Source organism: Streptomyces sp. AM 4-1-1 (genome assembly GCF_029167625.1).
In the GTDB taxonomy this organism is placed as follows: domain Bacteria; phylum Actinomycetota; class Actinomycetes; order Streptomycetales; family Streptomycetaceae; genus Streptomyces.
This window is the reverse complement of the sequence record NZ_CP119145.1, coordinates 2,814,366-3,737,111: the sequence shown is the minus strand read 5'-3', so window position 1 is coordinate 3,737,111 and position 922,746 is coordinate 2,814,366. Positions and strand designations below refer to the sequence as shown.

At 69.9% G+C, this 922,746-nt stretch carries 779 protein-coding genes, 18 tRNA genes, 6 rRNA genes, 1 other RNA gene, 27 pseudogenes and 2 riboswitches (1 of these 833 cut by a window edge); of the genes and pseudogenes, 428 read left to right on the top strand and 403 right to left on the bottom strand.

Going from position 1 to position 922,746, the window contains the following annotated elements; all coding sequences use genetic code 11:
- Nucleotides 1–386: 386 nt before the first annotated feature.
- Both PZB75_RS16040 and PZB75_RS16035 read right to left on the bottom strand, forming a co-directional pair.
- Nucleotides 387–590 (bottom strand): cold-shock protein, encoded by a 204-nt coding sequence (locus tag PZB75_RS16040; RefSeq protein ID WP_006604711.1) that lies wholly within the window; start codon nt 588–590, stop codon nt 387–389.
- A 299-nt stretch (nt 591–889) separates the two neighbouring features.
- The gene (locus tag PZB75_RS16035) at nt 890–1,267 is read right to left on the bottom strand and encodes a MerR family transcriptional regulator (RefSeq protein WP_275535981.1); all 378 of its coding nucleotides are present in this window, start codon (nt 1,265–1,267) and stop codon (nt 890–892) included.
- Nucleotides 1,268–2,014: 747 nt separating this feature from the next.
- Between PZB75_RS16035 and PZB75_RS16030 the strand changes: the two genes are divergently transcribed.
- From PZB75_RS16030 to PZB75_RS16005, 6 genes are all read left to right on the top strand, one after another.
- Nucleotides 2,015–2,488: a hypothetical protein gene (locus tag PZB75_RS16030; RefSeq protein WP_275538730.1), complete on the top strand. Its 474-nt coding sequence runs from the start codon at nt 2,015–2,017 to the stop codon at nt 2,486–2,488.
- Nucleotides 2,489–2,574: 86 nt separating this feature from the next.
- Nucleotides 2,575–3,273: a toxin gene (locus tag PZB75_RS16025; RefSeq protein ID WP_275535980.1), complete on the top strand. Its 699-nt coding sequence runs from the start codon at nt 2,575–2,577 to the stop codon at nt 3,271–3,273.
- A 28-nt stretch (nt 3,274–3,301) separates the two neighbouring features.
- Nucleotides 3,302–4,558 (top strand): MAB_1171c family putative transporter, encoded by a 1,257-nt coding sequence (locus tag PZB75_RS16020; protein WP_275535979.1) that lies wholly within the window; start codon nt 3,302–3,304, stop codon nt 4,556–4,558.
- Nucleotides 4,555–5,256: a hypothetical protein gene (locus PZB75_RS16015; protein WP_275535978.1), complete on the top strand. Its 702-nt coding sequence runs from the start codon at nt 4,555–4,557 to the stop codon at nt 5,254–5,256. Before PZB75_RS16020 ends, PZB75_RS16015 begins: the two co-directional genes overlap by 4 nt.
- A gap of 345 nt (nt 5,257–5,601) precedes the next feature.
- Nucleotides 5,602–7,815, top strand: coding sequence for a TerD family protein (locus tag PZB75_RS16010; protein WP_275535977.1), 2,214 nt, complete (start codon nt 5,602–5,604; stop codon nt 7,813–7,815).
- A gap of 178 nt (nt 7,816–7,993) precedes the next feature.
- On the top strand, nt 7,994–8,845 hold the full coding sequence (locus PZB75_RS16005; protein ID WP_275535976.1) for a GNAT family N-acetyltransferase: 852 nt from the start codon (nt 7,994–7,996) through the stop codon (nt 8,843–8,845).
- 369 nt (nt 8,846–9,214) lie between these two features.
- Here the strand turns inward: PZB75_RS16005 and PZB75_RS16000 are convergent, their stop codons facing one another.
- Nucleotides 9,215–10,924, bottom strand: a complete 1,710-nt coding sequence (locus tag PZB75_RS16000) for a SpoIIE family protein phosphatase (protein ID WP_275538729.1) — start codon at nt 10,922–10,924, stop codon at nt 9,215–9,217.
- A 300-nt stretch (nt 10,925–11,224) separates the two neighbouring features.
- Between PZB75_RS16000 and PZB75_RS15995 the strand changes: the two genes are divergently transcribed.
- Both PZB75_RS15995 and PZB75_RS15990 read left to right on the top strand, forming a co-directional pair.
- Nucleotides 11,225–11,734, top strand: a complete 510-nt coding sequence (locus PZB75_RS15995; protein ID WP_275535975.1) for a hypothetical protein — start codon at nt 11,225–11,227, stop codon at nt 11,732–11,734.
- 136 nt (nt 11,735–11,870) lie between these two features.
- Nucleotides 11,871–13,319, top strand: a complete 1,449-nt coding sequence (locus PZB75_RS15990) for a flotillin family protein (RefSeq protein WP_275535974.1) — start codon at nt 11,871–11,873, stop codon at nt 13,317–13,319.
- A 209-nt stretch (nt 13,320–13,528) separates the two neighbouring features.
- Here the strand turns inward: PZB75_RS15990 and PZB75_RS15985 are convergent, their stop codons facing one another.
- The 9 genes from PZB75_RS15985 to PZB75_RS15945 all read right to left on the bottom strand — a co-directional run bounded on the left by PZB75_RS15985 (nt 13,529) and on the right by PZB75_RS15945 (nt 23,396).
- A complete protein-coding gene (locus PZB75_RS15985; RefSeq protein ID WP_275535973.1) occupies nt 13,529–14,263 on the bottom strand; it encodes a maleylpyruvate isomerase family mycothiol-dependent enzyme in 735 nt (244 codons plus the stop codon).
- A 222-nt stretch (nt 14,264–14,485) separates the two neighbouring features.
- Complete coding sequence (locus PZB75_RS15980; RefSeq protein ID WP_275535972.1) at nt 14,486–15,748, bottom strand: MFS transporter; 1,263 nt, start codon at nt 15,746–15,748, stop codon at nt 14,486–14,488.
- A 73-nt stretch (nt 15,749–15,821) separates the two neighbouring features.
- A complete protein-coding gene (locus PZB75_RS15975) occupies nt 15,822–16,724 on the bottom strand; it encodes a methyltransferase domain-containing protein (protein ID WP_275535971.1) in 903 nt (300 codons plus the stop codon).
- Entirely contained in the window at nt 16,721–18,103 is a 1,383-nt protein-coding gene (locus PZB75_RS15970) for an aminotransferase class III-fold pyridoxal phosphate-dependent enzyme (protein WP_275535970.1), read from the bottom strand. Before PZB75_RS15970 ends, PZB75_RS15975 begins: the two co-directional genes overlap by 4 nt.
- Nucleotides 18,093–19,271 carry a hypothetical protein gene (locus PZB75_RS15965; protein WP_275535969.1) on the bottom strand — a complete coding sequence of 393 codons (1,179 nt, stop codon included), beginning with the start codon at nt 19,269–19,271 and terminating at the stop codon, nt 18,093–18,095. Before PZB75_RS15965 ends, PZB75_RS15970 begins: the two co-directional genes overlap by 11 nt.
- Nucleotides 19,272–19,386: 115 nt before the next feature.
- Nucleotides 19,387–20,664, bottom strand: coding sequence for a GNAT family N-acetyltransferase (locus PZB75_RS15960; protein ID WP_275535968.1), 1,278 nt, complete (start codon nt 20,662–20,664; stop codon nt 19,387–19,389).
- Between the two features lie 50 nt (nt 20,665–20,714).
- Nucleotides 20,715–22,091, bottom strand: coding sequence for a DUF6002 family protein (locus PZB75_RS15955; protein ID WP_275535967.1), 1,377 nt, complete (start codon nt 22,089–22,091; stop codon nt 20,715–20,717).
- Nucleotides 22,088–22,522, bottom strand: a complete 435-nt coding sequence (panD, locus tag PZB75_RS15950; RefSeq protein ID WP_275535966.1) for an aspartate 1-decarboxylase — start codon at nt 22,520–22,522, stop codon at nt 22,088–22,090. The genes PZB75_RS15955 and panD overlap by 4 nt, the downstream gene beginning before the upstream one ends.
- A 25-nt stretch (nt 22,523–22,547) precedes the next feature.
- Nucleotides 22,548–23,396, bottom strand: a complete 849-nt coding sequence (locus PZB75_RS15945; RefSeq protein ID WP_275535965.1) for a TauD/TfdA family dioxygenase — start codon at nt 23,394–23,396, stop codon at nt 22,548–22,550.
- A gap of 763 nt (nt 23,397–24,159) precedes the next feature.
- On the opposite strand from PZB75_RS15945, the gene PZB75_RS15940 reads away from it, so the two are divergent.
- Both PZB75_RS15940 and PZB75_RS15935 read left to right on the top strand, forming a co-directional pair.
- Nucleotides 24,160–25,314, top strand: coding sequence for a methyltransferase domain-containing protein (locus PZB75_RS15940; protein WP_275535964.1), 1,155 nt, complete (start codon nt 24,160–24,162; stop codon nt 25,312–25,314).
- 145 nt (nt 25,315–25,459) lie between these two features.
- Nucleotides 25,460–25,906, top strand: a complete 447-nt coding sequence (locus PZB75_RS15935) for a hypothetical protein (protein ID WP_275535963.1) — start codon at nt 25,460–25,462, stop codon at nt 25,904–25,906.
- Between the two features lie 410 nt (nt 25,907–26,316).
- On the opposite strand, the gene PZB75_RS15930 is transcribed toward PZB75_RS15935, so the two are convergent.
- Together PZB75_RS15930 and PZB75_RS15925 are read right to left on the bottom strand one after the other, a co-directional pair.
- The gene (locus tag PZB75_RS15930; RefSeq protein WP_275535962.1) at nt 26,317–26,898 is read right to left on the bottom strand and encodes an ATP-binding protein; all 582 of its coding nucleotides are present in this window, start codon (nt 26,896–26,898) and stop codon (nt 26,317–26,319) included.
- A 2-nt stretch (nt 26,899–26,900) separates the two neighbouring features.
- Complete coding sequence (locus PZB75_RS15925; protein ID WP_275535961.1) at nt 26,901–27,215, bottom strand: recombinase family protein; 315 nt, start codon at nt 27,213–27,215, stop codon at nt 26,901–26,903.
- Nucleotides 27,216–27,430: 215 nt separating this feature from the next.
- Here PZB75_RS15925 and PZB75_RS15920 point away from each other — a divergent pair, with 215 nt between their 5' ends.
- A complete protein-coding gene (locus PZB75_RS15920; RefSeq protein WP_275535960.1) occupies nt 27,431–28,315 on the top strand; it encodes a helix-turn-helix transcriptional regulator in 885 nt (294 codons plus the stop codon).
- On the top strand, nt 28,312–28,521 hold the full coding sequence (locus PZB75_RS15915) for a DUF397 domain-containing protein (RefSeq protein WP_275535959.1): 210 nt from the start codon (nt 28,312–28,314) through the stop codon (nt 28,519–28,521). Before PZB75_RS15920 ends, PZB75_RS15915 begins: the two co-directional genes overlap by 4 nt.
- 159 nt (nt 28,522–28,680) lie before the next feature.
- On the opposite strand, the gene tgmC is transcribed toward PZB75_RS15915, so the two are convergent.
- Complete coding sequence (gene tgmC / locus PZB75_RS15910; RefSeq protein ID WP_275535958.1) at nt 28,681–29,817, bottom strand: ATP-grasp peptide maturase system methyltransferase; 1,137 nt, start codon at nt 29,815–29,817, stop codon at nt 28,681–28,683.
- The gene (locus PZB75_RS15905; RefSeq protein WP_275535957.1) at nt 29,807–30,013 is read right to left on the bottom strand and encodes a hypothetical protein; all 207 of its coding nucleotides are present in this window, start codon (nt 30,011–30,013) and stop codon (nt 29,807–29,809) included. Before PZB75_RS15905 ends, tgmC begins: the two co-directional genes overlap by 11 nt.
- A gap of 208 nt (nt 30,014–30,221) precedes the next feature.
- On the opposite strand from PZB75_RS15905, the gene PZB75_RS15895 reads away from it, so the two are divergent.
- Complete coding sequence (locus tag PZB75_RS15895; RefSeq protein WP_275535956.1) at nt 30,222–30,431, top strand: DUF397 domain-containing protein; 210 nt, start codon at nt 30,222–30,224, stop codon at nt 30,429–30,431.
- Nucleotides 30,432–30,522: 91 nt separating this feature from the next.
- Here the strand turns inward: PZB75_RS15895 and PZB75_RS15890 are convergent, their stop codons facing one another.
- Nucleotides 30,523–30,822 (bottom strand): hypothetical protein, encoded by a 300-nt coding sequence (locus PZB75_RS15890; protein WP_275535955.1) that lies wholly within the window; start codon nt 30,820–30,822, stop codon nt 30,523–30,525.
- Nucleotides 30,823–31,012: 190 nt separating this feature from the next.
- On the opposite strand from PZB75_RS15890, the gene PZB75_RS15885 reads away from it, so the two are divergent.
- Both PZB75_RS15885 and PZB75_RS15880 read left to right on the top strand, forming a co-directional pair.
- Nucleotides 31,013–31,483, top strand: coding sequence for a TrkA C-terminal domain-containing protein (locus tag PZB75_RS15885; RefSeq protein WP_275535954.1), 471 nt, complete (start codon nt 31,013–31,015; stop codon nt 31,481–31,483).
- 2 nt (nt 31,484–31,485) lie between these two features.
- Nucleotides 31,486–32,745, top strand: a complete 1,260-nt coding sequence (locus PZB75_RS15880) for a cation:proton antiporter (RefSeq protein WP_275535953.1) — start codon at nt 31,486–31,488, stop codon at nt 32,743–32,745.
- 96 nt (nt 32,746–32,841) lie between these two features.
- Here the strand turns inward: PZB75_RS15880 and PZB75_RS15875 are convergent, their stop codons facing one another.
- The 3 genes from PZB75_RS15875 to PZB75_RS15865 all read right to left on the bottom strand — a co-directional run bounded on the left by PZB75_RS15875 (nt 32,842) and on the right by PZB75_RS15865 (nt 34,926).
- A complete protein-coding gene (locus tag PZB75_RS15875; RefSeq protein ID WP_275535952.1) occupies nt 32,842–33,420 on the bottom strand; it encodes a MarR family winged helix-turn-helix transcriptional regulator in 579 nt (192 codons plus the stop codon).
- Nucleotides 33,421–33,542: 122 nt separating this feature from the next.
- Nucleotides 33,543–34,544, bottom strand: coding sequence for a M56 family metallopeptidase (locus PZB75_RS15870; RefSeq protein WP_275535951.1), 1,002 nt, complete (start codon nt 34,542–34,544; stop codon nt 33,543–33,545).
- 10 nt (nt 34,545–34,554) lie between these two features.
- Nucleotides 34,555–34,926 carry a BlaI/MecI/CopY family transcriptional regulator gene (locus PZB75_RS15865; protein ID WP_275538728.1) on the bottom strand — a complete coding sequence of 124 codons (372 nt, stop codon included), beginning with the start codon at nt 34,924–34,926 and terminating at the stop codon, nt 34,555–34,557.
- 559 nt (nt 34,927–35,485) lie between these two features.
- Between PZB75_RS15865 and PZB75_RS15860 the strand changes: the two genes are divergently transcribed.
- On the top strand, nt 35,486–35,941 hold the full coding sequence (locus PZB75_RS15860) for a TerB family tellurite resistance protein (RefSeq protein WP_275535950.1): 456 nt from the start codon (nt 35,486–35,488) through the stop codon (nt 35,939–35,941).
- A 380-nt stretch (nt 35,942–36,321) separates the two neighbouring features.
- On the opposite strand, the gene PZB75_RS15855 is transcribed toward PZB75_RS15860, so the two are convergent.
- Nucleotides 36,322–37,890: an MFS transporter gene (locus tag PZB75_RS15855; protein ID WP_275535949.1), complete on the bottom strand. Its 1,569-nt coding sequence runs from the start codon at nt 37,888–37,890 to the stop codon at nt 36,322–36,324.
- A 320-nt stretch (nt 37,891–38,210) separates the two neighbouring features.
- Nucleotides 38,211–39,281, bottom strand: coding sequence for a helix-turn-helix domain-containing protein (locus tag PZB75_RS15850; protein ID WP_275535948.1), 1,071 nt, complete (start codon nt 39,279–39,281; stop codon nt 38,211–38,213).
- A 344-nt stretch (nt 39,282–39,625) separates the two neighbouring features.
- On the opposite strand from PZB75_RS15850, the gene PZB75_RS15845 reads away from it, so the two are divergent.
- From PZB75_RS15845 to PZB75_RS15830, 4 genes are all read left to right on the top strand, one after another.
- Nucleotides 39,626–40,462, top strand: coding sequence for a hypothetical protein (locus PZB75_RS15845; RefSeq protein ID WP_275535947.1), 837 nt, complete (start codon nt 39,626–39,628; stop codon nt 40,460–40,462).
- A gap of 139 nt (nt 40,463–40,601) precedes the next feature.
- Nucleotides 40,602–42,740 carry a flotillin family protein gene (locus PZB75_RS15840; RefSeq protein WP_275535946.1) on the top strand — a complete coding sequence of 713 codons (2,139 nt, stop codon included), beginning with the start codon at nt 40,602–40,604 and terminating at the stop codon, nt 42,738–42,740.
- Between the two features lie 532 nt (nt 42,741–43,272).
- Entirely contained in the window at nt 43,273–48,747 is a 5,475-nt protein-coding gene (locus PZB75_RS15835; protein WP_275535945.1) for a DNA repair ATPase, read from the top strand.
- A 30-nt stretch (nt 48,748–48,777) separates the two neighbouring features.
- Nucleotides 48,778–50,808, top strand: coding sequence for an NAD(P)-binding protein (locus PZB75_RS15830; RefSeq protein WP_275535944.1), 2,031 nt, complete (start codon nt 48,778–48,780; stop codon nt 50,806–50,808).
- A gap of 337 nt (nt 50,809–51,145) precedes the next feature.
- Here PZB75_RS15830 and PZB75_RS15825 read toward each other — a convergent pair whose 3' ends face one another.
- The 3 genes from PZB75_RS15825 to PZB75_RS15815 form a co-directional block, all read right to left on the bottom strand.
- Nucleotides 51,146–51,532 carry a GntR family transcriptional regulator gene (locus PZB75_RS15825; protein WP_275535943.1) on the bottom strand — a complete coding sequence of 129 codons (387 nt, stop codon included), beginning with the start codon at nt 51,530–51,532 and terminating at the stop codon, nt 51,146–51,148.
- 169 nt (nt 51,533–51,701) lie between these two features.
- Complete coding sequence (locus PZB75_RS15820) at nt 51,702–52,688, bottom strand: ABC transporter permease (protein ID WP_275535942.1); 987 nt, start codon at nt 52,686–52,688, stop codon at nt 51,702–51,704.
- Nucleotides 52,685–53,626: an ABC transporter ATP-binding protein gene (locus tag PZB75_RS15815; protein ID WP_275535941.1), complete on the bottom strand. Its 942-nt coding sequence runs from the start codon at nt 53,624–53,626 to the stop codon at nt 52,685–52,687. Before PZB75_RS15815 ends, PZB75_RS15820 begins: the two co-directional genes overlap by 4 nt.
- Nucleotides 53,627–54,142: 516 nt before the next feature.
- On the opposite strand from PZB75_RS15815, the gene PZB75_RS15810 reads away from it, so the two are divergent.
- The 6 genes from PZB75_RS15810 to PZB75_RS15785 all read left to right on the top strand — a co-directional run bounded on the left by PZB75_RS15810 (nt 54,143) and on the right by PZB75_RS15785 (nt 58,799).
- Nucleotides 54,143–54,949 (top strand): PRC and DUF2382 domain-containing protein, encoded by an 807-nt coding sequence (locus PZB75_RS15810; RefSeq protein ID WP_275535940.1) that lies wholly within the window; start codon nt 54,143–54,145, stop codon nt 54,947–54,949.
- Nucleotides 54,950–54,970: 21 nt separating this feature from the next.
- Nucleotides 54,971–55,357 carry a hypothetical protein gene (locus PZB75_RS15805; protein ID WP_275535939.1) on the top strand — a complete coding sequence of 129 codons (387 nt, stop codon included), beginning with the start codon at nt 54,971–54,973 and terminating at the stop codon, nt 55,355–55,357.
- A gap of 269 nt (nt 55,358–55,626) precedes the next feature.
- Complete coding sequence (locus PZB75_RS15800; RefSeq protein WP_275538932.1) at nt 55,627–55,980, top strand: hypothetical protein; 354 nt, start codon at nt 55,627–55,629, stop codon at nt 55,978–55,980.
- A gap of 344 nt (nt 55,981–56,324) precedes the next feature.
- Nucleotides 56,325–57,410 (top strand): LLM class flavin-dependent oxidoreductase, encoded by a 1,086-nt coding sequence (locus PZB75_RS15795; protein ID WP_275535938.1) that lies wholly within the window; start codon nt 56,325–56,327, stop codon nt 57,408–57,410.
- Nucleotides 57,411–57,415: 5 nt separating this feature from the next.
- Nucleotides 57,416–58,195 (top strand): FMN reductase, encoded by a 780-nt coding sequence (locus tag PZB75_RS15790; RefSeq protein ID WP_275535937.1) that lies wholly within the window; start codon nt 57,416–57,418, stop codon nt 58,193–58,195.
- Nucleotides 58,196–58,376: 181 nt separating this feature from the next.
- Nucleotides 58,377–58,799: a universal stress protein gene (locus PZB75_RS15785; RefSeq protein WP_275535936.1), complete on the top strand. Its 423-nt coding sequence runs from the start codon at nt 58,377–58,379 to the stop codon at nt 58,797–58,799.
- A gap of 224 nt (nt 58,800–59,023) precedes the next feature.
- On the opposite strand, the gene PZB75_RS15780 is transcribed toward PZB75_RS15785, so the two are convergent.
- Complete coding sequence (locus PZB75_RS15780) at nt 59,024–59,482, bottom strand: hypothetical protein (RefSeq protein WP_275535935.1); 459 nt, start codon at nt 59,480–59,482, stop codon at nt 59,024–59,026.
- Between the two features lie 202 nt (nt 59,483–59,684).
- Here PZB75_RS15780 and PZB75_RS15775 point away from each other — a divergent pair, with 202 nt between their 5' ends.
- The 8 genes from PZB75_RS15775 to PZB75_RS15740 all read left to right on the top strand — a co-directional run bounded on the left by PZB75_RS15775 (nt 59,685) and on the right by PZB75_RS15740 (nt 71,105).
- Entirely contained in the window at nt 59,685–60,545 is an 861-nt protein-coding gene (locus PZB75_RS15775; protein WP_275535934.1) for a hypothetical protein, read from the top strand.
- Between the two features lie 123 nt (nt 60,546–60,668).
- A complete protein-coding gene (locus PZB75_RS15770) occupies nt 60,669–61,649 on the top strand; it encodes an endonuclease/exonuclease/phosphatase family protein (protein ID WP_275535933.1) in 981 nt (326 codons plus the stop codon).
- A gap of 232 nt (nt 61,650–61,881) precedes the next feature.
- Nucleotides 61,882–62,826 (top strand): NADP-dependent oxidoreductase, encoded by a 945-nt coding sequence (locus PZB75_RS15765; protein WP_275535932.1) that lies wholly within the window; start codon nt 61,882–61,884, stop codon nt 62,824–62,826.
- Between the two features lie 462 nt (nt 62,827–63,288).
- Nucleotides 63,289–65,277 (top strand): FUSC family protein, encoded by a 1,989-nt coding sequence (locus tag PZB75_RS15760; RefSeq protein ID WP_275538727.1) that lies wholly within the window; start codon nt 63,289–63,291, stop codon nt 65,275–65,277.
- Between the two features lie 196 nt (nt 65,278–65,473).
- Nucleotides 65,474–67,135, top strand: coding sequence for a VWA domain-containing protein (locus PZB75_RS15755; protein ID WP_275535931.1), 1,662 nt, complete (start codon nt 65,474–65,476; stop codon nt 67,133–67,135).
- A 347-nt stretch (nt 67,136–67,482) separates the two neighbouring features.
- Nucleotides 67,483–68,082, top strand: coding sequence for a phosphoribosylanthranilate isomerase (locus tag PZB75_RS15750; protein ID WP_275535930.1), 600 nt, complete (start codon nt 67,483–67,485; stop codon nt 68,080–68,082).
- 188 nt (nt 68,083–68,270) lie between these two features.
- Nucleotides 68,271–69,875 (top strand): methionine--tRNA ligase, encoded by a 1,605-nt coding sequence (gene metG, locus PZB75_RS15745; protein ID WP_275535929.1) that lies wholly within the window; start codon nt 68,271–68,273, stop codon nt 69,873–69,875.
- Between the two features lie 246 nt (nt 69,876–70,121).
- Nucleotides 70,122–71,105: an amidohydrolase family protein gene (locus PZB75_RS15740; RefSeq protein ID WP_275535928.1), complete on the top strand. Its 984-nt coding sequence runs from the start codon at nt 70,122–70,124 to the stop codon at nt 71,103–71,105.
- An 18-nt stretch (nt 71,106–71,123) separates the two neighbouring features.
- On the opposite strand, the pseudogene PZB75_RS15735 reads toward PZB75_RS15740, so the two are convergent.
- Nucleotides 71,124–71,605, bottom strand: a pseudogene (locus PZB75_RS15735) (Scr1 family TA system antitoxin-like transcriptional regulator); the annotation flags it as partial.
- Between the two features lie 352 nt (nt 71,606–71,957).
- Between PZB75_RS15735 and PZB75_RS15730 the strand changes: the two are divergent.
- From PZB75_RS15730 to PZB75_RS15710, 5 genes are all read left to right on the top strand, one after another.
- A complete protein-coding gene (locus PZB75_RS15730) occupies nt 71,958–72,185 on the top strand; it encodes a hypothetical protein (protein ID WP_275535927.1) in 228 nt (75 codons plus the stop codon).
- Entirely contained in the window at nt 72,163–72,675 is a 513-nt protein-coding gene (locus tag PZB75_RS15725; RefSeq protein ID WP_275535926.1) for a DUF6879 family protein, read from the top strand. Before PZB75_RS15730 ends, PZB75_RS15725 begins: the two co-directional genes overlap by 23 nt.
- Nucleotides 72,676–72,698: 23 nt before the next feature.
- Nucleotides 72,699–73,550 (top strand): helix-turn-helix transcriptional regulator, encoded by an 852-nt coding sequence (locus PZB75_RS15720; protein WP_275535925.1) that lies wholly within the window; start codon nt 72,699–72,701, stop codon nt 73,548–73,550.
- Nucleotides 73,551–73,922: 372 nt separating this feature from the next.
- Nucleotides 73,923–74,156: a DUF397 domain-containing protein gene (locus PZB75_RS15715; protein WP_275535924.1), complete on the top strand. Its 234-nt coding sequence runs from the start codon at nt 73,923–73,925 to the stop codon at nt 74,154–74,156.
- Between the two features lie 104 nt (nt 74,157–74,260).
- On the top strand, nt 74,261–74,767 hold the full coding sequence (locus PZB75_RS15710) for a hypothetical protein (protein ID WP_275535923.1): 507 nt from the start codon (nt 74,261–74,263) through the stop codon (nt 74,765–74,767).
- A gap of 97 nt (nt 74,768–74,864) precedes the next feature.
- Here PZB75_RS15710 and PZB75_RS15705 read toward each other — a convergent pair whose 3' ends face one another.
- Nucleotides 74,865–75,344, bottom strand: coding sequence for a DUF6194 family protein (locus PZB75_RS15705; protein WP_275538726.1), 480 nt, complete (start codon nt 75,342–75,344; stop codon nt 74,865–74,867).
- Between the two features lie 46 nt (nt 75,345–75,390).
- Between PZB75_RS15705 and PZB75_RS15700 the strand changes: the two genes are divergently transcribed.
- Nucleotides 75,391–76,191 (top strand): MerR family transcriptional regulator, encoded by an 801-nt coding sequence (locus PZB75_RS15700; RefSeq protein WP_275535922.1) that lies wholly within the window; start codon nt 75,391–75,393, stop codon nt 76,189–76,191.
- A 60-nt stretch (nt 76,192–76,251) separates the two neighbouring features.
- On the opposite strand, the gene aspS is transcribed toward PZB75_RS15700, so the two are convergent.
- Nucleotides 76,252–78,060: an aspartate--tRNA ligase gene (gene aspS, locus PZB75_RS15695; protein ID WP_275535921.1), complete on the bottom strand. Its 1,809-nt coding sequence runs from the start codon at nt 78,058–78,060 to the stop codon at nt 76,252–76,254.
- 174 nt (nt 78,061–78,234) lie between these two features.
- Between aspS and PZB75_RS15690 the strand changes: the two genes are divergently transcribed.
- Nucleotides 78,235–80,631 carry a SpoIIE family protein phosphatase gene (locus PZB75_RS15690; RefSeq protein WP_275535920.1) on the top strand — a complete coding sequence of 799 codons (2,397 nt, stop codon included), beginning with the start codon at nt 78,235–78,237 and terminating at the stop codon, nt 80,629–80,631.
- Here the strand turns inward: PZB75_RS15690 and PZB75_RS15685 are convergent.
- From PZB75_RS15685 to PZB75_RS15675, 3 genes are all read right to left on the bottom strand, one after another.
- Nucleotides 80,553–81,677 carry an AI-2E family transporter gene (locus PZB75_RS15685; RefSeq protein ID WP_275535919.1) on the bottom strand — a complete coding sequence of 375 codons (1,125 nt, stop codon included), beginning with the start codon at nt 81,675–81,677 and terminating at the stop codon, nt 80,553–80,555. The genes PZB75_RS15690 and PZB75_RS15685 overlap by 79 nt on opposite strands.
- Nucleotides 81,678–81,964: 287 nt before the next feature.
- Complete coding sequence (locus PZB75_RS15680) at nt 81,965–82,921, bottom strand: pirin family protein (protein WP_275535918.1); 957 nt, start codon at nt 82,919–82,921, stop codon at nt 81,965–81,967.
- 285 nt (nt 82,922–83,206) lie between these two features.
- On the bottom strand, nt 83,207–83,647 hold the full coding sequence (locus tag PZB75_RS15675; RefSeq protein WP_275535917.1) for an SseB family protein: 441 nt from the start codon (nt 83,645–83,647) through the stop codon (nt 83,207–83,209).
- A gap of 242 nt (nt 83,648–83,889) precedes the next feature.
- On the opposite strand from PZB75_RS15675, the gene PZB75_RS15670 reads away from it, so the two are divergent.
- The 3 genes from PZB75_RS15670 to PZB75_RS15660 all read left to right on the top strand — a co-directional run bounded on the left by PZB75_RS15670 (nt 83,890) and on the right by PZB75_RS15660 (nt 87,657).
- The gene (locus tag PZB75_RS15670; RefSeq protein ID WP_275535916.1) at nt 83,890–85,716 is read left to right on the top strand and encodes an acyl-CoA dehydrogenase; all 1,827 of its coding nucleotides are present in this window, start codon (nt 83,890–83,892) and stop codon (nt 85,714–85,716) included.
- 214 nt (nt 85,717–85,930) lie between these two features.
- Entirely contained in the window at nt 85,931–87,229 is a 1,299-nt protein-coding gene (locus PZB75_RS15665; protein WP_275535915.1) for a M18 family aminopeptidase, read from the top strand.
- Nucleotides 87,230–87,423: 194 nt separating this feature from the next.
- Entirely contained in the window at nt 87,424–87,657 is a 234-nt protein-coding gene (locus tag PZB75_RS15660) for a DUF6458 family protein (RefSeq protein ID WP_275535914.1), read from the top strand.
- A 34-nt stretch (nt 87,658–87,691) separates the two neighbouring features.
- Here PZB75_RS15660 and PZB75_RS15655 read toward each other — a convergent pair whose 3' ends face one another.
- Entirely contained in the window at nt 87,692–89,497 is a 1,806-nt protein-coding gene (locus PZB75_RS15655; RefSeq protein WP_275535913.1) for a thioredoxin-like domain-containing protein, read from the bottom strand.
- A gap of 65 nt (nt 89,498–89,562) precedes the next feature.
- On the opposite strand from PZB75_RS15655, the gene PZB75_RS15650 reads away from it, so the two are divergent.
- Nucleotides 89,563–90,054, top strand: a complete 492-nt coding sequence (locus PZB75_RS15650; protein WP_275535912.1) for an LURP-one-related family protein — start codon at nt 89,563–89,565, stop codon at nt 90,052–90,054.
- A 153-nt stretch (nt 90,055–90,207) separates the two neighbouring features.
- Here PZB75_RS15650 and PZB75_RS15645 read toward each other — a convergent pair whose 3' ends face one another.
- Nucleotides 90,208–91,011 carry a carbon-nitrogen family hydrolase gene (locus tag PZB75_RS15645; RefSeq protein WP_275535911.1) on the bottom strand — a complete coding sequence of 268 codons (804 nt, stop codon included), beginning with the start codon at nt 91,009–91,011 and terminating at the stop codon, nt 90,208–90,210.
- 194 nt (nt 91,012–91,205) lie between these two features.
- On the opposite strand from PZB75_RS15645, the gene PZB75_RS15640 reads away from it, so the two are divergent.
- Nucleotides 91,206–92,030, top strand: coding sequence for a maleylpyruvate isomerase family mycothiol-dependent enzyme (locus PZB75_RS15640; RefSeq protein WP_275535910.1), 825 nt, complete (start codon nt 91,206–91,208; stop codon nt 92,028–92,030).
- A gap of 120 nt (nt 92,031–92,150) precedes the next feature.
- On the opposite strand, the gene PZB75_RS15635 is transcribed toward PZB75_RS15640, so the two are convergent.
- Both PZB75_RS15635 and PZB75_RS15630 read right to left on the bottom strand, forming a co-directional pair.
- Nucleotides 92,151–93,458, bottom strand: coding sequence for an MFS transporter (locus tag PZB75_RS15635; RefSeq protein ID WP_275535909.1), 1,308 nt, complete (start codon nt 93,456–93,458; stop codon nt 92,151–92,153).
- Entirely contained in the window at nt 93,455–94,156 is a 702-nt protein-coding gene (locus tag PZB75_RS15630) for a GntR family transcriptional regulator (protein ID WP_275535908.1), read from the bottom strand. Before PZB75_RS15630 ends, PZB75_RS15635 begins: the two co-directional genes overlap by 4 nt.
- A gap of 233 nt (nt 94,157–94,389) precedes the next feature.
- Between PZB75_RS15630 and PZB75_RS15625 the strand changes: the two genes are divergently transcribed.
- Nucleotides 94,390–95,322 (top strand): class I SAM-dependent methyltransferase, encoded by a 933-nt coding sequence (locus tag PZB75_RS15625; protein ID WP_275535907.1) that lies wholly within the window; start codon nt 94,390–94,392, stop codon nt 95,320–95,322.
- Nucleotides 95,323–95,523: 201 nt separating this feature from the next.
- Nucleotides 95,524–96,426, top strand: coding sequence for a serine hydrolase (locus PZB75_RS15620; RefSeq protein WP_275535906.1), 903 nt, complete (start codon nt 95,524–95,526; stop codon nt 96,424–96,426).
- Between the two features lie 309 nt (nt 96,427–96,735).
- Here the strand turns inward: PZB75_RS15620 and PZB75_RS15615 are convergent, their stop codons facing one another.
- Both PZB75_RS15615 and hemC (PZB75_RS15610) read right to left on the bottom strand, forming a co-directional pair.
- A complete protein-coding gene (locus tag PZB75_RS15615; protein WP_275535905.1) occupies nt 96,736–97,191 on the bottom strand; it encodes a VOC family protein in 456 nt (151 codons plus the stop codon).
- A gap of 278 nt (nt 97,192–97,469) precedes the next feature.
- Nucleotides 97,470–98,438 (bottom strand): hydroxymethylbilane synthase, encoded by a 969-nt coding sequence (gene hemC / locus PZB75_RS15610; RefSeq protein ID WP_275535904.1) that lies wholly within the window; start codon nt 98,436–98,438, stop codon nt 97,470–97,472.
- Nucleotides 98,439–98,862: 424 nt separating this feature from the next.
- Here hemC (PZB75_RS15610) and PZB75_RS15605 point away from each other — a divergent pair, with 424 nt between their 5' ends.
- On the top strand, nt 98,863–99,165 hold the full coding sequence (locus tag PZB75_RS15605) for a hypothetical protein (RefSeq protein WP_275535903.1): 303 nt from the start codon (nt 98,863–98,865) through the stop codon (nt 99,163–99,165).
- Between the two features lie 86 nt (nt 99,166–99,251).
- On the opposite strand, the gene PZB75_RS15600 is transcribed toward PZB75_RS15605, so the two are convergent.
- Genes PZB75_RS15600 through PZB75_RS15590 form a run of 3 tightly spaced genes read right to left on the bottom strand, consistent with a single transcriptional unit; the run spans nt 99,252 to nt 100,521 of the window.
- Nucleotides 99,252–99,434, bottom strand: a complete 183-nt coding sequence (locus PZB75_RS15600; RefSeq protein WP_275535902.1) for a DUF397 domain-containing protein — start codon at nt 99,432–99,434, stop codon at nt 99,252–99,254.
- Nucleotides 99,435–99,457: 23 nt separating this feature from the next.
- Nucleotides 99,458–99,640 carry a DUF397 domain-containing protein gene (locus PZB75_RS15595; protein WP_275535901.1) on the bottom strand — a complete coding sequence of 61 codons (183 nt, stop codon included), beginning with the start codon at nt 99,638–99,640 and terminating at the stop codon, nt 99,458–99,460.
- 2 nt (nt 99,641–99,642) lie between these two features.
- Nucleotides 99,643–100,521 carry a helix-turn-helix transcriptional regulator gene (locus PZB75_RS15590; protein WP_275535900.1) on the bottom strand — a complete coding sequence of 293 codons (879 nt, stop codon included), beginning with the start codon at nt 100,519–100,521 and terminating at the stop codon, nt 99,643–99,645.
- A 234-nt stretch (nt 100,522–100,755) separates the two neighbouring features.
- On the opposite strand from PZB75_RS15590, the gene PZB75_RS15585 reads away from it, so the two are divergent.
- Entirely contained in the window at nt 100,756–101,178 is a 423-nt protein-coding gene (locus PZB75_RS15585) for an ATP-binding protein (protein ID WP_275535899.1), read from the top strand.
- A 487-nt stretch (nt 101,179–101,665) separates the two neighbouring features.
- Here PZB75_RS15585 and PZB75_RS15580 read toward each other — a convergent pair whose 3' ends face one another.
- From PZB75_RS15580 to pdhA (PZB75_RS15565), 4 genes are all read right to left on the bottom strand, one after another.
- On the bottom strand, nt 101,666–101,887 hold the full coding sequence (locus tag PZB75_RS15580) for a hypothetical protein (RefSeq protein ID WP_275535898.1): 222 nt from the start codon (nt 101,885–101,887) through the stop codon (nt 101,666–101,668).
- 433 nt (nt 101,888–102,320) lie between these two features.
- The gene (locus PZB75_RS15575; RefSeq protein WP_275535897.1) at nt 102,321–103,742 is read right to left on the bottom strand and encodes a dihydrolipoamide acetyltransferase family protein; all 1,422 of its coding nucleotides are present in this window, start codon (nt 103,740–103,742) and stop codon (nt 102,321–102,323) included.
- A 13-nt stretch (nt 103,743–103,755) separates the two neighbouring features.
- The gene (locus PZB75_RS15570; protein ID WP_275535896.1) at nt 103,756–104,736 is read right to left on the bottom strand and encodes an alpha-ketoacid dehydrogenase subunit beta; all 981 of its coding nucleotides are present in this window, start codon (nt 104,734–104,736) and stop codon (nt 103,756–103,758) included.
- Nucleotides 104,737–104,738: 2 nt separating this feature from the next.
- Nucleotides 104,739–105,887 (bottom strand): pyruvate dehydrogenase (acetyl-transferring) E1 component subunit alpha, encoded by a 1,149-nt coding sequence (pdhA, locus tag PZB75_RS15565; RefSeq protein WP_275535895.1) that lies wholly within the window; start codon nt 105,885–105,887, stop codon nt 104,739–104,741.
- 335 nt (nt 105,888–106,222) lie between these two features.
- On the opposite strand from pdhA (PZB75_RS15565), the gene PZB75_RS15560 reads away from it, so the two are divergent.
- From PZB75_RS15560 to PZB75_RS15550, 3 genes are all read left to right on the top strand, one after another.
- On the top strand, nt 106,223–106,882 hold the full coding sequence (locus PZB75_RS15560; protein ID WP_275535894.1) for a response regulator transcription factor: 660 nt from the start codon (nt 106,223–106,225) through the stop codon (nt 106,880–106,882).
- 105 nt (nt 106,883–106,987) lie between these two features.
- Nucleotides 106,988–107,416 (top strand): pyridoxamine 5'-phosphate oxidase family protein, encoded by a 429-nt coding sequence (locus PZB75_RS15555; RefSeq protein ID WP_275535893.1) that lies wholly within the window; start codon nt 106,988–106,990, stop codon nt 107,414–107,416.
- A gap of 6 nt (nt 107,417–107,422) precedes the next feature.
- Complete coding sequence (locus PZB75_RS15550) at nt 107,423–108,484, top strand: phosphotransferase (protein ID WP_275538725.1); 1,062 nt, start codon at nt 107,423–107,425, stop codon at nt 108,482–108,484.
- A 236-nt stretch (nt 108,485–108,720) separates the two neighbouring features.
- On the opposite strand, the gene PZB75_RS15545 is transcribed toward PZB75_RS15550, so the two are convergent.
- A complete protein-coding gene (locus PZB75_RS15545) occupies nt 108,721–110,370 on the bottom strand; it encodes a protein kinase (protein ID WP_275535892.1) in 1,650 nt (549 codons plus the stop codon).
- A gap of 295 nt (nt 110,371–110,665) precedes the next feature.
- On the opposite strand from PZB75_RS15545, the gene PZB75_RS15540 reads away from it, so the two are divergent.
- The 3 genes from PZB75_RS15540 to PZB75_RS15530 all read left to right on the top strand — a co-directional run bounded on the left by PZB75_RS15540 (nt 110,666) and on the right by PZB75_RS15530 (nt 114,172).
- The gene (locus PZB75_RS15540; protein WP_275535891.1) at nt 110,666–112,450 is read left to right on the top strand and encodes a Stk1 family PASTA domain-containing Ser/Thr kinase; all 1,785 of its coding nucleotides are present in this window, start codon (nt 110,666–110,668) and stop codon (nt 112,448–112,450) included.
- Between the two features lie 329 nt (nt 112,451–112,779).
- Nucleotides 112,780–113,514 carry a hypothetical protein gene (locus PZB75_RS15535; protein WP_275535890.1) on the top strand — a complete coding sequence of 245 codons (735 nt, stop codon included), beginning with the start codon at nt 112,780–112,782 and terminating at the stop codon, nt 113,512–113,514.
- A 103-nt stretch (nt 113,515–113,617) separates the two neighbouring features.
- Entirely contained in the window at nt 113,618–114,172 is a 555-nt protein-coding gene (locus tag PZB75_RS15530; protein WP_275535889.1) for a bacterial proteasome activator family protein, read from the top strand.
- A 373-nt stretch (nt 114,173–114,545) separates the two neighbouring features.
- Here PZB75_RS15530 and PZB75_RS15525 read toward each other — a convergent pair whose 3' ends face one another.
- The 7 genes from PZB75_RS15525 to pdhA (PZB75_RS15495) form a co-directional block, all read right to left on the bottom strand.
- Nucleotides 114,546–115,532, bottom strand: coding sequence for an NAD(P)H-quinone oxidoreductase (locus PZB75_RS15525; protein WP_275535888.1), 987 nt, complete (start codon nt 115,530–115,532; stop codon nt 114,546–114,548).
- Between the two features lie 177 nt (nt 115,533–115,709).
- Complete coding sequence (locus PZB75_RS15520) at nt 115,710–116,843, bottom strand: potassium channel family protein (protein ID WP_275535887.1); 1,134 nt, start codon at nt 116,841–116,843, stop codon at nt 115,710–115,712.
- On the bottom strand, nt 116,801–118,714 hold the full coding sequence (locus PZB75_RS15515) for a molybdopterin-binding protein (protein WP_275538724.1): 1,914 nt from the start codon (nt 118,712–118,714) through the stop codon (nt 116,801–116,803). The genes PZB75_RS15520 and PZB75_RS15515 overlap by 43 nt, the downstream gene beginning before the upstream one ends.
- A 194-nt stretch (nt 118,715–118,908) precedes the next feature.
- Nucleotides 118,909–119,766, bottom strand: a complete 858-nt coding sequence (locus PZB75_RS15510) for an NTP transferase domain-containing protein (RefSeq protein ID WP_275535886.1) — start codon at nt 119,764–119,766, stop codon at nt 118,909–118,911.
- A 290-nt stretch (nt 119,767–120,056) separates the two neighbouring features.
- Nucleotides 120,057–121,649: a dihydrolipoamide acetyltransferase family protein gene (locus PZB75_RS15505; protein ID WP_275535885.1), complete on the bottom strand. Its 1,593-nt coding sequence runs from the start codon at nt 121,647–121,649 to the stop codon at nt 120,057–120,059.
- On the bottom strand, nt 121,649–122,680 hold the full coding sequence (locus tag PZB75_RS15500; protein WP_275535884.1) for an alpha-ketoacid dehydrogenase subunit beta: 1,032 nt from the start codon (nt 122,678–122,680) through the stop codon (nt 121,649–121,651). The genes PZB75_RS15505 and PZB75_RS15500 overlap by 1 nt, the downstream gene beginning before the upstream one ends.
- Nucleotides 122,677–123,825, bottom strand: coding sequence for a pyruvate dehydrogenase (acetyl-transferring) E1 component subunit alpha (gene pdhA, locus PZB75_RS15495; protein ID WP_275535883.1), 1,149 nt, complete (start codon nt 123,823–123,825; stop codon nt 122,677–122,679). Before pdhA (PZB75_RS15495) ends, PZB75_RS15500 begins: the two co-directional genes overlap by 4 nt.
- 262 nt (nt 123,826–124,087) lie before the next feature.
- On the opposite strand from pdhA (PZB75_RS15495), the gene PZB75_RS15490 reads away from it, so the two are divergent.
- Entirely contained in the window at nt 124,088–124,609 is a 522-nt protein-coding gene (locus PZB75_RS15490; RefSeq protein ID WP_275535882.1) for an Lrp/AsnC family transcriptional regulator, read from the top strand.
- Between the two features lie 4 nt (nt 124,610–124,613).
- Here the strand turns inward: PZB75_RS15490 and PZB75_RS15485 are convergent, their stop codons facing one another.
- Nucleotides 124,614–125,207, bottom strand: coding sequence for a TetR/AcrR family transcriptional regulator (locus PZB75_RS15485; RefSeq protein ID WP_275535881.1), 594 nt, complete (start codon nt 125,205–125,207; stop codon nt 124,614–124,616).
- Nucleotides 125,208–125,330: 123 nt separating this feature from the next.
- On the opposite strand from PZB75_RS15485, the gene paaN reads away from it, so the two are divergent.
- A complete protein-coding gene (gene paaN / locus PZB75_RS15480) occupies nt 125,331–127,031 on the top strand; it encodes a phenylacetic acid degradation protein PaaN (protein WP_275535880.1) in 1,701 nt (566 codons plus the stop codon).
- A 190-nt stretch (nt 127,032–127,221) separates the two neighbouring features.
- Here the strand turns inward: paaN and PZB75_RS15475 are convergent, their stop codons facing one another.
- The 3 genes from PZB75_RS15475 to PZB75_RS15465 are packed head-to-tail and all read right to left on the bottom strand — an operon-like array spanning nt 127,222 to nt 129,910.
- Entirely contained in the window at nt 127,222–127,935 is a 714-nt protein-coding gene (locus tag PZB75_RS15475; protein WP_275535879.1) for a TrmH family RNA methyltransferase, read from the bottom strand.
- Complete coding sequence (locus PZB75_RS15470) at nt 127,932–129,233, bottom strand: HTTM domain-containing protein (protein ID WP_275535878.1); 1,302 nt, start codon at nt 129,231–129,233, stop codon at nt 127,932–127,934. The genes PZB75_RS15475 and PZB75_RS15470 overlap by 4 nt, the downstream gene beginning before the upstream one ends.
- Complete coding sequence (locus tag PZB75_RS15465) at nt 129,230–129,910, bottom strand: DUF5819 family protein (protein ID WP_275535877.1); 681 nt, start codon at nt 129,908–129,910, stop codon at nt 129,230–129,232. The genes PZB75_RS15470 and PZB75_RS15465 overlap by 4 nt, the downstream gene beginning before the upstream one ends.
- 114 nt (nt 129,911–130,024) lie before the next feature.
- Between PZB75_RS15465 and paaA the strand changes: the two genes are divergently transcribed.
- Genes paaA through PZB75_RS15440 form a run of 5 tightly spaced genes read left to right on the top strand, consistent with a single transcriptional unit; the run spans nt 130,025 to nt 133,702 of the window.
- A complete protein-coding gene (gene paaA / locus PZB75_RS15460; RefSeq protein ID WP_275535876.1) occupies nt 130,025–131,122 on the top strand; it encodes a 1,2-phenylacetyl-CoA epoxidase subunit PaaA in 1,098 nt (365 codons plus the stop codon).
- Nucleotides 131,119–131,409 carry a 1,2-phenylacetyl-CoA epoxidase subunit PaaB gene (gene paaB, locus PZB75_RS15455; protein ID WP_275535875.1) on the top strand — a complete coding sequence of 97 codons (291 nt, stop codon included), beginning with the start codon at nt 131,119–131,121 and terminating at the stop codon, nt 131,407–131,409. The genes paaA and paaB overlap by 4 nt, the downstream gene beginning before the upstream one ends.
- A complete protein-coding gene (paaC, locus tag PZB75_RS15450; protein WP_275535874.1) occupies nt 131,406–132,107 on the top strand; it encodes a 1,2-phenylacetyl-CoA epoxidase subunit PaaC in 702 nt (233 codons plus the stop codon). The genes paaB and paaC overlap by 4 nt, the downstream gene beginning before the upstream one ends.
- Nucleotides 132,101–132,643: a 1,2-phenylacetyl-CoA epoxidase subunit PaaD gene (gene paaD, locus PZB75_RS15445; protein WP_275535873.1), complete on the top strand. Its 543-nt coding sequence runs from the start codon at nt 132,101–132,103 to the stop codon at nt 132,641–132,643. Before paaC ends, paaD begins: the two co-directional genes overlap by 7 nt.
- A complete protein-coding gene (locus PZB75_RS15440; protein WP_275535872.1) occupies nt 132,644–133,702 on the top strand; it encodes a 2Fe-2S iron-sulfur cluster-binding protein in 1,059 nt (352 codons plus the stop codon).
- A 323-nt stretch (nt 133,703–134,025) separates the two neighbouring features.
- Here the strand turns inward: PZB75_RS15440 and PZB75_RS15435 are convergent, their stop codons facing one another.
- The 3 genes from PZB75_RS15435 to PZB75_RS15425 form a co-directional block, all read right to left on the bottom strand.
- Nucleotides 134,026–134,370, bottom strand: a complete 345-nt coding sequence (locus tag PZB75_RS15435; protein ID WP_275535871.1) for a rhodanese-like domain-containing protein — start codon at nt 134,368–134,370, stop codon at nt 134,026–134,028.
- Between the two features lie 47 nt (nt 134,371–134,417).
- Nucleotides 134,418–135,287, bottom strand: coding sequence for a hypothetical protein (locus PZB75_RS15430; RefSeq protein ID WP_275535870.1), 870 nt, complete (start codon nt 135,285–135,287; stop codon nt 134,418–134,420).
- A 267-nt stretch (nt 135,288–135,554) separates the two neighbouring features.
- Nucleotides 135,555–137,060: a DUF2252 domain-containing protein gene (locus tag PZB75_RS15425; protein WP_275535869.1), complete on the bottom strand. Its 1,506-nt coding sequence runs from the start codon at nt 137,058–137,060 to the stop codon at nt 135,555–135,557.
- Nucleotides 137,061–137,370: 310 nt separating this feature from the next.
- Between PZB75_RS15425 and PZB75_RS15420 the strand changes: the two genes are divergently transcribed.
- Entirely contained in the window at nt 137,371–137,817 is a 447-nt protein-coding gene (locus tag PZB75_RS15420) for a MarR family winged helix-turn-helix transcriptional regulator (RefSeq protein WP_275535868.1), read from the top strand.
- A 113-nt stretch (nt 137,818–137,930) separates the two neighbouring features.
- On the opposite strand, the gene PZB75_RS15415 is transcribed toward PZB75_RS15420, so the two are convergent.
- The gene (locus PZB75_RS15415; protein WP_275535867.1) at nt 137,931–138,275 is read right to left on the bottom strand and encodes a helix-turn-helix domain-containing protein; all 345 of its coding nucleotides are present in this window, start codon (nt 138,273–138,275) and stop codon (nt 137,931–137,933) included.
- Between the two features lie 152 nt (nt 138,276–138,427).
- On the opposite strand from PZB75_RS15415, the gene PZB75_RS15410 reads away from it, so the two are divergent.
- A complete protein-coding gene (locus PZB75_RS15410) occupies nt 138,428–139,039 on the top strand; it encodes an NAD(P)H-dependent oxidoreductase (protein WP_275535866.1) in 612 nt (203 codons plus the stop codon).
- Nucleotides 139,040–139,434: 395 nt separating this feature from the next.
- On the opposite strand, the gene PZB75_RS15405 is transcribed toward PZB75_RS15410, so the two are convergent.
- Nucleotides 139,435–139,517: transfer RNA gene (locus PZB75_RS15405), tRNA-Leu, on the bottom strand.
- Between the two features lie 318 nt (nt 139,518–139,835).
- Between PZB75_RS15405 and PZB75_RS15400 the strand changes: the two genes are divergently transcribed.
- From PZB75_RS15400 to pknB, 6 genes are all read left to right on the top strand, one after another.
- Nucleotides 139,836–140,702: a DUF3662 and FHA domain-containing protein gene (locus tag PZB75_RS15400; RefSeq protein ID WP_275535865.1), complete on the top strand. Its 867-nt coding sequence runs from the start codon at nt 139,836–139,838 to the stop codon at nt 140,700–140,702.
- A 10-nt stretch (nt 140,703–140,712) separates the two neighbouring features.
- A complete protein-coding gene (locus PZB75_RS15395) occupies nt 140,713–141,231 on the top strand; it encodes an FHA domain-containing protein (RefSeq protein WP_275535864.1) in 519 nt (172 codons plus the stop codon).
- A gap of 129 nt (nt 141,232–141,360) precedes the next feature.
- Nucleotides 141,361–142,899, top strand: a complete 1,539-nt coding sequence (locus PZB75_RS15390) for a PP2C family serine/threonine-protein phosphatase (protein ID WP_275535863.1) — start codon at nt 141,361–141,363, stop codon at nt 142,897–142,899.
- Between the two features lie 23 nt (nt 142,900–142,922).
- Nucleotides 142,923–144,332 carry an FtsW/RodA/SpoVE family cell cycle protein gene (locus tag PZB75_RS15385; RefSeq protein ID WP_275535862.1) on the top strand — a complete coding sequence of 470 codons (1,410 nt, stop codon included), beginning with the start codon at nt 142,923–142,925 and terminating at the stop codon, nt 144,330–144,332.
- On the top strand, nt 144,329–145,786 hold the full coding sequence (locus PZB75_RS15380; protein WP_275535861.1) for a penicillin-binding transpeptidase domain-containing protein: 1,458 nt from the start codon (nt 144,329–144,331) through the stop codon (nt 145,784–145,786). The genes PZB75_RS15385 and PZB75_RS15380 overlap by 4 nt, the downstream gene beginning before the upstream one ends.
- Before the next feature lie 167 nt (nt 145,787–145,953).
- Complete coding sequence (gene pknB / locus PZB75_RS15375; RefSeq protein WP_275535860.1) at nt 145,954–147,918, top strand: Stk1 family PASTA domain-containing Ser/Thr kinase; 1,965 nt, start codon at nt 145,954–145,956, stop codon at nt 147,916–147,918.
- A gap of 153 nt (nt 147,919–148,071) precedes the next feature.
- Here the strand turns inward: pknB and PZB75_RS15370 are convergent, their stop codons facing one another.
- The 5 genes from PZB75_RS15370 to PZB75_RS15350 form a co-directional block, all read right to left on the bottom strand.
- Complete coding sequence (locus PZB75_RS15370) at nt 148,072–148,800, bottom strand: class E sortase (RefSeq protein ID WP_275535859.1); 729 nt, start codon at nt 148,798–148,800, stop codon at nt 148,072–148,074.
- Nucleotides 148,801–148,825: 25 nt separating this feature from the next.
- Nucleotides 148,826–150,364, bottom strand: a complete 1,539-nt coding sequence (locus tag PZB75_RS15365; RefSeq protein WP_275535858.1) for a class E sortase — start codon at nt 150,362–150,364, stop codon at nt 148,826–148,828.
- On the bottom strand, nt 150,361–150,999 hold the full coding sequence (locus tag PZB75_RS15360; RefSeq protein ID WP_275535857.1) for an aminodeoxychorismate/anthranilate synthase component II: 639 nt from the start codon (nt 150,997–150,999) through the stop codon (nt 150,361–150,363). The genes PZB75_RS15365 and PZB75_RS15360 overlap by 4 nt, the downstream gene beginning before the upstream one ends.
- The gene (locus PZB75_RS15355; protein WP_275535856.1) at nt 150,996–151,178 is read right to left on the bottom strand and encodes a hypothetical protein; all 183 of its coding nucleotides are present in this window, start codon (nt 151,176–151,178) and stop codon (nt 150,996–150,998) included. Before PZB75_RS15355 ends, PZB75_RS15360 begins: the two co-directional genes overlap by 4 nt.
- A 202-nt stretch (nt 151,179–151,380) precedes the next feature.
- Nucleotides 151,381–152,145 carry a DUF881 domain-containing protein gene (locus PZB75_RS15350; RefSeq protein WP_275535855.1) on the bottom strand — a complete coding sequence of 255 codons (765 nt, stop codon included), beginning with the start codon at nt 152,143–152,145 and terminating at the stop codon, nt 151,381–151,383.
- Between the two features lie 140 nt (nt 152,146–152,285).
- Between PZB75_RS15350 and crgA the strand changes: the two genes are divergently transcribed.
- A complete protein-coding gene (gene crgA / locus PZB75_RS15345) occupies nt 152,286–152,540 on the top strand; it encodes a cell division protein CrgA (RefSeq protein WP_275535854.1) in 255 nt (84 codons plus the stop codon).
- A gap of 225 nt (nt 152,541–152,765) precedes the next feature.
- On the opposite strand, the gene PZB75_RS15340 is transcribed toward crgA, so the two are convergent.
- Nucleotides 152,766–153,662 carry a rhomboid family intramembrane serine protease gene (locus PZB75_RS15340; RefSeq protein ID WP_275535853.1) on the bottom strand — a complete coding sequence of 299 codons (897 nt, stop codon included), beginning with the start codon at nt 153,660–153,662 and terminating at the stop codon, nt 152,766–152,768.
- Between the two features lie 279 nt (nt 153,663–153,941).
- A complete protein-coding gene (locus tag PZB75_RS15335; protein ID WP_275535852.1) occupies nt 153,942–154,469 on the bottom strand; it encodes a peptidylprolyl isomerase in 528 nt (175 codons plus the stop codon).
- 433 nt (nt 154,470–154,902) lie between these two features.
- Here PZB75_RS15335 and PZB75_RS15330 point away from each other — a divergent pair, with 433 nt between their 5' ends.
- Entirely contained in the window at nt 154,903–155,637 is a 735-nt protein-coding gene (locus PZB75_RS15330) for a DUF5324 family protein (protein ID WP_275535851.1), read from the top strand.
- 383 nt (nt 155,638–156,020) lie between these two features.
- Here PZB75_RS15330 and PZB75_RS15325 read toward each other — a convergent pair whose 3' ends face one another.
- The 8 genes from PZB75_RS15325 to PZB75_RS15290 all read right to left on the bottom strand — a co-directional run bounded on the left by PZB75_RS15325 (nt 156,021) and on the right by PZB75_RS15290 (nt 164,129).
- Nucleotides 156,021–157,055 (bottom strand): transaldolase family protein, encoded by a 1,035-nt coding sequence (locus tag PZB75_RS15325; RefSeq protein ID WP_275535850.1) that lies wholly within the window; start codon nt 157,053–157,055, stop codon nt 156,021–156,023.
- A 49-nt stretch (nt 157,056–157,104) separates the two neighbouring features.
- Nucleotides 157,105–158,115, bottom strand: a complete 1,011-nt coding sequence (locus PZB75_RS15320) for a ketoacyl-ACP synthase III family protein (RefSeq protein WP_275535849.1) — start codon at nt 158,113–158,115, stop codon at nt 157,105–157,107.
- Between the two features lie 84 nt (nt 158,116–158,199).
- Complete coding sequence (locus PZB75_RS15315; protein ID WP_275535848.1) at nt 158,200–159,315, bottom strand: VOC family protein; 1,116 nt, start codon at nt 159,313–159,315, stop codon at nt 158,200–158,202.
- A 64-nt stretch (nt 159,316–159,379) separates the two neighbouring features.
- Nucleotides 159,380–160,165, bottom strand: a complete 786-nt coding sequence (locus PZB75_RS15310; RefSeq protein ID WP_275535847.1) for an SDR family oxidoreductase — start codon at nt 160,163–160,165, stop codon at nt 159,380–159,382.
- Between the two features lie 263 nt (nt 160,166–160,428).
- Complete coding sequence (locus PZB75_RS15305; RefSeq protein ID WP_275535846.1) at nt 160,429–161,526, bottom strand: alcohol dehydrogenase catalytic domain-containing protein; 1,098 nt, start codon at nt 161,524–161,526, stop codon at nt 160,429–160,431.
- 17 nt (nt 161,527–161,543) lie between these two features.
- The gene (locus tag PZB75_RS15300; RefSeq protein ID WP_275535845.1) at nt 161,544–161,969 is read right to left on the bottom strand and encodes a hypothetical protein; all 426 of its coding nucleotides are present in this window, start codon (nt 161,967–161,969) and stop codon (nt 161,544–161,546) included.
- A complete protein-coding gene (locus tag PZB75_RS15295; RefSeq protein ID WP_275535844.1) occupies nt 161,966–162,841 on the bottom strand; it encodes a cupin domain-containing protein in 876 nt (291 codons plus the stop codon). Before PZB75_RS15295 ends, PZB75_RS15300 begins: the two co-directional genes overlap by 4 nt.
- Nucleotides 162,834–164,129, bottom strand: coding sequence for a sedoheptulose 7-phosphate cyclase (locus PZB75_RS15290; RefSeq protein WP_275535843.1), 1,296 nt, complete (start codon nt 164,127–164,129; stop codon nt 162,834–162,836). Before PZB75_RS15290 ends, PZB75_RS15295 begins: the two co-directional genes overlap by 8 nt.
- Nucleotides 164,130–164,377: 248 nt before the next feature.
- Here PZB75_RS15290 and PZB75_RS15285 point away from each other — a divergent pair, with 248 nt between their 5' ends.
- The 4 genes from PZB75_RS15285 to PZB75_RS15270 all read left to right on the top strand — a co-directional run bounded on the left by PZB75_RS15285 (nt 164,378) and on the right by PZB75_RS15270 (nt 170,046).
- Nucleotides 164,378–165,295, top strand: a complete 918-nt coding sequence (locus PZB75_RS15285; RefSeq protein ID WP_275535842.1) for an NADP-dependent oxidoreductase — start codon at nt 164,378–164,380, stop codon at nt 165,293–165,295.
- 813 nt (nt 165,296–166,108) lie between these two features.
- A complete protein-coding gene (locus PZB75_RS15280; protein WP_275535841.1) occupies nt 166,109–167,425 on the top strand; it encodes an MFS transporter in 1,317 nt (438 codons plus the stop codon).
- Nucleotides 167,422–169,158 (top strand): FAD-binding protein, encoded by a 1,737-nt coding sequence (locus PZB75_RS15275; protein WP_275535840.1) that lies wholly within the window; start codon nt 167,422–167,424, stop codon nt 169,156–169,158. The genes PZB75_RS15280 and PZB75_RS15275 overlap by 4 nt, the downstream gene beginning before the upstream one ends.
- A gap of 102 nt (nt 169,159–169,260) precedes the next feature.
- Nucleotides 169,261–170,046, top strand: a complete 786-nt coding sequence (locus PZB75_RS15270) for an alpha/beta hydrolase (protein WP_275535839.1) — start codon at nt 169,261–169,263, stop codon at nt 170,044–170,046.
- A 280-nt stretch (nt 170,047–170,326) separates the two neighbouring features.
- On the opposite strand, the gene PZB75_RS15265 is transcribed toward PZB75_RS15270, so the two are convergent.
- The 4 genes from PZB75_RS15265 to PZB75_RS15250 form a co-directional block, all read right to left on the bottom strand.
- The gene (locus PZB75_RS15265; protein ID WP_275535838.1) at nt 170,327–170,779 is read right to left on the bottom strand and encodes a MarR family transcriptional regulator; all 453 of its coding nucleotides are present in this window, start codon (nt 170,777–170,779) and stop codon (nt 170,327–170,329) included.
- 180 nt (nt 170,780–170,959) lie between these two features.
- Entirely contained in the window at nt 170,960–172,258 is a 1,299-nt protein-coding gene (locus PZB75_RS15260) for an acyltransferase (RefSeq protein ID WP_275535837.1), read from the bottom strand.
- A 284-nt stretch (nt 172,259–172,542) separates the two neighbouring features.
- Complete coding sequence (locus PZB75_RS15255) at nt 172,543–173,937, bottom strand: MFS transporter (RefSeq protein WP_275535836.1); 1,395 nt, start codon at nt 173,935–173,937, stop codon at nt 172,543–172,545.
- 338 nt (nt 173,938–174,275) lie between these two features.
- A complete protein-coding gene (locus PZB75_RS15250) occupies nt 174,276–174,905 on the bottom strand; it encodes an acyl-CoA dehydrogenase family protein (RefSeq protein ID WP_275535835.1) in 630 nt (209 codons plus the stop codon).
- Between the two features lie 866 nt (nt 174,906–175,771).
- Here PZB75_RS15250 and PZB75_RS15245 point away from each other — a divergent pair.
- The gene (locus PZB75_RS15245; RefSeq protein ID WP_275535834.1) at nt 175,772–176,356 is read left to right on the top strand and encodes a TetR family transcriptional regulator; all 585 of its coding nucleotides are present in this window, start codon (nt 175,772–175,774) and stop codon (nt 176,354–176,356) included.
- Nucleotides 176,357–176,788: 432 nt separating this feature from the next.
- On the opposite strand, the gene PZB75_RS15240 is transcribed toward PZB75_RS15245, so the two are convergent.
- The 3 genes from PZB75_RS15240 to PZB75_RS15230 form a co-directional block, all read right to left on the bottom strand.
- Nucleotides 176,789–177,478, bottom strand: coding sequence for an HAD family hydrolase (locus tag PZB75_RS15240; protein WP_275535833.1), 690 nt, complete (start codon nt 177,476–177,478; stop codon nt 176,789–176,791).
- A gap of 36 nt (nt 177,479–177,514) precedes the next feature.
- Nucleotides 177,515–178,075 carry a LysR family transcriptional regulator gene (locus PZB75_RS15235; RefSeq protein WP_275535832.1) on the bottom strand — a complete coding sequence of 187 codons (561 nt, stop codon included), beginning with the start codon at nt 178,073–178,075 and terminating at the stop codon, nt 177,515–177,517.
- A gap of 219 nt (nt 178,076–178,294) precedes the next feature.
- Nucleotides 178,295–179,404, bottom strand: coding sequence for a ScbA/BarX family gamma-butyrolactone biosynthesis protein (locus PZB75_RS15230; RefSeq protein WP_275535831.1), 1,110 nt, complete (start codon nt 179,402–179,404; stop codon nt 178,295–178,297).
- Between the two features lie 145 nt (nt 179,405–179,549).
- Between PZB75_RS15230 and PZB75_RS15225 the strand changes: the two genes are divergently transcribed.
- Nucleotides 179,550–180,356 (top strand): ScbR family autoregulator-binding transcription factor, encoded by an 807-nt coding sequence (locus tag PZB75_RS15225; RefSeq protein ID WP_275535830.1) that lies wholly within the window; start codon nt 179,550–179,552, stop codon nt 180,354–180,356.
- Between the two features lie 183 nt (nt 180,357–180,539).
- On the opposite strand, the gene PZB75_RS15220 is transcribed toward PZB75_RS15225, so the two are convergent.
- Nucleotides 180,540–181,802 (bottom strand): transcriptional regulator, encoded by a 1,263-nt coding sequence (locus tag PZB75_RS15220; protein ID WP_275535829.1) that lies wholly within the window; start codon nt 181,800–181,802, stop codon nt 180,540–180,542.
- 258 nt (nt 181,803–182,060) lie between these two features.
- The gene (locus PZB75_RS15215; RefSeq protein ID WP_275535828.1) at nt 182,061–183,224 is read right to left on the bottom strand and encodes a sulfotransferase; all 1,164 of its coding nucleotides are present in this window, start codon (nt 183,222–183,224) and stop codon (nt 182,061–182,063) included.
- A 588-nt stretch (nt 183,225–183,812) separates the two neighbouring features.
- Between PZB75_RS15215 and PZB75_RS15210 the strand changes: the two genes are divergently transcribed.
- Entirely contained in the window at nt 183,813–184,664 is an 852-nt protein-coding gene (locus PZB75_RS15210; RefSeq protein ID WP_275535827.1) for an SDR family oxidoreductase, read from the top strand.
- A 79-nt stretch (nt 184,665–184,743) separates the two neighbouring features.
- Nucleotides 184,744–185,142 (top strand): hypothetical protein, encoded by a 399-nt coding sequence (locus PZB75_RS15205; protein WP_275535826.1) that lies wholly within the window; start codon nt 184,744–184,746, stop codon nt 185,140–185,142.
- Between the two features lie 468 nt (nt 185,143–185,610).
- Here PZB75_RS15205 and PZB75_RS15200 read toward each other — a convergent pair whose 3' ends face one another.
- Together PZB75_RS15200 and PZB75_RS15195 are read right to left on the bottom strand one after the other, a co-directional pair.
- The gene (locus PZB75_RS15200) at nt 185,611–186,198 is read right to left on the bottom strand and encodes a TetR family transcriptional regulator (protein WP_275535825.1); all 588 of its coding nucleotides are present in this window, start codon (nt 186,196–186,198) and stop codon (nt 185,611–185,613) included.
- Nucleotides 186,199–186,255: 57 nt separating this feature from the next.
- The gene (locus PZB75_RS15195) at nt 186,256–186,567 is read right to left on the bottom strand and encodes a hypothetical protein (protein ID WP_275535824.1); all 312 of its coding nucleotides are present in this window, start codon (nt 186,565–186,567) and stop codon (nt 186,256–186,258) included.
- Between the two features lie 78 nt (nt 186,568–186,645).
- Here PZB75_RS15195 and PZB75_RS15190 point away from each other — a divergent pair, with 78 nt between their 5' ends.
- Together PZB75_RS15190 and PZB75_RS15185 are read left to right on the top strand one after the other, a co-directional pair.
- The gene (locus PZB75_RS15190; RefSeq protein ID WP_275535823.1) at nt 186,646–187,899 is read left to right on the top strand and encodes an MFS transporter; all 1,254 of its coding nucleotides are present in this window, start codon (nt 186,646–186,648) and stop codon (nt 187,897–187,899) included.
- Between the two features lie 63 nt (nt 187,900–187,962).
- Entirely contained in the window at nt 187,963–188,349 is a 387-nt protein-coding gene (locus PZB75_RS15185; RefSeq protein ID WP_275535822.1) for a nuclear transport factor 2 family protein, read from the top strand.
- Between the two features lie 302 nt (nt 188,350–188,651).
- Here the strand turns inward: PZB75_RS15185 and PZB75_RS15180 are convergent.
- A tRNA-Ala gene (locus tag PZB75_RS15180) sits at nt 188,652–188,724 on the bottom strand.
- Nucleotides 188,725–188,893: 169 nt separating this feature from the next.
- Here PZB75_RS15180 and PZB75_RS15175 point away from each other — a divergent pair.
- Together PZB75_RS15175 and PZB75_RS15170 are read left to right on the top strand one after the other, a co-directional pair.
- A complete protein-coding gene (locus tag PZB75_RS15175) occupies nt 188,894–189,442 on the top strand; it encodes a DNA-binding protein (RefSeq protein WP_275535821.1) in 549 nt (182 codons plus the stop codon).
- Nucleotides 189,443–189,606: 164 nt separating this feature from the next.
- The gene (locus PZB75_RS15170) at nt 189,607–190,914 is read left to right on the top strand and encodes a serine/threonine-protein kinase (RefSeq protein ID WP_275535820.1); all 1,308 of its coding nucleotides are present in this window, start codon (nt 189,607–189,609) and stop codon (nt 190,912–190,914) included.
- A 39-nt stretch (nt 190,915–190,953) separates the two neighbouring features.
- On the opposite strand, the gene PZB75_RS15165 is transcribed toward PZB75_RS15170, so the two are convergent.
- Together PZB75_RS15165 and PZB75_RS15160 are read right to left on the bottom strand one after the other, a co-directional pair.
- Complete coding sequence (locus tag PZB75_RS15165) at nt 190,954–192,480, bottom strand: hypothetical protein (RefSeq protein ID WP_275535819.1); 1,527 nt, start codon at nt 192,478–192,480, stop codon at nt 190,954–190,956.
- 453 nt (nt 192,481–192,933) lie between these two features.
- Nucleotides 192,934–193,068 (bottom strand): DLW-39 family protein, encoded by a 135-nt coding sequence (locus PZB75_RS15160; protein WP_003958712.1) that lies wholly within the window; start codon nt 193,066–193,068, stop codon nt 192,934–192,936.
- Between the two features lie 313 nt (nt 193,069–193,381).
- On the opposite strand from PZB75_RS15160, the gene PZB75_RS15155 reads away from it, so the two are divergent.
- On the top strand, nt 193,382–193,729 hold the full coding sequence (locus tag PZB75_RS15155) for a DUF6344 domain-containing protein (protein ID WP_275535818.1): 348 nt from the start codon (nt 193,382–193,384) through the stop codon (nt 193,727–193,729).
- Nucleotides 193,730–193,814: 85 nt separating this feature from the next.
- Here the strand turns inward: PZB75_RS15155 and PZB75_RS15150 are convergent, their stop codons facing one another.
- The 11 genes from PZB75_RS15150 to dnaA form a co-directional block, all read right to left on the bottom strand.
- Complete coding sequence (locus tag PZB75_RS15150) at nt 193,815–194,486, bottom strand: DUF2335 domain-containing protein (RefSeq protein WP_275535817.1); 672 nt, start codon at nt 194,484–194,486, stop codon at nt 193,815–193,817.
- A gap of 62 nt (nt 194,487–194,548) precedes the next feature.
- The gene (locus PZB75_RS15145) at nt 194,549–194,755 is read right to left on the bottom strand and encodes a hypothetical protein (protein WP_275535816.1); all 207 of its coding nucleotides are present in this window, start codon (nt 194,753–194,755) and stop codon (nt 194,549–194,551) included.
- Nucleotides 194,756–194,973: 218 nt separating this feature from the next.
- Nucleotides 194,974–195,047, bottom strand: a tRNA-Ile gene (locus tag PZB75_RS15140).
- A 71-nt stretch (nt 195,048–195,118) separates the two neighbouring features.
- A complete protein-coding gene (locus tag PZB75_RS15135) occupies nt 195,119–195,703 on the bottom strand; it encodes a DUF3566 domain-containing protein (protein WP_275535815.1) in 585 nt (194 codons plus the stop codon).
- Between the two features lie 93 nt (nt 195,704–195,796).
- A complete protein-coding gene (gyrA, locus tag PZB75_RS15130) occupies nt 195,797–198,445 on the bottom strand; it encodes a DNA gyrase subunit A (protein WP_275535814.1) in 2,649 nt (882 codons plus the stop codon).
- Between the two features lie 42 nt (nt 198,446–198,487).
- Nucleotides 198,488–200,557, bottom strand: coding sequence for a DNA topoisomerase (ATP-hydrolyzing) subunit B (gyrB, locus tag PZB75_RS15125; RefSeq protein WP_275535813.1), 2,070 nt, complete (start codon nt 200,555–200,557; stop codon nt 198,488–198,490).
- A 526-nt stretch (nt 200,558–201,083) separates the two neighbouring features.
- Nucleotides 201,084–201,686: a DciA family protein gene (locus PZB75_RS15120; RefSeq protein WP_275538723.1), complete on the bottom strand. Its 603-nt coding sequence runs from the start codon at nt 201,684–201,686 to the stop codon at nt 201,084–201,086.
- A 74-nt stretch (nt 201,687–201,760) separates the two neighbouring features.
- Nucleotides 201,761–202,891: a DNA replication/repair protein RecF gene (recF, locus tag PZB75_RS15115; RefSeq protein ID WP_275535812.1), complete on the bottom strand. Its 1,131-nt coding sequence runs from the start codon at nt 202,889–202,891 to the stop codon at nt 201,761–201,763.
- 136 nt (nt 202,892–203,027) lie between these two features.
- Nucleotides 203,028–203,906, bottom strand: a complete 879-nt coding sequence (gene gnd / locus PZB75_RS15110) for a phosphogluconate dehydrogenase (NAD(+)-dependent, decarboxylating) (RefSeq protein ID WP_275535811.1) — start codon at nt 203,904–203,906, stop codon at nt 203,028–203,030.
- Nucleotides 203,907–204,039: 133 nt separating this feature from the next.
- The gene (gene dnaN / locus PZB75_RS15105) at nt 204,040–205,170 is read right to left on the bottom strand and encodes a DNA polymerase III subunit beta (protein WP_275538722.1); all 1,131 of its coding nucleotides are present in this window, start codon (nt 205,168–205,170) and stop codon (nt 204,040–204,042) included.
- Between the two features lie 1,276 nt (nt 205,171–206,446).
- Nucleotides 206,447–208,234, bottom strand: a complete 1,788-nt coding sequence (dnaA, locus tag PZB75_RS15100) for a chromosomal replication initiator protein DnaA (protein ID WP_275535810.1) — start codon at nt 208,232–208,234, stop codon at nt 206,447–206,449.
- A 381-nt stretch (nt 208,235–208,615) separates the two neighbouring features.
- Between dnaA and rpmH the strand changes: the two genes are divergently transcribed.
- The 9 genes from rpmH to PZB75_RS15055 all read left to right on the top strand — a co-directional run bounded on the left by rpmH (nt 208,616) and on the right by PZB75_RS15055 (nt 215,506).
- Complete coding sequence (gene rpmH, locus PZB75_RS15095; protein ID WP_030930485.1) at nt 208,616–208,753, top strand: 50S ribosomal protein L34; 138 nt, start codon at nt 208,616–208,618, stop codon at nt 208,751–208,753.
- Nucleotides 208,754–208,771: 18 nt separating this feature from the next.
- A complete protein-coding gene (rnpA, locus tag PZB75_RS15090) occupies nt 208,772–209,143 on the top strand; it encodes a ribonuclease P protein component (RefSeq protein ID WP_275535809.1) in 372 nt (123 codons plus the stop codon).
- The gene (gene yidD, locus PZB75_RS15085; RefSeq protein WP_275535808.1) at nt 209,140–209,499 is read left to right on the top strand and encodes a membrane protein insertion efficiency factor YidD; all 360 of its coding nucleotides are present in this window, start codon (nt 209,140–209,142) and stop codon (nt 209,497–209,499) included. The genes rnpA and yidD overlap by 4 nt, the downstream gene beginning before the upstream one ends.
- Nucleotides 209,500–209,502: 3 nt before the next feature.
- Nucleotides 209,503–210,762 carry a membrane protein insertase YidC gene (gene yidC / locus PZB75_RS15080; RefSeq protein WP_275535807.1) on the top strand — a complete coding sequence of 420 codons (1,260 nt, stop codon included), beginning with the start codon at nt 209,503–209,505 and terminating at the stop codon, nt 210,760–210,762.
- Between the two features lie 14 nt (nt 210,763–210,776).
- A complete protein-coding gene (locus tag PZB75_RS15075) occupies nt 210,777–211,289 on the top strand; it encodes a R3H domain-containing nucleic acid-binding protein (RefSeq protein WP_275535806.1) in 513 nt (170 codons plus the stop codon).
- A gap of 106 nt (nt 211,290–211,395) precedes the next feature.
- Nucleotides 211,396–212,112, top strand: coding sequence for a 16S rRNA (guanine(527)-N(7))-methyltransferase RsmG (gene rsmG / locus PZB75_RS15070; RefSeq protein WP_275535805.1), 717 nt, complete (start codon nt 211,396–211,398; stop codon nt 212,110–212,112).
- Nucleotides 212,113–212,404: 292 nt separating this feature from the next.
- Nucleotides 212,405–213,487 (top strand): ParA family protein, encoded by a 1,083-nt coding sequence (locus PZB75_RS15065; protein ID WP_275538721.1) that lies wholly within the window; start codon nt 212,405–212,407, stop codon nt 213,485–213,487.
- Complete coding sequence (locus PZB75_RS15060; protein WP_275535804.1) at nt 213,484–214,584, top strand: ParB/RepB/Spo0J family partition protein; 1,101 nt, start codon at nt 213,484–213,486, stop codon at nt 214,582–214,584. The genes PZB75_RS15065 and PZB75_RS15060 overlap by 4 nt, the downstream gene beginning before the upstream one ends.
- A 304-nt stretch (nt 214,585–214,888) precedes the next feature.
- Nucleotides 214,889–215,506, top strand: coding sequence for a GNAT family N-acetyltransferase (locus PZB75_RS15055; RefSeq protein WP_275535803.1), 618 nt, complete (start codon nt 214,889–214,891; stop codon nt 215,504–215,506).
- A 100-nt stretch (nt 215,507–215,606) separates the two neighbouring features.
- Here PZB75_RS15055 and trxA read toward each other — a convergent pair whose 3' ends face one another.
- The 6 genes from trxA to PZB75_RS15020 form a co-directional block, all read right to left on the bottom strand.
- Complete coding sequence (gene trxA / locus PZB75_RS15050) at nt 215,607–215,939, bottom strand: thioredoxin (protein ID WP_275535802.1); 333 nt, start codon at nt 215,937–215,939, stop codon at nt 215,607–215,609.
- A gap of 42 nt (nt 215,940–215,981) precedes the next feature.
- Entirely contained in the window at nt 215,982–216,953 is a 972-nt protein-coding gene (trxB, locus tag PZB75_RS15045; RefSeq protein WP_275535801.1) for a thioredoxin-disulfide reductase, read from the bottom strand.
- 1,097 nt (nt 216,954–218,050) lie between these two features.
- Entirely contained in the window at nt 218,051–218,755 is a 705-nt protein-coding gene (gene sigM, locus PZB75_RS15035; protein WP_275535799.1) for an RNA polymerase sigma factor SigM, read from the bottom strand.
- Nucleotides 218,756–218,781: 26 nt separating this feature from the next.
- Entirely contained in the window at nt 218,782–220,482 is a 1,701-nt protein-coding gene (locus PZB75_RS15030; RefSeq protein ID WP_275535798.1) for a serine/threonine protein kinase, read from the bottom strand.
- A 129-nt stretch (nt 220,483–220,611) separates the two neighbouring features.
- The gene (gene murJ, locus PZB75_RS15025; protein ID WP_275535797.1) at nt 220,612–222,771 is read right to left on the bottom strand and encodes a murein biosynthesis integral membrane protein MurJ; all 2,160 of its coding nucleotides are present in this window, start codon (nt 222,769–222,771) and stop codon (nt 220,612–220,614) included.
- A gap of 49 nt (nt 222,772–222,820) precedes the next feature.
- Nucleotides 222,821–225,142, bottom strand: a complete 2,322-nt coding sequence (locus PZB75_RS15020; protein ID WP_275535796.1) for a DUF6049 family protein — start codon at nt 225,140–225,142, stop codon at nt 222,821–222,823.
- 168 nt (nt 225,143–225,310) lie between these two features.
- Between PZB75_RS15020 and PZB75_RS15015 the strand changes: the two genes are divergently transcribed.
- Nucleotides 225,311–226,753: a CCA tRNA nucleotidyltransferase gene (locus tag PZB75_RS15015; RefSeq protein ID WP_275535795.1), complete on the top strand. Its 1,443-nt coding sequence runs from the start codon at nt 225,311–225,313 to the stop codon at nt 226,751–226,753.
- A gap of 144 nt (nt 226,754–226,897) precedes the next feature.
- On the opposite strand, the gene PZB75_RS15010 is transcribed toward PZB75_RS15015, so the two are convergent.
- From PZB75_RS15010 to PZB75_RS15000, 3 genes are all read right to left on the bottom strand, one after another.
- Complete coding sequence (locus PZB75_RS15010) at nt 226,898–228,181, bottom strand: MFS transporter (RefSeq protein WP_275535794.1); 1,284 nt, start codon at nt 228,179–228,181, stop codon at nt 226,898–226,900.
- A gap of 193 nt (nt 228,182–228,374) precedes the next feature.
- A complete protein-coding gene (locus PZB75_RS15005; RefSeq protein WP_275535793.1) occupies nt 228,375–229,457 on the bottom strand; it encodes an inositol-3-phosphate synthase in 1,083 nt (360 codons plus the stop codon).
- A gap of 60 nt (nt 229,458–229,517) precedes the next feature.
- The gene (locus tag PZB75_RS15000; protein WP_275535792.1) at nt 229,518–230,225 is read right to left on the bottom strand and encodes a PadR family transcriptional regulator; all 708 of its coding nucleotides are present in this window, start codon (nt 230,223–230,225) and stop codon (nt 229,518–229,520) included.
- Nucleotides 230,226–230,626: 401 nt separating this feature from the next.
- Here PZB75_RS15000 and PZB75_RS14995 point away from each other — a divergent pair, with 401 nt between their 5' ends.
- Nucleotides 230,627–233,365, top strand: coding sequence for a transglycosylase domain-containing protein (locus PZB75_RS14995; RefSeq protein ID WP_275535791.1), 2,739 nt, complete (start codon nt 230,627–230,629; stop codon nt 233,363–233,365).
- A gap of 218 nt (nt 233,366–233,583) precedes the next feature.
- Entirely contained in the window at nt 233,584–235,080 is a 1,497-nt protein-coding gene (locus PZB75_RS14990; protein ID WP_275535790.1) for a glycosyltransferase 87 family protein, read from the top strand.
- Nucleotides 235,081–235,249: 169 nt separating this feature from the next.
- Here the strand turns inward: PZB75_RS14990 and PZB75_RS14985 are convergent, their stop codons facing one another.
- From PZB75_RS14985 to PZB75_RS14975, 3 genes are all read right to left on the bottom strand, one after another.
- The gene (locus PZB75_RS14985) at nt 235,250–236,281 is read right to left on the bottom strand and encodes an alanine racemase (protein WP_275535789.1); all 1,032 of its coding nucleotides are present in this window, start codon (nt 236,279–236,281) and stop codon (nt 235,250–235,252) included.
- Nucleotides 236,282–236,441: 160 nt separating this feature from the next.
- The gene (locus tag PZB75_RS14980; RefSeq protein ID WP_275535788.1) at nt 236,442–237,560 is read right to left on the bottom strand and encodes a peptidoglycan bridge formation glycyltransferase FemA/FemB family protein; all 1,119 of its coding nucleotides are present in this window, start codon (nt 237,558–237,560) and stop codon (nt 236,442–236,444) included.
- 273 nt (nt 237,561–237,833) lie between these two features.
- Nucleotides 237,834–238,148 (bottom strand): hypothetical protein, encoded by a 315-nt coding sequence (locus tag PZB75_RS14975; protein WP_275535787.1) that lies wholly within the window; start codon nt 238,146–238,148, stop codon nt 237,834–237,836.
- A gap of 276 nt (nt 238,149–238,424) precedes the next feature.
- Here PZB75_RS14975 and rpsF point away from each other — a divergent pair, with 276 nt between their 5' ends.
- The 4 genes from rpsF to rplI all read left to right on the top strand — a co-directional run bounded on the left by rpsF (nt 238,425) and on the right by rplI (nt 240,145).
- Nucleotides 238,425–238,715 carry a 30S ribosomal protein S6 gene (gene rpsF, locus PZB75_RS14970; protein WP_275535786.1) on the top strand — a complete coding sequence of 97 codons (291 nt, stop codon included), beginning with the start codon at nt 238,425–238,427 and terminating at the stop codon, nt 238,713–238,715.
- A 74-nt stretch (nt 238,716–238,789) separates the two neighbouring features.
- Nucleotides 238,790–239,401, top strand: a complete 612-nt coding sequence (locus PZB75_RS14965; RefSeq protein ID WP_275535785.1) for a single-stranded DNA-binding protein — start codon at nt 238,790–238,792, stop codon at nt 239,399–239,401.
- Between the two features lie 42 nt (nt 239,402–239,443).
- Nucleotides 239,444–239,680 (top strand): 30S ribosomal protein S18, encoded by a 237-nt coding sequence (rpsR, locus tag PZB75_RS14960; protein WP_003967857.1) that lies wholly within the window; start codon nt 239,444–239,446, stop codon nt 239,678–239,680.
- Between the two features lie 18 nt (nt 239,681–239,698).
- A complete protein-coding gene (rplI, locus tag PZB75_RS14955; RefSeq protein WP_275535784.1) occupies nt 239,699–240,145 on the top strand; it encodes a 50S ribosomal protein L9 in 447 nt (148 codons plus the stop codon).
- Between the two features lie 230 nt (nt 240,146–240,375).
- On the opposite strand, the gene PZB75_RS14950 is transcribed toward rplI, so the two are convergent.
- A complete protein-coding gene (locus PZB75_RS14950; RefSeq protein WP_275535783.1) occupies nt 240,376–241,713 on the bottom strand; it encodes an MATE family efflux transporter in 1,338 nt (445 codons plus the stop codon).
- Between the two features lie 478 nt (nt 241,714–242,191).
- On the opposite strand from PZB75_RS14950, the gene dnaB reads away from it, so the two are divergent.
- The 3 genes and pseudogenes from dnaB to PZB75_RS14935 all read left to right on the top strand — a co-directional run bounded on the left by dnaB (nt 242,192) and on the right by PZB75_RS14935 (nt 245,034).
- Nucleotides 242,192–243,652, top strand: a complete 1,461-nt coding sequence (gene dnaB, locus PZB75_RS14945; RefSeq protein ID WP_275538720.1) for a replicative DNA helicase — start codon at nt 242,192–242,194, stop codon at nt 243,650–243,652.
- 163 nt (nt 243,653–243,815) lie between these two features.
- Nucleotides 243,816–244,019: pseudogene (locus PZB75_RS14940) on the top strand (transposase); the annotation flags it as partial.
- A gap of 388 nt (nt 244,020–244,407) precedes the next feature.
- Nucleotides 244,408–245,034 (top strand): IS3 family transposase, encoded by a 627-nt coding sequence (locus tag PZB75_RS14935; protein ID WP_275538719.1) that lies wholly within the window; start codon nt 244,408–244,410, stop codon nt 245,032–245,034.
- 331 nt (nt 245,035–245,365) lie between these two features.
- Here the strand turns inward: PZB75_RS14935 and PZB75_RS14930 are convergent, their stop codons facing one another.
- On the bottom strand, nt 245,366–246,613 hold the full coding sequence (locus PZB75_RS14930) for a hypothetical protein (RefSeq protein WP_275535782.1): 1,248 nt from the start codon (nt 246,611–246,613) through the stop codon (nt 245,366–245,368).
- 284 nt (nt 246,614–246,897) lie between these two features.
- On the opposite strand from PZB75_RS14930, the gene PZB75_RS14925 reads away from it, so the two are divergent.
- Together PZB75_RS14925 and PZB75_RS14920 are read left to right on the top strand one after the other, a co-directional pair.
- Complete coding sequence (locus PZB75_RS14925) at nt 246,898–247,494, top strand: hypothetical protein (RefSeq protein WP_275535781.1); 597 nt, start codon at nt 246,898–246,900, stop codon at nt 247,492–247,494.
- 925 nt (nt 247,495–248,419) lie between these two features.
- Nucleotides 248,420–249,805, top strand: a complete 1,386-nt coding sequence (locus PZB75_RS14920; RefSeq protein ID WP_275535780.1) for a serine hydrolase domain-containing protein — start codon at nt 248,420–248,422, stop codon at nt 249,803–249,805.
- A 236-nt stretch (nt 249,806–250,041) separates the two neighbouring features.
- Here the strand turns inward: PZB75_RS14920 and PZB75_RS14915 are convergent, their stop codons facing one another.
- The 5 genes from PZB75_RS14915 to PZB75_RS14895 form a co-directional block, all read right to left on the bottom strand.
- The gene (locus tag PZB75_RS14915) at nt 250,042–250,494 is read right to left on the bottom strand and encodes a GNAT family N-acetyltransferase (protein ID WP_275535779.1); all 453 of its coding nucleotides are present in this window, start codon (nt 250,492–250,494) and stop codon (nt 250,042–250,044) included.
- Between the two features lie 85 nt (nt 250,495–250,579).
- Nucleotides 250,580–251,449 carry a GNAT family N-acetyltransferase gene (locus PZB75_RS14910; RefSeq protein WP_275535778.1) on the bottom strand — a complete coding sequence of 290 codons (870 nt, stop codon included), beginning with the start codon at nt 251,447–251,449 and terminating at the stop codon, nt 250,580–250,582.
- 234 nt (nt 251,450–251,683) lie between these two features.
- Nucleotides 251,684–252,163, bottom strand: a complete 480-nt coding sequence (locus tag PZB75_RS14905) for an NUDIX hydrolase (RefSeq protein WP_275535777.1) — start codon at nt 252,161–252,163, stop codon at nt 251,684–251,686.
- 102 nt (nt 252,164–252,265) lie between these two features.
- Nucleotides 252,266–253,399, bottom strand: a complete 1,134-nt coding sequence (locus PZB75_RS14900) for a cystathionine gamma-lyase (protein WP_275535776.1) — start codon at nt 253,397–253,399, stop codon at nt 252,266–252,268.
- Nucleotides 253,400–253,530: 131 nt separating this feature from the next.
- Nucleotides 253,531–253,908, bottom strand: coding sequence for a phage holin family protein (locus PZB75_RS14895; RefSeq protein WP_275535775.1), 378 nt, complete (start codon nt 253,906–253,908; stop codon nt 253,531–253,533).
- Nucleotides 253,909–253,976: 68 nt separating this feature from the next.
- Here PZB75_RS14895 and PZB75_RS14890 point away from each other — a divergent pair, with 68 nt between their 5' ends.
- The 4 genes from PZB75_RS14890 (at nt 253,977) to PZB75_RS14875 (ending at nt 256,331) form a co-directional block, all read left to right on the top strand.
- Nucleotides 253,977–254,294 (top strand): cupin domain-containing protein, encoded by a 318-nt coding sequence (locus tag PZB75_RS14890; RefSeq protein WP_275535774.1) that lies wholly within the window; start codon nt 253,977–253,979, stop codon nt 254,292–254,294.
- A 127-nt stretch (nt 254,295–254,421) separates the two neighbouring features.
- Nucleotides 254,422–254,628, top strand: coding sequence for a DUF5326 family protein (locus tag PZB75_RS14885; RefSeq protein ID WP_275538718.1), 207 nt, complete (start codon nt 254,422–254,424; stop codon nt 254,626–254,628).
- A gap of 393 nt (nt 254,629–255,021) precedes the next feature.
- On the top strand, nt 255,022–255,792 hold the full coding sequence (locus PZB75_RS14880; protein ID WP_343286239.1) for a helix-turn-helix domain-containing protein: 771 nt from the start codon (nt 255,022–255,024) through the stop codon (nt 255,790–255,792).
- Between the two features lie 101 nt (nt 255,793–255,893).
- Nucleotides 255,894–256,331 carry an SsgA family sporulation/cell division regulator gene (locus PZB75_RS14875; RefSeq protein ID WP_275535772.1) on the top strand — a complete coding sequence of 146 codons (438 nt, stop codon included), beginning with the start codon at nt 255,894–255,896 and terminating at the stop codon, nt 256,329–256,331.
- 187 nt (nt 256,332–256,518) lie between these two features.
- Here PZB75_RS14875 and PZB75_RS14870 read toward each other — a convergent pair whose 3' ends face one another.
- Nucleotides 256,519–257,973, bottom strand: coding sequence for a YibE/F family protein (locus PZB75_RS14870; protein ID WP_275535771.1), 1,455 nt, complete (start codon nt 257,971–257,973; stop codon nt 256,519–256,521).
- Nucleotides 257,974–258,044: 71 nt separating this feature from the next.
- A riboswitch (TPP riboswitch) is annotated at nt 258,045–258,178 on the top strand.
- On the opposite strand from PZB75_RS14870, the gene thiC reads away from it, so the two are divergent.
- Complete coding sequence (thiC, locus tag PZB75_RS14865; RefSeq protein ID WP_275535770.1) at nt 258,171–259,964, top strand: phosphomethylpyrimidine synthase ThiC; 1,794 nt, start codon at nt 258,171–258,173, stop codon at nt 259,962–259,964. It overlaps the preceding riboswitch by 8 nt.
- A 352-nt stretch (nt 259,965–260,316) precedes the next feature.
- Here thiC and PZB75_RS14860 read toward each other — a convergent pair whose 3' ends face one another.
- From PZB75_RS14860 to PZB75_RS14850, 3 genes are all read right to left on the bottom strand, one after another.
- Complete coding sequence (locus PZB75_RS14860; protein WP_275535769.1) at nt 260,317–261,165, bottom strand: hypothetical protein; 849 nt, start codon at nt 261,163–261,165, stop codon at nt 260,317–260,319.
- Nucleotides 261,166–261,348: 183 nt separating this feature from the next.
- Nucleotides 261,349–262,581 (bottom strand): metallophosphoesterase, encoded by a 1,233-nt coding sequence (locus PZB75_RS14855; RefSeq protein WP_275535768.1) that lies wholly within the window; start codon nt 262,579–262,581, stop codon nt 261,349–261,351.
- A 205-nt stretch (nt 262,582–262,786) separates the two neighbouring features.
- Nucleotides 262,787–263,908, bottom strand: a complete 1,122-nt coding sequence (locus PZB75_RS14850) for a LacI family DNA-binding transcriptional regulator (protein ID WP_275535767.1) — start codon at nt 263,906–263,908, stop codon at nt 262,787–262,789.
- Nucleotides 263,909–264,345: 437 nt separating this feature from the next.
- Between PZB75_RS14850 and hisC the strand changes: the two genes are divergently transcribed.
- The 5 genes from hisC to PZB75_RS14825 all read left to right on the top strand — a co-directional run bounded on the left by hisC (nt 264,346) and on the right by PZB75_RS14825 (nt 274,216).
- Nucleotides 264,346–265,425, top strand: a complete 1,080-nt coding sequence (gene hisC, locus PZB75_RS14845) for a histidinol-phosphate transaminase (RefSeq protein ID WP_275535766.1) — start codon at nt 264,346–264,348, stop codon at nt 265,423–265,425.
- A gap of 504 nt (nt 265,426–265,929) precedes the next feature.
- The gene (locus PZB75_RS14840) at nt 265,930–267,441 is read left to right on the top strand and encodes a cytochrome ubiquinol oxidase subunit I (protein ID WP_275535765.1); all 1,512 of its coding nucleotides are present in this window, start codon (nt 265,930–265,932) and stop codon (nt 267,439–267,441) included.
- An 18-nt stretch (nt 267,442–267,459) separates the two neighbouring features.
- Nucleotides 267,460–268,461, top strand: coding sequence for a cytochrome d ubiquinol oxidase subunit II (gene cydB, locus PZB75_RS14835; protein WP_275535764.1), 1,002 nt, complete (start codon nt 267,460–267,462; stop codon nt 268,459–268,461).
- Nucleotides 268,462–268,699: 238 nt separating this feature from the next.
- On the top strand, nt 268,700–272,365 hold the full coding sequence (cydD, locus tag PZB75_RS14830) for a thiol reductant ABC exporter subunit CydD (protein WP_275535763.1): 3,666 nt from the start codon (nt 268,700–268,702) through the stop codon (nt 272,363–272,365).
- Between the two features lie 144 nt (nt 272,366–272,509).
- Complete coding sequence (locus tag PZB75_RS14825) at nt 272,510–274,216, top strand: GAF domain-containing protein (protein ID WP_275535762.1); 1,707 nt, start codon at nt 272,510–272,512, stop codon at nt 274,214–274,216.
- A gap of 178 nt (nt 274,217–274,394) precedes the next feature.
- On the opposite strand, the gene PZB75_RS14820 is transcribed toward PZB75_RS14825, so the two are convergent.
- A complete protein-coding gene (locus PZB75_RS14820; RefSeq protein WP_275535761.1) occupies nt 274,395–275,267 on the bottom strand; it encodes a Cof-type HAD-IIB family hydrolase in 873 nt (290 codons plus the stop codon).
- A gap of 368 nt (nt 275,268–275,635) precedes the next feature.
- Here PZB75_RS14820 and PZB75_RS14815 point away from each other — a divergent pair, with 368 nt between their 5' ends.
- Nucleotides 275,636–276,544: an LLM class flavin-dependent oxidoreductase gene (locus PZB75_RS14815; protein ID WP_275535760.1), complete on the top strand. Its 909-nt coding sequence runs from the start codon at nt 275,636–275,638 to the stop codon at nt 276,542–276,544.
- A gap of 195 nt (nt 276,545–276,739) precedes the next feature.
- Here PZB75_RS14815 and PZB75_RS14810 read toward each other — a convergent pair whose 3' ends face one another.
- The gene (locus PZB75_RS14810) at nt 276,740–277,771 is read right to left on the bottom strand and encodes a MerR family transcriptional regulator (protein WP_275535759.1); all 1,032 of its coding nucleotides are present in this window, start codon (nt 277,769–277,771) and stop codon (nt 276,740–276,742) included.
- The gene (locus PZB75_RS14805) at nt 277,768–279,636 is read right to left on the bottom strand and encodes an SDR family oxidoreductase (protein ID WP_275538717.1); all 1,869 of its coding nucleotides are present in this window, start codon (nt 279,634–279,636) and stop codon (nt 277,768–277,770) included. Before PZB75_RS14805 ends, PZB75_RS14810 begins: the two co-directional genes overlap by 4 nt.
- A gap of 376 nt (nt 279,637–280,012) precedes the next feature.
- Here PZB75_RS14805 and PZB75_RS14800 point away from each other — a divergent pair, with 376 nt between their 5' ends.
- The 5 genes from PZB75_RS14800 (at nt 280,013) to PZB75_RS14780 (ending at nt 284,654) form a co-directional block, all read left to right on the top strand.
- A complete protein-coding gene (locus PZB75_RS14800; RefSeq protein ID WP_275538716.1) occupies nt 280,013–281,059 on the top strand; it encodes an ABC transporter ATP-binding protein in 1,047 nt (348 codons plus the stop codon).
- A complete protein-coding gene (locus PZB75_RS14795) occupies nt 281,049–281,963 on the top strand; it encodes an ABC transporter permease (RefSeq protein ID WP_275535758.1) in 915 nt (304 codons plus the stop codon). Before PZB75_RS14800 ends, PZB75_RS14795 begins: the two co-directional genes overlap by 11 nt.
- On the top strand, nt 281,960–282,871 hold the full coding sequence (locus PZB75_RS14790; protein WP_275535757.1) for an ABC transporter ATP-binding protein: 912 nt from the start codon (nt 281,960–281,962) through the stop codon (nt 282,869–282,871). Before PZB75_RS14795 ends, PZB75_RS14790 begins: the two co-directional genes overlap by 4 nt.
- 30 nt (nt 282,872–282,901) lie before the next feature.
- A complete protein-coding gene (locus PZB75_RS14785) occupies nt 282,902–283,621 on the top strand; it encodes an ABC transporter permease (protein WP_275535756.1) in 720 nt (239 codons plus the stop codon).
- 337 nt (nt 283,622–283,958) lie between these two features.
- A complete protein-coding gene (locus PZB75_RS14780) occupies nt 283,959–284,654 on the top strand; it encodes a hypothetical protein (protein ID WP_275535755.1) in 696 nt (231 codons plus the stop codon).
- A gap of 158 nt (nt 284,655–284,812) precedes the next feature.
- On the opposite strand, the gene PZB75_RS14775 is transcribed toward PZB75_RS14780, so the two are convergent.
- The 9 genes from PZB75_RS14775 to PZB75_RS14735 form a co-directional block, all read right to left on the bottom strand.
- Nucleotides 284,813–285,610 carry an HAD family hydrolase gene (locus PZB75_RS14775; RefSeq protein ID WP_275535754.1) on the bottom strand — a complete coding sequence of 266 codons (798 nt, stop codon included), beginning with the start codon at nt 285,608–285,610 and terminating at the stop codon, nt 284,813–284,815.
- Nucleotides 285,607–286,884, bottom strand: coding sequence for a serine--tRNA ligase (gene serS, locus PZB75_RS14770; RefSeq protein ID WP_275535753.1), 1,278 nt, complete (start codon nt 286,882–286,884; stop codon nt 285,607–285,609). Before serS ends, PZB75_RS14775 begins: the two co-directional genes overlap by 4 nt.
- Nucleotides 286,885–287,632: 748 nt before the next feature.
- The gene (pheA, locus tag PZB75_RS14765; RefSeq protein WP_275535752.1) at nt 287,633–288,571 is read right to left on the bottom strand and encodes a prephenate dehydratase; all 939 of its coding nucleotides are present in this window, start codon (nt 288,569–288,571) and stop codon (nt 287,633–287,635) included.
- 111 nt (nt 288,572–288,682) lie between these two features.
- On the bottom strand, nt 288,683–290,152 hold the full coding sequence (gene efeB, locus PZB75_RS14760; protein ID WP_275535751.1) for an iron uptake transporter deferrochelatase/peroxidase subunit: 1,470 nt from the start codon (nt 290,150–290,152) through the stop codon (nt 288,683–288,685).
- Nucleotides 290,153–290,166: 14 nt separating this feature from the next.
- Complete coding sequence (locus tag PZB75_RS14755; RefSeq protein ID WP_275535750.1) at nt 290,167–292,269, bottom strand: copper resistance protein CopC; 2,103 nt, start codon at nt 292,267–292,269, stop codon at nt 290,167–290,169.
- 13 nt (nt 292,270–292,282) lie between these two features.
- The gene (locus tag PZB75_RS14750; RefSeq protein WP_275538715.1) at nt 292,283–292,702 is read right to left on the bottom strand and encodes a copper chaperone PCu(A)C; all 420 of its coding nucleotides are present in this window, start codon (nt 292,700–292,702) and stop codon (nt 292,283–292,285) included.
- 29 nt (nt 292,703–292,731) lie between these two features.
- Entirely contained in the window at nt 292,732–293,397 is a 666-nt protein-coding gene (locus PZB75_RS14745; protein WP_275535749.1) for an SCO family protein, read from the bottom strand.
- A gap of 48 nt (nt 293,398–293,445) precedes the next feature.
- The gene (locus tag PZB75_RS14740) at nt 293,446–294,189 is read right to left on the bottom strand and encodes a YcnI family protein (protein WP_275535748.1); all 744 of its coding nucleotides are present in this window, start codon (nt 294,187–294,189) and stop codon (nt 293,446–293,448) included.
- Between the two features lie 167 nt (nt 294,190–294,356).
- Entirely contained in the window at nt 294,357–295,193 is an 837-nt protein-coding gene (locus tag PZB75_RS14735) for a hypothetical protein (RefSeq protein WP_275535747.1), read from the bottom strand.
- A gap of 362 nt (nt 295,194–295,555) precedes the next feature.
- On the opposite strand from PZB75_RS14735, the gene PZB75_RS14730 reads away from it, so the two are divergent.
- Entirely contained in the window at nt 295,556–296,071 is a 516-nt protein-coding gene (locus tag PZB75_RS14730) for an ATP-binding protein (RefSeq protein WP_275535746.1), read from the top strand.
- Nucleotides 296,072–296,099: 28 nt separating this feature from the next.
- On the opposite strand, the gene PZB75_RS14725 is transcribed toward PZB75_RS14730, so the two are convergent.
- Nucleotides 296,100–297,581, bottom strand: coding sequence for an aminopeptidase P family protein (locus PZB75_RS14725; RefSeq protein WP_275535745.1), 1,482 nt, complete (start codon nt 297,579–297,581; stop codon nt 296,100–296,102).
- 251 nt (nt 297,582–297,832) lie between these two features.
- Nucleotides 297,833–299,320 carry a PP2C family protein-serine/threonine phosphatase gene (locus PZB75_RS14720; protein WP_275535744.1) on the bottom strand — a complete coding sequence of 496 codons (1,488 nt, stop codon included), beginning with the start codon at nt 299,318–299,320 and terminating at the stop codon, nt 297,833–297,835.
- 471 nt (nt 299,321–299,791) lie between these two features.
- On the opposite strand from PZB75_RS14720, the gene PZB75_RS14715 reads away from it, so the two are divergent.
- Nucleotides 299,792–300,469: a bifunctional DNA primase/polymerase gene (locus PZB75_RS14715; RefSeq protein WP_275535743.1), complete on the top strand. Its 678-nt coding sequence runs from the start codon at nt 299,792–299,794 to the stop codon at nt 300,467–300,469.
- 1,009 nt (nt 300,470–301,478) lie between these two features.
- Here PZB75_RS14715 and PZB75_RS14710 read toward each other — a convergent pair.
- The 3 genes from PZB75_RS14710 to PZB75_RS14700 all read right to left on the bottom strand — a co-directional run bounded on the left by PZB75_RS14710 (nt 301,479) and on the right by PZB75_RS14700 (nt 304,317).
- A complete protein-coding gene (locus tag PZB75_RS14710) occupies nt 301,479–302,444 on the bottom strand; it encodes a DUF5926 family protein (protein ID WP_275535742.1) in 966 nt (321 codons plus the stop codon).
- Nucleotides 302,445–302,703: 259 nt separating this feature from the next.
- Nucleotides 302,704–303,258: an ATP-binding protein gene (locus tag PZB75_RS14705; protein WP_275535741.1), complete on the bottom strand. Its 555-nt coding sequence runs from the start codon at nt 303,256–303,258 to the stop codon at nt 302,704–302,706.
- A 231-nt stretch (nt 303,259–303,489) separates the two neighbouring features.
- Nucleotides 303,490–304,317, bottom strand: coding sequence for a glycerophosphodiester phosphodiesterase (locus PZB75_RS14700; RefSeq protein ID WP_275535740.1), 828 nt, complete (start codon nt 304,315–304,317; stop codon nt 303,490–303,492).
- A 328-nt stretch (nt 304,318–304,645) separates the two neighbouring features.
- On the opposite strand from PZB75_RS14700, the gene PZB75_RS14695 reads away from it, so the two are divergent.
- Nucleotides 304,646–306,154: a trypsin-like peptidase domain-containing protein gene (locus PZB75_RS14695; protein ID WP_275535739.1), complete on the top strand. Its 1,509-nt coding sequence runs from the start codon at nt 304,646–304,648 to the stop codon at nt 306,152–306,154.
- Nucleotides 306,155–306,217: 63 nt separating this feature from the next.
- Nucleotides 306,218–306,302: transfer RNA gene (locus PZB75_RS14690), tRNA-Ser, on the top strand.
- Between the two features lie 148 nt (nt 306,303–306,450).
- On the opposite strand, the gene PZB75_RS14685 is transcribed toward PZB75_RS14690, so the two are convergent.
- From PZB75_RS14685 to PZB75_RS14590, 20 genes and pseudogenes are all read right to left on the bottom strand, one after another.
- Nucleotides 306,451–307,848, bottom strand: coding sequence for a tyrosine-type recombinase/integrase (locus tag PZB75_RS14685; RefSeq protein WP_275535738.1), 1,398 nt, complete (start codon nt 307,846–307,848; stop codon nt 306,451–306,453).
- A gap of 71 nt (nt 307,849–307,919) precedes the next feature.
- Nucleotides 307,920–308,108, bottom strand: a complete 189-nt coding sequence (locus PZB75_RS14680) for a helix-turn-helix domain-containing protein (protein WP_275535737.1) — start codon at nt 308,106–308,108, stop codon at nt 307,920–307,922.
- Nucleotides 308,109–308,320: 212 nt separating this feature from the next.
- On the bottom strand, nt 308,321–309,484 hold the full coding sequence (locus PZB75_RS14675) for a DUF3631 domain-containing protein (RefSeq protein ID WP_275535736.1): 1,164 nt from the start codon (nt 309,482–309,484) through the stop codon (nt 308,321–308,323).
- Entirely contained in the window at nt 309,481–309,831 is a 351-nt protein-coding gene (locus tag PZB75_RS14670; RefSeq protein WP_275535735.1) for a hypothetical protein, read from the bottom strand. Before PZB75_RS14670 ends, PZB75_RS14675 begins: the two co-directional genes overlap by 4 nt.
- Nucleotides 309,828–310,736 carry a bifunctional DNA primase/polymerase gene (locus tag PZB75_RS14665; protein ID WP_275535734.1) on the bottom strand — a complete coding sequence of 303 codons (909 nt, stop codon included), beginning with the start codon at nt 310,734–310,736 and terminating at the stop codon, nt 309,828–309,830. The genes PZB75_RS14670 and PZB75_RS14665 overlap by 4 nt, the downstream gene beginning before the upstream one ends.
- Before the next feature lie 83 nt (nt 310,737–310,819).
- A complete protein-coding gene (locus tag PZB75_RS14660) occupies nt 310,820–311,521 on the bottom strand; it encodes a SpoIIE family protein phosphatase (protein WP_275535733.1) in 702 nt (233 codons plus the stop codon).
- Between the two features lie 13 nt (nt 311,522–311,534).
- Nucleotides 311,535–311,786, bottom strand: a complete 252-nt coding sequence (locus tag PZB75_RS14655; protein ID WP_275535732.1) for a hypothetical protein — start codon at nt 311,784–311,786, stop codon at nt 311,535–311,537.
- 9 nt (nt 311,787–311,795) lie between these two features.
- Nucleotides 311,796–312,197: a hypothetical protein gene (locus tag PZB75_RS14650; RefSeq protein ID WP_275538714.1), complete on the bottom strand. Its 402-nt coding sequence runs from the start codon at nt 312,195–312,197 to the stop codon at nt 311,796–311,798.
- Nucleotides 312,198–312,301: 104 nt separating this feature from the next.
- Entirely contained in the window at nt 312,302–312,496 is a 195-nt protein-coding gene (locus tag PZB75_RS14645; protein WP_275535731.1) for a hypothetical protein, read from the bottom strand.
- A 253-nt stretch (nt 312,497–312,749) separates the two neighbouring features.
- A complete protein-coding gene (locus PZB75_RS14640; RefSeq protein WP_275535730.1) occupies nt 312,750–314,921 on the bottom strand; it encodes a hypothetical protein in 2,172 nt (723 codons plus the stop codon).
- 109 nt (nt 314,922–315,030) lie between these two features.
- Nucleotides 315,031–317,073 (bottom strand): hypothetical protein, encoded by a 2,043-nt coding sequence (locus tag PZB75_RS14635; RefSeq protein WP_275535729.1) that lies wholly within the window; start codon nt 317,071–317,073, stop codon nt 315,031–315,033.
- Nucleotides 317,074–317,160: 87 nt separating this feature from the next.
- Complete coding sequence (locus PZB75_RS14630; protein ID WP_275535728.1) at nt 317,161–317,412, bottom strand: hypothetical protein; 252 nt, start codon at nt 317,410–317,412, stop codon at nt 317,161–317,163.
- Nucleotides 317,413–317,447: 35 nt separating this feature from the next.
- Complete coding sequence (locus PZB75_RS14625; protein WP_275538713.1) at nt 317,448–317,786, bottom strand: RRQRL motif-containing zinc-binding protein; 339 nt, start codon at nt 317,784–317,786, stop codon at nt 317,448–317,450.
- A 182-nt stretch (nt 317,787–317,968) separates the two neighbouring features.
- Nucleotides 317,969–318,484: a hypothetical protein gene (locus tag PZB75_RS14620; protein ID WP_275538931.1), complete on the bottom strand. Its 516-nt coding sequence runs from the start codon at nt 318,482–318,484 to the stop codon at nt 317,969–317,971.
- Nucleotides 318,459–318,980, bottom strand: a pseudogene (locus PZB75_RS14615) (DNA cytosine methyltransferase); the annotation flags it as partial. The gene PZB75_RS14620 and the pseudogene PZB75_RS14615, both read right to left, overlap by 26 nt.
- Nucleotides 318,884–319,396 (bottom strand): hypothetical protein, encoded by a 513-nt coding sequence (locus tag PZB75_RS14610; RefSeq protein WP_275535727.1) that lies wholly within the window; start codon nt 319,394–319,396, stop codon nt 318,884–318,886. The pseudogene PZB75_RS14615 and the gene PZB75_RS14610, both read right to left, overlap by 97 nt.
- On the bottom strand, nt 319,393–320,406 hold the full coding sequence (locus tag PZB75_RS14605) for a DUF2637 domain-containing protein (RefSeq protein ID WP_275535726.1): 1,014 nt from the start codon (nt 320,404–320,406) through the stop codon (nt 319,393–319,395). The genes PZB75_RS14610 and PZB75_RS14605 overlap by 4 nt, the downstream gene beginning before the upstream one ends.
- On the bottom strand, nt 320,403–320,687 hold the full coding sequence (locus PZB75_RS14600) for a DUF6303 family protein (RefSeq protein ID WP_275535725.1): 285 nt from the start codon (nt 320,685–320,687) through the stop codon (nt 320,403–320,405). The genes PZB75_RS14605 and PZB75_RS14600 overlap by 4 nt, the downstream gene beginning before the upstream one ends.
- Nucleotides 320,684–320,983, bottom strand: coding sequence for a hypothetical protein (locus tag PZB75_RS14595; protein WP_275535724.1), 300 nt, complete (start codon nt 320,981–320,983; stop codon nt 320,684–320,686). Before PZB75_RS14595 ends, PZB75_RS14600 begins: the two co-directional genes overlap by 4 nt.
- 422 nt (nt 320,984–321,405) lie before the next feature.
- Entirely contained in the window at nt 321,406–321,858 is a 453-nt protein-coding gene (locus PZB75_RS14590) for a protein kilB (protein ID WP_275535723.1), read from the bottom strand.
- 658 nt (nt 321,859–322,516) lie between these two features.
- Here PZB75_RS14590 and PZB75_RS14585 point away from each other — a divergent pair.
- Together PZB75_RS14585 and PZB75_RS14580 are read left to right on the top strand one after the other, a co-directional pair.
- A complete protein-coding gene (locus PZB75_RS14585; protein ID WP_275535722.1) occupies nt 322,517–323,275 on the top strand; it encodes an XRE family transcriptional regulator in 759 nt (252 codons plus the stop codon).
- Between the two features lie 2 nt (nt 323,276–323,277).
- The gene (locus tag PZB75_RS14580) at nt 323,278–323,751 is read left to right on the top strand and encodes an NUDIX domain-containing protein (RefSeq protein WP_275535721.1); all 474 of its coding nucleotides are present in this window, start codon (nt 323,278–323,280) and stop codon (nt 323,749–323,751) included.
- Here PZB75_RS14580 and PZB75_RS14575 read toward each other — a convergent pair.
- Both PZB75_RS14575 and PZB75_RS14570 read right to left on the bottom strand, forming a co-directional pair.
- The gene (locus PZB75_RS14575) at nt 323,739–324,311 is read right to left on the bottom strand and encodes an HD domain-containing protein (protein WP_275535720.1); all 573 of its coding nucleotides are present in this window, start codon (nt 324,309–324,311) and stop codon (nt 323,739–323,741) included. The genes PZB75_RS14580 and PZB75_RS14575 overlap by 13 nt on opposite strands.
- Nucleotides 324,308–324,775 carry a GntR family transcriptional regulator gene (locus tag PZB75_RS14570; RefSeq protein ID WP_275535719.1) on the bottom strand — a complete coding sequence of 156 codons (468 nt, stop codon included), beginning with the start codon at nt 324,773–324,775 and terminating at the stop codon, nt 324,308–324,310. The genes PZB75_RS14575 and PZB75_RS14570 overlap by 4 nt, the downstream gene beginning before the upstream one ends.
- A gap of 861 nt (nt 324,776–325,636) precedes the next feature.
- Between PZB75_RS14570 and PZB75_RS14565 the strand changes: the two genes are divergently transcribed.
- The 3 genes from PZB75_RS14565 to PZB75_RS14555 all read left to right on the top strand — a co-directional run bounded on the left by PZB75_RS14565 (nt 325,637) and on the right by PZB75_RS14555 (nt 328,862).
- Entirely contained in the window at nt 325,637–325,948 is a 312-nt protein-coding gene (locus PZB75_RS14565) for a hypothetical protein (protein WP_275535718.1), read from the top strand.
- A 276-nt stretch (nt 325,949–326,224) separates the two neighbouring features.
- Complete coding sequence (locus PZB75_RS14560) at nt 326,225–326,785, top strand: SigE family RNA polymerase sigma factor (protein ID WP_275535717.1); 561 nt, start codon at nt 326,225–326,227, stop codon at nt 326,783–326,785.
- Nucleotides 326,786–327,215: 430 nt separating this feature from the next.
- Nucleotides 327,216–328,862, top strand: a complete 1,647-nt coding sequence (locus PZB75_RS14555) for a long-chain fatty acid--CoA ligase (RefSeq protein WP_275535716.1) — start codon at nt 327,216–327,218, stop codon at nt 328,860–328,862.
- 201 nt (nt 328,863–329,063) lie between these two features.
- Here PZB75_RS14555 and PZB75_RS14550 read toward each other — a convergent pair whose 3' ends face one another.
- Together PZB75_RS14550 and PZB75_RS14545 are read right to left on the bottom strand one after the other, a co-directional pair.
- Complete coding sequence (locus PZB75_RS14550) at nt 329,064–333,617, bottom strand: PAS domain-containing protein (protein ID WP_275535715.1); 4,554 nt, start codon at nt 333,615–333,617, stop codon at nt 329,064–329,066.
- A gap of 182 nt (nt 333,618–333,799) precedes the next feature.
- The gene (locus PZB75_RS14545) at nt 333,800–334,429 is read right to left on the bottom strand and encodes an SSI family serine proteinase inhibitor (RefSeq protein ID WP_275535714.1); all 630 of its coding nucleotides are present in this window, start codon (nt 334,427–334,429) and stop codon (nt 333,800–333,802) included.
- Between the two features lie 247 nt (nt 334,430–334,676).
- Between PZB75_RS14545 and PZB75_RS14540 the strand changes: the two genes are divergently transcribed.
- The 6 genes and pseudogenes from PZB75_RS14540 (at nt 334,677) to PZB75_RS14515 (ending at nt 338,534) form a co-directional block, all read left to right on the top strand.
- Nucleotides 334,677–334,767, top strand: a tRNA-Ser gene (locus tag PZB75_RS14540).
- 252 nt (nt 334,768–335,019) lie between these two features.
- Nucleotides 335,020–335,092, top strand: a tRNA-Arg gene (locus PZB75_RS14535).
- A gap of 395 nt (nt 335,093–335,487) precedes the next feature.
- Nucleotides 335,488–335,589, top strand: a pseudogene (locus tag PZB75_RS14530) (NUDIX hydrolase); the annotation flags it as partial.
- A gap of 171 nt (nt 335,590–335,760) precedes the next feature.
- Nucleotides 335,761–336,585 (top strand): chitinase, encoded by an 825-nt coding sequence (locus PZB75_RS14525; protein WP_343286238.1) that lies wholly within the window; start codon nt 335,761–335,763, stop codon nt 336,583–336,585.
- 173 nt (nt 336,586–336,758) lie between these two features.
- Entirely contained in the window at nt 336,759–337,673 is a 915-nt protein-coding gene (locus tag PZB75_RS14520) for a DUF2797 domain-containing protein (protein ID WP_275535713.1), read from the top strand.
- Nucleotides 337,674–337,793: 120 nt separating this feature from the next.
- Nucleotides 337,794–338,534, top strand: coding sequence for a response regulator transcription factor (locus PZB75_RS14515; protein WP_275535712.1), 741 nt, complete (start codon nt 337,794–337,796; stop codon nt 338,532–338,534).
- A 110-nt stretch (nt 338,535–338,644) separates the two neighbouring features.
- Here PZB75_RS14515 and PZB75_RS14510 read toward each other — a convergent pair whose 3' ends face one another.
- Nucleotides 338,645–339,556 carry an endonuclease/exonuclease/phosphatase family protein gene (locus PZB75_RS14510; protein WP_275535711.1) on the bottom strand — a complete coding sequence of 304 codons (912 nt, stop codon included), beginning with the start codon at nt 339,554–339,556 and terminating at the stop codon, nt 338,645–338,647.
- 380 nt (nt 339,557–339,936) lie between these two features.
- Here PZB75_RS14510 and PZB75_RS14505 point away from each other — a divergent pair, with 380 nt between their 5' ends.
- Together PZB75_RS14505 and PZB75_RS14500 are read left to right on the top strand one after the other, a co-directional pair.
- Nucleotides 339,937–341,589 carry an MFS transporter gene (locus PZB75_RS14505; RefSeq protein ID WP_275535710.1) on the top strand — a complete coding sequence of 551 codons (1,653 nt, stop codon included), beginning with the start codon at nt 339,937–339,939 and terminating at the stop codon, nt 341,587–341,589.
- A 451-nt stretch (nt 341,590–342,040) separates the two neighbouring features.
- On the top strand, nt 342,041–342,904 hold the full coding sequence (locus tag PZB75_RS14500) for a TetR/AcrR family transcriptional regulator (RefSeq protein WP_275535709.1): 864 nt from the start codon (nt 342,041–342,043) through the stop codon (nt 342,902–342,904).
- Nucleotides 342,905–342,994: 90 nt separating this feature from the next.
- Here the strand turns inward: PZB75_RS14500 and PZB75_RS14495 are convergent, their stop codons facing one another.
- From PZB75_RS14495 to PZB75_RS14480, 4 genes and pseudogenes are all read right to left on the bottom strand, one after another.
- Complete coding sequence (locus PZB75_RS14495) at nt 342,995–343,465, bottom strand: PPOX class F420-dependent oxidoreductase (protein WP_275535708.1); 471 nt, start codon at nt 343,463–343,465, stop codon at nt 342,995–342,997.
- A 144-nt stretch (nt 343,466–343,609) separates the two neighbouring features.
- Nucleotides 343,610–344,425, bottom strand: coding sequence for a YceI family protein (locus PZB75_RS14490; protein WP_275535707.1), 816 nt, complete (start codon nt 344,423–344,425; stop codon nt 343,610–343,612).
- Between the two features lie 436 nt (nt 344,426–344,861).
- Entirely contained in the window at nt 344,862–347,435 is a 2,574-nt protein-coding gene (locus tag PZB75_RS14485) for an MFS transporter (RefSeq protein ID WP_275535706.1), read from the bottom strand.
- A 188-nt stretch (nt 347,436–347,623) separates the two neighbouring features.
- Nucleotides 347,624–348,079 (bottom strand): annotated as a pseudogene (locus PZB75_RS14480) (MarR family transcriptional regulator); the annotation flags it as partial.
- A gap of 387 nt (nt 348,080–348,466) precedes the next feature.
- Between PZB75_RS14480 and PZB75_RS14475 the strand changes: the two are divergent.
- Nucleotides 348,467–348,676: a hypothetical protein gene (locus PZB75_RS14475; RefSeq protein WP_275535705.1), complete on the top strand. Its 210-nt coding sequence runs from the start codon at nt 348,467–348,469 to the stop codon at nt 348,674–348,676.
- A gap of 570 nt (nt 348,677–349,246) precedes the next feature.
- On the opposite strand, the gene PZB75_RS14470 is transcribed toward PZB75_RS14475, so the two are convergent.
- The 8 genes from PZB75_RS14470 to PZB75_RS14435 all read right to left on the bottom strand — a co-directional run bounded on the left by PZB75_RS14470 (nt 349,247) and on the right by PZB75_RS14435 (nt 354,615).
- Complete coding sequence (locus PZB75_RS14470) at nt 349,247–350,101, bottom strand: RNA polymerase sigma factor SigF (RefSeq protein ID WP_275535704.1); 855 nt, start codon at nt 350,099–350,101, stop codon at nt 349,247–349,249.
- A gap of 234 nt (nt 350,102–350,335) precedes the next feature.
- Complete coding sequence (locus PZB75_RS14465) at nt 350,336–351,439, bottom strand: RNA polymerase sigma factor SigF (protein ID WP_275535703.1); 1,104 nt, start codon at nt 351,437–351,439, stop codon at nt 350,336–350,338.
- A 266-nt stretch (nt 351,440–351,705) separates the two neighbouring features.
- Nucleotides 351,706–351,999 carry a Dabb family protein gene (locus PZB75_RS14460; RefSeq protein ID WP_275535702.1) on the bottom strand — a complete coding sequence of 98 codons (294 nt, stop codon included), beginning with the start codon at nt 351,997–351,999 and terminating at the stop codon, nt 351,706–351,708.
- An 11-nt stretch (nt 352,000–352,010) separates the two neighbouring features.
- Complete coding sequence (locus PZB75_RS14455; RefSeq protein WP_275535701.1) at nt 352,011–352,175, bottom strand: hypothetical protein; 165 nt, start codon at nt 352,173–352,175, stop codon at nt 352,011–352,013.
- A gap of 587 nt (nt 352,176–352,762) precedes the next feature.
- Nucleotides 352,763–352,847, bottom strand: a tRNA-Ser gene (locus PZB75_RS14450).
- A gap of 119 nt (nt 352,848–352,966) precedes the next feature.
- Nucleotides 352,967–353,395 carry a tRNA adenosine(34) deaminase TadA gene (gene tadA / locus PZB75_RS14445; RefSeq protein ID WP_275535700.1) on the bottom strand — a complete coding sequence of 143 codons (429 nt, stop codon included), beginning with the start codon at nt 353,393–353,395 and terminating at the stop codon, nt 352,967–352,969.
- A 150-nt stretch (nt 353,396–353,545) separates the two neighbouring features.
- Nucleotides 353,546–354,124 (bottom strand): hypothetical protein, encoded by a 579-nt coding sequence (locus PZB75_RS14440; protein ID WP_275538711.1) that lies wholly within the window; start codon nt 354,122–354,124, stop codon nt 353,546–353,548.
- Between the two features lie 188 nt (nt 354,125–354,312).
- Nucleotides 354,313–354,615, bottom strand: coding sequence for a hypothetical protein (locus tag PZB75_RS14435; protein ID WP_275538710.1), 303 nt, complete (start codon nt 354,613–354,615; stop codon nt 354,313–354,315).
- A 184-nt stretch (nt 354,616–354,799) separates the two neighbouring features.
- Here PZB75_RS14435 and upp point away from each other — a divergent pair, with 184 nt between their 5' ends.
- Nucleotides 354,800–355,435, top strand: coding sequence for a uracil phosphoribosyltransferase (gene upp, locus PZB75_RS14430; protein ID WP_275535699.1), 636 nt, complete (start codon nt 354,800–354,802; stop codon nt 355,433–355,435).
- Nucleotides 355,436–355,571: 136 nt separating this feature from the next.
- Here the strand turns inward: upp and PZB75_RS14425 are convergent, their stop codons facing one another.
- The 4 genes from PZB75_RS14425 to PZB75_RS14410 all read right to left on the bottom strand — a co-directional run bounded on the left by PZB75_RS14425 (nt 355,572) and on the right by PZB75_RS14410 (nt 359,054).
- A complete protein-coding gene (locus tag PZB75_RS14425) occupies nt 355,572–356,165 on the bottom strand; it encodes a LytR C-terminal domain-containing protein (protein WP_275538709.1) in 594 nt (197 codons plus the stop codon).
- Between the two features lie 173 nt (nt 356,166–356,338).
- Nucleotides 356,339–356,635: a type II toxin-antitoxin system VapB family antitoxin gene (locus PZB75_RS14420; protein WP_275535698.1), complete on the bottom strand. Its 297-nt coding sequence runs from the start codon at nt 356,633–356,635 to the stop codon at nt 356,339–356,341.
- Between the two features lie 149 nt (nt 356,636–356,784).
- Nucleotides 356,785–358,383 (bottom strand): M28 family peptidase, encoded by a 1,599-nt coding sequence (locus PZB75_RS14415; protein WP_275535697.1) that lies wholly within the window; start codon nt 358,381–358,383, stop codon nt 356,785–356,787.
- Complete coding sequence (locus PZB75_RS14410) at nt 358,380–359,054, bottom strand: HhH-GPD-type base excision DNA repair protein (protein ID WP_275535696.1); 675 nt, start codon at nt 359,052–359,054, stop codon at nt 358,380–358,382. The genes PZB75_RS14415 and PZB75_RS14410 overlap by 4 nt, the downstream gene beginning before the upstream one ends.
- Before the next feature lie 639 nt (nt 359,055–359,693).
- Between PZB75_RS14410 and PZB75_RS14405 the strand changes: the two genes are divergently transcribed.
- Complete coding sequence (locus tag PZB75_RS14405; RefSeq protein WP_343286237.1) at nt 359,694–360,884, top strand: LPXTG cell wall anchor domain-containing protein; 1,191 nt, start codon at nt 359,694–359,696, stop codon at nt 360,882–360,884.
- A 243-nt stretch (nt 360,885–361,127) separates the two neighbouring features.
- On the opposite strand, the gene PZB75_RS14400 is transcribed toward PZB75_RS14405, so the two are convergent.
- The 4 genes from PZB75_RS14400 to PZB75_RS14380 all read right to left on the bottom strand — a co-directional run bounded on the left by PZB75_RS14400 (nt 361,128) and on the right by PZB75_RS14380 (nt 364,670).
- Nucleotides 361,128–362,072 (bottom strand): DUF72 domain-containing protein, encoded by a 945-nt coding sequence (locus PZB75_RS14400; RefSeq protein ID WP_275535694.1) that lies wholly within the window; start codon nt 362,070–362,072, stop codon nt 361,128–361,130.
- Between the two features lie 104 nt (nt 362,073–362,176).
- A complete protein-coding gene (locus PZB75_RS14395; protein WP_275535693.1) occupies nt 362,177–362,806 on the bottom strand; it encodes an NAD(P)H-dependent oxidoreductase in 630 nt (209 codons plus the stop codon).
- Between the two features lie 85 nt (nt 362,807–362,891).
- The gene (locus tag PZB75_RS14390) at nt 362,892–363,680 is read right to left on the bottom strand and encodes a uracil-DNA glycosylase (RefSeq protein ID WP_275535692.1); all 789 of its coding nucleotides are present in this window, start codon (nt 363,678–363,680) and stop codon (nt 362,892–362,894) included.
- Nucleotides 363,681–364,055: 375 nt separating this feature from the next.
- Nucleotides 364,056–364,670, bottom strand: a complete 615-nt coding sequence (locus PZB75_RS14380) for a flavodoxin family protein (protein WP_275535691.1) — start codon at nt 364,668–364,670, stop codon at nt 364,056–364,058.
- A 337-nt stretch (nt 364,671–365,007) separates the two neighbouring features.
- Here PZB75_RS14380 and PZB75_RS14375 point away from each other — a divergent pair, with 337 nt between their 5' ends.
- From PZB75_RS14375 to PZB75_RS14360, 4 genes are all read left to right on the top strand, one after another.
- Nucleotides 365,008–366,111, top strand: a complete 1,104-nt coding sequence (locus PZB75_RS14375) for an acyl-CoA dehydrogenase (RefSeq protein ID WP_275535690.1) — start codon at nt 365,008–365,010, stop codon at nt 366,109–366,111.
- Between the two features lie 208 nt (nt 366,112–366,319).
- Nucleotides 366,320–367,090 carry a PIG-L family deacetylase gene (locus PZB75_RS14370; RefSeq protein ID WP_275535689.1) on the top strand — a complete coding sequence of 257 codons (771 nt, stop codon included), beginning with the start codon at nt 366,320–366,322 and terminating at the stop codon, nt 367,088–367,090.
- Nucleotides 367,091–367,389: 299 nt separating this feature from the next.
- Nucleotides 367,390–367,977 carry an SAM-dependent methyltransferase gene (locus PZB75_RS14365; RefSeq protein WP_275535688.1) on the top strand — a complete coding sequence of 196 codons (588 nt, stop codon included), beginning with the start codon at nt 367,390–367,392 and terminating at the stop codon, nt 367,975–367,977.
- Nucleotides 367,974–368,696 carry a glycosyltransferase gene (locus PZB75_RS14360; protein WP_275535687.1) on the top strand — a complete coding sequence of 241 codons (723 nt, stop codon included), beginning with the start codon at nt 367,974–367,976 and terminating at the stop codon, nt 368,694–368,696. Before PZB75_RS14365 ends, PZB75_RS14360 begins: the two co-directional genes overlap by 4 nt.
- A 195-nt stretch (nt 368,697–368,891) precedes the next feature.
- On the opposite strand, the gene PZB75_RS14355 is transcribed toward PZB75_RS14360, so the two are convergent.
- Nucleotides 368,892–369,770 (bottom strand): alpha/beta hydrolase, encoded by an 879-nt coding sequence (locus tag PZB75_RS14355; protein ID WP_275535686.1) that lies wholly within the window; start codon nt 369,768–369,770, stop codon nt 368,892–368,894.
- Between the two features lie 334 nt (nt 369,771–370,104).
- Between PZB75_RS14355 and PZB75_RS14350 the strand changes: the two genes are divergently transcribed.
- On the top strand, nt 370,105–372,456 hold the full coding sequence (locus tag PZB75_RS14350) for a BTAD domain-containing putative transcriptional regulator (RefSeq protein ID WP_275538708.1): 2,352 nt from the start codon (nt 370,105–370,107) through the stop codon (nt 372,454–372,456).
- A gap of 540 nt (nt 372,457–372,996) precedes the next feature.
- Here PZB75_RS14350 and PZB75_RS14345 read toward each other — a convergent pair.
- The gene (locus PZB75_RS14345; protein ID WP_275535685.1) at nt 372,997–373,302 is read right to left on the bottom strand and encodes a helix-turn-helix transcriptional regulator; all 306 of its coding nucleotides are present in this window, start codon (nt 373,300–373,302) and stop codon (nt 372,997–372,999) included.
- 165 nt (nt 373,303–373,467) lie between these two features.
- Here PZB75_RS14345 and PZB75_RS14340 point away from each other — a divergent pair, with 165 nt between their 5' ends.
- Nucleotides 373,468–374,043 carry a helix-turn-helix transcriptional regulator gene (locus tag PZB75_RS14340; protein WP_275535684.1) on the top strand — a complete coding sequence of 192 codons (576 nt, stop codon included), beginning with the start codon at nt 373,468–373,470 and terminating at the stop codon, nt 374,041–374,043.
- A gap of 190 nt (nt 374,044–374,233) precedes the next feature.
- Here the strand turns inward: PZB75_RS14340 and PZB75_RS14335 are convergent, their stop codons facing one another.
- On the bottom strand, nt 374,234–375,208 hold the full coding sequence (locus PZB75_RS14335; protein WP_275535683.1) for a phosphorothioated DNA-binding restriction endonuclease: 975 nt from the start codon (nt 375,206–375,208) through the stop codon (nt 374,234–374,236).
- Between the two features lie 374 nt (nt 375,209–375,582).
- Here PZB75_RS14335 and PZB75_RS14330 point away from each other — a divergent pair, with 374 nt between their 5' ends.
- Both PZB75_RS14330 and PZB75_RS14325 read left to right on the top strand, forming a co-directional pair.
- Nucleotides 375,583–376,386 (top strand): methyltransferase domain-containing protein, encoded by an 804-nt coding sequence (locus PZB75_RS14330; RefSeq protein ID WP_275535682.1) that lies wholly within the window; start codon nt 375,583–375,585, stop codon nt 376,384–376,386.
- Nucleotides 376,387–376,551: 165 nt separating this feature from the next.
- On the top strand, nt 376,552–377,835 hold the full coding sequence (locus tag PZB75_RS14325) for a serine hydrolase domain-containing protein (RefSeq protein ID WP_275535681.1): 1,284 nt from the start codon (nt 376,552–376,554) through the stop codon (nt 377,833–377,835).
- Between the two features lie 199 nt (nt 377,836–378,034).
- Here PZB75_RS14325 and PZB75_RS14320 read toward each other — a convergent pair whose 3' ends face one another.
- The 6 genes from PZB75_RS14320 to ngcE all read right to left on the bottom strand — a co-directional run bounded on the left by PZB75_RS14320 (nt 378,035) and on the right by ngcE (nt 385,487).
- Nucleotides 378,035–378,559 (bottom strand): Pycsar system effector family protein, encoded by a 525-nt coding sequence (locus PZB75_RS14320; protein ID WP_275535680.1) that lies wholly within the window; start codon nt 378,557–378,559, stop codon nt 378,035–378,037.
- A complete protein-coding gene (locus tag PZB75_RS14315; RefSeq protein WP_275535679.1) occupies nt 378,556–379,464 on the bottom strand; it encodes a hypothetical protein in 909 nt (302 codons plus the stop codon). Before PZB75_RS14315 ends, PZB75_RS14320 begins: the two co-directional genes overlap by 4 nt.
- Complete coding sequence (locus PZB75_RS14310; protein WP_275535678.1) at nt 379,461–381,572, bottom strand: hypothetical protein; 2,112 nt, start codon at nt 381,570–381,572, stop codon at nt 379,461–379,463. Before PZB75_RS14310 ends, PZB75_RS14315 begins: the two co-directional genes overlap by 4 nt.
- Nucleotides 381,569–382,474 carry a hypothetical protein gene (locus tag PZB75_RS14305; protein WP_275538707.1) on the bottom strand — a complete coding sequence of 302 codons (906 nt, stop codon included), beginning with the start codon at nt 382,472–382,474 and terminating at the stop codon, nt 381,569–381,571. Before PZB75_RS14305 ends, PZB75_RS14310 begins: the two co-directional genes overlap by 4 nt.
- 176 nt (nt 382,475–382,650) lie before the next feature.
- The gene (locus PZB75_RS14300; protein ID WP_275535677.1) at nt 382,651–383,337 is read right to left on the bottom strand and encodes a Crp/Fnr family transcriptional regulator; all 687 of its coding nucleotides are present in this window, start codon (nt 383,335–383,337) and stop codon (nt 382,651–382,653) included.
- A 722-nt stretch (nt 383,338–384,059) separates the two neighbouring features.
- Nucleotides 384,060–385,487, bottom strand: coding sequence for an N-acetylglucosamine/diacetylchitobiose ABC transporter substrate-binding protein (ngcE, locus tag PZB75_RS14295; protein WP_275535676.1), 1,428 nt, complete (start codon nt 385,485–385,487; stop codon nt 384,060–384,062).
- Nucleotides 385,488–385,862: 375 nt separating this feature from the next.
- Between ngcE and PZB75_RS14290 the strand changes: the two genes are divergently transcribed.
- Nucleotides 385,863–386,528 (top strand): PHB depolymerase family esterase, encoded by a 666-nt coding sequence (locus PZB75_RS14290; protein WP_275535675.1) that lies wholly within the window; start codon nt 385,863–385,865, stop codon nt 386,526–386,528.
- 73 nt (nt 386,529–386,601) lie between these two features.
- Here PZB75_RS14290 and PZB75_RS14285 read toward each other — a convergent pair whose 3' ends face one another.
- From PZB75_RS14285 to PZB75_RS14260, 6 genes are all read right to left on the bottom strand, one after another.
- Complete coding sequence (locus PZB75_RS14285) at nt 386,602–387,273, bottom strand: pyridoxamine 5'-phosphate oxidase family protein (protein ID WP_275535674.1); 672 nt, start codon at nt 387,271–387,273, stop codon at nt 386,602–386,604.
- Nucleotides 387,270–388,361: a LuxR C-terminal-related transcriptional regulator gene (locus PZB75_RS14280; RefSeq protein ID WP_275535673.1), complete on the bottom strand. Its 1,092-nt coding sequence runs from the start codon at nt 388,359–388,361 to the stop codon at nt 387,270–387,272. The genes PZB75_RS14285 and PZB75_RS14280 overlap by 4 nt, the downstream gene beginning before the upstream one ends.
- Nucleotides 388,362–388,363: 2 nt before the next feature.
- On the bottom strand, nt 388,364–389,695 hold the full coding sequence (locus tag PZB75_RS14275; RefSeq protein WP_275535672.1) for an MFS transporter: 1,332 nt from the start codon (nt 389,693–389,695) through the stop codon (nt 388,364–388,366).
- Nucleotides 389,692–391,449 carry a condensation domain-containing protein gene (locus PZB75_RS14270; protein ID WP_275535671.1) on the bottom strand — a complete coding sequence of 586 codons (1,758 nt, stop codon included), beginning with the start codon at nt 391,447–391,449 and terminating at the stop codon, nt 389,692–389,694. The genes PZB75_RS14275 and PZB75_RS14270 overlap by 4 nt, the downstream gene beginning before the upstream one ends.
- Nucleotides 391,450–391,504: 55 nt before the next feature.
- Entirely contained in the window at nt 391,505–392,131 is a 627-nt protein-coding gene (locus tag PZB75_RS14265; RefSeq protein ID WP_275535670.1) for a hypothetical protein, read from the bottom strand.
- Between the two features lie 467 nt (nt 392,132–392,598).
- The gene (locus PZB75_RS14260; protein WP_275535669.1) at nt 392,599–396,123 is read right to left on the bottom strand and encodes a BTAD domain-containing putative transcriptional regulator; all 3,525 of its coding nucleotides are present in this window, start codon (nt 396,121–396,123) and stop codon (nt 392,599–392,601) included.
- Nucleotides 396,124–396,480: 357 nt separating this feature from the next.
- Between PZB75_RS14260 and PZB75_RS14255 the strand changes: the two genes are divergently transcribed.
- The 9 genes from PZB75_RS14255 (at nt 396,481) to PZB75_RS14215 (ending at nt 406,587) form a co-directional block, all read left to right on the top strand.
- Nucleotides 396,481–397,356, top strand: coding sequence for a diiron oxygenase (locus tag PZB75_RS14255; RefSeq protein ID WP_275535668.1), 876 nt, complete (start codon nt 396,481–396,483; stop codon nt 397,354–397,356).
- Nucleotides 397,353–398,192: a hypothetical protein gene (locus PZB75_RS14250; RefSeq protein ID WP_275535667.1), complete on the top strand. Its 840-nt coding sequence runs from the start codon at nt 397,353–397,355 to the stop codon at nt 398,190–398,192. The genes PZB75_RS14255 and PZB75_RS14250 overlap by 4 nt, the downstream gene beginning before the upstream one ends.
- Nucleotides 398,182–398,898: a 4'-phosphopantetheinyl transferase superfamily protein gene (locus PZB75_RS14245; RefSeq protein ID WP_275535666.1), complete on the top strand. Its 717-nt coding sequence runs from the start codon at nt 398,182–398,184 to the stop codon at nt 398,896–398,898. Before PZB75_RS14250 ends, PZB75_RS14245 begins: the two co-directional genes overlap by 11 nt.
- Nucleotides 398,899–399,238: 340 nt before the next feature.
- Entirely contained in the window at nt 399,239–400,063 is an 825-nt protein-coding gene (locus tag PZB75_RS14240) for an SAM-dependent methyltransferase (protein ID WP_275535665.1), read from the top strand.
- Nucleotides 400,063–401,028: a 3-oxoacyl-[acyl-carrier-protein] synthase III C-terminal domain-containing protein gene (locus PZB75_RS14235; protein WP_275535664.1), complete on the top strand. Its 966-nt coding sequence runs from the start codon at nt 400,063–400,065 to the stop codon at nt 401,026–401,028. Before PZB75_RS14240 ends, PZB75_RS14235 begins: the two co-directional genes overlap by 1 nt.
- Complete coding sequence (locus PZB75_RS14230) at nt 401,025–401,306, top strand: phosphopantetheine-binding protein (RefSeq protein ID WP_275535663.1); 282 nt, start codon at nt 401,025–401,027, stop codon at nt 401,304–401,306. The genes PZB75_RS14235 and PZB75_RS14230 overlap by 4 nt, the downstream gene beginning before the upstream one ends.
- Entirely contained in the window at nt 401,303–402,118 is an 816-nt protein-coding gene (locus tag PZB75_RS14225) for a hypothetical protein (protein WP_275535662.1), read from the top strand. The genes PZB75_RS14230 and PZB75_RS14225 overlap by 4 nt, the downstream gene beginning before the upstream one ends.
- Nucleotides 402,118–402,582 carry a holo-ACP synthase gene (locus PZB75_RS14220; protein WP_275535661.1) on the top strand — a complete coding sequence of 155 codons (465 nt, stop codon included), beginning with the start codon at nt 402,118–402,120 and terminating at the stop codon, nt 402,580–402,582. Before PZB75_RS14225 ends, PZB75_RS14220 begins: the two co-directional genes overlap by 1 nt.
- 840 nt (nt 402,583–403,422) lie before the next feature.
- On the top strand, nt 403,423–406,587 hold the full coding sequence (locus PZB75_RS14215) for a type ISP restriction/modification enzyme (protein WP_275535660.1): 3,165 nt from the start codon (nt 403,423–403,425) through the stop codon (nt 406,585–406,587).
- Between the two features lie 95 nt (nt 406,588–406,682).
- Here PZB75_RS14215 and PZB75_RS14210 read toward each other — a convergent pair whose 3' ends face one another.
- A complete protein-coding gene (locus tag PZB75_RS14210) occupies nt 406,683–411,566 on the bottom strand; it encodes a DEAD/DEAH box helicase (protein WP_275535659.1) in 4,884 nt (1,627 codons plus the stop codon).
- Between the two features lie 170 nt (nt 411,567–411,736).
- Between PZB75_RS14210 and PZB75_RS14205 the strand changes: the two genes are divergently transcribed.
- Nucleotides 411,737–412,300: an HD domain-containing protein gene (locus PZB75_RS14205; protein ID WP_275535658.1), complete on the top strand. Its 564-nt coding sequence runs from the start codon at nt 411,737–411,739 to the stop codon at nt 412,298–412,300.
- Here PZB75_RS14205 and PZB75_RS14200 read toward each other — a convergent pair.
- Together PZB75_RS14200 and PZB75_RS14195 are read right to left on the bottom strand one after the other, a co-directional pair.
- On the bottom strand, nt 412,288–412,755 hold the full coding sequence (locus tag PZB75_RS14200; RefSeq protein ID WP_275535657.1) for an NUDIX domain-containing protein: 468 nt from the start codon (nt 412,753–412,755) through the stop codon (nt 412,288–412,290). The two genes, PZB75_RS14205 and PZB75_RS14200, sit on opposite strands and share 13 nt — an antisense overlap.
- Nucleotides 412,742–413,515, bottom strand: coding sequence for an XRE family transcriptional regulator (locus tag PZB75_RS14195; protein ID WP_275535656.1), 774 nt, complete (start codon nt 413,513–413,515; stop codon nt 412,742–412,744). The genes PZB75_RS14200 and PZB75_RS14195 overlap by 14 nt, the downstream gene beginning before the upstream one ends.
- 98 nt (nt 413,516–413,613) lie before the next feature.
- Between PZB75_RS14195 and PZB75_RS14190 the strand changes: the two genes are divergently transcribed.
- The 5 genes from PZB75_RS14190 (at nt 413,614) to PZB75_RS14170 (ending at nt 417,130) form a co-directional block, all read left to right on the top strand.
- Nucleotides 413,614–414,306 (top strand): haloacid dehalogenase-like hydrolase, encoded by a 693-nt coding sequence (locus PZB75_RS14190; protein WP_275535655.1) that lies wholly within the window; start codon nt 413,614–413,616, stop codon nt 414,304–414,306.
- A 108-nt stretch (nt 414,307–414,414) separates the two neighbouring features.
- Nucleotides 414,415–415,317 (top strand): radical SAM protein, encoded by a 903-nt coding sequence (locus PZB75_RS14185; RefSeq protein ID WP_275535654.1) that lies wholly within the window; start codon nt 414,415–414,417, stop codon nt 415,315–415,317.
- The gene (locus PZB75_RS14180) at nt 415,310–415,951 is read left to right on the top strand and encodes a hypothetical protein (protein ID WP_275535653.1); all 642 of its coding nucleotides are present in this window, start codon (nt 415,310–415,312) and stop codon (nt 415,949–415,951) included. The genes PZB75_RS14185 and PZB75_RS14180 overlap by 8 nt, the downstream gene beginning before the upstream one ends.
- Entirely contained in the window at nt 415,869–416,522 is a 654-nt protein-coding gene (locus PZB75_RS14175) for an SAM-dependent methyltransferase (RefSeq protein WP_275535652.1), read from the top strand. The genes PZB75_RS14180 and PZB75_RS14175 overlap by 83 nt, the downstream gene beginning before the upstream one ends.
- A 20-nt stretch (nt 416,523–416,542) precedes the next feature.
- Entirely contained in the window at nt 416,543–417,130 is a 588-nt protein-coding gene (locus tag PZB75_RS14170) for a class IV adenylate cyclase (protein WP_275535651.1), read from the top strand.
- Between the two features lie 572 nt (nt 417,131–417,702).
- Here PZB75_RS14170 and PZB75_RS14165 read toward each other — a convergent pair.
- The 4 genes from PZB75_RS14165 to PZB75_RS14150 all read right to left on the bottom strand — a co-directional run bounded on the left by PZB75_RS14165 (nt 417,703) and on the right by PZB75_RS14150 (nt 422,934).
- Entirely contained in the window at nt 417,703–419,427 is a 1,725-nt protein-coding gene (locus PZB75_RS14165; RefSeq protein ID WP_275535650.1) for a mobilization protein, read from the bottom strand.
- A gap of 4 nt (nt 419,428–419,431) precedes the next feature.
- On the bottom strand, nt 419,432–419,983 hold the full coding sequence (locus tag PZB75_RS14160) for a MobC family plasmid mobilization relaxosome protein (RefSeq protein WP_275535649.1): 552 nt from the start codon (nt 419,981–419,983) through the stop codon (nt 419,432–419,434).
- A gap of 322 nt (nt 419,984–420,305) precedes the next feature.
- Entirely contained in the window at nt 420,306–421,100 is a 795-nt protein-coding gene (locus PZB75_RS14155) for a DUF2637 domain-containing protein (RefSeq protein WP_275538706.1), read from the bottom strand.
- 295 nt (nt 421,101–421,395) lie between these two features.
- Nucleotides 421,396–422,934 carry a DnaB-like helicase N-terminal domain-containing protein gene (locus PZB75_RS14150; RefSeq protein ID WP_275535648.1) on the bottom strand — a complete coding sequence of 513 codons (1,539 nt, stop codon included), beginning with the start codon at nt 422,932–422,934 and terminating at the stop codon, nt 421,396–421,398.
- A 266-nt stretch (nt 422,935–423,200) separates the two neighbouring features.
- On the opposite strand from PZB75_RS14150, the gene PZB75_RS14145 reads away from it, so the two are divergent.
- The 3 genes from PZB75_RS14145 (at nt 423,201) to PZB75_RS14135 (ending at nt 425,434) form a co-directional block, all read left to right on the top strand.
- Nucleotides 423,201–423,746, top strand: coding sequence for a helix-turn-helix transcriptional regulator (locus PZB75_RS14145; RefSeq protein ID WP_275535647.1), 546 nt, complete (start codon nt 423,201–423,203; stop codon nt 423,744–423,746).
- Nucleotides 423,747–423,887: 141 nt separating this feature from the next.
- The gene (locus PZB75_RS14140; protein ID WP_275535646.1) at nt 423,888–424,187 is read left to right on the top strand and encodes a helix-turn-helix domain-containing protein; all 300 of its coding nucleotides are present in this window, start codon (nt 423,888–423,890) and stop codon (nt 424,185–424,187) included.
- The gene (locus tag PZB75_RS14135; RefSeq protein ID WP_275535645.1) at nt 424,184–425,434 is read left to right on the top strand and encodes a tyrosine-type recombinase/integrase; all 1,251 of its coding nucleotides are present in this window, start codon (nt 424,184–424,186) and stop codon (nt 425,432–425,434) included. The genes PZB75_RS14140 and PZB75_RS14135 overlap by 4 nt, the downstream gene beginning before the upstream one ends.
- Nucleotides 425,435–425,549: 115 nt before the next feature.
- On the opposite strand, the gene PZB75_RS14130 is transcribed toward PZB75_RS14135, so the two are convergent.
- From PZB75_RS14130 to PZB75_RS14110, 5 genes are all read right to left on the bottom strand, one after another.
- On the bottom strand, nt 425,550–427,034 hold the full coding sequence (locus PZB75_RS14130; protein ID WP_275535644.1) for an SAVED domain-containing protein: 1,485 nt from the start codon (nt 427,032–427,034) through the stop codon (nt 425,550–425,552).
- Nucleotides 427,034–427,954: an AAA family ATPase gene (locus PZB75_RS14125; protein ID WP_275535643.1), complete on the bottom strand. Its 921-nt coding sequence runs from the start codon at nt 427,952–427,954 to the stop codon at nt 427,034–427,036. The genes PZB75_RS14130 and PZB75_RS14125 overlap by 1 nt, the downstream gene beginning before the upstream one ends.
- A 31-nt stretch (nt 427,955–427,985) precedes the next feature.
- Nucleotides 427,986–428,501, bottom strand: a complete 516-nt coding sequence (locus tag PZB75_RS14120; RefSeq protein WP_275535642.1) for a hypothetical protein — start codon at nt 428,499–428,501, stop codon at nt 427,986–427,988.
- Nucleotides 428,502–428,503: 2 nt separating this feature from the next.
- Nucleotides 428,504–429,502, bottom strand: a complete 999-nt coding sequence (locus tag PZB75_RS14115; RefSeq protein WP_275535641.1) for a CBASS oligonucleotide cyclase — start codon at nt 429,500–429,502, stop codon at nt 428,504–428,506.
- Nucleotides 429,503–429,731: 229 nt separating this feature from the next.
- Nucleotides 429,732–429,819: transfer RNA gene (locus PZB75_RS14110), tRNA-Ser, on the bottom strand.
- 130 nt (nt 429,820–429,949) lie between these two features.
- Here PZB75_RS14110 and ffs point away from each other — a divergent pair.
- The 5 genes from ffs (at nt 429,950) to PZB75_RS14085 (ending at nt 438,844) form a co-directional block, all read left to right on the top strand.
- Nucleotides 429,950–430,046: signal recognition particle sRNA small type (ffs, locus tag PZB75_RS14105), an RNA gene on the top strand.
- Nucleotides 430,047–430,133: 87 nt separating this feature from the next.
- A complete protein-coding gene (locus tag PZB75_RS14100) occupies nt 430,134–432,404 on the top strand; it encodes a DNA polymerase III subunit gamma and tau (protein WP_275535640.1) in 2,271 nt (756 codons plus the stop codon).
- 628 nt (nt 432,405–433,032) lie between these two features.
- The gene (gene purD, locus PZB75_RS14095; RefSeq protein WP_275535639.1) at nt 433,033–434,289 is read left to right on the top strand and encodes a phosphoribosylamine--glycine ligase; all 1,257 of its coding nucleotides are present in this window, start codon (nt 433,033–433,035) and stop codon (nt 434,287–434,289) included.
- Nucleotides 434,290–434,788: 499 nt separating this feature from the next.
- The gene (locus tag PZB75_RS14090; protein WP_275538705.1) at nt 434,789–436,912 is read left to right on the top strand and encodes a hypothetical protein; all 2,124 of its coding nucleotides are present in this window, start codon (nt 434,789–434,791) and stop codon (nt 436,910–436,912) included.
- A gap of 468 nt (nt 436,913–437,380) precedes the next feature.
- On the top strand, nt 437,381–438,844 hold the full coding sequence (locus PZB75_RS14085) for a N,N-dimethylformamidase beta subunit family domain-containing protein (RefSeq protein ID WP_275535638.1): 1,464 nt from the start codon (nt 437,381–437,383) through the stop codon (nt 438,842–438,844).
- A 46-nt stretch (nt 438,845–438,890) separates the two neighbouring features.
- Here the strand turns inward: PZB75_RS14085 and PZB75_RS14080 are convergent, their stop codons facing one another.
- On the bottom strand, nt 438,891–439,103 hold the full coding sequence (locus tag PZB75_RS14080; RefSeq protein ID WP_275535637.1) for a hypothetical protein: 213 nt from the start codon (nt 439,101–439,103) through the stop codon (nt 438,891–438,893).
- A gap of 37 nt (nt 439,104–439,140) precedes the next feature.
- Here PZB75_RS14080 and PZB75_RS14075 point away from each other — a divergent pair, with 37 nt between their 5' ends.
- On the top strand, nt 439,141–440,046 hold the full coding sequence (locus PZB75_RS14075) for a phosphoribosylaminoimidazolesuccinocarboxamide synthase (protein WP_275535636.1): 906 nt from the start codon (nt 439,141–439,143) through the stop codon (nt 440,044–440,046).
- Between the two features lie 233 nt (nt 440,047–440,279).
- Here the strand turns inward: PZB75_RS14075 and PZB75_RS14070 are convergent.
- The 8 genes from PZB75_RS14070 to PZB75_RS14035 form a co-directional block, all read right to left on the bottom strand.
- A tRNA-Gly gene (locus PZB75_RS14070) sits at nt 440,280–440,355 on the bottom strand.
- 22 nt (nt 440,356–440,377) lie between these two features.
- Nucleotides 440,378–440,998 carry a response regulator transcription factor gene (locus PZB75_RS14065; RefSeq protein ID WP_275538704.1) on the bottom strand — a complete coding sequence of 207 codons (621 nt, stop codon included), beginning with the start codon at nt 440,996–440,998 and terminating at the stop codon, nt 440,378–440,380.
- A gap of 77 nt (nt 440,999–441,075) precedes the next feature.
- On the bottom strand, nt 441,076–442,566 hold the full coding sequence (locus tag PZB75_RS14060; RefSeq protein ID WP_275535635.1) for a histidine kinase: 1,491 nt from the start codon (nt 442,564–442,566) through the stop codon (nt 441,076–441,078).
- 29 nt (nt 442,567–442,595) lie between these two features.
- Nucleotides 442,596–443,423, bottom strand: coding sequence for an ABC transporter permease (locus tag PZB75_RS14055; protein WP_275538703.1), 828 nt, complete (start codon nt 443,421–443,423; stop codon nt 442,596–442,598).
- A gap of 74 nt (nt 443,424–443,497) precedes the next feature.
- Entirely contained in the window at nt 443,498–444,529 is a 1,032-nt protein-coding gene (locus tag PZB75_RS14050; protein ID WP_275535634.1) for an ABC transporter ATP-binding protein, read from the bottom strand.
- 220 nt (nt 444,530–444,749) lie between these two features.
- A tRNA-Gly gene (locus PZB75_RS14045) sits at nt 444,750–444,822 on the bottom strand.
- An 82-nt stretch (nt 444,823–444,904) separates the two neighbouring features.
- Nucleotides 444,905–444,976, bottom strand: a tRNA-Gly gene (locus tag PZB75_RS14040).
- 562 nt (nt 444,977–445,538) lie between these two features.
- Entirely contained in the window at nt 445,539–445,874 is a 336-nt protein-coding gene (locus PZB75_RS14035) for an Lsr2 family protein (protein WP_275535633.1), read from the bottom strand.
- A 370-nt stretch (nt 445,875–446,244) separates the two neighbouring features.
- Between PZB75_RS14035 and purS the strand changes: the two genes are divergently transcribed.
- The 4 genes from purS to PZB75_RS14015 all read left to right on the top strand — a co-directional run bounded on the left by purS (nt 446,245) and on the right by PZB75_RS14015 (nt 450,671).
- Entirely contained in the window at nt 446,245–446,496 is a 252-nt protein-coding gene (gene purS, locus PZB75_RS14030) for a phosphoribosylformylglycinamidine synthase subunit PurS (protein ID WP_275535632.1), read from the top strand.
- Nucleotides 446,493–447,173 carry a phosphoribosylformylglycinamidine synthase subunit PurQ gene (gene purQ / locus PZB75_RS14025; protein WP_275535631.1) on the top strand — a complete coding sequence of 227 codons (681 nt, stop codon included), beginning with the start codon at nt 446,493–446,495 and terminating at the stop codon, nt 447,171–447,173. The genes purS and purQ overlap by 4 nt, the downstream gene beginning before the upstream one ends.
- Complete coding sequence (purL, locus tag PZB75_RS14020; RefSeq protein ID WP_275535630.1) at nt 447,170–449,419, top strand: phosphoribosylformylglycinamidine synthase subunit PurL; 2,250 nt, start codon at nt 447,170–447,172, stop codon at nt 449,417–449,419. The genes purQ and purL overlap by 4 nt, the downstream gene beginning before the upstream one ends.
- Before the next feature lie 442 nt (nt 449,420–449,861).
- Nucleotides 449,862–450,671, top strand: a complete 810-nt coding sequence (locus tag PZB75_RS14015) for a maleylpyruvate isomerase family mycothiol-dependent enzyme (RefSeq protein ID WP_275535629.1) — start codon at nt 449,862–449,864, stop codon at nt 450,669–450,671.
- A gap of 132 nt (nt 450,672–450,803) precedes the next feature.
- Here the strand turns inward: PZB75_RS14015 and PZB75_RS14010 are convergent, their stop codons facing one another.
- Nucleotides 450,804–452,285 carry a sulfatase-like hydrolase/transferase gene (locus tag PZB75_RS14010; RefSeq protein WP_275535628.1) on the bottom strand — a complete coding sequence of 494 codons (1,482 nt, stop codon included), beginning with the start codon at nt 452,283–452,285 and terminating at the stop codon, nt 450,804–450,806.
- A 1,190-nt stretch (nt 452,286–453,475) separates the two neighbouring features.
- Here PZB75_RS14010 and purF point away from each other — a divergent pair.
- The gene (gene purF, locus PZB75_RS14005; protein ID WP_275535627.1) at nt 453,476–455,002 is read left to right on the top strand and encodes an amidophosphoribosyltransferase; all 1,527 of its coding nucleotides are present in this window, start codon (nt 453,476–453,478) and stop codon (nt 455,000–455,002) included.
- Nucleotides 455,003–455,061: 59 nt separating this feature from the next.
- Nucleotides 455,062–456,129, top strand: coding sequence for a phosphoribosylformylglycinamidine cyclo-ligase (gene purM / locus PZB75_RS14000; RefSeq protein ID WP_275535626.1), 1,068 nt, complete (start codon nt 455,062–455,064; stop codon nt 456,127–456,129).
- Between the two features lie 323 nt (nt 456,130–456,452).
- Here purM and PZB75_RS13995 read toward each other — a convergent pair whose 3' ends face one another.
- Both PZB75_RS13995 and PZB75_RS13990 read right to left on the bottom strand, forming a co-directional pair.
- Complete coding sequence (locus PZB75_RS13995; protein ID WP_275535625.1) at nt 456,453–456,710, bottom strand: DUF3073 domain-containing protein; 258 nt, start codon at nt 456,708–456,710, stop codon at nt 456,453–456,455.
- Nucleotides 456,711–457,004: 294 nt separating this feature from the next.
- Entirely contained in the window at nt 457,005–458,087 is a 1,083-nt protein-coding gene (locus tag PZB75_RS13990; protein ID WP_275535624.1) for a Glu/Leu/Phe/Val dehydrogenase dimerization domain-containing protein, read from the bottom strand.
- A 175-nt stretch (nt 458,088–458,262) separates the two neighbouring features.
- Here PZB75_RS13990 and PZB75_RS13985 point away from each other — a divergent pair, with 175 nt between their 5' ends.
- Nucleotides 458,263–459,108 (top strand): hypothetical protein, encoded by an 846-nt coding sequence (locus PZB75_RS13985; protein WP_275535623.1) that lies wholly within the window; start codon nt 458,263–458,265, stop codon nt 459,106–459,108.
- A gap of 759 nt (nt 459,109–459,867) precedes the next feature.
- On the top strand, nt 459,868–460,074 hold the full coding sequence (gene bldC / locus PZB75_RS13980; RefSeq protein ID WP_003949541.1) for a developmental transcriptional regulator BldC: 207 nt from the start codon (nt 459,868–459,870) through the stop codon (nt 460,072–460,074).
- Nucleotides 460,075–460,552: 478 nt separating this feature from the next.
- Here bldC and PZB75_RS13975 read toward each other — a convergent pair whose 3' ends face one another.
- The 3 genes from PZB75_RS13975 to hrpA all read right to left on the bottom strand — a co-directional run bounded on the left by PZB75_RS13975 (nt 460,553) and on the right by hrpA (nt 465,311).
- Nucleotides 460,553–460,945 carry a DUF6274 family protein gene (locus PZB75_RS13975; RefSeq protein WP_275535620.1) on the bottom strand — a complete coding sequence of 131 codons (393 nt, stop codon included), beginning with the start codon at nt 460,943–460,945 and terminating at the stop codon, nt 460,553–460,555.
- A 264-nt stretch (nt 460,946–461,209) separates the two neighbouring features.
- Nucleotides 461,210–461,284, bottom strand: a tRNA-Asp gene (locus PZB75_RS13970).
- Nucleotides 461,285–461,390: 106 nt separating this feature from the next.
- Nucleotides 461,391–465,311, bottom strand: a complete 3,921-nt coding sequence (hrpA, locus tag PZB75_RS13965) for an ATP-dependent RNA helicase HrpA (RefSeq protein WP_275535619.1) — start codon at nt 465,309–465,311, stop codon at nt 461,391–461,393.
- A gap of 449 nt (nt 465,312–465,760) precedes the next feature.
- On the opposite strand from hrpA, the gene PZB75_RS13960 reads away from it, so the two are divergent.
- The 3 genes from PZB75_RS13960 (at nt 465,761) to PZB75_RS13950 (ending at nt 468,093) form a co-directional block, all read left to right on the top strand.
- Nucleotides 465,761–466,156, top strand: coding sequence for a hypothetical protein (locus PZB75_RS13960; RefSeq protein WP_275535618.1), 396 nt, complete (start codon nt 465,761–465,763; stop codon nt 466,154–466,156).
- A 135-nt stretch (nt 466,157–466,291) separates the two neighbouring features.
- Complete coding sequence (locus tag PZB75_RS13955) at nt 466,292–467,170, top strand: thioredoxin domain-containing protein (protein WP_275535617.1); 879 nt, start codon at nt 466,292–466,294, stop codon at nt 467,168–467,170.
- Nucleotides 467,167–468,093 carry a cytochrome c biogenesis CcdA family protein gene (locus PZB75_RS13950; protein ID WP_275535616.1) on the top strand — a complete coding sequence of 309 codons (927 nt, stop codon included), beginning with the start codon at nt 467,167–467,169 and terminating at the stop codon, nt 468,091–468,093. Before PZB75_RS13955 ends, PZB75_RS13950 begins: the two co-directional genes overlap by 4 nt.
- A 120-nt stretch (nt 468,094–468,213) precedes the next feature.
- Here the strand turns inward: PZB75_RS13950 and PZB75_RS13945 are convergent.
- The 4 genes from PZB75_RS13945 to PZB75_RS13930 form a co-directional block, all read right to left on the bottom strand.
- Nucleotides 468,214–468,290 (bottom strand) — tRNA-Phe (locus tag PZB75_RS13945).
- A 27-nt stretch (nt 468,291–468,317) separates the two neighbouring features.
- Nucleotides 468,318–468,392, bottom strand: a tRNA-Asp gene (locus tag PZB75_RS13940).
- A 38-nt stretch (nt 468,393–468,430) separates the two neighbouring features.
- Nucleotides 468,431–468,503: transfer RNA gene (locus tag PZB75_RS13935), tRNA-Glu, on the bottom strand.
- An 80-nt stretch (nt 468,504–468,583) separates the two neighbouring features.
- Nucleotides 468,584–470,272: a metallophosphoesterase gene (locus PZB75_RS13930; RefSeq protein WP_275535615.1), complete on the bottom strand. Its 1,689-nt coding sequence runs from the start codon at nt 470,270–470,272 to the stop codon at nt 468,584–468,586.
- A 101-nt stretch (nt 470,273–470,373) separates the two neighbouring features.
- Between PZB75_RS13930 and PZB75_RS13925 the strand changes: the two genes are divergently transcribed.
- From PZB75_RS13925 to PZB75_RS13910, 4 genes are all read left to right on the top strand, one after another.
- Nucleotides 470,374–470,724 carry a metallopeptidase family protein gene (locus PZB75_RS13925; protein ID WP_275535614.1) on the top strand — a complete coding sequence of 117 codons (351 nt, stop codon included), beginning with the start codon at nt 470,374–470,376 and terminating at the stop codon, nt 470,722–470,724.
- Between the two features lie 443 nt (nt 470,725–471,167).
- Nucleotides 471,168–471,761, top strand: a complete 594-nt coding sequence (locus tag PZB75_RS13920; protein WP_275535613.1) for a hypothetical protein — start codon at nt 471,168–471,170, stop codon at nt 471,759–471,761.
- A 207-nt stretch (nt 471,762–471,968) separates the two neighbouring features.
- Nucleotides 471,969–474,491 carry a DEAD/DEAH box helicase gene (locus tag PZB75_RS13915; protein ID WP_275535612.1) on the top strand — a complete coding sequence of 841 codons (2,523 nt, stop codon included), beginning with the start codon at nt 471,969–471,971 and terminating at the stop codon, nt 474,489–474,491.
- A 357-nt stretch (nt 474,492–474,848) separates the two neighbouring features.
- A tRNA-Lys gene (locus PZB75_RS13910) sits at nt 474,849–474,922 on the top strand.
- A 33-nt stretch (nt 474,923–474,955) separates the two neighbouring features.
- Here the strand turns inward: PZB75_RS13910 and PZB75_RS13905 are convergent.
- Together PZB75_RS13905 and PZB75_RS13900 are read right to left on the bottom strand one after the other, a co-directional pair.
- Nucleotides 474,956–476,569: a site-specific integrase gene (locus tag PZB75_RS13905; protein ID WP_275535611.1), complete on the bottom strand. Its 1,614-nt coding sequence runs from the start codon at nt 476,567–476,569 to the stop codon at nt 474,956–474,958.
- Nucleotides 476,566–477,246, bottom strand: coding sequence for a helix-turn-helix transcriptional regulator (locus PZB75_RS13900; protein ID WP_275535610.1), 681 nt, complete (start codon nt 477,244–477,246; stop codon nt 476,566–476,568). Before PZB75_RS13900 ends, PZB75_RS13905 begins: the two co-directional genes overlap by 4 nt.
- A 94-nt stretch (nt 477,247–477,340) precedes the next feature.
- On the opposite strand from PZB75_RS13900, the gene PZB75_RS13895 reads away from it, so the two are divergent.
- The 3 genes from PZB75_RS13895 (at nt 477,341) to PZB75_RS13885 (ending at nt 480,409) form a co-directional block, all read left to right on the top strand.
- Nucleotides 477,341–477,571: a hypothetical protein gene (locus PZB75_RS13895; protein ID WP_147958455.1), complete on the top strand. Its 231-nt coding sequence runs from the start codon at nt 477,341–477,343 to the stop codon at nt 477,569–477,571.
- Nucleotides 477,572–477,804: 233 nt separating this feature from the next.
- Nucleotides 477,805–479,118 carry a DUF3631 domain-containing protein gene (locus PZB75_RS13890; RefSeq protein WP_275535609.1) on the top strand — a complete coding sequence of 438 codons (1,314 nt, stop codon included), beginning with the start codon at nt 477,805–477,807 and terminating at the stop codon, nt 479,116–479,118.
- Nucleotides 479,119–479,536: 418 nt separating this feature from the next.
- On the top strand, nt 479,537–480,409 hold the full coding sequence (locus PZB75_RS13885; protein ID WP_275535608.1) for a DUF2637 domain-containing protein: 873 nt from the start codon (nt 479,537–479,539) through the stop codon (nt 480,407–480,409).
- A 220-nt stretch (nt 480,410–480,629) separates the two neighbouring features.
- Here PZB75_RS13885 and PZB75_RS13880 read toward each other — a convergent pair whose 3' ends face one another.
- From PZB75_RS13880 to PZB75_RS13870, 3 genes are read right to left on the bottom strand one after another with little or no spacing between them, the layout of a single operon-like run.
- A complete protein-coding gene (locus PZB75_RS13880; protein ID WP_275533212.1) occupies nt 480,630–481,637 on the bottom strand; it encodes an IS3 family transposase in 1,008 nt (335 codons plus the stop codon).
- A 20-nt stretch (nt 481,638–481,657) separates the two neighbouring features.
- Nucleotides 481,658–482,041, bottom strand: a complete 384-nt coding sequence (locus tag PZB75_RS13875) for a hypothetical protein (RefSeq protein WP_275533213.1) — start codon at nt 482,039–482,041, stop codon at nt 481,658–481,660.
- Nucleotides 482,042–482,096: 55 nt separating this feature from the next.
- Nucleotides 482,097–482,576 (bottom strand): helix-turn-helix domain-containing protein, encoded by a 480-nt coding sequence (locus PZB75_RS13870; RefSeq protein ID WP_275535607.1) that lies wholly within the window; start codon nt 482,574–482,576, stop codon nt 482,097–482,099.
- 574 nt (nt 482,577–483,150) lie between these two features.
- On the opposite strand from PZB75_RS13870, the gene PZB75_RS13865 reads away from it, so the two are divergent.
- Both PZB75_RS13865 and PZB75_RS13860 read left to right on the top strand, forming a co-directional pair.
- A complete protein-coding gene (locus PZB75_RS13865) occupies nt 483,151–483,636 on the top strand; it encodes a hypothetical protein (RefSeq protein WP_275535606.1) in 486 nt (161 codons plus the stop codon).
- Between the two features lie 65 nt (nt 483,637–483,701).
- Entirely contained in the window at nt 483,702–484,364 is a 663-nt protein-coding gene (locus PZB75_RS13860) for a class I SAM-dependent methyltransferase (protein ID WP_275535605.1), read from the top strand.
- Between the two features lie 131 nt (nt 484,365–484,495).
- Here the strand turns inward: PZB75_RS13860 and PZB75_RS13855 are convergent, their stop codons facing one another.
- The 9 genes from PZB75_RS13855 to PZB75_RS13815 form a co-directional block, all read right to left on the bottom strand.
- Nucleotides 484,496–484,927 carry an ankyrin repeat domain-containing protein gene (locus PZB75_RS13855; RefSeq protein ID WP_275535604.1) on the bottom strand — a complete coding sequence of 144 codons (432 nt, stop codon included), beginning with the start codon at nt 484,925–484,927 and terminating at the stop codon, nt 484,496–484,498.
- 73 nt (nt 484,928–485,000) lie between these two features.
- Nucleotides 485,001–486,089 carry an IS630 family transposase gene (locus PZB75_RS13850; protein WP_275535603.1) on the bottom strand — a complete coding sequence of 363 codons (1,089 nt, stop codon included), beginning with the start codon at nt 486,087–486,089 and terminating at the stop codon, nt 485,001–485,003.
- Nucleotides 486,090–486,271: 182 nt separating this feature from the next.
- Nucleotides 486,272–487,735: a hypothetical protein gene (locus PZB75_RS13845; RefSeq protein ID WP_275535602.1), complete on the bottom strand. Its 1,464-nt coding sequence runs from the start codon at nt 487,733–487,735 to the stop codon at nt 486,272–486,274.
- 183 nt (nt 487,736–487,918) lie between these two features.
- Entirely contained in the window at nt 487,919–488,569 is a 651-nt protein-coding gene (locus PZB75_RS13840; RefSeq protein WP_275535601.1) for an ATP-binding cassette domain-containing protein, read from the bottom strand.
- Between the two features lie 43 nt (nt 488,570–488,612).
- Complete coding sequence (locus PZB75_RS13835; protein ID WP_275535600.1) at nt 488,613–490,694, bottom strand: hypothetical protein; 2,082 nt, start codon at nt 490,692–490,694, stop codon at nt 488,613–488,615.
- 168 nt (nt 490,695–490,862) lie between these two features.
- A complete protein-coding gene (locus tag PZB75_RS13830; RefSeq protein ID WP_275535599.1) occupies nt 490,863–491,150 on the bottom strand; it encodes a lactococcin 972 family bacteriocin in 288 nt (95 codons plus the stop codon).
- Nucleotides 491,151–491,834: 684 nt separating this feature from the next.
- Nucleotides 491,835–492,119, bottom strand: coding sequence for a hypothetical protein (locus PZB75_RS13825; protein WP_275535598.1), 285 nt, complete (start codon nt 492,117–492,119; stop codon nt 491,835–491,837).
- Nucleotides 492,120–492,792: 673 nt separating this feature from the next.
- Nucleotides 492,793–494,529, bottom strand: a complete 1,737-nt coding sequence (locus tag PZB75_RS13820) for a mobilization protein (RefSeq protein WP_275535597.1) — start codon at nt 494,527–494,529, stop codon at nt 492,793–492,795.
- Nucleotides 494,526–495,086, bottom strand: coding sequence for a MobC family plasmid mobilization relaxosome protein (locus tag PZB75_RS13815; protein ID WP_275535596.1), 561 nt, complete (start codon nt 495,084–495,086; stop codon nt 494,526–494,528). Before PZB75_RS13815 ends, PZB75_RS13820 begins: the two co-directional genes overlap by 4 nt.
- 229 nt (nt 495,087–495,315) lie before the next feature.
- Here PZB75_RS13815 and PZB75_RS13810 point away from each other — a divergent pair, with 229 nt between their 5' ends.
- The 4 genes from PZB75_RS13810 to PZB75_RS13795 all read left to right on the top strand — a co-directional run bounded on the left by PZB75_RS13810 (nt 495,316) and on the right by PZB75_RS13795 (nt 497,929).
- Nucleotides 495,316–495,699, top strand: coding sequence for a hypothetical protein (locus PZB75_RS13810; RefSeq protein ID WP_275533213.1), 384 nt, complete (start codon nt 495,316–495,318; stop codon nt 495,697–495,699).
- A 20-nt stretch (nt 495,700–495,719) separates the two neighbouring features.
- Nucleotides 495,720–496,727, top strand: coding sequence for an IS3 family transposase (locus tag PZB75_RS13805; protein ID WP_275533212.1), 1,008 nt, complete (start codon nt 495,720–495,722; stop codon nt 496,725–496,727).
- A gap of 87 nt (nt 496,728–496,814) precedes the next feature.
- Nucleotides 496,815–497,429 carry a hypothetical protein gene (locus PZB75_RS13800; protein ID WP_343286236.1) on the top strand — a complete coding sequence of 205 codons (615 nt, stop codon included), beginning with the start codon at nt 496,815–496,817 and terminating at the stop codon, nt 497,427–497,429.
- Between the two features lie 11 nt (nt 497,430–497,440).
- Nucleotides 497,441–497,929 carry a hypothetical protein gene (locus PZB75_RS13795; protein WP_275535595.1) on the top strand — a complete coding sequence of 163 codons (489 nt, stop codon included), beginning with the start codon at nt 497,441–497,443 and terminating at the stop codon, nt 497,927–497,929.
- An 861-nt stretch (nt 497,930–498,790) separates the two neighbouring features.
- Here PZB75_RS13795 and PZB75_RS13790 read toward each other — a convergent pair.
- Nucleotides 498,791–499,798 (bottom strand): IS3 family transposase, encoded by a 1,008-nt coding sequence (locus tag PZB75_RS13790; RefSeq protein WP_275533212.1) that lies wholly within the window; start codon nt 499,796–499,798, stop codon nt 498,791–498,793.
- A gap of 20 nt (nt 499,799–499,818) precedes the next feature.
- Nucleotides 499,819–500,202, bottom strand: a complete 384-nt coding sequence (locus tag PZB75_RS13785; RefSeq protein WP_275533213.1) for a hypothetical protein — start codon at nt 500,200–500,202, stop codon at nt 499,819–499,821.
- 822 nt (nt 500,203–501,024) lie between these two features.
- Between PZB75_RS13785 and PZB75_RS13780 the strand changes: the two genes are divergently transcribed.
- Complete coding sequence (locus PZB75_RS13780) at nt 501,025–501,432, top strand: hypothetical protein (protein WP_275535594.1); 408 nt, start codon at nt 501,025–501,027, stop codon at nt 501,430–501,432.
- A gap of 118 nt (nt 501,433–501,550) precedes the next feature.
- On the opposite strand, the gene PZB75_RS13775 is transcribed toward PZB75_RS13780, so the two are convergent.
- The gene (locus tag PZB75_RS13775; protein WP_275535593.1) at nt 501,551–501,865 is read right to left on the bottom strand and encodes a 4a-hydroxytetrahydrobiopterin dehydratase; all 315 of its coding nucleotides are present in this window, start codon (nt 501,863–501,865) and stop codon (nt 501,551–501,553) included.
- A 613-nt stretch (nt 501,866–502,478) separates the two neighbouring features.
- Between PZB75_RS13775 and PZB75_RS13770 the strand changes: the two genes are divergently transcribed.
- Nucleotides 502,479–502,775, top strand: coding sequence for a hypothetical protein (locus PZB75_RS13770; protein WP_275535592.1), 297 nt, complete (start codon nt 502,479–502,481; stop codon nt 502,773–502,775).
- A 400-nt stretch (nt 502,776–503,175) separates the two neighbouring features.
- Here the strand turns inward: PZB75_RS13770 and PZB75_RS13765 are convergent, their stop codons facing one another.
- Complete coding sequence (locus tag PZB75_RS13765; protein ID WP_275535591.1) at nt 503,176–503,418, bottom strand: hypothetical protein; 243 nt, start codon at nt 503,416–503,418, stop codon at nt 503,176–503,178.
- A 109-nt stretch (nt 503,419–503,527) separates the two neighbouring features.
- Here PZB75_RS13765 and PZB75_RS13760 point away from each other — a divergent pair, with 109 nt between their 5' ends.
- Both PZB75_RS13760 and PZB75_RS13755 read left to right on the top strand, forming a co-directional pair.
- Nucleotides 503,528–504,292, top strand: a complete 765-nt coding sequence (locus PZB75_RS13760; RefSeq protein ID WP_275535590.1) for a GntR family transcriptional regulator — start codon at nt 503,528–503,530, stop codon at nt 504,290–504,292.
- Between the two features lie 230 nt (nt 504,293–504,522).
- Nucleotides 504,523–504,951 carry a protein-tyrosine phosphatase family protein gene (locus PZB75_RS13755; RefSeq protein ID WP_275535589.1) on the top strand — a complete coding sequence of 143 codons (429 nt, stop codon included), beginning with the start codon at nt 504,523–504,525 and terminating at the stop codon, nt 504,949–504,951.
- Between the two features lie 60 nt (nt 504,952–505,011).
- Here the strand turns inward: PZB75_RS13755 and PZB75_RS13750 are convergent, their stop codons facing one another.
- The gene (locus tag PZB75_RS13750; RefSeq protein WP_275535588.1) at nt 505,012–505,365 is read right to left on the bottom strand and encodes a hypothetical protein; all 354 of its coding nucleotides are present in this window, start codon (nt 505,363–505,365) and stop codon (nt 505,012–505,014) included.
- A gap of 351 nt (nt 505,366–505,716) precedes the next feature.
- Here PZB75_RS13750 and PZB75_RS13745 point away from each other — a divergent pair.
- From PZB75_RS13745 to PZB75_RS13730, 4 genes are all read left to right on the top strand, one after another.
- A tRNA-Met gene (locus PZB75_RS13745) sits at nt 505,717–505,790 on the top strand.
- Nucleotides 505,791–505,965: 175 nt separating this feature from the next.
- Nucleotides 505,966–507,135: a PP2C family protein-serine/threonine phosphatase gene (locus PZB75_RS13740; protein WP_275535587.1), complete on the top strand. Its 1,170-nt coding sequence runs from the start codon at nt 505,966–505,968 to the stop codon at nt 507,133–507,135.
- A 402-nt stretch (nt 507,136–507,537) separates the two neighbouring features.
- Nucleotides 507,538–507,689: riboswitch (cyclic di-AMP (ydaO/yuaA leader) on the top strand.
- 11 nt (nt 507,690–507,700) lie between these two features.
- Nucleotides 507,701–508,723 carry a M23 family metallopeptidase gene (locus PZB75_RS13735; RefSeq protein ID WP_275535586.1) on the top strand — a complete coding sequence of 341 codons (1,023 nt, stop codon included), beginning with the start codon at nt 507,701–507,703 and terminating at the stop codon, nt 508,721–508,723.
- 423 nt (nt 508,724–509,146) lie between these two features.
- Nucleotides 509,147–510,091 (top strand): aldo/keto reductase, encoded by a 945-nt coding sequence (locus tag PZB75_RS13730; RefSeq protein ID WP_275535585.1) that lies wholly within the window; start codon nt 509,147–509,149, stop codon nt 510,089–510,091.
- Between the two features lie 32 nt (nt 510,092–510,123).
- Here PZB75_RS13730 and PZB75_RS13725 read toward each other — a convergent pair whose 3' ends face one another.
- The 4 genes from PZB75_RS13725 to PZB75_RS13710 form a co-directional block, all read right to left on the bottom strand.
- Complete coding sequence (locus PZB75_RS13725) at nt 510,124–511,794, bottom strand: PrsW family intramembrane metalloprotease (protein ID WP_275535584.1); 1,671 nt, start codon at nt 511,792–511,794, stop codon at nt 510,124–510,126.
- A gap of 95 nt (nt 511,795–511,889) precedes the next feature.
- Entirely contained in the window at nt 511,890–512,894 is a 1,005-nt protein-coding gene (gene trmB / locus PZB75_RS13720) for a tRNA (guanosine(46)-N7)-methyltransferase TrmB (protein ID WP_275535583.1), read from the bottom strand.
- On the bottom strand, nt 512,887–514,143 hold the full coding sequence (gene lhgO / locus PZB75_RS13715; protein WP_275538702.1) for an L-2-hydroxyglutarate oxidase: 1,257 nt from the start codon (nt 514,141–514,143) through the stop codon (nt 512,887–512,889). Before lhgO ends, trmB begins: the two co-directional genes overlap by 8 nt.
- Before the next feature lie 314 nt (nt 514,144–514,457).
- The gene (locus PZB75_RS13710; RefSeq protein WP_275535582.1) at nt 514,458–516,002 is read right to left on the bottom strand and encodes a sporulation protein; all 1,545 of its coding nucleotides are present in this window, start codon (nt 516,000–516,002) and stop codon (nt 514,458–514,460) included.
- 1,037 nt (nt 516,003–517,039) lie between these two features.
- Here PZB75_RS13710 and PZB75_RS13705 point away from each other — a divergent pair.
- Entirely contained in the window at nt 517,040–517,342 is a 303-nt protein-coding gene (locus PZB75_RS13705; RefSeq protein WP_275535581.1) for a hypothetical protein, read from the top strand.
- Between the two features lie 368 nt (nt 517,343–517,710).
- Nucleotides 517,711–519,888, top strand: a complete 2,178-nt coding sequence (locus tag PZB75_RS13700; RefSeq protein WP_275535580.1) for an asparagine synthase-related protein — start codon at nt 517,711–517,713, stop codon at nt 519,886–519,888.
- 238 nt (nt 519,889–520,126) lie between these two features.
- On the opposite strand, the gene PZB75_RS13695 is transcribed toward PZB75_RS13700, so the two are convergent.
- Entirely contained in the window at nt 520,127–521,965 is a 1,839-nt protein-coding gene (locus tag PZB75_RS13695) for a sigma-70 family RNA polymerase sigma factor (protein ID WP_275535579.1), read from the bottom strand.
- A gap of 1,222 nt (nt 521,966–523,187) precedes the next feature.
- Nucleotides 523,188–524,249, bottom strand: coding sequence for a helix-turn-helix domain-containing protein (locus PZB75_RS13690; protein WP_275535578.1), 1,062 nt, complete (start codon nt 524,247–524,249; stop codon nt 523,188–523,190).
- Between the two features lie 335 nt (nt 524,250–524,584).
- Between PZB75_RS13690 and PZB75_RS13685 the strand changes: the two genes are divergently transcribed.
- Together PZB75_RS13685 and PZB75_RS13680 are read left to right on the top strand one after the other, a co-directional pair.
- Nucleotides 524,585–526,381 carry an NAD(P)/FAD-dependent oxidoreductase gene (locus tag PZB75_RS13685; protein ID WP_343286235.1) on the top strand — a complete coding sequence of 599 codons (1,797 nt, stop codon included), beginning with the start codon at nt 524,585–524,587 and terminating at the stop codon, nt 526,379–526,381.
- A 246-nt stretch (nt 526,382–526,627) separates the two neighbouring features.
- Nucleotides 526,628–528,337 (top strand): ATP-binding SpoIIE family protein phosphatase, encoded by a 1,710-nt coding sequence (locus PZB75_RS13680; protein WP_275535576.1) that lies wholly within the window; start codon nt 526,628–526,630, stop codon nt 528,335–528,337.
- Nucleotides 528,338–528,503: 166 nt separating this feature from the next.
- On the opposite strand, the gene PZB75_RS13675 is transcribed toward PZB75_RS13680, so the two are convergent.
- Complete coding sequence (locus tag PZB75_RS13675; protein WP_275538701.1) at nt 528,504–529,805, bottom strand: MFS transporter; 1,302 nt, start codon at nt 529,803–529,805, stop codon at nt 528,504–528,506.
- 133 nt (nt 529,806–529,938) lie between these two features.
- Here PZB75_RS13675 and PZB75_RS13670 point away from each other — a divergent pair, with 133 nt between their 5' ends.
- From PZB75_RS13670 to rrf (PZB75_RS13655), 4 genes are all read left to right on the top strand, one after another.
- Nucleotides 529,939–530,496: a MarR family transcriptional regulator gene (locus PZB75_RS13670; RefSeq protein WP_275535575.1), complete on the top strand. Its 558-nt coding sequence runs from the start codon at nt 529,939–529,941 to the stop codon at nt 530,494–530,496.
- Nucleotides 530,497–531,232: 736 nt separating this feature from the next.
- Nucleotides 531,233–532,760: ribosomal RNA gene (locus PZB75_RS13665) — 16S ribosomal RNA — on the top strand.
- 305 nt (nt 532,761–533,065) lie between these two features.
- Nucleotides 533,066–536,191, top strand: a 23S ribosomal RNA gene (locus PZB75_RS13660).
- 80 nt (nt 536,192–536,271) lie between these two features.
- Nucleotides 536,272–536,388, top strand: a 5S ribosomal RNA gene (gene rrf, locus PZB75_RS13655).
- The 16S, 23S and 5S rRNA genes sit together here, the layout of an rRNA operon.
- 324 nt (nt 536,389–536,712) lie before the next feature.
- Here the strand turns inward: rrf (PZB75_RS13655) and PZB75_RS13650 are convergent.
- The 7 genes from PZB75_RS13650 to PZB75_RS13620 all read right to left on the bottom strand — a co-directional run bounded on the left by PZB75_RS13650 (nt 536,713) and on the right by PZB75_RS13620 (nt 544,977).
- Nucleotides 536,713–538,308, bottom strand: coding sequence for a type VI secretion protein (locus tag PZB75_RS13650; protein ID WP_275535574.1), 1,596 nt, complete (start codon nt 538,306–538,308; stop codon nt 536,713–536,715).
- A gap of 1 nt (nt 538,309) precedes the next feature.
- The gene (locus tag PZB75_RS13645; RefSeq protein WP_275535573.1) at nt 538,310–539,731 is read right to left on the bottom strand and encodes an ATP-binding protein; all 1,422 of its coding nucleotides are present in this window, start codon (nt 539,729–539,731) and stop codon (nt 538,310–538,312) included.
- Between the two features lie 19 nt (nt 539,732–539,750).
- Nucleotides 539,751–541,301 carry an SCO6880 family protein gene (locus tag PZB75_RS13640; RefSeq protein WP_275535572.1) on the bottom strand — a complete coding sequence of 517 codons (1,551 nt, stop codon included), beginning with the start codon at nt 541,299–541,301 and terminating at the stop codon, nt 539,751–539,753.
- Nucleotides 541,298–542,674 carry a hypothetical protein gene (locus PZB75_RS13635; protein WP_275538700.1) on the bottom strand — a complete coding sequence of 459 codons (1,377 nt, stop codon included), beginning with the start codon at nt 542,672–542,674 and terminating at the stop codon, nt 541,298–541,300. Before PZB75_RS13635 ends, PZB75_RS13640 begins: the two co-directional genes overlap by 4 nt.
- Nucleotides 542,675–542,879: 205 nt before the next feature.
- Nucleotides 542,880–543,743, bottom strand: a complete 864-nt coding sequence (locus tag PZB75_RS13630; RefSeq protein ID WP_275535571.1) for a hypothetical protein — start codon at nt 543,741–543,743, stop codon at nt 542,880–542,882.
- Between the two features lie 201 nt (nt 543,744–543,944).
- On the bottom strand, nt 543,945–544,253 hold the full coding sequence (locus PZB75_RS13625; protein WP_275538699.1) for a hypothetical protein: 309 nt from the start codon (nt 544,251–544,253) through the stop codon (nt 543,945–543,947).
- Between the two features lie 463 nt (nt 544,254–544,716).
- Nucleotides 544,717–544,977: a DUF397 domain-containing protein gene (locus PZB75_RS13620; RefSeq protein ID WP_275535570.1), complete on the bottom strand. Its 261-nt coding sequence runs from the start codon at nt 544,975–544,977 to the stop codon at nt 544,717–544,719.
- Nucleotides 544,978–545,398: 421 nt separating this feature from the next.
- On the opposite strand from PZB75_RS13620, the gene PZB75_RS13615 reads away from it, so the two are divergent.
- The 5 genes from PZB75_RS13615 (at nt 545,399) to PZB75_RS13595 (ending at nt 550,373) form a co-directional block, all read left to right on the top strand.
- The gene (locus tag PZB75_RS13615) at nt 545,399–545,839 is read left to right on the top strand and encodes a hypothetical protein (RefSeq protein ID WP_275535569.1); all 441 of its coding nucleotides are present in this window, start codon (nt 545,399–545,401) and stop codon (nt 545,837–545,839) included.
- The gene (locus tag PZB75_RS13610) at nt 545,836–547,656 is read left to right on the top strand and encodes an alpha/beta hydrolase (protein ID WP_275535568.1); all 1,821 of its coding nucleotides are present in this window, start codon (nt 545,836–545,838) and stop codon (nt 547,654–547,656) included. The genes PZB75_RS13615 and PZB75_RS13610 overlap by 4 nt, the downstream gene beginning before the upstream one ends.
- 101 nt (nt 547,657–547,757) lie before the next feature.
- Nucleotides 547,758–548,210: a hypothetical protein gene (locus PZB75_RS13605; protein WP_343286279.1), complete on the top strand. Its 453-nt coding sequence runs from the start codon at nt 547,758–547,760 to the stop codon at nt 548,208–548,210.
- Between the two features lie 99 nt (nt 548,211–548,309).
- Nucleotides 548,310–549,317 (top strand): bifunctional lytic transglycosylase/C40 family peptidase, encoded by a 1,008-nt coding sequence (locus PZB75_RS13600; RefSeq protein ID WP_275535566.1) that lies wholly within the window; start codon nt 548,310–548,312, stop codon nt 549,315–549,317.
- A gap of 285 nt (nt 549,318–549,602) precedes the next feature.
- The gene (locus tag PZB75_RS13595; RefSeq protein WP_275535565.1) at nt 549,603–550,373 is read left to right on the top strand and encodes a phosphatase PAP2 family protein; all 771 of its coding nucleotides are present in this window, start codon (nt 549,603–549,605) and stop codon (nt 550,371–550,373) included.
- A gap of 36 nt (nt 550,374–550,409) precedes the next feature.
- Here PZB75_RS13595 and PZB75_RS13590 read toward each other — a convergent pair whose 3' ends face one another.
- Complete coding sequence (locus PZB75_RS13590; protein ID WP_275535564.1) at nt 550,410–552,005, bottom strand: FAD-binding oxidoreductase; 1,596 nt, start codon at nt 552,003–552,005, stop codon at nt 550,410–550,412.
- 456 nt (nt 552,006–552,461) lie between these two features.
- Here PZB75_RS13590 and PZB75_RS13585 point away from each other — a divergent pair, with 456 nt between their 5' ends.
- Both PZB75_RS13585 and PZB75_RS13580 read left to right on the top strand, forming a co-directional pair.
- Nucleotides 552,462–553,370 carry a hypothetical protein gene (locus PZB75_RS13585; RefSeq protein WP_275535563.1) on the top strand — a complete coding sequence of 303 codons (909 nt, stop codon included), beginning with the start codon at nt 552,462–552,464 and terminating at the stop codon, nt 553,368–553,370.
- Nucleotides 553,371–553,498: 128 nt separating this feature from the next.
- Complete coding sequence (locus tag PZB75_RS13580) at nt 553,499–553,870, top strand: hypothetical protein (RefSeq protein ID WP_275538930.1); 372 nt, start codon at nt 553,499–553,501, stop codon at nt 553,868–553,870.
- 147 nt (nt 553,871–554,017) lie between these two features.
- Here the strand turns inward: PZB75_RS13580 and PZB75_RS13575 are convergent, their stop codons facing one another.
- Nucleotides 554,018–554,365 carry a metal-sensitive transcriptional regulator gene (locus PZB75_RS13575; RefSeq protein ID WP_275535562.1) on the bottom strand — a complete coding sequence of 116 codons (348 nt, stop codon included), beginning with the start codon at nt 554,363–554,365 and terminating at the stop codon, nt 554,018–554,020.
- Between the two features lie 238 nt (nt 554,366–554,603).
- Between PZB75_RS13575 and PZB75_RS13570 the strand changes: the two genes are divergently transcribed.
- Together PZB75_RS13570 and PZB75_RS13565 are read left to right on the top strand one after the other, a co-directional pair.
- Nucleotides 554,604–555,224 carry a DUF47 family protein gene (locus PZB75_RS13570; protein WP_275535561.1) on the top strand — a complete coding sequence of 207 codons (621 nt, stop codon included), beginning with the start codon at nt 554,604–554,606 and terminating at the stop codon, nt 555,222–555,224.
- Nucleotides 555,225–555,229: 5 nt separating this feature from the next.
- Nucleotides 555,230–556,228 (top strand): inorganic phosphate transporter, encoded by a 999-nt coding sequence (locus PZB75_RS13565; RefSeq protein ID WP_275535560.1) that lies wholly within the window; start codon nt 555,230–555,232, stop codon nt 556,226–556,228.
- A gap of 248 nt (nt 556,229–556,476) precedes the next feature.
- Here PZB75_RS13565 and pstB read toward each other — a convergent pair whose 3' ends face one another.
- The 8 genes and pseudogenes from pstB to mshD form a co-directional block, all read right to left on the bottom strand.
- A complete protein-coding gene (gene pstB / locus PZB75_RS13560) occupies nt 556,477–557,253 on the bottom strand; it encodes a phosphate ABC transporter ATP-binding protein PstB (protein ID WP_275535559.1) in 777 nt (258 codons plus the stop codon).
- Between the two features lie 33 nt (nt 557,254–557,286).
- Nucleotides 557,287–558,366 carry a phosphate ABC transporter permease PstA gene (pstA, locus tag PZB75_RS13555; protein WP_275535558.1) on the bottom strand — a complete coding sequence of 360 codons (1,080 nt, stop codon included), beginning with the start codon at nt 558,364–558,366 and terminating at the stop codon, nt 557,287–557,289.
- On the bottom strand, nt 558,363–559,367 hold the full coding sequence (pstC, locus tag PZB75_RS13550) for a phosphate ABC transporter permease subunit PstC (RefSeq protein WP_275535557.1): 1,005 nt from the start codon (nt 559,365–559,367) through the stop codon (nt 558,363–558,365). Before pstC ends, pstA begins: the two co-directional genes overlap by 4 nt.
- A gap of 123 nt (nt 559,368–559,490) precedes the next feature.
- Nucleotides 559,491–560,633 carry a phosphate ABC transporter substrate-binding protein PstS gene (gene pstS, locus PZB75_RS13545; protein WP_275535556.1) on the bottom strand — a complete coding sequence of 381 codons (1,143 nt, stop codon included), beginning with the start codon at nt 560,631–560,633 and terminating at the stop codon, nt 559,491–559,493.
- A 583-nt stretch (nt 560,634–561,216) separates the two neighbouring features.
- A pseudogene (locus PZB75_RS13540) lies at nt 561,217–561,603 on the bottom strand (NUDIX hydrolase); the annotation flags it as partial.
- A complete protein-coding gene (locus tag PZB75_RS13535; RefSeq protein WP_275535555.1) occupies nt 561,579–562,487 on the bottom strand; it encodes a CHAD domain-containing protein in 909 nt (302 codons plus the stop codon). The gene PZB75_RS13535 and the pseudogene PZB75_RS13540, both read right to left, overlap by 25 nt.
- On the bottom strand, nt 562,474–564,714 hold the full coding sequence (locus PZB75_RS13530; protein WP_275535554.1) for an RNA degradosome polyphosphate kinase: 2,241 nt from the start codon (nt 564,712–564,714) through the stop codon (nt 562,474–562,476). The genes PZB75_RS13535 and PZB75_RS13530 overlap by 14 nt, the downstream gene beginning before the upstream one ends.
- Before the next feature lie 238 nt (nt 564,715–564,952).
- The gene (gene mshD / locus PZB75_RS13525) at nt 564,953–565,876 is read right to left on the bottom strand and encodes a mycothiol synthase (RefSeq protein WP_275535553.1); all 924 of its coding nucleotides are present in this window, start codon (nt 565,874–565,876) and stop codon (nt 564,953–564,955) included.
- A 209-nt stretch (nt 565,877–566,085) separates the two neighbouring features.
- On the opposite strand from mshD, the gene PZB75_RS13520 reads away from it, so the two are divergent.
- The 5 genes from PZB75_RS13520 to PZB75_RS13500 all read left to right on the top strand — a co-directional run bounded on the left by PZB75_RS13520 (nt 566,086) and on the right by PZB75_RS13500 (nt 570,139).
- Complete coding sequence (locus PZB75_RS13520) at nt 566,086–567,939, top strand: 5'-nucleotidase C-terminal domain-containing protein (RefSeq protein ID WP_275535552.1); 1,854 nt, start codon at nt 566,086–566,088, stop codon at nt 567,937–567,939.
- Nucleotides 567,940–568,083: 144 nt separating this feature from the next.
- Complete coding sequence (locus PZB75_RS13515) at nt 568,084–568,575, top strand: peptidylprolyl isomerase (RefSeq protein ID WP_275535551.1); 492 nt, start codon at nt 568,084–568,086, stop codon at nt 568,573–568,575.
- 334 nt (nt 568,576–568,909) lie between these two features.
- Nucleotides 568,910–569,104, top strand: coding sequence for a DUF397 domain-containing protein (locus tag PZB75_RS13510; RefSeq protein ID WP_275535550.1), 195 nt, complete (start codon nt 568,910–568,912; stop codon nt 569,102–569,104).
- A 156-nt stretch (nt 569,105–569,260) separates the two neighbouring features.
- Entirely contained in the window at nt 569,261–569,734 is a 474-nt protein-coding gene (aac(6'), locus tag PZB75_RS13505) for an aminoglycoside 6'-N-acetyltransferase (protein WP_275535549.1), read from the top strand.
- A 210-nt stretch (nt 569,735–569,944) separates the two neighbouring features.
- Nucleotides 569,945–570,139, top strand: a complete 195-nt coding sequence (locus PZB75_RS13500) for a DUF397 domain-containing protein (RefSeq protein ID WP_275538698.1) — start codon at nt 569,945–569,947, stop codon at nt 570,137–570,139.
- 243 nt (nt 570,140–570,382) lie between these two features.
- On the opposite strand, the pseudogene PZB75_RS13495 reads toward PZB75_RS13500, so the two are convergent.
- The 7 genes and pseudogenes from PZB75_RS13495 to PZB75_RS13465 all read right to left on the bottom strand — a co-directional run.
- Nucleotides 570,383–570,559: pseudogene (locus PZB75_RS13495) on the bottom strand (PRC-barrel domain containing protein); the annotation flags it as partial.
- Between the two features lie 144 nt (nt 570,560–570,703).
- A complete protein-coding gene (locus PZB75_RS13490) occupies nt 570,704–571,384 on the bottom strand; it encodes a peptidase inhibitor family I36 protein (RefSeq protein ID WP_275535548.1) in 681 nt (226 codons plus the stop codon).
- Entirely contained in the window at nt 571,381–571,791 is a 411-nt protein-coding gene (locus PZB75_RS13485; protein WP_275535547.1) for a hypothetical protein, read from the bottom strand. The genes PZB75_RS13490 and PZB75_RS13485 overlap by 4 nt, the downstream gene beginning before the upstream one ends.
- A gap of 180 nt (nt 571,792–571,971) precedes the next feature.
- Entirely contained in the window at nt 571,972–572,688 is a 717-nt protein-coding gene (locus PZB75_RS13480) for a hypothetical protein (RefSeq protein ID WP_275535546.1), read from the bottom strand.
- A gap of 20 nt (nt 572,689–572,708) precedes the next feature.
- Nucleotides 572,709–573,056 carry a hypothetical protein gene (locus PZB75_RS13475; RefSeq protein WP_275535545.1) on the bottom strand — a complete coding sequence of 116 codons (348 nt, stop codon included), beginning with the start codon at nt 573,054–573,056 and terminating at the stop codon, nt 572,709–572,711.
- On the bottom strand, nt 573,056–575,311 hold the full coding sequence (locus PZB75_RS13470; RefSeq protein WP_275535544.1) for a glycoside hydrolase domain-containing protein: 2,256 nt from the start codon (nt 575,309–575,311) through the stop codon (nt 573,056–573,058). Before PZB75_RS13470 ends, PZB75_RS13475 begins: the two co-directional genes overlap by 1 nt.
- A gap of 878 nt (nt 575,312–576,189) precedes the next feature.
- Complete coding sequence (locus PZB75_RS13465) at nt 576,190–576,546, bottom strand: PRC-barrel domain containing protein (RefSeq protein ID WP_275535543.1); 357 nt, start codon at nt 576,544–576,546, stop codon at nt 576,190–576,192.
- 323 nt (nt 576,547–576,869) lie between these two features.
- Here PZB75_RS13465 and PZB75_RS13460 point away from each other — a divergent pair, with 323 nt between their 5' ends.
- Genes PZB75_RS13460 through PZB75_RS13430 form a run of 7 tightly spaced genes read left to right on the top strand, consistent with a single transcriptional unit; the run spans nt 576,870 to nt 584,384 of the window.
- Complete coding sequence (locus PZB75_RS13460) at nt 576,870–579,245, top strand: PEP-utilizing enzyme (protein ID WP_275535542.1); 2,376 nt, start codon at nt 576,870–576,872, stop codon at nt 579,243–579,245.
- 18 nt (nt 579,246–579,263) lie between these two features.
- The gene (locus PZB75_RS13455) at nt 579,264–579,806 is read left to right on the top strand and encodes an adenylyl-sulfate kinase (protein ID WP_275535541.1); all 543 of its coding nucleotides are present in this window, start codon (nt 579,264–579,266) and stop codon (nt 579,804–579,806) included.
- A complete protein-coding gene (locus PZB75_RS13450; protein WP_275535540.1) occupies nt 579,803–580,555 on the top strand; it encodes a class I SAM-dependent methyltransferase in 753 nt (250 codons plus the stop codon). The genes PZB75_RS13455 and PZB75_RS13450 overlap by 4 nt, the downstream gene beginning before the upstream one ends.
- Nucleotides 580,556–580,557: 2 nt before the next feature.
- Nucleotides 580,558–581,193 carry a gamma-glutamyl-gamma-aminobutyrate hydrolase family protein gene (locus PZB75_RS13445; RefSeq protein WP_275535539.1) on the top strand — a complete coding sequence of 212 codons (636 nt, stop codon included), beginning with the start codon at nt 580,558–580,560 and terminating at the stop codon, nt 581,191–581,193.
- Nucleotides 581,190–582,017 (top strand): phosphocholine cytidylyltransferase family protein, encoded by an 828-nt coding sequence (locus tag PZB75_RS13440; RefSeq protein ID WP_343286233.1) that lies wholly within the window; start codon nt 581,190–581,192, stop codon nt 582,015–582,017. Before PZB75_RS13445 ends, PZB75_RS13440 begins: the two co-directional genes overlap by 4 nt.
- Nucleotides 582,018–582,067: 50 nt before the next feature.
- The gene (locus PZB75_RS13435; RefSeq protein WP_275535537.1) at nt 582,068–583,507 is read left to right on the top strand and encodes an MFS transporter; all 1,440 of its coding nucleotides are present in this window, start codon (nt 582,068–582,070) and stop codon (nt 583,505–583,507) included.
- Nucleotides 583,508–583,511: 4 nt separating this feature from the next.
- Nucleotides 583,512–584,384 (top strand): sulfotransferase domain-containing protein, encoded by an 873-nt coding sequence (locus tag PZB75_RS13430; RefSeq protein ID WP_275535536.1) that lies wholly within the window; start codon nt 583,512–583,514, stop codon nt 584,382–584,384.
- 229 nt (nt 584,385–584,613) lie between these two features.
- On the opposite strand, the gene PZB75_RS13425 is transcribed toward PZB75_RS13430, so the two are convergent.
- The 5 genes from PZB75_RS13425 to PZB75_RS13405 all read right to left on the bottom strand — a co-directional run bounded on the left by PZB75_RS13425 (nt 584,614) and on the right by PZB75_RS13405 (nt 590,513).
- A complete protein-coding gene (locus PZB75_RS13425; RefSeq protein WP_275535535.1) occupies nt 584,614–586,035 on the bottom strand; it encodes a HAMP domain-containing sensor histidine kinase in 1,422 nt (473 codons plus the stop codon).
- Nucleotide 586,036: 1 nt separating this feature from the next.
- The gene (locus PZB75_RS13420) at nt 586,037–586,771 is read right to left on the bottom strand and encodes a response regulator transcription factor (protein WP_275535534.1); all 735 of its coding nucleotides are present in this window, start codon (nt 586,769–586,771) and stop codon (nt 586,037–586,039) included.
- A gap of 204 nt (nt 586,772–586,975) precedes the next feature.
- Nucleotides 586,976–588,199 carry a trypsin-like peptidase domain-containing protein gene (locus PZB75_RS13415; protein WP_275535533.1) on the bottom strand — a complete coding sequence of 408 codons (1,224 nt, stop codon included), beginning with the start codon at nt 588,197–588,199 and terminating at the stop codon, nt 586,976–586,978.
- Between the two features lie 334 nt (nt 588,200–588,533).
- Complete coding sequence (locus PZB75_RS13410; protein ID WP_275535532.1) at nt 588,534–589,586, bottom strand: LacI family DNA-binding transcriptional regulator; 1,053 nt, start codon at nt 589,584–589,586, stop codon at nt 588,534–588,536.
- Nucleotides 589,587–589,724: 138 nt separating this feature from the next.
- On the bottom strand, nt 589,725–590,513 hold the full coding sequence (locus PZB75_RS13405; RefSeq protein ID WP_275535531.1) for a response regulator transcription factor: 789 nt from the start codon (nt 590,511–590,513) through the stop codon (nt 589,725–589,727).
- A 251-nt stretch (nt 590,514–590,764) separates the two neighbouring features.
- Here PZB75_RS13405 and PZB75_RS13400 point away from each other — a divergent pair, with 251 nt between their 5' ends.
- The 10 genes from PZB75_RS13400 to PZB75_RS13355 all read left to right on the top strand — a co-directional run bounded on the left by PZB75_RS13400 (nt 590,765) and on the right by PZB75_RS13355 (nt 599,412).
- Nucleotides 590,765–591,964, top strand: coding sequence for an alpha/beta fold hydrolase (locus tag PZB75_RS13400; RefSeq protein ID WP_275538697.1), 1,200 nt, complete (start codon nt 590,765–590,767; stop codon nt 591,962–591,964).
- A gap of 64 nt (nt 591,965–592,028) precedes the next feature.
- Nucleotides 592,029–592,283: a MoaD/ThiS family protein gene (locus PZB75_RS13395; RefSeq protein ID WP_275535530.1), complete on the top strand. Its 255-nt coding sequence runs from the start codon at nt 592,029–592,031 to the stop codon at nt 592,281–592,283.
- A gap of 10 nt (nt 592,284–592,293) precedes the next feature.
- Entirely contained in the window at nt 592,294–593,856 is a 1,563-nt protein-coding gene (locus tag PZB75_RS13390) for a hypothetical protein (protein WP_275535529.1), read from the top strand.
- 219 nt (nt 593,857–594,075) lie between these two features.
- Nucleotides 594,076–594,765 carry a DUF2993 domain-containing protein gene (locus tag PZB75_RS13385; RefSeq protein ID WP_275535528.1) on the top strand — a complete coding sequence of 230 codons (690 nt, stop codon included), beginning with the start codon at nt 594,076–594,078 and terminating at the stop codon, nt 594,763–594,765.
- Between the two features lie 464 nt (nt 594,766–595,229).
- The gene (locus PZB75_RS13380; protein WP_275535527.1) at nt 595,230–596,069 is read left to right on the top strand and encodes a sulfurtransferase; all 840 of its coding nucleotides are present in this window, start codon (nt 595,230–595,232) and stop codon (nt 596,067–596,069) included.
- 40 nt (nt 596,070–596,109) lie between these two features.
- Nucleotides 596,110–596,397, top strand: a complete 288-nt coding sequence (locus PZB75_RS13375) for a DUF1416 domain-containing protein (protein ID WP_018490348.1) — start codon at nt 596,110–596,112, stop codon at nt 596,395–596,397.
- Between the two features lie 164 nt (nt 596,398–596,561).
- Nucleotides 596,562–596,849, top strand: a complete 288-nt coding sequence (locus PZB75_RS13370; RefSeq protein WP_275535526.1) for a DUF3099 domain-containing protein — start codon at nt 596,562–596,564, stop codon at nt 596,847–596,849.
- A 470-nt stretch (nt 596,850–597,319) separates the two neighbouring features.
- Nucleotides 597,320–597,892, top strand: a complete 573-nt coding sequence (locus PZB75_RS13365; RefSeq protein WP_275535525.1) for an FABP family protein — start codon at nt 597,320–597,322, stop codon at nt 597,890–597,892.
- A gap of 43 nt (nt 597,893–597,935) precedes the next feature.
- Nucleotides 597,936–598,415, top strand: a complete 480-nt coding sequence (locus PZB75_RS13360; RefSeq protein WP_275535524.1) for a Fur family transcriptional regulator — start codon at nt 597,936–597,938, stop codon at nt 598,413–598,415.
- Between the two features lie 31 nt (nt 598,416–598,446).
- Nucleotides 598,447–599,412, top strand: coding sequence for a folate-binding protein (locus PZB75_RS13355; RefSeq protein WP_275535523.1), 966 nt, complete (start codon nt 598,447–598,449; stop codon nt 599,410–599,412).
- A 176-nt stretch (nt 599,413–599,588) separates the two neighbouring features.
- Here PZB75_RS13355 and dtd read toward each other — a convergent pair whose 3' ends face one another.
- A complete protein-coding gene (dtd, locus tag PZB75_RS13350) occupies nt 599,589–600,038 on the bottom strand; it encodes a D-aminoacyl-tRNA deacylase (RefSeq protein WP_275535522.1) in 450 nt (149 codons plus the stop codon).
- Between the two features lie 117 nt (nt 600,039–600,155).
- Between dtd and PZB75_RS13345 the strand changes: the two genes are divergently transcribed.
- The 7 genes and pseudogenes from PZB75_RS13345 to PZB75_RS13315 all read left to right on the top strand — a co-directional run.
- The gene (locus PZB75_RS13345; protein ID WP_275535521.1) at nt 600,156–600,812 is read left to right on the top strand and encodes an ABC transporter substrate-binding protein; all 657 of its coding nucleotides are present in this window, start codon (nt 600,156–600,158) and stop codon (nt 600,810–600,812) included.
- Nucleotides 600,813–600,858: 46 nt separating this feature from the next.
- Nucleotides 600,859–601,845, top strand: coding sequence for an asparaginase (locus PZB75_RS13340; RefSeq protein WP_275535520.1), 987 nt, complete (start codon nt 600,859–600,861; stop codon nt 601,843–601,845).
- A 243-nt stretch (nt 601,846–602,088) separates the two neighbouring features.
- Nucleotides 602,089–603,339, top strand: a complete 1,251-nt coding sequence (locus PZB75_RS13335; protein WP_275535519.1) for a GNAT family N-acetyltransferase — start codon at nt 602,089–602,091, stop codon at nt 603,337–603,339.
- A 626-nt stretch (nt 603,340–603,965) separates the two neighbouring features.
- Nucleotides 603,966–604,754, top strand: coding sequence for a TetR/AcrR family transcriptional regulator C-terminal domain-containing protein (locus PZB75_RS13330; RefSeq protein ID WP_275538696.1), 789 nt, complete (start codon nt 603,966–603,968; stop codon nt 604,752–604,754).
- Between the two features lie 117 nt (nt 604,755–604,871).
- Nucleotides 604,872–605,537, top strand: a complete 666-nt coding sequence (locus PZB75_RS13325) for a TetR family transcriptional regulator (protein ID WP_275535518.1) — start codon at nt 604,872–604,874, stop codon at nt 605,535–605,537.
- Between the two features lie 41 nt (nt 605,538–605,578).
- Nucleotides 605,579–606,073 carry an FBP domain-containing protein gene (locus PZB75_RS13320; protein WP_275535517.1) on the top strand — a complete coding sequence of 165 codons (495 nt, stop codon included), beginning with the start codon at nt 605,579–605,581 and terminating at the stop codon, nt 606,071–606,073.
- An 84-nt stretch (nt 606,074–606,157) separates the two neighbouring features.
- Nucleotides 606,158–606,343, top strand: a pseudogene (locus PZB75_RS13315) (GNAT family N-acetyltransferase); the annotation flags it as partial.
- 160 nt (nt 606,344–606,503) lie between these two features.
- On the opposite strand, the gene PZB75_RS13310 reads toward PZB75_RS13315, so the two are convergent.
- From PZB75_RS13310 to PZB75_RS13300, 3 genes are all read right to left on the bottom strand, one after another.
- Entirely contained in the window at nt 606,504–608,894 is a 2,391-nt protein-coding gene (locus tag PZB75_RS13310) for an excinuclease ABC subunit UvrA (protein ID WP_275535516.1), read from the bottom strand.
- 270 nt (nt 608,895–609,164) lie between these two features.
- On the bottom strand, nt 609,165–609,581 hold the full coding sequence (locus PZB75_RS13305; protein WP_275535515.1) for a VOC family protein: 417 nt from the start codon (nt 609,579–609,581) through the stop codon (nt 609,165–609,167).
- A gap of 10 nt (nt 609,582–609,591) precedes the next feature.
- The gene (locus tag PZB75_RS13300; RefSeq protein WP_275535514.1) at nt 609,592–610,029 is read right to left on the bottom strand and encodes a helix-turn-helix transcriptional regulator; all 438 of its coding nucleotides are present in this window, start codon (nt 610,027–610,029) and stop codon (nt 609,592–609,594) included.
- A 232-nt stretch (nt 610,030–610,261) separates the two neighbouring features.
- Between PZB75_RS13300 and PZB75_RS13295 the strand changes: the two genes are divergently transcribed.
- From PZB75_RS13295 to PZB75_RS13285, 3 genes and pseudogenes are all read left to right on the top strand, one after another.
- Complete coding sequence (locus PZB75_RS13295; protein WP_275535513.1) at nt 610,262–610,801, top strand: helix-turn-helix transcriptional regulator; 540 nt, start codon at nt 610,262–610,264, stop codon at nt 610,799–610,801.
- A gap of 29 nt (nt 610,802–610,830) precedes the next feature.
- A pseudogene (locus PZB75_RS13290) lies at nt 610,831–611,280 on the top strand (hypothetical protein); the annotation flags it as partial.
- 534 nt (nt 611,281–611,814) lie between these two features.
- Nucleotides 611,815–612,147 carry a DUF2516 family protein gene (locus PZB75_RS13285; RefSeq protein ID WP_343286232.1) on the top strand — a complete coding sequence of 111 codons (333 nt, stop codon included), beginning with the start codon at nt 611,815–611,817 and terminating at the stop codon, nt 612,145–612,147.
- On the opposite strand, the gene PZB75_RS13280 is transcribed toward PZB75_RS13285, so the two are convergent.
- The 3 genes from PZB75_RS13280 to PZB75_RS13270 form a co-directional block, all read right to left on the bottom strand.
- Complete coding sequence (locus tag PZB75_RS13280) at nt 612,129–613,460, bottom strand: response regulator (RefSeq protein ID WP_275538695.1); 1,332 nt, start codon at nt 613,458–613,460, stop codon at nt 612,129–612,131. The two genes, PZB75_RS13285 and PZB75_RS13280, sit on opposite strands and share 19 nt — an antisense overlap.
- A gap of 435 nt (nt 613,461–613,895) precedes the next feature.
- Nucleotides 613,896–615,050, bottom strand: coding sequence for a C40 family peptidase (locus tag PZB75_RS13275; RefSeq protein WP_275538694.1), 1,155 nt, complete (start codon nt 615,048–615,050; stop codon nt 613,896–613,898).
- 572 nt (nt 615,051–615,622) lie between these two features.
- Nucleotides 615,623–616,645, bottom strand: a complete 1,023-nt coding sequence (locus PZB75_RS13270; protein WP_275535511.1) for a class I SAM-dependent methyltransferase — start codon at nt 616,643–616,645, stop codon at nt 615,623–615,625.
- 382 nt (nt 616,646–617,027) lie between these two features.
- Here PZB75_RS13270 and mshA point away from each other — a divergent pair, with 382 nt between their 5' ends.
- Together mshA and PZB75_RS13260 are read left to right on the top strand one after the other, a co-directional pair.
- Nucleotides 617,028–618,368 (top strand): D-inositol-3-phosphate glycosyltransferase, encoded by a 1,341-nt coding sequence (gene mshA, locus PZB75_RS13265; RefSeq protein ID WP_275535510.1) that lies wholly within the window; start codon nt 617,028–617,030, stop codon nt 618,366–618,368.
- Nucleotides 618,369–618,517: 149 nt separating this feature from the next.
- Nucleotides 618,518–619,030, top strand: a complete 513-nt coding sequence (locus PZB75_RS13260; RefSeq protein ID WP_275535509.1) for a YbjN domain-containing protein — start codon at nt 618,518–618,520, stop codon at nt 619,028–619,030.
- Between the two features lie 73 nt (nt 619,031–619,103).
- Here PZB75_RS13260 and PZB75_RS13255 read toward each other — a convergent pair whose 3' ends face one another.
- The 3 genes from PZB75_RS13255 to PZB75_RS13245 all read right to left on the bottom strand — a co-directional run bounded on the left by PZB75_RS13255 (nt 619,104) and on the right by PZB75_RS13245 (nt 621,134).
- Entirely contained in the window at nt 619,104–619,346 is a 243-nt protein-coding gene (locus PZB75_RS13255) for a hypothetical protein (protein ID WP_275535508.1), read from the bottom strand.
- Entirely contained in the window at nt 619,343–619,591 is a 249-nt protein-coding gene (locus PZB75_RS13250; RefSeq protein ID WP_275535507.1) for a hypothetical protein, read from the bottom strand. The genes PZB75_RS13255 and PZB75_RS13250 overlap by 4 nt, the downstream gene beginning before the upstream one ends.
- Nucleotides 619,592–620,024: 433 nt before the next feature.
- Nucleotides 620,025–621,134, bottom strand: a complete 1,110-nt coding sequence (locus tag PZB75_RS13245; protein ID WP_275535506.1) for a hypothetical protein — start codon at nt 621,132–621,134, stop codon at nt 620,025–620,027.
- A gap of 644 nt (nt 621,135–621,778) precedes the next feature.
- On the opposite strand from PZB75_RS13245, the pseudogene PZB75_RS13240 reads away from it, so the two are divergent.
- Nucleotides 621,779–622,104: pseudogene (locus PZB75_RS13240) on the top strand (VOC family protein); the annotation flags it as partial.
- Between the two features lie 764 nt (nt 622,105–622,868).
- On the opposite strand, the gene PZB75_RS13235 reads toward PZB75_RS13240, so the two are convergent.
- The gene (locus PZB75_RS13235) at nt 622,869–623,618 is read right to left on the bottom strand and encodes a nucleotidyltransferase family protein (RefSeq protein ID WP_275535505.1); all 750 of its coding nucleotides are present in this window, start codon (nt 623,616–623,618) and stop codon (nt 622,869–622,871) included.
- An 826-nt stretch (nt 623,619–624,444) separates the two neighbouring features.
- On the opposite strand from PZB75_RS13235, the gene PZB75_RS13230 reads away from it, so the two are divergent.
- Both PZB75_RS13230 and PZB75_RS13225 read left to right on the top strand, forming a co-directional pair.
- Nucleotides 624,445–624,804 carry a hypothetical protein gene (locus PZB75_RS13230; protein ID WP_275535504.1) on the top strand — a complete coding sequence of 120 codons (360 nt, stop codon included), beginning with the start codon at nt 624,445–624,447 and terminating at the stop codon, nt 624,802–624,804.
- A gap of 72 nt (nt 624,805–624,876) precedes the next feature.
- On the top strand, nt 624,877–626,211 hold the full coding sequence (locus PZB75_RS13225) for a VanZ family protein (protein ID WP_275535503.1): 1,335 nt from the start codon (nt 624,877–624,879) through the stop codon (nt 626,209–626,211).
- Nucleotides 626,212–626,524: 313 nt separating this feature from the next.
- Here the strand turns inward: PZB75_RS13225 and PZB75_RS13220 are convergent, their stop codons facing one another.
- The 4 genes from PZB75_RS13220 to PZB75_RS13205 form a co-directional block, all read right to left on the bottom strand.
- The gene (locus PZB75_RS13220; protein WP_275535502.1) at nt 626,525–627,286 is read right to left on the bottom strand and encodes a phosphoglyceromutase; all 762 of its coding nucleotides are present in this window, start codon (nt 627,284–627,286) and stop codon (nt 626,525–626,527) included.
- A gap of 281 nt (nt 627,287–627,567) precedes the next feature.
- The gene (locus PZB75_RS13215) at nt 627,568–628,035 is read right to left on the bottom strand and encodes a hypothetical protein (protein ID WP_275535501.1); all 468 of its coding nucleotides are present in this window, start codon (nt 628,033–628,035) and stop codon (nt 627,568–627,570) included.
- 315 nt (nt 628,036–628,350) lie between these two features.
- Nucleotides 628,351–628,545, bottom strand: a complete 195-nt coding sequence (locus PZB75_RS13210) for a DUF397 domain-containing protein (RefSeq protein WP_275535500.1) — start codon at nt 628,543–628,545, stop codon at nt 628,351–628,353.
- 14 nt (nt 628,546–628,559) lie between these two features.
- Nucleotides 628,560–629,411, bottom strand: a complete 852-nt coding sequence (locus tag PZB75_RS13205; RefSeq protein WP_275535499.1) for a helix-turn-helix transcriptional regulator — start codon at nt 629,409–629,411, stop codon at nt 628,560–628,562.
- 235 nt (nt 629,412–629,646) lie between these two features.
- On the opposite strand from PZB75_RS13205, the gene PZB75_RS13200 reads away from it, so the two are divergent.
- Together PZB75_RS13200 and PZB75_RS13195 are read left to right on the top strand one after the other, a co-directional pair.
- Entirely contained in the window at nt 629,647–630,198 is a 552-nt protein-coding gene (locus tag PZB75_RS13200) for an ATP-binding protein (protein ID WP_275535498.1), read from the top strand.
- Between the two features lie 221 nt (nt 630,199–630,419).
- Nucleotides 630,420–631,796: an MFS transporter gene (locus PZB75_RS13195; protein WP_275535497.1), complete on the top strand. Its 1,377-nt coding sequence runs from the start codon at nt 630,420–630,422 to the stop codon at nt 631,794–631,796.
- Between the two features lie 154 nt (nt 631,797–631,950).
- On the opposite strand, the gene PZB75_RS13190 is transcribed toward PZB75_RS13195, so the two are convergent.
- Complete coding sequence (locus tag PZB75_RS13190) at nt 631,951–632,100, bottom strand: hypothetical protein (protein ID WP_275535496.1); 150 nt, start codon at nt 632,098–632,100, stop codon at nt 631,951–631,953.
- Between the two features lie 465 nt (nt 632,101–632,565).
- Nucleotides 632,566–633,243 carry a phosphate signaling complex protein PhoU gene (gene phoU, locus PZB75_RS13185; protein ID WP_275535495.1) on the bottom strand — a complete coding sequence of 226 codons (678 nt, stop codon included), beginning with the start codon at nt 633,241–633,243 and terminating at the stop codon, nt 632,566–632,568.
- A 206-nt stretch (nt 633,244–633,449) separates the two neighbouring features.
- Between phoU and PZB75_RS13180 the strand changes: the two genes are divergently transcribed.
- Nucleotides 633,450–634,778 carry an ATP-binding protein gene (locus PZB75_RS13180; protein WP_275535494.1) on the top strand — a complete coding sequence of 443 codons (1,329 nt, stop codon included), beginning with the start codon at nt 633,450–633,452 and terminating at the stop codon, nt 634,776–634,778.
- Entirely contained in the window at nt 634,775–635,455 is a 681-nt protein-coding gene (locus tag PZB75_RS13175) for a response regulator transcription factor (RefSeq protein WP_275535493.1), read from the top strand. The genes PZB75_RS13180 and PZB75_RS13175 overlap by 4 nt, the downstream gene beginning before the upstream one ends.
- A gap of 233 nt (nt 635,456–635,688) precedes the next feature.
- On the opposite strand, the gene PZB75_RS13170 is transcribed toward PZB75_RS13175, so the two are convergent.
- Nucleotides 635,689–636,333, bottom strand: a complete 645-nt coding sequence (locus PZB75_RS13170; RefSeq protein WP_275535492.1) for a DUF461 domain-containing protein — start codon at nt 636,331–636,333, stop codon at nt 635,689–635,691.
- A gap of 831 nt (nt 636,334–637,164) precedes the next feature.
- Here PZB75_RS13170 and PZB75_RS13165 point away from each other — a divergent pair.
- The 11 genes from PZB75_RS13165 to PZB75_RS13115 all read left to right on the top strand — a co-directional run bounded on the left by PZB75_RS13165 (nt 637,165) and on the right by PZB75_RS13115 (nt 650,488).
- Nucleotides 637,165–637,647, top strand: coding sequence for a CarD family transcriptional regulator (locus tag PZB75_RS13165; protein WP_006380568.1), 483 nt, complete (start codon nt 637,165–637,167; stop codon nt 637,645–637,647).
- Nucleotides 637,648–638,243: 596 nt separating this feature from the next.
- Nucleotides 638,244–639,026, top strand: a complete 783-nt coding sequence (gene ispD, locus PZB75_RS13160) for a 2-C-methyl-D-erythritol 4-phosphate cytidylyltransferase (RefSeq protein WP_275535491.1) — start codon at nt 638,244–638,246, stop codon at nt 639,024–639,026.
- 115 nt (nt 639,027–639,141) lie between these two features.
- Nucleotides 639,142–639,615 (top strand): 2-C-methyl-D-erythritol 2,4-cyclodiphosphate synthase, encoded by a 474-nt coding sequence (gene ispF, locus PZB75_RS13155; RefSeq protein ID WP_275538693.1) that lies wholly within the window; start codon nt 639,142–639,144, stop codon nt 639,613–639,615.
- A 133-nt stretch (nt 639,616–639,748) separates the two neighbouring features.
- The gene (locus PZB75_RS13150; protein WP_275535490.1) at nt 639,749–640,369 is read left to right on the top strand and encodes a GNAT family N-acetyltransferase; all 621 of its coding nucleotides are present in this window, start codon (nt 639,749–639,751) and stop codon (nt 640,367–640,369) included.
- Between the two features lie 31 nt (nt 640,370–640,400).
- Nucleotides 640,401–641,927: an ABC transporter substrate-binding protein gene (locus tag PZB75_RS13145; protein WP_275535489.1), complete on the top strand. Its 1,527-nt coding sequence runs from the start codon at nt 640,401–640,403 to the stop codon at nt 641,925–641,927.
- Nucleotides 641,928–641,939: 12 nt separating this feature from the next.
- A complete protein-coding gene (locus PZB75_RS13140) occupies nt 641,940–643,655 on the top strand; it encodes an ABC transporter permease subunit (RefSeq protein ID WP_275535488.1) in 1,716 nt (571 codons plus the stop codon).
- A 681-nt stretch (nt 643,656–644,336) separates the two neighbouring features.
- Entirely contained in the window at nt 644,337–645,587 is a 1,251-nt protein-coding gene (locus PZB75_RS13135) for an MFS transporter (RefSeq protein ID WP_275535487.1), read from the top strand.
- Entirely contained in the window at nt 645,584–645,988 is a 405-nt protein-coding gene (locus PZB75_RS13130) for a PPOX class F420-dependent oxidoreductase (RefSeq protein WP_275535486.1), read from the top strand. The genes PZB75_RS13135 and PZB75_RS13130 overlap by 4 nt, the downstream gene beginning before the upstream one ends.
- A 206-nt stretch (nt 645,989–646,194) precedes the next feature.
- Entirely contained in the window at nt 646,195–647,595 is a 1,401-nt protein-coding gene (cysS, locus tag PZB75_RS13125; protein ID WP_275535485.1) for a cysteine--tRNA ligase, read from the top strand.
- 83 nt (nt 647,596–647,678) lie between these two features.
- Nucleotides 647,679–648,635 carry a 23S rRNA (guanosine(2251)-2'-O)-methyltransferase RlmB gene (gene rlmB, locus PZB75_RS13120; RefSeq protein ID WP_275535484.1) on the top strand — a complete coding sequence of 319 codons (957 nt, stop codon included), beginning with the start codon at nt 647,679–647,681 and terminating at the stop codon, nt 648,633–648,635.
- A gap of 227 nt (nt 648,636–648,862) precedes the next feature.
- Entirely contained in the window at nt 648,863–650,488 is a 1,626-nt protein-coding gene (locus PZB75_RS13115) for a DoxX family membrane protein (protein WP_275535483.1), read from the top strand.
- Between the two features lie 71 nt (nt 650,489–650,559).
- On the opposite strand, the gene PZB75_RS13110 is transcribed toward PZB75_RS13115, so the two are convergent.
- The 3 genes from PZB75_RS13110 to ugpC form a co-directional block, all read right to left on the bottom strand.
- Nucleotides 650,560–651,276 carry a nucleotidyltransferase family protein gene (locus PZB75_RS13110; protein ID WP_275535482.1) on the bottom strand — a complete coding sequence of 239 codons (717 nt, stop codon included), beginning with the start codon at nt 651,274–651,276 and terminating at the stop codon, nt 650,560–650,562.
- 43 nt (nt 651,277–651,319) lie between these two features.
- The gene (locus tag PZB75_RS13105) at nt 651,320–651,742 is read right to left on the bottom strand and encodes a hypothetical protein (protein ID WP_275535481.1); all 423 of its coding nucleotides are present in this window, start codon (nt 651,740–651,742) and stop codon (nt 651,320–651,322) included.
- Between the two features lie 378 nt (nt 651,743–652,120).
- Nucleotides 652,121–653,257, bottom strand: a complete 1,137-nt coding sequence (gene ugpC, locus PZB75_RS13100) for a sn-glycerol-3-phosphate ABC transporter ATP-binding protein UgpC (protein ID WP_275535480.1) — start codon at nt 653,255–653,257, stop codon at nt 652,121–652,123.
- A 179-nt stretch (nt 653,258–653,436) separates the two neighbouring features.
- On the opposite strand from ugpC, the gene PZB75_RS13095 reads away from it, so the two are divergent.
- Nucleotides 653,437–653,510, top strand: a tRNA-Thr gene (locus PZB75_RS13095).
- A 426-nt stretch (nt 653,511–653,936) separates the two neighbouring features.
- Here the strand turns inward: PZB75_RS13095 and PZB75_RS13090 are convergent.
- The 6 genes from PZB75_RS13090 to PZB75_RS13065 all read right to left on the bottom strand — a co-directional run bounded on the left by PZB75_RS13090 (nt 653,937) and on the right by PZB75_RS13065 (nt 660,841).
- Nucleotides 653,937–654,665, bottom strand: coding sequence for an SDR family oxidoreductase (locus tag PZB75_RS13090; RefSeq protein WP_275535479.1), 729 nt, complete (start codon nt 654,663–654,665; stop codon nt 653,937–653,939).
- The gene (locus tag PZB75_RS13085) at nt 654,662–657,151 is read right to left on the bottom strand and encodes a site-specific integrase (protein ID WP_275535478.1); all 2,490 of its coding nucleotides are present in this window, start codon (nt 657,149–657,151) and stop codon (nt 654,662–654,664) included. The genes PZB75_RS13090 and PZB75_RS13085 overlap by 4 nt, the downstream gene beginning before the upstream one ends.
- A complete protein-coding gene (locus PZB75_RS13080) occupies nt 657,102–657,443 on the bottom strand; it encodes a helix-turn-helix transcriptional regulator (protein WP_275535477.1) in 342 nt (113 codons plus the stop codon). Before PZB75_RS13080 ends, PZB75_RS13085 begins: the two co-directional genes overlap by 50 nt.
- Nucleotides 657,443–658,564: a tyrosine-type recombinase/integrase gene (locus tag PZB75_RS13075; protein ID WP_275535476.1), complete on the bottom strand. Its 1,122-nt coding sequence runs from the start codon at nt 658,562–658,564 to the stop codon at nt 657,443–657,445. Before PZB75_RS13075 ends, PZB75_RS13080 begins: the two co-directional genes overlap by 1 nt.
- A 64-nt stretch (nt 658,565–658,628) precedes the next feature.
- The gene (locus PZB75_RS13070; protein WP_275535475.1) at nt 658,629–660,155 is read right to left on the bottom strand and encodes a site-specific integrase; all 1,527 of its coding nucleotides are present in this window, start codon (nt 660,153–660,155) and stop codon (nt 658,629–658,631) included.
- On the bottom strand, nt 660,152–660,841 hold the full coding sequence (locus PZB75_RS13065; RefSeq protein WP_275535474.1) for a helix-turn-helix transcriptional regulator: 690 nt from the start codon (nt 660,839–660,841) through the stop codon (nt 660,152–660,154). The genes PZB75_RS13070 and PZB75_RS13065 overlap by 4 nt, the downstream gene beginning before the upstream one ends.
- Nucleotides 660,842–660,934: 93 nt before the next feature.
- Between PZB75_RS13065 and PZB75_RS13060 the strand changes: the two genes are divergently transcribed.
- The 14 genes from PZB75_RS13060 (at nt 660,935) to PZB75_RS12990 (ending at nt 673,087) form a co-directional block, all read left to right on the top strand.
- Complete coding sequence (locus tag PZB75_RS13060; protein WP_275535473.1) at nt 660,935–661,165, top strand: hypothetical protein; 231 nt, start codon at nt 660,935–660,937, stop codon at nt 661,163–661,165.
- Between the two features lie 236 nt (nt 661,166–661,401).
- Nucleotides 661,402–662,661, top strand: a complete 1,260-nt coding sequence (locus tag PZB75_RS13055) for a DUF3631 domain-containing protein (protein WP_275535472.1) — start codon at nt 661,402–661,404, stop codon at nt 662,659–662,661.
- 454 nt (nt 662,662–663,115) lie between these two features.
- On the top strand, nt 663,116–663,925 hold the full coding sequence (locus PZB75_RS13050) for a DUF2637 domain-containing protein (RefSeq protein ID WP_275535471.1): 810 nt from the start codon (nt 663,116–663,118) through the stop codon (nt 663,923–663,925).
- 343 nt (nt 663,926–664,268) lie between these two features.
- Nucleotides 664,269–664,820: a MobC family plasmid mobilization relaxosome protein gene (locus PZB75_RS13045; protein WP_275535470.1), complete on the top strand. Its 552-nt coding sequence runs from the start codon at nt 664,269–664,271 to the stop codon at nt 664,818–664,820.
- A 4-nt stretch (nt 664,821–664,824) separates the two neighbouring features.
- On the top strand, nt 664,825–666,543 hold the full coding sequence (locus PZB75_RS13040; protein ID WP_275535469.1) for a mobilization protein: 1,719 nt from the start codon (nt 664,825–664,827) through the stop codon (nt 666,541–666,543).
- Between the two features lie 43 nt (nt 666,544–666,586).
- Complete coding sequence (locus PZB75_RS13035) at nt 666,587–667,069, top strand: DUF4265 domain-containing protein (RefSeq protein WP_275535468.1); 483 nt, start codon at nt 666,587–666,589, stop codon at nt 667,067–667,069.
- Between the two features lie 188 nt (nt 667,070–667,257).
- The gene (locus tag PZB75_RS13030; protein ID WP_275535467.1) at nt 667,258–667,926 is read left to right on the top strand and encodes an HAD-IA family hydrolase; all 669 of its coding nucleotides are present in this window, start codon (nt 667,258–667,260) and stop codon (nt 667,924–667,926) included.
- A 103-nt stretch (nt 667,927–668,029) separates the two neighbouring features.
- Nucleotides 668,030–669,232, top strand: a complete 1,203-nt coding sequence (locus PZB75_RS13025; protein WP_275535466.1) for a helix-turn-helix transcriptional regulator — start codon at nt 668,030–668,032, stop codon at nt 669,230–669,232.
- Between the two features lie 181 nt (nt 669,233–669,413).
- Nucleotides 669,414–669,854, top strand: a complete 441-nt coding sequence (locus tag PZB75_RS13020; protein ID WP_275535465.1) for a hypothetical protein — start codon at nt 669,414–669,416, stop codon at nt 669,852–669,854.
- Complete coding sequence (locus PZB75_RS13015; protein WP_275535464.1) at nt 669,854–670,063, top strand: hypothetical protein; 210 nt, start codon at nt 669,854–669,856, stop codon at nt 670,061–670,063. The genes PZB75_RS13020 and PZB75_RS13015 overlap by 1 nt, the downstream gene beginning before the upstream one ends.
- Before the next feature lie 72 nt (nt 670,064–670,135).
- Nucleotides 670,136–670,351, top strand: coding sequence for a hypothetical protein (locus tag PZB75_RS13010; RefSeq protein WP_275535463.1), 216 nt, complete (start codon nt 670,136–670,138; stop codon nt 670,349–670,351).
- Between the two features lie 455 nt (nt 670,352–670,806).
- Complete coding sequence (locus tag PZB75_RS13000; protein ID WP_275535461.1) at nt 670,807–671,967, top strand: radical SAM protein; 1,161 nt, start codon at nt 670,807–670,809, stop codon at nt 671,965–671,967.
- The gene (locus PZB75_RS12995) at nt 671,964–672,176 is read left to right on the top strand and encodes a hypothetical protein (protein ID WP_275535460.1); all 213 of its coding nucleotides are present in this window, start codon (nt 671,964–671,966) and stop codon (nt 672,174–672,176) included. Before PZB75_RS13000 ends, PZB75_RS12995 begins: the two co-directional genes overlap by 4 nt.
- Before the next feature lie 116 nt (nt 672,177–672,292).
- Nucleotides 672,293–673,087: an aminoglycoside phosphotransferase gene (locus PZB75_RS12990; RefSeq protein ID WP_275538692.1), complete on the top strand. Its 795-nt coding sequence runs from the start codon at nt 672,293–672,295 to the stop codon at nt 673,085–673,087.
- Nucleotides 673,088–674,487: 1,400 nt separating this feature from the next.
- Here the strand turns inward: PZB75_RS12990 and PZB75_RS12985 are convergent.
- Together PZB75_RS12985 and PZB75_RS12980 are read right to left on the bottom strand one after the other, a co-directional pair.
- Complete coding sequence (locus tag PZB75_RS12985; protein ID WP_275535459.1) at nt 674,488–675,858, bottom strand: hypothetical protein; 1,371 nt, start codon at nt 675,856–675,858, stop codon at nt 674,488–674,490.
- A 42-nt stretch (nt 675,859–675,900) separates the two neighbouring features.
- Nucleotides 675,901–677,904 (bottom strand): DUF87 domain-containing protein, encoded by a 2,004-nt coding sequence (locus PZB75_RS12980; protein WP_275535458.1) that lies wholly within the window; start codon nt 677,902–677,904, stop codon nt 675,901–675,903.
- A gap of 1,367 nt (nt 677,905–679,271) precedes the next feature.
- Between PZB75_RS12980 and PZB75_RS12975 the strand changes: the two are divergent.
- Together PZB75_RS12975 and PZB75_RS12970 are read left to right on the top strand one after the other, a co-directional pair.
- A pseudogene (locus tag PZB75_RS12975) lies at nt 679,272–679,799 on the top strand (carbohydrate binding domain-containing protein); the annotation flags it as partial.
- Between the two features lie 210 nt (nt 679,800–680,009).
- Nucleotides 680,010–680,930: a chitinase gene (locus tag PZB75_RS12970; RefSeq protein ID WP_275538691.1), complete on the top strand. Its 921-nt coding sequence runs from the start codon at nt 680,010–680,012 to the stop codon at nt 680,928–680,930.
- A gap of 108 nt (nt 680,931–681,038) precedes the next feature.
- Here the strand turns inward: PZB75_RS12970 and PZB75_RS12965 are convergent, their stop codons facing one another.
- Nucleotides 681,039–682,589 (bottom strand): MFS transporter, encoded by a 1,551-nt coding sequence (locus PZB75_RS12965; RefSeq protein WP_275538690.1) that lies wholly within the window; start codon nt 682,587–682,589, stop codon nt 681,039–681,041.
- 622 nt (nt 682,590–683,211) lie between these two features.
- Between PZB75_RS12965 and PZB75_RS12960 the strand changes: the two genes are divergently transcribed.
- From PZB75_RS12960 to PZB75_RS12940, 5 genes are all read left to right on the top strand, one after another.
- Nucleotides 683,212–684,219, top strand: a complete 1,008-nt coding sequence (locus PZB75_RS12960; protein WP_275535457.1) for an AsnC family transcriptional regulator — start codon at nt 683,212–683,214, stop codon at nt 684,217–684,219.
- A 402-nt stretch (nt 684,220–684,621) separates the two neighbouring features.
- The gene (locus PZB75_RS12955) at nt 684,622–685,560 is read left to right on the top strand and encodes a Rieske 2Fe-2S domain-containing protein (RefSeq protein WP_275535456.1); all 939 of its coding nucleotides are present in this window, start codon (nt 684,622–684,624) and stop codon (nt 685,558–685,560) included.
- Between the two features lie 449 nt (nt 685,561–686,009).
- Nucleotides 686,010–688,289 carry a catalase gene (locus tag PZB75_RS12950; protein WP_275535455.1) on the top strand — a complete coding sequence of 760 codons (2,280 nt, stop codon included), beginning with the start codon at nt 686,010–686,012 and terminating at the stop codon, nt 688,287–688,289.
- A 264-nt stretch (nt 688,290–688,553) separates the two neighbouring features.
- Complete coding sequence (locus tag PZB75_RS12945) at nt 688,554–689,549, top strand: serine protease (RefSeq protein ID WP_275535454.1); 996 nt, start codon at nt 688,554–688,556, stop codon at nt 689,547–689,549.
- Entirely contained in the window at nt 689,539–694,608 is a 5,070-nt protein-coding gene (locus tag PZB75_RS12940; RefSeq protein WP_275535453.1) for a trypsin-like peptidase domain-containing protein, read from the top strand. The genes PZB75_RS12945 and PZB75_RS12940 overlap by 11 nt, the downstream gene beginning before the upstream one ends.
- 64 nt (nt 694,609–694,672) lie before the next feature.
- Here PZB75_RS12940 and PZB75_RS12935 read toward each other — a convergent pair whose 3' ends face one another.
- The 3 genes and pseudogenes from PZB75_RS12935 to PZB75_RS12930 all read right to left on the bottom strand — a co-directional run bounded on the left by PZB75_RS12935 (nt 694,673) and on the right by PZB75_RS12930 (nt 696,043).
- Nucleotides 694,673–695,092: a PIN domain nuclease gene (locus PZB75_RS12935; protein ID WP_275535452.1), complete on the bottom strand. Its 420-nt coding sequence runs from the start codon at nt 695,090–695,092 to the stop codon at nt 694,673–694,675.
- A pseudogene (locus tag PZB75_RS32035) lies at nt 695,092–695,223 on the bottom strand (type II toxin-antitoxin system VapB family antitoxin); the annotation flags it as partial. The pseudogene PZB75_RS32035 and the gene PZB75_RS12935, both read right to left, overlap by 1 nt.
- A gap of 67 nt (nt 695,224–695,290) precedes the next feature.
- Nucleotides 695,291–696,043, bottom strand: coding sequence for a MerR family transcriptional regulator (locus PZB75_RS12930; RefSeq protein WP_275535451.1), 753 nt, complete (start codon nt 696,041–696,043; stop codon nt 695,291–695,293).
- A gap of 84 nt (nt 696,044–696,127) precedes the next feature.
- On the opposite strand from PZB75_RS12930, the gene PZB75_RS12925 reads away from it, so the two are divergent.
- Together PZB75_RS12925 and PZB75_RS12920 are read left to right on the top strand one after the other, a co-directional pair.
- Complete coding sequence (locus PZB75_RS12925; protein WP_275535450.1) at nt 696,128–696,535, top strand: DUF3291 domain-containing protein; 408 nt, start codon at nt 696,128–696,130, stop codon at nt 696,533–696,535.
- Nucleotides 696,532–698,136, top strand: a complete 1,605-nt coding sequence (locus PZB75_RS12920) for an MFS transporter (RefSeq protein ID WP_275535449.1) — start codon at nt 696,532–696,534, stop codon at nt 698,134–698,136. The genes PZB75_RS12925 and PZB75_RS12920 overlap by 4 nt, the downstream gene beginning before the upstream one ends.
- A 104-nt stretch (nt 698,137–698,240) precedes the next feature.
- On the opposite strand, the gene PZB75_RS12915 is transcribed toward PZB75_RS12920, so the two are convergent.
- Nucleotides 698,241–698,951 carry a phosphotransferase gene (locus PZB75_RS12915; protein WP_275535448.1) on the bottom strand — a complete coding sequence of 237 codons (711 nt, stop codon included), beginning with the start codon at nt 698,949–698,951 and terminating at the stop codon, nt 698,241–698,243.
- Nucleotides 698,952–699,168: 217 nt separating this feature from the next.
- Between PZB75_RS12915 and PZB75_RS12910 the strand changes: the two genes are divergently transcribed.
- The 3 genes from PZB75_RS12910 (at nt 699,169) to PZB75_RS12900 (ending at nt 702,243) form a co-directional block, all read left to right on the top strand.
- Complete coding sequence (locus tag PZB75_RS12910) at nt 699,169–700,536, top strand: alpha-lytic protease prodomain-containing protein (RefSeq protein WP_275538689.1); 1,368 nt, start codon at nt 699,169–699,171, stop codon at nt 700,534–700,536.
- Nucleotides 700,537–700,733: 197 nt separating this feature from the next.
- A complete protein-coding gene (locus PZB75_RS12905) occupies nt 700,734–701,582 on the top strand; it encodes a carbohydrate-binding protein (protein ID WP_275535447.1) in 849 nt (282 codons plus the stop codon).
- Nucleotides 701,583–702,036: 454 nt separating this feature from the next.
- Nucleotides 702,037–702,243 carry a hypothetical protein gene (locus tag PZB75_RS12900; protein ID WP_275535446.1) on the top strand — a complete coding sequence of 69 codons (207 nt, stop codon included), beginning with the start codon at nt 702,037–702,039 and terminating at the stop codon, nt 702,241–702,243.
- Between the two features lie 117 nt (nt 702,244–702,360).
- On the opposite strand, the gene PZB75_RS12895 is transcribed toward PZB75_RS12900, so the two are convergent.
- Together PZB75_RS12895 and PZB75_RS12890 are read right to left on the bottom strand one after the other, a co-directional pair.
- Nucleotides 702,361–704,106 (bottom strand): bifunctional 3'-5' exonuclease/DNA polymerase, encoded by a 1,746-nt coding sequence (locus PZB75_RS12895; RefSeq protein WP_275535445.1) that lies wholly within the window; start codon nt 704,104–704,106, stop codon nt 702,361–702,363.
- Nucleotides 704,107–704,192: 86 nt separating this feature from the next.
- A complete protein-coding gene (locus PZB75_RS12890; protein ID WP_275535444.1) occupies nt 704,193–704,384 on the bottom strand; it encodes a hypothetical protein in 192 nt (63 codons plus the stop codon).
- 19 nt (nt 704,385–704,403) lie between these two features.
- On the opposite strand from PZB75_RS12890, the gene PZB75_RS12885 reads away from it, so the two are divergent.
- The 3 genes from PZB75_RS12885 to PZB75_RS12875 all read left to right on the top strand — a co-directional run bounded on the left by PZB75_RS12885 (nt 704,404) and on the right by PZB75_RS12875 (nt 708,173).
- Nucleotides 704,404–704,574 (top strand): hypothetical protein, encoded by a 171-nt coding sequence (locus tag PZB75_RS12885; protein ID WP_275535443.1) that lies wholly within the window; start codon nt 704,404–704,406, stop codon nt 704,572–704,574.
- Between the two features lie 101 nt (nt 704,575–704,675).
- Entirely contained in the window at nt 704,676–705,860 is a 1,185-nt protein-coding gene (locus tag PZB75_RS12880; RefSeq protein WP_275535442.1) for a DUF2786 domain-containing protein, read from the top strand.
- 210 nt (nt 705,861–706,070) lie between these two features.
- Nucleotides 706,071–708,173: an FUSC family protein gene (locus PZB75_RS12875; protein WP_275535441.1), complete on the top strand. Its 2,103-nt coding sequence runs from the start codon at nt 706,071–706,073 to the stop codon at nt 708,171–708,173.
- Nucleotides 708,174–708,359: 186 nt separating this feature from the next.
- On the opposite strand, the gene PZB75_RS12870 is transcribed toward PZB75_RS12875, so the two are convergent.
- Nucleotides 708,360–708,887 (bottom strand): hypothetical protein, encoded by a 528-nt coding sequence (locus tag PZB75_RS12870; RefSeq protein ID WP_275535440.1) that lies wholly within the window; start codon nt 708,885–708,887, stop codon nt 708,360–708,362.
- A gap of 271 nt (nt 708,888–709,158) precedes the next feature.
- Between PZB75_RS12870 and PZB75_RS12865 the strand changes: the two genes are divergently transcribed.
- Entirely contained in the window at nt 709,159–709,401 is a 243-nt protein-coding gene (locus PZB75_RS12865; protein ID WP_275535439.1) for a DUF397 domain-containing protein, read from the top strand.
- A 13-nt stretch (nt 709,402–709,414) separates the two neighbouring features.
- Here PZB75_RS12865 and PZB75_RS12860 read toward each other — a convergent pair whose 3' ends face one another.
- Nucleotides 709,415–709,969 carry an ATP-binding protein gene (locus PZB75_RS12860; protein WP_275535438.1) on the bottom strand — a complete coding sequence of 185 codons (555 nt, stop codon included), beginning with the start codon at nt 709,967–709,969 and terminating at the stop codon, nt 709,415–709,417.
- Between the two features lie 348 nt (nt 709,970–710,317).
- On the opposite strand from PZB75_RS12860, the gene PZB75_RS12855 reads away from it, so the two are divergent.
- The 6 genes from PZB75_RS12855 (at nt 710,318) to PZB75_RS12830 (ending at nt 715,883) form a co-directional block, all read left to right on the top strand.
- The gene (locus tag PZB75_RS12855; RefSeq protein ID WP_275535437.1) at nt 710,318–711,181 is read left to right on the top strand and encodes a helix-turn-helix transcriptional regulator; all 864 of its coding nucleotides are present in this window, start codon (nt 710,318–710,320) and stop codon (nt 711,179–711,181) included.
- 53 nt (nt 711,182–711,234) lie between these two features.
- Nucleotides 711,235–712,692, top strand: coding sequence for an aldehyde dehydrogenase family protein (locus PZB75_RS12850; RefSeq protein WP_275535436.1), 1,458 nt, complete (start codon nt 711,235–711,237; stop codon nt 712,690–712,692).
- Nucleotides 712,693–712,850: 158 nt separating this feature from the next.
- Entirely contained in the window at nt 712,851–713,411 is a 561-nt protein-coding gene (locus PZB75_RS12845; RefSeq protein WP_275535435.1) for a DinB family protein, read from the top strand.
- A 17-nt stretch (nt 713,412–713,428) separates the two neighbouring features.
- The gene (locus PZB75_RS12840) at nt 713,429–714,070 is read left to right on the top strand and encodes a PadR family transcriptional regulator (protein WP_275535434.1); all 642 of its coding nucleotides are present in this window, start codon (nt 713,429–713,431) and stop codon (nt 714,068–714,070) included.
- 80 nt (nt 714,071–714,150) lie between these two features.
- Entirely contained in the window at nt 714,151–715,101 is a 951-nt protein-coding gene (locus tag PZB75_RS12835) for an ATP-binding cassette domain-containing protein (protein WP_275538688.1), read from the top strand.
- Complete coding sequence (locus PZB75_RS12830) at nt 715,098–715,883, top strand: ABC transporter permease (protein WP_275535433.1); 786 nt, start codon at nt 715,098–715,100, stop codon at nt 715,881–715,883. The genes PZB75_RS12835 and PZB75_RS12830 overlap by 4 nt, the downstream gene beginning before the upstream one ends.
- 269 nt (nt 715,884–716,152) lie before the next feature.
- On the opposite strand, the gene PZB75_RS12825 is transcribed toward PZB75_RS12830, so the two are convergent.
- Nucleotides 716,153–716,800: a TetR/AcrR family transcriptional regulator gene (locus PZB75_RS12825; protein WP_275538687.1), complete on the bottom strand. Its 648-nt coding sequence runs from the start codon at nt 716,798–716,800 to the stop codon at nt 716,153–716,155.
- Between the two features lie 214 nt (nt 716,801–717,014).
- Nucleotides 717,015–718,445, bottom strand: coding sequence for a glutamate decarboxylase (locus PZB75_RS12820; RefSeq protein WP_275535432.1), 1,431 nt, complete (start codon nt 718,443–718,445; stop codon nt 717,015–717,017).
- A gap of 546 nt (nt 718,446–718,991) precedes the next feature.
- On the opposite strand from PZB75_RS12820, the pseudogene PZB75_RS12815 reads away from it, so the two are divergent.
- Nucleotides 718,992–719,675 (top strand): annotated as a pseudogene (locus PZB75_RS12815) (VTT domain-containing protein); the annotation flags it as partial.
- Between the two features lie 1,323 nt (nt 719,676–720,998).
- Here PZB75_RS12815 and PZB75_RS12810 read toward each other — a convergent pair.
- Together PZB75_RS12810 and PZB75_RS12805 are read right to left on the bottom strand one after the other, a co-directional pair.
- Entirely contained in the window at nt 720,999–722,720 is a 1,722-nt protein-coding gene (locus PZB75_RS12810; RefSeq protein ID WP_275535431.1) for a threonine/serine exporter family protein, read from the bottom strand.
- A 188-nt stretch (nt 722,721–722,908) separates the two neighbouring features.
- Nucleotides 722,909–723,403 carry an inorganic diphosphatase gene (locus PZB75_RS12805; protein WP_275535430.1) on the bottom strand — a complete coding sequence of 165 codons (495 nt, stop codon included), beginning with the start codon at nt 723,401–723,403 and terminating at the stop codon, nt 722,909–722,911.
- A 156-nt stretch (nt 723,404–723,559) separates the two neighbouring features.
- On the opposite strand from PZB75_RS12805, the gene dacB reads away from it, so the two are divergent.
- The 6 genes from dacB to folE all read left to right on the top strand — a co-directional run bounded on the left by dacB (nt 723,560) and on the right by folE (nt 731,147).
- Nucleotides 723,560–724,993, top strand: coding sequence for a D-alanyl-D-alanine carboxypeptidase/D-alanyl-D-alanine-endopeptidase (dacB, locus tag PZB75_RS12800; protein WP_275538686.1), 1,434 nt, complete (start codon nt 723,560–723,562; stop codon nt 724,991–724,993).
- Between the two features lie 49 nt (nt 724,994–725,042).
- The gene (locus PZB75_RS12795; protein WP_275535429.1) at nt 725,043–726,176 is read left to right on the top strand and encodes a zinc-dependent metalloprotease; all 1,134 of its coding nucleotides are present in this window, start codon (nt 725,043–725,045) and stop codon (nt 726,174–726,176) included.
- 189 nt (nt 726,177–726,365) lie between these two features.
- Nucleotides 726,366–727,469, top strand: coding sequence for a tRNA lysidine(34) synthetase TilS (gene tilS, locus PZB75_RS12790; RefSeq protein WP_275535428.1), 1,104 nt, complete (start codon nt 726,366–726,368; stop codon nt 727,467–727,469).
- A 100-nt stretch (nt 727,470–727,569) separates the two neighbouring features.
- A complete protein-coding gene (gene hpt, locus PZB75_RS12785; protein ID WP_275538685.1) occupies nt 727,570–728,109 on the top strand; it encodes a hypoxanthine phosphoribosyltransferase in 540 nt (179 codons plus the stop codon).
- Nucleotides 728,110–728,349: 240 nt separating this feature from the next.
- Complete coding sequence (gene ftsH / locus PZB75_RS12780) at nt 728,350–730,380, top strand: ATP-dependent zinc metalloprotease FtsH (RefSeq protein ID WP_275535427.1); 2,031 nt, start codon at nt 728,350–728,352, stop codon at nt 730,378–730,380.
- A 161-nt stretch (nt 730,381–730,541) separates the two neighbouring features.
- Nucleotides 730,542–731,147 carry a GTP cyclohydrolase I FolE gene (folE, locus tag PZB75_RS12775; RefSeq protein ID WP_275535426.1) on the top strand — a complete coding sequence of 202 codons (606 nt, stop codon included), beginning with the start codon at nt 730,542–730,544 and terminating at the stop codon, nt 731,145–731,147.
- Between the two features lie 172 nt (nt 731,148–731,319).
- Here the strand turns inward: folE and PZB75_RS12770 are convergent, their stop codons facing one another.
- The 6 genes from PZB75_RS12770 to PZB75_RS12745 form a co-directional block, all read right to left on the bottom strand.
- Nucleotides 731,320–731,808 (bottom strand): DUF3180 domain-containing protein, encoded by a 489-nt coding sequence (locus PZB75_RS12770; RefSeq protein ID WP_275535425.1) that lies wholly within the window; start codon nt 731,806–731,808, stop codon nt 731,320–731,322.
- A 221-nt stretch (nt 731,809–732,029) separates the two neighbouring features.
- On the bottom strand, nt 732,030–732,641 hold the full coding sequence (gene folK, locus PZB75_RS12765; RefSeq protein WP_275535424.1) for a 2-amino-4-hydroxy-6-hydroxymethyldihydropteridine diphosphokinase: 612 nt from the start codon (nt 732,639–732,641) through the stop codon (nt 732,030–732,032).
- A complete protein-coding gene (folB, locus tag PZB75_RS12760) occupies nt 732,638–732,997 on the bottom strand; it encodes a dihydroneopterin aldolase (RefSeq protein ID WP_275535423.1) in 360 nt (119 codons plus the stop codon). The genes folK and folB overlap by 4 nt, the downstream gene beginning before the upstream one ends.
- Before the next feature lie 192 nt (nt 732,998–733,189).
- On the bottom strand, nt 733,190–733,663 hold the full coding sequence (locus PZB75_RS12755; RefSeq protein WP_275535422.1) for a nuclear transport factor 2 family protein: 474 nt from the start codon (nt 733,661–733,663) through the stop codon (nt 733,190–733,192).
- Entirely contained in the window at nt 733,660–734,520 is an 861-nt protein-coding gene (folP, locus tag PZB75_RS12750) for a dihydropteroate synthase (protein WP_275535421.1), read from the bottom strand. Before folP ends, PZB75_RS12755 begins: the two co-directional genes overlap by 4 nt.
- 215 nt (nt 734,521–734,735) lie before the next feature.
- Nucleotides 734,736–736,586, bottom strand: a complete 1,851-nt coding sequence (locus PZB75_RS12745; RefSeq protein WP_275535420.1) for a phosphatidylglycerol lysyltransferase domain-containing protein — start codon at nt 736,584–736,586, stop codon at nt 734,736–734,738.
- Between the two features lie 141 nt (nt 736,587–736,727).
- Between PZB75_RS12745 and PZB75_RS12740 the strand changes: the two genes are divergently transcribed.
- On the top strand, nt 736,728–737,849 hold the full coding sequence (locus tag PZB75_RS12740) for an alpha/beta hydrolase-fold protein (RefSeq protein ID WP_275535419.1): 1,122 nt from the start codon (nt 736,728–736,730) through the stop codon (nt 737,847–737,849).
- Nucleotides 737,850–738,133: 284 nt separating this feature from the next.
- Here PZB75_RS12740 and PZB75_RS12735 read toward each other — a convergent pair whose 3' ends face one another.
- Nucleotides 738,134–739,474 (bottom strand): betaine/proline/choline family ABC transporter ATP-binding protein, encoded by a 1,341-nt coding sequence (locus PZB75_RS12735; RefSeq protein ID WP_275535418.1) that lies wholly within the window; start codon nt 739,472–739,474, stop codon nt 738,134–738,136.
- Between the two features lie 130 nt (nt 739,475–739,604).
- Between PZB75_RS12735 and PZB75_RS12730 the strand changes: the two genes are divergently transcribed.
- The 4 genes from PZB75_RS12730 (at nt 739,605) to PZB75_RS12715 (ending at nt 743,946) form a co-directional block, all read left to right on the top strand.
- The gene (locus PZB75_RS12730; protein ID WP_275535417.1) at nt 739,605–740,330 is read left to right on the top strand and encodes an ABC transporter permease; all 726 of its coding nucleotides are present in this window, start codon (nt 739,605–739,607) and stop codon (nt 740,328–740,330) included.
- 3 nt (nt 740,331–740,333) lie between these two features.
- A complete protein-coding gene (locus PZB75_RS12725) occupies nt 740,334–741,029 on the top strand; it encodes an ABC transporter permease (RefSeq protein ID WP_275535416.1) in 696 nt (231 codons plus the stop codon).
- A 227-nt stretch (nt 741,030–741,256) separates the two neighbouring features.
- On the top strand, nt 741,257–742,237 hold the full coding sequence (locus PZB75_RS12720) for an ABC transporter substrate-binding protein (RefSeq protein WP_275535415.1): 981 nt from the start codon (nt 741,257–741,259) through the stop codon (nt 742,235–742,237).
- Nucleotides 742,238–742,707: 470 nt separating this feature from the next.
- A complete protein-coding gene (locus PZB75_RS12715) occupies nt 742,708–743,946 on the top strand; it encodes a hypothetical protein (RefSeq protein ID WP_275535414.1) in 1,239 nt (412 codons plus the stop codon).
- Between the two features lie 223 nt (nt 743,947–744,169).
- Here PZB75_RS12715 and PZB75_RS12710 read toward each other — a convergent pair whose 3' ends face one another.
- Nucleotides 744,170–745,171: a YafY family protein gene (locus PZB75_RS12710; RefSeq protein WP_275535413.1), complete on the bottom strand. Its 1,002-nt coding sequence runs from the start codon at nt 745,169–745,171 to the stop codon at nt 744,170–744,172.
- A 94-nt stretch (nt 745,172–745,265) separates the two neighbouring features.
- Between PZB75_RS12710 and PZB75_RS12705 the strand changes: the two genes are divergently transcribed.
- Nucleotides 745,266–745,664, top strand: coding sequence for a VOC family protein (locus PZB75_RS12705; RefSeq protein WP_275535412.1), 399 nt, complete (start codon nt 745,266–745,268; stop codon nt 745,662–745,664).
- An 82-nt stretch (nt 745,665–745,746) separates the two neighbouring features.
- Here PZB75_RS12705 and PZB75_RS12700 read toward each other — a convergent pair whose 3' ends face one another.
- Nucleotides 745,747–746,889: an NADH-quinone oxidoreductase subunit D gene (locus PZB75_RS12700; RefSeq protein WP_275535411.1), complete on the bottom strand. Its 1,143-nt coding sequence runs from the start codon at nt 746,887–746,889 to the stop codon at nt 745,747–745,749.
- Nucleotides 746,886–748,133: an SAM-dependent methyltransferase gene (locus PZB75_RS12695; RefSeq protein WP_275535410.1), complete on the bottom strand. Its 1,248-nt coding sequence runs from the start codon at nt 748,131–748,133 to the stop codon at nt 746,886–746,888. Before PZB75_RS12695 ends, PZB75_RS12700 begins: the two co-directional genes overlap by 4 nt.
- A 96-nt stretch (nt 748,134–748,229) precedes the next feature.
- Here PZB75_RS12695 and PZB75_RS12690 point away from each other — a divergent pair, with 96 nt between their 5' ends.
- The 3 genes from PZB75_RS12690 (at nt 748,230) to PZB75_RS12680 (ending at nt 751,002) form a co-directional block, all read left to right on the top strand.
- Nucleotides 748,230–749,432 (top strand): sensor histidine kinase, encoded by a 1,203-nt coding sequence (locus tag PZB75_RS12690; RefSeq protein ID WP_275535409.1) that lies wholly within the window; start codon nt 748,230–748,232, stop codon nt 749,430–749,432.
- A 234-nt stretch (nt 749,433–749,666) separates the two neighbouring features.
- Nucleotides 749,667–750,338, top strand: a complete 672-nt coding sequence (locus tag PZB75_RS12685; protein WP_275535408.1) for a response regulator transcription factor — start codon at nt 749,667–749,669, stop codon at nt 750,336–750,338.
- 55 nt (nt 750,339–750,393) lie between these two features.
- A complete protein-coding gene (locus tag PZB75_RS12680) occupies nt 750,394–751,002 on the top strand; it encodes an AAA family ATPase (protein ID WP_275535407.1) in 609 nt (202 codons plus the stop codon).
- A gap of 77 nt (nt 751,003–751,079) precedes the next feature.
- Here PZB75_RS12680 and PZB75_RS12675 read toward each other — a convergent pair whose 3' ends face one another.
- Entirely contained in the window at nt 751,080–752,192 is a 1,113-nt protein-coding gene (locus tag PZB75_RS12675) for a DUF5937 family protein (RefSeq protein ID WP_275538684.1), read from the bottom strand.
- Nucleotides 752,193–752,295: 103 nt separating this feature from the next.
- Between PZB75_RS12675 and PZB75_RS12670 the strand changes: the two genes are divergently transcribed.
- Entirely contained in the window at nt 752,296–752,508 is a 213-nt protein-coding gene (locus PZB75_RS12670; protein WP_275535406.1) for a hypothetical protein, read from the top strand.
- 193 nt (nt 752,509–752,701) lie between these two features.
- On the opposite strand, the gene PZB75_RS12665 is transcribed toward PZB75_RS12670, so the two are convergent.
- A complete protein-coding gene (locus PZB75_RS12665) occupies nt 752,702–753,976 on the bottom strand; it encodes a beta-eliminating lyase-related protein (RefSeq protein WP_275535405.1) in 1,275 nt (424 codons plus the stop codon).
- Between the two features lie 197 nt (nt 753,977–754,173).
- On the opposite strand from PZB75_RS12665, the gene PZB75_RS12660 reads away from it, so the two are divergent.
- The 10 genes from PZB75_RS12660 (at nt 754,174) to PZB75_RS12615 (ending at nt 762,970) form a co-directional block, all read left to right on the top strand.
- The gene (locus tag PZB75_RS12660; protein ID WP_275535404.1) at nt 754,174–755,382 is read left to right on the top strand and encodes a DUF2520 domain-containing protein; all 1,209 of its coding nucleotides are present in this window, start codon (nt 754,174–754,176) and stop codon (nt 755,380–755,382) included.
- Nucleotides 755,379–756,329 carry a pantoate--beta-alanine ligase gene (gene panC, locus PZB75_RS12655; RefSeq protein WP_275535403.1) on the top strand — a complete coding sequence of 317 codons (951 nt, stop codon included), beginning with the start codon at nt 755,379–755,381 and terminating at the stop codon, nt 756,327–756,329. The genes PZB75_RS12660 and panC overlap by 4 nt, the downstream gene beginning before the upstream one ends.
- On the top strand, nt 756,326–758,026 hold the full coding sequence (locus tag PZB75_RS12650) for an L-aspartate oxidase (RefSeq protein ID WP_275535402.1): 1,701 nt from the start codon (nt 756,326–756,328) through the stop codon (nt 758,024–758,026). Before panC ends, PZB75_RS12650 begins: the two co-directional genes overlap by 4 nt.
- 259 nt (nt 758,027–758,285) lie before the next feature.
- A complete protein-coding gene (gene nadC, locus PZB75_RS12645) occupies nt 758,286–759,383 on the top strand; it encodes a carboxylating nicotinate-nucleotide diphosphorylase (protein ID WP_275535401.1) in 1,098 nt (365 codons plus the stop codon).
- Complete coding sequence (locus tag PZB75_RS12640) at nt 759,383–760,180, top strand: type III pantothenate kinase (protein WP_275535400.1); 798 nt, start codon at nt 759,383–759,385, stop codon at nt 760,178–760,180. The genes nadC and PZB75_RS12640 overlap by 1 nt, the downstream gene beginning before the upstream one ends.
- A gap of 160 nt (nt 760,181–760,340) precedes the next feature.
- Nucleotides 760,341–760,931, top strand: coding sequence for a hypothetical protein (locus tag PZB75_RS12635; protein ID WP_275538683.1), 591 nt, complete (start codon nt 760,341–760,343; stop codon nt 760,929–760,931).
- A gap of 176 nt (nt 760,932–761,107) precedes the next feature.
- Nucleotides 761,108–761,287 (top strand): hypothetical protein, encoded by a 180-nt coding sequence (locus tag PZB75_RS12630; RefSeq protein ID WP_275535399.1) that lies wholly within the window; start codon nt 761,108–761,110, stop codon nt 761,285–761,287.
- A gap of 124 nt (nt 761,288–761,411) precedes the next feature.
- Entirely contained in the window at nt 761,412–761,930 is a 519-nt protein-coding gene (locus PZB75_RS12625) for a BlaI/MecI/CopY family transcriptional regulator (RefSeq protein WP_275535398.1), read from the top strand.
- Nucleotides 761,931–761,939: 9 nt separating this feature from the next.
- Complete coding sequence (locus PZB75_RS12620; protein ID WP_275535397.1) at nt 761,940–762,497, top strand: amino-acid N-acetyltransferase; 558 nt, start codon at nt 761,940–761,942, stop codon at nt 762,495–762,497.
- A 137-nt stretch (nt 762,498–762,634) separates the two neighbouring features.
- The gene (locus tag PZB75_RS12615; RefSeq protein WP_275535396.1) at nt 762,635–762,970 is read left to right on the top strand and encodes an Lsr2 family protein; all 336 of its coding nucleotides are present in this window, start codon (nt 762,635–762,637) and stop codon (nt 762,968–762,970) included.
- Here the strand turns inward: PZB75_RS12615 and PZB75_RS12610 are convergent.
- Nucleotides 762,949–763,689, bottom strand: coding sequence for an SCO3374 family protein (locus PZB75_RS12610; protein WP_275535395.1), 741 nt, complete (start codon nt 763,687–763,689; stop codon nt 762,949–762,951). The two genes, PZB75_RS12615 and PZB75_RS12610, sit on opposite strands and share 22 nt — an antisense overlap.
- A gap of 444 nt (nt 763,690–764,133) precedes the next feature.
- Here PZB75_RS12610 and PZB75_RS12605 point away from each other — a divergent pair, with 444 nt between their 5' ends.
- Nucleotides 764,134–766,662, top strand: coding sequence for an ATP-dependent Clp protease ATP-binding subunit (locus PZB75_RS12605; protein WP_275535394.1), 2,529 nt, complete (start codon nt 764,134–764,136; stop codon nt 766,660–766,662).
- An 87-nt stretch (nt 766,663–766,749) separates the two neighbouring features.
- On the opposite strand, the gene PZB75_RS12600 is transcribed toward PZB75_RS12605, so the two are convergent.
- Both PZB75_RS12600 and PZB75_RS12595 read right to left on the bottom strand, forming a co-directional pair.
- Nucleotides 766,750–770,367: an NACHT domain-containing protein gene (locus tag PZB75_RS12600; protein ID WP_275535393.1), complete on the bottom strand. Its 3,618-nt coding sequence runs from the start codon at nt 770,365–770,367 to the stop codon at nt 766,750–766,752.
- A complete protein-coding gene (locus tag PZB75_RS12595; protein WP_275535392.1) occupies nt 770,364–770,726 on the bottom strand; it encodes a trypco2 family protein in 363 nt (120 codons plus the stop codon). Before PZB75_RS12595 ends, PZB75_RS12600 begins: the two co-directional genes overlap by 4 nt.
- A gap of 618 nt (nt 770,727–771,344) precedes the next feature.
- Between PZB75_RS12595 and PZB75_RS12590 the strand changes: the two genes are divergently transcribed.
- The gene (locus tag PZB75_RS12590; RefSeq protein WP_275535391.1) at nt 771,345–772,031 is read left to right on the top strand and encodes a M23 family metallopeptidase; all 687 of its coding nucleotides are present in this window, start codon (nt 771,345–771,347) and stop codon (nt 772,029–772,031) included.
- On the opposite strand, the gene PZB75_RS12585 is transcribed toward PZB75_RS12590, so the two are convergent.
- On the bottom strand, nt 772,016–772,591 hold the full coding sequence (locus tag PZB75_RS12585) for a TetR/AcrR family transcriptional regulator (protein ID WP_275535390.1): 576 nt from the start codon (nt 772,589–772,591) through the stop codon (nt 772,016–772,018). The two genes, PZB75_RS12590 and PZB75_RS12585, sit on opposite strands and share 16 nt — an antisense overlap.
- Nucleotides 772,592–772,723: 132 nt before the next feature.
- On the opposite strand from PZB75_RS12585, the gene PZB75_RS12580 reads away from it, so the two are divergent.
- A complete protein-coding gene (locus PZB75_RS12580) occupies nt 772,724–774,319 on the top strand; it encodes an MDR family MFS transporter (RefSeq protein WP_275535389.1) in 1,596 nt (531 codons plus the stop codon).
- A 751-nt stretch (nt 774,320–775,070) separates the two neighbouring features.
- On the opposite strand, the pseudogene cseC reads toward PZB75_RS12580, so the two are convergent.
- The 6 genes and pseudogenes from cseC to PZB75_RS12550 form a co-directional block, all read right to left on the bottom strand.
- Nucleotides 775,071–776,387 (bottom strand): annotated as a pseudogene (cseC, locus tag PZB75_RS12575) (two-component system sensor histidine kinase CseC); the annotation flags it as partial.
- Complete coding sequence (gene cseB / locus PZB75_RS12570; protein ID WP_275535388.1) at nt 776,384–777,088, bottom strand: two-component system response regulator CseB; 705 nt, start codon at nt 777,086–777,088, stop codon at nt 776,384–776,386. The gene cseB and the pseudogene cseC, both read right to left, overlap by 4 nt.
- A 192-nt stretch (nt 777,089–777,280) precedes the next feature.
- Nucleotides 777,281–778,042 carry a hypothetical protein gene (locus tag PZB75_RS12565; protein ID WP_275535387.1) on the bottom strand — a complete coding sequence of 254 codons (762 nt, stop codon included), beginning with the start codon at nt 778,040–778,042 and terminating at the stop codon, nt 777,281–777,283.
- A gap of 584 nt (nt 778,043–778,626) precedes the next feature.
- A pseudogene (locus PZB75_RS12560) lies at nt 778,627–779,133 on the bottom strand (SigE family RNA polymerase sigma factor); the annotation flags it as partial.
- Nucleotides 779,134–779,633: 500 nt separating this feature from the next.
- On the bottom strand, nt 779,634–780,536 hold the full coding sequence (locus tag PZB75_RS12555) for an A/G-specific adenine glycosylase (RefSeq protein WP_275535386.1): 903 nt from the start codon (nt 780,534–780,536) through the stop codon (nt 779,634–779,636).
- A gap of 203 nt (nt 780,537–780,739) precedes the next feature.
- Nucleotides 780,740–781,375 carry a phosphatase PAP2 family protein gene (locus tag PZB75_RS12550; RefSeq protein WP_275535385.1) on the bottom strand — a complete coding sequence of 212 codons (636 nt, stop codon included), beginning with the start codon at nt 781,373–781,375 and terminating at the stop codon, nt 780,740–780,742.
- Nucleotides 781,376–781,618: 243 nt separating this feature from the next.
- Here PZB75_RS12550 and PZB75_RS12545 point away from each other — a divergent pair, with 243 nt between their 5' ends.
- Nucleotides 781,619–782,431, top strand: a complete 813-nt coding sequence (locus PZB75_RS12545; protein ID WP_275535384.1) for a hypothetical protein — start codon at nt 781,619–781,621, stop codon at nt 782,429–782,431.
- A gap of 119 nt (nt 782,432–782,550) precedes the next feature.
- Here PZB75_RS12545 and disA read toward each other — a convergent pair whose 3' ends face one another.
- On the bottom strand, nt 782,551–783,675 hold the full coding sequence (disA, locus tag PZB75_RS12540) for a DNA integrity scanning diadenylate cyclase DisA (protein WP_275535383.1): 1,125 nt from the start codon (nt 783,673–783,675) through the stop codon (nt 782,551–782,553).
- Between the two features lie 80 nt (nt 783,676–783,755).
- A complete protein-coding gene (radA, locus tag PZB75_RS12535) occupies nt 783,756–785,168 on the bottom strand; it encodes a DNA repair protein RadA (RefSeq protein WP_275535382.1) in 1,413 nt (470 codons plus the stop codon).
- A 317-nt stretch (nt 785,169–785,485) separates the two neighbouring features.
- On the opposite strand from radA, the gene PZB75_RS12530 reads away from it, so the two are divergent.
- Entirely contained in the window at nt 785,486–787,372 is a 1,887-nt protein-coding gene (locus PZB75_RS12530) for a hypothetical protein (protein WP_343286229.1), read from the top strand.
- A 499-nt stretch (nt 787,373–787,871) separates the two neighbouring features.
- Here PZB75_RS12530 and PZB75_RS12525 read toward each other — a convergent pair whose 3' ends face one another.
- On the bottom strand, nt 787,872–788,822 hold the full coding sequence (locus tag PZB75_RS12525; RefSeq protein WP_275535380.1) for a hypothetical protein: 951 nt from the start codon (nt 788,820–788,822) through the stop codon (nt 787,872–787,874).
- Nucleotides 788,823–788,861: 39 nt separating this feature from the next.
- Between PZB75_RS12525 and PZB75_RS12520 the strand changes: the two genes are divergently transcribed.
- From PZB75_RS12520 to proC, 6 genes and pseudogenes are all read left to right on the top strand, one after another.
- Nucleotides 788,862–789,866: a Ppx/GppA phosphatase family protein gene (locus tag PZB75_RS12520; protein ID WP_275535379.1), complete on the top strand. Its 1,005-nt coding sequence runs from the start codon at nt 788,862–788,864 to the stop codon at nt 789,864–789,866.
- A gap of 327 nt (nt 789,867–790,193) precedes the next feature.
- On the top strand, nt 790,194–791,018 hold the full coding sequence (locus PZB75_RS12515; protein WP_275535378.1) for a sugar phosphate isomerase/epimerase: 825 nt from the start codon (nt 790,194–790,196) through the stop codon (nt 791,016–791,018).
- Nucleotides 791,019–791,229: 211 nt separating this feature from the next.
- Nucleotides 791,230–793,080 (top strand): dihydroxy-acid dehydratase, encoded by a 1,851-nt coding sequence (ilvD, locus tag PZB75_RS12510; protein WP_275535377.1) that lies wholly within the window; start codon nt 791,230–791,232, stop codon nt 793,078–793,080.
- Nucleotides 793,081–793,231: 151 nt separating this feature from the next.
- The gene (locus PZB75_RS12505) at nt 793,232–793,786 is read left to right on the top strand and encodes a hypothetical protein (protein ID WP_275535376.1); all 555 of its coding nucleotides are present in this window, start codon (nt 793,232–793,234) and stop codon (nt 793,784–793,786) included.
- A 112-nt stretch (nt 793,787–793,898) separates the two neighbouring features.
- Nucleotides 793,899–794,420 (top strand): hypothetical protein, encoded by a 522-nt coding sequence (locus PZB75_RS12500; protein WP_275535375.1) that lies wholly within the window; start codon nt 793,899–793,901, stop codon nt 794,418–794,420.
- A 159-nt stretch (nt 794,421–794,579) separates the two neighbouring features.
- Nucleotides 794,580–795,416, top strand: a pseudogene (proC, locus tag PZB75_RS12495) (pyrroline-5-carboxylate reductase); the annotation flags it as partial.
- Nucleotides 795,417–795,432: 16 nt separating this feature from the next.
- Here the strand turns inward: proC and PZB75_RS12490 are convergent.
- Nucleotides 795,433–795,769 (bottom strand): annotated as a pseudogene (locus PZB75_RS12490) (cysteine hydrolase); the annotation flags it as partial.
- Between PZB75_RS12490 and PZB75_RS12485 the strand changes: the two are divergent.
- From PZB75_RS12485 to PZB75_RS12430, 12 genes and pseudogenes are all read left to right on the top strand, one after another.
- A pseudogene (locus PZB75_RS12485) lies at nt 795,766–796,048 on the top strand (AraC family transcriptional regulator); the annotation flags it as partial. The pseudogenes PZB75_RS12490 and PZB75_RS12485 sit on opposite strands and share 4 nt — an antisense overlap.
- Before the next feature lie 693 nt (nt 796,049–796,741).
- Nucleotides 796,742–798,269: ribosomal RNA gene (locus PZB75_RS12480) — 16S ribosomal RNA — on the top strand.
- Nucleotides 798,270–798,565: 296 nt separating this feature from the next.
- Nucleotides 798,566–801,692: ribosomal RNA gene (locus tag PZB75_RS12475) — 23S ribosomal RNA — on the top strand.
- A gap of 80 nt (nt 801,693–801,772) precedes the next feature.
- Nucleotides 801,773–801,889: ribosomal RNA gene (gene rrf / locus PZB75_RS12470) — 5S ribosomal RNA — on the top strand.
- A gap of 73 nt (nt 801,890–801,962) precedes the next feature.
- Complete coding sequence (locus tag PZB75_RS12465) at nt 801,963–802,607, top strand: HAD family hydrolase (RefSeq protein WP_275535374.1); 645 nt, start codon at nt 801,963–801,965, stop codon at nt 802,605–802,607.
- A 43-nt stretch (nt 802,608–802,650) separates the two neighbouring features.
- On the top strand, nt 802,651–803,856 hold the full coding sequence (locus PZB75_RS12460; RefSeq protein ID WP_275535373.1) for an MFS transporter: 1,206 nt from the start codon (nt 802,651–802,653) through the stop codon (nt 803,854–803,856).
- On the top strand, nt 803,825–804,997 hold the full coding sequence (locus tag PZB75_RS12455; RefSeq protein ID WP_275535372.1) for an acetoin utilization protein AcuC: 1,173 nt from the start codon (nt 803,825–803,827) through the stop codon (nt 804,995–804,997). The genes PZB75_RS12460 and PZB75_RS12455 overlap by 32 nt, the downstream gene beginning before the upstream one ends.
- Before the next feature lie 105 nt (nt 804,998–805,102).
- Nucleotides 805,103–805,918 (top strand): phosphatase, encoded by an 816-nt coding sequence (locus tag PZB75_RS12450; protein ID WP_275535371.1) that lies wholly within the window; start codon nt 805,103–805,105, stop codon nt 805,916–805,918.
- Between the two features lie 129 nt (nt 805,919–806,047).
- Complete coding sequence (locus PZB75_RS12445) at nt 806,048–806,260, top strand: helix-turn-helix domain-containing protein (RefSeq protein ID WP_014046653.1); 213 nt, start codon at nt 806,048–806,050, stop codon at nt 806,258–806,260.
- Nucleotides 806,261–806,371: 111 nt separating this feature from the next.
- Complete coding sequence (locus PZB75_RS12440) at nt 806,372–806,470, top strand: AURKAIP1/COX24 domain-containing protein (protein WP_182446382.1); 99 nt, start codon at nt 806,372–806,374, stop codon at nt 806,468–806,470.
- Nucleotides 806,471–806,713: 243 nt separating this feature from the next.
- Nucleotides 806,714–807,823 carry an NAD-dependent epimerase/dehydratase family protein gene (locus tag PZB75_RS12435; RefSeq protein ID WP_275535370.1) on the top strand — a complete coding sequence of 370 codons (1,110 nt, stop codon included), beginning with the start codon at nt 806,714–806,716 and terminating at the stop codon, nt 807,821–807,823.
- Nucleotides 807,820–808,857: a lysophospholipid acyltransferase family protein gene (locus PZB75_RS12430; RefSeq protein WP_275535369.1), complete on the top strand. Its 1,038-nt coding sequence runs from the start codon at nt 807,820–807,822 to the stop codon at nt 808,855–808,857. Before PZB75_RS12435 ends, PZB75_RS12430 begins: the two co-directional genes overlap by 4 nt.
- A gap of 148 nt (nt 808,858–809,005) precedes the next feature.
- Here PZB75_RS12430 and PZB75_RS12425 read toward each other — a convergent pair whose 3' ends face one another.
- From PZB75_RS12425 to PZB75_RS12415, 3 genes are all read right to left on the bottom strand, one after another.
- The gene (locus tag PZB75_RS12425) at nt 809,006–810,208 is read right to left on the bottom strand and encodes a DUF5667 domain-containing protein (RefSeq protein ID WP_275535368.1); all 1,203 of its coding nucleotides are present in this window, start codon (nt 810,206–810,208) and stop codon (nt 809,006–809,008) included.
- Between the two features lie 195 nt (nt 810,209–810,403).
- On the bottom strand, nt 810,404–811,213 hold the full coding sequence (locus PZB75_RS12420) for an ECF subfamily RNA polymerase sigma factor, BldN family (protein WP_275535367.1): 810 nt from the start codon (nt 811,211–811,213) through the stop codon (nt 810,404–810,406).
- A 463-nt stretch (nt 811,214–811,676) separates the two neighbouring features.
- Complete coding sequence (locus PZB75_RS12415) at nt 811,677–812,654, bottom strand: HAD-IB family hydrolase (RefSeq protein ID WP_275535366.1); 978 nt, start codon at nt 812,652–812,654, stop codon at nt 811,677–811,679.
- 135 nt (nt 812,655–812,789) lie between these two features.
- On the opposite strand from PZB75_RS12415, the gene PZB75_RS12410 reads away from it, so the two are divergent.
- From PZB75_RS12410 to PZB75_RS12375, 8 genes are all read left to right on the top strand, one after another.
- On the top strand, nt 812,790–813,065 hold the full coding sequence (locus tag PZB75_RS12410) for a glutaredoxin family protein (RefSeq protein WP_275535365.1): 276 nt from the start codon (nt 812,790–812,792) through the stop codon (nt 813,063–813,065).
- Nucleotides 813,066–813,337: 272 nt separating this feature from the next.
- Nucleotides 813,338–814,111, top strand: a complete 774-nt coding sequence (locus tag PZB75_RS12405; RefSeq protein WP_275535364.1) for a redox-sensing transcriptional repressor Rex — start codon at nt 813,338–813,340, stop codon at nt 814,109–814,111.
- Nucleotides 814,108–815,598 carry a glutamyl-tRNA reductase gene (locus tag PZB75_RS12400; protein ID WP_275535363.1) on the top strand — a complete coding sequence of 497 codons (1,491 nt, stop codon included), beginning with the start codon at nt 814,108–814,110 and terminating at the stop codon, nt 815,596–815,598. Before PZB75_RS12405 ends, PZB75_RS12400 begins: the two co-directional genes overlap by 4 nt.
- Nucleotides 815,595–816,596 carry a hydroxymethylbilane synthase gene (gene hemC, locus PZB75_RS12395; protein WP_275535362.1) on the top strand — a complete coding sequence of 334 codons (1,002 nt, stop codon included), beginning with the start codon at nt 815,595–815,597 and terminating at the stop codon, nt 816,594–816,596. The genes PZB75_RS12400 and hemC (PZB75_RS12395) overlap by 4 nt, the downstream gene beginning before the upstream one ends.
- Nucleotides 816,593–818,263 (top strand): bifunctional uroporphyrinogen-III C-methyltransferase/uroporphyrinogen-III synthase, encoded by a 1,671-nt coding sequence (locus PZB75_RS12390; RefSeq protein WP_275535361.1) that lies wholly within the window; start codon nt 816,593–816,595, stop codon nt 818,261–818,263. Before hemC (PZB75_RS12395) ends, PZB75_RS12390 begins: the two co-directional genes overlap by 4 nt.
- A 275-nt stretch (nt 818,264–818,538) precedes the next feature.
- Nucleotides 818,539–819,534, top strand: coding sequence for a porphobilinogen synthase (gene hemB / locus PZB75_RS12385; protein ID WP_275535360.1), 996 nt, complete (start codon nt 818,539–818,541; stop codon nt 819,532–819,534).
- 208 nt (nt 819,535–819,742) lie between these two features.
- Complete coding sequence (locus tag PZB75_RS12380) at nt 819,743–820,534, top strand: maleylpyruvate isomerase family mycothiol-dependent enzyme (protein WP_275535359.1); 792 nt, start codon at nt 819,743–819,745, stop codon at nt 820,532–820,534.
- A 220-nt stretch (nt 820,535–820,754) separates the two neighbouring features.
- Nucleotides 820,755–820,922, top strand: a complete 168-nt coding sequence (locus PZB75_RS12375) for a hypothetical protein (protein WP_275535358.1) — start codon at nt 820,755–820,757, stop codon at nt 820,920–820,922.
- A 272-nt stretch (nt 820,923–821,194) separates the two neighbouring features.
- Here the strand turns inward: PZB75_RS12375 and PZB75_RS12370 are convergent, their stop codons facing one another.
- The gene (locus PZB75_RS12370) at nt 821,195–821,740 is read right to left on the bottom strand and encodes a hypothetical protein (RefSeq protein WP_275535357.1); all 546 of its coding nucleotides are present in this window, start codon (nt 821,738–821,740) and stop codon (nt 821,195–821,197) included.
- Nucleotides 821,741–822,271: 531 nt separating this feature from the next.
- Here PZB75_RS12370 and PZB75_RS12365 point away from each other — a divergent pair.
- Nucleotides 822,272–822,652, top strand: coding sequence for a VOC family protein (locus tag PZB75_RS12365; protein ID WP_275535356.1), 381 nt, complete (start codon nt 822,272–822,274; stop codon nt 822,650–822,652).
- Between the two features lie 13 nt (nt 822,653–822,665).
- Here PZB75_RS12365 and PZB75_RS12360 read toward each other — a convergent pair whose 3' ends face one another.
- Nucleotides 822,666–823,520 carry a helix-turn-helix transcriptional regulator gene (locus tag PZB75_RS12360; protein WP_275535355.1) on the bottom strand — a complete coding sequence of 285 codons (855 nt, stop codon included), beginning with the start codon at nt 823,518–823,520 and terminating at the stop codon, nt 822,666–822,668.
- Nucleotides 823,521–823,735: 215 nt separating this feature from the next.
- Between PZB75_RS12360 and PZB75_RS12355 the strand changes: the two genes are divergently transcribed.
- Nucleotides 823,736–824,923 carry an MFS transporter gene (locus tag PZB75_RS12355; RefSeq protein WP_275535354.1) on the top strand — a complete coding sequence of 396 codons (1,188 nt, stop codon included), beginning with the start codon at nt 823,736–823,738 and terminating at the stop codon, nt 824,921–824,923.
- A gap of 222 nt (nt 824,924–825,145) precedes the next feature.
- Here PZB75_RS12355 and PZB75_RS12350 read toward each other — a convergent pair.
- A pseudogene (locus tag PZB75_RS12350) lies at nt 825,146–825,366 on the bottom strand (DUF397 domain-containing protein); the annotation flags it as partial.
- On the opposite strand from PZB75_RS12350, the gene PZB75_RS12345 reads away from it, so the two are divergent.
- Entirely contained in the window at nt 825,366–825,620 is a 255-nt protein-coding gene (locus PZB75_RS12345; RefSeq protein WP_343286289.1) for a hypothetical protein, read from the top strand. The pseudogene PZB75_RS12350 and the gene PZB75_RS12345 sit on opposite strands and share 1 nt — an antisense overlap.
- Nucleotides 825,621–826,454: 834 nt before the next feature.
- Nucleotides 826,455–827,261 carry a hypothetical protein gene (locus PZB75_RS12340; RefSeq protein ID WP_275535353.1) on the top strand — a complete coding sequence of 269 codons (807 nt, stop codon included), beginning with the start codon at nt 826,455–826,457 and terminating at the stop codon, nt 827,259–827,261.
- A gap of 296 nt (nt 827,262–827,557) precedes the next feature.
- On the opposite strand, the gene PZB75_RS12335 is transcribed toward PZB75_RS12340, so the two are convergent.
- The 4 genes and pseudogenes from PZB75_RS12335 to PZB75_RS12320 form a co-directional block, all read right to left on the bottom strand.
- Nucleotides 827,558–828,757 (bottom strand): hypothetical protein, encoded by a 1,200-nt coding sequence (locus PZB75_RS12335; protein ID WP_275535352.1) that lies wholly within the window; start codon nt 828,755–828,757, stop codon nt 827,558–827,560.
- 53 nt (nt 828,758–828,810) lie between these two features.
- Nucleotides 828,811–829,560 carry an ATP-binding cassette domain-containing protein gene (locus PZB75_RS12330; RefSeq protein ID WP_275535351.1) on the bottom strand — a complete coding sequence of 250 codons (750 nt, stop codon included), beginning with the start codon at nt 829,558–829,560 and terminating at the stop codon, nt 828,811–828,813.
- Between the two features lie 85 nt (nt 829,561–829,645).
- The gene (locus PZB75_RS12325; RefSeq protein ID WP_275535350.1) at nt 829,646–830,086 is read right to left on the bottom strand and encodes a hypothetical protein; all 441 of its coding nucleotides are present in this window, start codon (nt 830,084–830,086) and stop codon (nt 829,646–829,648) included.
- A gap of 654 nt (nt 830,087–830,740) precedes the next feature.
- A pseudogene (locus tag PZB75_RS12320) lies at nt 830,741–830,824 on the bottom strand (DUF397 domain-containing protein); the annotation flags it as partial.
- Between PZB75_RS12320 and PZB75_RS12315 the strand changes: the two are divergent.
- A pseudogene (locus PZB75_RS12315) lies at nt 830,818–830,931 on the top strand (alpha/beta hydrolase); the annotation flags it as partial. The pseudogenes PZB75_RS12320 and PZB75_RS12315 sit on opposite strands and share 7 nt — an antisense overlap.
- Nucleotides 830,932–831,076: 145 nt before the next feature.
- Here PZB75_RS12315 and PZB75_RS12310 read toward each other — a convergent pair.
- A complete protein-coding gene (locus tag PZB75_RS12310) occupies nt 831,077–831,826 on the bottom strand; it encodes a DUF4232 domain-containing protein (RefSeq protein ID WP_275535349.1) in 750 nt (249 codons plus the stop codon).
- Between the two features lie 400 nt (nt 831,827–832,226).
- Here PZB75_RS12310 and PZB75_RS12305 point away from each other — a divergent pair.
- Nucleotides 832,227–832,376: pseudogene (locus tag PZB75_RS12305) on the top strand (helix-turn-helix transcriptional regulator); the annotation flags it as partial.
- Here the strand turns inward: PZB75_RS12305 and PZB75_RS12300 are convergent.
- The gene (locus tag PZB75_RS12300; protein WP_275538929.1) at nt 832,373–833,215 is read right to left on the bottom strand and encodes a hypothetical protein; all 843 of its coding nucleotides are present in this window, start codon (nt 833,213–833,215) and stop codon (nt 832,373–832,375) included. The pseudogene PZB75_RS12305 and the gene PZB75_RS12300 overlap by 4 nt on opposite strands.
- 55 nt (nt 833,216–833,270) lie before the next feature.
- Here PZB75_RS12300 and PZB75_RS12295 point away from each other — a divergent pair, with 55 nt between their 5' ends.
- Both PZB75_RS12295 and PZB75_RS12290 read left to right on the top strand, forming a co-directional pair.
- Nucleotides 833,271–833,879, top strand: a complete 609-nt coding sequence (locus PZB75_RS12295; protein ID WP_275538928.1) for a hypothetical protein — start codon at nt 833,271–833,273, stop codon at nt 833,877–833,879.
- 199 nt (nt 833,880–834,078) lie between these two features.
- Nucleotides 834,079–834,516 (top strand): hypothetical protein, encoded by a 438-nt coding sequence (locus PZB75_RS12290; RefSeq protein WP_275535348.1) that lies wholly within the window; start codon nt 834,079–834,081, stop codon nt 834,514–834,516.
- A gap of 80 nt (nt 834,517–834,596) precedes the next feature.
- On the opposite strand, the gene argS is transcribed toward PZB75_RS12290, so the two are convergent.
- Nucleotides 834,597–836,378, bottom strand: a complete 1,782-nt coding sequence (gene argS / locus PZB75_RS12285; RefSeq protein WP_275535347.1) for an arginine--tRNA ligase — start codon at nt 836,376–836,378, stop codon at nt 834,597–834,599.
- A 413-nt stretch (nt 836,379–836,791) separates the two neighbouring features.
- Here argS and lysS point away from each other — a divergent pair, with 413 nt between their 5' ends.
- From lysS to PZB75_RS12270, 3 genes are all read left to right on the top strand, one after another.
- Nucleotides 836,792–838,585, top strand: coding sequence for a lysine--tRNA ligase (gene lysS, locus PZB75_RS12280; RefSeq protein ID WP_275535346.1), 1,794 nt, complete (start codon nt 836,792–836,794; stop codon nt 838,583–838,585).
- Between the two features lie 329 nt (nt 838,586–838,914).
- Complete coding sequence (locus PZB75_RS12275; protein ID WP_275535345.1) at nt 838,915–839,691, top strand: LPXTG cell wall anchor domain-containing protein; 777 nt, start codon at nt 838,915–838,917, stop codon at nt 839,689–839,691.
- 145 nt (nt 839,692–839,836) lie between these two features.
- The gene (locus PZB75_RS12270; RefSeq protein WP_275535344.1) at nt 839,837–840,667 is read left to right on the top strand and encodes a sortase; all 831 of its coding nucleotides are present in this window, start codon (nt 839,837–839,839) and stop codon (nt 840,665–840,667) included.
- On the opposite strand, the gene PZB75_RS12265 is transcribed toward PZB75_RS12270, so the two are convergent.
- The 3 genes from PZB75_RS12265 to PZB75_RS12255 all read right to left on the bottom strand — a co-directional run bounded on the left by PZB75_RS12265 (nt 840,585) and on the right by PZB75_RS12255 (nt 844,197).
- Nucleotides 840,585–842,183 (bottom strand): DUF2637 domain-containing protein, encoded by a 1,599-nt coding sequence (locus PZB75_RS12265; RefSeq protein WP_275535343.1) that lies wholly within the window; start codon nt 842,181–842,183, stop codon nt 840,585–840,587. The genes PZB75_RS12270 and PZB75_RS12265 overlap by 83 nt on opposite strands.
- A gap of 215 nt (nt 842,184–842,398) precedes the next feature.
- A complete protein-coding gene (locus PZB75_RS12260) occupies nt 842,399–843,265 on the bottom strand; it encodes a DUF3558 family protein (protein WP_275535342.1) in 867 nt (288 codons plus the stop codon).
- A gap of 158 nt (nt 843,266–843,423) precedes the next feature.
- A complete protein-coding gene (locus tag PZB75_RS12255; RefSeq protein WP_275535341.1) occupies nt 843,424–844,197 on the bottom strand; it encodes a DUF3558 domain-containing protein in 774 nt (257 codons plus the stop codon).
- Between the two features lie 228 nt (nt 844,198–844,425).
- On the opposite strand from PZB75_RS12255, the gene PZB75_RS12250 reads away from it, so the two are divergent.
- Entirely contained in the window at nt 844,426–845,619 is a 1,194-nt protein-coding gene (locus tag PZB75_RS12250; RefSeq protein ID WP_275535340.1) for an RtcB family protein, read from the top strand.
- 119 nt (nt 845,620–845,738) lie between these two features.
- Here the strand turns inward: PZB75_RS12250 and PZB75_RS12245 are convergent, their stop codons facing one another.
- The 7 genes from PZB75_RS12245 to PZB75_RS12215 all read right to left on the bottom strand — a co-directional run bounded on the left by PZB75_RS12245 (nt 845,739) and on the right by PZB75_RS12215 (nt 851,690).
- Nucleotides 845,739–846,497: an SDR family NAD(P)-dependent oxidoreductase gene (locus tag PZB75_RS12245; protein WP_275535339.1), complete on the bottom strand. Its 759-nt coding sequence runs from the start codon at nt 846,495–846,497 to the stop codon at nt 845,739–845,741.
- A gap of 209 nt (nt 846,498–846,706) precedes the next feature.
- The gene (locus tag PZB75_RS12240) at nt 846,707–847,441 is read right to left on the bottom strand and encodes a Mut7-C RNAse domain-containing protein (protein WP_275535338.1); all 735 of its coding nucleotides are present in this window, start codon (nt 847,439–847,441) and stop codon (nt 846,707–846,709) included.
- A 38-nt stretch (nt 847,442–847,479) separates the two neighbouring features.
- The gene (locus tag PZB75_RS12235) at nt 847,480–848,034 is read right to left on the bottom strand and encodes a GNAT family N-acetyltransferase (RefSeq protein WP_275535337.1); all 555 of its coding nucleotides are present in this window, start codon (nt 848,032–848,034) and stop codon (nt 847,480–847,482) included.
- A 73-nt stretch (nt 848,035–848,107) separates the two neighbouring features.
- Entirely contained in the window at nt 848,108–848,926 is an 819-nt protein-coding gene (locus PZB75_RS12230) for a helix-turn-helix domain-containing protein (RefSeq protein ID WP_275535336.1), read from the bottom strand.
- 70 nt (nt 848,927–848,996) lie between these two features.
- Complete coding sequence (locus tag PZB75_RS12225; protein WP_275535335.1) at nt 848,997–849,371, bottom strand: hypothetical protein; 375 nt, start codon at nt 849,369–849,371, stop codon at nt 848,997–848,999.
- A 376-nt stretch (nt 849,372–849,747) separates the two neighbouring features.
- Nucleotides 849,748–851,037: an amidohydrolase family protein gene (locus PZB75_RS12220; protein WP_275535334.1), complete on the bottom strand. Its 1,290-nt coding sequence runs from the start codon at nt 851,035–851,037 to the stop codon at nt 849,748–849,750.
- Between the two features lie 155 nt (nt 851,038–851,192).
- A complete protein-coding gene (locus tag PZB75_RS12215) occupies nt 851,193–851,690 on the bottom strand; it encodes a MarR family transcriptional regulator (RefSeq protein ID WP_275535333.1) in 498 nt (165 codons plus the stop codon).
- A gap of 96 nt (nt 851,691–851,786) precedes the next feature.
- Between PZB75_RS12215 and PZB75_RS12210 the strand changes: the two genes are divergently transcribed.
- The 4 genes from PZB75_RS12210 (at nt 851,787) to PZB75_RS12195 (ending at nt 856,767) form a co-directional block, all read left to right on the top strand.
- On the top strand, nt 851,787–852,998 hold the full coding sequence (locus tag PZB75_RS12210; RefSeq protein ID WP_275535332.1) for a PP2C family protein-serine/threonine phosphatase: 1,212 nt from the start codon (nt 851,787–851,789) through the stop codon (nt 852,996–852,998).
- 528 nt (nt 852,999–853,526) lie between these two features.
- Entirely contained in the window at nt 853,527–855,302 is a 1,776-nt protein-coding gene (locus PZB75_RS12205; protein WP_275535331.1) for a SpoIIE family protein phosphatase, read from the top strand.
- Entirely contained in the window at nt 855,299–856,393 is a 1,095-nt protein-coding gene (locus PZB75_RS12200; RefSeq protein ID WP_275535330.1) for a B12-binding domain-containing protein, read from the top strand. Before PZB75_RS12205 ends, PZB75_RS12200 begins: the two co-directional genes overlap by 4 nt.
- Entirely contained in the window at nt 856,390–856,767 is a 378-nt protein-coding gene (locus PZB75_RS12195) for an STAS domain-containing protein (protein WP_275535329.1), read from the top strand. The genes PZB75_RS12200 and PZB75_RS12195 overlap by 4 nt, the downstream gene beginning before the upstream one ends.
- Before the next feature lie 240 nt (nt 856,768–857,007).
- Here the strand turns inward: PZB75_RS12195 and PZB75_RS12190 are convergent, their stop codons facing one another.
- The 10 genes and pseudogenes from PZB75_RS12190 to PZB75_RS12145 all read right to left on the bottom strand — a co-directional run bounded on the left by PZB75_RS12190 (nt 857,008) and on the right by PZB75_RS12145 (nt 865,957).
- The gene (locus PZB75_RS12190) at nt 857,008–857,628 is read right to left on the bottom strand and encodes a hypothetical protein (protein ID WP_275535328.1); all 621 of its coding nucleotides are present in this window, start codon (nt 857,626–857,628) and stop codon (nt 857,008–857,010) included.
- 238 nt (nt 857,629–857,866) lie between these two features.
- Nucleotides 857,867–858,704, bottom strand: a pseudogene (locus PZB75_RS12185) (IS982 family transposase).
- Between the two features lie 90 nt (nt 858,705–858,794).
- Nucleotides 858,795–859,391, bottom strand: a complete 597-nt coding sequence (locus PZB75_RS12180) for a histidine phosphatase family protein (RefSeq protein ID WP_275535327.1) — start codon at nt 859,389–859,391, stop codon at nt 858,795–858,797.
- Complete coding sequence (locus tag PZB75_RS12175; RefSeq protein ID WP_275535326.1) at nt 859,384–860,145, bottom strand: SDR family oxidoreductase; 762 nt, start codon at nt 860,143–860,145, stop codon at nt 859,384–859,386. The genes PZB75_RS12180 and PZB75_RS12175 overlap by 8 nt, the downstream gene beginning before the upstream one ends.
- Nucleotides 860,130–861,266, bottom strand: coding sequence for a hypothetical protein (locus PZB75_RS12170; protein ID WP_275535325.1), 1,137 nt, complete (start codon nt 861,264–861,266; stop codon nt 860,130–860,132). The genes PZB75_RS12175 and PZB75_RS12170 overlap by 16 nt, the downstream gene beginning before the upstream one ends.
- Nucleotides 861,263–862,423 carry a glycosyltransferase family 9 protein gene (locus PZB75_RS12165; RefSeq protein ID WP_275535324.1) on the bottom strand — a complete coding sequence of 387 codons (1,161 nt, stop codon included), beginning with the start codon at nt 862,421–862,423 and terminating at the stop codon, nt 861,263–861,265. The genes PZB75_RS12170 and PZB75_RS12165 overlap by 4 nt, the downstream gene beginning before the upstream one ends.
- Nucleotides 862,420–862,995 carry a phosphoribosyltransferase family protein gene (locus PZB75_RS12160; RefSeq protein WP_275535323.1) on the bottom strand — a complete coding sequence of 192 codons (576 nt, stop codon included), beginning with the start codon at nt 862,993–862,995 and terminating at the stop codon, nt 862,420–862,422. The genes PZB75_RS12165 and PZB75_RS12160 overlap by 4 nt, the downstream gene beginning before the upstream one ends.
- Nucleotides 862,996–863,042: 47 nt before the next feature.
- A complete protein-coding gene (locus tag PZB75_RS12155) occupies nt 863,043–864,842 on the bottom strand; it encodes a DUF4254 domain-containing protein (RefSeq protein WP_343286228.1) in 1,800 nt (599 codons plus the stop codon).
- Nucleotides 864,839–865,486 (bottom strand): hypothetical protein, encoded by a 648-nt coding sequence (locus PZB75_RS12150; RefSeq protein ID WP_275535321.1) that lies wholly within the window; start codon nt 865,484–865,486, stop codon nt 864,839–864,841. Before PZB75_RS12150 ends, PZB75_RS12155 begins: the two co-directional genes overlap by 4 nt.
- 3 nt (nt 865,487–865,489) lie before the next feature.
- Nucleotides 865,490–865,957 carry an NUDIX domain-containing protein gene (locus PZB75_RS12145; RefSeq protein WP_275535320.1) on the bottom strand — a complete coding sequence of 156 codons (468 nt, stop codon included), beginning with the start codon at nt 865,955–865,957 and terminating at the stop codon, nt 865,490–865,492.
- 219 nt (nt 865,958–866,176) lie between these two features.
- On the opposite strand from PZB75_RS12145, the gene PZB75_RS12140 reads away from it, so the two are divergent.
- The 5 genes and pseudogenes from PZB75_RS12140 to PZB75_RS12120 all read left to right on the top strand — a co-directional run.
- A complete protein-coding gene (locus tag PZB75_RS12140) occupies nt 866,177–867,301 on the top strand; it encodes a helix-turn-helix domain-containing protein (protein WP_275535319.1) in 1,125 nt (374 codons plus the stop codon).
- A 22-nt stretch (nt 867,302–867,323) separates the two neighbouring features.
- Nucleotides 867,324–867,893 carry an isochorismatase family cysteine hydrolase gene (locus PZB75_RS12135; protein WP_275535318.1) on the top strand — a complete coding sequence of 190 codons (570 nt, stop codon included), beginning with the start codon at nt 867,324–867,326 and terminating at the stop codon, nt 867,891–867,893.
- Nucleotides 867,894–867,897: 4 nt separating this feature from the next.
- Entirely contained in the window at nt 867,898–868,812 is a 915-nt protein-coding gene (locus PZB75_RS12130) for an FAD-dependent oxidoreductase (RefSeq protein WP_275535317.1), read from the top strand.
- A gap of 51 nt (nt 868,813–868,863) precedes the next feature.
- On the top strand, nt 868,864–869,268 hold the full coding sequence (locus PZB75_RS12125; RefSeq protein ID WP_275535316.1) for an NUDIX hydrolase: 405 nt from the start codon (nt 868,864–868,866) through the stop codon (nt 869,266–869,268).
- A gap of 305 nt (nt 869,269–869,573) precedes the next feature.
- Nucleotides 869,574–869,819, top strand: a pseudogene (locus PZB75_RS12120) (site-specific integrase); the annotation flags it as partial.
- 67 nt (nt 869,820–869,886) lie between these two features.
- On the opposite strand, the gene PZB75_RS12115 reads toward PZB75_RS12120, so the two are convergent.
- Entirely contained in the window at nt 869,887–870,468 is a 582-nt protein-coding gene (locus PZB75_RS12115; protein WP_275535315.1) for a hypothetical protein, read from the bottom strand.
- A 129-nt stretch (nt 870,469–870,597) separates the two neighbouring features.
- Between PZB75_RS12115 and hemL the strand changes: the two genes are divergently transcribed.
- The 8 genes from hemL to PZB75_RS12075 all read left to right on the top strand — a co-directional run bounded on the left by hemL (nt 870,598) and on the right by PZB75_RS12075 (nt 879,538).
- Nucleotides 870,598–871,914 (top strand): glutamate-1-semialdehyde 2,1-aminomutase, encoded by a 1,317-nt coding sequence (gene hemL / locus PZB75_RS12110; protein WP_275535314.1) that lies wholly within the window; start codon nt 870,598–870,600, stop codon nt 871,912–871,914.
- A 128-nt stretch (nt 871,915–872,042) separates the two neighbouring features.
- Entirely contained in the window at nt 872,043–872,690 is a 648-nt protein-coding gene (locus PZB75_RS12105) for a histidine phosphatase family protein (RefSeq protein WP_275538682.1), read from the top strand.
- 363 nt (nt 872,691–873,053) lie between these two features.
- Nucleotides 873,054–874,304 carry a hypothetical protein gene (locus PZB75_RS12100; protein ID WP_275535313.1) on the top strand — a complete coding sequence of 417 codons (1,251 nt, stop codon included), beginning with the start codon at nt 873,054–873,056 and terminating at the stop codon, nt 874,302–874,304.
- A gap of 122 nt (nt 874,305–874,426) precedes the next feature.
- A complete protein-coding gene (locus PZB75_RS12095; RefSeq protein WP_275535312.1) occupies nt 874,427–875,032 on the top strand; it encodes a TlpA disulfide reductase family protein in 606 nt (201 codons plus the stop codon).
- A gap of 31 nt (nt 875,033–875,063) precedes the next feature.
- Nucleotides 875,064–875,801, top strand: coding sequence for a cytochrome c biogenesis protein CcdA (locus PZB75_RS12090; protein ID WP_275535311.1), 738 nt, complete (start codon nt 875,064–875,066; stop codon nt 875,799–875,801).
- A gap of 4 nt (nt 875,802–875,805) precedes the next feature.
- Nucleotides 875,806–877,818, top strand: coding sequence for a cytochrome c biogenesis protein ResB (locus PZB75_RS12085; RefSeq protein ID WP_275535310.1), 2,013 nt, complete (start codon nt 875,806–875,808; stop codon nt 877,816–877,818).
- Nucleotides 877,815–878,897, top strand: a complete 1,083-nt coding sequence (ccsB, locus tag PZB75_RS12080; protein ID WP_275535309.1) for a c-type cytochrome biogenesis protein CcsB — start codon at nt 877,815–877,817, stop codon at nt 878,895–878,897. Before PZB75_RS12085 ends, ccsB begins: the two co-directional genes overlap by 4 nt.
- A gap of 86 nt (nt 878,898–878,983) precedes the next feature.
- Nucleotides 878,984–879,538, top strand: a complete 555-nt coding sequence (locus PZB75_RS12075) for an SRPBCC domain-containing protein (protein WP_275535308.1) — start codon at nt 878,984–878,986, stop codon at nt 879,536–879,538.
- 118 nt (nt 879,539–879,656) lie between these two features.
- Here the strand turns inward: PZB75_RS12075 and PZB75_RS12070 are convergent, their stop codons facing one another.
- From PZB75_RS12070 to PZB75_RS12060, 3 genes are all read right to left on the bottom strand, one after another.
- On the bottom strand, nt 879,657–881,222 hold the full coding sequence (locus tag PZB75_RS12070; RefSeq protein WP_275535307.1) for a hypothetical protein: 1,566 nt from the start codon (nt 881,220–881,222) through the stop codon (nt 879,657–879,659).
- A complete protein-coding gene (locus PZB75_RS12065; RefSeq protein ID WP_275535306.1) occupies nt 881,215–883,377 on the bottom strand; it encodes a hypothetical protein in 2,163 nt (720 codons plus the stop codon). The genes PZB75_RS12070 and PZB75_RS12065 overlap by 8 nt, the downstream gene beginning before the upstream one ends.
- Before the next feature lie 393 nt (nt 883,378–883,770).
- Nucleotides 883,771–884,211, bottom strand: coding sequence for a PLD nuclease N-terminal domain-containing protein (locus PZB75_RS12060; protein WP_275535305.1), 441 nt, complete (start codon nt 884,209–884,211; stop codon nt 883,771–883,773).
- Nucleotides 884,212–884,388: 177 nt separating this feature from the next.
- On the opposite strand from PZB75_RS12060, the gene PZB75_RS12055 reads away from it, so the two are divergent.
- The 3 genes from PZB75_RS12055 to PZB75_RS12045 all read left to right on the top strand — a co-directional run bounded on the left by PZB75_RS12055 (nt 884,389) and on the right by PZB75_RS12045 (nt 887,719).
- Nucleotides 884,389–885,846: a menaquinone biosynthesis decarboxylase gene (locus tag PZB75_RS12055; protein WP_275535304.1), complete on the top strand. Its 1,458-nt coding sequence runs from the start codon at nt 884,389–884,391 to the stop codon at nt 885,844–885,846.
- Nucleotides 885,843–886,760, top strand: a complete 918-nt coding sequence (gene mqnP / locus PZB75_RS12050; protein ID WP_275535303.1) for a menaquinone biosynthesis prenyltransferase MqnP — start codon at nt 885,843–885,845, stop codon at nt 886,758–886,760. Before PZB75_RS12055 ends, mqnP begins: the two co-directional genes overlap by 4 nt.
- Before the next feature lie 275 nt (nt 886,761–887,035).
- Complete coding sequence (locus PZB75_RS12045) at nt 887,036–887,719, top strand: UbiX family flavin prenyltransferase (RefSeq protein WP_275538681.1); 684 nt, start codon at nt 887,036–887,038, stop codon at nt 887,717–887,719.
- Between the two features lie 38 nt (nt 887,720–887,757).
- Here the strand turns inward: PZB75_RS12045 and PZB75_RS12040 are convergent, their stop codons facing one another.
- On the bottom strand, nt 887,758–887,892 hold the full coding sequence (locus PZB75_RS12040; RefSeq protein ID WP_275535302.1) for a hypothetical protein: 135 nt from the start codon (nt 887,890–887,892) through the stop codon (nt 887,758–887,760).
- Nucleotides 887,893–888,034: 142 nt separating this feature from the next.
- On the opposite strand from PZB75_RS12040, the gene PZB75_RS12035 reads away from it, so the two are divergent.
- Both PZB75_RS12035 and PZB75_RS12030 read left to right on the top strand, forming a co-directional pair.
- On the top strand, nt 888,035–888,490 hold the full coding sequence (locus PZB75_RS12035; protein ID WP_275538680.1) for an Lrp/AsnC family transcriptional regulator: 456 nt from the start codon (nt 888,035–888,037) through the stop codon (nt 888,488–888,490).
- An 80-nt stretch (nt 888,491–888,570) separates the two neighbouring features.
- Nucleotides 888,571–888,774, top strand: a pseudogene (locus tag PZB75_RS12030) (aldehyde dehydrogenase family protein); the annotation flags it as partial.
- An 84-nt stretch (nt 888,775–888,858) separates the two neighbouring features.
- Here the strand turns inward: PZB75_RS12030 and PZB75_RS12025 are convergent.
- The 3 genes and pseudogenes from PZB75_RS12025 to PZB75_RS12015 all read right to left on the bottom strand — a co-directional run bounded on the left by PZB75_RS12025 (nt 888,859) and on the right by PZB75_RS12015 (nt 891,135).
- On the bottom strand, nt 888,859–890,082 hold the full coding sequence (locus PZB75_RS12025) for a methyltransferase type 11 (protein WP_275535301.1): 1,224 nt from the start codon (nt 890,080–890,082) through the stop codon (nt 888,859–888,861).
- A 158-nt stretch (nt 890,083–890,240) separates the two neighbouring features.
- A pseudogene (locus PZB75_RS12020) lies at nt 890,241–890,609 on the bottom strand (hypothetical protein); the annotation flags it as partial.
- 325 nt (nt 890,610–890,934) lie between these two features.
- Nucleotides 890,935–891,135, bottom strand: a complete 201-nt coding sequence (locus tag PZB75_RS12015) for a hypothetical protein (protein WP_275535300.1) — start codon at nt 891,133–891,135, stop codon at nt 890,935–890,937.
- Between the two features lie 112 nt (nt 891,136–891,247).
- On the opposite strand from PZB75_RS12015, the gene PZB75_RS12010 reads away from it, so the two are divergent.
- From PZB75_RS12010 to tmk, 11 genes and pseudogenes are all read left to right on the top strand, one after another.
- Complete coding sequence (locus PZB75_RS12010; protein WP_275535299.1) at nt 891,248–892,078, top strand: helix-turn-helix transcriptional regulator; 831 nt, start codon at nt 891,248–891,250, stop codon at nt 892,076–892,078.
- Nucleotides 892,075–892,284 carry a DUF397 domain-containing protein gene (locus PZB75_RS12005; protein WP_275535298.1) on the top strand — a complete coding sequence of 70 codons (210 nt, stop codon included), beginning with the start codon at nt 892,075–892,077 and terminating at the stop codon, nt 892,282–892,284. The genes PZB75_RS12010 and PZB75_RS12005 overlap by 4 nt, the downstream gene beginning before the upstream one ends.
- A 191-nt stretch (nt 892,285–892,475) precedes the next feature.
- On the top strand, nt 892,476–892,682 hold the full coding sequence (locus PZB75_RS12000) for a DUF397 domain-containing protein (protein WP_275535297.1): 207 nt from the start codon (nt 892,476–892,478) through the stop codon (nt 892,680–892,682).
- A gap of 332 nt (nt 892,683–893,014) precedes the next feature.
- Nucleotides 893,015–893,422, top strand: a pseudogene (locus tag PZB75_RS11995) (winged helix-turn-helix domain-containing protein); the annotation flags it as partial.
- Between the two features lie 232 nt (nt 893,423–893,654).
- Nucleotides 893,655–893,891 (top strand): hypothetical protein, encoded by a 237-nt coding sequence (locus PZB75_RS11990; protein ID WP_275535296.1) that lies wholly within the window; start codon nt 893,655–893,657, stop codon nt 893,889–893,891.
- Nucleotides 893,888–894,442 (top strand): DUF6879 family protein, encoded by a 555-nt coding sequence (locus PZB75_RS11985; RefSeq protein WP_343286278.1) that lies wholly within the window; start codon nt 893,888–893,890, stop codon nt 894,440–894,442. The genes PZB75_RS11990 and PZB75_RS11985 overlap by 4 nt, the downstream gene beginning before the upstream one ends.
- Entirely contained in the window at nt 894,357–895,274 is a 918-nt protein-coding gene (locus tag PZB75_RS11980) for a helix-turn-helix transcriptional regulator (protein ID WP_275535294.1), read from the top strand. The genes PZB75_RS11985 and PZB75_RS11980 overlap by 86 nt, the downstream gene beginning before the upstream one ends.
- Nucleotides 895,275–895,408: 134 nt before the next feature.
- On the top strand, nt 895,409–896,569 hold the full coding sequence (locus PZB75_RS11975) for a radical SAM protein (protein WP_275535293.1): 1,161 nt from the start codon (nt 895,409–895,411) through the stop codon (nt 896,567–896,569).
- A complete protein-coding gene (locus tag PZB75_RS11970) occupies nt 896,562–897,137 on the top strand; it encodes a 3'-5' exonuclease (protein ID WP_275535292.1) in 576 nt (191 codons plus the stop codon). Before PZB75_RS11975 ends, PZB75_RS11970 begins: the two co-directional genes overlap by 8 nt.
- A complete protein-coding gene (locus PZB75_RS11965) occupies nt 897,124–897,990 on the top strand; it encodes an aldo/keto reductase (protein WP_275535291.1) in 867 nt (288 codons plus the stop codon). Before PZB75_RS11970 ends, PZB75_RS11965 begins: the two co-directional genes overlap by 14 nt.
- Nucleotides 897,968–898,609 (top strand): dTMP kinase, encoded by a 642-nt coding sequence (tmk, locus tag PZB75_RS11960; RefSeq protein ID WP_275535290.1) that lies wholly within the window; start codon nt 897,968–897,970, stop codon nt 898,607–898,609. Before PZB75_RS11965 ends, tmk begins: the two co-directional genes overlap by 23 nt.
- A 930-nt stretch (nt 898,610–899,539) precedes the next feature.
- Here tmk and PZB75_RS11955 read toward each other — a convergent pair.
- Nucleotides 899,540–900,745 (bottom strand): alpha/beta fold hydrolase, encoded by a 1,206-nt coding sequence (locus PZB75_RS11955; protein WP_275535289.1) that lies wholly within the window; start codon nt 900,743–900,745, stop codon nt 899,540–899,542.
- A gap of 114 nt (nt 900,746–900,859) precedes the next feature.
- Between PZB75_RS11955 and PZB75_RS11950 the strand changes: the two genes are divergently transcribed.
- From PZB75_RS11950 to PZB75_RS11930, 5 genes are all read left to right on the top strand, one after another.
- Nucleotides 900,860–901,456, top strand: a complete 597-nt coding sequence (locus PZB75_RS11950) for a TetR/AcrR family transcriptional regulator (protein WP_275535288.1) — start codon at nt 900,860–900,862, stop codon at nt 901,454–901,456.
- Nucleotides 901,457–901,644: 188 nt separating this feature from the next.
- Nucleotides 901,645–903,792: an MMPL family transporter gene (locus PZB75_RS11945; protein ID WP_275535287.1), complete on the top strand. Its 2,148-nt coding sequence runs from the start codon at nt 901,645–901,647 to the stop codon at nt 903,790–903,792.
- A 324-nt stretch (nt 903,793–904,116) separates the two neighbouring features.
- Entirely contained in the window at nt 904,117–905,280 is a 1,164-nt protein-coding gene (gene mqnE, locus PZB75_RS11940) for an aminofutalosine synthase MqnE (protein WP_275538679.1), read from the top strand.
- 721 nt (nt 905,281–906,001) lie between these two features.
- Nucleotides 906,002–906,355: a beta/gamma crystallin domain-containing protein gene (locus tag PZB75_RS11935; RefSeq protein WP_275535286.1), complete on the top strand. Its 354-nt coding sequence runs from the start codon at nt 906,002–906,004 to the stop codon at nt 906,353–906,355.
- A 154-nt stretch (nt 906,356–906,509) separates the two neighbouring features.
- On the top strand, nt 906,510–907,034 hold the full coding sequence (locus tag PZB75_RS11930; RefSeq protein WP_275535285.1) for a GNAT family N-acetyltransferase: 525 nt from the start codon (nt 906,510–906,512) through the stop codon (nt 907,032–907,034).
- On the opposite strand, the gene PZB75_RS11925 is transcribed toward PZB75_RS11930, so the two are convergent.
- The 4 genes from PZB75_RS11925 to PZB75_RS11910 form a co-directional block, all read right to left on the bottom strand.
- The gene (locus PZB75_RS11925) at nt 907,012–908,112 is read right to left on the bottom strand and encodes a helix-turn-helix domain-containing protein (protein WP_275535284.1); all 1,101 of its coding nucleotides are present in this window, start codon (nt 908,110–908,112) and stop codon (nt 907,012–907,014) included. The genes PZB75_RS11930 and PZB75_RS11925 overlap by 23 nt on opposite strands.
- A gap of 366 nt (nt 908,113–908,478) precedes the next feature.
- Complete coding sequence (locus tag PZB75_RS11920; protein WP_275535283.1) at nt 908,479–909,099, bottom strand: dihydrofolate reductase family protein; 621 nt, start codon at nt 909,097–909,099, stop codon at nt 908,479–908,481.
- The gene (locus tag PZB75_RS11915; RefSeq protein WP_275535282.1) at nt 909,099–909,605 is read right to left on the bottom strand and encodes an SRPBCC family protein; all 507 of its coding nucleotides are present in this window, start codon (nt 909,603–909,605) and stop codon (nt 909,099–909,101) included. The genes PZB75_RS11920 and PZB75_RS11915 overlap by 1 nt, the downstream gene beginning before the upstream one ends.
- Before the next feature lie 3 nt (nt 909,606–909,608).
- The gene (locus PZB75_RS11910; protein ID WP_275535281.1) at nt 909,609–909,950 is read right to left on the bottom strand and encodes a metalloregulator ArsR/SmtB family transcription factor; all 342 of its coding nucleotides are present in this window, start codon (nt 909,948–909,950) and stop codon (nt 909,609–909,611) included.
- Between the two features lie 363 nt (nt 909,951–910,313).
- On the opposite strand from PZB75_RS11910, the gene PZB75_RS11905 reads away from it, so the two are divergent.
- Complete coding sequence (locus tag PZB75_RS11905; protein WP_275535280.1) at nt 910,314–910,697, top strand: MarR family transcriptional regulator; 384 nt, start codon at nt 910,314–910,316, stop codon at nt 910,695–910,697.
- A gap of 91 nt (nt 910,698–910,788) precedes the next feature.
- On the opposite strand, the gene PZB75_RS11900 is transcribed toward PZB75_RS11905, so the two are convergent.
- Nucleotides 910,789–912,816 (bottom strand): ATP-binding protein, encoded by a 2,028-nt coding sequence (locus PZB75_RS11900; protein WP_275535279.1) that lies wholly within the window; start codon nt 912,814–912,816, stop codon nt 910,789–910,791.
- A 362-nt stretch (nt 912,817–913,178) separates the two neighbouring features.
- On the opposite strand from PZB75_RS11900, the gene PZB75_RS11895 reads away from it, so the two are divergent.
- The 5 genes from PZB75_RS11895 to PZB75_RS11875 all read left to right on the top strand — a co-directional run.
- Entirely contained in the window at nt 913,179–913,478 is a 300-nt protein-coding gene (locus PZB75_RS11895; protein WP_275535278.1) for a DUF4229 domain-containing protein, read from the top strand.
- A gap of 120 nt (nt 913,479–913,598) precedes the next feature.
- A complete protein-coding gene (locus tag PZB75_RS11890) occupies nt 913,599–914,195 on the top strand; it encodes a hypothetical protein (RefSeq protein WP_275535277.1) in 597 nt (198 codons plus the stop codon).
- A 655-nt stretch (nt 914,196–914,850) separates the two neighbouring features.
- The gene (locus tag PZB75_RS11885; protein ID WP_275538678.1) at nt 914,851–916,146 is read left to right on the top strand and encodes a dicarboxylate/amino acid:cation symporter; all 1,296 of its coding nucleotides are present in this window, start codon (nt 914,851–914,853) and stop codon (nt 916,144–916,146) included.
- Between the two features lie 526 nt (nt 916,147–916,672).
- Nucleotides 916,673–920,137, top strand: a complete 3,465-nt coding sequence (locus PZB75_RS11880; RefSeq protein WP_275535276.1) for an amino acid adenylation domain-containing protein — start codon at nt 916,673–916,675, stop codon at nt 920,135–920,137.
- Nucleotides 920,134–922,746 carry the beginning of a non-ribosomal peptide synthetase/MFS transporter gene (locus tag PZB75_RS11875; protein ID WP_275535275.1) on the top strand. 3,612 nt of this gene lie beyond the right edge of the window, so 2,613 of the gene's 6,225 nt are visible here — the first part of the coding sequence; it begins with the start codon at nt 920,134–920,136; its stop codon lies off the right edge, out of view. The genes PZB75_RS11880 and PZB75_RS11875 overlap by 4 nt, the downstream gene beginning before the upstream one ends.

Below are 922,746 nucleotides of genomic sequence, written 5' to 3'. Positions count from 1 at the left end.
AACCTTCCTCGATGTGGCACGTATCGAGGAATTCCCGCAGCATTGAGCGGCGCCAAGAATCGCAAGAACGAGCCGTTGTATAACGAAGCGCGGTCGCCGTCTGTGAGCTGTGTCCGGGAGCTTCGTGGTGACTGACATTCACTCGGCGCGAAGGCCGGGGTGTCGAAATCAGGGGTGCGGCGGAAGTGTTTCCGGCCGCGGTGCCCGCCGTGCGGCGGGTGTGTGCTGCGTCAGCCGTGCGACAGATCCGGACGCCGTCGGTGCGACGGGGCCGGACGGCCGTCGTGCGACGGGGTCCGTGGGACCGGTCCTGGCGGACGCGGAAAAAAGCAACGAGCTGGGGCCCGCACCCAAGGTGCGGGCCCCAGCTGCTGTACGCCTCAGCGTCAGGCGGGAACGATGTTCTCGGCCTGCGGGCCCTTCTGGCCCTGCGTGACGTCGAAGTTCACCTTCTGGCCTTCCTGGAGCTCGCGGAAGCCCTGGGCGGCGATGTTGGAGTAGTGGGCGAAGACGTCAGCGCCGCCACCCTCCTGCTCGATGAATCCGAAACCCTTTTCCGCGTTGAACCACTTAACGGTGCCAGTAGCCATGTTCATATCTCCTTCGGGGCAATGCCCGGAGGCCCACACTGTGCGGACCCCACGTCGCCGCGATGATTACCCCGCCCGGAAGAGAATCCGGGAAATACAGAAGTGCGCTCACCGTAGGAATCGGCGAGAACACTTGAAGTTTTTTGGGAACCACAACTGCAACTGAGATCAACCGTAGCACGATGCAAGCGGACAGGCGCGGCACGTAATATCGCTCCGTTCCGTGGCCCATAAACTCTCATCGCACACGGCACAAAATTCTGTGCCTGCCGACGGAGATATTCTCGCCCGGTGATCGGTCAGGAGGCGTTGTTCCGGCCCGGTGCTTGGCCGGCGCCCGGCCCGGAGGCCGAGTCGGCGGTGGGCCGGCGCAGCTCGGCGTTGAGGCGCAGCGCCTCTTCGAGCTGGTCCTCCAGGATCACGATGCGGCAGGCGGCGTCGATCGGGGTACCGCCGTCGACGAGTTCGCGGGCGCGGGCCGCGATGCGCAGTTGGTAGCGGGAGTAGCGGCGGTGGCCGCCCTCGGACCGCAGGGGCGTGATCAGGCGCGCGTCACCGATGGCCCGGAGGAAACCGGGCGTCGCACCGATCATCTCCGCGGCGCGCCCCATGGTGTAGGCGGGGTAGTCGTCGTCGTCGAGCCGGTCCGTGGCCTGCGGCGGGGTTTCTGGGGGCATGTACACCTCTTCTGTGACGCGGCGAGGAGCCCGGAGCGAAATTCCGGGGCCGCCCTGCCCGGGCACCTCATGTCTATCGTAGCCACGGCAGATTTTCCTGGGCGGACGGGAGAAGTTGTCTGCGCGCCCCGCATGTGTCCGAGGGGTGCCCCGTCCGTGTCCGACGGATGCCCCGGCGTGTACGACGGGTGCCCCGCATCCGTCCCGTGAATGCGCGGGACGGCGCACGGGTCGTGGGGGCGCACCACGGAGGGCGGAGATGGAGGCGGCGGGGGCGCACGGGCGTGGGGGCGCACCACGGAGGGCGGGGGCGCACGGGCGCGGCATCCCCGGGAGACGGTGGGCGGGGCGCACGGGCGCGGGGCCCCGGGAGACGGTGGGCGCGCGTGTCGCCGCGCCCATCGGGCGGGGCTCCTGTCCCCCGTCCCTGGCCAGGGGACATAATGCTGGTGTAGCCCTTCACGCATCCCCCGTCGTGAAGGGCTACACCCCTGTTCACGCGGGCGAGGCGCGGGCAGGGGACTCCCCTCGTGGCCCCCCGCCCGCGCCCGCGTTTTTTCGAGTTAACAGTGACGTAAAGTGTTTGCGCAAGCCCGTTCCTGTTCACGGAGCCGGGATGTTCCCATTCGTCGCTTGCGCCGGGGAGACCGTGTCGCGGTCCGTTACAGTACGAGCCCGTTGACCGAATCGAACACCGCGCAGCGTCGGAAGAGCGCACGAGCGGCGGACGTGAACGTGGGGGCCCGGATGGACAACGGCGAAGAGCAGACGCCCGACCTGAAGACCTTGCAGCAGAAGGTCGAGTACATGGTGGAGAAGACCTTCCCGGGCCAGAAGGTGTCGGGCCGGGTCTTCGCGGACCTCGTCAAGGAGCGGGGCGGCTCCCTCTCTCACAGCTACTTCTCCAACATCCTCGCCGGGAAGGTCACCCAGCCCTCGGAGGACATCCTCAAGGCACTCGGCCTCGGCTTCGGGGTGGACTGGCGGTTCTTCAAGGAGGAGTCCGAGGTCGTCGACGACGTCGTCGCCGGTCTCCAGTTCCTGGCGAAACGCCGCACGGGTGAGCTGAGCGGCCTCGCGGGCCGGGGCCTGGACGACGACGGGCTCCCGCCGGAACTGCTGAGGTTCGCGCTCTCCCTCCTGGAAGAACCCCAGTCGTCACAAGGGAACGCACCAGGGGACCCGCAGGCGGACGCCGCCCGCGGAGACCGGGAAGAGTAGCGAGGGGCGTGCGCCCGTCGGGGGGTGCCGGCCGGCACCACCGCCACGGGGCACACGCACCGCGCGACGACGATCAAGAGGTATCGATGTCCATGCGCGAGCTGCGGAAAGAGTGCGAGGCCGGACTGGCCGACCTGCCCATCCCCGCCCCGTTCAGCATCGAGGGACTGGTGGCGAACATGGCCGCCGCCCGGGGCCGGACGATCGTGCTGCACGCACTCCCCGAACGACTGGCGGGCGCCAACACCGCCTGCGGGCTGCGCCTCAAGTCCGGCGGCACCAGCTTCGTGCTGTACCGCCGCCGCCCGACCGCGTACCAGACCCAGCACGTCATCCTGCACGAGCTGTGCCACGAGTGGTTCGACCACGGCACCACCCTCGACGACGAGCAACTGCGGCGGCTGCTGCCGGTCTTCGACACCTCGCTGATCAACCGGGTGCTCAGCACGGACCCGCCCGAAGCCCCCGTATCGCCCGGCTCCCCCGTACCGTCCGTCCCCTCTGACCCTGCTGCCCCGCCCGGTTCGGCCGGCCCGACGGCCGGCGAGGACCCCATGGACGGTCTGCCGCCCGCCGTCGCCGACGCGGTCAGGTCCGGGGCGACGATCCAGGCGCGCGCGCAGTACGACACCCACGACGAACGGGTGGCCGAATTCGGTGCCTCGCTGATCCCGCGTTTGGCGAGAGACGTCACGAGCGATGACATGGTGGGGCGCCTGGCCAACTCGCTGTCCCGGCCCGTCGCCAACCGGCGGCGCGGCCCGTTCCGCCGCCCCCAGCCGTGAGGACGGCCCTTCCCCGAGGACTCCGCCCGTGACCGCCCTCGATCTCGCCGGCTATCTGATAGCCGTACTGATGACCGCTGTCGCCCTCTGGCGCATGCCCGCCGCGCTCTGGGGCGGCGAGGACGACAAGCGGCGCCGCGCCCTCTGGGGTTGTTACGCCGGATTCGCCGCCGCCCTGTGGACGAAGACCCGGATCGTCCGCATCGGGCTCAACGACAGCCCGGTCACCGACCTCTCCGTACTGATCAAGCACTACACGTCGACCGTCGCGATCCTGGCCATTCTCAGCTACATCGTCGCCATCTACGGGCAGTACCCGGACGGCGGCGCCGTCCCGCGCCATGTGCGGTTCGCGCGGGCCGTGCAGCAGGTCGCGGCCAAGGCGTCCGTCGCCACGCTGGTCCTGCTGACCGTGCTGTTCTTCACGGTGGTCGACCGCTCGACCCCGTCGGACCGGTTCGTCTCCGACCACGCGGGACAGTGGGGCGCGACGCTCTACATGAGCGTGTTCTACCTCTACCTCGGCGCCGCGTCCGCCGTCTGCGCGTACCAGTGGGCCCTCGCCACCATGGGCGTCCGGCTGCGTCATCTGCGGATCGGTCTCGGCATGATGACCTTCGCGATGTTCATCGGGGTCGGCTACACCGTCAGCCGCACCCTGTTCCTCTGGGTGAGTGTCGCCGACCGCCCCAGCGAGGCGTTCGCGCTGGACTTCGACGAGATCACGGAGGCCGCGCAGGTCGTCCTCTTCGCCTTCTTCGCGCTGGGCGCCTCGGTGCCCGCCTTCAGCAAGGGCTGGCGGCGCGCGAAGCTGTGGCGGGCGCAGACACGGCTGCACCCGCTCTGGTACGAGCTGATGACCGCGTTCCCCGACCAGCCCTTCGAGCCCCCGGCCCCGCTCCTGCGCGAGCTGACCCGCTTCGACACCCCCGCCGACCTGCGGATCGACCGATGGGCCGCCGACATCGCGGACGCGGCCGAGAAGCTGCGGCACTACGTACCGGACGCGCTGCTGCCCGCGGCGTCGGCCGCCGCCGCCGCGGACACCACCGATCCGCGCAAGGCGGGCCCGCTCGCCGAGGCCCACTGGATCAGGGCCGCCCTCGCGGTCAAGGCCGAGGGCGGGCAGCCCGGCCGGGCCGCGACGATCGACGCGAAGCACGCCGCCGACCAGGACGGCGAGGTCGCCCGCCTGGTGCGGGTCGCCGCCGCGTACCGAACGATCACCAACGACCGGACCCGGCAGGTGCTGGGCTCCCTGAAGTCAGTGGAGAAGACAGCGTGACCCCCACATCCCCCACGCCCCCCGCCTCCTCGGCGTCCACCGCCTCCTCCACGCCCTCGGCGGCCTCGGTTTCCTCCCCGGCGTCCGCGGCCGCTCCCGGGGCCGCCCCTTCCGCCCCGCCCGCCACGCGGGTCACCGCCGCGGCCCGTACGGTCACGGACGTCCTCCAGCCCCGCAACGTCCTGCTCGTCGGGATGCTCGCCATCGGGCTGGCCTCGGCGGGTGACTGGACCGGCCTCCTCTGGGGCTTCCTCGGCGCGCTGTGCGCGGGGCTGATCCCCGCCGGATACATCGAATGGGAACGCGGCAGGGGCACATGGGGCGACCGGCACGTGGTCGACCGCACCAAGCGGGCCCCGATCTTCTTCGTCATCCTCGGCTCGATCGGCGCGGGCTCGGTCGTGATGGTCCTCGGCCACGCCCCGACCGGCATCCTCGCCGCGATGCTCGCGCTCTGGGCGATGACCGTCGTCCTGCTGGCCGTCAACACGGTGTGGAAGATCTCGGTGGACTCGGCGGTCGCGTCGGCCGTCGTGGCACTGCTCGCCATGGCGCACTCGCCGTGGTGGCTGTTCGCGTACGCCATGACGGTCGCCGTGTGCTGGTCACGCGTCCGACTGACCTACCACACCGTCGCGCAGACGGTCGCGGGAGCGGCGCTGGGTGCGACGACGGCGGTGGCGTTCCTCTTCGTCTGAGCCGAGTCCGGGGCCGGGCCGAGGCCGAGACAAGTCCGAGGCCAAGCCTGAGCCCGTGGCCGAGGTCGAGACCAGACCCGAGCCCGAGGCCAAGTCCGAGCCCGCGCCCAGACCCGAGCCCAAGTCCGGTGGTTCCCCCGCGTTCCGCACCGCACCCGGCCGTTTCCCCAAGGGGCGGCAAACTTTCACACCATCTCCTCACCCGGGACCTGCGGAGGATACGGTTCACTGCGTGTGTACGCGCTTCGTACGTGTCGCATCACGGAACGACACATACGCGGCTGCCCGGCGTCCTTCCGCTGCCTCTGGAGCAGCCGCACGTCCGGGGGGACGAACATGCAGGAAATGCCCAAGGGTGCCAACGTCGGCCTGGCGACGCTCAGCGAGGAGGCCGACGCGGTCATCGTCAGCCTGAGCTGGAGCAGCGCGTCCGGTGACGGTGACGCGGATGTGTCGGTGCTCCTGCTGGACGAGAACGGCAAGGTGCGCGGCGAGTCGGACTTCTACTTCTACAACCATCCGGCCGCCGCCGACGGCAGTGTGAACCTGCTGGGCAAGACCCCCACCGACAACGGCGACGAGGACCGCATCAGCCTCGATCTGACGGCGGTCGCCCCGGACGTGGCACGGATCGTCGTGGCGGCGAGCCGGTACGGCGAGGCCCGTTTCGGTGATCTCGACGATCTGCGGCTGACGCTCGCCGACCGCTCGGGCGAGACCCTGCTCGGCTTCTCGATCGACGACGCGAGCGTGGAGACGGCGTTCATCTTCGGCGAGCTGTACCGGCGCGGCGAGGAGTGGAAGTTCCGGGCCGTCGGGCAGGGGTACGAGACCGGACTCGCGGGCCTCGCCACGGACTTCGGCATCGACATCGCCGACGACGAGGAGAGCGAGGCCGAGGCCGAGACCGCTGTGGGGGCCGAGGCTGGGGCCGGGGCGGGGAACACGTGCCCGGACGCGGGCTCGGGCGCGGATACCGGCGCGGGCGGTCCCGGAACGGCCGACGGCACGGCGGCCGTCGCGGCGCCCGCCGCTGCCGTCGTCCCCGTACTCGTACCCGCTCCCCGGTCCGAGTCCGCGCCCCCCGCGGCCGTTCCCGTTCCCGCCCCTGGGCCCGTCCCCGAGAGCGCCCCCGCCGCTCCGCCCGCGCGCAAGCGCGGCCCCCGTACGGTGAAGAAGAAGGTCACCCTCCCCGCCGTCGCCCGGAAGTCGCTCGCCGACAACGACACCTGGCGGCCCGCTCTCCTCTTCCCCGTGCCGACCCTGAAGAGCGACAAGGAGCGTGAGGTACGGGCGACGTCCGTGCTGCTCTCGGTGATGGCCCAGGTACCGGAGTTCGGGCGTCGGCTGACCGCCGCGTTCGGCGCTCCGGCGGGCCGCATGGAGACGTACACCGAGGTGACCCTGCCGCACGGCGACACCCCCAAGCGCCCGGACGGCGTGATCCGGGTCGAGCGCGCGGGCAAACTGTGGACCGCGCTGGTCGAGACGAAGACCAACGGCAACCAGCTCAAGGCCGACCAGGTCCAGAGCTACATGGACATCGCCGCCCGCCGTGGTTACGAGGCGGTCGTCACGCTCTCCAACGACGTAGCTTTGGAAGGCAGTCCGCTCGTCGACGTCAAGATCGACGGACGGCGCAAGCACAAGGTCGCGCTGCGGCACCTCTCCTGGGCCGAGGTCGCCCAGCAGGCCCAGATGCTGATCCGCCACGAGGGTGTCGGCAACGCCGCACACGCCTGGCTCCTCCAGGAGTTGCTGCACTACCTCCAGCACGAGAACTCCGGCTGTCACGGCTTCCAGAACATGGGCCCCGCCTGGGTGCCCGTGCGCAACGGCATCGACACGGAGACCCTCTGCCAGGGCGATCCGCGCGCGGTCGAGGTCGTGGAGAGCTGGGAACGGCTCATCCGGCAGGTCTGCCTCAGGCTCGGCGGTGAACTGGGTCAGAAGGCGCTGCCCGTTCAGCGCGCCAGACGCGGCACCGATCCGGCGTCACGGCGTGCGGACCTCGCCGACCTGCTGTGCGAGGAGGGCCGCCTCTCCGCCGAGCTGCGCATCGACGGGACGCCCGGCATCCTCGCGATCACCGCGGATCTGCGAACGGCCAAGCTGCGTACGTCGGTCGAGATCCCGGCGCCCGAGGCCGGATATCCGCTCGCCGTCGCCAAGCGATTGATCCGGACGCTGGCCGACGCCCCGGCCGACCTCCATGTGGAGACGCTGCTGGACGGCCGCAGCGGTCCGCGCGGCACGCTGGAGCGGCTGCGGCCCGAACCGGGCGACCTGCTCCCGAAGGACGGCGCGCAGATCACCGGGTTCCGGCTCTCCCTGTTCAAGGGCATGGGCAACAGCCGTGGCAACGCGGAGTCGGGCTTCATCCGGAGCGTGGACACCGCCGTGGACCGGTTCTACGCCAACGTGGTCACGCACCTGCTCCAGTTGGACCGGCCGCGCCGTGCCCGTACCACCGCCACGGACGCCGGCGCCGCCACCGACCCGGAAGCGGGTGCGGACGCGGGTGCCACGGATGCCGGCACCGCTTCACCGGCCGCCTGACACCTCCCGGGCGCACGGTCCGTACGGGTGGTGTCGGGCGAACGGGCGTTGCGCGCCCGTCCGTTGGGGTAGACCCGTTGGGGCCGGTCTGTGGTCCGGGTGTCCGACCCGGGCGGCCCGGCCGGCCCAGGTGATCCGGGTGACCCGAGCGACCCGGACGAAGCGAACGGAGTGGTACGTGACACCGGTTGACATCAGCGTGGCGAGCGCCGACGACATGCGGCTGCTGTCGGACTGGGCGCACGAGGAGGGCTGGAACCCGGGCCACGCCGACGGCCCGGCCTTCCACGCCACCGACCCCGGCGGGTTCCTGATCGGCCGGATCGACGGCGAGCCCGTCTCGTGCGTCTCCGTGGTGCGGTACGGGGCCGCTTTCGGCTTCCTGGGCTTCTACCTCACCCGCCCGCACCTGCGCGGCCGGGGATACGGGACGCAGCTCTGGCGGGCCGGGATGGAACGGCTCGCGGGGCGCAACGTCGGACTCGACGGCGTCGTCGCCCAGCAGGCCAACTACCGTAAGTCCGGCTTCCGTTCGGCCTGGACCACGATGCGGTACGAGGGGGTCGTGCCCACCGGGGCCGAGCTCCCGGACGGCGTCGAGCTGATCGACGCGCGCACCCTGCCGTTCGGCCGGCTCACCGATTACGACCGGCGGTTCTTCCCGGAGGCCCGGGACAGTTTCCTGGCCCACTGGATCGCGAGCCCGGGTCATTCCGCGCTCGCGGCGGTCGGTGACGGAGAGGTGCGCGGCTTCGCCGTGCTACGGGCCTGCCGGGGCACCGCCTCGCGGATCGGTCCGCTCTACGCGTCGTCGCCCGAGGTGGCCACCGCGCTGCTGGCCACCCTGGCGGACACCGCGCCGGGCGAGCCGGTGGCGATCGACGTACCGGACGTCAACCCGGCCGCCGTCCGGCTCGCGGAGGGGCTGGGGCTGACCCCGTCCTTCGAGACCGCGCGGATGTACACGGGCCAGGTCCCGGGCGCGGACCACTCCGGCCTGTACGGGATCACCAGCCTCGAACTGGGCTGAACGGGCGAGGTGGCGGGACGCGGGCCGGGGGCGCGGGGCCGGTGGGACGGGGCCGGGCGGAGGGCGCCGGGCCCGTGGGCGGGACCGGGCCGGGGAACGCGGGGCCCGTAGGGCGGAGCGGGGCGTAGGACGCGGAGCCGGTGGGGCGGGACCGGGCGGAGAGCGCGGGACCCGTGAGGTGGGTCCGGGACGGGGTCGTCGGGCCCGGTGAGCGGGACCGGACGGAGGGCCCGGGGCCCGTGGGGCCGGTGGGGCGGGATCAGGCCAGGAGCGCGGGACCGCCGGGAACGCCGGGCCCGTGGACGGGACCGGGCCCGGGGCGCCGGGACGGTCCTGGCCGGGAACGCGGAGCCGGTCAGGGTCACCCCCTCAGGCGTCCTCGTCCGGGTCCCGGATTCTCGACGCGAGCAGAGCGATGTCGTCCTCGGTGTTCCGGCCGAACCGCTCAAGGGCCTCGTCCAGCAGCTCGTCAAGGCTGCCGCTCAGCGGTATCCGCAGGCTCAGCAGACGGTTCACCGAATCGTCGATGCTCTCGTCGCGCCGCTCGACCAGCCCGTCGGTGTACATGAACAGCACGGTCCCGGGGCCGCACGGCGCGACCGTGGTGCGGTACCCGCCGAGCCCCGTGCCGAGCGGCGGCCCCGTCGCCACCTCACCGAACCGTGCGCCGCCCGGCGCCGGATCGATGAACAACGGTGGCAGGTGCCCGGCGCTGGCCACCTGGCACACCCCGCGGAACCGGTCGACGATCGCCAGCAGACAGGTCGCCGCCCGGTCCAGGCCCGACTTCTCCACCATGGTGTCGAGTTGTTCGAGAATCCGGTGCGGCGGCAGCTCCTCTTCGGCGAGCAGCCGCAGCAGCGAGCGGTAGTGACTCATCTCGACCGCCGCCTCAACCCCGTGACCCATCACATCGCCCATCGCCTTCAGATGCCGCCCTTCGGTGAGCGGGACGACGTCGAACCAGTCACCGCCCACCAGCACGCCCTGCTCCCCGGGGAGGTAACGGGTGGCGACCTCGACGTGGGCGTGCGGCGCGCGCGGCTCGGACAGCAGCGAGCGCTGCAACTCCATGGCCACAGCGCGCTCGTGCGCGTAGCGACGGGCGTGGTCCAGATCGAGGGCGGTCCGGTCGGCCAGTTCCCTGGCGACGATGAGGTCGTCCCCCTCGGTGAAGTCGGGTGAGTCGCCGGCACGGGCGAGGCTCAGCACCCCCAGCGACCGCCCCCGGACCCTGAGCGGCACCGCGACCACCGAGTGCAGGCCGACGGACCGGTAGCCGGCGGCCCGTTCGGGCGAGGGACCCACGCTGCTCAGCCGTGCCTCCTCGGTGAAGACCTCGACCACCGGTTCGTTCGTCGCCAGGCAGCGGACCACCGCCGAGTCGGCCTGGTAGTCGATGACGTCCCCCGGCATCTCGTAGTCCTTCGCGGCTTCCCGGAGGTCGGGAGTGGCGGCCAGCGCCGCCCGGCGCAGCCGCACCACGCCGGGCGGCGCAGGCCGCACGGAGTGGCCGATGTCCGGCGGGAAGACCTCGACGGTGGCGGCGTCGGCGAGCGTGGGCACCACGAAGTCCACGAGTTCCTGGCAGGTGGTGTCCATGTCGAGGGTGGTGCCGATGCTGACGGACGCGGTGTCCAGCAGCGAGAGGTAGCTCCGCGCCAGCTCCAGCTCGCGCAGCCTGCTCCGGGACGCGGTGGCCTCCAGCACGATCCCGGCCACGCCCGCGATCCGGCCCTCCCGCTCCAGCCGGTGGTACACCCCGTGCCAGTACCGCCGCTCCCGGCCGGACGACGCCCGGGTGTGACCGCTGCTCGTGATCTCCCGGGGTTCGCCGTCGGCCAGTACCGCGCGCAGCAGGTGCTCGCGGGCGTCGAGGTCCGGCAGCACCTCCCCGATGGTCCGGCCGAGGTGTTCGGCGGCCGGGACGCCGTTGAGCCGTGCGAGGGCGGGGTTGACGTAGACGTACCGCAGGTCGGTGTCCAGCATCACGATCCCCGCGGGGGTGCCGTCGAGGATCGCCGTCCCGGGCGGGGCGGGCGGGGCCGCGCCGGTTCCGTCGTGCGGTGCGTCGTCGATTCCGTCGTGGGGCGCGTCGGCAGGCAAGGGGGACCTCCTGAATCCATCCTTACACCGGCATGAACGACATGTCGCCTTGTCCTCGCCCCTGTCCCGACCCGCGGGCCGCCGCCCGTGCCGGGTGGTTCCCGGGCGCGGGAGAAACAAATGGCGACGATTCCGTTACCGCAGAAGGCGGCACCAAAGGCAGGTAAAAGATTGCCGGGTTCCGGCAGTGCTTTCCATGGCCGACGTATGGGACCATCTGGTCAGATCAACGGTAGTTTTTCGGGGGATTTCAAGGATCGGGAGGGTGATCACGTGACCTTGTTCCTCGGTCTCGGTATCGCGGGGGTCGCACTGCTCGCGCTCTCACTGATCTTCGACGGGGTGCTGGAAGGACTGTTCGGCGGAGTGCTGGACGGTATTTTCGACGGCCTTCTCTCGCTCCCCGTCATCGCCGGTTTCGTGGCGATGCTCGGCTTCGGCGGCGCGATCGTGCTCGGCACCACGGGTGCGGGTACGGTGGCCGCGACCGTCGCCGGAATCCTGGCGGGGCTGGTCGCGGCCTGGCTGACCTGGAAGTTCAGTCAGGCCCTGATGCGGGACCAGACCACCGCGGCACCACGCGGTTCGGACCTCGTCGGCACGGCCGGCTCCGTGATCACGGCCATTCCGGCCGAGGGCTACGGAGAGGTCATGCTCAGGCTCGCGGGCCAGCCGGTGAAGTTCTCGGCGAAGAGCCCGGTGCCGATGCCACGCGGCACGGAGATCTGGGTCGAGGCCGCGCTGTCGAACACCTCGGTGTCGGTACGCCCCGTCGAGCGCTGAAACCCCGTCGCGGACCGGCACATGAGCCCGGACGCCATTTCCCAGCCGTAAGAACCACATCACCACCACCAAGATCCAAAGCACCACAGCCTGAATCGATCTGCCGTCCCCCGTCGGGAGGCAGGGGGGACACTCCATGAGCCCAGTCGTCATCGCAGTAATCGGAATAGTCGTACTCGTCGTTCTCCTCGCGCTTGTAGTGATCACCCGCTACAAGGTCGCCGGGCCCAGCGAGGCGTTCATCATCACGGGCCGCCGGGGCAAGAAGTCCACCGACCCCGAGACCGGCCGGATCAGCGTCGACAACAGCGGCCAGAAGGTCGTGGTCGGCGGCGGCGTCTTCGTCGTGCCGTTCGTCCAGCAGAAGTTCACCCTGGACCTGTCCAGCCGCCACATCCCGATCGCCGTGCGCGGCGCCGTCACCCTGCGCGGTGTGAAGGCGAACCTCGAAGGCGTCGCGATCGTCAAGGTCGGCGGCAACGAGGACGCGATCCGGGCCGCCGCCCAGCGATTCCTCCAGCAGCAGGACGGCATCGTCGGCTTCACGCAGGAAGTGCTGTCCGGTGCGCTGCGCGCCATCGTCGGCCGGATGGCCGTCGAGGACATCATCCGCGACCGTGCCGCGTTCGCCGGCCAGGTCGCCGAGGAGGCCGAGACCAGCCTCTCCGGCCAGGGCCTGATCCTGGACGCCTTCCAGATCCAGGACATCACCACCGAGGGCTCCTACCTCGAAGACCTCGGCCGCCCCGAGGCCGCCCGCGCCAAGCAGGAGGCGGACATCGCGGAGGCGATCGCCAAGCGCGCCTCCGAGCAGGCCCGGCTGAAGGCGGCGGAAGAGATCGCCATAGCCGAGCGGACGTACTACCTCAAGCAGGCCGAGATCAAGGCCGAGACCGAAGCGGCGGCGGCGAAGGCCAACGCGGCGGGTCCGCTCGCCGAGGCGGCCCGCAACCAGGAAGTCCTCCAGGAGCAGGAGAAGGTCGCCGAGCGCCAGGCCGCGCTGACCGACCGCGAGCTGGACACCAAGGTGCGCAAGCCCGCCGACGCGGCCCGTTACCAGGCCGAGCAGGAGGCCGAGGCCCGCCGTATCGCGCAGGTCAAGGAGGCCGAGGCCGAGGCGGAGCGCGCCAGGCTCACCGGTCAGGGTGAGAAGCTGCACCGCTCGGCGCTCGCCGACGCCGTGCGCATCGAGGGTGAGGCCGAGGCCGCCGCCATCGCCGCGAGGGGTTCGGCCGAGGCCGAGGCCATGCAGAAGAAGGCGGACGCGTTCGCGCAGTACGGCGACGCGGCCGTGCTCCAGATGCTGGTCGAGGTGCTGCCGCAGGTCGTCGCGAAGGCGGCCGAGCCGCTCAGCGCCATCGACAAGCTGACCGTGATCTCCACGGACGGCGCCAGTCAGCTGTCCCGTACGGTCGCGGACAACGTCGCCCAGGGCATCGAACTCCTCAACTCCACCACGGGAGTCGACCTCGCCGCCCTGCTCCAGAACCTCAAGGGCCGGGGCACCGCGCCCGCCGAGGGCGCGGCGCCGGCGACCGTACCGGCGACCACCACGCCCAACGGCAAGATCGAGGTGACGGACTGACCAGGGGCTGAGCACCGGCTCCGGGGCCCACGGGTCCCACCCCTGACGTGCAGGTGTGCCCGGCGGTGAGCACTTCACCGCCGGGCACACGCATGCCCGCCCGTCCCGGCGTCGCCGCCGCCTGCCCTCCCGTCCCCCGCGTCCCGTCCTTCCCGTTCTCCGTACCCTCCGTCACCCTCCGCGCCCGGCGGGCGCGCTCTCGCGATCCGTCACTGTTTCCAGGCCGGAACCGTCGGAAGCGGGCCCGGCGGCTCGACAGTGAGCCCGCTCCCGTCCGAACGGCCCGTCAGCCAGGCCAGCAGAGCGGCTGCCGGGCCGGTCACCAGCGGCCCCGTCCGCTCGCCGAGGGAGTGGACCACACGGTCCTCGTCCGCACGCAGTCGCATGTTCGGCACGTCCCGTTCCTCCCGCAGGAGTTCGACGACACCGCGCGTCTCCACGGCCACGAAACGATCCGGCCAGTCCTCCGGGGTGTGGCCGAGCGCCAGGTCGACATGGTGCATCTCCAACTCCCGCAGCAGGGTCCCGGGGACATCGCGGACCGGGCCCGGTCCGGAGTCCAGCCACCGCACGGGGACGTCCCAGGCGTCCCGGGGGTGGTGGGCGATGGCGTCCAGCACACGCCGCAGCGAGTCCTCCAGGTCGGCGCGGACGGCGTCGGCTCCGCGCCACGCCCCCTCCTCGATCTCCCGCTCACGGGTCTCCCCGTCGGGGTACTGCGGCAGGTCGGCGCCCGTGCGGGCAGCGGTCAGCAGGCGTACCCGGGAGTCCGCGCTCCGGGCCAGATGGGTGAGGACATGGGCACGGGACCAGCCGGGCAGCGACGAGGGGGCGCGTAGCTCGGTCTCGGTCAGGGGGCCCGCGGTGTCCAGCACCGCCCCGGCCGACGTCCGCAGAAGGGGGAGCAGGGCGGCGGGGTGTTCGTCACAGTCGTTCTCCGTCATGACAGATCCCTTTCCCGCCTTCCCCGGGACAAAGCGGTGTGTCGCCCGTCGGGCGGGGCATCGGCGGGGACCGGCCGGACGCCGTGCCCGACGGGGGAACGGGGGACGGGTGATGGGTGACGGGTGATGGGTGATGCGGGACGGGTACGGCCGGTGGCCGGTGGCGGTCGGCCGTACCCGTAGCCGTTACCCGTGGCCGCGTACCCGTACCCGTACCCGTACCTACGGAGTCGCGGGCCCGGCGGGCACCTCCGCGGGTCCCACGTCCCGCGGTTCCTCCGGTTCCTGGTGTCCGACCCGGAAGCCGTCCCGCGCGGCGCGGCGGCCGAGTGCGCCCACCGGTACCGCGGAGAGCAGGAAGAGCGCCGCCAGGATCACCCAGCCGACCTCGCTCAGGCCGACGACCAGGGAGGTGACCAGCGCGGGCCCCATCGCGACGGCGGCGGCCTCGGTGCCCGCCGTGACGCCCTGGTACTGCCCCTCGGCGTTCTTGGCCATGAGTCCGAGGGACAGTCCCCAGCGCGAGGAGACGTAGTACAGCTCTCCCACGATGTGCGCGCCCATGCCCAGGATGATCACCGTCGTCGCGATCACGGGGGACCGGGTCCACGCGGCGGCGGCGAAGACGACACAGCACACGGCGAGGGCCGTGGCCGAGATCCGGCTGGACCGTACCGCTCCCGCGATCCTCACCGACCGCCGGCTGATCCTGACCTGGAAGACCGCGATGGCCGCGGAACTGACCACCACCGCCAGCCCGGCCGTCCACAGCGGTGCGCGGGTGTCCTCGGCGATCCACAGCGGAAGGCCGCTGGACAGCAGCGCCCAGCACAGGGACAGCAGTGCCGTGCTGCCCATGATCGCCACATAGGGCAGATCGCGCAGTGCCCGCGTACCGGAGTGCTGTCGGTCGTGTGGCACAGGGGGTACGGAGGGAACGAGCATCGTCAGTGCCCCGGTCAGCAGGAGCGCGAGCGCGTCGACCAGTACGGCGGCCACGAAGACCGTCTGCCGGTCACTGGCCAGCACCAGGATGGCGATGCCCGCGCCCGCCGCGTAGGTGATGTGCTGGACGACCCGCCCCTGGGCCAGTACCCGTAGCCGGCTGTCGGGCTCCATCAGCCCGTACACCAGGGTGACGCGCACGCCGACGGCCGAGCTCTGCACGGCGGAGAAGAACGAGGTCACGAGGAGCAGCGACCAGAATCCCCCGACGAAGACGTAGGCGATCATGATGAGTCCGCGCAGGACGATGACGGTTCCCAGCACTTCGCGGGGGCCTCGGCGTTCGGCCATCACTCCGATCGGGACGGCGGCGAGCAGTCCGATCACTCCGCCGATCCCCATGGCCAGCCCCATGTTCGCGGCCGGGATGTCCCTGATCCGGGTGAGGTAGATCGCCCAGATGCTGAACCACAGCCCGTCGCCGAATCCGTTCACGCCCTGCGCGGTCAGTAATCGCCGTACTACGCGTCGCTTGTCCACGCTGTTTCCCTCGGTACGAAGTCGGTGCGGTGCCCAACGGCTTTCCCGGACCGCGCCGTGGCGACGGGACGGGTCACGCTCCCTCGGTCACGTCGGACGGGTCGGCCGCGTCAGGCAGGTCGGACACCCCGGATACGTCGGATACCCCGGTCACCTCGTTCACCTCGGGCACCCGGCCCCATGCCTGGAAGAGCGTCGGGTGCACGACGATCGTCCCCGGGTCCGCGAGGTGGGCGCGCAGTTCCCCGATCGTCCCGTCCAGTTCGTCGTGGCCGATCAGTCCGCGCTCCACCAGTGCGTCACGGCACAGTTCGGCCCGGTCGACGAGCAGCGTCTGGTAGGGGTGGTCGTGCTGGAAGACGCGGATTCCGGCATCGACGCCGATGTCGGTGAGTCCGGCCTCCCGCAGCAGCCGGGGGAGGCGCCGGCCGAGAAGTACGTCCATGCCGTTCAGCCGCCAGAGTTCGGTGATGGCGTCGACCAGCCGGTTCCACGCCGGATGGGGCGGGTCGCACACGCGCGAGATCCAGTCCACGTCCTGCACGGCCACGGTGCCACCGGGGCGGGCCAGGGCCACCATCGCGGCGAGCACGGCGGCGGAGTGCGGCACGTTCATGAGGACCAGCCGGGTGTGGACGAAGTCGAAACCGCCCGGCGCCTCTCCGCTCTCGGCGGCGTCTCCCTCGACCAGACGCACATTGGTCAGACCGCGTTCGGCCACCAGCCGACGGGCCAGATCGAGCATGCCGGGCTGTACGTCGATCCCGACGACCTCGCCGCCGGGGCCCACGTGTTCGGACAGCAGATCCATGATTCCCAGTGGGCCACAGCCGACGTCGATCGCACGGGTGTCAGGGCCCGGACCGCATCGACGGAGCAGCCGTTCGGCCTCCGGCCTGAACATCCGGCCCTGGAACAGCATGCGGTCCAGCTCGTCGGAGCCGGCTCCCATCAGGTACTGCTCCGCCACGGTCATACGGAACTCCTCGACTGTCCACGGGATGCGGTGCGGAAGGGGTGACCGGCCGGCCGGGTGGCGGCCGCGGCCTGCTCCAGGACGGCGCGGGCGGTGCGGGCCTCGTCCTCGGTGACGGTCAACGGCGGAGCGATGCGCAGGCAGTTGCCCTCCGGGCCGCCCATACCGATGAGCAGGCCCGCTTCACGGCACGCGGCCACGAACGCCCGCGCGGCCTCCGGATCGGGAGCGCCGGTGCCCGGCTCGACCAGGTCGACGGCGAGCATCAGGCCGTGGCCGCGCGCGGCGGCCAGATGCGGCTCGCTCCGCTGGAGGTCGCGCAGTCCCTCCAGCAGGTACGCGCCCACCACGTCCGCGTTGCGCATGAGGTCGCGGTCCCGGATGACGTCCAGGGTGACGAGGGCGGCGGTGCACGACAGGGGGTTTCCCCCGAAGGTGGAGATCGACTTGCCGGGCAGGCTGTCCACGACGGCCCGCCGGGCGACGAGACCGCCCAGCGGCAGTCCGTTGCCCAGGCCCTTGGCGAAGGTGAGGACGTCGGGGCGCAGTCCGTGCAGTTGGTGGCCCCACCAGTGCTTTCCGGTACGGCCCCACGCGGTCTGGACCTCGTCGCTGATGAGGACGCCGCCGCGGTCCCGGACGAGTTCGTCGTAACGGCGCAGGAGGGACGAGGGCGGGGTGTGGAACCCTCCGAGCCCCTGCACGGGTTCGATGATCAGCGCCGCGGTGTCCCCCTCCCGCTCCAGGGCGGCCGCCAGGTCCTGGACGGCCCGCTCCTCGTCGGCGCCGGTCCACGGCCCGTCGGTGCGGGCGGCGCCGTTGTCCGCCTGTGTCACCCGGAGCGGGGAGTAGGGGCTCGGCCGCCATCCGGGCAGGCCGGAGACCGCGGTGGTGGTCAGTGAGCGGCCGTGGTAGCCGTCGCGCAGGGCGACGACGTGGTTGGTCCCGGTGTGGCAGACGGCCGCCAGCAGAGCGGCGTCATTGGCCTCGGTTCCGGAGCTGACCAGGAAGACGACGGGATCGGGAATGCCGGACAGTTCCGCCAGCCGCTCGGCGAGGCGGATCTGGGCGTCGATGAGGTACAGCGTGGAGGTGTGGGTCAGACCGGAGGCCAGTTGCCGCTGGACGGCCTCGCGGAACTCGGGGAGGTCGTAGCCGAGGGAGTTGGTGAGGATACCGGCGAAGAAGTCGAGGTAGGTGCGGCCCTCGGTGTCGGTGACGTGGCGGCCGTCGCCCCGGTCGAGGGCGATGGGCCGGTCGTAGTAGGGGGTCAGCCAGCCGGGCATGACGCGCCGGTGCCGCGCGAGCAGGCTGTCGGCGGAACGTTCCGACGACGGCTGGGGGGAGGAGAGGTCGCTGGTCGGCCTGTCAGTGATCATGTCGGTCGGCACTTTCTGACGGCGGGAGGGCGGGCAGGAGTCGCAACCGCGCGCGCAGTCGCGTCATCCGGTCGCGTACGTGGGGGAGTTCGTCGGGCGGGTAGCGGGCGGGTGCGCCGGGCCAGTGGTCGCGCAGAGCTGTCAGGGCCGTCGGCGTGAGGTGCGTGACGCCGTCGGGTCCGACGACCGTGCCGTCCAGTTCGGCGCGGCGCAGGTTCCAGGCGACCGCCTCCTCCTGGGTGAAGCCGGGGGGCAGCCGCAGTCGTACGTCGTGGTGGTGGACGGTCACCGGGTATCCGCCGGGCAGGCCGTTCGGTCCGGGGAGATGACCGATGTACGCGGGTCCGCCACCGGCCAGGGCCATGACGGCGGCGGCGCCGGCCACGGCGCCGATCTCGTTGAGGTGGCCGCGCGGTCTGGCCCGGACGGCGGCCAGCGCGGAGCGCGGGTCGGTCAGTGGCGCCCCGTCGAGCCAGCCGAGGACGTCATGGTCCTCGTCGGCGGGGGCGTGCAGGTGGGCGTGGTGTGCCAGGAGCCGCAGTCGCCGCTGGTCGGACAGGCCGAGACGGACCGACAGCGCCGTGCCCAGCGTGGCGACGTTGCCCAGTCCGCAGGCCACGGGGCTGCCCGTGGCGGACAGCAGGGGGTTGACCGCGTCGGGGAAGCACGCGTTGACGAGGACGGTGTCGGGGGCGGCGTCCGCGCGGGCATCGGCGAACGCCATGGCCGCGGCGGCCTGGAACGGGAGCGTGAGGCCGAAGCCCGCCCGGCGGAGCAGATCGGTCCAGGCCGACGGTGCGGTGCGGGCCTCGGCCGGTGACTGCTCGGAGGTGGCGACGACCAGGATGTCGGGGCGCAGGGCTGCCAGCAGGCGGCGCGGCTGTTCCGGATCGTCGGGATCGATGTGGTGGGGGGTGCAGGTGGTGCGGGCACCGGTCAGGAAGGCGTGGTCCGCGGCGAGTTCGGCCAGGTGCGCGGCCCGCTCGGCGCTCGCGCTCAGCACGTGCGTCCGCACCGGTCGGGGGTACCGGGCGAGGGCGCGTACGAGCGCGGCGGCGAACGCCCCGGTCCCGGCGACGGCGATGCTGGGGCCGGTTTCGGTTCCGGGCCCTGATCCCGCTCCGGGCCCGGTTCCGGCTCCGGTTCCGGTGGCGCTCGGGCCGGTCACGGCCGTACCCCGTGAGTGGTCATGGTTGTACTCCGTGAGTGCTCATGGTCGTACTCCCTGGGCGGTCATGGTGTGCTCCCGCGGCGGTCACGGCCGTGGCGTACTCCCTCGGCGGTCACGGCCGCACTCCCCCGGCGCCCGCCGCCCGGCCGGTGAGGAAGTCGTCGAGGTCGACGACGCGCGGTTCGGGCAGCCCCGGGCAGCGGGCACTGATGTCCAGCCGCGGTGGGCGCGTGGAGTCGGTGAAGTACGTGGGGACCAGGACCGGGCCCGTCGTACCGCTGTCCAGACCGAGCAGCGGGTTGGCGACGAGGAAGTCACGGGTCTCCGGTGTGTCGCGCCGGACGTAGAGGCGGATGCGTTTGTCCGCGAAGTGGTTGGGGGGCAGGACGACGCGGGGGGCGAATTTGCGCTTCCACTGGAAGATGCCCTTGCCGAGGAACGCCTCCGTACCGAAGAAGTCCACGTGGGCCACGCGTCGCTCACAGGCCCAGCGCAGCAGGAGGTGGTAGACGGCCTTGAACGCGCCGTCGTCGTACAGCCGTTCCTCGGCGTCCAGCACGCCGAGCAGCCGGGTCGTGAGGGCCTTCCGGTCGGCGGACCAGTGGCACAGCACCCCGGCGACGCGCGTCCCCGCCTCGGTGACGAACATCAGGGTGCCGTGTCCGAGGATGGCGTGGCGCGCGACGGACGGGCTCTCGGTGCGGCTGCGGTCGCCGTGCCGGCGGCGCATGGTCGGCAGGTGCATCCGCCGGTAGAAGAAGTCGAACGCCTCGGGCGAGGAGTCCTCCTCCAGCGTCCACCGGTGCTCGCGTTGGTTGCGGCGGAACTCCCACCGTTCGCGCCGGGAGATCTGCTGTTCGAGGCGTTCGACGGTGTCGGGCACGTCCACCACCAGGTGGACGCGGAAGGGGGCGGTGATGGAGCCGGCCGTGGGCAACCGTTCCAGTTGGCGGGCCTGTGCGCCGACCACCACCAGGTCCGCGTCCGGCCAGCGTCCGGCCGCCAGGTCCTTCAGGGAGGTACGGCCCCGCTCCCGCCGCTCGGGCCCGGCGCCCGCGCGGGACCGCTGGAATTCGAGGAGTTGCAGGATGTTGGCCTCGCCCTGACGCAGGCCCAGATAGGCGATGTCGGGCTGGTCCGTCCGCACCCGGGACACCGTCACGGGCACCCGGCGGGGGCCGCTGTCGTACAGGCGTCTCGCGGTGCGCCAGGCCGGTCGTGGGCTGTTGTTCCAGGCGTAGGCCAGGCGGGCACGGGCGGCACGGGCGGCACCGGCGGCGGGCCCGGAGGTCCGGCCGGTGCCCGTGCCGGGTCCGGTGGTTGGGGGCGGGGTGGCAGGGGGCGGGGTGGTGGGGCCGTGCGGGTCGGGCGGTGCGGGTGCGGCGGACAAGAGGACTCCCGGTCGGGTGGTGGCGGATGCCGGTGTCGCGACGCGGGAACTCAGGCCGCTGCCGTACGGACCACCTGGCGCAGGTCCTCCAGGGACCCGACGCGCCGCAGGTGCCGTGGGTCGGCGGTACGGAAATCGTCGACGCCGTACGAGCCGGAACCGTGGACGAGCACCTCACGGGTGCCGACCAGTCCCCGGTCGATCCCGCACAGCACCCCGGTGAGGGCCATCACCAGCGACCACTCGCGCAGGTCCCGGGGATCGGCGGGCAGTTGGACGCCGTGGGGTGCGAGCATGTGCCGGATGCGCGGGTAGCGGTCCAGGCACTCCATGAGCGAGACCACCACACCGCTGCCTCCCTGCCGACGGATGATCTCGTTCATCCGCGGCGAGGTGGCGGGCGTGTGCGTGTAGAAGGTCGCGTCGAGCTGTTCGTCGGGGGCGTGGGCGCGCTGCGGGAAGTGCGGGTCCTCGCTCTGGTGGACCGCGCCGTCGCGGAAGGTCCAGGTCGGGCGGTGGTCGAAGCGGCCGTGACAGAGACTGGCCACCATGTCGGGGGTGCCCAGGTGCTGGACCAGGAAGTACTGCCCGCCGACGGCGGGCCATTCCCGTCCGGTGTGCCACTGCTGGCCGTGGAAGTGCCCCAGGAGGCCGAAGGCGCTGGACACCGAGTGCGCGTGGGTGCGTTCCCCGGCCGGCAGCCAGTCGCGTTCGAACAGGGCCCGTACGGCGTCCGCCACCATGTAGTTGCGCAGGTCCAGCGAGTGCCACAGTCGAATTCCCGTCCGGGCGTGGAGCGTCCGGGCCTCCTCGTCGACCACCGCGCGGGCGAGTTGCTTCACCTCGCCCGGCTCGTCGGTGCGCAGCACGGCGATCGGGTTGGCCGCGCGGGAGCCTTCGTCGGCGGCCAGGTCCGAGTGCCACAGCTTGGCCGTGGAGGTGTCCGGGACGACGCAGACGATGCGCAGTTCGGCGGGGGTGGCCAGCCCCGACTCATGGGCGCGCAGCACCGCGTCCCGGAGCGCGGTGGCCTTGTTCGCGCTCGACGGGGTGAGGATCATGACGGGCTCGCCGGTACGCCGGATGTGCGCCACGGCGCGGGCGACGATCACCAGGGACGCGAAGGTCTTCGTCGTGCGGGTGCGGGGGTTGTGCATCAGGTTCAGCAGACCGATCCGCCAGTCCACGGTCTCCTCCAGGACGTGGGCGCTGATGCCGGAAGGAGCGAGGAACCGGTTCAGCGCGGGTCCCGGGTCGGGCAGTTCCCAGCCGGGCGCGAACGCGCCGGTGTCGGTGCCGGCGAGGGCGGGGGCGTCGGCCGCCGAGGCGAGGATCGCGCGTAACTCGGTGTCGTAGTGGGTCAGCGCCGACGGGCTGTGCGGGCCGGACGCCTCGGTGGGCGGTGACGCGGGGTGGGTGGTGGTCATCGTGCGGCTCCTTCGGTCACGTCGCCGCGGATCAACCGCGCCGCCTCCGTGAAATCGGGTACTTCGGCGGGGTCGGCCCCGACCGAGAGCGGACGGTTGCCTTCGTCGACGAACACCACGTGCGGACGCGCCGTCCGGGCCGCCCGGTCGTCCAGGACCTGGTATCCGATGATGATGACCAGGTCGCCGGGGGAGATCAGCCGCGCGGCCGCCCCGTTGATGCCGATGGTGCCGCTGTCGCGCTCGCCTTCGATGACGTAGGTGGTGAGCCGGTTGCCGTTGTCGATGTCGACGATGTCGACCTGTTCGCCGGGCAGGAGGTCGGCGGCGTCCATCAGCGTGCGGTCGATCGTCACCGAACCGACGTAGTGCAGGTCCGCCTGCGTGACCGTGGCCCTGTGGATCTTGCTGTGCAGCATGGTGCGGTGCATGGGGGGTCTCCTCGCTGGGGCCGGGTCAGCCGGCTATCTGAATGCGGCGCAGATGCCGACTGCGGTCGCTGAAAGCGTTACGCGCGTGCAGCAGACGCCAGTTGTCCCAGATCAGCATGTCCCGCTCGTGGTACTCGACGGCGATGTGTTCGCGGTCGAAAGCGACGTGCCACCGGTCCTGGAGTTCCGCGGCGAAGTCGTCGTCGTCACGGATCAGGTTGTTGCAACTGAACCGGACGATGTCCCGCGCGCCTCCCGAAACTCCCGAACCTGCCGCGCCTCCCACGCCTTCCGAAACTCCCCCGCCTCCCGCGCCTTCCGAATCTCCCGGACCTCCCGGACCCCTCGGACCTCCCGGCGGATTCTCTTCGAGAATCGGGTGGCGGGTCTTCAGGTCGAGGCCCATTCGCTGGACCCCCTCCGTGGTCTTCCACTCGTAGTCCGTCTCCAGCAGCTGCTTGCGCTCGACCTCGGACAGGGCGGCCACCAGGGGGCGGGTGTCCATGAGGGTCGTCTCGCCGCCGGGCCCGGAGGCCGGGGTGATGCACCAGAGGGCGATGTACCGGGGCGGGGCGAAGGCGAAGTCGTAGCCCTCGGAGTGCGGGGTCAGGGGGCGGGTGTTGCCGGCGTGGTAGACGTCGTCCATACCCGGTTCCGGCCGGACGTCACCCACCACCGCGCCCGTGTAGTTCGGCACGAAGCTTCCCAGTACCCGGCAGAACCGGACCGGGTCGAATTCCTCTGTCACGTTGCACATGAGCACATAGCCATGCTCATCCATGAGTTGGTGGAATGTTCTCGACAGCAGTTCATCGGTCAGCGCCTGACCGTTGAAGTCGATCTGGGACAGAATACTGACAGGCGAGTGGGACACACTTCCTCCACGAATGGTGACCATGCCCGGACAATGGAACAGCCGGGCATACGGATGTGAATTGAACAGCACCGTTCCTTGGCTCTACTCACCGGATTGCACGTGAACGAGACCCACCTTAAATGGCCTGAGCGCGCACATGTCAAGAGAACACTGATGACTACTCTGTGCACCTGATACCAAAAACGATCAACGAATATGGGCGCTTTCCAGTCACACGAGCAACGTTTCACGCCGAAACACGAATGAGCGACTACGCAGAGTGTCGTTTTGTTTGGCTCAAAAGATGGCGGGCATTCGAAAAGATTCGATTTCCCTCGCACCGTCGATCTTCTGCACAAAAACTTCCACATCACAATGATCATTCTCCGCAATGGCGCGTCCGGACGTTGAATCTTGAACGGGCCGGGCAGGGGGATTGGACGAGACCGAGGAACGCCGGGAAACGTTGTAGGGCGCGATACATCGAATGCCCTCCCTCACGAAGAAGGCGGGGGAAGGTGGTTCTCCGGGATCGACGGGACTGATGCACACTGTGCGAGTCGAGTGGACGAGTCGGCCCGATCGATCGCGGGGGCAGGCGCGGGGACGCACCCCAGGAACGGGCCGCGGAGACGGGCATCGGAGAGGGAGAAAGGCAGTCATGGGACCGCACAGTTCGCCCATCGGGGACGACGGCTCGCAGCCCGGTAGGCCGATTCCGCCGCCGACCCCTCCCGCCCCGGAACCGAAGTAGCCGGCCGTGCCACCACACACACCCGATGTGAGTCCCCGCGCCCGTGCGGCGGGGATCGCGCGGCTCCTGGACGAGGTCTCGAAGGCTCGAACGCGACCGGTTCCGGAGAGTTGGCGGGACGCCTTTCACTCCGCGCCCCGGGACGCCTTCCTGCCACGGCGTCTGTGGTGGCGAGACGAAGACGGTGAATACCGGCTGTGCGACCGGGACCGCAGCCCGGACGACTGGCTGGTCGCGGCCTACTCCGACGTACCGTTGATCACGCGGTTCGTCACGGAGTCGGACGGCACACGCTCACCGGCGTCCTCCGCGTCGATGCCGAGCACCGTCCTGCGCCTGCTGGAGGGCGCCCGACTGACCGACGGCATGCGCGTGTTGGAAATCGGTACGGGAACCGGGTACAACACCGCACTGCTCAGCGCGCGACTCGGCGCGGACGCGGTGACCTCCGTGGAGATCGACGCCGCCCTCGCCGCCCGCGCCCGGACCAACCTCGCCCAACTCTCGTTCACCCCGACGCTGTTGTGCGGGGACGGCGCCGAGGGGCATGCGTCCGACGCCCCGTACGACCGCGTCCTGGCCACCTGCTCGGTGCGGTCGGTTCCGGTGGCGTGGCTGGACCAGACACGGACGGGCGGCGGCATCGTCACCCCGTGGGACAGCTCGTGGTGCTGCTACGGCACGCTCCACCTGGTCAAACGGGAGGACGGTGGCGCGGTCGGCCGGTTCGCGGCGTACGGCTCGTACATGCTCATCAGCGGTCAGCGCACGGACGTCGAACTGCACCGGGACGTACTGCGCGACGGACAGCGCCCCGAAAAGGGCACCACCGGCCTTTCCCCGTGGGCCGTCGCGGGGACCGATCTCGACGCGCAGTTCCACCTCGGCCTGACGGTGCCCGGCGCCTGGTACTCCTGGGACACCGGGACCGAGGAGGCACACACCAGGCTGTGGCTGGCGGACGACTCGGCCGGCAGTTGGGCGAGCGTCGACTACGACGGCGAGCAGACCGCCACGTTCCGCACGGCGCAGCATGGACCGCGCCGCCTGTGGGACGAGGTCGTGACGGCCCACCGGCAGTGGGTCCTGGCCGGGCGGCCGACGGTCGACCGGTACGGGATGACGGTCACGGCGGATACGCACAGGGCGTGGCTCGACGATCCGGGGCACCCCCTCGGCTGATCCCGGGCGTCAGTCGGCCAGGCAGGTCCGCACCACCGCGATCGGACGGTCCGCACATGCGTGGACGGTTCTGCCGCTGTCCCCCACGGCCCTGGCACCGGCACCATGATGCGCCTGTGTCAGTGCCGGGTGCGAGGATCACCGCATGGTGATGTGCGACTACTTCTCGGCCCCCGACGACGACGCCGCTGTGCGCGTGCTCGACGAGCCCGGCGGTCCGGATTCCGCCGGATTCGATGTGGTGCCACTCAAGGGCATCGATCCGGTCGTCGTGATGGCCCGGCTCGAAGCGATTCTGACCGGCTGCACCTATGACGAGGCGTCCGGGCGTCCCCGTTCCGGCCAGTTGCTCTCCTCGCCCGACGCCGAGAGCGCCTTCGTCGTCAGTGTGTCCGACACTCTTCAGGAGGCGCTGGCCTCGGCGACGCATGCTTCCCTGGCCGAGGCCGCCGGGCCGTGGGCCGGGACCGATGAGCTGCGGCAGCCCTGGTTCACCGTCGACGCCGCGACCGAGGTGCTGGACCTGCTCTCCGGACTGGCCCGGCGCGCACATGCGGAGAGACGCCGCCTGTACTGCTGGTGGGCCCTCTGACCTGGGGGCGGTGGGGCCTGGGGTGGCGGTGGGGCCTGGGGCTTTTCGTTTGGGTCGGGCCGGATCAGGGAGCGGGCTCCGCTGCCGTGCGTCGCGAGGCGGAAGAGGGAGTCGTGGCGGAGCCGTGCCGACCGACGACACCGCCGCGAGGTGCGGTGCCGAAGCCCGCGAGCCCGGCCTGACCCGAACGAACGGCCCTGAGCGTGGTGGGGGTGCGGAGGCGTCCCTCGGTACGGGGACCAGGACCGATCAGAGGCGGCCACGGCGCATGACCGAGCAGCACGGGCTCAGCCGGGGAGTTCGCCCCGGCCACCGGTCGATCCGGTCCGGTCCGGTCGATCCGATCCGGTCCGGTCGATTTGATCCCGTCCGGCCGGTCTGGCCGGCCCGCGCGTGGTGGCCGTAGCCGACTACCAAGGTTCCGCGTCCGGCCCCACGTCCGACCCCGCGTCCGGCTCTGCCGCCCCACCACCGCCCGGAGGCAGCCCACCGGGCCGACCCACCGGACACGGCGAGGGAACCGTCGCGCGTACCGGCAGTTCCGCCCACGTCACCTTGCCGCCCGCACTGCGACAGCTCCCCCAACTCGTCGCCAGCCGCTGGACGATGAAGAGGCCACGCCCGTTCTCCGACTCGTCGTCGGCAGCCCTGAGCACGGGAAGTTCGTCGGACTCGTCCCACACCTCGATGACCACCCGGCCCCGCAGCCCGACCAGGCGCACGGTGACGAGGTCGCCGCCCTCACGCCCGTCCCGGGTCGGCCGTCCGGCCGGCGTGCCGGTCACGGTGACGGCGTTGGCCGCGGTGACGGCGTTGGTCACCAACTCGGACGCGATCAGGAGCACATCGTCCTCGACAGGAGCCGTCCGCCACTTTGACAGGGCGAACCGGAGGAAGTGACGCGACGCCGACACCGCGGTGTGTGCGGCGGGCAGCGACAGCTGATCGAGGAAGCACACGCTCCGCGGCCCGTACGGAGGTTCGTCAGCCATGGTCAGCACTCGTCCAGGCTGATGATGTCGGCGTCGGCGGCGCAGGACAGATGGAGCGTCATGGCGTCCTGGAGGGACCGGTTGAGGGCCAACTCCCGGTAGGAGGTCACGATCACATGCCGCGCCCGCGCCTGTCTGACGACATCGACCATCTCCGTGAACACCGTCTGCGCACCTGAGACGTACTCGTGGAACACCACCGCCAGCTGAAACCCGTTGGCCTCCGCGTAGGCGCTCATGGCGTCCTGCTTCCGCGCCGCCTCCTCATCACTCATGTCGTCGTTGACACGCATGTATCCGAAGATCAGTGGAGTCATCAGCCGCCCTCGCTCACCGTGGCGCGATCACGTTGTGTGTCCGCCAGGACCCTCTGAGTCAGCGAGTGAAGCACCATAAGAGCTGCAAATGCAAGACTACATTTACAATTCTTCGACGCGTAGTTGTCGAATTTTTGTACGGCATTGCGAGCCGTAAGTTATGGCGCTTACATTTCGGATATGAGTCGTATCCGCATTGCAGGAGGGTCAGGCACATGACTGAGACGACAACCGGTTCGACCGTCCCCCGCAGACAACTCGGCCGTCATCTGCGCGATCTGCGTAATCAGGCTCGAATCACCGTCCGGGCGGCAGCGAAACACCTGGAATGGTCGGAGCCCAAGATCTGGCGCATCGAGACGGGCCAGACGTCCCTCCGCAGCCTCGACGTCGAGGCCATGTGCAGGGTGTACGGAGCGCCCGGCGAGCTGACTCAGGCGCTGATGGGCCTCGCGAAGGAGACGAAGGGCCGGGGCTGGTGGCACTCGTACGGTGATGTGATTCCGGAGGGCTTCGACCTGTACATCGGGCTGGAAGAGGCCGCGCAGCAGTTGTCCTGGTACGAGAGTGAGCTTGTGCCCGGTCTGCTTCAAACCGCTGACTACGCGCGTACGTTGATCCAGGCGGACAACCCGGGCGTCGACGACGAAGAGATCCAGCGCCGCGTACATGTCCGCATCCAACGACAGACGTTGCTGACGCGCGCCACAGCCGCGCCCAAGGTCGACGTGGCACTGAACGAGGCAGTGCTACGCCGGCCCGTGGGCGGTGACAAAGTCATGGTGAACCAGCTCGAACGGCTGGTTCACTTGAACAACCTGGACAACGTATCCATCCGCGTCGTGCCGTTCTCCGCCGGTCTGCACGCCGGAATCATGTCCGGGCCGTTCGTCACCATGCGCTTCCCGAGCACCGGTGACGGACGGAACACCGAACCGCCCACTGTCTATGTGGAGGGCTTCACCGGAGCGCTCTACCTCGACAAACCCAACGAGATCGAACGCTACGACGTAGCGTTCACATCCATCCGGGGCTCTGCGCTTGACGAAGCGGGCAGCACGAGCCTCCTCAAGCAAGCAGCGAGGGAGCTGAGCAAGTGAACAGTGCCGACCTGACACACGCGGCCTGGCGCAAGAGCAGCCGCAGCAACGGACAGGCGAACTGCGTCGAAACCGCTGCCCTGCCCGACGGCGATCACGCGGTCCGCGACAGCAAGAGGAAGAGCGGACCTGTACTGCGCTTCCCGGCGTCGGGGTGGGAGGCGTTCATCGACGGAACGAAGAACGGCTCGTTCGACACGCTGTAGAACTGCGGGCCGCACGCCCGTCCACGACAGATACGCCCGCCCAGGACGGCTGCTGGTCGGGCGTGTCTGCCCGTGAGGCCGAGCTGTATCGCGCCGCGCGTCCGGGAGCCCCGCCCCGGTCGGTCCCGTCCACAGCTCCACCGACGGCGTATGCGGCTGTCAGACGGGGAGCTGCCAGTTCGGGCCCTCCGGTGAGCCGATCCACACCGTCTGCTCGAAGGGCGTGGCGGTCATGCCGAACTGTGTCAGATCCGGCGCTCCCGCGTCCTGCCAGAGAAGAAGGGCCCCTTCCACCTGGTCCCAGAGGTGCAGTGGTCCATGCTGGTGCACGGACCATCCCCCGTCGTCAGGTTCGGTCCACGCCTGTGAGCCGGTCGCGACGTCGCGGAGGATGATGCCGGAGCCGGTGGTCATCAGCTCGGCGGAGGGCGCCGCGAGCTGGGCGACGAAGCGCCCCGCCCACTCCTCCAGCAGCCCAGGGTCCAGACGCGCGCGACGGGTGTCGCCGTCCTGCCGGAAGAAGACCGGGCGCGGCGGGCGTTCGTGCGGACGGGCCAGCATGTACGTGATGGTGTCGTCGGTGAACCGGCCGTGGGCGGTGCCCTCGTCGTCGAGGGCGAGTCGAATCAACCCTGCGGCCAGCATCCATCCGCAGATGGTGGTGGTGATCGATCCACCGTCGTTGAGTTGCCAGAACCAAGAGTGCGGGATGTACCGCACCGAGCAGGTGGCGATGATCGCGTCGTAGTCGGCGTGCTCCCTGCACCCCAGGAGGCCGTCTCCGACGGCGAGCGTCGGTGTGTACCCGGCATTGCCCAGGTGAGCGGCGGCGCTCGCCGCGAGGTCGGCGTCGTACTCGATGCTGACGATGTTCTCGGACCCGAGCCGATGGCACAGGACCGCGGTGGAGTACCCGGTGCCGGTGCCCACTTCGAGGATTCTCCGGCCTGGCCGCAGCTCTGCCACCTGGGCGGTGCGCACCACCAGAGAGGGCAGGGTGGCCGACGAAGTGGGGCTTCCGGAGACCGGACCCGTAGAATTGGCGGCGTCCTTCTCCTCGACCTGGGTGACCCACGTCCGGTCGGAGTGAACCATCCGCAGCCACTCCTCCTCCCCGACCTCCGCCCGGTGGACGGGCTCCCACCCCGCTCCGGCGGGGCGGAAGGCGGCGGAGCCGAGGAACAGCTCCCTGGGAACAGCCGCGACGGCGTCGCGCCATCCGGGATCGAGCGTGGGAGTGGCGGCGTCGACCTCCTGGGCCAGGGCGAGGCGCAGCGCGGCGGGGTCAGCGGGCACGGTGCTCTCCTCCGTGGTGGAGCTGGTCGGCGACGGCGGAGACGATCCTGCCCGTGATCGGTTCGGGAAACCAGGCGAACTGCCCGTTCGGGTTGCACTCGTACAGCCAGATCCGGCCGTCTCGGTCGATGCCGAAATCGAAGGCTCCGAAGACGAGGCCGAAGGCGTTCAGGTACTGCCGCACGCTCTTGACCACGTGTGCCGGGGTGTCGATGAGCGAGTACGACAGGTCGTCGTAGTGCCGTCAAGTGCCAGGATCATGAGGGCTTCACCGGAGCGCTCTACCTCGACAAACCCAACGAGATCGAACGCTACGACGTAGCGTTCACATCCATCCGGGGCTCTGCGCTTGACGAAGCGGGCAGCACGAGCCTCCTCAAGCAAGCAGCGAGGGAGCTGAGCAAGTGAACAGTGCCGACCTGACACACGCGGCCTGGCGCAAGAGCAGCCGCAGCAACGGTGACGCCAACTGCGTCGAAACCGCTGCCCTGCCCGACGGCGATCACGCGGTCCGCGACAGCAAGAGGAAGAGCGGACCCGTACTGCGCTTCCCGGCGTCGGGGTGGGAGGCGTTCATCGACGGAACGAAGAACGGCTCGTTCGACACGCTGTAGAACTGCGGGCCCGGAACGACTATGTGGGTCCCGCAAGTCCTTGAGCGGGACTGAGCGGGGCCCACATCGCAGTCATCGTTCCTTCCTGCACTCACTCGTCCTCCGCTTGGGGCATGAGCACGCTTCCGTGGCCCGGAGCCGTCTCGACGAACTCCGGCAGGAACTCCTGCACGCCCTTCTGGGGGAGGAAGCGCACCCAGGGGAATGCCTCAGGGAAGGCACGGGTCAGTGGTTCTACCGCTGCCGGGCTCTCCTGGAGGAGAGCGACGAACATTCTGGTGGTCGAGTCGACGACCTGGACGGCCTGGTCGACTCGGGCCGCGGTGGTCAGATACAGGTCCTCCTCGCCGCGCCTGTGCAGCAGGATGCCGCGGCGGGCGTTGTCCTGCATGCGCGCGACGGTCTGCCCACGTCCAGACCAGGAGGGCTTCCGGGGCCGCCCCCGGCAGCCGGGTCCCCCGCCCTCGTCCACCTCTGGTGTCCTGGCCCCCGCAAGCCCCGATTCACCCCGTTAAGGTAATGACGGTCTAAAGAGATCACCAAGAACGTCGTCGCGTCGTCGCGCCTCTCGGGAGGAAGCCATGGGAACCCGTCACACATCGCTGCCAGGAGTCGGTGCGCAGTACGACTTCACCACCGAGTCCGGGCAGCACATCTCCGTGGTCGTCCATCACGACGGGCGGCGCTTCATCGGGTTCTACGACCAGGACGACCCAGATTCGTGCCGGTTGTCGGTGGAACTGACGACCGGGGAAGCCACCGCACTCTCGCATCTCATCGATGCCGCGCCCATCGACGCCGTACGGACCGAGGGCATCGACCTCGTCACCGAACACCTCCCCGTCGGGACGCGCTCGCCGTACGGCGGGCGGCTGCTCGGGGACACGAAGGCGCGTACCCGGACCGGGGCCTCGATCGTGGCCGTGCTGCGCACCCACAGCGCGCATCCGTCGCCCGGACCGGACTTCCGGCTGGCCATCGGGGACACGCTCGTCGTCGTCGGTACTCGCGAGGGCGTTGATGCGCTCTCAGACATCATCGCGGAGGGCTGACCGTGCACGACACGACAGCATTGCTGGTGGAGCTGGGCTCCGTCATCCTGGGGCTCGGCATCATCGGACGGTTCGCCGGGCGGGTGGGGCTCTCGCCGATCCCGCTCTATCTGCTGGCCGGTCTGGCCTTCGGCCAGGGCGGGCTGCTGCCGCTCGGGGCGAGTGAGGAGTTCACCGCCGTCGGCGCCGAGATCGGCGTCATCCTGCTGCTGCTCCTGCTCGGGCTGGAGTACAGCGCCTCCGAGCTGGTCACCAGTCTCAAGACGCAGTACCCGTCCGGCGCCGTCGACTTCGTGCTCAACGCCACTCCCGGCGCGGTCGCCGCGCTGCTCCTCGGCTGGGGGCCCGTCGGAGCCGTCGCGCTCGCCGGGGTCACCTGGATCTCGTCGTCCGGTGTGATCGCCAAGGTCCTCGCCGACCTCGGACGCCTCGGCAACCGCGAGACGCCCGTCATCCTCGGTGTCCTCGTCATCGAGGACCTGTCGATGGCCGTCTATCTGCCCCTGCTCACCGCGATGCTCGCCGGCGTCGGCCTCGCGGGTGGCAGCATCGCGCTCCTCGTCGCGCTCGGGACCGTCGGATTCGTCCTCTACCTGGCGCTGCGCCACGGGCGGCTCATCAGCCGCGCCGTCTCCTCCGACAACCCCGAGATGCTGCTCCTCGTCGTCCTCGGACTGACCGTCCTGGTCGCCGGGGTGGCGCAGGAGTTGCAGGTCTCCGCGGCCGTCGGGGCGTTCCTCGTCGGCATAGCGCTCTCCGGGGAGGTCGCCGAGGGCGCGCGCAAGCTGCTGACGCCGTTGCGCGACCTGTTCGCGGCCGTGTTCTTCGTCTTCTTCGGGCTCTCGACCAATCCGGCCGAGATCCCGCCCGTACTCCTGCCGGCCCTGCTGCTGGCCGCCGTGACCGTCCTCACCAAGATCGCCACCGGGTGGTACGCCGCCCGGCGCGCCGGAATCGGTGCGCGCGGGCGTTGGCGGGCGGGCGGAACGCTCGTCGCCCGTGGTGAGTTCTCGATCGTCATCGCCGGTCTCGCCGTGGCCACCGAGCCGCGTATCGGGCCCATCGCCACCGCGTACGTGCTCATCCTCGTCATCGTCGGCCCGCTCACCGCGCGCTGGACCCAGCCCGTCGTCGCCAAGATCCTGGCCCTGCGCGGCAAGGAGATCGAGAGCGTGCCGGTGAGCGCGGTGTCCCTGCCCGGGGCCCGTAAGCCGTCCGAGCACGAGGACATGACACCCGAACGCGCGGGGCCCGCCGACTGAGACGGCGGGCGGCGGGGCGGCGGCGGGGCGGTCGGTCGCCGGATCAGGCCGGGGCGGGGGCCGGACGGGCGGTCGCCGGCCGGAGTGGCGGGGGCTTCAGTCGCCCCGGCGGGCGGGTGGGTCGGACGTCCAGCCCAGGGGGTACGCCTCCGGGCCCTCCCCCGGTACGGATGTCCCCGTGCCCACAGCCGAGCCCGCCGCCGTGAACGCCGTCAACGCCTCGACCAAGGCGGTCCGTCGGTCCGGAGCGAGCCGTTCGACGATCGCGGCGATCTCCCGACGGCGGGCCGCCGTCACGTCGTCGACGAGCGTGGACCCCTCCGGGGTCACCCTGAGCACCGTCTCCCGGCGGTTGCCCGGGTTGGTCCGTCGCTCGGCGAGGCCCGCCGCGATCAGCCGGTCCAGCATCCGCATCGCCGTCGACGGGTTCACCCCCAGCCGTTCGGCGAGCACCACCAGCTTGGCGTCCCCGTGCGAGGCGAGCACCACCAGCAGCCGGAACTGGGGCAACGTCACCCGGTCCTCCACCGCCGTCAGCGAGCGGGCGGAGATCGCGACGAGCAGCCTCGACGCGGTCAGTACGGCATGCGTCACGGCGTCCACGTCGTCCCGGGGGGCGTCCGCCCCCGGTCCGGGTGGCTCGTCCGCCGGGACTGCCTGCTCCTGCTCGGCCATGCCTCTTTGTACCGCTCCCGTGGGTGGGTATCGAATCGGGGCCGGAGGGGAGAGGGCGGGGAGCGGGGGAAAGAAGGGGGAAGAGGGGAAGAGGGGAAGAGGGGAAGAGGGGGAAGCGGCGGTCAGAGCCGGGTGACCCCGTGCAGAATCCGTACCAGCGCCACCATCGCGTTCAGCGACGACAGCGCCGAGGCCGTCGCCCCCACCGTCGCCGTCAACGCGGCGAGGCCCACCTGCGCCGTGGACGGTGGCCAGAGCCTGAGCGGTGGGGCCGGGTCCAGCAGGGCCGCGACCCGGCGCGGGATCGGGCCGACCGACGCGAACGCGCCGTACGCCCCGGACGGCGTCGGTACGGGCGCCGGGTGGTGCGCCCGGTGCGCGGAAAGCGCCCCCTTGCCGACCGCCCGCGCCACCACCCGCCGGTCACCGACCGCGCGCGCCGCCTCCTCGTCCGCCCATCGCTCCGTGCTGAACGCCACCGCCGTGCGCAGCGGCAGCAGCAGCGGATGCGCGCGCGCCGCGAGCTGCGCCGCCAGCAGATAGCGATGGTGACGGCCCGTCAGATGGGCGCGTTCATGGGCGAGGAGCGCCGCGCGTTCGCGGGCGTCCAGGCACTCCAGCATCGCGGTCGAGACCACCACCCGGCCGCCGTGCGCGGCTCCTCGCCATCCGGGCCGCCCCCGCCGTCCTCGCCGCCCCGGCAGCGCGTACGCGTACGGCTCCGGCGACGGCACCACCGCCGTCCCGTCCCCCTCGCCGCTCTCGCCTACCAGCGCGTTCGTCAACCGTGCGCGGGTGCGCGCGTGCCGCCAGAGCGCGCCCGCGCACGCCGTGACCACCGCCGCCAGCACCCCGATCGCCACGATCCCCGCCTTCTCCTCGTACGGCACCGCCGCCAGCACCTCGGGGTCCGCCCAGCCGTCCGGCAGCGGGTTCCCGGGCAACTGGGCCGTGCCCACCACCATCAGCAGGGCCAGGCACAGGGTGCTGCACAGTGCGAGCGTGGCGCCGACGAAGACCAGCAGACGGGTCGCGCCGCGCGGGTGCAGACGCTGTTCGGCGAGCCGGGCGATCGGCAGGGCGGTGAGCGGCAGCACGAGCGGCAGGTAGACGAAGACGCCCATCGGTCAGTTCTCAGCCTTCCGCGGTACGGGGGTCGTGGCCGGGATCGTCGGGTGCGGCGGCCTGGGCGAGCAGCGCGCGCAGCCGTTCCTCGTCACCGGGGGAGAGCGCCGAGACGAACCGTGCGAGGACCGCGTCCCGGTCGCGTTCGCCGTCGAGGACCCGGCGCATCCGGAGCGCGGCGAGACCGGCCTCGTCGGACGCGGAGGTCCAGGCGTAGGAGCGGCCCTGCCGGGTGCGGGTCACGGCCTTCTTCGCGTGGAGGCGGGAGAGGATCGTGATCACGGTGGTGTAGGCGAGGCCGCCGTCGAGGTGCTTCTGCACCCAACCGGCCGTCGCGGGACCCTCGGCGGACCTGAGCACCCCGAGGACCTGCGCCTCCAACTGACCGTGCCCGCGCCGTTCCCCGGGCCCCGAGCGCTCGGCGGAGCCGGGCCGCTCGCCGGGCCCCGAGTGCTCGCCGGGCCCCGAGTGCCCGCCGGGCCCGGAGCGCGCATCGGGCCCGGAGCGCTCACCGTGACCGATCCCCTCACGGCGACCGGCTTCCTCACCGTGACCGGCCCCCTCACCGTTCCCACAGCGCTCGCCGTGACCGGACGCGGGAAGTGGCGAGTCCCGGTCGGTGAGCGCGGGAGGTGGAAGTGGCGAGTCCCGGTCGGGCGGCGCGGGCGGTCCGTCGGCGGCGGCGGCCACGCGCGGGGGCACTTTGCCGGGGGCCCGAGCGTTGTCCCGGTTGTGGCTGTAACCGGCCATGTCCATCGTGGTGCCTGCCCTTCCGCGGTACCGCGGCCGCGGCGTGGCGGCGCCCCGGCACTGCCCTCGCCGCATCCTACTGAGCCTCGGGTTTCCGGGCGCGGTGGGCGACCGGCCTGTTAGCTTCTACACGACTGTAGAGTTTGAACCCGTTCCGGCAACTCCCGGCAACGCAACATATGGAGACGTCATGGCCCTGTGGGATCGGATCAAGGAATCCGCGTCGTCGATGCAGTCCCAGCTGGAGGCGAAGAAGAACGACCTCAAGAGCGGGGCGTTCCGTGACGCGAGCATGGCCATGTGTGCCCTGGTCGCCGCCGCCGACGGTTCCGTCGACCCGTCGGAGCGGCAGCGCGTCGCCTCCCTGATCGCCTCCAACGAGGTGCTGAAGAACTTCCCCGCCGACGACCTGCAGCGTCGTTTCAACGACTACGTGAACAAGCTCACCGCCGACTTCGCGTTCGGCAAGGTCAGCGTGCTCCAGGAGATCGGCAAGGCGAAGAAGAAGCCGGCCGAGGCGCGTGCCGTCATCCAGATCGGCATCGTCATCGGTGGCGCCGACGGTCACTTCGACAAGGACGAGCAGGGCGTCGTACGGGAGGCGTGCTACGCGCTCGACCTCCCGCCGCACGAGTTCGACCTGTAGCGGAACCGGACGCCTCCCGGAGGGAAACCGGCCGACCGGAGACGGACCGGCCCGCCCCGCCGGAGGACCGGGCGCCCTGCGCAAGGGCCCCATGACCGCCGGGTGACCGCGGTCCGATCGACCACCGGACCGCGCCCGGCGCGGCCGGGGGTGCGTCACCCCCCCTCGCACCCCCGGCCACCCCATCCGTCGACCCGCCCGCTCACGCATACGGACGGGCTCAGAAATCGCGCGTATGCGCGTATGCACCTATGCACGGGGCACGTCTCACGCGTACGGACGGACCCGCGTCTCACGCGTACCTACGGGCGCAGGGCTCGCGCCCCGTGGACACATACGGGCCCGAGGCGCTCACGCGCGTACCGGTTACGGGGCGGCCCTCAGGCCCGTACCGGTTCCGGCTCCTCCGGCACGTGCGTCCGGGGCCTGCCCGCGCGGAACAGCGCCCCCGTGACCAGCATCCCCAGCGCGAAGAACGCCGCCGACCACCAGTACGCCGTCGAGTAGCTCTCCAACTGGGACTGGGCCACCGCGGCCCGGGTCGGTCTGCGGCCCGTCAGATAGTTCGCCGCCGCCGTCGTCGCGAGCGTGTTGAGCAGCGCCGTACCGATCGACCCGCCCACCTGCTGCATGGTGTTGACCGTCGCGGAGGCCACACCCGCGTCGTGCGTCGCGACCCCGGCGGTCGCCGTGTTGATCGCCGGAGCGAAGACCAGACCGAGCCCGAAGCCGAGGACGAGCAGCGGCGGCAGCACATGGCCGGGGTAGGTGCTGTTCAGGTCCAGACGTGTCATCCACGCCATGCCGAGTCCGGCGATGCCCATGCCGACCGGCACGATCGGTTTCGGACCGAGCCGGGGCAGCATGAAGTTCGTCGTCGTCACCGACATCGTCACCATCACGGCGACCATCGGCAGGAACGCGAGACCGGTGCGGATCGGCGAGTACAGCAGGCTCTGCTGGAGGTAGTACGTCAGGAACAGGAACACCCCGAACATGCCCGCGCCGGAGATGAACATCGCGATGAACGACGCGCCCCTGTCCCGGTCCAGCGGCACCCTCGGCGGCAGCAGGGGGTGCGCGGCCCGGGTCTGCCACCAGCCGAACGCCGCGACCAGCACCGCCCCCGCGATCAGGAAGATCCAGGTGTCGGGCGAGCTCCAGGAGTGCTGCTCGGCGTTGGAGAACCCGTACACGACGCAGAACAGTCCCACGGAGACCAGCACCGCGCCGGGGACGTCGAGCTTCGGCCGGTCGACGGGGCGTCCCGACCGCAGCAGCCGGACCCCGCCGACGAAGGCGAGGACGGCGAACAGCAGGTTGACGTACAGGCACCAGCGCCAGTCCAGGTACTCGGTGAGCAGACCGCCGAGCAGCAGCCCCACCGCGCCGCCCGTGCCCGCGATCGCGCCGTAGATGCCGAACGCCTTCCCGCGTTCCCTGGGCACGGTGAACGTCGTGGTCAGGACCGAGAGCGCGGCCGGTGCGAGCAGCGCGGCGAACATCCCCTGAAGGGCGCGGGCGGCCACCAGGACCTCGAAGCTCGGGGCGCCACCGCCGACCGCCGAGGCCAACGCGAAGCCGACGAGCCCGGTCAGGAAGACCACCTTGCGGCCCACCAGGTCGGCGATCCGGCCGCCGAACAGCAGCAGCGAACCGAAGGCGAGGGCGTACGCCGTCACGATCCACTGACGGTTCCCGTCGTTGAAACCGAGATCCTTCTGGGCGGACGGCAGGGCGATATTCACGATGGTCGCGTCCAGCACAACCATCAGCTGGGCGAGCCCGACCACGCCCAGCACCAGCCAGCGGTGCGGGGACGGCGGCTCGGGGGCGGCCGTGGACGACACCGCGTCGGGGGCGGCCGGGGGCGGCGCGGCGTCGGCGCCCCCACCCGCCGAGGCCCCATCTCGCGCGTCACGACGCGCAGGACGTGAGTGACGGGCCATGGTCCGGGTCTCCCTCATCCTCGATTGGACACCCGATACGTCCGGATGCGTCCAGGACGTTCTGAACGTCCAGGGACTTCGACATGTACCGAAGCATCCGGAACGAGCATCCGGGACGTCCTCGGCTTCCCTTGGCTCCTCAGTCACGCTAAACGGGAGGCGGTCACGGCGCACGCGGGGAGACGCAGGGGGAAGGCCGGAGAGCCGGGGCGGGTGCTTGCCGGGTTCCGGCAGCGAGACTTCCGGTACGGACCGTACGGCGGCCCCCGCCGTCCGGTACGGACCGTGCGGCGGCCCCGCTCCTCCCCGGCCCCCCGCCCTCAGATCTCCTGGGCCGGCCAGTCCAGCAGCCGCGCGCCGATCACCGCCGTCTGGAGGGCGTACCGGTGCATCGGATCGGACGGATCGGAACCCGTCAACTGGTGGATGCGCTCCAGCCGGTACGTCAACGCGCGCACGCTCAGCGCCAGCCGCCGCGCGGTCTCCGCCGCCACACAGCCCGCGTCGAAGTAGACGGAGAGGGTCTTCAGGAGCGGTTCGGCGCCGCCCCTGGCCTCCTGGAGCGGGCCCAGTTCGCTCCGCACCAGATCGGCCATCGCCTGCCGGTCCCGGGTCAGCACCGGATACACCAGCAGGTCCGCGGCGAACAGCACCGGATCGTCGAGGTCCATCCGGTCCGCCAGATCGAGCGCTTCGAGCGCTTCGCCGTACGAGTGGACGACCCCGCCGGGGCCGCGGTGCGGGCGGCCGATCGCCACCTTGCCGCCGTCCGTCGCCGCGTGCGACTGCTTGGCGAAGTACCGCAGCACGTCCGGCTGGCTGCCCGGGGCGATGCAGACCAGCCGCCCGTCCTTCGTCGTGATCAGGATCTTCCGGCCGCTGAACCGGGTGAGCAGTGCCGCCTCCACGGTCCTGGGCACCTGATCGGACTCGGTGTACGCCTCCGGGCCCGTCGCCACCGCGACCGCGTGGGCGCGCGACAGCCGCAGCCCGAAGCGGGTCGCCCGTTCCGCGAGCCGGCCCAGATCGCTGCGCCCGTACAGCAGGTCGTCGATGAACTCCCGGCGGGCCGCCTCCTCCCGGCGCACGGTCAGGCGCTGCGCGCGCTCGAACCCCTCCGCGAACGCGTCGACGGACTGCTCCACGGCCGCCAGCACCGCGTCGACCGTGGCGGCGGTGGACGAGGGCGTGCACGGCCAGTCGGCCCGGGTGGCCGCCAGGTGCAGGCCGACCAGGGCCCGCAGCTGGAGACCGGCCTCCGCCGCCTCCCTGCCGAGGGCCCGGCGGGCATCCAGCTCCTCACGGGTGAGGCGGCGCCCGGTGGAGCAGACCTCACCCAGGATTCGCACATGGTCCGTCGCGTACTCCTCGGGAATCTCCGGCTCCGGCACGCGCACTCCTCCAGTCTCGACGGCGCGTCGTCGCACCACTCATGGATGTACAACGCGTCGGGGCGGATGCCGGTGCCCGGCATCAAATACGCATAAAGATTGCCGGAACCCGGCAATGCGTCCTACGGGCCCCGGATGACACGATCTCGTCAGCACCAACCGGGGGAACACGGGGGAAGCACGGGGGATCACGGGGGAACGGGGACGGGGGAAGACCCGGCCGCCACGGCGCTTCCGGCGTCGTGGCGCCGGGGCCCCCACCGCGTACCGAACCGTCGGACCGGTCCCGCCGGAAACCGTGAGCCTCCCGGCGACGACGCAGGAAGCACGCAGGGGGCGGGCCGATGCATGAGTTTCTGAACGCAGCCTTCACTTTTCCGGCCGTTCTGTTCGGTGCGGCGCTCGTCGTCGTCATCGCGTTCTGGCTGCTCGTACTGCTCGGCGCCGCCGAGCACGACGCCTTCGACACGGATCTCGACGCCGACGCGGTCGGGGTCGGCGGGGTGCCGGTCACGGTCTCGATGTCGCTGATGGTCCTCATCGCCTGGTTCACCAGCCTCACCGGTTCGATCCTGCTGCACCGCGCCGGGGCGACCGGCGGGACCCGGGCCGCGCTCGCCACCCTCGTACTCGGCGCCGCGCTGCTGATCGCCTGGGGCGTCGTACGGTCGCTCGTCCACCACTTCCGCCGCCGCTTCCCGGCCGAAGTGCCGCCGTCCCGGCAGGACTTCATCGGACAGGTGTGCGTGATCCGTACCGGCTCGGTCAGCTCCGACTTCGGACAGGCCGAGGTCACCTCGGCCGACGGATCGACCGCCATCGTCCAGGTCCGCCGGCTCGATCCGCACGGGACGCCCGGGGGGCTGAGTGCTTCCGACGGCCTGGGCGTGCCCGACGCTCGGGGGTCCAGGGCCGAGAAGACGTTACTGAGCGGCCGGAACACCGCCGAGGCCCCGCTCGGCGCGGGGAGTACGGGGCTGCTCTACGCGTACGACGACGAGGGCGAGTTCTTCTGGGTCGCGCCGTACGACGCGGCGCTCGACCCCGGCCCGTCCGTCCCGCCGTCCGCCTCACCGACCATGTCGCCGTCCGCGTCGCCGTCCGCCGGGGCGAGACCGCTCTCCCGGGCCGCCTCCCGCCGGAGTCCCCGCAGACCACCGACCCGGCGCTCCGCCTCATAACGCGGGCCGCCCGTACCCGTATCTGCCCGTGGGCCCGCACACCCGTGCTCCCGGCGCACTTCCGGGCCTCGCACCAGGCTCCGGCCTGGCACCACACGACTTGCTCAGCTCACTTCCTCACCAGCCGTCAAGGACTGTCATGGATGCCATCTCCTTGGGCATCGGCGTGCTCGTCGCCGTTGTCCTGCTCATCGTGATCACCCTGTTCCTCGTCGTCAGCCGACTGTTCCGAAAGGTCGAGCAGGGCAAGGCCCTGATCATCTCCAAGACCAAGAAGGTCGATGTCACCTTCACGGGCGCGGTCGTGCTGCCGGTGCTCCACAAGGCCGAGTCCATGGACATCTCGGTGAAGACCATCGAGATCCGCCGCACCGGACGCGAGGGGCTGATCTGCCAGGACAACATCCGTGCGGACATCCACATCACCTTCTTCGTGCGCGTCAACAAGACCGTCGAGGACGTCATCAAGGTCGCCCAGTCGATCGGTACGGAACGCGCGAGCGACAAGGTCGCGATCCAGGAGTTCTTCGCGGCGAAGTTCTCCGAGGCGCTGAAGACGGTCGGCAAGCAGCTCGACTTCGTCGACCTCTACACCAAGCGCGAGGAGTTCCGGGACCGCATCATCCGGGTCATCGGGACCGATCTGAACGGCTACCACCTCGACGACGCCGCGATCGACTTCCTTGAGCAGACCCCGATGTCCCAGCTCGACGGCGCCAACATCCTCGACGCGCAGGGCATCCGCAAGATCACCGAGCTGACGGCGATCGAGCACGTGCGGACCAACGAGTTCCAGCGCACCGAGCAGAAGGAGATCACCCGGCAGGACGTCGACGCCCGCGAGACCATCCTGGAGCTGGAGCGCCGGCAGGCCGAGGCCGAGATCAAGCAGCGCCGCGAGGTGGAGACACTGCGGGCCCGCGAGGAGTCCGCGACCGCCCGGGTGCAGGAGGAGGAACGGCTCGGCGCGCAGGCCGCGTTCATCCGTACCGAGGAGCAGCTGGGCATCCAGCGCGAGAACCAGGCCCGCGAGGTCGCCGTCGCCCAGAAGAACCGCGAGCGGGTCATCGCCGTGGAGAACGAGCGCATCGAGAAGGACCGGATGCTGGAGGTCATCGGGCGCGAGCGGGAGACCGAGCTGAACCGGATCGCGGCGACGAAGGAGGTCGAGGCGGAGCGCCGGGACGTCGCCGATGTGATCCGGGAGCGGATCGCGGTGGACCGCACGGTCGCCGAGCAGGAGGAGTCGATCAAGAAGCTGCGGGCGGTCGAGGAGGCCGAGCGGACCCGCCAGACTGTGATCATCTCCGCCGAGGCGGAGGCCCAGGAGAAGCTGGTCAAGGACATCAAGGCGGCCGAGGCCGCCGAGGCCGCGGCCACGCACCGGGCCGCCGAACAGCTGACGCTCGCCGAGGCCCGGCTGAAGACGGCGGAGCTGGACGCGCAGGCCAAGCTGAAGCTGGCGGCGGGCGTCCAGGCGGAGGCGGCGGCCGAGGGCCTGGCGGCGGTCCAGGTACGGGACGCGGAGGCGGACGTCATCGAGAAGGCCGGTCTCGCGGAGGCCGAGGCGACGGGCGCCCGGCTCAAGGCGGAGGCCGAGGGGGCCCGGCTCAAGGCGCTGGCCACCGCCGAGGGCACCCAGGCGCAGGCCACCGCGGACGCGGCGGTCATCGGCGAGAAGCTGAAGGCCGAGGCGGCGGGGCTCACCGACAAGGCCGCGGCGATGGCGGCGCTGGACGACGCGTCGCGCGGACACGAGGAGTACCGGCTGCGGCTCACCGCCGAGAAGGAGATCCGGCTGGCCGGGTTCGACGTGCAGCGGCAGGTCGCGGAGGCGCAGGCGACCATCCTGGCGACCGGTCTGGAGAACGCCGATATCGACATCGTCGGCGGGGACTCGGTCTTCTTCGACCGTCTCGTGTCGTCGATCTCGCTGGGCAAGGGCATCGACGGGTTCATGGAGAACTCCGACACCGCGCAGGCGCTCGCGGGGCCGTGGCTGAACGGCACCTCGTCGTTCACGGACGACCTGACGCGGATTCTGGGATCGGTCTCCTCGGGTGACGTACAGAATCTGACGGTGTCGGCGCTGCTGATGCGGATGATGCGGTCGTCGTCGGGGGCGGCGACCGGGCAGGTGCGTCAACTGCTGGACGCGGCGACGAAGTTGGGCCTCGCCGACACCCCGGTCTCGGGGCTGCTGGGAGGCGGCGCGGGCGCCGGGCAGCAGCCGGACCAGGTCCTGTCGCCGTCATCCAACGGCCACCCCGTGGCCTGACCGGGGCATCGGTGCGGGGGCGGCGGTGCGAGGGCATTGGTGCCGGGGATCGGTGCTGGGGATCGGGGCGGAGGCGGCGGTGCCGGGGATCGGTGCGGAGGCGGTCGGTGCCGGGGATCGGTGCCGGGGCGGCGGTCGATCGGCAAACCCGATGTGACCGGCGCCCTGCCCCGACGCCGGAGCCCCGACGCGACCGGGGCCCGACGCGACCGGGGTCCTGAACGATCTGCGCCGGCACGCCGACGCCAGTCGCGCGAAGGCGGATCGTACCGAGGCGGGTCACGCCGAGGCGGGTCGCGCCGACGCCGGTCGCGCGGAGGCGGATCGTACCGAGGCGGGTCGTACCCCGGCGAGTCGCGCGGAGGCGGCTCGCGCCGACGCCGGTCGCGCCGCCCGCCCTCGTACCGCAGCTCAACCCGAAGTTCGTACCGCAGCTCAACCCGAAGTTCGTAGCGCAACTCGACCCGAAGCCTCGCACCGAAGCCTTTCCCACCGCCCACACACCCCTCGCACCTCGTAGGGAGCCGTACGCATGGACACCGACACCACCCCCGCCACCCCGCCGCCGCACAGCGGTGGCGGCGATCAGGGCGGCGACGTGGATGCCGGCACCTACGAGGTGCTGCGGCGCCGACTCGGGGCCCAGGCCGCCGAGCTGGCCCGCCGGGCCGAGGCCGTCGACGCCCGCCGCACGGAGGAGTTCGGCTCGACGGCACTGCGGCTGCTGGGCACCGGGCGCGTCCATACGGAACACGCCTCCGTGGCCCGCGACCTGGTGGCGGTGGGCGGGCGGCTGCTGTTCGGCTTCGAGCGGGGGCCGGGGGCGCGCGGTGACGCGACGGTCGGGGACGTACTGGCGCTGTACCGGCCGGATCTGGCGGCGGTCGACGCACCGGAGCCGACCGGAGCGGAACACGGACCGGACCGGACCGGCGTGGAACACGGGGCCGGCCCCGCCACCGACCCCACCGCCACTCTCCTCGACGATCCCGCGTTCGTACGCGAGTTCGCCGGACTGCACCGTTACTACCGTGACGCCCGGCTGCTCCGGCTGCGCCGCGTCGACGGCAAGCTCCTCGCCGTGTTCCGTACGGGCGAGACCGCCGACGACATCCGGGTGCTGCGCTGGGCGCTCGCCCCGGACGGCTCGCCCGGCGCGTTCCTCGACGCCCGCGGCGACCGCGACCACGTCTTCCCGCCGTCCCACGACTTCACCTGGACGCCGACGGGCCGCGACGCGCACATCATGGGCCGTCATCCCCACATCGCCGTCGGGGAGCGCGGCGGGCTGTACGTCGACACGCTCGGCGGCACCCTCACCGTCAAGACGGAGAACGACACCGAGACCCCCGACGGCATCCACTCCGAGCCGGTCACCGAACCCCTCCAGTCCCTCGCGGACGCCGATGTCGAGTACGCCGAGGTGGGGCCGCTGACCCTGCTGCGGGTGCGCCCGTACAAGGAGGACACCTGGCGGCACCTGGTCTTCAACTCCCTGCTCGGCACGGTGCTGCGGCTCGACGGCATCGGGCCCGCCTGCCACCGGCTCCCCGAGGACCAGGGGATCATCTTCCCCGGCGGCTACTACCTCACCACCGGCACCGCCAAGACCTTCGACCTCGCCGAAGGGGCGCTGTCGGACCCGGTGTTCGAGGGCGCGATCCGCTCGCCGGGCGGCGAGGACGTCCTGTACGTCTTCCGCTCGCAGGACGCGGGCCGCACCCTGCTGCTGCCGTACCACCTGATCCGCCAGGAGGTCGCGACCCCGCTGCTCTGCCGGGGCCACGCCCTCCTCGACGACGGCGTCCTCGTCCTCCTGCGGGACGCGGCGGACGGCTCCGGCGAACCCGCCCGGGTCCATCCGGTGCAGCGCTGGCAGACCCCGTACGTCTCCGACACGTACGCCGCCGCGCGCCCCGCCGACACGGGTCCGCTCGCCCGGGTCGGCAACGCCGATCTGGTGCGCGGCATCTCCGACTGCCTGGCCCTCGCGCACGGGGTACGGGACATGACACCGACCACCGCCGTGTACGCCCGGCTGGTCGCCGACTGCACCCGCGCCGCCGACCGCTACCACTGGCTCACCGACCCCGGACTCGGCTCGCTCGCCGACCCGTTGGCCGAGCTGCGGATCACCGCCCAACAGGTGCTGACGGAGTTCGAGACGGTACGGGAGCTGACCCGGCGGGCCGCCGACGCGCTCACCGAGTCCACCGCCCACCTCACCGCACTCGTGCGCCGCGTCCGTGGCGAGGCGCCGCGCACCGCCACCGCATGGGTCGATCAGCTCACCGAACTGCGGCGCGCCCACGGCCACTTGGCGACGCTCGCGGAGATGCGGTACGCGGACACCGAGCGGATCGCCGAGCTGACCACCCGTACCGAGGACGACATCGCGTCGGCCGCGCAACGGGCCGTCGCGTTCCTCGCCCGCGACGACGCGTTCGCCGACCACCACGCGGACGTCGAACGGCTCACCGCCGAGGCGGGCGCGCTCACCACGGTGGCCGACGCGGCGGCCCTGGGCGACCGGCTGACCGCGATGACGGACGGCCTGGGGACCGTCACGGAGGTCGTCACCGGGCTCGACATCGGCGACGCCACCGCCCGTACGTCCGTCCTGGAGCGCATCGCCGACGTCCTGGGCGCCGTCAACCGGGCCCGCGCCACCCTCGAAGCCCGCCGCAGGGAACTCCTCGACCAGGAGGGGCGCGCGGAGTTCGCCGCGGAGTTCGCCCTGCTCGGCCAGGCCGTCACCGGCGCGCTGGCCGCCGCCTCTTCCCCCGACGCCTGCGACGAACAACTGTCGCGGCTGCTGCTCCAGTTGGAGAACCTGGAATCGCGGTTCGCGGAGTTCGACGACTTCCTCGCCGAGCTGGCCGAGCGGCGTGACGAGGTGTACGAGGCGTTCTCGGCCCGCAAGCAGACCTTGCAGGACGCCCGCGCCCGGCGGGCCGAACGGCTGGCTGACTCGGCTGCGCGGGTCCTGGAGACCGTCTCGCGCCGGATCTCCTCACTCGCCGATCCGGACGCCGTCCACACCTACTTCGCCTCCGACCCGATGGTCGCCAAGATCCGCCGCACCGCCGACGAGCTGCGGGAACTGGGCGATCCGGTGCGTGCGGAGGAGCTGGAGGGACGGCTCAAGGCGGCCCGCCAGGAGGCCGGACGCGCCCTGCGCGACCGCGGCGAGCTGTACGCGGACGGCGGCGCGACGATCCGGCTGGGACGCCACCGGTTCGCCGTGAACACGCAGCCGTTCGACCTGACGCTGGTGCCGCACGAGGGCCGGCTCGCGTTCGCCCTCACCGGGACGGACTACCGGGCCCCGGTCACCGACCCGGCGTTCGAGGAGACCCGCCCGTACTGGGACCAGTCGCTGCCCTCGGAGTCCGCGGACGTCTACCGCGCCGAACACCTGGCCGCGAAGCTCCTGGACGAGCGGGGCGCGGACACCCTGACCGACCTGTCGGCCGACGAACTCGCCGCATTGGTAAGGGAGTCGGCGGCGGACGCGTACGACGAGGGTTACCAGCGCGGGGTCCACGACGAGGACGCCACCGCGATCCTGACCACGCTGCTCCGACTGCGCGCCGGGGCCGGACTACTGAGCCACCCACCGGCCGCGCGGGCGGCGGCCCAGCTGTTCTGGACGTACGCGGCGGACGACGGCCTGCGCACCTCCTGGGCCCGCCGCGCGCTCTCGCTCGCCCGCGCCCGGGACACGTTCGGACTGAGTCCGGCCATCGCGACGCTCCAGGCGGAGTGGGCGGCGCGGATCGCCGAGGCGGGGCGGGAGACCGGCGGAGCGGGAATCGGCGGGGCGACGGGCGGCCGGGCGGGTACCGGGACCGCCGGAGCGGGTGCCCGGACCGTCGGGACAGGCGCAGGGGTTCCCGGGACGGATGCCGGGGCCCCCGGGACCGGTACCGCTGCCGCCTGGGACGGTAGCGCTGCCGTCGCCCCCAAGGCCGCTGCCACCGGGCCCGGGACCGCACCCGTCCCCGCCTCCGCCTCCGCGCCCGCCTCCGCGCCCGCCTCCGCCGTCGCCGCGTACCTCTTCGACGAGCTGACGACCACCACGACCGGCGACGGCGCCACGCCACTCCCCGGCCCGCGGTTCGTCACCAGCGCCACCATCCGCACCCTCCTCGACAAGTTCCGCCGGGCAACCGGCACTTCGGCGTACGACGACGACCTGGCCGCCCTCCGGGACGACCTCCCGGCCCGGCGCCAGCTCGTCGAGGCGTGGCTCTCCTCGTACGCCGCCGCGAGCGGATCGGACCTCGGCGCGGACGACCTCGCGGAGGCGGTCGCCGTGGAGCTCTGCCCCGAGCTGGAGCGGTACGAGTGCGACGCGCCGCTCACCGCGACCGTGGAGGGACTGCTCGGCACCCACCCCCGGATCGAGCACCGACGGCTCACCGTCCGGCTGGACGAACTCCTGGCCCGTACCGCCCGGTTCCGCGCCTCCACCGTGCCCGGCTTCCGCGCCTACCAGCGCCGGCGCACCGAACTCGTCGCGACCGAGCGTGCCCGGCTGCGGCTGGAGGACCACCGCCCGAAGGTGATGTCGGCGTTCGTCCGCAACCGGCTGCTGGACGAGGTGTACCTCCCGCTGATCGGGGACAGCCTCGCCAAACAGCTCGGCACGGCCGACGCGGACCGTAGGACCGACTCCCAGGGCCTGCTGCTGCTCGTCTCCCCGCCCGGCTACGGCAAGACGACCCTCATGGAGTACGTCGCCGACCGGCTCGGCATGGTCCTGGTCAAGATCAGCGGACCCTCGCTCGGGCACGACGTGACGTCCCTCGACCCGGCGCAGGCCCGCAGCGCGACCGCCCGCCGGGAGGTCGAGAAGATCAACTTCGCACTGGAGGCGGGGAACAACACCCTGCTGTACCTGGACGACATCCAGCACACCTCGCCGGAACTCCTCCAGAAGTTCATCCCGCTCTGCGACGCCACCCGCAGGATCGAGGGCGTGAAGGACGGCGAGCCGCGCAGCCACGACCTGCGCGGTAAGCGGTTCGCGGTGTGCATGGCGGGCAACCCGTACACCGAGTCCGGGGAACAGTTCCGTATCCCGGACATGCTCGCGAACCGGGCGGACGTGTGGAACCTCGGCGAGGTGCTGAGCGGTCGCGAGGACGTCTTCGCGCTGAGCTTCGTGGAGAACGCGCTGACCGCCAACCCGGCTCTCGCCCCACTCGCCGGGCGCTCCCGGGCCGATCTGGAGCTGCTGGTCCGGCTGGCCTCGGGAACGGACCCCTCGGCGCGCCCGGACCGTCTGGAACACCCGTACACGGCTGCGGAGTTGGACCGCGTCCTGGCAGTGCTGCGGCACCTCCTCACGGCCCGGGAGACCGTCCTGGCGGTGAACGCCGCGTACATCGCGTCCGCCGCGCAGACCGATGCGACGCGCACCGAACCGCCGTTCCGCCTCCAGGGCTCGTACCGCGACATGAACAAGATCGCCGAGCGGATCGTGCCCGTGATGAACGACGCCGAGCTGGCCGCACTCGTCGACGACCACTACGCGGGCGAGGCGCAGACCCTCACCACGGGCGCCGAGGCGAACCTCCTGAAGCTCGCCGCCCTGCGCGGCACGCTCACACCGGAACAAGCGGACCGCTGGTCGGCGATCACCGCCTCGTACGTCCGCACCCAGGCACTCGGCGGCCCGGACGGCGATCCGATGACCCGGGCGGTCGCGGCGCTCGGCCTCCTCGCGGACCGGATCTCGGCCGTCGAGACGGCGATCACCCGGGCGACGGACCCACGCCACCTGCTCGCCAACCCGGCGGCCCGCCACGCGGCACCGCACGGCTCGACACCGCAGGACCCCTCACGGCACAGCTCGGCACCGCAGGACCCCTCACCGCACGGCTCGACACCGCAGGACCCCTCACGGCACAGCTCGGCGCCGCACGGCTCGACACCGCACGACTCCTCACCGCACCACTCCTCACCGCACGACTCCCCACGTTCACGGGAAGATCTCTGACCACTCTCGAACACGAGGCGGGAGCAAGGCATGCTGGGACTCGTGCCCCCACTACCCCCACAGCCCCAACGCGCCCCGTCCGACGGCGGCCACATGATCGTCTGTGGCGACGACGCGCTCGCCCAACGACTGGCCGTGGAGCTGAGGTACGTCTACGGGGAGCGGGTCACCCTCGTGGTCCCGCCGGGGCGCGACGCCCGCAGACCCGACCAGCCGCTGACCCAACGCGGCCGGGCGGCGGCCCTGTTCGGACGGATGTCGGCGGCGATGAACCGTACGGGCGCCACCGTCCCCGCGCCCTCACCCACCACGGGGGCCGGGTCCAACCCCGGCCCTGTTCCCTCCCCCGGGACCGGGGACAACGACACCAACGCCGGGGTCCGGGCCGTCCACATCATGGAGGCGCCGGAACCCACCGACGAGGCCCTGGAGGAGGCGGGCGTCGACCGGGCCGCGGCACTGGCCCTGGTGTACGACGACGACGAGACGAACATCCGGGCGGCGCTGGTCGCCCGCCGTCTCAACCCACGACTGCGTCTGGTCATCCGGCTCTACAACCGCAAGCTGGGCCAGTACCTGGAGACCCTGCTCGACCAGGCCGCGGCCCTCACCATGCCCGAGCTCGACCGGACCGCGCTGGACGCGTCGACCACCGTCCTCTCCGACGCGGACACCGCGGCTCCGGCGCTCGCCGCGACCGCGCTCACCGGTTCCAGCAAGGTCATCCGGGCGGAGGGCCTGCTGCTGCGGGCCGTCGAACGCACCCCGCCCCGACAGGGCGAGGTCGCCGATCCCGGGCTCTGCACGCTCGCCCTGCTCTCCTCCACCACCCATGACCCGGCGGGCGCCGAGGGCTCCGACAGCAGCGGCGACGAGGGCCCCCAACTCCTCCCGGACCAGGAGTCGGTGACGCGGGCGACCGGGCGCGGCACGGTCGTCCTGGAGGCGGTCAGCCACGCGGGACCGGACACCCCGGCACCCCGGATGAGCGGCCGGAGCGCCCCGCTGAGCCAGATCTTCTCGCGGCGGCTGCGCTGGTCGGCGCTGGGTGTCGCGGCGGCCGTGGTGGCGCTCGCCATCGCGTCGAGCCTCACCACGGGCGACCACCCGGCGCACGCCGCGTATCTGACGCTGCTCGACCTGTTCGCCATGGGCGACCCGGCGATCGGCGACCCGACCCCCCGCCAGCTGATCCAACTCCTTTCCGGGGTGGCCGGGTTACTGCTTCTTCCGCTGCTGGTGGCGGGCGTTCTGGAGGCGTTCGGTTCGCTCCGCACGGCGTCGTCGCTGCGCCGCCCGCCGCGTGGCATATCCGGTCATGTGGTGCTGCTGGGGCTGGGCAAGATCGGTACGCGGGTGCTCGTACAGCTGCGGCAGTTGAACATCCCGGTGGTCTGCGTGGAGGAGGACCCGGAGGCACGCGGCATCCCACTGGCGCGGCAGCTGCACGTGCCGGTGGTGCTGGGGGACGTCACCCAGGAGGGTGTGCTGGAGGCGGCGAAGATCGGTCGCTCCCGCGCTCTGCTCGCCCTGACCAGCATCGACACGACGAACCTGGAGGCGGCGCTGTACGCGCGTTCGCTGAAGCCGGATCTCCGGGTGGCGCTGCGGCTGTTCGACGACGAGTTCGCGACGGCCGTCTACCGCACCCTGCGCACGGCCCATCCGCAGGCCCTGACCCGCTCCCGGTCGGTCTCCCACCTGGCCGCCCCGTCGTTCGCGGTGGCGATGATGGGCCGTCAGATCCTCGGCGCCGTACCGGTGGAGCGCAAGGTGATGCTGTTCGCCGCGATCGAGGTGGCCGGGCACCCGCAACTGGAGGGCATGACGGTCGCCCAGGCGTTCCGGGCGGGCGCCTGGCGCGTACTGGCCCTGGACACGACCCCGCCCGACGACCGCCATCCGGATCTCACCGTGCCGCACGCGGAGCGGGAATCGGGTCTGATCTGGGATCTGCATCCGGGCCATGTGCTGCGGGCCGAGGACCGCGTGGTGATCGCGGCGACCCGCCGGGGCCTGGCGGACCTGCTCCGTGGACGCCGGAGCCGGACGCGCCACTGAGGGCGGCCGAGCACCGCCGAGGACCCCGGCGGGGCGGGCACCGCCGAGGACCCCGGCGTGGTCGGCACCGCTGAGGACCGGGGTGGTCGCCGGCGCCGGACACGTGGGCCGTGCCGGGCATCGCCGGGCACAGAGGCGGGCCCCGGTACGGCTGGGCACGGAGGCGGGCCTCGGTACAACCGGACATGGAGGCGCGCCCCGACACGACCGAACGCGGAGGCGCGCCCCGGAACGACCGGGCACGGAGGCGGGCCCCGGTACGGCTGGGCATCCGGGCACCTCCGGGGCACCCCCGTGCGGACGCGGGGGTGCCCGGCACAGTCGCGCGCGCCCCCGCTCAGACGCGAGGGAAGACCTCCTGGAACACGGCGGTGAACAGCGTGGCGACGTCCTCACCGCTCATGCCGTCGGCCTGCGCCCGGCGCATCCACTCGGCGAGGTCGGTGCGCAACGGGGAGTCGGGGCTGCTCCGGGGCTGGGCCATGGAGCGGGTGATGAAGGTGCCCGCGCCCTGGCGGACCTCCACCAGACCGGACCGTTCCAGCTCCCGGTACGCCTTGAGCGTGGTGTTCGGGTTGACCTTGGTGGTGGCGGCGACCTGGGCGGCGGTGGGCAACCGGTCCCCCACGGTCAACACCCCCATGCGCAGGGCCTGTTCGACCTGCTGCACTATCTGGAGGTACGTGGGGAGTCCACTGCGCCGGTCGATGCGGAAGGCGATCACGGTCTCTCCCCCTGTCTCCCGGTACCGCCCTCGGTCGATCGCCCGGCCGGGCCCTCGGCGCCGCCGTGTGAGCGGCCACCCGGAAGCCTACGACGCCCGCCGTCGATGACGGCGCCCGAACCAGGGGCCCCGGGAGACATGACGTCCGGAGCGCGGTACGCGGTCGCCGTCACAGCGGGCGTCGACTCGCCCGGTACGCGATGAAGCCGATGCCGACCACGGTCAGGCCGAACAGGATGCCCGCGCCGGTCCACTGCATCCCCTGCATCTGGTCGAAGCCGATGTACTCGACGGTGTTGTTGACGATCCCCTTTCCGGCGAGGCACGCGTCGTGCGCGTCCTCCGCCGCGTCGCTGCACGTGCCCCAGCCGAAGAGCTTGCCGTCGGCGGTGCTGACCCAGTTGTCCAGTTGCACCGAGTCCCTGAGCACGGCGGGTCCGTCGGCGTCGAGCGGATAGCTGACCAGGTGGGAGGTGCCGAGCCTCTGCCGGATCAGCGTCCAGCCGACCTGGGTGCCGATGGCGAAACCGAAGGTGACGACCATGGAGACCAGCACCCGACGGGAGAGGACTCCGACGGCGATGGCCGCGACGGTGGTGAAGACGGTCAGGGCGGGCAGCACGGGACCGGTGTTGTCGAACACCTCGCCGGACAGCCAGTCGTTGTAGATGACGGCCCTGGCATCGTTCCACCACCAGGTGAACAGCGCGCCGAGGATGATGGTGGGCACCAGGGACAGGACCAGGGCGAGCCCCAGCTTGTGGAGCAGCCACCGCATCCGGGGCACGGACTGGGTCGTGACGAGCTGGGCGGTGCCCTGCTCCTGATCCGCCGCGATGAGCGGAGCGCCGATGAACACGGCGAGGACGATGGGCAGCACGCTGAGGATCGTGGCGGTCCGGGAGACGCGCCTCTGGGCGCTGTTCACGAGGTCGGGGTCGCTCTCGGCGATGTCCTTGCCCGGCCATCCGGCGCTGTGGAACGCGTCCATCATGGCGCCGCGCTCGTGGATGATCCAGGCGGCGGTCAGTACGGTGAGGGCCGTCACCGTGAGGATGGTGGCGCGGTGCTGGCGCGTCACCAGCCAGACGACCCCGCGCAGCGGTCCCCGCTTCGTGGTGGCGGTTCCGCCGGGTGCGTAGGAGACGGCACTCACGCCGCACGCCCCTCTCGTGTGTCGACCTGGGCGATGGGAGTGATCAAGGGGGGCGCGGCCGGCGACCGGAGGTAGGCGAGCAGGATCTCCTCCAGGCTGGGTTCGACCAGCTGCCAGTCGCCTCGGACGGGAGCGCCCTCGGTACGTATCAACGAGGTGAACTGGCGGCCCGAGGTACGGCTCTCGACCACGGTGTGCGCGGCCAGCCCGGTCGGCAGCCCACCGGCCTCCGGGGTGACACCGGTCACCAGCTTGTGCACGGCGAGCAGTTCATCGGTCTCCCCGGCCATCCGGACCCGGCCCTCGGCGATGACCAGCAGGTAGTCGCACATGTCCTCCAGCTCGGTGAGCATGTGGGAGGACATCAGGACCGTGGTGCCGTTCTCGGCCACCTCGGCCATCAGCAGAGAGCTCATCTCGTCCCGGGCCAACGGGTCCAGGTCGGCCATCGGCTCGTCGAGGAGCAGCAGATCGGGCCGCTTCCCGAAGGCCAGCGCGAACGCCACCCGGGTCCGCTGCCCACCGGAGAGGGTGCCGACCCGGGCGTTCATGGGCACATCGCCGGCGCGCACGATCCGCTCGGCCGCCGCCTGGTCCCACCCGGGATTGAGTTCCCGCCCCATCCGCAGCGTCTCGGCGACGGTGAACCGCTTGTACAGGGCCTTGTCCTGCCCGAGGAACGCGTAACGCGGCATGACCGCGGGCGAGGCGACGTCCACCCCGAACATCCGCAGCTCCCCACTGGTGGCCTGCACCAGCCGGGTCGCCAGACCGAGCAGGGTGCTCTTCCCGGCCCCGTTGGGCCCCACGAGCCCGCAGATCCGCCCGGCGGGCAACCGGAACGAACACTCCTGAAGCGCCCACCCCCGGCGGTACTTCTTCCCGAGCCCACGCGCCTCAAGAGCCCAGGGGCTCCCGGCGTTGTCCGGCGTCGTCATGTCGAGGTACGCCCTCTCTCACTGTCGAAGCAGCCACTGTCGAACCGCTGCCGAATCGCTGTGGAACCGCCGTGAACGGCTGTCGAATCGCTGTCGAACCACTGCGGAACCGCTGCCGAAAGCGCTGTCGATCCATCCGGATTCCACTAGTCAGCTAGTGGAATAATGGAGTCATCCCTCAGGGAGTGTCAAACGACGGGGGACGGGGCGGGGCGGGACGGGAGAAGGGCGTCGGGGAGCGGCGAGGAGGAAGCACGCGGGGAACGGGGAGGCGGGCCGAGGCCGAGGGAGACCCGGACACCGCCGACTCCGCTGGGGTGTCACCCATTCGGCGGTGTCGTCGGGACGGTGCGAGAGCGGGGCGAGGCGCGCCGGTCACCGGGTGAGAGCGGGCCGGGCGCGGGGTGTGCGGTTGCCGGAGACGGATGGGCGAGGGGAGATGGAGTGGTATGCGCCCGGCCCGGCGAGATCGCGGGTGTCAGGCGCCCGTCCCGTACAACCGAGGAGTGATGGCTGATGACATCCGGTGACGGATTCGCGCACGGTGACGGACTTTCCGGTCTTCCCGCGTACGACGCGGAGGGCGAAAAGGTCGGCACGGTCGGACAGGTCTACCTCGACGACTCCACGAACAGGCCGGAGTGGGTGACCGTCAAGACCGGACTGTTCGGCATGAAGGAGAGCTTCGTGCCGCTCTCCGGTGCCCGTCGGTCGACCAACGGCGATCTGCACTTCCGCTACGACAAGGACCAGATCAAGGAGGCGCCGCGCCTCGAAGCCGAGGAACACCTCGACGCCGACGAGGAGCGACGCCTCTACGACCACTACGGCATCGTCGGCACCGCCGCGACGGGCGATCCCGGGCGCCGGAGCGAGAACGGCCGCGACGAGAGGGCCGGAGCCGGTGGTCCGGGACGGGCCGACGAGGTGGTGCGCTCCGAGGAGCGGCTGCGCGTCGGTACGGAGGAACACGAGGCCGGACGCGCGCGTCTGCGCAAGCACGTCGAGACGGAGGAGGCCACCCGGACCGTACCCGTCAGCCACGACGAGGCGCGGGTGGTGCGTGAGCCCATCCGGGACGGTGAGCGCGGCGGGGAGCGTGCCCGTATCGGGGACGCCGAGGCCGAGGTGACGCTCCGCGCCGAAGAGCCGGTCGTCCGCAAGGAGGCCGTACCGGTCGAGCGCGTCCGTCTGGAGACGGACAAGGTCACCGAACAGCGTGAGGTCTCCGACCAGGTCCGCAAGGAACGCGTCGACTACGACGCCGACACCGAGCAGCAGCGAGCGCAGGGCCGCGGCGGCAAGCCCGGTCCGCGCCACTGACGAGGAAAGGAAACAGACACCATGCGACACACCATTGCCACACTCGGCCTCACCTCCGCGCTCCTCCTCGCCCCCGCCGCACCGGCACTCGCCGACGCGGGCCCCGCGCCCGCGCGGGTGGCCACGGTCAGCACCGCTGTCGCGGTGCACGAGCGGACGAGCACGGTCGACACCGCCGTGGCGGCTCCCACACCCAGTCCGAACATGGACACCGACAACAAAAAGGTCGAGAAGAGCAGCGGCGGGTGGGGTCTCTGGGGTCTGGTCGGGCTCCTGGGTCTGGCGGGGCTGATCCCCCGTAAGGGAAAGAGCAAGACGAACACCCGTGAGGTCCGTCGGCCGACCGACGGCACAGGAGGTGTCGGTGGTACGGGCGCCGGCTCCCACCCCACCGACCCGCGCGTCTGACACGACCCCGGTGGTGCCGGCCCGGCAGCGGACCGGCACCACTTCGGGCACGCCCGCGAACAGCACGAGGGACGGGCGGACTCGACGCCCCCGCCCCGCACCCTCCGGCCCCCGGGCACCGAAGGCGCGGAGAAGCCGCGGAGAGCGTGCGACGGCCCGGGAAGGACGTACGGGGGCTTGGGGAGAACGTACGGAGAAGATGCGAAGCGTGAGCGGCACGGCGGTGGCGAGCCGGGGAGGGATGTCCTGCCCGGCGGTACCGTACGCGTATGAGCAGCCCGCGACGGGTCGCACCGCGTCCCACGACCCAGCAGCCGACGCCCCGCGCGGACCGGCCGGACAGTCCCGACAGCACCAGCCGTGCGGACCGTACGGACAGTCCCGAGGGCACCGGCCACGCGGCCCGTTCGGAAGCGGTGGATGCCGTCGATGCCGTCGATGCGGTCGATCCGATGGCGCCGCCGGAGATGACGTACACGCAGTGCCGACAGTGCGGGACCGAGATCGCCGGGCTCGACGGGCGATACGCCTGCCCCGGCTGCGGATGGGTCAACGACCACTCGGAGGGGCACCGGCCGCTGCCGCTCGCCGAGGACGACCCCGACTTCCCCAGGATCGGCTGAGGGGCGGAAGGCTCCGCCCGCCCGGACCGGCGCCCACCCGGACCGGCGAGCGCCCGTATGAGGCCGCCGGGCGCTCCCGCATCCGTCCCGTTCCGCTGTTCGCGCTCCTCCCCCTCCTCCGGGTTTCCGCTTCGCCCGCGCCCTCTTCCACTGCTCCGCGCCCTCTCGCCTCCCCCTCGCGGACCTGCCCTCCGTCGTCGTCGCGCCCGGGTGCGGTGCGATCCGGCATGACCCGATCCGGGAACCCGTACGGATCAGGCGGCGCGCCCACACGAGGAATAGGTGGTGCGGGTGGCCCGTTGTAGGGTGTAGTTCAACATTCAACAAACTTGGAGGCGGGCGCCATGCAGTTCGGGATCTTCACCGTCGGGGACGTCACCACCGACCCGACGACCGGTACGACACCGAGCGAGCACGAGCGGATCAAGAGCACGGTCGCCATCGCGCGCAAGGCCGAGGAGGTCGGGCTCGATGTCTTCGCGACGGGTGAGCACCACAACCCGCCCTTCGTACCGTCCTCGCCGACGACGACGCTCGGCTACATCGCCGCCCGCACCGAGAACATCATCCTGTCCACCTCCACCACACTGATCACCACCAACGACCCGGTGAAGATCGCCGAGGACTACGCGACCCTCCAGCACCTCGCGGACGGCCGGGTCGATCTGATGATGGGGCGCGGCAACACCGGACCGGTCTACCCCTGGTTCGGCAAGGACATCCGGCAGGGCATCCCGCTCGCCATCGAGAACTACGCCCTGCTGCACAAGCTGTGGCGGGACGACGTCGTCGACTGGGAGGGCACGTTCCGTACGCCGCTCCAGTCGTTCACCGCGACCCCGCGTCCACTGGACGGCATACCGCCGTTCGTCTGGCACGGCTCCATCCGCTCGCCGGAGATCGCCGAGCAGGCCGCGTACTACGGCGACGGCTTCTTCCACAACAACATCTTCTGGCCGATGGAGCACACCAAGAAGATGGTCAACCTCTACCGGCAGCGGTACGCGCACTACGGTCACGGCACCCCCGAGCAGGCCATCGTCGGCCTCGGCGGGCAGGTGTTCATGCGGAAGAACTCCCAGGACGCGGTACGGGAGTTCCGCCCGTACTTCGACAACGCGCCGGTCTACGGGCACGGGCCCTCGCTGGAGGACTTCACCCAGCAGACACCGCTGACCGTCGGCTCCCCGCAGGAGGTCATCGAGCGGACCCTGTCGTTCCGGGAGGACGTCGGCGACTACCAGCGCCAGCTCTTCCTGATGGACCACGCGGGACTGCCGCTCAAGACCGTGCTGGAACAGCTCGACCTGCTCGGCGAGGAGGTCGTACCCGTACTGCGCAAGGAGTTCGCCGCCCTGCGCCCCGCCGGAGTGCCGGACGCCCCCGTCCACCCGGCGGTCGCCGCCCGCAACGCCGCGAAGGAGATCTGAACCCCATGCGCACCGAACCCCTGAGGATCGTCGCCGTCGCGGCCGGGCTCAGTCAGCCGTCGTCGACCCGGCTGCTGGCCGACCGGCTCGCCGAGGCCACCCGCGAGCGGCTGACGTCCGAGCAGGACAGGACCGTCGAAGTGCGGGTCGTCGAGCTGCGCGACCTGGCGGTCGACATCGCGAACCACCTGGTGACGGGCTTCCCGTCGCCCGCACTCGGCAAGGCGATCGAGGCCGTCACGCGGGCGGAGGGGCTGATCGCGGTGACGCCCGTCTTCACCGGCTCGTACAGCGGGCTGTTCAAGTCGTTCTTCGACCTGGTCGACAACACGGCGCTCACCGGCAAGCCCGTTCTGATCGCGGCGACCGGCGGCACAGCCCGCCACTCGCTCGTCCTGGAACACGCGATGCGCCCGCTCTTCGCCTATCTGCGGGCCGCCGTCGTACCGACATCGGTGTACGCCGCGTCCGAGGACTGGGGCGCGGCCGGCGACGAGTACACCGAGGGACTGCCGTCGCGCATCCGGCGCGCGGGCGGCGAGCTGGCCGGGATGGTCGCGGGAGGCCGGACGGCTCCGAGGGCGCCCCGGGCCGACGTCCAGGACGGTGGCTCCACGCCGACTGCGCCGGACGCACCGGACGCGCCGGGCGCACCGGGCGCTCCGGGCGCACCGGATGAGGACAGCGGAACCGGCTCGTACGGCACGAAGGGCGCTGACGACGCGTTCGACGCGGACAACGTCGTCCCGTTCGAGCAGCAGCTCGCCGAGCTGCGGGTGCGCTGACCCACAGCTGAGCTGAACAGCGGGTGCGCTGAGCAGCGTTCTCCGGACCTCCGTTCCGTGCTCAAAACATCCACTGTGATCAAAACGCCAGGTCACTGTCCGTTTTGATTAGAGTTTTACGGAAAGACGCACCACGAGGCACACCCCCGCAGAGGTGGGCCGAACCGAGGTGGAGGCAGAGATGGGCAGGATCGTAGTGGGCGTGGACGGCTCCGAGCCGTCGCTCAAGGCGCTTCGCTGGGCCGTACGCCAGGCCGAGCTGACCGGGGACTCCGTGGAGGCCCTCAACAGCTGGGAGTACCCGGCGACCAGCTGGGCGTCCATGATGCCGGGCATGCCGGAGGACTTCGACCCGCAGGCCCTGGCCACCGTCTCCCTGACCGAGGCGCTGCAAGCAGCCCTCGGAGCCGAGGGGGCCGCCCGGATCAGCAAGGTCGTCGTGATCGGGAATCCGGCACAGGCGCTGCTCGACCGGGCCGAGGGCGCGAACCTGCTGGTCGTCGGGGCACGCGGCTACACCGGCTTCAAGGCGACGCTGCTCGGCTCGGTCAGCCTGCATGTCACCCAGCACGCGTCGTGCCCTGTGACGGTCGTACACGGATGAGCGTCGTACACGGATGAGCGTGACGCCCACGCCGAGCTGACCGCGCTGTAGAGACGCGGTAGGAAACGGCGGTGGCGGCGGGTGCGCGACAGTGCGGCGGCGGGTGCGCGTCAGCGGGCGGCTCCGGGCAGAACTCGTCGAGTTCGCCCGGAGCCGCCCGCTGACGGTGGCACCTCGTCCATGGTGCCTCGTCCGGGATACCTCAGAGGCCCCGCACGGACGGCTTATGCCGGCCTGCCGCCGGGCCTGCCACCGTGCCGCTCACGTGCCCGGTCCTGCCGGGTGTAGAGCATGTAGAACGACGCGATGAGCATCCCTGCTCCGATCCCGAACCCGATGCCCGAGGACCGCAGCACGCTCTCGCCGGTCAGGCTGTACAGAAACCCGAAGGCGCCACCGGTCACCGCGCCGTACGCCGCGGCACTCAGCTCGGGCGGCAGTACGTGCTGGAGACGGCCCACCGTGAAGGAGAGCAGGAAGACGGCGGCGCCCGAGATCAGCCCCATCGCGAGCTGACCGAAGTTCGCCGGTCCTCCGTGCCGTTCCATGAAGGCCGTGTAGAAGCCGTAGCCCACACCCAGGATGAGTGGCAGAACCCAACTGTGCGTCGTGTGGTGCCGGGCCGGTGTTTCACGTGAAACACGCCGCGCGCGGCGGGCCGGCACCGCTGCATGAGCTGCCATGGCAGAGAGTTCCTTCCCTTGCCCCCTAGCCCCCTCGATCCCCCGTACCTCTTCCAGACCACACCCGGTCGTCCGGTCCAGCAACTCGAATGGCTCATGGCAGGAGCAGATGGCGTACGAACCCAGGGCGCGACTCCGTCGACCGGGCTTCTCTGGAGGGGTGCGGACCCAGCGGAGCTACCTCGCAGCGAGCCTGTCGGCAGTGTCACTCGTCCTGCTCGCCGTCCTCGTCCCGCTGAGCGCGCTCTGCGCGTGGGTGGATCTGGAGATCGACGACACGGACCGGTATGTGGCCGCGGTGGCGCCGCTCGCCTCCGATCCCGGGGTACGGGACACCGTGTCCGACCTGATCACCGATGCGGCGCTGAAGCAGATCGATACCGGGCCGCTCCAGGGAACCATCGAGGACTTCCTGCATGACGCCGTGAGGTCCTTTACCGGCACCGACACCTTCCGTGCGGCCTGGACCGCGGCCAACAGCACCGCCCACCAGGCCGTCACCGCGTCCCTCGACGGCGACCGCGGGGAGGCCGTGACGATCGATCTGGCCCCGGTGACGGAGAAGGTCAAACAGAACCTGGTGCGGAGCGGGGTCCCGTTCGCCGATCAGATCCCGGTCCAGCACATCGAGATCACCCTGATCCCCAAGGGCCGCGCCGATCAGCTGCGCGACACCTTCCGCTGGATGAGGGACGCCAGTGTCTGGCCCGGGGTCGGCACGGCGGCGCTCGCCGTGGTCGCGGTGGTGGCGGCCGGTGTTCGCCGTGGGTGGCGCGGTGCTCTCAACGCCATGGTCGTGGCCGGTTTCGGCTTCGCGATCGGGGCGGTCGTGCTCCGCGTCCTACTGGCGGTCGCTCGCGGCAAGGTCCTCTCGGGCGTTCCGGACAGTGATCATGACGGAGCCGCGGCGGTGTACGACGCGCTGACGGACTCGCTCCTCACGACGGTGTGGATCGTGCTCGGCACGGGGCTGGCGGTCGCGCTCTGCGCACTGGTGCTCCGGTACTGGCCGGCCCGCTCCCGCCGGACACGGCAACCGGAGCGTGCCGCGTCCCGTCCTTGAGCGGGCGGAGGCTCAGGTGCTTTCCGGGGAAGGACTGACCTGGGTGCACAGCCCCGAGAGCGATACGAAGTGGCCGAGGGGGAGGCCGAAGAGGGAGAACGGGGAGAAGGAGGCGAAGGGGAAGTGACGGAGCCGGGGCGGGGACGCGGTCCGAGGTGTCGGCGGGCCGCCTTCTGGTCCTCCGCCCTGCTGCTGCTCGGTGTCACCGTCGTCATCGCCTTCCGGGCATGCGACGCGGACGGCATCACACCCGTTCCGCAGGCCCTCGCCTTCCTGCCCTGGCTGCTCGTCCCGGCCGGGCTGGCCTTCGGACTCGCGGTACCGGCCCGTTGGCGTACCGGCATGGTGTGGGCGGTCGTCCTCCTCTGCGCCACCGGCTGGTACGCGCGCCCGTACGGTCCCGGCACCACCGGCGCCCGGGGGCCGGTGGTCGCCGAGCTGCGCGTGCTCACCGCCAACGTGGAGTTCGGCGGCGCGACGGACGCCCTGATCGGCACACTCGGCCGGGACCGCCCCGACGTGGTCTTCGTCGAGGAATGCGACTTCGACTGCGCGGACGCCCTCGCCGCCCGCGTCCCGCACACCACGTACCCGTACCGCGAGGTGGTCCGGCTCGACGGTTCGCTCGGCTCGGCGATCCTCAGCCGGTTTCCGCTCCGCCCGGCGGACCGGATCGACGGGCGGATGGCGATGCCGGGTGCCGTCGCCACCGTCGCGGGCCGGGACGTCCGGCTCCAGCTCGCACATCCGCTGCCGCCCGTCCCCGGCGGAGTGGACGACTGGAGCGAGGAGCTGGGCCGGGTACGCGACTTCGCCGCCGGGACCAGGGGCGAACGCACCGTCCTCGCGGGAGACTTCAACGCCTCCCAGGACCACGCCGCGTTCCGTGCCGTCCTCGACGCGGGCGGACTGCACGACAGCGCCCGGATCGCGGGCGCGTACCGCGCGTACTCCTGGCCCGCCGACCGCACCACACCCCTGCGCACCCAGATCGACCATGTGCTGGTCAGCGACCACTTCTCCGTACGCTCCGCGCGCTTCCGCCATCTCGCGGGCACCGATCACCGCGCGCTGCTCGTCGAACTGTCCCTGCACACCGGCTGACGGACCGCGCCCCACCGATCGCACTCGCCGGTCACGCCCTCGCCGCTCACACCCACGGATCGCACTCACCGGAACGCACGCACGCCGATCACACCCAGATCGCACTCAACGGATCGCACCTGACGGGCCGTGCGGTACGGGTGAGTCCGACGTGCGGCGGCGGGCGCTCCGGGCGAGAGTGGAATCCGTGACTGTCGGGCCGACAGGTCGGGGCGAGTGAGAGGTCTTCCGTATGCGAGCGATCGCCGTCGACGCGTTCCGGGCCGAGCCCGTGCTGACCGAGGTCCCGAAGCCGGACCCCGCGGCGGGCGAGGTCCGGGTGAAGATCGAGTACACGGCACTCAACCCGCTCGACTGGCAGTGCGCGGACGGCTCCCTGGAGAGCACCGCACCCCATGTGTTCCCCCTGGTCATGGGTGTCGACTTCGCGGGCCGGGTCGACATGGTCGGCCATGGCAGGAGCCGCTTCCGGGTGGGCGACCCGGTGTTCGGCCGGGTGTCGCGCCCGCCCGTCGGCGCCGGAACGTACTGCGAGTACGTCTGCGTACCGCAGGACTCGGTGATCACCCTCGTCCCGGACGGTCTGCCGCTCCCCGTCGCGGCGGCGCTGCCGTCCGCCGGTATGACGGCCGCCCAGATCCTGGACTCCGTGTCCGTCGCCTGCGGGGAGTCACTGCTGGTCATCGGGGCGGCGGGCGGTGTCGGCAGTTGTCTGACCCAGCTCGCGTCCGCCCACGGCATCCGCGTCCTGGCGGCGGTACGCGGGGACGAGCGGCACCGGATGACCGCCCTGGGCGCGGCCGTCACCATCGACACCACATCCGTCCCGCTCGAAGAGGGGGTGCGGAACGCCTTCCCGGACGGTGTCGAAGCGCTGGTCGACCTGGTCACCACGGACGCGGAGGCGTTCGCCGCCCACGCCGGCCTGGTCCACGACGGGGGCGTCGCCGTCTCCACCCGCGGTGCCGCCGAGCGGGCGGAGACCTCCCCCTGCGTGGCGGCCGTCGACTTCGTCCTCGATCCCGCGCCCGATCTGCTCGACGTGCTCGCCGCCGGGGCCGCCGAGGGAGCGCTGACCGTGCCCATCGAAACCGAACTCCCGCTGGAGAAGGCCCCACAGGCCCTGGACCGCAACCGCGCCGGCGGCGCTCGCGGCAAGACCGTGTTCATGCTCTGAGGAGGGCGGACGGGCCGGACGGGGCGAACACAGGGCAATCCCCCATAAGCTGCTGCGACAGCGACGGTCGAGGGTCACCGGAGCTGACGGGACCGGAAGCCGAGGGAGCGCGCGTTGGCCGAGGACGGCACCGACCGGAGGAGCCGGAAGGACCACAACGACGAGGAGGACGACCCGGAAGCCCCTGACAGCACTGACCGTCCGAGCGGTCCGAGCGGCCCAGACGGTGCGAGCGGCCCGAGCGGCCCAGACGGTGCGAGCGGTCCGAGCGGCCCGGACGACCCGGGCGGTCAGGGCGGCCCGGACGACCCGGGCGGTCAGGGCGGCCCGGACGGTCCGAGCGCCAGAGCCCACCACCTGCCCGGCGAAGCTCACCCGGCCCGCGAAGTCCGCCCGGCCCGCAAGGCCCGGCCGCCACGCGGAGCCCGCCCACCTCACCGGACCGGATCGACCCGCCACGTCCTGAAGCGTGCGACACCACCCCCCTGGCTGCTCAGCGGGCTCCGTCCGAAGAACGCCCCCATCCCCTGGGCCGCCGTCGCCCGCGCCGCCGTCGCACTGTCCGCCCCCCTCGCCGTCGGCTTCGCCACCGACCGCCCGGCGTACGGCGCACTCGTCTCCATGGGCGCGCTCTCCGGAGTCATCGGTGACACCGCCGACGCGTACCGGATGCGCGTGCTCAACATCGCCGTACCGCAACTGTTCGGCGCCCTCGGCATCATGCTCGGCACGCTGGTGTACGGAGCGGGCTGGACGGCCGTCGTCGCACTGACGGTCATCGGCCTCATCTCCGGAATGATGTCGACGATCGGCGCCGTCGCCTCCGTGTCCGGACTGCTGCTCCTCCTCAACTCCGTCGTCGGTGCCGGTCTCCCGATGCCGGACCCCTGGTGGAAGGCCCCGCTGCTGCTGACGGCCGGCGGCCTGGTGGTCCTGGCGCTGACACTGCTGGCCTGGCCGCTGCGCGGCAAGCTGCCCGAACGGGTCGCCGTCGCGAACACCTACCGCGCGGTCGCCGACATGCTCGCGACCGCGGGCACCGACGCGTACGAGGCGCGGCGTCAGGACGTCACCCAGTCGCTCAACACCTCGTACGACCTGATCCTCGCCCGCCGCGCCCGCTACCACGGCCGCAGCGCCCCCATGGTGCGGCTGCTCTCCCAGCTCAACGTCGTCATCCCGCTCGTCGAGGCGGCACCCGCCGTGCATCTGCGACGACGCCCGCTGCCGCCCGGGGTCCCGGACGCCGTGCGGGCCCTCGCCGACGCGGTCGAGGAGAACCGCACCGGGCACACCGAATCCGGGCTGCCCGCCCCCGACTCCGCGGCCACCCGCGCCGTGGACAGCGCGCTGCGCCATGCGACGGCCGTGGTGCACGGAGCCGAACCCGACCCGCACAACGTCGACGACCGCCTCGGCCGGCCCGCCGCGCTCGGCGTACGCGTCCGGCGCATCACCCGCGATGTGCTGCTCTCCCGGCCGTCCTGGCGGTACGGGCTACGGCTCGCGGTCTGCATCGGGCTGGCACAGGCCCTGGTGTCGCTGGTGGACGTGCCCCGCTCCTACTGGGTGGCGCTGACCGTCACCTTCGTCCTCAAGCCCGACTTCGGTTCGGTGTTCTCCCGGGCCGTACTCCGCGCGGTGGGCACGGCGGCCGGTCTGGTGATCGCGGCCCCGGTGCTGGCCGAAGTGCCGATCGGATGGTGGGACGTCCCGGTGATGGTGGTGCTCGCCGCGCTGATCCCGGCGTTCACCGCGAAGGGGTACGCGTTCCAGACGGCGGCCATCACCCCGGTCATCCTGCTCCTGTCCGACCTGCTGAACCGGCAGGGCGTCGGCCTGGTCCAGCCACGTTTCCTGGACAGCCTGATCGGTTGCGGGATCGTCCTGGTGGCGGGCTATCTGCTGTGGCCGGAGAGCTGGCACAGCAGGGTCGGTCACCGGCTCGCGGACGCGGTCACGGACATCGCGGACTACGTCGGGTACGCCTTCGACCCGAGCGGTGAGCGGGTCGGCCGGATCGACCAGGGTGAACGGGTGCGCGCCCGACGGCGCATCTACCGCGATCTGTCGGTCGTACGGTCCGAGTTCCAGCGCGCGCTGACCGAGCCGCCGCCGGTGGGCACCCGGGCCGCCGCCTGGTGGCCACTGGTCGTCGCCGTCGAACGGATCGTCGACGCGACCACGGCGGCCCGCGTCCGGGTCAACCACGGAGCGCCCGAACCACCCCCGTCGGAAGTGGCCGCGATCCAGCGCGAGCTGCGCGGGCTCGCCGCGGGCATACGCGCGAGCGAGGTGCTGGTGGAGGTGCGGACCCCGTCGCGCGGAGCCGGAAAGGGCGGCGGAGACGGCGGTACGGGCGGCAGTGGGGACGAGGGCGCGGACGGGGTGCTGGAACCACTGCACCAGGAGGTCGCGGCGGCCAGGGCCATCGCGTCACCTCGGCCGTGACGGCGTGACCGGGCGCGACATCGTCGGCCGCCAGGAGCGGAGGACGGCACACCGCCGTCACTGACAGTGCGTCAGGGTCGGGCCACGCCGTGGCAGTGCCCCGTTCGGCCGCTAACCTTACGTATCCGCCCTGGCCAGGGATCAATTCCCGCAGACGGACATGTATCGCACCCAACTCATGCGAAAGGCCTCGCCCATGGGCATTCGGAGCTTGCTGCGCAAGGTGTTTGGACGCGACCGTACGGAGCAGGACGACGCGGCAACGGCCACCGTCCCGCCCCAGACCGAACGCACGCAGCCCACGGAGGCGAAGCAGGAACCGGCGTCCGCGCCGGAAGCGGAATCACTGTCCGGGTCCGGCACGAAGCCGGAATCGGAACGGGTGCCGGAGCCCGCGTCGGCCTCCGCCACGGCGTCGGAGGGCTCGACCCGCACCCGTCCGTCGAACAGCGTCGGCGGCGGCTCGGACAGCACCAGGAGCACCGGGGACGCGGACGACACCGACGGAACCCACGGCACCCACGGCCTGGCGGCCGACCTGGTCGCTGCGGCCTTCGACAAGGCGGCCACGTCCGCACGCACCCCCACGGTCCCTGAACAGTCGTCGGCCCCCGAACCGACGAAGTCCGCAGAGTCGGCGGAACGAACGGAAGCGACGGAACCGACAGGGCTGACGGGACCGGCGGAACCGGCGGAACCGGTCGGCGAGCCGGTGGCCGCCCCGGAGCCGATCACCATCGCGCTGGACCCGGAGCCGGTCACGGCGGACGTACCGGAACCCGCGTCGAGCCCGGCCCCCGGCCCCGTACCGGAACAGACTGCCCAGGCCGACCAGGAACCCGAGACCGAACCCGCGCCCCTCAAGGCCGACGGAACCCCCGAAGAGACCGGCGGCGCCCCCGAACCCGAGCGGACGCCCGAGCCGACCGCGGAGTCCACCCCCGCGCCGACCACGGGGGGCGTCCCCGAGACCGCCCCCGAAACCATCCCCGGTTCCGAGCCGACCGCCGCGGTCACCGTCGGTCCCGAACCGACCGCCGCGGTCACCGTCGGTTCGGAGCCCACTCCCGCCCCCGAGCCCGCACTCCCGGTCACCACCACCCCGGCGACCACCCCCGCCGCGGCCCCCGGTCCCAGTCCCCGGCCCGCCCTCTCCCTGGCCCGGGTCAAGTCCCGCGCCCCCGGTCTCGTCGACCCGTACAAGGCGGCCCAGGCCGGACTCAGGGCACACGGGCTCACCGGCCTCCGCGCCACCGTGTACCTGGTGCTCGACCGGTCCGGCTCCATGCGCCCGTTCTACAGGGACGGCAGCGCCCAGCACCTGGGCGACCGCGCGCTCGCCCTCGCCGCGCACCTGGACGAGACCGCCACCGTGCCCGTCGTCTTCTTCTCCACCGACATCGACGGCACCGGCACGATCGACCTCACCGACCACGAGGGCAGGGTCGACGAACTCCACGCGGGCCTGGGCCGTCTCGGCCGTACCCACTACCACCGTGCCGTCGAGGAGATCGTCGCCCACTACGAGAAGTCGCAGGCCACCGGTCCGGCCCTGGTGATCTTCCAGACGGACGGCCCTCCGGACGCCCGGCAGGCCGCCAAGCAGGCACTGGCCGACGCGGCGCGCGTGCCGCTGTTCTTCCAGTTCGTCGCGTTCGGTGAGCACGAGTCGAAGGGCTTCGACTTCCTGCGGAAGCTGGGAGCCGACAACGTCGGGTTCTTCCACGCGGGCCCGGCCCCGCGCGCCATCGCGGACAAGGCGTTCTACCGGGAGATCCTGGCCGCGCTCCCCGCCTGGCTGGCCACCACCCGCCCGGCCGAGGCGCCGGAGGCGCCCGAGGCCACCGACAACACCTGACACCCGATGTCCGACGCGTGACGCCTGACGCCACGCCCCCACGCGATCGGCGCCGCGTGCCGTCGGACAGGTGGCCAGGTGACCAGGTGGCCGGCAGCAAGAGGGCCCACTCCCGCTCACACCCCGGGAGGGGCCCTCCGCACGTTTCCGCCCCCGTTCCCTTCCCTCACCCCTCATCCCCATCCCATCCCCATCCCGGTCCTCGTCCCCATCCCCGTCCCCATCCCCATCCGGGACGATGTGATCAATCGTCCCGAGGTGATTGGGTGGGTGCGCCGGGCCCTTGCCGTCGCCTTCGTCGGCACCGGTGTGCAACTCGCCCTCGCGAACAGCTGACAGGGAGCAGGATGTTCATCAAGGTGTGCGGTCTCCGCACCGAACAGGACGTCGACACCGCGGTCGAGGCGGAGGTCGACGCGATCGGGTTCGTGTTCGCCGAGAGCCCCCGTCGCATCGACGCGAGCACGGCGGCCCGGCTGATCCGCCGTGTGCCCGAGGGCGTGCTGACCGTCGGGGTCTTCCGCGACCAGCCGTCGGATGACGTCCGCGCCCTGGTGGACGCCACGGGTGTCCGAGCCGTCCAGTTGCACGGCTCGGAGGACCGTTCCTTCTACGAGCGGCTCGCGGACACCGGATGCACCCTGATCCGGGGCGCCGCGTACCGCGAACCGCTGCCGCGCCACGGCGAGCGGGGCGAGGACATCCTGCTGCTCGACGCACCGGTCCCGGGGGCGGGGCTGCCCTGGGACTGGAGCCGTCGCCCGTCGCCCGCCGCTGCCGAGAAGTGGCTCCTCGCGGGCGGTCTCACCCCGGACAACGTCGGCGACGCGATCCGTGCCACCCGCCCCTGGGGGGTCGACGTGTCGAGCGGGATCGAGGTCAGCCGCGGTGTGAAGGCCCCCGCGCTGATCACGGCCTTCACCGAAGCCGTCCGGGCCGCCGCGTGACGGACGACTGTCGGACAGCCGCGTGACGGACGACCGGTCGCGCCGCCGCGCGGCGGGAAAGGACCGGCCGACCGCCACGGAACAGGGTGACCGGCCCGCCCGTCGCGTACCGGGTGATCGGCCGGGTCCGTTCCGGTGCCGCCCCGGCGAGGTGAGTGGGCGTTCCACGGACCGTTAGGATTTCGACCATGGCGGCCACTGGAACCGAGAAGCAGGGAGCGACGGCGTTCTACGTCTCGACCCCCATTTACTACGTCAACGACGCTCCTCACCTGGGCCACGCCTACACGACCGTCGCAGGCGACGTGCTCACCCGCTGGCACCGCCAGCGCGGCGAGAAGGTGTGGTACCTCACCGGCACGGACGAGCACGGTCAGAAGATCATGCGCACGGCCGAGGCGAACGACGTCACGCCCCAGGCATGGTGCGACAAGCTCGTCGAGGAGGCATGGAAGCCCCTCTGGGAGCACCTGAACATCGCGAACGACGACTTCATCCGTACGACGGAGAAGCGGCACACGGACCGTGTGCAGGAGTTCGTGCAGGACCTGTACGACAAGAACGAGATCTACAAGGGCGGCTACGAGGGCCCGTACTGCGTGGGCTGCGAGGAGTACAAGCTCCCCGGCGACCTGATCGAGGCGGAGGACGGCACCAAGCTCTGCCCGATCCACAAGAAGCCGGTGGAGATCCTCAAGGAGGAGAACTACTTCTTCAAGCTGAGTGAGTACGGGCCGAAGCTGCTGGAGTTCTACGAGGCCAACCCGGGCTTCATCCAGCCCGAGTCCGCCCGCAACGAGGTCGTGAACTTCGTCAGGCAGGGCCTCCAGGACCTCTCCATCTCGCGCTCCACGTTCGACTGGGGCGTCCCGGTGCCGTGGGACGAGAAGCACGTCATCTACGTCTGGGTGGACGCGCTCCTCAACTACGCGACGGCCGTCGGGTACGGGGCCAACCAGGAGAAGTTCGACGAGACGTTCCCGGCGGACGTGCACCTGGTCGGCAAGGACATCCTCCGGTTCCACGCGGTCATCTGGCCGGCCATGCTGATGGCGCAGGGCCTGCCGCTGCCGGGCCGGATCGCGGCCAACGGATGGCTGATGGTCGGCGGCGAGAAGATGTCGAAGTCGAACCTCACGGGCATCAAGCCGCAGGACCTGACCTCGCACTTCGGCGTGGACGCGTACCGCTGGTACTTCCTGCGGGCCATCGCGTTCGGCAGCGACGGCTCGTTCTCGTGGGAGGACTTCTCGGCCCGCTACACGTCGGAGCTGGCCAACGACTACGGCAACCTCGCGTCGCGCGTCGCGGCCATGGTCGGCAAGTACTTCGACGGTGCGCTCCCGGCCGCCACGGCGCCGGGCGACGCGGAGCGGGCGGTCCAGGAGGGACTGGCCGGGGCGGTCGCGGCGGCCGATCTGAAGATCGGTGAGGAGCTGGACTTCCAGGCGGGCATCCTGGCCATCTTCGACTTCGTGAAGCAGGTCAACGGCTACATCACGGAGCAGGAGCCCTGGAAGGTCGCCAAGGACGAGTCCCCGGAGGGCCAGGCGCGCCTCGCGACGATCCTGTACACGGCCGCGGAGTCGCTGCGCGGGGTCGCGGTCCTGCTGAACTCCGTGATGCCGGAGACCTCGCAGAAGCTCTGGGAGTCGCTGGGCGCGGAGGCGTCGCTGGGCGCCCTGGCCGACCAGCGGGTCCAGGACGCGGGCACCTGGGGGCTGCTGCCCGAGGGGTCAACGGTGACGAAGGGCGCGGTGCTGTTCCCGCGCCTGGAGGAGAAGCCCGCGTAGAGGGGTCCGTACGACTCCCCGGGACGTAGGCACAGGACGTACCCGCAGACCGCCGAGGGGGCGGGGCCACCGGCCCCGCCCCTCTCCCGTACCCCGCACCGAAGTCCGTCCTCTCCCTATCCCCTCTCTGCTCCCTCCCCTCCCCTCCCCTCCCCTTCTCCGCGCTCGCGGCCCCGGTACCGAGGCGGAACAATCGACCTGAGGCGGCGCACACCCGCGCGAAGGTGCCCAGCCAGGAGGAACACCGTGGCAACGACACCGCTCCAGGTCATCGACACGCACGCTCACGTCTATCCCGCCGACCATCTCGACCGTCTTGAGGCGATCGGGGTCGACCCGTCGAGCACGAAGGTCGCCCGCGACATCCGCGCCGGGGACGACGACACGGACATGAGCGCGCGCCTGCGCATGATGGACGCGGCCGGCGTGCGCGTCCAGGTCCTCTCCGTGGTCCCGCAACTGCCGATGGTCGACGACCCGGCGGCGGCGCGGGACACGGCCCGGACGGTCAACGACTCCTATGCCGCGGTCGTCGAGCGGCACCCCGACCGGTTCCTCGCGTACGGCGCGCTCGCGCTGCCCCATGTCGACGCGTCCCTGGAGCAGATCCGCCACTGCCTCGACGACCTCGGTTTCGTGGGCGTCGCGATCACCTCGCTGGTCCAGGGAACGATCTCCCTGGCCGACCCCCGGTTCGACCCCGTCTTCGCCGAACTCGACCGGCGCGGCGCCATCGTCCACGTACACGCGACGGGCAACGGCGCGAACTGTCCGATGATCAACGACAAGCGACTCGAATGGGTCACCGGGGCGCCCATGGAGGACGCCCTCGCCGTGCTGCACCTGCTGAAGGCCGACATCCCCCGACGCTTCCCCCGCATCCGCTTCCACATCGCGCATCTGGGCGGTGATCTGCCGTTCCTCGCGAGGCGGATCGAGGACAACTTCGAGGACTGGGACGCGTTCCCCTCGTCACCGCTGGAGTCGATGCGGCGCATGTGGTTCGACGCGGCCAACTTCCACGGCCCGTCGCTGCGGCTGACCCTGGACACGTTCGACCCCACGCGCGTCATGTGCGGATCGGACTACCCGTACTTCCAGGACGAGAAGTACACGCGAGCGGTCGAGTACATCCGCGATGCCGGTCTCGACGACGGAACCGTGCACGACGTGCTCTCGGGCAACGCCCGGCGCCTCTACGGTGACGCGCTGCCGCCGGAGATCCGCTGAGGGGGAAGACCCGCCCCCGTCGGCTTCCGACAGATCCAGTACGTGATCGAGCCGGCGTCGGGCGGTGCTGCGGTCGGCGACCCTGATGCGAAGCGCGGCTTCATGGAGTACCACCTCGTACGGCGTGCGCTCATCGCCTTCGAGGATCGATCGACGCCTCGTCCGGTGTGCCACACGGGCTTCCGGATCAGCTACTGAAAGCTCAGGCAGCGTGTACGAGAAAACGGCCGGGCGTAGTCCTCGGTCTGGAGCAAGCCGGGTACGTGAATGATCTCCACGTCTCCCCTGAACGATGCATGATGCTCCAGCTCCGACAAAACGAGGAACACAGGTGGGAGCAGGACTCGATACTCTTCCCACCAGCCGCGGATACGGTCTGTCGCCATCGCCGCGAGTGCGTCGATCAACTCCACGTCGTCGCAGGCGCAGTGAGCCACCAGCCTGCGCAGTCGCGCTTCGCTGACGCCGGCGTCGCCCGCCTCCACCTGACTCATCCGGGCCGGGAAGGGACCGGCTGCCCTCCGTCTGCGCTGGGCGGAACGCGCACTTGGCATCGGCGTCCGGGACACGGACCCCACCACATCCCCGATCGCCCCGCATTCCTCCCTCCCCGGGACACGGACGCCGAGGGCGGCCGAGGACCCGCCCTCATCCGCGCTTGCTCCGACGACCTGGGCTGGTACCCGCTCACCCAGGCGGGCGACTGCGACAAGTACGTCTGGTGCGAACTGACCGCTGTCGCGTGAACGCCGCCCCGAGCGGGGCAAGTTCCGGCAAGTCACTCGCTCTGATGCGTTCGGCACGGCAGTCTCTGACGAGCAAGGTGATCCCGCCCACAGGAAGAGGACCGACATGACCTTACGCAAGCTCGGCAAGGACCCGGAAAGTCCCAGCGGTGGGTCTCCCACGGTGTACTTGGACGAGGAGACCGATCACTACCTGGTTCAAGGCTGGAAGGTACTGGACCAGGCACGTCTCACTGAGCTGGACATCCCCGACCATGAAACCGTGGTGGAGATTCCCCGGCGCATGGTGCAGTTCTTCCTGGAGGTGAAGGATGCCGCAACTCCCGACGTTTGAGGAGCTGTTCCGGGACTGTCGCCGGTCAGCGGTCCACTTGGAGATGCGGGACGGCTACATGAAGTCGGACCCCGCGTTCGTCGACTGGAGCGCGGGCCGTCCCATTGATCCCGCCGAGCGGTGGGGAGACTGGCTGCGGCTCGTTTCCGAAGCGACTGCCCGAGGCGTTGAGGTACGGCGGGCCCGCATCATGTCCGAGCCGGTCAGCGACTACATCCATTTCGAGTACGACGTCACCGACGGTCTCAACATCGCGGCCGGCGAACAGGTGCGGTGGCTCCCCCGGCGCAGGGCTACGAGTATCGCCCTTCCAGGAAACGACTTCTGGGTATTCGATACCAGCCTCGTCCTCCTGAATCACTTCGACGGAAACGGCGATTCCCTCGAACACGAAGTCACCACGGACCCCGATATCACGGAACTCTGCACATCCGCTTTCGAGGCCGTGTGGGATCGCGCAATACCCCATACGGAATACCGGCCGACCTGACAAGCGCAACACCGGACCGCAGAGTGCCCTCACAGACACCATCAAGTATTCAGCAGGCCAAGAGCGATTTCGGTCGGCATTTGCGGGAGATACGGCTCGACGCCGGGCTCAGCGCACGAACGTTGGCAGCCATGGCAGGCTGGCATGAGTCGAAGTGTTCTCGTTTCGAGAACGGTGTCCGCACCCCCACGGAGCAGGACCTCCGCGACTGGGCCCTGCACTGCCGTGTACCGCACTTGATGGAAGAACTCATCGCAACAGCCCGCGGCATCGACGGCATGTATGTCGAGTGGCGTCGTATGGAACGGTCCGGTCTCAAGCAGGCCCAGGAGTCTGTGCTCCCTCTGTGGGAACGCACTCAGCGGTTTCGCATCTACTCTCCGTGGCTGGTCCCAGGGCCCGTGCAAACCGGCCCGTACATCAAGGCACTGTTGACCTCGATCCGCGACCGTCGGCAACTGGTGGACGACGTGGAAGCCGCCGTCCGTGTACGTGTGCAGAAGCAGAACATTGTGCACAGGGGTAACCATCGATTCGCGATTGTCTTGGAGGAGGGAGTGCTGCGCTGTCGGATCGGAGGTCCGGAGGTGATGGCAGGCCAGTTGGAGCACCTTCTGGCCTCTGCCTCCCTTGCCTCGATCAGTCTCGGAATCGTGCCTTTTGGCGCCGACAGATCAGGTTTATGGCCGGTGGAGGGCTTCTTCCTCTTCGATGACATTCAAGCAAACGTCGAGCTGGTGTCTGCCCATCTCACTGTGACGCAGCCCCACGAACTCGCCCTGTACGCCGATACGTTCTCCGCCTTGTCCGGTCTCGCTGTGTACGGAAGTTCAGCACAGACATTGATCAAGGCAGCGATCAATTCTCTCAAGTGAAACCTCGGCAAGTTTCGGCATATTCGGTGGATCACATGGATTCCCGTTTCTGACACCGCCTCTCCAGGGCTGGGCCTTGTCGACCTGGGCCGGGCACGCCCCGATGTGGCGCTGGTGCTCGCCGAGGTCGTCCGGCGGGGCGCCGCGTAACCGATCCGCGGCCCCCGGGGCCTCGTAACGCCTCTCCCTCCGTGCGCGCAGACCCGCCCGGCCGGGTCCAGGTCGGCAACTCGCGCGGCAGAGAGAACCGTTTCGGCGCGGCCTTGGCATGCGATCGCACTCGGCCGCGCCGCCCCATGACGTCCGCCCAGGAGGGCGGAGGGCGACGGCTGCATCTCCGTGGCCGTCGGATGATCAGGAAGGCAGCACACCATGCAGAACGGAAGCAATTTGTACGCGCTCGACATCAGTGGGGCCCTGTTCGCCAAAGCGTGCGGAGGCAACACCCACCCGGACGGCGAATCCTGCGTGACCCTCGCCCGGATCGGCGACGACGCGTGGGCCCTGGGCGACAGCAAGCGGCCGGACGGGGAGCCGCTGCGGTTCACGTCGGCGGAGTTGGGAGCCGCCGGTATCGAACCGGAGCGGTTCGGCCTCTCGGCCTGACGGCAACCACCGGCCCCGCCCGCTTCCACCGGTCCCGCCGGTCCCGGCCTTTCCTGAGGCCGGGACCGGTCGGTCCATTCCCGTAACTTCCCTCGGCAGGAACCGTGTCGCACCACCATGGCTATCTGTGGAACGGACCGAAGGCTCACTTCGACCAGGAGGGTTTGCGCCGACCCCCGCACCCCGACCCCCCTCCGGCCGGCAGCAGACCCGAGCTGGTCCTGCGGTACCGCGAGGTCGTCGCGGAGTTCCCGGCCTCCGGTCTGCCACCACTCGAAACGGCCCACTGGCTCCTGAAGCCCCAGTCCCTGATCCGGGGAACGTGGCCGGACCCGAGGGAGGCGGCGACCTGGCTCGGAGAGCGGTTGGCCGAGTACGCGCCCCGCTTCGACTCCGCCGCCTACCGGGACACCACCTACCTGGCCCTGCTCATCAGCTCCGCGGCCGATCGGCTCGGACGGGGCGATGATGTGTCCCTGGGCTTCTACCTCGAACGGCCGGTCTTTCTCTCGCTGGCGCTGGTGGCCTGCTCCACAGACCCGACGAACACTGGGCCGGCCGGGACGCCGAGCGGTAGGCGTTGCCCGTCGGCGTTTGGAGCTCCTGGATGAAGCGCACATCGGCCAGCGGAATCACTGCGTGGTCGTCGCTCAGCCGGGAGCGCGTGAGAGTCGCACAGGACGCGGGACCGCTTGATCCGGGTCCCTGTCAGCCGTTCCCCGGCGCCCTTCCCTCCTCGTATCGCCGCGCGAACCTGGTGCGGGCCGCCTCGTGGGCTCCGCGCAGGAGCTGCTCGACCGTGTCCGTCGTCCTCTCGTCGGGGTTGACGACGGAGATCCAGCCCAGTGCCCCGTAGACCGGGTGCGGCATCACGGTGTCGACGGCCGCGTAGTCGCGGGGCCGGGTGAGGCTGCGCGGCTCCTCGCCCGTCAGCTCCCGGAACGTCGCGCGGTCCACCTGGACGTTCACCCGTCGGCGGCCCGGAGTGTCGAGGTCGGAGGCGTCGTCGGCGGGATGGTTCTTGGTGACGATCGTTCCGTAGGGCTGGACGTTCCGAGGCATCCGGCCGTCGGGGGCGTAGCAGAAGAACGAATCGCCCCACGCGGGTTCAGGGAAGTCGTCGCCCGGCTCCGGGGTGACCACGAGTGCGCCGGGCAGGCTCCGCACGGTCGCGATGATCTGTTCGATACTCATGGTTCAAGCATCACCTTCAAGTGCTGATGGGGGGTTGGGGATGAGTGAGCCGGCGAGCGGTTCGCCACGGGTTCCGCTCCGGACCGTCGACGTCGCCAGGCAGTCGGGGTACTCGGTGCAACAGGTTCGCGACCTGGAGCGGCTGGGGGTCATTCCTCCAGCCGCGCGATCGGGCAACGGCTACCGGTCCTACGCACCGGTTCACGTGCACGCTCTTCGCGCGTATCGAGGGCTCGCGGATGCCGGTGGACCCGTAGCGGCCCGGCAGCTGCTCGCGGGACTGCGGACGGGAACGATCCCCGAGGCGGCCTCGGCGATCAACGCGGTCCACGTTCGGCTGGAGCGGGAACGAGAGGAGGCTCTGCGCGCGCAACAGGCGTTGCGTGCGATCCGGGCCGAAGCGAACACACCCGGGTTCGAGCGGGAGAGCGATGCGATGACGATCACGGCGCTCGCGGAAGCGCTCGGTGTACGTCCCTCGACCCTGCGGTTCTGGGAGCAGGAAGGGCTGGTCACCCCTGAGCGGGTGACCTCACTGCGAGCACGTCGTTACGGCCTTCCAGCCATCAGAGCGGCCCGGATCGTCGCGGCCCTCCGCAGCGCCGGATACGGCATTCCCGCGACGCGCGAGATCGTGGGCTCCCTGGACCGGTTCGACAGTCAGGGAGAGGCGCAGCGCGTCCTGCGGCAGCGCCTCGACCAGATCGCCGCACGGACCGTGGCGCTGCTCCGGGCAGGCGCGGACCTGGCAGTCGTCGTCACGTCCGCCGATGAGTCGGCAGCCGCCCAAGCGCTGCCCCGCGGCACGTACGACCAACGCGAACAGCCCCCGATCGGCTGATCGGGGGCTGTTTCACGTGAAACGGACCGGGCGCCCACACCAAAGGCGGAGGCGGGGTGCCTACTTCTTCGGCTCGTTCGCCGGCTTCGCGGACGGAACCGCCTTCACCGTGCCGACCGGCTTCCGGAGCTGGATGTTCAGCTCGCGCAGGCGGGTCTCGTCCAGTTCGGAGGGGGCGCCCATCATCAGGTCCTGGGCGTTGCCGTTGAGGGGGAACGCGATCGTCTCGCGGATGTTCGGCTCGTCGGCCAGCAGCATCACGATGCGGTCGACGCCCGGGGCGATGCCGCCGTGCGGCGGGGCGCCGAGGCGGAAGGCACGGAGCATGCCCGCGAACTCCCGCTCCACCGTCTCCGCCTTGTAGCCCGCGATCTCGAACGCCTTGATCATCACCTCGGGCTCGTGGTTGCGGATGGCGCCCGAGGACAGCTCGATGCCGTTGCAGACGATGTCGTACTGCCAGGCCAGGATGTCCAGCGGGTCCTTCTCCTCCAGGTCGGCCATGCCGCCCTGGGGCATCGAGAAGGGGTTGTGCGAGAAGTCGATCCTGCCGGTCTCCTCGTCCTTCTCGTACATCGGGAAGTCGACGATCCAGCAGAACCGGAAGACGTTCTCCTCGAAGTGGCCCGCGCGCTTCGCGGCCTCGACGCGGACGGCGGACATGATCTTCGAGACCTCGTCGAACTCGCCCGCGCCGAAGAAGATGGCGTGGCCGGGGGCGAGGGAAAGGCGCTCGCTGAGCGTGCCGATGTCGGCGTCGGTGAGGAACTTCGCGATCGGGCCCGTCAGCGAGCCGTCCTCGCCGACCCGCACCCAGGCAAGGCCCTTGGCGCCCTGCTCGACCGCGTACGCGCCCAGCCCGTCGAAGAACTTCCGCGACTGGGCCGCGGTGTCCGGCACCGGAAGGGCACGGACGTGCTTCCCGGCGAACGCCTTGAACTCCGAGTCCGCGAAGACGTCGGAGATGTCGACGAGCTCCAGCTTGGCCCGCAGGTCCGGCTTGTCGTTGCCGTACTTCAGCATCGACTCACGGAACGGGATGCGCGGGAACGGGGACGTGACCTCACGGCCGTTGCCGAACTCCGTGAACAGCTCGGTCATCAGCTTCTCGATCGGCTGGAAGACGTCCTCCTGCTCGACGAAGGACATCTCGACATCGAGCTGGTAGAACTCGCCGGGTGAACGGTCGGCGCGGGCGTCCTCGTCACGGAAGCACGGCGCGATCTGGAAGTAGCGGTCGAAGCCGGAGATCATCAGCAGCTGCTTGAACTGCTGCGGGGCCTGCGGCAGCGCGTAGAACTTGCCCGGGTTCAGCCGGGACGGGACCACGAAGTCACGGGCGCCCTCCGGAGAGGTCGCGGCCAGGATCGGCGTCGCCATCTCGTTGAAGCCGAGGGCGGTCATCTTGTGCCGGATGGCCGAGATGACGGCCGTGCGCAGCATGATGTTGCGGTGCATCCGCTCGCGGCGCAGGTCGAGGAAGCGGTACTCCAGCCGCCGCTCCTCGTTCACCCCGTCCTCGGCGTTGATCGTGAAGGGCAGCGGGGCGGCCTCGCCCAGCACCTCGACCTCGCTGACCTCGATCTCGATCTCGCCGGTCGGCAGCTCCGGGTTGACGTTGTCGGCGCCGCGCGCGGAGACCTTGCCGTCGATCCGTACGACGGTCTCCTTGGTCAGCTTCGACAGCGCCTCGTTGCCGGGCGTACCCGGACGGGCGACGAGCTGGACCAGGCCGTAGTGGTCGCGCAGATCGATGAAGAGGATGCCGCCCAGGTCTCGGCGATTGTGCAGCCAGCCACTCAGCCGGACGTCGGTGCCGACGTCAGAGGCGCGGAGCTCGCCGCAGGTGTGGGACCTGTACCGATGCATCGTCGTTCATCCAGTCTTCGCGGTTCGGGGTGGAGTGTCACCCCAGGCTACCGCCCGCGTCCCCGCCGGAAGGTGGCCACGGACCACATCAAGATCCCCCTTAAGGCCGATGAACGGCGCCGGACCGCGTCTCCTCGGTGGCGGAGAGCGAACAAACCTTCCTAGAGTGGGGCAATGCGCACCGATGAGCTGCTGGCCGCGATCGCGACCGGTCTGTGGCGGTGGGACAACGCCGCGGGATCGGTCACGCTGGACGCGGAGGCTGCCCGGCTGGTCGGTCTGCCCGCGAAGGCGGGCGTCTTCAGCGCGACCGAGGTGCGCTCCCGGTTCCATCCGGTCGACTGGAACGAGATCAACGCGGTCGTGAACCTGGCGGTCGCCGAGGGCACCCTCGCCGAGGCACGACTGCGGATCATGGACGAGCACGGCAGGGTGCTCCGTACCGTACGCAGCCGGTCCAAACCGCTGCTCCCGCACCCCGACGACGGCTCCGATCAGTACGTCCTGATCGGCACCCTCCAGGAGGTGGCCGAACCGCAGCCCGGCACCACCGGACAGCACACCCGTATCACCGGTGACTGGCGCCGCTCCCGCGAGGCGTTCCTGCTGAACGCGGGGCGTGCGCTGGCCGAGGCGCGGTCCACCGAGGAGGTGCTGCGGGTCGCCGCCTCCCTCTCCATGCCGGGTTTCTCACCGGAGGGGCTGGCGGTCTTCGGGATCGCGGGCGGACGGCTGACGGTCATCGGCCACCACGGGCACCCGCCCGAGGACGAGGAACCGTTCGCCGGTCTGCCGATGGACACCGACTACCCGGCCTGCGAGGTCGTACGGACCGGGCAGGCCATCTATCTCCCGTCACCCGAGGAGTACGAGAACCGCTACCCGGACACCTGGCCGCTGGCCCGCCCCTTCGGCCGCCGCTCCTGGGCGTTCCTGCCGCTGATCGAGTCGGGGCACACCATGGGCGCCTGGATGGCGGGGTTCCGCAATCCGGTGGCTTTCTCGCCGGACGAGCGGGCGGTGCTGACGACGGTCGCCCAGATGCTCGCCCAGGCACTGTCCCGGGCCGGGACCGCCGAGACCGAGCGCGCCCTGTCACTGGGGCTGCAACGCTCGATGATGCCGTCGCTCGGCCCGGACATCCCCGGCATGAGCATCGCCGCACGGTACGTACCGACCGGTGGCGGGCTCCAGGTCGGCGGAGACTGGTACGACATGATCGCGCTGCCCAACGGCAGATTCGCCGTGGTCATCGGCGACGTCCAGGGCCATGACGTGCGCGCGGCCGGACTGATGGGCCAGTTGCGGATCGCCCTGCGCGCGTACGCCTCCGAGGGCCACAGCCCCGACGTGGTGCTGTCCCGTGCCTCGCGCTTCCTGGCCGGGCTCACGGACACGTACGGGGACGACGCCGAGGCCGACGGCCCACGCTTCGCGACCTGCCTGTACGCGGAGACCGACCCGGACACCGGCGTCCTCGACATCGCGCGGGCCGGCCACCCGGACCCGGTCGTGATGAACGCCGACGGCTCGGCGGTGATCCGGCAGACGGCGGGCGGGCTGCCCCTCGGCATCGACATGGACGAGGACTACCCGACGACCAGGGTGGTCCTGGAACCGGGCGCCACGATCATGCTCTGCACGGACGGGCTGCTGGAGACCGGCGGGCACGACATGACCACCAGCTGGGACCGGCTCCGTCCGATCCTCCAGCGGTACCCCGACGACATGGAGAAGCTGGCCGACGCGCTGATGCAAGCGGTGCTGGGACCCAGCTCGCACTACACGACCGGTCCGCTGCCAGAACGCCGCGAGGACGACATCGCGGTGGTACTGCTGCGCCGCGACAGCCACCCCGACGACGAGGAGGCACCCCGCCGCGCCGCGCTGACCATCGCCCAGGCCGAGCCCGAGCGGATCGCCGCGGCCCGGCAGCAACTGCGCGAGCTGCTGCACGACTGGGCCGACCCGGAGCAGGTCGACGCGGCGGTGCTGATGATCTCCGAGATGGCCACCAATGTGCTCGTCCACACGGACGGCGACGCCCGGATGGTCGCGGAGGCGGGCGGCGACCCGGGAGAGCGGCTGCTGCGCGTCGAGGTCGCGGACGCCAGTGACGAGCTTCCGCACAAGAGGCGGCCCGGCGAGATGGCTTCCAGCGGGCGGGGCCTCCTGCTGATGGAGATGCTGGCCGACGCGTGGGGGGTGGACCCACGCGGTGAGGGCAAGTCGATCTGGTTCGAGCTCTACGAGTCCGAGGGCGAGGACGAGGGCGGGTCCGAGGGTGAGGACGAGGGCCGAGGCGAAGGCGGGTCCGAGGAGGGCGAGGGCGGTCCCGGCGGTGAGTCCCCGGAGGCGCCGGAGACGCGGGAGATGCCCGGGGCGGCGGAGATGCCAGGGACGCCAGGGAACATCGGGGGTACGGACGGCACGGAGGGCAGGGAAGGCACGGAGTCCCAGGAACACACGGAGTCCCAGGAACAGGCGGCGCCTCAGGAACCCACGGAGTCCCCGGCGCCCGAGTCCCCGTCCCCGTCCCCGGGGCCACCGTCCCCCGGCCCGGCGGACTGAGGCACGCGCCCTTCCCCGTTCCGCAGCACACCGATGATCCCGAACGCCGCCGCGCACGCCGGGACCGCGAGCAGCATTCCCAGCAGTCCCGCCACACCCGCCCCCGCCGTCAGCGCGACCATGATCGTGGCGGGGTGCATCTGGACCGTACGGCTCTGGATCACCGGTTGCAGGATGTGTCCCTCCAGCACCTGTACGGCGAGCACCACCCCCAGCGCCCAGAGCGCGATCACGAAGCCACGGTCGGCGAGCGCGACCAGCACGGCGACCGTGCCGGAGACGAAGGCGCCGAGATACGGGATGTAGGCGCCGACGAAGACCAGTGCCCCCAGTCCCACCGCGCCCGGCACCCGCAGGATCAGCAGACCCGCCGTGATGCAGACCGCGTCGATCAGCGCGATCAGGGTCGTGCCGCGCATGAAGCCCTGGACGGCCACGAAGGCCCTGCGCCCCATCGCCTCGACCAGGTCCCCGGTGCCGCGCGGCGCGACGGCGTGGGCCAGCCGCGCGGCCCGGTCGGAGTCCCGCAGGAAGAAGAAGGTCAGCAACAGGGCGAGCACGCCGGTCGCGACGAAGGTCCCGGCCACGCTGATGCCGGTGAGCAGCCCGCCGGCGGCGCTCGCGCCGAACTTGCCGAGGTAGTGCTTGGCGTTGTCGGCGAGGTCGTCGACGCTCGTGCCGTTGTCGATGTCGAAGCGGTCGATGACCCACTGAGCGCCCTGCTTCAGCGCGGCGACGATCTGTCCGCCGCTGTCGATGAGGGCTTCGGCGACGATGTAGCCGACGCCGCCGACCACCGCGACGAGCGCGGCGCAGGTGAGGCCCGCCGCCAGCGAACGGTTGATCCCGCGCGCGGTGAGCCAGTGGTGCACGGGCCCGAGCAGACCCGTGCCCAGCAGGGCGAGCAGGACGGGTGTGACGGCCGTCTTGAGGACGACGCACAGCCAGATGGCGACCGCGCCGACACCCGCGACGAGAAGCAGGACGCCGCACCAGGCCGCCGTTCGACGCGCGCCTTCGGGCAGGAGGGGCTTCTGGGTGTGCACCCTTCCCACCCGATCACGGCCACGCCGGGCTGTCCCGCGTTCGAGGGCGTACGGGTGAGGGCCCGTCACCCAGCACGGACGGCGGGCCCCCGCCCAGCACGGGTGGCTCCCCACCCAGGACGGGCGACGGGCCCTCGCCGAAGATGGGTGACGACCCCTCACCCAGGACGGATGACGACTCCTCGCCCAGCACGGACGGCGGACCCCCGCCCAGCACGGGCGGCTCCTCACCCGGCACAGGCGGCTCCTGGCCCAAGGCGGATGACAGCCCGTCACCCGCACCCCCGTCACATCCCGTGGACCACCGGGATCGTGCCGAGGCGGCCGGCCTGGAAGTCGTCGAACGCCTGCCGCAGCTCGGCCTGGCTGTTCATCACGAACGGCCCGTAGTGCGCCATCGGCTCCCGGATCGGGCGCCCGCCGAGCAGCACGACCTCCAGATCCGGTGTGTTGCCGTCCTGTCGCTCGTCCGCGCGGACGGTCAGCGAGGAACCGGCGCCGAACACCGCCGTCTGTCCCAGGTGCACCGGGCGGCGCTCCGTACCGGCCGAGCCGCGCCCGGCCAGGACGTACGCCAGTCCGTTGAAGTCCTCGCGCCACGGCAGGGTCACCTCGGCGCCCGGCCGGACCGTGGCGTGGATCATCGTGATCGGGGTGTGCGTGATGCCGGGGCCCTCGTGACCGCCCAGCTCACCGGCGATGACCCGGAGCAGCGCGCCGCCGTCCTTCGAGGTCAGCAGCTGCACCTGGCCGCCGCGGATGTCCTGGTAGCGGGGGGCCATCATCTTGTCGGCCTTGGGGAGGTTCACCCAGAGCTGGAGGCCGTGGAAGAGGCCGCCGGACATGACCAGCGACTCCGGCGGGGCCTCTATGTGGAGCAGACCGGCTCCGGCCGTCATCCACTGCGTATCGCCGTTCCGGATGGTGCCGCCGCCACCGTTGCTGTCCTGGTGGATGAACGTGCCGTCGATGAGGTACGTGACCGTCTCGAAGCCCCGGTGCGGGTGCCAGGGCGTTCCCTTCGGCTCACCCGCCGCATAGTCCACCTCACCCATCTGGTCCATCATGATGAACGGGTCGAGGTGCTTGTAGTCGATGCCCGCGAACGCGCGGCGCACCGGGAACCCCTCACCCTCGAACCCGCTCGGCGCGGTGGTGACGGCCAGCACGGGACGGGCCGTGGCGTCGTCGGGTGCGGCGACCCTGGGCAGGGTCAGCGGGTTGTCGACGGTCACTGCGGGCATGGGAGCCACCTCCGGTAGTTCAGCCTTCAACTTAGTTGAACGATGAACATTCCGCAACGACCACTCCATTCCCCGGTCCGCGCCGGAGCCGCCCCGGATGCACCCGGAGTGACCCCCGAATGCCCCGGATGCACCCGGAGTGACCCCGAACGCCTCCGAACACCCGGGACGCTTCCCCGGAACTCCCGGCGGACAGCGAAGGGGCCCGCGCCACCACCGGCACGGACCCCTGCCCCATCCGCGAAACGCGCGTCCCGCGCCGCGATGTCAGCCGTACACGCGATGTCAGCCGTACATACGACGCATCGCGTAGTCGACCATCTGCTCCACCGCCTTGGCGTCGAACACCATCCGGTGGTCGCCCTCCATGTCCAGGACGAAGCCGTAGCCCGTCGGCAGCAGGTCGATCACCTCGGCGCCCGTGATGACGAAGTACTTGGACTCCTTGCCCGCGTACCTCCGCAGCTCCTTGAGCGTGGTGAACATCGGGATCACCGGCTGCTGGGTGTTGTGCAGCGCGAGAAATCCGGGGTTGTCACCGCGCGGACAGTAGACCTTCGACGTCGCGAAGATCTGCTGAAAGTCCTCGGCGGACAACGAGCCCGTCGTGAAGGCCCGTACCGCATCGGCCAGGGAGGGCGGCGAGGGCTCGGGATACAGCGGCTGCTCGCCGTAGCCGCCACCCATCTGCTGCTGTGCACCCGGGTTCTGGTCGTAGCCGTACATGCGCCAAAGAGTAATCGGACACATCCACCCCTTGAGGGGTTGCGTCTTATTACTGACGGGTAGCATCATCGTAGACGTCTGCTGATACTTCCGGAGCGGACCGCCGACTGTTCCGGACCCGTCAGCCGTCGCAGATCGTCCAGCGTTCCGGATCGTCCGGATCGATCCGCCGGTACACCGTCCGATCCTCTCCACCGGGCGCCGCGCGCCACTGCTAGCTACGGATTACGGAGCCTTTCGCCATGGGGCACTACAAGTCGAATCTCCGCGACATCGAGTTCAACCTCTTCGAGGTCCTCGGACGCGACAAGCTGTACGGCACCGGACCCTTCGCGGAGATGGACGTCGACACGGCCAGGAGCATCCTCGACGAGGTCGCCCGCCTCGCGGAGAACGAACTCGCCGAGTCGTACGCCGACGCCGACCGCAACCCGCCGGTCTTCGACCCGGAGACCAACACCGCACCGGTCCCCGACAGCTTCAAGAAGTCGTACCAGGCGTTCATGGACTCCGAGTACTGGCGCCTGGGCCTGCCCGAGGAGATCGGCGGCACCACCTCGCCGCGCTCCCTGATCTGGGGCTACGCGGAGCTGCTGCTCGGCTCGAACCCGGCGATCTGGATGTACTCCTCCGGCCCGCCGTTCGCCGGCATCCTCTTCGACGAGGGCACCGACGCGCAGAAGAAGATCGCGGAGATCGCCGTCGAGAAGCAGTGGGGCTCGACGATGGTCCTGACCGAGCCGGACGCCGGCTCGGACGTCGGCGCCGGCCGGACGAAGGCCGTGCGGCAGGAGGACGGCTCCTGGCACATCGAGGGCGTCAAGCGCTTCATCACCTCGGGCGAGCACGACATGTCCGAGAACATCATCCACTACGTGCTGGCCCGCCCCGAGGGCGCGGGACCCGGCACCAAGGGCCTCTCGCTCTTCATGGTCCCGAAGTTCGACTTCGACTGGACCACCGGCGAGCTGGGCGAGCGCAACGGCGTGTACGCCACGAACGTCGAGCACAAGATGGGCCTCAAGGCGTCCAACACGTGCGAGATGACCTTCGGCGACCGGCACCCCGCCAAGGGCTGGCTGATCGGCGACAAGCACGACGGCATCCGCCAGATGTTCCGCATCATCGAGTTCGCCCGGATGATGGTCGGCACGAAGGCCATCGCCGCCCTGTCGACGGGCTACCTCAACGCGCTGGAGTACGCCAAGGAGCGCGTCCAGGGCCCCGACCTGGCGAACTTCACGGACAAGACCGCCCCCAAGGTCACCATCACGCACCACCCCGACGTCCGCCGCTCGCTCATGACGCAGAAGGCGTACGCGGAGGGCATGCGCTCCCTCGTCCTGTACACCGCCTCCGTGCAGGACGCCATCCAGGAGAAGGAGACCGCGGGCGAGGACGCCAAGGCGCTGCACGGCCTCAACGACCTGCTGCTGCCCATCGTGAAGGGCTACGGCTCCGAGAAGTCGTACGAGCAGCTGGCCCAGTCCCTCCAGACCCTCGGCGGCTCCGGATACCTCCAGGAGTACCCGATCGAGCAGTACATCCGCGACGCCAAGATCGACACCCTGTACGAGGGCACCACCGCGATCCAGGGCCAGGACTTCTTCTTCCGGAAGATCGTCCGCGACCAGGGCGCCTCGCTGAACACGCTGTCCGAGGAGATCAAGAAGTTCCTCGCCTCGGCGCAGGGCATCGAGGGGCTGAACGGCGCTCTCGACCGGCTCGCCAAGGCCGCGACGGACCTGGAGGCGATCGTCGGCACGATGATCACCGACCTCACCGCGACCGGCGAGGACGTCAAGAACGTCTACAAGGTCGGCCTCAACACCACCCGCCTGCTGCTCGCCTCCGGCGATGTCGTCGTCGGCTACCTGCTGCTGAAGGGCGCGGCCGTGGCCGCCGAGAAGCTGCCGAACGCCGCCGCGAAGGACGTCGCGTTCTACCAGGGCAAGATCGCAGCCGCGAGGTTCTTCGCCGAGAACATCCTGCCCGGCGTCTCGACCGAGCGCGCCATCGCCGAATCCGTCGACAACTCCCTGATGGAGCTGGACGAGGCCGCGTTCTAGGCGTCCCCCGCGCCCCCGTCCCCGCACTCCCGTCCCCACCACCCGCCGCGGCCCGTACCCACCGGGCCGCGGCGGTGCCGCTGCCCGGTTCCCCGGGCGGCGGCGCCGTCGTTCCCGCCCGGCACCGACCGGCTTCCGGCCCGTTCCCGCCGGTCAGGAGGCGTCGGGCGACGTGCCCGATTCGTCCCGACCAATCGTCGTTACAGTGAGGAACATGAGTTCTTCCCCCCGCTTCGACCGCGCCCACACCGACGACCTGATGGCCTTCCTCATGGCCGGCCCGTCCCCGTACCACGCCGTGGCGGAGGCCGCCGGGCGGCTGGAGAAGGCCGGTTTCCGGCAGGTCGACGAGACCGCGGCCTGGGACGCCACCAGCGGGGGGAAGTACGTGCTGCGCGGCGGTGCGATCGTCGCCTGGTACGTCCCGGAGGGCGCCGAGGCGCACACCCCGTTCCGGATCGTCGGCGCGCACACCGACTCGCCCAACCTGCGGGTGAAGCCGCGCCCCGACACCGGTTCGTACGGCTGGCGGCAGGTCGCCGTCGAGATCTACGGCGGCACGCTCCTCAACACCTGGCTCGACCGCGACCTCGGGCTGGCCGGCCGGATCTCACTGCGGGACGGCACCCACCGGCTCGTCGACATCGACCGCCCGCTGCTGCGCGTACCGCAGCTCGCCGTGCACCTCGACCGCTCGGCGAACACCGAGGGCCTCAAGCTCGACCGGCAGAAGCACATGCAGCCGATCTGGGGCCTCGGCCGGGTCGAGGAGGGCGACCTCATCCGGTTCGTCGCCGACGAGGCGGGCGTCGACGCCGAGGACGTGACCGGCTGGGACCTGATGCCGCACCCCGTGGAACCGCCGTCCTACCTGGGCCGTGACCGCGAGCTGCTGGCCGGGCCCCGGATGGACAACCTGCTGTCCGTGCACGCGGCGACGGCCGCGCTCGCCGCCGTGTCGGCGCTCCCGGACGCCGAGCTGCCGTACATCCCGGTGCTCGCCGCGTTCGACCACGAGGAGAACGGCTCGCAGTCCGACACCGGCGCCGACGGACCGCTGCTCGGCACGGTGCTGGAGCGCTCGGTGTTCGCACGCGGCGGCGCGTACGAGGACCGGGCGAGGGCCTTCGCCGGGACCGTCTGCCTCTCCTCCGACACCGGTCACGCCGTCCACCCCAACTACGGCGAGCGGCACGACCCGACGCACCACCCGGTCGCCAACGGCGGACCGATCCTCAAGGTCAACGTCAACATGCGGTACGCCACCGACGGCAGCGGCCGGTCCCTGTTCGCGGCGGCCTGCGAGAAGGCGGACGTGCCGTGGCAGACGTTCGTCTCCAACAACTCGGTGGCGTGCGGCACGACGATCGGCCCGATCACCGCCGCCCGGCACGGCATCCGGACCGTCGACGTCGGCGTGGCGATCCTGTCGATGCACAGCGCCCGTGAGCTGTGCGGGGCCGACGACCCGTACCTCCTGGCGAACGCGCTCTCGGCGTTCCTGGCGGGCTGACCCGACCGGGCGATCCGACCGGTCCGGACCGGGGCGCGCCCTCCGGTCCGAACCGGCCGAACCCGAACGAAAAGCCCTAACTCCCCCTCGCCCAAGGGCTCCTGTCCGCCACCTCACGCATGGTCGGGTACGGGCCGGGTACCCGCTGCCTACAACCGGCCCGGACTCTCCGGGCCGTCGAGGAGGCGGAACTGATGGGACTCGGAGGATGCATCATCCTCATCGGGGCAGGGGCGGTACTCGCCTTCGCCACCGACTGGGAGATGGACACCGTCAATGTCGATCTGGTCGGCTGGATCATGATGATCGTGGGGATCATCGGCGTCGTGGTCTACCGCAGCATCGCCCGCCGCCGGCGCATGGTCGTACCGCCCACCACCGTCGTGGACGACCGTGCCTTCCCGGACGACGAGCGCCGCTACCTGTGAACACGCCCGCTGTGAGCGTGCCCCCGACGGCCCGTCAGCCGTCCATCCCCGCGAGCACCAGCGGCAGCCGGGCCGTGCCCTGAGGGCCGACGCGGACGGGGACCCCCCAGTCCTGCTGGTGGACGTGGCAGGCGGGGTACTCGTTGGCCGGGTCGTCGTCGCAGGACGCCGCCATGGCCGACACATGCAGCACTCCCTCGGTGACACCGTCCGCCAGGACCAGGTCCCGGCCCAGATCGGTGCCCGGACCCGCGCCCTCGGCCAGCAGCTCGGGCGGGGTCGCGGAGACCAGCAACCTGGTCGAGGGACCGTAACGGGTGTCCAGCTTCTGTCCCGCGGGCGCCTGGAAGACCACATCGAGCCTGAGCGTCCCCGGGGCGATCTCGGTGGCCGCGCGCCGGGTGCGGTGGGCGCGGTCCTCGACCCGTACCGCCTCCTCCGGCAGCCGCAGCCGGGTCAGCCGGTGCCCGGCCGACTCCACGACGACGAGGTCGCCGTCGACCAGCACCGCGTCGCTCGGCTCCCGCAGCTCGGTGGCGAGCGTGGTCACCTCACCGCTCGCCGGGTCGTACCGCCGCAGCGCGTGGTTGTACGTGTCCGACACGGCGACCGACCCGTCCGGCAGCGCGGTCACCCCCAGCGGATGCTGGAACAGCGCCTGACCGGCGGCCCCGTCGCGGTGCCCGAAGTCGAAGAGTCCGGTCCCCACCGCCGTGCGGACGACGCCCTCACGGTCCACGTACCGCAGCGCCGACGTCTCCGAGTCCGCGACCCACAGCCGGTCCTCGGTCGCGGCGAGCCCGGACGGCTGCGCGAACCACGCCTCGGCGGCCGGTCCGTCGACCAGCCCCTCGTTCGTGGTGCCCGCGGCGGCCGTGACCGTCCCGGTCGCGGGATCGTACGTCCACAGCTGGTGCACGCCCGCCATCGCGATCCACAGCCGGTCCGCGAACCACGCCACGTCCCACGGCGACGACAGCTCCACCTCGCGCGCCGGACCGGCGGTCGGTGACCCCTGCCACCACTGGCGCCCGGTGCCGGCCAGGGTCGTCGTCACGCCCGTCGCCGGGTCGAGCGCGCGCAGCGCGTGGTTGACGGTGTCGGCGACGGCGATCCGCCCGTCCGGCAGCACGGCCAGCCCCTGCGGCTCGCTGAACCGGACCTCCTCCGGCCCTCCGTCGGTGAGACCGCGCCCGCCACCGCCGAAGACCCTGCGGACGCTCTCGCCGTCCGCGTCCAGCTCGACCAGCCGGTGCCGGGTGGTGTCGGAGACCAGGAAACCGCCGTCCGGCAGGGCCAGCGCCTTCCCTGGGAACCGCAGATGCGTGGCGACCGGCTCGGGCGCGACGTACGGCCCGTCACCGCGCCGCAGGGTGCCCCGCGCCCCGTGCTCGGCCTCCAGCTCCTCCACCAGCTTCTCGATGGCGTGGGCATGCCCCTCACCGGCGTGCTGGGCGACGACGTAGCCCTCCGGGTCGATGACGACGAGCGTCGGCCATGCCCGTACGGCGTACTGCTTCCAGGTGGCCAGCTCGGGATCGTCGAGGACCGGGTGATGCACCTCGTACCGCTCGACGGCGTCCACGACGGCCTGGTGCTCGGCCTCGTGGACGAACTTCGGCGAGTGCACCCCGATGATCACCACGGTGTCGCGGTGCTTCTCCTCCAGCTCGCGCAGCTCGTCCAGGACGTGCAGACAGTTCACACAGCAGAAGGTCCAGAAATCCAGGATCACGATGCGTCCTCGCAGCTCGGCGAGGGTGTACCGCTTGCCACCTGTGTTCAGCCAGCCACCCTCGCCGATCAGCTCGGGGGCCCTGACGCGCGCACGTGTTGCCATACCGACAGTCAACATCACCGCGGGCCGCGCACATTCCTCCGGCCCCGTGAGGGAATGTGAACAGCATGAGACTTCTCGTACGTGAGCGGCTGTTCGGCGTGGGCGACGACTACTGGATCGAGGACGCCGACGGGCGCAAGGTCTTCCTCGTCGACGGCAAGGCGATGCGGCTGCGCGACACCTTCGAGCTGAAGGACACCGACGGGCGGGTACTGGTCGAGATCCGGCAGAAGCTGATCAGTCTGCGCGACACGATGCTCATCGAACGCGGTGGCCAGGAGCTGGCCAAGGTCAAGCGCAAACGTCTGTCGCTGCTGCGCAACCACTACCGGGTGACGCTGGCCGAGGGCACCGAGCTGGACGTCAGCGGCAAGATCCTGGACCGTGAGTTCGCCGTCGACCACGACGGCGAACTCCTCGCCCAGATCTCCCGTCGGTGGCTCACCATCCGCGACACGTACGGCATCGACATCGTGCGCGACGACGCGGACACGGCCCTGCTGGTGGCCGTCGCGGTGTGCGTGATCGTCCTCGCGGACAAGGAACGCGAGCACTGACACAGGAGGACTGACACGGGAGGACGGGAGGACCGTCGGGTACACGGTCCGATGCGTGCCGGTGCGTACCGATACGTACGGAGCCATACAAATCGATACGCACGGTTCGATACGCATGGGCCGATACGCGCCGACTCGTACGGGCGGCAGGTGCTACGGCATGGCGCGGGGCGGCCGGGTCAGGCCCAGGCGCCGGTCCTTCAGCGCCGGGAAGTCCTCCCGGACCGTGTCCACCTTCGCCGGGTCCAGCTCCACCGTCAGCACCTCCTCGTCCGCGCCCGCCTCGGCGACGACCTCGCCCCAGGGGTCGACGGCCAGGCTGTGACCGGCCTGCTGGATTCCACCGTGGGTGCCCGAGGTGCCCACGGCCAGGACGTACGCCTGGTTCTCCACCGCCCGCGCGCGGGCCAGCAGGGTCCAGTGCGCGCGGCGGCGCTCCGGCCAGCCCGCAGCGACGACGAGGGTGCGGGCGCCCGCGTCGACGAGCCCCCGGAACAGCTCGGGGAAGCGCAGGTCGTAGCAGGTGGCGAGACCGAGCGTGGTCTCCGGCAGGGCGACCGTCACCAGTTCCTCGCCCGCGCCCATCATCACCGCCTCGCCCTTGTCGAAGCCGAAGCGGTGGATCTTGCGGTACGCGGCGGCCCGCTCGCCGTCCGGTGTGAAGACCAGCGAGGTGTTGTAGAGGGTGCCGTCGTCGGCCCGCTCGACGAAGGAGCCGGCGTGCAGCCAGACGCCCGCCTCCGCCGCGGCCTTCGCCATCACGTCATGGGTCGGTCCGCGCAGCGGTTCCGCCTCGTCGGCGAACTCGGTGTACGCGAACGCGCCGACCGGCCAGAGTTCCGGCAGAACCACCAGGTCGGAGCCGCGTTGGGCCACGATCAGCGAAGCCGCGCGTTCCCTACGGGAATTGACGGATTCGTCCGAATCCACCGCGATCTGAATCAGAGAGGCGCGCACACTACCACCGTCCTGGCATTCGGCCCGTCAGTACGGGCCTACGATCGTCACACGAAAGCACTGCCGGGGTGCCTGCTCGCAGCGTAACTTAGCCAACAAACCTCACACGCGGCTCGCGGCCGACAGCCCGGCCCGCCGCCGTCGCCCGTGACAGCAGTCAAGCCCATGCAACGCAGAACCGCACGAGGGGTCCCGTGACCGTCCATCCCAGCCTCCAGAACTACGCCGACGCCTGGACACATTCCATCGAGTCGATAGTCGAGCTGGTCACACCACTCGTCGAGGGGGAGTGGAACCGCCGTACGCCCTGCCCGGGTTGGTCGGTGCGGGACATCGTCTCGCACATCATCGGCATGGAGTGCGAACAGCTCGGCGACCCGCGTCCGATCCACAGCCTGCCGCGTGACCTCTTCCACGTACAGAACGACTTCACCCGCTACATGGAGATGCAGGTCGACGTCCGGCGCCACCACACCGCGCCGGAGATGACCTCCGAGCTCGACTACACGCTGATCCGCCGCGCCCGTCAGCTGCGGAACGAGACGCGGCCCCCGGAGACCATGGTCCGGGCACCGCTCGGTGCCGAGCAGACCCTGGAACTGGCGCTGCGGATGCGGGCCTTCGACGTCTGGGTGCACGAGCAGGATCTGCGGACGACGTTCGGTCTGCCCGGCAACCTCGACTCCCCCGGCGCCCTCGTCGTCCGGGACGTGCTGCTCGAAGCGCTGCCGAAGGTGGTCGCCCGGGACGCGGGCGCGCCCGCCGGTTCGGCGATCGTGATCGATGTGCACGGACCGCTGGAGTTCCTGCGCACGGTCCGGGTGGACGCCGAGGGACGCGGATCGGTGGACGGTTCGCCGTCGTTGGGCCCGGCCGTCACGCTGGCGACGGACTGGGAGACGTACTACCGGCTGGCCTGCGGGCGGGTACGGGCGACTGCGGTCGCCGACCGGGTCAAGATCGAGGGCGACGAGGAGCTGGCGGCGGCGATCCTGCGCCACTTCGCGGTGACGCCGTGAGTCGTACGGGTCGGCCGATGCCCTCGTAACGCCGTGCGTGTTCGGCGGCGCCCGTCCGTACGGGACGGGCGCGCCGCTGAACCCCACCTGATCACAACACCGCCACGCCACCGCCCGCCGTCAGACCGGTACGTGCACGGCCTCCACCCGGCTGATCACATGGTGATCCCGCTCCCGGTGCCTCGCCCGGGAATGCAGCCGCAGGATCTGTACGACCCCCAGCGCCTCCAGGACGAACACCGAGGCGAACGCGATGCTGTAGTTGTCACCGGTCGCGTCGAGCAGAATCCCCACCGCGAGCAGCGTGGTCATGGACGCGACGAAGCCGCCCATGTTGACGATCCCCGAAGCCGTGCCCTGCCGTTCGGGCGGGTTGGCGGGACGCGCGAAGTCGAAGCCGATCATCGAGGCCGGGCCGCAGGCGCCGAGCACCGCGCACAACGTGATCAGCAGCCACATCGGTGCCCGGTCACCCGGATAGAGGATCGTCGAGGCCCACAGCGTGGCCGTCATCGCGACCGTCCCCAGCGCCAGCGGTGCGCGCGCCGTGTGACGCCGGGCGATGAGCTGCCCGTACACGAGCCCCACCACCATGTTGGAGAGCACCACGAGGGTGAGGAGTTCACCCGCGGTGCCCCGGCTCAGTCCCTGCGACTCCACCAGGAACGGCATCCCCCACAGCAGCAGGAACACCATGGCGGGGAACTGCGTGGTGAAGTGCACCCACATGCCGAGCCGGGTGCCCGGTTCACGCCAGGACTCGGCGATCTGCCTGCGGACGTACGCGGACCCGGTGTGCGCGGCGGGCGGTGGTTCATGGCCGGCGGGGTGGTCCTTCAGGAAGAGCAGGACCAGGGCCAGCACGACGACTCCGGCCAGCGAGCTGCCCGCGAAGGTGGCGGTCCAGCCGATCCCGTGCAGCGCCCGCGCGATGAACAGCGTGGAGACGAGGTTGCCCGCCATCCCGAAGAGGGCGGCGACCTGGCCGATCATGGGTCCGCGCCGGGCCGGGAACCAGCGCGAGCCCAGCCGCAGCACGCTGATGAACGTCATGGCGTCGCCGCAGCCGAGCAGCGCCCGGGACGCGAGCGCCATGCCGTACGACGGGGAGAGCGCGAAGCCGAGCTGTCCGAGGGTGAAGAGCACGGCTCCCAGGACGAGGACCTTCTTGGTGCCGAGCCGGTCGACCATCAGGCCGACGGGTATCTGCATGCCCGCGTAGACGAGCAGTTGGAGGATGGAGAACGTCGAGAGCGCGGAGGCGTTGACGTCGAACCGTTCGGCGGCGTCTAGGCCGGCGACCCCGAGGCTGGTACGGAAGATGATCGCGACGAAGTAGACGGCGACGCCGACGCCCCAGACCGCGGCGGCGCGGCGGCCGCCGGGCGGGTCACCGGGCAGGGGCAGGGTGGGGGCGGCGGAACTCACCGGTCCTCACCCCGCACCAGGACCTTGACCCGGGTGACATGGCGGCGGACGACCCGGGCGGCGCCGTCCGCGTCCCCCGCTCTGATCGCCTCCAGGAGTTCACCGTGTTCGCTGATGTTGGCGGCGATCCTGTCGGGGTGCGCCTCCATCACGGCGACGCCCATCCGAAGCTGCCGGTCGCGCAACTGGTCGTAGAGGCGGGACAGGATCTCGTTGCCCGCGTTGCGCACGATCTCGGCGTGGAAGCAGCGGTCCTTCACGGACACCTCGGCCAGGTCACCGACCGCCGCCAGCTCCCGCTGCTCGTCCAGCAGCTCCTCCAGCCGGGCGATCAGCCGCGGCGAGGCGGGGACGGCCTTGCGGGCGGCGAACTCCTCGACGAGCAGCCGGGTCTCGACGACGTCCGCGATCTCCTGCGCGGAGACGGCGAGGACCAGGGCGCCCTTCTTCGGGTACAGCTTGATCAGCCCTTCGACCTCCAGCCGCAGCAGCGCCTCGCGTACGGGGGTACGGGAGACGCCGACGGCCTCCGCGAGATCACCCTCGGTGAGGAGCGTGCCGCCCTCGTAGTGGCGGTCGAGCACCCCGCGCTTGACGTGGGTGTAGACGCGCTCGGCGGCGGGGGGTCGCTTGATGGAGGCCGCCGAGGAGGGGGCGGAGGCGGCGGAGAGAGACGAGGGGGATGAAACGGGAGGCATGCACACAGCATAGATACAACATGCGTCCATGGCGGCCGGGCCCCGGGACAGCGCCATGAACCGGCCGGGACCATGAACCGGTCGGGATCGTGAGCCGGTCGGGATCGTGAGCCGGGCCCTGCCGGGGCGCACCCCGAGCCGGTCGGTCCCCGGCCTTCGCACTCGTCGGTGACGCGCGTCCTGGCGACCGTGACACCGGCCGGTCCGGGACACGCCGACGTTATGGTCGGAGGATGGACACCACCGGCCCCAACACCCCCCACTCGCGTCAGAACCACGCCGGGACGCACGCCGGGGCCCCGGCCGAAAGCCATGCGGACGCTCAGGCGGCTCACGCGCACGCTCATACGGGGGCCCATGCGGGGGCCGACGCCGGCACGGTCGCGATGGTCGAGATGCTGGAGCTGGACGCCGAGGTCCTGGGGACCCATCTGTCGGAGCTGACCGCCTGGCTGAGCGAACTGACCGACCGGGAGCCCGGCCACATCGTCGACCTGGGCAGCGGGCCGGGCACCGGCTCCATCGCCCTGGCGCGGCGTTTCCCGCGGGCCGACGTGACAGCCATGGACCTCTCCCCGCACATGCTCCACCGGCTGTCGGAGAGGGCATCCGCGCTGGGGCTCGCCGATCGGGTCCGGGCCGTCCGGGCGGATCTGACCGAGGACTGGCCGCAGCTCGGCACCGTCGACCTGGTCTGGGCCGCCTCCTCCCTGCACGACATGGCCGACCCCGACCGGGTGCTGGCCTCGACGTTCGACGCCCTGCGGCCGGGCGGCCTCCTGGCCGTCACCGAGATGGACTTCTTCCCCCGCTTCCTGCCCGACGACACGGGCGTGGGCCGCCCCGGCCTGGAAGCCCGCGTCCACGCCGCCCTGAACAAGGGCCCGGCCCTCGACTGGACCGAGCACCTGGCCCGCGCCGGCTTCGCACTGGAAGCGGAGCGCCCCTTCACCATCGACCTGCCCGCCCCGCTGCCACCGGCCACCGCCCACTACGCCCGGACGTGCCTGCGGAGGCTCCGCTCCCACCTCGGCGACGGACTGCCCGCCGACGACCTGACCGCGCTCGACACGATCGTCGACGACGAAGGCCCTCACAACGTCCTGCGGCGTACGGACCTCACCGTGCGGACCACCAGGACCACATGGGTGGCCCGTCGCCCCTGATCACCGGCCACCCTGCCGACCCGCCCCGGCGGGCACGCCGCTCCTGGCGGGCGCGGGGAGCGCGAACGAGCGCGAGGAGCCCGGCCGAGCGCGGGCGAATTCACCCCCGCGGCCGTACATCCATCGTTCCGTCCCAGGAGTCTCAGCCACCGAGCGGCACCCTCATGTGGCCGCATTCCAGGGGCATTTGGAGCGTTCAACTTGAAAACCGGCATTAAGGTAATAACGCGCGTATCGGTCTCGGCCACCATCGCGCTCACCGCAGGTGCCCTCATCGCGGGCAGCGCGTTCGCCTCTCAGGCGCAGGCCGCCACCGCACCGGCCGTGCCGAAGATCGTCGCTCCGGGCGGCTTCGTCATGAACAACGCCACGGGCAAGGCCCTCTACACCAAGGCCGCCGACACCCGCCGCCCCACCGGCTCCACCACCAAGATAATGACCGCCCAGGTGGTGCTGTCGGACAAGAAGCTCGACCTGAACGCCAAGGTCACGATCGACAAGGCGTACAGCGACTACATCGTCAAGAACACGGCGTCCTCGGCGCGTCTGATCGTCGGTGACAAGGTCACCGTCCGTCAGCTGCTGTACGGCCTGATGCTTCCGTCGGGCTGCGACGCCGCGTACGCCCTCGCCGACAAGTTCGGCGTCGGCTCCACACGCGCGGCCCGGGTGAACTCGTTCATCGGCAAGATGAACGCCTCCGCCAAGTCGCTGGGGCTGACGAACACCCACTTCGACTCGTTCGACGGCATCGGCGGGAAGAACAACTACTCGACGCCGCGCGACCTGACGAAGCTCGCCAGCAAGGCGATGAAGGACCCGACGTTCCGCACGGTGGTGAAGACCACGTCCACGAAGCAGCGGGTCGTCACGAAGAACGGCGGCTACCGCGACATGTCGTGGTCCAACACCAACAAGCTGCTCAGCGGCTACAGCGGTGACATCGGCGTGAAGACCGGCTCCGGTCCCACCGCCAAGTACTGCCTGGTGTTCGCCGCGAGCCGCAACGGCAAGACCGTCATCGGCACGGTCCTCGCCTCCACCTCGGAGGCGACCCGTACCACGGACGCGAAGAAGCTCATGGACTACGGATTCAAGAAGTAGTCCGGCCCTGCGACGGTACGGAGGAGGGCTCGCGCACACCGCGCGGGCCCTCCTCGCACGTCGGGCCGGTCGACCCCGTCACGCGTTGGGCGAGGACGAGAACTATTCGAGGCAACCCGAACAGCCCCGCCTCAACCGGCCCGGACGAGGCCGGGACGGGGCAACTGGACTCCTGTGACTGACCATGAGAACGGTGTCAGGTCGCGCATGAATGGTGGTTCGACAGCACGTGGTCCCTTAGGGCTGTCCCGCAATCCCTGATCACAGCTGGACAGCGCGGAGACTCGCCGCAGATCATCGCAACGGGCCTCAGACGACGTCGAATTCGTTGCGCTCGGGGTCCTGCAGGGCGGCGGCGTAGAGCCCCGTGTCCGGCTCTTCCTTGATCCGCAGAACAGTGGCGCCAGCTTTGACCAGCCGTTCCACCGTAGCCTTGACCCGCTGTGTGCGGACCTCCAGTGGGACGTCACGGCCCCCACCGACCTTCAGGTCGAAGTGCCACCGGTTCTTGGCGACCTTTGGCTCCGGAACCTGCTGGAACCACACCCTCGGTCCCCGTCCGGCGGGATCGATGATCGACTCCGGAATATCCCCGGCACCAGCCGGCAGCTCTGCCTCGGGCACCCCCACCGCCGCCCAATAGGCACGCCACGTGGCGTGCCCGCCCGGCGGAGGCTCAGGCACGTAGCCAAGGGCTTCGGCCCAGAAGGTCACCATCCGCTGCGGATCGGAGCAGTCGATCGTCAGCTGCACTGTCATCTCCATGTTCCGAGCATCCCAGGCGGGTCTGACAGACGATCCACTTTCGCATCAAGCCCTGGATCGAGCGCGTCCAGTGAAATTCCGGGGCCGCCTGCCAGGGCCATGAGCGCCGTAAACGTGTCCAGCTCGGGTACGTCGGTGAGGGCGGTGGTGCATTGCGACACTTCCGCTGCTCTCCGTGATGTGTCGGAACAGCACGGAGCCCCGTCCGATCAGCGATCGGCACATCGGACGGGGCGTCGTGCAGGGGCGTTACGGGCGCGAGGCCCGGACAGCTTGGATCAGTGCGGAATCCCCGTGATGATGTCGCGGGCACCCTGCCGCAGCAGTTCGGCGCAGACGCGTGAACCCAGCACGGCCGGGTCGTTCCGGCTCTCGCCCCAGATGTGGGCGTGAACGAACTTGCTGCCGTCTCGGGAGAACACCATGCCGCGAAGACTTAGTTGCCCGTCCGGCTCGGTGATGCAGTAGCCGGCAATCGGGCTGTTGCAGTGCCCGCGGAGACCGTGCAGCATCACGCGTTCTGCGGTGACTTCCCGCATGGTCTCTTCATCGTTCAGACGCCCGACCAGTGCCGCCACTTCGTGATCATCACGGCGGCACTGGAGTCCCAGCACACCGGCCCCCACGGCGGGCAGCATTTCAGCGGTGGTGAACCTTTGGCGTGCCCGGTGACTCAGCCCGATACGCGCGAGCCCGGATGATGCCAGGATCATGGCGTCCAGTCCGGTATCGATCGGCTTCTTACCGTCGAGCTTGTCCACACGTGTTCCGACCATGCCGCGAACGCGTACAACGTTCAGGTCGGGCCGCACCCGCAGGATCTGTGCCTTTCGACGGACTGCCGACGTAGCCACGGATGCCCCGGCGGGCAAGTCGTCGAGTGTCGTCCGTGAGTCGCCCTCGGGGAAAAGGAGCACGTCTTGTACGTCGTCGCGCGACAGGTAGGCGGCGAAGATCAGTCCCTCAGGCAGGGGCACGTCCCCGGGCACGTCCTTGACGCAGTGCACGGCCATGTCGACATCGCCGCGCTGCAACATGATGTCGATCTGCTTCGTGAACAGTCCCTTACCGCCGAGGGCCGCCAGGTCGCCCTGCCACGTGTCTGCCTCGGTCGTGACGGGCACGACCTCCACTCTCAGATCGGGCTCGTGCTTTCGCAGCAGTTCGGCAACCGTGTCCGTCTGCGCGCGTGCCATCGGTGAACTACGGGTGCCGACGCGCATCACGCGCTCGGGAAAGCTGCTCATAGGGGCGTCCTTTCAATTCGTCGTTCCTGGTAGGTAGCCCCACCAGGAAGCTGTAACGGGTTCACGATCCGGCGGGCTACGGCGGGACGAAGCAACGCGGCGGTCTCCTCGCGACGTGTCCAGCGCCAGGCGCTCAACTCGGCACGCTGTAACGCGATCTGTGCCGAGTCGTCAGCGGTGAGTACCGGTCCTGCGAACAGGAAGGCAAGGCGGGCAGGCGCCTCCCGTGGCCGGCGCGCCTGAATCCACTCCACCGGAAGAAGGTCGGCTTCGCGTATGCCGACGGCCAAGGCCAGTTCTTCGCGTATTTCTCTGCGTGCGGCTTCCAGCGGTGGTTCATCCCACCAGCCGCGATGCCGTGGGCACGGGGTGCACGGATACGCCATACCGCTCGGTGATCCCAGCTCGGCGGAGGACGCGCGCCATGCGGAAGGCAAGCCCGTACGCGTCGCTCTGCCTTGACGCGGAGTCCACGATGGTCCAGGCTTCGCTGGCGCTCATGCGAACAGGTCCAGCCGGCGAGAGTACGCAGGACAGTCTGCGCCGAGGCTTCACACCGTACGACCACACGGTGTCCATCACGGCGCAGTTGGAGCGTCTCGTCATCGCACTCGAAGAGCTGCCGAACGAGGAGAAGGCCCCTGTGGTGTCGCGCGTCATGCGCGTCATCGAGGTGGCCCACGAGGCAATGCACCGCTCGGGCCACCTGCACTTCAACGGAGACTGAGCGGGCCGGGAAATCAGGAGGGCCCCGGCTCGCGCGTCGCGCGAACCGGGGCCCTCCGTCGCTCCTGGCCGGTGCCGGCGTCGCTGCTACGACTGCCGGCGCAGGCCCACCTGGAAGGCTGCCCATGCGGCGGGCGCGAGGAGGAGTACGGGGCCGGTGGTGTTCTTGGAATCACGGACGGCGACGGTACGGGGCACGTTACGGGCCACCTCGACACAATCACTGGCCCTCGCGCTGTAGCTGGACTTGATGAACTCGAAGGGCCGCATGACAACCACTCCTTGAGACAGTGCTACGAGTGCTGGCGAAGACTCGCCCGGAAGGCTTCCCATGCGGGGGCCGGGAGAATCAAGACAGGCCCCACAGTGTCCTTGGAATCACGGACAGCGACGGTACGAGGCACGTTACGCGCCACCTCGACGCACTCACCGCCTCCGCTGCTGTAGCTGGACTTGACGAACTCAAAGTGTGGCACGGCTACAACTCCTTGCGAATACGCTCGATCAGAGCGATGGAATCGCGGGGAGCGAGTCCGTTTCTGGCGATCTGGTTGAATGTGACGTTATGGCGGGCAGCGTCCGCCTCGCTCTCCAGCCACAGCGTAGATGACGTGGTGTCCATGTAAACCACGTCCATCGCACCGGGTTCAGCGAACGAGACAACACTGAAAGCGCTGGTCATACCCGGGTGCGAGCCAGCCAGGAAGGGGACAACTTGCACCGTGACATTCGGCTTGACAGCGACCTCCGCAAGTTGCTCCAACTGTCGACGCATGACATCTCGTCCGCCGACGAGCTGGCGTAGCGCGCCCTCGCCGACAATCGCCCACAACACGAGCGGCGTGCTGTCGACCAGTCGACCCTGCCGAGCGATCTTTGCCTCGACGAAGCGCTCGATCTCGTCAGGGTCATCCCAGTCGGCGTTGCCGACTGCGAGTGCCCTGGCGTAGTCGGGCGACTGGAGCAGCCCAGGCACGAAGGCGCCTTGCCAGGTCCTGACACCGGTCGCGATGTCTTCGAGGGCAACATACTCGACCAGCGAACGCAGTTCCGGGTACTGATTCCACCAGCCCTTGGCCTTCCGCCTTTCCCGGTCCAGCCGCGCTACTTCCAGCAGGCGATCGACAGCGCCGTGATCCTCAAGCCCGTAGAACTCGCAGAGTGTGCGGATGTCCGGATCTCGCATGGGGACCCAGCCCCGTTCCATCTTCACGATCTTCGAGTTGGTCGCGCTGATGACCTCGGCCGCCTGCTGCTGCGTCTTGCCCGAGGTGTCCCGCAGACGCAGCAGCTCGCTACCGAGCCTCCGTCCCAGGACAGTTGAGGTCCGGTTCCCTTGTTGAGTTGCTTGATTCACGGCACCAGTGTCGCCCTCTGCCGCCCTGTCGGTCGAACCGCGTTCCCTCGTTGGAGACAATTGTCTCCGTTTCACTTGCACCCAGCTACTAGCTTCACTACTTTCGGTTGCACGCCACTCACATACCGCATCGGTGGGCGGAAGCGCACCGCCCTGCCCCGCGCCGGAAGCAGCCCAGAACCGGCGCCCCGCAGACGCGGCACTGCCACCGCCCGATCCAGGAGGCACGCACCCATGACCGCAGCTCAGGAGACGCCCACCCCCGAACCCGTCCTCCGCGAGGACCGGCTCGACTGCACCCCTACGGCCCGCAGCGTTTCCCTGTGCCGCCGTCGCACCGCCCGGCTCGTCACGCAGTGGGGTCAGCCGAAGCTGGCCAACGACGCGACCTTGCTCGTCAGCGAGTTGGCGACCAATGCCCTGCTGCACGGCTCCATGCGCGGGCGTCTCTTCCGCGTACGGCTCACCCTCACGGCGACCGCTCTCCGCATCGAGGTCAGTGACCCGCGCGGCGAGCGGCTGCCTGGCGTGCGCGAGGCCGAAACCGACGATTGCTACGGACGCGGCCTCCTGATCGTCGCGTCGCTCGCCGACCGCTGGGGCGTCGAGCCGCGCACCGTCGGCAAGACGGTGTTCGCCGAACTCGCCGTACGCTGAACCATCCGGCCCGGACGCACCGATGGGCCCGAGCGACTGCCGCGCGGGCCCACCGCACCTGCGTACCGTCGGGCAGCCCGTTCCGAAGAGGGCCGATACCGGCCTCGCCACAGGCACACCCATCTCATGGCCCAGGAAGCGCCGGCGCTTTGGACCAAGGGGAACGCCCGGTCAGTCGCCCGAACGCATCACCAGGTCGCTGTACGGGAGCACGAATGTCGGATGTCCGGAGATCCCCAACGCCTTTTCGGCCTCCTCCATCTGTTCGGCAGCGCCATCCGCCGTGTCCCGCAGCACTTCCGTTCGGGCGGCGGGAAAGGCGCCCGCGGCAGAGGTCAGATGTGGTTGACCGGATACATCAGGGGCGTTCGACGGCCCCCTCCGGGCGGCTCACGGCGAGCGGAGGGAAAGGGCCGTCGGCCCGGAAGCCGGATGGCCGCCGGGCCGGATCAGCGCCGAGCGTGTCGGCGCCCGGTGGTGAGGCCGGTCAGACCCAGATGGACAGGCGGGCGGTGGTGGGGGTGGCGTCACAGAAGTAGTTGACCGCCTGCCCCCGGGCCACGTAGTCCTTGCCGGCGGCGTCGCAGGCGGCGGCGCTCGGGTACATGCCGACGTAGGTGTATCCGGCGGCCTGGGCGGAGGGGGCGAGCAGCAGGGCGCCTGCGGCCAGCAGTCCGGTCAAGCTCAGGGTCGAAAGCACTTTGCGCATGGGTGTGTTGCTGCCTTCCTGTTCCGGCGGCGAGCGCTCCGGTCGTGATGATCCGGTGCTCGGTGAGCAGCTTCCTTCACAGCCGGACCGGAGAGCAATGGTCGAGACCAAACCAATTCGGCCGGAAGCCGTCGGAGCGGCCCTGGCCGGGCGGGTGACCTGCGGTCCGGCGGCCGGGCGGTGACCGCCCGGCGGGGGAACTTCGTGCCGCAGGTCTTGGCGAACGCCTCGATCGGCTGCTCGACGTGGCGGCTCCTCGTCGAGACCGTTCCGGTGGCGATCGGTCGGCCGAGGGCGAGGCGGGGGGCGAGATACCGGTCGCGGTCGCCCGGCGGGACGTGGGCGTCGTACGGCGAACCACCCACCCCCGACACGCCGGTGGGCCCGCGCAACCGTCGCGCGGGCCCACCTCGGACACGTACCACCCCGGCCCTCACGCCCAGGTGATCAGCCTCTTCGGCTGTTCCAGGATCGCGGCGACGTCCGCCAGGACCTTGGAGCCCAGCTCGCCGTCGACCAGACGGTGGTCGAACGACAGGGCCAGCGTGGTGACCTGACGGGGCTTCACCTTGCCCTTGTGCACCCACGGCTGGAGCTTGATCGCGCCGACCGCGAGGATCGCGGACTCGCCCGGGTTGAGGATCGGGGTGCCGGTGTCGACGCCGAAGACGCCGACGTTGGTGATGGTCACCGTGCCGCCCGCCATCGCCGCCGGGGACGTCCTGCCCTCGCGAGCCGTGGAAACCAACTCGCCCAGTGCCTCGGCGAGTTGCGGCAGGGTCTTGTCGTGCGCGTCCTTGATGTTCGGCACGATCAGACCGCGCGGGGTGGCCGCGGCGATGCCCAGGTTGACGTAGTGCTTGCGCACGATCTCCTGGTTGGCCTCGTCCCAGGCGGAGTTGACGTCCGGGTTTCGCTTGATGGCGACCAGCAGGGCCTTGGCGATGAGCAGGAGCGGGTTGACCCGCACCCCCGCCATGTCCTTGTCCTCCTTCAGCTCCGCGACCAGCTTCATCGTGCGCGTCACGTCCACGGTGACGAACTCGGTGACGTGCGGCGCGGTGAAGGCGCTGCCGACCATCGCCTGGGCGATGGCCTTCCGTACTCCCTTGACGGGGATACGGGTCTCCCGGGCGCCCGGTGCGACGGGCGGCGCCTCGTCGGACGTGGGCGCGGACTCCCGTACGGGCTGCGGTGCCGCTTCGGGAGCCGGCGTCGCGGCCGGTGCGGGGGTCGCCGCCGCGTGGACGTCCTCGCGGGTGATGACGCCGTCGGGGCCGGTCGGGGTGACCGTCGTCAGGTCGATGCCCAGGTCCTTGGCCAGCTTGCGGACCGGCGGCTTGGCCAGCGGGCGGCTCGCCGGGACCTCGCCACTGCCGTGGCCGTTCAGCTCGCCCTGCACGGCGGCGGTCGCCGCCGCTGCCGGGGCCTCGGCGCCCTTGCGGGCCCGGCGCTTGGTGGAGGACTCGGCGACGCCGTAGCCGACGAGCACCGGGGTGCGGCCCTTGGGCGCCTCCGGTTCGGCCTCGGCGACCGGCTCCTGGACCGGGTCGGCCGCGGCGGGCTCCGGCTCCGCGGGGCCGCTGCCCGGCGCCACGTCCACCACGATGATCACCTGGCCGACGTCCACCGTCGTGCCCTCGGGGAAGCGCAGTTCGTGCACCGCCCCGTCGAACGGGATCGGCAGCTCCACCGCCGCCTTGGCCGTCTCGACCTCGCAGACGACCTGGCCGTCGGTGACGGTGTCGCCCGGCTGTACGTACCACTTGAGGATCTCGGCCTCGGTCAGGCCCTCGCCCACGTCGGGCATCTTGAACTCACGGAAGCGAGCAGACGTCTCGGTCATCGTTGTCACGTCCCCTCTCCTCTCAGTACGCCAGCGAGCGGTCGACGGCGTCGAGCACCCGGTCGAGGCCCGGCAGGTACTCGTCCTCCAGGCGGGCCGGCGGATACGGCACGTGGTAGCCGCCGACCCTGAGCACGGGTGCTTCCAGGTGGTAGAAGCAGCGCTCGGTGATGCGGGCGGCGATCTCGGCGCCGGAGCCGTAGAACACCGGAGCCTCGTGGACCACGACCAGCCGGCCGGTCCGCTCGACCGACGCCTGGACGGTGTCGAAGTCGATCGGGGACATCGACCGCAGGTCCACGACCTCGATCGACTTGCCCTCCTCCTGAGCGGCGGCGGCCGCCTCCAGGCAGACCTTCACCATCGGGCCGTACGCCGCGAGCGTGAGGTCGGAGCCGTCCCGCACGGTCACCGCCGCGTGCAGCGGTCCGGGCACGGCCTCGGTGTCGAGCTCGCCCTTGTCCCAGTAACGCCGCTTCGGCTCGAAGAAAATGACCGGGTCGTCACAGAGGATCGCCTGCTGAAGCATCCAGTAGGCGTCGCTCGCGTTGGACGGTGAGACCACCTTCAGACCCGCGACGTGCGCGAACAGCGCCTCGGGGGACTCGCTGTGGTGCTCGACCGCGCCGATGCCGCCGCCGTACGGAATCCGTACGACGACCGGCAGCTTGACCTTGCCGAGCGCGCGGGCGTGCATCTTCGCGAGCTGGGTGACGATCTGGTCGTACGCCGGGAAGACGAACCCGTCGAACTGGATCTCCACGACCGGACGGTAGCCGCGCAGGGCCAGTCCGATCGCGGTGCCGACGATGCCGGACTCGGCGAGCGGGGTGTCGATGATCCGCTCTTCGCCGAAGTCCTTCTGGAGTCCGTCGGTGATGCGGAAGACTCCGCCCAGCTTGCCGACGTCCTCGCCCATGACGAGCACCTTGGGGTCGGTGTCGAGGGCCTTGCGCAGCGACTCGTTGAGCGCCTTCGCGATCGACATCTTCTCGGTGGCCATGGTCAGTTGCCCTCCTCGGCGAACGACGCCTGGTAGGCGGCGAACTGTGCGCGCTCCTCGTCGACCAGCGAACTGCCGTCCGCGTAGGCGTGGTCGAAGAGTGCCATCCGGTCCGGGTCGGGCATGGCCCGTACCGCCTCGCGGACCCGCTTGCCCAGGGTCTCGCTCTCCTCGTCCAGTGCCGTGAAGAAGGCGGCGTCGGCGATCTCCCGCTTCTCCAGGTGGGTACGCAGCCGCTGGATGGGGTCCTTCGCCTCCCAGGCCGCCCGCTCCGCGTCCTCGCGGTACTTCGTCGGGTCGTCGGAGGTGGTGTGCGCGCCCATCCGGTAGGTGAACGCTTCGACGAGCGTGGGCCCTTCGCCCCGGCGGGCCCGCTCCAGCGCCCATCTGGTGACGGCCAGACAGGCGAGTACGTCGTTGCCGTCGACCCGGACGCCCGGGAAGCCGTAACCCTGCGCGCGCTGGTAGAGCGGGACGCGGGTCTGGCGCTCGGTGGGCTCGGAGATGGCCCACTGGTTGTTCTGGCAGAAGAACACCACGGGCGCGTTGTACACCGCCGAGAAGGTGAACGCCTCCGCGACATCGCCCTGGCTGGAGGCACCGTCCCCGAAGTACGCGATCACGGCCGAGTCCGCGCCGTCCTTGGCGACACCCATGGCGTAACCGGTGGCGTGCAGGGTCTGCGAACCGATGACGATCGTGTACAGGTGGAAGTTGTTGGTGCTCGGGTCCCAGCCGCCGTGGTTCACCCCGCGGAACATTCCGAGCAGATTGGTCGGGTCGACCCCCCGGCACCAGGCGACACCGTGCTCGCGGTAGGTCGGGAAGACGTAGTCGTCGTCGCGCAGCGCCCGGCCGGAGCCGATCTGCGCGGCCTCCTGGCCGAGCAGCGAGGCCCACAGGCCCAGCTCGCCCTGGCGCTGGAGTGCGGTGGCCTCGGCGTCGAAGCGGCGGGTCAGGACCATGTCCCGGTACAGACCGCGCAGCTCGTCGGCGGTCAGGTCGATCGTGTAGTCCGGGTGTTCCACGCGCTCGCCCTCGGGCGTCAGCAACTGGACGAGCTGGGGCTCGGCACTCGCTGGCGCCTTGGCGGCGCTTGTGCGCTTGCTGCCGCGTCGCGGCTTACGCGCGGCAGTGCTCTCCACGGTCACGTGCGTGCTCCTCCGTCGGTCCGGCCCCCGGGGTCTGCCGGGAGACCAGTGCGGCTCGCCTGTGTCCGTACCCGTGCACGGGGTGGGTGCCGCTGGCCGGGAACAGGCGTGACAGGTGCCCCGGCGAGCGCCCCGCAAAGCACGTTACCCAGTACTCCGCATAACTGCGAAACCCTGCCTGACCTGCGATTTTGCTTGGATTTCCAAGTAAATCGAAAAAGTCGCGAACTCTCGCTGGTCACAGCACTGGAAACAGCCTGGCAGGCCGCCGGAACAACGGCACGTTATCCCGGACATCAGCGGCAGGGAAGGGGGGAGTGTGTGAGACTGCATTTGTGCGTGAAGAAGGAAAAATCACCGTTTTCCTGCTCGACGACCACGAAGTCGTTCGGCGCGGAGTCCATGAGCTGCTGTCCGGCGAGGCGGACATCGAGGTCGTGGGCGAGGCCGGGACGGCGGCCGACGCGCTGATCAGGATTCCCGCGACCCGCCCCGATGTGGCGGTGCTCGACGTGCGGCTTCCGGACGGCAGCGGGGTGGAGGTGTGCCGCGAGATCCGGTCCCGGGACGAGAACGTCAAGTGCCTGATGCTGACGTCGTACGCCGACGACGAGGCACTTTTCGACGCGATCATGGCGGGCGCCTCCGGATACGTGCTGAAGGCGATCCGCGGCAACGAACTCCTGAACGCGGTACGGGACGTGGCGGCCGGAAAGTCCCTCCTGGACCCCTCCGCGACCGCCCGGGTGCTGGAGCGGTTGCGCGACGGGAAGAACGGCCGCGGCGACGACAAGCTGGCCAACCTCACCGAGCAGGAACGCAAGATCCTCGACCTGATCGGCGAGGGACTCACCAATCGGGTGATCGGTGAACGGCTGCACCTCGCCGAGAAGACCATCAAGAACTACGTCTCCAGCCTGCTGTCGAAGCTGGGCATGGAGCGGCGCTCGCAGGCCGCCGCGTACGTGGCCCGGCTCCAGGCGGAGAGGCGCTGACGGGAGCGGTACCGGCCGGCGGTGGGGGCTGGAGGGACTTTGGTCCCGTGGTTCCCGGGGCGGCGGCCTCTTCTCGGGCCGATCGCGGTGGCCGAGAGTGGACGCATGTCCTCCGAGGAAACGCGCGCGATCGAACTGCTGGGCCGGGTCGAGTACGGACGGCTGGCCACCAGCATCAGGGCGCTGCCGTTCCTCGCGTTGGCCCGCCACATCGTGCTCGACGGCCGGGTGGTGCTGCGGATGCACCGGGGGCTCGGGCATCACGAGGCGTGCGACGGAACCGTCGTCGCGTACGGCGCCGACAACTGCGGCGCGGTACCCCCGGGGGACGGCCGCGACCTCTGGTCGGTGCAGTTCACCGGCCCCGCCGAGATCGCCCACCCCACCCCTGACCAGCGGAAACTCTTCGGAACCGCCCCCGTCGAACTGAACGGCGAACCCTTCGTCCCGGCGTACCTCAGGCTCGACCCGCACTTCGTCACGGTGCACACTTTGAGCTTCGGCGCAAGTCCGCCGAACCGCCACTCAGAGTGATCTAACATCTGGCGAGTGCTGCGCTCATCTGTAACCCTCGCACCTGTTCCTCCGGTCGGCGAGGTCCTGCGCCGCTACCCGAACGCGGGTGAACCACTCGCCTGTGAGCCGCTGACCAAAGGGCTGCTCAACCATGGCTACCGCGTCTCGACGTCCAGCGGCTCGTACTTCCTCAAACACCACCTCGACGACTCCACGGGCGACCGGGCGACCATCGTCCGCCAGCACCGCGCGACGCGGCGGCTCCAGTCGATCGGGGTGCCCGTCGCCCCGCCCCTGGCGGACGCGGACGGCGACACCGTCACGGTGATCGACGGCCGCTGCTACGCCCTGCACCCCTGGGTCGACGGGCGGCACCGGGTGGGTGCCCAGTTGACCACCGACCAGTCGCGGAGGCTGGGTGCGCTGCTCGGGACCGTGCACACGGGGCTCGAACAGGTCATGGCGGACGGCCTGGACGTCGGATCGGGCCCGCCGGGGCCCGGACCCGGATACGGCAGCCCGGACGCGGACGACACCTTCGCACTGATCGGCCAACTGCTGACGGCGGCGCGCGGCCGGCACCGCCGGGACTCCTTCGACGAACTGGCCGAACACCGGCTCGTGGAGCGGCGCCGACTGCTGGAACAGCACGCCCACCGCCGCCCGCCCACCCCGGAGGACCCGGCGACCGGCTGGGTGCACGGCGACTTCCACCCGCTGAACCTGCTCTACCGGGGGGCCGACCCGGTCGCCATCGTCGACTGGGACCGGCTGGGCGTGCAGCCGCGCGCGGAGGAGGCGGTACGGGCCGCCGCGATCTTCTTCGTACGCCCGGCCGGGCACCTGGAGCTGGAGAAGGTACGCGCGTACGCGCGGGCGTACCGGCGGGCGGCGGGTGCGGGGGCGGCCGAACTGGCCGCGGCGGTGCACCGGGTGTGGTGGGAACGGCTCAACGACTTCTGGATACTGCGGTGGCGTTACAGCCTGCACGACCGGAGGGCCGACCCGCAGTTCCCCGCGGTGTCGGCCCTGGCGGTCTGGTGGACGCGGGAGTACGACGCGGTGTGCGAGGCGTTCACCGGGTGAGGTGACGTGGGTGGGGGTGGGGTGCGGGCGGCCGGTGCGGGCGAGGGGCGGCCGGTGACGGTGCGAGCGCGGTGGCCCGTGGGTGCGAACGCGGCGGCCGGTGGGTGGGTGCGCGGCGGCCGGGGGGGTGCGAACGCGGCGGCCGGTGGGTGCGAGCACGGTGGCTGGGGGTGCGAACGCGGCGGCCGGTGGCGGTGGTTGTGGGCCACCGCCACGCCTACGCCCCCTCGTGGCGGCTACTGCGGCTTGGTGCCGCCGGCACCGCCGGCACCCGCCCCGGCGTCGCCCGTGTCACCCGTACCGTTGCCGCCCGTCTCCCCGCTGCCGCCGTTCGCGTTGCCGTTCCCGTTGGCGTTGCCGTTGGCGTTGCCATTTCCGTTCTCGCCCGACCCGTTGGGGTTGGTGCCGCTCGCCGACTCCTCCGGCGGCGGGGAATCGCCACCGTTCCCACCGTTGTTCGCGCCGCCCTCGGAGCCGCCATCGCCCGGCGACGACTCGGAGTCGGTCGGGGGCTTGGACTTCTTGGTCCACTCGGGGGACGGGGAGTAGGGCGGCCGACGGCTGTTCTGCCATTCGCCGCCCGTGGAGTCGTCTGTTTCCGGCGACGCGTCGGTCTCGTTATCGCTCGGCGTCGGCGAAGTCTGCGACTGCGAGGGAGTGGGGGAGGTGGTGGGGGTGTGCTTGGTCCCGCCACCACCCTTCTGCGAGGCGTTGACCGCGATGGCCACCCCGGCTCCGATCGCGATCAGCGCGAGGACGACGAACAGCCACAGCTTGCCGCGTCCGCCGCCACCACCGCCGTGACCGACGTCGTACGCCCCGTCGTCCGGATTCATCGGCGGCAGGATCGGCCCCTGCGAGGTGTCCCCGTGGAGCGGGTTCCCCATCGCCATCGTGCCCGCCGCGACCCCCATGACCGGGGCCGCGCCGCCCTCGTGCATGGCGACCGGGCCGGTGTTCCACGTACCGGTGTGACCGCCCTGCTGCTGGAGCATCTGAAGGCTGTACTGGACCAGACCGCGCATCTCCTCGGCGCTCTGGAACCGGTCGTCCGCGTCCTTCGCGAGCGAGCGCATGACGAGACCGTCCAGCTCCGGCGGCACCGCGTCGGAGACCTGGGACGGCGGCACCGGGATGTCCTGGACGTGCTGGTACACGACGGACAGCGGCGTCTCACCCGTGAACGGCGGACGCAGTGCGAGGAGTTCGTACAGCAGACAGCCGGTCGCGTAGAGGTCGGAACGGTGGTCGACGGCCTTGCCCAGTGCCTGCTCCGGCGAGAGGTACTGCGGCGTGCCCATGACCATGCCGGTCTGCGTCATCGTCGACTGCGCGCCGTGCAACGCGCGGGCGATGCCGAAGTCCATCACCTTCACCGCGCCGGAGTTGGTGATGATGACGTTGGCGGGCTTGATGTCACGGTGCACGATGCCGTGCTGGTGCGAGTACGCGAGGGCTTCCAGCACCCCCGACACGATGATCAGCGCCTGCTCGGTCGGCGGGGCCTCGGCTTCGAGCAGCAGGTCACGAATGGTGTGACCCTCGACCAGCTCCATCACGATGTACGGGACGGTCTGGCCGCCCACGGTGTCCTCGCCGGAGTCGTACACGGCGACGACCGCATGGTGGTTGAGGCCCGCGACCGACTGTGCCTCGCGGGTGAAACGGGCCTTGGAGACGGGGTCCTCGGCGAGGTCGGAGCGGAGCAACTTCACCGCGACCGTACGTCCAAGACGGACGTCCTCGGCCGCGAAGACCTCGGCCATGCCGCCGCGGCCGAGCCGGTGCGTCAGACGGTAACGCCCGTCGCCGACAACGCCGCCGATGCCCCAGGCGTCGGCCCCGTCCGAAACTCCGCCGCCGTTTGCTTCGGGTTCGGGTGCCATCAGTCCTCGCCGTCGTATCTGTCCGCGCGTCCGCGGGTTCTCACGGTGCTTTGCTGCATTGCCACGTCACGCTACAGCCTCAGTGGGACACCCTGATTCGAGAGGGACGCGCCATCAAACCGGCTGCGCCACCGCACACGCAAATTCCGTACGTTTCCTGTAACGCTTCCGGGACGCTTCCTGCGCGTACGGTCACGGAACGGGCGCCCGGCTTGACGTGTCGTACCCCTGGGGCAGACTTGGCCCGTCAAACGGGAGCACCGCGTCAGTCGCGCGCCGAGGGGGAAGACACGTCATGAGCCAGGACGGCGCACACGGCGCTCAGGGCCGCTACGCGGGCGGCTCGGTCGCGGGCGGCCGGTACCAGCTTCGCGATCTGCTCGGCGAGGGCGGCATGGCGTCCGTGTACCTGGCATACGACTCGGCGCTCGACCGACAGGTCGCGATCAAGACCCTGCACACGGAGTTGGGGCGTGAGCAGTCCTTCCGCGAGCGCTTCCGCCGCGAGGCCCAGGCCGTCGCGAAGCTCCAGCACACCAACATCGTCTCCGTCTTCGACACCGGCGAGGACGAACTCGGCGGCGCGCTGATGCCGTACATCGTCATGGAGTACGTGGAGGGGCAGCCGCTCGGCTCGGTCCTCCAGGCGGACATCCAGCGGTACGGGGCGATGCCGGCCGAGAAGGCGCTGAAGGTGACGGCCGATGTGCTGGCCGCGCTGGAGACCAGCCACGAAATGGGCCTGGTCCACCGGGACATCAAGCCGGGCAACGTGATGATGACCAAGCGCGGCATCGTGAAGGTCATGGACTTCGGGATCGCCCGCGCCATGCAGTCGGGCGTCACCTCGATGACCCAGACGGGCATGGTCGTCGGCACCCCGCAGTACCTCTCCCCCGAGCAGGCGCTGGGGCGCGGGGTCGACGCGCGGTCCGACCTGTATTCGGTCGGCATCATGCTGTTCCAGCTGCTCACCGGGCGGCTCCCGTTCGACGCGGACTCGCCGCTCGCCATCGCGTACGCGCACGTCCAGGAGGCGCCGGTGGCGCCGTCGAGCGTCAACCGGTCGATCACCCCGGCCATGGACGCCCTGGTGGCGCGCGCCCTGAAGAAGAATCCGAACGAGCGGTTCCCGAGCGCCGCCACCATGCAGGACGAGATCGTCCGCGTGCTGAGCGCTTCGGGCGGTACGGGTGCCCCGGCGATCATCGACGGCAGTGCTCCGGTGAACAGCGGTTCCGGGGTCGGCTCGGCCGTCTTCCCACCGGTCGACCAGTCGTCCGCGGCGCAGCAGCAGAGTATGCGGACGCCGTACCAGCCGCCGTACCAGATGTCCCAGGCATCGTCACAGGCACCACAGGTGCCCCAGGCGCCCCAGGCGCCCCAGGCGCCCCATCAGCCGGGCCTCCACCAGCCGGGCCCTTACGGGCAGCCCGGCCCGGTCCAGTCGGGCCCGCCGCAGGGATACGGCTACCCGCAGACGGCGTACCAGGCGGCGCCCGGCCCGATGGCCCCGTCGCAGCACCAGACCCCGCCGCCGTACACCATGTCCCCGCAGACGGTGAACTCGATGAACGGGACGGGCTCCGGCGGTGTCGGCGGTCATGGCGTCGGCGGTGGCGACAACGGCGGCGGCGGCGGTCGGCGGAGCATGCCGCTGATCATCGGCGCGGCCGTGGTCGCGCTGCTGGCGATCGGTGGACTGGTCATGGCGCTGACGAACAAGGACGAGCCGGATCACGGCAAGGGCGGTGACCCCACCAGCAGTGGGTCGGCGACGGTGGCCGGCGAGCACAAGGGCCCCGAGCGCAACCGGACGATCGACGCGGAGAAGTGCTCGGACGCCAGCGAGGACACGGACGACCCCCAGAAGGTCGAGGCTCCGAACTTCCTCTACAAGGACATCCTCTCGGTCAAGGAGTGCATCCAGGCGGCCGGCTGGACGGTCAAGGAGTTCGACGAACCGGGCAACACGTTCCCCGAGGGCCAGGTCGTCAACCAGTTCCCCTCCCCGGGCACGGCCGTCTCCGAGAAGAACGCCAACTTCGAGCTGCGGGTGTCGACGGGCGACCCGTCCTGATCCTGGGTGATGTCGCCCGGATTTGAGCGACGGGGCTGGGGGCGGGGCATGAGGGCCGGGGGGTCGGGCTGGGGCCGGTCAACGGGCCTGGACTTGAGCAGCGCGGCCTGGCCTTTGGTCAATGGTCCTGGAATTGAGCAGCGGGGGCCCGGCAACGGTCCTGGACTTGAGCCACAGGGCCGGGCCTGGACTTGGGCCAGAGGGCTGGAGCTGGTCAACGGGCCGGGGCCTGGGTCGGGGCTGGTTCGATTACGGGGCCTACGCCGAATGGGGGCGGCGCGTCCGGCATTCGAGATGCCGGACCTGATGGTGCGTGTGACGCTGACCCCATGGCTTCCGGACTCCTCCCCTCATGGACCCCACAGCCGACCCGTTGCGTGGTCTGTCTGGTGATGGCGGCCGGGGCCGCGCTGGGGCCGATGGGTGTGGCGCAGTCCGCCGGGCGGGCGCCCTGCCAGGCACTGACCCCTCCCCTCCCCGCCGCCGCTCCCGCCCCATCGGCCGCTTCGGATTCGGCTTCTGATCTCTCCCTGGATGACTCCTCACCCCCCGCACCCTCCTCGGCCGGCTCGCTCGGCGGCCTCGCGTCGCGGACAGCCTCCGGCACGGGCGGCACGGACGGCCCGTCAGGCGTGGACGGTACGGCCGCTGTGTCCGCCGGGCCCGAGGTGCGGCCGAGCCTCGCCGGGCGACAGGCCGGGGAGGGGCGCGCGCGGCCGGGGCGGTCACTCACCCCCGGGGAGACCACCCGTCCGAACGACGAGCAGGACAACGGCCAGGACAACGCGGCGGCCATCACGACCGAGGAACATGACGAACCCGAGGAACCGGAGGAACACGAGGAACCCGAGGACGACACCACGCACTCCTCGTCCTCGTCGTCATCTCCACGCCCGTCCCGATCGCCGTCACCGTCCTCGTCCGCCCGCCCCGGGCAGTCTTCCGGACGGGCATTCGACGGCGCGACGCTGGAACAAGTGCAGCAGGGGCTGTGGGGGACGGGGATCGCGCTGGTCGGCCTGGGCCTGATCTTCCTGGCGCTGCGGATGCGCCGGTCGGACTGATCTTTCCGCGGTACCGGCCGGCCTTGGTGCCTTCGGGTGCGGTGGATCAAGCGATTCCGGGGGCACCACTCTGTCGTACGGCATGTGCGAGACAATGGGTCTCATGGAAATGCCGAGGAATGAACGGTCGCAGGAGCATCCCCAAGTCCTCGTAGTGGGGCAGGACGGAATGGCTATCGGCGGCGGTGGCAGTGACGACGAGTCGCGTGAGGTCCCGGTGACAGAGATGGTGGAACAGCCCGCCAAGGTCATGCGCATCGGCAGCATGATCAAGCAGCTTCTGGAGGAGGTCAGGGCGGCTCCTCTCGACGAGGCGAGCCGCGTCCGGCTCAAGGAGATCCACGCCAGTTCGGTGAAGGAGCTGGAGGACGGTCTCGCACCGGAGCTGGTCGAGGAGCTGGAACGGCTCTCCCTGCCGTTCACCGAGGAATCGGTGCCCTCCGAGGCCGAACTGAGGATCGCGCAGGCCCAGCTGGTGGGTTGGTTGGAAGGTCTTTTCCACGGTATCCAGACGGCGCTGTTCGCTCAGCAGATGGCGGCGCGCGCCCAACTGGAGCAGATGCGCCGCGCGCTGCCTCCGGGTTCCGTCCACGAGGACGAGGGCGGCGCGGCGGGTGCCGACCCGCACGGGACACTCGGTTCCGGCCCGTACTTGTAGGCCACCCGACGGGGTGTCACGCCGTGCTGCCGAAAGCCCGCACCGCCGCCCGCACCACCACCCATGGCACTGCTGCTGACCACATGGACGCTCGCGTCTCTTGAGCCTGTGGACGCTTCTACCAGTACGGCTCTGAGCCCGCGGACCCAACGAGCCTGAACGCGGCGCCGGGGCCCGGCACACACACCCTGTTCGGGCAGTGCGTGCCGGGCTCCGGCGCGTTCGGGTGGTGCAGGCGTGCGGCGGACGTTCCTCCGCTCGCCGCAGGCTCACGTACCGCGTACCGCGTGACACGCACCGAGTACCGCGTGACGTGCGCTGCGTGACGTGCGCCGCGCGGCGGACACGGCCTGGCGGACACGGCGTCCGCCCGTCAGCCCGCTCGCGTCTCCAGCACGATCTTGCCGATGTGTGTGCTGGACTCCAGCACCCGGTGGGCCTCCGCGGCATCCGCCATCGGGATTACCCGGTCCACGATCGGCCGGACCACGCCGTCGGCGATCAGCGGCCAGACGTGCTCCCGTACCGCCGCGATGATCGCCGCCTTCTCCGCCAGCGGGCGTCCGCGCAGGGAGGTCGCGGTGATGGCGGCCCGCTTGCTCAGCAGCGCGCCAAGGTTCAGCTCGCCCTTGGCACCGCCCTGGAGGCCGATGATCGCGAGTCGGCCGTTCACAGCGAGAGCCTGTACGTTCCGGTCCAGATACTTCGCGCCCATGAGGTCGAGGATGACGTCCGCACCCGCGCCCGCCGTTGCCTGGCGGATCTCCTCGACGAAGTCCTGTTCGCGGTAATTGATCAAGATGTCGGCGCCCAGTTCCTCACAGCGCGCCAGCTTCTCGGGCCCTCCCGCCGTCACCGCGACCCGCGCTCCCACGGCCTTCGCGAGCTGGATGGCCATCGTGCCGATGCCACTGGACCCGCCGTGCACCAGCAGCGTCTCGGCGGACCGCAGATGGGCCACCATGAACACGTTCGACCACACCGTCGACGTCACCTCGGGCAACGCCGCGGCCGACCTGATGTCGAGGCCCTTCGGTACGGGTAGCAGCTGACCGGCCGGTACCGCGACCTTCTCCGCGTACCCGCCGCCCGAGAGCAGCGCGCACACCTCGTCGCCGACCGACCAGCCGGTGACGCCGTGCCCGAGCGCCACGATGCGGCCGGCACACTCCAGGCCGGGATACGGCGACGCACCGGTCGGCGGGTCGTAGAAACCCTGTCGCTGGAGTACGTCGGCACGGTTGACCGCACTGGACACCACCTCGACGAGGACTTCGCCGTCGCCGGGTACGGGGTCGGGCACCTCGGCCCATACGAGCGCTTCGGGGCCACCGGATTCAGGGATCGTGATCGCATGCATGGCCGCGAGGCTACTCCGTACCGCACCGCCAACGGCCCCATACGCATACGCGGGCACGCCGCCCATCCCATCTGCGCCACGCGCCGCCCCCACGCAGCGGCCCGGCTGCTCGCCCGGCCCGCCCCTCATCCGCTCACCGCCCTTCCGGCGACCGGCCAAGAGGTGCGTGAGGCGTGATCAGCGCTGGACGGTGTGCGGCGGTGGCATGGTCGGCGGCTCGTTGGAGGCGCGCACGATACTGATCACCCGGTCCGTCAGCTGCAACGGGCTGGCCGCCGGATCGTCGTATCCGAGCAGCCGGTGGCCGCGCAGCACGCTGACCACCAGATCGTCCGTCTCCCGGACGTTCTTGCCGACCTCGGCCTTTATCACCGGTCGTTCGACCAGGTCGAGACCGCTCCCTTGCTGGATCAGATCCTCCATCACCGTGCCCGCGTTGGGGCTGAGCACGGACAGACCGAGCAACCGGCCGGCCGCGCTGGCGCTGGTGATCACCGCATCGGCGCCGGACTGCCGCAGCAGCGGCGCGTTCTCCTCCTCACGCACCGCCGCGACGATCTTCGCGCCCCGGTTGAGCTGGCGCGCGGTCAGTGCCACCAGTACGGCCGTGTCGTCGCGCTGGGTGGCGATGACGATCTGACGCGCTTTCTGAATCTCGGCCCGCAGCAGCACATCGCTGCGGGTGGCGTCGCCGACGACACCGACGAACCCCTCGGCGTTGGCGATCTCGATCACCTTGTTCGCCGGGTCGACAACCACGATCTGCTCTTTTCGCAGACCGGTCGCGCAGAGCGTCTGAATCGCCGAGCGGCCCTTCGTGCCGAATCCGACGACAACTGTGTGGTCACGCAAGTGGGTTCTCCAACGATTCAGCCGGAAGTCCTCGCGGGTCCGCTCCGTGAGGACTTCGAGGGTGGTGCCGACCAGGATGATGAGGAAGAGCACGCGCAACGGCGTCACGAGCAGCACATTGCTGAGCCGGGCGGCGTCCGAGTACGGCACGATGTCGCCGTAACCCGTGGTGGAGAGGGTGACCGTCGCGTAGTAGGCGGCGTCGAGGAGGTCGACCTTGCCGTCGGCGTTGTCGTGGTAGCCACCCCGGTCGACCCAGACGATCAGAACCGTGGCGGCGAGGACCATCAGCGCCATCAACAGCCGCTTGGCCACCTGACGCAGTGGTCTGTCGACGATGCGGCGAGGAAGCGACACCCGGGTGGGTACGACGTATTCGTCGGCCCGCCTCGCCATCGCATCATGGCCGGGAAGTTTCACGTGAAACACCCTTCCGTCCACGGCGTCGCCGAGGCCCACGGTAGATCGAGGATCTCCACCTCGGTGCCGGACCGTACCCCGCCCGGCGGTACCACTGCCAGCCCGTCCGCCGCAGCGATCCCGCGCAGCATGGCCGGACCGCTGTAGCGCAGCGAAACGACGTGTTCGGCGCCGTCACCACCACCCTCGCCCGTACCCGGATCGGCACGGTGAACGACAGGGACCAGCCGGGTGTCATACGGGTGTCCGTGCACGTCGTCGTGCATGACCACCTCGTACGGGCCCTGGCGACACCGGCCCGAGAGAGCCCGCAGCAGGGGTTCGGCGAGTGTGAGCAGCCCGGAGATCGCGGCGAGCGGGTTCCCCGGCAGACCGACCAGATACGGACCGTCGGATGCCAGTCGGGCGAGGAGCATCGGGTGGCCCGGCCGGACCGCCACGCCGTCCACGAGGAGTTCCGCGCCCACCTGGTCGAGAACCGGGTGGACATGATCGACCGGCCCGGCCGCCGTACCTCCGGTCGTGATGATCAGATCGGCCGTGCTGGTGGAAAAGGCGTGCCGCAACGCCTCAGCGTCATCGCCCAGGCGGCGGGTGGCGGACACCTCGGCCCCCAGCGCCCGCAGCCAGGGCCCGATCATGGGACCCAGCGCGTCCCTGATGAGTCCTTCGTGCGGGAGTCCGGCGGTCAGTAGCTCGTCACCGAGGACGAGGACGTCGACGCGTGGGCGGGGGACGGCGACGAGTGCGTCGTACCCGGCCGCGGCCGCGAGGCCGAGAACGACGGGGGTCACCACCGTGCCGGCGGGGAGGAGCAGATCACCGGACCGGCACTCCTGGGCGCGTAGCCGGATGTCCTGTCCGGGGACCACTTCACGCTGCGCGTGCAGCAGGCCCCTGGAGTCGTCGGTACGCGCGTGTTCACTACGGATGACAGCGGTCGCGTCCACCGGGACACGGGCACCCGTGGCGATGCGCACCGCGTCACCGTCGGCGAGAGGCGCGGGAGCACTGTGCCCGGCCAGGATTCCGTCGTCCCGCCCCTCCTCCTCGCTTCTCTGTGCCTGTGCCTGCGTCTGTGTCTGTGTCTGTGCCTGCGTCTGTGTCTGTGTCTGTGCCTGCGTCTGTGCCTGTGTCTGCTTCTGTGTCCGGATGCGCCATGGGCCGGGGCCCGCGACGGCCCAGCCGTCCATGGCAGAGGTGTCGAAGGACGGCAGATCGGTGAGCGCGGCCAGCGGCTCGGCCAGTACCAGGCCGAGCGCCAGGTCAAGAGGGAGCCGCACGGGCCGGGCGGGAGCACCGCGACCGGCGACACGGGCGGCGAGGCCACGGGCCTCCACCCATGTCATCCCGTGCCGGTGCTGCGCGTGGGAGTCGCGGGACGCGTCGGAGCTGCCCCTGGAAGGGATCGACGAGGCGGGGGCAGGCGTGGTGGGCGCGGGCGTGGTGGGCGCGGGCGTGGTGGTGTCGGTGGGGGCATCGGCCCGGCGGTGCTCCTGGCCGGGCCCGGCAGTGTCTTCGGACGCCGGCTGATGCGTCTCCTGGGCGACGGCGTGGGGCCCGGGAACGGATCGGTCAAGGCTCTGCCGAACGGGGTCCACCGAAGCGGAGAACGTCGCGCCCGGGTCCTGCCGGCCGGAGAACCGCGAGCCGGACGGCCACGGGTCGGAAGGCTGCGAGCCGGAAGGGTGCGAGCCGGAAGGGTGCGAGCCGGGGGGCTGCGAACTGAGAGGCGACGGGTCGGAAGGCTGCGAGCCGGAAGGCCAAGGATTGGCGGACCAAGAGTCGGCGGACCAAGAGTCGGCGTCCCGGTGGGGGGTCGGCCGGGCAGGCCGTCGAACCAGGGCCAGCGCCTGCTCGACGGCGATCTCCACCTCGGCGGCTCTCGCCTCCTCGGCCAGCCTGGCCACCTCCGCGAGACGGGCCCTCTCCTTCTCCGCAGTTCCGGCCCCCATCGAGACCCCGGCCTGCGCCGCTGTTCTGGCTTTCGCCGTCGCAGCGGCCCCCGTCGAACCGCCTGGCTCCGGTTCATCCGGCGGCGGCATCGATGTGGATGGGGCCGTGTCGTCGCCTCGGGTGCTGTCGGCCCCTCGGCCCTGGCCGGTCACTGCGACTCGGCCTCGTCCGACCAACGCATGGCGAGGGCCACCGCCTTGCGGGCGGCCTCCGCCACCGCCTCGGCCGATGCCTCGGGACCGTCACCACTGCTCGCCTTCGCCGCCGCGTATCCGACCAGGAAGGTCGTGAGAGGCGCGGCGGGCCGGGCGACACCGTGGGCGGCGTCACGGGCCAGATCGAGCAGGACGCCGGTGTCGACGTCGAGCTCGATACCCAGTTCGTTCTTGACTGCGGTGATCCATTCGTCCAGCACGGTCCCATGCTCCCTGATACGTGCCCGAGCCGAGGCGATGTCCTCCCAGGTGTCGCAGTCGAAGGAGGCGAGGGGACCGGCCTCCACCCGGGTCAGGTCGAGTTCTTCGGTCAGCAACCGCAGGGGCAGACCGGCGAGGCCGCCGTGCTCGGTGGCGAGGAGGGCGAGTTCACGGCGCAGGGGTTCGGCGCGGTAGACGGCGACCAGCGGCTGGTCCCGGCCGTCCGGGTCGACGCACAGCGCGCCTTCCCCACCCTGACGCCCGGCAGCGGCCCGCAGCTCGCTCACCGTGTCCCCACTCAGGAACGGCAGATCGGCGGAGAGCACGAGGACGCTGTCCGCCCCGATGTGCCGCATCCCCGCACCGAGCGCGGCCAACGGCCCGCCACCCGGCGGCGCTTCGCGCGCCCAGGTGACCGGGCGCACGGTGGGCCGACGATCGCCCACCACCACAGTGGTCGCCGCCCCGGCACACGCCGTGAGCACTCGGTCGAGCAGCGCCCGGCCACCGACCCGGAGTCCCGGCTTGTCCGCACCCCCGAGCCTCTTGGCGGCGCCTCCGGCGAGAACGATGGCGTCATACGCGGTCATGCACCGAGTATGCGCGGCCCCGTCCACGGGCGTGCCCCGGGTGCGGATGTCGTGCAACCCCACGGTGCGCGAACGGTCCACTCCCCATCCGCGAACCACACGTCACGAACAACCTCACGAACACGTCCCGCATCTACGGCCCGGACCACGTGTACGGCACGAACCACACGTACGGCATGGACGACACATACGCCCCGAACAGCCCGAACAGCCCGAACAGCCCGGACAACGCGGACAACGCGGGCAGCCCAGACAGCCCGGACGACACGTACGGCCCGGACGACCCGACGTCACAGCGTGCGCAGCAGCACCGCCGGGCGTTCGACGCAGTCGGCCACGTACCGCAGGAAGCCACCCGCCGCACCGCCGTCACAGACCCGGTGGTCGAAGGTCAGCGACAACTGCACCACCTGGCGCACCGCCAGCTCACCTTCGAAGACCCACGGCTTGGGCACGATCCGGCCGACCCCCAGCATGGCCGCTTCCGGGTGGTTGAGGATCGGTGTCGAACCGTCGACCCCGAACACGCCGTAGTTGTTCAGCGTGAACGTCCCGCCGGTCAGCGATGCCGGGGTGAGCTTTCCCGCCCGGGCCGCCTCGGTCAGCCGGGCCATCTCGGCACTGATCGACTCGACGTTCCGGTCCTGCGCGTCCCGGACGACGGGGACAACGAGTCCGCGCTCGGTCTGGGCGGCGAATCCGAGGTGGACCTCGGCCAGCCGCACGATCTCCCGAGCGTCCACGTCCACCGTGGAGTTCAGCTCGGGGAACCGCGCCAGCGCCGCCGTGCAGATCCGGGCCAGCAGGGCGAGCACCGAAACCTTTGCGCCCCCTGCGGCGTTCATCGCCGCCCTGGTGGCCATCAGCTCGGTCGCGTCGGCATCGACCCAGCAGGTGGCGTCCGGTATCTCCCGCCGACTACGGGTCAGCTTGTCCGCGACCGCTCCCCGCACGCCGCGCAACGGAATCCGCTCACCGGCCACGTCCGCCGCCCACCCCGCCGCCACGGAGTCGTCCCGGACCCTAGCCGCGGAACCGTTGTCGATCCCGACTCCGGCACCCGCATCGCCCCCGGCACCGGCACCGGCACCGGTCACCTTCCTGATCGCCGACTCGACGTCGGCGCGCAGGATCAGCCCATCCGGTCCCGATCCCGCCAACCGCCTCAGATCGAGATCGTGCTGGCGGGCCAGCTTCCGTACCAGTGGAGAGACAACCGCGACCGGCCCCGCCACCGCATCCTCCGTCAAGCCCGCCGAACCCGTCGCCGAACCCGTCGAGCCCATCGCCGAACCCACTGTGGAGCCTGTCGGACCCACCGTGGAACCCGTCGAACCCACCGCGGAATTCCGGTCACCCTGCCGTGCTCCCGCCGGAGTGGTGGGCTCGTACCGGACCCGCCGGCGACGGGCGGCCGGCGCCCCGGTCCCGTACCCGACGAGCACATTGCCCGACGCTTCCACCTCCGACGAGCGCGACGAGCCGTCCGCCGAGGCATCCACGGCACTGCCCGCAGCCGCGGCGGACGGACCCGCCCCGGTCCCCGACGCGTCCCCCGGAGAGCCGCCGCCCCGCGCGCCCCCGGAAGCGGTCGTCCCCGCAGGGCCACGCGTCTCCGCCGACCCGGCCTCTTCCGCAGCGCCCACCGCCACCGTCAGCAGCGGCGCCCCCACCGGAAGCTCCGCACCCTCCTCGCCGAACCGCGCGGTCACCACACCCCCGTACGGGCATGGCACCTCCACCATCGCCTTGGCCGTCTCGACCTCGACGACCGGCTGGTCGATGGCCACCACATCGCCGACCTCCACCAGCCAGCGAACGATCTCCGCCTCGGTCAGCCCCTCACCGAGGTCCGGCAGCTTGAACTCCATCACCTGGGCCATCAGCTCCCCGCCTCCCACTGCAACCGGGCGACCGCGTCGAGCACCCGGTCCACGCCCGGCAGATGGTGCCGCTCCAGCATCGGCGGCGGATACGGGATGTCGAACCCCGCGACCCGCAGCACCGGCGCCTCCAGATGGTGGAAGCAGCGCTCGGTGATCCGGGCCGCTATCTCCCCGCCCGGACCGCCGAAACCGGAGGACTCATGGACGACGACCGCCCGCCCGGTCCGCCGCACGGACGCGGCGACGGTCTCGTCGTCGAACGGCGTCAGCGAACGCAGATCGACCACCTCCAGGTCCCAGCCCTCGGCGCCGGCCGCCTCCGCCGCCTCCATGCAGACCGGCAGCGAAGGGCCGTACGTGATCAGCGTGGCGCTCCGGCCGGAACGGCGCACGACGGCCCGTCCGATCGGCTCGACCACCGAGGGGCTGTCCGGCGACCACGCCGCCTTCGACCAGTAGAGCCGCTTCGGCTCCAGGAAGACCACCGGATCGTCGGAGGCGATCGAGGCCCGCAGCAGCCCGTACGCGTCGTCGACCGTGGCGGGCGTGACGACGTGCAGTCCGGGCGTCGCCATGTAGTACGCCTCCGACGAGTCGCTGTGGTGCTCGACCCCGCCGATCCCGCCGCCGTACGGCACCCGCACCGTGATCGGCAACGGCATGGCGCCCCGGGTGCGGTTCCGCATCTTGGCGACATGACTGACCAACTGCTCGAACGCCGGATAGGCGAACGCGTCGAACTGCATCTCCACCACGGGCCGCAACCCGTACATCGCCATACCGACGGCCGCGCCGAGGATTCCCGCCTCGGCGAGCGGCGTGTCCGTACAGCGGTCCTCCCCGAACTCCTTCGCCAGGCCGTCCGTGATCCTGAACACCCCGCCGAGCGTCCCGACATCCTCACCGAGAACATGCACCGCCGGGTCCTCGGCCATCGAGTCCCGCAGCGCCCGGCCGAGCGCCTGCGCCATCGTGGCCGGCTTCGTCCTCCCCGGCCGCCCGGCTTCGACCACCGTCGCGCTGCTCATCGTCCGTTCTCCTGTTCCGGCCGTTCGGCGTCCAGTTCGGCACGCAACTGAGCCGCCTGCTCCCGCAGCTGTGTGGTCTGCTCCGCGTAGACATGGGCGAACAGGTCCATCGGGTCGAGCACCGGATCGGTGTTCATCCGCTCGCGCAGCCCCGCCGCCATCCGGTCGGCCGCCTCGCGGACCTCCTCGATGCCGTCGTCGCCGAGCAGCCCCCGCCCGGTCAGTTCGCCTTCCAGGAGCCGTATCGGATCGTGCGCACGCCATGCCTCCACCTCCTCGGCGACCCGGTAACGGGTCGCGTCATCGGCGTTCGTATGCGCGTCCATCCGGTACGTCACGGCCTCGACGAGCGTCGGCCCGCCGCCGGACCTCGCCCGCGCCACCGCCTCGCCCAGCACCTGGTGCATGGCGACCGCGTCATTGCCGTCGACGAGCCGCCCCGGCATCCCGTACCCGACGGCCTTGTGGGCCAGGGACGGCGCCGCGGTCTGCTTCGCGAGCGGAACGGAGATGGCGAAGCCGTTGTTCTGCACCAGGAAGACCACCGGGGCCTGCCAGACGGCCGCGAAGTTCAGCGCCTCGTGGAAGTCGCCCTCGCTGGTGCCACCGTCACCCACCATGGCGAGCGCCACCACGTCGTCGCCCTTGAGCCGCGCCGCGTGCGCCAGCCCCACGGCATGCGGGAGCTGATTGGCGAGCGGGGTGCACAGGGGCGCGACGCGGTGCTCGCGCGGGTCGTAACCGGTGTGCCGGTCCCCTCGCAGCAGGGACAACGCCTCGACCGGGTCGAGACCGCGCGCCACGGCCGCGAGCGTGTCGCGGTAGCTGGGAAAGAGCCAGTCCCGGTCCTCCAGGACGAGGGCCGCGGCGATCTCGCACGCCTCCTGACCCGTGCTCGACGGATACACGGCGAGTCGGCCCTGTTTGGTCAGGGCCGTGGCCTGCGCGTTGTACCGCCGCCCGCGCACCAGCTCGGTGTAGAGCCGCAGCAGCAGCGCGGGATCGGCGTCGGCCGCGGCGTCCGTGCCGAGAACCCGGTACGGCTCGGGGTCCGGGAGCAGCGGCGCGGGGTCGGTGAGCGGCTTCCAGGCCGGGGGCGGCGTGGGCCGGTAGGCAGCCGCACCGGGCAGCTCTTGGACCGTCATGACGAGCACCTCCTGGCGTTAGGGGGATCGGCCTGGCATCAGTGGGGAAAGCGGCGGCATCGGGGACGCGGAAGGGACGAAGAAGTACGGCGGAATGTCGTGAAACTCATGGAAGCGGCAGCCGCACCGATGTGGCGCGTCTCACCTACCGATTGTTCGGTCGTGAGCGCATTTTGGCTACAGGCGCCGTCAGCCTGTGGACAAACGGTTTTCCACAGCCTGGGATAGAGGCAGGTCGTCCACAACAGGGAGGCGCGGGGACATGACAGCTGAACAAATGGTCGAAGGTGCCGGAGACCTCGGCCGGACCCCGCCCGCGCGCCCGCTGGACAGCATCGATCGCGACATCCTCGGCATCCTGCAGACGGACGGACGCGCGTCGATCCGCGCCCTGGCCGAACGGGTGCACGTCTCGCGCGCCAACGCGTACGCGCGGATCAACCGCCTCATCGACGACGGCGTGATCCGCGGTTTCAGCGCGCGGGTCGACCATGAGCGGGCGGGCCAGGGCGCGTCCGCGTACATCACGCTCAAGATCGTGCAGAACTCATGGCGCACCGTGCGCGAGCAGCTTCAGTGCCTGCCGGGGGCCACCCACATCGCCCTGGTCAGCGGGGATTTCGATGTGCTGCTGCTGGTGCACACCCCGGACAACCGCGCGCTGCGCGAGCTGGTGCTGACGAAGATCCAGTCCATACCGGAGGTGCTGTCCACCCGGACCCTGCTGGTGTTCGAGGAGACGGACCTCGCTCCCGGCCCGAACCGCCCCACGGAACTGGCCTGAGGCGTCAGCGGCTGGCGCGCATGCCCTCGAAGGCCAGCCGGACCACCGTGTCCGCCAGCCGGTCCCCCTCCGCGCTTCCGCCCGCCTGCGGGCGGTACCACTCGACCAGCGAGTTGACCATGCCGAAGAGCAGCCGGGTGGCCAGCCGTATGTCCACGTCGGACCGGAGATCCCCGTCCGCGACAGCCGCCATCAGCAGTTCCGCGACCCTCTGGTCGAACTCGCGCCTACGCTCCAGCGCCCACCGCTCGGTCGTCGTGTTGCCCCGTACGCGCAGCAGCAGAGTGACGTACGGCAGCTGGTCCATCAGCACTTCGACCGTGCGCCGCGTGACGTACTCGACCCGCTCGACCGATCGCCCGCGTGTCGCTCCAGGCTCGTCGAGAATCCCGAAGAGGCCGTCGATCGCCCGGCTCACCGCCCGCCGCAACAGTTCCTCCTTGCCCGCGACGTGGTGGTAGATGGACGACTTCGAGATGCCCGCCGCCTTGGAAAGGTGCTCCATGGACGTGCCGTCGTAGCCGCGCTCGTTGAACACCTGGACGGCGACCGTGAGAAGCGTTTCCGGCGTGTACGTGTCCCGCTTGGCCGTGGTCATGCCCGCGATCCTCCCTCATGACTTGTCCACAGGTTTCCCAGGCCCCCTTGTACCGACCGATCGTTCGGTTAATCTAAGTCTGTCCGCCCGTCCCTGCCCAGCTCGACGAGGAGTTGGTCGTTCATGGCCGCCGAGCTCTCCCCCCAGCAGCTCTCCGACAAGCACCGCGCCACGCTCGACAAGGCGATCGAAGCGATCCGTACGCGGGCCTACTGGTCGCCGCATCCCGAGCACCCGAAGGCGTACGGGGAGGGTGGCGCCCCGGGCAGCCTCAGCGCGGCCGAGGGCAAGACCGCGTTCGACGCCGTGCTGCACACCCGGCTCGATCTCGGCCAGCCGGGCACGGACGCCTGGACGGGCGGCGAGGTCTCGCCGTACGGGCCGGAGCTGGGCGTGGAATACCCGCACGCCGACCCGGACGTGCTGCTTCCGGCGATGCGGGCGGGGACGGTCGCCTGGCGCGAGGCCGGGCCCGAGACCAGGGCACTGGTCTGTCTGGAGATCCTGGCCAGGATCGGCGCCCGGACCCATGAGTTCGCCCACGCCGTGATGCACACCAGCGGTCAGGCCTTCATGATGGCGTTCCAGGCGGGCGGCCCGCACGCCCAGGACCGGGGCCTGGAGGCGGTGACGTACGCGTACGAGGAGCAGACCCGCACCCCGAGTACCGCGGACTGGTCCAAGCCGCAGGGCAAGCGCGACCCGCTGGAGCTGCGCAAGTCGTTCACCCCGGCCGGCCGGGGCGTCTCGCTGCTGATCGGCTGCAACACGTTCCCCACCTGGAACGGCTATCCGGGCCTGTTCGCCTCCCTCGCCACCGGCAACCCGGTCCTGGTCAAGCCCCACCCGCGTGCCGTCCTGCCCCTGGCTCTCACCGTCAAGGTGGCGCGCGAGGTGCTGAGTGATACGGGCTTCGACCCGAATCTCGTCTGCCTGGCCGTCGAACGACCGGGCGAGGGAATCGCCAGGAGCCTCGCGGTCCGTCCCGAGATCCGGATCATCGACTACACGGGTTCCACCGCCTTCGGCGACTGGCTGGAGGCCAACGCCCACCAGGCACAGGTCTACACGGAGAAGGCCGGGGTCAACACGATCGTCGTCGACTCCACCGACGACTACCGCGGCATGCTGAGCAATCTGGCCTTCTCGCTCTCCCTCTACAGCGGCCAGATGTGCACGACCCCGCAGAATCTGCTGATTCCCCGGGACGGCATCGCGACGGACGCCGGCGACAAGACGTACGACGACGTGGTCAGCGATCTCGCCGCCGCGGTGACCGGGCTCCTGGGCGACGACAGCCGGGCGAACGCCCTGTTGGGCGCCCTGGTCAACCCGGAGGTGAAGGGCAGGCTGGAGGCCGCCGCTGGGCTGGGGGAGGTCGCCCTGCCGTCGCGCGAGGTCACCAACCCGGAGTTCCCGGACGCCGTGGTGCGTACTCCGGTCGTCGTCAAGCTCGACGGGGCAAAGCCGGAGGCCGAGGCGGTCTTCCTGACGGAGTGCTTCGGCCCGGTGTCGTTCGCCGTCGCGGTCGACTCCACCGAACACGCCCTGGAGCTGCTGCGACGCACGATTCGCGACAAGGGCGCGATGACGGTCGGCGCGTACACCACATCACCCGACGTGGAGCGCGCGATCGAGGACGTCTGCCTCGACGAGTCGGCGCAGCTCTCGCTGAATCTCACGAGCGGGGTGTACGTCAACCAGACCGCGGCGTTCTCCGACTTCCACGGTTCAGGCGGCAACCCGGCGGCCAACGCGGCTCTGTGCGACGGAGCGTTCGTGTCGAACCGCTTCCGGGTGGTGGAGGTCCGCCGCCAGGCCTGACGGGTTCGGGCCAGGGAGATCTCCCTGACTCAGAAGGCTGCCGGGCGCAGGGGGACGTTCCCACGCGCAGGAGGTGCCAGGCCCTGGGGGACGTTCCCACGCGCAGGAGGTGCCAGGCCCTGGGGGACGTTCCCACGCGCAGGCGGTGCCAGGCCCTGGGGGACGTTCCCACGCGCAGGCGGTGCCAGGCTCAGGGCCTCTCGGGAGACCCCTCCACCGCGGGGATGTCCGCGTACCGCTGGACCCATGCGTGCATGGCGATGGCCGCCGCGGCTCCCGCGTTGATCGACCGCGTCGAGCCGAACTGCGCGATCGAGCACACCATCGAGGCGTGGGCGCGCGCCTCTTCCGTGAGGCCCGGCCCTTCCTGTCCGAAGAGCAGCACACACCGGCGCGGCAGCTCGGTCCGCTCCAGTGGCACGGCCCCGGGGAGGTTGTCGATCCCGATGATCGGCAGCCCCTCGGCCGCCGCCCAGGCGGTCAGCCCGGCGGTGTCGGGATGGTGGCGCACATGTTGGTAGCGATCGGTGACCATCGCGCCACGCCGGTTCCAGCGCCGCCGCCCGACGATGTGGATCTCCTTCGCGAGAAAGGCGTTCGCGGTGCGCACCACCGACCCGATGTTGAAGTCGTGGCCCCAGTTCTCCACGGCCACATGGAAGTCGTGCCGCCGAAGATCCAGGTCGGCGACGATGGCCTCGCGGGTCCAGTAGCGGTACTCGTCGCCGACATTGCGCCGGTCGCCGTGGGCGAGCAGTTCGGGGTCGTACCGCTCCTCGTCCTCGGGCCAGGGCAAGGGGTGCGGTCCCACGCCGATCTCCGTGCCGTAACCGTCGTCGTACTGAATCGGCTCCGCGGATTCTTCGGCGGGGGTATCACCGGTCCGGCCGGTCTCGCTGTTCACCCGACGAGGGTATGGCCGCCGTCGCCGCCGGGCCGCACCGCCTCCTGGCCCGAACCGGCCAAACCGCCCGAACCGCCCGGGGCACCGGTCCCGTCCGAGTCACCCGCTTGCGGCGGGGCGGCCCCGTGGCCCTTGCGCGCGAACAGGCGTCGCCGACCGAGCGCGACCCGGCCGCCCAGCCACACCAGGAACGCGGTCGGCAGGAAGACGGCGTCGGCGGCGATCATCGCCATCGAGAAGAAAGGCAGCCCGAGCAGTACGGCGATGCCCATGTGCTCGCCGATCATGGCGACGAGCAGGACGTTCTTGACGCGCCGGTTGAAGAGGGTGAAGGGGAAGGCGACCTGGACGACGACCGTCAGGTACGACACCAGCATCACCACCACGCCGCTGGAGGCCACGATGTCCGACAGAGCGGGCCAGGGCGTGAAGGAGTCGAGCTTGAGCGGATAGTAGATGGCGGTGCCGTCCTGCCACCGGGAGCCCTGGATCTTGTACCAGCCGGCGGTCGCGTAGATCAGACAGACCTCGGCCATGATCACGAGAAGGGCGGCGTTGTGGAGGAGATTGGCCAGGACGTCGAGGAGGACGCGCGGTTCGCCATGGGGCGTGTACCGGTTCACCACCCACCACACGGCCTGCCCGAGCCACACGGACCACAGCAGAGCGGGCAGCCACCAGGTGCCGCCGAGGCCGTCCGTCAGCGTGCCCGTCGCGAGAACCACGCCGAGCACCGTCCACAGGGCCGGTCCGATCACGTCCCGCGGACCAGGGGCTTCCGGCGGCGCGGAACCCGATCGCGCGTGCCCGGCGGTCGCTCGCGCCGCACGCCAGGCGTCCAGCGACCAGACCTGGGCACAGCGCGTCAGCACCAGGTAGATCGCCATCAGGTGGATGACGTTGTCGCCGCCGTCACCGATGAAGATGCTGCGGTTCTGCACCGAGAGCACCCCGACCATGAACAGCACGGACATGGTGCGGGTGCGCCAGCCGACCATCAGCAGCGCGGCGGAGACGATGGTGACGGCGTACACCGTCTCGAACCAGACCGTGCCGTCCGACCACATGAGCACCGAGAAGGCGTCGTTGGTCGCCATGAGCTGCCGCGCCATGTCCCAGCCCCACGGGGAGTCCGGACCGTACATCTCGTGGCGGTGCGGATATTCGCGCAGCAGGAAGAAGAGATAGGTCGCCGAGAAGCCGATGCGGACGACGGCGCTCTGATACCGGCCCAGAGAGGCACCCGAGACACGCTGGATGCCCAGGGCGAGCTTCCGGTCGAAGGAGATCGCGCTCACCTGCCGGCCTCCGTGGCGCCTTCGGGGAGGTCGGCGGAGGTGACGGACCACCACGGGAGCACCCGGTAGCTGGTCCGGTCACTGATCTTCTCGTCGCTCCACGGCGGCGCCGGGACGGAGCGCACCGCCGACCGGATCTGGACCCGCTCGACGGTGCCGCCCACATCACGCTCACCGAGGCGCAGCAGGGCCAGGCGACGCACGTAACGTTCGGAGAGATCGCCGCGTAGCCCGTTCGGGCGGTTGTCGTCGTCGTGGTACTTCGTGTAGAAGTCCCAGGCCCTGCGGAGTTCGTTCTGGTGAACGTGGCTGGGGAAGAGGCTGCCTCGGATCGCTTGGCCGTCCTCGGCGGACAGATTGATCCAGCCGGTGGTACGGAGGCCGTCGGCACCGGCCACCTCGGCCCGTACGTGCACCGAGACGTTCTGCTGGAGCGGGTTGGGAGCGAACAGCTTCCAGTTCTGTTCGAACTCGGGATAGATCCAGTCGCCGATCGTCTCGTCCTGTTGCCTGGAGAGCGTGTTGGCGGGGGCCACGTGCAGGAAGACCATGCCCAGATGTCCGCAGGCGACCAGGCCGATGACGGACAGCGCGAGAGCGGCCACGATCCGGTACGGAAGCGATAGACCGGCTATGCCCGGACCGCCACGACCTCCCTTGTCGTCGTACGAATCCATCCCGCCCCGATCCCCGTCGACCCCGGTCAGTTATCCACAGGGTTGACACCCTACGGGCCCTCGACTCACCATTGAAGACATCGAACCGAACGATCGGTCGGTAGGGAGCCCGGGATGACGGCAGTGACTGCGGACCAGACAACAGGCGGCAAGGACACCGGTACGACCGGCACGGCGAACGCCGTCAGCGCGGGGGAGGCGGCCCTGGAAGCGGCCTTCGACGCCGCGCTGGCGGATGATGAGCGGATCGAACCGCGCGATTGGATGCCGGACGCCTACCGCGCCTCACTGGTCCGACAGATGGCCCAGCACGCCCACTCCGAGATCATCGGTATGCAGCCGGAGGCGAACTGGATCTCACGCGCCCCGTCGCTCCGCCGAAAGGCGATCCTGATGGCCAAGGTCCAGGACGAGGCGGGTCACGGACTGTATCTGTACAGCGCGGCGGAGACGCTCGGCACAGGCCGCGAGGAGCTGCTCGACAAACTCCACGCGGGCCGCCAGCGATATTCCTCGATCTTCAACTACCCGACGCTCACCTGGGCGGACGTCGGCGCGATCGGCTGGCTGGTGGACGGTGCGGCGATCACCAACCAGGTCCCGCTCTGCCGCTGCTCCTACGGGCCGTACGCGCGCGCCATGGTCCGGATCTGCAAGGAGGAGTCCTTCCACCAGCGTCAGGGGTACGAGGCACTGCTCGCCCTCAGCCGGGGCACCCCGGCACAGCACGCGATGGCCCAGGACGCGGTGGACCGCTGGTGGTGGCCGTCCCTGATGATGTTCGGCCCGCCGGACGACGCCTCGTCCCACTCCACGCAGTCGATGACCTGGAAGATCAAGCGCCACTCCAACGACGAGCTGCGCCAGCGATTCGTGGACATCTGCGTCCCCCAGGCCGAAGCGCTCGGGCTCACGCTCCCGGACCCGGAGCTGCGGTGGAACGAGGAGCGCGGGCAGCACGACTTCGGGGCGATCGACTGGACCGAGTTCCAGGAGGTCCTGAAGGGCAACGGCCCCTGCAACGAACAGCGACTCGCGCAACGGCGCACCGCACACGAGAACGGTGCCTGGGTGCGGGACGCCGCCGCCGCCTACGCCGGCAAGCACGCCACCGGACGGGCCGCGGACACCACCCAGGGCCCGGCCACGGCGAAGACCGAAGAAGCCGCGGGCCACCACGGCACCGCACAGCCTGGGGAGGCGACGGCATGAGCAGCTCCACCGACTGGCCGCTGTGGGAGGTGTTCGTGCGCTCCCGGCGCGGGCTGTCCCACACCCACGCGGGCAGCCTGCACGCCCCGGACGCCGAGATGGCCCTGCGCAACGCCCGCGATCTGTACACCCGCCGCTCCGAGGGCGTCTCCCTCTGGGTGGTGCCGTCGACACAGATCACGGCCTCGTCACCGGACGAGAAGGACTCCTTCTTCGAGCCCGCCGGTGACAAGCCCTACCGGCATCCGACGTTCTACGAGATCCCGGAAGGGGTGAAGCACCTGTGACCGCGGCTCTCGCCCTGGGCGACGACGCGCTGGTGCTGTCGCACCGGCTGGGACAGTGGGCCGGCCACGCCCCCGTCCTGGAGGAGGAGCTGGCGCTCGCCAACATCGCCCTGGACCTCCTGGGACAGGCCAGGGTGCTGCTGTCACTCGTCGGCGACGAGGACGAGCTGGCGTATCTGCGCGAGGAGCGGGCCTTCCGCAACCTTCAGCTGGTGGAGCAGCCGAACGGCGATTTCGCCCACACCATCGCCCGTCAGCTGTACTTCTCCGTCTACCAGCGGCTGCTGTACGAGGAGTTGGCCGCGGGCGGCGGCACGTTCGCGGGCCTCGCCGCCAAGGCGGTCAAGGAGGTCACGTACCACCAGGACCACGCGGAGCACTGGACGCTGCGGCTCGGCGACGGCACGGCCGAGAGCCATGAGCGGATGCGGCGGGGACTCGACGCGCTGTGGCGGTACACCGGCGAGATGTTCCTGCCGGTCGAGGGCGTGGACATCGACTGGCCTTCTCTGGAAGCGCGCTGGACGGTCACCGTCACCGAAGTGCTGGAGCGGGCCACGCTGACGCCGCCGACCGGGCCGCGCGCCGGGGCCTGGGCGGCGGGCGCCGGCCGCCAGGGCCTGCACACCGAACCGTTCGGGCGGATGCTCGCCGAGATGCAGCATCTGCACCGCAGCCACCCGGGAGCGTCATGGTGACCGAAACCGTGCTCGAAGCGGAACTGCGCGAACTGGCCGGCTCCGTCCCCGATCCGGAACTGCCCGTGGTGACCCTCGAAGAGCTGGGGGTCCTCCGCGAGGTGCGAGTGGAAGGGCCCGGCCGTGTGACGGTACGGCTCACCCCGACCTACACCGGCTGCCCGGCGATCGAGGCCATGTCGGCCGACATCGAGCGAGTGCTGCACGACCACGGCATTCCCGAGGTCACGGTGGTCACCGTTCTCGCTCCGGCCTGGTCGACGGACGACATCAGCGCCGAGGGACGGCGCAAGCTCGCCGACTTCGGCATCGCACCGCCGCGCCCGCACGGCATACCGGGGGAGGCCGGCGGTTCAGGAGGGCAGGGCGGCCCCCCGGGCCCGGGGGGCCCGGTGCCGCTCGCGCTCTCCGTTCACTGCCCGCACTGCGGCTCGACGGACACAGAACTGCTGAGCCGGTTCTCCTCCACCGCCTGCAAGGCGTTGCGACGTTGTGTGTCATGTCGTGAACCGTTCGACCACTTCAAGGAGTTGTAGATGTTCCATCCACTCCGGGTCGGCGCGATCGAACGGCTCACGGACGATTCGGTGGCCGTCACCCTCACCGTGCCGGCCGAACTGCGCGAGCTGTTCCGGCACACGCCCGGCCAACACCTCACCGTGCGCCACAGCCTCGACGGCGAGGAGATCCGGCGTACGTACTCGATCTGCGCCCCGGCCGCCGAGGAGCCCACCGAGCCGATGCTGCGGGTCGGTATCCGGCTGGTCGACGGCGGCGCGTTCTCCACCTACGCCCTCAAGGAACTCGCGGTGGGTGACCGGGTGGAGGCGGCGCCCCCGATAGGACGGTTCGTGCTCGCTCCGCGCACGGGCCGGTTCGTGGCCGTCGTCGGCGGCAGCGGGATCACTCCGGTCCTGTCGATGGCGGCGACTCTGCTGGCTCGGGAACCCGATGCCCGGTTCTGTCTGATCCGGAGCGACCGGACGGCCGGCTCCACGATGTTCCTTGAGGAGGTGGCGGACCTCAAGGACCGCTACCCGGGCCGATTCCAACTGGTGACGGCGCTGTCCAGGGAGGAGCAACAGGCCGGTCTGCCCTCGGGTCGGCTGGACCGGACCCGGCTCGCCACGCTGCTGCCCGCGTTGGTGCGGGTCCCGGAGATCGACGGCTGGTTCCTGTGCGGACCGTTCGGCCTGGTCCAGGAAGCCGAATCGGCGCTGCGCACACTCGGCGTCGACCGGGCACGCGTCCATCAGGAGATCTTCCACGTCGAGAGCGAAGCGACGGCCGCCGTCCGGCCACGCACCGAGATACCTGCGGAGAGCGTCCTCACCGCGACCCTTGACGGCCGTTCCGGCAACTGGCCGGTGCGGGAAGGCGAGTCACTGCTGGAAACCCTGCTGAGGAGCAGGTCGGACGCGCCGTACGCCTGCAAGGGCGGTGTGTGCGGGACCTGCCGGGCCTTCCTGGTGTCCGGCGAGGTCCGAATGGACCGCAACTTCGCACTCGAACCGGAGGAGACGGACGCGGGCTACGTCCTGGCCTGCCAGTCGCACCCGGTCACCTCCCAGGTGGAACTGGACTTCGACCACTGATCCCCAGCGCCGAGCCGATCCGGCGCGAGCCGATTCGGACCGCGAGCCGGTCCAGGTGTGATCCGACCCGAGCGGCGAAGCCGAGAAGCCGGTCGAGAGTCACGGACGACGACGGACCGAGGGTTGCGCGCCCGGCTGCCGGCGGCCACCCTCCTGGGCGGTTGCCGGCAGCCGGTGGCCACTGACGGGAAGGACGGGCACGGTGACGGCGGGCCGGTAGTTGCGTGGCCGTGGCGCGGACGGACGATGCCCCGAATGATGACCCGACCGACCGGACAGGTCACTCGGTCAGCGGGGCCCCGGGCGGGTAAGGGGTGGGTGGGTCAGAGGACGAATGCCGGGCTGTCGGTGTCCGTCACCAGCGGACGTCCGGCACCGTCCCAGGCCAGCATTCCGCCATCGACGTTCACCGCGTCGACGCCCTGCTGCACCAGATACTGCGTCACCTGGGCGGAGCGTCCGCCGACCCGGCACATCACATGGACGCGACGCCCGTCCTCGGCCGCCTCGGTCAGCTCGCCGAAGCGGCCGACGAAGTCACTCATCGGGATGTGCAGAGCACCCTCGACATGACCGGCCGCCCACTCGTCGTCCTCCCGGACGTCCAGCACAAAGCCGTCGGACGGCACCGCCGCGACATCCACCGAGGGGAGCGGGGCGAAGTTCATGAGGGTTGCCTTCTTTCGTACATACGGCGCAAGCGTCACCGGAAACGCTACTGCACCAGTTCGGACAACCGCGCCTCACGCTGCGCGACCTCGCCCAGCAACTGTTCGGCGATCTCCTCCAGCAGGCGATCCGGGTCGTCCGGGGCCATCCGCAGCATGGAACCGATCGCGCTGTCCTCCAGCTCATGGGCGAGCAGGGTCAGCAGTTCCTTGCGCTGGGTCAGCCAGTCGAGCCGCGCGTACAGCTCCTCGCTCTCGCTGAGCCGTGCCTCCGGAAGCGCGGGGCCCGCTGCCCACTCCTCGACCAGTTCCCGGAGCTGCGCTTCGTCGCCGCGCCCATAGGCGGCGTTGACACGGGCGATGAACTCGTCCCTGCGTGCCCGTTCCGTCTCGTCCTGGGCCAGGTCCGGATGGGCCTTGCGCGCCAGTTCGCGGTAGAGCTTGCGCGCCTCGTCGGTGGGCCGGACCCGCTTGGGCGGCCGGACCGGCTGTTCGGTCAGCATGGCCGCGGCCTCCGGCGACAGCCCGTCGGAGTCCATCCAGTCGTGGAACAGCTCCTCGACGGCGGGCATCGGCATGACCACCGACCGCGCCTCCTGGGCGTTGCGCAGGTCCTCCGGGTCCCCCGTCATGGCAGCCCTGGCCTCGGCGATCTGCGCGTCCAGTTCGTCGAGGCGGGCGTACATCGGGCCCAGCCTCTGATGGTGCAACCGAGAGAAGTTCTCGACCTCCACCCGGAACGTCTCCACCGCGATCTCGAACTCGATGAGCGCCTGCTCGGCCACCCGCACCGCGTGCGCCAGCCGGGCCTCGGGGCGTGCCGCGTCCTCAGCGGGCTGCCCGCCCTCGCCCTGCTGCTCGTCCTGCCGGTCATCGTCGTTCCGGGTGGTCGGCCCCCCGGCGGCTTCGTGGGTCACCCGCCCAGCGTATGGCCACAGCCCACACCCCGACGACCCACGGCCAGCGGAGCCCCGTCTCACGGACCCGCCTCACACGGCCGTCTCAGTCACCCACCTCGCACCGCAACCTCATGCCTCCTCTCACACACTCACCTCGCACGGCACTTCTCACCTGCCACTCTTCACACGCCCATCTCGCGCTCCGGCCCCACAACCCCGGCCTCACGCCCCGCACCCCCTTGCCCACACACCCCCGCCGCACGCCCGGCCGCACAACGCGCGGCCTCACACGCCCGGCTCGGCGGCTATCCGGCCCGAGGAAACGGCCCGTACCAACTCCGCGTGGTCCGCCTCCGTGCGGTCCGCGTACGCGACGGCGAACGCCGCCACCGCCTCGTCCAGTTCCTCGTTCTTCCCGCAGTACCCGGTGATGAGCCGGGGGTCGGCGCTGTGCGCGTGAGCCCGTGCCAGGAGCGCACCGGTCATCCGCCCGTAGTCGTCGACCTGGTCGGCCGCCAGTGCCACCGGGTCCACGCTGCCCTTGCGGTTCCTGAACTGCCGCACCTGATACGGCCTGCCCTCGACCGTGGTCCAGCCCAGCAGAGTGTCGCTCACCACCTGCATCCGTTTCTGCCCCAGCACCACCCGGCGCCCCTCGTGCGCCACCTCGGCGGGGCAGAACCCGACCGCGGGCAGATAAGGCGCCAGCGCGGACGGCCGCGCCTCCTTCACCTGGAGCACCAGCGGCTCACCACGGTGGTCGAGCAGCAGCACCACGTACGAGCGGGTACCAACACTTCCCGTGCCGACCACCCGGAACGCCACATCGTGAATCGCGTACCGGGCCAGCAGCGGCAACCGGTCCTCGGAGACCGTGTCCAGATACCCGGCGAGCCCCGCCGCCACCGCCGCCGCCTCCGCGTCCGGCACCCGGCGCAGCACGGGTGACGCGTCGACGAACCGGCGCCCGCCGTCGCCCGAGTCCTCCGTCGACCTGGCCGCGAAGCGCGCACTCGTGTTGTTGCGGGCCTTCGCCGAGACCCGCTCCAGCGTGCCGAGCAGGTCCCGCGCGTCGGCGTGCGACACCAGTTCCTCGTCGGCGATGGCGTTCCATGCCTCCAGGGCCGGCAGTTTGGCCAGCAGCCGGACCGTCCGCCGGTACGCTCCCACCGTGTCGTACGCGGCCCGCCGACAGGTCTCCTCGTCCGCGCCCGCCTCCCGCCCCGCGAGGACCAGCGAAGTGGCGAGCCGCTTGAGATCCCACTCCCAAGGACCGAACACGGTCTCGTCGAAGTCGTTCAGGTCGATGATCAGGCTGCCGCGCGCGTCGCCGTACAGCCCGAAATTGGCCGCGTGAGCGTCGCCGCAGAGCTGGGTGCCGATCCCGGTGACGGGGGTGCCCACCAGGTCGTGGGCCATCAGCCCGGCCGAGCCGCGCAGAAAGGCGAACGGTGTGGCCGCCATCCGCCCCACCCGTATCGGGGCGAGAGCGGGCACCCGGCCCCGCCCGGAGTCCTCGACCGCCCGCACCGCGTCGGGGCGGTCCGGGGAAAGCGCCAGCGTGTCGTGCGAGGACCGGGCGACCCGCTCCCGCAGCGACTTGCCCACCGCTCTCGGCGACCGGGTCACCGACGAAGCCCGTCCGGCCACGCGCGTTCCCGTCGCGTCCCGCACCCCCATGGCGTCCGCCCCGCCCGGCGTCGCGCGCCGGGCGAACCCGGGCACCACGGGGATGCGTTGCCCCGCAGCCCCGGCCACCCGCCCCGGCACAGCCACATCGACTTCGCTCATGGAGCGCCGCCTCCCCCGTGTCCGAACATCAACTCGGGACGAAAGTACCGCCACCCCGCGAAATCCGTTCGGCCCTGTGGAAAACCTCCGGCGAAGGCCGTCGGGGCCCCGCCAGACCCGAGCCCCGAGCTCACCCACATCAGCTCGGGACGACCAGGCGGGTCAGCACATGGCGCAACGCCCCGGCGGTGGAGCCAGGTGCGGTACTCGGTCCTGTCGGCACATCGTGATCAGGCCCCCCTCGTTAGTTGGCTTTCGCAACTCATAATTCGTTGTATTATGCAACTCCCATCGCGAGGAAGGTGAACCCGTGCCAGGCACCCCCCGGGAACGAGAAGAGTCGCTGGACGTCATCCAGCGGGAGCTGACGGCGTTCGCCCGTCGCGCACGCGCCGCGGCGGCGAAGCTCCATCCGGAGCTGCCCCTCGTCTCGTACACACTGCTGGCACACATCGACGACCAGCACGGATGCCGCGCAACGGACCTGGCAGCCCACTACATGCTCGACAAGTCGACGGTCAGCAGGCAGATCGGGGCACTGGAAAGGATGGGCCTGGTCGAGCGCCATCCGGACCCGACCGACCACCGCATCCAGGTGCTGCATCCCACGGAGGCGGGCACACAGGCCCTCGCCTCGTCCCAGGCCAGCCGTCGCATGGCCTACCGGAAGCGGCTCGCCGCCTGGAGCGAGGAAGACCTCGCCCTGTTCGCGGACCACCTACTGCGCTACAACTCGTCCGGCGAGACAGTCACCTGAGACCGGCCGATCCCCCTGAACCATCATCGGGCGGCAGCCACCCGAGACCACCGAGTCCTCGGACCGGGCACCAACACCCCGTCTCACAGACGGGGCACACCCGCCCGCCACGTTCAGCAGCCGCCGGTGTCGCCCAGATGAATCTCGGCCCACCGCCCCAGCTCCTTGAGTGCGGGTCCCATCGCCGCGCCCGCCTCCGTCAGCCGGTAGGCGACCCGTAGTGGTGGCCCTTCGTCGACCTCTCGAATGACCAGCCCCGCGGCCCCCAGCTCGGCCAGCCGGTCCGAGAGCAGCCGCTCACTGATGCCGGGAATCGCCCGGCGCAGATCCGCGAAGTGCACCGGATGCTGAAGCAGTACGGAGACGATCGGCCCCGTCCAGCGCTTACCGAACAGCTCGAAGACACGCGTGATCCCCGCGTCCACCCGCTGACAGTGATGCTCGCCGTGATCCGCCATGCCCCCAGCGTACTGCGTCGAGGTGAGGTGCTTACGAAAAGTAAGTAGCTGTGTTATTACTAGCTACGAACGAAATAACAATGCGTTCGCCATATCGCACCGTCCCGGTCCCGCCGCCTCGGTGCCCGTGCGCTCACCAGTGGAGAACCCCCATGGCAACCCTTCTGCACATCGACTCCGCCCTGTTCCCCGAAGGCTCTGCTTCCCGCGAGATAACGGCGGCCTTTGTACGCGTCTGGCGTGAGCAGCACCCCGATGGCCAGATCATCCACCGCGACCTCGCCGCCGCCCCGCTGCCCCACCTGGATGCCACCGCCGCCATCGAAGGCGCCGGCAACGCCCTGCGCGCCGAGCTGGCCGCCGAACTCGCCGCAGCGGACGCCGTTCTGATCGGTGCGCCGATGTACAACTTCACGATCGCGTCCACCCTGAAGGCGTGGCTGGACCAGGTGATCATCGTGGGTCACAACACGGGCCCGGACAGCCCCCTCACAGGCGCCCCGATCACCGTCGTCGCCAGCCGTGGAGGCTCCTACGCACCCGGCACGCCGCGCGCCGAAGCGGAGTTCGTCCTGAACTACCTGAAGACACTGCTGACGACCATGTTCGGCGCCGAGGTCGACTTCATCGTCCCGGAGCTCACCTTGGCCCACTCCAAGGCCGAGATGGCCGAACTCATCCCGCTCGCCGACGCCTCCCGCACCCGGGCGTTCGCCGAGGCCGAGGAGAAGGCCAAGGCCCTCGCGGCCCGCCTCGCCGTCTGACCACGCCGACCCCTTCCGTGACTCGACACGAACTCGACGCGGCCCGCACCCGGCTCCCCCGCCCGCCTCCACAGACGCACCCACGGCCCGCAGGACCAACCGTTCTGCGGCGCAAGCGGGTTGACGCGGGGTCAGTTGACGCGATCGTTACCTGAGCAGTCCGACCGGACCGAGCCGGGTGTTTCACGTGAAACACTCGGTCCGCCGCGAAGCCCCGGCCAGGCCCCACGCCCGCCCCGCAGCGCCGCCACACCCCACCTCGGACAGCAAGGACATCCGAGCAGCAGGAGACATCCGGGCAGCAAGAGCCCCGAGACACAGCAAAACGGTCGTCATCGTGATTACGATGACGACCGTTTCGTCGTTGCTCAGAAGCATCTTGCGATACTTCCTTGTGCGCGAGGGGGGATTTGAACCCCCACGTCCCTAAGGACACTGGCACCTGAAGCCAGCGCGTCTGCCGTTCCGCCACTCGCGCATGAGTGGTGTTTTCAGACTCACTCACCGTGTCCGGTGTGTTCGCCTGGCGACATCAGGAAGATTAGCACGGTGGACAGGGCGGATTCACATCCGTTGTTTCGTCGGGCTCACGAGGGGAAGCGGGAACGCGGAGACCTCTCCCCCCACTCCTCCTGAGTGCGCCCCATGTGCGGGACACTGTAAGGAAGCCGCCTCTACGATCCGTGTGAGAGGTGACACTCATCCACTGGGCAGACAAGGGGAACCAGCCGATTTCCCGACGCGTGGATACGATCAGTAAGCAGTATTGGGACGACATCACCGGAGGAGGTGCCCCATGGGAGTCATGAAGCGTTTCGAGCAGCGTCTCGAAGGTCTGGTCAATGGCACCTTCGCCAAGGTCTTCAAGTCCGAGGTCCAGCCGGTGGAGATCGCGGGTGCCCTCCAGCGGGAGTGCGACAACAACGCGACGATCTGGAACCGCGAGCGGACCGTCGTGCCCAACGACTTCATCGTCGAGCTCAGCACCCCCGACTACGAGCGCCTCAGCCCGTACTCGGGCCAGCTGGGCGACGAGCTGTCCGGCCTCGTGCGGGACTACGCGAAGCAGCAGCGCTACACCTTCATGGGGCCCATCAAGGTGCACCTGGAGAAGGCCGACGATCTCGACACCGGTCTCTACCGTGTCCGCAGCCGCACGCTCGCATCGAGTTCGTCACAGCAGCAGGCGACCGACCAGCACGGCGTACCGCCGCACCCGGGTGCCGCGCAGCCCGGTCGTCCCGGCCCCGGGCGGCCCGCCGCCCCGCAGGCCAACGGCGGCTACGGCTACCCGCCCGCCGCCGCTCCTCCGATGCCCGCGATCCCGCCGCCCGGCTCGGACCGGCGCCCGCCCGCCGTGCCCGGCGCCGCGTCGAGCGCGCAGGTCCGGCGCTGGATCGAGATCAACGGCACCCGCCATCAGATTTCCCGCCCGACGCTGGTGCTGGGACGCAGCACCGACGCCGACGTGCGGATCGACGACCCCGGCGTGTCCCGCCGGCACTGTGAGATCCGGACCGGAACGCCCTCGACGATCCAGGATCTCGGGTCTACCAACGGCATCGTGGTAGACGGGCAGCACACCACCCGCGCTACGCTCCGCGACGGCTCGCGGATCGTCGTGGGCAACACCACCATCGTTTACCGGCAAGCCGAAGGGTGAAGCGGGGGCAATGTCAGAGCTGACCCTTACGGTCATGCGGCTAGGTTTTCTGGCCGTTCTGTGGCTTTTCGTGATCGTGGCCGTCCAGGTCATCCGCAGCGACCTGTTCGGAACGCGCGTCACGCAGCGCGGCTCACGCCGCAACGCCCCGGACGCGCGTCCGCAGCAGGCCCGCCAACCAACAGCGGCGCCCCCGCAACAGCGCCAGCAGCCGGCCGGCCGCCAGCGTCGCGGGGCGCCCACCAAGCTGGTCGTCTCGGAAGGCACCCTCACCGGCACCACCGTGGCGCTCCAGGGCCAGACCATCACCCTGGGCCGGGCCCACGACTCAACGATCGTGCTGGACGACGACTACGCGTCCAGCAGGCATGCCAGGATCTACCCGGACCGTGACGGTCAGTGGATCGTCGAGGATCTCGGGTCCACCAACGGCACGTATCTCGACCGGACCCGACTCACCACCCCGACACCGATTCCGCTGGGCTCGCCGATCCGCATCGGCAAGACCGTCATCGAGCTGCGGAAGTAGTACGACAATGAGCGAGCGGAGCGAGCGAGCCGCCACGGTCCCGTCAACGGACCCGGCCCGGCTCCCGACCGGAGGGTGGGCAGTGTGGCTCGAGACCGGCTGTACCCCGAGCCGACGGGCGAGGTGCGCATGAGTCTGTCCCTGCGCTTCGCCGCCGGATCGCACAAGGGCATGATCAGGGAGGGCAACGAGGACTCCGGCTACGCCGGTCCGCGCCTTCTCGCCATCGCCGACGGCATGGGGGGGCAGGCGGCCGGCGAGGTCGCCAGCTCCGAGGTGATCTCCGCCCTCGTCCAGCTCGACGACGACGTACCGGGCTCCGACATCCTCACCGCCCTCGGTACGGCGGTCCAGCGGGCCAACGACCAACTGCGTGTGATGGTCGAGGAGGACCCCCAGCTGGAGGGCATGGGCACCACGCTCACCGCCCTGCTCTGGACCGGTCAGCGCCTCGGTCTCGTCCACGTCGGCGACTCGCGCGCCTATCTGCTGCGCGACGGCCTGCTGACCCAGATCACCCAGGACCACACCTGGGTGCAGCGGCTGGTCGACGAGGGCCGGATCACCGAGGAAGAGGCCACCACCCACCCGCAGCGCTCCCTGCTGATGCGCGCCCTGGGCAGCGGCGACCATGTCGAGCCCGATCTCTCCGTACGGGAAGTACGCGCCGGGGACCGGTACCTGATCTGCTCCGACGGGCTCTCCGGCGTCGTCTCGCACCAGACGATGGAAGAGACCCTGGCCAGCTACCAGGGCCCCCAGGAGACCATTCAGGACCTCATCCAGCTCGCCCTGCGCGGCGGTGGCCCGGACAACATCACCTGCATCGTCGCGGACGTGTTCGACGTCGACGGCACCGACACCCTGGCCCGGCAGCTCAACGACACGCCGGTCGTCGTCGGCGCGGTCGCCGAGAACCAGGCCGCCCAGCTCGGCGACGGCGGAGCCATGCAGACGCCGGCCGGCCGCGCGGCCGGCCTCGGCCGGTCCGTCCCGCCACCGGCGGGCCGCTTCGGCCCGCCCGGCAGCGGCGACGACGCGGGGTACGGCGGAATGCCGGACGACGGGTTCGGCGGGTACACCGACGAGGACTTCACGAAGTCCGGTGGCCGCAGGTGGCTGAAGCGTTCGCTGTACATCGTGCTCGCGCTGGCCGTCGTCGGTGGTGGTCTGTACGGCGGTTACCGCTGGACGCAGACCCAGTTCTACGTCGGCGCCAAGGACGAACACGTCGCCCTGTTCCGCGGGGTCAGCCAGGACCTCGCCTGGGTCTCGCTCTCGAAGGTCGAGAAGGATCACCCCGAGATCGAACTCAAGTACCTCCCGCCCTACCAGCGCAAGCAGGTCGAGGGCACCATCACCGAGGGCAGCCTCGCCGACGCGCGCGAGAAGATCGCCGAACTCTCCACCCAGGCCTCCGCCTGCAAGAAGGAGTCGGAGCGCCGGTCCATCGAGCGCGAGAACAACGCCGCGACCGGCGAGGGCGAGGCGGGCGGCGCCACCGGAGCGTCCGCCACCAAGACGTCCGCCAGGACATCCGGCACGGCCTCCGCCTCATCCGCGGTGGACGCCGGCACCAAGACCACACCGACAGCAGCGACTCCCACTCCCGGCCCCAGCCTCTCGGAGGAAGAGAAGAAGCTGGTCCCGCAGTGCGGTAAGCAGTAAAGCCGTAGGGGGCCTTCAGCACCATGAGCGTTGTCACCAACACGACCACCATCGGCGCGATCGACGCGCCGAGCCGACGCAACACCGAGCTGGGTCTGATGGTTTTCGCCATCCTCATCTCGGTGTTCGCGTACGCCAACGTGGGCCTCGCCATCAACGGCGAACTGCCCTCCGGGATGCTCGGCTACGGACTCGGGATCACCCTGCTCGGCGGCGTGGCCCACCTCGTGGTGCGCAAGTTCGCGCCCTACGCGGACCCGTTGCTGCTGCCGCTGGCGACCCTCCTCAACGGCCTCGGTCTGGTGCTGATCTGGCGCCTCGACCAGTCGCCCCGGCTGATCCAACGGGCCGAGACGCTGTGGGGGCAGTTCAGCCCGGACGCCCCCAAGCAGCTGATGTACTCGGCGATCGGCATCGCCCTGTTCGTCGCCGTGCTGGTCGCGCTCAAGGACCACCGCATCCTTCAGCGGTACACGTACATCTCGATGGCCGTGGCGCTGGTCCTGCTGATCCTGCCGATCTTCTTCCCCGCGGTGAACGGCGCCAAGATCTGGGTTTCCCTCGGCCCCTTCCACATCCAGCCCGGCGAGTTCGCGAAGATCATCATCGCGATCTTCTTCTCCGGCTACCTCATGGTGAAACGCGACGCGCTCGCCCTGGCCAGCCGCCGTTTCATGGGCCTGTACCTGCCGCGCGGCCGTGACCTTGGACCGATCCTGGTCATCTGGGGCATGTCGATCCTGATCCTGGTCTTCGAGACCGACCTCGGTACCTCGCTGCTGTTCTTCGGCCTGTTCGTGATCATGCTGTACGTCGCGACGGAACGGACCAGCTGGATCGTCTTCGGTCTGCTGATGTCCGCGGTCGGCGCGGTCGGCGTCGCCACCTTCGAACCGCACGTCCAGCAGCGCGTGGACGCCTGGCTCGACCCGTTCTCCGAGAAGACGATGGCGCACAGCGACCAGATCGCCCAGGCCCTCATGTCCTTCGGCTCCGGCGGCACCCTCGGGACCGGCTGGGGCCAGGGCCACTCCGACCTGATCGGCTTCGCCGCCAACGCCGACTTCATCCTCTCCACCGTCGGCGAGGAGCTGGGGCTGGCCGGGATGATGGCCGTCCTGCTGATCTACGGTCTGATCGTCGAGCGCGGGGTGCGTACGGCGCTGGCCGCCCGTGACCCGTTCGGCAAGCTCCTCGCGATCGGCCTCTCCGGCGCCTTCGCCATCCAGGTCTTCGTCGTCGCGGGCGGTGTCATGGGCCTCATCCCGCTGACCGGTATGACCATGCCGTTCCTCGCGGCCGGTGGCTCCTCCGTGATCGCCAACTGGGCACTGATCGGCATCCTGATCCGGATCAGCGACACCGCCCGCCGCCCCGCGCCGGCCCCCGCGCCCTCCCCCGACGCCGAGATGACCCAGGTGGTCCGCCCGTGAACAAGCCCCTGCGCCGGATCGCGATCTTCTGCGGTCTGCTCATCTTCGCGCTGCTGGCCCGTGACAACTGGCTCCAGTACGTCCGGGCCGACGAGCTGAACACCCGCGACGAGAACCGCCGCGTCCGCATCGAGCGGTACGCGCACGAGCGCGGCAACATCATCGTCGACGGCGACCCGATCACCGGTTCCGTCGAGACCAAGGGCAGCGACTTCAAGTACAAACGGATCTGGAAGGACGGCCCCATGTGGGCGCCCGTCACCGGCTACTCCTCGCAGGCGTTCGACGCGAGCCAGATCGAGAAGATCGAGGACGGCATCCTCACCGGCAACGACGACCAGCTCTTCTTCGACCGCACCATGTCGATGTTCACCGGTGAGAAGAAGCAGGGCGGCAACGTCGTCACCACCCTGAACGGCGCCGCGCAGCGCGCCGCCTTCAGGGGGCTCGGCAAGAAGAAGGGCGCCGTCGTCGCGCTCGACCCGCAGACCGGCGCGATCCTGGCCCTGGCCAGCACCCCCTCGTACGATCCCTCGGTCTTCGCGGGGAACCTGAACTCCGACACCGCGGCCCGGCAGAAGCTCCTTGACGACAAGGACAAGCCGATGCTCAACCGGGCGTTGCGCGAGACCTACCCGCCCGGCTCGACGTTCAAGGTCGTCACCGCGGCCGCCGCTCTGGAGAACAAGCTCTACACAGGGATCGACGACAAGACCAACTCGCCGCTGCCGTGGAGGCTCCCGCTGTCGACGAAGAACCTGGACAACGAGGGCACCATCCCGTGTGAGAACGCCACACTCCGGGAAGCGCTTCGCTGGTCCTGCAACAGCGTCTTCGGCAAGATCAGCGACGATCTCGGCAACGACAAGATGATCGAGGAAGCCAACAAGTTCGGCTTCAACAAGGAGATCTTCACACCGGTCCGTGCCGACGCGAGCGTCTACCCGAAGGACAACAGGCCGCAGAACGCCATGGCGGGCATCGGGCAGGCGTCCAACCGCACCACCCCGCTCCAGATGGCGATGGTCGCGGCCGCCGTGGCCAACGACGGCAAGCTGATGCAGCCGTACATGGTCGCCCAGCGCACCGCGCCCAACCTGGACGTCATCTACACCCACGAGAAGGAACAGCTGAGCCAGCCGCTCTCGGGGGAGAACGCGCAGAAGCTCCAGCAGATGATGGAGACGGTCGTCAAGTCCGGTACGGGAACCAATGCCCTCATCGACGGCGTCACCGTCGGTGGAAAGACCGGTACCGCCCAGCACGGCCTCAACAACAGTGAGAAGCCGTACGCGTGGTTCATCTCGTACGCCAAGACCGACAACGGTTCGCCGGTCGCGGTGGCCGTGGTGGTCGAGGACGGCAACGCGAACCGGGACGACATCTCCGGTGGCGGGCTCGCCGCTCCGATCGCCCGGAACGTCATGAAGGCGGTCATCGACAGCAAGAAGTGACAGCCGTCACAACGGCTTCCGTTCTCGCACGTGGGGATACCGGTCGGATATCAGGTGACGGGTGTGGGCCGATCAAGGTCGGCGTGCCCGGTAGCGTATGCGCGAGCAGCGCACCGCCGGACCACACACGGGTGCGGTCGGGACTGACGGAGAGGGCTGGATCAGTTATGGAAGAGCCGCGTCGCCTCGGCGGCCGGTACGAGCTGGGCTCGGTGCTCGGCCGTGGTGGCATGGCCGAGGTCTACCTCGCCCACGACACCCGGCTCGGCCGCACCGTCGCCGTGAAGACGCTGCGGGCCGATCTCGCCCGCGATCCGTCCTTCCAGGCCCGGTTCCGCCGTGAGGCCCAGTCGGCCGCCTCGCTCAACCACCCGGCGATCGTCGCTGTCTACGACACCGGTGAGGACTACGTCGACGGGGTCTCCATCCCGTACATCGTGATGGAGTACGTCGACGGGTCGACCCTGCGCGAGCTGCTGCACTCCGGCCGCAAACTGCTGCCGGAGCGCACCCTCGAAATGACGGTCGGCATCCTCCAGGCCCTGGAGTACTCGCACCGCGCCCAGATCGTGCACCGTGACATCAAACCGGCGAACGTCATGCTGACGCGCACCGGCCAGGTCAAGGTCATGGACTTCGGCATCGCCCGCGCGATGGGCGACTCCGGTATGACGATGACCCAGACCGCGGCGGTCATCGGCACCGCCCAGTACCTCTCCCCCGAGCAGGCCAAGGGGGAGCAGGTCGACGCGCGCTCCGACCTCTACTCCACCGGTTGCCTCCTCTACGAGCTGCTGACGGTGCGTCCGCCGTTCATCGGGGACTCCCCCGTGGCGGTCGCGTACCAGCACGTACGGGAGGAGCCGCAGCCGCCGAGCACCTTCGACCCCGAGATCACGCCCGAGATGGACGCGATCGTACTGAAGGCCCTCACCAAGGACCCCGACTACCGCTACCAGTCCGCCGACGAGATGCGCGCCGACATCGAGGCGTGCCTCGACGGCCAGCCGGTCGCCGCCACGGCGGCCATGGGCATGGCGGGTTACGGCGCCGACCAGCCGACCACCGCCCTGCGCCAGGCGGACCAGAACGGCGCGCCGACGTCGATGCTGCCGCCCGTCAACCCGGACGACGGCGGTTACGCCGGCTACGACGACCGCCCGGACCGGCGCCGCCAGAAGAAGAGCAACACCTCGACGATCCTGCTGATCGTCGGCTGTGTGCTGCTGCTGATCGGGGCGATCGTGATCGGCAAGCTGCTCTTCCCGGGCGGCGGCGGCAAGAGCGACGAGGTCCCCGTTCCGATGATGGTCGGATCGACGTACGAACAGGCGGAGACGCTCGCGCTCCGCTCGGACGTCAAGGTCGCCATCGGCTCGAAGGAGCCGTGCGAGGCCCAGCCCGCGGGCAAGATCTGCAGCCAGACGCCCGAGGACGGCAAGATGCCGAAGGGCGACACCGTCACGGTCGTCGTCTCCACCGGGGCGCCGAAGGTGGAGGTCCCGGACGTCACGGAGAAGTCCGAGCAGAACGCCCGCAAGTTCCTGGAGGACAAGGGTTTCTCGGTGGTGGTCAACGCCGTCGAGTCCGAACAGGAACCGGGCAAGGTCCTCAAGCAGGACCCGGCGGGCGGCAGCCAGGCCGAGAAGGAGTCACAGGTCACCCTCACGGTCTCCAAGCAGGCCACGGCGAGTGTGCCCGATGTGCACGGCGCGCAGTACGACGCGGCGGTGGCCCAGTTCAAGGGCGTCGGCTTCAACAACGTGTCGCGGACGGACGTGGACTCGGAGGAGCCGGAGGGCACGGTCATCGACCAGAACCCGGCCGCCTACAGCAAGAAGCCCAAGAACACCCAGATCGTCCTGAAGGTCTCCAAGGGACCGGCGGAACCGGAGAAGGTGACGATCCCCGGTGACCTCTCGGGCAAGCGGTACGAGGACGTGAAGGGGCAGCTGGAGGGCATGGGCCTGAAGGTCACGCTCACACCCGGCTCGTCCGACGACCCGAACGCCAAGGTCGTGGGCAGCAACCCGGCGGGGAACGCCGAGGTGGACAAGGACAGCACCGTGACCCTGATGACGATCCCCGAGGGGGGCAATGTGTTCGGCGGGCCGTCCGGCTCGCGGCACTGACCGCCCGGGGACCCGCGAGGGAACGGGATCGAGAGACGGAATCGGGGAGGGGCCCCGGTCAACGCGAAGTTGACCGGGGCCCCTCTTCCGCCCACTGCGGCGCGACGCGGACGAAGGGCCTGACGGCCGGTGCGGCCGGTGCGGCCGGCGGGATCAGCGCAGCTCCGCCGGCTTCGTACGGTCCTTGTCGACCTTGTCCGTACGGACCAGCTCACCCCACACGATGTAGCGGTACTTCGACGTGTAGACGGGGGTACAGGTCGTCAGCGTGATGTAGCGGCCGGGCTTCTTCACACCCGACTCCTCCGGCACCTGGTCGATCACGTCGACGTTGTACTTCGAGGTCTCGGTGAGCTTCTTGTACACCCGGTAGACGTACCAGCTGTCCCTCGTCTCGAAGACGATCGGATCGCCGTTCTTGAGCTTGTCGATGTTGTGGAACTTCGCGCCGTGTCCGTCCCGGTGCGCGGCCAGTGTGAAGTTGCCCTGCTTGTCCGAGGGCAGCGCCGACTTCACCGGGTCCGTGTAGTACCCGGCGACGCCGTCGTTCAGGGTCTCCGTGTCGGTGCCCTTCTTGACCAGCACCTCGCCGTTCTTCATCGCGGGTACGTGCAGGAAGCCGATGCCGTCCTTGGTGTCCAGCGCGCCAGGGCCCTGCGCCCAGTTGTCGCGGACGGTGTGGCCCTGTTTCTGGGCCTCCCGGTCCGCGAGCACGTTCGTCCACCAGAGGGAGTAGACGACGAAGAGCCCGAGGACCAGACCCGCGGTGATCATCAGCTCGCCGAAGACGCTGACAGCCGTCGCGAAGGGATGCCGGGTCCTGCGCTTGACCGGGGTCACGGTCCGGCCGGTCTGCGATTCGTCCTCGGTCCTCGTTGCCACCGCACCGTCCCTGTCGTGATGATGTTCAGCCGACGAGCGCGTCGGGCTTTCCCTTGGCGCGTGGCCGTTCGTCGACCATCTTGCCCCAGACGATCAAACGGTATGTACTCGTGAATTCGGGCGTACACGTGGTCAACGTGATGTAACGCCCCGCCTTCGTGAAACCGGACCCCGGGGGCACCGGTCCGATCACCTCCACGTTGGAGGGCGATGTCTGCGGCAGGACGCTCGTCATCTCGTACGTGTAGTACACGTCCTGCGTCTCGACCACGATCAGGTCACCGGGGCTCAGCCGGTTGATGTAGCGGAACGGCTCACCGTGGGTGTTGCGGTGGGCGGCGAGCGCGAAGTTCCCCTGCGCGGCGGACGGCATCGCGGTCCGGAGCGTGCCCTCGCTGTAATGGCCGACCATCCCCCGGTCGAGGACCTTCTCCTTGCTGATGCCCTCCGCGATGGGGGCCACCACGTCCAGCTTCGGGATGTGGATGATCGCGAAGCCCTGCCCCGGCTCGAACACCCCGGGCGCGCGGTCGCCCTTCGCCCAGTTGTCCTGGATGCGGTGGGTCTCCTTGCCCGCCATCTGATCGGCGCGCACATTCGTCCACCACAGCTGGTAGGTGACGAACAGCAGCATCAGCACGCCGAGCGAGATGAACAACTCGCCGACGACCCTGCTCACCACGATGGCCGGGCTGTCCTTCGCCGCGCGGGCCGCCCGCCGGGCCTCGACCCGTGTCAGCGGCCGACCTGCCGTGGCCGTCGCGGGGGCCGCGTCCGGGGACGGCGGGAGGCCGGTGTCCGATCGTGGCTCCGGGCGGTCCGAACGGTTCAGGCGGTCCGGGCGTCGTCGGCCGCGGCCCTTGGCGGCCCGGCGCCGTTCGGCTCGGCCGCCGGTCGGCGGTGGGGGCCCGGGGGCCGGGACGGGAACGGGGTCGGGTACGGGTACGGGCGAGGGTGCTGGAGCGGGAGCAGGTGCGGGAGCAGGTGCGGGTGCGGGATCGGGGGCACGTACCGGTGCCATGAGTTCGGTCTTCGCTTCGGCCTCGGCGGGCAGCGGTACGCGCAACGACCGTGGCTGAGGCTGCGGCTGGGGGTGGGGCTGCTGAAGCGGCCGAGACAGCGGCTGCTGCTGCGGCAGTGGCAGTGGTTGAGGCTGTGCGGGCGCCGGGGTGGGCCGGGAGGCCGCTCGGGCGGCCGGCGAGCGCAGCCCGATCGTCTCGTCGGGCCTTGCGCCGTGCGCGGCCTCGGGGGCGGCCGGCGTGGCAGGGGCCGTCCGGGGCCCCTGGGGGCCGTACCAGCCGCGTTCGGACCCCCCGGGGTCGTGCCACTCCGGCTGCGAGGGACGCGGCCTCTGACGGGCCTCAGGCCGTTCCCGTTCCGGCCACTGCTCGGCGGGCGAGTGGTCCGCGCGGAACCACGGCGACGCGTGCCGCCCCGGCAGCGGGTCGGTCAGCGGGTCCGCGAGTCCCTCGACCGCCGCCTCGAACGTGCCGGTGGTCTCGCGGGTCCCCTGCTCGTACGGACCCTCCTGACCGGCGTCACGCCCGGGGCGGCGTGCGGTCACGCGACGGCCTTGCCCACCACCGGCGCCAGCCCCGCCGACCTCCCGACGGCTCCCGTATCACCGCACTGCTCCAGCCAGTTGGCCAGCATCAGATGGCCGTGTTCGGTCAGGACCGACTCCGGATGGAACTGCACCCCCTCCACCGCGAACTCACGGTGGCGCAGCCCCATGATGATCCCGTCATCCGTGCGGGCCGTCACCTCCAGCTCGTCCGGGACCGTGTCCGGCTCCGCGGCCAGCGAGTGGTACCGCGTCGCGGTGAACGGCGACGGCAGACCCGCGAACACACCCCGGCCCCCGTGCGTCACCGGGGACGTCTTGCCGTGCAGCAGCTCGGGTGCGCGGCCCACCACACCGCCGTACGCCACGGCCAGCGACTGCATGCCGAGGCAGACCCCGAAGACCGGGACGCCGGTCGCCGCGCAGTGCCGCACCATGTCGACGCAGATCCCTGCCTGTTCCGGGGTGCCGGGGCCCGGTGAGAGGAGGACTCCGTCGAATCCGTCCTGTGCGTGGGCCGTCGTCACCTCGTCGTTGCGCAGCACCTCGCACTCGGCACCGAGCTGGTAGAGGTACTGCACGAGGTTGAAGACGAAGCTGTCGTAGTTGTCGACGACCAGGATGCGCGCGCTCATCGGCCCGCCCCCGTCGCGCCCGCTCCGTCGACCGTCACATCGCCGAACGGAAGCAGTGGCTCCGCCCACGGGAAGGCGTACTGGAAAAGCGCGTAGACGATCGCGAGGGCCAGTACGAGCGAGATGGCCGCCCGCACCCACGCGTTGCCCGGCAGATGCCGCCAGAACCAGCCGTACATGCTGTCCCCTCCAATCGGTACGGCACCAGACTAGAGGGCCGGGGCGGGCACGTGGGTCGGCTGTGGAAAGCTCGCGGTCCACCACCGCGCACCGACTGTTCCGGTCACGGATCGTTCCGGGACGGACCGTTTGCGACCGGAAGTGTTCCGGTCGTGACCACGCGGCGTCCGGCCGCGACCTGGGCCGGGAAAGTGGTGACCGCTACTTCACGGGCGTCGCGTAGTGGAGGTCCACCGTGCCGGAGTAGCCGGGAAGGGCCACCGATCTGTCCTCCTCGACCTTCCAGCCGAGCCCGTACGCCTTCACGTAGAGCTTGTAGTTCTGGATGGCCTTGGAGTCGTCGAGGGCCTTCTTCAGCTTTCCGGGGTCGCCGACCGCCGTCACCTTGTACGGCGGGGAGTAGACCCGGCCCTGGAGGATCAGGGTGTTGCCCACGCAGCGCACAGCGCTGGTGGAGATCAGCCGCTGGTCCATGACCTGGATGCCCCGGGCGCCGCCCTGCCAGAGGGCGTTGACCACGGCCTGGAGGTCCTGCTGGTGGATCACCAGGTCGTTGGGCTGCGGATCGGGATAGCCGGGGTTCGCGGTGGCGTTCGGCGGGGCGTCGTCGAGCGTGACGCCGACCGCCTTGCCGGAGACTTTCGTGGTGCCGGCGGACCGCTCCAGTCCCCTCAGCTCGGCGCTCTCCGCCTCGCTGTGGCCGCTGTCGCGTTGCGCCAGGGCGTCGATGTCCTGCCGGACGGAGGCGTTCGCACCGTCGAGTCCGGCGTTCTTCTGGCTGCGCTGCTGGATGAGATCCGAGAGCTTCAGCAGTGAGGAGTCGGTACGGAGATTGGTGCCCTTGGCCGCGTTGGCGCTGGTCACGAAGATCAGACCGGCGAGGGCGAAGACCGCAGCGGTGAGCACACGGGCCGGTCGGAGCGTGCGCCGGACCGGCCCTTCGGGGGAGTCGGCAGAATTGCTCAACGTACCCTTATCTCCTTCGGAGCCACGGAAGCACTACGCTAACGGACGCCCGGGGGAGGCAGCATTCCCCCTCGCGCCCAGCCCGGCGCCAGCCATAGTTCCCTGCGCGGTAACGCAGCGCATCGACAGGAGAGTTCCTCGTGCCGAAGTCACGTATCCGCAAGAAGGCCGACTTCACGCCCCCTGCGGCGAAGCAGGCGACCAACATAAAGCTGACCAATCGCAGTTGGGTGGCGCCGGTGATGCTGGCGTTCTTCCTGATCGGTCTGGCCTGGATCGTCCTGTTCTACGTGACCGACGGCAGTCTGCCGATCAAGGGCCTGAAGAACTGGAACATCGTCGTCGGCTTCGGTTTCATCGCCGGCGGCTTCGGCGTCTCCACCCAGTGGAAGTAGCTCCGCGAGCCCGGGTCCGAGTTACCCACAGAGTTATCCACAGGTGGGGGAAAAGGTCAGACGATCTGTGGATAACCCGTGTGATGTTGACGCCGGTGTGACTGCGCCATCCGCCGTTCGGCGGCGCTACGCCCCTTGTCCTGCCTGGGAAGCACCCGGTTCAGCGACAAGGGGCACACACGTTCCCCACACTATGCACAAGGTCGGCCACGCGCTGTGGACAACTCAGGTCAGCGCGGCCGTTCTGGCGGCCACGACGACGACCACCGCCACCAGCACCAGCGCGCAGGTGCCGAACTGCACCAGGTTCCGCCGCTCGCGCGGGGCGTGCACCATGGCGATCGCCATCACGGTGCCCGCGACCAGGCCGCCGACGTGGGCCTGCCAGGCGATCGAGGGCATGGTGAAGGTGAAGACCAGGTTGATCGCGAGAATCGCGAGCATCGGCCGCATGTCGTAGTTCATCCGGCGCATCAGCACCGCGGTCGCGCCGAACAGACCGAAGATCGCGCCCGAGGCACCGAGCGATCCGTCGTGAGGTGCGAAGAACAAGTACGTGAGGGCGCTGCCCGCCAGTCCGGACAGCAGATACAGCGCGAGGTAACGGACCCGGCCGAGCGCCGCCTCCAGCGGGCCGCCGAGCCACCAGAGGCCCAGCATGTTGAAGGCGATGTGCCACACCTCCTTGTGCAGGAACATCGACGTCAGCAGCCGGTACCACTGCCCCGCCGCGACCCCCTCCGTCGGCTGGCCGTAGTAGGCGTTGCTGCCGTACAGCAGCAGCTCTCCGAGCAGACGATCGCTCTGGGTCGCCACGACGAACAGGGCGATGTTGATCCCGAGCAGGATCTTGGTGACCAGCCGGGGATCGGCCGCGATGCTTCCGCCCGCCAGGGTGCGCGGTCGGGAAGCGGCCGGATGGTGGCCGGTACCCGAACCCTGGCGGACGCAGTCCGGGCACTGGAAGCCGACCGAGGCGCTGATCATGCACTCGGGGCAGATCGGACGCTCGCAGCGGGTGCAGCGGATCGCGGTCTCACGGTCCGGGTGGCGGTAGCAGACGGTCGGGCCGCCGTCCGTGACGGCGGAGCGGTCCTCGCCCGCCGGCGGCTGCTGATCCATCGGTCCTCTGTCCCCTGTCCCCTCGGTCCGTCTCGGTGTCCGTCGTTCTGTGACCGTCGTCGTGTCGCCGTGGTCACGCGGCCGTGCTCACGCGGCCGTCGGGTCCGGTGCGTGGCGGAGCCGCCCTGCCCCGACCGCCCCGTAAGCACTACGGACGGGGCGGGCGGTTGGTTCCCCGGGACGCCGGCAGCCCCGGGGCCCTGGCGCCTGCCCGAAGTTTCCGGACTCACGGAGGTCCTCAGGCCGACGGGACGACCGGCGCGTCACACGGTTCGGCGTTCAGCGGGTCTCGACGACGACCGACTCGATCACCACGTCCTGCACCGGGCGGTCGGTACGGGGGTTGGTCTGCGTGCCGGCGATGGTGTCGACGACCTTCTTGCTCCTGTCGCCCACGACCTCGCCGAAGATGGTGTGCTTGCGGGTCAGCCAGGCGGTGGGTGACACGGTGATGAAGAACTGCGAGCCGTTGGTGCCCGGACCGGCGTTGGCCATGGCCAGCAGATAGGGCTGGTCGAAGCCGAGATCGGGGTGGAACTCGTCGGCGAACTCGTAGCCGGGGCCGCCCGTGCCGTTGCCGAGCGGATCGCCGCCCTGGATCATGAAACCGCTGATGACCCGGTGGAAGACCGTGCCGTCGTACAGCCTGGCCTTGGACTTCTCGCCGGTCTTCGGGTTCGTCCACTCGCGCTCGCCCTGGGCCAGTTCGACGAAGTTCTTGACCGTCTTGGGCGCGTGGTTCGGCAGGAGCCGGATCTCGATGTCGCCTTGGTTGGTCCTCAAGGTGGCGTAAAGCTGCTCGGCCACGATCTGCCTTCCGTAAGTCTGCGCTGACGCCACCTGGACGTCACTGACGTCCACCGATCCTCGCACGGACCGCCCGGCCGCCGCCCCGGCCCGCTTCTGGCCTCCCGATGCCCTCCCGGATTCCCTTCCGATCCTTCCGACCCCTTCCGGGGCAGGAATCCGGCAGCGTCTCCCGGTGGAAATCCGACGGCATCCCGCGACGGCATCCCTCGGGGGAATCCCGGAGGAAAAACAGCCAACCGCCCGTGGAAGCGCCACGCCCGCGCTCGAACCGTGGCATTGTCGTCCGCACGCTCGCCTTGCACCGCATTGCCCGAAGACGTCTCGCATGACCCGGATGCCCGCCCCACATGCCGCGGGTGCCCCCGGCAGGCATGATTTCGGCATGGGTGGATAGGCGGAGCACTTACCCGCCACCAAGGAGGAGGATCTCGTGACCCGCATCGACAGCGTGCGCGCCGCAACCGACTCGGCGAAGGACAGCGTGCAGCACGCCGCGGAAGTGGTGGCACCCTACGCCGACACGGCCAAGGACCAGGCCGCCCACTACGCGCACGAGGCCCGCACGCGGCTCGCGCCAAAGGTGTCGAAGGCCGCGCAACAGGCCCGCGTTCAGTACGACGCGCATCTCGCACCCCGGATCGAACTGGCCCGTACCCACGTCCCCCCGAAGGTGGACAAGGCCGCGCAACGCGCCGCGGTGCGCACCCGACGGGCCGCCCGGAGCGCGGCGGACTACACCGTCCCGCGCGTCGAGCACGCGATGGCCGTGGCACAGCCCATGGCCGAGGAGGCCACCGCTCGCAGCGCCGCCGCACTCGCGGCACTGCGCGGACAGGTGACGGCGAAGGAGATCCAGAAGCTGGTCAGGAAGCACGAACGGCGGGCCAGGACCGGACGAGTGGTCAAGGGATTCGCCGTGGTGGGCCTCCTGGCCGGTGGCGCTTACGCCGCCTGGAAGTGGTGGGACAAGCAGGCCAACCCCGACTGGCTGGTCGAACCCCCCGCGCCGACGGAGGTCGACGACCGCTCTCCGCTGTCGTCGGTCGACGGCAGTGACGAAACGTCGCTCGACCCCGAGGTCCGCGCCAAGCAGGACGAGGTGGAAGCGGACGGAACCACCGGAGCGGGCGGGGTGGACGGCACCGGCCCGGACGACCGCCGCTGAACCGGCCGCGGGTCGGCAGGCTTCCGAACCCCGGCCCCCGGCGCGGACAGCGGTGCGAACGGTCGCACCGGCGGTGTCGTGGACAGTCGGCACTGACGGCGCGGACCGTACGGGCGAAACGGGCCGTACGGACGGCCGTACCGACGGTTGGCTTGAACACGAGGTGGCCGGGAAGGACCTGAGGGTCGTTCCCGGCCACCTCTTCGGTGCGTCCGGGGCACGGCTCGGTACGGTTCGGCGCCCCGTGGTCCCGTCGGCCCGGCCGGGACCGGCGCTGTTCGTCGGGGGTCGGGCAGGGGTGTCCGGAGGAGACGGTCCCCGTACGGCTGCCCTCGCGGTCTTGGCCGCCCCATGGGGCGGCGCCGCGGCGGACTCCGTACGGTTCAGGTGTGCTTCCGGGCGCTCGGGGCGTTGTCCCGGTCACCCAGTTCGGCGACCGCGCGGTCCACCTGGGAGGCGACCAGGGCGTTCAGCCCGGCCTCCTCCAGGCGTCCGGCCACCTCCGTGGAGGAGACGCCGAACCAGCCGAGGTAGTCCAGGGTCCGGGCGGCGTCCGCGTAGTGGCGCAGCACCCGGTCCCCGGCGACCACTCCCCGCTCCGCCACCGCTCGCAGGGTGACCTCGGTCAGCGCGGTGGCCGTGCCCCGCGTGACCAGTTCCTCGACCCGGCGGACCGGGTCCCCGGTGGCCACGACCGGCCCACCGGGCAGCCACAGCAATCGCTGGGTGGACGCGCCGGCCGCGGCGAGGCGGCCCCAGCGGGCCGAGCTGAACAACTCCTCGTGCGCCTGGTGGACCAGCCGGGCGGTGGCGACCGCGGCCCGCCCGCGCAACGCCTTGGACTCGTCGGTGCCCGCCTTCTCCAGCCACGCGTCGACCTCCGCGTCCAGGGGCACGAGCGGGAACGACGCCGTGGAGGCGAGGACGCCCAGGTCGTGCCCCGCCCCGGCGGCCCGTTCGAGACCCCTCATGAACGCCTCCACCACCTGCCCGTACCGCTGCGTCGAGAAGATCAGCGTCGCGTCCACACCGATGCCCTCGGCCAGACAGTCGGTGAGCACGGGCAGCGCCTCGGTGGTCGCGGGGATCTGGACCAGCAGGTTCGGACGCCGTACCTCGTGCCGCAGGGCCCGCGCCTGCGTCAGCAACTGCCGTGCGTCACCGGCCGGCCAGGGTCCCAGCGGGACCGAGACCAGACCGTCGCGGCGGGCGGTGCGCAGATGGGCGGGGCGCAGCGCGTCGCAGGCGTCCTGGAGGTCGTACGGGTCCCAGACCGCCGCCGGATCGAAGCGGGCGCCGGTCACTCCGTGGTCGGCGATCAGCCGCTGGAGCCCGGAGCCGGCCGGCCGTCCCCGGCCGATCCCGTCGAGCCAGACCGCGACGCCCTCGTTGATCAGGCGTTTCACCGTGCCGCGCATGTGTCTCTCTCCTCGGATCGTGGGAAACGGGGGGTGCGCCGATGCCCGTTCACTGTTTTTCGAGTACCGCGCAGGTCCAGCTGAATCCGGCGCCGACGCCGACGAGCAGCACCCGGTCCCCGGGCACGAGCCGGTCCTCCTCGATCAGCCGGGCCAGCCCGGCCGGCTGATCACCCGCGCCGAGGTGACCGATGGTCAGTCCCCAGTCCTGAAGGGTCGTTCCGGGAGTGATGCCGAGCGGGTCCAGACACTGGAGAGCGGAGAGCCGGGCGCCGAAGAACGGCACGACGACGACGGCCATGTCCGCCATCTTGGCGTCCGCCTGGCCGAGGCAGTCCTCGACCGCGGTGAGCATCCCGGCCTCGTTCCGCGCGGTGACCTCCTCGGACGGATGACGGCGCAGAAAGCCCTTCTTGCGGCCGACGAGGTCGAGCGGGCCCGCCTGGGCGCCGCTGAGGAGGAAGGGCTCGTCGCCCCGGTGCAGCCCCTCCAGCCAGGGTTCGGACCAGGCCGCGGTGGCCAGCAGCCGGAACGCCCCGCCGCGCCGGGACACCACCATGGCCGTACCGGCGTCACCGAAGACCAGTCCCCGGTCGGCGGTCCAGCGGGGAAAGCCCGGTTCGGCGAACCGGTCGGCGGTGGTGACCAGCGCGACCTCGGTGGCGGGTACCGCCGCGAGCCGACCGGCCGCGATGTCCAGGGCGCTCATCCCGCCGTTGGACATCTGCCGCAACTCGAAGGCGATGGCGTCACCGTGTCCGAGCACCTGGTTCTGGATGTGCGCGGCGGTGTTCCAGAAGTCGAGCCCCTGGTACCAGCAGTTCGCGTGGATCAGCAGCCGCATGTCGGCGGCCCGGTGCCCACTGCGTGCCAGGGCGGCACGGCCCGCGGCCACCGCCAGCTCGGGTGCGCTGCGGTCGCGGCTGACCGCCACGGACCGCTGGCGCGTCCGCGCGGCCTCCTCGGCGTCGTAGCGTCCGGCCGCTATGGCTTCCGCGACGGTCTCCCGCTCTCCGGGCACCACCGCGGCCGTCTCGACGTAGATCCCGTCCCAGCGCATGACCTGCCCCCTCCGTTCCGTCCGTGTCGTCCGTGTCGTCCGTGTCGCCCCTCGGTCCTGTGCCGATGGGGCGTGGGGGCCGGATCAGCGGTTGGTCCAGCGCGGGGCGGGACCGTAGCGCCGGGCCGTGGTGGCGCGCTCGTACGGCATGCCGACGGGCATGTTCAGCACCTCCAGCTGGAAGCCGCCGACGCCGCGGAAGTAGACCCAGCGGTCGCCGTGGATCGGTCCGCCGTCCTCGATGAGCTGCGGTTCGCCCAGCACCTCGGCGCCGGGAACGCCGCGCAGCCAGGCCGCGGCGCCTGCCACGTCCTCGACGTGGAACGCGAGGTGGTGACCGCCGACATCGCTGTTGCGGGGGCGCTCGGTGCGCTGGTCGGCGACGGTGCAGTGGGTCAGTTCCAGATTGGTGACGGGGCCGAGGCGGATGACCGCGGTCTCCACTTCGACGGGCTGCTCGACGTCGAGCTGCCGGGCGGCGAACCCAGCGTCCGCCGAGACGGCCGAGCGGTGGACCAGCTCGCCGCCCATCGGGCCGGTGAAGAAGGCGACCGCCTCGTCCAGGTCGGCCACGGTGTAGCCGACGTGGTCGACTCCGAGCGCGGTGGGGATGCCCGGTCCTTCCCAGGTGGGATCGGGGCGGTACACACGGGCGTCGGTCAGCACCTCGTACGGAAGCCTGGCCGCGACCTGCCGGAGTTCGAGCTGCATGCCCCAGGGGGTCAGGACACGTATCCAGCGGTTGCCCGCGGTCGGGCCGTCGGCCACCACCTGCGGTTCGCCGAGAATCCGTACTCCGGGCCGCTTCGCGAGGTGGGCGACGGCCCGGTCCAGATCACCGACGGCGATGCCCAGCCAGTGACCGCCGACGTCGACGACGCGGGGGAGCGTGGTGCGCTGCTCGGGGGCGGTGTACTGGAACAGTTCGAGGTTGCTGACCGGCCCGAACCGCAACAGCGCGATCTGTGCGCCGGCCCGGGGATGCACATCGAGCTGGCGGGCCATCCAGTCGCTGTCCGGCTCCTCCACCGGGCCCAGGCGGTAGAGGAGTTCGGCCCCCAGGGTGTCGACGAAGAACTCCACGGCCTGGTCGAGGTCGGGGACGGTGTAGGCGAAGTGGTCGACGTTGCGGGCCGTCGGAATGCTCGTCGGAACGGTTGTGGTGGAGGTGCCTTCGGTGGCTGTGGCCGGGACCGGCATGGGGGTCTCTCCTGGGAGGCTCAGGGATACGGAACGGGGCGGGCGGCGGGCAGGTGTACGTACGTCAGAGTCGCCCTGCCGCTTCGGCGTTGGCGACGGCCGCGGTGAGCGTGAGGCCGCCGTCGACGACGATCGAGGTGCCGGTGGTGTACGCGGCGCCCGGTGACACCAGATGGGCGACGAGCGCGGCGACCTCCTGCGGACGGCCGGGGCGGCCGGCCGGAATCGCCGGGCGGGCGATCTCGGCGGCGTCCATGCCCACCGGCACCTTGTTCATCGGGGTCGCGGTCTCGCCGGGGGCCACGGCGTTGACGGTGATGCCGTACGGGGCCAGTTCGAGCGCCATCACCTTGGTGAGCGCGCCGAGCCCGGCCTTGGCCGCGCAGTAGGTGCCGCCGCCGACGATCGGCACATGCTCGTGGACGCTGGTGAGGTTGATGATCCGGCCGCCTCTGCCCTGTTCGATCATGCGGTTGGCGGCGACCTGGGCCAGCTGGAACGGGCTGGTGAGATTGACGGCGAAGAGGTGGTCCCAGTCCTTGAGGTTCTCGTCGGTGGTCAGTGCGCGACGGTTGAGACCGGCGTTGTTGACGAGTACGTCGATGCCGCCCATGGAGTCGATCACCCGGCCGAGGGTCTGGCCCGCGTCCGTGGGGTCGGCGAGATCGAGGGCGAGGGTTTTCGCTCGGACACCGTGTTCCGCGGTGATCCGCGCGGCGAGGCGTTCGGCTGCGTTGGCCTGGCGGCCGTAACCGACCACGAGGTCGTGGCCGGACGCGGCGAGGGCCAGCGCCACCTCGGCCCCGATCCCGGAACTGGCACCTGTGACAACGGCGATCGGACGGGACATGGTGTGCCTTCCTTGGAGATCGGTCGGGCCTTGATGAGCGGGTCGGATGGGGGCGAGGACGAAAGGGAACGAGGTCTCACGGGCGGGGTCCGTTTCACGTGAAACAGACCCCGCCCGGTCTGTTTCACGTGAAACGTCGGCGGGTGGAGTGGGGCGGGGGCGGGGGCAAGAAAACAGCGGCAGAGCGGCGCTGAGGCGCGTCACGGGAGCCGGGCGGGGGAGGTGACCCGGCTCCCGCCCGCTGTCGGGGGCAGAGCGGCGCTTCAGGGGCGGGGCGTCAGCGCCAGTGCGACCTTGGGCGCGGCCCGCCGACCGTGCTCCAGCAGTTCGAACGCCTCGTCCGCACGGTCCAGTTCGAAGGTGTCCGCGATCATGCCCTTGGCGGTGAGCACCCCGTCGGCGAACAGCCGAAGGGTCCGCTCGTAGTAGTCGAGACCGTGTCTGACGCCGATCATCGTGACGCCGCGCAACACCATCTCGGCCGCGTCCACCGAGGGCAGGGACTCGTTCGGCACGCCGATGGCGGCGATCCGTCCGCCGATGTCGACCACCCGGAGCGCTTCCAGCAGTGCGGTGGTGGACCCGGACGCCTCGATGACGACGTCGTACCCACCGTCCCTGGCCTGGCCCGGAGTGAAGGCGTGTTCCGCGCCCATCCGCAGCGCGGTCCCGATGCCCGCGTCATCCACCCCGACCACGTCGACCGTGCCCGCGACCCGGCGGACCATCTGGACGGCGAGCAGCCCGATGGTGCCGGTGCCCATGACCAGGACGCGTTCGCCGGGGAAGACCCCGACCTTGTCCAGGCCGGCGAGCACCGTCACCGCGGGTTCGACCAGCGCGGCGGCGAGGTCGTCCACGCCCGGGGGGACCACGGTCAGTGTCTGCGCGGGCAGCCGGATGTACTCCGCCGCCGCGCCCTGCTGCCCGTAGAGGCCGGTCTCCTTGAGCTGCGAGCACTCGTTGCGGCGACCGCGCTGGCACGCGCGGCAGCCGCCGCAGGAGATCATGGTCTGCCCGACCACCCGGTCACCGATGTTCAGCTGCTGGGAGTACTGGCAGTTCCCCGCGATGGCGACGACCCGGCCGGTCCATTCGTGGCCGTACACATGGGGCATGACGGCGCGTCCGTCGCGTACATAGCTCGCCGTGCCGTGCAGCAGTTCGAGATCCGTGCCGCAGATGCCGACGGTGGTCGGGGCGATGAGTACGTGCCCCAGCTCCGGGCCGGGGATCTCCATCTCGGTGGAGCCCACCTTGCCCACGTCCAGGATGGCGGACGCCCGCATGGTGCCGATGGGCCAGCGCCCGCACAGCAGGGTGTCGACGGGCGGCAATACGTGCTCGTGGTGATCAGTCACCGCAGCCTCCTCCGGGGTCAGTGCTCCGCGGACGCGGAGCGGAAAACTGGGGTCTGCTCGGCTGCCGGGAGCTCCGGCACCCGGGCGGGCAGCCGCGTGATGACCTCGGCCGGCAGGGAGCGCAGGACGATCAGGTCCAGGCCCTCGTCGCGGGCGCGGACGCGCAGCGCGGCACGGGCCGGGGCGAGCAGGACGGTCCCGGCGCCGAGCGGCCGGGTCCCGGCCTCGTCGATCAGCTCGCCGGACCCCGCGGCCACATAGACCACGGACTCCATGCCGTTGCGCGGGTCGTGCGCCAGCTCGGCGTCCTGGACCAGCCTGACCTGCTCGAACGATTCGCATTCGCTGTGCAACATGCCGCGGCGGGCCAGACACCGCCAGGTGGCCTCCGGTCCGCCGACGCGCATCCGACGGGCGGGCAGGTCCTGGTGGGCGACGATCATCGGGGGTCCGCCGGGGGCGCGACGGCCAGCTCCGCGTGGAAGTACTCCAGCGTCCCCGACCTGCCCGCGCCGAACCGGGCCACCGTGCCGAGGGGCAGGGTCACGGCGGTGCCCGGGGACAGCTCGACCGTCCCCGATCCGCTGTCGGCCCAGCCGGTGCCGGACAGCACGAACACCGTGTGCTCGCTGTCCTGGGCACGCAGTTCGGTGGTGGCGCCCGGGTCGAGCGTTTCCATGGAGACGCGGCGCAGAGGGCCGGTGAAGACCCCGCTCGGGTCGACCGAGCGTTCGGCCCGCAGATCGTGCAGTCGTGCGTGCACCTCGGTTCCCTTCGGCTGAGGACGGGGCGGGGAGTGGCGGTGTTCGCCCGCTCGGGCGGGCGGGTCGGCGGGGGCGCCGAGCGCGGCCGCGAACTCGGGGGAACGCATCTCGACGACCAGCCAGTCCAGGTCGGTGTCCCCGGTGTTGCGCAGCCCGTGGACCGTGCCGAGGCCGGTCAGGACGAGGGAGCCGGGGCGGATGGCGTGAGCCGTTCCGTCGAGGACGATCTCCCCCGTGCCGCGCAGCACGAAGTAGATCTCCTCGGTACGGGTGTGCCGGTGCTCACCGCTCACACCACCCGGCGGCACGCTCGCCCACTCGATCGCCTCCCAGGTGCCGTACAGGTCCGTGCCGGTCGCCAGGCACTTCCACCGGGTGAGACCCGTGGTGCCGTGGACCCCGTGGATGTCGGCGGGGCCGCTGACGTCCGCGACGAGGACCGCGTCACGCGGCGGCAGAAAACCGTGCGGTGACGACGTGGCGGCGTGCCGACGCGATACGGCTACGGGTGCGGGTATGGGTACGGCGTCTGTCAGCGCACCCTCAGACATCCCGGCCGCCGCGGGTGCTGCCCAGGGAGCGCAGGTCGTCGACGGCGCTCAGCAGCTCGGCCTCGGTCAGGTCGTTGACGAACACCGCGCCGCCGATGCCGTCCGGCAGCGGCAGCCGCTGCTGGCCGTTGCGGTGCCGGACGGTGTCCCGCAGCGCCTCCGTCAGCAGCTCCGGCTGGTCCAGCAGCGGGTCCCAGCTGGGGAGTTCGAGCCCGCGCATGACGGCCAGCACGCGGTCCCGCTGTTCGGTGGTGACCAGGTCGCGACGCCAGCCCAGGACGGTGGTCAGCGCCATGTCGACGCAGACCGCCTCGCCGTGCAGCAGTGACGGCAGTGCCCGCATCTCGACGGTCGGGCTGAAGGTGTGGCCGTAGTCGACGGTCCGCTCCAGCTTGGCCTCCCACAGGTTGGGCTGGAGCTCTTCGAGCATGCCGTGGATGGCCCGGCGCAGCACGTCACGGGCGACCGCGTCGCCCAGTTCGGTGACGCCCTGGAACTTCTCGTCCAGCAGGAGCGGGCCGTGCTCCTCCAGCAGGCCGAACAGCCGGGCGTCCTTGATGAGGGCGATCTTCAGGATCTCGGCCAGGCCGTTGCCGATGTGGCGGCGTGCGATGGTGGAGAGGAAGGAGCGGTCGAGGAGGGTGAGATCGGCCGGGAAGTACGTCCCGAGACGGTTCTTGTGGCCGTTGAAGTTGACGCCGGTCTTGGCGCCGACGCCCGCGTCCACCAGGCCGATCAGCGTGGTGGGCACCCGGATGAACGGGGTGCCGCGACGGTAGAGGCTGCCGACCAGTCCGACGATGTCCATGAGGACACCGCCGCCGATGACGAGGATCGGCTCGCGTCGGCGGTCGACCCCGAAGGCGTCGATCTCACGGACGATCCGCGCGGCGGTCTCGAAGTCCTTGACCGTCTCGTCGGCCGGCACCACGCACAGGTGGTAGTCCACGTCGTGGTGGTCGAGGTAGGCGCGGACGCGGTCGCCGTGCAGCAGATCGACATCGGCGTCCATGACGATGAACCGCCGCACCCGCTCGCCGAGGGCGACGGACGGTTCCAGGAGGTCGGTGCGGGACAGGTCGAAGAGACCGTCCGTCACCCGGATCTCGTAACTGACCGGCTTCGCGGCACGCACCACCCACGAGTCGATCTGCTCGCTGAAGGCGTAGAGGCCGGACAGGAGCTGCGCGTTCGATGCGACGGTGCCCGAGCGCGGCGTTCCCACCTCGACCGTGGTGCGGCCGGGTGCGACGAGCCGGCTGAAGGACTCCGAGCTTGAGACGGACATGGATCACCTCTCGATGGGACGAGCTGAGCAGCGACAGACCGATGGTGCCTCTTATTTATATGCTTCGTCAAGCATCTCATTTCCCCGGCCACCGCACCGATGGCCCTTTCAGCGGCGAGAAATACGGCCTCTTCGGCAAGTTCACGCAAGGCCGAGACAGCGGGAACCATCCCGTGTTAATTTCATGCGCAAGCATTGAACGCCAGAGTCGCAGCTACTGCGCTCGCCGAATCCCGCGGAGAGGTCCTATGCGCGCCACCGTCCTGCCGAAGTACGGCGATCCCGAACTGCTCACCGTCGCCGAGCTGGCCATGCCCTCACCCGGACCCGGCCAGATCCTGGTCCGTACCGCCGCGTCCGCGGTCAACCCGGTCGACATCGAGGTCAGGTCCGGCCGCGCCGCGGCGAACGTGAACCAGCCGTTCCCCCTCGTCCTCGGCTGGGACCTGGCGGGCACCGTCGTCGACCTGGGCGAGGGCACCGACCGGTTCGCGGTCGGCGACCGGGTCGTCGCCATGTCCGCCCAGATGGCCACCGGGGTCGGTACGCACGCCGAGTACGTCGCCCTGGACTCGGCACTCGCCGCGCCCGCGCCCGACGGTGTCGAGCTGACGCACGCCGCCGCGCTGCCGCTGGCGGGTCTCACCGCCGACCAGGCGCTCGAACTGCTCGCGCCGGAGCCCGGCAGCACCCTGCTGATCACCGGCGCGGTCGGCGCGGTCGGCGGGTTCGCCGTCCAGCTCGCCGTGGCCCGGGGCGTCACCGTGCTCGCCCTGGTCCGGCCGTCCGACACGGTCGCGGTACGTGCGTTGGGCGCCCACACCGTCCTCACCGACGACGAGCCGCTGCCCGCCGGGATCGCGGACGCGCTGCTGGACACGGCCGGACTGCCCGGCGCGATCGCCGCGGTCAAGGACGGGGGCCAGGCGGTGTCCATCGTGCCCACCGCCGCTCCCGGGCCCGAACGCGGCATCACCGTACGGATGTCGTTCGTCGAGCAGGACGGTGAGCGGCTGGACCGGCTCGGCCGGCTCGTCGAGAAGGGCGTGCTCACCCTGCGGATCGCCGACTCGGTGGGGCTGTCGGGCGTGGGCGCGACCCACCGGCGACTCGCGGCGGGCGGTACGCGCGGCAAGCTCCTGGTCGTCCCGGCGCTCGACGACTGACGTCTGGAGGAGTGTCCCGACCGGGCGCGTTCTGACCGGGCGTGTTTTGACCGGGCGTGTCCTGACCGGGCGCATCCCGGCCGGGTGGAGCCTCCGGCGTACGCGGGCGTACGGGTGCTAGTGCCGTGACCGGCAAAGTTTGCCCGTCAAGGAGCGTCGTCCGGTGCGTGTGATCGCAAGGCGGCCGGAAGTCCTGGAGGGGGTCCCCCCTGGTCCTCAAGACCTTGGGGGAGGAGCTACCAGGGCTTTCGGCCAACGCGGCGAGCGTGCGTGCTGGGCGGCGCGACAGGGCAAAGCTTGCCGGTCACGGCACTAGTTCCGGTGGTGGAGGCGCGGGACGGGCGCGGGTACGACGGTGCGCCGAGCGCCGCACGGCGGACATCGTGCACATCTGATGCGCCCGCGTGCCGTGCAACGCGACCCGTAGGCCCGTTGCGCGTCCGGCGCCCCTTGCACACCCGGGGCACGCACGGCGCACCTCGTACGCCTGGTGCACTCCGTACGCCCGGCGCCCATTGCGCGCCCAGGGCGCTACGGGGCGCCTCGTGAGCCTGGCACGTCCCATACGCCCGGCGTCCGTTGACCGCCCAGGGCGTCACGGGGCACTTCGTACACCTGGCACACCCCGCAGTACGCCCGGCGCCCGTAGTACGCCCGGCGTCGTACGGGGCGCGTTGTCGCCCGCGCCCGAGCCTCGTACTCCCGCGCGCCGCCCCGCACCTCGTACGACCGGGCACCACCTCGTACACCCGCGCGCCCCACCCCGTACGTCGTACGCCCGCCCCTCCCCCACCCACTCGGAAGGCAAGGCCCATGCCGCTTCCCCTGTTCTCCTTGATGCTCTGTGTGTTCAGCGTCGGCAGCGCGGAGCTGGTCATCGCCGGAATCCTGCCCGCCATCGCCCAGGACCTGTCCGTCTCGCTGCCGAGCGCGGGACTGCTCGTCACCGCGTACGCGCTCGGTGTGGTCATCGCCGGCCCGCTCGTCACGCTCACCACCAGCCGCGTTCCCCGCAAGCCCCTGCTGCTCGGCCTGATGGCGCTCTTCGTCCTGAGCAACGTCCTGGCCGCCACCGCCGTCGGCTACCCGGTCCTGATGGTCGCCCGCGTCCTGTCCGCCATCACCCACTGCACCCTCTTCGCGGTGTGCATCGTGGTCGCCGGAAGTCTCGCCCCCGTGGGCAAGGAAGCCTCCGCGGTCTCCAAGGTCGCCGTCGGCCTCAACCTCGCCACCGTCCTCGGTGTGCCCCTCGGGGTGCTGGCCGAGCAGCACTTCGGCTGGCGCTCCACCTTCTGGTGCGTCGCCGTGATCAGCCTGCTGGCAACCCTGCTCGTCGGCCTCTTCCTGCCCGCCGAGGCCGTACCGGTCAAGGGGGGCGCCGCCGACGAACTGCGGGTCCTCGGCAACCGTCGCGTCCAGCTCGCCGTCGTCATCACCACCCTGGCGATGGCCGGGGTGTTCACCGCGTACACCTTCGTCACCCCGATCCTCACCGACCTCGGCGGTTTCGCCCCCTCGACGGTGACCTGGCTGCTGCTGTTGTTCGGCGGCGGTTCGCTGCTGGGCAATCTGATCGGCGGGCGACTGGCCGACCGGGCCCTGATGCCCGCACTCGTCGGTCTCCTCGCGGTGCTCGGCGCCACCCTCGCGGCCATCGCGCTGGGGGCGCGGCTGCCCTGGCTGCTGGTGGTGCTGCTGTTCGCCTTCGGCATGGCGTACTTCGCCGTCATGCCCGGCCTCCAGGCCCGCATCCTCACCACGGCCGGGGACGGTGCGCCGACCCTGGCCGTGTCCGTCAACATCGGCGCCTTCAACGTCGGTATCGCCTTCGGCGCGTGGTTCGGCGGCCAGTTGCTCGGTCTCGACCTGGGGCTGCGCGTCGTACTGACCGCCGCGTCCCTGCTGTCCTGGGCCGCGATGCTCGTGGCCGTCGGCGAACTCACCCGCGACCGCCGCGCCGCCGCTGCCCTGCCCTCTTCCCCTGCCCCCTCTACCCCCGAGCCTTCTTCGCCCTTGCCCTCCTCCCCCGCGCCCTCTTCCTCCGCGGTCTCTTCCGCCACCCCCTCCGTATCCCCGGCAGGGCCCCGCACCGGGGACCCGGCCCCTCTCACGATGGAGCAGAGCCGATGACCGAGCTGACCCGACGCCGTGTGCTGCAACAGTCCGCCGTGGTCGGCGGGGCGACCGTGGCCCTTGCCGCGGGGCGAAGCACCACCGCGTCCGCCCGCCCCGCCCCACCCGCCCCACCGGGCACGCCGACCGCCTTCGACACCGTGACCGTACGGCCCGGTGACCCGCGCTACGCCGAGCTGGCACGCGGTACCAACCAGCGCTGGGTAGGCCGCCCGGACTCCATACGCGTCGTGGACTCCGCCGACCAGGTCGTCGCGGTGGTACGGGAAGCGGTCGCGGCCCGCAAGCGGATCGCCGTGCGCAGCGGAGGCCACTGCTACGAGGACTTCACCACCGATCCCGAGGTCAAGGTCGTCATCGACCTCTCCGAGCTGAACGACGTGACCTACGACGCCGGTCACCGGGCGTTCGCCGTCGGCCCCGGCGCCTGGCTGTCGGACGTCTACTCCACCCTCTTCAAGGTCTGGGGCGTCACCATCCCCGGCGGCTCCTGCCCCTCGGTCGGCGCGGGCGGTCACATCGTCGGCGGTGGATACGGGGCGCTGTCCCGGCAGTTCGGCCTGACCGTCGACCACCTGTACGGCGTGGAGGTGGTCGTCGTCGACGAGCAGCGCACCGTACGCAAGGTTCTCGCCACCCGCGACTCCACCGATCCGCGACTGCGGGACCTGTGGTGGGCACACACCGGCGGCGGCGGCGGCAACTTCGGCATCATCACCAAGTACCTGCTGCGTTCCCCCGGCGCCACCGGCACCGACCCCGGCCGGCTGCTGCCCCGCCCGCCCGCCGAACTGCTGACGAGCACGGTGACCTGGCCCTGGGAGGGTCTGACCAAGCGGGGCTTCAAGCGGCTGGTGAAGAACTACGGCGACTGGTTCGTCCGCAACAGCGCCCCCGACTCCCCCCACCTCGACCTCTTCAGCCAGCTCAAGCCCGCGCACCGGTCGGGCGGGGTGATCACGATGGTCACCCAGATCGACGCGACCCGCCCGAACGCCCGCCGCGACCTGGACGCCTTCATCGCGGAGGTCGGCCGGGGCGTCGGGGTCCGTCCGACCTCGGCCACCCAGAAGCTGCCCTTCCTGCACGCGACGAAGTGGCCCGGCTTCGCGGGCGGCGATCCGACCCTGCGGTTCGAGGACAAGTCCGCGTACGTCCGTGCCTCCTTCCCCGACGACCAGTTGGAGGCGATCCACCGTCACCTGACCCGCGACGACTACGCGAATCCGGCCGCCCTGCTGCTGATCGCCGGATACGGGGGCCGGATCAACTCCGTCGCCCCCGACGCCACGGCCGTGGCGCAGCGGGACTCGGTGATGAAGCTCCAGTACCTGGCGTTCTGGCAGGACGAGGCCGAGGACGCCCGGCATCTGCGGTGGGTGAGGGAGTTCTACCGTGACGTGTACGCGCGTACGGGCGGGGTGCCCGTACCCGGCCGGGTCACCGACGGTTGCTTCGTCAACTACGCCGATGTCGACCTGAGCGATCCGGAGTGGAACACCTCCGGCGTCCCCTGGCACACCCTCTACTACAAGGCCAACTACCCGCGTCTCCAGCGGATCAAGGCCGCCTGGGACCCGCACGGCGTCCTGCGGCACGCCCAGTCCGTCGTGCCGGCCGCAGCCGCGCCATCCGCCGCGGCCACAGCGGGAGCAGGGGCACCAGAGGCAGCAGGGGCACCTGGGGCAGCAGGGGTGGCACCGGGTGGCACCCGCCATGGACGTGGCTGAAAAAGGCCGATCAGCGACCTCATTAAATGCTTGCGCATGTAATCCATACGCATATAAATTACTGCGTGAGCCCCCCGTTACGATTCTTTGAGGGAGACCCCCATGCCCACCGTCTCGACTTCCGACTCCCTGGTGGAGTACTTCGTTTCCGGCGAAGGTCCCGGCCTCGCGCTGCTCCACGGAACCGGCGGCGCAGCGGAAGGCTTCGCCCATCTGCTGGACAGCTTCAACGACCGCCGTACGGTCGTCACCCCGAACTACTCGGGCAGTGGCCAGACCAAGGACTCGGGCGACCCGCTCACCGTCGAACTCCTCGTGGGCCAGGTCACCGCGGCCATTCGCGACGGTGTCGACGGCCCGGTCGACCTGGTCGGCTGGTCGCTCGGCGCGGTGACCGCCGCCGCCGTCGCGGCCGAGCACCCGGAGCTGGTCCGGCGACTCGTCCTGCTCACCGGCTGGGCCTCGCTCGACGCCCGCCAGAAGATCTTCTTCGATCTGTGGCAGCGCCTCGACGCCCTCGACCACGACGCGTTCGGCCGCTTCCTCCAGCTGCACGGCTGGACCGACGGCCAGCTGAACAACTTCGGCGTCGACGGTGTCGAGGGCATGCTGGCGGGCGGTGTGCCGGAGGGCATCGGCCGTCAGATCGCCCTCAACATGGAGGCCGACATCACCGACCTGCTGCCGAAGATCACCGTCCCCACGCTGGTGATCGGCGCCACGCACGACCGGATGGTCCCGGTCGAGCACTCCCGCCGGCTCCACCAGGCCATCCCGGGCAGCCGCTACGCCGAGCTGGACGCGGGCCACTTCGCCCTCTTCGAGAAGGCCGACGAGCTGACCGCGCTGCTCAAGGAGTTCCTGTACGAGGAGAAGCAGGGCGCCTGACACCTCGGCCCGCGGCCCGGAGGGGCCGTACGGACACCGTTCCCGGACAACGCTCGACGTTCCTGGACGACGTTCCGTACGGCCCCTCCGGGCTTTTCCACGTCCTCGGCGCGTGACGGACGGGCGTGGGCTCACCGGTCGTGCGCCCGCCCGCTGCGCCGCCGGCCGGGGCCCGTAACGCCGACGCGTACCGAACCGCGAGCAGGGCCATCAGTACGCACGAAACCGCGGAGGAGCGGAGCCCCGGCACGTACCGGATCGTCGGTACGTGCCGAATCGATCAGACGGACGGGTCGTGCCGCAAGCGGGCGACGAGTGACGCGGTCGAACTGTCGAACGCGGCCATGTCCAGCGCCACCCCCAGTTCCTTGCCGAAGGTGCCGTCGGCCTCCGCCACCAGTTCCTTGCCCTGCTCGGTGATCCGGGCGTACATCGCACGGCGGTCCTGGTCGCTGATCGTGCGGGTGGCGAGCCCTCCGCTCTCCAGCCGGCCGACCAGGCGGCTCATCGTGGACTGGCTCATGCCGACGGCGTCCGCCAGCTCCTGCATCCGCATCCCGCCGCCCTTCTCGACATCGGCCAGCGTGGACAGGACGGTGAACTCCGAGACGCTCACACCGTGCTGACGCTGCAACTTCTTGTCGAGGGTGCCGCCCACCCGGTTGACGAGCAGGAGCAGCTGTCGCCACAGCTCGTGTTCGCTGTTCCTGCGCCCTCGCGCGGCAGCCACCATTTCCGCTCTCCACGACTCGTCGTCCTGCGTCCCGCTCCGGGAACAGCCTTCACGCACAGCTTTCACATACCACTTCAATACTAATGCTTACGCAAGCACTGGCCACAGCAAGAGACCGGCCGATGTCCGACCGGGTGGGTCGGACATCGGCCGGCGGAGGCAGTGGCCGTACGGATCAGGTCAGGCGCCGGACGCACCGCTTCCCGCGGTGGCCTTCTCCTCCGTCCGCGCCACGGCCCGCGCGGAGGCGTCGTCCCGCATGCCGTCGATCGGCGCCTCCGTGATCCGCAGGTCGGTGCTCCGAGCGGTGGCGCTCTGCGGAGTACGGCGGCGCGGCCTGCTGAAGCGCCGCATCATCGGGGTCTCGACGACCGTGTGCAGCAGCCAGGCGACCGCGAGGCTGAGGCCCATGTAGAGCGCGATGACACCGATGCCCACGGGCGTGCTGTACAGCTCGGTGTAGCCCAGCAGCGAACGGAAGTAGATCATCACGACGCCGTGCACCATGTAGAAGGCGAAGGACACCTCGCCCAGCCACAGCATCACCCGGCCGCGGAACGGCGACCTGCGTCCGCTGAGGTCGGTGGTCGCGGCGGCGGGGATGAGCAGGGCCAGCGGGATGAGGGCGGCGGCGTTGAGGCTGAAGAGCCACGGCACGACGTTCGCCACCGCGTAGCCGACGACCAGCAGGGCGGCGGCGGGCAGCAGCCGGAGATTGATCCAGCGACCGCTCAGCACGATGCGGGCCATGAGGATGCCGAGCACGAACTCCAGGGTGCGGACCGGCGGCAGCATGTAGACGACCCAGTACTGCCAGTCGGAGACGGGGAAGCCGTTGGACATCGTGCCGTCCGGGAGCGCGACGTACGCGACGGCCGGGATCAGGGTCACGACGGCGACCACTCCGGCGGCCCAGGCCCACAGCCGCGCCGGGTCGATCTTCTTGATCCAGCGGTGCAGCAGCGGGAACGACAGGTAGAAGATCACTTCGCAGGAGAGCGACCAGCTCGGCGGGTTGATGCTCAGGAAGGTGTCGTACCGGGGAATCCAGGTCTGCACCAGCAGCAGGTTGGGCAGCCACTGCCGCCACGTCGCCGTGGCACCTGCGAAGAGCACCATCGCCAGGGCCCAGGAGACCACGTGGTTGGGGTAGAGCTTGACCAGTCGGCGCCGCATGAAGCGGCGGGGGGTGTCGTCCGCCTTCGCCGAGTAGGTGAGCACGAATCCGCTGAGTATGAAGAAGAACGAGACGCCTATCCATCCGGTCTTGGTGAAGACGGAGTGGTAGATGTCGGACGCCGTGCCGGAGAACGGGTTCAGCGGCGGCTCCGTCGTCAGCGACGAGTGGAAGAAGAAGACCATCACGGCGGCGACGAACCGCATGCCCGTGAGCGAGGGCAGTCTGGACAGCAGGGTCGACCGGCTCGGCGGGCTGGATGGAGCGGGGGCGGCTTGTCGTGGTGACGACTGGCTCGGCATGAGCTTTCCCTTCAGGAAGATCTGGCGGCTCTGGACGTGGGGGAGTGTTGAGAGTGGGAGTTCTGAAAGTGGGGGGTGGGGGATGGGGGGGTTCCACGTGGGGGAGGCCGGTTCGGCGAACGGCCGGCGGGGGGAGGCCGGTTCGGCGGACGGCCGGTGAGGGGCAGCCGGTTCGGCGAACGGCCGGTGAGGGGAAACCGGTTCGGCGAACGGCCGGTGGGGGAGCGGCAGCCGAAAGGAAGCGTGGGTGGAGAACAGGTGGGGGGAGGGAGACCCTGTGTCGGTCAGCGGCCACCACCCCCCACGGCGAGTTCTTCGGAAACCGGTCCGGACTCGCCCGAAGCCACCGCGCCGCCCGAAGCCACCGCGCCGCCCGAAGCCACCGCGCCGCCCGAAGCCACCGCGCTGACCGAAGCCACCGCGCTGACCGAAGCCACCGCGCTGACCGGAGTTGACGCTCCGGCAGGCGGTCGGTCCGCGCCCGGTGAGGTACGCGGCGCACGGCGGCTCGTCAGGTACAGGGCCAGTGCGACAAGCCCGGCCGCGCCGGTGAGGACCGCCGATGCCACGGCGACGCCGCCCACGCCGAAGGACGAGTCGATGACCGTCCCCCCGTACCAGGAGCCGATCGCCGCCCCGAGGCCGAAGGCCGACATGTTGACGGTGACCGAGAGGGCCGGGGCGTCCGCGGCCTGGTGGAGGGTGTAGGTCTGGAGGACGGGTACGACCACGAAGGTGGCGAGCGCGAAGACCAGCACCATCACGACGGCGAGCGGCCGGACCGGTCCGAGCAGACCGAACAGCAGGCAGGCGGCGGTGAGCGCGCCGAGCGACGCCACGAGCGAGGGCAGCAACGACCGGTCGGCGAGCCTGCCTCCGATCATGTTCCCGGCCAGCGACCCGAGGCCGTAGACCACGAGCAGGACGGGAACGGCCGTGCTGGACACCCCGCTCACATCGGTGAGGACCGGCACCATGTACGTGATCAGCGTGAACATTCCGCCGGTCGCGAGCACGGTGACGACGATGGAGAGAAGCACGCCCCGGGACGCGAAGACCCGGATCTCCCTGCGGACCGATGCCGTCGGGTCGGCGGCGCCTGCGGGCAGCAGCCAGGCGAGTAGCGCCACCCCGGCCACGGAGAGCACGGCGATGGCCCCGAAGGTCGTACGCCATCCGAAGTGCTGCCCGACCAGCGTGCCGACCGGCACACCGAGCACGGTCGCCAGGTTGTAGCCGAGCACGGTCGTGGAGACGGCGGTACCCGCCTTCTCGGGGGCCACCATCCCGGCCGCGACCACGATGCTGACGGCGACGAAGGTGCCCTGGGTCAGGGCGCAGACGACGCGGGCCACCACGAGGACCTCGTACGAGGGAGCCAGCGCCGCCAGCGTGCTGCCGGCCAGGAACGTCACCATCAGAGCGATGAGCAGACGTCTGCGCGGCAGTCGCATGGTCAGCCCGGTGACCAGCGGCCCGCCGACGACCATCGCCACGGCGTAGAAGGTGACGAGCAGTCCCGCCGACGAGATCGACACGTCCAGGTCGTCGGCCAGTTGGGGGAGGACTCCGCCGGGGAGCAGTTCGGCCGTCCCGATACAGAAGATGGAGACCATCAGGGCCAGCAGACGCAGGGGCACGGCCCGGCCCCCTCGGCCCTCGGTGTCAGTCGGTCGCACGGACTCTCCTCTCGTCATCGCCTTGGATCGCGAGAGGAGCTTGCCACATCAATGCATGCTGAAGCATCTATTATCGCGAACGCCGATCGGTGAGGCGACGGGTGGGACGGAGCGGGACGGGGAACGGGCACTGCGGGATGCGCGCGGGGCGACAGGTGGGGCGTGGCCTATGAGGCGGGGGCGAATTTCGGTGACCTGGGTGACCTGGGGCGCGTCCCGCGACACAGAACGCGCCCCACACGACTCTCACGACCTTCCCCGCGAGGGACGCGTCTCGTTCACGACCGTGACCGCGAGAAACGCATCCCGCACGATCGTCACCACACGCCCCGCACGCCCTACCCGAGTGCCACCCGCGCGTACGCCGCCGAGGCCGCCGGCAGGCCGAGCGTGGCATGGCTCGCCACCACCTGGATGTCCCGCCAGAACCGCTGGACGTCACTGCTCTCGTCGTGCGCCGACGTACCGGACTGCCGCACGATCCGTTCGACGGCCCCGAGCAGCAGCTCCACGGAGACGGCGCAGTCGCGGACGTTGCGCGCGATGAGCGCCGGGTCGATCTCCGCCTCGTCCACCTCGTCCGCCTCATTGGCCACCCGTTCCAGGGCGAGCCGGGCGAGATCGATCTCGGCGGACGAACGGGCCAGCACCCGCTGGACATCCACGTCCTCCCGGGCGAACCGGCCGTCGCGCAGTCGCCGCCCCGCCGTCACCGACTGCCAGGAACGCAACGCCCCCCGTGCCGCACCGAGCGCGGGAGCGCAGAAGAACAGCGAGGCCACCAGGTCGTACGGCACCCGGTGGCAGCGAGCCGGCTCGGTCCAGGCGCTCCCGTACGCCAGTGACTCGCGGAGGAAGGAGCGGTGCGCGGGCACGAAAACCCCGTCCACGCTGACGTTGTGACTGCCGGTTGCGCGCAGGCCGACACTGCGCCAGGTGTCGTGGACCCGTACGTCGGAGCGCGGCACGGCGAGCACCCGACAACGGGCGGCGCCGACTCCCGTACCGGCTCCGCTCCCGTCAACGGCCTTCCCTGGAACAGCACTTAGTCCAATACCTGCACCTGCACCTGGGGCATCGACACTCTCCATGGTGGACAGCAACACCCAGTCCGCGTGTTCCACGCCACTCGCGTAACCCCATCTCCCGGATATTTTCCAGCCACCTGTCACCGGCACGAGTTCCCCGGCAGGCGGTACGACCGCCGCCGCGACGGAAACGTCGGGAGACGCACCCCACAGGTCTCGCTGTCCGGATTCGGGCAGCGCGGCTGCGAGCCTGCCATGCGCGGCTCGGAGCGCGGCGCACCAGGCCGTGGACGGGCACGCCTCCCCCAGGGTGACGACGGCGTCGAGCAGTTCGCGGAAGGTCCCCGCGGCACCGCCCCACCTCTCCGGTACGAAGTGCCGGGCGAACCCCGATCCCCCCAGAGCGGTCACCACTTCGGGCGTGAGTGAACGAGACCGTTCGGCTGCGGCGGCGTCGCCCGACGCGACCGCGGCGACTTCGGCCAACCCGGTCCCGAGGGCCGGAAACCCCTCGCGCGTACGGCTTCGTGCGTATGTGGCAGACATCAGTGGTGACTCCTGTCATCGAATGACCGGCGAGAGATCCGCCGATGAGTGGCGCATGGCCGGGCCATGGCTGAGACGTGGTCGGACGGGGTAACCGGCCGGGGTGAACCCTCGGCCAGGGATGGCCGTTCGGCCCGTTCGGCGAGCGGCCGGTTTCGGTTCGCCTGACTTGCCCGAACAGACGACCGTGGAAAAAGATTCAGTTATGAAGGTATTTATTGAGCGGACCCGCAGGTCGGCCAAGGGACACGGAGCATGTGATGGCTAAGCAGGGCAGGGCCCAGCGCACCCGGGAGCTGGTACTGGACTCGGCCGCCATCGAGTTCGCCGCCCATGGTTTCGCCGGTACCAACCTGCAGTACGTGGCCGAGCGCACCGGACTGACCAAGGGCGCCCTCTACGGCCACTTCGCCTCGAAGGCACTGCTGGCGGCCGAGCTGACCGACCAGTTCCAACAGTCCTGGAAGGACATCCTCGGCCCCGCCCACACGCACACCGGCTCCCCCATGAGCGCGCTGCGCCGCCTCGCCCTCACCCTGACGGAACGTCATGACATCGACATGCGTTTCCAGGCCGGACTTCGCCTGGCGACGGAGGACGCGCGCAACAGCGGCGGCCGTTCCGCCCAGCTCGATGACCTGCACGAGCTGATACTGAGCCTGATGAAGGACGCCCAGCGGCTGGGCGAGGTCCCCCCGCGGCACAGTCCCGAGACGCTCAGCTGCATCGCCCTCGCCATGCTCTTCGGAATCCAGCAACTCACGGCCCTGGTGAAGACCGACGACCTCCTGGAGCGGATACGCACCATGTGCGAGGTCCTGATCCCGACGGGCAAGGACATCTGACACCCGTGGTCACGCCGTAACGCCGTCCGGTCCGGAGGATGTCACCAGCGCGGACGAGCCAGGTGAGACGAGTGGTACGGGCGGGACGGATGACCGAGTTGGGGCCAGTTGAGGCGGGTGAAGCAGATGAGGCAGATGCCGCAGGGACGACGTGCGCGAAGGGACCCGACGGGACCGACAGGACCGACAGGACCGACAGGACCGATGGGCATGTCGGAACCGATGGGCATGTCGGAACCGATCGGACCGACCCGACCATCAGGCACGTCGGAACCGATCGGACCGACCCGACCATCAGGCACGTCGGAACCGATCGGACCGACCCGACCATCAGGCACGTCGGGATCGACCGGATCGGCCGGCGTTTCGGTCTGCGGCGCGGGGCGTGCGGGTCCCGCACCGCGTCGCGCACCGCGTCCGGCACCACGCCGGTCACACTCCGGCGGGGACACCCTCCGTCACGCCCGGCAGTCGTCGCAGACCCCGGTCGTCCGCGTACCGCATGAGGACGGGATCACTTCCGACGACCACCGGAGTGCCGACCGTTTCCAGCAGCGGCAGATCGCTCTCGTGGTCCCCGTACGCGAAGCAGTCCCGTGGATCGATGCCCAGCGCGTCCATGAGGCCGCGGGCCCGCACCGCCTTCTCCGGACCGATCACCGGAGCGCCGACTTCTCCTGTGAGCCGCCCTTCGGCGACCAGCGGGACGGTTCCGATGGCCAGATCGGCACCGATGTGCGCCGCGATCGGTTCCAGGCACACGCCGAACGAACCCGAGACCAGCACGGTCAGATGTCCGGCATCGGCATGTGCGCGCAACGCCGACAGAGCCGGTTCGTGGAACAGGCCGGGGCCCAGCTCGGATGCGAACCAGTTCCGCCCGGTGCGGGCCAGGGACTCGGGATCGCAGCCACGGAAGTGGCGGTAGTAGAAGCGGTTGAGCTCCTGGCGCGGCTCCCCGGTGGCGCGGCGCCGGCGCAGCTCGGCTCTGAACTCCTCGTAACGGTCCGGAGGATGACCCCCGACCGCCCAGTGGTACGCGAGGAAGCGGGTCATGCTGGTGATGGTGACGAGTGTTTCGTCCACATCGAAGAACGCGGCGGTGCGAGCTTGCGAGGTCACGATGTCCCTTCGATCGCCGGACCCTGTCACGAGCCGTCATGTGCCTTGCCTATGAATGGTGTTACCGGCCCTTGCGGACTCCCGTCCGGTCATGGCCCCGACCGCGTGTCGATCGATCGCGTCTCGATCGGCCGCACGGCGAGTGGCCGCGTCTCGATCGATCGCGTGTCGATCGGCCGCACGGGCGAGTGGCCGCGCGGCCGGGCCGCCTACGGCTGCGGACCGTCCGGCATCCGGGGCTCCTGGGGCACCCGGCGGGGCACCCGGGGCTCCCACGGCCGAGGACCTTCCGATGCCCGGACCGTCCACGGCCGCGAGACGCCTCGTGGGCGGGCGCGACACCGCGGCCACCTCGCACCGGGCGAGCGGCAGCAGCCGAAGGATCTCCTCGGCTCGCGGAAGCAACACCCGTCCGGCATCGGTGAGTTCGAGCGGAAGGCGCCCTCGGCGACGGAACAGTTCGGCGCCGAGGGACGCCTCCAGCAGCTTGATGTGCCCGGTGAGGGTGGACTGTGCGCAGTACAGATTCCTGGCGGCCTGGGTGAAGCTCAGTTCACGTGCCACCTCACGGAAACCGCGCAGGTGTTGGAGTTCCATGTGGGCCCCCTCGTCCGGTCGGCGTCACGCCGACCCCCACTGATGGCCCGCCCCGTGAGCGCCGTCGGCGCCATCGCCGTCGCCGTCGGCCTCACCGTTCCCGCCGTCGGCGCCATGGCCATCGGCGCCTACCCCACCGATCACGCCGTCGACGGTGTACGCGAGGCCAACAAGGTCCCCGTCGGGCGTACGGAACCGGGCCGGTACGTCCAGCGAGCGTCAGACGCCCGGACGGAGCCGGTAGACCATCTCGGCCTGCGCCAGCGTGTTCCCGCCCTGGAGCGCGGCGACGAGAACGGTGCGTACCGGGGCGCCGGGCCGCGCGGAACCGCCCTCGCGCGCGGTGATGGTGACGTGCTCGTGCAGTTCGCCGAACCTGCCGAACGACACCCGCGAGGCGACCGGCACATGGCGCGCTCCGACGCCGGACCCGAAGTCGTGGCCGGGCGCCCCCTGGCCGATGAGCAGATGCCCGGCCTGTCGGAACGCCTCGACGAGCACCATGCCCGGTACGTGGTCCGAAGGGTGCTCGAAGTAGCCCGGGTGCCTGGTGTCCAGCCGCAGCCGCCAGCTTCCGGCCTCACCAGCCTTACGTGTCACGCCTGTCCCGACCGTCCCGACTGTCCCGTTGGCCTCACCGACCTCACCGACCTCACCGACCTCACCGACCTCATCAACGGGAGCAGGAGAGAGCAGTACGTTCTCCGCGCGCCTCAGCCCGGCATCGGCCGCCAGGCACGGCGCACCCGACATGGGGGGCGGCTGGACGGGCAGCGGCGCGGGGGCCGCGCGGCGGTAGCGCAGCCGCCGGTACTGCGCGGAGCCCACCACCAGGAAACGCACCGCGGCGCGGGCACAGACCACCCCGCCGACCTCGACCGAGGTCTCGACCCGCGCACCGAACCGACCGTCCGGTTTCTCCGGATCACATGTGAAGGAGCTGTCGAGCACGACCTGGAGCGGTACGCCGCCCTTCGCTCGGAACGGGGCGGGGTTCTCTATCCGGAAGTCCAGATCGCAGAAGATGAAGTGCCGCGTCAGGGGCACATCGTAGAAGCGGTGCACCAGAAAGATCGCGGCCTGCCGAACCGTCTCCGCGAGGAGCATCGGATCGCTGTAACCGGCGGCGTCGAGCTGGTACAGAGCGTGATTGCGCGGCCACTGCGCCGCGACGAGGAATCGGTCGCGGTCGAGCCGGCAACTGTCGGTGAGGAAGACCTCGGCCACCGAGGCGCGATGGACCAGCGCACGCGGAACCGTGCGGTCGAACCTCAGTTTTTCGCGAACCTCCGGAGCCGTCGGCTCACCTCGGAAGGATTCGGATCTCATCGGCAACGTGCTGGGCAACATCAATACCCCCCAGTATCTGTCCGCGCAGCGGAAGTTGGCAGCCACTCGCTGGAGTGAAAATATACCTTCCGGAATGTATATTACAAGCGCCCCAGGGCGGCGCAGCACGAGAAAGAGGAGTCACATGGCCCCCACGGACCACTCGCACACGGCCGTAGCAGCCGCCTCGGGCGGCTCTCTCCACAGCCCCGAACCCCCTGTCGACCCATCCGCCCCTTCCCGCCCGTCCACTCCCACCAGTCCCGCCACCCCCACCGGACCGTCGGACGCCGACGCGGGCGCGAGTACGGGCACTGGCGCGAGTACGGGCACCGGGGCGAGCGCGACCACGGGCCGGTCCTCCAAGGAACCGAAACAGGAGCGCTCGCGCCGCACGAGGACGCAGATCCTCCACACAGCGGCGGAGATCTTCGCCGAGCGCGGCTACCCCAAGGTGACGCTCCAGGACGTCGCCGAACGCGCCTCGATGACCAAGGGCGCCGTCTACTTCCACTACGACAACAAGGAAACGCTGGCCTGCGCCGTCGTACAGGAGCACTACTCGCGCTGGGCCGAGCTCATCCAAGGGGTGTACGAACGCAAACTCTCACCACTGGACACGCTGTACGAGGTACTGGAGGGCGCGGCGTACGCCTTCCGCGACGACATCGTCATCCAGGCGGGTTCCCGGCTACAGATCGAGCGCTCGCTGATCGCCACCACGCTCCCCAAGCCGTACGAGGGCTGGCTCACCACCATGAGCCGACTGACCAGCGAGGCCAAAGCGGCCGGGCAGTTGCGCCCCGAGGTCGACACGGAGGCACTGGCCCGGGTCATGGTGGCCTCGTTCTTCGGCGTACAGCATGTGTCGGACGTGCTCCATGGGCACAGCGATCTGCTGGAGCGGTATCACGAACTACGCGACATCGTGTTCGCAGGTGTGACCACGTAGGAACGGTGTGATCGCACCATGCCATTAGTACGAACAGTGCGAGCTGCACGAAACCGTCCCGCCCAACTGAGCGGGGATGCCCGGGGAGGTCGGGGCCTCCCCGCTCTTTCGCGTATCGAGGACAGCCGCCCCTCCTGACCGCTCATCCTCACTCCTCACCCCTCGCCACTCACCCCCCGCCGCTCACCCCTCGCCCCGCTGCCCGTCCACCCCCGCCGGTACATCCACACGCGTCCCCCCGTCAACACACCCGAATGCGTCCGCACCCGCGTCTGCCGGGGCGTCAGCGCATCCCGCGCGCCGGCTCGCGCTCCGGGCGAACCGCTCCCAGACCAGCGCGTAGTCATGCGCCAGATCGGCCACCGCCCCCGCAGCGTGCGCGGGTACCGCGTCCAGCAGCGATTCCGCCGTCACGGGGTCGACGGCCCGGGCGGCCAGCCAGCGCAACAGGGCTCGGCCGGACTCCGTCAGCTTCAGGGAGGGGTCTCTGAGCAGGGACCGCAGGATCGTCGCCTGGTCCCGAGCACCACTACCGTCGTCCCGGCCGCCGCCGCCGCAGTCGCGCCCCGGTGGCATCACAGGACCGGGCCGGGCAGCGGACCGGCGCCGCCGAGGACTCACCGGGTCCTCACCCCTGCGCATGCGCTGCCGCACGTCGTGCGCGGTGCTCAACGAGATGCCCGCCGCCGCGGCGACCTCACGGAGGGTGGCCTGTGGCCGACGGGTGATCACGTCACGGGCCGCCTCACGCCCCCGCGCCGCGCCGACCGGCCGAGTCCGCCCGTCCTGCCCGATCCGCCTTTCCTGCCCGATCCGCCTTTCCTGTCCGGTCCGCCCGTCCTGCCCCGTCCAGGTGTCCTGCCGGACGCGTCCGACCTCGTCCTGCCCGGTACCCTCCCGACCCTCCCGCGCTTTGTTCGACCGAGGAAAATCCTCGGTCGAACATCGGCGGACCACGGCGACCGTCTTGGGGGACAGCCCCGTCGTGCGGGCGACGGCCCGGTCCGAGCGGTCCGGGTGGTGCGCCAGTATCCGCGCGGCGGCGGCCCTGCGGTCGGCGTGCGAGAGCGGCAGCCCGTGGGCGGTGTTCGCCTCCACCGCCCGCAGCCAGATCCCGTCCTCGGGGCCGTCCCAGAACGTGACCGCGATGTCCCGCTCGCCCCGGAGCCGGGCAGCCCGCAGCCGGTGCCGACCGTCCACCACCCGCATGGTGGCCCGGTGAACCAGGAGGGGCGGCGGGTCCGTGTCCAAGGCGGCCAGCAGACCGACGTACCGCAGGTCCTCACCGTCGAGCCGGGGTGATTCGGAGGGCACCAGCGCGTCGAGCGGCACCCGGGTCCCCCCGGACACCGCCGGCCGACCGGCCGTCGCGACGCCCCGCACGGGCGGGACGGCGGACAGTCTCACCGGCTCGCCGGACAACGGCACATACGCGGGAGTCGCCATGATTCACCTTCCAAGGACCGCGAACACACGGACTACGGACACACGGACTACGGGGACACGAACTACGGGCACACGAAATGCGGGACACGAACTACGGCACACAAACTGCGGAATCAACGAACGAACAGTCACCACGAACCATCACCAGCACCACCCACCAGCAGCACCGCCTACCACTCACCACCCACCACCAGCACCGCCCACCACCCCCAACGACCTCCCCGCACCAAGGCCCGCACCAACACCCACACCCGCACCTCACACCCCGTACATAGCCCGATACACCGCGAACCGCGCGTCCAACTGCCGCCGCGAAAGCCCGAATTCGCCCGGCTGGAAAGGCCGCGCCCGCCGCAACCCGTTCCCGACCCGGCCGGCCAGTTCCGCGACATGGCGGTCGACCGAGGCGATCGGCGTCACCCCGGCGAACCGGAGCACCCGCCGCACCACCCGTACCGGTTCCGCCACCAGCTCTTCGAACCGGACGTCGAGCACCCGCTCACCGGGCACCGCCGCCCGCGCCGCCTCCGACGCCGCGAAGTGCCGCTCGACCCGGGACACCCACTCCCGCCCGACCTCCACCGGATTCACCGCCGCCGACACCTGAGCCCGCCGCGCCGCGCTGATCCCCGCGCTCGCCGACACCACGTCCGCCGGCCCGCGGTGCAGCCGCACGACCCGCGCGTCCGGATAACTCCGCACGAGCGCGTGCAGATGGCGTGAGTGGAAGGGATCACGCAGTACGAGGGTCGAGCCCGGAATCCGCCAGGTGACCGCGCGCAGCTGCTCCCGGTGGAAGTCGTACGCGTCCATCAGATCCCGTGTTTCCAGCCAGGCCGCGTAACCGGGCACCCGCCACGGCACCGACAGCATCGGGCTCTGGAAGGCGTTCTCCAGCAGTCGGTGGCAGCCGCCGGGCCGGGTGGCCCCGGTCAACTGCCCCACCCCGCGCCCCGCCACCGGCCGCCGCGCGTCCTCCGCCCGCAGCCGGGTCCGGTCGATGAACGACCGCCGACGACCGGGATGCGACAGTTGCGCCGCCGGGCTGCTCAGCTCCCAGAGCGCCGGGCCGTCCAGCCCGGGGTGTTCGACCAGCAGGTTCTGCAACAACGCGGCCCCACTGCCGGGCAGCCCGGTGACGAAGACCGGGGCCACGACGTCCATCCCCCGGATCTCCGGATGCCGGCGCCCCAGCCGCCCGATCAACTCCTGCTGCTCCAGCGCCGCCAGCAGCCTGCGCCGCGCTGCCGCGACACCGTGCTCGCTCAGCCCGGCCTCGGAGTTCAGCGACTCCACCAGCCGCTCGAACGCGGGCCGGAACCGCGTCCGCGCGACAGCGCCGACAGCGGCTCCCGCATCGGCCAGCAGCTCGTCCGGATCGAGGGCCCCGCCACCGGCACGACTCCGCCGCCGCACGGCCACCGCGCCGGTCCGTTCCCCACTCCGCTCCCCGTCCGACTCACCGCACGGGACCCGACGACGGGACCCCCACAGCGCTGACACCGTGCCAGGCGGGAAACCCGACCCCGCCAGGTCCGGGACGAACACACCCTCCGAGGACCACATCGCCACTCCCCCCGTCGCCGGTTGTCGCCCCGCCGGGTGCGCGGGCAACGAGACCACTCGCCTCATAGTTCGACCGGAGACCAATAAATCAAACCTTTGCGAAGGTTTCAAATGTCTTCACAGAAATCGATACGGCTCCGATGACGACTCGCGTACTCCCCCACGCGGGACCCCCACGCGGGCCAGGGCCCCAGAGGGCCGCCTGACCTGCGAACCGCAGATCGGGCAGCGGGAGGCGGGGTGGCACCCCCAACCGGAGTTCCCCAAGGCGCGTGCCACCGCCGCGCCACCGCCGCGTCACCCCCGGCCGAACAGCGCTGCCCCGCGCGCGGAATCACCCACCCCCACTAAAATTCACGTGAAGCCCCCAAACGGAAACAACTCACATATTCAAGAAAAGCCCACACGCACCCACCAAAAACGGCGCGGAAAGGCGGAACCGGCATGACGGGAACAGGAACGATTCTGATCACCGGAGCGGGCACCGGATTCGGCAAGGAGGTCGCGCTGCGGCTGGCCTCGGCCGGTCACGACGTGATCGCGGGCGTGGAGATCATCGCCCAGGTCTCGGAGATACGGGCGGCGGCCCAGCAGCGGGGCGCGGAGCTCCGGGTCGAGAAACTGGACGTCACCGACCCCGACGACCGGGAGAACGCCTGGACGTGGGACGTCGAAGTGCTGCTCAACAACGCGGGCATCTCCGAGGGCGGCTCGACGGTGGACATCCCCGCCGACCGTCTGCGCCGTCAGTTCGAGGTCAACGTCTTCGGACCGATCCTGCTCACGCAGGGTTTCGCCAGGCGGATGGCCGCGCGCCGGAGCGGCAGGATCGTCTTCATGTCGTCGGTCGCCGGACTGACCGTGGACCCCTTCACGGGCGCCTACGCCGGTTCGAAACACGCGGTGGAGGCGTTCGCGGACGCCCTCGACCAGGAGCTCGCCGAGTTCGGGATCACGGTGGCCACGATCAATCCCGGGCCCTTCCTCACCGGCTTCAACGACACCATGTTCGAGACCTGGAAGACCTGGCGCGACGACCCCGGACAACGCCTGTTCGACTACTCCCGGCTGGCCTTCCCGCACGAGCAGTACGACCCCGAGCCCGTCTACGACACCACCGTCAAGGTCCTGCTCGGCGAGGACACCCGCTACCGCCACCTGCTGCCCACCGAGCTGGAACCCGGGACCCGCGAACAACTGGACGCCCAGTGGGAACGCCGGCTCAACGACGGCACCCGCCCAGCCCCGGTCCACACGGCGTACGACATGACCCCGGGCACGCCGGTGACCGGCTGACACGCCCGGCGATCAGACGCGCACACCGGTCCGCCCATGACCCGGCATGATTTCGAGGAGCATTCGCCGACAGGTCCCCATGTTCCTGCTCCCGCCGTGGATCGTGGAACACACCGCCGCTCCCCGGTGGACGACCTCCGCGATGCTCGTCCCGAACACGATCCTGGTGGTCGTCCTCCAGGTCCGCTTCAGCCGGAGCGTCGGCGACGTGCCGTCCGCGGGACGGGCGATGCGGTGGGCGGGCGTGGCCATCTCGGCGGGCCTGGTCCTGATGGCGCCGGCCGAGAAGCCCCCGAGCCCACTGGCCGTCCTCCTCCTGGCGGCGGGGACGGCCGCGTACACCCTCGGCGAGATCTGGCACTCCGCGGCCTCGGCCGAGTACTCCTTCGGCCTCGCCCCGGCCGGCGCGCAGGGCCAGTACGCCGGGGTCTTCGGCTGGGCCACGGCCTGGCCGAGGGGGCGTCACCGGCGATCATGAGCGCGCTCCCGCCGGCCCTGGGCCTCCCCGGCTGGCTGCGCCTCGCCCCCCTTCTCCTGGCCACGGGCCTGGCCTGCTCTCCCTTCATGGCGCACCTCTCCCGCCCAGTGCCGGGCTCCGAGGCCCCGGACGTACCCACCGATGGGCACGAAGACCATCGAACTCGTGAAGGAGATCCCGAACCTCCACCTGGACCTCGGCTCGTCATTCGTGTCACCGGCGCCGCGCCTGACAGCCGCGGAGGTGCCCGAGCACTGCCTGTTCGGCTCCGACGCCCCTTCCGCAGACGTGCACAGCAACCGAATCCTGATCGAGCGGACAGTGCGGGATCATCCCGCGGCTCGTGACCGGATCATGGGTGAGAATCTCGCCGAAACCGTTCGGACTGGCCACCGGCTGACCCGGGACCGGACCACGCAAGGGCGTCCGGATCGGTTCCGGCCGCCCTTGCGCGCGTCCGCCGGGGGCTCAGGCTTGGCCGGCGATCGCCTGAGCGGCGGCGACAGCGGCCTGCTTGACCCGGTCGAGGGCTTCCGGATCGTCGCCCATGATCATGCGGGTGACCTGCGGAACGGCCAGCGGCCAGCCGACCAGGCCCGTGAAGAGCAGCAGCGCGGCCCGGGAGTCCAGGCCCTTTCCGCCCGGGCCCGCGAACGCCCCCATGTCGCCGACCGATCTCGCCTTCTCCTGGTAGTGGGCCGTACGGGATACCTCGTCGGGCACGGGCACCTTGGGGTACTCCAGCGCCTCCCACAGCAGCAGCCGCAGGATCGACGGATGCTCCTGGTGGTAGGTGAAGAGCCGGTCGATGTAGTCGGCGACCTCACCGGCCCCGGACGAGGGCGGCACGGCCTCGGCCAGCTCGTCGAGGGCGCGGCCCAGGACGGTGGAGAAGAGCGTGTCCTTGTCCCCGTAATAGAGGTAGATGGCCTGTTTGTTGGCCTGGGCCGCCTGCGCGATGCGGTCGACGCGCGCTCCCGCGACGCCGACACGGGCGAACTCCTCCAGCGCGGCCTCGTAGATGCGGTTTCTCGTCTGCTCCGAGCGTGAGCTCACTCGTCGGTTCCTCCTTGAACGGCTGACGTCACATAGTGCCCGCCCCCAGCGAGCCGTTCAGGCATGGCACAGATCTACGAACAGGCCCTGACCAAACCGTCCGGTTGATTTAAACCAACCGGTTGGTTTAAATGGCACCCATGAGCTTCCCCGAATCTCCGGGAACGGAGACGCCAGCCATGAACCGGCGCCGTCCAGGAGCGCGAGCGAGGCCGGACCGGGCTGATCGGGGCCACCTTCTGGCGCGACGGCGCCTTCGGCGGCGGCACCATCACCGATCTGGAGGCGGCCATGCGCTCGGGAATCGTCGACGTCATCCAGATCCCGCTGAACCGCCCCGCCGATGTCCAACGAGGAGAGATCCGCCATCGCCGCCTTCCACGACTGACAAGCAGGGCCGGCACCGGCGCTTCCACCCCCACCCGATCTCGACACCTAGGGAATCCCATGTCCGAATCGGACACCGCCCCCGCGCCGGCCGCCCCGGGACCGGCCCGCCTCACCAAGGACCCGTCGGGCCCCGCCGTCCACCCCGCCCTGTTCCTGATGATGGCGGTCTGCAGCGGCGCCACCGTCGCCAACGTCTACCTGGCGCAGCCCCTCCTCGACCTGTTCGCCCGGAACCTGGGCATCTCGGACTCAGCAGCCGGGATCGTGGTCACCTGCGCGCAGTTCGGGTACGCCGCGGGCATCCTCTTCCTGGTCCCGCTCGGCGACGTGCGCCGCCGGCGTCCGCTGCTGACGGCCATGCTCGCGGCCACCGTCCTCATGCTGCTGATCGCCGCCGCCGCACCCGGCCTGTCGGTGCTCGCCGCGGCGGCCGCGCTGATCGGTTGCGCCACCGTCGTGCCCCAGGTCCTGGTGCCTCTGGCCTCCGAGCTCGCACCGCCCGAGAAACGGGCCTCGATCGTCGCCAACGTGCAGATCGGCCTGATGAGCGGCATCATCGGCTCCCGCGTCATCGGTGGCCTCGTGGGCGAGGCGTTCGGCTGGCGCGCGGTCTACATCCTCGCCGCCGTCCTGACCGCCCTCACCGGCCTGATCACCCTGCTGCTGCTGCCCCGCGAGTCGGCCCGGCCCGCCATGCCCTACCGAGATCTGCTGATCTCGCTGCCCCGACTGCTGCGCCAGGAGCCCGCGCTGCGGCACGCCTGCCTGCTGCACGGCGCGCTCTTCGGCGCGTACACCGCCACGTGGGCCACGCTCGTCCTGGTCCTCACCGGCGAGCCGTACGGATACAGCAGCGCGACGGCCGGCCTCTTCGGACTGCTCGGCCTCGCGGGAGCCTTCGCCGCTCCCTGGGCAGGCCGGTTCGTCGATCGCCGGGGAGCGAGCCCGATCATCGCCGCCTCGCTCGTACTCGCCCTCGTCTCAAGCGGGGCCTACGCGCTGGGGGGCAGCACCCCGGCCTTCATGATCATGGCGATCGTGCTGGTGAACGTCGCCGTGCAGTGGAGCCAGATCGCCAACCAGGCCAGGATCTTCTCCTACCTCCCCGAGGCCCGCAGCCGCGCCAACACCGTCTACATGGTCGCGGTGTTCCTCAGTGGGGCTGTCTCCGCGGCTCTCGCCAGCGCCTGCTACGGCGCCTACGGCTGGAGCGGCGTCTGCACCGTGCAGGGCGTGCTGGCCCTGGCCGGACTCGCCGTACTGCCCGCCGCTCGCCGCTACGACCACCACACCGAGAGTGCCGTCGGCTGACCCGCAGGGGCCCGACACACTCCTCGCATCCGCCGGACGCCCCATCAAGAGAGAAAGAGACCCATGACATTCCCCGCCATGCCCAAGTCCGTCCTGCAGTTCTTCACCGCATCCCAGAAGGGGGACGCGGATGCCTGGGCCGACGCGTTCGAGGAGCACGCGACGTTCCACGACCCGGTCGGCGCGGACCCGATCGAGGGCCGCGAGGCCATCCGGGCTTTCGTCAAGTCGGTGATCCCCAGCTTCGATCCCTTCCTGGGCCTGACCCCCACCGAGGCCCACATCGTCGGTAACTCCGTGGCCGTCTCCTGGCGCGGGGCCGCCGTCTCGCTCGACGGCAAGTCGGTCAACTGGGCCGGCATCAATGTCTACGAGATCGGTGAAACGGGGCTGATTCGCGAGGCGAAGGCATACTTCAACCGGTCGGTCTTCGAGGCTCAGCTCCAGTAGCACAAGAGAGACCGCACCCGCCGGCTCATGCGGACAACGCCAGGCCCCGGCGACACGGAGGCTGACCCGGTTTCTCCCCCGTAGCCGGGTTCACCGGGGCCCCCGCGCTGGTTCAGATCGGGGAGGGCGGCATCGACAGCGCCGACGGCACCGTGAAAGGCGACCGGTCCATGGTGCGTGACCACGGCCCCGGACAACCGCGCTCCGCCCAGGGCGTCCTGGGCCGCGCGGGCCGACCATCGCCAGGCATGGAGAAAGCCCTCCTGACCAGCGTTTCCGCAAGTCGAGAGGGCTTTCAGACGTGGAGCCTAGGGGAGTCGAACCCCTGACATCTGCCATGCAAAGACAGCGCTCTACCAACTGAGCTAAGGCCCCGAGGAAGGACAGCACCCGACGCCCCAGCGCCTCGGCAACCGTCGCGGACCAGACTACCGGGTCGATGCCGGAATCCCACACCAGGCCGAGGGCTCCCCGTGGGCGACCACTCTCCGTAAGATGCTCGTCGAGGTTCGCAGCAGCGAAGCCGCAGCGAAGGGGAGACGCCATGGACGCAGCGCAACAAGAGGCAACGGCAAGAGCCCGGGAGCTCCAGCGCAGTTGGTACGGAGAGCCGCTGGGGGCGCTGTTTCGTCGGTTGATCGACGACCTCGGCCTGAACCAGGCCCGGCTCGCCGCCGTCCTCGGACTGTCCGCGCCCATGCTGTCCCAGCTGATGAGCGGTCAGCGTGCCAAGATCGGCAACCCCGCCGTCGTACAGCGTGTCCAGGCCCTTCAGGAGCTGGCGAGCCAGGTCGCCGACGGCAGCGTCAGCGCGGGAGAGGCCACCGACCGGATGACGGAGATCAAGAAGTCCCAGGGCGGCTCCGTGCTCACCAACTCCGGCCAGACCTCGGCCACCGGCGGAGCGCCCACCGTCCGCCGGGTGGTCCGGGAGATCCAGTCGCTCCTGCGGTCCGTCGCGGCGGCCGGTGACATCATCGACGCCGCCGACGCCCTCGCCCCGACCCATCCCGAGCTGGCAGAGTTCCTGAAGGTGTACGGCGCCGGCCGCACCGCCGACGCGGTCGCGCACTACGAGGGACACCAGAACTGAAGCCGGTACGGACCGGCAGGACGGCCGAACGGCGAGAAAGTGGAACACCGGTGCGATACGGAGGGGAGCACCGGTACCGGTGAGCGGAATCAGATCGCGGTCACCGGCCGTGCCCGGAAGGCTCCGGGCACGGCCGACAGAGGACGGGGAGCGGGCGCAGCGCAATGGGTGAGGTCTTCGCCGGTCGGTACGAGCTGATCGATCCGATCGGGCGCGGTGGGGTCGGTGCCGTCTGGCGGGCCTGGGACCACCGCCGTCGCCGCTACGTGGCGGCCAAGGTCCTTCAGCAGAGCGATGCGCACACGCTGCTGCGCTTCGTCCGCGAACAGGCTCTCCGGATCGAGCATCCGCACGTCCTCGCGCCCGCGAGCTGGGCCGCCGACGACGACAAGGTCCTGTTCACCATGGACCTGGTGAGTGGCGGCTCGCTCGCCCATGTCATCGGCGACTACGGCCCGTTGCCTCCCCGCTTCGTCTGCACCCTGCTCGACCAGCTGCTGTCCGGACTGTCGACCGTGCACGCGGAGGGTGTCGTGCACCGTGACATCAAGCCCGCCAACATCCTCATGGAGGCGACGGGTCCGGGACGGCCGCATCTGCGCCTCTCCGACTTCGGTATATCGATGCGCAAGGGTGAGCCCCGGCTCACCGAGACCAACTACGTGGTGGGCACGCCCGGTTACTTCGCGCCCGAGCAGATGATGGGGGCGGAGCCCGACTTCCCCGCGGACCTCTTCGCCGTCGGTCTCGTGGCTCTCTACCTCCTCCAGGGCCGCAAACCCGACTCCCGGGCGCTCATCGAGCACTTCGCCTCGCACGGCACTCCCAGCGCTCCGGAGGGCATTTCCGAGCCGCTGTGGCAGGTCATCGCCGGGCTGCTGCAACCGGACCCGCAGGCCCGGTTCCGGACTGCCACGGGCGCGCGCAAGGCGCTGACCGCGGCGGTCGACATGCTGCCCGAGCCGGGCCCGGACGAGGAGACCGTGGAGGTCTTCGACCAGATCGGCCCCCTGCCCGCCGGCTTCGGCCCCGACGGCCCGCTCGCACCTCACCCGGCCCCCGCGCACCAACAGACCCCGTACCGGCCCGCTTCGATGTCCGAGACCGGCAGTTTCCACCTCGCCCCGCCGCCTCGACAGTCGCCCACTCCGCAGTCCTCAACTCCGCAGCCGTCCCCTCCGCGGTCGCCCGTCCCGGCACCCCCGGTACCCCTGCCGACGCAGCCGACCCACCCGATGTCCTCCACCCCCCAGACGGCCACCCCCTTCGCCACCCCCGTCACCTCACCCATGGCTCCTGCGGCTCCGCCACCGTACGAACCGGCCCCCGCCATCGGACCGCACCCCGCGCCCGGGTCCGCTGTCCGGCCCTCGCGGACGCGGCCGGGACCGCCCCCGAAGGTGGCGGTCCCGGTTCTGCTGGTGGCGCTGATCTGTTTCGCGGTCGGCATCTGGGCCCTGACCCGGATCTGAGCCGAGGGCAGCGGCGACCGGCCCGGCCCGGCCTACCGCCTACCGCCCCGGAGGCGGCTGGCCGCCGACCCCTGACGTCCCACCAACCCCTGACGTCCCACCGACCCCCGGCATCCCACCAGCCCCGGGCACCCCTCCGACCCCAGGCCCTGGCGTCCCACCGACCCCGGACCCCCCGCCCGGTCCCGGTCCCGCACCCATCCCACCCGCCACGCCACCGACCATGTGGCCCGCCGCCTCCTGGCCCGCCCCCTCCGAACCCGCCGCGCGCCGGCGCGCGAGCAGCGTCCACACGCCGAGCCCGAGCACCAGCACGGCGCCCGTACCGATCCCGCCCGCCGCCACCATCCGCATCGTGCCGCTCTCCGCCGCCGGCGAGCCGCCGCTCCGGCCGGTCCTCGCCATGTCCCGGTCGCCCTGCGAGACACCGAAGATCCCGGCCGCCCCCTGGTACGGCGTCGGCTTCGCCTTGCCCTCGACGCTCACCCTGAGGACGAGCGGAAGCGCCTTGCCCCCGTACGACTGCCCGACCTGTGGGCTCAGCGTCACCGACAGGTAGTACCAGCCCGCGAAGCGCATCGCGCTGACGCCGTTGCCGGCGTCGAAGCGGTTCTCGTACGCCACCGGCGGCACCGGGTCCAGCGCCGCAGAGGTGGGCTCGCCCGAGTACGACAGCGTCGTGCCGTCCACGTGCCCGTGCGCCGGGTTGTCCAGGGCCACCGCGAGCGCGTTACCGATGTACTTGGTCGAGACCGTGCTGCTGCCCAGGTCGGCCGTGACGAAGAGCTGCTGTCCCCAGTCCACCGGCACCCGGTAGAAGAGCGTCCGCCCCGGCTCGATGTCGTCGCGCCACTCGCCGGTCTCCAGACTCGTCGCGTCGTGGTAGCCCGTACCCCCGGCGCGCCTCTGCTGGCCCCCGGTCGGCGGCGGGGGCGAGGCGGACGGCCAGTTCTCCGGTGCCTGGGTGGGCACCGACCCCGCGGACTTCAGGCCCGGCTCGGTCTCGTACCGCAGCTCCAGGTCCCATTCCTCGTTCGAGGACGTCGGCTTGGTCTCACGCTCGATCAGGACGTTGTACGTCCCGGCCTGTTGGCAGCTGCTGCCGTCCTTCTCGATGAGCCGTGCGGCGTACGCGGCGATCGGCCGCGGGAACTCCGCAGACCCGAACCTCGCGTCCTGCGAGTCGCACCGCAGCCCCTTGCCGTCCTTGACGCTGACCGTGATGCCGTCCCCGTAGGCGACCTTGCCGCCGCCGCCCTTCGGCACCGCGACCGCCGAGACGTACGCGTCGGTCGCGTCGTCGAGGTCGAGCCGGTAGTAGAGCTTGCCGCCCGGCCCGATCGAACTCCGGTACACCGCCCCGGACTTCATCGACGCGGCATCGCTGTTGATCTCCGTGCCCTTGATCGGCTCGGCCGCCGGATCGAAGGTGTACGAACCGGGCCCGTCCGCCGCGTACGCGTGGCCCGGCAGCGCCGTCACCACGCACGTCGCCGCCACTGTCCCCGCGATCGCCGCCGCGATGACGGTCAGGACGGCCCGGCCTCCGTTGCGCTGCCTCTTCACTCGCTTCCCCCGTTGTCCGTGCGGTCGCCCGATGATCGTGTACGGGCACGAGCCCCGCGACCAACGCCGTCACCGCGCCTCAGCACCGCCGTCGACGCTCCGGCCACCCAGGCAGCGGCCGCACTGCCGTTCCATCCTGCCCCGCCCGCCCCAGGGCTGTCTCCGGTCGGCACCGTCTTGACCGCTTCGCACGGATTGCCCGGCTCCGCAACCGACGCGTGCCGGATCGCCCCGCCACAGCCGGCACCCGGCGCCCCGCACCCGGCAGCTCACCCGGCACTTTGCTCACGCAAGCAAACGGTTCGCTCAGGCGAACCCGTCCCCACTGCCCACCGGCTCCGTGACGGCCCGCCGACTCCGCCCACCACCTCGCCCCTCGGGAGCCCGGAAGCCCCCGGACCAGCACGAAGCCCCGGCCGCTGAGCGACCGGGGCTTCGACAGGCTGTTTCGTCTCACACACCCGAACCTGCGGGCACGGAGTCGGTCGCCTCCGTCCACAGATCCTGCTCGGCGCGATCCGCCTGGATCTGGCGGTACACGAGGAGCCCGCCGATGGCGGCCAGTGCGACCAGGAGAAGCTTCTTCACCGCGCGACCTCGTCTTTCCTTGACGTGAGGGACTTCTGCGGCCCGACTATACACACCGGTCGATACCGATCGGTGACCTCCCCGGGCCCCGGACACCGCCTGCTCCGCTCCCGTTCCCCGCACTCTTCGCACTCCGTCCCTCACCGCTCCACAACCAACCCATGTCTGGATTGATCCGATAGAGGCTGATTGCACCATCAGAGTGGTGTTCATCCGAAGATCGGCGCATGGAGGGCGTCAATCACCGAAATCGACCACGCGATCCACATCATCAGGGAGGTAAGCAAATCCCGCCACCCGAAAGTGAGGGGCCATGAGCACCTTCAGGGCCAAGAGCGTCTGGACCGCCTTCATCACCGCCTTCTTCGCACTTCTCGCGTCGATCGGCCTCGTCACAGCCTCCGCGTCGGCCACGCAGCCGACGGCCATGAACCAGGAGCACACGGGTGCGACAGCGGCAACCGCGACCGTCCCGTCGGCCCGATGGGCCCTTCCGCGTGACAGGGCGCTGCCACCCACGATGAAGCAGCGCATCCGGGCCGAGGCCCACGGCTCCTCCCCGGCCACCCGCCACCTGCCCGCCGAGGCCGCGGAGACCATGAACGCCCTCCGCGCCGGCCAGCTGGACCCGGCGGTCGCCGCCGCGCTGCTGCCACCGTGACCTCGTACCACCTGATCCTCAGAGCCCCCGGCCCGGTTCACACCGGCGGGGGCTTCTTCGTACGCTCACACCACCGGGGGCCGCTTCACGCGCCGCCACCCCCTTCGCTCCCCTCACCGCCGCTGTCCGGCTCCCCCGACGGAAGCGCGGCGCGCTCGGGCGCCGCGCCACCGACGGGTGGTGACTCCTCGGCGCCGAGGCGCTGCCCCGTGATGAAGACACCGACCACCGCGGCCACGTCCACGCCACCGACGACCGCCGCCCAGACGGGCTCACCGAGAATCGCCAGGGTGATGGCGAGCGACGCCATGATCGCCAGAGCGGTGAGCGCGAAGAACTGACCACGGGTGGCCAGCTTGTAGGCATGAGTGGCGTCCTGGCGGTCCATGTCGTGCCGGTGCGCCTGTTCACGCTCGGCCATCGCCATGATCCGCTCGGCGAACCCGCTCTGCACGCCCTCGTAGCCGTGCAGCGTGGCCGGATCGGGGATCGGGCCCCGGTGCCTGATCTCGGAGCGCACCACGCGCCTGATCTGGCTCACCGAGGCGGGCTCGACGAGCGGAATCGCCTCGGCGAACCCTGTCTCGTGCCGGACAAGCCCTCCGCCGGGACGAGGGATGCGCTCCGAACGGGCTGGTTCCCCCGGCCCGGACGGCTCCTCCGGCCCGGACGGCTCCGGCACCTCGGCCGGTCCTCCCGCCACGTCCGGCGCTTCCGCCTCGGCCGGTTCTCCCGCCTCCGCCGGCGCTTCCGCCACGGCCGGTTCTTCTGAACGCGGATTCTCTTCGAGGACCGCGACGTCCTCGGGACGCGCGGTGGCTAACGAGCCGTCGCGTCCGCCGTCGTCGAGCGATACGCCTTCGCCGCTCGCCGCAGGTCCCCGCCCACCATCTGCCAATCGGTCCCCCCGTCGGACATCCTCGCCTTGCGCCTGCGCGCCACCCGATAGGTGGCCCCGCCCGCGAGATCGAGAAGAGATCCCGCACCCGCCAGAGCAGCTGCGGAGTGCTTCTTGAGCTTTGGCACAGCTTCCTCCATGTGTGGTTGTCTCTCGGCCTTCTTGAAGAGGGTACCCACGAGGAGCCGCCCCGTCACCGGACCAAGTCACCGGGCCCGGTCCGGTGGCCCCCACCCAGGACACCGCACAGCGAGCAGGGAACAAACCGCGAGCAACCACTGACAACCACTGACAACCCGGAACGACGAAGACCTCCGACCGCTATCGGTCGGAGGTCTTCGGACTGTGGGGCTAACAGGATTTGAACCTGTGGCCTCATCCTTATCAGGGATGCGCTCTAACCAACTGAGCTATAGCCCCGCCGCGCTGCGCGCTGACTTCTGAAGATTAGCGCACGTCGTGGCCAGTCCCAAAATCGATGGTCGACGGGGCTACTCGTCCTCGGCCAGCGTCAGCTCGACACCGCCGACGAAGCCCGCCGACAGGTTGTAGATGAACGCGCCCAGCGTCGCCAGCGCGGTCGCCAGCACCACATCGATCACCGCGATCACCGAGGTGAAGATGAGGACCCGCGGCAGCGACAGGAACGACTGGAGGTCGAAGCCGTTGCCCTCGTTCGAGCCGGTCGCCTCGCTGATCGTGCCGCCCACGGTGGAGAAGACGCTCATCGCGTCCATCACCATCCACAGGATCGCCGCCGCGACCACCGTGCAGATGCCCAGCGCGATGGAGAGCAGGAAGCTGACCTTCATCACCGACCACGGATCGGCCTTGGCCACCCGCAGCCGCGCCTTGCGGGTACGCGGAGTCGTCCGCGCGCCCGTCCTGGGCTTCCGCATGGCCTGGGCGTTGCCGCCCGGGGTCCCGTCGGCGGGCGTGCCGCCCGCGGGCGAGGGGTAGGCCCGCGGCGGGTGGTAGGGCCCGCTGTCCTGCTCCGAGGAGGGTTCCCGCTCACCGGGCAGCGGCCCGGTCGCGTAACCCTCGTACTGGGGCTGCGGCCCCCGGGTGTCCGTCACAGTTCCCCCCTGGGAGTCCGTGGCAGGGCCACGGGCACCGCTCGCTCCAGTCCCGGAAGCGGCCGAACCGGCGCCCGTGGCTCCACTCACGCTCTACTCCTCGTGCTCCCCGGCCGGGGGCTCAGTGCCCTCGGCAGTGACTTCAGCGGCAACCTCGGCCGTGTCGCCCTCGGCGTCCACGACCCCGTCGACCTCTTCGGTCCCGACGACCTCTTCGGCCTCGTGACCGGCCTCGGCGTTCCGGGCGATACCGACAACGGCATCACGCTTGCCCAGATTGATCAGTTGGACGCCCATGGTGTCACGGCCCGTCTCCCTGACTTCACTGACGCGCGTGCGAATCACACCACCGCCGAGGGTGATGGCAAGGATCTCATCCGTTTCCTCCACCACCAGCGCACCGACCAGCGATCCGCGGTCCTCGACGATCTTGGCGGCCTTGATGCCCAGACCGCCACGGCCCTGCACTCGGTACTCGTCGACCGGGGTCCGCTTCGCGTACCCTCCGTCGGTCGCAGTGAACACGAAAGTACCGGGCCTGACGACATTCATCGAGAGCAGTTCGTCCCCTTCGCGGAAACTCATCCCCTTGACACCCGACGTCGCACGGCCCATCGGACGCAGCGCGTCGTCCGTCGCGGTGAACCTGATCGACTGGGCCTTCCTGCTGATGAGCAGCAGGTCGTCCTCGGCCGACACCAGTTCGGCGCCGATCAGTTCGTCGGCCGTGCCGTCCGATCCGTCGCCCATCTCCCGGAGATTGATGGCGATGACCCCGCCGGAGCGCGGAGAATCGTAATCCTTCAGTGATGTCTTCTTCACCAGGCCGCCCTTGGTCGCCAGGATCAGATAGGGCGCCGCCTCGTAGTCGCGGATAGCCAGGATCTGGGCGATCCGCTCGTCCGGCTGGAACGCCAGCAGGTTGGCGACGTGCTGACCGCGGGCGTCCCGTCCGGCGTCCGGCAGCTCGTACGCCTTCGCCCGGTAGACCCGCCCCTTGTTCGTGAAGAACAGCAGCCAGTGGTGGGTCGTCGACACGAAGAAGTGGTCGACGATGTCGTCTTCCTTGAGCTTCGTGCCCCGCACGCCCTTGCCGCCGCGCTTCTGCGAGCGGTAGTCGTCCGTCTTCGTACGCTTCACGTAGCCGCCACGCGAGATGGTGACGACGATGTCCTCCTCGGCGATCAGGTCCTCGATGGACATGTCACCGTCGAAGGGCACCAGCTTGGACCGCCGGTCGTCGCCGAACTTCTCGACGATCGCCGCCAGCTCCTCGCTGACGATCTGCCGCTGCCGCTCCGGCGACGCCAGGATCACGTTGTACTCGTTGATCTTCGCCTGGAGTTCGTCGTGCTCGGCGGTGATCTTCTGGTGCTCCAGCGCGGCCAGCCGGCGCAGCTGCATCTCCAGGATCGCGTTCGCCTGGATCTCGTCGATCTCCAGCAGGCCCATCAGCCCGTCACGCGCCACGTCGACCGTCTGGCTGCGCCGGATCAGCGCGATGACCTCGTCGATCGCGTCGAGCGCCTTGAGCAGCCCGCGCAGGATGTGCGCCCGCTCCTCCGCCTTGCGCAGCCGGAACTTCGTACGCCGGACGATGACCTCGATCTGGTGCGTCACCCAGTGCCGGATGAACGCGTCGATCGACAGCGTGCGCGGCACGCCATCGACCAGGGCCAGCATGTTCGCGCCGAAGTTCGTCTGGAGATCGGTGTGCTTGTACAGGTTGTTCAGGACGACCTTGGCGACCGCGTCCCGCTTCAGCACGACGACCAGCCGCTGACCGGTGCGCGACGACGTCTCGTCCCGGACGTCCGCGATGCCGCCGACCTTGCCGTCCTTCACCAGGTCGGCGATCTTCTGCGCGAGGTTGTCGGGGTTGGTCTGGTACGGAAGCTCCGTGACCACCAGGCACTGGCGGTTCTGGATCTCCTCGACCGCGACGACCGCGCGCATCGTGATGGAGCCACGGCCCGTGCGGTACGCCTCCTCGATGCCCTTGCGGCCCACCACGAGCGCGCCCGTCGGGAAGTCCGGGCCCTTGATCCGCTCGATCAGGGCGTCCAGGAGCTCCTCCTGCGACGCTTCCGGGTGCTCCAGGTACCACTGCGCGCCCGACGCCACCTCGCGCAGGTTGTGCGGCGGGATGTTGGTCGCCATACCGACCGCGATCCCCGCCGAACCGTTCACCAGCAGGTTCGGGAACCGGGCCGGCAGAACCGTCGGCTCCTGGTTGCGGCCGTCGTAGTTGTCCTGGAAGTCGACGGTCTCCTCGTCGATGTCCCGGACCATCTCCATGGACAGCGGCATCATCTTGCACTCGGTGTACCGCATGGCGGCGGCCGGGTCGTTGCCCGGGGAACCGAAGTTGCCGTTGGAGTCCACCAGCGGCATCCGCATCGACCAGTGCTGCGCCAGGCGGACCAGCGCGTCGTAGATCGAGGAGTCGCCGTGCGGGTGGTACGTACCCATGACGTCACCGACGACACGGGCGCACTTGTAGAAGCCCTTCTCGGGCCGGTAGCCGCCGTCGTACATCGCGTACAGCACCCGGCGGTGGACGGGCTTCAGACCGTCCCGCACATCGGGAAGCGCACGCGACACGATGACGGACATCGCGTAGTCGAGGTAGGAGCGCTGCATCTCCGTCTCAAGCCCCACGGGCTCGACACGCATGCCCACGCCCTCGACGGGCGGGACCTCTTCGGGCGTCACGGGGACAGGGGTGTTCTCGTCGGCCATTGCTGGTCAAAGTCCTTTCGAGCTGCGGCTTGTACGGCCGACTCAGATGTCGAGGAAGCGGACGTCCTTGGCGTTGCGCTGGATGAACGAGCGCCGCGCCTCGACGTCCTCACCCATCAGCACCGAGAACAGGTCGTCGGCCTGCGCCGCGTCGTCCAGCGTGACCTGGCCGAGCACGCGGTGGTCGACATCCATGGTCGTGATGCGCAGCTCCTCGGCGTTCATCTCACCGAGACCCTTGAACCGCTGGATCGAGTCCTCGCGGATGCGCTTGCCGTTCTGCTTGCCCAGTGCCACCAGCGCGTCGCGCTCGCGGTCCGAGTACGCGTACTCGAAGTCGTCCCGGCCCCACTTGATCTTGTAGAGCGGCGGGCGCGAGAGGTAGACGTGACCCGACTCGACCAGCGGACGCATGAAGCGGAAGAGGAACGTCAGCAGCAGGGTGTTGATGTGCTGTCCGTCGACATCGGCGTCCGCCATCAGAATGATCTTGTGATAGCGGAGCTTCTCGATGTCGAAGTCCTCGTGCACACCGGTGCCGAACGCCGAGATGAGCGCCTGGACCTCGGTGTTCTGGAGGATCTTGTCGATCCGCGCCTTCTCGACGTTCAGGATCTTGCCGCGGATGGGCAGGATCGCCTGGTACATCGGGTTGCGGCCGGACTTCGCCGAACCACCGGCGGAGTCACCCTCGACGATGAAGATCTCGCACTGCGTCGGGTCGTTGGACTGGCAGTCGCTGAGCTTGCCCGGCAGCGAGGCGCTTTCCAGCAGCCCCTTGCGACGGGTCAGATCACGGGCCTTGCGGGCCGCGACCCGGGCCGTGGACGCCGCGATGCCCTTGCGGATGATGTCCGCGGCCTCGTTCGGATTGCGGTCGAACCAGTCCGTCAGGTGCTCGTGGACCACCTTCTGGACGAAGGTCTTCGCCTCCGTGTTGCCCAGCTTGGTCTTCGTCTGCCCCTCGAACTGCGGCTCGCCCAGCTTCACCGAGATGATCGCCGTCAGACCCTCGCGGACGTCCTCACCGGTGAGATTGTCGTCCTTCTCGCGCAGCAGCTTCTTCTCCCGGGCGTACCGGTTGACCAGCGAGGTCAGCGCCGCGCGGAAGCCCTCCTCGTGGGTACCGCCCTCATGCGTGTGGATCGTGTTCGCGAAGGAGTAGACCCCCTCGGTGTACTGCGTGTTCCACTGCATGGCGATCTCGGCCGAGAGCAGTCGCTCCTTGTCCTCGGCCTCGACGTCGATCACCGACTGGTGGATGACCTCGCCCTTGCGCGCGTTGAGGTACTTCACGAAGTCGACGATGCCGCCCTCGTAGTGGTACGTGACGGAGCGCGCCTGCTCCTCCTCGGTGACCTCCGCGACCTCGGCGACGTCCGCGCCCGCGGTCGCCTTCGCCGACTCACGCTCGTCCGTGAGCCTGATGGTGAGGCCCTTGTTCAGGAACGCCATCTCCTGGAAGCGGCGCGACAGGGTCTCGAACGAGTAGTCGGTGGTCTCGAAGATGTCACCGTCGGCCCAGAAGGTGACGGTCGTCCCGGTCTCGTCGGTCTCCTCGGTACGGGCCAGGGGCGCCGTCGGCACCCCGAGCTTGTAGTCCTGCGTCCAGCGGTAGCCGTCACACTTGACCTCGACCGACAGCCGGGAGGACAGGGCGTTGACGACGGAGACGCCGACACCGTGCAGACCACCGGAGACGGCGTAACCGCCGCCGCCGAACTTTCCGCCCGCGTGCAGCACGGTCAGCACGACCTCGACGGCCGGCTTGTTCTCGGACGGCACGATGCCCACGGGGATGCCGCGGCCGTTGTCGACCACGCGGACCCCGCCGTCGGCGAGGATCGTGACGTCGATCATGTCCGCGTGTCCCGCCAGGGCCTCGTCGACCGAGTTGTCGACGACCTCCTGCACGAGGTGGTGGAGACCACGTTCACCGGTCGAGCCGATGTACATGCCAGGTCGCTTACGGACCGCGTCCAGACCCTCAAGGACGGTGATCGCACTGGCGTCGTACGAGTTGGGGACCTCGCCGTACTCACCGGGGGTGGACGGGATGGTTTCGTTGGGGTTGCCGGAATCGGCCACGAAGCGCCCTTTCTGGCACAGCACAGGCCGTTCTCCGGGCAGGCGGGAGCGGCTGCGTCGTTCGGCTTGTATCGACGACTCCCGCGAGCACGCGGGATTGTCCCCCAGTCTACCGGTAGCGCCGACCCGAATGGGGGTTTGCCGGTGCCTGAGTCCGCATGTGCCGCCCTGAACCAGCGCCTGACGACTCCCCATATTGGGGAAGGGGCTTCAGGAGGCTCACACGGGCGTTGAGCGCTTCGGGCTGTCAAGCTCCGGCTACGGTGAGGGACCCCTCACCGTCCGCGCCCGGCAGCGGCCCCCGCCGACCGGCACGCCCCGACCCGCGCACGCCCCCCGCGCACCCTCCTCGCGCGGGCGCGTGCGCGAGGCGCGAGCGAGGGAAAAGGACCAGCTCACAGGCGTGCAAGGGGGCGTGAGGGGGGCGCGGAAGAGGAGTGGGAACAAGAAGAACGGATCAGCTGAACGCCCCGCCCGCCGCCCACTCACCCGCACGGCCGCGCCCTCCGCCGCCACCACTCCCCACGGCCGTACGTTTCCTCGGCACATGTCAGCCGTACGTGTCCCCCGGGCCCTTGCTCCCGGGCGCCCGCAGCGGACCGAACCGCTTCGCGGGCCCGCCCGGCCCCAACACCTTGATCAACTTCACAGTGCCGTGCCCCAGATCAGCGTTCAGCCGGGCCACCAGCTGGGGCGCCAGCAGCCGCAGCTGCGTCGCCCACGCCGTCGAATCGCACTGCACGGTCAGCACCCGCTCCGCCGGATCTTCGTCGTACTTCAGCGGCGCGCAGTGGTTCGCCAGGTCCTCGCCCACGATCTCCGGCCAGCGGCCCATCACCCCGCCCACCGCAGCCGGGGTCTCCCAGCCCCGCTCGGTGATCAGCCGGTTGATCGCCGCCCCCAGGGCCAGCGGATCACGGCCGTCCGCCCGCGCGCCGGACCTCAGCCCACCACCGCGCCGCGCCTGCTTGCGCTGCTGTGCCGCCGTGCCCCGCGCCCGCGCCTGCTCCTTCGCCGCCCGCAGCGCCACCCGGGCCAGATCGACGCCCGACGGCTCCGGCTGCCTCCCCGCCTCACCACCATCCGTCGGCCCGGCGTCCGGCCCGGGTTCCCGGGCACCGGAACGGCTCCCGCCACCGGAGGCGCCGCCCACGCCCGTACCGCCGTCGCGGCCGTGCGCCTCCTCCGAGCCGCCCGCGCTCCGGCGCCGGGAGCCGTCGGAGCCGGTCACGCGCGCGCCACCTCGCCCGCCGACACCTCGTACCGCGTACCCGCCAGAACACCCGGCACATCGTCGTCCACGGCCGCCGTCACCAGCACCTGCTCACCACCGGCGACCAGCTCCGCCAGCCGCTCCCGGCGGCGCGTGTCCAGCTCGGCGAACACGTCGTCGAGCACCAGCACCGGCTCATTGCCCTCGGTGCGCAGCAGATCGTACGAGGCCAGTCGCAGCGCCAGCGCGTACGACCAGGACTCGCCATGGCTCGCGTACCCCTTCGCGGGCATCCCCCGCAGTCCCAGCACCAGATCGTCCCGGTGCGGGCCGACCAGCGTCACCCCCCGCTCGATCTCCTGCTTGCGCACCTCCGCCAGCGCGGCGATCAGCTGCCCGTACAGCTCCTCACGGGTGCGCGCGAGCGCGTCGCCCGCGCCGACCGAGCTGCGGTACTCCAGTGCCAACGGGCCCCCGCCGGGTGCCAGCCGCGCGTACGCCTTGTCCGCCAGCGGCTCCAGGGCGGCGATCAGATCCAGCCGCTGTGCCAGCAGCTCGGCACCCACCCGCCCCAGATGCTGGTCCCACACGTCGAGCGTGGACAGGTCCATGGAACGGCCGCCGTGCCTGCGGGCCATGGCGGCGGACTTCAGCAGGGTGTTGCGCTGCTTGAGCACCCGCTCGTAGTCCGAGCGCACCCCCGCCATACGCGGCGAGCGCGCCGTGACCAGTTCGTCGAGGAATCTCCGGCGCTCGCCGGGATCGCCCTTGACCAGTGCCAGATCCTCGGGCGCGAACAGCACGGTCCGTACGATTCCCAGCACATCACGGGGTCTGACCTGCGACGATCGATTGATCCTGGCCCTGTTGGCCCGGCCCGGGTTGAGTTCGAGCTCGATCAGCTGCGACCGCTCGCCCTGGGTGACCGCGGCCCGGATGACGGCCCGCTCCGCGCCCACGCGCACCAGCGGCGCGTCGGACGCGACCCGATGGCTGCCCAGCGTGGCGAGATAGCCGACGGCCTCGACGAGATTCGTCTTGCCCTGGCCGTTGGGTCCCACGAACGCGGTGACGCCCGGATCGAGAGGAACCTCGACCCGGGCGTACGAGCGGAAATCGGCCAGCGAGAGATGCGTGACGTGCATGGTGTTCGCCGACCTTCCCGGCTTCCTGCTGGTGCTGCTGCTGTGTACCGCCGCCCGTTCGCGTCCCGGCCGCTTCCCGGGGGCCGCCGGTCCTCACCGGACCGACGGCCGCACCCGACGCGACGCGGACGCGGGGCTACTTCTTGTTCTCGACCGCGTGGCCGCCGAACTGGTTGCGCAGCGCGGCGATCATCTTCATCTGCGGCGAGTCGTCCTGCCGCGAGGCGAAACGGGCGAAGAGCGACGCGGTGATGGCGGGCAGCGGCACGGCGTTGTCGATCGCCGCCTCCACCGTCCACCGGCCCTCGCCGGAGTCGGCCGCGAAGCCCCGGAGCTTCTCCAGGTGCTCGTCGTCGTCCAGCGCGTTGACCGCCAGGTCGAGCAGCCAGGAACGGATGACCGTGCCCTCCTGCCAGGAGCGGAAGACCTCACGCACGTCGGTGACGGAGTCGACCTTCTCCAGCAGCTCCCAGCCCTCGGCGTAGGCCTGCATCATGGCGTACTCGATGCCGTTGTGGACCATCTTCGCGAAGTGGCCGGCGCCGACCTTGCCCGCGTGGACGGAGCCGAAGTCGCCGTCGGGCTTCAGGGCGTCGAAGACCGGCTGCACCTTCGCCACGTTCTCGGCCTCGCCGCCGTACATCAGCGCGTAGCCGTTCTCCAGGCCCCAGACACCGCCGGAGACACCGCAGTCGACGAACCCGATGCCCTTGATGCCCAGTTCGACCGCGTGCTTCTCGTCGTCGGTCCAGCGCGAGTTGCCGCCGTCCACGACGACGTCCCCGGGGGAGAGCAGACCGGACAGCTCGTCGATCGTGGACTGGGTGGCGGCGCCGGACGGGACCATCACCCAGACCACCCGCGGGCCCTTCAGCTTGCCCACGAGCTCTTCGAGGCTGCTCACATCGGCGACGTCCGGGTTCCGGTCGTAACCGATGACGGTGTGACCCGCGCGGCGAATGCGCTCGCGCATGTTGCCACCCATTTTGCCGAGGCCGACGAGACCGAGCTCCATCAGAGATTCCTTAAGCTTGTGCCGGATTCGTACCCGGGACCGAGCCTACGCCCGGACGGGGACAGCGACACGGGCGTGCTCAGCGCCGAGCACGCCCGTGGGACGCCGCCGTGACAAGGCCGCGCCGGCCGGATCAGCCCGACAGGCGGACCGGCATGATCAGGTACTTGTACGCGTCGTCGGCCTCGGCGTCCACGGCCGGGCGGCCGCTGAGCAGCGCGGGCTTCGTCGACGTCGTGAAGGACAGCTGAGCGACCGGGGAGTCGATGGCGCTGAGCCCGTCCAGCAGGAAGGTCGGGTTGAAGGCGATCGAGATGTCGTCGCCCTCCAGCACGGAGTCGACGCGCTCCACAGCCTGTGCGTCGTCGCTCGACCCCGCTTCGAGGATGAGCACGCCCTGCTCGAAGCTGAGCCGCACCGGGGTGTTCCGCTCGGCGACGAGGGCGACACGCTTGACGGCCTCGACGAACGGGGCGGTCTCGATCACCGCGACCGAGTTGAACTCGGTCGGGAAGAGCGTCCGGTACTTCGGCAGGTCGCCTTCGAGCAGTCGGGTGGTCGTCCGGCGGCCGGCACCCTCGAAACCGATCAGGCCCTCGCCCGCGCCGGAACCGGAGAGCGCGAGAGTGACCGTGTCACCGCTGGTCAGCGCCTTCGCGGTGTCCAGCAGGGTCTTGGCGGGCACCAGGGCGACGGCGGACGCCTCGGGGTCCTCGGGCTTCCACAGGAACTCGCGGACCGCGAAGCGGTAGCGGTCGGTGGAGGCCAGCGTGACGGTGTCCCCCTCGATCTCGATCCGCACACCCGTGAGCACGGGCAGCGTGTCGTCGCGTCCCGCGGCGATGGCGACCTGGGCGGCGGCAGAGGCGAAGACCTCACCGGGGACGGTGCCGGTCGCGGTGGGCATCTGCGGAAGGGCCGGGTACTCCTCCACAGGCAGGGTGTGGAGTGTGAATCGCGAGGAGCCGCAGGCCACGGTGGCCCGTACTCCGTCGGTGGAGATCTCCACCGGCCTGTTCGGCAGGGCGCGGCAGATGTCGGCGAGCAGCCGGCCGGAGACCAGCACCGTGCCGTCCTCCTCGATCTCCGCGTCGACGGAGACCCGGGCCGAGACCTCGTAGTCGAAGCTGGAGAAGCTGAGCGCTCCGTCCTCGGCCTTCAGCAGTAGGCCCGCGAGAACGGGCGCCGGCGGACGGGCCGGGAGGCTGCGGGCCACCCAGGCCACCGCCTCCGCGAGTACATCGCGCTCCACCCGGATCTTCACCGGAACCGCCTCCTGCTGTTGCTCGCTCGCCCTGCTGGCCTTCGTCGTCTGGATCGGGGCTCCCGGCCGAAAGCCGGATGTGCCGCCGGGGACCAGTCTGACGTACGGCACCGACACTCGGTGCTGCTCGGGGTCAAGTCGCGACAAGAGGCTCGGAGCGCTCCGGCGCCGAGTTGTGCACAGCGCCCACTTCGAAGCGGATTCCTGGCTAACTCTAGGTGGCAGTAGTAGTAGGGCCTGTGGAAACCGTGGATAACCCTCTTTGCGCTGGTCAGCCATGGTTTTTTGTCCACCGGCCCTGTGGGCGCGACCGGTGGACAACTCGGCGTTTCTGTGGACGCCGGAAAGTTCTGCACACCCCGTGCACAGGAGAGGGGCACTTCTCCCCAGGGCCGTCCCCAGTTTTACCCAGGTTCCCCACAGCCCAACCGGCCTCGTTGGTGTGACGCCTTTCACTCTGCGTGGTGAAAGCGGGTGTCGCGTTGCCGAACAGTGGACAGGGCTGTGGAGAAGCTGGGGACAACCTGGCCCGTCCTGTGGGCTGCCCGTGGACAACCCGATCGCCCTGCTGTGGACGAATATTTTGTCCACAGCCTGTGGATCATTGTTGACCACAAATCCCCAGGGGGCTGACCTGGCCTGATGGAGTATCGGGAGTCGAGCCTGTGGACGCAATCTGGACAACTTCGTGGTCCCCAGGCTGTGGAGGGGAGTTCCGGCCCGGATCTGTGGAGAACGGCTGGTCAGCGGTGGGTATTCGAACACCGGGGGACGTTTTCGGGGCCTCGGCCGGGGTAAGGCGGGGTGCTCCGGGGTGTGGAGAGGGTGGCGGGCGGGGGTCGGACGCGCCGGTACGGGGTCGGGCACGGAGCCCGGAAGAGTAGGAAGAGGCCCTGGAAGAGCCTGGACGAGAGTCTGGACGAGGCCCCGGAAGGGCTTGGGAGATCCGCGCAGGAAGCCGCCCACGATGCCGACGGACGGTGGAACGTGCCCCGGACGAGCGGGGGAAGGCGCCGCGTAATGACGACGAAGGGCGTCCCCGGGGACACCTGAGACAGGTCTCTCCAGGGACGCCCTTCAGCCGTCTTCAGCCGTACGGCAGGGGGTGACCGGTATCGGGGCGGTCGGTGGTGGATGACCAGGAGCCGGTGATCGGTGCCGGTGATCGACGGCGGACCCCTGGCCGTACGCGCCCGCGCTCGCCCCGCCTTTCGTCAGACGTGGCCCGGCCCGCGTCACGCGGCACCCACGGGTACGGCACCCGCGGGCCCGTGGCTCAGCCGTTCTTGATGCGGTTGGTCAGCTCCGTGACCTGGTTGTAGATGGAACGCCGCTCCGCCATCAGCGCGCGGATCTTCCGGTCCGCGTGCATCACGGTCGTGTGGTCACGGCCGCCGAACTGCGCGCCGATCTTCGGCAGCGACAGATCCGTCAGCTCACGGCAGAGGTACATCGCGATCTGGCGTGCCGTCACCAGCACCCGGCTGCGCGACGATCCGCACAGGTCCTCGACCGTCAGGCCGAAGTAGTCGGCGGTCGCCGCCATGATCGCCGGCGCGGTGATCTCCGGAGCCGCGTCCTCACCGCCGGGGATCAGATCCTTGAGGACGACCTCGGTGAGACCGAGGTCGACCGGCTGCCGGTTGAGGCTCGCGAACGCCGTCACCCGGATCAGCGCGCCCTCCAGCTCGCGGATGTTGCGCGAGATCCGGGACGCGATGAACTCCAGTACCTCCGGAGGGGCGTTCAGCTGCTCCTGTACCGCCTTCTTCCGGAGGATCGCGATCCGGGTCTCCAGCTCGGGCGGCTGCACATCGGTGGTCAGACCCCACTCGAACCGGTTCCGCAACCGGTCCTCCAGCGTCACCAACTGCTTCGGCGGCCGGTCCGACGAGAGCACGATCTGCTTGTTGGCGTTGTGCAGTGTGTTGAAGGTGTGGAAGAACTCCTCCTGCGTCGACTCCTTGCTCGCCAGGAACTGGATGTCGTCGACGAGCAGGATGTCCACGTCCCGGTACCGCTTGCGGAAGGTGTCGCCCTTGCCGTCGCGGATCGAGTTGATGAACTCGTTCGTGAACTCCTCGGAGCTGACGTAACGCACCCGGGTACCCGGGTAGAGGCTGCGTGCGTAGTGCCCGATGGCGTGCAGCAGATGGGTCTTGCCGAGCCCCGACTCCCCATAGATGAAAAGCGGGTTGTACGCCTTCGCCGGTGCCTCGGCGACGGCCACGGCCGCGGCGTGCGCGAACCGGTTGGACGCGCCGATGACGAAGGTGTCGAAGAGGTACTTCGGATTCAGCCGGGCGTGCGGTTCACCGGGGCCGGGCGCGGGCGACGGCTGCGTGCCCATCGGGCCGCTGGCCCCACCGCCGGGCCGGCCGGTCCCCGGTCCGCCCTGCCGGTGCTGCTGCGGGTCCTGCATGTCGTGCCGGTCCTGGCGCTGCGGCTCGTACTGGCGGCGGTCGTGCTGCTGCGGCCGGTAGTCGTGCTGAGGCTGCTGCGGCCGGACCGTCGCGTACGGATCGCGGTCCTGGAAGCCGCCGAGCCGGGGCTGCTGCCAGGACAGGTCCTCCTGGGTGCGCGGCCAGGCGCCGGGCTCGGGGCGCTGCTGCTGATAGTCGGGATACGCGGGGCGGGCGCTCGGCAGGCCGTCGTCCGGGGGCCGGTGCCCGCCGTAGCCGTCGTACGCGTCGTTGTGCGGGTGCTCGTCGTGCTGCGGCCCCGGGCCCTGGTAGCGGTGGGACTGCTGCGACTGGTGCATGGGGGGCGCGGGCGGAGCGGGCGGCTCACCGGCTGAATCGTCGACGGTGATCGCGATGCGGATCGGCCGGCCGCACTCCCGGCTCAGGGTCTCGCTGATGAGCGGTGCGAGACGGCCTTCCAGGACCCGCTTGCCCCATTCGTTGGGCACGGCGAGCAGCGCGGTGTCGGCGACCAGTGCGAGCGGCTGGCAGCGCTCGATCCACTGCTTGTCCTTCGGCTCGATGCCCTGCTGGCCCTCCCCGAGGAGTTGCTCCAGCACTCGTGGCCACACTGCGGCAAGATCGGCAGGTACATCAGCCACAAGGCACGCTCTCTCGCAGGTCCCACGAATGTGTGGTTCTCGGGACGGGATGGGTCGGTCTGGGTGGGGCCCGGCAGGCGGGAAGAAAAAGAGCCGGAGTCGAGCCACGGTAGTCAGCCCGACCCGCGTGGTTCAAGTTGTTGTCCACAGGCTGTGCACAATGGGAGCCGGTACAGTGCGGGTTTGACCGGATGGCGCGGCCGCGCGTACCGTGACCAGGTCGAGTTGTCGATGGCTGCTGCCGCCTGCCTCCGATGGGCAAAGGTCACGATCTGTGATCGTGAAGCGGTGCACTAAGGCGTTTACGCGAGCTTCTCGTGGGCGCACGGTGACAGCCAGGCGATGTCCCGCCAACACACGAATCATTTCTGGAGCCCCCGAGTGAGCAAGCGCACCTTCCAGCCGAACAACCGTCGTCGCGCGAAGACCCACGGCTTCCGGCTGCGTATGCGCACCCGTGCCGGCCGCGCGATTCTCGCGTCCCGCCGTGGCAAGGGTCGCGCCAACCTGTCCGCCTGATCGCGTACAGGTCATGACGTGCTGCCTACCGAGAATCGGCTGAGGCGGCGCGAGGACTTCGCGATCGCGGTACGCCGGGGACGTCGGGCCGGACGCCCGCTACTCGTCGTACACCTACGTAGTGGTGCTACGGACCCGCACGCGACAGGGGAGAGTGCTCCCCCGCCGCGTGCGGGTTTCGTTGTCAGCAAGGCGGTAGGTGGTGCGGTCGTACGCACAGCGGTGAAGCGCAGGCTTCGCCACCTGGTCCGAGAACGACTGTCCGTGCTGCCCCCCGGTAGCCTGGTTGTCGTACGTGCGTTGCCCGGTGCGGGTGACGCCGGCCATGAACAGCTGGCCCGAGACCTGGACGCCGCGTTGCAGCGGCTCCTGGGAGGGGGCGCGCGATGAAGTACCCGTTGCTGGCTCTCATCAAGCTGTATCAGTGGACGATCAGCCCACTACTAGGGCCTGTCTGCCGTTACTACCCGTCGTGTTCCCACTATGGATATACGGCGATCGACCGGCACGGTGCCATCAAGGGAACAGCGCTGACCGCATGGCGCATCCTGCGATGCAATCCGTGGTCACCAGGCGGCGTGGACCATGTCCCACCACGCAAGCGTCCGCGTTGGCACGAGCTGCTGCGTAACGCTCTGCGTGGCAGCAAGGGCGGGAACTCCGCCGATGCTGTGCCTCCCCAGGGGGCGGTCTCCGAACCCCCGAGCCTGGCCACAGAGACCTCGCCCAATGCTCAAGGAGCCTGATTAGTGGACACGATTGCCAGTCTGTTCAGCTTCATCACGTACCCCGTTTCCTGGGTGATCGTCCAGTTCCACAAGCTGTACGGAGCGATCTTCGGGAACGACACGGGCTGGGCCTGGGGCCTGTCCATCGTGTCCCTGGTGGTACTGATCCGTATCTGCCTCGTCCCGCTCTTCGTGAAGCAGATCAAGTCCACCCGCAATATGCAGGTGCTCCAGCCGAAGATGAAGGCGATCCAGGAGCGCTACAAGAGCGACAAGCAGCGTCAGTCCGAAGAGATGATGAAGCTGTACAAGGAGACGGGCACCAACCCGCTCTCCTCGTGCCTGCCCATCCTGGCGCAGTCCCCGTTCTTCTTCGCCCTGTACCACGTGCTCTCGGCCATCGCCTCGGGCAAGACCATCGGCGTCATCGACCAGCCCCTGCTCGACAGCGCGCGCAAGGCCCACATCTTCGGTGCCCCGCTGGCCGCGAAGTTCATGGACCACGGTGACAAGGTGGCCAGTCTGGGCGCCTCCCTGACCGATGTCCGGGTCGTCACCGCGGTCATGATCGTCATGATGTCCGCGTCGCAGTTCTTCACCCAGCGCCAGCTGATGACGAAGAACGTCGACCTGACGGTGAAGACCCCTTACATGCAGCAGCAGAAGATGCTGATGTACATCTTCCCGCTGATCTTCGCCGTCATGGGCATCAACTTCCCCGTCGGTGTCCTCGTCTACTGGCTGACCACCAACGTCTGGACCATGGGTCAGCAGATGTACGTGATCAACCAGAACCCGACGCCGGGCAGCAAGGCGCAGGACCACTACCTGGAACGTGTGCTGAAGAGCGTCACCGCTCATGGCGAGGTCCGCGGCAGGGCCAAGCGCAACGCGGTCAAGCGGATCGTCGCCAAGGGTGCCGACCGCAACGACATCGAGCGCAAGTTCATCGTGGGACTGGGCAAGCTCGGCCTGGCACCCCAGGAGGACGGCAAGGTGGTCAAGAGCGACACCGCGGCCGCCGAGGCCGAGAGCGCGGCGGCCAGGCGACAGCAGCCCAAGCGCCAGTCCAAGGCGAAGCGTCAGACCGCTGCCCAGCAGAGCGCGGACAAGAGCACTGATTCCACCGACATGGGGCCCAAGACCTCGTTGCAGAAGCAGGACGAGTCCCAGGACGCCAAGTCCAAGCCGGCGGCCAAGCCCGCGTCAGGCTCCTCACGCCAAGCCAAGTCCGGACAGCGCAAGGGCCCGCAGCGGCCCAAGCACCCGTCCAAGAAGTAAGAAGGAGTCCACCCGTGACGGAAGGCACCACTTCCACGGCCGCTGAGGGCAGCGACACCTTGACCCGTCTTGAGCAGGAGGGGGAGATCGCCGCCGACTACCTTGAGGGCCTGCTCGACATCGCCGATCTCGACGGCGACATCGACATGGACGTCGAGGCGGACCGGGCTGCGGTCTCGATCATCAGCGACGTCTCGACCCGTGATCTGCAGAAGCTCGTGGGCCGCGACGGTGAGGTGCTGGAAGCACTCCAGGAGCTGACACGCCTGGCCGTGCACCGGGAGACCGGTGACCGCAGTCGGCTGATGCTGGACATCGCGGGATTCCGGGCAAAGAAGCGTGAGGAACTGGCCGAGCTGGGCGCCAAGGCCGCGGACGAGGTCAAGAGCACCGGCGAACCGCTGAAGCTGGCCCCGATGACGCCGTTCGAGCGCAAGGTCGTGCACGACGCCGTCGCGGCGGCCGGTCTGCGCAGCGAGTCCGAGGGCGAGGAGCCGGAGCGCTTCGTCGTCGTTCTTCCGGCCTGACCGGACCCTTGTACTGTCGGCCCCGTCTGTTCGCAGGCGGGGCCGACTTTGTCAGCCTGATTCAGCCACCCACAGCGCGGTAGTGCGGTATGGAAGGACGGTCCTCGTGACGGAGGCAGCAGAACTCCCCCAGACGCCGGAAGCGGCGCAGGCGGTATTCGGTGAGTTCCTCCCGGAGGCGGTCCGGTACGGGGAACTGCTCGCGGACGCCGGAGTCAAGCGTGGACTCATCGGTCCGCGTGAGGTGCCACGGCTGTGGGAACGGCACCTGCTGAACTGCGCGGTGCTCTCCGAGGTCGTGCCCGAGGGGGTCACGGTCTGCGACGTGGGGTCCGGGGCAGGACTGCCGGGCATTCCGCTGGCGCTGGTCCGTCCCGACCTGAAGATCACCCTGCTTGAGCCTCTGCTGCGTCGCACGAACTTCCTCCAGGAGGTCGTCGAGCTCCTGGGGCTCGACCATGTCACGGTGGTCCGTGGCCGCGCCGAGGAAGTCCTGGGAACCCTGCAGCCGGTGCATGTGGTGACGGCTCGCGCCGTGGCTCCGCTCGACCGGCTGGCCGGGTGGGGTGTTCCCCTGCTGCGCCCGTACGGAGAGATGCTGGCCCTCAAGGGCGACACCGCCGAAGAGGAGATCCAGGGCGCACGCGCCGCTCTGAGCAAGCTCGGCGTGGTGGAGGCCGAGGTGCTGCGGGTCGGCGAGGGCCTGGTCGATCCCCTCTCCACCGTGGTGCGCGTGGTGGTCGGGGAGAGCCCCGGCGGTGTGAGGTTCGCCGCGAAGAGGGCAAAGGCCGCGAGGGTCAGTCGCACGCGCCGTCGGCGTTGAGGAGGAGCCTGTCCCGGCGGAAAGAGCGCCGTGTGGCGCTTGCGCCGGGCTTCTCGGTGATGCTCCATAGAAGGTGCCATGTGTTCCCGCGCGGAGTGTCGGGACTGCCCTGTGACCCCTCCCGTGCATCGTGTTTCACGTGAAACGTCGCTCTCTGCTCCAGGGAATCATCGGTCGCGGTCGTGCGGCTGCCGCGCCGCGCGGCCGCAAGCCCGCACGGGTTGCGGGGTTGTCCACAAAAGCGGGTTCATCCACAGAAGAGCGGGCCTCGCTGGTTCACGACCCCGAAAGCATGGCAGGCTCTGTTCATTGCGAGCTTGAAGTCGAGGAGAGTGAATCCTTGCGGTCCGACGCCAATATTGCGGGACCGATGGCCGATCCGGTCCCCGGTCCCCGTACCGAGTCGGTGGGGGAAGGTGTTTCACGTGAAACACCACCGCCACCGATGGACGACACCCCCATCGGCCACGCGGCCCAGCTGGCGGTCCAGGCTCTTGGGCGCGCGGGCGAGGGGCTGCCCCGCCCTGACCAGACGCGCATCATGGTGGTGGCCAACCAGAAGGGTGGGGTGGGCAAGACGACCTCGACGGTCAACCTTGCCGCTTCACTGGCCCTGCACGGCGCCCGCGTCCTGGTCGTCGACCTCGACCCGCAGGGCAATGCCTCCACGGCCCTGGGGATCGATCACCATGCTGACGTTCCCTCGATCTATGACGTCCTGGTGGACAGCCGACCGCTTTCCGAGGTGGTTCAGCCCGTCCCCGACGTCGAAGGTCTCTTCTGCGCCCCAGCGACCATCGATCTCGCCGGTGCGGAGATCGAACTGGTTTCGCTGGTGGCGCGGGAGAGTCGACTGCAGCGGGCGATCCAGGCTTACGAGCAGCCGTTGGACTACATCCTCATCGACTGCCCGCCTTCGCTCGGATTGCTGACGGTCAACGCGCTGGTCGCCGGCGCCGAAGTGCTGATTCCGATCCAGTGCGAGTACTACGCGCTGGAGGGGCTGGGGCAGCTGCTGCGTAACGTCGACCTTGTGCGGGGGCACCTCAACCCGGATCTGCATGTGTCGACGATCCTGCTCACCATGTACGACGGCAGGACCCGGCTCGCGTCCCAGGTGGCCGAGGAGGTACGCACTCACTTCGGCAAGGAAGTGCTGCGTACGAGCATTCCGCGTTCGGTGCGGATCTCGGAGGCTCCGAGCTACGGCCAGACGGTCTTGACGTACGACCCTGGGTCCAGCGGTTCGCTGTCCTACCTCGAAGCGGCCCGTGAGATCGCTCTCCGAGGCGTCGGAATGCACTACGAGGCCAAGCACGCGCACACAGGCACGCAGAACAGTCAGCAGAACATCTCGGAGGGGAAGAACCAGTGAGCGAGCGTCGTAGAGGGTTGGGACGTGGGCTCGGTGCACTGATCCCGGCCGCTCCGCAGGAGAAGCAGGTGCCGGCCGGGGTGGGTTCGTCATCGCCAGGAGCTGTTCCGGTGCTGACGGCCGAGCGGGGGATCGCAGCGGCGAAGGTGACCTCGCTGGCGTCCGCGCCTGCGGCGCAGGAGCCAGGTGTCTCCGTACCCGCACCGGCGGCGGAGCCCACCGTCGCGAGCACTGACTCCACCGGGGCGTACTTCGCCGAGATCCTTCTGGGTTCCATCACACCCAACCCCCGCCAGCCGCGCGAGGTGTTCGACGAGGACGCGCTCGCGGAGCTGGTCACCTCCATCAAGGAGGTCGGACTCCTCCAGCCCGTCATCGTGCGGAAGCTGGGACCGGAGCGCTTCGAGCTCATCATGGGCGAGCGGCGCTGGAGGGCTTGCCGCGAGGCCGGTCTGGAACGGATTCCGGCCATCGTCCGGGACACGGACGACGAGAAGCTTCTCCTGGACGCACTCCTGGAGAACCTTCACCGGGCCCAGCTCAACCCGTTGGAAGAGGCAGCCGCGTACGACCAGCTGCTCAAGGACTTCAAGTGCACGCATGATCAGCTGGCCGACCGGATCGGCAGATCACGCCCGCAGGTGTCCAACACCCTGCGTCTGCTGCGACTGTCGCCCCCTGTGCAGCGAAGGGTGGCCGCCGGGGTGCTCTCGGCGGGGCACGCGCGGGCGCTGCTGTCGGTGGACGACTCCGAGGAGCAGGACCGGCTGGCTCATCGCATCGTGGCCGAGGGGCTTTCCGTGCGAGCGGTCGAGGAAATCGTGACGCTGATGGGTTCTCGTCCGACGAGCACCGTCAAGCCGAAGGGGCCCCGGGCAGGTGGCCGGCTCTCGCCCGCTCTGAGCGACCTCGCCTCACGGCTCTCGGACCGTTTCGAGACCCGGGTGAAGGTCGACCTCGGGCAGAAGAAGGGAAAGATCGTCGTCGAGTTCGCCTCGATGGAGGATCTGGAGCGGATTCTCGGCAGTCTCGCGCCGGGCGAGGGGCGGGTGCTGGACAGCTCTTCGGGCAGGTCTGAGGGCGTCGAAGAGGGCTGACCTCTTCGTACAGCCTGTGGGGCGGGCCGCGACCCGGGAAGTACCCGATCGCGGCCCGCCCTTTGCATTTCCACGGTGTCTGCTTCGTCTCCGGGTGGATACGATGCGTTTGCCGTATGACGCATGACCTTGATCCGCCTCGGGGGGAGGGCCGGCCACGCGATCAGTCAGCCACGGCCGGGCAGAGCCACCACGGTGCTTGGTCCGGGAGCCGTCCGGGATTCGTCGGCAGCCTGCTCCATGAACGGGGAGCGCTGACCGCCGCACAGGATGCGGCGGACGAAGGAAGTGAGGAACAGCCTCCATGGGGCGTCGGCTCGCACCGCTCACACTCGACAACCTCTCGGACCTTCCCAGGCGCTGTCGCTCGTGCGTCTTCTGGGAACTCGATCCGGTCAGCGGGGAAGCGGCGGTAAGAGCGGGCAGGCCCGGGGTGGAGAAGGAGGCATGGATCTCCGCCGTCCTGCTGGAGTGGGGCTCATGCGGACGGGTCGTGTACGTGGACGACGTGCCGGTCGGCTTCGTCCTCTACGCGCCCCCGGCCTACGTCCCCCGGTCCACTGCCTTCCCTACGAGTCCGGTCTCTCCCGATGCCTTGCAGCTGATGATGGCTTGGGTCATGCCGGGCTACCAGGGGCAGGGGCTGGGCCGGGTCATGGTTCAGACGGTGGCCAAGGATCTGTTGAGGCGGGGTTTCAAGGCGGTCGAGGCATTCGGGGACGCCCGCTGGACGGAGTCTGCCTGTGTGCTCCCCGCGGACCATCTGCTGGCGGTGGGGTTCAAGACCGTACGACCCCATCCGAGGTATCCGCGGTTGAGACTGGAACTGCGCACGACTCTTTCCTGGAAGGAAGATGTCGAGCTGGCTCTGGACAGACTGCTGGGAGCGGTTCAGAAAGACCCCGTGTTGCGACCCCTCTGAACATTTCCAGGTCGTCTCGGCGGACCGAAGTCGTCCCGCATACGGAACAGGCCCACCCCGAAGGGTGGGCCTGTTCCACGTGAAACGGTGAACGGCGGCTCTACTGGCCGATGAAGGCTTCGAGATCGCGAAGAATGGCGGCCTTGGGCTTGGCGCCGACGATGGTCTTGGCGACCTCGCCACCCTGGTAGACGTTCAGGGTCGGGATGGACATCACGCCGTACTTGGCGGCGATGGCCGGGTTCTCGTCGATGTTGAGCTTGACGATCTCGATCTTGTCGCCGTGCTCAGCCGCGATGGCCTCCAGAGAAGGGGCGATCTGACGGCACGGACCGCACCAGGCAGCCCAGAAGTCGACCAGTACGGGCTTCTCGCTCTTGAGGACGTCCTCGTCGAAGGAGTCGTCAGTCACGTTCTTCAGGGCGCCGGCCACGGCGGCCTCCTTAACTTCGCGGGATGTTGGGTGGAACACGGATCAGACTGCGGGGGTCTTCTCCGGCTCGGCGGGCTCTTCGTCCGTGAGCGCAGCGAGGAAGCGCTCGGCGTCGAGCGCGGCGGAACAGCCGGTGCCCGCAGCGGTGATGGCCTGACGGTAGGTGTGGTCGACCACATCGCCCGCGGCGAAGACACCGGAAACGTTGGTGCGCGTCGAGGGGGCCTCAACCTTGAGGTAGCCCTCGTCGTCGAGGTCGAGCTGCCCCTTGAAGAGTTCGGTACGCGGGTCATGACCCACGGCGATGAACAGGCCGGTCACCGCAAGCGGGGCGGTTTCGCCGGTCTTGGTGCTGCGGAGGGTCACGCCGGAGAGCTTCTGCTCACCATGGATCTCGGCGACCTCGCTGTCCAGGGCGAACCGGATCTTCGGGTCGGCGAAGGCACGGTCCTGCATGGCCTTGGAGGCGCGCAGGGAGTCGCGGCGGTGGACGATCGTCACGGACTTGGCGAACCGGGAAAGGAAGGTCGCCTCCTCCATGGCCGTGTCGCCACCACCGACCACGGCGATGTCCTGGTCCTTGAAGAAGAAGCCGTCGCAGGTGGCGCACCAGGAGACACCGCGCCCGGAGAGGGCGTCCTCGTTCGGCAGTCCGAGCTTGCGGTGCTGGGAGCCCGTCGTGACGATGACGGTCTTCGCGCGGTGCACGGTGCCGGCCGTGTCGGTGACAGTCTTGATCTCTCCGCCGAGATCGACGGCGACCGCATCGTCCGGGATCAGCTCGGCGCCGAAGCGCTCGGCCTGGGCGCGCATGTTGTCCATGAGGTCGGGACCCATGATGCCGTCCTGGAAACCCGGGAAGTTCTCCACTTCGGTGGTGTTCATCAGCGCACCACCGGCCGTGACGGCGCCCTCGAAGACCAGCGGCTTCAGCGACGCGCGTGCGGTGTACAGGGCCGCGGTGTAACCCGCCGGCCCAGATCCGATGATGATCACATTACGGACGTCGCTCACGGGATTCTTCCTCGTCTCTGCCTGCTGCCACTGCCGGATTGGGGCCGGTTCAACGACTCTCACCCCACCCAACCGATCCTAAGGGGGATACATTCCCGCCGTGCCCGGGCACCGGCGGTCGGTTCAGGAGCGTGGATATGCGCGCGTCATCAGTAGCCGGCCCCTGGCTGCGGGTCCGTCGCCGACGCAGGACGCGTCAACCATGTAGGCCTGCACCTGAGCGATGTCGGTGGCGTGCGGGAGAACCACGAGGAAGACATCGGTGCCGTCATACATGCCCTCTTCGAAGGTGAGGGCCGGTGTGGCCCGTCCCGTTCCCTTCTGTACGCAAGGAGGGACGGAGAAGGCTTCGGCACGCATCGGAGCGTTCGGTGAAGAAGGGGGAGAGAGAGGTGAGGCAGGAGCGCTGTTCGGGAGGGACGAGCCGGTGTCCACGCTGGGGGCGCGCTTTTCGGTCGAGAGTTCTCCGGGAGGGGCGCTCCGGTGCAGTAGTGCCTGTACGTGCCTTTGCAGAGTGGACTCGGAGAAGGTCTGTCGGCCGGAGTCCGCAGAGGCGCTGATACCGCTTTCGGTGCTTCGGGCGCCGGTGGCGTCCGGTGACGGTTGGGCCGTCTGGAGCATGAAGACGCTGACGCCGACGGCAACCGCTCCGAAAGCGGTGCCGAGTATCGCTGTGCGACGGCGGCTCCGGGTCGGGCCGCGGCCGGGCCCGGTGGGCCCACGTGAGTGACCGGCCGGCCGGTCCACCAGGGCGGCATTCGTGTCCGCAGCGATAACCGGCTCTGTTTCACGTGAAACAGAGCCTGATGTTTCACGTGAAACATCAGGCCCCCGGTCGGACGCGGGAGATGTGATGAGGGTTTCGACAGCGAGTACCGCGTCGATACGCGCCGCGACATCGTCGGGCATCGGCTCCGGAGCGGGGAGCGCGCCGAGCAGTCCGCGGATTTCCTCCAGGGAGGCATGGACGTCACCGCAGAGACCGCATCCGTCCAAATGGCGTTGGACGTCGGCGGTACGCGCGGGCGAGAGGAGTCCCTCGGTCAGATCGGAGATCTCGGAGACGTCCGGATGCTGAGGCATGTCGGTCGTGGATGTCACGCGCCCCCACCTCCGCCTTTCACCGCGGCAGGATCGTCCACTCCTGCGTCCCTTGGTCCCGACGCGGGTGGGACGGATGCCCTGGCCGTGTGGTTCCTTTCCATGGTGGTGCCGTCCCCGTCCCGGTCCGTGACACGCAGATGGGAGAGCAGGGGAGCCAGCCGGGCCCGGCCGCGTGCGCAGCGGCTCTTGACGGTGCCGACGGGCACGTCGAGGATGCGGGCGGCCTCCGCCACGGGGTAGCCGTGCATGTCCACCAGCACGAGTGCGGAGCGCTGCTCCACGGGGAGGGTGGTCAGCGCGGCGAGGAGCTCTCGGTGCAGATCCCGGCGTTCGGCGGGCGCTTCGGCGGACTCGTGCGGCTCCAAGAGCTGATCCAGCCGTTCGGCGTCGTCAACGGGCGACGTCTTGCGGGAGGTGGCCTTCCGTATCCGGTCGAGGCAGGCGTTGACGGTGATGCGGTGCAGCCAGGTGGTGACCGCGGACTGACCCCGGAAGGTGTGTGCGGCGCGGAAGGCCGAGACCAGGGCGTCCTGAACCGCGTCGGCGGCCTCCTCGCGGTCGCCCAGCGTGCGCAGGGCGACGGCCCAGAGCCGGTCGCGATGGCGGCGTACCAGCTCACCGAAGGCGTCGGGTTCGCCGGCGACGTGCTGGGCGATCAGCTCACGATCGTCCGTGTCGCGGAACCTGGCGTCGTCCAACGGTGAGCCCCCTCCCTCTGCCGCCGTCAGCTGGTGATCTTGATGTCCGAGATCTTGCCTCGGAAGTACTGCCCGTCACTGTGCGGCAATTTCGTGAGCCACACGAGGACGTAGCGAGCCCGTACCGGCTGTCCGGGCTTGAGCGAGACCTTGTTTCCGGAGCCCGAGGCCACCTTGGTGAAGCCGCTGGGGCGTTGTGGGACGGACGCGTTGTCCGTGGTCCTCAGCTCGACCGAAGTGGCGCCTCCGAGGAAGGAGACGTCCACCGCGCCGACCTGCTGGACCTTGCCGAGGTCGAGAACCACTCCGACGCCGTCCTTGAGACCACCGAGCCTGGCACCGTAGTAGCCGTCGGTCTGCCAGTAGGTGCTGGGATCGCCGTCGTAGACATGGTCTATGTCCTGGGGCTTCTCGGAGCCGTCGCCGAGCGGGTCGTAGTCCCGGGCGCCGGTGATGGTGATCGGCTTGTGCACCTCGACGGCGTTGCTGTCGTCGTCCTTCTCGGTCTGCGTGGACACGGGATCCACCGAATCGCTCTCATGGTTCAGGAGCTTCTCGGCGAGCTGCCAGCTGCCCAGTCCCAGCGCCGCGATGAGCAGGGCGGACACGGCCCACTTGAGGACCTTGCCCGTACGGCTCTGGAGCGGAGGTGGCGGGGCGGTGACCACGGGCTGTGTGACGGCGGCCCCTGGGCGGACCTGCGGACGTGCGTAGCTGCCCTGCTGATAGGTCGTGCGCTGGTACTCGGGCGGAGCCGTGAAAAGGGGCTCCGGAGGCCGGATGCGGGGCATCGCCGCGACCGCTTTGGCCAGCTCGTCAGGGGTGGTGCAGGGCTGCTCCTGCCGGGAGGCGGTGGCGCCGTCGTTGGCGAGGGCACGCATGGCGAGTTCGGAGAGACCACGGTGGACGCCCGCCCTGACCTGGTCCGGCGGGATCAGCCCCACCCCCTTGGGCAAGCCGGAGAGGCCGTACGCGTCACTCTCGTACGGCCAGCGCTTCGTCAGCGCGGCGTAGAGCAGTGCGCCGATGGCCTCGGTGTCCGTGCGCTGCGGGCTTTCGGCGGTGATGCCCCGCAGGGCGGCGTTCACCGCGAGGCCCCGGATGCGGTACTGGCCGGTCGACGACCGCAGAACCGCGCCCGGGGTGAGCCTCAGATGCGCCAGGCCCTCCCGGTGCGCGGCTGCCATCGCCTGGGAGAGCTGGCTGACCAGTTGGTACGCGTCGTGCGCCTCCAGCGGTCCCAGGGCCAGCAGAGCGGTGAGCTCGGTGGCGTCGGGGAGCCATTCGTGGACGACGTAGACGAGCTTGTCCTCCTCGACCGCGTCGAGTACCTGGACGAAACGGGGGTCACCGAGCAGTGCGGAGGACCGGGCGGCGGCCAGCACCGAACGGGCGCGCGGGTGGTCGGAGGGAAGCAGATGAACGCCCACCGCACGGCGCAGCTTCTCGTCGACCGCGCGCCAGCTGCTGAATCCGTCCAGGCGGGTGACGCACTCCTCCAGCCGGTAGCGCTGGGCCAGCTTGTGACCGCTGTGCAGATCGAGGGCCGGTGCCGTCGCCTCCGAGCTCTCCGGCTCATCCTCCGCGTCCGTGCCGCTCGGGCCCGTGTCCGCTGTCTCCTGGGCTTTCGCCGTTCCGTCGGTCGTGGCTCGGTCCGCCTTGGCGGTCAACGGCTCATCGCCGCTGTTGTCGGCCACGTCGACGGCAGCCGTGCTACGTTCCGCCACCGTCGTTCCTGCCTCCCCATCCGTTGCGCGATGCCAGCCAGCTCTGCACAGTCACGCCAATTGTGCCCACACTCCGGTGCTATGCACGACACGCGGCAACGGGCGATGGTTGTGCGAACCGGTGATCAATCAGCGGCCGAGCCGACCCCGGACCATGCCGACCATGCCGTTGATCTCCTCGATCCGCATGCGCTTGGCGGCCACGACGAAGATTCCCAGCAGGACGGCACAACCGGCGACGAGTGCCACCAGCGAACCCACGGCGCCGTCGCCGAGGACCCTCATCAGGGCGAGGCCCGCACCGCCGCCGATGACGGCGGCCGGGACCGCTGCCAGACAGAGACGAGCGTACGTGCGCAGCACGTGGGTGCCGTCCAGGTCCCCGCCCAGCCGGGTGCGCAGCCGACGCCATGCGACGCCCACTCCCACCGCGTAGGCCAGCCCGTAGGAGCCCGCCATTCCCACGACGGCCCACTGGGCCGGAAGGACCAGATAGCAGACAGTGGAGGCCGCGGCGTTGACCGCCGCGACGATGACCGTGTTGTAGAAGGGGGTGCGGGTGTCCTCGTACGCGTAGAAACCGCGCAGCACCACGTACTGCACGGAGTACGGGATGAGCCCGAGACCGAACGCCATCAGGATGAAGCCCATGGAACGGGCGGCCTCGGTGCCGCTGGAGGCGTACAGCAGGGTGCACATCGGCAGACCGAGTGCGAGGAATGCGAACGCGACCGGCACGATCGCCACGGCGGAGTTGCGCAGGCCCTGGGAGATGTCGTCGCGTACCGCGCCCGGGTCGTTGTCGTGTGCGGCCCGGGAGAGGCGGGGCAGCAGCGCCGCCATGACCGAGACGGTGATGATCGCCTGCGGCATGCCCCAGATCAACTGGGCGTTGGAGTAGGCGAGGAATCCCGCGCCGTCCTTGCCGGAGGTCTTCCCCGCGGCGGTGGCGAGCCGGGTGACGACCAGGACGCCCGCCTGGTTGGCGAAGACGAACAGGACGGTCCACTTGGCGAGTTTGACCGTCTTGCCGAGCCCATGGCCGCGCCAGTCGAAGCGGGGCCGGAAGCGGAAGCCCGCCTCGCGCAGATACGGGATCATGGCGAGGGCCTGCACGATGAGACCGAGCAGTGTTCCGATACCCAGCAGACGGATGCCCTCGGGCGGGATCGTCTGGACGCCCATCCGGGATTCGGCGGACGTGCCGTAGACCCAGATGAACATGCCGAACGTGAAGATCATGACGATGTTGTTGAGGACCGGGGTCCACATCATCGCCCCGAACTTCCCACGGGCGTTCAGGATCTGGCCCATCACCACATGGACACCCATGAAGAAGATGGTCGGCAGGCAGTACCGGGCGAAGGTGACGGCCACGCTGTTGGCCGCCGCGTCGTTCGCGATGGTCGGCGACATCATCCGGATCAGCGTCGGTGCGGCGAAGACCGCGAGCGCCACGATGACACCGAGCACGACCATCACCAGGGTCAGCAGCCGGTTGGCGAAGGCCTCACCACCGTCCTCGTCGGTCTTCATGGACCGGACGAGCTGCGGCACAAAGACCGAGTTGAGGCCGCCGCCCACGGTGAGGATGTAGATCATCGTCGGCAGTGTGTACGCGATGGTGAAGCTGTCGCCGAGCAGGGCAGCACCGAGCGCGGCAGTGATCACCAGGGTGCGTACGAAGCCGGTGAGGCGGGACACCAGCGTGCCCGCCGCCATCAGAGCGCTGGATTTCAGCAGGCTGGAGGCCCGGCCGCCGGACTTCTGCTGGACGGACGCCGGGGCGGGCTCGGGCTCGGGTGCGGCGGGCACACCGCCCGAACCCTCCTGGTCGCGGAAGAGATGGGCGAACGCGTCGGGTTCGGTGTACCCCTCCGACGCCTGGGTGACCAGGTCGTCCACCCCCACGTACTGGGTGGCGGCCGCGTTGTCCCCGTACGGGAGGTGGCGGGAGGGTCCGTCGGGCTCGGGCGGCGGGGTCTGGGCCCAGATCCTCGGGTCGGGGGCGTACTGGGCGGCGGGGGGCTGCTGATAGAGGGGCTGCGGCTGCTGGTACGTGCCAGGAGGCGGCGGGGGGTGCGCGGCGCGGTCGTACAGTGCTTCGCCGACCGGGTCCTGCGCGGAGAGGTCCTGGGCCCGATAGGGGTCGTAGTCGTAGGCGTCCTGCAGGTACGGGTCGGGTACGGGGGGCGGCACCTGGCCGGAGCCGTGAGGTGGCGGTGGGCCACCCGAATATCCCGCTCCGCCCGTTCCCTGGCCGCGGTCACCGTCGTACGGCGCGTTCATCGAAACCCCACCTCATCGTCCCCGGCCGACCGGCCACGAGAGAAATCGCTCAACGGTCCACTTTCTCACCCGGGCCCGACGGGGCCCCGCTTTCCGGACCGGTGTCCGGTGTCGGGTCACTCGGCTGCTCGGGTTCACCGTTGTCGTCCTCCGCCGTTCCGGACGCGTCGGCCGCGGCCGCGCGCTTGCGCCGCGTGTACATCCTGATGCCCGCGAGCACCAGGAGCAGCAGACCGCCTGCGATCACCATGAGCACGGCCGGAGTGACCTCGGAGACCTTCACGGAGAAGGTCATCTCCTCGCCGTACGGCCTTCCGTCCGTGGTGTAGAGCTGCGCTCTGACCTGGACCTGGCCGTTGACGTTGGCCGCGGCCGCGAACTTCACGGACTGGCTGTGCCCGCCCGCCGTCCTGATGGGCTGCTCCGCCACGGCTCCGCCGTCGTTCAGCCTGAGACGCGTGGCATTGTCGGAGGTCAGTCGGAGAACCAGGTTGTCGACGCCCTGGAGCAGCTTGTTCTGCACGGTCACCGGGATCGTCGCGCTGCGGCCCGAGAGGGTGACGTCCGACTTCTCGATGAGCTGGACCTCGTTGGTCAGGCTCCGGAGGTAGGCGGACACCGAGTCGCGGTACCGCTGGGCCTCCACCGGCCGGCCCCGCCAGGACGTCGACATGGAACGGTTGATGGCGTTCCCGAAGGGGGTCACCACCCGCTCGGGCTGGGTGAGGATCATCTGGAAGCTGTTGAGCGAGTCCTGGATCTCCTTGACGTCCTCGAACGCCTGGACGGGCAGCTCCTGGGCGCGGAGTTTCCTCGGGTACCGGGAGGTCGGTGGAACCTTGGTCGTCGCACGGGCGTCGGGCTTCGTCTCGGCCGCCGCCACCAGGTCGACGGGGCGGGTCCAGCGCTGGTCGTCGAGAGCGTGCAGGGCCCGTGCCATCGACTGGGCCTGGGCGGCGGACGGAAGCCGCTGAGGAGCCACGACGACGCTGCGCGGCTCATCGGAGTCCTGCTGCCCCAGTGCCATGGTCTGCGCGAGGAACTTCTGGACGGCCAGAGTGGAATTCTCCGCCTTCGACATGTCGCCGTCGAACGCCTGCGAGAGCCGGACATCGGAAACCACGGCGGTGGTGCCACCGCCGATCGGCCTGGCCGCGCTCGGGGTGTACAGCAGACCACCGGTCTCATCGAGACTGTCGCTGCGGGCGATCACGTTGTGGGCGCCCGCAGAGGTGGCGACGTCGACGATCGACGGGTCGATCGCTCCGTCGACCGGCCAGGCGAAGTCGGTGGACGGCGTCACATGCAGCACCGTCTCCACCGTCGACCGGGCCACCTGGGTGGCCGTCTGGAGATGACTGAGGGTCCCGGAGACGTTCTTGCCCCGGTGCGCGATGGACGCCAGGTCGGGGTCGGCGAACGGCAGCGCGACCACCTTTCCACCCGCCACCGCGCTTTCCAGGGCGGTGAGCCACTTCTTCGCGACCGCTTGGTTCTGACCGGCGACGGTGGTGTCACCGGACTTGACCCGGTAGTTCTTCGTCATGGCGTCGACCCCCGCCAGAAGATCCGGGTCGACGACCCAGGTCACGGGGAGCTGGCTGCCCAGGGACACCAGCTGTTCCAGCCGGCCTCCGGGCGCGAGTTCGGCGGCCAGGTCGTCATCCGCGAAGACGGGCGTCTGCTGTTCGTCCGTACCGGTCTCCGCCGTGAGGTGCGCCGACGCGATGAGCGGCCAGAGATAGGTGAGCTGGGTCTTGTCGTCCTTGGCTCCGGGCTGCCACGGCAGGAACGTCCGCTCGATGCCGAGGACCTGTTCGTAGGGGGCGCGGGAGGTCTGCCCGGTGATCGAGACACCGAGCTGGTACACCCCGGCCTCGTCGAGACCCAGCTTGTCCACGGGAACGGACAACGTGAAGTCCTGACCGGCGCCGACGGGAAGCTTCGCGAACTTCAGCGTGTACTTCCCGCCCACCACGGTGGCATCACTGCCGGGGGTGTACCCCGTACGGTCGGCGGCCTGGTCGATCGCGGTCCGGCCGGTCAGCTTCGGCCCCACCCGCAGATCCACCTCGGCCTTGGTGACCGCTTCCTTGCCCCTGTTGGTCAGCGTGCCGGTGACCGTGACGGTGTCTCCCTTGACCGGCGCGCTGGGGGTCAGGGAGTCCAGGGAGACATCGACGGTACGGGAGCCGGTGGCGCCCTTGCCTGCCACCGCGACGGCTGTTCCGGTGGCATGCGCCGACGGCGTGCTCGGCGCGATGAGGAGGCCCGTCACCAGCGGCACCCCGAGGAGCAGAGCGGCTGTGTGCCGCAGCAGGCGGCGGGCAGGAGAGGGACGCATCCCCTGAAAGACTGCCGCCTCGGCCACGCGTCTACCCGTCCCTCGTCGTCAGCTGCTGTCGGTGGTTGTCGGTTGCTGCGACCCCGATGGTAACGATGCGCGCCGGGGCCGTGCGCCTACATGATCGGAAGAGTCTCGCAGGGCTCCGACAAACGATGACGTCGGGGCCGGTCCGGGCACGTACCCTTTTCTGTTGTGCCGAACGCCAACGAACACAACTCCAGCGCACTGAACCAGGTGCAGCTCCGCGCGGTCAGCGAACTGCTGCGGGTGTCCCCGGTCGCAGACGACCTCGCCCGCCGATTCCAGGAGGCCGGATTCAGTCTCGCCCTGGTCGGCGGCTCGGTCCGGGACGCGCTGCTCGGCAGGCTCGGGAACGACCTGGACTTCACGACCGATGCCCGCCCCGAGGATGTGCTGAAGATCGTCCGGCCCTGGGCCGACTCGGTCTGGGAGGTCGGGATCGCCTTCGGCACCGTGGGATCGCAGAAGGACGGCTACCAGATCGAAGTCACCACATATCGGTCCGAGGCGTACGACAGGACCTCCCGTAAGCCCGAAGTTTCCTACGGTGACTCCATCGAGGACGACCTGGTGCGCCGTGACTTCACGGTCAACGCGATGGCCGTCGCCCTGCCGGAGAAGGAGTTCATCGACCCGCACGGAGGACTTGGCGATCTGGCGGAGCGGGTTCTTCGCACCCCCGGCACACCGGAAGCCTCTTTCTCCGACGACCCGCTGCGGATGTTGCGCGCCGCCCGGTTCGCCGCCCAGCTGGACTTCGAGGTGGCGTCCGACGTCCTCACGGCGATGACGGACATGGCCGGACGTATCGAGATCGTCTCCGCGGAACGGGTCCGGGAAGAGTTGAACAAACTCCTTCTGTCGGCCCATCCCCGTAAGGGCCTGGCGCTCCTGGTCGACACGGGGCTGGCCGATCGAGTGCTGCCTGAGCTGCCGGCACTGCGCCTGGAAAGTGACGAGCATCACCGTCACAAGGATGTCTACGAGCACTCGCTGACCGTCCTGGAGCAGGCCATCGCGTTGGAGGAGGACGGCCCGGACCTGATTCTGCGGCTGGCCGCTCTGCTCCATGACATCGGCAAGCCGAGGACGCGGCGCTTCGAGAAGGACGGGGGGGTCTCGTTCCATCACCATGAGGTGGTGGGCGCCAAGATGGTCAAGAAGCGCATGACCGCGCTGAAGTACTCCAACGACATGGTCAAGGACGTCTCGAAACTGGTGGAGCTGCATCTGCGTTTCCACGGTTACGGCGCCGGTGAGTGGACGGATTCCGCCGTCCGCCGCTATGTGCGCGATGCCGGCCCGCTTCTGGACCAACTGCACAAGCTGACCCGCTCGGACTGCACCACGCGGAACAAGCGCAAGGCGAACGCTCTCTCGCGGGCCTATGACGGGCTCGAAGAGCGCATCGCGCAGTTGCGGGAACAGGAGGAGCTGAACGCCATCCGGCCCGATCTGGACGGCAACGAGATCATGCGGACCCTCGGGGTCGGCCCCGGTCCTGTGATCGGCAAGGCTTACGCGTTCCTGCTGGAGCAGCGGCTGGAGCACGGCCCGATGGAACACGAGGCTGCGGTGAACGCGCTCAAGGAGTGGTGGGCCGCTCAGGGCTGAGCTCATGAGGAGACGTCGGCTGAGCCGAATACGAGCAGTGCCCGAGCGGTGGCGGACATGTTTCACGTGAAACATGACCGCCACCGCTCGCGTGAGGAGCGCTGTTTCACGTGAAACAGCGTGTGTCCGGGCCGGCTGGCAGCCTCAGGTCACAGCATTCGGGGCGCGCGGGCGCATGCGGCTCCACCGGTACAGGGCCACCGCGACCAGTGCGTACAACCCGGCGGCCCCGGCCACCACGACCGTCGACCGCCCGTCGGGAGGAAGCGCCAGCGCCGAGATCGCGGCGGCTCCCACGAAGGCGACGTTGAACAGCACGTCGTAGAGCGCGAAGACCCGGCCGCGGAAGAGGTCGTCCACCTCTGTCTGCGTAACCGTGTCAGTGGCGATCTTCGTTCCCTGGGTGACGAGCCCCACGACGAAGGCCGCGATCAACGTGGGTGTGACGACGAACGACAGCCCAAGGGCAGGCACGAGCACCGCGGCAGCCACTGCGCAGAGGCTCATCCAACCGAACCGGCCGAGCAGCCTCACCGCCCACGGTGTGAGCACAGCCGCTGTGAAGAAGCCGACGGCCGAGACACCGAGCGTCAGTCCGAGCAGAGCCAGACCGTGGGCCTCGGTGTCGGACCAGGCGTATCTGCACAGCATCAGCATCATCACGGTCAGCGCCCCGTAGCAGAAGCGGATCACTGTCATCGCGGCCAATGCGCGGGCGGCTTCCCTACGCTCCCGGAGATGGCGCAACCCGTCGGCGAGCCCTCGGGTGGTGATGGCCAGGGCCTGCCTCAGTCTGGTTCCGGCCTCGTCGGCCTCGGGCCCGAGAAGGTCGCGGGCGAAGCCCAGGGACGCCAGCGCCGAAGCGAGGTAGAGCGCCGCGCCCAGCAACACCACTGCGGCATCGGAGTCCGCGATCACGATCCGTACGACGAAGGCGAGACCACCGCCCGCGGTGGCCGCCAGAGTGCCCGCGGTCGGTGACACGGAATTGGCGATCACCAGCCGGTCCTTGTCCACGAGGCGTGGAAGCGCGGCCGAGAGCCCGGCCAGCACGAAGCGGTTGACCGCGGTGACACAGAGCGCAGAGGTGTAGAAGAGCCAGTCGGGCGCCGTGGAGAGGATCAGCAGGGCCGTGCAGCAGGCGAGCCCGGCGCGGAGCAGGTTGCCGTACAGGAAGACCTGGCGCCGCGGCCACCGGTCCAGGAGTACCCCGGCGAAAGGGCCGATGAGCGAGTAGGGCAGAAGGAGTACCGCCATCGCCGACGCGATGGCACCGGCCGAAGCCTGCTTCTCGGGGGAGAAGACGACATGCGCGGCGAGCGCCACCTGGTAGACACCGTCGGCCGACTGGGAGAGAAGCCGTACGGCGAGAAGGCGACGGAAGTTCCGAAGACGCAGAAGAACGCGCAGATCACGCACGACGGACATGGGTGTAAGCGTCACACACGTTGATCACGTGCGACAGGCGGGCCGGAGGAAGCCACGCGCCTTGTCCATGGCGTGCGGTAGGCGCAGGGCGGGCGCCACACGCGTTGAGGGGCCCCGGACGTCTGTCCGGGGCCCCTCAACGCGGATAACAGGGAGGAGCGTTGACGCTCGTCGCTCCGCCTCGTCGGCGGCGTCAGCGCTCGATGTCGCCGCTGATGAACTTCTCGACGTTCTCGCGGGCCTCGTCGTCGAAGTACTGCACGGGCGGGCTCTTCATGAAGTAGCTCGACGCCGAGAGGATCGGTCCACCGATGCCGCGGTCCTTGGCGATCTTCGCGGCGCGAACGGCGTCGATGATGACACCGGCGGAGTTCGGCGAGTCCCAGACCTCAAGCTTGTACTCGAGGTTCAGCGGAACATCACCGAACGCGCGGCCCTCAAGGCGCACATAGGCCCACTTGCGGTCGTCCAGCCAGGCCACGTAGTCCGAAGGACCGATGTGGACGTTGTCCGCACCCAGCTCGCGGTCGCGGATCTGGGAGGTGACGGCCTGCGTCTTGGAGATCTTCTTGGACTCCAGGCGCTCGCGCTCGAGCATGTTCTTGAAGTCCATGTTGCCGCCGACGTTCAGCTGCATCGTGCGGTCCAGGACGACGCCCCGGTCCTCGAACAGCTTCGCCATCACACGGTGCGTGATGGTGGCGCCGACCTGCGACTTGATGTCGTCACCGACGATCGGGACACCGGCCTCGGTGAACTTGTCCGCCCACTCCTTGGTACCGGCGATGAAGACCGGGAGAGCGTTGACGAAGGCGACCTTGGCGTCGATGGCGCACTGCGCGTAGAACTTCGCGGCGACCTCGGAACCCACGGGCAGATAGCAGACGAGGACGTCGACCTGCTTGTCCTTGAGGATCTGGACGATGTCGACCGGCGTCTCCGCGGACTCCTCGATGGTCTCGCGGTAGTACTTACCGAGACCGTCGTGGGTGTGGCCGCGCTGGACGGTCACACCGGTGTTGGGGACATCCGCGATCTTGATGGTGTTGTTCTCGCTGGCGCCGATGGCGTCCGCGAGGTCGAGGCCGACCTTCTTCGCGTCGACGTCGAAGGCGGCGACGAACTCGACGTCCCGAACGTGGTACTCACCGAACTGGACGTGCATCAGACCGGGCACCTTGCCGGCCGGATCGGCGTCCTTGTAGTACTCGACGCCCTGTACCAGCGAGGCGGCGCAGTTGCCCACGCCGACGATGGCTACGCGAACCGAACCCATTCCGCTTGCTCCCTGTGTGTTTTCGATGTTCCGATGAAGCCCCGCCGAACTGCGGAGACTTCACTTGGCGGTGTCGTCGGACGGATCCGGCGGGGTCGCACCCCGGTGCCGGGGCAGGCCGCCCGTCTCTCCTGATATGTCCTGCTGAGCGGCGCCCTCGGGGGAGGACCGTCGCTGATCCCGTCCCGAGCGCTCGCTCTCGATGAGCTCGTTCAGCCAGCGCACTTCGCGCTCCACCGACTCCATGCCGTGCCGCTGCAGCTCAAGCGTGTAGTCGTCAAGGCGCTCGCGGGTACGGGCCAGAGAGGCGCTCATCTTTTCAAGACGCTCCTCCAGCCTGCTGCGACGGCCTTCGAGCACGCGCATCCGCACCTCGCGCTCCGTCTGACCGAAGAAGGCGAACCGAGCAGCGAAGTGCTCGTCCTCCCAGGCGTCAGGACCTGTGTGCGAGAGCAGCTCCTCGAAGTGCTCCTTACCTTCCGCCGTCAGCCGGTAGACGATTTTGGCGCGGCGCCCTGCGAGTGAGGAGGCAGGGGCGACCGCACGTCCGGCAGCGGGTGGAACGGCTGCCGGGACGCTGCCCGGCTCCTCGATCAACCAGCCGTTGGCGACCAGCGTCTTGAGGCAGGGATAGAGGGTGCCGTAGCTGAAGGCGCGAAAGATGCCCAACGACGTGTTGAGGCGTTTGCGCAGCTCATAGCCGTGCATCGGGGACTCGCGGAGCAGACCGAGTACGGCGAATTCGAGGATGCCGGAGCGTCTGCTCACCTTCGCCTCTCTCCTTCTCCGAGTAGGTCTCCGAGTGGATCTCCGAGTGCTTCCGCGGAGTCCCTATGCCGAGCTGATGTATCGACTCGATACATCAGGACGATAGATCGGCCGCCCCGTTGTGACAAGGGGCATGATCGTGAACGGCGTCACATCAATAAATACAGAGAAGCGACTTGTGTGGTTTGGGGTGAACTTCGGCCCTAGGAGGGTTTTGACCGTGCGTAGTCTGTCCCGCATGCAGACCGCCGGGAACCTTGTGATGCCCGCGCGCGTCAGTCATCGCGGACTACCGGAAGCGCTGCGCACGTACCTGTCGCAGGGCTGGTCCGCAATTCGGGGGGACCGGATCTCAACTACCGCTTCCAGGCGCTGTCGCCTGCCCGAGGAGTAGTCGTTCGATGAGCGAGCACCGTCGTAAACCGCCGCAACCGCAAGGTGGCGGACGTGCCGCGGCCAGACGAGCTGCCCAGCAGTCCCCAGGACGCCGCGCTCCGTCACGCGGAGTGACGAATGAATCACCTTCCGGCTCCTACGGCGAGGAAGCTCCGTCCGGTGGCCGGGCCGAGGCCCGCCGGGCGGCTCAGCGCGGCGCCGGGCGCCGTCGCGCGCCCGAGGGGAGCGGGGGCAGACGGCGGGGCGGGGACGGAGGCGCCGACCAGTACACCGGTAAGAAGCGCTTCATCGACTACCCCCGGGCGGGAAAGCTGGGTGCGCGGCGCTGGATGCCGTCGTGGAAACTGGTCTCCGGTCTGTGCATCGGTTTCCTGGGCCTTCTGATGGGGCTCGCCGGACTCGCGTACGCGATGGTCGGGATGCCTGACGTGAAGGCCATCGCCACGGCGCAGAACAACGTCTACTACTGGGCCGACGGTACTCAGATGGTCGCCGCCGGCGGTGAGGTCAACCGTCAGGAGATCGGCTACGCCCAGATCCCCAAGGCCATGCGGGACGCCGTCATCTCCGCCGAGAACAAGTCGTTCGACACGGACTGGGGCATCGACCCCATGGGCATCGCCCGTGCCGTGGTCAACATGGCCAAGGGCGGTCAGACCCAGGGTGGTTCGACGATCACCCAGCAGTACGTGAAGAACTCACGTCTCTCCCAGGAACAGACCCTGAGCCGGAAGGTCGAAGAGCTCTTCATCACGCTCAAGGTCGGTGCCAAGGAGGACAAGGAAACCATCATGTCCGGGTACCTCAACATCTCGTACTACGGGCGAGGCGCTTGGGGACTGCAGGCCGCGGCGCATACGTACTACAACAAGGACGCCACCGACCTGAACCCGAGCGAGTGCGCCTTCCTGGCCACGCTCCTCAAGGGCGCGACGTACTACGACCCGGCCGGTGCCACCGCGATCGACCCGGCCGCCACCCCCAAGGACAACAGGGAACGGGCCGTCAAGCGCTGGGGCTGGATTCTCGACGAGGAGGTGAAGGACGGCCGGCTGGAGGCGGCGGAGCGAGCCAAGTACAAGGCGTTCCCCGAGCCGAAGCCGCCGAAGAAGGCGGCCCAACTGGGCGGCCAGACCGGCTATCTGGTGGACCTCGCCAAGTCGTACTTCGTCAACAACAACGAAGCGGGCCTCAAGGAGGAGGATCTCGCGAAGGGCGGATACGAGATCCACACCACCTTCGAGAAGAAGAAGGTCGACCAGCTCGCCGCCGCGGTCAAGAAGGTCCAGTCCGCCAGGATCGACCCGGTGAAGCGTCCTGACAAGGACACCCACGTCCAGTTCGGCGGGGCCTCGGTGGACCCGAAGACCGGTGCCATCGTGGCCGTCTACGGCGGCGAGGACGCGACGAAGCACTACACGAACAACGCCGACGCGACGGGCGCTCAGGTCGGGTCCACCTTCAAGCCGTTCGTGCTGGCGGCCGCGATGGAGTACGGCAGGCGGGCCCCCGACGGGCCGGCCGAGCAGGGCGAGTCCCAGCGCACCAAGGTCTCGCCGCTGAGCATCTACAACGGCGACGATCTGCTCAAGATCAAGCAGTACAACGGTGACGTCTGGACCAACGAGGAGGGCAAGGAGTGGTTGCAGACCAACGACGGCCACCACTCCGAGGGTGACATCACACTCCGCAAGGCGATGGAGGTGTCGGCCAACTCCCCGTACGTACAACTCGGGATGGACGTCGGCACCGACAAGGTGAAGGAGGCCGCCATCGCCGCGGGGCTGCGCGACGACAAGTACATGGCGGACTCACACGTTCCGTCCTTCTCCATCGGTACGTCCTCACCGAGCGCGATCCGGATGGCGGGCGCGTACGCCACCTTCGCCACCAGCGGCCAGCAGAGCGAACCCTTCTCGGTGACCGAGGTCAAGAAGAAGGGCGTGGTCATCTACCAGCACAAGACGGTCAAGAAGCGCGCCTTCTCCAACGCGGTCGCGGACAACGTCACGGACGTGCTCAAGAACGTCGTCGAGCACGGGACCGGCACGCCGGCGAGGCTCGACGGCCGTGACGCGGCGGGCAAGACGGGTACCACGGACGGCAACAAGTCGGCCTGGTTCGTCGGCTACACCCCGCAGCTGTCGACCGCCGTGAGCATGTTCCGGATGAACGACGACGAGAACGCCAAGGACCGTGGATTCGAGGAGATGTTCGGCACGGGTGGTGAGGAGAAGATCCACGGTGCCTCGTTCCCCGCGCAGATCTGGCACGACTACATGACGGACGCGATGAAGGGGAAGCCGGTCGAGCGGTTCCCGACGCCGCAGCCGATCGGTGACAAGGTCTTCGGCGCCGGCGCGGAGAGCCCGACCCCGACGCCGAGCACGACGGCCTCCGAGTCGAAATCCGCCTCGCCCCCGGCGTCCCCGTCGATGTCGACGTCGAAGTCGCCCGATCCGACCAAGTCCTGTGTGAAGTGGGACTGGGACTGCGAGCACAACGCCGCGGGCGGCGCCAACCAAGGCGCCGACGGTGGCTGGGGTGACGACGGCTCGGCCTCCGGCAACGCGTCCGGAGGCGGCTCGCAGGATCCCCCGTCACCCGGCGGCGACTCGGGTGACGGAGGCAATGGGAACGGCAATGGGAACGGCAACGGGAACGGGAACGGCAACGGGAACGGGAACGGGAACGGCAATGGCAACGGGAACGGCAGCGGCATCCTCGGGGGGCCGTACGGGTAAGGGGCGCGTCCCGGACCGACGGACCGGGGACGCCCGGAGCGGCCCGCAGCGGCGCCGGAGGCTCCGCGAGGGCCCGCGGGAAGCCGGTCGGTTCCGGAAGACCGAACCCGGGGGAAGCCGTCGGCGGCCCTGACAAGCACGGTGACCGAGGCCGCCGCATCCCACGGGATGCGGCGGCCTTCCGCGTGCCCACAGCCCCGTACGGCAGGATGTGCGGCATGCCAAGCGCAGAGGAGACGAGCGTGCACCAGGAGCGGCCCCCTGTGCGGCCCACGCAGCAGGACGAGGTCGCGGCGGCGGGCAGTGAGCTGATCGGGGGGCCGGCGGGACGCTGGGCGCGGGTCGGTGGCGGCCCGCTGACCGCGGTCCGTGTCGTCGCGCTGGTGGCGATCGGGATGTTCGCGCTCGGCATGGCGCAGAAGGTGCCCTGCTACGAGTGGGCCTGGTTCAGGGGCTCCGGCTCGCAGTACACGCACGCCTGCTACTCGGACATTCCGCACCTCTTCGTCGGGCGCGGGTTCGCGGACGGCCTGGTGCCGTACTTCGACCGGTTCGGCGGCGACATGCAGTACCTGGAGTACCCGGTACTGACCGGGGCCTTCATGCAGGTCGCGTCCTGGCTGACGCCCTCGGGCGGCACCATGCAGCACCGTGAGCAGATGTACTGGATGGTCAACGCGGCCATGCTGATGATCTGCGCCGCGGTCATCGCGGTGTGCGCCGCCCGTACACATCGCCGACGGCCGTGGGACGCGCTGCTCATCGCCCTCGCACCCGCCTTCGCGCTCACCGCGACGATCAACTGGGACCTGCTGGCGGTCGCCCTGACGGCCGCGGCCATGCTCATGTGGTCACGGGGACGCGTGTTGGCGTTCGGCGTCCTCATCGGGCTCGCCACGGCCGCCAAGCTCTACCCCGTACTGCTGCTGGGGCCGCTGCTCCTGCTGTGCTGGCGGGCCGGCAAGTGGCGGGAGTTCGCCGTGGCGGCCTTCGGGACGGTGGCGGCCTGGCTGGTGGTGAACCTTCCGGTGATGCTGCTCGCGCCCGAGGGGTGGAAGAAGTTCTACACGTTCAGTCAGGAGCGGTCGATCGACTTCGGCTCCTTCTGGCTGATCATCACACAGCGCACCGGTGAGCCGATCGATGTCGAGACTGTCAACACGGCGTCGGTGCTGCTGATGGTCGTACTGTGCGCCGGAATCGCGGCCCTCACCCTGGCGGGCCCGCGGCGGCCGCGTTTCGCGCAGCTGGTCTTCCTGGTCGTCGCCGCGTTCATCCTCACCAACAAGGTGTACTCGCCGCAGTACGTGCTCTGGCTGATCCCGTTGGCCGCGCTGGCCAGGCCCCGGTGGCGCGACTTCCTCGTGTGGCAGGCCTGCGAGGTCATGTACTTCCTGGGGATCTGGATGTATCTCGCGTACACGACGAGCGGCGACAAGCACCAGGGCCTGCCGACGGAGGGCTACCAGCTCGCCATCGCCCTGCACCTGCTGGGCACGCTCTACCTCTGCGCCGTCGTCGTACGGGACATCCTGCTGCCGGAGCGGGACGGGGTGCGGCGCGACGGCTCGGACGATCCGTCCGGCGGTGTGCTCGACGGGGCGCGGGACGTGTTCGTACTGGGAGGCGCCACGCGACCGGAGCGAGGGACCGCGTCCGTGGCCGAGGGACAGCGGGTGGACTGGGGCGTGGCGCGTGGGACGGGTGCCGACTGAGCCACCGACCGGACCACGGACGAGCCCCGGGGCCGTACCGACACGACGTGTCGGTACGGCCCCGGGGCTCTCGGCTGTCAGTGGGCTGTCAGACCGCCGTCACGCCCTCTCAGCGGCCCGGCCGACGCGACCGGCGACCGGGGGCCGTGCCATGGCGCAGGAGCGGCTGTCAGCGGTCGACGAGACGGTCGTACTGGGTCGTCGTGTGCCGCAGATGGGCCACCAGCTCGTCGCCGACCTTCGGCTCCTGAGCGTCGGCGGGGACGAACAGGATCGACACCTGCATGTGCGGCGGCTCGGCGAACCAGCGCTGCTTCCCCGCCCAGACGAACGGCGACAGGTTGCGGTTGACGGTGGCCAGACCGGCGCGGGCGACGCCCTTGGCACGCGGCATCACGCCGTGCAGTGCCTTCGGGGCCTCCAGACCGACACCGTGGGACGTGCCGCCGGCGACGACGACCAGCCAGCCGTCGGACGCCGCCTTCTGCTGCCGGTAGCCGAAACGATCCCCCTTCACGACACGTGTGACGTCGAGGACGGAGCCCCGGTACTGCGTCGCGTCGTGATCGCCGAGCCAGAGCCGGGTCCCGATACGGGCGCGGAACCGAGTCTGCGGGAACTGCTGCTGGAGCCTGGCCAGCTCCTCGGCCCGCAGATGGCTGACGAACATGGTGTGCAGCGGCAGCCGGGCCGCGCGCAGCCGGTCCATCCAGCCGATGACCTCCTCGACCGCGTCCGAACCGTCCGTACGGTCCAGCGGCAGGTGCAGCGCGAAGCCCTCCAGGCGTACGTCCTCGATGGCGGCGTGCAGCTGTCCCAGCTCCTCCTCCCGGACGCCATGGCGCTTCATCGAGCTCATGCACTCGATGACGACCCGCGCGCCGACCAGGGCGTGCACACCGTCCACGGAGGAGACGGACCGGATGACGCGGTCCGGCAGCGGCACCGGCTCCTCGCCCCGGCGGAAGGGCGTGAGGACCAGCAGATCGCCGCTGAACCAGTCCTTGATGCGGGCCGCTTCATAGGTGGTGCCGACGGCGAGGGTGTCGGAACCGAACCGGATCGCCTCGTCGGCGAGTCGTTCGTGACCGAAGCCGTATCCGTTGCCCTTGCAGACCGGGACGATGCCGGGGAACTGGTCGAGCACGGATTGCTGGTGCGCCCGCCAGCGCGCGGTGTCGACGTAGAGGGAGAGCGCCATGGCCGGCCCGGAACCTTTCTGGTGGCTGCGGTGTGTCAGAGATGTGCGTATCGGTGTATCAGGGGTGTCGAAGGCGTACGCGCCAGGGCCACGGAATCCCGTCGCGGCGCCGCCCGCCGATCGGCGGGGGCACCGGTGGCTCACCGGTCCCGTGGTGGTCTCAGCGGCGGGACATGTAGATGTCGAGCGCCTTGTGCAGCAGCTTGTTGAGCGGGAAGTCCCACTCGCCGACGTACTCCACGGCCTCGCCACCGGTACCCACCTTGAACTGGATCAGTCCGAAGAGGTGGTCGGTCTCGTCGAGCGAGTCGCTGATGCCGCGCAGGTCGTAGACGGTCGCCCCCATCGCGTACGAGTCGCGGAGCATCCGCCACTGCATCGCGTTCGACGGCCGGACCTCGCGTCCGATGTTGTCGGACGCGCCGTACGAGTACCAGACGTGTCCGCCGACGACGAGCATGGTCGCAGCGGACAGGTTCACCCCGTTGTGCCGCGCGAAGTACAGCCGCATGCGGTTGGGGTCCTCGGAGTTGAGCACCGACCACATGCGCTGGAAGTACGACAGCGGGCGCGGTCGGAAGTGGTCGCGCACGGCCGTGATCTCGTACAGCCGCTGCCATTCGGCAAGGTCCTCGTAGCCACCCTGGACGACCTCGACACCGGCCTTCTCGGCCTTCTTGATGTTGCGGCGCCACAGCTGGTTGAAGCCCTTGAGGACGTCCTCCAGCGAGCGGTTCGCCAACGGGACCTGGAAGACGTAGCGGGGCTGCACATCACCGAAACCGGCGCCGCCGTCCTCGCCCTGCTGCCAGCCCATCTTCCGGAGCCGGTCGGACACCTCGAAGGCGCGCGGCTCGATGTGGGTGGCCTCGACATCGCGCAGACGCTTCACGTCGGGGTCCTGGATGCCGGACTTGATGGCGACCGAGTCCCAGCGGCGGATGACGACCGGCGGGCCCATCTTCACCGAGAACGCGCCCTGCTGCTTGAGGTGGGCGAGCATCGGCTGCAGCCACTCGTCCAGGTTGGGGGCGTACCAGTTGATGACCGGGCCCTCGGGGAGGTACGCGAGATACCGCTTGATCTTGGGCAGCTGCCGGTAGAGGACCAGACCGGCGCCCACGATCTCGCCGGTCTTGTCGAACCATCCCAGGCTCTCCGAGCGCCACTCCGTCTTCACGTCAGCCCACGCCGGGACCTGGCAGTGACTGGCCGAAGGCAGGCTCTGGATGTACGCCAGATGCTGCTCTCGGCTGATGGTCCTCAGGGTCAGGCTCATGCGGGGCGCTCCTCGGCAGGTGTGTCCCCATCGGTCAGGGGCTCCGGCTCTCGCGCCGAAGCCTACTGCGACCGGGGAGCGCCCCGTCTGGAAGCGTCCTGTACGGCTTCGTGCCCGTCCTGTACGGCTCCGTGCCCGCAGCGCGGTTCCGGGCCCGGCGGGGCGGGGCTGCCGGTGCCGGTCGAGGTCCGGGCGCCCGGACCGTCCGGCGGCGCCCGGATGCCTTCCACACCGCCCGCCGGGCCCGTGAGAGGCCCTGGTGCCGGGCCGGCACTAGCCCAGCACGCCACCGAACAGGCCGCCGTGGGCCATGCCCAGGAAGAAGCCGATGCCGGACGCGCCGAGGCCGAGGAACAGGGGAAACCTCTCGCGCGTCGTCTCCGAGATGTACAGCCCGTACGCCCCTACGAGAATCCCGGCGAGCCCGGCCCACGAGCTGACGAGGTGGAGGTGGTGGAACATCGCCGTGACGAAGGCGAGGACGCCGAGTACCACGGTCACCCCCACCAGCACGTCCTGGACGGGGTGGGGCCTGCCGTCGGTGGCGAAGAGGGAGACGGACGTACGCGGTCGGGATGCCTGTGCCATGGAAGTACCTCCTGGCCGAAGGCGGCGCACCGAGGCGTCGCGGAGAACCGATGTGTCCACATTGCGCCCATTCGGCACCGGATTTCAACCGGAAGCCGGTATGCGGGTACGCTGGACGGTCTGCGCCGGTGTCTGCCCGGGCCGCACATCAGCCCCTCCTCGCGGAGGGCGTTGTGAGTGGTGGCTGTTTCACTCGGAGACACTGGTGCCTACGCATCACGACCCTCCTGCCACGGAACGACCGTGGCCGCTGAGTCCAAAGGAGGTGGGTTCCACATGCGTCACTACGAAGTGATGGTCATCCTCGACCCCGATCTCGAGGAGCGAGCTGTCTCCCCGCTGATCGAGAACTTCCTCTCCGTCGTCCGCGAGGGCAACGGAAAGGTTGAGAAGGTCGACACCTGGGGCCGTCGTCGTCTCGCTTACGAGATCAAGAAGAAGCCCGAGGGCGTCTACTCGGTCATCGACCTGCAGGCCGAGCCTGCGGTCGTCAAGGAGCTCGACCGCCAGATGAACCTGAACGAGTCGGTCCTCCGGACCAAGGTCCTCCGCCCCGAGATCCACTGAGCTTCTGCTCAGCGGTCATCGGGTTCGAGTAGCAGCAAGCAGCCCAGAAGAAATCCCCGCCGAGAGGTTCACCCATGGCAGGCGAGACCGTCATCACGGTCGTCGGCAATCTCGTCGACGACCCCGAGCTGCGCTTCACCCCGTCCGGTGCGGCGGTCGCGAAGTTCCGTGTCGCGTCCACTCCCCGCATCTTCGACAAGCAGACCAATGAGTGGAAGGACGGCGAAGGCCTGTTCCTCACCTGCTCGGTCTGGCGTCAGGCGGCGGAGAACGTCGCGGAGTCGCTTACGCGAGGCATGCGCGTCGTCGTGCAGGGCCGGCTGAAGCAGCGGTCCTACGAGGACCGCGAGGGCGTCAAGCGCACGGTCTACGAGCTGGACGTCGAGGAAGTCGGCCCCAGTCTCAAGAGCGCCACGGCAAAGGTCACGAAGACCACCGGCCGTGGCGGTCAGGGTGGCTACGGCGGTGGCCAGCAGGGTGGCGGCGGCAACTGGGGCGGCGGCCCCGGTGCCGGTGGCCAGCAGGGCGGCGGCGGTGCTCCCGCCGACGACCCGTGGGCCTCCGGCGCGCCGGCAGCCGGTCAGCCGGGCGGTGGCCAGCAGGGCGGTGGAGGCGGCTGGGGCGGAAGCTCCGGTGGCTCCGGCGGTTCCTCTGGCGGCGGCTACTCGGACGAGCCGCCCTTCTAGGGCAGCTCGATCCACACTTCTTGATCACACAGGAGAAACACCATGGCGAAGCCGCCTGTGCGCAAGCCTAAGAAGAAGGTCTGCGCGTTCTGCAAGGACAAGACCCAGTACGTGGACTACAAGGACACGAACATGCTGCGGAAGTTCATTTCCGACCGCGGCAAGATCCGTGCCCGCCGCGTCACCGGCAACTGCACGCAGCACCAGCGTGACGTCGCCACGGCCGTCAAGAACAGCCGTGAGATGGCGCTGCTGCCCTACACGTCCACCGCGCGATAAGGGAAGGGTGACGCAGACATGAAGATCATCCTCACCCACGAGGTCACTGGCCTCGGTGCCGCCGGCGACGTCGTTGACGTCAAGGACGGGTACGCCCGTAACTACCTGGTTCCGCGTGGCTTCGCCATCCGCTGGACCAAGGGCGGCGAGAAGGACGTGGCGCAGATCCGCCGCGCCCGCAAGATCCACGAGATCGCGACGATCGAGCAGGCCAACGAGATCAAGGCCAAGCTCGAAGCCGTGAAGGTGCGTCTGGCTGTTCGCTCCGGCGACGCCGGCCGTCTCTTCGGCTCCGTCACCCCGGCCGACATCGCTTCGGCGATCAAGGCCGCCGGTGGTCCGGACGTCGACAAGCGTCGCGTCGAGCTCGGCTCGGCCATCAAGACGCTCGGCGGACACCAGGTGTCCGTGCGTCTGCACCCCGAGGTTGCCGCGCAGCTCGGCATCGAGGTTGTTGCCGCCTAAGGGCGCAGCTCCGCAGAGCAGATGAAGGGCCGTACCCCCTGGGGTGCGGCCCTTTGCCGTTCGGATCTGACGTACCCGGCAGATCTTCCAGATCCGGCGAGGCGCTGCGGTCCGTGTTTCACGAGGCATGTTTCACGTGGTTTCACGGTCTGTGTTTCACGTGAAACATGGACATGGTCCCGCGGTGAAACAGCGGTGTACGAGGCGGTGTCCGAGATGGCTACCGGAGTTCAGCGGGTGGCTCCCGTAACGACCCAGCGCCCGGAACGGGTCCTAAGCCAGAGAGTCACCAACCGCACCGCCATCATGAGTGACATGGCCCACCACACTGCGGTCAGTCCACCACCGGCCACGGGGACGAGCAGCGCGACCGGAGCGAAGGCGGCCAGAGTCACGAGCATGGCCCAGGCGAGATAGCGGCCGTCCCCGGCTCCCATGAGCACTCCGTCCAGGACGAAGACCACTCCGGCGATCGGCTGGGTGAGCGCCACCACCAACAGGGCGGGAAGCAAGGTCTCCTTGACCGCGTGGTCCCCGGTGAAGAGTGGAATGAACAGTGGGCGGGCCAGCACGATGAGCACGCCCAGCACCACTCCGGTGGCGATACCCCACTCCACCATCCGGCGACAGGCGTCACGGGCGCCCTTTTCGTCAGCGGCGCCGAGGTAGCGGCCGATGATGGCTTGTCCGGCGATGGCGATCGCGTCGAGCGCGAAAGCCATCAGGCTCCACAGGGAGAGAACGATCTGGTGCGCGGCGATGTCCACGTCTCCGAGGCGGGCTGCCACCGCGGTCGCGATCATCAGCACGGCGCGGAGCGAGAGGGTGCGTACGAGCAGGGGAACGCCCGCCTGGGCGCTGGCCCTGATGCCCGGCAGGTCCGGGCGGAGTGACGCGCCGTGGCGTCGCGCTCCGCGGACGACCACGAACAGATAGGCGGCGGCCATACCGACCTGCGCCATCACCGTGCCCCACGCGGAGCCGGCGATGCCCAGACCGGCGCCGTAGACGAGTACCGCGTTGAGGACACCGTTGGCGGCGAAACCGCCGACGGCGACGTAGAGAGGTGTCCTGGTGTTCTGCAGGCCGCGGAGGACACCGGTTGCTGCCATCACGACCAGCATGGCGGGGATGCCGAGGCTGGAGATGCGTAGATAGGTGGTGGCGTAGGGGGCGGCGGTGTCGGAGGCGCCGAAGAGGCTGACGAGCCACGGGGCGCTGGGGAGGGTGACGGCGATGACCGCGGCTCCGAGCAGCAGCGCGAGCCAGATGCCGTCCATGCCCTGCCGGATCGCGGCCTTCAGGTCGCCCGCGCCCACCCGGCGGGCGACAGCTGCCGTGGTCGCGTAGGCGAGGAAGACGAAGATGCTGACGGCGGTGGTGAGCAGGGCCGCGGCGATACCCAGACCGGCCAGCTGTGAGGTGCCGAGGTGGCCGATGATAGCGCTGTCGACCATCACGAAGAGCGGCTCGGCGACGAGTGCGCCGAAGGCGGGCACGGCCAGCGCGAGGATCTCGCGATCGTGCCTACGGCGGCTGCGCTGAGGTCGGGAAGGGGCCTGGGGCATGGGAGCCAATCTAATCTTCCACAGGTAATAGATACAACCCTCTTGTGTCCCTTACTTCGAGCGTGATTCGTGGTCCCGCTGTGCGCGGTTTGCCGTGATCTTGCGCCGCCTGGAAAAGTTTTTCTCTCCCACAGCCGGTGGATGGAGTAATGCCAGGTCGGAGGGGTGGGAGTGCAGAAGTTGAGAGTTTGTCCACAGCGCTGTCCCCTGTTCCGTGCACAGGTTCCCAGAGGTTCTCCACAGCATCCGGTCCTTCGTCCACATGGCCTGTGGATAACCAGATTGGCTGACGGTGCGGAGGGGCCTACCGTGGTCCGGCGCCCGCTCTCCGTTCCGGCCTTGGAATCCCGCATGACTCGACTCGCCGGAACCGGAGTCGGGCGTCTTGGTTTGTCGGTGCCGTGCCGTAAGAAAGAGTGGCACGGCGAGGTCCGCGGAGCGGACGGGAGGAGGTGGCCCGGTGAGCATTCCCGAGCCTTTGGACGACCCCTGGGCCGACACCGGTCCCAGTGACCGTCTGCCTGTTTCCCGTCAGCGCCGGGGCGAGGGCCGTGGCCGGGACGATCAGCACGACCGCAGCCGCGAGAGCGAGGGCTGGGACGGCGGCTCGGCCGGGTTCGAGCGGGTGCCCCCGCAGGACCTGGACGCGGAACAGTCGGTGCTCGGCGGCATGCTCCTGTCCAAGGACGCCATCGCCGACGTCGTGGAGATCATCAAGGGGCACGATTTCTACCGTCCCGCCCACGAGACCGTCTACACGGCGATCCTCGACCTCTACGCGAAGGGCGAGCCGGCCGACCCGATCACGGTGGCGGCCGAGCTGGTCAGACGCGGTGAGATCACCAAGGTCGGTGGACCGCCGTATCTGCACACCCTCGTCCAGTCCGTGCCGACCGCGGCCAATGCCTCGTACTACGCCGAGATCGTCCATGAGCGCGCCGTGCTCCGCCGCCTCGTGGAGGCCGGAACGAAGATCACACAGATGGGGTACGCGGCCGACGGGGACGTCGACGAGATCGTCAACTCCGCCCAGGCCGAGATCTACGCCGTCACCGAGCAGCGCACCAGTGAGGACTACCTCCCCCTCGGCGACATCATGGAAGGCGCACTCGACGAGATCGAGGCGATCGGCTCGCGCAGCGGCGAGATGACCGGTGTGCCGACGGGTTTCACCGACTTCGACGCCCTGACGAACGGACTGCACCCGGGCCAGATGATCGTCATCGCGGCCCGTCCCGCCATGGGCAAGTCGACCCTGGCCCTGGACTTCGCCCGAGCCTGCTCGATCAAGAACAACCTGCCGAGCGTGATCTTCTCCCTCGAAATGGGCCGTAACGAGATCGCGATGCGCCTGCTGTCCGCAGAGGCCCGCGTGGCGCTGCACCACATGCGCTCCGGCACGATGACCGACGAGGACTGGACCCGGCTGGCCCGCCGGATGCCGGACGTCTCGGCCGCCCCGCTCTACATCGACGACTCGCCCAACCTCTCGATGATGGAGATCCGGGCGAAGTGCCGTCGGCTCAAGCAGCGCAACAACCTGAAGCTCGTGGTCATCGACTATCTGCAGCTGATGCAGTCGGGCGGCTCGAAACGCGCGGAGAGCCGTCAGCAAGAGGTCTCGGACATGTCCCGAAACCTGAAGTTGCTGGCCAAGGAGCTGGAAGTCCCGGTCATCGCGCTCTCCCAGCTGAACCGTGGCCCCGAGCAGCGCACGGACAAGAAGCCGATGGTCTCCGACCTGCGTGAGTCGGGTTCCATCGAGCAGGACGCCGACATGGTGATCCTGCTGCACCGCGAGGACGCGTACGAGAAGGAGTCGCCCCGCGCGGGCGAGGCGGACCTGATCGTGGCCAAACACCGAAACGGCCCGACCGCGACGATCACCGTCGCCTTCCAGGGGCACTACTCGCGCTTCGTGGACATGGCGCAGGCCTGATCGCCGTTGTAGGGTCTCAGATTTCATGTCGGAATCTCATGGCTGATGTCGGGTCAGAGTCGGATGCGACACCGTCTTGAGACTCGCAGGTCATGTCGTCACTCGTTTGGATGTGAGGTTCCCCCGAGATGCGGAAGGTGGTGACAGAGGGGCAGATGGTTCTATGAGAGGAACATCGACCATGGCTGCCCCCAGGAAGTACTCGCTGGAGTTGCGTGAGCGTGCGGTGCGGATGTATCGCACCTCGGATCCGAAGCCGCAGATCAAGAAGCTGGCCGTCGACCTCGGCGTCCACCCCGAGGCCCTGCGGGGCTGGATCCGGCAGGCCGAGGCCGACGCCGGCGAGCGTGATGACCGGCTGACCACCGACGAACACGCCGAGCTGGTGGTCCTGCGGAAGGAGAACGCCGAGCTCAAGAGGGCGAACGACGTACTGCGGACGGCCTCGGCGTTTTTCGCGGCGCAACTCGACCCGGCCCAGGTGACCGCGCTCCTCGACGAGCATCCCCACCTGGGAGTCGAGTGCGTACTTCGGGAGCTTTCCATCGCCTCCTCCACCTGCTACCGCTGGCGCCGGGCCGAGAAGGAGCCCTGCGAGCGGCGGCGCCGCGACGTCGAGCTCACCGGGCAGATCAAGGAGATCCATACCGGGTCCGGTGGCATCTACGGGTCACCACGCGTGCACGCCATGCTGAAACGCGAGGGCGTCCACGTGGGCCGCAAGCGCGTCGAACGGTTGATGCGCGAGGCCGGTTCTGGCGGGTCTCAGCCCGCGCCGGAGCGGTTTCACGCGCCGGGATCCCAAGGCGACGCTCGCCCCGGACCTCGTCAACCGGGACTTCACCGCCCAGGGGCCGAACCGGCTGTGGGTCACCGACCTGACGATGATCCCGACCGCCGAGGGACCGCTGTGGCTGTCCGCGATCCGCGACGCGTTCTCCCGCCGGGCCGTGGCCCGGGAGACCTCCGCCCGCGCGGACGCCGACCTGGTCCTGTCCAGCCTGGAGTACGCGCTCGCCTCCCGCGAGGTCGAGCCCGGCAAGCTCGTCCACCACGCCGACCACGGCTGTCAATACACGTCCATCAAACTCACAACCCGCCTTTTACGGGCCGGTATTGAGGCGTCGATGGGCTCGGTCGGCGACAGTTACGACAACGCCCTCGCGGAGAATCTGTGGATGCTGACGAAGACCGAGTGCGTCCGCGGCCGTGTCTTCGCCACCAGGGCCGAGGCGAACCTCGCGCTCTTCGAGTACTTCGACGGTTTCTACAACAGCCGGCGCATCCAGAAGCGGCTCGGCTACCTCAGCCCGATCGAGTTCGAGGAAAAGCACTACGCCGAGCAGGCAACAGCCGAACGAGCGAACCTGAAACCCCGCTAACCCGCCCTGACCAGCTGATCAGCACCTCCCGAGCAACGGGGGAACCTCAAGCACGGGGGAACCTCATATCAAGAAACCGGCAGGCCGGTGAAGCTGATGACAAAGACCCGACGGACTGTGGAAGCGGACCCAGACATTCCTGTAGGGCTCACGGAGCTTGTGACCGACCGGCGGGCAGCCGGGCCAGCGTTGCTGCCACAGATCCGTCAGAAACACCCGCACATCTCCAGTCAGTGGAGCCGCGACTGGCTCCCCAAGCAGGGGAGGCCGCCGAGCAGGTGGGAGAAAGCGTGGTCAGTGGATTTGATGCTTTCTATGCTGGTGCCCACGTTCACTCGTTGGGGGACTCCGTTGCCGGTGGGATACCGCACCGGCAGCAGTCGTTCGCATGGTCGTCCTGGCAGACGTAGCCGATGGCACCATCCACGCACCATTCGGCGGCCTTCTCGGACAGCAGGTCGGGCCCGGCAAGGAGCAGCCGACGAAATTTCGTGGTGTCCGCAATGTCGGCCGGCCGGTTGGTGAACCACTCGTCGAACCAAGGCTTGTCCTGGTGTATGCGCCAGTGCGCATTCTCCCGGTCGTCGACAGCCGTAAGGAACCGATCGACGATGCGCCCCCAACTCGGTGCTCCGAACCAGCCGTTGTCGGACGCACAGAAGAATTCGATCAGGGTTCGCAGGCCGAACTCCTTCTCGCGAAGGCAGTACCTTCGCCCCCATGAGATCGCGACCTGTGCCATCTCTGCGAGTTCTTCTCGCGAATCAACCTCGTGCGCCGGGTCGTCAGGGTTGTGGCAGGCCAGCCCGAGCTCGAGTACGGACTGCCCTGTCGGCAGAACCCGGGACGGGTTGACGATCGCGAGACCGAGACCGATCCAGTCGACATGGTCGAACGACAGCATCGAGCGCACGAGTCGGGTGGTTGCCGTGTTGATCCGCATCATTGTGCCGTCGTGGAGCGGACTCTTCCCGGCATGCCAGTTCTCGACGGGTGTGTTGCGCCACACGGCGAGCGTGATGCGGGTGGCAGCGAGCCACAGCAGGGCGTCGTCGTCGAGGTGCCCGAACCGTTTGGCACACTCCTGGGCGCCGTAGGTGATCAACTCTTCCGGTTTCGGCCATCTGTGGCTGTCGGGCTCTTCAGGCCCTTCAGGCGCGTACTCGTAGTCGTCGGCGTACTCGTCGAGGATCGCGCTCAACTCGGCTGCGTTGTAAGCCTCGCTGTACTCGGAGCTGTCCGGCTCCTCGACGGTGTACATGTCGTGGTCCCAGGAGACGTACACGTCGCCCCAGAGCACGACGTCATCGCACTCGCTGGCGTTGTCCGTCACAACCGGCCTGATGGTGATCGGGGCAGTACGCCCGTCGGTTCGCTCGCCGTCCTTCTTGGCGGCCCATGCGGTGATGATCCCGAGCGGCTTCGGAAGGAGAGGGCCGACCTCGGTGATGCTGAACGGCTCGTCGTCATCGGTGTCGAACCGGCTGTTGACGAACGCGACCGCCTCGGAGGGCGTGCTGACGATGGACTGGGTACCACTCTGGTTGTCAACCACTCGCCACAACGGGCTGTTCTTCACGATGCTCTCCGATCGCGGTGAATGTACCCGGGGCGGGTGCGATGCACCGGGTCGCTCGATACTGACTCCGATTAGGTACTCAAAGGGGCCGGGCTGACAGGCTGCACTCGTGGCCCTCAACGATGCCTGGACGCTGGTTGGGCCGAAACCACCCCCGAGCAGGCCAAGGAGGCTGCCGTTTTCCGGTGCTGGCGGCCTCGGGACCGGCCCCATCTCGCCGCACTCTAAGCGCAGGGTCTGACATCCGGACCGGGCAGCAGGTTCATGCGGTCGACAATGAGCGCATGGACGTCCCTGAGTTGCTCGAAGCAGCTTTCCTGTTGGTTCCGGAAGAGACCGCCACCGAGAATGACATTACGGTGGGAGACGTCTGGGACTACCTCGTTCACGACGAGTGGGAGATCGCCCTGGGTCTGCTGGAGAAGTTTGGGGAGACTCACTCGCTCCCTTTGGCTTTCTGGGAGAAGCTCGCCGAAGCGGCTGATCAGCTCCAGCTGGAGCGGAGTGCGGCTTGGTGCCATTGGCGATGCTCCGAGCTCCGCAACGGCGTGATCAGGGCGGATTTGACGCTCCGCCCTGCCGCCGAGGCGCGACGCACGACGCCAATCTCCGGCGCGGGTGTTCTGCGGCCCATGTGGGACATCGGTCTCCTCTCACCCACCGGCGGACGTGCGGTCAGCATCGCTGGGCTCTGGGTTGAGAACATGCCCATGCTGGAGCCCGGAGGGCGAGCCACGGTTCGCCTTGTGCCCCTCACTCCCTCCCACTGGACGCACGTCCAGCCCGGCCAGCAGATCACCATGCACGAGGACCGAGCCATGGCTGGCACCGCAGTCATCCTGGAGGTTTGCCTCCCTGCCACCGTCATGCCCGCGCGATGACATGAACTGCTTGCCGGTGCACGTATCTCCGTACGTGGTGGTGCACTCAGACGGGACGCGGACAAGCGGTGCAGCCGGCTGGGCAGTCTGAGGAAATGACACCGATCTGAGACAGCCGCCTGCCGACACGTCGTGAGACTGGAGGGGAACGTCCAGGTCATAGCGTCGGCGCATGACACCGAAAGTGAGAACCTACATCTGTCGGTCGGGTGGGCGGGGCGGTGATGCGCCGCACCTACCCGACCAGCCACCCTCGCCCGGGGGCACGGCCTGCGGTGCTCCTGGAGGAGTTGAGCGATCTCGCCGGCCGTCGAGGCGCTGGTCGCCCGGCGTGGCCGGGACCTGGTCGCCGAGGGGGATGTGTGCAGCGCCTGCGGGCAAGGCGCTGAGCGTGGGCCGCTATGGGGCGTTAATCAGTTGACCGGGTGGCAACGGCTGGGCAGGCTCCGACACGACCCGCCTGCTCCTACCGGGAGTCCTACGGATGACTTCTCACCTGCACGCGCTCTGTTTCGATGCGCACGACCCGCTCCATCTCGGGCGCTTCTGGGCGGACTTTCTTTGCTGGGAGACAGCCAAGGACTCCTCCGACGGCGTCACACTGCCTCCCAGCGATGACACCGGGTATCCGGCTCCGCTTCCGCGAACGACGGAACAGGGCCGATGCCCGCTCGGACACGAGACAGCCTCTGTGTGATCGCTGATTGCTGAAGTCGGCGGTGAGTTCGGAGATTCAGCATCTTCCGGACGGTGGCGTCCAGTCAGCCTGCTACCGCACATCTCTGGGTACAGCCGGATTTCACTGGCCGGGTCGAAGTGATCCGCAGCCCGGATTCCGGGGGCGGTCGGCGGTTGTCGTGCGCAGTGCCGGGGCTCACGGCGTGAAACGCTCGCCAACCGGTCCCTTCGCGGGTACGTCTTGACCATGACTCTCTCTACCGAAGATCTGCTTCCCAGTACCCGGCGCGCACTGCTGCACCGTATGGCCGTCGGGCAGTCCGAAGGCCGGGTGCCCTCGATCGTCGGAGGTGTGCGGCGGGACGGTCGACTGGTCTGGAGCGGGGCCCGCGGCGATATCGCCGCTGATGCGCCCGAGGCTGATCACCAGTTCCGGATCGGTTCCATCACCAAGACCTTCACCGCTGTACTGGTGCTGCGTCTACGGGACGAGGGGCTGTTGGATCTCGATGATCCGCTGGAGAAGCACCTGCCGGGTACCGGGGTCGGCACGGTGACCATTCGCCAGCTTCTCGGGCACACCGCGGGACTGGCCGCGGAGACGCCTTCTCCCTGGTGGGAGCGGACGCCTGGTGCACTCCGTCCCGAGTTGGCCGATGTCCTCGGTGAACGGCCTCGGCCGCATCGCCCCGGGCACCGGCACCACTACTCCAATCCTGGGTACACCCTGCTGGGCTCGTTGATCGAGGCGGTACGCGGAGCTTCCTGGTCGGACGTGCTGCGTCGCGAGGTCCTGGAACCGCTGGGCTTGCACCGTACGAGTCCGCAGCCCCAGGCACCGCACGCCGATGGCTGGGCCGTTCATCCCTGGGCCGACGTCATCCTGCCCGAACCTGCCGAGGACCTGGGACTGATGGCGCCGGCCGGTCAGCTCTGGTCGACCGTCAGCGACCTCGGCCGCTTCGCGTCCTTCCTCGCCGAAGGGGACGACCGGGTGCTCGGGGCCGCCTCTCTGGCGGAGATGCGTCTACCGGCCGCGCCGATGGACGGGGACGAAGAGGGCACCTACGGGCTGGGGCTTCAGATCGTACGGAAGGAGGGGCGCACGCTCGTCGGGCATACGGGCTCGTTGCCCGGGTTCCTGGCGGCTCTGTGGCTGAGTGTCGAGGACGACATGGCAGCGGTCGTGCTCGCCAATGCCACCTCCGGAGTAGCCATCGGTGACCTTGCGGCCGATCTCGTTCGGATCGTGGCCGAGGCGGAGCCCCGTATCCCGCGACCGTGGCGCCCGCTGCCCGAGGCGGAGGCCGATCCGGAGCTGCTCGCGCTGACGGGCGCGTGGTACTGGGGCACCCGTTCCTACGGTCTGACATTGGTCCGGGGACGTGGGGTTGAGCTGAGGCCGCTGCACGGCAGTGGTCGTGGTGCGCGATTCGTGGCACGCCCGGACGGGACCTGGACCGGCCTGGACGGCTACTACACGGGAGAGATCCTTCGTGTGGTCCGGCGTGCCGATGGTTCGGTCAGCCACCTGGATGTGGGGTCGTTCGTCTTCACGCGAGAACCGTACGACTCTCAGGCGGGGGTTCCCGGTGGTGTGGACGCGGACGGCTGGCGAGGTATCGGCCTCTGACCGCAGGGAATTCGCGCGGTGTCTGAGAGACCGGCGGCCTGGTCCGGTCATGTTTCACGTGGAACATGACCTACTCGGTGGCCGGGCGCTCACGCTGTCACCTCCTTCACTTCCCCTTCCAATGGAGTGCGGAGACTCGCTGTTCCACCGATACGGTCGGACGGATGTTGCCCGCCCACCGGTCCACCACTTGAGGTCGGCCTCGACAGGCGTGGCGCACATGGCCAACCCTGTGCTCAGAGCGCGAGCTTGAAGCCCACGTGGCTCGCGGTGAAGCCCAGCCGTTCGTAGAAGCGGCGTGCGTCGGTGCGGGTCGCGTCCGATGTCAGCTGGACCAATTGGCAGTCCCGCCGACGGGATTCGTCCACGGCCCACTGGATCAACCGGGTACCGAGTCCGCCGCCACGTTCGCCGCTGTGGACCCGCACACCCTCGATGATCGAGCGGGTCGAGCCCCGTCGTGAGAGGCCCGGGACGATCGTGAGCTGAAGGGTGCCGACGATGTGCCCCCCGCGCACGGCGACCACCAGACGCTGGTTCGGGTCGTCGGCCAGCCGCTGGAACGCGGAGCGGTACGGTTCGAGGTCGTCCGGCGACTCACGCTGGGCGCCCAACGGGTCGTCGGCGAGCATTGCCACGATGTCCGGGATATCGCCGGGTACCGCGGCTCGGATTTCCAGATCGCTCATGATCGGCAGACTACGCGGAGACCTTCACCCGTTCGACCACCCTCACGAGGCCGATTCGGGCTTCCGTGGCTGTCTCGCCGAGCGGTCAACCCATGGCGATCGTCAGGGGTGCGAAACGGCGCGTCCAGTCCCCGGGCAGGCCGCGCGGGGACTGGTATGCCATCAGCGCTGTGCCGCTGCCCTGTGTCATGCCATGTTCCACGAGCCAGCTCGTCAGCTCCTCGTGGCGGGCGTCGATGTCGATGCGCAGAGGCCGGTTCGAGACCGCGGCCAGTGAGGTGATCAGTGCCTTGGCCGTTTTCGGATTCCCGGCGACGACCGGGCCGACCGTGTGGAACTCCGTACTCGGCCAGGCCGCCGCGTAGCCGACCAGCTCGCCACCTTTCTCGGCGATGTGCAGATGGTCCGCGAAGGCCGGCAGCCGGGCGAGGACATGCATCCGGTCGGCGCCGAAGACCTCGGCGTCCAGTCGCAGGATCGCGTGCAGGTCCTCGGCCGTGGCGGACCGGGTGGTCACGGCGAACGACTCGACCGTCGGCCGGAAGAAACCACTGAGCCGATCGCAACGGCCCAGGACGTCGAAGCCCAGCCCTTCGTAGAGCGGCTTCCCCTGAGCCGTTGCGTAGAGCGAGAGCGGCGCGCCCTCGGCCGCGTCGATCACATGGCGCATCAGACGGCGAGCGACTCCCTGACGGCCATACCTCCCGGCCACGAGCATCGTGCCGATCGCGGCGAGCCGGGGGCCGTAGGACGTCAGCACGCAGACGGCCGCCAAGCCCTTGTCCTCGGGATCATCGATGCCGTATCCCGCCCCGGCGGAGAGGAGCAGGCCCCATCTGTGCTCCTCGCGCGGCCACCCGCGGTCCTCGGCGAGATCTGCGCAGGAGACCAGGTCTCCTCGGGTGAGCCGTCGAACGGGCAGTTCGGCGAGGGGGCGAGGTGATGGGTTGAACATGAGCATCAGGCTGTCGGACGCGGTGATCTTTCGTCCAGCGCTTTGGCGGAACTTGTCCGGAGTCACGACAACCGGCCTCAGTCGGCTCGCCCCGACTCCTCCAGGGACTGTGGACCCGTGGTTCACGGTTTCCTTGATGCCGGAGCGGCCGTGTTTCACGTGAAACACGGCCGGATGGCCAACGCCGGTGTCCAGGGGCATGGCCGGTCCCGGAGAGCACTTCGAGGGTTCGGCTCAACCCAGATCGGACGCCTGCATGGCTCGTACGCCTTCGATGTTGCCGTCCAGATAGTGCCTCAGTGAGAGCGGTACGAGATGGACGGCGGCGATCCCGACCCGGCTGAACGGCACCCGCACGATCTCGTACTCCCCGCACGGCTCGTCGATCTCCGGTCCGTGCCGTCGCGCCAGGTCCATCGAGGCCAGTCGGCAGACGAAGAAGTGCTGCACCTTCACCCCCTTCACCCCGGCGCCCGCGATGTGTTCCACAGTGTCGACGAAACAAGGGACCACGTCGACGATCTTCGCACCGAGCTCTTCGTCCACCTCGCGGTGCAGGGCGTCGACCACGGTGGCGTCCTCCGGCTCGACCCCGCCGCCCGGCGTGATCCAGTACGGGTCGACGCCTGGTTTGGTGCGCTTGATGAGGACGAGGTCGTTGCCGTCGAGCAGGATGGCACGCGCGGTTCGCTTGACCACTGGGCGTTCGGTCATGGCAAGAGAGTGGCCCGCCCGACCCGTTCTGAAACTCCTTTCCGGCCCACGACCACCAGGGACCCACGGCGCGCAGCAGCCACTCGGGTTCCCACGGGTGTCTCAGCGGACGGGCCGGACGGCCTCACCAAGCGCTCGTTCGACATCGGCGATCAGGTCCTCGTGGTCCTCAGCACCCACCGAGAACCGGATGAAGCCCTCGGGCACCGCGTCCCCACCCCAACGACGGCGTCGCTCAGCGGTGGACCGTACGCCTCCGAAGCTCGTGGCATCGTCGACGAGTCGTAGTCCCGACAAGAAGCGTTCCGCGCTTTCCCGGTCGGGCAGCACGAACGACACCACGGACCCGAAGCGACGCATCTGCCGTACGGCGTTCGGATACGACGGGTCGGTGGGCAGTCCGGGATAGCGCAGTCCGGTCACCTCCGGACGTCCGGACAGCGCCTCCGCGAGTGCGAGAGCGTTCGCGCACTGCCGGTCGGTCCGCAAGTGCAGCGTCGCCAGCGAACGATGGGCCAGCCATGCCTCCATCGGCCCCGGAATCGCACCGACGACCTTGCGCCAGCGTCGTACCCCGGCCGCCAGCTGAGGATCGCGGCAGGTCACGTGGCCGAGAAGGATGTCCCCGTGACCGGTCATGCCCTTGGTGTCACTGGCCACGGAGAAGTCGGCACCCAGCTCAAGCGGGCGCTGACCGAGCGGAGTGGCCAGTGTGTTGTCGACGGCGACCAGAGCCCCCGCCGAGTGGGCCGCCTCGGCCAGTCGGCGCACATCGCACACATCGAGCCCGGGATTGGACGGTGTCTCCAGCCACAGCAGCTTGGCCCCCTCCAGGACCGCCAGCTGGGCGTCGCCGCCGGTCGGCGCGGTTCGCACCTCGACGCCGTACGCCTCCAGCTGCTCGCGCACCAGGGGCAGCGCCTGGTAGCCGTCGTCCGGCAGCACCACCGTGTCCCCCGCGCGTGCCTGGGACAACAGCACGGCCGCGACCGCAGCCATCCCCGAGGCGAAGACCGTGGTCTCCACCGCTTCCCCCGGTGCCTCCAGCTCGCCGATGGCCCGCTCCAGAAGCGTCCAGGTCGGATTGGTCTCCCGGCCGTAGGTGTACGGGCCGACCGGTTCTCCGGACAGATGGAAGTGTGCCGCGAACACCGGTCCCGGCAGGGTGGGCTCGTACTGCGCCGGCGCGGGCAGCCCCGCCCGTACCGCTCGTGTTCCGTCACCCATGCTGTTCATCCGCCTCTCACCTTCGGTGGCCCGTCCGGCCCCGGCCCGTGGCGCACGGCCGCCGGGTGCGGCCGTGGGGCACAGGTGGATCGTACGACCGAGCCGGACCGCCGCCCGGTGGCAGCGGCGGGGTCCGACGCTCAGTCCTCGTCGGGCAGGACGACGTTCAGCGCCCAGGACACGATCGAGATGATCAGGCCGCCGAGCACGGCCGTCCAGAAGCCGTCGACATGGAAGCTCAGATCGAACTGACCGGCCAGCCACGAGGTCAGCATCAGCATCAGCGCGTTGATCACCAGGGTGATGAGCCCCAGCGTGAGGATGAACAGCGGCAGTGTGAGCAACTGCACCACCGGCTTGACGATGAAGTTGACCAGCCCGAAGATCAGGGCCACCACGATCAGGGTCAGCGCCTTCCGCCCGGTGCTGCCGCCCTCCAGAGTGATGTCCTTGAGCAGCCAGATGGCCACGGCCAGCGCTCCCGCGTTGGCGATCGTCTTGACTACGAAATTCTTCATGTGTCTGATCGTGGCAGACATGATCAGTGGCGGACACCGGTGGAACAGGCTCAAGGGGCGGACACACGATGAAGGCATTCAGGCTGGACGAGCTGGAGGCGGAACGAGCCGCCAACAACGGCGCGTATCTGCAGTTCGTGCGGGAACGGAACATGTCCGTCGGCCTGTACGCCCTCGACGCCGGCGAGCTCGACCCCCAGCAGCCGCACAGTCAGGACGAGGTGTACCTGGTCGTCAGCGGCCGAGCCTCGATCACGGTCGGTACGGAGACCACGCTCGTGGGCCGGGGGAGCGTGGTGTACGTACCGGCCGGTGCCACCCACAAGTTCCACCACATCACGGAGGACCTGCGGGTGATGGTGGTCTTCTCCCCGCCGGAGGGCTGAGCCGTTCTCTCAGGGACACCTAGGGGATCGATCAGGGGAGTTCAAGGGCTCCTGTCGGCTCTTCGGCCACCTCCGCGCCTCTAGCATCGAAGCAGGCACTCATAGAGACGAGGTACGGACGATGGCGGTGCGGGAGATATTCGCGGGGATGCCCTGGTGGGTGAAGTGGGTCGCGGTGCCCGTCATCGCCATCGTCGTGTTCGGCGGGCTGATCGCCAGCATCGTCGGGTTCGTGATCGGCCTGCTCTTCAAGGCCCTGATCTTCGTGATCCTGGTCGGCGGGCTCATCTTCGTCGTCCGGAAGGTCATGTCCTCGTCGAGCCGGGACTGGTAGAGGCGGGCCTGGCCCGAGAACCAGCGAGCGAGGGCCGCCACCGCGGAGACCGGTAGTGGGCGGACCGGCGGCGCGCGGGGGCCGACAGGGCGCGGGGGCCCTGTGGCCCGGGACCCGGCAGTCGGGCACGGTGAGCGAGGGCCGTGACCAGGAGCGTGTGACCGGTACGGCAATTAGACCAGCTGAGCTAAGCAGCCAACGAAAGCACCATCCCGGCGTGGGCTCCCGATACAGTGACATATCGCTGCCGCCGCCCGGGAGAGACACCCTTCTGTCACCACCTGACCTGTGGTTTGTACGACAGTTCGGTCCGGACCCCGAGGCTTCGGCAGCCCTGTGGGGGCGGCCCCCATGGGAGGGCTGACAGCCCGTCACCATGCCTGGGGGTGACCTTTGACCACGGCATCGAGTACCACTGTCCCGACGTTGATCGGTTCGGTTCAGCGGGCACTGAGACTGCTGGAGGCTGTGGGCGCCCATCGCGACGGAGCGCCCGCGAAGCAACTGGCGAGGGAGGCGGGGCTGCCTCTGCCAACCGCCTACCACCTGTTGCGCACGCTGACCCACGAGGGATATCTCCGCAGGGAGAAGGGCGTCTTCCTGTTCGGCGCCGCGACCGAGCGACTGGGGGGCAACAGGCCCCCGCACCCTCGTCGAAGCAGAATCGTCGAGTCCCTGGAGCAGTGGCGCGACGCCATCGGGGCTCCGGTGTACTGCGCGGTCTACCGCGAGGGCGAGATCGAGCTCATCGGAGTCGCGGACACCCCGGCCTCCCCCGCGGTGGACGAATGGGCCTCGTTCCGCGAGACGGGTCACGCGCACGCAATCGGCCAATGTCTGCTCGGCCAACTCGATGAGAAGGCCCGCGAACACCATCTCGACCGTTACCCGGTGCGACCACTGACGCGTTACTCCGTACGAGACCGTCAGTCATTTCTTGAGCGTTTGAGATCGATGGAACGCATGGAACCTGTCATCGAACGACAGGAATATGCCTTAGGAACTGTCTGCGCCGCCATTCCCATCACGGCGGGCTCAACTGCCGCCGCAATGGCGGTTTCTCTCCCTCTGGAACAAGAGGAACGGTTGCTCCCCGCAGTCGAACAACTACGTGGCGAAGTGTCGAGCCTCTTGCGCTCGTTCGTGTTCTCTATCAGTATCTGAAAAATCACTCCTTGTGATCTGCTATCGCGTGCACCACGATGGCGTCAATAGGGCCATGGGGGATCATTCCTGGCCAGTTTCATCTACTGCGGGGTTGAACGATGCGCGAGTCGGTTCAAGCAGAGGTCATGATGAGCTTCCTCGTCTCCGAGGAGCTGTCATTCCGAATCCCGGTGGAGCTCCGGTACGAAGTGAGCGATCCGTACGCGATCCGGATGACCTTCCATCTCCCGGGTGACGCCCCCGTCACCTGGGCTTTCGGTCGTGAGCTGTTGCTCGACGGCCTCAACAGTCCAAGTGGTGACGGCGATGTGCACATCGGGCCCACCGAGCCGGAGGGGCTGTCGGACGTGCACATCAGGCTTCAGGTCGGTGCGGACCGTGCGCTCTTCCGGGCCGGGACCGCTCCTCTTGTGGCATTTCTCGACCGCACGGACAAGTTGGTGCCGCTCGGTCAGGAGCACACGTTGGGTGACTTCGAGGGGAGTCTGGAAGATGCACTGGGGCGCATCCTCGCCGAAGAGCAGAACGCCGGCTGAGCGCCGCCGTCCTTAGCTCGTAGTTCCGTCGGCCTGGGCCAGCTCTCCGCCGCCGTCCGCACCGCCGTCCGTAGCGTCCGCCCGCAGACCCGACCTGTGCGGCCCGCGCTGCCTTTCCGTCCGTCGTTCCGCCGTTCGTGGCATCGCGCACAACGGCCGCTGCGGCAGTCCCCGGTGGTGTACACGGTCACGGTTTGCGACGTCGGCCTCTTCCGGTCCGTGCGGGTGCCGAAGCTCCTGCTTCCGCGCCGAGCCCTGTACGGTCCGCGGAGACCACCAGCGCCGCGAGAACGGTCGTCACCGGCACCGAGGCGACCAGACCGATCGAGCCGACCAGCGTCCGTACGATCTCCTCCGCCACCAACTCGCTGTTGGCCACTGTCCCCACACCGCTCTCAGCGATCGAGAACAACAACAGCAGTGGAAGCGCGGCGCCCGCATAGGCGAGCACGAGCGTATTGACGACCGAGGCGATGTGGTCGCGGCCGATCCTGATCGCCGCCCGGTAGAGCTTCCGCGCGCCCATCGCCGGATTCGCCTGATGCAGCTCCCAGACCGCCGACGTCTGAGTGACCGTCACGTCGTCCAGCACGCCCAGCGAGCCGATGATGACCCCGGCCAGCAGCAGCCCACTCATGTCGATGCCCGGGTACAGGCCGTGGATGAGTCCGGTGTTGTCGTCGGTGTTGCCGCTCAGATGCGCCCAGCCGATGAAGAGGGAACCGAGCAGTCCGATCAACAGCAGGGAGATCAGTGTGCCGAGCACGGCGACGGATGTGCGGGCCGTCACCCCGTGGCACATGTAGAGGGCGATCAGCATGATGGCTCCGGCCCCGACGACCGCGACGACCAGGGGGTTCGACCCCTGAAGGATCGCCGGGAGAATGAACAGGGTCAGCACGGCGAACGACACCGCGAGCGCGACCAGCGCCATCACCCCGCGCAGCCTGCCCACGACGACGACGGCGAGCGCGAACACCCCGGCCAGCAGCGCCATCGGGAGCGCCCGGTCCACGTCCGTCACGGAGTACTGGAGATCGTGGGGCGCGTCGGGCGCGTACGCCACCACCACTCCCTGGCCCTGGCTCAGTTGACGCGGTGAGTCGGGCTGGACGACCTCCACGAAGGTGCGGCCCTTGTTCCTGCCGCTCGTCACCTTGACGGTGGCCTTCTTGCACAGGCCCGACGCCGCGTTGACCGCCTCGCGCCCAGAAGGTGTCGAGGTGTCACCGGTCGGAGGCACCTGGGCGGCGTTCACGTCCTCGCAGGCGACCCGTTCGACGGCCACCACCTGGGCCTGTTCGGTCTGCCGGTCGAAGCCGACCCCGGTGCGTTCGTGCGCCGGGGCGCCGCCCGGCCAGAGCGCCACCAGGCCGACCACCACGGCGGCGGCGAACGGGATCAGCACGGCCGCGATGACTCTGCGCAGATGCGTGGACACCGGAGCGGCCGGGCCATGGCTGTGCGCGTGGCTGTGTGCGTGACCGTGCGGCTCGGGTGCCGGATCGCGGCCCGGACGACGAGCGGCACCGGCACCTGAGCGCGCACCGGCATCAGAACCGGCGCCCGCCACAGAAGCGCGGCCGGCGGTGGAATCGGGAGCGGTGGGCACGGAATCGGAAGAGGTATGGGGGGACGTCACCGGCCGATCATCGCAAGTGCGGCAGGGGCCCTCTGTTCAGCACGCCAGGTAGGGCGCTAGCGTGGTGACACCTTTGCACACGCGGGAGCTCGGAGCACCGGGCTGAGAGGGCGCTGATCTCCGTACAGCCGTACGGGACATGCTGCGCCGACCGCCGAACCTGTTACCGGGTAATGCCGGCGTAGGGAGTAGGTCTCATGACCACATCGGACGCACGCACGCCTGCTTCGGAACCGAACGCGCCCAGCGCGACCGGCGACGAGGCCGGGAAGTCCATCGGCTGGCACAAGGGATACGTCCAGGGTTCGCGCCCCGACCTCCAGGTGCCGGTCCGTCAGGTGCACCTCACCAACGGCAAGGACGTGACCCTGTACGACACCTCGGGGCCGTACACCGATCCCGCCGTCGAGACCGACGTCCGCCGGGGGCTCTCGCCGCTGCGGGAGAAATGGATCATCGCCCGGGGGGACACCGAGGAGTACGCGGGCCGGCCCGCGCGGCCCGAGGACGACGGGCTGAAGCACACCGCGCCGCGAGGCGGGCTGCGCAACCTCGACGCGGTCTTCCCCGGCCGCCCCCGTCAGCCCCGGCGCAGCCGGGACGGGAAGCCGGTGACCCAGCTCGCGTACGCCCGCAGGGGCGAGATCACGCCCGAGATGGAGTACGTCGCGATCCGGGAGAACGTCGGGCCCGAGGTCGTACGCGAGGAGATCGCCGCGGGCCGGGCCGTTCTCCCGGCCAACGTCAACCACCCGGAGATCGAGCCGATGATCATCGGGAAGCGGTTCCTGGTGAAGGTCAACGCCAACATCGGCAACTCCGCGGTCACGTCCTCCATCGAGGAGGAGGTGGACAAGATGACCTGGGCCACCCGGTGGGGCGCCGACACGGTCATGGACCTTTCCACCGGGCGCAACATCCACACCACCCGTGAGTGGGTCCTCCGGAACTCCCCCGTGCCCATCGGGACCGTCCCCCTCTACCAGGCCCTCGAAAAGGTCGACGGCAGGGCGGAGGAGCTGACCTGGGAGATCTACAAGGACACGGTCATCGAGCAGGCCGAACAGGGCGTCGACTACATGACGGTGCACGCGGGGGTGCGGCTGCCGTACGTACCGCTGACCGCTCGACGCAAGACCGGCATCGTCTCCCGGGGCGGTTCGATCATGGCCGCGTGGTGCCTGGCGCATCATCAGGAGTCCTTCCTCTACGAGAATTTCGAAGAGTTGTGCGAAATCCTCGCCACGTACGACGTGACGTACTCCCTCGGCGACGGACTGCGCCCCGGCTCGATCGCGGACGCCAACGACGAGGCACAGTTCGCCGAGTTGCGCACCCTCGGTGAGCTCAACAGCGTCGCCAAACGGTTCGGTGTCCAGACGATGATCGAGGGGCCGGGGCACGTCCCGATGCACAAGATCAAGGAGAACATCGACCTCCAGCAGGAGATCTGTGAGGAGGCGCCGTTCTACACGCTCGGCCCGCTGACCACGGATGTCGCCCCGGCGTACGACCACATCACCTCGGGCATCGGCGCGGCGATGATCGCCTGGTGGGGGACGGCGATGCTCTGTTACGTCACTCCCAAGGAACACCTGGGCCTGCCCAACCGGGACGACGTGAAGACCGGCGTCATCACCTACAAGATCGCGGCACACGCGGCGGACCTGGCCAAGGGACACCCTGGCGCGCAGGACTGGGACGACGCGCTGTCGGACGCCAGGTTCGAGTTCCGCTGGGAGGACCAGTTCAATCTGGCGCTCGACCCGGACACGGCAAGGGAGTTCCACGACGAGACGCTGCCGGCCGAACCCGCCAAGACCGCGCACTTCTGCTCGATGTGCGGGCCGAAGTTCTGCTCGATGAAGATCTCCCATGACATCCGCCGGGAGCACGGCGGATCACAGGCGGAGATCGAGGAGGGCATGGCGGAGAAGTCCAGGGAGTTCGCGGCGGCCGGGAACCGGGTGTACCTGCCGATCGCCGACTGAGCCCGCCGCCCGCGCCGCCCCCGCTGTCCTCGCCGTTCGTTGAGGGGGCTGCCGGTGTGTTCGTCGGACCGGCGCGGTCAGCTGAGAGGATGTTCGGCTGCCCGCACCGGTCCCGGGATCGGGGTGCGAGGCCGCCCAGGGGTGCGATGGCGTGTCGAGATACACAGTCGCGTGGAGGCACACGGTCGTGTCGGGGCGCGCGGTCGCATCGGGGCGCGCGCCGGTCTCGTGGTACGGAGTCGCGGTCGGGGACGGGACTGTGGCTGTGGGCAGGTCAGTGGCCGTGGGGTGGTTGCGTGGCTGTGCGTAGGGTTCACGGTCGTGGGGCGGGTCCGCCGACCGGGCGCCCGTCTCACTCCGGCTGGTGGTCGGGGCCGCCGAAGTCCGGGCTCGTGAAGTCCGGACTGGTGAAGCTCGGCCGCGGTCCGGCCGCCGGGCCGCCGCCCGGACTGGAGAAGTCGGGGCCGCTGTAGCCGACCTTCGGTATGCGGTTCGGCGAACGGCGTGGGGTACGGGAGGCGAGGCCGGCTCCGGGGTCGTCCATCGCGTCCCGCAGAAAGGGCAGGATGCCCCGCTCCAGCAGCGCGTGCCGCCATGCCTCCCTGGCGCGCGCCACATCCTCCGGGAACTCCTCCTCCTCGTCCGCCGCCGGCAGCGACGTCACGCCGTTGCGGAGGGCGGTGACGAGCAGGCCGCCCGCCGCGACCAGGATGGCCGCCGCCATGACCGCCGCGAAGAACCAGCCCGCGAAGATCATCGTTCCGGCGAACGCCGGAGTCGGGCTGAGCAGCTTGAGCAGATAGCCGATGAGGAGGAAGATCGCGGCCGAGGCGCCCGCGAGCAGCGGCGTCAGCACCGTGATGACCGCGCCCACCCCGGCGCCCACCCCGGGCCCTTCTTCCGGTTCGGGCTCGGCGGCCGGATCGAGGACGGGGTCGAGGATCGAGTCGTCGGCCCTCGGTGCCACGGGAGCGCGGAGTTCGCCGCGTACCTTCACGTAGTGCTCGTACTCGGCCGCCGCGGCCGCCGTGATCGCCGCCGTGGCGTTCAGGGCCATGGTGCGCAGTTGTTCCGGGTTGAGCCGGTCGCCTATTCGGGCCAGATCTGGCCGTTCGTGAGCATGACGCACGGCGTCATCGAGGATCCGCTCGTATTCGGGGCGGTCCTCGGCCAGCAGGTGCGGAGCGCTGTTCATGTGCATCCCCCGATGCTCCGTTGGGCCTGTATGCCCGCATTGCGCCGGGCAGTTGGGCGGAAACGGAGGAGAGCCTGCTACTGATACGCCGATGGTAGAGCGCGTACGGCACGCGTTGACAGGGGGTTTCCGGAAATAGGCCCAGCGGCCTGCGCGGTCGGACGGGGAAGTCTCTTCCCCCGAACCGCCTCAGTCATGCAGGGGGAGCTGAACGACCAGCAGCTTTCCGGCCATGGTGACGCCACCGTCCATGGCGATGGCCAGTCCGTCCGCGTACACGTGCGGACCGTCCACCGTCGGACCCGCGCTGTCCTCGCCGTCCTCCGAGCCGACCTCCCCCAGCAGATACGGAATGGGGCTGTGACCGTGGACGACGCGTCGGCCGCCGTACGTCGACATCAGTTCCCTGACGGCCTGCGCGCCGCCCTCGTCCCGGAAGGCGAACCGCTTGGTGAGCTTGCGGAAGAGGTCCCAGCACTCGTCGGGGTCGTTGCGCGTGAGGATGGCGTGGACGGTGTCGTTGACGTCCTCGATGGTGGAGCCGTAGTCGAGGTACGCCGTGGTGTCGGAGTGCATCAGCAGATGCCCGTCCTCCTCGACGACCGCGTCCAGCCGGGACATCCACTGGAGGTGGACGTCCTGCAGCCGCTCCATGTCGGTCTTCTGGCCTCCGTTGAGCAGCCAGGCGGCCTGGAAGGTGGCCGTGCCCGCCCCTGAGTTGACCGGGGTGTCGCCGAAACGTTTGGCGCCGATCAGCAGCAGCTCGTGGTTGCCCATCAGGGCCTTGCAGTAGCCCCCGGCCGCGGCGGCCTCCGCGGACAGCCGCATCACCAGATCGATGACGCCGATGCCGTCCGGCCCGCGGTCGGTGAAGTCGCCGAGGAACCAGAGGCGGGTGTTTCCCGCGGTCCAGTTGCCCTCGGCGTCGACGATCCCCTGTTCGGCGAGAGCGGCGACGAGCTCGTCGAGGTACCCGTGCACGTCACCGACGACGTACAGCGGTCCGCGCCCCGTCTCGGGGCCGGACCCGGGCCGGGGGCCCGGCTCGACCCGCATCCGGACGGTGTCGCCGCGGTTGATGACCGGGAGATCGCGTTCGGTGGGGGTGTAGCCCTCCGGTGGCTCGTCGCTCGGTACGGCGTTGCCCGGGTGTGAGGTGTACGGCGGCATCGGCGGAGGCGAGATCTGTGACATCTCCGCCGGCCTCGACATCTCTGCCCCCTGCGGCATCCCTGCCAGCTGGGACATCTCTGTCACCTGCGGCAGGGGTGCCACCTGCGACAGCGGTGTGACCGCGTGCGGCGGCGGAGGCGCGGGGGCCTGCACCGCCTGTTCCACCGGGGCCTGCGCATACGGCGGAACGCGGAAATCGCGCAACGTCGCTGTCCGCACCACGGGTTCCTGACCGGCCCCCTGAGTCATCGACCCCTCCACCACCGTCGCGCCGCCGTACACCTGACGGGCCCTGCCTGGTCGGGGTGGTCCGCGGTGTCGTGCGCCCATCATAGGAATGCGGGTCGTGCTCTGTGACGCACCAGGGGCGATGAATCCGGAAGCACCCCCGTTCAGAGGTCGTTTGGTCCGGAATGGGGGGATCGGTTCTCTGTCGTTCTTCGGCCGATTCTGCTCAGTCCCCGGCAGGGGAACGCGGGGGGCTGACCGTGGTGCGGGGTGGACGGCGCTGCGAAGAGGTCCTGATGATGAGCTCGGTCGGTATCACCTGTTCCACCGGTCCGTCCTGATGGACGCCCTCGATGGCGTCGATGAGGAGCTGGACGACCGCCGTGCCGATCCGGCGTGGCTTCAGCGAGAGGGTGGTGATGGGCGGCTCCGTGCTCGCGTACACCGTGGACTCGCTGCAACAGACCAGCAGCAGGTCCTCGGGGACCCGCAGGCCGTATCGGCGGGCGGCGGCCAGCAGGTCGGTGCCGTTGGGGTCGAAGAGGCCGTACACGGCGTCCGGACGGTCCGGACGGGCGAGGAGGCGATCGGCCGCGACCGCGCCCGCACAGGGGTCGTGGGCGGGGTAGCACTCGTACACCGGGTCCTGCCCCACGCGTTCGCACCAGTGCAGATAGGCGCTGGTGGAGAGGCGGGTGTACGTGTCCGTGGTGTTGCCGGTGAGCAGGCCGATGCGGCGTGCTCCGGCGGCGGCCAGATGGTCGAGGAGTCCGAGCACGGCGGCCCGGTGGTCGTTGTCGACCCATGCGGTGACCGGGAGGCTCCCGGCCGGGCGGCCGTCCGAGACGACGGGAAGGCCCTGGCGTACGAGTTCGATGACGACCGGGTCATGGTCGGAGGGGTCGATGACGACGGTGCCGTCGAGCGCGACGTTCGACCAGACGTCGACAGTGCTGTGACGTGAGGTGGCGGGCAGGATGACGAGGGCGTACCCACGCGCGAGCGCGGCGGAGGTGGCGGCTCTTGCCATCTCCGCGAAGTACGCGAATTCGGTGAAGGTGAAAGGTTCATCCCCGTACGTCGTCACGGTCAGGCCGATCAGGCCGGACTTGCCGGTACGGAGGGTTCGGGCCGCGGCGGAAGGGCGGTAGCCCAGGCGCTCGGCGACCTCGCGGACATGTCGGCGGGTGGCGTCCGGGAGCCTGCCCTTGCCGTTGAGCGCGTCGGAGACGGTCGTGATGGAGACTCCTGCCGCGGCGGCGACATCCCGGATGCCTGCTCGCCCTGGCCGGCCATTGCGCCGGGGTGTCTCCGTCCGGCTCACCTGGTGCTTCCCTGCTGCTGTCATGGCGAGCCGATAGTAGGGCTCGCGAGGCGAGTCCGGCCGATCGCATATGCACGCGTTGACAGGTACGTTTCTGCATGGTCATCCAGGCACAAATGCCATACATACCAAGGGATTTCGGGGGTCTGAGGGGGGTATGTCAAGAGCCGATCGGGGCGGGCCAATCACATGCCCGCCGCTGCGAGGTGGCTTCAACTCACCTCTTCGGGGGACGCGCGCCACGGAGTGAGCCACCGGCGCGCGTGGGAAAGGGAAGTGCTCCCCCGGATTCGCGGTCCGCTTGAGGGGCGTCGGTCCGGCTCGCGGACGCCGATCCCACTCCCGGTTCCGGCCCGGCCGGATCGGCGTCCGAAATCCTCGGAACGCCCATTCGCAGCGGGGCGCAATCCTCTTAAGGTGAACAGTATTGATGTGTACGAACGGTCGAGGAGGAACCTGCGGTGAGCGAGACGAGCCCCAAGCTGCGTACCGAGCTGGACGGCATCCCCGCCTATGTGCCGGGGAAGCCGGCGGCTGCCGACGGCCCGGTCGCGTTCAAGATGTCCTCCAACGAGAACCCGTACCCGCCGTTGCCCGGTGTGATGGAGACGGCGCTCGCCACCGCGGCGCGGCTCAACCGCTACCCGGACATGGCGTGCACGGACCTGGCCAACGAGCTGGCCGACCGCTTCGCGGTGCCCGTCCCGCACCTGGCGTTCGGCACCGGTTCCGTGGGCGTGGCGCAGCAGCTGCTCCAGATCACTTCCGGTCCGGGTGACGAGGTCGTCTACGCCTGGCGGTCCTTCGAGGCGTACCCGATCATCACCCAGATCAGCGGCGCGCGGTCGGTGCAGGTGCCGCTCACGGACGGCCAGGTCCACGACCTCGACGCGATGGCGGACGCGATCACCGACCGGACCCGGATCGTCTTCGTCTGCAACCCGAACAACCCGACCGGCACCGCGGTACGGCGGGCCGAGCTGGAGCGCTTCCTGGACCGGGTGCCCCGCGATGTGCTGGTGGTGCTGGACGAGGCGTACAAGGAGTTCGTCCGGGACCCCGAGGTGCCGGACGGCATCGAGATCTACCGGGACCGGCCCAATGTGGCGGTGCTGCGGACGTTCTCCAAGGCGTACGGGCTGGCAGGTCTGCGGATCGGGTTCGCCGTGGCCCATGAGCCGGTGGCCGCCGCGCTGCGCAAGACCGCGGTTCCGTTCGGGGTGAGTCAGCTCGCCCAGGACGTCGCGGTCGCCTCGCTGCGGGCCGAGGACGAACTCTTCGGTCGGGTCGGCGCACTGGTCGGCGAACGCGAGCGGGTGTACAGGTCGCTGGTGGAGCAGGGGTGGGAGGTGCCGGAGACCCAGGCGAACTTCGTCTGGCTCCGGCTCGGGGACCGCACGGTCGACTTCGCGGCGGTCTGTGAGCGGGCCGGCGTGGTGGTGCGGCCGTTCGCGGGTGACGGCGTGCGCGTGACGATCGCGGAGACCGAGGCGAACGACCTGTTCCTGAAGGCCGCGGAGGCGTACCGCAAGGAGCTGTAGGCCGGGCTCGCCGCTTCGGGGTCTTGCTCCGGGCGTGTCGTCCTGAACGCTGCTTTGCTCCGGAGTGTCGTTCTGCTCGTTGCTTTTGTTCCGGACCTGTCGTCCTGATCGTTCAGTGTTCGCGGTTCGCGGTTCGCGGTCAGTGTTTCGCGTTTCCGTGTGTGCCGGTGGCCCCGGACCTCGTCGCCCCGAGGTCCGGGGCCACCGTGCTGTCGCGGCGGAGTCGCAGGCTTCGGATCGGCGACCGGCCTTGGATCGGCGACCGGGCGGGGTTCGGCTCGGCGGGAGTCGGCGGGTGGGACGGTCCGGCGGCCGCGCCGGAATGCGGCGGGATCGTGGCGTGCGTCCTGGGAGGGGACCCCCTTGAAGGACCCGAAAGTCTGTGCGCCATAATGCTTGTGAATGTGAACGCGTTCACAAGCGTGTCCCGTTTTCTCCTGTGATCAGTGGGATTGAAGGGGCGAAACGAGACCTGCGGACACGGTGACGTAAGGAGAAGACGACGTGGACCTGGCTCTGGCGCCGGAGACCCTGGCGCGATGGCAGTTCGGTATTACGACCGTCTACCACTTCCTCTTCGTCCCCCTGACGATCTCGCTCGCCGCGCTCACCGCGGGGCTGGAGACCGCGTGGGTACGGACGAACAACGAGAAGTACCTCAGGGCGACCAAGTTCTGGGGCAAGCTCTTCCTGATCAACATCGCCATGGGTGTCGTCACGGGCATCGTCCAGGAGTTCCAGTTCGGTATGAACTGGTCCGACTACTCGCGCTTCGTCGGTGACATCTTCGGCGCTCCGCTCGCCTTCGAGGCGCTGATCGCCTTCTTCTTCGAGTCGACCTTCATCGGGCTGTGGATCTTCGGCTGGGACAAGCTGCCGAAGAAGATCCACCTCGCCTGCATATGGATGGTCTCGCTGGGGACCGTGCTCTCCGCGTACTTCATCCTCGCGGCCAACTCCTGGATGCAGCACCCGGTCGGCTACCGGATCAACGAGGAACGCGGCCGGGCCGAGCTGACCGACTTCTGGCGCGTGCTCACCCAGAACACCGCGCTCGCCCAGTTCTTCCACACCATCACGGCAGCGTTCCTCGTCGGCGGCGCCTTCATGGTCGGCATCGCCGCCTTCCACCTGGCGCGCAAGAAGCACATCCCGGTGATGCGCACCTCGTTGCGGCTCGGGCTGATCACTGTCGTGATCGCCGGAATGTTCACCGCCATCAGCGGTGACCAGCTCGGCAAGGTCATGTTCAAGCAGCAGCCGATGAAGATGGCGGCGGCCGAGGCACTGTGGGAGGGCGAGCACGGGGCACCGTTCTCGATCTTCGCGTACGGGGACGTCAGCAAGGGCCACAACTCGGTGGAGATCTCCGTCCCGGGCATGCTGTCCTTCCTGGCCGACGACAACTTCCACTCGTACGTCCCCGGCATCAACGACACCAACAAGGCGGAGCAGGAGAAGTTCGGGCCCGGCGACTACCGGCCCAACATCCCGGTCGCGTTCTGGGGCTTCCGCTGGATGATCGGTTTCGGGATGGCGTCCTTCGCGATCGGTCTGCTCGGACTGTGGCTGACCCGGAAGAAGTTCCTGCTGCCCCAGCACCTGCGGACCGGTGAGGACGAGGTCCCCCGCCTGGTGCTCTTCCGGAACAAGACGCTCAGTCCGAAGTTCACCAAGCTGTACTGGATCGTCGCCCTCTGGACCCTCCTCTTCCCGCTGATCGCCAACTCCTGGGGCTGGATCTTCACGGAGATGGGCCGCCAGCCCTGGGTCGTGTACGGCGTGCTGCGCACCCGGGACGCGGTCTCCCCCGGTGTCTCGCAGGGCGAAGTGCTCACTTCGATGATCGTCTTCACCCTGCTCTACGCGGTGCTCGCCGTGATCGAGGTCAAGTTGCTCGTGAAGTACGTCAAGGCCGGACCACCGGAACTCACGGAGTCCGACCTCAACCCGCCCACCAAGATCGGCGGCGACGATCACGACGACGCCGACCGCCCGATGGCCTTCTCCTACTGAGAGCAGCGGAGCTGAGGTATGGAACTCCACGACGTCTGGTTCGTACTCATCGCCGTCCTCTGGATCGGCTACTTCTTCCTGGAGGGATTCGACTTCGGAATCGGTGTCCTCACCAAGCTGCTGGCCCGCGACCGCAAGGAACGGCGGGTCCTGATCAACACCATCGGACCCGTCTGGGACGGCAACGAGGTGTGGCTGCTCAGCGCGGGCGGCGCCACCTTCGCGGCGTTCCCCGAGTGGTACGCGACGCTGTTCTCCGGCTTCTATCTGCCGTTGCTGATCATCCTGCTCTGTCTGATCGTGCGGGGTGTCGCCTTCGAGTACCGGGCGAAGCGGCCCGAGGAGAAGTGGCAGACCAACTGGGAGCACGCGATCTTCTGGACCTCGCTGGTGCCGGCCGTGCTGTGGGGCGTGGCCTTCGGGAACATCGTGCGCGGCGTGAAGATCGACGGGAACATGGAGTACACAGGCAACTTCTGGGACCTCCTCAACCCGTACGCGATCCTCGGCGGTCTCGTCACACTGTTCCTCTTCACCTTCCACGGAGCGGTGTTCGCTGCCCTCAAGACGGCCGGTGACATCCGGGTACGAGCGCGGAAGCTGGCGCTGAGGCTCGGCCTGGTCACCGCGGTGCTCGCACTCGGGTTCCTGATCTGGACGCAGCTCGACAAGGGCGACGGCACGAGCCTGATCGCGATGGTCGTCGCCGCGCTGGCGCTGGTCGCGGCGATCGGCACCATCGCCGCCGGACGCGAGGGATGGTCGTTCGCCTTCTCGGGGGTGACCATCGCGGCGGCGGTCGCCATGCTCTTCCTGACCCTCTTCCCGAACGTCATGCCCTCCTCGCTGAACGACGCCTGGAACCTCACGGTCACCAACGCCTCGTCCAGCCCGTACACGCTGAAGATCATGACCTGGTGCGCGGGGACAGCCACGCCCCTGGTGCTGCTGTACCAGGGGTGGACGTACTGGGTGTTCCGCAAGCGGATCGGTACGCAGCACATAGCCGACGCGCACTGAGCGAGCGCGACGCACCGGACCGGCCGGTCCACCACGCTCGACGAGGGAAGCCGGCCGGCCGGTTCGCCCCGCTCGACGAAGAAACCGGACCGGCCGGCCCGTCTCGCTCGAAGAGGGACCGGCAGACCGGCCCGAGTGCGCCGCAGTCCCGCGGGGCGCGGCGACACCGGGTGCGGCGCACTCCGCGGGACCGCGGCGCACTCACCGAAAGCACCGAGTTCACTGAGGACTGTTTCACGTGAAACCGATCGATCCGCGCCTGCTCCGCTACGCCCGGGCCACCCGGTTCTTCCTCGCGGCCGTGGTGGCACTGGGGCTGGTCGGGGCGGTGCTGGTCGTCGCCCAGGCGATGCTCGTCGCCGACGTGGTGGTCGGCGGCTTCGAGGACGGGGCAAGCGTCTCCGGGCTGCGGACCCCGCTCATCCTGCTCGTGGCGGTCTCGCTCGGACGTGCGCTGATCTCCTGGCTCACCGAACTCGCCGCGTACCGGGCGAGCGCGGCGGTCAAGGCCGAACTGCGCGGACGTCTTCTGGCGCGAGCCGTCGACCTCGGGCCGGCCTGGCTCACGAGCCGGCGCACCGGCTCGCTGGTGGCACTGGCCACCCGTGGTGTGGACGCGCTCGACGACTACTTCTCGCGCTATCTGCCACAGCTCGGGCTCGCGGTGGTGGTGCCACTGGCCGTTCTCGCCAGGATCGTCACCGAGGACTGGGTCTCGGCGGCGATCATTGTGGTCACTCTGCCGCTCATCCCGCTCTTCATGATCCTGATCGGCTGGGCCACCCAGTCCCGGATGGACCGGCAGTGGCGGCTGCTCTCCCGGCTCTCCGGTCACTTTCTCGATGTGGTCGCCGGTCTGCCGACGCTGAAGGTCTTCGGGCGGGCGAAGGCGCAGGCCGAATCGATCCGCGCCATCACATCGCAGTACCGTCGCGCCACCCTGGGGACCCTGCGGATCGCCTTCCTGTCGTCCTTCGCACTGGAACTCCTGGCGACGCTGTCGGTGGCCCTGGTCGCCGTCACCATCGGCATGCGGCTCGTGCACGGCGAACTCGACCTCTACACCGGCCTGCTGGTGCTGATCCTCGCGCCCGAGGCATACCTTCCGATCCGGCAGGTCGGTGCGCAGTACCACGCCGCGGCGGAGGGGCTGTCGGCCGCCGAGGAGATCTTCTCGATCCTGGAGACGGAGCCCCCGGTGAGTGGTACGGGGGAGGTTCCCGAATCGATGAGGCTGGAACTGGACGGGGTGACCGTCCGCCACGAGGGCCGCGCGGCACCCTCACCCGCCGCGGCTTCGCTGGTGGTGGAGGAGGGGGAGACCGTCGCCCTGGTCGGCCCGAGCGGGGTCGGCAAGTCCACGCTCCTGAGTGTGGTGCTGGGGTTCACGACTCCCGACGAGGGACGGGTACGGGTCGGCGGCACCGATCTGGCGACGCTCTCCCCGAAGCGCTGGCGCGAGCGGATCGCCTGGGTACCGCAGCATCCGCACCTCTTCGCGGGCACGATCGCGGAGAACGTACGGCTGGCCAGGCCGGGCGCGGACGACGACGCCGTGACGGCCGCGCTGCGGGACGCGGGTGCGCACGACTTCGTGGCGGCGCTGCCGGACGGCACGGCGACCCTTCTCGGTGAGGACGGTGCGGGGCTGTCCGCGGGCCAACGGCAGCGGTTGGCGTTGGCCCGCGCGTTCCTCGCCGACCGGCCACTGCTGTTGCTCGACGAACCGACGGCCGGTCTCGACGGTGAGACGGAGGCGGGCATCGTCGAGGCGGTACGGAGGCTGGCGGCCGGTAGGACCGTGCTGCTGGTCGTGCACCGGCCCGCGCTGCTGGCGGTGGCGGACCGCGTGGTGAGGCTGGAACCGTCGGAGCCGGTCGCGGTCGAGGGGATCAGCGGCGTCGGTTCCGACCCTGGTGCTGGAGTCGCGGGTCCGGAGCCGACCGGTGCTCCCCGTCCGGGCGCTTCGGTGGTCCCCGGCGGGGAGGGGATTCGTGAGGGGCGCGGCGGGGGCGCCGACGTGGGGCAGACGGCGGCCGAGGAGCGCAGGGACGTCTCCGCGGGCTCCGAGGGCCCTTGGGGCTCCCAGGACTTCGGGGATTCCGGGGACCACCTGGGCTTCGGTGGCTCCGTGGGCTCCGGGCGTCCTACAGACGCCGGACGCCCCGGACGGGTGCTGGCCCGGGTCCGGGCGGCGGCGGGAGCGCAGCGCGGACAGCTGGCGCTCGCGCTGCTGCTGGGCAGTCTCGCGGTCGGTTCGGCGGTCGGGCTCATGGCCGTGTCGGGGTGGCTGATCTCCCGCGCCTCCGAACAGCCCCCGGTGCTCCATCTGATGGTGGCCGTCACAGCGACCCGTGCCTTCGGCATCGGACGCGCCGTCTTCCGCTACGCCGAGCGGCTCGTCTCGCATGACGCGGTGCTCAGGATGCTGGCCGAGCTGCGCGTCGCGGTGTACCGGGCACTGGAGCGGATCGCGCCGACGGGGCTGCGGCAGACGCGACGCGGGGATCTGCTGTCCCGGCTCGTCGCCGATGTGGACGCCTGGCAGGACTACTGGCTGAGGTGGCTGCTGCCCGCCGGAACCGCGGTCGTCGTCGGGGTCGCCGCGGCCGGGTTCACCGGCTGGCTGCTGCCCGAGGCGGGTGTCGTGCTGGCGGTCGGACTGCTGTTGGCCGGGGTGGGGGTGCCACTGGTCAGTGGGGCCTGTGCCCGGCACGCGGAGCGCCAACTGGCTCCGGCCCGTGCCGCACTGGCCACCCGGGTCACCGATCTGCTCAGCGGTACGGCCGAGCTGGCCGTCGCGGGCGCGCTGCCCGACCGGCGGACGAAGGCACGCCGGGCCGACGACGTACTGACCGGGATCGCCGCCAGGTCCGCCACCGCCACCGCGCTCGGCGCCGGGTTGTCCGCGCTGATCTGCGGCCTCACGGTGGTCGGAGCCGCGATCGTCGGTGTCCGCGCGGTGTACGAGGGACGGATCGAGGGTGTGGAGCTCGCGGTGGTGGTACTCACCCCGCTCGCCGCCTTCGAGGCCGTGACCGGTCTCCCGCTCGCCGTCCAGTACCGCCGCCGGGTCAAGCGGAGTGCGGAGCGGGTGTACGAAGTGCTGGACGCGCCGGTCCCGGTCCAGGAGCCCGCGACCCCCGCCGACGCGCCTGCCTCACCGTTCCCGTTGGAGATACGGGGTCTGTGCGCCCGCCATGCCGGAGCGGACCGGGACGCGCTCGACGGTGTCGAGCTGACGCTGGTGGCGGGCCGCAGGATCGCCGTCGTGGGCTCCTCGGGGTCAGGCAAGACGACACTCGCACAGGTCATGCTGCGCTTCCTGGACGCCCGCTCGGGGACGTACCGGATCGGCGGCGTCGACGCGTCCGCACTGGAAGGGGACACCGTCCGCCGGTTCGTCGGGCTGTGCGCCCAGGACGCGCACATCTTCGACAGCTCCATCCGGGAGAACCTGCGACTGGCCCGTACCGGAGCGACCGACGCGGAACTCCGCGCGGCTCTCCGCAGGGCCCGGTTGCTGGACTGGGCCGAGGAACAGCCCGACGGGCTCGACACCCTCGTCGGTGAGCACGGTGCCCGGCTCTCCGGAGGCCAGCGACAGCGGCTCGCGTTGGCCCGCGCGCTCCTGGCCGACTTCCCCGTACTCGTACTCGACGAACCGGCGGAACACCTCGATCTGGCCACGGCGGACGCGCTGACCGCCGACCTGCTGGCGGCCACCGTGGGACGTACGACGCTCCTGATCACGCACCGGCTGGCAGGGCTCGACGCCGTCGACGAAGTGGTGGTGCTGGACGAGGGCCGGGTGGCGCAGCGCGGCCCGTACGCGGAGCTGGCGGCGGCCGACGGCCCGCTGCGCCGGATGGTGGAGCGTGAACGGGAGGTTGTGCGGGTGTAGGGGTGGAGGGACGGAGGTGTGACGGAGGCACGGGCGGGGTGAAGACGCCGGAGCGGTGGCAGGGCTTTCACCGATCTCGGCCATCCCGCTGCGGTGCCAGTAACCCGGCTGTTCATAACAAAGCGGACTAATTAGGCTCTGGGTATGGCAGAGCCCCATCCGAAGGACTCACTCGAAGCCGCCACCCGGGCGGCCCACGGCCTCCAGGGTCTGTCCACGGAGCTGACCTCTCGCGTACCGCTGTTGCTGGAGGCCATGCGCGCCGTCGGCACCGGGCTCGAACTGCGGGCCACCCTCGACCGGATCTGTGAGACGGCGGCCGACCTCGTCCATGCCCGTTACGCGGCGATCGGTGTCGTCGACGAGGCCGGTCGGGGCCTTTCCGATTTCGTCACCTTCGGTGTCCCGCCGGAAGAGGGGCGGGAGACGGGCCGTCCGCCCGACGGCCACGCAGGGCTGCTGGAAGCGCTGAGCCACGACCCGGCCCTCGTCCTGCTGCCCGACCTGACGACCGATCCCCGGGCGGCCGGCTTTCCGCCGGGGCACCCCACGACGCGTACGTTTCTCGGTGTCCCCGTCCGGGCGCGGGGGGAGGTCTTCGGCAACCTCTATCTGGCCGAGAAGACCGATGGGGACGCCTTCAGCGACTACGACCTCCAGATGGTCCGTGTGCTCGCCGCCGAGGCCGGGATCGCCATCGGCAACGCGCGGCTGTACGAGGCGGCTCGGCAGCGGGAGCGGTGGATCGACGGTTCGGTCGCCGTGACGACCGCTCTGCTGTCGGGCGGGGACGCCGACGAAGCGCTCTCCGTCGTCGCCGAACAGGCCCGTCGGCTCGCGGTCTCCACCGCCGGGATCGTGCTCCTGCCGACCGGTGAGGGCGGTCTGGAGATCGTCGCGGTGTCGGCCGACGACCCGACCGCCCTGCTCGGGGCGGTCATTCCTCCGGAGAGCCCGGTGGTGAGGGCGCTGCTGAGCGGCGAGGCGGTGTTCGTCGACGACTCGGGCAGCGACGACCGCATGGTGACCGGGCTTGCCGGACGGTTCGGGCCCAACATGCTGCTGCCCCTGCGCAACGGCGGACAGGTGCTCGGAGCGCTCGCCACGCCACGGGCGCCGAGGGCCAGACCGTTCACCGGGGCCGAACGGACCCTCGCCGTCCAGTTCGCCTCGCAGGCCGCGCTCGCGCTGATGACCGCCGACGCGCAACGGGACCGGGAACGTCTCGCGGTGTACGAGGACCGGGACCGGATCGCCCGTGATCTGCACGATCTCGTCATCCAGCGCCTGTTCGCGACCGGGATGATGCTGGAGAGCGCGCAGCGCACCTCGGGCGTGCCGGAGGTGCGGACGGGGGTCGGACGGGCCGTCGACGAACTCGACGTGACCATCCAGGAGATCCGCACCGCGATCTTCGCGCTCCAGCAGGAGCCGGCCGAGACACTGTCCGGGCTGCGCATCCGGGTGCTGCGCGAGATCAACATGGCGTCCGTGCCGCTCGGTTTCACACCGTCACACCGATTCCTGGGCGCGGTCGACACCCTCGTCGGTGAACTCACCGGAAAGAACCTCATCGCGGCGTTGCGCGAGGCGTTGTCCAATGCCTTCCGGCACGCCGAGGCATCACGGATCGACGTGGTCGTCGACGCGACGGCCACCCTGCCCGACGGCCGGGACGCGGTACGTCTGTCGGTCGCCGACGACGGGGTGGGCATCCCGGCGGACGGTCGGCGCAGCGGCCTGCGGAACCTCGCGCGCCGGGCGGAGTCGCTGGGCGGCGCCAGTTGGTTCGGGGGTGGCATCGGGGAGGACGGGGGCGGGGCGACGGTGGTGTGGGAGGCGCCGCTGTAGGGCGGATGCGGGGACACCGGCGGCGGGAACAGTTTTCGTGCGTGGCCGGGCTTCACGCGCGTGGCCGGGCTTTGCGCGTGGAGTCGGGCGGGACCGTGCTCCTGGTGGTCGGACGATGACTGCGTGGTGCTCGGACGACGGCTGCGCGGTCGTCAAAGGAAGATGGCTGCACGGCCGTTCACGACGGCTGCGCGCCGGCCTGCGGTGACTGCTTGGCGAGGATGCGCTCGATGACGACCGCCACGCCGTCGTCATTGTTGGCGACCGTACGGCCTGAGGCCGCGGCAACAGCCGCCGGATGGGCGTTCTCCATCGCGTACGAGGTGCCCGCCCAGCTCAGCATTTCCACGTCGTTGGGCATGTCTCCGAACGCCACGACCTCCGCGGGTGTGATCCCGCGCTCGGCGCAGCAGAGCGCGAGGGTGCTGGCCTTGGAGACTCCGATACCGCTGGCCTCCAGCAGCGCGGTGGGGCTGGAGCGGGTGAAGGAGACCAGATCGCCGACCGCGGCACGGGCCACCGTGAGGAAGTCGTCCGGGGCCAGTTCGTCGTGCTGGGCGAGGATCTTCAGTACGGGAGAGCCGGAACCCGGTGTCTCCTCGTACAGCAGCTTCTCGGCGACCGCGATGTCGGCGCCCGGTTCGAACTGGAACGGGGGGTACGTCGGCTCGTAGTGGATACCGGTGGCCAGTTCCACGGCGAACGAAGTGCCCGGGGTGACCGCGCGCAGGGTACTGACCACTTCGAGGGCCACGGTCCGGTCCATGGGGCGGACCTGGATGAGCCTTCCGTCCGCGTGAAGGTCGACTACGGCGGCGCCGTTGGCGCAGATGGCCAGGCCGTGACCGTGGACGTAGTCGCTGACGACACTCATCCAGCGGGCCGGGCGCCCCGTCACGAAGAAGACCTCAATCCCGGCCTCCTCGGCGGCTGCGAGAGCAGCGACCGTACGGTCCGACAAGGTCTTGTCGTCACGCAGCAGGGTGCCGTCCAGGTCGGTGGCGATCAGCCGGGTGGTGGCAGGCGGCGGCGAGTCGGTAGCTGAGGTCACGATTTCATTCTCGCTCACCGAGGTGCACGTGCGTGCGGAGGGGCGCACATTTGAGTCGGTACGTCTCCGAGGGGCCATCGCTCGGTCATCGCTCCGGCCATCACCCAGGATTCCGCTGCCCGACTGCCCGACTGCCCGACTGCCCGCCCGCTGACCGCTTGACCGCTTGACCGCCCGCCGCTCGGGCCCGACCGTCCGCGCACCGCTCGACCTGTCGCGGCGCCGACAGATGGAGCCGACTGCCGCCCGTTCCCGTCCCCGCCTCCTTGCCTCTCCTCGTCTCTCCCCTCTCCCCTCGCCTCCCTTCTTGTCGTTTCCCCTGGTCTCCTTCGGCTGCCTCCGATTTCGGCACGTCGTAGGCTTCGAGCATGACGTCCTCACTGCGCCTGAGCACTGTGATCCTTCCCGTCCGACGCTGGCAGGAGGGAGGCCGCGACGAGTGGACGCGGGCCGAGGAACTGGGTTTCCACGCCGCCTACACCTATGACCACCTGTCGTGGCGGACCTTCCGCGACGGGCCCTGGTTCGGCGCCGTGCCCACACTGACCGCCGCCGCCACGGCCACCTCGCGGTTGCGGCTCGGGACCCTCGTCACATCCCCCAACTTCCGGCACCCCGTGACGCTCGCCAAGGAACTGATCACGCTGGACGACGTGTCCGGCGGACGGATCACTCTCGGGATCGGGGCCGGGGGCAGCGGCTTCGACGCGACCGTGCTGGGACGGGAACCGTGGACGCCGCGCGAGCGGGCCGACCGGTTCGCCGAGTTCGTACCGCTGCTCGACCGGCTGCTGACCGAGGACGCCGTGACCTACGAGGGCACCCACTACTCGGCGGTCGAGGCGCGTGACATCCCTGGCTGTGTGCAGCGGCCCCGCATCCCCTTCGCGGTCGCCGCCACTGGGCCGCGTGGGCTGAAGCTCGCCGCACGATACGGCCGGGCGTGGGTGACGACGGGTGACCCCAGCCTCTTCGAGGCGGGTACGCCCGAACAGTCACTGGACGCGATCGGCGGCCAGATCGCCAGGTTGGGCGCCGCGTGTGACGCGATCGGCCGGGATGTCGCCGAGCTGGACAAGGTACTGCTGACCGGTTTCACCCCGGAAGGGGCAGGACCGCTGGACTCCCTGGACGCCTTCGTGGACTTCGCGGGCAGGCATGCCGCGCTCGGCATCACGGAGATCGTCGTGCACGCGCCGATTCCGGACTCCGACTTCGCCGCCGACCCCAAGGTGTTCGAACAGATCGCCACCGAAGCGCTCGCTCAGCTGAACTGACCGTCAGCGGAACGGGAGTACCCGGGCAGGCGAAGCAGCGGCGGATGTCCACGCGAGCCCCTTGAGCGGCGCACTCGGACTTTGTGCACGGTTCAGCGAACCGATGGTCCCGCACAGGTTTGATCCACAGCGAACTCGGCTTATCCACAGGGAAAATGGCAACTCTGTGGACAACCGTGCGGCGAGATGGGCCCCTTATTCATCTATGGGCTTTTTGCCGTTCTTTGAGGTCAATGAGTCCAATGTTCTTTTCTGTACCTCTCTCTCGGTGGCCGCGGTGATGAACGCCGCGACTTCTCCCTCCCCACCGTCCCCGATGATTCGCTGGACGGATGTCACCGTGCGGGCGGGGATCAGCACGGGCCGTGAGCCGCTTCTCGGAGAGGGAGTCGGGTCGGCCCCGAGGTGATGCTGAAGGTGGCGGGTGGCGAACATTCGCATCGCGCGGGCAAGTTCGGCATCGACGGTCTGCTGAGCCAGTGGACGCAGGCGCCGGACCATCGAGGCCGCCTCCGCGGCGTCCGCTTCGGTGGGCGGCCGGTGACCGAGATAGCGTGCGAAGACGTGCTCCGTGGTGAACTCCAGGAAGCGTGACGCGATGTGTTCGACCTGGCCGCGCAGCTCCCGGAGGTGCCCGGAGATCGCGGAGAGCGGTACGCCCGCCCGGAACAACTCGACCGCCACCGCCAGCTCCTGAGGGCTCGGCACCAGGAACTCGTCCTCCCGGCCCGCCACACGCTCCAGCACCCCGAGCGCGACCGCTTCCTCCACCGCTTCCTGGACCGTGCCGCTGTCCGGCCCGTCGACCACCTCGCTGTCCGTATCGTCGACCGCCCGATCGCCCCGGTCGTCGTCCGGGACGCGTTCCGGTGCGCCACCGAACCGCACATGGAGCTCGGTCCGAGTGATGCGGCCTGCCTCCTCGTCCGTCCACGGTCCGTGCACCTCGGCGACCAGCCCGAGCACCCCGCCCAGCCCACGCCCCGCGTCCCAGGCGTCCAGCAGTTCCTTGATGCTGGCCAGGGTGTATCCGCGGTCCAGCAGGTCCGCGATCTGCCGCAGCCGGGTCAGATGCGCCTCTCCGTACACGTTGGCACGGCCGCGCCGCTCCGGTGTGGGGAGCAGACCACGGTCCTGGTAGGCGCGGATCGTGCGGACCGTGGCCCCGCCGGCGTGTGCCAGATCCTCGATCCGGTACTCGGCCACCGGACGACCGGCCGCGCTCACAGCGGCGGCTTCAGTCGGGCGATTCCGCGCAGCGCGCCGGGACTGATCCGCGCCAGCAGCCGGGCACCCCGGGCCTCGGGGGTCACCGGCACCACAGCCTGGTTGCGGAGGACGGCCTTGAGGATCGCGTCCGCGACCTTGTCCGGCGGGTATCCGCGCAGCCCGTACAACGTGCCGGCCCGCTTCCGCAGCCGCTGCTGCTCCGCCTCGTCGACGCCGACGAACCGCGCCGTGGCCGTGATGCCGGTGTGGACGACGCCAGGGCATATCGCGCTGACCCCGATCGACCGCTCGGCCAACTCGGCCCGCAGACACTCACTGAGCATCAGCACGGCGGCCTTGGAGGTGCTGTACGCGGGCAGTGCGCGTGACGGCTGGTACGCCGCGGCCGAGGCCGTGTTGACGATGTGGCCGCCCTGCCCGCGATCGGCCATCTGCTTCCCGAAGACACGGCAGCCGTGGATGACTCCCCACAGGTTGGCGTCGAGGACGTGCCTCCAGTCCTCGCTCGTCGTCTCCAGGAAGGAACCCGAGATCCCGATCCCGGCGTTGTTGACGAGGACGTCGACGACGCCGTGCTCCACGAGGACCTTCTCGCCCAGTTTCTCCATCGCCTGCTCGTCACCGACATCGACCACTTCGCTCCAGGCCGTCGGGGAACCGATCAGCCGGGCCAGCTCCGCCGTGCGCGCCACCCCCGCCGCATCCCGGTCCACCGCCACCACCCGTGCGCCCGCCTCGGCGAACGCCAGGGCCGTGGCCCGTCCGATTCCGCCCGCGGCACCCGTGACCAGTACCAGCCGCCCACCGAAGCGATCCGTGTACGCTCCGGGCGCCACGGTCACCGTCGTCCTGGCGGTCCTCACCGCCTTCGCCGCCCTCGCGGTGCCGGCGGTCTTCGCCGTATGCGGTCTCGCCCTCATCGCTGCCGCCGATTCCCACTGCTCGGGTGCACCGTCCGGCCCCGCCGCCTCCGTGGCCGCGGCGAACTCGTCGATCCACGACGCCAGCTGATCGGGGTGGCTGCGCTGGGCCCAGTGCCTCGCGGGCAGCGAACGCCGTACCAGCAGAGGGACCCAGGATTCGAGCCGGTCGTACAGCGTCTCCGACAGAAAGATGTCCCCGGTCGGCGTGATCAGCTGAACCGGCACATGCGCATGGGCGTCGGCGCGCGGCCTGCGCAGTCGTGAACGGACGTTGTCGCGGTAGAGCCAGGCGCCGTGCGCGGCGTCCCGGGGGAGTGACGCCGTCGGATAGCCGTCCGCGGGCGTCTTCTCCAGGCGCTGGAGGACGCTCGGCCACCGTCTGCCGAGCGGTCCCCGCCAGGCGAGCTCGGGCAGCACCGGTGTGTGCAACAGACCGACGTACCAGGACTTGGCGCCCTGCCCCAGCAGCTGACCGACCGCACGGGGAGTGGGGTGGGCGGTGCGCTGCTTGATCCAGTGCCCGAAGTGGTCCAGGGAGGGACCCGAGAGGGAGGTGAAGGAGGCGATCCGGCCCTCGGTGCGTCCGACCGTGGCGAACTCCCACGCCTGGACGGAACCCCAGTCGTGCCCGACCACATGCACCGGCCGGTCCGGACTCACCGCTTCCACGACGGCCATGAAGTCGTCGGTCAGCTTCTCCAGCGTGAATCCGCCCCGCAACGGCTTCGGCGCCGTCGATCTGCCGTGCCCCCGCACGTCGTACAGCACGACGTGCCAACGCTCGGCCAGTCGCCGAGCCACCTCCGACCAGACCTCCTTGCTGTCCGGGTAGCCGTGCACCAGCACGACCGTCGGGCGGGCCGGGTCGCCCAGCTCGGCGACACACAGCTCGATCCCACCCGTGTGCACCCAGCGCTCGCGTGCCTCACGCGGCCTCATGTCGCGGTCCTCGGTCATGCCACCGTCCGTCCCATGCCGTGTGCTCTACGTGTTCGTAACGTGACACTGATGAATGTGACAATGTCCAGCGGCTACGTCAAGGGCCGCGCAATGCCTGTGGAAAACTCACGGAATTCGCTCGCGGCCTCGCTGATCTGCCTCCCAGAACCACCACCCCGAACCGCCTCCGCCGATCTGCCTGCCCTCCTGCCGAGGCGGGGTACGGCCCGTCCTGACGCCGATCCATTACGGGGCCGTACTCCTGGAGTCGGACGCCGATCCAGCCGTCAGGGCTGACGCCTGACGTGTCCCGCGCCACTACGTTCGAAACGTGACTGTGATCGCAACCGAAAGCCTGAGCAAGCGGTTCCCCCGGGTGACCGCTCTTGACCGGCTCTCCTTGGACATCGGACCGGGTGTGACCGGCCTGGTGGGGTCCAACGGAGCCGGCAAGTCCACATTGATCAAGATCCTGCTGGGTCTGTCCCCCGCCACCGAGGGCCGGGCCGCGGTGCTCGGGCTGGACGTCGCCACCAGCGGCGCCGCCATCCGTGAGCGGGTCGGCTACATGCCCGAGCACGACTGCCTGCCGCCCGACGTGTCGGCCACGGAGTTCGTCGTCCACATGGCGCGGATGTCCGGTCTGCCGCCCACAGCGGCCCGCGAGCGCACCGCCGACACCCTGCGACACGTCGGCCTGTACGAGGAGCGGTACCGCCCCATCGGCGGCTACTCGACCGGCATGAAGCAGCGCGTGAAACTGGCCCAGGCATTGGTCCACGACCCGCAGTTGGTCCTGCTCGACGAACCGACCAACGGCCTCGACCCGGTCGGCCGTGACGAGATGCTCGGCCTGATCCGCCGGGTGCACACCGACTTCGGCATTTCCGTCCTGGTGACCTCGCACCTGCTGGGTGAACTCGAACGCACCTGTGACCATGTCGTCGTCATCGACGGCGGTTCGCTGCTGCGGTCCAGCTCCACCCGCGACTTCACACAGGTCACCACGACCCTCGCGATCGAGGTCACGGACAGCGACGCCCACCCCGACGGCACGCATGCCCTCAGGGAGGCGTTGACAGCGGCCGGGGTCACCCTGGTCGGGCGCGACGGCCTCGCGCTGGACGGACTGCCGGGCGCGGGCCACACCCTCCTCGTCGAGGCCATCGGCGAGGAGACGTACGACATCGTCCGTGACAGCGTCGCCGGGCTCGGACTCGGCCTCGTAAGGATGGAACAGCGGCGCCACCACATCGCCGAGGTCTTCCGTACCGAGGGGAACGCATCGACCGGGGCGCCGACGGAGTCCGCGACCACGACGGAGTTCACAGCCACGGCGGGAGCCACGACAACGGCGGAGTCCACGGCGACGGCCTCGGCCGACGTCGCACAGCAGAAGGGAGACGGTCGCGATGAGCACTGAGACCGGAGCCGCGGCCGGAACGGACGCGGGCGGCACCCGCATCCACAACATCGGCTACCGCTCGTACGACGGACCGCGCCTCGGCCGTGCCTACGCACGCCGTTCCCTCTTCTCGCAGTCCCTGAGAGGGTCCTTCGGGCTCGGGCGTTCCGCCAGGTCGAAGGTGCTGCCGATGCTGCTCTTCGGCGTGATGTGTCTGGTCGCCGCGATCATCGTCGCGGTCGCCGTGACCGTGCCGAACACGACGGATCTGCCGATGAAGTACACGTCGTTCGCCATCTTCCTCCAAGCTGTCATCGGCCTCTTCATCGCCGCGCAGGCACCGCAGTCGGTCTCCCGGGACCTCCGTTTCAAGAGCGTGCCGTTGTACTTCTCACGGCCCATCGAACGTGTCGACTACGTGATGGCGAAGTTCGCGGCCATGGCCTCCGCGCTCTTCGTGCTCACCGGGATGCCGCTGGTGATCCTCTACGTGGGCGCCCTGCTGGGGAAGTTCGACTTCGGCCATCAGACCAAGGGGTTCGGACAGGGGCTGGTCTCCGTGGCGCTGCTCTCCGTACTGTTCGCCGGGCTCGGCCTGGTGATGGCCGCGCTGACCCCGCGCCGCGGCTTCGGTGTCGCCGCGGTGATCGCCGTACTCACCATCTCCTACGGCGCGGTCTCCACCGTGCAGGCCATCGCATGGGAGACGGGCTCGTCGGATGCGGTGCCGTGGCTGGGGCTGTTCTCCCCGATCACGCTGATCGACGGTGTGCAGACCGCGTTCCTCGGCGCCTCCTCCGCGTTCCCCGGGGGGCAGGGCCCGGGTGCGGGAGCCGGGGTGGTCTATCTGATCGTTGTTCTCGCGCTCGTCGCCGGCTCGTACGCCGTCCTGATGCGCCGCTACCGGAGGGTCGGGCTGTGACCACCATCGAGATCGACCACGTCTCGCGCTGGTTCGGAAACGTCGTCGCCGTCAACGACGTGAGCGTGAAGGTCGGGCCGGGAGTCACCGGCCTGCTCGGTCCGAACGGCGCGGGCAAGTCCACCCTGATCAACATGATGGCCGGATTCCTCGCGCCCTCGACGGGAACCGTCACGCTCGACGGCCGGACGATCTGGCGCAACGAGGCGGTGTACCGGGAGATCGGCATCGTGCCGGAGCGAGAAGGCATGTACGACTTCCTCACCGGCCGTGAGTTCGTCATCGCCAACGCGGAATTGCAGGGGCTCGACGCCGCCGCCGCGCAGCGGGCACTGGCCACCGTCGAGATGGAGCACGCGCAGGACCGGAAGATCTCCACGTACAGCAAGGGCATGCGCCAGCGCGTGAAGATGGCGTCCGCGCTGGTCCACGAGCCGTCCGTGCTCCTGCTCGACGAGCCGTTCAACGGGATGGATCCGCGACAGCGGATGCAGCTGATGGAACTGCTGCGTCGGATGGGCACTGAGGGGCGCACGGTCCTCTTCTCCTCGCACATCCTCGAAGAGGTCGAGCAACTCGCCTCGCACATCGAGGTGATCGTGGCCGGACGCCACGCCGCGTCGGGTGACTTCCGCAAGATCCGGCGACTGATGACGGATCGTCCGCACCGCTATCTCGTCAGGTCCAGCGACGACCGTGCCCTGGCCGCCGCGCTGATCGCCGACCCGTCGACGGCCGGTATCGAGGTCGACCTCGGCGAACGGGCGCTGCGCATCCAGGCTGTCGACTTCGGCCGCTTCACGGCGTTGCTGCCGAGGGTCGCCCGCGACAACGGCATTCGGCTGCTGACCGTCTCACCGTCCGACGAGTCCCTCGAATCGGTCTTTTCCTACCTCGTAGCGGCCTGAGTAGCGGCCTGAAAGGAGCTGTGAAGCGTCATGTACGACCCCACAGTCGCTCGGCTCACCTACCGGGCCCTGCTCGGCCGGCGCCGGGCTGCCATCCTGTTCGTCCTGCCCGTGCTGCTGGTGGTTCTCGCCGTGGCGGTGCGGGCGTTCGCCGGTGTCGATGACCAGGTCGCCTCGAACGTGCTGGGTGGGTTCGCCATCGCGACGATGGTGCCGCTGATCGGTGTGATCGCCGGGACCGGGGCCATCGGCCCGGAGATCGATGACGGCTCGATCGTCTACCTGCTGGCCAAGCCGGTGAAGCGGCCGACGATCATCTTCACCAAGCTGATCGTCGCGGTCGCCGTGACCATGGTGTTCTCGGCGCTGCCGACCCTGGTGGCCGGGCTGATCCTCAACGGCAATGGTCAGCAGATCGCGGTGGCCTACACGATCGCGGCTCTGGTCGCCTCGATCGCGTACAGCGCGCTGTTCCTCTTGCTCGGCACCGTCAGCCGCCACGCCGTGGTCTTCGGCCTGGTGTACGCGCTGGTCTGGGAGGCGCTGTTCGGCAGCCTGGTACCGGGCGCCCGCACCCTCAGCGTCCAGCAGTGGTCCCTCGCGCTCGCCGAGAAGGTCGGCCAGGGCGATGTGATCACCTCAGACGTCGGGCTCCCGCTGGCGACCGTGCTGCTGGTGGCCGTCACGGTGGGTGCCACGTGGTACGCGGGCCAGAAGCTGCGTGCGTTGAAGCTCGCCGGTGAGGAGTGAGCGGCCGACGCCCCCGTTTCACGTGAAACAGCGGCATCGCGAAACGTGCATGTGAGCAACCCCTGTCCGATCAACCCCTGCCCCGACGGGCAGGGGTTGATCGGCGTAAACATATGGTTTCCGCGTAACTGTGCGGTTCTCGGTTCGTTGTTCAGGGTGCGTGGAGGCAACTGGATTCAGTGGCGTCGTAGCTTTCGTGAAATTGGGGATTGCCGATCTCGGCCAGGCAGCGCCGGCCGGTTCGGTCATTGGGTGAGTGGCAACCGTGAGCGTCCTCCGCCCCTGCAGCCCGGGGAACAGGGCCGTCCATCGTCATTTCGCGAAGGAAGGCATGCCCATGCTCACGGAAGTCGCCCTGCTCGAATCACGCGCCCTGCGTGTCGAGCAGATGGGGCGCGTCGATGCCCTCGACAAGGTCAAAGGCCTTGTCATGCTCCCGGACGGAATTCACGTCCGCACAGAGGACGTGGCACGTTACTTCGAAGTATCCACAGGGGCGGTCAAAAAGCTCGTCCAACGCCATCGAGCGGAGATGGAGGAGAACGGTCTCAAGCTGCTCCGAGGCGCTGACCTGCGGACCTTCCATGGGGACATGTTGTCCCTATGGAGCGGTGAGGAGGGGCAAAGTTATCCACAGGCAGCCACCCAGCTCACCCTCTACACCCGTAGGACGGTGCTCAACGTGGCGATGCTGCTTCGCGACAGCGACATCGCCCGTTGCGTCCGTACGTACCTTCTCGACGCGGAGAACGAACTGCGCGCCGGGTACGTCTCGCTCGACCGGCGTGTCACGCGCGTGGAGAGCTGCCTGGCCGGGGTCGGCACGGCGCTGCAGGAACTCGGTCCCGTCCTGGACCGGATGTCGTACCGGCTCGACAGCCTCGACCGGCGGCTCGACGCCACCAACCAGGTGGTCGGAGCCATCAGCGTGCGGCTCTGCGACATGGCCGACGACATCGTCCGTATCGACACGCGGATGGATGACATGGCCCAGGGGCTGAAAGATCTGCGGCGGCGACGTCACCGCTGCTGATCTCTGAGTACGCGCTCGCGGTCCGCCCCGGTCGGCCCTGAAGGCCGCCGGTCGTGGGCCGCGAGCGACCCTCCATCACGGGTGCCGCCGCGCTCACGAGAACTGCGCGGCTCGGTGATCCCCGCCCACCCGGCATCCGCCGCGCCGTTCGGCCACGGCTACAGCAGGCGTTCAAGCACCACGGCGATGCCGTCGTCCTCGTTCGACGCGGTGATCTCGTGGGCGACGACCTTCAGATCGGCGTGAGCGTTGGCCATCGCCACTCCGTGCCGCGCCCAGCCGAACATCGGGATGTCGTTCGGCATGTCACCGAAGGCGATCGTGTCCGCCGCTTTCACACCGAGCCGGCGCGCGGCCAGTGACAACCCGGTCGCCTTGCTCAACCCCAGCGGCAGGATCTCCACCACACCCGGACCGGCCATGACGATGCCCACCAGGCTGCCGACCGCCTCACGGGCGGCCCTGGCCAGGGCGTCGTCGTCGAGTTCCGGATGCTGGACGTAGATCTTGTTCAGGGGAGCGGTCCACATCTCCGCCGGGTCGTCCACGAACACGTACGGGAGCGGCCCCTCGTGCACCTGGTAACCCGGTCCGACCAGCACCTGGCCTTCGAGACCGTCCCGGCTCGCGGCCAGGGCCAGCGGGCCGACCTCGGCCTCGATCTTGGCCAGGGCGAGTCCGGCCAGCTGTCGGTCGAGCGTCAGCGAGGTCAGCAGCCGGTGTTCGCCCGCGTGGTAGACCTGCGCGCCCTGGCCGCAGACCGCGATGCCGTCGTAGCCGAGGTCGTCCAGGATGTGGCGGGTCCAGGGAACGGCCCGACCCGTGACGATGATGTGCGCGGCGCCGGCCGCCGTGACAGCGGCCAGCGCGTCGCGCGTGCGCCCGGAGACCGAGCCGTCGTCACGCAGCAGCGTGCCGTCGAGATCGGTCGCGACGAGCTTGTAGGGGAAGGTCACTTGGCGACCGGTTCCAGGACCTCGCGCCCGCCCAGGTAAGGGCGCAGCACCTCGGGCACCCGTACCGAACCGTCGGCCAGCTGGTGGTTCTCCAGGATCGCCACGATCGTGCGCGGCACGGCGCAGAGGGTGCCGTTCAGCGTGGCCAGCGGCTGCACCTTCTTGCCGTCCCGCATGCGGACGGACAGCCGGCGTGCCTGGAAACCGTCGCAGTTCGACGCCGAGGTGAGCTCGCGGTACTTCCCCTGGGTGGGAATCCAGGCCTCGCAGTCGAACTTACGGGAGGCCGAGGCGCCCAGATCACCGGTGGCCACATCGATCACCTGGAAGGGCAGTCGCAGGGCGGTCAGCCACTGCTTCTCCCAGTCCAGCAGCCTCTGGTGCTCGGCCTCGGCGTCGGCCGGATCGACGTACGAGAACATCTCGACCTTGTCGAACTGGTGGACGCGGAAGATGCCCCGGGTGTCCTTGCCGTACGTACCTGCCTCACGGCGGAAGCACGGCGAGAAACCGGCGTACCGCAGCGGCAGCTTGGCGGCGTCGATGATCTCGTCCATGTGGTACGCGGCGAGGGGGACCTCGGACGTACCGACGAGGTAGTAGTCGTCCTTCTCCAGGTGGTACACGTTCTCGGCGGCCTGGCCGAGGAAGCCCGTGCCCTCCATGGCACGCGGACGGACCAGCGCCGGGGTCAGCATCGGTACGAAACCGGCCTCGGTGGCCTGGGCGATCGCGGCGTTGACGAGGGCGAGCTCCAGCAGCGCGCCGACACCCGTCAGGTAGTAGAAGCGCGAGCCGGACACCTTGGCCCCGCGCTCCATGTCGATGGCGCCCAGCGCCTCGCCCAGCTCCAGATGGTCCTTCGGCTCGAATCCCTCGGCTCCGAAGTCGCGGATCGTGCCGTGCGTCTCCAGGACGACGAAGTCCTCCTCGCCGCCGACCGGTACGTCCGTGTGGACGACGTTGCCCAACTGGAGCAACAGGCGCTTGGCCTCCGCGTCGGCCTCGTCCTGCGCCACGTCGGCGGCCCGGACGTCGGCCTTCAGCTGCTCGGCCTTCCGCAGCAGCTCCGCGCGCTCCTCGGGGGAAGCCTTGGGGATCAGCTTGCCGAGCGACTTCTGCTCGGAACGGAGTTCGTCGAAGCGGACGCCGGACGACCTGCGCCGCTCGTCGGCGGAGAGAAGGGCGTCGACGAGCGCGACGTCCTCTCCACGGGCACGCTGGGAGGCGCGCACACGGTCGGGGTCCTCACGGAGCAGGCGAAGGTCAATCACCCCTCCAGGCTACCGGTGCGAACCCGTCGGCCTCTCCCTGCTATTGAGGTGTCGCATTTCATGCGCATTGCCGGAATTGGGAATTTCGAGGAAGATCTACGGTGCCGCACCGTGAGTGATTGTCCCCGGCGATCGTCAATGGAGGGGGATCCTCGCCCCCTGAACGGGGGTGGAGCGCCGATGGCTCTTGACGTAGGAACCCTGTGTCGAGCGGGAGTTGGGGAGCGGTGATCCGTGAGTTGTCCACAGAGAGTGCGCTGGGTTTTCAGTTATCCACAGGCTGTGAGGAAGATCTGTGGACATGAGCAACGGACGCCGAAGAGACTGTTCCGGACCCAGGTATTCCGTAAGCAAACCCGCCCTATCCACTCATTCGGGTGGGAATTACTCGCTCCAAAGAGTTGATCAATGGAATTAGGATGACGTCGCACAGCTTGGTGCTCTGTGGATTGATGCGAGTGACCCGGGCGATTTGTCGACCATGTCGCTTTGTGGTGTCGACTTGTCCCCAGGCGTCGCAGCAGGTCTGTGGATAACTTTGAGCGCTGACGACAATCGGCACGTAACACCGCCGATCGCGAGCACCGATCGTCACCATCGCCTGCCCATCGCTACCCGTCCGCCGCCACCCGTCACCAGTACCGGCCTCCGCTGCCGCTCGTCGGCACCGGTCGCCCACTCCAACCGGAGCGTCGGCTGTGAGGGCCGGCCGTGGTCCGCCCCGTACCGTGGTCGGCGGACCGCACGCTCAGAGCGCGCGCCCGTCCTGACTGCGTGCCAACCAGTCGGACGCGTCCACGAAAGCCGCGTCCGACGTGCCCGCGCGCAGCGGCGGTACGTCCTCCGGCACCACCCCGGCACGCGGATACGAGCCCAGGAAGCGGACCTTCGGGCAGATCCGCTTCAGCCCCATCAGTGCCTCACCGACCCGCCGATCAGCGATGTGCCCCTCGGCGTCCACGGAGAAGCAGTAGTTCCCGATGCCCGCGCCCGTCGGCCTGGACTGGATCAGCATCAGGTTCACTCCGCGCACCGCGAACTCCTGGAGGAGTTCGAGCAGCGCGCCCGGGTGGTCGTCCCCCATCCAGATGACCACCGACGTCTTGTCCGCACCGGTCGGCGCCGAGGGGCGCGCCGGGCGGCCCACCAGGACGAAGCGCGTCTGCGCGTTCTTCGCGTCGTGGATCTCGGTCACCAGCGGCAGCAGCCCGTACGTCGCCGCGGCGAACTCCCCCGCGAAGGCGGCGTCGTACCGCCCTTCCTGGACCAGACGCGCGCCGTCCGCGTTGGACGCGGCCGACTCCCACACGGCCTCCGGGAGATGGGCGGCCATCCAGTTGCGCACCTGCGGCTGGGCAGCGGGATGCGCGGTGACGGTCTTGATGTCGGAGAGCTCGGTCCCGGGCCGCACGAGCAGGGCGAAGGTGATGGAGAGCAGCACCTCGCGGTAGATCATCAGCGGCTCACCGCTGGTCAGCTGGTCGAGGGTCGTGGTGATCCCGCCCTCGACGGAGTTCTCGATCGGTACCAGCGCTGCCGCCGCCTCGCCGTTGCGTACGGCGTCCAGCGCGGCCGGGACGGACACCATCGGGACGAGTTCCCGGGTGGCCGCTTCCGGAAGCGTACGGAGGGCGACCTCGGTGAAGGTGCCTTCGGGGCCCAGATAGGCGTAGCGCGTGGCGGACATACGGTCACCCTAATGGCCCGGGACGGGGCACGACCGCGAAATTCACCGCCCCGGCCCGAAGGAAAAGGCACTGCGTCCACTGCTCCGAACCGTGCGGGGCCGCCGACCGGATCAGGCCTCCAGCAGCCGCTGCCCCACGTACTCACCCCGCGCGGCCCCGCCCGGCACCGCGTACAACCCACTCGCCTCGTGCCGGATGAACGGCGCGAGCGCGTCACCCCGGTCGAGTTTGCGCTGCACCGGCACGAAGCCCTTGAACGGATCGGCCTGCCAGCAGATGAACAGCAGCCCGGCGTCCGGCGTGCCGTCCGTCGTGATGCCGTCGTGGTAAGAGAAGGGGCGCCGCAGCATCGCCGCACCGCCGTTCTTCTCCGGGGAGGAGATCCGGGCGTGCGCGTTGTCCGGGATCGACAGCTTTCCGTCGGGGCCCGCCTTGTCGAGGTCCATCTCGGTGGTCTCGGTGCCTCCGCTCAACGGCGCGCCGTCCGTCTTGCGCCGGCCGATCACCCGTTCCTGCTGGGCGACCTGGAGCCGGTCCCAGTCGTCGAGCAGCATCCTGATCCGGCGTACGACGACGTAGGAACCGCCCGCCATCCACGCGGGCGCGGTACCGGAAGTGCCTCCGGTACCGGACGCCTCAGCGGGGACGAAGATCCGCCGGTCGAAATCGCTCTCGCCCGGTCGGGGATTGCCGGTGCCGTCGATCTGGCCCATCAGATTACGCGCGGTCATCGGCCTGGTGGTGGCACCGGGGGTGCGGTTGAAGCCGTTCATCTGCCAGCGCACCTTCGCGGCTCCCGCGGCCTCCTTCTGCACGGCACGCAGCGCGTGAAAGGCGACGAGGGCGTCATCGGCGCCGATCTGCACCCAGAGGTCCCCCTCGGAGCGCCGAGCGTCGAGGTGGTCGGAGGAGAACGGCGGCAACGGGTCCAGCTCTGCCGGGCGCTGGGCGGTCAGGCCCGTGCGGTCGAAGAAGGTGCGGCCGAAACCGAAGGTGACGGTGAGTGAGGAGGGCCCGGCGTCCGACGCGATCCCGGTGTCGGGCCCCGCACCGCCCTCGGACGGCTCGCCCGCCATCAGCCGACGCGTCAGATCCGACCAGCGGCGCAGCAGGGCGGCGGCTTCCTTGCGTCCCGCGCCCACCGCCAGATCGAAGGCGATCAGATGGCCGCGCGCCTGAAGCGGAGTGGTGATGCCCGGTTGATGTTTCCCGTGAAACATCACCTCCGTGGAACCGACCGAGGCGAGCGGGACCGGGGCCTCGGGCCTGGTCGCCGCATAGCCGACGCCGCCGCCCGCGGCGCCCAGCACCAGCCCGGTCGCGCCTGCCGCGCCCACACCGCCGAGCAGCCGCCGCCGGGACACGGCGCCGCTTTCCGTACGGTCCACGCCGCTGCCCCCGGCCCCCGCGCCGCCTCTCACGCCGTCCACCGGGCGGCCGTTCCTGCCGTTCGCGCCGGTGCCGTCCCCCGGGCGGCCGTGCTTCCCGTTCGCGCCTGTGCCGTCCGCAGAGCCACCGTTCCTGCCGTTCGCGGCGCGCCCGTTCTTCGCGCCGCGCTCGCCGTTCACGTTCGTCCTCATCCCGCTCATCCCGCTCAGCCGATCTTCACGTTCTTCACGAGGGTCGCCTGGTCGATGTCCGACGTACGGACGGTCACCGCGACCTTCCAGTCACCCGCCATGGGTATCCGCACATCACCGGCCGTCCAGTGGCCCTCGGTGAGCCGACGGGGAGCGACGGGAAGCGGGCCGATGTCCTTGGCCTCCAGGGTGAGGGAGACCTTCACCTCGGGGACGTCCAACGGCTTGCCGTCGGGCCCGTCGATCAGGATGTGCAGCGTGTTGGAGCCGGTGCGGCCCGGATCGATGTCCAGCTGAACCGTCCCCTTGCCGTTCTGGCCTCCGGTGTCGAACGGCAGGCTCAGGCCGACCGGCCCATCGGCCACCGCTTCGGCCACCGCGGTCTTGCCGCGTGCGGCTTCTTCCTCCGTACGTCCCGGCTCGGTCGAGGTCAGTATGGTCGTCACCGCCAGCAGTACGACGGCGACGCCGGCCTCCGCGAGCACCGAGCGCCGCAGTCCCGACCGCCGGGGATCGGCGTCGCGGACGCGCTTGGCCTCGGTCGTCCGCACCGCGGCCTGCTGGCGGGCGAGCTGGGCGGCCCGTGCGGGGTCCGCGGCGACGGCGACCGGTTCACCGACCGGCTCCGGACACGATTCACCGGCCGGCTCCACATCCGCTCCAGCGCCCGGCCCCGCCTCCGCTCCAGTGTCCGCCCCCGCCCCCGCTCCAGCGCCCGGCCCCGCTTCCGATCCGGTGCCCGGTCCCGTAACCCGTCCAGCACCGGATTCCGTGCCCCGCCCGCCGTCGGCGATCTGCCCGCTGTCGGTGACCTGCCCACCGCCCGTGCCCAGCTCGCCGTCCGTCAGCCGTGCCGTCCAGCGCCGGGAGAACCACGCGATCCCGAGGAGTACCCCGATCAGCCCCACCTTCAGCAGAAGGAGCTGCCCGTACCGGGTGCCGGTCAGCGCCGACCAGTACCCCACCTGCCGCCAGGACTGGTAGATCCCGGTCGCCGCGAGCACGAGCACGCTGCCGAACGCGATCCGCGAGTAGCGCCGCACGGCGTCCCGCCCGATGTCCGGCGTCCGGTACAGCGCGACCAGCAGCGCCGCGAGACCGCCGAGCCAGGTCGCCACGGCCAGCAGATGCAGTACGTCGACGGGCATCGCGATGCCCGTCTGGATGCCCGTCGAAGCGTGTTCGGCGAAGGACCAGGTCCCGGCGATCCCGACCGCGATGACGGTGCCCCCGAGGGCCAGGCCGAAGGTGAGGTCCCGCTTCTCCTTCTCGTCCTCGCGTTTCGTGTACGTACCGAAGAGGACGGCGATGAAGATCGCGGAGGCGCCGAGCAGGAGCAGTCGGGAGAACAGCGCGGTGCCCGGCTTGGTGTCGAGCACCGCCCGCAGTCCGTCGAGGTCGAAGGCGTCGACGAGTTTCCCCGAACCGGTGTACGGGGTCCTCAGCAGCAGCATGACCAGGGTGGCCGCGGCGAGCGTGATCCACCCGCGCACCACCAGACGCTGCAACGGGCGGGCGCCCGCTCCGCGCTGCCAGCAGGCCAGGACGAACGTGACGCCGCCCGCGAGCAGGATGAACCCGGCGTAAGCGGCGTACCGCGCGATGTCGTAGAGCGTGCCGACGAGCCCCCCGCCCGCCCGGTCGGACGGGAGGGCGACGCTGGTCTCGGACGGTGCTCCGATGGAGAACGTGAAGGCTCCGGAGACCGGGTGGCTGTCGGCGGACACGGCCTGCCAGGCCACGGTGTACGTGCCGTCGGGCAGCCCACCGCGCAACGCGACGCCGTGCCGCACGGTGGAACCGTCCTGGAGGTCGAGCGGACCACCCGTGTCGGCCCGCTCACCGGTGGGGTCGAGGACCCGGATCGAGTCGGCGCCCATGGCCACCTGCTCGGAGAAGGTGAGCGTGACCTGTTCGGGCGCGGTGGCGACCACCGCCCCGTCCTTCGGGTCGCTCCCGGTGAGGGCCGCGTGCGCGGCCGCCGGCCCCGCGCCCGCCAGCAGCAGGCCGAACAACAGGCAGGCCAGCGTGGCGAGGAGGGCGGCGGCACGGGCACGTGGCCGACGTGCCGGGGATGTCCGCGGTGACGTTCCGAAGTGCGGGGCGGTGGCTCTCATGAGTGTTGGTCCCTCACTGCTTCTTCGGGTTGTGGGTGGTCTCCTTCACGGGAAGGTCGACCGTGATCGGTTCGGCCTTCTCGAAGTGCAGCTCGACGGACACCTTCTCGCCCCGCATCGGCCGCTGCTTCAGCTTCATGAACATGATGTGGTTGCCGCCGCGTTCCAGATCCAGCTCGCCGCGTGCCGGTACGTCGAACGACGTCACCTTCCGCATCCTCTGGTCCTTCGTCTCGTGGATCGTGACGTCGTCCGAGATGGAGCTGGTCACCGAGGTGAGGCGGTCGGACGCGTCGCCACTGTTGCGTACGACGAGGAAACCGGCCGCCATGTCGTCGATGGGCTGAGGCATGAAGGCACCGGTCACCTCCAGATCGGGTGTACCGCCGTCCGACGAGGAGCAGCCCGCCAGAGCGAGCCCGGTGGTCGCCATGACGGCGACCAGGGCCGTCCGGCGTCGGCTCACGGTGTCTCCCCCTTGAGGATCTTGGGGATGTCCTTGGTGTAGTCCTCGGCCGTGGTGTCGTCGTCGTACAGCACGTAGCCCTGATCGGTCTTCGGTGAGAACGCGATGACCTGGGCGCCGTGCATGGAGACGACCGTGCCGTCCTTCTCCTTCTTGGCCGGGCTGATGCCGATGCCGATCTGCCGCGCGCCCGCCTGGATGGTCGGGAAGTCGCCGGTCAGACCGATGAAGGACGGATCTTGGGCCTTGAGCCAGCTGCCCATGGACGCGGGGGTGTCCCGCTCGGGGTCCGTGGTGACGAAGACGACCTGGAGTTTTTCCTGGTCGGCCTTGGGCAGGGCCCGCTTGGCGATGGCGAGGTTGCTCATCGTCAGCGGGCAGACGTCGGGACAGCGGGTGTAGCCGAAGTAGATGAGCGTCGGCCTGCCCTTGGTCCGTTCGCGGAAGTCGTACTTCTCGCCGTGGGTGTCGGTGAGGACGAAGTCGGGCTTGGTGAACGGCTGGTCGAGCACGGTCGCGGCCTTGGTCTTCGCCTCGGCGGACACGTCCGTCACGGGTGACTTCGCGGCGGAGTCCGAAGAGTCGTCGCTGCTGCCGCAGCCGGACAGGGTGAGCACGGCCGCGGCGAGGAACGCCGCGGCCGGCACAGTGATCTTGCGCATGGAGAGCTGTTTCCTGGTGGTGATCGATACGAGTGGTACGGCTGGTGATCAGGCGGCGCGACGGCGACCGGCGAGCACGCCGAAGGCGACGCCCGCGGCACCGATGACGATGCCGACGATCCCGAGGACCCGGGCCGTGTCGTCACTGGACGACGAGGACGACGAGGCCGCCGACGCGGTCGTCTCCTTCGCCTTGTCCGCGGATGTGTCACCGGACTTGTCGGCCCCGCCGGTGCCATGGGCGTCGGAGGCCGGGGCGGTCAGCTTGAGGACCGGGGCCGGGGTCTCGGGCTCCGCCGCGCCTTCCTTCGGCTCCTCGATCCAACGTACGACCTCCTTGTTGTCGTACGTCTGGAGGGCCTTGAACACCAGCTGGTCGGCGTCCTCGGGAAGCTGGCCGACGGAGAGCGGGAACTGCTGGAACTCGCCGACACCGATGCCGCTCTTCGCGTCCTCAGCGGTCCACGTGACCTTGGAGACGGCCTCGTTGATCTGCTTGCCGTGGACGTCCAGCGGCTTGGCGAGCTTGCTCTTGGTGACCTCGATCTTCCAGCCGGGCACCGGCTGGGGCATGACGGAGGCGAGCGGATGGTCGGTCGGGAAGGCCACTTCGAGCTTGGTCGTCGCGGCGCTGTCGCGCTCGTTGGGGACCTTGAAGTTGATGGTGGCGTAACCGCCCTTGGCGGCCGCGCCCTGTGGCTGCACGCTGACGTGCGCGGAGGCGGGACCGGCGAGGAGCAGGACGGTGGCAGCGGCGACGCCGCCCGCGACGGCGATACGTGAAACGTTCATGGCAGAGATCACTCCACGGAAACACGAAGGAAGGGTGGACCGGCGCGCAGGCGCGCGCCGACGTCACGACACCTCCGCCGCGCGTTCTCGCCCCTCGGGGACCGGGTACGGACGATGTCCGGAGTCTCCGGCCGAGGGCTTCGAACCGCGCGCGGGCGGGTGTCGCGTCAGGCTGCGAGGGCGAGAACGGAAGGCGGCCCGCGCCTGATCACCGAGTGCTTGAGGGGATCGTCGGCGCCTGCGGGCAGGGCCTCCTCGGCGGTACGCAGGGGACGTGGCCCGGTCGCCGGCGCGTCCGGCAGACCCGCGAGCAACGCCCGTACGAGGGCCAGCGCGGCCCGCAGCGCCCGCAGCCGGGCCTCGGCGGCGAACTGCTGGGCGCCCTGCGCCGACAGCCGGGCCAGCCGGAACAGCGCGACCTCCCCGCGCCGCAGCAACCAGCCGGTGGCCAGCGCCGCCAGCAGATGTCCGAGCAGCATCGGCAGACCGGGCACCAGTCCGGGTACCAGGTCGGCCGCCGGGCCCGACATGGCCGCCGCCGGCCGGCCGGCCGGGACCACCGACGCCGGGTCGAGGCCCGCGGTGGTGACGATGCGATGGGCGTCCCCCGCGTTCAACTGCGCCGGACCCGCGCCGCAGACGAGATGCGCGGCGTACTGGATCAGCGAGTCGTCCCGCGATGCCTGGGCGGCGTCGTCCGCGGAGACCGCGCTGTCCGAACCGAGACCGAAGAGGCCGTGCGTACCGGCCCCGAAGAGTGTGTGCAGCGCGAGCTGCCCGGCGGTCAGCGCGGCGGCGATCGACGGCAGGGAACGCTCACGCCCGGCGAGCGGCGCGACCGACGCGAACACCCCGGCGAAACCCACGAGCAGTGTCCACGAGGGGACCGCCGTGGAGGAGGCCAGCGCATGGCCCGACGCGGCCAGCGCGACGCAGACCGCGGCGAACACCGCGGTCCTCAGGAGCCGCAGACCGGCTCCGGCACGTGCGACAGGCGTAGACATGGCCGGGTCATCATCGCACTGCGGACCCGTGTCGCGTACGGCAGGTCCAGAAGGTCACTTCCGTCCCCGTACGGCGGGTCTCGTACGATCGCGTCCTCGTCCGAGTGGGATGGGAGGCGGCGGAAAGGTGCAGTCGGGGACATGTTCCCCGGGCATCGCACCCGTCCGGATCGGCGGCCTCGGACCAGGGCGGAGGGGCGGGCGCCCCCGGCGTCGGGCAGGGACGGATGTCAGGGGCATACACCCGTGCACGGAGATCCGGCATCCGCCGAACGAGGGCTGTCCCGTCCGGTCCGTGCTTACGAACCGCATCGCGCGGCAATACGTATCGGTATGTCGAGCCGCAGCCAGGAGGCTGGAGCATGAGCATCTGGTGGTCACTCCATTTGCGGCGCGAAGCCGCGAGCGTCCCGCTCGCCCGTCGATTTCTGCTGGGCACCATGGAAACCGCGGGGGTGGATCCGGACATCTCGTACGACCTTTCGGTCGCGCTCAGCGAAGCCTGCGCGAACGCCGTCGAGCACGGCGGGGACCGCGGGAGCGTGCGCGGCCCCGGCAGGTCCGGCGCCGCGACCGGGGGGTCCGGTTCCGATGACGAGCGGTCCGGTACGGCCTCCGGCCAGTACCGGGTCACCGCCTATCTGGACGGCGAGAAATGCCGTATCGAGGTCGCCGACTCGGGGCCCGGGTTTCCCGCCCGGCGCCCGCTTCGCACCGCCGCACAACCGTCGTTCACCGCCGAGGACGGCCGGGGGCTCTGTCTGATCGAGCAGCTCGCCGACCACGTCCACTTCGGCAACAGACCTGGCCGGGGCGCGGTGGTGAGCTTCGACAAGGTCCTCAAATGGCGGGAGGGCGCGCTGCTCATGGTGTCCTGAGCGGCGCGCCCTCCGGGCCGGGCGGGGGTCAGCCCTTGAGCCCCGCCATCCACGCCTCGACCTCGTCGGCACGGCGCGGGAGGCTGTCGGAGAGGTTCCGGTTGCCGTCCTCCGTGACGAGGATGTCGTCCTCGATGCGCACGCCGATGCCGCGGTACTCCTCGGGCACGGTCAGATCGTCGGCCTGGAAGTACAGACCCGGCTCGACGGTCAGGCACACGCCCGGCTCCAGAGTGCCGCTGACGTACGCCTCGGTGCGCGCGGCGGCGCAGTCGTGCACGTCCATGCCGAGCATGTGGCCGGTGCCGTGCAGGGTCCAGCGGCGCTGAAGCCCCAGCTCCAGGACCTTCTCCACGGACAGGTCACCCAGCAGCCCCCACTCGACGAGCTTCTCGGCGAGCACGCGCTGCGCGGCGTCGTGGAAGTCACGGAAGGCGCCGCCCGGCTTCACGGCCGCGATGCCCGCCTCCTGCGCCTCGTACACGGCGTCGTAGATCTTCCGCTGAAGCGGGGAGAACGTCCCGTTGATCGGCAGGGTCCGCGTCACGTCGGCGGTGTACAGCTGGTCGGTCTCCACCCCGGCGTCGAGCAACAGGAGCTCACCGGAGCGCACGGGGCCGTCGTTGCGTACCCAGTGGAGGGTGGTGGCGTGGGGTCCCGCGGCGCAGATCGAGCCGTAACCGATGTCGTTGCCGTCGACACGGGCACGCAGGAAGAACGTTCCTTCGATGTAGCGCTCGCTCGTGGCCTCGGCCTTGTCGAGGACCTTCACGACGTCCTCGAAGCCACGGGCCGTGGCGTCACACGCCTTCTGGAGCTCGCTGATCTCGAAGGCGTCCTTGACCAGGCGCGCCTCGGAGAGGAAGACCCGCAGCTCCTCGTCGCGCTCGGCGGTGACCTTGTCGGTCAGGGCCGCCTCGACGCCCGCGTCGTGCCCGCGGACGTTGCGCACGGGACCGGTGGCCTCGGCCAGCGCCGCCGACAGCTCGCGCACGTCCTTCGCGGGAATGCCCAGCAGCTGTTCGGCCTCGGCGAGAGAGTGCCGGCGGCCGACCCACAGCTCGCCCTGGCCGTTCAGCCAGAACTCACCGTTCTCCCGGTTGGAGCGGGGCAGCAGGTAGACCGTGGCGTCGTGCCCGTCCCCGCCCGCGGCCTTCGGCTCCAGGACCAGGACGCTGTCGTGCGTCTGGTCGCCGGTCAGGTACGCGTACTCGGTGGAGGCGCGGAACGCGTACTCGGTGTCGTTCGAACGGGTCTTCAGGTTGCCCGAGGGAATGACCAGCCGCTCGCCGGGGAAGCGGGCGGAGAGCGCGGCTCGCCGGGCGGCGGTGTGCGCGGCCTGGGCGATCGGTTCGAGACCGTGCAGCTCGGTGTCCGCCCAGCCGGACTTCATGTTCTCGGCGAGCTCGTCGGAAACGCCCGGGTACAGGCCGTTCTTCCGCTGCTTGATCGGCTGTGCTTCTTCGGACTCCGGGGTCTCCGGGTTCTCCGGGACGAGCTCCTCAGCCACGACTGTTTCTCCTTGATACGACGCTGGATCCCGTCCATCGTACGGGCGTACGGAAGGGGGCCCAGAGGCGAAGGGCCTGTTACACCGGGGCGCGCGCGAGTGCGTACCGGCAGGCCACGGGGAGAGGCTCGCACGACATAGGCGCGGGCGCACCGGGGGCGGCCGGCGCAAGCACATCCGCTCAGCTCGGCTTGGGGACGCGCGCGGCCCGGCGCTCATGGCCGAGTGGTCAGTGCGCGGGCGTACCCCGGTCAGTTGAAGTGCGCCGCCAGAATCACCACGTCCTCCGTGCTGTCGCCCGGCACGGGACCGTCCGGCAGTACGGTCCGCAGCACATGGTCGGCGACCGAACCCGGGTCGTTCCGCACCGCTCGCGGCACGGTCGCCGCGGCCGAGTGCAGCCGCGCGAACGCCCGGTCCGTCGAATCGCCCGTACGGCGCAACAGCCCATCGGTGTAGAGCAGCACCGTCTCGCCCGGCGCCGGGGTGAACTCCACACTGGGCGCCTCCCAGCAGGCGAGCATGCCCAGCGGAGCGGAGAGCGTGGTCTCGATGAACTCGGTGCGCCGGTCCCCGATCACCAGCGGCGGGGTGTGACCGGCGCCCGCGAGCACGACCTTCCGGCGGGCGGGCTCGCAGTAGGCGAACAGCGCGGTCGCGGAGCGGGAGGGTTCGGTGAGGCGCAGCAGCAGCTCCAGATCGGAGAGTACGGCGACCGGGTCCTCGCCCTCCATCACGGCGTATGCCCGCAGTCCCGCGCGCAGCCGCCCCATCGCGGCCAACGCGCTCGGGCCCGATCCGGTCACCGAGCCGACGGCGAGGCCGAGCGCGCCGTCGGGCAGTGCCAGCGCGTCGTACCAGTCGCCGCCACCGTTCGGCGCGGCGCGATGACGGGTGGCCAGCCGCACTCCGGAGACCTGGGGCAGCCGGCTGGGCAGCAGTTCCTCGGTGATGGTGGCGATCTCCGTCCTGGCCCGTTCCAGTTCGAGCAGCCGGGCCAGATGCTCGGCGGCGTACCGGGCGTAGAGGCCGACCAGATGGCGCCGGCGCTCCAGCGGTTCGGCGGGTTCGTCGTACAGCCAGACGGCGGCGCCGAGTCGGCCGGGCGCCTCGGCGGCCAGCGGCAGCGCGTAACTGGCGGCGTAGCCGAGCCGGTCGGCCACCTCACGGTGGCGCGGGTCGAGCCCTTCGTCACCGAGCAGATCACCGTCGGCGACCGGCCCCTCGGCCCCCGGCACTCCGTCCAGAATCCTGCCGTACGAGGTCACGCGGCGCGGCAGCGTCTCGATGTGCCCCAGGTCCGCGTGGGCGAGGCCGAGGCCGACGGTCGTGGTACGGGAGTGGCGGCCCGGCGGTTCGAGCACCACCAGTCCACGGCGGGCACCGACGAGGGCGGCTCCGGCGCGCAACAACTCGTGCAGCGCGCTGTCGAGCGTGCTCGTCCCGGCCAGCCGCTCGGTGAGCTCGTGGAGCGTGGTGAGATCGGACACCCAGCCGGCCAGACGGTCCTGGATGAACGCTCCTGGCGCGGCCGGAACACCGGTCAGAGGACCGGCAGTGTGGGCTGAAACAGGAATCACGGGATCGATTCCGGCCACTTTCGGCATGTGTGGGGCGCTCATGAAAGCCAGCTTTCCGACCGGTGTGTTTCGTCGAATAGCATCGCAAACCCCCATGTCATTCTGCGCCGCTATCAATGCATCCACATGTACACGCACAAGTAAGGCGATGTCCAGCATTGTCCCCTTGGGATTCCTGGTGTCCGAGTGACAGCGAACATGGCCAAAAAACGCACCCTCCGACAGGCATTTGCGGTCGACTGGGGGAGTTCGACGGGGGACGCCCCCGGGGCGACGTCTCCGAAGGGAGCGTCACTCCGGACATGCTGGGTACGTAGTCCTTGATGACCAGGGGCAGTTGTGATCACCCTGGAACCCGGCAGCGGCTCCGGGCGTCCTCACCCACGACGGCCGTCCCCACCCCCCAAGTGGCGGGGTTCCGCACCTGGAACGGCAAGCTCGACGCGTGTGCCGCCCCGCCACGACGTGGCTGGGACACAGCACGGCTCGGCACGGCTCACGCTCGGTACCGACTGCTCATCCGTACCGCAGACCTGAAGAGCACGTACGCACAGAGAAGACGTCCACGCGATGTGACGCGCCCGTGGTGCGATGTGGACCTCGGCGTTCAACGGAAAGGAACGAGCGCTCATGCGCGAGATCCTCGGAAGGCGACGCAGGCTACGGCTCCGGCGCAAGGAACGGTCGGCTCGGCTCGATGGGGCTCTGACCTGCGCCACCGCATGGCAATGGCCCGTGCTGCCCGGAGTGGGGCTGACAGGAATCGACGGTGACCGCGGCCGTGCCTGTGCCTGTCCCGATCCCGAGTGCGCCGTGCCCGGCGCGCACCCCTTCGACCCCGATCTGCTCGCGGCGACCACCGACGAGCGCATGGTGCGCTGGTGGTGGACCAACCGGCCGACCGCACCGATCATCCTGGCGACCGGCGGACACGCGCCCTGCGCGGTGAGTCTGCCCGCGGTGGTGGGCGCCGGCGCGCTCTCCGCGCTCGACCGCGCGGGAATGCGGCTCGGGCCCGTGGTGGCGACGCCCACGAGGTGGTCGCTGCTGGTGGCCCCGTACACCCTCGAACGGCTCGGCGAACTGCTGCACGAGAAGGAGCGGGTGCCCAGTTCGCTGCGCTTCCACGGCGAGGGCGGCTATCTGGTCCTGCCGCCGTCCGAGGTGGGGACGGGCCAGGTGTGCTGGGAACGGCCGCCCAGCACCGAGCCGGGGGCGCCGTGGCTGCCGGATGTGGAAGCGGTCCTGGACGCGCTGGTCGAGGCGAGCAACAGCGCTCCGGACGGCGGCAGCCGACTCGCGTACTGAGCGGGTGGGCCGGGACAGGCGCGCGCCGGGGTTGTGCGCGGGCGCGTCATGGGCCGGTGAGGGCATGTGGAGCGGAGAACGAGGCGCGGGCAGCGGCTCACTCGTTACGAGTGAGAACCGGCCCGCGCTTCGTTCATGTGTGCGCTTCGTTGATGTGTGCGTCGTTCGTGCCGGGCTTCGTGCCAGGCACGAAGGGCGCGTGGTGACGGCAACCTGAGGCGACAGTGTGCGGCGGCTCCTGGTGACGGTGCGTGGTGGCGATGGGCGGAACGCGGCATGTGAATGTCTGTATTCCATCCATATTTTTGTTCCACTATGAGTAATTGCGGACCGGTCGATTTATCGGTTCACCGCGAATCCGTCGGCCATCGGATGGCCGATTCCGCGTGGGCGACCCCGTTTCCCCACGCCTACCACCACAAAACCGGATGAGGTCGGGATATGTGATACATCCACTGGAGAGCGGCTTACCGGCAGGGCTTCTCGTGTGCTCCGCGTAACCCTCTACGTGGCTACGGAAATCAGTTCTGATTCCGCATTCATGTCTGAATTTCGGCTGTCCGGCGGGTGTGCCCGGCAGGGCCGTACGGCGGAGAGGCCGGGGCCGCGTCACGGACGCGCGGTCCCGGTGGGAGGGCTGTGACGACCTGGTGCGGAGCGACGACACGCCATGAGGGGCGCCCGACAGGGGAGCCCTCACCGGTGGAGAGACCGGACAGGGCCGTCGGGGCGGCCGGTGGGGCCTGGGCGTTCGAGGTGGGGAGCCATCCGGTGGCTTCGGCATCACGTGGACGCGCCCGGGGACCGGGCCGGGAACCGGAACCGTACGACGGACCGCACCCGGAAATGAGGACGCCCGATCGCTGGCGACGGGGGATGCACCAGCGACCGGGCTTCTAGAACGGTAACAAGAGATCTGCCGTTCGCAAATTCGATCTCGCCTATTCGGACACCGACTTACCCACCCGTACGGTGAGTTGTGACCGGCGTCACCGACCGACCGGCGTGATCAGCTGAGCGTCACCTGACGGTTGGTGAGCCCGCCACGAGCGCGTCGCTCCTCGGCATCGAGCGGGGCGTCCGAGCCGAGCGCTTCGGTCAGCCGCTCCGCGAAGGCGGCCGCGGGCTTCTCGCAGTCCTCGGCCCCCATCGAACTCGGCAGGTCCCACACCGGGACCATCAGCCCGTGCGCCCGGAAGGAGCCCACCAGACGGGTTCCCTCGCCGAGCGAGGACGTACCGGCGGCGTGCAGCCGGGCGAGTGCGTCGAGAAGCCGCTCCTCGGGGTACGGCATGACCCAGCGCAGGTGGTTCTTCTCCGGGGTCTCGCACCAGTACGCGGCGTCCTGGCCGGGGAGCCGGGTGGTGGGGAGCGCGGCGGCGTTCGCGCGCTCCAGGGAGGCGGCCACCTCGGGCGTCGCGTTCTCGGCGTCCGGCACCCAGAACTCGAAGCCCGGGTGGAGGACCGGTTCGAAGGCCGCGTCCGGGGCGAGGACGTCCTGGAGCCGCGGGCCGTCGGCGGGCACCCGCCGGGCGGCGACCGGGGTGCCCGGTTCGGCGGCCAGTGCCCGCAGCAGGGTGTCCGCGAGGTCACGGCTGAGGTCGCCGGACGACGTGTCGTTCTGCAGGGCGAGCATGACGGACCCGTCCTCGCGGCGCAGCGCGGGCCAGGCCGCGGGCAGGACGGTCGCGAGTGTCACGGACGTGACTCCCTCCGGGAGTTCGTCCTTGAGTGTCAGCGGTACGGTCGCGGCGGGCACCAGCTCACGCAGGGCGACCCAGTCGCACTCGCCGGCCAGCCCCTCGAAGGGCCGCTGAACGAGCTCTGACACGGCCTGGGCGGCGGCCCGGCCGTGACACGCCTTGTAGCGGCGGCCCGAACCGCAGGGGCAGGGCTCACGAGCCCCGACCACCGGAATCTCGCCGTCCTTGAGCTGCGGTTTCCCGGCCTTGGTCTGAGGGCGCTTCTTGGCCATGGTGGGCATTCTCCCGAGTGCGACAGTGCGGTGGTCTGGCCCGCGAGCCTAGTACCTCGCCCCGGGGGCGCCGCCCCGTCACCGGCACCGGCGGATACGGGCCTTCACCCGGACGGCGCCGCCGGCCCGCCCGGTCCCGCTGCCGTACGCGGATGCCGTACCTCGATGCCCTACCCCGGTGCCCGACACCCGCCGCGCCCGTCCTCGTACCGCCGCCGTCCTCCGTACCGGCCCGGCCGCGCACGTCGGATCGGCGTCTTCATCCCGCGTCGGCGAAGTCCAGTCCGTCTATCTCGTCGATCTCGCCCATCCGGCCGATGCCGTCCATCGTGCCGATCGCACCGATCCCGTCCAGCGGATCGATCCCGTCGAGCCCGTCAATTCCGTCGATTCCGATGTCGGCGAGTGCTCCGACAGCGCCCAGGCCCTGCGCGGGCACCCGGGGCGCGAAGTCGTCGCGCCGATGCCCCTCCGAGACCAGCACCCACACGGTGACCTCACCTGCGGCGTTGTCCCTCACGCCCCACTCCTGGGAGAGCGCGCCGATGATGTTGAGTCCACGGCCGCCCCGCGCCGTCACCGACGGGGTGGCCGGAACCGGGCGGGTGGGCCCGCCGCCGTCCGTCACCTCGACGGTCAGCGCACCCGTACGGTCGACGTGCCACGCGGCGCGCACGTCCCCGTCACCGACCTCCGTGTGCCGGCCCAGCGGCCTGCCGTGCCGACAGGCGTTGCTGAGAAGCTCGGAAAGAATCAGAACGGCGTCGTCGACGACCGAGTCCGACACCCCGTTGCCCCGCAGCTGATCACGCATCCGATGCCGCGCCTGGCCCACGCCGGCAGGGCCATGCGGTACGGCCATGCTCGACGACGTGGGCACTTCTTGTGCCGCCACCAACGTCACCCCCGAGACCTCCTTACGCCCCACGCCACGGGTTGGATGCCCCACCGAGCTGTGCCGGAAACCGGCCGCTCGCACGTCAGTGAGGCACTCGCGAGGATCGGACGCGTCCTGAATGCGCCGGTGCACCACCCGTAAGCCGGGTCAGAGCCGTCCCAGTTGGGACAACACCTGTTTTGGCCGGTTCGTGATGATCGCATCGACCCCGAGGCGTGCGCAGAGGTCCACGTCCGCCGGCTCGTTCACGGTCCAGACGTGCGTCTGGTGGCCCGCCCGGCGCAGCCGTTCGACGTAACCGGGGTGGCCGCGCACGATCCGCATGCTCGGGCCCGCGATCCGGGCGCCCGCGGGCAGCCGCCCGTCGCGCAGCCGTGGCGAGATGAACTGCATCAGATAGACGGTGGGCAGGTTCGGCGCCGCGATCCGGACGCGGTGCAGCGAACGCGCCGAAAAACTCATGACCCGTACGGGCGAGGGACCGTCGGGCGGGGGATCGGCCAGATCGAAGCGCCTGAGCAGGTGCAGCAGCCGTTCCTCGACCTGGCCGGCCCACCGGGTGGGGTGTTTGGTCTCGATGGCCAGCTCCACCGGACGCCCGGCGGCCCGCGTCTCGCGGACCAGGTCCAGCAGACGCTCCAGGGTGAGTACGGAGGTGAGCTCCCCCGGCACCGGGTCCCAGTCCGGGGACTCCTCACGGTCCTTCCAGGAACCGAAGTCGAGGGTGGCGAGGTCGGCGAGCTCCAGGGCGGAGACGGCGCCGCGGCCGTTGGACGTGCGGTTCACCCGGCGGTCGTGCACGCAGACGAGCTGTCCGTCCGCGGTGAGCCGTACATCGCACTCCAGGGCGTCGGCCCCGTCCTCGATCGCCTTCCGGTAGGCGGCCAGGGTGTGCTCCGGAGCGTCGTCGGACGCCCCCCGGTGGGCTACGACCTGGGTGGGGCGTCGGGTGGTGTGCTGCCGTGCGTGGGTCACCGCGTCATGGTGCCACCAGGACGGGGCAGACGTCGGAGTACAACCTGTTCACGCCCGACCGCACGCCCCGCGCACGCCCGACCGACTTCCCGATCGCCCGACTTCCCGCCCGACCGACCTCCCACCCGACCGGCCTCCCGACGGAGCCGACGGAGCCGATGACCCCGACGGACATGCGGAAGACCGTTTTGCCTGATGTAAAGATTGGTGTGCGGATGCACAGGTCCTGCTTACAGTGGCCTGACGTGCTGTGGTAAAGGCTGTCCCCGACACACGCACACCGGTATCTCTGCCGAAGACTGATGTGGAAACCGAGGAGTAAAGAGCTGTGAGCACCGAGAACGAGGGCAACGAGGGCAACGCGGTTCCGGCCGTTCCGTCCGCACCTCCAGTGCCGGCCGCCGCTCCTGAGGGCACGCCCGCGTCCCCGCACGCCCCGGCGGACACGGTCCCGGCAGACGCGCCGGGCGCTGCTCCGGCGCACCAGGGCGCGCCGACGGCGCAGACGCCACCCGAGGTGCCCGCCGCGCACCACCAGCCGCAGGAGCAGCCGACGACGGCTTTCGCGCACCCTCCCTACCCGCCGCAGCAGACGCCGCCGACGGGCCCCGCCTGGCCGCCGGCTCCTCCCGCGATCCCCTCGTACGCGAACGGGGGTGGCGGCGGTCCCGTCTGGGGCGCTCCGGTGCACGAGCCGTCCCCGGAAGGTCCGCGGAAGCGCCGGGCGGGCGGTCTGGTCGTCGCCGTCGCGGTGGCCGCGCTCGTCGCGGGCGGCATCGGGGGCGCGCTCGGCTATGTGGCGGCCGACCGGAATGACACCGGTTCGTCGGGGTCGACCACGGTGGCGGCCGGGGACTCGCCGAGGGACTTCAAGCGCGAGCCGGGCACGGTCGCCGCGGTGGCGGCCAAGGCGCTGCCCAGTGTGGTCACGATCGAGGCACAGGGCGGCAACGGCGAGGGCGGTACGGGCACGGGCTTCGTGTACGACAAGGAGGGCCACATCCTCACCAACAACCACGTGGTGGCCTCCGCGGCGGACAGCGGTCAGCTCACGGCGACCTTCTCCGACGGCAAGAAGTACGCCGCCGAGGTGGTCGGCCGGGCCCAGGGCTACGACGTGGCGGTGCTGAAGCTGAAGCAGGCACCGTCGGGCCTGAACCCGCTCTCGGTCGGCAATTCGGACCAGGTCGCGGTCGGCGACTCGACGATCGCGATCGGCGCCCCGTTCGGTCTGTCCAACACGGTCACCACGGGCATCATCAGCGCGAAGAACCGCCCGGTGGCCTCCGGGGACGGTGCGAGCAACAAGAACTCGTACATGAGCGCCCTGCAGACGGACGCCTCGATCAACCCGGGCAACTCCGGCGGCCCGCTCCTGGACGCGCGCGGCGCGGTCATCGGCATCAACTCGGCCATCCAGTCCACCACCGGCGGCGGCCTCGGCCAGTCCCAGGCGGGATCGATCGGCCTCGGTTTCGCGATCCCGATCAACCAGGCGAAGACCGTCGCCGAACAGCTGATCAAGACGGGCCAGCCGGTCTACCCGGTGATCGGCGCCACGGTCACGATGGAGGAGAGGACCGGCGGGGCGACCATCTCGGAGCAGGGCACGGGAGGCACACCCCCGGTGACCCCGAACGGCCCGGCCGCGAAGGCGGGCCTCAAGGCGGGCGACGTCATCACGAAGTTCAACGACACGGTCATCGACAGCGGCCCCACCCTGATCGGCGAGATCTGGACCCACAAGCCGGGCGACAAGGTCACCCTGACCTACAAGCGCGGCGGCAAGCAGTCGACGGCCGAAGTAACCCTGGGCGAGCGCAAGGGCGACAGCTGACCGGCTAGGCTGTTCCCCGCGTCAACCCCGGCCCGCGGCCCAGCCGTACGACCGGGGACGCGAGGTGGGTTGCCCGAGCGGCCTAAGGGAACGGTCTTGAAAACCGTCGTGGCGCGAGTCACCGTGGGTTCAAATCCCACACCCACCGCTTGCAGATCAGAGAAGTAGCAGGTCAGAGGGCGGGTCTCCGGAATGGAGGTCCGCCCTCTGTGCTCACCCTGTCTCACCTCGTACCGCTTGTTTCCCAGTCTTGACCAGGGCGTGTGGCCAACCTGTGGCCAAGGTGGCCGGTGCCGTTAGTCGTCGCGGCGGGCTTCCAGGGCGACCTCGATCATTCGGTTCGAGGCGTCCTGATGGCCACGGAGGAGCTTCGCGTAGAACTTCCACAGGACGGCGGGACTGTGCCCGGCTCGGCGGGCGACCTCCACAGGGTCCACCCCCGCCTTGATCCAGAGCGACACACACGCGTGTCGAAGGGAGTAGGGCACATCCGCGAGCGGTGTCTCGACCTCTTCCTCGGACAGCGCCTTCATCCGGGCCGCCTGCCAGATTCCTGTGTACTCCGTGGACCGGACTCGCCCGCCCCTCACTGCTCGGAAGAGGCGTCCGTCCGGCGCCGTCCCGTGCTCCTCCAGGTGCGCGCGCAGCATCGTGACCAGTACGGGCGGGATAGGAACGGGACGGGTGGCCTTGCGGGCTCGGTGCTTCAACCCGCGCTCCTCGTACGACTTCCCGTCGTCAGTCCACCCGGAACCGACCTCCGGGCGACTCTTGGACAGCACCAACTCCCCCCAACCTTGTGCCGGCAGCTTGCAGTTACTCCGCTTCAAACCGGCGACCTCGGCAGGCCGCATGGCGGCGTAGTACATGCACCCGAAGAATGCGTGAAGGTGCCGTCCTCGGGCGCTGATGCCCTGGACGGCCGCAAGCAGTTCGCCCGCTTGCTCCGGGCCCGGGACGAACTCGAAGTCGACTTCGTCGGTGGTCTCAGGGGGTGCCCAGTCGATGCGGTCCAGCGGATTGGCGGCCAAGAGGTCTCGCTCGATCGCGTAGCGGAAGGCGTTACTGAGTACGGCCCGCTTCCGGCGGACCGTGTTGTCTGCGGCCTGCTTCCCTGCCAGCGTCTTCGACAGAGCTCGCAGGGCCGTCCGTACGGCATCCGATTCTGCTACGTCGATCACCTTCAACGAGTTGCCCGACACCCACTCCAGCGCTCGCCGGACCTCTGCGGGTGGGGCCTCCGCGTCTTTGCGGTTGACGTGTTCTCCGGTCTCCGGATTGAGCACCATACGGAATGCCCATGCCTGTAGGGCGCCGCGCAGCACGGTGCGATCCGGGGCCCCTCGTTGCGTCTTTACGAACGCTGCTGTCACGGCGGCGAGAGCTTCCGCGATGCTCGCCCGGTGCTTGGCCGCACTTGCCGGCCACTTCATGCGGGCGTACGCGCAGGCGTGCTCGTACCAGGTGGGCGAGGCCGCCTCGCGCAGCTCTGAGACGGGAAGCCCGGACGCCATGTCGAACGCCTCTCCGGCACGCTGCGCGGTGACAAGGGCTGATCGCCGCGCATCCGCCAAGGTTTTCGTGGCGAACGGCTTCTGGTGCTCTTGGCCGTTCACGGTCCATCGGACCTGGTACGGGGCCTTCTTGCTCTTGCGCTGGCGGATACTCCAAACGCGCACGTCGTAGCTCTTCACATCGTCCCTTCATGCCGAGGGGCCCCACCATGCGTGTGCGCGGTGGGGCCCCTCGGCTGTAGCTCGGCCTATCAGGCTGCGGTGGTCTCGCACTCGGTGAGCCATGCGTCCAGGTCCGTACGTCGGACACGGAGCTGACCGTTCGGGAGCTTGACCAGGCGGGGGGCCTGGCCGCGGGCGCGCATGCGGTAGAAGGCGGCGCGGCTCATCTTGATCTCGGTGAGGACTTCGGGGAGTTTGAGCATCTGGGGGCGGGCCACGGTGCGACTCCTTCGCCGTTCGGCTTACTGGGGTCGGTTACATCGGTTACATCGGTTACGTCGGTTACATCGCAGGTCAGGGGCCTGTTTTCTGTAACCGGTGGGTGGGGTGTAACCGATGGCTTGCGGTTACAGGGGGCGGTTTGGCCGAGGTGGTGTAACCGGGGTGTACCGGTTACACCCTCCGGGGTCGGTTACGGCTGCGTCGCAGGTCAGACGGGCAGGGTGAGGGGTGTAACCGATGTAACCGTGGTTTCGGGGGGCGGGGGGCAGTACCGGTTCCAGGCGTCGGTGAGGTCGTCTCGGTGGTAGCCCTTGACGACCTGGCCGCTGATGCGGAGGGGGCGGGGTGAGATGGGCTTGTTCTTCGCGGTGACGTACTCCTTGAGCATCTTGGACAGGGCTCGTGCGGTGAGCTGCTGGCCGTCGAGGTCGCCCCAGGGGGATTCCTCCATGGCGTTGAGCATGTGCAGCATCTCGACGGTGGAGACGGTGTCGGTGCCGGGGAAGACGTGGTCGCGCAGGTCCGTGAGGAGCTTCACCCCGAGCGAGGCGCGGTCGTCTTCGTTGACGGCGGTGACCAGGTCGACGCACGCCTGGCGGGCGCGCTGGGGCCAGTCGCCGCCGGCGGCGTCGGCAACGGCGAGGAGAGGTTCCCAGACGTCGGCGGGCCGGTCGGTGATGCCCTCGGGCATCTCGGGCCAGGCACCTTCGATCTGGTCGCGGACCTGGTCGGCCCAGGCGGCGAGCTGGTCGCGCAGGGCGTGGCCCTGGGGCTCGTGGATGCGGGCGCGGAAGGGTTCCACGGTCTCGGTGCGGGCCCTGCGGCGCATCCGGATGATGACCGAGCGGGCCAGGATCGTGTCCGGGAGTGACCCGAGTCCGCCCATGGCGACGGCGCAGTACGAGGGGAAGGCGACCACCGTCTGGTTGCCGCCGTCTCCGACGCACCGGTAGGAGACGCCGCTCCTGCGGTGCCCGGCGTTGAGCAGGCCGCGCAGGTCTTCGTTGTCCTTGGCTTTGGGGCCGAAGACGGTGTCGATCTCGTCGAAGAGGATGGTGGGCCGCCCGGCGGTGTCCGCGACCGCGCGGAAGAGCGCGGCGGGGGAGGCGTTGACCGCGTGCATGGGGTGGGGCACGAGGGTGCTGATCACTTCGAGTGCGCGGGTCTTGCCGCTGCCCGGTTCGGGGCTGAGGAAGGCCATGCGCGGGGTGGAGTCGAAGGCGTCGAGAAGGTGGGTGTGGGCGTCCCACAGGGCGACGGCGACGTAGGCGGCCTCGGTCGGGAAGGCGTTGAACCGGCGGTGGAACGCTTCGATCTGGTTGAGGAGCGTGGCCCCGTCGGTGGGTGTGGTGGGGGCCGGTGTCGCGGTCATGAAGCGTTCCTTTCCTCGGTGGTGAGCAGTGGGCAGTGGGTGCGGTGGGTGGTGTGGTCTTCGATCAGGGCGAGGGTTTTGCGGTGGCCTGTGGCGAAGAGGTTGCGTCCGCACTGACAGGTGCTGGTGGCGGTGGGCAGGGCGCCGCGGGGGGCGGTGATGGTGAGCCAGGCGACCGGGTACCGGCTGTCCGTCGTGTGCGGGGCGGGGCGAACAGATGAAGGGACGCCTTCGGCGACGTTCTTCGGCGCACCACTGCCGGGACCGGCCGGGGCGGGTTCCGCGGTGCTGGGGCCGGTGGAGGTGGCGGGAAGGCTTTTCAGTCGGGGGCGGGGCGGGGGGTTCATGCCGCCGTTCCCGGGCGCGGCCGGCAGGTTCGGATGGACCAGTTCAGGGCGCTGCGGATCGTGGCGCGGCACTCGGCGGCCGACAGTCCGGTCGACTCGCCCCCCGACTGAAAAGCCTCCTCGACCACGTGTCGGGGGAGGTCGCCCCACGCGACGAAGCGGCCCACGGCGCGGGCGCTGCGCAGCAGCTGCTCGTTGCGTCCGCCCTCGGTGGTGGCCCGGACGGTGGCCAGCTCGCGTTCCAGGGCGGTATCGGCGGCGCGGTTGCCATACCGGGGGACCTGGATGGGCACCGGCTGCACGGGGGTTGGGGCCGGGGCGAGCGCGTCCAGCAACCATCCGGGAAGCTCAGCGACGCGGGCGGGGTCGGTGACCTCGTATGCCTGGCCGTTGACGATGCTGCCGGGGGCGACGACGTTGCCACCCCAGGCACGGGTGTCGATCCGCCTGGCCAGCTTGCCCTTGCTGCTGGACAGGCGGACGCCGGACGGGGCAGTGAAGTACAGGTGCATTCCCCCGCTGGGAGTCCGCACCCGGTAGGTGGTGGGGACGCTCTGCCCGGCGCGCTCGCAAAGCGCCTCAAAGGAATGCACACCGCTAGGTGTGTCCGCACTGTCTTCAGGCTTGGGCATATCGAGGTCGACGACGACGAGCCCCGACGGCCCCGGTGCGATCCCGACATTGAACGCCCGCACCGCCCACGCACCACGGATACGGCCGAGGTCCAGGGTGGCGCGCTGCTCCCACTTCTGGTGGCCGTTGGTGCAGGCTCCGGTGGTGGGGCAGTCGTCCTCTCCGTGCAGGGCGGGGGCCTTGCCGCCGGGCCGCAGGGGATGGACGTACCAGCCGCGTTCAGCGGCTTGCAGAGCGGCGGTCAGCAGCGGGGTGTTGCGGTCATGCGTCATGCTGGATACCTCCACTGTTGAGTTGGGTGGATGAGGGCGGCCCCGGATCATTGGCGTGAGAGGGGGCCGCCCTCGGTTGTGGGTCAGTTCGTCGGCTGGTGCGGTACGGAGATGACGATGGCGGTGGCGTCGTCGCGGTAGCCGGTCTCGTCGTCCCTGGCTTCAGCTACGAGGGCGTCCGCGAGAGCCTGCGGGTCGGTCTCGTGTTCGCGGACCAGGCTTTCCATGGCGCGGTGCGGGATCTGGTCGTGGACACCGTCGCTGGTGAGGAGAACGAGCATGTCGGGGACGGTCACGCCGTAGACGGTGCCGACAGTGGCCTTCGACAGAGCGGTCTTGACCCAATTGTCGTGCTCACGGGCCAGACGCCATGGCGCGCCGTTGAGGCGGAGCTGAGCACCGACGGTGTGGTCGTCGGTGTAGCGGGTCAGGGTGATGCCGTCCCAGCCGTAGGCCCGGCAGTCACCCACCCACGCGATGTCGGTGTCCACCTCGTCAGGGTGGCGGACGGCGGCGACGGCGACGGCGTTGGCTTCCTCCCCGTCCACACCCGGGTCCGTGACGAGCTGACCGGCGGTGAGAAGCCCGGCAAGCGGACCCCGCTGCGCCCCGATACGCGCGGCGACTTCCGCGAGGAGCGGGGCAGTGCGGGAAGTGTAGGGGCCGTGGCCGATGCCGTCGATGACGACTGCGCCGACTGTGCCGTCCGCGAGGACGTACACCTTGGCGGCGTCGGCGTTGTCGAGGGCGGTTCCTTCGCGTGTGGCATGTCCTGTACGGATCATGTGTGTCCCTGTTCTAGAAGGGCGGTTCGTCGGAGTAGCCGCCGGGCGGGGTGCGGCGGGGCAGGGGGAACAGGACCCATCGGCGGGTCTCGTCCCAGCAGGGGCAGGGGTACCAGTCGATGCCGTCGAACTCGCCGTCCGGTGAGACCGAAGCGTGTCCCTGGCCGCCCTCTCCTCGGCAGTCGGGGCAGTGGGGGCGAGGGGTGTCGGTGAGGACGAGTGCGGGCCGGGGCCAGGTGGTGCGCTGGACGCGGAGTCGGGGCAAGGGCTCTCCTCAGCGGTGGTGGATGGTGCCGTTGGCGTTGCCGAACATTCCGGTGGCGGTGATGTTCTGGGTGATGTGGGTGGTGCCCGTGCGGGTGTTGGTGGTGGCGCGGCCGACGCGCAGAAGGGTGGGGATGCCGATGGCGGCGGCGGCGATGAGGGCGACGGCGGCCCAGAGGGCTTGGCTCATGGCGATCAGTCCCGGGGCTGCGTAGGAGATTCCGATGCCGGTCGCGGCGGCACCGCCGCCGATGGTGGGGGCGAGGAGCGCGGTGGTCTTGGCCCAGGCCGGGATCGGCTGCGCCGTCGCGACCGGTGCGGGCGGTGTGTGGTCGGGGGTGTAGGCGAGGGTGCGGATGCCTCCGGGGAGGGTGACGAGCTGGATGCCGGGCGGGATCTCGGCGGGCAGCATCACGGGCCGCTGCGCGGTCGTCAGGTGGGTGATCGGATGGGTGGGTTGGGTGGTGATCTCGTACGTGGGGTCATGCACGACGGGCTCCTTCGGACCGGACCGGGTCAAGCGGTGATGCGGGTGAGTGCGGCGGCGATGCTGGTGAGCGCTTCGGTGATGGTGGGGGCGATGCCGGTGGAGGCGAGGAAGAAGCCGAGGAGGGCGGCGGCGAGGGCGGGGCCGAAGCGGAGGTAGCCGGTGCGCAGCATGATCAGGACGATGATCAGGAAGAGGACGACGGCGGAGACGGTCAGAGCCATGGGGTGACCTCACGTGAGATATGGTTACCGGGAGTGATGTGTGGGGTGTGGGGCCACACGTGCCGCCAGGAGGGCTCGGAAGCCTCTCGGGGGAGGGGTTCCGGGGTTCTTCCGGCGGGGGTTGTGTGTGACGCACACACCCCACACGGGCAGGTCAGGGACCTAAACGCCCTTGTGTGACGCACACGGGCTGTGTGGGTCGGGGTGTGTGGGTCTGTGTGGGTCGGCTGTGTGGGTCAGGTGCCGGGGCGGGTCACTGTGTGTTGCGGTAGCACTGGATAGCTTCGGCCAGGGTTTCGGCGAGGTAGCCGCTCTTGGAGTCGTCTCCGATGCGGACCGTGCCGACTCCGGGGCGTTCGACACCGACGTCGCGCAGCAGGCGGTTCAGCTCGGTGCCGAAGGCGCGGGGGTCCAGGCCGTGGGCGGCGGCGAGGTCGCTGCTCCACATCCGTCCGCCGGCGGCGACGACGTGCTGGTGCGCCTCGGCCAGGAGCTGGGGGACGGGGTTGGGCCGGTCGTCGGGGGTTCCGGCCTGTTGGATGACGCGGCCGAAGTCGGCCTGGATGACCGTGGCGTCGTCCCCGCCACTGGTGGTAGCAGGGGCCTGGGCGGGGGTGGTGCGGGCGGCGCTGAGGATGGTCGACAGCAGATCGCTTCCGACCCTCGGTTCGGGGCGGGCCGATTCCTGCGTGGCCGCGGCAACGGTGCGGGGGGCGGGGGCGTTGTCGTCCTCGGGGTCGGTGGCGGTGGTGATGGGGATGCCGGTGAGCTGGTTGATCGGCGGGTAGAGGGTGTCGATGCTGGTGTAGGGGGCGGTGGTAGGAGCGAGTTGGGCGGGCTTGTAGAGGCGGGGCAGGATGCGGCCCCACCGGCTGGCGTAGTACTCGCCCGGCTCGGTGTCGAGGAAGACGTCTTCGAGCTTCGGCCGGCGCTCGGCGTAGGTGACGGACAAAGCCCGGATCTGCTTCGGGGTGATCCGGTACGCCTTGAACGCGGTCGGGTCGGAGACGACGTCGTCGGCGTCCGGTGAGGAGTAGAACCCGCAGCCCTTGTACGGGGCTGACTTGGGGTTGATGCGTCCGCCGCCGGTCGGGAAGAGGTGGGAGAGTTCTTCGGGGTCGGAGACGCGCATGCCGACGCGGCCACGGGACTGCTTTTTCATGGCGGCGGTGATGACGTCCTGGGTGGCGCGCAGTCCGCAGATCAGCACGCGGACGCGGACGGCGCGGCCGGTGTTGACGATGGTGTCCAGCTTGCGAAGCAGCGCCGGGCTGAGTTCCGCGATCTCGTCGACGGCGACCACGACTTCGGGCAGGTCATGGGTGACGGTGAGCTTGTCGTCCTCGGTGAGTTTGTCCTGGTGGCCGGACTTGCGGGCGCCGATTCCGGCGATGACGGTGTCGCAGAGGATGTGGGCTTCTTCGATCGTGTCGGCGGTCCAGTCGATCAGCGGCACCGCCGCGGTTCCGTCGGCGGCCCATGCGTGGAGCCAGGGCAGGCTGATACCGGCGCCGGTGACGTCGATGTGCATGACGACGGTGTTGTTGGTGCGCAGGAGTCCGGCGTTCGCTCCGTTGAGCAGGTTCGTCTTGCCGGAACCGGTCTGGCCGACGACCAGGACACAGTCGTCAACGATCGAAATCCGGGCCTCTTCGGCGTCGGGCTTGAGACCGAGGGGGACGCCGTCGTAGATGCTGGTGACGGTGGTGTCCTCGGGGCTGTCGGGCAGGTCGATCTGCTTGGCGAGGACATCGACGGCGGTGACCCGGATCAGGGTCTGCCCGTAGGTCTCGCCGTCGAGGACCTGGATGCCGCCGCCTTTGGGGAGGCGGAGGTCGACGGCGAGCTTGCGCACGGCATCGGCGGGGAGTTCGGGGGTGTCGGAAGGCATGGTGACCAGCACGGTGTAGCCGACGTCGCCTTTCCAGGGGCGGACGCCGTCGACCTGGTGGCCCTCCAGGCGGAAGAGCCGGTGAAGCCGCTCGTGCCATTCACCGGCCTGCTTGTTGGCCCACTTCTGGAGCTTCCGCTGGTGGCGTTCGGTGCGGGCGGTCTCCTCAGCGTGGACCAGGCCCCGGGCCAGGGTCATGCCCGCCACGGTTCCGGCGGCCCACCAGCCGGTCATGCCCCAGGTGAGGGGGGTGTGGTCGGCCAGGGCGGAGGCGGTCCAGCCTCCGGCGGTGAGCCAGGCCGCGCAGCGGGCGACGATGTGGCTGGCGGGCCGGTGCTGGCAGAGATCGGCCAGGCTCTGGGCGGCGGCGCCCGCCCCGGCGACCATGAGGGCGTGGGAGGGGGGAAGGCCGGTGACGGACCCGGTCGCGGCCAGCGCGTAGGCGCCTCCGGCGACCAGGGCGGCGGACGTGGCGGGGGTGTGGTTCCAGCTCCAGTCCAGGACCGGAGCGGAGGAGGCGGACTTGGCAGCCATCAAGGCTCCTTCGAACACAGATCAGAGGCAGGGGGTATGTCTGTGGGCCGTGTACCGGCTGGTGCACGGCCCACAGACGTTGAGCGGGGTGGGGTGGGTTTTCAGGTGGTCAGACGTCCCACATCGCTTCGGACTCTTCGCCGTTGCGGGGGGCTTCGTGGCGGGCGATGTCGGGGGCGTGCAGGCGGCGGAAGGACGGCATCAGCTCCTGTGCGGCGGAGGCGGCCTGCATGAGGAGCTGGTGGACGTCCGTGATCGCGTCGACGACGGCCTTGTCGACGGGGTAGCGGTCATTCGAGCGGACCTGGAGCAGGCTGATCGCGGCGGCGATGTTCTCGATTCCGGCCGGGATGCCCTCGTACTCGGCGGCGACCTGGTTCATGTGGCCGGGCTCGTAGCGGGCGTAGACGTGCGCGACATCCTGGGCGACCGCGACGAACCGGGAGGGCTGACGCTGGTCGAACCCGCCGTCCGCGCGGCGCTCCAGGATGTTCCACATGTGCTCACCCGGGCGGGGCTCCTCGAAGCGGCGCAGGTCGTTCTCGTGGACCTTCGCGAAGAGGGGTCCGACCTCGGCGGCCTTCTGGGCGGCCTGGTGGAGCAGGGCGTAGACCGCCGCGACCTGGTCGGCCATCCTCGCGTCGGCCGGGTACTTGTCGGCGGTGTTGACTGCGAGCTGCCGCACCGCCTCGGCCACCGAGGTCACGCCCTCGGGCAGGCCCCAGTACTCGGCGGCCACGGCGAGCATCATCGGCGGGTCATAGGCCGAGTACGCCTCACGCACGGCCTCGGTCTCGGTCTGGAACACGGACACGAGGTCTCCTCCGAAGTAGTCGGTGCCGAACAGGTCGGCGGTGGTGAGGGGGCGGGTGTGGCCGGGCTCGTTGAAGTCGGTCAGGACGTCCGGCCGGGTGTCGCCCTCCCACCGCTTCTTCGCCTTGGCCATCAGCCGGGTGTGGACCTTCTTGGCCAGGTGGAGGGACCAGCGGGTGAAGTAGATGCCCCACTTGGTCCCGGTGCGCGGGGCCAGCCGCAGCAGCCGCAGGAGACCACCCATCGCGGCGGCACCGGTCCGCAGCAACAGCCCCGGAATCAGGGCCAGGGCGCCGACGGCACCGGCCGCGACCTTCGCCGCCGCACTGCGCAGCACGTACCGCACCCCGGCCTTCCCCTTCTTGGCCAGGCTCCGGCGCCCGGTACGGATACGGTCCGACAGAGCCTGACCAGCGGCGGAATCACGGGCCGCACGGCCCGCACCCACGGTCTTGGCGAGGGCACGCATCCCGGACCGGGCGGCCCGCCGCGACCACGCACCGACCGTCGACCGCCCCGCACCACCACCACCACCACGGCCACCACCCGATCCCCGGTCCTTGGACAGCGACCCCGAACCGGAAGGGGAGCCGGGCCCACCGCCGTTGCGTCGGTGGGAAAGCCGCTGCAGCAGTCCGCCCCGCCCACCAGACGCCGGCCCCGTACCGGGGCCGGACGGCGAACGGCCGACGAGCCCGCCCGGCCCCGCCCCGCTACCACCCGTGCGCTTGTTCATCCTGTTCAGCACGGGGCTTGTCCTGGTGCGCGAGGAGGGAGAAGTGGAAGACGGGCGGGAGCCGCCGCGCGGGGAAGAGGCCCCGGAACTCACCGCACCGAGCCCGGAGGAACGCCCCCGGCCACCCGTACGGTGACCACGGCCGCTACCCGCTCCCAGCCCGGCGCCACCACCACGGCCACCGGAACGACCCCGGCCCGACGGGGCGCTGGGTGTCGTGCGGGGGCCGGAGGGGCGCAGTACCCGCCCACCGGGGCTCTTCGGCTTGGGGGTGCGGGAGCGGTAGGCGGCCACACCGGCAGCGATCAGACCGCCCCCGGCAGCAACCCCCGCAGCCGTCAGAACACCAGCCGTGCCCGCCGCCGCGTAGGCGGCTGATGCCCCGGTGGTGGCGGCTTCGGTGCCGAACAGGGCCACCGGCCACGCCCGCAACCGCCCGGCACCAGCCTGAGCAGGCACAGAACCCGCACCGTCGGCAGGCTGCTGGTGGAGAGTGATCTCGATCGGCACCGGCTGTCCGTCCGGCCCGTCGACCGATGCCAGCACCTCGGGCACGGGCGGGGTGTCGGGCGGCGCTTTCGTACTCGTCTCGGTGGTGGACACTGGTCACGCTCCTTCGGGAGTGAAATGAGGGGGTGCCCGGCCGGGCCCTGAGAAGCGGGCCGGGCACCCCGTCGAGGTGTGGTGGAGTCAGCGGCGGCGGCTGCGGCGGCTGGCGTTGATCGCGTCGTTTTCGTCGGCCTTGGCCTGCCACATGGGGCTGCTGTCACCGGTCTTCTTGTAGTGGCGGCGGGCGACTCCGCGGCGCTCACGGAACGCGGAGTGAATCGCCTGCTCAGCCGCCGAAGCCGGAGTGTTCTTCGGTGTCGGCTGCCCGGTGGTGCCGATCGAACCGGCGGAGCCGGAGCCGGGCGGGCCGATGAGGCGGTCGAGGAATCCCATGAGTACGGCCTTTCGGAGAATCGGGCGGAACATGCTCAGGCGGCCAGTGCCTGGCTGCCGGGGGTGTCGTGGCAGGGCACGCACATGCCGAGGGTGGGCGGGATGCAGTACCCGACGTCGCGTCGGCAGTTCGGGCAGGTGCGGCGCGCGGCCATCGCCTTGTCCAGCGCCGCCCACCGGGCCGGTGTCATCGGCCGGACGGGCTTGGCCTGGTCGATGCGGTAGAGGTACGCCACCAGCGGGCCCCGGCGGCGCCGGGGCCTCTCCAGTTGTGCGGCGACGTCCTGACCGCCCGGCCGCAGCTCCATCGCGCGGAGCTGACGGCGGGTCGCGTAGCCGTCCGGGGCGAGGCGCCACCGGTAGACGTCGGCCATCAGGCGGCGTCCGGCAGGGCGTGGGCGGTGTGCCTGCTGAGAAGCAGCCGGAGGGCGGCCGTGGCCTGTTGTGGGGACGACGCCGTTGCCGAGTGCTTTGAGCTGTGCGGTGCGGGAGAGGCCGGGCACGGTGGTGACCCACCCGGCGGGGAGTCCCATGAGCCATTCGACGAAGGGCGGGTTCAGTCGTCCCAGATCGTCAACTGGCTTGGGGGCGGGACACCCGGTGACCGCTTCCCACCGTTCGACCGCTTCGGCGTAGGGGCCCCAGTCGGGTCGGCCACCTCGGCCGCCAGGCACAACCCGTGCTTCCCCGCCTGCTGCGAGGGAGTGCGGCGGGTCTGCCGGTTCTCGTTCGCGGAAGCCCTCGGCGTGGGCAGCAGCGCCCCGCGCAGCGTCGGGTTGCCCCGACCGAACACGCTGCTCTGCCGTTCGCCGTCCGCGCGGACCGGTGTCGGGAGGAGGGAGACGACGTGGCGCAGGTTCATGCCGCCCTGTGCCGCGTGCCCCGCCCCCGTCGACTCCGAGGTCGACGGGGTGGGCAGCAGCGAGCCGATCGCGGTGGGGAACTGTCCCCGTTGCCCGCCGCCGCGCCAGTCCCTCGCTGCCGGTGTCGGCAGGCCGGGCGAGGAGGAAGAGGCGGTTGCGCTGGTGTGCGGCACCGATGTCGGACGCGCGGAGAGTGCACCATTCCGCATCGAACCCGAGGTGGGCAAGGTCGGACAGGACGGTGTCGAATCCGAGGGAAAGGTGCCCTGCGACGTTCTCAAAGACCGCGTAGCGGGGTCGTAGAACGCGAAGGGCACGGGCGATGTGGGGCCAGATGTGCCGGGCATCAGCGGTTCCCTTCCGGTGGCCGGCGGTGCTGAACGGCTGGCACGGATACCCGCCGCAGTAGACATCGACCGGCTCCACCCGGTGCCAGTCGACCGTGGTGATGTCCCCCAGGTTCGGGACGTGGGGCAGGTGGTGGGCCAGGATCTTCGAGGCTCCGGGGTCGTTGTCCGCGACCCAGGCCGTACGCCCGCCGAACACCGCCTCAACGGCCGTGTCCAGGCCCCGGTAACCGGAGCACACCGACCCGATCCGCAACCCGCTCACCGGGTACCTCCGAGCATGACGGGCTGGATGCGCCACCGGACCTCGGCGGCCGGGACGGTGGTGCCGTCGCAGCAGGTGGTGTGCGGGGTCCATCCGTCCCGTGCGGCGCCCTCGGCCTCGGCGGCGATCTCAGCGGCGGTGGCCGTGGCGTGGATGCTGTGAAGCTGCCCGAAGCGGAAGAGTACGTAGACCCGCTCGGCGCGCTGGTTCTGCTTGCGGGTGGCGCGGAGCAGGGTGCGCAGGGCTTGGCGGTCCTCGGTGTCCAGCAGCATCTGGGCCCGCAGGGCCTCCAGCTCGCCTTCGAGCCGTGCCGCATCCAGCCGGGACTGGGCCAGGTCGGCCCGAAGCCCTTCCGTCACGTCGTCGGCATGGGTCAGGTGGTCGAGCATGTCGCCGCTCTGCTCCAGGCACTTGTCCGCCTCAACGCGGGCGGCCTGGGCTTCGGTCTCGGCCCTGGTGAGGTCGGTACGCAGGGTGTTCAGGGTGCGGGTGCGGATCAGGGCGATCATGCGGTGACCTCCTCAAGGGCCAGAGCAGAAGCGTCGGTGGTGGTGTCGCGGTGTTCCTGGTAGCGGGCGGTCACCCAGCCGACCGACCAGCCGCACAGCTCGGCCGCCGTACGGATGGGCAGACCGGTCTCGAACGCGGCCCGGACCGTGGCCCGCGCCTGCTCCTCGCCCTGCTTCTCCTCGGCGGGCCCGGCGGACAGTAGAGCCTTGCGTTCATGCTCGGCCCGCTGCTGTTCACGCTCGTGTTCATGGCGTTCACGGGCCTCCCGCTCCCGGGCCTCCAGCTCGCGGCGCTGAGCCGTCTCGCGCTCGGTGCGTTCACGCTCTCGCTCACGTTGTTCACGCTCGTGTTCACGGTGTTCAGCGGCTTCACGCTCAGCCCGCTTCTTGGCCTCGGCCCGCTCGCGTTCCTCACGGCGTGCGGCCTCTTCCCGGGCGGTCTGCTCACGGGCCAACAGCGCTTCGTGTTCACGCTGTTCACGCGCCAGCACAGCGGCGTGCTCGCGCTCCTCGCGTCGACGGCGTTCAGTGGCTTCCCGGCGTTCCTCGGCGGCCCGTTCCCGCTCCGCACGCTCAGCGGTCTGCTGTGCTTCGCGGGCGGTGCGGGCGGCGGTGATGGCCCGCCGGTAGGCGAGACCGGTCTCGGCCGTGACGATCAGCAGCAAGGGTGCGACCGAGTGGACTGCCACGCCGACCAGGTCTTTCTTCAGCGCGCTGTCAGCGACGTTCAGGGCCAGGGTCATGCCGCCGGTCATCCACCGCAGCGCGACGGGCCACCGGCCCCCGTCCCCGCCCATGGCGGCCAGGACCGAGTCCAGACGGACCACGATCACCACGGCGGCGTCCACGACGAGCGGGAGGATCGGGGCCGTCCACTCCCACCCCTTCGGGCTGTGGCGCCCCATGAACGGTGTGACCGTGAGGATCGAGAACAGCATCGCCCCACCGACGATCAGCCACGTCCCCACCGACAAGGTGCGCTCCGCTGAACGGATCTGAGCACTGTTCACGACAGGCCCCCGTCCCGTGAACGCACCCGGACCGAGGTGAGCAGCCGGACCGGGGAGGTGTCGTCGTCCGGCCTCTCCGGGTACTCCGCCCACTCCCACTCGGCCCCGTCCGTGAACGCGAACCCGAGGGCGGTGAGCGCCCGTGAACGCTCTGCCGGGGTCGGTACGTCCACGGGGCCGAAGTCGTGCTCCGGCCACTGCGAGACCGGAACACCCATCAAGGCGACGTACAGAATCCACCTGCCGTCCCGGCTGGACATCTGCGCGGTGTGCTCGCTCACGCGGCCACCGCCGCACGCTCGTGCAGCGGGCACCGGACGGTGCGGCGGGCGCGCCGGCCGCTGGGGCGGGGCTGCTTGAGCGGGAGGGCCCGCATCAGGCTCTCGGCGTAGGCCGCAGTCTCCGGGTCGCTCACCCGGAGCTCCGCGAGGACCTCGCGGGCGACGTCCAAGCGGGCCGCCCGGTCCATCACGGACTCGGTGGGCGAACCGGTGAACAGCTCCAGGTCGATCCCCAGAGCCAGCTCGACGAACTCGGTCGCGGTAACGGGCTCGCGACCAGCAACGATGTTCTTCATGGGTCGTGTACTCCTTCAACGATGCGACGGCCCGAAGCGGCCCCGGTGGTAGGACACCGGGGCCGCGCCGTCTTGTGGGTGTGTTACTTGGCGGGTGCGCAGTCAAGGCAGCCGGGGCGGTCGCAGATCTCGATACGACCGAGCCCGAACGCCCCGGTGACCACGTTCGCGGCCCGGCCGCCGCGCTCCCCCGCGGCAACGCGTCCGGCGGCCTGTACCCACCGCGTGACACGTTCGGCACGACTGACGCCGGCAACGCTCTGCTGTCCGAACACTGGAACCCCCTTCGGTGGCTCCGGGACTATCCCGGCTCCCCACCCCCGCCCGTACGGCCCCGGAGAAAACGGGCCGGACGGGCGGAGGAGGCAACCGCCGCAGCGTCTGCGTGCTGCGGTACGGAAGAGCGCAGGAGAGGCGCTGAATCAGGAACAGGACAGGACGCGTGCCGCCATGGCGGTCAGGGCGTCGGCCGCGGACACGGCCTCCTCGCGGCGCGAAGCCAGGACTTCGGCGTTCATCGCACCGCGCATCTCGTACGCGGCACGAACAGCCGCGTCGATGTCGAGACGCAGCGTCGGCAGAAGCACCGTCAGAGCGACCTGCGGAGCAGTGACAGCGGATCGGGTCACGTGGCTCGCCTCACGGGCAGCAGCCACGTCGGCCGGGATCGCCCCGGCCAGGCGCAGATCCTCGCGCATCCACATCGCACGGCGGTGATCCGCAAGCGCGGTGCTCAGCTCCGACAGAGCCGTAAGAGCCCTACCACGCAGAGCCTCACGGCGCTGGGACCGAGCCGCGTAGTACTGCTGGACACCGACCACGCCGGCACCCAGCACAGTGCCGACAACCGCAACAACAGCCGCAGCGATCTCCATCGAACTCCCCCTTCCGGGGCCGGACTCTCCGGCTCCCCTCAACCCCGCCCGTACAGCCCTCACGCACTGCGCGGAGCTGGACGGGCGAAGGAGGCAACCGGCGCGGCGATAGCCGCCGCGAAGCGGTGGAAGATGACCGGCCGCCCACAGAGCCCGGAAGCTCTGACGCGCGAAAGGTGAAGCGGCGCTGCCCTACCGGTCTGTCACGGGAGCGCCCGGGTATGTAACTGCCTCACTTGATGACTCCTTCATGCCGCTGAACAGGGGATATGCACTGCAAGGGGGACCGCGTCCCCACTCTCCGGCCGTTGCTCGCGGTCGCCGGGCCACCTCGCCAGTTGGGCCGAAGCCCCTTGCGTCCTACCTGGCCTTTAGCGGGATTGCAGCGTCCCCGCCCTCTGCGCTCGTACATGTCGAAGCAGCCCAAAGAAGAGCCCCTTCTGCGCTTCCGCCTGACGGCTGATGCGATACCTGTATTACAGGTCCTGCATCGAGGTCCTGTCAAGCGAAGCGGTGGTGACTTCTTGATTCGCGCCTTGACCTCCTGGCGCACCATCAGCATCTGCCCAGGCCAGGGGCGTTGTTTACCCCATCCGTGGACAGCTGAAGTTCATCTGGCTACCTTCGAGAGGTCCCAAGACGTCCCACGGGGGTTGAGATGTCCAACGAGCGCTTACGGTCTGCCCTGCTGGCACAGGGCATGACCATCCAGGAACTTGCCGACTCGATCGAGGTCAACCCGAAGACGGTCGAACGCTGGATCACGCAGGGAAAGATCCCGTACAGGCGGCATCAGTACGCCACGGCCGCGAAGCTGAACGTCGATGCGACGACACTGTGGGACGACTCCCGCGCTGTTGCTACCTCGGCCGATCTGAGCAAGGCCGAGATCGTCACCATCTACCCGCACCGTCACATGGTGCCGAATGCCTTGTGGCGCGAGATATACGAGCGAGCCGAATCTCGGGTCGATGTCCTCGTGTACTCGGGGCTATGGCTTTCGGAAGACCCTTTGTTTCACGACCTCTTGAAGAGGAAGGCGGAGGAGGCTACGCAGGTGCGGATTCTGCTTGGTGACCCAGGCTGTGATGCGGTGCGACAGCGCGGCATAGACGAAGGTCACCGCATCATGGACGGCAAGATCCGCAACGCCCTGGTGAACTACCGTCCGCTCTTCGCCAGCCACCCGGACATCGGCTTCCGCCTGCATGACGGGACGCTCTACAACTCGCTCTTCCGATCTGATGACGAAATGTTGGTGAATACCCACGTCTACGGAATCGGGGCCTACATGGCGCCCGTCCTGCACCTGAGGCGGCTGCCCGGCGGCGGGCTCTTCGACACCTACGCGAATAGCATCGAACAGACCTGGGGCAGTGCCCGCCCGGTCGCGGACCACGACATCACGGGAGCTTGAACATGGGACGCATCGACTACCTTCACGATCCCGACGCTCCGCCGGCCAACTCGGTCGTGCCGTCTGTCGTGGCCTTTGTCCAGAACGACTCAGGCGACGTGCTGCTGATCCAACGGTCGGATAACGGCCGTTGGGCACTGCCCGGCGGCGGGCACGACGTGGGTGAGTCCATCAGCGACACCGTGGTGCGTGAGGTGTGGGAAGAGACCGGCATCAAAGCCGAAGTCGTCGACATGTCGGGGATCTATACCGACCCTGGGCACGTGATGCTGTACGACGACGGGGAGGCACGTCAGCAGTTCAGTATCTGCTTTCGCGCCCGCCCAGTGGGTGGCGCCGTCCGTGCGAGCGACGAGACGACGCAGGTCCGATGGGTCAGCCCATCGGACCTGCGAGAGTTCGACATCCACCCCACCATGCGGCTCAGGATCGAGCACGCCTTGGATCGGGAGCGGGCTGTGCCCTACGTCGGCTGACGCTTGGCGGTGGCGAGTCGCTCAAGGACGCGCACCGTGCAGCCCAGGATCTCCGGTTCGGCGCGTCGAATGAACTTCCCGATCAAGCTATCCGGTCCGTAGCGGCCAGCGATCTCATTGATTCGGTCCACCGGATTCGTCGGGGCGCCGACCGGCGTGGTGTTCATGTCGCAGAAGCAGAGAGCATCGTTCAGGTGGGGCTCCTCCCGGGGGAACTCCTCCTCCAGCTCGCCCCGGAGCCCCCGGGCTTCCGCCTCCATCCACGCGCAGGAGTGATGAGCCACGAGGCGCACCACCCTCTCGTCAGCACGAGCGACATCTCGCAGATACCGTGCGCCGTCGAGCGGGTGAAAGCCGGTCTTGGCGAGATCGGGCGCATAGCCGATGTCGTGAAGCATGGCCGCCGCTTCCAGAATATCGGCGTCCGAACCGAGGATCGGGCCAAGTACACGGGCTCTCTCCGCCACACCCTGCGAGTGCGCCCACCGACGCGGCAGAGGTTCGGAGAGCAGCGATTCGGCAAGAGGGTAGGCCCACTCGGTCAATGCCTTAGCGCTCACGGGTTGGCACTCTCCTCTCGCGTCGGCAGGGATAGTACGGTGCGAGGTTTGCCCTGCCTGCCTTCCGATAGAAGCCCCGCAGTCTCCAGCTTGTGGAGCGCCTTGGCCAGGGTGGGCCGAGAGACGCCGAACCGCGCACACAGCTTGGTCGCGCTCGGGAAGGTCGCCCCCACGGGGAGCTGGTCACTCGTGATTACGTCGGTGAGCCTTTCGGCCAGCGGGCGGCGGTCGACGGCTTCCCCGCGTCGCACCACTCGCAAGCGACTACCAGCAACGCGTTCTGCGACGCCCTGCTCCTGGAGAACGTCGAAGACTCGGAGAGCTACGCCTCGGGAGACGCCGAACTCGCCCATCAGGTCCGAAGCCGTTGGCAGCTCGGTCATCTTCGGGTCGGCATCGATCCGAGCCCTGACGACTTCAGCGATCTTCAGGAAGGTCCCGCGAGGGCTGGCCTGCTGCGACACGAGTCTCCCCTCTCTCCGTCGTAGTCGGTCCAAGCTTGCCATGTTCCTCCATCTCGTCGGTCCTGCCGAGCGTGGTGCCCCGACTGGCTGGCGGGGCGTGAATCGCGGCGTGGTGGGACAGGTTGGCCAACCTGTGGCCAGGAAGCCGGAAGGCGACTGCCGGTCTGCTGAGATTTCGCAGGTCAGGGGTGACTTCCTCGCTGCAAGCTGATCGGTCTTGAAAACCGTCGTGGCGCGAGTCACCGTGGGTTCAAATCCCACACCCACCGCTTGCAGGTCAGAGAAGTAGCAGGTCAGAGGGCGGGTCTCCAGGACGGAGACCCGCCCTCCGCGTTCACCGTGTCTCACCTCGCGCCCCTGTTTCCCGATACTGATCAGGGCGTGTGGGCCATACGCGGGCCAGGGCAGGCCCTACGCCACGGTGCGGAGCCCCAGCTCAACGAGCCGGTCTGCGGCCGCTGATCCGCCTCTGAGCAGCTTGCCCCCTGACGTTCCCCGTGGATCTTCCACCGCATTGCTGCGGCCCCTCTCGATCGGCCTTCAGCGTCGCAGAGCGGGGCGAACTGAGACCGACTAGCCAACTAGTGCTGATCCGGGCGAGGTTCGGGCGGGTTCACTTCAGGACGACGAATACTGCGCCACGCTGACCTGGCTGACCTGAACCGGCCGAGCTATGTGCGGCCAACTTGTGCCCAGGAGGTTTGTCGGAGGGTTCTCACGCTTGCGGGGGAATCGGGGAGTGCGTGTGGTTCGTCGGGGACTCGGTGGGCAGCTCTGGTTGCGCGACGTCGCGACGCACACCGAGGTGGTTGACCCAACCGCCTTGATCAAGCCCGACTTACCGTTCCTGGAGGAATTGACATGGCAAGTGTCCGTACCGCTCGTGCCCTGGCCGTCGTTGCCGCGTTGCCTCTCGCCGCCGCCCTCTTCAGCGGTGTGGCCCAGGCGGACAACGGGTCGTTCGCGAACGACGGATCGAGTGCGGCCGTGGCGACGGTGAGCGGCATCGGGGTCGGGGGCAGCAACGCCGGCAACTCGTCCACCACCCAGCAGCAAGCGGTCGGCGCGGGTGCGTCGAACCAGAACAACACCGCACAAGTGAACGGCTCCGCCTTCACCGCCATCGATCAGTCGCACCGGGACATCACGGTGAACTTCACTCGCCTCTGGTGATCCTGGCGGTGTCGGCCGGGCCCGTCGGTATCGGTCCCCGGCCGGCGCCCGGTGGTGACCGGCCGGGGCAGCCGCGTACGAGCGCCGTATGAAGCCCGGGGTCGTGCACGGCCCGCCGGGGCCACCCGGCCGTAGCCGTGCGCGACCCTGAGGCGGACAGGTGTTCTCTCCACCTTCAGGAGGTGGGGCCGGCCCCACCCCTACACCCTGAGGCGGACGCGTCTTCGGGACCTGGGGCCGATCCCCTCGGCGGCGCCCGCTCCTAGCGTTGGAGCCATGACCACGCCAGTCTGCACCGGCGCCTCCGGGGCAGCCGCTGCCACCACCACCGGATACGCCCCCTACACGTCGTTCTCGTCGTACATGCGGGCGCGGGGGCCCGTACTTCTGCGGGCCGCCCGCTCGCTCACCGCGAACCCGAGCGACGCGGAGGACCTGCTCCAGACCGCGCTCACCAAGACGTATGTCGCCTGGGAGCGGATCGAGGACCATCGGGCGCTCGACGGTTATGTCCGCCGAGCGCTGCTGAACACCCGTACCTCGCAGTGGCGCAAGCGGAAGGTCGACGAGTTCGCCTGCGACGAGCTGCCCGAGCGCGAGACCGCCCCGGGACCGGACCCCGCCGAGCAGCAGTCCCTGCACGACGCGATGTGGCGTGCCGTGATGAAGCTCCCCGACCGGCAGCGGGCCATGGTCGTCCTGCGGTATTACGAGGACCTGAGCGAGGCCCAGACGGCCGAGGTGCTGGGAGTCTCGATCGGCACGGTGAAGAGCGCCGTCTCGCGTGCGCTCGGCAAGCTCCGCCTGGACCCGGAGCTGTCCCCCGTCGCCCGCTGAAAGGTCCTTTACGGGCCGTGGCCGCAAAGGACAGCGGCGCCCCGGCCCTGCTTCGGCCCGCCCCGGCCCTGCTTCGGTCCGGTCGCGCTGACGCCCGGAGGTGCTGACGCCCGGAGGTGCTGGCAGCCCGGAGGCGCCGTCGGTAGGGTCCCGCTGTCGCCCCCCGGAAACGCTTCCCCGGTGACGTGCCCGGAACATCCCCGGAGACGTGCCCCCAGGACATCCCCAGCGACGCTTCAGAAACGCCCCCCGGAACGTCTCGACCGCCGCTTCAGAAACGCCCCCCGGCGACGATTCCCGGCGAGCCGCCGCAGAAGGTGATTTTGCCGTCCCGGCCCGATTCGTTCGCCCGTACTAGTGACATACCAAATGGTATGTGAGCAGAATCAGGCCAACCCTACTGCCGCGTAGCGCCCACCGGGAGGACGCCGTGCTGAGCACGATGCAGGACGTACCGCTGACCGTCACCCGCATCCTGACCCATGGGATGACCATCCACGGGAAGTCTCAGGTCACGACCTGGACCGGTGAACCCGAGCCGCAGCGGCGCACCTTCGCGGAGGTCGGCCGACGTGCCGCGCAGCTCGCCCATGCCCTGCGCGACGAACTCGGCGTGGACGGCGATCAGCGGGTCGCCACGCTTCTGTGGAACAATTCCGAACATATAGAGGCGTATCTCTCGGTACCTTCCATGGGGGCGGTGCTTCATCCGCTCAACGTCCGGCTCCCGGCCGAGCAGTTGATCTGGGTCGTCGGTCACGCCGATGACAAGGTCGTCATCGTCAACGGTTCCCTGCTGCCTCTCCTCGGGCCGCTCCTGCCCCGTCTGCCGTCCGTCGAGCACGTGATCGTCGCGGGACCGGGCGACCGTTCGGTACTGGCCGGTGCCGCGCCGCGCGTGCACGAGTACGAGGAACTGATCGCGGGCCGCCCCACCACGTACGACTGGCCCGAGCTGGACGAACGTCAGGCCGCCGCCATGTGTTACACCTCCGGCACGACCGGCGATCCCAAGGGCGTCATCTATTCGCACCGGTCGATCTATCTGCACTCCATGCAGGTCAACATGGCCGAATCAATGGGGCTTTCGGTAAAAGACACCACTTTGGTCGTAGTGCCCCAATTTCATGTGAACGCGTGGGGCCTGCCTCACGCCGCCTTCATGTCCGGCATCAACATGCTCATGCCGGATCGTTTCCTCCAGCCCGTCCCCCTCGCCGAGATGATCGAACGCGAGCGGCCGACCCACGCCGCCGCCGTCCCCACGATCTGGCAGGGTCTGCTCGCCGAGGTCACGGCCAACCCGCGCGACCTGTCCTCCATGGCCCGCGTCACCATCGGTGGCGCCGCCTGCCCGCCGGCCCTCATGGCCGCGTACGACAAGCTCGGCGTGCGTCTCTGCCACGCCTGGGGCATGACGGAGACCTCGCCGGTCGGCACGATGTCCAGCCCGCCCGCCGGACTGACCGCGGAGGAGGAATGGCCCTACCGCATCACCCAGGGCCGCTTCCCCGCGGGCGTCGAGGCACGGCTGGTCGGGCCCGGCGGCGAACACCTGCCCTGGGACAACAGGTCGGCGGGTGAGCTGGAGGTGCGCGGCCCGTGGATCGCCGCCGCGTACTACGGCGGTTCCGACGGAGAGGTGCTGCGCCCCGACGACAAGTTCAGCGAGGACGGTTGGCTGAAAACCGGTGACGTCGGTGTGATCAGTGACGAGGGTTTCCTCACCCTCACCGACCGGGCCAAGGACGTCATCAAGTCGGGCGGCGAGTGGATTTCGAGCTTCGAGCTGGAGAACGCCCTGATGGCGCACCCGGACGTCGCGGAGGCGGCGGTCATCGCCGTACCGGACGACAAGTGGGGCGAACGCCCGCTCGCGACCGTCGTCCTCAAGGAGGGCGCCACCGCCGACTACCAGGCGCTGAGGGCGTTCCTCGGCCGGACCGTCGCCGAATGGCAGCTGCCCGAGCGCTGGACGGTCATCCCCGCGGTCCCGAAGACGAGCGTCGGGAAGTTCGACAAGAAGGTGATCCGCAAGCAGTACGCGGACGGCGAGCTGGACGTCACCCGGCTCTGACCGCCCGGCGGCGGGCGGGCGGCGGCGGGCGGACGGCACGTCGGGACGGCGATGGCCGTACGGCGCGCTGTGGGTACGGAGGTACGGCGAGGGCGGTACGGATACGTTCCGTACCGCCCTCGCCATCAACCATCGTCGTCGCCTTCTACCACGCACACGCACAGGCACCCGTACCCGTGCCCGTGCCCGAACCCGGCCCAGCTAGTTCGTGCCGATCTTCGCCAGCAGATCGACGATGCGGGCCTGCACCTCGGTGCTCGTGGAGCGTTCCGCCAGGAAGAGAACGGTTTCGCCCGAGCTGAGCTTGGGAAGGTCCGCCTGGTCCATCCCGGCCGAGGTGTAGACGACGAGCGGGGTCCGGTTCAGTTGGCCGTTCGCGCGCAGCCAGTCGATGATTCCGGCGCGTCGGCGGCGTACCTGCATCAGGTCCATCACCACCAGATTCGGCCGCATCCGGGTGGCGAGTGAGACGGCGTCGCTGTCGGTCGCCGCCCGCGCGACCTGCATACCGCGCCGCTCCAGCGTCTCCGTCAGCGCGAGCGCGATCTCCTCGTGCTCCTCGATCAGCAGCACCCGCGGCGGATGCTGCTCGCTGTCACGCGGGGCGAGCGCCTTGAGGAGTACGGCCGGGTCGGCCCCGTACGCCGCCTCCCGGGTGGCCTGCCCCAGGCCGGCCGTCACCAGGACCGGAACCTCGGCGGCCACCGCGGCCTGGCGCAGCGACTGCAACGCCGTACGGGTGATGGGGCCGGTCAGCGGGTCCACGAAGAGCGCGGCGGGGAACGCCGCGATCTGGGCGTCGACCTCCTCACGCGAGTGCACGATCACCGGCCGGTAGCCGCGATCGCTCAGCGCCTGCTGCGTGGAGACGTCGGGGGCGGGCCAGACCAGCAGCCGACGGGGATTGTCCAGCGGCTCAGGGGGCAGCTCGTCGTCCACCGGCCGGGGCTGCGGACGGTTGGCGACCTCGACCGCGCCGCCCGGCCCGTCCAGCGGTTCCGGACCCTCGGCGCCCTCGTCGGGGGCGCTTATCGCGTACGAGCGCCCCTCGGCCGCCGGGGCGGAGAGCAACTGCCCCGAACCGGGGACGGGAGCGGCGGAGGCGGTCCCGGGTACCGGACCGGGCACGGGCCCCGAACCGGGTACGGCCCCCTGCCCATGACCCAGCGAACTGGTGGGCTGCGGCGACGCGGACGTGTGCTCCGATGAATGCCCGGAACGTTCCTCGTCGCTGGGTGTGGCGAGCTTCCGCCGCCGCCCGGCGCCACCGAGCGACTGGCTCTGCTGCTGCCCGGTGGGCTGTGCGAACGGCACACCCTGCCCGAGCGTCCGCACACTGAACGCGCGTCCCTGCGTCGAATCCGGTGACACCGGCATCGGCGTCTCGGCCGGCAGCGGCTGCCGCAGTGCGTCCGGCCCACTGCCCGCCGCACCGTCGCCGTGCTCGTGATCGACGGGGTGCGCGCCGGGTGCGCCCCCCAGGGGCACGCTGCCGGTGGTGTGCGTGGTGTGTCCGGCGGCGTCCCAGCCGAGACCACCGCCGTCCCCACCGACATAGCTGCCGCCGCCGATGCTGTCGTCGGCGCTGTCACGCATGTCGTCGAAGCTCTGGGACGCGCCGTTGTGCGCCTCCGGAGCCACGGCGGCCTGGGAGGTGTTGTGCGCCCCGGGCGCCACACCGGGCTCGGAGGCCACGGGCAGCGGCACCGGCCCCTCGGCGGGGTCCCCGGGACGAGCCCTGCGCCGTCCGGTCGGTACGTGCGTCGGGTGCGCCTGAGGCGGAGTGTGATCGGCGCCCGGCGCGATACGTACGGCGTCGTGCCGCCCCGGAAGCGAGGCATCCGCAGCTCCGGGTGCTTCGGGTGCTCCGGCAGCTCCGGTCGCTCCGGCCATGGGCGGAACAGGCGGTACGGGGGCAGCGGGTACGACGCCCCCGCCAGGTGCGGCAGACGAGGACGGTGCGTCAGGTGTGCCAGGCGCGTTGGGTACGACAGGCGCGGCGGGCACGTTGGGTACGACAGGCGCGGCGGGCACGTTGGGTACGACAGGCGCGGCGGGCGCGGCGGGCGCGTTGGGCGCGGTCGGTGCCACCGGTTCGCTCCGGTCGGCGTCGGCCGGCGGCAGCGCGAACGCCGTGCGGGGCCCGGTCGGTTCCGCCTGCGCCGCCTGCTCCTTGGCGATCGACAGCGCCCGCCGGGCGCGTCGACCGGTCGGCTGCGCCTGAGCCGACCCTGGGACCTGGGCCTGCGCCTGGCCGACAGCTTCGCCGGTACCGACGGACCCGGCCGTTCCGGTGGACCCGCCGGTCGCCGTCGACCCGGCGGAACCCGCTCGGTCCATCGCCCCGGGCACGGACGGAGCGACGGCCGGAAGGGCGAGCTGGTTCTCGCCGCCCGCGCGGACCGCCTCTCCCCGGGGAACGGGCCGCGGGTTCTCCTGCGGTACGCCCTGCGGGGGTACGGTCTGCCCGAGTTGTGGACGACCACCACCCCCCTGCGCGCCCTCGGCCGCCGTGACCACGGAGCCTTCCGAGGGCGCCCCGGGCGCGGCGGGGGCCACCGGCCCGGCCGACAAGGCCAACGCCTGCCCCGGCTCGCGCTCCGGCGCGGGACGCTTCTGCTCCGCGAGCCCCGGCCGGGCCACCTGGCCCGCCGAAGGCGACGGCTTCGACTGCGCCTGCGACTGCGCAGTCACCTCGGCCGGACTCGGCCGCCCGCGCCTGCGCCCCGACCCCTCGCTCTGCTGGGCGGGAATGATCTCCTGCGGCCCCTGAGGTGTCTGCCGGCCGTCGTCGGACGCCGTACCGCGCCGAGCCCGGCGCCGGCCGGTCGGCTCGGCCACCCCGGTGTCACCGCTCTCGGCGCCCACCGGGCCGTCCAGGAAGGCGTCCGTGGACGACCGCCGCGCGCGTCGCCGTCCCCCGCCCGTATCCGTATCGCTGTCCGCACCCGCTACACCCGCTACGGGCCGCACGACAGCATCCGCCCCCGCACTGCCGCCCTCCGCGGAACCCGCAGAGCCCTCGGCGTCCCCGGAGCCATCGGTGTTCTTCCCGACAGCACCCCCGGACGACCCGCCGTCGGCCGCGACCAACCCCTTACCCGCGCTCGTACCCGCGCCCGCGCCCGTGCCCAGCGGCACTTCGAGCACGTACGCGCTGCCGCTCATCCCCGGCACTTCGTGCGTCTGGAGTACGCCCCCGTGCGCCCGGACGATCCCGCGCACGATCGGCTCGTGCACCGGGTCTCCGCCGGCGTACGGCCCGCGCACCTCGATCCGTACGACCTCACCGCGTTGCGCCGCCGCGACCACGACGGTCGAGTCGAGGTAACTGCCGCCCGACGCCACCCGGGCCTTGCCGGTCGAGTCGATCCCGGCGACGTCGGCGACCAGATGGGCGAGCGCCGTGGCCAGCCGCCTGGCGTCCACCTCGACCTCGATCGCCGGCGCGTGCACCGCGAACTGGGCCCGCCCGGGTCCGATCAGCTCGACCGCCCCGTCGATCGCGGTCGCCACGACCGCGTCGAGCAGCACGGTCTCCTTGACCAGCCCCTCCGTACCGGTGTCGAGCCGCTGATAGCCGAGCACATTGTCGACGAGCGTCGTCATCCGGGCGTATCCGGCGGCGAGGTGGTGCAGGATCTGGTTCGCCTCGGGCCACAGCTGTCCCGCCGGATCGGCGGCGAGCGTGGAGAGTTCTTCCCGCAGTTCCTCCAGCGGCCCGCGCAGCGAATCACCGAGTACGGCGGCCAACTGGGCGTGCCGGGCGGCGAGCGCGGTGAACAGGTCGGACTGCTCCTCCAGCTCGGCCGCGTACCGGTCGGTGCGGTCGGCCAGCTCGGCGGCGTGCGCCTCGGTCAGCTCGGCCAGTTCCGTCGCGTGGGCCTCCGTCAGCCGGGCGATCTCCACGGCGTGCTGGTCGATCAGCTCCTCGTACGGCCTGCGGTCGGTGAACGTCATCACCGCGCCGACCAGCTGGTCGCCGTCCCGGACCGGCGCGGTCGTCAGGTCCACCGGCACCTGCTCGCCGCTCTTGGACCACAGGACCTGCCCGCGCACCCGGTGCTTGCGCCCCGAGCGCAGCGTGTCGGCGAGCGGCGACTCCTCGTACGGGAACGGCTCGCCCTCCGCACGCGAGTGCAGCACCAGCGTGTGCAGCTCCCGGCCGCCCAGATCGCTGGCGCGGAAGCCGAGGATCTGCGCGGCGGCGGGGTTGACGAGCACGACCCGGCCGTCCGTGTCCGTGCCGACGACACCCTCGGCGGCGGCCCGCAGGATCATCTCGGTCTGCCGCTGCGAACGCGCCAGTTCGGCCTCGGTGTCGACGGTCCCCGACAGATCCCGTACGACGAGCATCAGCAGTTCGTCGCCGGTGTAGCTCGCGTGGTTGGTGTGACCGGAGTGGACATCGGTGTACGCGGCCTGGCCGTTCTCCAGGTTGGCGCTGGTGACCTCGACCGGGTACTCGTTGCCGTCGGTACGCCGCGCGATCATCCGCGTCGGCTTGGTCCTGCCCTGCTCGTCCGCAGCCTCCGGCCTTCGCATCGACCCGGGAATCAGCTTGGAGTCGAACTCCGGCAGCAGATCCAGCAGTCCGCGTCCGACGAGCGCGGTGCCCGGCGTCTCGAACATCTCAAGGGCGATGGTGTTGGCGTTGACGACCGTGCCGTTGCAATTGACGAGCAGGAGCCCGTCCGGAAGGGCGTCGAGTATGGCTGCGAGGCGAGCAGCGCCTCGGGATGGCCTGCTGCTCACGACGACGCTTCCTCCCTGATTACCGCATCTTGCCGACAGCGGGCCCCATCTTGCCCCTCGGGCCTCAGGCTGTCACTGGAGGAGTCTAAAGGTTGGGGAGGGGCGGCGGGCGGCGGATGAGGGGGAGCTCTCACCGAGGTTCGGTGCAGACGGCGTACGCCCCCGGTCCATGACGTGCGCTTTCAGCGTACGTCCGGCAGGAGCGGACGCAGGTTGTTCCACCGTCCGATCTCACAACCGTCACTCCGCTCGAAGGATGCCTCGAACTCCCGACCCCGCCATGTCCCGGAGACCTTCGCGGTGGCCGGGCCGCCGTACTGGAGGGTGCACATCAGGTCCTGCGGCACCGGCATGAACGGGTCGTCCCCCAGGTCGGCCGCCTTCGCCAGCCGGGCGCAGGCACCCTTCGGGTCGGGATGAGTGCCGCCGACCGGCTCGCACTCCAGGACGAAGGTGCCGTTGGCCGCGGGGTCGCCGGAGTTCGCGATCGTCACCGTGAGCCGGGTCTTCGCACGCTGAGGTGCCTGCGGCCACTGCGGCTGCGACGTATGAGGAGCGGGCCTGGGAGCCGGGACGGGAATCGGGATCGGGAAGAGCGAGGGCCTGGCGGGCGCGGCGGACATCAGCGACACGGCGTGCGCCGAGGCCGACGCGTGAGCCGGTACCCCGAACGCCGCTGATACGGGCGCCGCCGATACGGGAGCTGTCGCCGGCAGCGACGACGGGAGCGGGCTCGCGGCGACCGCGACCGACGGGGTGACGGACAGCGCGGCGACGGAGGCGACGGCGATGAGAGCGAGACGACTCGGCATGCGGAACTCCTGTGCTCGTGCACTGCTGCGGGCAGGGCGTGCAGGACGTACGGAGAGGGAGGAACGATCCGAAACCGGGACGGCCCACTCCTCCGCCCTCTCTAACGCGCCACCCGACTCCACGTTGCGCCCGGAAGCCGCTTTGCTCAGACGGCCGACTGCCTAGTACCGTGGGCCGCGGTTGGTGACACGGCGCTCAACTGTGTCATCATCTGCACACACCACTCGCGCTCGCGCGGGGTGTGCTGGAGGCGTCGCCTAGTCCGGTCTATGGCGCCGCACTGCTAATGCGGTTTGGGTTTTAACACCCATCGAGGGTTCAAATCCCTCCGCCTCCGCGTGATCCCGAAGCCCCGAGCCCACAGGCCCGGGGCTTCGGTCGTATCCGCTCAAGACGACACGACCCGACCCGACCGGGCACACCCCGCGAACCGCACCGGGCCGACCCCGGACCGGTGCGCACGGGAGAGGCCGGACACGTCGTATGCCCAGGTCAGGCCGGGTGAGGTGAATGGATTTCGCCTGGCGCCATGGGTCATGTAATGTTGTTCTCGCAACGCCGACGGGGCAGAAAAAGCCCGGAACGCCAAGCACTCGTAGCTTAACGGATAGAGCATCTGACTACGGATCAGAAGGTTGCAGGTTCGAATCCTGCCGAGTGCACAGCAGGCCAGAGGCCCCCAGGAGAAATCCTGGGGGCCTCTGGTGTATGTCATGGCGGCGGTGTTTGACGGGCTCGTCGGGTGCGGTGCGCCAGGCGGGGATCTCGGCGGCCCAGTGCTCGGCCGAGGCGGGAGTGGCCCCGTGGATCTTCCACTGCATCGCTGCGGCCCCTCTCGATCGGTCCCCAGGATCTCAGGATCGACCCAGCGGAAGGTGCCGGTCCGTACTAGTCGCGTCACTTTGACGAGATGCACAGCTTTTCGGTTACTGAGATGCGGATACGGGTTCGTGCGGACGGGCTGTCGGATGGGCCTGTTCGATACGGCGGGCCGGCTCCATGGCCCGCACCGAGTCCTGTGAGCGTTGCCGGTTGGTGGCGTTGGACGTGGCGGGCCCTGGCCGACGAGGTGTACGCGATCCGGGTGCTGGACGCCTTGGACGCGGCTTCGCCGCCTGCTGTGCGGGCGCACGACGGTGTGAGGCTCGGCCAGCTCTGATCAGGGACCCAGGTCATGGGTGGAATGTGGGGCGGGGAAGTTCAAGACTTGGCATGGTCTAGACAATTGCCCCCCTCGGGGCCGTAGCCTCTCGACGGCGGTGCGCTCTGTCTTCCTTCGTCTCCGTCCGGCGTGCCGTCCCCACCCCCACCGTCGAGGAGTGATGAATTCGTGTCATCAGCGTTGAGGAAGGGCACCACGGGCGTTCTGGCGACCCTGGCCGCCGTGTGCGGGCTGTTGCTGTCCAGCGCCCTGCCGGCCGCCGCTCAGACCCAGTCGTCCCAGCCGTCTCAGCTGACTCATTCGTCTCATTCGTCGCACAACTCCCATGGGTCGCACCACAAGCCCCCCAAACCCCACAAGCCAGGCCATAAGAGCGACTTCGTCGTCAGCGAGGCGCAGTTCAACCAGATGTTCCCGAACCGCGATCCGTTCTTCACCTATGACGGGCTGGTCGAGGCGACCAAGGCGTACCCCAGGTTCGCGCACACCGGCAGCCGGACCACCTGGAAGCAGGAGGCCGCCGCGTTTCTCGCCAACGTCAGCCATGAGACCGGCGGGCTGTACTACGTGGTCACGCAGAACACCGACCTGTATCCGATCTTCTGCGACGAGACCCAGCCGTACGGCTGTCCCGCCGGGCATGACGCGTACTACGGGCGTGGCGCGATCATGCTGAGCTGGAACTTCAACTACAAGGCCGCGGGTGACGCGCTGGGGATCGATCTCCTCAACAACCCGTGGCTCGTCGAGACCGATCCGGCCGTGGCCTGGATGACCGCCCTCTGGTACTGGAACACCCAGTCCGGTCCCGGCACCATGACCGGCCATGACGCGATGATCCACAAGAAGGGCTTCGGGCAGACGATCTGGAGCCTCAACGGGTCCTCCGAGTGCAACGGCGGCGCCCCCGCGCAGATGAACCACCGGGTCGATCTCTACAAGCAGTTCACCCGAATCCTGCGCACCGAGCCGGGTCGTCGTCTGACGTGCTGATCAGGCACAACGGGTAGCCGCGCCGTCGTCCGCGATCGATCCACCAGGACCCGCGCGCGCGTCCCGTCGTGTGCGTACCCCCACGGAGGCCCCGTAGCATCGCGGGGCCTCCGTCGTGTGTGGGCTGGCGGGGTAAGGGACGGGTGCGGGTGAGTGAGTCCGGGAGTGTGCGCATGGGTGGCTGGCGGGTCACCGGGCTGCGATGGGCCGAGGGGGCGGCCGGGCCCGCGCTCGGGTGGCAGGGGCCCGCGCCGGGGCAGTCGCGCGTGAGCGGGCTCGCGTACGGCGCGGAACTGGGGTTCCGCGCTCTGGGCGTACGCCACTGCGTCGGCGCGCGCGGCAATCCCTGTCCCCTCCTCGCGGTGGTCGCGGGGCGCGGCACGGGGGCGCGTTGTCCGGAGTGCGCTCGGCTGGACCGGGCGCACTCGGTGGCCGCCGACACGATCGCCGACGACCCGCGTACGTATCGTGTGTATCTGGCCTGGTTCGGGCCCGGGATGGTCAAGGTCGGCATCACCGCCGAGCAGCGGGGTTCCGCGCGGCTGCGGGAGCAGGGGGCCGTCGTGTTCAGCTGGCTGGGGCGCGGGCCGCTGATGGCCGCGCGGCGCACCGAGGAGCTGTTGCGGTCGGTGCTCGGGGTGCCCGACCGGATTCCGTACGCCAGGAAGCGTGCCGTGCGGACCGCGCTGCCGGGGATCGGGGAGCGGGCCGCGGAGGTCCGGGCGCTGTACGGGAAAGCGGTCGCGCTGCGCGGGGACGGGTGGCCGGAATCGCTGGAGCCGTTGCCGTTCGAGGCGGTCGACCATGCCGGGGTGTTCGGCATCAAGGGCGTGGTGGGGGTGACGGGCGCGGTGACCGAGCTGGTGGACGGCGGGGTCGTCGCGGGGCGGCTGGTGGCCGCGGCCGGGCCCGATCTGCATCTGGCGCCGGCGAACGGCGGGGTGGTCGTCCTCGACACCCGGCTGATGACCGGCTGGGAGCTGGTGGTGGCCGACGCGCGGGCGGATGTCACCGTGCCGGTCGCGGCCGTGGGGTCGGGGCCGGGAGCAGGCACGGGGTCGCAGGGAGTGCAGGGCGGGTTGTTCTGAGAGCGGTGTGTGGGTGCGCCGGGGCGTGCCGGGCACCGCGGCAGCTCCCGGGCACCGATTCTCAGGCAATTCACAGAAACGGCCAAGATGTCTCTCACCGGGATCTCGCACGGTGGACGCATGACGACGACCTCGCCCGTGGGGCGTACAGAAGCGCTGAGGCCGGACCGCGATCCCGTGCGAGTGCTGGTCGTGGACGACGAGGCTCCGCTGACCGAGCTGCTGTCCATGGCCCTGCGCTACGAGGGCTGGGAGGTGCGCAGTGCCGGGGACGGCGCCGGTGCGGTCAGGGCGGCGCGTGACTTCCGGCCTGACGCGGTGGTCCTCGGCATGGCGCTGCCCGACATGGACGGGCTCGCGGTGCTCGGCCGGCTGCGGCGGGAGCTGTCCGACGTCCCCGTGCTGTTCCTGACCGGGCGGGACGCGATGGAGGAGCGGATCGTCGGGCTCACGGCGGGCGGTGACGAGTACGTCGCGAAGCCGTTCGGTCTGGAGGAGGTCGTGGCGCGGCTGCGCGGGCTGATCCGGCGTTCCGGCACCGCGACCGACGTCCGGGGCGGGTCGGCGCTCGTCGTCGGTGACCTGGTGCTGGACGAGGACAGCCATGAGGTGAGCCGGGGCGGCGGCAACATCCATCTCACCGCCACCGAGTTCGAGCTGCTGCGGTTCCTGATGCGCAACCCCCGCCGGGTGCTCAGCAAGGCGCAGATCCTGGACCGGGTGTGGAACTACGACTTCGGGGGCCAGGCGAACGTCGTCGAGCTGTACATCTCCTATCTGCGCAAGAAGATCGACGCCGGACGTCCGCCGATGATCCACACCCGGCGCGGGGCGGGGTATCTGATCAAGCCCGGGGAGTAAGGGCAGCCGGGGAGCGGGGGGAGCGGGCGAGGCGGGCGGGCTCGGGGAGCTGGAGGGGGAGTCCGTCCGAGGAGTGGGCCGGCCCGTGCGGCAGAGTGGGCCGGCCCCGTTCAGCGTTCCGGTCGCAGCAGCAGATCGGCGACCACCGGGCGGTGGTCCGAGGCAAGCGTCTCGGGCACCGCCGCGCCCCGTACCCGTACTCCGTCCTTCGAGACCGCCACGTAGTCGATCCTTCGCACCGGGTCCCGCGCGGGGTAGGTCGGCGAGCCGGGTTCGACGTCCGTCAACTCACGCCAGAGCGGGGCCAGTTCTGCGGCCGTCGGTGACGCGTTGAAGTCGCCGAGGAGGACCTTCCGGCCCCGGTCCTCCGCCATGATCCGCCGGGTGTCGGCGATCTGCGCGGTGCGTACGGACGGGTCGGCGCGGTAGTCGAGATGCGTCACGTACACATGCACCGGCAGCCCCCTCACCCGTACGGTCACCTCGCCGAAGCCGGGCGCCGGTGCGGGCAGCGGGTCGGGGACCTGGGTGGACAGCCGGGTGATCTCGTGGTTCTCGGCGCTCTCGATCCGGTACCTCGACAGCACCGCCACTCCGAACTCACGCCGCGGTGCGCCCGGCGTGGCCGGATCGAGGCTGTATATCGGGGCGAACGACACCCGCATACGCATTCGTTCGCCCAGCTCGCGCGCCACATCACGCCACTCGCTGCGGGCGCTCCAGTGGACGTCCACCTCCTGAAGGCCGAGCACATCCGCTTTCAGTGAGCGGAGTTGGTCCGCCTGTCGATCGAGGTCGAAGACGCCGTCCATGCCCGCGCCGGCGTGGATGTTGTACGTCGCCACGCGAAGCGGGATCGCGTTCCCGGGCTCGTTCGTCGCGCGGGCGGGGCCAATGCTCCTGCCGTTCCCGGGAGTTGACGGGGCTCCGGCGGCCTTGGCCGGAAGTGCCGTACCGGCCGTCAACAGTCCTGCGACGACCAGCGTTCCCAGCTTTCCCAGCGTACGGTGACGCGGTGTCATGCCACCACTTCCCCTCCGTGTCGGTGACCGGGCCGGTGTCCGGGTGCGTATGTCCGTGTTCGCGTCCGCGTGTGTATTCGTGTGTGTTCACGCGGTTTTCGGGGCTCCTTCGTCGGACCGGTGATCCTGTCCGGCCGCGTCCGATCGTCGTCGACGCCGCGTCGGGGACCGTACCCGCGGAAAAGCGCTTGTACGCCGTACGGGAGTTGCTTTACGGTGTATGGCAGATTCCCGTACGGCGTATGGGGAGGCGTGTGGGGATCACTTCGCCCCGGCCGTCCGGGTCCAGGTCGCCCGGCGCCGTTGTCCCTTCCCGTCGTTCCTTCAGCCGCCCGTTCCAGCCGCCCGTTCCAGCTGTACGAGTTCAAGGAGCCCGCACCATGACGGCCACCGCTGCTGAGCAGCAACCCCTCACTCCCCGAGGACACCCCCAGCGCTGGCTGATCCTCGGCGTCATCTGTCTCGCCCAGCTCACCGTGCTCCTCGACAACACCGTCCTCAACGTCGCGATCCCCTCCCTCACCGCCGATCTGCACGCGGCCACCGCCGATGTGCAGTGGATGATCAACGCGTACTCGCTCGTCCAGTCAGGGCTCCTGCTCACCGCGGGCAGTTCCGCCGACCGCTACGGCCGCAAGAAGATGCTGGTCGCCGGACTCGCCCTGTTCGGGATCGGCTCGCTGGGAGCCGGACTCGCCCAGTCGGCGGGCCAGTTGATCGCCGCCCGCGCGGGCATGGGGGTCGGCGGCGCGCTGCTGATGACCACGACCCTTGCGGTCGTCATGCAGATCTTCGACGACAGCGAGCGGATCAAGGCGATCGGCATCTGGTCGACCGTCAGCATGCTCGGCTTCGCCGTGGGACCGCTGATCGGCGGGGTGATGCTCGACCACTTCTGGTGGGGCGCGATCTTCCTGATCAACATCCCGGTCGCCGTCATCGGCCTGATCGCCGTGGTCCGGCTCGTACCGGAATCCCGCAATCCGCACGGCGACCGGCCCGATCTGCTGGGCGCGCTGCTCTCCACCGTCGGCATGGCCGCCACCGTGTACGCGATCATCTCCGGCCCCGCGCACGGCTGGACGTCCGGCCGGGTCCTGCTGGCCGCGTTCATCGGAGTGACCGTGCTGACCGGGTTCGCGCTGTGGGAGCTGCACATCCCGTACCCGATGCTGGACATGCACTTCTTCCGGAACCAGAAGTTCGTCGGCGCGGTCGCGGGCGCGATCCTGGTCGCCTTCGGCATGGGCGGTTCGCTGTTCCTGCTCACCCAGCAACTTCAGTTCGTGCTCGGGTACGGGCCGCTGGAGGCCGGTCTGCGGACGGCGCCGCTCGCGCTCAGCGTCGTCGCGCTCAACCTCACCGGGCTGGGGGCCAGGCTGGTGCCGAAACTGGGCACCCCCGTCACCATCGCCTCCGGCATGGGGCTGCTCGCCGCCGGTCTCGCGGCCATCGCCCTGCTCGGCCGGGACGGCTACGGCGGCATGCTGCTCGGGCTGGTCGTGATGGGCGCGGGCATCGCGATGGCCATGCCCGCCATGGCCAACGCCATCATGAGCGCCATCCCGCAGGAGAAGGCGGGCGTCGGCGCCGGGATCAACGGAACCCTCGCCGAATTCGGAAACGGCCTCGGGGTCGCGGTGCTCGGAGCCGTACTGAACTCCCGGTTCGCCACCCTCGTCCCCGCCGCGGTCGGAGCCGCCTCACTGCCCGCCGCCCTCGCCGCGGCGACCGGCGAAGCGGAGCGGCAGCGGATCACGGACGCCTTCGCCTCCGGTCTCGCGACCAGCCAGCTGGTCGGCGCGGTGGCGGTGCTCGCGGGCGGGCTGCTCGCCGCCGTACTGCTGCGACGCGCGGAACAGCACGAGCGGGCGGGACAGCACGAGCGGTCGGGACAGCACGAGCGGTCGGAGCGGACGGAGCAGTCGGCCGGACAGCCGGGTCCGGCGGCGGACAGGGCTCAGGGCGCGCCTTCGGGTACGTCGCCGGATGCGATTCCGGACGTGTCCCCGGACGGGGCCCAGGGGGCTTAGGGTCTCTCGTCCGGATCTCGGGCCGGATCTCGGGCCGGATCAGGGAGCGGGCCGGTGCCGTGCGTCGTGAGGCGGAGGAGGGAGTCATGGCGGAGCCGTGCCGACCGACGACAACGCCGCGAGGTGCGGTGCGAGAGCCCGCGAACCCGGCCTGATCCAAACGGAAGGGCCCCAGGGGGGCTCCAGGGGACTCGCCCGTATCGGCGGCATAGCATCAGGTGGGGCGTACCGGACAGCACGCGTCCGGTACGCGTCCAGGGTGCTGCGGCCACGCGTCCGGCTTCCGCGGGCGGTGCGTGACCGGTCGGCAGCCGGTGGCGGGCCGGGCGGTATCCGGTACGCGCCCGGTGGGTACTCGGGTCCGTGACCGGTCGCGTGCCCGGCACATGCGTCCGGCTCGTATCGGCCCGTACCCGGTACGTCCCCGCCGGCAAGACGAGGAGAGTACGCCATGGTGTCCGCGGCCGACCGAGTGAACAATCCCGCACGAGCCAGTGTCTGGCTGGACCGGCGGACCCCGTCGCGCAGTCGCCGGTCCGCTCAGCCCACCGGCCTCGACCGGGAGAGGATCACCGCGGCCTCGGTCCGGCTGCTGGACGCCGAGGGCCTGGCCAAGTTCTCCATGCGCAGGCTGGCCGCCGAGCTGGACGTCACCGCGATGTCCCTCTACTGGTACGTCGACACCAAGGACGACCTCCTGGAACTCGCCCTCGACTCGGTCCACAGCGAGATCGAGTCGCCGGGCGAGAACACCGACTGGCGCGTCGGCCTGCGCGAACTCGCCGCCAGCTACCGCGGGTTGCTGGTCCGTCATGTCTGGGTGTCATCGCTGATCGGCCACTTCCTCAACATCGGCCCGCACGCGATGCTGTTCGCGTACTCGGTCCAGGACGTCGTCCGGGCCACCGGGCTGCCGCCGCGGCAGCGGACGGGCGCGCTCTCCGCGGTCTTCCAGTTCGTGTACGGATTCGGCACCATCGAGGGCCACTTCGCCCAGCATGCCGCGGCGGCCGGGCTCAGCCAGGACGCGTTCTTCCAGCAGGCCATGGGCACGATCCTGGCCGAGCCGAAACTGCGCGGCGCACTCGAAGCCGCGCAGGACCGGATGGAGGCGCGCGGTGGTGACACGGTGGAGGAGATGCGCGAGCGGGACTTCGAGGTCGCGTTGAACGTACTGATCGCGGGCATCGAGACGATGCGCCGGGACGGGTCGGGATTCGGCACGGGTACGGGGACGGGGACGGAGCAGGGCCGGGGTGACGCCCAGGGCCGGGCGCAGGACCAGGGCCAAGGGCAGGCGGCGGGCGGGCGGTAGCGGCCGGCGGGCCGGGTGCCCGCGCGTTGGCGTACGGGATGCCGGGTGCGGGACGCCCGGTGCTGGGTGTCCGGTCGCCGCCCCCGGCTGTCAGTCGTCCGACGCCAGGCGGGCCGGGAATCCGCCCGTGGCGACCGGGCCCCACCGCTCCGGAGTGACCCGGATGATCGACTTGCCCTGCTTCACCATCGCCGCGCGGTACTCGTCCCAGTCCGGGTGCTCGCCCGAGATGTTCCGGAAGTACTCGACGAGCGGTTCGACGGAGTCCGGCGAGTCGATCACCTCGGCCGAGCCGTCGATCTGGACCCACGGGCCGTTCCACTCGTCCGAGAGGACGATCACGCTCACCCGCTCGTCCCTCCTGGCGTTACGGGTCTTGGCCCGTTCGGGGTACGTCGACATGACGATCCGTCCCGCGTCGTCGACCCCGCAGGTCAGCGGGGAGCCCTGGGGCCTCCCGTCGGACCGGGTGGTCAGCAGGACCGCCCGGTGCCTGGGCCGTACGAACGCCAGCAACTCGTCGAGCGTGACGGCGGTGTTGGACGCGATGGAGGGTGCCATGTCCCAAGCCTACGATCCGGCAGTGACAAGGGCCGGGCGGCGACGAGGGATTCTCGCCACCGTCCGGCCCCTTCCGCCACTGCCGATGCCCGCAGCCTGAATTCGTACGGTCATTCGAATACAGCGCTCGGACGGACGTGCGGACTACGACGGCAGCGCGTCGCCCTGTACCGCCTGGATGTCCAGTTCCACCCGCAGTGTCGTGCCGATCGCGGAGATGCCCGCCTGCACGACCTGGTTGTAGTTCATCGCGAAGTCGTCGCGGCGCAGGTCGGTGGTGGCGCGGAAGGCCGCCCGCACCCCGCCCCACGGGTCGGGACCGGTCCCCAGATAGCTGAGGTCCAGGTCCACCTGGCGTGCGACACCGTGCAGCGTCAGCTCGCCGCTCACGGTCCAGCGGTCGGGTCCGGCGGGCGTCAGGGCGGTGGAGCGGTACGTGATCTCCGGGAACCGTTCCACGTCCAGGAAGTCCGTCGACCGCAGGTGCTTGTCGCGCATTCCGTTGCCGGTGTCGATGCTGGCCGCGCCGATGACGGCGTCGACCCGGGACCGCTCGACGTCCTCCGCGATCTCGATCCGGCCGCCGAACTCGGTGAACCGGCCGCGCACGCTGGAGATCCCCAGGTGCTGCGCGACCGCGCCGACCGAGGAGTGCGCCGGGTCCAGCGACCAGGTGCCCGGCGGCGGCAGCTCGACACCGCCCTGCCGGGCCAGCACCACGGTGCCCGCCTCGGCCCGGCCGCTCGCGGTGACGAGGGCGGTGGAAGCGGCGGGGGCGTATCCGACCGCCGTCACGATCACCGTGTACGCGCCGGCCGGCAGCGGGGCATCGGTGGCGACCGCCCCGTCCTCGTCGGCCTCGGCCCGCAGCACCTGTGTGCCGGTCATGTCCGTGACCGTCACGACCGCGTGCTGGACCGCCCAGCCGTCCCGCGTCCGTACCTGTGCGCGAAGTCCCATCCCGTTTTCTCTCCTTGTCGAAATGACGCGGTGTTGCCAGTGGTGTTGATACGCCGGGACACGGGGCGCGGGGCACGGACTGCGCCGGGGCCCCGGGTGGGCCGGGCGGTACCGGTTTCGTCGGTGGTCCCGGTGGTCCCGGTGGTCCCGGTGGTCCCGGGGACCCGGTGCTCCCGGTGGCACCCGACGGCGCCTGCGTACCCGACGGCGTCTGGACCCGGTTGTCCGGTGGCGCCCGGTGTCCCGGTGCCGCCGATGGGGAAGTAGTCGGGCCCCGGGGTGGGGACGACAGGCCGTCCCCTGCCTGTCGTCCCCACCGCCGGGGCCCATTTCCACCGGCATGGACAGCGTCTCCGCGCGAAACGCCGTCCCGCCAGGGGTCTGTGTTCACTCGTACGAGTGGTCGGGGAGCCGGCTGGTGCCGTGGCCCCCGGAACTACTCGCCCGGGTGGGCCAGCTCGATGTCGTGACCGTCGACTCCGGGACCGGCCACGGTCAGCGATCCGGCGACCGGCGGGAAGCCGGTCGCGATGACCGTGTACTCGCCCGCGTCCAGGTCGGCGAAGGCGTACGCCCCGTCCTCCCCGGTCGTCGCCGTGGCGATCACGTTCCCGGCCGCGTCGACCAGGGTCACGCGGGCGTCGGGCAGCGGTGTCCGCGCGGCCCCTCCGCGTACGACACCCTGGACCAGCGCACCGGCCAGGAGCGCGGCGTCGACCCGGGTGACCCCCTGGCCGCCGATCTCCACCGGCAGCGCCAGCGGACGGAACCCGGCCGCGTTCACCGCGACGGTCACCGCTCCGGGAATCAGCTCCCCGAAGACGAACTCACCGGTCTCGTCCGACGCGCCGGTCGCCAGCACATCGCCCCGCACATCGGTCACGATCACCATCGCGCCACCGATCGGGAGGCCGCTGTCGGCGGCCCGGACGGTCCCGGCCAGGCCACTCGTACCGGCCAGCAGGATGTCGTACGCCACCGGCTCGTCGCCCACGACCACGGTCGACGCCTGCGGCTGGAAGCCGTCGGCGGACGCGATCAGGACGTACGAACCCGAGCCGGGCGCGTCCACGGCGTATCCGCCGTCGGCCTGGGCGACCCCGCGTCCGAGCTGTCGGCCCTCCAGCGAGATCAGCGTGACGGCGGCCCGCGCGACGGGCGCGCTCTCGGCGCCGCGCACCACACCGCTGATCCGGGAGCCGCGCACGGTCCCCGCACCGGAGGCGCCGCCGCCCAGGCGCAGGGTGTCGGCCGAGGTGACCGGTGCGGCACCCTCGGACGCCCGCGCGCCGGCGGAGCCCCGCGCGTCCGCTTCCCCGGCCCCGACGAGCGCGTCCGCCGGAACCTTGTCGAGCGAGGGCGCGGCACCGGCCGCCGCCGGAACGTCCCCGGCGCCCACGGACGTCTCGGCCGGGGCCGGGGCGTCGTTGGCCGCCCGCGACTTCAGGGCGACCTCCTTGATGAAGATGGTCAGCAGGAAGGCGACCAGCGCGGCCGGAGCCGCGTAGAGGAAGACATCGGCCACACCGTGCCCGTACGCGGCCTCCACGACCGTGCGGAACGGCGCGGGCAGCGTCTTCAGGTCGGGGATGCCCCCGCCACCGGTCCCGCCGTGGCCCAGGGCGGCGCCCTCCGGACCGAGGTCGGCGAGGCCGTCCTTGACGTACTGCGTGACCCGGGTGCCGAGCACCGCGCCCAGGGCCGAGACCCCGATCGCACCACCGAGCGAACGGAAGAACGTGACGACGGAGCTGGCCGCGCCGAGGTCGGACGGGTCGACCTGGTTCTGCGTGGCGAGCACCAGGTTCTGCATCATCATGCCGATGCCGAGGCCCATCACGGCCATGAAGATCGCGACGTGCCAGTACGGGGTGTCGTACCGGATGGTGCCCAGCATCCCGAGCCCACCGGTCAGCAGGAACCCACCGCTGACCAGCCAGACCTTCCAGCGACCGGTCTTGGTGATGATCTGACCGGAGACGGTCGAGGAGACGAACAGACCCGTGATCATCGGGATCGTCATCACACCGGACATCGTCGGCGACTTGCCGCGCGCCAGCTGGAAGTACTGGCTGAAGAAGATCGTGCCCGCGAACATCCCGATGCCGACGAACAGCGAGGCCGCCGAGGCGAGGGTGATCGTACGGTTACGGAAGAGCCGCAGCGGGATGATCGGCTCACGGGCCTTGGACTCGATGAACAGGAACAGCAGCGCCAGCACCAGCGAACCCGCGAGCATCACGCCGGTCTGCCAGGACATCCAGTCGTACTTGTCGCCCGCGAAGGTCACCCAGAGGAGCAGCAGGGAGACCGCGGCGCTGATGAAGAACGCGCCCCACCAGTCGACCTTGACCTCACGCTTGACGACGGGGAGCTTCAGGGTCTTCTGGAGCACGATCAGCGCGACGACGGCGAACGGCACGCCGACGTAGAAGCACCAGCGCCAGCCCATCCAGCTGGTGTCGGTGATGACACCGCCGAGCAGCGGGCCACCGACGGTGGCGACGGCGAAGACCGCACCGAGGTAGCCGCTGTACCGGCCACGCTCACGCGGGGCGATCATGGCGGCCATCACGATCTGCGCGAGGGCGGAGAGACCGCCGACGCCGACGCCCTGGACGACACGGCAGACGATCAGCATGCCGCTGCTCTGCGACAGACCGGCGACGACCGAGCCCGCCACATAGATGACCAGGGCTATCTGGACCAGCAGCTTCTTGCTGAACAGGTCGGAGAGCTTGCCCCACAGAGGGGTCGTGGCGGTCATGGCCAGCAGCGAGGCCGTGACGACCCAGGTGTAGGCGCTCTGGCCGCCGCCGAGGTCGGAGATGATCTCCGGCAGGGCGTTGGAGACCACCGTCGACGACAGGATCGCGACGAACATGCCGAGCAGCAGCCCGGTCAGCGCTTCCATGATCTGCCGGTGAGTCATCGGCGTGCCGTCGGGAGCGTCGGACGCCCCGTGCTTGGCGTGGCCGCCCCGCACACCGGTTGGTGTGGTCGTAGCCATTGAAATCCTTGTCTCTGCTTCTGTTACAGGGGTGTACGGGTGTACGAATTCTCGGAGCCGCCCGCCGCGGGGGTGTCCCCGGCGCTCTCGGCGGCCGCTGTCTTTCCGGTGTTCCTGGCGTCCTCGACGCCTCTGAGGTCCGGTGAGCCGTCGGGGGCCTCGTACGGCCGGTCGCGGCAGTTGCTGTCGTGCCTGCCCGGAGCGCATCCGCACGGTGCGCCGCAGACGAAGCTGTCGCGCAGCCTGGCCAGCAACGTGTTGAGCTGTCCGACCTCGTCGTCGGACCATTCCCGCAGGTTGCGGGCGAACATTTCGGTGCTCCGGCGGTTCAGGTCGCCGAGCACGCCCTGGCCCGCGGGGGTCAGCCGCAGGATGCGGGACCGCTTGTCCGCGGGGTCCGGGGACCGCTCGATCCAGCCCCGGTCGGCCACATGGGCGACATGGCGGCTGGTCACCGAGATGTCGACGGACAGCAGCTCGGCGAGCCGGCTGATCCGCATCTCGCCGTGGTGGTCGAGAAGGGTCAGCACGGCCGCGGAGCCACCGGGGCACTCGGCGGGAAGAACGCGAGCGATTCCTCGTTTGATGGCGCCGACGACGCTGAGCTGCCGGGCCAGTTCCTCGTACTGACTCCGTGCGGCCACGGGCTACCCCCAGACATCTCGTTGCTTAGGGCAACCGTAGAAGCGATTGGTTGCTACAGGCAAATGAAATGGGGCTTGCGGAAGTAAAGGAACGCAAAAGGCTGCGTAGGGGACGAGTCAAAGGCCCAGCGTGCGCGCGGGCCCCGGGCGACGAATGTGTGTCGCGCCACACGGCGCGTCCGGGACGGTGAACGTACGGAAGTGTGTACGGATGTCGCGTCGACGCTTCTGCCGCGCAACTCCCTTGTACGGGACGGGAGATGACCGGTACGGGTGCGCTGCGGGCCTCAACGGCGCCGGAACCCCTGATCGAAGGCCGCGGACGCCTGTCCCCTTGTGGCACCCGGGGGTTGGGACCTACTCCTGAGTTCGCTAGGGTCCTGCCCCATGGCACACAACCCCCACGCCCCGCAGGGTCCCGAGGGCAATCCCGACCCGGCCGGCAATACGCAGATGTTCCGCGCCTTCGTGGACGACGGCGAGCCGCAGCGCCGGCCGCAGCAGGCGGTCTCCTCCGGACCGAGGGTCGGGGTGATCGCCGCTGTCGTCGCCGTGATCGTCGTCCTCGGCGCGGTCGCCTGGCTCGCCCTGGGCTGACCGGCGGCCCTCCCGGGCCGACCGCCGCCCCGGGAGCCGATCGCACGCGCCACCGGGGATGGCCTCGGGGGCGCCGATGAGCATGCTCCGGACAGAGGCGGAGGGTCCGCCGCCCCGGGCGCGCCCTGCGCCCGTCCGAGCGGTCCGTGCCGAGCGGTCCGCGCCGAGCGGTCGCTGCCGGTCAGCCCGTGCCGAGCGGTCCGCGCCGGGATGTCTGCCGCTGCCGGGGCCGGGCCGCGCGCACCCGGGGCGTACCGGACACCGGGGCCGGATTCGACCGCGCGCACCACGGACGTACCGGCACACCGACTCGGCGTTCCCGGAGCACGGCGTTCTCCGGCACCGCCCGGTGCTCCCGGACACCGTGAGACCGCCGGTACGGGCCGTTCCGGCGCCCGGCGGACCCCAGCAGTCGTACGAGCCGGACTCACCCCGGACTCACCGCCCCGTACCGCCGCCCCCTCACGTCACACGCGCTGGCGAACCGTCACTGCAAATATCCGTGAGGGAGCCGGAGCGAGCGGTCTCGGACCGCGTCCGGCAGACGGCCGGTCAGCGGCCGGCCGGCGGTCAGTCGGCGATCAGCCCTTCTCTGAGCTGGGCCAGCGTGCGCGTCAGAAGTCGCGAGACGTGCATCTGGGAGATGCCGACCTCTTCCCCGATCTGCGACTGCGTCATGTTGGCGAAGAACCGCAGCATGATGATCTGCCGTTCGCGGGGCGGCAGTTTGGCCAGCAGGGGCTTCAGCGACTCGCGGTACTCGACGCCCTCCAGCGCCGCGTCCTCGTATCCCAGCCGGTCCGCCAGCGAGCCCTCCCCGCCGTCGTCCTCGGGCGAGGGCGAGTCCAGCGAGGACGCGGTGTAGGCGTTGCCGACGGCCAGGCCGTCGACCACGTCCTCCTCCGACACCCCGAGTGCCAGGGCCAGTTCGGGCACGGTCGGCGAACGGTCGAGTCTCTGTGCCAGCTCGTCGCTCGTCTTGGTGAGGGCGAGCCGCAGCTCCTGGAGCCGGCGCGGCACCCGCACCGACCATGACGTGTCCCGGAAGAAGCGTTTGATCTCCCCGACCACCGTCGGCATCGCGAACGTCGGGAACTCCACGCCCCGTTCGCAGTCGAACCGGTCGATCGCCTTGATCAGGCCGATCGTTCCGACCTGGACGATGTCCTCCATGGGTTCGTTGCGGCTCCGGAACCGCGCCGCCGCGTAACGCACCAGCGGGAGGTTCAGCTCGATGAGCGTGTCGCGGACATAGGCACGCTCGGGGCTGTCTGCTCCTTCGGCGCTCAGTGCGGCGAGCCGGAGGAACAGGGAACGGGACAGAGTGCGGGTGTCGATGGCTTCCGGCGAGCTGGTGAGCACTTCAGGTGCGGGAGCGCTCTTCGTGAGCGTGAGCACCTTCGAGCTGCCCTGGTCTACGGACATGCCACCCCCTTGAGGTCGCGGACGGTCGCGGTGGCCGCGACCATCGGAGGAACGCAGCCTCCACCTGAATACCGGAGGCGGGGCTGCGGCAAACGCGGTTCCAGCAGAATGTCACATGTCGGCAACGCGCTGTAGTGACATGTCGACAAGTTTCCGCCAAGTCTGCGCAGGAAACAGGGGGTGTGAGCCTTGTCGGTGACCTGAGCCCCGCTCAGGAGGGTCTACCCATTCCGGTTACGCTTCGATCCTATTTGCGGACCGCAGTCGCGCGAAGCTTCTGGCCAACAGCCTTGACACATGCATCTGGGAGACGCCCAGTTCGGCACTGATCTGGGACTGGGTCAGATTGCTGTAGTAGCGGAGCAGCAGGATGCGTTGCTCGCGTTCGGGCAGTTGTACGAGCAGATGCCGCACCAGATCGCGGTGCTCCACCCCGGCGAGCGCCGGGTCCTCGTACCCGAGCCGGTCCAGCAGACCGGGCAGTCCGTCCCCCTCCTGCGCGGCTTCCAGCGAGGTGGCGTGGTACGACCGGCCCGCCTCGATGCAGGCGAGCACCTCGTCCTCGGAGATCCTCAGCCGCTCGGCGATCTCCGCGGTGGTGGGGGAACGGCCATGAGCGGTCGTCAGGTCCTCGGTGGCGCCGGTGACCTGGACCCAGAGCTCATGCAGCCGACGCGGTACGTGGACGGTCCGGACGTTGTCCCGGAAGTACCGTTTGATCTCCCCGACGACGGTCGGCATGGCGAAGGTGGGGAACTGCACGCCGCGTTCCGGATCGAACCGGTCGATGGCGTTGATCAGACCGATCGTTCCCACCTGGACGACGTCCTCCATGGGTTCGTTACGGCTCCGGAAGCGGGCGGCCGCGTACCGCACGAGCGGCAGGTTCGCCTCGATGAGCGCCGCCCGCACCCTCCCGTGCTCGGGGGTGCCCGGCTCCAGGTCCTTGAGGCGGCCGAAGAGCACCTGGGTCAGTGCCCGGGTGTCGGCGCCCCGGGTGCGGACGCGGTCACCTCCGCTGTCGGGCGTCTCGGTCTCGACGAGCCCGACGGGTTCGGCGGTCCGGGCGGCCTGGGCGGGCTGGACGGGTTGGACGACCTGGGCGGGCTGGGCGGGCTGGGAGGCGCGGGTGAACCGGGCGGTCCGGGCGGTCCGCGCGTTCTCGGTGAGCGTGACGGTCTCGGCGGATGCGGATGCGGATGCGGATGCGGGTGCGGATGCCGGTGCAGGTGCGGATACGGGTGCTTCGGCGGGTGCGGTGGAGACGGTTGCTTCGGTGTGTGCGGCGGGTTTCGCGGGTTCCGGGGACGGGGTCGGTTCGGTGTGTTGGGGAGGCACTTGAGGCGCTGTACTGGCCGGCACGGTGTCGCCACCCCTTTGCGGTCAACTACGGTCAACTCAGTCGTCAAAAGCGGTCATAGCATCACAAGACATGTCCACTGTGTGCAAGCACCGTATAACGCCGTGTTGACCGCAAGGTGGTTGAAACACAAGGAAAAGCCCCTCATCCGAGAGGTGAGGGGTTTCGTCGACGCGGGACGGGACAAGCGGGTCGGGAACGGTGCCGATCAGAAGGGCCGAATGGACCGGAAGGACCGGAAGGGTCAGAAGGGATAGTCGGCGATCACCCAGGTGGCGAACTCCCGCCACTGCCCGGCCGCGGCCTGGTGGGCCGGGTGCTCCACGTAACGCTTCAGGGCCGCCTCGTCGGCGACCGCGGAGTTGATGGCGAAGTCGTAGGCGATCGGGCGGTCGGTGATGTTCCAGGCGCACTCCCAGAACTCCAGTTCGGGGATCTGACCTTCGAGTTCCTGGAACGCCCGTGCACCGGCCACGGCCCGCGGATCGTCCCGCTCGACGCCGTCGTTCAGCTTGAACAGGACCAGGTGGCGGATCATCGGGTGTTCTCCTACTTCACGAGTTCGGACATGAAGTCGCCGACGCCCTGCGCGGCGCTCGAAACGCCCTCGAACCCTATCTGGACCAGATCGGCCGCCCTGGCGGGGGATGTGATGATCGTGTACAGCACGAAGACCACTATCACGTAGAGCGCGATCTTCTTCGCCAGCGCCATCTCAGCCCTGCCTCCCCGGTCATCCCCTGTGCGGTCGGGTGATTGTAGTCATACGAATCGTTTCGGGCGGAGGGTTGTGGCGGATCTTCGGGCTGTCCCCCGGTACGGGGGCCAGGGGCGCCCGCTCCCGGAATCAGGGACGACCGATCGGTGGACCAAGGACGAAGGACCCTTCGCTCGGGGCCCTTCGTCCGGTCCGGCGGCGTCCACGAGCGCGCACCATGGGGATGAGCCCGACGGAACCGTGAGGATTCGGCGGGCGAGGGACAGGGTCTTCGAGGCCCGCGCCGCGCGACTCCCCCCTGACCGCGGCATGGGCCGTCGGCCCTGTCCTCACCGGGGGAAGCGGCTTGTCCCCCCGACGCCGCTTCCCCCGACCTGACGGCACGACGCGTGGCCCCCATCGCCCCCGGAGAACACCGGGCGGGCGGTGGGGGCCACGTTGTCGTGCGGGGTGGCCGGGTCCCGGCCGCTGCCGAGAAGTGCGGTGCGGGGCACGGCCGGACGTGCGCCCCCTTACCGAGAACCCGAAGGTCCCGGCGCAAACTCGAAAGGCCCGACGCAATGCGTCGGGCCTTTCACAAGAGCGGTAGCGGTGGGATTTGAACCCACGGTGAGTCTCCCCACACTCGCTTTCGAGGCGAGCTCCTTCGGCCGCTCGGACACGCTACCGAGAGAGAGCTTAGACCATCGGGGCCGTGGGTCGAAATCCACTTCGCCGAAACCTTCGGTGGTCCGGAGCGGGCGGCCGATGGCCGTGGGGTGGCCGTCCGTCGGCCGGGTGCGGGCGGTCAGCGGTTGCGGAAGAAGGCCGTGAGCTGGGCGGCGCACTCCTCCTCCAGCACGCCGTGGATCACTTCGGGACGGTGGTTCAGCCGCCGGTCGCGCACGACGTCCCAGAGCGATCCCGCCGCGCCCGCCTTCTCGTCCCGGGCCCCGTAGACCACTCGGTCGATCCGGGACTGCACGAGCGCGCCCGCGCACATCGTGCAGGGCTCCAGGGTGACCACGAGCGTGCAGTCGATCAGCCGCCACGCGCCGAGTGCGGTGGCCGCCCGTCGCAGGGCGAGCACCTCGGCGTGGGCGGTCGGGTCGCCCGCCGCTTCCCTCTCGTTGTGCCCCGTGGCGAGCACGGACCCGTCCGGGCCGAGCACGACGGCGCCGACCGGGACGTCGCCGGCCCGCGCCGCCAGTGCCGCCTCGGACAGTGCGCGCCGCATGGGTGCCAGCCACGGGTCGCGCACGGGGTCGTGCGGTGGAGTTGCCGGTGCCGCTGACCCCGCTGGTCGCGGGGCCAGCTCCGCTGTCGGTGGTGCGAACGGTGCTTGTGGCACCCGTGCGTCGGAGGGTTCATCGGTCACCCGCGGACCCTAACGGACGGTCTCCAGGACCTCGGCCGCTCCCAGCGCCTCCGCGATCTCCGCCAGGGCGTCCTCCCGCAGCGTCAGCAGATCCTGCTCGGGCAGGCCGAGATCGGCGAGGATCGCGGACTCACCGAGCGGGCCGGTCGGTACGGCATCGGGATCGGGGTCGGGGATGTCGGCGTCGGCGAGCAGCCCGGCTCCGTCATCGTCATCGGTGGCCTCGGTCGTATCGGGTTCGCCGTCCTCCGTACCGTCGAGATCGACGAGTTCTTCGAGGGCGGCGATTTCATCGGCGGCACCCGGCCGGCGGCCGAGCAGTTCATCGGTGAGCAGGATCTCTCCGTACGAGGAGCGGGCGGCGGCGGACGCGTCCGAGACGTAGATACGGGGGTCCTCCTCACCGTCCACCCGGATGACGCCGAACCAGGCGTCCTCCTGTTCGATGAAGACGAGCACCGTGTCCTCGTCCACCGAGGCATCTCGGGCCAGATCCGTCAGGTCGGACAGGGTCTCCACATCGTCGAGCTCCGTGTCGCTCGCTTCCCACCCGTCTTCGGTGCGCGCGAGCAGTGCGGCGAAGTACACCGTGACTCTCCCACTGGTCATAGGTGTGTCGGTCCGACGGGAGGGCAGACGGTGGTCCGGCTGCTCTGTGCCCCGCCCAATCGGAATCGTGGCAGAAACAGCGCCGCCGCGAGACGTCTTCCACGGTTGCGTCGGCCATGAGTTCCGTCAAGACCCACTCACAGCGGATCGTGGCACAGGAGTGCCGACTACCAGCGGAACGTGCGCATCCGCATGGCTTGGCGCATCCGGGCCGCGCGCGCCCGGCGCGGCTGCACGCGCTCGCGGAGCTGCTTCGCCTCGTGGAGTTCGCGCAGGAACTGGGCGCGTCGCCTCCGACGCGCCGCCTCGCTCTCCGGACTTTCCGGATGCTCCGGCGTGTCCCGCACGGTCCCGGTCCCCGGCGCGTCCCGCACGGTCCGTGGACTCTGCGGACTCTGCGCGCCCTGTGCGTTCTGTACGCCCCGGATGTCCTGCACGCCCCGGGTGTCCTGCGCGGTCCGCGCGGCCATCGGGTCCCGTGTGTCCGGCGGGGGCCTGCGCCCCCGTCGCTCCTGCTCCCTGTCCGGCATCGGTACACCACCCCACGGCTGGGAAAGGCTGGTACGGCTGGGAGGCCGTATGCCCCCACCTTCCCTCCGAACAGGTGATTGATGCCAGCGCAGGTACTCGGGGGCCCCGGTTACTGTTGACGGCATGCGGATTCATGTTGTCGACCACCCGCTGGTGGCGCACAAACTCACCACGTTGCGCGACAAGCGCACCGACTCCCCGACCTTCCGGCGGCTCGCCGACGAACTGGTCACCCTGCTCGCCTACGAGGCCACCAGGGATGTGCGCACCGAGCAGGTCGACATCGACACCCCGGTGACGCGGACGACCGGTGTGAAGCTTTCGCACCCCCGGCCGCTCGTCGTGCCGATCCTGCGCGCCGGTCTCGGCATGCTCGACGGCATGGTGCGGCTGCTCCCGACCGCCGAGGTCGGCTTCCTGGGCATGATCCGTAACGAGGAGACGCTTCAGGCGTCCACGTACGCGACGCGCATGCCCGAGGACCTTTCCGGCCGACAGGTGTACGTCCTCGATCCGATGCTGGCCACGGGCGGCACGCTGGTCGCGGCCATCCAGGAGCTGATCAAGCGCGGTGCGGACGATGTGACGGCCGTCGTCCTGCTGGCGGCGCCCGAGGGCGTCGAGGTGATGGAGCGCGAGCTGGCGGGTACGCCGGTCACCGTGGTCACCGCGTCGGTCGACGAACGGCTCAACGAGCACGGCTACATCGTGCCCGGCCTGGGCGACGCGGGCGACCGGATGTACGGCGCCGCGGGCTGACCTGGCCCCCGCTGCCTCCGGGCACCTCGTTCGGCCGTACGAGGATGCGGCCGTACGAGGGTTCGGGCATACGAGGGCTTGTCGTGCGAGGCTTCGGCCGTACGAGGTCTTTCCGGCCCCCGCGTCCTTCTTTTTCTCAGCAGGAGGGCGCGGGGGCCGGCTTGTCGAGGGCGGTGAGCGCGGCGGCGGCGTCCTGCGGGGTGGCGAACGTCGTGAAGCCCGTACCGATGATCAGATCGACGTCCGCGGTCCGCCGGGCGTCCGTCTTCCGGGCGGCGCCCGCCAGCTGCGTACCGAGGACCGGCATCGAGCCGTTCGCGGCCGTCGGCGCGCCGAGCAGCAGTCCGGGGCCGGGGATCTTCTTGTCGTACTCGGCCGGCGCGTTCGCCACCTTGCCGATCCGGAAACCACGCTTCTTCAGCTCGTCGGCCGCTGTCTTGGCGAGGCCGGCGCGCGGGGTCGCGTTGTAGACGTTGACCGTGATCAGGGCCGGTTTCGGCAGCACCTTGGCGGGCGCCGAGGGCTTCGGGGAGGGGCAGGCCGCCTTGTGCTCGGCGGCGCTGGCCTTGTCGGTGCCACCGGTGAAGACGTCGATGAGCTGCAAGGTGCCCCAACCGGCGAAACCGAGGGTCACCACAGCGGCGGCGGCCGAGAGGACCAGCTTGCGCCGATGGCGGGGGCGTCGCATGCGAGGGAACTTGGCGCCCGTGATGCGGTACTTTCCGCCCATGCCGGGGGGAGTGAGCATGCTCATGGGCGCAGCGTAGTGCGACCCGCTGGGGATGCCTACCAGATGATCGATCGATGGCGCCCGTACGGTCCTTAAAACACCCGAAAGCACCTGAAAACGCCCATGAGGCGTCGGAGGTGGTCACACGGTGGCGCGCGTGATGGTCCGGGGTGTCACTCGAGTTCGAGGACCCGCGCGTGCAGTACCTGGCGCTGCTGGAGCGCGGCGCGCACCGCGCGGTGCAGTCCGTCCTCCAGGTAGAGGTTGCCCTGCCACCGCACGACGTGCGGGAACAGATCGCCGTAGAAGGTGGAGTCCTCGGCGAGCAGGGTTTCGAGGTCCAGCTGGCCCTTGGTGGTGACGAGCTGGTCGAGGCGGACCGGACGCGGTGCGACATCCGCCCACTGTCGGGTGCTTTCCCGGCCATGGTCGGGATATGGCCGCCCATTTCCGATGCGCTTGAAGATCACACGGAAAGCCTACCGGCCGCACGGCTCGGGGTGCAGCCATGGGCGAGGGCCGCGATTGCCGGTGAATGCAGACGAAAGCGCTGCATAGGAAGCAATTCGGGCGGCTGGTGGTGGTGAGGCCGGTGGTGTGCCGGCGCGGCAGGGGGTGGTCAGCGTGGGGGGAACGGCAGCTCGTGGGCGTACGTCCCCACCGCGTTCGCCATGACGTCGATGTTCGTCTCCAGGGACGTGAGATCCAGGTTGTCCAGCTTGTCGCAGGCCGCGTGGTAGCAGGGGTCGTACGCCTTCCCCGCCGTGCCGCCGTACACCTTCGCCTGGGTGGTCGTCTTGACGCCCTCGGCGCCGGTGTCCGTACCGCCGGACGGGATGCCGGCCTCCACGAACGGGCCGTAGTCGGAGCGTCCGTCGAAGGCCGTGCCCTCGTGCGGGGTGCCCCGCCGGTCGAGGAAGTCGCCGATGTCGCGCTCCAGCCGGTCGGACCCCTTCGGGCCGGTGGCCCCGCCGCGGAGGACGAACTGGGCGGCGTTCGGGGACGCGACCATGTCGAAGTTGAGGTAGAGCGCGATCCGCTTCCGTTGGTCCGCGGTGAGCTTCCTGACGAAGGCCTCCGAGCCCTTGAGGCCGTTCTCCTCGGCCGACCACCACGCGAAGCGCACCTTATGGGCCGGTGCGGGGAAGGCCCCGGCCCCGGCGAGCCGCAGGGCGACTTCGAGGAGCCCGGCCGATCCGGAACCGTTGTCGTTGATCCCGGGCCCCTCGGCCACCGAGTCGAGGTGCGCGCCGAGCATGACGGTCCGCGCGGGGTCGCCGCCCCGGGTCTCCGCGACGACGTTGCGGGTGGTGCGCCGTTCGCGCCGTTCGCGGATCTCCAGCGCCACCGTCACCGGTCCGTCCGCCAGTTCGGTGAGCAGCTTCTCGCCCGCCGCCCTGGAGAGCCCGCCGGTCGGGACGCGCCCCGCTTCGGGAGAGCCGAGGGTGCCGGAGAGGTCGCCGTCGGCGTTGTTGTAGATGAGCGCGCCGACCGCGCCCGCGGTCGCGGCGGCGGCCTGTTTCTGGGCGAACGGGCAACCGCCGCGCTTGATGAGGGCGATCGCACCCTTGACGCTTCCGGCGGCCCTGACGGTCCTGGCTGTGGCTGTGGCTGTGGCTGTGGTGGGGGTGGTGGCGGCCGTGTAGTCGGCGGCTTCGCAGCCTGTGGTGGCGTCGGTGGGTACGGCGACCAGGGGGGCCTTGATCCCGCCCTCCGGGGTCGACGCGGTGTACGTCATCGCCTTGACGGTGAGGTCGAGGGAGCGGGGCGGGGCGACGGACAGCTTCTCGGCGAGCGTTTCGGTGTACGTGAAGTCGAAGGTGTCGTACGAGACTTGGTAACCCGCCTCCTTGAGCTGCCGGTAGACGTACGCGGCGGAGGCGTCGTGGCCGAGCGTTCCGGCCGCGCGGTGACCGTCCGAGGAGTCGGCGATCGCCTGGAACATCCGCAGATGGCGGTACGCGCCCTGGGCGGTGCTGTCCCGTACGAGAAGGCGTGCCAGATTCTTCGCGTTCTTCGCGGGGTCCCCGGCGACGGGCGCGGGTGGTGTGGTGGCTCCGAGGAGGAGTGGGACGGTCAGCGCCGTGGCGGTGACCACGGCGAGGGCCCGACCGGCGGCGGTGGCGCGGCGAGTGCCGGGCTCGGGATTGGTGCGGGACCCTGGTGCGGCGTGGGGCCCGGTGGTGGTGCGGATGGTGCCGGGTTCGGGGGCGGTCATGTCCGGCCCGCCTGTTCGGTGGCCCGTGCGGTGGCCTGTTCGGCGGTTCGCCGGGCCGCCTCCCGGGCCTCGCGCTTGGCCTCCTGCTTGTGGGCGCGTACCGCCGCGAGCGATTCCGGCCCGGTGATGTCCGCGACCGAGCGGTGCGAGCCCGGCTCCCCGTACGGCCCTGCCGCCTCCCGCCAGCCCGGCGGGCGGACCCCGAACCGTTTGCCGAGCAGGGCCAGGAAGATCTGCGCCTTCTGGACGCCGAACCCGGGCAGTTCCTTCAGGCGTTCCAGCAGTTCGGCCCCGCTCCCGACGCCGTTCCAGACCGCGCTCGCGTCCCCGTCGTACTCCGCCACCAGGAACTGGCAGAGCTTCCGCACCCGTGCGGCCATCGAGCCGGGATAGCGGTGCAGGGCGGGCTTGGTGGTGAAGAGGGCGGTGAATGCCTCCGGGTCGTGATCGGCGATCACGCGCGCGTCCGGATCGGCGCCGCCCATGCGCTGGGCGAGCGTGTACGGACCGGTGAACGCCCATTCCATCGGCACCTGTTGATCCAGCAGCATCCCGATCAGCGCGGCGAGCGGACTGCGGCCGAGCAGTTCGTCCGCCTCGGGCCGCTGGGCGATCCGCACGGTGACGCCCTTGCCGTGGTTTCCGTCCTTGGCGTGATCGCTGTGGGTCATGGACCGATCATCGCGAGGGGCGCGCGGAACGGCGAGCGCAGCGGCCCGGCCCACGGCTGAAGGAGGTACCCGGGCCGCCGCGCGGGGCGCTGCGGCCGGGGCCAGGACCACGGGACAGCCCCTGGGCGAGGGTGGTCGGGGCGTCGAATTCAGGGGTGGGTCACCAGTGAGGAGGTTCATCGGCGTGGAGGTTCATCGGCGAGGAGAACGAGTGCGGAATTGCCGCACCCCCCGCCCGGAAGCGTTTATCGGAGAAGGTATCGGTCGGGGTGCGGTCGTCGAGACGTCCGGTGAAAGCTCTGATGAAAGCTCAGGCGAAACCTCCGGACCAATGACATGGCTCACAGATAAAACCAGGGAATGGGGAGCAACTGCCCCGGTTGACCATTTTTGCCCACCCGATGGATGGTGCGCGCGCGGGCAATGAGTGGCAATTCCTCTTTCTTCGGCTTTGCCTCCGTCTTACCATCACCGCAGGTTGCCTCTGTGGATCATCAACTGCGGCCGCCTCTACGATCTCAGACCCAGAAAAGGGCTCATGTGAAGATTCGCCGTGTCCTCGCGACGGCTGTCGCTGCCGCTGTCACCGCACCCGTCGTGCTTCTCTCCGTCACACCGGCGTTCGCCGATACCAGGCCCGTGTCCCAGACGCAGAACAAGCCCTCCATATCCGAGCTGGAAAAGGCCGCCGCCCAGGCCCAGAAGGCGTACGAGGACGCCGCGGCCGCCCTGGCCGAAGCCCTCAAGGACATGAACGCGGCCCTTTCCTCCGACGCGCCGCACAATGTGAAGGCCGTCGCGGCATCGGCGGCGGCGAAGGCCGCTGCCGCCGACAAGGTCACCGCCGACGCCACACTGGCCGACGCCCGCACCGCGTTCGATAATCTGCCCGCCGACGCGACGGAGGAGCGGGTCACCGCCGCCGAGCAGGCCGTCACCGACGCCGAGACCGCCCAGAAGGCGGCCGAAGAGGCCAAGAAGACCGCCGACGAAGAGGCGACGAAGGCCAACACGGCGGCCGACGACCTGCGTGTCTCGGCGGTTCGGCGGTACAGCGTGGCCAAGACGGCCGCGGCCGACGCACTGGCCGCCAAGGAGGCCGCCGACAAGGCCCTCGCCGACGCCAGGAAGGAACAGGAGGAGGAAGGCGGCGAGGACGACTGCGTCGCCGAGTCCCGGCTCACGACGGTCGTCACCGGACTGCCCTCCAAGATCGTCGCCGGTACGACGACCACGTTCAAGCTCCGCGTGACCAACGGCACCGACAAGACCCTGGACGAGGTCCTGCCGTACGCGGGCGTCCACGCGCTCGACGCGGACACCTTCAAGGACATCGACGCGCTGCTGCGTCTCCAGTGGTCCTCCGCCGCCTCCGGGCAGTGGAAGAACCTCGACCGTGACCACTACGCCGGTTCCATCAAGTCGCTGAAGCCCGGCGCCCACGCCGACGTCAAGCTGCGCCTCACGGTCGACGCCTCGGCGCCGGCCGCCGGGGGTGTCGCGTTCGTCGCGGGCGACTACATCAACAAGAACGGGTCCTGCGGCGGAACCCCCGACATCGAAACGTACGAGTTCGAGATCAAGGCCAAGGGCAGTACCCCGGGCAAGGTGGAGGACGCGCCGAGCACGTCCGAGCCCGGCAACACGGATGTACTGCCGCAGGGCGGTGCCGTGCCGATCAGCGCGGCGAACACCGCGACCGGCACCCTCGCCGCCACCGGTTCCTCCTCCGCCACCTCGGGCATCGCCCTCGCGGGCGGCGCGGCCCTGGTGATCGGCGCGGGCGCGGTGTTCATCGGACGCCGTCGCAAGGCGGACACGGGCGCCTGAGACTGGCGAGGCCGCCGCTGAGGCCGACGAGATCGACAAGGTCGCTGAGGCAGACAAGGTCGCTGAGAGAGCGGGGTCTCCGAGGCGGTCGATAGGTCTCAGAAGCGGCACCGTGACACAGGGGGCGCGAGGGTCGGGGGCCGGTTGCGGTCCTCGCGCCCTCGCGTCTCGCGTCCTCGCACCTCCCGCGCGCCGCGCGTCCTCGTACCTCCGTACCTCCGTACCTTCTGCGCCTCCCGCGCTTCACGTCCTCGCGTTCTCGGGGGAGCCTCCGTCTTCCTGCCGCTCCTGTCCCTCTGTTCCGGCGGGCAGCCCGAGGAGTCCGCGCATCGACTCCGCCGCGCGGACGGCGGCGTCGGCGCAGCAGTTGTTGAACAGGACGTGGAGCCGGTCGGCCCGTTCGGCCATGGCGTGCAGACGCGGCACCCATTCGGTCAGCTCCGCCGTCGAGTACGTGTGCCGGAACCTCTCCTCCTTGGTGCCGGACCCCCAGGCGCTGTTGCGGCCGTGGAAGCGGACCACGGCCAGGCGCGGTGCGGTGACCGGGGTGACGGGAGGAATGGACACGGGCAGCGTCTGCGTCATGTCCACGGCCACCGCGCTCATGCCCGCGTCGGCCAACAGCGCGTGGGTGGCGGCGTACCGGTCCTCCCGCCACCAGTCGGGGTGCCGGAACTCCACGGCCACCGGCCAGCCCGCCGCCCGCTCCCCGCACCGCTTCAGGAAGGTCTCCGCCCGGGGCCCCGGGGCGATCCACGGGGGGAACTGGAACAACAGGGTGCCGAGCCGGTCCGCCGCGCGCAGCGGTTCGAGCGCGCCCCGGAACCGCTGCCACACCTCGTCGAGCAAACCGGCGTCGACCTCGTCGTACCCGGTCCTGCCTCCCCGGGAGGACGCCAGGGCGGGCCGCAGATCGACGGGGAGCGACGTGGGCCGGGTCGGGTGCCCGGTCATCAGTGAGAACGCCTTCACGTCGAAGCGGAAGCCGTCCGGGGTGCGTTCGGCCCAGAGGTGACTGTTACGGAGGCTGGGCAGCGCGTAGTAGGTGGCGTCGACCTCCACCACCGGGAACCGGCTCGTGTAGTGCCGCAGCCTTCCCTCCGCGTCGCGCAGCCCCGGCGGGTACCAGCCCGCGGCCAGCAGAGCGGTATCCGTCCATGAACACGTACCGACCAGAATGTCGCCCATGGGGCCCGTCTACCCGCCGGAGCGCGCGCCGGACGGATCGGATCAGGTCCGTGCACGTGCGCGTGTCCGGGTGCGTGTCCGTTCGGCACGAAGTGGGTTCGGGCTCAGGTGACGAGAGCGGACGCCAGTTCGCGGGCCTGGCGCAGCCAGTGCGCGCGTTCGGTGTCGGTGGAGTCGGTGACGGTACGGAACACGAACCGGTGGATGTCGGTCACCCCGGTGTACGGCAGCACGCAGGCCGCCCAGATCCGCTCCAGCGGATCGCCGAACTCCTGCTGCTCGCGGTCGGCGGGCGTGTCGGAGGTGTTCAGTACGAGGGCCCGGCCCGCCTTGAGGAGCCCGGCCGGTTCGCCGTCCGCCGTGCCCAGCTTGTACGCCACTCCGGGTACCAGCACGCGCTGGAGCCAGCCGGTGAGCACGGCGGGCGGCATCCCCCACCAGTTCGGGTGGACGAAGACCATGGCGTCGAGCGTGGCCACCTCCGCGCGGTGCCGGGCCACCCAGGTGTCCCGGGCGGCCGGGGCGTCCCGTACCGTCCCCGTCTCGTCGGCGGACAGCACCGGATCGAACCCCTCGGCGCACAGGTCGTGGGCCAGGACCTCGCACCCGCGTCCGCGCAGTTCGTCGACCACGGCGTCGTACACCGCGTGGTTGAAGCTGCCCGCCCGTGGATGCGCCAGATAGACCGCGATACGCATATGAGTCGTCCCCCCAGTGACTACCGTGATCGTCATCGTCATTATCGATGAGGATGCGGAGAACTCAGCTGATCGGGTGGTTTCGACAAGGGGTGGTTGACGTCTTCCGGGCGGCCGTCGGTCAGGGAGTCGTGGGCAGTCCGGCGAGGTCCGCCGCCTCGCGGAACACGTCGACGAGCATCGCCGGGGTGAGGCGCCCGGTGAACGTGTTGCGCTGACTCGGGTGGTAGCAGCCGATGAGCCGCAGGTCCTCTCTGCCGTCGGTGCCGGACAGGGTCACCTGGGCCCCGTGGCCGAACGCGGGGCGGGGGCGGGGCAGTTGCCAGCCCGCGTCCGCGAGTACCGGCAGCAGCGCCTGCCAGCCGAAGCCACCGAGGACGACGAGCACGCGCAGGCCGGGGCTCAGCAGTTCGAGTTCGGCCGACAGCCAGGGCCGGCACGTGTCGCGTTCCGCGGTGGTGGGACGGTTCTGCGGTGGGGCGCACCGCACGGGAGAGGCGAGCCGTACGCCGTGGAGGGTGAGGCCGTCCCCGGCGTGGGTGGCGGTGGGCTGTGAGGCGAGGCCGACGGCGTGCAGCGCGGCGAAGAGGAAGTCACCGGCGGCGTCCCCGGTGAACATCCGGCCGGTCCTGTTGCCGCCGTGCGCGGCGGGCGCGAGTCCGATCACCGCCAGGGCCGCGTCGGCGGGCCCGAAACCGGGCACGGGCCGCGCCCAGTACTCCTGGTCCCGGAAGGCGGCGCGCTTGACGACGGCGACCTCCTCCCGCCAGGCCACCAGCCGAGGACACGCCCGGCACCGGACCATGAGCGCGTCCAGTTCGTCGAGCCGGGTGGGGTGGGGTGCGTGCTGGGCCGGGAAGTCGGGTTCCCCGGGGCCCGGCGGCTGGCCCGTCGTGCCGGTCTCGTCCATCCGTCCACGCTACGGGCTGTGCCGCGTCCCGTGCCTGTCTGCCTGCCCCGTCTGTTGTCTGCCCGTCTGCCCGTCTGCCCGTCTGCCCGTCTGCCCGTCTGCCCGTCTGCCCGTCTGCCCGTCGTGCTCCGTGCCTGCCGTGGGACGCTCGGCGCCGGACGGCCGGACGGCCGGACCGACGGGTTCCGCATCCGCCCGGCGGGCACCGCGCCCGCGATGCCGCCCACGGCGAGCACCGTGGAGACCGTGCCGAAGTCGCTCACGTCCACGTGCGGCGCCGGTCCGGGACGAGCGCGGCCGGCGTCAGCCGGTGGTTGCGGCCGAGGATCGAGCTGAGGCCGGTGATCCCGGCCAGGGCGACGATCAGGGGGCGGCTCAGCTCGGCGGGTAGGGGGCGGACCGCAGCCGTCGGGCCAGGTGAGCCGTGTTCGAGGCGAGGGTCTTCGTCGTCGATGTCACCGCCTCCGGAGCCTTGTCCAGGTCCTGGTAGTCCGTCCCCTGCATGGCCTCCCCGACCCAGTAGGTGACGGCACCGGGCGCGAGTGAGAAGCCGACGTCGTTCAGAGCCTGGAACAGGTCGGCGCTCACCTTGTGCGCGCCGTCCTCGTTACCGACGACGCACACCGCCGCCACCTTGCCGTACGTCAGCAGGCGGCCCTCGTCGTCGGACTCGGACAGCTCACCGTCCAGCCGCTCCAGGACGCGCTGCGCCAGGCTCGACGGATGGCCCAGCCAGATGGGGGTGGCCAGGATGAGGATGTCGGCCGCGATGACCTTCTCGCGGATCTCGGGCCAGGCGTCCCCCTCACCCATGTCGACCTGCACGCCGGGCCGCACGTCGTGGTCCGCGATCCGGACCACCTCGCCCGTGACGTGGTGCTCGCGCAGGGCCTCCAGCACCTGGTCGGCCAGCAGATGGGAGCTGGAGCGGGCGGGGGACGGCGTGAGCGTGCACACGAGGACGAGTGCTCGCAGAGGTGTCGTTTCCATGGTGGACCGGGTACCCGCCGGACGCGGGCGGATACCGGGGACCCCGTGATCAGCACCCGGAAGGCCGGAAGGAGAGCCCCCGGTACTCCGAGGGGTCTCGGGCCGTACGTCAAGGGGCGTCGGGCCGTATCTCGAAGGGCGTCGGGTGCGGCTCCCGCGGCTCGTCGTGTACGGCGGCGATACCCGGGCATTCGGATGCGTACGTCGTCGAACGGCGCGAGGGTGAGGGGGACGCCGGGACCACGAGGCGTACGACACCCCGCGCGCGTCCGAAGCCCTGAGCCGTTCGCGGACCGGGCATCCGTGAGCGAGCCTGATGTGCCAAGGAGTACCGCTGATGCAAGGCACCACGTATCGGGACCCGGCCGCCACCCGGACGGCCGAAGAGAGCGGTGGTCGCGTCGGTTCCGGCACGTCGGCCGGGTTCACCGCGGAGTCGGCCCGGCGGGAGGCCGCCGAGGGTTTCGCGCGGTGGGTGGCCGACATGGAATCCGGGTCGGTCGAGTTCCCGCTGCCCGGCGCGGGGCGGACCGCCGAGCGGTTCGCCGCCCTCACCTCGGTCGCGGAGGACGACCTGTGCGTGGCGCGACTGGTGGAGGGCCATGTGGACGCGGTCGCGATCCTGGCCGAACTGGGCGAGCCGCCGCCGCGGCCCGGTGAACGCTGGGGCGTCTGGGCGGCCGAGCCGCCCGGTGAGGGGCTGGCCGCCTCACTGACCGATCAGGGCTGGGTGCTGGACGGGCTGAAACGGTACTGCTCGGGGGCGCACAGCTGTACGCACGCCCTGGTGACCGCGCGGGCGGCGGACGGGCGCAGGCTCTTCGCCGTCCGGACGGGGGCCCCGGCGGAGGACCGGTCGGCGGCTCCACGGGACGGGAGCGGTGGCTGCCGTCCCGTGGAGGGCAGCTGGCGGGCCGTGGGCATGGCGGGCAGCGACACCCCCGATGTGCGGTTCGACGGAGTGCGTGGCGTGCCGGTCGGCGGGGTGGAGGCGTACCTCAGGAGGCCCGGGTTCCAGCACGGCGGTATCGGGGTGGCGGCCTGCTGGTACGGCGGGGCGCGCGCGGTCGCGGAGGCGCTGAGGCGGTCCGCCGCCCGGCGGGGCCCCGATCCGTTCACCGACGCACACCTCGGCGCCGTCGACATGCGGTTGCACGCCGCCGACGCCGTACTGCGCGGGGCCGCCGACGAGATCGACCGGGACCCGTTCGACACCGAGGAGGCGGCCCCGGTCCGTGGCCTGCGGGTCCGCGCGTTCGTCGAATCGGTCTGCGCCGACGTCCTGACCCAGGTCGGCCGGGCCACCGGCGCCGGACCCCTGTGCCACGACGAACGGCACGCACGCGCGGTCGCCGACCTGACCGTCTACATCCGCCAGCACCACGGCGAACGCGACCTCGCCCAGCTGGGCGGCCTCGTCGCCCGCGAGCGGTCGGCGTGAACGGGTACGGGCGTGATGTGTACGGGCGTGACGTGCAGGGGAACGACGCGCACGGGGGTGTACGGGAGTGGCCCGTACGCGACCGCTCCGTGCACCGACGTTCCGTACGCGACCGCCCCGTACACCGACGTCCCGTACACCGACGTCCCGTACACGACCGTCCCGCACACGCGTCGCCACACTTCCCCATCCGTATGAAGGAGTTCCTGTGACGGAGCGCCCCGGGCAGGGCCCCGCCCCCGCCAACGCCATCCAGGCCCCTGGGACCGACGAGAGTGACTGGCGGGCGTGGGACGGCTGGGACGGGCTGCCCGATGTACGGCTGCCGACCGAGGGCCGGGTCGTGGTGGTGGCCGCGCACCCCGATGACGAAGTGCTCGGCGTCGGTGGCCTGATCTCGCTGCTCACGGAATCAGGCGTCGCCGTGACCGTCGTCTCCGTCACGGACGGCGAGCGGTCCCACCCCGGCAGCGAACTCGTCACCCCGGCCGAACTGGCGGGCGTCCGGGCCATGGAGCTGCGCGAGGCACTGGCGGAGCTGGGAGCGCCGGGGGCGGAGGTGATCCGGCTGAAGGTGCCCGACACCGAGGTCGCCCGCCACGAGGAGGACGTCGCCACGGCACTCGCGGCGCTGCTGCCGGGTGCGGCGCTGTGCCTGGCGCCCTGGATCGGCGATGTGCACGGCGACCACGAGGCGGCGGGGCGGGCCGCGCTGGCCGCCGCCCGTACGGCATCCGTGCCGTGCCTGATGTACCCCGTGTGGATGTGGCACTGGGCGCGCCCCGACGACCCCCGCGTGCCCTGGGCGGCCGCGTCGAGAATCCGCCTTCCGGAGGCGACGGCCGCACGCAAACGCGCCGCTGTCGGACGGTTCACCAGCCAGACCGAGGCACTGGGTCCCGCTCCGGAGGACGCGGCGGTCCTGCCGCCGGAGGAGATCGCCCATCATCTGCGCGCGGTCGAGGTGGTCTTCGAGTGAGCCGGGGAGTGAGCGGGAGCGAAGGAGGGGGCGTGAGCGGGCGCGTGAGCCGGGAAGCGAGTGACGGTCCGGGGCAGGAAGCGAGTGGCGGTCCGGATCGGGGGACGAGCGATGGTCCGGGCCGGGGAGCGAGCGGTGGTCAGGGCCGGGGGACGAGTGACGGTCCGGGCCGGGGAGCGAGCGGTGGTCAGGGCCGGGGGACGAGCGGTGGTCAGGGCCGGGGGACGAGTGACGGTCCGGGCCGGGGGGCGAGCGGCGGTGTCGGCCGGGCGGCCACCCCCGCCGCCTACTTCGACACCATGTACCAGGCATCCGACGACCCCTGGCACCTCGCGGAACGCTGGTACGAGCAGCGCAAGTACGACCTCACCGTCGCCGCGCTGCCCCTGCCGCGCTACCGCCGGGCGTTCGAGCCCGCCTGTTCGGTCGGCGAGCTCACCCGGCGGCTGGCCGGCCGCTGCGACGCCCTGCTGGCCTGCGACCGCGTCGCGTCGGCCGTCGGGACCACCCGGAGCCGTACCGCCCATCTGCCGCAGGTGACCGTACGGCAGCTGACGCTTCCCGAGCAGTGGCCGGACGGGACCTTCGATCTGATCGTGCTCTCCGAACTCCTCTACTACCTGGACGAGGAGGGGCTGAGCCGTCTCCTGGAGCACGCGGTGGCGGCCCTGGAGCCGGGAGGCACCCTGGCCACCGTCCACTGGAACCACCCCGTACCCGAACACCTGTACAGCGGCGACGAGATCGCGCGGCGGATCGCCTCCGTCCCCGGCCTCGCCCTGATGGCCGACCACCGCGAGGACGACTTCGTGCTCCAGATCCACGCGCGACCGCATCTGGACGGCCGTCGCCCCGCCACCCCCGCCGCGAGAGAGGGGCTGGTGTGAACATCGAGGCCATCGCGGTCGTCATCCCCGCGCACAACGAGGAGGCCCTGCTCCTCGCGGCGCTGGACGCCGTGGCCATCGCGGTCCGGCATCCGAACCTCGCCGCCGTACGGACGACGACCGTGGTCGTCGCCGATTCCTGCCACGACCGGACGGCCGCCATCGCCCGACGGGCCGGGGCCGTGGTCGTCACCGCCCACTGCCGCAATCCGGGGCGCGCCCGAGCCGTGGGCACCGAGTACGCCTGGCGGGAACTGGGCAGTCCGGCCGGGACCACCTGGATCGCCGCCACGGACGCCGACAGCGTCGTACCGCCGCACTGGCTCGCGTACCACCAGGCGCGGGCACGCGAAGGCTGGCAGGCCGTCGTGGGTACGGTGGTCCTGCCCACCGCCGACATCCTCGCGACGCGCCACCAGCTCCGGTACGAGGCGACCCGTCCGCCCCGGGGCGGTCCCTGGCACCACCCGCATGTGCACGGCGCGAACCTCGGCGTGAGCGCCGAGGCGTACCGCGACGTGGGCGGCTTCCCGCCGCTCGACGTCGGCGAGGACCGGGCGCTGGTCGCGGCCCTGAGCGGGCGCGGCCACCGCATCCTGCGTACCCCCGACTGCCCCGTACTCACCTCTCCCCGGCTGCGCGCCCGCGCTCGCGGGGGCTTCGCCGACGATCTCGCGGCGCTGCTGAAACAGACGGACGGGCAGGAGGCGGCGAGCTGATCCGTCCGGGGGCGGGTTCCGTTGCGGGCTGCTTCGGTACGGGCCCCTTCGGAACGAGCGCCTTCGGTACGAGCCGCTTCGGTACAAGCGCCTTCGGTACGAGCCGCTTCGGTACGAGCGCCTTCGGTACGAGCCGCTTCGACAGGGCGGCTTCGGCAGGTGGCCGTCTGCTGTTCGTCGTCCGCCTGCTGTTCGTCACCGCGCCATGAGGGACCGCAGGGCCTTGATCACCTCGGCAGGGGACTCCTCGGCCATGAAGTGGCCGCAGGTGACCGTGGTGTGGTCCAGATCGGTGGCCCAGGCCCGCCACAGCTCGGCCGCGTCGTAGCCCAGGGCCGCGCCCCAGTCCTGCTGGAGGACGGACACCGGCATGGCCAGTCGGTGACCGGCCGCGCGGTCGGCCCGGTCGTGCTCGACGTCGATGCCGGCGGAGGCGCGGTAGTCGGCCACGATCGACGGCACGGCTTCGCGGCAGGCCGCGAGGTAGGCGGCGCGCACCTCGGCGGGAATGGCGTCCGGGTTCCGGGTCCAGACGTCGAGGAAGTGTCCGAAGAACGCGTCGGCGGCTCCGCTGATCAACTGCTCGGGCAGGCCAGGGGGTTGTGCCATCAGGTAGAGGTGGAAGCCGACGGCCGCGGTCGTACCGCGCATCACGTCCCACATGTCCGGCGTGGGCAGGACGTCGAGCGCCGCGAGGTGGGTGACGGCGTCGGGGTGGTCGAGCCCGGCCCGGACCGCGACCAGAGCGCCACGGTCGTGCCCGGCCAGGGCGAACCGCTCATGGCCGAGCGCGCGGGCCAACGCGACGACATCGGCCGCCATGGTGCGCTTGGAGTAGACGGTGCCATCCGGGTCGGCGGGCTTGTCGCTGGCTCCGTAACCGCGCAGGTCGGGGCAGATGACGGTGTGGTCGGCCGCCAGATCGGTGGCGACGTGCCGCCACATCAGGTGGGTCTGCGGAAACCCGTGCAGCAGCACGATCGGGCTGCCCGAACCGCCGACGGCCGCGGTGAGCGTGACGTCGTCGGCGACGGGGATGCGGTGGAGGTCGAAATCGGGGATGGTCGGTGACACGGTTCGCTGCTTTCTCGTCGTGTACGGGGCCTGTGGGGCCCGTGCGGGCCCGTGGCGGGTACGGGACGCGGCCGGGCCGGGTGGACCCGCTGGTGGTCCTCGTTCTGCCGGGCCTGCCGGATCGGTGGGACCCGCCGGAAGGGCGGACACATGCAGCCTGCCGCGCCTGAATCAGCGCCCGGTCAGCACCGAGGCGGCACTTGAGCGGTACGGGAGTGGCACCGGAGACCGTTCCGGGCCGTGCCCGCCCGGCGCGTACCGTGTGAGATGCCGGTGGCAGTGGCAGTGGCAGTGGCAGTGGCAGTGGCGGAGGGGGATGGTCGGAGAGGTCGGGATGCAGCGCGTCGCGTTCAGTGTGCTCGGGCCGGTGACGGCCGAGAACGACACCGGCCCGCTGGCGTTGAAGGGGCCGAGGCACCGCGCCGTGCTGGCCAGGCTGATCGTGGCCCGTCGCCGGGTCGTACCCGTCGCCCGGCTGGTGGCGGATCTGTGGGACGAGCCGTCACCGGGAGCCGTCGGCGCGGTGCAGACCTTCGTGGCCGCGCTGCGCAAGGCCCTGGAACCCGAGCGCCCACCCAGGACCCCGGCCCGGCTGCTGGTCACCGAGGGCCCCGGCTACAGACTGCGGGCGGAGCCGGACGCGGTGGACGCCTGGCGCTTCGAGGCGGCTGTCGGCGCCGCCGCGAAGCTGCCGCCCGCGGACGCGCTGCGGCGGCTCGACGAAGCGCTGGGGCTGTGGCGAGGGCCCGCCTATGCGGAGTTCGCGGGGGAGGACTGGGCCAGGGGCGAGCGTTCCCGTCTGTCCGAACTGCGGGCGCAGGCGGTGGAGCGGCAGGCCGGGGCGCGACTCGACCTGGGACTGGCGGCCGAGGCGGTGCCCGGCCTGGAGGAACACCTCGCGGACCACCCCTGGCGGGAGGACGCCTGGCGGCTGCTGGCGCTGGCGCTGTACCGGACGAGCCGACAGGGCGACGCGCTCGCCGTTCTGCGCAGGGCCAGGACGGCGCTGGCGGAACGGCTGGGACTCGACCCGGGTGCGGACCTGCGCCGACTGGAGGCGGACATCCTGGCGCAGGACCCGACTCTGGACCTGGCACGTCCGCAGCCGCAGCAGGCACCGCAGCCGACTCCGCAGCAGGCACCACAGCCGAGGCCGCATCCGGCCCATGACCCGGCCCATGACCCGGCCCATGACCCGGCCCATGACCCGGCGCACGGATCGACGCAGGAATCGGTGACGTCGCCCCCGGCAGGCTCCCCGCCCCTCGCGGACTCCACGTCGTCGGCCCCCACCGAGCCGCCCGCTCCCGCCCCGGCCCCCGCCGCGCCGACATCGACGGCGGAGGCGTCGGCGGCAGCGGCGGACCGGCTGTGGACCAGGGCGGCCGAAAGCTACGACCGTACGGTCGCGGCGGGCGCCCGTGCCCGGCTGGAGTCGACGGTCGGTCTCATCCGGAACCTCGCGGTGACCGGGGGCAGCGGCCTGGAGGCGGCGCGGGAACACCGGGTGGCGGCCATCGCGGCGGCCGAGCGGACCGGGGACGCGGAACTGACCGCCCAGGTGATCGGCACCTTCGACGTCCCCGCGATCTGGACGCGCTGCGACGACCCCGAGCAGGCTCGGCAGGTCGTCGCAGCCGCCGAACGCACCCTCGCCGCCCTCCTGGACGGACGTCACGACACGGCCCGGTGCCGTCTGTTGGCGACGATCGCGCTGGAGATGAGGGGCACCCGCTCCCCGCGCGGGCCCGGAGCAGCGCGCGAGGCGGAGGGGATCGCGCGACGCCTCGACGACCCCGCCCTGCTGGCGTTCGCCCTGAACGGCGTGTTCATGCAGTCGTGCACGAGGGCGGGCCTCGCCCCGCGCCGGGACGCGATCGGCGCGGAACTCGTCGCGCTGTCCGCACGGCACGGCCTGGTGACGTACGAGGTGCTGGGCCACCTGATCCGGCTTCAGGCCCGAGGCGCCCTTGCCGACTTCGCGGGCGCCGACGCGCACGCGAGGGCGGCGGACCGGCTGGCCGAACGCCATGAACGCCCGTTGGTGGCCGTCTTCACCCGGTGGTACGGAGCACTGCGGTCGGCGGCCACCGGGCAGCCGCGCCGGGCCGAGGCCGCCTACCGGGCGGCCACCGACGCGCTGGACGGTGCCGGGATGCCGGGCCTGGGGGACGGTCTGCCGCAGTTCGCACGGCTGTGTCTGCTCCTGTCGGCCGGGACGCGCTCCGAGCCGGCGTACACCCCGGATTCCGTACGAGGGGAGGCTCCGCTCCCCGCACCGTCCCCCGCCCCGCACAGCCCGCACCCCCCACCCACCGACTCGACGGGCCGCCCCACGAGCCCCGTCCTGTCAGCGGCGTGGACGGTCGACAGGAACGCGGAGTGGGGCCCGTACCGCGACTGGGCCGAACCGTTCGCGCTGCTGCGCGAAGGCCGCCGGACCGAGGCCGGAGCGGCACTGCGGACGCTGCCCGAGCCACCCGCCGATCTGATGTACGAGGCGCTGTGCTGCCTGGAAGCAGCGCTCGCGCTGGAGTTGGGCGACCGTGCCGTACTGGAGCGTGTCCACGCCCGTCTGCTGCCGGCCTCGGGCCAACTCGCGGGCGCGGGCAGCGGACTGGTCACCGTGGGACCGGTCGACCGCTGGCTCACCGAGATCGATACGGCGCTTCGCGTGCCGGACTAGGGCCTGCCACTGCCACTGACACTGACGCGGACACCGCTGCCGACGCAGACACCGATTCCATCGCAGACGCAGACGCAGACGCAGACCCCGGCACCGGCACCGGACAGACCCCGGCACACAGGTAGGGGACCGGTGGGCAGAACGGCGGACAGCGGGAGGACAACCGGCAGTTCCGATAATTCGCCGACTGCCGGACACGGAAAACGGTGGCCGGTAGCCTGACGAGCAGTCGGCACCTGGCCGCTGCTCCCCTCTCCGCACATCCCGTTGCGGTGTTTGGAGAGAGGAGCAGTACCGAGGTGAAGCACCGGAAGCCGAAGAGGCTCTGGAGTGCTGGTCGCGTACAGAAGGTGTGGTGGATGATCCAGATTGCAGTCTGGATCTACCACCACTTCGGCGACTGGTAACCCGGCTCGGCGGGGGCCGTTCTCGCTCCAACGGTGACGGCCTCCGCGTTCCCCCTTCATGATGGCCGATGCCCACCCGGTGCACACCCCCCGACCCGTCACTTTGGCATATGCCAATTTGCTGACGGCGGGGTCACTCGGCGGTTCCGGCCGAGGTCCTGGCCGTCCCGGCGGACGTGTCGGCGGACGAACCGGTGGCGTCGGCGTGACGCTTGCGCTCCAGGGCGACGATCGGGCAGTTCAGCGCCTCGGCGATCTTCACGAGGTTGGCGGGGGTCGCACTGCGCCAGCCGGACTCGATCTCTCCCATGAGCTGTTCGGAGATGCCGACGAGATCGGCGAGTGCCCGCTTGGTGAGACCGGCCTTCTCCCGTGCCCACGTGACCGCCTCGGGCTCCTGGTGGAGCCTGCTCGGTCGGGTGCGGGTACGCGGTGGCATACCTCGAAACTAGCGCGTAGTAGCGCAACGCACAAGTAGTTTGCGTAGAACTACGCACATCTAGCCCAGGACTAGCGCACATCTACCCAGGCTGGACAAGGGGGAAGGGCTTTCCGGGCCGGAGCGAACTGGACGCTCGATGCGTAGTTGTGCGAAGCTCGCCGCATGACTGAGCGCCCGCCCGCGCCGCCCGAGGGGGAGCTGATCAAGGCAGCCCTCGCGACATCACGGCTCTCCCAGGTGGATGCCGCACGGCGAGCCGGTATCAGTGGGACCCGATGGCGGCAGATCGTCTCCGGCTACCAGGCGGTAGGCGGTGAGAAGGTCCCCTTCCGGAGTCCGGACGACACCCTGGCCCGCATGGCTCACGCGGTGGAGGTCCGCCCGGAACAGTTGGAGGCCGTCGGCCGCACCGGAGCCGCCGAAGCACTCCGGGCCATCGAGGCCGAGAAGCGCGCCGCGGACCCCGTACCCCTTCCGGCCGGCTCGCAGGCCCGCGTCGACGAACGCTGGCACATGCTGGAAGCCCTGCTCCGCCAGGCACGTGTCGGCCTCAGTCCGTCCGAGTACGGCACGCTCCTCGGACGGATCAACGTCTTCTTCGCCCAGACACCGGACTGGCAGCCGCCGACCGACGGTTCGCCGTCCGACACCCGGCCGTCCGAAGTCCCGCCGTCCGAAACCCAGTTGCCCGGGAACCCGCCGACCGACGCCCCGCCGCCGGAAACCCCCGCCCGGTAACGGTCGGCCCGCTCGTCCACCCCATCCCGCCCCATCCCCGTCTCACCCGGACCGGTCTGCCCGGGGGCTCCGGATGGGCCGGGCCAAGAGCCCGGGGCCCGGGACCGAGGCAACGGCACAGGCCCGGACCGGACCGTCGGACGAAGAGGCTGCCCGGATCGATCGGCCGTCCCCCAGCCTCCTCCCGGCTCTAAGAAGCACCCGGCCCTTCTCCCGCTCCCACCCGCGTCCCTGCTTCCGCTCCCGCTTCAACTCCCACCCCCGCACCCGCACCCGCCGCCGGGCGGGCCGTGCCGTGGAAGACCTGCCGCGCGTGCCAGTCGCGGTGGGTCGCGGCGACCCGTCGCACCCCTGGCTGAGGGCCGATGACCGGGCGGCCCGCGAGCGCCACCACATGTTGCCGGGCGGCGGCGCTCCGGCCGACGAAGTGCTGGGAGACCTTGATGAGGTGGTCGTCACCGAGCCCGAGGACGCCCTTGTCGAACAGCTTGTGGTGGAGCGAGCACAGGCACAGCCCGTTGTCGATGTCGTCCGGCCCGTCGAACGCCCACCAGCGCACGTGCGCGGCTTCCAACCCGACGGACACCGCACCGATCCGTCCGTCGTAACCGCAGAACGCGCACTGGTATTCGTATGCGGTGAGCACCAACTCACGCATGTTCCGATCCCGTTGACGCCGCGCTCTCGTCCCCGGCGTCAACTCGATCCCGGCCGAATCCAGTTCCAGGCCGATGGCCTCACACAGCTCACCGTGGAGCGAGGGGGGAAAGTGCAGATCGAGCAGGACTTGTCCCATCCGCCCCAGCAGTGACGGGTCCCGCCGCAACGCCGTCCGTAGCCCCGGAGCGAGTCGCCCCGCCGCCCCGGACGCGCGCAACTCCCGCACCCCGGTGCCTGGGCTGCCGGCACCACGATGGGTGCGGACCTCCCACACCTCGTCGTTGACCAAGTGGTGGAAGGGGTAGGCGGGGGTCGTCCGGTTCCCCGGACCGTACTCGGCCAGCAGCCGCCGCAGATCCTGCTCCACCTCGCTGTAGCGCAACTCCCCCTCCGCGTCCCGCTGGAAGCCGCCGAGCGCGTACAGCAACAGGAGGGGCTTGTGCGGAGCGCGTATCCCGTTCGCAGACCACTGCCTCAACGACGCGGCACGCTCAAGCCAGTCCATCCGGTGATCCTAAGGGCTGACCCGTGCTTCGCCGGCGGCACGGCCATGGACGCTGCCACGGGCATCGCGGACGTGGTCATGGACGCCACCACGGGCATCCCGGACGTGGCCATGGACGCCACCACGGGCATCGCGGACGTGGCCACGGGCGCGTTTGTCGGTACGACGCATCGCGGACCCCGTGTCGTCGGCCACCGCCCTCTCCCTCGGGGTGATTGCCCCGAGGGCGCGCACGGCGCACAGGGGCGCGCACATGGACCCCCGCACTCCCGCTCACCGGCCCCACGCGCCGAACCTGCCACTCGCAGCGCACCGCGGATGCCACCGTGAGGTGCCCGTCACGTCGGGGCAGCGGACTCTTCGAAGGTGTGGGCATGGGTGTGGCACAGGGCGGGACCGGCCCGGCCGGACGGCCGCCGATGACCGGCGCGGCGTACCGGGACGCCTTCGCGCTCTTCCTCGCCGGTACGGACGAGAAGAGGGCGACCCACGCCTACCTGTCCGACCTCGCGTCCGAACTCCCCGCCCGACGCACGTTCCTGGACGTGGGACCGGGGGACGGGACGACGACCCGCTGTCTGGGCCGGTACTTCGAGCACACCGTGTGCATCGAGCCCAGTGCCCACATGCGCGAGCTGCTGAGGCGTAACTGCCCCGCCGCCACGGTCCTGAGCGCCCCCGTACTCGAAGCCGAGGTGAGATCGCCGCCGGTCGACCTGGCGCTCCTCTCCCACGTGCTCTACTACGTCCCGCGCCCCGACTGGGTACCCACCGTCCTGCGCGTCCTGAGCTGGGTCGAACCAGGCCGGGAGGCCCTGGTGGTGCTCCAGGACCCGGACAACGACTGCATGCGAATGGTGCGGCACTTCACCGGCGCCCGGTTCGCCCTGTCCGAGCTGGCGGCCGACCTCAGGACTTCGTCGGCGGCACACGCGGACACCGTCGGAGCGATGCGCCGGATGACTCTGCCGGCCCGCTACCACAGCACAAGCCTTGCGGACACGGTGACCGTCGCGCGGTTCCACCTCGGCGTGCACATCCAGGGTGAGCGCGAAACGCTCCCCGACAGCCGCGAGTTGGAGAGTTACGTACGCGACCACTTCGCGGACCCCGATGGCGGCTACACCATCCCGCACGCCCATGAAGTCCTGCACATCGAGCGGGTGCCTGCTTCCTGAGAGCTTCCGCCCGGCCGGCCCCGCACCGGATGCCCCGGCAATTCCTCTCCGACCCGAAGCAACCCACTCCCTCCCAAACCCGTATGCACTAGTAGCGGTTGCTCGGCTGCCGTCGCGGTCGCGGTCGCCGCACTCTCCCAACGGCACAGAACCTGGAGTCCCGTCGTGTCCTCTCGTCCCAGCGGCACCAAGCGCAGCACCTTCGCCGCCGCAGCCGCCTTGGCGGCCATCACCGCGTGCAGCATGTTCACCGCTGTCCCCGCGCACGCGGCCCCGGCATCGGTCCCGGCCGTCCCGTCCCCCGACTACCAGGGGCTTCAGGAGGCGTTGAAGGGTGTCGTCGCGGCCGGCTCGCCCGGTGCCTTCGCGCGTGTGAGCGACCGCGGCGGTCGCGGTGGTACGGCGGCGGTCGGCACCGGTGACGTGTCGACCGGTAAGCCGGTCGACCCGAAGGGGGAGTTCCGGATCGGCAGCATCACCAAGAACTTCACCGCCGTACTCACACTCCAACTCGTCGCCCGGCATCAGGTCGACCTCGACGCCCCCGCCGTCGACCGCCTCCCCGGCGGAGTGCTGCCGGCCGGCTCCCCGATCACCGTGCGACAACTGCTGAACCACACCAGCGGCCTGTACGACTACAGCAACGACCTGCCCGGCGTTCTGGTGGGCGACACCGTCACGGGCTTCCAGCAGTTCCGGTACAAGACGTACGACCCGACCGGACTGGTGGCGGGGGCCGTCGCCCATGGCTCGCAGTTCACCCCGGGCAGCCGGTACCAGTACTCCAACACGAACTTCGTGGTGCTGGGCCTGCTGGTCGAACACGTCACCGGAAAGCCCTTCGCCCGGGTTCTCAACGAGCGCGTTCTGTGGCCCCTCGGCATGGACGACACCCGTTTCGTCGTTCCCCGCAAGGGCATCGGCGGCCCGCACGCCATCGGCTACCTCACCGAGGACGACCGTTCCAAGCCGCTGTTCGACGCGACCGAGCAGACCGCTTCGTGGATCTGGGCCGCCGGCGCCGCGATCTCCAGCACGGCCGACCTCAACACGTACTGGCGGGGGCTCACACGCGGCGCGCTGCTGCCCAAGGCACTGCTCGCCGAGATGGAGGCCACGCAGCCGGTGGACTCCACCGGCACGTCCGGCTACGGCCTCGGCCTGCGCCGGTTCACCCTCTCCTGCGGCACTCAGGTGTACGGCCACGACGGCATCCTCCAGGGGTACCAGACCTACTCGTACACGACGAAGGACGGCGCCAGGCAGCTGACCGTCTCGGCGAACGCCTCCAACAACTCGAAGGTCTTCACCGCCGAGCGAGCCACCCTCGACCCGGTCTTCTGCGGACGCCCGTCGTCGCCCTCCGCGACACGCGCGGCCTCGGCGGACTCGGCCCACATCGCGAAGGAGGAGACCGTCGGAGTCTCCCCGGAGCCGCTGCGCAGGTGACCGCGCGGCGGGGGCCTCCGGGCCAGGGCCTCCGGGCCAGGGACGTTGCTCCCCGCCGGCCGGGACAGCCGTCAGCCGAGAACGGGGTCACACGTAGGGAGCCCCACCATGGGCGTTGGGGACCCCCTACGGATGCCGCTCTCGGGCAGTCCTCCAGCCGTCCGGTCGCCGTCCGGTCGGCCAGTCGTCACGTCGTGCTTCAGACGCCGGACAGCAGCGCCGCGCTCACGGCCGCGATCGCCGGCAGCAGCATGAGAACGCCCACGTGCACGCACCTGTTCTTGGCGCGGGCGATGCGGCTGGTGCCGGTCAGGGCGCGGAACAGGCGAGGGTGAGGGTCGCAGCTGCTCAGGAGGAGTCCGGACGACAACTCCGCGCGCTTCTCCGCCTGGAACACGTCCTCGTAGTAGGCGAGGGCGCGGGAGCTCTCCCTCATTCTCGACCCGTGCCGCGGCAACAGCGCGGCCAGGAGGAACAGCAGCGCCAAGGTCGTGGCGACCGTCGCCGTCCACCACAGGGGGCGTGGCCAGGAGGTACCGGGCGGACGCCGGATCAGGAGAAGGCCGAGCAGCGATCCCCCGGTGGCGAGCAGGACAGCGGCCTTGCCGTCGGCGCGGCCTATCTCGACGTGATTCTGGGCGATCAGCTCCCGTGAGAGTGCCACCACGTCCTCCGGTTCCGCCTCGTTCGGCGGACGGCGGGCGAACGGCGGGCGGAAGGTCACCGGGAATCCCCGTACGGGCTGTTCCCGTCGCCCGAGGCGTCGGCGTGGCCGATCCTGCGCAGGATCTCGTCGCCTTGCGGGACGCCCACGTCACTCAGGACGCGGGCCACGTTGACGCCGACGAAGCCCCGGTCCTCCGGCGTCAATGACCGAAGTGTCGCTGCGAGGGTGTGTTCCCAGCTGTCGCAGTCGGAGAGAAGACCGCGGTGGGTCACCGTCCAGTCGAGGACCTCCCTCGCCTGTTCCGGCTGGTTCAGGAGCCAGAGGGCCGCCAGGCCGACGGGACCGCCCGCGACAACCTCCCGGTAGAACTGGTACGCCTCACGGTGGACTTCGCCGAAGCCTGCCGGAAGAGTGGGCTCCGCGCCGGTGCCAGGGGTGGGCAGGAACGCGGCCGGTGGGTCCAGGAACCAGTACGTGAGGCCGAAGTCGTCGATCACCTGTGGCCGGCCGGGCGGTTCGACCTCGGTCGTGCCGAAGTGGGCCGGCGGCCTCCGTAGCGGATCGGGGGTGGCGGGCAGGGTGGCGTTCTCGTTGATGTGGCCGACCACCAGGTGACGGGCCCGTTCCTCGGTGACCTGGTTCCTCGCCGCGACGACCGGGTTGCTGATCCTCCAGGCCACCTCGTAACGGGCAGGGGGTTTCGGCGGCCGGCGCGGGATGTCGACCGAGATCCGCCGTTCCGCGAGCGAGACCCACACGATGTCGAAGAAGTCCCCCTGACGCACCGCGCGCACCGTCGGTCTCGGATAGCCCCAGTAGTCACCGCCTCGGGGCGGCACCATCGCGTCGTCCCCGCCGTCGGCCAGGAACACCAGGGCGCGGTCCTCGGCGGAACCGAGGCGGTGCCGGAACAGTTGCCAGGTCGGCGAGAAGTTCAGAGGTGCGATGAGCGGACCGGTCATGAGGCGGACCCTTCTGCTGGGAAGACCGCCCGGGCGCGATGGCGGCTCAGGATGAAACGCAGGACACCACGGTGGCTCCGGGCCTCACCGGAGAGCGCCGCGAGGAAGCGCGGGAAGTCGGTCCGGTGCCGTTCGCCGGGATCGTTCTCGATCAGGGACAGGCCGGTGGCCGTCGCCGCGTGTGTGGCGGGGTCGTCGAGGGCCATGACCACGAGGCCGACGGCTCGCCGGGGCTGATCGGTGAGCAGATCGGCGAGGCGTACCCGCCCCACACCGGGCGAGCCCGGTCGAGGGAAGCTCGTCAGGCTCATCGACTCGATGACGTGGACCGCCAGGGTGTGAGGTGGTGTTCCCGGCTCGGCCGCCTGCCAATTACGCAGCCGGTCGAGGACGTCGCCGTGGTTGTCCTGCTCGGAGAGCAGAGTGCTGAGCGCGAGGGACACCGCGGTGCGCAGACCGACCTCCAGACCCTTGCCCGGCCCGTCCAGCACCGAGTCCAGGAGCTTCAGCGCAACGGCGGGGCGGGCCAGACCGTAACTGCCGGCGCAGGTATCGGCCACGGTGCAGCGCAGCGGGACGGGGGTGGCCCGGCTCCAGTCCCGTAACTGATTCCGTACCGCACCGGTGAGAGCCGGGTACTGGACCATCTCGCCGAGCGCGTACGCGACCAGCCGACGGTGCCAGCGCTTGTCCGACGAGGCGAAGGGGTACAGCTGGCGCAGGGTGTCCGGACCGGTCGCGTGGGCCAGCACCTTGCCGATGGCCCGCCCCGCGGTCAGTTCGACGTCGGGGTGGTGGGGCGCCGTGCCCAGGGCCCGCCACAGCAGGCTCGCCATGCCCTCGTAGTCGAGCCAGAGGCTCCGGAGCAGGGTCTCCGACCGATGTCGGCCGGAGAAGGCGACCGGTTGAACCGGGTAGCGCTGTGCCGCTCCGGAACGGGGTGCCAGCAACCGCGCCCCGACCGCTGCCAGCCGGTCCTCGAAGGCAGGTCCGAGGACATCGCGGCGTGCCTGCGACCCCTCCGCGCCCGGCCCGGACGTGTCGACGCGCTCCGGCCCTCCGGCCGTGGCCGGGTCCGGGCTGTGGCGTGCGTCGAACAGGGGGCGCAGAATCGCGCTGTACTCCTCGATGACCGTACGGTCCTGTCCGGGCAGCAGCGAGATCGCCGCCATCAGGGAGAGGCTGTCGGACCGGTGGCGTGACTCGGTCAGCGCTTGGCGGGCCGCTGAGGGGCTGCCGGTCCGCAGCTCCTCCAGTACGGCTGTGGCGGGCTTCCCCAGTACGACGAGATCGCGCAGCCCGTCCGCCGCCTCGACACCGTCCTGGGGCAGTGGGTGGGCGTGCAGATAGCCGGAGAAGTCGGCGGAGGCGAGGTGACCCAACGCCTCGGACTCCTGCACAGGTGTGAGTTCGCCCGTCTCGGTCAGGGTGCCGAGGCGTTTCGCGGCCACCTCGGCCGGCGGCGGCGGCCGGTGGGCGACCTGCCAGGGCACCGTGTCGTGGGGGAGCGGCGTTTCCGCGGGGACGGTGACGACGAGGTGGGCGCGTTCTCGGCGCAGCCGCCCGGCCAGTGCGGTGAGTACGACTTCGCCGAGTGAAGCGGCGGCCTGCGGGGACAGGCCCTGCAGCAGATAGCCGCGGCCTTCCGTCGGGGACCAGCGCGAGAGATCGTCCGGTGAGTCGAGGCCGGTGATGCCATCGGTTCCGTACCGCTCCGCGAGCAGTGCGAACGCGGTCGTGCTCGCGCCTGTTCCGCTGCGGGCCCTCAGCATCAACAGGTGGCCGTCCAGCACCTTTCGGCAGCGCGCGTAGGAGGGCGGTTCGACGAATCCGCGCAATCGGGCGTGGACGTCCGCAGCGGGATAAGGGCCCTCCCGCAGACGGGGTTTGACGATGTAATCCGTGACGGCGTCGTCGCGCGGGCCGGTGAACAGCATGGTGACGTCGCCGGTGATTCCGCCCATGACAGCCATGCCCTGGTCCAGTCTCTGCTGGTTGTCGAGGTAGGAACTCCCCGCGCCCGCCGGGCCGGAGTTCTCCGAACCGTCCGAACCACTCGAACCGTGCGGGGAGTCCGGACCGGATCGGTCACCCGCTTCGGCGCTCACCGGTGGTTCCCGGTTCCGCCGACCTGCTTGTCGCCCGTCACGTTGTCGCCGCTGCCCCAGTGCTGGTTGGTACCGCGGTACGAAGCGGAACGGCCGGTGTACGCGATGTCCCCTCCGACGTTCCCCATCACAGCGGCCCCCTCTCCCAGGTGCTGGGTGTTGCCGCTGTACTGGGTACCGGACCTCGCCGCCGGGACGGTTTCCTGATCGGCGGAAGGCGTGTCGGTCCGCGCGACGGGTTCCTCCCGCGGCCGTACACCGGCCTGTACGAGGTTCCCGGACGGTGAGGGGACGTACAGCCAGGCCCGTTGCGAGAAGTTCTTCCCTTCCACGGTGGCCGGGACTTCCACGCAGCGGTCGGGATGCAGTCCGGTGTACGCGCCGAGCACGACGTCCTCGTAGACGCGCTGGGAGATGACCGCCGCCAAATGGGTGACCTGCTCACTTCCCGCGGCCAGGATCGCCTTGACCGGACGGGAGTCCAGCAGCCGGTGAGTGTCGTTGCGCGCGGTGCCGTTGCCGTCGCCGGGCTCGTCGATGTCCGGCAGCGGCCCGACGTGGACGCTGGCCCGGAGCCGGATGCGGGGGCCCACGCACTGCCGGTTGTACGCGCCGAGGATGTCGTCCAGCACACCCAGGAACGGCCAGAGGACGAAGGGCAGCAGGGCGGGTTCGAAACCGAACACCACACCGTCCCCGGTGTTGGCCGGAAACCGCTTGGCGTCGCGCAGTTCGTGGAGCCCGGCCCGCTCCAGGGCCTGGTCGACGAGTTCGGGGATCAACCGGCTCACCGGGCCGTGCTGCACGGCGGGAAGTCCGGTGAAGTCCTTGGCATCGACGGCGAACAGGGCGCGGTAGGGAGGCAGCGGCCGGCTCTCGGCGTACGGAGCGGGAACGGGCATGGACATGGGTGATCTCCTCGTGTGCCGGTGGGACGGTGACGAAGCCACTGGTCGGCTGATTCGAGGTTCCGTCGGTTCCGTCCGCCCGACTGCACAGCGGAGGGCACTACTCGGGTGTCCCACGTCACATCACGGGTGTGTTCAGGCCGCGGCTCCCGATCCCCGCACTGGCACGTTCAGCTACCCGGGTACGAGGAGAGGGCCGACGCGGGCGTGGCCCTCGGCGCGGTCGTCGCCCAGCCGCGCAGCGCCTCCATGTCCTTGATGACGATCACTCTGCGAGCCGTCTCCACGGCACCGGACTCGCGCAGCCGGTGCAGCCCGGTGATGACCGCGTTGCGGGTCACTCCGATCGCCTGGGCGATCTCCTCCTGGCTCAGGCCCGTCAGCCGGACGACGTCCGGTCCGGTGCCGGGCGCGGTGAGTTCCGCCAGCCGCAGGAGCGCCCGCGCCAGTCGGGCGACCAGGGGCAGGGTCAGCAGTTCGGTGCGGTGCGCGTCGGACTCCCGTAACCGGGAGAGGGCCTGGCGCATCAACTCCATGACGAGGCCGCGCTGTTCGACGAACCGGCGAAACCGGTCCGCTTCCAGCACGACGGCCGTGCAGGGGGTGAGTGCGACGACTTCAGCGGTACGCGGGGTGCCGTTGAAGACGGACACCTCGCCGAGCAGGTCACCCGGCCCTCGGAAGGCCAACCAGGTCACGACTCCGTTCGGCTCCCGGCACACGACCTTGGCGAGACCCTCGGTGAGGGCGAGCAAATGCGTTCCCGCGGAGCCTTGTCTCAGCATCACGCTGCGTTCGCGGAAGGAGCGGGGCGCGCCCTGGCTCCGCAGCTCACGCCATGTCTCGTCCGACAGCATTCGTCGCCCTTCCCGGCCGCCCTGTACGCGGCCACACCCTGCCCGTACGCGGCCTTGTCGGCCTCCCCGCCCCATGAGTTCTACGCCGCCCCGACCGCTTCCGCCGCCGCTCGGTCGGCCTTGACCGAGAACGGCTGCGCTCCCCAGGCCATGGCGCGGACGTGAGGAGCCCGGGTGGTGAGGGGGTTACGGGAAGGTGGGTGCGAAGGCTGAAGCGGGCGCACACCGAGCTGACGTCGTTCAACGCCAGGCGTTGAGCCTCACCGACTCGGCATGCCGGGGAGCCGGACCACCCGCCGTGGGACGCGGGGCTCCTCGCCCTCGACGTCCCCGACGGGCCGGGCGGCGCGGCCCGAGCCGCCGGGCTTCGACGGGGTCACTCAGCAGAAGATGGAGACTGCTCAAGGAGGATGCCGACCGGAAGGGCGGCGGCCGCTCGCGCCCCGGTGCGGCCACCTCAGCGCTTCTTGGTCTTCCGCCTCTGCGGTGGCGTCCATTCGCCCCGGTGCAGTTGACAGCGGGAGTAACCGATCATCGCCGGGTTCTGGCACGGCCGGCCCGTGGTGGTCCGAGTCGATCCACACTTCACCTGCTTGCCCATACGTCCTCCCGAGATCAGGGGCAGTACGCCTTGGCGCGATCGTCCCGGGGTGGAGTGCACGGTGTCCCGTCATCCGCGGCATTCGGCCGGTCCGCAGTCCTTCGAGGCCGGTTCCCGTCGTTCAGTGGTGGTACTTCTTCACCGTCGGGTCCTTCGCCGTGGCGTCCGCCGCCCGCTGGATCGCGGTGATCGCCGCGGCCGGTCCGAGCCGGTCGGCCATCATCTCGCCGATCAGTCCGGCGATCTTCTCCCGGTTCAGGTTCTGGTACCAGTCGGTGCGTGGGGAGACGATGTTGCTGCCCGCCGCCGTCAGCGCCGTGGCCGCCGAGGCGAGTCCCGAGGGCAGGTCCAGGCCGTCGGCCGCGCCCCGTACCGTGGTCAGGCTGGACGACGCCAGGGTGAACTGCTGGGCGACCTCCTTGCTGAGCATTCTGCGCAGCAGCTCCATCCCGCCCTGTGGGTTCTTCGCGTCCCTGGGGACCACGAACGCCTCGCCCACCTGCGCCCAGAGCGTCTCGAAGGGCATCGCGTCCGAGGCGTCGAGGCCGGACGCCGGCGCCATGGTCATCTCGAAGCCGCGCGGTGTGGTGGCCTGCGCCTCGGTCTCCACCCAGGTGCCGTTGGGGACGAACAGTGCCTTGCCCTTGGTCCAGGCGGTCTGCGACTGGATGTGGTTGAGCCCCGGGGTGCTCCGGAGTACGTAGCCCTTGGCGGCCAGTTCGTGGTACGCCTCGAACGCCTGCTTGACGGCGGGGTGCCGCCAGGCGTTCGGCTCCAGGTTGTCGATCGCCGTCAGGACGTCCGCCCCGCCGATCTTCGCGATGAAGGGGTACAGGGTCCACTGGAGGTAGTACGGGTACGTGCCCGCGTACGTCCAGCCCGCGATACCCGCCTTCTTCGCCTCGGCACACAGCCGCAGCATCGCGTCCCATGTCTTCGGGTACTCCCAACCATGCTTGCGGAGCAGGGACTTGGAGTACCAGACACCGAACACCGTGTACGCGTAGTTCAGCGTCCAGATCTCGGGGCCGCCGAACCTGCCCTTCTCCGCGACGCCCGGGATCAGGGTCTCGCTCACGGTCACGGCCGGATCGTCACAGGAGGGCGCGGCGAGCAGCGTCCGCAGGTCCGTCAGCTGGCCGTGGTCCGCCAGCGCCGCGGTGGGTAACGAGTGGGCACCGGTGTTGTCGACCAGGTCCGGCGGTGTCCTGCCCACGAACCGGGCCTGGAGCCGGGTCTGGATGTCCTGCGTGGCGACGTGCGTGAGCTTCGTGTCGGGGAACGCCTTTCGGTAGTCGGCCTCGGCCTTCTTGACGTACTCGACGCCCAGTCCGCCGTCGAAGACGACGACCTCCAGCGGGGCCGAGCCGTTGACTCCGAGGGGATTCCCGGGAGCCTTACTGCCCTGGCCGGCCTCGACAGGACGAGGCCCCGTGCTGCCGGAGGCGGCGCAGGAGCTGAGGGCGGCGGTCATGGGCGCGGCGAGCAAGCCGGCTGCCATGGCGCGTTTGATCAGCTCGCGACGGTTGATTTCTGGCAGGGGCCCCATGATCTCGGTCTCGCCTTCTTGAGGGCATGCATCCAGTTCAGCGGAGCTTTGACAGGGAAATGCGTGGGTCGGGGTCGGATTTCAGGTGTGCTGTTTCTCGGTGATGAGACTAGCTGTGTCCGGTGGGTGATTTTCCATAATGGGACCAGAGTGGTACCGGCATGGAAAGGGATCTATGGAAACGTTGTTGACCTGCGGTTTCCGGTGGGATTCGGGCTGCTTGCCGAGGGGGCGGAAGTTTTCTTCATGGAGCGCGCGGAGGTTTCTTCCGTGCGCCTTATGGGTTCGGTGCCCGGTCTCGTTGACGCTGGCGGTGAGATGCGAAATGCTAAGCCTCCGAATTTTCGGCTCTGTGATTTCGAGGACGGTTATGTGATGACCGCAGGTCTTCTCCAGACTCATACGTTCAAGGTCGATGACACGGGAAATACGCTGTCGTATCTCTTGCATCTCCCCGACGGCTACCGGGCCGACGGGGGAGAGAAGTGGCCCTTGGTGCTCTTCCTGCACGGGGCCTCCGAGCGAGGTGACGATCCGGCGGACCTCGCCGCGCAGGGGCTCGTGAAACGGGTGGCCGACGGCGCCCGGGTGCCCTTCGTGCTGCTCGCCCCGCAGTGTCCCCCGTACAGCACCTGGACGCTGGAGCTGACGGGGGTGTACGCGCTGCTCGAAGAGGTGTCCGCGCGGTACGGCGTCGACCGGGACCGCACCTATGTGACCGGCCTGAGCATGGGCGGCACCGGCTCCTGGGCGATGGCCACGCGCTACCCCGGCCGTTTCGCGGCCGTCGCGCCCATCTGCGGTTCGTGGCTCCCCGAGTCCGCCCCGCGCATCGACCGCCTGCCGGTGTGGACCTTCCACGGTTGCGACGACCGGAACATCCCCGTCGAGCACACCGACAAGATGGTCAAGGCCCTGAAAGCGCGCGGGAGTTCGGTGAAGTTCACCTGCTACACCGGAGTCGGGCACGACTCATGGACCCGGACCTACGACGACCCGGTGTTCTACGAGTGGCTGCTCGCCCAGCGCCGGGGCGGCTGAGCCGTACGACAACACGGCACCGTGGCCCCCCGGTTCCTCCGAGGGGCCACGGTGCCGTGTGCGAGGGCGCTGTTCAGGCGTGTTCCCGGCCGGGGCCGGCGGCCTCCTCCCGCTCCCGCTGCCGCATCGCCGCGACCTGGGCGCGCAGTTCCTCGTTCTCCCGCTCCAGGCCGGCCATGCGTTCCCGCACGGGGGCCAGCACATCAGTCAGTTCGCGCTCGCTGAAGCGTGGCGTGATGTGGCGCGGACAGTTCCAGTCGTAACCCTCGACCTCGATGACGACCAGGCGCTCGACCCGCCCCTCCGTCCGCGTCGAGACGAGCCGCTCGGCCAGTTCGGGCTCGTCGTCGGCGGGGACGGCGCGCGCGTGCCCGAACATCTTCAGCCGGACGCGCCGCGCGTGGTCGATGAAGAACAGGGCGACGCGGTCGTCCGTCCGCAGATTGCCCGTGGTGATGTACTGGCGGTTCCCGCCGACGTCCGCGTAGCCGATCCGCCCCCCGTCCAGTACGTGGACGAAGCCCGGCGGGCCGCCCCTGAACTGTACGTACGGCCAGCCGGTCTCGCCGACCGAGGCGAGCAGGAAGCCGTCCAGGCTCCCGACGAACGCGGCCTCCGCCGAGGTGAGCGGTTCCGGCAGGTCTCCCGGCTCGCGCAGCCTGCGGCCCGCCGCGATTCCGCTGCCCATCTCGTGCTGGACCTGGCGGACGGCCGGCGTGTAGGCGAGACGGGCGTAGCGGCTCATGCGGCCCCGCTGGCCGTGGTGGCCGGGACCAGCGGGGCGCGGCCCTCGCGGACCGGGGCGAGCAGACCGGTCTGCGCGGCCATCACCCCGGCCTGGAAACGGCTCCTGGCGGCCAGGTTCTGCATGATCGCCGCGACATGACGGCGGAAGGAGCGCTCCGACAGGCCGACCCGGCGGGCGATCACCTCGTCCTTGATACCGGACGCGAGGAGTCCGACGATCGTGGCCCTCAGGTCGTCGAGGGTCCCGGCGTAACCGTTCGTCCCCTGCTGGAGGGGGAACGCGGACTGCCAGGCCAGGTCGTGGATGGAGCCGAGGAACGTCGCGACGGAGGGTTCGTAGATGATGGTGACGACGCTGCTGTCGCTCGTGCCGTCGTCCACCGTGACGAAGGACGTCTTGCGGTCGAAGACCAGGAAGCGGGCATGCAGGTCCGGCGATGTGCGTACCTGGCCGCCGGCCGCGGTGAGCCGTAGGGCGTACGAACGGGCGGCGGCGTCGCTGCGCGCCGTGTGCGGGTACAACACCCGCCCCTGGACGCCGCGTTGCAGTGCCTCGTTGATCAGCGGCCGGGCGTTGATCAGCTCGGCGGGTTCCTGGGTGACGCACGGCTGCATCAGCAGTATCTCCGACGCGCAGCACTGAGCGGCCTCCCGCAGGCGCAGTGCGATCTCGCCCCGGTCATCGGTGACCACGACGGTCTCGCGGTGCTGTCGGGTGCTGTCGAACACCTCCATGAAGGAGAGGAGCTGTCCCTTGACGCCCGCCAGACGGCGCCGGTGGTCGCGGATGGCGCTCTCCAGGGGCAGGAGCAGTTCCAACTGGGCGGCTTCCGGGTGCACGGCGACGAGTTCGCGTCCCGACCCGGCCGCGCTCTTGACCAGGTGGAGCCCGCGCAGCGTACTCAGGGCCTGCTCGACGCGGTGCGCGGGGGCGTCCAGCTCGGTGGCGAGGACTTCGGGCGTGACGCTGCCGTGGCCGAGCGTGTACTCGTAGACGTGGACGGCGAATTCGTCGACACCCTCGGGGTGCGGGGGGATCGTGGCGGACGTGGCATGGGCACGGGCGGTCCGGACCGCGGTGTTCATGGTCAACTCCTCTGCTTCTCGTCCTCGTCCGGTTCCGCACCGGTCCTGACCGCCCGCAGCTGCCGGATGGCCGGTACCGCGAGCAGGAGTCCCGCGCAGGCCAGTCCGAGCGCCGTGGCCAGGACCATCAGCGTGCGCTGCCCGGTCACGGAGGCCAGCGGACCGGCCAGTGAGCGGCCCAGCGCCATGGAGGTCAGCGATCCGGCGACGTCGTAGGCGTACACCCGGTTGAGCAGTTCGGCGGGGATCTGGGTCTGTACGGTGGTCGCCCAGATGACCGACCAGTAGGCCAGACCGGCACCGGCCAGGGCCCACCCGGCCGAGAGCGTGACGACGCCCGGACGCAGCGCGGGCATGATCGGATACAGGGCGAACAGCGCCCAGCCGAGGGAGCCCGCGGCCAGTGGCCGTTCGCTGCGCACCTTGATGGCCACGAAGCCGCCGAGCACTCCGCCCGCGCCGAAGGCGGCCATGCCGATGCCGAGCGCGGTGGACCCCAGGTCGCTCACGATCAGGTCGGCCCCGACCGGCAGCGAGACGCCGGCCACGAAGCACCCGTACAGCAGGAAGATGGAGATGACCCCCCACAGCCAGGTGCGGGCCTTGAACTCCTGCCATCCGGTGGCCAGTTGGCGCAGGAAGGAGTCCGCTTCGCCGTCGCCGGCCGCAGCCGCGTCCAGGCGCAGGGCGAAGAGGCATCCGGCGCTCAGCGCGTACGTCGCCGCGTAGATGCCGAACACGGTCCCCGGGCCCGAGAAGCTGACCAGGAGCCCCGCGAGCGCCGGGCCGAGGACGCCGGCCACCGACTCCGCGACCCTGAGCACCCCGTTGGCCCGCTGCACGTCGGTGGCGACCTGCGGGACCATGCTCGCCACGCCGGGCTGGAACAGCGCGGTGGCGGCGCCGCTGAGGAACTGGAGGGCGACGACGCCGATCAGGGAGGTCGAACCGGTGGCGAACATCACCGCCATGCCCGCCTGGATCGCCAGCCGGGCCAGATCCGCGAGCACCATCATCCGGCGAGGCGTGAAGCGGTCGGCGAGGACCCCTCCGAAGAGCATGCACAGTGCGAGCGCGGCCATCCACGCGCCGAGCGCGTATCCGACGCCCGACGAGCCGTATCCGGCGTCGAGCAGGCCGACGGAGAGGGCCACGGGCAGCATCGCGTCGCCCAGCAGTGAGCCGGTCCGGGCGCCGAAGTAGAGCCGGAAGTTGGTGGTCCACACGGATGTCCCGCGCTCCGGCGCCCCGGGCCGCCCCGGGTCGGCGGGTGCTTCGTTCGCCGGGATTCCCTCCGGTGATCCGCCGGTGTGCGCGTCGGTCGTGGTGCTCATGCGGTCACACGTCCTTCGGCGCGTCCGGAGGCGTCCGCGATCACGGGCAGGGCGGCCCACGCCGCGGGGTCGGCGAGGCCGTCGGCGGGCGGTGCGGCGGGGTGCACCAGATAGCGGTGCGGGGCGATGGCGGTGACCCGTCCCGGGAGCGCCACCAGGGTGCGCTCGTGGACGGACTCCGGTGCGGCGGGCGCGACGAGATGGCACACCAGGCGGTGCCCGAGCCGTTCGTCGGGCTCGATGGTGACCAGGTGCGGGGCGTCCCCGACGACCTCGGAGATCAGTTCCCGTACGGCGTCCAGCTCGATCCACGAGTGGTCGCTCAGATACCAGCCCTCGCCGCGGTCGACCGGTGGCAGCGTGATGAGCGGGGGCAGTTCGGTCAGCGGCAGTTCGGTCCCGGCGGCGGCCCGCAGCAGCCGCAGCAGGGACCGCCCGAACTCCTCCGCCTCGTCCTTGTCCAGGACGTACGGGTCGATCCAGAGCGTCACCTCGAACTCCTCCTCCAGCTGGTACAGGCAGATGAAGAACCGGCAGGGGATGTCCTCGGCGGGCAGCCAGGTGATCCCGCCGCCGAGTTCCGCATCCTCTTGGAGCGGGGGCTGGTGGCCGGGTATCCAGACGCCGGGCAGCCGCCCGAGCGCGGACCGGTCGGGCGAACCGGCCGCGGCCGCCAGCGCGCTCATGTCGTTGAAGACCAGGTCGCGGGCGAAGCTGATGCCGCGTCCGGCGCTCACGCCGTTGATGACCTGCCAGACGGCGGTGGGGTCGAACCAGCTGTGCCGGTAGGCGGGAAGGCCGGCGGAGCGCACCTGGCGGACCACGTCGTCGAAGGTGGCGGCCCCGGAGAGGTCGACCGGCAGCAGCGCGTCCTGCGCCAGCGAACCGAAGAACCCGTGGAGCTTGCGCACCACCCGGTTGCCGGAGAGCGAGGTGGTGGTCACGGACTCGTTGCGGGTGCGGTGGCCGATCAGTGTGGCCAGCGCCGCGAGCGCCACGGCGGACGCGCTGGCGCCGGTGCGCTCCGCGATGGCTTCGAGCTGGGCGGGGACGGTGCGTGAGCGGATGTTCAGTCCGGGGTGCAGCCAGTCGTTCTTCGCGGGAGCCGTGTGCGGGAGCGTGAACATCGCCTGCGGCACCTGGCGGATCTGTGATTCCCAGTACCGTACGGCCCCTTCGCCGAGCCGCTTGATGGAGGGCGTCCGCTCCAGCTCCACGACGTCGACGGGCTCCGACGCGGGCGCCGGGGGCAGCGGTTCGCCGGTCGACAGGGCGTGCCATTCCGCGTGCAGGACCTCGCAGGCCGCCACGTCCATCGCGGCGTGCGAGACCACCCACACCAGGTGGCGCGGCGCGCCGTCCGCGGTGACCACCGCGACCCTGAAGGGCAGTTCCGCGCTCAGGTCGAAGGTCTTGGAACGCAGTCGGCGCGCGGTGCGCTCGGCGGTCTCCAGCGGGTCGGAGCCGCCGTCGACGACCTCGGCGGTAAGGGCGCCGTCGCCGGCCACCCGCTGGGTGACGGGGGTGGCGGACCGGTACGTCGTGCGCAGTGACTCGTGCCGTGCGAGGAGCGTGTGCAACTGCCGTGCCACGCGGTCGAGTCCGCCGTCGGCCGGGGCGTCGAAGACCATGGCCAGGTTGAGCCGGGTCGGGTCGTCGTCGATGGTGATGGCCCGCAGGATGTTGGCGTGTCCGAACGAGAGTGGTCCGGTGCGGTGGGAAAGACCGGAGAAGGCCACTGTGAACTGTGACAAAGGGGACACCTCGGATAGGTCGGAAGGGAGTGAGGACGCGGAGGGCTGGAACGCGTCAGCGGGTGTACGGGGAGCAGAGCGCCACCGACGCTCCGGGGAGCCGGGACGGCGGTGCGAGGTCGCCCGGCGCGGCCGCGCGCATCTTCGCCAGGAGGGCGTCAGGGCCCTCGGCGGTCACCTGGTCGAGAATCCGGCGGCAGTCCCAGCCGCACCGGTCGGCCAGCCGGCGTGCGCCCTCGGACAGCAGGCAGACCCGGCGGGCCTCCGACACGGGCAGGCTGCCGACCAGGGCCCGGCCGGGGTAGCGGCTGTGCAGCATCTCGTTGACGGTCAGGTCCGGGAACTGGATGAGCGCGGCCGTCTCGCCCCGCAGGAGCAGATCCACCTTGCCCTCGCGGGTGCGGGCCACGGCGACGGAGAGGGAGGCGGGGGGCTCGGACCCCGAGGCGGGGGGTCCTGCCTCCGCCTCGCCGAGGGCGGCGTCCAGCAGCGCGGGCAGGGGCGTATCGGCGTGCTGGATCAGGCCGGCCACCAGCTGGGCGCAGATCTCATGTGCCGGTGGATGTGTGCCGGGCCCCGGGCCGGCCGTGTTCACCAGGACGGCGAAGCGGCCGCCCGTGACGATGACGTCCTCGATTCCGCCGGGGTCACCCCCGGGCCGTGCGGCGCAAGTGATCTCCACGGTTCTCCTTCGGTGGAGTGTGAATTGACGTGCGGCGGAACACTTCGAAGCCGAATGGTCTGTACCTTTCCTGAGCAGCGTACGGAGACCGTTTGGCCGCGCGGCCAGAACCGGGCCATAGCCGTCCCGGCCGCGTCGGCCCTCCGCGCGGAACCGGAAGAACCGGCACTGACTTGGGCCGACGCGTCCCCGGAGCGAGGTCGCCCCGCGAGGGCGGCAGAAGTCGCAATTCCTCTGCCGGTAGTCACCGGAGCCCGCTGCCGGGGGAGGAGGGCCGTCAGGGGCGGGCGGCGCCCCCGACGGCGTGGGCGTTCGGGTCCCGGAGGCCCGCTGCCGGGGGTGGACGGGGAGCCGTCGGGGGCGGAACCGCCGCCGGGGCGCCGAGGGCCGTCAGGGGCGGGCGGCGCCCCCGACGGTGCGGACGTTCGGGTCCCGGAGGCCCGCTGCCGGGGGTGGACGGGGAGCCGTCAGGGGCGGGCGGCGCCCCCCACGGCACGGACGTTCAGGTCCCGGAAGCCCGCCACACCCATGTCCCGGAAGAGCAGCAGCGACCGGCGCCAGTGCCCGAACGCCCGGCCCCGGGCGCCCAGCGCCCGGTACGCGCTGCCGATCACCAGATGGCTGCGCGCCTCACCGGGCCGGTGACCGGTCTCCCGGTGCAGGATGAGCGCCCGTCCGGCGTCGTCGAGCGCACGCGCCGGCTCACCGAGGACGACCCGCACCTGGGCCAGGACGTTGAGCGCGGACGCTTCGAGGAGCCGGAACTCGGCCCCCTGGGCGAGGGACAGGGCCTGGTGGGCGGTGGCCAGCGCCTCCTCGGGAGCGCCCAGGCGCAGCCGCATCGTGGCGAGTCCGACCAGCGCGTAGACCTGCGGATAGCGGTCGTTGACCACCTCCGCCAGGTGCAGCGCCTCCCGGTAGCTGGCCGACGCCCCTTCCAGGTCGCCGGCCCGCTCCTGCGCCGTACCCATCGAGAAGTGCGCGTTGGCTTCCAGGCGCCGGTTGCGCATGGACTGGGCCGAGGCGAGCGCGGTACGCGCCAGACGCGTACCCGACTCGTGGTCGCCGAGGTCGGAGTGGGCCGACGACAGGCAGCTCAATGCCACTGTCTCGCTGGCCTTGTTGCCGCTGAGCGTGTGCACGTGCAGGGCCTCGTTCATCACCTGGATGGCGTCCAGGGGACGGCCGAGGGCGCGGTAGACGATCCCCAGGTTGGTGTGCGATATGGCCTCGCCGCTGAGCGAACCCAGGTCCCTGAAGAGGCGGGCGGCCTGTGTGTAGTGGGCAACGGCCTCGTGCAGCCGCCCCAGCTTCCAGCCGATCAGCCCCAGGTTCATCAAGTCGTCGGCCGCGCCCACCCCTTCGGTCTGCCCGGTGAGACCGCGCGCCCGCAGGAACAGTCCGGATGCCGTGCGCATGGCGCCGTTCTCCTGGTACGCGGCGCCGATCCGGCGCAGCGCGGCGGCCTGCCCGTCGGCCCAGCCCGCCTCGGTGGCCAGGTCCAGCGCGTCGGCGTACTGCTCCTGGGCCACCGCGTTGTGGCCCTGCGCCCAGTGACAGTCGGCGATCTTGAGACGGGCCGCCGACCGGGCCCGTGGATCACCGTCCGCCGTCGCGGAAGCGAACCCCGCCTCCGCGACCGCCAGGCACTCGGTGGTGTACGTGCCCTGGGAGAGGAAGCCGTACAGCGCCTCCGCCAGCCGCCAGGCGGTCCGGTGCTCCCCGGACTCCGCCGCGAACAGCACCGTACCGATCAGGTTCTCGCGTTCGCTCTCCAGCCACTCCGTCGCCTTGGTGGCGTCGGCGACGGCGGCCTCGGTGGCGTTCCCCTCCCCGGCGCGCGCCCGCAGTACCGGGTCCTCCGGATACAGGACCAGGGCGGCCGCCTCCGCGCCTCGCGTGTACCAGTCGAGCAGACGCCGTCGCGCCCCGCTCTCGTCGTCCGCGACCAGCTCGCGGGCGTAGGAGCGGAGCAGGTCGTGCATGCCGAACCGTCCGGGTTCCGGCTCCTGGACCAGATGGGCGTGGGCCAGCGACCTGAGCAGCGGTTCGGCCTCGGCCGGGTCCGCGTCGATCAGGGACGCGGCGCCCCGCACGGTGATGTCGGGCCCCGGAGCGAGGCCGAGCAGCCGGAACATGCGGCGGGCGGGTTCGGGCAGGGCCTGGTACGAGAGGTGGAAGGCGGCCCGTACCGCGGACCGTTCGTCGCCCTCCACCTGGAGCCTGCCGAGCAGATCGCCGTTGACCAGCTCCGCGCAGTAATCCGCCACGCCGGCGCTCCCGTTGGCGATCAGATTGGCCCCGGCGATGCGGATCGCCAGTGGTAGCCAGCCGCACAGCCTGGCCAGCTCCACCACGGCGTCGGGCTCGTCGGCCACCCGGTGCTCGCCGAGGATGCGGGTGAGCAGGGCGTGGGCCTCGCTCAGGTTCAGCACGTCCAGGCTGAGCGGCCGGGCCCCGTCGTTGGCGATCAGGCCCGAGAGGTGGGTGCGGCTGGTGATGACGGTCCGGCAGGCACCGCTCCCCGGCAGCAGCGGGCGCACCTGGTCGACGCCCGCCGCGTTGTCCAGCACGATCAGCATGCGTTCACCCGCGAGCAGCGTGCGCAGGAGAGCGGCCGCCTCGTCCTCACCGGGTGGCACCTGCCCCGGTGCCACGCCCAGCGCCCGCAGGAAGCGGGCCAGGACGTCCACGGGGCGCAGGGCGGGCAGCAGCGAGTGCCCTTGCAGGTTCACGAACAGCTGTCCGTCGGGGAAGTGGTCGCGATGGGCATGGGCCCAGTGCAGCGCGAGGGCCGTCTTGCCGACGCCGGGCGGGCCGATCACGGTCACGATGGGGGTGTGCTCGGCCGGGTCGTCGTTCAGCAGCGCGTCCAGCTCGTGCATCTGCCGGTCACGGCCGGTGTACCAGGAGGTGCCGTACGGCAGTTGGGCGGGCCGGGCGGTGGCCGGCCGGTCGGCGGTGGCGGGCTCCGGGTCCGCGCCGCGGTCGGGACGGGGCAGCTGCTGGCGCAGGACGCGCAGGTGCGCGTCGCGTATCTCGTCGCTCGGGGAGATGCCGAGCTGGTCGTCGAGGCGGTCCCGGAAGGCGGCGAACACCTTGAGTGCGGCGGCCTGTTCGCCGCAGGCCGCGAGCGTGAGCATCAGCCGTGCGTGCACCCCCTCGTGCAGCGGATCGCTGTCGGCCACGGACCACAGCAGACGTACGGACTGCTCGGGGCGGCCCAACTCCAGGGCCAGGTCGGCGTGGAGGAGGGCGGCCTCGGTACGGCTCTCGGTGACGGCGACGGCCCTCGGGTGCTGTTGCAGCGCGGGGTCCATGTCCGCGAGCAGCGGCCCGCGCCAGCACCGCAGCGCGGCCGTCAGGGAGTCGTGGGCGAGCTCGGGGGACCCGGCGCTCCGGGAGCGCTTCGCGCGGGCCACGAGCTCCTGGAAGCGGCCCAGGTCCGTCTGGCTCCGGTCGACCTTGAGCACGTATCCACCCGGGACGCGTTCCACGCCCGGCGCCGCGGAGCGCGACGTGCCCTGTCCGAGGCTCTGGCGCACCTGGCTGATGTAGGTGTGGATCAGGCTCTGGTAGGAGCGGGGCGGGTTGGACGGCCACAGGGTGTCCACCAGCTCCTGCCGCGTGACCGGCTGCGGGTGCTTGAGCACCAGCAGCCCGATGATCCGCCGCAGCATGGGCCGGGCGATCACCACCTGGCTCTCTCCGCGCTGCACCGAGAGCGTGCCGAGGACGAGGAGGCGCAGCCGCCTGCCGTCCTGGGCCTGGGACGCGTTCCCCCGTACCGCGGCGTGCAGGGCCGCGGCCTCGGCGTCGGCGAGTCCCAGGGCGGTGATCAGGCGCCGGACCGTGCTCAGTTGGGGCTGCCGGACCCGGCCGTGCTCGATGTCGCGCAGTGCCCGGGTGCTCATCCCGGCCTTCGCGGCCAGTTCCCGCTGGCTCATCACGGCGCGTTTGCGCGCCGCCTGGATCCAGCTTCCGGCGGACACGGAAATAATTTCTGAGGTATCCGGCAAAATTCGTTTCTCCGCTGAGAGCTGCTTTGCCACAAGGTGTCCCTGTCCATGAATGTCGGCGATTCCATAGCATTGGTCGGAGCGATATGCGCAAACTGTCGAACTCGTAGCAAATCATCCGGTTGGTGAAATTAATCGATCAATGATATAGGGGTGCCCGGGATTTTTGAACCGCGCCCATGGGTTCGAATTGCCCACCCGTGCCCATCCGTGCGCGACCGGTCGGCGTCCGGTCCCGGCCAGGCCGCTTTCTGGCGTTGAACGGACTTCCGGTGCCGACCTACCTTCGGAGACGACGCGGCACCCGCGGCGAACGGAGGTCATCGGTCCATGGTCAGCGAAGTCATCGAGCGCAGCGAGCGGTTCCAGGGGATTCTGGGTCGCCTCAGCGCCAAGTCCATCGACGACTACTACAACCCGTACCGGCTCTTCGACTGGCCCGACCGGCTCCCCGAGGACATGTGGTGGATGAGCCCCGAACTCACCACCACCCACGGGACGGAGGTGGCGCGGCGGCTCAGCCCCGAGCAGGCCCACGCCCTCTCGCGGTACGAGAGCATCAACTTCTACAGCCTCAATGTGCACGGCATTCGCGAACTCCTCATCGAGGTCGTCAACCGCATCCACACAGCAGGATTCGAGGCGCCGTCCGAGTTCTTCCACCATTTCATCGGTGAGGAGAACGAGCACATGTGGTTCTTCGCGGAGTTCTGCCTGCGCTACGGCAACGGCAAGATCTACCGCCAGCCGGCCGGCGCCACGGCCGCCCCCACCTCATCGGCCGCGGTGGAGAACCTGCTCGTCTTCGCCCGCATCATGATCTTCGAAGAGCTGGTGGACCACTACAACTCCTCGATGGCGGTGGACGAGCGGCTGCACGAGACGATCCGCGCCATCAACCGCATTCACCACCAGGACGAGTCCCGGCACATCGCCTTCGGCCGCGAACTGGTCCAACTGCTCTTCGAGGAAGTGCGCAGGACGGCGACGGAGGAGGAACTCCAGGAGATCTCCGGCTATCTGCGCCGTTACATGACCCACAGCTTCGAATCCCTCTACCACCCGCAGGTCTACCGCGACGCCGGGCTCGACGACCCGCACGGGATACGCCGTGAACTGCTCGCCTCACCGGCCCGGGTCCACGCCGAGGAACAGACGTTCCGCAAGACCACCAAGTTCCTGCGGAAGACGGGAATCGTCCGATGAACCGGCTGACCGGCAGCGGGGGCGAACAGGCCCTGGCGATCCTCGGGCCCGGGGCGACCCGGCTGCTCAGGGAGCTGGACCGGACGTTCGCCGGCTGGGGACTCGCCGCGGGGGCCGACGAGATCAGCCCTCCGCCGTTGTACCCGGTCACCGACCTGGAGAAGTTCGACGTCTACGACAACTTCCCGCACCTGGCGTGGGTGGCCGGCTCACTGGACCTGGAGGCCGGTGACGCCAAGCCGCTGGGCGGCGCGTTCGACCGGGCCCAGCTGCGCGAGGCGCGTTACGGCCTGCCGCACGCCACCTGCTACGGCGCCTACCTCTTCCACGAAGGCGGCCGGGTCGCCGACGACACCCTGGTGACCCTGGTCAACCGGTGCTTCCGCAACGAGGACCACTACGGGGGACTGCGGCGCCTGGCCAGCTTCCAGATGCGCGAGATCGTCGCCCTGGGCACGTACGAACACACCCAGCGGGTCATCGCCCGCTCCACCGAACGCATCCTGGCCTTCTCCGACGCGCTCGGAATCGGTCTCGCCAAGGAGGCGGCCACCGACCCGTTCTTCAAGAACGACGGTGCCCGCGCCCTGCTGGCCAAACTCAGCCCGGTCAAGTACGAGTTCCAGTACGGCGACCTGGCCATCGCTTCGGTCAACACCCACCGCAACTTCTTCGGTGAACGCTGCGGTATCACCCTCGCCTCCGGCGAGCACGCCTTCACCTCCTGTGTCGCCTTCGGCCTGGAGCGCTGGCTGGCCGTACTGTCCGAGCACTTCGACGACGACCTGGACGCCGCGGCGGACGCCGTACGGGCGGCGGCCGTCGATGCGGGCTGATCCCGCGCCGGCGATCGCCGCCGCACTGCCCCGCATCGGCGTCGACATCGTCCCGCTCTCCCGGATTCCCGCCCTGCTCGACCCCGAGTCGGGCCCCGCCCTCCACCGGATGGTCACCGACGAGGAACTGGCGCAGTCGAGCCCGGACCCCGACGGCGAGCCCGACCCGGCGGCCGTCGCCGGGCGCATCGCCGCCAAGGAAGCCGTCTTCAAGCTGTTCGGCTCCACCGGGCAACCGCTGCCCTGGCCCGGCATCCAGATCCTGCGCGGCACCGGTGGCAGGCCCTTCGTACGGCTCACCGGACGGGCCGCCCGCCTCGCCCGCAGCGCCGGGCTCGGCCCGGTCGACGTCAGCATCAGCCACGACGGTGGCTACGCCGTCGCGGTCGCCGCGGCGGTCGCCCACGCCCCCGCCACCCCTTCCGAACCACCCGCAGAACCCAACTCTGAGAGGAAACCCATGAGTTCCGTCACCACCTCCACCGGAATCGAGAAGGTCAGGGACTGGATACTCGGGCGGCACGCCGACCGCACCGAGCTGGCCATGGACGTCAACATCATCGAGAGCCGACTGGTCGACTCGCTCTCCTTCGTCGAGCTGGTCTACACGATCGAGGACGCCAGCGGCACCGAGATCGACTTCGACGCCATCGACATCGAGGACTTCCAGTCCCTCGCGACCATCCAGAAGGCGTTCTTCTCCTGACCTGCCCGGCTGTCCCGGGCTTCCGGGGCTACCTGGCCGTACCGGAGCTTCCGGGCCGTTCGGCCTTCCTGGGCTTCCCGGCCGTCCTGGCCTCCCAGGGTTACCGGGGCTTCCGGGGCTTTCCCGGGCTCCCCGGGCCTTCCGGGGCTCCCGGGGCTTTCCCGGGCTCCCCGGACCGTCCGGGGCTCCCCGGGCTTTCCCGGCTCCTCGAACTGCCCTGCTACCCCGGCCTTCCCGGACCGCGCCCGGTTCCCCGAACCTCCCGGCCTCCCCGGCCGCCCCGACGGTCCCGGCCCGCCGGCCGTGACCGACCACACCCCGACCCCTGAAGAGGCGAATCATGCACGCAGTCTCCTACACGGCCCAGTGGATGGCCGCCGCGCGAGCGCTGGAATCCGAGCGGGACGATGCCCTCTACCACGACCCGCTCGCCCGTGACCTCGCGGCGCCCAAGGGTTTCGACCTCATCGAGCGCTACCAGGGCGGAGGGCTACTGCCGTTCATCTCCATCCGTACCAAGTTCCTCGACGACAGCATCCGGACCACGCTCGCCGAGACCGACATCCAGCAGGTCGTCCTGATCGCCGCGGGCATGGACACCCGGGCCTTCCGTCTCCAGTGGCCCGAGGGCACCAAGGTCTACGAGGTGGACCACGGCCCGCTCATCGAAGAGAAGCGCAGGCGCCTGGACGCGCTGGGCGCGGAGCCCCGCACGGACCGCCGCGAGGTCCCGGCCGATCTGACGGGGGAGTGGCTGCCGGACCTGAAGGCCGCCGGTTTCGACGCCTCCCGGCCCACCCTGTGGATCGCCGAGGCGCTCACCTTCTTCCTCACCGAGGAGCAGGCGGCGGGTCTGCTGCGGCTGCTGGCCTCCGCGTCCGCGCCCGGCAGCCGGCTCTCCTTCGACATCCTCGGCCGGTCCCTGCTGCGCAGCCCCTTCTCCAAGCCGTTCCTGGACACGCTCGCGGCCGACGGCACGCCGTGGATCTTCGGCACCGACCAGCCCGAGGAGTTCATCGAAGGCAACGGCTGGAAGGTGACGGACCTGCGCGAGCCCGGCGCTCCCGGTGCCGGTGAGGGGCGCTGGCCGTACGAGGTCCAGCCGAGGAGCAGGCGCGGTGCCAACCGCCTGTGGCTGATCCGCGCAGAGATCGCCGTCGGCTGATGGGCGGTCACACCACACTGGAACGCATCGAATCCCATCTGCCCGAACGCAGCCTGCGCATCGAGGAGTTGGGTGAGCACCTCGGGCTCCGCCGGGCCGAACTGGGGGTCTTCCGGAAGTTCTACGGTCTCGACACCCTTCGGTTCGATCCGGACATCGGCCTCTTCGACCTGGTGAGGCCCGCGGCGCGGCGCGCGCTGGAGGCGCTGCCCGAGGGCGGCAGGCTGGCCTATCTCGTCTACGCCCACACCACCCAGGCGGTCGCACCGCCCGACGTGGACGTCGCCCAGGTGGTCAGGGACGAACTGGGGCTCGCCGAAGGCGGAACCGAGGCGTTCGCCCTCAGCCACCAGGCGTGCGTCTCCAGCCTCGGCGCCATCGACGTGGTGGGCGAACTGCTGCGCGCGGAGGGCGACGACAGCGCGTACGCCCTGATGGTGACGGGCGAGCGGGCCTATTCGCCCATCGTCCAGCACATCCCCAACACGGCGATCATGGCGGACGCGGCGGCGGCCTGCCTGGTCACCATCGACGGACAGGGGGACCAGGTCCACGCCTTCACCACGCGCACGCTCGGCGAGTACGCCCAGTGGCTGGAGCTGACGGCGGAGCAGAACAACGAGTTCGGCCAGCAGTACGGGCCCCGGATCGCCGAGGTGATCAACCGGGCGGTGGCGGACGCGGGCCTCACCCTGGACGACATCGAGCTGATCATCCCGCACAACGTCAACATGCTCGCCTGGCGCCAGACCATCAAGGCGCTCGACGTGGCCCCCGAGCGGGTCTTCCTGGAGAACGTCCCCCGCTACAGCCACACCTTCGCGTCCGACGTGTTCGTCAACTACACCACCCTGCGCGAGGCGGGCCGGCTCACCGAGGGCGCCCACTACGTGCTGGTCTCGGTCGGCCTCGGCGCGACCTTCGGGGCCATGGTGATCACCCACCGGAAGGAGGGCGGCGCGTGAACGACACGGCGCCGGGCCGCGACCAGGTCCTCGCGGCCATCGAGGAAGCACTGGAGGACGTGCTGGGACGGCAGATCGGGCGGGTGCCCGAGGACACCGGCCTCTTCGACGACCTGCGGCTCGACTCCTCGTCCGTACTCGAACTGCTGCTGCTGGTCGAGGACAGCACCGGGGCCGCGGTCGACCCGGAGACCCTCGACATCGACCATCTGCGCACCATCCGGTCCTTCGCCGACTACGTCGAGAAACTGCTGACGGCGGGACAGGTGGCGGCATGACACACCTGACCGTAGGAGCGGCCGCCGCGGTGCGCGCACCGAGGGGCGAGGCACCCGCCGACGACACGGCGGCCCTGGAGTACTTCCGGGACCTGCTGGGCCCCTTCGGCATCAAACCGGACGAGGAACTGCTGGGCAGGGGCCCCCACGTGAGCCACCGGCAGCTCGCGGACCTGCTCGCCGAAGCCGACGGGGTACGGGAGAGCAGACCGCACTTGCTGGTGGTCGCCCACGCCCTGCCGGACGTGGTGCCGTTCACCGCGATCTCCCCCCACCTCACCGAGCGCCTGGGGGGCGAGGCGGTCAACTTCGCCGTCGGACAGCAGGGGCTCGCCGCCCCGTTCACCGCGCTGCGGATCGCTGCCGCGTACCACCGCGCGGGGCGGGCGGCCGAGGTGGTCATCGCGGTACTGGAACAGACCACGCTGCCGACCAGGTTCCCGCTGGTGCACGACACCCCGCTGACCGACTCGGCGGCGGCGCTGGTGCTCCGTTCGGGCGAGGGACAGGGGCTGAACCTCGCGCGGGTCGCCACCGTGCCGTCACTGGCCGATGCCTGCGCCCGGGAGGACGGCACACGGCGGACCCTGTTCGTGTTCGGCCCCTGGGCCGGGGAGGTACCGGTGCCGGAGGGCGCGGACGCCCACCGTGCCCCGCCCGGCACGTACTGCACCGGCGTCTGGCTGGAGCTCGCCGAGAACTGGCAGCGGTGGCAGCGCACGTACCGCAAGGTCGTGCTCTGCGACACGGACCCGCGCGACGGCCGCGGTCATCTCGCGGTGTTCACGGCAGCGGGCGACAGGGACGAGTGATGTGGCTCGGGGCCGACCTGCTGTACCTCGGCGAGCTGGATCGGCTGCTCGGCCGGAGCTGGTTCACCTCCTTCGTCTACACGCCGGAGGAACTGGCCACGGCCGAGAGCTTCGGCCCCGCCCGCGCCCGGGAGTTCCTCGCCGGACGGTTCGCGGCCAAGGAGGCGGTGCTGAAGGTACTCGGCACCGGAATGGCGGGCGGAGTGCGGCCCTGCCAGGTGGCCGTCCTGCGCGAGGACGACGGCGCCCCCGCCGTACGCCTCACCGGTGCGGCCGCCGCCCGGGCGGCCACCCTGGACCTGCACGAAATCAGCGTGACCATCACGCACAAGCGGGACCTCGTCCTGGCCGTGGCACTCGGCCTGCCCGAGGCGTACCGGGAGGCGATGGCCGGGAGGGAGGGAGGAACGGGGGAGCCCGTGAACACGGGACATGAGCCGAGGCGCTGTCAGTCGGTCGACTGAGACCAGAACTGCGATCACCGATGTCGAAGGCCCCCGCAGCGAATTGCAGGGGCCTTCAACGTATTGCCCGGTGAGAGCAATGGCGGAGGATACGAGATTCGAACTCGTGAGGGGTTGCCCCCAACACGCTTTCCAAATGTTCGCCTGAGGGTTCGGCAATGTACGCAGGTGTCCTGACCTGCGGCAGGGATGCTACGGCGGACTTTCTGAACGGTGCCGTATGTCGGTGAACGCAACCAGAATTGCAACCACGACACCAGTGGTTCCACTCGGTCAGAGACCGTCCGCGGCTGCTTGAGCGCCACTATCTCGACTCGGGTACGGCGCGCGCCACATTGCTTGGGGTTGCCAGATCATGGCAGGGGGTGATCAGGTGATTACGCGTTGTCGTCTTCTCTGGGTCGGAGTCCCTTCCCTGCCTGGCTACATCATGCGGCTCCGCTGCTCGCGAGTCGCAGCTACGGCGGAAGCTACTGAGGGCGCAGGCGCGTGTGAGCAAGGGTGCTGAGTGGTACCGCGTGGAAGAGCGTCGACGTCGCAACCGGCCAGGAGGGGCACGTCCCAAGGGCGAGTGCCCTGGCTTATCTTCCTACCGCGCACTCGGCTCGTAGGATCGTCAACCTAATAGGGCTGCGTTGGGGGCGGACGATGTCGTATGTAGCTAAACAGTCTGACGGGGCGGGGGCCGCATCAGGTGTCGCGGAGCTTGTCGCGCAGTTCGGTCGCGAGGTCTCAGCAAAGCTCCAGGGGGTCGGAGGGAGGGGCAGTGGCCGAGAAGAGGCGCTGACAGCCCCTACGGAGCACCTCATGCGAGGTATGGCCCGTCGTCAGAACGTCAGGATGACTGCACACGGCCAACACGCGATCAAGAAGCTCAAGGCCCGGCCAGACTTCGCCATGACCATCGGGGGCAAGATCATTGGGCATGTCGAGCTGAAGGCGCCCGGGAAGGGCGTTGACCCTTCGAAGTGGTCAGTCAACAGCCATGACCACGAGCAATGGGAAAAGATCAAGGTATTGCCCAATCTCCTCTACACAGACGGCTACGAGTGGGCCCTGTACCGGGAGGGGGTCCAGATCGGAGCAACGGCCAGACTAGTCGGCGACTTGGACCATGGCACCGCAGCGCTGGCCGTGGCAGATGACAGGTTCGAGCAGCTCGTCGCTCTGTTCTTCGGCTGGGTACCAACAGAGCCGGAGAACCTCGGCGACCTGGTCAAACGCATCGCCGGTCTGTGCGCATTGCTGCGTGACGAGGTTCGGGAGCGACTTGCCCGTGAAGAGCGCGGGGAGGCTAACGCAACCTTCACGTTCCTTGCACAGGACTGGCGCGATCTACTGTTTCCGGACGCGACGCCAGAGTCCTTCGCGGACCAGTACGCTCAGACCCTCACATTCGCACTACTGCTAGCCCGGATCGAGAATATTGATCTGGAGACTCTTTCCTTGGTGGAGGTGGCGAGGAAGCTCGGCAAGAGCCACTCGCTGATGGGTAGGGCGCTCGAGGTCATGACGGACGACGCCTTGGACGGTCTGCGCGGCGTGGTCGGCGTCATGGTTGAGGTCATCTCCAAAGTCGACTCCGCACTATTCGAAGACGAGACCGGTGACGCTTACCTCCACTTCTATGAGGGCTTCCTAGGGGCGTACGACCCGGCACTCAGACAGCGGACTGGTATCTACTACACGCCTAATGAGGTCGTCAGCTTCATGGTCGGCTTCACCGACCAGGTCCTGCGGACTCGGCTCGGCCGAGAAAAGGGCTTCGGCAGCGACGATGTAACCGTGGTCGATCCTGCCACCGGTACCGGTACGTTTCTGATCAACATCGTCAATCGTGTGGCTAAGGACATCGAGCAGGAATACGACAACGGCCTCAAGCCAGGTCTCCTGCGTAAACTTGCCGGCCGTCTCATCGGCTTCGAGAAGCAGACCGGCCCGTACGCCGTGGCCGAGCTCCGCCTCAGCCATGCCTTCAAGGCCCACCAGACGGAGATCGTAGACAACGCATTCCGCCTGCACGTTGCCGACACCCTCGACGACCCGGGTGTCGAACAGCGCCTCGGTTTTGTTTACGAGGCCATCGCCCAGCACCGAAAGGCCGCGAACAAGATCAAGGCCGAAGAGCAGGTGATGGTGGTCATCGGTAATCCGCCCTATCTCAAGGGTGCCAAGGCCGCAGGCCAAGGAAGATGGATAGCAGAGGGAGGTGAAAATAAGGCCCCTCCGATCCTGAACCGATTCCGCGCGCCCGACATAGGTCGGACCGGGTATGCCCTGGACAACCTCTACGTTTACTTCTGGGCATGGGCCACCTGGAAGGCATTCGATCAGATGTCCGCTAACGGGGATCCTGACGCCCCCTCAGGAGTGGTTGCGTTCATTACTAATGCAGGCTTCCTCGACAGCAAGGGAGCTGCAGGAATGCGCCGGTACCTGCGCACGTCGGCAGATGAGGGATGGATTATCGGCCTCTCGCCAGAGGGCGCCTATTCCGACACACGGAATCGTGTGTTCCCGACAGCGAAGCGGGAGATTTGCATCGCAATCTTCGTGCGCAGGGGTACACCGAACCCCAACTTGCCAGCTACGGTGCAACGGCTGGACGTTCCCGCTGGACGCCGAGAGGAAAAATTCGCCTGGCTCGCGGGTCTCGGCGTGGATGGGCACAAGGACGGTAGCCCATGGCAAATTTGCTCCGAAGTCCTTACGGACCCATTCCGTCCCGCGGCGGCCGAGGATTGGGCGATGATGCCACCCTTGGACGCGCTGTTGCCGTGGACCACGCCCGGGAATAAGAACAACCGCAGTTGGCCGATATCCCCTAGTAGGGAGGCGCTACACGATCGCTGGAAGGCTCTGATCAAAGCGCCTAAGAGTCGCAAGGCCGCGCTTATGAAGGGCACTCGTGATCGCAGCCCTGACAAGCTGGAACAGCCCCTGCCCAACCAAGAATGGCGGGAGGTCCTCGCAGATGCGACCAACCAGATTCCCGTGCTGGAACCGTACGGGCGGATGACCTTCGACCGACAACACCTAATAGCGGACCGCCGCATCATTGACTACCCGCGTCCTCCCTTGTGGTTCACGAAGAGTGACCGACAGGTGTTCCTTTCCGAGCTTCACTCGGAATCAGGTCGTCCGGGCCCCGCGGTGAGCTTCACTGCACTCATCCCGGACATGCACCATTTCAAGGGTACCGAGGGTGGGCGCGTCCTACCCCTATACCGTGACCCTCTCGGCCAGCATGTGAATATCACGCCCGGCCTCCTCGAAGCTCTTGCCAGCGTGCTCGGCATCCCAGTCACGGCTGAGGACCTACTTGCCTATATCGCTGGAATCGCCGGACATTCCGGATATACCGAGTACTTCCGGCAGCAGCTGAGCGCACCCGGCGTCCGCATCCCTCTAACCCGAGATGCAGACCTGTGGGAGAAGGTGGCGAACGTCGGCAAGCGTGTGGTGTGGCTGCACACCTACGGTGATCGCTGGGCGGACCCAGCGGCTGGCCGACCGGAGTCAGAGCCGCGTCTACCGGAGCGTGACCGGCCTAGGAACCCGACGCCTATCGGTGAGGGGTCTGGGGGATTCCCCGAAGCCATTCTCTACGATGCTGGCACACGCACCCTCACTCTTGGCACGGGCGCTATCGCCCCCGTCACATCGGAGGTTTGGGACTACCAGATCGGCGGGGTGCAAGTCGTAAAAAAGTGGTTCGGTTTCCGTAAGCGCAACCCCGACGTCGAACGCCAGACGCCACTAAACGACATTCTGCCCGAGGAGTGGCCTTCGGAATATACGATTGAACTCCTCAATCTATTGAACGTCCTTGGTTTGTTGGTTGCGCTTGAGCCCGAGCAAAGGAGTCTCCTCAGAGAGGTCGCTGAAGCTCCCATGATCGGGATCGACGAGCTGACCCAGCGCGGGCTGCTTCCGGTTCCTCCGTCGGCCAAGAAGGGGCCAAAGGTGCCGCGTGTCGCCCGGCCGAAGCCCGGCAAGCCCTAAGAGGTGCCGCCGGCGGGCTGAGGACGAGCGGCCCCTCTAGGGCAAGCAACCTGCACGCGCAGGGGGCCGTTCATTGGGCAGAGTCCACTTATCCGCTACCCGAGAATTTCTAGTGGCGGAAGCGAGTCCACGATCTTCATAGTCTCCAAGCTGACCGTCACGATCCGCTTGAGAAGGTCGATGATGTAACGCGGGTTATCGGACCACTCGTTCGGGTCGTTGATAATGCCCGACGCCTTATCGACCTTAACCTGGTAGCGGTCGATGATCCACTCGATCGCGGAGCGGGCGCCGAGTTGGAATCGGTACGCGTCCTCGGGGATGTTGGTGAGGGTGACACGGTTGTTGTAGATGATCGTCGAGCGGTCTTGTTCGCTCTTCTTTTTGGGGATCTTCATTTTGGCGACCCGGTACATCTCGTGGGGCGAGGTACCCGACAGAGTGTCTGGAGCCGGTGTCTCGACGATGCCCCCATACGGCTCAGCCTGCTCGTAGCGAACGTGCAGCTCGGCAAGTCTCCGGCCGGCTTCAGTGAATCCCCGGAAGTCCCGCACCTTGGGAATGCGGGGTAGTGACTTTCTTAGGTCAGCGGCGAAGCGTTCGCGGTATTCCGGCGAGTGAAGCAGCCCGTATGTGTAGTAGAAGACGTCGTCCTTGGTGATGGTCGAGTCGTTGTAGCTCTTCTGGTAGTCCCGCAGGGCGGCGTCAGTGATGTTGTCGACGCGTTCGAGTCCGGTCTCTTCCTCTGTGTCGGCGAAGAGGTCGTCTTTCTTGCCGAGTTCTCGGTAGGTATAGCGAGGGAAGAATTGACCGCCGCTACCTGCACCCGTTACATGGAGATCAGGCACATCGTCGAGCATGAGGACGGAGAAGGGCACGGCTGAGCCGTTGCCGACAGTGTAGAAGCCGAAGTTAGTGTCATCAGGGGTTGGGAACAGCCGTCCGAGTTGGTAAACCATATCGTTCAGTCGCGCGTCGAAGACGACATGCTGCTTCGCGAATGGGCGATAGGTGGAGCGGAATAGGCGTCGTTCATCGAAGGAAATCTTTGTTCCCCTCGCGACATTGGCTTTGTCTGCGCGGTTCCAGCTGATCTTTTTCGGATCGAAGTCAATGAACTTCTCGGCATCCGTCGATTTAGGGTCGGTCACGCCCCGTGTCTCGCAGTATTCTGCGAATCCCGTCACCTGTTCGTTGTAGAAGTCGATCATCGACCGTACGTTTTCCCTCACGCTGTGCATGGAGAAGTTGTAGACCCAAGGGTCGCGTCCGCTCTTTAGCCCGCCGGAGTGCACTTCGAAGACAGCGTTCGCGCGAGCAGCCTTATCCTTTTCGCCAATGGGTCGAAACTCTGCGAACCGCTCGTCACGCTGGTTAATCCAGTCGCCGTCTGCGTTCGGAGTGAGGTGCTGCCACTTTACCGTGTCGAGATTCTCGGATCCAATGATGCGAAGCTTGTCCTCACGGCTGAGGTAGTCGCCGATATCCCGGTAGTACAGTGTGCAATTTTCAGCTGAATTTACACTTTCTCCTCCCTTGACCAAGATGAGGATGGCGACGGTGTTCCGGCTGCCCGACCCGAAGATTTTCCCGCCCTCTCTCCGAGACAGCTCTCCGGCGGTGCGCTGGTTCCCCCGTAGGTTGTAGCAGTAGATTGTGTCGAATTCCTCGGTAAGTGACTTACGTAGACCGTCCGCCGTATTGCCGTCGATATAGCCACCGTTGGAGACGAAGGCGACGACGCCCTCATGTTTGATGCGATCGGATGCCCAGCGGACAGCGCGAATATAGGAATCGTAAAGTGAATTCTTATTTGTTGCTGTCGATCGTGCGACGTACGTTCGCTGAATGCGATCGTCCAAAACCTGGTACTTTAGATTCTGGTTGTCGTCGTTCTGGCTGTCCTGTCCGACTGAGTACGGTGGATTTCCGACGACCACAGTAATGCCCTGAGTTTGCTGCTTCTTCGCGCGCTCACTATTGCCCTCCAGGACATCCATTCCGTCTAGCTTCCCTGTGCCCTCGGCAAGCTGGAAGGTGTCTGTTAGGACGATGCCTTCGAAGGGTTGGTAATCGCCGTCGGCAATCTCGTGGAAAGCGGCCTCGATATTGACGGCAGCAATGTAGTACGCGAGGAGCACGATTTCGTTTGCGTGAATCTCACTCGTGTACTTCCGTAGAAGATCCTCCGATCTAATAAGCCCGGACTGAAGGAGGCGTACGGGGAACGTGCCGGTCCCGACGAACGGGTCAATAATTTGAACGCCTTCATCCGAGAGCGATCGGCCGAAGTGCTTCGCCATGGCCTGCTCGGTAGAACGGATGATGAAGTCGACGACCTCGACCGGCGTATAGACGATGCCGAGGGCGTCGGCCGTCTTAGGCAACGCCGTCTTAAAGAATTTGTCGTACAATTCGACAATGACTCGCTGGCGGCCCTCGTGATTGTCGATTCCCTCGGCGCGAACCTTCACCGATTGATAGAAGCTTTCAAGGGTTTTTGTCTCTGCGTCTAGGCCCTGATCATCGAGGATGTCGAGCATTCGCTCCATAGCCTTGGAGACCGGGTTATGTTCGGCGAAGCCGTAGTCCTTGAAGAGGGCGTCAAAGACGGGCTTGGTGACGATGTGCTGTGCGAGCATGTCGATGGCGTCGGTCTCGGAGACGCCGGGGTTTATGTTGGCCCTCAACTCGCTTACGAACTCGTCGAAGGCCGCCTTCTTCTCGGGGATCGCGAGCGCGGCCTCGATGCGGGTGACATGCCGGCGGGCGATGTCCGCGATGTCCTTCGCCCAGTCCTCCCAGTAGTGGCGCTCGCCGACCTTATCGACGATTCGTGCGTAGATTGCGTCGCGCCAGTCGCTGATAGAGAACAGTGCGTCCTGGACGTGCTGGGCGCTTTGGGCTTCCCTGTCCTTGGCCTCCTGCGTGCTGTCCGCTGTGCTGGAGCCGTCCTTTCCGCCGATCGTCTCGTCGTTAGGCCCGATGCTGCCGATGCCGATTTTGTTGTCGGGCTTATGCTTGTTCAGCTCGATTTGGTTGACGGTCGCGTTGAAGCGGTCGTCGTGGGCGCGCAGGGCCTGAAGTACCTGCCACACAGTCTTGAAGCGCTGGTTATCGGCGAGAGCCTTTTCCGGCGGCGTGCCAGCCGGCACCGCGACGGGCAGGATGATGTAGCCGTAGTTCTTGCCGGGGGCCAGGCGCATCACGCGGCCGACGGACTGGACTACGTCGACCACTGAGTTGCGCGGGTGCAGGAAGAGGACGGCATCCAGGCTGGGGACGTCAACGCCCTCTGACAGACAGCGTGCGTTGGACAGAATGCGTGCCTGGTTCTGGCCCGGATCCTGCTTGAGCCAGTCGAGCAGGACGTTGCGCTTCAGGGTGTTGAAGGTGCCATCTACGTGGTCTACCTCGCAGTGAAGTACGTCGTCGTCGGCATCGTCATAAGCATCAACGACTTCGTTGAACCGATCGGCGATGGACTGGGAATCGGCGATGGAACGGGCGAAGGCGACTGCCCGCTTCATTGGCGCCTCACCTTCGGCGAAGCCGGAGCCGTCGGCAAACGTGCCGGTGCGCTTGGCCATGGCGTTCCAGCAGCCGATGATCTTCGCTGCGTCATCGATGTTCAGCTCGCCCGCGCCACCAGCGAGGCCCTCTTGGAGGGTCTTGGCGACGACGCCTTCGTCGATGGTGAGGATGAGGACCTTGTAGTCAGTAAGCAGGCCCTGTTCGACGGCCTTGCCGAAGCCAAGCCGGTGAAATTCCGGGCCGAAGAGCGTTTCGTTGTCCATCGACGCCAGGACCGCTTCCGAGTTTTTGGCGTCGGCCTTCGTGTCTTCGTTGTAGATGCGTGGGGTGGCCGTCATGTAGAGGCGGCGGTCTGCGGCGAGGTACGCGTCGTCGTGGACGCGGACGAAGGCCGACTCGTCGTGGCCAGACAGCGTGACGCCAGTGGTGCGGTGGGCTTCGTCGCACAGGATGAGGTCGAAGCTGCCCAGCCCCTTCTTCTGCGCTGCGGCGATCGTGGCAATCGATTGATAGGTGGAGAAGACCACCGTCAGTCCCGGGCCTGCCTCGACGCTGGCCATCTGCTTGATCAGGCGATCGGGGTCAGTTGTGGCGGGTAGAGCCAGGTCGTGGGTGGCCATGTCCTGGTCATCGCCCTGAGGCTTCCCCTTGCCAACCTTGACGTCAGAGCAGACAGCAAAGGGGCGCAGAGTGACTTCAGCCTCGAATGACCACTCGCGCAGGGTCTGCGACAGCAGCGCGATGGAGGGGACCAAGAAGAGGACGGTGGTGTGATCGCCCTTGCCAGCAGCGGCGCGCTCCTTCTGGAGCCGCTCGACGATCTTCAGACCCGTGAACGTCTTTCCCGTGCCGCAGGCCATGATCAGCTTGCCGCGATTGTTCTCGGTAAAGCCGTCAAAGACTGAGTCGATTGCCTCGCGTTGGTGTGGGCGCGGAGTCTTCTTGGCCTTCAGTTGCATTTCGAGCGGGGCGCCGATCGTGGGCATGTGCCACTCGACCGGGCTGTTCGCGATGTCGGACAGGCCGACCCTGGTAACAGGGATTTGCTGATCATCCAGGGCCGCTTCGGCATGGACACCCCACTTCTCGGTGGTGGAGATGACCATGCGGCGGGTGAAGCCGCCCTTGCCGGAAGCGGTGAAGAACGAGTCGATGTCTTCCTTCTGGATGGTGTGCTTCGACTCGTAAAACTTGCACTGGATGGCGCAGAAGCCGCCGGTCTCCCGATCCTGGGCTACCAGGTCGATGCCGGTGTCGCGCTTGTCATGCTCGGCACCCGGCCAGTCGGCCCACATCCATACCCGCGTGAACTGTTCGGTCCATGTCGGGTCCGTGCTGAGGTACTGGAGCATGAGTTCCTCGAAGCGGGTACCACGATCGCGATTCCCGTCGACGCCGTTACGGATCGCCCAGATAACGTCGTGCACCGTCGTGGTCGTCGCCACTGCGCCTCGTTCCCTCACAGCTAAAGGCCCGCGTACCCGCGCGCCGGAGTATCCAGAATCAGTCAGAACCCTACTGGCCCCAGGAGCCGCAGTATGGGCTCCGGTCGATTCCTCGCTGTGACGCTATCCAGTCCCGAGTGGGGAGGGCTGGACCTGGGCACGTACCGAGCATGGACGGATCGATGATGGAGTGGGCATGCGGGGTGGCCGAGACGGAGATGGCTGAGCCCCTTCCTCGTCGTTGGGCGCACTCGCAAGGGGTCGCGCAGCGAGCAGAGGGACTGGCCAGAGTTGCAGGAGAGGACGCGGAGCTCCTGGCCTCTGCGGCCGTCCTGCACGACGTGGGCTATGCCCCGCGCCTGGCTGTCACTGGTTTCCATCCGCTGGATGGGGCTCGTTTCCTTCGTGACACCCATGCTGCGGATGAACAGCTGGTTCGGTTGGTGGCAAACCACTCGTTTGCGATATTGGAAGCGGAGGAGCGCAGGTTGCGGGATGTGCTGGAAGCTGAGTTTCCGCTGCTGGACAACCAGTGCCTCGTGGACGCACTCGTGTACTGCGATATGACGACTACGCCCGATGGTGCGATCACTTCTACCGATGCCCGGTTGGCCGAGATTACCGGCCGGTATGGGTCGGACAGCCTGGTGGGGCGGTTCATCCGTCGAGCGTCACCGGACATTCTTGCGGCCGTGGGGCGAGTGGAGGCAGCGCTGGCTGCTCAGCCCAGGTAGGGGTAGGTGCCGGCGAGGTAGTCGCCGATCTGTTGGCGCATGCTGGGGTGGATGTCGTACTGGTCCAGGTCGCTCGGCTGGACGTAGCGGACGCCGTCGGCTTCGTCGTTGATGGTGGGCTCGCCGCCTACGGGGCGGCCGATGTAGGTGTTCTCGTACTGCTGGCGGATCTCGCCGTCGGTGTAGGCCACGATGTGGTTCGGGTTCGTGTAGACCCCCAGGAAGCCCGTGATCTCGGCGATGATTCCGGTCTCTTCCTGGCATTCCCGCACGGCGCACTGGGCGGCGGTCTCGCCGATGTCCTGGGCTCCTCCGGGAAGGGCCCATTGGCCGGTGTCCCTGCGGCGCTGGAGGAGTATGGCGCCGTTGTCGTCGACGACGAGCAGGTTGTTGGCGGGGATGAGCGTGTTCGCCTTGGGGGCCTTGGGGTCGTTGTAGTACTCAGTCCTGCCCATGTGGCGAGGGCCCCTCCTGGTCTGGTGTCCAGGGCCGTGCGGTGGCCCAGACAGCTTCGAAACTCTGAGCGTAGTTGTCGAACCAGCCCGCCGTGTCTGCTCTGCGGAGATGGAGGAGGGGGTTGGCACTGGCCGGCTGGCCCCAGACATGCGGGTTGATCAGAAGATCATCGTCGTATCGGAACATGGAGGTGTAGAGCGTGGTGTCGTGCAGTCTCACCTCGCATCCGGCCTCGGACAACAGGGGCCGGTAGTAGGTCAGGGAGGCACGGATCTTGGCGGCGAGTGTGTCGCCGATTCCCTCTTCGTGGCCCCGGATTGCTGCAGCCCGGCCCTTCGAGTCGCCGAAGCAGAGCCGCACTCGCACCCCGCTCGACGCACGCTCGGCGAGCATCTTGGCCACGTGCGGGTTGGACTGAGCGAAGAAGGTGCCGGAGAAGACGAGGACGCTGATCTGCTCCTGGGCGCCGTTGAGCAGCGACAGCCATGTGTCGCGCGGGACGCTCGCCCGGTTCTGGTAGGTCCCGACCAGCTCCTGCCCTGAACCTGCGAGTTGCTGCGGCGTGGTCGGCGCTGGTGCGGGCCAGAGGAACAGTTCCTCGACCCGTAAGTGCTTGGCGACGCGGAAGCGGTGGCGAGGATGGGGAACGCGCCCGCCGAGCCACCGGCCGACGGTCTTGGGGTCCACCTCACAGACTTCGGCGAGTGATTCGGGTGGGATGCCGCGCTGGGCGAGCACGGATTGCAATCGCTCGTTCACAGACGCCATACAAGCCGAGACCGGTCAGGAGCGGCAAGGACGTTTCGGGACGTTCCACAGAAGGAGGGGGCCATGACCGCTGTATTTACGCTGGATGCATGGAGCTCATCGTCCTGTGGGACATCGACCACACCCTGATCGAGAACTCAGGGGTCAGCAAGGAGATCTACGCCGCCGCCTTCACGGCCCTGGCGGGAAGGGCGCCCGCGGGGCCGGCGCGGACGGAAGGGCGTACGGACCGGCTGATTATGCGCGACATGTTCGAGCGGAACGGCCTGGCCGAGCCGGACTGGCCAGCGGTCGAGAAGGCTCTCGCCGACGCCGGGGAGGCCCGTCTCCACGCCCTCAGCCAGCGGGGAACAGCCCTGCCCGGTGTGCGGGAAGTCCTGAAGGAGGTCTCCGTGCGCAGCAGTTGGGTGTCGTCGGTGCTCACAGGCAATATCGCGGACAACGCCCGCGTGAAGGTCGCGGCCTTCGGCCTTGATCCCCTCCTCGACCTGCCGGTTGGCGCCTACGGGGCCGATGCCCTCCAACGCCCCGACCTGGTCGCTGTCGCCCGGGAGCGGGCCCGGCGGCTGCGGGGAGCCCCGGATGGCGTGCCCGTCGTGCTCGTCGGAGACACTCCGAGGGACGTGGAGGCCGCACTCGTCACGGGTTCCGAGATCATCGCGGTCGCCTCCGGCGTCCACAGCACCGAAGAGCTGGCAGCCGCCGGTGCCCGTATGGTCCTGCCCGATCTGACGGACACCGGCCGTGTACTCGGGATTCTGGAGGGGCTCTCCGCACGCTGAAAACGTCCCAGGACGTCCTTACAGCGTCCCGATACGCGGTGACGAGGTCCGTACCTGTCCCGCCAATATCAGGTCTCCCACCAGGCAAGCGCCTCGAAGGAGACCCTCGTGATCAGCGAAGTCACCGGGATCCGCAGGATCCGGATGCTGTACCTGCAGCTGCTCTACCGCTGCAACTTCGAATGCCTGCACTGCTTCCACGGCAAACGGCTTCAGCACGCCGACGCCTTCACCTCGGACGAGGCGGTCAACCTCCTTACGCTGATGCGCGACGAGTACGGCACCGAGGCTGTCACCCTGCTGGGCGGCGAGCCGTTCGTCTATCGGGACCTCGCCCAGGTCGTCCGGTACGCCAAGCGGGACCTGGGCATGCAGGTCGAGATCTGCACCAACGGCTACCGGATCGAGCGCCGGTTGACCGAGATCGCCCCCGACCTGGACCTGCTCCGGGTGTCGCTGGAGGGCATCGGTACGACCAACGACAAGATCCGGAAGTTCGGAAGTTACCGCAGTGCCCTGAGCGCACTCGAAATCGCCCAGCAGCTCGGCGTCCGCGCTGGCGCGACCATGACGGTCACCTCACGCAACATCGACGAGGTCCTGTCGCTCGCCCGCACACTGCAGCACTACGGGGTGGAGCAGCTGAAACTCCACTGCCTTCGGCCGGTCGGCAACGCAGCGGACCACCCCGAGCTCCTAGTCAACGACGCCACGGCCTACACCCGTCTGCGGGAGTGCCTGGCCTCGGCCGAGCTGGGCATCGAGGTGATCCTCGACGAGGACCTGTCCGAGCTCGGTGCGCCGGACGCCTGCCTCCCTGCGGGGGGCCCTGTGGAGATCGAGCGGATCGAGGCCGACCCGCGCGGCGCGCTCACTATGTCCTGCAAGGCTGTCGGCAAGGACTCGCACGCCTTCTGGTACGACAAGCTCGCCGATCACATCGACCACCGGCCGTCCGCCACCGACGAGCTCACGCTCGCGGTGCCGGACGTGGTGTACGGACGTGTCTGATCCGGCGTCGTTCGAGAGCGTCGAAGGGCTACGCGGCACCGGCAAGTCGACGCTCGCCCCCATGCTCGCGGCCGCCCGTGGCGCGGTACTGGTCCCGACCGTGCCACCCGCCTACCAGGTACTGCGGCAGGAGGTCGACCGGCTGGGAAACGTAGAGGCGCGCATGTGCTTCTACCTCTCGGCCCTGTTCACCGCCACCGATCAGATCCAGCGGTACCTGTCCGCCGGCATCCCGGTCGTCGTGGAAAGCTACTTCGCACGCTGTCTGGCCAACCACAGCGCTTTCGGAGCCAACCTCTCCGTGTCCCTGCCGCCGGGCATCCCGCGTCCCGTCACCTACTACCTCGTCTGCGCGGAGGACGAGCGCCAGCGCCGACTCGCCAGGCGCGACAAGCCTGTCTCGCGTTGGGACACCCTCGCCGAGATCACCGCAGACAAGATCACCGACGCCTACGCCTCGTACCCAGTGCACCGCGTGAACACCACCGGACTCACCCCTGACGAGGTACTCCGAGCCGTCCTGAGCACCCACCCGCAAGGAGAGCAACCCCGTGCAGACACCCAGCATGTGGCGGCACACCCTCACCTTCTTCCCCCAGTTCCTCGCCGCGCTGAAGGAGCGTACGGAGCCTGACTCCACCGTGACGGTCATCGGCGCGAGCGACGGCAGACTCGTCGTGCCACTGGCCGCGGCCGGCTACCGCGTCATCGCCATCGAGCGCGACCCGCTCGCCCTCCACGGCGGCGAGGTCCAACTCCCGGGTGGCAGAACCGGTCACGCGACGGGCATGATCGAGCGGCTGAAGCAGGAAGGGCTTCACGACCGTGTCCAGGTCGTGGAGGAGGACTTCCTCGCCTCCGAACCCGTCACCGCCCCCGGTGATGCCGTCTGGACGAGCTGCTCGTGGCATTACAGTGCCAACCACCACCGGCCGTTGGGCGAGTTCGTCGACCGCATGCAGCGCCTGGTCCGGCCCGGCGGCCTGTTCGGCGCGGAGTTCATGATGCCCCTCACGCAACGCCACCACGTGCTTGAGCACTACACATCCCCCGAGAAGCTGCGGCGTTACTTCATCGGGGACTGGGACGTCCTGCTCACCCTGCGGACCAACGAGTTCACCGAGCAGGCGCACGTCGGACAGCTGCAGGACCACAACCACCGCATGGGCCTCCTCCTCGCCGCCCGTGCGTCCACCCCCTCCTAGAGCTACGGGAAGAAGGACCTATGAAGCACGAGTACGAGGCCAAGTTCCTCGCCGTCGACGTCGACGGCCTCCAGGCCAAACTGATCGCGCTCGGAGCCGTCCAGGCATTTCCGCGCACCCTCCTCACCCGGAAGATCTTCGAGAACGACGCCCTCGAAGGCGGCGCCTGGGTCCGCCTGAGGGACGAGGCCACCCGCTCCACTCTCACGCTGAAGCAGGTCACCGACTCCACGACGATCGACGGCACCACCGAGATCGAGACCGAGGTGTCCGACCTGCACGCCATGGCCGAGATCCTCCGCAACGTCGGCCTGCGCGAAGTCCGCTACCAGGAGAACTTCCGCGAGGAGTGGCGCCTGGGCGAAGTCGCCTTCGATTTCGACACCTGGCCGGACCTCCCCACCTTCGTCGAGATCGAGGGACCCGACGAGGCATCGGTCCGCCAGGCAGCAGCCCTGCTCGACCTCGACTACACCGAGGCACGATTCGGCAGCGTCGACGAGATCTACAAGAGCGAGGCCGGCAGGGACATCCTGGCCGAGCCCACGCTCCTTTTCGCTGACGCCGACAAGCAGGCTTCGGCCAGGGCAGCTGTCCCGAGCGAGTGATCTTGGGGGCCGAGCTGTGTTGATAGAACTGGCCGTGACGCCTCGGGTCATACCCGGCATCGCCGAGTTCGCGCGCGGCGGTCTGCCCGCCGCAGCAGACACTGACGACGGCAATACGTGGACTGACGGCTTCTGCTGGCTCTACTGCGGCCAGCGATGGACCCGTGTTCTATGGATCGGCCCGGTGAGTGTGGCGGGTGCCCAGGCGGCGATGTTCGCCTGCGGCCCGTGCATCCGCGTCTTGCAGGAGCAGGTCTGGCAGTCCCTCCTCCTTCACGACGAACCGACTCGCCCGCCACCTGTGAGCACGGCTTCTGCAACCGAGCAGCCTGAGGGGCGCCGCGTTGGAAAGCATCGCGCGCGGGGCGGCATGTTCCGTCGGGAGTGAGGCCGAGAACGGACAGTGGGCGCATCAGCGGCTGGGCCGGTCACCACGCGTGGTGACCGGCCCAGCCGCTGATATACAGGCGCCTCTCCGACGTAGGTCCACGCTTCCGGGGCTCACGGGCGTCCTGAGGAGACCCTCGCCGACGTTGCTGGCGGGTCTCTGGGGATCTGGCTCTCCTGCCGGGTCAGCGTCGGTGGCGGCTCGGCTGGCTCGTGGGCGCTGCGGTTGTCCTCGGCTGGTCGTTAGGTGAAGGGGCGCCAAAGGCTGATGCGCTGACGCTTCGTAGGCGGGCTGCCTCGGCGCGGCGGTTGGGTGCGGGGTTGCGGCTGGTGTGCTGGATGCGGGTGATCAAGACGCGGGCCGGTTGGCGGGCTGTGGTCAGTTCACGTTGGGCTGCGGCTTCCTTGAGGAGCTGGTGGGGTTTGTGGCCGCTGGCTTCGGCGTCGGCGAGGACGGTGGCGAGGGCGGGCCAGCCCGGGTCGGTAAGGATCCGCTCGGCGTGTTCGGGAACGGCTGCGCGTACGTCGTTGGCAAGAGTGCGGCGGGTCCCTTCACCAGGGCGCCGGGCTTCAAGTTCGGAGAGCGTCGGAGCGAGCGCGGCGTCGGCTGCCGACTGGAGGTGCTGGACGGCCTGGCGCGCAGCGTCGGCCTGGTGGGCATGGCCCTTGGCCTCGTGCCAGCGTGCAGCGAGGACGGCGGCCCAGACGAGTGCAGCGGTCAGGGCTGCGAGGACGCTGCCGTCGGGGCCAGTGGCGGTGTGTGCGATGTCGCGGGCCGCGGTCCGCAGGGCGTGGGCGGCACGGTCCTCGGCCCGGACCTGTGAACGCTGGGCACGGGCGAATGCCGCACTGGCTGAGCGCAGTTGAGCGCGATGGTCGGCGGGCGCTGCTTGGGCGGTGGCTTCGATCAGTTCGCCCAGGGCACTGATGTTCGCCTGTGTCCGTGCGTCCTCGTCGGCGCTCGTGTTGGTGGTCTCTGGGCGAAGGGTGTCGAGGGCTTGGGTGGCCTGATGCCAGGGGGTGGTGGGTCGGTCGCGGCGGGCTGTGGGGTGTTCCTCCGGTGCGCTGGTTTCCAGGCGGTCCTTGAGCTTGGGCAGGGTGAGGTCGGGGGCGATCTTCCCGCCGGGGTGGTAGATCTGCTCGCCGTCCTTGTTGAGGTCGCCGGGCCTGCCGACGGCGTAGCCGAGGAGGTCTCCGGAGGGGCCTCGGCGGGGCTTGACCAGGATGTCGTCGGCTTCGAGGTAGGCGAGGAGTTCCTCGGCGCTGGTGGCGTGCGGGATGGCGGCGCGGATGCGGTCCTGGAGCCACTGGCGGCTGGTCTGCTCCCAGCCGAGGCGCTCGGCCTTGTGCATCTCGGCCTGGGCGGGCCGACGCCCGGCGGTGCGGTCGCCTTTCTTCAGGCGGCGCAGCCCGTAGTCCTTCTCGATCTGGCGGCAGGCGTCGCCGACGCGGATGCCGCTGTCGTGGAGTTTGGGGCGACGGCCGTCTTCGCGGACTGTGGTGGCGAGGATGTGGATGTGGTCGTCGGCGTGGCGTACGGCGATCCAGCGGCAGGCCAGGTCGTCGCCGTCAGGGGCGATGCCTGCTGCGTGGACGATGCGCTGGGCGATCTCGCCCCACTCAGTGTCGGAGAGGTTACGGTCCTCGGGGGCGGCGCGGACGGGGCAGTGCCAGACGTGGTCGGTGACGGGTTTGCCGAACTCGCTGTTCCGCAGGCGTACGGGCTCGTCGAGGTGGCGGGCAAGCTGGGTGAGGGTGGCGTTCTCGTCGCGTCCGGGGTCGGGCATGCCGAGCATCGCGTAGCCGGTCACCAGGTGCGGGTCGAGGTGTTCGTCGTGTCGGCCTGGGCCGTAGAGGTAGGAGAGCAGGCCGCGGGTGTTGGCTCCGGTCGGTTTGATGGCGGCGATCATCCGGTCAGACCTCCGTTGGGTCAGTGGGCCGGCGCAGGGCTTCGGCGATCAGGGCGAGCAGGTGGTGGAGTTCGTCGAGGCGCTGACGGATGTCGGGCGGCGTGAAGTCGCTGTTGAGCGCGCGGGCGATCTGGTTGACGTTGACGCCGATGCGGTTGAGCTCGCGCAGCACCTGGGCGCGGAACATGTGGGTGCGGCGGCGGTCCTCGGACAGGGGAAGGTTCGCGGTGAACCGGCCGGTGACGAAGGCGAGGACGATGTCGGCGGCGAAGCCGGATTCGCCCTTGTAGCCGTGCTCGGCGGCGGCCTCCTGAAGGGCGGCGTGCTCGTCGGCGGTGAAGCGCAGCGGGCCGACGCGGACGGTTCGCTTGGTGCCGGTGAAGCGGCGGATCGCCGGCTGGACGCTCTGCACATCGCGCTCGCCGGCCGTCGGCTCGGCGGTGGGCGTGGGGTGAAGGAGTTGCTGCTGGACGGTACGGAGCTCGTCCTGGTCGGGGCCGCCCTCGGCCCCGGCCTCCCGGTCCGGCGCCCCCTGGCGCTGGCCCGTCTCCGTCACCCCTGGGGCGGAGACCCCCGAAGACCGGCCATGAGTCGGACTCGGGGTACTACTGGCTCCGCCAGGAGCCGTCCGTCCGAACGCCCGCCGCAAACGTTCCGTCAGCGTAGGCGACTTCGTCAGTGTCGGCGGCCCGTCGATGGAGCCGTCAGTGTGGTTCGGGTCGTGGGTCACGGATAGCTCTCCGGAAGGTGTGGGCCGGGTGGTGGCGTGCTGAGGCCACGGCTACGACTGCGGGAGTGTGGATGAGTGAGGGCGGCGGAGAGGCGGGGACCGCTTGACCGGTGGCCGTAGGAGTTCCGGCCACCGGGATGGCGGGCGATCAGCCGACGTTCCGACCGATGCCGGGTTCCGACCGGAGGACTTCCATGACTTCGGTCAGCCTCTGGCCGCCGACCGTATGTCCCTTGGCCCGTATGGCCTGTTGCACGATGTCCCGTGTGAGCTTGCGCTGCTCGGCCGCAGCGATCCGCCCGATCTCAACCAGTTCCTCGACCGTCGCGCTGACCGGACGCCCACCACGCGGCTGGTCCTCCGAAATCCGGGGCGACGGCGTTCGGCCGGAGTCGGTTGCCTGCGGATTGGCGATGCGTTCGGATGGTGTGGCCCGCGGTTCCGGTGCCTCGGCGGAATTGAGTGCCGGGCGGTCGAGGGGCCGGTCGACCAGTTGGTGGATCTGCCGCATCAGCACGCCGAAGGCCAGCAGGGCTGCGGTCGGGGGAACCGCCGCGACCACGTAGTCGAGCAAGGGCACGACGCTCGCGTTGCCCGTGCCGCTGACACCGGCCACGTTGAGCGCAATGGATCCGACCGACCCGGTAGCGGTCAGGGTGACCGCCCACCAGTCGGTCACTCGCCGGAGGCCGGCGCGGAGCATGAGCAGTTCGCCCGCGACGATGAAGGCGTCCAGGGTCGCGGGCCAGGCCCATTGCCGGACCGGGGAGCTTCCCAGGCCATGCTGTCCGGCGACTTGGGCGAGGTGTGCGTAGGAGAGCCAGAAGCCGCCGGCGGTGAGGGCGATGATGACGGTTCCGGCTGCGGCGAGGGCGTACCGCTCGGCGGCATGCTGGGCCGTTGCTTGTGGCTTCACGTCTTGGACGTGCTCGGCGTGGGGCATCGCGTTGCCCTGCTGGGTGGTGTCATGAGGCGTGGCGGGTGTGGTCATGCGGGTTCTCCGGGGTGGTTCTGCGGAGGCGATCACGGCGTTCACGCAGGGGGCGTACACGCGAGCCCCCTTCTAAAGGGGGGCTCACGCGTGAACGCTGGTGTGCGTGTACGGCGTGAACGATCGCGTGATCGTCTGACCTGGGGTTTCGTTCTTGGCGTGTTCGCCTGCGGTGAGGCGTGGGCCGGTGCGCGGGGGAGGGGTGCGTGTACGCCCTCGTGTACGGTCCCGGCGTTCGGCGATCAGGTCAGGAGACGGCGCCGATATGGCGGACTGAGGCGCGGTAGCGGGCTTGCTGGCCGCCTCCGGTGCCGCCTGCGGTGCCTTCGGCCTTGCCTGCGAGTCCGGCCCTGACGAGTCGGTCCAGGGTGCGCCTGGCTTTCTCGGTGGCCGAGCGCTCGGGGTTGTTCTGGCCGCTCTGGATCATGGCGAGTTCGCGCACGGTCAGGCCATCGGGGCGCTGTCGCAGGATGGCGACCGGGTCGAGGGCGGGGTCGAGCGTCGAGATGCCGCGTTCGTGGTCGTGGATGACCTGGAGGGGGCCGATCTCGCCGGTGGGGGTTTTGAGGTGGTGCAGGGTGACGGCGAGGTCGCCGGCCTCCCCGGAGACGAAGAGAACGCTGCCCGCGCCGGACGTGATCCACGTGGAGCCGTAGACGCGGTCCAGGGTGGGCTTCTGGGCGCGTGGAGCGCCCTCGGTGGCCTTGCGCTGATGGTGGAGTTCCATGATCTCGACGCCATTGCGGATAGCTCGCTGGCGGGCGTTGTTGTAGGCGACGCCGAGGGCGTCGTCGACCAGCGTGCTTACCGCGTCCTTGAGGCTGTCGATCACGATTGTGTCGGCCTGGTGGGCTGCGGCGAGGTCGGCAAGGAGGTCGGGCTCCCTGTCCAGGGCGGCGGGCAGAGGCCCTTGCCAGACGGCGAGCCCGTCGCGCAAGCGCTGCTCATGCTCAGGCCCGACGCTGCGGGCCATGGCGCGGGCGATCTGCTTATACCTGTCCAGCGCGAGGTACAGCACCCGTCGGCTCGGTGCGACCGGCATGTCCAGGACGCTGTCCGACAGGCCCAGACGAGCGAGGATCACTTGGTGGGCCAGCGTGGTCTTCCCGACTCCCGGCGCTCCGACGATCATCAGGCTCTCTCCCGACGACCAGGCCGTCTGCTCCCGAGTGCCCCAGAGAGGTTCGGTGTCAGTGCCGGTCTCGGTGACGAAGCGCCATCCGTCGGTGATGAACCGGGAGAGTCGGCCCTGTCCCGAGGCCAGCGCACGCTCGCGCTCCGCCTGGACCTCTGCCTCCACCTCGCTGCGGATGGCATCCGGATCGGCGCCCGGCTCCATCGCCTGCTGAGCGGTCCGGATGCCGGAGGCCCGCAGACGCCTCAGGTCGGCCATCGTGCGCACGATGCCCGCGTAATAGGCGGCGCTGCTGGCGGAGGGCACGGCGTCGGCGAGCTGGTGGACGTACACCACACCGCCGACCCGTTCCAGGTCGTCCTGGGCGCGCAGCTGGTGCGACAGGACGATGGGGTCGGTCGGCTTGTCCTCGCCGTGCAGAGCGAGGATGGCGCGCCAGACCGTCTCGTGCGCGGGGCGGTAGAAGTCGGCCGCGTCGAGCAATTGGCGCACTTCGTCGATCACCGCCGCCTGATGCATGCAGGCCCCCAGCACGGCGGCTTCGGCGTCGACGTCGTGCGGCGGAACCGCGGTGGGGTAGCCCGCCGTGGGCTGGCGGCCGGTTCCCGCGAGGTGTGGCGCGTTCGGCCGGGGTTCGTCCATACTGGACATTGAGCTCCTCAACTTGCGGGCCGTACGGGACGGCGAATCCCAGGCCACGCGGGTCAATCGTTCAGGGATGGGCGGTTACAAGAGTTCGTGCTTGGCCCCCGACGTTCGTAGCGTCGGGGGCTTTTTGCGTTCACCGCCGTTCGAGGGCGGACGTCTACAGTACCTGACGTTTTTGGAAGCGCAACGGTTGCATTCGACTCCGGAATGGTGTTTAGTTTTCACCATCGCCCCGGCTGTCCGTCGGGCCCCAGCAAGGAGGTGCAGTGGTGAGTAGTAACGAAGGCGCCTCCCGCGCGGGGCCGGACCGGCCGCTGGCCGAGGAGCATGTCGCGGAGCGGATCAAGCTCGAACGCGAGGCACGCGGGTGGAGCACGGTCACGCTCGCCGAGCGGATGGCTGATGTCGGCCACCCGGTCAACCAGTCCGCGATCTGGCGCATCGAGAGTGGGAAGCCCCGCCGAAGGGTCAATCTCGATGAGGCGCTCGGCTTCTGCAAGGTCTTCGATCTGACCTTCGACGAGTTGACCAGTCCGCCCGGCCAGCTCGCCAATCCGCTGGTCCGACGTCTCGTCGGCGAGTACGTCGCGAGATGGAGGGAATGGCGGGATCTGGGGAAGGACATGCGCCGAATCCAGGACGAACTGGCGGCCTACACGGACGCCAACCCCAACCAGGACGACATGGTCAAGGCTCTACTGACCCACGAGTTGACCATCGCCTCGAATGGCGAATTCCATCACCACCGCGGAGCCCCTACGCGGCTCCGCAGCTTCCTCGGCGAGCGCATGGACGCGCCGACCGAGCAGAGCTGATCCCGGCACCTCGCTCGCTGCTACGAACAGCGCGGGTTTTGCCGTCTCGGGCTCCTTCTTTTCTCTTCACGCCCATCCCTGAACGACTTGCCGACCTAGCGGGATTCGCCGTCCCGTGGCCTGCCAGGAGAGGACCCTCCCTTGCACCGAAGCGACCTTCCGCTTGCCCTGATAGCCGACCTGCTGGACGTCCCCGAGGACGACCTGCGGAACCTGATCTCCGAACGTCGGCCCGCCCAAGACGAGACCACCCTTGTCGCCTTCACCGTCGCCGAGGCCGCGCGACGGATCGGCATCGGTCGCACGAAACTGTACGAGTACGTCACCTCCGGCGAGATCGCCTCGGTCAAGATCGGTAGTTTGCGCCGCATCCCAACAGAGGCGGTGAACGACTTCCTGGCTCGGCGTCTCACGGCCGGCGACTTCGGGACCGCAGCATGACCCGGGCCGGGACGGCGAAAGGCCGTCAGCCCAATGGCGCCTCGTCGATCTTCTACGGCAAGGACGGTCGCTGGCACGGATACGTCACCGTGGGCACCAAGGACAACGGTGCACCCGATCGGCGCCACATCAGTCGGAAGACCCGCCCTGACGTCACCAGGGCCGTCCGCGAACTGGAGCGCCAGCGGGACAAGGGAGCCGTCCGCAAGGCCGGCCAGAACTGGACGCTGGAGACCTGGCTCGTCCACTGGGTCGAGAACATTGCCGCGCCGAACGTCTCCGAGAACACGATCGATGGCTACCGTGTCGCGGTCTACCACCACCTCATACCCGGCCTCGGTGCCCACCGCCTGGAGAAGCTGGAGCCAGAGCACCTGGAGCGCTTCTACAAGAAGATGCAGGACAACGGAAGCTCGGCCGGCACCGTTCACCAGAGTCACCGGACCGTCCGTACCGCCCTCAATGAGGCGGTGCGGCGGGCTCACCTCACGGTCAACCCAGCAACGATCGCCAAGGGCCCTCGTGTTGAAGAGGAGGAGGTCGAGCCGTACTCGGTAGAGGAGGTCCAGCGCCTGCTCGCCGAAGCGCACAAGCATCGCAACACCGCACGCTGGGTCATCGCCCTCGCGCTCGGCCTGCGACAGGGCGAGGTCCTCGGCATGCAGTGGAGTGACGTCGACTTCGAACTCAATGTGATCCGCGTGCGCCGAGGCCGGCTGCGGCCCCGCTACCAGCACGGCTGCGGCGACCGCTGCGGGCGTAAGCCGGGCTTCTGCCCCCAGAAGATCAACACCCGGCGTGAGACCAAGAGCGTGAAGTCCCGGGCCGGTCAGAGGCCCATCGGCGTCCCGGGTGAGCTGATGGAGCTACTTCGCCAGCACAAGGAGGAACAGGGCCGCGAGCGGAAGCGCGGACGGGACCTGTGGACAGAGAAGGGGTACGTCTTTACCTCGCCGACCGGCGAGCCTCTGAACCCGAACACGGACTTCCACAAGTGGAAGGACTTGCTGAAGGCGGCGGGAGTCCGCGACGGCCGCCTCCACGACGCTCGCCACACCGCAGCGACCGTCCTGCTGATCCTGGGCGTCTCTGACGCGGTGGTGGACGGAATCATGGGGTGGGAACCGGGCAAGTCCGCGCGGATGCGCCGCCGTTATCAGCACCTGACCAGCCGCGTCCTCAAGGACACAGCGGACAAGGTCGGTGGGCTGCTTTGGCCCTGGGCTGGCGAGCCACCCGCCCTCTGATCCTGCTGCAGGTGGGCCATGCGGGCTCCGATCGCCAATGGTCGGAGCCCGCACTCTGCGCAGAGGCTGGCGACCCTCTGAACACTGAGGTCCGGTGCCCTTGGGCTTGAGCCTCTTATGCCTCTACGGTGAATGCTGCTTCGTATCCGTCGCCGATCTTGATGTCCTCGTAAACAACGGTCTGACACAGCCGGTTCCATCGGTTGCCCAGTAGAACAGCAAGTCCCATCGGGCAGGCGAGGAAGAGGTGCATGCGCTGAACTCGGCGAGTGGAGCGGCGGAGATGATCGCGGATGCCCACTGCCAAGGCGTTGGCGGCGGTGCTGCCATGGACGGAGCCGTCATTCGCCTTACCGCTCGGCGGGGCGAAGACGATGAGCTTACCGACCGGGAGGTTCTGCTCGCGCAGGTACTCCAGGACGTCGCTGGTGATCTCCGTCGCGACCGCGATGGCGACAGCGATCTCGTCGCCTTGGCCAAGCTCGTACTCAGCGACTTCCGGGGCCAAGGGGGTCTCGAACGGGTCGTTGGTGGACCAGAGCTCGCTGCCGGCCCTCCCCCGCTGCAGCGCTGCCAGGTCGGTCCCTGTGACCATGCGGAACGTGGTACCAACCAGGAAGGCTGGCGCTAGACGGATGCTGCCCGTGACGGAGACGGCGGTCGTACCGGCGGGGAGGCGCCCGGGCGCGGCCTCAATGTCCGCCTGCAGCTGGGCCCAGGTATTCGGCGACAAGGGTCGACGCTTCGTGTACTCGGATTCGCTTTCGAAGCGGTCAACCCAATCAATGGCGTGGTCGGCGTCCGGGGCCATCGGGTCTGGCTTAAGAGTGGCGATCGACAGGACGGCCCGAGCGGGGCCGGCCTCCAGGCCCAACTCGGTGACGGCACTCTCGACCATGGCCAGCGTGAGCTCGCGCTGGCCATCGCGGACCATCTTGGCGACCCATCCGGCTCCCGCCTCCAACGCCCGCTGGTCGTTGTGTAGACCCGCGACGGCCATCAACAGCTGCAGATATTCCTGGTACTTGACCATGTTCACTGACAGGTCGAAGTGCAGAACCGACAGCAGGTCGAGGAGTTCAGCCTCGGTTAGAGCTGCTTCCTCGGCCCACCGGGCACGGGCCTTGCCGCGATCCGACTTGTCTCCGCCGACGCCTGCCTTTGGCATCAGAAGCCCGGTGCGGGCATCGCAGACCTTCACCAGATCATCAGCAGGATCGGCCGCCCGGTTGGTGACCAAGTGCAGTTCGACGCTGCCGCCGTCTGCGGTCAACTGCTTCCACGTCCTGGCGATCTTCTTGAGAATCGACGGGCCACCGCTGTTGCTGGGCTTGGTCAGGTATTCCACGTTGACCGGTGTGGCGCTGTCGACCGCGTACTTGACCTGCTTGTAAGTGCTCGGAGGAACATCGCGCAGCATGACGACGTCGTCGAGATTGCCGACGCCGTCAAGCTCGACGCCGACGGCGCGCACAGGGTTATGCGAACGGGCGGCGTTCTCCCGGAGGAGGGTCAGGCATGCCTCCCAGGCGACTAGCCATTGGTAATAGTCACCGGTGGTGCGGACGCTGGTGGGGCCGGGGGCGGGGAGGTGGGCCATCAGCGCTCCTCGGTGAAGACGGGGGTGGGCTCCATCTCCTCGGCAAGGGCGAGGAGGTCCTCGTCCATGACGGGCCGGTCGGGGAAGGCACGGAAGACAGCTGCCGGGACCAGGCGCTGGGTGAGGTCGGAGAAGGTGTAGCCGGGGCGTCCCTCAGTAGGGCCGGTGAGCACGACTACCTTGCGGACGGTCTCCGGTCGGATGCCGAGTCCGTCGAGAGCCTGAGTGAGGACTGCGTGGCGTTGCTCGTCGCTGGGGCGGGTGAAGGTGAATGTGGCCGCGGCGCGGCGCATGACGGCCGGGTCGAGGGCGCCGACCCGGTTGGTGCACAGCACGATGACGACCGGGAGCGCGGCGCCGGTCAAGCCGTCGATGCCGGCCAGGAACGCGTCGACGCCGGCGCGATCCTCATGGTGCATCTGCTGGGCCTCGCGGGACTGCACCAGGGCGTCCGCCTCGTCGACGACAAGAAGCTGCACTGCGCGTGCTCCCCCAGAGCCCGACGCCCGCTTGCCCACTGTGTGCATGTGGGTAAAGGCGTCTCCAATGAGCGAGGTCATCTCGCCGACCAAGCCGCTGCCGCGGGTAGCGAGCTTGAGCCGGTATAGGTACACCGGCAGATCGAGCCAGTCGGCGAGGTCGCAGCCGAAGGATTCGGCCAGCGCGGACTTGCCGGAGCCGACGTCGCCTGCGAAAACGAACAGCGGCGCCCGGTCTGCGAACAGAGCGAGAGCGGCGACGTCGCCACCGTGGTACTGCGCGGCCCAAGACCGAAGCCGGCGCGGATCCGCGAGGAGCGCGGCTTCCTTGCGCAGGCGCAGCTTCGTCTCGTCCAGGCCGATCAAGCGGTCGTAGCGGGCGCGTCGGGTGGGCTCGGGCAACTCGATGACGGGGTGGAACAGATCGTCCTGGCTGGTCACGTGCTCGTTCCTCCTGCTCAAAGGCTTCGGACTAGTAAGCGACGTAGACGTCGCGTGAGACTCCCGTGCCGTTGCGGGCGTAGCCGTGCCCCGTGGTGCCGGTGCCCGCGACGGCACTCGGGGCGGTGCCGGTCGTCCGGGAGATCGGCAGGGCCTCCTTGACCCCAGCCTTCTGGCTGCTGGTCAGGAGCCAGAAGGTAGAGCTGTAGTCCAGGAAGCTATGAAAGGTGTAGCCGGTGAGGTCGACCGCGTCAGGGAAGCTGCCTGGCCGGGAGTCGATGAGCTGGCCGCCGGCCGTGGCCTTATAGCGCAGGCGGAACTTCCAGGCGTTGGTTGCCGTGTCGCGGAAGCCGTAGTCGACGGTGTCGAGATAGCCGTCGCGCAGGAGCAGGGCGACCTCCTCGGCGAACTTCTCGATTCTCTCGAGGGAGGGCTCGCCGTAGAGGTTGTACAGCAGGCGCAGGTCCGCAGCGACTCTGCCTCCGACGTAGCGGGCATCGGTGATCGTGAACGAGCCGGAAGCGGATCTGGAGTACGAGCCGGTCATGGTCACTCTCCCGGGAAGGTGGGGCCGAACAGCTCGCGCCAGAGGTCGAGCGCCTCACTCTTCGTGGTCGCGTAGGCGGCCGTCGTGAGCGTGTCGAGGGTCGTCTTGGCGTGGTTGACCAACCGCTGGCGGTCGAACTCGGTGTAGCCGCGAGCGACATTGTTTTCCGGATTGACCGGGTCCCAGACCTGGATAGGGTCTGTCGTCGCGCTCACCTCGTCGGCCGTGTAGTAGTCGGTGAAGGTGATCGGTGTCTTCAGGCCGGTGCGGACGATGTAGGAGAGGACCTGCTCGATCGCCCGCGGATAGTCGTCAACCTGCAGCGGCTGTCCGTTCCAGCCGACGTCCCAGAGGTGCGCGACCAAGAGTTCAATCAGGAAGGACTTGCAGCGCAGCTGCGGATCGCCCTCCTTGCTCTCCCGGACCCATCCCTTCAGCAGGCGGATAAGCTCCCGGTAGCCGTCGCCGGCCTCCCCCTTGCGCTTTTCGATGAAGCGCAGGTGCAGCGTGACCGAGGTGAGTACCTTGATGCCGCCACTGGTGACCAGGTAGCCCTGGTCGTCCGGCTCGCCGGTGTAGAGCACCGGCACCACGTCGATCTTCAAGTCGGAGCCCCGCATCGTGATACCGACGGCGTGGTCGGAGAGCTTGAAGTCCTCCGCAACCTTCGTCTTGCCATAGACCTCTTTGCAACGCTTCTCCAGCCAGGCCAGTGCCGTCGAGACGTCGATGGCGGGATCGCCGACGCGCAGGTACGCGGCGACATCCGCGTCAGACCCTGTGCCGCGCCTGCGACGGATCGCTGTGTGCTTGGCCGTGCTGCCGGATGCTCGGAGCTTCACGAGGTCGAAGTCTGGGTGGGCTGCGATGTAGTCCTCCAGCCGCTCCCGCAGGTAGTTCACCTGGCGGCGGCGTTCCTTCGCCTCCTCCTTCGGCACGTTCACCTTGCTCTTCGCGTACGACTTGAGGACCTCGTGGTCGACGTAGCTCTCCCCCGCCATGGCTGTCCGCCCCTTCACCCGAGAAGCCGATCGGTAGGAGAACAGACTTACCACTCACCACCGACAAAGCCGGTCGAAGTTGCGAGGGATGCCTAGGTGCCGGTAGTGGACCGTCTGGCGGTTCCAGGCTGGGCCGCCACACGAACTGCAACCAGAACTGCAACCACGAACGCCGAAGGGCCCCGCAGCAAGCTGCGGGGCCCTTCAACGTATTGCCCGGTGAGAGCAATGGCGGAGGATACGAGATTCGAACTCGTGAGGGGTTGCCCCCAACACGCTTTCCAAGCGTGCGCCCTAGGCCACTAGGCGAATCCTCCGCCGCAAACAATACAAGACGTTGAGGGGTGCTCGCGCACCCCGTCCGGATCGGTTCGGGTGTGGGTGGGTCACGGGCGGGGTCGGGCGGAGGAGGTGGACCGGTGGGGGTGGGGATCGGCTAAGGTGGGGGGCAGCCCCTCACGTGGCGCTATCTGACTGAACTCCCCCAGGGCCGGAAGGCAGCAAGGGTAGGTCGGCTCTGGCGGGTGCGTGGGGGGCGTCTGCGTGGGCGGGAACGGTGTTTCCGCTGGTCGGCGCGGGTGTGTGGGCGGGATGGGGCCGGTTGTCAGTCCGTCCCCTTAACCTCGTATGTGTGTCGTCCCTTGCGTTGTACCGTCGCTATCGCCCCGAGTCGTTCGCCGAGGTCATCGGTCAGGAGCATGTCACTGACCCGCTGCAGCAGGCCCTGCGGAACAACCGGGTCAACCACGCGTACCTGTTCAGTGGGCCGCGGGGCTGTGGAAAGACGACCAGCGCACGCATCCTCGCCCGCTGTCTGAACTGCGAGCAGGGGCCCACGCCGACACCGTGCGGGGAGTGCCAGTCCTGCCAGGACCTCGCGCGCAACGGGCCGGGATCGATCGATGTCATCGAGATCGACGCCGCGTCGCACGGTGGTGTGGACGACGCCCGTGATCTGCGCGAGAAGGCGTTCTTCGGGCCCGCCTCCAGCCGTTACAAGATCTACATCATCGACGAGGCGCACATGGTCACCCCGGCGGGGTTCAACGCCCTGCTGAAGGTGGTCGAGGAGCCGCCCGAGCATCTGAAGTTCATCTTCGCGACCACCGAGCCCGAGAAGGTCATCGGCACGATCCGGTCGCGTACGCACCACTATCCGTTCCGCCTGGTTCCGCCGGGCACTCTGCGCGGTTATCTCGCGGAGGTCTGCGGCAAGGAGAACAGCCCGGTCGAGGACGGCGTGCTGCCACTCGTCGTGCGGGCCGGCGCCGGGTCCGTGCGTGACTCGATGTCCGTCATGGACCAGCTCCTCGCGGGTGCGGGCGACGCCGGTGTGACATACGCCATGGCGACCTCCCTGCTCGGTTATACGGACGGCACGCTGCTCGACTCCATCGTGGACGCCTTCGCGGCGGGAGACGGGGCTGCGGCCTTCGAGGTCGTGGACCAGGTCGTCGAGGGTGGCAACGACCCGCGACGGTTCGTCGCGGACCTCCTTGAGCGGCTACGGGACCTGGTGATCCTGGCCGCCGTGCCGGACGCGGGGGAGAAGGGTCTCATCGACGCCCCCCCCGACGTCGTCGAGCGGATGCAGGCCCAGGCGTCCGTCTTCGGCGCCGCCGAACTGAGCCGCGCGGCCGACCTGGTCAACCAGGGGCTCACCGAGATGCGCGGGGCCACTTCGCCGCGCCTCCAGGTGGAGCTGATCTGCGCCCGGGTGCTGCTGCCCGCCGCCTTCGACGACGAGCGGTCGACACAGGCCCGGCTGGACCGGCTGGAGCGGGGCGCCTCGTTCGCGACGGCCGGTGCGGGACCCGCCGTGGGGTACGTACCGGGTCCCGAGGCCCAGGCGCACGCACCGCTGGTCACGCATCCCGTCCCGGCGCCCGGCACCGGGCCCGTCGCCACCCATGCCGCGGTACGGGTGGACGCGCCCGAGCCGTCCGGGCCGACCGCCCCTCCGGCGCCGCCCGTACCCACTCCCGCGGCCCCGACCTCCCCGGACGAGGTCCCCGAGGCCGCCGGACCGCGGCCCGGCGCCTGGCCCACCGCGACCCCGGCCGGTGCCGACAGCGCTCGTCGACCCGGAGGCTGGCCGACCGCCTCCACGCCCGGCCGGACCCCGGCCCCACCGTCCGTGCCGGGACCCGCCGCGCCGGCCGCCCCGACGCACCAGTCGGGCCCCGCCGCACCCGAGCCGAGTCAGGGCATGGTGCAGGGCGCCATGCAGGTACGGAACATGTGGCCGAACATCCTGGAGGCCGTGAAGAACCGCCGCCGATTCACCTGGATTCTTCTCAGCCAGAACGCCCAGGTAACCGGCTTCGACGGCACCACGCTCCAGCTCGGTTTCCTCAACGCGGGCGCCCGCGACACCTTCTCCAGCAGCGGCAGCGAAGAGGTGCTGAAGCAGGCTCTCGCAGAGCAGTTCAACTCGCACTGGAAGATCGAGTCGATCGTCGATCTCTCGGGTGGCGGTCAGCCCCCGCAGACCGGCGGCGTCCGGCCGGCCGCTCCGGCACCGCAGCAGTATCAGGCCCCGTCCGCCCCGCAGCAGCAGTACGAGCCCCGGCCGACCGCTCAGCAGCACGGACAGCAGTCACAACAGTCACAGGCGCAGCAGCCGTACCAGCAGGGGCAGGCGAACCAGACGTCCCAGCAGTCCGGTCACGCGTCGGGCGGTGTGAGCGGTACGGGCGGTGGGGGAAGTGCGAGCGGCGCGAGTGGTGTGAGCGGCACCGGTTCGGCCTACGCGGCGCAGGAGCCGCCGCGCTCGGTCGCCCCGGAGGACGACACCCCGGAGGCCGACGACCCGGATCTCGTCGACTCGGCGCTCTCCGGACACGACCTGATCGTCCGCGAACTGGGCGCCACCGTCCTGGAGGAGTTCACCAACGAGTAGGCCGACCGGCCGCAGACGGTCCCAGCCGTGTCTGTGTCCGTGACCGTGTCCGGTGGCGGGACGGCGAGAAGCTGTGCGGCTTCGGTGAGTGACATATCGGGTGCTGCGGCTGGTGATGAGCGGTGCGGTGGGCGCTGAGCTGTGGAGGGCCCGTGGTGGGGCGCTGAGTTGCTTGGTTGCTGCGGCAGCGGCCAGCGGCCAGCGGTTGGTGGTTGGCGGCCAGCGGTTGGTGTTCGGCGGTTGCAGCCCGGGGGCGACGTTCGGTGGTTGGCGTTCGGTAGTACCGGCTTCGCGCCTGATCGTCGTATCCGCCGATGTCCGGGCCCCGCGTCCCGGGCTCCGCGTCCCGGGCCCCGCGTCTCGGGCCCCCTTCGCGTCCCGTGCTCCGGATGTCCGGGCCGCGCATCCCGCGCCCTGCGCTCCCGATGTCCGCGCCTGCGCCCCACGGCCCCGCGTCCCGCACCCCGGATGCCCGCACCTGCGCCCCGCGCCCCCGATGCCCGTACCTCCACCCCCCCCACACACACCTCCCGCATCCCACGCCATCCGTACACCGCCTTCCCTGCCCCCCTGTCCACGGGTCGGCGGCCGTCGAGTCGCCTCCGTCCCGGCGGTTAGGCTGCACCCCGTGAAGGTCCTCGTCATCGGCGGCGGCGCCCGCGAACATGCCCTGTGCCGCTCTCTCTCCCTCGACCCCGAGGTCACCGCTCTGTACTGCGCCCCCGGCAACGCCGGCATCGCAGAGGTGGCCGAACCGCACCCGGTGGACGCGCTCGACGGCGACGCCGTGGCGCGCCTCGCCACCGATCTCGGCGCCGAGCTGGTGGTCGTCGGCCCGGAGGCACCGCTCGTCGCCGGGGTCGCCGACGCCGTGCGCGCGGCCGGTGTCCCGTGTTTCGGTCCCTCCGCGGAGGCCGCACAGCTGGAAGGCTCCAAGGCGTTCGCCAAGGACGTGATGGCGGCGGCCAACGTCCCCACCGCCCGTAGCTACGTCTGCACCACCCCGTCCGAGATCGACTCGGCGCTCGACGCGTTCGGCGCCCCGTACGTCGTCAAGGACGACGGTCTCGCCGCTGGCAAGGGCGTCGTCGTCACCGACGACATCGAGGCGGCCCGTGCCCACGCCCTCGCCTGCGAACGCGTGGTCATCGAGGAGTTCCTCGACGGACCCGAGGTGAGCCTGTTCGCCATCACGGACGGCGTCACCGTGCTGCCGCTCCAGCCCGCCCAGGACTTCAAGCGCGCCCTCGATGACGACGAGGGGCCGAACACCGGTGGCATGGGCGCGTACTCCCCGCTCCCCTGGGCCGATCCCAAGCTGGTCGACGAAGTCCTGGAGACCGTGCTCCAGCCGACCGTGGACGAGCTCCGCCGCCGTGGCACCCCGTTCTCCGGGCTGCTGTACGCCGGTCTGGCCATCACCTCGCGCGGTGTACGGGTCATCGAGTTCAACGCGCGCTTCGGGGACCCCGAGACCCAGGTCGTCCTGGCCCGTCTGAAGACCCCGCTGGCGGGCGTACTGCTGGGTTCCGCCACCGGCACCCTCGACGTGCTGCCCCCGCTCAACTGGCGCGACGAGGCCGCGGTCACCGTGGTCATCGCCTCGCACAACTACCCCGGCCCGCCCCGCACCGGCGACCCGATCGACGGTCTCGAGGACGTGGCCGCGCAGGACGCCCCGGACGCGTACGTCCTGCACGCCGGGACCAGGCGGGACGGCGACACCGTCGTCAGCGCGGGCGGGCGGGTGCTCTCCGTGACCGCGTCCGGCAAGGACCTCGCCGAAGCGCGCGAACGCGCCTACGCGGCCACCGCCCGCATCCGGCTCGACGGCTCCCAGTACCGGACCGACATCGCCCGGAAGGCCGCCGCGACCGAGGCATGAGCCTGAGACGTGAGGCCGGGTGTGAGCCCGAGGCATGAGGCGGGGTGTGAGGCCGGGCCGCGAGGGAGGCGGCCCGTTCGCACGTCGCGGAGCGCGCGGGCGACAGACCGGAAACAGGCGGAAACAGATGGAAAACGGGGCACACGGAGGGGTACGGGCGGGTAGGGCGCACCCGAGCGTCGGTACGGCGCACCCGGACCACATTCGCGGGCGCGCGGGCGCCCGCGAGACACGCGGGCCGTACGGGCGGCGAGCCGGAAGCGGTATCGCTGTCCTACGCAAACCCACAGCGCCAGCACCTTTACCCAAAGCCATTCCATCGAGTGACGACTGGGCCATCCGGATGACGCCTGCCGAGGCCCCAACTAGGGTGCAGCGCAAGCGTTCCGGCACTTGGCCCACCGGCATTGCGATGTCAGTGCCGGGTGCCACAGTGGGGGAGTGAGCAACACCGCCGCGGGGGCAGAGGGGGTGACGTCCGGCCGTGTCCGATATCGAGATGGATGAGGGGCTGGGTGCGCGGGCCGCACGTGCCCGCGCTCTCGCCGTGCTGCGCACCCGCAGCAGGGCGTTCTCCGTGGCGCTGCTCCCTGCCGCGGTCGCGGTCGTGCTGCTCTTCGCGGGAGCCCGGGGTCTCCTCACGGGCGATGCCTGGGACGCCTTGCGCTGGGTGGTGACGGTCTGTGCGGTCGTCGTGCTGCTGGTGGCCGCCGTGTCCGCGGCCGTGATCGTACGGGCGAGGCCCGCGGTCAGTCCGACCGTTCCGCTGACCGAGGAGTCGGCCCCCGACCTCCACCGGCTGGTCCAGGAGCTGGCAGGAAGGCTCGACGTGCCCGTGCCTTCGGCGATAGCCCTCACCCCGGACTGTGACAGCTGGCTGGAGGACCGCACGCATCCCGCGAACCGGCCCCGGCTGTCCGCGCCCTCCGCCCGACGGCCGGGAGGCAGCGTCCTCGGGCGCCGTCGGCGGGTGGAGGAGGCGCCCGTGCTGGTCATCGGGTCGCCGTTCCTGTGGTGGATGCGCGTCGCCGAGCTGCGGGCGGTGCTCGCCCCGGTCGTCGCGGGCACGGGCCCGTCCGCGCAGCCGGACATAGCCGCGGCCCGTCGTTTCGTACGAGGGCTGGACGCCGCCGCGGCCGATGCCACCCGACCCGGCTCCGGGGCGGTACGCGCGCTGCCGCTCGCCCTCGTCGGCTGGGTCGCCCGACTGCTGCTGAACAATTGCCGCGTCCACGCCGTGGAGATGGAACGCGGTGTCGCCGCGGCGTCGTCCGAGCGCGCGCAGGCCGTCGACTACGGGCTCCGGATCGCCGCCCAGGAGCAGGTCGGCCTCGCCTTCGCGGGCTGGGACAGGTTGCTGACTCGGGTCGCGCTGCCCGCTTGGCAGATGGGCCGCTGGCCGTCCCGGCTCGACGCGGGGGTCGTCTCGGCCCTCACTGAGCTCTCCCGGCGTGACAGCCTCGCCGAGGGCTTCACCTCACGGCTCGGTGAGCGCCCCGCGTGCGACCTCCTGGAGGAGCCCGGCGCGGCGGACGAGGCGGCGTCGCTGCTGGCTGCCCGCCTGTTCCACGGCGGGCCGACGAGGGACGGCGCCGACTGGTCACCGGTCGACTGGCAGCACTATCCGGAGGAGGTCGTCGACCGGAAGTGGCGCACGGAGGCCGCCCGTCTGCACCGGGTCCTGGACGCGATGGGGGTGCCGCCGGTCGCGGACACCGATCCCGGTGCCCCCACCCTCGCCCGGATCGTCGACCATCTCACCGCGCCGAACGCGGGCGAGGAACTGGCGGCCGGGATCAGCGCTGCGATGGCGCGTGAGGCGACCGTGGCCCACCCACCGGCCGGTTCCGGGGGAGCCGGGGACGTGGTGGGGACAGGGACAGGGGGTTCGGACGGCTCAGGCGGTTCAGACGGCTCGGGCGGTGCGGAGAGCCCTGGGGGCCGTAACGGCTCGTACGGCGGCCGCGACCGGGACCGCGCCGACGGCTCGTACGGCGATCCCGGCGGCACTGGCAGCCCTGGCTGCCTTGGTGGCCTTGGTGACCACGGCGGACCCGACGGTCCTGGTGACACTGGCGTCCCCGAGGGTTCCGGTAGTTCCGGCAGCTGTGGGCGGCGTTCCGGCAGTCCCGCGCGTTCCGGCGATCCCAGTGGTCCCGGTGATGGTGACCCCGGCACCCCCGGTGCCGTCTGCGGATCACCCGGCCCCGGCGGTGCCGATACCTCCATTGGTGCCGACGCCGGGGTCGACGGCGGTGTCGACGCGCTTGGCGATACCGCGGGGGACACGGAAGGGAGTGCGACCGGCGGTACGGCCGGCGGTGTCCCGGACTTCTGGGGTCCCGACCCGTTGCCGCTGTTTCCGCTCCAGCCGCCCCGCAGCGGTACGGAACTTCTGGCCGATCATGTCGCGGCCATGGTCTGCTGCGCGGCCGTGGACACCGCGGGTGCCGCACCCGGCCTCGACTGGCTCGACGGGCCTGTCCTCCTGATCGACGGCGAGCGCCGGACGGACCTGGGTCGGCCCGTCCTGAGCCTGGTCGAGGACGGTGATCCGGGCCCCCTACGCACCTGGGTGGCCACAACCGGCATACGTCTCGACAAGCCTGTCCGCCTCGTCTGAGAGGCGGATCGTTCCGCCTGCCGCCTGCCGGGCAGCCAGCCGACCGGGCAGTCAGCCGTCCGAGCGGTTGTCCGCCCCGGCCCTGACCCCGCCCCCAGCCCGGCCCAGCCCCGCTCCCAGCCCAGCAACGCCCCGCCCCGGCGCCCACCCCAGCCCCACCCATCACCTCCGCCGTCCCTCCGCCGTCCCTCAGCCGTCCCTCCGCTTGCCTCAGCCCTCCCTCCACCCCCTCCCACCCCGTCCACCCCCTCCCGCACCCCTCGCCTCCCCACCCACCCTTCTCCCTCCCGCCCCACGCCCCGATCGGCCCCGCCTTTCGCTCCCAACGACCGGAAGGATAGGTTCCGTTCACGTCAATTAGCGACGAACGGTGACGGACCGCATGCGTTATGTGATGTGCTGGGGATCGGCGCTGACAGTCGGCGCATCACAGGTGTCACGGGGGACTTGAGGGAGCGGAGCGGCGGTATGGGGGCGGAACAGATTCGGCGGTGGGAATCGGGTGCCCTCGCGCATGCCGTTTCCGACCCTTTCGGCCAGGGCCCGCTGCCCTGGCTGCGCGGCAGTGAGAACTACTTCGACGACACCGGCCAGGTCGTCCCCTGGTACGTCGATCCCGACCTCGGCCGCAGCGGGGCCGGCGGCGGCACCCGTACCGCCGACGACGTGCACCGGCAGATCAAGGGCTTCATCTCGACCGGTGCCGCCGCCCCCGGCGAGGCGATCGACTTCCACATCACCGTCGACCCGCCCCAGCAGTTCTCCGTCGACATCTACCGGATCGGCCACTACGCGGGCGACGGCGCCGCCAAGATCACCACGAGTCCCCGGCTCTCCGGCATCGTCCAGCCGCCGCCGCTCACCGCCGACCGTACGGTCTCCTGTCATCACTGGTGGCAGTCCTGGCGCCTCCAGATCCCCGGCTACTGGTCGATCGGCGCGTACGTCGCCGTGCTCACCACCGCCGACGGCCACCGCTCCCACATCCCCTTCACGGTCCGCGACAGCCACCCCGCCGACCTGTTGCTCCTGCTCCCGGACATCACCTGGCAGGCGTACAACCTCTACCCGGAGGACGGCCGTACGGGTGCCAGCCTCTACCACGCCTGGGACGAACAGGGCCGGCTCCTCGGCGAGGAGGACGCCGCGGTCACCGTCTCCTTCGACCGTCCGTACGCGGGCGCGGGCCTGCCCCTCCACGTCGGGCACGCGTACGACTTCATCCGTTGGGCCGAGCGGTACGGCTACGACCTCGCCTACGCAGACACCCGCGATCTCCACGCGGGCCGTATCGACCCGACCCGGTACCGCGGCCTGGTCTTCCCGGGACACGACGAATACTGGTCGGTCCCCATGCGCCGTACCGCCGAACTGGCCCGGGACAGCGGCACGTCCCTCGTGTTCCTCTCCGCCAACACGATGTACTGGCAGGTCGGCCTCTCCCCGTCCGCGTCCGGTGTCCCCGACCGCCTCCTCACCTGCCGCAAGCGCCACGGTCCCGGAAAGCCCGCGCTGTGGCGTGAGGTGGACCGCAGCGAGCAGCAGTTGCTGGGCATCCAGTACGCCGGCCGAGTGCCCGAGCCGCACCCCTTGGTCGTACGGAACGCGCAGCACTGGCTCTGGGAGGCGACCGGGGCCGGTGAGGGGGACGAGATCGACGGGCTGGTCGCGGGCGAGGCCGACCGGTACTTCCCGCGCACCAGCCTCCCCGAGCACGAGAACCGCATCCTGCTCGCCCACTCGCCGTACGCCGACACGGATGGCGTAACCCGTCACCAGGAGACGTCCCTCTACCGGGCACCTTCCGGCGCACTGGTCTTCGCATCCGGAACCTTCGCCTGGTCCCCGGCCCTGGACCGCCCCGGCCACGTCGACGCACGCATCCAACGCGCCACCGCGAATCTCCTCGACCGCATCTGCAAACGCGACTGAGGCGACCGACACGACCGACACGGCTGATGACGTGCACGCACGTGCATCACAGGACTGCCACGGCTGCCACGAACCGCCACAACTGCCAAACCGCCACGACTGACGCAGTGACCAGTGACGCGCCGAGGCCAACACCGACATCGACGACATCGACGACACCGACATCGACGACACCGACCACCTCGGTACGCGGCTCCGCGCCGCGACGCGCGCCGCTTGACGGCCCCGCTCCCCACCGCTCCACATCGATACGGGACAATCGGAACGACTCCTGGATCAACCTACGTGGAGGCAGCATGTCCGGATTCGTAGAAAAGCCCGAGCCCGCGCAGGTACCGGGACTCACCCATCTCCACACCGGCAAGGTCCGGGACCTCTACCGCAACGACGCGGGCGATCTCATCATGGTCGCCAGCGACCGCATCTCGGCGTACGACTGGGTCCTGCCCACCGAGATCCCCGACAAGGGCCGCGTCCTGACCCGGCTCTCGCTGTGGTGGTTCGACCAGCTCGCCGACCTCGTCCCGAACCACGTCCTGTCCACGGAACTCCCCCCCGGCGCCCCCGCCGACTGGGAAGGCCGCACGCTCGTCTGTACCTCGCTGCGGATGGTCCCGGTCGAGTGCGTGGCCCGGGGCTATCTGACCGGTTCGGGCCTCGTCGAGTACAACGAGACCCGCACGGTCTGCGGCCTCGCCCTCCCCGAAGGGCTCGTCGACGGGTCGGAACTCCCGGCGCCGATCTTCACTCCCGCCACCAAGGCGGCCGTCGGTGATCACGACGAGAACGTCCCGTACGAGGAGGTGGCCCGCCAGGTCGGCGCCGAACCCGCCGCCCTGCTGCGCCAGACGACCCTCGCCGTGTACGGCAGGGCCCGGGACATCGCACGCGAGCGGGGGATCGTCCTGGCCGACACGAAGTTCGAGTTCGGTTTCAACGAGGACGACGAGCTGATCATCGCGGATGAGGTGCTGACCCCGGACTCCTCGCGCTTCTGGCCCGCCGAGACATGGGAGCCGGGGCATGCGCAGCCCTCGTACGACAAGCAGTTCGTACGTGACTGGCTGACCTCGCCCGCCTCCGGCTGGGACCGCAAGAGCGAGCAGCCGCCCCCGCCGCTGCCGCGGGAGATCGTCGACGCGACGCGGGCCAAGTACCTGGAAGCGTACGAACGCCTCACCGGCCTCAGCTGGTCCTCCTGACGCGGGGGCCCCACCCCGACGACGCCTTCACGCCGCTCCCGGCCCCTGCCCCGGCCTCTACCCCGGCCCCCGGATACACAGCCCGGGGGCCGGGGCGGGGGACCAGGGCCGGGGGCCGGCCGACCCGGCTCCGGTCCGAGGAACCGGACCCGGCCCGGGGAGTGGCCCGACGCCTGGCGGCAGACCGAAAAGAAGGCCCCGGTCGCAGGACCGGGGCCTTCTTCATGTTTCCGTGGAGCGAACGACGAGGTTCGAACTCGCGACCTCAACCTTGGCAAGGTTGCGCTCTACCAACTGAGCTACGTTCGCATGCGCCGAAGCGCGAGGTCCACTATACCCAACCCCGCTCCCGCGCGAGACGCACCGCCGCGTGACGGTTCTCGGCGCCGAGCTTCGACACGGCCGACGAGAGGTAGTTCCGTACGGTCCCCTGCGACAGCGAGGCCCGTTCGGCGATCTCCGCGACGGGCGCCCCGTCCGCCGCCAGCTCCAGTACCTCGGCCTCCCGCACGGTCAGCGGTGAGTCCCCGGCGGAGATCGCGTCGGCGGCCAATCCCGGGTCCACGTAACGGTTTCCGGCATGCACGGTACGGATGATCTCGGCGAGTCCGCGGGCGCTGACCGTCTTCGGCACGAATCCGCGTACACCTGCCGAGAGCGCCCGTTTCAGATGCCCCGGACGGCCATGACTCGTCACGATCATGGTCCGGCAGTCGGGCAGCTCGTCCCGCAGCGCTGTGGCGACCTTCACACCGTCCGCGCCCGGCATCTCCAGGTCCAGCACCGCCACATCGGGCCGGTGCGCCCGCGCCATCGCAAGGGCTTCCGGGCCGGTCGCCGCCTCCGCGACCACCACCAGATCGTCCTCCAGTCCGAGCAGTGCGGCCAGCGCGCCCCGGATCAGGTGCTCGTCGTCGGCGAGCAGGACTCGTACGGGCCGGTCGGTCCCCATCGCCGTCACTCCCGTCACTCTCGTAACCCCTGTCACCTCCGTCGCCATCACCGTCTCCGCCATCGTCCTCGTCCTCGTCATCGGCTCTCCTCGACGATCAGGGTCGTTCCGACCGGCTCTCGTCGTCCCGTGCCGGCTCCCGCCGGTCGTCGCAGCGGCACCCTCGCGGTCAGCCGGAAGATCCGGCCGTCCTCCCCGGTCGGCCCCGCGTCCAGCGAACCGTCCAGCGCCCCGAGCCGTTCCCGCAGCCCGGCGAGCCCCGATCCGCCATCTGACAGGACCCCACCGAGGCCGTCCCCCGGCACCCCCGCACCCGGCCGACTACTCGCAGCCCCAACCGCCTTCGCCGCGCCCACAGCCCTTACCCTCCCCGCCCCCATCGCTGTGCCCATCCCCACCGCACGCGTCCCCACGGCCCCCGTCCCCGAGCCGCCGACCACGGGCACGGGCGCCCCGTCGTTCTCCACGTCCAGCACCACCGCGTCCACCGAGGTCGTCAGCCGGATCACGCAGCGCTGCGGATCGCCGTGCCGCAGCACATTGGTCGCCGCCTCTCGCACGACCCAGCCGAGCGTCGACCGCACCGGGGCGGGCAGCCCACCGCCGTCGTCCCCCTCGACCCCGCACTCGATCCCGGCGGCCCGCAGCACGCTCTGGGCGCCGATGAGTTCCGTACGCAGATCGGCCTCCCGGTACCCCCGTACGACATCCCGGAACTCCTGCTGCGAGGTGCGCGCGATCCGCTGTACCTCCACCATCTGGTCGACGGCCTCCGGTCTGCCGCGCTGGGCCAGCTCCACGGCCAGCTCGCTCTTGAGCGCGATCACCGCCAGATTCCGGCCCAGCACATCATGCATGTCCCGCCCGAACCGCAGCCTCTCCTCCGCGACCGCCAGCCGCGCTTGTACGTCCCTGGCCTCCTCCGCCTGCCACATCACGCTCAGGCTCCAGATTCCGGGCCGCACGGACACCAGCACCAGCAGACAGCCGAACGCCACCGCCGGAACCAGCCCGGCCAGCATCGGCCCCCGCAGCCCCGCCACCGCCAGCACGCCGACCACCAACCCCGTGAACCCCAGACAGTGGACGACGAAGATCCTGACCGGAACGAGCAGGACGTACGGAACCGCGAAGGCCAGCGGCAGGTCCGTCACCAGGAGCAGTTCCTCGTCGCCCACCCCGTCCACGGCCTGCAGGGCGGCCAGCAGGCCCACGGACACGCCGAGCAGCGCCAGCGCGGGCACCAGCCGACGCCGGGGGAACTCGGTCCCGCCCAGGTAGTGCCGGTATGCCACTCCGGTGTTGCGGTTGCTGATGACGCACTGCGCGATGTTGGTCACCAGCAGCGCCAGGTGCAGCGCGATCGGCAGGGGCGCCTGACGGAAGTCCGTCGTGGGCAGCAGCCCCCAGGTCAGCAGGAAGAGCCACGGCAGGGCCAGCACGGTGCCCCGTGAGTAGAGATCGATCCGCTGGAGTCTGCTGCGTTCCTGCCAGCCGCGCCGCCAGCCACGTATCCGCGCGATCACGATCACCCGTCCCGCTGTCCGGTGGCACTGTCTCGATGCCACGATGTCGCCCACCTGATCGTGGCGCCGGTTCAGCGCCGCGGTTCCCAACGGAACCACCGTCGCACAGCGAGCACCGCGAACACCGTCCAGACCAGCGCGGTTCCGGCGGCCCCGAGCAGGTCGTGTCCGTCCGTACCGCCCATCCAGCCGGCCCGTACGAGCGTCATCACGCCGGTCATGGGCAGCAGTTCGCAGAACGACGCCAGCCGGTCCGGCAGCACCTCCATCGGTACGAACAGCCCCGATCCCAGCATCGAGATGATGAACAGCGGCAGCGTCGTGAGCGACGCGGTCTGCACGGTACGGGTGAGCGCGGACGTGGCCGCCGCCAGCGCGGCCATCATTACCAGACCCAACAGCAGCCCCACCAGGAGCAGTTCGGGCCGCTCGGGGGCACCGAGGCCGAACAGGGCCCCGCCGACCGCGACCATCAGCACGCACTGCACCAGCGCCAGCAGCACCGAGGGCAGTGAGGTCCCGACCAGGATCTCCAGATCGGGGACCTCGCCGGTACGCAGCCGCTTCAGCACCAGGTCCTCGCGCCGAGCCACGAACGCGGCGACCAGATTCATGTGGACGACCTGGATCAGGACCATGCCGACCCCGCCGCTGAGCGCGACCCCCGCGACGGTCAGACCGGTGCCGTCGAGGTCGATCCCGTCGAGCGAGGACTTCATCGCCACGACCATCAGCAGGGGCACCACCAGGGCGACGAAGACCGCCGTCCTGTTCCGGGCGAGCAGCACGAGTTCGGCCCGCCCGAGGGCCGTCAGCCGCCCGAGAGCGGTCGTGGAGCCAGCGGTACCGGAAGCGGGTCTGCGGGAGTCGGGGGTACCGGCGGTGGCGGGCTGTGGCATTCGGGGCTCCAGGATCGTGGTGTGCGTCATGCGGCTCGCCATGGGGCTCTTCGCGGAACTCTTCATGGGGTCCGTCATGCGGCCGACCGACTCTCCGCGTCCGTATCCACATCCGTATCCGTGTGCGGTCGTACGGGAGTCTCCCCGCCGGCGTCCGCCGCCCTGGCGATGTCGAGGAAGGCCTCTTCGAGGGAGGCCGAGCGGGCGTCGAGGCCGAGCAGTTCGATGCCCGACTGCCCTGCCCAGAGCAGCAGTTCACCGAGCGAGTCCTGCAACCGCGCGGTACGGATCTCGATCCGCTGCCCCTCGGCCGCCGCCCGCAGCGACAGCGGGAGCCGCGCCGCCGGTACGCCGTCGGGCAGCGTGAACCGAATGCGCGCCGGACGCGCCGCCGTCACCTCGGCCGTGGTGCCCGCCGCCACGATCCGGCCCTGGTGCATGATCGCCAGCCGGTCGGCGAGCGCCTCGGCCTCCTCCAGGTAGTGCGTGGTGAGGAGGACGGTCAGGCCCTCGTCGCGCAGTGCCCGCACCAGCGTCCAGGTGTCGCGACGGCCCTCGGCGTCCAGCCCGGTCGTCGGTTCGTCCAGGAACAGCACCTCCGGCCGTCCCAGCAGCGCCAACGCCAGGTCGAGGCGGCGCCGTTCGCCCCCGGACAACTGCTTGACCCGTACCTTCGCCCGGGTCCCGAGACTCACCATGTCCATCGCCTCGCCGATCGGCCTGGCCCCGCTCGTGCAGCCCGCCCACATCCGCAGCGTCTCGGTGACCGTCAGGTCGGAGGGGAAGCCGCCCTCCTGGAGCATCACCCCGGTCCGGGGCCGGACGGCGGCGCGCTCCCTGTACGGGTCGTGGCCGAGTACCCGGACCGCGCCGCTGTCCGGCCCGGCCAGCCCCTCCAGCAGCTCGACGGTGGAGGTCTTGCCCGCGCCGTTGGTGCCGAGCAGGGCGAAGAGTTCGCCGCGCGCCACGGAGAAGGAGACCCCGGAGACGGCCTCGAAGCCGCCCGTGTAGGTGCGCCGCGCCTCCTCCGCCTCGATCACGGCATCGTCGCTCGGACGGCTTCCCGGGCCGTGCGCACGGTCGTTGAGAAGTTCTTCGCTGGTCATGTCCCAAGGCTCGCGCCGGGACACGGCCTTGAGCAGTGCGCGCTGTCACCGGTGCCCATGACAAACGTCATGGACGGCAGGGAGGAGACGCGGGAGGGAGAGGCGCCACCCGACGGCGGAGAAGCCACGGAAGCCAACGGCAGAGGAGCCAGGAGCGAGGACCGGCATGACAAAGTCCCCGGCCGATATCGGCCGGGGACTTCGATCAAGAACTCAACAGAGCGAACGACGAGGTTCGAACTCGCGACCTCAACCTTGGCAAGGTTGCGCTCTACCAACTGAGCTACGTTCGCATTGCTCCCGCTCGGCTCTCACCGGGCGGTGCGGACATCACTCTACCTGATCCACCGGAGTGGTGATGGAGGAGTGATGTAGAGCGGGTGACAGGAATTGCACACTGCGCCTTCCCCCTGGAAGGGGGATGTTCTACTACTGAACTACACCCGCACGCTGCTCGGGGTTCCGGCCTTTCGGCCTTGCCCCTCGGCGTGTTCCAGACTCTAGCCGATCTCCAGGGGTGTCGCGCAAGTCGAGGTCCCGAGGGATGTTCGAGCGCGCCCCGATGTCCGATCCCCTGATGGTCGTACGGACGCCCGAGGGGGCCTTCGAACACCCCCTCGGGCGACAGCACCGACAGCACCGACAGCACCGGTGGCACCGACGAGGCTGCTGGCACTGCTGGGACGGCTGGTGCTGCTGCACATATGGCACCGCAGGCACCGCAGGCACCGCAGGCACCGCAGGCACCGCAGACACCGACGGGACTGTTGACTGTTGGCGCGGACGGCACCAACAGTCCCGGCGGCCTCGCCGGGACCACTGGCCCCGCCAGCCCACCGTGCCCGCGGATCGCGGTGCGTCCGCGCTCCGGTCAGCCGCTGAACCGCTGAACCGCCCGGCCGACTCGGCCGCCGCACCACTCAGCCGCCCGGCCGGTTCGGCCGCGCCCGCCCCGCCTCAATCGCGCGACCGCTCAACCGCTCCGTCAACTCGTCCCGGCTCGAACCGCTCAACCCGCCGCCTGGAAGGCCTCGTAGACCTTCTTCGGGATTCGGCCCCTGGCCGGCACCTCCATCCGGTGCGAACGGGCCCAGGCGCGAACTGCCGCCGGGTCGGGGGCGATTGAAGTGTGCCGGTACGACGTCAGGCTCCTGCCGCTGCGGCCGGCGGCCGACTGTCTGCGGCCCGCCGCCACGTAGGGAGCCAGGGCCTTGCGCAGCTTCTTGGCATTGGTCGGGCTGAGGTCGATCTCGTACGACTTCCCGTCCAGGGCGAAGGCGACCGTTTCCGCTGCTGCTCCCCCGTCGATGTCGTCGGAGAGTATGACCACCACGCGCTGAGCCACGGATATCGGTCCTTCCTGCGGCATCATCGCTTCTGGTATGCGCTGACACCGGCCTTCCGGCTGTTTGGCGGATACTGGTCGACCGATGTCGACTGTTATGGACTGATGTTGCTTTCTCGGTAATCATTTGTACAGCGGTGAGTACCGCATTGTGAAGCCCAGCCAATTGTATCCGCGTGTCTCCCGCAATCCGGTAGCGGATTTTTTTCCAGGACTTTTCCTGTGTGTTGTCGCCCTCGATATCTCGACGTGATCTGTGACGTATGATATCTACCCGCGTAGAATTTTGGGACGGGTACGCTGGGGGGACCCGCGGGGGTCCAGGGGAACCCCCCGGAGACACAGCCGCACCACACCACCGGGAGTGCCAGTGGCACGCGTCGTAGTCGACGTCATGCTCAAGCCGGAGATCCTCGACCCGCAGGGACAGGCGGTGCAGCGCGCACTGCCCCGTCTCGGCTTCGAGGGAATCGCGGACGTACGTCAGGGGAAGCGTTTCGAGCTGGAGGTGGAGGGGCCCGTCGACGACGCCGCGCTCGCCCGCGTCAATGAGCTGGCCGAGACGTTCCTCGCCAACACCGTCATCGAGAACTTCACCGTGAAGGTGGAGGAGGAGAAGTGACCGCTCGTATCGGAGTCGTCACTTTTCCCGGCACGCTCGACGATCAGGACGCCCTGCGTGCCGTGGGCGTCGCGGGCGCCGAGCCCGTTTCGCTGTGGCACCGGGACAAGGATCTTCACCAGGTCGACGCGGTCGTCCTGGCGGGTGGTTTCTCGTACGGCGACTATTTGCGGGCCGGGGCCATCTCGCGCTTCTCGCCGGTGATGGAGACCGTCATCGAGCAGGCGAAGGCCGGTCTGCCGGTCCTCGGCATCTGCAACGGATTCCAGATTCTCACCGAGGCGCATCTGCTGCCCGGCGCGATGCTGCGCAACAATCACCTGCACTTCATCTGCCGTGATCAGAAACTCCGGGTGGAGAGCGCGGACACGGCCTGGACCTCGGACTACTCCGCGGGCCAGGAGATCTCCGTACCGCTCAAGAACATGGACGGCCGTTACACCGCCGACGAGCGCACGCTCGACGAGCTGGAGGCCGAGGGGCGGGTCGCCTTCCGGTACCTCGACGTGAACCCCAACGGCTCGCTGCGCGACATCGCCGGCATCACCAACGCCGCGGGCAACGTCGTCGGTCTGATGCCGCACCCCGAGCACGCCGTCGAACCGCTGATCGGCACGGGTCGCACCGACGGTCTCGGGTTCTTCACGTCGATCCTCAAGAAGCTGGTCAACTCATGAGCCTCGATACGGTCAAGCACGCCGCCGAGACCCCGGACACCGCGCAGCCCTGGAAGGAACTCGGCCTCAAGGAGGACGAGTACGACCGCGTCCGCGAGATCCTGGGCCGCCGCCCGACCGGTGCCGAGCTCGCCATGTACTCCGTGATGTGGTCCGAGCACTGCTCGTACAAGAGCAGCAAGGTCCACCTCAAGCAGTTCGGCGAGAAGGTCCCCGCCAACGACGCGATGCTCGTCGGCATCGGTGAGAACGCCGGTGTGGTCGACGTCGGCCAGGGGTACGCGGTCACCTTCAAGGTCGAGTCGCACAACCACCCCTCGTACATCGAGCCCTACCAGGGCGCGGCGACCGGCATCGGCGGCATCGTCCGCGACATCCTCGCCATGGGCGCCCGCCCGGTCGCCGTCGTCGACCCGCTGCGGTTCGGCGCGGCCGACCACCCCGACACCAAGCGGGTGCTGCCCGGTGTCGTCGCGGGCATCGGCGGTTACGGCAACTGCCTGGGCCTGCCGAACATCGGCGGCGAGGTCGTCTTCGACGCCTGCTACCAGGGCAACCCGCTCGTCAACGCCGGCTGCATCGGCGTGATGAAGCACGAGGACATCCACCTCGCGAAGGCGTCGGGCCCCGGCAACAAGGTCATCCTCTACGGCGCCCGCACCGGCGGCGACGGTATCGGCGGCGTCTCCGTGCTCGCCTCCGAGACCTTCGAGTCGACCGGCCCGGCGAAGCGCCCGGCCGTCCAGGTCGGCGACCCCTTCCAGGAGAAGCTCCTCATCGAGTGCACCCTGGAGATCTTCAAGGAGAAGCTGGTCGCGGGCATCCAGGACCTCGGCGGCGCCGGGCTCTCCTGCGCCACCTCCGAGCTGGCCTCCGCCGGCTCCGGCGGGATGCGCGTCGAGCTGGACACCGTGCCGCTGCGCGACTCCTCCCTCTCGCCCGAGGAAATCCTCATGAGCGAGTCCCAGGAGCGCATGTGCGCCATCGTCGAGCCGGACAAGGTCGCCCGCTTCCTGGAGATCTGCGAGAAGTGGGACGTCATCGCCACCGTCATCGGTGAGGTGACCGAGGGCACCCAGCTGGAGATCTTCTGGCACGGCGAGCAGATCGTGGACGTGCCGCCGCGGTCCGTCGCCCACGAGGGCCCGACGTACCACCGCCCGTACGCCCGCCCCGACTGGCAGGACGCGCTCCAGGCCGACGACGCGAACAGGCTGGCCCGCCCGACGGACGCGGCCGAGCTGCGCGCGCAGGTCCTCCAGCTGGTCGCCTCCCCGAACCAGGCGTCCAAGGCGTGGATCACCGACCAGTACGACCGCTTCGTGCAGGGCAACACCGTGCTGGCGATGCCCGAGGACGCGGGCATGGTCCGGATCGACGCGGAGACCAACCTCGGCGTGGCCATGGCGACGGACGGCAACGGCCGGTACGCGAAGCTCGACCCGTACGCGGGCGCACAGCTCGCGCTCGCCGAGTCGTACCGCAACGTCGCCGCCTCCGGCGCCAAGCCGCTCGCGATCTCCGACTGCCTGAACTTCGGCTCCCCCGAGGACCCGGACGTCATGTGGCAGTTCGCGGAGGCCACCCGTGGTCTCGCGGACGGCTGCCTGGAGCTGGGCACCCCGGTCACCGGCGGCAACGTCTCGCTGTACAACCAGACCGGTGACACCGCGATCCACCCGACGCCGGTCGTCGCCGTCCTCGGCGTGATCGACGACGTCACCCGGCGCACGCCGGTCGCCTTCCGGGAAGAGGGCCAGCTCCTCTACCTGCTGGGCGACACGCGTGAGGAGTTCGGCGGCTCGGCCTGGTCCGAGGTCGTCCACCAGCACCTCGGCGGGCTGCCGCCCAAGGTCGACCTGGGCCGCGAGAAGCTGCTCGGCGAGATCCTGATCTCCGCCTCCCGCGACGGCATGATCGACGCGGCGCACGACCTGTCCGACGGTGGCCTGATCCAGGCGGTCACCGAGTCCTGCCTGCGCGGCGGGAAGGGCGCCCGGCTGGTCGTGCCGGACGGCCTGGACGCGTTCACGTTCCTCTTCTCCGAGTCGGCGGGACGCGCGGTCGTCTCGGTGCCGCGCAGCGAGGAGCTCCGCTTCAACGACATGTGCGGGGCGCGCGGCCTGCCCGTGACCCGGATCGGCGTCGTGGACGGCGAGGAGATCGAGGTGCAGGGCGAGTTCAGCATCCCGCTGAGCGAGCTGCGCACGGCGCACGAGGCGACCATCCCCGGTCTGCTCGCCTGAGTTCTCGTACGACGTAGGTCATGCCGCTGCCCCCGACCGGGACGACCGGACGGGGGCAGCGGCGTTTCCGGGCGGGGCGTACGCGTTGTCGTGTTCCGGTGCGGGGACTGGGGCGGCTGCGCTCCGGTGCCTGATCCGGTCGGTGGTGCTCTGGTACGGGGGCCGGGTCCGCTGTGCTCTGGTTCCGGACCTGGTCGGTCGTTCTCCGGTACGGGGGCCGGGTTGGCCGTGCTCCGGTGCCTGGTTCGGTCGGTGGTGCTCTGGTACGGGGGCCGGGTCGGCCGTGTTCCGGTTCCGGACCTGGTCGGCGGTGCTCCGGTGCGGGGACCCGGTCGGCCTGCTTCGGTGCCGGGGACCGGCCGGCCTGCCCGGTCGGCGCCCTGGCCGGGGCGGGGACCCGTCGCCGAACCCGTTGTCGTACCCCCCGATTAGCCTGATCCGCATGCCTCCCGCCAAGAAGCGCCCGCGTGCTTACGACCCCGCGAAGACCCGTGCCGCCGTCCTGGCCCAGTTCGAGAACGTCCGCGCGGCGGTGGCCGCGCTGCCGCCCGAGCGGCTGGCCGGGCCCACCCGCCTCGGGGAGTGGAGCGTGCGTGAGCTGGCGGTGCACCTGACCATGGTCCTCGACCACGTCAGCCGGAATCTGGAGCTGCCCGCCCCCGCCCTGCCGAAGCCGGACGTGGCGCTGCTGGAGTGGCCGTTCGCGACGGCAGGGAAGGCCGGGCCGATCGCCGCCGACACCGTGGCGCTCGCCGCCGAACTGCCCGAATCGCCCGGATTGGACGGATGGTTCGCGGAGGTCGCCGAGCGGTTCCGGGCGCGTGTGTCCGAGGCCCCGGACGACCGGCTGCTGTCGACCCGGGTGGGGGCGATGCGGCTGGGCGACTTCCTGGTGACGCGCGCGGTCGAGCTCGTCGTGCACACGGACGACCTGAACGACGCGACCGGGCTCGACATCCCGTACGACCGCCAGGCGCTCGCCATCTGCACGCGGCTGCTGGCCGACGCCCTCGCGGAGAAGGCGCCCGGCGGGTCCGTCGAGGTACGGGTGCCGCCGTTCGCCGTGGTCCAGTGCGTGGCGGGCCCGAAGCACACCCGGGGCACACCGCCCAACGTCGTCGAAACCGATCCGCTGACCTGGCTGCGGCTCGCCACCGGGCGCACGGAGTGGGCGCGGGAGCTGGCGGCGGCGAAGGTCGGTGCGAGCGGGGAGCGCGCGGATCTCGCACAGCTGCTGCCGCTCCTCCGCTGAGCCCCGGCAGGGCGATGCCCGGGAGCGCGGTGCGGTTGCCCGGCCCCGCCGCCCGCCGCCGACCCGGGAGCCGGGCGGCGGGATCGTCGGAGCCGGGCGGAGAACACCGGGAAGCCGGGCGGACGGCGCGGGTCAGGCGTCGCGGGCCGGGTACGGCAGCAGCTCGGCGTCCGTCCGCTCCCAGGAGGTCCGCAGCTCGGCGAGCAGCCGGGGCTCGGCGGCCGCCCGGTCCGCCTGTTCCCGCAGATCGTGCGAGAGCCGGAACAACTGGTCGGCGCCGCTCCTGCCCCGGTAGTACTTCCACTCGCCCCGCCGCAGCGCCCGCTCCCCGCGCACCCGCCAGAACAGGTCGCGCTGGGCGGGCCGTTCGCCGCGCAGCAGATACCCGGCGAGGCTGACACCGTCCAGCGGATAGCCGGGGTGCGGGCGTGCGCCACCCAGCTCCAGGAGCGTCGCCGTCCAGTCGGGGGAGAACACCGGCACCTCGCTGACCTGGTGCGGGTCGATCCTGGCGGGCCAGCGCAGCACGGCCGGGACCCGGATGCCGCCCTCCAGGAGCGAGCTCTTGTTGCCGGACAGCGGCCATTGGTACGAGAAGCGTTCGCCGCCGTTGTCGCTGGCGAAGAACACCAGGGTGTCGTCCGCCTGCCCGGACCGCTCCAGCGCCTTCAGCACCTCGCCGACCGAACGGTCCAGGTCCTCGACCATCTGCTTGTACTTCTCCACCGAGCCGCCGTCCTGGTGGAACAGGCCCTGCAACCCGCCGGCCTTGATCCTGCGGACGATCTCGGCGCTCTCGGCGGTGTCGCCCTCGGCGATCCACGGCCAGTGCGGGGTGGTGAAGTTGAGGTTGAGCAGCCACGGTTTGTCGTGGTCGCGACGGACGTACTCGCGGGCCCGCTCGGTCAGGACGCGGGTGTAGTAGCGCAGGTCGTGGTATTCGGCGTCGCCCTCGTACAGGTCGTACTCACCGCCGAGGCCGAGCTTGGAGTAGTACTCCAGCGCGCCGCCGAAGTTGCCGAAGAACTCGTCCCAGCCCGACTTGGTGGGGCTGTAGTCCGGCAGGTAGCCGCAGTGCCACTTGCCGATCAGCGCGGTGGCGTACCCGGCGTCCCGCAGCAGCGAGGCGAGGGTCGGATGGGTCGGTTCGAGGCCCACGGAGCGATCGGCGATGGGCTCGGCGAGACCACCCTTGGTGCGGCCCGGATAGCGGCCGGTGTAGAGGCTGAACCGGGTGGGGGAGCAGGTCGCGGACCCGGCGTACGCGTCCGTGAACCGCACGCCCTGCCGTCCGAGCCGGTCCAGGTTCGGGGTGTGGATGTGGGGTGAGCCGTACGAGGAGAGATCGCCCCAGCCCAGGTCGTCGCCGAGGATGAAGAGGATGTTGGGCCGGCGGGAGTGCTTCCCGCGTGCGGCACGGAAGGGCCGCTCACGGGGCACGTCGGCGACGGAGCCGCCGGTGGCCGCCGAGGCGGTCGTGGCCGGGAGTCCCACGGCGGCGGTGGCGGCGGTGGCGCCGACTGCGGTGCCGAAGGCGCGTCTGGTCCACGCTGAATTCGTACTTTTGTTCGAATTACGGTCGTCGTGGGGGTCGCGGACGTCATGCGTCGTCATGGCTGCTCCAGGCAGGGCCGCGGCGTGGCGGCGGAGGACGGGGTACGGCGTTACGGGGAGAGGGGGCGTGAGGCGTCGGCAGGGAGGCGCGGGACGCGGGCGCGGAGATCCTGGCAACCGTGAACCGTGAACCGCGTAGATCGGGGATCGTTCCGGGGCCGAGGGGAAGGGGTCCCCGTCAGCCGGCGATCGGAGGGCCGCCCACCAGGAAGCTGCCCATCAGGAGGCCGGCCACCAGGGACCGAAGTGCGAGATCAGGGACCGACCGGGATCGCGGCGGCCCACGGCCTCAGGAACGCGGGGCGCGGGACGTGGCCGAACGGAGCCTCGGTACGACCCTCGGAGCCTCGGATATGACCCTCGGAGCCCCGGATATGACCCTCGGCCCGATTCTGAATTCCGGTTTCGCTCCCGATCCGGTTCCGATTCCACTCCGGTCCCGTGGAGTTCCGGGGGCGGCGCGCCTCGGAACGGCTACCGGGCGCGGCGACAGATGGCGCTCGCCACACGTCCCAGATCGACGTGGCGGCGCTCCACCAGTGTGACCGTGTGATCACCGAGGGGCTGCATGGGCCAGGAGCCTGCCAAGTGGCCATGCGCCTGTCAATGGCGTCCCGCAGTCCGGACGGCCCCGCCCGGGATCGCTCGCGACCGATCCCGGTCAGACACCACCGCTCCCGGTCAGATACCACCGCTCCCGGCCAGACACGACCGATCCCGGAGGTCCGATCGTCTCCGGCCAACTCCGACCGTCTCCGGCCAACTCCGGCCGTCTCCGGCCGATCGACTGATCGACCCCGCCCAGGTCCGATCACCCCGACCGATCCCGACGCACGCAACGGTCCATACCGCCCCATCGCAAACCTGTCGGGTGCGGCCCGCGATGCCACCGCATGTGAGGCTCGACACCAAACACGTGTTCGATCGAAAGCCCTTCAGGCCCTTCCTGGGGCACCTCGAACGACCCCCGGCCACCCTCGTCGGCTCGTACGGCCGAAGGGCCCGACCCGCCCGCAATCCGGGCGACGAGGGCCCTGTGGCCCCCTCCGGACCCGCTCCCAGCGCGGAAGCGATCACTCCGGGTGACCACCCGGAGTCACCCCGGGAGCGTCTTCCGATGCGTTCGCACAGTGGCCCCATGGCGTATCCCGAATTCGGACCAGTGGTCGATCTCGCCTACACTCGGTGGCGTGCCTCGTGGTGATGGACGACTCAACCACGACCTGCTCCCCGGAGAGAAAGGCCCCCAGGACGCTTGTGGCGTCTTCGGTGTCTGGGCTCCGGGCGAAGAGGTCGCCAAGCTCACCTATTTCGGACTGTATGCCCTGCAGCACCGTGGACAGGAGTCCGCGGGCATCGCAGTGAGCAACGGGTCGCAGATCCTGGTCTTCAAGGACATGGGACTGGTCTCGCAGGTCTTCGACGAAACGTCTCTGGGATCGCTCCAGGGCCATATCGCGGTCGGTCATGCCCGCTACTCCACCACCGGTGCCTCGGTGTGGGAGAACGCGCAGCCGACGTTCCGTGCCACCGCGCACGGCTCGATCGCCCTGGGCCACAACGGCAACCTGGTCAATACGGCCCAGCTCGCCGAGATGGTCGCCGACCTTCCGCGCAAGGACGGCCGCGCCACCCAGGTCGCCGCGACGAACGACACCGATCTGGTGACCGCGCTGCTCGCCGGCCAGACCGATGACGACGACAAGCCGCTGACCGTCGAGGAGGCCGCCACCAAGGTGCTTCCCGAGGTCCGGGGCGCCTTCTCGCTGGTCTTCATGGACGAGCACACCCTCTACGCCGCCCGCGACCCGCAGGGCATCCGCCCGCTGGTGCTCGGCCGGCTGGAGCGTGGCTGGGTGGTGGCGTCCGAGACCGCCGCCCTCGACATCTGCGGCGCCAGCTTCGTCCGCGAGATCGAGCCGGGCGAACTCATCGCCATCGACGAGAACGGCCTGCGCACCTCACGCTTCGCGGAAGCGAAGCCCAAGGGCTGTGTCTTCGAGTACGTCTACCTGGCCCGGCCCGACACCGACATCGCCGGACGGAACGTCTATCTGTCCCGGGTGGAGATGGGCCGGAAGCTCGCCGCCGAGGCCCCGGTCGAGGCGGACCTGGTCATAGCCACACCGGAATCCGGCACCCCCGCCGCCGTCGGATACGCGGAGGCCAGCGGAATCCCGTTCGGCGTCGGCCTGGTCAAGAACGCCTACGTCGGCCGGACCTTCATCCAGCCGTCCCAGACCATCCGCCAGCTGGGCATCCGCCTCAAGCTGAACCCGCTCAAGGAGGTCATCAAGGGCAAGCGCCTGGTGGTCGTCGACGACTCGATCGTCCGCGGCAACACCCAGCGCGCGCTCGTCCGGATGCTCCGCGAGGCCGGCGCGGCCGAGATCCACATCCGGATCTCGTCCCCCCCGGTGAAGTGGCCCTGCTTCTTCGGCATCGACTTCGCGACCCGCGCCGAGCTGATCGCCAACGGCATGTCGGTCGACGAGATCGCCACGTCCATGGGCGCCGACTCGCTCTCGTACATCTCCCTCGACGCGATGGTCGAGGCGACGACGATCGCCAAGCCGAACCTCTGCCGCGCCTGCTTCGACGGTGAGTACCCGATGGAACTCCCGGACCCCGAACTGCTCGGCAAGCAGCTGCTGGAGACCGAGCTGGCGGCGGGCCCCGCCGCGACCGCCGCGGCCGACGCACTGCGTCGTCCGTGACCGGGCCCCGCCGGCCCCTCCCCACCAGCCCCGTTCTTCCACACGAAAGATCCCAGGCCATGTCTGAGACAACAGGTGCTTCGTACGCGGCAGCGGGCGTCGACATCGAAGCCGGCGACCGCGCGGTCGAGCTGATGAAGGAGTGGGTGAAGAAGACCCGCCGCCCCGAGGTGCTGGGCGGTCTCGGCGGCTTCGCCGGCCTCTTCGACGCCTCGGCCCTCAAGCGCTACGAGCGCCCGCTGCTCGCCTCCGCCACCGACGGAGTCGGTACGAAGGTCGACCTCGCGCGCAAGATGGGCGTGTACGACACCATCGGCCACGACCTCGTCGGCATGGTCGTCGACGACCTGGTCGTCTGCGGTGCCGAACCCCTCTTCATGACCGACTACATCTGCGTCGGCAAGGTGCACCCCGAGCGTGTCGCGGCCATCGTGAAGGGCATCGCCGAGGGCTGTGTCCTCGCGGGCTGCGCCTTGGTCGGCGGCGAGACCGCCGAGCACCCCGGGCTGCTCGGCCCCGACGACTTCGACGTCGCGGGCGCCGGTACGGGCGTGGTCGAGGCTGATCAGCTGCTGGGACCGGACCGCATCCGTGAGGGGGACGCGGTCATCGCGATGGCCTCGTCCGGTCTTCACTCGAACGGGTACTCGCTGGTCCGCCATGTCGTCTTCGACCGGGCCGGCTGGTCGCTGGACCGGGACGTCGAGGAGTTCGGCCGCACCCTCGGCGAGGAACTGCTGGAACCCACCCGGATCTACTCGCTGGACTGCCTGGCGCTCACCCGCACGACCGAGGTGCACGGTTTCAGCCATGTCACCGGCGGCGGCCTGGCCAACAACCTGGCCCGGGTCATCCCGGACGGGCTGCACGCCACCGTGGACCGTTCGACCTGGACGCCCGGCGCGGTCTTCGACGTCGTCGGCACGGCGGGCCGGGTCGAGCGGCTGGAGCTGGAGAAGACGCTGAACATGGGCGTCGGCATGATCGCGATCGTCCCCGCCGACTCGGTGGACGCCGCCCTGACGACGCTCGCCGACCGCGGTGTCGACTCCTGGGTCGCGGGCGAGATCACGGAACGCGGCAGCCACACCACGGGCGCCGAACTGACCGGTGACTACGCACGGTAGGACGCGGTCGCCCCGGGGCGCGCGGAGGGCGGGCGAGGGCCCGTGCGGGCGCCGGGGCCGTACCGGGCCACAGCGGACACACAGGGGTCGCACAGCACATCGGCACGACCGGCCGGCGCCACGACGGCCGGGCACCCGCAGGGCCGACAGGCCCGCCCGACGGCCGGTTCATGACTGCTCCGCCGACCGGATCGCCGTCCGTTCCGCTTCCCGCCTCACTCCCTGCTCCGCCGTACGGCCCGGAGCCCTCCGGGGACCGGGCCCGGGACAGCACAGAACCCGGTCCGGGCAGGCCCGGACCGGGTTGATGTGTCAGCGCGAGGTCAAGCGCCGCGGCGCTGTGATGAAGGACCGGACTTGTCGTCCTCGTCCTCGTCCTCATCGGTGTTGTAAAGATCCGCGTACTGTGCGTACGGGTCATCTTCCTCGTCGTCGTCCTCGAACGGTTTCGCGTTCACTGGTCGACTCGGAGATGATGCGCCCAGCTCATTGGCCAGACGCGACAGGTCAGTCCCGCCGCTGCTGTACTTCAGCTGGCGGGCAACCTTTGCCTGTTTGGCCTTTGCCCGGCCGCGCCCCATGGCTCGACCCCCTCGGTGACGGGGCTCGACGGCCCCAGAGTCTTGACACGCGTTCATTTCTCCGGACGGAATCTCAGCTGCGAGACCCCGTCCGTAGAGCTTCAACGGTACCTGCTTCCACGACCATACGGTACGTCGCCCGCATCACGCGCCCGGGTCCGGAACCGGTGAGGAGCACTGTCCTCCCTGGTCAACTGCGATTTTAACCTCTTCCGATCGGCCGACCCGCCGACCGAGGTGAGTCTTGTCTCCCCGGCCGGGCGGGCCGACGGCGGCAGCGCGCCCCCGAGGGCGTCAGCGGCCGCGGGCCTCGGAGATCCGCTGTTCGGCGATGCGATCGGCCGCGGCGGCCGGCGGAATACCGTCTTCCTTCGCACGTGCGAATATGGCCAGCGTGGTGTCGAAGATCTTCGACGCCTTCGCCTTGCAGCGGTCGAAGTCGAAACCGTGCAGTTCGTCGGCGACCTGGATCACGCCGCCCGCGTTCACCACGTAATCGGGGGCGTACAGGATCGAGCGGTCCGAGAGGTCCTTCTCGACGCCCGGGTGGGCCAGCTGGTTGTTGGCCGCGCCGCACACCACGGACGCGGTGAGCACCGGGACGGTGTCGTCGTCGAGCGCGCCGCCGAGCGCGCACGGGGCGTATACGTCCAGGCCCTCGGTGCGGATCAGCGCCGCGGTGTCCGCCGCCACCGCGACCCCGGGGTGCCGGGAGATGATCCGCCGCACCGATTCCTCGCGCACGTCCGTGATGACGACCTCGGCGCCGTCCGACAGCAGATGCTCGACCAGGTAGTGGCCGACCTTGCCGACGCCCGCGACACCTACTTTTCGGCCACGCAGCGTCGGGTCGCCCCAGCGGTGCTGGGCCGAGGCGCGCATGCCCTGGAAGACGCCGTAGGCGGTGAGCACGGAGGAGTCGCCCGCGCCGCCGTTCTCGGGGGAGCGGCCGGTGGTCCAGCGGCACTCGCGGGCCACGACGTCCATGTCGGCGACGTAGGTGCCGACATCGCACGCGGTGACGTACCGTCCGCCGAGCGAGGCCACGCACCGTCCGTACGCCAGGAGCAGTTCCTCGGTCTTGATCTGCTCGGGGTCGCCGATGATCACGGCCTTGCCGCCGCCGTGGTCGAGCCCCGCCATGGCGTTCTTGTAGGACATACCGCGTGACAGGTTCAGCGCGTCCGTGACGGCCGCCTCCTCGGAGGCGTACGGATAGAAGCGGGTGCCGCCGAGGGCGGGGCCCAGGGCGGTGGAATGAAGGGCGATGACGGCCTTGAGGCCGCTGGCGCGGTCCTGACAGAGCACGACTTGTTCGTGGCCCCCCTGCTCCGAGTGGAACAGGGTGTGCAGGACGCCGTCGGTCAGATCGGTCACTGTGGTGACTCCCAAGTACGAGGCGGCGGAAGACCCTCCTGGAGGTGGGGAGGGCCCCGGGCCGACCGGCACGGTCGGCCCGACTGGGCAAGAGCGTAATCCCGGAGGGCGCGGATTCGGCCCAGTGCCGGAGATCACCCCCTCCAGGGGGTACGGGCGTGAAACGATTTGCGGCATGTCGGTGGTGTCTTCGGTGCTCGTCCCTTACACGTCCTACCTCCGGGTGTACGAACCGCTCGCCGCGTTCCCGGAGGCCGAACGGGCCCATTGGGAGCGCTACGCGGGGCGTGCCGAGATTCCCACGGCCCAGGACGAACTCCGCCGTTCCCTGGCCGACTTGGTGCCCACCCCGCCGGTCGGCGTACCGGTGCACGAGAGCGCGGACGCCTTCGTCGCCGAAGTGGACGGGGTGGTGTGCGTCTGCCCGTGGCGCACCAGGCTGCGGGGCTGGCTGGCACTGGCCGAGCTGGCCGAGATATTCCCGCCGCCGGTGCTGGACGCGGTGCTGCCTCCGGTGGTGCGGGGGCAGGCCGCCGCGGACCACGAACGTTGGCTGGAACACAACCCTGACGCCCGGCCGTGGATCAGGAGCGCGGTCTGGCAGGTGCCGGTGCGCTGGTTCGTGCTCTTCTCGGACGACGAGCGGGAGTACGCGGCGGCGGGCGTCGACGGCGGGCCGCCCGTGCTGCGGTACCGGACGCCGATGGTGCAGGCGCGGCGCCGGCTGGCGCGGGCGCTGAAGACGCTGCGGGAGACGGTCGACGAGGGGCCGCTCACCGAAGGGCTCGTCGATGTGGGCCGGTGGCTGGAGGAGTTCCATCCGCGCGCCCTGGTCGAGCTGGACTACGGCGGTCTGGTGCACGCGCTGCCGGGCAGCCGGCTCGCCGAGGACCGCTCGGCGGCGGACGTCGCCGAGGGCATCGCGGCCCTGCGGGACGGCGACAGCGACGGCGCGGGGGTGGCGTACGGGCGGCTCGCGGAAAGATGGCGGGCGGTACGGGACCGGCAGTTCGCCAACTGATGAACCGACGATTCGGCCGCCGAAACAGCCACCGGGAGCTGAACGGCGTCAACCGGCCCAAGCGGGCCCGTAGCGTTCCCAACGCTCTCATCCGGGTCCAGGACCGCTGAACGTCCGCAAGCGGCCCCAACGGCCGTGAAGGGGCCTGAATGGGCCGAATGGCCCAGGGCAGGGCCGAACGGGGAGGAACGGCCCCCACATCGATCGAACGCACCTGACGGACATCGAACATACTTATGAGAGCTGACGGGGCGTGAACCGATGTCCCGTGAGGCCCGTGTGATCAGGGGGGCGGAAGCCTACTCCTGTAGGTTCGGGACCTACGTCCCGAACCGGGCCTTTGGCTCAAGCGTGATGGATAGCACTAACGGGGCTCTTGCGCCCTTCCCTACTCCTCGTGCCAAAATAGGACAAGGAGTCCGGGGAGGGCTCCATCCGTCCAACTATGGGCGGATTGCTCTGCATTGCACGCTATGGGGGGTCTGGTGGCCCCTGATCGCTCTGTGACTGATCGTCACGGTGATGTGACTGTCCGCTATGGCATGGTCCATCGGCTTCCGTCGCTGATGAACAACTGGGAGGGCAATTCCATCGGTTTGGCCGACGTGGCTGGACGGATGGTGTAGTTGTAGTGCCGAGGACAAGCCGTTCGTCCTATAACCGACTCGGCCCGCGTCCGCCATTTCGGGCAACGCGGGTCAAGGTGCAGAATTTAGAGGAAAGAACCGAGATGGTTCGGTTCTCCCGAGGAGGCCGCTCATGACCGCTCGCACCCCTGATGCCGAGCCGCTGCTGACCCCGGCTGAGGTTGCCACGATGTTCCGCGTGGACCCGAAGACGGTCACCCGCTGGGCCAAAGCAGGCAAGCTCACGTCCATCCGCACGCTCGGTGGGCATCGCCGGTACCGCGAGGCAGAGGTCCGCGCACTGCTTGCGGGTATTCCGCAGCAGCGCAGCGAGGCCTGACACACCCCTGTCGCCGCATCACAACCGGGCGTTCCCGGGTCCCCCAACCCAGGTCTCGCCCACCCATAGCTCCACACGACGGACGCCTGCCCCAACAGGCGCCCTACCCATGCAATACGGGTATGTCGTCGAATCGCGCTGGACTCCGCCGGGTCCAGCGCGATTTTTTTTGTGCCCGCGCCATGTGCCCGTACCCCGGGGAATGTCCCCTACGCCCAGGTTTCCGTAACCGCCCGCCCGGTTTGGTTCTGGCCCCTTCCAGCGTGCCGCCGTGCGTCGCGGACGGCTCTGTGCGCCGGCCGGGCCGACGCCGAGCGGTCGGTCCGAGGGCTCCCGTGGGGGCGGGGGGACGGGTCGGGACGGGTGTGGACGGGTCCGGTCGGAACGGTCAGGGGAGGCTCCCGGGGAGTGGTGCAATTGCACATATTAAATTCGTCAGTTGTAGGAAGGGTGTAAGGTCGGTCGTTCTCAAAACTCGTCAAGTGACTCGCGTCACACCATCAAGGCGCTTCTCTGTCGGTCCTGCCGGCCCTGTCGCCCCCGCGTGCCCCCTCGGCCCTGCCGGCTCCCCGGAGGAACGGGAGCGCTCGGCGGAGTCCGACCGGCCGATGGGCGCGGAGTCGCCGGAGACGTCCCCTGGGGGCCGCCCTGTGCGTTCTGCGGGCGCCTCGGGCGGCCTGGGGGGCGTAGGAGGCGCGGGAGGCGGTGTACGGATGATCAACGGCCGTACGGGCCCCACAGGCTCCATGGCGAGCCGCATGAGGCGGTGGCAGATCGGGCAGTGCCGGGTGAGGTGCCGATAGCCCGAAGCCGCCGCCAGATGCGCCCGCAGCAGTGCGCGGGTCTCGTGCCTCGCCGTGGACGCCGTCAAGCGCGCCACCTCCCGATGGGCCCGCACTGCCCCGCGCCTCCCGCACCGCCCGCCGGTACGGTCCGCGCCGCCTTCTGTGGTGCCACGCGAGGGGCGGAGCCCGGGTGAGGGGGCCCGGCGTGCGTGGTTCCGGGAGCGGCGGGGGCGCGTCGAGAGTGCGGGGCGGCGCGGGAAAGCCTGTGCTGACTGAAGTACCCGCGGTCGCTGCCCGCGTCAAGACATGACGAAAGCCCGAATCCATTCCGGATTCGGGCTTCCTCACTGCGGTCCTGACGGGATTTGAACCCGCGGCCTCCACCTTGACAGGGTGGCGAGCACTCCAAACTGCTCCACAGGACCAGATTTTCGCGGCTGCCTCGCGGCTGGCTGCGAAACCAGACTGTACAGGAGGTCGGCGGCCCGGGTCGAACTCACTCAAGGTCGCGCTCCCGCTACGGGACACCCCTCACGGAGCCGCCGCGTCGATCGCCTTCACGATCCGCTTGTCCGAGACCGGGTGCGCCGTTCCCAGCGCGTGTGCGAAGTAGCTGACCCGCAGTTCCTCGATCATCCAGCGGATGTCCAGCACCTCCTGCGGCACCGGCCGCCCCCGCGGCATCTGTTCCAGCAGCCAGGCGTACTCGTCCTGCATCTCGTGGACCTTCTCCATGCGCGTGGTGTCCCGCTGCACCGCCGTCGGCATCTGCTGGAGCCGGCGGTCCGCCGCGACCAGATAGCGCATCAGGTCCGGCAGTCTGCTCAGCCCGGTCGCGGTGACGAAGCCGGACGGCACGAGACGGGCCAGCTGCTCCCGTACGTCCGTGAGGTTGTTGACCAGCGCCAGGCTGTTCGTGGCCTTGAGGCGCCGCTCACAGGCCTGCCAGGCGGCCAGGATCTGCTGCACCTGGCCGATGGTGCGCACGGTCAGGTCGACGAGGTCGGCGCGCACCTTCTCGTACAGCTTCCGGTACGACTCCTCGTCCCAGGCCGGGCCGCCGTGGACGGCGATCAGCCGGTCGGCCGCCGCCGTCGCGCAGTCGTCGAAGAGCGCCTGGATCGAGCCGTGCGGGTTGCGGGAGAGCGCGAGCTTCTGCTGGTTGGTGAGGGTGTCCGAGGCGAACTTCGCGGGGTTCACCGGGATGTTGAGCAGGATCAGCTTCCGGGTGCCGCGCCACATCGCCTGCCGCTGCTCGGCCTCGGTGTCGAAGAGCCGTACCGCGATGGTGTCACCCTGGTCGACCAGCGCCGGGTACGCCTTGACGGGCTGGCCGGCCCGTCTGGTCTCGAAGACGCGGTTCAGGGTGCCGATCGTCCAGTCCGTGAGGCCGGACCGCTCGATGGACTCCCCGGAGGGCCCGGCGGTCGCGGCGGCGGCCTGGGACAGGGCCTGGCGGGCCTTCGGACGCAGTTGGACCTTCAGCTCCTCCAGGTCCTTGCTCTCGGCGATCCTGCGGCGCCGCTCGTCGGTGATCCGGAAGGTGATCTTGAGGTGGTCGGGGACCCGGGAGAGGTCGAAGTCGTCGGCCGTGACGGGGACCCCGACCATCCGCTGGAGTTCACGGGCGAGGGTGACCGGCAGCGGCTCCTGGAGGGGGACGGCCCGGTCCAGGAACTTCGACGCGTAGTTCGGTGCGGGCACGTAATGCCGCCGGACCGGTTTCGGGAGGGACCGGATCAGCTCCGTGACGACCTCCTCGCGCAGTCCGGGGATCTGCCAGTCGAAGCCCTCGGAAGTGACCTGGTTGAGGACCTGGAGCGGGATGTGGACGGTCACACCGTCGGCGTCCGCGCCCGGCTCGAACTGGTAGGTCACCCGGAACTTGAGTTTTCCCTGCCGCCAGCTGTCCGGATAGTCGTCCTTGGTGACCGCCCCGGCCTTCTCGTTGATGAGCATCGAACGCTCGAAGTCCAGCGCGTCCGGCTCGTCCCGGCGCTTCTTCTTCCACCAGGAGTCGAAGTGCGCGCCGGACACGACGTCGTCGGGGATGCGTTCGTCGTAGAAGTCGAAGAGCGTCTCGTCGTCCACCAGGATGTCGCGGCGCCGGGCGCGGTGCTCCAGCTCCTCGACCTCGCCGAGGAGTTTGCGATTGTCATGGAAGAACTGGTGATGGGTGCGCCAGTCGCCCTCGACGAGGGCGTTGCGGATGAACAGATCACGCGACGCCTCCTGGTCGATCCGGCCGAAATTGACCTTGCGCTGGGCGACGATCGGTACGCCGTACAGCGTGACCCGCTCGTACGCCATCACCGCCGCCTGGTCCTTCTCCCAGTGCGGTTCGCTGTAGGTGCGCTTCAGCAGGTGCTGGGCCACCGGTTCGATCCACTCGGGCTCGACCTTCGCGTTGACCCGCGCCCAGAGCCGGGACGTCTCGACCAGCTCGGCCGACATCACGAACCTCGGCTGCTTCTTGAAGAGTGCCGAGCCGGGGAAGATCGCGAACTTGGCGTTGCGCGCGCCCACGTACTCGTTCTTCTCGGTGTCCTTCAGCCCGATGTGCGAGAGGAGACCGGCGAGCAGCGAGACGTGCACCGACTGCTCGGGCGCGTCCTCCTCGTTGAGCGAGATGCCCATCTGCCGGGCGACCGTGCGCAGCTGCGCGTAGATGTCCTGCCATTCGCGGATGCGCAGGAAGTTCAGGTACTCCTGTTTGCACATGCGGCGGAAGCTGGACGAGCCGCGTTCCTTCTGCTGCTCGCGGAGATAACGCCACAGGTTCAGGAACGCCAGGAAGTCGGACGTCTCGTCCTTGAACCGGGCGTGCTGCTGGTCGGCCTGCGTCTGCTTCTCGGCGGGCCGCTCGCGCGGGTCCTGGATGGACAGGGCCGCGGCGATGACCATGACCTCGCGTACGCAGCCGTTGCGCTCGGCTTCGACGACCATGCGGGCCAGCCGGGGGTCGACGGGCAGCTGGGAGAGCTGCCGGCCCAGCGGGGTGAGCCGTTTACCGGTTTCCTTCTCGCCCGGGTCCAGCGCGCCCAGCTCCTGGAGGAGCTGCACCCCGTCGCGGATGTTGCGGTGGTCCGGCGGGTCGATGAAGGGGAACTTCTCGATGTCGCCGAGGCCGGCCGCGGTCATCTGGAGGATGACGGACGCCAGGTTGGTACGAAGGATCTCCGGATCGGTGAACTCGGGCCGGGTCAGGAAGTCGTCCTCGGAGTACAGCCGGACGCAGATGCCGTCCGACGTACGCCCGCAGCGGCCCTTGCGCTGGTTGGCACTGGCCTGCGAGATCCGCTCGATCGGCAGCCGCTGGACCTTGGTGCGGTGGCTGTAGCGGGAGATCCGGGCGGTGCCGGGGTCGATGACGTACTTGATGCCGGGGACGGTCAGCGAGGTCTCGGCGACGTTCGTCGCGAGGACGACACGGCGGCCGGTGTGGCGCTGGAACACACGGTGCTGTTCGGCGTGCGAGAGGCGCGCGTACAGCGGAAGCACCTCGGTGAGTCTGAGGTTCCTCTTGTTCAGGGCGTCCGCGGTGTCGCGGATCTCCCGTTCACCGGAGAGGAAGACCAGGATGTCCCCCTGGCCCTCCGCCTGGAGCTCGTCGACGGCCTCGCAGATCGCGGTGATCTGGTCGCGGTCGGCGTCCTCGGACTCGTCCTCCAGCAGCGGCCGGTAGCGGACCTCGACCGGATACGTACGCCCGCTGACCTCGACGATCGGCGCCTCGCCGAAGTGCCGGGCGAACCGCTCGGGATCGATGGTCGCGGAGGTGATGACGACCTTGAGGTCGGGGCGCTTGGGCAGCAGCCTGGCCAGATAGCCGAGCAGGAAGTCGATGTTCAGCGACCGCTCGTGGGCCTCGTCGATGATGATCGTGTCGTACGCCAGCAGCTCGCGGTCCGTCTGGATCTCGGCGAGCAGGATGCCGTCCGTCATCAGCTTCACGAACGTCGCTTCCGGGTTCACCTGGTCGGTGAAGCGCACCTTCCAGCCGACGGCCTCGCCCAGCGGCGTGTCCAGCTCGTCGGCGACGCGCTCCGCGACCGTGCGCGCCGCGATCCTGCGGGGCTGGGTGTGCCCGATCATCCCCCGGACACCACGGCCCAGCTCCATACAGATCTTGGGGATCTGAGTGGTCTTGCCGGAACCGGTCTCACCGGCGACGATCACGACCTGGTGGTCACGTATCGCCTCCAGGATCTCGTCCTTCTTCTGGCTGACCGGAAGCTGTTCGGGGTACGACAGGGCGGGCATCCGCGCGGCGCGCGCGGCAAGCCGCTCGGCGGCCTTCCCGGCCTCGGCGGCGATCTCGTCCAGCACGGACTGCCGGGCCTCGGGCTTGCGGATGCGGCGGGCGCCTTCGAGACGCCGGCCGAGCCGGTGCGCGTCGCGGAGCGAGAGCGCGCCGAGCTGGGACTGGAGATCGGCAAAGGAAGTAGACATACGGACCCCAGGATCGCACCCGCGCCCGAAGAGTGGCGAACCCATTTCACGGGGATTCGCGGTGGGGCGGGCGCTGGGGCGGACGGGGCGGGGCGGATGGCGGGGCTGCCGGCGGGCGGATGGTGGCGCCGGAGGCCGGCGGACGAGGCCGGTGGATCGGGGGTGGTGCGCGGGCGGGCGGTGGGCCGGCACGTACCATTTCGGGCAACTGATCACCCGTATCCGCAGTAGTCCGGGCGCCGGGGTGCCGGGTGTCGAGAGCCTTGCGCTGGGTGCCGTGCGCCGCGTCACCGTCGTCGGACCGTAGCTCGTCGCCGTCGGACCGTGGCTCGCCGTCGCCGCCCGTCTTCGTCGCTGAACCAGAGAGGCCGGTCACCGTGTCCCTGCCGTCCCGCCCGCGCCCGCGCACGGCGCCACGCGCTCCGGGCCGTGCGCGGTGGTGCTGCCTGGTGGCGGTGCTCGTGGTGGCGGTGGGACTGCTGTGCGGGCCGGGGATCGCGAGCGCGGGATCGGCACGGCCGCCCGTGTCCGCGGCGGCGTCCGGCCCGGTGCCGGGACCGGTCGCTGTCCCCGCGGCCGGACCCGACACCGCCGTCGCTGTCGCGGACGACGGCGCCGACGACCGACGGGTGCCCGGCTGTCGCGAGGGTACGAAGCGCCAGGGCGGCGAACCCGTCGTACCCACCAGGGCGCGGGGTGCTCATGACCAGGCGCCCGGTCTCGCCGAGTGGGGACTCGCCCCGACCGCCGGACAGGCTCCGGTCGAGCCCCCCGTTCCACTGCGGCCGGCCGGACCGGAGCCCGCCGCGCCCACCCCGGTCGAACTCTCCGTGCTGAGGGTGTAGAGGGCCTGTTCGCCCCAGAGCCGTCCATTTCCCTCACCTCACCGTTCACCTCTTCCGCGGTTCTGCCCGGAACAGCCGGAACAGCCGGAACAGCCGGAACATCCCGGAACCGCTCGGAACAGCTCGGAGTTCGCCATGCCCACGTCCAAATCGCCGTCCAAATCGCCGTCCAAGTCCACGCCCAGGCCCACGTCCTCGTCATCCGCCAGGGCCAAGCCCTCGTCCGGAAAGCCGCTGCTCTTCGGCACCGGAGTCGTCCTCGCCGCCGCCCTGCTCGGTTTCGTCTCGTACCGGGCCACCGCACCCGACACCTCCGCCGGCTCGTCGGTGTCGGCGGCCGACGAATCCTCGGCATCCTCCGGGGCGGCGGCCGAGGTCCCCGGCGACGCGGCCGGCCTCCCGACGCTCGCCCGCCGCGACGGAACCGACAAGCTCGCCCAGGGCCGCGTGGACGCACCCGTCGTCCTCATCGAGTACGCCGACTTCAAGTGCGGCTACTGCGGGAAGTTCGCCCGCGACACCGAACCCGCCCTGGTCCGCACGTACGTCGAGAACGGCACCCTGCGCATCGAATGGCGCAACTTCCCGATCTTCGGCGCCGAGTCGGAGGCCGCCGCCCGTGCCGCCTGGGCCGCCGGGCAGCAGGACCGCTTCTGGCAGTTCCACCGTGCCGCGTACGCCGAGGGCGCCAAGGAGAAGGGCTTCGGCAAGGACCGGCTGAAGGCCCTCGCACAGCAGGCGGGAGTGCCGGACCTGGCGAGGTTCGTACGCGACGCCGACGGCTCGGCGGCGGCCGACGCCGTGCGCGAGGACCAGGAGCAGGGGTACGGGATCGGCGCCACCTCCACCCCGTCGTTCCTGATCAACGGCACCCCGATCGCCGGGGCCCAGCCGACGGAGACGTTCACCCGGGCCATCGAGAGGGCGGCGGAGGAGGCGGCCCGGAGCGGGAAGGCGAAGGTCCCGGGCGGGGACGCGAAGGACTCCGGCTCCCCGAAGGCCACCGCCGAGTGACCGCCGACATCGGCTACTTCGCGGCCTTCCTCGGCGGACTGCTGGCCCTGGTCAGCCCGTGCAGCGCCCTGCTGCTCCCCGCGTTCTTCGCGTACTCCGTCGACTCGACCTCACGGCTGCTGGCCCGGACCGGAATCTTCTACGCCGGCCTGGCCACCACCCTCGTCCCGCTCGGCGCCGCCGGCTCGTACGCCGGACGGATCTTCTACAGCCACCGTGACCGGCTCGTCCTGGGTGCGGGATGGCTGATCATCGCCCTCGGAGTCGCCCAGATCGTCGGACTCGGCTTCGCCTCGCGCCGCGTCGCCGCCCTCAGCGGACGGATTCGGCCGACCACCGCCGTATCCGTGTACGCCCTCGGCGCGGTCTACGGGCTGGCGGGGTTCTGCGCGGGGCCGATCCTCGGCAGTGTCCTCACGGTGGCGGCGGTCAGTGGCAGTCCGGCCTACGGCGGACTGCTGCTCGCCGTGTACGCGTTGGGGATGGCCGTACCGCTGTTCCTGCTCGCGGTGCTCTGGGAGCGCTTCGACCTGGGCCGCCGGGCCTGGCTGCGTGGCCGTACCTTCCGTGTCGGCCGGTTCGAACTGCACACCACCTCGCTGCTGTCCGGGCTCTTCTTCATCGGGCTCGGGGCGGTCTTCCTCGCGTACGACGGGACGACCGCGCTGCCCGGACTGCTGGACGTGGACGACTCGTTCGCCGTGGAGCAGTGGGCGCAACGCTTCGGTGAACGGGTGCCGGACGGGGCGCTGCTGGGGAGCGTGGTGGCGGTGGCGCTGCTGCTCCTCGCGGTACGGGCATGGCGTCGGCGCGGAGGCGACGACGCGGGTGAGGACGGGGAGGAGAGGGGGACGGACCGGCGGGCCTCCCCGGAGGAGCGGGCCTCCCCGGAGGGACGGGCATCTTCGGAGGAGAAGGGCTGAACCCCGTACGCGGTCGGGTGCACAGGCACTCGGGGCAGCCCTTACCCAGGCATTCGACCGCTCTGCCACTCGGGTACCCGGGAACGGCGAAGGCCCCGTCCACCGGACGGGGCCTTCGGCTGGTGGCTGGGGCCGGGATCGAACCGGCGACCTATCGCTTTTCAGGCGATCGCTCGTACCAACTGAGCTACCCAGCCACGCAGTTCGCCGCAGCGATCTGCAAGCGGTCCTGACGGGATTTGAACCCGCGGCCTCCACCTTGACAGGGTGGCGAGCACTCCAAACTGCTCCACAGGACCAAGCAATGTGCGAGACGAGTCTCGCACACAGTAAAGCGTGCCCCCAACGGGATTCGAACCCGTGCTACCGCCTTGAAAGGGCGGCGTCCTGGGCCACTAGACGATGAGGGCTAAGGGCCCACCTGCGCGCTTCACAGCGCGTCGGGGACGTGAGAAGCATATGGGATGCCGGGAGCTATCGCCAAAACGGATTACCGGGACGGCGAGGCAGTACCCGGGGAACGGGTGAGGGACGGGGGCGGGGAGGGGGTCGGAGGCAGGGTCGGGGAAGGGGTGAGAGGCGGGGGCGGGGAGGGGGTCGCGGGGTCCAGGATCTCTTCCGGCAGATGGCGGCCGACCTCGGCCGTCGTCAGTCCGAGACCGCCGAGGGTGATCTCGTCCCAGGCCTGGAGGCGGTGGGTCGGCCGGTCGAGGTAGAGCACGGAGGCACGCACCTTCTCGGGTTTCTGGTTCTGTACGGCGCGCAGCCCGCCGCCGCCCGTGGAGCCCTCGACCTTCAGCCGGGTACCCAGCTTGAGCACCTCGTTCTGCCGGTGGTGCACATGTCCGGCCAGGACGAGCGGGACCGTGCCGTCGGTCTCGCGGGCCGCGGCCGGTTCGTGGGTGACCGCGATGTCGACCGGGGTACCGGCCGTCTCCTGGTCGCGGAGGGCGGAGGCGAGCCGGATGCCGGCCATCTTCTCGGCGCCCTGGGCCTGGTCGGGCAGTGAGCGGTCGGGGGTGAACTGCGGGTCCCCGGTGCCCGCGATCCGGATTCCGGCCACGGTGACCGCGCTGCCGTTGTCGAGCACGTGCGCGTTCTTCAGGCCCTGCAGATACCGCTGGGTGATCGCGGAGTCGTGGTTGCCGCGGACCCAGACGTAGGGCGCGCCGAGGTCGCGAATCGGGTCGAGGAAGGAGTTCTCGGCGGCGGTTCCGTGGTCCATCGTGTCGCCGGAGTCGATGATCACGTCGATGTCGTACTGCTCCACGAGCGAGCTGATGATGTGCCAGGCCGCGGGGTTCAGATGGATGTCGGAGACGTGCAGGACCCGGATCGTGCCGGGGTCGGGCTGGTAGACGGGGAGGGTCGACGTGGCGTCGTACAGCTTGGTGACGTTGGTGACGAGCCGGGCCAGTTCCTGCTGGTAGACGTCGAACTCGGTGACGATCGAGCGGGCGTCGCCGACGACCGAGGGGGCGCTGGAGAGCAGTCCGGAGAACTTGGGCTCCAGGACGGACTTCGGGTTCCAGGTGGCGTACGCGCTGACGCCGGAGGCGGCCAGCAGGGCGAGTGCGAGGCCGCCCGCGGCGAGGGCGCGGCGCGGACGGCGGTAGACGACGAGGCCGAGCGCGGTGGCTCCGGACACGACGGCGACGCAGGAGCGCAGCGCGAGGTCACGGGTGCCGCTCGCGACGTCCCGGGTGACGTCGTGCTCCAGGCCGGAGAACCGTTCGGGGTGCTGGACGAGGGCCTGCGAGCGCACCGGGTCGAGCCGGTCGACGTCGACGTCGAGGCGGAGCGGGGCGTTGTGCGAGTCGAGTTGGAGCGCGCCGAGCGGCGACACGTTGATCTTGGTGCCACCGGTCAGGGACGGCCGCAGGGTCATGTTCGTGTCCATGGGGCCCACGGCCGTACGGACACTGCCGACGGTCAGCAGCCCCAGCCATGCCCCGATCAGTACGACGGCGAACAGCCCCAACGCGCGGAGGTACGGGTGGGGCGGGGAACCGGTCCCGGTGAGTACGGGTGCGGCTGTGGCTGTCCTCCGGGTGGGGGTGGCCCTGCGAGCGGTGCCGGTGGTGCGGGCGGTTCGGGTGGTGCGAGTGGGGCGGGTGATGAGAGCGGTGAGGCGGTGCCGGGCGCGGACGACTGCGGCACGGAGCGGGTCGCGGGCCATGCGGCGCGTATGCCCCGGCGCGGGGGCAAGCATGCGGACCGGGCTCGCGGACCGGGCTCGCGGGCCGGTCCTTCGGGGCGGCGGTACGGGACAATGGCCGGGTGCTGGAGATGACGCGCGAAGAGTTCGAAGAGCAGGTTGCCGAGGCCCTGGACCGAATCCCGCCGGAACTGACCCGGCTGATGGACAACGTCGCCGTGTTCGTCGAGGACGAACCGGAACCGGGCGAACCAGAACTGCTGGGGCTCTACGAGGGGACCCCTCTGACCGATCGCGGTGAGTGGTACGCGGGCGTGCTGCCGGACCGGATCACCATCTACCGGGGGCCGACCCTGCGGATGTGCGAGACCCGCGAGGACGTCGTCGCCGAGACCGAGATCACAGTCGTCCATGAGATCGCCCACCACTTCGGCATCGACGACGAGAGGCTGCACGCGCTCGGGTACGGGTGACAGGTGACGGGTGGGTGAGGAATGGCGGGTGGTACGGGTGAGGTGGGCGTCCGGCGGGGCGGGGCGGGGCGTCGAGCCGAGTCTGGCCGGGGCCGGGGCCGAGGCGCGGACGGGACCTGGGCGTGGACGCGGCGGGGGCCTGGTGGCGGGCGATCCCCGTACGGAATTTCGGTACGGGGCACTGGGCCTGTTCCTGGGCGGGTTGAGGGCGGGGCGGGGAGCTTCGGGGGCGGTGACGGGCGTGTCGGGCGTGTCCCTGACGGGTGATCGGGAGTTGGGCACGGCGCGGCCCGCGTTTCTTCCTCCCGTACCGCTGGTGGCGCGGCCGTGTCCCTCGTACCGCCCTGTACCGCCCCGCGTCACCTCGTGTCGTACTTCACGTCCCGCCTCGTCCCACTCCGTGCCGTCCCGTCCCCCTCACTTCGCGCCCCGGAGGTGCCACTGTGCGCCGTTTCCCCGCCCCAGCCCGATGGGCAGCCGCCACCGCCGTCACCGCGCTGACCCTCGCCGCGTCCACGGGTTGCATGAGCGTCGGTGACGACGCGGGAAATCCGTCGCCCTCGCGGTCGGCCGACCCGAAGGCCGCGGCGGCGGAGCCGGACGGCGGGACGGTGTCCGGGGTGGGACACAGCAGGGCCGGCGGCAGTGGCGCCGAGGCGTTCTCCGACCGGAGGCACGGCGCGTCGCCCAGTCCCGGCGGCTCGCCGTCCGTCTCCGCCGCTCCGGGCGACCCGCGACCGGGCGCGGGACCGGGGGCCGGGGGGCCGACGCCCACCAAGGGTGCTCCCTCGCCCTCCGCCTCGCCCCCGAAGCCGGGACGTGGCGGCCCTGCGGAACCGCCACCCGCCGAGACCCCGGCCCCGCCGAACCCGCCGGGCCCCGACCCCGAGCCGGAACCCGATCCGGAGCCCTCGGAGCCCTCTCCCGTGCCGTCCGCCTCGCCCGCCGCGCAACTTCGCGCCGATGCGATGAGGGTGCCGGAGAGCTTCGGCTCGATGACCAAGCCGAAGGCATCACCGCAGGTGGGGCCGGTGTAGCGGCAGCGGGAGAGGGGGCGGTTTGCGCTGAGGGGGTGAGGGTGAGTATGGTGGTAGATCGTTTGATACCAATGCCCGGCGCGCACCAGAAGAGCGCCGCGTGGCGCGTTCTCTCCCTTGCCGTGACTGACCGCATTGAGGCGGTCGATTTGCGAATTTCACGGAGTTTGGGCGCGTGCCGAGACTCCGGAAGGTTTCGCATTTCGCATGTCCATTTCCAGTTCTGACAACACCGTCATGCCCGAGCACACCCCCACCACCGACGTCGTCGAGAGCGTCGTCAGCGAGCAGATCCTCGACATCGAGGCCGTCCTGTCCGAGGTCGAGAACGAGGCACTGGCGGAGACCGCCACGGCCCCGGAGACCGTCGAGGCCGCCGAGTCGACCGAGACCGAAGCCGCTGAGACCGCTGTCGCCGTCCCGGAGACCGCCGAGGCCGTCGAGCCGAAGACCGTGTCGGAAGCTGTCGAGCCGAAGACCGTGTCCGAGCTCGTGGAGCCGAAGACCGTGTCCGAGGTCGTCGAGAGCGCTCCCGAGACTGTCGAGGCCGAGCAGGACGACGAGCCCGTGAAGGTCGCGGCCGAGGACGACGAGTCCGTAGAGGCCGTGATCGAGGACGACGAGCCCATCGAGGCCGCCGCCCCCGCCGAGCCCACCGGTCCGACCTTCGGTGAACTGGGCCTGCCCGACGGCATCGTCCGCAAGCTCGCCCAGAACGGCGTCACCGCGCCCTTCCCGATCCAGGCCGCGACCATCCCGGACGCCTTGGCCGGCAAGGACATCCTGGGCCGCGGCCGCACCGGTTCCGGCAAGACCCTCTCCTTCGGTCTGCCGCTGCTGGCCACGCTGTCCGGCGGCTACACCGAGAAGAAGAAGCCGCGCGGCATCATCCTCACCCCGACCCGTGAGCTCGCGATGCAGGTCGCGGACGCCCTCCAGCCGTACGGCGACGTGCTCGGCCTGAAGATGAAGGTCGTCTGCGGCGGTACGTCGATGGGCAACCAGATCTACGCGCTGGAGCGCGGTGTCGACGTCCTCGTCGCCACCCCGGGCCGACTGCGCGACATCATCAACCGTGGCGCCTGCTCCCTGGAGAACGTCCAGGTCGCCGTCCTCGACGAGGCCGACCAGATGTCCGACCTGGGCTTCCTGCCCGAGGTCACCGAGCTGCTCGACCAGATCCCCGGTGGCGGCCAGCGCATGCTCTTCTCCGCGACGATGGAGAACGAGATCGGCACGCTCGTCAAGCGCTACCTGAACAACCCGGTCAGCCACGAGGTCGACAGCGCCCAGGGCAACGTCACGACGATGACGCACCACGTGCTCGTCGTGAAGCCCAAGGACAAGGCGCCGGTCACCTCCGCCATCGCCGCCCGCAAGGGCCGCACGATCATCTTCGTGCGCACCCAGCTGGGCGCCGACCGCATCGCCGAGCAGCTGGTCGAGTCCGGCGTGAAGGCCGACGCGCTGCACGGCGGCATGACGCAGGGCGCTCGTACCCGTGTGCTGGCCGACTTCAAGGACGGTTACGTCAACGCGCTGGTCGCGACCGACGTCGCCGCCCGAGGCATCCACGTCGACGGCATCGACCTGGTCCTGAACGTGGACCCGGCCGGCGACCACAAGGACTACCTGCACCGCTCGGGCCGTACCGCCCGTGCCGGCAAGTCCGGTGTCGTCGTCTCGCTGGCGCTCCCGCACCAGCGCCGCCAGATCTTCCGCCTGATGGAGGACGCGGGCGTCGACGCCTCGCGCCACATCGTGGGCGGTGCGGGCGTCTTCGAGCCGGAGGTCGCCGAGATCACCGGTGCGCGTTCGCTCACCGAGGTGCAGGCCGACTCCGCGAACAACGCGGCCAAGCAGGCCGAGCGCGAGGCCGCCGAACTGGTCAAGCAGCTGGAGCGGGCACAGCGCCGCGCCGGCGAGCTGCGCCAGGAGGCCGACCGCCTGGTCGCCCGCGCCGCTCGCGAGCGGGGCGAGGACCCGGAGGCAGCGGTGGCCGAGGTGGCCGCCGAGGCCGAGGCGGCGCTCGTGGCCGTGACCGCGTCCGTGCCGGAGCAGCCCGCCGCCCGCGTCGAGCGCCGTGACGACCGCGGCAACTTCGAGCGCAAGGAGCAGCGTCGCGACGACCGCGGCGGCGACCGTGGTGGTTACCGCGGCGGCAACGACCGTCGTGATGAGCGCCCCTCGGGTGGTTTCCGCTCGGGTGGTGACCGTCGTGATGAGCGTGGTGGTCGTTCTTTCGAGCGTCGTGACAATGACCGTCCGGCGTTCAACCGTGACCGTCGTGATGAGCGTCCGTCCGGTGGTTTCCGCTCGGGTGGTGACCGTCGTGATGAGCGTGGTGGTCGTTCTTTCGAGCGTCGTGACAATGACCGTCCGGCGTTCAACCGTGACCGTCGTGATGAGCGTCCGTCCGGTGGTTTCCGCTCGGGTGGTGACCGTCGTGATGAGCGTGGTGGTCGTTCTTTCGAGCGTCGTGACAATGACCGTCCGGCGTTCAACCGCGACCGTCGTGACGAGCGTCCCTCCGGCGGCTTCCGTTCCGGTGGCAGCGACCGCCCGTTCAACCGCGACCGCCGCGACGACCGTCCCTCCGGCGGCTTCCGCTCGGGCGGCAGCGACCGTCCGACCGGCCGCCGCGACGACCACCGGAGCACCGGTACCGGCACCAGCACCGGCTCCTTCGGCCGCCGCGACGACAAGCCGCGCTGGAAGCGCAACGGCTGACCACAGCGCGGCTGAACACAGCCCGGTTGACCACAGCCTGGTTGACTGACCGACCACCAGGGCCCGTACGCCACCGACTCGGTGACGTACGGGCCCTGGTGGTACCGACCGGTCCCGGCGGAACGGGCGCGAGGGTCCCGATACGCCCGCGCTCCGCACGGGGCCCGAGCGCTCGGACCGGGTGGGCGCACGGGGAAGCGCCCGGCCCGGCGCCCCGCTCAACACCCGAGAGCCCGGAACCGCACACTCCCTGGCTGTTCCCACCGACCCACCCGAGAACCCCATTTCGAGCCCGGTCACGGATACCGGATCGGATGCCGGGCCCCGGCGAGCTATGCTCGGGGGGTGATTCATCGGGGGCCGTTAGCTCAATTGGTCAGAGCAGCGGACTTTTAATCCGTTGGTTGTGGGTTCGAGTCCCACACGGCCTACCTGGTGCAGGGAGGGGAAACCCCTTTGACCTGCTACTTAGCGCCTCGATCGGCTCCGGCTGGTCGGGGCGCTTCGTCTTCCCTGGCCTCCTGCGTGAGCGATGCGTGAGCGGACGGCCCGACAGCAGGTGCTACAGAGGGGGCTTTACGGGCACGGGGCACCAGAGCGGCGGCTGCCTCAGCGGCGGCCTTGTCGACCTCGGGCAGCAGGCTCGTGTACGTGTCAGAGGTCAGCGTGATTGTGGAGTGCCGCAGGGTCTCCTTGATCGTGTGCAGGTCGCCGCCCCCGCCATGGGTGAGGGTGGCCGCAACGTGGCGTAGATCGCGCAGGGTGATGGGCGGCAGTTCCGTGGTGGCGAGGATGCGCCTGAACGTCTCGGAGACCGTCTCCGGGTGCAGCCAGGATCCGTCCTCGCGAGTGAAGACCTTGCCGGTCTCCTTCCAAGCGGTGTCCCACTTCTCCCGGGCTTCCAGCATGGCCTTGTGGTGCTCCCGCAGGAGAGCGACGTTGACGCTGTCCAGGGCGATCGTCCCGGCGCTGCCATCCGTCTTGGGGGCGGATTCGTACGGATCCCAGCCGTCGACCACGATCTCTTTGGCCGGTGTGATGAGGCCGGCGTCCAGGTCGACATCGGTCCAGTTCTGGCCAACCGCCTCGCCCCTGCGAAGACCGCGGGTACCCACGAGGTGGAAGAGCACATAGAGCCGGTCGGATTCGGCTGCGTCCAGGAACGTTCCGAACTGCGCCGGCGTCCAGACCATCACCGGCGAAGGCAGCTCACCCGTGGCTCGCCAGCGCTCCACCCGCTGCGCAGTCCAGAGGAGCGGCTTCGGGCGCTTGCCGGATTCCAGCTCGACGTGGGAGGCCGGGTTGAAGGTGATGTACTGCTGGGCTATTGCCGCGTTCAGGGCAGCTCGCAGTGTGCGCCGGATGCTCTGCTGCGTGGCTGGGCCGGTGATCTTCCGGAACGGCTTCATCTCGGCGAGCTTCGCCCGTTCGACGGCGAGCAGTGCCTGTTCGGAGGCGACGGGACGGCCCGGCCTGCTGGGCTTGCACCTGGCGATCTGCTCGCGCCGTTCGAGGTTCTCCGCCTGGATCACCTCGTTGGCGTCGGCTATGCCGTCGTACATCTCCACCAGGTGGCCGACGTTGAGACGGTCGAGGCGGACATGGCCGATGCGGGGCTTCAGGTGGACGCGGATGTGAGAGGCGTACCCGTTGAGTGTCGTCTTCCGTGACTTCTTCGCAGTAAGCCACTGATCGAGCCACTCACCCACCGTGCGCCGTCCGATCAGGTCCAAGCCCGCCCTGAACCGCCTGCGGGTGTCCTCGATGTCGGGCAGGGGAGCTTTCTCATCGGCGACCTGTTCGAGCAACTCCGCGATCCGGTCGAGGTCGTGATCATCGTCCGAGTCCGCGATGGCGATGAGGGCCCGCACGTGGTCCAGATCGCTTTGCGCAGCCTTCAACGTCTCGTAGCCGGCGCGGTTGAAGGAGCGGCGGGTTCCGTCGGCTCGGGGCGGGAGCTCCTGGCGTATGGAGTAGGAGCCATGCTTGCGGCTGGCGAGCTTGGGGCACCTCTTGCCGAGCGGCTTGCCGGTCTCGGCGTCTCGGCAGTAGCAGCGGCGGTGGGTGGATCCCTTCAAGGGCGTTCCTCCGTGGTGGTATCGGGGACCCATTCGGGCGGGTCGACGTCGTGGAGTGCGGGCGGGAGATCGGGTGGAATGGCTCCGTCTTCGCGGAGCTCGCGACGGAGGTACCGGAGCTTGTACTTGGCCGAGACGGCTTGGTCGGCGTACGCGGTCCGCCTGCGTTCGGCCTCTTCCTGCTGGGCGCGGCTCGTTGCCGTCCTGGCCGCGAAGCGTGCCTGCTCTTCTTCGTCGAGTGCAGCCAGGGACGTCCCTACGAGGCTGGCGTGCGCCTCGAAGTCGGGCACTAGGCCGGCATCGTGCCCCAGCACCTCCTGCTCGCCGGTGAAGCGTCGCAGGGCGTCCCAAGTCGGCACGAGCCGCTCGAAGGGGAGTTCCTGGGTCTGGTCGACGTAGCCGACCGGGAAGATGAGGCAGGCCGGGTACGTCTCGAGGGCAGCGGCCAGCACCAGCACGTCCACCAGCGGCAGGCTGGCCCGGCGGCCGGACTCCATGTTGGCGATCACGTTGCGCGGGATCGGGTGCCCGAGCTGCTCGCACCGGTCGGCCAGCTCCTGCGCGCTCCACCCCATCTCCTTTCGTCTGCGTCGGACTTCGCCGGCCACGTTCGCCTGGACCCGGTCCACCCACTCCGGGAAGTCGTCCGCATCATCATCCACACGGCGTTGTGTCATGCAGACACATTAGCTTGTGGATTCTGATTGGTAGCTGCCTGGAGCCGGACGTGATGACCGCGTTCGCCGACGGCTGTACCGAAAGGGATGGCGCATGCGCGAAAACAGCACAGAGGGGTCGCCGAAGGGGATGAGTCGTGAGGACCTGCTCGCCCTGCCCGTGGCCGTTGACCTCGAAACCAGCAACCGTGCTCTGGGGCTCGGGCGGAGCAAGGGGTACGAACTGGCGAAGCGCGGCGCGTACCCGTGCAAGGTCCTCCGGTTGGGCAGCGCCTATCGGGTCGTGACTGCGGATCTGCTGATCCTGTTGGGCCTGGCCGCATGAGAGGCCGGGAGCGTAGCAAAGGGTTCTGCGCTGAGCTGACACAGAAACGCTGGACTGTGGACGGGCGCGACCGTACTGTCCGTGTTCCCTCGCGGTACCCCAGTGCCTGCGGGAAGGGGGAGAGCCCCCGGCGGTGCAACGCCGGAGGCCCCATAACTCCCCAGCGATCCGATGAGAACCGACCCGGCGGAATGGGCGGGCGAGCCCGCCACCGCCAGACGAGGAGCTGCCCAGTGGAACCCGAGAACCCCAAAGGCTATTCCGAGCCCGCCAAGGCGAGCTGGCCCCCCACCGCAATCCCTGGTCGGCCTGGTGCCCATCTGTCCGCCGCGCAGCCTGACGACGCCGCTCCGAGCTTGACCGGCAATGCGCCCGCGCCTGGCGCCGCTGAGGCGCCAGCATCGAGCGGGCTGGAGAACATGCCTGATGCGGAGTCGACGCAGGGCTCCGCGCTGCTGGATGCACTGCATGCCCAGATAGCCCAGTTCGTGATCCCGCCGTCAGCGGAGGCGCTGGATGCAATCACGTTGTGGGTGGTAGCTACGCACCTCCAGCCCGCGTGGCAGCACGCGCCGCGCCTGGCGGTGGTGGGGCCGGCCAAACGGTGCGGTAAGTCGCGGCTCCTGGACGTGCTGACCGAGACGGTCCACGAGCCGATGCTGACGATCAACACCACGCCTGCGGCGATCTTCCGCTCGATCACCGAGGAGGAGCCGCCGACGCTTCTGGTGGACGAGGCGGACACCATCTTCGGTACGCCGAAGCAGGCGGAGCGGAACGAGGAGACGCGTGGCCTGCTCAACGCCGGTCATCAGCGCGGGCGTTACGTGACGCGGGTCGTCGGTAACGACCACACCCCGCACAAGTTCGCCACCTTCGCCATGGCGGCCATCGCGGGGATCGGCGACCTGCCCGACACGGTCATGGACCGGTCGGTCGTGATCCGGATGCGTCGGCGGGCGGAGGGGGAGAAGGTGAAGCCCTTCCGCTCCCGCCGTGACATCCCTGCCCTGCACGACCTGCGCGACCGGATCAACGCGTGGGCCAGGCCGCTTCTGGAGGAGGCAGCGATCCTTGAGCCGGATATGCCGGTCGAAGACCGCGCCGCCGACACCTGGGAGCCCCTGGTGATCGTCGCCGAGCTGGCCGGGGGTCCCTGGCCGCGCCGGGCCCGAGTGGCATGCGCGCGGATGGTCGCCGCCGAAGTGGCAGCCGAGGAGGACCACCCCGGCGGCGCACGGATCCTCGCCGACATCCGCCGGATCTTCGCCGCCCAGCGCGAGGTGGACAGCCTGTCCACCGAAGACCTCCTCCACCACCTGCGCCAGGACCCCGAAGGCCCGTGGGCGGAGTGGGGTCGCGGGGGGCTGAACGCCCGTGATCTAGGCAGGCTGCTGCGGGACTTCGACGTCAGGCCGGGCAACGTCCGGATGGCCGACGGAACACAACGCAAGGGCTACACGCGCAACAAGTTCCTCGACAGCTGGCGGCGGTACTGCCCCACCGTCCACCCCGTCGACCCCCGCCCCGCCCCCGACAAGGGCTGAGGCCCGCCGCCTTGGTTGCCGTCCCTGCCGTCCTTGCCGTGATCTCGCAGGTCAAACGGCCTGCGGCCGAGACGGCGACCGGGGCCAAGACGGCAACGCGATCACGACCACCGGCGTAGCCGCCCAAGACGCTGTCCGGATCCGTCTTGCCCGTCTCTCGCGTCCATGCCGTATCAGTGCAGGTCACGGCCATGGTCGGTGAGACGGAAGACGCAAGGCCGCCGTCCCCTGCTCGGGAGGCGGCCACTCCGGGCCGGGCTCAGGCGCGGCGAACTGCCTGAGCCCTGTTGAGGCATAGCTGACGCTGGCTGCACCCGCCGAGACGGGTAGCCGGAGCTGCTGCCGTACCGCCCTGACCTGCACTTGCAACGGCCAAGACGCCAAAGACGCACCACACCACCACCCCAGGAGCGCCCGCTTGCCCACCCCTCCCATTTCAGCCCCGCATGATCAGCCCTCGGACGGCCAGACGGGCGAACGACGGCCGGCATCGCCGCGGGGCGATGCCGAGCGCTACGCGCTTCTCGCAGCCGGCATCGTCATCGTTGCCCTGACCGCCGGAGCCTTCTGTCTTTCGTACGCGCACTTGGCCGACGTCGCCGGGCAGCATGGACTGGGAGGTTCACCGGTCCGCCGCTGGGCGTGGCCCGCCACCCTGGACGCGTTCATCGTCGCGGGCGAGCTGCTCATGCTCCGCGCGGGCCTGCGTCGGGTCACCGACCGATGGGCCATCGCTGTGACCGTAATCGGATCGATCGGCTCCATAGCGCTGAACGTTGCTGGGGTCAGCGGAACGCGCGATACCGGCGACACCCCATTCCTCGACTACGTGGTGGCGGCGGTTCCCCCCGCAGCCGCGATGGTGGCCTTCGCCGTACTGATGCGACAGGTCCACCAGCTCGTAGAGCGGCCCTCGCCCGCGGGTTCCGGGCAGGTGGTGAGGGCGTCGGTCACTGCACCTCTCCGGTCCGCCGGAAAGCCGGCGGAGCCAGCACAATCCGACCCCGTCACGGAGCCACCGGTTGCCGCGTCCGATGGATCTCCGGAACTTCCTGCGGAGGTTCCGGCGAGCAAGCCCCGAGGCGGCCGCCCGCCTGGTGCCCCGCTTAGGGAACTCGTGGAGATCGGCAGGACTGCCGGTACCGAGCAGGGAAAACTCACCCGTGCCACCGTTCGGAAGGCACTTGAGGACAAGGGCCTTCCGATTTCCAGTGAGCGGCTGACTGAGGTGATGGGCGTCCTCCGGAAGGAACTCAAAGCCTCCGCCGAAAGCGCTCCGGCCAGCGGCTGACCAGCACATGTCGAGTGACCGGAACTCGTTCCGGTCACTCGGCCAAGCGGTGCACCGACCCGCGCGCCGCTCACTCATCCATACCTGCGGACAGATTCGTGTGACCGCCCACAGCTCACGGACCGTCCCGAAAGCCCATCTGCCCTCCCGCCTCTACCTGGAGACCCGCACGTGACGCATGACCCCGGAAGATTTCAAGTCCAGTGAGACGGTCGTGATGCTATGAGGTTTGTGGTGCGGGTTCCCTGCGCTTGGCTGGGTCGTTGATCCATGCCTGCTGGGGTATCCGGGGTGGTCGGGGGCGGCGGCCGAAGCGTTCGGGGTGGCGGATGTATGCGTCGGCGAGGGTGACGGCCCGCTGGTCGCGGACCTCCTCGGCGGTGCCGAAGTGCACGCTGGCCGGTGTGTGCCAGCCGATGCCCGAGTGCCGGTGTTCGTGGTTGTAGTACGCGATGAATGCCTCGAACCACTCGCGGGCATGGGCCAGCGAGTCGAATCGTTCGGGGTAGTCGGACATGTACTTCGTGGTCTTGAAGTGTGCCTCGCTGTAGGGGTTGTCGTTGGAGGTCTTCGGCCGCGAGTGCGACCGGGTGACGCCGAGGTCGACCAGCAGCTGCGAGACCCTCTTGGAGGTCATCGAGGTGCCGCGGTCGGCGTGCACGGTCTGGGGCACGATGCCGTTGCGGATGATGGTCTCGCGGATCAACTCCTCGGCCCGCACCGCTGATTCGGCCCGCTCAACGGTGTGGCCGACGATGTAGCGGCTGAAGATGTCGATGATGACGTAGGCGTGATACCAGGTGCCCTTGACCGGTCCGGCCGCCTTGGTGATGTCCCAGGTGAACACCTGCGAGGGTCCGGTTGCGACCAGCTCGGGCACTGCTTTGGCGGGATGAGCGGCCTGCCGTCGGCGCTCACCGGACTGACCCTGCTCGCGCAGGATCCGGTACATCGTCGAGACGGAGCAGTAATAGCGGCCGGCGTCCAACTCGCGGGCCCAGATCTGGGCGGGCGCCAGTTCGGCGTACTCGTCGCTGTTCATCAGTTCCAGGACGGCAGAGCGCTCCTGGTCCGTCAGGGCCGAGGGCTGCACCTGCGCGTGGGAGCGGGGTGCGCGGACTGTCGGGGGCTTGAGGCTGCGATAGTGCGTGGCACGTGAGCGACCGGTCAGCCGACACGCGGCCGTGATGCCCAGCTGAACCTCGACGCCGGTGAACGCCTCGTCCACGACAGGGACTGCGGCAGGCTTCAGTCCGCGCTCTCGGAGATCATTTCCAAGAGCGCGGAAGCTTTTCCCATCACCTCGAGTGCGGCCCTGTTCCGGGCCAGGTCCTTCTCCAGCCGTGCCACCTGCTGCCGCAGTTTCTCGTTCTCCACCTCCGCGGCGGACTTCTTCCCACGGGCCGGGCTCGTGCGGCGGTCGACCAGGTTCTCCAGGGCCCGGGCGTCCCGGGCGGCCCGCCATTCCTTGACGTGCGAGTGGTAGAGCCGTTCCCGGCGCAGGACCGCGCCCTTCTCGTTCCTGGGCGCCGCGTCGTACTCAGCGACGATCCGCAGCTTGTACTCCGAGGTGAAAGTGCGGCGCTTCGGCCTCGGTGCCGGGTCGGACCCGACCGGTTCAGTGCTGGTCATAAGGGGCGATTCTCCTGTCCTACCCTCTCAGGCTAACCCGACAGAGCGGGATGTCTCACCCAAGGCTGGCAGAGAGGGCCGCGGTACCGGCGAGGGCGCGGGTGAGGGCGCGTCGGTCCATCACGAGATCACTCCTGGTGAGGTGGGCAGCCAGGTCCACGGTGGCGTCCGGACGCCAGGGGATCTCGTCTGTGTCTGGCCGGGCACCTGACGTTTCTGGCTGGTCCTGCTGTGCTGTCGTGTGTTCGCCCTCCCAGGGGCGTGGCGCGAGCCTGAGCAGGCCGCCCGGGATGCGAAGGCCGTCGGCGATCCGGCAAACGACGTCGAACGAGGTGACGCGCTGGGCCCCGCTGATGATCGTGGACACCTTGCCGGGGGTGAGCTGGCAGGCGGACGCGATGCGGTTCTGGGAGAGGCCGCCCCACTTCTTGATCAGGGTGAAGGCAGCGGCGAAGTCGTGCTCGATGAGCGCTGCCCGGACGTCTGCTCTGTCGAGCACGTCGGGGGCGAGCACGCCAGGGGTGGTGGCATCCATGGGCTGACTTCCGTTGCGATCCTATGCACGCGCAGGCGCCTTACTGGAGCGCCAACGAGTGTATTACCGCCTCGGTAACCCCCGTCGGTCATCCCGCAGTTACCTCGCCAGGACGACGCTGTGGTGGCGACGGATACCGCAAGCGACGCGGAGAGACCCATGGCGATGACGATGAAGGTGTACGAGGTGAACCGCGACGGCGGGATCCGAGTGCTGCAACCGGAAGCTGAGGTGGTCCCCCTCGAACGACCTGAGACCACCGACCGGTTCCCGGCCTGCGAGTGCCCACAGTGCAAGGGACGGCCGTGACCGCCACCCGGGAACTCCCCCCGCTCGAAACTCTCACGTGGGGCCAGTCCGCCGGCCGGGCCTGCGTCTGGTGCAAGAGGCTGCTCACGACCGGCGCCGTAAGCGCCGGCACCATCCGATGCCGCGACGGCGCCCACGTCCTCGACACCGAGGTCTGGGCCTGCCCCGAGTGCGACGCCGGAGAAACCCCACACACTTCCGCCCGGCCTGCCGGCCAGGCGGGACCGCCCCGGCACCGGGGCACGTCCACCACAGGAGGAAGCACATGACCATCGCGTTGGAGCGTCCCGTGGGCACCACCGACCCGGCGACCCTCGTCGACCCCGAGATGTTGGAGCGGCTCGCCGCCCGCATCACCAAGGACCAGCCCGACACTGATCTGCCCACCGCCCGCCGCATTGTCGGCCAGGCCGCGGCCTTCCTCGCCGCGAGTGCGGCCCTGCCCGACGTTGCGCTGTCGCCGAGCAAAGCCGTGGATGTCGGCTGGCACACGTGGATCCTCCACACCGTCGACTACGCCGCCTTCTGCGACCGCCTCGCCGGACGGTTCATCCACCACGTCCCCACGCCGGAAGGCGACAGCGCCGAAGGCGGGTCCGCAGCAGCCCGGCAGCGCACCCTCGACGCCATGGCGGCCGCAGGGTTCCGGATCGACCACGATCTGTGGCCCGATGCCGCCATGATGGGCGAGTGCTCCCAGTGCCACGCGGGTTGCACCGACAGCCCGAACGGCGGCAAGAAGTCTGCGTAGTACCACCCCTGTAGCCGGTCGCCCGGTGCACAACCGGGCGACCGGCCCCATGAACGGAGCAACAGGTGACCGAGACCAAGGCGTGGGACACGTACGCGAAGCAGAAGCCGGATCGGCGCCCCGTGAACGCGGCGGGCGAGACGACCTGGTTCAACTGGACGCAGTACCCCGACCACGGCCCCGGCGCCGAGCTCCTCGGCGTACGCCCCGGCTCGGCCGTCCTCGAACTGGGCTGCGGCAAGGGCGGCAACCTAGCCCACCTCACGACCCTCGGCGCCCACGCGGTAGGGGTCGACGTATCGCTCGCCCAGATCAAGGCGGCCGGCGCCCGCTGGTCCGACATGCAGATGACGCTGCACCGCACCGAGGCGACCCGCTTCCTCGAGGAGACCGGAGCCAGCTTCGACTCCGTGTTCTCCGTGTTCGGCGCCATCTGGTTCACCGACCCCGCGGTCCTACTGCCCGCGATCCGCCGTCGTCTGCGCCCCGGTGGTGTCCTCGCCTTCTCGCAGCGGCCCCCGATCGAGGGCTGCTACGGGTGCCAGGCGTCGTACATCAACCGGTCGGAGGACGAGGACCCGCTCGTCGTGAAGCGTTGGGACTATGAACCCGACCGGTGGGTGGAGCTCCTCATTGAGCACGGCTTCACCTCGGCAACCGCCCGAGTCCTACCTGCCCCGCCCGGGCCGAGAAAAGTCGGCACGCTCCTCGTCCGCGCCCACGGGTAGGCGGCGGCAAGACCCGAAAGCCCCGGCCGCGCGGGGTGGGTTCTATTGACGGAGAGCGAGAAATCGTCACAAAAGTACTTAATCGTGAGATCCATCGAGCGCGATGGAGCTTGACTGACGAACGGCGAGCCCTATGCGGTCCCTGTGGTCGTCGCACCCGCTGCGGTGAGCAGAGCGACAGATTCGGAATGGGCGCCGTCGCTCGCCCAGTTAAGTGGTGAGCGGCCCGTCCCGTGAACTTCACGAAGGTTCGGATCAGCTCCACACGTCAGCAATGCACGCACCGTTTCAGTATGTCCCCAGCAGGCAGCGGCGCAGAGAGGCGTGCCTTCCGAACCCGGGCCACTACTTTCCGTGTCTGGCGAGGCTCCGGCCGCCAAGAGCAGCTGAGCGACCTCGGCATCTCCATCCACAGATGCCACATACAGAGGTGTCGCGCCCTCACGATTTGGTCGCTCCGGGTCCGCCCCGGCCTTCAGTAGAGCCTTCACACGGATGGCATCGCCCATCAAGACTGCTACGAAGAGGTGCCGGGAGAGTTTTTTCCGTTGCCGCTGGTTCATAGGTGCCGAGGCTAACGAATGGGAACGCGCAGGACCACCTATAACCATACAGTTGATGGCGGAGCGCCCGATTCTAGTGTCCTGAGTCGTTAATTCGTGTGCAGTATGCGGCGAGTGTGTCGAGGATGTCGTCCGCGGTCTTCGTCCAGACGAACGGCTTGGGGTTCTTGTTCCACTCGTTGATCCAGCGGCGGATGTCGCGTTCGAGTTCGATGACGCTGCGGTGGGCCGAGCGGCGGAGTTTGCGGGAGGTCAGCTCGGCGAACCAGCGCTCGACGAGGTTGAGCCAGGACGCCGAGGTGGGGGTGAAGTGCAGGTGGAAGCGGGGATGCCGCAGCAGCCACTTCTTGACCGGTTCGGTCTTGTGGGTGGCGTAGTTGTCCAGGACCAGGTGAAGTTCGAGGTCCTTGGGGACGGCGGCGTCGATGACCTTCAGGAAGCGGAGGAACTCCTGGTGGCGGTGGCGGCGGTAGTGCTGGGCGATGACTGATCCGGAGGCGATGTCGAGGGCGGCGAACAGGCTGGTCGTGCCGTGCCGGACGTAGTCGTGCGTCATCTTCGCCGGCGTGGCCGGGGCCATCGGCAGGACGGGCTGGGTTCGGTCCAGGGCCTGGATCTGCGACTTCTCGTCCACCGCCAGGACCAGCGCGTTCTCCGGCGGCGACAGGTAAATGCCCACCACGTCACGGACCTTGGTCACGAACTGCGGATCGGTCGACAGCTTCCACGTCTCCACGATGTGGGGCTTGAGGCCGAAGGCCCGCCAGATCCGCGAGACGGCCGACTGCGACATACCCTGCGCCTGGGCCATCGAACGTGTCGACCAGTGCGAATCGCCTGTTGGTGGGCTCTGGCCGAGCGTCCTGGCGACCATGGCTTCGACCTGCTCGTCCGTGATCTTCCGCGGTGCACCCGAACGCGGCCGGTCCACCAGGCCCTCCAGCCGGTCCGCGACGAACCGGGACCGCCACTTACGCACCGTCTCCCGCGAGACACCCAGGTCGTCCGCGACCTGGGCGTTCGACCGGTCCTCCGCGCACGCCAGCACGATCCTCGACCGCAGAACCAGTGCCTGCGACGCAGTCTGCTTGCGCAACCAGCCCCCCAGGACCCTGCGTTCGTGATCGGACAGTTCCAACGACAACGGCTTCGGACCAGGCATTGCCCTACCCTATAACCGCAAGCAGACTACCGACTCAGGACACTAGCTTCTCACCACGGCGTTGGCCCCTATCGTTCCGAGGCCGCTGACCGCTGAAGCCGCACGCTTGCCTGGGAAGTTTCGGTAGGTCTTCGGCGCCATGACTGACTCGGCAGGTGGCCTCCGGATACATGCCGCACGGACTACAAGTGGCGCTCGTACACCACCACGCGACGCCCACGGACCTGCTTGTCCGCGACCACGGTGAAGTTCTTCTTCAGCACGGCAATCTTCACCTTGTCCCGCTCCGCGGACACCGGACGGGCCACTCCAGGCACATCAGTGACCAGCAGTATCCGGTGCTGTGCCAGCATCACCGTCCGTATCCGCTCCGGACCGGCCTCCTCACCATGCAGCGTCCCTGACTCCGCAGGGCTCTCTGCCAGCGCGATGTCTCGCAGCCCGACGAAATCATTGGGGGAGACCAGCTCACTATCACGCCGGGCTGCCGGTATGAACAGCACCGCTTCCCCGACCTTTTTCATTTGCCTCACGTCCTCCGCCACCGACAGGACATCGTCCACTCGACTCGCCGGGGACCGCTTGGCCAGCGACTGCGGCAACAGGGCAACCACCGCCACCACAACCACTATCGGCACGAGCCACAGCGATGCTCTTGGGAACCGCGGTTCGGCCGACCGTACCGCTGCACCCAGCGACGCTCCAATAAGCAGGGCAAGGCCCAACATGCTGAAGAGCACATAACGGTCCAGGAACAGCGGCTGGATCAGGGAGAGGCCGATCAGTCCGATCTGCGGCACCGCCAGCAGCGGTAGAGCTACGCTCGCCAGCGACAGCCGGCCAGTCATCGGCCGATCCAGTAGTGCCCCGAGGACGCCGATCAGCAGCAGGACTGCCGGGCCGATCATCATGTGCCAGGTGAGCGGCGGTATCCAGGACACCTGCTTGGACTGGGTCCGGCTGAAGAGAACCAACGGTAGTGCAGCCGCCACAGCGACCGATGCGGTCGCCGCCCAGGATGCCCACGTTCTGCGCCCTGCCTTCGTCCAGATCAGAGTCGCCAAGTGCGCGGGCAGAATCAGGAGTGACAGCCAGTTCAATAGCGAGCACACCAGGACCGTGCCTCCATACGCCACCCAGCGCGCCGCCGGGGCGCGCCCCTGCATGAGGGTCACCAACAGCAGTGTCGAGATGCCGGCGCCTGCCGCGATCAGGGCATACGGACGCCCCTCCTGGAGGTAGAACTGCACGGCAGGAAGCAGCCCGAACGCCATTCCTCCCCCCAGGCCCGCCCAGACTCCAGCCAGCCGGTGACCAATGGCTGTCACGCATGCCGCCGCCACAGCCATGGCCAGCACCGAGGGCAAACGCAGGGTCGCGGTACTGGCCCCGAAAATCTCAAATAGTTCGTGCATCAGCAGGTAGTACAGCCCATGCACGGCATCGACTTGCCCCAGCATGTGCCAGATGTCAGCGACGGACCGCCGTGCCACCTGCCAAGTCGCGGCCTCGTCCCGCCACACGCTGTCCTGCCGAGACAGCCCCAACAGACCGAGGCCGACAGTCCACAGTAGAGGGATCAGGTAGATGAGCACGCGACGGCGAAAGACGGACGGGTGGCAAGTGATCAAGGCGCTTAGTTCCATGTATTGGCGTGCGGACCGAAGCCACCGTCGGACTCGCGTGAAGAACGCCGTCCGGCAAGTAGCCTCGGGTGTGAGGAAGGGGCTAGAAAATGACAGGAGTCTCGATTGCTGGGGATCCTTTCCTGCGCCCGACATAGAACAATGGCCCTAGATCATCGCCGGATGGGGGCGTCGAGGCTCTCATCAAGCGACGAGAGAGTTCGCATTCACAGCGAAAACTGTGTCGCACTGTTCGCGAACTCGGTCATCATGGGTGGCAATGACAACAGCGCATCCTGCATCGCTCATATCACGAAGGATGTCGATGACTGCCGCGGCATTGGCGTGATCTAGAGCGCCTGTTGGCTCGTCGGCGAGTACTAGGGCAGGTTGCTTGACCATGAGTCGGGCGAGCGCCACCCGCTGCTGTTCTCCGCCGCTGAGGTGGTGAATCTTCTCGTTCCCCCGCCCTACCAAGCCCACCCGGTCGAGAGCTTCGTCGAGCGTCGCGCCGGTCCTTCCTCGCAGCGCCCGATGCGGTTTGAGAGCGATGTTCAAATTGTCAATTACGGTGGCGTTCTCGATCAGAGCGTAGTTCTGAAATAGATAGCCGAGAATGTCACGGCGAAACAGACGGGCCTCGCGCCGCCCGAACCGCGTTATATCCCTGCCCTCATGATAAATTGCACCCCCAGTCGGCTTGTCGAGGAGGCCGATACAATTGAGAAGGGTGGACTTTCCCGATCCGCTAGGGCCAACTAGGGCCAACATCTCCCCCTTGCTAATTGTATAGGTGACGTCAGACCACAATTCCCTGGTGCCGAAATTTTTCGACAGCTTTACGATATCGATCACAACTATGCTCCTGCTGGGTGTACAGACGTCTCCTGCGTTAGCTTCACGCCCCGGCCGCCCGATCCTTGACAATGCGCCGATGAAATGCGCCAAGCGCGAGAAGAACAGCACAAAATTCAATGGCAACCAGACCGGCGATGGCGCCGAGGTCCATGGAGGTAATCTGGACGGGCGGGAAGGGAGTGGGGATCCCCTGAGAGGTAAATTCCTTGAGATCCTGGTTCTGCTTCCACACCTGGATGGGAACCCACCAGGCGAGGAAAATCGCAAGAAGCCCCTCTACAGCAAGGATGAAGCGGTGGGTAGAAATGAACCGCCAACCGCTGATGTGCTGCGCGAACACGGCCTGGGAATTCTTGCGCGCATGAATTATGCAAACGCCGAACCCGGTAATTAGAAGCACGGCCACAGACGCGATGAGATTGAAAAACAATAGCCGGTAGTCATTAACAGCGTTTCTGAGCCTCAGCGCGGCATTCTGGCCCACTGGATTCACGGCTGCCACATAGGTCTGCAGGCCGTTTTCGTTGGCCGCAAGAGGTTTCAGGACATCATCTGGGTCAGTGAATACGATCCCGTCCTGGGTCGCATACGTGGTATAGCCATCGTTGGTGAGGATGTTGGAACCATTAGGCACCACAACAACGACTGGGTCGATCACCAAGGACCGGTCATCGTCTGGCGTGTAAGCCACATTAGGGCTTAGAGCACCCGAATTGTAGGCGAAGACAGCCTGACCGCTCTTCGCTTGGAGGGGCTCCACCTTGAGACGTTGGCGGAGATCCTCATCGAGTCTCCCGAATACGTCTGGGACTGCGGCCTTGATGTCCGACGCGTGACGCGAAAGCGATTGAGGGATGATCACCCGCACCGAATGAGCCTTTACCCCCATCCCCCTGGGTGGCGCTGGTGAGTACCGCTGCCCATTCAGGCCGAGGATCGACTCTTTGGCGAGAAATGTTTCATTGACAATGAGCATCTCGCCTCGTGGTAGGTGCGCAGTTGAGGAGACATTCTGGAGATCTTTTCGTCCGACAACAATGATCTCGCCTGCCGCGTCGGCCTGGCGCAACCATCGACCCACATGCGCGACCACGGATTCAGAGTCGCCTCCCCAGCTGCCGTTGAGGCGAATGGCGACGGCGTCGCCCGCCTTGGCGTAGGTTTCCTGGTTGTCCTGGCGGGCTGCCACGTGCCGGCCCGCCTGAGTGACATCCATCGCAAAGCCGAGGGCGAGCAGCACTGCGGGAACGCGGACCAGGTACGTAGAGACGAATGCCGCCCGGGCAGGTAGCTCGCCCTTGAGTGCCCGCAGCACCTCGACCCGGTAAGTGAGGGCAAGCGCGGCGGCATGGGCGGCCAGCACCAGCAGGAGGAGCAGCCCGGCGAGGCACGCGGCAACTGAAGCGAACAGGCCCAGCCAAGCAAGGCCGTTGTACAGGCCGAGGGACGCCAGTACCGCTGCCACCACAGTGCAAGCAGCAAGCGACCAGAACACCGCCAGCTGCTTGAGATCACGAACAAGGAGGTCCGCAAAAGACATACCCTGCAGGCGTAGCACCCCATATGCCCTCGCGCTCAGCAGCACGCTCGCGCCGATCATCGTCACTGCGGCGAGAGCAATCACCCAGAATGACCAGAGCAGTTCGCCACCTGAGAAGAGCAGGGCCAGCTGGCTATACGAAAGAGGGTGCTGCACGCTTGCACTCAGCCCGAGATGGTCGAGCTCAGCCACTAGTTTGTCTGCGGCAGTGGGCGATCCGAATACGTAGTAGAAGCCCCGTGGATCACGCTGTCCGATCTCGACAATCGGATGCACCTTAGTGATTACATGTTTACTGAACGCGGGGTAGCCGTGACTCAGCCATGATGCCGTATCGGAATTCGGATCACCTGAGGCCATATATAGGTGCCGCCGGCCATCGGGGTTCCTTACATCCGGAAGCTCGCGAGCGACCGAGACCCCATGCACGTCTGAAAATTCGGCAATCGCACGGGCGACCTGAGCGCCGCTTACCGAATCGTCAGATTCGGAGATCCAGATTTGAGCAGAGCTCCCCAGCACCAACTCCTCGTCCAGTCCCCGCACGAACAGAAAGGACATCATCGCCGAGAAGATCAGCACGGCAGCGTGGACGAACTTAATACCTCGGTGGAGCATCAGTTACCTAGAGTTGGGCACTCGCGAGCGCATGTCATAAGAATTGACTGTAAGGATAGGGCTACGAGGCGAGATCGGACGCCTCGTAGCCCCGGTCGGCGGCTTAGGATTCAGGACCGCGCAAGCAACGCTCTAACACGCAGGGTCGTAGTACGCCTTGCTAATCGTGTAGGCTTTTTCCGCCGAAGCCTTGGCCCACACCTTTTCCTTGGTGCAGCCGCTCTTCGCCCAGTATCTTCCTTCGACCGAAGAGGCGTGGTAATTATCCTTGTGGTAGTAGTTGGAGTAGACGTAGGTGCCGCCCACTGCATGGCTCCACAGGCCACCACCGGCCTCCTCCGCAGCCAGCGCAGGAGCGGCGGCTGCGGCGGCTATGATGCTTGCCGCGACTGCCACTTTAATTCCGCTTCGCATCTTCATGATTGACTCACTTTCCTTGCGCTGTCTGGCGACATAGTGATTGATGGTGCACCGAATATGGGCAGTGCGCATTGCTTGAGCAGCACTGCAATCAACTGCCGATCGGTCGACTTCTTCCCCCAACCAAATCAAACTGTCAGGCGGGGACGCAGAGCTCGCCTAGCAGCGCCGCGATCTGGAAGCGGGGGCCTTCCGAGGGTCCGCCCTAAACTTCGCCCGGAAGGCATTCACCGACCCTCGGGATGATGGCCGGGCGGGACTTGTGCGGAACCGGGTGAACCAAGGGGCGCAGCGGCAAAGCTACCTACAGGGAAACCCGATCAGGCAGCGATCCATGGAACACGGCAGGCGTGGGGCGTCATGCCCTCCGGGCACAAACTGTTGATTACTTCCTTGCGAATGGCCCGCCACGTTCTCAAGGAGCACACCAACTGGACGCACAGCTCAACCGGCTCCCGCGCACCGCTGCTCTGCCCAGGATTTTCCCAAGCCCACTGTTCCGCCAGAATTTCATATACTTCGGCGGTCGTCGTAAGCTCGCTCCCGAAGACCGTGTGCGCCACGTTCTGCCTGACGATCCGAGCACTTCGAGAGTCCACAGCCTGCTCAACAAGCTGCTTGACCCAGGTCAGCCCCTGCTCCTCTGCATACAGGCCGAAGTTCAGGGCGCGCGTTGGCACTGCGTCAGCCCCTCGTGATCGTCTTCTTTGCGCAGTGCTTCGCGCGGTAGCCCTGGGTCATCTGGTCGTTGGCGTCCTTGATGGCCGCCTTCCACGCGAGGTCCTGCGTCTTAGCCCACCCATGCCCATTGAAATAACCGTGGGCGGAGCTGTCCGAGATACGCCACTTGACGCATTGCACGGTCGCATTCCATCCGTTCGCCGCCTGTGCAGGCGCGGCAATGCCCAAGGAGAGCACGGCTGCTACAGCAGTGGTGACGATCGGGGAGATAGCAAGAAACTTACGCATGAGCGTTTCTCCAAGGGGTCGATATGCCACATGGCAGGGGGCAGGTAGAAAACGCCGTGGCCCACACTGCCCTGCTATTGCCAGGCATGCCAGATACAGCCTTGGCCACATAGGCCAAACGGCATCTGGTTATTGGTCCCCTACCCCCTGAACGTCACCCTCTTCGGTGGTCAACCGACCGGGTGGACATGCCAAAACTTACGGGAAGGGAAGGAATCTTGGCAAGCGATTTGAGTGACGCGAGGAGTAACCGCGTTGCACGCAGCGGGCCGTGGAGGCTGTCTCGCGCCAAGAGGGCACGCGTGGACAGGACTTGCTAGAAGTGGTGTTCACAGCACTGTCGTTCATGAGACCCGTGCGCGGGGAAGCGGGGCCAGACTTGCAGATGTACCAAGTGACTGCGGGCTCGTGGCCGTTGGGGGTCCACCGCTCGCAGGTGTGGAGGCATGTTCGTCAGCCTGGCTATGAGTGAGTTCCAAGTCGTGACAGAACGGCTGTGACCACATCGCCCCACCCGTCGGCGTGACGACTCAGTGTCAGAAGGCGGAGGAACTGGAGTCCACCACACGTGCCTGCCGTGCGTGGGACCACCTTCGCGCTCTGTTCTACGGCGGTTGCGGACCCCCACCTTGTGCAGATGTAGGTCTCTTGCGATCTTGCTCTCCTTGCCAGGTCAGCGGCGGGCGGGGCGGCTCGGCCGACTGGTGGGCGCTGCGGTTGCCTTGGGCGACCGAGTTTCGGAAAATGGCACGTTGCCGGCTGACGCGGTGGTGCTCCGTAGGCGGGCGGCTTCGGCGCGGCGGTTGGGTGCGGGGTTGCGGCTGGTGTGCTGGATGCGGGTGATCAGGACACGGGCGGGCTTGTGGGCGGTGCCGAGCTCACGGCGGGCGGCGGCTTCCTTGAGGAGCTCGTGGGATTTGTGGCCGCCGGCTTCGGCGTCGGCGAGGACCGTGGCGAGGGCGGGCCAGCCAGGGTCGGAGAGGATCCGCTCGGCGTGTTCGGGGACGGCTGCACGAACGTCGTTGGCCAGGACGCGGCGGGTCTCCTCCTTGGAGGGCCGTGCTGCCAGTTCGGTGAGCGTCGGACTGAGCGCGTCGTCGGCGGCTGACTGGAGGTGCTGGACGGCTTGGCGGGCGGCGTCGGCCTGGTGGGCGTGCCCCTTGGCCTCGTGCCAGCGTCCGGCGAGGACGACGGCCCAGACGAGTGCGGCGACCAAGGATGCGAGCGCGCTGCCGTCGTGGCCGGTGGCGGTGTTGACGATGTCGCGGGCCGCAGTCCGTAGGGCGTGGGCGGCGCGGTCTTCGGCACGGATCTGAGAGCGCTGCGCACGGGCGAAGGCACGGCTGGCCGCATGCAGTTGGGTTCGGAGGTCGGTCGGGGCTTTCTGGGAGGTGACTTCGATGAGTTCGCCCAGGGCGGTGATGTGCGCCTGCGCTCGTGCGTCCCCACCGTCGTCGGCGCTCGTGCCGGTGATCTCTGTGTGGAGGGTGTCGAGGGCTTCGGTTGCCTGATGCCAGGCGGTGGCGGGTCGGTTGCGCCGGGCGGTGGGGTGTTCCTCGGGGGCGCTGGCCTCCAGGCGGGCCTTCAGCTTGGGCAGGGACAGGTCGGGGGCGATCTTCCCGCCGGGGTGGTAGATCTGCTCGCCGTCCTTGTTCAGGTCGCCGGGGCGGCCTACGGCGTAGCCGAGGAGGTCTCCAGAGGGGCCGCAGCGGGGCTTGACCAGGATGTCGTCGGCTTCGAGGTAGGCGAGGAGTTCCTCGGTGGTGGTGGCGTGGGGGATGGCGGCGCGGATGCGGTCCTGGAGCCACTGGCGGCTGGTCTGCTCCCAGCCGAGGCGATCGGCTTTGTGCATCTCGGCTTGGGTGGGGCGTCGGGTGCCGGTGCGGTCGCCCTTCTTCAGAAGGCGCAGCCCGTAGTCCTTCTCGATCTCCCGGCAGGCGTCGCCGACGCGGATGCCGCTGTCGTGGAGCTTGGGGCGTCGGCCGTCTTCGCGAACGGTGGTCGCGAGGATGTGGACGTGGTCATCCGCATGGCGTACGGCGATCCAGCGGCACGCCAGATCGTCGCCTTCGGGGGCGATGCCGGCTGCCTGCACGATGCGCTGGGCGATCTCGCCCCACTCGGTGTCGGAGAGGTAGCGGTCTTCGGGTGCGGCACGGACGGGGCAGTGCCAGACATGGTCGGTGACAGGCTTGCCGAACTCGCTGTTGCGCAGGCGTACAGGCTCGTCGAGGTGGTGGCCGAGTTCGGTCAGGGTGGCGTGTTCGTCGCGGCCGGGGTCCGGCATGCCGAGCATGGCGAAGGCGGCGATGAGGTGCGGGTCGAGGTGTTCGTCGTGCCGGCCGGGACCGTAGAGGTAGGCGAGCAGACCGCGGGTGTTGGACCCGGCCGGTTTGATGGCGGCGATCACGTTGACGATTCCTCCCTCGGGTCGGTGGGCTGACGCAGGGTCTCGGCGATCAGGGTGAGCAGGCGGTGGAGTTCGTCGAGGCGCTGGCGAATGTCAGGCGGGTTGAGGTCGCTGTTGAGCGCGCGGGCGATCTGGTTGATGTTGCTACCGATGCGGTTGAGGGCGCGCAGGACCTGGGCACGGAACATGTGGGTGCGGCGGCGGTCCTCGGACAGGGGGAGGTTCGCGGTGAAGCGGCCGTCGACGAAGGCGAGGATGACGTCGGCGGCGAAGCCGGAGTCGCCCTTGTAGCCGTGCTCGGCTGCGGCCTCGCGCAGGCTGGTGCGCTCGTCGTCGGTGAAGCGCAAGGGGCCGACGCGCTTCAGGCGCGCGTCGCCGGTGAACCGGCGGATCGTTGGCTGGACGCTCTGCACAGGGGGTTCGCCGACGACGGGAACGTCAGTAGGCATCGGGCGGAGGATCGCTTGCTGGGCGGCGTGAAGCGTGTCCGGGTCGGGGCCGCCCCCGGCCCCAGCTCCCTGGTCCGGCGCCCCCTGGCGCTGGGCCGTCTCCGCCACCCCCGGGGCGGAGAACCCCGAAGACCGGCCATGAGTCGGACTCGGGGTACTACTGGCTCCGCCAGGAGCCGTCCGTCCGAACGCCTGCCGCAGACGTTCTGTCAGCGTAGGCGGCTTCGTTGTCGGTATCGGCTCCTTGGAGTGGTGCGGGCCCTCTCTGCCAGCCTTGGGTGAGACATCCCGCTCTGTCGGGTTAGCCTGAGAGGGTAGGACAGGAGAATCGCCCCTTATGACCAGCACTGAACCGGTCGGGTCCGACCCGGCACCGAGGCCGAAGCGCCGCACTTTCACCTCGGAGTACAAGCTGCGGATCGTCGCTGAGTACGACGCGGCGCCCAGGAACGAGAAGGGCGCGGTCCTGCGCCGGGAACGGCTCTACCACTCGCACGTCAAGGAATGGCGGGCCGCCCGGGACGCCCGGGCCCTGGAGAACCTGGTCGACCGCCGCACGAGCCCGGCCCGTGGGAAGAAGTCCGCCGCGGAGGTGGAGAACGAGAAACTGCGGCAGCAGGTGGCACGGCTGGAGAAGGACCTGGCCCGGAACAGGGCCGCACTCGAGGTGATGGGAAAAGCTTCCGCGCTCTTGGAAATGATCTCCGAGAGCGCGGACTGAAGCCTGCCGCAGTCCCTGTCGTGGACGAGGCGTTCACCGGCGTCGAGGTTCAGCTGGGCATCACGGCCGCGTGTCGGCTGACCGGTCGCTCACGTGCCACGCACTATCGCAGCCTCAAGCCCCCGACAGTCCGCGCACCCCGCTCCCACGCGCAGGTGCAGCCCTCGGCCCTGACGGACCAGGAGCGCTCTGCCGTCCTGGAACTGATGAACAGCGACGAGTACGCCGAACTGGCGCCCGCCCAGATCTGGGCCCGCGAGTTGGACGCCGGCCGCTATTACTGCTCCGTCTCGACGATGTACCGGATCCTGCGCGAGCAGGGTCAGTCCGGTGAGCGCCGACGGCAGGCCGCTCATCCCGCCAAAGCAGTGCCCGAGCTGGTCGCAACCGGACCCTCGCAGGTGTTCACCTGGGACATCACCAAGGCGGCCGGACCGGTCAAGGGCACCTGGTATCACGCCTACGTCATCATCGACATCTTCAGCCGCTACATCGTCGGCCACACCGTTGAGCGGGCCGAATCAGCGGTGCGGGCCGAGGAGTTGATCCGCGAGACCATCATCCGCAACGGCATCGTGCCCCAGACCGTGCACGCCGACCGCGGCACCTCGATGACCTCCAAGAGGGTCTCGCAGCTGCTGGTCGACCTCGGCGTCACCCGGTCGCACTCGCGGCCGAAGACCTCCAACGACAACCCCTACAGCGAGGCACACTTCAAGACCACGAAGTACATGTCCGACTACCCCGAACGATTCGACTCGCTGGCCCATGCCCGCGAGTGGTTCGAGGCATTCATCGCGTACTACAACCACGAACACCGGCACTCGGGCATCGGCTGGCACACACCGGCCAGCGTGCACTTCGGCACCGCCGAGGAGGTCCGCGACCAGCGGGCCGTCACCCTCGCCGACGCATACATCCGCCACCCCGAACGCTTCGGCCGCCGCCCCCGACCACCCCGGATACCCCAGCAGGCATGGATCAACGACCCAGCCAAGCGCAGGGAACCCGCACCACAAACCTCATAGCATCACGACCGTCTCACTGGACTTGAAATCTTCCGCCTCGCCCTGCGCGCCGCCCACGCCGGAGGAGACGTCGTCTTCGGAGCCAACGTGCTGGCCGGCATGGCCCGCCAGATGCTCTACCGTGACCGGGCCGACGACGCACTCCAGCTGATCCACCTCGCCCAGGAGGGCGTCCGCGACGCGATCGGCCCACGAGCCCGAGCCATGCTCCACACCCGCGAGGCGTGGGCATACGCCGCGCAGGGACGCATCGCCGGATTCCACCGGGCCACCGCCAAGGCGGCCGAGGCACTCGCCGACGCAGGCGAGGATGGCGACGAGCCGTACTGGATCGCCTACTTCGACGAGGCAGAACTCGCGGGCGTCACCGGGGGGCGGCTACTTGACCTCGCCCGCACTGACCCGCGCCGCCACGCCGCCCAGGCTGCGGACGAAATCCGGGCTGCCCTGGCATCCCGCGGTGCCGAGGCCGGGCGCTCCCACGCGCTCGACCGCATCGGCCTGGCGGAGTGCCAGTTCCTCGCCGGTGACGTCCAAAGCGCGGCCGCTGAAACTGTCCTGGCGGTTCAGGCCGCGCGAGGTACGCAGTCGGGGCGTGTCCGTGCACAGCTTGGGCAGCTGTACCCGTACACCGTGGGACACAGCGCCTCACGTCCGGTGCGCGAGGCGCGCGATAGTATCCGCGACCTCCTGTCGAGCTGAGGAACGAGCGCATGACGACACTTGCCGTGACCGGGCACATGGACCTGACCGACGAGACCGTGCCACTGGTACGGGCCGCGCTGCGAGACCTGCTCGCCGAGTACAGCGATGACCTGACCGGGGTGTCGTGCATCGCTGCGGGGGCAGACAGCCTCTTCGCGGAAGAGGTGACCGCGATCGGAGGCCGCTTGGTCGCAGTGATCCCCTGCGAGGACTACCGCGCCACGAAGGTGAAGCCGGCCCACGCCGCAGTCTTCGACCACCTGGTCGAGACGGCCGGGGAGGTGGTGACGCTGCCCCACGCGACGGCGAACCGGGCTGCTTACGAGGCGGCGAACGCCGAGCTGCTGCGCCGCGCGGATCGCCTCGTCGCGGTGTGGGACGGCACACCTCCTTCAGGCAAGGGCGGCGGAACTGCCGACACTGTGGGGCAAGCCCGCCAGGCCGGGCTGGCGGTCGACGTGGTCTGGCCCGCCGGGGCCGCGCGGCGCGGATGCTAGTGAAGGTCGGTCCTGGTACCGCGGACTTGCTGAGGATCCCCCCGTCCAACTTCGTGGTGCGCGGGTGCACCTCTGAGGTAGAGGCATTACCGCCTGTATCTACCCGGCAGCTCTGGAATCCTTAGTCTTTCGACACACGGAGAGTGAACCGAACAGTAGTGGTGGCGAGAACTTCCTTTACCTCCCAGCGACCTTCGGAGGGGAAAGTAATGGTAGTCGGCCACCAGCGGATTTCTTGGCCTCCCTCTCCGCTGGCAGTCGCGAATCCGCCTGTGCTGCCACGAGCCGTAGCAGAGTCGTCCGATCGGACGGCAGTGACTAGCGGTGGCCCGTTGCGTTTGCTCATCTCACCCCGTTCGTCCAAGGTGACGGACGCAAACTTTGCCCGGTAAACTCCTTTCCCTAGGCTGACTACTTCACTTTCCGTAGGAGTGCGCACCCACAACTCCTTACGGCCGCACCACTTCACATCAGCACCCATGGTGCGTAGAACGTCAGGAAAATTAGCAGGGTCCGGAGGTGCGTTAAGGCAAGGCCGTTTCGGTTGCGGAGCGTCGGATGCGGGCGCTGTTGTCGATCCCTTGGCTTTCGGCTGATTATCCCCCTCGCTGGAGCATCCAGATATCGAGAACAGAAAAATGAGAAGAATCGATGAGGTCCTATTTACCCCTCGGGGCTTCGTCATGTGATTGATGCCCTCCCAGCTTCGTAATTTCTGGGTGTGTGGGCAGGTTCCCCCACCCACCGGAGCCAGTGATTCGAACAGTCGCAACGCGCCTTTCCTGGCTGTCGGAGGAGGCCGCCAGGACCTACGCTCCCAGCACCCCGGAAGATTTCAAGTCCAGTGAGACGGTCGTGATGCTATGAGGTTTGTGGTGCGGGTTCCCTGCGCTTGGCTGGGTCGTTGATCCATGCCTGCTGGGGTATCCGGGGTGGTCGGGGGCGGCGGCCGAAGCGTTCGGGGTGGCGGATGTATGCGTCGGCGAGGGTGACGGCCCGCTGGTCGCGGACCTCCTCGGCGGTGCCGAAGTGCACGCTGGCCGGTGTGTGCCAGCCGATGCCCGAGTGCCGGTGTTCGTGGTTGTAGTACGCGATGAATGCCTCGAACCACTCGCGGGCATGGGCCAGCGAGTCGAATCGTTCGGGGTAGTCGGACATGTACTTCGTGGTCTTGAAGTGTGCCTCGCTGTAGGGGTTGTCGTTGGAGGTCTTCGGCCGCGAGTGCGACCGGGTGACGCCGAGGTCGACCAGCAGCTGCGAGACCCTCTTGGAGGTCATCGAGGTGCCGCGGTCGGCGTGCACGGTCTGGGGCACGATGCCGTTGCGGATGATGGTCTCGCGGATCAACTCCTCGGCCCGCACCGCTGATTCGGCCCGCTCAACGGTGTGGCCGACGATGTAGCGGCTGAAGATGTCGATGATGACGTAGGCGTGATACCAGGTGCCCTTGACCGGTCCGGCCGCCTTGGTGATGTCCCAGGTGAACACCTGCGAGGGTCCGGTTGCGACCAGCTCGGGCACTGCTTTGGCGGGATGAGCGGCCTGCCGTCGGCGCTCACCGGACTGACCCTGCTCGCGCAGGATCCGGTACATCGTCGAGACGGAGCAGTAATAGCGGCCGGCGTCCAACTCGCGGGCCCAGATCTGGGCGGGCGCCAGTTCGGCGTACTCGTCGCTGTTCATCAGTTCCAGGACGGCAGAGCGCTCCTGGTCCGTCAGGGCCGAGGGCTGCACCTGCGCGTGGGAGCGGGGTGCGCGGACTGTCGGGGGCTTGAGGCTGCGATAGTGCGTGGCACGTGAGCGACCGGTCAGCCGACACGCGGCCGTGATGCCCAGCTGAACCTCGACGCCGGTGAACGCCTCGTCCACGACAGGGACTGCGGCAGGCTTCAGTCCGCGCTCTCGGAGATCATTTCCAAGAGCGCGGAAGCTTTTCCCATCACCTCGAGTGCGGCCCTGTTCCGGGCCAGGTCCTTCTCCAGCCGTGCCACCTGCTGCCGCAGTTTCTCGTTCTCCACCTCCGCGGCGGACTTCTTCCCACGGGCCGGGCTCGTGCGGCGGTCGACCAGGTTCTCCAGGGCCCGGGCGTCCCGGGCGGCCCGCCATTCCTTGACGTGCGAGTGGTAGAGCCGTTCCCGGCGCAGGACCGCGCCCTTCTCGTTCCTGGGCGCCGCGTCGTACTCAGCGACGATCCGCAGCTTGTACTCCGAGGTGAAAGTGCGGCGCTTCGGCCTCGGTGCCGGGTCGGACCCGACCGGTTCAGTGCTGGTCATAAGGGGCGATTCTCCTGTCCTACCCTCTCAGGCTAACCCGACAGAGCGGGATGTCTCACCCAAGGCTGGCAGAGAGGGCCCGGCCTGTCGCAGGACAGCCTTGCAGTCGCACGTTCTTCCCAGACAGGCGTGAACCTGCCAACCGGAGAGATCTCTTGGTTGTGGCGTGCGTGCAGCGACGTTGGTTGCCGACGATCAACGCCCTGTCACTCTTGGGCGATGTGTCCTGCTTCCGCCTGTACCGCTGGCCCTCGACTGGGGCTGTCTGACGATGATGATGACGACGGAGAGGCTAGATGCAAGCCGCCCGCGATCTGCTCACCTATCCGGATAGCGGGGTCACCTTGATCGTGAAGCTTCCCGCCGTCTCCGTCAGCGCCATCTACAGCTACATGCCCGAGTTGACGGGCAGTTGCCTCACGTTCTCCTGGGCCGCCAGTTCGTCAGGAGTCGTCCCGGCCCCAGACCGTAGGGTCAGTCGCCGCTGTTCGCTGCTGGTGGCACGGTTCTGGCCGGTACATCGTCTCGCGTGTGTGCGTGAGCGATGCGTGAGCGGACGGCGCAGCACGAGCCCCCCTGGCGCGAACCCGACAGCATGACCTAGGGCTCTGACCAGGACGAATCACCCTCACTAGGATCATGGAAAATGGACGATCACGAGTTCGCCAGGACTTTTAATCCGTTGGTTGTGGGTTCGAGTCCCACACGGCCTACCGCCGGGCCCCAGCTCAGAGCGTGTGTGAGCTGGGGCCCACCCTCGTTTCCGGCCCCGTGCGTGAGTCCTGCCGGCCCGAAGCGCAACGACAGGAGTCCCGGCCGCCGATGCGGCCGGGACTCCTGTCGTTCAGTTCCGGGGTGTCGTCGGTCCCGCTGGGGCGAGGACTCGTCCGGCGGGCCGCCGAACAACTGCGGGCCGCCTACCGGGCCGCAGCAGCTCAACCGCTGGCGGCCCTGCGCGCCCACGGCCGGCGCCTCCCGGACCAGGACCGGCTACGTCAGGCCGCCGTGCCCCACGCCGTGCTGCCCGGCCCCGCGGACCGAATCCAGGCCGGGCCCGGATGGCTTGCCCTGACCGCCGTACCGGACCAGGCCGAACGCGCTGGCCACGACGCCGCTGCCCTGCTCCGGCAGGCCGCCGGCCAGCGGGAACTCGGCACCGCCCGTTCCCTGTCCGATCCCTGTCCGAAGTGCTGGTCTGGCGGCCGCACGGGCTCGACGTCCAGTCGGTGAAGAGCCCGGACCGCCGCGTACGGACGAAGAGCACCCCGTCTCCGGCCCGGCCGGCCACAGCGCCCGCCGCTTCGGCGGTACGACCGGGTGGGCGCTGAATCCGTGCGCCGGTCGTCCGTCAGCCGTGCGCCGGGCGGGCTCCGTGCTCGGTGGCGAGAGTGGTGAGACGGGCGGCCATGGCGGTGTCGAGGGCGGTGATCGCGTCCCCGGCGTCGTGGGTGTTGAGCGCGAAGCCGATCGTGCCGTAGAGGACGGTGACCTCGGCGTGGTGGTTGGCCTCGTCCTCGGCCGCCGCGACGGCGGCGTAGAGGGCGGGGACGGCGGAGCGGTCGGCCTTGAAGGTCGCGGTGAGCTTCCCGTCCTGGACGCTCCAGTCGGGGAGGCCGGTGAGGGCCTGGTCGAGTTCGGTGTCGGACAGCGGGGTTGCGGCCATGACGGCTCCTTCGTTCGAGGGTTCGGACGGACGGTGGACCGGCTCCCTGCACGAAGGGGGCCAGGGGCATCCCTCAGGGCGGCGGTGTCTGCGGCGATCTGCCAGGTGTGGTTGTCCACCCGGTCGACGGCATCACCGAGTGAGCCGCCGCTGTCCGGACGGAGTTCGTGCTCGGTCGACTCCTCCCCCACCACGTTCAGTGCCTCGGCAGGTCCTTCAGAAGGACCACGCTGTCGTAGTTGGTCACGTCCCACTGCTCACATGGCCTCGCCGGCGGTACCCGGCCGACGAGATCGGTCGCCCGGGACAACGTGTCGAGGACGACTTGCGGGGCGCCGCAAGCTGCGCCCCGTGCTTCAGCGAGCACCAAGAGCTGTTACTCCGGTCCAGTGCCATGTTGAGACGGATACACCGCCAGCTGACGGAAAGCCCGCGTGCCGGTCGCCTCGGTCCCCCACACGTGCTCGCCGATCAGGTGATCGACCGACCGGGCATGAGCCGAAGGCCCCCGAGGTCACCTCGCTTCCGCCACCGTCAAGCCGAAGCAACAGGGCCGGCGCAGGCCCGTACGATATGCGCCTCCGGCGGAACTCCGACCAGCGAGGACGCACTCTTGACCACCACCTTCCTGTCCGAGGGCACACGGCACGAAGTCGCCCGCGACCAGATTCAGCAGGCCGCGGCCCGCCTGACCCCCGCGCACAGCGAGACGTTCAGCAAGAACCAGGCATGGTTCGCCCTCGTCGGTGGCGGCCTGCACTACGTCATCGACCTGATCGGCGCTGCGACCGGGCACCGGCCCTCCAGTGTGGAGACGGCTCGGCTCGCTCTGGACACGCTTGGCTTCCCGGTGCTGTGCCTGGCGTACGGCAGACTCCTCACCGACGGGCATCCCGCCCACCGCGAGTAGGCACCAGCCGTACGACGCCTAGCCAGGAATGTCTGGGTCACCGGGATGTCGGCGGAAGGCATGGCAGGGCTCTGCCGGGGTTTCTGTTCCGCTGGTCGTGGAGTTCGAGTCCCGCACGGACCATCTGATGTGGGTGGAGAAGGGCTCTCCGGCCGAGGCGAGGCACCTCGCTCGGCTTCGGCCGACCGGGGGCGCTTCGTCGGCGGCCAGGCGAGGAGAGAGAGCGTACGGGTGGCGAGGAGCAGGCCCATGCGGTGGATGCGGTCGTGTGGCTGTCCGATCGGGCCGGCTTGGCGAATCCGTTCGTTCGCAGGGTCAGCAGGGCATCCCAGCCGCCGACGAAATGGTGTTTGAGCTTCCCGGGGCTGTGGTGAAGGGATTGACAGCCTGCGGGCGGCACTTATGGCGGTTCCTTGTCGATCTCGGCCCAGATCGTCTCGCTGTCCTGGGCGCGGTCGTGACCGAACCTTGGGGCGCTGCTCAGGGCCCGGAGGATGGTGGCTCGCATCACGCCGCTCACCTGGTCCGGGAGGTCCGCCTCGATGCGGATCTTGGTCGGGGTCTCCGTGACGCGGGGTTCGCTCCTGGTCGCGGCGGCGAGCATCCGTGCGAGCGAGACGACGTGTGGAGGCACGGTGGACATGGGTCTCCCCTGTGAGCAGGGCGTCACGATTCGTGATGCTGAATATTCAGCTTCGACCTGATGGGTTAACTTTGTCAACGTCGACGGACAACCCCTCGGAGCTGCGCATATGCCACGCGAAACGCCCTATCTCCAGGTGGCCGACGCTTTGCGTGCGCGCATTCGGTCCGGCGAATGGTCCATCGGTGAAAAGCTTCCGTCCCGCGCCCGGGTCGCCGAGGAGTATGGCGTCGGCCAGTCCGTCGCGCAGCGCGCCATGGAACGGCTGATCATCGAGGGGCTGCTCGAAGGCCGGGCCGGCTCCGGTACCTACGTCCGGCGGCCGCGCGAGCGTCTCCGCATGGTCAGGTCACGCCACCGGGAGCAGCGTGGTGGCAGCCCGTTCCGGGTCGACATGCGCGAGCACGGCCGCGCCGGCACCTGGGAATCGCACACCGTGGCCCGTGCGCCGGCGCCCGAGGGCATCGCCGAGCGGTTGTCGATCGCGCCCGGCGACCCCTGCGTCCACACGCGGTACGAGTTCCTGGCCGACGGTCAGCCGGTGCAGCTCTCCGAGAGCTGGGAACCGATGGCCGTCACCGACGGCACCCCCGTCATGCTGCCGGAAATGGGACCGCACGCCGGGGCGGGTGTCGTCGACCGGATGCGCTCCATCGGCGTCCTCATCGAGACGGCGGTGGAGGTGCCGCGCCCGGCCCGTGCGACCCAGGAACAGGCGAACCTCCTCGGCATCAGCGTCGGCGACCTGATCACGCACATCGAGCGCACCTACTACGACCGGGACGGGCGTCCGGTCGAGACCGCGGACATCACCGTCGCGGACGTCCGGTGGGAGATCGCGTACGAGATCGGCATCGAGCAGCCGGACGTCTGAGCCGGTTGTCACTTCTCCGTCCCGGCGTCCCTGAACTGCTTGCCGCGTTGCCTGTTGTGTCCGCATGTCTGCTGGCGTGACGTGGCCGACCTGCCTGGCGGGAGGGCGGGCGGCGTTCGCCGTGGCATCGCTGGGCGGGCCAACAGCCGTATCGCGCAAGCGGAAACGGGCGCCGCGCGAGGCCGGGCAACGCCGTGCGGGCAGGGACACGCCGTGGCTATGGTCATCGTGTGACCGCTACTTGGGAACCCACCGCGCCGGGTGTTCTGCGGCTGCCCTCGGGGCGGCTCGTCCGGGGGCGCGGCTTGCGCCGGCCGCTTCCGAAGGGGCCCGTGCCGTCCTTCGCGCTGTATCTGCTGGGCCGTGAACCGGCCCCCGTCGACTGGGATCACCGCTGGCTCCGCTGGCCCGACTTCCGGTTGCCGTCCGACCGGGTCGCGACCGCCGACGCGCTGCGCGAGGCATGGGAGCGGGCCGGGAGCGAGCGGGTCGAGGTCGCGTGCGGGGGCGGCCAGGGCCGGACCGGTACGGCCCTGGCCTGCATTGCCGTCCTGGACGGCGTACCCGCTGACGAGGCCGTCTCCTACGTACGGCAGCACTACGCGCCACGTGCCGTCGAGACCCCGTGGCAGCGGCGGTTCGTCGCACGCTTCGCGTAGCCGGGCGGGGCGGACGGCTCGGGACACGGGACCGTCGATCTCCTGTGGTGGCCGCAGGCGTTACTTGGCCGCTTCGGGTTCCGCGCTCGTGGTGGGTGTCTCCGGGGTCTCGGTGACCACGGCCGACGGACCGGCCGTCACCGTCATCGCCGCTGCCGTGGCGGCGGCGGTCTTCCGCTGATGCACCATGAGCCCGATGAAGCCCGCGAGGAACCCGCTGATCAGTCCTGATATCGCGTGGTTGAGCGCGTTGACCCCCGCGCCGCCCGGCATTCCGATGATCGCGTAGTTGACCACCGAGCTCATCACGGCCCCGAAGAGGCCTCCGATGACGCCGCTGATGATCGAGCCACGCACCGGGGACGGCGAAGTGGCGGTGGGGGCAGGGGCGGCAGGGGTGAGCGGTGCGGTCATCGTCGGAGGCCCTCCTGACAGGCTGCGATGAACGGGCCGGGGAGCGTGAGGGAACGACGAATCGCCCCCCGCGTGTCGTCTCCCACGGGCGGACCGCCGGGTGTGGCGGATGCACAGTCACCCTGGGACACGAACGCGCGGATGGCAACCTCTCGGCGTATTAGGTGCGTTGGTACGGTTGATGCCCGCAGGGAATAGTAAAGATGATCTTGTCCTCTTCGTTCCGCCATCCACGGAAGCTGTCATCCAGGGAAGCGGAGGGGCAGGGGGAGGGGAAAGGGCGGGCGAGGAGAGGGAAGTGCGCATGTGGTCAAGAGTCCGCCGCGCATGCCGTAGAGTTGTGTTTACCGACGCGGGGTGGAGCAGCTCGGTAGCTCGCTGGGCTCATAACCCAGAGGTCGCAGGTTCAAATCCTGTCCCCGCTACTGAAGATTCAGGCCCGGCACGCACAGCGTGCCGGGCCTGAATCGTTTTCGAGGTCGGGGCCGAGCGGTCCACCCCTTTGGCCGATGAGGAGTCGCCGTGCGGCGCGGCTCCGGCCAGCCTGGATGGAGCGCGGTACCGTCCGCAGCCGTGGGCGTACCGGGCAGGAGATCATTGGTGGGGAAGCGGAACCAGCGGTTCAACAGCCGTGTCGTGGGCCGGGGCAGCGGCAATCGTTCCCGCCGGTTCGTCCGCGCGCTGCCCACGCTGATGATCGCCGGTGGGCTGCTCTTCGACATCGCCGCCCCGCCCAGCTTCACGGCCGTGCCGCTCTTCGCGGCGGCCCCGCTGATCGCCGCCCCCTTCTTCTCGTTGACCAGCACGGTCCGTACCGGCATCGCCGCCGTCCTCTCCGTCGTCGGACTGCGCGTGGCCAGCGGCACGATGCTCCAGGTGGTGTCGTTCATCGAGCTGATCACCGTCATCACCGTCTCGGTGCTCGCCCTCCTCATCAACGGCGTCGTGCGGCGCAGCAACCAACAGCTGGCGTCGGCCCGGGTCATCGCGGAGACCGCGATGCGGGCGGTCCTCCCGACACCCGTCGACCGGATCGGCGGACTCCAGGTCGCGGCGCGGTACGAGGCGGCGCAGGCGGACGAGTTCGTCGGCGGTGACCTGTACGCGGTGGCGGACACCCCGTACGGCGTGCGGCTGGTGGTCGGGGACGTACGGGGGAAGGGACTCGACGCGGTCGAGGCGGTGGCCGTCCTCATCGGGGCGTTCCGGGAGGCGGCCGAGCAGGAGGGTTCGTTGGAGGGCGTGGCCGAGCGCCTGGAGCGTGCGCTGGCGCGTGGCGGGACGCGACGGAGCGGGCTGGACACCATGGAGGGGTTCGTGACCGCCGTGCTGGGCGAGATCCCGCCCGGCTCGGGGCTGGTGCGGATCGTCAACCGTGGCCACCCCGAACCGCTGCTGCTGCACGCGGACGGTGATCTGGACGTGCTGGACCCGACCGTGCCCGCGCTGCCGCTCGGCATGAACCTCGGGGTGTGGCCGGACCGGGTCGACGAGTGGGTGCTGCCCGCCGGTTCGACGCTGCTCCTCTTCACCGACGGGCTCACCGAGGCACGCGACGCACGCGGCGTCTTCTACGATCCGGCGGCCCGGCTGCGCGGCCGGATCTTCCCGGGGCCGGAGGAGTTGCTGTCCGCGCTTACCGACGACGTACGACTGCACACGGGTGGCGAGTCGACGGATGACATGGCGCTGCTGGCGGTCGGCCGGCCCGCCGAGGGGCAGCCGGAGCGGCGAAGGACAGTGCGGATCGTGGGGTTGGGTGACGGGTGACGGGTGACGGGTGACGGGTGACGTGGTGAGGGGACTGAGGGGGAGGGCGGGGGCGTGTGGTCGGGGTGCCGCCGGACCTGGTACGGAGGGAACGGGACGTGCCGGGCCCGTACGGAGGAACGGGACGCGCCGAATCCGTACCGGGCCCGTGGCGTGGCGCGTGCAGGAGAGGTGCCACTGTACGTAACCGGGGGGCGTCCCTCCGCATAACATTTGACGCAACGTCAGGAACCGGGTAATGACTGACGTGCGATCAACTCGTCCCGTTGTGCCCGCTTCCGTACGGATAAGTTCGGGCCGTGGACGCGAATGATCAACCTGGACGGCTTGGAATCGGAGCCGTCTGTCTATTAACGTTCGATAACGCAGCGCGGTTGTTCCAGTCGTCGCAAGAGGCGACACCGTGCGCGTGCGCCGAATTCCGCAAGGGAACCGGGGAACCACTCATTGGGGTGAATCGGACATCTGTGTCTCGTGAGAGGCGCGGGCGCCCGTAGGAGACCTTCCTGCTCCGAACCCGTCAGCTAACCCGGTAGGCGAGAAGGAAGGAAAGGAGTGCGCCCCCGTGGCGTCCAACAAGCCTGCCCCCGAAGCCCCCGCTCCATTCGCCACTCAGACCCTCGGAGACGAGGACAGGGCTTGGGAGGAGTGGAATCCCACAGAGGATTCCGTCCGTCCCCTACGCGGCAGGCACCGCGTCGCCAAGCAGCGCAACGCTCTTGCCCGCAGCTCCACCGTTCTCGGTGTCGGCGTCATCGCGGCGGTCGGCGCGGGTGGCATGGCCACCGCGCAGGGCAAGCCGCCGGTATCGATCTCCCTGCCCGATTCCATCGCCGACAATCTCCCGTCCGCCGCGTCGATCCCCGTCGTGGGCGCGCTCTTCTCCGGTGACCAGGACGACGCGTCCACCACCGCGCTGTCCGCCGCGCCGCTCACCACCGCCGGTATCACCTACGCCGACGCCGAACAGGGCACCACCGACGCGGGTGAGGCCCTGCGGACCCGCATCCTCCAGCAGGCCGAGCAGCAGCAGGACACGGCCGACGCCGAGGCCAAGGCCGTGGCGGAGAAGGCAGCCGCGGAGAAGGCCGCCGCCGAGGCGAAGAACAAGCACGACGCGGCCGAGGCCAAGGTCGCGGCCAAGAAGAAGGCGGCGGCGGAGGCCGAGAAGCTGGCCAAGCTCGCCGCCAGTTACGCCATCCCCACCTCCTCGTACACGATCACCGCGACCTTCGGTCAGTCCGGTTCGCTGTGGTCGTCCGGTCATCACACCGGTCTTGACTTCGCGGCGCCGGCCGGCACCCCGGTCAAGGCCGTGCACAGCGGCACGGTGAAGTCGGCGGGCTGGGCGCGCGCGTACGGCTACCGCACGGTCCTCGAACTCGATGACGGTACGGAGATCTGGTACTGCCACCAGTCGACGATGGGCGTCAGCGCGGGCCAGCGCGTCACGACGGGCGAGACCATCGGACGTGTCGGGTCCACGGGCAATGTGACGGCCGCGCACCTCCACCTGGAGGTCCACACCCCGGGCGGCGCGGGCATCGACCCCATGCCGTGGCTGCGCGGCAAGGGCCTGACCATCTGACCGGGCGTCGGGACGTCGTGGCGTGGGACCTCACCAACTGACCGGGCCTCGGGAGGTCAGGGTGTGCGGCCTCATCACCTGACCGGGCGTCGGGACATCGTGGCGTGGGGCCTCGGCCTCCGCCCGGTTCTCGGCGCCCGTCGGCCTGCCCACGGAGTTGTTCGGCTCGCTCCCGGAGTTGTTCCCGTCCGGTTCTCGGTTCTGGGTTCCGGGTTCTCGCCAGGCTCTCGGTTCCGCCCGTTCCGCACCGTGTGGCCCGGGGGCGCGGAGCAAGCAGTGTGCGGCAGCGGATGGGTAGCGGGGAACGGGCTGCGGCGGCGCGGTGGGCCGGGAGGTGGTGTGCCGTGCGCGGGGGAGAGGGCCGGCCGGGCGCGACAGGGGCGGCCCGGAATAGTCAGCGGCGCGGAATTCGTTGATCCACTCATGACTTCTCTCCGCAAGCTCGGCTCCTCCGACCTGCAGGTCTTCCCGCTCGCCCTCGGCGGCAACGTCTTCGGCTGGACCGCCGACGAGGCGCAGTCGTTCGCCGTCCTCGACGCGTACACCGCAGTGGGCGGAAACTTCGTCGACACCGCCGACGTGTACTCCGCCTGGGCACCCGGCAACGAGGGCGGTGAGTCGGAGACCGTCATCGGCAAGTGGCTGGCCGCCCGTGGCAACCGCTCCGACGTCGTCATCGCCACCAAGGTCGGCGCCCACGCCTCGTACAAGGGGCTCTCCGCCGGCACCATCAAGGCGGGAGCCGAGGCTTCGCTGCGGCGGCTCGGCACCGACCACATCGACCTCTACTACACGCACTTCGACGACGAGACGGTCCCGGTCGAGGAGATCATCACCGCCCTCGACCAGTTGGTGAAGGACGGCAAGGTCCGCGCGATCGCCGCCTCCAACCTCAGCCCCGAGCGGCTTCAGGCGTCCCTGGACTTCTCGGAGCGCGAGGGCCTGGCCCGCTATGTGGCGCTCCAGCCGCACTACAACCTGGTTTCCCGCGACACCTACGAGGGCGCCCTCCAGGACACGGCCGCGCGCGGCGGGCTCGCCGCCGTGCCGTACTCGGCCCTGGCCTCCGGCTTCCTCACCGGCAAGTACCGTCCCGGCACCACGGTCGACAGCGCCCGTGCCGACAAGGCGGGCCAGTACCTGGAGACGGACTGTGGACAGAAGGTCCTCGTGGCGCTCGACCGGATCGCCCGGACGCATGACGCCGAGGTCGCGACCGTGGCACTGGCGTGGCTCGCGGCCCGGCCGACCGTGGCCGCGCCGATCGCCTCCGCCCGCACGGTGGAGCAGCTGCCCGCTCTCGTGGCGGTGGCGGACCTCAAGCTCACCGAGCAGGAGCTGACCGAACTCACCGACGCGTCGGCCTGACGGCTGGGGAATCACCCGGGGGACGGGCCGGTTCAGCGGTACGGGTTGTACGGGCCCTGCGGGCCGTATGGGCCGTACGGATGTGGGCCCGGGTGGTACGAGCCGTACGGGACGTGGGGGCCTGCGTACGGCTGATGGGGCGGCGCGGCGGGTGTGGGCGGGGGGCGGAACCGGCCCATCGTGCGCGCCGCGTGCGTCAACGCGGGCGCCGCCACCTCCCTGCGCTGCCACAGGTGGTGCAGCAGTTCCCGCTCGCGTGCGGCGAAGTCGGGGCCCGCCACGTCATGGCGGGCCCTTCGGCGCAGGAACGCCAAGGACGTCGCGAACGACTCGTACTCGGCGACGGCCCGCGCGGCCGACTTGCCGAGCGCTCTGGCCTGCGCCTTGGCGTGGGCGCTCAGCTGGGCGCTGATCTGTGTACGCGGCCAACCGCCGGGCGGCTGGGGCGCGGGTACGGGCGCGCGGGCGGGGGCGTACCCGTTTCCGTACGCGGGGTGTGCGCTTCCGTACGGGAGGTGCGCGTTTCCGTACGGGGCGTATGGGCTCACGTGCGGGAGGTGCGCGTTTCCGTACGGGGAGTACGTGCCCCCTCCGTGAGGCGGGTGCGCGCCGCCGTAGTGGTGGCGGGCCACATCACGGGCCAGTCCGCGTGCCCGCATCGACGAGAGCGCGAACGGTTCGGCCGGGGTGAGCCAGCCGGCCGCCGCGTAGGCGGTCAGTTCTTCGGCGAGGGTGCGCAGTTCGCGCTGGCGCGACCAGATCACCAGCCAGGTCAGGAGGCCGAAGACCGGGACCATGAATGCCCCGTACACGGCGTAGAAGCCGTACTCGCCGAAGGACGCCGAACCGTTCCACAGGGCGTGCATGCCCATGGCGAGCAGCAGCCCCAGCAGCGGGTACGCGATCCGGCGCACGCGTCGGCGCCGCGCGCCGCGCGCGGCCAGACCGAGACCGATACCGGTCAGCACGGTGAAGAGCGGATGCGCGAACGGCGACATCACGACCCGTACGAAGAAGGTCGCGGCGGTGATGGACGCCAGCCCCGACGTACCGAAGGCCCGGTCCTCACCGAAGGCGTTGCCCAGATAGAGGATGTTCTCCGTGAAGGCGAAGCCCGTCGCGGTGAACCCGGCGACGACCGCGCCGTCGACGACACCGGTGAAGTCCTTCCTGCGGAAGAGGAAGATCAGCAGGACCGCGGCGGCCTTGGCGCTCTCCTCGACGATCGGCGCTATCACCGTGGTGCCGAGCGTGTACGCGCTCGACGGGTCGGCGGTGGCCGTGGCCAGCCAGCGCATGGCGAACGAGTTCGCGCTGATCGCGATCAGCGCGGCGGCGCACGCCCCCCAGGCGAAGGCGAACAGCAGATTGCGCCAGGGACCTGGTTCGACCCGGTCGAGCCAGCGGAACGCGGACATCAGCAGCGGTACGGGGAGGACGGCGAGGCCCAGTCCGACCAGGAAGCCCTGGGTGCCGGTCTGGTCGCGCACCATGGACAGGATCGCCAGTCCGCAGAGCGCCAGGGCGACGATCACCGCCCCGGCCCGGAACACCTTGCTCCGCCACATCATGCCGACGCGGCGAGGCCGGTAGCGCCACTGGCTCCGCTCCGGCACGGCGGCCAGGATCGCGCCGAGACGCTGTTCCTCAAGAACAGGCACGGCCGGCTGCGACTGCCGCTGCTGCGGGAACCCGTCGGACACCTGATGACCCTAACGAGAGGCACCGACAACGGACCACAGGGCGCCCGGTCGGCGGGGCACACACGCCCGGTGCCGGTGGGTTCCGCCGCGGTCGGTCAGACGCGGGCGAACAGCAGGTCGTGGACCACGTGCCCCTTGTCCAGCCCCTGCCCTTCGAACCGGGTCAGCGGCCGGAACGCCGGTCGTGGCGCGTATCCGCCGTCCGCCGAGGTGTTCTCGAAGCGCGGGTGCGCGGTCAGCACCTCCAGCATCTGTTCGGCGTACGGCTCCCAGTCGGTCGCGCAGTGGATCACGGCGCCGGGCTTCAGCCGCTCCGCCACGAGATCGAGGAATTCCGGCTGGATCAGCCGTCGCTTGTGGTGCCGCTTCTTGGGCCATGGGTCGGGGAAGTACACCCGCAGCCCGTCGAGCGCGTCCGGCGGCAGCATTTCGCGCAGCAGGATGATCGCGTCGCCGTTGGCGACCCGGACGTTGGTCAGTCGCGAGCGGTCCGCGAGACCGAGCAGATTGCCCTGGCCGGGGGTGTGCACATCGACCGCGAGGATGCCGGTGCCCGGGTCGGCGGCCGCCATCCGCGCGGTGGCCTCACCCATCCCGAACCCGATCTCCATGACGACCGGCAGGCCGTCGAACAGCTCACGGAGGTCGAGGACGCGCTGCCCGTCGATGTCCAGGCCCCACTGCGGCCAGAGCCGCAGCAGCGCGTCCTGCTGGCCGGTCGTGACCCGGCTGCGGCGCGGCTGGAAGCTGCGGATGCGGCGCTCGTAGTGCGAACCGGCCGGGTCGGCGGCGGGGCCGCCGGGGAAGCGCGGCTCGCCGCGCAGCCTGCGCTGCCGCTCGGCTGCGGCGGCGCGCGACTCGTCGTCGGCGACCGGACGCGGGACGGCCGCGCCGGGGCCCGCGGTGGTCTCGGGTGAGTCCCCGGCGGGGGCCTCCGGGGAACTCCCGGCGGTGGTCTCGGGGGAGACACCGACGGTGGCGGGCGCGGCCCTGTGGCCGTGCTCGGGAGCACGGACCGCGACCTGCTCGGGGACATGCTCCGGGGACCGCGCCGCCGGGCCGCCGACCGTCTCGGGGGTGGTGTTCAGGGACTCAGACACAATGCCCCGATTCTACGGCGGGCGGTCTCCATCCCGCGCCCTCGGCCCGTGCCAGGGCCCGGCGTGCCACCTCCCGCCCGATCGGCAGCGAGGCGGTGGCGGCGGGCGACGGAGCGTTCAGCACGTGCACGGTGTGCGGAGCCTCACGGATCAGGAAATCGTCCACCAGCGTCCCGTCCCGCAGCACCGCCTGGGCCCTCACCCCGGCCGGGGAGGGCCGCAGATCGGCCTCCTCGACCCCGGGCAGCAGCCTGCGGACCGCGTCCGTGAACGCCCGCCGGGAGAGCGAGCGGTGCACCTCGCCCGCCCCGTACCGCCAGTGCCTGCGCGCTATCCGCCAGGAACCCGGCCAGGACAGGGTGTCCGCCAGCTCCCGGGGGCGCACCACCGGCCAGCGGTACCCCTCGCGGGCCAGGGCGGGCACGGCGTTCGGCCCGACATGGACACCGCCGTCCACGCCCCGGGTCAGATGCACACCCAGGAACGGGAACGCCGGGTCCGGGACCGGATAGACCAGCCCGCGCACCAGCTCCGGCCGGGTCAGCTCGAAGTACTCCCCGCGGAACGGCACGATCCGCATCCCCGGGTCGTCCCTCGCGAGCCGGGCCACCCGGTCGCAGTGCAGCCCCGCGCAGTTGACCAGCACCCGGGCCCGGACCACCAGTCCGTCCGCCGTGCGCACCGCGACGCCCCAGGGGCGCCGGTCTATCGCGGTGACCTCGGCCCCGTACCGGATCTGCCCGCCCGCCGCGCCCACCTCGGTCGCGAACCGCGCCGCGACCGCGCCGAAGTCGCACACCCCGGTCGTGCCGACCCGGATCGCCGCGAGCCCCCGCACCTCCGGTTCGTACTCCGCGATCTGCGCCGGGCCCAGCTCCCGCACGGGCAGGCCGTGCTCCCGGCCGCGCTGGACCAGGGCGTGCAGCCGGGGCAGCTCGGAGTGCTCGGTCGCGACGATCAGCTTCCCGGTCACCGCGTGCGCGATGCCGTGCTCCGCGCAGAAGTCGGTCATCTCGGCGGCGCCGCGCACCGCGTAGCGCGCCTTCAGAGAACCGGGGCGGTAGTAGATGCCGCTGTGGATCACGCCGCTGTTGCGCCCCGTCTGATGGCGGGCCGGGCCCCATTCCTTCTCCAGCACGGTCACCCGCGTGCCCGGAGCGGCCCGCGTGAGCGCATACGCCGTCGACAGGCCGACGATCCCGCCACCGATCACCAGCACGTCGCAGTCGTACGCCGCGTGCGTCATCACCACGCCACCTCCCACCCCGATAGTGCACTGACCCACTGACAACGCACTCAAACCCTTCCCCGCCGAGTCGTGCGCTCACCTTCGCGTCCGTCTTCGCCGTGACCGGCGGTTCGGGAGGGCCGGGAAAGGCGGGAGGGACCGGAGGAGCCGGGAAGGGTGGGAGGGGCGAACGGGCCGGGAGCGGGGGCCGGGGCGGAGGTGGACCGTCGGGCCGGAGCGGCAGATGTCGGTGCCGGAGAGGCGGGGGCCAGGGACGGGGGCCCGGTGTCAGGGGCCAGTGGTGAATGCCCGCCCAGGCCCCGTCTCCGGTCTTCCTACCCGGGCGCCACGAGCAGCGGACGGGCGCGTTCGCGCAGCTCGGCGACGCGGGGTTCGTCGCCGTACGGTTCGAGGCGGTGCAGCAGGTCCCGTACGTACTCCGTGGTCCGTGCCGACGAGATGCGGCCCGCGACCTCCACCGCGCGGGTCCCCGCGGCGCAGGCCGCGTCCAGGTTGCCCGACTCCAGTTCGGCGACCGCGGACACGACGAGCCGCAGCCCGTGCGAGCGGACGAACTCCTCGGTCGGCCTGGACAGGGCCTGTTCGGTGAAGCGGCGCACCTGGCGGGGCGCCTTCAGATCGCGGTAGCACTCGGCGGCGTCGGCCGCGAACCTGTCGTACGAGTAGAAACCGAGCCACGACGGGTCCGCGTCGCCCGGCCGGGACCGCTCCAGCCAGCCCTCCGCCGCCTTCAGCGCCGCCCCGGCGGCCGGTGCGTCCCCCGCCTTCGCGTGGGCCCGTGCCTCGACCAGCCGGAAGAAGCTCATGGTGCGGGCGGTGGCGAGGCCCCGGTTGCGTTCGACGGCGGCCTGCGCGAGATCCACGCCCTCGTCGGCGAAGCCCCGGTAGGTCGCCTGGAGCGACATCGAGGCCAGGACGTACCCGCCCAGCGGCACGTCGGCCGCCGCGCGGGCCAGCCTCAGCGCCTGGATGTAGTAGCGCTGAGCGGCCTCCTGCTGCCCGGTGTCGAAGGCCATCCACCCGGCCAGCCTGGTCAGTTCGGCCGAGGCGCCGAACAGCGCACGCCCCACCTCGTCGCTGTACGAGCCCAGGAGCAGCGGCGCCGCGTCGACCCGTAAGCACTCCGGGACCATCGACGAACGCCAGTCCCCGCCCCCGTACTTGGAGTCCCAGCGGCGCGCGTCCTGCGCGGCCTCACGCAACTTGGTGACATCACTGTGCCCCACCCGCAGCGGAGACACGTCGGGCGCGGACTCGGGGCCGGGCTGCACCGGGATGACCGGTGGCCCGACCGTGCTCTGCGCCCCGTGCGACCCTGGTGCGCCCCGGTGCCCCGATCCACCCCGGCCACCGAGGACCGCTGTTTCGGCGGCCGTCGGATCACGGGCCACCGAAGGGTCGGCGGGGGTTATCAGCCAGCGGGAGGCCGGCGTCGCGTACGCGCTCACCGCGAACGACCCCGCCAGCGACTGCCAGATGCCGCCGCCGCTGCTTCCGCGGCGCCCGGCCAGATCCAGTCGGTAGAGCTCGGTCGCCGACCGCACCGCCTCGCCCACATCGCGTGGGAAGGCGAGCCCGACCTCGGGGGCCGGATCGGCGTCCGCCAGCCCGATCTCGTGCAGCGGTACGGGCCTGCCGAGCTTCGCGCCGATCGCGGCGGCGATGAGATGGGGCGCGGCGCCCTGCGGCACCATGCCCTTGGAGACCCATCGGGCCACCGACGTCTTGTCGTACCGAAGTGTCAGACCGCGCTGCGCCCCGAGGTCGTTGACCCGCCGGGCGAGCCCGGCGTTGCTGATTCCCGCGAGGGCGAGAACGGTGCCGAGTTTCTCGTTCGGCCCGCGTTGCTCCCTGGACATGCGCCACCCCTCGACACACAGACGGCCGCCGCGACACCGTCGGGCGCACGGCATTCGTACCGTGTTCTCCCCAGCGGCGGACCTCCGCACTCCGGCCGCACACGCATGTGGCCGAGCCCCGAGGAATATGCCTGTCCGGAGAGAACATCAGTCAACCCAGCGTAGTTCGCCGCATCCCGACCGTTAAGGGGCAGACGTCCGTATGGCGAGATTGTTGTCGGTGCGAAGGTACGACGGAGATCCGGGGAGGTGCGCCGGCGTCACATGTGCGACGAGCCACGCTCCGGGCGGCTCGGCGGGGAGGAGCAAGGGGGCGGAAGCCGGTGAGGGGACTCTGCCGGTCGCGCTCCTGGTGTGTGGTCGTGCGCCTGGCCGTGCGCTCTGGCCGGGCCGGTGGGTGAGCGCTTCCATGGATGCTGCGTGGGTCGGCCCGCCGCACTGGACTCGGCGGGCTGGGGGACACTGCCGCCTCATTCCCCGCGGGCGGCGGACCGGTCCGGGAGGCGAACGCCGCCTCCCGGACCGAGCGCCGAACCGGTACGAATCACCAGTGCGATCGCGTGTTCGCGGTTGCGGCGGGCCGGGAGAATGGCCGAATGACGTCGGTCCGTGGAGGCGCTTGCCGCCGCCGCGCGAATCGGTAGCGTGCAGGGGGGAGTTGAGCACCGGACGGTGGTTTTTCGGCCGGTTCGAGCAGGGGTGGGGGCGGTATCCGTTCGGGGGCGTGCGCGGGGCGCGCGATATGGAGTGCGCGGTGTGGGGTGCGCGATGTGGGGCGCGCGGTGTGGGGTGCGCGATGTGGGGCCAGGGGCTTCCCGGCCGTGGCCGACGGTCCGAGCGGGCGGCCGGCGTACGAGGATGCCCGCCAGTAATGCTGCCGAGCCGATCCAGGTGGCGGCGGTCAACGGTGTCGGTGCCGCGCTCATGAAGGCCCTGGCTGTCCTGATCGCCCTCTGCGGACCGGCCGTACCGGCCGTCGCTTCCCGCGCACCGATCACCGCTGGATCGCTCCGCTCGCCGGCGCGCTCACCACGGCCGTGGGTGTTCCCGCCGGGGCCGCCCTGTGGCGCCTGGTCGGCCGCGACCGCGCGGCGACCCGCCGCCTGGAGGTCGTTGGCGTCCGGGCGACCGCGGAGATCCGTGCCCTCACCCTGGCCGCCTCGGACGAAACGGACACCTGCGAGGTCGTCATGCGGATCAGCGGTCCCGGCCTCGCTCCCTTCGAGGTGCGCCAGAACCGCGCGGGTGGCGCTGACATGCGGGTGGGCGCCCGTCCACGCGCACTGGTCGACCCGTCCGACCGCTCCTGTGCGTTTCCCGACCGACCGACCGTCCGCTGACCGGCCGGCCGACCGACCGCCACGTCGTCGGCGGGGGCCAAACCTCAGCGGCAGAGCAGCAGAGGGGCAGAACTGCGGCGGGACAACGTGCAGTCGCACGGGACATCCGGTGTCGCTCAGCACCGCCCCGGCGGGCGCTCCCGCGCGTCGGCCGGAGCCGTCCCCGGCGTCAACCGGGGCCATCCCCAGGGCCGTCGGACCGTCTCCCGGGGCGGCCCGGTCTTTGCCAGGGGCGCATGCTCGTCCGGTGTGCGCCGTCCGCGGCCCCTCCTGTGCGCCGTTGTCGTGGCAGCATGTGACAGCAACGGCGCTGCACACTTCGTATCCTGCTCGACGCGCCGGTTTGTCCACAGGCTGTGGAGGCGCCGATGCGGTGGTTGGTGGGGTGGAGCAGTATCGCCGCGAGCTTCGGCACGGTCGGTGCGGTGGCTTCGGGCGGTATGGGTGGTGTGGGCGGTTCGGTGGGCCTGGGGGGCTCGGAGAGCGGTTTCGGTGACGAGGGGCGCACGGTGCACCCCGTGGGTTCGCAACTCCTGTGGGGCGACCCCGATCCGCTGTGGGCGGTCGGCGACTGGCGTCCCGACGAGATCCGTATCGTCAGCGTCGAATCCCCCGACAGCGCACCCACCACCAGGCTCGCCGTGCTCGGCTGCTGCGGAGCCACCGACGAACAACTGCGCCTGGGCCTGCTCTCCGCGCGCGGCGGTGCCCTGCGGCATCTCACCGCCTGGTCCGGCAGTTACACGGCGGTCGTCCAGATAGGCCGGCGGATCACCGTGGTCGGGGACCTGGCCGGAGCCCGGCCCGTCTTCTACACACCGTGGTCCGTCGGCACCGCCTACGCCACCGCCGCCCTCCCCCTCGCCGATCTCATCGAGGCGCAGCTCGACATCGGCCACCTCGCCGCACTGCTCGCCTGCCCCGAGACCCCGGAGGCGTTGCGCGACGGCACCCCGTACGTGGGGGTGAAGCGGATTCCGCCCGGACACGCGCTCATCCTCCGCGAGGGCTCGCGCGAGATCACCGGTTACGAGCCGGTGGCGTCCCTCGCCGTCGCAGCGCCCCAACTCGACCCGGTGAGCGCCGTGGACGGCGTGCGCGACGCGCTCGTCGAGGCCGTACGCGCCCGGCTGATGGCCCCGCGCCACGCCCCCGGCACCCTGCCGCCCGACCCCGGCCCCGTCCCCGGCATGGGGCCGGCCGAACGCCGCGCCGCCCGTGGCGCACCCGTCCCCGGCATCGGCGCCGACCTCTCCGGAGGCAGCGCCTCCGCCACTCTCGCCCTGCTCGCCTCCGGACTGCCCGGCCTCCCGGGACTGCCGGGCACCCTCCTCGGCAACGGCGCGGGCGCCGGGGAACGCCTGCTCGCCGTCACCTTCAACGACCTCACCGGACGCGGTCACGAGGACGAACTCGAACGCGCCCGCGCCATCGCCGCCAACCCGCGTCTGCACCATGTCGTCGTCGCGGCGGGCGAAGAGGCCCTGCCCTACGCCGATCTCGGCCACGGACCGCTCACCGACGAACCGGCCCCCTCCCTCGTCGTCGCCGAGCGCCACCGCCGCCGCCTCGCCGCGGGCAGCGCCGACCACTTCGTCGGCCACGGCGCCCGGCAGGTGCTCGACGCGCACCCCGCACGCCTCGCCGATCTGCTGCTGGACCGGCGCAGACGTCACCTGCTGCGACCGGTGGCCGCCCTGGCCAAGGCGGAGGGCGCGGCGGTCCGCACACTGCTCGTGCCGCCGGCCGTCTACCGTGCCGCTCGACGCCTCGCCCGTACGTCGTACCGCTCGGGCCTCGAAGCGGCGGCCGACCGGCTCCCGGACGCCAACCGGTACGTCCCCGACCTCACCACCCCCGCCGCCGCGTCGATCGCCGCGCTCACCTGGTCGCGGCCGGGACCGGCGGCACGCTGGCTGACCGGGGAAGCGCTCGCCGAGGTGTCGGTTCGTCTCCAGGAGGCGGCGATCCGCCCCACCTCGGTGCAGCGGCCGGGCGAGGCCCGCGCCCGCGCGGCGCTCGCCCGGCTCGCCGCCGACCACCGCATCCTGGAGCAGGCCGCCGAGAACCGCAGCCAGCGCGTGCACGCGCCCTTCCTCGACAACCAGGTCGTACGTGCCGCCCGCGCGCTCCCCGAATCGCTCCGGGTGCAACCGGGTGCGCGGGCCGCGATCCTGCGTACGGTCCTCGCGGGCACCGGCATCCACGAACTGCCCGCCGGCTGGGGGAGCCCGTCGCCGGCCGCGTCCGACGCCGCCACCCGGGCCGGGCTCAGCAACTCGCTGCCCGAGCTGATGGCGCTCTTCGACGCACCGCTCCTCGCCGACGCGGGCCTGATCGAGGCCCGCGTCGTACGGAAGGCGCTCCGCGCCGCGTCGGAGGGCGAACCGCTCCCCCTGGACGGCATCGCCGACCTGGTGTCCACGGAACTCTGGCTGCGCCGCCTCATCACCCGCCACGGCACCTGCTGGACGGGCACGGCCGCCCCGCGCCAACGTGCGGTCGCGGGAGGCGTGGCGGTCTCCCGCCGCACCCTCCAGTCCTGACACCTGGCATGTGAGGGTGCGGTGTCGACACGACCGCTCACCGCCGGAAGACCGTTGCGTTTCCGCACGTCTGCACGTCTGCGCATCTGCCGATCTGCACATCTGCGCACCGCGTCCCCGCGTCCCCGCGTCCCCCCGCACCTGCGGGGCTGTTGGCGCGGCTGCCCGTCCGGACGTTCGCCCGCCTGCTCAGAGCCCGGGTCTCCGGGTTTCCGCGCGGCCGAGTCTCCGTCCGGTGTCAGCGGCAGCTGATCCGTGAGTTCGCCCAGTCGGCCAGTGCCGCCCCGCCGTGGTGGGCCTGCCGCTCGACCACGAGCCGGATGCTTCGCTGTCCGTCGACAACGACGCCCACCGGTACGGCCGGATCGCCACTCCGCATCGCCCGGGAGCGCCACAGTCGTGTGCCGTCGGCGCCGAACACGGAGAAGCGGACCGAGGCTGACCCCGCCGTCAGATCGTCCACGCCGACCATCGCGTCGTAACGGGCGCACTCCCGGTTCAGCTGGATGGTGACCGAGGAGTGGCTGTGCACCGTCACCCCGTGCGCGTACCGCGTACCGGCGATCGACAGACCGGCACGTTGCCAGACCCATCCGCTCTCGCCACCCACCACCTCCGGCCCGCTGTGGTCACCGAGGTGGGAGTAGCGCAGCTCGTTGACCTGGTAGACGGTCGGCTCCACGGGTGGGGTCGGCGTCGGGGACGGGTCGGGCGTCGGGCTCGGCGTGGATGACGGAACGGGGGTGGGCGTCGGGCTCGGTGCGGCGGGGGAGGGGGACGGCGTGGGCGTGGGAGCGGCCGGGGGGCTGGGGGTGGCGGGTTTCGGTGCGGGCGCCTCCGGTTTCGGTACCGGCGTGGGGGCGCTCCTGGGGGGCGTCGCCGGGGTCGGGGTCGGCGCGGGGGGCCTCGGTGCCCGTTCCGGCGCGGGCGCCGGGGCCACGGGAGCGGCCACAGACGGTTCGGCGACGACCTTCGGCGGCGGGTCCGACGGGCTGTTGCCCACCAGCGCCCACACCAGCCCGGCCGACGCCGCCACGGCGACCGTCGCCGCGAGCCCGGCCTTCACCGGCATGCCGAGGCCCTCCGCCACGGCGCCCCCCGCCGTTCCGCCGGCCGAACCACCGCCGGTTGTTGCCGCCGCCGCTGCGCCCGCGCCCGCCGCTCCGGCCGCGCCACCCGTCGCGACAGCGGCGACCTTGGCCGCGTATCCGGCGGCGAACCAGCCGATGACCGCGACCGGGAGCAGCGCCGGAATGCCCGCGTTGACATGGGCCAGCTCGCCCGCCGCGATCCGGCACTTCGCGCACTCGTCCAGGTGCTTGCGCAGCCCTCGCTCGGCCCGCGTCCGCAAGCCGCCCCTGGCGTGCGCTCCGAGCCGGTCCGCGTAATGCGCGCAGTCACCGCCGGAGGTGAGCGCCTGGCTCACATGGGCCTGGAGGTAGGCCTGCTTGAGCCCCTCCCTGGCCCGACTCGCCAGCACCGCCGTGGCGTTGGCGGTGAGTCCGAACAACGGCGCGACCTGGCTGGGCGACTCCTCCTCGACGGTGGTGTGCCACAGCACCGCCTGCCAGCGCTCGGGAAGACTCCGGAAGGCCCGCACGGCCAGCGACCGTTCCGCCTCGTGCATCGCCATCACGTCGGCGCCGAGGTCGAGCGTCGCCATGCCCGACGCGTCGAACGAATCCGCCCGGGACGCCTGCGCCGCGAACACGGCGAAGTCATCGACCAGTTGCTCGCGCTTGGCGGTCTTCGTCCAAGCGGCGGCCACATGCCGGACCGCCGTCATCAGGTAGGCCCGTACGGCCTCCTCCGGCCCCTTCCCTCCGCGTACCGCCTGCAGTGTGCGGGCGAACACCTCCGCCGTCAGGTCGTCGGCCGTGTGCGCGTCCCGGCAACAGTTGCGCGCGTACCGGCGCACCGCGTCGCTGTGGCGCCGGAACAACTCCTCGTACGCCCGGTCGTCCCCGCCCCGCATCCCCTGGATCAACTGGGCGTCGGACAGGCCCGCTTCCCCGGACGCGACGGTCTCGTCGCGTGCGGAGGAACGAAACGCGCCGCTGCCCCTCTCGCGCTGCATCGGAACCGACGCCTCGACCACCCTCTCGGCCGTCCCCCCGAACGCCGACCCCTGGACCGCCGACCCCCCGACCGTCGACCCCTGGACGACCGATTCCCCGGGGCCCGACGACCCGAGGCCGGGCCTGGGGGCGGGCTCGGAGGATCGGGCCTCGGCACCACGGGCCGGGACAGTGCCGCTACCGGCCGGGGCGGCACCGCTGGCAGGGACCGGGCCAGGGCCGGCGGCAGGCTCGGTGAAGGGCTCGGTGAAGGACTGAGTGACGGGCTTGGCGGGTAGCGAGTTCGGCGCATCCCCCACGGCCCGGTTCGGCATCCGGGACTGATGCCCGGACGAGATTTCGCTACCCCGCTCCTCGTCAGCCGTGATCCATGGTCCCGGCAGGACGGTCCCGGAGACAGCACCCTCATCGGCATCACTCTCGGAACCGGTCCCACCGACGTCACCGGAGCCAACGCCCTTTCCGGCGGCGGCTCCACCGGAAGCGTCGCTCGCGGCCATGTCGCCACCGCCACGCCACCCGGAACGACCTTGGCTCGGCACGTGCCGGACGGTGAACCCGTGGGTATCCGCGCCGTCCCTCGGGGCCCCGCCGTCGAGAGAGTTCTCCTGCTGCCCGTCACCGCTCATCGCGGAAGCCCCCGTACGCGCCTTTGGACCCGAACATCGGGCAAGCGTGCCACAGAGTGCAATACGGGCTACCCCTCAGTCTCGGCAACCACTCATCCGGGGCCCTTTCCCGAATATGAACACGTATCCATCCCTCTTCCTGAAGCACTCAACCGGCTGCGCGGCTCGATGAATTGAACGGTGTGCCTCACCGAACCGACCTTCTGGTTCGCTCTTGTCCCCCGACCGGTCCGTACCGGCCGATCCCGGACGCCCCGGTCAGGCCTCCAGGACCACGCGATTCCGGTCCACCACCGTGTCGACCCAGCCGTCGGACTCGGCTCGCCCTCCACGCCTGCGCGCCGGCCCCTTCCCCCGTCAAGCAGCCGACCGGCCGACCCACCCACCGGCCGACCCGGCCGACCCACCGACCGGCCAACCCACCGACCCACCGACCGGCCAACCCACCGACCCACCGACCGGCCGACCCACCGAGTCGTCGAGCCATCGAGTCGTCGCGGAGGCCAGCGTCCAGCCGTCGAGCGACCGGGCCGCCGCGTCCTTCCGCCTCCCCCTCAGCTCAGCACAACTCACGCAACATGGGGACGCAGGCTCACGCGGCGTGGGGGCGCAGACCTTCCAGCAGGATTTCGAGCAGCCGGGCCGAGGCGGCGGCCTGCTGAGCGGCGTCCGGGAGCGCGGGCGCCGCCGTGGCTATCACCAACAGCACGTCCGCCACCGTCACATCGCCCCGCAGCTCACCGGCGCCGCGTGCCCGATCCACCAGTAGGCCCACGACCTCCAGAAGCTCGGCGGCGCCACCCGTGTCGTCGCCCCCGAGCCCGGCCGCCGTTCCCTCGGCGCCCTCGGCCTCCGGGATCGAACGCGGCGTGCCGCCCCGGAGGTCCGGCTGCCCCGTCCCCTGCCGTTGCTGGGGCACCCGCACCCCCTCCAGCACCTCGATCGGTCCCGAGCCCGTCACCGGACCGGATTCCGCCCCCGTGCCGGAACCCGTCCCCGCCCCGAACGCCGCTCGCGATCCCGTACCGATCCCGTCCACATCCGCATCCACGCCCACGCTCACGCCCGAACCGGCAAGCACCGCCGACGCGGAGGCGGATGCCGACCCCGGTCCCGGCCGCCGCCCCGGCGCGGATGCCTCGTCGTCGACCCCGACCCGCAGCACCTGCGGCGGCAGGAGCCGTCCCGCCCCCGACACCACCGACGCGCGCAGGAAGTGCGAGAGTGCCGACCAGGGCTCCTTCTCCTGCCCCAGAGCCGTCCGCGCCTGTTCCGTCAGCCGGGAGGTCTCCTCCTCGGCTATTCGCCGCACCAACACGTCCTTGCTCGGGAACCGCCGGTAGACCGTGCCGACTCCGACCTTGGCGCGACGCGCCACGTCTTCCATCGGGGCCCCGTACCCCAGCTCACCGAACACCTCGCGCGCCGCCCGCAGCACGTGCTCCAGATTGCGCTGGGCATCGACCCGGAGCGGAGCCGAACGCCCGCCCCGCCCTCCCTCGCCGGTCAGCGAGGCAGCGCTCAACGCCCTGGCCGTCGTTGCCACCCCCGCCGCCGACGGGCCGTCAACTCCCGTGCCGCCGACCGTTGCCAGTCGGCCGTTGCCGCTGTCGGACGCGAGAGCGTCCTGCCAATGAGAATCCTGAATACGCATGAAACATCCCCCGGTTATGACGTCTCCCCCCGGAGACTTCCCCGCCGTATCGATGGGGGGACCGGCCCAACCCAGAAACCGACTCCCCGACGGGTTACGAACATAGTTGAGCCCGAGTCAATTCAGAAGGGGGTAGTTCCGCACGGAGCGCCGCCCGATCGGAGCAAGGGTCCGAGGTTGTCCGGATCCGACCCCGTCCGCCACCCCCTTTACCACGCCTGACCTGCACGGCGACCATTCCTCACGAGGGACCACCGGCGCCGACCCGCCGAAGTGCTCCGGTCACACAAGTTGTCAGGCCTGTGGACAAACATCAGCGGCCGGTGCGTCATGGGGTGGTGACGGCTTCAGATTCCCGGAAGACACCTCCCGGCCCCCCGACCGGTTCGCGCATTCTCGTCGTCGGAGGCGGCTACGTAGGGATGTACACGGCGCTGCGCCTCCAGCGGAAGCTGAAGCAGAGACTGAGGAGCGGCGACACCGAGATCGTTGTCGTCACCCCGGAGCCGTACATGACCTATCAGCCGTTCCTGCCGGAGGCCGCGGCCGGTTCGATCTCACCGCGACATGTGGTCGTGCCGCTGCGCCGGGTCCTGTCGCACTGCACGATCGTCATCGGCGAGGCGCGGAGCGTCGATCACGCGAAGCGGACCGCGTCGGTCGTCACCCTCGCCACGGACGAGGAAGGCACCGGCTCCCGGGAGATCGCGTACGACGAACTCGTCATCGCGCCCGGCTCGGTGTCGCGCACCCTCCCGGTCCCCGGCCTCGCCGAACACGGCATCGGCTTCAAGACCATCGAGGAGGCCATCGGCCTGCGCAACCATGTCATCGAGCAGATGGACATCGCCTCGGCCACCCGCGACCCGGCCATCCGCGACGCCGCCCTGACCTTCGTGTTCGTCGGCGGCGGCTACGCCGGGGTGGAAGCACTCGCCGAACTGGAGGACATGGCCCGCTACACCTCCCGCTACTACCACAACATCAGGGCCGACGACCTGAAGTGGGTCCTCGTCGAGGCCACGGCCCGCATCCTCCCCGAGGTCGGCGAAGCGATGGGCGAATACGCCATCCGTGAGCTGCGGGGCCGCAACATCGACGTACGACTCGACACCCGACTGGAATCCTGCGAGGACCGGACCGCCGTGCTGAGCGACGGTGCCCGCTTCCCGACCCGCACCGTCGTATGGACCGCGGGCGTGAAACCGGCGCCGCTCCTCGCCGCCACCGATCTGCCGCTCACCGAACGCGGACGGCTCAGGTGCACGCCCCACCTCGCCGTCCAGGGCGTCGACCACGCCTGGGCGGCCGGGGACGCCGCCGCCGTCCCCGACCTCACGGCAGCGGAGGACCGGGGCGGGGCTCAGGGCGGGGGCCGGAGTGAGGGGCGAGGCATGGGCCGGACCGGTGCCGTCGGAGACACGCCTCCCACCACCGCCCCCAACGCACAGCACGCGGTGCGCCAGGCCAAGCTGCTCGCCGACAACATCGTCGCGTCGCTGAGCGGCGAACCGCTCAAGGAGTACCGGCACGCTTACGTGGGGTCGGTCGCGTCCCTGGGGCTGCACAAGGGCGTCGCCCATGTGTACGGCCGCAAGATCAAGGGCTACCCGGCCTGGCTGATGCACCGCGCCTACCACCTCAGTCGCGTCCCCACGTTCAACCGGAAGGCCCGCGTCCTGGCCGAATGGACGCTGGCCGGGCTCTTCAAACGCGAGATCGTGTCCCTCGGTTCGCTGGAGCACCCGCGTGCGGAGTTCCAACTCGCCGCCGGAAGCAAGCCCCCGATCAGCGGGCCCCCGAACGGCAAACGCCCGATCAGCAATCGCCCGATCAGCAAGCATCCGAACGGCAACCATCCGAAGGACAAGGCCCCGAACGGCAAGCACCCCACCGACCGGGGGCCCGACACCGCTCACCCCGACAGGGGACGCCGCCCCGACACCGACCGCCCCGACACCGACCGGGGGCCCGGCACCGACCGCCCGGTCACCGGAGGCCCCGCCAACGGACTCCCCGGCAGCGGGTTCCAGGACGACCGGCCGTACGGTCTCCCCGACGACCGGTCCCCCGAACCCCCGAAGGGCCGGCGCCCGGAGGACCGCCGCCCCGAGGACACAGAGGGGAACTGACCCCCGTCAGCGCGACCCGGGACACTGTACGTGTGACGATAGGTGGGTCCACACCTGCACAGAGTGACCCGGTCGGCAGTGACCAAGAGTGATCAGCAGCACGACGAGGCCCAGCCGCGCCTTCCCAGGGGCTCGGCGCGCGGCGCCCCGCCCCCGGCGGAAGAACCGGCAGCCGAAACAGCTCGCCCGAGCCGAAGCAGCCCGCCCGAGCCCGGACCAGACCGACACCACGAGGCCAGAAATTCCGTGAACTTCACGCGTTGGAGCGCCCGCCTACCCGGAACGCAGCGCCGCGCCGCCGCCCGGGACGACCGCAGTTCCGTGCCGGCGGCCCGCGGTGAGTACGCACGACCCGACAGCGGCGCTCCCGGCGCCCCCACGCACTCCCCGGCGCACAGTCCCGCCGGGGCCGAAGCGCTCGCGCTGGAAGACCTCTCCGTACGGGACGTCCTGGGCCGGCTCCCCGCCCTGGTCGCCCTCGTCCACGGCCCCGACCACCGCATCGCGTACGTCAACGACGCCTACACCGCCGCGTTCGGTCACCGCCCGGTCGGAGCCCCCGCCGCCGAGGCCATGCCCGAGCTCGCCGAGCTGAGCCTGCTGCCCCTGATGGATCAGGTACTGCGCAGCCGCACTCCCCGTACGGTCAAGTCGCGGAAGGTACGCGGCGGCGGCTCGTACACCGTGACCTGCACCCCGGTCACCACCCCGGCCGCACCCGGCGCCCCCGCCCCGGCGCAGGACGGCGCCCGCACCGACGGCCCCCGGCGTGGCGTGCTCGTGTACGCCACCGACGTCACCGACCACGCGGAAGCCGCCGAACGGCTGCGCACCAGCGAACGCCGCCACCGCGAAACGGCCGTCACCCTCCAGCGCTCCCTCCTCCCCCAGGAGCTGGAACAGCCGGACGACCTGCGCATCGCCGCCACCTACCAGCCGGGCGGCACCGACGCGGCGGTCGGTGGCGACTGGTACGACGTCATCACCCTCGGAGCCGGGCGCACCGCGCTCGTCATCGGCGACGTGATGGGTCGCGGGGTCCGCGCCGCCGCCGTCATGGGTCAGCTGCGCACCGCCGTCCGCGCCTACGCCCGCCTCGACCTGCCGCCGCACGAAGTGCTCCAGCTCCTCGACGGCCTCGCCGCCGAGATCGACGCCAGTCAGATCGCCACCTGCGTCTACGCCGTCCACGATCCGAACGAGGGCCGCCTCGTCTACGCCTCCGCCGGACACCTCCCGATCCTGGTGTGCCACGAGGACGGCACGGTCCACCGCACGGAGGAACCGACCGGCCCGCCGCTCGGCACCGGCGGCTGGGAGCACGCCTCGGCCACGATCGCGCTGCCACCCGGTTCCACCGCGGTCCTCTACACGGACGGCCTGGTCGAGCGGCGCAGCGAGGACATCGACGAAGGACTCACCGCCCTGGAACGCGCCCTCTCCGGGGCGAAGGGTTCACCGCAGGTGGTCTGCGACCGGCTCATCCGTTCCCTGGGCGTCACGGCGGAACACGACGACGACGTGGCCGTCCTGGTCGTACACCATCCTGCCCGTACGGGTACGAACGCGGAGCTGTTCCACAACGCGTCGCTGGAGCTGCTCGGCGGCATCGAGGCGGCCCCGCGCGCCCGCGCGTTCGCCTCGGGGGTCCTGACGTCCTGGCGCTTCCCGGTCGAGCTGTGCGACCTGGGCGTCCTCGCGGCGGGCGAACTCGTCGCGAACTCGCTCCAGCACGGCACCCCGCCCATGCGCCTGGCCCTGCGCCGCACCGACCGCCGCCTGATCATCGAGGTGACGGACGGCGACGACCACCTGCCGCACCGCCGCCGCGCCGAACCGGCCGACGAGGCCGGGCGCGGCATCACCATCGTCGCGACGATCGCCTCGGCCTGGGGCAGCCGTCGCGCACCGGACGGCGGCAAGGCCGTCTGGTGCGAATTCGAGCTGCCCCGCTGAGGGCGGCGCGGCCCCGGCCCACGGGACGCCTGGCCGACCCGGGACGCCCTGACCGATACGGGACGGCCTGAACCGACCCGGGACGCCCCGTCGGTACGGAACGCCCCGTAACGCGCGTACCCCGCCCCGGCGGTAAGCGGTACGGGATACGCGGTACGAGGACGGCTCAGTGAACGGCGGCCGGGGCGATCGCGGGCTCGTTCTCCGGCAGTGACACGGCCACCACGAGTGACGGCACGGCCGCCGACGAAGGCTGGTCCTGTACGGGGGTGAGCCGCCGCCCCAGCCTCAGCGCCAGCGCGGTGATCGCCAGCGAGAACAGCACGAACGTCACGATGTACGGAGCGTGCAGCGTCGCCCCCATCGGCCCGCCCACGGCCGGTCCGACCGCCAGCGCCAACTGCTTGACCAGCGCGAACGCCGAGTTGTACTGCCCGACCATCGACTCCGGCGCCAGATCGGCGACCAGTGGGGCCACCGTAGGCGACAGCATCGACTCGCCGAGCCCGAACAACGCGTACGTCGAGATCATCGCGGCCGTCGCCATCGTCTGGCTGCCGTGCCCGAGACCCGCGTATCCGGCCACGATCCAGGCGAACGCCCAGATCAGCCCCACCGCGGCGATCACTCGGCTGCGCTTGCGGCGCTCCACCAGCCGCAGCACGACGAACTGCGCCACGACGATGACCGCGGTGTTGGCGGCCAGCGCGATGCCCAGCGTGGCCGGTTCGATGCCGGCCGCCTCGGTGCCGTACGCCGCGAGTCCGGACTCGAACTGTCCGTAACAGGCGAAGAACACCACGAACCCCAGGACGCACAGCTGCACCATGGCCCGGTTCGAGAGCAGAGCCCGCATCCCGCCCTGCGCGCCGGCCGCGCCTTCACCGGCCCTGACGGCGGCGGGGGACGATCCGAGCGGCATCCGCACGGTCGTCGCGATGACGCCGAGCACCACGAACATCGCGGCCTCGATCAGGAACAGCAGGGTGAAGCTCGCCGGCCGGCTGGTGTCGACGATCTGCCCGCCCACCAGTCCGCCGATGCCTAGCCCCAGGTTCTGGAGGAAGAACTGCATGGCGAAGGCCCGCGTACGGGTACCGGTGTCCGAACACCGGACGAGCATCGTGGCCAGGGCCGGCTGCATGACAGCGGTACCCGCGCCGAGCACCGCCGCGGACAGCACCGCCGAGGTCACACCGGAGGAGAGCCCCAGCGCGGCGGCTCCCACGGAGGCCACGACCGAGGCCGCGATGAGCACGGGCAGCGGTCCGCGCCGGTCGATGACCCGCCCCGTGAACGGCAGGACGGCCAGCGCTGCCATGGCAAAGACCGCCAGTACGACTCCCGCCGTACCGGCACCCAGATCCCGCACCTGCGCCACATAGACGTACAGATACGGGACGGTGAACCCCAGACCGAACGCGCTCAGCGCGCTCCCCAGCTGAATCCGCCGCAGCGCTGCACCCATTTCCCTGGTCACACTCACCTACCTCAAGATCTCGGAGGACTCACGTCCAAAGACTTCGATACTAAAGTTCGACAGTTAAGAGTACAGCTCGAAGGACTTCGATGCCAACGGATGGCGTGCCATACTGCCCGCCATGTCTGACACCACCGAGCAGCCCGGGCTCCACGAGCCGAGCCTCGACGAGCAGATCGCCGCCTACCAGCGCGAATTCCACGATCTGGACCCCCAGGTGGAACAGGTCGTCTCGGCGCTGGGCCGACTCAACCGACGCATGAACGTCGCCTACGGGCGCCAGCTCGCCGATCTCGGCATCAGCAACGCCGAGTGGGAGGTACTGAAGACCCTGGTCCTGTCCGGCGCCCCGTACCGGCTCGGCCCGGGCGAGCTCGCCAAGCGCCTCGGGCTCACCCCCGCCGCGATGACCCACCGCATCGACCGCATGGCGGGCGAAGGACTGGTCACCCGCGACCGGGACGAGAACAACCGGGTCCGGGTCATCGTCGAGCTGACCGACGAGGGCCGTACGAAGTGGCTCGAAGCGATGCGCATGGCGACCCGCTTCGAGGGGGACCTGCTCCAGGACCTCTCGGCCGAGGAGCGAGGGGTGCTCGGCGAGATGCTGATCCGCCTGCTGCGCCGGGTGGAACACGCCCAGCCGGACGCGGGCGGCCGGCTCACCGACCTGGACTGACCACTGACCGGACTCGCCGCCGTCCGGCCGGAGCGGACCGGCCGGACGGCAGGACCGAGCGGGACGGGCGGGGTGTACGAGGAACCTGAGGCAGGGGTTGACGCGCCCCGCCCCGATCCGTAAGGTTCTTCGAGTTGTCACGGAGCCGGAACGGTTCTGCGACAGCCGATCCCGCCGCGAATGCGGCAACCAAAACTCAGCACGATCTCCCAACTCGGAGAAATTTCGGCATGCCGTAATTGAACCGAAGGCCCGATTATGAGCCGCCGGGAGAATCCGCTAGGGTTTGGGCGTCGGAACGGCTCAACGGCCGGGAAGACGAGGCCCGCTGACTGGGAATCAGGCCCGAAAGGATCTGATAGAGTCGGAACCGCTGGAAAGGGAAACGCGAAAGCGAGGAACTGGAAAGCAGCCCGGCCGGCCGGGAATCGGACACGAAAGAGTCTGATAGAGTCGGAAACGCAAGACCGGAAGGAAGCGCCCGGAGGAAAGCCCGAGAGGGTGAGTACGAAGGAAGCGTCCGTTCCTTGAGAACTCAACAGCGTGCCAAAAGTCAACGCCAGATATGTTGATACCCCGGCCTGTTTCGGCAGGTTGGTGGTTCCTTTGAAAGTCCTGTTCACCGGTCCTTGTGGCTGGGGGCAGGCAATGACACAGCGAGGACGCTGTGGATGACCGGTCTTATTCCGACCGGTTGTTCCGCTCTCGTGATGTGTGTCCCGATTACGGGAAAACATTCACGGAGAGTTTGATCCTGGCTCAGGACGAACGCTGGCGGCGTGCTTAACACATGCAAGTCGAACGATGAAGCCTTTCGGGGTGGATTAGTGGCGAACGGGTGAGTAACACGTGGGCAATCTGCCCTGCACTCTGGGACAAGCCCTGGAAACGGGGTCTAATACCGGATAATACTCTGTCCCGCATGGGACGGGGTTGAAAGCTCCGGCGGTGCAGGATGAGCCCGCGGCCTATCAGCTTGTTGGTGGGGTGATGGCCTACCAAGGCGACGACGGGTAGCCGGCCTGAGAGGGCGACCGGCCACACTGGGACTGAGACACGGCCCAGACTCCTACGGGAGGCAGCAGTGGGGAATATTGCACAATGGGCGAAAGCCTGATGCAGCGACGCCGCGTGAGGGATGACGGCCTTCGGGTTGTAAACCTCTTTCAGCAGGGAAGAAGCGCAAGTGACGGTACCTGCAGAAGAAGCGCCGGCTAACTACGTGCCAGCAGCCGCGGTAATACGTAGGGCGCAAGCGTTGTCCGGAATTATTGGGCGTAAAGAGCTCGTAGGCGGCTTGTCACGTCGGTTGTGAAAGCCCGGGGCTTAACCCCGGGTCTGCAGTCGATACGGGCAGGCTAGAGTGTGGTAGGGGAGATCGGAATTCCTGGTGTAGCGGTGAAATGCGCAGATATCAGGAGGAACACCGGTGGCGAAGGCGGATCTCTGGGCCATTACTGACGCTGAGGAGCGAAAGCGTGGGGAGCGAACAGGATTAGATACCCTGGTAGTCCACGCCGTAAACGTTGGGAACTAGGTGTTGGCGACATTCCACGTCGTCGGTGCCGCAGCTAACGCATTAAGTTCCCCGCCTGGGGAGTACGGCCGCAAGGCTAAAACTCAAAGGAATTGACGGGGGCCCGCACAAGCAGCGGAGCATGTGGCTTAATTCGACGCAACGCGAAGAACCTTACCAAGGCTTGACATACACCGGAAAGCATCAGAGATGGTGCCCCCCTTGTGGTCGGTGTACAGGTGGTGCATGGCTGTCGTCAGCTCGTGTCGTGAGATGTTGGGTTAAGTCCCGCAACGAGCGCAACCCTTGTCCTGTGTTGCCAGCATGCCCTTCGGGGTGATGGGGACTCACAGGAGACCGCCGGGGTCAACTCGGAGGAAGGTGGGGACGACGTCAAGTCATCATGCCCCTTATGTCTTGGGCTGCACACGTGCTACAATGGCCGGTACAATGAGCTGCGATGTCGTGAGGCGGAGCGAATCTCAAAAAGCCGGTCTCAGTTCGGATTGGGGTCTGCAACTCGACCCCATGAAGTCGGAGTTGCTAGTAATCGCAGATCAGCATTGCTGCGGTGAATACGTTCCCGGGCCTTGTACACACCGCCCGTCACGTCACGAAAGTCGGTAACACCCGAAGCCGGTGGCCCAACCCCCTTGTGGGGAGGGAGCTGTCGAAGGTGGGACTGGCGATTGGGACGAAGTCGTAACAAGGTAGCCGTACCGGAAGGTGCGGCTGGATCACCTCCTTTCTAAGGAGCATTCTTGCCAGGTTCCTCCGGGGGTCTGGTCAGAGGCCAGTACACCGGCGAGTGTTCGGTGCTGGTGGCTCATGGGTGGAACGTTGACTATTCGGTCTGGTTGGGTCTTGTTCATTAGTACTGCTTCGGCGTGGAACATGAGGAGGGTTTGACTGGTCCGGGCACGCTGTTGGGTGTCTGAGGGTATGGCCGTATGGTCGCCTTCGGTTGCCGGCCCCAGTGCACTCACCTTTCGGGGTGGGGTGATGGGTGGCTGGTCGTTGTTTGAGAACTGCACAGTGGACGCGAGCATCTGTGGCCAAGTTTTTAAGGGCGCACGGTGGATGCCTTGGCACCAGGAACCGATGAAGGACGTGGGAGGCCACGATAGGCCCCGGGGAGCTGTCAACCAAGCTTTGATCCGGGGGTGTCCGAATGGGGAAACCCGGCAGTCGTCATGGGCTGTCACCCGCTGCTGAACACATAGGCAGTGTGGAGGGAACGAGGGGAAGTGAAACATCTCAGTACCCTCAGGAAGAGAAAACAACCGTGATTCCGGGAGTAGTGGCGAGCGAAACTGGATGAGGCCAAACCGTATGTGTGTGATACCCGGCAGGGGTTGCGCATGCGGGGTTGTGGGAGTTCTCTTGATCAATCTGCCGATTGGTCGGCAAGTCAGAAACCGTTGGTGTAGGCGAAGGACATGCGAAAGGTCCGGCGTAGAGGGTAAGACCCCCGTAGCTGAAACATCAACGGCTTGCTTGAGGATTTCCCAAGTAGCACGGGGCCCGAGAAATCCCGTGTGAATCTGGCGGGACCACCCGCTAAGCCTAAATATTCCCTGGTGACCGATAGCGGATAGTACCGTGAGGGAATGGTGAAAAGTACCGCGGGAGCGGAGTGAAATAGTACCTGAAACCGTGTGCCTACAAGCCGTGGGAGCGTCGCGCATCGAGCTTGCTCGGTGCGTCGTGACTGCGTGCCTTTTGAAGAATGAGCCTGCGAGTTTGCGGTGTGTTGCGAGGTTAACCCGTGTGGGGAAGCCGTAGCGAAAGCGAGTCCTAATAGGGCGTTTTAGTAGCGCGCTCAAGACCCGAAGCGGAGTGATCTAGCCATGGGCAGGTTGAAGCGGAGGTAAGACTTCGTGGAGGACCGAACCCACCAGGGTTGAAAACCTGGGGGATGACCTGTGGTTAGGGGTGAAAGGCCAATCAAACTCCGTGATAGCTGGTTCTCCCCGAAATGCATTTAGGTGCAGCGTCGTGTGTTTCTTGCCGGAGGTAGAGCACTGGATAGGCGATGGGCCCTACCGGGTTACTGACCTTAGCCAAACTCCGAATGCCGGTAAGTGAGAGCGCGGCAGTGAGACTGTGGGGGATAAGCTCCATGGTCGAGAGGGAAACAGCCCAGAGCATCGACTAAGGCCCCTAAGCGTACGCTAAGTGGGAAAGGATGTGGAGTCGCAGAGACAACCAGGAGGTTGGCTTAGAAGCAGCCATCCTTGAAAGAGTGCGTAATAGCTCACTGGTCAAGTGATTCCGCGCCGACAATGTAGCGGGGCTCAAGCGTACCGCCGAAGTCGTGTCATTTCAGCATGTACTCCTAACGGGGGCTGGGATGGGTAGGGGAGCGTCGTGTGCCGGGTGAAGCAGCCGCGGAAGCGAGTTGTGGACGGTTCACGAGTGAGAATGCAGGCATGAGTAGCGATACACACGTGAGAAACGTGTGCGCCGATTGACTAAGGGTTCCTGGGTCAAGCTGATCTGCCCAGGGTAAGTCGGGACCTAAGGCGAGGCCGACAGGCGTAGTCGATGGACAACCGGTTGATATTCCGGTACCCGCTTTGAAACGCCCAGTACTGAATCAGGCGATGCTAAGTCCGTGAAGCCGGCCTGATCTCTTCGGAGTTGAGGGTAGTGGTGGAGCCGACGATCCAGACCTGTATTAGGTAAGCGATGGGGTGACGCAGGAAGGTAGTCCAGCCCGGGCGGTGGTTGTCCCGGGGTAAGGGTGTAGCCCGTTGTGCAGGTAAATCCGTGCAACATACAGGGTGAGACCTGATGCCGAGCCGATTGTGGTGAAGTGGATGATCCTATGCTGTCGAGAAAAGCCTCTAGCGAGTTTCATGGCGGCCCGTACCCTAAACCGACTCAGGTAGTCAGGTAGAGAATACCGAGGCGTTCGGGTGAACTATGGTTAAGGAACTCGGCAAAATGCCCCCGTAACTTCGGGAGAAGGGGGGCCATTTCTGGTGATTGGGCTTTGCTCCATGAGCTGGGGGTGGCCGCAGAGACCAGCGAGAAGCGACTGTTTACTAAAAACACAGGTCCGTGCGAAGCCGTAAGGCGATGTATACGGACTGACGCCTGCCCGGTGCTGGAACGTTAAGGGGACCGGTTAGTGCGCTTTCGGGTGTGCGAAGCTGAGAACTTAAGCGCCAGTAAACGGCGGTGGTAACTATAACCATCCTAAGGTAGCGAAATTCCTTGTCGGGTAAGTTCCGACCTGCACGAATGGCGTAACGACTTCTCGACTGTCTCAACCATAGGCCCGGTGAAATTGCACTACGAGTAAAGATGCTCGTTTCGCGCAGCAGGACGGAAAGACCCCGGGACCTTTACTATAGTTTGATATTGGTGTTCGGTTCGGCTTGTGTAGGATAGGTGGGAGACTGTGATGTGGCCACGCCAGTGGTTGCGGAGTCGTCGTTGAAATACCACTCTGGTCGTGCTGGATGTCTAACCTGGGTCCGTGATCCGGATCAGGGACAGTGTCTGATGGGTAGTTTAACTGGGGCGGTTGCCTCCTAAAGAGTAACGGAGGCGCCCAAAGGTTCCCTCAGCCTGGTTGGTAATCAGGTGTTGAGTGTAAGTGCACAAGGGAGCTTGACTGTGAGACCGACGGGTCGAGCAGGGACGAAAGTCGGGACTAGTGATCCGGCGGTGGCTTGTGGAAGCGCCGTCGCTCAACGGATAAAAGGTACCCCGGGGATAACAGGCTGATCTTCCCCAAGAGTCCATATCGACGGGATGGTTTGGCACCTCGATGTCGGCTCGTCGCATCCTGGGGCTGGAGTCGGTCCCAAGGGTTGGGCTGTTCGCCCATTAAAGCGGTACGCGAGCTGGGTTTAGAACGTCGTGAGACAGTTCGGTCCCTATCCGCTGTGCGCGTAGGAATATTGAGAAGGGCTGTCCCTAGTACGAGAGGACCGGGACGGACGAACCTCTGGTGTGCCAGTTGTCCTGCCAAGGGCATGGCTGGTTGGCTACGTTCGGAAAGGATAACCGCTGAAAGCATCTAAGCGGGAAGCCTGCTTCGAGATGAGTATTCCCACCTCCTTGAGGGGTTAAGGCTCCCAGTAGACGACTGGGTTGATAGGCCAGATGTGGAAGCCTGGTAACGGGTGGAGCTGACTGGTACTAATAGGCCGAGGGCTTGTCCTCAGTTGCTCGCGTCCACTGTGTTGGTTCTGAAATAATGAACGGCTGTGTTGTTGTCCGGTTGGTTCACATTTTCATAGTGTTTCGGTGGTCATTGCGTTAGGGAAACGCCCGGTTACATTCCGAACCCGGAAGCTAAGCCTTTCAGCGCCGATGGTACTGCAGGGGGGACCCTGTGGGAGAGTAGGTCGCCGCCGAACTATTTGTGACGGGAAAGCCCCGTGCCCTTGTGGCACGGGGCTTTTCTGCGTTCCCGTTCAGATTTCCCGACCTGGTGGCCGGCCGGAACACCGCCGGAACACCGTCGCGACCGGGAACGCGGTGGCCGGGGTGTGCCCGTGCGGGCAGGATTCGGGGATGGAAGACCACGCACAGCCCGTACGCGCCGACGGATGAACCGACCGGTGCCACCGCCCGTATCGAACGACATCGGGTGCCCCGGGTGCTGGAGCTGGAGTACGCCATCGCGCGCCCCGGGGAGTGACACCGAACGGGATGGGCACCCGGCGTGGGGCGTCTGCGGATCAGTGCTGTGACGACTGGGGCAGGGGCTCGCGCCAGCGGCTGCGGCCCTGTTCCTGGGAGCGGAGCAGGACCAGCGTGGGCAGTCCGTGATCCGCGTCGGCGCCCAGTAGTTCGGGAAGGCGCGGCAGCGGGGCCACGGCCGCGACGTCGTCCAGGACGAGTGCCATTGGTGGGTCGAGCCGACCGTCGGATGACCGTGCGGCCACGCGACGGCCGTGCTCGACCACGTCTGAGGCGAGTGCGGTGAGCAGAGGCATCGCACCGGGCCGGGAGCGGGGGTCCTCGATGGGCTCGCCGACCACATAGAGCGTTCCCCCCTCGTTGACGAATGATGCGAGCGCGAGGGAGTCCGCCCGGTTCGGTGTGCACGCCTCGCGGATGTGGACGGACGAGAGCGCGGCGAACGCCCGTACCGTCAGGTCCCGTGCCATGTCCCGGCGTTCCGGGTGGCCGGTGAGCGCCGACTCCAGGAGCCCGGCGAGTCCCGCGGTGGCCTTCGGGTGGGTGCGGAGGATGCGTACCGGTTCGGCCGCGCTGCTGCCCTGCGCCCAGCGGTGCACCTGGCGGAAGGGCTTGCCGTCCACGGCGGCGGCGTGCAGCCAGCACTGGAGGAGCGTTTCCGCGGTCTCCGCGGTCAGGGCGTCGATCCTGGCCAGGGGCCGTACCGGGGCGAGCAGGGCGGCGGCGCGCGCTGCGGCCGTCTCGCGCTCCTCGCAGCCCGCTGTCGGCGACCAGTGGAGGCGGTCCGGGGTGTCGCAGAGGTGCCCGGGGTCGTAGACCAGGACCGGGCCGAGCTTCGCGCGGGCGTCCTTCGTCTCCGCCCAGACCGTGGGGTCGGAGGTCACGACGAGCGCCGCGCCGTCCGCGTCCTGGATGGCCCGGACGACCGACGGCCTGCGAGTCGTGGCCGGGCCGTAGATCACCTGGGGAGTGCGGGGCGAGGGGAGCATCGGGGGCACCGGGAGCACGGGGGGTGCGGCGGGGAGCGCGCCAGGGGGCTCGGGGTGGGTGTGGGCGGTTCCGATGTACTCGGTGGCGGGGGTGGTGCCGGGCTCCGGGGCTTCGGGGCGGGTGCGTTCGGGCCGTGGGGCGGGAGGCCGGGATGCGGGAGATCGGGGAGTGTGGGGCGCCGGTTCCGTACCCGGGCGGGGGGCTTGCGGGTGGGCTTCCTCGGGGGCCTCCGCCGGCTGACGCTCGTACACCCGCCGTAGGTCGGCGCGGCGTTGTTCCCGGACCCCGCGCCATCTGGCGAGCGTGCCCAGGGCGAACACCGTCAGGACCAGCAGGATCAGCAGTTCGCCGATGAACAGGCCCCAGAACAGCCCGTATCCGGACAGGGAGCCGGGCGGGGTGTCGGGCCACGCGGCCGGGAGGTCGTGCGGGTGGCCCGCCAGTTGGCGCAGCGCCGAGGGGGCGCCGGTGAAGTTGACGCCGTCCGGCCAGGACCCGTGTGCGAGGAGTCCCGCCAGACCGGTGGCCGACCAGGCCAGCAGCGTCAGTCCGATGAGGAAGGACAGCAGACCGATCAGCAGTCCGTCCGGGATGCCGCCCCGTGCCTCGCCGTACCCCGTAGCGGGTCCTGTCTGGCGTGCCATGTCATGCCACCGTTGACTCGGACGACTCGTTCAGCCGTTGTTGGTGCTCGATCCGCGCCGCGCGCTGCTCCGCCTCCAGCTCCGCGGCCTGGATGTCCTCGGGCAGTCGGTGGTCGCCCGCGCTGTTCTCGGTCATCGCTCGGTCGGTGAAGACCAGGGGGCGTTCCGCCTCGGTGATCAGGTGTTTGACCACCTGCACATTGCCGTTGACGTCCCAGACCGCGATGCCCGGGGTGAGCGTCGGAATGATCTCGACCGCCCATCGGGGCAGGCCGATCACCCGGCCGGTCGCTCTCGCCTCGTCGGCCTTCTGCGCGTAGATCGTGCGGGTCGACGCCATCTTCAGGATCGCCGCCGCCTCCCGCGCCGCCGCCCCGTCCACCACGTCGCTGAGGTGGTGGACGACGGCCACGAACGACAGACCGAGGCGCCGGCCGAACTTCAGCAGCCGCTGGAAGAGCTGGGCCACGAACGGGGAGTTGATGATGTGCCAGGCCTCCTCCACCAGGAAGATGCGTTTCTTCCGGTCGGGCCTGATCCAGGTGTGCTCCAGCCAGACGCCGACGATCGCCATCAGGATCGGCATCGCGATGGAGTTCCGGTCGATGTGCGACAGGTCGAAGACGATCAGCGGGGCGTCGAGGTCGATGCCCGCCGAGGTCGGCCCGTCGAACATGCCGCGCAGGTCACCGTCGACGAGCCGGTCCAGGACGAGGGCGACGTCCAGGCCCCAGGCCCGTACGTCGTCGAGGTCGACGTTCATCGCGTGCGCCGACTCGGGCTCCGGGTGGCGCAGCTGTTCCACGATGTCCATGAGGACGGGCTGCCGGTCGGTGATGGTGGAGTTCACGTACACATGGGCGACCTTCAGCGCGAAGCCGGAGCGCTCGTCCAGGCCGTGCCCCATCGCCACTTCGATGATCGTACGGAGCAGGGCGAGCTGGCCGGTCGTGGTGATCGAGGGGTCCAGCGGGTTGAGCCGGATACCGCCGTTCAGCGCCGCCGTCGGGTCGAGCCGGATGGGGGTGATGCCGAGCTGTTCGGCGATGAGGTTCCACTCGCCGACGCCGTCCTCGCCCTGTGCGTCCAGGACGACGACCTGGCGGTCGCGGAAGCGGAGCTGGCGGAGCACGTACGTCTTCTCCAGAGCCGACTTGCCGTTGCCGGACTCGCCGAGCACCAGCCAGTGCGGGGCGGGGAGCTGCTGCCCGTACAGCTGGAACGGGTCGTAGATGTAGCCCTTGCCGGAGTACACCTCGCGGCCGATGATCACGCCTGAGTCGCCGAGGCCGGGGGCCGCGGTCGGGAGGTAGACGGCCTGGGCCTGGCCGGTCGACGTGCGCACCGGGAGACGGGTCGTCTCCACCTTGCCGAAGAGGAAGGCGGTGAAGGCATCCGAAAACGCGGACAGCGGATCTCGCATGGCGTGACTGCCCTCTCGGTTAGCGACGGATGCCGGTGGCGAACGGCAGGGTGTTCACGAACGCCCGGTGGTGCTCGCGGTCGCACCACTCCAGCTTGAGGTACGACTTGCCGGCCGAGGCGCGGATGGTCCGCTTGTCGCGGGCCAGGGACTCGGGCGACCGCGAGGACACCGTGATGTACCCGACGAGGTTGACCCCGGCGGCGCCGCTCGCGAGGTCTTCGCCGCGCTGGTCGAGGCGGCCGTGCGCGGCGATGTCGCGGGGGTCGACGGTCCGGTTCATCTTGGCCTGGCGGCTCGCCTCCGCCTCGTCGTTCGTCTTCTCGGTGAGCATGCGCTCGATGGCGAGCTCGGTGGGTTCCAGGTCCATGCAGACGGCGACCGTGCGGATCACGTCCGGGGTGTGCACGAGCAGGGGGGCGAGGAAGTTGACGCCGACGGGGGTCATCGGCCACTCCTTCACCCAGGCCGTGGAGTGGCACCAGGGGGCGCGGGTCGACGATTCGCGGGTCTTGGCCTTGAGGTACGTCGGCTCGACCGCGTCCAGCTCGGCGGGCCAGGCGTTGCGCTTCGTCATCGCCTGGATGTGGTCGATGGGGTGGTCGGGGTCGTACATCGAGTGCACGAGGGAGGCGAGACGGCTCTGGCCGAGCGGCTGGCGGACCCGGATGTCGGCCTCGGCGAGGCGGGCGCAGATGTCGGTCAGCTCGCGGGCCATGACGACGGCGAGGCCGGCGTCCCGGTCGAGCTTGCGACCGCCCTTGGGGCGGGCGGCGCGGGCCATGACGGTCGCCTCGGCGGCCAGTTCGCGGGTGAAGTGCATGCACGCGACGAGGTAGGCGCGGTGCTGCTCGCTGGAGGTGGACACCATCGACTGGAGCTGGTCGTACGACTCCTGGAGCCAGCCCGGGGCGGAGCGGTCGCCGCGCTGGGCGACGTCCTTGGCGTGCGCGTCGGGGTCGGCGGGGAGGGTACGGGCCAGCATCTGGAGCCGGGTGACGAAGCCGTCCCCGTTGGCGACGTGCTTGAGGAGGGTGCCGAACCGGTCGACCAGGGCCTCCTGGTCCTCGCTGTCGCGGAGGCCGACGCCGGGTCCCTCGATCTCGATGGCGGCGGTGACGGTGCGGCGGTCGGCGTGCAGGAGCACGGCGATCTCGTCCGGGCCGAACGGGGCCGCCAGCCAGTTGATCCGGCCGATGCCGGGGGGCGGCCCGATCTCGACCTCGCGGCCGTCGGCGCGTACCCCCGCTTCCATCGCGGCCGAGCGGTAGGTGGTGCCGCGGCGCAGGTGGCGTTTGTAGCTGCGGTTGATCTCGAACCACTTGTAGAAGGTCCGGTGCTTGTACGGGACGTACACGATGGCCAGGGCCAGCAGTGGGAAGCCCATGAGCAGCACGATGCGCAGCGAGAGGACCGGCACGATGAGTCCGCTCATCATGCCGAGGAACGCCCCGGCGATGATCAGGGCGATCTCGCCGGTCTCGCGGTTCTTGCCGACGATCGCGTTCGGCCGGGCCCGGCCGATGAGATACGTGCGGCGGGGCGTGATCGGATGGGGCTGGGTCGTCACCGCCCTCCACCTCCTGGGTTGTTGCCTGTGCTGCCCGAGCGTCCCGCGGAGCCGCTGCCACGGCTGCTGTGGGGTGTGCCCGAGGTGGGTCCGGAGCCGCTACGGGGGGCGGGGGCGGCGGACGGGACCGAGCCACCGCCTCCGCCGGAGTTGCGGGAACTGTGGGCGGCGATGCCGCCGCTCGCCGGGTTGCCGGGGCGGCCTCCGCCCGAGGCGCCGCCCCCGCCTCCGCCGTCGCCGCCGCGGCTGCTGTGGGTCTTGATGCCCTGGGAGACGAGGGCCGCGGGGGAGCTGACGAGGGCGGCGGCCTGCGAACCGTCCGTGGCCTGCTTGCGGTTGGTGCGGGCGCCCTGGATCTCGTCACCGAAGCCGGGGACGAACCGGTAGATCATGCCGGAGGCGAAGATCGCGAGGATGATGATGGCGAGACCGGAGACGACGGCGGAGAACGCGTTGGGGCCGTCGTCCTCGGAGAGCGCCCCGGCCAGTCCGAGGACGATGACGATGACCGGTTTCACCATGATCACCGCGATCATGATGCCCGCCCAGCGGCGTACGTGGCCCCACATGTTCTTGTCGACGAGCCCGGCGTAGACGACCGTGCCGAGGAGGGCGCCGACGTAGAGGAGGGCGGCGCGGATGACGAGTTCCAGCCAGAGGATGCCCGCGGCGAGGATCGACACCAGCGATACGACGATCAGCATGATGGGGCCGCCGCCGATGCCGGAGCCCTTCTTGAGCGCTTCGGCGAACGAGCCGAAGAAGACGTCGGTCTGGCTTCCGGTGGCGCCGGAGATGATCTCGGTGACGCCGTCGGTGGCCGAGACGACCGTGTAGAGGATGAGCGGGGTGAAGGCGGACGCCAGGACGGTCAGCCAGAGGAACCCGATGGCCTCGGACATGGCGGTGGTGAACGGTACGCCCCGGATGGCGCGCTTGGCGACGGCGAGGAGCCACAGGACGAGGGTCAGGAAGGTGGAGGCGGCGAAGACGACCGCGTACTGCTGGAGGAACTTGGGGTTCGTGAAGTCGACGTTGGCGGTGCTCTCGACGGCGTGGCTGAGCTTGCCGACGATCCACGCCGCGGCGTCGGCGCAGCCACGGGCGAGGGAGGAGAGGGGGTCCATGGCGTCGTCGGTGGTGGTGGGGGCGCGGCGGGGCGAGGTGGACCTTTCGCCGTCCTCGCAGTAGTCCTTGGCGAGCCCCACGATGAGGTCGCACTTGCCCTTCGGCGTCGAGCTCCCCGAGGGCGCGGGGCTGGGCGGGGGAGAAGGGGCGGCCGAGGCCCGGGACGCCAGGAGGATCACCGCGGGAGGCAGGCTGCCCAGCAGGGTGGCGAGCGAGAGCGTGCGGGGGCGGCGGCTGTCGGGCAGGCGCTGGCCGTGGGGCGGACGGTGGCCGGTTGCCGGACGGTGGTCGTCGGGCAGGCCGTGAGCGTCGGGCAGACGACGGCTGTCGGGCGGACGGCGGGTGTCGAGTGGACGGCGGTCGTGCGACGGACGGTGGCCATGGGACGGACGGCGGCCGTCGGAGGGACGGTGGCTGTCGGGCAGGCGGTGGCTGTCGGGCAGGCGGCGGTTATCGGGCATAGGTGAAGCCTCCGTATCCCTCGACCGCGCCGGCGATCTCGTCGGCGGTGGACGCCCGGTTGTCGCCGTTGACGGGCGTCGGGCCTTCCGTCTGGTTCGACGATTCGATCTTCCAGTCGCCGCCGACCCACTTCAGCTTCTGGGTGATGGTGAACCAGGTGCTGGTGACGGGCTTGGTCGAGCCCTGTCCGGCGAGGCCGACCAGGCCGGTGCACCAGACCTCGACGGTCGCGCTCGCGTCGTCCTGTGCGGCCACCTTGGTGCCCACGGCGACTGTCCTGGAGACGAAGGACAGACCACTGGGGGCGGTGCCGTCCTCCTTCAGGCCGACGTTCTTCAGGAAGTCGGGGGAGTAGGCCGTGTCCAGGTCGGCCGCGAGTCCGTCGACGATCGCCGGGTCGTGGGTGGCGCGGAGGATGTCCCGGCGGGAGTTCGCGCGGAACATCTCGGCCGAGCCGAGTGCCACCGCGTAGTTCGCCGCGGCGCTCTGCGCCCCCTGCACGTCGTGGGCGAAGCCCGAGGCGATCGGGCCCGCGCCGCCCGCGACCGGCTTGGTGCCGGTCGGTGCGGTGGGCGCCGAGCCGGCCTTCTTGCCGCTGCGTCCCGGTGCGTCGTCACCGCTCTCGCCCCCACCGCCGCCCCGGTTCGCGAAGGCGATGGCCGCGATGAGGAGGACGACCACGCCCACCACCGTGACGAGGGAACGTGAACTCCGGGCGGGGCGGCGCCCGTGGTTGTCGCCGCCCTCGCTTCCGGGGAGGCGGGTACGGGTCTGGCGCGTACCGCCGATGGTGCTGTACTCGTCGCCGGTACGGCCGGAGTCGCCGTAGCCGTGGTCGTCGCCGGGACTCATGCCGCGTACGCCCCTTCAGCCGTTCGCAGTTCCGCGTGGTACGACGGTGGCCGTGCTGGTTCCCGCGCGGACGCGGTGTGGTGACTGGACATCAGGGAGACGCAACCTCAGCCGGTGGGCGCGACGGGACAGGTGGGTGTTGGAGGTGAGCCGGGCCGCCCGGACCGGGTCGACCGCTGGTCAGGCGGCCATTCCGAGGACTCAGACGGCCATTCCGTAGACGATGGTGAAGAGTGTCCCCAGCGACCCGATGATGAAGACGCCGGTCAGGCCCGCGACGATCAGCCCCTTGCCCTGCTCGGCGCTGAAGGTGTCCCGTAGCGCCGTGGCGCCGATGCGCTGCTTCGCCGCACCCCAGACCGCGATGCCGAGGCAGAGCAGGATGGCCACGGCCATCACGACCTCGACCATCACACGGGCTTCGTTGCCCAGGGTCCCGAACGGCCCCCAAGTTGGGGCGATTCCGCCAATGATGGTGGTGATGTCGCCCTTATTGCCTGCCAGGATCATGTAAGTCACCGCCCCTGTTGGGTAGTTCACGGCCCGTACCGCATGGCACGGGTCGCTTCCTATCTTCGCTGATGAAACCGCCTCCGCACGACGCTTCGGCGGCTCTTTTTACCCGAATCTCGCACGTTTGACCGATCCCGCCGCGCTGACCTGCGGCTGGAACTGAGTGTGTGTGCGAATACGCATAGTCACTCTGTGTATCACGCGGCGTGACGTCGGGCAATGGTTGGAAACTCGCCACTCTGTCCGATTTCGGTCGGGTGGTGGGGTGGTGAGGCTTCGGAAGGTGTGTGGCGGAGCGGTGGGGTGGGATGGAGCGGTGGGGTGGGGTGAAGCGGCGGGGTGGCAGATGTGGAGCGGGGCGCGGGGAAGTGGGAAACGGCGGACGGGGCAGCTGCGCCGGCGCGGTCTCGGTGAATGACCGTTCGTCCTCCCACTGCCGTGCCGCACCGCGTCGCTGCGATCAGACCTGGGGACCGGAGGTGGGCGGGTCCGTACCGTCCAGTTCGGCGAAGTGGTCGAACTCACCGGCCAGAACGCCCTTCACGAACGCTTCCCACTTCACCTGGGTGGTCGTCACGACGTTGTCGGGGTCGCCGGTCTCCCGTAGATGTACAAGATCGCCCGGACCCGACGCCACCTCGATCCAGGGGCCGTCACCCTCCGCGCCCTCGGGGGCGGCACGGGTCCAGACGAGGTCGGCGGGGATGTCAGCCTCGGCCATGGAGGGCACCTTCCTTTACGGGACGCGGCAGCGGTCGTAGCGGCAGCGGTCGTAACGGATAACGCCCGCCGGACTCCTCCGGTTCCTGTCACAGGCCCCGGGACAGCTCTTGGGCGCGTCGGGCCGGCGGCTTCCACAGCACCGGGGCCGGTTCGCCGGAACGCGTCCCGAGCGCGGCCGGCGGCACCGGTACCCACCGTTCGAGTGAACCCGGCACCGACCGCACGCGCCCGGTACGTGGCCCGGATTCCGGGCCGCGCCCGGCTCATGACCGCTCATGTGAGGCGCGCGGCGGCGCTGCGGGGCGGACGCGGACGGCACGTTCCGCACCTCGGATTTGGCACAGTGCCGCTCCACGGTCGGGTCGGAAACGGGCGCCGGGACAGCCGGGCGCCGGAACCGGACATGAGGAGCGGGGTACGTGTCGGTGGCAGTGAGGGGTCAGCTCGCGGAGGTACGGGGGCCGGTCGGCCCCGCGAGCCCGCCCGGGAATCCCGGCAGCGGCGTGAACAACGGGCTCAGGCACAGCACGGGCCCCTGGACGAGGGCGGCCGGTGGAGCGGACGCGCTGCACACGACGCTGGCGGCGGTGCGGGCCGAGTTCGAAGCGGCGCACGGGGGCCTGGCCTCGGGCGTACGTGAACTGGGCGCGCTCGCGGAGCTGAGCGCGGTGCGCGGCTCGTGGGAGGCGCGCATCGACGCCGCGCGCGTGGAGTGCGGCAGCCTGGCGGAGAAGTTGCGGGCGGTGGCACGTATCGAGGGCGAGACGGACGCGGCGGCCGGCTCGTCGCTCACGAGGATCGCGACGGCGGGCGCCGGTGATGGCGGTGGTGCTGGTGGTGCTGGTGGTGGCGGGGGATGAGTACGGGTACGGGTACGTCGCCGTTCACGTGGGCGCGGTTGGAGGGCCTTCGGTGCGCCGAGTTGGAGGACGCGGCCGATGGTTGGGGCAGGGCGAGCAACCGGGCCGGCGAGGCGCGGCACCGGATCGAGCGGCAACTGGTGGCGGGGCTGCGCGAGACGCAGTCGGGGGAGGCGGCGGACGCGGCGGTCGCCAGGCTGAAGCGGCTGGTCGGGAACTTCCAGTACATCCACACGGAGTGCGGCCTGGTCCGCACGACCCTGAACAGCTTCGCGTACGAGTTGGCGGGCGCGCAGCGGGACTTGCGGGCCGCGCTGGTGGAGTCGGCGGCGCTCGGGTTCACGGTGCGCCCGGACGGATCGGTGAGCTATCCGGCCGCGGGCGAGCAGCCGGCCGGCGGCGCGCCGCTGCCGGGTGGGACGGTCGCCGGGAACGGGTTTCCGGAGCGGTTCGGGCTCGGCGAGGCGCCCGCGTTTGCCGCCCCGAACCCTCATGCGGCCCCGGCGCGGGACATCGCGGACCGGGTGGTCCGGGCCGTGCGGCTGGCGGTGGCGATCGACGAGCGGTACACCGCGATCCTCCGGAGACTGCGGGCGCCGGAGGGCCTGGCGGTCCCGGACACGGTGTGGACGGACGCGGCGGGTGACGCGGAGACGGTACGGGACGCGGCGTACGGCTACCTGGAACGCGGTATCCCGGAGGACGGCAGCCCCGCGGAGCGCAAGGCGTGGTGGGAGCACCTGACACGGGAACAGCGCGAGGAGTACCTGGCGGTCTACCCGGACCGGATCGGGAATCTGGACGGAATCCCGGCCCTGGTGAGGGACAGCGCCAACCGGGACAACCTCCGGTTGCTGATCGGCGAGTTGGCGGGCCGCGACGACGAGACGGCGCGAACGCGGTTGGCGGGTCTGCGGGAGATCGAACGACAGTTGGACGAGGGTGGTCAGCCGCCGATGTATCTGCTCGGCATCGGGAACGAGGGCAACGGCCGGGCGATCGTCTCGTTCGGCGATCCGGATACGGCGAGGAATGTCTCGGCGTACGTGCCGGGGCTCGGGACGTCGCTGGACGAGGAGTTCGCGAAGAGTGATCTGAAGCGTGCTCGGGATCTGGCGATCGGTACTCAGGGGCACGATCACTCCAGTGCGGCGATCACCTGGCTTGGTTATGACGCGCCTCAGATCCTCGAAGACGGTGGCGTACTGGGAAGTCTCGCTGTCATGGGTGATAGCAGGGCGGAGAAAGGCGGAGCCGCCTATCGAGAATTCATGAGCGGCCTGTCCGTCACGAACGAAAACGACGACCCTCATATGACCGCCATTGGTCATTCGTACGGCTCTCGTACCGTGGGTGCTGCTGCGGGGCACGTCGGTGGAATCCCCGGGGTCGACGACATCGTCCTGGTGGGCAGTCCTGGAGTCGGTGTCGACCGCGCCGAGGATCTCGGGGTCGGGAAGGAGCACGTGTTCGTCGGAGCGGCTGAGCACGATCCGGTCACCAGGACCCCCTCCAAACGATCGGTGGCGGCTGCCGCCGCGGCATCGTTCGCCGGACCGGTGGCCTCCTACATCGCCGGTGATCTCGCCGACCGAGGCGATGACGACCTGTGGTTCGGCAGAGATCCGGCGAGCCGGGCATTCGGCGCGAGGCGTTTCCACGTGGCTGACGGACCACGACTCGTAGGGGCGGACGGATTCAGTGTGAGCGCTCACAGCCAGTACTTCGATCCCGAGCGGGACTCGGTGTCCGCGGACAGCATCGCGCTGATCGCTGCCGGACGCGCGGACAAGGTCAGGATGGAGGAGCCGCGTTGAAACACCGTTCGCTTCTGATGACAGTCACGCTGTTGGTGAGCGTGTCGATTTCTGGCTGTGTCAATGATGTATTTCCGTTGCCAGGAGGGAGGAACGTACATATGGACATGCAGGATGCGGCTGATCGTGCGGATGGAATTCTTGACGCCGTCCTGAAACACATCACACCGGAGGTGCAGTGGGCGCATGGCCCGACGACCACGGGAAGCTGCGACGTGTCCCGGCGGCGCACAGTGATGACCGTCATTTCCGCAGAACGCCGAGGAAGCTTCCTGGGGCTCGTCGATCGCTTCTGGCGCAAGAGCGGATACCGGATCAAGATGGTGAACAAGGACGTGGACTTCCCGGCGATCTATGCGCAGACCGAGGACGGGTTCGGTGTCTCCCTCACCATCGGTGGGGAGGGGCAGGCGTTCTTCGAGGTCGACAGCCCCTGTGTGCGGGAGTCGGAGGTGGCTGCTTCCGGGACCAGGGCGAACGGGCCCGGGTACGAAGGGGTGTACCCGTTGCCCCGTCCGAACGTCCGCTCCCCCTTCTGGTCCGTCGGTTCCTGATGCGCGGTCAGTGACCCCGGTGACCCCAGTGACCCGGATGACTCGCACACACCCTCGAAACGACCCTTGAACCTGCCCCGGATGGGGGATGGTTGTGGGGTGCGGAAAATCTGGGTGGTCGGTGGTGTCGCGAGCGGGCTCGGCGTGTTGTTCGTCGCGCTGCTCGTCGTCGGTACGTACTCCGCCGCCGGTCTCGGCCGGGCCGGCGGGGGCGGGGCGGTCGGGCTGGTGAAGGGGGCCGTGCCCGCCAAGTACCAGCCGCTCGTGGAGAAGTGGGGCAATCTGTGCCCGGCGATCAACCCGGCCCTCCTGGCCGCGCAGCTGTACCAGGAGAGCGGTTGGAACCCTCGGGCACAGAGTCAGGCGGCGGCGCAGGGGATCGCTCAGTTCATCCCCGGGACCTGGGCCACGCACGGGATCGACGGTGACGGGGACGGCGACCGGGACGTCTGGGACCCGGCCGACGCGATTCCGTCCGCCGCCTCGTACGACTGCGAAATCGCCGGGTACGTCAAGAAGGTGCCGGGCGACCCGACCGACAACATGCTGGCCGCGTACAACGCCGGCGCCTACCGCGTGATCAAGTCCGGTGGGGTTCCGGCGATCTCCGAGACGCAGAACTACGTCAAGATCATCCGTTCTCTGGAGAAGAGCTTCGCCAGGCCCGTGGGGCGGGTGGAGCCCTCCCAGCAGGCGGCCGGGGCGATCTACTTCGCTCAGCAGAAGCTCGGCACCAAGTATCTGTGGGGCGGCAACGGCACGGCCGAGCAGGGCGGCCGGTTCGACTGTTCCGGGCTGACCCAGGCCGCGTACCGGACCGTGGGCGTCGAGCTGCCCCGCGTCGCGAACGATCAGTACAACGCCGGGGCGCACCCCTCGCGCGATGAGCTGCTTCCCGGCGATCTGGTGTTCTTCTCGGACGATCTGAACAACTCGCGGGCGATCCATCACGTGGGGATATACGTGGGTGGCGGTTACATGATCAACGCGCCGTACACAGGTGCCGTCATCCGGTTCGACAAGATCGACGCGCCCGACTACTTCGGCGCGACACGGGTGACCAAGGCGGGCGCGGAGGCCCTTCCGACCGCTCAGCCGGAAACGTGACGGGGTGTCGGCCGTGGCCGGAACTCTCCGTGAAGCTTGGGCCCTGAGCTGCGACGATGCATCACTCTTCGATAACGTCATGGTGATCTTTCGGTGGAGAGTGGAACGTACACGCGGGGTGGACCGTTTCCTGGACGGTGCGAGGAACGGGACGGCCGGTCTCCTCATGACCAGGCGGCCCGGCCCGTGCAGTGACGCAATGGATCGGCACCGGAACACGGGGGTTCGTCAACGCGGCGCATGCGTGTGCGCCGCAGCAGCAGACAAGGCAAGGGGCCGCGGCAGATGGCTGGACTCGCACTGAATGGGTCGAACCCCGACGTCAGCCTGCTCTACGACATCAACGGCCTGGCGAAGTCGGCTCCCACCTGGTTCGACCGCGTCATGGAGTTCGTCGGTGAGTACGGGATCATGCTCGGCATGGTCCTGGTGGTCCTGTGGTGCTGGTGGAACGTCCGCAGGCGCGGCACCACCGAGGATTCCGTGTCGGCCGTCGCCGGGATCGTCTGGGCGCCCCTCGCCGCCGGGATCGCCCTCCTCGTCAACATCCCGATCCGGGGATTCGTGGAGCGGCCACGCCCCTTCCGCGAACACCAGGGGCTGGACGTACTGGTGGCGGGGAAGAACGACTTCTCCTTCGTGAGCGATCACGCGACGATGGCGATGGCGATCGGCGCCGGGCTCTTCGTGGCCAACCGGAAGTTCGGGCTCGCCGCGATCGCCCTCGCGCTGGTCGAGGGCTTCTGCCGGGTCTACATGGGCGTGCACTACCCGACCGATGTGATCGGCGGGTTCGCGCTCGGCACGGCCGTGGCGCTGCTGCTCGCGCCGCCCGCGCTGGCGCTGCTCACGCCGCTCGTCGCCGCCGTCGCACGCTCGGGTCGGGCCGGCCGGCTCGTACGGTCGCGCCACCCGCTCGGCGCACCGGTCGGTGGCGGGGACGGGGACAGGGATGAGGACGACGAGTGGGAGGAACGCTCCGGGGCGCTCGGCATCCCGGAGCCGCGCCCCCGGCGGGGACGCGGTGGTACGGGAGAGAAGGACCTCGCGGCCTGAGGCGGGCGCGGTGGTTCCTCGCTCCGTGCCCCCGGCTCACAGCGACTGCGGGAACGTGAACATCCGGTCCGGGTCGTACCGCCTCTTCACCGTGGCGAGCCGGTCGGTCGCCGAGCCGTAGTACGCCTGCCGCCAACCGGTCAGCGCCTCGTCCGCGTAGTTCTGGTAGGCCGCCCCGGACGCGTACCTCCGCATCGCCGTATGAGTGTTTTTCAGCCACTCCTGCTGGGTGGTGCCCGAGGTCCCCGGGCGCCAGGCGCCGATGTACTGGCCGAGCATGCGAGACCCCCGGTGGACGAACGCCGTCGCCCGCGCGTCCACCCGGTTGATCGCCCCGCCGAGCGCCGTGAGCGCGATGCTTCCGCCGCCCCCCTCCCGCACGCCGAGCCGGGTGAACGCCTCGACCCGGTCGAGCAGGGCTCGCACGCCCGCCGGGGGCAGCGCGCGGTCGTAGAAGTCGGACGCGGCGGCGTACGTCTCGCGCTGGAGGGTGCCCTGTTCCGTACGGCCCGGGGTGGTGCCCGGCAGATGGCACTGGGCGTTCGTGATGCCCGAGCAGCCCGCGTACACCAGCATCGCGTCCTGGTAGCCGCGGCGGACCAGTGAGACGGAGGAGGCGGAGGAGCCGATCCGGTCGGCGAGGCGGTCGACGGCGTTCTGGAGGTCGCCGTAGGTCCCGAGGCTGAAGGCCGCGACCGAGACCGTCGGGTCCACGCCCCCCGGACCCGCCGCCAGATGTGCCGACGACCAGATCTCGTCCGGCTGGTCCGGACCCCACGCCTGCCACGCCTCGACGACCGAACGGGCGCGGGACCAGGGCCAGGAGAGATACGCGGTGACCGTTCCGGGCGCCGGGCTGGTACGGAACCGGAGGCTGGTGACGACGCCGAAGTTGCCGTTCCCCGCGCCGCGCAGCGCCCAGAACAGGTCCGGGTGGTGCGCGGCGTCGGCCGTGAGCGTCCTGCCGTCGGCCGTGACGAGGGTCGCCGAGACCAGGCTGTCGCACGTCAGTCCGTACGCGCGGGACGCGACCCCGTGGCCGCCGCCGAGGGTCAGGCCGGAGACGCCGACCGAGGGACACGAGCCGCCGGGGATGGTCAGGCGGTGGCGGGCGAGGCCCTGGTAGACGTCGACGAGTCTGGCGCCCGCGCCGATCGTGCCGTCCCCGTCGACCGCGGTCAGCGCGGAGACGTCGATGACGAGCCGGCCGGTGCCGCTGGACCAGCCCGCGTACGAGTGGCCGCCGCCGCGGATGGCGACGGGCGTGCCCTGGTCCCGGGCGAAGGCCAGGCATTCGCGTACGTCCTCCTCATGGGCGACGTAGGCGACGGCGGCCGGTCTCTGGTCGTCGAACCGGGTGTTGTACAGCTGCCGGGCCGTGTCGTACGCGGTGTCGCCCGGCCGTACGAGGGAGCCGTCGAGACCACGGGCGAGCGCGGGCCAGTCCGCCGGGCCCGAAGTGCGCGGCGGCGTACGGCTGGTGGATGCCGACGGCGTGGGGGTGGGGGCGGACGCGCCGGTGCCTCCGCCTCTCGCGCCGGCCGGGCTGTTGGCGGTGTCGTCGCACGAGGTGGTCGTCGCGGTGGTGAGGGCTGCCGCCGCGACGGCGGTGAGCATGGTGCGCCGGTTCATGACTGCTCCGGTTCCGGGCGGTACTTCGCGGACACGGGATGGCGGTGGTGACAGCGGTGGTGGTGATGATCGCGGTGGTGTGGGCGGGGGCCGGGGCGCGGGGGCGCTCACGACGGCCGGCACGGTCCGCACGGCGGACAGGACCAGGACGACTCACGGGACGGCGTCGGACGGGGGCTCACGGGGCGGCGAGGTGCGACTGCGCGTCCGCGCGAGCGCGTTCGCGGGATCTTCGGGCGGGACCCGACCAGCCGCAGGCGCAGCGGGCCGTACAGAACGAACCCCGTTCGGCGGTCGTCGTGGTGTGGACGGGGGCGGCCGGGGACTCATCGGCGCGGTGCGGCTCATACACCCGTCCACGGTACTGGCGGCGGGCCCGGCGCGGGGGGCGCGTGACGGGCGCCCGGGGTCGTCGTTATGTGTGGCAGGCGTGACGTCGTTGGGGGTTGGCAGTCGATGGTGGTGCAGCAGCACAGGTCCGGAGGCGGGGCGCTCGCTGTCTGCGCGCTGGCCGTGGTGGGTGTGATGGCGGCGGCCTCCGGATGTTCGGGAGGCGGCGGTGACACGGGCGGCGGTGGCGCCGTGGTCGACGAGCGGGCCGCCACCGCGGACCCCGCCGGCGCGCTGCACCGGGCGGCGGCCGTGCTGGCCGGAGCGGGTGGTGCGCGGGCGCGCACGTCGATGGAGTCCGCGGTCGGCGGCACCCGGGTCACGGTCCGGGGCCACGGTACGTACGACTTCCGCAGACAGCTCGGGCGGATGAAGGTCGTGCTGCCCAAGGACGTCGCCGGTCAGGACGAGCACCTGCCGATCACCGAACTGCTCACCCCCGGCGCGCTGTACATGAAGAACCGGGGCGCCGGGGTCCCGCCGGACAAGTGGGTCAGGGTCGACACGACGGCGTTGGCGGACGGCAATCTGGTCACCGGAGGGGTGACCGACCCGATGGCCGCCGCCGAACTGCTGCGCGGCGCGCGCGCCGTGGCGTACGTGGGCAGTTCCGAGCTGGCCGGGGAGCGGGTCTGGCACTTCCGGGGAGCCGCGGATCTCGCCGCGGCGGCGCGCGGCGCGTCCCCGCGGACGCGTGGGGCGCTCGCCGCGGCGGCGAAAGGGTTCAGCACGGGCGCCGTGCCGTTCGACGCGTACCTGGACGACGCCGGGCGGCTGCGGAAGGTGCGGTACCGGTTCAGTTACGTCACCGAAGGCCCGCCGGTCGAGGTGGTGTCGACGACGCTGCTGTACGGGTTCGGGACGGCGGTCACCGTGGAGCTGCCGGCCGACGGCGACATCTACACCGGAGAGATCCGGCAGCCGCGCACCCTCCCCGGGACCGGACCGGGCAGAGCCCTCCCCGAAGGGGCATAGGCAAAGGCGCATAGGCACCCCGGGAGGCCGAAATGGTCCGTCCGTGCCATGCGCGGCGGGTGTCCTGATCCCTACCCTGGGAGCCCGGTGCGCCAGCAAGTCGGCGACGGCAGAAAGAGGTGACGCACATGGTGACGCTCAGCGCTCCGACTGTTCAGGACCACGTGGCCCTCGCCGAGATCGAGCTCTGCGGCGATCTGATCATCGCGGCTTCGACGGCCCGTGAGGAACGGCTCAGTCCGGACCGTATCGACGAAGTGCTCAACGTCAGGGCGGAAACACTCGACGCCGAGGCGGAAGCGCTCAGCGCCGAGGCCCGCGCGCTCCCCACCGGGGCGGGAACGCTCCCCCACGGGGTCCGAGCGCCTTCCATCACGGCCGAAGCGCTCCCCACCAGGGCGGGAGTACCCGACGTCAGGGCGGGAGCGCTCGACGTCAGGGCCGAGGGGGCGTCCGCCGAACGGGTCACCGTCCCCCGGCAGGGGCACCGCCGGGGCTGACCGGGACGACCGGTGCCGGCCCGCCGGAGATCCGGTGCCGGCCCGGTGCCGGCCGCCTGCGGGGGACCGCGGTGGTCCGGTACGGGTCGGGCGCCGCCCGGTTCCGGCGGGCGACGCCGGGGGGCACGCCCGGGGACGCGACCGGGATCAGGTACGGAGCAGCCGGGCGATCGCCTTCGTGGCTTCCTCCACCTTGGCGTCGATCTCGTCGCCGCCCTTCACCGCCGCGTCCGCGACGCAGTGGCGCAAATGCTCCTCCAGGAGCTGGAGCGCGAACGACTGCAGGGCCTTGGTGGAGGCCGAGACCTGGGTGAGTATGTCGATGCAGTAGACGTCCTCGTCGACCATCCGTTGCAGGCCCCTGATCTGGCCCTCGATCCGGCGCAGCCGCTTGAGGTGTTCGGCCTTCTGGTGGTGGTAGCCGTGCACACCGCGGTCGTGGTCGGTGACGACCGCCGCGCCCGTCTCCGTACCCGCCGCCTCGGTGCTGGTCATTTCGTCCTCCCGTTGTCCTGCTTGTTCTGCTTGCCCTGTCGGCCCTCGCCCGTACCTCGCGGCGGGCCGCCGTGCATACCCCTGCCGGGTATATGGTAACGAATCCAGCCGAAACGTGACCGGGGGCCCGTGCTGATCACCGTGCCCGATGCGCGACACTGAAGAACGCCGGTTAGCCGTGGCCGGATGATGCGCCTAGCATCAGCCTGACCGAATCCAAAGCATCCGAGGACCCCACGTGCGCTTTCGTCTGACCCCCAGGGAGACGAGCTTCTACGACATGTTCTCCGCTTCAGCGGACAACATCGTCACGGGCTCGAAACTCCTGATGGAACTGCTCGGAGCGGATTCTGCCTCCCGAGTCGAGATCGCGGAGCGCATGCGGGCAGCGGAGCACGCGGGGGACGATGCCACCCACGCGATCTTCCACCAACTGAACTCCTCGTTCATCACGCCGTTCGACCGCGAGGACATCTACAACCTGGCCTCGCAGCTCGACGACATCATGGACTTCATGGAGGAGGCCGTCGACCTCGTCGTGCTGTACCAGATCGAGGAGCTGCCCAAGGGCGTCGAGCAGCAGATCGAGGTGCTGGCGCGGGCGGCCGAGCTGACCGCCGAGGCCATGCCCGGTCTGCGGACCATGGACAACCTCACGGAGTACTGGATCGAGGTCAACCGGCTGGAGAACCAGGCCGACCAGATCCACCGCAAGCTGCTCGCCCAGCTCTTCAACGGCAAGTACGACGCCATGGAAGTCCTGAAGCTGAAGCAGATCGTCGACGTGCTGGAAGAGGCGGCCGACGCGTTCGAGCACGTCGCCAACACCGTGGAGACCATCGCGGTCAAGGAGTCCTGAACCTCGTGGACACCTTTGCGCTGATCGTGACCGTCGGCGTCGCGCTCGGCTTCACCTATACGAACGGCTTCCACGACTCGGCGAACGCCATCGCCACCTCGGTCTCCACCCGGGCGCTGACCCCCCGTGCGGCCCTGGCGATGGCCGCCGTCATGAACCTCGCGGGCGCCTTCCTGGGCAGCGGGGTCGCCAAGACCGTCAGCGAGGGCCTGATCGCGACGCCCGAGGGCCAGAAGGGGATGGGCATCCTCTTCGCGGCGCTGGTCGGCGCGATCATCTGGAACCTCGTCACCTGGTACTTCGGGCTGCCGTCCTCGTCCTCGCACGCCCTGTTCGGCGGCATGGTCGGCGCCGCGCTCGCCGGCGGGACGGTGGTGCACTGGTCCGGGGTGCTCGACAAGGTCGTCATCCCCATGTTCATCTCGCCGGTCATCGGCCTGGTGGCGGGCTATCTGGTGATGTGCGCGATCCTGTGGATGTTCCGCAAGTCCAACCCGCACAAGGCCAAGCGCGGCTTCCGCATCGCGCAGACCGTGTCGGCGGCGGGCATGGCCCTCGGGCACGGCCTCCAGGACGCGCAGAAGACCATGGGCATCGTGGTGATGGCGCTGGTCATCGCCGATGTCGAGAGCCCGAGCGACCCGATCCCGGTCTGGGTGAAGCTGGCCTGCGCGGCGATGCTCTCGCTCGGTACGTACGCGGGCGGCTGGCGCATCATGCGCACCCTGGGCCGCAAGATCATCGAGCTGGACCCGCCGCAGGGCTTCGCCGCCGAGACGACCGGCGCCTCGATCATGTTCGGCTCGGCGTTCCTGTTCCACGCACCGATCTCGACGACGCATGTGATCACCTCGGCGATCATGGGTGTCGGCGCCACGAAGCGGGTGAACGCGGTCCGCTGGGGTGTCGCCAAGAACATCATCCTGGGCTGGTTCATCACCATGCCCGCCGCGGCCCTGGTGGCCGGGGCCAGCTACGGGATCGTGCTGCTGCTCTTCGGCTGACGGCGGGCGCGGCGGCGCGTACGGGTGTCGGCGCGCGTACGGGTGTCGGTCGCCTCCTTCGGGCGGCCGCCGTGGTGTGCGTACGCCCTCGGTGTGTTCTTCGTACGGGTCCGCCCCCCTCTCCCGGCTCCGGGAAGAGGGGGGCGGACCCGTACGCCCCGCGGTGGCACCGCCATGCAGCACCGCGCGGCCGTCCATGGGTGGGAGCGAGGGGATACGCGCCGCTCCGGAGGGAGGATCGGTCCGGGCTATCCGAAGCGTCCCGAGATGTAGTCCTCGGTCGCCTGGACCGACGGGTTCGAGAAGATCCGTTCCGTCTCGTCGATCTCCACCAGCTTGCCGGGCTTGCCGACCGCCGCGAGGTTGAAGAACGCCGTACGGTCCGAGACCCGCGCCGCCTGCTGCATGTTGTGCGTGACGATCACGATGGTGAAGCGTTCCTTCAGCTCGCCGATCAGGTCCTCGATCGCCAGCGTGGAGATCGGGTCCAGGGCCGAGCACGGCTCGTCCATCAGCAGCACGTCCGGCGCCACGGCTATCGCGCGGGCGATGCACAGCCGCTGCTGCTGGCCGCCCGAGAGGCCGGAGCCCGGCTTGTTCAGCCGGTCCTTGACCTCGTTCCAGAGGTTCGCCCCGCGCAGCGACTTCTCGACGACGTCGTTCAGCTCGCTCTTGCGGTACGAGCCGTTCAGCCGCAGCCCGGCCGCGACATTGTCGAAGATCGACATCGTCGGGAACGGGTTGGGGCGCTGGAAGACCATGCCGACCGTGCGGCGCACGGTGACCGGGTCGACGTTCGGCCCGTACAGGTTCTCGTCGTCCAGCAGCACCTTTCCCTCGACGCGGCCACCGGGGGTGACCTCGTGCATCCGGTTCAGGGTGCGCAGGAAGGTGGACTTGCCGCAGCCGGAAGGGCCGATGAAGGCGGTCACGGAACGGGGCTCCACGGTCATCGAGATGTCCTCGATGGCCAGGTGGCTGCCGTAGTAGGCGGACAGGCCGCCGACGTCGATGCGCTTGGCCATGTGAATCACTGCTTTCTGCGAATTCCGCGTGGCCTAACGGCCGGTCTTCGGGGCCTTCCAGCGGGCGATGCCGCGGGCCACCAGGTTGAGGATCATGACGAAGGCGATCAGGACCAGGGCGGCCGACCAGGCGCGGTCGTACGACGCCTCGCTGCCGACCCGGTACTGCTCCCAGATGTAGAAGGGGAGCGACGACTGGGCGCCCTCGAACGGGTTCGGGTTGATCAGCTGGCTGCCGAAGACCAGCAGCATGATCGGCGCGGTCTCGCCGGCGATCCGGGCGACGGCGAGCATGACGCCCGTCGTGATGCCGCCGATCGCGGTCGGGACGACCACCTTCAGGATGGTCCGCCACTTCGGGATGCCGAGGGCGAGGGACGCCTCGCGCAGCTCGTTCGGCACCAGCTTGAGCATTTCCTCGGTGGAGCGCACCACGACCGGGATCATCAGGATCGTCAGGGCCAGCGAACCCATCAGCCCGGACGGCTGCAGACCCGCCATCAGCATGATCGACAGGATGAAGAGCCCCGCCACGATGGACGGGATGCCGGTCATCACGTCGACGAAGAAGGTGACCGCCCTGGCGAGCGCGCCCTTGCCGTACTCCACCAGGTAGACCGCCGTCAGCAGCCCGATCGGGGCGGAGATCACGGTGGCGAGGCCGACCTGCTCCAGGGTGCCGATCAGGGCGTGGTAGACACCGCCACCCGCCTCCATACCGGGGACACCGGCCATCGAGTGGGTCAGGAAGTAGCCGTCGAACGCCTTCGCGCCCCGGCCCACCGTCGTCCAGATCAGCGAGAACAGCGGGACGACCGCCAGGGCGAAGCACACCCAGACCACGCTGGTGGCGAGGCGGTCCTTGGCCTGGCGCCGGTTCTCGACGAACGAGGTCGTGGCGTACGAGAGCGTGACGAAGAGCAGCGCCGAGAGCAGGCCCCACTGCATGCGGCTGTGCCAGCCGGCCACCGCCCCGACGCCGACGCCGAGCGCGACCGACACCGCGGCGAGCGCGAACGGGGACCAGCGGGGGAGGGTCCGGCCGGCCAGGGTGGTGGGGCGGGCGGCCCGCTCGGCCACCGGGCGGGCCGGGATGCTGTCGTCGTACGTCATGCGTTGGCCCCCGAATACTCCTTGCGGCGGGCGATGATGAGCCGGGCCGCGCCGTTGACCAGCAGGGTGAGGACGAAGAGCACCAAGCCCGAGGCGATCAGGGCGTCGCGCCCCAGCTCGTTGGCCTCGTCGAACTTCGCGGCGATGTTCTGGGCGAACGTCCCGCCGCCCGGATCGAGGATGTGCAGCGAGATGACGAAGCTCGGCGACAGGACCGTGGCGACGGCCATCGTCTCGCCGAGCGCCCGGCCCAGGCCCAGCATCGACGCGGAGATCACGCCGGAGCGCCCGAACGGCAGCACCGAGAGCCTGATGACCTCCCAGCGGGTGGCGCCGAGAGCGAGCGCGGCCTCCTCGTTCATCCTCGGGACCTGGAGGAACACCTCGCGGCTGACACTGGTCACGATCGGCAGAATCATGATCGCGAGCAGGATGCCCACGGTGAAGAGCGACCGGGCCACACCGATCTCGGTCTTCTCGAAGAGGTACGTCCAGCCGAAGAACCGGTCCAGCCAGAGGTTCAGGCCCTCCAGGTACGGGACGAGTACCAGGGCGCCCCAGATGCCGTAGATGATGCTCGGCACCGCGGCGAGGAGATCGACCACGTACGCCAGCGGCGCGGCCAGCCTGCGCGGCGCGTAGTGCGAGATGAAGAGCGCGATGCCGACCGCGACCGGGACCGCGATGGCCATCGCCACGACCGAGCTGACCACCGTGCCGAAGAGGAGGACGGCGATGCCGAAGACCGGCGGGCTGCCCGCCGGGTTCCAGTCGAAGGTGGTGAAGAAGTTGCCCTCGTTCTCCGAGAGGGCGAGGACCGCGCGATAGCTGAGGAACACGGCGATCGACGCCATGATCACCAGGAGCAGGATGCCGGAGCCCCGGGAGAGACCCACGAATATCCTGTCCCCCGCGCGCCCGGTGGACGCGGCGCGCTCACGGGGCGTCCGCCGCGGTGGGACACCTGTCGGCAGGGGGTCTGTCTGAGTGGTGGAAGCCATGTCTTTCCGGTCTGTGTGGGGGAGCGGCGGGCTCCCCTGGCGGCGGTGCACCGGATGGGCGAAGAGGTGGTACACGCCGGCCCGGAGGGGTGCGCCGGGCCGACGCTGCCGGATGTCGCCGGGTCAGGAGAGCTCGGCGATCGTGGAGCGGACCTTCGCGTTGATCTCGGCCGGGATCGGGGCGTAACCGGCCTCCGAGAGCACCTTCTGGCCCTCGTCGGACGCGGTGTACGTCAGGAACGACTTGACCGTGCCGAGCGTGTCCGCCTTGTTGCCCGCGTCGCAGACGACCTCGTACGTCACCAGGACGATCGGGTACGCGCCCTCGGCCTTCGTCGTGTAGTCGAGGTCGAGCGCCAGGTCCTTGCCGGTGCCCTTGACCTTGGCGGCGGCGATGGCCTTCGACGCGTTCTCCGACGACGCCTTGACCGGGGCGGAGCCGCCCGTGTCGATGTCGACCGTGGAGATGGACTGCGAGGAGGCGTACGACAGCTCGAAGTAACCGATCGAACCGTCGACCTGCTTCACCTGGGCGGCGACGCCGGACGAGCCGGACGCGGCCTGGCCGCCGGGGGCGGGCCACTTCTTCTCGGCCTCGTACTTCCAGTCGCTCGGGGCGGCCTTGCCGAGGTACTTGCCGAGGTTCTGCGTGGTGCCGGAGTCCTCGGAGCGGTGGAACGCCTGGATGGCCTTGTCCGGGAGCTTGGCGCCCGTGTTCAGCTTGGCTATCGCCGGGTCGTTCCACTTCTTGATCTTGTTGTCGAAGATCTTGGCGAGGGTCGGGGCGTCCAGCGTGAGGCTGTCGACACCCTCCAGGTGGAAGCCGATCGCGATCGGGCCGCCGACCATCGGGAGGTTGATGCCCTGGCCGGACGCGCAGACCTTCTTCGAGTCGGCGACCTCTTCGGGCTTCAGCGCCGAGTCGGAACCGGCGAAGCCGACGGTGCTCTGGTTGAAGGCGACGATGCCCTCGCCGGAGGACGACGACTTGTAGTTGATCTCCACACCGGGACAGGCGGCCATGTAGTTCTTGACCCACAGGTCCATGGCGTTCTTCTGGGCGCTGGACCCGGAGGCGCGGAGCTGGCCCTTGGCGCCGTCGCACTTGATGTTCGACGCGGCGGCCGTCTTCTTGCCTGCCGCGGTGGTGGTGTCGTTGTCGCCGCTGTTGTTGTCCGAACCGCACGCCGTGAGGACCAGGGCGCCGGAGACGGCGAGGGCACCGAGCGCGGTGGCACGAAGCCGGTTCTTGCGCTGAAGCTTCACTTTCGGGTGTTTCCTTCCAGGAGCCGCCGTGGTGGTGCGTTCTTGCGACGGCGTGCGATGAGGTGTGGTGTGCGGCGCTTTGCGTGCCGTGCACCGTGCACTGCCGAAATTAGGCAGGTCAGGTGAAGGGGTCTGCGGGGGGCGGTGAACGGAAGGTGAACCTCGGCGGGCGGGGCGGGGCGGGGTGGGTTCGGGTGGGGTTGCGGGGGTGCTGGGTGTGGGGTGCGGTGGTGCGAGTGCGAGTGCGAGTGCGAGTGCGAGTGCGAGTGCGGGTGCGTGGTGTCGCGCTGTGTCGTGGCGGGGTGGGGTGGGGCCCCTCCGGGGTGTCTCCTCGGGCCGGGCGTGGCACCCCGGTTCGTGAGTGGGGCCCGGTTGTACGCCCGACCCTGCGGGGACCCCCCTGCACGGCCCCACCCCGGCCGGTTCGGCGGCTTCCGGCCGGGGTGGGGGTCGGCTATCGCGGTCCTTCTCGGGCGGTTGGCGGCTGTGGGCCGGGGTGGGGTCGGCTATTGCGGTCCTTCTCGGCTGGGGCTCCGGGTGTGGGCCGCGCGCGGCTCCCGCCGGGGTCACAGGGCGGGAGCGTGTCCAGCAGGGTGCGGTCCCGGGGGTGGGTCAGGCGGGTGCGGGCCTCGGCCGGGGGGAGCCAGAGGAGGCGGTCCACCTCGTCGTTGGGCTCGAACGCGCCCGTCGTCGCCTCGGCCGCCCAGTAGTGGACCTCCTTGGGACGTCCGCCCGCCAGGTAGTGGGCCGTGGGGAGGGGCGTGCCCGGTGTGCAGTGGTGGCCGGTCTCCTCCAGGACCTCCCGCAGCGCGGCCTCCAGCGGGGACTCGCCCGGTTTGAGCTTGCCCTTGGGGAAGGACCAGTCGTCGTAACGGGGGCGGTGCACGAGGGCGATCCTCAGGTCCGGGGAGCGGCGCCACAGCACGCAGCCCGCGGCTCGTACCGTCATGGCGCGCTCACGTACGGCCATGCCTCGCGGAACGCCGTCCGGGCCGTCCGCACCTCGTGGCGCTGGTCGGCGTGGAGCACGCCGAGGGTGTACGCCGTCGCCGGGGCGATCCTGGGGGTTCTGGCCGCCGAGGCCGACGCCGCCGCCGCCTCCGCCGCGTCGCGGTGCGCGTCGAGCGCGCGGCCCGCTTTGCGCAGGGCCGGTTCCGGTGTGCCGCGTACCACCTCGTGGGCGTAGCGGTGCAGTCGCAGCAGCAGTCGCGTGCGGTGCCAGAGGGCGTCCTGTGTCTCGTTGTACGGGTCGGGCGTCTCGCGGGGCAGTGCGGCGACCGCGGTCAGCAGGCGTTGTTCGGCGTGGTCCGCCGACACGTGCAGCGGTTCGGCGGTGGGGGACAGCGGTACGTCGGAGGCCAGCAGGGCGACCGCGTCCGCCACCGCGTGGAAGCGGGACGAGCCGAGTGCCTGGAGGGCCGCCGAGTGGGCCCGGGTCCGGGCCAGGGTCAGCTGCCGTTCCAGGAGCGCGCCGGCGCGTGCGGTTCCGACGGTTTGTTCCTTCGCGCTGTCCGAGAGCTGGTGCAGCGCGTCGAGCAGCCGGGTCAGCCGTGCCGCGTAGGCGTGTTCGCGGGCCATGGTGCCGGAGAGCCAGGCCAGTTCCGTACGCAGTTCCTCGGCCCATACGGGGTCGAGCGCGTCCCGGAACGTGTGCAGTGTCCCGCTGATGCGCCGGGCCGCGCGGCGCAGGGCGTCGGCGGCCTCCTCGGCGGCCCGGCCGCCCGCGTCGGTGGGGGCGCTGTTCTCGCGGTGCAGCCGCAGTCCGCGCAGGAAGTCCGCGGCCTGTGTCCGGAGGTAGGGCGCGAGCACGTCCGCCGCGGCGAGGACGGGTGGGTACCGGTCAGGGCGTCGCACGCCGCCGCCTCCGTGCGTCGATGAGCATTTCCTGTACGTGGCGCAGGGGCCGGCCGTCCGCGTCGGCGGCGTGCCGGGTCCAGTTGCCGTCGGGCCCGAGGTGCCAGGAGGCGGTGGTGTCGGCCATGCCGGTCTCCAGCAGTCTGATGAGCGCGGCGCGGTGGGCGGGGTCGGTGACCCGGACCAGTGCCTCGATCCTGCGGTCGAGGTTGCGGTGCATCATGTCGGCGCTGCCGAACCAGACTTCGGGTTCGCCCGCGTTGCCGAAGGCGAAGACGCGTGAGTGTTCGAGGAAGCGGCCCAGGATCGAGCGGACCCGGATGTTCTCGGAGAGTCCGACGACGCCGGGGCGGACGGCGCAGATGCCGCGTACCCAGATGTCCACCGGCACACCGGCCCGCGCGGCCCGGTAGCAGGCGTCGATGATCGCCTCGTCGACCATCGAGTTGACCTTGACGCGTACGGAGGCGGGGCGTCCGGCCCGGTGGTGGGCGACCTCCTTGTCTATGCGGGCGATCAGTCCGTCCCGCAGCGACTTGGGGGCGACCAGCAGCCGGCGGTAGGTCTCGCGGCGGGAGTAGCCGGAGAGCCGGTTGAAGAGGTCGGAGAGGTCCGCGCCGACCTGCGGGTCGGCGGTGAGGAGGCCCAGGTCCTCGTACAGCCTGGCCGTCTTGGGGTGGTAGTTGCCGGTGCCGACGTGCGAGTAGCGGCGCAGCGTGTCGCCCTCCTGGCGGACCACGAGCGAGAGCTTGCAGTGGGTCTTGAGGCCGACGAGGCCGTACACGACGTGGCAGCCGGCCTCTTCGAGCTTGCGGGCCCACTTGATGTTGGCCTGTTCGTCGAAGCGGGCCTTGATCTCGACGAGTACGAGGACCTGCTTGCCGGACTCGGCGGCGTCTATCAGGGCGTCCACGATGGGGGAGTCGCCGGAGGTGCGGTACAGGGTCTGCTTGATGGCGAGGACGTCCGGGTCGCCCGCTGCCTGTTCCAGGAACGCCTGTACGGAGGTGGAGAACGAGTCGTACGGGTGGTGGAGGAGCACGTCCCGTTCGCGCAGCGCGGCGAAGATGTCCGGCGGGGACGCCGACTCGACCTCGGCGAGATCGCGGTGGGTGCCCGCGATGAAGGTCGGGAACCTCAGCTCGGGCCGGTCCAGGGCCGCGATGCCGAAGAGGCCGGTGAGGTCGAGGGGGCCGGGCAGCGGGTAGACCTCGGCGTCGGTGACGTTCAGCTCGCGGACGAGCAGGTCGAGCACGTACGGGTCGATGGACTCCTCGACCTCCAGCCGCACCGGAGGGCCGAACCGGCGCCGCATGAGTTCCTTCTCCAGCGCCTGGAGCAGGTTCTCGGCGTCGTCCTCCTCGACCTCCAGGTCCTCGTTCCTGGTGACCCGGAACATGTGGTGCGCCAGCACCTCCATGCCCGGGAACAGCTCCTCCAGGTGGGCGGCGATGATGTCCTCGACGGGGACGTACCGCTGCGGGGACGCCTCCAGGAACCGGGTGAGCAGCGGCGGCACCTTGACGCGGGCGAAGTGGCGGTGGCCGCTGACCGGGTTGCGCACGACGACGGCGAGGTTGAGGGAGAGCCCGGAGATGTACGGGAAGGGGTGGGCCGGGTCGACGGCGAGCGGGGTGAGGACGGGGAAGATCCGCTGCCGGAAGAAGGTGAAGAGGCGGGCCTGCTCCTTCTCGGTCAGCTCGGGCCAGCGGATCAGCTGTATGCCCTCGTCGGAGAGGGCCGGGGCGACGTCCTGCTGGTAGCAGGCGGCGTGCCGGGCCATGAGTTCGCGCGACCGGGTCCAGATCAGGTCGAGGACTTCGCGCGGCTGGAGGCCGGACGCGGAGCGGGTGGCGACCCCGGTGGCGATACGGCGCTTGAGCCCGGCGACCCGGACCATGAAGAACTCGTCCAGGTTGGACGCGAAGATGGCGAGGAAATTGGCCCGTTCGAGGAGGGGCGTGGCGGGGTCCTCGGCGAGTTCCAGAACGCGTTCGTTGAACGCGAGCCAACTGCGTTCGCGGTCCAGGAAACGGCCGTGGGGCAGCTCGTCGTCCGCTTCGGCGGGGTCGTACGCGTCGGCGTCGGCGTCGATGTCGGGGTCGGGGCGACCCGCCGCGGACACCCGGGGCGCGGCGGCGACGGCGTGCGGCCGCTGCGCGGCGAGGGAGCCCACGGAGGGCTGGACGGGCTGGACCGGGACCTCGGAGCTGGGCTGCTGGCTCATGGACCCATTGTTCCGCGCGGGCGGCTCCGAGGGCGCGGCGGAGCCACGGGCGGCTTCGGGGGCTTCGGGGGCCGCGGTGGGCGCGGAGCGCTTGCGGCCTCCGCGGGAGCGGGGGGCGGGCACAGCTGGCTGCATCCCGCGAGGGTCGCAAGACATTCTGAATGGACGGTAACGATGACATGACGTGCGGGAAGCGGTGTGTCCGCAGGCGCGCGGACGCGCCGCTCCCCGGGCGCGGTCAGGTCTCGGTGCGGTACATCAGGTCCACCTCGTGCGTGGTGAAGCCCATCCGCTCGTACACCGTCACGGCCGCCGTGTTGTCCGCGTCGACGTACAGCATCGCGGTCGGCAGCCCCTCGGCGGCCAGATGACGCAGGCCGATCGCGGTGAGCGCCTTGCCGAGGCCGCCGCCCTGCGCGTCGGGCCGGATGCCGACGACGTACACCTCGCCCAGCCGCTCGTCGGCGTGCACCTTCGTCCAGTGGAAGCCGATGATCGCGCCGTCGCGCTCGGCGAGGAAGAAGCCCTCGGGGTCGAACCAGGGCTCGGCCTCGCGGGCGTCCAGATCGCGCTGGGTCAGCGAACCCTGCTCGGGATGGTGGGCGAACGCCGCGCTGTTCACGGCGAGCCAGGCGGCGTCGTCCTGCCCGGGTACGAAGGCCCGCACGGTGACTCCGGCGGGCAGCACCGGTTCCGCGATGTCCAGCGGCTCCAACGGGCGGCGCAACTGGCGCAGTTCACGGAAGAGGCTGAGCCCGAGGACCTGCGCGAGGTGCTTCGCGGCGGGCTTCCCGCCATGCGCCCACACCCGTACCCGCTTGCCGGTCACGTCGAGCAGGGCCGCCCCGAGCGCGCGTCCGTGTCCGTGCCCGCGCCGCGCGGGGTGCACGACCATCTCGGCCGCGGGCGCCTCGACGGGGTCGCTCTCCTCCACCTGCGCGTATCCGGCGAGCGTGCCCTCGCTGGTGAGCAGCAGATGCCGCACCCCGTCGCGCCGCCCGCCCCTGAGCTGGAGCCGCCCCTGCTCGGAGACGGCCTGCCTGCCGTCGGCCTCGGCCGCCGCGCCGAGCAGTTCGAGTACGGCGGTGGCCTGGTCGGGGGACAGTTCGCCGAGCGTCCGGATCTCACGTCCGGGGGCGGGGAGGGGTACGTCAGTCGTCATGCGTACGAGCGTACGGGGGCCGGGCGGTGGCCGTCAGCCGCTCCGCGCCGGTTCCGCGGTGCCGGGCCGTCATGGGAAAACCACCGGCTCGTCACCCGTGGGGGCTGTCGCGCTACGCGCGTTGACCCTAGGCTGCCGGACGCAGTCCCCGGGCGTGCAGTCACCGCGGCGTCCGGCCCCAACCCTCCGCTGAACTCACAAGGGGATCGATGTCAGCGACACCGCAGAAGAACCGCGCGACCCGGCGGGTGCTCGCCGCCGCGGCCGGGATGGTCACCGTGGGCGCGCTCGTCGCCGCCGCGCCGGCCGGCGCGCACGGCCATGGTCACGGGCACGGCGGGGGCCACCAGCGGCCCGCCTCCACCGTCGACGTACAACTGCTGTCCTTCAACGACCTGCACGGAAACCTGGAGCCCCCGGCCGGTTCGGCGGGCTCGGTCGACGAGTTGCAGGCGGACGGCACGAAGAAGGCCGTACCGGCGGGCGGCGTCGAGTACCTGGCGTCCTCGCTGCGCACCGCGCGCAAGGGCCACCCGTACTCCGTCACCGCGGCGGCCGGGGACATGGTCGGGGCCAGCCCCATGGTGTCGGGGCTGTTCCACGACGAGCCGACGATCGAGGCACTGAACAGGATCGGCCTCGACGTGACGTCCGTGGGCAACCACGAGTTCGACGAGGGCGCGGCCGAGCTGACCCGGCTCCAGAGGGGCGGCTGCCACCCGGTCGAGGGATGCTTCGAGAAGGGGAAGAAGTTCAAGGGCGCCGACTTCCCGTATCTCGCGGCGAACGTGACGTACGAGAAGACCGGCAGGCCGATCCTCAGGCCGTACACCGTCTGGAAGAAGAACGGTGTGAAGATCGGCTTCATCGGGGTGACCCTGGAAGGCACGCCCGACATCGTCACGGCCAACGGCGTCAAGGGGCTGAAGTTCCACGACGAGATCGAGACGGTCAACAGGTACGCGAACGAACTCGACCGGCAGGGCGTCAAGTCCATCGTCGCGCTGATCCACGAGGGCGGCGCCCCGGCGTCGACCGCGTACAACTACGACTGCGACAGCCCCGGCGCGGGCGACGGTGTCTCCGGACCGATCGTGGACATCGCGAAGGGCATCAGCCCGAAGGTCGACGCCCTCGTCACGGGCCACACCCACCAGGCGTACGTGTGCACGATCCCCGACCCGTCGGGCCGGCCGCGCACGGTGACGTCGGCGTCGTCGTTCGGGAAGGTCTTCACGGACACCACGCTCACGTACGACCGCCGGACGAACGACATCGTGCGTACGGCGGTGAGGACCGACAGGCCCGGGAGTTCCACGAAGTCTCCGAAGTCGGTCAACCACATCGTCACCCGTGACCAGCCGAAGGCCGCCGACCTCACCGCGCTGGTCCAGCGCTGGAACAAGATCGCCGCGCCGATCGCGAACCGGCCGCAGGGCTACATCAGCGCCGACATCGACGGCCGCGGCTCGACCGCCCCGGAGAAGCCGCTCGGCGACCTGATCGCGGACGCCCAGCTGGAGGGCATGGCCCCGGCGGACAAGGGCGGCGCGCAACTGGCCCTCATGAACCCGGGCGGCATCCGCGCCGACCTCGTCCACAAGGCGAGCGGGGCGGAGGGCGACGGCGTGGTGACGTACGGGGAGTCGTTCACCGTGCAGCCCTTCACCAACATGATGACGGCCGTCGACCTGACCGGCGCGCAGTTGCTGACCGCGCTGCGCCAGCAGGTCAGCGGGCCCAACGAGGCGAGCCCGAAGATCCTCCAGGTCTCGAACGGCTTCACGTACACGCTGGACATGACGAGGACGGGCGCGGACCGGGTCGTCACGGACTCGGTACGGCTGAACGGCGCCGCGATCGACCCCGCGAAGACCTACCGGGTCGCGATGAACGAGTTCCTGTCGGGCGGCGGCGACGGCTTCGCGGCGCTCGGCCAGGGCACGAACAAGCTGGTGGGCGCGTCCGACCTGGACATGTTCAACGCGTACCTGGTGGCGCACAGCACGGCGGCCGCCCCGCTGGCCCCGCCGGCCGCGGACCGGATCACGGTCGTCCAGTAGCACGCGACGGCCCGGCCGCCCCGCCCCGCCAGTCGTCCCGCGGGGGCGGGGCGAGGGGGCCGGCACGCGGCTCAGCGGTGCGCCGCCGCGCCCGAACGTGCCCCAGGTCGCCGGGACACCCGGGCGCCGTACAGAATGGGTGGCATGACAACCAAGGTTTATTTCGACATCACGATTGACGACAAGGACGCCGGACGGATCGTCTTCAACCTCTTCGAGGACGTCGTCCCGAAGACCGCCGAGAACTTCCGCGCCCTCGCCACGGGCGAGCAGGGCTTCGGATACCAGGGCTCGTCCTTCCACCGCGTCATCCCGCAGTTCATGCTCCAGGGCGGCGACTTCACCGCGGGCAACGGCACGGGCGGCAAGAGCATCTACGGCGCCAAGTTCGCCGACGAGAACTTCCAGCTGAAGCACGACCGGCCGTACCTGCTCTCGATGGCCAACGCCGGCCCGAACTCGAACGGCTCGCAGTTCTTCATCACCACCGTGGTCACCCCGTGGCTCGACGGCAAGCACGTCGTCTTCGGTGAGGTCGTCGAGGGCCAGGAGCTGGTCAAGCAGATCGAGGCGCTGGGCTCCCAGTCCGGCAAGCCGAAGGCCAAGGTCACGATCTCCGGCTCCGGAGCCGTCTGAGACCTCCGGGACCGCCGGTACACCCCGGCTCTCCCGTCTTCCACCCGAACCGAGCGCGTCGGCTGCCGAGACTTCGTCGGCCGGCGCGCTCGGTCGTGTCATGGCGAGGTGGGCTCCGCAGAGTCGGGGCCGGCGAGGGTGAACCAGGCTGGGGGACTCGGTGACGGTGACAGGGGGGTCGTCGTTCTCCCGAGGCAGTGGTACGTGAACAAGGCACCGGACGTCGTCCGTGCGACGCCTGCCCGGGGCGTGCGCCGAGGCACGGGTTCACGGACTTCGTTCAACACGGACTTCGTTCAACGAGGACGCACAACGGGTGTGAAGGCGGGAGAACGTGGAAATTCAGTGGCGCAAGTCCTCGCAGTCGTCGAATGCCGAGGGCTCGGACTGTCTGGAGCTCGCTGAGTGTGGGGGCGAGATCCTGATGCGCGAGAGCGACGAACCGGACGTGATCACCCGTACGACACGCGCCAAGCTGCGGGCCTTTCTCGGTGGCGCGAAGGAGGGCGAGTTCGACGACTTGACCTGAGCCGCCGCGTTCGAGGCTCGGGTGCCTCTGTCGGCTGGGGTGCCTCGGGTGCCTCGGGCGTGCCATCAACGGCGCGGGTGGGGGCCGTTCACGGGTCGACCGGCGCCGCTCCGGGCCGCTCCGGGCCGCGCCGCGCCGTGCCGCGAGAATGGGCCCATGGAACTGAGCGGAGAACGCGTCACGCTGAGGCCGGTGGCGGACGGGGACACGGACACCCTCGACCGGATCGTGAGGGAACCCGAGGTCGCGGCGTGGTGGGCGGCGCCGGACGGCTACGCGAAAATGCTGGCCGTGGTGTTCGAGGGTGAGGTCATCGGCGCGGTCCAGTTCAACGAGGAGACCGACCCGGAGTACCGCCACGCGGGCATCGACATCTTCCTGACCGCGAGGCACCACGGGAAGGGGCTCGGCACGGAGACCGTGCGCACGCTGGCGCGGTGGCTGGTACGGGACCGGGGCCACCACCGGCTGACCATCGACCCGGCCGCGGACAACGCGGCGGCGATCCATAGCTACGGCAAGGTCGGCTTCAGGCCCGTCGGTGTCATGCGGTCGTACTGGCGCGACCACCGGACGGGCGCCTGGCGGGACGGCCTGCTGATGGACCTGCTCGCGGAGGAACTGGCCTGAGCGGGGCGGTTGACGTGCGTGCCGAGCCGCTCGTGTGCCGCCCCCGCCGACGGCTTGCGACGCGTTCGAGTGCCGCGATACCGGGAACACCTCGGAGGAGGAAGGGCTGGGGCACCGCGCGTCGCTACGAGCGGTATCAACGTCTGCTGCCAGTGGGCAATTGCCCCAGGGCCGGTGACTCACGACACGACATGTGGAGGCGTGACAGCAGTGGAGATTCAGTGGCGGAAGTCGTCGAAGTCTTCAGGCGCCGATGGCAACAACTGCCTGGAACTCGCCGCACACGGCGACGGGGTCCTGGTCCGCGAGAGTGACGAGCCGGACGTGATCATTCGTACGAGCCGAGCCAGGCTCCGCGCTTTCCTGGAGGGCGCCAAGAAGGGCGAGTTCGACGATCTCGTCTGAGCGGATGAAGAACACCACCAGCACCGCCGGGGAGTGAGGGGGTGCGCATCGGCCCGCGCGGGCCGACGTTCACCGGTGGCTGAACAACCGGCCCCGGGCCCGCAATCGCATGCCCCGGCCCCTGCCCGGATTCTCACGGCCCGGCCCCGCCGTGGAGGTCCGGCTTCGTCCGCCCGGACGGCGGCGTCCAGGACACCTCTTCCGGTTGACCGTCCACCGTCCACCGTCGGCCGCGCGCCGCGTTCAGGGGCGCGCGAGTCGGCGTTCGCCGCCCGCGCCCGGCTCGTAGGCGAGACCGTAGTGCTTGAAGATGCCGGGCTCGTCCTCGGCCGGCAGTACGTCGTCCGTGCCGATCGAAGGGCTCTTCTTCACGACGTCCTTGTCGTACGCGACCCTCACGTACGACGGACCCACGACCGCTCCGGCCAGCCCTGTCAGCCATAGACGATGGATGAATCCCAAATCCGTTTGGTGACTGGCTCATTGCTGTCGTGGTTGTCTCAGAACCTGGTGAAAACCACACGTCACCGTGATGAGCATCCTGTGCGCAGGACGCTCTATGTTTTAGGCTCGCTTGACCTGGAAGGTATCGACCTTGTCGTTCCAGTTCCCGCCGCCTGGATATGACAGGCCTGTGAACTTAGGCCATCCACCAGGTGGCATGAGGTTCCGCTGCCGGTCTTCCAGGGGCCAGGACCGGGAGTCCCAGATCGTGGCGTACCCATAGTTGACTGCCCATTGGCCGACCCAGTAGTAGACGGAGCTGAGCTTGTCGCGGAATCCATAGTCGGCGAGATTCTTCTTGCCGCTGCTGGAAAACTGTAGTCGCCTTCCCTTGTAGTTGTAGTCCTGATATAAGCACCAGTAGTCGGCGGCGCAGTTGGAGCGCGGGTCGGAAGCTTGAAGTGCAGACGCCTTGAGAGACTCCTCACGGATCTGGGCAGGAAGATCGAGGTCCGCGAGAGCTTCCTCATTCGTGGTGTAGCAGTGGACTTCGCCGTTGGGGAGTTCGCTGCAGATGTTGGCGCCTTCCCATGACTCGGCGAGGTTTATCTTTCGTCCGTCGTAGTCGGCGATCACCGGATTCACAGGGTCTGTCGTCGGGTCTTCGGTTGGTTCCGGGGTGGCCGTGACCGACGGTTCCGTGGTGGGTTCGTCCGCGTATGCCAATGGGCCAGTACCTAGAAAAAGAGTACCTGCGGAGACGGCGGCTAGGAGGATGGAAGCAAGTGGTCGGCGTATCATGAGTTGTTCTCCACTGTTGTGTCGTATCGGTGCAATATGGCGCCGTCAGGGCCGTACACGTTGAGTACGTAACCCTGATCAAGGCTGACGCCCGTCCCGGTCAGGAAAGATGTCAACGTCCGGTCGAAGTCGTCGAAGCCGCCCCCGTAGCCGGACCTTTTGCGGGACCACACGGTCAGGACCAGCACACCGTCGCGGTTCTTCGCATGCTTGATGCCGTACACGTCCGGGTCCCCGCCCGCTCTGCGGTAGCGTGCTGCCAATTCACTGTCGTTGCCCACCGGGGATGCGCTTGTGGTTGGCGGGCCGTCAGCAGCCGTCGGATTGCCCGTTGGTGAGGTTCCTGTATCGCACCCCGACAGGAGGACGGTGGTGGCCAACAGGAACGCGGAAAGGGCTTTTCTCATGGCCTCAGAGTGGCAGCCGATCAGCCGGGAACCAATGGCGAAACCAGTAGGCCCTTGGTGATTGAGTCCTCGCTGGCTCCGTCGATGTCCTGGGCAAGCGTCGAGTCCGCAGGGCACCGCGGCAGGGCGGGGCGAGGTTCAGGACCGACAGCGCGTGATCGTTGTGGACCGTGAACGGGGTCATGCCTGGAGGCGTGCCAGACGTTCTGCGGCCCGCCGCCTCTTCGGCTCGAACGGGTCGTTGGACGCCCCAGCACCCTGGCCTGGTGTCGCAGCCCATCCGCGGAGTTTGTCCGCGACCTCTATCAGGTGCCCGCTCCCCGGCGGGACGTCGATGTAGAACAGGGCTTCATCCGGCTTCGTGTCATCACCACTCCATCGCACGACGCCTTCGAGGTCAGTGAGGATGTCGCGGACGACCACTAGCTGGTTCGGAAAGAACCCGCCCCGCTGTCCGGACGGGTAGAAGCCGGGGCGGATCTGGATCGCCGTTCCCGAGGCGAGATTGGACTCCGCCAGCCCCTTGCGGACCGTTCCGGGGTGGCGCCAGCCGACGACGTCACCGGGACGGAGCGAGTCGATGTCGTAGTGGAACCGCTGAATGATGTGGGCGAGAACGGTTTCGACGACCCCTATCCGGACCTGCACGCCGTTGAGAGGGGTGCCGAGAACGGGGCGTGTCCAGATGTCGCCGCCGTTGTCGGCGGACTCCTCCATTTGCCAGGCGTTCAGGGACGGCCCGCTTGTCGTCACGAGACTGTGGACCGGATTGTCGGCCATGGGCGACGTAGCTGCCTGGGCCGGCAGGGTGTTCCCTGCGAGCGAGGCGACGGCTGCTCCGACGACGACAGCGGCAGTGCAGGAGAGCAGGGTGCGGCGCGGTATGTCAGCACTCACGTGTGTGACTCCAGAGATGGCTACAAGGCCGAGGAGATGGCCTGGAAGACGAGGAAGGGGACGAGAGCAACCGGCATGGCCCTCAGCCACGCTCCCAGGGGCCGGTCACGGTGCAGTGGCACGATGACGTCGGCCACGGCTACGAGCAGCAGCACCAACAGCCCGGATGCGGTCGCAGTCCACATGGCCAGATCAGTCCGGCCGCAGTCGGCCCCGCACACTTCGACGATCGTGCTGGAGCGGTCGATGGCAGGTCCACCCCATCGTCGTTCGGAAAGCCACCACAGGCTGTACAGGGGCACCATGGCGGGGATTCCGACGAGGAGATTGACAAGCAGCGCGGGCCATGATGACCGCAGCCCCTTCATCAGAGGTATTCGCGGGTCGGCGCGTAGTACTTCTCGAAGACGCGGTACAGGCCCATGCGCTTCCTCCCCTCCGTCGTCGCGTCCGCTGTCGTTCCCTGATAGCGGATCAGTACCTTCTCGATGTCCTCTTCCGAGGAGTCGACGCTCGGGCCGGCAACATCGATCAGGGAGGCGTGGTACATGTGGACGAACGGAACGGTCGCGATGGTGAACGAGTTGTTCGTCAGCAGCTTGGTCCAGATCTCAAACAGATCGGTGTCGTTGTCCGGGTTTCTCCGGGATGTTCCTGATAGCAGTCCGCGGTCGACCGCCAGGTTTCTCGCTTTGATCGCGGTGGCACCGAAGATCTGTGCGAGGCCGGTGGAAGAGTCCCGCATCGAGTCCGTGATCGAGTCTGGCCACCAGTCGGGTAACTTGCCGGTGTGGTACTGGTACACAGCGGCATCGGAATAACGGTCGTCGACCGTCAAGATTTTGCTGACGTTGTAGTGCCGCATCTCCCAGAGCACGGGGATCTGGATCAGCGCCTTACGCATTCTGTACCGGCGTGCCAGGTCGGTGAACACAGCGTCCCAGCTGAGTACGAAGTCGATGGCTTCGGTGGTGGTCCACTTGGTGTACCAGTTCGACTCGGGTATGCCGACTGACTCCATGTAGGCCCGGATATCCGCGCGCAGAGCATCCCAGAACAGGTTGAGGAACTCGACATCGAGGCCGGAACCGGTGGACGGTGATGGATCGAAAGAGTTCTGCCCAATGTCCCTGCCCTGTGCGATGTCGATATCGACATTGATGCTGCCGTCTCCGGAACCGACCGTTTTGGTGACGATCTGATCGAAGGCCCAGTTGCTCGGAATGGGGTAGCCGAAATTTCCGGAGAAAGCGTACGACATGTCGGATACGAAGCTCGCGTCAGCCAGGTCGTGTTCGGACACGCGTGAGCAGACATTCCTGGGTCCGTAGACACCTACTAGGTATTTGCCGCCGGTGGACTCGATGCCGTCGTTGATGCCTTGGAAGTGGGGGATGACATTCTTGGTGACTTCGTCATCGACGGCGTCGAAGTCGACAGCGAAATAGATGCGGGTGCCGGGCCTGAAGCCGTGCCGCTCGGCGTGCATGACGGCGGAGATGGCGTCCGCCGTGCCTTGCGGCATGCTGAATGAGCTTTTGCCGCGCCCGTAGGTCTGGTAGATGGGGAAGCAGCGCAGTCCGTTTTCGGCGATGGTCTTCAGCTCGCCGGGCTGGATTTCCTTCTCCTTCGTGCTGCCGCTCGGAATTTCCGCCGGATTGTACAGATAGCGGCCCACATACCTGACGCCTTCAGCCTTCAGAGCAGCCGCACGAGCAGGGGTGATCATGGTGACGCAGTCGCAGGCCTCGCCCTTGCGGGACTGATCACCGAAGGAGACCAACAAAGAAGCCCACGTGGAGAAGTCTCCCGCTCCGGTGACCGGCAGTTTCACGAACGACTGGAACTCACGGACTGCGTCGGACAGGCCGCCGGTAAAGGTTCCCTCGAAGGATACTCCGTATCGTCTGTTGAAGATCATGGCGGCGGTGAACAGTAGGACCCAGGTGCCCTTCGAGCCGACTGAAACGGTGTGGTTCCTCAGGCCGGCCTGGGTACCGGGACCGAAGTTGCCGTTGGCGGTACCGTCAGCCATTCCTGTCTCGTACTGCACTGCGTAGATCATGGCTTTGGCGACGTCGCGGGAGTAGATCCCGTCGCAAGGAACGATGAAGAAGTCCTGTCGGTTTACGTAACGTCCGTTGAGCCACTGCTGGATCTCCCGGACAGTTTCGGTGCCATCGCCGACCGTGATGTAGGCGTCCATATTCAGTAGGCCTTTGATCACCTTCGGCACCAGATCGCTGCCCGTGTAGACCTGATCGACCCCCATGCGTTGTTTGAGTAGAGTGATGGAGGAGGCGACCCGATCGCTGAACTTGCCACCGATGCCACCACCGTCGTAGCCCTTGCAGTACAGGGCCGACTGGACGATGCGTATGAAGTCTGCAGAAGGGGCCGTGGCGCCGTTGATCACGGGATGCTTCGACTGTAGAGCGGACAGTGTTCCGGGCCCGAAACTGTCGGACAAGGAGGGTATGCCCAACTCCCACTGCAAAGCGCGGGTGAGGGCGTACATAGTGTTCCAACCGGTTTGACCATCTTCTTTGACGGTCATGCCGATCCGGCCTCCGTAAATTGCATTGACGAATTTCTGCGCTTGAGTCACCATCTCGTCGGCCATCAGCACCCCTCCGTTTTCGGGCAGTGGGAAGCCATGTGATGGCGCAAACGGCTCCCCCATTGCCGTCCCGATACACTCACCCTTTTCCGGACAGGTTGGTCGGCCGTGTCCGGGGGGCGAATGAGGCAACTGTAAGGACACGGCGACCGGGGGAGCAACTCTTGATCAGCGGATCAGGCTTCGGGGTGGCGTGAAATCCACACTCCGGTCAGAGGGAAATCTGCCGGTTGCCGGGAATCGCCTGTGTGGACCGACGTCTGGGGCGGGCGTGGGCCCTTGCAAAACGACTTGAAGGGGCCCCAGCGGCACCGTGTCAGTCGGTCCGAAGAAGGGTGGTCCGTGAAGTTTCTCGTTGATCAGGGATATTGATCATTTGCGATGGGGGTGGCGTGGTCCCGGTTTGTGCGGTGGGTTGCCATGTGACGGTTCCATCGGGGACCGACAATGCTCTCCGGCGTACAAAGAACGAGGTCGTCGACTTGTTGATCAGGAGCTTCCGCTTCCGATTCCTGTGGCGAGTCCTGAAGCCTTGTCCGCCGACATGCCGTTCCGTCCGGTGGTGCAGTCGGGGTGGGCCTACGCGTGCTGCACGGGACGGGACCGAGGTCGCGCATCGCGTTTGTCTCAGCTTCGCGTTCGAAGCGATCCGGCGGGTCGGAGAAGTCGACGCCGAGGCGGGCTTGCCTGTCGATTGGTATATAGATGTTCCGATCGGTCCACGGCGTTCTCGGAGGTGAGGCGCAGCATCACTTCTCCGGGCGGACTGCCACCGAAGGCGGCAGCGGAATCCGGAAGAAGACCCAAGGCGGTCTTCTTCGCCTCACTTGCCCTGCCGTGCCCGCTGCGGTCGACCTGGGGGAGGCTGAGGAACGCTCTGTTCAGGGGCGCGCGAGTCGGCGTTCGCCGCCCGCGCCCGGCTCGTAGGCGAGACCGTAGTGCTTGAAGATCTCGGGCTCGTCCTCGGCCGGCAGTACGTCGTCCGTGCCGATCGAAGGGCTCTTCTTCACGACGTCCTTGTCGTACGCGACCCTCACGTACGACGGACCCACGACCGCTCCGGCCAGCGGGACGAAGGCCAGGCGGTGACGGGTGGGCATGCCGATCACGACCGTGCCCATCACCGGCTCGTCCGTGGCGGTGTCCACGTAGACGGCCTCCAGCGTGCCGATCTTGTGGCCTCCGGCATCGATGACGTCATGGGTGCGCCACTCGCGGATGTCCCCTACTCGGATCATGTGTCGTCCCTTTCGCGTGCTCGGTGACAGCCTCTTCCCTCCCAGCCTGCCCCCGAGTGCGGGTCCTCACCAGGCGGACCTGGTCCGTCCGGTTGCGCCGGTTGCGGTTGTGCGAGTGCCCGGCCTGCCCACGGGGAGTCGATGTTCGGGCCGGCGACATCGACGGGACGGCCCTTGGTAGAGGCCGCCCCGAATCGCCGTCAGAATTCGCGGGGGCGGATGGCCGGATGTGCCCTGAGTCGGCCATCTTCCGTATCCCGGGCGTTTGGACACCCGTAACGGCGGTAGACGCTCATGCATGGTCCATCGACATGGGGGTTCTTATGTCGGACACTGTCGGGCAACGCGGGGGCGTGGTGCTTTTCGGCACCAAGGCCGAGACGTTGGCCAGGTTGGCGCCACGATTACGGACCGCGGTCGTACCGCCGTCGATGTATTTCACGGTCGGTGAGTGGAAGAGCGACCGCGCCGCTGTGTGCGAGAGAATCCGGGCCGAGCCGTGGGCGTTGTCGACCCTGGCCGTGCGGAGCAGTTCCCTGGACGAGGACGGTGAAGGTGCCTCGAACGCGGGGCGGTACACCTCCTGCCTCGAAGTGGAACCGGCCACCGGGCTCGTCACCGCCGTCACCGCCGTCATCGAGTCGTTCGGAGTGGCCGACGACCAGGACCAAGTACTCGTACAACCGCAGCTGACGGGCACGGTGGCGAGCGGTGTGTGCGCCTCGTGCGAACCCGGTACGGGGGCCCCTTACCGCCTGGTCAACTGGTCGGACGGGGCCGACACCACGGTGGTGACCGCGGGCCGGGCGGGCATACGCACCTGGCGTTTCCTGGCCTATGAGGACGGTCGGCCGCCCGTGGAGCGTCTCGGTGGTCTGCCGGCCCTGGCCCGGGAACTCGAAGGGCTCCTCGGGGACGGGCCGTTCGAGTTCGAATTCGCGGTGACACCGGAAGCGACGATCGTGCTCTTCCAGGCCCGGCCTCTGGCCGCACCCGCGCCGAGTGTGTCACGCGTGCGGCATCGGGCAGCCGTGCGGCGGTGCCGGCAGCGGTTCGACGCCCTGCTGAGCGGCCGTCCCCAGGCCGTGGGAAGTGACACGCTGTTGGGTGTCATGCCCGATTGGAATCCCGCGGAGATGATCGGGTTACGGCCCCGTCCGCTGGCGCTCTCCCTTTACCGCCATTTGATCACCGACGAGATCTGGGCCGAGGCGCGTCACGACTACGGATATCGCGACCTGCGGAATGTGCCGCTTCTCATCGATCTGGAGGGGCTGCCCTACATCGACATCCGAGCGAGTTTCTCCTCGCTGATGCCACGGGACCTGGGGGAGGCACCGGCTCGTCGGCTGATGCGGCACTATCTCGGAGAACTCCGATGCCGTCCCCACCTTCACGACAAGGTCGAATTCGCCATCGTCCAGTCGTCCTATCACTTCACCACGCCGCGATTCGCGGCCTCGGCGGTCGCGGACGGCATCCTGTCGGTGGAAGAGGCCGAGCAGTTCGCCGGATCGCTCCGCGCGCTCACCACGGACATGATCGGCCAGGACGGCCCTTACCGGCGTGACCTCCGTACCGTCCGGCGCCTGTCCGAACACCCGCTGGCCCCCGCCACCGGCGCGGCGCCCCACGAGCACACGCGCCACCTGCTCGGGCTCTGCCGGCGCGCGGGGGCGCTGCCCTTCGCGGGCATCGCGCGGGCGGCGTTCGCCGCCACCTCCCTGGTACGGAGTCTGACCGACCGGGGCGTCTGGTCCGCGGACACGGCCGACGCGTTGCTGGGAAGCGCCGACACGGTGACGAACCAGTTGCGGCGGGACCACGCGACCGGCGACAGGGAGGCGTTCCTGCGCCGGTACGGGCATCTGCGACCCGGGACCTACGACATCCTGTCCCCCCGCTACGACGAATGCGCCGAGCAGTACTTCGACTGGGCGTCGCCCACCACCCCTTCCCCGCCCACGGGACCGACGGAGTTCCATGCCGACGCGGTGACGCTGCGGGATGTCGGACGGCTGCTGGCCGAACACCGGATTCCGTACACCGCCGACGCGCTGCTGGAGTTCGTCCGGGGCAGCGTCGCCGCCCGTGAGTACGCCAAGCTCCAGTACTCGCGCGTGGTCAGCGAGATTCTGAGGCACGCGCGGCACACGGGGGACCGGCTCGGTTTCGACGCGGAGGACATGTCGTACACCACGGTGCGCGCGCTGGCGGAACTGACCGGCGACCGGACGGACGACCGACGTCGTCTCGGCGCCGCCGTGGCCCGGGGCCGGGACCGGTACGCCGTGACCCGGTCGCTGCACGCGCCGGCCCTCCTCTCCGCACCGGAGGAACTGACGTCCTTCGTCCCGCTGGACGTGGAGCCCAACTTCGTCGCGCACGCGCGAGTGGTCGCACCGGTCGCCGATGTCGACGCCGGGGAACCTCTCGACGGCGCCATCGCGATGATCCTCGCGGCCGATCCCGGGTACGACTGGATCTTCACCCACAACATCGTCGGATTGGTCACGGCGTTCGGCGGGGCCAACTCCCACATGGCGATCAGAGCCCTGGAACTCGGCCTGCCCGCGGTCATCGGAGCGGGCGACGTCCGCTTCCGGCAATGGCTGTCGGCCGGCTCGCTCGAAATCGACGCGGCGAACCGCCTTGTGCGACCGGCGCACACACCGGGTGCGAGCGGGCACGTCACCTGACGACCGGGAGGAAACGGCATGAGCGAGCACCATGCGGACCGGCCGGGCCCGGTCATCTGGATCACCGGCCTCTCAGGCGCGGGGAAGTCCACCGTGGCGGCCGAGCTGATCCGCCGGGCACGTGCCATGGACCGACATCCCGTGCTCCTCGACGGGGACGAGATGCGCGGTGTGCTCGGCGCCACCCGGGCCCACGACAGCGCGGCCCGGCGTGACCTGGCCCTGTTGTACGGCAGGATGTGCGGCCTGCTGTCCGGACAGGGGCACACCGTGGTGTGCGCCACCATCTCCCTGTGCCACGAGGCGCACGCCTGGAACCGCGCCAACCTGCCCGGCTACGTGGAAATCCTCCTGGACGTACCGCTGCGGGAACTCCGACGGCGCGACCCCAAGGGGATCTACGCCTCCGCCGACGACCGGGACCGGACGGTGGGGGTGGGCATCGACGCCGAGTTCCCCCTCGCCCCCGACCTGGTGATCCCCAACTTCGGCGTCGCCGATGCCCGCACTTCCGCCTCTCGCATCCTCGACCTCTGTCTGAACAAAGGAGTCTGGACATGACGACGTGGGACTACACCCTGCTTGCCGCCACCTACTCACTGCGCCCCCCGTACGCCGAGCGAGCCGTCGAGCGCATCGTCGAAACCTGCGGTGTGTCACGGCCACGGGTGGCCGACATCGGAGCCGGAACCGGCCACCTCACGCTCGACCTCCTGCGGCACGGCTGCTCCGTCGACGCGGTGGAGCCCAACGACGCGATGCGCTCCATCGGCCAGGAACGCACATCCGGCCGGGCCGCCGTCCGCTGGTACCGGGGGACCGCCGAGCGGTCCGGCCTCCCCACCGGCGCCCACGACCTGGTGACCTTCGGCTCCTCCTTCAACACCACCGACACCGGTCCGGCCCTGGCCGAAGCCGCCCGCATGCTGACCGGACGGGGCTGGATGGCATGCGTCTGGAACCACCGCCGACTCGACGACCCGCTCCAGGCGTCCATCGAGGCGCTCATCCGCTCCCGCGTGCCGGAGTACTCCTACGGTTCCCGCCGCGCCGATCAGTCACCGGCCATCGAGGCGAGCGGCCTGTTCTCCCCCGCGACGAAGATCGAGGAGTCCTTCCACCACGAGATGCCCACGGCGGACTGGACAGCCGCCTGGCGTTCCCACGCCACGCTGCAACGGCAGGCCGGCCCGCTCTTCGACAGCGTGGTCGCCGACATCGAGGCGCTGGTCCGCGAGCGCGTCGGCGACACCGTCCGGGTCCCCTACGTGACGGTGGGATGGCTGGCTCCCCGCCGCAGGACGGACTGACGATGCGTTTCACGTACCCACGGCCGGGCGGCCCCACCACGCCCGTGGGACTCACCCAGCGGCTCCTCCCGCCCGACTCCCACGGGGAGCGCCGCCTGGCGCTCGACGTGCGGTGGAACGTCTTCCTCGCCGCCTGCGGGCTCCTCGCCGTCCCCCTCCCCCTCGAACCGGAGCTGGCCGACGCCACGCTCGAACGCAGCGGCTGCGCCGGCGTCATCCTCACGGGCGGGAACGATCCGGCCGCTCTCGGCGGCGACGCCGTCGAACGCGACGTGCTGGAGGAGCACCTGATACGGCGGGCAGCCGCTCGGAGTACGCCGCTCCTCGGTGTGTGCAGGGGAATGCTCATGATCCTCCGCGTCCACGGGGCCGAGCTGTCACGGGTCGAAGGACACGTGGCCACGAGGCACCGGCTGACCGGTGACCACGCCGGACGTGTCGTGAACAGCTACCACAGCTGGGCGTGCCGGGAGGCACCGCCCGCCTTCGAGGTGACGGCACGCAGCGGCCCGCTGATCGAAGCGGTCCGGCTGCCCGGGACCCGCATCGCGGCGGTGATGTGGCACCCCGAGCGGGCCGACACTCCCGACCCGGCCGACATCACCCTGCTCGACGACATGTTCCGAGAGGATTCATGACCATGGCGCTCCCCCGGAAAGCGGTCATCCTGTCAGCCGGCCGCGGATCACGGATGGGACAGCTCACGGCGGACGGGCCCAAGAGCCTGCTCCGGATCGGCGGCGCGCGACTTCTGGACCGTCAGCTCGCCGCTCTGCGCGCGGCGTCCATCCACGACATCGCGGTGGTCACCGGCTGGCAGGCGCAGCGGTTCGACGCCTCGGGCCTCGTCCTCCTCCACAACGCCCGCTGGGCGAAGTCGGACATGACCGACTCACTGGCCTGCGCCGGAGCATGGCTCCGCCGGGAGCCCACGGTCGTCTGCTACGGCGACATAGTCTTCCCGCCCGCGGCGGTCGAGCGCCTCCGCGATCAGCCGGGCGACATCGTGATCACCTACGACCCGGACTGGTCGGAGCTGTGGGCACAGCGCTTCGCGGACCCGCTCAGCGACGCGGAGACCTTCCGTCTGCGCCCGGACGGAACGGTCCGTGAGATCGGCGGCCGGCCCGCCACCACCGATGAGGTCGAAGGGCAGTACACAGGGCTGTTCAAGACGGAACCGGCGGGCTGGCAGCGCCTCCACGCGGCCCTCGACGAGTCGGGCGCAGGTACGCGCCGGGACATGACCGCGCTGCTCGCCCGGCTCATCACCCGGCACGACGTGCGCGTCCCGGCGGTGCCCGTGTCCGGTCCCTGGTACGAGTTCGACTCCCCCACCGACGTGGCGGCGGGCCGCGCACGGCTCGCCGACCTCGACCGGCTGCTCGGCCTCGCGACGACGGCCGCCGGACCCGTCTCACCGCCGGACCCGGTGCCGGGAGCGGCACCGGGCCGTCGCTGAAGACGGCGCACCCGCACTCCGCGTACGACCTCTTCCCCCGGGAGCCCTTGGTGCCGACCACTCACGCCGGGCCGCGGCCCCACCGGTTCCACCTGGTCGCGGCGCTGTTGTCCGCCACCAACTTCCTGGCGGTGTTCGACGGCCTCGTCGTCACGGTCGCACTGCCCGCGATCCAGGACGAACTCGGGATCAGCCAACTGGACGCCCAGTGGCTCATCACCGGTTACGCGCTTCCCCTGGCCGCCCTGCTGCTGTTCGGGGGCCGGTGCGGCGACCGTTACGGGCGGCGGCGCGTACTGGTGACCGGACTGTGCCTGTTCACGGCCGGCCTGCTGCTCGCCGGCCTGTCCCCCACGGTCTGGCTGATCCTCGTCGCCCGCGTGCTGCAAGGGGTCGGCGCGGCCCTGGCGGTACCCAACTCCTTCGCCACCATCAGCGCGATGCCCACGCCCGAGCAGCGGAACTGGACGTTCTCGGCCGTCGCAGTGGCCGGGGGCCTGGGCGCGGCGGGCGGAGCGGTCATCGGCGGGCTGATCACGCAGGGACTGGGGTGGCGGTACGTCTTCCTCCTCACCGTCCCCGTGGCGGCCGCCACGGCGGTGACGGCGACCAGGGTCCTGTCACCCGGGAGGTCCGAGACGCGCCCGGACCGGCTCAACGGCGCCGCCACGGTCCTGTCGGTGACGGGGCTGATGCTCCTGGTGTTCTCGATCACCAACATCGAACGCAAGGGCCCGTTCTCCGCCACGACCGTCGGAGCCCTCTCCGCGTCCCTGGTCCTCCTCGCGATCCTCTGCGTCCGCGAGCGTCGCGGCTCCTCCCGTTTCGTGCGACCGCGGCTGTGGAAGGACCGCGAGTTCCGTACCGCGGTCATCGGCACCCCCAGCCAGGTACTGGCCTATGACGGCATGGTCTTCATCTGCCTGCTGTATCTGCAGAACGCGCGCGGCTACGGTCCGCTGACCGCGGGCCTGGCGTTCAGCCCCCTCGGCCTGGCCGTGCTCCTGGGCTCCCCCGTGGCCAACCGGCTGCTCCGCGCGCATCACTGGACGAGCGTGGTGCTGGCGGCCCAGGTCGTCTGCGCCGTCGGACTGGCGCTGCTGGCGACGGCGCCGCGCGAGGGCGCCTACGCCGTGTTCTTCCTGCCCAGCTTCGCCTTGCTGGGACTGGGCAGCACGGTGTCGGTCGTCGCCTTCAACGTGGCCGCGGGCAAGAACGTGCCGTCCGAGGACAAGGGCGCGGCCTACGGGCTCTACGAGACGTCGAAGTACCTCTCGACGACGCTCGTCGTCGCGGCACTCGCGACCGTGGCCGCCGCTCGCACCGGTGCCGAAGTCGACGCCCGCGCACCGTCCGCCCTCGCCACCGGCTATCAACTCGCCTTCGCCATCGCGGCCGTGGGCGCTCTCGCCGGCGGCCTGCTGACCAAGTTCTCAGGACGCCCCGGCCGTAGCGGTCGCGGCGGAACCACCGTCCCCGCGAAGGAGTGATCACATGACCCGCGACCAGCACCACGGCCTCCGTGACCGCATCAGCGACCTCCACGAGGAGAACATCGCCGTACTGGGCGACAGAGACGTGGTGATAGCCAGTTTCGGCGGCGCGGGCCAGTCGCTGGTCGGCAACATCCTGCTGGAGCTGGGGCTCAACTACGTCGACGCCTACACCGAGCGGCTGTCGCCCGACGGCACCGGCCGGCCGGTGGAGGAGCACGCCGAATGGCGCCGGCGTCTGGCCGCCAGCCACACGAAGGACTCAGCGCACGCGTCGGGCCGTCGGCCGTGGCCCCGGTTCGTGAAGACCCACCTTCCCCCCGGCCACTTCGGCGACCGCCCTCTGCTCGGGTCGTGGATTCTCGTCCGGGACCCCCGGGACGCCCTCTACTCGCGATACCGCTTCCGCGTCGACTACGCCCAGGACCCGGCGGACACGGCGGCGGGAACCTTCGAGAACTGGCTCCACCGCCCGGGGCCGGCCGGCCTGAAGCCGGTCGACGACTGGAACCACTTCTACGACACGTGGCTCGACGCGACCGCCGTCCACCGGCGTCACACGACGACACGCTTCGAGGACATCAAGGCCGCCCCCTCGACAACGATCTGCCGCGCCCTGCGGGAGTTCGGTGTGATGGCTCGGCCTCAGCAGGTCGCCGCGGCGGTCGAGCGCAGCTCCTTCACCGCCATGCGCGCCCACGAGGAACGCAACAGCGGCTCGGAGAGCGCCCCCGGCCGGCAGCAGCACATCATGCGCAGAGGGAAGCCGGGAGAATGGCGGGAGTGGATGACCCCGCGGCTGATGACGTGCTTCTCCGCACCGCGGACGCGGTCCGTGGCGGCCCGGTTCGGTTACCGGCCGGCGGAGGCGTGAGGGGCGGACGGTCACCACGCCATCTGCCCTCGGACGGCGGCCCGCTGGGAACGGCGCCCCCTGCGGGTGCGATCGGCTTCACCGAGTGCCCGTACTCCGCGCGTTGCTCCACCCGTGGCATTGCCTCGTTCCGCGCGGTGGGGCCGTATCGGGGCAGTACGGAGCCGTCAGGGCCGTACACGTCCGGTACGCAGCCCCGTTCGAGGCCGACGCCACCCGTCCGGGCCCCTCACGGCATCGTCGTCGGCGGCGGTTGCGGGGCGCCCGGCAGCCGGATCGTGGCCTCCGTGCCGCCGCCGCCCGCCGGGCGGAGGGCGATCTCGCCGCCCGACTGCTGGACCGTGCGGGCCACGATCGACAGGCCCAGGCCGGAGCCGGGGAGTTGGCGGGCGGACGGGGAGCGCCAGAAGCGTTCGAAGACGTGGGGGAGGTCTTCGGCCGGGATGCCGGGGCCGTGGTCCCGTACCGTCAGCGCACCGGACCGCAGGGTGACCTCGATCGTGCCGCCGGACGGGCTGAACTTCACCGCGTTGTCCAGGATGTTGACGATCGCGCGCTCCAGGTCGGCCGGTTCCGCGCGGACGTACCACGGTGACAGGTCGGCTTCGATCGTCAGTTCGGGGCCGCGCAGCCTGGCCCGGCGCAGGGCCGCGTCCACGATGTCGTGCAGCGCGACGACCTGGAGCGGACCGGGGTGAGTGGCGTCCGGGCGGGCCAGTTCCTGGAGGTCGCCGATGAGCGAGGCCAGTTCGGTCATCTGCGCCTTGACGGACGTCATCAGCGCCTTGCGGTCGTCCGGCGGGATGGCCCGGCCGGTCTCGTCGCTGCGGGCGAGCAGTTCGACGTTCGTGCGCAGGGAGGTGAGCGGGGTGCGCAGTTCGTGTCCGGCGTCCGCGATCAACTGGGCCTGCCGGTCGCGGGAGGAGGCGAGTGAGGCGGTCATCGAGTTGAACGAGCGTGACAGCCGGGCGATCTCGTCCTCGCCCTCGACCGGGATGCGGACGGTCAGGTCCTCGGTACGGGCCACGTGCTCGACTGCCCCGGTCAGTTCGTCGACCGGGCGCAGCCCGGTGCGGGCGACCCAGAGGCCGGCCGCGCCCGCGCCCAGTACGCCGATGCCGGAGGTCAGCAACAGCACCCACGCGAGCGTGGACAGCGGCTGGTCGATCTCGCTCAGGGGACGGGCGATGGAGACGGCGAGCCTGCTGTTGGACTGGGGATCGCCCGACGGGTACGGATAGGTGTGGACCCGCATCTCCTTGCCCGCGGCGTTCTTCGCCGAGTGCAGGGCGTCGCCCCGGCTTCGGGCCGCGACCTCGATGTCCTCCTGGGTCACGGGGATCGGCGAGGAGTTGGGCGCCGCGCACACCGTGCCGGACGCGTCGATGATCTGTACGACGTACGAGCCCTGCGGCGGCGGCACGGGCGAGTTGTCCGTCCCCCCGCAGTTGCGCAACTGTTCCTGCACGTACCGGGTGTCGGCGGTGACGTCACGCAGCGAGGAGTCCAGTTGTTCGTCGAGCTGGGCCTTGGTGACGAACCAGCACGCCACGGCGACGGCGGCGACCGCCATCGCCACGGCGGTGGCGACCAGCAGCGCCAGTCGGGAACGGAGCGGAAGCGCGCGGAACCGGCGCTGGAGCCCGGTCACCTCACCCCTCACCGCCGCCCGTGGCGCGCAGCGCGTACCCCACGCCCCGGACGGTGTGCACCAGGCGTGGTTCGCCCCCGGCCTCCGTCTTGCGGCGCAGGTACATCACGTACACGTCCAGGGAGTTGGAGCTGGGCTCGAAGTCGAAGCCCCACACCGCCTTGAGGATCTGTTCGCGGGTGAGCACCTGGCGCGGGTGGGCCAGGAACATCTCCAGCAGGGTGAACTCCGTACGGGTCAGCTCCACCCGGCGCGTCCCGCGCGTGACCTCGCGGGTCGCCAGGTCCATCCGCAGATCGGCGAAGGACAGCACGTTGTCGTCGGGGAGGTCGCCGCCGCCCGCCGTCGCGTACGAGCTGCGGCGCAGCAGGGCGCGGATGCGGGCGAACAGCTCGTCCAGCTCGAACGGCTTGACGAGATAGTCGTCGGCGCCCGCGTCGAGCCCGGTGACCCGGTCGCCGACGGTGTCGCGGGCGGTGAGCATCAGGATGGGGGTGGTGCTGCCGGTGGAGCGGATGCGGCGGGCGGCGGTGAGGCCGTCCATCCGCGGCATCTGGATGTCGAGGACGATCAGGTCGGGGGCGTACGACTCCGCCCTGGCGAGGGCGTCGAGGCCGTCGACGGCGACCTCGGTGCCGTATCCCTCGAACGCCAGGCTGCGTTGCAGGGCCTCGCGCACGGCGGGCTCGTCGTCGACGATCAGGATGCGCTGCGGATCGTCTTCGGCGTGGCTCATCGCTCGTTCGTCCTCTTTCTCGTTTCCGGTCCGGCGGTCTTTCCGGTGAGTGCTCCGGGTGGGTGTTCCTGGTGGGGCGCCCGTGGTGAGTGCCCCGCGGAGTGCTCCGACGGGTGCTCGACGGGTGCTCGGTGGAGCGCTCGGCGGGGTGCCTCAGCCTCGCACGATCGTGGTCCGGCGTCGCGCCCAACCGCCCCGCCGGGCTCAGATGCCGTCGCCCGCCCGCAGCGTCTTCAGGTCCGCCTTGACCGTGTCGACCGGGATCGCGAAGCCGAGGCCGACGCTGCCCGCGGCGGAACCGGTCGAGCCTCCGGACGAACTCGGCGAGTACATCGCGGAGTTGATACCGATGATCTCGCCGTTCATGTTGATGAGGGCGCCACCGGAGTTACCCGGGTTCAGCGAGGCGTCGGTCTGGATGGCCTTGTACGTGGTCTTCGACGTACCCGTGTCCCCGTTGAACTGCTGCCCGCCGAACTCGAACGGCCAGCCGTCCCCGCCGCCCTGGCCCTGCTGCTCCTGCTGCTCCTGGCTGCTCCGCGACTCCTCCTTGGCGACCGTGACATCGCGGTCGAGCGCGGAGACGATGCCGCTGGTGACCGTGCCGGTCAGGCCCTCGGGCGAGCCGATCGCGACGACCTGGTCGCCGACCCGGACCGAGGAGGAGTCGCCGAGCGCGGCCGTCTTCAGCCCACTGGCGCCCTTGAGCTTGATGAGCGCGAGGTCCTTGTCGGGGTCGGTGCCGACGATCTCCGCGGTGTACGTCCTGCCGGTGCTCATGGTCACCTGGATCGACGCGGCGCCGGAGACGACGTGGTTGTTGGTGACGATCTCGCCGTCGGCGGTGACGACCACACCCGAACCGGTCGACTCGCCGGCCGTCGACGTCGCACCGATCTCGACGATCGCGGGCGACACCGCCTTCGCGACCCCGGCGACGGTCCCCGCGCTGCTCTGCGAGACGGTGGTGCCGCTGACGACACTGCCGGAGGCCGTGCTGTGCGTGCCGTGGTCGGTGAGCTGCGCGACGAGGGTCGCGCTGCCGCCGCCGACCACCGCCGCGGCGATGGCCACGGCGGCGAGCAGCGCCACCGGGCCCCGGGCCCGCCCGGCACGCTTCGGGGGAGTGGGGCCCGCGGGGACGAGCGGGGCGTACGGGAGTCCGTGGCCGCCGCCTCCGTTGTTCCCGCCGCCGTACCCGGCGCCCGCCTCCGGCCCCGGCCCCGGCCCCGGCCAGACGGTGGTCCCGGGTCCGGCGGCGATCGGCCGAGCGGGCTCGTACGGGGGCGGCGGCGGGTAGGCCGCGTCTCCATAGGGCGGGTACGGGGTCTGCCCGGCACCCGGCGCATACGCGGAGTCCGGGGAGTGCGTGGAGGAGGACTGCTGCTGCGCGGTGTGCTCGCCGCTCGGGCGCTGGCTCTCAGTCATGTCATCGAGCGTGTCCGGGGAACATGAGAAGAGCCTGAGCACGGTCTGAGAAGGCCGCCAGAACCGTGTATGTCCCATATAAAGAGCGGCCGGGGCAGGGCGGTGAGCGCCCGGGACGCGCAGTGGTACCGAACACCGGGACGTGCGGTGGTCCCGGGCATCGGGACGTGCGGTGGTCCCGAACACCGGGACGTGCGGTGGTCCCGGGCATCGGGACGTGCGGTGGTCCCGAACACCGGGACGTGCGGTGGTCCCGGGCATTGGAACGTGCAGTGGTACCGAGCACCGGAACGTGCGGTGGTCCAGGGCAGTGGTCCCGAAGGGTCTCAGGGCATCACACGGACGGTGTCCACGGCTGGACCGGTTCGCCGCATCCGCACGAACGCCGTACCACCAGCGCCGAGGGGAACTGCTTCAGCCGCTCACGCCGCGACCCCGACACCCTCAGCGCGTCGTCGAGCACCAGGTCCACGGCGGCCCGTGCCATCGCGGGGCGGTCCGAGAAGACGGTCGTCAGCGGCGGATCGGTCAGTCCCGCTTCCTTCACGTCGTCGAAACCGGCCACCGCCAGCCCCTCCGGCACGTCGATCCGCAGCTCGCGCGCCGCCCGCAGCACACCGAACGCCTGGTCGTCCGTCGCGCAGAAGATGGCCGGCGGCCTGTCCGGCCCGGCCAGCAGCTTGAGCGCCACCTGGTAGGCGTCGTAACGGTTGTACGGGGCCTGGAACAGCCGGCCCTCCGTCGAACGCCCCGCCTCGTGCATCGCCCGGCGCCAGCCCTCGACGTGGTCGGCCACCGGGTCGCCGACCACCGGGGTCGACTCCATGCCGCCGAGGCAGGCGACGTACGCGTGGCCGTGCTCCAGCAGGTGCCGGGTGGCGAGCTGCGCCCCGCCGACGTCGTCCGTCACCACGGCCACGTCGTCGATCGCCTCGGGCCGCTCGTGGAGCAGCACCACCCGGGCGTCCCACGCCTCGATCTCGGCCGCGGCCCGCTCGCTGGGTCCCTGGCTGACCAGGATCAGCCCGGAGACCCGCATCCCGAGGAAGGCCCGCAGATAGTGGACCTCGCGCTCGTCGCGGTAGTCGGAGTTGCCGACGAGGACCATCTTTCCGCGCTCGGCGGCGGCCTGTTCGACCGCGTGCGCCATCTCCGCGAAGAACGGCTGACGGGCGTCGGGGACGATCATCCCTATCAGGTCGGTCCGCCGGGAGGCCATCGCCTGCGCGACCCGGTCGGGCCGGTAACCCAGCTCCTTGATCGCGGCGAGCACCCGCTCGCGCGTGGCCGGGGCGACCGGCCTCGGCCCGTTGTTGATGACATAGCTGACCACCGCGGTGGACGTCCCCGCCAGCCTTGCCACATCGTCCCGCGTCACCTTGGCCACGCGCGGCAGTCTACGCGGATGGACGTGCTCCATGGCAGGTCGGACGGCGATTTCCGTCGATACGGCACCGACTCGTGACTGCTCCGAACGGGGGACGGCGGACCGACCCCCGGCGCACCGCCCGCGCGTCGCCGGCCGCTACACCGCGGAACGGCTCGCGGCTCCTCCGGCGGCCCGCGTCCCGGCTCCTCCGGCGGTCCGTGCCTCGGCGCTGTCGGCGGCCCTCGCCTTGGCGTCCTCGCCGGCCCGCTCCACCTTCTCCGGGACGACGAAGCGGTAGCCGACGTTGCGGACCGTACCGATCAGCGACTCGTGCTCCGGGCCGAACTTGGCGCGCAGCCGCCGGACATGGACGTCGACCGTCCGCGTACCGCCGAAGTAGTCGTAGCCCCAGACCTCCTGGAGCAGCTGGGCCCGGGTGAAGACGCGGCCGGGGTGCTGGGCGAGGTACTTCAGCAGCTCGAACTCCTTGAAGGTCAGGTCCAGGACCCGGCCCTTGAGCTTCGCGCTGTACGTGGCCTCGTCGACCGACAGGTCCCCGTTGCGGATCTCCATCGGGCTGTCGTCGGAGGTGTTCTGCTGCCGGCCGGTCGCCAGCCGCAGCCGGGCCTCGACCTCGGCGGGACCCGCCGTGTCCAGCAGGACGTCGTCCATGCCCCAGTCGGCGGTCACCGCGGCGAGGCCGCCCTCCGTCACGACGAGCAGCAGCGGACAGCCGGGTCCCGTGGACCGCAGCAGCTGGCAGAGGGACCGCACCTGCGGCAGATCGCGGCGGCCGTCGATCAGGACGACATCGGCGCTGGGGGTGTCGAGGAGGGCCGCACCCTCGGCCGGGGCCACGCGCACGCTGTGCAGCAGGAGGCCGAGGGCGGGAAGCACCTCCGTCGACGGTTGGAGGGCATTCGTCAGCAGCAGCAGTGAACTCATCGCCACTCACCTGCCCCGGTGGTCGGTCGATCGTGCACGGTTCGCTCGCCCATTACGTCGGTCCTCCTCAGTTCCCTGCGAGAGGGGCACTCCCGGGCCGGGGCCCGGGGGAGTATGCGGCTCATCTTCGTACGCCTTCGTACCGTTCGCGCGGCCAGTTCCGCCGAGTCCGCCGGAACGTCTCCGCGCCGGCGCTCGGAAAGCACAAAAGGACCCGGGGGCTGCGTTGCCCAGGTCCTCATCGCAGCAGAATAGCCCACATGAGTTCCGCCACCGAGGGCCGGTTCCGGCGCACGCCCGTCCGCACGATCACGCCCGGACCCCGGCGCACGGTGCTGCACGCGGCCGACGGGGTGCCCGTGGAGGCGCTGTACGAGCCCTGTACGAGGAGTGTCGAGGACGTTGCCGGCGCGGGTGCGCGGGCGGGTGCCGGTGCCGGGGCGGAGGGGGGCGACGCGGGTACGGCGATCGTGATCGCGCACGGCTTCACCGGGTCGGTCGACCGGCCCGCCGTGCGGCGCGCGGCGCGGGTGTTCGCCCAGCGTGCGGCGGTGGTGACGTTCTCCTTCCGGGGACACGGCGGCTCCGGCGGCCGGTCGACCGTGGGCGACCGCGAGGTCCTGGATCTGGCGGCGGCGGTGGCCTGGGCGCGCGAACTCGGGCACCGCAGGGTGGTGACGGTGGGCTTCTCGATGGGCGGTTCGGTGGTGCTGCGCCACGCCGCGCTGTACCGGGGGGCGGAGCCGGTGACAGACGGCCCCGTGGCGGGCGACGGAAGACATGGGGGGCGTACCGAAGCGTGGGAGGGGGCGCAGGCACCGGCTTGTGCGCGCGGCGAGGGGGAAGGCGGGCGCGGTGGCGACGGTGACGGGCGCGGGGACGGGAAAGGCGCGAGCGGGAACGGGGGAGGGGGAGGCGGGCAAGGTGGCGACGGTGACGGGCGCGGGGATCGCGTCGGTCCGGTCGGGCTGGACGGTCCGAACGGCCCGGACGGTTTGGGCGGTCGGGACGTGAGCGCGGTGGTGGGAGCGGAGGCCGGGGCGGGTCCGGGTGCGGAAGCGGGTTGCGGCGTGGACGCGGTGGTCGCCGTGAGCGCTCCGGCCCGCTGGTACTACCGGGGTACGGCCCCGATGCGCCGCCTGCACTGGGTGGTCACCCGGCCCGCCGGACGGCTCGTCGGCCGGTACGGCCTGCGTACCCGGATCGACCGCCGGGGATGGGACCCCGTACCGCTCTCACCGGTCGACGCGGTCCCGCTGATCGCGCCGACCCCGCTGCTGATCGTGCACGGCGACCGCGATCCGTACTTCCCGGTCGACCATCCGAGGATGCTGGCCGAAGCCGCCCGGGGCCACGCGCGGCTCTGGCTGGAGCCCGGCATGGGCCATGCGGAGAACGCGGCGGACGAGACCTTGCTCACCCGGATCGCCGACTGGCTGGCGACGGCGTGAACCATGATGGACAGCGCACGGGTGCGGAGTCCGTGACGCGAGACGAGACGAGAGGAGTGCCGCCATGGCAGCGGTGACCATCCGCTACTGGGCCGCGGCGAAGGCCGCCGCGGGGACCGCGGAGGAGCCGTACGCGGCTGTCACACTCGCCGACGCGCTCGACGCGGTGCGCCGACGGCACCCGGGCGAGCTGACCCGCGTACTGCCCAGGTGCTCGTTCCTGATCGACGGCGATCCCGTGGGTACGCGTGGCCATGAGACCGTACGCCTTGCCGAGGGCGGCACGGTCGAGGTGCTCCCGCCGTTCGCAGGAGGGTGAACCGCACAACATGAGCAGCAGCGATCAGCAGCATCCGTACGGCCAGGGGTACGTACCGGGTTACGAGGACGGGCAGCGGCCGGGCCACGGACAGGGGCCGGAGGAGCACGGACAGGGGTTCGTCGACGTGTCCGGGCAGACGCACGCGCGGGGCCGCGAGCCGCAGGGCTCGTACGACCCCTACGCCCCGTCCTCGCACCCGTACCCGTCCCCGTCCTCGTACGAGCCGAACCAGGACCCGGCCACCACCCAGACCTGGGAGGGCCAGACCTGGGACACGCAGTACCAGCCGTCGGTCCCGTCGACGCAGCTGCCGACCCCGCCCCCGACGCCGATGTCGAATCCGGGCGTGCGGCAGGCCGGGCCCGAGGCCGGTCCGTACGGTTCGCAGCCCGATCCGTACCGGCCGGACCCGTACCAGCCGTACGCGCAACCCGATCCGTACGCGCAACCCGATCCGTACGCGCAGCCCGATCCGTACGCGCAGTCGGACCCGTATCAGCAGCCCCAGCAGCACCAGCAGCCTCAGTGGCAGTCCCAGGCATCCCAGCAGTTCCAGCCGTACGCCGAGCCCGCCCCGTACGCCCAGTCCGATCCGTACCAGCAGCCGCAGGCCCAGCCCCAGGCCCAGCCTGCGCAGCAGTCCCAGGCGTATCAGCCGCAGGGCGCCGCCGACTCCGGTTCGTACCCGCTGCCGCCCGAGGTTCCGGTCGCGGTCGCGGCGCCCGCCGCACCGGCCGCACCGGCGACGGCACCCGCGCCGGCCGGGCACGACACCTCCGGGTACAGCGCGCCCACCACCCTCGGCAACAGCCGCATCACCGACGCCCAGCGCGCCCGCGCCGAGGGCCGGTCGCCGATCATCGCGCCCGGCACACAGCCCGCCGCGATCACCGCGGCCCTCGGTCTGCTGCTCGCGCTCGGCGCCGGGATCGGGCAGTACGCCCTGCTCGTACCGCTGGTGCTGCTCCAGGCCGTGACGGCGGCCGGATGGTTCCGGCTGAACGGCATGTGGCCCGCCCGTCAGGGCATCGCACTCGCCTTCCTGGGCGGTCTCGTCTCCGATGTCGCCCTGCTCGTGGCGGGCCGCGACAACGCGCCGGCCGCGATCATCGGCACGCTCGGCGTCTGGGTGCTGCTCACGCTGGTCCTCCAACTGCGCAGCCACGCGAGCGCCGACGAGCGGATGGCCGGACTGATGGCGACCGTCGTCTCGGCGGCTCTCGCGATCGTCGCCACCGGACAGCTGGCGGCGGTCCCCGACGCGGTCGTGGTCGGCGGGGTCGCCGTGGCGGTGGCCGTGCTGGTCCGCGCGCTGCCGCTCCCCGGGCCCGTATCGGTCGTCGGGGCGCTGATCGTCGCGGCGGGCGCGGGCGGGGTGGTCGGCGGCTTCACGGACCTCGGCACGGGGGGCGCGCTCCTCGGGTTCGCGGCCGGTGGCTGCGCGCTGATCGGGCTGCGGGTGGCGAGCTACGATTACCCGTCACGGTTCGTGCACATGACGGCGGGGGTCGCACTGCCCCTGACCGCCGCGGCTCCGGCCGTCCATCTGCTCGGGCAGGTCCTCTCCTGACCCTCCCCTGACCGCCTCCGGCCCGTCCCGCGCCGCCGACGGGCCCGTACCCCGGTTCGTGTACCGCCGGCCGGCCCGTCCACGGATACGGGCGCGGCCGGGGAACCGTCCGTGGCCTCCGTACGTCGATCAAGCCGGGCCTGTCGTGCGACACAGCGGCACCAGTAGGCTCGCGGGCACCAGGGGGCTCGGTCGGATCATGGTGGGGGAAGAACAGACATGCGCGGACTTCGAATACTGCTGATCATCGTGGTGATCCTGGGCGGACTCTTCGTGGCGGCCGACCGGGCGGCGGTGTACTTCGCCGAGTCGGAGATCAAGGACCGCATCCAGATCTCCGGTGGGTCGACGGAGTCGAAGGACGTCTCGATCAAGGGCTTCCCCTTCCTGACCCAGGTCGTGAGCGGCGGTCTCGACGAGGTCGAGGTCGACCTCAAGGGCGTCTCGACCACCACCTCGGGCCACCCCACCCGCATCAGCACGATGAAGATCCAGCTGCACGACGTGAAGCTGGCCAACGGCTTCACCAGCGCCACCGCCGCCCGCGCCACGGGCAAGGCCGTCATCTCGTACGAGGACCTCACGAAGGCGGCCGACGAGGAAGTCTCCGTCGCCTACGGCGGCAACGGCAAGGTGAAGGTCACCGGCACGGTCGCGGTCATGGACCGCCCGGTCTCGCGCAGCGTGCTCTCCACCGTCACCCTGGCCGACGGCAACGTCATCCGGGTCCACGCGGACAAGGTGCCGGGCGAGGGCATCCCCGGCCTGGAGGACCTGGTCCGCTCGAAGAGCGACTTCAACCGCACGATCAGCGGTCTGCCGAGCGGGCTGAACCTGGAGAAGGTCGAGGTCACTCCGGAGGGCCTGGAGGTCTCGGTGTCGGGTACGGATGTCCGGCTGGCCGGCTGAGAGCCGGCTCGCGCCCGCCCCGCTCGGCCGCGCTCCACCGCTCCGGTCACATGGTGAGACGTACACGTCCGGTCCGCAGATGGCGAACCGCCGTGACCTGCTCCGCGACGCCTCCGAAGCCCTTTTCGTTCGACAGGCATCTCGCACTGCGGACGATCCTGTCTCAGGATGTGACACGGCGGTGACATCGTCGCCCGTATCTCCTTACGATCGGTCCCATGCAGTGCTCCATCAGTGGTCTCCGTCAGCGGGGACAGGCGGATCTCACGAAGCGGCGGGCAGTGGACCTGTGCCGCGTCGCCGCCATGCTCTGTCGCACTGCCTGAGCGGGAGTTCCCGCGTACCTCCCGGCCCTTCCGACCGTTGTCAGGGCCGTCCCCGTGCCCGTACGACCGCCCAGCGCCCCCGTACAGACCGGCACTCACCGCATCATCTCGCCGCAGACTGCCCCGGAGGAGAAACACATGAGCCGCAGTGACGTCCTGGTAGACGCCGACTGGGTCGAGGCCCACATCGACGACCCGAAGGTCGCCATCGTCGAGGTCGACGAGGACACCTCGGCCTACGAGAAGAACCACATCAAGAACGCGATCCGGATCGACTGGACGAAGGACCTCCAGGACCCGGTCCGCCGTGACTTCGTCGACCAGGCCGGCTTCGAGAAGCTCCTCTCGGAGAAGGGCATCGCGAACGACACCACGGTCGTGCTCTACGGCGGCAACAACAACTGGTTCGCCTCCTACGCCTTCTGGTACTTCAAGCTCTACGGCCACCAGGACGTCCGCCTCCTCGACGGTGGGCGCAAGAAGTGGGAGCTGGACTCCCGCGACCTGGTCGACGCCGTCCCGACGCGTCCGGCCACGCAGTACAAGGCCAAGCCGCAGGACGAGTCGATCCGCGCCTACCGCGACGACGTCGTCAAGGCGATCGGCAGCCTCAACCTGGTCGACGTGCGCTCGCCCGACGAGTTCAGCGGCAAGCTGCTCGCCCCGGCGCACCTGCCCCAGGAGCAGTCGCAGAAGCCCGGCCACGTGCCGAGCGCCCGCAACATCCCGTGGTCGAAGAACGCCAACGACGACGGCACCTTCAAGTCGGACGACGAGCTGCGCGCCCTCTACGAGGCCGAGCAGGTCGACCTGGCGAAGGACACCATCGCGTACTGCCGCATCGGTGAGCGTTCCGCCCTGACCTGGTTCGTGCTGCACGAGCTGCTCGGCCAGGAGAACGTCAAGAACTACGACGGTTCGTGGACCGAGTACGGCTCCCTCGTGGGTGTGCCGATCGAGCTCGGCGCCAACAAGTAATTCCTGACCGACCCCTCCCCGACCAGAAGGACATAAAGCCATGTGTGGAGCAAAGGCCGGCGGCCCCGACGCTTCGACGATCAAGCCCGGTGAGACCACCATCCAGGGCAGCGTGACCCGCGACGGCGAGCCCGTCACCGGTTACGTGCGCCTCCTGGACTCGACCGGCGAGTTCACCGCCGAGGTCCCGACCTCGGCGACGGGGCAGTTCCGCTTCTACGCCGCCGAGGGCACCTGGACGCTGCGCGCGCTCGTCCCGGGCGGCAGCGCCGACCGCACGGTCGTGGCGCAGACGGGTGGCCTCTCCGAGGTCGCCATCGCCGTCTGACCCGGTCGTCACGTACGACCGGACACGTACAACCGAACGCGTACAACCGAACACGTACGACGGACCGGCCGGAGGGCCGCACCCCAGGGGGTTGGACGCCACCTGAGCCGGGGTGCGGCCCTTCGCGCCGCCCGGGGTCCGGTGTCCGGACGTACGCTGGAGTCATGTACGCCCGACGCCGTCGTGGTTACTTCCTGATGATGGGCGCATGCGTCGTCCTCTTCGTCTCCGCCTGGGCCTTCGTCCGGCTCTGGTCGGTGCCCGCGGCCATCGCCATGTGCGTGGTCGCCATGGTCATCCCGCCCGCCGCGGCGATCGTCGCCAACCGGCGCGGGCCCGACGACCGCTGGTGGGACGAGAACGACGACGACCGGAACGCTCCCGAGGGCGGGGGCGGCAGGAACGCCGGGAATCCTCAGAACCCCGGGAACGGCGGGAGACGCCGGCGGTAGCCGTTCGGGCCGGGTGGTGGCCGGCGCCGGGTCGGGTGCAGGTCGGGCCGGCGCGGGGCGGGCCGGGGCGTGGGTCGGCCGCCGCATCCGGGACATCGCTCGACCGGAGCAAGACACCCCGGCATTTCGGGAGGGTCCCACGCGTGCGGCGCACGGCCTCCGTCTCCCCGGAGCTGGCCCCGCCGCACGCCCCTCCCGCCCCTGGACGGGGCCCGGACCCGAACCCTCGGGCCGTACCCCAACCCATTAGGCTGGACCCCGGTCCCGTACCGCCGTCCAACCGCTCATCCGAGGAGCTCCCGTGCTTGAGGCATTCTTCTCCGCCCTGCTGGTCCTGGTCTGCGTCGGCGTGCTCGCCTTCGCGGCGGTGACCGTGAAGAAGCTGTACCAGGGCCAGCGCTGACCGCTCCCCGCACCGCCCGACCGTCACAGTCGCAGCACGCCCCTCTCACAGATCGTCTGAGCAGCTCATGATCGAGATCCCGTCCGACCTCCACCCGGACCTCGTCCCGCTGGCCTTCCTCCTCGGCAACTGGGCGGGCGCGGGCGTGTCCGACTTCCCCGGTGACGAGAAGTGCAACTTCGGTCAGGAAGTCACCTTCGGCCACGACGGCCGGGACTTCCTGGAGTACGTATCGCACAGCTGGGTGCTCGACGCCGACGGCAACAAGGTCAAGCCGCTGGAGTCCGAGTCCGGCTACTGGCGCATCGACAAGGACCGCAAGGTCGAGGTCGTCATGGTCCGCGACCAGGGCGTCATCGAGATCTGGTACGGCGAGCTGGCCCACCAGAAGCCGCAGATCGACCTCGTCACCGACGCGGTGGCGCGGACCGCGGCCTCCGGCCCGTACAGCGGTGGCAAGCGGCTTTACGGCTATGTGAACAGCGACCTGATGTGGGTCGGCGAGAAGTCGACGCCCGACGTCGAGCTGCGTCCGTACATGTCCGCGCACCTGAAGAAGGTCGTCACCCCGGAAGAGGTCGAGGCGATGGCGAAGAGCCTCGGTGACCTGCCGGACGACGGCATCGCGTTCTTCAAGTAGGCGCGGCCCTGGGCGGGTGCTCGCCCGGACCTACACTGGAGTTGTGGTGAGCACCGACTGGAAGACCGATCTTCGGCAGCGCGGGTACCGGCTGACGCCGCAGCGGCAGCTTGTCCTCGAAGCCGTGGACACGCTGGAACACGCGACCCCGGACGACATTCTCTCCGAGGTGCGCAGAACCGCTTCCGGTGTGAACATCTCCACCGTCTACCGGACCCTGGAACTCCTGGAGGAGCTGGGGCTGGTCAGCCACGCCCATCTGGGGCACGGGGCACCCACGTACCACCTGGCCGACCGGCACCACCACATCCACCTGGTCTGCCGTGACTGCGCGGACGTCATCGAGGCCGATGTGGACGTGGTCGGCGACTTCACCGCGAAGCTGCGGGACACCTTCGGCTTCGAGACCGACATGAAGCACTTCGCGATCTTCGGCCGCTGCGGCGACTGCACGGCGAAGGCGGTTCCGGGGGCCGGCACGGAGCCGGGGAATCCGGTCACGGGGACGGCCTCGGACGCGTAACCCGCGCCCGGCGGAGTCGTAGGCTGGTCGTATGAAGAGCCCCCTGCTGTCCCTGCCCGGTGCCGTCGCCGCCGAAGGCTCCGACGAAGGAGTCGCCGCGCACTACGGGGACCTGTTCCGCGAACAACGCGCCCTCGCCGACGGCTCCGGTCTCGTCGACCTCTCGCACCGCGGCGTCATCACCGTCACCGGGGACGACCGGCTGGCCTGGCTGCATCTGCTGCTCACCCAGCACGTCAGCGACCTCGCCCCCGGCCAGGCCACCGAGGCGCTGATCCTCACCGGCAACGGCCACATCGAGCACGCCCTCTACCTCGTCGACGACGGCACGACGGTGTGGGCGCACGTCGAACCGGGCACGCAGGGCGAACTCGCCGCCTATCTGGAGTCGATGAAGTTCTACTACCGGGTGGAGGTCGCCGACCGCACCGAGGACTTCGCCGTGGTGCACCTGCCGGCCGGTTCCATCGCCGACGTACCGGACGGAGCGGCGGTACGGGAGACGTCGTACGGCCGGGATCTCTTCCTGCCCCGCGCGGACCTGGAGAAGTACGCGGCCGGGCACGGCCCCGCCGTCGGCATCCTGGCGTACGAGGCGTTGCGCATCGAGGCCCACCGGCCGCGCCTCGGTTTCGAGACCGACCACCGCACCATCCCGCACGAGCTGGGCTGGATCGGCACCGCCGTCCACCTCCAGAAAGGCTGCTACCGGGGTCAGGAGACGGTCGCCCGGGTCCAGAACCTGGGCAAGCCGCCGCGTCGGCTGGTCTTCCTGCACCTGGACGGCAGCGAGGTGCACCTGCCGGGGCACGGCACGCCGGTACGCCTCGCGGCGGACGGGCAGGAGGGCCGTCCGCTCGGCTTCATCACCACATCGGGCCGCCACCACGAACTGGGTCCGATCGCCCTCGCCCTGATCAAACGCAATGTGGCGGTGGACGCCGAACTGCTCGCGGGGGACACGGCGGCGGCCCAGGAGACGGTCGTCGAGCCGTAGGACGCGTCGGCCGCGGCCCCGGGCGTCCTGGTTGCCGGGGCCCGGCCCGGGTGCCTCAGGTCCGTCGGGGCGGTCGGCTTTCCGGGTCGGTGGCCTCGTACGCCGGCCGGACCTCGATCAGGCCCCGTTCGGTCCCACCGGCCGGACCTCGATCAGACCCCGTTCGGTCCCACCGGTCAGACCTCGATCAGTACGGTGAACGGGCCGTGGTTCGTGAGCGTGACCCGCATGTCCGCTCCGAACCGGCCCGTCTCCACCCGGGCGCCGAGCGCCCGCAGCTGGGCCACCACCTCATCGACCAGTGGCTCGGCGACCTCGCCCGGCGCGGCGGCGTTCCAGGTGGGTCTGCGCCCCTTCCGGGCGTCCCCGTAGAGAGTGAACTGAGAAATCACCAAAAGCGGCGCATTCACATCGGAGCAGGACTTCTCGCCCTCCAGTACGCGCACCGACCAGAGCTTCCGCGCGAGCTGCGCGGCCTTCTCCACGGTGTCCCCGTGCGTCACTCCGACCAGCACACACAGGCCCTCGCCCACGATCTCACCGACGACCCTGGTGGTCGCGGAGACACCCGATCCGTCGGCCACGGCGACGCTCGCGCCGTCCACTCTCTGTATCACCGCTCGCATACAGACCAACCTATCTTGGGCTGAACGGGTACAGAGCAACTGCGTGAGCGCCGTGCGGAGTGGCACCATGCACGGAGGCGGTGTGCCGACGCACCGGTCGAGGGGACGGACACAAGCATGAGTACCTATGGAGCCGGACAGCCATCCGGCGTCGTACCGATCACGCGTGCCAGCACCATGCGCCCACCCGTACAACGGACCGGCGAAGGTCCCGGCTCCGACCTCGAAGCCGGGACCGGCACGGGCCCCGGACCCGACCTCACCTCCGGTTCCGGAACGGTGCTGCCCGCCCAGCCGCATCCGGAGCTGACCGCGCTGCGACTGCCCGCACTGCGCACCCTGCGCCGGAACTCGCAGCGCGACGAGGCCGACCTCAGCTATGTGCGGCGGCTGGTACAGGGCCGGATCGACATCCTGCGGGCCGAACTGGCCCGTCGTACGGCCCCCGAGACGCCCGTCGTGGACCGGCTCTCCGAGATCCTGGCCGACGCCCCGTCCCGGCACCGTTCGTCGGCGCGGCACGTCACGCTGACCACGCCACGCAGCGACGAGTACCGCCGGCTGGCCGCCGAGACGTTCGCCGAGGTCGGCCTGTCCGACCTCGACGCCCGCACGGACGAGGAGCTGAACACCGCGATGGGGCGTCTCGTCCGGTACGAGCAGCAGGTCTCCCGGCGCCGTCACCAGCTCCAGCGCACCGCGGACGATTGCAGCGCGGAGATCACCCGCAGGTACCGTGACGGGGAAGCACAAGTAGACGACCTGCTGGCCTGAAGCGATCCTTCCGGGAGCGGGTCCCGCCCGCTCCCGGAAGGCCACCATGTCCTCCACCGCTGTTCCGCCCGTCGCGCGGTCCGTCGCCCCGCCCGCTCCGCCCGTCCTGGCCGAAGTCGTGCGTTCGGGGTTCGTCGAGGGCCACCACAGGGGCTCCCTGGTCCTGCTGGCCCCGGACGGCAGCGTGGAGCGGACCCTCGGTGATCCGCAGGCCCCGGTCTTCCCGCGTTCCTCCAACAAGCCGATGCAGGCCGCCGCCGTGCTGCGCGGCGGTCTCGATCTGGCGGGGGAGCGGCTGGCGCTGGCCGCCGCCAGTCACTCCGGCGAGCGGTTCCACCTCGATCTGGTCCGCACGATGCTCGACGAGCACGGACTGACGCCGGATGATCTCCGGACCCCGCCGGATCTGCCGCTGGACCAGGTCGAGGCGGAGGCCTACCTCGCGGCGGGCCGGGTCCGTGAGCCGATCACCATGAACTGCTCCGGCAAGCACGCGGCGATGCTCGCGGTCTGCGCACGCAACGGCTGGGACCGCGCGTCCTATCTCGACCCGGCCCATCCGCTCCAGCGCCTGGTCCACCAGGTCGTCGAGGAGGCGGCGGGGGAGCCGGTCGCGGCCGTCGGTACGGACGGCTGCGGGGCGCCGCTGATGGCGATCAGTCTGGTGGGGCTGGCGCGCGCCTTCCGGTCGTTCGTGCTGGCCGCGCCCGGCACGGCCGAGCGGCGGGTCGCGGACGCGATGCGCGCCCACCCGGAGTACGTGGCGGGCACCCGGCGGCCCGACACCTGGCTGATGCGCGAGGTGCCCGGCACGCTCTCCAAGATGGGTGCGGAGGCGGTGCAGGCGGTGGCGCTCGCGGACGGACGGGCGCTGGCCTTCAAGATCGACGACGGTGCGACGCGCGCGCTCGGCCCGGTGCTGGCTCGGTCCCTGCGGCTGCTGGGTGTGGATGCCCCGGTGGTGTCCCGGATCGGGCGGGCGCCGCTGCTCGGCGGCGGCGCGGAGGTCGGCGAGATCCGCGTCGCGTTCTGAGTCCGGCGCCCCGGCCGGTCCGGGACGCGGGGGCCCGGCGGAGGGTGCGACGAGCGGGTCGTGGCATGGGCCGGGCCGGGGCGTGGCGCGGCCGGTGCGTGGCGCGGAACGGGACGGGCGCGGAGGCCCGAGCGGGGCTTGGTCGGGGCACGGGAAGGGCACGGGCGGGGCACGGGCAGGGCACGGGCGGGGCATGCGAAAAGAGGATGCGGTCCGTTCGGCGGGGTGCATAGCGTGGGGCGCATGACTCTTGAATCCCGTACGGTCGCCGAAACCGAGTATTCCGACTGGGTGAGGGCCTTGAACACCGGATTCCTTCGGCCGCCGACGGTGACGGAGGACGAGGTGAAGGGGCGTCTGGCGCACACTGATCCGGCTCGCGTCCAGGGTGTGTTCGACGAGGGCCGTTGTGTGGCGACGTTCCGTTCGTTCGCGCAGGAGCTGACCGTGGTGGGCGGTGCGAAGGTGCCGACCGACGCCGTCACCAATGTGACGGTGTCACCCACGCACCGCCGCCGCGGGCTGCTGAGCCGGATGATGGCCACCGATCTGGCGGCGGCGAAGGAGCGCGGCGATGTGGCCGCGACGCTGATCGCCGCCGAGTACCCCATCTACGGGCGGTACGGGTTCGGCCCGGCCGCCTGGACCACGTCGTGGGAGATCGACGTCCCCCGCGCCGGCCTGGACCCGCGCTGGTCCGGCCCGGACGCGGCGGACGGCGGCCGGATCGAGCTGGTGGACGGCGCGGACGTGCGGAAGTTCGGCCCCGAACTCCATGAGCGGCTGCGAGCCGTGCGGCACGGCGCCGTCACCCGTGATGAGCAGTGGTGGCAGACCTTCACCGGTCAGCAGCCGCACGGGAAGGACTCCTGGACGGAGCCGTTCCACGCGCTCCACCGATCGGCCGGCGGCGACATCGAGGGGCTGGTCACTTACCGCGCGGACGACCGCTGGGGCGACGCCAAACAGCCGCTGAACCGGGCGACGGTCCGTGATCTGATCGCGGTCACCCCGGCCGCGGAGCGGGCTCTGTGGCACTTCGTCTGCTCGATCGACTGGGTCACCACGGTCAGCTCGGGCGAACGCGCACCCGACGATCTGCTCCCCCTTCTCCTGCCGGACCCGCGAGCCGCCCGGACCGTGACGCACGCCGACTTCCTGTGGCTGCGGGTGCTGGATGTCGTACGGGCCCTGGAGGCGCGCACCTACGCCGTACCGGGCACGCTCGTCCTGGAGGTCCATGACCCGGCGGGCCTGTCGGGCGGCCGGTTCCGTCTGGACGCCTCCACCGACGGCGCCTCCTGCGTCCCGACCTCGGAGAGCGCGGACCTGGCTTTGGACGTACGGGAACTGGGGGTGCTGTACCTGGGGGACGAATCCGCGCTCCGGCTGGCGGCACTGTCCCGGCTGGACGAACTGACGCCGGGCGCGGTGGCGTTGGCGGACAGCGTGTTCCGGGCCGGACGACGGGCCTGGTGCCCGGACGTCTTCTGAGCCATTCGCGGAGTGCTTGCCCGGCCGGTGGGCCGGTCGACCGATCGGGCGGTGGGCCGGTCGGTGGTGCGGAGTGCTTGCCCGGCCGGTGGTGCGGTGGGTCGGCCGGTGGTGCGGTGGTGCGGTCGGTTGGCCGGTGGTGTGGTGGTGCGGCGGGTTGGCCGTTCGGCCGGTGGTGCGGTGGGTCGGCCGTTCGGCCGGTGGTGCGGTGGGCCGGCCGTTCGGTTGCAACCCGGTCGGTGTTCGCCCGGTGTTCGGGAGACGGCCGTTCCAGGGTGCAATTCCCGGCTTCTCGGGGCGGGAGCACCGCGCGTCATTAGGATGGCGGGCACATGAGCCAGTGACGGGCGGGCGGGGACGGAAGGCGGCGGTCGCCAGTGGCGGTCGGGGGCGGCGGAGTCGGACGTACGGGCACTTTTGGCGGACCCGGCGTGACGCCGGGTCCGGTTTCACGTGGAACATCGGGCGCAGCGGCGCCCGGTGGTACGCCCGCGAGCGTGCCGGGCGGCCGGATGCCCGGAAGGGCGGGGCGCGCGGTGGCTCCGTCGCCGGGCCGGCCGGCCGTACGTGTCCCCAGCCAGTCGGCGAGCCGGGCGGCCGGAACCGCGAACCGTGGCACCGCTGATCTGCCCGTCAGTATCGAGGCCGCCTGGGGACTGCGCCGACGTCCCGTCAAAGGACCCCGACCCGGGCTGACCCCGGCCCGCATCGTGGACGCGGCGGTGGCCATCGCCGCGGCCGAGGGGCTGGGTGCGGTCTCCATGGGCAGGGTCGCCAAGGACCTCGGTGTGTCCACGATGGCGCTCTACCGGTACGTCTCCGCCAAGGACGAGCTGCACGTCCTGATGAGGGAGGCGGCCCTTGGACCTCCGCCGCCCCCGCCCGAGGCCGGAGCGTCGGGGACCGGCTGGCGGGCCGCGCTGGAGCGGTGGGCCCGCGCACAGCACGAGGTGTACCACCGCAACCTCTGGATGCTCCGCATCCCGGCTTCCGGCCCGCCCACGAGCCCCCACGCGGTCGCCTGGTGGGAACAGGGGCTCCAGGCGCTCGAAGACAGTGGGCTGAGCCGGCCGGACCGCTTCTCCGTCGTCCTCCTGGTCAGCGGTTTCGTACGGAACGAGGCACTGCTGATGGGTGACCTCGCCACCGCCGTCGAGGCACGAGGCGTCAGCCCGCAGGAGGTCAGGGACGGGTATGCACGCACCTTGGACCGGCTCGTGGACCCCGTACGGCATCCGGCGCTGTCACAACTGCTGGTGTCCGAGACGAGGACTCCGCACGATCCCGGCCATGAGTTCACGTTCGGGCTGGAACGGGTGCTGGACGGGGTCGAGGCATTGATCGGCCGCCAGAACCGGTCGGCCGCCAGAACCGACCGGCCGACCGGCCGACCGTCTGACGGGCTGACGGGCTGACGGTCCTGGCGGTCCTGGCGGGCCCGGGGCCGGCCCTCGATCCCTCCTCGCGTGCCCGTCCGCCGCACGGCTGGACATCAAGTCCGCTTGAGATCTAGGGGCGTAGGGTTCCTGGTCATGAGCGCAGAGAAGGACCGGGACCAGGCGTCGATCGGGCTGCGGGAGCGCAAGAAGCGGCTGACGTACGAGACGGTCTCCGACGCCGCGATCGCGTTGTTCCTGGAGCGGGGCTTCGACCGGGTGTCGGTGGCGGAGGTGGCCGCGGCGGCGGACATCTCGAAGCCGACGCTGTTCCGGTACTTCCCGACCAAGGAGGACCTGGTACTGCACCGGTTCGCCGATCACGAGGACGAGGCGGCCAGGATGGTCGAGGACCGGGCCGACGGTGTGGCCCCCCTGGACGCCCTGCGCATCCACTTCCTGGCCGGTCTCGACCGGCGCGATCCGGTGACGGGCCTCTCCGACATACCTGAGGTGTTGGCGTTCCATGGGCTGCTCTACGGCACGCCGTCGCTGGTCGCCAGGTTGTACGAGTACCAGGGGCGCTCGGAGGCGGCGCTGGCCCGCGCCCTGGGCGGCGGGGTGTCGGCACGGCTCGCCGCGGCCCAGATCATCGCCGTCCTGCGGGTGCTGTCCGAGGACAACTGGCGGAGGGTCGCCGCAGGGGAGACGGCGGACGAGGTGCACGCCGGGGCGGTCGAGGCCGCCGAGCTGGCCTTCGTACAACTGAGGTCGGGGCTCGGGGGGCTCGGGGACGTCCGGACGCTTTCCTGGGGGGATTAATCAATTGCCTAGCGTCTTTAGGCACTGTTAGCGTCGCGCGCATGAGGGAAGTACGAGAACGCGAGATCCGTGAGTCGTTCGTGAACTGTTCCAAGGGAGAGGCGGGACGGCTCCCCATGCCCCGGGACCTGGCGGAACGGCCGTGGGACGATCTGGACTTCCTGGGCTGGCGTGATCTCTCGGCGCCGGACCGCAGCTATCTGGTCGTCGAGCGCGACGACCGGCTGCTGGGTGTCACCTTCCGCTTCCCGTCCCGGCAGCGCGGCTATCTGCACCGGAGCATGTGCTCCCTGTGCATGACCACCCACCCGGGCAACGGCGTCTCGCTCCTGACCGCCCGCAAGACGGGCCCCGCCGGCCGGGAGGGCAATTCGGTCGGCGTCTACGCCTGCACCGACCTCGCGTGCTCCCTGTACGTGCGGGGCAAGAAGACGCCGGGGTCCGGTACGCGGTTCGAGGAGTCGCTGACCATGGAGCAGCAGGTGGAGCGCATCCGGACCAACCTCTTCGCGTTCCTGGACAAGCTCCACGCCTGACCCCCGCGGGCCGGCCCGGCCGTCCGGCCCACCGCGGTGAAAACATGCGTGGGCACGCGCCGGGCGGAGCCGTACAGTCCCCGCATGCCCGCACTGCAACGCCTCCGCCCCGACCACGCCCCGGCCCTGCTCGTGTTCGAGCGTGAGAACCGCGCCTACTTCGCGGAGTCGATCCCCGACCGGGGCGACGACTACCTCACCGGGTTCGACGCTCGGCACGCGGAACTCCTCGCCGAGCAGGAGGCCGGGCTGCACCACTTCCATGTGCTGGTCGGCGCTCCCCGTCGCGCGGTAGCCGCGGACGGGCGCGACGACGACTGATCGCGTACCGGAACGGGCCCGGCCCGCCGAGAACTGCCCCGTATCCTCCACGGTCCCCCGTAATACCGGGAATCCGGCGGCACTCGACGGCCGGGCCCGCCCCCGTCCGTCAGGTGCCGACGTAGTCCGAGAGGTGCTCACCGGTGAGGGTGGAGCGGGCGGCGACGAGGTCGGCGGGTGTGCCCTCGAAGACGATCCGCCCGCCGTCGTGTCCCGCTCCGGGGCCGAGGTCGATGATCCAGTCCGCGTGCGCCATGACCGCCTGGTGGTGCTCGATGACGATGACCGACTTGCCGGAGTCGACGATCCGGTCGAGCAGAGCGAGCAACTGCTCGACATCGGCGAGGTGCAGACCGGCGGTCGGCTCGTCGAGGACGTAGACACCGCCCTTCTCGGCCATGTGCGTGGCCAGCTTCAGCCGCTGCCGCTCGCCGCCGGACAGCGTGGTGAGCGGCTGGCCGAGGCTGAGGTAACCGAGCCCGACGTCGATGAACCGGCGGAGGACGGCGTGCGCGGCCGGAGTGTGCGCCTCGCCGCCGCCGAAGAACCCCTCGGCCTCGGTCACCGCCATCGCGAGCACCTCGCTGATGTCACGGCCACCGAGGCGGTACTCCAGCACCGACGCCTGGAACCGCTTCCCCTCGCACTCCTCGCAGACGGTGGTGGTACCGGCCATCATCGCCAGGTCGGTGTGGATGACGCCGGCGCCGTTGCAGTTGGGGCAGGCGCCCTCGGAGTTGGCGCTGAACAGCGCCGGCTTCACACCGTTGGCCTTCGCGAACGCCTTGCGGATCGGATCGAGCAGACCGGTGTACGTCGCCGGGTTGCTCCGCCTGGAGCCGCGTATCGCGCCCTGGTCCACCGACACCACCCCGGCCCCGGCGGGGATCGAACCCCGCACGAGCGAACTCTTGCCCGAACCGGCGACCCCGGTGACGACGACAAGCACCCCGAGAGGGATGTCGACGTCGACATCACGCAGATTGTGCGTCGTCGCGCCGCGGATCTCCAGCGCGCCGGTGGGCGTCCGCACCTTCTCCTTGAGGGCGGCCCGGTCGCCGAAATGGCGGCCGGTGAGTGTGCCGCCGGCCCGCAGAGCCTCGACGCTGCCCTCGAAGCAGACGGCGCCGCCCGCCGTACCTGCGCCGGGGCCGAGGTCGACGACGTGGTCGGCGATCGCGATCGTCTCCGGCTTGTGCTCGACGACGAGCACCGTGTTGCCCTTGTCCCGCAGCCGCAGCAGCAGGCGGTTCATCCGCTGGATGTCATGGGGGTGCAGGCCGGTGGTGGGCTCGTCGAAGACGTAGGTGACATCGGTGAGCGAGGAGCCGAGGTGGCGGACCATCTTGACGCGCTGCGCCTCGCCGCCCGACAGCGTGCCCGAGGACCGGTCGAGCGAGAGATAGCCCAGCCCGATCTCCACGAAGGAGTCGAGCGTCCGGCGCAGGGAGGTGAGCAGCGGCGCCACCGACGGCTCGTCGAGGCCGCCGACCCATTCCGCCAGGTCGCTGATCTGCATGGCGCACGCGTCGGCGATGTTGGTCCCGCCGATCCGGGACGAGCGGGCCCCCTCGCTGAGCCGGGTGCCGTCGCACTCGGGGCAGACGGTGAAGGTGACCGCCCGGTCCACGAACTCCCGGATGCGCGGCTGCATCGCCTCCCGGTCCTTGGCGAGGATCGACTTCTGGACCTTGGGGACCAGCCCCTCGTAGGTGAGGTTGACGCCGTTGATCTTCACCTTGACCGGCTCGTGGTGCAGGAAGTCGCGCATCTCCTTCTTGGTGTACTCGCGGATCGGCTTGTTCGGATCGAGGAAGCCCGAATCGGCGTAGACCCGTACGGTCCACCAGCTGTCCGCCTTCCAGCCGGGGATGGTGATCGCGCCCTCGGCGAGCGACTTGGAGTCGTCGAAGAGCTGGGCGAGGTCGATGTCGGAGACCGTGCCCCGGCCCTCGCAGCGCGTACACATGCCGCCGGTACGGCTGAAGGTCTGTTTCACGGCCTTCTTGGCACCCCGCTCGACGGTGATCGCACCGGTCGCCCGGACCGACGGGACGTTGAAGGCGTACGCGCCGGGCGGGCCGATGTGCGGCTGCCCGAGCCGGCTGAAGAGGATGCGCAGCATCGCGTTGGCGTCGGTGGCGGTGCCGACCGTGGAGCGGGGGTCGGCGCCCATCCGCTGCTGGTCGACGAGGATCGCGGTCGTCAGCCCTTCGAGCACGTCGACCTCGGGCCGTGCCGATGTCGGCATGAAGCCCTGCACGAAGGTGCTGTAGGTCTCGTTGATGAGCCGCTGCGACTCCGCGGCGATCGTGCCGAACACCAGCGAGCTCTTGCCCGAGCCGGAGACGCCGGTGAACACCGTCAGCCGGCGCTTCGGGATCTCGATGCTGACGTCCTTGAGATTGTTCACGCGCGCGCCGTGCACGCGGATCACATCGTGACTGTCCGCGCCGTGCCGCGCGGGCGACCGCGTGTCCGTCCTCTTGGCCGTGCTCATCGTGTCTCCATCTGTCTGTCGCGCGGGGCTGCCCGCGCGCTGTCCGCGATGCGATGCGCGGGGGGCAGCTACGCCCTGTCGGTCACGCGGCTACGCGGTCACGCGGTCACGGGTACGCGGTGACGCGGGTACGGGCACGCGGTGACGCGGCCACGGGTACGCCGGGTCGGCTGCGCGGCACGCTCGTCATCGGCCGGTCCGGTCGCCCACCGGATGCGGCGGCACGTCCGCTTGGTGCGGGGCGCCGGGGACGCTCGGCACGGCACCAGGTCACCCGGTGCGGCGCTGGGTGAAGCGCAGCATGTTGCCCGCAGGGTCCCGGAAGGCGCAGTCGCGTACCCCGTACGGCTGGTCGATCGGCTCCTGCAGGACCTCGGCGCCCGACGCCCGGACGCGCTCGAACGTGGCGTCGCAGTCGTCGGTCGAGAAGATCACGCCGCGCAGCATGCCCTTGGCCAGCAGCTCCGCCATGGCCTGCTTGTCGGCCGACGAGGCGTTCGGGTTCGCGAGGGGCGGTTCCAGCACGATCTCCACGTCGGGCTGCGACGGCGAGCCGACGGTCACCCAGCGCATGCCCTCGAAACTGACGTCGTTGCGCACTTCGAACCCGAGCGCGTCCCGGTAGAAGGCGAGTGCCTTGTCGTGGTCGTCGACGGCGATGAAGCACTGCGAGAGTTTGATGTCCATGTGGTTCACGCTACGGGTGGGCCGTTTGCTCCGCTTCTTCATTCCTGATCGATCCCGTGTGCCTCACCGGACGCGTGAAGATCTTGGCGACGCAGGCCGGGATGGCCGCTCCCTGATCGTGCCGACGCGCCCGGTAGGCGCTCGGGCTCTCGCCCACCAGCTCGCTGAACCGTGAGCTGAACGACCCCAGCGACGTACATCCGACCGCGAAGCAGACCTCGGTCACCGACAGGTCGCCGCGCCGCAGCAGGGCCTTGGCGCGCTCGATCCTGCGGGTCATCAGATAGCTGTACGGAGTCTCGCCGAAAGCGGCGCGGAAGCTGCGGGAGAAGTGGCCGGGCGACATGTGGGCCGCGCGGGCCAGCGCGGGTACGTCGAGCGGCTCCGCGTAGTCGCGGTCCATCAGGTCACGGGCCCGGCGGAGCAGGGCCAGGTCCGGTAGCGTCACCGGTCCAGCATCGCACGGACGCCGTGCGGTGGACGCTGGGACGGCGGGACTGTCGGCTTCGGCCCGCCCGCCCGTTCCGGGCGGCTACGGCACGCGCGGGCGAAGCCGCCTCATCCGGCGGCTGGTGACTGCCGTGCGTATCACCATCACCAGCCTGACCCCGACAAGTGGCGCCTAACACTTTTGCAAGCACCTGCTTGCAAAAGTTAGCGGAAGTGCGCACCATCGAGGCATGGCATCACTCAACGTCGGCAACCTCGGTGAGTATCTGCGCGAGCAGCGCCGCACGGCGCAGCTGTCGCTGCGCCAGCTCGCCGATGCCGCCGGGGTGTCCAATCCCTACCTCAGCCAGATCGAGCGGGGTCTGCGCAAGCCCAGCGCGGACGTGTTGCAGCAGGTCGCCAAGGCGCTGAGGATCTCCGCCGAAACCCTGTACGTGCGGGCCGGGATTCTGGACGAGCGGGAGCGGGACGAGTTGGAGACGCGGGCGGTCATTCTGGCCGATCCGTCGATCAACGAGCGGCAGAAGAACGTGCTGTTGCAGATCTACGACTCCTTCCGCAAGGAGAACGGGCACGAGACGGGGCCCGTGGCGGCCGGCGAAGAGTCCATGGCCGGTGACGCGCCCGGTGCGGGCAACGAGCCCGGTGCCGAAAGCGGGACCGGTGCCGATGACGGGCCCAGTGCCGATTACGGGTCCTGGGCCGGAGACGAGTCCGGTGCCGGTGACGCTCTCACACCCTCGAACGACGACGGCAAACCCTCAAGCTGAAGCTCTGATGATCCGGGAGGACCACAGTCATGGCCATCACCGATGACCTGTGCAAGACCCTCACCGACCCGACCCCCCTCTACTTCGCCGCCGGTACGGCCGATCTCGCCGTGCGTCAGGCGCGCAAGGTCCCGGCGCTGATCGAGCAGTTGAGGGCCGAGGCGCCGGAGCGGATCGAGGCCGTGCGCAACACCGACCCCAAGGTCGTGCAGGAGCGGGTGACCACGCAGGCCAAGGAGGCCCAGGCCACCGTCCAGGCCAAGGTCACCGAGGTGATCGGCGCGTTCGACACCGACCTGAAGAAGCTGGGCGAGTCCGCTCAGGACCTGGCGCTTCGCGGAGTGGGTATGGCCGCCGAGTACGCGGTCAGGGCCCGGGAGACGTACGAGAAGGTCGCCGAGCACGGCGAGCAGACCGTCAGGGCGTGGCGTGGTGAGACCGCCGACGAGATCGTGGAGATCGCCACCGTCGTCGAGTCGGGGCCGGGCGCGACGACCGAGCCGACGTGGGCGCCGGAGTCGGTGTCGGAGACAGGCTCGGGCTCCGTCGGCGCCGGGCAGTCCGTGCCCAGGCCCGCGGGTGAGCCGGAGACGATCACGGTCGCCGAGACCGAGACCGAGACCGAGACCGAGGCCGGGCCCAGGTCTGAGCCCGAGCCCGGGTCCGAGGCCACGTCGGCGACCGGACCCGCGGATGAGCGCGCCGGAGCCTGGGAGACGGGAGCCTCAGGGCCCGGAGCCTCGGAGCCCGGAGCCTCGGAAACGGTGCCCTCCGGTGAGCCCGCCGGGGCCGACGAGGCGGCGGCGGCCGGGATCAAGCCCTCGGGGGGACGGAAGACCACCGCTCCCCGCAAGCCCGTCAAGAAGGTCTCCCCGCCCGCCGACAAGTGAGGGCGGGGCCGAGCGGGAACCAGCTTCGAGCAGTGGTGGCCGGACACCTTCTCGGTGGTCCGTCCGTTGTCCCGGTAGCGTGGCCGTGTTGATGGCGGTCGAACAGGAGGTGGCGCAGTGCTGATGCAGGGTTTTGCGGGATTGATGTCTCTGTTGAGCTTGGCGCTGACCCTCTTCAGCGCCTTCGCTCTGGTGGACGCCGTGATTCGGCGGGAGGACGCCTTCCGGGCGGCCGACAAGAAGACGAAGCCCTTCTGGCTCGTCGTCCTCGGGATCGCCTTCGTGGTGATACTGCTCTTCCCGATCCTGTCCTTCCTGCCGATCATCGGGCTGATCGCGACGATCGTGTACATCGTGGATGTGCGGCCCGCGGTCCGGCAGGTGTCCGGCGGCGGTGGCCGCCGCGGTGGTTCCAGCAGTGACGGGCCGTACGGGCCCTACAACGGCGGGCGCTGAGCGTTCGCCGGTGACACGGATGCGGCCGAGCGGGCCCGGGGTACGCCCCGGGCCCGCTGTCGTATGCGCTCCTGGTCCCGGTCGAGCAGCAGGACCGCCACGTCGTCGGCCAGTTCGCCGCCGTTGAGATCGCGCACCCGGGTGACGGCGGCCTTGAGCAGTTCGTCGCCGCCGAGGCCCTGCTCCAGTTGGCGGTTGATCATGTCGATCATGCCGTCCTGGCCGAGCCGTCGCGGGTCGCCCGGGGCGACGTGCCCCTCGATCAGCCCGTCCGTGTACATCATCAGGCTCCAGGAGCCGCCCAGCTCCACCTGACGGCGTGGCCAGCGGGCGTGCGGCAGCAGGCCGAGGGCCGGGCCGCCCTCCTCGTACGGGAGCAACTGCGCCGCCCGTCCCTGGCGCGCGATCAGTGGCACGGGGTGACCGGCCAGGCAGAGCCCCGCCCGGCGGCCGTCCGGAGCGATGTCGACGGTGCAGAGCGTCGCGAAGATCTCGTCGCTCTGCCGCTCGTGTTCGAGGACCTGCTGGAGCGTGGACAGCAACTGGTCGCCGCAGAGTCCCGCGAGGGTCAGCGCCCGCCAGGCGATCCGCAGCTCCACACCGAGCGCCGCCTCGTCCGGGCCGTGCCCGCAGACGTCGCCGATCATGGCGTGGACCGTGCCGTCGGCGGTACGGACCGTGTCGTAGAAGTCCCCGCCCAGCAGCGCGCGGCTGCGGCCGGGCCGGTAGTGCGCGGCGAAGCACAGGTCGGAACCCTGGAGCAGCGGTGTGGGCAGCAGGCCCCGCTCCAGCCGGGCGTTCTCCTGGGCGCGCAGCCTGGACTCGGTGAGCTGGCGCTGCGCGGTGTCGGCGCGCTTGCGTTCCACGGCGTACCGGATGGTGCGGCTCAGCAGCCGCCCGTCCAGCTCGTCCCGGAAGAGGTAGTCCTGTGCGCCGATCCTGACCGCCTCGGTGGCCAGCTCCGCGTCGTCCTCCGCGGTGAGGGCGATGACGGCGTGCCGGGGCGCGATCCGCAGCACGTACAGCAGGGTGGCGAGCCGGTCCGCCGCGTCGTCGGCCGTGTCGCGCGCCTCGCCGCCCAGCGGCAGCGCCAGGTCGAGCAGGACGCAGTCGACGTCGTCGGTGAGGAGTCGGCCGGCCTCGGTGAGGTTGCGCGCGGTACGGATGCGGATGCGCGCCCCGCTCGTGGTCGGCAGCTCCGGGACGGTGAAGGTGCCCGCCGGGTCGTCCTCGATCACCAGCAGGATGAGGTCGGCACCATGGGTGGCGTCCGCAGCGGGTTCGGCGCGTCGCTGCGGTACGGGCACGGGCATGGGTACGGGCATCGGTTCGGGTTTCCTTCCCTCCCCCCGAGGGCGCGGCGGAACGACGATCGACATCCCGCCAGACGGGGACGATAGCGTTCCGCGCGGCGTGAGCGGAATGGCGCACGGCACCCGACGGCCGTCCTGGACACCGCCATAAGCCGCTTCCCCGTACGGATACGGCGAGATGCGCCCATCGACGGGGCGGCGGAACGCCATGACAAACATCACGCCGGACGGTCGCCGAGCCCTGGACCGGTCGCCGACGCCGGCCGCCGACGCCGGTCATCGGGCCCGGGGGCCGGTGCCGACCTGGTCGTCGACGCCGGCCGCGATACCGGCCGCCGACGCCGGTCACCGGTCCCCGGGTCCGGTGTCGACGCCGGTCCCCGGTCCCCGGGTCCGGTACCGACCCCGGTCATCGGTCCCGGTCCCGGTGCCGGATCAGCTGTCGGGGCGGACGACCCCGAGTATCCGCATCGTGCCCGCGCCCGTCAGCGTGACGTTCCGCCCGGGGCGGGGGGCGTGCACGATGACGCCGTCGCCGACGTACATCCCGACATGACTGGCGTCACCGTGGTAGATGATCAGGTCGCCGGGGCGCATGTCCTTGATCGCGATGTGCGGCAACTGCCGCCACTGCTCCTGCGAGGTGCGCGGGATCGGGGTGCCCGCCGCGGCCCACGCCTGGGAGGTCAGCCCGGAACAGTCGTACGACCTCGGCCCCTCGGCACCCCATACGTACGGCTTGCCGATCTGCGCGGTCGCGAAGGACACCGCCTTCCTGCCGCTCGCGCTCGCGTCCCGGTTGATCTCCTTGAGCACGCCCGAGCCGAGCCAGGCGGCCTGCGCCCGGTACGCGAAGTCCTCCTCCAGCTGGTGGAGGCCGGCCAGCTCGTCCTTCGCCAGCTGCGATTCGAGCTTTTTCGCCGCCGCTATCCGCTCGTTGATCTTCTTCTTGGCCGCGGCCTGCTTCACGCGGTTCGCTTCGAGCTTCTTCCAGTTGGTCCCGGCGTCCCTGGTGTACCGCTCCAAGTCCTCCTGTGTCCTGGTCAGTTCGGCGAGGAGGCCCTTGGTCGCCTGCTGGCTCTGCTGGACCCGGTTCACCCCGTCCAGGAACAGCTGCGGGTTGTCGCTGAGCAACAGTTGGGCGCCGGGCGGGAGTCCGCCGTTGCGGTACTGCTCGCGCGCCTGCGCGCCCGCCATGTTCCTGAGGTCGGCGATCTTCGCCTGACCGGCCACGACCGCCTTCGCCAGCCCGACGATCTCGGCGGACTGCTTCGCGGACTGCTCCTCGGCGAGGTTGTACGCGTCGGTGGCGGCCCCGGCCTGGAGGTAGAGGGAGTCGATCTCCTCGCGGACCTTTTCGAGGCTGCCGCGACCCGCGTACGGAGCGTTCGGCGTCACGGGGGCCGCGGGGGCCATCGCGTCCGGCCCCGGCCGGGTCACGGACGCGGCCATGCCGGGCGCCGTGGGGTCCGGGGAGGACGCCGTGACACCGGGCGGGGCGGGGGCGGCCATGGCCTGGACCTGCAGGGCCGACACGGACAGCGCGCAGACCAGAGCGATCGCGGCAGCGGCACAGCGGCGTCGGTTCACGAACTCCCCCTCCGAGCGGAACGGCATGGTCCCGAACGTACAAACAAATCTGTGAAGCTGATTTACCGTCAGTAATCATCGGTGATGTCGCGATCGTGCCATGCGGCCCCGTAAAGCAACAGAGGCGGACGACGCCTTACGGGTCACACGGAAACGCGCACACCGGTTGACGAGCGGCCGACGGCCTTGGATCTCCAGCCGTCGGCCACCGGTCGCCGATGGATCACTCCCCGTCAGCAAGGACGAACGGGACGCGTTCGGCGTTCCTGGAACCGCCGTGCGGACTCGTGCGGACTCATATGGACTCGTGTGGTCCTGTGCGGCCTTGTGCGATCTTGTATCGCACTCGTACGGACTCGTACGGACTCGTACGGACTGACCACGTGTGAACTCGTGCGAGCGAGCGCCACGGATGACTGTTCGGTCGCCGGTCGCCGGTCGCCGGTCGCCGGTCGGTCGGGCGGCCTCCGGTCCAGTCCTCGGTCCGGTCTCCGCTCCACCCTTCCGTCGGCCTCCGATCCGTCGGCCTCCGACCCAGCTCTCCGGTCATCGGACCGCGACGGGTTCCCCGATCAGTCCCCGACGGGCCGTAGCGCCTCCCACGCCACCGTCACCTCACCCTGCCGCCACCGCCGCACCCCGTCGGCCAGCGGCCAGTGCGCCGACAGCGCCCGCACCGCTGCGATCCAGCGTTGCCGCGCGCCGAGCGGGGCGTACGGGGCCGCGGCGGCCCAGGCCCGGTCGAAGTCCCGCAGGAACGCGTGCACCGGCTCGCCCGGCACATTGCGGTGGATCAGCGCCTTCGGCAGCCGTTCGGCCAGGTCGGACGGCCGGTCCAGCGAGCCGAGCCGGGTCGCGAACGTGACCGTGCGGGGCCCCTCGGGGCCGAGCGCCACCCACACGTGACGGCGGCCGATCTCGTCGCACGTGCCCTCGACCAGCAGCCCGTCGGGTGCGAGCCGAGCGCAGAGCCGCTGCCAGACCGCGGCGACCTCGCCCTCGTCGTACTGCCGCAGGACGTTCGCCGCGCGGATCAGGACCGGGCGGTCGGACCCGGACACCGGGCGGGCATCCGCCGATCCCGGTCTCAGCCCGGACCCCGATCCCGGTCTCAGCCCGGACCCCGATCCCGGTCTCAGCCCCGGCTCCGGCCTCAGTCCCGACTCCGACCCTGACACCGGCCTCAGTCCCGACTCCGACCCTGACACCAGCCTCAGCCCCGACCCCGACCCCGACCCCGACCCCGATCCTGGCCTCGGTCCCGGCCCCCGCCCAGGTCCCGACCCCACCCCCGGCAGCGGAATCTCGAACCCCCCGTGCACGAAGACCAGCCCCTCGCGCTCGTACGGCTTCGCGGCGGCGACCCGCGCCGGGTCGATCTCGATGCCGACGACGGCCGTACGCGGCTCGGCGGTACGCAGCCGGTCCAGCAGCTCCACAGCGGTCCAGGGCGCGGCCCCGTAACCCAGGTCGACCGCGACGGGCCGGTCGGCGCGGCGCAGGGCCGGGCCGTGCACGGCGGCGATCCAGCGGTCCATGCGGCGGAGCCGGTTCGGGTTGGTGGTCCCGCGGGTCGCGGTGCCGATGGGGCGCATGACTGCGAGCCTAAGGGATTACCGGACAGCGCCCATGACCTCTTCCCCGGCCTCATCCCGGCCTCTTCTCGGCCTCTTCCGCGGCCCCATCCCGTCTCTCCCCGGCCTCCCCGGCCTCCCCGACCCCATCCCGGCCTCCCCGGCCCCCCTCGACCTCCCCGGCCGTTCCTCGCCGGTGTCCTCCGCCCCTTCTCCAGGGCGGTGGCCCGGCCTCCATGAGCGCGGGGCGCCGGACTGGAACGCAATAATCTGGCAAACCGGAAATGAAGAGGCGCCTTCGGCTGTTCCCCCTCTTCGAGGGAGCGCGCGCATCCCTGGTGCCATGCCCTGACGGCGGAGCCGCCACCGGTGTCGTGCCCTGAGCGAGGAGGAACCCGACGACGTGAGTCAGTACGTCTCCCGGCTCGGCAACGGGCGTGTGACGCCACGCCTCAGGTTCCCCGGCGGCTCGCGCAAACCGCGCAGGATCGCCATGCTCTCCGTGCACACCTCCCCGCTGCACCAGCCGGGGACCGGCGACGCGGGCGGCATGAACGTCTACATCGTGGAGCTGGCCAAGCGGCTCGCCGCGATCAACATCGAGGTCGAGATCTTCACCCGGGCCACCACCGGCGCACTGCCCCCGGTGGTCGAGCTGGCCCCCGGCGTGCTGGTCCGGCACGTCGACGCGGGCCCCTACGAAGGGCTCGCCAAGGAGGAGCTGCCCGCCCAGCTCTGCGCCTTCACTCACGGGGTGATGCAGGCGTGGGCCGGTCAGCGGCCCGGCTACTACGACCTGGTGCACTCCCACTACTGGCTCTCCGGGCACGTCGGCTGGCTCGCCGCGCAGCGCTGGGGCGTCCCGCTCGTCCACGCCATGCACACCATGGCGAAGGTGAAGAACGCCTCGCTCGCCGAGGGCGACACCCCGGAACCCGCCGCACGTGTCATCGGCGAGACGCAGATCGTGCGCGCCTCCGACCGGCTCATAGCGAACACCGCGGAGGAGGCGAGCGAACTCGTCCGCTTCTACGACGCGGCCCCGTCCGCCGTCGCCGTCGTGCACCCCGGCGTCAACCTCGACCGCTTCCGCCCCGCCGACGGCCGCGCCGCCGCCCGCCTCCGGCTGGGGCTGCCGCAGGACGCGCTCGTTCCGCTCTTCGCCGGCCGCATCCAGCCACTGAAGGCGCCGGACATCCTGCTCCGCGCCGTCGCGGCGCTGCTCAACCGCGATCCGTCGCTGCGCACCCGAACGGTCGTACCGGTGGTCGGCGGTCCGAGCGGCAGTGGGCTCGCCAAGCCCGAGGGGCTGCAGAAGCTGGCCGCGCGGCTGGGGATCGCGGATGTCGTACGGTTCCACCCGCCGGTCGGGCAGGACCAGCTCGCCGACTGGTTCCGGGCCGCGTCCGTGCTGGTCATGCCCTCGTACAGCGAGTCCTTCGGCCTGGTCGCCATAGAGGCCCAGGCGACCGGCACCCCGGTCGTCGCGGCGGCCGTGGGCGGGCTGCCGGTGGCGGTGCGGGACGGCGAGACCGGCTTCCTGATCCCGGGGCACGACCCGCAGGCGTACGCGGAAGCGCTGGCCAGGTTCGCCCGCTCGCCGGAGCTGGTCGACCGGATGGGCCGGGCGGCCGCCGCGCACGCCCAGTCGTTCGGCTGGGACAGGGCGGCGGCCGTGACGGCGGACGTCTACACGGCGGCGGTGCAGGAACACCGCCGCAACGCACGCGCACACCACGGGTGACGGGGCACGGGGAGACGCGGAGTGCCGGGTCGTGCGCGGGCGCGAGGGTACGCATGCCACCGCGCACCCCCGCGCGTACGCTCGCACCCGGCTGAGGTCCGACAACGCCACGCGCCTCCACCGCGCACCCCCGCGCGTACGCTCGCACCATGGCTGACGTATCCCAGGAGACCGCCGCGGCGCGGGTCATCGAGGCGACGCTGAAGGACGCGGAGCTGGAGTGGGAGAACCCGGAACCCGGCTCGTACGTGGTCACGCTGCCCGGCACGCGCAAGCTGTCCACCACCTGTTCCCTGCGCGTCGGCAAGCACTCGCTCTCCCTCAACGCCTTCGTGATCCGCCACCCCGACGAGAACGACGCGGCCGTCCACCGCTGGCTCCTCGAACGCAACCTCCGTCTGTTCGGGGTGAGTTACGCGATCGATTCGCTCGGCGACATCTATCTGGTCGGCAAGCTCCCGCTCTCCGTGGTCACCCCGGACGAGCTGGACCGACTCCTCGGCACGGTCCTCGAAACGGCGGACGGCTCCTTCAACCCGCTGCTCGAACTGGGCTTCGCGAGCGCCATCCGCAAGGAGTACGCATGGCGGGTGGCACGCGGCGAATCCACCCGCAACCTCGACGCGTTCACCCACCTGACGCGTGGTCCGTCCGACGACTGAACCCGGGACGGTCCACGCGTCGGGGAGAAGGAGAAGAGCGGAGAGAAGGAGACGGGCCTCACCGCGGTGACGGTCAGGGCAGCGGCACCAGCCTCACCACGGTGACGGTCAGGACCGAACCGGAGACGTAATAGAGGACGATGGCGCCGAAGACCGTGGCCTCACGCCGATCGCGCTCCTGTTTCACGGCGGAGGACCCGTTGCCGTACGGGTCCTGCCCCAGCGTGCGCGCCATTTCGACGCGGAAGGCGTCGCCGTCGCGCATCTTGGCCAGGGTGTCGTCGGCGGGCGGTGCGTAGGAGATGCGGAAGCTCAAGCTACGCGCCGCCTCTCGGCTTCGTCCTGCGCCAGCCGGTCCAAGATCTTCTCGGCCTCCGGATCGGGTACGGCCTCCAGCATCCAGTGCCGCATGACGGCCTGGATCTCGTTCACCCCGGCGTCGTTGATGGCGCGGTCGAACTCCTCGCGTCTCTCCTCGGGCAGCGCGGCGCGGATCGCCGGAATGCTGTTGGGTACGTCGACCTCGGTGCCGCCGACGAAGGTCTTCAGAGGCTCGCCCATGATCGCTTTCCCCGCTCTCCCTGCTCTCCGCGTACGGCCCGCCCGCTCCGCTCCGCGCCGTGCCTCCGCGAGGCACGGTGGGCGGTCACGGATCACGCTATCGGTCCGTGACCGCCCGTGCGTGGGGACCGCACGCGCTCAGGTCGTCCTGGCATCAGAAGATCGTCCTGGATCAGTAGACCAGTAGACCAGTAGACCAGTAGATCAGCGGATCAGCGGATCAGCGGATCAGCGGATCAGCGGATCAGCGGATCAGCGGATCGGCGGACTTCGGAACGATCCGGCACACCGAGGCCCGCCGCCTCGATGTGCCGGATCGCGAACGGTGGCCGATACCGCCGTTACCGCCGATGCCCGGAGGTCACCGGGGCCGCGGAGCCCACAGGGGAGGCTGCGGTCACTGGGACCACTGGGACCACTGGGACCACGGCGTTCAGAACGCCGAGGTGTACGCGGTGAAGAAGGTGGCCTTCACCGGTTTCCCGCCAGGGCCGAAGCAGTTGACGTAGAGCTGGACCGTACCGCTGGGCCTGTCCCACGGGGCGAGGAAGCCGCAGTACTCGGGGCCACGGCCGTAGGCGGTGGTCTGAGCGGTGTCCGAGGGGACGGCCACCGACGGCAGGGTGACGACGAACGGCGCTCCCGAGCCGCCGAGGGTGTTGGTGGCACCGCTGGAGTTGTAGTTGGTCAGCGGGGGAAGCGAACCGTTGTACCAGAGGTGACCGAACGACTTCGGCGGGAAGGCCGGTCCGTGGACCGCCCGCTGGTAGGAATAGCTCAGTGTCCACCTGGCGTCGTACGGGGCGTTGGACGCGTCGTAGCAGGTGACCAGCACGGTCTGTCCGGAGGAACCCGGCGCCCACTCGGACACCTTGCAGTGTACCCCTCGCTTCGGGTCGACCGCGGTGACCTGGAGGTTGCCGGAGTAGTCGGCCAGCCCGAGGTTGGGAAGCCATGCCTTCCAGACACCGGTCGAGCCCTTGCTCACCGTGTTCACGGCCCCGGTGGAGTTGTACTGGGTGAGAACCGCGCCGCTGATGTCGGAGTACACATAGCCGTACGAACCGGTCCGCGTGGCGGGAGCGCCACTGCTGGTGGTGTAGAGCACGGTGAAGGTGGAGTTGTCGGGTGCGCCGCTGGGGAGGTAGCAGTTCACGTAGACGTCCTCACCCGATCCGGCGGGCCGCCAGTCGGCGATCTGGCACCAGTGGGCGGCCTTGTTGACCGCGGTGGTGTGGGCGATCCCGGCCTTGCTCGCGATCTGCGGGAAGTGCACCACGTACGAGCCGAGGCCGATCTGGTCGACCTTGACGGGGTTGGTGGACGGAGAGGCCCAACTGCCCCACTGGCGGCTGGGGTCGGGTACGTAGCCGGGGGGCGGTGTCGGATTGTCGAGGTAGGCGAATCCGTACTGGTCGGGGACGGCGGCATGGGCGTTGCCGGCGGTGGGCATGGCTGCGGCCAGCAGTGCGGCCAGCATTCCCATGACGAGCAGAACGGCCCGGACGGGTCTGTTCGGTGGAGCTTCGGTGCGGGCGTGCATGGGGGTACCTCCTGATGATGGGGCCGATACGCGCCGGGGCGGACCGGCGCGGTGGTGCGTGAGCACGAGAGCGCGCCGAAGTGCGGGAGGCGCGCTGGGGCAGGTCACGTGCTGAGGTACGGAACGTGCTGAAATGCGACGTGCGCGAGTGCGGCAGTGCGGCATGTGCGGAAGAGCAGCGTGCGCGGCAGTGCGGCAGTGCAGATGTGCGGCGCGTGCAGATGTGCGGCGTGCGCGGTTCCGGGACGGGGGTTTCGGCAGTGCCCCGCGACGGCCGTGGAGACCGTGGAGGTACGCGTTCACCCGTGTCCGACGGACCGTCACACGCTTGAACCCGGCGCTCACCGTCCCAGAAGAACGGCCCGCTGTGGCGTACTCCTCCGGCCGTTCCGGCGCCCACCACACCAGCCCCGGACGCACCGGGAGCCACTTCACCCCCACGGGTCACGGTGCGAGTCGACAAGCCCGGCCGCTGCGCTCCGATCGACCGTCACACCAGCCCCGCCCGCCCCACACCTCCCGTACGCACCACCGCCGCACATGGCTGGAACACGCTTTCGAGCCCCGGTCGGGCGGCCATTTTTCGGCGCTCGGACCGACCGGAGGTGTCAGAGACGCGCGGTACGGTCCAGCCGTCCGAACCGGAGAAGCCGGTGGGCACGGGGTTCGAGAGCTGGGAGGACTGGCTCTCCCACCATGGAATTCCGGAGGACGAATGGGACCAGGGCGCGTACCTCTCCGACCCGGACGGGATGGCCCCGGCCTGTCCTTCCTCCAGGTGCCGGAGCCGAAGGTGGCGAAGAACCGGCTGCACATGGACGTGCGGGTCGGCGGTGGCCGTGACACGCCGTGGGAGGTGCGATGGTCACGCGTGGTCGAGGCGGTGGAGCGGTTGACCGCCGGGGGAGCGAGCGTGGTCCGCGAGGACGAATTGCGGGGCATACCCGATCATGTGGTGATGGCGGACCCCAACACTCCTGATTACCAGTTCGGGGCATACGCGCACGTCAACACCAACGACAGAGCCCTGCACGGCACTTGGCCGAACGGGGCTGGTGAAGCCATAGGGCTCGGTAGACGCCCTGTGGCAGGCATACCCCGTGGATCACGTCGGGGCCAAGGTCTGTGCCGTCCGGTGTGGCGGCAACGGGCAGTCGATACTCTGGCAATAGCCAGAAAAGCGCCGTATGGCTTACTCAGTAGCAGGTATGAGTGATTCCGCATAAGGAACTCCACACGGTCGGATGAGCGATTCCGTGCCCGTGATGCCCGTCTTCCCCAAATGCTTCGCCATGGTCGGCGCACATCAGCACAAGCCAGGGACGCGACCCCGGGCATAGCATCAATGAGTCGACCAAGCTCGGTGTCTACGTACGCGAGTGCCGCACATTGGCTTTCCCGCGAGTCCACCGTTTCGCCCGGCAGGTACCCATAGTGGGGTGTGTGCGTGGCAGAGATGTTGAGGAAAAGAAATAGCGGCTGTTCTGCGAGCACGTTCAGGGCTATATCCACCTGATGACGTGTGGAGTCCTGGCAGTCGGTCCCGGTTTCCGGTCTCCAATAGCTTTCTTGAAAGAGCCCCGGGAGGACGCGGCCTAGTTTCGCCTGGTTGGAGAAGGAGCCAACTCCACCAATGCACACGGTGCGGTTTCCGATACCAGAAAGTCCGGTGACGATGTCAGGAGCGTCGTTGCCGTGTCCCTTCGACTTATCGAGCCAATGTTGGCCCGATACTCAGATGTTGGGGTTTGTTGTATGAAATTCTGGGGGCAGAATCCCACCGGAAGACCGAATCTCCTTGGATGCTTCCGCTACATCCTTTACAGTGTCGATCCCCCGCCAGTAGCCGGCCAGTCGATATCCAACTAGACGACCATCTTTGGCGAGTTGCGGAAAGGTGCTGTCTTCGTGATCACCCTTGTCGGGGAGCATGGGCACCACGTCGGGACCGAATACGTAGATTCCGGCGTTGATCCAGTAGGGCAGTTCCGGCGACTGGACGAATCCCCGGATTCGATCCCCGTCGTCCAGGTCAGCCACTCCCCAATTTGAACGGTATGGGGAAAGCGCGACGGTTACGGCTCCGTCGTGCTGGTCGTGGTACTTCGCCATTTCTGCGAGTGAGAACGTCGTAATTACGTCCCCGTTGAGAACGAAGAACGGCGCGGCAAGATCGGCCAGATGACGCGCCGCGTACTTGAGCCCGCCGCCACGTCCAAGGGGCTCGTCTTCAATGGCGTACCGGATTTCCACGCCGAAGCGTGAACCGTCCCCGGCATAGTCCGTGATCATTTCATGCTTGTACCCGCCGCTTACGGTCACGGACTTGACGCCGTGTTCTGCCAGCCACGCCAGTTGATAGCCGACGATCGGGGCGCCGGCCACGGGCACCATGGCTTTGGGCGCGTCATCTGTGTACGGGCGCATACGGGTTGCTTGGCCGCCTGCCAGGATCAGAGCTTGCGTCACTAGCGTTGAGGTCATGTCCCGTTGCCCTTCGGCTCTTTGAGCGCCCGTGTGGCCCTCGCTAGAGGCCATCCTCTCAGTAGCGGCGAGCCCGCTCGGCTGCCGCTGTCCTGACCAGCCGAACGGAGCCCGCCCCAGTCTCACCCTGTGACCGGGACTCGCTGTCTCCGGTTACAGGGGGCTTGTGGGCGCGCACCCATTAGTGCACTTCCTGCTTTCCGGACTTCTTGACCTTCTTGATCGTCCAGCTTCTTCGCTAATCGCCTTTCCGTGCGATTTCCGCTGGAATTTGCCTGCGTCTTCACGCGCTTGACCCTCGGTGAGTGCATCGAACCGCCAACCGGCGCGGCATCCTTGGGATGATCCGGTTGAAATCCCGGCCCCGCCCGGCAGCTCTTTCCAGTGTGCATGCTGTCGTTCGGCCACCTCTGCCGGGGTGAACCTGGGCCCGTATAGATGAGGCATCCTGGATGCCCCACCACGCCCCGTCGCGTCCCCTTACGTAGGGTTGTGAACCATAATTTATGGTAATCGGAGAGTTGGGGCTCGAATCATGCAAGGTGTCATGCTTGATCTTGCCGGTAACTGGCTAAAGATACCTGCACATTGAAGCCGGTATATGATTATGATCATCCGGCTGGGTCGATCCCAGTTTGCAATCAGGGGGGCATTTTGCCGCCGATCGTACATGGCATGCGCGGGATGGCGGCTTGCTGTTGTTCTCCTCCATAAATGCGAGGGGTTATTATGCATTCTGTGCTCATCAAAGACTCTGGCCGTTCCAGCTTTGGTGCTGTCCGTCTGGAGTGCTTCCGGAGTCGCTCAGGCCGACACCGTTTCGGGTGTGAACGGAGAGGCCACCGTCCTGACGGCTGGCTGCCCGAGTGACGGCTGGTACGGCGGCGTGAACTCGCGCTGCACCTCGCTTTCCAGCGGGGCTCTGTTTCACCAGAAGTGGCACCCGACCAGCGGGACTGGTCAGATCAAAACCTGGTACGTGAAGTCCAGCGGAAGTGCCATCTCGATGAAGCTGGGATACGTCCAGGGCGGCACGACGCATTACGGTTCGACGGTGTCGCAGGTGTCCGGAACGACCAAGACCCAGACTTGGAGCACGTCGTACGACAACGTGTGTTCCGTAACTACCGGTGTCATGAGCGTCAGTGGGCAAGGTCTGTTCCAGACGCCTTCCGCGCACTGCTGACCGTGCCCCAAGGATGACGAAGGGAGCCCGCCTTCTGCGGAGGGGGCGGGCCCCTCTAGCGAGAGTAACAGCGTGTTCCAAGCAATATTTCAGGGCAAGGGCGAGTTCGTCGTACTGCTTGCACTTGTTTCGGTGGCACTTGCGTTCATTGTTTTTGTATGGCGAAAGAAGCAGCAGGAACCAGCGCTTATAACCGCCGCTTTCACTCTCTGTCTCGCGATTGTCCTGGGAGTGACTCTGTTCCTTTCGGGGAGCGGCGAAGCCAGCCATGAGTGCACGCTCAACCACCAGATCTGGGAACCGTTCCGGACGACGCAGGGCCTGCTGAACGGGCTGATGACTGTCCCTCTCGGGTTCCTGGGACTGCTCGCGTCGAGACGCAGGCTCTTGATGATTGCGGGGGTCGTCCTGGGGCCATGCGTGGTCGAGGTCGCCCAGGCTTCGGTGAATGCGTTCTCGCGGTTGTGCGACAGCTCTGATGCCGAGATGAACATCCTGGGCGGCACGCTCGGCGTGGCCCTGGCGTGGCTTGTGGCCCGGGCGCGCGGTTTGGAGCTGAAGCCGGTTCTCAAGGAGCGCACCCCCACAGTGGCGGCGGCTCTGGCCGGTGTCGCGGTAATCGTTGTCGCGGCATCAGGCATTACCTTTACCGCAGTCGACGCCACCAGCGTGCAGTCCGGTTCGAATCAGCAGGCGGACGCCATGCGCGACGCCCTCGTCGAGGCGTTCGGCGACAAGTTCAAGAACATGGGGGAAGGGCGGCTTCAGTACTCGCCGGATCCGGGACTCAGCCGCGGAGCTATTCACTTCTCGGGTCCGAAGGTCGACGCGGACCTGTCCTGGCCGTCAAAGCTCAAACTCTCAGCGATGTTCGAGTGGAGCGACAAACCCACCAGCCGATCAATCTCCATCGACGGCCGCGAGCACCCCCAGATGGACCTTGCGGAAGCGAGGAAGCTGGCCACGCAGTACGCCCACGACCACTATCCGTGGGTGAGTACTGCAAACCACGTTACGACGGTGCCCGTCGCCGACGGCAAGCTCGGCTGGATGACGTCCTGGCGCGTGCTGGATCACGGCGTCCTGATGCCAGCCATGCTCGACGTGCAGATCAACACGGTCGGCCGCATCAGCCAATTGCTCGTATCAAGGGGGCCGACGCACCTTGACGACCTACCGTCCATCAAGGTCACCCGTCCCCAGGCGATCAACATCGCGAAAAACTCCATGACCCATACGGAGGCCCTGGAGTTCCACGCCGACGTCCTCAAAGCATCCCTCCGCGACGGACATTGGAACCCCGAGTACATCGTGCAGGCGATGGTCCGAGGAACAAAAGACGGATCCACGACCGAAATGTACATCGACGCCAATACCGGGCAACCGCACAAGGATGCCCCGGAATAACCCCGAGAGACTGGCCGCCCGGCGCGGTAGAGATGACATCGCCCGGGCAGCACGACGAAGCCCCCGGGTGCCGGGGGCTGCTGTAGGCGGCGGTGTTCGTTCGATAGCGCTATAATGTCCCTGATGTGATCTCTGTCATTCACCGGTATCCCCCTGTCTCCAACCGGTTCCCGGACGCTACACGACGGCAAGGACAGCGGATAGTTCGCGTTCTTCAACCGATTCGTACGTACGTCTGGGTTGATCTGAAACAACGAGCCCCCTGCTCGCGGACGAAACCGCATGCAGGGGGCTCGTTCTGGACCTGACGGTGCTACTTCTTCTTGCCCTGGTTCTTCACGGCCTCGATCGCGGCCTTCGCCGCGTCCGCGTCCAGGTACGTGCCGCCCGGGTTCGCCGGGCGGAAGTCGGCGTCCAGCTCGTACATGAGCGGGATGCCGGTCGGGATGTTCAGGCCCGCGATGTCCGCGTCGGAGACGTTGTCCAGGTGCTTGACCAGGGCGCGGAGGCTGTTGCCGTGGGCCGCGACCAGGACCGTGCGGCCGGTCAGCAGGTCCGGGACGATGCTGTCGTACCAGTACGGCAGCATCCGTACGACGACGTCCTTCAGGCACTCCGTGCGCGGGCGCAGCTCCGGCGGGATCGTCGCGTAGCGGGGGTCGTCGCTCTGCGAGAACTCCGTGCCGTCCTCAAGGGCGGGCGGCGGGGTGTCGTACGAGCGGCGCCAGAGCATGAACTGCTCCTCGCCGAACTCGGCGAGCGTCTGCGCCTTGTCCTTGCCCTGGAGCGCACCGTAGTGGCGCTCGTTCAGCCGCCAGGAGCGGTGGACCGGAATCCAGAGGCGGTCCGCGGACTCCAGCGCGAGCTGCGCGGTGCGGATGGCGCGCTTCTGGAGGGAGGTGTGGAGGACATCAGGAAGCAGACCGGCGTCCTTCAGCAGCTCACCGCCGCGGACTGCCTCCTTCTCGCCCTTCTCGGTGAGGTCTACGTCCACCCAACCGGTGAACAGGTTCTTCGCGTTCCATTCGCTCTCGCCGTGGCGGAGGAGGATCAGCTTGTACGGTGCGTCGGCCATGCCTCCGAGCGTAATCGAACCCCTCGGACCGCCGCGCGCCCGGTCACAGGGCGGACAGGGGCCAGGGGCCGCAGCGGGTCGTCAGTACTTGCCCCGGACACGGACGAGTCCGGCAACCGCCGCGCTGACCGGCCGGCCGTCCGGCCGTTACGACTGGCTCGGCACCGGACAGCGCCTCACCAAGACCCCTACCGACCTTGTACGCGTGGTCGTAACGGAATGCCGCTATTGCTTCCCGCCCGCGCTTGGTGCTTGGTGGTCGGCCTGGCCGGCCCCGTCGTTCAGTTGAGGACGCGCCTCGGTGGCAGGGCCGACCGGTGCGAAAGCTGGGCCAGTTCCGGTCTCGGCCCGGCGCCCGAGGCGTGGAGCGTGAGATACGTGACCGGGCGTACGCACCATTCGAGGCTCACGCCGCGCCGCAGGCGGAGTGAGAAGCCGCAGGGCTGCCCTCGATGCAGTGAGGCCAGGGCTCCCGTCCAGCCGCCCTCGTCCGCCCAGTTGAGGGCAGCGGCGTGGTGGTCGGTGGTCATGGTGTCGGGGGACAAGGTGCGGACGTGTGCCCGGATGGCGCGGATCGCCTCGTGCGGAGTGGTGACGATACGGAGGTCGACCGGCGTGGGGCAGGGCTGATGGGGGCCCGCGTAGTGAAGGGCTTCGTAGCGGAATCCGTGTGCGATGCGGGCGGTCGGTACGGGCGTGGATGCGGCCGTGGCCGTGGGGTGCGGTGGTGGCTGGGGTGCTGGGCGCATGTGCAGTGCCTCCCGGTTGCGAAGTCGCGGAGCCGTCGTTTCACCGGACCTGGTGCAGGAAGCGCTCACCTGATGGCACGTCAGTCATCGTTGCCGTAAGGGTGGCGCTTCCTTCGGCGAGCGCAGGGTGCGGCCGAGGCGTGGTGCGGTGATGCATGAGCGAACGTAGCCTCGCTGACGTACGGGGATCAATAGCACTACCTCTGGAGGGTGATTTTCCGGCCTCGGTTACGCGCGCTCCGACACGCGGTGGAGCGCCCCTCGCTGCAGTGGGCAAGGGGCGCTCCGGGGTGGCGCTGACGTCGGCAGAATGGTCTAGGAGGGCAGGCGAACAAATTCGTTGTTCTTGATTCCCAGAAGGAATGCCTTCAACGTTTCCGGTGTCGTGGAAATGGTCTCATCGGGCTGCTCGCTCTCCCGCATTCCGATTCTGTCTCCGTCGCGGCGTACGCCGACGCACGAGTTTCCGGCCTGGCAGAAGGATGATTCCTGCCAAAGGTTCTCCGGCATGTATTTTCAGCCTCTCATAGTTGCCGTGCGATGGAGTGGATGAAGTCGGATGACTCCGTTGCCGAGAGAGCCTTCGCTCTCATTCGGTCCAGTAGCCTTCGGTAATTTCTCAGCTGAGCCGGTGAGTCGAGGAAGGCGACCCCGTGGGTGGCGTCGAGTTGCACGGTATCGAGTTCTGCGACGTCACCTTGCGCGTAAAAAATTGACTGTCCCGATCCGGCGAACCCTCCGGCAGCGAAGGGGATCACGTGGATGGTGATGTGGTCACGCTCGCTCATCGACAAGAGGTGTTTGAGCTGGTCACGAGCCACTTTTCGGCCACCGAACTGCATGCGCAGGGCCGACTCGTGAATGACCGCTTCATAATTCGGGGGCCACTCTTTCTCCAGGATCACTTGACGTCGCGCTCGGTGGTTGATCCTTCTGTCCAAGTCGATTCCCAGGAGGGGAGGATCGGTTTCCGAAAAGATGGCCTTGATGTGGTCCTCGGTCTGTAGGAGACCGGGGATGTGGGCGATTTGATAGGTGCGAAGCCCGCGGCAGTAGTGTTCGAGTTCCGCGATGTCGAGAAAGTCCGCCGGTAGCATTCCTTGGTACTCGACCCACCATCCCTTTGTCCGCTCCTCGGCGATCTTGATGAGTGCCTCGATGTACTGCTGGTCGTCGCAGCCGTATACGCAAGCCAAGGCCCGGATGCGGTCGCCACTGACGCCGAAGCGCGCGGTTTCCATCTGGCTGATCTTGGTGTGATCGATGCCGAGTAGCGCCGCGGCCTCGCGGGAATTGTGGCCGGCGGCCTCCCTGAGCCTTCGCAATTCCGCTCCGAGGCGGCGTTGCCGCGCGGTCGTGACTGTCCTGGGTGGCATGGCGCAAGTGTGCCCCTGAGGGGGATTCGAGGTCCAGCCGAGTCAACACTGCTACGGAAACAGTAGTGATGTTGATCCCTCGTGCTCTATGGTCCTCCCATCGCGCAGTACGCCGCTAGGAGCCGAAGTGCAGTCATCCGCGCGCCCGTTGACGGTGCCCCGGGAGATGGCCACAGCCACGGACCGCAGTGGTGCTGCGTACCTCACCTCACGTCCGCGTTGGGAGAAGCAGAAGATGAGCACCGCAGACCTCACCCCCGCCCGCCAGACCTTCCGGCTGAGCGTTCCGAGCGGTCCGACCGCCCCCAGGACCGCCCGCGAAGTCGTCGCCCTCCTCCTCGTCCTCGCCGGGCACGGTCCGTGCGCGGCCACCGCCAAGGTTCTGGTGAGCGAGGTCGTCACCAACGTGCATCTGCACACGATCACGCCCGTCGTCGACCTCGACGTCGAGATCGGACCGGGCGGCGTCTCCGTCGGGGTGTGGGACGACGAACCGCAGGGCCGGAACGAATTCCACGAGGACACGGCCGACGGGGGACCGCACGACGCCGTACGAGGTGACGCCGTACGAGGTGACGGGGCAGGAAGTGACGGGGTAGGAAGTGACGCCGCGCGCGCCGATGACGAGCGCGGCCGTGGGCTGGTGCTCGTCGACGCGTTGTCCTCGGCGTGGGGGATCACGCGTCCGGGAGCCCCTGCGGACCCGCGCAAGCGGGTGTGGTTCTCGCTCAGCGGGATCGACCTCACCGGGGCGGACCTCGTAGAGGCAGGGCCGTCATCGGGGTGACCTCACAGGACGGCTCACAGACCGGGCCCGGCCCCGCCGGGCCCGCTTCCACCCGCCCCCCTGAGCAGCGCTTCGCCCGTCCGCCGGACCATCGTCCCCGCTGACGTTTGACGCCTGGCGTCAATCGACTGGCGGGCCGGAACACGCCCTTCGTAACGTTCGGAGTGCCGCCGGGCCGCGTACCCACCGGCAACAATTCCGCGTACCCGGGGGGATTCACCATGTCTGTCATCGCTCTCAGAAAGGCCGCACACGAGACCGTGTCCGGTCTCCCCAGGGAGTTCTGGTGGCTGTGGACCAGCACCCTGGTGAACCGGCTCGGGGCTTTCGTCGCCACGTTCATGGCGCTGTACCTCACCCTGGACCGGGGCTACTCCGCCTCGTACGCCGGTCTCGTCGTCGCGCTGCACGGGCTCGGCGGTGTGGTGTCCTCGCTCGGCGCGGGGGTGATGACCGACCGGATCGGGCGGCGGCCCACGATGCTGATCTCGCAGAGTTCGACCGCCGTCTCGGTCGCCGTGCTCGGTTTCATGGTCCACCCGGTCGCCATCGCCGCGGTCGCCTTCGTGGTCGGCATGACCAACAACGCCTCGCGCCCCGCCGTGCAGGCGATGATGGCCGACATCGTCCGCCCCGAGGACCGGGTGCGGGCGTTCTCGCTCAACTACTGGGCGATCAACCTCGGTTTCGCCGTCTCGTCGGCCGGCGCCGGGTTCATCGCGGAGTACAGCTACCTCGCGGGCTTCATCGGCGAGGCCGTGATGACACTGTTCTGCGCGGTCGTCGTCTTCCTGAAGGTGCCCGAGTCCCGGCCGGAGAAGGCGGTCCGGGCGGTCGGCGACACCAGGCCCGAACCCGACGAGGTGCGGATCGGGACCGTATTGCGCGACGGGCGCTTCATGAGCGTCGTCGGTCTGTCGTTCCTCGTCGCGCTCATCTTCCAGCAGGGGTACGTGGGCCTGCCGGTCGCCATGGGCGCGGACGGGTTCTCCAGCTCCGACTTCGGCGCCGCCATCGCCGTCAACGGTGTGCTGATCGTCGCCCTCCAGATCCCCGTGACCCGCTTCATCCAGCAACGCGATCCGCGCAAACTGCTGATCCTCTCGTCCCTGGTCGCGGGGTACGGGTTCGGGCTGACCGCCTTCGCCGGATCGATCGGGATGTACGCGATGACGATCTGCGTCTGGACCCTCGCCGAGATCGTCAACTCCCCGACCCAGACGGGTCTGGTCGTCCAGCTCTCCCCGGTCCACGGACGGGGCCGCTACCAGGGCATGTACACGATGTCCTGGGCGGCCGCCGCGCTGGTCGCCCCGCTGATGTCCGGTTACGTCATCGACCAGTACGGGACCACCTGGCTGTGGGGGACGTGCGCGGTGCTCGGCACGGCCGCGGCGGCCGGCTACTGGCTGCTGACCCGGAACCTGCCGGACGAGGGTGACGACGCGGGCGAGCGCCGGGAGGAACCCACGGTGGTGGTCGCGGCATCCGCGGGTGTGAACACGACCGAGGGCGCGAACACGACAGCGGGTACGAAGGCGACCACGGGTGCGGGCGGGGCGGCGCAGGACAGGGAGCTGTCGATGCGGAGCGCCTGATACCGGTACGGGCACGGGGAGGTGTCCGGGATACCGATACCGATACCGATACGGGTACGGGTACGGGCGGTCATGTCCGGGTACGGCGATGCCCCGCGCGGAACTCTCCGCGCGGGGCATCACGCTCAGCATTCGCGACCGGTCCGTGCCGTGGTCAGCTGCTGCAACCACCGCACTGGCACGGGCCACCGGACTGGCAGCCACAGCCGCAGCCGGAGCCACAGCCACAGGCGCCCAGTACGGGCAGCCGCACCGCCTCGGTCGGCGGTTCGAACGGGGAAACGAGCGTGGGGGAATCGGTCATGGTTCCTCCTCAGGGCGTACGAACGGGGCGTACGAACAGGGCACGGCACGTCATGCCACCGTCCCTCGCTCCATTGGATGCCTCCGGGGGTGGGCGCATCAACGGCGCACATGCGCAAAGGGCCCGTACCACCGCACACACGCCCCAATCCCCGCCACCCCGCGCCGTCGCACGCCCGGCGTGCCCGCAGGGTCACTCCACCCGGCGCACCCCGGTGGGACGACCTGCCGAGGGACCCACCGGGGCGCGCGCCCTCACGCCGCCCGGTGTCGTGCGGGGCGTGCGGCAGTGGGTGCGTCATCCCCTCGCCCGGCACCGATCCGATCCGATCCGGTCCGGCCCGGTCCGGTGAGTCCGGTCCGGTCCGGTCCGGTGAGTCCGGTCCGGCCCCGTCCCGGCCCTGTCCCGCTCGGTCCCGTCCCGGCCGGTCCGACCACTCACCCCCGCCGGGCGCGCTCCGGACGCCTACGCCCCCTCGATCGGGACCGGCGGCTGGAGCTCGTCCGCGTGCTCGCCCGTCACCAGGTACACCACCCGCTTCGCGACCGACACCGCGTGGTCCGCGAACCGCTCGTAGTAGCGGCCGAGCAGCGTCACGTCCACGGCCGTCTCGATGCCGTGCTTCCAGCGGTCGTCCATCAGGTGCTGGAACAGCGTCCGGTGCAGCAGGTCCATCTCGTCGTCGTCCTGCTCCAGCTGGAGCGCCAGATCGACGTCCTTCGTGATGATCACCTCGGCCGACTTCGCCATCAGGCGCTGTGCCAGCTGCCCCATCTCCAGGATGGTGGCGTGCAGGTCGTGCGGCACCGTCTTCTGCGGGAAGCGCAGCCGGGCCAGCTTGGCGACATGCTGGGCGAGATCGCCCGAGCGTTCCAGGTCCGCGCTCATCCGGAGCGAGGTGACGACGATCCGCAGATCGGTCGCCACCGGCTGCTGCCGGGCGAGCAGGGCGATGGCACGCGCCTCCAGGTCGTGCTGGAGATCGTCGACCCGTTGGTCCGCGGCGATCACGTTCTCCGCGAGCTTGAGGTCGGCGTCGAGCATGGCCGTCGTGGCGCGGCCGATCGCCGACCCGACGAGCCTGGCCATCTCGACCAGGTCCTCGCCGATCGAGTCGAGTTCCTCGTGGTAAGCGTCGCGCATGGAAGTCCCTCTCCAGTCCTCTTCAGGGCCGGGGTACGGGTCCATCGGACCTGTCCCCACCACCTACACGGTGCGGGGGCAACGCGTCGGGTTCCGGCCTCCGAGGTGAACCGTCCCTTTCCCCTCGGTGAACTCTGGGCGACGAGTGTTCGAGGAGCCCCCCGAACGGCTGGGAGAGTGTCGGTGCACCCGCATAACCTGGAGCTATGGACGGGAACGCGGCAATCGCCGCAGTCGCAGCGATCGCCGGGTTGTGCACCGGCGTGATCGCCATGCTCGCGTTCCGCTGGAGCGAGCGCGAGCAGAAGAAGCCCACACGCACCTCGGTGCGCCCCGACAGCAACGCTCCGCTGCCCCCCGGCGTCGACACGGTCCTGTCCGTGCTCAGCTCGTCCGCGGTGGTGCTCGACGAGAGCGACAGCGTCGTGAAGGCCAGCTCCGCCGCGTACGCGCTGGGTCTGGTCAGGGGCGGCCGGCTGGCCGTCGAGCCGATGCTCCACATGGCCAGGGACACCCGCAGGGACGGGGAGATACGCCAGGTGGAGCTGGACCTGCCCCGGCGCGGCACCGGCCGCGGCGAAGCGCTGGCCGTCTCCGCCCGGGTCGCCCCCCTCGGTTCCCGGCTGGTGCTGCTGCTGGTGGAGGACCTGACGGAGGCCCGCCGGATCGAGGCGGTACGCCGTGACTTCGTCGCGAACGTCAGCCATGAGCTGAAGACGCCGGTCGGCGCCCTCTCGCTGCTCTCCGAGGCCGTCATGGACGCCTCGGACGATCCGACGGCGGTGGAGCGGTTCGCCGGCCGGATGCAGATCGAGGCGACCCGGCTCACCAACCTCGTACAGGAACTCATCGACCTGTCCCGGGTGCAGAACGACGACCCGCTGGAGGACGCCGAGCCGGTGCGCGTCGACGAGCTCGTCGCGGAGGCCATCGACCGTTGCCGCCAGCAGGCCGGGAGCAAACAGATCACCATGGCGGCGGGCGGCACCACGGACCTCTTCATCTGGGGCAACCGCGGCCAGCTCGCCGCGGCCCTCGGCAACCTCGTCGAGAACGCCGTCAACTACAGCCCCGCGCGCACCCGCGTCGGCATCGCCGTGCGGCGCCTGACCGAACCGGGCGGCCCGCTGGTCGAGATATCCGTCACCGACCAGGGGTTCGGCATCCCGGAGAAGGACCGCGAGCGGGTCTTCGAACGGTTCTACCGCGTCGACCCGGCCCGCTCCCGGGCCACCGGCGGTACCGGCCTCGGCCTCGCCATCGTCAAGCACGTGGCCGCCTCGCACGGCGGGGAGGTCGCCGTCTGGAGCTCGGAGGGTCAGGGCTCCACCTTCACCCTGCGGCTGCCCGAAGCGGCCGCCGCACGGGACCGCGACGACCCACGTACCACCGGACCACTCGTCGTCAACGGTGACGAGAAGCGTTACGGGACCGCCGGCCGTTCCGAGCACCACTCGACCGGCCCTGGACCCGACTCTGCCCGCGCCACTCCTGAGACCCTTGAATCTCTCCCAGCCCCGGAGGTCCTTCCGTGACCCGAGTGCTCGTCGTCGAGGATGAGGAATCCTTCAGCGACGCCCTGTCCTACATGCTCCGCAAGGAGGGCTTCGAGGTCGCCATCGCGGCCACCGGCCCCGACGGGCTCGACGAATTCGAGCGCAACGGCGCCGACCTCGTCCTCCTGGACCTGATGCTGCCGGGGTTGCCCGGCACGGAGGTCTGCCGCCAGCTGCGCGGCCGGTCCAACGTCCCCGTGATCATGGTCACGGCCAAGGACAGCGAGATCGACAAGGTCGTCGGCCTGGAGATAGGGGCCGACGACTATGTGACCAAGCCCTTCTCCTCCCGGGAACTGGTCGCCCGCATCCGCGCGGTGCTGCGCCGCCGCGGTGAACCGGAGGAGTCGACCCCGGCCGCGCTGGAGGCGGGCCCGGTGCGGATGGACGTCGACCGGCACGTCGTCACGGTCTCCGGTGACAAGGTCGACCTTCCGCTGAAGGAGTTCGACCTCCTGGAGATGCTGCTGCGCAACGCGGGCCGGGTACTGACCCGCATGCAGCTGATCGACCGGGTCTGGGGCGCGGACTACGTCGGTGACACCAAGACCCTGGACGTCCACGTCAAGCGGTTGCGCGCCAAGATCGAGCCCGACCCGGGGGCGCCGCGCCACCTGGTGACGGTACGAGGGCTCGGCTACAAGTTCGAGCCGTAGACGGGCCGACCCGGCCGACGGCCGGTGCGCCCGGAGGAGACGGGGACGCGTGCCGGGGACGCGTCCGGTGACACATGAGGGAGGCGCCGCCCGGTACCGGGCGGCGCCTCCCTCATGAGCTGAGCGTCACGTGGTCGGTACACGCGTCGTTCCACGTGGACCGCACACGCGTCACACGGGTCGGAACACGCGCCGCGTCACGCGGTCCTACGCGACGCGCGTCCCGCGCGGGGTCAGCCCTCCGTGTTCCCCGGCGCGCCCGACTCCTGGCCGCCCGTCGTGGCCGAACCGGACGGGCTGCCGCTCGTGGTCGCGGAGGGCGAGCCCGACGCGCTTCCGGACGGCTGCGTCGAGGGCAGGGCGGGCAGCTCGCTCGGCCCGTAGCCCTTGAAGTAGCTGGTCGCCGGGACGACGAGGGCGGGCAGCTCGATGTCGCCGGTCTCGCTGAACTTGAAGACGACCTTCTGGACGTCGCCGTCCTTCGCCGCCTCGCGACCCTTCTCGATCACGGCGGACGCGTTGCCGTCGCCGCCGAGGATGAGCTTGCCGCCGGCCGGGACGGTGAGCGGCCCGTCCCCCTTGGCGGGGTGCAGCTTGACCGGGCCGGCGCCGTCGAGGGTGACGGAGTCCAGGGTCTGCTTCTTGGTGCCGTTGTTGAACAGTGTCGCGACGACGACCGCGGGGCCTTCCGCGTCGAGCTCCGGCTGGGTGACGACGTTCGCGTTCTGGATCTGGATGTCACCGACGGACGTCGCCGCGTTGTCGGGCCTGATCTTGAGCGTCTGGGCGCCCTGGCCGGCGCCGCAGGCGGAGAGCGAGGCGATCGAGAACACGATGGCGGTGGCGGCGAGGGCGCCGCGTCGAAGGCTGCGGCTCACGGCGGCGGCAACTCCTAGACGTTGGTCGTACGGGCGGGTGGGTTGCGGGCCCCGGTTCCGGAGCCGTCTTCGTCGTCGCCGACAGGCCCGGGAAGGGCGAGGGTGAAGCCGCCCTAAGGGTGCGTCAGCGGCCTTAGGTTATCGAGCCGTCGTCCCAGGCCCGCACCCGACCCGCCCCAGGAGCCTTTCGTTCGGACCGGGGCGTCGGAAGACCCGCGCGACGGGAGCCCTCGGCGGAAGCCGTTGTCGGGAAACCTTGACGGGAACCCCTGACCGGAACCCTTGACCGAAGCGCCGAAGCACCCGGTGGAAGGGGCGGCCGAAGTACCGTCCGAAGTACGCGGCGAAGTGCCAGTCGAAGTGCCGACCGAAGTGCCCTCGGGTGGCAAAAGGTTTCACTCGTACCGCGCCGTTCGGATACGCGCCGTTCACATAACACGTGTGATCAATTTCCCGCGTGGCGCATTCCGTGCGCGATTATCCAACAGCCCGCCCGGTCCGAGGGGGCCGTTGATCCATTTCTTTGAGCGCGGCCACATACGGCCGTACGAGTGATCGATCACCGAACGGAGTACGGAAAGTTCACCGTTCAGAATCCGGCAAAACGGTACTTTCGGTCGCTTCGGCGGGCCTTCGGGCGCCCCTGGCGTACACGTTTCGCCCTGCCCGCACAGTGGCTCCGACCTGCGAATACCGTCTTCCGGATGCCTTCCGCAGCACGTCCCCGTTGCTGTTGTCAAGCCCTGAGATATGCCCTGACCTGCGAAAACGCCATTCAGGAGAAGCGATTCTCGTGTTACTCTGGATAGCCACGGAAGGGGTACCTGTCACATGACGTTCAAGGTTGGCGACACCGTGGTCTATCCCCATCACGGGGCCGCGCTGATCGAGGCTATCGAAACTCGCCAGATCAAAGGTGTGGACAAGACCTACTTGGTGCTCAAGGTCGCCCAGGGCGACTTGACTGTGCGTGTGCCGGCGGACAATGCGGAGTTCGTGGGCGTGCGTGATGTGGTTGGGCAGGAGGGGCTGGACCGGGTGTTCGAGGTGCTTCGCGCGCCGTACGCCGAAGAGCCGACGAACTGGTCCCGTCGCTACAAGGCAAATCTCGAAAAGCTCGCCTCCGGCGATGTCATCAAGGTCGCCGAAGTGGTGCGTGACCTGTGGCGCCGCGAGCGTGAGCGCGGACTCTCCGCAGGTGAGAAGCGCATGCTCGCCAAGGCCCGCCAGATCCTGGTGAGCGAGCTGGCTCTCGCGGAGAACACGAACGAAGACAAGGCCGAGGCTCTGCTCGACGAGGTCCTCGCGTCCTGAATCGGATCGCACCGGTTGTACGACATGCCGCGGCGCCCGCTGACCAACCGTTGTTCACGGTCTGTCTCGGGCGCTGCGGCATGTCTGTGCCCGCGCGCATGCCTGTGTCCGCGCGCGCCCAGGCCCGCGCGTGCTTCGCCGCGACTCACAGCCACTCACAGCACACGGGCTTCGCCGCGACTCACGCGCCGCAGCGCACTCGTTCGTCACAGCATGGCCGTCGGCCCGCGGTAGGGCCCAAGGCCGTGAGCTGTGGGCCCGCCGGCCCCGCGCTGCACATGCCGCGTGTCCGCGACTGCCCACGTCCTGGCTGCCGCGTGGCGCGATTCAGTCGCGGACCTGTGGTCGGATTCGTGTGTGGACCGTATGCAGACGTACCCCCCGTGGCGTCCTGTGTCCCCGTGTGCGTGCGGGGCGCGTGCCCGGCTGCGTAGAGTCCGCTCCGCCCGGCCAGGGGTCACGGAAGGGGCCCGGCCGAGTCGGAGCAGGGCTCCCCGCCCGGCTCGATGGTGGCCATACCCATGTGCGCCGCGGAAACAAACCTGGCCGATGTGCCGAACCGAACTGCCGGACCGATGACCTTCGGAGTGCTACCGATGTCCGACGAATCGCCCCGACCGACCCCGGCGTCCGCGCCGGTCCCGGCGGCCCCGCCCCGCACCGCCGCCGTGATCCCCGCCGCCGGCCGCGGCGTGCGGCTCGGTCCCGGCGCCCCCAAGGCGCTCCGCGCGCTGAGCGGGATTCCCATGCTGATCCACGCGGTACGGGCCATGGCGGCGTCCCGTTCGGTGTCCCTGGTGGTCGTCGTCGCGCCCCCGGAGGGCGCCGCCGAGGTCAAGAACCTCCTCGGTGAACACGCCCTGCCCGAGCGCACGGACTTCCTCGTCGTGCCCGGTGGTGCGACCCGTCAGGAGTCGGTGAGACTCGGCCTCGACGCCCTGCCCGCCGACATCGGCGTCGTCCTCGTCCATGACGCGGCCCGCCCGCTGGTGCCCGTAGACACCGTGGACGCGGTGATCGAGGCCGTACGGGACGGGGCGCCCGCCGTCGTACCGGCGCTGCCGCTCGCCGACACCGTCAAGGAGGTGGAGCCGGGAGAGCCGGGAAGGCCGGAACCGGTGCTCTCCACTCCGGTACGGGCCAGACTGCGTGCCGTGCAGACGCCCCAGGGCTTCGACCGCGGCACGCTGGTCCGCGCCCATGAGTCCGTCGCCGTCAGCGGTGAGGGCGCGACGGACGACGCGGGCATGGTGGAGCGGCTCGGACTGCCCGTCGTGGTCGTACCCGGGCACGAAGAGGCGTTCAAGGTGACCCGGCCGCTGGATCTGGTGCTGGCCGAAGCGGTTCTCGCGCGCAGGAGGGCGAACGATGGTTTCTGAGGGGCGAGGACAGGTCCCCATGAAGGACGACCAAGGGCAGGGGCAGGGCCCGGACGGGGGACCGGCTCCTGGTTCAGCGCCGACGCCGACGCCGCTGCCGGTTCAGGCCCCGGTGATGCCGCTGGTCGGGATCGGGACCGACATCCACGCCTTCGAGGAGGGGCGCGAGCTGTGGTGCGCCGGCCTCCTCTGGGAGGGCGAGGGGCCCGGTCTGGCCGGGCACTCGGACGCGGACGTCGTCGCGCACGCCGCCTGCAACGCCCTGTTCTCGGCGGCCGGACTCGGTGACCTCGGGCAGCACTTCGGCACCGGGCGCCCCGAGTGGTCCGGTGCCTCCGGCCTGACCCTGCTGGCCGAGTCGGCGCGGATCGTCCGGGCCGGGGGGTTCGGGATCGGGAACGTCGCCGTCCAGGTCGTCGGCGCCCGCCCCAAGATCGGCAAGCGCCGTGACGAGGCGCAGAAGGTGCTGTCCGCCGCGGTGGGCGCGCCCGTCTCGCTCTCCGCCGCGACCAGTGACGGGCTCGGATTCACCGGGCGGGGCGAGGGGATCGCCGGGATCGCGACCGCGCTGGTCTACCGGACCGGATGACCCGGAGGGCCCTCCTGGGGCCGTACGAACGCCTCTGACCTGGTCTTCCTCCGGGGCGCGGCCTTGTTGCACATCGCTTGCACGTACGCTGGTACGGCAAGCGATGTGCTGTACGAGGTGGGAGTGAGGTCCGGTGGAGAGCGCTACCGCTGTGGTGGCAGAGGCGCCCGGCAGGCGGGTCGAAGTGGACGGATACGTCCTGCGCACCGCCACCGCCGACGATGTGGGCGGGGCCCGGGCCGTGATGCTCGACACCGTCTACCGCGATCTGCGGTCCGGCTACGTGCCCCGCTGGCACGCCGACATCATCGATCCCGAGGCCGCCTATCTGCGCCCCGGGCGGTGCACGCTCCTCGTCGTGGAGCGGGACGGCGAGATCGTCGCCACCGGCGCCGTGCGCGACCGGGGTCCGCAGGCACCGCCGAACCCGCGGTGGGTCGCCGACCGGTTCCCGTCCGGGTCCACCGCCCAGCTCTGCCGGATCTACGTCCGCCCGGAGCACCGCAGGCACGGTCTCGCCCGGCTGATCGTGCGCGAGCTGTCCGACTTCGTGGCGCGCGTCGGCGGGTACCGGGCGATCTATCTGCACACCGATCCGGCCGTCCCGGGCGCCGAACCGTTCTGGCGGTCGCTGGCCCACGAGGTCTGCGACGAGCGCGCGTTCGCGGACGGCGGTCAGGGGATCGTGCACTTCGAACTGCCGATGCCTCCGGTGCCGGGGGCGCCCGCATCCGGCACTCACCCCACCCATTAGATGACAATCATTTTCATATAAGGTCGTTCTCATGTCCCCGTCCCGTGCGCGCCGCCGCACCACGCTGCCCTCGGCCCTCGCCGTGGCCGCCCTCGTCGTCCCGCTCGCCACCGCCTGCTCCGGCACCGACTCGTCGGACACCTCCGGCGGCGGCGGGCAGCGGCTGCGCGTCGTCATGGCCTTCCCGCCCGCCCAGGCCATGTCCCCGTACGGCGACGACGCCGTCACCCTCAGCCGGCTCGCCGTCATCGAGGGCCTGACCACCCTCGACAAGAACGGCGAGGCCAAGCCCGCCCTCGCCACCTCCTGGGCCCGCGAGGGCGACAAGGCGTGGACGTTCGCCCTGCGCGACGCGGAGTTCCAGGACGGTACGAAGGTCGACGCACCGGCCGTCGTAGGCGCCCTCTCGGCCGCCGCGAAGGCGTCCCCGAAGCCGCGCGTGCTCAGTGACACCCGGATCACCGCCACCGTGAAGGACGCCAGGACCGTACGCGTCACCACGGCCGAGCCCGACCCGCTGCTGCCCCAACGGCTCGCCAACCCCTCGCTGACGATCCTCTCCGCCGGCGCGTACCGGGACGGCAAGGTCGACCCCGCCGGGCACGCCACCGGCCCGTACACCCTCACCGAGCTCAACGGCGCCGTCAGCGCGACCCTCCAGCGCAACGGCACCTACTGGGGCGCCAAGGCCAAGTCCCCCGGCGTCGATGTGAAGTTCGCCGCCGACGGCACCGCCCGCGCCAACGCGCTGCGCACCAAGGCCGTCGACGTCGCCGAGTACGTACCGATCTCCCAGGCGTCCCTGCTCGGCGGACACTTCGTCCACGAGTTCCCCTCCGCCCGCACCAACGGCCTCTCCCTCAACACCCGGCGCGGCGTCTTCGCCGACCCCGCCATGCGCGCCGCCGCCCGCGAGGCCATCGACTCCAAGGCCATCGTCAAGGCCGTCTACGAAGGACGCGCCGACACCGCACAGGGGCTCCTCGGCCCCGGCGTGCCCTGGGCCGCCGCCGAGCGCGTCGCCCCCGTCGGCCGCACGAAGGCCGCCGCCCCGACCGCCGTCGCGAAGACCGGGCAGATCGTCCTCGCCACCTACACCAACCGGCCCGAGCTGCCCGAGGTCGCCACCGTCGTCCAGCAGCAACTGGAGAAGCGCGGCTTCACCGTCAAGCAGGTCGTACGCGACTACGCACAGCTGGAGGCCGACGCGCTCGGCGGGAAGTACGACGCGTTCATCCAGGCCCGCAACACCCTCCTCGACACCGCCGACCCCGTCTCGTACCTGGAGTCCGACTTCACCTGCGACGGCAGCTTCAACATCTCCCAGCTCTGCGACAAGCGGGTCGACGCCGATGTGGACAAGGCGGCGGCCACCGTCGACACCGACGCCCGGCACAAGGCCGAGATGACCGCCGAGGCCGACGTCCTCGGCGCCGACGCCCTCGTACCGCTGGTCCACGAACGGTTCGTCCAGGGATACGACGACAGCCGCGTCGAAGGCGTCTCGCTCGACCCGATGGAACGCACCCTCATCACCGCCGACACCCACGTCGGCTGATCGGCCGGCCCGGTGAAGTACCTGGCGGGGCGGCTCGCCACGCTCCTCGCGGTCGTCGCCGTCATCGGGCTGCTGCCCTGGCTGACCCGGACCGATCCGGCGCTGACGATCCTGCACGCCCGGTACGCCGACCGGCCGCCCACCCCCGCCACGCTCGACGCGATCCGCGCCGGGACCGGGCTCGACGGCGGCCCCGCACACGTCCTCGGCGACTGGCTCGGCGGACTCCTCCGGGGCGACCTCGGCGAGTCCTGGGTCTCCGGACAGCCCGTCGCACCCGACGTCACCTCCGCACTCGGCGTCTCCCTGACCCTGATGGGCGTCTCGCTCGCCGTCGCCGTCGTGCTGGCCGTCGCGCTCAGCGCCGGGACGCTGCGGCGGGGCGCCCGGCGGCGGATCGACCGGGCGCGGGCGGGAGTGAGCGCGGCGGTGCTCGCCGCACTTCCCGAATTCCTGCTGGCAGCCGTGTTCGCCACCGTGTTCGCCGTACAGCTCGGCTGGTTCCCCGCGCTCGGCTGGGGCGCCGGGGACCAACTGGTCCTGCCCGCGCTCGCCATGGGCGTACCGGCGGGTGCCCTGCTCGGCCGCCTCCTCGACGACGCGCTGCCCGCCGCGTTCGCCGAACCGTGGGCGCGCGCCGCCGCGGCGGGCGGGCTGCCCGGACGACGTGTCGCCCTCCACGCGCTCCGGCGCACGCTGCCCGGACTGCTGCCCCAGCTCGGGCTGATCGTCGTCGGACTGACCGGCGGGGCCGTCGCCGTCGAGACGCTGTACGCGATCCCCGGCCTCGGCGGTACGGCACTGGCCGCCGCCCTCGCGCAGGACCTGCCGGTCCTCCAGGCATGCGTGCTCGTCCTGTTGCTGCTCGGGATCGCCGCCGGGCTCGCCGCCCGGCTCGCGGCGCGCGCCCTGCTGGGACCCGCGCTCGACGAGGGGGCGCTGCCCGCGCTCGTACCCCCCGCGCTGCCGGGGCGGCGAGCGGTCGTGGTGGGGGCCGTGGCCCTGGCCGTGCTCCTCGCCGTCGTGACGGTGGCCGGGCTGACGCGCGATCCGCTGCACGTCGACGCGGCCGTACGGCTCACCGGGCCCTGCGCCGCGCACCCACTCGGCACGGACTCGCTGGGGCGGGACATCCTGGCCCGGCTCGGGCACGGGGCGGCCCGGACCGTGCTCATGGCCGTGGCCGTCTCCGTCGTCACCCTGCTGCTCGGGCTGCTCCTCGGGGCCGTACGCGCCGGGGCGCTCACCGAGACAGCGAACGCGCTCCCCGCGATCCTCAGCGGGCTCGTCGTGGCGGGGCTCGTCGGTCCGGGCCCATGGGGCGCGGCGGCCGCGGTCGCCGCCGTCTCCTGGGCACCGCTCGCCGCGCACACCGCCGCCCTGTACGCCCAGGAACGGGCGGCGCCGCACATCGCCGCCGCGAAGTCGCTCGGGGCGTCCCGGGGACACCTGCTGCGTCGGCACGTGCTGCCGGGGGTGCTGCCACCGGTCGTGCGGCACGCGGTACTGCGCGTCCCCGCCATCGCGCTGGCCCTGGCCTCGCTCGGATTCCTGGGACTCGGGGCGCCGGCGCCGGCGCCGGAGTGGGGACGGATGCTGTCCGAGAACATGCCGTACGCGGAACGGGCCCCGTGGGGAGTGCTGGCCCCCGCCGTCGCGCTGGCGGGGCTGGGGGCATTGGCGGTGCTGGTTTCGGGCGCTGTGCGGGGACGAGGAGCGACAAGGTGACGCAAGGCCGAACCCCCACCCCCACGCGCGGGAAGGCGGCGCTCCCACCCCCTCCACCACCGATCGATCCGCGGACGCGGGACGGCCGGATGCAGGCGGGTCCTCGCAGGAGTGGGCGGACCCGGGTTTGGGACGGCGCGCTCCGGTCCCCTCCACCACCGATCGATCCGCGGACGCGGGACGGCCGGATGCAGGCGGGTCCCCGCGGGAGTGGGTGGACCCGGGTTTGGGACGGCGCGCTCCGGTCCCCTCCACCACCGATCGATCCGCGGACGCGGGACGGCCGGGTGGGGGCGTGCAGGCGGGTCCCCGCAGGAGTGGGCGCAGGACCCGGGTTCGCATCCGGTGGAGGGTGCCGCGCCCACTCCGAGGAGACACGCCGGAGGGCCCCCGCCCCACCCACCGGACACCGCGCCGGTACCGCCCCGGGACCGCGCCGGACACCGCGCTCCGGCACCGCTCCGGCACCGCTCCGGCACCGCTCCGGCACCGCTCCGGCGCCGCGCCGGCACCGCGCCGGACGGTCCCGCCCCGGACTCGGCCACGCCCGCACCACGACCAAGGCCGGAGCATGCGATGCCGGGAAGCGCCGTCCCGCGCGTACGGGATGGGCGTGGGCTCCCCTCAGCAGCGGTGGGAGCTCTGTTCGTACGGTGGTGAAGGGTGAATGAGGTGCGCGCGATGACTGGCTACGTGCGGTTGCTCGTGGGGACCCAGTTCGCGTTCAACGTGGGGTTCTACGCCGTGCTGCCCTACCTCGCCACCCATCTGGGCAGCGGACTCGGTATGGCCGGTTGGCTGGTCGGCCTCGTGCTCGGGCTGCGGACCTTCAGCCAGCAGGGGCTCTTCGTCGTCGGCGGCGCGCTCACCGACCGGTACGGGCCCCGCCCCGTCGTCCTGGCCGGATGCGCCTTGCGGATCATCGGGTTCGGATGGCTCGCGTTCGCAGGGTCCACCGCCACGGTGATCGCCGCTGTCGTCCTGATCGGGTTCGCCGCCGCGCTGTTCTCTCCGGCGGTGGAGTCGGAGACCGCCCGGGAGTCCGTCCGGTACGAGGAGGAGACCGGCACCCCGCGTACGCAGGTGCTCGCCGTGTTCTCCGCCGCCGGGCAGGCCGGGGCCTTCGTCGGACCGCTCATCGGGTCGCTCCTGCTGCTGCTCGGCGGGGGGTTCCGGGCCGCCTGCGTCGCCGGGGCCCTCGTCTTCGTCGGGGTGCTCGCCGGACACGCCCGGCTGATGCCGCGCCGCGCCGCCGTGCGGCGGACCGGGGGCGGGGGCGGGCCCGCCCTGTGGACCGTGTTCGCCAACGGCCCGTTCCTCGTGCTGTGCCTCGCGTACAGCAGCTATCTCGTCGCCTACAACCAGCTCTATCTGTCACTGCCCGCCGAGGTGGAACGCGCCACCGGTTCGCAGGCCGCGCTCGGCTGGCTGTTCGCGCTGTCCTCCCTGCTGGTCGTCCTCGCGCAGCTGCCGCTCACCCGGTGGGCGGCGCGCCGGATCGCGCCCCGGACCGCGCTGGCGGGCGGACTCGTCGTCGTCGCGGCCGGTTTCGCGGCCGTGCCGGTGGTGCCGGGCGGCGGGCTGCTGCCCGGGGCGGCGCTGGTGGTGCTGCTGACGTCGGGACAGATGCTGCTGGTGCCCGCCGCCCGGGGGCTCGTACCCGACCTCGTCGACGACCGGCGGCTCGGGCTCGCCACCGGGGCGTTGTCGTCGGTCTCCGGACTCGCCGTACTCGGCGGCAGCGCGGCCACCGGGGCACTCCTGGGCGCGCCCCCGGGGGTCCTGTGGACGGCGCTCGCCGCCGTACCGCTGACGGGCGCCGCTCTCGCGCTGACCCTTCCGGTGGGCGGAAACGGGAAGGGCGGGGGCCAGGACGCGGTTGGGGGTAGACGTAGGAGCATCGCCAACGCCTCAGGAGGACGTACTCCATGACCGCCGCACTCTCCGATCAGCTCAAGGCGCTTCTCGACACGCCGGTCTTCGTGACCGTCGCGACCATCCAGCCGGACGGCAGCCCCCAGCTCTCGCCGGTCTGGGTGAAGCGGGACGGTGACGACATCCTCATCTCGACGACCGAGGGCCGCCGCAAGGAGCGGAACCTGCGCCGCGACCCGCGTGTCTCCGTCGTCGTCCAGCCCTTCGACGCCCCGTACACCTACGCCGAGATCCGCGGCTCCGCCACCCTGACCACCGAGGGCGGACAGGAACTGATCGACGAACTGTCGGTCAAGTACAGCGGTAAGAAGTACGCCGAGTTCAACCCGTCGTCGGCGGAGGACGGCACCCGGGTGATCGTCCGGATCACCCCGCGCAAGGTCCTCGGCCGCATCTGAGGTGCCGGGCCGCCCGCCTCCGGCCAGGGGGCGGGCGGCCCGGAGCGCGGATACCGCCGGGTCCCTTCCACATGGTGGGAGACGTGCCCGGCGGCGGCGGAAGACGGCGGTCGCCGGCTCCGACGCGTGGAGCCCTTGCGCGCCACCGGAAAAAGATCAGGCCCGGGGGTCGCGGGGCACTGGTGCGCGCCCACTACCCTTGAGGCGTGACTATTCGCCTGTACGACACCAGCGCCCGGCAGATCCGTGATTTCGTCCCGCTTTCCGCGGGTTGTGTCTCGATCTACCTCTGTGGCGCGACCGTCCAGGCAGCTCCGCACATCGGACACATCCGGTCGGGGCTGAACTTCGACATCATGCGCCGGTGGTTCGCCTACCGAGGGTATGACGTCACGTTCGTGCGGAACGTCACCGACATCGACGACAAGATCATCAGGAAGTCGGCGGAACAGGGCCGTCCGTGGTGGGCGATCGGGTACGAGAACGAGCGGGCGTTCAACCACGGGTACGACGCCCTGGGTTGCCTGCCGCCGACGTACGAACCGCGGGCTACCGGCCACATCACCGAGATGATCGAGATGATGCGCGGGCTCATCGAGCGCGGACACGCGTACGAGGCGGACGGGAACGTCTACTTCGACGTGCGGTCGTACCCCGGGTACCTGGCGCTGTCGAACCAGGACCTGGACGACCTCCGCCAGCCCTCGGGTGAGGGTGAGACGGGCAAGCGGGACCAGCGGGACTTCGCGATGTGGAAGGCCGCGAAGCCGGGTGAGCCGAGCTGGCAGACCCCGTGGGGTCCGGGCCGGCCGGGCTGGCATCTGGAGTGCTCGGCGATGGCGCACAAGTACCTAGGACCGGTGTTCGACATCCACGGCGGCGGCATCGACCTGATCTTCCCGCACCATGAGAACGAGATCGCGCAGGCCAAGGGGTACGGGGACGAGTTCGCCCGGTACTGGGTGCACAACGGCTGGGTGACCATGTCCGGCGAGAAGATGTCGAAGTCGCTCGGCAACTCCGTGCTGGTCAGCGAGATGGTGCGGCAGTGGCGGCCGATCGTGCTGCGGTACTACCTGGGCACCCCGCACTACCGCTCGATGATCGAGTACAGCGTGGAGGCGCTGCGGGAGGCCGAGTCGGCGTTCGCGCGGATCGAGGGGTTCGTGCAGCGGGTGATCGAGAAGGCCGGAGGCCCGGTCGCGGCGTCCGCGCAGGTCCCGCCGGCGTTCGCGGAGGCGATGGACGACGACCTCGGGGTCCCCCAGGCGCTCGCGGTGGTGCACACCACGGTCCGGCAGGGCAATTCCGCGCTGGCCGCGGACGACAAGGAAGAGGCCGTGGCCCGTCTGGCCGAGGTACGTGCGATGCTCGGGGTGCTGGGCCTCGATCCGCTCGATCCTCAGTGGGCCGGGGAGAGCGACCGGGGCGAGGATCTGCACGGGGTCGTCGACACGCTCGTACGGCTGGTGCTCGATCAGCGTCAGTCGGCCCGGGACCGCAAGGACTACGCCACCGCCGACGCCATTCGCGACCAGCTCAACCAGTCCGGACTCGTCATCGAGGACAGCCCCAGCGGCCCCCGGTGGACGCTCGGACCCCGCTGAACGGATTCTGGTGTGCCGCCCGGGACGCCGGGCGGCACACTTTCACTTACGTACGTCTTCTGAAGCAACGAAACAGGTAGGTCATGGCCGGGAACAGCCAGCGCAGGAACCGCCGCACGTCCAACAAGAAGGGCATGCAGGTCGGCAGCGGTGGCCAGCGACGCCGTGGTCTCGAAGGCAGGGGACCGACGCCGCCCGCGGCCGCCCGCAAGGGACACAAGAAGAACCGGGTCGCCAACGCCCAGGCCAAGCAGGCCGCTGCCCGCCGCCCCGCACCGCGTCGCGGCGGCGCCAAGGGCACGTCCGAGCTGGTCGTCGGCCGCAACCCGGTCTTCGAGGCGCTGCGCGACGGCGTCCCCGCGACGACGCTGTACGTCCAGCAGTACATCGACAACGACGAGCGGGTGCGCGAGGCGCTCCAGCTCGCCGGTGAGCGCGGCAACATCAACCTGATGGAGGCCCCGCGCCCCGAGCTGGACCGGATGACGAACGGCCTGAACCACCAGGGCCTCGTGCTCCAGGTCCCGCCGTACGAGTACGCGCACCCCGAGGACCTGACGGCCGCCGCGTACGACAAGAACGAGGACCCGCTGATCGTCGCGCTCGACGGTGTGACCGACCCGCGCAACCTCGGCGCGATCGTCCGGTCCACCTCGGCGTTCGGCGGCCACGGCGTGGTCGTGCCGGAGCGGCGCGCGGCCGGTATGACGGCGGGCGCCTGGAAGTCCTCGGCGGGCACGGCGGCCCGTACGCCGGTCTCCCGGGTGACGAACCTGACCCGTGCCCTGGAGGGTTACCAGAAGGCGGGCCTCACGGTCGTCGGGCTGGCGGCGGACGGCGAGCACACGGTGGAGGACCTGGAGGCCCTGGACGGCCCGGTCGTCATCGTCATCGGCAGCGAGGGCAAGGGTCTGGGCCGGCTGGTCGGCGAGACCTGTGACTACCGGGTGCGGATCGCGATGCCGGGCGGCGCGGAGTCGCTGAACGCCGGTGTCGCGGCAGGCATCGTGCTGTACGAGGTGGCGCGGCGGCGCGCGTAGGCGGCGGCGCGCGGGTGTTCGGCCGGGGCGGGGTCACCGGGGTGGGCCCGGGGGCGCCGCGGCAGGCGGTGGGGCGCCCCGGGTGCGGATCGCTTCGCCGACGGGGTGCGGCGGGGGTGCGGCGGGGCGTGGAGTGGGTGCCGGTGACGCCTCATACGCACTGTTGACGGGTCTCGGACACATCCGGCGTGTCAAGGCAGTGTCCTAACGTCACGTCACTCGGTTAGATGAGTGTGGACACCAGAACGCCTCGGTTCGACGAACAACCCGCCCTGAGCATGACCAAGGTGGACTGCGACCCCGCGCAGGTCATCGTCAACCACGCCAGCTTCCGGGTGCGGCTCGCCCCGGGCCAGCGCACCCGGCTTCGCGGTGTCGCGCCCGCGGCCAGGATTCCCGCCATGAGCGGCGCCGGGGCGGCGGCCCCGGCCCGCAGGCGCTCCCCGGTGGTGTGGAGCGGCCGGTCGGAGCCGGGCGATCCCGGGGCCACCGGCCTCCTCCAGGCCGTGCGGAACAGCACGGCGGCGCGTCTCGACGAGTACGGCGCCGGGCACGACGACGGACGGGACGCCGGGGCCACCCAGCTCATCCCGCGCTTCGACGACACCCAGCCCAACCCGGTCGTGCTCGTACCGCCGCAGCAGGGACCGTCCGGTGCGGGGCCCCTGCTGCCGCCGATGCGGCGGGCCGTGGGCGCGTACGACGACGGTCCCGTCGACGGCGCGTTCCCCGACGACACCGGACCCGACGGCGAGACGGACGAGGAGCGGGAGGCGAGGGTCCGGCGCTCGGACGCCGTCCGGCACGCGTACTACCCCGGCCGCCGGATGAACCTCGGCGTCGTGCTCCTGCCGATGCGGGTCTTCCTCGGCTTCATCTCCATCTACGCCGGTATGGGCAAGCTCTGCGACCCGGTCTACTTCGACGGCGGCGACCGCGGCTCCATGGTCAAGTGGCTGACGTCCCTGCACCCGTGGGCCCTCGCCGAGCCGCTGCGCGACTTCGCGCTCTCGCACCCCGTCGGGGCCGGGCTCACCGTCGCGTTCCTCCAGGTCGTCGTCGGTGTGCTCACCGTCCTCGGTCTCTGGCAGCGCGTCGCGGCCTCCTTCGCCACGCTCCTCTCGGTGACGCTGCTGGTGACCGTCAGCTGGCGCACGGTCGCCGCGTACGACGCGCCCGACATCATCTACCTCGCTGCCTGGAGCCCGTTGATTATCGCGGGCGCCCCGGTCTATTCGGTCGACGGCCGTCTGGCGGGCGAGGCATGGCGCAAGCTGGGTCCCCGTTCGGGCATCTGGGACCTGCGCCGACGGGTGCTGCGGCGCGGTGCGGTCGTCGCCACCGTGGTCGTCGGTCTGACCCTGCTGATCGGTTCGGTGCTCGGCGGAGCCGTACGCTCCTCCGGCGTCGTCACCGTGCCCGGCCCGGACAACCCGACCAACCAGCTGCCGGGCTCGCCGCTCCCCGAGGAGTCCAGGGACAAGGGCCCCTCCCGCTCGCCCGAGGGGCGCACGCCCGAACCGGCCCGCAGCAGCGCCGACACCAAGCCGTCCGCCGAGCAGCCCACGCCCAGCTCGGACACGGTCCGTGAGCCGGGCCGGACGTCGGGCGCCGGGGAGTCCAGCGAGTCCGACAACACCGGTCGGCAGCCCTCCCACCAGTCGAGCCCGCACCGGCCTTCGGCGTCCTCGTCCGGTAGTTCGGGGCCGTCCTCCTCGGGCTCCGACGGGGACGGCGGAGGCTCCTCGTCCTCCGGTGGTTCGGACGGCGGCGGCTCGACCGGCGGTGACGGTGGCGGCGACGGCGGAACCTCCGGCGGCGGTCAGAACCCGATCGGCGGCCTGCTCGGCTGACCACGAGGAAGAGAGGGAGGGGCGGTCGTCCGGAACCCGGGTGACCGCCCCTTCCGCTGTTGACGCGGCTGTCAGCCTCTCCGGGAGCCCAGCTCCTTCGCCGCCTCGGTGAGGTCCTTGGCGGTGTCGATGGCCCGCCAGTAGGCCCCGTGCGGCAGCGGATAGCCGGCCAGCCGACGGCTGCGGGCCAGGCCGGGGAACGTCGTACGTTCATGGTCGCCCCGGTCCGGCAGCAGCGCCGTGAACGCGGGCGAGAACACGTACACCCCCGCGTTGATCAGATACGGGGAAGGGGGCGACTCGATGAAGTCGGTGATGTGCCCGAACGCGTCCGTCTCGACCGCCCCCCAGGGGATGCGGGGGCGGGCCAGCGCCAGGGTGGCGGTGGCGTCGCGTTCGGCGTGGAAGGCGGCCATCTCGCGCAGTGAGAAGCGCGTCCAGATGTCCCCGTTGGTGGCGTACCACGGCTCTTCGGAGTCGGGCAGCCGGGCGGCGGCGTACTTCAGCCCACCGCCACGGCCCAGCGGTTCGGGCTCCACGACGGTGGAGACGCGCAGCGGGAGATCGGCCGAGGCCAGCCAGTCCTCCAGCACCTCGGCAAGATGGCCGCACGAGACCACGGCGTCGGTGACGCCCTCGGCGGCCAGCCAGGAAAGCTGATGGCCGATGATCGGGGTCCCGGTGCCCGGGATCTCGACCATCGGCTTGGGACGGTCATCGGTGTACGGGCGCAGGCGAGAACCCTGGCCACCGGCCAGGACGACGGCCTGCGTCGGATACGTATGCATGGCACGCACGATATGCGGCGCCGCCGGGCATACGGGGGGCCGGTCAGGCGAACTGCGCGACACCCGAGGCGAACGACGTGTCGCACACCGGGCGGGAGAAGCGGTGGGCGCGCGTCGGACCGTACTGCTCCACAGCGGCCTTGCCCAGGGCCTTCGCGATCGCCATGCAGTGCCGGGCGAGCGAGGGACGCTCCTCGACGGAGCGCTGGAGGTGGGTCAGGGCGGCGCCCGGGTCCTTCTCCCGGAGCTCCACGAGCAGCCGGTCGCGCAGGACGTCCTGCGGGGTCGGCGGTGCGGTGGTCTCGGAGACGGCCGTCGAGGTGGACGCGGACGCGGTGAGGAACTGGGAGTCGGAGTCGTGCGCTGCCCACGGCACACGGGTGACCGCGAGGGTCCCGGACAGCACCATGACGACAGGCAGTACGAAGGCGAGGGATCGGCCGATGCGGCGCGCGGTGTGGGTCACGCAGGCGAGCGTAGCGGGCAGTGAGGAAAGGGCGACATTACGTCACTCGGTAGGGGGATGGTTCGAGGGGACTTTTCGAATATGGGTTGACGAGTGCGTATGAAATGCCTGGTATGAGGCTCAATGTGCTGGTGTGTGGGTGTCGGCTGCTGCCGTGCTGCCGGATGTGGGGGAGGGCGGTACGGGGACGGGCGGTGGGTGGCCGGAGGGCCGTCGGACCCTTGGGTCCCGGGCTCCGATCGAGAACCCCGGGAACCCTCCCGGGACCCGCCGCGGACCGTCACGATCTGTCACGAACCATCGCGAACCGAGAACCGGCCCCGGTATGGCGAACGGCCCCGCACTCGTCAGTGCGGGGCCGTTCAGTCAGGGGATCGATCAGGCGGTGAGGCGCTCGCCGGTCGAGGTCGCGAAGACGTGCAGCTCCTCCGGGCGCGGGAGGACGTGCAGCGTGGTGCCCTTCTCCGGCACGGCGCGGCCGCCGACGCGGACGACCAGTTCCTTGTCCTCGTCACCGACGCGGGCGGAGCCGTAGACGTAGCCGTCGGCGCCCAGCTCCTCCACGACGTTGACCGAGACGGCGAGACCGGCGGGGGCGTCGGCGGACTCCTTCGAGAGCGACTTCGCGACGGCGCCGCCGTGCTCGACGATGTCGAAGTGCTCCGGGCGGATGCCGACGGTGACCGTGGTGTCACCGCGGTCCGCGGCGGCGGTGAGCGCCTGGCGGGAGACCGGGACGACGCTGTTGCCGAACTTCACGCCGCCGTCGGTGATCGGCACGGCGACGAGGTTCATGGCGGGGGAGCCGATGAAGCCGGCGACGAAGAGGTTCGCGGGGCGGTCGTACATGTTGCGCGGCGAGTCGACCTGCTGGAGCAGACCGTCCTTGAGGACCGCGACACGGTCGCCCATGGTGAGGGCTTCCACCTGGTCGTGCGTGACGTACACGGTGGTGATGCCGAGGCGGCGCTGGAGGGACGCGATCTGCGTACGGGTCGAGACACGGAGCTTGGCGTCGAGGTTCGACAGCGGCTCGTCCATGAGGAAGACCTGCGGCTCACGCACGATGGCGCGGCCCATCGCGACGCGCTGACGCTGACCACCGGAGAGCGCCTTCGGCTTACGGTCCAGGTAGTCGCTGAGGTCGAGCATCTTGGCGGCCTCTTCGACCTTCGCCCGGATGTCGGTCTTGTTGACGCCGGCGATCTTGAGCGCGAAGCCCATGTTGTCGGCGACGGTCATGTGCGGGTACAGCGCGTAGTTCTGGAACACCATGGCGATGTCCCGGTCCTTCGGCGGCAGGTGCGTGACGTCGCGGTCACCGATGCGGATCGCACCGGCGTTGACGTCCTCAAGACCCGCGAGCATGCGCAGGGAGGTCGACTTGCCGCAACCGGAGGGACCGACGAGGACGAGGAACTCGCCGTCCTCGATGCTGATCTCCAGCTCGTCCACCGCGGGCTTGGTGGAACCCGGGTAGATACGGCTCGCCTTGTCGAACGTGACACTGGCCATGACGGTTCTTCTCCTCCACCGGCAGGAACGTGCCGGACGATCCGAGTAAGGGAGTGGTCTGGTCCACTTGAGTGAACCTGCCGTGACGGTACCTGGCCCCGCCCGTTCTGTCAGTAGTCCACGGCACCCGAAAATCCGGCAGGTGGGGCGGGCCGCGTTGGTTACACTGCTACCGGTCTGCCTCCTTAGCTCAGCTGGCCAGAGCAACGCACTTGTAATGCGTAGGTCATCGGTTCGAATCCGATAGGGGGCTCCGAAAACCCCAGGTCACATAGCCCGTGACCTGGGGTTTTTCATGTTCGGGGCGTGACGGGTCGCACGACATGGGCGCCGTGGAAGTGCTTGCGTGAGCGGTGCGTGAGCGGAGGGGCTCCGGGGACTACTTCTCGGGCCGCCTGGTCTTGGTCCTCTTCTTCTTGCTCTTGGCCTGGGCGTTCGCGCTCGTCTTCGCCTTGGCCCTCGCCTTCTTGGCGGCCTTCGCGGCCTTGCGGGCAGCCTGCTCGGCCTCGGCCTTGCGCTGGAGGGGGACCAGCTTGGCGGTGGCCTCTGCGGCGCTCTTCCCGACGCGGGGCAGGACGCTTAATGGTGACGTCGGGTATTGGAACTATCCGAATGCCTCTGATCCGGAGCCCCCGGTGTGCGGCCTGGGAGCCGACGTCAGCCTTGAGTATGCGAGCGCTCAGACCTGTTCGAAATGGAACGCCTTGATGAAGCAGTCGCGGGGCTGGGCGACTGCGAAGAGGATGCAGTCCACGAGCGACTGACCGGTGAGGGGATCCTTGGCCTCGCGCGGGGTGGTCTCCCACTCCTCGGAGAGCGGGTCGGCGTTGTCGAAGTCGGGCGGGTAGAGCGATATCACCCGGACACCTTGGGGCCGTAGGCGCTTGGAGAGGATCTCGGTGAACCCGGCCTGTGCGCTCTTGGCTGCATAGAAGGCGTCGTGTGCGTCCGAGCGGTGATGTCCGGCCGTTCCGCAGGCGGAGACCATCGTCACGACGTCCGGCTTGTCCGAGTTGAGCAGGAGCGGGAGGAAGTTCTTCACGGTCAGGACCGTGCCCGTGGCGCCGGATGCGATGGTGTCGACGATATCGGCGTCGGATGCTGCCTGGAGATCCGGCCCTTCGAGGTAGCGCGAGCCGTTGTTGATCAGGATGTCGACGCGGTCGGTGTGCTGGGTGACGCTGGAAGCGAAGTCGCGGATTGAGGCGGGATCCGTCAGGTTGCAGGCGTAGGCGTGGACCCGCTGGTGGCCTCGGTCTCGGATCTCGTCGCGGACACCCTCAGCGGCAGCGAGGCTGCGTGCGGACAGGAAGACCTCGGCGCCAAGGTCTGCGAGCCGGATGGCCAGAGTTCGCCCGAAGTCGCGCCCGGCAGCAGTGATGACGACGCGGTGGTTGTCGAATCTCATGATTTTGTTCCTTGTTCGTGGACCGGCTGTTGTTGCGGTGAAGCGCGGCGGGCGACCTCGGCTGCGTAGGTGGCCCAGTCGCCCGCGGAGAGCCGTTGCCAGGCGACGGCGACGTCGGTGTGGATGCCCAGGGTGCGGGCGAGGATCGCGGCGGGGATCTCGGTGGCGAGCTGGAAGAGTGCGGTGCTGCGGGCCTGATTGGGCCGGATCCCGAGCTGGGTCAGCCGCTGGGTCAGCTGTGTGGTGCTGATCGGGCGTCCGGGCTGGCCACCGGGGAAGAGCCAGGGTGAGGGAGCCAGGGCGCCGATGGTCGCGTGACCCTTGCGGTTCGCGGCGACAGTGCGGGCCAGTGCGGCGACGGGCTCGGGCAGTTGGACGGGTGCATCGCCGAGGTGGAGACGTACTGCCTGAGCGCCGACCTCGACGTCCTCGATGGTCAGTCGGTGGATCGCCGATGGCCCTTGTGCGTAGAGGAGGAGAAGCAGTCCTGCGAGGCGGTCTTCGGGCTTGAGGGTGTCGTCGTGCAGGAGTCGGCGTGCGACGTTCCACCGGTGCTCGTCATCGAGTGGCTGGGTGGGGCCGTTCCAGCGGATTGCGGGGACGTGGACGGTGGTGAGCTTGTTGGTGCGAGCCCAGCGGACGAAGTGCCCGGCTGTGTGGCGGTAGGTCGCGGAGTCGTCGGTAAGCCACTCGTCGAGGTCGGCCTGTCGGCAGGTATCCAGGGCGAGGTCGTGAGCCTGAAGCCAGGTAAGGAAGGCGACGGCCGCGTGGGTGCGTTGACGCGTTGATGCGAACTGCTGCGGGGTCAGGGGGCGGCCGTTGCTGCGTCGGCGTAGTCGACGGACCAGGTGCCATATCGCGTACTGGTGAAGGACTTTGCGCTGTTCGGGGTCTTGCTGTGCTGCGAGAAGGCCGGTGAGGAAACGTTCGAGGCGGACCATGTACTCGTCCCGCTCGGGCAGGGCACCGACGCCGACGAGGACTTGGCGGAGGTGGGCGAGGGGCGGGCTGTCGGGCAGCTCGTCGAGGGCCTCGTGAGTCAGGGCTCGTCTGCCGGCCGCGAGGTCGGCCAGGACCGGAGACACGGACGGCTTGTTCAGCCACCGATTGGCGGTGAGTGGGTGCTCGGTGGTGGCGATGTTGTTCCGCAGGGCTTGGAGACCGGGGTGGAGGGCATCGGACGGAGGGCCCAGGAGCTCGTTGAGGCGTCGGTTGATGAGACAACGAGCGCACTGGCCGGGGTGCGGGTAGTCGGGATCGCTGCAGGTAGGGCAGGTGTGCCAGACCTCAGAGACGGTGCAGTCCGCGCAAAGGGGCTGGTCGAGAGTGCCGGAGACGACCGCCGCGACGCTGTCGCAGGCTGAGCACGGCGCGGAGTGACGCTGGCAGTCCAGGCACCATGGCCGACCCGTAGTGCGGGAGGTGCCGCAGGGTTTCTCCGCGTCGCAGATACTGCAAGTCGCGGTGGGCAGGGAGGGGCAGCTTTGGCAGAGCGGGCCGTCCGGTGTGCGGGTGTTCACGACCCTTCGTCGGCCGCAGTTGATGCAGGTCTCCAGGTTCGCCGGGGCGCTGACCAGGCAGTTCGGACACACTGGCCGGCCTTGGTCGTCGCGGGTGGCGGGCTCTCGGCGGGCTCCGCATCCCGAGCACTCCTCGATGCGGGAGTGGGAGATGCACATGCGGCAGACCCGCTTTCCGTCCAGAGGCTTGTCGATGCGTACGACTCTGTGGCAGCCGGGGCAGGACGGCCGGACGATCCCGGCGATGCCGGCCTCGTGCAGCAGGTCGATCAGCTTGAGGATCGCGCGGTGGGGTGCGAGGTGACCGTCGCCGGTCAGCAGAGCGGGGTGGGCTTCCAGGGCCCAGGCAATTTTCCGCTGGTAGGAAGGGCGAGGCGCCGATCGACGGACCGCGTCGGAGACCGTCTCCCGTTCGGCCTGCGGATCCAGTTCAGCGATCAGGGCGCCGATCACTGCGATGGGGTCGCGTCCGTCGTCGTCCGGGCACTTGGCGCATCGTGGCTGCCCGGTCCGGTCGCGTGAAGTGACCCGGCGGGTGTTTCCGCAGGCAGCACACGGCTCGGGCTGTGGCTGTCCGCAGGTCCAGCAGTACCAGTCCTGGCCGCGGCGCTGGAGCGTTCGTATCTGCGTGCCGCATTCGGCGCAACGCGGCGGCGAGACCGTCTGGGCCCCGGCCTCACGCAGGGCGATGAGCAGGTCGCCGACGGCCTTGGGCGCCGGCGAGCGACCGTCGTTCAGCACGCGAGGATGCTCAGTGAGATGTGCCGCGAGGAGGCGTGACTTCGAGCGTCCGCCCGCGACGCCGGCGACCACGGCACGGATCCGGTCCGGTTCCAGCTGATGCTCGATGGCTGCGACCAGGTCCGCGATGAGCCCGATCGGGTCGCAGACGGCCCGCTCGGGGTGCCCGGTGCGGTCACGGCCGCTCGAAACCGCGGATGCGGGCTCGCTTGGGTCGCAGGTCACCGACACCTGCCTCGGCACCGACAGCCTTCTTTGTGCGGGTAGTGGTTTCGGCACCCGCCGCGGCGGTCGGCTCGATGAGGTCGTCCATGGTGCAGTCGAGGATGTCGAGCAGGGCCATGAGGATCTTCAGGCTGAGCCGCTCGGGGCGCTCGACGACGAGCCGGTAGACCTGGCTGGACGAAAGGGTGATGCCCCGCTTGTCCAGCAGCGGGATGAGGTCGGTGGTGGAGAAGAGCCCTCGGTCGGCCATGACCTTGCGCAAGTGCCAGTGGTAGTCGAGCTTCGCGGCCATCAGCGGTCCTTGTTTGCGGGGAACGAGGCGAGCGCGGGCGCAAGTGCCCTGTGGAGCATGGTGTTCATGAAGTCGTCGCTGACGTGGGTGTAGATAGCGGTGGAGCTGTCATTCTCGTGACCGACTTGCTGCTGGAGAAACCGGCGGTCAACCCCGTCCTCTGTGAGGTGGGTGACGTAGGAGTGGCGAGCGGAGTGGACCGTCAGCGCCTTCGGGAGCTTCAGCGCGTCGCGGTAGGCGACGAACCGGGCGTTGATCTCGGCCGGCTTGACCCGGCCGCCCCGCTCGGTCACCCACAAGGCGGGGTGATCCTCGCAGCCGAACCGCGGCCGTACGTTCTCCACGTAATCGGCGACCGCGTCCACCGCCCAGTCCATCACCGACAGCACGTTCCGACGGCGCGGCGGCTGCCCCTTCTTCGCCTTGCCGTAGCGGACGTTGAGGGTGCCGTACCGGCCGAACTGCGGTGCCTTCGCGTTCCGCCCGAAGTCGACCACATCCAGCTTCGATGTCTCCGTCCGGCGCAGACCCCACCCATAGATGACCTTGAAGAGGGTGGCATCGCGGTAGGCGGCGAGGGCTCCCTTGCGCTTGGCCCGTACCGCTCGATCGACCTGGTCGTCGGCGTAGTCGAGGAAGCGTTGGATCTCCTCGCGGGTGAACGGCCTCGCCTCGGGGCGCCCCTCGTAGTCGTTGAGGTGGGCGATGGTGTTCCACTCGTGGCAGATGGCCACGGGGTGAGTGCCGAAAGCGTCCTCGCAGGCCACCGACCAGCCGTAGCGGCCGTCGATCAAGAACTCGCTGAACAGGCGCAGGCTGCCCTGATAACTGCGGATCGTGGACGGCGCGAGGTGCTTCTCGCTGGTCAGCCACAGTGACCACTCGTCCACGTGGCCGGGCGTCCAGGCCCACGGGTATTCGTTCGTGTGCTCCAGAAACCGCCGTACGAGCCGTTCCCGAGCGGTGACCGTGTCCTCCCGGAGCCCGCGAGCGGCTTGTTGGGCCCGCCAGCCCCGCACCATGGCTTCGACCATCGCGTCCTGCGGACGCAGCTGGACAACCCCGGACACCAGCTCCAGGTGAGCTGCCCCCGCCAGCTCGGCGCGTCGCTGTAGACCCACTTTCACCCTCCCCTTCAGAGGGCAAATCCTGCATCAGATGGGATCCGATTACCAAACTCCCAGCTCAGGCCGCCAAGTTGCAGGAGGACAGAGTCCTCCTTTGGACCTGCCCTGACCTCGCGACCTGCGGTTTCTCGCCCGCCTGATGCAATTCCTGAGGGTTCGGGTAGATGTCCCGCGTGATCCGGGTATCGCTGTGGCCGAGGGTGTCGGAGACGATCTTGACGTCGATGCCGGCGGCGAGCATGAGTGTGGCAGCTCCGTGCCGGAGGTCGTGTAGGCGGATCGGAGGGAAGCCGGAGGCGGCGACGAGTCGTTCGAAGAGGTCAGTGACCTTGCCGGGGTGGAGCCAGGAGCCGTCGGCCTGGGTGAAGACGAGGCCGGTGTCGACCCAGGCTGTCGCCCACTCCGCGCGGTCCGCGTTCTGCTGTTTGCGGTGGTGTTCCAGGACCTCGACGGTGTCGTCGTCGAGCGCGACGACGCGGTAGCCGCTGTCGGTCTTGGGCTCGGACGTCTCGACGTCCCATCCGTCCTGGACGAGCTGGGCGGAGACGGTGAGGGAGTGGGTGGCGAGGTTGGTCTCCGACCAGGGCTGTCCGCACGCTTCGCCCCGACGCAGGCCGCGGAAGGCGATGAGGTGCCACATGGCGTACAGGCGGTCGGTGGCGACGAAGTCGAGGAAGGCGCCGGTCTGTTCGGGCGTCCAGACCATGACCGGTGACGGCTTCTCGCCGGTCTGCTGCCACTTGGCGACCCGCTCGTCCGTCCAGACGAGAGCCTTGGGCTTGCGTGCGGGGTCGATCTCGACGTGGGCGGCCGGGTTGAAGGTGATGATCTGCTGACCGATCGCGTCGTTCAGGGCCGCGCGGAGGGTCGCCTTGATGTGCTGGCGGGTGGAGGGCCCGGTGACGCGCCGTATGGGCGGCATCGCGTCGATCGCTGTTTTCAGTGCTTTGCGGCGGGCGCGGTGCTCGGCGCCCTTCCACGGGACGGTCGCCAACTCGGCGACGGCGGCCTTGCGCTGGGCGTTCTGCTCGACGAGGTCGGCGTTGGCGTCGACGATCGCGGTGAACATCTCACTGAGGTGGCTGACGCGAAGCCGGTCGAGCCGACGGCCGCCGATGCGGGGCTTGAGATGGATGCGGATGTCGGTCTCGTAGCGGTTCAGGCCGGACCTGCGGATCCGCTTGCCCGCGAGCCACCGGTCGAGCCACTCGGCGACGGTCAGGCTGCCGATGAGGTCCTGGCCCGAGTTGAGCCGGCGGCGGGTCTCCTCGACGTCTGGCAGTGGGGCCTTCTCGCTGCTGACCTCCGCGAGCATCGCGGCGATCAGCTCCGTGCCCTCCGGATCGTCGGCCTGTGCGAGGCCCAGGAGGGCACGGACGTGGTCGAGGTCGGCCTGGGCGGCCTTGAGGCTGGCGTAGCCGCCGCGTGCGAAGGAGCGTCGGGTGCCGTCCTCGCGGGAGGGCAGCTCCTGGCGTATGGAGTACGTGCAGTGATTCCTGCTGTTGCGCCTGGGGCAGGCGGTGCCGAGTTCCTTGCCGGTCTTCGAGTCGCGGCAGGAGCAGCGGCGGTAGGTGGAGCCCTTCAAAGATCATTCTCCTCTGTCGTGTCACGCTCGTGCGGGTCTAGATCGGCGAGCGGTGAAGGCAAGTGGGGCGGGACGCCACCGGCCTCACGGATGGCGGCGCGGTGCCGACGCAACTCGGTTCTGGCGTTGGTGACCTGGTCGGCATAGCGGGTCAAGGCGCGCTCAGCAGCTTCGCGTTGGATGCGGTTTGAGGCGGTCCTGACCTTCCAGCGCTCGTACTCCTCGCTTTCCAGAGCCGCCAGGGCCGCGCGCAGTTCGTCGTCGTGGGCGAGGAAGAGATCCAGCATCAAGTCCTCGGCGCCGAAGGCCGAGGATTGGCCGGTGAACCACTGCAGTGCGTCCCAGGTCGGCTGCGGATCCTCGTAGGGGAGCGGGCGGACCTCGGAGACGTAGCCGACGGGGTAGATCAGGCTGACGGGCGTCACGCGCAGGGCCTTGGCCAGGACCATGATCTCGACCAGGGGCAGGCTGGCGCGGCGTCCGGACTCCATGTTGGCGATGACGTTGCGGGGGATGGGGTATCCGGCTTCCTCGCACCTGTCGGCCAGGTCCTGTGCGCTCCACCGCAGCTCCTTGCGTCGTCTGCGGACCTCGCCGGCCACGACGGCCATCACGTGGTCCTCCCATTCGAAGACTTCGTCCTCGTCTGCCTTCTCGTATTCATCTTCGGATCGTCGTTGTGTCATGGAGACACATTAGCTCGACCATCCTGGATGTAGTGGCCTGGAGACGGACGCGATCACCGTGTTCGCCGAGGGCTCGTCATGGATGGAACGCGAATGCGCGACAACGAGAGCTTCGGGCGGGTGGACGGCATGAGCCGTGAGGAGCTGCTGGCCCTGCCGGTGGCTGTTGACCTGGGTACGGGCAACCGGGCGCTGGGGCTGGGGCGGAGCAAGGGGTACGAGCTGGCGAAGCGCGGGCTGTACCCGTGCAAGGTGCTCCGGCTGGGCAACGCCTATCGGGTCGTGACCGCAGACCTGCTCAGCCTGCTGGGCCTGGCCGCATGAGCAGGCGATCCCATAACAGGGGGTTCTGCGCTGAGCTGACACAGAAACGCTGGACTGTGCCGGGGCGTGGACGTACTGTCCGTGGTCCCTCGCAGTGGCCGAGCCCCCGCGAGAAAAGGGTGAGCCCCCGACGCGCCAACGTCGGAGGCCCTGAACGCCCTGTCGCCCGCTATCCCACGAACGTCCCGCGCGACCCGGGCCTGCATGCCCGAAGCCGCCGGAAGAGGAGCCATCCTATGCAACCTGCCACACCTGAGCCCCATTCCGCACCTGCCAAGGCTCCCTGGCCGACAGCAGCGATCCCCGGCCAGCCCGACGGGCATCTCCGCGACGAGGAGCCTGACGAGGTAGCCGCATCGAGCGAGCTGGAGGCGATACCCGACGCAGAGCCGACGGACGGCTCCGGCCTGCTGGACGAACTACGTGCCCAGATAACGCAGTTCGTGATCCTGCCCTCGCCGGAGGCGCTGGACGCGGTCACGCTGTGGGCGGTGGCCACGCATCTGCAGCGGGCGTGGCAGCACGCCCCGCGCCTGGCGGTGGTCGGCCCGGCCAAGCGGTGCGGCAAGTCACGGCTGCTGGACGTGCTGGTCGAGACGGTGCACGAGCCGATGCTCACCATCAACACCACACCGGCGGCGATCTTCCGGTCCATCACCGAGGACAACCCGCCCACCCTGCTGGTGGATGAGGCGGACACGATCTTCGGCAGCCCGAAGGTCGCGGAGAAGAACGAGGAGATGCGCGGCCTGCTCAATGCCGGGCATCAGCAGGGCCGGTATGTGACCCGGGTGGTCGGCAACGACCACACCCCGCACAAGTTCGCGACCTTCGCGATGGCGGCGATCGCGGGGATCGGTGACCTGCCCGACACGATCATGGACAGGGCGATCGTGATCCGCATGCGCCGCAGGGCCGAGGGCGAACGCGTCAAGCCCTTCCGCTCCCGCCGCGACACCCCGGCCCTGCACGACCTGCGCGAGCGGATCGCCGCGTGGGCCGGGCCACTGCTGGACGAGGCGGCAACCCTGGAGCCGGAGATGCCGGTGGAGGACCGGGCAGCCGACACCTGGGAGCCCCTGGTGATCATCGCGGACCTCGCGGGCGGCAGCTGGCCTCGCCGTGCGCGCATCGCGTGCGCGCGGATGGTCGCCGCAGAAGCGGCGGCCGAGGAGGACCAGCCCAGCGGGGCGCGCATCCTCGCCGACATCCGCCGCCTCTTCGCGGGCCGGGGCGACCCCGACAGCCTCACCACCGAGGAAATCCTCTACCTCCTGCGCCAGGACGTAGAAAGCCCGTGGGCGGAGTGGGGCCGCAGCGGACTGGACGCGCGGGAGCTCAGCAGGATGCTGCGCGCGTACGACATCAAGTCCGGCAACGTCCGCATCGCCGACGGAACGCAGCGCAAGGGCTACATGCGCAACAAGTTCCTCGACCCCTGGCGGCGCTACTGCCCCGCCGTCCATCCCCTCGACGCGGGCCCCAGCGAGGGCTGAACCCCCTTCCCCCGGTTGCCGTCCTTGCCGTCCCTGCCGTAATCCCGCAGGTCAGACAGGATGCGGACAAGACGGCATCCGGGGCTCAAGACGGCAACGCGATCAAGAATCGCGCGCTGCCCAAGCCGAACGCAGCGCCAGATCCGTCTTGTGCCGTCTCCGCCGTCCGTGCCGTATCACCGCAGGTCACAGCCGCACGATCCAAGACGGAAGACGCAGCACCTGCGTCCCAGGCCCGGCAGAGCTGACCCCGAAGACGCTGGTGCCGCCCGCCAAGACGGCACCTGGCGACCACTGCCGTACCCGCACTGACCTGCGCATGCAACGGCCAAGACGCCCAAGACGCACCACACCACTACCCCAGGGAGTACCCAGCTTGAGCACCATTTCCCGCCTCCGCTCATGGCTGTGCCGTCAAAAGCCGGACAACCGGCCCGGTGAGAAGAAACCGTCGATGACCGCGCACGCCGTGGAAAGGTTCGCGCTCGGCGCGGCAGGCATCGTCATCATCGCCCTGACCGGCGGCGCATTCTGGCTGTCCTACGCGCACCTGGCCGACATCGCCGGCCACCACGGCCTCGGCAGCTCGCCCATCCGCCGCTGGGCCTGGCCCGCCACCCTGGACGCCTTCATCATCGCGGGCGAACTGCTCATGCTCCGCGCGGGCCTGCGCCACGTCACCGACACATGGGCCATCGGCGTGACCGCCATCGGATCGGTCGGCTCCATCGCGCTGAATGTCGCGGGGGTCACTGGAACGCGCACCGCCGGCACGGTTCCGCTCCTCGACTACGTGGTCGCCGCGGTGCCTCCCGGTGCCGCGATGGTGGCCTTCGCCGTGCTGATGCGGCAAATCCACGAACTCGTCGAACCCCCCGGCAGTCAGCCGACGCCCAATTCCGTACAAGCACCGGGATCATCGGCCCGCGCCACTGGCCAGCACGCCGGGCCACTGACCGAGTCCTCCAGCGTCGACGCACACACAGAGCCCCACGTCGCCGTATCGGCCCGCTCACCGCAACCCCTCTCCGCGGATCCGACGAGCAAGGCGCGCGGCGGCCGCCCGCCCGGCGCCCCGCTCGCAGAACTCGTAGCGATCGGCCGGACTGCCGCCGCCGACCAGGGCAAACTCACCCGGGCCGTTGTCCGCAAGGCAGTGGAAGACCGGGACCTGACGATCGGCAGCGAGCGGCTGACCGAGGTGACGGGCATCCTCCGCGCCGAACGGACAACCACCGCCAACGCCGGTTCGCGCAGCGACTGACGAATCCCGCTACCGGGTGGCCGGAACCCTTCCGGTCACCCGGCCGGTCAGCCACCGACCCGCATACGGCCCACGTATCCACACCTGTGGACAAGACGGTGACCACCCAGGCCGCACTGGTCATCCCCCGCCCCGCATGCCATCCCGCAACTCTTCCGGAGCACCACCCATGACGCACGACCCGCACCATCACCAGACCACACCGGACGATCCGTCGGCGCTGGTGAAGTCCCCTACGCTGATAGGGCGTCTGCGGAAGGCGTTCGGACGGGCGGCTCCTGGCGGAGCCAGTAGTACCCCGAGTCCGACTCATGGCCGGTCTTCGGGAGTCTCCGCCCCAGGGGTGGCGGAGACGGCCCAGCGCCAGGGGGCGCCGGACCATGAGGCCGTGGCCGAGGGCGGCCCCGACCAGGACGAGCTCCGTACCGTCCAGCAGCAGATCCTCCACCCCACGCCCACCGCCGAGCCGATGGCCGGCGAGCGCGATGTGCAGAGCGTCCAGCCGGCGATACGCCGCTTCACCGGCACCAAGCGAACCGTCCGCGTCGGACCGCTGCGCTTCACCGCCGACGAGCACGCCGCCCTCCAGGAGGCCGTCGCCGAGCACGGCTACAAGGGGGAATCCGGCTTCGCCGCCGACATCGTCCTCGCGTTCATCACCGGCCGGTTCACCGCGAACCTTCCCCTGTCCGAGGACCGTCGCCGCACCCACATGTTCCGCGCCCAGGTCCTGCGCCAGCTCAACCGCATCGGCGTCAACGTCAACCAGATCGCCCGCGCACTCAACAGCGATCTCACCCCGCCCGACATCCGCCAGCGCCTCGACGAACTCCACCACCTGCTGACCCTGATCGCCGAAGTCCTGCGCCGGCCCACTGACCCGACGGAGGTCTGAACGGATGATCGCCGCCATCAAACCGACCGGATCCAACACCCGCGGACTGCTCGCCTACCTTTACGGCCCCGGTCGCCACGACGAACATCTCGACCCGCACTTGGTGACCGGATTCGCGATGCTCGGCATGCCCGACCCCGGACGCAACGAGAACGCCAACCTCACCGAACTCGGCCGCCACCTTGACGAGCCTGTTCGCCTGCGGAACAGCGAGTTCGGCAAGCCCGTCACCGACCACGTCTGGCACTGCCCCGTCCGCGCCGCACCCGAAGACCGCCATCTCTCCGACACCGAGTGGGCCGACATCGCGCAGCGCATCGTGTCCGCAGCGGGCATCGCCCCTGACGGCGACGACCTGGCCTGCCGATGGATTGCCGTACGCCACGCCGACGACCACATCCACATCCTCGCCACCACCGTCCGAGAAGACGGCCGCCGCCCCAAACTCCACGACAGCGGTATCCGCGTCGGCGACGAATGCCGCCGTATAGAGAAGGACTACGGGCTGCGCCGCCTGAAGAAGGGCGACCGCACCGCCGAGCGCCGGCCCACCCAGGCCGAGATGCACAAGGCCGAACGCCTCGGCTGGGAGCAGACGAGCCGCCAGTGGCTCCAGGACCGCATCCGCGCCGCCATCCCTCACGCCACCAGCGCAGAGGAACTCCTCGCCTACCTCGAAGCCGACGACATCCTGGTCAAGCCCCGCCGAGGCCCCTCCGGAGACCTCCTCGGCTACGCCGTCGGCAGGCCCGGCGACCTGAACAAGGACGGCGAGCAGATCTACCACCCAGGCGGGAAGATCGCCCCCGACCTCACTCTGCCCAAACTGAGGGCCCGCCTGAAAACCAGCGCACCGGAGGAACACCCCACAGCCCGCCGCAACCGACCCGCCACCCCTTGGCATCAGGCCACCGAAGCCCTCGACACCCTTCGCCCAGAGACCGCCACCACGAGCGCCGGCGAGGACGCACGGACACAGGCGAACATCAGCGCTCTGGGCGACCTGATCGAAGCCACCGCCCAGGCAGCGCCCGCCGACCACCGTGCTCAACTGCGTGCAGCCAGTGCGGCATTCGCCCGGGCGCAGCGGTCACAGGTGCGGGCCGAGGACCGTGCCGCCCACGCCCTGCGGACCGCGGCCCGCGACATCGCGCACACCGCCACCGGTCCCGACGGCAGCGCCCTCGCAGCGCTGACCGCCGCACTCCTCTGGGCCGCCATCCTTGCCGCACGCTGGCACGAGGCCAAGGGCCACGCCCACCAGGCCGACGCTGCCCGCCAAGCCGTCCAGCACCTCCAGTCGGCAGCCGACGCCGCGCTCGCTCCGACGCTCACCGCACTCGAAGCCCGGCGCCCTGGTGAAGGGACCCGAAGCACTCTTGCCAACGACGTACGCGCAGCCGTTCCAGAGCACGCTGCGCGGATCCTTACCGACCCGGGCTGGCCCGCCCTCGCCACCGTCCTGGCCGACGCCGAAGCCAGCGGCCACGAACCCCACCAACTCCTCCAGGAAGCCGCGGGCCAACGTGAACTGACCACCGCCCGCCAACCGGCCCGCGTCCTGATTACCCGCATCCAGCACACCGCCCGTAACCCCGCTCCCAACCGGCGAGCTGAAGCGGCCAGGCTTCGTAGCGCCGCTGCACGGGGAGCCGGCCAGCAGCCCTTCGTCGCGCACCCGCCGACCACGCCCGCGCGTATGCCTAACCGGCCACGACGGTGACACCTGGATCCAGGGCGCTGCATACGGTGTGGAGGATGGTGCCGTGACGGACATCAGTGACGACCACGTGAAGGTCCACTTCAGAATGGAAGTGGACGAGGACGGCTGGCCTCCGGCGAGCATCGAGAGTCTCTGGGCGGTGAAGCTCGGGAACGGCACGGTACGGCTCGATAACACACCGTGGTTCGTACGAGGAGTCGCCAGCGGGGACATCATCAGAGTGGAGGTTGAGGACGATGGTGCCCTCTATGCCCGGGAGACGATCCAGCCGTCGCAGAACTGCACGATTCGGTTGATCGTGCTGAAGGACGAGGGCTCAGCTGCTGCCCGGCAGACCGTGCTGGAGACCTTCCACCGCCTTGGCACGACCGGCGAAGGCATCGAACGCTTCCGCATGGTGGCTCTGGATGTCCCCCCGGAGGCGGACCTGCCGAAGATCCGAAAGCTTCTGGAGCACGGCGCTGCAAAGGAGTGGTGGCACTGGGAGGAAGGGTGTGTCACCTCCGCTTGGGAAAATGCCGTCTGAAACAGCAGGAGTTGGGCCCTCGGCGTGGGCAAGCCGATTGTGTCCTCTGCCAGGTTCTGACGGCCCCTCGTGGCCCATCTCGATCGGTTCGATGATGTCCTTCGTGATCTGCGGTCGCTGGAGAATCCTTCCCGGCCTCAGTGCGGGGTAGCGTTTCCATGAGGTCGACGGAGAGGACGCTCGCAACCATGCCGATGCCCGCCGGTACCCCCGAGCCCACAGCCCCGCGCGGGCTCATCCTGGACTTCGCCGGAGTGCTGACTGCCGATCCCCGGCCGACCCACCGCCTCTGGGCCGAGGAGGAGGGCCTGCACGCGGAGGCGTGGCGCGCCACCCTCAACGACACCGCCGAAGGACGACGCCTCTATGCGGCGCTGGAGATCGGTCAGCTCGGCCAGGTCGAGTGGAACGCGCAGACTGCAGCACTGCTCGGTACGAACGTCGACCCGGTGAACCTGATGGGCCGCGCCTGGTCCAAGGTGCCGGCGGCACCTCGCATGGCAGCCCTTGCCCGCGCGGCCAAGGAAGCGGGCTACCGGCTCGCCCTCCTGTCCAACAGCTTCGGCCTGGACCCCTTCAACCCGTACGAGCACGTCGGCATCTGGGACCTCTTCGACGTACACGTCATCTCCGAAGTGGTCGGCATGGCGAAGCCAGACCCTGCGATCTACCAACTCACCTTGGACCGTCTCGGTCTCCCCGGAACGGCGTGCGTGTTCGTCGACGACCACCCCGTGAACCTTCCACCCGCAGAAGCTCTCGGGATCACCACCGTCCTCGCGAAGGATGAGGACTCCGCAGTCGCCGAGCTGGAGCGCCTGCTCGGCGTGACGGCGACCCTCGCCGTGCAGAGCTGATTCCAGCCACACCAACGGGTCCCCTTCCGGAGAAGGGGTGTTGGCCCTCCCTTCGCCATGGGTACGGTCAACTCCTGGCGGACCAGAAAGGGAAGTGGCTCTCATGCAATGGTCGGAGTACACCACCGCCGAGAGACTCAAGGCGCTCCGCAACGGCATGACGCAGGAGCAGTTGGCCGAGGCCGCAGAGGTGTCGGTCGGCGTCGTAAGGAAGCTGGAACGCGGCGGCACCGCCTCTCTTCCTTCACTGCTCTCCATCGCTTCCGCCCTCGGCACCGACATCGCTGTGCTCTTCGGACAGCAGGCGCCTCGTCGCTCTATGGACCGCGACGAGCGAGCGGCCCTGCGGTCCCTGTCCGGAGCCACCCACGACGCCGCCCTCGGGATCCCGGCCGAGGCCGAACCGGGGACGGTCGACGAGCTCCGGGCAGTTCTACAAGACGCCGACGCCGCCTACTGGGCGGGTCGGTACACCGAACTGGGGGTTCTGCTCGGCGCGCTGCTGCCCGAGGCCCGCGCACGGTACGACGCATCGAACACCGACGAGAAGACGGCAGCCGCCGGCGTTCTGGCCGACGTCTTCCAGACCGCCGCGATGGCCGCGAACGTCTGGGGCTCACGTGACCTCGCCTACGCGGCGCTCACCTACGGCCGACAGATCGCCGTACAGGCGGGCGACGACCTTCGTGACGCGCACCTCGCCGCCACCACCGCATGGGTCAACCTCCGTGACGGTCGGACCGCGCAGGGGTTCTCGCTCGCCGCCACCCAGGCGGACCGGATCGAGCCGAAGATGTCGGAACACGACCCGGATCGGCTGGCGGTCTACGGCCAGCTCGTCACCAATGCAGCCGTGGCGGCTTCCCGAGGCGGCTCCTCCGCCGAGACCGCCCGCGAGTACCTTTCTCAGGCTCACGCCGTCGGTGCACGGCTCGGCTCCGAACACGCCCGTGGAGGGCACGCGCAGCCCTACGGTCCCCTCTACGCCGCCACCCAGGCCATGAGCATCGCCGTTGCCCTCGGCGACATCGCTGGAGCACTGCGCCTCATGGACACCGTCAAGCTCGACGACACCGTCCCTCTCGCCACCCGGGCCCGGTACGGCCTCGATGTGGCCCTGACTCATGTGGAATGCCGCCGCTGGGACCAGGCCGCCGACACCCTCGAAGCCGTGTGCGGCATGGCGCCCGGCTGGGTGCAGCACCAGATGCTGCCCGGCGTGATCATCTCCCGCCTGGCCGGTGTGTCCGTGGGTCGCCTGCGTGGACTGGCCCATGCAGCGGGAGTACCCCTGGGCGTCCGCTGACTGCCACGACCCGTAGCAGCGGGGCGACAGGAGGCATAACTACCGCCACGTTTCGTGGCGCTGGACCGCCCCACCGAGAGTCACGGCCGTTACGTGACGTGGCGGCACCCGTCCATACGGTCCGATCCACAGCCACGGGGCGTGCCTGTTCCGTACGGAGCCCCAGCAGCACGCTTGGAGCATGCCGAACACTCCGCTTGGCGGCGTCGGACATGTGCCGGTAGCCGTCTACTCCTGCGCCAGCTCCACTCATGCCGTACGCGAGGCCGAGCGCCGTGCCCGCCACTACGCCGATGCCCGCCATTGGCACGTGGCCGGCGCGTGGACAGACCACGACCCGAGTGCGCCCCTGGGGTCTCGCCTTGGCTGGCAGGCCATGACGGGCGCTCTGTCGTCCGGTCTCGTGCGCGGTGTCGTCGTGGCGACCATCTCCCACGTGGCGCTCGACGCTGCGCAGTTCGCCGCCCTCGGCGTTCTCGTCAGGGACCGGGGTGGCTTTCTCGTGGAAGCGACTCCCGGGCCACGACACCGCACCCCGGGCCAGCCCGAACACCGCCCCACCCTCTTCGAGGGAGCCGCCCGACGACTCTCGTACGGACACCTCGCGCCAGAGGCGTCGTAGTGAGCGCGAGGCGGGCCGAGGTCGGCGACATCATCGAGGACGCCGAAGGCCGGCAGGCGATCGTGACCGACATCAGGCAGAACTCGACCTGGGTCCTGCGCCCGAGACAGGGACCGATGACGGCCCAGTGGGACACAGCCGAACCCGACTCCCTCCGCGTCGTGAAGAGCCGCGCCTCCCGCCTCGGCGAAGAACACGGCCTCTGGTGACCGAGCGCACCCTGCTCGTCGAACCGAGTGATCAGTAGGCATGCCCACCCCCTCAACGGAAGGAGGACCCCGGTGTACCCGTCCGGCCTGCGCACTGCCCAGAACCACCTCTCGCTCGGCCTGGCGATGATCGCTGCCCGGGCGCTGTGCGCCCTCACGAGCGATCTCGCCCTCGCCCACACCGTGCTGCTGGCCCACTTCGCCAAGCCGGCTGGCTTCGGATCCATCGGCGTTGCGCGCCATACACCGCTCCGCGCATCGCGCATGACAGAGAAGGCCGGCCGATGAGTCCGCGCGCGGTCGTCCGGCACCAGCAGTGGACGCTGCAGCCCGACCGGGAGCCGGACGCCGAGCCGACCAGTTACGCAATGCAGTGCGCAGTGTGCGGAGATATCTCGCCCACGGGCACCGAATTCACGGCCTCGCAGAACTGGGTGTTTGCGCACGGCGGGCGCAATCCGACGCACCACACGTACCGGGAGGTCATCACTCGCCCGTGGAGGGCGTGGTGGAAACCGTGACCGGCCGCGTCGCCGCCCAGGTCGCCAGGCTCGCCCGCTACACCGGACCGCTGCTCATCGGGCTGGTGTCCGCCTCCTGCGGCTTCGTGTCGGCGTGACCGCTTCGACCGTACGGATCACGCCCTGACCTGCGATGGACGAAGAGGCCGACCAGCCGGGGGAGCGCTGGCCGTGTCCATGTCCACCGCGCCCGACCCTGCACACCTAACCCGTGGAGGTCCCATGACTGCAGTGAGCACCCGTGCCCAGGAACCGAGGAGCGGACCGGTTCCGAGGCTCGTGGCCAGCCCGTTCCTCGCCCAGTACCTGCTCGTCCAGCCCGGCCGGGCGGCTGGTGTACGCATTCCGGAAGTCCGTTACGAGGAGCTGTGGACCGCCAGTACGGAAGGCCGGTCCGCCCCGGCCTGGCTGGCCAGCGCGGCGAAGAAGGCATGGGGCGCTGAGCTGCCCGAGGCGCCGCTCGGTGACGTCGTCCTGGTCCGCGATCGGTCCCGGTACGGGTATGGCAAGGCGTCGTGGGAGATCAATCTCGGCTGTGACTACGACTGCGAGTTCTGCTACCTCGGCGAGAAGCGGTTCGAGGGTCTGGACTGGGCGGGCAAGCAGACGCTGCTTCGGACGCTAAGGGACGCCGGGGTCCTGTGGCTGCAGATCACCGGCGGCGAGGCCCTGATCGACAGGGAGTTCGGTGCGGCCTACGAGTATGCCCACCAGCTCGGAATGATGGTGCAGGTCTCCTCGAACGGCTCCTCGCTGCGCAAGCGCCCGATCCGGGACCTTTTCGCCCGCCACAGGCCCTACCGGCTGACCCTGAGCGTCTACGGCGCGACCGCCGAGACGTACGACAAGGTGACGCGGAACCGCGGAGCGTTCGGCCGGTTCATCCAGGGCCTGGACGCCGCCCGCGAGGACTGGCTGCCGGTCCGGCTGAATGTGATCGTCTCTGACGACAACGCGCACGAGATCGACGCGATGGTGCGCCTCGCGGAGTCGTACGGGTTCCCCAGCCAGGTTTTCACGAACATGTCGCCGACGATCGACGGCGAGGCGAACCCGCTGGCCACGCAGGCGGAGAGCCACCTCACCGCCCGCAGCGTCTTCAGCGGCTGCAACGCGGGCCACACGTTCTTCCACGTCAACCCGCACGGCATCGCGTCGATCTGCAAGGTCGGCCGCGACCCGAGCGTCAACCTCATTACTGAGGGCGTCGAAGCCCTCCCTCGACTCGGCGCGTTTGCCGAGTCCCTACAGCTCCGCACCGGTGGATGCTCCGGCTGCACGAAGGTTGGCACGTGTCGCACGTGCCGACCGCTGGCCAAGCTCTACCAGGAGGCGGGGGACCGACGAGAGCTCTACTGCCAGCATGGAGGCTACGGAACATGACCCCTTCCACCGCAATCCTCGCCCCGCCGCGTGAACCGGTGCTGCTCACCATCGGACGGCGGCCAGCCGCCGGCCTCACCGGAGTCCTGCCGGTGCCACTGACCGCCGCACCGATCAAGGACGACGAGATCCAGATCATCGCCGACCTGGACGAGGCCGCCGAAGGCGCCGAGTGCAGCTGCTCGGCCGGCGACGACCAGCCTTACTAGACGCACCGCGGGCGGACCTCAGTGGCGCCCGTCGCGCCCTCTGAGTGCCGCCTCGGCCGTACCCTCGTCGAGGCGGCACTCTCTTTACCCGAGCACCTGAGGAACCGCGCGTGTCCATGTCCCGCATCCCCTTCGAACAGCTCCCCGCCGACGTACGGCAGGCCGTCGTCGACAAGACAGGCCGCGTTCACGCGGCGCGGACCGTGCAGGGCGGCATGAACTCCGGCATCGCCTCCGTCCTAGAGACCGAGAGCGGCAGTGTTTTCGTGAAGGGCATCCCGGCCGACCACCCGCAGGTCGGCGCGCAACGCCGCGAGGCGGCCATCGCCCCGCACCTGCCGGCATCCTGCCCTCGCCTGCACTGGCACCTGGAACTCGACGGCTGGAGCCTCCTGGGATACGAGGTCGTCCACGGCCGTCACGCCGACTACGCGCCCGGTTCGCCCGACCTGTCGCTCGTGGAAGCCGCGCTCACAGAACTGCAAGGGGTCACGGCCCCGCCCGACATCGAGATCAAGAATGCTGTGGATCGGTGGGCGGAATATGCCCCGCCGGGGACGTCCCACCACTTCGGCGGCGACGCGCTGCTGCACACCGACTTCGCCCCGGAGAACGTCCTGATCGTCGGTGAGCGGGCCCGGCTCGTCGACTGGGCATGGCCGACGCGGGGCGCGGCCTGGATCGACCCGGGGGCGCTGGCGCTGCGGCTCATGGCCGCTGGGCACACGGTGGAGGCGGCGGTGGCCTTCGCAGAGCGATTCCCGTCTTGGCGGGGAGCCGATCGGGATGCGCTGGCGGCGTTCGGATCTGCCACGGCAGCATTGTGGAGGGAGATCTCTGAAGAGGCCGGGGCACCGTGGAAACGAAACATGGCAAAACAGGCAAGGGCTCTCGCGCACGCCCTTGCCTGAGGGGTACGGAGCGTCCTGGTCCATGGTTCCTGCCGGCCGCAACGCTGCTGCCCAGAGCATCAGGCTCCAGCCACCACCTCCGTACCGTGGTCCCCAGCGACTCGGAAGAGCGAGGTGCCTCTCTCAGGTTGATGCAGCCGTCTACGGCAAGCGCAATTGATCATCTACTGGCACAGTCGCTGGGGGGAGCGTAGTGATTAGCAATTCCTCAGCGGATCTCTTTCCTGAACGCCCACCCGCCGAGTAGCGTGTCGCAACCAACCGTTTGCTAATTCGCCACCGACGTACTCCGAGAGTCTCGCGTTCGACATCTGAAGGCGCCATCCTGGATTGACCATAGAGCCACTTGCTTTGCATAAGCATGGGGTAATTATCGTAGCTGAGTAGCCATCGGAACTGCGCTTTTGTTCGCAGATATCCGGCTAGGTCTAGGTGGAGTGAGTCAATGCCGGGTCGGGAGTCCGAAGCGCGCCCGTTTCCCCCGTATCCACCACGAGGATCAAACGACGTTCGATATAGAAGTGAAGACTTCTCGATATATGGAGGATCGAGGTAGGCAACTACGCGGGAGGGGAGTAGCTGTGGGTACTGTTCAGGCACATCTTCAAGTGTTTGTCGCCAGTCCTTGCACCACACGTCCACTAGGCGTCCGATGGAATACAGGTGGCCGACGTACCTGATTCTCTCCGCAAGCGAATCCGGGTTCCAGCGGCATCCGATCGGGTAGTTACTGGCCTGCGCGCGACCTCCAATGGGACCTGCCTTTCCATGCAAGATCCCCGAAAAAGTGGTCCTATTAAGGAACAGGCACTGCATCGCCACGCTTATCCGGAGATCGCGTGGACTCATCTCAGGTCCAGGTGCCCATGCGCGCCAGTAATCCCATCGCTCCACAGCAGACGCGCCACCATCGCGAACGTACCGTTGCCACTCGTCGTACATTCGGTCGATAAGCTGCTCGGTATCATCGGCAGCGGCTTGCCAGAATGATGTGACTAGAGGGTCGGCGTCTGCGAGTAGGATGCGATCTGTAATTCCTTCGCCAATAGCACGAAGTGATGCCGACGCGCCACCGGCAAATGGCTCCACCAGAAGATTGACTTCAGGGACCTCCCGCGACTGCTTTGCGGAAGTTATCACGCGTGCGATCACGGGTGAGAGTGACGACTTCGCCCCTGGGTATCGCAATGGTGACTGGTATCGGCCGTGGGAGAGCGCGTGAGAGATGGGCTCAAGCTGTTGGGGCAGAGGGCGAGCCTGAGGGTGGATCGCCTTGCCGGCGCCGATTGGATGGACAATCCGAGCAGCGGTGCTTGCGCTGATAGCCGTCGCCGACGAGGTCACTGAGGTCACCGCTCTATCTTGCCGGATGGCTGTAGTGATCCGGAACATGATCGAGTCTAGTTCTTGAAGTATGTGGGTGGCTGCACCGCTTGGAGGTCAAGTTTCAGACCTGGGATGTTCTGCTGGGCCATCATCGTCAAGACGGACCGCCCCACGCCGAGTGGCAGTGCGGCCGCCGAGTGGGCAAGGGCGATGGGTACAACGGCATGCTGATACATCCGGGTCCTAAGCGAGTCCAGAATCTCGCATATCAGTCGAAGTGTCGGATACGCGTCCCAGCCCTCGACTTCCGGGCCGCCATCGTAAGGCGAGAAGCCCGCCTTTGGAGGGACTGTAATTACCAGAGGATCGCCTGTACGAGTCCGGTAGATGAAGCGGCGTCCGTAGAACTCATCCACGCCATAGTGATTACCTTCAGGGCGCCCGGAGATTCTATTGATGTAAGTGTTTGTTAGCCGCATCACGTGACCCAGCGGGATAATATCCTTGATCAGCTCTGCGTGCTCAACGAACGCGCCAGATTTCTCGATCCCGACGATTAGAGGGGCGACGAGGTTCCGCTTGGTGCACCAGGCTGCAAGGTCGCCAAGGTGTTCCTCAAACCTCCGCTTGAGCGGAGCAAGGGGACCGAACATTGCCAGCGGCCCATCAGTAATGAAGAGAGTGTGTCGAAGAACTTCAGGCGCGGTATCAGCAAAGAAGTTCAAGTAACATACAGACATTAGCCGTTCGGCCGCAGTCATAACGCGCCCAAGGGGAGTGAAGTTTGATCCTTCGGCATTGTATTCTTCGTGTGTCCGCAAGGCGTCCGCGAGATAGAGGCGAGTATTACACGAACGGCACGCCCCACCCTCTTTAGTAACGGTAAGGGTGAAGGTGTTGGTCGCCTTCAGGCCACATCCGGGGCAGACTCGCAGGCTAATTTCGCTTGCAGGTTTGCCACGAGTGCCGTGCAGCGCGAGGAGCGCATCGGTGAGGGTCATCTCGGTGTTGGAGTCGAAACGGGAACTGTAGAGAAAGTCTTCGAGTTCTGCGCGCCAGGTCTCTACACCAGTCATTCCCGGACGAGTTAGCTGCGATCCAGGGAGGGCCACGTCGAAAGCATATTCAGAGTGCGAGTTACGGACCTCGCGTGGATCGATGTGCTTCACTCGCGCAAGGTTACGAAAGGCGTCGAGTCGCACTACCGATCCGGCAACTCTCAGATAGCCGACCTTGACCGTCGGATGATTTCGAGTGGCCTCGACCTCGGTGTCGGATCCATCGACTGTGATTGAGAAGTCGACCTCCTCAAGTTTGCCAGAGAGCGGCAGATCCTCAAGAGGCGAGCACAGTTCGATGACTCCCTTTTCGCTATCGGGGCGAGCGCTAGTGATGGACCAGCGTTGAAGGGCAGCCCGAACTGCTTCATTCCTCACCGTGTCCACGTGGCCTAGCCTGGAAGCCTTTTCCCCTTCGTAAGGCACGACTTACTCGCCTTCATTCGCGATATCAACACCAGTTAGTCCAGCGGCGATTCGGGCCTTATTGACCATCGAGTGATCGAATTTGGAAATCTGCACCGGGACAATGTACTTTCCTGAATAGGTTTTCATCCGCACAAAACCGACATCCTCTGCGCGGATGATGCTTGGAGTCCATACCTTGAAATCATAGTAGTGCGCCAGCTCGCGAGTTTCGTGATCAGAATTGAGGTGAGCGATCAACCAATTCGATGTATTTGAGAGCATTCGCTTGTCCACGGAAGTGACTTCTTGTGTTGCGTAGATCAGTCCCATCCGGTACTTTGCTGCTTCTTTCGATAGGCGTACCCAGGGGTCTTCGGCCACGTCGCGTCCACCGCGCTCGAAGAGGTTGTGCGCCTCTTCGACGATGATCTGCATGTCTACCGGATCATGGTCGGCACGGAACCGCTCGCTTGCACGGTTCAAGAGGTGAGTGACGATGCGTTCGGACATGACCTTCACGACCTTGTCATTTCCGCTTGACAGGTCGACGATGGCAAGTCGACCTGCCTGCATGTCATTCCACAGGTGCTCGCCGACGTCCCCCGCCGACTCAGGACCGTGGAATGGGCGAATAGTGTGAATAGATGAAGTCACACCCGTGTACTTGTAGACGTTCCAGATGGCAGCGAAATGGCAATCCTTGGTGTCGTGCCACTTGGGAAAGTCGCTTTCTCGCTCACCAACCCATTCGGCAAGTGCCAGCGCTCCCGCAGGACTGAGGACGCGGTAGCTCCCCGCTCGGCCTGCTTGTGCAACCGCATTTGGGTGGGAGGACATGAAGTCCGTCATCGGGCCTGATGGTGCGGGGATGATCAGAGCCTGCGGCAAATTGGGCGCCGCAAAACCACATTTAGCTAGAAGGCCGTAAAAGGCGACTGTAGCCCACCCCCAGCGGGCGTGCCCGCTGCGATCATTTTGATCGGGTTCATCCAGGACCGCTGACCGGAAGCTCTTTCCGTAGTTGGTATTTACTGGAGCGGTGGCTTCGCTGACCAGACTCCAGGCGGCTTCGAGTACCTCACGGTCATAAAAATTGATGCGTAGGGGCTGTTCCCGGCTGTCCGCAGCGCTGGGTTCTACCTTGTAGATCCGCACAGTGCTTGAGTCGTCGCCGAGTAGGCGTAGACCGGTGTGGTCCTGCTTATTTACGTTGGCGTATTCACCCTGTGGATCAAAAATGAGCTGACCGATGGAACGGCCGTGTTCCGAGCCGTACTGGTGGACTGCTGTAACCAGAGTCTTGATTGTGTTTGATTTTCCGGTGCGAGTCATTCCGAAAACGGAAGTTTTTCGACCGATGAAGTCAGCCACATTAATGTGAACCTGGGCCTGGTCGGTTCCGGAAATTAGGGCTTTGCGTCGCGTGGCGGCGAATCGGACCTTGCCGATTGCGAGAGCGTCCTTCTTGTCGGCAGGCTCGGGGTAGGAGGCCAGCCACGACAACACCTCAGTTGATGGGAGGAATACCTGGTAGCGAGCAGAAACGACCACGTTATCAATGTCTGCCCCATATTCGATGGGGGCGTCGCGGGAATCTGTCTCAGTATAAAATGTTCCCAAAACCTCGCAGTCGAAAGCTGACTGCTGGAGTTCGTTGCGTGTTAGTACATCCGTGACGTCGTCGTATCCGACCCCTGACGCGCCAGCATCGCGGACGACTGCAAGACGAGTTTGAATCAGCTCCGACTCATTCGGCAGCGGCGCAGTGCCTCGGACTCGGAGCAAGATGACTTCCTGGTCTTCGAGTATGAATCCAGAAGTCGTGTTATCGCCTGCGACGGCTAGGAGGAAGCCGCCCCTGGGAACCCCGCCGGCCTTCTCTTTTTTGAAGTCATCGGTCAACACCACGGCCGAGTCGTAGTCGAGGCGATAGACGCCGCCGACCGGGACGCAACCCCTGTTGACTAGTGCAGTCAACGGCTTCTTGAGTTCGACCGACTGTGAGAGTCCTTCAGTGATGCTCAACGCGCCTTGCCCCCCTCTACCGGTCACGCAAGACAAGGCGTGGCCGCGGTGTGCCTGTGGTCCAGAGTCACTCGGACGCTACACGGAGCCACTGACAAAAGTGTGCCGTATCAATGAGGTTGACGGCTACTCAGGTATCGAGTGGGATCGATCTTGCTCAGGGAGTGAGTGCAGGCCCCCCGGGGCTGCGAGGCCGGCGGTCGGCATCAGTTTGGTGCGTGAGCGCTGCGTGAGCGGACGGGACGGCACCGGATGGATCGGGTGGTACGCGTAGCGAGCGGTTCAGGTCTCCTACCTGGGGAAACGGGATCCACAGGCACTGCCCAGCACCACCAGGGATGATCTTGGCGGCCCTTGTAATGCGTAGGTCGTCGGTTCGAATCCGACAGGGGGCTCTGCAAAACCCCAGGACTCACTCGTCGTGACCTGGGGTTTTGTGCTTGTCAAGATCGATGCGGGGCGGCTGGACGCCTCTTGGTGGACGTCATGATCGCCGCCGGTGGACAACCGGTGGACTGGCGTGTGGCGGTGTGCACTTTTGAAGCCGCTCGGCTTGGAGCGTCCGCAGGTGGACCGTGGGGACTGTGGCGCCTCGGACGCCACAGTCGGGGATCACACCTTGGCAGCCTGATGGCGTTCACTGCGGACGACAGGGGGGACGGCCCCTGGCATGGTCCAGGGGCCGCCCCCATGGTGGGCCGAGAGGCGCTGCTCAGTCGTCGTGGAGCGGGTTGAGCCGGCCGCTGCCGGGCGCGACAGCCGACGGCAACCGGAGAGCCCGCACGGCATCCGGACCGCGGTGACCGAACACCTGTCGGCGTCGAGGGGCGGAGTGCCGACCGAGCAGTTCGAGCGGCTGGCCAGGGTGATCGGCGTTCTGGTCGAGTACGGCATCCGCCCCGGAGGCAGGGTTCAGGTCGAGACGACGGCACAGGTGGATGCCGACGCGTTCACCGTCGCGGTCGTGGACCGAGTACCGGGCCCCTGCATGAGTCGCCGGCCTCCGCGCTGGGTGCCGACGCGTACGACTGGGGGTCACGGACCGTCCCAATGGGGACGGCCGCGTCCTGTGGGCCGCGGAGTTGTCTCACCTCCCACCCGGACGGCATGACGTGCCGCCGTACAGGCCGCACCCTCACACCCGACCGGGCTCGCGTTCAAGCGATTCGCCGGGCGGCGCCCCGGTCTGTCACGTTCCGGCAACTGGAACACCCGGCAGTCGTTCGCCTTTGGTCCAGACCTATTGACGGGCCCAGTCACGCCTCCTACGATCCCGTCGATCGCCGCACCGCATCTCTCCTGCTGCATCCGGGGCCGTGCGTCCACGCCCCCCTCACGCACACTCACGCCCACGGCACGTGGCGAGAATGGAGCACAGCATGTTCCGTCGGAGAATTCGTACTCTGCCCGAGGCGGATGACGGGCATTCGGCCGCCGTCCGGACGCGGCGCAGCTCGACCGTCCTGACCCGTACGCTCGCCGGGGTGAGCGCCGCCGCCGTCATCGGCGCCTGCGTCACCCTGGTCGGTTCCGGCTCGGCCGACGCCGCCGGCACCAACCTGGTGGCCAACTCCGGCTTCGAGAGCGGGCTTTCCGGCTGGTCCTGTGCCGATGGTTCCGGCGCGGTCGTCAGCAGCCCGGCGCACTCCGGCTCGTCCGCGCTGAAGGCCACGCCGTCCGGCCTGGGCAACGCTCAGTGCACCCAGACGGTCAGCGTGCAGCCCAACTCGAAGTACACGCTGAGTGCCTTCGTCCAGGGCAGTTACGTCTACCTCGGCGCCAGCGGCACCGGTGCCACCAGCGAGCCGCAGACCTGGACGCCCAGCTCCTCGTCGTACAGCGAGCTGAGCGTCGGCTTCACCACCGGTGCGAACACCACATCGGTGACGGTCTACCTGCACGGCTGGTACGGGACGCCCGCGTACTTCGCGGACGACGTGTCGCTCACCGGTCCCGGTGGCACGACGCCCCCGCCGACCACCCCGCCGCCCACGACCCCTCCGCCGACCACGCCGCCGCCCACGACTCCTCCGCCCACCACCCCGCCGCCCACCGACCCGCCGGGCGACGCCACCTGTGCCACGAAGCCCAAGCCGACCGGCAAGGTGCTGCAGGGGTACTGGGAGAACTGGGACGGCGCCTCGAACGGCGTCCACCCCGGTATGGGCTGGGTTCCCATCACCGACAGCCGGATCGCCCAGCATGGCTACAACGTCATCAACGCCGCCTTCCCGGTGATTCTCTCGGACGGAACCGTCCTGTGGGAGGACGGCATGGACGCGGGTGTGAAGGTGTCGACGCCGGCGGAGATGTGTGAGGCCAAGGCGAAGGGCGCCACGCTCCTGATGTCCATCGGCGGCGCGACCGCGGGCATCGACCTGTCGTCGAGCAAGGTCGCCGACCGCTTCGTGGAGACGGTCGTCCCGATCCTCAAGAAGTACAACTTCGACGGGATCGACATCGACATCGAGACCGGTCTGTCCGGCAGTGGGAACATCAACACCCTGTCCGCCTCCCAGTCCAATCTGATCCGCATCATCGACGGCGTGCTCGCCAAGATGCCGGCGGGCTTCGGTCTGACGATGGCGCCCGAGACCGCGTACGTCACCGGCGGCAGCGTCACCTACGGGTCCATCTGGGGCTCGTACCTGCCGATCGTGAAGAAGTACGTGGACAACGGCCGGCTGTGGTGGCTCAACATGCAGTACTACAACGGCAGCATGTACGGCTGCTCGGGCGACTCGTACCAGGCCGGCACCGTGGAGGGCTTCGCCGCTCAGACCACCTGCCTCAACAACGGCCTGACCATCCAGGGCACCACGATCAAGGTGCCGTACGACAAGCAGGTGCCCGGCCTGCCGGCGCAGCCCGGCGCGGGCGGCGGCTACATGGCGCCCAGCCAGGTCAGCCAGGCGTGGAACACGTTCAACGGCTCGCTCAAGGGCCTCATGACGTGGTCCATCAACTGGGACGGCTCGAAGGGCTGGTCCTTCGGCAACAACGTCAAGGGCCTGCAGAACCGCTGATCCCGATGCGTCCGGCCCGCCGGGGCCGGACGCGTCAACATGACGCATCCTGTCCGGAGTTGTCCGTCGCCGCGAGGCGGCCGGGCAACTCCGGACGCGCGTCCGGGCTCAGCTCTCGGTCCGTGCCACCGCGGTGGCCGGGGTCTCCGCGCCGCTGCCGCCTCGTACGATCCGGGCGGAAGGCGTGGCCGCGCGTGGGGTGCGCAGGAGGACGAAGGCCAGTACGGCGGCGAGGAAGGTCAGCGCGGCGGCGACGATCAGGCACAGGTGCATGCCGTCGAGGAAGGAGTCGCCGACGGCGGCCCACACCCGTCCGGCCTCGGCGCCCAGGGGGACGCCGCCCGCGCCGCCGAGGCCGTTGGCCTGTACGGCCGCCTCGACGCGGGCGCCGGTCGCGTCGGAGACCCCGGCGTCGGCGAGGTGGCCGGGCAACGCGCTCGCGGCGCGACTCGTGAGCAGGGCGCCGAGGACGGCCGGGCCCAGGGCTCCGCCGACCTGCCGGAAGGCGTTGTTCCCGGCGGCGGCCATCCCGGCGAGCTGGTGCGGGACGGAACCGACGGCGGTCGCCGTCATGGGCGTGGTCACCAGGCCCATGCCGAGGCCGAGCAGGATCAGCCGCCAGGACAGGGACCCGAAGGACGTGTCGGCCCCCGCGCCCAGCAGGAACAGCAGCGAGGCCGTCACCATCAGCAGTCCGACGGTGATCATGCCGCGCGTGGAGAGGCGGTGCATGAGCCGGCCGGCCGGACCGCTGACGACGAGGGCCGCCCCGGTCACCAGCAGCATCCGCCAGGCCGCGCCGAGGGTGTCGAGGTGCTGGACCATCCCGAAGTACAGGCTCAGGACGAAGAAGAACCCGATCATGGCCATGAACATCACCATCGCGACGAGGGTGGTCGCGGCGAAGCCCGGGCTGCGGAACAGGGACAGGTCGAGCATGGGGCTCGTGGAGCGTCGTTCGACGCGTACGAACAGGACGCCGCTGATCACGGCCACGGCGAGCGCCACCAGGACCTCGGCGTCGGTGAAGGAACCGGCCCCGCCCTCGATCACGCCGTAGACGAGCGCGGTGATCGCGAGGGCGGCGGTGATCTGGCCGGGCCAGTCGAGACGGCGCCCGTGCGGGGCGCGCGAGTCGGCGAGCAGCCGTACGGCGATGACGAAGGCGATCAGCGCGACCGGGATGGGCGCCACGAAGATCCAGCGCCACTCGGTGTGGGAGACGACGGTGCCCGCCAGGACCCCGCCGACGGCGAGCGCGCCGAGCAGGCACATCGCCCATATGCCGATGTACTTGCCGCGTTCCCTGAAGTCGGGCACGGCGTGGCTGATGAGGGCGAGCGTCGTGGGCAGGAGGGCGGCGGCGCCGAGGCCGGCCAGCGCCTGGCCGATCCACACGACCTGCACGGTGGCCGCGCTCAGCGCGGTGGCCGCTCCCGCGGCCGTCAGCAGGAGACCGGTGAGGAAGACCTTCTTGCGTCCGTGGACATCGCCGAACACCCCCGCCGTCAGGATGAACGCGGCCATGGGCAGGACGAACGCGTCCGAGACCCAGGACAGTTCGGAGGTCGAGGCACCCAGCGCCCGCTGGATGGCCGGGAGGCTCACCGACACCGTCGTGACCGGCAGGTAGGCGACGAAGACCCCCAGGCAGGCCATGAGGATGGTGGCCCGCCGATGGGAGACCGGCGGCGGCACGGACGCCGGGCGACCGGTCTGGGTGGCCTGGCCGGGCGCGGTGGCCGGACTGCTGTGGGACACGGGGACAGCTCCTTCTGAGCATGTGGCTGTGTGGACGGCCGCCCGGCGACTTCTTCGCGCCGAGCCGGACCGCCGGGACGCCCGTGCGCGCACGCGAGTGCCGGCACGGGCGTCCCGACGGCCTCACCGTGCGTCCTCGCGGGCGCGTGCGATGGTCCGTCCGGTCGGAACCAGCCGTCGGGACGACGAGGAGGCCGGGGTCGACGCGCGCTGCCCGGCGCGGCCTGGACGGTGGCCGCGTGGTGTGAGGCGAGCGGGGCCGTGCGGTACGAGCGACCGGGGCGCGGTGTGGGCGCTCCTGACGCGGTGCGGCGCACGGGCCGGACTGCTCCCTCGGGCCGGCCATGGCACACCGGGCTTCCTTGCCCGGGTCCGTGACCGACGACGGGTCTGCGCGCGGCGGTCCGGCCGCGCCTGGTTCCGTCGACCAGTCTCGGGCAGAGCACGGAAAAATGCCCACCTCTCCCCGTTCCGGTGGAGGAAACTGGTATCAAGGGCCGGACAGGGAGATATTCACTCCATGATTGACGCGATCGACACCCAAATCCTCCATTGTCTCCAGATCGCGCCCCGGGCGCCGTTCCGCCTGATCAGCGAGGTCGCGGGGGTGTCCGAGCAGACGGTGGCGCGGCGCTTCCAGGCGCTGCGGCGCCGGGGCGTCCTGCGCGTCATGGGTCTGGTGAACCCGGAGGTGTACGGGCGGGCCGCCTGGGTCGCGCGGATCACCTGCCGCCCGGACCGGGTCGACGCGGTCGCGGACGCGCTGACCCGGCGGCCGGACGTGTCGTACGCGCACCTCGCCTCCGGCGGCGCCGAGATCATCTGCACTCTCAACGCGCCGATCGCCGAGGACCACGGCCCTGACCTGCTGCCACGCCGCCTCCAGCGTTCCTCCGGGGTGCTCGGCGTCGAGATGGCGTTGCTGCTGCACGCCTTCTCCGCGCCCTGGGCCCACTGGACGGGCTTCGGCCCGCCGTTGAGCGAGGCGGCGGTGGCGCTGCTGACCGCGCACGACCCGCGGCCCGGCCTCCGGTCCCGGCCCACGCCCCTCCCGCCGAAGGAGGAGGACGCACCCCTGCTGGCCGCCCTCGCCGAGGACGGCCGCGCGAGCTACGCCCGGCTGGCCCAGCTCACCGGCTGGTCCACGAACCGGGTCGCGCGGCGCCTGGAGGCGCTGGAGGAGTCCGGGACCCTCTACTTCGACGTGGACCTGCTGTCCCAGCGACTGGGCTGGAACCTCCAGGCGACCCTGTGGATGCGAACGGCGCCCGCGAGCCTCCACCAGGTGGGCTCCGCCCTCGTCCACCACCCGGAGGTCGCCTTCGCCGCCGCGATCGCGGGTGAACACAACCTCATGGCCATCGTCATCTGCGCGGACGTGCAGGACTTCTACCGCTTCCTGACGACGAGCCTCGCGGCGACCACCGGCATCGACAGCTACGCGGTCAGCATCCGCGTACGCCACCTGAAGCAGGCGGCCTCGCTCGTCAACCAAGGGAGGCTGGTGCACTACTCGGGCGGGGGGTGAAGGCCCGGTCGTGCGGGGTCGGCCCGGCCCGTGCGCGCCACTGCCCGCCGTGTGCTCGCGGCGCGAGGACTGCCGGTCGTCCGCCAGCCTTTCCACCGTCAAGTCGTGTGGTGGGTGCAGGGCGTCTCGACGAGGACGAGGCGCAGTCGCGGAACCGCGTTCCGCGCAGCCGGCGGGGTCCGCCCCCTGGACGACATCGTCCTGGACGCGCCTCCCGGTTCCTGAGGTCCACCCGGTGGCGGCATGTGGACGACCTCCTCGTCGGGGGAGGCGCTGTTCCCCTGGTCGCGCGGACCGGCGCCGGCCGGTATGAATCGAAACCGAAGAGGTCCGGATTCCGCGTCGAAGAGGTCCGGTTCCGTCCGAGTTCTCTGCCGGTGACAGCGAGGGAGTGTTCACGTCATGGATGTCCCCGAGGGACGATCAGGCACGCGACCGGTTCTGCTCCGCGCCCTGCCGCGGTCCACGGGCCCGGGGCGGGTGCTCGGGGCCGTCGGCCGTCTGGAGGACACGCGTCTTCTCGACGGTGTGGCGCGTTCGCTCCGACGATGTACGCGGGCGCTGCCCCTCGGCCGTGGCCGGGACGTCCTGCACGGCAGATGGCTGGGGCATCCCGTCCATCCGGTGATGGTGCAGATCCCGGTCGGCGCGTGGTTCTCCTCGGCGGTTCTGGACTGCGTTCCGGGAGCACGGCGGTCCTCCCGGGTGCTGATCGGACTCGGTCTCGTGGGGGCGGTTCCGGCCGCGCTGGCCGGCTGGGTGGACTGGGCGGAACTGCAGAAGCCGCAGATGCGCGTCGGCCTCGTGCACGCCGCGTGCAACTCGGTGGCCGTGGTCTGTTACGGCGGATCGCTGGGTGCCCGCCTCACCGGCCGTGAGTTCCGTGGCCGCGTCCTCGCCCTGGCGGGTCTGACGGCCGTCTCCGTGGGCGGGGCGCTGGGTGGTCATCTGGCCTACCGTCAGGCGGCCGGTGCCAACCACACGGAGTCCGTTCCCCATCTGGTGGGGGAGGGGTGGCACCCGGTCGGCCCCCTCGACGGGATTCCCGTCGGACGCCCGGTGCGCAGGCTGCTCGACGACATCGCCGTGGTGGTGGTGCGGCAGCCCGACGGCTCGGTGCAGGCACTCGCGGACCACTGCAGCCACCTCGGGGGCCCCTTGTCCGAGGGGACGGTCCGTGACGGCTGTGTGCGGTGTCCCTGGCACGGCAGTGTCTTCCGCCTGTCGGACGGCTGGAACGTGCGCGGCCCCGCCACGTCGCCCCAGCCCGCGTTCGACACCCGGATCACCGACGGGCAGCTGGAGATCCGGCTGCGGCGCGGGCTCAGGGCTGTCCCGTAATCCCTGATCCCTGGACTTTTCCCGCGCCGGCCCTGCGGGTTTCTTTTGGGTGTCTTCCGTCCGTGGCAGGGCCCGAAGCGGGCCGGACAGACAGCGCCGCCTTTTTCTCGCACGGCTTTCCGACGCCCAGTAAGGGCTGTCCCGCAATCCGTGGTGGATCAGCGTGCGGCGTCAGATGCGGTGCATCGCAAGGCGGAGGGGCGTCCGCATACTGGATGTATGGGGACGTTCCGACAACGCTGCGAGGTGCCGTAGCTGTCGTCGCACGCCCACCAGGGATTGCGGGACAGCCCTTGGGACCGACATCCCTCACGGCACGCGGCGCGGGCCTGGATTTCGCTCCTCGGAACGCTGAACTGCTGATGTATGCCCCGCCCCTGTTTCGGCTCATCCCCTCGGGGTCATTGCTGTTCTGACCTCCTCCCCTCACGCACGTACTGGAGACAAGAATGGGCGAGAAACATCCGGTGAAAGCCGCTGTGGCGAAGGCCGCCGAAGCGCTGAGCGGTGGGACCGGACCCGAGGACGGCATTCCCGGAAAACCTGGATTCGAGTCACCCCCGGTCGCCGAGCCCACCGAGCCGCGTGGGCCGCTGCCGCCCAAGCCCGACCAGAGCGGTCCCGCGACGGTCAGCCCCACGGGCCGGGCCACCGGAGTGGATCAGGCCGAGGTGGCCCAGCAGGGCGAGTACCTGACGACCGCGCAGGGTGTGCGGCTGTACGACACCGACCACTCGCTCAAGGCCGGTGCCCGCGGGCCGGTCCTCCTCCAGGACCACCACCTGCGGGAGAAGATCACGCACTTCGACCACGAGCGCATTCCCGAGCGGGTGGTCCACGCCCGCGGGGCCGCGGCTCACGGGGTGTTCCAGGGCTACGGCACCGCCACCGGGGTGACCAGGGCGGCGTTCCTCGCCAAGGACGCCGAGACGCCGGTGTTCGTACGTTTCTCGACGGTGCTGGGCTCACGGGGCTCGGCCGACACCGTGCGCGACACCCGGGGCTTCGCGACGAAGTTCTACACCGACGAGGGCACCTTCGACCTGGTCGGCAACAACATCCCGGTCTTCTTCATCCAGGACGCGATCAAGTTCCCCGACATCATCCACGCGGGGAAGCCGCACCCGGACCGGGAGATCCCGCAGGCGCAGAGCGCGCACGACACCTTCTGGGACTTCGTCACGCTGCACACCGAGGCGACCCACCACACGCTGTGGAACATGTCCGACCGGGGCATTCCGCGCTCGTACCGCACCATGGAGGGCTTCGGCATCCACACCTTCCGTCTGGTCGACGCGAAGGGGGCGACGACGCTGGTCAAGTTCCACTGGAAACCCAAACTGGGCGTGCACTCCCTGGTGTGGGAGGAGGCGCAGATCATCGGCGGCGTGGACCCGGACTTCCACCGCAGGGACCTCGCCGACGCCATCGAGGCCGGGGCGTTCCCCCAGTGGGAACTCGGAATCCAGACCTTCCCCGACACCCCGGAGCAGACGTTCGAGGGCATCGACCTGCTGGACCCGACGAAGATCGTCCCCGAGGAGCTGGCACCGGTCCGGCCCATCGGGCTCATGACGCTCAACGCCAACCCGTCGAACTACTTCGCGGAGACCGAGCAGGTGGCGTTCCACACGGGCCACCTCGTACCCGGTATCGACATCACCGACGACCCGCTGCTCGCCGGACGGATGTTCTCGTACCTGGACACGCAGATCACCCGTCTCGGCGGGCCGAACTTCGCCCAGCTCCCGATCAACCGCGCGCACGCCCCGGTCAACGACATGCTCCGTGACGGCATGCACCAGACGGCCGTGCACCGCGGCGTGGCCCCCTACCGCCCGAACTCGCTCGACGCGGGCTGCCCCTTCCTGGCGGGCGCGGACACCGGGGCGTTCATCGAGACGCCCGTGGAAGTGCCCACGGCACGGAAGGCGCGCGAGGCCCCCGCCTCCTTCTCCGACCACTTCAGCCAGCCCCGGCTGTTCTGGCTCAGCATGACGCCCGTCGAACAGGAACACATCATCGCGGCGTACAGCTTCGAGCTGGGCAAGTGCTACGAACAGGCGGTCAAGGAGCGGGGTCTCCAGGCGCTCGCCAACATCGATCCGCGACTGTGCGAGGAGGTCGCCGCCGGGCTCGGTCTGCCCGCACCCGAGCCCACCGTGACGCTCGCGGAGCCCGCGCCCAGCCCCGCGCTGTCCCAGGTCGGCCAGGTGTGGCCGCCCGACGGACGGATCATCGGCATCGTCGTCGGAGAAGGCACCGACCTCGCCGACCTCCGTTCCGTACGCGCAGCGGTCCTGGACGCGGGCATGGTGCCGCTGGTGATCGCCCCGGCCGGCGGAAAGCTCGACGCGGGCGGGGACCCGATCACCGTCCAGCGCACCTTCGCCACCGCCCGGTCGGTGGAGTACGACGCCGTCCTGCTCGCCGGAGCGCCCGGACCCGGCAGCGACGCGTACGGGGCTCGCGACGCGAAGGCCGGTGCCCCGGCACCGGCGACCGGGGTGACGGCCGATCCCCGCGTGCTGCTCCTGCTCGCCGAGGCGTTCCGGCACGGCAAGGCCATCGGCGGCTGGGGTGGCGCCGAAGGGGTACTGGAGGCGGCGGGCGTCCCGCTCGCGGCTCCCGGAGTCGTACTCGCCCGGAGCGGGCCCGCCGCCCTGGAGGAGGTCTCCCGACTGCTCGGCGAGCACCGGGTCTGGGAACGCTTCCCGGCGGCGCTCTGACCTTCCGCCCGAGGCCGTCCGTGTCATCGGCGGCGCCCGGGGACCGGCACCGCGGGTGACGCGGCGGCCCGGCCCCGGGCGGCGGCGCTCCACCGGGGGAGGCGGTCATGGGGAAGGGCGACCTCGGTGGGGCGGGTGTGCCGGTGCGGACAAGTGCGCGAACCCTCCTCCGTCGGCCCGCGGCTTTCCGTACCATCCACGGGTACGGGACACGAGATGGCGAGTACCGCGCATCTTCTTCTGCACCGACCGGGGGAACGGGACTTGGACTATCGGCATCTCTTCTCCGACGACGAGGTCAGGCAGGAGTTCTTCGACCGGTTCGACGAGGTCGCGGACGGCGCGGCGGGGCTGGACGGTTTCGAGAGCGTCGACGGCGGGATCACCGTCGACCGGGCCGTGGACGCCGTGGAGCGCATGGCCGAAGGCAACTGGGTGCCCGGGAACTCCGGGCTCGAAGCGATCATCGAGCGCTTCGTACGGCCGGTGCACCTCGTGCAGCGGTCGACCTTCGTGCTGCCCGAGGACGGGCGCGTCACGAGCCGGAAGGTGGCCGCGCGCGTCGAGCGCGCCCGTCGGCCGCTGGAGGCGGCGATTCCCTGCGTCGGCCGTATCGATCTGCGCAACCATGCCATGCGGTGGGTGGGGACCGGCTGGATGGTGGGCCCGCGTCTGGTCGTGACCAACCGGCACGTGGCGGAGACCTTCGCCCGGGGGACCGGCAGGGGCTTCCCCCTCCGCGTCTTCGGGACGGGACGGCCCGTGCGGCCCACCCTCGACTGGTACCGGGAGTACCGGCGGCCCGAGGAGTCACGTTTCCGCGTGACCGAGGTCCTGTGGATCGAACCGGACAGCGGCCACGACGTGGCCCTCCTGCGGATCGCCGCCTCCGGCGAGGACGGCGAGGCCCCGCCCCCGGTCATCGCCCTCGACACCGCCCCGGCCCGGGTGGGCCGGTGGATCGCGGTGATCGGCTATCCCGGGTACGACATCCGCGCGAACACGGCCGACCAGCAACGCATCTTCGACGGCGTGTACGACTGCAAGAGGCTGGCGGCGGGGCTGATCACCGCCGTCGAAGGGCGCGATGTCGTCCATCACGACGCCACCACCCTGAACGGCAACTCCGGTTCCGCGGTGATCGACCTGGACTCCGGCAAGGCGGTGGCCCTGCACTTCGCCGGAGCGGCCGACGGCCGGAGCAACATGGCCGTGCCCGCCGCCGCCGTGGCCCGCATCGTACGGGCGCATGGCCGCTGAGCACGGAACGCCCGAGGACCGGCTCGCCGTCGGCGGCGGCGAGGTCGTCGGCGGTGGCGAGGTCATCGGCATCAGTGAGGTCGTCGGCGAGGTCGTCGGCGTGCCCGGTCTGGAGGCCGTCACCAGGGCCGCCGCGGGTCTCGTCGAGACGGAGGACCTGCTCCGGGTGATCGAGGACGCGATGCGGCGGGTGGCGGTCGTCGAGATCGACGGCAGTCCGGTGGGTACGGGCGTTCTCGTACGGCCTGACGTGCTGCTGACCGCGGGACATGTGCTCGGCCCCGCCCTGGCGTCGGGGACGCTGCCGGACACCGTCGAGGCCCGCTTCGACTTCCGCACGGTCTCGGCGACCGGCCCGTACGAGACCGGTTTCCGGGTACGGCTGACGGAACTCCTCGACAGCAGTCCGCCGACCGACGCGGAGGCCGCGTCCTCGCCGCTGTCCTTCGACGCCCCGCCGGACCGCCTCGACTACGCCCTGTTGCGGACGGGCGGCCCCGTCCCGTCGTACGGCGGCGGAGCGTTTCCGCCCTCCCCGCGCGGTCATTACGAACTGGAGGAGACGGGTTACGACTTCGGGGGCGGGGGGCCTCTGTTCCTCGTACAGCATCCGCTCGCCATGCGTGCGAAGGTCTCGTTCCCGCAGTCGGCGAAGGCCAACGAAGCGGGTACGCGCTTCCGTTACCAGCACGCGAACACCCTGCCCGGATCGTCCGGGTCTCCCGTCATCGATGTCCGCGGCCGTCTGGTCGGCATCCACCACTACGCGGTCGGAGGGGTCAACCAGGGTGTTCCGGCGGCCGCGATCGCGTCGTCGGTCGGCCGTGGGCCCAATCCCTGGGTCGTGGGCGCCCCTTCACCTCGCAGTGGCGTGAACACCTCGTCGATCATGGTGAGTTGGGTGGAGGAGGACCGGCGCTGGGCGGAACTGGTGCACGACGCCCTCACGGCCGCGGGCCATCAGGTGCTCATGGGCCCGGCGGCCGACGGCCCAGGCGACCAGGGCGTCCGGGAGCATGTGGACGCGGGCGGGCGGGTGTTCGCCGTCGTCAGCCCCGCCTATCTCGCCGACGCCCGGAAGACCGCCGAGCGCGACTACGTCGTCCATCAGCTCGACCACGCGACCGCCCGCGACCGGCTGGTGCCGCTCCTGGTCGAGGGCGACGCCTCGGGAAGCCTGGCGCTGCTGTCGCCGGTCGACCTGCGCGACGCGAGCGACACCGTCGTCCGTGGGCGGCTGACCTCCGCCGTGCCCCCGGCCGCCGCCCCGTCCGCAGGGCCGCCGACTCCCGGGTCGGACACCCTCCTCGGTTTCAGGCCCGGCGACCCGCTGCCCCGCCTCCAGCGGCTCAGCCACCGGGCCCGCCGGGCGGCCGGGACCGTGCCGGGTACGGTCTTCGCCGACGCCGAGGAGAGCCAGTTCGCGGCGGGGCTGTACGTCACCCGCAATCTGGAGGAGGAGCTTCTCCGGCGTCTGGACGCCGACCGCGTCACCCCCGTCGTGGTGACCGGCGAGGCCGGCTGCGGCAAGACGAGCATCCTGTGGAGCCTGGCACGGCGGCGGTGCGAGTCGCCGTCGGGGGAGGTCTTCTTCCTCAAGGCGACCTGGCTGGTGCCCGACGACTCCGGCAGCACCCGGGCCGAGCAGGGGACACTCCTCGCCGCCGTCGAACAGGCCCGGGAGGCCGGACACGCCGTGACCGTGCTGGTCGACACCGTGGACGTCCTCATGAACAGCGACGCCTCCTGGGAGGCCCTGGTCACGGTCGTGGAGTCGGCGGTGGCGGCCGGTGCCTCGGTCGTCATGACGTCGAGGGTGGCGGAGGCGACCGAACTGCCGTCCCGCTGGCAGCGGTTCCGGCTGTCCGACTACGACACGGGCACCGGGCAGGGTTCGCACTCGACGAGTGAGTTCGAGCGCGCGGTGCTGGCGCACAGCAAGTTCTTCACGAACGACCCACAGACCCGGGAAGACCTGATCACCAGGATGCTGGCGATCGTCGCGCGGGACATCTCGCTGAACCCGCTGTGCCTGCGCCCGCTGACCCTGCGCATGCTCTTCGAGATCTACACCCCCGGCGTCGTGCCCGACGTCGTCGACACCACGGGCCTGTACGAGGCGTTCTGGGACCATCGGGTGGCGTGCGACCGCCGCTCCTGGGAGGGCGCCGGCGACCGCACGGCACACGACCGTGATCTCGGGCCGAGCGCCATGGCCCTCGCCCTGGAGATGCTGCGGGCCGGGCTGCCCGAGGCACGCGTCGACCGCGTCCGGCTGCCCGCGACACTGACCTCGCAGCGGCTCACCCAGGACGTGGCCCTCCTGGTGAAGCGCGGGGTGGGTCAACTCGCGGGCGGGGTCTTCCAGTTCTTCCACCAGACGTTCTTCGAGTACGCCGCGAGCCGTGCCCTGGTCCTCGACCACGGCGCCGCCGGGCTCGGCGCCCTCGTCCGGCACCTGCGGGACCTGGACAGCGAGGACTACTTCCTTCTGGCCGTGCTGGAACAGGCGTGGCTGTGTGCGGACCGGACACAGGACGCGGGGGACGCCGCCGCGGCGACCGTCGGACATCTGGTGAAGGCTCTCGCCGATGGGTTGGGAAAGGCGGGAGGGGTGGGAGAGGCAGGGGTTTCGGGAGGCGGGTCGGACGGGTCGGACGGGTCGGGGGGTGGCTCGGGCAGTTCGGGGGTTTCGGGGGGTGGCTCGGGCAGTTCGGGGGACTCTGGGAGTGGTTCGGTCGGACCGCACGGCTCGGACGGGCCGGGGGGCTCGCGGGGTGGTCCGGGCGGCTCGGACGGCTCGGACGGCGGGCGGGTCCCGATCCGTTACGGGCTGCGCAGAGCGGTGCTCGCGGTCTGCGCCCAGAGTTCCCTGCTGACCGACGACATGCTGCCCGAACTGTTGTGTGTCCTCGGTTCCCCCACGCTGCCCCTGCCCTCCCTGCGGCAGTTCCTCGAACTGCTGCCCTCGCCCGGCCGCACGTACGGCCCCCGCGACATCGCCTTCCTGAAGGCCGCCTCGCAGCGACCGGACAACGCCTGGATCGCCGTACTGGAGGTCCTGGAGAGGTTGTTGCCCCGCGATCCGGCTCAAGTCCTGGCCACCGTGCGCGAACTGGGCATCGTCGAGCGCGCCGCCGCCGGCGGCCATGAGCTGTCCACGCGCGGTGAGCTGGCGCAGTTCCTCGTCACGCTCCTGCTCTGGCGTCCCGCCGAGGCATTTCCCCTCCTGGAGACGGTGGCCGACGCGGCGCTGGCCCTCGACCGATCCCAGTACGTGGCCGACATCCTGACCAGGATGGCTTCCCTGTGCGCGGACCACGGCGACCCGGAGGAGTGGGCCGTCCGGGCCGACCGGATTCTCGGCAGTACCACGACGACGTCGTCGGCCCTCATCAAGTCGCACACCGCCGTCCTCGTCCCGTATCTGCGCACCCTGTCCCTGCCCGACCTGGTCGGGCGGCTCACGGCCCTCGCGTCCCGGCTGCTGTCCACGACCGACCCCGCGACGGCCGACCGGTCGCTCCTGGGGGCGATCCTCACGGCCGTCGCGGAAGTGACCCCTGCCGACGCCGACCCGGCTCCCGTCGTGGACCTCCTGGTGCGGGTCACCCGCAGGGAGCAGATGGCCGACCTGTCGCGCGGTTCCCTGGTCCGCCTCCTCGACTCCGACACACCCGTCGGCCCGGCGGTGCGTGACCTCGCCGTCGACTGGCTCGTACAGGGGATGCCGCTCACCGAACTCCAGGACCCCACCGGCATCCGCGCCCGGGTCGTACGGACGGCCCTGACACAGCTGGACCTGCCGCTGCCCCGGGTCGCCGACGTCGCGGGCCGGGCGGCGGCGGCCTGGCCGCCGTCGGCGGACGACCCCGCCAGGGTGTGGCGGTCCTCCGCGTGCCTCCTCCACCTTCTGGTGCGCGGCGCGGCGGCGGGCATTCCCGAGGCCCGCGCGGTGATGGACCGACTGCCGGACGGAGGCTCGTTGTCGGGCACCGCCGTGGTGGCCTGGGTGGACCCCTTCAGGAAACAGGCGTCGACCGCGGGCGAGGCCGGCCTGGTGGCGGATCTCCTGATCCGCATCGACGAACTCAGGCACGTGCGCACGATGTTGGCGAACGACGTGGTCCTCGACGAGGCGTCGCTCACCCGGCTCACCGCGTCGTCGCTCGCCGCACTGCGCGCGGCCGTGCCGAAGGCCCGCCCGGACGTCATGAGCCACGAGGACCGCACCCGGCTGCGATCCCTGACCGCACTGCTCGCCGAGCTGGAGAGGACCGGTACGCCCGTCCCCCTCGCCTGGGAGGAACTGTCGGGCTGGATCGACCGGATACCCGACTCCGTCGCCGTGGGATGGCTCATCGATCTCGTCGGGGCCGGGCTGGAACGCGGCGACCACCCGCCGGCCGAGGCGCTGTCGCTGCTGCGCGGCCTGTGCGGCGCCGACGGCACGACGGTCGACTGCTCCACGGAGCACGGGTCGCGGGCGCGGCGGTGGTGCCTGTGGTGGTACGGCACCTACGGCGCGGCGGCGGACATCGCGGAGACGTACCGGCTCGCATTCCACGAACCGGCCGACGACACGGGCCTCATCAAGATCGCCAACTACTGCTTCGCCGACCGGCACGAGACGCCTCTCACCGAGGAGGAGGCCGTCGGGCTCCTCCTCGGCATCGGACGGCGGTTGAGGTCGAGCAGGCTCGGTTCGGCTCCCCGCAAGAACATCGCACAGGCGTGGCGGGGAGCGATGCGGTCCGTCGTGCCGGGCGGGAGCGCGGCCACACACCTCCGTATCATCCGTCAACTGCCGGAACTGGACGACGCGTTCGCCGCGCGGGTGGTCCAGTACGTCCCGGTGAGGCGGACACCGGAACTGCGCACCGCGCTGGAGGACGTCGCGGAACTGCCGGGGCTCGGCGCGCGTCTGCAAGGCGCCGCCGACAAGATCCTGGACGAGCACAAGCGGCACGCCTCGGAGGGAGGCTGGCCCGGCCTCTTCGCCGATCTGGCCCGCTGGGAAGGGCCAAAGGGGCGGGGCGCGGTGTCCGGGGCGGACTGACGGTCCGCGCGGCGGGCGGTGTCGGGGGCAGGCTGACGGTCCGCGCGGCGGGCGGTGTTCGTTCTCAGCGGTCCGCGCTGCCGGGCGGGACGACCCATTCGGCGGACCGGCCGGTGAGCGAGGAGATCATGTCGAAGTCACCGTCGTAGTGGAGGACCGTCCGCCCGTTCAGCTCGGCCGTGGCGGCGACCAGCAGATCGGGGAAGGACAGGGCGCGGTGGAAGCCCGCGTTGAGCGCGTGGCGCTGGATCTCCAGCGCGCGGGTGAATGCCTCGTCGTCGCTGTGGAGGTAGTCGAAGGCGTGGAGCCAGGTGCTGATGCGTGTCGCCTCCGAGCTGTCTCGCGCCGAGTGGATCATTTCGTACTCGGTGGGTTGGCACACGGCGAGAAGGTAGCGCTCGTGAAGGGGCTTGAGCACTTCTTTGACGCTCGGCTTCGTCCGGCGCGCGAGTGCGGACCTGTCGATCGGATAGCGGTCCTGCATCAGGCGGCCCGGCCTCCGCTGCGGCCGTGCTCGCGCGTGAGGGAGCCGTCGGCGTTGCGAGGGCCTGTGCTCTCGACGATTTCGCTGAAGTCGAGTTCGCCGGAGTCCATCGCGGCGAAGAACTCCTCCCGAGCCCCGGCGGAGCGGGGCTGTCCGCGGGGCTCGGCGTCGCGGGCGCGCCGGGCCGGGTCGGCGGGCTCAGTCGCCGTTGCGCTTCGCCGACTCGTTCTCCTGGGCGAGGCGTCGTAGCGCCAGCAGCGCCGGTTCGAGAAGGATCGTCAGGACGACGGCGCGCTCGGCCTGCTCTATCGGATCGGTGGAGTGCTGCAACTCGTCCAGGTCCAGGACGGCGGCCCGCTCCGCGAGTTCCGCGTACGGGACGAGGGTCCGCCAGTGGTAGTCCATGCCGAGGGACCGCAGGGTGTCCAGGGTCTCGTCGATGACCCCCCTGCCCGGTGCGCCGTCCGATACCCGCCAGCCCATCTCGGCGATCAGGGTGTCGGCCTCGGTGGGCTCCGCGGCACGGTCCCCGCCACCCGCCGCATCAGCGGGAGCGGAGCCCGCCGTTTCGGGAGTGGAGTCCGCCGCATCGGGAGTGGAGCCCGTCGGCTCGGAAGCGGAGTCCCCGGCCTTGGCGTCGGCCGCGCCGTCGCCGTTCCCGCCGCAGCTCCTGTCCGTGGCCGGCCGGCCGCCCAGGACCAGCCCCAGTACCTCGTGGAGATCGCTCTCATGCGCGGAGACCGCACGGAGCACTTCCCGGGTGGCGCTGACGGAAAGGCCGCGGACCCCGATCAGCGCCCGGACGAGCCGTAGCCGCCGGACGTGCTGGTCGCCGTACTCGGCCTGGGTCGCGGACGTCGCCCGTCCCGGCGGCAGCATCCCCTCGCGGATGTAGTACTTGATCGTCGCGACCGGGACGCCGCTGCGACGGCTCAACTCGGAGATGCGCACCTGTCCTCACTTCCCACTAGCCATTGGGTAGTGGCACTGTCTAATATGGATAGTGCCACTCGCCACTACTGAGGAGAGAGTACGGTGCCGACCCTTCCCTGGACGATTCCGAACCCGGCCCCACCGCGTACCAAGGCTCTGGTCATGGCCTCCCGCTTCGAGGTGCGGTCGGGCCGGGACGTGCCGCGTTTCTTCCTGAAGTCGCTCTCCGCGTGGCGGCAGGTCCGGTCGGCGCCCGGTGCGTACGGCGCGTCGCTCATCGCCCAGCCCTTCAAGCGGGTGTTCTACACGCTCTCGGCGTGGGAGGACCGCGACGCCCTGTACGCGTACGCCAGGACCGATCCGCACCGGGGGGTGGTGAGCGATGTGCGGTCGACCATGAAGGCGTCCACATTCACCTTCTGGGAGGTGTCCGTCGAAGAGCTGCCCATCACCTGGGCCGACGCGAAGCGGCGCATCGCCGACCAGGCCGTGTCCGAGAGGGCGACATGAGCGCCTCCGAAACGGTGGTCGCGGCGGCGCGGCCGGAGGAGACCGGTGGGCGCCGGTTCCCCCTGTGGCTGTCCATCGTCGTCTGCGCTCTCCCGATGTTCATGGTGGCCCTGGACAATCTCGTCGTATCGACAGCGCTCCGGACGCTCGCAGTCGACCTCCGGGCGTCGACCGAGGAACTGCAGTGGTTCGTCAACGCCTATGTGCTGAGCTTCGCCGGACTCCTCCTGACCGGCGCCGCGCTCGGCGACCGGTTCGGCCGCCGCAAGGTGTTCGTCCTGGGCATCGCGGTCTTCACGCTGTCGTCCATCGGCTGCGGACTCGCCGACACGAGCGGTGAACTCGTCCTCGGCCGTACGGTCCAGGGTTTCGGCGCGGCGGCCGTCATGCCGCTGTCCCTGACCCTGCTCGCGCACACCGTGCCCGCCCGGCTGCGCGGTCTGGCGCTCGGGCTCTGGTCAGCGGTGAGCGGTCTGGCCGTGGCACTCGGCCCGGTCGTCGGCGGCGCCGTGGTGGGCGGCCTCGACTGGCAGTGGATCTTCTGGATCAACATTCCGGTCGGCGTCGTCACGATCCCGCTGGTCATGATCGTGCTGGACGAGAGCAAGCTGCCCGGCACCCGCCTGGACCTGCCCGGCATGCTGCTCGCCACGGGCGGCCTGGTCGCCCTGGTGTGGGGCATCGTCAACGGCGGTTCGGACGGCTGGACCTCGGCGCGCATCCTCGGCGTACTGTTCGTCGGCGCGGCGCTGCTGGCCCTGTTCGTCCTCTGGGAGCGCCGGGCGGCCCAGCCGCTGCTGCCGCTCGGCTTCTACCGCGTCCGCGCCTTCGTGCTGTCCAACATCGTGTCCGCCGCCATGTACTTCGGGGTGTTCGGCTCGATCTTCCTGCTCTCCCAGTACCTCCAGGTCGCCCCGGCGCGTACGCCGCTGCACGCCGGCGTCCTCACGCTGGCCTGGACCCTGATGCCGATGCTCATCGCCCCGCTCGCCGGTGCCTTCACCGACCGGGTGGGCGGCGGACGCCTGATGGCGCTCGGCCTCTTCCTGCAAGCGGCGGGCCTGGCCTGGATCAATCTGGTGGCGACAGCGAACACGCCGTACTCGCAGCTGGTCGGTGCCATGATCCTCGCCGGTACGGGCATGGGCCTCGCCTTCGCCCCCACGGCGGCGGTGGTGCTCGGCGCGGTGGGCCAGGAGAACCAGGGCAAGGCGTCGGGGGCCAACATCACGGTCCGGGAGATCGGCGGCGCCATCGGTATCGCCGTACTCAGCACGGTCTTCGTGCACAACGGCAGCGACCGTGGCCCGCAGCAGTTCGTGGACGGACTGCACCCGGCCGTCTGGGTCGGCGTCTGCGTGGTGCTCGTCGGCGCCTTCTGCGCCCTGGGCATCCCGCATCGGCGGTCCGACACGGGTGACAGGTCCGCAGGGGGGTCCGGCCCGGTCCGCGACCGTTCGGCCGAGCATCGCGCGAACGAGCCCGATGTGTACGGGCCCGATGTGCACGGGCCCGATGTGCACGGGTCCCACGCGCACGGGTCCCACGCGCACGGGTCCCGTGCGAACGAGTCCCGTGCGAACGAGGCGACGGCGGTCTGAGCTTCGCGCTCCGGGCGCTCCGGGTGCTCCGCGCGTACGAGCGGCGGTACGGCATCCTGTGCCGCCCGCCGCCCGCCGCCCGCCGCCCGCCGCCCGCGCTCACGTCATCCCGTGGCCGCCCCGCTCCCGCAGCGCGCCGCCAACCGTGCGACCAGTTCGGCCGCCGGGCCGACGTGGGCCACCTCCGCCGCGCTCATCATGGGGTTCGCGGCGCGATGGGCCGCGACATGGGCGAGGTCGTCGTCGGGCACACCGCCGATCGCGGCGAGCCGGGGCATCAGAGCGGTGAGCAGTGCCCGGCCGCCCGAGGCGGCGGGGGACGCCGGGTCGACCGCGACCTGGGCCAGGATCAGCGCGGACATGGCCCGGTCCCGGCCGGGAGGGCCCTCGGCCGAGGTGGTCCAGTCGATCACCACCGGACCCTCGGGCGTCAGGACCACGTTGTCCGGGTGCAGATCGAGGTGGAGGACGCGGTCCCCGGGGTGCGCGGCGAGCCGGGCCGGGACCGTGTGCAGCAGATCCAGCAGCCCGGCGATCTCCGTCGCGGCCTCGTCCGCCGTGAGCGCGCCGCCCAGCAGCGCCTGGAGCATCGTCGTACCGGTGAGGCGGCGCATCACCAGGTCCGACCGGGAGTCGAAGGCCGGGGAGGAGGTGACGCGGGGGACCGGGAAGCCGTGGTCCGCGAGGTGCGCCATCACGGCCGCCTCCGGGGTGGCGTCGGCGCCGTCGCGGTAGCGGCGCAGCACCCACGCCTCGTCGTCGAGCGCATACACATCGGCCGTACGGCCCGAACCCAGCAATTGACCTATTCGCATGGGGGGAATCTAGTGCCCCTCCCGGCAAGCCCTGCCCGAGGGCTTGACCGCCCGGCGGTGGGCGTGGGCGCCGTGTCCCGGAGCCCGTGCCGCCACCCCGCCGACCGGCCCCCATAACGTGAAGTGAGGGGGCGGACGGGATCTCCTGACCTGACGTGTACGCGGCTACGGTTTCGGCAATTCCCCCGAAGCCAAGGAGAGTTCCGTGGAGAGAACCATGCTCCGTAGACGTGCACTCGCCGCATGTACCGCCACAGTGGCCGTCGGCGCACTCGCGCTCGCCGGTCTGACCGGAATGGCCTCGGCCGATCCCGCCCCCACGGCGGGTACGGCCACCCCCGTAGCAGCGGACCAGCTCTCGCCCGGCCTGCTGAAGGCCATGCAGCGTGATCTCGGACTCGACGCGAACGAGGCCAGGACCCGCATCGCCCACGAGTACCGGGCCGCGACCTCGGCCGCCGCGCTCAAGAAGTCCCTCGGCGCCAGCTTCGCCGGTGCCCGGGTCAGCGGTGACGCCGCGGCCCTGACCGTCGCCACCACCGACGCCGCCGATGTCACCCGCATCGCCAAGGCGGGCGCGAAGGCGGAGGTCGTCGACCACAGCCTCGCCGAGCTGGACGCGGCCAAGGCGGCGCTCGACAAGGTCGCGCTGAACAAGGCGCCCAAGGACGTGCCGGTCTGGTACGTCGACGTGCGCACCAACCGGGTCGTCGTCGAGGCCACCCAGGCCGCCGCCGCCAACGCCTTCCTCACCTCCGCCGGTGTCGCTCCCGGGCTGGTGACGGTCAGTCACTCCACCGAGCAGCCGCGGACGTTCGCGGACCTGCGTGGCGGTGACGCGTACTACATGAACGGGCAGGGCCGCTGCTCCATCGGCTTCCCCGTCAAGCGCGGCACCACCCAGGGTTTCGTCAGCGCCGGGCACTGCGGTACGCCGGGTGTGACCACCAGTGGGGTCAACCAGCAGGCCCAGGGCTCCTTCCAGGGCTCCACCTTCCCGGGCCGTGACTACTCCTGGGTCGCCGCCAACAGCAACTGGACCGCCCGCCCGCTGGTCAACGGCTACGGCAACGGCGACGTGACGGTCACCGGTTCCACCGAGGCCGTCGAGGGTTCCTCGGTCTGCCGCTCCGGTTCGACGACCGGCTGGCACTGCGGCTCCGTGCAGCAGCGCAACAGCAGCGTCACGTACCAGGAGGGCACCGTCTCCATGGTGACCCGCACCAACGTGTGCGCCGAACCCGGTGACTCCGGCGGTTCGTTCATCTCCGGCAGCCAGGCGCAGGGTGTCACCTCGGGCGGCACCGGCAACTGCTCGCAGGGCGGTACGACGTACTTCCAGCCCGTGAACCCGGCGCTCCAGGCATACGGCGTGACGCTGGTGACCAGCGGCACCCCGACCGACCCGCCGACCGGCCCGCCCACCAACCCGCCGAACCCGGGCGGCACCTGGGCGGCCGGGACGAACTACAACGCCGGCGATGTCGTGACGTACGGCTCCGGCAGCTACCGCTGCCTCCAGGGACACCAGGCGCAGCCCGGCTGGACTCCTCCGGTCGTGCCGGCGCTCTGGCAGCAGGTCTGAGGACCTGAACGCGGCGACCCGCGGCCGTCACCGCTCGCGCGGATCAGTCCGTGCGAGCGGAACAGCCGCGAGGGACCGCAGGTAGGAGAACAACCGAACCGCGCGCCGCCCGGCCAACGCCTTGCCTGTGCCTCCCGGCCGGGCGGCACGCACCCCCTGTCATGCACGTGTCCTTCCCCCATTCCGAGGAATCAGCCATGACTCCAGACGTACCCGAAGAGACCGGCGGCGGCCCGCGGATCAGCCGCAAGAACCTCCTGAAGGCCGCCGTGGTCGCCGGTGCGGTGCCCCTGTTCGCGGGTGGCGGGGTCGCGCTCGCCCGCGACAAGCGCGCCAGCAGCGGTCCCCTGCCCCTGACCCCCGACTGCGACGACGGCGACCACCCCACGCCGGAGCAGATGGAGGGCCCGTACTTCAAGCCCAACTCACCGCTCCGCACCAGCCTGGTCACGTCGAGCACCCCCGGCGTCCCGCTGACCGTCAGCGGATACGTCTTCGGGCGGGCCTGCCAGCCCATCTCCGGGGCGCTCCTCGACTTCTGGCAGGCCGACACCAACGGCGGCTACGACATGGCCGGCTTCGGGTTCCGGGGCCACCAGTTCACCGACCAGTCGGGCAAGTTCACGCTCACCACGATCGTGCCGGGTCTGTACCCCGGCAGGACGCGGCACATCCACGTGAAGGCGCAGGCGCCCGGTGGGCGCATCATCACCACTCAGCTGTACTTCCCGAACGAGCCGCGCAACAACACCGACACCATCTACGACCCGGTGCTGCTGATGAACGTGCGGCAGGTCGGCTCGGGCAAGGAGGGCACCTTCGACTTCGTGCTCAACGTCGCCCAGACCCCGACGAACCCGCCGACCAATCCGCCCACCAACCCGCCGACCAACCCGCCCACGGGCGGCACCTGGGCGACGGGGACGCTGTACAAGGCGGGTGACCGCGTCACATACGGCGGGGTCGCGTACCGCTGCCTGCAAGGGCACTCGGCCATCACCGGCTGGGAGCCCCCGAATGTCCCCGCGTTGTGGGAACGCGGGTAGACAGCGGCAGTCGGACGCGTACCACCGCTGCGCGGACGTGACCCGGGGTTGTGGGAACACCCCTCTGTACGGGCACGTGCCGCGCCTGGCCCGGACCGGATCGGTGCGCTCCCGGTCCGGGCCGTTCGCGGGAGCCGGAAGGGCCCCCTCACGTCCGCTCAAACGTGAGCGGGGCCCTTCCGTTGCCGGCCACGGCCGGCGCCGACGGCCCCCCGCACTTCCTCGGCACGAACCGGGGGAGTGCGGGTCGGGCACTCTCCGGCCGACGGCGTTAGCCTGGAGGAGAGGACCCGGCCGCGCCCCTCTCGTGCCGATGTGCCGGTGCGGTGAAGTGCCAGTGCGGTGATGTACCGCTGTACGGACGTACGTCGACGTCGGACGCACACCGCGCGGGTGCGAAGCCCGTGTGAATTTGTGGGCGTGATCCCGGGAAGCCGAGGAGAGGACGCCTCTCATGGAGATCCTGATCACCGCGGCCGTGGTCGTGGGACTGCTCGTCCTGGGCTGGATCGCGATCCATCTGCTCAACAGCCGGGCCCGCCGCACGCATCTGGACACGGCCCCGCGCGACCGGGGAATCGCCGGGTTCGGCGACGCCCTCGGGAACGGCCGGACCGGTGCCACACGCCACGGCAGCCACCGGGCGGGCCACCGCCCCTGATCCACGCCCCCTGGTCCCGTTATGCCCCTGATCCCGGCCCCGACGCGCGGTCGTATGCCCGGGGCGCACGGAACGCACGGGGTGCACGGAACGCACGGGGTGCACGGAACGCACGGGTCACTTGGCGTCGGAGTACCGCTCCACCACGGCCGTCGTGAACGAGAACCGTACCGGGGTCTCCCCGAACGCGGTCCGCCCGGCCACCTCACCGGCCGCGCGGATCGCTTCCACCACCGCCCCGGCCTCCGCCTCCGGACAGTGCACGACCACCTCGTCGTGCTGGAAGAAGACCAGCTCGGCCCGGAGGTCCCCGGCGGCCAGCCGCTGCCGGAGCGCCGCCAGCAACAACAGCGCCCAGTCAGCCGCACTGCCCTGCACCACGAAGTTACGGGTGAACCGGCCGCGCGCCCGCGCGGACGACGACGAGTGACCGGCCCCCGATCCGGGCCCTACAGCCCCGCCCCTTTCCGCCCAGCCCCCGTCCGGCCCGCTTCCTTCCGTCCCGTCCCCGACGGCCGCCTCCTCCTGCGGTATCCCGGCCTCCCCGTCGTCGTCCGCGCCCGGCACCGGAGGGCTGGTCCGCCCGAGCCAGGTCCGCACCAGACGGCCCTCCTCACCCGCCTTCGCCGCGTCGTCGACGTAGGCCACGGCGAGGGGGAACCTCCGCCGCAGCGCCGCCAGGTTCTTCAGTCCGTCCCCGGACGTCTGGCCGTAGACGGCGCCGAGCAGCGCGAGCTTCGCGTGGTCCCGGTCGCCGTGGAACGCGCGGTCCGACAGGGCCGTGTAGAGATCGCCCTCCTGGCCCGCCACCTCCATCAGCCCCCGGTCGCGGGAGATCGCGGCCAGGACACGCGGTTCCATCTGGTCGGCGTCCGCGACGACGAGGCGCCAGCCCTCGTCCGCGACCACCGCCTGGCGTATCACCTTGGGGATCTGGAGCGCCCCTCCGCCGTTGGTCGTCCAGCGCCCGCTGACCGTGCCGCCCGGCTGGTACTCCGGACGGAAGCGGCCCTCGCGCACCCAGTCCTGGAGCCAGCTCCAGCCGTGCGCCGTCCAGATCCGGTACAGCTTCTTGTACGCGATCAACGGCTCCACCGCCGGGTGGTCCAGCTCCGCCAGCTCCCAGCGCCGGGTCGACCGCACCTTGATCCCGGCCTCCGCGAACGCCTTCACCACGTCGGCGGGCAGGTCCGGCCGCACCCGTCGGCCGAAGGCCGCCGACACCTCGTCCGCCAGCTCCGCCAGTCTGCGGGGCTCCCCACCGCCCGCGTACCGCTCACCGAGCAGCCCGTCCAGCACCTCGCGGTGCACATCGGCCCGCCAGGGCAGCCCCGCCCTGTTCATCTCGACGGCCACCAGGGTCCCGGCCGACTCGGCGGCCGTGAGCAGCCGCATCCTGTCCGGGTGCGCGGTGGCGTCATGGCGGCGCAGCTGCTCCGCGTACACCTGGAGAAGCCCCCCGAACGGCACCTCCGCCCCGGCGCCCGGCTCGAACAGCGCCGACTGCGCGCCCGGCTCGGCGGGCCGGGGCGGCGGATCGGGCGGTACGGGGGCGTTGCGCGACCGGGCCCAGGCGGCCGCCGCCGACCGGGGCTCGCCCAGCCTGCCCTCATGGGCCAGCAGCAGCGACTCGGCCGCCTCGATGTCATAACACCGCTCGACCCGCACACCGGCCGTGAGCAGCCTCGGGTAGATCCCGGCGGTCGACCGCCACACCCAGCGCGTCACCTCGGGCCGCGACCGCACGGCCTCGACGAGGTCCGGCTCGGCGACGACAGGACCGGCGGGCAGGCCGTCGTGCCCCAGCGGCGCGAGGAGCGCCCCGCCGCCCTCTGCCGTGGTCACAGCCCAGCGTCCGGTCATGGATCGAGTCTGGCAGCAGCCACTGACATCGCCACTGACGTCGAGACTGACATCGGCGGTGGTCCACGGGCTGCGGCGGCCGTGGCTCAATCGCTGTCCGTCGGCCGTCGCCCGCTGACCGTCGCCCGCCGTCCTCCGCCCTCCGACCGGCCGACCGCCGCTCCCGCGTCGGCGGGCCCCGGGACCGGCGCGGGGGACGGGCGCTGGATGCCGGTCGGGAGGCCCACCGGGAGGCCCACCGTCGAGCCTGTCAGGTCCACGTCCGAAATGGCGGCCATGGTCGTTACCCTGACGCCCATGAGCCACGATCACGACCCCGACCACGAACCCGTCCTCAAGCGCAGCAAGTGGGGGACGAACCGTTACGTCTACAACCACCGCAACCCGGTGGGCATGGCGCTCATCGTCATCACGCCGGTCATCGCGATCGGCGTACTGCTGATCCTCTTCAACAGCGGCCCGCGGTGACCGGTCGCGGGTGACCGCCGCGTCCCACCGCCCGCCGCGTCCCACCGCCCGCCGGGGAGTAGCGGGGCAGCCCCCACCCCGACCTCTCTTACCCTGACCTCATGGAACCGGTGATCGACCAGGCATTCGCTGCGGCCCTCTACTCGGACGGCGACGCCGGACTCGACACCGGCGCGTCCCTGCTCGCCGCCGACCCCTCGGCCGACGCGGAACTGCTGCGCAGGGGCGAGGAATTCGTCCGGCGGGCCTGGGACCGGGGCTGGCTCCCCGCCGATGTCGTACGGCTGGTGCGCCGCGAACTCGACGGGACGAGGGCCGGTATCGCCGCCGCCCTGATCACCGCGGAGACCGGACGGTACGCGCGCCTGCCGCCCCGCTGGTCCGCCCAGCTCGCCGAACTGCCCGCACCGCCCCCGCCGAACCGGCCCGACCGGTTCTCGTACGCCTCCGCCGTGCTGGACCTCTACCGGCTGCTCCTGCGGCTCCCCGCCGTCGAGCCGGTCGGCCCGCCGCCCGGCGACCCGTTCGGCCCCGGCCGTCCCACGCGCCTGCCGCCCGCGCACGACGAGCCCCGGATGCTCACCCGGATTCGCGCACTGCTCGCCAAGGCCGAGGCCACGGGATTCCCGGAGGAGGCGGAGGCGCTCACCACCAAGGCCCAGGAACTGATGGCCCGGCACAGCATCGACGAGGCCCTGCTCGCCGCACGCACCCACAGCGCGGCGGCCCCCGGTGCCTGCCGGATCGGGGTCGACGCCCCGTACGAGACGGCGAAGGCGATCCTGCTGGACGCGGTGGCCTCGGCGAACCGCTGCCACGCGGTGTGGAACAGCGACCTCGGCTTCTCTACCGTCGTCGGATTCGAACCCGACCTGGAGTCCGTGGAGCTGCTGTACACCTCGCTGCTGGTGCAGGGCACGGCCGCGATGACGAAGGCGGAGGCGGGACAGCGGGCCGGCGGACGCAAGCGGACCAAGACGTTCCGGCAGTCCTTCCTGATGGCGTACGCCCAGCGGCTGGGGCGGCGCCTCGCCTCGGACACGGCCCGCGTGACGGCGGCCTCGACGGCGTCCGGGCCGGGCGGCGGCGACGCGGCGCCGGACCTGCTCCCGGCCCTGGCGGCGCGGGACATCGCGGTCACGGACGCGGCCGAGCGGATGTTCCCCCGTACGACGAGCACCCGCGTCCGGGGCGCCACGGACCCGGACGGCTGGACCCACGGCACGGAGGCGGCGGACCGGGCCCGGACGGGCGGACCGGGCCGCGACCGGGGGATCACCCGCTGAGGTACGGGGCGCCGGGGACCGCCCCTCGCCCCCGTCGGCAGGTGTTCATCGGACCACCCCCGCTCCCGCCCCCGACCCACCGGCACGCATTCATCGCGGGACCACGGGCAGACGATCTTCGCGTACGTCCGCCCCGGACGGCGTCGGCCCCATGCCGCCCTTTACGTTCCGAAAGTCGGTCTTGTCCATCATTCCGGTTAGGCTCGGCACATGAGCTGGCTCCGGGCGATCAAGGAGACCGCCCGCTCGGGGCTGAAGATCGAGCAGCGGCGTCTCGAACCGCTCGTCGCACTCCGCGGCGCCATCGGTCTCGCGCTCGTCGTCGGCGTCAGCCTCGCCGTCTTCGGGCCCGTGGTCGCCGCCAGCTCCGCGTTCGGCGCGTTCCAGGCGGCCATCGCCACCTTCCAGCGCAGTTGGCGCCCCCGCCCCGTCCTCGCCCTCGTCTCCGGCGCGAGCCTCGCCGTGTCGACGTTCCTCGGCTATCTCACCGGTTCCCACACCGCCCTGTTCGTGGTGCTGCTCGCGCTCTGGACGTTCGGGGCGGGTCTGGCATGGGCGGCCGGCCCGACCGGCGGCATCATCGCCACCTCCAACGTGGCGATCATGCTGGTGACGGTCACCCTGCCCACCTCCGTGGGCGGAGCGGCCGTGCACGCCGCGATGATCGCGGTCGGCGGAGTGGTCCAGGCGGGGCTGATCGTCCTCTTCCCGGTACGCAGATGGGGCGCCCAGCGCGACGCGCTCGCCGACGCCCTGGCCGCCGAGGCCGACTACGCCCGTCGACTGCGCCACGACCCGGTCGCCCACTTCGACCCCGAACCGCTCATGACCGCCCGCAACGCGGCCGCCGTCACCCCGCGCCAGGCCCGCCGCCGCCCCGCGGAGCTGCACGGCGCCCGAGGCGTCGCGGAGCGGATCAGGCCGGTGCTCGCCTCGCTCGCCGACCCGGCGCTGGGGGTGCCCGAGGAGGGCGACGAACGGTCCAGGGTCCGTGAACTGCTGGGCGCCGCCGGCGTGGTGCTCGACGCGGCGGCCCGCGCCATCCGGCACGGCGACCCCGTACAGCTCCCCGCCCCGGCCCTCTCGCTCCTGAAGACCCCCGACACCGGGGTGATCCTCGCCGGACCGCCCCGGCGCGCGGCCGACCGGCTCACCGCGCTGCTCGCCGACGTCCTGGAGACCGCCGAGGGCGCGGGCACGGGCACGGGCGACCGGAGCGCCACCGAGGACGCCGGACTCCCACACCGCCCCCGCCCCACGCTCCTTCGGCTGATCCCCGTCGTGCTGACGGCGATCCGCGGCGAACTGCGCCGGGGCTCACCGATCCTGCGGCACGCCGTCCGGGTCTCCGCGGTGGCCTCCGTCGGCTATCTGATCGGCACCACCCTGCCGCTCGGCCACGGCTACTGGGCTCCGATGGCGGCCGTCATGGCGATGCGCCCCGAGTTCTCCCAGACGTACTCACGGTCCGTCGCCCGTCTCTGCGGCACGATCGTCGGGGTCGCGGTCGCCACCGGCCTCGTGGAGGCCACCCATCCCGGCGCCGTCCTCTCCGCCGCGCTCGCCGTGGCCTGCGCCTGGCTGATGTACCTGCTGATGCGCACCGGCTATGTGGTCGGCCAGGTCTGCGTCTCCGCGTACGTCGTCTTCCTGCTCGGCATGGCGGGCGACGACTGGTCGCAGACCGTCCCCGAACGGGTCGTCCTCACCCTCGCGGGCGGGGTGCTCGCGATGGTCTCGTACGCCGCGTTCCCGGCCTGGGAGACGCCCAGGCTGCGCGGCAGGCTCGCCGACTGGCTGGTCTCGGACGGGCGGTACGCCGCCGCGGTCGTCGACCAGTACGCCGACCCGTCGGCCAGGGACCTCGAAGCGGTGCGCACCGCGCTGATCGCCACCCGCCAGGCCCGGGTCGACTGGCAGACCGCCCTGGCCACGGCCCAGCACGAGCCCGTACGCAACCGGGGTCTGTCCCGCGCCGCCGCCGGGGAGACCCAGCTCGCGCTCGCCCAGCTCGGCCGGGTCGCGATGGTGCTGGAGGCGCACCTGCCGGAGCGCGCGGCCCGCCCCGTACCCGCCGCCGCCCAACTCGCCGACGCCCTGCGCAAGGCCACCGAGAAGGGCGCGAAGGCGGTACGGGAACGGCGCGTCCCGGAATGGGACGCGGTGCGCGAGGTCCTGGTCCAGTGGGACGCGGAGGAGGCCGAGGAGCGGGCGGACGGCGTCGAGCGGAGCGACCCGCTGCTCCGGAACGGGGCGGAACAACTGCTTCAAGCGCTGGAGGAGTTCTCGCGCGGGCTGCGGGCCGGCCCGTGAACCCCCAGGCCCGGCAGGCCCACGCGTCTCGCACATCCGCAGGCCGCCCGCACGCCGTCCGGCACCCCGTCGCCCCGCGCGTCCCGCCCGCGCGTCCGGCTCAGCATCGCCGCGTGCCGCCCGCACGCCCGGTACACCCCCGGTCCCGCCCGGCCCGCACGCCCCGCCCCCCTCCGCACGTCCTGGTCAGAGCGTGGGCAGGCCCGACGGCAGACCGGTGGGCATGCCGGTCGGCAGATTCGACGGCAGCGTGCTGGGCAGACCGCTCCCCGTCGCCCTGGTGAGCTTGTCCGTGATCCCGCCGCCCCACGAGACCACGATGGCGCTCCCGTCATGGGAGTCGACGGTGCCCGACGCCCGCCCGGTGTCCCCGTCGACACAGGTGAGGGCCAGCGTCGCGCTCTCCGCCCTCTTCACCGACCCCTGGCAGACGTGCTGACCCGCGACGAGCGTGGCCGTGTCGCCGGTCACCGTCAGGACGACCGCCTTGCCGTCGGTCAGCCCCGCCCATGAACCGTCCAGCGCCGCGGCGCCCGACTTCCCCGAGTCGTCGTCACGGCCGTCCGAGCCGCCTCCCGTCGACACGGCCGACTCCTTACGGCCGTCGTTCTTGTCACTTCCGTCACTGGATTCGTCACCGCCGCAGCCGCTGAGTATCAGCGCGGTGACAAGTCCGGCGGTGAGAACAGCGGTCCCCCGTGCGATCCGGCGCATGTGGAATTCCCCCTTTGTTGGTCGAAAGCCCGATCAAGTTACCAGCGTCCACCGGTCAACTCGCCGTACCGGGAGCCAAATAGGCATGCCGTTCGTCTTCTTCTCAGACATCCTTCACATGAGTGCGCGGGTGATACCGCGGAGCTGTAACCGAGGGAACACCCGGCGTGCACGTGCATCCGCACATGCAGGCGCTCATGCATCGGCATATGAACACAGCTATGATCCGAGATCAGTTGACACTTGCACCTTGCAACTCGGGGAGCGTCCTGTGCACGACGTGTACAACGGCATGGCGGCCACAGAGCTTCGCGGAGCCGTCTGGCAGAAGAGCAGACACAGCAACTCGCAGGGCTCCTGCGTGGAGTTCGCGAAACTGCCCGGCGGGAATGTGGCGATGCGCAATTCGCGCCACCCCGACGGGCCGGCCCTGGTGTACACACCCGCCGAGATAGAGGCGTTGCTGCTCGGCGTGAAGGACGGGGAGTTCGACCATCTGGCGGCGGGCGGCTGACCGCCGCCCGCCCTCATACGGCGTCGGTCAGCCGGAACAGCGCCCAGACCACCTTGCCGCGCGGCGTACCGGCGGCCGGGGTGTCCCCCGCCAGCATCGGGGACGGGTGCCATCCCCAGCTGTCGCTGAAGGACTCCACCAGGAAGAGACCGCGGCCCGACTCCGCCGAGTCCGCCGCCTCGCCCGCGACCGGGCTCGCCTGACTGGGATCGCGCACCGCGCACACCAGACGTGAGGACCAGCGCATCAGGTGCAGCCGCACCGCCGCGTCGCGGAGCCCCCGTATGCCGTCCCGGGCGGTGTCCCGGTCGGACTGCCGGGGTATCTCGGCGGCCTCCCGGCGCGTCTCCGGCGCCACGGCGTGCCGCAGGGCGTTGGTGACCAGTTCGGAGACGACCAGCGCCACATCGTCGAAGCGGTCGTCCAGGCCCCACTGGGTCAGGGTCGTCCTGGTGAACTTCCTTGCCCCGCCCACCGCTTCGTACCGCGCGGGGAGCGCGCACGAGGCGGACCCGGCGACAGCGGCGGGATCGATCGGGGGAAGCCCCTGCCTTAAGGGCTCGAGCATCGTCGATCCATTCGTCCCCATGCGAGGCACTCCCGGGATTCGCGGCTGTAGCAGAACTACGGTGGTACAGCGGCACAACACGAACGAGCACGCAGGTGCGCGATCGCCATCGTTCCGAATGCGCAGGGCAGATGCAAGGGCAGATGCACGTGCACGCGACCGACCTGTCCGCACCCGTGATGGTTCTTGCTCATTTCTTCCTACGTTGACTTTCGTAGGTTTCGGCCGGTCTTCTCATCTCCGTAATCGAATGTGTACGGGCTGAAGCGTTTTGATGGCACAATCCGGCACTTGGGGCTCGGGGGAGCAAGCCCTACGCCAGGGAAGCGATGGGGAAGGGTCGGACCAGTGACGGCGGACGAGTCGAGTGGATCTGTGGTGCGGCGCATCCTGCTGGGGTCGCAACTCAGGCGGCTGCGTGAGTCCCGTGGCATCACCCGCGAGGCGGCCGGCTACTCCATCCGTGCTTCTGAATCGAAGATCAGCCGCATGGAGTTGGGACGGGTGAGCTTCAAGACCAGGGACGTCGAGGACCTGCTCACGCTGTACGGCGTCACGGACGAGGTGGAGCGCGACGCTCTGCTCGGCCTGGTGCGGGCGGCCAATGTGGCGGGCTGGTGGCACAGCTACGGCGATGTGCTGCCCGGCTGGTTCCAGACATATATCGGTCTGGAGGGTGCCGCCTCACTCATCCGTATCTATGAACTCCAGTTCGTACACGGTCTGTTGCAGACCGAGGACTACGCGCACGCGGTCGTCTCACGGGGCATGACCGGAGCCACCACCGCGGAGATCGACCGCCGGGTCGCCCTGCGGCTGGAACGTCAGAAGATCCTCGTGTCCGAGAACCCCTCTCATCTGCACGTCGTCTTCGACGAGTCCGCGCTGCGCCGCCCGTACGGCGACCGGGCCGTCATGCGGGGGCAGTTGAAGCACTTGATAGACATTTCCGAGCGGCCCAACGTCACGGTGCAGGTGATGCCGTTCAGCTTCGGCGGGCACGCGGGCGAGAGCGGCGCCTTCACGATGCTGCGCTTCTCCGAATCGGACCTGTCCGACCTCGTGTATTTGGAACAGCTCACCAGCGCGCTGTATCTCGACAAGCGCGAGGACGTCGTCCAGTACGAGCGGGTGATGGGCCGGCTCCAGGGGGACAGCCCCGATCCGGACGAAAGCCGGGACCTGTTGCGTGGTCTACTCCAACTCTCCTGAAACATAAGTACGATGACCGGACATCAGTTGTCGGCTCTGCGGTAAGGGATCTCATGTCCTTCTTCACTGACCTGGCCCATCAGTACATCGACGGTGAGTGGAAGCCGGGGAGCGGTTCCTGGGACATCATCGATTTCAATCCGTACAACGGTGACCGGCTCGCGTCGATCACCGTGGCCACGGCCGACGAGGTGGACCGGGCGTACCGGGCGGCCGAGCGCGCGCAGAAGGCATGGGCCGAGACCAACCCGTACTCGCGACGGCTGGTCTTCGAGCGGGCGCTGCGGATCGTCGAGGACCGCGAGGAGGAGATCAGCGACGCCATCGTCGCGGAGCTGGGCGGCACCCGGCTGAAGGCGGCCTTCGAGCTGCACCTCGTCAAGGAGTTCCTGCGCGAGGCGGTCCACCTCTCGCTCCAGTCCACCGGCCGCATCCTTCCCTCGCCGGTCGACGGCAAGGAGAACCGGGTCTACCGGGTCCCGGTCGGCGTGGTCGGTGTCATCAGCCCGTTCAACTTCCCGTTCCTGCTGTCGATCAAGTCGGTGGCCCCGGCCCTGGCACTCGGCAACGCCGTGGTCCTCAAGCCGCACCAGAACACACCGATCTGCGGTGGCGCCCTGGTGGCGAAGCTGTTCGAGGACGCGGGGCTGCCGGGCGGACTGCTGAACGTGGTGATCACCGACATCGCGGAGATCGGCGACATGCTGATCGAGCACCCGGTCCCCAAGGTCATCTCCTTCACCGGCTCCGACGCGGTCGGGCGGCACGTGGCGACCGTGTGCGCGGCCAACTTCAAGCGCTCGGTGCTGGAACTCGGCGGCAACAGCGCGCTCATCGTCCTGGACGACGCCGACATCGACTACGCCGTGGACGCCGCGGTCTTCAGCCGGTACGTGCACCAGGGCCAGGTCTGCATGGCGGCGAACCGAATCCTGGTGGACCGGAAGGTCGAGAAGGAGTTCAGCGAGAAGTTCGTCGCCAAGGTCGGCTCGCTCCGGGTCGGCGACCCGGCGGACCCGGCGACCCACATCGGCCCGCTGATCAACTCCACCCAGGCCGAATCCGTGTCCAAGCTCGTCGACCAGGCCGTGGCCGCGGGCGCCACGGCGCTGCTGCACGGCGGCGTCGACGGCAACCTCGTCAGCCCCTCGGTGCTGACCGGACTGGCCGCCGACTCCCCCCTGCTGACGCAGGAGATCTTCGGCCCGGTGGCGATCCTGGTGCCGTTCGACGGCGAGGAGGAGGCGGTACGGATCGCCAACGACACCCCGTACGGGCTGAGTGGCGCGGTGCACACCGGGGACGTGGAGCGCGGCGTGCGCTTCGCCCGCCGGATCGAGACCGGCATGATCCACATCAACGACAGCACCGTCCACGACGAGCCGATCGTCCCCTTCGGCGGCGAGAAGCACTCCGGTGTCGGCCGGCTGAACGGCGAGTCGATGCTGGAGGCGTTCACCACCCAGAAGTGGATCTCGGTGCAGCACGGCCGCTCCCGGTTCCCGTTCTGACGCCGTCGCCCCCCTGTCCGCCAGGGGGCCGATGCCGGCCTGTGAACTGCCCCCGCCCGACGGGCCCTTTAGGACAGAAGCTGTCCTGAAGGGCCCGTAGCTTTACCGGTGTCGGCGAGAAACACACCGGGCGCAGGCCCACGACGGACGGACACACCATGGTCACGCACGTTCCCGCAGGAGCCCCCGAGGACGAGCGCGGAATGCTCCTCGCCTTTGTCGAGGCCCAGCGCGGCGCCGTTCGGCGCTCCCTGCTCGGACTCACCGAGGAGCAGGCCGCGAGCCGGCCGAGCGCCAGTGAGCTGTCGCTCTCCGGGCTGCTCAAGCACTGCGCCGAGACGGAGCTGAACTGGCTGCGGATGGCCCAGCGGCAGCCGAACGAGAAGCGGCGCACCCAGGAGACCTGGGCGGAGAGCTTCCGTCTGGTCGGCGACGAGACCGTGCGCGAGATGCTGGAGTTCTGGGCCGACGTCTCCGCGCAGACCGAGAAGTTCATCCGCTCGGTGGAGGACATGAACGGGACCTTCCCGCTGCCCGAGGCGCCCTGGTTCCCGAAGGACGAACAGTGTTCGATGCGCTGGCTGCTGGTCCACCTCGTCGAGGAGACCGCCCGGCACGCCGGGCACGCCGACATCATCCGTGAGTCGCTGGACGGCCGTACCGCCTTCGAGCTGATCGCCGACGAGGCGAAGGGGGCGGGCTACCCTGGTCAAAATTGAGTAGAAAGACGGGTGGTATGTCCGCGATCCGGCTGCTGGTCCTCGGCGCCGTACGACAGCACGGCCGGGCGCACGGCTATCAGGTCCGCAACGACCTGGAGTACTGGGGTGCCCACGAGTGGTCCACCGCCAAGCCGGGTTCCGTCTACCACGCGCTGAAGCAGATGGCCAAGCAGGGGTTGCTGCTCGCCCACGAGGTGGCCCCGAGCACCGCGGGCGGTCCGCCCCGCACGGAGTACGAGATCACCGGGCGCGGCACCGAGGAGTACTTCACGCTGCTGCGCGCCTCGCTGGTCACGTACGACCAGAAGATGGACGTGCTCTCGGCGGGCCTCGGCTTCGTCGTCGATCTGGAGCGGGTCGAGGCGGTGGCGCTGCTCAGACGGCGGGTGGCGGCCATCAGGGCCTGGCGGGCCTCGGTCACGGACCACTACACGCCGGAGGACGGGCCCGAGTCGATCGGGCACATCGGCGAGATCATGAACATGTGGGTCCACTCCGCGGATGCGGGGGCGGAGTGGACCGAGGGCCTGATCGAGCGCATCGAGGGTGGTGCCTACACCTTCGCGGGCGAGGGCGAGCCGTTCGTCGCGGTGCTCGCCGAGGGCCAGGAGAATCCGTACGCGACCGGGGTGTCCGACCCCCGGGACGCTCACTGATCAAGTTTGACCAATGGGTCCGGACTGGTTATCCTCGACCGTCTAGTCAAATTTGACTAAGAGGGGGAGTGGTGAGGACGTTGACGGACGCGATCGTCATGACAGGCGTGCACAAGAGGTACGGGGAGAAGCGCGCCCTGGACGGACTGGACCTCGCGGTCCCGCGCGGCACGGTGCACGGCCTGCTCGGCCCCAACGGGGCGGGCAAGACCACGGCGGTACGGGTCCTCGCCACGCTGCTGCGGCACGACGGGGGCCGGGTGGAGGTGGCGGGACACGACGTGCGCACCCAGGCGTACGAGGTGCGGCGGCGGATCGGACTGCTCGGCCAGCACGCGGCGGTCGACGAGGAGCTGAGCGGCCGGCAGAACCTGGAGATGTTCGGCCGCCTCCACCACCTGGGCGCGCGCCCGGCCGGGGCCCGCGCCGACGAACTGCTCGACCGGTTCGGGCTCGCGGACACCGGCCGCAAGGCGGTCGCCCGCTACAGCGGAGGGATGCGGCGGCGGCTCGACCTGGCCGCCTCGCTGATCACCGATCCGGAGGTGCTGTTCCTGGACGAGCCGACGACGGGTCTCGACCCGCGCGGCAGGACCGAGGTGTGGAGCGCGGTCCGCTCGCTGGTCGGCGGCGGCGCGACCGTACTGCTCACCACGCAGTATCTGGAGGAGGCCGACCAGCTCGCCGACCGGATCTCGGTGGTCGACGGCGGGCGGGTGGCCGCCGAGGGCACGGCCGACGAGTTGAAGGCGAGGGTGGGCGGCGACCGGATCGACGTCGTCGTGCGTGATGGGACCGAGTTGGGCGCCGCCGTCGCGCTGATCGGCGCGGACGCCGCCGTGGACCCGGACCGACGGCTGATCAGCGCACCGGCCCGGGACCGGATGGCGGCCCTGACCCGGACCGTGCGCGCACTGGAGGAGGCGGGCATCGAGGCCGAGGACATCACCGTGCGCCGCCCGACCCTGGACGAGGTCTTCCTCGCCCTCACCGAGGACGGCGTCGAGGAGCGGACGGGGGTGGCGGCATGAGCGCGGCGAGCTGGGCGGTGACCGACTGCTGGACGATGACCCGGCGTGAACTGGCGCACTGGGCGCGGCAGCCGGTGCAGGTGGTCGTCGGGCTGGTCTTCCCGGTGATGCTGCTGTTGATGTTCAACTACCTGGTCGGCGGTGGTACGGGCGTCGACGGCGACAACACCGAGTTCCTGGTGCCCGGGACGCTGGCGCTCACCATGGCGTTCGGCCTGGAGTCGACGATGCTGGCCGTGACCCGGGACCTCGGCAAGGGGGTCGTCGACCGGTTCCGCTCGATGCCGATGGCCTCGGGCGCGTTCCTGGTCGGGCGGAGCGCCGCGGACATGCTCCAGTCGGTGGCCGGGCTCGCCGTGATGATCGCCGTCGGCCGGGCGGTCGGCTGGCGCTGGCACCACGGGGTGCTCCCGGCGCTGGGCGCGGTGGGGCTCCTTCTGCTGCTGCGGTTCGCGATGCTGTGGATCGGCATCCTGCTGGCGCTGGTGGCGGGCCGGCCGGAGATGGTGCAGGCCGTGCAGATCCTGATCTGGCCGGTGGGCTTCCTCTCCAACGTCTTCGCGACGCCCGGGTCGATGCCGGGATGGCTGGGCGCGGTCGTCGAATGGAACCCGATGTCGGCGACGGCCACGGCGGTGCGGGGACTGTTCGGCAACCCGGGTGCGGTGACGGACTCCTGGGCATCGGCCCACGCCGAACTGCTCGCGGTGGCCTGGCCGGTGGCGCTGCTCGCGGTGTTCCTCCCGCTGGCGGTACGGAAGTTCGCCCGACTCAGCCACTGACCCGGCCCGGGTGACCGGCTGCTCCGCCACCCGAGCGCCCCCGTGCCCGGCCGACCCACCGCACAGGCCGTCCGGTGCGATCGCTGCGTCCGGTGCGTCCGGTGCGATCGCTGCGTCCGGTCGTTCGGGAGGCCGAGTCGTGGAACGGACGGCCGGGGCCGGGAACCCCGGGGGCCGGGGGCTCTGGGGGCCGGGGGCTCTGGGCCGGGCCGTGACGGGGACGCGGCGGCGGGTGCGGGCCCGCCCCGCCCCGGCCGTCCGTTCCACGCTCAGGGAGCGCCCAGCATGGCCAGCGAGAGGCGGGTCAGCTCGGCGGACACCTCGGCGGGGGTGACCTGGCGGGGGCGGCGGCTGTGGTGCGCCATCAGCTCGTTGCACGAACCGATCGTCACCACGACCGTGACACCGTGCTCACGGTCGGCGGCCTCGCCCCGGCTCACCGCGCGCTCGGCCTCGGCGGTCAGGAACTCCACCCAGCGGTTGCGCCACATCAGCAGGTGCTCGTCCACCCGGTGGCTGACCCCGAGCACTTCGACGAACGCCACCCGGGCGGCCCGCGGGTCCCGGGTGACCGCCAGCACGTACGCGTCGAACAGCAGGGCGACCCGCTCCCGGGTGCTGCACTGATCCATGCCCTCGGCCAGCAGCGCGCTCTCCGCCGCGCGCAGCCCGCAGGACGTCACCTCGTCGTGCAGGGCGATCAGCAGGGCCTCCTGCGAGGTGAACTCCTGGTGGAACTCCCGCTCCGACACGCCCGCTTCGGCGCACAGGTCCTCAAGTGCCGTATGTACGTACCCACGAGAGGAGAAGAGTTCGCACCCGGCCGCGAGAAGCCGCTCACGGCACCTGAGCCGGTACTCGTCGCTTCTCGCGTTCTCCCGGAACTCCTCGTCCGATACGGCTCGCTGCTTCGCCAAGGCATCCACAACCGGTCCTCCTCGATCTGGTGCGACACGGACGGCAACCACGGGCTGCCCGGCCTCGGTTGAGCGGGACGCGGGTGCCGGGGAGGCTCTGCCACCTCTGCGCATACCCCTGCACTATTGTCCTCGCTCGGCCCCTGGCCAGTGCCTCTGACACGGTCGCCACCCCATCGGGTGAAGCGGCGCGGCGGGGTGACGAGGGGGCCGGTCAGTGGTGGAAGGCGGTCAGCGCTTCCTTCTTCCGCCCGTCCTGGGCGGCCCGCCGGGGCTGCTCACGCAGCTCGGGCAGCAGTCGGCGCAGATCGTCCACCAGCAGCGCGGCCAGGTCGGACGAGAAGCCGTTGCGGCACACCACCCGGAGCACCGACAGGTCCTGGCGGTTGGCCGGGAAGGTGTACGCGGGCACCAGCCAGCCGTGTTCGCGCAGTCGCCGTGACACGTCGAACACGTCGTAGTTCCGTACGTCCGGTGTCGTCGTCAGCGCGAACACCGGCAACTCGTCGCCCCTGGTGAGGAGCTGGAAGTCACCCAGGTCCTCGATGCGTTCGGCGGTGGCGCGTGCGATGTCCCGGGCCGTCTGCTGGACCGCCCGGTAGCCCGCCCGGCCCAGCCGCAGGAACGTGTAGTACTGCCCCACCACCTGGGCGCCGGGCCGGGAGAAGTTCAGCGCGAAGGTCGGCATGTCACCACCGAGGTAGTTCACCCGGAAGACCAGTTCCTCGGGGAGTTCGGCGGGCGAGCGCCACAACGCCCAGCCGACGCCCGGGTAGACCAGCCCGTACTTGTGTCCGGACGTGTTGATCGAGGAGACCCGGGGGAGCCGGAAGTCCCAGACCAGGTCCTCGTCGAGGAACGGCGCGATCATCGCGCCGGACGCCCCGTCCACATGGACCGGGACGTCGAGCCCGGTGCGCTCCTGGAGGTCGTCCAGGGCGGCGCAGAGGTCCGCGATCGGCTCGTAGGAACCGTCAAAGGTGGAACCCAGGATGCCGACCACCCCGATGGTGTTCTCGTCGCACAGCTCGGCGGCGGCCTGCGGGTCGAGATGGAAGCGGCCGCCCTCCATCGGGACCTGCCGTGCCTCCACCTCCCAGAAGTTGCAGAACTTCTCCCAGCAGACCTGCACATTGATGCCCATCACCAGATTGGGCCGGGCGGTCGAGGGATAGCGGTCGGCGTTGCTGGTCGCCCAGCGCCGCTTCAGCGCCAGACCGGCGAGCATGCACGCCTCGCTGGAGCCGGTCGTCGAACAGCCCACCGCGGCCGAGGGATCGGGGGCGTTCCAGAGATCGGCGAGCATCGCCACACAGCGCCGTTCCAGCTCGGCGGTGCGCGGGTACTCGTCCTTGTCGATCATGTTCTTGTCCTGGCACTCACCCATCAGCCGCGCGGCTTCGGGCTCCATCCAGGTGGTGACGAAGGTGGCCAGGTTGAGCCGGGAGTTGCCGTCGAGCATCAGCTCGTCGTGGACCAGCCCGTACGCCGTGGACGGGGGCAGCGGGCCGTCCGGCAGCCGGTGCCGGGGCGGTGCCGACGTCATCTCGGCCGTGGGGTCGGCCTCCCCGAAGAACGGGTTGAGGGCGAGCCTGCGCCGCTCGTCGGACGTCTCGTCACCGTGCGAACCTCGGTGCAGCGCCATCTGGGACCGCTTCCTCTCGGCGTGGGTGTCGACCGGCGACCGGGGCGTGGACACGCGGACGCCCCGGGCGGCCGAACGGGGCGACGCTCCGCACCCACGCACCGATCACAAAAATTCCGACAAATCATGCGAAGCCGACGGTACGTGCGTTTCCGCTGCCGGGCGCGTCGACCGCCCGCCCGATCACCGCGTCAGCCCGGACCGCCCCGGCCGATCACCGGAACGGGGCAGAGACGGCGGACGCCACGGCCGACGCCCCACTGCCTCCCGCGCCTTCCCCCGCCGCCCTCCCGTACTCCGGCGGACGGCGAGCGGAACTCCGTCCAGCACACGCGGCCTGAGCACCACGTCCACGAACCCGGGGGCGGGCCCGGCCGACCCCGCTGGGGCGTGCTCTTCGGTGGCGCCTCCTGTTCACCCCGTTGCCCCGCTCACCGCTGTGTCCATCCCCACGCGGCCCACTGGAACCGGGGGCGGACCCGTGGCGTTGATAGCTTGGGGCGGCCATCGCCGCTGCCCGTCGAACGATCCTGGAGCCCCGGACCCTTGAATACGCTTGCGCTCGGACCGAGCTGGCTGGACCCGGACCATCTGATCGGTCAGTTCGGGCTGATCGGCGTCCTCGTCATCGTCTTCGCCGAGTCCGGACTGCTGATCGGCTTCTTCCTGCCCGGTGACTCGCTGCTCTTCACGACGGGTCTGCTGGTCACGACGGACAAACTGCACACACCGCTGTGGCTTGTCTGCGTGCTGGTGGCGCTGGCGGCCGTGATCGGCGACCAGGTCGGCTACCTCTTCGGCCGCAAGGTGGGACCCTCGCTGTTCAAGCGGCCCGACTCCCGCCTCTTCAAACAGGAGAACGTGGAGAAGGCCCACGAGTTCTTCGAGAAGCACGGCCCGAAGTCGCTGGTCCTGGCCAGGTTCGTCCCGATCGTCCGGACGTTCACGCCGATCATCGCCGGTGTGAGCCGGATGAACTACCGCTCCTTCATCACGTACAACGTCATCGGCGGTGTGCTGTGGGGCGTCGGGGTCACCCTGCTCGGCGCCGGGCTCGGCAGGATCGACTTCGTGCACCAGCACATCGAGATGATGCTCGTCCTGATCGTGCTGATCTCCGTGGTGCCGATCGCGATCGAGTTCCTGCGCGCCCGAGGCACGTCGAAGAAGGAGCGGGACGCGGCGGGAGCCGCCGACGGTGACGACGCACCGGAGCCGGGCGCGGCCGGCGGGCCGGGGGACGACCCTGGCTTCGGCCCCGGTCCGGGACCGGGCTTCGGACCGGCGGGGGACGGTTCGGGGTACGGGCCCGGTGGTGCCGGTGGTACCGGTGGTTTCGGCCCGGCGGACGGGACGGGTTTCGGTCCGGCCGACGGAGTGGGGTACGGCCCGGGTAACGCGACCGGCTACGGCCCGCCCGACGGCCCGGGACAGGGCTCCGGATACGGTCCGGCGAGCGGTGCCGGGCAGGGCTTCGACCGGGGACGGGGCGCGGGCCCGGGTGCCGGTTCCGGTGCCGGCTACGGGCAGAACCAGGGAGCGGGGGCTGGATACGGGCCCGGTTACGCGTCCGGTCATGGGTCCGGTCACGGGCAGGACGCGGGCCAGGAGCAGGGGTACGGGCAGACGCCGGGCCAGGAGCGGGGGTACGGACAGACGCCGGGCCACCGCCCGCAGCCGGGGCAGGAGCGGGGGTACGGACAGACGCCGGGCCACCGACCGCAGCCGGGGCAGGCCCCGCAGCGGGGGCCGGGGCAAGGCGCCGCCTACGGGCCGGGATACGGGTCCGGCGTGGGCCAGGGGCCCGTACCGGGCGCGGGTCAGGGCTACGGCCGCGGCCCGGGTCAGGGACCCGACCGCGGTGTTCAGGGTGGCCCCGGCCGTCCGCCGCAGCCCGGTCAGGCGCAGGGAGCCGCGTACCCGCAGGGCGCCGGGTACCCGCAGGGTCCCGGTCCCGGGTTTCCTCAGGGTCCCGGTCCCGGGTATCCGCAGGGAGGCCCCGGACAGGGGCGCCCGCCCTACGCCCAGGGCCCCGGCCGTCCGCAGCAGCAGCCCGCGCCGGGGCAGGCGCGGCAGCCCGGTCACGGACACCAGCAGCACCCCACCCCGCCCGGTTACGGGCAGGGACAGCGCCCCAACCCGCCCGGTTACGGGCAGGGACAGCCGGGAGCCGGACACGGGCAGGTCCAGGACCTGGGCCGGAACCCGGACCCCCACTACGGGCAGGGCGGGAACCACGGCCCGCGTTACGAGCCCGCCCCCGCCCCGGCTCCCGGTTACGACCAGCCGCAGCCGCCCCTGCCCCAGCCGCCCCGGCCGCCGTCACCCGACCAGGGACCCGCGTACGGCCAGAACCAGAGCCAGAACCAGAACCAAGGGCCGGGGCCCGATGACGATCAACCCCCCGGCCAGCGCGGCGGACGGCACGCCAGGCGCTGACCCGCACCACCCCGTACCCCACCGGGACACCCGCAGCCCGCCCCCGGTATCCGTATCCGTCCCGGGGGCGGTTCGCGTACCGCCCCCCTTCGGAAGCCTCTTCGGAGGCGGTCCTCAGAAGCCCCTGGTCCGCTTCGCCGCACGGCGGTTCGCCCCGCCGACCGCCCCCGGCACCCGCATGAACAGCCGGGAGATCTCGCTCCCCAGGTTCACCCCGATCGCGATGGCCAGCGCCGTGGCGACCGCCGTCGACAGGGAGGTGAGCCCCGCGACCAGGTCGTTCTGCGCCACGCCCAGCAGACCGAAGTACGTCGCCGAACCGGGCAGCAGCGGACCGATCGCCGCCGTGATGAACGGCAGCGACGACGTGTACCGGTACCGCGAGAACAGCTGCCCGAACAGCCCGACCAGACCGGCCGCGACCGCCGTGGACGCCACCGGTGAGATGCCACCGGTCCGGGCCATCGCCCCGAAGACCACCCAGGCCACACCGCCGTTGAGGGTGACCGCCAGCACCGTGCTCCGCTCCTGCTGGAGCAGGACGGCGAACGCCAGCGTCAGCAGCATCGCCGCGAGGATCTGCCACACCGGCCGGTCGACGACGACGAACCTCGCCTCCGGGTTGAGCTGCGCCCCCAGCTGGACCCCCAGATAGAGGATCAGCAGCACCCCGGCCACGATGCCGATGAAGAAGTACATGACCTCCAGGAGCCGGGCACCCGCCGTGATGTAGTAGCCGGTCAGCCCGTCCTGGACGCCGGCCACCAGGGCCCGCCCCGGCAGCAGGGCGAACAGTCCACCCGTGATGACCGCGGACGGGCGGACGTCCGTCAGATGCGTCAGCGTCAGCGCCACCCCCATCGCGGCGGGCGGCATCGCCGCGGCCACGAACTGGTAGAACTCCGGCAGCCCGCGCCCCGCGCACATCCAGGCGAGCCGGTCCCCGAGCATCGCGCCGACCGCCGCCACCACGAAGACCAGCAGCTTGCCGCCGACCAGCACGGACGCCGCCCCGGCCAGCCCGCCGCTGGCCAGCGTCAGTACCCAGCCGGGGTACGGATGCCGGTTGCGGCGGATCTCGGCGAGCCGCCCGTAGGCGTCCTCCAGGGACACCTCGGCGTCCTCGGCGGTGATGTCGTCGATCAGCCGGAAGACGGCGGCCAACCGGGTGTAGTCGGTGCCCCGGCGACGCACGGTCCGGCTGGCCGTCACCGGATCGTCGACCAGCGACGGCTGGTGCGAGATCGACAGCAGGGTGAACGTGACCGTCGGCTCCGACCGGTCGAGACCGTACGAACGGGTCACGGCGAACATCGCCGCCTCGACGTCCTCCGCGCCCTCCCCGCCGGCCAGCAGCAGTTCCCCGATGCGCAGCGTCAGGTCGAGCACCCTCGGCACCGCCGGGCCCGCGTCGTCGGTCCGCTGCACGATGTCCGGCGCGGGCCGCTCGGTGACCGGCATCCGCAGCATCGTGCGCATCCGGTCCTGCCAAGGGGCCTCCTTGGTCAGCCGGATCATCGGAATGCCCTGCGCGGGGGTGAACGCGGGCGGCTGGTGCTGCTGGGCGTGGTACGACCGGGGCGGTACGAACGCCGAGCCGCCCGTGTCGGAGCCGGACCCCGGCCCCGTACCACCGGAACCGTCGCCCGCGCCCCCACTCGCGCCCGTGCCGGACGGGTCCGCGCCGAAGCCGGAGGGGACGGCGAACTCCGACGTGGGGTGTTCGCCGTCGGGCTGATGCCCGGAACGTTCCGTCCCGGCCGGTGGTACGAAAGCGCTCCGCGCTTCGTCGGACTGGGGCTTCTGGCCCTCGGGGCCGCCCTCTTCCGCCACCACTGGCCCTCGTTCCTCGTCGGCTGCGCGTTCTCGGTTGCGCGCCTGCCCAGTATGGCCGCGGACATGGGCACGCACACGGAACGGGCGGCACACCCGTAGAGGTGTACCGCCCGTTTCCCGGCCGTTCCGCGATCCCCGGAATCAGTGCTTCCGGGGGACCCCGGCGACGGGGTCGGCGCGTCGGCGTGTCAGTGCGAGCCGCCCTGCGCCTCAAGACGCTTGTAGGAGGCCTCGATCTCGGCCTCCGCCTCGGTGCGGCCGACCCAGTCGGCGCCCTCGACGGACTTGCCGGGCTCCAGGTCCTTGTAGACCTCGAAGAAGTGCTGGATCTCCAGGCGGTCGAACTCCGAGACGTGGTGGATGTCGCGCAGGTGCTCCACCCGGGGGTCGGAGGCCGGCACGCACAGCAGCTTGTCGTCGCCACCCGCCTCGTCCGTCATGCGGAACATGCCGATGGCGCGGCACTTGATGAGGCAGCCGGGGAAGGTCGGCTCGTCCAGGATGACCAGCGCGTCCAGCGGGTCGCCGTCCTCGCCGAGGGTGTTCTCGACGAAGCCGTAGTCCGCCGGGTAGCTGGTCGAGGTGAAGAGGCGACGGTCCAGACGAATCCGGCCGGTCTCGTGGTCCACCTCGTACTTGTTCCGCGAACCCTTCGGGATCTCGATGGTGACGTCGAACTCCACGGGTGGTTCCTCCATGATCAACACTCGGACCGCCTCGATGGGAACGGCCCTGCGACTGGTGGTTAAGTGTCCCCCACGCAGATGTGTGCTCGCGAAAGGGGCTGGTCAACGGTGGCCGAGCCGGTGAAGAGACCGTCGATCAAGCCGTTGAAAAACATGTGGAACGGGTCGAACCGGGCGTACGGGCCGGGGCACTGGCAGCTCGTGACCGGCTCCGCGGTGCTCGGTCTGGTACTCGCGGCCGGCGCCGCCCTCGCCGCCGGCCCCTGGGACTCCGGTCAGCGTAAGGCCGAGCGGGACTGGGCGGTCGCCCATGACCACACAGGTGGCGTACATCACGGACGTACCGTGCTCGCGGGCCCCCGCCCCGCCCCCAGCGCACCCGCCGTCCTCGCCCCGCTGACCCGCACCACCGGCCTCGGGGCGCCGGACGCCGCCGACACCCCCGGCCGGCTGCGCCGCACCCTCACCCCGCTGCTGAAGGCCGGAGGACTGGGCACCCTGCGCACCGCCGCCGTCGTCGACACGGCCACCGGGGTCCAGTTGTACGAGAAGGGCGCGGGCACCCCGATGACGCCCGCCTCCACGGTGAAGATCGCGACCACGGTGGCCGCGCTCTCGGCCCTCGGCCCCGAGCACCGCATCGCCACCACGGTCCACGCGTCCCCGGACTCCCGCACCCTCACCCTGGTCGGCGGCGGCGACCCCACCCTCGACCGGGCCGCCCTGCGCGCCCTCGCCGCCGGCGCGGCGCGCGCCCTGCGGCCCAAGGGTGTGACCGCCGTCCGGCTGACGTACGACGCCTCCCGCTACGACGGCCCCGCCCGGCACCCGATCGGACCGAACGAGAACATCGCCCCGGTCGGTGCCCTGATGATCGACGAGGGCCGCCTCGACAGGACCGACTCGGGCCCCGCCCCGCGCACCGACGACCCGGCGGGCGACGCCGCCCGCGCCTTCGCGGACCTGCTCGCCGACGCGGGCGTCCGCACCACGGGCACCCCCGCCCCCGGCCGCCCCGCCGCGCGCTCCACCCAGGTGGCCGAGCATCTGTCCGCGCCGCTCTCCGCCCTCGTCGAGCGGGCCCTGACCAACAGCGACAACGACATCGCCGAGGCCCTGGCCCGGCAGACCGCCCTCGCGGCCGGTGAGCGCGCCGACTTCGACGGCGCCGGACGGGCCGTCACCGCCCGCCTGAAGGCGCTGGGCCTGCCCACGGCCGGTACCCGGTTCGCCGACGGCAGCGGGCTCGACCGCCGCGACAAGGTGACGGCCGGGCTCCTCACCGCCCTCCTCACCCGCGCCGCCGACCCGGCCCACCCCGAGCTGCGCCCCGTCCTCACCGGTCTGCCCGTCGCCGGTTTCAGCGGCACCCTCAGCGACCGCTACACCGGAGGTTCCAGCGGTACGGGACTGATCCGGGCCAAGACCGGCACCCTCACGGGCGTGAACACCCTCGCCGGGACGGTCGTCGACGCGCACGGCCGACTGCTCGCCTTCGCGTTCATGGCGTCCGGCACGACCTCCGCGGGTGAGGCCCAGTCCGACCTGGACCGACTCGCCACCGCGCTGACCACTGCCGCCCGATGAGCCGGGCGACACCTCACCGCCGCCGGGCCCGAGCACGTACGGTTGACGCATGACGAGCGTCGGTGGTGCCCAGATGGTCGACTGGAAGCTCGCGGTTGCGACCGCGACCCGACTTGTGCGGCCGGGGCCCGACATCAGCCGCGAGGAGGCCCGCGCCGTCGTCGCGGAGCTGCGACGGCATGCCAGGGCCTCGGAGGAACACGTCCGTTCGTTCACCCGGATGATCCCCGAGGGTGACTCACCGGAGGACACCCCTGTCCTGATCGTCGACCGGGTCGGCTGGATCAAGGCCAATGTCGAGGGCTTCCAGGAACTGCTCCGCCCGCTCCTGGACAAGATGGGCGAACGCCGTGGCGGCGGTCCCGGCGGGGCGGTGCTCGGCGCGGTCGGCGGCAAGGTGACCGGTGTCGAGCTGGGCATGCTGCTGTCGTTCCTCGCCTCCCGGATTCTCGGGCAGTACGAGACGTTCGCCCCGGCCGGGCGGGAGCTGCCGGGCTCCGCCGCCGGGGGCAGGCTGCTGCTGGTCGCCCCGAACATCGTTCACGTCGAGCGGGAACTCGACGTGGACCCGCACGACTTCAGGCTCTGGGTCGCCCTCCACGAGGAGACCCACCGCACCCAGTTCACCGGGGTCCCGTGGCTGCGCGACCACCTCCAGGGCGAAATCCAGTCGTTCCTCGACGAGACCGACGTCGATCCGATGACCTTCCTGGAACGCCTCCGGGAGGCCGCCCAGAGTTTCGCGGGCGGCAGCCGTCCCGAGGGCGAGGACGGCGAGGACGGCGGTCACAGCCTCGTGGAGGTCGTCCAGTCCCCCGCCCAGCGCGAGATCCTGGGCCGCCTCACCGCGGTGATGTCCCTGCTCGAAGGCCACGCCGACTATGTGATGGACGGTGTGGGGCCGGAGGTCGTGCCGTCCGTCGGCGAGATCCGCGAGAAGTTCCAGCAGCGCCGGGCGCGCGGCGCGGGCCGCCTCGACCAGGCGCTGCGCAAGCTCCTCGGCCTCGACGCCAAGCTGCGGCAGTACCGGGACGGCGAACGTTTCGTGCGCGCCGTGGCCGACGAGGTCGGTATGGACGGGTTCAACCGGGTATGGACCTCGCCGAACACACTTCCGACCAAGGCGGAGATCGCCAAACCGGCGGATTGGATCGCGCGGGTGCACCGCAAGGGGGACGCCTGAGCACGCCCTGGCAGGTGTCCGAGGAATGCCTCTCAATCACCCATCCGAGGGACCGTAGGGGCATGGGTTGGCGTGCAATGCTCGACGGACGACTTGGTTCTGTCACCATCGACGCACTCTGAGTGACGGGGCTCTCCCGTCCCGCTCTCCGAGGCATCCCCCCAGAAAACTTCACGAAGGGCACCGGACATGGGTCCTCATCCTGCGGTCGCGGCGATACGCCTGGCGGTCCGCCGCGTACTCCACGACGTACTCGCCCAGCACGCCGCCTACTCCGCCGCGCGTCCCGAACCGGACGCGTACTCCGAACTCGCCGAAGCGGGCGCGGGCCGACCCCGCGCGGCCTCCCACGAACGCGCCGCGCTCCTCGAACGCCCCGATACCCCGCTGGTGCTCGTCGCATGCTCCGGCGGCGCCGATTCCATGGCCCTCGCCTCCGCCCTCGCCTTCGAGGCGCGCAAACTCCCCGTCAGGGCGGGCGGCGTCACCGTCGACCACGGCCTCCAGGCCGGCTCCGGGACCCGCGCGGCCGAAGTCGTCGGCCGACTGACGGCCATGCGGCTCGACCCGGTCGAAGCCGTCGCCGTGCGCGTCGGCCGCGAAGGCGGCCCCGAGGCCGCCGCCCGGGACGCCCGCTACGCCGCCCTGGACGCGGCGGCGGAACGCCACGGCGCCAGCGCCGTCCTCCTCGGCCACACCCGCGACGACCAGGCCGAGACCGTGCTCCTCGGCCTCGCCCGGGGTTCCGGCATCCGCTCCCTCTCCGGCATGGCGGCCAGGTCGGGCCCCGCCGACCGCTACCGTCGCCCCTTCCTCCAGCTCGACCGGCAGACCGCCCGCAAGGCGTGTCTGGTCCAGTCGCTGCCCGTCTGGGACGACCCGCACAACATCGACCCCGCCTACACCAGGTCCCGGCTCCGTCACGAAGGACTGCCCGCCCTGGAGAAGGCCCTCGGCAAGGGCGTCGTCGAAGCCCTCGCCCGTACCGCGCACCTCTCCCGCGACGACGCCGACGCCCTGGACTCCTGGGCCGCCGACGCCGACCGGTCGGCCCGCGACGAGGCGGGCCAGCTGGACTGCTCCAAGCTCGCCGGACTGCCGCCCGCCGTGCGCCGCCGCGTGCTGCGCCGGGCCGTCATCCACACCGGCGCCCCGGCCGGTTCGCTCTTCGCCCGGCACATCGAGGAGGTCGACCGCCTGCTCACCGACTGGCGCGGCCAGGGAGCCATCAACCTGCCCGGCCGGGTCGAGGCCCGACGGCAGGGTGGCAGACTGGTGATCCGGCAGAGCTGAAAGCGCAAGCGGCTGACGTGCAGGCGAGACAGCCGCGCCGGACCGGGGCGGGTCCCCGGCCCGGCGGGCAAGGAAAGAGACGCGGGTGAACGAGAAGGACATGGGCACCGACCTTCGGTCGGTGCTCCTCACCAAGGAAGAGATCGACGCGAAGCTCGTCGAGCTGGCCGCGGAGATCGACGCGGAGTACGCGGGCAAGGACCTGCTCATCGTCGGCGTCCTCAAGGGCGCGGTCATGGTGATGGCGGACCTGGCGCGCGCGCTGTCCACCCCCGTCACGATGGACTGGATGGCCGTGTCGTCCTACGGGGCGGGCACCCAGTCCTCCGGTGTGGTCCGAATCCTCAAGGACCTGGACACCGACATCAAGGGCAAGCACGTCCTGATCGTCGAGGACATCATCGACTCCGGTCTGACCCTGTCCTGGCTGCTGTCGAACCTCGGCTCGCGCGAGCCGGCCTCCCTGGAGGTCTGCACCCTGCTGCGCAAGCCGGACGCCGCGAAGGTCGCGATCGACGTGAAGTGGATCGGCTTCGACATCCCCAACGAGTTCGTCGTCGGTTACGGGCTGGACTACTCGGAGAAGTACCGCAACCTCCCCTTCGTCGGCACCCTCGCCCCGCACGTCTACGGCGGCTGACCCGCCGCGGCCCCGGGGCCCGGGGGACCGGAGCCCGGGAATCCGGCGTTCCCGGCGATCCCACCCGTTTCGCTGGGAACCCTCACCGCTTTCCCGCCGTTGGAGGCTTGGAAGGCGGGTTTGTCGGACGTCCCATGCGGTCGCGGGTGACAATGCTGGGGTACCGTCCGAAGAACAGTCTTTTCTCACAGCAGCATTTACCTACGGGCAGGAGGGACGGGGCGTCTTCGCTCCGTATGGATGGACGTGAAGCGATACTTCCGTGGGCCGGTCATGTGGATCGTGCTGGCCGTCCTCGCCGTGGTCGTGTTGATCCAGGTCGTCGGCTCGTCGGGCGGCTACAAGACGGTGGACACCGGCAAGGTGATCCAGGCGATCAGCAAGAACCAGGTGGAGCAGGCCAAGCTGACCACCGGTGACGAACAGATTCTCAAGATCGAGCTGAAGGACGGTCAGAAGCTCGACGGCGAGTCGGGCCGCAAGTTCCAGGCGAGCTACATCGGTGACCAGGGCGTACAGCTCGCGAACACGCTGCAGAAGAAGCTGGAGAGCGGTGACATCGAGAAGGGTTACACCGTCTCGCCGTCGAAGCAGAGCCCGTTCATCTCGATCCTCCTGTCGCTGCTGCCCTTCGTCCTGATCGTGCTCGTCTTCCTGTTTCTGATGAACCAGATGCAGGGCGGCGGATCGAAGGTGATGCAGTTCGGCAAGTCCAAGGCCAAGCTGATCACCAAGGACACCCCCAAGACGACCTTCGCCGATGTGGCGGGGTCGGACGAGGCCGTCGAAGAGCTCCATGAGATCAAGGAGTTCCTCCAGGAGCCGGCGAAGTTCCAGGCCGTCGGCGCGAAGATCCCCAAGGGCGTCCTGCTGTACGGGCCGCCCGGTACGGGCAAGACACTGCTGGCCCGCGCCGTCGCGGGTGAGGCCGGCGTGCCGTTCTACTCGATCTCCGGCTCCGACTTCGTCGAGATGTTCGTCGGTGTCGGTGCCTCCCGGGTCCGTGACCTCTTCGAGCAGGCCAAGGCGAACGCCCCGGCGATCGTCTTCGTCGACGAGATCGACGCCGTCGGCCGACACCGCGGCGCGGGTCTCGGCGGCGGTCACGACGAGCGCGAGCAGACGCTGAACCAGCTGCTCGTCGAGATGGACGGCTTCGACGTGAAGGGCGGGGTCATCCTGATCGCCGCCACGAACCGGCCGGACATCCTCGACCCCGCGCTGCTGCGTCCGGGCCGCTTCGACCGGCAGATCGCGGTCGACCGTCCCGACATGCAGGGCCGCCTCGAAATCCTCAAGGTGCACCAGAAGGGCAAGCCGATCGCCGAGGGCGTCGACCTCGGCGCGGTCGCCCGGCGCACCCCCGGCTTCACCGGTGCCGATCTCGCGAACGTGCTGAACGAAGCGGCGCTCCTCACGGCGCGCGGCAATCTGAAGCTGATCGACAACGAGATGCTGGACGAGGCGATCGACCGTGTCGTGGCGGGCCCGCAGAAGCGGACCCGGATCATGTCCGACAAGGAGAAGAAGATCACCGCGTACCACGAGGGCGGACACGCCCTGGTCGCGGCGGCCTCACCCAACTCCGACCCGGTGCACAAGATCACGATCCTGTCCCGCGGCCGTGCCCTCGGATACACGATGGTGCTGCCGGAGGAGGACAAGTACTCCACCACGCGCAACGAAATGCTCGACCAGCTGGCTTACATGCTGGGCGGGCGCGCGGCGGAGGAACTGGTCTTCCACGATCCGACCACCGGCGCGGCGAACGACATCGAGAAGGCCACCACCACGGCCCGCGCGATGGTCACGCAGTACGGCATGACGGAACGGCTGGGCGCGATCAAGTTCGGCGGCGACAACACCGAGCCCTTCGTGGGCCGGGAGATGTCGCACCAGCGCGACTACTCGGAAGAGGTCGCCGCGCTCGTCGACGAAGAGGTCAAGAAGCTCATCGAGACCGCGCACAACGAGGCCTGGGAGATCCTGGTCGAGAACCGCGACGTCCTCGACGCCCTGGTCCTCCAGCTGCTGGAGCGCGAGACGCTCGGCAAGGCGGAGATCGCCGAGATCTTCGCGCCGATCGTGAAGCGCCCGGCCCGGCCGGCGTGGACCGGTTCCGCACGACGCACTCCGTCGACGCGGCCGCCGGTGCTCTCCCCCCGGGAGCTGGCCCTCACCAACGGCGCCACCACCTCCGCGAACGGTTCGGCACCGACGGACGCTCCGTCGGCCACGGAGTCGATCCCTGAGGACCGCCCGGAGAGTTGACCGGACTCCCGGCCCTGCCTCCCTCCAGGGATGCCGGTCCGGGGCCGGAATGGAAGCCGCGTTCCCCAGGTTTTAGCCTGTGGGGGCGCGGCTTTCGTATGTCTGCGCGATCCTCTCCGCGCAACCCTCGCGCGGATGACAGCAAGGAACGAGGCACAACGATGACCGACCCGGTGACACTGGACGGCCAGGGCTCGATCGGTGAGTTCGACGAGAAGCGGGCCGAGTCCGCGGTGCGGGAGCTGCTGATCGCCGTCGGGGAGGACCCTGACCGTGAGGGTCTGCGGGAGACGCCCGCCCGGGTGGCGCGGGCGTACAAGGAGATATTCGCGGGCCTGTACCAGCGGCCGGAGGACGTGCTGACGACGACGTTCGACCTCGGTCACGACGAGATGGTGCTGGTGAAGGACATCGAGGTGTTCTCGACCTGTGAGCACCATCTGGTGCCGTTCAGGGGTGTGGCGCACGTGGGCTACATCCCGGCCGCCACCGGCAAGATCACCGGGCTGTCGAAGCTGGCCAGACTGGTGGACGTCTACGCCCGGCGTCCGCAGGTGCAGGAACGCCTCACGACGCAGATCGCCGAGTCCCTGATGGGGATACTGGAGCCGCGCGGGGTGATCGTCGTCATCGAGTGCGAGCACATGTGCATGTCGATGCGCGGTATCCGCAAGCCCGGTGCGAAGACGCTCACGTCCGCCGTCCGCGGCCAGCTCCGGGACCCGGCGACGCGCGCCGAGGCCATGAGCCTGATCATGGCGCGCTGACCGGCGGGTGTGCGGTGCCCGCCCGGTGACCTGGCGGCGAGGCGGCTCCGGGGGCGGGGGCCGGGTGGTCTGACGGCGGGTGGGTAGGGGGCGCGGGCCGGACGCCGGGGGCCCGAGGGCCGGGTGGCCGGGGGCCGGGGGCCGGACGGCCGGGTGGCCGGACGGCCGGGTGTCACGCGGGGGACGCGCCGCCCTTGTTCTCGTCATCGTCGTCGTCCGGGAGCTTGCAGATCCGCTCCAGGAAGAGGGCCGCCGCGATCACCCCGATGCCCGCGAGGACCGCGAAACCGGCGTGGATCGCCTGGTCGCGGCGGGCCGGGATGTCGAGGGAGCCGAGCAGGTGGACGCCCGTACCGCCGTACATCCCCGAGATCAGCGAGACGACCAGGGCGCTGGCCTGGCCGAAGACCACGGCGCGGGCCGCCATCAGTGGTTCGACGCCCTTGGCGCCGGGTCGGCGCTCACGCTGGGCGCGCAGCCGGGAGCGGATCGAGAGGGCGGTCGCGAGCAGCACCACGGCGATCACGGCGAGCACGACGGGGGCGGCGAGCGGGACGCTCGGCAGTGTCCCGTAGGCGCTCCAGACGCGGGCTCCGCCCCACGACAGCACGCCGGCCACGGTAAAGAGCCCGGCCAGTACTCCGAGCCGTAGTTGCCTCACCGCGCGAGCCGCCCTTCGCAGCCGGTCGTGGCGGGCGGATCGGCCGGGCAGGCCGACGGCCGTCCATGCGTACGGGTCCGTCGCGTGCGTGCCCTGTCGTCCGTCCCGGGTGACCCGAGGTCACCGACCGGTCGTCTGTGATCGTTGTTCGTTCTGGCTGTGTCCGCTGAGCCTAACGACTGCGGGCCGTCCCGTGATCCACCGGGGATCACCGGGTGCCGTCAGTCGGGCAGGCAGAGTTCCAGATCGGGTCGCGGCTGTATGCCGGTCCGGCCGGTCCGGTCCAGCAGCTCCACGACCGCGCCGGCGCCCGGGAGCTGGGCCTCCGGTTCGATGTCCAGCCACGGGGCGAGGACGAAGGCGCGCTCGTGGGCCCGGGGGTGGGGGAGGGTGAGCGCCGGATCGTCCGAGACGACGTCCGCGTACGCCACGATGTCGACGTCGATGGTGCGCGCGCCCCAGCGCTCCTCGCGGACGCGTTCGTACGCCTCCTCGATCGCCTGGCCCCGCTCCAGCAGGGACGACGGGGGCAGGGTCGTCTTCACGACGACGACCGCGTTGAAGTACGACGGCTGGGTGCCGGGGTCGACGCCCCAGGGCTCCGTCTCGTACACCGGGGACACCGCTTTGACCCGGAGGCCCGGCGTGTCCTCCAGGGCGTCGACGGCGCCCTGGAGGGTCTCCAGACGGTTGCCGAGGTTGGAGCCCAGCGAGAGCACGGCCCGTTTCGGGTTGGAGAGGGTGATGTCCGCGGCGTCCACCTGCTCGACCACGGAGGCGGGAACCGGCTGTACGGTCGGGTCGCTCTGCCCCTCGGTGGAAAATGCAGTCATGCTCGGCTCCGGATGATGGTGACGGTGACATCGTCGAAGGGGACGGTGATCGGGGCGTCCGGCTTGTGCACGACGACCTCCACCTCCTCGACGCCTTCGTGTTTCAGGCACTGCTGGGCGATGCGCTCCGCGAGGGTTTCGATCAGGTCGACCGGGTCACCGCTCACGACGTCGACGACCTCCTCGGCGACCACCCCGTAGTGCACGGTCTTCGTCAGGTCGTCGGCGGCTGCCGCGGGGCGGGTGTCCAGGCCGAGAACCAGGTCCACGATGAACGTCTGGCCCTCCGCCCGCTCCCGGGGGAAGACGCCGTGGTACCCGCGAGCCTTGAGGCCGCGCAGCGCGACACGATCCACGCGAATCACTCCTGCTGTCGTTGGTCGGAGGGGCGTCCCACCGCGGGCGGGCGGCGGGGTGCTCACTTTCGAATCTACCCGCGGCCACCGACAGGACCTGCCCGAGGGGGTCGTGGACAGAGCCCGCTCGGGGCCGGTGACCGCCCCTACCCATCGGCCGCGTATTCGAATCCCCGCCAGGGGCCCACCCGGTCAGGACGGGGTCTCCTCGTCCTCCTCCTCCTCGCTCTCGGCGAGTACGGGGGAGCCGTGGTGCGACCAGAGCCGCCAGCCGTCCGGGGTGCGGCGGAACACGTTGGTGGCGACGACGAGCTGGCCGACGAGCGGCCCCAGGGCGTTGCCCTCCTCGGCCGGTCCGCCGCTCAGGATGTTCTCGGTGCACGTCACCAGCGCGGTGTCGTCGATGAGGGAGACCTCGACGTCGGTCAGGAAGAACTGGATGTACTCGGTGTTCGCCATGATCAGCGCGTACGAGCGGAGCACCTCGCCGCGCCCGCTGAGCACCGGCCAGCCCGGGTGCACACAGGAGACGGTGAGGGAGTCGTCGTCCAGCCAGAGATCCCCGAGGGCGTCGAGGTCACCGTGTTCCAGCGCGTCGTAGAAGGCGGTGTTCGCCGCCTCGACCACCTCGGCGTCCGAGGCGGCGGTTCCCGGTGTGTCGTTCACCGGGCTCCCTCTACGGCACGGGCGACGCGCACGGCGTCGGCCGTGGCCCGTACCTCGTGCACCCGTACCGCCCACGCGCCCGCCTCGGCGGCCAGCGCGGAGATCGCGGCGGTGGCCGCGTCGCGTTCGCGGGCCGGCGGAGGGGCGGCGCCCTCGCCGGCCAGGACGTGGCCGAGGAACCGCTTGCGGGAGGCGGCGACGAGCAGCGGACGGCCCAGCGCGCGCAGCTCGGTGAGGTGCGCGACGAGGGCGAGGTCGTGTCCGGCGTTCTTGGCGAAGCCGAGGCCGGGGTCGATCACGAGGCGTTCCGGGGCGACACCGCCGGCGACGACGGCGTCCGTGCGGGCGCGCAGTTCGCCGAGGACTTCGGCGACCACGTCCTCGTACACCGCCCTGCTGTTCATGGACTCGCTGAAGCCGCGCCAGTGCATGACGACGAACGGGACCTCGGCGGCGGCGACGACCGGGATCATGTCGGGGTCGGCGAGTCCGCCGCTGACGTCGTTGACGAGGGCCGCGCCGGCCGCGACGGACTGTTCGGCGACCCGGGCCCGCATGGTGTCCACGGAGACGACGACGCCCTCGGCGGCCAGACCGCGCACGACCGGGACCACGCGCCGCAGTTCCTCGGCCTCGTCGACCCGGCTGGCGCCCGGCCGGGTCGACTCGCCCCCCACGTCGACCAGGTCGGCGCCCTCACCGGCCAGATCCAGACCACGCTTGATCGCGGCCGTGGTGTCGAACCAGCGGCCTCCGTCGGAGAAGGAGTCGGGGGTCACATTGACGACTCCCATGACCGCACAGCGGTCCCACTCCGGCAGCCCTCGCACCGTGCCACGTCCGCGCAACGTACTCATACGACCAGCCTAAGGGCTGTCCCGTACTCCCTGGTGGAGTAGCGGGCGGCGTCGGATGCGGTGAGCCGCGAGGTGGAGGGACGTCCGCGTACCGGATGTATGGGGATGTTCCGGCGACGTCGGAGGGTGCGTAGCTGGCGTGAAGCCGCCTGACGCCGCTCGCCGCTCGCCGATGGGGCCGGAACTCGGCGCGTGCGGGCGGCGGCCCGTGGCGGTTACGCCGCGCGGACCTCGTGCTCGGCGCCCTGCCGGTTCGGGTGGGCGCAGGGGCGGGGCCTGCGGGCCGGGAGGAGGCGGGCGAAGGGGCGGGGGAGCGAGAGGTTCACGAAGCCCTCCGCCTGCATGGCGGCGAAGCCGATGCGGGGCAGGTCCCGGCTGGAGCGGAAGACGACGAAACGGGGTTCCCAGCGTGGCCGGAACTTGGCGTTGAACTTGTACAGCGACTCGATCTGGAACCACCGCGACAGGAAGATCAGCAGCCCGCGCCAGCCGCGCAGCACCGGTCCCGCGCCCAGCTTCTCGCCGCGGGCGAGTGCCGAGCGGAACATCGCGAAGTTCAGCGAGACCCGCTCGATGCCCAGCCGGGGCGATGCCTGGAGGGAGGCGCAGATCAGCAGTTCGTTCATGCCGGGGTCGGCCGAACGGTCGCGGCGCATCAGCTCCAGGGACATGCCGTCCTTGCCCCACGGCACGAAGTGGAGCACCGCCTTCAGGTCGCCGTACGGGGAGTCGGCGGTCTGCTGGGGGTCCTGGTCGGTCTTGTGCGCGGTGGCGATGACGCAGTCCCCGTCGTCGGGGTCGCCGATCCGGCCGAGTGCCATGGAGAAACCGCGCTCGGTGTCGGTGCCGCGCCAGTCGGCCGCTGCGTGCCGGATGCGTTCCAGCTCGGCCTCGCCGATGTCACGGGCACGTCGTACGCGGGTCTCGTAACCGTTGCGCTCGATGCGCTTGACCATCTGGCGTACGTTGCGCATCGCTCGGCCGGACAGGGAGAAATCCGCGACGTCCACCACCGCCTCGTCGCCGAGTTCGAGCGCGCCGAGCCCGGTCTCGCGGGTCCATACCTCGCCCCCGGTCTCGCTGCACCCCATCACGGCGGGGGTCCAGGAGTGCAGCTTGGCCTCGTCCATGAAGCGTTCGATGGCGCCGGGCCACGCCTCGACGTCACCGATCGGGTCGCCGCTGGCGAGCATCACACCGGACACGACGCGGTAGCAGACGGCGGCCTTGCCGCTGGGCGAGAAGACGACGCCCTTGTCGCGGCGGAGCGCGAAGTGGCCGAGGGAGTCACGCGCGCCGTGCTTGTCGAGGAGCGCGCGCAGCCGCAGCTCGTCGTCCTCGGTGAGCCGGGCGGCGGGGTGCTCCGGGCGGAACGCGAGATAGATGGTGGTGATGGCGGTGAGCAGGCCGAGGGCGCCCAGCGAGTAGCCCACGGTCCAGGAGGTGTCCCCGGCGTAGTCGACCGGGCCCTCGAAGCCGAACAGCCCGAACAGCACGTGCTGGAGACGGTCCGCGATGCTGGGATTGCCGACGACCCGGCCGGGGTGGACGCTCACCACGACGAGCCCGAGGCCGATGGAACCGGCTCCCAGGAGCACGAAGTTGGCCAGTGCCCGCCAGCGGCTCTGCGGGTCGGGCAGCGCCTCGAACTGGCTTCGGTGACGCACCAGCAGCCCGCACAGGACCAGCGAGACGAGGACACCGACGAAGGAGTGCCGGTAGACGAACTGCGCGACGGCACCGGCCGGGAGCAGGACGACGGCGGCCCGCCAGGCCCGCCGCTTGTTGCGCTTCAGGCCGTGGGCCAGGAGCAGGAGGAGGACGCCGGCGCTGATCGCGAGCGCGGCGGCGAACGGGCCGAGCGCGCCCGGCAGCACCTCGGCGACCGTGTGCATCCGGCTGTGCCGGAAGCGCGGGAAGACCCCGGAGGCGACGTCGATCAGCCCGACGGCCGTGCAGGCGGCGCCGACGAGCTTCGGTACGGATTCGGCTCGCGGACCGTGTACGAACTGACGTACCCGGGTCGGAACCGATCCTGATTTATCCCCATCTAGCGTGACAGACATCGCTTCCCGTGGTTCCGCGAAAGATTCCGAGTCCATCGGCGGAGGCCCGACGGACGATGTGCGACCTCTAGGACGAGGCTTCCGGGATGTGGGTTCATCCGCTCCCCGGAAAATTCCTGACAAGAAAGCTCACTGCCACTCATGGGTCTCACCAGTCACAAAGTTCTGGCCCTGGCCGTTCTGCTGGCCGTCGTGTTCTTCGCCGCGACGGTCTGGCTCTGGCCCCGGCTGGCCCGCCGTAGCGTGCGCGCGGTGTTCGGCAGGATCGGTCTGTTGCTGGCGACCCAGCTGGCACTGTTCGTCTCGATCGGGCTGATGGCCAACAACTCGTTCCTCTTCTACGGCTCCTGGGCCGACCTGTTCGGGCAGAAGCAGGAACTGGGCGTCGTCACCGACCGGGCGGCGGGCTCCCTCGTCTCGCGGAACATCGTCCGGGTCGGCACCCAGCGGCCGGACGTGCCGGGCGGCTCGCGGCCCGCGGCGGGCGGCCGGATCGACAAGGTCGTCATCTCCGGCCAGGAGTCGAAGATCAAGAGCCCGGCGTACGTGTACCTGCCGCCCGAGTACTTCCAGCCGGCGTACTCCAAACGCACGTTTCCCGCCGTCGTCGTGCTCACCGGCTATCCGGGCACCGCGGAGAACCTGTTCAAGGGGCTCGCGTACCCGCGTACGGCGCTCGCCCGGGTGAAGGCGGGCCGGGCGCAGCCGATGATCCTGATCATGATGCGTCCGACGGTGGCGCCGCCGAGGGACACCGAGTGCGTGGACGTCAAGGACGGGCCGCAGACCGAGACGTTCTTCGCGAAGGACGTGCCGCAGGCGATCTCGCAGTCGTACCGGGTCGGCGTCAAGGCCCGTAACTGGGGCATCATCGGCAACTCGACCGGCGGCTACTGCGCGCTGAAGGTCGGCATGTACCACCCGGACCGGTACGCGGCGAGCGCCGGACTCTCCGCGTACTACAAGGCCGCCGAGGACCCGACGACCGGTGACCTCTTCCACGGCGACCAGGACGAGCGCAACCGCTCCAACCTGCTGTGGGGCCTGGACCACAAGAAGCCGGAGGCGTCGTCCTTCCTGGTGACGACGTCCCGGCAGGGCGAGGGGAACTACAAGAGCACGATGAAGTTCATGGGCAAGGTGAAGCCGCCGTCGCTGGTGTCGTCGATCGTGCTCGACAGCGGTGGGCACAACTTCAACACCTGGCGCCGGGAGATCCCGCCGGCGCTGGAGTGGATGAGCGGCAGGCTCAGCGAGAGGTGATCCGAAGGTGAGCTGAGGGCGTGCTGAAGGTGATCCGGAAGTGAGCCGGTCCGGGCGTCGGGATCTCCCGGCGCCCGGACGCGTCGGTGCGGACGGGTGCGCCGGTGGGGGTGGGGTCGTTGGGGTGTGCTCGTGCCTCCACTGGATGGCCGGTGGTGTGGCGGTGCGGGCCGGTGGCAGTGGGGCCGTGTGGCCGGTGGTGTCCATTATGACGGTGTGGTTGGTGGGGTCGGTGGGGCTGATGTGGCTGGTGCGGGCCGGAGTGGCCGGTGTCGGGTGTGCTGTCAGGGTGTGCCGGTCCTGGTCACCGTCTCCACCGTCTCGACGGCGACCTCGGCGCGGGGGACGGCCTGGGCGTCGGCGTCGATCGAGCGGCGCAGCGCCTCGTGGAGGCGGGCCGGGGTGAGGACGCCGAGGAACCGTCCCGCGCTCTCCTTGTCGATCACCGCGATCCAGCCCGCGTCGTGCTGGAGCATGGTGGCGAACGCCTGCTTCAGCGGGGCACCGACCGGAAGCCAGGCGTCCATCCGGCGGGCGTGCTCCCGGACGGTCGTGCCCCGGAGGTCCTTCTCCGGCCCGGAATATCTCACGGGTGCGGTGCGCTCCCCGGAGCCGGAGCCGGAGCCGGAGCCGGAGCCGGAGCCGGAGCCGGAGCCGGAGCCGGAGCCGGAGCCGGAGCCGGAGCCGGAGCCGGAGCCGGAGCCGGAGCCGGAGGCTGTGGTGTCGAGGTCGGCCGGGAACCAGCCGTGCAGATGGTCCTCGCGGTCCAGGACGACGGCCCAGCGCGCGCCCTCCGCGCGCAGCCGAGCGGTGGCCTCGGCGAGCGTGTCGTCGAGGTGGACGACCGGTGGCTGGTCGAGGTCGCTCTCCTCGATGGGGGTCACGGACAGTCGTTTCAAGCCACGATCGGCGCCGACGAAGTCCGCGACGTACGGCGTTGCGGGAGCGCCGAGCACGGTGGCCGGGGAGTCGAACTGCTCGATGGCCCCCTGCCCGTACACCGCGATCCGGTCGCCGAGCCGGACCGCCTCCTCGATGTCGTGCGTGACGAACAGCACGGTCTTGCGGACCTGCGCCTGAAGCTTCAGGAATTCGTTCTGGAGGTGTTCGCGCACGACCGGGTCGACCGCGCCGAAAGGCTCGTCCATCAGCAGTACGGGCGGATCGGCGGCCAGCGCGCGGGCCACCCCGACGCGTTGCCGCTGACCTCCGGAGAGCTGGTCCGGATAGCGGTCGCCATAAACGGAGGGATCAAGTCCGACCAGATCGAGGAGTTCCGCCGCGCGCTCGCGGCCCTTTCCCCGTTTCCAGCCGAGGAGATGGGGGACGGTGGCGGTGTTCTCCAGCACCGTCCTGTGCGGGAAGAGGCCGACCTGCTGGATCACATAGCCGATACGGCGGCGCAACCGCACGGGGTCGATGGTCGATATGTCGTCCCCGTCGAGGAATATGCGTCCCTCGGTGGGCTCGATCAGGCGGTTCACCATCTTCATGGTGGTGGTCTTGCCGCAGCCCGAAGGTCCGACGAGCGTGACGAGTTCACCCTCGGCGACCTCGAAGGAAAGGTCGTCGACGGCGGTGGTGCCATCGGCGTACCGCTTGGTGACGTGCTCGAAACGGATCATGGTTCCCCATTGTGTCGCGCGTTCTGTGAAGGACATGTTGCTGGAATGCGACGGCCTCGATGATTGTCAGTGGTCGAGGATAGGGTCGACAGACACCAGTTCGGAGCGACAAACGGGAGGTGGGGGACGGATGGCCGCACAGAACTGCCTGGTGACGAACGACTGGATCTGTGGGGAGTATCTGCGCTCCCGCGGCCAGGAGCTGACGGACGCGACGGTCCAGCACATCTGGATCACGGTGGTCTCGGTGCTGATCGGGCTCGCGGTGGCATTTCCGCTGGCGCTGCTCGCCCGCCGGGGCCGGCGCTTCGCGGGGCCGGTGCTCGGCGTGACGACGGTGCTCTACACCGTGCCGTCGCTGGCGATGTTCTCGCTGCTCCTGCCGGTGTTCGGACTTTCCGCCGCGCTGGTGGTCACGGGTCTCGTGCTGTATTCGCTGACGATTCTCGTACGGAACATCCTGGCCGGTCTGGCAGCCGTTCCCGAGGAGGCGAAGGAGGCCGCCCGGGGGATGGGGTACGGACCGGGCAGGCTGCTGTGGGAGGTGGAACTCCCCCTCGCGCTGCCCGCGCTGATGGCCGGACTGCGGATCGCCACGGTGTCGACGGTGGCGCTGACGACCGTCGGTTCGCTGGTCGGCAAGGGCGGCCTGGGCAATCTCATCGAGGACGCCGTGCCGAACATGTTCAAGGCCCAGGTGCTGACCGCGTCGGTGCTCTGCGTGCTGCTCGCGGTGGTGGCGGACCTGCTGCTGCTCGGACTCCAGCGGCTGCTCACACCCTGGACCCGAATACGGAGGGTCCGCGCCGTCGCGGTCCCGCCGGAGGCGATGGCGACCACGGCGAAGGCGGGCTGACCCATGGGAGTTGTCGGTGATTCCTGGACGTGGCTGACCACGGGCGCCAATTGGACGGGGGAGAGCGGGGCGGCGCACCGGCTCGCCGAGCATCTGTACGTCAGCGGGGTGGCGCTCGCCGTCGCCTGCGCGGTGGCACTGCCGGTCGCCCTGTATCTGGGGCACATCGGCAAGGGCGGGGCGCTCGCCGTGAACATCTCCAATGTGGGCCGGGCGGTTCCGGTCTTCGCGGTGCTGGCGCTCTTCATGGTCACGCCGTTGCGGAACGCCGGCTATCTGCCGACGATCATCGCGTTGGTGCTGTTCGCCGTGCCGCCGCTGCTGACCAACGCCCATGTGGGGATGGCGGAGGTCGACCGGTCGGTGGTGGAGGCGGCCCGAGGCATGGGGATGTCCGGGACCCAGCTCTTCTTCCGGGTCGAGCTTCCGCTTGCCTATCCGATGATCATGACGGGGCTGCGGTCGGCGGCGGTCCAGGTGGTGGCCACGGCGTCGATCGCGGCGATGGTCGGCCTGGGCGGCCTGGGCCGGATCATCACCGCCGGGTTCAACACGTACAACACCCCGCAGGTGTTCGCGGGGGCCGTGCTCGTCGCGCTGCTTGCCCTGCTGGTCGAGGGGGTACTGGTGGTGCTGGACCGGTTGCTGTCACCTCTGCGCCGCCGCCGGGCGTCCGAGGGTGACCCGCGGGCGGTCTGAGGACGGTCCGAGAGCTGTCGGAGGAGGGGCGGTCCGGGGCGGCTCGGGGCGGTCGGGTGACCAGGGGGTTCGGTTCGGCGGAGGCCGGGCGGTCGTGGTCGTGCGTCGCCTTGTTGTCCGTGGTCCCGTGTGGTCCCCGTGGCCCCTGTGGTCCCCGTGTTCCTGTGGGCCGGTCCGCTGCGGCCCCTCATTTCCTTGTAACCCATGTGTTGTGGACGGAGAACATCATGAGCAGGACCTCGCGCATAGCGGGTGCGGTCGTCGGCATGGTCGCGCTGGCGGGTTCGCTCGCCGCCTGCGGTGGCGACAGCCTGGAGAAGGACAAGGGCCCCGACTCGGCGTCGGGCGGCGGTGCGGACAAGCAGGGGACGCTGGTCGTCGGCGCCGCGTCCTTCACCGAGTCCAAGGTGCTCGCCGAGCTGTACGCGCAGACCCTCGACGACGCCGGATTCAGCACCTCGATCACCACGGTGAAGAACCGTGAGCTGTACGAGCCCTCGCTGGAGAAGGGGGAGATCGACATCGTGCCGGAATACGCGGCGACGATCGCCGAATTCCTCAACGCGAAGGTGAACGGCCCGAAGGCGGCCGAGGAGAAGCCGGTCGCCTCCGGGGACGCGACGGCCACCGTCACGGCGTTGCGGAAGCTGGCCGAACCGCGCGGACTGAAGGTGCTGGACCCCGGTCTGGCCGCGGACCAGAACGCGTTCGCGGTGACCAAGGAATTCGCTGAGAAGAACAACCTCAAGACGCTTTCCGATCTTGGTCGGTCGAAGCTGAAGGTGAAGATCGCGGCGGGCGACGAGTGCGAGGTGCGGCCGTTCTGCGCACCGGGGCTGAAGAAGACGTACGGCATTGACGTCACCGGAATCGACCCCAAGGGAGTCGGCACCCCGCAGTCCAAGCAGGCGGTCAAGGACGGCAAGGACCAACTCGTCCTCACGACCACCACGGACGCCGTGCTGGACAGCTACGGGCTGGTGTTCCTGGAGGACGACAAGAAGCTCCAGAACGCGGACAACGTCACTCCGGTCCTGAATGCGAAGGACGCCGGAGCGCCGGCGATCACCTCCGCGCTCGTCAAGCTCACGAAGATCCTCACCACCGAGGACCTCGCGGAACTGAACCGCAAGGTGGACGCGGAGCGCGCCAAGCCCGCCGATGCCGCCGAGGAGTATCTGAAGGCCAAGGGAGTGATCAAGAAGTAGCCGGCCTCCGAAGTCCCCGAAGAACCCGGATTCCGAAGACCCCCGCCCCCGAAGAGCCCGAAGATCCTGAAGGCCCTGAAGACCCCGAAGAGCTCGAAGATCCTGAAGAGCTTGGAGATCCGAAGGGCCGGTCGCCCGGCGACGCTCCCCTGCGGGTGTGCGGCGATTGCGGTCGAGCCGCGGGCAGAGCGTGGCAAGGACGGGGCGAAATCCGTGGCCGAAGTGGCCTGCGTAACAAGGGAGATGCGCGGTAAGGGACGGGGAAGGGGATCGGGAGAAGCAGGGAGAAGCGGGGAGAATCGGGGGAGGAGCAGGGGGAAAAGCGGCGGGTGAAGAGGCGTCGGAGGCCCGGCGAAGTGACGGGGGAAGCCCTGAGGGGAAGTCGCTCCGGAGGTCCGTAAGGTAACCGGCGGGGAACAGATTGCCGGGCGGCTCCCCAAGCGTGCCGTACGCACGGTAAATTTCAGGCCATGCCACGTGGACGTCATCGTCATTCCCCGCCCCTCCACAGAATCCTTCCGCCTTCGGTGGTCGCCGGAGTGTCGATCGTCTGCGCGGGCAGCGCCTGGCTGCTCGCGCAGCCGCTGGTCCTGCGCGGTCTCGTCACCGTCACGGCCGTGGCGGCGATCACCGGTGCGTATCTGATGCGCAGTTGGGATCAGGCCGCCGGACGCCGGGTGGCCGAACTGGAGCACGCACGGGCGAGCGACGAGTGGAAGGCCGACGAGCGCCTGGCCGAGCTGGAGTCCGAGCTGGAGGAGTCGCGCGAGCTGCGCGTCCGGCTGGAGACGAAGCTCCGCCGCAAGCGGGTGGAGCTGGCCGGACTGCGTGGCGAGCACGCCGCCCTGCTGCGCAGGTACGCCACCGCGGAGACCGAGCGGGCCAGCGCGCTGGAAGGCCGCAGGCAGCTCGCGCTCGAAGCGGCCGCCGAGCCCCCGGAGCTGCCGGTGACGAGCGGTGCTCCGACCCCCGGCGCGTATCTGCGCGCGGCCCAGGCGCTTCAGGACCTCACGCGCAACGGGGTGCTCCAGGAGGCGCTTCGCGTCGCCGAGCAGGCCAGGAAGCGCGACCGCGCCGAGCAGGCCCGGGAACGGAAGGCCGGCGACCGGGCTCCGGAGCGTGCGGCCGCAGAGCAGGCCGGGGAGCGGAAGGCCGACAAGCGGGCTCCGGAGCGCGGGGCCGGCGATCAGGGCCGGGAGCGGAAGGCGAGCGAGCGGGTTCCGGACCGGAAGGCCGGGGACCAAAGCCGGGAGCCGAAGGCCGACGACCGGGCTCGGGAGCCGAAGTCCGGCGAGCAGGCTCCGGAGCGGGGGGCCGACGAGCCGAAGGGGAAGCACGCGGCGGGCGCCGGACCGGTCGAGGAGCAGCACCACCGTCCGCCGTCCGCCCTCACCCCCGCGCTGCCGGTCGCACCGGCCCTGGCGGCGCTGCCCGCCCGCCGTGCCTCGGCCGTCGTCCCCTACTCGACCGCCCGTCGTCACTCGGTGCCCCAGGGCAGCTTCGACTTCTTCGGTACGCAGAAGGCGAACGCCGTGATCGAGGCGGTCCAGAACGAGGACCTGGCCGACGTGGTGGGCGAGGAGGCCCTGGCAGCGCACCGGACGGGCGCGACCGTGGATCACGTGGTGGGCAAGGTCATCGATCTGACGGCGCACGACGAGACGGAGCCGCTGGACGTCGTGGAGCTGCGGCGCAGCGCGATCTCCTGACACCGGCTGCGAACACCGGCGTGACACCGGCCACGAGTCCGGCGTGGTCCGGCGTGCTCCCGGCGTGATTCCGGGCCATGACGGCGGCGTGACACCGGCCAGGCCACGACCCCGGCGTTTCCGGGGTGATCCGGAGGGGTTCCGCCGTACGGAGCCGACGGGGCCGACGGGGCCGACGGGGCGCATCGAGTCCCGTCCGGTCTGCTCGGGGCCACCCGATCCGTCATCCCGGGAGCGGCCTTCGCCGGGCGGAGTCCGCGAGTCGGGCGGCGAACTCTTCGACGAGGCCGCGCAGCTCCTCCGGCCGCTCGATGACGAACGGCCGGTCCAGCGAGGCGAGCACGGCAGGCAGCCAGTCGAGCCGGTCCACGCGCAGCTCGACGCGGGACCAGCTTTCGGTCTCCGGACCGGTGCCGCCCGAGGGCGGCAGCTCCCGCACGAGCGCGATGCCGGCGGGAAGCCGGGTGCGGATCTGCTCGGCCGTCCCCCGGACCCGTAGAAGCACCTCATGCCGGTACGGAGCGGTGGCGAGCCCGGACAGGACGCGCTCCGCCGGATCGAGCGCGGCGGGCGGCTCGAACGAGCCGGGCAGGATCGCCGCGCCCGTGATGCGGTCCAGCCGGAAGGTGCGGTCCTCGCCGATCGCGGGATCGGCCCCCGTCACGTACCACCTGCCCGAGTGGGCGACGAGGCCGTACGGGTGCAGTGTGCGTTCGCTGCGCCGGCCGTCGGCCGCTGTGTACCGGATCGAGACCGGCCGGTGGTGGCGCACCGCGTCGGCCACCGAGAGCAGGACATCGCTGTCCGGGGCGGCAGACCTTCCGGGCGGAGCCGTGAAGGCGAGGGATTCGAGCACGGCGTCGAGCCTGCGCCCCAGCCGTTCCGGCAGCACCCGCCGCACCTTGGCCGCCGCTGTCTCGCTCGCCGTGCCCGTGGCCGTCATCAAGCCCGCTCGCTGCCCCGCGACCAGGCCGAGCAGCACGGCCAGCGCCTCGTCGTCGCTCAGCATGAGCGGCGGCATGCGGTAACCGGAGGTGAGCCGGTAGCCGCCGTAACGGCCGCGCACCGATTCGACGGGCACACCGAGGTCGATGAGGTGGCCGACGTAACGCCGCACGGTGCGTTCGTCGACGCCGAGCCGATCGGCGAGTTCGGGCACGGACCGGACGCCTCCCGACTGAAGGAACTCCAGCAGGGTGAGCACGCGAGCGACGGGACGGGTCATGTCCGGAAGTCTCCCTCGTATACCGGGCGGATTCTGTCCGGTAACCGTCGTAGCGTGCGGACAGAAGCACCGATCGACCTACCAGGAGAGAACCATGAACTTCGTATCGATCCGCGTCATCACGGACGACGTCGCCCGCCTCGTCGACTTCTACGAGCGCGCCACCGGAGTGCGGGCGAGCTGGTCCACCGAGGACTTCGCCGAGCTGAGGACCGCGTCGGCCACACTCGCGATCGCCGGTACGCGCACCGTCCCGCTGTTCGCGCCCGGCTCGGCGCGCCCGGCCGACAACCGAAGCGTCATCCTCGAATTCCTCGTCGACGACGTGGACGCCGTGCACCGGAACCTGACCGGGTTCGTCGAGGACTTCGTCAACGAACCCACCACGATGCCCTGGGGGAACCGCGCGCTCCTGTTCCGTGACCCCGACGGCAACCTCGTCAACTTCTTCACGCCCGTCACACCGGCCGCCGTCGAGAAGTTCGCTCGGTGAGTCCGGTGAGTCCGGTGAGTCCGGTGAGTCCGGTGAGTCCGGTGAGTCCGGTGAGGACGGCGCGGGCGGCGCCCGGCTCCGGCTACTTGTCGATGTCGCCGACCACGAAGAACAGCGACCCGAGGATCGACACCATGTCCGCGACCAGCGTGCCCGGCAGCAGTTCGGTGAGTGCCTGGATGTTGTTGAACGACGCCGAGCGGAGCTTCAGCCGGTACGGGGTCTTCTCGCCCTTGGACACCAGGTAGTAGCCGTTGATGCCGAGGGGGTTCTCGGTCCAGGCGTAGGTGTGGCCCTCCGGGGCCTTCAACACCTTCGGCAGCCGCTGGTTGATCGGCCCGGGGGCCAGCTCGGCCATCCGGTCCAGACAGGCGTCCGCCAGGTCCAGGGCGTTGTACGTCTGCTCCAGCAGGCATTCGAAGCGGGCCAGGCAGTCCCCCTCGGTGCGGGTGACGACCTTGAGGGTGTCCTGAAGCTCCCCGTACGCGAGATACGGCTCGTCGCGCCGCAGATCGAAGTCGACCCCGGAGGCGCGGGCGATCGGCCCCGACACCCCGTACGCGTGCACCGCGTCGGCGGAGAGCACGCCGACGCCCCGGGTGCGGCCCCGGAAGATCTCGTTGCCGAGCACCAGCCGGTCGTACACGTCCATCCGGGACCGGACCGAGGCCACCGCCTCGCGGGCCCGCCCGAGCCAGCCGGCCGGCAGGTCCTCCTTGAGGCCGCCGACCCGGTTGAACATGTAGTGCATCCGGCCGCCGGAGACCTCCTCCATCACGGCCTGAAGCTCCTCGCGCTCCCGGAAGGCGTAGAACACCGGGGTGATCCCGCCCAGTTCGAGCGGGTACGAACCGAGGAACATCAGGTGGTTCAGCACCCGGTTCAGCTCGGCGAGAAGTGTCCGCGTCCAGACCGCGCGTTCCGGCACCTCCATGCCGAGCATCCGCTCGACGGCCATCACGACGCCCAGCTCGTTGGAGAACGCCGACAGCCAGTCGTGGCGGTTGGCGAGCATCACGATCTGCCGGTAGTCGCGGGCCTCGAACAGCTTCTCGGCGCCGCGGTGCATGTAACCGATGACGGGCTCGGCCTGCTGGATGCGCTCGCCGTCGATGACGAGCCGCAACCGGAGCACGCCGTGCGTGGAGGGGTGCTGCGGCCCGATGTTGAGCACCATGTCGGTGCTTTCCGCCGCGCCGCCGATGCCGACTGTCGTCTCCGTCATGCGAGCCAGTATCCCCCGGCTGTGTTCCCCGCGGTCCGGCCCCCCGCCCCGCTCCCGGCCGCCGGAACCCGCTGGAGCAGCCAGGTGAAGTCGCCCAGCCCACCGCGCGCCGTCAGCTCCGCCGCCTCGCCCGCGGCGGAGAGCGCCCGCAGATAACCGGCCGGATCGCTGGACGCCAGCGCCAGCGGCGGGCGGCGCCCGTCGACCCCGAGCCGCCGCAGCGCCTCCCGCTGGTCCAGCAGCTCGGGCGGTACGGAGGACGCCCCGCCGTCCCCGCGCGACGCGGCGTGGGCCGCCGCCGCGCAGGCGTCGAGCGCCACGTGCGAGGTGAGGTCGCACTCGCCGTCCGGTACGGGCCGCACCTCGCGCCCCTCCCGGAACCCGGTCAGCGTCCCGAACGGCGGGCGCCCGCCCCGTACATGCGCGTAGTCGACCGCGACCGCGAGCCCCGCGTCGAGCGTGCCGACGGCGGCGGTCCACGCCTCGTCGCGCGGGCGGCCGATCTCGGCGCGTTCGCCGGGCTCCTCCAGTGGCCACCACCGGTCCAGCCACTGCGCGTCCGGGCCGGTCACCGGAGCCGCGAGCCGTTCGGCCCCGTCCGCCGTGCGGACCTGGACGTACCGGGGGACGCCGTCCGGGTCGGCCTCCGCGACCGGGGTCGGTACGTTGTCGAGCCATTCGTTGGCGAACAGCAGCCCGGTCGTCCCGCGCGGCGGTTCGGCGCACCACTCGATCCGGGGGTCGAGACCGGGCGGGCGGGCGGCCCGTTCCACCGCGTACGCCCGAACGGCCGGCCCCGCGCCGCCGGTTCCGCTTCCGGGCAGTGCCGCGATCACTCCGGGCAGTGCCGCGAGCACCCCGGTCAGCAGCTCTCCGCGTCCGGCGCCGATGTCCACCAGATCGACGGACTCGGTGCCGAGTTCCCGCGCGGTGCCGACCAGCAGCCGGGCGACGGCGGCGGCGAACAGCGGAGACGCGTGAACAGAGGTACGGAAGTGGCCTGCGGGGCCTTCGGGACGCCGATAGAAACCGCCGACGGGGGCGGGGCGGTCCGGGCGGTCGGCGCGGTGGAAACGGTCCGGACGGTCCGAGGGGTCCGAGTGATCCGCACGGCCCGGGTAGCCCGGCATGGAATCCGGCGCCTCCCCGATTCCGCTTTCCCCGTGCCCGTGGCCTCCGCTTCCCCCGTAGCCGTACAGCGCGGTCTCGGCCGCCTCCTGCCACCCACGCCACTCATCCGTCATGGGACCAAGTCTCCACCTTGGGGAGTACGGTCCCAGGGCCTGGATCGGCCCTTCGGCTGACTCCCGCACCGATCAGCTGTCCCTACGCTGGGTCACGTGCAGCGCCTCTACGATTTTCTCCGCAGACACCCGACGGGCGTCGACACCTTCTGGGCCGTCGTCCTGCTCGGGGTGTCCGGCGTGAGCCTCGTGGCGGAGCCTGCCGGCTCGGTGACGCAGAACGTCTTCTCCGTCCCCGTCGTCATCGGCCTCTGTCTGGTCGTCGCGCTGCGCAGGCGGGCACCGGAGAGGATGCTGGTGCTGACCGCCGCCATCGGCGTCGCCCAACTGGTCCTGGGGGTGCCCAGCGGTGTCGCCGACTTCGCGATGCTGGTGATCGTCTACACCGTGGCGGCCGTCGGGGCGCGCTGGGCCTCCCGGTTCGCGCTGGTCGCGTCGTTGAGCGCGGCCACGCTCGCCGGCCTGAGATGGCCGGACGACACGACGGAGAACTGGCTCCAGACGACGTTCGTGACGGTCATGCTGACCGTCCCCTTCGTGCTCGCCTGGGTGCTCGGCGACTCCGTGCGGACCAGGCGGGCCTACTTCGCCCAGCTGGAGGAGCGCGCGGCCCGGCTGGAGCGGGAGCGGGAGGCGCAGTCGAAGGTCGCGGTGGCCGCCGAGCGCGCCAGGATCGCCCGCGAACTCCATGACGTCGTCGCCCACAACGTCTCGGTGATGGTGGTCCAGGCGGACGGCGCGGCCTATGTGATGGACACGGCGCCCGATCAGGCCAGGCAGGCCCTGGAGACGATTTCCGGGACCGGCCGGCAGGCGCTCGCCGAGATGCGTCGGCTGCTCGGGGTGCTGCGGACCGGCGACGCCCCGGAGAGCGGGGAGTACGTGCCGCAGCCGGACGTCGGACAGATCGAGGACCTGGTCGAACAGGTCAGGCAGACCGGCCTGGTGGTGAGCTTCACGATCGAGGGCACCCCCCGCCCGCTGCCGAGCGGGGTCGAGCTGACCGCGTACCGCATCGTGCAGGAGGCCCTGACCAACACCCGCAAGCACGGCGGCCCGGAGGCCGGGGCCAGCGTGCGCCTCGTCTACTTCGACGACGGTCTCGGGCTGCTCGTCGAGGACGACGGCCGGGGCGCGGCGCACGAGTTGTACGAGGACGGCGGCGCCGACGGCGCGGGCCACGGCCTGATCGGGATGCGGGAGCGGGTCGGCATGGTCGGCGGCACGCTGGACACCGGACCCCGGCCGGGTGGCGGCTTCCGGATCAGCGCGCTGCTGCCGCTGAAGTCGGCGCACTGAGGCGCGTGCACGGCGTGCACCGGACCGCGTACCGAGGACCGCGTACCGAGGACCGCGTACCGAGGACGGCGTACCGAGGCGGCCTGTGCGGCCACCGGTCGCGGAGGCCGTGTGGGCCGTGTGGGCCGTGGGGCGGCCTGTGGAGGCACACTGGGCGGGGACGGGTTCCCCCGGGCTCCCGGCATCACCGATCATCATCCGACAGCGCAAGGAACACAGGAGACAGGACCCTTCATGGCGATCCGCGTGATGCTCGTCGACGACCAGATGCTGTTGCGTACCGGCTTCCGGATGGTGCTCGCCGCCCAGCCGGACATGGAGGTCGTCGCCGAGGCGGGGGACGGCGCGGAGGCGATCGAGGTCCTGCGGTCCACGGCGGTCGACGTGGTGCTGATGGACGTACGGATGCCGAGGCTGGACGGGGTGGAGGCCACCCGCCGCATCTGCGCGGCGCCGGACGCGCCGAGGGTGCTCATCCTGACCACGTTCGACCTGGACGAGTACGCGTTCTCCGGGCTGAAGGCGGGGGCCAGCGGCTTCATGCTCAAGGACGTGCCGCCCGCCGAACTGCTCGCCGCGATCCGCTCCGTGCACAGCGGTGACGCGGTCGTCGCGCCGTCCACCACACGTCGGCTGCTCGACCGCTTCTCGCCGATGCTGCCGAGCGGCAGGGACCGACCGCCCGAGCACGTCGACAAGCTGACCGACCGTGAGCGCGAGGTGATGCTGCTGGTGGCGCAGGGCCTGTCCAACGGCGAGATCGCGGCTCGGCTGGTGCTGTCGGAGGCGACGGTGAAGACCCATGTGGGCCGCATCCTGACCAAGCTGCGACTGCGCGACCGGGTGCAGGTCGTCGTCCTCGCGTACGAGTCGGGCCTGGTCAGGGCGGGCGGCGGCGCGGGCTGACGCCGGACCGAGGACGGGGTGGTGTGACGGGACACGACGGCGGGACGGGCTGACGGTGGGCGACGCGATCTGGATCAACGGGCCGTTCGGCGGCGGGAAGACACAGACGGCGCACGAACTGCGGCGGCGCCTGCCCGGCAGCGTGATCTGCGACCCGGAGCACGTCGGTTTCGGACTGCACCGGATGCTGCCCGCCGGGCTGCGCGGTGACTTCCAGGACCTGGCCGCCTGGCGCCACGGGGTACGGGAAGTGCTGGACCTCGCGCTACGCGGGCACCCCGGCACGGTGATCGTGCCGATGACCCTGGTCGGACCGGGCCACTTCGCGGAGATCATCGGCGGGCTGCGGGGCGACGGCCACACCGTGCACCACTTCGCGCTGCTCGCGGACCGGGCGACGGTGCTGCGCCGGCTGACCGAACGCGGCCTGGGGACCGGCCTGAAGCGGGAGAGCTTCGCCGTACGACGGCTCGACCACTGTCTGGAGCGGCTGGCGGCGCCGGAGTTCGCGGAGCACATCCGTACCGACCGGCTGCCGGTGCCGCGCGTGGCGGACCGGATCGCCGCGTCGGCGGGGCTCGGACTCGTACCGAACACGGACGGCCCGCTGCGGCACCGGCTGCGCCGCACATGGACCGGGATCAGACACATCCGCCTCGACTGAGCCCGGACCCGGGCGGCGGCGTGCCCGCACGCGGTGTGCGGTCACGCGGCTCACCCGCCCGTGGGCGGGCAGGCACCTCACCGGAGCACTCCCTCCAGGAAGTCGCTGCCGATCCGCGCCACGGCCGTCAGGTCCAGCTGGTGCAGGACGTACCGGCCGCGCCGCCGTGTCGTGACCAGACCGGCCTTCTTCAGGACCGCCAGGTGCCGGGACACCTCGGGGGCGGTGATGCTGTGCGAGTCGGCGAGTTCTCCGGTGGTGTACGGGGAACGGGCGAGGTTGCGGCACAGACGCATCCGCATCGGGTGGGCCAGCGCCTCCATCCGCAGCTGGAGCTGTTCCACGGAGGCGGGGGGCGGCAGATCGGGGCGGTGCACGGGGTAGTGGATCACCGGCCGCCAGTCCGGGGCGTGCAGCACCATCAGATGCGGCCAGCCGAACGTGGACGGAATGAGCGTGACCCCCTCGCGGACACCCGGGGCGGTCGCGGTGGTCCGGCCCTCGGTCAGCTTGTCGACCATGATCGTCCGTGCGTCCTCGTCGATCGACAGCGCGGAGGAGACCGCCCGCAGCGCCTCGTCGAGCCCCTTGTGCCGCAGCACCTCCGTCTTGTGCCGGGCGTCGGCGGTCAGCTGGAGCTGGACGCGCTGCCAGGTGTCCGCGAAGAACGCCTGGTCGCAGTCCTCGAAGAGACGCCGAACCCAGCGGCGTACCGAAGCGGGGTCGTCCAGCAGCCGCTCGCTGAACTCCAGCTGCACGGCCCCACGGGCGGCGGCGAGGTCGAGCGCGCGGGCGCGCGTCACCGGGTCGACGAGCGGGGACGGCGCTCCGTTCCCGTAGAGGCTGGCGCAGGTGAACTCCAGGGCGGCGGCGACGAACCGCTCGTCGTCCAGCCGGTCGAGGATGTCCAGGTCCTCCGCGAGGGTGGCCCCGGTTCTGCCGTCGCCGCCGTGGATTCCGGCGAACGGCATGAACACGTCGGAGAAGGTGTTCCGCCACAGGAACTCCGCCTCGTGCATCCGGTCGGCCAGCTCCGGTTCCAGCGCGGCGGCGGTGGCGGTGGCCCAGCTGTTCAGGCCCGGGTGGTGCCCCGGCTCGGCGAGCGCGTGCAGGGCCAGCCCCAGCTCGGCGAGGGGCGAGGTCTCGAAGACGATGTGCTCGGGGGACAGATCCGCGATGTCGATGTTCACGCTCACCCCTCCATGGTGCGGGGTACGCGGAGGCGTTCCGCGCCATTTGACGGGGCTCGTCAATCCACGGGCGGGGCGCGGCACCCCGGCCCACGCTGGGGCCATGGACGCCATTCAGCAGCAGATGCTCGACACCTACCGCGCGACCCGGCTCGGCGAAGTTCCGCCGCCGCTGCCCGGCCGGCACGACTGGGAAGCGGTACGGGACGCCCGTGACCACCTCCGCCGGGGGGCGGCGCCCGCGCGCCGGCCAGGAGGCGGAAAGCTGCGCAGGGCCGTGAACCGGCTCCTCGGGCGCCGGGGCGCGCCGGGGTGAAGGGGTACGGGGAGAGCCGTCGCCCCGTACGTCGCACCAGGTCTCACCCCGGCCGTGACGCCAGTGTCACCCCGGCCGTGACGCCAGTAGCGCCCGGCTGCCACCTCAGCCGTCACACCAGTTTCACCTGGCCGTGAACGCCAGTTCCGCTCCGGCCGTCACCTCGGCCGTGACGTCAGTTCCGCCCCGGCCGTCACACGAGCCGCTTCGCGAACTCCGACACCGCCGCTCGTACGTCCCGCGCGGTCCACTCCAGCCCGGCCTCCGCCACCGTCACCTCGGTGAACGACACACCGGGCGGACCCGTGGCCGCCGGATACCACCTCCGGAAGAGGGCCACGCCGGTCTCCTCGGCCTGGCGCACCGACGCCTCGTCCAGCACGTCCGTCCCGTACGGCAGCCACACCCGGAACTGATGCGTGTGCGGCGGCTCCGGGTGCACCCGGGCCCAGGGCACCGCCGAATCGGTGAAGCCCTCGGCGAGCGCCCCCGCCACCACCTTCGCCCGTGCCACGTACGACGCCAGCCGTGGCAGCTCGCGCGCCAGACCGAGCAGCGCCGAGACCGCCGCCGGGTACTGCTGGAAGAGTTTGCCGCCGTACCGGTGCCGCCAGGTCCTCGCCTCCTCGACCAGCGACTCGGGCCCGGCGAGCGCTGCCCCGGAGAGCCCGCCCAGCGTCTTGTAGAAGGACACGTACACACTGTCCGCGAGCGCCGCGATCTCCGGCAGCCCACGCCCGAAGTGGGGCGCGCACTCCCAGATGCGCGCGCCGTCGAAGTGCACCACCGCGTCCCGCTCGCGGGCCGCCGCCACGACGGCCGTCAGCTCCGACCACTCCGGCAGTACGAAACCGGCGTCACGCAGCGGCAGCTCCAGCATCAGCGTGCCGAACGGTTCGGCGAAGCCGCGTACCTCCTCCGCCGTGGGCAGCCGGGGCTCGGACGTCGGATGGACCGTGCGCAGCCCGCTCAGCGCGCCGAACGCGCCGCGCTCGTGCACCTCCGGGTGGGCGAGCGGGTGCAGGGCCACCGTCGGATCGCCGGTACGTCCCGCCCAGCACCTCAGCGCGACCTGCTGTGCCATCGTCCCGGTCGGGAAGAACGCCGCTGCCTCCGTGCCCAGCAGCTCCGCGACGCGTTCCTCCAGCTCGGCGACGACACCGTCGCCGTAGATGTCGGCGGGCAGGTCGAGATCGGTGACCGTACCGGCGCTCGCGGCCAGCTCGGCGAGCTGTTCACCGAGTGTCCGGTCGGGGGAGGGACGGGCCAGTATGCGATCGGCCCGGCGCCAGGCGGTGATCCGGCGCAGCCGCCCGTCGTCCTCCGGACCGGTCCCGCTCTCCGTCCCGCTCTCCGTCCCGTTCCCTGCCCCGGTCCCTGGCTCGTTCCCCGTCCCGCCGACCGCTCCGGCCGTCGTTCCGGTTGCCGTCCGGCTTGCCGCCCCGGCCGTCCTGTCCGTGTCTGCCATGGCACGATCATCACGCAGACGGCCGTCCCCGCCCACCGGCTTTCCGTCCCCGCCCCACCGCTTTCCGGACGTGACGGGCACTGCCGTCGCGTTGCCCACAGGCTGTGGACAGTCAGGGGGTGGCGCGAAACGCTGGCGTAGCATGCAGATGAATCGTCCGGTACCCGCCGCGGACTGGAACGGAAGGCCATCGCCGCGTGAACACATACGCACCCAAGGAACCCCTCGACGCGAGGGACCGCCCCGCCCGCCTCACGGTCGGTGTCGTCGGCGCGGGCCGCGTCGGCCCCGCGCTCGCCGCGTCCCTCCAGCTCGCCGGACACCGCCCGGTCGCCGTGTCGGGAGTCTCCGACGCGTCCGTGCGCCGGGCCGCCGCGCTCCTCCCCGACGTACCTCTGGTGTCGCCCGCCGAAGTCCTCGCGCGCGCCGACCTGGTGCTGCTCACGGTCCCCGACGACGCCCTGCCCGGTCTGGTCGAGGGGCTGGCCGAGACCGGCGCGATCCGGCCGGGACAGCTCCTCGTCCACACCTCGGGGCGGTACGGGACCGGGGTCCTCGACCCCGCTCGGCGGGCCGGCGCCCTGCCGCTCGCGCTGCACCCGGCGATGACCTTCACCGGGACGTCCGTCGACGTCCAGCGTCTGGCGGGCTGTTCGTTCGGCGTCACCGCGCCCGAGGAGCTGCGCCTCGCCGCCGAGGCCCTGGTCATCGAGATGGGCGGGGAGGCCGAGTGGATCGCGGAGGAGTCCCGTCCGCTCTACCACGCGGCGCTCGCTCTCGGCGCGAACCACCTGGTCACGCTGGTCGCCCAGGCCATGGAGCTGCTGCGTACGGCCGGGGTCACCGCCCCGGACCGGATGCTCGGCCCGCTTCTCGGCGCCGCGCTCGACAACGCCCTGCGCTCCGGTGACGCCGCGCTGACCGGACCCGTCGCCCGGGGTGACGCGGGCACGGTCGCCGCCCACATCGCCGAGCTGCGTGTCCACGCCCCGCGGTCCGTGGCCGGATACCTCGCGATGGCCCGCACCACCGCCGACCGGGCGCTCGCCCACGGGATGCTCAAGCCGGAGCTGGCGGAAGACCTGCTGGACGTGCTCGCGGACAGCGCGGGCGGTACGGGAGCTACGGGCGGTACGAGAGCTACGAGGGGTACGAGCGATACGAGGGGTACGAGCGATACGGAAAGCGGCGGCCCGACCGACCCGGCCGCCCGCCCGATCGACCGCCCGACCGGGCGGCCCCGCGACACCGACGCCACCCCCGGCGCCTCCGGTGACACCGACCCCACCCCCGGCGCCTCCGACGACACCGACGCCACCCCCGGCGCCTCCGGTGACACCGACCCCACCCCCGGCGCCTCCGCCCCTGACACCGACACCGACTCCGGAACGGAGAACGGCCGATGACCACCGCCCCCGTCACCGCCCCCGCCACCCTGCTCCGTACCGCCGCCGAGCTGGACGCGCTCCGTCCCCCGGCCGGTGCGCGCCGGGCCGTCGTCATGACGATGGGCGCCCTGCACGAGGGCCACGCCACCCTGATCCGTACCGCTCGCGCCGCCGCGGGCCCGGACGGTCAGGTCGTCGTCACCGTCTTCGTCAACCCGCTCCAGTTCGGCGCGGGCGAAGACCTCGACCGCTACCCGCGCACGCTCGACGCCGACCTCGTCGTCGCGGGCGCGGCCGGCGCGGACGTCGTCCTCGCACCCTCCGTGGACGAGGTCTACCCGGGCGGTGAGCCCCAGGTCAGGATCGCGGCGGGCCCCATGGGCGAACGGCTGGAGGGCGCGTCGCGCCCCGGCCACTTCGACGGGATGCTCACCGTCGTCGCCAAGCTGCTGCACCTCACCCGTCCCGACACCGCGTTCTTCGGGCAGAAGGACGCCCAGCAGCTGGCGCTGATCCGCCGCATGGCCCGTGACCTCGACTTCCCGGTGGAGATCGCCGGGGTGGAGACGGTCCGCGAACCGGACGGCCTGGCGCTCTCCAGCCGCAACCGCTTCCTCTCCGCCGAGGAGCGCCGCACCGCGCTCGCGCTGTCCCGGGCCCTGTTCGCGGCCCGCGACCTGCTCACGGCACCGGACGACCCCCGTACCTCCCGCGTTCCCCGTACCCCGGCGGCCGTACGGGCCGCCGCGCGCCGGGTGCTCGACGAAGCGTCCGCCGGTTCGCCGCCGCTCGCGCTGGACCACCTGGCCCTGGTGGACCCGGCGGACTTCACCGAGATCCCCGACGAGGGCCCGGAGACCCCCGACGGGCGGACCCGTCGTGACGCCGTCCTGGTCGTCGCCGCCCGGGTGGGCGCCACCCGACTCATCGACAACATCCCACTGACCTTCGGAGCCTCGTCGTGACCGGTATACGGCTGACCGCACCCGCCCCCGGCTGGGCCATCGACGCGGACGTGGTGGTGGTCGGTTCCGGCGTCGCCGGTCTGACCACAGCACTGCGCTGCGCGGCGGCCGGACTCGCCACCGTCGTCGTCACGAAGGCACGTCTCGACGACGGTTCGACGCGCTGGGCGCAGGGCGGTGTCGCGGCGGCCCTCGGCGACGGCGACACCCCCGAGCAGCACCTCGAAGACACCCTGGTCGCGGGGGCCGGCCTGTGCGACGAGACGGCGGTGCGGGCACTGGTCACCGGGGGTCCCGACGCCGTCCGGCGCCTCATCGAGACCGGCGCCCACTTCGACACCACGGACACCGGGGACATCGCCCTCGCCCGCGAGGGCGGCCATCACCGCCGTCGCATCGCGCACGCGGGCGGTGACGCGACGGGCGCGGAGATCTCCCGGGCCCTGGTCGAAGCGGTCCGTTCGGCCGCTCTGCACACCGTGGAGAACGCGCTGGTCCTGGACCTGCTGACGGACGCCGAAGGCCGTACGGCGGGTGTCACCCTGCACGTCATGGGCGAGGGGCAGCACGACGGGGTCGGCGCGGTCCACGCCCCCGCGGTCGTCCTGGCGACCGGCGGCATGGGCCAGGTCTTCTCCGCGACCACCAACCCGCCGGTCTCCACCGGGGACGGCGTCGCCCTCGCCCTGCGGGCCGGCGCGGAGGTCTCCGACCTCGAATTCGTCCAGTTCCACCCGACGGTGCTCTTCCTCGGCGCGGACGCCGAGGGCCAGCAGCCGCTGGTCTCCGAGGCGGTACGGGGGGAGGGGGCCCATCTCGTCGACGCCTCCGGCACCCGCTTCATGCTCGGACAGCACGAGCTGGCGGAGCTGGCGCCGCGCGACATCGTCGCGAAGGCCATCACCCGGCAGATGCGGCTGCACGGCACCGAGCACATGTACCTCGACGCCCGCCACTTCGGCACCGAGATGTGGGAACAGCGCTTCCCCACCATCCTGGCGGCCTGCCGGGCGCACGGCATCGACCCGGTGACCGGGGCCATCCCGATCGCCCCGGCCGCCCACTACGCCTCGGGCGGCATCCGCACCGACCTCCGGGGCCGCACCACGGTCCCGGGTCTGTACGCCTGCGGGGAGGTGGCCTGCACGGGTGTGCACGGGGCGAACCGGCTGGCGTCGAACTCCCTCCTGGAGGGTCTGGTCTTCGCCGAGCGCATCGCGGCGGACATCGCCGACGACCGCCCCCGCCCGACCCGTCCGGTGGACCCGGCCCAGGACCCCACCGGGCCCGCGCCCACCCCGCTGCTCGCTCCCGAGGCGCGGCGGACGATCCAGCGGATCATGACCACGGGAGCCGGGGTCCTGCGTTCCTCCGGGAGCCTCGCCGTCGCCGCCGGCGAACTGGACGCCCTCCAGCGCGGCGCCGCGCTCGACGCGGAGGCCGACGAGCCGAAGGTCGCGGTGCCCGGCGTCGAGGCGTGGGAGGTCACCAACCTGCTGCTGGTCTCGCGCGTCCTGGTCGCCGCGGCCCGCGCCCGCGAGGAGACCCGGGGCTGCCACTGGCGCGAGGACCGGCCCGACCGGGACGACACCGAATGGCGCCGCCATCTGGTGGTACGGCTCACGCCCGACCGGCAGTTGGTGGTACGCCGTACGGAGACCGCCGAGTTCCCACCCGTACGCCCCGAGAACCGCTAGTGCCACTCCGTGCGGGCCCCGCCGGTCCCGTACCGGTGCCACTCCGGGCGGCCCTCGCGCCGGTCCTGGTACCGGCGCCGCCTCCCGGCACCCGCCGACGGCGGACGTCGGTGCCACACAGCCCGCCACCATCCGACACCGCAACCACCCGTCCACCCGTCACCGCAACCACCCGTCACCGCCACACCCGCCGTCCCCCATCCCGTCCGCCCGTCCCCGTCCCACCCACACCCCACCGATGTCCTGAGGAGCCGTAACCGTGAGCACGCCCGAAGAGAATCCGCGCCCCACGCCCGTGGACGTACCGCTGATCCAGATCGGCGTGCCCGCCTCGTCCGCGGGCGGCTGCGGTGACGGCTGCGGCTGCGGCGGGGAGGACGGCTACGGGCCGGACGACCTGGAGTGCGGTCTCGACCCCGCCCTCGCCCAGCTCCTCGCCGACGCCGGACTGGACCCCGTCCAGGTCGAGGACATCGCGCACGTCGCCATCGAGGAGGACCTGGACGGCGGTGTGGACGTCACGACCGTCGCCACCGTCCCCGAGGACGCCGTCGCCACCGGCGACTTCACCGCCCGTGAGGCGGGCGTGGTGGCCGGACTGCGCGTCGCCGAGGCCGTCCTGTCCATCGTCTGCACGGACACGTTCGAGGTCGAGCGGCATGTCGAGGACGGCGAGCGCGTCGCCCCCGGCCAGAAGCTGCTGACCGTCACCACCCGCACCCGCGACCTGCTGACCGGCGAGCGCGGCGCACTCAACCTGCTCTGCCGCCTCTCCGGCATCGCGACCGCCACCCGCGCCTGGGCCGACGTGCTCGACGGTACGAAGGCCGAGGTCCGCGACACCCGCAAGACCACCCCGGGACTGCGCGCGCTGGAGAAGTACGCGGTGCGCTGCGGCGGTGGCGTCAACCACCGGATGTCGCTCACCGACGCCGCGCTGGTGAAGGACAACCACGTCATCGCGGCGGGCGGTGTCGCCGAGGCGTTCCAGCGGGTCCGCGACGCGTTCCCCGAGCTGCCGGTCGAGGTCGAGGTCGACACCATGCAGCAGGTCCGTGAGGTCCTGGACGCGGGTGCGGACCTGATCCTGCTCGACAACTTCACCCCCACCGAGACGGCGGAGGCAGTCGCACTCGTCGGCGGCCGGGCCGTCCTGGAGTCCTCGGGCCGGCTCACCCTCGCCACCGCCCGTGCCTACGCCGATGCGGGCGTCGACTACCTCGCGGTGGGCGCCCTCACCCACTCCTCGCCGATCCTCGACATCGGCCTGGACTTCCGGGACACGGCCCCCGACGCGACGACCGACTCGACCACCGGCACGGACTCCGACGCGATCCCCGGCGGGGCGACCGCCTGATGCTGCTCACCATCGACGTCGGAAACACCCACACCGTCCTCGGCCTGTTCGACGGCGAGGAGATCGTCGAGCACTGGCGGATCTCCACCGACGCCCGCCGCACCGCCGACGAGCTGGCCGTGCTGCTGCACGGCCTGATGGGCACGCACCCGCTGCTGGGCGAGGAGCTGGGCGACGGCATCGACGGCATCGCCATCTGCTCCACCGTCCCGGCGGTGCTGCACGAGCTGCGCGAGGTGACCCGCCGCTACTACGGCGACGTCCCGGCCGTCCTCGTCGAACCGGGCATCAAGACGGGCGTCCCGATCCTCATGGACAACCCGAAGGAGGTCGGCGCGGACCGCATCATCAACGCGGTCGCCGCCGTCGAGCTGTACGGGGGTCCGGCCATCGTCGTCGACTTCGGCACCGCCACCACCTTCGACGCGGTCAGCGCCCGGGGCGAGTACACCGGCGGGGTCATCGCCCCCGGCATCGAGATCTCGGTCGAGGCGCTGGGCGTCAAGGGGGCGCAGCTCCGCAAGATCGAGCTGGCCCGGCCGCGCAGCGTGATCGGCAAGAACACCGTCGAGGCCATGCAGTCGGGCATCATCTACGGCTTCGCCGGACAGGTCGACGGGGTCGTGGCACGCATGAAGAAGGAACTGGCCGCCGTCCCCGAGGACGTCACCGTCATCGCCACGGGGGGCCTCGCGCCGATGGTCCTGGGCGAGTCCTCCGTCATCGACGAGCACGAGCCCTGGCTGACGCTCATCGGACTGCGCCTGGTGTACGAGCGGAACCTGGCCCGGATGTGACCGTCCGCGCCGGGCGTGGTACGCGCCCCGGGCACTCCTGGCGGCACCGGCCCCGCCCGCCCGGGACCGTCCGGGGCGCGTCGAAGGCCAACTAAGCGGATTTTGTCCATTTAGCACGTATTGTCGCGCTATGCCCACGCCCTACGGATCACGCGGTGGCATGGCGTTCGGTGCGGACGAGCTGCGTGTGCTCCGTCGCGCCCTCGCCATCGCCCTCCACCCCACGCCCCTGCCCGACGAGGACGTCCGGGACTGCCTGCGGCTCGCCGGCGCCGTGGACGAAGTGGTCGCCGAGGCGGGCCGGCTGCGCGCGTTCCTCCTCGCCGACCTCGCCCGCTACCGCGACGCCCTCCCCGGAGCCGTCAGCGGCTATCTGGAACTCCTCCAGGACGCCCTGGCGGCCGGCTACGACCCCGGACCCGACGACCTCGCGGCACTGCGCGCCCTGCGCCACCGGCCGGTCGCCGCCGCCCTGCTCGAACACTGCCAGGCGCTCGCGGAGCGCGCGGTGCGTGCCCGGCTCGCCGGACGCGCGGTCACCGTGGCCGTACCCGCCCCCACCCGGCGCGGCCGGCTGCTCGCGCTCACCGGTGGCCGTTCGGCCGCCGGTCCGGAGCGGCCCAAGGAGCCCACGACCCCCGCGGCCCCCGCCCGCCCCCACCCGTCCGAGCGCCCCGCGCCCAAGCCCTCCGAGGTCTTTCCGCCACGCCGCAGGCCGGTCCCCCCACCGGAACAACGCGCCGCCGGATAGCCAAGGGCCGTCCCGCGATCCCTGGTGGGCGTGCGACGACGGCTACGGCACCTCGCGGCGTTGTCGGAACGTCCCCGTGCGTCCAGTACGCGGACGTCCCTCCGCCTGGCGATGCACCGCATCCGACGCCGCACGCTGATCCACCACGGACTGCGGACAGCCCTTACTCTGGACTCATGGACTACGTATCCGCGCTCGTGCCCCCCGTCGTGATGGCGGCCTTCTTCATCGCTCTCGTCGTGACGATAGTGAAGAGCCAGGGCGGCCCCAACAAGGCCAAGGAGGACGCCGCCGTGGACGCGGCGATCCTCCGGTCCGAGGCGTCGGTGCCGACCCCCCGGACCGACGGGGTCTGACCCGCCGGGCGGCGCGACCCGCCCCGTACACCGAGAAGGGCGTACGGCTCCCTCCGAGGAGCCGTACGCCCTTTTGCCGTATGAATAAACGGTCATTCGGGACATCTGGCACTAAGGTGGCGCTGTGCCCCGCCAATTGGGAGAGCTGGAAGACGCCGTCATGACCCGCGTCTGGCAATGGAACCGCCCGGTCACCGTGCGGGAAGTCCTGGAGGACCTTCAACAGGAACGCTCCATCGCCTACACCACCGTCATGACGGTAATGGACAATCTCCATCAGAAGGGCTGGGTCCGCAGGGAAGTCGAAGGCCGGGCCTATCGATATACGGCGGTCTCCACCCGTGCCGCGTACGCGGCCGCACTGATGAACGAAGCCTGGTCCCGCAGTGACAACCCGGCGGCCGCCCTCGTCGCCTTCTTCGGCATGATGTCCGCCGAACAGCGGGAAGCCCTCCAGGACGCCATGCGGGTCGTGCAGCCGGCGTTGACCCAAGGTGCCGCACCCACCGAGCCCGCTACGCCCATCGCCCCGAAGAGTGATGAGCCCGCCGATGACGTCACGGCCGATGATCCGGGTACCCGGACAGGTACTGACACGAGTGATGAGACGGTCGATGACGCGTTCGCGGAGGACGGGCGATAGCGTCGGCGCATGTCCTCAGAGCTACCGCATACCGATTTCCATACCGAACCGTCGGTTAATAACGTGACCGTCACTGTCCGACGGGCCAGGACGAGCGATGTCCCATCGGTACGCCGTCTCCTCGACGGCTACGTACAGGAAGGCATCCTGCTCGACAAAGCGACCGTGACGCTTTACGAGGACATCCAGGAGTTCTGGGTGGCGGAACGCGACGAGGACGCCGGGGTCATCGGCTGCGGGGCACTGCACGTGATGTGGGAAGACCTCGCCGAAGTGCGCACTCTTGCCGTCGACCCCGGGATCAAGGGCTCCGGAGTGGGCCATCACGTGCTCGACAAGTTGCTGCGGACCGCGCGGTGGCTCGGTGTGCGCCGGGTTTTCTGTCTCACCTTCGAAGTCGACTTCTTCGCGAAGCACGGGTTCGTCGAGATCGGAGAGACACCGGTCGACGGAGATGTCTACAGTGAGCTGCTGCGTTCCTATGACGAGGGCGTCGCGGAGTTCCTGGGTCTCGAACGGGTGAAGCCGAACACCTTGGGCAACAGCCGGATGCTTCTGCACCTGTGATCGCCGGAGAGTCCTATGTCCGAATCGCGCACGTTTCCCGCGTTCTCGCGCTCCTGAACCTCTCCCAGGGGTTTGTGTTTTCCGGGGAAAAGCGGTTTCCTTTCCGCGTACTACATTTTCGATGAAAGGAAATCCCGGTGGCACAGAAGGTTCAGGTCCTTCTTGTCGATGACCTCGACGGTGTCGAGGCGGACGAGACGGTGACGTTCGCTCTCGACGGCAAGACCTACGAGATCGACCTCACCACGAGCAACGCGGACAAGCTCCGTGGTCTTCTTGAGCCCTACACCAAGGGTGGCCGACGCACCGGGGGTCGCGCCGCGACCGGCCGCGGCAAGGGCCGCGCCGTTCCCGGTGGGAACAAGGACACCGCCGAGATCCGTAAGTGGGCGCGCGAGAACGGTCACAACGTGAATGACCGCGGTCGCGTTCCCGCCGAGATCCGCGAGGCTTACGAGAAGGCCAACGGCTGATCCGTCGGCCGATCGGCCGGCAGTTGGTTTTTGGTGCGCGTCAACCGGACCCGGTGGCATTCCGCCGCCGCCGCGTCCACCAGCCGTACGAAATCGGGAGCAGTACCACGCCTGCTCCCGAGGGCGGCGAGGGCCGGGAGCGTCGGCTCCACGTCCCGCCGCGGCTCGGGGGGTCGCAGCCATCCGGCGGCCCCCGGCGAGCCCGCCGCCCGTCCCGGCGGCGGCGGAGCGGTGATCCGGCCGCCCGCACCCGTCGCCGTCAGATCGAGGGCGATCCCGCCCCACTCCAGCCAGTCGAGCAGCCCCGGCAGCTCGTCGGCGCTCCCCGCGGCCACCCACAGCCGCACGCGTCCGCCCGCCACCGCCACCGGCCCGGTGCGGCCCACCCGCCGCAGCACGGCCCGGCCGACGGCGTCGGGCAGCGTCAGGACGTCGAAGCGAAGCCCGGTCGGCAGCCACACGCGGGCGCCTCGGTGAGTCCGGCCGGGAAAGTCGGCGGGAGAGTCGGCGGGAGTCCCGCCGGACGAGCCCGCGGCAGAGCCGATCACGGCGCTCCACCCCAGTTCCTCCTCGTACCACCGCGCCCAGGCGTCGGCCACGGCGCGGGTGACGGTCGGGACGGACACGGACGGGACGGACACGGACGGGACGGTCATCAGGGACGCTGTGCCGGCGCCGCCGTCGAGCGGTGACCGGGGAGGCGGAACGGTGAGTGCCATGTGCGGGCAACCGCCGAACGGCGCGCGGGGTTACGGCCCGCCGGATCACTCGGAGTTCATGATCGAATACGTTCGGTGTCCGTGATGGGGGCGTACGGATGCATTCGGGAGTACGAGGATGTTCGCCCGTAGCGGAGGGAACCCACGTGCCCCGCATGGACTGTCTGTAGTTGCGGGTATGACATTCCTGGTGGGAAGGGGCGACACGCAGGCCGGAACGTCTCACGTTCGCCATCGGCGTACTGGCGAAAGAGCTATCTGTCTGGCCTGCGGGAACATCGTCTCGCACCATCGGGTTGGAGCAGTTGTCGGCGTTCGGGGCAGGAGGCCATCGACGGGTGTCGGCAGTTGAAATGAGCGGTCCCCGCTTGCGGGACTAAGCTGCGGAAGGACAGGGAGGGGACCGACCCCTTACTGCCTGACCGCTCTGAGGAGCGATTAACGATGTTCGAGAGGTTCACCGACCGCGCGCGGCGGGTTGTCGTCCTGGCTCAGGAAGAAGCCCGGATGCTCAACCACAACTACATCGGCACCGAGCACATCCTCCTGGGCCTTATCCACGAGGGTGAGGGTGTCGCCGCTAAGGCCCTGGAGAGCCTCGGGATTTCGCTCGAGGCGGTCCGCCAGCAGGTGGAGGAGATCATCGGTCAGGGCCAGCAGGCCCCGTCCGGCCACATCCCCTTCACTCCCCGTGCCAAGAAGGTCCTGGAGCTCTCGCTCCGCGAGGCCCTTCAGCTCGGTCACAACTACATCGGCACCGAGCACATCCTGCTCGGCCTGATCCGCGAGGGCGAGGGCGTCGCCGCCCAGGTCCTCGTGAAGCTGGGCGCCGACCTGAACCGGGTGCGGCAGCAGGTCATCCAGCTGCTCTCCGGCTACTCGGGAGGCAAGGAGGCGGCCACCGCGGGCGGCCCCGCCGAGGGCACGCCCTCGACCTCCCTGGTCCTGGACCAGTTCGGCCGCAACCTCACCCAGGCGGCCCGCGAATCCAAGCTCGACCCGGTCATCGGGCGCGAGAAGGAGATCGAGCGGGTCATGCAGGTGCTGTCCCGCCGCACCAAGAACAACCCGGTCCTCATCGGCGAGCCCGGCGTCGGCAAGACGGCGGTCGTCGAGGGCCTGGCGCAGGCCATCGTCAAGGGCGAGGTGCCCGAGACCCTCAAGGACAAGCACCTCTACACCCTGGACCTCGGCGCGCTGGTCGCCGGCTCCCGCTACCGCGGTGACTTCGAGGAGCGCCTGAAGAAGGTCCTCAAGGAGATCCGCACCCGCGGCGACATCATCCTGTTCATCGACGAGCTGCACACGCTCGTCGGCGCGGGCGCCGCCGAGGGCGCGATCGACGCCGCCAGCATCCTCAAGCCGATGCTGGCCCGTGGCGAGCTCCAGACCATCGGTGCCACCACGCTCGACGAGTACCGCAAGCACCTGGAGAAGGACGCCGCGCTGGAGCGCCGCTTCCAGCCGATCCAGGTCGCCGAACCGTCGCTGCCGCACACCATCGAGATCCTGAAGGGTCTCCGCGACCGTTACGAGGCCCACCACCGGGTCTCCATCACGGACGAGGCGCTGGTGCAGGCCGCCACCCTGGCCGACCGGTACATCTCGGACCGCTTCCTGCCGGACAAGGCGATCGACCTGATCGACGAGGCCGGTTCCCGGATGCGCATCCGCCGGATGACCGCGCCGCCGGACCTCCGCGAGTTCGACGAGAAGATCGCGACCGTCCGCCGCGACAAGGAGTCGGCCATCGACTCCCAGGACTTCGAGAAGGCGGCCTCTCTCCGCGACAAGGAGAAGCAGCTGCTGGCGGCGAAGGCCAAGCGGGAGAAGGAGTGGAAGGCCGGCGACATGGACGTCGTCGCCGAGGTCGACGGCGAGCTGATCGCCGAGGTCCTGGCCACGGCCACCGGCATCCCGGTCTTCAAGCTCACCGAGGAGGAGTCCTCGCGGCTGCTCCGCATGGAGGACGAGCTCCACAAGCGCGTCATCGGCCAGAAGGACGCCATCAAGGCCCTTTCGCAGGCGATCCGTCGCACGCGGGCCGGTCTCAAGGACCCGAAGCGCCCCGGTGGTTCGTTCATCTTCGCCGGCCCGTCCGGTGTCGGTAAGACGGAGCTCTCCAAGACGCTCGCCGAATTCCTCTTCGGCGACGAGGACGCGCTGATCTCCCTCGACATGTCGGAGTTCAGCGAGAAGCACACGGTTTCCCGTCTCTTCGGTTCTCCCCCCGGTTACGTGGGTTACGAAGAAGGCGGCCAGCTCACCGAGAAGGTGCGCCGGAAGCCGTTCTCCGTCGTCCTCTTCGACGAGGTCGAGAAGGCCCACCCCGATATCTTCAACTCCCTGCTCCAGATCCTGGAGGACGGTCGTCTGACCGACTCCCAGGGCCGGGTCGTGGACTTCAAGAACACGGTCATCATCATGACGACCAACCTCGGGACCCGGGACATCTCCAAGGGCTTCAATCTGGGCTTCGCCGCCCAGGGCGACGTCAAGACCAACTACGAGCGGATGAAGGTCAAGGTCAACGAGGAGCTGAAGCAGCACTTCCGCCCCGAGTTCCTGAACCGCGTCGACGACACCGTCGTCTTCCACCAGCTCACCGAGGAAGACATCATCCAGATCGTCGACCTCATGGTCGACAAGGTGGACGAGCGTCTGAAGGACCGCGACATGGGTCTGGAGCTCAGCCCGAGCGCCAAGTCCCTGCTCGCGAAGAAGGGCTACGACCCCGTGATGGGCGCCCGGCCGCTGCGCCGGACGATCCAGCGCGAGATCGAGGACATCCTCTCCGAGAAGATCCTCTTCGGGGAGCTGCGCGCCGGTCACATCGTGGTCGTCGGCACCGAGGGCGAGGGTGACGAGAAGAAGTTCACCTTCCGCGGCGAGGAGAAGTCCCCGCTGCCCGACGTCCCGCCGATCGAGCAGGCGGCGGGCGGCGCCGGCCCGAACATGACGAAGGAAGCGTAAGGACGCCTTGAGCGCCTGAGCGTGACGAAGGGGCTGCCCCGGACCGGATTCCCGGTTCCGGGGCAGCCCCTTTTTCCTTGCCCGGGGTCAGCGGAACGCGAGGTCGAGGCCGTCGGTGCCGCTGAAGTCCGAGAGATGGCCGGTGTTCAGTTCGACCTCGATCCGGAGTTCCGGCAGTGCCCGGAGCGGGCTGAGGTCGAGGGGGAACACCGCGCCTTGGCCCGCGTACAACTCCAGATGCGTGAGGGAGGGGAAGCGCTTGGCCAGCGCGATGAGGTCGCCGTCCGTCCGTACGGGGAGGCACAGATCGAGTACGGACGGAACGGGGTCCCCGGTGAGTTCGAGCCGGGAGCCTCCACGTACGTGGAGGTGTGTGAGGTGAGGGGCTTCACGCAACGCGTCGGCCAGGTGGACGACCGGTCCCCGGCCGGCCAGACAGAGCCACGTGAGCGCCGGCCATCGGGCGAGACCGGTCACGGTCAGCGCCGGTCCCGTCCACTCCGCTGTCAGGGAGGTCAGACCCGGGTGGGCAGGCAGTTCCGCGAGCGTCGAGGTGTCGACGGAGTGCACCGTCAGATGCCGCAGGCTGTCCAGCGCCGCGATCGACGCGCACGCGGAGTCCCGGGGACAGCCGAGGTTCCTGGTCGAGAGGCCCAGGGTGACGAGCTGCGTGAGAGAGACGAGTACGGAGGCGTCCTGGACCCGGGGACAGTCCAGGAGGTGCAGAGCGGTGAGCGTCTCACCCTGGCGGCGGAGCCAGGTGATATTCGTGAGCTCCGCGTTGCGTGCCACTACCAGTGAATACAGCCGCAGGGCCGACAGCGAAGTGTCCAAGGCGTCATCGGTGAAGTCGCCGAAGACGGTGATGTGCTTCGCCCTCGGCAGACGGATCAGCGAGGCGAGCTGATCGGCCGTGTGCACATCCACCATGCGCTCTTCGAGGTCGACGAGGCCCAGGACCTCCGTGGCGAATGCCTGAGGCGGAAAATTGAACCACTGGTGTGCGAAGACCTCGACGGCACGCTCATGTGCGAGTGCCCAGGTCCGGGCATGGGGGACGGCCTCATGACCGCCGACCGCGATGATCAGTTCCGCGACGGCGTGGACAGAGCCGGCGGTTCCCTCGAACTCCTCCGGTGACGGCAGCAGTGCCAGTCCGGACGCGCCGAGGCGGGCCAGCGTCCGCACCTCGTGGAATGCGGTCGGAGGAAACAGCGCCGCCGTGCACCGCTTGACGCGCTCCCGGGTCGCCGCGTCCAGCCAGGCCGCGTGCCGTGCGCAGAGCGCGGCCAGGACGTGGATTCCGGCGCGATCCGGCGCGTCGGTCCGCTCCTCGCCCACGTCCAGCAACCCGTTGACAAGCAGCGGGAGTTCACGCCGACCGCAGTGGCCCGCCGCGAGCAGGATCACGTCCTGCCAGGTCTCCTCCGCCGCGTGCCGCAGCAGCTCGCCCAGGTGGTCGTCCTCGACGAACTCCTTGGCCGCCAGGAAGTCCTGGAAGGTGCGGTGGGCGAACTGGTAGGTGTCGTCGGCCCGTTCCAGGAGCAGCCCGCTCCGGTTCAGCAGGTGGGTCAGTATCTTCTCGGGCGGCCCCTGCTGCTGTATCCGCTCCATCCCCGACAGGGCCCGGTCGATCCGGCGCAGAGCCTGGTCGCGTGAGAACTCCGTCTGGCCCTCCCGCACCAGCCAGACCGCGATCCGCTGGAGCAGCTGGGCCTGCTCCTCCACGGTCACGCTGACGCCCTCGGGATTCTTGATCCGGCGGCGTCTGTCGCGGTTGCCGAGCAGCATCGCCAGCGCCGAGTCGTACAGCTGCCAGCGGGTCTCCGGGAGGAAGCCCTGGCGTCGGCGGTGCAGGGCGCAGATGACCGCGCAGAGCAGGGGAGTGCGGGCGAGGTCGCTCAGGGTGGTGTTCCGGGCGAGCTGCTGGGCGAGGTCGCGTTCCAGTTCGGCCAGGTCCTCGTGGGCGTCGCCGTCCAGCCGGGCGGCCCGGTGCCAGGCGGCGACGAAGGCCCGGACGTCGTCGTCGCGCATCGGCAGCAGCCGCAGCTCCTCGAACCCCTGGGACAGCAGCCAGTCCGGTTCCACGGCGAGCGGGCGCACGGTCGCCACGCAGCGGGTCTCCGGGTAGCGCTCCAGCAGCCGTGACAGCCAGTCGTGCGCCTCCTCGCGGTCGTCCGGCGGGACCTCGTCCAGGCCGTCGACGAGCAGCAGGCCCCGGCCGGATTCGAGGACCCGGCCGGCCCAGCCGTCCGGGGCGTCGTCGATCACCAGCCGGGCCGCCGACGGCAGCCGCGCCGGGGTGGGGAACGCCTCCCCCCGGGCGCGCAGGGTGCGCAGCGGTACGACGAAGGGGACCAGCCCGTTCAGCGCGGCCAGCCGGGGGCCGAGGGTGCCCGCCGACGCGTGGGCGGCGAGCCACCACACCAGGGTGGTCTTCCCGGCGCCCGCGTCGCCCCGGAGCAGGACCCGGGGCCGGTCGGCGAGCAGGGCGTCCACCCGCTGGGGGGCCGGGGCCGCCTCCGGTGTCAGGCCCGGGGCGGCGCCGCGGTGCTGGGCCTCCAGGCTCAGATACGCGGTGTCGAGGTCCCACTCCGAATCGTGCTTGGCGAGTTCGTCGAGGCCGAAGATCTTCGTGCGGCGGTACGCGGTGCCGAGCGAGGCGGCGTAGTCCTCCTCGTACCGCCGGTCCTGGGGATGGTGGCCGTGGACCTTCTCCAGGCGGGGCCTGGCGCCGGACTGTTCGCAGACCGTCCGGAAGGTGCGGGACCGGAGCAGCGCGTGCAGCGGTACGCACTCCACCCGCCGGCCACCGCGCTGCCGGGGGACCTGCCGGGCGATGCCGAGCAGTACGTCACCCGCGAAGAGCGGGCCGCCGGACAGTCCGCTCAGGGCCGGGACCCTGGCGCCGGCGGCGTCGAAGGGCGGCGGGCCGTCCAGCTGGCAGACCAGCAGCCCACGGGTCAGGCCCGCCGCCGGGAGGACGGTGGCGGTGTACTGGTCCGCCTCCAGCCGCCGGTCGGAGCCGTAGCGCTGGATGTCGGGGAAGCCGGTCAGCTCGCAGCCGGGGAGGACCTGCCCGTCGGCGAGTGCCCCGAGCCGTACCGGCGGGACCGGCGCGGCCGGGGTGGCGAGGAACAGCAGGGCCGCGTCGAGATCGTGGTCGATCCAGGCCACCGTTCCACGGACGACGCCCCCACGGGAGGGCTGTGCGATCAGGGCGGCGGCGCTCGTCCTGACGACGTGGGCGCAGGTCAGCACCAGCCGGTCGGTGAGGAGGACACCGCTGCCCTGGAGCAGACCGGAGACGACGACCGTGCGGTCCGTGGGGCGCGTGCCGGGCCGGGCCGCTATGCGGGCCGTGGGGCGTGCGCGGGGGCTGGGGGCGGTGTGGTCCGTGGGGTGTGCGTCCGGGGTGGAGGTCGTGCGGTCCGTGGGGCGTGCACCTGGGCCGGGGGCGGTACGGGCCGTGGGGCGTGCACCTGGGCCGGGGGCGGTACGGGCCGTGGGGCGTGCGCCGGGTTCGGGAACTGCGCGGTCCGTGGGGTGCGTGCCGGGACCGGCCGCCGTGCGGTCCGTGGGGTGTGCGCGGGGGCCGGGGGCCGTGCGGTCCGTGGGGCGTGCGCGGGGGCCGGGGGCCGTGCCGTCCGTGGGGTGTGCGCCCGGATCGTCCGCCCTGGGGCCGCCCGGCGCGGACGCGCTCACGGGTGGTCCGGCCCGTGGCCGAAGTGTTCCGTGCTGCCCCGGTCCTCGTGGCCGATGAGCCAGGGGCCGCCGGTCGTGGCGTTGTGCGGCTTCAGGGTGAAGGCGACCTTGTGGGTCCGCCCGGTGGCGCGGGCCACGTCGGCGCCCGCCTCCACCACCCATGCCTTGACCTTGCCGCCGCCCTTGACCTCCCGGCGGAGTTCGAGGGTGAACTCCATCTGGATGTCGCCGACCTCGAACGCCACCGGGTGCCCGGTGGCGCGGGCGGCGGCCTCGATGAGCTGGTTGCGCACGGATTCGACCGCGTCGGCGAGTTCGATGCCGTCGGCCGCGTGGACGCCGTCGTCGTCATTGGTCATGGGCTCCCCCGGAGAACTGTTTTCCCGCGGATCAGCGTAAGGGCTGTCCCGTACTCCCTGGCGGGCGTACGACGACAGCTACGGCACCTCGCGGCGTCGCCGGAACATCCGCGTACATCCGGTACGCGGACGTCCCTCCGCCTTGCGACGCACCACGTCCGGTGCCGCGCGCCCCTCCACCTGGGATGACGGGACAGCCCTTCGGCACCGCAGGGCCACAGGTCCCGGAACCGGCAGTCTTCGGACCCACCGGCGGTGACAAGGCGCACAGGCCGTTCAGGGCCTACTACGCGAGGTAGGAGTCCGGACCGCGAGCGCGGCCGGGACTCCGGACCCTGGACCGGGCGGGACCTTCGTCCTGTCCGGCGGGCATGCCCGGATCGCGGGGCCATGTCCGGACCGGCCCGGTTTCAACTGCGGTTAAACGCGTGTCGCCGAAGAGATTCCGTAGATCGGTACGGGCTCCGGTGCGCGGTGCCGTCAGCGCATTCCCCCGGCTCCGGCTACGGCTCTTCTTCGTAGAAGGGGGGGTTGAGCCCCGGCGGAGGCGCGGGTTACCAAGGGATGGCCAGCCCGGACAAAGCGCCGGGTAACAGACACCCCGGAGGATTTCCTCATATGTCGAAGCGCGCTACGTTCCAGCACTCCCGTCGTCCGTCCGTCTTCCGTGGACGGGGCGCTGTGGTCGCCGCCGGCCTGGGAGTAACGGTGATGGCCGGCGCGGGCGCGGCGTTCGCGTCCGGCACCGGTGACGCCCCCGCCACCGCCACCGCGGCCGTCATCGGTGGTACGACCACCGCCGACTCGGTCGCCAAGCAGGCCGATGCCCAGAGCCAGGCCGCCAAGCACGCGGCGCAGGCCAAGAAGGCCGCGGCGAAGAAGGTGGCGGGCTGGGAGAAGCCTGTCTCCCACTACAAGCTGAGCGCCACCTACGGCGTCGGCGGCAACCGCTGGGCCCACAACCACTCGGGTCAGGACTTCGCCGTCCCGACCGGCACCAAGGTCGAGGCCGCGCACAGCGGTACCGTCGTCAAGGCGGGCGGCAACGGCGCCGGTGACGGTCCCGCGTACGGCAACGCCGTGGTGATCAAGCACGCCAACGGCAAGTACTCGCAGTACGCGCACCTCTCCAAGATCGATGTGCACATCGGGCAGCACGTGAAGACCGGCCAGAAGATCGCTCTGTCCGGCAGCACCGGAAACTCCAGTGGCCCGCACCTGCACTTCGAGATCCGGAACACCCCGAACTACGGCTCGGCGATCAACCCGGTGAACTACCTCAAGAAGGTTCACGTCTCCGTGTGAGCCTGACTCACCAACTCGATGGCGACCTGGAGGGCGGCCCTGCGCTTCTCCTCCGGGTCGCCACCGTTGTGTTTGAGGAGCATGAGCCCGCCGTGCATGGCGAACAGGGCACTGATGCACCTGACCTGGTCGACCATCGCGGCGTCGTCGTCCCGGAGCAGCGTCAGCATGGCGAGCATGCGCTCCTTGAAGATGTCGCCGATGCTCAGATCACGCATCGCGGCCTGGTTCTCCTGCATGAAGCGGAAGAGCGGGGCCGCCCCGAGGAGCGCGTCGTTGTAGCGGCGCAGGATCTCCTTCTTGGTCTCCAGGGTGCGCGGCTGCTCCCCGGCCCACTCGATCAGTGCGTCGATGGGCCTGGCGAGGTCCTGGAAGATACCGGCGAGGATGTCTTCCTTCGTCTTGAAGTGGTAGTACAACGCCGCTTTGGTGACGTTCAGGTGCTCGGCGATCTCGCGCAGTGACGTCTTCTCGTACCCGTGCTCGGCGAAGAGTTCAAGGGCGACGTCCTGGATGCGCTGCCGGGTGTTGCCCCGGCGCGGCTGTGGCGTGGTGCCCATGATGCTCTCCCAGAAACTTACTTGACGCCCGGCTAGTTGCGGGACTAACTTGCCCCAGTCTAATGAACTAGCCGGGCGGCAGGTAAGGGGCCCGGTGAGCAAGGATTTCAGGGGATCAGGGGAGTGGGGACCATGTCGGATCTGAAGAAGACAGCGGGCGGGAAGGCCGGTGGGCAACCGGCGGCGGAGCCGCGGCAGCGCAGCGTCAGGGTGGTGATCGTCGCCCTGATGATCGCGATGCTGCTGGCCATGCTCGACAACCTGATCGTCGGCACCGCGATGCCGACGATCGTGGGCGACCTCGGGGGCCTGGAACACCTCTCCTGGGTGGTGACCGCGTACACCCTGGCCACCGCCGCCTCCACCCCCATCTGGGGCAAGCTCGGCGACATGTACGGGCGCAAGGGCATCTTCCTCACGTCCATCGTGGTGTTCCTGATCGGCTCCGTGCTCAGCGGAATGGCCCAGGACATGGGACAGCTGATCGGCTTCCGGGCGATCCAGGGCCTCGGCGCGGGTGGGCTCATGGTCGGCGTCATGGCGATCATCGGTGACCTGGTGCCGCCCCGCGAGCGCGGCAAGTACCAGGGCCTCATGGCCGGTGTCATGGCCGTGGCGATGATCGGCGGACCGCTGGTCGGCGGCACGATAACCGACCACCTGGGCTGGCGCTGGAGCTTCTACATCAACCTGCCGCTCGGCGCGGTCGCCCTCGCCATGGTCACCGCGGTGCTGCACCTCCCGAAGAAGGAACGGCCGAAGTCCCGGGTCGACTACCTGGGCGCCGGTCTGCTCACCGTCGGCATCACCTCGATCGTCCTCGTCACCACCTGGGGCGGTTCGGAGTACGCCTGGGACTCCGCCGTGATCATGGAGCTGATCGCCCTCGGTGTCGCCGCCCTGGTCGGCTTCGTCCTCGTAGAGACGCGCGCCGCCGAACCGATCATGCCGCTGCACATCTTCCGCAACCTGAACTTCACCCTGATGTCCGTGATCGGCTTCATCACCGGGTTCGCGATGTTCGGCGCGGTGCTGTTCCTGCCCCTGTTCCAGCAGTCGGTCCAGGGCGCGTCCGCGACCAACTCGGGGCTGCTGCTCCTGCCGCTGCTCCTGTCGATGATGGTCGTCTCCCTGGTCGCGGGCCGGATCACCACCAGCAGCGGCCGGTACAAGATCTTCCCCATCGCGGGCGGCGCGCTGATGGTCGTCGGCCTCTTCCTGCTCGCGCAGATGGACACCGGCACCACCCGGCTGACCTCCGGCCTCTACATGGCGGTGCTCGGTGCGGGCATGGGCTTCCTGATGCAGATCACCATGCTCGTCGCGCAGAACAGCGTCGAGCTGAAGGACATGGGCGTCGCCTCGTCGACGGCCACCCTCTTCCGTACGCTCGGCAGCTCGTTCGGTGTCGCCATCATGGGCGCCCTGTTCACCGGCCGGGTGCAGGACGAGATGGTGGCGCGCGGTGGTGGCGGGGTCGTGCAGAAGTCCGCACAGCTGGACGCGGCGCACCTGGCGAAGCTGCCGCAGGCGGCGCGCGAGGCGTACCAGTACGCGGTGGCGTCCGGGACGCACGCGGCGTTCGTGCTGGGCGCGTCCGTCGCGGTGATCGCCCTGGTCGCGGCGCTGTTCGTCAAGGAGGTGCCGCTGCGGGGGGCGGGGCCCGAGGCCAAGAAGAGCGACGGTCCGGAGCCCGCGGCCGCGAGCCTGGCGTCGGAGACCGTGTAGGCGGGATTCCCGCGCCGGTGCACCGGAACGGGGGACGCACCGGGGCACGGGAGGGCCGGAGCACGGAAGCGCCGGGTCGGGGCAGTACCGACCCGGAGGTCACCTGAGAGGCCCCTGGGGGCGCCGCACCGAAGCGTGCGCCCCCAGCGGCCTCCCCCTGTGTCCCGGGGCCGTACGCACCGTGCACGGCGCGGACCGTACGGTTCCCGGGCGGGACGGGGCGCGTCCCGCGCATGTTCCCGGGAGGGGCGGCCCGTGCGTTCGGGCAGGGCTCAGCCCGTACACCCCCGGGGACGGGAATCGGCCTGTACACCCCGGGGAAGAGGAGTCGGCCCGTACGCCCCCGGGAAGGGGACCGGCCCGTACGCCCCGGCGCGCGGGCCGGTGGTGGTCCCCGCGCGGCGGTCAGCCGTACGAATAGCGGCTCGGCCGTACGCGACGGTGGACCGGCCGCAGGAACGGCGGCTCGGCCGTACGCGCCCTACGGCGATCAGGGGCTGTGCTCCGTGGCGGCGTCCCGCCCCGTGGTTGCCGACCTCCGGCGCGCGGCCCGCCGCCACGAGAAGTCCGTACCGATGAACGAGGTACGGGACACGTCCCCGCCCCCGACCGTTCCGGCTGCCCCGTCCCTTCCGGCCGCCCCGCCCTTTCCGGCAGCCCCGACCGGTCGAGACGCCCCGCCCTTTCCGGCCGCCCCCGGAGCTCCCGGCGTCCCGGAGTCCCGGTGGTCGTCGCCCGTCCCGTGGCCGTCGCGCTGTCCGGCGGCCCTGAGGATCGGGAAGCTGCCCGTGCTCGTCGGCGCGTGCTCCGGCAGCCACAGCACCGCGATCGCGCCGCCGGTCCCCTCCGCCGCGCCCTCCGGAGCCGCGTTCCGGAAGGTCAGCCGCGCCCCGAGCACCCGCGCCTGCCCCGACGCGATCGTCAGCCCGAGCCCGTGCCCGTGCCCGGCCCGGTCGCTGCTTCCGGTACGGAACCGGCTCGGCCCCTCCTGGAGCAGCGCCTCCGGGAACCCCGGACCGTGATCGCGGATGCGCACCACCCGGCCCTCGACCGTCACCTCCACCGGGCCGCCCCCGTGCTTCGCGGCGTTCCCCAGCAGATTCCCCAGGATGCGCTCCAGGCGGCGCGGGTCCGTGTTGACCCACGACTCGTGGACCACCCGTACCGAGACCGCCGGGTCCAGCAGCCCGATCCGCCGGCTGACGAACTCGCCCAGCGCCAGCTCCTGCAACTCGGCCCGCTCCGACGCACTGTCCAGCCGGGCCACCTCCAGGACGTCCTCGACCAGCGTGCGCAGCGCCTGCGCCCGGTCCCGTACCAGCTCGGTGGGGCGGCCCGGCGGCAGCAGCTCGGCCGCCGTCAGCAGCCCCGTCACCGGCGTCCGCAGCTCGTGCGCGATGTCGGCGGTGACCCGGCGCTCCGCCTCGATACGCTCGTTCAGCGCGTCGGTCAGCGCGTCCACGGCCCGTGCCAGCTCGTCGGTCTCGTCCCGCACCACCCCGCCGACGGCCTCCCTGACCCGTACGTCCGTGTTGCCCTGCGCGACCTTTCCGGCCGCCGTCGCCGCCTTGCGGAGCCGGCGCGACAGCTGTCCACCGATCAGCACGCCCAGCGCGCAGCCGCCGAAGACCACCGAGACCGAGCCGATGAGCAACGCCCGGTCCAGGTCCTTCATGGTGGACGAGCGGTCGGTGTACCGGGTGTGCAGCGACAACACGTCCCCGTTCGGCAGCGGGAGGGCCGCCCACACGTCGGGGACCCCGCCCGCGTTCTCGTCGACGTGCGTGGCGCGGCGGTTCCTGCGGACCTCCTGGCGCAGGCTCTGCGGCATCAGCGGATCGTTGAGCTTGGCGCCGAACTTCCGGTCGATCTTCTTCGGCTTCGTCGCCTCGTACATCCGTTGCGCGAGCGTCAGCCGGTCCAACTGCACCTCGCGGGCGTTCTCGATCATCGAGACCCGGGCCGCGTTGTGCACGACGAGGCTCAGCGCGACGGCGATCAGCGCGCCGACCGCCGCGATGGCGATGCTGATCTTCCAGCGGACCCCGGTCCGCAGGGCGAGCCTCATGCCTTGAGTTTGTAGCCGAAGCCGCGGACTGTCTCGATCCGGTCCTGCCCGATCTTGGTGCGCAGCCGCTGCACATGGACGTCGACGACCCGGGTGTCACCGCCCCAGCCGTAGTCCCAGACCCGTTCGAGGAGCTTGTCACGCGAGAGGACCGTGCCGGGCGCGGCGGAGAACTCCAGCAGCAGCCGCATCTCGGTCGGGGTCAGCGACACCGGCTCTCCCCCCTTGCGGACCTCCATGCCCTCGGTGTCGATCTCCACGTCACCGAAGGCGAGCGGCCCCTCGTCCGCCGTGGCGTCCGTCCCCGGGCCACCGGGCCGGCCACCGCCCGCGTGCCCGAAGCGGCGCAGCACGGCGCGTATCCGGGCGACCAGCACCGCGCCGTCGAACGGCTTGGTGACGTAGTCGTCCGCCCCGGCCTCCAGACCGAGCACCACGTCGATCGAGTCGGCCCGCGCCGACAGCATGATCACGGGCACCGTCGACTCGTCCCGGATGCGGCGGCAGAGGCTGACCCCGTCCAGACCCGGCACCATCACGTCGAGCAGGGCGATGTCCGGCCGGTGGGCGCGGAACGCGTCGAGCCCGGAGAGCCCGTCGGGCATCGCCGTGACCGCGAAGCCGTCCCGTTCGAGCGCGAGCTGGGTGGCCTCGCGGATGACGTCGTCGTCCTCGACGAACAGCACGTGGGTCTCGGCCATCGGACTGCTTCTCACTCTCCGTCGGTACGCGGTCGGCCTGTCGCCGCCACCGCTGCTCGATGCGCCAGGGCCTCCCGCCCGGATCGGGCCGGGCCCGCGTGCCCTGGTGCCGCACCCCGCCGCGTCGTCGTCGACCGGCACGGCCCCGCCGTGATTCCCTCCGCCGCCTCGCGGTGCACGGCGGTCACGGCGTCAGTTCCTCGTGGGTTCCGGGACGGGGTCGGGCATCACGCCCTCGCCGTTGCCGGCCGCCCGGTTGAAGTCGTTGTGCACCCGGTCGTACTCGGCGAACACGGTCTTGGCCCAGCGGTACGTGATCACTTCCTCGCCCGAGGGGTACGCGATCGCGTCCTTCCTGCCGTACACCTGCGTCGTCACCACCAGATCGCCCCGGTCGATGGTGCCGTAGACGGTCGGGGTCTCGGTGGTGAAGACGTTCTCGTACGTCCCGTCGGCGCGCGCGCGGTAGACGTACGTCCCGATGCCGACGGCGTCCCCGCAGGTCATCACGTTGACCACGACATCCGCCGCGGAGCCGCCGGTCAGCGTCCCGTACGAGGTGTCGACGGGGTACTCGTCCCCGGTGCAGGGCTTCAGCTCCTCGCGCACCGGCCCGCTCACCTTGGGGTCCTTCTTGACGAGCCGTACGACGTCCACGCGCCGGGGAGGCTTCACCGTGGACGGCGTACTGGGCGACGGGGTCACGCGGGTCACCACCTGGGCACCCGCCGGCCCCTCGTCCCGGGTGCCCGTGCCGCCGGTCGAACAGCTCACCAGGAGCAGCCCGAAGGCGACGAGCCCGGCCGCCGCCGTTCCGCTCGCCGCCCAGCGGGTGCCCGGACGGGACCCGGAGGTCCCACCCGGCCCGCGAAGTCCACCGTCCCCGGCGTTGCCGCCCTCACCGTCCCCGGCGTGGCCGCTCCCGTCGTCGCCCGTGTCTGTCAGGCCGCGCACCGCTCCCGCCCCCGTTCGTCGTACCGCTTGACCGCCCGTGCCTGCGCCTGCGCCGGGACGCGCGCCAGCACGGGTGCGGGCACGGGCGGCGCGGACACGGCTGCGGGAGCGTGCTGCGCCGCCGTGCGAACCGGAGTGGCGTGGTTCGCGGGCGTACGGTCCGCAGGCGTGCGGCTGTCAGCATTGTGACCCACGGCGACGCGGTTCGCGGCCCTGAGGCCGGCGGCCCGGTGCTCGGCGGCCTGGCGGTCCGCGACGGCGCGTTCGGCGGCCCGGCGTTCGGCGGCGGCGCGCTCCATGGCCTTCCGCTCGGCGGCTTCGCGGTCCGCGACGGCGCGTTCGGCGGCCCGGCGTTCGGCGGCCTCACGATTGGCGGCGGCCAGCTCGGCGGCGGTCCTGCGCGCTGCGGCCCGGCGGTCCGCGAGGGCGCGATCCGCCGCGGCCCGGCGTTCACCGATCCGGCGCTCGGCGGCCTTGCGCTCGGCCGCCACGCGGTCCGCCGCAGCCGTGCGCTCGGCGGTCGTGCGGTCCACCGCGGCCCTGCGGCCCGGCGCGGTCACGCCGCCCTGGGACTCGCGCTCCGTCGCCTCGCGGCTCATCGCTTCCCGGCTCTCCAGCTCCTGGCGCAGCCGCGCCAGCGCCCGGTGCAGCGTGCTCTTGACCGTACCGGCCGACATCCCCAGGGCGGCGGCCGTCTCTTCCGTGCTCATCTGCTCCCAGTGTCGCAGCACGACGACACTGCGCTGCTTGGGAGCCAGCACTCCGAGGACGTCCATCAGCAGGGCGCGGTCGGCGCGCTGCTCGGTGCCGTCGTCGACGCTCGCGTCCGGCAGCTGTTCGGTGGGCACCTCTTCGAGCTTGCGGGCGCGCCACCACTCCGTACGGGTGTTGATCATGACGCGGCGGAGGTAGGCGTCGGCGAGGGACTTGTCCTCGATGCCGTCCCAGCGGCCGAACGTGCGGACGAGGGCGGTCTGGAGCAGGTCCTGCGCGTCCACCGGGTCGGGGACGAGCCGACGTGCGCTGCGCAGCAGAGCCTCCTGCCGCGTGCGTACGTACTCCTCGAACTCAAGCACCTCGCCGTGCGCCATTCCAACCGCCTCCGTCCCCGTGAAACCCCGTAGACCACCGTCAGCGGTACTGGTCGTTCGCTGACGTCGTCGACGCTACGGAGGGGTTGTCACGGGGCTGTGCGGAGCAGCCATAGGCCGACGCACGGCTGTCCATCGGTTGTGTAACAACACTCGTGACAATGGGCGGTACGGCCGTTGATGGGGTAGTTGGTACGGCCGCCACGGCGGCGGTCACGACGGCGTGACCGTGACAGGGACGCCCCCGCCGTCACGGACCGGCCGTCGTGGACCCAGCCGCCCCGCACCGCTCGTCCCGGACCGCTCGTTCCGCACCGGCCACGGACCAGTTCGTGACGGGCCGGTCCGTCACGGGCCAGCCGCGCCGTCCGCCGGCCACGGACGGCCGTCCCGCACCAGTCGTCACGGACAGGCCGTCGGACCGTCGCACACCAGCCCCTCACGGACCGCCGTCGTACACCGGGCCTCCCGGGTCCGCCGGACCCGGCGCCCCGGTGGTGTCAGGTCAGCGGCAGCCGGTAGTGACCGTTCGCCAGCGGCTCCACCAGCCCGTCGGCGACCAGCCCGTCCAGTGCCCGAGCCCGCTGCACCGGTTCCTCCCACACGGCGTCCAGCGCCATCTGCGGAACCGGGGCCACCGCCTCGCGGAGCACGGCGAGCAGCCGGCCCCTGACCTGCCGGTCGGTGCCCGCGTACGTCTGGCCGCGACGCGGCGGCCCCTGGTGCGCGGGCTTCCCGGCCAGCCGCCAGGCGCACTGCTCCGCGATCGGGCACCGCGAGCAGTCCTCGTTCTTCGCCGTGCAGACCAGCGCGCCCAGCTCCATCGTCGCCGCCGCCCAGCGGGCGGCCCGCTCGTCCTCGTCGGGGAGCAGTGTGCGGGCGAGCTTGCGTTCGGCGGCCGTGGTGGCGTTCGGCGGGTACTGGATGCCGGTGGCGGCGCGGGCGAACACCCGGCGGACGTTCGTGTCGAGCACCGCGTACCGCTGCCCGTACGCGAACGAGGCCACGGCCGCCGCCGTGTACTCGCCGATCCCGGGCAGGGCGAGGAGCTGGCCGTGCTCCCTCGGTACGTCGCCGCCGTGCCGTTCCGTTATCGCCTGCGCGGCCCCGTGCAGGCGCAGCGCGCGCCGGGGGTAGCCGAGCCGGCCCCAGGCGCGGACGGCCTCACCGGGCGCGTCGGCGGCCAGGTCGGCGGGGCGGGGCCAGCGGGCCAGCCACTGCTCGTACACCGGGAGGACCCGGCTCACGGGCGTCTGCTGGAGCATGAACTCGCTCACCATCACACCCCAGGCACCCGCTTCGGGGCGGCGCCAGGGCAGATCGCGGGCGTGCTGGTCGAACCACCCGATGACGGGGGTGTGGAGGGCGGAGGGGGGCGTCTGTGTCGCAGTCGTGGCAGTCATCGCACATCGATCCTGGCATGGAAGGCCGGACGATGGTCCGGGGCGCGGGGGTGTCGGCCGCTCGGGAGCGCCGACGGGGGTGCAATGCCACCCGTTCTGTCCCCTCGCCGCGGTCCCTCGGTGGGGGCGGCGGGGGAGAGGGGACAGCCGGTCGGTGGTGGACGGTGCCGGAGGGGACGGCCCGAGCGACCGCGGGGAACGCCTCAGCGTCCGCGGTCCATGGCGTGGCTGCCCGCCCCCGGTCCCGACACCCACGCGGCGAGGGGTGACGCGCTGCCCCGCACGGTCTTGGCCAGGGCCCGCGCCGGACGGATCAGCGCCACGATCACCAGGGCCGACACCGCCCCGCCCATCAGCAGACCCACCGCCACGTCGTGCGGGTAGTGGACCCCGACGAAGACCCGCGAGAAGGCCATCAGCAGTGCCATCGGGAAGGTGAACCAGGCGCTGCGGGGCCGGGCGAAGGCCAGGGCGACGGCCGCCGCCCCCGCGATCGCCGAGTGGTTGCTGGGGAACGACCAGTCGCCCACCGCCGGGCACGTCACCAGCGAGGCGGCCGCTCCGGCCACGGTCCGGCACGGACGGTCCTCGTCCACCACGGACTTGAGGACTTCGCTGCCGACGTACGCGACGGCCGTCGCCAACGGCGCCAGCACGGCGAGGGCCAGCACGTCCGCGTGCGAGCGCCGTGCCCACCACCAACCGGAGAGGAACAGCACGCCGAAGACGATCAGACCGAGTTCTGTCCATATCTCGGCCACGTGCTGGACCCACGTGGGCATCTCATGGGCGAAGTCGGTGATGTCTCTGTAGAGCGGAGCGGTGATCGAACTATCCATGTGACAGAGAGTAGGTAATGAAGTCGACTCGTCACATCCGACCAGGGTCTTATGCGTGTTCATCTCCGCATGCGTGTGCGTCTCCTCCGCTTGCGCGTACGTCTCCGCGTGCGCACCCGCGCGGGTGTCCGACAGGGCAAGGGACTGGAATCGGACACTTCCGTGATGATGATCCGTAAAACTTGTCGCTCACAGCGGCGGGTGGGGCGGGAGTTGACGCGGATCTCTCGTAGAGTTTGCGACGTGGGATCTTTGCGCAATCCGGTCGGGCCGCTTCCCTCCACCATCTACTGGCGTCGGAGGGCAGTGGCGGCGTCGCTGATCGCGCTTCTGGCGGCGCTCGCCCTATGGGCCGTCATCTCCGGTGGCGGGAACGGGAAGAAGACCGGCGCCTCGCCGGGTGGTTCGTCCCCCACGCCCTCCTCGATCACCCCCGGCCCCTCGGGCTCGGGCCCCGCCATCAGCGCGCAGCCGGGCGGACGCGACGAGTCGGGCGGCTCGGGCGACAGCGGCAACGGCGGTACGGGCACGGGTCCGGGCGGCGGCAGCGACGGGGCCAACGGCGACACCGCCCCGGGCGGCGGTGGCGGTGCGGACGGTGCCGGCAACGCCGGTACGGGCGCCGGACGCCAGGTGCCCGCCGACTCCCCGATCCCCACCTGCGTCCCCGCCGCGCTCCAACTGACGTTGCGGACCAAGGTGTCGTACAGCCCCGACCAGAAGCCGACGTTCCAGCTCATCGCCAAGAATGTCTCGAAGAGCACCTGCAAGGCCGACTTCGGCCCGAGGAACGCGGTCCTCACCGTCACCGAGGCGGGCGGCGCCGACAAGCTGGTGTGGTCGTCCAAGGACTGCCCGCGGGCGGCGGGCGGCGTACTGCTGAGCATCCCGGCGGGCGAGACCGCCGTCCACATCGTGGAGTGGGACCGCACGAAGAGTTCCCCGCAGTGCGCCACACCGCCCACGGGCACGGCCGGGCCCGGCACGTACCTGGTCGAGGTGAACGCGCCCGGCGTACCGGTCCAGCGCGCGTCCTTCGTGCTCGCCAAGGACTGACGGCCGCGGTACGAGGGGTACGAGGGAGGGGGCCCGGAATTCCGGGCCCCCTCCCTCGTGCGCGTACGTCTCGTACCTCCCCGTACTTCCACGTGCCACGTGCCACCGCGCGACGACCGCTACACGTACCGCTCAAGGATCGACGACTCGGCCAGTCGCGACAGCCCCTCGCGCACGCTCCGCGCCCGCGCCTCGCCGACCCCGTCCACCGCCTGGAGGTCGTCGACGCTCGCGGCGAGCAGCTTCTGGAGACCGCCGAAGTGCTCCACCAGTCGCTCGATGATCGCCCCGGGCAGCCGGGGCACCTTCGCCAGCAGCCGGAAACCGCGCGGCGAGACCGCCGAGTCCAGCGTCTCCGGAGAGCCGCTGTAGCCCAGCGCACGTGCCACCACGGCGAGTTCGAGCAGTTCGGTGTGGGAGAGCGCGTCCAGTTCGGTCAGCGCCTCGGCGACCGTACGGGACCGCTTCGCGGTCGGCTCCGGCACGTAGTCACGCACCACCAGCTCGCGCTCCGGCTCGACGCCCGCGATCAACTCGTCCAGCTGGAGCGAGAGGAGGCGGCCGTCGGTGCCCAGCTCCACCACGTACTCGGCGATCTCGGTCGCGATGCGGCGGACCATCTCCAGGCGCTGCGCGACGGCCGTCACGTCCCGGACGGTCACCAGGTCCTCGATCTCCAGCGCGGAGAGCGTGCCCGCCACCTCGTCCAGCCGGAGCTTGTACCGCTCCAGGGTGGCGAGCGCCTGATTGGCGCGCGAGAGGATCGCGGCGGACTCCTCCAGGACCCGGCGCTCCCCGTTCACGTACAGCGCGATGAGGCGCATCGACTGGGAGACCGAGACGACCGGGAAGTTGCACTGCTTGGAGACCCGGTCCGCGGTGCGGTGCCGGGTGCCGGTCTCCTCGGTGGGGATGGACGCGTCCGGGACCAGCTGCACCCCGGCCCGCAGGATCTTGGTCATGTCTTTGTCGAGGATCAGCGCGCCGTCGAGCTTGCACAGCTCGCGCAGCCGGGTCGCGGTGAACTCGACGTCCAGCACGAAACCACCCGTGCACATCGACTCGACGGTCCTGTCCATACCGAGGACGATCAGTCCTCCGGTGTTGCCGCGGAGAATGCGCTCCAGGCCGTCCCGCAGGGCCATTCCGGGCGCGACCGCGCTCAACGAGGCGCGGATCAGCGCTTCGTTACCGGTGCCTTGGCCGGACTTTCCGGGCGATGCTGCCCGGTCGTTGGCTGCCACTGCACTCCTCCGGTCACAGGTTTGCGGTGCCCTTGCGTCTTTCATACCGTTCGTACGGGCGGGCGAGACCAGGGCAAAGTCTACCGGCGTGCGCTCTCCTCCCGCGGGGGCTCCGTCCGAGCCCGGCGCGGAAGCATTCTCAGTGCATCACCCATGTCGGCGACTTCTGTGACTTTCATACCGGCCGGGACCTTCCCCGGGTCGCTCGGAACGAGGGCGTGGGTGAACCCCAGCCGGTGCGCTTCGGCCAATCTCCGCTGGACCCCGGTGACCCGCCGGACCTCCCCGGCGAGCCCCACCTCGCCGATCGCGACCAGGTTCTTCGGGAGCGGGGTGTCGATCGCCGCGCTGGCCAGCGCCAACGCGATGGCGAGGTCCGCGGCGGGCTCGGAGAGCTTCACCCCGCCGACCGTCGCGCTGTAGATGTCCCGCTTGCCGAGTGAACTGATCCGGCCACGCTGCTCCAGAACCGCGAGCATCATCGAGACCCGTGACGTCTCCAGCCCGGAGGTGGTCCGCCGGGGCGAGGGGATCTGCGAATCGACGGTCAGCGCCTGCACCTCGGCGACGAGCGGCCGTCGCCCCTCCAGCGTGACGGTCAGACAGGTGCCGGGCACGGGCTCGTCACGCCGGGTGAGGAAGAGCCCGGACGGATCAGTGAGCCCGGTGATGCCCTCGTCGTGCAGCTCGAAGCAGCCGACCTCGTCGGTTGCCCCGTAACGGTTCTTCACGCCCCGCACGAGCCGCAGACGGGCATGGCGGTCACCCTCGAACGACAGCACCACGTCCACGAGGTGTTCCAGCAGCCGGGGCCCCGCGATGGCGCCGTCCTTGGTGACATGGCCGACCAGCAGGGTCGACATGCCGCGCTCCTTGGACGCCCGGATGAGCGCCCCGGCCACCTCGCGGACCTGCGCCATGCCGCCGGGCGCGCCGTCGATCTCGGGGGAGGCGACGGTCTGTACGGAGTCGAGGACGAGCAGGGAGGGCTTGACGGCGTCCAGATGGCCGAGGACCGCGGAGAGATCGGTCTCGGCGGCCAGATAGAGGTGGTCGTTCAGGGCGTGGATGCGGTCGGCCCGCAGCCGGACCTGGCTCGCGGACTCCTCGGCGGTGACGTAGAGGGTGCGGTGGTCCTCGCTCGCCGCCTTGGCGGCCACGTCCAGGAGCAGTGTCGACTTGCCGACACCGGGCTCGCCGGCCAGCAGCACCACGGCGCCGGGCACGAGCCCGCCGCCGAGGACTCGGTCCAGCTCGGCGACCCCGGTCGAGCGCGCGGTGGCCGTACGGCTGTCGACCTGGCCGATCGGCACGGCGGCGGAACTGACCCGGCCGGCCGCCGTCGTCCGCACGGCGGGGGCGCCGCCGAACTCCTCGACCGTCCCCCACGCCTGGCACTCGAAGCAGCGGCCGAGCCATTTGGCGGTCGTCCAGCCGCACTCGGTGCAGCGGTAGGACGGTCGGTCCTTCGCGGATTTGGTACGGGCAGCCATGGCGCCACCGTATAGGTCCCCACTGACAGACCGGCCCGGCGTCCGGCGGGGAGCGGCCGGGAGGGCGGGGGCGGCCGGTAGGGCGGCGAGCGGACCGGCCGGTGCCGCCGTACCTCCGTACCGCTGTGCCGCTGTGCCTCCGGGTGGCCAGGTGGCCGCGTGGCCCGCCACCATGTGGCCGTGCCGCTGCTCGGCCGAACGAGCCTACGGCCGAACCGGGGATTCTCTGTCCCCTTTCGAGCGATACGTTCACCCGTAAGGGTTGAATGCGGCGAAGGCCCGCCAAACGTGTGCTGCGTTCTGCCTACGGTCGCGAGGTGACGAGCAGCAGACTGGAGACCCCCCGGCAGAACACCGGCACACACCGGACGCACGACCGCGCACCCCTCTCGTCGGTGAAGCGACCACCCACCCGTTACGAGCCCTATCTCGACGGCCTGTTCACCTACTGCCTCTCGGTGCTCTGCGACCACGAGACGGCCACCGACGCGCTCGGCGCCGTCCTCGCCGTCGCTCAGCGACAGAGCGGCCGATGTCCGGCCGACGAGCAGGAACGTAAAGCCTGGCTGTACGCGCTGGCGCGCTGGACCTGTCTGCGGACGCTCACCGAGCGCAGACCCGGTCACCCCCCGCACGGCCACCGGCCGAACCGCCGTACGCCCGGGGGCGCGCGCACCGGAGGCCGTACGCCCCCTGCCGCGACCGTGGACGGCCCGGAGACGGCGGCGGCCCTCGTACGAGCCCCCGGGTCCCCACACCCGCCCGCCACGAGCCCCGGCCACGGCCCCGTAACCAGCCCCGGCACCGGCACCGGTCCCAGCACCGCCCCCGCCACCGAGGCGCGCCGTCGCGAACTGGCCCGGCTGGCCTGGCCCGAAGCGGCCGGCACCACCCCCGAACAGCGCGAAGCACTCGAACTCGCCGTGCGCCACGGCCTCCCTCCGCACTCCGTCGCCGCCGTCCTCGGCCTCGAACCCCCCGCCGCCAGGGAACTCCTGGCCGCCGCCGCGTGCGAGGTCGAGCGCACCCGGGCCGCCCTGGCCGTGGTCGAGAGCGGCGCCTGCCCCACCGTCGCCCTTCTCGCGGGCGGCCACCGCATGCTGCTCTCCGCGGCCCTGCGCCGCGAACTCGTCCGGCACGTCGACGACTGCCCCCACTGCCGCCGCGCCGCCGAACGGGCGGGCGCCGCGGGCCCCTGGCCGGGGACCCCGGCAGGTCCGGCCGCCAGCCTGCCGCTCGTCGAGGCGCCCCGCCCCTCGGCGTACGTGGCGATGGCGCACGCCCTGCGGAACCGTTCCGCCACCCCCCGTTTCGCCCGCACCGGCTTTCCGCTGGCCGCCAGGGACCACGCGGCCCGCCGGACCCGGGTGCGCACCCGGGTCGTGACGACGACGGTGGTCGCGACGGTCGTCGCCGCCCCCGTGATCGCGCTGTGGGCGGCCTACCGTGGCGCACCGGTGACGGGCGAGGGCCATGGCGGCTCCTCGGTCGTCGCCACCGAACGCGTCGGCACCCCGGAGACCGACGGCGGCCCGCACGGGCGTGACGGAAACGGCGGCGGCCCCGGCCGGGACCACGACGACGGCCTCACCGGCCCGGCCTCGGCCTCCGACATCTCGGCCGAGGTGATCAGCGCGGGCGCGCCCCCGCAGGGCGCGGACGGACTCACGGTGGTGGCCCGGTCGTCCCGGGACCGTACGACGATCGTCCTCACCGCGTACGGGAGCGCTCCCGTCCTCTGGTCGGCATGGGCGGACGCGCCATGGCTGCGGCTCAGCCGTTCCTCGGGCACCCTCGCGATCGGGGAGAGCGTCCGGATCGGGGTGACGGTGGACCACCGGCACGAACCGAGGGGACCGTGGAGCGCCCGGGTCGGGATCGGCCCGTCCGGTGCGGTGGTGGCGATCCACGGGCGCGGCGTCATCGTGGACCCGTCGGCGCCCGGCGAACCCGAGGACCCGCCCGGCTCGGCCGGCCCGTCCCCGTCCGACCCCGGGCCACGGCCGTCCACCGGACCGTCCGACCCGCCCGGCCACCCCACGACGCCCCCGGAACCGGGCGGCTCCACGGACCCGGACCCGACCGGCCCCACGCCCCCCGACCCCACGACTCCGACTCCGACCCCGACCGCGGACCCCGGCACACCCACGGCGAATCCGGCCCCCCGGGAACAACCGGCCGGAGGCCGCCACCGACGCCGCTGACCGACCCCCACGAGCCCGACACGCCCCGGGAAAGCCCTGGTCCGACAGTCCCCGCACCGGGACCTCAGGCACGGGGGCGTCCCCGAGTCCGGACTTCAAGCATCGGGGCGTCCCCGCACCGGGACCTCAGGCACGGGGGCGTCCCCGCACCGGGACCTCAGGCACGGGGGCGTCCCCGCACCGGGACCTCAGGCACGGGGGCGTCCCCGCACCCGGACCTCAAGCATCGGGGCGTCCCCGCGCCGGACCTCAGGCACCCTGCCGGACGCCCCCGCGTTCCAGCGCTCCGCACCGGCCCCCGCGCCCGGACCTCAAGTGCGGGGGCACCCCGCGCCGGACCTCAGGCACCCGCCGGACGCCCCGCACCCCGGCACCCCCGCACTGGCCCCGCACCCCGACCTCAAGCACCGGGGCGTCCCCGCGCCGGACCTCAGGCAACCGGCCGGACGCCCCGCAACCCCCGCACCCCGAACCGAGCCCCGGCGCCCCGCGCCGGACCTCAGGCCCCTCGTACCGGATCGGCCGGGTGCGGTGCCATCGGCAGCAGCGACGACAGCCGCTCCTCGCACAGCTCGACCAGCCGGTCGTACGCCGGCGAGCCCATCAGCTCCGTCAGCTCGGGCCGGTACGTCACGTAGACCGGCTCCCCGGCCCCGTGCGCGGACGTCGCCGACGTGCACCACCAGTGGAGATCGTGTCCGCCCGCGCCCCAGCCCCTGCGGTCGTACTCACCGATCGACACCTGGAGCACCCGGGTGTCGTCGGGCCGGTCGATCCAGTCGTACGTACGGCGGACCGGCAGCTGCCAGCAGACGTCCGGCTTCGTCTCCAGCGGCTCCTTGCCCTCGCGCAGCGCCAGGATGTGCAGCGAGCAGCCCGCGCCCGCCGCGAACCCGGGCCGGTTCTGGAAGACGCACGAACCCTGCCAGCGGCGCGTCTTGCGGTCGCCGTCGTCGTCGACCTCGGCCCAGCCCGACCCCGTACCGACATCGTGGAACTGCCACAGTTCCGGTGTCAGCCGGGCCACGTGCTCCGCCACCCGCTTCTCGTCGTCCTCGTCCGAGAAGTGCGCCCCGAGCGTGCAGCAGCCGTCGTCCGCGCGCCCCGCCTCGATGCCCTGGCAGCCGCTGCCGAAGACACAGGTCCACCGGGAGGTCAGCCAGGTCAGGTCGCAGCGGAACACCTGCTCGTCGTCGGCCGGGTCCGGGAACTCCACCCAGGCCCGCGCGAAGTCCAGCCCCACCTCGTCGGCACCGCCCGGCCCGCCCGGCCCGCCCGGCACGACCGCCCCACCGACCGATCCGTCCGACCCGGACCTGTGCGTGCCCCGCCCGGACCGCTGCGTCTTCGCGTTCTCCGCGTTCCCCGCGTCCTTCGTCACGTTCATGGCCTTCGAGTTCTTCGCATTGTTCGTGGCTTTGCCCGGCTTCGCCTTTTTCGTCTTTGGCACAGGCCAAGAGTATGTCCGTGGTCGCAGTAGCGTTCCGGTATGAGACTCGGAGTCCTCGACGTCGGTTCGAACACGGTGCACCTGCTGGTGGTGGACGCGCACCCCGGTGCCCGCCCCCTGCCCGCCCACTCCCACAAGGCGGAGCTGCGGCTGGCCGAACTCCTCGACGCGGACGGCGCGATCGGCGCCGTCGGCATCGACCGACTGGTGTCGACCATCGCCGAAGCGCTCCAGGCCGCCGAGGACAAGGGCTGCGAGGACGTCCTGCCGTTCGCCACCTCAGCGGTACGGGAGGCGAGCAACGCCGATGAGGTGCTGACCCGGGTACGCACCGAGACGGGCATCGACCTCGCCGTCCTCAGCGGCGAGGAGGAGGCCCGGCTGACCTTCCTGGCCGCCCGCCGCTGGTTCGGCTGGTCGGCGGGGAAGCTGCTGGTCCTGGACATCGGCGGCGGTTCGCTGGAGATCGCGTACGGACTGGACGAGGAGCCCGACGCCGCGGTGTCCCTGCCGCTCGGCGCCGGACGGCTCACCGCGGGCTGGCTGCCGGGCGACCCGCCGGACCCGGCGGAGGTGAAGGCGCTGCGCCGACATGTCCGTACGAGCATCGCCCGTACCGTCGGCGACTTCTCCCGCCTCGGCAGCCCCGACCACGTGGTCGCCACCTCGAAGACCTTCAAGCAACTGGCCAGGATCGCGGGCGCCGCCCGCTCCACCGAGGGCCTGTACGTGCAGCGCTCACTGAGCCGCAAGGCCCTGGAGGAGTGGGTGCCGAGGCTGACGTCGATGACCGTCGCCGAGCGCGGCGGCCTCCCCGGCGTGACCGAGGGACGCGCCGCCCAGCTGCTCGCCGGGGCGCTGGTCGCCGAGGGCGCGATGGACCTCTTCGGCGTGGACGAGCTGGAGATCTGTCCGTGGGCGCTGCGCGAGGGCGTCATCCTCCGCCGCCTGGACCATCTGCCGCCCGGAGCCGCCCGCGTCGAGGGAACGCCCCCGCCGGACACGGCCCCGGCGTCCCGTGCGGGTCAGGCGGCCCTGCACTGATCACGGCCCCGGCGTCCCGTGCGGGTCAGGCGGCCCGCCCCGCACCGACCACGGCCCCGCACCGACCACGGCCCCGGACCGACCGAGCCCCCGCGCCGACGCCGGCCGCTCACCGTCCGTGGCCCCCGCTCTCCGGATCAGCCCCCGCTCTCCGGATCAGCCCCCGCTCTCCGGATCAGCCCCCGCGTCCCGGATCAGCCCCCGCTCTCCGGATCAGCCCCCCGGATCAGCCCCCGCTTCCCGAATCAGCCCCCCGGCCTCCACGGCCCTTCTCACTTTCCCGCCGTGGCCTCCGCGCCGCGCACCCCCGCCCCGTACCCTGTTCGCGTGGCAGAGCCCGTGCGCGTTCCGGATGCGAAGGTCGCCCTGTCGACGGCCTCCGTGTACCCGGAGTCGACGGCGACGGCCTTCGAGATCGCCGCGCGCCTGGGCTACGACGGCGTCGAGGTGATGGTCTGGACCGACCCGGTCAGCCAGGACATCGAGGCCCTGCGACGGCTCTCCGACTACCACCAGGTGCCGATCCTCGCCATCCACGCCCCCTGCCTGCTGATCACCCAGCGGGTCTGGTCCACCGACCCGTGGGTGAAGCTCCAGCGGGCCCGCGCCGCCGCCGAGAAGCTGGGCGCGTCGACCGTCGTCGTCCATCCGCCGTTCCGCTGGCAGCGGCAGTACGCCCGCGACTTCGTGTCCGGGATCTGGCGGATGGCGGACGAGACCGACGTACGGTTCGCCGTCGAGAACATGTACCCGTGGCGCTACCGGGACCGCGAAATGCTTGCGTACGCCCCCGACTGGGACGTCACGCACGACGACTACCGCCACTTCACCGTGGACCTCTCGCACACCGCGACCGCGCGTACCGACGGCATGGCGATGGTCGACCGGATGGGTGACCGGCTCGCCCACGTCCACCTCGCGGACGGCAAGGGCTCCAACAAGGACGAGCACCTGGTGCCCGGCCGCGGCGACCAGCCCTGCGCGGAGCTGCTGGGGCGGCTGGCCGGCAGCGGCTTCGACGGCCATGTCGTCATCGAGGTCAACACCCGCCGCGCGATGTCCACCGCGGAACGCGAGAGCGACCTCGCCGAAGCGCTCGCCTTCACCCGTCTCCATCTGACGTCCGCCCCGGCGCGACGCCCCCGCCCATGACCCGGGTGACCCCGCCCGATCCACCCACCCCCGTCCCGCCGTCCGTCCCGCGATCCGGACACCGTGTCCAGATCTTGGATTCGAGGCGTACGCTCGGAGGCAGTCTCCCCGCACCCGGTCCCGTACCGGATTCCGCCCAGGATTCCGCACCCGGGACAGCACGGGAGACAGCACCGGAGACAGTCCTTCCCGCACTAAGGAGCGAGCGACGATGCCCGAGCTGAGGTCCCGCACGGTCACCCACGGACGCAACATGGCGGGCGCACGCGCCCTTATGCGTGCGTCGGGCGTAGCGAGCGAGGACATCGGCAAGCCGATCATCGCGGTCGCCAACTCCTTCACCGAGTTCGTCCCGGGCCACACCCACCTCGCCCCGGTCGGCCGGATCGTCTCCGAAGCGATCAAGGCGGCGGGCGCCGTGCCCCGCGAGTTCAACACCATCGCGGTCGACGACGGCATCGCGATGGGCCACGGCGGGATGCTGTACTCCCTCCCCTCGCGCGACCTGATCGCCGACTCGGTCGAGTACATGGTCGAGGCCCACTGCGCGGACGCGCTGATCTGCATCTCCAACTGCGACAAGATCACGCCCGGCATGCTGATGGCCGCGATGCGCCTCAACATCCCGACAGTCTTCGTCTCCGGCGGCCCGATGGAGGCCGGCAAGGCGACCCTCGTGGACGGTACGGTCCGCAAGCTCGACCTGGTCAACGCGATCAGCGACGCGGTCGACGAGTCGGTCTCCGACGAGGACATCCTCCGGATCGAGGAGAACGCCTGCCCCACCTGCGGCAGCTGTTCCGGCATGTTCACCGCCAACTCGATGAACTGCCTGACCGAGGTCCTCGGACTCTCCCTCCCCGGCAACGGCTCGGTCCTCGCCACCCACACCGCCCGCAGGGCGCTGTACGAGAACGCGGGCCGGACGGTCGTCGAGATCACCGAGCGCTACTACGGGCAGGGCGACGAGACGGTCCTGCCGCGCGCCATCGGCACCCGCGCCGCCTTCGACAACGCCATGGCCCTCGACATCGCCATGGGCGGCTCGACGAACACGATCCTGCACCTGCTCGCCGCCGCGCAGGAGGCCGAGCTGGACTACGACCTCGACGACATCAACGAGGTCTCGCGCCGCGTCCCCTGCCTGTCGAAGGTCGCGCCCAACGTGGCCCCGGGCGGCACGTACTACATGGAGGACGTGCACCGCGCGGGCGGCATCCCCGCCCTTCTCGGCGAGCTGTACCGCGCGGGCCTGCTCGACGAGGACGTGCACGCGGTCCACTCCGACACCCTCGCCGACTGGCTGAAGACCTGGGACGTGCGCGGCGGCTCGCCGTCCCCGGAGGCCGTCGAGCTGTGGCACGCGGCGCCCGGCTGCGTCCGCTCCGCGACCGCCTTCTCCCAGTCCGAGCGCTGGGACACCCTCGACCTGGACGCGGAGGGCGGCTGCATCCGCGACCTGGCGCACGCCTACTCCAAGGACGGCGGCCTCGCGGTCCTGAAGGGCAACCTCGCCGAGGACGGCTGTGTCGTGAAGACGGCCGGGGTCGACGAGTCGATCTGGACCTTCGAGGGCCCGGCGGTCGTCTGCGAATCGCAGGAGGAGGCCGTCGACAAGATCCTCCGCAAGGAGATCAAGGAGGGTGACGTCGTCGTCATCCGTTACGAGGGCCCGCGCGGCGGCCCCGGCATGCAGGAGATGCTGTACCCCACGTCGTTCCTGAAGGGCCGCGGCCTCGGCAAGAGCTGCGCCCTGGTCACCGACGGCCGCTTCTCCGGCGGCACCTCGGGTCTGTCCATCGGCCACGCCTCCCCGGAGGCGGCGTCCGGCGGCGCGATCGCGCTCGTCGAGGACGGGGACAGGATCAGGATCGACATCCCGAACCGCTCGATCGAACTCCTCGTCGGCGACGGCGAACTGGCCACCCGCCGCGCCGCGCTGAACGGTGTGTACGCGCCGAAGGCCCGCGAGCGCAAGGTCTCCGCGGCCCTGCGCGCGTACGCGGCGATGGCGACGAGCGCCGACCGGGGCGCCGTGCGCGACGTCTCCAGGATCGGCTGACCCGACCCGCGTCACCGCACGCCATGACGCCGCCCCGGTCCTGCCCGGGGCGGCGTTGCGCATGTCCCCCCGCCCGCACGCATCACACACCGTGTTCGACCCGATGCGCTAAGCTCCATGCCCGTCATGCTTTGCTCATGATTGGGGGAATATGCGCACATCAGTACGTCGTCCAGCAGTTCTGGCCGCCACCCTGGCCGCACTGACGACCCTGGCGGCGATCCCGGCAACGGCCACGACCGCCGCCACCACCACCATCGACACAGCGACGGTCACCACGACAGCACCCACTCCGTCCGCCACCACCCGCACCACCCCGGCCGACCCCGTCCCGACGAGGGGCCTCTCGGTCACCACCACCCCGGCCGCCCTGTGCGGCCCCGGCTACACCGAGATCGACTCGCACCCCTTCCGCAACTCCTCGACCGAACTGGCCCGCGTCCACCTCCTCTACAACGCCCGCACCCGGACCAACTGCGTGGTCACCCAGCACGCCCCCGCCACCGCCGGCTTCTCACTGCCCACCGGCGCCTGGCTAAACGTGCGGGGCGACGGCAAGGGGCAGGTGAAGGACCAGAAGGACTACGCGTCCTACGCGGGCCCCGTACGCCTGGCCGCGGCCGGCCGGTGTGTGCGATGGGGCGGCATGATCGAGGCGGGTGTCGGTACGTACACGTACACGAGCCCGTGGGAACACTGCGGCTGAACCCCGCACCGGCGCCGCTCCACAGCGCCGCCCGCCGCTGCCCCCGCCGCCCGGACCGGTTGCGGGGGCAGCGCGCGAAGCCGCCACGGGCATCCCGGGGATAATCGACTCCGTGAGCGAGAACAGCGAAGCCCCCGACAACGGCGGCACCCCGCCCGGCCCCCGCCCCGAACCCCTGCGCTTCTTCGGCACGACCTGGGTCGACCACGACGGCGGATACGTCCTCCGCCGCATCGGAGCCGCCGTCGGCTCGCTCGTCGCCGCGGCAGCCTCCTGCTTCGTCCTCCGCTTCGCCTTCGAGGGCCTTCAGATCGCCGACGTCGGCGGCTTCGTCGGTGTCCTGGTCATCGTGGTGTTCGCCGGCGCCAGTGCCATCGCCTTCCGCAAGACCTGGGAGGGGTTCGGCCGCCGCCCCGCCGACCCGGGCCGCGAGGAGTCGCTGCGCGGCCTCAAGACGATCGGCTTCATCGGCTCGCTGCTCGCGTACTTCTGCCGCTCGCTCGTCGAGGCCCCGGGCGAAAAGCTGCGACGCACGGAGTACGAGTCGGCCGTCGCCCAGTACGAGAAGCGCCGCTCGACCCGCACCGGAAACCCCGCGAGCCGCAAGGCCGCCAAGCGCAGGAAGCGCGGCTGACCCCGGAAACCTCGCGCCCACCCACCGATCCACCTGCCCGCCCTTCCCCGGCCGACCGGTGCGCGGACGACGGCCCCCGAAATCCGCGAGAAGTACGAGTATCGAGAGAATGCTGAACACGCGAGACAGCGCACCCGGCTCGCTCGCGACGCAGCGCACCGAGCCCCGCCCCGGAGGATGAACCGCATGACCCAGACAGTCGCAGTCCTCGGCACAGGAAAGATCGGCGAGGCCCTGCTCAGCGGAATGATCCGAGCCGGCTGGCGCCCCACCGACCTGCTGGTCACCACCCGCCGCACCGAGCGCGCCGACGAACTCCTCACCCGCTACGGCGTCGAATCCGTCGACAACGCCGAGGCGGCCGAGCGCGCCGACATCCTCATCCTCGCGGTCAAGCCGCAGGACATGGGCAGGCTCCTCGACGAACTCGCCCCGCACGTCACCGCCGACCGCCTCATCATCAGCGCCGCCGCCGGCATCACGACCGCCTTCATCGAGGACCGCCTCACCGCGGACACCCCGGTCGTACGGGTCATGCCGAACACCCCCGTCCTCGTGGACGAGGGCATGTCCGTCATCTCCGCGGGCAGCCACGCCACCACCGAGCACCTGGTGCACGCCGAGAACATCTTCGGCGGCGTCGGCAAGACCCTCCGCGTCCCCGAGTCACAGCAGGACGCGGCGACCGCGCTCTCCGGTTCCGGGCCCGCGTACTTCTACTTCCTCGTCGAGGCGATGACCGACGCGGGCATCCTCCTCGGCCTGCCCCGCGCCCAGGCCCACGACCTCATCGTCCAGGCCGCCGTCGGCGCGTCCGTGATGCTCCGCGACAGCGGCGAACACCCGGTCAAGCTCCGCGAGGCGGTCACCAGCCCGGCCGGCACGACCATCAGCGCCATCCGCGAACTGGAGAACCACGGCGTACGGGCCGCACTCATCGCCGCCCTCGAAGCCGCCCGCGACCGCAGCCGCGAACTGGCCTCGGGCAACGGCTGACCCCGACCCGGCCCCGTCACCCCACGGCCGCGCTCAGCTCCGCGCTCGTCACCACCTCCGCGAACCCACCGCCGTGCAGCGACACGGCGGTGGGCTCGTGCCACCAGCCCGTCCGCGCCCAGCTCCCACCCCACGGCCCGGCCCCGTCGAACGTGTACGTCGCGTCGAGCGCGAAGAACACCCCGTACCCGAGGTCCCCACCCGTTCGCGCCGTCGTCTCCGCGCACATGCCGGCCCGGCCCGGCCCCCACGATCCCGGCCTCGCACAGCCAGACATCGAGATCGGGCGTCCCGTAGAAGGCCGAATTCACGGCCTTCGTCAGTAACAGCTCCGCCCCGCCACCCTTGCGTCGACCTCTGCCTCCACCTCGTCCGTACGTTCCACGGTGCGGAGGCCGCGGCGACGATCGCCCGCTCGATGGTGACGGCCCCGTTCCGCACGGGCACCCAGGCCCAGTTCGTCGAGCACCCCACGCCAAGCCGACCGGGACGCGGACACCCTGGCGGAAATCCGGGCGCACGCGTTGGCCCGACCGGCGGAACCTCACACGATCGCCGGGCCGGCCGCCCGAGCGGGCATGTCCCCCCGCACCGTCGCCCGCCGGCTCCAGGCCACCACCGGCACGACGCCCATCGCCGGCTGATCACCCGGTCAACCCCGGGGTTGACACCCTCCCCCTGGGTCCGTAGTGTGCTCCGAGTTGTCCGACGTGAGCGCCGACCCCGGTCGGTCCCCGGACAGCCATTCCGCAGTGACCACATCAAGCGAACGACGTCAGTCGTGCGGCTTTCTGTGCGCCTATGCGAAATGAGGAATCCGCGTTCGAAGGAACGCGGCCCCGATTGGCTTCGGGGCCGAGGAATCCGCTAAAGTCTCACTCGTCGGAACGGCTCAACGGCCGGGAAGACGAGGCCCGCTGACTGGGAATCAGGCCCGAAAGGATCTGATAGAGTCGGAACCGCTGGAAAGGGAAACGCGAAAGCGAGGAGCTGGAAAGCAGCCCGGCCGGCCGGGAATCGGACGCGAAAGAGTCTGATAGAGTCGGAAACGCAAGACCGGAAGGAAGCGCCCGGAGGAAAGCCTGAGAGGGTGAGTACGAAGGAAGCGTCCGTTCCTTGAGAACTCAACAGCGTGCCAAAAGTCAACGCCAGATATGTTGATACCCCGGCCTGTTTCGGCAGGTTGGTGGTTCCTTTGAAAGTCCTGTTCACCGGTCCTTGTGGCTGGGGGCAGGCAATGACACAGCGAGGACGCTGTGGATGACCGGTCTTATTCCGACCGGTTGTTCCGCTCTCGTGATGTGTGTCCCGATTACGGGAAAACATTCACGGAGAGTTTGATCCTGGCTCAGGACGAACGCTGGCGGCGTGCTTAACACATGCAAGTCGAACGATGAAGCCTTTCGGGGTGGATTAGTGGCGAACGGGTGAGTAACACGTGGGCAATCTGCCCTGCACTCTGGGACAAGCCCTGGAAACGGGGTCTAATACCGGATAATACTCTGTCCCGCATGGGATGGGGTTGAAAGCTCCGGCGGTGCAGGATGAGCCCGCGGCCTATCAGCTTGTTGGTGGGGTGATGGCCTACCAAGGCGACGACGGGTAGCCGGCCTGAGAGGGCGACCGGCCACACTGGGACTGAGACACGGCCCAGACTCCTACGGGAGGCAGCAGTGGGGAATATTGCACAATGGGCGAAAGCCTGATGCAGCGACGCCGCGTGAGGGATGACGGCCTTCGGGTTGTAAACCTCTTTCAGCAGGGAAGAAGCGCAAGTGACGGTACCTGCAGAAGAAGCGCCGGCTAACTACGTGCCAGCAGCCGCGGTAATACGTAGGGCGCAAGCGTTGTCCGGAATTATTGGGCGTAAAGAGCTCGTAGGCGGCTTGTCACGTCGGTTGTGAAAGCCCGGGGCTTAACCCCGGGTCTGCAGTCGATACGGGCAGGCTAGAGTGTGGTAGGGGAGATCGGAATTCCTGGTGTAGCGGTGAAATGCGCAGATATCAGGAGGAACACCGGTGGCGAAGGCGGATCTCTGGGCCATTACTGACGCTGAGGAGCGAAAGCGTGGGGAGCGAACAGGATTAGATACCCTGGTAGTCCACGCCGTAAACGTTGGGAACTAGGTGTTGGCGACATTCCACGTCGTCGGTGCCGCAGCTAACGCATTAAGTTCCCCGCCTGGGGAGTACGGCCGCAAGGCTAAAACTCAAAGGAATTGACGGGGGCCCGCACAAGCAGCGGAGCATGTGGCTTAATTCGACGCAACGCGAAGAACCTTACCAAGGCTTGACATACACCGGAAAGCATCAGAGATGGTGCCCCCCTTGTGGTCGGTGTACAGGTGGTGCATGGCTGTCGTCAGCTCGTGTCGTGAGATGTTGGGTTAAGTCCCGCAACGAGCGCAACCCTTGTCCTGTGTTGCCAGCATGCCCTTCGGGGTGATGGGGACTCACAGGAGACCGCCGGGGTCAACTCGGAGGAAGGTGGGGACGACGTCAAGTCATCATGCCCCTTATGTCTTGGGCTGCACACGTGCTACAATGGCCGGTACAATGAGCTGCGATGTCGTGAGGCGGAGCGAATCTCAAAAAGCCGGTCTCAGTTCGGATTGGGGTCTGCAACTCGACCCCATGAAGTCGGAGTTGCTAGTAATCGCAGATCAGCATTGCTGCGGTGAATACGTTCCCGGGCCTTGTACACACCGCCCGTCACGTCACGAAAGTCGGTAACACCCGAAGCCGGTGGCCCAACCCCCTTGTGGGGAGGGAGCTGTCGAAGGTGGGACTGGCGATTGGGACGAAGTCGTAACAAGGTAGCCGTACCGGAAGGTGCGGCTGGATCACCTCCTTTCTAAGGAGCATCTAGACCCTGCGAGGGGTCCAGAGCCACTACGTCGGCATCTGTCCGGCGGTGGTCAGCTCATGGGTGGAACGTTGACTATTCGGTCTGGTTGGGTCTTGTTCATTAGTACTGCTTCGGCGTGGAACATGAAAAAGGTTTGACCGGTCCGGGCACGCTGTTGGGTGTCTGAAGGTACGGCCGTATGGTCGCCTTCGGTTGCCGGCCCCAGTGCACTCACCTTTCGGGGTGGGGTGATGGGTGGCTGGTCGTTGTTTGAGAACTGCACAGTGGACGCGAGCATCTGTGGCCAAGTTTTTAAGGGCGCACGGTGGATGCCTTGGCACCAGGAACCGATGAAGGACGTGGGAGGCCACGATAGGCCCCGGGGAGCTGTCAACCAAGCTTTGATCCGGGGGTGTCCGAATGGGGAAACCCGGCAGTCGTCATGGGCTGTCACCCGCTGCTGAACACATAGGCAGTGTGGAGGGAACGAGGGGAAGTGAAACATCTCAGTACCCTCAGGAAGAGAAAACAACCGTGATTCCGGGAGTAGTGGCGAGCGAAACTGGATGAGGCCAAACCGTATGTGTGTGATACCCGGCAGGGGTTGCGCATGCGGGGTTGTGGGAGTTCTCTTGATCAATCTGCCGATTGGTCGGCAAGTCAGAAACCGTTGGTGTAGGCGAAGGACATGCGAAAGGTCCGGCGTAGAGGGTAAGACCCCCGTAGCTGAAACATCAACGGCTTGCTTGAGAATTTCCCAAGTAGCACGGGGCCCGAGAAATCCCGTGTGAATCTGGCGGGACCACCCGCTAAGCCTAAATATTCCCTGGTGACCGATAGCGGATAGTACCGTGAGGGAATGGTGAAAAGTACCGCGGGAGCGGAGTGAAATAGTACCTGAAACCGTGTGCCTACAAGCCGTGGGAGCGTCGCGCATCGAGCTTGCTCGGTGCGTCGTGACTGCGTGCCTTTTGAAGAATGAGCCTGCGAGTTTGCGGTGTGTTGCGAGGTTAACCCGTGTGGGGAAGCCGTAGCGAAAGCGAGTCCTAATAGGGCGTTTTAGTAGCGCGCTCAAGACCCGAAGCGGAGTGATCTAGCCATGGGCAGGTTGAAGCGGAGGTAAGACTTCGTGGAGGACCGAACCCACCAGGGTTGAAAACCTGGGGGATGACCTGTGGTTAGGGGTGAAAGGCCAATCAAACTCCGTGATAGCTGGTTCTCCCCGAAATGCATTTAGGTGCAGCGTCGTGTGTTTCTTGCCGGAGGTAGAGCACTGGATAGGCGATGGGCCCTACCGGGTTACTGACCTTAGCCAAACTCCGAATGCCGGTAAGTGAGAGCGCGGCAGTGAGACTGTGGGGGATAAGCTCCATGGTCGAGAGGGAAACAGCCCAGAGCATCGACTAAGGCCCCTAAGCGTACGCTAAGTGGGAAAGGATGTGGAGTCGCAGAGACAACCAGGAGGTTGGCTTAGAAGCAGCCATCCTTGAAAGAGTGCGTAATAGCTCACTGGTCAAGTGATTCCGCGCCGACAATGTAGCGGGGCTCAAGCGTACCGCCGAAGTCGTGTCATTTCAGCATGTACTCCTAACGGGGGCTGGGATGGGTAGGGGAGCGTCGTGTGCCGGGTGAAGCAGCCGCGGAAGCGAGTTGTGGACGGTTCACGAGTGAGAATGCAGGCATGAGTAGCGATACACACGTGAGAAACGTGTGCGCCGATTGACTAAGGGTTCCTGGGTCAAGCTGATCTGCCCAGGGTAAGTCGGGACCTAAGGCGAGGCCGACAGGCGTAGTCGATGGACAACCGGTTGATATTCCGGTACCCGCTTTGAAACGCCCAGTACTGAATCAGGCGATGCTAAGTCCGTGAAGCCGGCCTGATCTCTTCGGAGTTGAGGGTAGTGGTGGAGCCGACGATCCAGACTTGTATTAGGTAAGCGATGGGGTGACGCAGGAAGGTAGTCCAGCCCGGGCGGTGGTTGTCCCGGGGTAAGGGTGTAGCCCGTTGTGCAGGTAAATCCGTGCAACATGGAGGGTGAGACCTGATGCCGAGCCGATTGTGGTGAAGTGGATGATCCTATGCTGTCGAGAAAAGCCTCTAGCGAGTTTCATGGCGGCCCGTACCCTAAACCGACTCAGGTAGTCAGGTAGAGAATACCGAGGCGTTCGGGTGAACTATGGTTAAGGAACTCGGCAAAATGCCCCCGTAACTTCGGGAGAAGGGGGGCCATTTCTGGTGATTGGGCTTTGCTCCATGAGCTGGGGGTGGCCGCAGAGACCAGCGAGAAGCGACTGTTTACTAAAAACACAGGTCCGTGCGAAGCCGTAAGGCGATGTATACGGACTGACGCCTGCCCGGTGCTGGAACGTTAAGGGGACCGGTTAGTGCGCTTTTGGGTGTGCGAAGCTGAGAACTTAAGCGCCAGTAAACGGCGGTGGTAACTATAACCATCCTAAGGTAGCGAAATTCCTTGTCGGGTAAGTTCCGACCTGCACGAATGGCGTAACGACTTCTCGACTGTCTCAACCATAGGCCCGGTGAAATTGCACTACGAGTAAAGATGCTCGTTTCGCGCAGCAGGACGGAAAGACCCCGGGACCTTTACTATAGTTTGATATTGGTGTTCGGTTCGGCTTGTGTAGGATAGGTGGGAGACTGTGATGTGGCCACGCCAGTGGTTGCGGAGTCGTCGTTGAAATACCACTCTGGTCGTGCTGGATGTCTAACCTGGGTCCGTGATCCGGATCAGGGACAGTGTCTGATGGGTAGTTTAACTGGGGCGGTTGCCTCCTAAAGAGTAACGGAGGCGCCCAAAGGTTCCCTCAGCCTGGTTGGTAATCAGGTGTTGAGTGTAAGTGCACAAGGGAGCTTGACTGTGAGACCGACGGGTCGAGCAGGGACGAAAGTCGGGACTAGTGATCCGGCGGTGGCTTGTGGAAGCGCCGTCGCTCAACGGATAAAAGGTACCCCGGGGATAACAGGCTGATCTTCCCCAAGAGTCCATATCGACGGGATGGTTTGGCACCTCGATGTCGGCTCGTCGCATCCTGGGGCTGGAGTCGGTCCCAAGGGTTGGGCTGTTCGCCCATTAAAGCGGTACGCGAGCTGGGTTTAGAACGTCGTGAGACAGTTCGGTCCCTATCCGCTGTGCGCGTAGGAATATTGAGAAGGGCTGTCCCTAGTACGAGAGGACCGGGACGGACGAACCTCTGGTGTGCCAGTTGTCCTGCCAAGGGCATGGCTGGTTGGCTACGTTCGGAAAGGATAACCGCTGAAAGCATCTAAGCGGGAAGCCTGCTTCGAGATGAGTATTCCCACCTCCTTTGAGGGGTTAAGGCTCCCAGTAGACGACTGGGTTGATAGGCCAGATGTGGAAGCCTGGTAACGGGTGGAGCTGACTGGTACTAATAGGCCGAGGGCTTGTCCTCAGTTGCTCGCGTCCACTGTGTTGGTTCTGAAATAATGAACGGCTGTGTTGTTGTCCGGTTGGTTCACATTTTCATAGTGTTTCGGTGGTCATTGCGTTAGGGAAACGCCCGGTTACATTCCGAACCCGGAAGCTAAGCCTTTCAGCGCCGATGGTACTGCAGGGGGGACCCTGTGGGAGAGTAGGTCGCCGCCGAACTATTTGTGACGGGAAAGCCCCGTGTCCTTGTGGCACGGGGCTTTTCTGCGTTCCGAACCTTTAGGGTCGACCCATGCGCTACGAACTGGTCATCTTCGACAATGACGGTGTGCTCGTCGACAGCGAGCCGCTCTCCAACACCATCCTCTCCACCTACCTGACGGAGCTGGGACACCCGACCACGTACGAGGAATCGCTCCGTGACTTCATGGGGGCCGCCGTGCACCGGGTGCACGACCTCGTACAGGAGCGGACCGGGCAGAAGCTGCCCATGGACTTCGACGAGATGCTGCACGCGCGGATCTTCGCCGCGTTCCAGCAGGGACTTGAGCCGGTGGACGGGGTCGCCGATGTGCTCGGGAAGCTCGTCGCCGAGGGCGTGCCGTACTGCGTCGCCTCCTCCGGCAGCCATGAGCGGATCAGGGTCGGACACCTCAAGACCGGCCTCGACCAGTGGTTCGAGGACGAGTGGATCTTCAGCGCGGAGGACGTCGGGCGCGGCAAGCCGGCCCCCGACCTCTTCCTGTACGCCGCCGAGCGGATGGGTGTCGCACCCGAGCGCTGTGTGGTGATCGAGGACAGCCCCCTCGGAGTGGAGGCCGCCAGGGCCGCGGGGATGGACGTGTACGGATTCACGTCGATGATGCCCGCGGACCGGCTGACCGGGGTGACCGCGTACTTCTCCGACATGACGCAGCTGCCGGAATTGCTTGCCTGATCCATCTACCCACGGGTAGGCCGGGGCTCTACGCTGAGCGGCCATGACAGACGCACGCGTGCGGCACGGCAGAACCTCCCTGGTGTTCAGCTTCTTCGTGCAGGGAGTGACCTTCGCTCTGCTCGTGACACGTATCCCGGCCGTCCAGGACCGGTACGGGATATCCGACGGGCTGCTGCCCGTCTTCCTCGCCGCCGTGCCGATCCTGGCCGGTGTGGGCAGTGTGGTCACCGAGAAGGTGGTCGCGCGGGTGCGGCCCCGTGTCGTGCTGAGGTGGGCGCAGCCCGTCGTGCTGCTCGCGTTGCTCGCCACCGGGGCCGGGCACGGGCTGTGGGCCGTCGCGCTCGCGCTCGGTTCCTTCGGGCTCGCGGTCGGGGCGCTCGACGCGTCGATGAACATGATGGGCGTCAGCCTGCAACGGGCGTACGGGCGCAGCATCATGCTGGGTTTCCACGCCGCGTACAGCCTGGGCGGGATCGCCGGGGCGTCGATGGCGTGGGCGGGGGCGCACTGGGATCTGTCGCTGTTGGCCTCTTACCTTCCGGTGGTCGTCCTGCTGCTGCCCGCCGCGCTGATCGGGAGTCGTTGGTACGCCGAGGGCGTGGAGGCGGTGGAGGGACCGGGGACGGCGGCGGCGGTGCAGGGGGCCGGGGTCTCGTTCCGGGTGCTGCTGCCGCTGTGTCTGGTGATGAGCTTCGCGTACATCGGGGACTCGACGGTCTCCAACTGGAGCGCGAAGTACCTCCAGGACGTGCTGGGGAGTTCGGAGCAGCTGTCGACGGTCCCGTACAACGTCTACATGGTGACCACGCTGCTGGGGCGTGCCGTGGGGGACTTCGGGGTGCGGCGGTTCGGGGCCGTGGCCGTCGTGCGGTGCGGGAGTGTCGTGGCGGCCGGCGGGTTCGCGGTGGTGGCGCTGGCGTCCGGGGCGTGGATCGGGATGGCAGGGTTCACGATGCTGGGGTTCGGGCTCTGTGTGATCGTGCCGCAGACGTTCGCGGCGGCGGGGCGGATGTTCCCCGGGGCGAGTGACACGGCTGTCGCCCGGCTCAACGTCTTCAACTACGTGGGCTTCCTGGTGGGGTCGCCGCTTGTCGGGGCGCTCGGGGACGCGTGGAGCTATCGGGGGGCGATGCTGGTGCCGATGGTGCTGGTGCTCGCGACGCTGGTGTACGCCCGCTCGTTCGCCCCGGATACCGACCGGTACGGTGGCGGGCATGAGCGGGCGCGCACAGCTGATGTGGGATGACGCGGTAACGGGATACGACTTCGGGGACAGCCATCCCATGGACCCGGTCAGGCTGGCCCTGACGATGGGGCTGGTGCGGGCGTTCGGGCTGGACGGGGCGGTCGACGTGGTGGCGGCCAGGCCCGCGGGGGAGTCCACCCTGCGGCTGGTGCACCGTGAGGACTATGTGGCGGCCGTGCGGGCGGCGTCCGCGGACCCGAAGGCGGCCGATCAGGCGTACGGGCTCGGCACGGTCGACGATCCGGCGTTCGCCGGGATGCACGAGGTGTCCGCGCTGATCGCCGGGCAGTCGGTGGGGGCCGCCGAGGCCGTGTGGCGCGGTGACACCGCGCACGCCGTGAACTTCACCGGGGGGCTGCACCACGCGATGCCCGGCGCCGCGTCCGGGTTCTGCGTCTACAACGATCCGGCGCTGGCCATCGCCCGGCTGCTGGAGCTGGGCGCGGAGCGGGTCGCGTACGTCGACGTGGACGTGCATCACGGGGACGGGGTGCAGGCGGCGTTCTGGGAGGACCCCAGGGTGCTGACGGTGTCGCTGCACGAGCATCCACGGACGCTGTTCCCGCAGACCGGCTGGCCGGAGGAGACGGGGGCCGGGGACGGTGCGGGCGGGGCGGTGAACCTGGCGCTGCCGGCCGGTACCGGTGACGCGGGGTGGCTGCGGGCGTTCCACGCGGTGGTCCCCGAGCTGCTGGCGGACTTCCGGCCGCAGGTGCTGGTGACGCAGCACGGCGCCGATACGCACTTCGAGGACCCGCTGGCCCATCTGGCGGTGTCGCTGGACGCGCAGCGGGCGGTGATGGCCTCCTGCCACGAGCTGGCCCACACGTACGCGGACGGTGGGCGCTGGGTGGCGCTCGGCGGGGGCGGTTACGCGGTCGTCGACGTGGTGCCGAGGTCCTGGACGCATCTCGTGGGGATCGCCGCGCACGCCCCGGTCGATCCGGAGTCGGTGATCCCGTCGTCGTGGCGGGACGAGGTGTACGCCAGGACACGGCAGTTGGGTCCGGGCCGGATGACCGACGGGCGTACCCCGAGCTGGCGGTCGTGGGACGAGGGGTACGACCCCGCCGACCGGCTGGACCAGGCGGTGATCGCGACCAGGCGGGCGGCGTTCCCGCTGCGCGGGCTGCTGATGTGATCCGACGGGGTGCCGGTGGTGTGCGCGGGTGTTCCGGTTACGCCAACGGTGGTCGGAATCCGTCTTTCCGCTCCCGGCCGTCCCGGGTGCGTCACCATCGGCAGGGTGTTGAGTACCGGAGCGCTGCGCGCGCATCTGCTGGCGGCCCGGCTGGCCGGACCCGTCGCCACCCTGCGGGAGGAGAGCCTGCGGAGCTATCGTCTGTTCGCGGCCAGGGACCCGAGGGTGACGCTCGGGCTCGCCTCCGCCCGGTGCTGGGAGGAGCGCGACCTGCTGCGTCTGATGGCCGACCGGTGCGGGGTGTCGGACGATCCCGGGCACACGGCGGGGCCCGATGTCATCGACCCCGAACGGACGTTGGCGGCCCTGGACGCGTTCGCCGTACGGCTGTCCGCCGCCGCGTACCACCGGGTGCCCGTGCTGTTCGGGACCGGTCATCCGCATCGGCTGCTGGGCTTCTACGCCGGACTGGCGGACGCCATGTCGGCGGCGGGGTGTCGTGTACTCACCCCCGCGCGGGGGAGAAGTGTCGACATGACGACCCGGTTCGGCGTACGTACGTACAACCTCGACCACGTACGGGGAGTCGCGCTGGTGCGCGAACCCGGCGCGCGAGTTCCGGGCAGTGGCACCGGCGCGCACACGCATTCACCACTCCCGGTTCGTGTCGCCCTGGAGGGGATCGCGGAGGCCGGGGACCCGCTGCCCGAGTTGGTGATCGGCGATCACGGATGGGTCTGCGGGGCAGGTCAACTGGGCATCGAGGCCATCGGCCTGGCGGACACGGACGACCCCGCGCTGTTCGTCGGGGAGGCCGAGGGGCGGGTGTCGGTGGTGGTTCCGCTTGATGACGGCGTGCGCTCCGATTACTACCGACCACTCACGCGCTATGTGCTCAATCGGGCGTTTCTGTCCCGGTAACGGGCCGGGGACCCCCTCCTCTTCCCCACTCGTATCACCCGCCCCTAGTCTGGTGAGTGAGCGCACAACGACGAAGAGTCACCGGAGGGGAAGCCGGTGTGCGTCGGGTGCGGAAGGTACAGGTGGGTCATGGCTGCTGGCAGCGAGAGGCCTCTCAACGAGGTCAAGTTTCTGACCGTGGCGGAAGTCGCCTCGGTCATGCGAGTGTCGAAGATGACCGTGTACCGCTTGGTGCACAGCGGTCATCTGCCGGCGATCCGGGTGGGCAGGTCCTTCCGGGTTCCGGAGCAAGCGGTTCACGAGTATCTCCGCGAGTCCTTTGTGGGGGTGGAGTCGGCCTGACGTTTCCCCTCGGATTACGTCCCTCACCCGGTGGCGGGTAGGCTAGGCCGACGTAGGTCGTGTGGGCCCAGACGCCCCGCACCAGTGAAGAAGAAGTGAGCGAGGGTAGTCGTGGGCTCTGTCATTAAGAAGCGGCGCAAGCGGATGGCCAAGAAGAAGCACCGCAAGCTGCTCAAGCGCACGCGTATTCAGCGTCGCAACAAGAAGTAAGCGAGCGCAGTCCGTGCAACCGCAGCCCTCCCGCCGTCACGGCGGGAGGGCTGCGGCACGTTCACCGGGTGGTGGTCCGGGGCCCCGCGGGGCCGCCGCCGGCCGGTGGGCGGCGCACGGTCGGCGAAACGGCGTGACGGGGCGGGTGCGGTGTCCGCTCCACCCGCTACGGTGACGGACAGGGGAAAACCCTCTTCCGGGGGGAGAACACCCGCCGCGGGAGACCGACGGAAGGCGCGGATCTTGGGCAAGGTCGTGCTCGTCACAGGAGCGGCCCGGCAGCTCGGCGATCGCTTCGTCCGGCGCGTCCTGCGCGATCCGGAGGTGGACCGGGTGATCGCCGTCGACGCGGTCGCGCCCGAGCAGCCGCCGGCGGGCGCCCACTTCGTACAGGCGGACATCCGGCAGCCCGCCATCGCGCGGGTCCTCGCCGAGCACGCCGTGGACACGGTGGTCCATCTGAACGTCACCGGCATGGCGTTCGGCACCGGCGGCCGGGCGACGGTCAAGGAGACCAACGTCATCGGCACCATGCAGCTCCTCGGCGCCTGCCAGAAGTCGCCGACCGTACGGCGGCTCGTCGTGAAGTCCAGTACGAGCGTGTACGGCTCCGCGCCCCGCGACCCCGCGGTCCTCACCGAGGCCACCGCGCCCAAGTCCCTGTCCAGCGGGGGTTTCGCCAAGGACGCGGTGGAGGTCGAGGGATACGTACGGGGCTTCGCCCGCCGCAGACCGGACGTCGCCGTCTGTGTGCTGCGCTTCGCGAACATCCTCGGACCGGACGCGGAGACCCCGCTCGCCGACTACCTGTCGTTGCCGGTCCTGCCGACCGTCTTCGGGTACGACCCCAGACTCCAGTTCGTCCACGAGGACGATGTCATCGACGTGCTGGCGATCGCCTCGCGCGAACCCCGCCGCGGCACCCTCAACAGCGGCACGTTCAACATCGCGGGCGACGGCGTGCTGTTGCTCTCGCAGTGCTCGCGACGGCTGGGGCGGCCGACCGTGCCGGTGCCGCTGCCCGCCGTGACCTGGATCGGCCAGGCGCTGCGCACGGTCGGTATGACGGACTTCTCCCCGGAACAGATCCGGCTGCTCACCCATGGCAGGGTGGTCTCCACCGTCGAGATGCGCGAGACCCTGGGCTTCCACCCCGCGTTCACCACCGCGGAGACCTTCGGGGACTTCGCGCGCAGCCGGGGGCCGGGGCTGCTGCCGCCGGAGCGGACGGGCGCGGCCGTGGACCGGCTGGCCGCGGCGTCGTTCGCGTCCCGCCCCCGCCCCCGCCCCCGCCCCGGCGGCACGGCAGGGACCACCCGTACAGCGCCAGGCAGAGGAGCGCACCGACGATGACGGATGCCAAGGTCATTCCGTTCGACGACGACCGTTCACGGTCGGGCACCCCGCGCTCGGCGCGCCGCCGTTCGGGTCCGGGCGAGGTCGGTACGGCGCCCGTCAGCGCGCTCCCGGGGCGCCCGGACGCGACGGAGGGCCCGGAGGGCACCTCGGCGGGCGCGGAGGCACCGGAGGCGGCGGGGGGCGGCGACGGCGTCTGGGAGCGGCGGATCGCGGGCGGGCTGGCGTTCCTGCGGCGCAGGGTGACCGGTGAGTACGACGTCGACGAGTTCGGGTACGACAAGGAACTCACCGACCAGGTCCTGATGTCGTTGCTGCGGCCGTTGTACGAGAAGTACTTCAGGGTCGAGGTGAAGGGCATCGAGAACATCCCGTCCGAAGGCGGGGCGCTGATCGTGGCCAACCACTCCGGGACGTTGCCGCTGGACGGGCTGATGCTCCAGGTCGCCGTCCACGACCATCACCCGGCGGACCGGTATCTGCGGCTGCTGGCCGCCGATCTGGTCTTCATGCTGCCGGTCGTCAACGAGCTGGCCCGCAAGGCGGGTCACACGCTGGCCTGCGCGGAGGACGCGGAGCGTCTGTTGCAGCGCGGCGAGCTGGTCGGGGTGATGCCGGAGGGGTTCAAGGGCATCGGCAAGCCGTTCGGCGAGCGGTACAAGCTCCAGCGGTTCGGCCGGGGCGGTTTCGTCTCGACGGCGCTGCGTGCGGGGGTGCCGATCGTGCCGTGCTCGATCGTGGGCGCGGAGGAGATCTATCCGATGATCGGGAACGCCAGGACGCTGGCGCGGGTGCTGGGGATTCCGTACTTCCCGATCACGCCGACGTTTCCGCTGCTGGGGCCGCTGGGCGCGGTGCCGTTGCCGACGAAGTGGACGATCCAGTTCGGTGAGCCGATCCCGACGGACGGGTACGCGGCGGAGGCGGCCGAGGACCCGATGCTGATGTTCAATCTGACCGATCAGGTGCGGGAGCAGATCCAGCACACGCTGTACCGGCTGCTGGTGCAGCGCAGGTCGGTGTTCTTCTGACGCGGGCAGCTTCTGGGGCCCGGTCCCCTCGCGCGTGGACGGCGGGGACGCACAGGTGGGGCGCACTCGTAAATCGAGTGCGCCCCACCTGCGTACGGCTGTGGCTTGAGCTGTGTGTACGGCTGTCTGCGGCCTGAGCCGTGTATGGCTACGGCTTGACGTCCTCGCCGTTGATGCCCAGGCCCGGGAGCAGGCCGGGGAGCAGCGGGGGCAGCGTGACGTCCGGGGTGGGCGGAGTGGTGGGGCGGCCGTCGGGGGCCGACGGGGCGGTGTTGTCCGATTCCGGTGGGTCCAGGAGGTTGCCACCGGTACGGCCGCCGAGCAGGCCGCCGTCGGTGGTGGCGCCGCTGCCCGAGGGGTGCGGGGTGGTGGCGTCGGGGCCGCCCTTGCGGTCCTGCGAGGTGTCGGGGGCCGAAGGGGTCGTGCGGTCCTCGGCGCCGCCGGTGACGTCGCGGGAGGAGCCGGACGGCTGGTGCCGGTCGGGGGCGCCCGGGGGGCGCGGCAGCAGGGCCTGGAGTGGTTCGACCTCTTCGTCCATGGCGTCGAAGACGGAGTTGACCTTGTCGCCGACATCGGTGAGCTGGACGGGCAGCCGGTCGCGGAGGCTGCTCCAGCTCTTGCGGTGGGAGCGGGTGAAGGAGTCCAGGGTCCGGATCGGGCCGATGCCGCCGTCCCGCTCGTAGGCGGAGTGCAGCAGCCGGTGGCCCTCGCTGGCGTCGTGCATCATGCCGTTGAGCGCGCGCCTGATCTCGCCGAGTGCTTCGTGGTCCATCTCTCCCGCGCGGCCCCGCTCCATCAGTCGTCGGGCCTCGCTGAGCCGGGTCGACGCCTGGTCGAGGTAGACCTCGCCGCGGTCGGCGTCCCCGTTGGCCAGACCGAGGTGGATGTCCTCCATGCCGCGCTTCAGCCCGTACAGCGAATCACCGGGCAGGGCGTCGGAGCTGGCAGCGGCCACTCCGCCGAAAGCGCCCGCGGCCACACCGACCGTGAGACCGCCGGCGGCGAGCCCCTTCGACCAGCGGGAGCGGGGGCGCAGCTTTCCCAGCGGGGACGCCCGGTGGGCGCCTTTGCTCCGCTGTTCGGGCACCGTAGGGCCCGTGGACGCGCCGCCCTCGGCGAACATGGTCTCCATGGCCGCGACGAGCTGGGCTCGCTGCACCACTTTGACCTCGGTATCCATCTCCGGCCTCGGCAGCTCACCGAGGCCGTTCGCCAGGGCCAACAGCGGTCCTCGGTCGGCCGCTTCGGCCGGTTCCTCGGGCTGTACGGCCGCCGCACCCTGGGGCTGCTGCTCCTCCAGGGCCTGGGCGAAGGCGTTCGCCCGCCGGTTCGCCGATACGTTTGCGATCACTGGCGGCACCTCCTCTCGTCATGACGGTCGACTCCCCTGGCGGTCCGGAAGGTTGCACACCCTGCTCGCATCCACCCGATCGAGTGAGTGGCTGCGGACATGATGTGACGACAGGGGGCCTGCATCCGGCACAACGAGTGGCGCGGCAGTTGGGTTACGGACGAAAGATGATCGGACGGATCGTGGCGGGGGCGGTCAGCGGGCATCGTCCGGCAGGAGCCGGGCCAGGGTGCGGACGGCACGGTACTGGAGGGTCTTGATCGCGCCCTCGTTCTTGCCCATCACCCGGGCGGTCTCGGCGACCGACAGTCCTTGCAGGAAGCGCAGCGTCACACACTCCTGCTGCTGGGGGTTGAGTTTGCGCACGGCCTGGAGCAGCGCGGCGTTGGACAGGGCCTCCAGGACGGAGTCCTCGGGGCTGCGCTCGACCTCGTTCGCGTCGAGCATCTCGCCGGTGGTGACCTCCAGCCGGAACCGGCTGGACTTGAAGTGGTCGGCGACGAGGTTGCGGGCGATGGTGACCAGCCAGGCGCCGAAGTCGCGGCCCTGCCAGGTGAAGGTGGAGATGCGGCGCAGGGCGCGCAGGAAGGTCTCACTGGTGAGGTCCTCCGCCGTCGCCTTGGAACCGACGCGGTAGTAGATGTAGCGGTAGACGGTGTCGCTGTACTGGTCGTAGAGGCGGCCGAAGGCATCGGCCTCGCCGGCTTGCGCGCGCTCGACGAGGTCCATCATGCGCGCGCTGTCGCTGTCGGCGGTGGGTCGGCGGACGGTCGAGGTGGTTGCGGCCCCGCGGCTGCTGCGTCTCCCGACCGCCGCACCGCGTTCGGCCAGGGCGTAGCAGGGGCCGGCAGGCGCAGGGGAGGCGAAAGCGGGGACGGCGGCAGGCGTAGGGGTGGCGAAGGCGGGGACGGCGTACGCGGTGGGGACGAAGCCGCGCAAGCGGTCGAGGACCGATGCGCGCAGCGTAGCCAGGCCCGAGGCGTCAACCCCGACGTGTGGGTACACGGGACTCCCAGAGGCAGAGCTTCCATCACGTGCAGTGCGGAACCGTTACTCGTCGTGGTGAGTTCGGGTTCCGGAATGCGTCTGAGGAGAATAACGCTTCGTACAGGCGTTGCTACACCCAGTTGCTCAAATCATCGCTTCCGTCGCTTCTCTTGCGACTAAGTGACGGTTCAGGCGACACGTCGTGATCGGTTATTGATCGAATTCCTTCGCATTCTGCCTATCGCCGTGACGGGTTGTGGCCGTACTGATAGAGGCCGACCGGCCGGAGCGGCGGACCGGGCGAGGTGCGCGATTGGTTGCGTTTGGCTGTGGCTCGACGTGGCCGGTCGTGACCGGTCGTGATCGGTCGCGGGACTGCCGCCGGAGGGCGGGTGGACGCGTCGGGCGGGGCGGGGGAGCCGGCGCGGGTCCGGCCGGAGGTGATGGCCGGCGCGGGGCGGTGGTGGGAGTGGGGCGGTGGTCAGCGCCGGCGGCGGTGCAGGGCGACGGCGGCCGCCGTGCCGCCCGCGAGCGCGCCGACCCCGGCGGCGGCCGGGATACCTACCTTGGCCGCCTTGCGGCCCGTGCGGTAGTCGCGCAGCCGCCACTCGTGGGCGCGGGCGTGCCGGCGGAGCTTGGCGTCCGGGTTGATCGCGTACGGGTGGCCGACGAGGGAGAGCATCGGGATGTCGTTGTGCGAGTCGCTGTACGCGGCGCAGCGGTCGAGGTCCAGGCCCTCCGCGGCGGCCAGTGCGCGGACCGCTTCGGCCTTCGCGGGGCCGTGCAGGGGCTCGCCGACCAGGCGGCCCGTGTAGACGCCGTCGACCGATTCCGCGACCGTGCCGAGGGCGCCGGTCAGGCCGAGGCGGCGGGCGATGATCGTGGCCGTCTCCACCGGGGCCGCGGTGACCAGCCAGACCTTCTGCCCGGCGTCGAGGTGGGCCTGGGCCAGGGCGCGGGTGCCGGGCCAGATGCGGTCGGCCATGTACTCGTCGTAGATCTCCTCGCCGATGGACATCAGCTCGGAGACGAGGTGTCCCTTGACGATGGAGAGCGCGCTGTCGCGGGCGTCCTGCATGTGTTCCGGGTCCTCGACGCCGGCCAGCCGGAACCACGCCTGCTGCCAGGCGAACCGGGTCAGCTCGCGGCGCTCGAAGAACTTGCGCTTGTAGAGGCCCCTGCCGAAGTGGAAGAGGGCCGCGCCCTGCATCACGGTGTTGTCGAGGTCGAAGAAGGCGGCGGCGCGGTCGTCGCCGACGACGGGGAAGGCGGGCGCGGCCCGGTCGGGTGCCTCTTCCGTCCCGGCCGGGTGCGCGGCGTCTTCCGTTCCGGCCTGTTCGGTCTCCGGTCCGGCGGGGTGCGAGGACTTGCGTGCCGCCTCCGCCGCCGCCTCGCCCGCGAGCACGCTCCGTGCTGTCGCGGAGCGCCTACGCGGGGTGAGCCATCCAAGAGCGGCCATGTCGCGAGCATAGCCATTGTGTTCGGCCATTCCCGAACCGTCGGGCCGCCGGGGGGTGAACTCCGTACGGACGGCGGACGGTCCCGCGGCCGTCCGGTCTCCGCCGGAGGTGACGGGCGGGCGCAGAATGAGGGCATGAGTGCCCTGTTGCGTCGTACGAGGAAGAAGCCCGCGGACCGGAAGGTGACCCTGGTCGGGAAGCCCGGGTGTCATCTCTGCGATGACGCGAGGCGGGTGGTGCGGGAGGTCTGTGAGGAGACCGGTGCGTCCTGGGAGGAGAAGGACATCGGTCAGGACCAGGAGCTGTACCGGATGTACTGGGAGCAGATCCCGGTGGTCCTCGTGGACGGGGAACAGCACACGTTCTGGCGGGTCGATCCGGTCCGGTTGCGCAAGGCGCTGGGTGCCTGAGCGAAAGCCGGTTACCATCATGGGCGTTTTGGGTGTTCTCGGGGGCGTGGACGTGAGGAGTGTGTGCGGCTTTGCCCCCTTCGGGCCCGCAACGGGCTGATGCGGTCCATGGTTCCGGGATCGCGCGACGAATGCGCGTGACCCCGGTCACTTTGACCGGACAAAACGGACACCATCTTTGTGCACGCGTTCACAAAGACATAGCCTGCATCCGACGGGGCGGTCCAGGGACATACGGCCGCCTAGAGCCCCGCTCATCCCGCAGGAGCACCGTGGCAACTGGCCGAACTCACCGACCGGCGACCCGTAGCCGAGGAATTCCCGAGGCCACTGTCGCCCGACTTCCGTTGTACCTACGCGCATTGACGGCGCTCTCCGAACGCTCGGTCCCCACGGTCTCGTCCGAGGAACTGGCCGCGGCGGCGGGGGTCAACTCGGCGAAGCTCCGTAAGGACTTCAGCTACCTCGGGTCCTACGGGACGCGCGGCGTGGGCTACGACGTCGAATACCTCGTCTACCAGATCTCCCGCGAACTCGGGCTCACCCAGGACTGGCCGGTCGTCATCGTCGGCATCGGTAACCTCGGCGCCGCGCTCGCCAACTACGGCGGGTTCGCCTCCCGCGGCTTCCGGGTCGCCGCGCTCATCGACGCCGACCCCGCCATGGCCGGGACGCCCGTCGCCGGTATCCCCGTCCAGCACTCCGACGAGCTGGAACGCATCGTCAGCGAGAACGGCGTCTCCATCGGCGTCATCTCCACCCCCGCCGGCGCGGCCCAGCAGGTCTGCGAGCGGCTGGTCGCCGCGGGCGTCACCTCCATCCTGAACTTCGCGCCGACCGTGCTGTCGGTGCCGGACGGCGTCGACGTCCGCAAGGTCGACCTCTCCATCGAACTCCAGATCCTCGCCTTCCACGAGCAGCGCAAGGCCGGCGAGGAAGCCGCCGCCGGGCCCGACGCCGACGTGGTCGTGCCCCCCGTCCGCAGCACGGCCGGGACCAGCAGGAAGGGACCCGACGGCGATCTGCCCGCCGTGATGCCGGCATGAGTCTCCTCGTCGTGGGCCTGAGCCACCGCAGCGCCCCCGTCTCCGTACTGGAGCGGGCCTCGCTGGCGTCCGACGCCCAGGCCAAGCTCCTCCAGGACACCCTCGCCGCGCAGCCCGCGGTCGAGGCCACCGTCCTCGCCACCTGCAACCGCATCGAGCTGTACGCCGACGTGGACAAGTTCCACGCGGGCGTCGCCGAGCTGTCCACGCTGCTCGCCCAGCACAGCGGGGTCGGCCTCGACGAGCTCACCCCCTATCTCTATGTGCACTACGAGGACCGGGCCGTCCACCACCTCTTCTCGGTGGCCTGCGGGCTGGACTCGATGGTCGTCGGCGAGGGCCAGATCCTCGGCCAGATCAAGGACGCGCTCGCCCTGGGGCAGGAGCTGCACACCGCGGGCCGGCTGCTCAACGACCTGTTCCAGCAGGCCCTGCGGGTCGGCAAGCGCGCCCACAGCGAGACCGGGATCGACCGGGCCGGGCAGTCGCTCGTCACCTTCGGCCTGGAGCAGCTGGCCGACGGCGCCGACGTGGGCGACTGGGCCAGGGACAAGCGCGCCCTGGTGATCGGCGCGGGCTCGATGTCCTCGCTCGCCGCCGCCACCCTGGCCCGTGCGGGCGTCGCCGAGATCGCCGTCGCCAACCGCACCCGGGCCCGCGCCGACCGCCTCGTCGAGATCCTGACCGCGACCGGTGACACCGCCGCCCGAGTGGTCGCGATGAACGCCGTGCCCGAAGAACTGACACGTGCCGACGTCGTGGTGTCCTGCACCGGAGCCACCGGGCTCGTGCTGACCGCCGAGACCGTCGCCGACGCGCTCGGCACCGCCCTCGACGCCGCCGTCGACGCGCCCGCCGGACAGCTCTCCGCACCCGCCGGGCTCGACCAGCACGCGGCCTGGGTGGAGAACGGCGCCGCCGCCGCGACCGCGCAGGCCCAGGCCGTACGCCGGGCCACCGTGCCCGCGCAGGGTTCCGGCCCCGCCAAGCTCGCCCTGCTCGACCTCGCCATGCCGCGCGACATCGACGGAGCCGTGCAGCGGCTCGCCGGGGTACGCCTCGTCGACATCGAGTCGCTCGCCGACGCGTCCGCCGACGCGCCGATGGCCGCCGACGTCGACCGGGTGCGCACCATCGTCGCCGACGAGGTCGACGCCTTCGGCGCCGCCCAGCGCGCCGCCCACATCACCCCGACCGTCGTCGCCCTGCGCACCATGGCCGCCGGTGTGGTGGCCGGCGAGATCGCGCGGCTCGACGGACGACTCCCCGACCTGGACGAGAAGCAGCGCGCCGAGATCTCGCAGACCGTGCGCCGCGTCGTCGACAAGCTCCTGCACGCGCCCACCGTGCGGGTCAAGCAGCTCGCCAGCGAGCCCGGCGGCGCCGGGTACGCCGACGCTCTGCGTGAACTCTTCGACCTGGACCCGCAGACGGTGGCCGCCGTCTCCCGGGCAGACCTGAACGACCCGAATAGAGGGCGGTCATGACCGACAACTCACCCCTGGGCGTGGGGGCCACCGCTTCCGGCGACCGACGTCCGCTCCGGCTGGGCACCCGGCGCAGCAAACTCGCCATGGCACAGTCCGGGCTCGTCGCCGACGCGGTCGGCGAGGTGACCGGGCGCGCCGTCGAGCTCGTCGAGATCACCACGTACGGCGACGTCTCCCGGGAGCACCTGGCGCAGATCGGCGGGACCGGCGTGTTCGTCGCCGCGCTGCGCGAGGCGCTGCTGCGCGGCGAGGTGGACTTCGCCGTCCACTCGCTCAAGGACCTGCCGACCACACAGCCCGAGAGCCTGCTGCTGGCCGCCGTGCCGCGCCGCGAGGACCCGCGTGACGTGCTGGTCGCACGGGACGGGCTGACCCTGGAGGGGCTGCCGTCCGGCGCCCGCGTCGGCACCGGTTCGCCGCGCCGGATGGCGCAGCTCAACGCGTACGCGCGGGGCCGCGGTCTCGACATCGAGACGGTCCCGATCCGGGGCAACGTCGATACGCGCATCGGTTTTGTACGAAGCGGCGAGCTGGACGCGGTGGTTCTCGCCGCGGCCGGGCTCAGCCGCCTGGGCCGGCTCGGTGAGGTGACCGATTTCCTGTCGGTGGACACCGTGCTGCCCGCTCCCGGTCAGGGAGCACTGGCGATCGAGTGCGCTGCGTCCAGCGCCGACCTCGCCACCGCGCTCGCCGCGCTCGACGACCCGCACACCCGGGCCGCCGTGACCGCCGAGCGTGCCCTGCTCGCCGCCCTGGAGGCCGGCTGCTCCGCACCCGTGGGTGCGCTGGCCGACCTGCAGGCCGACGGGCAGGCTGTCAATGAACTGCGCCTGCGCGGAGTCGTCGGGTCCACCGACGGTGCCTCGCTGGTGCAGATGTCCACCACCGGTCCCGTTCCCACGTCGCACGACGACGCGGCGGCGCTCGGTCGCGAACTCGCGGACGAGATGCTTGCCAAGGGTGCGGCCGGTCTTATGGGGGAGCGAGCACTTTGAGCCCCACCGGCCACGCCGCGTCCGACTTTCCTGTCCCGTCCGCACACGGGCACGTCACCTTCCTCGGCGCCGGTCCCGGCGACCCGGGACTGCTGACCCTGCGCGCCGTCGAGGCGCTGGCGAGCGCGGACGTCCTTGTCGCCGAGCAGCACGTGCTCGACGTCGTCCGCTGCCATGCGCGGGCAGGCGTAAGCACGCCTGAGCTGGCGGTTGTTGACGATCTGTCAACAGCCGCCGGGGTGCCCGTTCTCAGGGACGCCGCCAATCTTGTCATGGAGGCAGCGAAGGGCGGCAGGCGGGTGGTACGTGCCGTCTCGGGCGATCCGGGCCTGGACGGTGACGCGGGCGCCGAGATGCTCGCGTGCGCAGCTCAGGGCATCCCCTTCGAGGTGGTTCCCGGAGTCGCGAACGCCGTGGGCGTGCCCGCGTACGCCGGTGTGCCGCTGCGGGACGCGCAGGGCGCCGATGTGCGTTTCGTCGACGCCCGTACCGCCTCCGAGCGCTGTTGGTCCGAGGTCGGCGCGAGCGACGCGACCGCCGTCGTCTCGACGACGCTCGACTCGGTCGCCGCCGCGGCCGGTGAGCTGGTCTCCTCGGGCCGTAAGCCCGACACCCCGCTCACCGTCACCATCGGTGGTACGACGACCCGCCAGCGCACCTGGACGGCGACCCTCGGGACGATCGCCCAGGTCCTCAAGCAGGCCAAGGTCCTCCCGTCGCCGGACGGGCACCAGCCCGTCATAGCCGTGGTCGGTGAGCGCAGCTCCGCCGCCCAGCGCGACCAGCTCGCGTGGTTCGAGTCCAAGCCGCTGTTCGGCTGGAAGGTGCTCGTGCCGCGTACGAAGGAGCAGGCGGCGTCGCTCTCCGACCAGTTGCGTTCGTACGGCGCCGTGCCGCACGAGGTCCCGACGATCGCCGTCGAGCCGCCGCGTACCCCTCAGCAGATGGAGCGCGCGGTCAAGGGCCTGGTCACGGGCCGGTACGAGTGGATCGCCTTCACGAGTGTCAACGCGGTCAAGGCGGTCCGGGAGAAGTTCGAGGAGTACGGGCTCGACGCCCGTGCCTTCGCCGGGATCAAGGTCGCCGCGGTCGGCGAGCAGACCGCCGCCGCGCTGATCGACTTCGGTGTGAAGCCGGATCTGGTGCCCTCCGGTGAGCAGTCCGCCGCCGGGCTGCTGGAGGACTGGCCGCCGTACGACCCGGTCTTCGACCCGATCGACCGGGTGTTCCTGCCGCGCGCCGACATCGCCACGGAGACCCTGGTCGCCGGGCTCATCGAGCTGGGCTGGGAGGTCGACGACGTCACCGCGTACCGCACGGTCCGCGCCTCGCCGCCGCCCGCCGAGACCCGGGAGGCGATCAAGGGCGGCGGGTTCGACGCGGTGCTGTTCACCTCGTCGTCGACGGTACGGAACCTCGTCGGCATCGCGGGCAAGCCGCACAACGTGACCGTCATCGCGTGCATCGGCCCCGCCACGGCGAAGACCGCCGAGGAGCACGGGCTGCGCGTCGACGTCCTCTCCCCGGAGCCGTCGGTGCACAGGCTGGCCGAGGCGCTCGCCGCGTTCGGCGCGCAGCGCAGGGACGCCGCGAAGGAGGCCGGTGACCCGGTCACCCGGCCGAGCGAGCGGCGCCCGGGGGCGCGCAGACGGCGTACGACGACCTGACGGATGTCACCGAGGTGATCACGGGCGGTCCGGCTGCTTCGGCGGCCGGGCCGCCCGTCGCCGTACACGGGTTCTCGTTTCCCGGTCCGGGTGTCGGTAAGGCGTTCGCGTGGCCGGGTTTATCGTCGGGGGTGGCCCGACGGACCGGCCGGGCCTCGCCGTGACGGTGGCGCCGCCACGGCCCACGCGAGTCGTGACGATCGTGCGGCTGAACGCGGACCACGCGGGAGGCGACGCTCGTGCCGCTACGGACCACCCAAGAGGCGACTGAAGAGATGACTGAGTACGGAAACTTCCCCGGCGCCCGCCCCCGGCGGCTGCGGACCACGCCCGCGATGCGGCGGATGGTCGCGGAGACCCGCCTCTCCCCGGCGGACCTGATCCTTCCCGCGTTCGTCCGTGAGGGGATCGACGCGCCCGTCGGCATCTCGGCGATGCCCGGCGTCCAGCAGCACACCCTGGACACCCTGCGGAAGGCAGCCGTGGACGCGGTGTCGGCCGGGGTCTCCGGGCTGATGGTCTTCGGTGTCCCGCTGGACGAGAAGAAGGACGCCCTGGGCACGGCGGGCACCGACCCGGACGGCATCCTCCAGGTCGCGCTGCGGGCGGTGCGCGAGGAGGTCGGCGACGATCTGGTGGTGATGTCCGACCTCTGTCTGGACGAGTACACGGACCACGGCCACTGCGGTGTCCTGACCGAGGACGGCCGCGTCGACAACGACGCCACGCTGGAGCGGTACGCCGAGATGGCCCAGGTGCAGGCCGACGCGGGCGCCCATGTGGTCGGCCCGAGCGGCATGATGGACGGCCAGGTCGGCGTGGTCCGCGACGCGCTGGACCAGACGGGCCACGAGGACGTGTCGGTCCTCGCGTACACCGCGAAGTACTCCTCCGCCTTCTACGGCCCGTTCCGCGAGGCGGTCGGCTCGTCGCTCAGGGGCGACCGCAAGACGTACCAGCAGGACCCGGCGAACAGCCGCGAGTCGCTGCGCGAACTGGCCCTGGACCTCGCCGAGGGCGCCGACATGGTCATGGTCAAGCCGGCCGGGCCGTACCTCGACATCCTCGCGAAGGTCGCGGACGCGGTGGACGTGCCGGTCGCCGCGTACCAGATCAGTGGCGAGTACGCGATGATCGAGGCCGCCGCCGAGAAGGGCTGGATCGACCGGGACGCGGCGATCATGGAGAGCCTGACGGGCATCCGGCGGGCGGGTGCGCGGATGATCCTGACGTACTGGGCGACGGAGGTCGCGCTGCGGCTGGGGCGCTGAGCCGGGATTCTGCCGGGCGGGGGCCGGGCGGTCCGGTTCGCTTCGGTGAGCGGGGCCGGTGGGGATCGGGGCCGGTGGGGAGGGCGGGCCGCCACCGGTGAGCATGTGACCGATCGGCGGATTCCGTGGCCGTGCCGGAGCGCGGCGGCCCTCGGGCGTGAGGCCCGTGTCCGCCCGCCCTGTCGGTGGTGCCGTCTACCGTGGCGTCATGACCAACCTGAGTTACGGCCGCCACTGTGCCGAAATCGTCGCGCAGACCGGGTTGTTGGCGTCCCGCGTCGAGGACGCGGACCTGACGCTTCCGGTGCCCTCCTGTCCCGGCTGGAACGTCGGCCAGTTGCTGCGGCACCTCGGTGGTGCCCAGCGCTGGGCCGAGGAGATCGCGCGGACCCGCGCGACCCAGCCTCCCCCCGACGACCACTTCCGTGACCTGTCCGCCTACACCGACGAGGACCCCGCCCTGCTCGGCCCCTGGCTCACCGAGGGCGCCGAGCGCCTGGCGGACACGCTGAGCGCCGCCGGGCCCGACGCGGAGGTGTGGTCCCCGGTCCCCGGGGGAACGACGGCGTTCCTCGCCCGGCGCTTCACGCACGAGACGGTGATCCACCGGGCCGACGCGTTCCTGGCGCTCGGCGCGGAGTTCACCGTCGCCGAGGAGGTCGCCCTCGACGCCCTCGACGAGTGGATGGAGCTGGGTTCGCTGCCCGTGATGCTCGACATCCGTTCCGGGCTGCGCGAACTGCTCGGCCCCGGACGGACCGTGCACCTCCACGCCACCGACACCGCGCCGGAAGCGGCAGCGGAGTGGCTGGTCGACCTCACGGGCGACACCATCACCTGGCGCCGCGCGCACGAGAAGGCCGCCGTGGCCGTGCGCGGCCCGCTGACCGACCTGCTGCTGGCCGTCTACCGCCGACGACCCGTCCGCGGCGAGGGCGTCGAAGTCCTCGGCGACGAGCGGCTGCTCGACTCCTGGCTGGAGCAGGTCGGCTTCGGATGATCGGCGGGTGCGGCGGCCGAGCCGCGCCCGGGTGACTCACCGATCCTTCGGAGTGACCCGCCGGAGCGGACCAATTCGCCACCGACGGGGGTGAGTTGGCGGGAGCGGGGGTTACGCTCGGGAGGCGCCCGGGATGCCTTTCGGACGGTCCTCGGGCGGCGGGAAGAGCAACAGGGCCGAACACGAGGGGATTGCGATGAGGCGGAGATCTTCAGGCCGGGTGCCGGCAGCCGTACTGCTGGGAGCGGCGGTGCTCGCTCTGGGCGGGTCCGTGGTCCACCTCGCCGATGCGTCGCCGGAGGAGAAGGCGCGTGGTCTGGCGGCGGTCGTCACTCCCGTCGACCAGGACAGTGGTTCCACAGTCGTGACCAAGGGGCCCAAGGGCTGACATCCGGGGGCGGCGGGGTTGCGTGGGGGGCGTCTCCGGCGGGCGTACGGCCGCGTGGCCGAACCGGCCGGGGTGATGTCTGCGGCCACGGTGATGTCTGCGACCGCGCTGATGTCTTCCTTGCCGGACGGAGCGGACGGAGCGGACGGTCGGCACGGCCTGCCGGAGCGGACACGCGGTGCGAGGGACCGTCCACGTGAAGCGCTCGGCCGGGAAGTCCCGGCCGAGCGCCTGGTGTTCCGTTCACGGCCGCATGTGCCGGACGGCGGTTCCTACAGGAAGGCGATCGAGGACGCCCGGTCGTTCATCGCGTCCCCGACGTACGAGGTCGACTGCTGGTACTCCTGGTGCGTGCCGCCCGTGTTCGGGGAGTCCCACAGCTCCAGCCAGCAGCTCACCGTGGTGAGCGAGCTGACCGCGTTGTCCATGCTGCCGCCGATGTTGGCCTGGTAATCCCGGCCGTTTCCGCTCTGGCAGCCGACACTGGCGCTGTACGTGACGGACGTGCCGCCGTAGTTCGAGTCCTTGTAGACGATGCCGAACTGGACGTCCTGCGGGCCCAGGGCGTTGGACGACGCCTTGAGCCGCGCGACCAGGTTCTGGTCGATGTCCTTGGCGGACAGCGGGGCGTCGGTTATGCGGCCGTGCGTGGTGGACGCGATGGCCTCACGGAACGTCCCGAAACACTGGGACTTCCCGGTCTCGACGTTGACGACGCAGTTGCCGGCGGGATGTGCCGGTGCGGCATTGGCGGTGGCGGTTCCGGCGACGGCCGCCGTCAGGATGGTTGCAGTTGCGATGGCGATGCGTGACAACACGGATGACCCCTGTCTTGTGGACGGTCTGTCAACGCCGGACATACTTCCGTCCCGCCGTGGTTCGGACCAAGGGTGCAATTGGCCATCATTCTTCCGCCGTACGGGGGCCGACCGGCCAACGTCCTGCGCGTTCGCCGCGCGATCCTGCCCGGATGCCCTGGTCAGGCGTTGCGGATGTAACGATTCGGCCGTTCGGGACGGTGTGCGTATTCGTCCGTAAATCGAGAACCGGGCCGTACGAGTGCCGCTGCGGGCACGGATGGCGGCCCGCGCTGCGGGCACGGCACTCCTCGATGGGGCGGTCCTCCCGAAGTCGGCTTCCCCGCCGCCTGGCCGACGGCCCTGCGCGGCTGCCCGGCTGCCCGGCTGCCCGGCTGCCCGGACAGGGCCGGCCCGGAAAACGGTTCGCCCGTGCTCGCCTCGTTCGGTACGGTCGCGGGATCGTTTTCACCGCATGGGAGCCCTTGAGGTTCGCGTGTGGTCTTCCCGGCGGTTTCCCGACAGTTCCCCGGCTGAGAGCAGGTTCCGTCCATGGCATGTCGTATCAGTGAACTCGTGCTCGGTTGCCGCGACCCCGAGGTGCTGGCGCGGTTCTGGTGCGAGGTCCTGGACTTCGTCGTGCTCGATCGCGAGGACGACGGCACGCTGGAGATCGGGCCGCGCGGGGGGTTCGGCGGTCCGCAGCCGACGATCATCCTCAGTCGCAGGGATGAGCCGGAGCCGGGGAAGTCCCGGCTGCACATCGACGTCAACGCCACCGACCGCGATCAGGGCGCCGAACTCGAACGCCTGCTGAAGCTCGGTGCGCGCCCGGCGGACATCGGCCAGACGGGGGAGGAGCAGTGGCACGTCCTGACCGACCCCGAAGGCAATGTGTTCTGCCTGCTCAAGGCCCGTCTCAACCCACTCTGACACCGGCCAGGGGTCACGTCTCGGGGCAGGGTGCCTGCGGTGTGCCCCGAAGTCCGGTGGGTCCGGTGGGGAGGTTGTCCCCGGGTCGAGCCGTCTTCGCGTCTTCCCGGAGCGAGCGCTGGTACTGACCGGGTGTCTGTCCGACAAGTGTCGTGAACGCGTCGATGAAGGCGCTCGGATTCGCCCATCCGCAGGCGATCGCCGTGTTGGTCACCGAGACCTCGGCGGTGAGCAGGAGGAGTGCGTGGTGGACGCGAAGCTGTGTGCGCCACTGGGGGAAGCTCATTCCGGTCTCCTGCTGGAAGAGCCTGCTGAGTGTGCGTTCGCTGGCGCCCACCCGATGTCCCAGATGGCTGAGCGTGAGAGGGGTTGACATCCCCTCCTTCACAAGAGCGACAACGGCCCGGAGCCGGTCGTCGTGGGGCTCGGGAAGATGCAGCGGCTGTTCGGGCGCGGTGGTGATGTCGTCGATGATCACCCGGCGCAGACGCGAGCGGGCGCCCGGAGGGCGGCGCTCGGAGCCGGTCAGGGACAAGATGGCCTCGCGCGCGAGCGGCGTCATGACGAGCACCGCAGGATGCTCAGGGAGCAGGGCGGCCAGGCTCGGCGCCATGAAGACGATGCGCATGTCGGTCCGGCCGTGGGCGCGATGCCGGTGCTCGAAGTTCGCGGGAATCCATACGACCCGATTCGACGGGGCGATCCACGAACCTCCCGGGGTCACGAGCGAGAGCACTCCCGTGGCCGGGTACACCAGATGTCCGCGAGTGTGCGTGTGCTCGGGTGTTCGCTCGTCGTGCCCGAGCAGGAGGACGTGTTCGCGGAAGACGTGTCCGAGCCGCATCGACTCGTGGCGGTTTTCAGGCATCCTCGGTCAGGTTATCAGTTGTCCGCCTCGGTCGTCCTCGGATGGACTGTGGTCGTGGCTCGGCGCCACATGCCCGGCGACGACCTCGCGCCACCCAAGGCCCCCTCCCCGGCCGATCGGGGATCGAAAGGACAACCAGCGTGTCCAACCTCCTCCAGGAACCGGCCCCGCGAACACGGCCCGGTAGAGGCGCCCGCGGCAGGCTCAGCACCGTCGTGTTGGCAGTCGGCCTCCTCGCGGCTGCGTTCAACCTGCGCATCGGCGTCGCCTCGATCGGTCCGGTGCTCTCGGACATCCAGGCAGACCTCGGCCTCTCCGAAGTCGTCGTCAGCCTCCTCACCACCATCCCTGTCGTCGCATTCGGCGCCTTCGCCTTTGTGACCCCGGCACTGAGCCGCCGACTGGGCCTGCATCGACTCCTCGGAGCGGCGATGATCGCGCTCGCCGCCGGCATCGCCCTGCGTCTCCTGCCCAGCCTCGCCGGGCTCTTCATCGGCACCGTCATCGTCGGTGCGTCGATCGCGATCGCCAACGTCATCATGCCGGCCGCGATCAAGCGGGACTTCTCCCACCGCGTCGGCCTGATGATGGGTCTGTACTCGACCGCGCTCTCCGCCGGCGCCGCCCTCGCCTCGGGCGCCACGGTGCCGTTGCTCTCCTTGGTCGGCGGCGGGTGGCGACCCACTCTGGCACTGTGGGCGGTTCTCGCCCTCGTCGCCTTCCTCGTCCTCGTCCCGCAGTTGCGGCACACCCCCGTCCGTGACCCTCGGACCCATGTGGTCGCCGATGCCCCGTCCGACGTCGGCGAGCCCTCCGTCCGCGCTCTCACGCGCGATCCGGTCGCCATCGCCGTGACCGCGCTCATGGGTCTCCAGAGCATGAGCTTCTACGCGGCCCTCACCTGGGTCCCGACCCTGTTCCAGGACGCGGGTATGGACGCGCATTCGGCCGGCTGGATGCTGTCGTACTCGGCCTTTCTCGGTATCGCCGCCTCACTCGTGACGCCCGCGATCGCCAAACGGACCCGTCCGGCGTGGCTTCCCGTCGCGGTCGCCGTGGTGCTGACCGGTGCGGCCTTCGTCGGTCTGGCCGCGGCCCCCCTGCCGGGGGCGTACGTGTGGATGACCATGCTCGGACTCGGCCAAGGCGCTTCCCTCAGTTTGTCCCTCACGTACATCGTCTGGCGCTCGCCCGACGCCAGGCACACCGGCCACGTCTCGATGATGGCCCAGGGATTCGGCTACCTCCTGGCAGGACTTGGCCCCGTCGGCCTCGGCGCACTGCACACCGCGACGCAGGGCTGGGGCGTCCCACTCATGGCGCTCATCGGCTTGCTCGTCCTGCAGATGTGGGCCGGCGCGCTCGCGAGCCGCGAACGCCACGTTCTTGCCGGTCACCGCTGAGAGACGGTGATGTCGCTTCAGGCGGGGCGGGGCGGGGCGGGGCGGGACGGCCGCCCGTCCGGCCCCGGCGGCACTGGTCGGCGGCGTACGGTTCCGGGTTGCGGACGGTGTTCCGTGGCGGGACGTACCCGTCGAGCACGGGCCGTGCGGCCCCGGCTGTCGCGGACCGGGGCCGCAGGCGGGGAGCTGAGGCTCTTGAGCGTGCTGGGTGAGGCGTGGTGCTCAGGTGGCGATGTGTGTGGCGAAGGCCGACCAGGTGGTGGGGTGCAGGGTGAGGGTGGGGCCGTCGGGGTTCTTGGAGTCGCGGACGTGTACGGCCGCCGGGTGGGTGGCGACCTCTACGCAGGCGCCGCCCTCCTCGCTGCTGTGGGTCGACTTGTGCCAGTGGTAGGCGACTTCGAGGCACTGGCGCCCTCGTCGCCGCTATAGGTCGACTTGCGCCATGGGTAAGCGACTGCAAGGCAGTTGCCGCCGTCGCTGCCGGGGGATGCTCGCCTATGACCTGTCCGACTACCTGTACGCCCGTTCCACCGGTCACTTCGCCTCGCTGATGACGTTGATCGCCAGAGGCTGCCGCCGTGCCGTACGCACCCAGGAAGAGCGTTTGACCAGCGCACTGATGGACAAGGTCAAAAACGATGTGGCGCGGAGAGCGCCCGCCGCGAACTCATGGTGGCTCTGGAAGAGGGCCTGCTGACGACACGGCCTGGCCGGGCTGCCAGGGGCGCGCGTGAACGGGCCGATCCCTTTCCCGCGAGAGCGGCTGTCGCTGGCCGTGGCGCCCCTGCCGGGCGGAGGCGCTCGACAGCTGGATCGAGGAGTACTCTCGCCAACTCATCGTCACTTCCCGCGACTTCCTGGCCTTCGTCGACCTACCGCGCGTCCGCCCCGAGCGCCTGATGACCAAGCTCCTTCCCGAGGATCTGTAGGCCCTCGCCCGGCGCACCGGCGTGGAGCCGCAGGTGCTGCGCGGGATGACCCTCGAACCGTTCGACAAGATCACGGTGAACCTCCGTCATCAGACACGCGGCCTCGCTTCCCCGCCCCACTGGCGCCGGCACAAGGGCAGCCGGTACTGCCCCACGTGTCTTGCAGAGAGTGGCGGCCGTTGGCTGTCGTCCTGGCGCAGTCCTTGGAGTTTCGCCTGCACCCGCCGCTCCCGGCTACTGATCGAGACCTGTCCGGGGTGCGGGCACCGCCCCCACCCCTCGGGACGCCATCCTGCCGGTGTAACGAGTCCGGCCCGATGCACCATGGCGCGTGGCCTCGACAACCAAGTGGACTGGGCCCGCAATCCGTGCAACACCGACCTCATCGGCCCCGCCACACGGCCGACCCCCTTCGCTCTCCTGCTCGCTGCCCGCTCCAGAAGTCGACCTACGGCGACGGCCGAAACGCATTCGATGAACTCGCAGCCCAGCACGGCTGGCGGCAGCACTCCGCTCTGACTTTCGACACCATCAACGGATATCTGTAGCCCATCATGACCGGGGACCACGTCACCTGCTGGAGCCTTCGGTCCAGCAGAGATGTGCAGCAGCGCAGGACCCTCCTGCGCTTCCGGGCAGACCCTCCCTTGCGTGCCTTCCTGCTCGACCAGGCCGCAGGCCACCTCAACCGCCTTGGCATCGACGAACCGGTGCTCTGGGAGCCGCCGGCCAATTGGGCGACCCGGCGTCGACTGGCCCGGAACCGAAAATACCTCAGAAAGAAGCTGTCGCTTGTCGAAGGGGCCACGGTAGTCCGCATAGTGCAGACTCTCTCGTCCTTGGAATTCACATCTACCGGGCGAATGCTCTTGCAGCAGTCCCTGTCGGTGATCGGCCGGTATGACCGCGTAAGCCCTTCACAGCAAGCCTCGGAGTTCTCATCTCGAGGACGCAAGGTCGCCGTGCTGGCGCTTTTTCGGAATTCGACTGATGATCATGCAACTTCCCCCGTGGACCACTGCCCTGAGCTCGCCTGGCAGTGCGGACCTCCGCAAGATCTGTTTCGAGTGGCAGGCGCTGATACCATAACCATAAATTTCGGGCTTTCCTCAGCCGGACATCAATCTGCTTCGTTTCCTGTGCGCAAGGAGCAAGAGAATGCCCAGGCCGAAGCACGACAACGAGATGGCGAAACCGGCAACATCACGCGGTGGGAGACCGATGACGGCCCAAACGCGAGGTTGCCGCATCGCATCGAAGCCTATCAGCGTGACCATGATGACCCACGTAATACCGGCCAGCACCGCAATGCGTCCGTCCCACAGCCAACGGGCACAAAGCATGACCCCGGTCAAGAACAGCATGTTTCTTCCCGCAGCTTCGGCGACAGGCGCGGCGCGAACTGCTGAAACCGCATATCCAATGCCCAGTGCAACGAGGCCGCTAATGGCAATCACCAATTGGTCGTACCCGGCCACACGGCGGGAAGCAGTGCCCTCAGGCCCCGGAGATCCGCTGTCCAGACAGACCATCAGGGCCACGCAGGCGGGGAGCGGAGCGAACAGCATGAGAGGGACACCGATTGTGCCCGACGACGTAAGCGTGGGAAGCCTCGCCATTTGGCCTCCGGCCGCGAAAGCCACTGCGGCGTACAAGGCGAGTGCGACGATGAGCAGCGGGATGCGACGGGCCTTGAACCATAGAGTCATGGGGTGTCAGTCACCGTCTCGGGCGCGGGCTCGCACCGTTCAAGCAGGGCCACGTTGCGGTGGAACCACGCAGTCTGGTCGTCTCGGGTGAGCTTGCGGATGGGTGCGACCTGCTTCATCGCATCAGGGCCGTATGCGTATGTCACCGTCGTTGAGGGCACCCCAGCGGTGAGCTGCAACCAGATGCGCAGAGAGCGCGGGTCGCCCACGTAGGCATCTGTATTCTCAAGGCAATTGGGCAGAGTAGGCAGAGCTGCTTCGGCGATGGATGCTCGTGCGTCGTCATCGGAAAAGAAGGGGGAGACGTACATGGACCACGTCTTCTTATCCGTTCCGGTAACGCGGGACACGTAGACGAGATTTTGCGGAGTGTCGATTCCTGCGGCTTTCAGCTTGGGCAGTACCTCCACAGCAGCTTTCTCAATCGCGGGGATTGCCCCGGCAAGTTCAGGTGGAAGGCAGACCTGGGGAACGCTACCTCCGCACTCCATGGCGTCCGCTCTCGGTACGACAGGAGCGGAGGGGCCCCAGTCGGATACGAGAGAGTATGAGACTGCGCAAGCGGATGACGCGCAGATGATCCCGAAGAAAGCGCCGAGGGCCCGCCTATTTCGTGCCATTGAAACGAGAATAACCCCGATGGCAAGGCCACACGCAAGTAGCGCCGGCGCAACGAGTGACGTCACGTTCAGATCCTCGGTGACAGGTACACCCGTCTCGAGATGACCAGTCAGATGCCGAACCCACATGGTGTTGAAGGTGGGTGGCAGGGCGATCCATAGATAGTCAGCCACCAACACAAGTGCCGGAGCCAACAGGCGTGGCAAGGTATTTCCTGCGGCAAACCCAATGACGATATGGGCGACAAGAACTGCTGTGATCATGCCCAATACGGAGAAACTTGGCCAGCCCAATGCATGGCCCATCGTCAAGCGCACGGCCGTCAGCGAGACCGTCACCGCGACCAGGCCAAGGAGCGCGACAGGAACGAGGGCCTGAGCGAAGAGAACGTAGCGGCTTCGCACCGGTGCGAGCCCAACAATGCCACCCTTGCGCAGGCGCCCAGCTTCCCATGCGGCGCAAGCGGCACACACCGGTGCAATGACGAAGAGACAATACGCAGCCACTGTGGTTCCGTCAGGCCAGTAGGCGGGGATGGTGCCGCGACTGATATCTGACGAGAGCCACCACACCATGAACAGTAGGGGGAGAGCGGGCCACTTGACACTGGACGATCGGAGCATGGTCTTCAGTCGCACGGCGCACCTGCTACGACAACGTTATATGCGTTCTCCGCTCGGCGCCCTGGCGCGACGCCCTCTTGCGCCAGCTCCAGGAAATCACTGACAGGCCCACAGAACTGAATTACTCCGCCGGACAGGACAACTACGTTGTCATAGACATCGTCCAGGTCGCTGACATCATGCGTGGACAGGATCACGGAAACTTCACCTGATAGCCTGCCCAGAATGTCGTGGAATACTCGGCGTTGACGGGGGTCCATACCTGCAGTTGGTTCGTCCAGCAGTAGAACTTTGGCGCGGTGGACGAGTGACTGCGCCACGCCAACCCGACGCACTTGGCCGCCTGAGAGCTCCGAGACTCTGCGGTCGGAATGATCACGCATTTCGACTTCATCCAAAGCGTGAAGGGATCGGTCCCATGCTTCCGAGCGTGCCATCCCCTTAAGCCAACCCACGTAGGCGACTTGTTCGCGGGCGGTGAGGCCCGGTACACAGTCAACGCGTTGAGGGAGCCATGCCACCTGCTCACGATATGGCCGAACGTCTGCCCGTCGGGTGGTGATGCGGCCCCGGTAGTTGACGGTTCCAGTATCTGGTCGCTGCATCGAGGCGGCCAGACTGAGCACAGTGCTCTTGCCGGCTCCGTTTGGGCCGAGGAAGACTGTGCGCCCTTCGGGGAATTCAAAGGTGAGCGACCTCAGTACCGGCCTGTTGCGCCGATAGGCGAAGGTGCACTCCTCAAAACTTACTGGCAAGACCGTTCACCGTTCAGAGTCGGAACTGCGCGGCTGACGGTGTGGGTCCACCCCGCAGGGCGGACCCACACCGCCAGGGGTTCTCCTAGTACGAAACAGACAGAGAGGAAACATTGAGACTGTAACCGGACGTACTTCCGTTGATCTTCATGATCGCGAAGCGGTACTCGTCGCCGCCGCCACGCTGGGTGCCCCAGTTACCGCTGGAGGTACCACCACCGAAGCACGCGGTGAACGTCTTCTGCCCTCTGTTCTCGTCAGGAAGAGGACCCGACTTGTACTTGGTCAGCTGCACTGTCGTGCTGGTGTCAGGGCCGCTTGCCCAGCAGTTCTTGAAGTTGATCACCGTGGAGGCGTCATAGTTCTTCTGCTTCGTCCACCAGCGGGAGTTGAAGCCCGTCATCGCTCCCGAAATGGAACTGCTGAAGGATCCTTCGGCGAATGCCGTAGGTGCCATGGTGAGGATGATCGCCGCCGCACCAGCGACGGCAACCGCCCCTCTGTGTACTCTGTTGACGGAACGCACAATTCACTCCCTATGTGTGGATCGCGTTTTGAGGCCCATGCGGTCTCGCCGCCGCGACGGGCCCAATCCCGTCGCGGCACCTGCCCCTTCGGCGAGCATGCCGAAGGGGCAGGTTCTTTGTGCATGGTGAAGCAACCGTGAAGGTTGCGTTCGGTTGGTGATCATATGCTTACGCGGCGCGTTCGCGGTAGCCCCTACGTTCGATTATGGGCTCGGCGAAGGGTGGCTGGTCCTGCTCTCATATGCGGGAGCGCCGCTCCAACTGCCGCCCAGGAAACCTCAGTTACTTTGCCGCGTGTCCCAACGCGCTGTGCGCCTGTCCATTCGGCCAGAGTGACCACCCCTGAAGCCAGGGGGTGGGTGCCCTCCATGGTCGGCTGCCCCGAGGCGCCCGAGCGGTACAGGCGTGTCACCTAGCCTCGCGGATCGGCCACACCGCAGATCTCGCTGTGCAGGTCAACGACACCAACTACACACACATCACCGAAAGGTGCGACAGAGCCCTTAGCTCTGCAGAGTCCCTGATGAAGCAGGGTGAGTTGATGGGGGATTGTTCACTCAACTCCGTTGAGGGCATTGTTCAGGTACACAAACTGACGGAGTACAACCCTGATGCTCGCCATGACGGAGTTCGGCACGGCGCGATCCCTACATGTAGCTGGACTTGCGCCATACATGGGCCACTTCGAGGCGCGCGCCACCCTTGTCGCCGCTGTAGCTCGACTTGAACCGTTCAAGGCGAGCGGTGGCGGCTGGTCGAGATGGACACCGGGCACTGGCCCATGTTCTCCCGGCCGCGCGAGCTGGCGCGGATTCTCGTCGACGAGGCCGGGAAGGGGCGTTGAGTGGGGCCCTGGAGGTCGCCCGCCGGGCACCCCGGGGGTCTTGGCGGTGACGTAACGGCACAAGGCCCTCCGAGCAGGCCGGTCGGCTGCCTGCTCGGGGGGCCTTGTCAGTGGGTACCGTCTCCTTGCCTCGGATACGTGAGGCTCAGTACATGAGGGCGTCCGACATCTCGGTCTGCCAGTAGGTGACGGCCAACGTGTCGTCGACGTACACGCTCTTGCTCATCGGGACGTTGACGGGCGAGCCGCTGTTGCCGCCGTTGCGGCCCTGGAAGCCGACGGCCAGGGACTTGGTCTCGTAACCGTTCGATCCGCTGCCGTCAGCCGACGAGGTGCGGACGCCGGCGTACGCGGACTCGCCCGGGGCCACCGTGACGACCGCCTGCGGCTTGCTGTCCTCCACGAACGGCGGGACGGACTGCGCCTCGCCGAACCTCAGGTACGGCGCCAGGTAGGCGTTGCAGGGCTGTGAGCCGGTGTTGGTGAGGGTGAGCAGCATGTGGTTGACGGGACGGGAAACGCGGGCGATCGACAGCTTGCTGTTCGTCCCGTTGCACGCCGTGGTGACGACGCCGCTGTCCTTCTTGCCGCCGCTCCTGCCCTGGTCGACGACGGGCCTGGTGGCGACGCCGCCGCTTTCGTTGCTGCCGGAACCGGTTCCGGAGCCCGCGGTGTCCTTGCCCTTGTCGGCGTCGGCCGGGGCGGAAGGCGTCGCCGAACCCGGGTCGGCCGAGGTGTCGGCCGACGGCTGGGCGGAGATGTCCGCGACCGGGGCCGAACTCTTCGGCGTCGCGCTGTCGTCCTCCTGGCAGGCGGTCAGCGAGAGGGCGGCGACCAGTGCGATCGTGCCGAGGGCGGCGTGACGGGCGGTACGGCGGAGGCGGAAGGCACGCATGATGTGTATTTCCCCGTTCGGAAGATGAAGGTCGCGCTGCGGGGCGCCGATTTGGCGGCCCGGGACGCAGGCGGCTGTACTGGAAGATGACGAGCGGTCACAGGTGGAACAGGAGCGCGATGACGGTCGCGACGGAAGCGATCAGCACGCCCACGGCCACCACGTCGGTCAGGGTGAGATCGAAGCGAGTGCGCACGGCTGCTCCCGGGACGGATGGGTGTGGGGTGTACGGGTCGCGGGGAACGCCGCGGTGTGTCCACAGCTTGCGCGGCCCCGGGATTCGATGGCAACGGCTGTCGGGCGGTACGGGACGCTGGAATGGTCATCCATACTCTGACCTGCGGGAACGCAACCTGCCTGGAACGCCGTTCCGGGAAGGAACTGAAGGGGGACGGTCGCGGTGAGCACGGAGATCCAGGACTTCGCGGAGCTGCTCAGGGGGCTCAAGGAGCGGTCCGGGCTCAGCTACGGCGCGTTGGCCGGGAAGCTGCACATGAGCACGTCCACGGTGCACCGCTACTGCAACGGCGACGCGATCCCCCATGACTACGCGCCGGTCGAGCGCTTCGCCCGGCTGTGCCGCGCGTCGGCGGACGAGCTGGTGGAGCTGCACCGGAAGTGGATTCTGGCGGACGAGGCGAAGAGACGCCGGGCCACCACGGGTGCGGCGGGTGCGGCGGGTGGTGCGGGTGGTGCGGATGCGAACGGCGCGTCCCGGCCGGTGGCAGCGGGCCCGGCCGCATCGACAGGCGCGCCGGCACCCGCGCCCACTTCCGCGTCCGTACCAACGTCCGCGTCCGCGTCCGCGTCCGCGTCCGCGTCCGCGTCCGCGTCCGCGTCCGCGTCCGCGTCCGCGTCCGCGTCCGCGTCCGCGTCCGCGTCCGCGCCCGTGCCCGCGCCTGCGGAAGGGACCGTGTCCGACGGCGGGAGCGGCGGCGGCCCCAGTTCCGGGAAGGCCAGTTCCGGCACCCCCAGCACTGGAAACCCCAGTTTTGGCACTCCCAGTTCCGGCATCCCCATCCCCATCCCCAGCGCTGGAAACCCCAGTTCCGGGAACCCCGTAAGCACCGCGAGCGCTCCCGAGCGGCGGCGTCTGCGCAGGCCGACGCGGATCGCGCTCGCCGCTGCCGCGGTCGTGGCGCTCGCCGTGCCGACCACCCTCCTCGTCGGCAGGATGTCCGGCTCGTGGGGCGACGACACCGTCGCCGCCGGACACGCAGGGGAGCCCGCCGGGCCGCAGCACACGGATGCCTCGCGGTCCGCGAGCGCGCCGACGCCTTCCGGATCGTCGGCGGACAGGTCCGGGAGCCCGTCGCCCTCCGGCACCACGTCGAGTCCGTCGAAGGGGGCGACGGCGGGCACGGGGAAGCGGGGCGGAACGGCGGACACGACCGGCGGTGGTTCCGGGAGCCATGGGAGCACCGGGACCGGCGTTCCCCTGGCCGTGAACATCCGCCCGGACATCTGGGAGGGCCAGTGCGGCCAGATCTATCTGCTGGACCGTAAACCCGACAAGGTTCCGCCGCCGCCCTACGAGCAGGACGCGCGGAACTGGGCGCGCGCCCTCGGAGCCGTACCGGGCGGGACGAAGCGCATCGACCTCGTCGCCCAGGGCAAGGAACAGGTCCCCGTGGTCCTCCAGGCCATGCACGTACGGGTGGTCGGGCGCTCGCCCACCCCGGCCTGGCCCGCGTACTCGATGCGGGAGGGGTGCGGGGGCGGGGTCGCCGTGTCCACGTACGAGATCAATCTCGACGCGCCGCGTCCCCTGTTCAGGGCGGTCGCGACGGAGCGGGCCGGCGAACCGGACCTCCCCGCCGCGCCCCTGCCGCTCAAGACGTCCGTCGACGACCCGGTGGTGCTGGAGGTGGTCGCGACGTCCCGGGTGTACGACGTCCGGTGGTATCTGGAGCTGGAGTGGGTCAGCGGCGACCGGCACGGGACGATGCGGATCGACGACAACGGGAAGCCGTTCCGTACGACGGGAATCCAGGACCGCCCGTTGTACGACTACTGGGACGAGAAGGGCGAGTGGGAGGTACGGACCTACTGATCCGCTGATCTACGGACCCGCTGCCCCGCTGATCCGCTGATCTACGGCCCGCTGATCTACGGACCTGCTGACGTGTGCGTCTGCTGGTGGGGTCTGCCGACGGGCCCCGGCGGTCGTGCGTGGCGGTGGCGCCAGGGGGCAGATGGAACTGCGACCGATCCGAACACTCCGACGGTCCCTGACCTGAGAGGCAGCGCCCATGAGCGAGTCCGTCGAGCCGTTGCGCGACCCCGTACCCGTGGTCACCGAGCCCGTACCGGACGTGCAGCTCCAACTGCTCGTCCGGTTGCTCGGTGACGAACTGCGGTCGAGCCTGCCGGTCACCCTCAACATCCCGAGCGGTGTGCTGTCCGGCGAACTGATCAGCCATGAGGCGTGGAAGGCGGAGTGGGCGCGGAGCCTGCGGCAGGTGGAGGGCGGTGGCGCCAACCTGATCGCCAACTTCCCCGAGACGGTGGACCAGGGGCTCGACGAACTGGCCGCCGAGGACGGACCGCAGAGTCTGCCCCGGTGGATTCATCTGCGCGACGCCACACTGGTGGCGGGCGGCCCGCACGCCGTCACGCTGCCGCTGTGGCGGGGGCGGCTCGCCGATGTGTCCGGTTGGGCGCTGGGGCGGCCCCGGGAACACGCGTAGGGCCTTTCGTCCGGATCAGGCCGGGCTCGCGGGCCCCGGAGGACGACGGGTCGGTCGTCCGGGGCCCGCGAGCGTGGTCGTCAGAGGCGGTCGGGCGTACGGATGCCGAGGAGCCGCATGCCCCGGTGGAGCGTGCGGGCCGTCAGGTCGCAGAGGAAGAGGCGGTTCTCGACGACCTCGGGGGAGTTGTCCTCGCTCAGCACGTGGCACTGGTCGTAGAACGTCGTGAAGTGCGAGGCCAGCTGGTAGACGTACGCGGCCAGCTTGTGCGGCTCGTACGTCCGCGCCACCTCGGCGATCGTCTCGCCGAACTGGTCCAGGTGCAGACCCAGGGCCCGCTCGGCCGGGGCCAGCCCCAGCTCCGGGTGCGCGACGGGCTTCGCGTCCCCGGCCTTGCGCAGGATCGAGCGGATACGGGCGTACGCGTACTGGAGGTACACCGACGTGTCGCCGTGGAGCGACACCATCTGGTCCAGGTCGAACTTGTAGTCCCGGACCGCCGAGGTCGACAGGTCGGCGTACTTCACCGCGCCGACTCCGACGTACCGGCCGTTCTCGACGATCTCCTGCTCGGACAGGCCCACCTTCTCGGCCTTCTCCCGGACCACCGCGGTCGCCCGCTCGATCGCCTCGTCCAGCAGGTCCACCAGCCGGACCGTCTCGCCCGCACGCGTCTTGAACGGCTTGCCGTCCTTGCCGAGGACCGTGCCGAACGCCAACTGCACGGCCTTCACGTCCTCGCTCAGCCAGCCCGCCCGGCGGGCCGTCTCGAAGACCATCTTGAAGTGCAGGGACTGGCGGGCGTCCACGACGTAGAGGAGCGTGTCCGCCTTGAGGTGCTGGACCCGGTCGCGGATCGCGGAGAGGTCGGTCGCCGCGTACCCGTAACCGCCGTTCGTCTTCTTGACGATCAGCGGCACCTTGTTGCCGTCGGGGCCCTTCACGTCGTCGAAGAACACGCACAGCGCGCCCTCGGAGCGGACGGCGACGCCCGTCTCCTCCAGGATGCGGCAGGTCTCTTCCAGCATGTCGTTGTACGCGGACTCGCCGACGATGTCCGGGTCGTCGATCCGCATGTCGAGCTTTTCGAAGACCGAGTAGAAGTAGACCTTCGACTCGTCGACGAACCGCTGCCAGAACGCCAGCGTCTCGGGATCTCCGGCCTGGAGCGCCACCACCCGGTCCCGGGAGCGGGCCTTGAACTCCTCGTCGGAGTCGAAGAGCGCGCGGGACGCCTTGTAGAGCCGGTCGAGGGAGGACATCGCGGCCTCGCCGGCCTCGGCGCCCTCGCCCTCGTGGCCCAGCGCGGTCGGGTGCTCGATCAGATACTGGATGAGCATGCCGTACTGGGTGCCCCAGTCGCCGATGTGGTGGCGCCGGACGACGTCCTCTCCGGTGAACTCCAGGATCTGCACCATCGCGTCACCGATCACCGCCGAGCGGAGGTGGCCGACGTGCATCTCCTTCGCCACGTTCGGCTGGGCGTAGTCGATGACGGTCGTGCCGGACACGGCCTGGTACGGGATGCCGAGCCGGTCGCCGTTCGCGGAGCGGGCGGCCAGGGTCTCGGTGATCGCCCGGTCGGTGAGCGTCACGTTCAGGAAGCCGGGGCCGGAGACCTCGATGTCCTGGATCAGGTCGTTGGCCGGGAGGGCGGCCGTGACCCGGTCCGCCAGCTCACGCGGGTTGCCCTTCACCTTCTTGGCGAGCGCCAGAATCCCGTTGGCCTGGAAGTCCGCCCGGTCGCTTCGGCGCAGCAGCGGGTCCGCGGTGCCGGCATCCGGCAGCGCTGCCGTGAGGGCGTCCGCGAGGTGCTGCTGAAGCGTGGAAGCGAGGGACTGGACCGGGCCTGACTCAGGCATGGGACGGGCTGCCGTTTCCGTAGGGGGACAAGGGATCGCGTCAAGTATCCCACGCAGGGCGAAACGATTTTCGCGACGCGGGGCGGGGTGGGTGCGGTGTGTTCCGGGGCGTGGGGCGCCGGCGGATGCGGTGTGTTCCGGGGCGGAGGCAGGCGCGGTGTATTCCGGGGCGTGGGGCGGGTTGGGCGTGGAGCGGCGTGGGACGGAGGCGGGTGCGGTGTGTCCTTCGCGATGTCCGTGGCGGGTTCGGCGCGGCTTCACGGCGCGTCCGGGCGGGTCCGTCGCCGCTTCGTGGCGCGTCCGGGGCGGGTCCGTCGTGTGCCCGTGGGGTCGGCCATGTGCCGGAACAACCCGTTTTCGCGCTGTCGGCGGGAGCTGGGAGAATGGGCGGTGCCCGTACGAGAGAGAAGGACGTGCCGACCGTGGCTCAGAGTCAGAGCAGCACCGAGACCGACTGGGTCTCCCGTTTCGCCGACGATGTCATCGCCGAGGCGAAGCGTCGTGCGCCTGGCGGGGCGACCTCGGTGGAGACCACCCCCGTGGTCGTCGTGGCCTCCGGCCTGTCCCCCTCCGGCCCGATCCACCTCGGCAACCTCCGCGAGGTCATGACCCCGCACCTGGTCGCCGACGAGATCCGCCGCCGGGGGTACCAGGTCCGTCACCTGATCTCCTGGGACGACTACGACCGCTACCGCAAGGTCCCGGCCGGGGTGCCAGGTGTCGACGGGAGCTGGGCCGAGCACATCGGCAAGCCGCTGACGTCGGTGCCCGCGCCCGCCGGATCGTCCCATCCGAACTGGGCCGAGCACTTCAGGTCCGCCATGACGGCCGCGCTGGACGAGCTGGGCGTCGAGTACGACGGCATCAGCCAGACCGAGCAGTACACGGCGGGGACGTACCGCGAGCAGATCCTGCACGCGATGCGGCACCGCGCCGACATCGACGCCGTCCTCGACCGCTACCGCACCAAGAAGGACCCGGCCGCGAAGGGCGGGGCCGCCGGTGGCGGGAAGAAGCCGCAGCAGAAGAAGGTCGACGAGGCCGAGCTGGAGGCCGCCGAAGGGTCCGGCGCCGCCGCCGAGGACGACGGCAGCGGGAACTCCGCGGGCTACTTCCCGTACAAGCCCTACTGCGGCAACTGCGAGAAGGACCTCACGACCGTCACGTCGTACGACGACGACACGACCGAGCTGAACTACACCTGCGCGGGCTGTGGTTACGCCGAGACGGTCCGGCTGAACGAGTTCAACCGCGGCAAGCTGGTCTGGAAGGTCGACTGGCCGATGCGCTGGGCGTACGAGGGCGTGATCTTCGAGCCGAGCGGCGTCGACCACTCCTCGCCCGGCTCCTCGTTCGTCGTCGGCGGCCAGATCGTCCGCGAGGTCTTCGACGGTGTCCAGCCGATCGGCCCGATGTACGCCTTCGTCGGCATCTCCGGCATGGCGAAGATGTCCTCCTCCAAGGGCGGCGTACCGACCCCGGGCGACGCGCTGAAGATCATGGAGGCGCCGCTGCTGCGCTGGCTGTACGCCCGCCGCAGGCCCAACCAGTCCTTCAAGATCGCCTTCGACCAGGAGATCCAGCGCCTCTACGACGAGTGGGACTCGCTGGAGCGCAAGGTCGCCGACGGGACGGCGCTGCCCGCCGACGCCGCCGCCCACGCGCGGGCCATCGGCACGGCCGCCGGGGAGCTGCCGCGCACCCCGCACCCCCTGCCGTACCGCACCCTCGCCTCCGTCGCCGACATCACGGCGGGCGCCGAGGACCAGACGCTGCGCATCCTGAGCGAGCTGGACCCGGAGAACCCGCTGACCTCCCTCGACCAGGCCCGCCCCCGGCTGGACCGCGCCGAGAACTGGATCACCACCCAGGTCCCGGCCGAGGCCAGGACCGTCGTCCGCGACGAGCCCGACCAGGAACTGCTGGGCTCGCTCGACGACGAGGGGCGGGAGTCGCTGCGGCTGCTGCTCGAAGGGCTGGACAGCCACTGGTCCCTGGACGGACTGACCACGCTCGTCTACGGCGTACCGAAGACGCTGGCGGGCCTGGACCCGGACGCCAAGCCGACGCCGGAACTGAAGGCGGCCCAGCGGTCGTTCTTCGTCCTGCTCTACCAGCTGCTCGTGAGCCGCGACACCGGCCCGCGCCTGCCCACGCTGCTGCTCGCGGTGGGGGCGGACCGGGTGCGGAAGCTGCTGGGGGCCTGAACGCTCACGGACGGGGCGGGGCGGGATTGCGCCGTGTTGTCGCTGTCGCTGTCGGAGTCGCTGTCGGAGTCGGAGTCGCTTGGTGAGCGGGCGCGGCTTCGGTGAGCGGGCGTGAAAGCGATGCGGTCGGCTCGCCCCGCTCGGTGTGAACGCGGTGCGGTCGCTTCCCTGCCCGAATGGCTCCTTCCGGCGCGCCGTGCGCGCGGAGTCTTCGTACGGTGACTCTGCGCGCACAGTCGTGCGGGCGTCTCATGACGCGGCTCCCGGATCTCTCCTGAGGGCTGCGGCCGTCGGTGTGTGTCATGCCGACGGGAGCGAAGGAGCAGACATTGAACAAGATAGCCGCGACGGCACTCGCAGCCCTGACCGTGGCCGGTACCACCCTGGCACTGGCCCCGATGGCATCGGCCGGCGGCACGGGTACGGACAGCGGGAACGGCGTGTTCACGACGACGCTGAACCCGGTGCCGACCAACCACGTGACCGGTTCCGGCACCGCCCGTATCCACCTCAAGGGCAACGAGGCCACCGTGACGGTGGACGCCAAGGGTCTGCTCGGCGGGGTGCCGCACGCGCAGCACATCCACATCGACGGCCAGGGACGCTGTCCCACCCCCGCCGACGCCGGCACGCACAACGGGCACAGGTCGATGAGCACCAGCGACGGCATGAAGGCGTACGGGATGATCGGTACGTCGCTGACGACCAACGGGGACAACTCGCCGACCAGCGCACTGGCGGTCACGCGGTTCCCGATGGGCTCCTCGTTCCACTACGAGCGCACCCAGATGGTCACCGACAAGGTCGCCGACAGCATCCGCAAGCACAACGCGGTCATCGTCGTGCACGGCATCGACTACGACGGCAGCGGCAAGTTCACCAACGTCCTGGGCGCCAGTGAACTCGACCCCAAACTCCCGCAGGTCGCCACCGCACCCGCTCTGTGCGGCGTGCTGCGGGCGCAGATGTCCGGTGGTGTCGCGGCCGGTGAGGGCGGTACGCAGGGCATGCAGCACACCGGGCTGATGGCGGCCGGCGGCGCGCTCGCCGTGGGTGGGGCCGGGTTCCTGGCCATCCGACGCCGTAAGGCCAACGGTCAGGCATGACTGCCTCCCTGGGCCGTCGGGCGGGCATGAGCGCCTCGCCAGGGCGCCGGCCAGGAATGACCGGCTCCCCGGGCCGACGAGCGGGCGTGACCGGCTCCCCGAGCTGTCGAGCGGGCGTGACCGGCTCCCCGGTCGGGTGCCGGTGATGAAGTCCCGTTCCACGCACGGGAAGGGCCGCCGCGGTGCGTGCACCGCGGCGGCCGTCCTGTCGATCCTCGCGGGCGCCGTGGCGATGGGTGTGGCGGTGGTGGACCGGAGCGGCCCGCCGCCCCGCCCCGTTGCCGCCGGTACGGTCCCGACCGACCGGGCGCCCTCGGTGCGTACGGCCCGGCCGGTCGACGGTATGAGCCGGTCCGTACCGACCGTGGTCCGCATCCCCGACGTCGGCATGAGTGTCCCTCTGGTGCCGGTCCAGCTCTCCGGCGACGGGAAACTGCCCCTGCCCGAGGACCGCACCCGCGCGAGCTGGCTGGCCTCCTCGGTCACGCCCGGCGAACGCGGCACCTCCGTCATCGCCGGACACGTCGATGCCCGCGAGGGCCCCGCTGCCTTCTACCAGCTCAGCGCGGTCAAGCCGGGTATGCGTATCGAGGTCCGCCGCACCGACGGGACCACGGCCCGGTTCACCGTCGACGCCGTCGCCGTCTACCCACAGGACGACTTCCCCGACGCGACGGTCTACGGTCCCACCCCCGGACCCAGCCTGCGGTTGCTCACCTGCACGGGCTGGGACGCGAACGCCCACGAGTACCGGGACAACGTGGTCATCTACGCCACCCCGACCTCGACCCCGACCCCGACTTCGACCCCGACCCCGTCCCCGACCCCGACCCCGGGCTCGGCGTCAATCCTGGGCTCGGCGTGGAGAGGGGACGGACGGTCCGGAGCGACGCCTACGCGATGGGTTCCGCGTCCATGGAAGCCTGATGGCGGTGGCGGAAGTCACGAAGGTAACCACGGAGCGAGTTCTCGCTGAGCGGGCCGCCCGTCCGGCCGGTCACGCCGTACAGATCCAGCAGGTACAGGGCGAACTGACGGGCGTTCGGGTAGTCGCCGCGCTCCTGCGTGTACTTGCGGAAGGCCGCGAAGTAGGCGTCCTCGCGGGAGATTCCCTCCGGCAGACCGGGCGCCGTGAACTCGTCGTTGTCGCTGTCACTGTCGGGAGTGGACGCGGGTACGGGATCGGGGCCGTACTCCAGGTCGGGGACGGTCTCCGGCCGACGTTGTCGGCTCGGCTGTTGCTGTTGCTGTTGCTGTTGCTGTTGCTGTTGTTGTGGGGGCTGGGGCTGGGGCTGCCGCTGTTCCGTGGGCCGGTCCGGGGCCGGTACCGGGGCGTCCGGCTCGGGGTGTCCGGCGCGGGCCGCGTTCTCGGGGTGCTCCGCGTCCGCGGCGTACGCGGGTTCGTTCACGGGCTCGTACGCCGGGTCGTACGCCCCCTCGTACGCGTCGTCCGGTATCCGCTGCGCCGCGAACCAGGGGCTTTCGTGGGAGCCGGGGCCTTCCTGCGGCCACCACTCCTCCTCCGGGATCGCCCCGGCGGGGTGGTGCGGGTGCTGCTGGGGCCCGTACCGCTCGTCGGCGTGGCGATCCTCCGGATACGGACCCTCCGGATAGCGGTCCTCCGGGTACTGATCCTCGGCGTACCGACCCCGTTCCTGGGCCCGCTGGTGGACCTGCTGCTGAGCCTGCTGCTGGGCCGGCCGCTGCGAGGCGTACGTCAACTCGGGCTGCGCGGTCGCGGAACCGGCCGCGGATTCCACCGCCGGTGACAAGGGCTGAGGCTGGACCGGGGGCAGCAGAACGGGTTCGATGCCCGCCGCCGCGAGTCCGGTGGGCGCGGTCTCGGAGAGCGGTACGCCGTACTTCGCCAGCCGCAGCGGCATCAGCGACTCGATCGGGGCCTTGCGACGCCAACTGCGGCCGAAACGGGCCTGGAGGCGGGCCTGATAGACCAGCCGGTCCTGTTCGAGCTTGATGACCTGCTCGTACGAGCGCAGCTCCCACAGCTTCATCCGCCGCCACAACCGGAACGTCGGTACGGGCGAGAGCAGCCAGCGGGTGATCCGCACGCCCTCCATGTGCTTGTCGGCGGTGATGTCGGCGATGCGGCCCACGGCATGGCGGGCGGCCTCGACGGACACCACGAACAGCACGGGGATCACCGCGTGCATACCGGTGCCGAGCGGGTCCGGCCAGGCCGCCGCGCCGTTGAAGGCGATGGTCGCGGCGGTCAGCAGCCACGCGGTCTGGCGCAGCAGGGGGAACGGGATGCGGAACCAGGTCAGCAGCAGGTCCAGCGCGAGCAGCACACAGATGCCCGCGTCGATGCCGATCGGGAAGACCACGGAGAAGTTCCCGAAGCCCTTCTCCTCGGCGAGTTCGCGTACGGCTGCGTACGAGCCCGCGAAACCGATCGCGGCGATGACCACCGCGCCGGCGACGACCACTCCGATGAGCACCCGGTGCGTGCGCGTCAGCTGCATCGCGGCCACCCGCGGCTCCCTTCCCGACTTCTCCGACTTCGACTCCGGCGGGGCACAGCCTGGCACATGCGTTCGGAAGATGATGCGCGGGGAGGGGCGAAGCCCGGTCCTCGGGGAGGGCCGGGCTTCGGAAAACCTCGTCGGGGAGGTCGTGGTGAGGAACGGGCGGTTCCGGTCTCCGTCGGTTCCCCGGCACGGTCCCGGCGTGATCCGAACGAAAGGTCCTAAGCCTTGGCGCTCGCCGAAGTCCCGGGGCTCGCAGGGCTCTTGAGGGCGGCCGAATCGCTCGGCGATCCGCTCGGCGAAGCGCTCGGTGCGCCGGTGGGTGATCCGCTCGGCGAACCGGTGGGCGTCGAAGCGCTGTTGGCGGTCGCGATCGAGGCGACCGCCTCCGTGGCGGCGGTCCGGGCGCCCTTGAGCACGTCGGCGGGGGCGGGCGGCTTCGCGCCCGCGTAACCCGTGCCGTTGTAGGTGAGGGTGATGACGACGTTCCCCGTACGGGTCACGACCGTGGCGTACTTGAAGTCCTCGTCGGTCTTGGTCAGTTCGTACGTGACGGCGGTGGCCTGCTCGCCGACCCCGGTCACCGGGACCTCCGCGACCTTCAGGGCGCCGTCCGTCGACTTCACCTTGGTGACCTGTTTCGCGAACTCCTCCTGGGCGCGCTCGGCCCCGCTGCCCCGCGTCTGATCGGACTCGAAGCGGGTGAGGGAGACGTCGAGCCAGCGGTACTGGGAGCCCTTGACGCCCTGGTCGTCCAGGCCGTTCCAGGAGCAGCTGCCACGCATGGCGACGTCACTGGACCGGCCCGCCGTGCCCGCCTTGTTCTTGGTCTTGGGGACCAGGGTGGCGATCGTCTTCGGGGTGACCGTCTTGCACGGGTCGGGCAGCGTGGCGAACTTCGCCGCTTCGACGGTGGGTTCCGACGACTTCCCGTCCGCCGAGGCCGAGCCCGAGGAGGAAGAGGACGCGGAGGACGACTCCTTGTCCTTCTTGCCGTCGGAGTCCGACGAGCAGCCGGCGACGACGAGCATCACCGGGATGGCGGCGCAGGCGAGCAGACGGGTGAGTCGCGGAGCTGATCGGTGCATGGTTCCTTCACTCGGGTGGCACGAGGGTGCTCGTACAGGTGTTCGGTCGACTGTAGGGGTCGAAGGGTCACGGTACGACGGACGGCGGCGGGACGCCGCCCCACCCACGGGCGCCGGACGCCGGTCCCGTGCTCCCGGCGAGGGGCTGTGGGCGGGTGTCACTCGCTGATCCTCTGGGCCAGCTTCCGGGCCAGTGCCTGGGTCTTCTCCTGGAGTTCCGCACTGTCGGGCACCACGCTGGTGAAGGCGGGCTGCTCGGTGTACTGGACGGTCACCACGACGTTCGATGTGCGGAACACCACGCTGACCGTGCGGTGCTGTGCGGTGGAACCTGCCGGGGTGAGCAGATCGTCCAGGAACGCGGCATCTCCGAGCTCGTCGAGGACGCGGGGCCGCAGATCCGTACCGCCGTCCGTACCGCCGCTGCCAGGGCTGGTGGAGGAGACCGGAGGGCTGCTCCGGGTGCCCGTGGTGGCCCCGGTCGAAGCTCCCGTCGAGGTGGCGGCGGGCAGCCGGGCGGCGGCCTTCTTCTGCTCGTACACCGCGTCCGCCCGGTCGTCGTCGCTGACGGCGGGGTCGTACGAGACGACGCGCTCGTAGTCGAGGACGAGCTTGTGGGACGCGTCCGTGGCCTCCGAGCTCCAGCGGCAGCCGACGCGCCGGTCGGTGTCGTAGGTGACGGCCGGAGTGCCGCCGTACGCCTGCTCCTGCTGCTGTTCGGGCAGCTGGGCGATGCCCGGCAGGAGGTCCCGCAGGGTGTCGCGGGCGACGGAACGGCAGGCGCTGGGAAGCGTCCGGTACTTGCCGGGAGGTGCGGCGGAAACCGTCGGGCTGCCGGGCTTGCTGTCGGCGGCGGAGCCGTCGGTCCCGGAGCCGGCGGTACAGCCGACGACGAGCGCTGCGACGAGCGCGACGCCGGGTACGTACGCCATGGGTCGCACGGTCCGAGGCCCCCTTCGGTGTGAAAACGGGTTGCCGCTCGATGGCGGCCGGTGGACACAATGTGTATCGCACGCGCTGCTGTGAATGCCGGTCGGCTGACTTGTTTGTCGATCTTGGCGCCGGATTTTGCGCTTTCGTACTTTTCAGTGGTTTCAGTGATTTCGGTACGTTTTCATCCGCTTTCGCTGAGCCGGTGTTTTCAGGGGGATCGAGGGGTTATGTCGTACGTCGAGGTGCCGGGCGCGAAGGTGCCCATACGCATGTGGGCCGATCCGGCTTCCGTCGAGGACGGCGCGATGCAGCAGTTGCGGAACGTCGCGACGCTGCCGTGGATCAAGGGCCTCGCGGTCATGCCGGACGTCCACTACGGCAAGGGCGCGACGGTCGGCTCGGTGATCGCGATGCACGGCGCGGTCTGCCCGGCGGCGGTGGGCGTGGACATCGGCTGCGGAATGTCGGCGGTACGGACATCGCTCACGGCCAACGATCTGCCGGGCGACCTGTCGGGTCTCCGCTCGAAGATCGAGGAGGCCATCCCGGTCGGCCGCGCCATGCACGACGACCCGGTGGACCCGGGCCGCCTGCACGGTTTCCCGACCGCGGGATGGGACGGCTTCTGGGGGCGGTTCGACGGGGTCGCGGACGCGGTCAAGTTCCGGCAGCAGCGGGCGGTCCGGCAGATGGGGACACTTGGATCGGGAAATCATTTTTGTGAAGTATGTATAGATACTTCCGGTTCGGTGTGGCTCATGTTGCACTCGGGGTCCCGCAACATCGGCAAGGAACTCGCCGACCACCACATCGGTGTCGCACAGAAGCTGCCGCACAACCAGGGCCTGGTCGACCGGGACCTGGCGGTCTTCATCGCCGAAACCCCACAGATGGGGGCCTACCGGAACGACCTCTTCTGGGCGCAGGAGTACGCGAAGCACAACCGCGCGATCATGATGGGCCTGCTCAAGGACGTGGTCCGCAAGGAGTTCAAGAAGGCCAAGGTGGCATTCGATCCCGAGATCAGCTGCCATCACAACTACGTCAGTGAGGAGCGGTACGAGGGGATGGACCTGCTCGTGACCCGGAAGGGAGCCATCCGGGCCGGTTCCGGTGAGTACGGGATCATCCCCGGGTCGATGGGCACCGGTTCGTACATCGTGAAGGGCCTCGGCAACGAAGCGGCCTTCAACTCCGCCTCGCACGGCGCCGGCCGGCGCATGAGCCGTAACGCGGCGAAGCGGCGTTACACCACGCAGGACCTGGAGGACCAGACGCGGGGTGTGGAGTGCCGCAAGGACTCCGGGGTGGTGGACGAGATCCCGGCCGCGTACAAGCCGATCGAGCAGGTCATCGACCAGCAGCGGGACCTCGTGGCGGTCGTGGCCAAGCTGAAGCAGGTGGTGTGCGTGAAGGGGTGACCTCCGTCGACGCGTTCCGCGCCGAACGACGGGCGCCGGGGCGGCGGCCTCAGGGATTCGCGGCTGGGAAACGGTGGTTTCCGCGGACGCGGTTTCCGAGGCCGCCGCCGGTGCCGCTCTCAGAGCTCGCGGTGGATCTTGGTGTTGGACGCCTGGGCGCGGGGGCGGACCACCAGGAGGTCGATGTTGACGTGGCTGGGGCGGGTGACCGCCCAGGTGATCGTGTCGGCCACGTCGTCGGCGGTGAGCGGGGCCGCGACGCCCGCGTAGACGTCGGCCGCCCTCTTCTCGTCGCCGCGGAAGCGGGTGGTGGCGAACTCCTCGGTCCTGACCATCCCGGGGGCCACCTCGATGACGCGGACCGGGGTGCCGACGATCTCCAGGCGCAAGGTCTCCGCCAGGACGTGCGCGCCGTGCTTGGCGGCGACGTAACCCGCGCCGCCCTCGTACGTCCCGTGGCCCGCCGTCGAGGAGAGGACGACGACCGTGCCGTCGCCGCTCGCCGTGAGCGCGGGGAGCAGGGCCTGGGTGACGTTGAGGGTGCCGAGCACGTTCGTCTCGTACATCTGGCGCCAGTCGGCGGGGTCGCCGGTCGCCACGGGGTCGGCGCCGAGGGCGCCGCCCGCGTTGTTGACGAGGACCGCGAGGGTACGGAACGCGGTGGCGAACTCGTCGACCGCCGCCCGGTCCGTGACGTCCAGGGCGTACGCCGTCGCCTCGTGACCCGCCGCGTTGATCTCCGCGGCCAGTGCCTCGATCCGGTCCTTGCGGCGGGCGGTCAGGACGACGCGGTGACCGGCGGCGGCCAGCTGCCGGGCGGTCGCGGCACCGATGCCGCTGCTCGCGCCGGTGATGACGGCGATGGGGGTGGCGGCCATGACGGGACTCCTCGGGCAGCTGATCGATACGTGCCCCAGGATAGGTGGGCCCGGCCCGGCGGGGACCGGGGACTTCATGGAGGTGCGCGGGATCGGACCGGGTCGGCGACGGGACGGTTGTCCGTGCCGGTGCGGCGCGGTCGGTTCGTTTCCGGAGGTGCGGAGGTGCGGGCGCGTGTGGCGGTCCGGGTGTGCGTGGCGCCCGGGAGTCAGGCCGGCGCGGCGCCGAACTCGCGTACCGCCGCGTCGACGATCGCCTCCAGGCGCGCGTGGTGGGCCCCTCGCCAGTAGACGCGTCCGCAGTCGGCGCACTGTGCGAACACGTCGTACGAGCGCTGCGTGCCGTGTTCGAGGCGGGCGCTCACGGAGTCCTTGTCGGCCTCGGCCAGCGGCCCGTTGCACGCGGTGCACCGGGTCCACGGTGAGAGCGGCGGCGCGAACCTTTCCAGTACGTCCCGGAGCTGGGCGTCCGGCCGGTCGCTGTAGATGTACGCCCCCGCCCAGATCTCCCGCCGCCGCAGCAGGCCGCGGTCCCGGGAGAGGAGCACGCGCTGTTCCCTCGCCGAGAGCGTGGCCAGTGCCGGGTCCCCGATGTCCTCGCTCTCGTAGGCGGCGTCCACGCCCAGCAGTCGCAACCGTCGGGCGAGTGTGCCGAGGTGGACGTCGAGCAGGAAGCGCAGGGGTGCGCCGGGGACGAGTTGGGGGCGCTCGACGGGCCGTACCCGTACCAGTTCCCCGGCGTGCGGGATGTGCGAGACGGGCACCGGGTCCCCGTCGACGAGGAGCCGGCCGACCTCGGTGAGGGGGATGCCGAGCGATTCCACGACGTGGCCGAGCGTCGACACCCCGTCGGTGATCACGGTGGTGCGGCCCGGTCGGCGGTCGTGGGGGACGAAGAGGCGCAGTTCGGGGGCCACTTCGAGGTGGATCTCGGGTCCGTTCACGCGGTCAGGATGCCACTGCCCACGGCACGCGTTCCGTGCTACGGCCTGGCGGCGGTCCCTGGGCCGGGCCCGCCCAGCAGGTCCAGCCGCCAGTTGTTCGTGCGGAGCACGGTCCCGGGCGGGTATTCGAGGTCGCACTCGCCGAGCAGGGTGAAGCCCGCCTTGCGGCACACGCCGTTCGAACCGTCGTTGGCCACGGACGGGTAGGCGTGCAGATGGCGGTGCTTGTTCTCGGCCCGTGCCTCCTCGATGACGGCGGTGGTCGCGGCGACCGCGATGCCCCGCCGTTGGTACGGGGTGAGGACGGCCCAGCCCGTCTCGTACACCAGTCCGCCCTGCCAGGTCCGCTCCCAGAAGCCGACCGTGCCGACGGCCTCGCGCCCGTCCCCGGCCAGGACCATGCGGTACATCCTGCCCCTGCCCGTCCGGTCCCCGCTCAGCGCCACGTATCTGTCGTGGCGCGCGACGAGCTGCTTCTCCGTCTCGGGGCCGCCGAGGTGGTCCATCAGCTCCGGTGCGTTGGCGCGGCGCAGCAGGTCCAGGTCTCCTTCGGACCAGGGCTCGATCCGTACCGGTGACGCGATGTGTTCCATACCGGCACTGTAGGACGCGGTACCGACAGTCCGGCCGGGCCGCGGGCGGGGCGGGAGCCGGGGCCCGGGGTGGTCACCGGCCGGCGAGCATGGTGGGCGGGACGCCGACCGTCGCGGTGAAGTCCCTGACCAGGTGCGCCTGATCGCTGTATCCGAGGTCGGCGGCGAGCGACGCCCAGTCGACCCGGGGGTCGGACTCGGCGCGTTCCATCGCCTCGTGGATGCGGTAGCGGAGGATGACCCACTTGGGTCCGACGCCCACGTACGCCGCGAAGAGGCGTTGCAGCGAGCGCGCGGAGATCCCTTCGGCGCGGGCGAGCCCGTCGACCCGTCGGATCGTACGGTCCGTGCGTATCCGGTCGACCACGGCCATCGCGTGCGTGGCCTGGGGGTCGGGTCCGGGGCGCAGCGCCAGCAGGTACGCGTCCAGGGCGGCGACCCGCGCGTCCTCGTCGGCCGGGTCCAGCACCGACGCCGGGCCGGGTGGTGGGGACGGGGTCTCGAACACCTGGTCCGCCGGTACCCGCCGTCCGGTCCACTCGGACACCGGGCGCCCCGGAGCGAACGGCCGGAAGCCGCCGGGACGGAACTGCACCCCGCACACCCGCCCCCGGCCGGACAGCTCCTGGACGAAGAGTTCGAGCCCGATCCCGGAGACCTCGGCGTGGCCGGAGTCGGGGCCCTCGTCCTCGTACCGCTGGAAGACGAGGTTCACCGAGGGGTGCGGCACCAGATGGGAGGCGTACGGCTGTGGGAGGTCCCAGTCGATCAGCCAGTAGTGCTCCAGGAACGGCCGTAGTTCGGGGGCGGCGGCGCGGCGGCGGAAGCGGACGTGGGTGAACAGTTCGGGGGCGTCGACGATGCCCCGGGTGTCGCGGCGGGGTCCTGCCATGTCGGCGATCCTACGACCGCTTCCGTGCCTCGTGCCGGGAGTGGCGCGGGAGCGGCACCGGCCACGGTCGTTACCGTCGGCCGGTGGGCGTCGACCGCGACTGCTCGTGGCCCGGCCCGTCCGTCGCCCCCGCCGGCCCGGTCCCTTCGGTCGCCCTTGCCGCTCCTGCCGACGCTGCCGCTCCGGTCGTGGCATCGGTGGCGGCCGGACCGTCCGGGATGCGTTCGCCGGGGGTGCCGTAGAGCCCGCCGAGCACGGAGTGGGCGTCCTCGATGACGCCCTTGGCGTCCATGAGCACCGCGCGCTCCGCGAGGCGGACGGCCTGGTGGGTGTACGGGGACGGCGGGGCCGGATGCCGGCGGCGCCACCAGGCCGAGCAGCCCGCGTGGACGCCGCCGACGAGGACGAGCAGGGGGATGAACAGGGCCGGCAGGGTGTCGCCCACGGCACGCCTCCTTCATGTGGTGATGTCCCCTACATCGGATATTCCGCATCTCAACTGAAGATCATTATTTGGCCATTGGTTGGCCGAATGTGTCCTATGGGTGGCCGTGGGGTCGCTTCACGAGGTACCGGGGAGCGGGAGGGGGCGCGTCGGACGGGCGGGGGCGGGGCCGGGGCGGGGAGCGGGTCGGGGTGCGCGGGGTACGAGGGGAGGGAGGGTGAGGGAGCGGGTCGGAACGCGCGGGGTACGAGGCGAACGAGGGCGGGGGAGCGGGTCGGGGTACGAGGCGAGCGAGGCGGGGGAGCGCGGCAGGCGGAGGAGCGGGTGAGGGTGCCGGGTGCGAGGGGTGGGCGTGGTCATCGGCCCGGCGGTTCGCTCAGGGGCAGAGCGGGGGAAGTGCCTCTCCCAGCACACCGGCCCGGTCGATCGCGGTCCTCCCCTCCTTCACGACCGCGTGGATACGACGGGGATCGCCCAGGGCGCCGATGTCGGTCAGCGGGTCGGCGTCGGTGATGACCAGATCGGCGTACCTGCCCGCTTCCAGGGTGCCGGTGACGTCGGCGACGCCGCACAGTTCGGCGGCGTCGCGGGTGGCGGCGGTGATCGCCTCCAGCGGGGTCATGCCGCCCAGGCGGACCAGCAGTTCCAGTTCCTTGAGGTTGTTGCCGTGGCCGGCCGTCAGCCCGCTGTCGGTACCCATCGCGACCCGTACACCCGCGGCGATCGAACCGGCCACCGATTCCTGGGCGATCCGGTGCCAGCGCACGCCCTTCGCGTACGCGGCGGGCGGAGTACGCGTCGGGTCGAGGTCCTTGACCGTCTCAAGGAGGGTGGGGACCAGGAACTGGCCGCGGTCGACCATCTCCGCGCGCAGCTCGTCGTCCAGCGCGTAACCGTGCTCGACGCTGCTGACCCCGCCGTGCACGGCGGCCTCGATCCCGGGCCGTCCGATGGCGTGCACGGCCACCGGCAGACCGCCGTACGCCTCGGCCTCCTCGACCGCCGCCCGGATCATCTCCGGCCGCAGCCCCAGCCATTCGGGCCGGTCGTGGGGCGAGGTGACGCCGCCACTGCTGGCGAGCTTGACGCAGTCCGCGCCCGCGGCGACCAGTTCGCGCACACGGAGCCGCATCCCGTCCACGGAGTCGACCAGGTTGCCGGGGCTGCCCGGAAAGGCGACCGCGACGGCCAGTCCGTCGATGTGCCCGGGGAGGGTGAAGTCGGCGTGCCCCGCGTGCTGGCTGAGCATCGCGATCGAGACGAGCAGGCGCGGCCCGGCGATCCGCCGCTCCGCGACCGCCTGCCGGAATCCGGCGTCCAGCCCCATCAGGTCGCGGGCGGTCGTGACGCCGTTCTCCAGGGTGGTCCGCAGGCGTTCGAGCACCTTGAGCGCGCGGTAGGTGGGAAGTTCGCCCGCGCCCATGATCGGGTTGCCCTCTTCCCCGGGGAGCGCGAAGTGCACATGTACGTCGATGAATCCCGGACACACCACCCGGCCGCCCAGATCCACCCGGCGAGCCCCCGCGGCCTCGTCCGGGGCCTCGGCGAGCGGGCCGACCCAGAGCAGCGACGGTCCGTCGACCAGGAGCGCACCGTCGTCGACCGGCTCACGCCCGTGGCCGTCGATCACCCGCGCGTGATGCAGCAGCACCCGTTCGTCCGACATGGGGACTCCTCACCGACGGAACGTCCCCTCACGCTCCGGTGCCTTCGCCCGTGCCGCACGCGTGCCAGGGCCGAACGGGTGACGGGGGCACGGTGCGCCCGGTACCGCCACGGGGGACGCCGGTGCCTCCGCGGGCGCATCGGCATCGGCGGGTCTCAGGCCGAGTGCCGGCCGCGCGAGTGGCACATGGGCCGGGCGGGTTCGGTCACGGCCTCGCAGAACGCGGCGAGTCCGGTGGTGAGCGCGTGGCGCGTGGTGGGTGTCATGCGGTTCATGGCGTGGCGGAGGGCCTGTTCGCGGCGGCGCCGGATCTCGCGCAGGTGCGCCGCGCCCGCGTCGGTGAGTTCCAGCTGTGTTTCGCGGCGGTCCTCGGGGCGGGGGGTCCTCCGGAGGAATCCGGCGGCCTGGAGGCGGTCGCACAGACGGGTGACGGAGGGGGCGGCCGCCGACAGACGGCGGCCGAGGGTGCTCAGGTTGATGCCGGGTTCGCGTTCGACGACGTACATCACGCGGGTCTGCGCGGCCGAGACCGGGGCGGTGGTGAGGTCGTCGCGACTGCGCTCCCAGGCGATCTCCAGGAGTTCCAGGACCTGACTCACCTCGGGCACGGCGTCCGGTGCGTGCTGGTGGAGGGCGGCGGGGTCCTCGCGCATATGACACTCCCGAGTGGGCACTTTATGCCCGTTCCGGCTGGTCGATCCGAGCAGTCGCGTGATGAAGATATGTCAAGGGAAGCGAGAGCGTCACACATGGACAGACCCAGCGCGGTCGAGCGCGTACTGCGCGAGGCCGCGCCGCACCAGATCTTCGACGTGCTCCGTGCCCTCATCGAGCGGCGTCACCGAGCCCTGGCGGTGGAGCTCCTGATGGCCGACTACGCCACGACGAAGCTCCAGCCCGTGGACGTACTGCCGCACACCCGTCGGCCCGTACCGGTCCATGACACCGCCCCCGGCCGTGCCTTCGGCAGCCAGGAGCCGCACCTCGTGCACGACGGCTCCGCGTCCACTGTAACGGCGCACCTGCCGGTCAGTGTCCGCGGCGACCGGCTGGGGGTGCTCAGCGTCACACTCCCCGCCGACGCGCACGGCCGTCCCACCGACGACGCGCACGGTTCCGGCGCGGATGTGGTGGGCGACCTCCAGGAGTGCGCCGACGCGCTGGCGCACGAGATCGTCGTCGCCGAGCGGGACACCGACGTGTTTCTGCGGGCCCGCAGGGCGGAGCGGCTGACCCTGGCGGCCGAGATGCAGTGGCAGCTGCTGCCGGGGCGTTCGTGCTCCCGTACGGAGTACAGCATCGGCGCCCAGTTGGAGCCCGCCTACGCCATCTACGGGGACAGCTTCGACTGGTCGACGTCCGCCGACGATCTCACGCTGACGGTCAACAACGGCATGGGTGAAGGCATCGACGCGGCCCTGCTCACCAACCTCGCGGTCAACGCCCTGCGCAACGCCCGGCGCTCCGGCCTGGACCTGGCAGACCAGGCGTACCTCGCCGACCAGGCCGTGTACGGACAACACCGGGGCAGCCGGTACCTGGCCATGCTGCTGCTCCGGTTCGACCTCGCGACCGGGGACGTGGAGATCATCGACGCCGGGTCGCCCCGCATCTGGCGGCTGCGCGAGGGGATCGTGGAGGCCGTGGAACTGGAGGCGCAGATGCCGTTGGGGATGTTCGAGGACACGGTGTACACGCCGCAGCACTTCAAGGTCGAGCCGGGGGACCGTCTGCTGTTCGTCAGTGACGGTGTGTACGACGCCTTGTCGCCCGCCGGTGAGAAGTACAGCCGGCGCGCGCTGCACAGGGTGATCGGTGACACGAGGCTGCTTCCGGCGCCGCAGGTGCCGAGGGCGGTGCTGGAGACGCTTCTGGGACATCGGGGTCCGGCACCGGCTCCGGCGGCGGACGACTCGCTGGTGGTCTGCCTGGACTGGCACGGGCGACCGGACGTGTCCTGACCGGTGAGGGGCGACCGGTCAGTGGTGACCTTCGGCGGGAGGCGGGAGGCGGGAGGCGGGAGGCGGGAGGCGGGAGGCGGGAGGCGGGAGACGGGAGACGGGAGACGGGAGGCGGGAGGCGGGAGACGGATAGCGGGCGATGTGGGGCGGGAGGCGGGAGACGGATAGCGGGCGATGAGGGGCGGGTGGTGGGCAATGGGGACGGGTGTATGCGGCGGGCGGGCCACGTGACCACCCCGGCTCCGGTGTGTGCGGCGATCCGGCCGGCGGTCCGTCTCCGGCGGTCCGTCTCCGCGTCCCGTCCCCGGCGGCCAAGCGAACGAACGGATGTCGTCTTCCTTCCTCGCCACCTCTGTGAAGATTCCGGAACGGGGCCATGGACGGGACGTGAAGTGGTGGGCCCGCGGGCGGTGGCGGCCGGGTCCGCGGGTTGCTATTCGCGGAGCACCTGGGCACTGTTTGCCGCAGGGAAAGTGTTTTTCGTCCAGTTGGAAGGTGGTGCGGCTCGCACCCGTCGGGTCCCGCCTCATGGCTACTCCCAAAGGAAACTCCGTCACGAAGACCGACCAGCGGCCCGCACCCGGCCTGTGGGACCTCGCCCCGCACCCCGTGATCGTGGCCGATCCGTCCGGCACCGTCACCGAGGTCAACCAGGCCGCCGCCTCCTTCCTGGAAGGCGTGGTGCCCGGCGTGAGCATGGCGGACGCGCTGCCGTGCTGGCTGGCCCAGGCGCATCACGACGTGGACGAGCGCATAGGGCTGTCAGCCCGCCGGTCCCAGGGCGGCTCCGGCCGCCGGTCCCAGGACGGCTCCGGTCCTCGGCTTCAGGACGGCACAGGCCCCCGACCCGCGGACAACGCAGGCCCCCGTCCCCCCGGCGGAGACCTCCCACCGGCCCGGGGACGCATCGGGGCCCGTAGCTTCGAGGCCCGTCCCACCCTGGGCCAGGACGGGAACGTGGTGTGGTGGCTGGTCGACGACACCGACCGGCGGCTCGCCGAAGAGGCGCTCACCGCCGAACGCGAACGCACCACGTTCCTCGCGGAGGCGTCCAACGTCCTGCTGGCCTCGTTGAACACCGACCGGTGCATGCTCGCCACCGCACAACTCGCCGCCGAACACCTCGCGGACGTCGCCGTGGTCGTCACCCCTGCCTCGGGCCGCAAGCTGCCCGTCGCGCACGCCGTCTCCGGCCGGGACGCCACCCGGTCCCTCGTCACGGCGGACCCGTCCCTGCTCCCGGGCCTGAGCGAGGCGCTGCAGGGGTTCCCGCCCGTACCCTCCCGCTGGATCGACCCCGCCGCCCTGCCCGACTGGGTGCTCCCGGCGGGCTTCACGGGGGTCGTCGGATCGGTCGTCATTACCCCGTTGCCCGGCCACGGGGTGCCCGCCGGGGCGCTGATCCTGCTGCGCGGCAAGGGCCAGAAGGGGTTCAGCGAGAGTGAGGAGGTCTTCGCCCGGCTGTTCGCCGCCCGAGCCGGGGCCGCCCTGTCCGCGGCCCGTCTGTACGCCGAACAGAGCGGCATCACCCAGACCCTGATGCGTGATCTGCTGCCGCCCCGACTGCGCCGGGTGCACGGCGTGGAGTACGCCGGGGGCTATCAGCCCGCCGGGTCGAGGGAGCGGGTGGGCGGTGACTTCTACGACGTGCACCCCGGCAGCACAGCCGCGGAGGAATCCCTGGTGGTCCTGGGCGACGTCTGCGGCAAGGGTCTGGACGCGGCCGTGCTCACCGGCAAGATCCGTAACACGCTACAGGCGCTGATGCCGATGGCCGACGACCACGAACGCATGCTGAGACTCCTCAACGGGGCGCTCCTCAACTCGCACCACACCCGCTTCGCGACCCTGGTCATGGCCTCGGTCCGGCGCACGGAACACCAGGTGCGGCTGCGCCTGACCTCGGCCGGTCATCCCACGCCGCTGGTGGTACGTGACGACGGCGGTGTCGAGGAGATCCGAACCCGGGGCAGCCTGATCGGAGCCCTCGCGCAGATCGAGGCGCACAGCGTGGAGACCGTCCTCCAGCCGGGCGAGACGTGTCTGCTCTACACCGACGGCATCACGGAGGCCCGGGGCGGCCCGCTCGGTGACGAGATGTTCGGCGAGGAGCGTCTGAAGCGGGCGCTGTCGGAATGCGCGGACATGCCGGGCGAGGCCGTGGTCGAGCGGGTGCAGATGCTCGCGTCCCAGTGGCTGGGCGGTGGCAGCCACGACGACATGGCCGTGGTGGCGATCACCGCGCCGCGCAGTACGCATCTGAGTGCGGTGAACGGCCGCACCCGGGGCAGGTACACCGCATGAACGCGTGTACCACCGACCCGAGCGGCCTTCAGGAACTGCGGGAGCAGTTGTGGACCGCGGTCACCGACCGGGACGAACACGCGGCCACCGGCCTCGTGTTCACCGCTCTGGACAGTGGTACGGACGCCGAGACGGTCCTGCTGGACCTGATCGCCCCCGTGCAGTCGAAGGTGGGCGCGGAGTGGGCGGCCAACCGCATCAGTGTCGCCCAGGAACACGCGGCCAGCGCGATAGCCGAACGCGTCATCGCCGCCCTCGCCCGCCACTTCGCGGCCCGCACCACACCGCGGCTGGGCCGGATCACGGTGGCCTGCGTCGACCAGGAGTGGCACGTGCTGCCGGCCCGTCTGCTCGCCGAAGTCCTCACGCTGCGGGGCTGGCAGGTCGACTTCCTCGGCGCCCAGGTGCCCACCCAGCACCTCATCACGCATCTGCACAGCAGCGGTTCGGACGTGGTCGCGCTGTCCTCCTCCATCCCCACCCGGCTGCCCACCGCGCACGCGGCGATCACGGCCTGTCAGGCCGTCGGCGTACCCGTCCTGGCGGGCGGGGCGGCCTTCGGGCCCGACGGGCGGTACGCGCGCCTGCTCGGCGCGAACGCCTGGGCGCCCGACGCCCGTACCGCCGCCGAACAGCTCGCGCGGGGCATCCCGGCACCGAACCTGGCCGCAGGACGACTGCAGATCGACGACCTGCCCCACCTCGCCGACCAGGAGTACACCCTCGTCGTCCGCTCCCAGGGGCAGTTGGTCAGGGAGAGCCTGACGCGACTGGAGCAGCGTTTCCCCGCGATGGCCGCCTACACCGATCAGCAACGCCAGCACACGGCCGAGGACATCGCCCACATCGTCGAATTCCTGGCCGTCGCCCTCTACACCGACGACGCCGAGCTGTTCACCACCTTCGTGACCTGGACCGCGGGAATCCTCACCGCCCGCCACGTCCCCGCCCGGTCCCTGCACCCGGTCCTTGACATCCTGGCGGTCGAACTCAAGGACTTTCCCCGATCCGTCCGGCTGCTCGACCAGGCGCGCCTCGCGCTGAACGGCGCTCTGCCACCGACCGCCCAACACCCCGGAGCCCACGCATGACCACCCTGCCCCGCCCGCCCTTCACCATCACCGTGGAAGCCGGACCGGGCACCGTACAGCTGCGCCTGGTCGGTGACCTGGACTACGAGACCAGCGACGAACTCGTCCGGCAGGTCGAGGAATGCCTCGCCGACCACCCGCACCCGCGTGATCTGCGCCTCAACTGCGCGCAGCTCCAGCTGTGCGACTCCATGGGGGTGTCCGCTCTTCTGCTGACCCACCGCAGGACGGACGCCCGCGGGGTGCGTCTGCATCTGGACAACCCGCCGTCGTTCCTCGAACGAATCCTGAAGATCACCGGAACCCGGCAGCTCTTCATGCCGGCGGCCGGAACACACCGGGCGGAGTCGGCACACACCGACGAGAGCTCGTAGACCCGAGGACCGGCCCGCCTGCTTCCCGCCCGCTCGCTTCCCGCCCGTCTGCTTCCCGCCCGTCTGCTCCCCACTCGGCCGGGAACGGCGTGCTCCGCCTGCGGGGCCACGGACCGTCGGCCCGAAACCGGGTCTGTTCCCGCGACGCGGGGCCCCGGCCGGTTCCGGGCGCCCCGATCCGGCTCGGGGACGCGTTGTCCGGCTGAGACCTCGGGGCGTGATCGCCTGTTCGCATGTCGCTCATGCGGTTGTCTCGGGGAAGAGGAGCACCACACGGCTGTCGCCCTTGTCGATGACGTGCCCCGGGGCGAGGGAGCTGTCGGGGGTCTCGGCCGGGTGGATGGTCATGCGCGGTGTCGCGGTGCGGTCGCGTCCCCAGGTGTCGATGCAGGTGATCAGGTTGCGAGCCAGGACGACTCCGGCGGGTCCATAGCCGGCCGCGCCGAGGCGTGAGGGGCGTTCCGGGTCCGCGTCGTCGCGTTCGACGATGAGGTGGGCGAGGGAACTGCCCGAGACAAGGGCGGGGCTGCGGGTCGGGACGGCGGGGCGCCGTACGCCGTTGGCGAGGGCCTGTGCGGTGACCTCGACGCGGCAGACGGTGTCGTCGAAGACGGTGGCGCGCAGCCAGATCCCGTCGAACGTTTCCTGGCCACCGACCCTGCTCCGTGACCACAGCTCGGTGAGAGGGGTGACGAACACCCCGGCCAGCTTCTCGGGGTCGACGAGCTGATCCTCGTCGTGATGGAGGCGGACGCTGCCGTCGGCGAGCGGGGTGGTGCGTTCGCCGTCCTGGCCGATGACGGGGACGAAGCCGCACAGTTCCATGTCGGAGGCGCAGGTCGTGAGTGCGTCCTCGGCCAAGCGCTGGGCCGCTGTGTGGGAGCACGCGATTGCTGCGAGCTGTAGGGCGCGTGCGATGCCGGGAGTGCCGTAGCATCACGACGGTCTCCCGGGTCGCTTCGGCACGGCGGGTCCGTTGGCCCAGTCGTCGAGCGTGATGGTCTCCGGCCAGACGACGCCGCCGTTGGCGAGGTTCCGATGTGTTCAGTGATCGAATGCGGTCAGCGAGCGCGGGACCGTGGCACCTCTTGTGGTTGTGTCAAATGGCCGATGCCATGGCGAGGATGCGCTGGGCGATGCGGACGGTGACGCCCTCGAAGGTTCGGCCGCCGTGCTGTTTCAGGTCGAGCAGGCCCTTCGATGTGTCGGCGACCGACTCGATCAGCTGCCGCACAGACTTCCACAACGGCTCGCCCTTCCGGAGTTCCTCCTGCTTGAAGGACGGGCGGAGCAACTCGGTGCCCAGGTAGGCGAGATCGGGCTCGATGCCTTGGATGCGTAACTCTTGTCGGCGATCAGTGGCAGGCCGGCCCTTGCGGCGGCCAGGTGCGGTTCGCGGTCCAGCATGGTGGCCAGCACCTTCCGCTCGTCGACCTTCGGGTTGTCCAGGGCCCAGTGATCGGCATGCCGGTCGGGGCGCAGACGAGGAACAACCGCAGACCCCAGTAGAAACGGGAGTGCGAGGCGCAGTACCCGTATCCGGCCCAGCCGGCCATGTCCGACCGTTTCACCGTCGGCCGTGACATGCCGCACGGCACCGGCGTGGAGTGGACGATCCAGTGGTTGCCGAACCAGAAGTCGGTGTCCGTGACCAGCAGCAGTATCGCCTTCTTGATCAGTGACAACGCAGCCCGCAGCCGCTTGTTGTATCCGGGTCGCTCAGGCAGGTACGGGAACATCGCCGTGAGGTTGTCGCGGGTGAAACGCAGCCAGCGGGCCTCCGAGGCGAAGCCCAGCAGGGCCTGTGCGACGGCCAGACACGCGAGTTCGGAGCCGCACAACTGCGGTGGCCTGCCCAGCCATCGTGTCCTTCCGATCTCGTCGTCGATCTTCACGTCCAGTCCGGTGATGAGGGCGTCCAAGTCTTCGTTCGTCACAAAACGATCTTGGACGCCCTCTTCTGAGCTCCCGGACACACCGCCGGTATGTGGAACTACTCGTCCAGTTAGTGGCTGGGGTACGGCCACTTACTGGAGAGGTCGCTGCAGGCCAGGTGCCGCTCGTTGATGGGCAGGCAGAAGCCGGAGTTCGGCGAACTGCCATGGGGCCTTCGCGGCGGCCGTGGTAAAGGCGGTGGGGCCTTCTGGGAGGTGGGTGAGGACGCCGAGGAGGAGGGTGTGGGAGACGGCCAGGAGGGGGCCATGGCGTCCAGCGGTGTGGTGGAGGAAGGCGGCGCAGTAGCGGGCGCGGGTGTGGAGGTCGGTCAGGCTTTCGCCGTCTTCGCAGCGTGAGGAGGGGTTGGCGAGGCGGCGGGCTCGCCAGGCGCGGTAGGCCGGCGGGTAGGTCTCTGCCGTGCGGCCGAGAACGATGCTCGGGGCGCGCCATTCGGCGAGGAGACCGGAGGTGGCCACGATCGGCAGGCCCGTGAGGTGCGAGACGAGGGTGGCGGTCTGCCGGGCGCGGGGGATCGGGCTGGTGACGATCGCGGTGACGCCCTCAGGGAGGGGCAAGGAGCGGCGTACCTGCTCGCGGCCCTCCTGCGTGAGGGCGGCTTCGTGCGGGGCGTGGTATCCGGGGCGGTGACCTTCGTAGGCGCCGTGGCGCATGAGCCAGATGTCAGCCAAGGATCCAGCCTCCGTCGACGCGCAGGGTCTGGCCGGTGATGAAGCCGGCGTCGTCGGCTGCGAGGAAGGCGACGGCCGCGGCGATGTCCTCCGGGCGGCCTCGGCGCTGGACGCACTGGCGGGCGAGCTGCCGGGTGGTCATGGCTTCCGGATCGTTGACGACGGTGTCCTCAGCGGGGACGCGGATGGAACCGGGGGCGACACAGTTCACGGTGATGCCGACTGGGCCGAGTTCGCGTGCGAGGGCACGGGTGAGTCCTTCGAGGCCGGCCTTGGCACTGATGTAGCCGGCGAGGTCGTGACGGCCCGCCGTGGCGAGGACCGAGCCGATGGTGATGATCCGGCCCCAGCCGGCGGCCGTCATGGCAGGGGTCAGCTTGTGGGCGAGGAGGTAGTGGCTGGTCAGATTAGAGGCCAGAGCCTCGTCCCAGTGAGCCGGTGTTGTCTCTGTCCACGGGCGGCGAGGGTAGGCGCCGGCGTTGCTGATCAGGATGTCGATCGGGCCGAGCCGGTCGTGAGCCTGGTGGCATAGGGCGTGCGCGGCCTCGGCGTCGCGGAGGTCGGCTGCCAGGGAGATTGCGGCGCCGCCGCTGCCGGTGATGTGGGCGGCGAGCTCGGCTGCGGCCAGGGCGTCATCAAGGTGCGCGAGGGCTACGGTGGCGCCGTCGGCGGCGAGACGGCGGGCGATGGCCGAGCCGAGGCCGCCGGTGGCTCCGCTGACCAGGGCAGTGCGACCGTTCAGGGGGCCGGGCATGGCGACTCCAGCGGGCAGAAGTAGGTGGTGGGGTCGAAGGCGGGGCTCATGGCCTCGGCAAGACGGGCGAGCAGGACGAGCCGGTCCTCGGAGGCCAGGTCGGCCAGGTTGTAGACGCCGAGGATGCGCATGGCGAGGTAGGGGCGGAGCAGGTTCGCCAGGTCCTCGCCGGGCCAGAGACGGTCCGCGACCGGTCGTACGAGCTTGTTCCAGTACGCGGTCACGGCGGCTCGCCGAGGTGCAGAGAGGTGCGGCGTGTAGTCGATGTGGATGGTGCTGGTGGCGTGATCGATCGCCGCTCGTCGGATCTCGGGGGTGTTGGCCGGGACGTGGGTGAAGGTGGCGGGGTGGTCGGCGAAGGCGGTCGGGTTGTACGTGGGTACGAGCCAGCCGCCGAGAGCGGAGGCGTACCAGAGGAAGTTGGCGAACTCGCCGGGGATGCTGTTCATTCCCGCGGTGTCGTAGTCGAACCAGGCGAGCGGGTGGGCGAGGTTGACATCGGTGGGGTCGCCTTGGGTGAGGGCCGCCCAGACCGGCTCTGCCGTGGCGAAGTGCGCGCGCAGCCAGCGGAGGGTGGCGGCCCAATCCAGATGGTGTCGGCGGCCGTTGATCTTCAGGGCGTAGGTGTTGAGGCGGGATACCGGGATGTCGACGAGGCCGTCGGCGATCAGGAAGTCCTGGCCGGCGTAGTACGTGTCGAGTCGGCCGCCGGGTGCCGCGCGGTCCCAGTACAGCTTGCGGACGACGTGCGCCGGATCGGCCGGCCATGCCGTTGTGAGGATGACCTCCTGGTACGCGGCAGTGAGCTGGTCCATGTAGGTGTGGAGGTGGCTGGTCGGCCCGTCTGTGTTGAGAAGGTCGAGGAGAAGTCCCTGGTCGGTGCCGCCGGGCAGGCGTTCGTACGCGAGGAGGTGTCCGCCCGGTACGCGCAGGTGGGTGTGGAGGGCGGGGACACGATAGTGCCGGGCCAGGCGGGCGTGGCCGTGGATCTCCTCTCCGGCCTCGGCCGGGTTGCGGGTGTACTTCAGGAGCAGCGAGTGGCCGAAGAGGTCGACCGGGCAGAGCAGGTTGCGGGTGAAGCGTCGCACCGGCCCGACCCGAAAGAGAGGCTGGAAGGTCATCGCCCCACCTCGTTGAGTAGTTTGAGGCCGAACTGGGCCAGCATGGCGGGCGGGAAGGCGTCCATGTGCACGTCCGTGTCCGGGGCGATGGCGTCGCGGACGGGGCAGAGGTCGCCCTGGTGCATGCGGTCGGACAGGTTGGTGGCGACGGCGTGATGGTGCGGCAGGCCGGTGCGCCACTTGCTATGGCTATGGCGCGCGTACAGGCCGATGACCGGCGGGCCACCGCCATCTCGGCCGCCGCGCGTCATCGCGGCGAGGTGGGTGAGGCCGGTGTCGTTGCCGACGATCAGGTGGCAGTGCGGCAAGAGGTCGACGAGGCCGTCGGCTGGCATCCCGTTGATGTGGAGGGCTTGCACGTGACGCCGGGGAGCCTCCGCCGTGACGCGGAGGCCGTGGCCTGGGTTGCCGTCGATGAGCAGCAGCCGGGCCTGGGCCTGTTGTGCCTCGGCGATGTGCTCGGCGAGGGCGATGTAGCTCTGGGCGGTGTAGTCCTTGCGCTCCGGCCAACTGGTGGCGGTGATGGCGGCGATGGTCAGACCGCCCAGCCAGCCCGCCGAGCGCAGTTCCTCCACGAGCTTGTTCGGCCCGGTCGCGAGGGTGGGAGCGAAAGGAGCCGTGCCGGGCAGGCGGATGCCGAGGCGGCGCTCCAGCGCCAGGTAGTGGCGGGCGGGCAGGTCCGGGTTGGCGCGGCCGTCGCTCGACCAGCACGGCGGGGCGGCTGGGTCGAGCACCAGGCTCACCGCCGCCTCCGAGCCGTGTGCCTCAACACCCGTGCGGTCGCCGATCACGGCCCGCCAGCCGTTGGGCGTGGTGGCCTGGGGCTGCGTGATCAGCGCAGTGCGGGCGATCAGCCCCGCGTACGGACCCACCGCCCGGACGGCCACGCGTACAGACCGCAGCCGCAGCCAGTCGAGGACCGCGCGGACCCCCGACAGGGCGAGGAGCGAGTCACCGAGCTTCCCCTCGAAGGCCACGACGATCTCGCCGCACCCGCTCAGGCGGTGGACGAGTTCGGCGGAGGCGGCCAGCGGGAGCGGTGCGCCGATGGGGACGCTGCCCCGGTCGTACCCGAGCGGGGTGGTGTGGACGGCCCCGGCGGGGATGACCAGGGAGCCGTGGTGAAACTGGATCCTCGCCGGAGCGACCGCTGTCATGCCGTGCCCTCGATCGTGGTGAGCGAGACGAGCGGCAGACCGAGGTCGGTGAGCAGGTCACGGGCGCCGCGAGTCGTGTCCTCCACCAGGCAGGCCGCCGCCAGTGGGACGGCGTCGGCCTCGCGGAGGCGGCGGGTGAGGTCGGCCAGGGTCCGGCCGGTGGTGATTTCGTCGTCCACGATGACGATGCGCTGGCCGGGAGTAATGCCGTACGCGAAGACGTCGGTGCGCATCGCGTGGGGCTCGCTGAAGCGGACCGCGCCGCCGAGCGGGAGGTGCAGCTTCCAGGCGATCTTGTACGGGAGCTGAGCGGCGCCGGCGAGGGAAACGGTCGGCAGGATGCCGCCGGCGTCCAGGCCGAGGAGGAAGTCCACGGAGCCGAGTCCGTCCGGCACCTGCTCTTGGAGCAGACGCCAGAGGTCGGCTCCGGTGGTGGCGAGGGTCTCGGGGTGGACCGGGTCCTCCAGGCCGTCTAAGGAATGGATGACGCGCTCGCGGCGGCTCGTGGCTCCGACGCTGAGCCGTTCGACGATCCGGGCGGTGAAGGACGGCACGGCGATGGTTTCGGGCATGGCGAAGCTCCTGTCGGACGGAGAACGAGGAGGGAGAGAAAGCCTGTTCAGGCGGCGAGCTGGACGGCGTACCAGGTGAGGAGCTGGTCGACGGCCATGGTGACGGGCTTGAGGACGAGCCCGGCCTCGCCGTCGCGCCAAGCGCTGGAGATCTCGGCCAGAGAGGGCACCGAGAGGGCCGTCAGGCCCGGCATGCGGGAGGCCGCGGCGAGGATCCGATCGGGGCCGGACTCCCACTGGTTGTGCTCGCGCAGGAGCAGGCGGCAGGCGAGCACGAGGTGCTTGTAGAGCTGCCGCAGTGTGGTCGGCCCCGCGTCGGCGCGCAGACGGCGCATGGTCAGGATGACCTGGGGGAGTTCCCGGACAGCGGCGAACGCCAGCTCGCCTCGGCTGATCTTCGGCAGTTCGAGGCCGGGTGCGGCATGCAGGACAGGGCTGCCCTGCTGGATCTGGTGGAGGACGAACGCCAGGCGCGGAGTGAGGCGTCGGGCGGTCAGTTCGCCGGGGGTGACGAGCGTGGGGCCGAGGGAGGCCGCACCGCCGAGGGCCGTCCGGTACTGCTCCAGGACTTCGTGGACCCGGCCGATGGCCTCGTGCTCGGCGATCACGAGGAGGTCCAGGTCGGACCAGCCGGCGATCCAGCTGCCCTCGCCAGGGCTGCCGGTCAGGGCTGCGAGCCGTACGCCCGAGCCGTAGGCCCGTACCGCGTCGGTAAAGTCGGCCGTCGCCGAGGCTATGGCGGCAGGCAGTCCCAGCCCGTACGGAGTGGCCGCGCGCAGCGCCGTGGATGCGGGCGGGGCGGCGATGCGCCGGAGGTGGGCGCGGAGGGCGGCGATGCTGCCGGTGTTGTCGATGACGTGGTCGGCGAGCGCGGCTACCTGGTGGGCGCCACGGCTCATCTTGATCTCGTCCTTCGCGGCGACGGCCTGTGCCGGAGTGCCGGACCGCTCGACGCGAACGGCGAAGGAGGCGTCCAGGTAGACGATCTGGAGTGCGTCGCCCATGAGTCGCTTGAGCTCGGCGATCGAGGCGTCGTCGTGGACGGACTCGATGGTGAACAGCTCCGTGTCGACGTGCGCGTCCGCGAAACGGTTCAGCTCACCGAGCAGCAGCTCGGCCTGCCGACGGGGCGACAGGGCATACGGGTCTGCGAGACCCTCCCGGTGGGCCGCCTGCCGCAACAGGAAGCCGATCTTGAAGCGTTGCGCACCGCAGGTGCGCTGGACGAACTCGGCGCTGGTGCTCTTGCCGCACTCGCTCAGTCCACCGAAGGCGAGGACCCGGCGCAGACGCCGACTCGGCTTGATCTCTGCGGGGGCGGCGTCGTCCTGGCCGTACAGCTTGAAGCGAGCCGGTACGGGGAGCCGGCGGCGGCCTGCGACGACGTCGGAGACCAGCGCGTCGAGGGCGGCGCGCAGTTCCTCCCGTTGGCCGTGGAGGGCGGGGACACGTCGGCGGGCCAGCTCGTCCCGGGCAGCTGCCCGTTCGCTGTGCCAGATCCTCAGTGTCAGCACCGAGAGGCGGTCGATGACGGAGGCGAGCGTTTCGGTGTGCAGCGGTGCGTCGGCGCGGCCTGCGTCGGCCAGTGAGCCGAGGACCTCGTCAGCCCGCTCGGCGAGCAGGTTCCGTTCGGCATTGAGCTGGTCGATCTCGCGCTTGCAGTCGGCGACCTGGGCGGCGGAGAGTAAGGCGCCGCGCACCCGGTCCTCGGTGTCCCACAGGCGCCCGTTGACGGTGTGGAGCCGGGTGATGGTGTCGTCCAGGCGGTTCCGGTCCTTGTCCGGGAGCGCTGCCACGGTGCGGGACAAACTGGGTGGTAACACCAGGGGCGGGGAGTTCTGAGTCATCGGGGACTCCCGTCGGTGAGTCGGCTGAGGCCGAGACGATCGAGCACGTCGCTGTGCACGGCGTCCAAGGAGCGGTCCTCGCAGTCGACGACCGCGGTGAACGCACCGTGGTCGACCTGGCGGAGCAGGACGGCGTGCAGCGTCTTCTGGTAGTCCGGGTAGATCCCGGTCCAGGGTCGGCCCTCGCGGGCGCTGGTGATGGCGTAACTGCGTTCGGCGTCGGATGACGGGAGCAGGAGGATGGACGTCTCGGGTGTGGCGGCCCGCGCACCGGCGATTCCCGTCACGGTCTTGAACGCCTCGCCGACGGTCAGCCCATCCTTGACCACGCAGGTCGCAGCGGCCACGGCGAGAAGCATGGGCAGGCCCCGGTCCAGCAGACCCGTTCGCCCGGTCTCGCGTGCGGCGGCCCGCTTGGCATGACCGGCGAGCAGCATCTCGGTCAGCTCGACGGTCGTGGACGTCTCGAACCACCACCGGGCGTAGTCGCCGGCGGCCACCCGTTCCCAGGGCTCCGGATCGTGCTCGTGGACCGCGCCCAGTGGCTGGAAGCTGTCCCACCGTTCGGCCAGCCGCACCAGGTGGGTCGTCTTGCCGACGTTGTCAGGGCCGTTGAGGCTGACGAAGTCCGGGGCTCGCGTCATCGCTCACGCCTCGCGGATCGGGGTGCCGAGGACGGAGGTGATCGCGTACGTGTTGGCGGCGATGAACTCGGCGAGCTCCGGGGGCATCAGGTTCAGTTCGCGGACCGCCTCGCCGGTGAACGGGACGCGTACCACCTCGTACTCGCCCCGTTCCGGCTTCGCGAACTCCGTTCCCGTACGCGCGGCCAGGTCCATCGACTCCAGGCGCGCGGCGAAGATGTGCTGGACGCCGACGCCGCCCTCCAACTGGTCGGTGATCAGGTGGACCAGTTCGGCGCGTGCCAGCTTGCCGCCGAGCTCCTCGAACACCTCGCGGTGCAGAGCCGATTCGATGGTCGCGTCGTCCGTCTCGACCCCTCCGCCGACCGTCACCCAGTACGGCTCCCTGCCCGGCTTGGTGCGCTTGATCAGGACCAGTTCGTCGCCGTCGAGGAGGATGGCGCGGGCGTTGCGCTTGACGATGTCGGTCATGCCGGTTGCTCCTTCTGGTGGTGGTGCAGGAGAGAACGGCGAAGGGGCTGCCTGGTGGTGGCTGGCCCCGGCGCGGTGGATTCAGCATGGAGCAAGACGGTTGCGGAGTGTGATGTACGGGCGCTGCAGCAATGCCGCAGCACTGCTGAACAAGGCTGGCTACGCTGGTCGTTCGGTCGTTCCACCGGGTGATGGACAGGGGGTACCGCGGTGGTCACGGTGCAGAGATGGTCCGGCCGGGAAGCCCGGCTGCTACGCGACGCCCTGCGCATGAGCCTGCGGGACTTCGCCGCCTACCTGGGGGTCAGCGACCGGACGGTGTCGAACTGGGAGGCAGGCGGTGCCGGCTACCAGCCTCGCGCCGAGTCTCAGGGCATTCTCGACACCGCGCTCGGTCACGCACCCGACGACGCGAAGACCCGGTTCGCGGAAGCGCTGGGATTGAGTGACGCGGCTGCACCCGTCACAGGACGGATCGAAGTCGACTCCCACAAGTTTTTGCCGGTCTTCATCGGCGTCGAGCGCACCGGCCGGCTCCGGGAGCACCTGACACCGAGTGTGGACGCTCAGTGGCTGGAGTCCTCCTCGGCCCGACTGGACCATCCCGAGGCGCAGAGCTGTGTCCTGCACGTCTTCGCTTGCGGGGTAGCCGTCTTCCACCTTGTCCAGCCGCACGAACCTGTCGCGCTGACGGACCTGGCCGTCTGGCGCTACCGCTCCTACGCGTCCGACCTCCCCTGGGCCCGGGACAAGATCCGCGAACTCCTCGACGGAGACCACGCCGAGACCCCCAACCCCGAATACGTCCTTTCCCTCTACTGCCTCACCTCCGGCCCGTGGGCCGGCGACGCCTACGACACGGCACTGCGCCTGCTCTGCACACCCTCGGTTCTGGTCGACCGCGGGGCGTCGGGTGGGCCCGCGCCCCTGGCCTGCACGGTCGAGGAGTCGCTTCTTGCCACCGGCTTCGACCACCCGGACATCGTGTCCTTCGGTGTACGGGGAGTGTCCACCGCGTACGCCGGCTGGTCCGGCGTCGCCTACGCCTCCCACTCCAGCGAGCGCAGCCTCACCACCGACGAGTTGGTCGCCTGCGAACTGACCGTCCAGGCCCTGTGGTGTTTCACCCGCCACATCCAGCAGATGGTCGAGGACGGCCAGGACCCCTCCATGCCGGAGCGGTACGGCTGGCGATTCCTGCGCGCCGCCGCCTCCCGGCTCACCACCGCCCGTGCTCAGGAGACCGCGCAACACGTCCTGATGCGGGAGGCCATCATGAAGACCAGCGGATTGGCCGAACGGCTGCGCACCGCACAGGAAGCTCTGCGCGAGAGCGCCGGCTGAGAACGGGCAGGAGTGAGAGCCGATGGACATCAGCAGTGCCGCACTGGTCGTGATCGACATGCAGAACGGCTTCGTCAACCACCACAGTCGCCACGTCGTGCCGGCAGTCGTCGACCTCGTCGCCAGATGGTCCGCAGCCGGGCGCCCTGTCGTCTTCACCCGGTACTTCAACTATCCCGACAGCCCCTACGAGCGCTTCTTCCAATGGCGTCGGCTCCAGGAACCACCCGAGACCGACATCGTTCCCGAGCTCGCCGAGGCGGCGTGCCACGCGCACGCAGGCGTCGACAAGACCGGATACACGCTCTTCACACCCGAGGCCGCAGAACTGATTCGCCGGACCGGCTGGACCGACCTCGTCTTCTGCGGAATCGCCACCGAGAGCTGTGTTTTGAAGTCCGCCGCAGACGCCTTCGAGCACGGATACGCGCCCTGGATCGTCACGGACGCCTGTGCCAGCGACGCCGGCCCGGACGTCCACGACGCCGGTCTGCTCGTCGCCCGGCGCCTGATCGGAACAGGCCAACTCGTGGACGCCGAGCATGTGATGGGCCAACTCGATACGCGTGTGGCCGACCCGGTGCTGGAATAGCCTCATGGCCGACACACCGCTCGACACCGACCTGATCATCATCGGCGGAGGGCCGGCCGGCTGCGCCGCCGCCCGCATGGCCGCCGGCGTGGGCATGCGCACGATCCTGGTCGAGCCGGACCGGCTGTGCCGCAATCTCTACCGGATCCCGGCCCTGAACAACGTCCTCGGCGGCCACACCAACGGTCCCGACCTGGCCGACGCCATCGTGGCGGAACTGAAGGGAACCGAGCTGTGCCGCCTCGAACTCGGCAGGCGTGTCACTGAACTCCGCGCCGATGACGACCGGGTGACCGTAACGGTCGACACCGGTGCGCGTCTCACGGCCCCGTACGCTGTCGTCGCCACCGGCGTCGGCCCCCTCCAGCCCCACGACGTCACCTGGATCACTGCCCCCGGCTCCCTCTCCCTGCCCCCGCTCTGGGAGGCCGAAGCTGACGACGCTCAGGGGCGCACCCTTCTCGTCCTGGGTGGTGACCGCCCGATCGGCACGTTCCTGCGCGCCCACCCGACCACAGAAACCCGCCTGCTCGTGGTGTACCCGGCAGCCGACGCGTACAAGATCGAGGAAATCCGGGACGATCCGCGCGTCGCCCTTGTCCCCGTCGAGCACCTGACGCTGAAGCCCGCAGAGGGCACCCCGGTGTCGGCGGAAGCAGTGGGCCAGGACGGCACGCGGCAAACGATCACAGCGGATTCCGCCTACCTCAGCATCGGCAACGCCCCGACCGCCCCGCCCGGCGACCTGACCCGGGGCCGGGACGGATACTGCCCCCCGGCCGAGCAGCACCCCCGCGTCATCGTGGCCGGCGACCTCCGCTCCGCTCGCTTCCAACGGATCATGACCGCCCTGGGATCAGGCAGCGAGGCCGCACTACACGCCTACTACGCGGCCAGGGACGTGCCCACCAAGGGCTGAGACCACGGCGGCGGGATACGCGACGACCCACGCTCTCGGGAGGAGATCTCCATGACCACTGAGATCAATCCGGCGGTCGCAGCCGCCGTCGTCGCGCAGGACGGGCGCGTACTGCTCGTGCGACGGCGCGTGTCGGAGGGCGCGCTCTTGTGGCAGTTCTCGGCAGGGAAGATCGAATCCGAGGAGGCTGCGGGGGAGGCGGCGGCGTGTGAGACCCGGGAGGAGACCGGGCTGCTGGTGACTTCGCAGATCGTGCTCGGGCAACGCTTTCACCCCATGACGGGCCGGGAGATCCACTACATCGTGTGCAGAACCTCTGGCGGCGATGCGGGCATCGCGAGTGCGGACGAAGTAGCCGGTCCGGCCTGGGTCGCGCACGGCGAGATCCCGCACTACGTGCCCTACGGACTGTTCGAGCCGGTGCAGGACTATCTCGATGCGGCTCTGCTCTCGTGATCCGGGCCAAGCCGGACATCTCCCCTTCGGGATTCATCCAGTTCGGGAAAGCCAAGGCTCTCTGAGGTCGGCGCGTTCCGTGCCGACGCCAAGGGACTGGGGCGTATCAAGCCTGGGTGATCAAGGCTTGGGCAAGGAAGCGGGCTTCTTGTGCGAGGCCGTCGAGAACGTCGCCGGCGTAGGGGGTGTCGGGTCGGGCGGCGAGATCCTGGACAGCGGTCCGGTTCTCGGCGATGAGGTGTCGGGCTTGCCTTGATCGCTGAGTAGCTTCCCGTCTCTTCTGTGTGCTCCATGTCCGTTACCCCTCCGTGCTCCTGGACGCGGGCGAGAGCATCAAGGCCCTCTCCGAGTACCTCGGCCACTCGGACCCGGGCTTCACGCTGCGGACGTACACCCACCTGCTGCCGTCCCGCGAGACCCGCACCCGCAAGGCGATCGATGATGCCTTCACGGAAGCCGAGACCGAGGACGACGGCGATCCCGCTGCCGCCCAGGGCACATCAGTGCCCCAAGCGAAACCAATGTGCCCTCAATGTGCCCTGGCTGCCTGACGGCCCCTCTCAGGCACTAGCGAGAGCGGGACCCGAAAGCCCCGCCCGATCCGTGAGAAGCCCCCGTTCAGGGCCACACCAGGCAGTAAGCCTGGTGCCCCGCGTCATGCAGGCGGTGGCTGAAATCCTGCCATTCGTGGAGCAGTTGGTACACGTTGAACGCGTCGCGCGGGCCGCCCCGGTCCGGGACCGTCGACCAGATGAAGGCCGCCGCGCCCACCGACTCCTCGCCGACGCCGCGCAGCGGGTCGACGACCGTCATCGGGAGCTTCACCACCGCGTAGTCCGGGTGCAGCACGACCAGTTCGAGCGGGGGGACCTTGTGCAGGGGTATGCCCTGGATGCCGGTGAGGACCATCGCCGCCACCGTCTCCGGCTTGATCTTGGTGAACATGCCGCCCATGCCCAGCTCGTCGCCGCCCAGCTCCTCCGGGCGCATCGAGATGGGCACGCGTGCGGCGGTGGCCCCGTCGGGCGCACCGAAGTATTTGTAGGTCACCCCCACCCGGCCACTGCTCCTGCTCCCGGTCTGCGCGTTTCCGGCCTGTATGCCCTGCGCGCGCTCAGCCTCGCGCCGGTGCCGCCCCCGCCGGGCAGGCGAGGGCCCCGGGTCGTCGGTCCCTTCGCCCAGTCCGCCACCGCGATGCATATCTCATCCACCCGACTACTTCTTAGGAGACACGGCCCCCGCCGTGCAACCCGATCATCGTGTCAGTGACCTCCCCCACGAGCGTGCGGTGAAACACCTGTCCGCAAGACCGTCCGTGTCTCTGACACCATGGCTTGTGTGAGCTTTCCCTTTGACGCCCCAGTTTCGCAGACGCTATTCGACCGCGCGTCCCTCGTGACGCCCGGCGGCGTGAACTCTCCTGTCCGGGCTTTTCGGGCTGTGGGCGGTACGCCCCGGTTCATGGTGTTCGGGTCCGGTCCGTACCTCACGGACGCCGACGGGCGTGAGTACGTCGACCTCGTGTGCTCGTGGGGGCCGATGATCCTCGGTCACTCCCACCCGGAGGTCGTCGCCGCAGCCCAGGAGGCCGTGGCGCGCGGCACCTCGTTCGGTACGCCGGGCGAGGGCGAGGTCGCGCTCGCCGAGGAGATCGTGGCCCGTGTCGGGCCCGTCGAACAGGTACGGCTGGTGTCGTCCGGCACGGAGGCGACCATGTCCGCGATCCGGCTCGCCCGGGGCTTCACCGGCCGGGCCAAGGTGGTGAAGTTCGCGGGCTGTTACCACGGTCACGTGGACGCGCTGCTCGCCTCCGCCGGGTCCGGGGTGGCGACCTTCGGGCTGCCGGACACCCCCGGGGTCACCGGCGCGCAGGCCGGCGACACGATCGTGCTGCCGTACAACGACCTGGACGCGGTCCGCGCCGCGTTCGCCGCCCGGCCGGACGAGATCGCGTGCGTGATCACCGAGGCTTCGCCCGGCAACATGGGTGTCGTACCGCCGCTGGACGGCTTCAACGCCGGGCTGAGGGAGATCTGCGCCGCGCACGGCGCGCTGTACGTCTCCGACGAGGTGATGACCGGGTTCCGTACCTCGAAGGCGGGCTGGTACGGCGTCGACGGGGTGCGGCCCGACCTGATGACCTTCGGCAAGGTGATGGGCGGTGGCTTCCCGGCCGCCGCGTTCGGCGGGCGCGCCGACGTCATGGCGCACCTCGCCCCGGCCGGCCCCGTCTACCAGGCGGGCACCCTCTCCGGGAACCCGGTCGCCACCGCCGCGGGCCTCGCCCAGCTGCGGCTGCTCGACGACGCGGCGTACGCGAAGGTCGACGCGGTCTCCGCGGAGATCCGCGCGCTGGTCGGCGAGGCGCTGACCAAGGAGGGCGTGGCGCACACGGTGTCCGCCGCGAGCAACATGTTCTCCGTCTTCTTCACCGACGAGCCCGTCCACGACTACGAGGACGCGAAGCGGCAGGAGGCGTTCCGCTTCACCGCGTTCTTCCACTCGATGCTGGCGCAGGGCGTCTATCTGCCGCCGTCCGCGTTCGAGTCCTGGTTCGTTTCCACCGCCCATGACACGCAGGCCGTCGAGCGGATCGCCGCCGCCCTGCCCGCCGCGGCCCGCGCCGCATCGGAGGCCACCGCATGAGTGACAGCGACGACAGCCGGAACGTGAGCGCGGGCGGTGCGGGCGGCGCGAGCGGTGCGGGTGGTGCGGATGGTGCGGGCAACAGTGGCCGCGGTGGTCGCGGCAAGGACATCACCGTCGTCCACCTGATGCGGCACGGCGAGGTGCACAACCCGGACGGGGTCCTCTACGGGCGCCGCTCCGGCTACCACCTCTCCGAGCTCGGCCGGAAGATGGCCGACCGGGTCGCCGAGCACCTGGAGAAGCGCGACATCACCCATGTCGTCGCCTCCCCGCTGGAGCGCGCCCAGGAGACGGCGACGCCGATCGCCACCTCGCACGGGCTCGACCTGGCCACCGATCCCCGCCTCATCGAGGCCGCCAACGCCTTCGAGGGCAAGACCTTCGGTGTCGGGGACGGCGCGCTGCGCAAGCCGGCGAACTGGCGGCACCTCACCAACCCGTTCCGCCCTTCCTGGGGCGAGCCGTATCTGGAACAGGTCGTACGGATGATGGGCGCCCTGGACCGGGCGCGCGACGCGGCCCGCGGCCATGAGGCGGTCTGCGTCAGCCATCAGCTGCCGATCTGGATCGTCCGCAGCTTCGTGGAGCGCCGCCGACTCTGGCACGATCCGCGCAAGCGCCAGTGCACGCTCGCCTCGCTGACCACCTTCACGTACCAGGGGGACAAGATCGTCTCGGTCGGGTACAGCGAGCCCGCCCGTGATCTGGTGCCCACGCATCTGCTCGCGGGTGCGAAGCCGGTGAAGGGGAAGTCCAAGGCGTTCGGCGCCTGACGGGGTCTTCGCGGCGGCCGTCGCTCTTTTCCCGCCGCCCCTTCTCCCGTTCTCGGGACGGGCCCGGGACGCGTCTGACGACGTGTTCCGGGCCCGTCCTTTTTCTTTTCGCCTTTTCGCGTGCGCGGAGCCGCGGGGGTGGTGCACATCCCATCGGCACACGGGCCGCACGTCAGGCGCACATCAGCCGCACATGAGTCGCGTATTCGGCACATGACGGGGGCACATCCTCACCCCACCGTAAGGACATGCTCACGCAAAGATTTTGTATGTTAATCATAGGAACCCTCGTGTTGCTTTTTTCATCTAAGTGCTTGCCCGTTTGTATGGGCTTGAGGTGAAACGACCGCGAATGGGGACGGTATGCACGACATCAGCCGAAGGGGTCTGCTCGGAGCCGGCATCGGAGCGGCGGCGGCCATCGGAGTGGCCGGCTGCAGTTCGTCCGACAAGGGCGGGGCGGCCCCGGAGAAGAGCGCGAAGGGCGGCGGGTCCTCGGGGAACGGCCAGGGAGGCGGGACCGCCAAGAAGGACGTCCGGGCCATCGGTGACGGTTCCACGGCCGACACCGGCAAGCAGCCGAAGCAGCCCGCGGCCCCGGTCCCGCTCGAACCCGGACAGACGCCGCCGCAGTTCGTGATCTTCTCCTGGGACGGGGCGGGCGAGGTCGGCAACGGCCTCTTCCCGCGCTTCCTCGAACTCGCCCGGAAGCACGACGCGGGGATGACCTTCTTCCTCTCCGGGCTCTATCTGCTGCCCGAGTCCAAGCAGACCCTCTACCGTCCGCCGAACAACCGCGTCGGTGCCTCGGACATCGGCTATCTCAGCGACCCGCACATCAAGGAGACACTGAAGTACGTGCGCGAGGCGTGGCTCGACGGCCACGAGATCGGCACCCACTTCAACGGGCACTTCTGCGCCGGCTCCGGATCGGTCGAGCGCTGGACGCCCGCCCAGTGGCAGAGCGAGATCGACCAGGCGATCTCCTTCGTCACCGAATGGCGTACCAACACCGGCTGGACCGACCTCGACCCGCTGCCCTTCGACTACCGCAAGGAACTCGTCGGCGGACGCACCCCCTGTCTGCTCGGCCAGGACAATCTGCTGCCGACCGCGAAGAAGCTGGGCTGGCGGTACGACGCCAGCTCGCCGGGCGGCCGTCAGATGTGGCCGGTCAAGCGCCAGGGCGTCTGGGACCTGCCGCTCCAGGGCGTTCCGTTCCCCGGACACTCCTTCGAGGTCCTGTCGATGGACTACAACATCCTCGCCAACCAGTCGAAGAACTCGACCAAGGGAATGACCTCCCGCTATCCCGAGTGGCGCGCCCAGGCCACCAAGGCGTACCGCGCCGGATTCGACCGCGCGTACACGACGAACCGCGCGCCGTTCTACATCGGCAACCACTTCGAGGAGTGGAACGGCGGGATCTACATGGACGCCGTCGAGGAGACCATCAAGCACGTCGCCGGAAAGCCCGATGTGCGGCTGGTGTCGTTCCGGCAGTACGTCGACTGGCTGGACGCCCAGGACCCGGCGGTGCTCACCAAGCTCCGCTCCCTGGAGGTCGGACAGGCCCCCGCGGGCGGCTGGAACACGTTCTTCAAGCAGGCGTGACGGTCTCCGGCGGGCCGGACAACTTCAGGCAAGCACAACTTTAGGCAAACCTGACATCGGTCTTTACGGGGCACCGAGGGGGGTGCCCAAGATCCCGGGGACCGCCATGCGAAACTTTTCACATGAGCCATGGCATCGCTTCCCGGCGCCGCGTCACCCTGCTCGCCGCGGTCACCGCTGCCGCCGCCCTCACCCTCTCCGCGTGCGGCGGGGACGGGAACAAGACGGGCGGGGGCGGTGACACCAAGTACGTGACCGGCAGCAGCGGCATCTCCACGGTGCCCGAGGCAGAGCGCAAGGACGCCCCGAAGCTCGCCGGCCAGTCCCTCGACGGCAAGGACCTGGACCTCGCCGCCTACAAGGGGAAGGTCGTCGTGCTGAACGTCTGGGGCTCCTGGTGCCCGCCCTGCCGCAACGAGGCCAAGCACTTCGTGAAGGTCGCCAAGGAGACCGAGGCGAAGGGCGTGCAGTTCGTCGGGATCAACACCCGGGACGCGCAGAAGAGTTCCGCGGTGGCGTTCGAGGAGGACTACGGGGTCCCGTACCCGAGCTTCTACGACCCGAACGGCAAGCTCATCCTCCGCTTCCACAAGGGCACCCTCAACCTCAAGGCGATCCCGTCCACGCTGGTCATCGACCGGAACGGGAAGATCGCGGCCCGCACGCTCGCCGCCGTCGACGACGAGAAGCTGCACGAGATGATCGACCCGTTGATCGCGGAGAAGTGACCATGCGCTCCTCCTCGTCCCGGACCCGGGTATGAACGAGACGGTCTACAGCGGCGCCCTGCTGGTCGCCCTGCCCATCTCCGTACTCGGTGGGCTCCTCTCGTTCTTCTCGCCGTGCGTCCTGCCGCTGGTGCCGGGCTACCTCTCGTACGTCACCGGCATAAGCGGCACCGACCTCGCGCACGCGCGGCGCGGCCGGGTGGTGGCGGGCGCCTCGCTCTTCGTCCTCGGCTTCACCGCCGTCTTCGTCTCGACCGGTGCGCTCTTCGGCTACTTCGGCGACCTGTTCCAGGAGTACGCGGGCGCGCTCACCAAGGTCCTCGGCGCCCTGATGATCCTGATGGGCGTCTTCTTCATGGGGCTGATGCCCTGGCTGACCCAGCGCGAGTTCCGCATCCACAAACGGCCGGTGACCGGACTGGCCGGCGCGCCGCTGCTCGGCGCGCTGTTCGGCATCGGCTGGACCCCGTGCATCGGGCCCACGTTCGCCGCGGTCAACATCCTCGCCATGGACCAGGGGACGGCCGGGCGCGGGGCGCTGCTGACCGTTGCGTACTGTTTGGGACTCGGGTTGCCCTTTGTCCTGGCCGCCGTGGCCTTCCGCAAGGCCCTCGGCGCGTTCGGCTGGGTCAAGCGGCACTACGCATGGGTCATGCGGATCGGCGGCGCCATGATGATCGCGACCGGGCTGCTGCTGCTGACCGGCGTGTGGGACAGCATCATCCAGGAGATGCAGGGATGGTCCGAAGGCTTCACGGTGGGGATCTAGTCCGATGAGCAAGACGCACGTGAACGAGGCGCGCGAGCGCCGACGCGACGACGAGCGTGAGAACGAGCGGGAACTGGGCGCGGCAGGCACCCAGCTCTCCACCGCGCCGCGCGAGGAGCGCGTCGCCGAACTGCCGTCGATGGGGGTCATCGGCTGGGCCCGCTGGTTCTGGCGGCAGCTCACCTCGATGCGGATCGCCCTGATCCTGCTGTTCCTGCTGTCGCTCGGCGCCATCCCCGGCTCGCTGATCCCGCAGAACAGCGTCGACGAGCTGAAGGTGCAGAACTTCAAGGACCTGCACACCACCGTCACGCCGATCTACGAGAAGCTCCAGTTCTTCGACGTCTACAGCTCGGTGTGGTTCTCCGCGATCTACATCCTGCTGTTCGTCTCGCTCATCGGCTGCATCGTGCCGCGCACCGTCCAGTTCGTCGGACAGCTCCGCGGCCGGCCGCCGGGCGCCCCCAAGCGGCTGACCCGGCTGCCCGCGTACACGACCTGGCGTACGGACGCCGAACCCGAGCAGGTCCGTGCGGCCGCGCTCGGGATGCTCCGCAAGCGGCGCTACCGGGCGGACTCCACGGGGGACGCCGTCGCAGCCGAGAAGGGCTATCTACGCGAGGCCGGGAACCTCGTGTTCCACGTCGCGCTGATCGTGATGCTGGTGGCCTTCGCCGTCGGGCAGCTCTACAAGTCCGAGGGCGGCAAGCTGATCGTCGAGGGCGACGGCTTCTCCAACACGCTCACCCAGTACGACGACTTCAAGGCCGGCTCGCTCTACCACACCGATTCCCTCGTCCCGTTCAGCTTCGTCCTGGACGACTTCGTCGCCACCTACGAGCGCAGCGGCCCGCAGCTCGGCACGCCCCGCACCTTCGAGGCCCGCGTCACCTACTCGAAGGGCGCCGACGGCAAGCCGGAGAAGTCGGTCATCAAGGTCAACGAACCGCTCGTCATCGACGGCTCGAAGGTCTATCTGATCTCGCACGGCTACGCACCGGTCGTCTCCGTCAAGGACGGCAGGGGCAAGGAGGTCTACCGGGCCCCCGTACCGCTGCTGCCCATCGACAACAACATCACCTCGACCGGCGCGATCAAGGTGATGGACGGCTACCGCGACAAGAACGGCAAGAAGGACCAGCTGGGCTTCCAGGCGTTCTTCGTGCCCACCTTCGCGGGCGAGGGCAACGGGACGATGTTCTCCCAGTTCCCCGGCGCACTGGACCCGGTCCTCGCGGTCAACGGCTACCACGGCAGCCTCGGCGTCGACTCCGGTCTGCCGCAGAACGTCTACCAGCTGGACAGCTCCCAGATGAAGGAGTTCAAGGACAGCAAGGGCGACAAGCTCAAGCAGCGGCTGGCACCCGGTCAGACGATGACCCTGCCGGACGGCGCCGGATCGATCACCTTCCTGGGCGTCGAGGAGTGGGCCAGCTTCCAGGTCTCGCACCAGCCCGCCGGTGGCTGGGCGCTCGGCGGGGCTGTCGCCGCCATCGCCGGACTCGCCGGTTCGCTGTTCATCCAGCGGCGCCGGGTGTGGGTACGGGCGGTACGGGGCGCGGACGGCGTCACCGTCGTCGAGATGGCAGGGCTGGGGCGCAGCGAATCCGCGAAGCTCCCCGAGGAACTGGCCGAACTCGCGGTCTCGCTCAACGCGGTGGCGCCGACGGCGCCGGACGCCGCGCCGACGACCGGCGACGGGGAAGGCGGCGGAGCCGAGTCCGAGTCCGGAGCCGGGTCCGGGGCTGAAGCCGCGTCCGAAGCCGGGACCGGCGCTGACGCCGGGTCCGGAGCCGGGGCCGAGTCCGGGGCCGGAGCAGAGACCGGGCCCGCCGAATCCGTGGCTCCCGGCGCATCACGTGTCTCCACCGCATCTGCCGTAACTGTCGTATCCGCCGCACCCGTTGTCACGGATGTACCCGCCGTGACTAACGCATCCGCCGTAACTGACGCACCTGCCGTACCCGACGCACCCGCCGACTCTGCCGCAGAACCTTCCGAAGGGGCTGAGAAGTGAATCTCGCCGCCGCAACCAACGAGAATCTGGCACACACCAGCAATGTGCTGATCTATTCGTCGATGGCCGTCTACACGCTGGCCTTCTTCGCCCACATCGCCGAGTGGGTGTTCGGCAGCCGCAGCAAGGTGGGACGCACGGCCGCCGCTCTCACCGGCACCGAGGCCGCCGCGGGCACCGTGCGGGTGAGGGTCGCCCAGAAGGGCGGCGCCACCGCCGTACTGGACCGCCCGAAGATCGTCACCCGGTCGGCGACCGGCTCGCGCGACGTCCCGGACGGCCCCGGCGCCGCCGGCGGCACGTTCAGGGGCGACCTGTGGGGGCGGATCGCGGTCTCCATGACCGTCCTCGCCTTCCTCGTCGAGGCGGGCGGTGTCGTCGCCCGCGCCATGTCCGTGCGGCGGGCCCCCTGGGGCAACATGTACGAGTTCTCCATCACCTTCTCCACGGTGGCGGTCGGCGCGTACCTCGTCCTGCTGCTCCTGAAGAAGAACGTCCGCTGGATGGGGCTGCTGCTGGTCACCACCGTGCTGCTGGACCTCGGCATCGCGACGACCGTGCTCTACACCTCCAGCGACCAGCTGGTGCCCGCGCTGCACTCGTACTGGCTGTGGATTCACGTCTCCACGGCCATCATCTGCGGCGCCGTCTTCTACCTCGGCGCCGTCGGCACGCTGCTGTACCTCTTCCGCGACAGCTACGAGAACAAGCTGGCCAGCGGCGGGAAGCCCGGCTCGTTCGCGGAGTCCGTGCTGTCCCGGCTGCCCGCCGCCTCGACCCTCGACAAGTTCTCGTACCGGATCAACGCGGCCGTCTTCCCGCTGTGGACGTTCACGATCATCGCGGGCGCGATCTGGGCGGGCGACGCCTGGGGCCGCTACTGGGGCTGGGACCCCAAGGAGGTCTGGTCGTTCATCACCTGGGTCGCGTACGCCTGCTATCTGCACGCCCGCGCGACGGCCGGGTGGAAGGGCCGGAAGGCCGCCTACCTGGCGCTGGTCGCCTTCGGCTGCTGGCTCTTCAACTACTACGGCGTCAACATCTTCGTCACCGGCAAGCACTCCTACGCGGGCGTCTGACACCGCCGTACGGGTGACATCGTCCGAATGCGGACCGTGGGTGGCCTGCCCGTGCGGGCCACCGCCTTCCGGGCCACGCTGGGGTCATGAGCGATACGACCGACGCGATCGAGCGCGGCACCGGTGAGACCCGGGACGGCACCCACGTCATCCGGTTCACGCTGCGGCTGCCCCACTCCGTCCCCCGGGTGTGGGCAGCCGTCGCCACACCCGGCGGACTGCGCGGGTGGCTCGCCGAGGCCGACCCCTTCGAACCGCGCCTCGGCGGCGCGGTGACCCTGCGCGGACCGGGCACCGACGTGGACGGCCGGTCCACGGCCGCCACCGGCACGATCACCGCCTGGGACGTCGAGCGGGTCGCCGAGTACACCCTCGACGACCACCCCGGCGTGATCCGGACCGACGACCCCAACCGCGTCCGCTTCCATCTCGAACCGCCGCGTGGCTCCCATGTCCTGCTGCGCTTCAGCCATGAGTTCCCCCGGGAGCCGGTCGGTGACGACCGGCTCCCGGCGGACGCCCTCGCCGCCTGGCACCACCACTTCGAGCACCTGGTGGCCGCGCTGGAGGGCCACCCGGCCACCGCCGCCTGGCGCTGGGACCCGGACAGATGGCGGCAGCTGCGCGAGGGCTACCGCTGAGGGGACGTACCGACCGCTGTCCCCGACCGCTGTCCCCGACCGCTGTCCCCGACGGCTCATGCCGACGGGCTCGTACCGCCCGCTGTCGCTGACGGCGGGCGCCGGCCGCTCACGCCCCCTACGGCGTGCAGTTCGGCGGCGGTGCGCTCCGCTTCGGCCAGACGATCCGCACGAACTCCGGAATCCCCTTCGCGGTCAGCCGCACCACCGGGATCGCCTTGTCGTAGGGGTTGCCGTACTTGTCGAAACAGATCCAGCCGCCCGCTCCCTTCACCTTCAGCACGCCCTGCATCACCGACCACTGTTTGCCCACGTCCGCGATCGGGGGCATTCCCTTGTCGCCCGGCGGCGCCTGCCAGATCCCCTGCACGGCCGTCGTCATCGCGTCGTACGCGACGATCACCTGCCCGTCCAGCAGGTCCTTGTGCGCGAACGGGCCGACCCGCCCGCCCGGCGCCTTCCCGACAGCGGTCAGCGCATCCAGGAAGTTCCTGAAGTCGGCGGCCGAACCCCCCGTCGCGGGGACCGGCCTACCCGGCTTCGCGACCCAGGCGTCGGGGTGCGCGAGCGCCGCGTACTGCACGGTGAGGTTGTGGGTCAGTGCCGTCCGGTCCAGCTTCTCGTCCGCACCGAGGTACGAACCCTCGTCGCCGGTGACCACGGTGAGCGGCTGGTCCTGATAGCAGCCCCGCTCACCGAGTGCGTTGACGAACTGCCGCAACTGGGTGTGCCGCCCGGCGAAGAAGACGGTGTTCACCTGCTTCATCCCGCACACCAGCATCGTGATGTCCCGGAACCGGCTGTTGAGATCGCCCTCCTGCGTCGGATCGGCCGGGGCGGTGAACGACTTGGACTCGTACAGCGCCTTCCCCCGCAGGCGTTGCTCGAACGCCGACCGCAGGGTGTCCGTGTAGCGGTCCTTGGTGCCCTCCCCGTACACCAGTACCGCCTTGGTGGGGTCGACCGTGGGGAGCTGGGCGAGGGCGCTCGCCTCGTCCTGGTTGGTGGGGGAGACCCGGGCCAGCCCGGGGAAGCGTTCTCCTCCCGGGCCGTTGGCGATGTTGTCGGCGGTGATCGTGGTGCCGACGACCGCGATGTCCTTCCCGGTGAGCGTGGCCACCGCCCGCTCGACCTGTTCGTTGCTGGTGGCGACCCCGGTCACGGCCCGCAGGTTGTCCGGGGCCCCGGTCATCGTCGTGAGCTGCCGGGCGACATCGGGCGCGAAGGCGTTGTCGCTGCCGGTGTTGGCCAGCACCAGACGGATCTTCGGCGTCTCACCGGTCAGGGAGTGGTTGGCCCGGTACTGAGCGGCGAACGCCCCCTGGAGCTCGTGCAGCACCTTCGTGCCCATGCCCTCGTCACGGGTCGTCAGCGGCAGCAGCACGGCGACCGTGGCGTACACGACGGGCTTGTCCTCGGCCGTCTTCAGGCCCGCGTTCTCCTCGCCGATCGCCTTGGCGACTGCGGTCAGACCCCGCATCCCGAAGTCGTAACCGTCGCCGGACACGCCAATGCACTCGTCGCTGCCCTTCGGCTTCGCCACGCCGTGCGGTCCGCACGACCGGTCGGTGAGCCGGTCGACGCCGTACCAGCCGCCGCCGATCACGATCGCGGCCACCACGATCGTGGTGACGACGCGCTGTCTGAACGTGTACCAGACGCGATAGCGCAGCGGATTACGCATACGGGCCACCGTCCCTCCGTCCGTGTCCGGTTCCTCGTGGGTGCGTGCCCGGGGGCATGGACAGGGGCTGCCAGCTCCTGACGTCCCGTGGCCAGTGCGTCGCCGCGTCCCACAGGACGCTGTTGCCGGTCGGGTGTCTGCCGGACAGTTGCCGGAGCTCGTGCGCCATCTTGTCGGTCACCTCGTCGTCCGGTAGGGCCAGCGGATCGGAGACCAGCCACACGGCGTGCAGCAGTCTGCGCAACTGCGTCTGGAGCTCCGCGGCCTCCCCGGCCAGCCCGTCGAGCCCGGTCTCCGTGTCGGGCAGCGGGCCGGAGGCGAGGTCCTGACCCAGGGCGGACGCCCGCCGCAGGTCCGGCCCGTCGTCGGTGCCCGCGCGCGGATACGGCGCCGACGCGATGAACCGCAGCTCGCCCAGCCAGCCGAGCACGTCGGGCTGGTGGAAGGTCTCCCGCAGATACGTCACACAGGCCGCCACCCGGCCCAGTACCAGCTCCTGGTACAGCCGGTGCCGGACGCTCGTGATGCCGCCGCCCGTGGCGTAGGCACCGCGCAGCGACTCGTGCACCGCCCGCCACATCGCGTAGTGCGGATGGTCGCCGTCGCCGAAGCGCAGCCGGTGCAGCAGCAGGGAACGCAGTAGCGGATCGGCCACGAAGTGGTCGGGGCCGACCGGCCAGTCCTCCGTCCGCAGCACGTCCCGCATCCGCAGCGCCACATCGCCGTCCATCGACGCCCCGCGCAGCCGGGTTCTGGCCAGCAGCCGCGCCGAGTCCTCGCCGTGCGAGGCGGCCAGCACGCTCAGTACGTCGAGTCGCTGGTCCGGCAGCAGCCGTTCCAGCAGCTCGTCCGCGACCCGGACCGGCGGACGGTCCTCGCGCACCTCCACCGTGCGGTCGAAGAGGGTGCCCGGGACCAGCGAGCGCGGGTCCGGAGAAGCGCCGGAGGTGCGCGCGTGCAGCGTCACCGCGTCGCCCGCCGCCCGCGCGAACAGCGAGACGCACAGCGGACGCCCGCCGGTCAGCCGGTGCACCCCGCGCGCCAGCCCGGCCGGGGTGCGGCCCGCCCGGTCGTACCGCTCGAACGCCGCCTGTACGTGCGAGGCGTCCAGCGGGGTCAGTTCGACGGCGAGAATCCCGGACGACACGTCCGCGCCGCGCTCCCAGCGCGAGGCGTGTGCCACCTCCGGCAGCCGGTGCCGGGTGGCGTGCCTGAGCCCTTCGTGGTCGTGCGAGCGGGACGCGGCGACGAACACGATCTGGTCGCGTTGGCCCGCGGCGCGCTGCCGCAGCACCGGCTCGACGAGCTGCCGGCCGAGCGGGGCGTGCGCGTTGTCCAGCAGGATCACCGGTCTGCCCCGGCGGCTGCCGCGCGCCAGGCCCCGGTACGCCCGGTACAGGTCCTCGACCAGGGCGCCGACCAGGTGGTCCTCGGCGCGGCGGCGCAGATCACCGCCGCGCTCGAAGTCGATGGCGAGCTGCCGCAGCCCCACCTTGCCGTTGCCCCCGGCGTGCGGATAGCTGCCGTACCAGTCGGCGGTGTGCCGCTGGAACCGGCTGAACGTCTCCTCCAGCACGGTCTCCACCGTGGTCTCGGCGACCATCCCGGCCAGCGGCGCCACGGAGTCGAACGCGGACGCGGCGAGCTTGGGGAGCACCTTGGACACCCAGTTCTGCGCCGCCACCGTGCCGCTCCGTGGGTCGACGGTGGCCAGGACGGGGCCGAGCGCCTGGAGGTCGCGCTGGGCGCGGGTGTCGTCCTCCTGGCTCCAGGAGATACCGGCCACGGCGACCAGCCCCAGGCTGAGCCGGGGGAACTGCACCGGCTTGGCGGCCCGCACCTTCGGGGTGAGCTGGGTGGCCAGCAGGGGCAGCACCCCGGTGACGGGCGTCCAGCCGGGGCCGGGGTCCTCGGGCGGGGTCACGGCCTCGCAGTCGACGAGCGCGATCGGGGTGACGTCCCGGTACAGCGTGCGCAGCCGCTTGAGCACGGCGGTCTTGCCCATGCCGCGACCGCCGGTCAGGACGACGACGGGCGGATCGTCGCGGTGCTCGAAGGGCGCCTTGGCGGAGCTGGACGGGTCGAGTCCCGTCAGCCGGGCCGCGAGACCGTCACCGCTGAAGATCGCCTCTCGTCCGTACAGCTCTCTGTCCACAGAACCCCCAGCGCCGACTCCCCGTATGACCCGTCACAGCGTCAACAGCAGCGTAGCTGCCGGTGGTTGGGCGAGTAAGAGGATTTGCCGAGGGCGGTTCGGAGGTGGCTGTTCCGCATACCGTCGGATCGACGGATCAGCGGATCGACGGATCAGCGCAATGGTGGAAAGACGGAATGGAGGATCGTCGGATCAGCGGAAGAGCGAGTACGGCGGTTCGGAACAGAGGTGCGACGGACGGTCAGGCACCCGAAGGGCCGGGGCCCCGCACGTCAGGGCCCCGAAGGGCCAGATCGGAAGGTCGGATCTTCGGAAGGTCAGGTCTTCGCAAGGCCAGATCTTCGGAAGGTCAGGTCTTCGCAAGGCCAGATCTTCGGTCAGGACTTCGGAAGGTCAGGACTTCGGCGGTGTCGCGTCGCCCGCCCCACCGCTTCCGCCCTCGCGGCGCTTGAGTTCGTCCTCGCGGCGGCGCAGATCGGCCTCCCACTCCTTGAGGGCCGACTCGTCGTCCTTCTCGTCGTCCTTCTCGTCGCCGGTCCGGCCGTCGGTCCCGGCGCCGCCGTCCGGCTCGCCCCCGCCGTCCTCCTTCAGCGACCGCAGGAAGTCCGGGTTGTCGTCGGGCGCCACCCACTGCCCGCGCCGGGCGCCGGCCGGCGCGCGCTCCTTGCCCTTGACGAGCCAGACCACCGACCCGACCACCCAGAACATCAAGATGATGACCACCCAGGCGATCTTCGGGAGGTGCTTGACCTCCTTCTCGGGGGTGTTGAGGCAGTCGATGAACGCGTAGATCATCAGCGCGACAGGCAGGACGAAGAGCAGGACCCGGAGCATGATGACATCCCCCCTGTGAGCGGCGGCGGGGCGGATCGTCGCCCCTGGTGACACGGCCAGCGTATCCGCTGCGGGTGTCCGGCAGCGGCGAGCGGGCGGGAGCCGCCGGACCGGCCGGGGCGGGCACGGGGTGGGGCACTCCCGGTGATCGGCGGGCGTGATGACAAACTGGACGGCATGGCTTACGACGATCTTCGCTCCCTGCTCCGGGCCCTGGAGCGCGAGGGCGAGCTCAAGCGCATCAAGGCCGAGGTCGACCCGTATCTGGAGGTCGGCGAGATCGTCGACCGGGTGAACAAGGCGGGCGGCCCCGCGCTGCTCTTCGAGAACGTCAAGGGGTCCTCGATGCCCCTGGCCATGAACGTCTTCGGGACCGACCGGCGCCTCCTCAAGGCGCTCGGACTGAAGTCGTACGACGACATCAGCGCCAAGATCGGCGGGCTGCTCAAGCCCGAGCTGCCGCACGGTTTCGTCGGAGTGCGCGAGGCGTTCGGAAAGCTCGGCGCCATGGCCCACGTACCGCCGAGGAAGGTGAAGGCGGGGAGCGCGCCGGTGCAGGAGGTGGTCCTCACCGGTGACGACGTGGACCTCGACCGGCTGCCCGCGCTGTTCACCTGGCCCGAGGACGGCGGCTCCTTCTTCAACCTGGGGCTCACGCACACCAAGCACCCGGAGACCGGCGTGCGGAACCTGGGGCTGTACCGGCTCCAGCGCCACGACCGGCGCACCATCGGGATGCACTGGCAGATCCACAAGGACAGCCGCAACCACTACCAGGTCGCCGCCAGGCGCGGTGAACGGCTGCCCGTCGCCATCGCGTTCGGGGCGCCGCCCGCCGTGACGTACGCCTCCACCGCGCCGCTGCCCGGGGACATCGACGAATACCTCTTCGCCGGGTTCATCCAGGGCAAGCGGATCGAGATGGTCGACTGCCGGACCGTCCCGCTCCAGGTCCCGGCGCAGGCCGAGGTCGTCATCGAGGGGTGGCTGGAGCCCGGCGAGATGCTGCCCGAGGGCCCGTTCGGCGATCACACCGGCTTCTACACCCCGCAGGAACCGTTCCCCGCGCTGACCATCGACTGCGTCACCATGCGCAGGCGGCCGCTGCTCCAGTCGATCGTGGTGGGGCGCCCGCCGACCGAGGACGGCCCGCTGGGGCGGGCCACCGAGCGGTTCTTCCTGCCGCTGCTGAAGATCATCGTGCCGGACATCGTCGACTACCACCTGCCGGAGTCGGGCGGCTTCCACAACTGCGCGATCGTCTCGATCGACAAGAAGTACCCGAAGCACGCCCAGAAGGTGATGAGCGCCGTCTGGGGCGCGCACATGATGTCGCTGACCAAGCTGATCGTGGTCGTGGACTCCGACTGTGACGTCCACGATCTGCACGAGGTGGCGTGGCGGGCGCTCGGCAACACCGACTACGCCCGTGACCTGACCGTGGTCGAGGGCCCGGTGGACCATCTCGACCACGCCTCGTACCAGCAGTTCTGGGGCGGCAAGGCCGGCATCGACGCGACCCGGAAGTGGCCCGAGGAGGGCTACACCCGGGACGGCGGCTGGCCCGCCATGGTCGAGTCCGACCCGGCGACCGGCGAACGGGTGACCAAGCGGTGGAAGGAGTACGGGCTGTGAGCACGGCCGAGGGCGTCGTAGGGCAGGGGCCCGCGCGGCCCACGAGCAAGGTCAAGGCGTTCCTGCGGCTGGTGATGATCGAGCACTCCGTGTTCGCGCTGCCCTTCGCGTACATCGCCGCCCTCACCGCGATGTTCCGGCTGGACGGGAGCGTCCACTGGGTGAAACTGCTGCTGATCACGGTCGCGATGGTCGGGCTGCGGACGTTCGCGATGGCCTGCAACCGGATCATCGACCGGGAGATCGACGCGCGTAACCCCCGTACCGCCAACCGTGAGCTGGTGACCGGCGCGGTGTCCGTGCGGTCCGCCTGGACCGGGGCACTGGTCGCGGTGGTCGTCTTCCTCGGCGCCGCGGCCCTGCTGAACCCGCTGTGCCTGGCGCTCGCGCCGGTCGCCGTCGTACCGATGGTGGTCTACCCGTACGGAAAGCGGTTCACGAACTACCCGCACGCCATCCTGGGACTCGCCCAGGCCATCGGCCCGGTCGGGGCCTGGCTGGCGGTCACCGGCAGCTGGTCGTGGGACGCGGTGATCCTCGGGGTCGCGGTCGGCGTCTGGATCGGCGGCTTCGACCTGATCTTCGGCTGCCAGGACGTCCAGGCGGACCGGGCGCACGGGGTGCTGTCGGTCCCGGCGAGGTTCGGTATCCCGGCCGCGCTGTGGGGGGCGCGGGTCTGCCACGCGGTGACGACCGGGCTGTTCGTCTGGTACGCGGTGGCCACCGACGCCGGGCTGTTCTTCTGGATCGGCCTGGTGATCGTCGCGGTGGCGTTCGTGTACGAGCACCGGGTGGTGCGCCCGCACGACCTGTCCCGGCTGAACCGGGCGTTCTTCTCGGTCAACGGGTTCATCGGGATCGCGCTGTTCGCGTGCGCGCTGCTGGACCTGCTGGTGCGCGGGCTGACGGTGTAGTTCCGGTCCGGAGGACGGCAGTCGCGTGGCCGTGCGGCCGTACAGGCGTATTGCCGTACAGGCGTACAGCCGCATAAGCGCCCACGTGGTCGTACGGGCCGACAATCGCATGGTCAATTGCATGGTCGTACGGCCGTATGAAGGTGTGGGCGGCTGCGCATGTATAGGTACAGATGCTTCCTCGCACCGGGGGCGGGCGGTGACGGCGTGGTTGCCGGTCCGGTCGGTTCGCGGGGCGGCCGGATAGGCTCGGGGGTGTGAAATCCGTGACTTCAGTGAGTCAGCAGCTGCGTCGGCCTTGGATTGTCGGGGTGTCCGGCGCCTCAGGTACGCCTTTCGCGGCCTCCGTACTGCGCGGGCTGCTGGCCGCGGGGGAGTCCGTCGATCTGGTGGTGAGCCGGGCCTCGCGGCTGACGCTGCTGGACGAGACGGGGATCGCGTTCCGCGACGCGCACTGGCAGGACGATCTGCGCGCCTGGCTGGCCCGGGGTGCGGACGGCGAGCCGGACACCTTCGAGGTGACGGACGAGGCGATCGGGCGGGTGCGGCACTGGCCGGCCGGTGATCTGGCCGCCGGTCCGTCCTCGGGTTCGTACCCGGCGAAGGGGATGCTGATCGTCCCGGCGTCCACGGCCGGGGTGGCCGGAGTGGCGCTCGGGCTGTCCAAGGACCTGCTCCAGCGGGCCGCGAGCGTGACGCTCAAGGAGCGGCGGAGGCTGGTGGTGGCGGTGCGCGAGACACCGCTGAGCGGCCAGACGCTGAAGCACCTGGTGACGTTGGACGAGGCGGGCGCCGTGGTGCTGCCCGCCTCTCCGGCGTTCTACGCGGGGGCGACGCACATCCAGGACCTGGTGGACTTCGTCGCCGGGCGGGTGCTGGACGCGGCGGGGGTGCCGCACCGGCTGTACCGCCGCTGGGAGGGGGAGCTGGGCGGCTCCCGCGGCGGCGGGCCGGGGTGAGGGGCGGCGAAGGACGCGGCCCGGTGCCCGGTGAGGGGTCAGCGCTTCTTCGGGCCGCGCGGGTTGCGGGTCCTGTCGACGCGGTGGGCGGCGGCGGGCTGGTGGGCACGCGAGCGGTTGGCCAGATCCTGAAGCTCGCGCATCCGGGCGTGGGCCATCTCGATCGTGTACACGGTGTCAATCACTCCTGAGGAATCGAAGAATCGAAAGATCTTCTGGGATCACTGGAAAGATTTACGGGGTGTAAACCCTTCTGTGCCTTAGATTGTACACTCAAACTCGCGGTACTGCTGAACAATGGAAGGCTTCAGTCATATGGACGCGGTGGACAGGCAGCTCATCCAGGCCCTCAGGGAGAACGGCAGGGCCTCGTACGCCGAGCTGGGACGGCTCGTCGGGCTCTCCGGGCCCAGCGTCACCGACCGCATCAACCGCCTGGAGACGGCGGGTGTCATCACCGGCTACCGCGCCACCGTGGACGCGGCCTCGCTGGGGCTCGGGGTGACCGCGCTGATCGGCATCTCGCTCTCCGACGCCGCGGACCACGAGGACGTCGCGCGCCGGCTGAAGGACCTCGCGGAGATCGAGGACGCCTGGTTCATCGCGGGCGACGACTCGTACATGCTCAAGGTCCGGGTCGGTGACGTGGACGGTCTGGAGCGGACGATCCGCCGGCTCAGCGGGACGCGGGGCGTCTCGCGGACCCGTACGACGGTCGTGCTCTCCACCAAGTGGGAGAACAGGGTCGGGGAGCTTCCCGAAGAGGTCTGAGGGCGGCGCGCTGCCGGGCGGCGGCACCGCCTGCGGCACTGCCCCGGCCGGATACGCGCCGGGTGGGGCGGCGTTCGGAGTCCTACGTGTTCACCACCGACCCCGAACAGGCCCTGCGCGTCGCCGACCGGATCGACGCGGGCATGGTCTTGGTCAACGGCGTCGGCGCCGAGGGGGCCGAGCTGCCCTTCGGCGGGATCAAGCGCTCCGGCTTCGGACGCGAGCTGGGGCGGCCCGGCATCGAGGAGTTCGTCGACAAGAAGCTCATCCGCGTCGTGGCGTAGAGGCCGCGGGCCGGCCGTGGCACAGGGGCTCGCGGATCGGGACCGTGTCTTGACGGGTCCGCATGGTGGTCTGCGGGCCGTCGGCTACCGGGTACCGCTGCCGCTGCCGATCGTGGTGTGCCAGTTCCCGCGTGAGAGGTGGCAGTTCCCGTCGGGGGTGATGTGGACGCGTGCGCCGAGCAGGGGCAGGGAGCCTTCGGCGCTGAGACGGTCGCGGATGCGTTCCAGGATCGTCCAGAGCCGTTGTGGTCCGCCCTGGTGGACTTCCGGCGGACCGGTCCGTTCGGCGGTGGCTCGGGCCCATGAACCGTCCGGGTGGAGCAGGCAGGCGGTTCGGTGCCGGTCGTGAGTCGCGTAGGTGTACTCCACGCCGGGTGCGGTGACTTCGAGCATGGAGCGCAGTTCCCGGGCGTTCGCCAGGTCCACCACGGGGTGGCGACCCGTGCCCGTCTCGTCTCCTCGGGCATCGCGTGCGTGGGCGAACAGTTCGGTGAGGACGGGAGCGTACGGGTGGTCGTCGCCGGTCCGGGCGGGTACGGATGGGGCGGTGTCGTGTTCGACCTGTCCGATCACGTCCCCGTTGGCGTGTTTCCAGCCGGTGATGATCAGACAGGTCCGCGCGAGGGGCGCTGCGATCCGCCCGCCGGGTACCAGGGCCGCGAGGGCGGGGCGGAGTGCCAGGCCGGCGGACAGGCCGGCGGTGGAGACGATGCGTTCGTACAGGCCCGGTATGTGTTCGGTGGTGTTCTCGGTGATGAGTTGGGGGTGCAGTCCCATGCGGGCGAGGCGTATCCCCGCCGTGTCGGTGAGATGGGGGTCCGTGTCCACGCTCGTGACGGTCGTCGTGCCTCCCAGGCGGTGGGAGGCGTACGCGGCGAGTTCGCCGGTTGCGGTGCCCAGGTCGAGGAGCGGCAGCCCTGCGCCGAGGCGTGCGTGGCGGAGCATGCGGACGGTCAGGTGCGGCGGCGCGGCGGACGACGCCGGCAGCCCGTGGGGTCGGTCGTCGGGCCGGTCACCGGGTCGGTCGTCGGTCCGGTCGTCGGGCTTGGCGTGGTCGGCGTGCAGGGTACCGATCCGGATGACCAACGACCGTTCACCGTAAGCCGCTTTGGCCCACGCGTACGGGTCGCTCGCACCCTCACGCACAACCCATCCACCCGAACCATCCACCTCCCACCAACGCGGAACCAGTTCATGACGCGCCACGCCCGCCACGGCGTCACGCCACCGCGAATCGGGGTCCGTCACGCGGTCGGCGAGTTCCTTCGCCCGCCGTTTCCAGTCCATGCCGCCGAACCTTTCAGTCATCGGTGATCCAGTTGTTCACGCGCTTCGAAGCCGACCGGGTCGTGGACGACCGCTCCGGCTTCGTGCGGGGAGTTCCGAACGGCCCCGCCGGTCCGGCAGGTCCGGCCCGTCCGGCCGGTCTGGCCGACGAGGGAGACGGTGACGGTGCGCGGGGCTGTCACCGGCCGGACGAGGAGCCGGTACCAGCACGCGTCGTCGTGAGCGGTGAACCGGTACGGCAGCCCGTCCGCGAGCCGCCGTAACGCTTCGTCGTGGGCCTTGTCGTTGTCGGCCCACGCCCGGAGTTCGGCCGGTGCGTCCCGGTCGGTGTGCGTGACCGGTCGCAGCGCGAGGGGCGGAATCCACTCGGTGTACGGGTCGGGATCGAGCGCGTCCGCCAGCCGCCGGGCCCGCTCTCGCAGCCACCGCAGCGCGAGCCGGCGGGAGGCGGCGACGGTCCCGCCGAGCCGGATGGCCGTCACCGCGTCACCCGCACACGCCTCAACGACGTACGCGGGGACGTACGGGACGCGCTCGGGACCGCTCACCACACCCGCCGGATCGACTTCCGGAGCCGGTTCTCCTCGGCGACCCGGTTACGGAGCCGCCGTATCAACACGGAGTCCCCGAGCCGGGGTTCGGTGGAGCGGCACCGCTCGCACCCGCACGACGCAGAACACAGCGGAGCGAACTCGGGCAACGCCGACTTGGCCTCGGGAGCGGGCTCCGGCTCCGGATCGGCCTCCGGCTCCGGCTCCGGCTCCGGCTCCGGCTCCGGATCGGCCTCCGGCTCCGGCTCCGGATCGGCCTCCGGCCCGGGGCCAGGCTCCGGTTCCGGTTCCGCTTCTGTTTCCGCTTCCGTTTCCGGGGCCATCACACCGCTCCCCGCTCCGAACAGTCCGCCGTCTTCCGGTGACGGCGAAGGAGAACCCGGTAGTCCACAGCCGTGCTGAGGTCACCCTCGTCATTGGCAAGGGCCTCCTCCAGGCGGAGTTCCTCGCACTCCCGGCACTCGGCGGACGCGCCGGGTACCGGGACGTGGGGCGGCTCCTGCGCGCCTTCGGGGACGTTCATCGCACACACGATCATGCCTCTCCGTAGTCGTTCCACTACCAAGACGGCTCAGCGTGGCCTACAGTCGGGGTGTCTTCAACTTACGTAAACTGACAGGCAAGTTAGGTGTCAGATGGTGAACCGAAAGGAACTGGACCCCGAGCGGTCGCCGAGTGCCGCGTTTGGTGCACGCCTTCGCAGCTTGCGGGATGATCGCGGCTGGACACAGGATGAGCTGGGCGAGCGGATGGGGTGTTCCGGGGCGCATATCTCCGCCGTTGAAACTGGACGGCGAACTCCAACTCAACAGTTTGCGGCAAGTGCTGACAGAACGTTCGGTACCGGAGATCGGTTCGTACGCCAGAGCCGGGCCGTCAGACACAGGGCATTGCTCGAGGGGTTCCCGGAGTACGTCACTCACGAGGGGCGCGCGGCAGAGATCAGGCTCTATGAAGTCGGTGTCATACCTGGCCTGCTCCAGACACAGGACTACGCGTCGGCCCTCGGAGACAGCACTGTGAAACGGGGCGTTGCTTCGCGGGAGCAAGCCGACGAACGGATTGCACTGGTCGCCCAGCGCCAAGCATCGCTCACACGAACACCGCCTCCGTTGATTTTCGTGGTGCTCGATGAAAGCTGTCTCCTCCGTCCCATCGGGGACAGCGCCCTCATGGACGCACAGTTCACGCGCCTGGTGGAGTTTGCCGAGCTGCCGAACACGGTGCTTCAGGTGGCCCCCTTCGCCATCGGCGTTCGTCGTCCGATGACGCTGCCGGTAACCGTGCTTACGATGCCGGACCGCTCGCTCATGTCGTACGCGGAATCCGCCAATCGGGGCCACCTTGAGCGGGATAGTGCATCTGTAGTGCCCATCCTGACGGACTACCATCAACTACAGGCCGAAGCGCTGCCGCGAGCGGCATCCGTGGCCATGATCAGCCAGTTACGAAAGGGCAACCCGTGACGACCGAATCTCCCCGTTGGTTCAAGTCCTCATTCAGCGAGAACGGCGGCCAGTGCATCGAGGTCGCCGCCAACCTTGCCGACTCGTGCGGCGTGGTTCCCGTCCGAGACTCCAAGAATCCCTGCGGTCCGGTTTTGAACCTCCCCACCAGCGCGTTCGCCGCCTTTGTGACGGGTGTCAAGTCCGGAGAGTTCGGCACCGTCTGAACGGTCGGTCCAGCGTGGCCCCATCGTGCCGGGCATGGTGGGGCTTCGTGCTGTTCGCGTGGTGAGCCATCTCGAACGGAGAGCCCTTCTGTGGCACGGTTGTTGGTGGCCTGCCATCAGGCGCAGGCCGAAGTGCTCTCCCAGGCGGCCTCCGTGGTCGTGCTCGGCGAGGTATGAAAGGGCATCCTGTGATGACCGAATTCGCCCGTTGGTTCAAGTCCTCGTACAGCAACAACGGCGGCACCTGCGTTGAGTGGGCCCCGATGCATGCGTCCGTCACTGGCGTGGTTCCCGTCCGTGACTCGAAGGACCCGGCCGGTCCGGTGCTCGCCGTAGCCACCCACGCGTTCACCTCCTTCGTGACGGGTGTCAAGTCCGGAGAGTTCGGCACCGTCTGAACGGTCGGTCCAGCGTGGCCCCACCGTGCCGGGCATGGTGGGGCTTCGTGCTGTTCGCGTGGTGAGGCCATCTCGAACGGAAAGCCTTCTGTGGCACGGTTGTTGGTGGCCTGCCATCAGGCGCAGGCCGAAGTGCTCTCCCAGGCGGCCTCCGTGGTCCTGCTCGGCGAGGTATGAAAGGGCACCCTGTGATGACCGACGCACTCTCCTCCCTCTGGTTCAAATCTTCCTATTGATCCGAAACGGTTCGCCTTCTGGGTTGTTGGTGGGGTGTGAGCGATCTGGTGGGTGACCCACGGCATCTGTCGCCGTCGGCGCAGGAGGCCCTGCGGCTGCGGGCGGTGGTCGCATTGGTGGCGGGCCGGGCGCGTGAGGACGTTGTGGCGGTGTTCGGGGTGTCGCTGAAGGCGGTCGACGGGTGGTGGGGCGAAGTGGTGGGCAGGCGGCCGGGAGGCATTGGTCATGCAGCCGCGGGGCAAGCCGGTCGGTGTCCATCAAGTGCTCGGGGAGGCTGAGCAGGCCGCCGTGCGGCAGGCTGTCCTCGATCACCGGCCCTGCGACAGGTGGCTGAGCGGGCAGTTGTGGACGCGTCGGCTGGTGAGTGAGCTGATCGCGAAACTGTAGGGGTGCGGCTGACCGAGCCGGGGGTGGGCAAGTACCTCAGGCAGTGGGGGCTGTCCTTGCGGCGTCCGGACAAGCGGGCCGTCGGGCAGGAGCCGGAGGCAGTGGCGCGCTGGCACCTTCGGCGGCCCACACGTCTGCTACACCCTGGACGAGAAACCCATGAGTTTTTGATCAACATGCGTGATTTCGGACTAAAGGATCTGCTCCGCAAAGCGGAAGCCGACACACTTGTCGTCCGGTACGGGTTCGAAACCAACGAGGGTCATTCAACGGGCCGTTGACGGGCGTCCACCCGTGGGCCACGATGATCGAGAACGGTTCGCCAAGTTTCTCGCAACGGAGGCAACGATGCGTGCACAGTTCCTCGGCAAGGACCCCGAGTCCCAGGAGGGGCAGTCGCCCACCCTCTTCGCCACTGACCGCACCGACCGGGTGACGTACATCGCCCAGGGCTGGAAGGTCACCGACCCCCAGGCGCTCGCAGATGTCGGGGACGTGCCCGACCACGAGACCCTGATCGAGATCCCGGAGGACGTGCTCAAGATGTACGTCCTCCGCTACCTGGAGCAGGAGGGTCTGCGCTGAGCCGCATCATCGAACCCGGCCCCGAGTTCGGCCAGCTCTTCCGCAGTTTCGAGCACACTGCCTTCCGGCTAGAGACGCGCGACATCTACAAGTCGGCCAACGAGGCCACGGCGCTTAACCAGTTCACGGCAGGTGAGCCGGTGGACATGGGCTGGTTCCAGAACTGGTTGAGCATGATCCGGGAGGCCACCGCGGCAGGCCGGCAGTTCTCACGTGTCCGAGTCGTAAGCGCGCCTCTCACCGACTACAGCCGGTTCGGCATCTTCTGCTCGGAGCACACCAACCAGGCCGGCGAGAACATCAGGTACTTGAGGCGCGACGACGCCTCCGGCCTGCCGGACTACGACTACTGGTTGTTCGACTCGTCCAAGCTGGTGCGGATGCACTTCGACGACGATGAGAACTTCCTGGGCGGCGAACTGATCGAAGACCCCGCCGGGATCGTGCAGCACAACTACTGGCGAGATGCGGCTTGGCACCGCGCCGTACGACGGGACGACTTTGCCACCGAAGCGAACGACCGGCATCACGAGCGTTCACGAAGCACGTGACGCACTCGGCAAGCGACTCCGCGAGCTCCGCACCGCCGCAGGACTGAGCGGGCGGGCGCTCGCGGAGTCGTTGTCGTGGCCACCCTCCAAGGTGTCGAAGCTGGAGAACGGCAAGCAGACGCCGACCGACGACGACGTACACGACTGGACGCGGGGGACCAACAGCGAGGGCGAGACGGAAGGGTTGCTCGCCTCGCTCCATACGCTTGAGGTACAGCACGCCGAGTGGCAACGACAGCTGCGCGTCGGCCTGAAGCCGCACCAACAAGAGGTCGCGGATATCAACGCCAAGACGCGGCTATTCCGGGCGTTCGAGTCCACCTTCATCCCCGGCCTGCTCCAGACCGCCGAGTACGCCCGCTACCGCTTCGCGCAGAGCATCACCGTGTTCAAGGTCCGCAACGACATTGACGAGGCGGTTGCCGCGCGGGTGCAGCGCCAAGACATCCTGTACCGGGCTGACAAGCGCTTCCACTTCGTGCTCACGGAGGCGGCTCTTCGGTATCGGCTGTGCCCACCGGAGATCATGCTCGGGCAGCTCGACCGTCTGGTCTCGCTGTCGGCCCTGCCCAACGTGCAGCTTGGCATCATCGGGTTCGAGACGGCCTATGTTGTCGCACCTGCGCACGGCTTCTGGTTGCTGGACAACGACCGCGCGATGGTCGAGACCTTTTCGGCCGAGCTGAACCTTGCCCAGCCGCAGGAGATCGCGCTGTACGGCGGCATCTTCGAGAGCTTGGCCGGAGTCGCCGGTTACGGCCGGAGTGTGCGGGCGATCATCAACCGGGTCATTGACGACCTTGCCCCGGAGCCCTTGGAAGATGGCGAGTGATTTCCTAGGCATTCGCTCGTCTGGGATATTTCGAGAAATACCAAGAAACTTTCTATTCACCACGGCCTTTCCTTTCTACCCTCCTGGTAGGGGCGCCGAACAGCGTCCATCCGCAAGGGACTTGGGAGTAGCCAGTGGCGACCCGCATTGCCCTGCTCAGCAGGGACCAGATCGACAAGCTTCCCGACCGCGCCCGTGAGGTCGTGGAGTACCGCAAGAGCGGCCTCAGCCTGAACCACATCCAGGGGTGCCCGCTGGACTGCGCGTACTGCATCCGGCACACCTACGGCCTGTGGGACCAGCGCGTACCGCGGGCGCTCATGTCCGACGCCCAGGCCGTGGAGAAGTTGGTGACCCACCGGTACTTCCAGCCGCACGTGACCCCGGTGCAGGTGTTCAACCGGGCCACCGACCCGTTCCTCCCGGTCGTCCGGCCGCACACCCTCGCCGTGCTGGAGGACCTGGACGAGCGCGAGCTGACCAACCACGTCCTCGTCATCACCAGACATCAGATGAAGCCCGAGGACGTCGAGCGGCTGAACCAGCTGCGTCACATCAAGCTGACGTTGCTGTTCACGTACAGCGGCATTGACAACAAGGAGATCGAGCCATACCCGTCTTCGGTGGCGGCTGATTCCCTGAAGCTCATGAGCAGGCCGGCGCGGCGCCGGTATCGCACAGTCCTCTATTGGCGTCCGCTAGTGCCCGGTCTTAACGACACGCCGGAACACCTGGACGCGGCCTACCAGCTCGCCCAGCACGCCGACGCCACGGTGTTCACCGGCCTGTTCTACCGGGGCGAGATCGCGGACTACTACATGGCCAACGGCCTGCCCGAGCCGTACGACGAGACCGCCCGGCGGAAGATCGTGCCGGAGACGCTGGAGGAGCGCATCCTCGCGGCGTTCGGCAACACCACTCCACTGTTCCGCAAGACCTCGTGCGCCGTCGCGTACGCGCACGGTCTGGCGGACTACAACGGGCATTACGGCATTGGGCCGGAGCTGTGCGACATCTGCCCGCTGAATCAGCTCGAACTCTGTCGGAACGCACACACTCGGCCGTCACCCGACCGAATCCGGGAGGTCTCCGCAAGCCTGCCCGAGGCCCGTGGTCTTGTGGTTGTGGACATCACCGAGCGGGCGGCCGTGGTGTCCGGCCTGGAGACCGAGCAGCCGCGCTACTACCTGCAACACGCCCTCGGCTTCCAGGTCCACGACGTGCACCACCCGCACCGTGAACGTCGGCACGGCCGTGCCGACATCGGCTGGAAGGGCGAGAAGCAAGATGACTGACTGGACGAGCCTGCACTTCGTGGTCGTGGACGTCGAGGGCAACGGCCAGCAGCCGCCCGACCTGGTGGAGTTGGCCGCTGTCCCCGTGGTCGGCGGTGTCATCGGGGAGCCCTTGAGCTGGCTGGTCAAGCCGGATGCCCCGATCAAGCACTTCGCCACCCGCATCCACGGCCTGACCAACAAGGACGTGGCCGGCTGCCCGTCGTTCGAGGCCATCACCGGCAACGTGCTCGCCGCCCTGGACGCTGACGCCCTCGTGGCGCACAACGCCCACGTCGACCTCGGTGTGCTGAGCCGCAAGCTCCCCGGCTGGGAATCGCCGGAGGTGTTCGACACGCTGAAGCTGGCGCGGCGGTTGGTGCCGGGCCTCGACAGCTACCGACTCGGGAACCTGGTCGAGGCGTACAGCCTGGACGAGGGACTGCCAGACGGCCTCAGCCCGCACCGGGCGACGTATGACGCCCTGGTCGCCGCGCGGTTGTTCGTACTGCTCGCCACCAAGGCCGCCAGCCTGGAGAACCTGCGTGGCCGACCTCCCGAGGAGGTTGACGAAGATGCTCTCTTCTGATCCGAACCGGGTCGGCCTCGGCTCCATGCAGCTCACCGGCCCTGGCCACTGGGGTGCGCCGGACGACCCGGCGCAGGCCATGCAGGTGCTCCGTGATGCGGTCGAAGCGGACGTGACGCACATCGACACCGCCGATGCCTACGGCCCATTCACCGCCGAGAAGTACATCCGCAAGGCGTTGCATCCCTACCCCGTGGGCTTGGTCATCGCCACCAAGGGCGGTCTCACTCGCCAAGGCCCGAACCAGTGGGCACCGTGTGGACGGCCGGAGTACCTGCGGCAGTGCGTCGAGATGAGCCTTCGGCGGCTCCAGGTCGAACGAATCCATCTCTACTACCTGCACCGCATCGACCCCGCCGTTCCCTTGGAAGACCAACTCGGCGTGCTGCGGGACATACAGGCCGAAGGGAAGATCGCCAATATCGGGCTGTCCAAGGTGACCTTGGAACAGCTCCGCACGGCCGGCGAACTGGTTGACGTTGCGGCCGTGCAGAACAAGTACAGCGTGTCCAACCGGGTGTGCGAGGAGGTTCTTCGCCACTGCGAACTCGCCGGTATCGCCTTTGTGCCGTACGCCCCGCTGGCATCAGGTCGGCTCGCCGAGCCTCACGGCGTCCTTCAAGAGCTGGCTACCCAGTACGGCGCGACACCTGCCCAGCTCGCGCTCGCCTGGCTGTTGCACCGATCACCCGTAATGGCGCCGATCCCCGGAACCAGTTCCAGTGCACGTCTCCGCGAGAACCTGGCAGCCCGTCAGATTAGCCTCATTCCTGAAGCCATGACCGCTATCGAACTGTCGGTCACCGGCCACAAGTCGGGAGGGGGCAACGATGAGCCTCAGACCCCTTTCTGACCACCAGCGCGGCCTGTTCGTCAGCGTCGACGGGCCGAGCGGCGCCGGGAAGTCCACGATCGTCCAGCACCTCGCGCAACTTCTGGTGGCTGCTGGCGAAGAGGTCCACGTCACGGCCGAGCCGAGCACCGGCCCCATCGGCACGCTGTGTCGGCAGCTGACTGAGACGACCACCGGTCACGCCCTCGCCTGCTTGTACGCGGCCGACCGCTACCAGCACCTTGCAGCCGAAGTCCGGCCCAACACCGAGGCCGGCCGCGTCGTGCTGAGCGACAGGTATGTCCCGTCAGGTCTGGTGATGCAGCGGTTCGACGGCATTGATCCGGCCTTCCTCTGGGAGCTCAACGCCGAGGCTGACCGGCCCGACCTCGCCGTCATCCTGGAAGCCGACCCCGAAGTCATCTCGGAACGGCTCCAGGAGCGCGGGCCGCACAACCGTTTCCAGCTCTCGCCGGGCAGTTCGCACGCTGAGACCCACTTCTACCGGCAGGCCACCGAGCGGCTGATTCAGGCGGGCTTCGACGTGCTGCGGGTCGACGTGAACAAGCGACCTCCCGAGCAGTCCGCAGCGCTGATCCGCGACCGGCTGCTGACCTTCTTCGCTCCGGCTGCCGGGTGAGCGGGCATGGTCGAGACGGTCACCGCGCCCGAGGCGAATGGCGAAGTCGAAGCACCTCACCAGCTCGCCACTGTGGTTCTGAACGAGCACACCGACGACAACGGCCTGTGTGTGGTGTGTGGCTCTATTTATCCCGTGCGAGCGAGCAGTGCTCGCGGAGCACGACCTCGCGCTCTGAGGAGCTGCCACCCAGCCGGCCGGACGCGACGGCGAGCCCTGTGCCCGTCGCCGGTCTGGTCCCAACGTGGGAGATGACCGTGAAGCCCTTGATCTATGGCTATATGCGGGTAGCCAGCGATGCGCCAGACGACCAGCTTGACGAACTTGAGCGCGCAATGCGGCGCTTCGCGGAGAACGAGAGCTCTCTCCTATGCCACGACGTTCTGCAAGCACCAGGATGGCTCACAAGTACGGCTACGACTCCTCCGGCCGCGTCGAGACGGTCACCACACCTACGACCATCGCGACCGCATCACCACCGTTTCCTCCACCAACCAGACCGTCCACTACACCTATGACGACGACGGCAACTGCCTCGGGTTCAGCCCGGTGAACCGGGCTATCCAGCAGGGTTCCGACGCCGCGATCACGCGAGGCGTCACAGGATCATCGCGCCTACGGTCGACAGCTTGAAGGTCGGACCGGCCTCAGAACTCAAACCACAAGTCGATGTTCGGGTGAACCCGTTCACGCAGACAGTCTGAGTGTGAATACGCATGCTGCCGCACGGCGCCGCCTCGCACTGGGTCAACCGCACCCAGCCTGAGCTCGGTCGCTGCCCCGTCCTGGTCGAGATCGATGACCTGATAGCAGAAGCAGCAGGTGGGGTTCGGAATCAACGATGCCCTCTCATGTCGCCGAGACAACAGCGCCGCAGCGCCGTTCCGCGGACCCTACGTCGAACAGGGGCGCCGATAGCGGGACAACCCTTTAGACGTGGGCTCGGAGGGTTTCGTCGAGCCAGTCGTACATGTGCTGGTGGAGGGTCGAGCGGCCGCCGTAGCCGCAGTGTTCACCGGCGCCCTCCGTCTCGGGGAGGGTGATCAAGGTGCTCGGGCTTTTGAGGGCCTGGTGCATGCGGAGTGGTTCGCCGTTGAAGGCGAAGTCGTTGTCCGGGTCGAAGATGAGGGCCTGGGTGGTGATCTGCTGGGCGACGCCCTCAAGGGTGTAGGGGCGGGAGCGGCGCACGTAGTCGGGGATGGAGTCGGCGCCGAAGGTCCAGACGCCGTTGCGCAGAGCCCAGCGCAGGGATGTATTGCGTGTCAGGGCCAGCGGCAGGACCTGCTCGACTTCTTCGTCGCGGCCGTCCAGTGCCCACTGCAGCAGCCACGGCGGGACCAGCCGGGTGGTGGCGTCGTAGTAGCTGTAGATGCCGCCGTCCAGTACGAGGGCCGCGGCGCGGTGCTCGAAGGCGGCGGCGCGGGCGACCAGGTGGCCGCCGAAGCTGTAGCCGTGCAGCGCGATGCGGTCGGGGTCGATCTCCGGTCGGGTGAGGGCGTGGTCGACGACAGGGGTGAGGACCGCTTCCCAGTCGGGGCGGAAGAAGAGGTGCTGCTCGCGCAGGGCGGCGCCCTGTCCGGGGCCGTCGTAGGCGAGGCAGTTGTAGCCGCGGCGCAGGGCGGCCGCCGCGACGGCGAAGTACGACTCTTCCAGGACCGAGTCGAAACCGCTGGTGAAGATGACGGTGGGGCGCGGGGTCGCGGAGTCGTCGACCAGGAAGAGGTAGCCGGGCAGGGTCGTGTTCTCGTAAGGGATCGCGACTGGCTCGACCGGGGTGTCCAGGTGGGTGGCGGCCGTGGCGAACGTGCTGCGCGCCAGGCGTGAGAGCTCTTTGGCCCGGTCATCGTCGAAGGGGTTGTCGCGGAGGTAGAACTCGGCGGTGCGGTAGTAGTTCGATGCCCTCAACAGGGCTTCGCGAGCGCTGACTCGGTGGCCGGCGGCCAGAGCCTTCTCGCCCAGGGCGTGGACGCGGGCGGCGGTGGCGCGCCACTGCTGGTACCAGGCGTCCTCATCGCCGTCGGGGACGGCACGGGCAGTGACGATGATCTCCCCGAGATCGGCGCCGCCGTAGGGGGCGAAGGAGGCGGTGCGCAGGGTCTCGAAAGCGAAGGACTCGTCGTCGAAGAGGAACTTCATGGCTGTCTCCCATCATCCATTGTCGAGACGGTACGGTTCCGTCTCGCTTCGAGTGTGACCGTACCCTTCGATTACCCGAGACGCAACCGTTCCGTCTTGGGTATGCTTTCGGTCATGAGCCGATCAGCCCCAGCCCGCCCTCCGGGCGGCCCGGTCCTGCAGGACACCGTCACCGACGCACTCCGTACCGCCTTCTTCGAGGAACTCGCCGAAGTCGGCTACGGGAAACTCTCCTTGGAAGCCGTCGCCCGCCGCGCCGGCACGGGCAAGGCCGCCATCTACCGGCGCTGGCCGTCCAAGGAGGCCACGGCCGTCGACCTCGTCGTCCAGGTCTCGGTGACCGCCGCCGACACCCCCGACACCGGCAGCCTGCGCGGCGACGTACTGGCCTACCTCACCAAGACCGACCAGGCACTGCGCCACCCGCTGGTCTCCCGCATCCTGCCCGATCTGCTCGCCGCCCGTGCCTACCACCCGGGCATCGCCGCCACGCTGGGCGAACGCATCGGCGAAGAGCGCCGCGAAAAGGTCGGCACGATCCTGCGCCGGGCCGTCGAGCGCGGCGAACTGCCCGCCGACACCGACCTGGACCTCGGCCTCGACTTCCTGGCGGGCCCGCTGTACTGGGCCACCGTGGTCCGGCAGGCCCCCACCGACCCGGACCTCCTCGCCCGTATGACAGACAAGGTCATCGCCGCCCTCGCCGCATAGCTCAACCGATCCCCATCAGCGAGCGGGGTGACCTGGGAAAGTGGTCGGCGGCCTTCTCCGTACGGCCGCACAGCACGCGTCACGGGGAGGGAGGGTGTGATGGGCTGCGAGGGGTACGAGGCACTGGCCCGACCCCGACCGACGCCCGACCCCGATCCACGCCCCGCCCGATGTACGGAGGACGACCGATGACGAGACCCGGCCGGTGGCGCTGGCTCCTTCCCGCGCTGGCTGTGGTGGTGTGGCTGCTGGTCGGCGGGACGACCGGGCCGTTCGCCGGGAAGCTCGGCCAGGTCGCCACCAACGACCAGGCCGCCTTCCTTCCCGAGAGCGCCGAGTCCACCAGGGTCAATGAGCTCCAGCGGGAGTTCCAGAAGGAACAGACGGTGCCCGTCATCATCGTCTGGGTCGGCGATTCCGGCAGGATCACCGACGCGCAGCGCGAGCGGGCGGACCGGGCACTCCAGGCCGCGGCGAAGGTCGAGGGAGCGACGGGCCTGGCCAGTCCCGCCGTCCCGTCCAAGGACGGCCGGGCCCTGCAAGGCGTCGTACCGCTGAAGAGCGACCTGGGCGAGGACATGGGCACGGCGGTGGACGCCGTCCGGGCCGCCGCCGACCGCGTACCGGACACCGAGGTCCGACTGTCCGGCCCGGCGGCCACCCAGGCCGATCTGTCGGAGGCGTTCGCCGGGATCGACGGGCTGCTCCTCGGGGTGGCGCTGGGCGTGGTCCTGTTGATCCTGTTGGTGGTGTACCGCAGCGTGCTGTTGCCGCTGACCGTGATCCTGACGGCTGTGTTCGCGCTGGCGGTGGCCTCCGCCGTGGTCTACGCGCTGGCCGACCGCGATGTCGTACGCGTCGACGGACAGGTGCGGGGCATCCTGTTCATCCTGGTCATCGGCGCGGCCACCGACTACGCGCTCCTGCTGACCGCGCGCTTCCGTGAGGAGCTGGCGGCGGGTCAGGACCGGTTCGCCGCGATGCGGGTGGCCTGGCGCCGCTCGGTCGGCGCGATCACCGCCAGCGCCGCCACGGTCGCCCTGGCGCTGCTGGCCCTGCTCGTCAGCGACCTCACCAACAACCGTTCACTCGGGCCGGTCGGCGCGATCGGGGTCGTGTGCGCGGTGATCGCCGCGTTGACGTTCCTGCCCGCCGTACTCGTACTGCTGGGTCGCGCCGCCTACTGGCCCGCCCGCCTCACCCCCGGGAAGACCGCCGGGACCGAGCAGGCGGAGCGGGCCGTACGGGCCGAGCAGGCGGAGAGGGACGGAGGAAGCGAGCAGGGGGAGCCGGGCGGGCGAGGGCTGTGGCCGCGGGTCGCCGCGCTGGTGGACCGCCGTCCTCGACGCATCTGGATCACCACCCTGGTGGCCTTGGCCGCCTGCGCCGCCTTCTCGCCCCTGCTCAAGGCGCAGGGCGTGCCGCTGGACGAGATCTTCATCAACGACGCCCGCTCGGTCGCCGGTCAGCGGGCCCTCGCCGAGCACTTCCCGGCCGGCGCGGGCAACCCCGCCGTCGTCATCGCCCGCGCGGACCACGCTCAGCAGGTGCTCAAGGCGACCCGGGACACGGACGGGGTCGCCGACGCGGCCACTGTCGGCGAGGACGGCCGCCCCGGTGGCGGCAGGCCCGCCGTGGTCGACGGCCAGGTACGCATCGACGCGACGCTCACCGCCGCCTCGGACAGCGACGCGGCCAAGGCGACGATTCCCCGGCTGCGGCAGGCCGTCCACTCCGTCGACGGGGCGGACGCGCGTGTCGGCGGGTACACCGCCCAGCAGTACGACACACAGCGCACCGCGTCCCACGACCGCACCCTGATCATCCCGCTGGTCCTGGCGATCATCCTGCTGATCCTGATCGCCCTGCTGCGCAGCCTGTTCCTGCCGGTGCTGCTGGTGGGCAGTGTGGCCCTGAACTATCTGGCCACGCTCGGAGTGACGGCCCTGGTCTTCACCTACGGCTTCGGGTTCTCCGGCACCGACGCCTCCGTACCGCTGTACGGGTTCGTCTTCCTGGTGGCGCTCGGCGTGGACTACAACATCTTCCTGATGACCCGCGTCCGCGAGGAGGCCCGTCGGCACGGCACCCGCGCCGGGGTCCTGACCGGTCTGACCGCGACCGGTGGAGTCATCACCTCCGCCGGTGTCGTCCTGGCCGCGACCTTCGCCGCGCTGGTCGTGATTCCGCTCGCGTTCATGGCGCAGATCGCGTTTATCGTCGCCTTCGGTGTGCTGCTCGACACACTCGTGGTGCGTTCGCTGCTCGTCCCGGCGCTCGTCCGCCACATCGGCCCGGCCGTCTGGTGGCCCAACCGCATCGACGGCGACCGCTGACCCAGCGACCGCTGACCCGGCGACCGCTGACCCGACGGCCGGGCGGCCCGGCGGCCGGGCAGAGGGGCAGATGGTCGGGCGGGGCAGCGGTCGGGCGGGGCAGCGGCCGGGCGATCGGGCGGGCGCTGGGCAGGCCGTCCGCCCGGGGCCGGTGAGGGATGTCTCGCCCGCGTACCGCACGTACATACTGGACGTATGCGGGTGTTTCGGTCCCCCGTCGAGGCGTCCGCGGACTGTCCTCGTCACGCCCGCCACGGAGGGGGACGGCCCGTAGGCGTACGGTTGGTCGCAAGTCTGTTGTGGAGAGATATGGGAGGCGCCCTAGTGGACGCGGGACTCAAGCGTGAGCTGGAGCAGAAGGTCCGCGCGGGGGAGCGGCTGACTCGTGAGGACGGCATCGCCCTCTACGAATCGGACGATCTGGCGTGGCTCGGCGGCCTCGCCCACGAGGTGCGGACGCGTAAGAACGGTGACGTCGTCCACTTCAACGTGAACCGCCACCTCAACATGACCAACGTGTGCACCGCGTCGTGCGCGTACTGCTCGTTCCAGCGCAAGCCGGGCGAGAAGGACGCGTACACCATGCGCATCGAGGAGGCCGTCCGGCTCGCGAAGGCGATGGAGGGCGAGAACCTGACCGAGCTGCACATCGTCAACGGTCTGCACCCCACCCTCCCGTGGCGCTACTACCCGCGCTCGCTCAGCGCGCTGAAGGAAGCCCTGCCGCAGGTCTCGCTGAAGGCGTTCACGGCCACCGAGATCCACCACTTCGAGACGATCTCCGGGCTCTCCGCCTCCGACATCCTCGACGAGCTGATCGAAGCCGGCCTGGAGTCGCTGACCGGCGGTGGCGCGGAGATCTTCGACTGGGAGGTCCGCCAGCACATCGTCGACCACAACACCCACTGGGAGGACTGGTCGCGCATCCACCGGCTCGCGCACGAGAAGGGTCTGAAGACCCCGGCGACGATGCTGTACGGGCACATCGAGGAGCCCAGGCACCGCGTCGACCATGTGCTGCGGCTGCGTGAACTCCAGGACGAGACCGGCGGTTTCCAGGTCTTCATCCCGCTGCGCTACCAGCACGACTTCGTGGACATGAAGGACGGCAAGATCCGCAACCGGCTCCAGGCGCGTACGACGATGGCGACCGGCGCCGAGGCGCTGAAGACGTTCGCGGTCTCCCGGCTGCTGTTCGACAACGTCCCGCACGTGAAGGTCTTCTGGGTGATGCACGGTGTGCAGACCGCTCAACTGGCGCTCCAGCACGGCGCGGACGACATGGACGGCTCGGTCGTCGAGTACAAGATCACGCACGACGCGGACAACTACGGCACGCCGAACAAGCTGGGCCGCGAGGACCTGCTGGACCTGATCCGCGACGCGGGCTTCCGGCCGGTCGAGCGGAACACCCGGTACGAGATCATCCGTGAGTACCCGGGCCCGGACGAGGAGCGCCGCGAGTCGCCGCAGCCGATGCGGGTCTGAGGTCGGCGCGGGCGGCCGTCGATATCCGCGCCGCCTGCGGCGACTCGCGGCGCCTGCGGTGTCCGCGACGCGTGCGATGTCCGCGGCGTCCGCGAAGCTCGCGCCGCCCGTTCCGCAGGCTCCGTCAGCTCTGTCGCTGCATCCGTTTGACCTCAGGGAAAGCCCCGGCCGTCCACGGCCGGGGCTTTCCCCTGTGTACAGGTGGTACGTCCGGGGGCTGCCGCACCCCGCTGACCTGGAGCCGTCCCGACGCAAACGATCGGCTGCTGCCGTCTCCCTGCTCGTCCGCGTCAACGCGATCACCGCGAACAACCCACAGTGACGACTGCGGTTTGCGCCACTGTGACCGTCCCCTGAACCGCGCCGACGCAGCCTGGGTCTGCCACTCATCTCGCAAACGCGGCTTTCAGGACAAGAATCATGTTCGTCTGACAAATACCTCTACGAGGCGAATCGTTCCGCCGTGGGAACGTCTTGTGTGGCGTCTCCCAGCGGAAAGGAGCCAGCAAGATGGCCGACTGGAAGTAGGTCAGCGGTGCGCTGGTCCAGATACCGGCCGGGCCCGGAATCAACGTGCGGAGCGCCGGCCAGGCCGGGAACACCCACCGCCGTACCGGGGGACTGCCCGGCTGATCCCGAACCCTCTTCGCAACAGTCAACGCGTTCCGTGCCGGACATCAGGCGGCGCGCTCCCCGCGCCGGGCTTCGTAAAGGAGTATCTGTGATCTCGAAAACCAAGAGGACCGTCTGTTCCATGGCCATGGCCCTCGTCGCGGCGGCCGGCTTCACCGTCAGCGTGCCGAGCGGCACCGCCTTCGCCATCGACCACGTCCAATGCGTCGGCGGCGAGAACTTCCTGAAGATCTGGTCGCACCTCAACGGCCGCGAGAGCGTCGACTGTTACGCGAACGGCGGGAAGACCGACTTCGGCGGGTGGTGGGTCGACCGGATCTCCACGGGTAACAACGACCTGATCTATTACGACGCCAACGGTGACTCGGTGAAGATCGCGCGCTGGCACGACATCACCTTCCCGAACCGCCCACCGAAGGTCGTCGCCATCCAGATCGTGTGAGGACCTGACATCCGGCTGCCGGTGAGCGAGCTGGTCACGCTCTTGTGGGCGTGGCCGGCATCGGCATGCGAAGCAGCGCGGGCATGCGACGCAGTGCGTGTCGGCTCGGAAACAGGCTTGCGAAGGGCGGCGGGGTAAGAGCTAGTCTGCGGTAATGGCACTTACATTTGAGTTCGACCCCACCTTCGACCGGACCTTGCGGGACGGCATCGTCGCGCTCTGGACGGACGTCTCCAACGCGGGCGGCGCCGTGGGCTTCGTGCCGCCCGTCACCGTCGACGAGGTCCGGCCCGAACTGGTCAAGCACCTCGCCGCGATCGCCGAGGGCCGCACCCGTCTGCTCGTCGGACGCGACGAGGCGGGATCGGTCGCCGCCACGGCGTTTCTCACCCTCAACTCGCACCGGCTGATGACCCATTGGCTCTGGCTGTACACCGTGATGGTCCACCCCGGCCACCAGGGCAAGGGCGCCGGGCGCGCCCTGATGGCCGCGGCGGCCGATGCCGCGCGGAGTCTCGACGGCATCGAGGCCGTCCGGCTCGCCTGCCGTGGTGGCACGGGCGCCGACCGCTTCTACGCCGCGTGCGGCTACAAGGAGGTGGGCCGGGTGCCGGGCGCCATCCGGGTCGCCGAGGGGGACGACCGCGACGACGTGATCATGCTGCTGGAGCTGCACTGACCTCGACCGTCGTGGCCTCGGTTCCGCCGTCCTCGGCGAGGCGGTCCACCGCCGGTCGGAGCGCCGGTCGTCCGCCTGCGCGGCAGTCGCGGCAGTGGCCGGGTTCGGGCGCGCGGAAGGGGCGGTCGCAGCCTTCGCAGTCCTGGAACGGGTCGGGGCGGGGAGGTGAGGGCGTGGGTGTCGTGGGTGTCATGGGTTTCGGGAGCGCGGGGGGCAACTGCGCGGCGAGCCGGTGGGCGAGAAAGCCCGCCGGGTGTTTCAGGGGCTCGGGAAGGCTTCCGGTCAGGGCGTGGCGCACGGCGTCGGGGCCGGTGCCGCGTTCCAGCCAGGTGGCGACGGCGGGGGCGAGACGGTGTACGTCGCGCTCCGCCAGGACCAGTCGGGGTTCGTATCGGCGCAGGTCGGCGAGCAGATCGGCGGCGGTGCGGTGGAGTGGGGGACCACCGGGGATGTGCGGCTCGGACCGGGGCTTCGGGGGCGGGGGCGGAGAGGCGGGCGCGGCTGGGCTTGATGGAGCGGGAGTGGGCATGGGCAGGGAAGTGGGAGCGGGCGTGGCTACGGGGCAGGGCTCGGGGTCGGACTTGGGTGTCTCGGGCTGTACTGGTGTATCGGCGACGGTCGGCCGTTTCCGCTCGGTGGCCGGAGCGGCCGCCGGGTCGGGCGCCTGTGAGGGACGCGCTGGTGCCGGGGTGGGCGTCGGGCGGGCGGCGGCGGTGCTCGGCTGGTTGTACGACACGGTCCGTGTGACGACCCGGCCGCTGGGCAGCCGGTCGCGGGTACGGCTCAGGTAGCCGTGTGTCTCCAGTTCGCGCAGGGCGGCGGCGATGCGGGTCTCGCTCTCCGGGTAGCGCTCGGCGAGGACCTTGATGCCGACCTTCGCCCCGGCGGGCAGCGACTGGATGTGGACGGCGAGTCCGACCGCCACGAGCGACAGCTCACGGTGTTGCGCGAGGTGGTTGCCGATGACCGTGTAGCGGTTGGCGTGGCGGGAGTTGGCGTGGACGACACCGGAGGGGATGACGGCGCGGCGAATGCCCGAGGAGGGTCGCGGAGGCGCGCTAGAGTGCTGGGAAGCCATGGGGAAGGTTCTGCTTCCTGGTGGTCAGGCCCTCGATCGGGATGTGCGTCCCGGCCGGGGGCTGTTTCATGTTCTGGACGTTGTCGCGGTGAGCATATGTACAGGAACCCGGCCCTGCGCCAGTCGAGTTGCCCGCTTTCACCCATGTGGGTGACGGAGTGTGACGGGAGGCTGGAGGGGTTGGGAGGGGTTGGTTTTCCCGGGGCATTTAAAGCCCTTGATGTCGTGGATTCCCGCGACGCGGTCTGCCGGGTCGCGGGAATCCACGTCCTGGTTCGCCGGGTCGCGGTCCACCGGGTCGTGGCCTGCCGCGTTCCGGTGGGCGCGTGAGGAAGGGTGGGCGGATCTCGTCGCGTACGCGTGCGGCTACCGTGGGTGCACGGCGTAGGTCAGATGCGTCACCCGCGACGACGGCTCCGAACGGACCGGCTCCAGCGCGACCCTGGACGCGTCCACGCCGTCGAACAGACGAATCCCGGAGCCGAACAGCACGGGTGACAGCGCGATCGAGAACTCGTCGATCAGGCCCGCGTTCACGTACTCCAGGATCGTCGCGCCGCCGCCCGCGATGCGGACGTCCCGGTCGCCGGCGGCCTCGCGGGCCAGGTCGAGCGCGGTCTCGATGCCGTCGTTGACGAAGTGGAAGGTGGTTCCACCCGACCGCTCCCAGGGGTCACGCTTCTCGTGCGTCACGACGAAGACCGGCGTGTGGAACGGAGCATCCTCCGGCCACGCCTGCTCACCGGCGTCGAACATGCGCTTGCCCATCACGCTCGCGCCGGTGCGCTCGAACGTCTCCCGCGCGATGTCGTTGTCGCGCCCTTCCTCGCCGCCCTCGCCGAGCTTCAGGTTCTCCCGGAAGAACCGCAACGGGAAGATCCACTGCTGGAGTTCCATCCACTGCTGCCCCATCAATTCCTCCGGGGACTCGGGCGCGATGAACCCGTCCAGCGACATCGACACGCTGAAGAACGCCTTCCCGGCCATCAGCCCTCCGCTCCCTTCCGAACGATCTCGGTGACGTACGTGGCCAGGTTGCTCAGGGTCTGCCGGCCGGCCTCGATCGCGTGGTACTTCTCGACCGCCTCGTCGCGCAGTTCCCTGGTGGGGAACACCGTGCGCATCTCGATCCGGGTCGCCGCGCCGTCGGGCGCGAACGTGAGGACCGACTCGAAGGCGTTCGGGTCGTCGCGGGACTCACCGTGGAGGAATTCGATCCGCTCCGGCGGGGTGAGCCCGGTCCAGGAGATCCACTCCTGGTAGTCCGTCCCGTCCGGTCCGTGCATCACGAAGACCCATTCCCCGCCGACGCGGAACTCGAATGCCCGCGTGGTGGTGGTGAACCCCTCCGGCCCCCACCACCGCGACAGGTGCCGCACCTCGGTGAACGCCTCGAACACCAGCTCCCGCGGGGCGTCGACGACCCGCGAGATGACGACCTCCCGGTCGGTCGTCGCGGACTGCGCCGACGTGTCCCGTTCTGCCGCTGCCATAGGTCACTCCTCCTGCTTTGTCTGCTTGAGGTCCTGCACGTATGCGTCCAGCCGGTCGAAGCTCTCGGTCCAGAACCGCTCGAACCCGCCGGTCCACTCGTGGACCGGTCGCAGCCCGCGGGCGTCAAGGCCGTACAGGCGCTGTTTGCCCACCTTGCGGTCCCGCACCAGCCCGACCTCCCGGAGCACCCGCAGGTGTTTGGACGCCCCCGGCTGGGCCATCCCCAGCTCCTGGGCCACCTCGGTCACCGACCGCTCACCCGCCCGCAGCAGCAGCAGGATGTCCCGGCGCTGCGGCTCGGCGATCGCGTTGAAGACGTCCGACGTCGTCGCTGCTCGTGCCATGACAGCCATCATATTCCCTTATCGGAATACATCAAGCCGGTCGGGAATCGGGTGGGTCCTGCCGGATGGCGATCGCCCGTCGCACGCACCCCGGGGCTTCGATCCACAAGTCAGCCGAGCATTACTCCTTGGCAAGTCGGCGGAGACGCAATAGAGTGCTGCTTCATTATGAAGAACGTACATAACTCTCCGTCCTCTGTCGATCGCGATCCCGACGGCAGCCTCTTCGACCCCCGGGTGAGGTCCGCCATGGCCCAATTCACCGCAGGAGAAGGCACTCTCGCCCACGAAGCCGCAGGAGCGGTCCGCAGCGCCGCCCACGCCGTCGAACGACTCCGAAGCCGTGGTGCCGAGGGGCGTGGGATGAGCGCGGGAGCGCTCGACCTCCTGATCCGTCTGAGCGCGGGGCCCGATGACGGGATCAGCATCGGCGCGCTCGCCCAGGCCGCCGGGGTGAGTTCACGCAATGTCACCGGGCTGGTCGACACCCTCGAACGCGGCGGACTGGCCGAGCGGGTCGCCGACCCGCATGACCGCCGATCGGTCCTGGCCCGGATCACACCCGCCGGGCTGGCCTGGCTGGAGGCGTTCCGCCGACCCGCCCAGGTGGCCATGGCGTCGGTCTTCCGCGGATTCACGCCCGCCGAGCTGACCCAGTTGCGGCACCTGTGCCTACGCCTTGTCGAGAACCAGGAGCGGATCGAGCAGTACCTGAGCCAGGCGGACGGTACGAACGCTCCTGCGTGAACCGGGGCCGAGACCACCCGCCCTTCCCGGTGCGTATACGGTCGCCCCGGCCGGCCGGGGCTCAGCGCACGCACCGGGGCTCGGGTGGCGGCTACGCGGTCGTGAGGGTTCCGCCCCCGCGCGTACCGCTGCTCGTACGGGCTGCCGGAAGTGTGCCGTCGCCGACGAGCCCGGTGACCGCCTCGGAGTGTTCGCGGATCAGATAGTCCATGGCGTGCTGCGTCGTCGACTCGTACTCCAGCTGCTCACCGTAGAAGCGCAGCCGCTCCTGGCAGTCCTCGATGATCTCGCCCCAGGTGCGTACCCAGATCCGGTACGCGGGCTGGGCGACGGCGCACCCGGGCAGCCGGTCCGGCTGGTGGGCCAGCTGGCGGAGACCGTCGTCCATGGTGTTGCCCACCAGCCAGAAGTCCCAGGCCACCTTGGTCTCCCGGAATCTGTCGTCGTTCATGACTGCTTGGGCGTAGCTGTTCACCTGCGCGAACTCGGTCATTCCGAGGGCGACGCTCGACCTCTTGAGTTCGACCACGAGGTGGTGGCGTTCCCCCTTCCGGTGCCGGGCGGCCCGGGACAACATCAGGTCGACGCGTCCCTGGCGTCCGTCCTCACGCAGTACGGGTGTCGGTGTCGGCGTCTCCCGTCCGAGCAATCGACAGTGCTGCTTCAGGACCTCGTTGAGACTGCGGTCACTGACATGCAGTCCGTACTCCTCACCGAACACCCAGCATTCGCTCTCCAGGATGCGGTGCAGTTCGTCCCTCTCCTTGACCCGCCGCTTGGCGGCCGTGTCGAAGACGAGGTGCTCCAGGGCTGTGAGGAAATCCAGCCGGCTCGTCGCTGCCGTTGACGCCTTGATGAGTGACGACAGAGGGGTGCGGTCGAGCAGTCGGCTGAGCTCTTCCTGCTCCTGTTTGGAGAGCGCGAACAACTCCTCCACGATTCGCAGGACGTCGGCGGGTTCGTGGGACAACACCGACCGCAGGAGGGCGAAGGTCGTTCTGCGGGTCTTCCTGACCTGGGGCAGGTGCCGAATGACGGTGGTCGCCACGGCATCGAACGTCTCACGTTCCGCGCGTTCCTGGTTGCTGCCCGGGTCCCCCTGGTACGGGTAGATGCCGTCCGAGCGCCACTCGTCGACCAGTTCCTGTCGCCGCTCGTCGGCGCGGGACCGGAAGTGGGTACGCATCTGTTCACGGGCCCGCGCCACCACCTCGGCGGCGGTTCCGTCCGGTGCCCAGTCGGCGTAGGTGAGGTCTCCCGTTTCTTCGGCTTCGAAGCCGGGCCAGGAGAGGTAGGCCGTGAAGTGGAAACCCGGGGCCTGGATCTCGGGCCTGAGGTGGGCGAGGGACATACCGCGTTCGTCGCACAGAATCAGGGCACGGGTGACAGGACGCTTCCATTCGATGAGCTTCAGTTGTGCCGAGCCGTGCGGACCGGCCGAGGTCACCGCGATCTCGTAGGTGGCGATGCGCAGCTGCTCCGACGACGGGTCGAGTCTCTGGCCGTCGTACTCGATGCGGATGTCCGGGTACGCCTCCAGGTGCAGTGCGAAGGACGCGGTGAGGGTGGCGGTGGCGGTGGACTCGGTGAGCCTCTGCAGTTCTTCACCACCCAGTGCCTCGAACACCGTGCCGGTCGGGTAATCCGCCGACTCATGCTCGCTGACGTCGAACTCGTCCATGGAACTTCGGTCCGACTCGATCACCACACGGCGCGGACCACCAAGACCGGCGCTCACGCTGGTCCAGCGCACCTCCCTGCCGAGTGCGAACGCGCGGACGCGTCCGCGCCCGTTCTTGCCGTGCAGCGCTCGCTTCTTCAACGGGCTGGTCTGCGCACGTTTCTTCCAGGAGACGCCGATGAGCCCGAAGTACTCGTCACAGCGGTCGGCGGCGATGCCCGTGCCGTCGTCGGAGACGATGACACGTTCCACGCCTCCGAGGTCATTGCGCTCAAGCTCCACGACGACCTGCTCCGCGTCGGCGTCCAGCGCATTCCAGATCAGCTCTTCGACGGCCCCCACCGGATTGCGCAGCCGCGCGAGTTCCGCGACATGGTCCCTGCCGATCGTCAATCGCAGTCTCACCACGGACTGGATTCCTCCCTTGTCGCTTCTCATGCGGCCCCATGCGGCGATGGGGAAAGACCGCCGGTCCCTCACCGATGGACGGGCCGTTCCCCACCGGTGGACGGCCCGTTCCCACCGGTGGCGGTTCTGTGCTCAACTCGCCGGCCGCTGATCGGTCACTCGTGACGGCCGAAGGCGGCAGCGCGCTCATGATCTGCGGGGTAGGCACTGACGCCTTCCTCCGGACAGTGTGCGCTCCGCCTCATGCGCCGGATGGGCGGGGCGGTCGTGCTCCTCGGTGCCGCCGAGTATGTGTCCGGCTGTGTCCGGCCCAGCGAACCGAACGAATTCGGGGCATGCTTCACTGGTTGGACGGGACCGAAGGACTGTCGTACGTAGAGAGAGGGCCAGCCGTGTCCGCTGCCAAGCCGAGCGCAACGATCCGGTACACCATCATGCGCCTGAGCATCTTCGTCGGCTGCTTCGTCGTCATCGGCGTCGCCGTCCGCTACGGCCTGCTCCCCTCCGGGTACGGCGGCGGTGGCGCCAATTTCGCCTGGGTCGCCCTCCTCGCCCTGGTCGTCTCCGCGCCGCTCAGCTACGTACTGCTGCGTCGCCAGCGCGACGAGATGTCCGAGCAGATCGTCACCAAGGTGGACCACGCCAAGGCGCGCCTGGAGGCCAACCGCACGCGCGAGGACAGCGTCGCCTAGGGCCTGTCCCGAGTCCGGACCGCGGGGGCCGTCGGCAGTCGTCGGCGTACCCCCAGCCTCTTGTCAGACACCGCTGTTACGTTGACGTGAGGATCTTGGTTCGACCTCTGGAGAGGGCGTATGTACGAAGAACGGCTCGTCGAGTTCTCCCGCGAACGGCTGGACGGCCGTCCGATACCTGACGGTCTGCGCGTGCTGCTGGTGGCGCAGTGGGAAGGCCGCACCGACTTCACCCGCCTTCTCGGCCTCGACTTCTTCGAGGCGGGAGAGGTCCACCCGCTCCTGGACACCAGCTATCTGAGCGAGAAGGAACTCGCGGACCCGGAGATGCAGGCCGCCAACGCCGCAGCCGCGGAGATGGCCGAGTACGTCAAGCTCGTGGCGAAGGGCGGCAAGGGGTGGATCGGCTACTGGCTGCACCCCGGCGAACCCGCGGACCGTGCCTGGCGCCTCCTGGAGCTGGACACCGAGTTCTCCTTCTGGAGGCTGGTCGGCCTCACCCTGGCCGAGGGGGCCGCTGCCGAGCAGGCAAGCTACCAGGACGAGCCCGACGAGCGAATCGCGTTCCGCCAACTGGCCACCGAACTCGCCGAGCTCGGCCTGCCGTTGAGCACCCATGACTACGACGCCCTTGATGACACCGAGTACAGGGTGGACCCGGAGAAACTCATGGAGGAGCTGGTCGAAGCGGAGCGCGAGAAGCGCGGTCTTCGCTGAGCGGGATACGCCGGCGTCTTGTCGTCGGCCACGGCGCCGGGCGGGGCCGGGCGGGGCGGGGTCGGGCCCGGTGCGCGCGTCGGGGGTTTCCCTGGAGTCTCGGGTAAGCGCCGCGTAAGGAAGCTCACACCCCGTACCGCATACCCGACGCGCATCACCCCCGGCCGGAGCAACACCCGCTCCCGCACCGGGGTTTCGGTGTTTCATGGGTCGGTTTCGGGTGATCTTGGTCGCTACTCCGGGAGCGATTACCGGCCGGTACTCAAAGGGCACCTTTGAGATCCCCAAAGTTCAAGTGTTAACGTATTGGGCATGAAGACAGCAGCGCGCCTCCGCAACGCCCCGGGCATCCCGCTCGTGGCGCGCCTGCACGTCGACCTCTGCCGCTGCATGTCCGCGGTCTGTTGTCGCTGTTGCCGCAGCATCTGAGCACTCGACCGGCATCACGCAGCGGTGTCGCCCGACACGGGCCGCCCGCACCTCCGTCCCCCTCCCCATCGTCGTACGGCGCCTCCGTGCGCCCTGACGCGTCCACGTCTGGAGTGTGTCCGTGTCCGCGAATTCCGCGTCCACCAGCGCCGCCACCGATGAGTCGGCCGGCCCCGATGAGTCGGCCGGCTCCGGTTCAGGATCGGGTAACGGTTTCCGTTCCCGTATACCCAGCGTTCCGTTCTGGGCCCAGATCGTCGCCGGTCTGGTGCTCGGTGTGCTGCTCGGCTGGCTCGCCCGCAGCCAGGACATCAGCTGGCTCTACACCACGCTCGACAAGATCGGCCACATCTTCATCCAGCTCCTCAAGCTGGCTGTCGCGCCGCTCGTCTTCTTCGCGATCCTGGTGTCGATCACCAACCTGCGCAAGGTCAACAACGCCGCCCGGCTGGCCACCCGTACGCTGCTCTGGTTCATGATCACCTCCCTGATCGCGGTCGCCATCGGCCTCGCGATCGGCCTGATCACCAACCCGGGCTCCGGCACCGGTCTCACCCCCAAGGACGGCGCCAAGCCCGAACACTCCGGGTCCTGGCTCGACTTCCTGACCGGGATCATCCCGAAGGACGTCATCAGCCCGTTCACCGAGCTGAACGTCCTCCAGATCGTCTTCATGGCCGCCGTCGCCGGTATCGCCGCCCTTCAGCTCGGCAAGCGGGCCGAGCCGATCCTCACCCTCAGCGAGTCCGTTCTGGAACTTCTCCAGAAGGCCCTGTGGTGGGTCATCCGCCTCGCCCCCATCGGCACCATCGGCCTCATCGGCTACGCGATCGCCGACTACGGCTGGGACCTGATCGGCAAGTACGCGACCTTCACCGCCGACGTCTACATCGGCTGCGCGCTGGTGATGTTCGGGGTGTACCCGCTGCTGCTCGCCACCGTCGCCAAGGTCAGCCCGCTCCAGTTCTTCAAGGGCGCCTGGCCCGCGATCCAGCTGGGCTTCGTCTCCCGCTCCTCCGTCGGCACGATGCCCGTCACGCAGCGCGTCACCGAACGGCTGGGCGTTCCGAAGGAGTACGCGTCCTTCGCGGTGCCGTTCGGCTCCACCACGAAGATGGACGGTTGCGCCGCGATCTACCCGGCGCTGGCGGCGATCTTCATCGCGCAGATCTTCGACGTGCAGCTCGGGATCGGTGACTACCTGCTGATCGCGTTCGTCTCGGTGATCGGCTCGGCGGCCACCGCCGGTCTGACCGGGGCGACGGTCATGCTGACCCTCACCCTGTCGACCCTGGGTCTACCGCTGGAGGGTGTCGGTCTGCTGATGGCCATCGACCCGATCCTCGACATGATGCGTACCGCCACGAACGTGGCCGGACAGGCGCTGGTCCCGGTGATCGTCTCCGCCCGCGAGAAGATCCTCGACCACGACGCGTACAACTCGGCCTCGTCCTCGCCGATCGACGAGGAGGCGCGCTCCGAGGAGATCACGCGCGAGGAGCGGGTGCCGGTCGCCGCGTAGTTTCCCGCGATGCGCGCGCCCGTGCGCCCGCGCGCATCGCGTCATGGATGCCCCTGGTCCTTCGGGATCGGGGGCATTCCTGCGTGTCCGGCCCAGATCCTCGTGGAAGTCCTCGGCGTACTTGCCTGTGTTCGTCTCGTCCCTCGGCTCGTCCCCGCCGAGGACGCCATCGCCGCCGTCAGAGCGGCACCTCCGGCATTCAGTCCCCGCAACGGGAGGGTACGGGGGAGTGGCGGGAACGAGGGAATGCCATCTTTCGGCCAGGCGGACCCGCTTGGTCGTCCCTTGGGTGAGGATATGTGCCGCGCCGTCCTAGGGGTACCAGCCAGGGTCATCTGGTCCAGACCATTGACTGCCGTCCTGTCGGCTTCTAGCGTGGCCGTTGCCCGAGACCGGTAGCACGGGGGGAATCCGGAAGCGCGGCCGATACCCCTGCGCACCTGTTTGACGAACGTCAGAAATTCCTTTGGCGACCTCGCTGACCAGCGGCCTTTCCGCCCTCGTCGGCACCCAGGGAGTACGGCACATGAGCGGCACGACGAGCGGCACGACCGGTGGTACGACGCACACGCACGGCACGGGGGGCGCGGAGGGTGCGGGGGGCGGGCCGGCGCTCACCCTCGGGCAGGAACGGCTCTGGTTCCTCGACCAGTTGGACCCCGCCGACGCCTCGTACAACATCCCCCTGGTGCTCGGGCTCACCGGCGCGCTCTCGGTCGACGCGCTGCGTGCCGCGTTCGACGGGACCGTCGCACGGCACGAGGCGCTGCGTACCAGGTTCCCCGCCGTGGACGGCCGGCCGGTCGCGGTCGTCGAGCCGCCCGCGTCCGTGCCGCTGGAGGTCGTCGACCTGCGCGAGTGGCCGGAAAGCGCGGTGCGGGCGGAGGCGGACCGGCTGCTCGCCGAGCGCACCAACGCCGGGTTCGACCTCGCCCACGGACCGCTGCTCCGGGTGACCCTGCTGCGTGTCGCGAACGACGAGCACCTGCTGTGCGTGGTGCTCCACCACATCGTCGCCGACGGCTGGTCGCTCAATCTGCTGCGCGACGAGCTCGCCACCCGGTACGCCGCCCACCGGGCGGGCCGCCCCGTCGAGCTGCCCGCGCCACTGCCGTACACCGTGCACGCGGCCCGGGAGCGGGAGTTCGCGCGGGGGCCCGAGGCGGACGCGTCCCTCGCCCACTGGCGGGAACGGCTGGCGGGCGCCCCCGTACTCGACCTGCGGCCGAGCGTCGACGGTTCGGACGGGGACCGGTACGGAACCGAGGGGGCCGGGAGCGCGCGCGGAGCCTTCCACACCCGGCGGCTGGTGGGGGCGGGCGCCGATGTGGACGCACTGGCCAGGGAACGGCGCTGCACACCCTTCATGGTGCTGCTGGCCGCGTACCAGTCGCTGCTGCACCGCTACACCGGACAGGACGACTTCTGCGTGGGCGTGCCCGCCGCCGGGCGGGGCGAGCCCGAACTGGAGGAGCTGATCGGTTACTTCTCCACCACTCTGGTGCTGCGCGCCGAACTCGAAGGCGGTCCGGCGTTCGGTGAACTGCTGAAGCGGGTACGCAGATCGGCCCTGGCGGGATTCAGCCATGACCGGGTGCCGTTCGAGCGGCTGATCGACGAGCTGGGCATCGAGCGCAGGCTCGGCAGCAGCCCGCTGTTCCAGACCCTGCTCACCGTGCACACCCAGGACGAAGGGGCGGGCGGGGAGCGGCAGTTCGCCGATCTGCGGTGCGCCGACGCGGACGGGGGACACGCGGCGAGCAAGTTCGAGCTGATGCTGGACATCCGCCGGGAGGGCGCGGACCTGGTCGCGGTCCTCGGATACCGCACCGATCTCTTCGACGCCCGCTGGGCGGACCGGTTCGCCCGGCACTTCGAGACGCTGCTGCGCGGCGCGCTGGCCGCCCCCGACAGCCCCGTGCCGGAGCTGCCCCTGCTGTCGGACGAGGAACGGGCCGAGCTGCTGGCGCTCGGGACGGGTGACGGTTTCGAGGGAGCCCGCGGACGCAGCTACACCGAAGATGGCGGTGGTGGCAAAGGCGGAGGCGGAGGTGGTGGCGGTGGGTACGGCGTTCGCGGGGCTCTGCCGGGGGAGTTGGCCCGGGTCGCGGAGGTCTTCGGATCGGCGGTCGCGGTGTCCGAGCCCGGCGGCGAGCCGACCCACCGGGAGCTGACCTACCGCGAACTGTGGGACGCGGCCGGGGCGCTCGCCGTGCGGCTGCGGGCGGCGGGGGTGCGGCGCGGCGATGTCGTCGGGGTCGCGCTGCCGCGCGGGGCGTCGGCCGTGACGGCCATGCTCGGCGCCTGGCGCGCGGGCGCCGCCTATCTGCCGCTCGACCTCGAATACCCGGGACCGCGCCTGGAGTTCATGGTCACGGACACGGGGGTACGGGTCGTGGTCGCGGACCTGTCCCCGGGGGGCGAGGCCGGCGGGGAGCGGGGTGAGCCTGCCGGGGAGCTGTCCTGGTTGCCCGGCGGCACGGTCGTGGTCACGCCCCTCGACACCGTGGGCGGGGGCTCCTCGGCCGGGGCGGGGGACGGGCGCCAGGCGTGCGATCCCGACTGGCTCGCCGGGCCCGACGACACGGCGTACATCATCCACACCTCGGGCTCGACCGGCACGCCCAAGGGGGTCGTGGTGCCGCACCGGGCGCTGGCCGCGCGGGTCGAGTGGATGCGCCGTGCGTACGGCATCACGTCCGAGGACCGCGTCCTGCAATTCGCCTCGCTCAGCTTCGACACCCACGCCGAGGAGGTGTTCCCCGCGCTCACGGCCGGGGCCCGGCTGGTGGTCGCGGGCGCGGGCAGCACCCTGCCCGACCAGTTCGCGGCCGGACACGGCGACGGTCTGACGGTTCTCGACCTGCCGACCCCGTACTGGCACCAACTGGTCGACGAACTCGACACCGTGGCCTGGCCACCCGGGTTGCGGCTGCTGATCCTCGGCGCCGACCAGGTGCGCCCCGACGCGGTCGCCACCTGGCGGGAACGCTTCGGCGACAGCGTGCAGATCATCAACTCGTACGGCCCGACCGAGACCACCGTGATCGCCACGGCCGCACGGCTCGGCAAGGCCGACACGGACCGACGCCCGCCCATCGGCGGCCCGTTGAGCCGCACCACCGTGACGGTGTGCGACGCGCACGGACGGCTGCTGCCGCGTGGCGTCGCGGGCGAGTTGCTGGTCGGCGGCGACGGGGTGACGTACGGGTACGGCGGACGCCCCGGAGCCACGGCACGTGCCTTCGTGCCCGACCCGAACGGCCCGCCGGGCGCCCGCCGCTACCGGACCGGTGACCTGGCCCGCTGGCGCGAGGACGGGCAGTTGGAGTTCCTGGGCCGACTGGACGCGCAGATCAAGGTGCGCGGCCACCGGGTGGAGCCCGGCGAGGTGGAGGCGGCGCTGCTGGCCCGGCCGGGGGTCGGACAGGCGGTGGTGGTGGTACGCGACGAGGCGCTGATCGGTTACGTCGTCCCGGCGTCCGGGGCCGGGCCCTCCACGGGACTGTCGCCCGCCGAGCTGCGGGCCGGGCTCGCCGCCACGCTGCCCGGGTACCTCGTGCCGAACTCCCTGGTCGTCCTGGACGCGCTGCCGCTCACCCCGAACGGCAAGCTGGACCGCCACGCGCTGCCCGCCCCCGAGCAGCGGCCCGACCTGGGCGCCGGATACGTGGCCCCGCGCACCGACGCGGAGGACCTGGTGGTCACGGCGTGGGCGGAGGTGCTGGGCCTCGACCGGGTCGGCGCGCTGGACGACTTCTTCGACCTGGGCGGCCACTCGCTGCTCGCCACCCGGGTGATCGCCCGGATCAGGTCGGCGGTCGACCTGGCGGTACCGCTGCGCGCCCTGTTCGTCCACCGCACGGCGGAGGCGTTCGCCGTCGCGGTGGAGGACCTGTTGCTGGCGGAGATCGAGGCCATGTCCGAGGAGGACGCCGAGGAACGTCTCGCGGCCGAGACCGGCCCGGAGAGAAACGGAACGACGGCATGACCGGCACGGACATCGGCACAGCGGGTACGGGCGAGGGCACGGGTACGGATGTGGGTAGGGGCGATGGCATCGGCCCCGGTGCGAGTGCGGGTGCGGGCGTCGGCGCTGTCTCCGGTGCGGACGCGGGTGCCGACGCGGAGGGTGCTGGCGCCGCCTCCCGTACCGGCGCGGCTTCCGGTACGGTTACGGGCGCCGCTCGCCGTACCGGCGCGGTCACCGGCACGGGAACAGCTCCCGGTACGCGTCCGGCAGGGCTCTCCGACGCCAAGCGGGCCCTCCTCGCCCAGCGGTTGCGCGGCCGGGCGCGTCCCCGGCAGGCCGTTCCGCGGCGCCCCGCCGACACCGTGCCGCCGCTGTCGTTCGCCCAGGAACGCCTCTGGTTCATGGAGCAGTTCGCACCCGGCACCGCCGCCTACAACATCCCCGTGGCCCGTCGGCTGCACGGCCCGCTGGACGGTCCCGCGCTCCAGCGGTCCTTGGACGCCGTGCTCGCCCGGCACGAGACGCTGCGCTCCCGCTACCCGGTCACGGACGACGGCAGACCGGTGCTGGAGATCGCCGACCCCGCGCCCTTCCTCCTGCGCACCGCCGAGGCGGAGAGCGAGGAGCAGGCCGCCCGGCTGGTGGACGAGCTGGCCGCGCTGCCGTTCGATCTGGTCAACGGACCGCTGGTCAACGGGCTGCTGGTCCGGCTGGCGGACGACGACCATGTGCTGCTGCTCGTGGTCCACCACAGCGTCAGCGACGGCTGGTCCAGCGAGGTACTGGTCTCCGAGGTGCTGCGCGGATACGCCGCGTACGCCAGGGGCGAGCCCGATCCGCTGCCCGAACTGGCTGTGCAGTACGGCGACTTCGCCCTCTGGCAGCGGGACAGGCTCAGCGGGGACCGGCTGGCCGCCGAGGTCGCGTACTGGGCGGGTGAGCTGGCCGGGGTCCGGCCGCTGGAACTGCCGGGGCCACGGCCCCGGCCGGAGCGGCAGACCTTCGTCGGCGCCGGGTACGGCTTCGACGTGGACCGCCGACTCCTGGACCAACTCACCGAGTTGGGCCGGGAACACGGCGCGACCGTGCACATGGTGATGCTCGCCGCCTTCCAGTTGGTGCTGTCCCGGTTCAGCGGGCAGCGGGACTTCGCCGTCGGCTCACCGGTCGCGGGCCGACCGGAGCCGGAACTCGAAGGTCTCGTCGGGATGTTCGTCAATGTGCTGGCGCTGCGCGCCCGGCTGGACGGCGATCCGACGTTCACCGAGCTGCTGGCCCGTATCCGCGAGACCTGCCTGGAGGCGTACGCCCATCAGGAGCTGCCGTTCGCCCAACTGGTCTCGGAGCTGAACGTCGAGCGGGACGTGTCGCGCTCACCGGTCTTCCAGGCCGTGCTGGCGATCCAGAACTACGCGATGGAGGGCGCCCCGAGCCCCGAGCAGAGCGGTGAACAGGGTCTGACGATCGAGCCGTTCGGGCTGCACGCTGCCGGGACGAGGTTCGATGCCGAGCTGTTCCTGATGGAGTGGCCGGACGGGCTGCGCGGCGCGTTCAACTACAACACCGACCTGTTCGACGAGGCCGACATCGCCCGGATCGCCGATCAGCTCGGGCGGCTGCTGCACGCCGTTGCCGAGCGGCCGGACGTGCCCGTCTCCACGCTGGACACCCTGGACCCCGCCGAGCGGGACCGACTGCTCGTCGAGTGGAACGACACCTCGGTGGAGGTCCCCGCCGACGCCACCCTGCCGGGTCTGATCGCCGCGCAGACCACCCGCACCCCCGACGCGGTCGCCGTCGACTTCGAGGGGACCACCCTCACGTACGCGGAGCTGGACCGCGCGGCCGAGCGGGTCGCCGGACGGCTGCGGGCCGAGGGGGTGGGCCCCGGCGCCCTGGTCGCGGTCAGCGCGGACCGCTCACCGGAGCTGGTCGCCGGGCTGCTCGGCGTGCTCAAGTCCGGTGCCGGATACACCCCGTTGGACCCCGAGTACCCGGCCGAACGGCTGGCCTTCATGCTGTCCGACAGCGCCGCCGGGGTGCTGCTGACCCAGGGGCACCTACCCGTCCCGGCGGGGTGCGAGGCGCGCGTACTGCTGCTGGACGATGCGGTGAGTGCGAAGGGTGCGGAAGGTGCCGATGCCCCCGGTGATCCGACGGGCGCCGGCCCCGGCCCGGCCGCCGACGACATCGCGTACATGATCTACACCTCGGGTTCGACCGGCCGCCCCAAGGGAGTGCCGAACACCCACCGGGCCATCGTCAACCGGCTGTTGTGGATGCAGCGCGCCTACCGGCTCGGACCGGACGACGCCGTGCTCCAGAAGACCCCGACCGGTTTCGACGTCTCGGTCTGGGAGCTGTTCTGGCCCCTGCTGACCGGCGCCCGACTGGTCATGGCGAAGCCCGGCGGGCACAAGGACGCAGCCCATCTGCGGGACACGATCGCCGAACGCGGCGTCACCGTCACGCACTTCGTGCCGTCGATGCTCGACGTGTTCCTCGCCGAGGACGACATCGAACGCTGCTCCGGACTGCGCCGCGTCCTGTGCAGCGGTGAGGAGCTTCCGCCCCACACCGCACGGGAGTTCACCGCCCGGCTGCCGCACTGCGCGCTCGCCAACCTG

Coding starts and splice junctions, on each gene's coding strand:
- PZB75_RS14520 (WP_275535713.1), top strand. CDS start 336,759: ATGGGTGGCTGGCGGGTCACCGGGCTGCGATGGGCCGAGGGGGCGGCC.
- PZB75_RS12260 (WP_275535342.1), bottom strand. CDS start 843,265: ATGCACCGATCAGCTCCGCGACTCACCCGTCTGCTCGCCTGCGCCGCC.
- PZB75_RS14610 (WP_275535727.1), bottom strand. CDS start 319,396: ATGATCGCCCTGATCCGCACCCGCACCCTGAACACCCTGCGTACCGAC.
- PZB75_RS15615 (WP_275535905.1), bottom strand. CDS start 97,191: ATGGAGATGACAGTGCAGCTGACGATCGACTGCTCCGATCCGCAGCGG.
- PZB75_RS12580 (WP_275535389.1), top strand. CDS start 772,724: ATGTCGGATCTGAAGAAGACAGCGGGCGGGAAGGCCGGTGGGCAACCG.
- PZB75_RS13220 (WP_275535502.1), bottom strand. CDS start 627,286: ATGGCCGACGCACCGTACAAGCTGATCCTCCTCCGCCACGGCGAGAGC.
- PZB75_RS13390 (WP_275535529.1), top strand. CDS start 592,294: ATGAGCAGCAGCGATCAGCAGCATCCGTACGGCCAGGGGTACGTACCG.
- PZB75_RS11905 (WP_275535280.1), top strand. CDS start 910,314: ATGAGCGCGGGAGCGCTCGACCTCCTGATCCGTCTGAGCGCGGGGCCC.
- PZB75_RS15885 (WP_275535954.1), top strand. CDS start 31,013: ATGGGAACCCGTCACACATCGCTGCCAGGAGTCGGTGCGCAGTACGAC.
- PZB75_RS14730 (WP_275535746.1), top strand. CDS start 295,556: ATGAGCATCTGGTGGTCACTCCATTTGCGGCGCGAAGCCGCGAGCGTC.
- PZB75_RS15805 (WP_275535939.1), top strand. CDS start 54,971: ATGCGACACACCATTGCCACACTCGGCCTCACCTCCGCGCTCCTCCTC.
- PZB75_RS15230 (WP_275535831.1), bottom strand. CDS start 179,404: ATGAGATCCGAATCCTTCCGAGGTGAGCCGACGGCTCCGGAGGTTCGC.
- PZB75_RS12255 (WP_275535341.1), bottom strand. CDS start 844,197: ATGGCGTACGTACCCGGCGTCGCGCTCGTCGCAGCGCTCGTCGTCGGC.
- PZB75_RS12010 (WP_275535299.1), top strand. CDS start 891,248: ATGGTGAACCGAAAGGAACTGGACCCCGAGCGGTCGCCGAGTGCCGCG.
- PZB75_RS14050 (WP_275535634.1), bottom strand. CDS start 444,529: ATGACCAGCGAAGAACTTCTCAACGACCGTGCGCACGGCCCGGGAAGC.
- PZB75_RS11990 (WP_275535296.1), top strand. CDS start 893,655: ATGCGTGCACAGTTCCTCGGCAAGGACCCCGAGTCCCAGGAGGGGCAG.
- PZB75_RS15205 (WP_275535826.1), top strand. CDS start 184,744: ATGTTCCTGCTCCCGCCGTGGATCGTGGAACACACCGCCGCTCCCCGG.
- pstA (WP_275535558.1), bottom strand. CDS start 558,366: ATGACGTACGACGACAGCATCCCGGCCCGCCCGGTGGCCGAGCGGGCC.
- PZB75_RS12640 (WP_275535400.1), top strand. CDS start 759,383: ATGCTGCTCACCATCGACGTCGGAAACACCCACACCGTCCTCGGCCTG.
- purM (WP_275535626.1), top strand. CDS start 455,062: ATGTCTGAGACAACAGGTGCTTCGTACGCGGCAGCGGGCGTCGACATC.
- PZB75_RS13395 (WP_275535530.1), top strand. CDS start 592,029: ATGGCAGCGGTGACCATCCGCTACTGGGCCGCGGCGAAGGCCGCCGCG.
- PZB75_RS13450 (WP_275535540.1), top strand. CDS start 579,803: ATGACGACGTGGGACTACACCCTGCTTGCCGCCACCTACTCACTGCGC.
- PZB75_RS12935 (WP_275535452.1), bottom strand. CDS start 695,092: ATGCAGGACCGCTATCCGATCGACAGGTCCGCACTCGCGCGCCGGACG.
- PZB75_RS15540 (WP_275535891.1), top strand. CDS start 110,666: ATGAGCCAGGACGGCGCACACGGCGCTCAGGGCCGCTACGCGGGCGGC.
- PZB75_RS14315 (WP_275535679.1), bottom strand. CDS start 379,464: ATGACCGGTCCGCTCATCGCACCTCTGAACTTCTCGCCGACCTGGCAA.
- PZB75_RS13340 (WP_275535520.1), top strand. CDS start 600,859: ATGTCCTCCACCGCTGTTCCGCCCGTCGCGCGGTCCGTCGCCCCGCCC.
- PZB75_RS12085 (WP_275535310.1), top strand. CDS start 875,806: ATGAGCAAGACGCACGTGAACGAGGCGCGCGAGCGCCGACGCGACGAC.
- PZB75_RS14965 (WP_275535785.1), top strand. CDS start 238,790: ATGGCAGGCGAGACCGTCATCACGGTCGTCGGCAATCTCGTCGACGAC.
- PZB75_RS12015 (WP_275535300.1), bottom strand. CDS start 891,135: ATGAACGTCCCCGAAGGCGCGCAGGAGCCGCCCCACGTCCCGGTACCC.
- PZB75_RS14075 (WP_275535636.1), top strand. CDS start 439,141: ATGTCCGGATTCGTAGAAAAGCCCGAGCCCGCGCAGGTACCGGGACTC.
- PZB75_RS15955 (WP_275535967.1), bottom strand. CDS start 22,091: ATGACCACCACCCACCCCGCGTCACCGCCCACCGAGGCGTCCGGCCCG.
- PZB75_RS12585 (WP_275535390.1), bottom strand. CDS start 772,591: ATGGGCACCACGCCACAGCCGCGCCGGGGCAACACCCGGCAGCGCATC.
- PZB75_RS15815 (WP_275535941.1), bottom strand. CDS start 53,626: ATGACGACGCCGGACAACGCCGGGAGCCCCTGGGCTCTTGAGGCGCGT.
- PZB75_RS13780 (WP_275535594.1), top strand. CDS start 501,025: ATGCGGCCGGGACTCCTGTCGTTCAGTTCCGGGGTGTCGTCGGTCCCG.
- PZB75_RS13675 (WP_275538701.1), bottom strand. CDS start 529,805: ATGGGTGCAGCGCTGCGGCGGATTCAGCTGGGGAGCGCGCTGAGCGCG.
- PZB75_RS12920 (WP_275535449.1), top strand. CDS start 696,532: ATGAGCGCCTCCGAAACGGTGGTCGCGGCGGCGCGGCCGGAGGAGACC.
- PZB75_RS14245 (WP_275535666.1), top strand. CDS start 398,182: ATGCGGGCTGATCCCGCGCCGGCGATCGCCGCCGCACTGCCCCGCATC.
- PZB75_RS13630 (WP_275535571.1), bottom strand. CDS start 543,743: ATGAGTCCCGGCGACGACCACGGCTACGGCGACTCCGGCCGTACCGGC.
- PZB75_RS13590 (WP_275535564.1), bottom strand. CDS start 552,005: ATGAACCGGCGCACCATGCTCACCGCCGTCGCGGCGGCAGCCCTCACC.
- PZB75_RS12345 (WP_343286289.1), top strand. CDS start 825,366: ATGGGTAAGCGACTGCAAGGCAGTTGCCGCCGTCGCTGCCGGGGGATG.
- PZB75_RS14745 (WP_275535749.1), bottom strand. CDS start 293,397: ATGCGCAAGATCACTGTGCCGGCCGCGGCGTTCCTCGCCGCGGCCGTG.
- PZB75_RS15355 (WP_275535856.1), bottom strand. CDS start 151,178: ATGTACGGCTGGTTCTGGCGGCATCTGCCGGGCAACGCGTGGGTGCGG.
- PZB75_RS12670 (WP_275535406.1), top strand. CDS start 752,296: ATGGACGCCATTCAGCAGCAGATGCTCGACACCTACCGCGCGACCCGG.
- PZB75_RS14665 (WP_275535734.1), bottom strand. CDS start 310,736: ATGACGCATGACCGCAACACCCCGCTGCTGACCGCCGCTCTGCAAGCC.
- PZB75_RS12460 (WP_275535373.1), top strand. CDS start 802,651: ATGACAGACGCACGCGTGCGGCACGGCAGAACCTCCCTGGTGTTCAGC.
- PZB75_RS14990 (WP_275535790.1), top strand. CDS start 233,584: ATGCCAAGCGCAGAGGAGACGAGCGTGCACCAGGAGCGGCCCCCTGTG.
- PZB75_RS13110 (WP_275535482.1), bottom strand. CDS start 651,276: ATGCATACGTATCCGACGCAGGCCGTCGTCCTGGCCGGTGGCCAGGGT.
- PZB75_RS13200 (WP_275535498.1), top strand. CDS start 629,647: ATGAGCACCGCAGACCTCACCCCCGCCCGCCAGACCTTCCGGCTGAGC.
- dtd (WP_275535522.1), bottom strand. CDS start 600,038: ATGCGAGCGGTGATACAGAGAGTGGACGGCGCGAGCGTCGCCGTGGCC.
- PZB75_RS13165 (WP_006380568.1), top strand. CDS start 637,165: ATGACGTTCAAGGTTGGCGACACCGTGGTCTATCCCCATCACGGGGCC.
- PZB75_RS13760 (WP_275535590.1), top strand. CDS start 503,528: ATGCCACGCGAAACGCCCTATCTCCAGGTGGCCGACGCTTTGCGTGCG.
- PZB75_RS12145 (WP_275535320.1), bottom strand. CDS start 865,957: ATGACCGACATCGTCAAGCGCAACGCCCGCGCCATCCTCCTCGACGGC.
- tilS (WP_275535428.1), top strand. CDS start 726,366: ATGGGTCCTCATCCTGCGGTCGCGGCGATACGCCTGGCGGTCCGCCGC.
- PZB75_RS13235 (WP_275535505.1), bottom strand. CDS start 623,618: ATGACCTCAACGCTAGTGACGCAAGCTCTGATCCTGGCAGGCGGCCAA.
- PZB75_RS14205 (WP_275535658.1), top strand. CDS start 411,737: ATGGACGGATCGATGATGGAGTGGGCATGCGGGGTGGCCGAGACGGAG.
- aspS (WP_275535921.1), bottom strand. CDS start 78,060: ATGCATCGGTACAGGTCCCACACCTGCGGCGAGCTCCGCGCCTCTGAC.
- PZB75_RS13195 (WP_275535497.1), top strand. CDS start 630,420: ATGTCTGTCATCGCTCTCAGAAAGGCCGCACACGAGACCGTGTCCGGT.
- panC (WP_275535403.1), top strand. CDS start 755,379: ATGACCACCGCCCCCGTCACCGCCCCCGCCACCCTGCTCCGTACCGCC.
- folP (WP_275535421.1), bottom strand. CDS start 734,520: ATGAGTACGTTGCGCGGACGTGGCACGGTGCGAGGGCTGCCGGAGTGG.
- ftsH (WP_275535427.1), top strand. CDS start 728,350: ATGGACGTGAAGCGATACTTCCGTGGGCCGGTCATGTGGATCGTGCTG.
- PZB75_RS13180 (WP_275535494.1), top strand. CDS start 633,450: ATGGACGGGAACGCGGCAATCGCCGCAGTCGCAGCGATCGCCGGGTTG.
- PZB75_RS14920 (WP_275535780.1), top strand. CDS start 248,420: ATGACTCTCTCTACCGAAGATCTGCTTCCCAGTACCCGGCGCGCACTG.
- PZB75_RS15195 (WP_275535824.1), bottom strand. CDS start 186,567: ATGGCGGATCTCTCCTCGTTGGACATCGGCGGGGCGGTTCAGCGGGAT.
- PZB75_RS15410 (WP_275535866.1), top strand. CDS start 138,428: ATGGCAACCCTTCTGCACATCGACTCCGCCCTGTTCCCCGAAGGCTCT.
- PZB75_RS12710 (WP_275535413.1), bottom strand. CDS start 745,171: ATGACCCGTCCCGTCGCTCGCGTGCTCACCCTGCTGGAGTTCCTTCAG.
- argS (WP_275535347.1), bottom strand. CDS start 836,378: ATGCCTGAGTCAGGCCCGGTCCAGTCCCTCGCTTCCACGCTTCAGCAG.
- PZB75_RS14150 (WP_275535648.1), bottom strand. CDS start 422,934: ATGTCCAGTATGGACGAACCCCGGCCGAACGCGCCACACCTCGCGGGA.
- ispD (WP_275535491.1), top strand. CDS start 638,244: ATGTCCGACGAATCGCCCCGACCGACCCCGGCGTCCGCGCCGGTCCCG.
- PZB75_RS13895 (WP_147958455.1), top strand. CDS start 477,341: ATGCGCGAAAACAGCACAGAGGGGTCGCCGAAGGGGATGAGTCGTGAG.
- PZB75_RS15855 (WP_275535949.1), bottom strand. CDS start 37,890: ATGGCCCGTCACTCACGTCCTGCGCGTCGTGACGCGCGAGATGGGGCC.
- PZB75_RS12950 (WP_275535455.1), top strand. CDS start 686,010: ATGGGCGAGAAACATCCGGTGAAAGCCGCTGTGGCGAAGGCCGCCGAA.
- PZB75_RS14120 (WP_275535642.1), bottom strand. CDS start 428,501: ATGACCGGCTCGTACTCCAGATCCGCTTCCGGCTCGTTCACGATCACC.
- PZB75_RS13830 (WP_275535599.1), bottom strand. CDS start 491,150: ATGAAGATGCGAAGCGGAATTAAAGTGGCAGTCGCGGCAAGCATCATA.
- PZB75_RS14815 (WP_275535760.1), top strand. CDS start 275,636: ATGACGTCCTCACTGCGCCTGAGCACTGTGATCCTTCCCGTCCGACGC.
- PZB75_RS15500 (WP_275535884.1), bottom strand. CDS start 122,680: ATGAGCAGCGCGACGGTGGTCGAAGCCGGGCGGCCGGGGAGGACGAAG.
- PZB75_RS12875 (WP_275535441.1), top strand. CDS start 706,071: ATGAGCTGGCTCCGGGCGATCAAGGAGACCGCCCGCTCGGGGCTGAAG.
- PZB75_RS13930 (WP_275535615.1), bottom strand. CDS start 470,272: ATGGCCCGCGACCCGCTCCGTGCCGCAGTCGTCCGCGCCCGGCACCGC.
- cseB (WP_275535388.1), bottom strand. CDS start 777,088: ATGGCCGAGACCCACGTGCTGTTCGTCGAGGACGACGACGTCATCCGC.
- PZB75_RS13445 (WP_275535539.1), top strand. CDS start 580,558: ATGCGTTTCACGTACCCACGGCCGGGCGGCCCCACCACGCCCGTGGGA.
- PZB75_RS15870 (WP_275535951.1), bottom strand. CDS start 34,544: ATGGGCGTCTTCGTCTACCTGCCGCTCGTGCTGCCGCTCACCGCCCTG.
- PZB75_RS15485 (WP_275535881.1), bottom strand. CDS start 125,207: ATGACCACGGCCAAGCGGGACACGTACACGCCGGAAACGCTTCTCACG.
- rplI (WP_275535784.1), top strand. CDS start 239,699: ATGAAGATCATCCTCACCCACGAGGTCACTGGCCTCGGTGCCGCCGGC.
- PZB75_RS13520 (WP_275535552.1), top strand. CDS start 566,086: ATGTCAGCGACACCGCAGAAGAACCGCGCGACCCGGCGGGTGCTCGCC.
- PZB75_RS15920 (WP_275535960.1), top strand. CDS start 27,431: ATGACTGAGACGACAACCGGTTCGACCGTCCCCCGCAGACAACTCGGC.
- dacB (WP_275538686.1), top strand. CDS start 723,560: ATGTGGAACGGGTCGAACCGGGCGTACGGGCCGGGGCACTGGCAGCTC.
- PZB75_RS13335 (WP_275535519.1), top strand. CDS start 602,089: ATGACTCTTGAATCCCGTACGGTCGCCGAAACCGAGTATTCCGACTGG.
- recF (WP_275535812.1), bottom strand. CDS start 202,891: ATGCACGTCACGCATCTCTCGCTGGCCGATTTCCGCTCGTACGCCCGG.
- PZB75_RS15860 (WP_275535950.1), top strand. CDS start 35,486: ATGGCCCTGTGGGATCGGATCAAGGAATCCGCGTCGTCGATGCAGTCC.
- paaB (WP_275535875.1), top strand. CDS start 131,119: ATGAGCAGCTCCACCGACTGGCCGCTGTGGGAGGTGTTCGTGCGCTCC.
- PZB75_RS12115 (WP_275535315.1), bottom strand. CDS start 870,468: ATGCATCGCGGTGGCGGACTGGGCGAAGGGACCGACGACCCGGGGCCC.
- PZB75_RS12075 (WP_275535308.1), top strand. CDS start 878,984: ATGAGCGATACGACCGACGCGATCGAGCGCGGCACCGGTGAGACCCGG.
- PZB75_RS14225 (WP_275535662.1), top strand. CDS start 401,303: ATGACACACCTGACCGTAGGAGCGGCCGCCGCGGTGCGCGCACCGAGG.
- bldC (WP_003949541.1), top strand. CDS start 459,868: ATGACCGCTCGCACCCCTGATGCCGAGCCGCTGCTGACCCCGGCTGAG.
- paaN (WP_275535880.1), top strand. CDS start 125,331: ATGGCCGCCGAGCTCTCCCCCCAGCAGCTCTCCGACAAGCACCGCGCC.
- PZB75_RS14620 (WP_275538931.1), bottom strand. CDS start 318,484: ATGCGGAATGGTGCACTCTCCGCGCGTCCGACATCGGTGCCGCACACC.
- PZB75_RS15170 (WP_275535820.1), top strand. CDS start 189,607: ATGGGTGAGGTCTTCGCCGGTCGGTACGAGCTGATCGATCCGATCGGG.
- PZB75_RS12830 (WP_275535433.1), top strand. CDS start 715,098: ATGAGCGCGGCGAGCTGGGCGGTGACCGACTGCTGGACGATGACCCGG.
- PZB75_RS15525 (WP_275535888.1), bottom strand. CDS start 115,532: ATGCATGCGATCACGATCCCTGAATCCGGTGGCCCCGAAGCGCTCGTA.
- PZB75_RS15415 (WP_275535867.1), bottom strand. CDS start 138,275: ATGGCGGATCACGGCGAGCATCACTGTCAGCGGGTGGACGCGGGGATC.
- panD (WP_275535966.1), bottom strand. CDS start 22,522: ATGCACCGCACCATGCTGCACAGCAAGATCCACAGGGCCACGGTCACG.
- PZB75_RS15555 (WP_275535893.1), top strand. CDS start 106,988: ATGTCCTCCGAGGAAACGCGCGCGATCGAACTGCTGGGCCGGGTCGAG.
- PZB75_RS14085 (WP_275535638.1), top strand. CDS start 437,381: ATGGGGGCGGAACAGATTCGGCGGTGGGAATCGGGTGCCCTCGCGCAT.
- PZB75_RS13190 (WP_275535496.1), bottom strand. CDS start 632,100: ATGACCGATTCCCCCACGCTCGTTTCCCCGTTCGAACCGCCGACCGAG.
- PZB75_RS13610 (WP_275535568.1), top strand. CDS start 545,836: ATGAGTACGGGTACGGGTACGTCGCCGTTCACGTGGGCGCGGTTGGAG.
- PZB75_RS14625 (WP_275538713.1), bottom strand. CDS start 317,786: ATGGCCGACGTCTACCGGTGGCGCCTCGCCCCGGACGGCTACGCGACC.
- PZB75_RS13855 (WP_275535604.1), bottom strand. CDS start 484,927: ATGAACCAGCGGCAACGGAAAAAACTCTCCCGGCACCTCTTCGTAGCA.
- PZB75_RS12090 (WP_275535311.1), top strand. CDS start 875,064: ATGAACGAGACGGTCTACAGCGGCGCCCTGCTGGTCGCCCTGCCCATC.
- PZB75_RS15320 (WP_275535849.1), bottom strand. CDS start 158,115: ATGCGCTGGGACGGGATCTACGTCGAGACGGCCGCGGTGGTGCCCGGA.
- PZB75_RS12150 (WP_275535321.1), bottom strand. CDS start 865,486: ATGACGCGAGCCCCGGACTTCGTCAGCCTCAACGGCCCTGACAACGTC.
- murJ (WP_275535797.1), bottom strand. CDS start 222,771: ATGAACGCGCCGTACGACGGTGACCGCGGCCAGGGAACGGGCGGAGCG.
- PZB75_RS15840 (WP_275535946.1), top strand. CDS start 40,602: ATGGATGCCATCTCCTTGGGCATCGGCGTGCTCGTCGCCGTTGTCCTG.
- PZB75_RS13795 (WP_275535595.1), top strand. CDS start 497,441: ATGACGACACTTGCCGTGACCGGGCACATGGACCTGACCGACGAGACC.
- PZB75_RS15225 (WP_275535830.1), top strand. CDS start 179,550: ATGGCCCCCACGGACCACTCGCACACGGCCGTAGCAGCCGCCTCGGGC.
- PZB75_RS12125 (WP_275535316.1), top strand. CDS start 868,864: ATGACCACTGAGATCAATCCGGCGGTCGCAGCCGCCGTCGTCGCGCAG.
- PZB75_RS13135 (WP_275535487.1), top strand. CDS start 644,337: ATGACTGGCTACGTGCGGTTGCTCGTGGGGACCCAGTTCGCGTTCAAC.
- PZB75_RS14280 (WP_275535673.1), bottom strand. CDS start 388,361: ATGAACACCGCGGTCCGGACCGCCCGTGCCCATGCCACGTCCGCCACG.
- tmk (WP_275535290.1), top strand. CDS start 897,968: ATGAGCCTCAGACCCCTTTCTGACCACCAGCGCGGCCTGTTCGTCAGC.
- PZB75_RS14240 (WP_275535665.1), top strand. CDS start 399,239: ATGCACGCAGTCTCCTACACGGCCCAGTGGATGGCCGCCGCGCGAGCG.
- PZB75_RS14660 (WP_275535733.1), bottom strand. CDS start 311,521: ATGATCCGTACAGGACATGCCACACGCGAAGGAACCGCCCTCGACAAC.
- PZB75_RS15790 (WP_275535937.1), top strand. CDS start 57,416: ATGCGCACCGAACCCCTGAGGATCGTCGCCGTCGCGGCCGGGCTCAGT.
- PZB75_RS15235 (WP_275535832.1), bottom strand. CDS start 178,075: ATGGAACTCCAACACCTGCGCGGTTTCCGTGAGGTGGCACGTGAACTG.
- PZB75_RS13405 (WP_275535531.1), bottom strand. CDS start 590,513: ATGAGTTCACTGCTGCTGCTGACGAATGCCCTCCAACCGTCGACGGAG.
- PZB75_RS12025 (WP_275535301.1), bottom strand. CDS start 890,082: ATGACTGAAAGGTTCGGCGGCATGGACTGGAAACGGCGGGCGAAGGAA.
- PZB75_RS14925 (WP_275535781.1), top strand. CDS start 246,898: ATGGACGTCCCTGAGTTGCTCGAAGCAGCTTTCCTGTTGGTTCCGGAA.
- PZB75_RS12465 (WP_275535374.1), top strand. CDS start 801,963: ATGCGCTACGAACTGGTCATCTTCGACAATGACGGTGTGCTCGTCGAC.
- ispF (WP_275538693.1), top strand. CDS start 639,142: ATGCCGCTGGTCGGGATCGGGACCGACATCCACGCCTTCGAGGAGGGG.
- PZB75_RS13030 (WP_275535467.1), top strand. CDS start 667,258: ATGCCGATGCCCGCCGGTACCCCCGAGCCCACAGCCCCGCGCGGGCTC.
- PZB75_RS13375 (WP_018490348.1), top strand. CDS start 596,110: ATGTGTGGAGCAAAGGCCGGCGGCCCCGACGCTTCGACGATCAAGCCC.
- PZB75_RS12630 (WP_275535399.1), top strand. CDS start 761,108: ATGGACTACGTATCCGCGCTCGTGCCCCCCGTCGTGATGGCGGCCTTC.
- PZB75_RS15315 (WP_275535848.1), bottom strand. CDS start 159,315: ATGCCGGTCCCGGCCACAGCCACCGAAGGCACCTCCACCACAACCGTT.
- PZB75_RS15930 (WP_275535962.1), bottom strand. CDS start 26,898: ATGGCTGACGAACCTCCGTACGGGCCGCGGAGCGTGTGCTTCCTCGAT.
- PZB75_RS13985 (WP_275535623.1), top strand. CDS start 458,263: ATGTCGGTGGTGTCTTCGGTGCTCGTCCCTTACACGTCCTACCTCCGG.
- PZB75_RS14330 (WP_275535682.1), top strand. CDS start 375,583: ATGGGTGTGGCACAGGGCGGGACCGGCCCGGCCGGACGGCCGCCGATG.
- PZB75_RS14825 (WP_275535762.1), top strand. CDS start 272,510: ATGGCAGAGCCCCATCCGAAGGACTCACTCGAAGCCGCCACCCGGGCG.
- PZB75_RS14805 (WP_275538717.1), bottom strand. CDS start 279,636: ATGAGGCCGCGTGAGGCACGCGAGCGCTGGGTGCACACGGGTGGGATC.
- PZB75_RS13250 (WP_275535507.1), bottom strand. CDS start 619,591: ATGGGCGAGCCTCTGAAGACCTTCGTCGGCGGCACCGAGGTCGACGTA.
- PZB75_RS15055 (WP_275535803.1), top strand. CDS start 214,889: ATGGGGCGTCGGCTCGCACCGCTCACACTCGACAACCTCTCGGACCTT.
- PZB75_RS11915 (WP_275535282.1), bottom strand. CDS start 909,605: ATGGCAGCGGCAGAACGGGACACGTCGGCGCAGTCCGCGACGACCGAC.
- PZB75_RS14155 (WP_275538706.1), bottom strand. CDS start 421,100: ATGCCCCACGCCGAGCACGTCCAAGACGTGAAGCCACAAGCAACGGCC.
- PZB75_RS13625 (WP_275538699.1), bottom strand. CDS start 544,253: ATGATCCTGGCAGGCAATAAGGGCGACATCACCACCATCATTGGCGGA.
- PZB75_RS13455 (WP_275535541.1), top strand. CDS start 579,264: ATGAGCGAGCACCATGCGGACCGGCCGGGCCCGGTCATCTGGATCACC.
- PZB75_RS12215 (WP_275535333.1), bottom strand. CDS start 851,690: ATGCGCGAGGACCCCGCCGCCCTCCACCAGCACGCACCGGACGCCGTG.
- PZB75_RS13245 (WP_275535506.1), bottom strand. CDS start 621,134: ATGCACGCCCGCACCGAAGCTCCACCGAACAGACCCGTCCGGGCCGTT.
- PZB75_RS14720 (WP_275535744.1), bottom strand. CDS start 299,320: ATGCTGGACATCGCCTTACTTGTGCGTGTACATGTGGATGCATTGATA.
- PZB75_RS14165 (WP_275535650.1), bottom strand. CDS start 419,427: ATGATCGCCGCCATCAAACCGACCGGAGCCAACACCCGCGGCCTGCTC.
- PZB75_RS13205 (WP_275535499.1), bottom strand. CDS start 629,411: ATGCCACCCAGGACAGTCACGACCGCGCGGCAACGCCGCCTCGGAGCG.
- PZB75_RS15425 (WP_275535869.1), bottom strand. CDS start 137,060: ATGAGCGAAGTCGATGTGGCTGTGCCGGGGCGGGTGGCCGGGGCTGCG.
- PZB75_RS13700 (WP_275535580.1), top strand. CDS start 517,711: ATGCGGTGGTTGGTGGGGTGGAGCAGTATCGCCGCGAGCTTCGGCACG.
- PZB75_RS15175 (WP_275535821.1), top strand. CDS start 188,894: ATGGACGCAGCGCAACAAGAGGCAACGGCAAGAGCCCGGGAGCTCCAG.
- PZB75_RS15580 (WP_275535898.1), bottom strand. CDS start 101,887: ATGCGCAAAGTGCTTTCGACCCTGAGCTTGACCGGACTGCTGGCCGCA.
- PZB75_RS13530 (WP_275535554.1), bottom strand. CDS start 564,714: ATGAGCCAGCAGCCCAGCTCCGAGGTCCCGGTCCAGCCCGTCCAGCCC.
- PZB75_RS15510 (WP_275535886.1), bottom strand. CDS start 119,766: ATGACCGCGTATGACGCCATCGTTCTCGCCGGAGGCGCCGCCAAGAGG.
- PZB75_RS12955 (WP_275535456.1), top strand. CDS start 684,622: ATGGATGTCCCCGAGGGACGATCAGGCACGCGACCGGTTCTGCTCCGC.
- PZB75_RS14290 (WP_275535675.1), top strand. CDS start 385,863: ATGACCGCAGGTCTTCTCCAGACTCATACGTTCAAGGTCGATGACACG.
- PZB75_RS13055 (WP_275535472.1), top strand. CDS start 661,402: ATGCAACCTGCCACACCTGAGCCCCATTCCGCACCTGCCAAGGCTCCC.
- PZB75_RS14905 (WP_275535777.1), bottom strand. CDS start 252,163: ATGACCGAACGCCCAGTGGTCAAGCGAACCGCGCGTGCCATCCTGCTC.
- PZB75_RS13490 (WP_275535548.1), bottom strand. CDS start 571,384: ATGATACGCCGACCACTTGCTTCCATCCTCCTAGCCGCCGTCTCCGCA.
- PZB75_RS12310 (WP_275535349.1), bottom strand. CDS start 831,826: ATGCGTGCCTTCCGCCTCCGCCGTACCGCCCGTCACGCCGCCCTCGGC.
- PZB75_RS15270 (WP_275535839.1), top strand. CDS start 169,261: ATGCCCACCGTCTCGACTTCCGACTCCCTGGTGGAGTACTTCGTTTCC.
- PZB75_RS15665 (WP_275535915.1), top strand. CDS start 85,931: ATGAGTTCTTCCCCCCGCTTCGACCGCGCCCACACCGACGACCTGATG.
- PZB75_RS12270 (WP_275535344.1), top strand. CDS start 839,837: ATGAAGTCCCGTTCCACGCACGGGAAGGGCCGCCGCGGTGCGTGCACC.
- PZB75_RS15440 (WP_275535872.1), top strand. CDS start 132,644: ATGTTCCATCCACTCCGGGTCGGCGCGATCGAACGGCTCACGGACGAT.
- PZB75_RS12880 (WP_275535442.1), top strand. CDS start 704,676: ATGGAACCGGTGATCGACCAGGCATTCGCTGCGGCCCTCTACTCGGAC.
- PZB75_RS12635 (WP_275538683.1), top strand. CDS start 760,341: ATGGCGTTCGGTGCGGACGAGCTGCGTGTGCTCCGTCGCGCCCTCGCC.
- PZB75_RS13580 (WP_275538930.1), top strand. CDS start 553,499: ATGGTGACGCTCAGCGCTCCGACTGTTCAGGACCACGTGGCCCTCGCC.
- PZB75_RS15300 (WP_275535845.1), bottom strand. CDS start 161,969: ATGATCGTCGCCCACCAGGACCTGCCCGCCCGTCGGATGCGCGTCGGC.
- PZB75_RS15395 (WP_275535864.1), top strand. CDS start 140,713: ATGTCAGAGCTGACCCTTACGGTCATGCGGCTAGGTTTTCTGGCCGTT.
- PZB75_RS13215 (WP_275535501.1), bottom strand. CDS start 628,035: ATGCGCCCAGCACCCCAGCCACCACCGCACCCCACGGCCACGGCCGCA.
- PZB75_RS13345 (WP_275535521.1), top strand. CDS start 600,156: ATGAGTACCTATGGAGCCGGACAGCCATCCGGCGTCGTACCGATCACG.
- PZB75_RS13365 (WP_275535525.1), top strand. CDS start 597,320: ATGATCGAGATCCCGTCCGACCTCCACCCGGACCTCGTCCCGCTGGCC.
- folE (WP_275535426.1), top strand. CDS start 730,542: ATGACCGACCCGGTGACACTGGACGGCCAGGGCTCGATCGGTGAGTTC.
- PZB75_RS15245 (WP_275535834.1), top strand. CDS start 175,772: ATGGCTAAGCAGGGCAGGGCCCAGCGCACCCGGGAGCTGGTACTGGAC.
- PZB75_RS14650 (WP_275538714.1), bottom strand. CDS start 312,197: ATGCTGCCCGCCGAGATCCCGCCCGGCATCCAGCTCGTCACCCTCCCC.
- hemL (WP_275535314.1), top strand. CDS start 870,598: ATGGCTTGTGTGAGCTTTCCCTTTGACGCCCCAGTTTCGCAGACGCTA.
- PZB75_RS15680 (WP_275535918.1), bottom strand. CDS start 82,921: ATGCCCGCAGTGACCGTCGACAACCCGCTGACCCTGCCCAGGGTCGCC.
- PZB75_RS14410 (WP_275535696.1), bottom strand. CDS start 359,054: ATGACCCACAGCGATCACGCCAAGGACGGAAACCACGGCAAGGGCGTC.
- PZB75_RS13325 (WP_275535518.1), top strand. CDS start 604,872: ATGAGCGCAGAGAAGGACCGGGACCAGGCGTCGATCGGGCTGCGGGAG.
- pknB (WP_275535860.1), top strand. CDS start 145,954: ATGGAAGAGCCGCGTCGCCTCGGCGGCCGGTACGAGCTGGGCTCGGTG.
- PZB75_RS13310 (WP_275535516.1), bottom strand. CDS start 608,894: ATGAGCACGGCCAAGAGGACGGACACGCGGTCGCCCGCGCGGCACGGC.
- hpt (WP_275538685.1), top strand. CDS start 727,570: ATGGGCACCGACCTTCGGTCGGTGCTCCTCACCAAGGAAGAGATCGAC.
- PZB75_RS15310 (WP_275535847.1), bottom strand. CDS start 160,165: ATGTCCCGTCCGATCGCCGTTGTCACAGGTGCCAGTTCCGGGATCGGG.
- PZB75_RS13430 (WP_275535536.1), top strand. CDS start 583,512: ATGACCCGCGACCAGCACCACGGCCTCCGTGACCGCATCAGCGACCTC.
- PZB75_RS14380 (WP_275535691.1), bottom strand. CDS start 364,670: ATGGAAACGACACCTCTGCGAGCACTCGTCCTCGTGTGCACGCTCACG.
- PZB75_RS14675 (WP_275535736.1), bottom strand. CDS start 309,484: ATGACCGCGACACCGGCCCCCACCACACCCACCGACGGGGCCACGCTC.
- PZB75_RS12705 (WP_275535412.1), top strand. CDS start 745,266: ATGAACTTCGTATCGATCCGCGTCATCACGGACGACGTCGCCCGCCTC.
- PZB75_RS13955 (WP_275535617.1), top strand. CDS start 466,292: ATGCCCACGTCCAAATCGCCGTCCAAATCGCCGTCCAAGTCCACGCCC.
- PZB75_RS15545 (WP_275535892.1), bottom strand. CDS start 110,370: ATGGCACCCGAACCCGAAGCAAACGGCGGCGGAGTTTCGGACGGGGCC.
- PZB75_RS13730 (WP_275535585.1), top strand. CDS start 509,147: ATGACTTCTCTCCGCAAGCTCGGCTCCTCCGACCTGCAGGTCTTCCCG.
- PZB75_RS15325 (WP_275535850.1), bottom strand. CDS start 157,055: ATGCGCGGCACGGTGAAACGCCTGATCAACGAGGGCGTCGCGGTCTGG.
- PZB75_RS14485 (WP_275535706.1), bottom strand. CDS start 347,435: ATGGCTACGACCACACCAACCGGTGTGCGGGGCGGCCACGCCAAGCAC.
- PZB75_RS16030 (WP_275538730.1), top strand. CDS start 2,015: ATGGACAACGGCGAAGAGCAGACGCCCGACCTGAAGACCTTGCAGCAG.
- PZB75_RS12415 (WP_275535366.1), bottom strand. CDS start 812,654: ATGGCCGCTCTTGGATGGCTCACCCCGCGTAGGCGCTCCGCGACAGCA.
- upp (WP_275535699.1), top strand. CDS start 354,800: ATGCGGATTCATGTTGTCGACCACCCGCTGGTGGCGCACAAACTCACC.
- PZB75_RS13465 (WP_275535543.1), bottom strand. CDS start 576,546: ATGATCCGAGTAGGGGACATCCGCGAGTGGCGCACCCATGACGTCATC.
- PZB75_RS15890 (WP_275535955.1), bottom strand. CDS start 30,822: ATGCAGGACAACGCCCGCCGCGGCATCCTGCTGCACAGGCGCGGCGAG.
- PZB75_RS12845 (WP_275535435.1), top strand. CDS start 712,851: ATGGTCACGCACGTTCCCGCAGGAGCCCCCGAGGACGAGCGCGGAATG.
- PZB75_RS14220 (WP_275535661.1), top strand. CDS start 402,118: ATGTGGCTCGGGGCCGACCTGCTGTACCTCGGCGAGCTGGATCGGCTG.
- PZB75_RS15660 (WP_275535914.1), top strand. CDS start 87,424: ATGGGACTCGGAGGATGCATCATCCTCATCGGGGCAGGGGCGGTACTC.
- ngcE (WP_275535676.1), bottom strand. CDS start 385,487: ATGGGGCCCCTGCCAGAAATCAACCGTCGCGAGCTGATCAAACGCGCC.
- purL (WP_275535630.1), top strand. CDS start 447,170: ATGAGCCTCGATACGGTCAAGCACGCCGCCGAGACCCCGGACACCGCG.
- PZB75_RS12860 (WP_275535438.1), bottom strand. CDS start 709,969: ATGCTCGAGCCCTTAAGGCAGGGGCTTCCCCCGATCGATCCCGCCGCT.
- PZB75_RS14190 (WP_275535655.1), top strand. CDS start 413,614: ATGGAGCTCATCGTCCTGTGGGACATCGACCACACCCTGATCGAGAAC.
- PZB75_RS12595 (WP_275535392.1), bottom strand. CDS start 770,726: ATGACCAATGACGACGACGGCGTCCACGCGGCCGACGGCATCGAACTC.
- gyrA (WP_275535814.1), bottom strand. CDS start 198,445: ATGGCCGACGAGAACACCCCTGTCCCCGTGACGCCCGAAGAGGTCCCG.
- PZB75_RS12200 (WP_275535330.1), top strand. CDS start 855,299: ATGAACGCGTGTACCACCGACCCGAGCGGCCTTCAGGAACTGCGGGAG.
- PZB75_RS13575 (WP_275535562.1), bottom strand. CDS start 554,365: ATGACCAGCACCGAGGCGGCGGGTACGGAGACGGGCGCGGCGGTCGTC.
- PZB75_RS14780 (WP_275535755.1), top strand. CDS start 283,959: ATGCTCACGGAAGTCGCCCTGCTCGAATCACGCGCCCTGCGTGTCGAG.
- PZB75_RS12725 (WP_275535416.1), top strand. CDS start 740,334: ATGGGAGTTGTCGGTGATTCCTGGACGTGGCTGACCACGGGCGCCAAT.
- PZB75_RS15975 (WP_275535971.1), bottom strand. CDS start 16,724: ATGACCGTGGCGGAGCAGTACCTGATGGGAGCCGGCTCCGACGAGCTG.
- PZB75_RS12205 (WP_275535331.1), top strand. CDS start 853,527: ATGGCTACTCCCAAAGGAAACTCCGTCACGAAGACCGACCAGCGGCCC.
- PZB75_RS13915 (WP_275535612.1), top strand. CDS start 471,969: ATGTCCATTTCCAGTTCTGACAACACCGTCATGCCCGAGCACACCCCC.
- PZB75_RS15765 (WP_275535932.1), top strand. CDS start 61,882: ATGCGAGCGATCGCCGTCGACGCGTTCCGGGCCGAGCCCGTGCTGACC.
- PZB75_RS15785 (WP_275535936.1), top strand. CDS start 58,377: ATGGGCAGGATCGTAGTGGGCGTGGACGGCTCCGAGCCGTCGCTCAAG.
- hemC (WP_275535362.1), top strand. CDS start 815,595: ATGACCGACAACTCACCCCTGGGCGTGGGGGCCACCGCTTCCGGCGAC.
- PZB75_RS16010 (WP_275535977.1), top strand. CDS start 5,602: ATGCCCAAGGGTGCCAACGTCGGCCTGGCGACGCTCAGCGAGGAGGCC.
- PZB75_RS11950 (WP_275535288.1), top strand. CDS start 900,860: ATGAGCCGATCAGCCCCAGCCCGCCCTCCGGGCGGCCCGGTCCTGCAG.
- yidD (WP_275535808.1), top strand. CDS start 209,140: ATGAAGTACCCGTTGCTGGCTCTCATCAAGCTGTATCAGTGGACGATC.
- PZB75_RS11955 (WP_275535289.1), bottom strand. CDS start 900,745: ATGAAGTTCCTCTTCGACGACGAGTCCTTCGCTTTCGAGACCCTGCGC.
- PZB75_RS15280 (WP_275535841.1), top strand. CDS start 166,109: ATGCCGCTTCCCCTGTTCTCCTTGATGCTCTGTGTGTTCAGCGTCGGC.
- pstC (WP_275535557.1), bottom strand. CDS start 559,367: ATGGCTTCCACCACTCAGACAGACCCCCTGCCGACAGGTGTCCCACCG.
- hemC (WP_275535904.1), bottom strand. CDS start 98,438: ATGAGCAGCTTTCCCGAGCGCGTGATGCGCGTCGGCACCCGTAGTTCA.
- PZB75_RS14740 (WP_275535748.1), bottom strand. CDS start 294,189: ATGAACGTTTCACGTATCGCCGTCGCGGGCGGCGTCGCCGCTGCCACC.
- PZB75_RS15795 (WP_275535938.1), top strand. CDS start 56,325: ATGCAGTTCGGGATCTTCACCGTCGGGGACGTCACCACCGACCCGACG.
- PZB75_RS12165 (WP_275535324.1), bottom strand. CDS start 862,423: ATGACAGCGGTCGCTCCGGCGAGGATCCAGTTTCACCACGGCTCCCTG.
- PZB75_RS12730 (WP_275535417.1), top strand. CDS start 739,605: ATGGCCGCACAGAACTGCCTGGTGACGAACGACTGGATCTGTGGGGAG.
- PZB75_RS15830 (WP_275535944.1), top strand. CDS start 48,778: ATGCTGGGACTCGTGCCCCCACTACCCCCACAGCCCCAACGCGCCCCG.
- PZB75_RS15260 (WP_275535837.1), bottom strand. CDS start 172,258: ATGCCGAGCCAGTCGTCACCACGACAAGCCGCCCCCGCTCCATCCAGC.
- PZB75_RS12960 (WP_275535457.1), top strand. CDS start 683,212: ATGATTGACGCGATCGACACCCAAATCCTCCATTGTCTCCAGATCGCG.
- PZB75_RS13415 (WP_275535533.1), bottom strand. CDS start 588,199: ATGACTGAGAGCCAGCGCCCGAGCGGCGAGCACACCGCGCAGCAGCAG.
- PZB75_RS15715 (WP_275535924.1), top strand. CDS start 73,923: ATGCAGAACGGAAGCAATTTGTACGCGCTCGACATCAGTGGGGCCCTG.
- PZB75_RS13065 (WP_275535474.1), bottom strand. CDS start 660,841: ATGACACAACGACGATCCGAAGATGAATACGAGAAGGCAGACGAGGAC.
- PZB75_RS13475 (WP_275535545.1), bottom strand. CDS start 573,056: ATGAAGGGGCTGCGGTCATCATGGCCCGCGCTGCTTGTCAATCTCCTC.
- PZB75_RS12245 (WP_275535339.1), bottom strand. CDS start 846,497: ATGGCCGCCACCCCCATCGCCGTCATCACCGGCGCGAGCAGCGGCATC.
- PZB75_RS14400 (WP_275535694.1), bottom strand. CDS start 362,072: ATGGGCGACATTCTGGTCGGTACGTGTTCATGGACGGATACCGCTCTG.
- PZB75_RS14890 (WP_275535774.1), top strand. CDS start 253,977: ATGAAGGCATTCAGGCTGGACGAGCTGGAGGCGGAACGAGCCGCCAAC.
- phoU (WP_275535495.1), bottom strand. CDS start 633,243: ATGCGCGACGCTTACCACGAGGAACTCGACTCGATCGGCGAGGACCTG.
- PZB75_RS14915 (WP_275535779.1), bottom strand. CDS start 250,494: ATGAGCGATCTGGAAATCCGAGCCGCGGTACCCGGCGATATCCCGGAC.
- PZB75_RS13260 (WP_275535509.1), top strand. CDS start 618,518: ATGGCTGACGTATCCCAGGAGACCGCCGCGGCGCGGGTCATCGAGGCG.
- PZB75_RS14715 (WP_275535743.1), top strand. CDS start 299,792: ATGCGCGAGATCCTCGGAAGGCGACGCAGGCTACGGCTCCGGCGCAAG.
- PZB75_RS13320 (WP_275535517.1), top strand. CDS start 605,579: ATGAGGGAAGTACGAGAACGCGAGATCCGTGAGTCGTTCGTGAACTGT.
- PZB75_RS12550 (WP_275535385.1), bottom strand. CDS start 781,375: ATGGATAGTTCGATCACCGCTCCGCTCTACAGAGACATCACCGACTTC.
- gnd (WP_275535811.1), bottom strand. CDS start 203,906: ATGGAGCTCGGTCTCGTCGGCCTCGGCAAAATGGGTGGCAACATGCGC.
- PZB75_RS15700 (WP_275535922.1), top strand. CDS start 75,391: ATGAGTGAGCCGGCGAGCGGTTCGCCACGGGTTCCGCTCCGGACCGTC.
- PZB75_RS13810 (WP_275533213.1), top strand. CDS start 495,316: ATGACCAGCACTGAACCGGTCGGGTCCGACCCGGCACCGAGGCCGAAG.
- PZB75_RS11920 (WP_275535283.1), bottom strand. CDS start 909,099: ATGGCCGGGAAGGCGTTCTTCAGCGTGTCGATGTCGCTGGACGGGTTC.
- PZB75_RS14495 (WP_275535708.1), bottom strand. CDS start 343,465: ATGGCACCCTCCATCGCGTCCAACACCGCCGTCACGCTCGACGAGTTG.
- PZB75_RS14585 (WP_275535722.1), top strand. CDS start 322,517: ATGTCCAACGAGCGCTTACGGTCTGCCCTGCTGGCACAGGGCATGACC.
- PZB75_RS12175 (WP_275535326.1), bottom strand. CDS start 860,145: ATGCCCGGCCCCCTGAACGGTCGCACTGCCCTGGTCAGCGGAGCCACC.
- PZB75_RS12035 (WP_275538680.1), top strand. CDS start 888,035: ATGGACGCGGTGGACAGGCAGCTCATCCAGGCCCTCAGGGAGAACGGC.
- PZB75_RS12230 (WP_275535336.1), bottom strand. CDS start 848,926: ATGGCAGGACCCCGCCGCGACACCCGGGGCATCGTCGACGCCCCCGAA.
- PZB75_RS13765 (WP_275535591.1), bottom strand. CDS start 503,418: ATGTCCACCGTGCCTCCACACGTCGTCTCGCTCGCACGGATGCTCGCC.
- radA (WP_275535382.1), bottom strand. CDS start 785,168: ATGGCTGCCCGTACCAAATCCGCGAAGGACCGACCGTCCTACCGCTGC.
- pheA (WP_275535752.1), bottom strand. CDS start 288,571: ATGTCCGCCACGCGCTACGCCTATCTGGGCCCCGAAGGCACCTTCACC.
- PZB75_RS15835 (WP_275535945.1), top strand. CDS start 43,273: ATGGACACCGACACCACCCCCGCCACCCCGCCGCCGCACAGCGGTGGC.
- PZB75_RS12290 (WP_275535348.1), top strand. CDS start 834,079: ATGAGCGAGTCCGTCGAGCCGTTGCGCGACCCCGTACCCGTGGTCACC.
- PZB75_RS12335 (WP_275535352.1), bottom strand. CDS start 828,757: ATGGTGTGGTGGCTCTCGTCAGATATCAGTCGCGGCACCATCCCCGCC.
- PZB75_RS13385 (WP_275535528.1), top strand. CDS start 594,076: ATGCGCGGACTTCGAATACTGCTGATCATCGTGGTGATCCTGGGCGGA.
- PZB75_RS15275 (WP_275535840.1), top strand. CDS start 167,422: ATGACCGAGCTGACCCGACGCCGTGTGCTGCAACAGTCCGCCGTGGTC.
- PZB75_RS14710 (WP_275535742.1), bottom strand. CDS start 302,444: ATGGCCAAGAAGCGCCCTCAGACCAAGGCCGGGAAACCGCAGCTCAAG.
- PZB75_RS15585 (WP_275535899.1), top strand. CDS start 100,756: ATGACCGCAGCTCAGGAGACGCCCACCCCCGAACCCGTCCTCCGCGAG.
- PZB75_RS12100 (WP_275535313.1), top strand. CDS start 873,054: ATGCACGACATCAGCCGAAGGGGTCTGCTCGGAGCCGGCATCGGAGCG.
- PZB75_RS14980 (WP_275535788.1), bottom strand. CDS start 237,560: ATGAGCCTGACCCTGAGGACCATCAGCCGAGAGCAGCATCTGGCGTAC.
- PZB75_RS12915 (WP_275535448.1), bottom strand. CDS start 698,951: ATGCGAATAGGTCAATTGCTGGGTTCGGGCCGTACGGCCGATGTGTAT.
- PZB75_RS14055 (WP_275538703.1), bottom strand. CDS start 443,423: ATGCCACAGCCCGCCACCGCCGGTACCCCCGACTCCCGCAGACCCGCT.
- PZB75_RS13115 (WP_275535483.1), top strand. CDS start 648,863: ATGAGTGTGGACACCAGAACGCCTCGGTTCGACGAACAACCCGCCCTG.
- PZB75_RS15875 (WP_275535952.1), bottom strand. CDS start 33,420: ATGGCCGAGCAGGAGCAGGCAGTCCCGGCGGACGAGCCACCCGGACCG.
- PZB75_RS14010 (WP_275535628.1), bottom strand. CDS start 452,285: ATGACGACGCATGACGTCCGCGACCCCCACGACGACCGTAATTCGAAC.
- PZB75_RS14455 (WP_275535701.1), bottom strand. CDS start 352,175: ATGGCGCTGGCGAAGAAGATCGCGCTCTACGTGATAGTGGTCTTCGTG.
- PZB75_RS15490 (WP_275535882.1), top strand. CDS start 124,088: ATGACAGCTGAACAAATGGTCGAAGGTGCCGGAGACCTCGGCCGGACC.
- PZB75_RS15925 (WP_275535961.1), bottom strand. CDS start 27,215: ATGACTCCACTGATCTTCGGATACATGCGTGTCAACGACGACATGAGT.
- PZB75_RS13460 (WP_275535542.1), top strand. CDS start 576,870: ATGTCGGACACTGTCGGGCAACGCGGGGGCGTGGTGCTTTTCGGCACC.
- PZB75_RS13470 (WP_275535544.1), bottom strand. CDS start 575,311: ATGGCCGACGAGATGGTGACTCAAGCGCAGAAATTCGTCAATGCAATT.
- PZB75_RS13440 (WP_343286233.1), top strand. CDS start 581,190: ATGACCATGGCGCTCCCCCGGAAAGCGGTCATCCTGTCAGCCGGCCGC.
- PZB75_RS12685 (WP_275535408.1), top strand. CDS start 749,667: ATGGCGATCCGCGTGATGCTCGTCGACGACCAGATGCTGTTGCGTACC.
- PZB75_RS15295 (WP_275535844.1), bottom strand. CDS start 162,841: ATGTCTGAGGGTGCGCTGACAGACGCCGTACCCATACCCGCACCCGTA.
- PZB75_RS12220 (WP_275535334.1), bottom strand. CDS start 851,037: ATGTCGGACGAACGGGTGCTGCTGCATCACGCGCGGGTGATCGACGGC.
- PZB75_RS12055 (WP_275535304.1), top strand. CDS start 884,389: ATGGCTTACGACGATCTTCGCTCCCTGCTCCGGGCCCTGGAGCGCGAG.
- PZB75_RS15750 (WP_275535930.1), top strand. CDS start 67,483: ATGTTCATCAAGGTGTGCGGTCTCCGCACCGAACAGGACGTCGACACC.
- PZB75_RS12195 (WP_275535329.1), top strand. CDS start 856,390: ATGACCACCCTGCCCCGCCCGCCCTTCACCATCACCGTGGAAGCCGGA.
- PZB75_RS16025 (WP_275535980.1), top strand. CDS start 2,575: ATGTCCATGCGCGAGCTGCGGAAAGAGTGCGAGGCCGGACTGGCCGAC.
- PZB75_RS15185 (WP_275535822.1), top strand. CDS start 187,963: ATGACATTCCCCGCCATGCCCAAGTCCGTCCTGCAGTTCTTCACCGCA.
- PZB75_RS16035 (WP_275535981.1), bottom strand. CDS start 1,267: ATGCCCCCAGAAACCCCGCCGCAGGCCACGGACCGGCTCGACGACGAC.
- PZB75_RS12910 (WP_275538689.1), top strand. CDS start 699,169: ATGCTCCGTAGACGTGCACTCGCCGCATGTACCGCCACAGTGGCCGTC.
- PZB75_RS14390 (WP_275535692.1), bottom strand. CDS start 363,680: ATGGACGAGACCGGCACGACGGGCCAGCCGCCGGGCCCCGGGGAACCC.
- PZB75_RS15390 (WP_275535863.1), top strand. CDS start 141,361: ATGAGTCTGTCCCTGCGCTTCGCCGCCGGATCGCACAAGGGCATGATC.
- PZB75_RS12665 (WP_275535405.1), bottom strand. CDS start 753,976: ATGGCAGACACGGACAGGACGGCCGGGGCGGCAAGCCGGACGGCAACC.
- PZB75_RS12250 (WP_275535340.1), top strand. CDS start 844,426: ATGTCGTACGTCGAGGTGCCGGGCGCGAAGGTGCCCATACGCATGTGG.
- PZB75_RS14860 (WP_275535769.1), bottom strand. CDS start 261,165: ATGCACATGAACAGCGCTCCGCACCTGCTGGCCGAGGACCGCCCCGAA.
- PZB75_RS12605 (WP_275535394.1), top strand. CDS start 764,134: ATGTTCGAGAGGTTCACCGACCGCGCGCGGCGGGTTGTCGTCCTGGCT.
- PZB75_RS14365 (WP_275535688.1), top strand. CDS start 367,390: ATGTACCAGGCATCCGACGACCCCTGGCACCTCGCGGAACGCTGGTAC.
- PZB75_RS14340 (WP_275535684.1), top strand. CDS start 373,468: ATGACTGAGCGCCCGCCCGCGCCGCCCGAGGGGGAGCTGATCAAGGCA.
- PZB75_RS12735 (WP_275535418.1), bottom strand. CDS start 739,474: ATGATCCGTTTCGAGCACGTCACCAAGCGGTACGCCGATGGCACCACC.
- thiC (WP_275535770.1), top strand. CDS start 258,171: ATGACCACATCGGACGCACGCACGCCTGCTTCGGAACCGAACGCGCCC.
- PZB75_RS15970 (WP_275535970.1), bottom strand. CDS start 18,103: ATGATCACTGACAGGCCGACCAGCGACCTCTCCTCCCCCCAGCCGTCG.
- PZB75_RS15630 (WP_275535908.1), bottom strand. CDS start 94,156: ATGCCTCCCGTTTCATCCCCCTCGTCTCTCTCCGCCGCCTCCGCCCCC.
- PZB75_RS14755 (WP_275535750.1), bottom strand. CDS start 292,269: ATGAGAGCCACCGCCCCGCACTTCGGAACGTCACCGCGGACATCCCCG.
- PZB75_RS12885 (WP_275535443.1), top strand. CDS start 704,404: ATGAGCCACGATCACGACCCCGACCACGAACCCGTCCTCAAGCGCAGC.
- PZB75_RS15530 (WP_275535889.1), top strand. CDS start 113,618: ATGGAAATGCCGAGGAATGAACGGTCGCAGGAGCATCCCCAAGTCCTC.
- PZB75_RS14630 (WP_275535728.1), bottom strand. CDS start 317,412: ATGGGATTCCTCGACCGCCTCATCGGCCCGCCCGGCTCCGGCTCCGCC.
- PZB75_RS13000 (WP_275535461.1), top strand. CDS start 670,807: ATGACTGCAGTGAGCACCCGTGCCCAGGAACCGAGGAGCGGACCGGTT.
- PZB75_RS14065 (WP_275538704.1), bottom strand. CDS start 440,998: ATGGGGACCGACCGGCCCGTACGAGTCCTGCTCGCCGACGACGAGCAC.
- PZB75_RS12235 (WP_275535337.1), bottom strand. CDS start 848,034: ATGGAACACATCGCGTCACCGGTACGGATCGAGCCCTGGTCCGAAGGA.
- PZB75_RS12445 (WP_014046653.1), top strand. CDS start 806,048: ATGGCTGCTGGCAGCGAGAGGCCTCTCAACGAGGTCAAGTTTCTGACC.
- PZB75_RS12095 (WP_275535312.1), top strand. CDS start 874,427: ATGAGCCATGGCATCGCTTCCCGGCGCCGCGTCACCCTGCTCGCCGCG.
- PZB75_RS13825 (WP_275535598.1), bottom strand. CDS start 492,119: ATGCGTAAGTTTCTTGCTATCTCCCCGATCGTCACCACTGCTGTAGCA.
- PZB75_RS15845 (WP_275535947.1), top strand. CDS start 39,626: ATGCATGAGTTTCTGAACGCAGCCTTCACTTTTCCGGCCGTTCTGTTC.
- PZB75_RS14565 (WP_275535718.1), top strand. CDS start 325,637: ATGGCAAGTGTCCGTACCGCTCGTGCCCTGGCCGTCGTTGCCGCGTTG.
- PZB75_RS13145 (WP_275535489.1), top strand. CDS start 640,401: ATGTCCCCGTCCCGTGCGCGCCGCCGCACCACGCTGCCCTCGGCCCTC.
- PZB75_RS12620 (WP_275535397.1), top strand. CDS start 761,940: ATGTCCTCAGAGCTACCGCATACCGATTTCCATACCGAACCGTCGGTT.
- PZB75_RS13605 (WP_343286279.1), top strand. CDS start 547,758: ATGGACATGCAGGATGCGGCTGATCGTGCGGATGGAATTCTTGACGCC.
- PZB75_RS13515 (WP_275535551.1), top strand. CDS start 568,084: ATGACAACCAAGGTTTATTTCGACATCACGATTGACGACAAGGACGCC.
- PZB75_RS15570 (WP_275535896.1), bottom strand. CDS start 104,736: ATGGCCACCGAGAAGATGTCGATCGCGAAGGCGCTCAACGAGTCGCTG.
- PZB75_RS15800 (WP_275538932.1), top strand. CDS start 55,627: ATGAGCAGCCCGCGACGGGTCGCACCGCGTCCCACGACCCAGCAGCCG.
- rpsR (WP_003967857.1), top strand. CDS start 239,444: ATGGCGAAGCCGCCTGTGCGCAAGCCTAAGAAGAAGGTCTGCGCGTTC.
- PZB75_RS12000 (WP_275535297.1), top strand. CDS start 892,476: ATGACCGAATTCGCCCGTTGGTTCAAGTCCTCGTACAGCAACAACGGC.
- PZB75_RS13130 (WP_275535486.1), top strand. CDS start 645,584: ATGACCGCCGCACTCTCCGATCAGCTCAAGGCGCTTCTCGACACGCCG.
- PZB75_RS14285 (WP_275535674.1), bottom strand. CDS start 387,273: ATGAGCCGCTACGCCCGTCTCGCCTACACGCCGGCCGTCCGCCAGGTC.
- tadA (WP_275535700.1), bottom strand. CDS start 353,395: ATGCGGCGCGCACTGTCCGAGGCGGCACTGGCGGCGCGGGCCGGCGAC.
- PZB75_RS15340 (WP_275535853.1), bottom strand. CDS start 153,662: ATGGATCAGCAGCCGCCGGCGGGCGAGGACCGCTCCGCCGTCACGGAC.
- PZB75_RS13025 (WP_275535466.1), top strand. CDS start 668,030: ATGCAATGGTCGGAGTACACCACCGCCGAGAGACTCAAGGCGCTCCGC.
- metG (WP_275535929.1), top strand. CDS start 68,271: ATGGCGGCCACTGGAACCGAGAAGCAGGGAGCGACGGCGTTCTACGTC.
- PZB75_RS13695 (WP_275535579.1), bottom strand. CDS start 521,965: ATGCAGCGCGAGAGGGGCAGCGGCGCGTTTCGTTCCTCCGCACGCGAC.
- PZB75_RS13995 (WP_275535625.1), bottom strand. CDS start 456,710: ATGGGGCGCGGCCGGGCAAAGGCCAAACAGGCAAAGGTTGCCCGCCAG.
- PZB75_RS13420 (WP_275535534.1), bottom strand. CDS start 586,771: ATGAGCCACGCCGAAGACGATCCGCAGCGCATCCTGATCGTCGACGAC.
- PZB75_RS15065 (WP_275538721.1), top strand. CDS start 212,405: ATGGCAGGCTCTGTTCATTGCGAGCTTGAAGTCGAGGAGAGTGAATCC.
- PZB75_RS12740 (WP_275535419.1), top strand. CDS start 736,728: ATGGGTCTCACCAGTCACAAAGTTCTGGCCCTGGCCGTTCTGCTGGCC.
- PZB75_RS15385 (WP_275535862.1), top strand. CDS start 142,923: ATGAGCGTTGTCACCAACACGACCACCATCGGCGCGATCGACGCGCCG.
- PZB75_RS13295 (WP_275535513.1), top strand. CDS start 610,262: ATGGCATCACTCAACGTCGGCAACCTCGGTGAGTATCTGCGCGAGCAG.
- PZB75_RS14250 (WP_275535667.1), top strand. CDS start 397,353: ATGAACCGGCTGACCGGCAGCGGGGGCGAACAGGCCCTGGCGATCCTC.
- PZB75_RS13900 (WP_275535610.1), bottom strand. CDS start 477,246: ATGACACAACGCCGTGTGGATGATGATGCGGACGACTTCCCGGAGTGG.
- PZB75_RS14580 (WP_275535721.1), top strand. CDS start 323,278: ATGGGACGCATCGACTACCTTCACGATCCCGACGCTCCGCCGGCCAAC.
- PZB75_RS12795 (WP_275535429.1), top strand. CDS start 725,043: ATGACGAGCGTCGGTGGTGCCCAGATGGTCGACTGGAAGCTCGCGGTT.
- PZB75_RS12210 (WP_275535332.1), top strand. CDS start 851,787: ATGGACAGACCCAGCGCGGTCGAGCGCGTACTGCGCGAGGCCGCGCCG.
- PZB75_RS14795 (WP_275535758.1), top strand. CDS start 281,049: ATGAGCACTGAGACCGGAGCCGCGGCCGGAACGGACGCGGGCGGCACC.
- PZB75_RS12850 (WP_275535436.1), top strand. CDS start 711,235: ATGTCCTTCTTCACTGACCTGGCCCATCAGTACATCGACGGTGAGTGG.
- PZB75_RS14995 (WP_275535791.1), top strand. CDS start 230,627: ATGAGCGAGCACCGTCGTAAACCGCCGCAACCGCAAGGTGGCGGACGT.
- PZB75_RS11900 (WP_275535279.1), bottom strand. CDS start 912,816: ATGAGAAGCGACAAGGGAGGAATCCAGTCCGTGGTGAGACTGCGATTG.
- paaA (WP_275535876.1), top strand. CDS start 130,025: ATGACGGCAGTGACTGCGGACCAGACAACAGGCGGCAAGGACACCGGT.
- PZB75_RS13050 (WP_275535471.1), top strand. CDS start 663,116: ATGACCGCGCACGCCGTGGAAAGGTTCGCGCTCGGCGCGGCAGGCATC.
- PZB75_RS14335 (WP_275535683.1), bottom strand. CDS start 375,208: ATGGACTGGCTTGAGCGTGCCGCGTCGTTGAGGCAGTGGTCTGCGAAC.
- PZB75_RS12895 (WP_275535445.1), bottom strand. CDS start 704,106: ATGACCGGACGCTGGGCTGTGACCACGGCAGAGGGCGGCGGGGCGCTC.
- PZB75_RS16040 (WP_006604711.1), bottom strand. CDS start 590: ATGGCTACTGGCACCGTTAAGTGGTTCAACGCGGAAAAGGGTTTCGGA.
- PZB75_RS12840 (WP_275535434.1), top strand. CDS start 713,429: ATGTCCGCGATCCGGCTGCTGGTCCTCGGCGCCGTACGACAGCACGGC.
- PZB75_RS15990 (WP_275535974.1), top strand. CDS start 11,871: ATGAGCCCAGTCGTCATCGCAGTAATCGGAATAGTCGTACTCGTCGTT.
- PZB75_RS12695 (WP_275535410.1), bottom strand. CDS start 748,133: ATGACGGATGAGTGGCGTGGGTGGCAGGAGGCGGCCGAGACCGCGCTG.
- PZB75_RS12070 (WP_275535307.1), bottom strand. CDS start 881,222: ATGCGTAATCCGCTGCGCTATCGCGTCTGGTACACGTTCAGACAGCGC.
- PZB75_RS13875 (WP_275533213.1), bottom strand. CDS start 482,041: ATGACCAGCACTGAACCGGTCGGGTCCGACCCGGCACCGAGGCCGAAG.
- PZB75_RS12170 (WP_275535325.1), bottom strand. CDS start 861,266: ATGACCTTCCAGCCTCTCTTTCGGGTCGGGCCGGTGCGACGCTTCACC.
- PZB75_RS14560 (WP_275535717.1), top strand. CDS start 326,225: ATGACCACGCCAGTCTGCACCGGCGCCTCCGGGGCAGCCGCTGCCACC.
- PZB75_RS15465 (WP_275535877.1), bottom strand. CDS start 129,910: ATGGATTCGTACGACGACAAGGGAGGTCGTGGCGGTCCGGGCATAGCC.
- PZB75_RS15690 (WP_275535920.1), top strand. CDS start 78,235: ATGCGCACCGATGAGCTGCTGGCCGCGATCGCGACCGGTCTGTGGCGG.
- PZB75_RS14490 (WP_275535707.1), bottom strand. CDS start 344,425: ATGGGACTTCGCGCACAGGTACGGACGCGGGACGGCTGGGCGGTCCAG.
- PZB75_RS15730 (WP_275535927.1), top strand. CDS start 71,958: ATGACCTTACGCAAGCTCGGCAAGGACCCGGAAAGTCCCAGCGGTGGG.
- hemB (WP_275535360.1), top strand. CDS start 818,539: ATGACTGAGTACGGAAACTTCCCCGGCGCCCGCCCCCGGCGGCTGCGG.
- PZB75_RS15655 (WP_275535913.1), bottom strand. CDS start 89,497: ATGGCAACACGTGCGCGCGTCAGGGCCCCCGAGCTGATCGGCGAGGGT.
- PZB75_RS11880 (WP_275535276.1), top strand. CDS start 916,673: ATGAGCGGCACGACGAGCGGCACGACCGGTGGTACGACGCACACGCAC.
- PZB75_RS14595 (WP_275535724.1), bottom strand. CDS start 320,983: ATGAAGAACATCGTTGCTGGTCGCGAGCCCGTTACCGCGACCGAGTTC.
- PZB75_RS12870 (WP_275535440.1), bottom strand. CDS start 708,887: ATGCGCCGGATCGCACGGGGGACCGCTGTTCTCACCGCCGGACTTGTC.
- PZB75_RS15600 (WP_275535902.1), bottom strand. CDS start 99,434: ATGCGGCCCTTCGAGTTCATCAAGTCCAGCTACAGCGCGAGGGCCAGT.
- PZB75_RS15190 (WP_275535823.1), top strand. CDS start 186,646: ATGTCCGAATCGGACACCGCCCCCGCGCCGGCCGCCCCGGGACCGGCC.
- PZB75_RS12360 (WP_275535355.1), bottom strand. CDS start 823,520: ATGCCTGAAAACCGCCACGAGTCGATGCGGCTCGGACACGTCTTCCGC.
- PZB75_RS13865 (WP_275535606.1), top strand. CDS start 483,151: ATGACCATCGCGTTGGAGCGTCCCGTGGGCACCACCGACCCGGCGACC.
- PZB75_RS13775 (WP_275535593.1), bottom strand. CDS start 501,865: ATGGCCGCAACCCCGCTGTCCGACACCGAACTCGACCAGGCCCTCACC.
- pdhA (WP_275535883.1), bottom strand. CDS start 123,825: ATGACGGTCCAAGAGCTGCCCGGTGCGGCTGCCTACCGGCCCACGCCG.
- PZB75_RS14300 (WP_275535677.1), bottom strand. CDS start 383,337: ATGCTGTCGGACGAGACATGGCGTGAGCTGCGGAGCCAGGGCGCGCCC.
- PZB75_RS15005 (WP_275535793.1), bottom strand. CDS start 229,457: ATGGGTTCGGTTCGCGTAGCCATCGTCGGCGTGGGCAACTGCGCCGCC.
- PZB75_RS11980 (WP_275535294.1), top strand. CDS start 894,357: ATGCGGCTTGGCACCGCGCCGTACGACGGGACGACTTTGCCACCGAAG.
- PZB75_RS14505 (WP_275535710.1), top strand. CDS start 339,937: ATGACGGCCACCGCTGCTGAGCAGCAACCCCTCACTCCCCGAGGACAC.
- PZB75_RS12720 (WP_275535415.1), top strand. CDS start 741,257: ATGAGCAGGACCTCGCGCATAGCGGGTGCGGTCGTCGGCATGGTCGCG.
- PZB75_RS14275 (WP_275535672.1), bottom strand. CDS start 389,695: ATGAGCACCACGACCGACGCGCACACCGGCGGATCACCGGAGGGAATC.
- PZB75_RS11965 (WP_275535291.1), top strand. CDS start 897,124: ATGCTCTCTTCTGATCCGAACCGGGTCGGCCTCGGCTCCATGCAGCTC.
- mshD (WP_275535553.1), bottom strand. CDS start 565,876: ATGACGACTGACGTACCCCTCCCCGCCCCCGGACGTGAGATCCGGACG.
- PZB75_RS13710 (WP_275535582.1), bottom strand. CDS start 516,002: ATGTCCAGGGAGCAACGCGGGCCGAACGAGAAACTCGGCACCGTTCTC.
- PZB75_RS13585 (WP_275535563.1), top strand. CDS start 552,462: ATGGTGGTGCAGCAGCACAGGTCCGGAGGCGGGGCGCTCGCTGTCTGC.
- PZB75_RS13280 (WP_275538695.1), bottom strand. CDS start 613,460: ATGCCCGTGCCCGTACCGCAGCGACGCGCCGAACCCGCTGCGGACGCC.
- PZB75_RS14910 (WP_275535778.1), bottom strand. CDS start 251,449: ATGTTCAACCCATCACCTCGCCCCCTCGCCGAACTGCCCGTTCGACGG.
- PZB75_RS12130 (WP_275535317.1), top strand. CDS start 867,898: ATGGCCGACACACCGCTCGACACCGACCTGATCATCATCGGCGGAGGG.
- PZB75_RS12135 (WP_275535318.1), top strand. CDS start 867,324: ATGGACATCAGCAGTGCCGCACTGGTCGTGATCGACATGCAGAACGGC.
- PZB75_RS12365 (WP_275535356.1), top strand. CDS start 822,272: ATGGCATGTCGTATCAGTGAACTCGTGCTCGGTTGCCGCGACCCCGAG.
- PZB75_RS12430 (WP_275535369.1), top strand. CDS start 807,820: ATGACGGATGCCAAGGTCATTCCGTTCGACGACGACCGTTCACGGTCG.
- PZB75_RS15935 (WP_275535963.1), top strand. CDS start 25,460: ATGGTGATGTGCGACTACTTCTCGGCCCCCGACGACGACGCCGCTGTG.
- PZB75_RS14705 (WP_275535741.1), bottom strand. CDS start 303,258: ATGCGTGATCAGCTGCGGGGCAACGGGGTGTCGGACTCGGTCGTCGAC.
- PZB75_RS14135 (WP_275535645.1), top strand. CDS start 424,184: ATGACCCGGGCCGGGACGGCGAAAGGCCGTCAGCCCAATGGCGCCTCG.
- ilvD (WP_275535377.1), top strand. CDS start 791,230: ATGCCCGAGCTGAGGTCCCGCACGGTCACCCACGGACGCAACATGGCG.
- PZB75_RS13650 (WP_275535574.1), bottom strand. CDS start 538,308: ATGGCACGCCAGACAGGACCCGCTACGGGGTACGGCGAGGCACGGGGC.
- PZB75_RS14515 (WP_275535712.1), top strand. CDS start 337,794: ATGACGACGACCTCGCCCGTGGGGCGTACAGAAGCGCTGAGGCCGGAC.
- PZB75_RS13845 (WP_275535602.1), bottom strand. CDS start 487,735: ATGGAACTAAGCGCCTTGATCACTTGCCACCCGTCCGTCTTTCGCCGT.
- PZB75_RS12555 (WP_275535386.1), bottom strand. CDS start 780,536: ATGACTGCCACGACTGCGACACAGACGCCCCCCTCCGCCCTCCACACC.
- PZB75_RS12505 (WP_275535376.1), top strand. CDS start 793,232: ATGCGCACATCAGTACGTCGTCCAGCAGTTCTGGCCGCCACCCTGGCC.
- PZB75_RS13285 (WP_343286232.1), top strand. CDS start 611,815: ATGCAGGGTTTTGCGGGATTGATGTCTCTGTTGAGCTTGGCGCTGACC.
- PZB75_RS14425 (WP_275538709.1), bottom strand. CDS start 356,165: ATGGGCGGAAAGTACCGCATCACGGGCGCCAAGTTCCCTCGCATGCGA.
- PZB75_RS15780 (WP_275535935.1), bottom strand. CDS start 59,482: ATGGCAGCTCATGCAGCGGTGCCGGCCCGCCGCGCGCGGCGTGTTTCA.
- PZB75_RS13750 (WP_275535588.1), bottom strand. CDS start 505,365: ATGACCGCACCGCTCACCCCTGCCGCCCCTGCCCCCACCGCCACTTCG.
- PZB75_RS15010 (WP_275535794.1), bottom strand. CDS start 228,181: ATGTCCGTCGTGCGTGATCTGCGCGTTCTTCTGCGTCTTCGGAACTTC.
- PZB75_RS13270 (WP_275535511.1), bottom strand. CDS start 616,645: ATGCGCCCCATCGGCACCGCGACCCGCGGGACCACCAACCCGAACCGG.
- PZB75_RS15505 (WP_275535885.1), bottom strand. CDS start 121,649: ATGGCCCAGGTGATGGAGTTCAAGCTGCCGGACCTCGGTGAGGGGCTG.
- PZB75_RS15670 (WP_275535916.1), top strand. CDS start 83,890: ATGGGGCACTACAAGTCGAATCTCCGCGACATCGAGTTCAACCTCTTC.
- PZB75_RS12160 (WP_275535323.1), bottom strand. CDS start 862,995: ATGCCCGAAACCATCGCCGTGCCGTCCTTCACCGCCCGGATCGTCGAA.
- PZB75_RS15435 (WP_275535871.1), bottom strand. CDS start 134,370: ATGAACTTCGCCCCGCTCCCCTCGGTGGATGTCGCGGCGGTGCCGTCC.
- PZB75_RS13060 (WP_275535473.1), top strand. CDS start 660,935: ATGCGCGACAACGAGAGCTTCGGGCGGGTGGACGGCATGAGCCGTGAG.
- PZB75_RS11925 (WP_275535284.1), bottom strand. CDS start 908,112: ATGGCTTCCCAGCACTCTAGCGCGCCTCCGCGACCCTCCTCGGGCATT.
- PZB75_RS12990 (WP_275538692.1), top strand. CDS start 672,293: ATGTCCCGCATCCCCTTCGAACAGCTCCCCGCCGACGTACGGCAGGCC.
- PZB75_RS14735 (WP_275535747.1), bottom strand. CDS start 295,193: ATGTCTACGCCTGTCGCACGTGCCGGAGCCGGTCTGCGGCTCCTGAGG.
- PZB75_RS13485 (WP_275535547.1), bottom strand. CDS start 571,791: ATGAGAAAAGCCCTTTCCGCGTTCCTGTTGGCCACCACCGTCCTCCTG.
- PZB75_RS12905 (WP_275535447.1), top strand. CDS start 700,734: ATGACTCCAGACGTACCCGAAGAGACCGGCGGCGGCCCGCGGATCAGC.
- PZB75_RS15210 (WP_275535827.1), top strand. CDS start 183,813: ATGACGGGAACAGGAACGATTCTGATCACCGGAGCGGGCACCGGATTC.
- ugpC (WP_275535480.1), bottom strand. CDS start 653,257: ATGGCCAGTGTCACGTTCGACAAGGCGAGCCGTATCTACCCGGGTTCC.
- PZB75_RS13355 (WP_275535523.1), top strand. CDS start 598,447: ATGAAGAGCCCCCTGCTGTCCCTGCCCGGTGCCGTCGCCGCCGAAGGC.
- efeB (WP_275535751.1), bottom strand. CDS start 290,152: ATGAGGACGAACGTGAACGGCGAGCGCGGCGCGAAGAACGGGCGCGCC.
- PZB75_RS14985 (WP_275535789.1), bottom strand. CDS start 236,281: ATGGCGCTCTCCCTCTACGTCGACACCGCGCGCTGGCGGGCGCACCAG.
- PZB75_RS14345 (WP_275535685.1), bottom strand. CDS start 373,302: ATGCCACCGCGTACCCGCACCCGACCGAGCAGGCTCCACCAGGAGCCC.
- PZB75_RS15220 (WP_275535829.1), bottom strand. CDS start 181,802: ATGGCGACTCCCGCGTATGTGCCGTTGTCCGGCGAGCCGGTGAGACTG.
- PZB75_RS15725 (WP_275535926.1), top strand. CDS start 72,163: ATGCCGCAACTCCCGACGTTTGAGGAGCTGTTCCGGGACTGTCGCCGG.
- PZB75_RS12965 (WP_275538690.1), bottom strand. CDS start 682,589: ATGGCCTGCCTGGGGGTCTTCGTCGCCTACCTGCCGGTCACGACGGTG.
- PZB75_RS15535 (WP_275535890.1), top strand. CDS start 112,780: ATGGCTTCCGGACTCCTCCCCTCATGGACCCCACAGCCGACCCGTTGC.
- PZB75_RS13645 (WP_275535573.1), bottom strand. CDS start 539,731: ATGCGAGATCCGCTGTCCGCGTTTTCGGATGCCTTCACCGCCTTCCTC.
- PZB75_RS15605 (WP_275535903.1), top strand. CDS start 98,863: ATGCGGAAGGCAAGCCCGTACGCGTCGCTCTGCCTTGACGCGGAGTCC.
- PZB75_RS14170 (WP_275535651.1), top strand. CDS start 416,543: ATGAAGCACGAGTACGAGGCCAAGTTCCTCGCCGTCGACGTCGACGGC.
- rlmB (WP_275535484.1), top strand. CDS start 647,679: ATGGCCGGGAACAGCCAGCGCAGGAACCGCCGCACGTCCAACAAGAAG.
- PZB75_RS15650 (WP_275535912.1), top strand. CDS start 89,563: ATGAGACTTCTCGTACGTGAGCGGCTGTTCGGCGTGGGCGACGACTAC.
- PZB75_RS14255 (WP_275535668.1), top strand. CDS start 396,481: ATGGTCAGCGAAGTCATCGAGCGCAGCGAGCGGTTCCAGGGGATTCTG.
- PZB75_RS13785 (WP_275533213.1), bottom strand. CDS start 500,202: ATGACCAGCACTGAACCGGTCGGGTCCGACCCGGCACCGAGGCCGAAG.
- PZB75_RS15985 (WP_275535973.1), bottom strand. CDS start 14,263: ATGACGGAGAACGACTGTGACGAACACCCCGCCGCCCTGCTCCCCCTT.
- PZB75_RS12060 (WP_275535305.1), bottom strand. CDS start 884,211: ATGCTCCGGGTCCTGCTCTTCGTCCTGCCTGTCGCGCTGATGATCTAC.
- PZB75_RS12745 (WP_275535420.1), bottom strand. CDS start 736,586: ATGTCTGTCACGCTAGATGGGGATAAATCAGGATCGGTTCCGACCCGG.
- PZB75_RS14875 (WP_275535772.1), top strand. CDS start 255,894: ATGCGCGAGTCGGTTCAAGCAGAGGTCATGATGAGCTTCCTCGTCTCC.
- PZB75_RS12610 (WP_275535395.1), bottom strand. CDS start 763,689: ATGGCACTCACCGTTCCGCCTCCCCGGTCACCGCTCGACGGCGGCGCC.
- PZB75_RS14545 (WP_275535714.1), bottom strand. CDS start 334,429: ATGCCGAGTCGTCTCGCTCTCATCGCCGTCGCCTCCGTCGCCGCGCTG.
- PZB75_RS15400 (WP_275535865.1), top strand. CDS start 139,836: ATGGGAGTCATGAAGCGTTTCGAGCAGCGTCTCGAAGGTCTGGTCAAT.
- PZB75_RS13020 (WP_275535465.1), top strand. CDS start 669,414: ATGCCGAACACTCCGCTTGGCGGCGTCGGACATGTGCCGGTAGCCGTC.
- PZB75_RS12590 (WP_275535391.1), top strand. CDS start 771,345: ATGTCGAAGCGCGCTACGTTCCAGCACTCCCGTCGTCCGTCCGTCTTC.
- PZB75_RS13380 (WP_275535527.1), top strand. CDS start 595,230: ATGAGCCGCAGTGACGTCCTGGTAGACGCCGACTGGGTCGAGGCCCAC.
- pstB (WP_275535559.1), bottom strand. CDS start 557,253: ATGGCCAAGCGCATCGACGTCGGCGGCCTGTCCGCCTACTACGGCAGC.
- PZB75_RS13090 (WP_275535479.1), bottom strand. CDS start 654,665: ATGAGATTCGACAACCACCGCGTCGTCATCACTGCTGCCGGGCGCGAC.
- PZB75_RS15265 (WP_275535838.1), bottom strand. CDS start 170,779: ATGGTGGCTGCCGCGCGAGGGCGCAGGAACAGCGAACACGAGCTGTGG.
- PZB75_RS14670 (WP_275535735.1), bottom strand. CDS start 309,831: ATGAACCCCCCGCCCCGCCCCCGACTGAAAAGCCTTCCCGCCACCTCC.
- PZB75_RS12380 (WP_275535359.1), top strand. CDS start 819,743: ATGACCAACCTGAGTTACGGCCGCCACTGTGCCGAAATCGTCGCGCAG.
- PZB75_RS11945 (WP_275535287.1), top strand. CDS start 901,645: ATGACGAGACCCGGCCGGTGGCGCTGGCTCCTTCCCGCGCTGGCTGTG.
- PZB75_RS14500 (WP_275535709.1), top strand. CDS start 342,041: ATGGTGTCCGCGGCCGACCGAGTGAACAATCCCGCACGAGCCAGTGTC.
- PZB75_RS14015 (WP_275535629.1), top strand. CDS start 449,862: ATGCCTCCCGCCAAGAAGCGCCCGCGTGCTTACGACCCCGCGAAGACC.
- PZB75_RS14460 (WP_275535702.1), bottom strand. CDS start 351,999: ATGATCCGCCACCTGGTCCTGTTCAAGCTGAACGACGGCGTCGAGCGG.
- PZB75_RS14850 (WP_275535767.1), bottom strand. CDS start 263,908: ATGACAGCAGCAGGGAAGCACCAGGTGAGCCGGACGGAGACACCCCGG.
- PZB75_RS13210 (WP_275535500.1), bottom strand. CDS start 628,545: ATGCCGGAGAACCTTTGGCAGGAATCATCCTTCTGCCAGGCCGGAAAC.
- PZB75_RS14090 (WP_275538705.1), top strand. CDS start 434,789: ATGGATGAGGGGCTGGGTGCGCGGGCCGCACGTGCCCGCGCTCTCGCC.
- PZB75_RS15360 (WP_275535857.1), bottom strand. CDS start 150,999: ATGAGCGCGCGCATCCTGGTCGTCGACAACTACGACAGCTTCGTCTTC.
- PZB75_RS12940 (WP_275535453.1), top strand. CDS start 689,539: ATGGCCGCTGAGCACGGAACGCCCGAGGACCGGCTCGCCGTCGGCGGC.
- PZB75_RS12900 (WP_275535446.1), top strand. CDS start 702,037: ATGGAGATCCTGATCACCGCGGCCGTGGTCGTGGGACTGCTCGTCCTG.
- folK (WP_275535424.1), bottom strand. CDS start 732,641: ATGACTGCATTTTCCACCGAGGGGCAGAGCGACCCGACCGTACAGCCG.
- PZB75_RS14855 (WP_275535768.1), bottom strand. CDS start 262,581: ATGACTCAGGGGGCCGGTCAGGAACCCGTGGTGCGGACAGCGACGTTG.
- PZB75_RS13595 (WP_275535565.1), top strand. CDS start 549,603: ATGGCTGGACTCGCACTGAATGGGTCGAACCCCGACGTCAGCCTGCTC.
- PZB75_RS12105 (WP_275538682.1), top strand. CDS start 872,043: ATGCGGCACGGCGAGGTGCACAACCCGGACGGGGTCCTCTACGGGCGC.
- PZB75_RS14950 (WP_275535783.1), bottom strand. CDS start 241,713: ATGCCCCAGGCCCCTTCCCGACCTCAGCGCAGCCGCCGTAGGCACGAT.
- PZB75_RS14115 (WP_275535641.1), bottom strand. CDS start 429,502: ATGGCGGGGGAGAGCTACGTCGACCACGAGGTCCTCAAGTCGTACGCG.
- PZB75_RS14470 (WP_275535704.1), bottom strand. CDS start 350,101: ATGTCCGTAGACCAGGGCAGCTCGAAGGTGCTCACGCTCACGAAGAGC.
- PZB75_RS14510 (WP_275535711.1), bottom strand. CDS start 339,556: ATGACACCGCGTCACCGTACGCTGGGAAAGCTGGGAACGCTGGTCGTC.
- rpsF (WP_275535786.1), top strand. CDS start 238,425: ATGCGTCACTACGAAGTGATGGTCATCCTCGACCCCGATCTCGAGGAG.
- PZB75_RS13620 (WP_275535570.1), bottom strand. CDS start 544,977: ATGGCCGAGGCTGACATCCCCGCCGACCTCGTCTGGACCCGTGCCGCC.
- PZB75_RS14590 (WP_275535723.1), bottom strand. CDS start 321,858: ATGGAGATCGCTGCGGCTGTTGTTGCGGTTGTCGGCACTGTGCTGGGT.
- PZB75_RS14375 (WP_275535690.1), top strand. CDS start 365,008: ATGCAAGGCACCACGTATCGGGACCCGGCCGCCACCCGGACGGCCGAA.
- PZB75_RS14415 (WP_275535697.1), bottom strand. CDS start 358,383: ATGACCGCCCCCGAACCCGGCACCATCCGCACCACCACCGGGCCCCAC.
- PZB75_RS14895 (WP_275535775.1), bottom strand. CDS start 253,908: ATGAAGAATTTCGTAGTCAAGACGATCGCCAACGCGGGAGCGCTGGCC.
- PZB75_RS14645 (WP_275535731.1), bottom strand. CDS start 312,496: ATGGCTCTGACCGTCTCCGCCGTCGTCCTCTTCCTGATCATCGTCCTG.
- PZB75_RS13850 (WP_275535603.1), bottom strand. CDS start 486,089: ATGCCTGGTCCGAAGCCGTTGTCGTTGGAACTGTCCGATCACGAACGC.
- PZB75_RS13670 (WP_275535575.1), top strand. CDS start 529,939: ATGTCTGACACCACCGAGCAGCCCGGGCTCCACGAGCCGAGCCTCGAC.
- PZB75_RS12890 (WP_275535444.1), bottom strand. CDS start 704,384: ATGGCCGCCATTTCGGACGTGGACCTGACAGGCTCGACGGTGGGCCTC.
- PZB75_RS11910 (WP_275535281.1), bottom strand. CDS start 909,950: ATGGCACGAGCAGCGACGACGTCGGACGTCTTCAACGCGATCGCCGAG.
- PZB75_RS14215 (WP_275535660.1), top strand. CDS start 403,423: ATGACTGCACACGGCCAACACGCGATCAAGAAGCTCAAGGCCCGGCCA.
- cydB (WP_275535764.1), top strand. CDS start 267,460: ATGGAACTCCACGACGTCTGGTTCGTACTCATCGCCGTCCTCTGGATC.
- PZB75_RS15675 (WP_275535917.1), bottom strand. CDS start 83,647: ATGTACGGCTACGACCAGAACCCGGGTGCACAGCAGCAGATGGGTGGC.
- PZB75_RS14785 (WP_275535756.1), top strand. CDS start 282,902: ATGTACGACCCCACAGTCGCTCGGCTCACCTACCGGGCCCTGCTCGGC.
- PZB75_RS13040 (WP_275535469.1), top strand. CDS start 664,825: ATGATCGCCGCCATCAAACCGACCGGATCCAACACCCGCGGACTGCTC.
- PZB75_RS14640 (WP_275535730.1), bottom strand. CDS start 314,921: ATGGCTGCCAAGTCCGCCTCCTCCGCTCCGGTCCTGGACTGGAGCTGG.
- PZB75_RS11890 (WP_275535277.1), top strand. CDS start 913,599: ATGTACGAAGAACGGCTCGTCGAGTTCTCCCGCGAACGGCTGGACGGC.
- PZB75_RS15810 (WP_275535940.1), top strand. CDS start 54,143: ATGACATCCGGTGACGGATTCGCGCACGGTGACGGACTTTCCGGTCTT.
- PZB75_RS14130 (WP_275535644.1), bottom strand. CDS start 427,034: ATGGCCCACCTCCCCGCCCCCGGCCCCACCAGCGTCCGCACCACCGGT.
- PZB75_RS12715 (WP_275535414.1), top strand. CDS start 742,708: ATGCCACGTGGACGTCATCGTCATTCCCCGCCCCTCCACAGAATCCTT.
- PZB75_RS14200 (WP_275535657.1), bottom strand. CDS start 412,755: ATGGGCAGGACTGAGTACTACAACGACCCCAAGGCCCCCAAGGCGAAC.
- paaD (WP_275535873.1), top strand. CDS start 132,101: ATGGTGACCGAAACCGTGCTCGAAGCGGAACTGCGCGAACTGGCCGGC.
- PZB75_RS15625 (WP_275535907.1), top strand. CDS start 94,390: ATGGACACCACCGGCCCCAACACCCCCCACTCGCGTCAGAACCACGCC.
- PZB75_RS15285 (WP_275535842.1), top strand. CDS start 164,378: ATGCGCGCCACCGTCCTGCCGAAGTACGGCGATCCCGAACTGCTCACC.
- PZB75_RS15290 (WP_275535843.1), bottom strand. CDS start 164,129: ATGTCCGTCTCAAGCTCGGAGTCCTTCAGCCGGCTCGTCGCACCCGGC.
- PZB75_RS13370 (WP_275535526.1), top strand. CDS start 596,562: ATGTACGCCCGACGCCGTCGTGGTTACTTCCTGATGATGGGCGCATGC.
- PZB75_RS14350 (WP_275538708.1), top strand. CDS start 370,105: ATGCAGCGCGTCGCGTTCAGTGTGCTCGGGCCGGTGACGGCCGAGAAC.
- PZB75_RS14900 (WP_275535776.1), bottom strand. CDS start 253,399: ATGAACAGCATGGGTGACGGAACACGAGCGGTACGGGCGGGGCTGCCC.
- PZB75_RS12410 (WP_275535365.1), top strand. CDS start 812,790: ATGAGTGCCCTGTTGCGTCGTACGAGGAAGAAGCCCGCGGACCGGAAG.
- PZB75_RS13690 (WP_275535578.1), bottom strand. CDS start 524,249: ATGCGTATTCAGGATTCTCATTGGCAGGACGCTCTCGCGTCCGACAGC.
- PZB75_RS14975 (WP_275535787.1), bottom strand. CDS start 238,148: ATGGCACAGGCATCCCGACCGCGTACGTCCGTCTCCCTCTTCGCCACC.
- PZB75_RS14435 (WP_275538710.1), bottom strand. CDS start 354,615: ATGGCCGCGCGGACCGCGCAGGACACCCGGGGCGTGCAGGACATCCGG.
- PZB75_RS14305 (WP_275538707.1), bottom strand. CDS start 382,474: ATGCCCGTTCCCGCTCCGTACGCCGAGAGCCGGCCGCTGCCTCCCTAC.
- hrpA (WP_275535619.1), bottom strand. CDS start 465,311: ATGTCTACTTCCTTTGCCGATCTCCAGTCCCAGCTCGGCGCGCTCTCG.
- PZB75_RS11930 (WP_275535285.1), top strand. CDS start 906,510: ATGGCACTTACATTTGAGTTCGACCCCACCTTCGACCGGACCTTGCGG.
- PZB75_RS12820 (WP_275535432.1), bottom strand. CDS start 718,445: ATGGCGCTGCACCGAGGTTCGCACGGTGACGAGACGTCCGACGAGCGG.
- PZB75_RS13305 (WP_275535515.1), bottom strand. CDS start 609,581: ATGGACATCAAACTCTCGCAGTGCTTCATCGCCGTCGACGACCACGAC.
- PZB75_RS14750 (WP_275538715.1), bottom strand. CDS start 292,702: ATGGCGACCACCGGGCTCGCTCTGGCGGGCTGCTCCTCGTCGGACGGC.
- PZB75_RS13870 (WP_275535607.1), bottom strand. CDS start 482,576: ATGGATGCCACCACCCCTGGCGTGCTCGCCCCCGACGTGCTCGACAGA.
- PZB75_RS14475 (WP_275535705.1), top strand. CDS start 348,467: ATGGCACACAACCCCCACGCCCCGCAGGGTCCCGAGGGCAATCCCGAC.
- PZB75_RS12155 (WP_343286228.1), bottom strand. CDS start 864,842: ATGACTCAGAACTCCCCGCCCCTGGTGTTACCACCCAGTTTGTCCCGC.
- PZB75_RS12995 (WP_275535460.1), top strand. CDS start 671,964: ATGACCCCTTCCACCGCAATCCTCGCCCCGCCGCGTGAACCGGTGCTG.
- PZB75_RS11970 (WP_275535292.1), top strand. CDS start 896,562: ATGACTGACTGGACGAGCCTGCACTTCGTGGTCGTGGACGTCGAGGGC.
- PZB75_RS14395 (WP_275535693.1), bottom strand. CDS start 362,806: ATGACGATCACGGTAGTCACTGGGGGGACGACTCATATGCGTATCGCG.
- PZB75_RS13080 (WP_275535477.1), bottom strand. CDS start 657,443: ATGGCCGCGAAGCTCGACTACCACTGGCACTTGCGCAAGGTCATGGCC.
- PZB75_RS12400 (WP_275535363.1), top strand. CDS start 814,108: ATGAGTCTCCTCGTCGTGGGCCTGAGCCACCGCAGCGCCCCCGTCTCC.
- PZB75_RS12520 (WP_275535379.1), top strand. CDS start 788,862: ATGAGACTCGGAGTCCTCGACGTCGGTTCGAACACGGTGCACCTGCTG.
- PZB75_RS15155 (WP_275535818.1), top strand. CDS start 193,382: ATGAGCACCTTCAGGGCCAAGAGCGTCTGGACCGCCTTCATCACCGCC.
- PZB75_RS15755 (WP_275535931.1), top strand. CDS start 65,474: ATGGGCATTCGGAGCTTGCTGCGCAAGGTGTTTGGACGCGACCGTACG.
- PZB75_RS12700 (WP_275535411.1), bottom strand. CDS start 746,889: ATGACGGAGACGACAGTCGGCATCGGCGGCGCGGCGGAAAGCACCGAC.
- PZB75_RS12455 (WP_275535372.1), top strand. CDS start 803,825: ATGAGCGGGCGCGCACAGCTGATGTGGGATGACGCGGTAACGGGATAC.
- PZB75_RS14235 (WP_275535664.1), top strand. CDS start 400,063: ATGGGCGGTCACACCACACTGGAACGCATCGAATCCCATCTGCCCGAA.